The organism is Gottfriedia sp. S16(2024) (assembly GCF_050473765.1).
Taxonomy (GTDB): domain Bacteria; phylum Bacillota; class Bacilli; order Bacillales; family Bacillaceae_G; genus Gottfriedia.
In genome coordinates, this window is the sequence record NZ_JBFLUO010000001.1 from 2,649,286 (window position 1) to 3,572,031 (window position 922,746).

866 protein-coding genes, 16 pseudogenes, 7 riboswitches and 3 other annotated features (2 of these 892 cut by a window edge) are annotated in these 922,746 nt (G+C 32.6%); of the genes and pseudogenes, 671 read left to right on the forward strand and 211 right to left on the reverse strand.

The annotated features are described in order from the left end of the window. Positions 1 to 149 carry the end of an aldehyde dehydrogenase family protein gene (locus AB1282_RS12405; RefSeq protein ID WP_429899196.1) on the forward strand. 1,294 nt of this gene lie to the left of the window's left edge, so only the last 149 of its 1,443 coding nucleotides appear in the window; the start codon falls outside the window, past its left edge; its stop codon occupies positions 147 to 149. A gap of 264 nt (positions 150 to 413) precedes the next feature. Here the strand turns inward: AB1282_RS12405 and AB1282_RS12410 are convergent, their stop codons facing one another. Then, a complete protein-coding gene (locus tag AB1282_RS12410; RefSeq protein WP_056473831.1) occupies positions 414 to 1,796 on the reverse strand; it encodes a sigma-54 interaction domain-containing protein in 1,383 nt (460 codons plus the stop codon). Between the two features lie 231 nt (positions 1,797 to 2,027). Here AB1282_RS12410 and AB1282_RS12415 point away from each other — a divergent pair, with 231 nt between their 5' ends. From AB1282_RS12415 to AB1282_RS12435, 5 genes are all read left to right on the forward strand, one after another. After that, positions 2,028 to 3,059 carry an aromatic ring-hydroxylating oxygenase subunit alpha gene (locus tag AB1282_RS12415; RefSeq protein WP_429899197.1) on the forward strand — a complete coding sequence of 344 codons (1,032 nt, stop codon included), beginning with the start codon at positions 2,028 to 2,030 and terminating at the stop codon, positions 3,057 to 3,059. A gap of 170 nt (positions 3,060 to 3,229) precedes the next feature. Further along, positions 3,230 to 3,418 (forward strand): DUF3311 domain-containing protein, encoded by a 189-nt coding sequence (locus tag AB1282_RS12420; RefSeq protein WP_056473835.1) that lies wholly within the window; start codon positions 3,230 to 3,232, stop codon positions 3,416 to 3,418. Positions 3,419 to 3,420: 2 nt separating this feature from the next. Further along, positions 3,421 to 4,911: a sodium:solute symporter family protein gene (locus tag AB1282_RS12425; protein ID WP_429899198.1), complete on the forward strand. Its 1,491-nt coding sequence runs from the start codon at positions 3,421 to 3,423 to the stop codon at positions 4,909 to 4,911. A 48-nt stretch (positions 4,912 to 4,959) separates the two neighbouring features. Next, positions 4,960 to 6,948 carry an FAD-dependent oxidoreductase gene (locus tag AB1282_RS12430; protein ID WP_429899200.1) on the forward strand — a complete coding sequence of 663 codons (1,989 nt, stop codon included), beginning with the start codon at positions 4,960 to 4,962 and terminating at the stop codon, positions 6,946 to 6,948. A gap of 482 nt (positions 6,949 to 7,430) precedes the next feature. After that, positions 7,431 to 8,675, forward strand: a complete 1,245-nt coding sequence (locus tag AB1282_RS12435; RefSeq protein ID WP_429899201.1) for a cation:proton antiporter — start codon at positions 7,431 to 7,433, stop codon at positions 8,673 to 8,675. A 133-nt stretch (positions 8,676 to 8,808) separates the two neighbouring features. Here AB1282_RS12435 and AB1282_RS12440 read toward each other — a convergent pair whose 3' ends face one another. Beyond that, entirely contained in the window at positions 8,809 to 10,044 is a 1,236-nt protein-coding gene (locus tag AB1282_RS12440) for a cation:proton antiporter (RefSeq protein ID WP_429899202.1), read from the reverse strand. Positions 10,045 to 10,227: 183 nt separating this feature from the next. On the opposite strand from AB1282_RS12440, the gene AB1282_RS12445 reads away from it, so the two are divergent. The 6 genes from AB1282_RS12445 (at position 10,228) to AB1282_RS12470 (ending at position 19,327) form a co-directional block, all read left to right on the forward strand. Continuing rightward, the gene (locus AB1282_RS12445) at positions 10,228 to 11,577 is read left to right on the forward strand and encodes a TrkH family potassium uptake protein (RefSeq protein ID WP_429899203.1); all 1,350 of its coding nucleotides are present in this window, start codon (positions 10,228 to 10,230) and stop codon (positions 11,575 to 11,577) included. A 37-nt stretch (positions 11,578 to 11,614) separates the two neighbouring features. Then, the gene (locus tag AB1282_RS12450) at positions 11,615 to 12,268 is read left to right on the forward strand and encodes a potassium channel family protein (RefSeq protein ID WP_056473845.1); all 654 of its coding nucleotides are present in this window, start codon (positions 11,615 to 11,617) and stop codon (positions 12,266 to 12,268) included. 529 nt (positions 12,269 to 12,797) lie between these two features. Next, positions 12,798 to 16,388 (forward strand): bifunctional 2',3'-cyclic-nucleotide 2'-phosphodiesterase/3'-nucleotidase, encoded by a 3,591-nt coding sequence (locus AB1282_RS12455; protein ID WP_429899204.1) that lies wholly within the window; start codon positions 12,798 to 12,800, stop codon positions 16,386 to 16,388. A gap of 334 nt (positions 16,389 to 16,722) precedes the next feature. Beyond that, on the forward strand, positions 16,723 to 17,040 hold the full coding sequence (locus AB1282_RS12460; RefSeq protein ID WP_335411695.1) for a DUF3870 domain-containing protein: 318 nt from the start codon (positions 16,723 to 16,725) through the stop codon (positions 17,038 to 17,040). A gap of 148 nt (positions 17,041 to 17,188) precedes the next feature. Further along, positions 17,189 to 18,274, forward strand: a complete 1,086-nt coding sequence (locus AB1282_RS12465; RefSeq protein ID WP_429899205.1) for a dipeptide epimerase — start codon at positions 17,189 to 17,191, stop codon at positions 18,272 to 18,274. A gap of 21 nt (positions 18,275 to 18,295) precedes the next feature. Then, positions 18,296 to 19,327 (forward strand): NlpC/P60 family protein, encoded by a 1,032-nt coding sequence (locus AB1282_RS12470; protein WP_429899207.1) that lies wholly within the window; start codon positions 18,296 to 18,298, stop codon positions 19,325 to 19,327. Between the two features lie 154 nt (positions 19,328 to 19,481). Here the strand turns inward: AB1282_RS12470 and AB1282_RS12475 are convergent, their stop codons facing one another. From AB1282_RS12475 to AB1282_RS12485, 3 genes are read right to left on the reverse strand one after another with little or no spacing between them, the layout of a single operon-like run. After that, complete coding sequence (locus AB1282_RS12475) at positions 19,482 to 20,630, reverse strand: Ger(x)C family spore germination C-terminal domain-containing protein (RefSeq protein WP_429899208.1); 1,149 nt, start codon at positions 20,628 to 20,630, stop codon at positions 19,482 to 19,484. Next, a complete protein-coding gene (locus tag AB1282_RS12480) occupies positions 20,627 to 21,724 on the reverse strand; it encodes a GerAB/ArcD/ProY family transporter (RefSeq protein ID WP_429899209.1) in 1,098 nt (365 codons plus the stop codon). The genes AB1282_RS12475 and AB1282_RS12480 overlap by 4 nt, the downstream gene beginning before the upstream one ends. Continuing rightward, positions 21,721 to 23,160, reverse strand: coding sequence for a spore germination protein (locus AB1282_RS12485; protein WP_429899210.1), 1,440 nt, complete (start codon positions 23,158 to 23,160; stop codon positions 21,721 to 21,723). The genes AB1282_RS12480 and AB1282_RS12485 overlap by 4 nt, the downstream gene beginning before the upstream one ends. A 197-nt stretch (positions 23,161 to 23,357) precedes the next feature. Between AB1282_RS12485 and AB1282_RS12490 the strand changes: the two genes are divergently transcribed. From AB1282_RS12490 to AB1282_RS12520, 7 genes are all read left to right on the forward strand, one after another. After that, positions 23,358 to 23,768, forward strand: coding sequence for a MerR family transcriptional regulator (locus AB1282_RS12490; protein WP_429901131.1), 411 nt, complete (start codon positions 23,358 to 23,360; stop codon positions 23,766 to 23,768). A 15-nt stretch (positions 23,769 to 23,783) separates the two neighbouring features. Further along, entirely contained in the window at positions 23,784 to 24,473 is a 690-nt protein-coding gene (locus AB1282_RS12495) for a zinc metallopeptidase (protein WP_429899211.1), read from the forward strand. Between the two features lie 214 nt (positions 24,474 to 24,687). Next, positions 24,688 to 25,257, forward strand: a complete 570-nt coding sequence (locus AB1282_RS12500; protein WP_056473861.1) for a TVP38/TMEM64 family protein — start codon at positions 24,688 to 24,690, stop codon at positions 25,255 to 25,257. A 307-nt stretch (positions 25,258 to 25,564) separates the two neighbouring features. Then, positions 25,565 to 26,902 carry an NAD(P)-dependent oxidoreductase gene (locus AB1282_RS12505; RefSeq protein WP_429899213.1) on the forward strand — a complete coding sequence of 446 codons (1,338 nt, stop codon included), beginning with the start codon at positions 25,565 to 25,567 and terminating at the stop codon, positions 26,900 to 26,902. Between the two features lie 16 nt (positions 26,903 to 26,918). Further along, positions 26,919 to 28,226, forward strand: a complete 1,308-nt coding sequence (gene preA / locus AB1282_RS12510) for an NAD-dependent dihydropyrimidine dehydrogenase subunit PreA (RefSeq protein WP_429899214.1) — start codon at positions 26,919 to 26,921, stop codon at positions 28,224 to 28,226. Next, positions 28,223 to 29,620 (forward strand): dihydropyrimidinase, encoded by a 1,398-nt coding sequence (gene hydA / locus AB1282_RS12515; protein ID WP_429899215.1) that lies wholly within the window; start codon positions 28,223 to 28,225, stop codon positions 29,618 to 29,620. The genes preA and hydA overlap by 4 nt, the downstream gene beginning before the upstream one ends. Before the next feature lie 21 nt (positions 29,621 to 29,641). After that, positions 29,642 to 29,857, forward strand: coding sequence for a hypothetical protein (locus tag AB1282_RS12520; RefSeq protein WP_056473868.1), 216 nt, complete (start codon positions 29,642 to 29,644; stop codon positions 29,855 to 29,857). 336 nt (positions 29,858 to 30,193) lie between these two features. On the opposite strand, the gene AB1282_RS12525 is transcribed toward AB1282_RS12520, so the two are convergent. The 5 genes and pseudogenes from AB1282_RS12525 to AB1282_RS12545 form a co-directional block, all read right to left on the reverse strand. Then, positions 30,194 to 31,660: a CoA-acylating methylmalonate-semialdehyde dehydrogenase gene (locus AB1282_RS12525; RefSeq protein WP_056473870.1), complete on the reverse strand. Its 1,467-nt coding sequence runs from the start codon at positions 31,658 to 31,660 to the stop codon at positions 30,194 to 30,196. A gap of 18 nt (positions 31,661 to 31,678) precedes the next feature. Next, positions 31,679 to 33,052 carry an aspartate aminotransferase family protein gene (locus AB1282_RS12530; protein WP_429899216.1) on the reverse strand — a complete coding sequence of 458 codons (1,374 nt, stop codon included), beginning with the start codon at positions 33,050 to 33,052 and terminating at the stop codon, positions 31,679 to 31,681. Between the two features lie 189 nt (positions 33,053 to 33,241). Next, positions 33,242 to 34,014, reverse strand: a pseudogene (locus AB1282_RS12535) (spore germination protein). A gap of 11 nt (positions 34,015 to 34,025) precedes the next feature. Beyond that, positions 34,026 to 34,406 carry a spore germination protein gene (locus AB1282_RS12540; protein WP_056473876.1) on the reverse strand — a complete coding sequence of 127 codons (381 nt, stop codon included), beginning with the start codon at positions 34,404 to 34,406 and terminating at the stop codon, positions 34,026 to 34,028. A 118-nt stretch (positions 34,407 to 34,524) separates the two neighbouring features. Beyond that, positions 34,525 to 34,944: a CBS domain-containing protein gene (locus AB1282_RS12545; RefSeq protein WP_056473878.1), complete on the reverse strand. Its 420-nt coding sequence runs from the start codon at positions 34,942 to 34,944 to the stop codon at positions 34,525 to 34,527. 272 nt (positions 34,945 to 35,216) lie between these two features. Here AB1282_RS12545 and AB1282_RS12550 point away from each other — a divergent pair, with 272 nt between their 5' ends. From AB1282_RS12550 to AB1282_RS12610, 13 genes and pseudogenes are all read left to right on the forward strand, one after another. After that, positions 35,217 to 35,927 carry an SDR family NAD(P)-dependent oxidoreductase gene (locus tag AB1282_RS12550; protein ID WP_056473880.1) on the forward strand — a complete coding sequence of 237 codons (711 nt, stop codon included), beginning with the start codon at positions 35,217 to 35,219 and terminating at the stop codon, positions 35,925 to 35,927. 12 nt (positions 35,928 to 35,939) lie between these two features. Further along, entirely contained in the window at positions 35,940 to 36,308 is a 369-nt protein-coding gene (locus AB1282_RS12555) for a MerR family transcriptional regulator (protein WP_056473882.1), read from the forward strand. Positions 36,309 to 36,525: 217 nt separating this feature from the next. Continuing rightward, positions 36,526 to 37,367: pseudogene (locus AB1282_RS12560) on the forward strand (ArsB/NhaD family transporter). Positions 37,368 to 37,657: 290 nt separating this feature from the next. Beyond that, a complete protein-coding gene (locus AB1282_RS12565; RefSeq protein WP_056473887.1) occupies positions 37,658 to 37,846 on the forward strand; it encodes a hypothetical protein in 189 nt (62 codons plus the stop codon). Positions 37,847 to 37,955: 109 nt separating this feature from the next. After that, entirely contained in the window at positions 37,956 to 38,144 is a 189-nt protein-coding gene (locus tag AB1282_RS12570; protein ID WP_056473890.1) for a hypothetical protein, read from the forward strand. A 112-nt stretch (positions 38,145 to 38,256) separates the two neighbouring features. Further along, entirely contained in the window at positions 38,257 to 38,445 is a 189-nt protein-coding gene (locus AB1282_RS12575) for a hypothetical protein (protein ID WP_429899217.1), read from the forward strand. A 152-nt stretch (positions 38,446 to 38,597) separates the two neighbouring features. Beyond that, positions 38,598 to 38,732: riboswitch (cyclic di-AMP (ydaO/yuaA leader) on the forward strand. A gap of 128 nt (positions 38,733 to 38,860) precedes the next feature. Continuing rightward, positions 38,861 to 40,765, forward strand: coding sequence for an APC family permease (locus tag AB1282_RS12580; protein ID WP_429899218.1), 1,905 nt, complete (start codon positions 38,861 to 38,863; stop codon positions 40,763 to 40,765). A gap of 463 nt (positions 40,766 to 41,228) precedes the next feature. Then, on the forward strand, positions 41,229 to 41,609 hold the full coding sequence (locus AB1282_RS12585) for a lipase family protein (protein ID WP_286131744.1): 381 nt from the start codon (positions 41,229 to 41,231) through the stop codon (positions 41,607 to 41,609). Positions 41,610 to 42,088: 479 nt separating this feature from the next. After that, on the forward strand, positions 42,089 to 42,244 hold the full coding sequence (locus tag AB1282_RS12590) for a hypothetical protein (RefSeq protein ID WP_429901133.1): 156 nt from the start codon (positions 42,089 to 42,091) through the stop codon (positions 42,242 to 42,244). Positions 42,245 to 42,766: 522 nt separating this feature from the next. Further along, a complete protein-coding gene (locus AB1282_RS12595) occupies positions 42,767 to 51,277 on the forward strand; it encodes an InlB B-repeat-containing protein (RefSeq protein ID WP_429899219.1) in 8,511 nt (2,836 codons plus the stop codon). 379 nt (positions 51,278 to 51,656) lie between these two features. After that, entirely contained in the window at positions 51,657 to 52,556 is a 900-nt protein-coding gene (locus AB1282_RS12600; protein WP_056473897.1) for a LysR family transcriptional regulator, read from the forward strand. Between the two features lie 722 nt (positions 52,557 to 53,278). Continuing rightward, on the forward strand, positions 53,279 to 57,469 hold the full coding sequence (locus AB1282_RS12605; RefSeq protein ID WP_429899220.1) for a S8 family serine peptidase: 4,191 nt from the start codon (positions 53,279 to 53,281) through the stop codon (positions 57,467 to 57,469). An 869-nt stretch (positions 57,470 to 58,338) separates the two neighbouring features. Then, complete coding sequence (locus AB1282_RS12610) at positions 58,339 to 59,238, forward strand: LysR family transcriptional regulator (protein WP_056473900.1); 900 nt, start codon at positions 58,339 to 58,341, stop codon at positions 59,236 to 59,238. A gap of 181 nt (positions 59,239 to 59,419) precedes the next feature. Here AB1282_RS12610 and AB1282_RS12615 read toward each other — a convergent pair whose 3' ends face one another. From AB1282_RS12615 to AB1282_RS12625, 3 genes are read right to left on the reverse strand one after another with little or no spacing between them, the layout of a single operon-like run. Further along, positions 59,420 to 60,553 carry a Ger(x)C family spore germination protein gene (locus AB1282_RS12615; protein ID WP_429899222.1) on the reverse strand — a complete coding sequence of 378 codons (1,134 nt, stop codon included), beginning with the start codon at positions 60,551 to 60,553 and terminating at the stop codon, positions 59,420 to 59,422. Beyond that, on the reverse strand, positions 60,553 to 61,623 hold the full coding sequence (locus tag AB1282_RS12620) for a GerAB/ArcD/ProY family transporter (RefSeq protein WP_056473904.1): 1,071 nt from the start codon (positions 61,621 to 61,623) through the stop codon (positions 60,553 to 60,555). Before AB1282_RS12620 ends, AB1282_RS12615 begins: the two co-directional genes overlap by 1 nt. Continuing rightward, on the reverse strand, positions 61,620 to 63,002 hold the full coding sequence (locus AB1282_RS12625) for a spore germination protein (protein WP_056473905.1): 1,383 nt from the start codon (positions 63,000 to 63,002) through the stop codon (positions 61,620 to 61,622). The genes AB1282_RS12620 and AB1282_RS12625 overlap by 4 nt, the downstream gene beginning before the upstream one ends. A gap of 270 nt (positions 63,003 to 63,272) precedes the next feature. Between AB1282_RS12625 and AB1282_RS12630 the strand changes: the two genes are divergently transcribed. From AB1282_RS12630 to AB1282_RS12640, 3 genes are read left to right on the forward strand one after another with little or no spacing between them, the layout of a single operon-like run. Beyond that, positions 63,273 to 65,591: a xanthine dehydrogenase family protein molybdopterin-binding subunit gene (locus tag AB1282_RS12630; protein WP_429899223.1), complete on the forward strand. Its 2,319-nt coding sequence runs from the start codon at positions 63,273 to 63,275 to the stop codon at positions 65,589 to 65,591. A 1-nt stretch (position 65,592) separates the two neighbouring features. Continuing rightward, entirely contained in the window at positions 65,593 to 66,426 is an 834-nt protein-coding gene (locus AB1282_RS12635) for an FAD binding domain-containing protein (protein ID WP_429899224.1), read from the forward strand. Beyond that, on the forward strand, positions 66,426 to 66,935 hold the full coding sequence (locus tag AB1282_RS12640; RefSeq protein WP_429899225.1) for a (2Fe-2S)-binding protein: 510 nt from the start codon (positions 66,426 to 66,428) through the stop codon (positions 66,933 to 66,935). Before AB1282_RS12635 ends, AB1282_RS12640 begins: the two co-directional genes overlap by 1 nt. A 4-nt stretch (positions 66,936 to 66,939) precedes the next feature. On the opposite strand, the gene AB1282_RS12645 is transcribed toward AB1282_RS12640, so the two are convergent. Then, a complete protein-coding gene (locus AB1282_RS12645; RefSeq protein ID WP_172795431.1) occupies positions 66,940 to 67,080 on the reverse strand; it encodes a hypothetical protein in 141 nt (46 codons plus the stop codon). Between the two features lie 13 nt (positions 67,081 to 67,093). Then, complete coding sequence (locus tag AB1282_RS12650; RefSeq protein ID WP_056473913.1) at positions 67,094 to 67,531, reverse strand: hypothetical protein; 438 nt, start codon at positions 67,529 to 67,531, stop codon at positions 67,094 to 67,096. A 348-nt stretch (positions 67,532 to 67,879) separates the two neighbouring features. On the opposite strand from AB1282_RS12650, the gene AB1282_RS12655 reads away from it, so the two are divergent. From AB1282_RS12655 to AB1282_RS12680, 6 genes are all read left to right on the forward strand, one after another. Next, on the forward strand, positions 67,880 to 68,914 hold the full coding sequence (locus AB1282_RS12655; RefSeq protein ID WP_056473914.1) for an AI-2E family transporter: 1,035 nt from the start codon (positions 67,880 to 67,882) through the stop codon (positions 68,912 to 68,914). 308 nt (positions 68,915 to 69,222) lie between these two features. Further along, a complete protein-coding gene (locus tag AB1282_RS12660; RefSeq protein ID WP_429899226.1) occupies positions 69,223 to 70,665 on the forward strand; it encodes a spore germination protein in 1,443 nt (480 codons plus the stop codon). A gap of 84 nt (positions 70,666 to 70,749) precedes the next feature. Then, the gene (locus AB1282_RS12665; RefSeq protein WP_429899227.1) at positions 70,750 to 72,732 is read left to right on the forward strand and encodes an alkyl/aryl-sulfatase; all 1,983 of its coding nucleotides are present in this window, start codon (positions 70,750 to 70,752) and stop codon (positions 72,730 to 72,732) included. A 731-nt stretch (positions 72,733 to 73,463) separates the two neighbouring features. After that, positions 73,464 to 74,948, forward strand: a complete 1,485-nt coding sequence (locus AB1282_RS12670; RefSeq protein WP_082459557.1) for an amino acid permease — start codon at positions 73,464 to 73,466, stop codon at positions 74,946 to 74,948. Positions 74,949 to 75,166: 218 nt separating this feature from the next. Further along, positions 75,167 to 75,355 carry a hypothetical protein gene (locus tag AB1282_RS12675; protein WP_056473922.1) on the forward strand — a complete coding sequence of 63 codons (189 nt, stop codon included), beginning with the start codon at positions 75,167 to 75,169 and terminating at the stop codon, positions 75,353 to 75,355. Positions 75,356 to 75,367: 12 nt separating this feature from the next. Next, a complete protein-coding gene (locus AB1282_RS12680) occupies positions 75,368 to 75,622 on the forward strand; it encodes a spore coat protein (protein WP_335414232.1) in 255 nt (84 codons plus the stop codon). Positions 75,623 to 75,662: 40 nt separating this feature from the next. On the opposite strand, the gene AB1282_RS12685 is transcribed toward AB1282_RS12680, so the two are convergent. After that, positions 75,663 to 76,244, reverse strand: a complete 582-nt coding sequence (locus AB1282_RS12685; protein ID WP_056473925.1) for a TetR/AcrR family transcriptional regulator — start codon at positions 76,242 to 76,244, stop codon at positions 75,663 to 75,665. Positions 76,245 to 76,850: 606 nt separating this feature from the next. Further along, the gene (speB, locus tag AB1282_RS12690; RefSeq protein WP_429899228.1) at positions 76,851 to 77,795 is read right to left on the reverse strand and encodes an agmatinase; all 945 of its coding nucleotides are present in this window, start codon (positions 77,793 to 77,795) and stop codon (positions 76,851 to 76,853) included. 215 nt (positions 77,796 to 78,010) lie between these two features. Between speB and AB1282_RS12695 the strand changes: the two genes are divergently transcribed. From AB1282_RS12695 to AB1282_RS12710, 4 genes are all read left to right on the forward strand, one after another. Further along, entirely contained in the window at positions 78,011 to 78,160 is a 150-nt protein-coding gene (locus AB1282_RS12695; RefSeq protein WP_172795432.1) for a hypothetical protein, read from the forward strand. Between the two features lie 636 nt (positions 78,161 to 78,796). Then, on the forward strand, positions 78,797 to 79,000 hold the full coding sequence (locus AB1282_RS12700) for a hypothetical protein (RefSeq protein ID WP_429899230.1): 204 nt from the start codon (positions 78,797 to 78,799) through the stop codon (positions 78,998 to 79,000). A 283-nt stretch (positions 79,001 to 79,283) separates the two neighbouring features. Continuing rightward, positions 79,284 to 80,465, forward strand: a complete 1,182-nt coding sequence (locus AB1282_RS12705; RefSeq protein ID WP_056473931.1) for a CaiB/BaiF CoA transferase family protein — start codon at positions 79,284 to 79,286, stop codon at positions 80,463 to 80,465. Positions 80,466 to 80,495: 30 nt separating this feature from the next. After that, positions 80,496 to 82,028 (forward strand): long-chain-fatty-acid--CoA ligase, encoded by a 1,533-nt coding sequence (locus tag AB1282_RS12710; protein ID WP_429899231.1) that lies wholly within the window; start codon positions 80,496 to 80,498, stop codon positions 82,026 to 82,028. Between the two features lie 56 nt (positions 82,029 to 82,084). On the opposite strand, the gene AB1282_RS12715 is transcribed toward AB1282_RS12710, so the two are convergent. Next, positions 82,085 to 82,696, reverse strand: coding sequence for a TetR/AcrR family transcriptional regulator (locus AB1282_RS12715; protein WP_056473934.1), 612 nt, complete (start codon positions 82,694 to 82,696; stop codon positions 82,085 to 82,087). Between the two features lie 224 nt (positions 82,697 to 82,920). Here AB1282_RS12715 and kynU point away from each other — a divergent pair, with 224 nt between their 5' ends. The 11 genes from kynU (at position 82,921) to AB1282_RS12770 (ending at position 97,174) form a co-directional block, all read left to right on the forward strand. Then, positions 82,921 to 84,207: a kynureninase gene (kynU, locus tag AB1282_RS12720; protein ID WP_429899232.1), complete on the forward strand. Its 1,287-nt coding sequence runs from the start codon at positions 82,921 to 82,923 to the stop codon at positions 84,205 to 84,207. Between the two features lie 38 nt (positions 84,208 to 84,245). Next, on the forward strand, positions 84,246 to 85,676 hold the full coding sequence (locus AB1282_RS12725; RefSeq protein ID WP_429899233.1) for an amino acid permease: 1,431 nt from the start codon (positions 84,246 to 84,248) through the stop codon (positions 85,674 to 85,676). A gap of 143 nt (positions 85,677 to 85,819) precedes the next feature. Further along, positions 85,820 to 86,614 (forward strand): alpha/beta fold hydrolase, encoded by a 795-nt coding sequence (locus tag AB1282_RS12730; RefSeq protein WP_429899234.1) that lies wholly within the window; start codon positions 85,820 to 85,822, stop codon positions 86,612 to 86,614. A 230-nt stretch (positions 86,615 to 86,844) separates the two neighbouring features. Beyond that, positions 86,845 to 88,146, forward strand: coding sequence for a hypothetical protein (locus AB1282_RS12735; protein WP_056473940.1), 1,302 nt, complete (start codon positions 86,845 to 86,847; stop codon positions 88,144 to 88,146). A gap of 174 nt (positions 88,147 to 88,320) precedes the next feature. Continuing rightward, positions 88,321 to 89,514 (forward strand): M20 family metallopeptidase, encoded by a 1,194-nt coding sequence (locus tag AB1282_RS12740; protein WP_429899236.1) that lies wholly within the window; start codon positions 88,321 to 88,323, stop codon positions 89,512 to 89,514. A 19-nt stretch (positions 89,515 to 89,533) separates the two neighbouring features. Beyond that, on the forward strand, positions 89,534 to 89,731 hold the full coding sequence (locus AB1282_RS12745; protein ID WP_429899237.1) for a DUF3311 domain-containing protein: 198 nt from the start codon (positions 89,534 to 89,536) through the stop codon (positions 89,729 to 89,731). A gap of 1 nt (position 89,732) precedes the next feature. Then, positions 89,733 to 91,214, forward strand: coding sequence for a sodium:solute symporter family protein (locus AB1282_RS12750; protein WP_429899238.1), 1,482 nt, complete (start codon positions 89,733 to 89,735; stop codon positions 91,212 to 91,214). A 355-nt stretch (positions 91,215 to 91,569) separates the two neighbouring features. Further along, the gene (locus AB1282_RS12755; protein ID WP_429899240.1) at positions 91,570 to 93,141 is read left to right on the forward strand and encodes a spore germination protein; all 1,572 of its coding nucleotides are present in this window, start codon (positions 91,570 to 91,572) and stop codon (positions 93,139 to 93,141) included. Positions 93,142 to 93,193: 52 nt separating this feature from the next. Then, a complete protein-coding gene (locus tag AB1282_RS12760) occupies positions 93,194 to 94,318 on the forward strand; it encodes a Ger(x)C family spore germination protein (RefSeq protein ID WP_429899241.1) in 1,125 nt (374 codons plus the stop codon). Between the two features lie 9 nt (positions 94,319 to 94,327). After that, positions 94,328 to 95,425: a GerAB/ArcD/ProY family transporter gene (locus tag AB1282_RS12765; RefSeq protein ID WP_429899243.1), complete on the forward strand. Its 1,098-nt coding sequence runs from the start codon at positions 94,328 to 94,330 to the stop codon at positions 95,423 to 95,425. Between the two features lie 702 nt (positions 95,426 to 96,127). Continuing rightward, the gene (locus AB1282_RS12770) at positions 96,128 to 97,174 is read left to right on the forward strand and encodes a CotS family spore coat protein (protein WP_429899244.1); all 1,047 of its coding nucleotides are present in this window, start codon (positions 96,128 to 96,130) and stop codon (positions 97,172 to 97,174) included. 168 nt (positions 97,175 to 97,342) lie between these two features. Here the strand turns inward: AB1282_RS12770 and AB1282_RS12775 are convergent, their stop codons facing one another. From AB1282_RS12775 to AB1282_RS12785, 3 genes are read right to left on the reverse strand one after another with little or no spacing between them, the layout of a single operon-like run. After that, on the reverse strand, positions 97,343 to 98,497 hold the full coding sequence (locus tag AB1282_RS12775) for a Ger(x)C family spore germination protein (protein WP_429899246.1): 1,155 nt from the start codon (positions 98,495 to 98,497) through the stop codon (positions 97,343 to 97,345). Further along, complete coding sequence (locus AB1282_RS12780; RefSeq protein WP_429899247.1) at positions 98,484 to 99,587, reverse strand: GerAB/ArcD/ProY family transporter; 1,104 nt, start codon at positions 99,585 to 99,587, stop codon at positions 98,484 to 98,486. Before AB1282_RS12780 ends, AB1282_RS12775 begins: the two co-directional genes overlap by 14 nt. Before the next feature lie 25 nt (positions 99,588 to 99,612). Next, on the reverse strand, positions 99,613 to 101,175 hold the full coding sequence (locus AB1282_RS12785) for a spore germination protein (RefSeq protein WP_429899249.1): 1,563 nt from the start codon (positions 101,173 to 101,175) through the stop codon (positions 99,613 to 99,615). Positions 101,176 to 101,577: 402 nt separating this feature from the next. Between AB1282_RS12785 and AB1282_RS12790 the strand changes: the two genes are divergently transcribed. After that, positions 101,578 to 102,858, forward strand: coding sequence for a helix-turn-helix domain-containing protein (locus AB1282_RS12790; RefSeq protein WP_056473958.1), 1,281 nt, complete (start codon positions 101,578 to 101,580; stop codon positions 102,856 to 102,858). Between the two features lie 124 nt (positions 102,859 to 102,982). Here the strand turns inward: AB1282_RS12790 and AB1282_RS12795 are convergent, their stop codons facing one another. Then, positions 102,983 to 103,957 (reverse strand): NAD-dependent epimerase, encoded by a 975-nt coding sequence (locus AB1282_RS12795; RefSeq protein ID WP_429899250.1) that lies wholly within the window; start codon positions 103,955 to 103,957, stop codon positions 102,983 to 102,985. A gap of 294 nt (positions 103,958 to 104,251) precedes the next feature. Here AB1282_RS12795 and AB1282_RS12800 point away from each other — a divergent pair, with 294 nt between their 5' ends. The 4 genes from AB1282_RS12800 to AB1282_RS12815 all read left to right on the forward strand — a co-directional run bounded on the left by AB1282_RS12800 (position 104,252) and on the right by AB1282_RS12815 (position 109,801). Beyond that, complete coding sequence (locus AB1282_RS12800; protein WP_429899251.1) at positions 104,252 to 105,349, forward strand: CotS family spore coat protein; 1,098 nt, start codon at positions 104,252 to 104,254, stop codon at positions 105,347 to 105,349. Further along, positions 105,346 to 107,058, forward strand: a complete 1,713-nt coding sequence (locus tag AB1282_RS12805) for a glycosyltransferase family 4 protein (RefSeq protein WP_429899253.1) — start codon at positions 105,346 to 105,348, stop codon at positions 107,056 to 107,058. The genes AB1282_RS12800 and AB1282_RS12805 overlap by 4 nt, the downstream gene beginning before the upstream one ends. A 519-nt stretch (positions 107,059 to 107,577) precedes the next feature. Further along, a complete protein-coding gene (gene galU / locus AB1282_RS12810) occupies positions 107,578 to 108,489 on the forward strand; it encodes a UTP--glucose-1-phosphate uridylyltransferase GalU (RefSeq protein WP_056473964.1) in 912 nt (303 codons plus the stop codon). Between the two features lies 1 nt (position 108,490). Further along, positions 108,491 to 109,801 (forward strand): UDP-glucose dehydrogenase family protein, encoded by a 1,311-nt coding sequence (locus tag AB1282_RS12815; RefSeq protein WP_429899255.1) that lies wholly within the window; start codon positions 108,491 to 108,493, stop codon positions 109,799 to 109,801. Positions 109,802 to 109,856: 55 nt separating this feature from the next. On the opposite strand, the gene AB1282_RS12820 is transcribed toward AB1282_RS12815, so the two are convergent. Both AB1282_RS12820 and AB1282_RS12825 read right to left on the reverse strand, forming a co-directional pair. Continuing rightward, positions 109,857 to 110,639 (reverse strand): HipA family kinase, encoded by a 783-nt coding sequence (locus AB1282_RS12820; protein WP_390311967.1) that lies wholly within the window; start codon positions 110,637 to 110,639, stop codon positions 109,857 to 109,859. Beyond that, entirely contained in the window at positions 110,632 to 111,741 is a 1,110-nt protein-coding gene (locus AB1282_RS12825; protein ID WP_429899258.1) for a glycosyltransferase family 4 protein, read from the reverse strand. The genes AB1282_RS12820 and AB1282_RS12825 overlap by 8 nt, the downstream gene beginning before the upstream one ends. Before the next feature lie 363 nt (positions 111,742 to 112,104). Between AB1282_RS12825 and AB1282_RS12830 the strand changes: the two genes are divergently transcribed. The 4 genes from AB1282_RS12830 to menC are packed head-to-tail and all read left to right on the forward strand — an operon-like array spanning position 112,105 to position 116,117. Continuing rightward, positions 112,105 to 112,959 (forward strand): MurR/RpiR family transcriptional regulator, encoded by an 855-nt coding sequence (locus AB1282_RS12830; RefSeq protein ID WP_429899259.1) that lies wholly within the window; start codon positions 112,105 to 112,107, stop codon positions 112,957 to 112,959. A gap of 24 nt (positions 112,960 to 112,983) precedes the next feature. Beyond that, a complete protein-coding gene (locus AB1282_RS12835; protein ID WP_429899261.1) occupies positions 112,984 to 114,120 on the forward strand; it encodes an amidohydrolase in 1,137 nt (378 codons plus the stop codon). A gap of 13 nt (positions 114,121 to 114,133) precedes the next feature. Beyond that, positions 114,134 to 114,976, forward strand: coding sequence for a GNAT family N-acetyltransferase (locus AB1282_RS12840; protein ID WP_429899262.1), 843 nt, complete (start codon positions 114,134 to 114,136; stop codon positions 114,974 to 114,976). A gap of 25 nt (positions 114,977 to 115,001) precedes the next feature. Beyond that, positions 115,002 to 116,117, forward strand: a complete 1,116-nt coding sequence (gene menC / locus AB1282_RS12845) for an o-succinylbenzoate synthase (RefSeq protein WP_390311972.1) — start codon at positions 115,002 to 115,004, stop codon at positions 116,115 to 116,117. Positions 116,118 to 116,579: 462 nt separating this feature from the next. Here the strand turns inward: menC and AB1282_RS12850 are convergent, their stop codons facing one another. From AB1282_RS12850 to AB1282_RS12860, 3 genes are read right to left on the reverse strand one after another with little or no spacing between them, the layout of a single operon-like run. After that, on the reverse strand, positions 116,580 to 117,773 hold the full coding sequence (locus tag AB1282_RS12850; RefSeq protein ID WP_429899264.1) for a hypothetical protein: 1,194 nt from the start codon (positions 117,771 to 117,773) through the stop codon (positions 116,580 to 116,582). A 17-nt stretch (positions 117,774 to 117,790) separates the two neighbouring features. Further along, positions 117,791 to 118,990 (reverse strand): DUF58 domain-containing protein, encoded by a 1,200-nt coding sequence (locus AB1282_RS12855; RefSeq protein ID WP_429899265.1) that lies wholly within the window; start codon positions 118,988 to 118,990, stop codon positions 117,791 to 117,793. After that, positions 118,991 to 119,941 carry an AAA family ATPase gene (locus tag AB1282_RS12860; RefSeq protein ID WP_390311976.1) on the reverse strand — a complete coding sequence of 317 codons (951 nt, stop codon included), beginning with the start codon at positions 119,939 to 119,941 and terminating at the stop codon, positions 118,991 to 118,993. It abuts the gene before it with no gap. A gap of 398 nt (positions 119,942 to 120,339) precedes the next feature. Here AB1282_RS12860 and AB1282_RS12865 point away from each other — a divergent pair, with 398 nt between their 5' ends. The 6 genes from AB1282_RS12865 (at position 120,340) to AB1282_RS12890 (ending at position 126,039) form a co-directional block, all read left to right on the forward strand. After that, positions 120,340 to 121,512 carry a CapA family protein gene (locus tag AB1282_RS12865; RefSeq protein ID WP_429899266.1) on the forward strand — a complete coding sequence of 391 codons (1,173 nt, stop codon included), beginning with the start codon at positions 120,340 to 120,342 and terminating at the stop codon, positions 121,510 to 121,512. A gap of 540 nt (positions 121,513 to 122,052) precedes the next feature. Then, positions 122,053 to 123,168 carry an RNA-guided endonuclease InsQ/TnpB family protein gene (locus AB1282_RS12870; protein ID WP_429901135.1) on the forward strand — a complete coding sequence of 372 codons (1,116 nt, stop codon included), beginning with the start codon at positions 122,053 to 122,055 and terminating at the stop codon, positions 123,166 to 123,168. A gap of 186 nt (positions 123,169 to 123,354) precedes the next feature. After that, a complete protein-coding gene (locus tag AB1282_RS12875; protein ID WP_429899268.1) occupies positions 123,355 to 123,903 on the forward strand; it encodes an RNA polymerase sigma factor in 549 nt (182 codons plus the stop codon). Next, positions 123,900 to 124,361, forward strand: coding sequence for a hypothetical protein (locus AB1282_RS12880; protein ID WP_429899269.1), 462 nt, complete (start codon positions 123,900 to 123,902; stop codon positions 124,359 to 124,361). Before AB1282_RS12875 ends, AB1282_RS12880 begins: the two co-directional genes overlap by 4 nt. A 14-nt stretch (positions 124,362 to 124,375) precedes the next feature. Further along, positions 124,376 to 124,831, forward strand: coding sequence for a hypothetical protein (locus AB1282_RS12885; protein ID WP_156339715.1), 456 nt, complete (start codon positions 124,376 to 124,378; stop codon positions 124,829 to 124,831). Then, positions 124,828 to 126,039, forward strand: coding sequence for a DUF4097 family beta strand repeat-containing protein (locus AB1282_RS12890; protein WP_056474001.1), 1,212 nt, complete (start codon positions 124,828 to 124,830; stop codon positions 126,037 to 126,039). The genes AB1282_RS12885 and AB1282_RS12890 overlap by 4 nt, the downstream gene beginning before the upstream one ends. 134 nt (positions 126,040 to 126,173) lie before the next feature. Here the strand turns inward: AB1282_RS12890 and AB1282_RS12895 are convergent, their stop codons facing one another. From AB1282_RS12895 to AB1282_RS12905, 3 genes are all read right to left on the reverse strand, one after another. After that, the gene (locus AB1282_RS12895) at positions 126,174 to 126,839 is read right to left on the reverse strand and encodes a hypothetical protein (RefSeq protein ID WP_056474004.1); all 666 of its coding nucleotides are present in this window, start codon (positions 126,837 to 126,839) and stop codon (positions 126,174 to 126,176) included. A 31-nt stretch (positions 126,840 to 126,870) separates the two neighbouring features. Beyond that, positions 126,871 to 128,229: an arsenic transporter gene (locus AB1282_RS12900; protein ID WP_056474007.1), complete on the reverse strand. Its 1,359-nt coding sequence runs from the start codon at positions 128,227 to 128,229 to the stop codon at positions 126,871 to 126,873. Positions 128,230 to 128,477: 248 nt separating this feature from the next. Continuing rightward, entirely contained in the window at positions 128,478 to 128,807 is a 330-nt protein-coding gene (locus AB1282_RS12905) for a DUF1904 family protein (RefSeq protein WP_429899271.1), read from the reverse strand. Positions 128,808 to 129,769: 962 nt separating this feature from the next. On the opposite strand from AB1282_RS12905, the gene qoxA reads away from it, so the two are divergent. From qoxA to katG, 5 genes are all read left to right on the forward strand, one after another. After that, complete coding sequence (gene qoxA, locus AB1282_RS12910; RefSeq protein WP_056474012.1) at positions 129,770 to 130,669, forward strand: cytochrome aa3 quinol oxidase subunit II; 900 nt, start codon at positions 129,770 to 129,772, stop codon at positions 130,667 to 130,669. Next, positions 130,669 to 132,633 (forward strand): cytochrome aa3 quinol oxidase subunit I, encoded by a 1,965-nt coding sequence (qoxB, locus tag AB1282_RS12915; RefSeq protein WP_056474015.1) that lies wholly within the window; start codon positions 130,669 to 130,671, stop codon positions 132,631 to 132,633. Before qoxA ends, qoxB begins: the two co-directional genes overlap by 1 nt. Further along, positions 132,602 to 133,201, forward strand: a complete 600-nt coding sequence (locus AB1282_RS12920) for a cytochrome c oxidase subunit 3 (protein ID WP_056474257.1) — start codon at positions 132,602 to 132,604, stop codon at positions 133,199 to 133,201. Before qoxB ends, AB1282_RS12920 begins: the two co-directional genes overlap by 32 nt. Continuing rightward, complete coding sequence (qoxD, locus tag AB1282_RS12925) at positions 133,198 to 133,479, forward strand: cytochrome aa3 quinol oxidase subunit IV (RefSeq protein WP_056474017.1); 282 nt, start codon at positions 133,198 to 133,200, stop codon at positions 133,477 to 133,479. Before AB1282_RS12920 ends, qoxD begins: the two co-directional genes overlap by 4 nt. A gap of 431 nt (positions 133,480 to 133,910) precedes the next feature. Next, positions 133,911 to 136,094 (forward strand): catalase/peroxidase HPI, encoded by a 2,184-nt coding sequence (gene katG / locus AB1282_RS12930; protein WP_429899274.1) that lies wholly within the window; start codon positions 133,911 to 133,913, stop codon positions 136,092 to 136,094. Between the two features lie 221 nt (positions 136,095 to 136,315). Here katG and AB1282_RS12935 read toward each other — a convergent pair whose 3' ends face one another. Then, positions 136,316 to 137,527 carry an MFS transporter gene (locus AB1282_RS12935; RefSeq protein WP_056474023.1) on the reverse strand — a complete coding sequence of 404 codons (1,212 nt, stop codon included), beginning with the start codon at positions 137,525 to 137,527 and terminating at the stop codon, positions 136,316 to 136,318. A 183-nt stretch (positions 137,528 to 137,710) separates the two neighbouring features. Between AB1282_RS12935 and AB1282_RS12940 the strand changes: the two genes are divergently transcribed. Both AB1282_RS12940 and AB1282_RS12945 read left to right on the forward strand, forming a co-directional pair. Next, positions 137,711 to 138,379 carry a DNA alkylation repair protein gene (locus AB1282_RS12940; RefSeq protein WP_429899277.1) on the forward strand — a complete coding sequence of 223 codons (669 nt, stop codon included), beginning with the start codon at positions 137,711 to 137,713 and terminating at the stop codon, positions 138,377 to 138,379. 221 nt (positions 138,380 to 138,600) lie between these two features. Then, a complete protein-coding gene (locus tag AB1282_RS12945) occupies positions 138,601 to 139,806 on the forward strand; it encodes a D-alanyl-D-alanine carboxypeptidase family protein (protein WP_056474029.1) in 1,206 nt (401 codons plus the stop codon). 44 nt (positions 139,807 to 139,850) lie between these two features. Here AB1282_RS12945 and AB1282_RS12950 read toward each other — a convergent pair whose 3' ends face one another. Next, the gene (locus tag AB1282_RS12950) at positions 139,851 to 140,861 is read right to left on the reverse strand and encodes an inorganic phosphate transporter (protein WP_056474032.1); all 1,011 of its coding nucleotides are present in this window, start codon (positions 140,859 to 140,861) and stop codon (positions 139,851 to 139,853) included. A gap of 11 nt (positions 140,862 to 140,872) precedes the next feature. After that, positions 140,873 to 141,493 (reverse strand): DUF47 domain-containing protein, encoded by a 621-nt coding sequence (locus tag AB1282_RS12955; RefSeq protein ID WP_056474035.1) that lies wholly within the window; start codon positions 141,491 to 141,493, stop codon positions 140,873 to 140,875. 324 nt (positions 141,494 to 141,817) lie between these two features. Here AB1282_RS12955 and AB1282_RS12960 point away from each other — a divergent pair, with 324 nt between their 5' ends. The 5 genes from AB1282_RS12960 to AB1282_RS12980 all read left to right on the forward strand — a co-directional run bounded on the left by AB1282_RS12960 (position 141,818) and on the right by AB1282_RS12980 (position 147,129). Then, complete coding sequence (locus AB1282_RS12960) at positions 141,818 to 143,212, forward strand: aldehyde dehydrogenase (protein WP_429899280.1); 1,395 nt, start codon at positions 141,818 to 141,820, stop codon at positions 143,210 to 143,212. A 115-nt stretch (positions 143,213 to 143,327) separates the two neighbouring features. After that, positions 143,328 to 144,302: an ABC transporter ATP-binding protein gene (locus tag AB1282_RS12965; protein ID WP_056474040.1), complete on the forward strand. Its 975-nt coding sequence runs from the start codon at positions 143,328 to 143,330 to the stop codon at positions 144,300 to 144,302. Next, positions 144,299 to 145,150, forward strand: a complete 852-nt coding sequence (locus AB1282_RS12970; RefSeq protein WP_056474044.1) for an ABC transporter permease — start codon at positions 144,299 to 144,301, stop codon at positions 145,148 to 145,150. The genes AB1282_RS12965 and AB1282_RS12970 overlap by 4 nt, the downstream gene beginning before the upstream one ends. Further along, positions 145,151 to 145,957 (forward strand): ABC transporter permease, encoded by an 807-nt coding sequence (locus AB1282_RS12975; protein ID WP_056474046.1) that lies wholly within the window; start codon positions 145,151 to 145,153, stop codon positions 145,955 to 145,957. Positions 145,958 to 146,082: 125 nt separating this feature from the next. Next, positions 146,083 to 147,129: a polyamine ABC transporter substrate-binding protein gene (locus tag AB1282_RS12980; protein ID WP_390313024.1), complete on the forward strand. Its 1,047-nt coding sequence runs from the start codon at positions 146,083 to 146,085 to the stop codon at positions 147,127 to 147,129. Between the two features lie 41 nt (positions 147,130 to 147,170). On the opposite strand, the gene AB1282_RS12985 is transcribed toward AB1282_RS12980, so the two are convergent. Further along, positions 147,171 to 147,596, reverse strand: coding sequence for a MarR family winged helix-turn-helix transcriptional regulator (locus tag AB1282_RS12985; RefSeq protein ID WP_056474052.1), 426 nt, complete (start codon positions 147,594 to 147,596; stop codon positions 147,171 to 147,173). Between the two features lie 202 nt (positions 147,597 to 147,798). On the opposite strand from AB1282_RS12985, the pseudogene AB1282_RS12990 reads away from it, so the two are divergent. Then, positions 147,799 to 147,997: pseudogene (locus tag AB1282_RS12990) on the forward strand (histidinol dehydrogenase); the annotation flags it as partial. A 250-nt stretch (positions 147,998 to 148,247) separates the two neighbouring features. Here the strand turns inward: AB1282_RS12990 and AB1282_RS12995 are convergent. Continuing rightward, on the reverse strand, positions 148,248 to 148,856 hold the full coding sequence (locus AB1282_RS12995) for a YitT family protein (RefSeq protein ID WP_429901137.1): 609 nt from the start codon (positions 148,854 to 148,856) through the stop codon (positions 148,248 to 148,250). 635 nt (positions 148,857 to 149,491) lie between these two features. On the opposite strand from AB1282_RS12995, the gene adhE reads away from it, so the two are divergent. The 3 genes from adhE (at position 149,492) to AB1282_RS13010 (ending at position 153,801) form a co-directional block, all read left to right on the forward strand. Beyond that, entirely contained in the window at positions 149,492 to 152,095 is a 2,604-nt protein-coding gene (gene adhE, locus AB1282_RS13000; protein ID WP_429899282.1) for a bifunctional acetaldehyde-CoA/alcohol dehydrogenase, read from the forward strand. A 97-nt stretch (positions 152,096 to 152,192) separates the two neighbouring features. Beyond that, positions 152,193 to 153,101 carry an RluA family pseudouridine synthase gene (locus AB1282_RS13005; protein ID WP_056474071.1) on the forward strand — a complete coding sequence of 303 codons (909 nt, stop codon included), beginning with the start codon at positions 152,193 to 152,195 and terminating at the stop codon, positions 153,099 to 153,101. Positions 153,102 to 153,111: 10 nt separating this feature from the next. Beyond that, on the forward strand, positions 153,112 to 153,801 hold the full coding sequence (locus AB1282_RS13010; RefSeq protein ID WP_429899284.1) for a copper homeostasis protein CutC: 690 nt from the start codon (positions 153,112 to 153,114) through the stop codon (positions 153,799 to 153,801). Between the two features lie 101 nt (positions 153,802 to 153,902). On the opposite strand, the gene AB1282_RS13015 is transcribed toward AB1282_RS13010, so the two are convergent. Next, on the reverse strand, positions 153,903 to 154,736 hold the full coding sequence (locus tag AB1282_RS13015; protein WP_082459562.1) for a CAP domain-containing protein: 834 nt from the start codon (positions 154,734 to 154,736) through the stop codon (positions 153,903 to 153,905). Between the two features lie 346 nt (positions 154,737 to 155,082). Here AB1282_RS13015 and AB1282_RS13020 point away from each other — a divergent pair, with 346 nt between their 5' ends. Then, positions 155,083 to 155,406 (forward strand): cyclic-phosphate processing receiver domain-containing protein, encoded by a 324-nt coding sequence (locus tag AB1282_RS13020; RefSeq protein WP_429899286.1) that lies wholly within the window; start codon positions 155,083 to 155,085, stop codon positions 155,404 to 155,406. Positions 155,407 to 155,468: 62 nt separating this feature from the next. Here AB1282_RS13020 and AB1282_RS13025 read toward each other — a convergent pair whose 3' ends face one another. The 6 genes from AB1282_RS13025 to phaQ all read right to left on the reverse strand — a co-directional run bounded on the left by AB1282_RS13025 (position 155,469) and on the right by phaQ (position 160,278). Continuing rightward, complete coding sequence (locus AB1282_RS13025) at positions 155,469 to 156,566, reverse strand: SDR family oxidoreductase (protein ID WP_056474077.1); 1,098 nt, start codon at positions 156,564 to 156,566, stop codon at positions 155,469 to 155,471. A gap of 398 nt (positions 156,567 to 156,964) precedes the next feature. Further along, positions 156,965 to 158,329: an N-acetylglucosamine-specific PTS transporter subunit IIBC gene (nagE, locus tag AB1282_RS13030; protein ID WP_056474079.1), complete on the reverse strand. Its 1,365-nt coding sequence runs from the start codon at positions 158,327 to 158,329 to the stop codon at positions 156,965 to 156,967. 185 nt (positions 158,330 to 158,514) lie between these two features. Beyond that, positions 158,515 to 158,703 carry an alpha/beta-type small acid-soluble spore protein gene (locus AB1282_RS13035; protein ID WP_056474082.1) on the reverse strand — a complete coding sequence of 63 codons (189 nt, stop codon included), beginning with the start codon at positions 158,701 to 158,703 and terminating at the stop codon, positions 158,515 to 158,517. Between the two features lie 90 nt (positions 158,704 to 158,793). After that, on the reverse strand, positions 158,794 to 159,237 hold the full coding sequence (locus tag AB1282_RS13040; RefSeq protein WP_056474085.1) for a MaoC family dehydratase: 444 nt from the start codon (positions 159,235 to 159,237) through the stop codon (positions 158,794 to 158,796). A gap of 64 nt (positions 159,238 to 159,301) precedes the next feature. Then, positions 159,302 to 159,811, reverse strand: coding sequence for a hypothetical protein (locus AB1282_RS13045; RefSeq protein ID WP_056474090.1), 510 nt, complete (start codon positions 159,809 to 159,811; stop codon positions 159,302 to 159,304). Positions 159,812 to 159,858: 47 nt separating this feature from the next. After that, a complete protein-coding gene (gene phaQ, locus AB1282_RS13050) occupies positions 159,859 to 160,278 on the reverse strand; it encodes a poly-beta-hydroxybutyrate-responsive repressor (RefSeq protein WP_056474092.1) in 420 nt (139 codons plus the stop codon). Between the two features lie 208 nt (positions 160,279 to 160,486). Between phaQ and AB1282_RS13055 the strand changes: the two genes are divergently transcribed. From AB1282_RS13055 to AB1282_RS13080, 6 genes are all read left to right on the forward strand, one after another. Further along, positions 160,487 to 160,999 carry a hypothetical protein gene (locus AB1282_RS13055; protein ID WP_056474094.1) on the forward strand — a complete coding sequence of 171 codons (513 nt, stop codon included), beginning with the start codon at positions 160,487 to 160,489 and terminating at the stop codon, positions 160,997 to 160,999. A gap of 21 nt (positions 161,000 to 161,020) precedes the next feature. Continuing rightward, complete coding sequence (locus AB1282_RS13060) at positions 161,021 to 161,764, forward strand: 3-oxoacyl-ACP reductase (protein WP_390313030.1); 744 nt, start codon at positions 161,021 to 161,023, stop codon at positions 161,762 to 161,764. 62 nt (positions 161,765 to 161,826) lie between these two features. After that, complete coding sequence (gene phaC, locus AB1282_RS13065) at positions 161,827 to 162,891, forward strand: class III poly(R)-hydroxyalkanoic acid synthase subunit PhaC (protein WP_056474264.1); 1,065 nt, start codon at positions 161,827 to 161,829, stop codon at positions 162,889 to 162,891. Between the two features lie 140 nt (positions 162,892 to 163,031). Next, positions 163,032 to 164,252 (forward strand): NAD(P)/FAD-dependent oxidoreductase, encoded by a 1,221-nt coding sequence (locus tag AB1282_RS13070; RefSeq protein WP_429899289.1) that lies wholly within the window; start codon positions 163,032 to 163,034, stop codon positions 164,250 to 164,252. A gap of 99 nt (positions 164,253 to 164,351) precedes the next feature. Next, positions 164,352 to 165,020, forward strand: coding sequence for a DUF421 domain-containing protein (locus tag AB1282_RS13075; protein ID WP_056474099.1), 669 nt, complete (start codon positions 164,352 to 164,354; stop codon positions 165,018 to 165,020). A gap of 23 nt (positions 165,021 to 165,043) precedes the next feature. Beyond that, positions 165,044 to 165,550, forward strand: a complete 507-nt coding sequence (locus tag AB1282_RS13080) for a DUF3189 family protein (RefSeq protein ID WP_056474102.1) — start codon at positions 165,044 to 165,046, stop codon at positions 165,548 to 165,550. 28 nt (positions 165,551 to 165,578) lie between these two features. Here the strand turns inward: AB1282_RS13080 and AB1282_RS13085 are convergent, their stop codons facing one another. Next, positions 165,579 to 166,058: a spore coat protein gene (locus tag AB1282_RS13085; protein ID WP_056474106.1), complete on the reverse strand. Its 480-nt coding sequence runs from the start codon at positions 166,056 to 166,058 to the stop codon at positions 165,579 to 165,581. Between the two features lie 236 nt (positions 166,059 to 166,294). Between AB1282_RS13085 and AB1282_RS13090 the strand changes: the two genes are divergently transcribed. Beyond that, positions 166,295 to 166,696 carry a DinB family protein gene (locus AB1282_RS13090; protein ID WP_429899292.1) on the forward strand — a complete coding sequence of 134 codons (402 nt, stop codon included), beginning with the start codon at positions 166,295 to 166,297 and terminating at the stop codon, positions 166,694 to 166,696. A gap of 60 nt (positions 166,697 to 166,756) precedes the next feature. On the opposite strand, the gene AB1282_RS13095 is transcribed toward AB1282_RS13090, so the two are convergent. Next, a complete protein-coding gene (locus tag AB1282_RS13095; RefSeq protein WP_390313015.1) occupies positions 166,757 to 167,104 on the reverse strand; it encodes a DUF3905 domain-containing protein in 348 nt (115 codons plus the stop codon). 93 nt (positions 167,105 to 167,197) lie between these two features. Further along, positions 167,198 to 168,940 carry a B12-binding domain-containing radical SAM protein gene (locus AB1282_RS13100; RefSeq protein ID WP_429899295.1) on the reverse strand — a complete coding sequence of 581 codons (1,743 nt, stop codon included), beginning with the start codon at positions 168,938 to 168,940 and terminating at the stop codon, positions 167,198 to 167,200. A 552-nt stretch (positions 168,941 to 169,492) separates the two neighbouring features. Between AB1282_RS13100 and mtnB the strand changes: the two genes are divergently transcribed. The 4 genes from mtnB (at position 169,493) to AB1282_RS13120 (ending at position 173,220) form a co-directional block, all read left to right on the forward strand. Continuing rightward, entirely contained in the window at positions 169,493 to 170,128 is a 636-nt protein-coding gene (mtnB, locus tag AB1282_RS13105; RefSeq protein WP_056474118.1) for a methylthioribulose 1-phosphate dehydratase, read from the forward strand. Between the two features lie 459 nt (positions 170,129 to 170,587). After that, a complete protein-coding gene (locus AB1282_RS13110; protein WP_056474119.1) occupies positions 170,588 to 170,779 on the forward strand; it encodes an aspartyl-phosphate phosphatase Spo0E family protein in 192 nt (63 codons plus the stop codon). A gap of 74 nt (positions 170,780 to 170,853) precedes the next feature. Next, positions 170,854 to 171,300: a MarR family winged helix-turn-helix transcriptional regulator gene (locus AB1282_RS13115; RefSeq protein WP_056474121.1), complete on the forward strand. Its 447-nt coding sequence runs from the start codon at positions 170,854 to 170,856 to the stop codon at positions 171,298 to 171,300. A gap of 225 nt (positions 171,301 to 171,525) precedes the next feature. Then, positions 171,526 to 173,220, forward strand: a complete 1,695-nt coding sequence (locus AB1282_RS13120) for a M3 family oligoendopeptidase (protein ID WP_056474123.1) — start codon at positions 171,526 to 171,528, stop codon at positions 173,218 to 173,220. A gap of 284 nt (positions 173,221 to 173,504) precedes the next feature. On the opposite strand, the gene AB1282_RS13125 is transcribed toward AB1282_RS13120, so the two are convergent. After that, positions 173,505 to 176,582: an efflux RND transporter permease subunit gene (locus AB1282_RS13125; protein ID WP_429899297.1), complete on the reverse strand. Its 3,078-nt coding sequence runs from the start codon at positions 176,580 to 176,582 to the stop codon at positions 173,505 to 173,507. A gap of 251 nt (positions 176,583 to 176,833) precedes the next feature. On the opposite strand from AB1282_RS13125, the gene AB1282_RS13130 reads away from it, so the two are divergent. Continuing rightward, on the forward strand, positions 176,834 to 176,944 hold the full coding sequence (locus AB1282_RS13130) for a DUF6254 family protein (RefSeq protein ID WP_220270703.1): 111 nt from the start codon (positions 176,834 to 176,836) through the stop codon (positions 176,942 to 176,944). Positions 176,945 to 177,158: 214 nt separating this feature from the next. Here AB1282_RS13130 and AB1282_RS13135 read toward each other — a convergent pair whose 3' ends face one another. Continuing rightward, complete coding sequence (locus AB1282_RS13135) at positions 177,159 to 177,344, reverse strand: YkvS family protein (protein WP_056474129.1); 186 nt, start codon at positions 177,342 to 177,344, stop codon at positions 177,159 to 177,161. A 175-nt stretch (positions 177,345 to 177,519) separates the two neighbouring features. Here AB1282_RS13135 and AB1282_RS13140 point away from each other — a divergent pair, with 175 nt between their 5' ends. The 7 genes and pseudogenes from AB1282_RS13140 to AB1282_RS13170 all read left to right on the forward strand — a co-directional run bounded on the left by AB1282_RS13140 (position 177,520) and on the right by AB1282_RS13170 (position 183,474). After that, complete coding sequence (locus AB1282_RS13140) at positions 177,520 to 177,828, forward strand: spore germination protein GerW family protein (protein ID WP_056474132.1); 309 nt, start codon at positions 177,520 to 177,522, stop codon at positions 177,826 to 177,828. Positions 177,829 to 177,908: 80 nt separating this feature from the next. After that, positions 177,909 to 178,103: a hypothetical protein gene (locus AB1282_RS13145; protein ID WP_056474133.1), complete on the forward strand. Its 195-nt coding sequence runs from the start codon at positions 177,909 to 177,911 to the stop codon at positions 178,101 to 178,103. A gap of 358 nt (positions 178,104 to 178,461) precedes the next feature. Then, the gene (gene nrdI / locus AB1282_RS13150) at positions 178,462 to 178,821 is read left to right on the forward strand and encodes a class Ib ribonucleoside-diphosphate reductase assembly flavoprotein NrdI (protein ID WP_056474136.1); all 360 of its coding nucleotides are present in this window, start codon (positions 178,462 to 178,464) and stop codon (positions 178,819 to 178,821) included. Further along, positions 178,808 to 179,935, forward strand: a pseudogene (locus AB1282_RS13155) (ribonucleotide reductase N-terminal alpha domain-containing protein); the annotation flags it as partial. The gene nrdI and the pseudogene AB1282_RS13155, both read left to right, overlap by 14 nt. Before the next feature lie 467 nt (positions 179,936 to 180,402). Further along, a pseudogene (locus AB1282_RS13160) lies at positions 180,403 to 181,359 on the forward strand (ribonucleotide-diphosphate reductase subunit alpha); the annotation flags it as partial. Positions 181,360 to 181,518: 159 nt separating this feature from the next. Beyond that, positions 181,519 to 182,487, forward strand: a complete 969-nt coding sequence (nrdF, locus tag AB1282_RS13165) for a class 1b ribonucleoside-diphosphate reductase subunit beta (protein WP_335414307.1) — start codon at positions 181,519 to 181,521, stop codon at positions 182,485 to 182,487. Positions 182,488 to 182,505: 18 nt separating this feature from the next. After that, a complete protein-coding gene (locus tag AB1282_RS13170; protein WP_429899300.1) occupies positions 182,506 to 183,474 on the forward strand; it encodes a quinone oxidoreductase family protein in 969 nt (322 codons plus the stop codon). 48 nt (positions 183,475 to 183,522) lie between these two features. On the opposite strand, the gene AB1282_RS13175 is transcribed toward AB1282_RS13170, so the two are convergent. Beyond that, positions 183,523 to 184,746 (reverse strand): two-component system sensor histidine kinase NtrB, encoded by a 1,224-nt coding sequence (locus tag AB1282_RS13175; protein ID WP_429899302.1) that lies wholly within the window; start codon positions 184,744 to 184,746, stop codon positions 183,523 to 183,525. 126 nt (positions 184,747 to 184,872) lie between these two features. Between AB1282_RS13175 and AB1282_RS13180 the strand changes: the two genes are divergently transcribed. Then, positions 184,873 to 185,721 (forward strand): DUF72 domain-containing protein, encoded by an 849-nt coding sequence (locus tag AB1282_RS13180; protein ID WP_056474145.1) that lies wholly within the window; start codon positions 184,873 to 184,875, stop codon positions 185,719 to 185,721. Here the strand turns inward: AB1282_RS13180 and AB1282_RS13185 are convergent. Together AB1282_RS13185 and deoD are read right to left on the reverse strand one after the other, a co-directional pair. Then, positions 185,718 to 186,131 (reverse strand): disulfide oxidoreductase, encoded by a 414-nt coding sequence (locus AB1282_RS13185; protein WP_056474150.1) that lies wholly within the window; start codon positions 186,129 to 186,131, stop codon positions 185,718 to 185,720. The genes AB1282_RS13180 and AB1282_RS13185 overlap by 4 nt on opposite strands. A 388-nt stretch (positions 186,132 to 186,519) precedes the next feature. Further along, positions 186,520 to 187,224 (reverse strand): purine-nucleoside phosphorylase, encoded by a 705-nt coding sequence (gene deoD / locus AB1282_RS13190; RefSeq protein WP_429899304.1) that lies wholly within the window; start codon positions 187,222 to 187,224, stop codon positions 186,520 to 186,522. Positions 187,225 to 187,517: 293 nt separating this feature from the next. On the opposite strand from deoD, the gene AB1282_RS13195 reads away from it, so the two are divergent. The 6 genes from AB1282_RS13195 (at position 187,518) to AB1282_RS13220 (ending at position 192,987) form a co-directional block, all read left to right on the forward strand. Next, the gene (locus AB1282_RS13195; RefSeq protein WP_056474156.1) at positions 187,518 to 188,246 is read left to right on the forward strand and encodes a hypothetical protein; all 729 of its coding nucleotides are present in this window, start codon (positions 187,518 to 187,520) and stop codon (positions 188,244 to 188,246) included. 10 nt (positions 188,247 to 188,256) lie between these two features. Beyond that, positions 188,257 to 189,078 carry an HAD family hydrolase gene (locus tag AB1282_RS13200; RefSeq protein WP_429899306.1) on the forward strand — a complete coding sequence of 274 codons (822 nt, stop codon included), beginning with the start codon at positions 188,257 to 188,259 and terminating at the stop codon, positions 189,076 to 189,078. Positions 189,079 to 189,269: 191 nt separating this feature from the next. After that, positions 189,270 to 190,157, forward strand: a complete 888-nt coding sequence (locus AB1282_RS13205) for a ComEC/Rec2 family competence protein (protein ID WP_056474157.1) — start codon at positions 189,270 to 189,272, stop codon at positions 190,155 to 190,157. A gap of 249 nt (positions 190,158 to 190,406) precedes the next feature. Then, the gene (gene nagA, locus AB1282_RS13210; protein ID WP_056474160.1) at positions 190,407 to 191,543 is read left to right on the forward strand and encodes an N-acetylglucosamine-6-phosphate deacetylase; all 1,137 of its coding nucleotides are present in this window, start codon (positions 190,407 to 190,409) and stop codon (positions 191,541 to 191,543) included. Beyond that, positions 191,540 to 192,250: a glucosamine-6-phosphate deaminase gene (gene nagB / locus AB1282_RS13215; RefSeq protein ID WP_429899308.1), complete on the forward strand. Its 711-nt coding sequence runs from the start codon at positions 191,540 to 191,542 to the stop codon at positions 192,248 to 192,250. Before nagA ends, nagB begins: the two co-directional genes overlap by 4 nt. Further along, positions 192,250 to 192,987 (forward strand): GntR family transcriptional regulator, encoded by a 738-nt coding sequence (locus AB1282_RS13220; RefSeq protein WP_056474164.1) that lies wholly within the window; start codon positions 192,250 to 192,252, stop codon positions 192,985 to 192,987. Before nagB ends, AB1282_RS13220 begins: the two co-directional genes overlap by 1 nt. A 66-nt stretch (positions 192,988 to 193,053) precedes the next feature. Here the strand turns inward: AB1282_RS13220 and AB1282_RS13225 are convergent, their stop codons facing one another. Beyond that, a complete protein-coding gene (locus AB1282_RS13225; protein ID WP_429899310.1) occupies positions 193,054 to 193,836 on the reverse strand; it encodes a Cof-type HAD-IIB family hydrolase in 783 nt (260 codons plus the stop codon). 180 nt (positions 193,837 to 194,016) lie between these two features. On the opposite strand from AB1282_RS13225, the gene glcT reads away from it, so the two are divergent. From glcT to AB1282_RS13250, 5 genes are all read left to right on the forward strand, one after another. Then, entirely contained in the window at positions 194,017 to 194,868 is an 852-nt protein-coding gene (glcT, locus tag AB1282_RS13230; protein ID WP_056474272.1) for a glucose PTS transporter transcription antiterminator GlcT, read from the forward strand. Between the two features lie 288 nt (positions 194,869 to 195,156). Next, positions 195,157 to 197,208 (forward strand): glucose-specific PTS transporter subunit IIBC, encoded by a 2,052-nt coding sequence (gene ptsG / locus AB1282_RS13235; RefSeq protein WP_056474170.1) that lies wholly within the window; start codon positions 195,157 to 195,159, stop codon positions 197,206 to 197,208. Positions 197,209 to 197,350: 142 nt separating this feature from the next. After that, entirely contained in the window at positions 197,351 to 197,614 is a 264-nt protein-coding gene (locus AB1282_RS13240) for a phosphocarrier protein HPr (RefSeq protein ID WP_056474173.1), read from the forward strand. Further along, entirely contained in the window at positions 197,614 to 199,323 is a 1,710-nt protein-coding gene (gene ptsP / locus AB1282_RS13245; protein ID WP_056474176.1) for a phosphoenolpyruvate--protein phosphotransferase, read from the forward strand. The genes AB1282_RS13240 and ptsP overlap by 1 nt, the downstream gene beginning before the upstream one ends. A gap of 172 nt (positions 199,324 to 199,495) precedes the next feature. After that, positions 199,496 to 199,795: an ArsR/SmtB family transcription factor gene (locus AB1282_RS13250; protein ID WP_056474180.1), complete on the forward strand. Its 300-nt coding sequence runs from the start codon at positions 199,496 to 199,498 to the stop codon at positions 199,793 to 199,795. 65 nt (positions 199,796 to 199,860) lie between these two features. Here the strand turns inward: AB1282_RS13250 and AB1282_RS13255 are convergent, their stop codons facing one another. Then, positions 199,861 to 200,475, reverse strand: coding sequence for a nitroreductase family protein (locus AB1282_RS13255; RefSeq protein ID WP_056474182.1), 615 nt, complete (start codon positions 200,473 to 200,475; stop codon positions 199,861 to 199,863). A gap of 230 nt (positions 200,476 to 200,705) precedes the next feature. Here AB1282_RS13255 and AB1282_RS13260 point away from each other — a divergent pair, with 230 nt between their 5' ends. Further along, on the forward strand, positions 200,706 to 201,596 hold the full coding sequence (locus tag AB1282_RS13260) for an NAD(P)-dependent oxidoreductase (protein WP_156339721.1): 891 nt from the start codon (positions 200,706 to 200,708) through the stop codon (positions 201,594 to 201,596). 22 nt (positions 201,597 to 201,618) lie between these two features. After that, complete coding sequence (locus AB1282_RS13265; RefSeq protein WP_056474190.1) at positions 201,619 to 202,068, forward strand: RDD family protein; 450 nt, start codon at positions 201,619 to 201,621, stop codon at positions 202,066 to 202,068. Positions 202,069 to 202,128: 60 nt separating this feature from the next. Here the strand turns inward: AB1282_RS13265 and AB1282_RS13270 are convergent, their stop codons facing one another. Beyond that, the gene (locus AB1282_RS13270; protein ID WP_390312791.1) at positions 202,129 to 203,289 is read right to left on the reverse strand and encodes an aminotransferase A; all 1,161 of its coding nucleotides are present in this window, start codon (positions 203,287 to 203,289) and stop codon (positions 202,129 to 202,131) included. A 146-nt stretch (positions 203,290 to 203,435) separates the two neighbouring features. Here AB1282_RS13270 and corA (AB1282_RS13275) point away from each other — a divergent pair, with 146 nt between their 5' ends. Both corA (AB1282_RS13275) and AB1282_RS13280 read left to right on the forward strand, forming a co-directional pair. Next, a complete protein-coding gene (gene corA / locus AB1282_RS13275; protein WP_056474196.1) occupies positions 203,436 to 204,380 on the forward strand; it encodes a magnesium/cobalt transporter CorA in 945 nt (314 codons plus the stop codon). Between the two features lie 164 nt (positions 204,381 to 204,544). Beyond that, positions 204,545 to 205,861, forward strand: coding sequence for a sensor histidine kinase (locus tag AB1282_RS13280; RefSeq protein ID WP_056474200.1), 1,317 nt, complete (start codon positions 204,545 to 204,547; stop codon positions 205,859 to 205,861). Between the two features lie 96 nt (positions 205,862 to 205,957). Here AB1282_RS13280 and AB1282_RS13285 read toward each other — a convergent pair whose 3' ends face one another. From AB1282_RS13285 to AB1282_RS13305, 5 genes are all read right to left on the reverse strand, one after another. Continuing rightward, positions 205,958 to 207,262 carry a DUF3967 domain-containing protein gene (locus tag AB1282_RS13285; RefSeq protein ID WP_056474203.1) on the reverse strand — a complete coding sequence of 435 codons (1,305 nt, stop codon included), beginning with the start codon at positions 207,260 to 207,262 and terminating at the stop codon, positions 205,958 to 205,960. A 281-nt stretch (positions 207,263 to 207,543) separates the two neighbouring features. Beyond that, positions 207,544 to 207,807: a phage holin gene (locus AB1282_RS13290; protein WP_056474275.1), complete on the reverse strand. Its 264-nt coding sequence runs from the start codon at positions 207,805 to 207,807 to the stop codon at positions 207,544 to 207,546. Between the two features lie 197 nt (positions 207,808 to 208,004). After that, positions 208,005 to 208,544, reverse strand: a complete 540-nt coding sequence (locus tag AB1282_RS13295; protein ID WP_082459565.1) for a YkyB family protein — start codon at positions 208,542 to 208,544, stop codon at positions 208,005 to 208,007. Between the two features lie 144 nt (positions 208,545 to 208,688). Beyond that, complete coding sequence (locus tag AB1282_RS13300) at positions 208,689 to 209,081, reverse strand: hypothetical protein (RefSeq protein ID WP_429899314.1); 393 nt, start codon at positions 209,079 to 209,081, stop codon at positions 208,689 to 208,691. A 132-nt stretch (positions 209,082 to 209,213) separates the two neighbouring features. Next, the gene (locus tag AB1282_RS13305; RefSeq protein ID WP_390312789.1) at positions 209,214 to 210,047 is read right to left on the reverse strand and encodes a metallophosphoesterase; all 834 of its coding nucleotides are present in this window, start codon (positions 210,045 to 210,047) and stop codon (positions 209,214 to 209,216) included. Positions 210,048 to 210,169: 122 nt separating this feature from the next. Here AB1282_RS13305 and fadH point away from each other — a divergent pair, with 122 nt between their 5' ends. Both fadH and AB1282_RS13315 read left to right on the forward strand, forming a co-directional pair. Next, a complete protein-coding gene (gene fadH, locus AB1282_RS13310; RefSeq protein ID WP_429899315.1) occupies positions 210,170 to 210,934 on the forward strand; it encodes a 2,4-dienoyl-CoA reductase in 765 nt (254 codons plus the stop codon). Between the two features lie 13 nt (positions 210,935 to 210,947). Continuing rightward, positions 210,948 to 212,162: an EAL-associated domain-containing protein gene (locus AB1282_RS13315; protein WP_390312788.1), complete on the forward strand. Its 1,215-nt coding sequence runs from the start codon at positions 210,948 to 210,950 to the stop codon at positions 212,160 to 212,162. Between the two features lie 71 nt (positions 212,163 to 212,233). Here AB1282_RS13315 and AB1282_RS13320 read toward each other — a convergent pair whose 3' ends face one another. Both AB1282_RS13320 and AB1282_RS13325 read right to left on the reverse strand, forming a co-directional pair. Further along, positions 212,234 to 212,965 carry a class I SAM-dependent methyltransferase gene (locus AB1282_RS13320; RefSeq protein ID WP_056474217.1) on the reverse strand — a complete coding sequence of 244 codons (732 nt, stop codon included), beginning with the start codon at positions 212,963 to 212,965 and terminating at the stop codon, positions 212,234 to 212,236. Between the two features lie 517 nt (positions 212,966 to 213,482). Continuing rightward, a complete protein-coding gene (locus AB1282_RS13325) occupies positions 213,483 to 213,716 on the reverse strand; it encodes a glutaredoxin domain-containing protein (RefSeq protein ID WP_429899317.1) in 234 nt (77 codons plus the stop codon). 250 nt (positions 213,717 to 213,966) lie between these two features. On the opposite strand from AB1282_RS13325, the gene AB1282_RS13330 reads away from it, so the two are divergent. From AB1282_RS13330 to AB1282_RS13390, 13 genes are all read left to right on the forward strand, one after another. Continuing rightward, entirely contained in the window at positions 213,967 to 214,203 is a 237-nt protein-coding gene (locus AB1282_RS13330) for a YkuJ family protein (RefSeq protein ID WP_056474223.1), read from the forward strand. A gap of 134 nt (positions 214,204 to 214,337) precedes the next feature. Further along, a complete protein-coding gene (locus tag AB1282_RS13335) occupies positions 214,338 to 214,838 on the forward strand; it encodes a GNAT family N-acetyltransferase (RefSeq protein WP_429899318.1) in 501 nt (166 codons plus the stop codon). A gap of 241 nt (positions 214,839 to 215,079) precedes the next feature. Continuing rightward, complete coding sequence (locus tag AB1282_RS13340) at positions 215,080 to 215,553, forward strand: ribonuclease H-like YkuK family protein (RefSeq protein WP_390312802.1); 474 nt, start codon at positions 215,080 to 215,082, stop codon at positions 215,551 to 215,553. Positions 215,554 to 215,606: 53 nt separating this feature from the next. Beyond that, entirely contained in the window at positions 215,607 to 215,798 is a 192-nt protein-coding gene (gene abbA / locus AB1282_RS13345; protein WP_056468609.1) for an antirepressor AbbA, read from the forward strand. 295 nt (positions 215,799 to 216,093) lie between these two features. After that, positions 216,094 to 216,540: a cyclic-di-AMP-binding protein CbpB gene (cbpB, locus tag AB1282_RS13350; RefSeq protein WP_056468606.1), complete on the forward strand. Its 447-nt coding sequence runs from the start codon at positions 216,094 to 216,096 to the stop codon at positions 216,538 to 216,540. Positions 216,541 to 216,658: 118 nt separating this feature from the next. After that, positions 216,659 to 217,534: a LysR family transcriptional regulator gene (locus tag AB1282_RS13355; RefSeq protein ID WP_056468602.1), complete on the forward strand. Its 876-nt coding sequence runs from the start codon at positions 216,659 to 216,661 to the stop codon at positions 217,532 to 217,534. Positions 217,535 to 217,610: 76 nt separating this feature from the next. Beyond that, the gene (gene dapD, locus AB1282_RS13360) at positions 217,611 to 218,327 is read left to right on the forward strand and encodes a 2,3,4,5-tetrahydropyridine-2,6-dicarboxylate N-acetyltransferase (protein WP_056468599.1); all 717 of its coding nucleotides are present in this window, start codon (positions 217,611 to 217,613) and stop codon (positions 218,325 to 218,327) included. 55 nt (positions 218,328 to 218,382) lie between these two features. Then, positions 218,383 to 219,498 carry an N-acetyldiaminopimelate deacetylase gene (locus AB1282_RS13365; RefSeq protein WP_429899321.1) on the forward strand — a complete coding sequence of 372 codons (1,116 nt, stop codon included), beginning with the start codon at positions 218,383 to 218,385 and terminating at the stop codon, positions 219,496 to 219,498. A 111-nt stretch (positions 219,499 to 219,609) separates the two neighbouring features. Next, entirely contained in the window at positions 219,610 to 220,152 is a 543-nt protein-coding gene (locus AB1282_RS13370; protein ID WP_056468592.1) for a peroxiredoxin, read from the forward strand. 246 nt (positions 220,153 to 220,398) lie between these two features. After that, a complete protein-coding gene (locus AB1282_RS13375) occupies positions 220,399 to 220,854 on the forward strand; it encodes a TlpA family protein disulfide reductase (protein WP_056468588.1) in 456 nt (151 codons plus the stop codon). A 158-nt stretch (positions 220,855 to 221,012) separates the two neighbouring features. Continuing rightward, complete coding sequence (locus AB1282_RS13380) at positions 221,013 to 222,047, forward strand: cytochrome d ubiquinol oxidase subunit II (protein ID WP_082459398.1); 1,035 nt, start codon at positions 221,013 to 221,015, stop codon at positions 222,045 to 222,047. A gap of 311 nt (positions 222,048 to 222,358) precedes the next feature. Beyond that, positions 222,359 to 222,640, forward strand: a complete 282-nt coding sequence (locus AB1282_RS13385; RefSeq protein ID WP_429899322.1) for a hypothetical protein — start codon at positions 222,359 to 222,361, stop codon at positions 222,638 to 222,640. A 79-nt stretch (positions 222,641 to 222,719) separates the two neighbouring features. After that, positions 222,720 to 222,956, forward strand: a complete 237-nt coding sequence (locus AB1282_RS13390; protein WP_429899324.1) for a DUF3977 family protein — start codon at positions 222,720 to 222,722, stop codon at positions 222,954 to 222,956. Between the two features lie 179 nt (positions 222,957 to 223,135). Here the strand turns inward: AB1282_RS13390 and rnjA are convergent, their stop codons facing one another. Both rnjA and AB1282_RS13400 read right to left on the reverse strand, forming a co-directional pair. Further along, the gene (rnjA, locus tag AB1282_RS13395) at positions 223,136 to 224,803 is read right to left on the reverse strand and encodes a ribonuclease J1 (RefSeq protein WP_098427104.1); all 1,668 of its coding nucleotides are present in this window, start codon (positions 224,801 to 224,803) and stop codon (positions 223,136 to 223,138) included. Between the two features lie 3 nt (positions 224,804 to 224,806). After that, a complete protein-coding gene (locus AB1282_RS13400) occupies positions 224,807 to 225,019 on the reverse strand; it encodes a DNA-dependent RNA polymerase subunit epsilon (protein WP_056468578.1) in 213 nt (70 codons plus the stop codon). A 348-nt stretch (positions 225,020 to 225,367) separates the two neighbouring features. Between AB1282_RS13400 and AB1282_RS13405 the strand changes: the two genes are divergently transcribed. Beyond that, the gene (locus AB1282_RS13405; protein ID WP_056468575.1) at positions 225,368 to 226,276 is read left to right on the forward strand and encodes a DMT family transporter; all 909 of its coding nucleotides are present in this window, start codon (positions 225,368 to 225,370) and stop codon (positions 226,274 to 226,276) included. Between the two features lie 15 nt (positions 226,277 to 226,291). Continuing rightward, the gene (locus tag AB1282_RS13410) at positions 226,292 to 227,065 is read left to right on the forward strand and encodes a Cof-type HAD-IIB family hydrolase (RefSeq protein ID WP_056468572.1); all 774 of its coding nucleotides are present in this window, start codon (positions 226,292 to 226,294) and stop codon (positions 227,063 to 227,065) included. Between the two features lie 191 nt (positions 227,066 to 227,256). Here the strand turns inward: AB1282_RS13410 and def (AB1282_RS13415) are convergent, their stop codons facing one another. Both def (AB1282_RS13415) and AB1282_RS13420 read right to left on the reverse strand, forming a co-directional pair. Then, positions 227,257 to 227,814: a peptide deformylase gene (gene def / locus AB1282_RS13415; RefSeq protein WP_056468569.1), complete on the reverse strand. Its 558-nt coding sequence runs from the start codon at positions 227,812 to 227,814 to the stop codon at positions 227,257 to 227,259. A 189-nt stretch (positions 227,815 to 228,003) separates the two neighbouring features. Then, entirely contained in the window at positions 228,004 to 228,147 is a 144-nt protein-coding gene (locus AB1282_RS13420) for a YjcZ family sporulation protein (RefSeq protein WP_069035541.1), read from the reverse strand. Between the two features lie 162 nt (positions 228,148 to 228,309). On the opposite strand from AB1282_RS13420, the gene AB1282_RS13425 reads away from it, so the two are divergent. The 5 genes from AB1282_RS13425 (at position 228,310) to lpdA (ending at position 234,385) form a co-directional block, all read left to right on the forward strand. Further along, on the forward strand, positions 228,310 to 228,957 hold the full coding sequence (locus AB1282_RS13425) for a YkyA family protein (protein ID WP_056468566.1): 648 nt from the start codon (positions 228,310 to 228,312) through the stop codon (positions 228,955 to 228,957). A 465-nt stretch (positions 228,958 to 229,422) separates the two neighbouring features. Further along, on the forward strand, positions 229,423 to 230,502 hold the full coding sequence (gene pdhA, locus AB1282_RS13430; RefSeq protein ID WP_056468623.1) for a pyruvate dehydrogenase (acetyl-transferring) E1 component subunit alpha: 1,080 nt from the start codon (positions 229,423 to 229,425) through the stop codon (positions 230,500 to 230,502). 3 nt (positions 230,503 to 230,505) lie between these two features. Next, positions 230,506 to 231,483: an alpha-ketoacid dehydrogenase subunit beta gene (locus tag AB1282_RS13435; protein WP_056468564.1), complete on the forward strand. Its 978-nt coding sequence runs from the start codon at positions 230,506 to 230,508 to the stop codon at positions 231,481 to 231,483. A gap of 128 nt (positions 231,484 to 231,611) precedes the next feature. Further along, the gene (locus AB1282_RS13440) at positions 231,612 to 232,967 is read left to right on the forward strand and encodes a dihydrolipoamide acetyltransferase family protein (protein WP_056468621.1); all 1,356 of its coding nucleotides are present in this window, start codon (positions 231,612 to 231,614) and stop codon (positions 232,965 to 232,967) included. Between the two features lie 5 nt (positions 232,968 to 232,972). Then, a complete protein-coding gene (gene lpdA / locus AB1282_RS13445; protein ID WP_056468560.1) occupies positions 232,973 to 234,385 on the forward strand; it encodes a dihydrolipoyl dehydrogenase in 1,413 nt (470 codons plus the stop codon). A 645-nt stretch (positions 234,386 to 235,030) separates the two neighbouring features. Here lpdA and AB1282_RS13450 read toward each other — a convergent pair. Beyond that, on the reverse strand, positions 235,031 to 235,426 hold the full coding sequence (locus tag AB1282_RS13450) for a DUF1885 family protein (protein WP_056468555.1): 396 nt from the start codon (positions 235,424 to 235,426) through the stop codon (positions 235,031 to 235,033). Positions 235,427 to 235,587: 161 nt separating this feature from the next. Here AB1282_RS13450 and AB1282_RS13455 point away from each other — a divergent pair, with 161 nt between their 5' ends. Beyond that, positions 235,588 to 235,881 (forward strand): DUF3055 domain-containing protein, encoded by a 294-nt coding sequence (locus AB1282_RS13455; protein WP_056468552.1) that lies wholly within the window; start codon positions 235,588 to 235,590, stop codon positions 235,879 to 235,881. Between the two features lie 167 nt (positions 235,882 to 236,048). Next, complete coding sequence (locus AB1282_RS13460; RefSeq protein WP_056468549.1) at positions 236,049 to 236,171, forward strand: GapA-binding peptide SR1P; 123 nt, start codon at positions 236,049 to 236,051, stop codon at positions 236,169 to 236,171. Positions 236,172 to 236,330: 159 nt separating this feature from the next. Here AB1282_RS13460 and AB1282_RS13465 read toward each other — a convergent pair whose 3' ends face one another. Next, positions 236,331 to 237,155 (reverse strand): protein-glutamine gamma-glutamyltransferase, encoded by an 825-nt coding sequence (locus AB1282_RS13465; RefSeq protein WP_286131622.1) that lies wholly within the window; start codon positions 237,153 to 237,155, stop codon positions 236,331 to 236,333. 339 nt (positions 237,156 to 237,494) lie between these two features. Beyond that, positions 237,495 to 238,946 (reverse strand): aminotransferase class I/II-fold pyridoxal phosphate-dependent enzyme, encoded by a 1,452-nt coding sequence (locus AB1282_RS13470; RefSeq protein WP_056468543.1) that lies wholly within the window; start codon positions 238,944 to 238,946, stop codon positions 237,495 to 237,497. Positions 238,947 to 239,222: 276 nt separating this feature from the next. On the opposite strand from AB1282_RS13470, the gene AB1282_RS13475 reads away from it, so the two are divergent. Continuing rightward, positions 239,223 to 239,492, forward strand: a complete 270-nt coding sequence (locus AB1282_RS13475; protein WP_056468540.1) for a UPF0223 family protein — start codon at positions 239,223 to 239,225, stop codon at positions 239,490 to 239,492. Positions 239,493 to 239,702: 210 nt separating this feature from the next. Here AB1282_RS13475 and AB1282_RS13480 read toward each other — a convergent pair whose 3' ends face one another. Beyond that, the gene (locus AB1282_RS13480) at positions 239,703 to 240,332 is read right to left on the reverse strand and encodes a YktB family protein (RefSeq protein WP_056468538.1); all 630 of its coding nucleotides are present in this window, start codon (positions 240,330 to 240,332) and stop codon (positions 239,703 to 239,705) included. A gap of 195 nt (positions 240,333 to 240,527) precedes the next feature. On the opposite strand from AB1282_RS13480, the gene AB1282_RS13485 reads away from it, so the two are divergent. Further along, on the forward strand, positions 240,528 to 240,716 hold the full coding sequence (locus AB1282_RS13485) for a hypothetical protein (RefSeq protein ID WP_056468536.1): 189 nt from the start codon (positions 240,528 to 240,530) through the stop codon (positions 240,714 to 240,716). Between the two features lie 215 nt (positions 240,717 to 240,931). Next, positions 240,932 to 241,732 carry an inositol monophosphatase family protein gene (locus AB1282_RS13490; protein WP_056468534.1) on the forward strand — a complete coding sequence of 267 codons (801 nt, stop codon included), beginning with the start codon at positions 240,932 to 240,934 and terminating at the stop codon, positions 241,730 to 241,732. Between the two features lie 16 nt (positions 241,733 to 241,748). Here the strand turns inward: AB1282_RS13490 and AB1282_RS13495 are convergent, their stop codons facing one another. After that, entirely contained in the window at positions 241,749 to 241,934 is a 186-nt protein-coding gene (locus tag AB1282_RS13495; protein WP_056468531.1) for a DUF5325 family protein, read from the reverse strand. A gap of 199 nt (positions 241,935 to 242,133) precedes the next feature. Here AB1282_RS13495 and typA point away from each other — a divergent pair, with 199 nt between their 5' ends. From typA to AB1282_RS13510, 3 genes are all read left to right on the forward strand, one after another. After that, positions 242,134 to 243,981: a translational GTPase TypA gene (typA, locus tag AB1282_RS13500; protein ID WP_056468618.1), complete on the forward strand. Its 1,848-nt coding sequence runs from the start codon at positions 242,134 to 242,136 to the stop codon at positions 243,979 to 243,981. 149 nt (positions 243,982 to 244,130) lie between these two features. After that, positions 244,131 to 244,448 carry a YlaH-like family protein gene (locus AB1282_RS13505; protein ID WP_286131616.1) on the forward strand — a complete coding sequence of 106 codons (318 nt, stop codon included), beginning with the start codon at positions 244,131 to 244,133 and terminating at the stop codon, positions 244,446 to 244,448. Positions 244,449 to 244,478: 30 nt separating this feature from the next. After that, complete coding sequence (locus AB1282_RS13510) at positions 244,479 to 244,751, forward strand: hypothetical protein (protein WP_056468528.1); 273 nt, start codon at positions 244,479 to 244,481, stop codon at positions 244,749 to 244,751. A gap of 126 nt (positions 244,752 to 244,877) precedes the next feature. On the opposite strand, the gene AB1282_RS13515 is transcribed toward AB1282_RS13510, so the two are convergent. Further along, positions 244,878 to 245,078: a YlaI family protein gene (locus AB1282_RS13515; protein ID WP_056468526.1), complete on the reverse strand. Its 201-nt coding sequence runs from the start codon at positions 245,076 to 245,078 to the stop codon at positions 244,878 to 244,880. A gap of 153 nt (positions 245,079 to 245,231) precedes the next feature. Here AB1282_RS13515 and AB1282_RS13520 point away from each other — a divergent pair, with 153 nt between their 5' ends. Together AB1282_RS13520 and AB1282_RS13525 are read left to right on the forward strand one after the other, a co-directional pair. Then, a complete protein-coding gene (locus AB1282_RS13520) occupies positions 245,232 to 245,687 on the forward strand; it encodes a pyridoxamine 5'-phosphate oxidase family protein (RefSeq protein WP_056468523.1) in 456 nt (151 codons plus the stop codon). Positions 245,688 to 245,845: 158 nt separating this feature from the next. After that, positions 245,846 to 247,174, forward strand: coding sequence for a PhoH family protein (locus tag AB1282_RS13525; protein ID WP_056468520.1), 1,329 nt, complete (start codon positions 245,846 to 245,848; stop codon positions 247,172 to 247,174). Positions 247,175 to 247,244: 70 nt separating this feature from the next. Here the strand turns inward: AB1282_RS13525 and AB1282_RS13530 are convergent, their stop codons facing one another. Continuing rightward, positions 247,245 to 247,733 carry a hypothetical protein gene (locus tag AB1282_RS13530; RefSeq protein ID WP_056468517.1) on the reverse strand — a complete coding sequence of 163 codons (489 nt, stop codon included), beginning with the start codon at positions 247,731 to 247,733 and terminating at the stop codon, positions 247,245 to 247,247. A gap of 332 nt (positions 247,734 to 248,065) precedes the next feature. On the opposite strand from AB1282_RS13530, the gene AB1282_RS13535 reads away from it, so the two are divergent. From AB1282_RS13535 to pyc, 3 genes are all read left to right on the forward strand, one after another. Beyond that, complete coding sequence (locus tag AB1282_RS13535) at positions 248,066 to 248,356, forward strand: DUF1507 family protein (protein ID WP_429899326.1); 291 nt, start codon at positions 248,066 to 248,068, stop codon at positions 248,354 to 248,356. Between the two features lie 176 nt (positions 248,357 to 248,532). Then, positions 248,533 to 249,675 carry an FtsW/RodA/SpoVE family cell cycle protein gene (locus AB1282_RS13540; protein WP_056468511.1) on the forward strand — a complete coding sequence of 381 codons (1,143 nt, stop codon included), beginning with the start codon at positions 248,533 to 248,535 and terminating at the stop codon, positions 249,673 to 249,675. 79 nt (positions 249,676 to 249,754) lie between these two features. Then, positions 249,755 to 253,204, forward strand: a complete 3,450-nt coding sequence (gene pyc / locus AB1282_RS13545) for a pyruvate carboxylase (protein ID WP_429899327.1) — start codon at positions 249,755 to 249,757, stop codon at positions 253,202 to 253,204. Positions 253,205 to 253,324: 120 nt separating this feature from the next. Here pyc and AB1282_RS13550 read toward each other — a convergent pair whose 3' ends face one another. Then, the gene (locus AB1282_RS13550; protein ID WP_390312773.1) at positions 253,325 to 254,260 is read right to left on the reverse strand and encodes a COX15/CtaA family protein; all 936 of its coding nucleotides are present in this window, start codon (positions 254,258 to 254,260) and stop codon (positions 253,325 to 253,327) included. Positions 254,261 to 254,620: 360 nt separating this feature from the next. Here AB1282_RS13550 and cyoE point away from each other — a divergent pair, with 360 nt between their 5' ends. The 6 genes from cyoE (at position 254,621) to AB1282_RS13580 (ending at position 259,981) form a co-directional block, all read left to right on the forward strand. After that, positions 254,621 to 255,580: a heme o synthase gene (gene cyoE, locus AB1282_RS13555; RefSeq protein ID WP_082459399.1), complete on the forward strand. Its 960-nt coding sequence runs from the start codon at positions 254,621 to 254,623 to the stop codon at positions 255,578 to 255,580. Between the two features lie 95 nt (positions 255,581 to 255,675). Further along, a complete protein-coding gene (coxB, locus tag AB1282_RS13560) occupies positions 255,676 to 256,716 on the forward strand; it encodes a cytochrome c oxidase subunit II (protein WP_056468498.1) in 1,041 nt (346 codons plus the stop codon). 32 nt (positions 256,717 to 256,748) lie between these two features. Continuing rightward, positions 256,749 to 258,605 (forward strand): cytochrome c oxidase subunit I, encoded by a 1,857-nt coding sequence (gene ctaD, locus AB1282_RS13565; protein ID WP_056468496.1) that lies wholly within the window; start codon positions 256,749 to 256,751, stop codon positions 258,603 to 258,605. Next, complete coding sequence (locus tag AB1282_RS13570) at positions 258,605 to 259,228, forward strand: cytochrome (ubi)quinol oxidase subunit III (protein WP_056468493.1); 624 nt, start codon at positions 258,605 to 258,607, stop codon at positions 259,226 to 259,228. The genes ctaD and AB1282_RS13570 overlap by 1 nt, the downstream gene beginning before the upstream one ends. Positions 259,229 to 259,232: 4 nt before the next feature. Beyond that, positions 259,233 to 259,571, forward strand: a complete 339-nt coding sequence (gene ctaF, locus AB1282_RS13575) for a cytochrome c oxidase subunit IVB (RefSeq protein ID WP_056468490.1) — start codon at positions 259,233 to 259,235, stop codon at positions 259,569 to 259,571. A 236-nt stretch (positions 259,572 to 259,807) separates the two neighbouring features. Next, positions 259,808 to 259,981, forward strand: a complete 174-nt coding sequence (locus AB1282_RS13580) for a hypothetical protein (protein WP_156339633.1) — start codon at positions 259,808 to 259,810, stop codon at positions 259,979 to 259,981. Positions 259,982 to 260,293: 312 nt separating this feature from the next. Here AB1282_RS13580 and AB1282_RS13585 read toward each other — a convergent pair whose 3' ends face one another. Further along, positions 260,294 to 261,238: an EamA family transporter gene (locus tag AB1282_RS13585; RefSeq protein ID WP_429899328.1), complete on the reverse strand. Its 945-nt coding sequence runs from the start codon at positions 261,236 to 261,238 to the stop codon at positions 260,294 to 260,296. Between the two features lie 126 nt (positions 261,239 to 261,364). On the opposite strand from AB1282_RS13585, the gene AB1282_RS13590 reads away from it, so the two are divergent. The 7 genes from AB1282_RS13590 to AB1282_RS13620 all read left to right on the forward strand — a co-directional run bounded on the left by AB1282_RS13590 (position 261,365) and on the right by AB1282_RS13620 (position 269,426). Then, the gene (locus AB1282_RS13590) at positions 261,365 to 262,285 is read left to right on the forward strand and encodes an AraC family transcriptional regulator (protein WP_429899329.1); all 921 of its coding nucleotides are present in this window, start codon (positions 261,365 to 261,367) and stop codon (positions 262,283 to 262,285) included. Positions 262,286 to 262,314: 29 nt separating this feature from the next. Further along, positions 262,315 to 264,003, forward strand: coding sequence for a sigma-54 interaction domain-containing protein (locus tag AB1282_RS13595; RefSeq protein ID WP_056468481.1), 1,689 nt, complete (start codon positions 262,315 to 262,317; stop codon positions 264,001 to 264,003). A gap of 345 nt (positions 264,004 to 264,348) precedes the next feature. After that, positions 264,349 to 265,455 (forward strand): M24 family metallopeptidase, encoded by a 1,107-nt coding sequence (locus tag AB1282_RS13600; RefSeq protein WP_429899330.1) that lies wholly within the window; start codon positions 264,349 to 264,351, stop codon positions 265,453 to 265,455. Beyond that, positions 265,452 to 266,513 carry a M24 family metallopeptidase gene (locus AB1282_RS13605; protein ID WP_056468476.1) on the forward strand — a complete coding sequence of 354 codons (1,062 nt, stop codon included), beginning with the start codon at positions 265,452 to 265,454 and terminating at the stop codon, positions 266,511 to 266,513. Before AB1282_RS13600 ends, AB1282_RS13605 begins: the two co-directional genes overlap by 4 nt. A 70-nt stretch (positions 266,514 to 266,583) precedes the next feature. Next, positions 266,584 to 267,657, forward strand: a complete 1,074-nt coding sequence (eutH, locus tag AB1282_RS13610) for an ethanolamine utilization protein EutH (protein ID WP_429899331.1) — start codon at positions 266,584 to 266,586, stop codon at positions 267,655 to 267,657. A 393-nt stretch (positions 267,658 to 268,050) separates the two neighbouring features. Continuing rightward, positions 268,051 to 268,950, forward strand: coding sequence for a cytochrome c oxidase assembly factor CtaG (ctaG, locus tag AB1282_RS13615; RefSeq protein WP_056468473.1), 900 nt, complete (start codon positions 268,051 to 268,053; stop codon positions 268,948 to 268,950). 11 nt (positions 268,951 to 268,961) lie between these two features. Further along, complete coding sequence (locus AB1282_RS13620; protein ID WP_056468470.1) at positions 268,962 to 269,426, forward strand: DUF420 domain-containing protein; 465 nt, start codon at positions 268,962 to 268,964, stop codon at positions 269,424 to 269,426. A 61-nt stretch (positions 269,427 to 269,487) separates the two neighbouring features. Here the strand turns inward: AB1282_RS13620 and AB1282_RS13625 are convergent, their stop codons facing one another. Further along, the gene (locus AB1282_RS13625; protein ID WP_056468467.1) at positions 269,488 to 269,859 is read right to left on the reverse strand and encodes a YugN family protein; all 372 of its coding nucleotides are present in this window, start codon (positions 269,857 to 269,859) and stop codon (positions 269,488 to 269,490) included. A gap of 176 nt (positions 269,860 to 270,035) precedes the next feature. On the opposite strand from AB1282_RS13625, the gene AB1282_RS13630 reads away from it, so the two are divergent. The 6 genes from AB1282_RS13630 (at position 270,036) to AB1282_RS13655 (ending at position 273,817) form a co-directional block, all read left to right on the forward strand. Then, positions 270,036 to 271,079 (forward strand): CAP domain-containing protein, encoded by a 1,044-nt coding sequence (locus AB1282_RS13630; protein ID WP_429899332.1) that lies wholly within the window; start codon positions 270,036 to 270,038, stop codon positions 271,077 to 271,079. A 115-nt stretch (positions 271,080 to 271,194) separates the two neighbouring features. Beyond that, positions 271,195 to 271,608 (forward strand): YlbD family protein, encoded by a 414-nt coding sequence (locus tag AB1282_RS13635; RefSeq protein ID WP_056468462.1) that lies wholly within the window; start codon positions 271,195 to 271,197, stop codon positions 271,606 to 271,608. A gap of 11 nt (positions 271,609 to 271,619) precedes the next feature. Beyond that, positions 271,620 to 271,904 carry a YlbE-like family protein gene (locus tag AB1282_RS13640; RefSeq protein ID WP_056468459.1) on the forward strand — a complete coding sequence of 95 codons (285 nt, stop codon included), beginning with the start codon at positions 271,620 to 271,622 and terminating at the stop codon, positions 271,902 to 271,904. Positions 271,905 to 271,980: 76 nt separating this feature from the next. Further along, entirely contained in the window at positions 271,981 to 272,553 is a 573-nt protein-coding gene (locus AB1282_RS13645) for a histidine phosphatase family protein (protein WP_056468456.1), read from the forward strand. Between the two features lie 61 nt (positions 272,554 to 272,614). After that, entirely contained in the window at positions 272,615 to 273,070 is a 456-nt protein-coding gene (locus tag AB1282_RS13650) for a YlbF family regulator (RefSeq protein WP_056468453.1), read from the forward strand. A gap of 474 nt (positions 273,071 to 273,544) precedes the next feature. Then, a complete protein-coding gene (locus tag AB1282_RS13655) occupies positions 273,545 to 273,817 on the forward strand; it encodes a YlbG family protein (RefSeq protein ID WP_056468449.1) in 273 nt (90 codons plus the stop codon). Between the two features lie 156 nt (positions 273,818 to 273,973). Here AB1282_RS13655 and AB1282_RS13660 read toward each other — a convergent pair whose 3' ends face one another. Further along, positions 273,974 to 274,363 (reverse strand): DUF7147 family protein, encoded by a 390-nt coding sequence (locus AB1282_RS13660; protein ID WP_056468446.1) that lies wholly within the window; start codon positions 274,361 to 274,363, stop codon positions 273,974 to 273,976. Between the two features lie 369 nt (positions 274,364 to 274,732). Here AB1282_RS13660 and rsmD point away from each other — a divergent pair, with 369 nt between their 5' ends. Beyond that, the gene (gene rsmD, locus AB1282_RS13665; RefSeq protein ID WP_091022079.1) at positions 274,733 to 275,290 is read left to right on the forward strand and encodes a 16S rRNA (guanine(966)-N(2))-methyltransferase RsmD; all 558 of its coding nucleotides are present in this window, start codon (positions 274,733 to 274,735) and stop codon (positions 275,288 to 275,290) included. Positions 275,291 to 275,307: 17 nt separating this feature from the next. Then, positions 275,308 to 275,799 (forward strand): pantetheine-phosphate adenylyltransferase, encoded by a 492-nt coding sequence (coaD, locus tag AB1282_RS13670; RefSeq protein ID WP_056468441.1) that lies wholly within the window; start codon positions 275,308 to 275,310, stop codon positions 275,797 to 275,799. A gap of 558 nt (positions 275,800 to 276,357) precedes the next feature. On the opposite strand, the gene ylbJ is transcribed toward coaD, so the two are convergent. After that, on the reverse strand, positions 276,358 to 277,614 hold the full coding sequence (gene ylbJ, locus AB1282_RS13675; RefSeq protein WP_056468439.1) for a sporulation integral membrane protein YlbJ: 1,257 nt from the start codon (positions 277,612 to 277,614) through the stop codon (positions 276,358 to 276,360). Between the two features lie 140 nt (positions 277,615 to 277,754). Here ylbJ and AB1282_RS13680 point away from each other — a divergent pair, with 140 nt between their 5' ends. Together AB1282_RS13680 and AB1282_RS13685 are read left to right on the forward strand one after the other, a co-directional pair. Next, positions 277,755 to 278,561, forward strand: coding sequence for a patatin-like phospholipase family protein (locus AB1282_RS13680; protein ID WP_429899333.1), 807 nt, complete (start codon positions 277,755 to 277,757; stop codon positions 278,559 to 278,561). Beyond that, positions 278,536 to 279,561 (forward strand): SepM family pheromone-processing serine protease, encoded by a 1,026-nt coding sequence (locus AB1282_RS13685; RefSeq protein ID WP_429899334.1) that lies wholly within the window; start codon positions 278,536 to 278,538, stop codon positions 279,559 to 279,561. The genes AB1282_RS13680 and AB1282_RS13685 overlap by 26 nt, the downstream gene beginning before the upstream one ends. A 97-nt stretch (positions 279,562 to 279,658) precedes the next feature. On the opposite strand, the gene AB1282_RS13690 is transcribed toward AB1282_RS13685, so the two are convergent. Further along, a complete protein-coding gene (locus AB1282_RS13690; protein WP_429899335.1) occupies positions 279,659 to 280,879 on the reverse strand; it encodes a nucleotidyltransferase in 1,221 nt (406 codons plus the stop codon). Between the two features lie 808 nt (positions 280,880 to 281,687). Between AB1282_RS13690 and AB1282_RS13695 the strand changes: the two genes are divergently transcribed. The 4 genes from AB1282_RS13695 to AB1282_RS13710 all read left to right on the forward strand — a co-directional run bounded on the left by AB1282_RS13695 (position 281,688) and on the right by AB1282_RS13710 (position 284,041). After that, positions 281,688 to 282,203 (forward strand): YceD family protein, encoded by a 516-nt coding sequence (locus AB1282_RS13695; protein ID WP_056471131.1) that lies wholly within the window; start codon positions 281,688 to 281,690, stop codon positions 282,201 to 282,203. Positions 282,204 to 282,258: 55 nt separating this feature from the next. Then, complete coding sequence (gene rpmF, locus AB1282_RS13700) at positions 282,259 to 282,432, forward strand: 50S ribosomal protein L32 (protein WP_025672195.1); 174 nt, start codon at positions 282,259 to 282,261, stop codon at positions 282,430 to 282,432. A 182-nt stretch (positions 282,433 to 282,614) separates the two neighbouring features. Beyond that, positions 282,615 to 283,382 carry an enoyl-CoA hydratase/isomerase family protein gene (locus tag AB1282_RS13705; protein ID WP_056471129.1) on the forward strand — a complete coding sequence of 256 codons (768 nt, stop codon included), beginning with the start codon at positions 282,615 to 282,617 and terminating at the stop codon, positions 283,380 to 283,382. 77 nt (positions 283,383 to 283,459) lie between these two features. Then, a complete protein-coding gene (locus AB1282_RS13710) occupies positions 283,460 to 284,041 on the forward strand; it encodes an RsfA family transcriptional regulator (protein ID WP_390310634.1) in 582 nt (193 codons plus the stop codon). A gap of 47 nt (positions 284,042 to 284,088) precedes the next feature. Here the strand turns inward: AB1282_RS13710 and AB1282_RS13715 are convergent, their stop codons facing one another. Continuing rightward, a complete protein-coding gene (locus tag AB1282_RS13715; protein ID WP_429899336.1) occupies positions 284,089 to 284,502 on the reverse strand; it encodes a GNAT family N-acetyltransferase in 414 nt (137 codons plus the stop codon). 147 nt (positions 284,503 to 284,649) lie between these two features. Here AB1282_RS13715 and AB1282_RS13720 point away from each other — a divergent pair, with 147 nt between their 5' ends. The 17 genes from AB1282_RS13720 (at position 284,650) to ftsZ (ending at position 305,287) form a co-directional block, all read left to right on the forward strand. After that, the gene (locus tag AB1282_RS13720) at positions 284,650 to 285,537 is read left to right on the forward strand and encodes a 2-dehydropantoate 2-reductase (RefSeq protein ID WP_429899337.1); all 888 of its coding nucleotides are present in this window, start codon (positions 284,650 to 284,652) and stop codon (positions 285,535 to 285,537) included. Positions 285,538 to 285,543: 6 nt separating this feature from the next. Further along, on the forward strand, positions 285,544 to 285,936 hold the full coding sequence (locus AB1282_RS13725; RefSeq protein ID WP_429899338.1) for a DUF3397 family protein: 393 nt from the start codon (positions 285,544 to 285,546) through the stop codon (positions 285,934 to 285,936). A gap of 26 nt (positions 285,937 to 285,962) precedes the next feature. After that, on the forward strand, positions 285,963 to 287,591 hold the full coding sequence (bshC, locus tag AB1282_RS13730; RefSeq protein WP_429899339.1) for a bacillithiol biosynthesis cysteine-adding enzyme BshC: 1,629 nt from the start codon (positions 285,963 to 285,965) through the stop codon (positions 287,589 to 287,591). A gap of 204 nt (positions 287,592 to 287,795) precedes the next feature. Then, a complete protein-coding gene (gene mraZ, locus AB1282_RS13735; RefSeq protein WP_056471113.1) occupies positions 287,796 to 288,227 on the forward strand; it encodes a division/cell wall cluster transcriptional repressor MraZ in 432 nt (143 codons plus the stop codon). Positions 288,228 to 288,258: 31 nt separating this feature from the next. After that, entirely contained in the window at positions 288,259 to 289,191 is a 933-nt protein-coding gene (rsmH, locus tag AB1282_RS13740) for a 16S rRNA (cytosine(1402)-N(4))-methyltransferase RsmH (RefSeq protein WP_429899340.1), read from the forward strand. A gap of 12 nt (positions 289,192 to 289,203) precedes the next feature. After that, entirely contained in the window at positions 289,204 to 289,569 is a 366-nt protein-coding gene (gene ftsL, locus AB1282_RS13745) for a cell division protein FtsL (protein WP_390310630.1), read from the forward strand. An 11-nt stretch (positions 289,570 to 289,580) separates the two neighbouring features. Then, positions 289,581 to 291,791, forward strand: coding sequence for a penicillin-binding protein (locus AB1282_RS13750; protein WP_390310628.1), 2,211 nt, complete (start codon positions 289,581 to 289,583; stop codon positions 291,789 to 291,791). 133 nt (positions 291,792 to 291,924) lie between these two features. After that, the gene (locus tag AB1282_RS13755; protein WP_429899341.1) at positions 291,925 to 293,877 is read left to right on the forward strand and encodes a stage V sporulation protein D; all 1,953 of its coding nucleotides are present in this window, start codon (positions 291,925 to 291,927) and stop codon (positions 293,875 to 293,877) included. Between the two features lie 25 nt (positions 293,878 to 293,902). Next, positions 293,903 to 295,369, forward strand: coding sequence for a UDP-N-acetylmuramoyl-L-alanyl-D-glutamate--2,6-diaminopimelate ligase (locus tag AB1282_RS13760; protein ID WP_429899342.1), 1,467 nt, complete (start codon positions 293,903 to 293,905; stop codon positions 295,367 to 295,369). Positions 295,370 to 295,474: 105 nt separating this feature from the next. Continuing rightward, entirely contained in the window at positions 295,475 to 296,449 is a 975-nt protein-coding gene (mraY, locus tag AB1282_RS13765; protein ID WP_056471095.1) for a phospho-N-acetylmuramoyl-pentapeptide-transferase, read from the forward strand. After that, positions 296,450 to 297,802, forward strand: a complete 1,353-nt coding sequence (gene murD / locus AB1282_RS13770; RefSeq protein ID WP_429899343.1) for a UDP-N-acetylmuramoyl-L-alanine--D-glutamate ligase — start codon at positions 296,450 to 296,452, stop codon at positions 297,800 to 297,802. A 61-nt stretch (positions 297,803 to 297,863) separates the two neighbouring features. After that, positions 297,864 to 298,937, forward strand: coding sequence for a stage V sporulation protein E (gene spoVE, locus AB1282_RS13775; protein WP_056471191.1), 1,074 nt, complete (start codon positions 297,864 to 297,866; stop codon positions 298,935 to 298,937). A gap of 237 nt (positions 298,938 to 299,174) precedes the next feature. Further along, a complete protein-coding gene (gene murG / locus AB1282_RS13780) occupies positions 299,175 to 300,266 on the forward strand; it encodes an undecaprenyldiphospho-muramoylpentapeptide beta-N-acetylglucosaminyltransferase (RefSeq protein ID WP_056471092.1) in 1,092 nt (363 codons plus the stop codon). A 75-nt stretch (positions 300,267 to 300,341) separates the two neighbouring features. After that, positions 300,342 to 301,250 (forward strand): UDP-N-acetylmuramate dehydrogenase, encoded by a 909-nt coding sequence (gene murB, locus AB1282_RS13785; RefSeq protein ID WP_056471090.1) that lies wholly within the window; start codon positions 300,342 to 300,344, stop codon positions 301,248 to 301,250. A 594-nt stretch (positions 301,251 to 301,844) separates the two neighbouring features. Further along, on the forward strand, positions 301,845 to 302,600 hold the full coding sequence (locus AB1282_RS13790) for a cell division protein FtsQ/DivIB (RefSeq protein WP_429899344.1): 756 nt from the start codon (positions 301,845 to 301,847) through the stop codon (positions 302,598 to 302,600). Between the two features lie 222 nt (positions 302,601 to 302,822). Next, the gene (gene ftsA / locus AB1282_RS13795; RefSeq protein WP_056471085.1) at positions 302,823 to 304,109 is read left to right on the forward strand and encodes a cell division protein FtsA; all 1,287 of its coding nucleotides are present in this window, start codon (positions 302,823 to 302,825) and stop codon (positions 304,107 to 304,109) included. 35 nt (positions 304,110 to 304,144) lie between these two features. Beyond that, complete coding sequence (gene ftsZ, locus AB1282_RS13800; RefSeq protein ID WP_056471082.1) at positions 304,145 to 305,287, forward strand: cell division protein FtsZ; 1,143 nt, start codon at positions 304,145 to 304,147, stop codon at positions 305,285 to 305,287. A gap of 47 nt (positions 305,288 to 305,334) precedes the next feature. Here ftsZ and AB1282_RS13805 read toward each other — a convergent pair whose 3' ends face one another. Continuing rightward, a complete protein-coding gene (locus AB1282_RS13805; protein ID WP_429899345.1) occupies positions 305,335 to 306,003 on the reverse strand; it encodes a class I SAM-dependent methyltransferase in 669 nt (222 codons plus the stop codon). Between the two features lie 200 nt (positions 306,004 to 306,203). Between AB1282_RS13805 and spoIIGA the strand changes: the two genes are divergently transcribed. The 30 genes from spoIIGA to AB1282_RS13955 all read left to right on the forward strand — a co-directional run bounded on the left by spoIIGA (position 306,204) and on the right by AB1282_RS13955 (position 335,815). Next, positions 306,204 to 307,109, forward strand: a complete 906-nt coding sequence (gene spoIIGA, locus AB1282_RS13810; RefSeq protein WP_387361764.1) for a sigma-E processing peptidase SpoIIGA — start codon at positions 306,204 to 306,206, stop codon at positions 307,107 to 307,109. A gap of 10 nt (positions 307,110 to 307,119) precedes the next feature. Beyond that, a complete protein-coding gene (gene sigE, locus AB1282_RS13815; RefSeq protein WP_056471072.1) occupies positions 307,120 to 307,839 on the forward strand; it encodes an RNA polymerase sporulation sigma factor SigE in 720 nt (239 codons plus the stop codon). 269 nt (positions 307,840 to 308,108) lie between these two features. Next, positions 308,109 to 308,888 carry an RNA polymerase sporulation sigma factor SigG gene (gene sigG / locus AB1282_RS13820; protein WP_056471070.1) on the forward strand — a complete coding sequence of 260 codons (780 nt, stop codon included), beginning with the start codon at positions 308,109 to 308,111 and terminating at the stop codon, positions 308,886 to 308,888. Positions 308,889 to 309,487: 599 nt separating this feature from the next. Further along, positions 309,488 to 309,769 (forward strand): YlmC/YmxH family sporulation protein, encoded by a 282-nt coding sequence (locus tag AB1282_RS13825; RefSeq protein WP_056471068.1) that lies wholly within the window; start codon positions 309,488 to 309,490, stop codon positions 309,767 to 309,769. A 246-nt stretch (positions 309,770 to 310,015) separates the two neighbouring features. Next, positions 310,016 to 310,840: a peptidoglycan editing factor PgeF gene (gene pgeF, locus AB1282_RS13830; RefSeq protein WP_056471063.1), complete on the forward strand. Its 825-nt coding sequence runs from the start codon at positions 310,016 to 310,018 to the stop codon at positions 310,838 to 310,840. 4 nt (positions 310,841 to 310,844) lie between these two features. Continuing rightward, the gene (locus tag AB1282_RS13835; RefSeq protein ID WP_056471060.1) at positions 310,845 to 311,519 is read left to right on the forward strand and encodes a YggS family pyridoxal phosphate-dependent enzyme; all 675 of its coding nucleotides are present in this window, start codon (positions 310,845 to 310,847) and stop codon (positions 311,517 to 311,519) included. Between the two features lie 5 nt (positions 311,520 to 311,524). Then, complete coding sequence (locus AB1282_RS13840; RefSeq protein ID WP_056471057.1) at positions 311,525 to 312,031, forward strand: cell division protein SepF; 507 nt, start codon at positions 311,525 to 311,527, stop codon at positions 312,029 to 312,031. A 4-nt stretch (positions 312,032 to 312,035) separates the two neighbouring features. Next, entirely contained in the window at positions 312,036 to 312,296 is a 261-nt protein-coding gene (locus AB1282_RS13845; RefSeq protein WP_056471054.1) for a YggT family protein, read from the forward strand. A gap of 68 nt (positions 312,297 to 312,364) precedes the next feature. Further along, positions 312,365 to 313,138: an RNA-binding protein gene (locus AB1282_RS13850; RefSeq protein ID WP_429899346.1), complete on the forward strand. Its 774-nt coding sequence runs from the start codon at positions 312,365 to 312,367 to the stop codon at positions 313,136 to 313,138. An 89-nt stretch (positions 313,139 to 313,227) separates the two neighbouring features. Beyond that, positions 313,228 to 313,716 (forward strand): DivIVA domain-containing protein, encoded by a 489-nt coding sequence (locus tag AB1282_RS13855; RefSeq protein ID WP_056471050.1) that lies wholly within the window; start codon positions 313,228 to 313,230, stop codon positions 313,714 to 313,716. A gap of 55 nt (positions 313,717 to 313,771) precedes the next feature. Then, positions 313,772 to 313,995: a binding site (T-box leader), on the forward strand. A gap of 205 nt (positions 313,996 to 314,200) precedes the next feature. After that, on the forward strand, positions 314,201 to 316,957 hold the full coding sequence (ileS, locus tag AB1282_RS13860) for an isoleucine--tRNA ligase (protein WP_429899347.1): 2,757 nt from the start codon (positions 314,201 to 314,203) through the stop codon (positions 316,955 to 316,957). Between the two features lie 161 nt (positions 316,958 to 317,118). Beyond that, entirely contained in the window at positions 317,119 to 317,484 is a 366-nt protein-coding gene (locus tag AB1282_RS13865) for a hypothetical protein (RefSeq protein ID WP_056471044.1), read from the forward strand. 114 nt (positions 317,485 to 317,598) lie between these two features. Continuing rightward, positions 317,599 to 318,291: a CAP domain-containing protein gene (locus AB1282_RS13870; RefSeq protein ID WP_429899348.1), complete on the forward strand. Its 693-nt coding sequence runs from the start codon at positions 317,599 to 317,601 to the stop codon at positions 318,289 to 318,291. Between the two features lie 261 nt (positions 318,292 to 318,552). Further along, a complete protein-coding gene (locus AB1282_RS13875) occupies positions 318,553 to 318,876 on the forward strand; it encodes a TraR/DksA family transcriptional regulator (RefSeq protein ID WP_429899349.1) in 324 nt (107 codons plus the stop codon). Between the two features lie 71 nt (positions 318,877 to 318,947). Then, complete coding sequence (gene lspA / locus AB1282_RS13880) at positions 318,948 to 319,406, forward strand: signal peptidase II (protein ID WP_429899350.1); 459 nt, start codon at positions 318,948 to 318,950, stop codon at positions 319,404 to 319,406. Then, positions 319,403 to 320,311: an RluA family pseudouridine synthase gene (locus AB1282_RS13885; protein WP_056471031.1), complete on the forward strand. Its 909-nt coding sequence runs from the start codon at positions 319,403 to 319,405 to the stop codon at positions 320,309 to 320,311. Before lspA ends, AB1282_RS13885 begins: the two co-directional genes overlap by 4 nt. Positions 320,312 to 320,498: 187 nt before the next feature. Further along, the gene (gene pyrR, locus AB1282_RS13890; protein ID WP_056471028.1) at positions 320,499 to 321,041 is read left to right on the forward strand and encodes a bifunctional pyr operon transcriptional regulator/uracil phosphoribosyltransferase PyrR; all 543 of its coding nucleotides are present in this window, start codon (positions 320,499 to 320,501) and stop codon (positions 321,039 to 321,041) included. 136 nt (positions 321,042 to 321,177) lie between these two features. Then, complete coding sequence (locus tag AB1282_RS13895; protein ID WP_172795409.1) at positions 321,178 to 322,476, forward strand: solute carrier family 23 protein; 1,299 nt, start codon at positions 321,178 to 321,180, stop codon at positions 322,474 to 322,476. Positions 322,477 to 322,555: 79 nt separating this feature from the next. Then, positions 322,556 to 323,467, forward strand: a complete 912-nt coding sequence (locus AB1282_RS13900; protein ID WP_429899351.1) for an aspartate carbamoyltransferase catalytic subunit — start codon at positions 322,556 to 322,558, stop codon at positions 323,465 to 323,467. Continuing rightward, positions 323,451 to 324,737 (forward strand): dihydroorotase, encoded by a 1,287-nt coding sequence (locus tag AB1282_RS13905; RefSeq protein WP_429899352.1) that lies wholly within the window; start codon positions 323,451 to 323,453, stop codon positions 324,735 to 324,737. Before AB1282_RS13900 ends, AB1282_RS13905 begins: the two co-directional genes overlap by 17 nt. Continuing rightward, a complete protein-coding gene (locus AB1282_RS13910; RefSeq protein WP_056471016.1) occupies positions 324,734 to 325,834 on the forward strand; it encodes a carbamoyl phosphate synthase small subunit in 1,101 nt (366 codons plus the stop codon). Before AB1282_RS13905 ends, AB1282_RS13910 begins: the two co-directional genes overlap by 4 nt. Then, positions 325,819 to 329,031: a carbamoyl-phosphate synthase large subunit gene (gene carB, locus AB1282_RS13915; RefSeq protein WP_429899353.1), complete on the forward strand. Its 3,213-nt coding sequence runs from the start codon at positions 325,819 to 325,821 to the stop codon at positions 329,029 to 329,031. Before AB1282_RS13910 ends, carB begins: the two co-directional genes overlap by 16 nt. After that, a complete protein-coding gene (locus AB1282_RS13920) occupies positions 329,028 to 329,798 on the forward strand; it encodes a dihydroorotate dehydrogenase electron transfer subunit (protein ID WP_429899354.1) in 771 nt (256 codons plus the stop codon). Before carB ends, AB1282_RS13920 begins: the two co-directional genes overlap by 4 nt. After that, positions 329,795 to 330,736, forward strand: a complete 942-nt coding sequence (locus AB1282_RS13925; protein ID WP_056471010.1) for a dihydroorotate dehydrogenase — start codon at positions 329,795 to 329,797, stop codon at positions 330,734 to 330,736. Before AB1282_RS13920 ends, AB1282_RS13925 begins: the two co-directional genes overlap by 4 nt. Next, entirely contained in the window at positions 330,708 to 331,421 is a 714-nt protein-coding gene (gene pyrF / locus AB1282_RS13930) for an orotidine-5'-phosphate decarboxylase (RefSeq protein WP_056471007.1), read from the forward strand. Before AB1282_RS13925 ends, pyrF begins: the two co-directional genes overlap by 29 nt. Then, positions 331,418 to 332,056, forward strand: a complete 639-nt coding sequence (gene pyrE / locus AB1282_RS13935) for an orotate phosphoribosyltransferase (protein ID WP_429899355.1) — start codon at positions 331,418 to 331,420, stop codon at positions 332,054 to 332,056. The genes pyrF and pyrE overlap by 4 nt, the downstream gene beginning before the upstream one ends. Positions 332,057 to 332,257: 201 nt before the next feature. Further along, positions 332,258 to 332,803 carry a DUF1572 family protein gene (locus AB1282_RS13940; protein WP_429899356.1) on the forward strand — a complete coding sequence of 182 codons (546 nt, stop codon included), beginning with the start codon at positions 332,258 to 332,260 and terminating at the stop codon, positions 332,801 to 332,803. Positions 332,804 to 333,248: 445 nt separating this feature from the next. Beyond that, a complete protein-coding gene (locus tag AB1282_RS13945) occupies positions 333,249 to 333,974 on the forward strand; it encodes a YiiX/YebB-like N1pC/P60 family cysteine hydrolase (RefSeq protein WP_429899357.1) in 726 nt (241 codons plus the stop codon). A 65-nt stretch (positions 333,975 to 334,039) separates the two neighbouring features. Further along, complete coding sequence (locus AB1282_RS13950; RefSeq protein ID WP_429899358.1) at positions 334,040 to 335,239, forward strand: hypothetical protein; 1,200 nt, start codon at positions 334,040 to 334,042, stop codon at positions 335,237 to 335,239. 237 nt (positions 335,240 to 335,476) lie between these two features. Next, a complete protein-coding gene (locus tag AB1282_RS13955; protein ID WP_429899359.1) occupies positions 335,477 to 335,815 on the forward strand; it encodes a hypothetical protein in 339 nt (112 codons plus the stop codon). A gap of 84 nt (positions 335,816 to 335,899) precedes the next feature. Here AB1282_RS13955 and AB1282_RS13960 read toward each other — a convergent pair. Beyond that, a pseudogene (locus AB1282_RS13960) lies at positions 335,900 to 336,232 on the reverse strand (IS1595 family transposase); the annotation flags it as partial. Positions 336,233 to 336,863: 631 nt separating this feature from the next. Between AB1282_RS13960 and AB1282_RS13965 the strand changes: the two are divergent. From AB1282_RS13965 to AB1282_RS13980, 4 genes are all read left to right on the forward strand, one after another. Beyond that, complete coding sequence (locus tag AB1282_RS13965; RefSeq protein ID WP_429899360.1) at positions 336,864 to 338,603, forward strand: ABC transporter ATP-binding protein; 1,740 nt, start codon at positions 336,864 to 336,866, stop codon at positions 338,601 to 338,603. Continuing rightward, the gene (locus AB1282_RS13970) at positions 338,600 to 340,375 is read left to right on the forward strand and encodes an ABC transporter ATP-binding protein (RefSeq protein ID WP_429899361.1); all 1,776 of its coding nucleotides are present in this window, start codon (positions 338,600 to 338,602) and stop codon (positions 340,373 to 340,375) included. Before AB1282_RS13965 ends, AB1282_RS13970 begins: the two co-directional genes overlap by 4 nt. A gap of 142 nt (positions 340,376 to 340,517) precedes the next feature. After that, the gene (locus AB1282_RS13975) at positions 340,518 to 340,832 is read left to right on the forward strand and encodes a GNAT family N-acetyltransferase (RefSeq protein WP_429899362.1); all 315 of its coding nucleotides are present in this window, start codon (positions 340,518 to 340,520) and stop codon (positions 340,830 to 340,832) included. 111 nt (positions 340,833 to 340,943) lie between these two features. Continuing rightward, entirely contained in the window at positions 340,944 to 341,501 is a 558-nt protein-coding gene (locus AB1282_RS13980; RefSeq protein WP_429899363.1) for a DUF4240 domain-containing protein, read from the forward strand. A gap of 71 nt (positions 341,502 to 341,572) precedes the next feature. Here AB1282_RS13980 and AB1282_RS13985 read toward each other — a convergent pair whose 3' ends face one another. The 3 genes from AB1282_RS13985 to AB1282_RS13995 all read right to left on the reverse strand — a co-directional run bounded on the left by AB1282_RS13985 (position 341,573) and on the right by AB1282_RS13995 (position 344,270). Beyond that, the gene (locus AB1282_RS13985) at positions 341,573 to 342,205 is read right to left on the reverse strand and encodes an NUDIX hydrolase (RefSeq protein WP_056470980.1); all 633 of its coding nucleotides are present in this window, start codon (positions 342,203 to 342,205) and stop codon (positions 341,573 to 341,575) included. A 194-nt stretch (positions 342,206 to 342,399) separates the two neighbouring features. Then, the gene (locus tag AB1282_RS13990; RefSeq protein WP_429899364.1) at positions 342,400 to 343,635 is read right to left on the reverse strand and encodes an MFS transporter; all 1,236 of its coding nucleotides are present in this window, start codon (positions 343,633 to 343,635) and stop codon (positions 342,400 to 342,402) included. Positions 343,636 to 343,790: 155 nt separating this feature from the next. Further along, entirely contained in the window at positions 343,791 to 344,270 is a 480-nt protein-coding gene (locus AB1282_RS13995) for a MarR family transcriptional regulator (RefSeq protein ID WP_056470974.1), read from the reverse strand. 408 nt (positions 344,271 to 344,678) lie between these two features. Here AB1282_RS13995 and murI point away from each other — a divergent pair, with 408 nt between their 5' ends. After that, complete coding sequence (murI, locus tag AB1282_RS14000) at positions 344,679 to 345,452, forward strand: glutamate racemase (protein ID WP_390310596.1); 774 nt, start codon at positions 344,679 to 344,681, stop codon at positions 345,450 to 345,452. Between the two features lie 130 nt (positions 345,453 to 345,582). After that, complete coding sequence (locus AB1282_RS14005) at positions 345,583 to 345,777, forward strand: hypothetical protein (protein ID WP_056470967.1); 195 nt, start codon at positions 345,583 to 345,585, stop codon at positions 345,775 to 345,777. Positions 345,778 to 345,835: 58 nt separating this feature from the next. Here the strand turns inward: AB1282_RS14005 and AB1282_RS14010 are convergent, their stop codons facing one another. Further along, positions 345,836 to 347,533 carry an Rqc2 family fibronectin-binding protein gene (locus AB1282_RS14010; RefSeq protein WP_429899365.1) on the reverse strand — a complete coding sequence of 566 codons (1,698 nt, stop codon included), beginning with the start codon at positions 347,531 to 347,533 and terminating at the stop codon, positions 345,836 to 345,838. A 695-nt stretch (positions 347,534 to 348,228) separates the two neighbouring features. Here AB1282_RS14010 and AB1282_RS14015 point away from each other — a divergent pair. The 16 genes from AB1282_RS14015 to spoVM all read left to right on the forward strand — a co-directional run bounded on the left by AB1282_RS14015 (position 348,229) and on the right by spoVM (position 366,240). Then, positions 348,229 to 350,901, forward strand: a complete 2,673-nt coding sequence (locus AB1282_RS14015; RefSeq protein WP_056470963.1) for a calcium-translocating P-type ATPase, SERCA-type — start codon at positions 348,229 to 348,231, stop codon at positions 350,899 to 350,901. A 147-nt stretch (positions 350,902 to 351,048) separates the two neighbouring features. Then, on the forward strand, positions 351,049 to 351,918 hold the full coding sequence (locus AB1282_RS14020) for a YicC/YloC family endoribonuclease (protein WP_056470960.1): 870 nt from the start codon (positions 351,049 to 351,051) through the stop codon (positions 351,916 to 351,918). Between the two features lie 154 nt (positions 351,919 to 352,072). Continuing rightward, the gene (gene gmk / locus AB1282_RS14025) at positions 352,073 to 352,690 is read left to right on the forward strand and encodes a guanylate kinase (RefSeq protein ID WP_056470957.1); all 618 of its coding nucleotides are present in this window, start codon (positions 352,073 to 352,075) and stop codon (positions 352,688 to 352,690) included. A 3-nt stretch (positions 352,691 to 352,693) separates the two neighbouring features. After that, the gene (rpoZ, locus tag AB1282_RS14030; protein ID WP_025568819.1) at positions 352,694 to 352,906 is read left to right on the forward strand and encodes a DNA-directed RNA polymerase subunit omega; all 213 of its coding nucleotides are present in this window, start codon (positions 352,694 to 352,696) and stop codon (positions 352,904 to 352,906) included. A gap of 362 nt (positions 352,907 to 353,268) precedes the next feature. Next, on the forward strand, positions 353,269 to 354,474 hold the full coding sequence (coaBC, locus tag AB1282_RS14035) for a bifunctional phosphopantothenoylcysteine decarboxylase/phosphopantothenate--cysteine ligase CoaBC (RefSeq protein WP_056470951.1): 1,206 nt from the start codon (positions 353,269 to 353,271) through the stop codon (positions 354,472 to 354,474). Continuing rightward, a complete protein-coding gene (gene priA / locus AB1282_RS14040; protein ID WP_429899366.1) occupies positions 354,471 to 356,870 on the forward strand; it encodes a primosomal protein N' in 2,400 nt (799 codons plus the stop codon). Before coaBC ends, priA begins: the two co-directional genes overlap by 4 nt. A gap of 281 nt (positions 356,871 to 357,151) precedes the next feature. Continuing rightward, on the forward strand, positions 357,152 to 357,625 hold the full coding sequence (def, locus tag AB1282_RS14045) for a peptide deformylase (RefSeq protein ID WP_056470946.1): 474 nt from the start codon (positions 357,152 to 357,154) through the stop codon (positions 357,623 to 357,625). An 8-nt stretch (positions 357,626 to 357,633) separates the two neighbouring features. Further along, the gene (gene fmt, locus AB1282_RS14050; RefSeq protein ID WP_429899367.1) at positions 357,634 to 358,578 is read left to right on the forward strand and encodes a methionyl-tRNA formyltransferase; all 945 of its coding nucleotides are present in this window, start codon (positions 357,634 to 357,636) and stop codon (positions 358,576 to 358,578) included. A gap of 1 nt (position 358,579) precedes the next feature. Next, entirely contained in the window at positions 358,580 to 359,926 is a 1,347-nt protein-coding gene (rsmB, locus tag AB1282_RS14055) for a 16S rRNA (cytosine(967)-C(5))-methyltransferase RsmB (protein WP_429899368.1), read from the forward strand. 35 nt (positions 359,927 to 359,961) lie between these two features. Next, on the forward strand, positions 359,962 to 361,020 hold the full coding sequence (gene rlmN, locus AB1282_RS14060) for a 23S rRNA (adenine(2503)-C(2))-methyltransferase RlmN (protein WP_056471189.1): 1,059 nt from the start codon (positions 359,962 to 359,964) through the stop codon (positions 361,018 to 361,020). 4 nt (positions 361,021 to 361,024) lie between these two features. Further along, positions 361,025 to 361,777, forward strand: a complete 753-nt coding sequence (locus tag AB1282_RS14065; RefSeq protein WP_056470937.1) for a Stp1/IreP family PP2C-type Ser/Thr phosphatase — start codon at positions 361,025 to 361,027, stop codon at positions 361,775 to 361,777. 8 nt (positions 361,778 to 361,785) lie between these two features. Further along, entirely contained in the window at positions 361,786 to 363,780 is a 1,995-nt protein-coding gene (gene pknB / locus AB1282_RS14070) for a Stk1 family PASTA domain-containing Ser/Thr kinase (protein WP_429899369.1), read from the forward strand. Positions 363,781 to 363,800: 20 nt separating this feature from the next. Continuing rightward, the gene (rsgA, locus tag AB1282_RS14075; RefSeq protein WP_056470934.1) at positions 363,801 to 364,682 is read left to right on the forward strand and encodes a ribosome small subunit-dependent GTPase A; all 882 of its coding nucleotides are present in this window, start codon (positions 363,801 to 363,803) and stop codon (positions 364,680 to 364,682) included. Between the two features lie 2 nt (positions 364,683 to 364,684). After that, a complete protein-coding gene (rpe, locus tag AB1282_RS14080; protein ID WP_056470931.1) occupies positions 364,685 to 365,329 on the forward strand; it encodes a ribulose-phosphate 3-epimerase in 645 nt (214 codons plus the stop codon). A 91-nt stretch (positions 365,330 to 365,420) separates the two neighbouring features. Continuing rightward, positions 365,421 to 366,062, forward strand: coding sequence for a thiamine diphosphokinase (locus tag AB1282_RS14085; protein WP_056471183.1), 642 nt, complete (start codon positions 365,421 to 365,423; stop codon positions 366,060 to 366,062). Between the two features lie 94 nt (positions 366,063 to 366,156). Continuing rightward, the gene (gene spoVM, locus AB1282_RS14090; protein ID WP_056470930.1) at positions 366,157 to 366,240 is read left to right on the forward strand and encodes a stage V sporulation protein SpoVM; all 84 of its coding nucleotides are present in this window, start codon (positions 366,157 to 366,159) and stop codon (positions 366,238 to 366,240) included. 97 nt (positions 366,241 to 366,337) lie between these two features. Here spoVM and rpmB read toward each other — a convergent pair whose 3' ends face one another. After that, the gene (gene rpmB / locus AB1282_RS14095) at positions 366,338 to 366,526 is read right to left on the reverse strand and encodes a 50S ribosomal protein L28 (RefSeq protein WP_025568947.1); all 189 of its coding nucleotides are present in this window, start codon (positions 366,524 to 366,526) and stop codon (positions 366,338 to 366,340) included. Positions 366,527 to 366,862: 336 nt separating this feature from the next. Here rpmB and AB1282_RS14100 point away from each other — a divergent pair, with 336 nt between their 5' ends. From AB1282_RS14100 to dpaB, 57 genes and pseudogenes are all read left to right on the forward strand, one after another. Next, on the forward strand, positions 366,863 to 367,225 hold the full coding sequence (locus tag AB1282_RS14100; RefSeq protein WP_025568946.1) for an Asp23/Gls24 family envelope stress response protein: 363 nt from the start codon (positions 366,863 to 366,865) through the stop codon (positions 367,223 to 367,225). A 23-nt stretch (positions 367,226 to 367,248) separates the two neighbouring features. Further along, a complete protein-coding gene (locus AB1282_RS14105) occupies positions 367,249 to 368,937 on the forward strand; it encodes a DAK2 domain-containing protein (RefSeq protein WP_429899370.1) in 1,689 nt (562 codons plus the stop codon). 228 nt (positions 368,938 to 369,165) lie between these two features. Continuing rightward, positions 369,166 to 369,828 carry an L-serine ammonia-lyase, iron-sulfur-dependent subunit beta gene (gene sdaAB / locus AB1282_RS14110; RefSeq protein ID WP_056470924.1) on the forward strand — a complete coding sequence of 221 codons (663 nt, stop codon included), beginning with the start codon at positions 369,166 to 369,168 and terminating at the stop codon, positions 369,826 to 369,828. Between the two features lie 17 nt (positions 369,829 to 369,845). Beyond that, positions 369,846 to 370,727 carry an L-serine ammonia-lyase, iron-sulfur-dependent, subunit alpha gene (sdaAA, locus tag AB1282_RS14115; RefSeq protein ID WP_025568942.1) on the forward strand — a complete coding sequence of 294 codons (882 nt, stop codon included), beginning with the start codon at positions 369,846 to 369,848 and terminating at the stop codon, positions 370,725 to 370,727. Further along, the gene (recG, locus tag AB1282_RS14120) at positions 370,727 to 372,775 is read left to right on the forward strand and encodes an ATP-dependent DNA helicase RecG (protein WP_429899371.1); all 2,049 of its coding nucleotides are present in this window, start codon (positions 370,727 to 370,729) and stop codon (positions 372,773 to 372,775) included. The genes sdaAA and recG overlap by 1 nt, the downstream gene beginning before the upstream one ends. 103 nt (positions 372,776 to 372,878) lie before the next feature. Next, complete coding sequence (gene fapR, locus AB1282_RS14125; protein ID WP_025568940.1) at positions 372,879 to 373,445, forward strand: transcription factor FapR; 567 nt, start codon at positions 372,879 to 372,881, stop codon at positions 373,443 to 373,445. 12 nt (positions 373,446 to 373,457) lie between these two features. Beyond that, complete coding sequence (gene plsX, locus AB1282_RS14130; protein ID WP_056470919.1) at positions 373,458 to 374,453, forward strand: phosphate acyltransferase PlsX; 996 nt, start codon at positions 373,458 to 373,460, stop codon at positions 374,451 to 374,453. Between the two features lie 13 nt (positions 374,454 to 374,466). Beyond that, positions 374,467 to 375,417, forward strand: coding sequence for an ACP S-malonyltransferase (gene fabD / locus AB1282_RS14135; protein WP_056470915.1), 951 nt, complete (start codon positions 374,467 to 374,469; stop codon positions 375,415 to 375,417). Continuing rightward, the gene (gene fabG / locus AB1282_RS14140) at positions 375,411 to 376,154 is read left to right on the forward strand and encodes a 3-oxoacyl-[acyl-carrier-protein] reductase (protein ID WP_056470912.1); all 744 of its coding nucleotides are present in this window, start codon (positions 375,411 to 375,413) and stop codon (positions 376,152 to 376,154) included. The genes fabD and fabG (AB1282_RS14140) overlap by 7 nt, the downstream gene beginning before the upstream one ends. A 67-nt stretch (positions 376,155 to 376,221) precedes the next feature. Beyond that, a complete protein-coding gene (acpP, locus tag AB1282_RS14145; protein ID WP_025568936.1) occupies positions 376,222 to 376,455 on the forward strand; it encodes an acyl carrier protein in 234 nt (77 codons plus the stop codon). Positions 376,456 to 376,550: 95 nt separating this feature from the next. Next, positions 376,551 to 377,294, forward strand: a complete 744-nt coding sequence (rnc, locus tag AB1282_RS14150; protein ID WP_056470910.1) for a ribonuclease III — start codon at positions 376,551 to 376,553, stop codon at positions 377,292 to 377,294. 113 nt (positions 377,295 to 377,407) lie between these two features. Then, positions 377,408 to 380,980 (forward strand): chromosome segregation protein SMC, encoded by a 3,573-nt coding sequence (gene smc, locus AB1282_RS14155; protein WP_056470907.1) that lies wholly within the window; start codon positions 377,408 to 377,410, stop codon positions 380,978 to 380,980. Positions 380,981 to 380,994: 14 nt separating this feature from the next. Beyond that, complete coding sequence (ftsY, locus tag AB1282_RS14160) at positions 380,995 to 381,987, forward strand: signal recognition particle-docking protein FtsY (RefSeq protein ID WP_429899372.1); 993 nt, start codon at positions 380,995 to 380,997, stop codon at positions 381,985 to 381,987. Between the two features lie 199 nt (positions 381,988 to 382,186). Further along, the gene (locus AB1282_RS14165; RefSeq protein ID WP_056471180.1) at positions 382,187 to 382,519 is read left to right on the forward strand and encodes a putative DNA-binding protein; all 333 of its coding nucleotides are present in this window, start codon (positions 382,187 to 382,189) and stop codon (positions 382,517 to 382,519) included. A 16-nt stretch (positions 382,520 to 382,535) separates the two neighbouring features. After that, positions 382,536 to 383,879, forward strand: coding sequence for a signal recognition particle protein (ffh, locus tag AB1282_RS14170; RefSeq protein WP_056470900.1), 1,344 nt, complete (start codon positions 382,536 to 382,538; stop codon positions 383,877 to 383,879). Between the two features lie 135 nt (positions 383,880 to 384,014). Next, entirely contained in the window at positions 384,015 to 384,287 is a 273-nt protein-coding gene (gene rpsP / locus AB1282_RS14175; RefSeq protein WP_025569022.1) for a 30S ribosomal protein S16, read from the forward strand. Between the two features lie 14 nt (positions 384,288 to 384,301). Beyond that, positions 384,302 to 384,529, forward strand: coding sequence for a KH domain-containing protein (locus AB1282_RS14180; protein WP_025569023.1), 228 nt, complete (start codon positions 384,302 to 384,304; stop codon positions 384,527 to 384,529). Between the two features lie 270 nt (positions 384,530 to 384,799). Further along, the gene (gene rimM / locus AB1282_RS14185; RefSeq protein ID WP_429899373.1) at positions 384,800 to 385,315 is read left to right on the forward strand and encodes a ribosome maturation factor RimM; all 516 of its coding nucleotides are present in this window, start codon (positions 384,800 to 384,802) and stop codon (positions 385,313 to 385,315) included. Beyond that, positions 385,315 to 386,061 (forward strand): tRNA (guanosine(37)-N1)-methyltransferase TrmD, encoded by a 747-nt coding sequence (trmD, locus tag AB1282_RS14190; protein ID WP_056471176.1) that lies wholly within the window; start codon positions 385,315 to 385,317, stop codon positions 386,059 to 386,061. The genes rimM and trmD overlap by 1 nt, the downstream gene beginning before the upstream one ends. 130 nt (positions 386,062 to 386,191) lie before the next feature. After that, entirely contained in the window at positions 386,192 to 386,536 is a 345-nt protein-coding gene (gene rplS / locus AB1282_RS14195) for a 50S ribosomal protein L19 (RefSeq protein WP_025569026.1), read from the forward strand. A gap of 155 nt (positions 386,537 to 386,691) precedes the next feature. Then, positions 386,692 to 387,246 carry a signal peptidase I gene (gene lepB / locus AB1282_RS14200; protein WP_056470894.1) on the forward strand — a complete coding sequence of 185 codons (555 nt, stop codon included), beginning with the start codon at positions 386,692 to 386,694 and terminating at the stop codon, positions 387,244 to 387,246. Between the two features lie 45 nt (positions 387,247 to 387,291). Continuing rightward, the gene (ylqF, locus tag AB1282_RS14205; RefSeq protein WP_097975497.1) at positions 387,292 to 388,191 is read left to right on the forward strand and encodes a ribosome biogenesis GTPase YlqF; all 900 of its coding nucleotides are present in this window, start codon (positions 387,292 to 387,294) and stop codon (positions 388,189 to 388,191) included. A gap of 41 nt (positions 388,192 to 388,232) precedes the next feature. Beyond that, on the forward strand, positions 388,233 to 389,000 hold the full coding sequence (locus AB1282_RS14210; RefSeq protein ID WP_429901141.1) for a ribonuclease HII: 768 nt from the start codon (positions 388,233 to 388,235) through the stop codon (positions 388,998 to 389,000). A 372-nt stretch (positions 389,001 to 389,372) separates the two neighbouring features. Beyond that, the gene (sucC, locus tag AB1282_RS14215; protein ID WP_056470885.1) at positions 389,373 to 390,533 is read left to right on the forward strand and encodes an ADP-forming succinate--CoA ligase subunit beta; all 1,161 of its coding nucleotides are present in this window, start codon (positions 389,373 to 389,375) and stop codon (positions 390,531 to 390,533) included. Positions 390,534 to 390,549: 16 nt separating this feature from the next. Then, on the forward strand, positions 390,550 to 391,464 hold the full coding sequence (sucD, locus tag AB1282_RS14220; protein WP_056470883.1) for a succinate--CoA ligase subunit alpha: 915 nt from the start codon (positions 390,550 to 390,552) through the stop codon (positions 391,462 to 391,464). Positions 391,465 to 391,707: 243 nt separating this feature from the next. Continuing rightward, on the forward strand, positions 391,708 to 392,574 hold the full coding sequence (gene dprA / locus AB1282_RS14225; protein WP_056470882.1) for a DNA-processing protein DprA: 867 nt from the start codon (positions 391,708 to 391,710) through the stop codon (positions 392,572 to 392,574). A 258-nt stretch (positions 392,575 to 392,832) separates the two neighbouring features. Then, positions 392,833 to 394,908 (forward strand): type I DNA topoisomerase, encoded by a 2,076-nt coding sequence (topA, locus tag AB1282_RS14230; protein ID WP_056470880.1) that lies wholly within the window; start codon positions 392,833 to 392,835, stop codon positions 394,906 to 394,908. A 310-nt stretch (positions 394,909 to 395,218) separates the two neighbouring features. Further along, positions 395,219 to 396,523: an FADH(2)-oxidizing methylenetetrahydrofolate--tRNA-(uracil(54)-C(5))-methyltransferase TrmFO gene (trmFO, locus tag AB1282_RS14235; protein ID WP_056470875.1), complete on the forward strand. Its 1,305-nt coding sequence runs from the start codon at positions 395,219 to 395,221 to the stop codon at positions 396,521 to 396,523. A 64-nt stretch (positions 396,524 to 396,587) separates the two neighbouring features. Then, the gene (gene xerC, locus AB1282_RS14240) at positions 396,588 to 397,487 is read left to right on the forward strand and encodes a tyrosine recombinase XerC (RefSeq protein ID WP_056470873.1); all 900 of its coding nucleotides are present in this window, start codon (positions 396,588 to 396,590) and stop codon (positions 397,485 to 397,487) included. Between the two features lie 47 nt (positions 397,488 to 397,534). Next, the gene (gene hslV, locus AB1282_RS14245; RefSeq protein WP_056470870.1) at positions 397,535 to 398,080 is read left to right on the forward strand and encodes an ATP-dependent protease subunit HslV; all 546 of its coding nucleotides are present in this window, start codon (positions 397,535 to 397,537) and stop codon (positions 398,078 to 398,080) included. 11 nt (positions 398,081 to 398,091) lie between these two features. Then, positions 398,092 to 399,483, forward strand: a complete 1,392-nt coding sequence (hslU, locus tag AB1282_RS14250; protein WP_056470868.1) for an ATP-dependent protease ATPase subunit HslU — start codon at positions 398,092 to 398,094, stop codon at positions 399,481 to 399,483. Positions 399,484 to 399,570: 87 nt separating this feature from the next. Then, the gene (codY, locus tag AB1282_RS14255; RefSeq protein ID WP_056470865.1) at positions 399,571 to 400,350 is read left to right on the forward strand and encodes a GTP-sensing pleiotropic transcriptional regulator CodY; all 780 of its coding nucleotides are present in this window, start codon (positions 399,571 to 399,573) and stop codon (positions 400,348 to 400,350) included. A gap of 1,095 nt (positions 400,351 to 401,445) precedes the next feature. Then, positions 401,446 to 402,210: a FliA/WhiG family RNA polymerase sigma factor gene (locus tag AB1282_RS14260; RefSeq protein ID WP_429899374.1), complete on the forward strand. Its 765-nt coding sequence runs from the start codon at positions 401,446 to 401,448 to the stop codon at positions 402,208 to 402,210. 524 nt (positions 402,211 to 402,734) lie between these two features. Continuing rightward, a complete protein-coding gene (gene rpsB / locus AB1282_RS14265) occupies positions 402,735 to 403,433 on the forward strand; it encodes a 30S ribosomal protein S2 (RefSeq protein WP_056470859.1) in 699 nt (232 codons plus the stop codon). 128 nt (positions 403,434 to 403,561) lie between these two features. After that, the gene (gene tsf / locus AB1282_RS14270; protein WP_056470857.1) at positions 403,562 to 404,446 is read left to right on the forward strand and encodes a translation elongation factor Ts; all 885 of its coding nucleotides are present in this window, start codon (positions 403,562 to 403,564) and stop codon (positions 404,444 to 404,446) included. 92 nt (positions 404,447 to 404,538) lie between these two features. Beyond that, positions 404,539 to 405,261, forward strand: a complete 723-nt coding sequence (gene pyrH, locus AB1282_RS14275; RefSeq protein ID WP_056470854.1) for a UMP kinase — start codon at positions 404,539 to 404,541, stop codon at positions 405,259 to 405,261. Between the two features lie 2 nt (positions 405,262 to 405,263). Further along, positions 405,264 to 405,821: a ribosome recycling factor gene (gene frr / locus AB1282_RS14280; protein ID WP_056470851.1), complete on the forward strand. Its 558-nt coding sequence runs from the start codon at positions 405,264 to 405,266 to the stop codon at positions 405,819 to 405,821. 188 nt (positions 405,822 to 406,009) lie between these two features. Further along, entirely contained in the window at positions 406,010 to 406,789 is a 780-nt protein-coding gene (locus tag AB1282_RS14285; protein ID WP_056470848.1) for an isoprenyl transferase, read from the forward strand. A gap of 17 nt (positions 406,790 to 406,806) precedes the next feature. Next, positions 406,807 to 407,595 carry a phosphatidate cytidylyltransferase gene (locus tag AB1282_RS14290; protein ID WP_056470844.1) on the forward strand — a complete coding sequence of 263 codons (789 nt, stop codon included), beginning with the start codon at positions 406,807 to 406,809 and terminating at the stop codon, positions 407,593 to 407,595. Positions 407,596 to 407,628: 33 nt separating this feature from the next. Further along, positions 407,629 to 408,780 (forward strand): 1-deoxy-D-xylulose-5-phosphate reductoisomerase, encoded by a 1,152-nt coding sequence (dxr, locus tag AB1282_RS14295; protein ID WP_429899375.1) that lies wholly within the window; start codon positions 407,629 to 407,631, stop codon positions 408,778 to 408,780. Positions 408,781 to 408,793: 13 nt separating this feature from the next. Further along, the gene (gene rseP / locus AB1282_RS14300; protein ID WP_056470840.1) at positions 408,794 to 410,050 is read left to right on the forward strand and encodes an RIP metalloprotease RseP; all 1,257 of its coding nucleotides are present in this window, start codon (positions 408,794 to 408,796) and stop codon (positions 410,048 to 410,050) included. A gap of 259 nt (positions 410,051 to 410,309) precedes the next feature. Beyond that, positions 410,310 to 412,007 (forward strand): proline--tRNA ligase, encoded by a 1,698-nt coding sequence (locus tag AB1282_RS14305; RefSeq protein ID WP_056470837.1) that lies wholly within the window; start codon positions 410,310 to 410,312, stop codon positions 412,005 to 412,007. Positions 412,008 to 412,116: 109 nt separating this feature from the next. Next, a complete protein-coding gene (locus tag AB1282_RS14310; RefSeq protein ID WP_429899376.1) occupies positions 412,117 to 416,427 on the forward strand; it encodes a PolC-type DNA polymerase III in 4,311 nt (1,436 codons plus the stop codon). A gap of 243 nt (positions 416,428 to 416,670) precedes the next feature. Next, positions 416,671 to 417,144, forward strand: a complete 474-nt coding sequence (rimP, locus tag AB1282_RS14315; RefSeq protein ID WP_056470832.1) for a ribosome maturation factor RimP — start codon at positions 416,671 to 416,673, stop codon at positions 417,142 to 417,144. Between the two features lie 16 nt (positions 417,145 to 417,160). Further along, entirely contained in the window at positions 417,161 to 418,285 is a 1,125-nt protein-coding gene (nusA, locus tag AB1282_RS14320) for a transcription termination factor NusA (protein ID WP_056470828.1), read from the forward strand. 8 nt (positions 418,286 to 418,293) lie between these two features. Beyond that, entirely contained in the window at positions 418,294 to 418,563 is a 270-nt protein-coding gene (gene rnpM / locus AB1282_RS14325) for an RNase P modulator RnpM (RefSeq protein WP_056470825.1), read from the forward strand. Beyond that, positions 418,560 to 418,859 (forward strand): YlxQ family RNA-binding protein, encoded by a 300-nt coding sequence (locus AB1282_RS14330; RefSeq protein WP_056470822.1) that lies wholly within the window; start codon positions 418,560 to 418,562, stop codon positions 418,857 to 418,859. The genes rnpM and AB1282_RS14330 overlap by 4 nt, the downstream gene beginning before the upstream one ends. Before the next feature lie 23 nt (positions 418,860 to 418,882). Continuing rightward, on the forward strand, positions 418,883 to 421,063 hold the full coding sequence (gene infB / locus AB1282_RS14335) for a translation initiation factor IF-2 (protein WP_056470819.1): 2,181 nt from the start codon (positions 418,883 to 418,885) through the stop codon (positions 421,061 to 421,063). Between the two features lie 288 nt (positions 421,064 to 421,351). Continuing rightward, positions 421,352 to 421,699: a 30S ribosome-binding factor RbfA gene (gene rbfA, locus AB1282_RS14340; protein WP_025568543.1), complete on the forward strand. Its 348-nt coding sequence runs from the start codon at positions 421,352 to 421,354 to the stop codon at positions 421,697 to 421,699. A gap of 72 nt (positions 421,700 to 421,771) precedes the next feature. Beyond that, a complete protein-coding gene (gene truB, locus AB1282_RS14345; protein ID WP_429899377.1) occupies positions 421,772 to 422,683 on the forward strand; it encodes a tRNA pseudouridine(55) synthase TruB in 912 nt (303 codons plus the stop codon). A 72-nt stretch (positions 422,684 to 422,755) separates the two neighbouring features. Further along, a complete protein-coding gene (ribF, locus tag AB1282_RS14350) occupies positions 422,756 to 423,697 on the forward strand; it encodes a bifunctional riboflavin kinase/FAD synthetase (protein WP_056470812.1) in 942 nt (313 codons plus the stop codon). A gap of 139 nt (positions 423,698 to 423,836) precedes the next feature. Beyond that, the gene (rpsO, locus tag AB1282_RS14355) at positions 423,837 to 424,106 is read left to right on the forward strand and encodes a 30S ribosomal protein S15 (protein ID WP_025568545.1); all 270 of its coding nucleotides are present in this window, start codon (positions 423,837 to 423,839) and stop codon (positions 424,104 to 424,106) included. A gap of 232 nt (positions 424,107 to 424,338) precedes the next feature. Next, positions 424,339 to 426,453 carry a polyribonucleotide nucleotidyltransferase gene (gene pnp, locus AB1282_RS14360; RefSeq protein ID WP_056470809.1) on the forward strand — a complete coding sequence of 705 codons (2,115 nt, stop codon included), beginning with the start codon at positions 424,339 to 424,341 and terminating at the stop codon, positions 426,451 to 426,453. A gap of 482 nt (positions 426,454 to 426,935) precedes the next feature. Further along, positions 426,936 to 427,916 (forward strand): polysaccharide deacetylase family protein, encoded by a 981-nt coding sequence (locus AB1282_RS14365; RefSeq protein WP_056470806.1) that lies wholly within the window; start codon positions 426,936 to 426,938, stop codon positions 427,914 to 427,916. A 101-nt stretch (positions 427,917 to 428,017) separates the two neighbouring features. After that, positions 428,018 to 429,259, forward strand: a complete 1,242-nt coding sequence (locus tag AB1282_RS14370; protein WP_056470803.1) for a M16 family metallopeptidase — start codon at positions 428,018 to 428,020, stop codon at positions 429,257 to 429,259. A gap of 268 nt (positions 429,260 to 429,527) precedes the next feature. Beyond that, the gene (gene dpaA / locus AB1282_RS14375) at positions 429,528 to 430,430 is read left to right on the forward strand and encodes a dipicolinic acid synthetase subunit A (protein WP_056470800.1); all 903 of its coding nucleotides are present in this window, start codon (positions 429,528 to 429,530) and stop codon (positions 430,428 to 430,430) included. After that, positions 430,427 to 430,852 (forward strand): annotated as a pseudogene (dpaB, locus tag AB1282_RS14380) (dipicolinate synthase subunit B); the annotation flags it as partial. The gene dpaA and the pseudogene dpaB, both read left to right, overlap by 4 nt. A gap of 35 nt (positions 430,853 to 430,887) precedes the next feature. Here the strand turns inward: dpaB and AB1282_RS14385 are convergent. Beyond that, a complete protein-coding gene (locus AB1282_RS14385; RefSeq protein ID WP_056470797.1) occupies positions 430,888 to 432,384 on the reverse strand; it encodes a recombinase family protein in 1,497 nt (498 codons plus the stop codon). Between the two features lie 121 nt (positions 432,385 to 432,505). Here AB1282_RS14385 and AB1282_RS14390 point away from each other — a divergent pair, with 121 nt between their 5' ends. From AB1282_RS14390 to dapA, 6 genes and pseudogenes are all read left to right on the forward strand, one after another. After that, entirely contained in the window at positions 432,506 to 432,682 is a 177-nt protein-coding gene (locus AB1282_RS14390; protein WP_156339668.1) for a cell division protein FtsZ, read from the forward strand. A gap of 302 nt (positions 432,683 to 432,984) precedes the next feature. After that, positions 432,985 to 433,518 carry a hypothetical protein gene (locus AB1282_RS14395; RefSeq protein ID WP_390310541.1) on the forward strand — a complete coding sequence of 178 codons (534 nt, stop codon included), beginning with the start codon at positions 432,985 to 432,987 and terminating at the stop codon, positions 433,516 to 433,518. A 146-nt stretch (positions 433,519 to 433,664) separates the two neighbouring features. After that, positions 433,665 to 433,847, forward strand: a pseudogene (spoVFB, locus tag AB1282_RS14400) (dipicolinate synthase subunit B); the annotation flags it as partial. A gap of 183 nt (positions 433,848 to 434,030) precedes the next feature. After that, positions 434,031 to 435,074 (forward strand): aspartate-semialdehyde dehydrogenase, encoded by a 1,044-nt coding sequence (gene asd / locus AB1282_RS14405; RefSeq protein ID WP_056470790.1) that lies wholly within the window; start codon positions 434,031 to 434,033, stop codon positions 435,072 to 435,074. Positions 435,075 to 435,099: 25 nt separating this feature from the next. Beyond that, positions 435,100 to 436,329 carry an aspartate kinase gene (gene dapG, locus AB1282_RS14410; RefSeq protein ID WP_390310539.1) on the forward strand — a complete coding sequence of 410 codons (1,230 nt, stop codon included), beginning with the start codon at positions 435,100 to 435,102 and terminating at the stop codon, positions 436,327 to 436,329. Between the two features lie 20 nt (positions 436,330 to 436,349). Further along, positions 436,350 to 437,243: a 4-hydroxy-tetrahydrodipicolinate synthase gene (gene dapA / locus AB1282_RS14415; protein WP_056470783.1), complete on the forward strand. Its 894-nt coding sequence runs from the start codon at positions 436,350 to 436,352 to the stop codon at positions 437,241 to 437,243. 91 nt (positions 437,244 to 437,334) lie between these two features. Here the strand turns inward: dapA and AB1282_RS14420 are convergent, their stop codons facing one another. Beyond that, positions 437,335 to 438,867 carry a multicopper oxidase family protein gene (locus tag AB1282_RS14420; RefSeq protein ID WP_429901143.1) on the reverse strand — a complete coding sequence of 511 codons (1,533 nt, stop codon included), beginning with the start codon at positions 438,865 to 438,867 and terminating at the stop codon, positions 437,335 to 437,337. A 460-nt stretch (positions 438,868 to 439,327) separates the two neighbouring features. On the opposite strand from AB1282_RS14420, the gene AB1282_RS14425 reads away from it, so the two are divergent. The 30 genes from AB1282_RS14425 (at position 439,328) to mutL (ending at position 477,683) form a co-directional block, all read left to right on the forward strand. Next, positions 439,328 to 440,998, forward strand: coding sequence for a ribonuclease J (locus AB1282_RS14425; RefSeq protein ID WP_056470780.1), 1,671 nt, complete (start codon positions 439,328 to 439,330; stop codon positions 440,996 to 440,998). A 168-nt stretch (positions 440,999 to 441,166) separates the two neighbouring features. Beyond that, on the forward strand, positions 441,167 to 441,850 hold the full coding sequence (locus AB1282_RS14430) for a ClpP family protease (protein ID WP_254664609.1): 684 nt from the start codon (positions 441,167 to 441,169) through the stop codon (positions 441,848 to 441,850). Then, on the forward strand, positions 441,847 to 442,059 hold the full coding sequence (locus AB1282_RS14435) for a YlzJ-like family protein (protein WP_056470775.1): 213 nt from the start codon (positions 441,847 to 441,849) through the stop codon (positions 442,057 to 442,059). Before AB1282_RS14430 ends, AB1282_RS14435 begins: the two co-directional genes overlap by 4 nt. 123 nt (positions 442,060 to 442,182) lie before the next feature. Then, positions 442,183 to 444,573 carry a DNA translocase FtsK gene (locus AB1282_RS14440; RefSeq protein ID WP_056470772.1) on the forward strand — a complete coding sequence of 797 codons (2,391 nt, stop codon included), beginning with the start codon at positions 442,183 to 442,185 and terminating at the stop codon, positions 444,571 to 444,573. A gap of 61 nt (positions 444,574 to 444,634) precedes the next feature. After that, positions 444,635 to 444,736, forward strand: a riboswitch (purine riboswitch). A 244-nt stretch (positions 444,737 to 444,980) separates the two neighbouring features. Next, the gene (locus AB1282_RS14445) at positions 444,981 to 445,706 is read left to right on the forward strand and encodes a GntR family transcriptional regulator (protein ID WP_056470769.1); all 726 of its coding nucleotides are present in this window, start codon (positions 444,981 to 444,983) and stop codon (positions 445,704 to 445,706) included. A gap of 171 nt (positions 445,707 to 445,877) precedes the next feature. Further along, positions 445,878 to 446,975: a BMP family lipoprotein gene (locus AB1282_RS14450; RefSeq protein ID WP_216600075.1), complete on the forward strand. Its 1,098-nt coding sequence runs from the start codon at positions 445,878 to 445,880 to the stop codon at positions 446,973 to 446,975. A gap of 261 nt (positions 446,976 to 447,236) precedes the next feature. Then, positions 447,237 to 448,760, forward strand: coding sequence for an ABC transporter ATP-binding protein (locus tag AB1282_RS14455; RefSeq protein WP_056470763.1), 1,524 nt, complete (start codon positions 447,237 to 447,239; stop codon positions 448,758 to 448,760). Beyond that, positions 448,757 to 449,824, forward strand: a complete 1,068-nt coding sequence (locus AB1282_RS14460; RefSeq protein WP_056470760.1) for an ABC transporter permease — start codon at positions 448,757 to 448,759, stop codon at positions 449,822 to 449,824. The genes AB1282_RS14455 and AB1282_RS14460 overlap by 4 nt, the downstream gene beginning before the upstream one ends. A gap of 3 nt (positions 449,825 to 449,827) precedes the next feature. After that, positions 449,828 to 450,775 (forward strand): ABC transporter permease, encoded by a 948-nt coding sequence (locus AB1282_RS14465; RefSeq protein WP_056470758.1) that lies wholly within the window; start codon positions 449,828 to 449,830, stop codon positions 450,773 to 450,775. A gap of 675 nt (positions 450,776 to 451,450) precedes the next feature. After that, positions 451,451 to 452,722 (forward strand): EF-P 5-aminopentanol modification-associated protein YfmF, encoded by a 1,272-nt coding sequence (yfmF, locus tag AB1282_RS14470; protein WP_429901145.1) that lies wholly within the window; start codon positions 451,451 to 451,453, stop codon positions 452,720 to 452,722. Next, complete coding sequence (gene yfmH, locus AB1282_RS14475) at positions 452,722 to 454,005, forward strand: EF-P 5-aminopentanol modification-associated protein YfmH (RefSeq protein ID WP_429899378.1); 1,284 nt, start codon at positions 452,722 to 452,724, stop codon at positions 454,003 to 454,005. Before yfmF ends, yfmH begins: the two co-directional genes overlap by 1 nt. A gap of 182 nt (positions 454,006 to 454,187) precedes the next feature. After that, positions 454,188 to 454,916: an elongation factor P 5-aminopentanone reductase gene (gene ymfI, locus AB1282_RS14480; protein ID WP_390310531.1), complete on the forward strand. Its 729-nt coding sequence runs from the start codon at positions 454,188 to 454,190 to the stop codon at positions 454,914 to 454,916. Positions 454,917 to 455,028: 112 nt separating this feature from the next. Further along, positions 455,029 to 455,820, forward strand: coding sequence for a DUF3388 domain-containing protein (locus AB1282_RS14485; RefSeq protein WP_025568772.1), 792 nt, complete (start codon positions 455,029 to 455,031; stop codon positions 455,818 to 455,820). A gap of 20 nt (positions 455,821 to 455,840) precedes the next feature. Then, the gene (locus AB1282_RS14490; protein WP_390310528.1) at positions 455,841 to 456,734 is read left to right on the forward strand and encodes a helix-turn-helix domain-containing protein; all 894 of its coding nucleotides are present in this window, start codon (positions 455,841 to 455,843) and stop codon (positions 456,732 to 456,734) included. A 71-nt stretch (positions 456,735 to 456,805) separates the two neighbouring features. After that, positions 456,806 to 457,384: a CDP-diacylglycerol--glycerol-3-phosphate 3-phosphatidyltransferase gene (gene pgsA, locus AB1282_RS14495; protein ID WP_056470746.1), complete on the forward strand. Its 579-nt coding sequence runs from the start codon at positions 456,806 to 456,808 to the stop codon at positions 457,382 to 457,384. Between the two features lie 23 nt (positions 457,385 to 457,407). Continuing rightward, a complete protein-coding gene (locus AB1282_RS14500) occupies positions 457,408 to 458,667 on the forward strand; it encodes a competence/damage-inducible protein A (protein ID WP_429899379.1) in 1,260 nt (419 codons plus the stop codon). 249 nt (positions 458,668 to 458,916) lie between these two features. Then, on the forward strand, positions 458,917 to 459,963 hold the full coding sequence (recA, locus tag AB1282_RS14505) for a recombinase RecA (RefSeq protein WP_429899380.1): 1,047 nt from the start codon (positions 458,917 to 458,919) through the stop codon (positions 459,961 to 459,963). Between the two features lie 665 nt (positions 459,964 to 460,628). Further along, entirely contained in the window at positions 460,629 to 462,200 is a 1,572-nt protein-coding gene (rny, locus tag AB1282_RS14510; RefSeq protein WP_056470738.1) for a ribonuclease Y, read from the forward strand. Between the two features lie 214 nt (positions 462,201 to 462,414). Next, positions 462,415 to 463,206: a TIGR00282 family metallophosphoesterase gene (locus AB1282_RS14515; RefSeq protein ID WP_056470734.1), complete on the forward strand. Its 792-nt coding sequence runs from the start codon at positions 462,415 to 462,417 to the stop codon at positions 463,204 to 463,206. Positions 463,207 to 463,332: 126 nt separating this feature from the next. Next, positions 463,333 to 463,593 carry a stage V sporulation protein SpoVS gene (spoVS, locus tag AB1282_RS14520; RefSeq protein WP_044893696.1) on the forward strand — a complete coding sequence of 87 codons (261 nt, stop codon included), beginning with the start codon at positions 463,333 to 463,335 and terminating at the stop codon, positions 463,591 to 463,593. Positions 463,594 to 463,831: 238 nt separating this feature from the next. Further along, positions 463,832 to 464,758 (forward strand): dipeptidase, encoded by a 927-nt coding sequence (locus tag AB1282_RS14525; protein ID WP_056470731.1) that lies wholly within the window; start codon positions 463,832 to 463,834, stop codon positions 464,756 to 464,758. A gap of 231 nt (positions 464,759 to 464,989) precedes the next feature. Continuing rightward, complete coding sequence (locus tag AB1282_RS14530; protein WP_056470728.1) at positions 464,990 to 466,747, forward strand: 2-oxoacid:acceptor oxidoreductase subunit alpha; 1,758 nt, start codon at positions 464,990 to 464,992, stop codon at positions 466,745 to 466,747. After that, positions 466,734 to 467,600: a 2-oxoacid:ferredoxin oxidoreductase subunit beta gene (locus AB1282_RS14535; protein ID WP_056470726.1), complete on the forward strand. Its 867-nt coding sequence runs from the start codon at positions 466,734 to 466,736 to the stop codon at positions 467,598 to 467,600. Before AB1282_RS14530 ends, AB1282_RS14535 begins: the two co-directional genes overlap by 14 nt. A 113-nt stretch (positions 467,601 to 467,713) precedes the next feature. After that, entirely contained in the window at positions 467,714 to 468,259 is a 546-nt protein-coding gene (locus AB1282_RS14540; protein WP_056470723.1) for a GNAT family N-acetyltransferase, read from the forward strand. 531 nt (positions 468,260 to 468,790) lie between these two features. Further along, positions 468,791 to 469,702 (forward strand): phospho-N-acetylmuramoyl-pentapeptide-transferase, encoded by a 912-nt coding sequence (gene mraY / locus AB1282_RS14545; protein ID WP_429901146.1) that lies wholly within the window; start codon positions 468,791 to 468,793, stop codon positions 469,700 to 469,702. Between the two features lie 328 nt (positions 469,703 to 470,030). After that, positions 470,031 to 471,560, forward strand: a complete 1,530-nt coding sequence (miaB, locus tag AB1282_RS14550; RefSeq protein ID WP_056470718.1) for a tRNA (N6-isopentenyl adenosine(37)-C2)-methylthiotransferase MiaB — start codon at positions 470,031 to 470,033, stop codon at positions 471,558 to 471,560. Next, complete coding sequence (locus tag AB1282_RS14555; protein ID WP_056470717.1) at positions 471,560 to 472,006, forward strand: RicAFT regulatory complex protein RicA family protein; 447 nt, start codon at positions 471,560 to 471,562, stop codon at positions 472,004 to 472,006. Before miaB ends, AB1282_RS14555 begins: the two co-directional genes overlap by 1 nt. Before the next feature lie 272 nt (positions 472,007 to 472,278). Next, positions 472,279 to 472,824, forward strand: coding sequence for an outer spore coat protein CotE (cotE, locus tag AB1282_RS14560; protein WP_056470714.1), 546 nt, complete (start codon positions 472,279 to 472,281; stop codon positions 472,822 to 472,824). A 160-nt stretch (positions 472,825 to 472,984) separates the two neighbouring features. After that, complete coding sequence (gene mutS / locus AB1282_RS14565; RefSeq protein ID WP_056470711.1) at positions 472,985 to 475,627, forward strand: DNA mismatch repair protein MutS; 2,643 nt, start codon at positions 472,985 to 472,987, stop codon at positions 475,625 to 475,627. Between the two features lie 112 nt (positions 475,628 to 475,739). Next, a complete protein-coding gene (gene mutL, locus AB1282_RS14570) occupies positions 475,740 to 477,683 on the forward strand; it encodes a DNA mismatch repair endonuclease MutL (RefSeq protein WP_056470708.1) in 1,944 nt (647 codons plus the stop codon). Positions 477,684 to 478,104: 421 nt separating this feature from the next. Here the strand turns inward: mutL and AB1282_RS14575 are convergent, their stop codons facing one another. Next, complete coding sequence (locus AB1282_RS14575; RefSeq protein WP_056470705.1) at positions 478,105 to 479,067, reverse strand: helix-turn-helix transcriptional regulator; 963 nt, start codon at positions 479,065 to 479,067, stop codon at positions 478,105 to 478,107. 109 nt (positions 479,068 to 479,176) lie between these two features. Between AB1282_RS14575 and AB1282_RS14580 the strand changes: the two genes are divergently transcribed. Together AB1282_RS14580 and AB1282_RS14585 are read left to right on the forward strand one after the other, a co-directional pair. Then, entirely contained in the window at positions 479,177 to 479,656 is a 480-nt protein-coding gene (locus AB1282_RS14580; protein WP_056470702.1) for a GyrI-like domain-containing protein, read from the forward strand. A 21-nt stretch (positions 479,657 to 479,677) separates the two neighbouring features. Further along, positions 479,678 to 479,806, forward strand: coding sequence for a hypothetical protein (locus tag AB1282_RS14585; RefSeq protein WP_429899381.1), 129 nt, complete (start codon positions 479,678 to 479,680; stop codon positions 479,804 to 479,806). Positions 479,807 to 479,881: 75 nt separating this feature from the next. On the opposite strand, the gene AB1282_RS14590 is transcribed toward AB1282_RS14585, so the two are convergent. Further along, positions 479,882 to 480,547: an O-methyltransferase gene (locus tag AB1282_RS14590; RefSeq protein WP_429899382.1), complete on the reverse strand. Its 666-nt coding sequence runs from the start codon at positions 480,545 to 480,547 to the stop codon at positions 479,882 to 479,884. A gap of 188 nt (positions 480,548 to 480,735) precedes the next feature. On the opposite strand from AB1282_RS14590, the gene AB1282_RS14595 reads away from it, so the two are divergent. Continuing rightward, complete coding sequence (locus AB1282_RS14595) at positions 480,736 to 481,113, forward strand: VOC family protein (RefSeq protein ID WP_056470696.1); 378 nt, start codon at positions 480,736 to 480,738, stop codon at positions 481,111 to 481,113. 49 nt (positions 481,114 to 481,162) lie between these two features. Here AB1282_RS14595 and AB1282_RS14600 read toward each other — a convergent pair whose 3' ends face one another. After that, positions 481,163 to 481,648 carry a QueT transporter family protein gene (locus tag AB1282_RS14600; RefSeq protein ID WP_056470694.1) on the reverse strand — a complete coding sequence of 162 codons (486 nt, stop codon included), beginning with the start codon at positions 481,646 to 481,648 and terminating at the stop codon, positions 481,163 to 481,165. Positions 481,649 to 481,653: 5 nt separating this feature from the next. Next, a riboswitch (PreQ1 riboswitch) is annotated at positions 481,654 to 481,698 on the reverse strand. A gap of 183 nt (positions 481,699 to 481,881) precedes the next feature. Between AB1282_RS14600 and AB1282_RS14605 the strand changes: the two genes are divergently transcribed. Continuing rightward, a complete protein-coding gene (locus tag AB1282_RS14605; protein ID WP_429899383.1) occupies positions 481,882 to 482,835 on the forward strand; it encodes a carbohydrate kinase family protein in 954 nt (317 codons plus the stop codon). Between the two features lie 27 nt (positions 482,836 to 482,862). After that, complete coding sequence (locus AB1282_RS14610) at positions 482,863 to 483,003, forward strand: hypothetical protein (RefSeq protein ID WP_156339665.1); 141 nt, start codon at positions 482,863 to 482,865, stop codon at positions 483,001 to 483,003. 126 nt (positions 483,004 to 483,129) lie between these two features. Here AB1282_RS14610 and AB1282_RS14615 read toward each other — a convergent pair whose 3' ends face one another. Beyond that, a complete protein-coding gene (locus tag AB1282_RS14615; RefSeq protein ID WP_429899384.1) occupies positions 483,130 to 484,287 on the reverse strand; it encodes an iron-containing alcohol dehydrogenase in 1,158 nt (385 codons plus the stop codon). 23 nt (positions 484,288 to 484,310) lie between these two features. Further along, on the reverse strand, positions 484,311 to 484,847 hold the full coding sequence (locus AB1282_RS14620) for a flavodoxin family protein (RefSeq protein WP_429899385.1): 537 nt from the start codon (positions 484,845 to 484,847) through the stop codon (positions 484,311 to 484,313). 337 nt (positions 484,848 to 485,184) lie between these two features. Here AB1282_RS14620 and AB1282_RS14625 point away from each other — a divergent pair, with 337 nt between their 5' ends. From AB1282_RS14625 to hisC, 6 genes are all read left to right on the forward strand, one after another. Further along, positions 485,185 to 485,505, forward strand: coding sequence for a winged helix-turn-helix transcriptional regulator (locus tag AB1282_RS14625; protein WP_390310509.1), 321 nt, complete (start codon positions 485,185 to 485,187; stop codon positions 485,503 to 485,505). 334 nt (positions 485,506 to 485,839) lie between these two features. Next, entirely contained in the window at positions 485,840 to 486,955 is a 1,116-nt protein-coding gene (gene hppD, locus AB1282_RS14630) for a 4-hydroxyphenylpyruvate dioxygenase (RefSeq protein ID WP_056470680.1), read from the forward strand. 12 nt (positions 486,956 to 486,967) lie between these two features. Further along, positions 486,968 to 487,579 (forward strand): flavin reductase family protein, encoded by a 612-nt coding sequence (locus AB1282_RS14635; RefSeq protein ID WP_056470678.1) that lies wholly within the window; start codon positions 486,968 to 486,970, stop codon positions 487,577 to 487,579. Positions 487,580 to 487,583: 4 nt separating this feature from the next. Next, positions 487,584 to 488,480 carry a fumarylacetoacetate hydrolase family protein gene (locus AB1282_RS14640; RefSeq protein WP_056470676.1) on the forward strand — a complete coding sequence of 299 codons (897 nt, stop codon included), beginning with the start codon at positions 487,584 to 487,586 and terminating at the stop codon, positions 488,478 to 488,480. Positions 488,481 to 488,490: 10 nt separating this feature from the next. Beyond that, entirely contained in the window at positions 488,491 to 489,642 is a 1,152-nt protein-coding gene (locus tag AB1282_RS14645; protein WP_056470674.1) for a homogentisate 1,2-dioxygenase, read from the forward strand. Between the two features lie 174 nt (positions 489,643 to 489,816). Beyond that, positions 489,817 to 490,899 (forward strand): histidinol-phosphate transaminase, encoded by a 1,083-nt coding sequence (gene hisC, locus AB1282_RS14650; protein ID WP_056470673.1) that lies wholly within the window; start codon positions 489,817 to 489,819, stop codon positions 490,897 to 490,899. Positions 490,900 to 491,123: 224 nt separating this feature from the next. Here the strand turns inward: hisC and AB1282_RS14655 are convergent, their stop codons facing one another. Further along, complete coding sequence (locus AB1282_RS14655; RefSeq protein ID WP_429899386.1) at positions 491,124 to 491,549, reverse strand: SRPBCC family protein; 426 nt, start codon at positions 491,547 to 491,549, stop codon at positions 491,124 to 491,126. Between the two features lie 26 nt (positions 491,550 to 491,575). Next, entirely contained in the window at positions 491,576 to 492,592 is a 1,017-nt protein-coding gene (locus AB1282_RS14660) for an aldo/keto reductase (RefSeq protein ID WP_056470667.1), read from the reverse strand. A gap of 485 nt (positions 492,593 to 493,077) precedes the next feature. Between AB1282_RS14660 and AB1282_RS14665 the strand changes: the two genes are divergently transcribed. Continuing rightward, positions 493,078 to 493,356, forward strand: coding sequence for a hypothetical protein (locus AB1282_RS14665; protein WP_429899387.1), 279 nt, complete (start codon positions 493,078 to 493,080; stop codon positions 493,354 to 493,356). Between the two features lie 77 nt (positions 493,357 to 493,433). On the opposite strand, the gene AB1282_RS14670 is transcribed toward AB1282_RS14665, so the two are convergent. Beyond that, positions 493,434 to 493,991 (reverse strand): TetR/AcrR family transcriptional regulator, encoded by a 558-nt coding sequence (locus tag AB1282_RS14670; protein ID WP_390310494.1) that lies wholly within the window; start codon positions 493,989 to 493,991, stop codon positions 493,434 to 493,436. A 283-nt stretch (positions 493,992 to 494,274) separates the two neighbouring features. Between AB1282_RS14670 and AB1282_RS14675 the strand changes: the two genes are divergently transcribed. The 3 genes from AB1282_RS14675 (at position 494,275) to AB1282_RS14685 (ending at position 496,120) form a co-directional block, all read left to right on the forward strand. After that, positions 494,275 to 495,219, forward strand: coding sequence for a ketopantoate reductase family protein (locus AB1282_RS14675; protein ID WP_429899388.1), 945 nt, complete (start codon positions 494,275 to 494,277; stop codon positions 495,217 to 495,219). Positions 495,220 to 495,295: 76 nt separating this feature from the next. After that, positions 495,296 to 495,445: a hypothetical protein gene (locus AB1282_RS14680; protein ID WP_056470655.1), complete on the forward strand. Its 150-nt coding sequence runs from the start codon at positions 495,296 to 495,298 to the stop codon at positions 495,443 to 495,445. 321 nt (positions 495,446 to 495,766) lie between these two features. After that, positions 495,767 to 496,120, forward strand: coding sequence for a hypothetical protein (locus AB1282_RS14685; RefSeq protein WP_429899389.1), 354 nt, complete (start codon positions 495,767 to 495,769; stop codon positions 496,118 to 496,120). A gap of 32 nt (positions 496,121 to 496,152) precedes the next feature. On the opposite strand, the gene AB1282_RS14690 is transcribed toward AB1282_RS14685, so the two are convergent. The 5 genes from AB1282_RS14690 to AB1282_RS14710 form a co-directional block, all read right to left on the reverse strand. Beyond that, positions 496,153 to 496,470: a DUF7716 domain-containing protein gene (locus AB1282_RS14690; protein ID WP_056470650.1), complete on the reverse strand. Its 318-nt coding sequence runs from the start codon at positions 496,468 to 496,470 to the stop codon at positions 496,153 to 496,155. Between the two features lie 68 nt (positions 496,471 to 496,538). Beyond that, positions 496,539 to 496,775, reverse strand: coding sequence for a hypothetical protein (locus tag AB1282_RS14695; RefSeq protein ID WP_056470646.1), 237 nt, complete (start codon positions 496,773 to 496,775; stop codon positions 496,539 to 496,541). A gap of 178 nt (positions 496,776 to 496,953) precedes the next feature. Then, a complete protein-coding gene (locus tag AB1282_RS14700) occupies positions 496,954 to 497,211 on the reverse strand; it encodes a hypothetical protein (protein ID WP_056470642.1) in 258 nt (85 codons plus the stop codon). Between the two features lie 58 nt (positions 497,212 to 497,269). Continuing rightward, positions 497,270 to 497,605 (reverse strand): DUF7668 domain-containing protein, encoded by a 336-nt coding sequence (locus AB1282_RS14705; RefSeq protein ID WP_056470639.1) that lies wholly within the window; start codon positions 497,603 to 497,605, stop codon positions 497,270 to 497,272. Positions 497,606 to 497,772: 167 nt separating this feature from the next. Then, positions 497,773 to 498,276: a DinB family protein gene (locus AB1282_RS14710; protein WP_056470637.1), complete on the reverse strand. Its 504-nt coding sequence runs from the start codon at positions 498,274 to 498,276 to the stop codon at positions 497,773 to 497,775. A 255-nt stretch (positions 498,277 to 498,531) separates the two neighbouring features. Here AB1282_RS14710 and AB1282_RS14715 point away from each other — a divergent pair, with 255 nt between their 5' ends. Together AB1282_RS14715 and AB1282_RS14720 are read left to right on the forward strand one after the other, a co-directional pair. Then, positions 498,532 to 498,990 carry a hypothetical protein gene (locus tag AB1282_RS14715; protein WP_335475012.1) on the forward strand — a complete coding sequence of 153 codons (459 nt, stop codon included), beginning with the start codon at positions 498,532 to 498,534 and terminating at the stop codon, positions 498,988 to 498,990. Between the two features lie 364 nt (positions 498,991 to 499,354). Then, positions 499,355 to 500,590 carry an IS110 family transposase gene (locus AB1282_RS14720; RefSeq protein ID WP_429899390.1) on the forward strand — a complete coding sequence of 412 codons (1,236 nt, stop codon included), beginning with the start codon at positions 499,355 to 499,357 and terminating at the stop codon, positions 500,588 to 500,590. A 179-nt stretch (positions 500,591 to 500,769) separates the two neighbouring features. Here the strand turns inward: AB1282_RS14720 and AB1282_RS14725 are convergent, their stop codons facing one another. The 3 genes from AB1282_RS14725 to AB1282_RS14735 all read right to left on the reverse strand — a co-directional run bounded on the left by AB1282_RS14725 (position 500,770) and on the right by AB1282_RS14735 (position 502,423). Then, positions 500,770 to 501,153 (reverse strand): hypothetical protein, encoded by a 384-nt coding sequence (locus AB1282_RS14725; RefSeq protein WP_056470632.1) that lies wholly within the window; start codon positions 501,151 to 501,153, stop codon positions 500,770 to 500,772. A 176-nt stretch (positions 501,154 to 501,329) separates the two neighbouring features. Continuing rightward, on the reverse strand, positions 501,330 to 501,515 hold the full coding sequence (locus AB1282_RS14730; protein ID WP_056470630.1) for a hypothetical protein: 186 nt from the start codon (positions 501,513 to 501,515) through the stop codon (positions 501,330 to 501,332). A gap of 497 nt (positions 501,516 to 502,012) precedes the next feature. Beyond that, the gene (locus AB1282_RS14735; RefSeq protein WP_056470627.1) at positions 502,013 to 502,423 is read right to left on the reverse strand and encodes a hypothetical protein; all 411 of its coding nucleotides are present in this window, start codon (positions 502,421 to 502,423) and stop codon (positions 502,013 to 502,015) included. Between the two features lie 265 nt (positions 502,424 to 502,688). On the opposite strand from AB1282_RS14735, the gene AB1282_RS14740 reads away from it, so the two are divergent. Next, the gene (locus AB1282_RS14740) at positions 502,689 to 502,859 is read left to right on the forward strand and encodes a hypothetical protein (protein ID WP_156339664.1); all 171 of its coding nucleotides are present in this window, start codon (positions 502,689 to 502,691) and stop codon (positions 502,857 to 502,859) included. Between the two features lie 446 nt (positions 502,860 to 503,305). After that, a complete protein-coding gene (locus AB1282_RS14745; protein WP_429899391.1) occupies positions 503,306 to 503,875 on the forward strand; it encodes a GNAT family N-acetyltransferase in 570 nt (189 codons plus the stop codon). Between the two features lie 148 nt (positions 503,876 to 504,023). On the opposite strand, the gene AB1282_RS14750 is transcribed toward AB1282_RS14745, so the two are convergent. Next, on the reverse strand, positions 504,024 to 504,635 hold the full coding sequence (locus AB1282_RS14750) for a flavin reductase family protein (protein WP_056470620.1): 612 nt from the start codon (positions 504,633 to 504,635) through the stop codon (positions 504,024 to 504,026). A gap of 100 nt (positions 504,636 to 504,735) precedes the next feature. Between AB1282_RS14750 and AB1282_RS14755 the strand changes: the two genes are divergently transcribed. The 11 genes from AB1282_RS14755 to hisJ all read left to right on the forward strand — a co-directional run bounded on the left by AB1282_RS14755 (position 504,736) and on the right by hisJ (position 513,102). Next, positions 504,736 to 505,422, forward strand: a complete 687-nt coding sequence (locus AB1282_RS14755; protein WP_056470619.1) for an ArsR/SmtB family transcription factor — start codon at positions 504,736 to 504,738, stop codon at positions 505,420 to 505,422. Between the two features lie 167 nt (positions 505,423 to 505,589). Further along, complete coding sequence (locus AB1282_RS14760; RefSeq protein ID WP_156339663.1) at positions 505,590 to 505,766, forward strand: hypothetical protein; 177 nt, start codon at positions 505,590 to 505,592, stop codon at positions 505,764 to 505,766. A 385-nt stretch (positions 505,767 to 506,151) separates the two neighbouring features. Beyond that, positions 506,152 to 507,069 (forward strand): ATP phosphoribosyltransferase regulatory subunit, encoded by a 918-nt coding sequence (locus AB1282_RS14765; protein WP_056470605.1) that lies wholly within the window; start codon positions 506,152 to 506,154, stop codon positions 507,067 to 507,069. After that, on the forward strand, positions 507,066 to 507,713 hold the full coding sequence (gene hisG / locus AB1282_RS14770) for an ATP phosphoribosyltransferase (RefSeq protein ID WP_056470602.1): 648 nt from the start codon (positions 507,066 to 507,068) through the stop codon (positions 507,711 to 507,713). Before AB1282_RS14765 ends, hisG begins: the two co-directional genes overlap by 4 nt. Beyond that, positions 507,694 to 508,980, forward strand: a complete 1,287-nt coding sequence (hisD, locus tag AB1282_RS14775) for a histidinol dehydrogenase (RefSeq protein WP_216600074.1) — start codon at positions 507,694 to 507,696, stop codon at positions 508,978 to 508,980. The genes hisG and hisD overlap by 20 nt, the downstream gene beginning before the upstream one ends. After that, entirely contained in the window at positions 508,977 to 509,555 is a 579-nt protein-coding gene (hisB, locus tag AB1282_RS14780) for an imidazoleglycerol-phosphate dehydratase HisB (protein ID WP_429899392.1), read from the forward strand. Before hisD ends, hisB begins: the two co-directional genes overlap by 4 nt. After that, a complete protein-coding gene (gene hisH, locus AB1282_RS14785) occupies positions 509,556 to 510,179 on the forward strand; it encodes an imidazole glycerol phosphate synthase subunit HisH (protein WP_429899393.1) in 624 nt (207 codons plus the stop codon). Further along, the gene (hisA, locus tag AB1282_RS14790) at positions 510,157 to 510,888 is read left to right on the forward strand and encodes a 1-(5-phosphoribosyl)-5-[(5-phosphoribosylamino)methylideneamino]imidazole-4-carboxamide isomerase (RefSeq protein ID WP_056470593.1); all 732 of its coding nucleotides are present in this window, start codon (positions 510,157 to 510,159) and stop codon (positions 510,886 to 510,888) included. Before hisH ends, hisA begins: the two co-directional genes overlap by 23 nt. Further along, positions 510,858 to 511,616 carry an imidazole glycerol phosphate synthase subunit HisF gene (gene hisF / locus AB1282_RS14795; protein ID WP_429899394.1) on the forward strand — a complete coding sequence of 253 codons (759 nt, stop codon included), beginning with the start codon at positions 510,858 to 510,860 and terminating at the stop codon, positions 511,614 to 511,616. The genes hisA and hisF overlap by 31 nt, the downstream gene beginning before the upstream one ends. Positions 511,617 to 511,627: 11 nt before the next feature. After that, positions 511,628 to 512,275, forward strand: coding sequence for a bifunctional phosphoribosyl-AMP cyclohydrolase/phosphoribosyl-ATP diphosphatase HisIE (hisIE, locus tag AB1282_RS14800; protein ID WP_429899395.1), 648 nt, complete (start codon positions 511,628 to 511,630; stop codon positions 512,273 to 512,275). Continuing rightward, entirely contained in the window at positions 512,272 to 513,102 is an 831-nt protein-coding gene (gene hisJ, locus AB1282_RS14805) for a histidinol-phosphatase HisJ (protein ID WP_429899396.1), read from the forward strand. The genes hisIE and hisJ overlap by 4 nt, the downstream gene beginning before the upstream one ends. 733 nt (positions 513,103 to 513,835) lie before the next feature. Here hisJ and AB1282_RS14810 read toward each other — a convergent pair. Next, on the reverse strand, positions 513,836 to 514,360 hold the full coding sequence (locus tag AB1282_RS14810) for a hypothetical protein (protein WP_429899397.1): 525 nt from the start codon (positions 514,358 to 514,360) through the stop codon (positions 513,836 to 513,838). A gap of 660 nt (positions 514,361 to 515,020) precedes the next feature. On the opposite strand from AB1282_RS14810, the gene AB1282_RS14815 reads away from it, so the two are divergent. The 3 genes from AB1282_RS14815 to AB1282_RS14825 all read left to right on the forward strand — a co-directional run bounded on the left by AB1282_RS14815 (position 515,021) and on the right by AB1282_RS14825 (position 517,010). Next, entirely contained in the window at positions 515,021 to 515,476 is a 456-nt protein-coding gene (locus tag AB1282_RS14815) for a DinB family protein (protein WP_429901148.1), read from the forward strand. Positions 515,477 to 515,673: 197 nt separating this feature from the next. Then, on the forward strand, positions 515,674 to 516,225 hold the full coding sequence (locus AB1282_RS14820; protein WP_429899398.1) for a GNAT family N-acetyltransferase: 552 nt from the start codon (positions 515,674 to 515,676) through the stop codon (positions 516,223 to 516,225). Positions 516,226 to 516,434: 209 nt separating this feature from the next. Then, a complete protein-coding gene (locus AB1282_RS14825; RefSeq protein ID WP_056470573.1) occupies positions 516,435 to 517,010 on the forward strand; it encodes a GNAT family N-acetyltransferase in 576 nt (191 codons plus the stop codon). Positions 517,011 to 517,056: 46 nt separating this feature from the next. Here AB1282_RS14825 and AB1282_RS14830 read toward each other — a convergent pair whose 3' ends face one another. Together AB1282_RS14830 and AB1282_RS14835 are read right to left on the reverse strand one after the other, a co-directional pair. Then, positions 517,057 to 517,239 (reverse strand): hypothetical protein, encoded by a 183-nt coding sequence (locus AB1282_RS14830; RefSeq protein ID WP_056470570.1) that lies wholly within the window; start codon positions 517,237 to 517,239, stop codon positions 517,057 to 517,059. Positions 517,240 to 517,328: 89 nt separating this feature from the next. Further along, on the reverse strand, positions 517,329 to 517,463 hold the full coding sequence (locus AB1282_RS14835; protein ID WP_255294764.1) for a hypothetical protein: 135 nt from the start codon (positions 517,461 to 517,463) through the stop codon (positions 517,329 to 517,331). A gap of 102 nt (positions 517,464 to 517,565) precedes the next feature. On the opposite strand from AB1282_RS14835, the gene AB1282_RS14840 reads away from it, so the two are divergent. Next, a complete protein-coding gene (locus AB1282_RS14840; RefSeq protein WP_156339662.1) occupies positions 517,566 to 517,709 on the forward strand; it encodes an imidazoleglycerol-phosphate dehydratase in 144 nt (47 codons plus the stop codon). Between the two features lie 57 nt (positions 517,710 to 517,766). Here AB1282_RS14840 and AB1282_RS14845 read toward each other — a convergent pair whose 3' ends face one another. Continuing rightward, positions 517,767 to 518,234 carry a hypothetical protein gene (locus tag AB1282_RS14845; protein ID WP_056470567.1) on the reverse strand — a complete coding sequence of 156 codons (468 nt, stop codon included), beginning with the start codon at positions 518,232 to 518,234 and terminating at the stop codon, positions 517,767 to 517,769. A 203-nt stretch (positions 518,235 to 518,437) separates the two neighbouring features. On the opposite strand from AB1282_RS14845, the gene AB1282_RS14850 reads away from it, so the two are divergent. Continuing rightward, positions 518,438 to 521,185: a dynamin family protein gene (locus tag AB1282_RS14850; RefSeq protein WP_429899399.1), complete on the forward strand. Its 2,748-nt coding sequence runs from the start codon at positions 518,438 to 518,440 to the stop codon at positions 521,183 to 521,185. 76 nt (positions 521,186 to 521,261) lie between these two features. Here AB1282_RS14850 and AB1282_RS14855 read toward each other — a convergent pair whose 3' ends face one another. Continuing rightward, entirely contained in the window at positions 521,262 to 521,516 is a 255-nt protein-coding gene (locus tag AB1282_RS14855) for a hypothetical protein (RefSeq protein ID WP_056470561.1), read from the reverse strand. A gap of 678 nt (positions 521,517 to 522,194) precedes the next feature. Between AB1282_RS14855 and AB1282_RS14860 the strand changes: the two genes are divergently transcribed. The 9 genes from AB1282_RS14860 (at position 522,195) to AB1282_RS14900 (ending at position 532,903) form a co-directional block, all read left to right on the forward strand. Further along, positions 522,195 to 523,907, forward strand: a complete 1,713-nt coding sequence (locus AB1282_RS14860; protein ID WP_429899400.1) for a S53 family peptidase — start codon at positions 522,195 to 522,197, stop codon at positions 523,905 to 523,907. A gap of 347 nt (positions 523,908 to 524,254) precedes the next feature. Then, complete coding sequence (locus AB1282_RS14865; protein ID WP_390310457.1) at positions 524,255 to 524,899, forward strand: TetR/AcrR family transcriptional regulator; 645 nt, start codon at positions 524,255 to 524,257, stop codon at positions 524,897 to 524,899. 75 nt (positions 524,900 to 524,974) lie between these two features. Continuing rightward, positions 524,975 to 525,712: an ABC transporter ATP-binding protein gene (locus tag AB1282_RS14870; RefSeq protein ID WP_056470553.1), complete on the forward strand. Its 738-nt coding sequence runs from the start codon at positions 524,975 to 524,977 to the stop codon at positions 525,710 to 525,712. Then, positions 525,705 to 526,412, forward strand: coding sequence for an ABC transporter permease (locus tag AB1282_RS14875; RefSeq protein ID WP_429899401.1), 708 nt, complete (start codon positions 525,705 to 525,707; stop codon positions 526,410 to 526,412). The genes AB1282_RS14870 and AB1282_RS14875 overlap by 8 nt, the downstream gene beginning before the upstream one ends. Before the next feature lie 407 nt (positions 526,413 to 526,819). Further along, the gene (locus tag AB1282_RS14880; protein WP_056470549.1) at positions 526,820 to 527,545 is read left to right on the forward strand and encodes a GntR family transcriptional regulator; all 726 of its coding nucleotides are present in this window, start codon (positions 526,820 to 526,822) and stop codon (positions 527,543 to 527,545) included. Beyond that, positions 527,545 to 529,089 (forward strand): gluconokinase, encoded by a 1,545-nt coding sequence (gene gntK, locus AB1282_RS14885; RefSeq protein ID WP_056470546.1) that lies wholly within the window; start codon positions 527,545 to 527,547, stop codon positions 529,087 to 529,089. Before AB1282_RS14880 ends, gntK begins: the two co-directional genes overlap by 1 nt. A 19-nt stretch (positions 529,090 to 529,108) precedes the next feature. After that, positions 529,109 to 530,455 (forward strand): GntP family permease, encoded by a 1,347-nt coding sequence (locus AB1282_RS14890; RefSeq protein WP_056470543.1) that lies wholly within the window; start codon positions 529,109 to 529,111, stop codon positions 530,453 to 530,455. Positions 530,456 to 530,969: 514 nt separating this feature from the next. Further along, a complete protein-coding gene (locus AB1282_RS14895) occupies positions 530,970 to 531,398 on the forward strand; it encodes a MarR family winged helix-turn-helix transcriptional regulator (RefSeq protein ID WP_429899402.1) in 429 nt (142 codons plus the stop codon). 131 nt (positions 531,399 to 531,529) lie between these two features. Further along, a complete protein-coding gene (locus AB1282_RS14900; protein ID WP_429899403.1) occupies positions 531,530 to 532,903 on the forward strand; it encodes an MATE family efflux transporter in 1,374 nt (457 codons plus the stop codon). A gap of 234 nt (positions 532,904 to 533,137) precedes the next feature. On the opposite strand, the gene AB1282_RS14905 is transcribed toward AB1282_RS14900, so the two are convergent. Further along, on the reverse strand, positions 533,138 to 533,920 hold the full coding sequence (locus AB1282_RS14905; protein WP_429899404.1) for a TrmB family transcriptional regulator: 783 nt from the start codon (positions 533,918 to 533,920) through the stop codon (positions 533,138 to 533,140). 109 nt (positions 533,921 to 534,029) lie between these two features. Between AB1282_RS14905 and AB1282_RS14910 the strand changes: the two genes are divergently transcribed. The 6 genes from AB1282_RS14910 to abc-f all read left to right on the forward strand — a co-directional run bounded on the left by AB1282_RS14910 (position 534,030) and on the right by abc-f (position 544,196). Then, positions 534,030 to 534,791: a TSUP family transporter gene (locus AB1282_RS14910; RefSeq protein WP_390310445.1), complete on the forward strand. Its 762-nt coding sequence runs from the start codon at positions 534,030 to 534,032 to the stop codon at positions 534,789 to 534,791. Positions 534,792 to 535,680: 889 nt separating this feature from the next. Next, complete coding sequence (brnQ, locus tag AB1282_RS14915; RefSeq protein ID WP_056470531.1) at positions 535,681 to 537,036, forward strand: branched-chain amino acid transport system II carrier protein; 1,356 nt, start codon at positions 535,681 to 535,683, stop codon at positions 537,034 to 537,036. Between the two features lie 128 nt (positions 537,037 to 537,164). After that, positions 537,165 to 538,553, forward strand: a complete 1,389-nt coding sequence (locus AB1282_RS14920; RefSeq protein ID WP_056470529.1) for an amino acid permease — start codon at positions 537,165 to 537,167, stop codon at positions 538,551 to 538,553. Positions 538,554 to 538,814: 261 nt separating this feature from the next. After that, positions 538,815 to 539,013: riboswitch (cobalamin riboswitch) on the forward strand. Between the two features lie 147 nt (positions 539,014 to 539,160). Further along, entirely contained in the window at positions 539,161 to 541,449 is a 2,289-nt protein-coding gene (metE, locus tag AB1282_RS14925) for a 5-methyltetrahydropteroyltriglutamate--homocysteine S-methyltransferase (protein ID WP_429899405.1), read from the forward strand. 16 nt (positions 541,450 to 541,465) lie between these two features. Then, a complete protein-coding gene (locus AB1282_RS14930; RefSeq protein ID WP_429899406.1) occupies positions 541,466 to 541,960 on the forward strand; it encodes an acyl-CoA thioesterase in 495 nt (164 codons plus the stop codon). A gap of 403 nt (positions 541,961 to 542,363) precedes the next feature. Further along, positions 542,364 to 544,196 carry a ribosomal protection-like ABC-F family protein gene (abc-f, locus tag AB1282_RS14935; RefSeq protein WP_429899407.1) on the forward strand — a complete coding sequence of 611 codons (1,833 nt, stop codon included), beginning with the start codon at positions 542,364 to 542,366 and terminating at the stop codon, positions 544,194 to 544,196. 87 nt (positions 544,197 to 544,283) lie between these two features. On the opposite strand, the gene AB1282_RS14940 is transcribed toward abc-f, so the two are convergent. Next, positions 544,284 to 545,102 (reverse strand): YitT family protein, encoded by an 819-nt coding sequence (locus AB1282_RS14940; protein WP_429899408.1) that lies wholly within the window; start codon positions 545,100 to 545,102, stop codon positions 544,284 to 544,286. A gap of 165 nt (positions 545,103 to 545,267) precedes the next feature. Between AB1282_RS14940 and exaC the strand changes: the two genes are divergently transcribed. Together exaC and AB1282_RS14950 are read left to right on the forward strand one after the other, a co-directional pair. Continuing rightward, entirely contained in the window at positions 545,268 to 546,785 is a 1,518-nt protein-coding gene (gene exaC, locus AB1282_RS14945) for an acetaldehyde dehydrogenase ExaC (RefSeq protein ID WP_056470514.1), read from the forward strand. A gap of 148 nt (positions 546,786 to 546,933) precedes the next feature. Beyond that, the gene (locus AB1282_RS14950) at positions 546,934 to 547,206 is read left to right on the forward strand and encodes a hypothetical protein (RefSeq protein WP_390310437.1); all 273 of its coding nucleotides are present in this window, start codon (positions 546,934 to 546,936) and stop codon (positions 547,204 to 547,206) included. Between the two features lie 216 nt (positions 547,207 to 547,422). Here AB1282_RS14950 and AB1282_RS14955 read toward each other — a convergent pair. After that, positions 547,423 to 547,786, reverse strand: a pseudogene (locus tag AB1282_RS14955) (enoyl-CoA hydratase). 150 nt (positions 547,787 to 547,936) lie between these two features. Next, positions 547,937 to 548,263, reverse strand: a complete 327-nt coding sequence (locus AB1282_RS14960; RefSeq protein WP_056470509.1) for a YnfA family protein — start codon at positions 548,261 to 548,263, stop codon at positions 547,937 to 547,939. A gap of 269 nt (positions 548,264 to 548,532) precedes the next feature. Here AB1282_RS14960 and AB1282_RS14965 point away from each other — a divergent pair, with 269 nt between their 5' ends. Both AB1282_RS14965 and AB1282_RS14970 read left to right on the forward strand, forming a co-directional pair. Continuing rightward, a complete protein-coding gene (locus AB1282_RS14965) occupies positions 548,533 to 549,882 on the forward strand; it encodes a PQQ-dependent sugar dehydrogenase (RefSeq protein ID WP_429901150.1) in 1,350 nt (449 codons plus the stop codon). 257 nt (positions 549,883 to 550,139) lie between these two features. Beyond that, complete coding sequence (locus tag AB1282_RS14970) at positions 550,140 to 550,592, forward strand: NUDIX hydrolase (protein ID WP_429899409.1); 453 nt, start codon at positions 550,140 to 550,142, stop codon at positions 550,590 to 550,592. Positions 550,593 to 550,762: 170 nt separating this feature from the next. Here the strand turns inward: AB1282_RS14970 and AB1282_RS14975 are convergent, their stop codons facing one another. Together AB1282_RS14975 and AB1282_RS14980 are read right to left on the reverse strand one after the other, a co-directional pair. Then, positions 550,763 to 550,888: a GapA-binding peptide SR1P gene (locus AB1282_RS14975; RefSeq protein WP_098428711.1), complete on the reverse strand. Its 126-nt coding sequence runs from the start codon at positions 550,886 to 550,888 to the stop codon at positions 550,763 to 550,765. Between the two features lie 343 nt (positions 550,889 to 551,231). Beyond that, positions 551,232 to 552,272 carry a glycoside hydrolase family 5 protein gene (locus AB1282_RS14980; protein WP_429899410.1) on the reverse strand — a complete coding sequence of 347 codons (1,041 nt, stop codon included), beginning with the start codon at positions 552,270 to 552,272 and terminating at the stop codon, positions 551,232 to 551,234. A gap of 267 nt (positions 552,273 to 552,539) precedes the next feature. On the opposite strand from AB1282_RS14980, the gene AB1282_RS14985 reads away from it, so the two are divergent. After that, a complete protein-coding gene (locus AB1282_RS14985) occupies positions 552,540 to 552,938 on the forward strand; it encodes a hypothetical protein (RefSeq protein WP_429899411.1) in 399 nt (132 codons plus the stop codon). A 164-nt stretch (positions 552,939 to 553,102) separates the two neighbouring features. Beyond that, entirely contained in the window at positions 553,103 to 553,597 is a 495-nt protein-coding gene (locus AB1282_RS14990; protein ID WP_429899412.1) for a hypothetical protein, read from the forward strand. Between the two features lie 222 nt (positions 553,598 to 553,819). On the opposite strand, the gene AB1282_RS14995 is transcribed toward AB1282_RS14990, so the two are convergent. After that, positions 553,820 to 555,016 (reverse strand): FAD-dependent monooxygenase, encoded by a 1,197-nt coding sequence (locus tag AB1282_RS14995; RefSeq protein ID WP_429899413.1) that lies wholly within the window; start codon positions 555,014 to 555,016, stop codon positions 553,820 to 553,822. A 322-nt stretch (positions 555,017 to 555,338) separates the two neighbouring features. Here AB1282_RS14995 and AB1282_RS15000 point away from each other — a divergent pair, with 322 nt between their 5' ends. Beyond that, a complete protein-coding gene (locus AB1282_RS15000) occupies positions 555,339 to 555,740 on the forward strand; it encodes an RDD family protein (RefSeq protein WP_056470493.1) in 402 nt (133 codons plus the stop codon). Positions 555,741 to 555,934: 194 nt separating this feature from the next. After that, positions 555,935 to 556,402 (forward strand): UPF0158 family protein, encoded by a 468-nt coding sequence (locus AB1282_RS15005; RefSeq protein ID WP_429899414.1) that lies wholly within the window; start codon positions 555,935 to 555,937, stop codon positions 556,400 to 556,402. A 189-nt stretch (positions 556,403 to 556,591) separates the two neighbouring features. Here AB1282_RS15005 and AB1282_RS15010 read toward each other — a convergent pair whose 3' ends face one another. After that, positions 556,592 to 557,113 carry a hypothetical protein gene (locus tag AB1282_RS15010; protein ID WP_429899415.1) on the reverse strand — a complete coding sequence of 174 codons (522 nt, stop codon included), beginning with the start codon at positions 557,111 to 557,113 and terminating at the stop codon, positions 556,592 to 556,594. 207 nt (positions 557,114 to 557,320) lie between these two features. On the opposite strand from AB1282_RS15010, the gene AB1282_RS15015 reads away from it, so the two are divergent. Beyond that, positions 557,321 to 558,358: a M42 family metallopeptidase gene (locus tag AB1282_RS15015; RefSeq protein WP_056470485.1), complete on the forward strand. Its 1,038-nt coding sequence runs from the start codon at positions 557,321 to 557,323 to the stop codon at positions 558,356 to 558,358. Positions 558,359 to 558,710: 352 nt separating this feature from the next. On the opposite strand, the gene AB1282_RS15020 is transcribed toward AB1282_RS15015, so the two are convergent. Together AB1282_RS15020 and AB1282_RS15025 are read right to left on the reverse strand one after the other, a co-directional pair. Further along, positions 558,711 to 559,640, reverse strand: a complete 930-nt coding sequence (locus AB1282_RS15020; RefSeq protein WP_429899416.1) for a L,D-transpeptidase family protein — start codon at positions 559,638 to 559,640, stop codon at positions 558,711 to 558,713. A 147-nt stretch (positions 559,641 to 559,787) separates the two neighbouring features. Continuing rightward, a complete protein-coding gene (locus AB1282_RS15025; RefSeq protein WP_429901152.1) occupies positions 559,788 to 560,903 on the reverse strand; it encodes an RNA-guided endonuclease InsQ/TnpB family protein in 1,116 nt (371 codons plus the stop codon). Between the two features lie 579 nt (positions 560,904 to 561,482). Here AB1282_RS15025 and AB1282_RS15030 point away from each other — a divergent pair. The 7 genes from AB1282_RS15030 (at position 561,483) to AB1282_RS15060 (ending at position 573,182) form a co-directional block, all read left to right on the forward strand. Next, complete coding sequence (locus tag AB1282_RS15030; RefSeq protein ID WP_429899417.1) at positions 561,483 to 563,111, forward strand: glycoside hydrolase family 13 protein; 1,629 nt, start codon at positions 561,483 to 561,485, stop codon at positions 563,109 to 563,111. Positions 563,112 to 563,493: 382 nt separating this feature from the next. Then, a complete protein-coding gene (locus AB1282_RS15035) occupies positions 563,494 to 565,230 on the forward strand; it encodes an ABC transporter ATP-binding protein (protein WP_056470479.1) in 1,737 nt (578 codons plus the stop codon). Then, a complete protein-coding gene (locus AB1282_RS15040) occupies positions 565,230 to 567,017 on the forward strand; it encodes an ABC transporter ATP-binding protein (protein WP_390310419.1) in 1,788 nt (595 codons plus the stop codon). Before AB1282_RS15035 ends, AB1282_RS15040 begins: the two co-directional genes overlap by 1 nt. A 650-nt stretch (positions 567,018 to 567,667) precedes the next feature. Next, on the forward strand, positions 567,668 to 568,195 hold the full coding sequence (locus tag AB1282_RS15045; protein WP_429899418.1) for a YcxB family protein: 528 nt from the start codon (positions 567,668 to 567,670) through the stop codon (positions 568,193 to 568,195). A gap of 125 nt (positions 568,196 to 568,320) precedes the next feature. After that, on the forward strand, positions 568,321 to 570,594 hold the full coding sequence (locus AB1282_RS15050) for an ATP-dependent DNA helicase (protein ID WP_429899419.1): 2,274 nt from the start codon (positions 568,321 to 568,323) through the stop codon (positions 570,592 to 570,594). A 78-nt stretch (positions 570,595 to 570,672) separates the two neighbouring features. Further along, positions 570,673 to 570,776, forward strand: a riboswitch (SAM riboswitch). 82 nt (positions 570,777 to 570,858) lie between these two features. Beyond that, positions 570,859 to 572,028: a trans-sulfuration enzyme family protein gene (locus tag AB1282_RS15055; protein ID WP_390310415.1), complete on the forward strand. Its 1,170-nt coding sequence runs from the start codon at positions 570,859 to 570,861 to the stop codon at positions 572,026 to 572,028. A gap of 5 nt (positions 572,029 to 572,033) precedes the next feature. Next, positions 572,034 to 573,182 carry a trans-sulfuration enzyme family protein gene (locus tag AB1282_RS15060; RefSeq protein WP_429899420.1) on the forward strand — a complete coding sequence of 383 codons (1,149 nt, stop codon included), beginning with the start codon at positions 572,034 to 572,036 and terminating at the stop codon, positions 573,180 to 573,182. 201 nt (positions 573,183 to 573,383) lie between these two features. Here AB1282_RS15060 and AB1282_RS15065 read toward each other — a convergent pair whose 3' ends face one another. Further along, on the reverse strand, positions 573,384 to 573,806 hold the full coding sequence (locus tag AB1282_RS15065; protein ID WP_056470463.1) for a hypothetical protein: 423 nt from the start codon (positions 573,804 to 573,806) through the stop codon (positions 573,384 to 573,386). 353 nt (positions 573,807 to 574,159) lie between these two features. On the opposite strand from AB1282_RS15065, the gene AB1282_RS15070 reads away from it, so the two are divergent. The 6 genes from AB1282_RS15070 (at position 574,160) to AB1282_RS15095 (ending at position 578,887) form a co-directional block, all read left to right on the forward strand. Continuing rightward, entirely contained in the window at positions 574,160 to 575,614 is a 1,455-nt protein-coding gene (locus AB1282_RS15070) for an NAD(P)/FAD-dependent oxidoreductase (RefSeq protein ID WP_429899421.1), read from the forward strand. A gap of 160 nt (positions 575,615 to 575,774) precedes the next feature. Further along, positions 575,775 to 576,428 carry a DUF4272 domain-containing protein gene (locus AB1282_RS15075; protein WP_429899422.1) on the forward strand — a complete coding sequence of 218 codons (654 nt, stop codon included), beginning with the start codon at positions 575,775 to 575,777 and terminating at the stop codon, positions 576,426 to 576,428. Between the two features lie 178 nt (positions 576,429 to 576,606). Further along, positions 576,607 to 577,143 (forward strand): sugar O-acetyltransferase, encoded by a 537-nt coding sequence (locus tag AB1282_RS15080; protein WP_429899423.1) that lies wholly within the window; start codon positions 576,607 to 576,609, stop codon positions 577,141 to 577,143. Positions 577,144 to 577,208: 65 nt separating this feature from the next. Beyond that, complete coding sequence (locus AB1282_RS15085) at positions 577,209 to 577,736, forward strand: cysteine hydrolase family protein (protein ID WP_429899424.1); 528 nt, start codon at positions 577,209 to 577,211, stop codon at positions 577,734 to 577,736. 126 nt (positions 577,737 to 577,862) lie between these two features. Further along, entirely contained in the window at positions 577,863 to 578,333 is a 471-nt protein-coding gene (locus AB1282_RS15090) for a hypothetical protein (protein WP_056470447.1), read from the forward strand. 131 nt (positions 578,334 to 578,464) lie between these two features. Continuing rightward, positions 578,465 to 578,887 carry a VOC family protein gene (locus AB1282_RS15095; RefSeq protein ID WP_056470444.1) on the forward strand — a complete coding sequence of 141 codons (423 nt, stop codon included), beginning with the start codon at positions 578,465 to 578,467 and terminating at the stop codon, positions 578,885 to 578,887. A gap of 604 nt (positions 578,888 to 579,491) precedes the next feature. On the opposite strand, the gene AB1282_RS15100 is transcribed toward AB1282_RS15095, so the two are convergent. Both AB1282_RS15100 and AB1282_RS15105 read right to left on the reverse strand, forming a co-directional pair. Further along, positions 579,492 to 580,175 carry a DUF554 domain-containing protein gene (locus AB1282_RS15100; RefSeq protein WP_390310406.1) on the reverse strand — a complete coding sequence of 228 codons (684 nt, stop codon included), beginning with the start codon at positions 580,173 to 580,175 and terminating at the stop codon, positions 579,492 to 579,494. Between the two features lie 88 nt (positions 580,176 to 580,263). After that, positions 580,264 to 581,076, reverse strand: a complete 813-nt coding sequence (locus AB1282_RS15105) for a MerR family transcriptional regulator (protein WP_429899425.1) — start codon at positions 581,074 to 581,076, stop codon at positions 580,264 to 580,266. A gap of 248 nt (positions 581,077 to 581,324) precedes the next feature. Here AB1282_RS15105 and AB1282_RS15110 point away from each other — a divergent pair, with 248 nt between their 5' ends. From AB1282_RS15110 to AB1282_RS15130, 5 genes are all read left to right on the forward strand, one after another. Further along, positions 581,325 to 581,873: a histidine phosphatase family protein gene (locus AB1282_RS15110; RefSeq protein ID WP_429899426.1), complete on the forward strand. Its 549-nt coding sequence runs from the start codon at positions 581,325 to 581,327 to the stop codon at positions 581,871 to 581,873. A 266-nt stretch (positions 581,874 to 582,139) separates the two neighbouring features. After that, positions 582,140 to 582,550, forward strand: coding sequence for a GNAT family N-acetyltransferase (locus AB1282_RS15115; RefSeq protein ID WP_429899427.1), 411 nt, complete (start codon positions 582,140 to 582,142; stop codon positions 582,548 to 582,550). Positions 582,551 to 582,838: 288 nt separating this feature from the next. Further along, on the forward strand, positions 582,839 to 583,930 hold the full coding sequence (locus tag AB1282_RS15120) for a DUF3626 domain-containing protein (protein WP_429899428.1): 1,092 nt from the start codon (positions 582,839 to 582,841) through the stop codon (positions 583,928 to 583,930). A 100-nt stretch (positions 583,931 to 584,030) separates the two neighbouring features. Then, positions 584,031 to 584,216: a hypothetical protein gene (locus tag AB1282_RS15125; RefSeq protein WP_429899429.1), complete on the forward strand. Its 186-nt coding sequence runs from the start codon at positions 584,031 to 584,033 to the stop codon at positions 584,214 to 584,216. Between the two features lie 346 nt (positions 584,217 to 584,562). After that, entirely contained in the window at positions 584,563 to 585,081 is a 519-nt protein-coding gene (locus tag AB1282_RS15130) for an AAA family ATPase (RefSeq protein ID WP_390310394.1), read from the forward strand. A 133-nt stretch (positions 585,082 to 585,214) separates the two neighbouring features. Here the strand turns inward: AB1282_RS15130 and AB1282_RS15135 are convergent, their stop codons facing one another. Together AB1282_RS15135 and AB1282_RS15140 are read right to left on the reverse strand one after the other, a co-directional pair. Next, a complete protein-coding gene (locus AB1282_RS15135; protein ID WP_429899430.1) occupies positions 585,215 to 586,192 on the reverse strand; it encodes an LCP family protein in 978 nt (325 codons plus the stop codon). Positions 586,193 to 586,820: 628 nt separating this feature from the next. Further along, entirely contained in the window at positions 586,821 to 587,702 is an 882-nt protein-coding gene (locus AB1282_RS15140; RefSeq protein ID WP_056470398.1) for a 5'-3' exonuclease, read from the reverse strand. 238 nt (positions 587,703 to 587,940) lie between these two features. Between AB1282_RS15140 and ilvA the strand changes: the two genes are divergently transcribed. The 8 genes from ilvA (at position 587,941) to AB1282_RS15180 (ending at position 597,554) form a co-directional block, all read left to right on the forward strand. Next, positions 587,941 to 589,200: a threonine ammonia-lyase IlvA gene (ilvA, locus tag AB1282_RS15145; protein ID WP_429899431.1), complete on the forward strand. Its 1,260-nt coding sequence runs from the start codon at positions 587,941 to 587,943 to the stop codon at positions 589,198 to 589,200. 230 nt (positions 589,201 to 589,430) lie between these two features. Next, positions 589,431 to 589,694 carry an ArsR/SmtB family transcription factor gene (locus AB1282_RS15150; RefSeq protein ID WP_082459465.1) on the forward strand — a complete coding sequence of 88 codons (264 nt, stop codon included), beginning with the start codon at positions 589,431 to 589,433 and terminating at the stop codon, positions 589,692 to 589,694. A 74-nt stretch (positions 589,695 to 589,768) separates the two neighbouring features. Then, positions 589,769 to 590,869, forward strand: coding sequence for an alkene reductase (locus AB1282_RS15155; protein ID WP_056470389.1), 1,101 nt, complete (start codon positions 589,769 to 589,771; stop codon positions 590,867 to 590,869). A 111-nt stretch (positions 590,870 to 590,980) separates the two neighbouring features. Next, complete coding sequence (locus AB1282_RS15160; RefSeq protein WP_056470386.1) at positions 590,981 to 592,171, forward strand: MFS transporter; 1,191 nt, start codon at positions 590,981 to 590,983, stop codon at positions 592,169 to 592,171. Positions 592,172 to 592,828: 657 nt separating this feature from the next. Continuing rightward, complete coding sequence (locus AB1282_RS15165; protein ID WP_056470383.1) at positions 592,829 to 594,022, forward strand: glycine C-acetyltransferase; 1,194 nt, start codon at positions 592,829 to 592,831, stop codon at positions 594,020 to 594,022. Positions 594,023 to 594,070: 48 nt separating this feature from the next. Further along, positions 594,071 to 595,033, forward strand: a complete 963-nt coding sequence (locus AB1282_RS15170; protein WP_056470381.1) for an L-threonine 3-dehydrogenase — start codon at positions 594,071 to 594,073, stop codon at positions 595,031 to 595,033. 150 nt (positions 595,034 to 595,183) lie between these two features. Next, a complete protein-coding gene (gene tdcB / locus AB1282_RS15175; protein ID WP_056470378.1) occupies positions 595,184 to 596,191 on the forward strand; it encodes a bifunctional threonine ammonia-lyase/L-serine ammonia-lyase TdcB in 1,008 nt (335 codons plus the stop codon). 46 nt (positions 596,192 to 596,237) lie between these two features. Next, entirely contained in the window at positions 596,238 to 597,554 is a 1,317-nt protein-coding gene (locus AB1282_RS15180; protein ID WP_429901154.1) for an APC family permease, read from the forward strand. Between the two features lie 364 nt (positions 597,555 to 597,918). Here the strand turns inward: AB1282_RS15180 and AB1282_RS15185 are convergent, their stop codons facing one another. From AB1282_RS15185 to AB1282_RS15205, 5 genes are all read right to left on the reverse strand, one after another. Next, entirely contained in the window at positions 597,919 to 598,314 is a 396-nt protein-coding gene (locus AB1282_RS15185; RefSeq protein WP_429899432.1) for an ArsB/NhaD family transporter, read from the reverse strand. 465 nt (positions 598,315 to 598,779) lie between these two features. Then, entirely contained in the window at positions 598,780 to 600,627 is a 1,848-nt protein-coding gene (locus tag AB1282_RS15190) for a dihydroorotate dehydrogenase (protein WP_429899433.1), read from the reverse strand. A 164-nt stretch (positions 600,628 to 600,791) separates the two neighbouring features. Beyond that, positions 600,792 to 601,631 carry a MurR/RpiR family transcriptional regulator gene (locus tag AB1282_RS15195; protein WP_429899434.1) on the reverse strand — a complete coding sequence of 280 codons (840 nt, stop codon included), beginning with the start codon at positions 601,629 to 601,631 and terminating at the stop codon, positions 600,792 to 600,794. 161 nt (positions 601,632 to 601,792) lie between these two features. Then, a complete protein-coding gene (locus tag AB1282_RS15200; protein ID WP_429899435.1) occupies positions 601,793 to 602,485 on the reverse strand; it encodes an N-acetylmannosamine-6-phosphate 2-epimerase in 693 nt (230 codons plus the stop codon). A gap of 23 nt (positions 602,486 to 602,508) precedes the next feature. Further along, complete coding sequence (locus AB1282_RS15205; RefSeq protein ID WP_429899436.1) at positions 602,509 to 604,041, reverse strand: maltose/glucose-specific PTS transporter subunit IIC; 1,533 nt, start codon at positions 604,039 to 604,041, stop codon at positions 602,509 to 602,511. A gap of 438 nt (positions 604,042 to 604,479) precedes the next feature. On the opposite strand from AB1282_RS15205, the gene miaA reads away from it, so the two are divergent. The 4 genes from miaA to AB1282_RS15225 all read left to right on the forward strand — a co-directional run bounded on the left by miaA (position 604,480) and on the right by AB1282_RS15225 (position 606,257). After that, the gene (miaA, locus tag AB1282_RS15210) at positions 604,480 to 605,442 is read left to right on the forward strand and encodes a tRNA (adenosine(37)-N6)-dimethylallyltransferase MiaA (RefSeq protein ID WP_429901156.1); all 963 of its coding nucleotides are present in this window, start codon (positions 604,480 to 604,482) and stop codon (positions 605,440 to 605,442) included. A 23-nt stretch (positions 605,443 to 605,465) separates the two neighbouring features. Beyond that, positions 605,466 to 605,687, forward strand: coding sequence for an RNA chaperone Hfq (gene hfq / locus AB1282_RS15215; RefSeq protein WP_056470298.1), 222 nt, complete (start codon positions 605,466 to 605,468; stop codon positions 605,685 to 605,687). Positions 605,688 to 605,793: 106 nt separating this feature from the next. Beyond that, positions 605,794 to 605,997: an FMN-binding negative transcriptional regulator gene (locus AB1282_RS15220; protein ID WP_429899437.1), complete on the forward strand. Its 204-nt coding sequence runs from the start codon at positions 605,794 to 605,796 to the stop codon at positions 605,995 to 605,997. Next, positions 605,994 to 606,257 (forward strand): FMN-binding negative transcriptional regulator, encoded by a 264-nt coding sequence (locus tag AB1282_RS15225; RefSeq protein ID WP_429899438.1) that lies wholly within the window; start codon positions 605,994 to 605,996, stop codon positions 606,255 to 606,257. Before AB1282_RS15220 ends, AB1282_RS15225 begins: the two co-directional genes overlap by 4 nt. Positions 606,258 to 606,443: 186 nt before the next feature. Here the strand turns inward: AB1282_RS15225 and AB1282_RS15230 are convergent, their stop codons facing one another. Further along, positions 606,444 to 607,433 (reverse strand): tyrosine-type recombinase/integrase, encoded by a 990-nt coding sequence (locus AB1282_RS15230; protein ID WP_429899439.1) that lies wholly within the window; start codon positions 607,431 to 607,433, stop codon positions 606,444 to 606,446. A 265-nt stretch (positions 607,434 to 607,698) separates the two neighbouring features. Here AB1282_RS15230 and AB1282_RS15235 point away from each other — a divergent pair, with 265 nt between their 5' ends. Continuing rightward, positions 607,699 to 608,646 (forward strand): AAA family ATPase, encoded by a 948-nt coding sequence (locus AB1282_RS15235; protein ID WP_056470291.1) that lies wholly within the window; start codon positions 607,699 to 607,701, stop codon positions 608,644 to 608,646. 8 nt (positions 608,647 to 608,654) lie between these two features. Here the strand turns inward: AB1282_RS15235 and AB1282_RS15240 are convergent, their stop codons facing one another. After that, positions 608,655 to 609,611 (reverse strand): magnesium transporter CorA family protein, encoded by a 957-nt coding sequence (locus AB1282_RS15240; RefSeq protein WP_429899440.1) that lies wholly within the window; start codon positions 609,609 to 609,611, stop codon positions 608,655 to 608,657. A gap of 352 nt (positions 609,612 to 609,963) precedes the next feature. Then, a complete protein-coding gene (locus AB1282_RS15245; RefSeq protein ID WP_056470286.1) occupies positions 609,964 to 610,611 on the reverse strand; it encodes a trimeric intracellular cation channel family protein in 648 nt (215 codons plus the stop codon). A 124-nt stretch (positions 610,612 to 610,735) separates the two neighbouring features. On the opposite strand from AB1282_RS15245, the gene hflX reads away from it, so the two are divergent. The 9 genes from hflX (at position 610,736) to AB1282_RS15290 (ending at position 618,022) form a co-directional block, all read left to right on the forward strand. Beyond that, entirely contained in the window at positions 610,736 to 612,004 is a 1,269-nt protein-coding gene (hflX, locus tag AB1282_RS15250; protein ID WP_056470283.1) for a GTPase HflX, read from the forward strand. 3 nt (positions 612,005 to 612,007) lie between these two features. Continuing rightward, positions 612,008 to 613,279 carry an aminotransferase class I/II-fold pyridoxal phosphate-dependent enzyme gene (locus tag AB1282_RS15255; protein WP_056470280.1) on the forward strand — a complete coding sequence of 424 codons (1,272 nt, stop codon included), beginning with the start codon at positions 612,008 to 612,010 and terminating at the stop codon, positions 613,277 to 613,279. 243 nt (positions 613,280 to 613,522) lie between these two features. Further along, positions 613,523 to 613,861 carry a zinc ribbon domain-containing protein YjdM gene (locus AB1282_RS15260; RefSeq protein ID WP_129689114.1) on the forward strand — a complete coding sequence of 113 codons (339 nt, stop codon included), beginning with the start codon at positions 613,523 to 613,525 and terminating at the stop codon, positions 613,859 to 613,861. Positions 613,862 to 614,032: 171 nt separating this feature from the next. Beyond that, a complete protein-coding gene (locus AB1282_RS15265) occupies positions 614,033 to 614,734 on the forward strand; it encodes a hypothetical protein (protein WP_429899441.1) in 702 nt (233 codons plus the stop codon). A 124-nt stretch (positions 614,735 to 614,858) separates the two neighbouring features. Continuing rightward, on the forward strand, positions 614,859 to 616,154 hold the full coding sequence (locus AB1282_RS15270; RefSeq protein ID WP_056470272.1) for an MFS transporter: 1,296 nt from the start codon (positions 614,859 to 614,861) through the stop codon (positions 616,152 to 616,154). A 162-nt stretch (positions 616,155 to 616,316) separates the two neighbouring features. Then, on the forward strand, positions 616,317 to 616,787 hold the full coding sequence (locus AB1282_RS15275) for a DUF4825 domain-containing protein (protein ID WP_056470269.1): 471 nt from the start codon (positions 616,317 to 616,319) through the stop codon (positions 616,785 to 616,787). A 185-nt stretch (positions 616,788 to 616,972) separates the two neighbouring features. Beyond that, positions 616,973 to 617,077, forward strand: coding sequence for a hypothetical protein (locus AB1282_RS15280; protein ID WP_429901158.1), 105 nt, complete (start codon positions 616,973 to 616,975; stop codon positions 617,075 to 617,077). 99 nt (positions 617,078 to 617,176) lie between these two features. After that, the gene (locus tag AB1282_RS15285; RefSeq protein ID WP_429899442.1) at positions 617,177 to 617,302 is read left to right on the forward strand and encodes a hypothetical protein; all 126 of its coding nucleotides are present in this window, start codon (positions 617,177 to 617,179) and stop codon (positions 617,300 to 617,302) included. Between the two features lie 60 nt (positions 617,303 to 617,362). Then, a complete protein-coding gene (locus tag AB1282_RS15290; protein WP_429899443.1) occupies positions 617,363 to 618,022 on the forward strand; it encodes a serine/threonine protein kinase in 660 nt (219 codons plus the stop codon). A 225-nt stretch (positions 618,023 to 618,247) separates the two neighbouring features. Here the strand turns inward: AB1282_RS15290 and AB1282_RS15295 are convergent, their stop codons facing one another. From AB1282_RS15295 to AB1282_RS15305, 3 genes are read right to left on the reverse strand one after another with little or no spacing between them, the layout of a single operon-like run. Further along, positions 618,248 to 618,781 (reverse strand): permease, encoded by a 534-nt coding sequence (locus AB1282_RS15295; protein ID WP_056470263.1) that lies wholly within the window; start codon positions 618,779 to 618,781, stop codon positions 618,248 to 618,250. After that, the gene (locus AB1282_RS15300) at positions 618,778 to 619,260 is read right to left on the reverse strand and encodes a hypothetical protein (protein ID WP_429899444.1); all 483 of its coding nucleotides are present in this window, start codon (positions 619,258 to 619,260) and stop codon (positions 618,778 to 618,780) included. The genes AB1282_RS15295 and AB1282_RS15300 overlap by 4 nt, the downstream gene beginning before the upstream one ends. Beyond that, complete coding sequence (locus AB1282_RS15305; RefSeq protein ID WP_429899445.1) at positions 619,253 to 619,594, reverse strand: PadR family transcriptional regulator; 342 nt, start codon at positions 619,592 to 619,594, stop codon at positions 619,253 to 619,255. The genes AB1282_RS15300 and AB1282_RS15305 overlap by 8 nt, the downstream gene beginning before the upstream one ends. A 342-nt stretch (positions 619,595 to 619,936) precedes the next feature. Here AB1282_RS15305 and AB1282_RS15310 point away from each other — a divergent pair, with 342 nt between their 5' ends. From AB1282_RS15310 to AB1282_RS15320, 3 genes are all read left to right on the forward strand, one after another. Further along, positions 619,937 to 620,419, forward strand: coding sequence for a DUF2975 domain-containing protein (locus tag AB1282_RS15310; RefSeq protein ID WP_429899446.1), 483 nt, complete (start codon positions 619,937 to 619,939; stop codon positions 620,417 to 620,419). 10 nt (positions 620,420 to 620,429) lie between these two features. Beyond that, positions 620,430 to 620,648 carry a helix-turn-helix domain-containing protein gene (locus AB1282_RS15315; protein WP_056470252.1) on the forward strand — a complete coding sequence of 73 codons (219 nt, stop codon included), beginning with the start codon at positions 620,430 to 620,432 and terminating at the stop codon, positions 620,646 to 620,648. A 76-nt stretch (positions 620,649 to 620,724) separates the two neighbouring features. Continuing rightward, positions 620,725 to 621,507, forward strand: coding sequence for a DUF817 domain-containing protein (locus AB1282_RS15320; protein WP_082459474.1), 783 nt, complete (start codon positions 620,725 to 620,727; stop codon positions 621,505 to 621,507). Positions 621,508 to 621,631: 124 nt separating this feature from the next. On the opposite strand, the gene AB1282_RS15325 is transcribed toward AB1282_RS15320, so the two are convergent. Beyond that, positions 621,632 to 621,814, reverse strand: a complete 183-nt coding sequence (locus AB1282_RS15325) for a hypothetical protein (RefSeq protein WP_056470246.1) — start codon at positions 621,812 to 621,814, stop codon at positions 621,632 to 621,634. Positions 621,815 to 622,201: 387 nt separating this feature from the next. On the opposite strand from AB1282_RS15325, the gene AB1282_RS15330 reads away from it, so the two are divergent. The 4 genes from AB1282_RS15330 (at position 622,202) to AB1282_RS15345 (ending at position 625,223) form a co-directional block, all read left to right on the forward strand. Further along, positions 622,202 to 622,909 carry a hypothetical protein gene (locus AB1282_RS15330; RefSeq protein WP_429899447.1) on the forward strand — a complete coding sequence of 236 codons (708 nt, stop codon included), beginning with the start codon at positions 622,202 to 622,204 and terminating at the stop codon, positions 622,907 to 622,909. A gap of 288 nt (positions 622,910 to 623,197) precedes the next feature. Next, positions 623,198 to 623,626, forward strand: coding sequence for a hypothetical protein (locus AB1282_RS15335; protein ID WP_429899448.1), 429 nt, complete (start codon positions 623,198 to 623,200; stop codon positions 623,624 to 623,626). Between the two features lie 174 nt (positions 623,627 to 623,800). Continuing rightward, positions 623,801 to 624,388: a hypothetical protein gene (locus tag AB1282_RS15340; RefSeq protein WP_429899449.1), complete on the forward strand. Its 588-nt coding sequence runs from the start codon at positions 623,801 to 623,803 to the stop codon at positions 624,386 to 624,388. A 127-nt stretch (positions 624,389 to 624,515) separates the two neighbouring features. Further along, on the forward strand, positions 624,516 to 625,223 hold the full coding sequence (locus AB1282_RS15345) for a DNA alkylation repair protein (protein WP_390312857.1): 708 nt from the start codon (positions 624,516 to 624,518) through the stop codon (positions 625,221 to 625,223). Between the two features lie 247 nt (positions 625,224 to 625,470). Here AB1282_RS15345 and AB1282_RS15350 read toward each other — a convergent pair whose 3' ends face one another. The 3 genes from AB1282_RS15350 to AB1282_RS15360 all read right to left on the reverse strand — a co-directional run bounded on the left by AB1282_RS15350 (position 625,471) and on the right by AB1282_RS15360 (position 629,194). Next, complete coding sequence (locus AB1282_RS15350; RefSeq protein ID WP_429899450.1) at positions 625,471 to 626,667, reverse strand: macrolide family glycosyltransferase; 1,197 nt, start codon at positions 626,665 to 626,667, stop codon at positions 625,471 to 625,473. 516 nt (positions 626,668 to 627,183) lie between these two features. Then, the gene (locus AB1282_RS15355; protein WP_056470231.1) at positions 627,184 to 628,032 is read right to left on the reverse strand and encodes a lysozyme inhibitor LprI family protein; all 849 of its coding nucleotides are present in this window, start codon (positions 628,030 to 628,032) and stop codon (positions 627,184 to 627,186) included. Positions 628,033 to 628,828: 796 nt separating this feature from the next. Continuing rightward, entirely contained in the window at positions 628,829 to 629,194 is a 366-nt protein-coding gene (locus AB1282_RS15360; RefSeq protein WP_429899451.1) for a hypothetical protein, read from the reverse strand. 253 nt (positions 629,195 to 629,447) lie between these two features. Here AB1282_RS15360 and AB1282_RS15365 point away from each other — a divergent pair, with 253 nt between their 5' ends. Further along, positions 629,448 to 629,699 carry a hypothetical protein gene (locus AB1282_RS15365; RefSeq protein ID WP_429899452.1) on the forward strand — a complete coding sequence of 84 codons (252 nt, stop codon included), beginning with the start codon at positions 629,448 to 629,450 and terminating at the stop codon, positions 629,697 to 629,699. Between the two features lie 417 nt (positions 629,700 to 630,116). Here the strand turns inward: AB1282_RS15365 and AB1282_RS15370 are convergent, their stop codons facing one another. Then, entirely contained in the window at positions 630,117 to 630,875 is a 759-nt protein-coding gene (locus tag AB1282_RS15370) for a L,D-transpeptidase family protein (protein ID WP_286131678.1), read from the reverse strand. Between the two features lie 230 nt (positions 630,876 to 631,105). On the opposite strand from AB1282_RS15370, the gene AB1282_RS15375 reads away from it, so the two are divergent. From AB1282_RS15375 to AB1282_RS15385, 3 genes are all read left to right on the forward strand, one after another. After that, positions 631,106 to 631,288 carry a hypothetical protein gene (locus AB1282_RS15375; protein WP_429899453.1) on the forward strand — a complete coding sequence of 61 codons (183 nt, stop codon included), beginning with the start codon at positions 631,106 to 631,108 and terminating at the stop codon, positions 631,286 to 631,288. A gap of 175 nt (positions 631,289 to 631,463) precedes the next feature. Next, a complete protein-coding gene (gene htpX, locus AB1282_RS15380; RefSeq protein ID WP_429899454.1) occupies positions 631,464 to 632,336 on the forward strand; it encodes a protease HtpX in 873 nt (290 codons plus the stop codon). A gap of 147 nt (positions 632,337 to 632,483) precedes the next feature. Next, positions 632,484 to 632,894 (forward strand): hypothetical protein, encoded by a 411-nt coding sequence (locus AB1282_RS15385; protein WP_429899455.1) that lies wholly within the window; start codon positions 632,484 to 632,486, stop codon positions 632,892 to 632,894. Between the two features lie 101 nt (positions 632,895 to 632,995). Here the strand turns inward: AB1282_RS15385 and AB1282_RS15390 are convergent, their stop codons facing one another. Continuing rightward, on the reverse strand, positions 632,996 to 634,432 hold the full coding sequence (locus tag AB1282_RS15390) for a glycoside hydrolase family 1 protein (protein ID WP_429899456.1): 1,437 nt from the start codon (positions 634,430 to 634,432) through the stop codon (positions 632,996 to 632,998). Between the two features lie 240 nt (positions 634,433 to 634,672). Here AB1282_RS15390 and AB1282_RS15395 point away from each other — a divergent pair, with 240 nt between their 5' ends. The 5 genes from AB1282_RS15395 to AB1282_RS15415 all read left to right on the forward strand — a co-directional run bounded on the left by AB1282_RS15395 (position 634,673) and on the right by AB1282_RS15415 (position 641,481). Then, entirely contained in the window at positions 634,673 to 635,398 is a 726-nt protein-coding gene (locus AB1282_RS15395; protein WP_429899457.1) for a MurR/RpiR family transcriptional regulator, read from the forward strand. A 99-nt stretch (positions 635,399 to 635,497) separates the two neighbouring features. Then, positions 635,498 to 636,280 (forward strand): class I SAM-dependent methyltransferase, encoded by a 783-nt coding sequence (locus AB1282_RS15400; protein WP_429899458.1) that lies wholly within the window; start codon positions 635,498 to 635,500, stop codon positions 636,278 to 636,280. A 197-nt stretch (positions 636,281 to 636,477) separates the two neighbouring features. Next, a complete protein-coding gene (locus tag AB1282_RS15405; RefSeq protein ID WP_429899459.1) occupies positions 636,478 to 636,795 on the forward strand; it encodes a hypothetical protein in 318 nt (105 codons plus the stop codon). 83 nt (positions 636,796 to 636,878) lie between these two features. Next, the gene (locus AB1282_RS15410; RefSeq protein ID WP_429899460.1) at positions 636,879 to 640,793 is read left to right on the forward strand and encodes a collagen-like protein; all 3,915 of its coding nucleotides are present in this window, start codon (positions 636,879 to 636,881) and stop codon (positions 640,791 to 640,793) included. A gap of 208 nt (positions 640,794 to 641,001) precedes the next feature. After that, positions 641,002 to 641,481, forward strand: coding sequence for a hypothetical protein (locus tag AB1282_RS15415; RefSeq protein WP_429899461.1), 480 nt, complete (start codon positions 641,002 to 641,004; stop codon positions 641,479 to 641,481). Positions 641,482 to 642,006: 525 nt separating this feature from the next. Here the strand turns inward: AB1282_RS15415 and AB1282_RS15420 are convergent. Further along, positions 642,007 to 642,990, reverse strand: coding sequence for a hypothetical protein (locus AB1282_RS15420; RefSeq protein ID WP_429899462.1), 984 nt, complete (start codon positions 642,988 to 642,990; stop codon positions 642,007 to 642,009). Positions 642,991 to 643,500: 510 nt separating this feature from the next. Further along, positions 643,501 to 643,746 carry a hypothetical protein gene (locus AB1282_RS15425; protein WP_429899463.1) on the reverse strand — a complete coding sequence of 82 codons (246 nt, stop codon included), beginning with the start codon at positions 643,744 to 643,746 and terminating at the stop codon, positions 643,501 to 643,503. 232 nt (positions 643,747 to 643,978) lie between these two features. On the opposite strand from AB1282_RS15425, the gene AB1282_RS15430 reads away from it, so the two are divergent. From AB1282_RS15430 to AB1282_RS15460, 7 genes are all read left to right on the forward strand, one after another. After that, positions 643,979 to 644,404, forward strand: coding sequence for a hypothetical protein (locus tag AB1282_RS15430; protein ID WP_056470217.1), 426 nt, complete (start codon positions 643,979 to 643,981; stop codon positions 644,402 to 644,404). A gap of 204 nt (positions 644,405 to 644,608) precedes the next feature. After that, positions 644,609 to 644,974 carry a hypothetical protein gene (locus AB1282_RS15435; RefSeq protein ID WP_429899464.1) on the forward strand — a complete coding sequence of 122 codons (366 nt, stop codon included), beginning with the start codon at positions 644,609 to 644,611 and terminating at the stop codon, positions 644,972 to 644,974. A gap of 129 nt (positions 644,975 to 645,103) precedes the next feature. Then, complete coding sequence (locus AB1282_RS15440) at positions 645,104 to 645,484, forward strand: VOC family protein (RefSeq protein ID WP_429899465.1); 381 nt, start codon at positions 645,104 to 645,106, stop codon at positions 645,482 to 645,484. Positions 645,485 to 645,850: 366 nt separating this feature from the next. Next, complete coding sequence (locus AB1282_RS15445; protein WP_429899466.1) at positions 645,851 to 646,000, forward strand: hypothetical protein; 150 nt, start codon at positions 645,851 to 645,853, stop codon at positions 645,998 to 646,000. A 131-nt stretch (positions 646,001 to 646,131) separates the two neighbouring features. Then, positions 646,132 to 647,193 (forward strand): P1 family peptidase, encoded by a 1,062-nt coding sequence (locus tag AB1282_RS15450; protein ID WP_429899467.1) that lies wholly within the window; start codon positions 646,132 to 646,134, stop codon positions 647,191 to 647,193. Positions 647,194 to 647,305: 112 nt separating this feature from the next. Further along, positions 647,306 to 647,572, forward strand: coding sequence for a hypothetical protein (locus tag AB1282_RS15455; protein ID WP_429899468.1), 267 nt, complete (start codon positions 647,306 to 647,308; stop codon positions 647,570 to 647,572). 221 nt (positions 647,573 to 647,793) lie between these two features. Then, entirely contained in the window at positions 647,794 to 648,279 is a 486-nt protein-coding gene (locus AB1282_RS15460) for a cysteine hydrolase family protein (protein WP_429899469.1), read from the forward strand. A gap of 828 nt (positions 648,280 to 649,107) precedes the next feature. Here the strand turns inward: AB1282_RS15460 and AB1282_RS15465 are convergent. The 4 genes from AB1282_RS15465 to AB1282_RS15480 all read right to left on the reverse strand — a co-directional run bounded on the left by AB1282_RS15465 (position 649,108) and on the right by AB1282_RS15480 (position 653,091). Next, on the reverse strand, positions 649,108 to 649,386 hold the full coding sequence (locus AB1282_RS15465; protein ID WP_429899470.1) for a hypothetical protein: 279 nt from the start codon (positions 649,384 to 649,386) through the stop codon (positions 649,108 to 649,110). A gap of 886 nt (positions 649,387 to 650,272) precedes the next feature. Further along, entirely contained in the window at positions 650,273 to 650,929 is a 657-nt protein-coding gene (locus AB1282_RS15470; protein ID WP_429899471.1) for a hypothetical protein, read from the reverse strand. A gap of 310 nt (positions 650,930 to 651,239) precedes the next feature. After that, a complete protein-coding gene (locus tag AB1282_RS15475) occupies positions 651,240 to 651,668 on the reverse strand; it encodes a hypothetical protein (RefSeq protein ID WP_429899472.1) in 429 nt (142 codons plus the stop codon). Between the two features lie 277 nt (positions 651,669 to 651,945). Next, positions 651,946 to 653,091, reverse strand: a complete 1,146-nt coding sequence (locus AB1282_RS15480; RefSeq protein ID WP_429899473.1) for a PD-(D/E)XK nuclease family protein — start codon at positions 653,089 to 653,091, stop codon at positions 651,946 to 651,948. 726 nt (positions 653,092 to 653,817) lie between these two features. Between AB1282_RS15480 and AB1282_RS15485 the strand changes: the two genes are divergently transcribed. The 5 genes and pseudogenes from AB1282_RS15485 (at position 653,818) to AB1282_RS15505 (ending at position 658,072) form a co-directional block, all read left to right on the forward strand. Further along, positions 653,818 to 654,774: a S8 family peptidase gene (locus AB1282_RS15485; protein WP_056470171.1), complete on the forward strand. Its 957-nt coding sequence runs from the start codon at positions 653,818 to 653,820 to the stop codon at positions 654,772 to 654,774. Positions 654,775 to 654,860: 86 nt separating this feature from the next. Then, positions 654,861 to 655,949 carry an NAD(P)H-dependent flavin oxidoreductase gene (locus tag AB1282_RS15490; RefSeq protein ID WP_429899474.1) on the forward strand — a complete coding sequence of 363 codons (1,089 nt, stop codon included), beginning with the start codon at positions 654,861 to 654,863 and terminating at the stop codon, positions 655,947 to 655,949. Between the two features lie 245 nt (positions 655,950 to 656,194). Continuing rightward, positions 656,195 to 656,311: pseudogene (locus AB1282_RS15495) on the forward strand (IS200/IS605 family transposase); the annotation flags it as partial. Positions 656,312 to 656,345: 34 nt separating this feature from the next. Then, complete coding sequence (gene tnpB / locus AB1282_RS15500; RefSeq protein WP_429899475.1) at positions 656,346 to 657,479, forward strand: IS200/IS605 family element RNA-guided endonuclease TnpB; 1,134 nt, start codon at positions 656,346 to 656,348, stop codon at positions 657,477 to 657,479. Between the two features lie 197 nt (positions 657,480 to 657,676). After that, the gene (locus AB1282_RS15505; protein WP_429899476.1) at positions 657,677 to 658,072 is read left to right on the forward strand and encodes an NUDIX domain-containing protein; all 396 of its coding nucleotides are present in this window, start codon (positions 657,677 to 657,679) and stop codon (positions 658,070 to 658,072) included. A 73-nt stretch (positions 658,073 to 658,145) separates the two neighbouring features. Here the strand turns inward: AB1282_RS15505 and AB1282_RS15510 are convergent, their stop codons facing one another. Further along, positions 658,146 to 658,763, reverse strand: a complete 618-nt coding sequence (locus AB1282_RS15510; RefSeq protein WP_429899477.1) for an RraA family protein — start codon at positions 658,761 to 658,763, stop codon at positions 658,146 to 658,148. Positions 658,764 to 659,171: 408 nt separating this feature from the next. Between AB1282_RS15510 and AB1282_RS15515 the strand changes: the two genes are divergently transcribed. Then, positions 659,172 to 659,783 carry a hypothetical protein gene (locus AB1282_RS15515; protein ID WP_390312301.1) on the forward strand — a complete coding sequence of 204 codons (612 nt, stop codon included), beginning with the start codon at positions 659,172 to 659,174 and terminating at the stop codon, positions 659,781 to 659,783. A 96-nt stretch (positions 659,784 to 659,879) separates the two neighbouring features. Here the strand turns inward: AB1282_RS15515 and AB1282_RS15520 are convergent, their stop codons facing one another. Beyond that, a complete protein-coding gene (locus AB1282_RS15520; RefSeq protein ID WP_335411299.1) occupies positions 659,880 to 660,071 on the reverse strand; it encodes a hypothetical protein in 192 nt (63 codons plus the stop codon). A 314-nt stretch (positions 660,072 to 660,385) separates the two neighbouring features. Here AB1282_RS15520 and AB1282_RS15525 point away from each other — a divergent pair, with 314 nt between their 5' ends. The 5 genes from AB1282_RS15525 to AB1282_RS15545 all read left to right on the forward strand — a co-directional run bounded on the left by AB1282_RS15525 (position 660,386) and on the right by AB1282_RS15545 (position 665,859). Continuing rightward, entirely contained in the window at positions 660,386 to 661,564 is a 1,179-nt protein-coding gene (locus tag AB1282_RS15525) for a MalY/PatB family protein (RefSeq protein ID WP_429899478.1), read from the forward strand. 17 nt (positions 661,565 to 661,581) lie between these two features. Then, on the forward strand, positions 661,582 to 662,031 hold the full coding sequence (locus AB1282_RS15530; RefSeq protein ID WP_429899479.1) for a VOC family protein: 450 nt from the start codon (positions 661,582 to 661,584) through the stop codon (positions 662,029 to 662,031). Positions 662,032 to 662,069: 38 nt separating this feature from the next. Next, positions 662,070 to 662,948: an aminoglycoside phosphotransferase family protein gene (locus tag AB1282_RS15535; protein ID WP_429899480.1), complete on the forward strand. Its 879-nt coding sequence runs from the start codon at positions 662,070 to 662,072 to the stop codon at positions 662,946 to 662,948. Positions 662,949 to 663,389: 441 nt separating this feature from the next. Next, positions 663,390 to 664,367: a VanW family protein gene (locus tag AB1282_RS15540; protein WP_056470151.1), complete on the forward strand. Its 978-nt coding sequence runs from the start codon at positions 663,390 to 663,392 to the stop codon at positions 664,365 to 664,367. A gap of 217 nt (positions 664,368 to 664,584) precedes the next feature. Further along, positions 664,585 to 665,859 (forward strand): ATP-binding protein, encoded by a 1,275-nt coding sequence (locus AB1282_RS15545; RefSeq protein ID WP_429899481.1) that lies wholly within the window; start codon positions 664,585 to 664,587, stop codon positions 665,857 to 665,859. 90 nt (positions 665,860 to 665,949) lie between these two features. Here AB1282_RS15545 and AB1282_RS15550 read toward each other — a convergent pair whose 3' ends face one another. Beyond that, entirely contained in the window at positions 665,950 to 666,708 is a 759-nt protein-coding gene (locus AB1282_RS15550; protein WP_056470148.1) for an SDR family NAD(P)-dependent oxidoreductase, read from the reverse strand. A gap of 155 nt (positions 666,709 to 666,863) precedes the next feature. Between AB1282_RS15550 and AB1282_RS15555 the strand changes: the two genes are divergently transcribed. The 4 genes from AB1282_RS15555 (at position 666,864) to AB1282_RS15570 (ending at position 671,240) form a co-directional block, all read left to right on the forward strand. Beyond that, positions 666,864 to 668,114: a helix-turn-helix domain-containing protein gene (locus tag AB1282_RS15555; RefSeq protein WP_429899482.1), complete on the forward strand. Its 1,251-nt coding sequence runs from the start codon at positions 666,864 to 666,866 to the stop codon at positions 668,112 to 668,114. Between the two features lie 259 nt (positions 668,115 to 668,373). Further along, a complete protein-coding gene (locus AB1282_RS15560; RefSeq protein ID WP_429899483.1) occupies positions 668,374 to 669,300 on the forward strand; it encodes an alpha/beta hydrolase family protein in 927 nt (308 codons plus the stop codon). 155 nt (positions 669,301 to 669,455) lie between these two features. Then, a protein-coding gene (locus AB1282_RS15565; protein WP_429899484.1) for an IS3 family transposase occupies positions 669,456 to 670,807 on the forward strand; the annotation gives its coding sequence in 2 pieces (ribosomal slippage) (positions 669,456 to 669,903 and positions 669,903 to 670,807; 1,353 coding nt in all). Positions 670,808 to 671,072: 265 nt separating this feature from the next. Continuing rightward, complete coding sequence (locus AB1282_RS15570) at positions 671,073 to 671,240, forward strand: hypothetical protein (RefSeq protein WP_429899485.1); 168 nt, start codon at positions 671,073 to 671,075, stop codon at positions 671,238 to 671,240. 256 nt (positions 671,241 to 671,496) lie between these two features. Here the strand turns inward: AB1282_RS15570 and AB1282_RS15575 are convergent, their stop codons facing one another. After that, positions 671,497 to 671,988, reverse strand: coding sequence for a hypothetical protein (locus AB1282_RS15575; protein WP_429899486.1), 492 nt, complete (start codon positions 671,986 to 671,988; stop codon positions 671,497 to 671,499). 311 nt (positions 671,989 to 672,299) lie between these two features. Between AB1282_RS15575 and AB1282_RS15580 the strand changes: the two genes are divergently transcribed. The 4 genes from AB1282_RS15580 to AB1282_RS15595 all read left to right on the forward strand — a co-directional run bounded on the left by AB1282_RS15580 (position 672,300) and on the right by AB1282_RS15595 (position 675,149). Further along, positions 672,300 to 673,568, forward strand: a complete 1,269-nt coding sequence (locus AB1282_RS15580) for an MFS transporter (RefSeq protein ID WP_429899487.1) — start codon at positions 672,300 to 672,302, stop codon at positions 673,566 to 673,568. Further along, positions 673,522 to 674,139 (forward strand): TetR/AcrR family transcriptional regulator, encoded by a 618-nt coding sequence (locus AB1282_RS15585; RefSeq protein ID WP_429899488.1) that lies wholly within the window; start codon positions 673,522 to 673,524, stop codon positions 674,137 to 674,139. The genes AB1282_RS15580 and AB1282_RS15585 overlap by 47 nt, the downstream gene beginning before the upstream one ends. A gap of 159 nt (positions 674,140 to 674,298) precedes the next feature. Then, positions 674,299 to 674,517 (forward strand): hypothetical protein, encoded by a 219-nt coding sequence (locus AB1282_RS15590; RefSeq protein WP_056470131.1) that lies wholly within the window; start codon positions 674,299 to 674,301, stop codon positions 674,515 to 674,517. 128 nt (positions 674,518 to 674,645) lie between these two features. After that, positions 674,646 to 675,149: a hypothetical protein gene (locus AB1282_RS15595; protein WP_390312324.1), complete on the forward strand. Its 504-nt coding sequence runs from the start codon at positions 674,646 to 674,648 to the stop codon at positions 675,147 to 675,149. Positions 675,150 to 675,307: 158 nt separating this feature from the next. Here AB1282_RS15595 and AB1282_RS15600 read toward each other — a convergent pair whose 3' ends face one another. Both AB1282_RS15600 and yjeM read right to left on the reverse strand, forming a co-directional pair. Continuing rightward, positions 675,308 to 675,448, reverse strand: a complete 141-nt coding sequence (locus AB1282_RS15600) for a hypothetical protein (protein WP_156339654.1) — start codon at positions 675,446 to 675,448, stop codon at positions 675,308 to 675,310. Between the two features lie 80 nt (positions 675,449 to 675,528). Beyond that, positions 675,529 to 677,028: a glutamate/gamma-aminobutyrate family transporter YjeM gene (gene yjeM, locus AB1282_RS15605; RefSeq protein WP_390312325.1), complete on the reverse strand. Its 1,500-nt coding sequence runs from the start codon at positions 677,026 to 677,028 to the stop codon at positions 675,529 to 675,531. A gap of 200 nt (positions 677,029 to 677,228) precedes the next feature. Here yjeM and AB1282_RS15610 point away from each other — a divergent pair, with 200 nt between their 5' ends. Next, positions 677,229 to 677,927: a DUF421 domain-containing protein gene (locus AB1282_RS15610; protein WP_429899489.1), complete on the forward strand. Its 699-nt coding sequence runs from the start codon at positions 677,229 to 677,231 to the stop codon at positions 677,925 to 677,927. A 49-nt stretch (positions 677,928 to 677,976) separates the two neighbouring features. Here the strand turns inward: AB1282_RS15610 and AB1282_RS15615 are convergent, their stop codons facing one another. The 5 genes from AB1282_RS15615 to AB1282_RS15635 form a co-directional block, all read right to left on the reverse strand. Further along, complete coding sequence (locus tag AB1282_RS15615) at positions 677,977 to 678,489, reverse strand: cupin domain-containing protein (protein WP_335474224.1); 513 nt, start codon at positions 678,487 to 678,489, stop codon at positions 677,977 to 677,979. Positions 678,490 to 678,505: 16 nt separating this feature from the next. Further along, entirely contained in the window at positions 678,506 to 679,132 is a 627-nt protein-coding gene (locus AB1282_RS15620) for a methylthioribulose 1-phosphate dehydratase (RefSeq protein WP_429899490.1), read from the reverse strand. Continuing rightward, positions 679,129 to 679,782: a 2-hydroxy-3-keto-5-methylthiopentenyl-1-phosphate phosphatase gene (locus AB1282_RS15625; RefSeq protein WP_429899491.1), complete on the reverse strand. Its 654-nt coding sequence runs from the start codon at positions 679,780 to 679,782 to the stop codon at positions 679,129 to 679,131. The genes AB1282_RS15620 and AB1282_RS15625 overlap by 4 nt, the downstream gene beginning before the upstream one ends. Positions 679,783 to 679,788: 6 nt before the next feature. Beyond that, complete coding sequence (locus tag AB1282_RS15630) at positions 679,789 to 681,009, reverse strand: 2,3-diketo-5-methylthiopentyl-1-phosphate enolase (protein ID WP_429899492.1); 1,221 nt, start codon at positions 681,007 to 681,009, stop codon at positions 679,789 to 679,791. Positions 681,010 to 681,073: 64 nt separating this feature from the next. Continuing rightward, positions 681,074 to 681,177: riboswitch (SAM riboswitch) on the reverse strand. Positions 681,178 to 681,235: 58 nt separating this feature from the next. Further along, complete coding sequence (locus AB1282_RS15635) at positions 681,236 to 682,423, reverse strand: pyridoxal phosphate-dependent aminotransferase (RefSeq protein WP_056470105.1); 1,188 nt, start codon at positions 682,421 to 682,423, stop codon at positions 681,236 to 681,238. A gap of 143 nt (positions 682,424 to 682,566) precedes the next feature. Between AB1282_RS15635 and AB1282_RS15640 the strand changes: the two genes are divergently transcribed. From AB1282_RS15640 to AB1282_RS15655, 4 genes are all read left to right on the forward strand, one after another. Next, positions 682,567 to 683,349, forward strand: a complete 783-nt coding sequence (locus AB1282_RS15640; RefSeq protein WP_056471134.1) for a carbon-nitrogen family hydrolase — start codon at positions 682,567 to 682,569, stop codon at positions 683,347 to 683,349. 63 nt (positions 683,350 to 683,412) lie between these two features. Continuing rightward, positions 683,413 to 683,571, forward strand: a riboswitch (SAM riboswitch). A 71-nt stretch (positions 683,572 to 683,642) separates the two neighbouring features. Continuing rightward, on the forward strand, positions 683,643 to 684,818 hold the full coding sequence (gene mtnK / locus AB1282_RS15645) for an S-methyl-5-thioribose kinase (RefSeq protein ID WP_390312370.1): 1,176 nt from the start codon (positions 683,643 to 683,645) through the stop codon (positions 684,816 to 684,818). A gap of 6 nt (positions 684,819 to 684,824) precedes the next feature. Continuing rightward, a complete protein-coding gene (gene mtnA, locus AB1282_RS15650; RefSeq protein ID WP_429899493.1) occupies positions 684,825 to 685,874 on the forward strand; it encodes an S-methyl-5-thioribose-1-phosphate isomerase in 1,050 nt (349 codons plus the stop codon). Positions 685,875 to 687,059: 1,185 nt separating this feature from the next. After that, positions 687,060 to 687,431 carry a cysteine-rich CWC family protein gene (locus AB1282_RS15655; RefSeq protein WP_056470097.1) on the forward strand — a complete coding sequence of 124 codons (372 nt, stop codon included), beginning with the start codon at positions 687,060 to 687,062 and terminating at the stop codon, positions 687,429 to 687,431. A gap of 229 nt (positions 687,432 to 687,660) precedes the next feature. Here AB1282_RS15655 and AB1282_RS15660 read toward each other — a convergent pair whose 3' ends face one another. Continuing rightward, entirely contained in the window at positions 687,661 to 688,320 is a 660-nt protein-coding gene (locus AB1282_RS15660; protein ID WP_429899494.1) for a CatB-related O-acetyltransferase, read from the reverse strand. A 382-nt stretch (positions 688,321 to 688,702) separates the two neighbouring features. Between AB1282_RS15660 and AB1282_RS15665 the strand changes: the two genes are divergently transcribed. The 6 genes from AB1282_RS15665 (at position 688,703) to AB1282_RS15690 (ending at position 695,824) form a co-directional block, all read left to right on the forward strand. Continuing rightward, positions 688,703 to 689,131, forward strand: a complete 429-nt coding sequence (locus AB1282_RS15665) for a GNAT family N-acetyltransferase (protein ID WP_429899495.1) — start codon at positions 688,703 to 688,705, stop codon at positions 689,129 to 689,131. A 283-nt stretch (positions 689,132 to 689,414) separates the two neighbouring features. Next, positions 689,415 to 689,816 (forward strand): MerR family transcriptional regulator, encoded by a 402-nt coding sequence (locus AB1282_RS15670; RefSeq protein WP_056470089.1) that lies wholly within the window; start codon positions 689,415 to 689,417, stop codon positions 689,814 to 689,816. 57 nt (positions 689,817 to 689,873) lie between these two features. Beyond that, complete coding sequence (locus AB1282_RS15675; RefSeq protein WP_056470087.1) at positions 689,874 to 691,175, forward strand: glutamine synthetase family protein; 1,302 nt, start codon at positions 689,874 to 689,876, stop codon at positions 691,173 to 691,175. Positions 691,176 to 691,289: 114 nt separating this feature from the next. Next, a complete protein-coding gene (glnA, locus tag AB1282_RS15680) occupies positions 691,290 to 692,624 on the forward strand; it encodes a type I glutamate--ammonia ligase (protein ID WP_056470085.1) in 1,335 nt (444 codons plus the stop codon). Between the two features lie 806 nt (positions 692,625 to 693,430). Then, the gene (locus AB1282_RS15685; protein ID WP_429899496.1) at positions 693,431 to 694,249 is read left to right on the forward strand and encodes an SDR family oxidoreductase; all 819 of its coding nucleotides are present in this window, start codon (positions 693,431 to 693,433) and stop codon (positions 694,247 to 694,249) included. Positions 694,250 to 694,960: 711 nt separating this feature from the next. Next, positions 694,961 to 695,824 (forward strand): TVP38/TMEM64 family protein, encoded by an 864-nt coding sequence (locus AB1282_RS15690; protein WP_056476447.1) that lies wholly within the window; start codon positions 694,961 to 694,963, stop codon positions 695,822 to 695,824. Between the two features lie 85 nt (positions 695,825 to 695,909). Here the strand turns inward: AB1282_RS15690 and cls are convergent, their stop codons facing one another. Then, complete coding sequence (cls, locus tag AB1282_RS15695) at positions 695,910 to 697,373, reverse strand: cardiolipin synthase (protein ID WP_429899497.1); 1,464 nt, start codon at positions 697,371 to 697,373, stop codon at positions 695,910 to 695,912. Between the two features lie 273 nt (positions 697,374 to 697,646). On the opposite strand from cls, the gene AB1282_RS15700 reads away from it, so the two are divergent. The 4 genes from AB1282_RS15700 (at position 697,647) to AB1282_RS15715 (ending at position 700,667) form a co-directional block, all read left to right on the forward strand. Continuing rightward, positions 697,647 to 698,186, forward strand: coding sequence for a TVP38/TMEM64 family protein (locus tag AB1282_RS15700; RefSeq protein WP_056476453.1), 540 nt, complete (start codon positions 697,647 to 697,649; stop codon positions 698,184 to 698,186). 118 nt (positions 698,187 to 698,304) lie between these two features. Continuing rightward, positions 698,305 to 698,862: a class I SAM-dependent methyltransferase gene (locus tag AB1282_RS15705; RefSeq protein ID WP_429899498.1), complete on the forward strand. Its 558-nt coding sequence runs from the start codon at positions 698,305 to 698,307 to the stop codon at positions 698,860 to 698,862. 33 nt (positions 698,863 to 698,895) lie between these two features. After that, positions 698,896 to 699,582 carry a response regulator transcription factor gene (locus tag AB1282_RS15710; RefSeq protein ID WP_056476459.1) on the forward strand — a complete coding sequence of 229 codons (687 nt, stop codon included), beginning with the start codon at positions 698,896 to 698,898 and terminating at the stop codon, positions 699,580 to 699,582. Continuing rightward, a complete protein-coding gene (locus AB1282_RS15715) occupies positions 699,579 to 700,667 on the forward strand; it encodes a HAMP domain-containing sensor histidine kinase (protein ID WP_056476462.1) in 1,089 nt (362 codons plus the stop codon). Before AB1282_RS15710 ends, AB1282_RS15715 begins: the two co-directional genes overlap by 4 nt. A gap of 106 nt (positions 700,668 to 700,773) precedes the next feature. Here the strand turns inward: AB1282_RS15715 and AB1282_RS15720 are convergent, their stop codons facing one another. The 4 genes from AB1282_RS15720 to AB1282_RS15735 all read right to left on the reverse strand — a co-directional run bounded on the left by AB1282_RS15720 (position 700,774) and on the right by AB1282_RS15735 (position 705,379). Continuing rightward, positions 700,774 to 701,247, reverse strand: a complete 474-nt coding sequence (locus AB1282_RS15720; RefSeq protein ID WP_429899499.1) for an NADPH-dependent F420 reductase — start codon at positions 701,245 to 701,247, stop codon at positions 700,774 to 700,776. 266 nt (positions 701,248 to 701,513) lie between these two features. After that, positions 701,514 to 702,737, reverse strand: coding sequence for a cyanophycinase (locus AB1282_RS15725; protein WP_429899500.1), 1,224 nt, complete (start codon positions 702,735 to 702,737; stop codon positions 701,514 to 701,516). 22 nt (positions 702,738 to 702,759) lie between these two features. Then, positions 702,760 to 703,932, reverse strand: a complete 1,173-nt coding sequence (gene iadA, locus AB1282_RS15730) for a beta-aspartyl-peptidase (protein ID WP_429899501.1) — start codon at positions 703,930 to 703,932, stop codon at positions 702,760 to 702,762. A gap of 25 nt (positions 703,933 to 703,957) precedes the next feature. Beyond that, entirely contained in the window at positions 703,958 to 705,379 is a 1,422-nt protein-coding gene (locus tag AB1282_RS15735) for a YfcC family protein (RefSeq protein WP_056476473.1), read from the reverse strand. 261 nt (positions 705,380 to 705,640) lie between these two features. On the opposite strand from AB1282_RS15735, the gene AB1282_RS15740 reads away from it, so the two are divergent. From AB1282_RS15740 to AB1282_RS15750, 3 genes are all read left to right on the forward strand, one after another. Beyond that, on the forward strand, positions 705,641 to 707,698 hold the full coding sequence (locus tag AB1282_RS15740; protein ID WP_429899502.1) for a sigma-54 interaction domain-containing protein: 2,058 nt from the start codon (positions 705,641 to 705,643) through the stop codon (positions 707,696 to 707,698). A gap of 176 nt (positions 707,699 to 707,874) precedes the next feature. Then, positions 707,875 to 710,379 (forward strand): cyanophycinase, encoded by a 2,505-nt coding sequence (locus AB1282_RS15745; RefSeq protein ID WP_429899503.1) that lies wholly within the window; start codon positions 707,875 to 707,877, stop codon positions 710,377 to 710,379. Positions 710,380 to 710,549: 170 nt separating this feature from the next. Next, complete coding sequence (locus AB1282_RS15750; RefSeq protein WP_056477333.1) at positions 710,550 to 710,975, forward strand: TspO/MBR family protein; 426 nt, start codon at positions 710,550 to 710,552, stop codon at positions 710,973 to 710,975. A gap of 193 nt (positions 710,976 to 711,168) precedes the next feature. Here AB1282_RS15750 and splB read toward each other — a convergent pair whose 3' ends face one another. Both splB and AB1282_RS15760 read right to left on the reverse strand, forming a co-directional pair. After that, positions 711,169 to 712,197 carry a spore photoproduct lyase gene (gene splB / locus AB1282_RS15755; protein ID WP_056476483.1) on the reverse strand — a complete coding sequence of 343 codons (1,029 nt, stop codon included), beginning with the start codon at positions 712,195 to 712,197 and terminating at the stop codon, positions 711,169 to 711,171. Next, positions 712,194 to 712,457: a transcriptional regulator SplA domain-containing protein gene (locus tag AB1282_RS15760; protein ID WP_056476485.1), complete on the reverse strand. Its 264-nt coding sequence runs from the start codon at positions 712,455 to 712,457 to the stop codon at positions 712,194 to 712,196. The genes splB and AB1282_RS15760 overlap by 4 nt, the downstream gene beginning before the upstream one ends. Positions 712,458 to 712,994: 537 nt before the next feature. Between AB1282_RS15760 and AB1282_RS15765 the strand changes: the two genes are divergently transcribed. The 4 genes from AB1282_RS15765 (at position 712,995) to AB1282_RS15780 (ending at position 714,962) form a co-directional block, all read left to right on the forward strand. Beyond that, positions 712,995 to 713,447, forward strand: coding sequence for a MarR family winged helix-turn-helix transcriptional regulator (locus tag AB1282_RS15765; RefSeq protein ID WP_056476488.1), 453 nt, complete (start codon positions 712,995 to 712,997; stop codon positions 713,445 to 713,447). Between the two features lie 26 nt (positions 713,448 to 713,473). Next, positions 713,474 to 714,112, forward strand: coding sequence for a nitroreductase family protein (locus tag AB1282_RS15770; protein WP_056476491.1), 639 nt, complete (start codon positions 713,474 to 713,476; stop codon positions 714,110 to 714,112). A 47-nt stretch (positions 714,113 to 714,159) separates the two neighbouring features. Then, positions 714,160 to 714,453, forward strand: a complete 294-nt coding sequence (locus tag AB1282_RS15775) for a putative quinol monooxygenase (RefSeq protein ID WP_056476494.1) — start codon at positions 714,160 to 714,162, stop codon at positions 714,451 to 714,453. A gap of 335 nt (positions 714,454 to 714,788) precedes the next feature. Beyond that, on the forward strand, positions 714,789 to 714,962 hold the full coding sequence (locus AB1282_RS15780) for a hypothetical protein (protein WP_056476497.1): 174 nt from the start codon (positions 714,789 to 714,791) through the stop codon (positions 714,960 to 714,962). A 241-nt stretch (positions 714,963 to 715,203) separates the two neighbouring features. Here AB1282_RS15780 and AB1282_RS15785 read toward each other — a convergent pair whose 3' ends face one another. After that, a complete protein-coding gene (locus AB1282_RS15785) occupies positions 715,204 to 716,478 on the reverse strand; it encodes an MFS transporter (RefSeq protein ID WP_056476500.1) in 1,275 nt (424 codons plus the stop codon). A gap of 267 nt (positions 716,479 to 716,745) precedes the next feature. Between AB1282_RS15785 and AB1282_RS15790 the strand changes: the two genes are divergently transcribed. From AB1282_RS15790 to AB1282_RS15800, 3 genes are all read left to right on the forward strand, one after another. Next, complete coding sequence (locus AB1282_RS15790) at positions 716,746 to 717,912, forward strand: sulfite reductase subunit alpha (RefSeq protein WP_429899504.1); 1,167 nt, start codon at positions 716,746 to 716,748, stop codon at positions 717,910 to 717,912. A gap of 124 nt (positions 717,913 to 718,036) precedes the next feature. After that, positions 718,037 to 718,189, forward strand: a complete 153-nt coding sequence (locus AB1282_RS15795) for an amidohydrolase family protein (RefSeq protein ID WP_429899505.1) — start codon at positions 718,037 to 718,039, stop codon at positions 718,187 to 718,189. Between the two features lie 420 nt (positions 718,190 to 718,609). Beyond that, positions 718,610 to 719,302 carry a DUF899 domain-containing protein gene (locus AB1282_RS15800; protein ID WP_390312353.1) on the forward strand — a complete coding sequence of 231 codons (693 nt, stop codon included), beginning with the start codon at positions 718,610 to 718,612 and terminating at the stop codon, positions 719,300 to 719,302. Between the two features lie 436 nt (positions 719,303 to 719,738). Here the strand turns inward: AB1282_RS15800 and AB1282_RS15805 are convergent, their stop codons facing one another. The 3 genes from AB1282_RS15805 to AB1282_RS15815 all read right to left on the reverse strand — a co-directional run bounded on the left by AB1282_RS15805 (position 719,739) and on the right by AB1282_RS15815 (position 721,180). After that, complete coding sequence (locus AB1282_RS15805) at positions 719,739 to 720,101, reverse strand: YciI family protein (protein ID WP_056476508.1); 363 nt, start codon at positions 720,099 to 720,101, stop codon at positions 719,739 to 719,741. 102 nt (positions 720,102 to 720,203) lie between these two features. Then, complete coding sequence (locus AB1282_RS15810) at positions 720,204 to 720,419, reverse strand: hypothetical protein (RefSeq protein ID WP_429899506.1); 216 nt, start codon at positions 720,417 to 720,419, stop codon at positions 720,204 to 720,206. 332 nt (positions 720,420 to 720,751) lie between these two features. Further along, positions 720,752 to 721,180, reverse strand: a complete 429-nt coding sequence (locus tag AB1282_RS15815) for an HIT family protein (RefSeq protein ID WP_429899507.1) — start codon at positions 721,178 to 721,180, stop codon at positions 720,752 to 720,754. 1,026 nt (positions 721,181 to 722,206) lie between these two features. Between AB1282_RS15815 and AB1282_RS15820 the strand changes: the two genes are divergently transcribed. From AB1282_RS15820 to AB1282_RS15840, 5 genes and pseudogenes are all read left to right on the forward strand, one after another. After that, positions 722,207 to 722,872, forward strand: a complete 666-nt coding sequence (locus AB1282_RS15820; protein ID WP_429899508.1) for a DUF2642 domain-containing protein — start codon at positions 722,207 to 722,209, stop codon at positions 722,870 to 722,872. 401 nt (positions 722,873 to 723,273) lie between these two features. After that, positions 723,274 to 724,629 (forward strand): arsenic transporter, encoded by a 1,356-nt coding sequence (locus AB1282_RS15825; protein ID WP_056476513.1) that lies wholly within the window; start codon positions 723,274 to 723,276, stop codon positions 724,627 to 724,629. Between the two features lie 36 nt (positions 724,630 to 724,665). Next, on the forward strand, positions 724,666 to 725,328 hold the full coding sequence (locus tag AB1282_RS15830) for a DUF2642 domain-containing protein (RefSeq protein WP_429899509.1): 663 nt from the start codon (positions 724,666 to 724,668) through the stop codon (positions 725,326 to 725,328). Positions 725,329 to 725,553: 225 nt separating this feature from the next. Next, a pseudogene (locus AB1282_RS15835) lies at positions 725,554 to 725,637 on the forward strand (SpoVR family protein); the annotation flags it as partial. A gap of 152 nt (positions 725,638 to 725,789) precedes the next feature. Beyond that, the gene (locus tag AB1282_RS15840) at positions 725,790 to 726,728 is read left to right on the forward strand and encodes a zinc ribbon domain-containing protein (RefSeq protein WP_056476551.1); all 939 of its coding nucleotides are present in this window, start codon (positions 725,790 to 725,792) and stop codon (positions 726,726 to 726,728) included. A gap of 433 nt (positions 726,729 to 727,161) precedes the next feature. Here AB1282_RS15840 and AB1282_RS15845 read toward each other — a convergent pair whose 3' ends face one another. From AB1282_RS15845 to AB1282_RS15860, 4 genes are all read right to left on the reverse strand, one after another. Next, positions 727,162 to 728,010 (reverse strand): N-acetylmuramoyl-L-alanine amidase, encoded by an 849-nt coding sequence (locus AB1282_RS15845; protein ID WP_056476554.1) that lies wholly within the window; start codon positions 728,008 to 728,010, stop codon positions 727,162 to 727,164. Further along, positions 728,007 to 729,032, reverse strand: coding sequence for a YARHG domain-containing protein (locus tag AB1282_RS15850; RefSeq protein ID WP_429899510.1), 1,026 nt, complete (start codon positions 729,030 to 729,032; stop codon positions 728,007 to 728,009). The genes AB1282_RS15845 and AB1282_RS15850 overlap by 4 nt, the downstream gene beginning before the upstream one ends. Positions 729,033 to 729,470: 438 nt before the next feature. After that, on the reverse strand, positions 729,471 to 730,031 hold the full coding sequence (locus AB1282_RS15855) for a VanZ family protein (protein WP_429899511.1): 561 nt from the start codon (positions 730,029 to 730,031) through the stop codon (positions 729,471 to 729,473). 1 nt (position 730,032) lies between these two features. After that, positions 730,033 to 730,416, reverse strand: a complete 384-nt coding sequence (locus AB1282_RS15860; RefSeq protein ID WP_429899512.1) for a hypothetical protein — start codon at positions 730,414 to 730,416, stop codon at positions 730,033 to 730,035. Between the two features lie 530 nt (positions 730,417 to 730,946). Between AB1282_RS15860 and AB1282_RS15865 the strand changes: the two genes are divergently transcribed. From AB1282_RS15865 to AB1282_RS15885, 5 genes are all read left to right on the forward strand, one after another. Further along, a complete protein-coding gene (locus tag AB1282_RS15865) occupies positions 730,947 to 732,203 on the forward strand; it encodes an alkaline phosphatase (protein ID WP_429899513.1) in 1,257 nt (418 codons plus the stop codon). Positions 732,204 to 732,443: 240 nt separating this feature from the next. After that, positions 732,444 to 733,319, forward strand: a complete 876-nt coding sequence (locus AB1282_RS15870; RefSeq protein ID WP_286131780.1) for an alkaline phosphatase family protein — start codon at positions 732,444 to 732,446, stop codon at positions 733,317 to 733,319. A gap of 274 nt (positions 733,320 to 733,593) precedes the next feature. Next, positions 733,594 to 734,271, forward strand: coding sequence for a DUF975 family protein (locus tag AB1282_RS15875; RefSeq protein ID WP_056476573.1), 678 nt, complete (start codon positions 733,594 to 733,596; stop codon positions 734,269 to 734,271). 903 nt (positions 734,272 to 735,174) lie between these two features. Then, a complete protein-coding gene (locus AB1282_RS15880; RefSeq protein ID WP_429899514.1) occupies positions 735,175 to 736,350 on the forward strand; it encodes a M48 family metallopeptidase in 1,176 nt (391 codons plus the stop codon). 442 nt (positions 736,351 to 736,792) lie between these two features. Next, positions 736,793 to 737,512, forward strand: coding sequence for a metallophosphoesterase family protein (locus AB1282_RS15885; RefSeq protein WP_056476580.1), 720 nt, complete (start codon positions 736,793 to 736,795; stop codon positions 737,510 to 737,512). Here the strand turns inward: AB1282_RS15885 and AB1282_RS15890 are convergent. Further along, a pseudogene (locus AB1282_RS15890) lies at positions 737,507 to 737,899 on the reverse strand (EamA family transporter); the annotation flags it as partial. The gene AB1282_RS15885 and the pseudogene AB1282_RS15890 sit on opposite strands and share 6 nt — an antisense overlap. A 36-nt stretch (positions 737,900 to 737,935) precedes the next feature. On the opposite strand from AB1282_RS15890, the gene AB1282_RS15895 reads away from it, so the two are divergent. The 7 genes from AB1282_RS15895 (at position 737,936) to AB1282_RS15925 (ending at position 742,264) form a co-directional block, all read left to right on the forward strand. After that, a complete protein-coding gene (locus tag AB1282_RS15895; RefSeq protein ID WP_429899515.1) occupies positions 737,936 to 738,463 on the forward strand; it encodes a dihydrofolate reductase family protein in 528 nt (175 codons plus the stop codon). Between the two features lie 524 nt (positions 738,464 to 738,987). After that, positions 738,988 to 739,674 carry a diphthine--ammonia ligase gene (locus AB1282_RS15900; protein WP_056476587.1) on the forward strand — a complete coding sequence of 229 codons (687 nt, stop codon included), beginning with the start codon at positions 738,988 to 738,990 and terminating at the stop codon, positions 739,672 to 739,674. Between the two features lie 250 nt (positions 739,675 to 739,924). Continuing rightward, positions 739,925 to 740,263 (forward strand): DUF5412 domain-containing protein, encoded by a 339-nt coding sequence (locus AB1282_RS15905; protein WP_286131791.1) that lies wholly within the window; start codon positions 739,925 to 739,927, stop codon positions 740,261 to 740,263. A gap of 46 nt (positions 740,264 to 740,309) precedes the next feature. Continuing rightward, entirely contained in the window at positions 740,310 to 740,546 is a 237-nt protein-coding gene (locus tag AB1282_RS15910) for a hypothetical protein (RefSeq protein ID WP_056476591.1), read from the forward strand. 198 nt (positions 740,547 to 740,744) lie between these two features. Further along, complete coding sequence (locus tag AB1282_RS15915; RefSeq protein ID WP_056476595.1) at positions 740,745 to 741,020, forward strand: DUF4190 domain-containing protein; 276 nt, start codon at positions 740,745 to 740,747, stop codon at positions 741,018 to 741,020. 150 nt (positions 741,021 to 741,170) lie between these two features. Then, on the forward strand, positions 741,171 to 741,542 hold the full coding sequence (locus AB1282_RS15920; RefSeq protein WP_056476600.1) for an iron chaperone: 372 nt from the start codon (positions 741,171 to 741,173) through the stop codon (positions 741,540 to 741,542). A 170-nt stretch (positions 741,543 to 741,712) separates the two neighbouring features. Beyond that, a complete protein-coding gene (locus tag AB1282_RS15925) occupies positions 741,713 to 742,264 on the forward strand; it encodes an AAA family ATPase (RefSeq protein ID WP_429899516.1) in 552 nt (183 codons plus the stop codon). A gap of 17 nt (positions 742,265 to 742,281) precedes the next feature. On the opposite strand, the gene AB1282_RS15930 is transcribed toward AB1282_RS15925, so the two are convergent. Next, complete coding sequence (locus AB1282_RS15930; RefSeq protein WP_390313231.1) at positions 742,282 to 743,049, reverse strand: divergent polysaccharide deacetylase family protein; 768 nt, start codon at positions 743,047 to 743,049, stop codon at positions 742,282 to 742,284. A gap of 294 nt (positions 743,050 to 743,343) precedes the next feature. On the opposite strand from AB1282_RS15930, the gene AB1282_RS15935 reads away from it, so the two are divergent. From AB1282_RS15935 to AB1282_RS15955, 5 genes are all read left to right on the forward strand, one after another. Further along, positions 743,344 to 743,508: a hypothetical protein gene (locus AB1282_RS15935; RefSeq protein WP_429899517.1), complete on the forward strand. Its 165-nt coding sequence runs from the start codon at positions 743,344 to 743,346 to the stop codon at positions 743,506 to 743,508. 69 nt (positions 743,509 to 743,577) lie between these two features. Next, positions 743,578 to 743,862, forward strand: a complete 285-nt coding sequence (locus AB1282_RS15940) for a PspC domain-containing protein (protein ID WP_056476609.1) — start codon at positions 743,578 to 743,580, stop codon at positions 743,860 to 743,862. Between the two features lie 163 nt (positions 743,863 to 744,025). Continuing rightward, a complete protein-coding gene (locus AB1282_RS15945) occupies positions 744,026 to 744,442 on the forward strand; it encodes an STAS domain-containing protein (protein WP_429899518.1) in 417 nt (138 codons plus the stop codon). Positions 744,443 to 744,576: 134 nt separating this feature from the next. After that, complete coding sequence (locus AB1282_RS15950; RefSeq protein WP_429899519.1) at positions 744,577 to 745,095, forward strand: nucleotidyltransferase domain-containing protein; 519 nt, start codon at positions 744,577 to 744,579, stop codon at positions 745,093 to 745,095. Positions 745,096 to 745,144: 49 nt separating this feature from the next. Continuing rightward, positions 745,145 to 745,528 carry a glyoxalase superfamily protein gene (locus tag AB1282_RS15955; protein ID WP_429899520.1) on the forward strand — a complete coding sequence of 128 codons (384 nt, stop codon included), beginning with the start codon at positions 745,145 to 745,147 and terminating at the stop codon, positions 745,526 to 745,528. Positions 745,529 to 745,652: 124 nt separating this feature from the next. On the opposite strand, the gene AB1282_RS15960 is transcribed toward AB1282_RS15955, so the two are convergent. Then, positions 745,653 to 746,138, reverse strand: a complete 486-nt coding sequence (locus AB1282_RS15960) for an FUSC family protein (RefSeq protein ID WP_429899521.1) — start codon at positions 746,136 to 746,138, stop codon at positions 745,653 to 745,655. Positions 746,139 to 746,288: 150 nt separating this feature from the next. Between AB1282_RS15960 and AB1282_RS15965 the strand changes: the two genes are divergently transcribed. Beyond that, complete coding sequence (locus AB1282_RS15965) at positions 746,289 to 746,600, forward strand: hypothetical protein (protein WP_429899522.1); 312 nt, start codon at positions 746,289 to 746,291, stop codon at positions 746,598 to 746,600. A 120-nt stretch (positions 746,601 to 746,720) separates the two neighbouring features. On the opposite strand, the gene AB1282_RS15970 is transcribed toward AB1282_RS15965, so the two are convergent. Then, positions 746,721 to 747,590 (reverse strand): metallophosphoesterase, encoded by an 870-nt coding sequence (locus AB1282_RS15970; protein ID WP_429899523.1) that lies wholly within the window; start codon positions 747,588 to 747,590, stop codon positions 746,721 to 746,723. A 173-nt stretch (positions 747,591 to 747,763) separates the two neighbouring features. On the opposite strand from AB1282_RS15970, the gene AB1282_RS15975 reads away from it, so the two are divergent. Then, on the forward strand, positions 747,764 to 748,408 hold the full coding sequence (locus AB1282_RS15975; protein ID WP_429901161.1) for a response regulator transcription factor: 645 nt from the start codon (positions 747,764 to 747,766) through the stop codon (positions 748,406 to 748,408). Then, complete coding sequence (locus AB1282_RS15980; protein ID WP_429899524.1) at positions 748,405 to 749,790, forward strand: sensor histidine kinase; 1,386 nt, start codon at positions 748,405 to 748,407, stop codon at positions 749,788 to 749,790. Before AB1282_RS15975 ends, AB1282_RS15980 begins: the two co-directional genes overlap by 4 nt. 139 nt (positions 749,791 to 749,929) lie before the next feature. On the opposite strand, the gene AB1282_RS15985 is transcribed toward AB1282_RS15980, so the two are convergent. Beyond that, positions 749,930 to 750,265 carry a L,D-transpeptidase gene (locus AB1282_RS15985; RefSeq protein ID WP_056476631.1) on the reverse strand — a complete coding sequence of 112 codons (336 nt, stop codon included), beginning with the start codon at positions 750,263 to 750,265 and terminating at the stop codon, positions 749,930 to 749,932. 198 nt (positions 750,266 to 750,463) lie between these two features. Between AB1282_RS15985 and AB1282_RS15990 the strand changes: the two genes are divergently transcribed. The 3 genes from AB1282_RS15990 (at position 750,464) to AB1282_RS16000 (ending at position 752,442) form a co-directional block, all read left to right on the forward strand. After that, positions 750,464 to 751,105, forward strand: a complete 642-nt coding sequence (locus AB1282_RS15990; protein ID WP_429899525.1) for a glucosaminidase domain-containing protein — start codon at positions 750,464 to 750,466, stop codon at positions 751,103 to 751,105. Between the two features lie 138 nt (positions 751,106 to 751,243). After that, positions 751,244 to 751,660 carry a GNAT family N-acetyltransferase gene (locus AB1282_RS15995; RefSeq protein ID WP_429899526.1) on the forward strand — a complete coding sequence of 139 codons (417 nt, stop codon included), beginning with the start codon at positions 751,244 to 751,246 and terminating at the stop codon, positions 751,658 to 751,660. 341 nt (positions 751,661 to 752,001) lie between these two features. Beyond that, positions 752,002 to 752,442, forward strand: coding sequence for a hypothetical protein (locus AB1282_RS16000; protein ID WP_429899527.1), 441 nt, complete (start codon positions 752,002 to 752,004; stop codon positions 752,440 to 752,442). A gap of 85 nt (positions 752,443 to 752,527) precedes the next feature. On the opposite strand, the gene AB1282_RS16005 is transcribed toward AB1282_RS16000, so the two are convergent. Beyond that, on the reverse strand, positions 752,528 to 753,154 hold the full coding sequence (locus AB1282_RS16005; protein ID WP_429899528.1) for a GyrI-like domain-containing protein: 627 nt from the start codon (positions 753,152 to 753,154) through the stop codon (positions 752,528 to 752,530). 96 nt (positions 753,155 to 753,250) lie between these two features. Further along, positions 753,251 to 753,898, reverse strand: a complete 648-nt coding sequence (gene lexA / locus AB1282_RS16010; RefSeq protein ID WP_429899529.1) for a transcriptional repressor LexA — start codon at positions 753,896 to 753,898, stop codon at positions 753,251 to 753,253. Positions 753,899 to 754,038: 140 nt separating this feature from the next. On the opposite strand from lexA, the gene AB1282_RS16015 reads away from it, so the two are divergent. The 9 genes from AB1282_RS16015 to AB1282_RS16055 all read left to right on the forward strand — a co-directional run bounded on the left by AB1282_RS16015 (position 754,039) and on the right by AB1282_RS16055 (position 767,903). Beyond that, positions 754,039 to 754,695: a YneB family resolvase-like protein gene (locus AB1282_RS16015; protein WP_429899530.1), complete on the forward strand. Its 657-nt coding sequence runs from the start codon at positions 754,039 to 754,041 to the stop codon at positions 754,693 to 754,695. A gap of 211 nt (positions 754,696 to 754,906) precedes the next feature. Beyond that, entirely contained in the window at positions 754,907 to 755,146 is a 240-nt protein-coding gene (locus AB1282_RS16020) for a DUF896 domain-containing protein (protein ID WP_390313219.1), read from the forward strand. A gap of 187 nt (positions 755,147 to 755,333) precedes the next feature. Continuing rightward, complete coding sequence (tkt, locus tag AB1282_RS16025; protein WP_056476710.1) at positions 755,334 to 757,337, forward strand: transketolase; 2,004 nt, start codon at positions 755,334 to 755,336, stop codon at positions 757,335 to 757,337. Positions 757,338 to 757,528: 191 nt separating this feature from the next. Then, the gene (gene sirA, locus AB1282_RS16030; RefSeq protein WP_056476717.1) at positions 757,529 to 757,966 is read left to right on the forward strand and encodes a sporulation inhibitor of replication protein SirA; all 438 of its coding nucleotides are present in this window, start codon (positions 757,529 to 757,531) and stop codon (positions 757,964 to 757,966) included. 86 nt (positions 757,967 to 758,052) lie between these two features. Continuing rightward, positions 758,053 to 758,265: a YneF family protein gene (locus AB1282_RS16035; RefSeq protein ID WP_056476721.1), complete on the forward strand. Its 213-nt coding sequence runs from the start codon at positions 758,053 to 758,055 to the stop codon at positions 758,263 to 758,265. Between the two features lie 1,462 nt (positions 758,266 to 759,727). Beyond that, positions 759,728 to 761,350, forward strand: a complete 1,623-nt coding sequence (locus AB1282_RS16040; protein ID WP_429899531.1) for an FIMAH domain-containing protein — start codon at positions 759,728 to 759,730, stop codon at positions 761,348 to 761,350. Positions 761,351 to 761,886: 536 nt separating this feature from the next. Next, the gene (locus tag AB1282_RS16045; protein ID WP_429899532.1) at positions 761,887 to 763,638 is read left to right on the forward strand and encodes an ABC transporter transmembrane domain-containing protein; all 1,752 of its coding nucleotides are present in this window, start codon (positions 761,887 to 761,889) and stop codon (positions 763,636 to 763,638) included. A 1-nt stretch (position 763,639) separates the two neighbouring features. After that, positions 763,640 to 765,424 carry an ABC transporter ATP-binding protein gene (locus tag AB1282_RS16050; RefSeq protein ID WP_429899533.1) on the forward strand — a complete coding sequence of 595 codons (1,785 nt, stop codon included), beginning with the start codon at positions 763,640 to 763,642 and terminating at the stop codon, positions 765,422 to 765,424. Between the two features lie 589 nt (positions 765,425 to 766,013). After that, the gene (locus tag AB1282_RS16055) at positions 766,014 to 767,903 is read left to right on the forward strand and encodes a S53 family peptidase (protein WP_429899534.1); all 1,890 of its coding nucleotides are present in this window, start codon (positions 766,014 to 766,016) and stop codon (positions 767,901 to 767,903) included. Between the two features lie 537 nt (positions 767,904 to 768,440). Here the strand turns inward: AB1282_RS16055 and AB1282_RS16060 are convergent. Then, positions 768,441 to 768,746, reverse strand: coding sequence for an AzlD domain-containing protein (locus tag AB1282_RS16060; protein ID WP_056476732.1), 306 nt, complete (start codon positions 768,744 to 768,746; stop codon positions 768,441 to 768,443). Beyond that, entirely contained in the window at positions 768,743 to 769,483 is a 741-nt protein-coding gene (locus AB1282_RS16065) for an AzlC family ABC transporter permease (RefSeq protein ID WP_429899535.1), read from the reverse strand. Before AB1282_RS16065 ends, AB1282_RS16060 begins: the two co-directional genes overlap by 4 nt. 615 nt (positions 769,484 to 770,098) lie before the next feature. Between AB1282_RS16065 and AB1282_RS16070 the strand changes: the two genes are divergently transcribed. Beyond that, positions 770,099 to 770,806: a cytochrome c biogenesis CcdA family protein gene (locus tag AB1282_RS16070; protein WP_056476738.1), complete on the forward strand. Its 708-nt coding sequence runs from the start codon at positions 770,099 to 770,101 to the stop codon at positions 770,804 to 770,806. Positions 770,807 to 771,017: 211 nt separating this feature from the next. Continuing rightward, positions 771,018 to 771,497, forward strand: coding sequence for a CcdC family protein (locus AB1282_RS16075; RefSeq protein ID WP_056477344.1), 480 nt, complete (start codon positions 771,018 to 771,020; stop codon positions 771,495 to 771,497). 29 nt (positions 771,498 to 771,526) lie between these two features. Here AB1282_RS16075 and AB1282_RS16080 read toward each other — a convergent pair whose 3' ends face one another. Next, the gene (locus tag AB1282_RS16080; RefSeq protein WP_056476741.1) at positions 771,527 to 771,958 is read right to left on the reverse strand and encodes a DUF2621 family protein; all 432 of its coding nucleotides are present in this window, start codon (positions 771,956 to 771,958) and stop codon (positions 771,527 to 771,529) included. Positions 771,959 to 772,144: 186 nt separating this feature from the next. On the opposite strand from AB1282_RS16080, the gene AB1282_RS16085 reads away from it, so the two are divergent. The 5 genes from AB1282_RS16085 (at position 772,145) to AB1282_RS16105 (ending at position 776,014) form a co-directional block, all read left to right on the forward strand. Further along, positions 772,145 to 772,615: a hypothetical protein gene (locus AB1282_RS16085; protein WP_056476744.1), complete on the forward strand. Its 471-nt coding sequence runs from the start codon at positions 772,145 to 772,147 to the stop codon at positions 772,613 to 772,615. A 505-nt stretch (positions 772,616 to 773,120) separates the two neighbouring features. Then, positions 773,121 to 773,678, forward strand: coding sequence for a hypothetical protein (locus AB1282_RS16090; RefSeq protein WP_429899536.1), 558 nt, complete (start codon positions 773,121 to 773,123; stop codon positions 773,676 to 773,678). Between the two features lie 152 nt (positions 773,679 to 773,830). Further along, on the forward strand, positions 773,831 to 774,214 hold the full coding sequence (locus AB1282_RS16095) for a DUF5412 family protein (RefSeq protein WP_429899537.1): 384 nt from the start codon (positions 773,831 to 773,833) through the stop codon (positions 774,212 to 774,214). Between the two features lie 131 nt (positions 774,215 to 774,345). Then, positions 774,346 to 774,597: a hypothetical protein gene (locus AB1282_RS16100; protein ID WP_429899538.1), complete on the forward strand. Its 252-nt coding sequence runs from the start codon at positions 774,346 to 774,348 to the stop codon at positions 774,595 to 774,597. A gap of 712 nt (positions 774,598 to 775,309) precedes the next feature. Beyond that, positions 775,310 to 776,014, forward strand: coding sequence for a DsbA family protein (locus AB1282_RS16105; RefSeq protein ID WP_056476749.1), 705 nt, complete (start codon positions 775,310 to 775,312; stop codon positions 776,012 to 776,014). Between the two features lie 47 nt (positions 776,015 to 776,061). Here the strand turns inward: AB1282_RS16105 and AB1282_RS16110 are convergent, their stop codons facing one another. The 3 genes from AB1282_RS16110 to sspO form a co-directional block, all read right to left on the reverse strand. Beyond that, entirely contained in the window at positions 776,062 to 776,220 is a 159-nt protein-coding gene (locus AB1282_RS16110) for a YfhD family protein (protein WP_082459648.1), read from the reverse strand. A gap of 33 nt (positions 776,221 to 776,253) precedes the next feature. Then, positions 776,254 to 776,388, reverse strand: a complete 135-nt coding sequence (locus tag AB1282_RS16115; protein ID WP_082459649.1) for a small acid-soluble spore protein P — start codon at positions 776,386 to 776,388, stop codon at positions 776,254 to 776,256. Positions 776,389 to 777,058: 670 nt separating this feature from the next. After that, the gene (gene sspO, locus AB1282_RS16120) at positions 777,059 to 777,205 is read right to left on the reverse strand and encodes a small acid-soluble spore protein O (RefSeq protein ID WP_429899539.1); all 147 of its coding nucleotides are present in this window, start codon (positions 777,203 to 777,205) and stop codon (positions 777,059 to 777,061) included. A gap of 428 nt (positions 777,206 to 777,633) precedes the next feature. On the opposite strand from sspO, the pseudogene AB1282_RS16125 reads away from it, so the two are divergent. From AB1282_RS16125 to tlp, 9 genes and pseudogenes are all read left to right on the forward strand, one after another. Continuing rightward, positions 777,634 to 778,023: pseudogene (locus tag AB1282_RS16125) on the forward strand (M15 family metallopeptidase); the annotation flags it as partial. A 6-nt stretch (positions 778,024 to 778,029) separates the two neighbouring features. Next, the gene (locus AB1282_RS16130; RefSeq protein WP_390311451.1) at positions 778,030 to 778,242 is read left to right on the forward strand and encodes a peptidoglycan-binding domain-containing protein; all 213 of its coding nucleotides are present in this window, start codon (positions 778,030 to 778,032) and stop codon (positions 778,240 to 778,242) included. 292 nt (positions 778,243 to 778,534) lie between these two features. Further along, positions 778,535 to 779,575, forward strand: coding sequence for an acyltransferase family protein (locus AB1282_RS16135; RefSeq protein ID WP_429899540.1), 1,041 nt, complete (start codon positions 778,535 to 778,537; stop codon positions 779,573 to 779,575). A gap of 165 nt (positions 779,576 to 779,740) precedes the next feature. Next, positions 779,741 to 780,844 carry a GerAB/ArcD/ProY family transporter gene (locus tag AB1282_RS16140; RefSeq protein ID WP_056476755.1) on the forward strand — a complete coding sequence of 368 codons (1,104 nt, stop codon included), beginning with the start codon at positions 779,741 to 779,743 and terminating at the stop codon, positions 780,842 to 780,844. Between the two features lie 788 nt (positions 780,845 to 781,632). Then, positions 781,633 to 784,359, forward strand: coding sequence for an aconitate hydratase AcnA (gene acnA / locus AB1282_RS16145; RefSeq protein ID WP_056476757.1), 2,727 nt, complete (start codon positions 781,633 to 781,635; stop codon positions 784,357 to 784,359). Between the two features lie 504 nt (positions 784,360 to 784,863). Next, on the forward strand, positions 784,864 to 785,415 hold the full coding sequence (locus AB1282_RS16150) for a TlpA family protein disulfide reductase (protein WP_429899541.1): 552 nt from the start codon (positions 784,864 to 784,866) through the stop codon (positions 785,413 to 785,415). A gap of 75 nt (positions 785,416 to 785,490) precedes the next feature. Beyond that, a complete protein-coding gene (locus AB1282_RS16155) occupies positions 785,491 to 785,628 on the forward strand; it encodes an FbpB family small basic protein (protein WP_082459651.1) in 138 nt (45 codons plus the stop codon). Positions 785,629 to 785,960: 332 nt separating this feature from the next. After that, complete coding sequence (locus AB1282_RS16160) at positions 785,961 to 786,101, forward strand: acid-soluble spore protein N (RefSeq protein WP_056476763.1); 141 nt, start codon at positions 785,961 to 785,963, stop codon at positions 786,099 to 786,101. A 37-nt stretch (positions 786,102 to 786,138) separates the two neighbouring features. After that, on the forward strand, positions 786,139 to 786,372 hold the full coding sequence (gene tlp, locus AB1282_RS16165) for a small acid-soluble spore protein Tlp (protein ID WP_056476766.1): 234 nt from the start codon (positions 786,139 to 786,141) through the stop codon (positions 786,370 to 786,372). A gap of 53 nt (positions 786,373 to 786,425) precedes the next feature. On the opposite strand, the gene AB1282_RS16170 is transcribed toward tlp, so the two are convergent. The 3 genes from AB1282_RS16170 to AB1282_RS16180 form a co-directional block, all read right to left on the reverse strand. Next, complete coding sequence (locus AB1282_RS16170) at positions 786,426 to 787,712, reverse strand: glycosyl hydrolase family 18 protein (RefSeq protein WP_056476769.1); 1,287 nt, start codon at positions 787,710 to 787,712, stop codon at positions 786,426 to 786,428. A 307-nt stretch (positions 787,713 to 788,019) separates the two neighbouring features. Further along, positions 788,020 to 788,913, reverse strand: a complete 894-nt coding sequence (locus AB1282_RS16175) for a prohibitin family protein (protein WP_429899542.1) — start codon at positions 788,911 to 788,913, stop codon at positions 788,020 to 788,022. Then, a complete protein-coding gene (locus AB1282_RS16180) occupies positions 788,894 to 789,055 on the reverse strand; it encodes a hypothetical protein (protein ID WP_172795449.1) in 162 nt (53 codons plus the stop codon). The genes AB1282_RS16175 and AB1282_RS16180 overlap by 20 nt, the downstream gene beginning before the upstream one ends. 140 nt (positions 789,056 to 789,195) lie before the next feature. Between AB1282_RS16180 and AB1282_RS16185 the strand changes: the two genes are divergently transcribed. Beyond that, complete coding sequence (locus AB1282_RS16185; protein WP_056476772.1) at positions 789,196 to 789,618, forward strand: acyl-CoA thioesterase; 423 nt, start codon at positions 789,196 to 789,198, stop codon at positions 789,616 to 789,618. A gap of 83 nt (positions 789,619 to 789,701) precedes the next feature. On the opposite strand, the gene plsY is transcribed toward AB1282_RS16185, so the two are convergent. Continuing rightward, on the reverse strand, positions 789,702 to 790,304 hold the full coding sequence (gene plsY / locus AB1282_RS16190) for a glycerol-3-phosphate 1-O-acyltransferase PlsY (protein ID WP_056476774.1): 603 nt from the start codon (positions 790,302 to 790,304) through the stop codon (positions 789,702 to 789,704). Positions 790,305 to 790,480: 176 nt separating this feature from the next. On the opposite strand from plsY, the gene AB1282_RS16195 reads away from it, so the two are divergent. The 11 genes from AB1282_RS16195 (at position 790,481) to AB1282_RS16245 (ending at position 805,029) form a co-directional block, all read left to right on the forward strand. Next, on the forward strand, positions 790,481 to 791,155 hold the full coding sequence (locus tag AB1282_RS16195) for a response regulator transcription factor (RefSeq protein WP_056476776.1): 675 nt from the start codon (positions 790,481 to 790,483) through the stop codon (positions 791,153 to 791,155). A gap of 4 nt (positions 791,156 to 791,159) precedes the next feature. After that, positions 791,160 to 792,950 (forward strand): sensor histidine kinase, encoded by a 1,791-nt coding sequence (locus AB1282_RS16200; protein WP_429899543.1) that lies wholly within the window; start codon positions 791,160 to 791,162, stop codon positions 792,948 to 792,950. Between the two features lie 81 nt (positions 792,951 to 793,031). Then, positions 793,032 to 794,225 (forward strand): S1C family serine protease, encoded by a 1,194-nt coding sequence (locus AB1282_RS16205; RefSeq protein ID WP_390311343.1) that lies wholly within the window; start codon positions 793,032 to 793,034, stop codon positions 794,223 to 794,225. A gap of 100 nt (positions 794,226 to 794,325) precedes the next feature. After that, positions 794,326 to 794,736 carry a CoA-binding protein gene (locus AB1282_RS16210; protein ID WP_429899544.1) on the forward strand — a complete coding sequence of 137 codons (411 nt, stop codon included), beginning with the start codon at positions 794,326 to 794,328 and terminating at the stop codon, positions 794,734 to 794,736. 477 nt (positions 794,737 to 795,213) lie between these two features. Beyond that, positions 795,214 to 797,187 carry a DNA topoisomerase IV subunit B gene (gene parE / locus AB1282_RS16215; RefSeq protein WP_056476783.1) on the forward strand — a complete coding sequence of 658 codons (1,974 nt, stop codon included), beginning with the start codon at positions 795,214 to 795,216 and terminating at the stop codon, positions 797,185 to 797,187. Next, on the forward strand, positions 797,187 to 799,619 hold the full coding sequence (gene parC, locus AB1282_RS16220) for a DNA topoisomerase IV subunit A (protein WP_429899545.1): 2,433 nt from the start codon (positions 797,187 to 797,189) through the stop codon (positions 799,617 to 799,619). Before parE ends, parC begins: the two co-directional genes overlap by 1 nt. Positions 799,620 to 799,939: 320 nt before the next feature. Continuing rightward, entirely contained in the window at positions 799,940 to 801,121 is a 1,182-nt protein-coding gene (locus AB1282_RS16225) for a branched-chain amino acid ABC transporter substrate-binding protein (RefSeq protein WP_056476785.1), read from the forward strand. A gap of 133 nt (positions 801,122 to 801,254) precedes the next feature. After that, complete coding sequence (locus AB1282_RS16230) at positions 801,255 to 802,238, forward strand: branched-chain amino acid ABC transporter permease (protein WP_056476786.1); 984 nt, start codon at positions 801,255 to 801,257, stop codon at positions 802,236 to 802,238. A 9-nt stretch (positions 802,239 to 802,247) separates the two neighbouring features. Beyond that, positions 802,248 to 803,516 carry an ABC transporter permease subunit gene (locus AB1282_RS16235; protein ID WP_390311346.1) on the forward strand — a complete coding sequence of 423 codons (1,269 nt, stop codon included), beginning with the start codon at positions 802,248 to 802,250 and terminating at the stop codon, positions 803,514 to 803,516. Positions 803,517 to 803,532: 16 nt separating this feature from the next. Continuing rightward, a complete protein-coding gene (locus AB1282_RS16240) occupies positions 803,533 to 804,303 on the forward strand; it encodes an ABC transporter ATP-binding protein (protein WP_056476790.1) in 771 nt (256 codons plus the stop codon). An 18-nt stretch (positions 804,304 to 804,321) separates the two neighbouring features. Then, positions 804,322 to 805,029, forward strand: coding sequence for an ABC transporter ATP-binding protein (locus AB1282_RS16245; protein ID WP_056476791.1), 708 nt, complete (start codon positions 804,322 to 804,324; stop codon positions 805,027 to 805,029). 244 nt (positions 805,030 to 805,273) lie between these two features. Here AB1282_RS16245 and AB1282_RS16250 read toward each other — a convergent pair whose 3' ends face one another. Then, a complete protein-coding gene (locus AB1282_RS16250; protein ID WP_056476792.1) occupies positions 805,274 to 805,708 on the reverse strand; it encodes a hypothetical protein in 435 nt (144 codons plus the stop codon). A gap of 211 nt (positions 805,709 to 805,919) precedes the next feature. Continuing rightward, positions 805,920 to 806,099: a binding site (T-box leader), on the forward strand. A gap of 80 nt (positions 806,100 to 806,179) precedes the next feature. On the opposite strand from AB1282_RS16250, the gene AB1282_RS16255 reads away from it, so the two are divergent. From AB1282_RS16255 to AB1282_RS16270, 4 genes are all read left to right on the forward strand, one after another. After that, entirely contained in the window at positions 806,180 to 807,565 is a 1,386-nt protein-coding gene (locus tag AB1282_RS16255; protein ID WP_056476794.1) for a glycine--tRNA ligase, read from the forward strand. Positions 807,566 to 807,692: 127 nt separating this feature from the next. Further along, positions 807,693 to 808,415, forward strand: a complete 723-nt coding sequence (locus AB1282_RS16260) for a Bax inhibitor-1/YccA family protein (protein ID WP_056476797.1) — start codon at positions 807,693 to 807,695, stop codon at positions 808,413 to 808,415. A 115-nt stretch (positions 808,416 to 808,530) separates the two neighbouring features. Next, positions 808,531 to 808,725 (forward strand): NETI motif-containing protein, encoded by a 195-nt coding sequence (locus tag AB1282_RS16265; protein ID WP_056476799.1) that lies wholly within the window; start codon positions 808,531 to 808,533, stop codon positions 808,723 to 808,725. A gap of 62 nt (positions 808,726 to 808,787) precedes the next feature. Further along, complete coding sequence (locus tag AB1282_RS16270) at positions 808,788 to 809,030, forward strand: hypothetical protein (RefSeq protein WP_056476802.1); 243 nt, start codon at positions 808,788 to 808,790, stop codon at positions 809,028 to 809,030. 157 nt (positions 809,031 to 809,187) lie between these two features. Here the strand turns inward: AB1282_RS16270 and corA (AB1282_RS16275) are convergent, their stop codons facing one another. Continuing rightward, positions 809,188 to 810,129 carry a magnesium/cobalt transporter CorA gene (gene corA, locus AB1282_RS16275; protein WP_056476805.1) on the reverse strand — a complete coding sequence of 314 codons (942 nt, stop codon included), beginning with the start codon at positions 810,127 to 810,129 and terminating at the stop codon, positions 809,188 to 809,190. A gap of 155 nt (positions 810,130 to 810,284) precedes the next feature. After that, positions 810,285 to 810,530 (forward strand) — a binding site (T-box leader). Between the two features lie 51 nt (positions 810,531 to 810,581). Here corA (AB1282_RS16275) and ileS (AB1282_RS16280) point away from each other — a divergent pair. Continuing rightward, on the forward strand, positions 810,582 to 813,677 hold the full coding sequence (gene ileS, locus AB1282_RS16280) for an isoleucine--tRNA ligase (RefSeq protein WP_429899546.1): 3,096 nt from the start codon (positions 810,582 to 810,584) through the stop codon (positions 813,675 to 813,677). A 277-nt stretch (positions 813,678 to 813,954) separates the two neighbouring features. Here the strand turns inward: ileS (AB1282_RS16280) and AB1282_RS16285 are convergent, their stop codons facing one another. Together AB1282_RS16285 and AB1282_RS16290 are read right to left on the reverse strand one after the other, a co-directional pair. Then, a complete protein-coding gene (locus tag AB1282_RS16285) occupies positions 813,955 to 814,191 on the reverse strand; it encodes a hypothetical protein (RefSeq protein WP_429899547.1) in 237 nt (78 codons plus the stop codon). A gap of 162 nt (positions 814,192 to 814,353) precedes the next feature. Continuing rightward, positions 814,354 to 815,733 (reverse strand): DJ-1/PfpI family protein, encoded by a 1,380-nt coding sequence (locus AB1282_RS16290; RefSeq protein ID WP_429899548.1) that lies wholly within the window; start codon positions 815,731 to 815,733, stop codon positions 814,354 to 814,356. Between the two features lie 491 nt (positions 815,734 to 816,224). Here AB1282_RS16290 and AB1282_RS16295 point away from each other — a divergent pair, with 491 nt between their 5' ends. Next, a complete protein-coding gene (locus AB1282_RS16295; RefSeq protein ID WP_429899549.1) occupies positions 816,225 to 816,521 on the forward strand; it encodes a 3-isopropylmalate dehydrogenase in 297 nt (98 codons plus the stop codon). Positions 816,522 to 816,942: 421 nt separating this feature from the next. On the opposite strand, the gene AB1282_RS16300 is transcribed toward AB1282_RS16295, so the two are convergent. Next, positions 816,943 to 817,545: a LysE/ArgO family amino acid transporter gene (locus AB1282_RS16300; RefSeq protein WP_056476819.1), complete on the reverse strand. Its 603-nt coding sequence runs from the start codon at positions 817,543 to 817,545 to the stop codon at positions 816,943 to 816,945. A gap of 98 nt (positions 817,546 to 817,643) precedes the next feature. Between AB1282_RS16300 and AB1282_RS16305 the strand changes: the two genes are divergently transcribed. After that, positions 817,644 to 819,068 (forward strand): PLP-dependent aminotransferase family protein, encoded by a 1,425-nt coding sequence (locus tag AB1282_RS16305; protein ID WP_390311355.1) that lies wholly within the window; start codon positions 817,644 to 817,646, stop codon positions 819,066 to 819,068. A 127-nt stretch (positions 819,069 to 819,195) separates the two neighbouring features. Here AB1282_RS16305 and AB1282_RS16310 read toward each other — a convergent pair whose 3' ends face one another. Next, on the reverse strand, positions 819,196 to 820,401 hold the full coding sequence (locus AB1282_RS16310) for a cytochrome P450 (RefSeq protein WP_429899550.1): 1,206 nt from the start codon (positions 820,399 to 820,401) through the stop codon (positions 819,196 to 819,198). A 260-nt stretch (positions 820,402 to 820,661) separates the two neighbouring features. On the opposite strand from AB1282_RS16310, the gene AB1282_RS16315 reads away from it, so the two are divergent. The 4 genes from AB1282_RS16315 to AB1282_RS16330 all read left to right on the forward strand — a co-directional run bounded on the left by AB1282_RS16315 (position 820,662) and on the right by AB1282_RS16330 (position 823,666). Continuing rightward, on the forward strand, positions 820,662 to 821,204 hold the full coding sequence (locus tag AB1282_RS16315) for a GNAT family N-acetyltransferase (protein WP_429899551.1): 543 nt from the start codon (positions 820,662 to 820,664) through the stop codon (positions 821,202 to 821,204). A gap of 110 nt (positions 821,205 to 821,314) precedes the next feature. Further along, positions 821,315 to 821,971 (forward strand): HAD family hydrolase, encoded by a 657-nt coding sequence (locus tag AB1282_RS16320; RefSeq protein ID WP_056476832.1) that lies wholly within the window; start codon positions 821,315 to 821,317, stop codon positions 821,969 to 821,971. A 310-nt stretch (positions 821,972 to 822,281) separates the two neighbouring features. Continuing rightward, positions 822,282 to 823,091 (forward strand): class I SAM-dependent methyltransferase, encoded by an 810-nt coding sequence (locus AB1282_RS16325; protein WP_429899552.1) that lies wholly within the window; start codon positions 822,282 to 822,284, stop codon positions 823,089 to 823,091. A gap of 320 nt (positions 823,092 to 823,411) precedes the next feature. After that, entirely contained in the window at positions 823,412 to 823,666 is a 255-nt protein-coding gene (locus AB1282_RS16330) for a SemiSWEET transporter (RefSeq protein WP_335407519.1), read from the forward strand. A gap of 274 nt (positions 823,667 to 823,940) precedes the next feature. Here AB1282_RS16330 and AB1282_RS16335 read toward each other — a convergent pair whose 3' ends face one another. Beyond that, positions 823,941 to 825,455, reverse strand: a complete 1,515-nt coding sequence (locus AB1282_RS16335) for an MDR family MFS transporter (protein WP_429899553.1) — start codon at positions 825,453 to 825,455, stop codon at positions 823,941 to 823,943. A gap of 1,115 nt (positions 825,456 to 826,570) precedes the next feature. Here AB1282_RS16335 and AB1282_RS16340 point away from each other — a divergent pair. The 3 genes from AB1282_RS16340 (at position 826,571) to AB1282_RS16350 (ending at position 827,514) form a co-directional block, all read left to right on the forward strand. After that, on the forward strand, positions 826,571 to 826,711 hold the full coding sequence (locus tag AB1282_RS16340; protein WP_353611593.1) for a DUF3953 domain-containing protein: 141 nt from the start codon (positions 826,571 to 826,573) through the stop codon (positions 826,709 to 826,711). A gap of 255 nt (positions 826,712 to 826,966) precedes the next feature. Next, positions 826,967 to 827,143, forward strand: a complete 177-nt coding sequence (locus tag AB1282_RS16345) for a hypothetical protein (RefSeq protein ID WP_156339757.1) — start codon at positions 826,967 to 826,969, stop codon at positions 827,141 to 827,143. A 170-nt stretch (positions 827,144 to 827,313) separates the two neighbouring features. Continuing rightward, positions 827,314 to 827,514 carry a cold-shock protein gene (locus tag AB1282_RS16350; RefSeq protein ID WP_056476843.1) on the forward strand — a complete coding sequence of 67 codons (201 nt, stop codon included), beginning with the start codon at positions 827,314 to 827,316 and terminating at the stop codon, positions 827,512 to 827,514. Between the two features lie 177 nt (positions 827,515 to 827,691). Here AB1282_RS16350 and AB1282_RS16355 read toward each other — a convergent pair whose 3' ends face one another. Further along, entirely contained in the window at positions 827,692 to 827,853 is a 162-nt protein-coding gene (locus tag AB1282_RS16355) for a DUF3934 domain-containing protein (protein ID WP_429899554.1), read from the reverse strand. 1,019 nt (positions 827,854 to 828,872) lie between these two features. Between AB1282_RS16355 and AB1282_RS16360 the strand changes: the two genes are divergently transcribed. The 4 genes from AB1282_RS16360 to AB1282_RS16375 all read left to right on the forward strand — a co-directional run bounded on the left by AB1282_RS16360 (position 828,873) and on the right by AB1282_RS16375 (position 831,667). Continuing rightward, positions 828,873 to 829,301, forward strand: coding sequence for a hypothetical protein (locus AB1282_RS16360; protein WP_429899555.1), 429 nt, complete (start codon positions 828,873 to 828,875; stop codon positions 829,299 to 829,301). A 288-nt stretch (positions 829,302 to 829,589) separates the two neighbouring features. Continuing rightward, complete coding sequence (locus tag AB1282_RS16365) at positions 829,590 to 830,243, forward strand: pyridoxine/pyridoxamine 5'-phosphate oxidase (RefSeq protein WP_429899556.1); 654 nt, start codon at positions 829,590 to 829,592, stop codon at positions 830,241 to 830,243. 314 nt (positions 830,244 to 830,557) lie between these two features. Beyond that, the gene (locus tag AB1282_RS16370) at positions 830,558 to 831,136 is read left to right on the forward strand and encodes a dihydrofolate reductase family protein (protein ID WP_056476854.1); all 579 of its coding nucleotides are present in this window, start codon (positions 830,558 to 830,560) and stop codon (positions 831,134 to 831,136) included. 366 nt (positions 831,137 to 831,502) lie between these two features. Continuing rightward, entirely contained in the window at positions 831,503 to 831,667 is a 165-nt protein-coding gene (locus tag AB1282_RS16375; protein ID WP_429899557.1) for a hypothetical protein, read from the forward strand. A 193-nt stretch (positions 831,668 to 831,860) separates the two neighbouring features. Here the strand turns inward: AB1282_RS16375 and AB1282_RS16380 are convergent, their stop codons facing one another. Beyond that, positions 831,861 to 833,189 (reverse strand): glycosyl hydrolase family 18 protein, encoded by a 1,329-nt coding sequence (locus tag AB1282_RS16380; RefSeq protein ID WP_429899558.1) that lies wholly within the window; start codon positions 833,187 to 833,189, stop codon positions 831,861 to 831,863. 233 nt (positions 833,190 to 833,422) lie between these two features. Between AB1282_RS16380 and AB1282_RS16385 the strand changes: the two genes are divergently transcribed. Continuing rightward, a complete protein-coding gene (locus AB1282_RS16385) occupies positions 833,423 to 833,707 on the forward strand; it encodes a hypothetical protein (protein ID WP_429899559.1) in 285 nt (94 codons plus the stop codon). A 241-nt stretch (positions 833,708 to 833,948) separates the two neighbouring features. Here AB1282_RS16385 and AB1282_RS16390 read toward each other — a convergent pair whose 3' ends face one another. Continuing rightward, on the reverse strand, positions 833,949 to 834,512 hold the full coding sequence (locus tag AB1282_RS16390; RefSeq protein ID WP_056476863.1) for a beta-class carbonic anhydrase: 564 nt from the start codon (positions 834,510 to 834,512) through the stop codon (positions 833,949 to 833,951). A 175-nt stretch (positions 834,513 to 834,687) separates the two neighbouring features. On the opposite strand from AB1282_RS16390, the pseudogene AB1282_RS16395 reads away from it, so the two are divergent. Next, a pseudogene (locus tag AB1282_RS16395) lies at positions 834,688 to 835,014 on the forward strand (globin domain-containing protein); the annotation flags it as partial. A 141-nt stretch (positions 835,015 to 835,155) separates the two neighbouring features. Here the strand turns inward: AB1282_RS16395 and AB1282_RS16400 are convergent. Next, the gene (locus AB1282_RS16400; RefSeq protein WP_172795451.1) at positions 835,156 to 836,169 is read right to left on the reverse strand and encodes a LacI family DNA-binding transcriptional regulator; all 1,014 of its coding nucleotides are present in this window, start codon (positions 836,167 to 836,169) and stop codon (positions 835,156 to 835,158) included. A gap of 466 nt (positions 836,170 to 836,635) precedes the next feature. On the opposite strand from AB1282_RS16400, the gene AB1282_RS16405 reads away from it, so the two are divergent. The 5 genes from AB1282_RS16405 to AB1282_RS16425 all read left to right on the forward strand — a co-directional run bounded on the left by AB1282_RS16405 (position 836,636) and on the right by AB1282_RS16425 (position 842,892). Next, positions 836,636 to 838,057: an aldehyde dehydrogenase family protein gene (locus tag AB1282_RS16405; protein WP_390311367.1), complete on the forward strand. Its 1,422-nt coding sequence runs from the start codon at positions 836,636 to 836,638 to the stop codon at positions 838,055 to 838,057. Between the two features lie 217 nt (positions 838,058 to 838,274). Beyond that, on the forward strand, positions 838,275 to 839,603 hold the full coding sequence (gene gabT, locus AB1282_RS16410) for a 4-aminobutyrate--2-oxoglutarate transaminase (RefSeq protein ID WP_056476875.1): 1,329 nt from the start codon (positions 838,275 to 838,277) through the stop codon (positions 839,601 to 839,603). 137 nt (positions 839,604 to 839,740) lie between these two features. Beyond that, a complete protein-coding gene (locus AB1282_RS16415) occupies positions 839,741 to 841,129 on the forward strand; it encodes an amino acid permease (protein WP_056476878.1) in 1,389 nt (462 codons plus the stop codon). 385 nt (positions 841,130 to 841,514) lie between these two features. Beyond that, positions 841,515 to 842,090 carry a LysE family translocator gene (locus tag AB1282_RS16420; protein WP_429899560.1) on the forward strand — a complete coding sequence of 192 codons (576 nt, stop codon included), beginning with the start codon at positions 841,515 to 841,517 and terminating at the stop codon, positions 842,088 to 842,090. 25 nt (positions 842,091 to 842,115) lie between these two features. After that, positions 842,116 to 842,892: an AraC family transcriptional regulator gene (locus AB1282_RS16425; RefSeq protein WP_056476884.1), complete on the forward strand. Its 777-nt coding sequence runs from the start codon at positions 842,116 to 842,118 to the stop codon at positions 842,890 to 842,892. A gap of 207 nt (positions 842,893 to 843,099) precedes the next feature. Here the strand turns inward: AB1282_RS16425 and AB1282_RS16430 are convergent, their stop codons facing one another. Further along, positions 843,100 to 844,023, reverse strand: coding sequence for a DMT family transporter (locus AB1282_RS16430; protein WP_429899561.1), 924 nt, complete (start codon positions 844,021 to 844,023; stop codon positions 843,100 to 843,102). Between the two features lie 229 nt (positions 844,024 to 844,252). Between AB1282_RS16430 and AB1282_RS16435 the strand changes: the two genes are divergently transcribed. The 23 genes and pseudogenes from AB1282_RS16435 to AB1282_RS16545 all read left to right on the forward strand — a co-directional run bounded on the left by AB1282_RS16435 (position 844,253) and on the right by AB1282_RS16545 (position 865,189). Beyond that, positions 844,253 to 844,738 carry an Lrp/AsnC family transcriptional regulator gene (locus tag AB1282_RS16435; RefSeq protein WP_056476891.1) on the forward strand — a complete coding sequence of 162 codons (486 nt, stop codon included), beginning with the start codon at positions 844,253 to 844,255 and terminating at the stop codon, positions 844,736 to 844,738. 178 nt (positions 844,739 to 844,916) lie between these two features. Further along, positions 844,917 to 845,240 (forward strand): helix-turn-helix domain-containing protein, encoded by a 324-nt coding sequence (locus AB1282_RS16440; RefSeq protein WP_056476894.1) that lies wholly within the window; start codon positions 844,917 to 844,919, stop codon positions 845,238 to 845,240. Positions 845,241 to 845,503: 263 nt separating this feature from the next. Beyond that, positions 845,504 to 846,769 carry a S1C family serine protease gene (locus tag AB1282_RS16445; RefSeq protein ID WP_429899562.1) on the forward strand — a complete coding sequence of 422 codons (1,266 nt, stop codon included), beginning with the start codon at positions 845,504 to 845,506 and terminating at the stop codon, positions 846,767 to 846,769. A gap of 578 nt (positions 846,770 to 847,347) precedes the next feature. After that, on the forward strand, positions 847,348 to 848,121 hold the full coding sequence (locus AB1282_RS16450) for an SDR family oxidoreductase (protein WP_429899563.1): 774 nt from the start codon (positions 847,348 to 847,350) through the stop codon (positions 848,119 to 848,121). A 36-nt stretch (positions 848,122 to 848,157) separates the two neighbouring features. Then, on the forward strand, positions 848,158 to 848,907 hold the full coding sequence (locus AB1282_RS16455) for a 2-phosphosulfolactate phosphatase (RefSeq protein ID WP_056476903.1): 750 nt from the start codon (positions 848,158 to 848,160) through the stop codon (positions 848,905 to 848,907). A 65-nt stretch (positions 848,908 to 848,972) separates the two neighbouring features. Next, complete coding sequence (locus AB1282_RS16460) at positions 848,973 to 850,211, forward strand: acyl-CoA dehydrogenase family protein (protein ID WP_429899564.1); 1,239 nt, start codon at positions 848,973 to 848,975, stop codon at positions 850,209 to 850,211. A gap of 34 nt (positions 850,212 to 850,245) precedes the next feature. Next, positions 850,246 to 850,332: pseudogene (locus AB1282_RS16465) on the forward strand (short-chain dehydrogenase); the annotation flags it as partial. A gap of 159 nt (positions 850,333 to 850,491) precedes the next feature. Then, the gene (locus AB1282_RS16470) at positions 850,492 to 851,607 is read left to right on the forward strand and encodes an RNA-guided endonuclease InsQ/TnpB family protein (RefSeq protein WP_429901163.1); all 1,116 of its coding nucleotides are present in this window, start codon (positions 850,492 to 850,494) and stop codon (positions 851,605 to 851,607) included. Between the two features lie 183 nt (positions 851,608 to 851,790). Continuing rightward, positions 851,791 to 852,450, forward strand: a pseudogene (locus AB1282_RS16475) (SDR family NAD(P)-dependent oxidoreductase). Positions 852,451 to 852,510: 60 nt separating this feature from the next. Next, entirely contained in the window at positions 852,511 to 854,133 is a 1,623-nt protein-coding gene (locus AB1282_RS16480; protein ID WP_429899565.1) for a long-chain-fatty-acid--CoA ligase, read from the forward strand. A gap of 205 nt (positions 854,134 to 854,338) precedes the next feature. Then, a complete protein-coding gene (locus AB1282_RS16485; protein ID WP_056476909.1) occupies positions 854,339 to 854,908 on the forward strand; it encodes a TetR/AcrR family transcriptional regulator in 570 nt (189 codons plus the stop codon). 74 nt (positions 854,909 to 854,982) lie between these two features. Further along, positions 854,983 to 855,384 (forward strand): acyl-CoA thioesterase, encoded by a 402-nt coding sequence (locus AB1282_RS16490; RefSeq protein WP_056476912.1) that lies wholly within the window; start codon positions 854,983 to 854,985, stop codon positions 855,382 to 855,384. Between the two features lie 31 nt (positions 855,385 to 855,415). Next, on the forward strand, positions 855,416 to 856,483 hold the full coding sequence (locus AB1282_RS16495; protein ID WP_429899566.1) for a phosphotransferase family protein: 1,068 nt from the start codon (positions 855,416 to 855,418) through the stop codon (positions 856,481 to 856,483). Positions 856,484 to 856,507: 24 nt separating this feature from the next. Then, positions 856,508 to 857,287 carry an enoyl-CoA hydratase/isomerase family protein gene (locus AB1282_RS16500; RefSeq protein ID WP_056476918.1) on the forward strand — a complete coding sequence of 260 codons (780 nt, stop codon included), beginning with the start codon at positions 856,508 to 856,510 and terminating at the stop codon, positions 857,285 to 857,287. Between the two features lie 21 nt (positions 857,288 to 857,308). Next, positions 857,309 to 858,289: a quinone oxidoreductase family protein gene (locus tag AB1282_RS16505; protein WP_429899567.1), complete on the forward strand. Its 981-nt coding sequence runs from the start codon at positions 857,309 to 857,311 to the stop codon at positions 858,287 to 858,289. 51 nt (positions 858,290 to 858,340) lie between these two features. After that, on the forward strand, positions 858,341 to 859,519 hold the full coding sequence (locus AB1282_RS16510; RefSeq protein ID WP_056476924.1) for an acyl-CoA dehydrogenase family protein: 1,179 nt from the start codon (positions 858,341 to 858,343) through the stop codon (positions 859,517 to 859,519). 19 nt (positions 859,520 to 859,538) lie between these two features. After that, positions 859,539 to 860,297, forward strand: a complete 759-nt coding sequence (gene fabG, locus AB1282_RS16515) for a 3-oxoacyl-ACP reductase FabG (protein WP_429899568.1) — start codon at positions 859,539 to 859,541, stop codon at positions 860,295 to 860,297. Positions 860,298 to 860,317: 20 nt separating this feature from the next. Then, the gene (locus AB1282_RS16520; protein WP_390311380.1) at positions 860,318 to 860,767 is read left to right on the forward strand and encodes a MaoC family dehydratase N-terminal domain-containing protein; all 450 of its coding nucleotides are present in this window, start codon (positions 860,318 to 860,320) and stop codon (positions 860,765 to 860,767) included. Beyond that, the gene (locus tag AB1282_RS16525) at positions 860,764 to 861,168 is read left to right on the forward strand and encodes a MaoC/PaaZ C-terminal domain-containing protein (RefSeq protein ID WP_429899569.1); all 405 of its coding nucleotides are present in this window, start codon (positions 860,764 to 860,766) and stop codon (positions 861,166 to 861,168) included. Before AB1282_RS16520 ends, AB1282_RS16525 begins: the two co-directional genes overlap by 4 nt. Positions 861,169 to 861,309: 141 nt before the next feature. Then, complete coding sequence (locus AB1282_RS16530; RefSeq protein ID WP_429899570.1) at positions 861,310 to 862,263, forward strand: hypothetical protein; 954 nt, start codon at positions 861,310 to 861,312, stop codon at positions 862,261 to 862,263. Between the two features lie 365 nt (positions 862,264 to 862,628). Beyond that, positions 862,629 to 863,693: an undecaprenyldiphospho-muramoylpentapeptide beta-N-acetylglucosaminyltransferase gene (locus AB1282_RS16535; RefSeq protein WP_390311382.1), complete on the forward strand. Its 1,065-nt coding sequence runs from the start codon at positions 862,629 to 862,631 to the stop codon at positions 863,691 to 863,693. A 98-nt stretch (positions 863,694 to 863,791) separates the two neighbouring features. Beyond that, on the forward strand, positions 863,792 to 864,616 hold the full coding sequence (locus tag AB1282_RS16540; RefSeq protein ID WP_429899571.1) for a GNAT family N-acetyltransferase: 825 nt from the start codon (positions 863,792 to 863,794) through the stop codon (positions 864,614 to 864,616). A gap of 123 nt (positions 864,617 to 864,739) precedes the next feature. Continuing rightward, complete coding sequence (locus tag AB1282_RS16545; protein ID WP_056476939.1) at positions 864,740 to 865,189, forward strand: dCTP deaminase domain-containing protein; 450 nt, start codon at positions 864,740 to 864,742, stop codon at positions 865,187 to 865,189. A 50-nt stretch (positions 865,190 to 865,239) separates the two neighbouring features. Here AB1282_RS16545 and AB1282_RS16550 read toward each other — a convergent pair whose 3' ends face one another. After that, positions 865,240 to 866,634, reverse strand: coding sequence for a peptide MFS transporter (locus tag AB1282_RS16550; RefSeq protein ID WP_429899572.1), 1,395 nt, complete (start codon positions 866,632 to 866,634; stop codon positions 865,240 to 865,242). Between the two features lie 686 nt (positions 866,635 to 867,320). Here AB1282_RS16550 and rsgA (AB1282_RS16555) point away from each other — a divergent pair. From rsgA (AB1282_RS16555) to AB1282_RS16630, 16 genes are all read left to right on the forward strand, one after another. Next, entirely contained in the window at positions 867,321 to 868,367 is a 1,047-nt protein-coding gene (gene rsgA, locus AB1282_RS16555; RefSeq protein WP_429899573.1) for a ribosome small subunit-dependent GTPase A, read from the forward strand. A gap of 485 nt (positions 868,368 to 868,852) precedes the next feature. Next, on the forward strand, positions 868,853 to 869,590 hold the full coding sequence (gene liaF, locus AB1282_RS16560) for a cell wall-active antibiotics response protein LiaF (RefSeq protein WP_056476944.1): 738 nt from the start codon (positions 868,853 to 868,855) through the stop codon (positions 869,588 to 869,590). Then, entirely contained in the window at positions 869,587 to 870,603 is a 1,017-nt protein-coding gene (locus AB1282_RS16565; protein WP_429899574.1) for a sensor histidine kinase, read from the forward strand. The genes liaF and AB1282_RS16565 overlap by 4 nt, the downstream gene beginning before the upstream one ends. A gap of 11 nt (positions 870,604 to 870,614) precedes the next feature. Continuing rightward, positions 870,615 to 871,253: a response regulator gene (locus AB1282_RS16570; RefSeq protein ID WP_429899575.1), complete on the forward strand. Its 639-nt coding sequence runs from the start codon at positions 870,615 to 870,617 to the stop codon at positions 871,251 to 871,253. 136 nt (positions 871,254 to 871,389) lie between these two features. Then, positions 871,390 to 874,587: an SNF2 helicase associated domain-containing protein gene (locus AB1282_RS16575; RefSeq protein WP_429899576.1), complete on the forward strand. Its 3,198-nt coding sequence runs from the start codon at positions 871,390 to 871,392 to the stop codon at positions 874,585 to 874,587. A 170-nt stretch (positions 874,588 to 874,757) separates the two neighbouring features. Next, a complete protein-coding gene (gene gabT / locus AB1282_RS16580; RefSeq protein ID WP_429899577.1) occupies positions 874,758 to 876,122 on the forward strand; it encodes a 4-aminobutyrate--2-oxoglutarate transaminase in 1,365 nt (454 codons plus the stop codon). A gap of 1 nt (position 876,123) precedes the next feature. Further along, the gene (locus AB1282_RS16585) at positions 876,124 to 877,548 is read left to right on the forward strand and encodes an aldehyde dehydrogenase family protein (RefSeq protein WP_056476957.1); all 1,425 of its coding nucleotides are present in this window, start codon (positions 876,124 to 876,126) and stop codon (positions 877,546 to 877,548) included. A gap of 307 nt (positions 877,549 to 877,855) precedes the next feature. Beyond that, complete coding sequence (locus AB1282_RS16590) at positions 877,856 to 878,359, forward strand: GNAT family N-acetyltransferase (RefSeq protein ID WP_056476961.1); 504 nt, start codon at positions 877,856 to 877,858, stop codon at positions 878,357 to 878,359. A gap of 253 nt (positions 878,360 to 878,612) precedes the next feature. Further along, positions 878,613 to 879,710, forward strand: a complete 1,098-nt coding sequence (locus AB1282_RS16595; RefSeq protein ID WP_390311389.1) for a GerAB/ArcD/ProY family transporter — start codon at positions 878,613 to 878,615, stop codon at positions 879,708 to 879,710. Further along, positions 879,700 to 881,199: a spore germination protein gene (locus AB1282_RS16600; RefSeq protein WP_390311390.1), complete on the forward strand. Its 1,500-nt coding sequence runs from the start codon at positions 879,700 to 879,702 to the stop codon at positions 881,197 to 881,199. The genes AB1282_RS16595 and AB1282_RS16600 overlap by 11 nt, the downstream gene beginning before the upstream one ends. After that, a complete protein-coding gene (locus tag AB1282_RS16605; RefSeq protein ID WP_056476965.1) occupies positions 881,196 to 882,368 on the forward strand; it encodes a Ger(x)C family spore germination protein in 1,173 nt (390 codons plus the stop codon). Before AB1282_RS16600 ends, AB1282_RS16605 begins: the two co-directional genes overlap by 4 nt. Positions 882,369 to 882,759: 391 nt before the next feature. Next, positions 882,760 to 883,089, forward strand: coding sequence for a hypothetical protein (locus tag AB1282_RS16610; RefSeq protein WP_056476968.1), 330 nt, complete (start codon positions 882,760 to 882,762; stop codon positions 883,087 to 883,089). A 25-nt stretch (positions 883,090 to 883,114) separates the two neighbouring features. After that, positions 883,115 to 883,993, forward strand: coding sequence for an ABC transporter permease subunit (locus AB1282_RS16615; protein WP_429899578.1), 879 nt, complete (start codon positions 883,115 to 883,117; stop codon positions 883,991 to 883,993). Next, positions 883,990 to 885,009, forward strand: a complete 1,020-nt coding sequence (locus AB1282_RS16620) for an ABC transporter permease subunit (RefSeq protein ID WP_429899579.1) — start codon at positions 883,990 to 883,992, stop codon at positions 885,007 to 885,009. Before AB1282_RS16615 ends, AB1282_RS16620 begins: the two co-directional genes overlap by 4 nt. Before the next feature lie 333 nt (positions 885,010 to 885,342). Beyond that, positions 885,343 to 885,654, forward strand: a complete 312-nt coding sequence (locus AB1282_RS16625) for a hypothetical protein (protein WP_056476975.1) — start codon at positions 885,343 to 885,345, stop codon at positions 885,652 to 885,654. Positions 885,655 to 886,006: 352 nt separating this feature from the next. After that, on the forward strand, positions 886,007 to 886,705 hold the full coding sequence (locus AB1282_RS16630; RefSeq protein ID WP_056476976.1) for a YoaK family protein: 699 nt from the start codon (positions 886,007 to 886,009) through the stop codon (positions 886,703 to 886,705). A 43-nt stretch (positions 886,706 to 886,748) separates the two neighbouring features. Here AB1282_RS16630 and AB1282_RS16635 read toward each other — a convergent pair whose 3' ends face one another. Both AB1282_RS16635 and AB1282_RS16640 read right to left on the reverse strand, forming a co-directional pair. After that, positions 886,749 to 887,453 (reverse strand): DUF554 domain-containing protein, encoded by a 705-nt coding sequence (locus AB1282_RS16635; RefSeq protein WP_056476979.1) that lies wholly within the window; start codon positions 887,451 to 887,453, stop codon positions 886,749 to 886,751. 26 nt (positions 887,454 to 887,479) lie between these two features. Next, on the reverse strand, positions 887,480 to 888,454 hold the full coding sequence (locus AB1282_RS16640; protein WP_429899580.1) for an NAD(P)H-quinone oxidoreductase: 975 nt from the start codon (positions 888,452 to 888,454) through the stop codon (positions 887,480 to 887,482). Between the two features lie 218 nt (positions 888,455 to 888,672). Here AB1282_RS16640 and AB1282_RS16645 point away from each other — a divergent pair, with 218 nt between their 5' ends. The 3 genes from AB1282_RS16645 (at position 888,673) to AB1282_RS16655 (ending at position 890,259) form a co-directional block, all read left to right on the forward strand. Continuing rightward, complete coding sequence (locus AB1282_RS16645) at positions 888,673 to 889,239, forward strand: RNA polymerase sigma factor (protein ID WP_429899581.1); 567 nt, start codon at positions 888,673 to 888,675, stop codon at positions 889,237 to 889,239. Then, positions 889,214 to 889,729, forward strand: coding sequence for a hypothetical protein (locus AB1282_RS16650; RefSeq protein WP_429899582.1), 516 nt, complete (start codon positions 889,214 to 889,216; stop codon positions 889,727 to 889,729). The genes AB1282_RS16645 and AB1282_RS16650 overlap by 26 nt, the downstream gene beginning before the upstream one ends. Before the next feature lie 62 nt (positions 889,730 to 889,791). After that, positions 889,792 to 890,259, forward strand: coding sequence for a hypothetical protein (locus AB1282_RS16655; RefSeq protein ID WP_390311398.1), 468 nt, complete (start codon positions 889,792 to 889,794; stop codon positions 890,257 to 890,259). A 76-nt stretch (positions 890,260 to 890,335) separates the two neighbouring features. On the opposite strand, the gene AB1282_RS16660 is transcribed toward AB1282_RS16655, so the two are convergent. Beyond that, positions 890,336 to 890,848: an N-acetyltransferase family protein gene (locus tag AB1282_RS16660; protein WP_429899583.1), complete on the reverse strand. Its 513-nt coding sequence runs from the start codon at positions 890,846 to 890,848 to the stop codon at positions 890,336 to 890,338. A gap of 459 nt (positions 890,849 to 891,307) precedes the next feature. Between AB1282_RS16660 and AB1282_RS16665 the strand changes: the two genes are divergently transcribed. From AB1282_RS16665 to AB1282_RS16740, 16 genes are all read left to right on the forward strand, one after another. Continuing rightward, positions 891,308 to 892,138 (forward strand): alpha/beta hydrolase, encoded by an 831-nt coding sequence (locus AB1282_RS16665; protein WP_429899584.1) that lies wholly within the window; start codon positions 891,308 to 891,310, stop codon positions 892,136 to 892,138. A 65-nt stretch (positions 892,139 to 892,203) separates the two neighbouring features. After that, on the forward strand, positions 892,204 to 893,391 hold the full coding sequence (locus AB1282_RS16670) for an ATP-grasp domain-containing protein (protein ID WP_056477001.1): 1,188 nt from the start codon (positions 892,204 to 892,206) through the stop codon (positions 893,389 to 893,391). A 17-nt stretch (positions 893,392 to 893,408) separates the two neighbouring features. Beyond that, on the forward strand, positions 893,409 to 894,149 hold the full coding sequence (locus AB1282_RS16675; protein WP_390311402.1) for an esterase family protein: 741 nt from the start codon (positions 893,409 to 893,411) through the stop codon (positions 894,147 to 894,149). A 156-nt stretch (positions 894,150 to 894,305) separates the two neighbouring features. Further along, on the forward strand, positions 894,306 to 894,698 hold the full coding sequence (locus AB1282_RS16680) for a hypothetical protein (RefSeq protein WP_429899585.1): 393 nt from the start codon (positions 894,306 to 894,308) through the stop codon (positions 894,696 to 894,698). Between the two features lie 382 nt (positions 894,699 to 895,080). Continuing rightward, positions 895,081 to 897,354, forward strand: coding sequence for an AAA domain-containing protein (locus AB1282_RS16685; RefSeq protein WP_429899586.1), 2,274 nt, complete (start codon positions 895,081 to 895,083; stop codon positions 897,352 to 897,354). Between the two features lie 96 nt (positions 897,355 to 897,450). After that, on the forward strand, positions 897,451 to 898,626 hold the full coding sequence (locus AB1282_RS16690; protein ID WP_056477014.1) for an amino acid deaminase/aldolase: 1,176 nt from the start codon (positions 897,451 to 897,453) through the stop codon (positions 898,624 to 898,626). Continuing rightward, complete coding sequence (locus AB1282_RS16695; RefSeq protein ID WP_429899587.1) at positions 898,614 to 899,921, forward strand: D-arabinono-1,4-lactone oxidase; 1,308 nt, start codon at positions 898,614 to 898,616, stop codon at positions 899,919 to 899,921. Before AB1282_RS16690 ends, AB1282_RS16695 begins: the two co-directional genes overlap by 13 nt. A gap of 290 nt (positions 899,922 to 900,211) precedes the next feature. Beyond that, positions 900,212 to 901,060 (forward strand): iron uptake system protein EfeO, encoded by an 849-nt coding sequence (efeO, locus tag AB1282_RS16700; RefSeq protein WP_056477020.1) that lies wholly within the window; start codon positions 900,212 to 900,214, stop codon positions 901,058 to 901,060. 1 nt (position 901,061) lies between these two features. Further along, on the forward strand, positions 901,062 to 902,312 hold the full coding sequence (gene efeB / locus AB1282_RS16705) for an iron uptake transporter deferrochelatase/peroxidase subunit (RefSeq protein ID WP_056477022.1): 1,251 nt from the start codon (positions 901,062 to 901,064) through the stop codon (positions 902,310 to 902,312). 9 nt (positions 902,313 to 902,321) lie between these two features. Further along, the gene (locus tag AB1282_RS16710) at positions 902,322 to 904,034 is read left to right on the forward strand and encodes an FTR1 family iron permease (RefSeq protein ID WP_056477025.1); all 1,713 of its coding nucleotides are present in this window, start codon (positions 902,322 to 902,324) and stop codon (positions 904,032 to 904,034) included. A 243-nt stretch (positions 904,035 to 904,277) separates the two neighbouring features. Next, positions 904,278 to 904,796 (forward strand): peptide-methionine (S)-S-oxide reductase MsrA, encoded by a 519-nt coding sequence (gene msrA, locus AB1282_RS16715; RefSeq protein ID WP_390311453.1) that lies wholly within the window; start codon positions 904,278 to 904,280, stop codon positions 904,794 to 904,796. Positions 904,797 to 904,912: 116 nt separating this feature from the next. Continuing rightward, complete coding sequence (locus tag AB1282_RS16720; protein WP_429899588.1) at positions 904,913 to 906,352, forward strand: MDR family MFS transporter; 1,440 nt, start codon at positions 904,913 to 904,915, stop codon at positions 906,350 to 906,352. A 25-nt stretch (positions 906,353 to 906,377) separates the two neighbouring features. Continuing rightward, on the forward strand, positions 906,378 to 907,313 hold the full coding sequence (gene rarD, locus AB1282_RS16725) for an EamA family transporter RarD (RefSeq protein ID WP_429899589.1): 936 nt from the start codon (positions 906,378 to 906,380) through the stop codon (positions 907,311 to 907,313). Positions 907,314 to 907,349: 36 nt separating this feature from the next. Next, on the forward strand, positions 907,350 to 907,826 hold the full coding sequence (ybaK, locus tag AB1282_RS16730; RefSeq protein ID WP_429899590.1) for a Cys-tRNA(Pro) deacylase: 477 nt from the start codon (positions 907,350 to 907,352) through the stop codon (positions 907,824 to 907,826). Between the two features lie 22 nt (positions 907,827 to 907,848). Continuing rightward, entirely contained in the window at positions 907,849 to 908,109 is a 261-nt protein-coding gene (locus AB1282_RS16735) for a DUF1294 domain-containing protein (protein WP_056477037.1), read from the forward strand. Positions 908,110 to 908,339: 230 nt separating this feature from the next. Then, positions 908,340 to 908,639: an SMI1/KNR4 family protein gene (locus tag AB1282_RS16740; protein WP_056477040.1), complete on the forward strand. Its 300-nt coding sequence runs from the start codon at positions 908,340 to 908,342 to the stop codon at positions 908,637 to 908,639. A 457-nt stretch (positions 908,640 to 909,096) separates the two neighbouring features. Here the strand turns inward: AB1282_RS16740 and AB1282_RS16745 are convergent, their stop codons facing one another. Together AB1282_RS16745 and AB1282_RS16750 are read right to left on the reverse strand one after the other, a co-directional pair. After that, positions 909,097 to 909,591 (reverse strand): hypothetical protein, encoded by a 495-nt coding sequence (locus AB1282_RS16745; protein WP_056477043.1) that lies wholly within the window; start codon positions 909,589 to 909,591, stop codon positions 909,097 to 909,099. A gap of 135 nt (positions 909,592 to 909,726) precedes the next feature. Next, the gene (locus AB1282_RS16750; protein ID WP_429899591.1) at positions 909,727 to 910,950 is read right to left on the reverse strand and encodes an MFS transporter; all 1,224 of its coding nucleotides are present in this window, start codon (positions 910,948 to 910,950) and stop codon (positions 909,727 to 909,729) included. Positions 910,951 to 911,226: 276 nt separating this feature from the next. Between AB1282_RS16750 and AB1282_RS16755 the strand changes: the two genes are divergently transcribed. From AB1282_RS16755 to AB1282_RS16785, 7 genes are all read left to right on the forward strand, one after another. Continuing rightward, the gene (locus tag AB1282_RS16755; protein WP_056477049.1) at positions 911,227 to 911,613 is read left to right on the forward strand and encodes a hypothetical protein; all 387 of its coding nucleotides are present in this window, start codon (positions 911,227 to 911,229) and stop codon (positions 911,611 to 911,613) included. A 120-nt stretch (positions 911,614 to 911,733) separates the two neighbouring features. Next, entirely contained in the window at positions 911,734 to 912,012 is a 279-nt protein-coding gene (locus tag AB1282_RS16760) for a hypothetical protein (RefSeq protein ID WP_429899592.1), read from the forward strand. A 209-nt stretch (positions 912,013 to 912,221) separates the two neighbouring features. Then, a complete protein-coding gene (locus AB1282_RS16765; protein ID WP_056477055.1) occupies positions 912,222 to 914,180 on the forward strand; it encodes a fructose-bisphosphatase class III in 1,959 nt (652 codons plus the stop codon). Positions 914,181 to 914,655: 475 nt separating this feature from the next. After that, a complete protein-coding gene (locus AB1282_RS16770; protein WP_429899593.1) occupies positions 914,656 to 915,159 on the forward strand; it encodes an N-acetyltransferase family protein in 504 nt (167 codons plus the stop codon). Positions 915,160 to 915,300: 141 nt separating this feature from the next. Further along, positions 915,301 to 915,594 carry an antibiotic biosynthesis monooxygenase family protein gene (locus AB1282_RS16775; protein WP_429899594.1) on the forward strand — a complete coding sequence of 98 codons (294 nt, stop codon included), beginning with the start codon at positions 915,301 to 915,303 and terminating at the stop codon, positions 915,592 to 915,594. Between the two features lie 649 nt (positions 915,595 to 916,243). Then, positions 916,244 to 917,083 (forward strand): SPFH domain-containing protein, encoded by an 840-nt coding sequence (locus tag AB1282_RS16780; protein WP_429899595.1) that lies wholly within the window; start codon positions 916,244 to 916,246, stop codon positions 917,081 to 917,083. A 573-nt stretch (positions 917,084 to 917,656) separates the two neighbouring features. Further along, positions 917,657 to 918,403, forward strand: coding sequence for an SDR family NAD(P)-dependent oxidoreductase (locus AB1282_RS16785; protein ID WP_056477068.1), 747 nt, complete (start codon positions 917,657 to 917,659; stop codon positions 918,401 to 918,403). Between the two features lie 98 nt (positions 918,404 to 918,501). Here the strand turns inward: AB1282_RS16785 and AB1282_RS16790 are convergent, their stop codons facing one another. After that, positions 918,502 to 919,155, reverse strand: coding sequence for a TetR/AcrR family transcriptional regulator (locus AB1282_RS16790; RefSeq protein WP_056477070.1), 654 nt, complete (start codon positions 919,153 to 919,155; stop codon positions 918,502 to 918,504). A gap of 302 nt (positions 919,156 to 919,457) precedes the next feature. Between AB1282_RS16790 and AB1282_RS16795 the strand changes: the two genes are divergently transcribed. Beyond that, complete coding sequence (locus tag AB1282_RS16795; protein WP_429899596.1) at positions 919,458 to 919,715, forward strand: hypothetical protein; 258 nt, start codon at positions 919,458 to 919,460, stop codon at positions 919,713 to 919,715. A gap of 205 nt (positions 919,716 to 919,920) precedes the next feature. Here AB1282_RS16795 and AB1282_RS16800 read toward each other — a convergent pair whose 3' ends face one another. Further along, complete coding sequence (locus AB1282_RS16800; protein WP_056477074.1) at positions 919,921 to 921,105, reverse strand: COG4705 family protein; 1,185 nt, start codon at positions 921,103 to 921,105, stop codon at positions 919,921 to 919,923. Positions 921,106 to 921,697: 592 nt separating this feature from the next. On the opposite strand from AB1282_RS16800, the gene AB1282_RS16805 reads away from it, so the two are divergent. Both AB1282_RS16805 and AB1282_RS16810 read left to right on the forward strand, forming a co-directional pair. Continuing rightward, complete coding sequence (locus tag AB1282_RS16805; protein WP_429899597.1) at positions 921,698 to 922,105, forward strand: hypothetical protein; 408 nt, start codon at positions 921,698 to 921,700, stop codon at positions 922,103 to 922,105. A 183-nt stretch (positions 922,106 to 922,288) separates the two neighbouring features. After that, a protein-coding gene (locus AB1282_RS16810; RefSeq protein WP_429899598.1) for an RDD family protein crosses the window boundary here: on the forward strand, positions 922,289 to 922,746 show its 5' portion. The gene runs 19 nt beyond the window's last position; only the first 458 of its 477 coding nucleotides appear in the window; the start codon lies at positions 922,289 to 922,291; its stop codon lies beyond the right edge, outside the window.

Genomic DNA, 922,746 nt, shown 5'->3' on the forward strand with positions numbered 1-922,746 from the left:
TTGTACATGTAAACAATGAAACAGCAGGATCAGAGCCACAAGTACCATTTGGCGGCATCAAAAACTCAAGTACTGGATCCCGCGAACAAGGAAAGACAGCAATAGATTTTTATACACAAGTCAAAACAGTTTATATGGATCAAATGTAATCAATCAGCTTGAAAATAAAAGAGGCTGCCTCATAAGTCAGGGGAACTGACGAATGGGCGCCTTTTTTGTGAAAATAACTAATTTTATATAAACTATTTGAACCCTTTGTGAGCATTATTGATAAATAGCGAATATGATTGACCACTACTTGCTCATGAACCCGTTATGAGTAAGTTAATTTGAGCGAATCGCATTTTTGCTTACTCATGAACCTCAATGCAAAAATACCCGACTATTCACCGGGTATTTTTATATTTTCACATTTATTTATAGAAGTCTAAATCACTACAATACTTACGAACTAGTCTAGCTGCTTTTGACTGGCTGATTTCTAAGTCATCTGCTACTTTTCTTGTATTCCTATATTTTGTATAGGAATTTATCACTATGTTTTTCTCAACTTCTTCTAGAGAAGCAAGGAGCGAGCAGTCACTTATTTCTTCATTAACTGGACTCTCTTTTTTATTTTCAATTAATAGGTCAGTTAAGTCTTGCACTTTTATAATGCCATCACTTGTGACGACGAGGCTTTCAAGCATATTTTCTAATTGTCTAATATTCCCAGGCCATGAATAGTTATAAAAAGTATTCAAAGCTTCTTCAGAAATGATCGTATTCATTTGGTGTTTTCTATTAAACTCAGAAAGAAAATGGTAGGTTAGTGGAATGATATCTTCTTTTCTTTCCCGTAGTGGTGGTATTTTTAAATTAACTACGTGTAGGCGATAATATAAGTCTTCTCTAAATTCCTTATTCTGTACCATTTCATATAAGTTTCGATTAGTAGCAGAAAGGATACGGATATTTACTTTTTTTGGTTGTTTGCCTCCAACAGGCATAAATTCAAATTCTTGAATTACTTTTAGAAGCTTTGCTTGAACTTTAGGTGATATATCGCCAATCTCATCTAAAAATACCGTTCCTCCGTCTGCAAGCTCTAAAAGTCCTTGTTTGCCACCTTTTGTTGCGCCAGTAAATGCTCCATCTTTGTATCCAAAAAGTTCTGATTCTAGTAGTTCTTCCGGAATCGTTGCACAGTTTAAAGATAAAAAAGGAGCTTTATTTCGGCTGCTTTTCTGATGGATATATTTTGCAATTACTCCTTTTCCTGTGCCGGATTCTCCTTGAATTAATACCGTTGCATCTACTTTAGCAACCTTTTCACAAACTTTAACAATATTACTCATTTCCTTGTTATTCGTAATGATATTATTTTTATAAATTGCAGCTTGATCCGCTTCATTTATTTCCTGTTCATCAGGTATGTATAAGTCTTTATAGCTTGCATCTTGTGAAGTGGTGATAATTAGCTCAATTTCCTGCTGATCATTTAATAACGGAATGGCTGTTGTAATAATTTCCTTTCCAACATAACTTATTTGTTTCATGATGACCGTTTTCTTTTCTTTAAATAAACGTGGAAGAATAAGAGGCTTCCAATATTCTTTTGAAATTAATTCATCGTTTGATTTTCCTACGACATCTTTGAGTTTAATCCCGTAATGTCTTTCACAAGCCTTGTTTATATACACGATTCGGGCATCTCTATCAAGTACATAAAATTCATTAGGAGAATTGTCCAATATTTTTTGTAGAATCTCATTACTGAACTCAAGTTTTAGTTTGTCATTTGTTGTATTTGGCAAAACATAACCCCCTCTTAAAACATTTTTAATCTCGAAAAATAGTAAGTTGAGTTAAAATTGACTGAATTGAGTAAATTATAAGATAATTACTTTGATTTGGAAATAGATAAATAGTGTTATCTCCTTACGGTAAAGCGAAATCTAAAATTGGCATAAATCTTGCATAAGTTAATGAATAAAGGATGGAATTTCGTTTCAAATGAAATCCAAATAAAAGGAGGAATCATTATTATGTCTACAAAGGAAACAGCACAACCTTTACAAACTTCATTGCCGTATAAAACATATGTCAGCCAAGAGATATTCGATACAGAAAGAAAAAAGATTTTTAGTAAAAATTGGATCTTCGTAGGTCATACAAGTCAGGTTAAAAAAGTCGGTGACTTTTTCACTTTTGAGGTTGCTGGTGAATCTATTTTAGTTACGCATGCTAATGATGGTAAAATCCGCGCGTTTTATAATATTTGCCCTCATCGTGGTACAAAAGTGGAGCAAAGTGAAACAGGAAATAAAAAAATCCTACAATGTATTTATCATGGTTGGACTTTTAATTTGGATGGACATGTTAATCGAGCACCAAACTTTAAAAATATTGATTTAGGAGAATATAACTGCTTAAAGTCGGTCCAATTAGAAATACAGCGCTCTATGATTTTTGTAAACTTGGATCGAGAAGCTGCGCCTTTTTCTGTTGAATATGGGGAGTTGGTAAACGAACTAAGCCGTTATTCTTTCCTTGATTCATTACAATTAGTAAAAGAAAACCGTCGTTTAATTAAAGCAAATTGGAAAGCTGTAGTTGATAATTTCTTAGAGTGCGATCATTGTCCAGTTGCGCATCCATCATTCTCGAAAACATTCGATTTATCGAATTACAGCATTGTTCCTTGTGATAAATTCTCTTACCAATGTTCAAATGTTAAAAATCAAGATGATAGCTTAACACGTTTCTACTGGATTTGGCCAAATATGATGATGAGTGTATTTCCTGGAGGAGGAAATATGACGACAACGCAACTGATTCCAATTGATGCCAACCAAACACTAGCAGTCTATCGTTATTTCTTTTTTAATGAAGAAATCTCGAAAGAAGAAGAGGAATTGATTAAATTTGTTGATCAAGTGCGTGAAGAAGATTTTGATTTAGTGGAATTATTGCAATCTGGTTTACATTCAAAAGCATTTGAAAATGGTATTTTTTCTCCAACTGAGAACGCAATGCAACACTTCCACGAAATGATTAAAGAAGTGATCGACTTATAATCTAGTTAATTGAGAATGGTAGAAAAAGACTATGATTTAAAAAGCTAAGTATTTGAATTCATAATGAAAAAATCAAATGGAACATACTTAGCTTTTCTTTTTTATTTTCTATTTTGAAAACGTTTTAATTTTATGGTTTATCTAGTCGTACAAAATAAGGAGGGAATCAAATGAAAAAATTACTGTATGGATTAAGTGCGATCCCAGCTATTGGTTCACTCACAGTTATTAATAAGGTTGAGCCATTTGTACTTGGAATGCCATTTGTATTATTTTGGACGATATTATGGGTTTTTCTTACAGCTATATTTTTATTAATAGTGAATAAACTTGATCCCGCTAATAAAGGGGGCGAGTAATAGTGAATTCAGCTTTAATCGTAATTCTTGGCTTTCTAGCTTTATCAATTTGGTTAGGTTTACAAGCACGTAAAGGTAAAGAGATGACTTTTGAGCAGTGGTCAATTGGTGGACGAGGTTTTGGATCCCTTTTTGTTTTTCTATTGCTAGCAGGAGAAATGTTTACGACATTTACTTTTATGGGGGCATCGGGAAGTGCCTACTCTTTTGGAATGCCAGCAGTATATGCATTTAATGCATTCTATTTTATTGTAGCTTATTGGTTGTTACCTCCTGTTTGGAAGTATGCAAAAGAAAATAATGTTGTATCACAGGCTGATTTTTATACGAAAAAGTATAATAGTTCAGCACTTGGTGTACTTGTTTCAGTTATTAGTATCATTTCAATTATTCCGTATTTAACGATGCAGTTAAAAGGTTTAGGTATTATTGTTTCTGAGGCTTCTTATGGGAAAATCCCACAGAGTATTGCTATTACGATTGCCGTTTTTGCGATAACAATTTATGTAACGGTTTCGGGCATTCATGGTTCAGCTTGGACGGCTGTTATTAAAGACTTTCTAATTTTATTTGTTGTAATCTTCTTAGGAATCTATTTTCCAGTACATTATTATGGTGGTTTCCAGCCGATGTTTGAGGCAATCCAAACTGCTAAACCCGATTTGATGATATTTCCAGAAAAAGGTTTAAGTGTTTCTTGGTTTATTACAACTAGTATCATGTTAGCACTCTCCTTTTATATGTTTCCTCATATGCTTATGGGAGTTTTCTCTTCAAAGAGTGCAAAAGCTCTTCGCCAAAATGCTGCATTTATGCCAATCTATCAAATTATTATCGTCTTTTCTTTATTTGTTGGATTCGCTGCTATTTTAAAAACTCCAACTTTAAAAGGTGGAGATGTAGATTTAGCTTTATTTAAACTCGCAAAGATTTCATTTGATCCTTGGTTTGTTGGAATCATTGGTGCCTCGGGCGCTTTAGCTGCACTTATACCAAGTTCATTAGTGTTAACATCTGCAACTACAATCTTAACTAAGAATGTTTATAAGGTTATGAAGCCAAATACAACAGATGATCAGCTTATAAAATTAACCCGAGTTCTAGTGCCAATTATTGCACTAGTGACACTTTATTTTACTTTAAATGGTGGCGATACAATTATGACACTGTATATTATGGCGTACAGCTTTATGGCACAATTGTTCCCAGCATTGTATTTTAGTCTTTGGAAAAAGAATCCAGTAACAGTTCAAGGTGCGTCAGCCGGAATCATCATTGGTGTAGCGGCTGTTACTTATTCAACAACTACTGGTACAACGTTAGCAACTCTGTTTCCATCGTTTCCTCATGTTATCCAAGATATTGATGTTGGTTTAGTTGTAATGGTTATTAATTTTACTGTAACGCTAGTAGTAAGTAGAGTTACAAGAAAACCTAAAATGATTATCGAAAAGAACGATTGGATGCTTACTAACTTTCGAGAAAATGTATAAAGGTGAAAAACAAATTATTTATTTTAGGAGAAAGGAAGTGGTTCAATTATGACTGACTTTAAACACCTATTCTCAAAAGTAACGATTGGAAATACTGAACTTAAAAATAGAATCTTATCGACAGCACATCAAACAAATTATGTAGAAAATGGCATTCCTACTCCTGAAATGACTGCCTATCATGTTGCACGTGCGAAGGGTGGCGCTGGACTTATTATTCTTGAAGCGGCTGCAGTTCACTCATCTGGCATGCTAACTTCACATACGATTGCAGGATTTGATGAAAAAGTGGTACCAGCATACGCAGAAATTGCAAAACAACTTCATCAATATGGCACGAAAGTTTTTAGTCAATTATTTCACGGAGGTAGAGAGGTTGTTTCTAGCGATTATCGTAATGCTGCTTGGGCACCGTCTTCAGAACCAAGTTTTCGATTTGGAATAATGCCGAGACCGATGAACATCGATGAAATTAAAGATGTTATAGAGGGATATGCTTATTCAGCTTTATTAGCTAAAAAAGCTGGTCTCGACGGAGTAGAAGTTTGTTGCTCCCATGGTTATTTACCAGCTCAATTTTGGTCTAGCCATACGAACCATCGCACGGATGAATACGGTGGTACCTTTGAGAATCGAATGCGTTTTATAGTAGAAATTGTACAACGTATTTGGGAAAAAGTGGGTGAAGATTTTACCGTAGGAATTCGAATGAGTGCAGATGAAATGACAATGGATGGAACGAATGTAACAGATGCGGTGAAAATCGTCGAGCATTTAGTTGAAAAAGTTAGAGTAGATTTTATAAATGTAACATCTGGTGACTCAAGTACATATGCAGGTTCGACTCATATAGTTCCGCCTTCTCCAATTAAGCATTCCTATAATTCTCCACATTCATTTAAAATTCGAATGGCAGGTGCAGTTCCAGTTTTTGTTGGCTCGCGGATCATAGACCCTATGGAAGCGGATCGAATCGTTGGTTCAGGAAAAGCGGATGTTGTTGGTATGACGAGAGCTTTAATCGTTGATCCTGAATTACCGAATAAAGCAACGAGAGGGGATCTACACTCAATTGATGCATGTTTAGGATGTATACAAGCTTGTATAGGTCACTACTCTAAAGGCCTTCCAATTGGATGTGTTCAAAATCCGATGGCTGGTAAAGAAAAAGAATTATTACCGCTTGTCCAGAGTGTAAAAATAAAACAAAAAGTGCTTGTCATAGGTGCAGGTCCAGCTGGATTACATGCTGCTTTAACTGCTGATGGTGAAGGACATGAAGTAATATTAGCTGAACAAAGTAATGAGATTGGCGGATTGTTAAGAAAAATGAGAAAGGCTCCTATGCGACATGAAGTAGCTGAAACAATGTTGGACAATTATACAAGAAAGCTATCAAATAGTAAGATAAATGTCCAACTTGGAAAGAAAATTACCCTTGAGAAAATAGAAGAAATAAAACCTGATGTCATTATTTGTGCAGTTGGATCCAGACCATATTTTCCACATGTAGAGGGCATCGGTGATCCGAGAATCATAACAGTTGATGACCTTTTCAGCGGAAATTCTATCCAAATTGGAAAGCGTGTATTGGTATTTGATTTAATTGGTGATTGGCCAGGAATAGAGGCAGCTATACACTTGAAGGAGAAAAATCACGATGTTTCCTTGTTTTCGGCTAAGGTTCATATTGGAAAGGAACTACATTCATATCTAGTGAATGAATATTTAAAAAGACTCTATCAATTAAAGGTTGATGTTCGCCCGCATTTTGATTTTGGTGGTATTGATAATGATCAAGTTAAATTGAGAAATCTTTTTACGCATGAGACTGAACTGATTAAAGACTGGGATACGATTGTACTTGCAATGGGACGAGTACCTAATTCTGAGCTTTATGAACAAGTGAAAGGTATGGCACCAGTTGTTCGGCAAATCGGGGATTGTTTAGCACCTCGTACAATCGAAGAAGCTACTTATGAAGGTCTAACATCGGCTCTTGAAATAGGAATTACTTCTTCTGCACTTTATGTATAGAGGGATTAGTGTTTTAACTTGATTGTGTTTTGATTTAATAAACTTAAATTGATAGCGTTGTAGAATTTTATATCATTAAAAGCATAAATTCTTATTAAGAGTTTGAACTTTTTCTCTGGATATAAAAACTATGAACAAGTTTATGTATAGTACTTTGCTAATTAATGATAATGCACTGGTTCAAGTCCAGTTGTGATCATAAAAGTGTGAGGCTCAAACCTAAGTATTTCTAGGGTATGGGTCTTTTCTTTGTTTTTTAGTAGTTTCAACTCCTATATGATATCTGTTTAGTTACATAAATTTAAAAATTAGTTTTCATTTATAAATTAGTTTTCATTTATAAATTAATAATATTGAGGATAATCTAAATGAAAATCTATTTTATTAGATTGAATTCTGTACTTCTATTCAATCCAATTCAACTTTCAAAAGTGTCTTTTATATTTTTTTGTCTAATCAAAATTCAACTAAGGGGTTTTTAGATGGAACACGGATTGCTAAGCGTTGCTAATACGATCATAGGTGCATTCTTATTATTACTTTTAATTGGTGTAATATCTTGGTTGATTGCAAATAAGTTCAATAAACCTTATACAATATTTCTTGTAATCATTGGGTTAGTAATTGGTTTATTGAATATTAATTTTTTAAATAAAATTGCAGATCTATTTACCAGTAGCGAGATATTTTCATTGATTGTATTAGGTCTTTTTTTGCCTTCACTTCTAGGGGAGGCTTCGATGAAATTTGAATATAAAGAGATTAAAAAATATAGAAAAGAAATCTTAAGTTTAGCACTTTTAGGTACATTCTTAACATTTGTACTTGTTGCAGTAGCTTTGATTTATATTTGTAAGCTACCAGTTGTAGTATCCTTTACGATTGCTTCACTTATGTGCGCAACTGATCCTATTTCGGTAATGGGAATGTTTAAACGATACAATGTAAAAAAAAGTATTGCAGCTAGTTTAGAAGGCGAAAGCCTGTTTAATGATGGAATAGCAGTTGTCTTTTTTAAAATATCAACCGTATTTTTATTGAGTTATATCAATATGGGATTATCAGGTATTGGAGCTGGCATTTTACTATTCTTGAAAGTTGTCTTTATTGGAACTGTTATTGGGCTTAGTTTAGGGTATGTAGCTTCATACATGATTAGTTTCGTAGATGACTATCCACTTGAAACAATGGTGTCTTTTTTACTTTTTTATGGAAGCTATATAATTTCAGAACATTTTCATGGAAGTGGCGTAATTGCAGTTGTAGTCGGAGGTATCGTCTTTGGAAATTATGGAAAGAAAATCGGGATGAGTACAGTAACCGAAGATTACATTTCAAGTTTTTGGGACATCATTTCGTTTGTTGGAAATACGATTTTATTCATACTAATTGGTTTAGTAGTTTATCGATTAGATGTATTTGCAAATTGGAAAGTTTCTTTATTAACGATCATAATCGTTTTAGTTTCAAGAACAATTGCTGTAAATATTAGTTTATTAAAGATTAAAACTTTTACAAACCATGAAAAGTTTCTTATTAACTGGGGTGGGTTAAAAGGAGCATTGTCAATTGCTCTGGCACTAACTTTGCCAAATGATTTTCCATATAGAGAAAATATTTTATTGATTGTATATGTAAATGTAGTGTTTTCATTATTGATTCAAGGTTTAAGTATCCCTAAAGTAATCATGAATTTAAAAAATAAAGAAAAAGTTAGACAAACTTGAGCAAGTTAATAATCACGTTAAGTTTTTCTAAAAGAAAAGTGATGTTGAAAAAGGCTATGGTAAATAACTACAATCAATTAGTTATTTACTATAGCCTCTTTACTTTTTTCATAAGATTATTTTCTTTATATACTTATACATCTATAGTAATTCCTAGTTTTTTAGCGACATAACCTGTGGTACTAGCTTGTATTAGAATGGTCATTAATATTGCGATAAAGGTGACTGTAGTAATTTCATCTGCATGCTTAACTCCGGCTGCTACGATCATCCCAGATAGAGCTGCAGGGATGACACCTGTTTCACGAACCCAAAACATAAAGATAATTTCTTTCCATTCCCATTTTGCCTTTCGATCAGGTAAAGTACATAAGAGTACAGTAATTGGGCGAGCTATAAACATGAATACAAGAACAATCAATATTGCTTGTACCCAATATTTACTGAATATATGAAAGTTGACTTGTGTACCTAGTAGCATAAAAATCAGTTTCCTCATAATTAATGTGATTGTTTCAGAAAAATGAAAGCTATGCATACTGTTTTCATCTGAAATATGAAGACGAAAAATTTCAGGATTACCTAAAATGAGACCTGCTGTAAAAGTTGCCATAAACCCACTCGACTCGACCGAAACTGCAATTAAATATGAGCTAATGGCCATTACAATACTAATAATTGTACTGTAATTTTTAAAAAAACCTAATTTCTGTTCAGAGGTAAATAAAATACCGAGATATCCTATGATTGCTCCAATTATTATTCCTCCGCCAGCTTCACGAATAAAACTCCAAATACTAGAAGTAATCGATAATTGAGTTGTTCCTAAGATGATTCCAAGTATAGTGAAAGCCAAAATGGAACCAGTGGCATCATTAAATGCGGATTCACTTTCTACAGTTTGTCTTACCTTATTACGAATTTTAACTTGTTTAAAAACCGGAATTAAGGTTGCTGGATCTGTAGATGCAATGACAGAAGCAAGCAATAAAGAATATAAAAAAGGTATATGTAATAAATAAAAGGAAGTAATTGCAACAATTGCTGCTGTTATAATTACACCTGGTATCGATAAGAGAGTTATCGTTATCCATACTTTTTTTAGTATAGAAAAATGAATTGCCTTTCCTCCTTCAAACAAAATTAAGATTGATCCTAATACAATAATAAATTGATTGGCTATTGATTCATTTGGTACTGAGATTAATTTAAGTCCTGATTGACCAACAATTATTCCTAGAATCATAAATAAGGCCACATCAGGAATTTTAATCCTAGCTGCTAATTTCATTGCTAGTAATCCAATTCCCAAGATGAAAGTTATAATAAATAATTCGTGTTGAACAATTTTCATTACATCTGATTCCATTTTTACTACTCCTTTTTGTACTCTTACTTATCTATAATGACCTTGATGTTTACTAAATATTTAATAATGATAAATCTATCATTAGATATGAGATATTCATATTAACCGATTCAATGGGTACGCTATTCATGAATTATTTAATCTATGGGGGAAGTTGAAGTCTAGTTATTTAAAAAAGTGAGGATGAACATCTTGAAAAATAAACGATTAGTTTCATTAGATCCTTCAAAAATACTAGTAACAGGATTCGCGCTGATAATCGTTTTGGGAGGCTTTCTACTAACACTTCCAATAGCTACAAAAGATGGGGAAGGGCTTAGTTGGTTAAATGCTCTATTCACCTCTACATCAGCAACATGTGTTACAGGGCTTGTCGTAGTTGATACTGGATCGACGTTTACCTTATTTGGTCAATTCGTTATTCTGTCACTTATTCAAGTAGGCGGTTTAGGATTTATGTCGTTTGCTACTTTTTTTGCAGTACTTCTAGGAAAGAGAATAACGCTTAAGGAAAGATTATTATTACAAGAATCTCTAAATAATATGACATTTGCTGGAATAGTTAAGTTAGTAAAAAGGATTTTTATTTTTACAATTCTAATTGAATTAATTGGTTCTGTATTATTGGCAATTCGATTTTCCTTCGACATGCCATTCAAAAGAGCTATTTATTTTGGTATTTTCCACTCAATATCTAATTTTAATAATGCGGGATTCGATTTAATGGGAGAGTTTAGAAGTTTGACGCGTTATGTAGAAGATCCCCTTGTAACGATAGTAGTTTGTATACTAATTACGCTAGGTGGAATTGGATTTATTGTTATGAATGAAATATACGAATACAAACGAATTCGTAGAGTCTCTTTACATACGAAAATCGTTCTTTGGACTAGTGGTTTATTATTGGTTTTAGGGACGATTCTTATTTTTATTTTTGAATTTAATAATCCAAAGACATTACAACCTTTGTCCATGACTGGTAAAATTTTAGGATCATTGTACCAATCAGTAACTCCAAGAACAGCGGGTTCAAATACATTAAATATTCCGGATTTAACACAATCAACACTATTTATTACTGCTATTCTAATGTTTATTGGAGCATCTCCAGGCTCAACTGGAGGGGGAATTAAGACAACAACCTTTGCAACATTATTAGGAGCGGTACGTTCACAAATAAAAGGGAAAGAAGATGTGATTCTTTTTAAAAGACGTATTATGTACGATACGATTTATAAAGCATTAACCGTAATGGTGAGTGGACTTCTTATTGTAGTGGTTGTTACTTTGCTATTAACAATTACTGAACATGGTAAAAACTTCTTAATGATTGTATTTGAAGCAACTTCTGCTTTTGCTACAGTTGGGCTTTCGATGGGGCTGACGCCAGATTTAACTCCAATTGGAAAAATTCTAATTATATTAACAATGTTTGCTGGAAGAGTAGGCCCGTTAACGATTGCGTTTGCTGTTACTTTACGAAGACATTCTGACCCATTTAAGCATCCAAAAGGAAAAATTATGATTGGGTAAATATTAATCATTAATCTCAGGTAGGAGTGATTCAAATATGATTAATCAATATGCTGTAATTGGACTGGGAAGGTTCGGTACGAGCCTTGTGAAGACGTTATTAAATTCAGGTAATGAAGTATTAGTAATTGATCTAAATGAAGAAGTCATAAATGAATTTGCAGATATTGCTACACATGCTGTAGTTGCTGATGCGACAAACAATGAGGCTTTAAAAGCGATCGGGATCGGAAATTTTGACACAGTTATTGTTGCTATTGGTGACGATATGCAATCTAGTATATTAGCTACGTTAGTATTAAAGGAACTAGGCATTCAGAAAATTGTAGTCAAGGCGCTAGATAAACGTCATGGAGAAGTACTTAAAAAAATAGGTGCTGACTGGGTAATTTACCCAGAAAAAGATATGGGTGCAAGAGTTGCTCATCAACTTATGTCACCAAATGTTCTAAACTTTATTGAATTAGCTAAAAATTATAGTATTGAAGAAATTAAAATTCCTTCTTGGATGGTTGGTAAAAATTTAAAAGAATTGAATATACGAGTAAAGTATAATTTAACTGTAATTGCCATTAAAAGTAAAGACATTGTTAATATTTCACCTTCTCCTGAAGAAAAGCTCCTTGAAGGAGACATCTTAGTTGTGATTGGGGAAAATAAAGAATTACATCGTTTTACAAATCTTAAATAGTAAAAAGAGGTTATGGAGTAATCTATGTACTAACCATAACCTCTTTTTAGATTTCTTTTATTTCTCTTCTTGAAAAGAAAACTATACAATCTATTTAGTCTTATACGATTAAAGGTACTTTTAGCACTATCAATCAGCTTTTTAAATTGTATTTTTGATCAGAACTAAAGTAATAGCCATTTCCTATTTAGCTATTGCTTGCTAATTAATATTCCTACGATTAAATTCATTTTTTAACTCATTTATATACATTTTATCTGCTACTGAAAGAAGAGGATACTCATTTCGAACACATCCGACATAAAAAGGACGATGAAATATGTAGATTCTTTGCTGCCATTGATAGAGATTTTGTTTTCGAAACATCAACAATATAGGCTAAAAGATCTAAATTCATTTATGAGTTCATTAAGAAATGGTTAACTTAGTTTAAGTATAATTAAATATATTTTAACTTATTTTAATTTTATAATAGTCTTTGGGTTTGATTTTTAATCACAGCCTAATAAAAGATATAAGGGGAATTTTAATGGGGAGAAAGAATCGTACAATTTCGAAAGCGTTGTCATTTTCATTGGCATTATCTTTAGTAGGTATGTCAGTTGTGAGTACGCAGGCCTATGCAGCACCAAAAGAGGATGTGCCTGTAAACGTACTTGCATCGAATAAGAATAAAGCTGATAAGGATTTAGTGAATTTCCGAATTATGGAAACGACAGATATCCATACAAATTTACTAAACTATGATTACTACAAGGATGCAGCTTATGAAAAAGTTGGGTTAGCTAAGACTGCAACTTTAGTAAAGGAAGCTCGAAAAGAAATTCAAAATAATGTTTTAGTCGATAATGGGGATTTAATACAAGGTACACCACTTGGAACTTATGAAGCAAAAATTGACCCATTAAAAAAAGGAGAAGTTCATCCTGTATTTAAAGCAATGAACATAATGGGTTATGATATTGCAACTTTAGGTAATCATGAATTTAACTATGGATTAGACTTTTTAAACGAAGCATATAATGATGCTGATTTTCCGTACATTAATGCAAACGTTTACGTAGATGATCACGATAAAAATCCTAATAATGATAAGAACAAATTTAATCCTTATAAAATTATTAAGAAAAAAGTGATTGATGAACAAGGAAAGATGCAAGAAATTAAAATCGGCTTTATTGGATTTGTACCACCTCAAATTAGTGAGTGGGACAAGGCAAATCTTGATGGAAAAGTTATCACTAAAAATATAGTAGAAACAGCTAAAAAATTCATACCTGAAATGAGAAAAGACGGTGCAGACGTAATTGTTGCAATGACTCATTCAGGCTTTAATGCGAATAAAGAAAATACAGAAGATGTAATTTATTCATTAAGTGAAGTACCTGGTATTGATGCAATTACGTTTTCTCATACACATAAGGTATTTCCAGCAAAATCAGAAGCTACACTGGATGCATTATTTTTAGGGGCAGATAAAAAGCCATTACCAGGTGTCGATAATTCGAAAGGAACAATTAATGGTGTACCTGCAGTTCAAGCGGGATACGGTGGTGGTTCATTAGGATTAATTGACTTAACACTTAAAAAAGAAAAAGGAAAATGGTCAGTAGTAAATTCCCAGGCTTCAACTAGAGAAATTTGGGCTGATGTGAAGGATCCAACTACTGGTAAAACAATAACAGAAAGTACTGTAGTTGCGGATCAAGATATCGTAAATGCTGTCAAACCAAATCATGATGCAACTGTTAAATATGTAAATACACCAATTGGAACAACTACTGATGATATTCATAGTTATTTTTCATTAATACAAGATGATCCATCGATTCAAGTAGTTACAAATGCACAAAAATGGTTTGTAGAAAAATATATTGCTGAAAAGAAACCAGAATATAAAGAATTACCAATTTTATCTGTAGGAGCTCCATTCAAAGCTGGCCGTAATGGTGTAGCTGAATATACTGAGATTAGAAAAGGCGATCTTACAATTAGAAGTGCAGGCGATCTTTATCTTTATGATAATACGTTAAAAGCAATTAAAGTAAAAGGTTCCGTTGTTAAAGAATGGATTGAAATGACTGCTGGAAAATATAATCAAATTGATCCAAATAAAACAGAAGAACAAGCATTATTAAATCCAGCGTTCCCTGTTTATAACTTTGACGTAATTGACGGAGTTAACTATCAAATTGATGTAACAAAGCCTGCAAAGTATGATCTAAACGGAAATCTTGTTAATCGTAATTCAAGTCGTGTAATCAATTTAACTTATAATGGACAACCAATAGATTTAAATCAAGAATTCATCGTTGTAACAAATAACTACCGTGCTGGTGGCGGTGGTAATTTCCCAGGTGTTAAAGGAAGCGAACTTGTTGTAGATTCTGCTGATGAAAATCGTCAAATCTTAATGGATTACATTTCTGAATCAAAAACAATTACACCAACTGCAGATAATAATTGGTCGATTGCACCAATTAGTGGGAAAGTAAATGTAACGTTTACGTCTTCACCAAGAGCGGAAGAATTTATAGAGCCTAATAGTAATATTGCGTTTACAAATAAAACGGATAATGCAGGCTTTGGAATTTTTAAATTAGATTTAGGCACTGCTCCTAAAGAGAATATTAAAGTTCAATTATTAGGCTTAAATGATCTACATGGTCAGCTTGATACGGATACAAAAGTTATGCTGAATGGACAAGAAGTTTTAGCTGGAAGCATGGAATACACAGCTGCTGCAATGAAACAACATGAAGCAACTAATCCGAATACATTACTAGTTCACGCTGGTGATATGATTGGTGGTAGCCCACTGATTTCTGCGTTGTTCCAGGATGAACCAACAGTTGAAGTGATGGAAGCAATGGGTTTTGATGTAGGAACAGTAGGAAATCACGAGTTTGATGAAGGTATAGCTGAATTAAAGCGTATGATTAATGGTGGAGAACATCCTAAAGGTACAAAAGGCTATGACGGAATGAACTTTCCAGTGATAGCTGCCAATGCATATGATTCTGCAACAGGAGAATTAATTACTCAGCCATACACAATTAAAGAAGTGGGCGGTAAAAAGATTGGTTTCATCGGAGTAGTAACGCAAGAAACTCCTAATATGATTGTTCGAAAAGGAAATGAAACGCTTGAAATTCGTGATGAAGTTGAAGCAATTAACCATTATACGGATATTCTAAAAAAACAAGGAATTAAAGCAATCGTAGTATTAGCACATAACCCTACTCTTCAAACAGGTAAAGCAGATTTATATGATGCAACTGATATTGCTGAAAAAGTTGATGATGAAGTAGATGTTATTTTTGCTGCTCATAATCATGTATTTAATAATAAAGAAGTTGATAATAAATTAATCGTACAAGCTTATTCATATGGTTCTGCATTTTCTGATGTAGATTTAGAATTAGATGCAGTAACTGGTGATGTTGTTAAGAAGGAAGCAGAAGTAGTAACAGTTTATCAAAAAGACTATACACCAGATCCGACAGTTTCAGCGATCATGAAAAAATATGAAGATTTAATTATGCCAATTAAAGCTGAGATTATTGGTGACTCAATGCAATCTTTACCAAAAGGATATCCATCTTCTGATACTTATGGCGATTTTGCACTAGGTAACTTAATTGCAGATGGAATGAAAGCATCAATGAATGCTGACTTCGCAATGATGAACGGTGGCGGAGTTCGATCACAACTTGACGCTGGTCAAGTTACATTTGGTGATTTATTCGCAATTCAGCCCTTTGGTAATGTATTAAATAAAGTAATGCTTAGTGGTCAAGATATTGAAACAGTATTAAATAATCAAATTACCGATAAGGGCTTAGATTTCCACATCGCTGGATTTAAATATACTTGGGATTCATCAACTAGAAAAGTAGTAGACATCCTTTTACCAAACGGTAGTAAAATTGATCCGAACAAAGAATATTCAGTTGTAGTTAACAATTATATGTACGGAAATGTAAAATATGGTATTGGCGAACGTTCGACTGATTTAGAAGTAGGACCAGAAGATTTACAAGCGACTGTAGATTATGTTAAATCACTTCCAAGACCTTTCAATTATGAAGTTGAAGGAAGAATTCAAAAAGTAAATTAACATATCAAGTGACTTATTAAAAAAATCTCATTCTGCTATTAGAATGAGATTTTTTTTAGATTCAATCCACAAAATGCTGTATATATTTTTTTTAGCTAGTAGTACCCTTAAATTAATTTAAGAAAAAGCCAAATGAAAACCTATTTCTAGTAAAAAAGTAAGTGTATCAATATAGTTCACAAGTACCTTTGTTAAAACAGAATATTCATAAAATATTGTCAAAATTAGTTTCGTATATTAATATAAACTGTAAGCGAATACATATGCCGTTGCCAATTCTTTCCTCATCGGTTGGAGTTTTGCACGGAATACCTGTTTTGCGGGAGGAAATAATTTGTACAATAAAGACACTATTTACATTATTGGGGATGCAAAGACTTCATCCAATAATCCGATTATGCAGAAATATAATGCATTTTTTATTGGTTTGGTAGTCGATCGGACAAGTCATTTAATTATTGACGCAGATTGTTCAGCTACAATTTCTTTAACTTCATCCTTTGTAAAGCACTTATTCGTTGGACAATCAATGTCAGACGTGGATGGGGTAATACAAGAAATTAATACACGTTATTTTGGTTCTTCTCAGAAAGCTCTGGCTGTTGCCTTTAAAAATGCACATATAAAATACACTCAAATAATCGAATCTTAAACGCTGCTTTATCTATTTTCGTAGATGAAATCCAGCTATTAGCAGGGATACTCCCTTTCTAATAGCTGGATTTTTTATTTAATACAAGATTTTGAGACACTTAGAGGTCTTGGAACTAACTTTAATCTAATAGGAAAGGACGAAAACGATGATTATTCAATCCATACAAGTGCAAACAGAAGTTTTCCCTTTAAAAAAGCCATTTAAAACAGCTCTTAGGACAGCTACCGAAATAGAGAACATTTTTGTATATGTCCAACTTGAGGATGGAATCGTCGGAGTAGGGGCTGCAGCACCTACATTGGCTATTACAGGAGAATCCAAAGAAAGTATTGAAGCGATTTTAAAGACGGTCCTTAAACCACTGCTATTAGGCAGAGATATTCGAAATATGAATGAACTCTCTCTATTGATTGAACGCTCTTGCGTGGCTAATACAAGTGCGAAGGCAGCTATGGAAATTGCACTGTATGATGCATTATGCCAACATCTTAATCTTCCACTCTATCAATATCTTGGGGGTAAGACAAATCAATTAAAAAACGATATGACCGTTAGTGTAGGAACAGTGGATGAAATGTGTCATGATGCGTTGCAAATAATCAAGGACGGCTTTTCTATTTTGAAAATCAAAGTCGGAAAAGACTGGACAAGGGATATTGAACGAATTATGGCAATACGTGAAAAAGTCGGTAATGATGTCACGATCCGAGTAGATGCCAACCAAGGATGGACGCCAAGACAAGCCGTTGCGATTATCAAAGAATTAGAGCAGTTGAATGCGAAAATAGAGCTAATTGAGCAACCAGTTCCTGCAGGTGATATTGATGGACTGAAATTTGTTAAACAAAACGTAAATACACCAATCATGGCCGATGAAAGTCTTTTTTCTCCGCAAGACGCATTACGACTAATTAAAGAGGATGCAGTTGATCTTTTAAATATTAAATTAATGAAGACAGGGGGAATTAGAAGAGCACTGCAAATTGCAGATATTGCAGAAAGAGCGAATATTCCTTGCATGATTGGTAGTATGATGGAAACTTCGGTCTCAGTACTTGCGGCAGCACATATAGCTACCGCCCATCCGAATATTCAAAAAATCGATTTGGATGCGCCACTTTGGTTGAAGAATCAAGATTTTGATGGAATTGAGTTTAATGGGGATGAAGTACATTTACCGACCCTACCTGGACTAGGGATTCACCGAAGATTATCTAAAAGTCTTCGTTAAAATAGGGAGAGGAGTTTTACAATGAAAAAGACAAAAAATTTAATTTTAAGTTTATGTGTTGCAGGTACATTACTTTCCACAATGACAGGCCAATCTTTTGCAAAATCGCAAGAAGAACTTACTCCAGGTGAGACAGCCTACGTTGATGTGTCTGTTTCAACTCAGTGGACGACAAACGGTAGATTCCAAGTTAGAGATATTGATGCGCCGTCTTTAAGCAATCCAGTTGATCCGCGTCAATGGTCAGCTAATATGGAAGATACTGAAACTCGACGTTGGCTAACAAGTTATCTTGAAACACAAGCCGTATACGGTACAAAAGTAACCATTTTAGAGGAATCTGGTGACTGGGTGAAGGTTGCTGTAGATGGTCAGCCTACACCACGTAATACATTAGGTTATCCTGGTTGGATGCCGAAAAGACAATTAACGACGGATGATCGTTTAGAGAATTATAAGGATACCCCATTTATTATGGTATCTAGCCAAACGGCTTGGTTGTATGATGGAAAAGCCTTAAATCATAAGTTTATGGAGATTAGCTTTAATACGCGATTACCTGTTATTAAAGACTTTGGGGATGTTGTAATGGTTGCAACACCAGATGATGGAAATAAATTTATTAAAAAAGAAGACGTGGCAGTTTATCAAAATGAAAATCAGTTTCCTAAGGCAACTCCAGAAAATTTAATTAATACTGCAAAGAAGTTCCTTGGTTTACGCTACTTATGGGCTGGTGTATCGGGATTTGGATTTGATTGCTCTGGATTTACATATAGCTTATTTAAGTCATATGGTATAACAATTCCCCGAGATTCAGGACCTCAATCTAAGAGCGGTATAGAAGTTAAAAAAGATGAGATTCAACCTGGTGACCTTTTATTCTTTGCGAGTAACAATGGAACTGGATCAGTACATCACGTTGCAATGTATATCGGTGATGGTTTAATGATTCAGGCGCCTAACGCTGCTAGAAATGTTGAAATTATCCCATTAAACACGCCTGGCTATATTGAAGAATTTTCAGGTGCTCGTCGCTATTGGGAAGAATAATTAAATAAATAGTTTTGTATTGATAAAGAAAAGTTGAAAACCATGAACCTTCACTTGTTCATGGTTTTTTTATCATCGCATGTTTCTACTGTTCAATAATAAAAGTCCCGCAATCGTGCAGGGGGAGTATTCTCGCAGTGAAATTTGCTTAAAACTACGAGTTAGTATTAAGTATATTGATATCAATCTTTGGTTTAATGATCATTTTTGGATAATCTTTTCTCCAGTTTAAAGACTCCCAAACTTTTGGATGAAATGCTCTTATTTCATTACCAATACCCAGTACATCTGAATTTGCAGATTGCATAGTTTTAATTATTTCCATTGCATTATTTTCAAAATGTTTACTGAGAACTTTTTCCATATGAACGTAATCTGACTTTTTCTTATGAGTTTCTTTACCAAGTTCAAAAGCACTAACTTGTAATTTTACATTTACCTCGATTTTTGGTAATTTATTTTTCTCATTGGTAACAATTATTTTTGAAAAGTTTCTTTTAACTGTAAATCCGTAATTATTTTTATTCGCAATATCGGGATCTGCTTTTTTACCATTTTTGGCTGATAAATTTCCAGTAAACCTTATCAAGTTACCAGTAAATCTTTGTCTTCCGGTATTTCCACCCTCTAATAACATCATCAGTTTTACTTGATCTCGATCAAGTGTTTTTCCAGTAGGAATACCATTACGATATAATACGGCACCACTTAATTCCAACGCTGAATCTTTTGGACTTAACATAGGTAGCGCTAAATCGCATAACGGATCATCCTTTGATTGAATAAAATTCATCATGGAGACTGTTGGAATAGTTCTGTTCTTCTCCATCGAGATAATAAAGTCATTCAGATCTTTCGAGAACTCTTTTTTTGGATCTGTAGCAGCTTCAAATACTTTCGAGAGATTTCCATTTATTACAACCAAAGGAGTGTTTATAGATGAATAGGGCGCATCAAGTAAGAAATCAAGTTCTGAAACAGAATCATCTAATGCGAAGGTTTTACTGATTAAATAAACTCTAGTACTAATTCCTATAAAAGGATTCTGATTAGTAAATTCCCATTCACCAATTGCTTCTGCTAATGACGGTCCTTTAAGCTCATTTACAACCGAAACAGGCTCCCCAGTACCTTGTCCAGTACTTTTAAGCTTCGTAATGAGAAATAAAGCTCCTACTTCACCGGTTTTTTCATTCAAATCAAAACCGTTTACATCTACTAATTGTAGCTTTTTCAAATCTAGCCGATCCCAACATCCTGTCAATAATGGCAAAAAAAGTAGTAAAATTAAGGCTTTTTTCATTTGCTAGCCACCTTTTGTTTTACAAAAGATATTAGTAGAAGCAGTGTCGGTAATCCAATAACCATAATTCCCGTTGTAATATTGTGATACTCGGCAAAACTGGAAAGGAAATGTCGACTTGAGAAGGAAACTCCGGCTACAAAGCAAACAATGGCGATCATCCATACTAAAAGTGGATGGTTTTGGATTTCTTTTTTACCAAGAAAAGCAAAATAACGCGCAGACAAAAATAAGTAAATATATGCTGTCACTAAGGTCACAGACAACCAGACTGTGATAAATAAAATATCTAGGCTTTGAACGATTGGCCATCTGAATTTACGAAGAATAAAGACCAGCGGTTCGGGAATGAGATTTAATTGTTTTTCACTAAAATTGTATGTTGCTATAAAAGTGATAAAAGTGTAAAAGAAAGTCGTTACACCGTTTGCTACTGACATAGCGATTAAAATATCCTTCTTTTTTTTACACTGTACAAAAGGAAATACGATTAAAAGAAGCTCGTATCCAGCATACGTCCAAAATGCAGGAATCGCTCCTTTAATAATAGGACCAATGCCATGTGTACCAATTGGTAAAAAATGACGTAAATCCCCTTTACCGAAACCACTAATAAATATAATAATAAAACCGACTAGAAACATGCTCATGATCGACTGCGTAATAGTTGCGATTGATCGAAGTGAAGAGGAAGCTATGTAGCCAGATACAATGACCATTAATCCAATAAGCATAAACCAGGGTGTTTCAAATAACAACCAGCGATTTATGACATCTGTATAGGAAACTATAAGCATTAAACAGGATTCTGCACTGTAAACTGCAAATAGTAAGATAATGATTGTTCCTAACGGTTTTCCAATTATTGAGGGAATATACTGTTGAAACGAGCGATCAGGATAAGTTTTTCCTAGGAAGTACACAATCAGGATAGCAAATTGAGCAATAAGACCTCCAAGAATGATGGACATCCATGAGTCATATCCTGCTATTAAAGATTCTGTATGAGGGATCGATAAAATACTGACTCCTACTTGATTCAAAATAACAAGGCAAATAAGTTGATTAATAGAAATCTTCTTTAATTGAATCACTCATTCTCCCCCTTTGGATTACTTATTCTTATTTCATCTTTTGCTAAGCTTTCTATTGGACGTTTTTTCATGTTCCTAATCGGTGCTCTAAAAATCGTATCTTTAATTGTATCGCCGTTAAACCAATTGTAAAAATACGGAATTCCAAATGTATTCATCCGGGATAAATGTGTTAAAACCATTAAATATGATATTTCCAATCCGATTAAGCCAAAAACTGCAGCCATGACGATAAAAGGAAAAGTTAATAAGCGAGCAGTATTACTCATTTCATATGAAGGTATAATGAATGAAGCAATCCCGGTAAGTGCTATAATAATTACCATCATATTTGAAATTAGATTGGATTGAACAACGACTGTTCCAATAACGATACCACCGACGACACCGATCGTCTGACCAATTGGATTGGGTAAACGAACAGTCGCCTCTTTTAAGACCTCAAGTATGGCTAGCATTGTGATTGCTTCTAATACAGGTGGCATAGCGACGTATTGCATAGAGCTTTGTAGGGTTAGTGCAATTTCTAATGGGAGAATTCTAGGATCGAATGTCACAAGTGCAACATAAATTCCAGGCAAACTAATTGCAAAAATAAAACAGAGAATACGGAGAAATCTTAATACGCTACCGAATAACCAACTAACTTGGTAATCATCTGGACTTTGAAAAAATGCCCAAAACGAAATTGGAACAAATGCACATTCTGGCGCACCATCGGTTAAAAAACCAATTTTTCCATCCATTAAGTAAGATGTTACTCGGTCTGGTCTTTCCGTTATGAGCGTTTTTGGAAATAGAGAGAATTTATTATCTTGTATTAGTTCTGGGAAAAATCCTGGCGCTTCAATATAATCTATATCAACATTAGCAATTCTACGTTCAAATTCCTGTAAAACAACATCATTCGCAAGGGATTGTAAATAAAGTATAGCAACTTTTGTATTCGACCTACGTCCAACTTGAAAAGTCTTAACGACAAGATCTGGAGTAGCAACAAGGTTTCGTATAATATTTAAATTCGTATTCAGATTTTCATTGAATGCTTTGTGTGATCCACGTAAAACCCGTTCATTCATTGGAACGTTTACTGAGCGTTCTTTAACTAGCTCGGTTCTAAGTAAATAGAACTTGGATTCCCCATCAATTTGAACGACTGATTTACCTTCAATTAGCGCATTTGAAGCAACGGATAGGAGTTCCGTTTCAATGTAATCGAGAATTGAAACAGCTTCACGTACACTGACATTTGTATTGTTAAGCAAAGGACGAATAATAAATTCTTGCACCGAATTATCATCGATCATAGTATCCAAATAGAATAAACGGTAACGTCGGTCATTGCTTCCGAAATCACTTGATTTAAAGTCAGAACTATTAAATAGCAATTCCCGAAGCGATTTTTCATTTTTATCTAAATCTCGGTCAGCTATCATTGATACTCCTCATTTCTACGTTTGGTAATTTTACCCTATTTTTCCCATTGTTTCCTTTACTATTCTGTCCTTAAAAATGTAGATATTTTCAGTTTTTTTAAAATATTTAGATTTAAATTTGAACAATAGAACGTTCCACTGTACGTTTTTATTAGAATCACATATAATACAAATAGAAGGAGTGTGAGACCATTGGGATTGTCTATAAAATTGGAGAATTAGCAAAAGAAGTCGGAGTGTCTAAGCGCACAATTGATTATTATACAAACCTAGGATTACTTGAACCAAACCGTTCAGAATCTGGGCATCGTTTTTATGATGAAGCTTCTTTAGAAACTTTAAAATTTATTGAGCAATGCAAATCAATGCACTTACCACTCCAAGAAATAAAAGAGATTTTAGATAAGAAAAAAACTTTGATAGAGGACCAGAGTATCTTGCCACTAACTGAAGAAGTAACGATTCATATGAGTCAGCTGAAGACAGAATTGTCACAATTAAAATATTTACTAGAAAATTTAACTGAAGAACAAAAGCTAAATATTATCCGTCAATTAACGTCACAAACATCAGAATTAATTCAGACGTTATTGTCATTTATTCTTTAAAAGGAGAGAATGTAAATGTTTTTTCACCATATGGATTTCCTTATTATTATTGCCTTCGGTTTTTCGATTTGGGCTCAATTTAAAGTGAAATCTAGTTTTAATCACTGGGCTGAAGTACCAGCATCAGGAGGATTAACCGGAGCTGAAGTAGCAAGACACATATTAAACAATAATAATTTACCTAACGTACCGGTGGAAGTAGTGCCTGGGCGATTATCTGATCATTATGATCCGATGGCAAGAACAGTTCGCTTATCTGAGGAAGTATACTATGGTAGATCAATTGCATCTGTATCAGTTGCAGCACACGAAGTAGGTCATGCTATACAACATGATACTTCATATGGATTTTTAACACTTCGTCATCGAATCTTCCCAATCGTTAACATTGCATCGGGTGCAGCACCATTACTACTACTAGCAGGATTTTTACTTCAAGCATTTTCTCTAATTGGAGTAGGGATTTTACTATTTTCTATAGCAGTAGCATTTCAACTGATCACTTTACCAGTTGAGTATAATGCTAGTTCACGAGCAAAGAAATTAATGTTAGCAAGTGGTATCATCCATGATACAGACAGAAAAGGTGTAAATAAAGTATTAGGGGCTGCTGCTCTTACGTATTTAGCGGCAACCTTAATTTCAGTTTTAGAATTAGTAAAATATTTATTTATCTTCTTCCAAGGACAAACTGAAGAAGAGTAAATAATAATCAAACAGATGATTTCGAGTAGCATTCGAAGTCATCTTTTTTTGTTTGAAAAATTAAATTTAAATTGGTTAGTATGTTTAAAATTTCAATGTCTAAAATAGTAAATAGGTTTTAATTTATGGAAGATTTATGTATTTTTGGAACCTTAGCTTTTTTATCATACTAAATGTTGTACAATTAAGTGGTTAAAAAAAATGGGGGAAAATTATGACACTTTCTGCAATTGAACATTTTTTAAATACATACAAAGACTATGCTGCGATACTTAGTATTTTAATTAATGTTCTAATTAGTATTGTTGGTATTATACCAGCTTGGTTTTTGACAGCAATCAATATTAAATTATTCGGTTTTACTGGTGGATTTTTAATCTCTTTCATAGGTGAATTATTAGGTACATTCGTATCTTTCATATTGTATAGAAAGGGTTTACAAAAAAGATTTATTAGTAAATCAACTAAATTTAAAGGTTTAAATAGGTTATTAAGACTAGAAGGAAAAGAAGCTTTTTACGGGGTGTTAGTTCTGCGTTTTATTCCTTTTATTCCATCTAGTTTGATTACTTTGTTTGCAGCCTTTGGAAAAATCACATGGTCAAGTTTTATGTTAGCAAGTTTGATTGGTAAGCTACCCGTCGTATTATTTGAATCGTATTCTGTTAATCAAGTTTTAGAGTTCACTTTATTCGGTAAAGTCATTTTAGCGCTGTTAATTATCGTCTTGTTGATCTATTTTTATAGAAAACGATCTAATGTTTTTGTGAAGAATAAATTTTAGAAAAATGTAAAAAAGCTCAAACCTAATATAAGGGTTTGAGCTTTTTTAGCTTCTAAATCAAAAGCTTTAAAACTCATTAATTAAACACTGACAACCCTTTACATAAACATGTCTAAATTAATTTTTTTAATCATATATTGAAATACCTCAATTTTAGAAAAAGCTTTACCTTTTTAAGAAAGAAAGTAAGTAATTCTTCTTAATTGAAAACGACTTTATTTAAGGGACTACTGATGTATAAGAAAATGAATTGTATAATCCGCTTTCTTAAAAAGTAAATTTGTAGCCTAATAGGAGGGTGTTGTTAGTGAATAGAGTTTCGTTAGAGAATTTATCGAAGAACTTTGAAGAAGTACATCCTGGGTTATCAGAACGAGAAGCATTTGAAGAGGCACATCGATGTCTTTATTGCTATGATGCCCCATGTATTAAAGCATGTCCAACTGGGATTGACATTCCTACGTTTATAAAGAAAATTGGTTCAGGTAATTTAAAAGGATCTGCTAAAACGATTATGTCATCTAATCCTATTGGAGCAAGCTGTGCTAGGGTTTGTCCTACAGAAGAACTGTGCGAAGGTGCATGCGTACTAAATCATTCTACTAAACCGATCATGATTGGCAATTTACAACGATATGCAACTGATTGGGCGATAAAAAATAATCAAGTATTATTTAAGGCTGGAAAAAAGAACGGAAAAACAGTTGCAATCATTGGTAGTGGTCCTTCTGGCTTAGCAGCTGCTCGTGAACTTGCATTGCTTGGCTACGATGTAACGATTTTTGAAGCGGAAAATCATGCAGGAGGATTAAATCGATATGGTATCGTTTCGTTCCGACTACCAAAGAGTATATCAAGCTGGGAAGTCCAACAAATTGAAAAGTTGGATGTCAAAATTCAAACGAATACTAGAGTCGGTTCGGATATTTCTTCAGATGAATTATTAGCAAACTATGACATGGTCGTTCTGGCTATAGGTATGGGAAAAGTTCCGATGCTAGATATTGCGGGAGAGGATTTGGACGGAGTATACGATGCGATTGATTTTGTAAAAGAGACAAAAAAAGGAGAGTTATCAAATCGTTTTATAGGTAAAAACATTGCTGTAATAGGAGCGGGCAATACTGCAATTGATGCTGCGACTTGTTCTGTTCGTTTAGGCGCAGGCAATGTCAAAATATTATATCGTAGGACACAATCAGAAATGAGTGCTTACCAATTTGAATATGATTTTGCCAAGCAAGATGGAGTGGAATTCCGATGGCTGACATTACCAATACGAATAATTGGTGAAAACGGAAAAGTAATTGCACTTGAATGTGTTCGATTAGAATTAGGTGAAGTTGGAAAAGACGGTCGTCGCAGGCCTGTACTTATCCCCGATTCCAATTTCACGATACCGGTAGATGGAGTCATAAAAGCGATTGGGCAAACTCGCTATACAGAATTAATCGAACAATTTGATTTAGAACACAGAGATGGCGTTGTAAAAATTAACCAAGAATCTTTTCAGACGTCTAATCCTAAAGTTTTTGCGTGTGGTGATGTCATTTTTGGAAAAGGGCAAGGTGAAGCAATGGTAGTGACTGCAGCACAACAGGGAAAAGAAGTAGCTTATGCGATTCATAAACAGTTAAACACTTAAAAGGAGGTTTTCTTTCATGGCAGATCTACGAATCAATCTTGCGGGCATACAGTCACCTAACCCATTTTGGCTTGCTTCTGCGCCTCCGACAAATTCGGGTTATCAGGTCCAACGTGCGTTTGAAGCTGGTTGGGGTGGGGCAGTTTGGAAAACATTAGGGGAACCAATAATTAATACCTCCTCACGATTTGCTGCTATTAACTTTAACGGGCAAAGGGTTGCAGGATTTAATAATATTGAATTGATATCTGATCGACCTCTTGAAGTAAATTTAAAAGAAATTTATGAAACGAAAAAAAGATTTCCAGACCGAGCGATAATCGCATCACTAATGGTTGAACCGCATCAATATAAATGGCACGAAATCGTGAAAAGAGTAGAGGATGTTGGAGTTGATGGTTTAGAACTGAATTTTGGCTGCCCCCATGGAATGGCAGAAAGAGGAATGGGGTCTGCATCTGGTCAAGTTCCTGAATTAGTAGAGCAACAAACATTTTGGGTTAAAGAAGTTGCAAAGACACCTGTGATAGTAAAACTAACTCCAAACATTACTGATATTACTGTTACGGCGGAAGCTGCAGTTCGAGGTGGAGCTGACGCAGTCAGTATGATTAATACAATTAACAGTTTAATGGGGGTAGACTTAGATTCTTGGAATACGGTTCCTCATGTTGCCGGGAAGGGAGCACATGGTGGATATTGTGGACCTGCAGTAAAACCAATTGCATTAAATATGGTGGCAGAATGTGCACGTAATCCACAGATATCAGTTCCAATTTCCGGGATTGGTGGAATTTCGAATTGGCAAAATGCAGTAGAGTTTTTATTAATGGGAGCAACTGGAGTTCAAATTTGTACTGCAGCAATGCATCATGGATTCCGCATTGTTGAAGATATGATTGATGGTTTAAATAATTATTTAGATGAAAAAGGTCTTTCTTCAGTATCGGAGCTAGTAGGGAAAGCAGTTCATAAATATTCAGATTGGGGAAATTTAGATTTAAATTATCAAGTAGTTGCTAGGATTGATACTGAAGAATGCATTAACTGCAATAAATGTCATATTGCTTGTGAAGATACATCTCACCAATGTATTGATATGTCCGTAGATGAAAATGGAAAGTCATATTTAAAGGTTCGGGAGGAAGACTGCGTAGGATGTAATTTATGCAAAATCGTCTGTCCGGTGGAAGATGCAATTAAAATGGTAGAGATTCCAAATAAACAGCCTTCGATGACCTGGAATGATCGCCAACAAGCTATAAAGGTATTAGCACGATCTAATCAATATTCAATTTTAAAGGGGGGAAGGAAAAGAAAATGAAGAAAATCATTCGAAATGGAACGATCGTTACTGCAACGGATACGTATAAGGCTGATATTTTAATAGAGGAAAATAAAATTACTGCAATTGGACTAAATTTAGATTGTACAGACGCTGAGATGATTGATGCAACAGATCATTATATTTTTCCAGGTGGAGTAGATCCACATACACATTTAGATATGCCATTTGGTGGGACTGTCACAAAAGATGATTTTGAATCAGGAACGATTGCCGCTGCCTTTGGTGGAACAACAACAATTATTGATTTTTGTTTAACGAATAAAGGAGAACCACTCCAAAAAGCCATCGAAACATGGCATGAAAAATCGAAAAAAGCAGTAATCGATTATAGTTTTCATCTAATGATTGGTGAAATAAATGATGAGGTATTACAAGAGTTACCTAGAGTAATAGAAAAAGAGGGAATTACATCATTTAAAGTATTTATGGCTTATAAAAATGTATTTCAAGCTGATGATGCGACATTGTACCGTACGCTATTAGCAGCAAAAGAATATGGGGCATTAGTAATGGTGCATGCGGAAAATGGAGATGTTGTAGATTATTTAATCAATCAAGCTTTAGCTGAAGGAAAAGTAGAGCCTATTTACCATGCATTGACACGACCTCCAGAAGTAGAGGGTGAAGCGACAGGAAGAGCGGCTACATTAACTGGACTTGCAAATTCACAATTATATGTCGTTCATGTTACTTGTGCAGAGGCCGTTGAAAAAATAACGGAAGCCCGAAATAATGGAATCGATATATGGGGAGAAACATGCCCACAATACTTAGTGCTTGATCAGTCTATGCTAGAAAAACCTGATTTTGAAGGAGCAAAATACGTTTGGTCCCCACCACTTCGCGAAAAATGGAACCAAGATGTTTTATGGAATGCATTAAAAAATGGAAATCTTCAAACTTTAGGATCCGATCAATGTTCTTTTGATTTTAATGGTCAAAAGGATATAGGTCGCGACGATTTTTCTAAAATTCCAAACGGAGGACCGATGATTGAAGATCGAGTAAGCATTTTGTTCTCTGAAGGTGTTAAAAAAGGCAGAATATCATTAAATCAATTCGTTGACATCTCTTCAACTAGAAGTGCAAAATTATTTGGTTTATATCCCGAGAAAGGAACAATTGCAGTTGGTTCAGATGCCGATTTGGTCATTTTTAATCCGAATAGTAAACGAACAATCTCCTCTGAAACTCACCATATGGCAGTAGACTATAACGCATTCGAAGGAATGGAAGTAACGGGAGAGCCAGTGAGTGTCCTAGTTCGTGGAGAGTTTGTCATAAAAGAGAAGCAATTTGTTGGTAATGCAGGTAGTGGACAGTACTTAAAGAGGAAGAAGTATGGTGAAACTAGTTTAATAGAAGATTAGTAAGAAGGGAATGAGTAGCTAATGTCAACATATAAGGAGTTTTTAATCGAGAGAAATCAAATAGATTCCCTTATAAAAAAAGGCTACAAGATTAAAAATGTTAGAGAAACGTTAGACGGTGCTTATGTTGACTTTGAAAATCCAGATGAAGAGGAGAAGTTTATCACTCTGCATATAATGAACGCTGATACACGGAAGTATTTTGGATCGTTGATTATTAAGCAGATTCATTTGTGAGAATCAGTGTATCGCAATTAAATTGGTCGCATCGCAATTAAGGTCTGAGAATCGCAAATAGGACTGACGAACGCAATTAAAATCCGTAAATTGCAAATAAAAAGGCGGAATCACAATTAAATTGGCCGAATCGCAATTAACCTTGAATTTGAGTGTTATAAAAGGTTAAATCATTAAGAGAATAGATGAATTTCACTCAGATTTATAAAAATAAACCAATAATGAATAACAAATCGCATCTAATCCGTAACGACTAACGGAATATGCGATTTTTTCTATTTAAAAAGACTTTCCCATTAGTCAGTTACCTAAACTAATGGAAAAGCCCAATTATATTTATTCAAATCTACTAGTAATCATTTTTTTCCTAGTATAGAACTCGACACCATCTGCACCATTTGCATGAAGGTCACCATAGAAAGAGTTTTTCCAACCAGAGAAAGGGAAGAATGCCATTGGAGCTGGTACACCGATATTTACGCCGAGCATTCCTACTTCAATGTTTTCCCTGAAATATCGAATACTTGCTGCACTGTCGGTGAAAATGCACGCGCCATTTCCGAACTCTGATTTGTTTGTAAGTTCAATCGCTTCCTCTAATGATTCAACTCTAACGATCGAAAGTACTGGTGCAAAAATTTCTTCCTTCCAAATTTTCATTGATGGGTTCACGTTATCAAAGATTGTTGGTCCAATAAAATAACCTTTTTCTTTTCGAATTAAATCATTGCGTCCATCACGCAATAAGGTTGCACCTTCTTGAATCCCACATTCAATATATTTTTCCGTTCTTTCGCGATGTTCCCTGCGGATAACCGGACCTAGGAATACATCATCATCTAGTCCATTTCCAATTGTAATGTTACCTGCTTCTATTTTTAATTTTTCGATTAAAGGATCGGCAATATCGCCAACTGCTACGACTACTGAGCATGCCATACATCGTTCACCTGCTGAACCGTATGCTGCTGTAATGATTTGCTTTACCGATTCATCTAAGTTTGCATCCTGTAAAACGATACTATGGTTTTTAGCACCAGCTAAAGCTTGAACGCGCTTACCATTTGAAGATGCAGTTTTATAAACATATTCTGCCACAGGCTGAGAGCCTACAAATGAAATGGCAGGAACATCTTTGTTTTGAAGTAGCTCGTTTACAATTTCATGTGCCCCATGAACAATATTGAATACACCTATTGGAAGACCTGCTTCGGTAAAGAGTTCTGCTAAACGATTTGCAAGTAATGGTGTACGTTCGGAAGGCTTTAAAATAAACGTGTTTCCACACGCAATCGCTAATGGGAACATCCAGCAAGGGACCATCATTGGAAAATTAAAAGGCGTTATTCCCCCAACAACTCCAACAGGGTATCGATACATCGCCGATTCAATATTTGTCGCAATATCAGGTAATTGTTTACCCATCATTAATGTTGGCGCACCGGCAGCAAATTCTACACATTCAATTCCACGTTGGACTTCTCCGTATGCCTCATTATAGCTTTTACCATTTTCAATCGTTATTAAATTAGCAAGTTCATCCCAATGTTTAATTAGCAATTGTTGATATGAAAATAGTATTCTTGCTCTTTTAGGAACAGGGGTTTTACTCCATGTAATAAAAGCATTTTTAGCAGCTTTTACAGCGGAATCTAAATCTGATTTAGTTGAGAGAGGTACAAATGCTAATATTTCTTCAGTAGCAGGATTTGGAACTGGAATTGTTTTGGCATTTGGTGAAGCTTCAATCCATTCACCATTTATAAAATTCTTTAAAACCTTTATATTAGTTTGTGTAGACAAGAATATCACCCCGTACGATTATAGTTTTGAGAATGCTTTGTTTAAAGTATTTACAATAAAATCAAGCTCTTCATCAGTTGTTGTAAATGGAGGAGAAAGTGTAAGGATATTATTATAGCCTGGAACCGTATCACCGTTTCGACCGATTATTAATCCTTGTGACTTGCATTCAGTTATTATTTTTAACACTAACTCTGGGCTAGCAGGTTTTTTGCTTTTTTTATCTTCAACAAGCTCAATTCCTGCAATAAAACCAAAACTTCGGATGTCTCCAACATTTTTATAAGTTAGTAAACTATCTAATTTTTTACGGAGTTCTTCACCTAGATAGGCAGCACGCTCTATTAAATGTTCTCTTTCAATAATTTCCAAGTTTTTAAGTGCAACTGCACATGAAGCTGGATTTCCTCCAAATGTGTTAACATGACGAAAATGATTATCTGCCCCTGGTTGTTTAAATACTTCATATAGATCGCTACTTACTGCAGTTGCTGAAAGAGGTGAATAGGCACTGGTCATACCTTTAGCCATTGTGACGATATCTGGTTTTATACCGAAGTTTTGATGTCCAAACTGTTTTCCAGAGCGGCCAAAACCACATATTACTTCATCAACAATTAACAAAATACCAAATTTATCACAAATTTCTCGAACTTTTGTTAAGTATTCGGCAGGTGGTACAATAACTCCTCCACCTGTAATAACTGGCTCCATTATGATCCCTGCAATCGTTTCAGCTCCTTCGTAATTAATAACATCTTCTATTGCAGTTGCACATTGGATACCGCAATCTCCATACGTTTTACCAAAAGGGCATCGATAACAATATGGTGGTACTACATGCTGGAAACCTGAAGAAAGCGGTTCATATTTAACTTTACGGTTAGCTTGACCAGTAGCACTTAATGCACCCATCGAATTACCATGATATGCACGGTATCTTGATATAAATTTATATCGTAAAGGTTCTCCGTTTTGTTGATGATATTGTCTAGCAATCTTAAAAGCTACTTCATTTGCGTCAGATCCAGAATTCGAATAAAAAATACGATAGTCTCCACCTAGCCATTCATTTAACTTTTCAGCTAATAAGATGGACGGAACATTGCCTTGGGACATTGGAACATAAGGAATTGCTTGCATTTGTTCGGCAGCTGCTTTGGCTATTTCTTCGCGGCCGTAACCTACATTCACACACCATAATCCTGACATACCGTCTAAATAATTTTTACCATCAATGTCAGTGACTGTACTATTTTTTCCGGATACTAAAACCATCGGATTAGGATTATGAGGCGACATATGATGCCAAACATATTTTTGGTCTAAATCAAGAAGCTCTTCCTTAGATAGAGAGGTAGAATGAGTTACTTTTACAGTTTTATCACTCATGAAAATGTCACCAACTTTCAGTATTCTAGTTTTATAGAAAACTCACTTTATTAATTAATATTACTGAATAGAGCATATTATCCTATTACGATTAGACAAATTGTTAAATCGATAACAGAAACAGGATACACCAAAATAAAAAAGGAGCACTAATGATCTAAGTGCACCTTTAAATTAATGATTGAAAAGCTATTTCTTATCCTTGTGTGGGTAAGTATGCCTACTATTGATTAAATTACGCAAATCTCCACGAAATAAAACATCTTTGAATTCCTTGTATTGGAAAGGAATAAAGGGTGCTAAATAAGGTACTCCAACTGATTTTAGTGATGCCATATATACGATAGTAAGTAGAATCCTATAGACATACCAGTTATTCCGAAAAAATAACCTATAAATAGAAATAAATAACGGAGGAAGCTCATTACACCCCACAGTCCTCCTGCAGTTAGTGACATGCTTGCTAAAAAGTTTATGCCCACAATGATTAAACTTAATGAATGAACTATTTTAGCATCAACAGATATTTGTCCAACTACAATTGCACCGATGAGTGACACTAATAAAACCGTCGATATAGGAATGCGTAATGATGTTTCAGAAAGTAAATCAAAAATAAATTGTAAAAAGATCATTTCTAATGGTAACGGTAATAATGTATTTGATTGTGATAAAAGTTCTTTACTAAACTTATGTGGAAACCAGTCCTGATGAAATTGAACTACTGTTGCGTAAACCCCAAGTAGTCCGATCGAGAGCAACCAAGAGAAAAAACGGATCAATCTAATAATAAAACGTCTACTTTTCATATTGTATTCATCCGGTTGTTGAAAATAATGGATAAATAAGGTCGGTACAATTAAGACGTAAGGGGTACTGTTTATGATAATGGCAACCCTACCTTCATACAATGCTGATATTGTTACTTCAGGTCTTTCACAAGTAAATACTAAGGGAAACAATACTTTTTTTCTTATAAAGCATCTTCTATAACTCTAGCTTCGAGTAAGTAAGTTACATCTATTTCTTTTATCTTTCTTCTAGTTTCCTCAAGTACTTTTTTGTCAACAAATTCATCAATGTAAACGATTGCCACATCAGTCTTTGATTTCTTCCCAAGTGAAAAGTTCTCAACAGCAAAATCCCTAGTTTGAATCATATTCGGAAGAAGATTTACATTTACTTTTAACTGTTCATTAAATCCTACTAATGATCCTTTCCCAATTCTTTGTGTATCTGGTTCGGTTAACGCCCTTTTTTGCCAATCAGCTGAATCGGCTAAAATCCCTTGATCGAACCCATCAATTAAAATAAGAGCTTTCCCTTTTGTTAAGGCTAAATAGATTTGATTCAATTCAGTAACAATAGATGGGGCCTTCGGGTCAGATAAGCTGACTTATTATTTCGTTTCTTTAATAAAAAAGAGCAACTACAAAAAAACTGTAGTTGCTCTTTTCGTAATATGAAAAGCTTTAAATACTTTCACTTTCTGATAATAATTTCTTACTACAATACTCAATTATTTCTCTTCTCTTTACCATGCCAATAAAAACGTCATGATCGTCAATTACTGGAATGAAGTTCTGATTAATTGCTCTTGTAAATAAATCTTCAATTTGTGCATTGATTGAAACTGGTGCATAAACATGATGCAAGGAAATTTCATTTAGATTTATTTTTCCTGTATTAGAAAAAGATAAACTTTCTGTATTTTTTAATTTCCATAATAAATCACCTTCAGTTAGCGTACCAACGTATTTGCCGTTATCATCAACTAAAGGAATTGCAGTAAAACGATGGTGTTCCATTTTTTCAAGTGCTTGACGCATTGTCGAGTTGATATTCATATAAACAAGTTCATTTTTGGGGGTAAAGAAAAACGCAATATTCATTTTTCGTACTCCTTAATTTTTCTAGATATAAAGTTTGATTATTCTATAATGCTGAAGTTTATAACTTCAATTCCGTTTTTTAGTAGCGGTATCTGTTTATCACTGCGATTTGATTAAAACATAAATAATATATGTTTTTCAACAATTACCTCATATTCATTTATTATTATTAAATTTAATAAAATTATAATTAAAACCCTTGACCTAAACTAAGGTTTAGGCTGTAATCTCTGATTTGTAAGCAAGAAATTTATAAATTGGAGGAAATTAAAATGACAAAATATGCTTTAGTAACAGGTGCTAATAAAGGGATTGGATTAGAAGTAGTTCGTCAATTAGCTGAAAAAGATTATCATGTTTTCTTAGGCGCACGAAATGAAGAACTAGGAATGGAAGCAGTGCAGAATTTAGGTTTTTCAAATGTAACGTTTATTCTAGTGGATGTGACTAACTCACAATCTATTCAAGATTCTTTAAATAAAATTTCGAAAGTGACTGACCACTTAGATCTATTAATAAATAATGCAGGGATTGCACCAGATTTTCATATTTTACCAAGTGAAATCAAACTTGAAACTTTACGTCAAGCATTTGAAGTGAATTTCTTCGGCACTTTCCAAATGATTCAAACTTTTTTACCATTGGTTAAAAAATCAGAAGGCGGAAAAATTATTAATGTAACGACAGATATGGCATCGCAAACATTATTTGATCGCGGAGAAACTGCAACAATAAATATTCTAGGATATAATTCCTCGAAAACTGCTAACAATTCATTGACACTTACTTTTGGTAAAGAATTTGGTAGTGATGGTCCAGAAATTTTTGGTGTTACTCCTGGATTTACAACGACTGACCTAAACGGAAATACACCTGGAGGAAAAACAACAGCTGAAGGTGCTACAATTATTACGAACTATGCATTAAGTAATATTAACTACAATGGTAAAATTCTAAATGCAAAAGGAATTATGCCTTGGTAAGGATGAGAGTTCATGAATTATACAATTGGACAAGTAGCAAAGTTGAATAGTTTAACAATTTCTCAATTAAGATATTATGATAAACAAGGCTTGTTACCTTTTCTAAAAAGAACTGAGAGTGGAGACAGAATTTTTGATGAGGACGCACTTAAATTTATTGATATGATTTTGTGTCTAAAAAATACAGGTATGCCAATTAAGAAAATAAAGCAATTTGTTGACTGGTCTATGAACGGGGAAGAAACTTTACAGCAACGTTTAAGCCTGATGATTCAACAAGAAAAAAATGTTTTAGATCAAATCAAAGAAATGGAAGAAAACTTAAATAAAATTCAGCGGAAAATTTCGAAATATGAAGATGAAATAAATGAAAGTAAATAAGAAAAAAGATAAATAAAAATGAATGTGAAACGAGGGGATCCTTAAAGTGGAGACCCTCGTTTTTTTAATAGTAAATAAGAATCGATTTCTAAATAATTTTTTTAATAAAGCTACATTTTATTAAACGGAATGAAAATTATTTCAAAGTATCTTTAATAAAAAGACTGTAATATAATTATTCAGTCTAAACAAAAAACTAGAAAGGCTGTATTGTTAATTGGTTTCAATCATTCTTGCATCATTAATTTTTATCACAACACTTGTTTTAGTAATTTGGCAGCCGAAAAATATTTCTATTGGGTGGATCGCATTTGGAGGAGCGGCCTTATCTTTCATTTTAGGGCTAGTTGATTTCCATGATGTTATCGTAGTAACCGGTATTGTATGGAATGCAACTTTTGCATTAATAGCTGTCATAATCATTTCATTGATATTAGATGAAATTGGTTTTTTTGAGTGGGCTGCTTTACATATGGTCAGTGCTGCAAATGGAAACGGGATAAAGATGTTCGTTTATATAAATGTTCTCGGAGCATTCGTCACTGCTTTTTTTACGAATGATGGTGGAGCATTAATTCTTACCCCAATTATATTAGCGATGCACCATGGACAATTGTAGTGTTTTCAATTGGAATGTATATAATTGTTTATACATTGAAGAATGTTGGTTTAACTGATGTATTAGCCCATTTAATTCATTATGTTGCTAATAAAGGAATACTAATTGCAACTCTAGGAATGGGTTTTATCTCTGCAGTTCTTTCTGCTATTATGAATAATCTTCCTACAGTAATGATTGCATCACTTGCAATTGAACATACACATACGACAGGAATTATAAAAGAAGGACTGATTTATGCGAATGTAATTGGTTCGGACTTAGGACCAAAGATGACACCCATCGGATCTCTAGCTACTTTACTATGGTTACATGTTTTGGCACAAAAAGGGATAAAAATTTCTTATCGAACTTATTTAAAAATCGGAATTATTATAACCATTCCAGTACTTTTCATTACATTATTAGGTTTATATATTAGTCTAAACATACACCAATAAAACATCTTAATTTTACACATTGAGACAACTATTTTTTAGTTGTCTTTTTCAATTATGTTTTCGTCAACTAGCTTTATTTAAAAGTTAATAAATATGTAAACGATTACCAAAAATAAGACATCAAAAAACATTAATTTCAAGTAATCGTTTACAATACTAATTCCAAAAATCACCAATTGACGAGTGGATTTTATCATGATAAAGTTGGTCTTACGTTTAAAAACGAACGTCAAACCACGGCCATTGGTCATGGTTTTTTATATGAAAAAATCACGAAAGGAGTAATCAAAATGAAAAAAGCAATCTTATCTTTAGTAGTTGGATGTGGATTTTCTATTTTACTGACAGGGTACGAAACGAATAAGTCAGAAGTTAATAAAAAGATCTCTATGTTTAATCAAACTGAGGTACAAAACGTGCTAACAAATACTTTAGCAGTTGATAAAGCTCAAGAGATCGTTTGGAATCAAGTGCGATAATTAGTCGCGAAATTTCCGAAGTTGGTCTTACGTTAAAAAACTAACGTCAAACCACGACCATTGGTCATGGTTTTTTTATATTAAAAAATCACGAAAGGAGAAAACAAAAATGAAAAAAATTATTTTATCTTTAGTAGTTGGATGCGGATTTTCTATTTTACTGACAGGGTACGAAACGAATAATTCAGAAGTTAATAAAAAGGTCTCAACTTTTAATCAAACTGAGGTACAAAACGTGTTAACAAATACTTTAACAGTTGATAAAGCACAAGAGATCGTTTGGAATCAAGCGCGATAATTAGTCGCGAATTTTCCGTAGAACTGGTCTTACGTTTAAAAACGAACGTCAAACCACGACCATTGGTCATGGTTTTTTTTTATTTGAAAATAATCGAGGAGGAGAGTACAAAATGAAAAAAGTAATTTTATCTTTAGTAGTTGGATGTGGATTTTCTATTTTATTGACGGGTTACAAAACAAATATGTCAGAAGCTAATAAAAAGATCTCAACGGTTAATCAAACAGAAGTGCAAAACGTATTAACGAACTCTTTAGCTACGGGAAAGTCACAACAAATTGTTTGGAATCAAGTACGCTAATAAGTATAAGATTGGGATTTAACCATACTTGATTCTTAAATTCTTTTATTTTGAGATTTAAATTTTTTTATTGTAAATTTTAAAAAAAGTCTCTTTACAAATTTATCCTGAAGTTATATATTTACATTTAAATTCTATATTTTTCTAATTCATAACCATAGTTGCTTAATCTTAAAAAGAGCGGGGGAACCATTTCTTTATTGGGGTGAATCCTTTTTTGTAAAGGTAGGGGTATTCTTTAATCCCGAATCCGACAGCTAACCTCGTAAGCATTTAAAGAAGGGGGTTTATTTAGTATTGTTTTTAAACACTAAGTAAAGCTTAGTGTTTTTTTGTATGCAAAAAAGTGGAAATTGGTAGTTTTTACCAAGGTATTGTTAGTTTTATTGCTTTTTTAAGAAAAGGGGAGAAATTTATGCATCATCCGTCCGAATATATAGAAATTGGACTATTTATTTTAGCGATTTTTGGGATTTATTATTCGATATCAAATTTTAATAGTGTAAAACGCGTATTTATTGGCAGACCTATGAGAACAGCTGAAATTCATGCACAGCATAATAAGTTGATTTGGTTTATTGCCCTGCCAATTCTAGCAGCCGATTTGTATTCATCTGTATCGTATGGACCAGAGGCGGGAATGACCGAGTTGCTCGGTCTAGGGGTTAAAGCACACTGGTATATCATACCGATTACGATCGCAACTGTTCTTTTATTAGGAATACTTATTCTTTCATATATTATGGGTATTTTAGCTTATCCCAGTGGTGGCGGAGCATATGCAATTGCCAAGGACAATTTCAAACCTCGATGGGTTTCACTCGTCGCTTCAAGCTCACTTTTAGTTGATTATATTTTAACAGTTGCGGTTTCAGTTTCCGCTGCTCTTGAAGCAGTGTCATCTGCATACCCAGCAGTTAAACCTTATGAAACAGTTTTAGCGATATTTTGTGTATTTTTATTATTAGTTGTTAATCTTCGTGGGGTTGCTGAATCAGCTAAAATATTTGCGTGGCCAACATTTGGCTTTATGATCTGTATGTTGCTTTTGATTTTTACCGGATTTTTTGACGAATTCCAAAATGGTTTTGTACAGCACCATACACCTACATTTGGTACAGTTCCACAAGGATTAAGTATTTTACTTGTTTTAAAAGCATTTAGTTCTGCATGTTCTGCTTTAACAGGTATTGAAACCATTTCAAATGCAGTACCAGTTTTTAGAGAACCTCGTCAAAAAAATGCGATTAAAACATATATAGCATTAGGCGTAATTACTTCAATTACACTTTTAGGCTTTGCATATCATTTATATGTAAACGGAATTTCACCTAATCCAAATGATACGATGTTATCTCAATTAATAAAGGTGTATTTTGGTCATGGGATTTTATATCAAGTAATCATTTGGTTTACATTTATCATTTTAATTTTGGCAGCTAACTCGACTTTTACAGGATTTTCACAGTTAGCAGCAATCGTTGCAGCTGATGGTTTTTTACCTAGAGGATTTACAAACAGAGGGGATCGTTTAGGTTACTCAAATGGAATTATTGCACTTGCTGCAGCAGCTAGTATATTAATTATTGCATTCCAAGCTCATACAAATGCGCTGATTCCACTTTACGCAATTGGTGTGTTTTTATCTTTTACAATTGCTCAATTAGGTTTAACAAGAAGGTGGAAGCGAGTAAAAGGTCCGAATTGGCAAGGCAAATTAGCAATCAATATTATTGGTTTAATCGTAACATCTGTTGTAACCGTAATCTTTGCAGTTACAAAATTTGCAGATGGTGCTTGGGTTGTATTAGTTGTCATTCCAACAATAATTCTCTTCTCATTAGCTATTTATAAACATTATCAAAATGTATCAAGCGAATTAAGTATCGATTTAAGTTCTTTTCAACCGGAAGCAAATAAAGTTATTACAGTTGTATTAGTTTCAGGAACTCATCGAGTTGTGCATAATACATTATCATTTGCAAAAGGTATTGCAACAGAACCGATAGCTGTTTATGTTGGATTTGATGATGAATCAATTAAGAGAATGGAAGAAAAATGGGAAGAATGGGGTAATCCATGTCGCTTAGTCGTTCTAAAAAGCCCGTATCGTTCAGTACTTGCACCAATTTCAAGATTCATTAAATTAATTGAAGGAAACGAGCCAGATAGCCACATCCAAATTGTGATTCCACAATTTATACCTAAAAAATGGTGGCATAATCTTCTTCATAATCAAACGGCACTTTTACTTAGACTTTGGTTAATAAGTCAAAAGGATGTAGTTGTTACGACGGTTCCTTATCATTTGAGAAAATAATGTTTTTATTAGTAGAAAACAAAACAATTTGTAAAAAAGAGTCTGCGAAAGACTCTTTTTTTTACGAATTTTTATAATTATTCTAAAAGTAAAATGTATATGTGAAAACATAAACTAATCTTAAATAGGGATATGAAACATACAATATATGAGGTATTAGGTTGGAAATTCTTATTTCAAGAAAAGGGAGGACGTGGAAATTTGAGACTCTCAGACAAAAGGAATAGTTTGAATAGTTAAGAGGCTATATTACTGGCTTAGCTATCAAACGTATTTACTATTCTTTAATGGAACAATTACTTTACCAAAAGGCTACGAGCTAAAATATATTATTCATGCTGATGTAAACGTAGAGAATCCTACAAATGAGGTATTTTGGTTTATTGCTGAATCAAAGGAAAACATCATAATCTCTTTTAGAGGGTACGCTTCTTATCCTGCAGACCTTATTGCAGCGTATGACATTCTTCAAGTTGATTATCTATTTGTTAAAAATAGTGGTAAAACTTCTCGAGGCTTTACATGTATTTATCAATCTACAAGGAACAAATTATTTAAAGAATTAAACAAACTTTCAATGAACAAAAAGCTATTTATTACCGGCCATAACTATGGTGGTGCGTTGGCAATATTAGCAACATTAGATATTATAATGAATTCAAAATTTAAGAATGCTTCAGTATATACTTTTGGTAGTCCGCGTGTAGGTGATCCTGACTTTGTTTATCGATTCAATCAAGAGGTAAAAAATAATAAAAGAATCGTAAATATTCATGATTTATTTGAAACTTTCCCAGAAAAATTTTATCCCCCTCCATTTACAGAAGAAGGATTATATTATTAGAATGTAAACCATAATTATCCAGTATCTTTTCAATTAAATAGTATCGCTCGTAATCATTATATTGGGTGTTATTTTAATACCATTAGTAGACTGGATCCTGTATTTACTAGTGCATTATGTTCTAAAAATCCTGGTTTTTGTCCAAATGTAAAATAAGTACTCCTTACAAAGGAAACTGCGTTGAAAAAAATCAAAGATAATTGAAGGTCTGCTCAAGTCCGTGTAAACCAAAGATTTGAGTTTTTTATAGTCATCTCGTCATCAAAAATTAAGTCTTTATTAATTGTTTTTAATGATTCAACTTATTAATGTAACGATAATATTCCCCAACTTCAAGTGTATTTTAAATATCAAAATCTACAAATTGCGTCAAAAGAATATGGAAGTCTCTTGAAAAATCTACAATAAATATAGTATCGCCTGCTAAAGCTGGCGATACAAATAAAGATAATGTCATTGTTATTTTAGATGCACTAAATATACAATTATATTGGGGAACAAATAAAGTATCTGCTGATTTGAACTTCTATGGTGTTGTAAATAAAAAGGATATGGATTATGTAATTAAAAACTTAGGATTACATAATAGTACAGTTCTAAACCCGCCTAAAGCTAAGACTTCATATAAAGTGTAACACTTGAAGAGGTGTTAACTCAATTAGGTTTAAAATAAGAGTACAATTTTGAAAATGTTATAAAAGGATTAGAAAAATATCAAAAAATTATAGAATCATAAAAAACTATCATTCTTTTTTAACTTTAAGTTTGATAGTTTTTTTTGTATAAATTGGAATTTTAAATTTTAAAAATTTTTTAATAAAAATTCTGAAATTTTACGAAATTCCCCCAAATTTAAAAAATTCAAATTTTTTTTGTTTTAACTTTGTTTTTATACTTTGTTTAGATTTAAAAATTAAGGATTTATTAATCATATTGCCCAAAAATTCTCCTTTTTTACAAAAAAAATTCGTTTTTCTACGTTTACTTATTCAAAAATAAAACAAAAAACGCTAAATTCCCCCAATACAAGACAAATAAATCTTGGAGTAATATTTAATTATTCAATTGTTAAGAATAGTTTTTTTATTCGTGAATTTTCTGTAAAAATATCTAGCAATTGATTTTAAATGGAGTTCGTATCTAATGGGGGGGAAAACATGGAAAAGAGAAAATTATCAAGAAAGAGTATGAAGCCAACTAAAAAGATGATCTCAGTCTTTGCGTTAAGTTCAATGTTTTTAAACGTTGCGATTCCTCAAAGTTTTGCAAGTACAAATGCTGAGACTAAACTGAATCAGCAAGATGCATCTAGTAATACTTTTGATGCGAAAGAAGTAAACCGTATTCTTGACGGTCTTACTGCTGAACAAAAAGCAAATATTAATAAGTTAACTGGGGCAGATAACGCTCAAAAAATTCATGTGGACAAAAAGGATTTAACTGGTTCAAAAAAGATTAATGTAATTGTTCAATTTAAAGAAGATCCAGCTAAGATCCAAATCATAAAGCAATCTCTAGTTAAAGGGGGAGCAACTGCAAATAGTCAAGCATTTGCAAGTGAATATTCTGATGCACAACAAAGGGTTAAAGACTCTCATGCTAAATTTAAAAGCTTTGTGAATGGACAGCCTAAGACGCAAATAGTTGGCGGTAAGTCTGTCAATACTTCTATGGGGATTACACGTGAATTCACAGATGCATTTAATGGTGTATCATTAACTTTACCTGCAAATCAAGTAGAAAAACTTGCGGAAAATCCAGAAGTTGCTTCTATTTGGTCGGAAGTAGAATATTCTGTTCCAGAAGATAATTCTTCCCAAGCTGTAGCGACAAGTAGAGCTGCAGGGAAGCCAACAGGTGGGCTTTCTTATTTAGGTATTGATAAACTTCAAGCTGAAGGTAATACTGGTATCATTAAATCAGGTCCACGTGCAGGACAAAAGGTTAAGGTTGGTATATTAGATACTGGTATTGATTATAATCACCCAGATTTGAAGGCTGTTTATAAAGGTGGACATGACTTAGTTAATAATGAAGGATTAGATGCAAACGGAAACGTTAAATACGTAGATGACCATGATCCAATGGAAACAACTTATGAGGATTGGTTAGCGGATAGAGCGGATCCCGATGTAATCTCTGGGACACCTCCTGCAGATTATAAGCCATATATTACGTCTCATGGAACTCACGTTGCTGGGACGATTGCAGCGAATACAACGAATAATAATGATGTTTATTCGGCTAATGGGGTAGCTCCAGATGTAGACCTTTATAGCTATCGTGTATTAGGACCGGGTGGACATGGTACAACAGAATCTGTATTAAATGGTATAGACCTGGCAGTAAAAGATCACATGGATGTGATTAATCTTTCTCTTGGTGCAAATATTAATAACCCATATTATCCAACTAGTATTGCTATTAACAATGCTACTTTAGCAGGTGTTGTCTGTGATGTTGCAGCAGGTAACGCTGGTCCTGGACAAGCTACAGTCGGTTCACCAGGGTCTTCAGCATTAGCAATTACTGTTGGCGCAAGTACGATACCTGAACAAATTGCAACAATGACAATTAAGAATGGTCCAGTTTCTTATAAAGCACGTTTATTCGGTAAAGACTTTTCACAATCAGATGATGCTTATAAAGGGCAATCACTACCAATCGTCGATGTTGGTTTAGGAAGTGAAGCAGATTATAGTGGAATTGATGTGAAAGGTAAACTTGTTCTAGTTAAGCGTGGAGTTGACTACTTACAAACAAAAATGTCAAATGCTAAAAATGCTGGAGCAGCGGGTATGATTATCTGGGATAATACGGCCGATCCAGATAGCCAAGGCTATATACCTAACTTCTTAGGTGTCAGTATGGATAATGTTTATTCAGTTTCATTGACACAATCACAAGGACAAGCTCTGTCTGATGCAATTAAAAAAGACCCTAAATCAGCTAACATTACTTTCCCATCTACACTTGATACACCAATTAGTAAGAGTGGAGATGAGTTGGCAAGCTTTAGTTCAACAGGTCCAGTTAAAGATTGGACAATTAAACCTGACGTTGTAGCTCCTGGTGTTGATATTTCTTCAACAGCTCCATACGATATTTGGGAGCCACAAAACGATAAAACTCATGATTATAAACTTGCGTATCAGATCATGTCGGGTACTTCAATGGCAACACCACACGTTGCTGGGATTTCAGCTTTAGTTTTAGCTGCACATCCAGATTATACACCTGCAGATGTTAAGACGGCATTAATGAATACAGCTAAAAGTATTGACACAGATTCAAAGACTTATAGCGTATATCAAGTAGGAGCAGGACGTGTTGATCCGGCTCGTGCAATCGCTGCAGATGTTAAAGTCCAAGTTTTAGATAAAACAGTTACTTTTGACGATCCTTCAGATGCATCAACAGCTCATGAAGTTGATAACTTGACTGGAAGCATGTTCTTTGGTTTCAAAGGTAGAGGAGAAGGTGCAACGAACGGTTCTGATGATGTGGTTTCTTCAAAAGACTTTAATGTTTCAAATCTAGGAACTGGTAGTAAAACATTCAATGTAAGTACTGCATTTATTACATCAAAATTTGCTGGATCGAATAAAGTAGGTCCTGGCACAGGAAATGATGTAAAAATCGATTTTTCTGTCGATGGGAAAAATGTGAACTCTATTAATGTGGGCGGAGGAAGTACTGTTAAAGCAAATGCAAAAATTACAGTTCCCTCAAATTCATTAGATGGTACTTACGAAGGTTATATTAACCTTGTAAACTCAAAGGACCCATCAGAAACTTATCGTATTCCGTTTACGATTACAGTTGCGGAAAAAGGAATTAATAAATTCCAAGTAGCGATAAAAGCGGCGGCAGAAGGAAATCTTACTGCTTATAATTTATCGGTAAATAACGAAATGAAAGACTTATATATTGCCATAAAAGACAAGGATGGAAAATATATCGGTATAGCTAACACGTTATCAACCGGTAGTAATTTGATCCCAGGTGTTCAGTATGGACCACTTATAACACTTTTTAGTGGATGGTATCTTCCATTTACAAAGGCATACGATGGAACATATGACAGTTCTGGCATCTCAAACAAAGTGGAAGTGCTAAAAGAAGGTGCTTACTCACTCGAGTTGATTGCAACTGGTAAAGATGGAAAACGTTACACAGCGGAAGATACGGTCTATGTTGACGGTACACCACCAACAATGAAGATGGATCAAGACTCCAAGGGTGGAATTTATGAAATTGATACTGCAGGGTACTTGCCTGGACAAGAAATAAAAGGATTCCGTGGTACAGTTTATGACTCAAACATAGACGTGATGAAAAACAATGGAGAAACGTCAGTGCCAAGCCCTAAGGATGGCGTAACGCCAGTTCCAGTTGATCAAGCTTTGAACAGTGTTATAGGTTATCAAGATAGTTCGTTCCCAACAGTTTACTTCGATACTGATGCGAAAGGTCGCTTCCATTTTGGGGTGACTGCTGAGGATGTAGCAAATAAAATGGGTAGTGAATTTTATATTGAGCCTCAGGATTATTCAGGTGAAAGTGATGGAGATGTATACGGACAGACTTATTTTTTCATTAAAAAGGGAAATCCGTATGTCACGTTAACTTCATCTAATGGAGTAGACGCAGGACCAGGTAACGAAGATAAAGTAGTCGTTGATAATAATAAACCATTCAAAATGACAATGACAACTAAGTATGGAGTAGGAATGACCGGCGGTAAATTTTTGCTGAATAGTCACAATGTCTATGAATTCAGTAATATTCGCCTTACGGATGAGTATAAAAATTACTTAATCAGTAAAGGTATTGATCCGACTAAAGTTCTTACGGTAGGTCAACCTTATAAACATCCAACTTATGGAGTTGGCTTAACAACAGATGTGACGATTTCAAATATAGGTTCAGCGGGTGCACTTGATCATGATATGCCGATTATAGAAGCAGATGTGACCTATAACAGTCCTGATCCAGTAACAGGGCAATTCGAATATCAATTACTACAAGCGAATTTAACTTTGTCAGGTGAAGATACAAGAGTCCCTTGGTTCCCAACAAATGTACCTTATGTAAGACAGAATATCTCTGTACTTAGAGGGCAAGTGGCAGCGGAATCTTTCGCAAGAAATAATATAAATAACCAATATCCTCAATTTACGGTTGATTCTGGTGCGAAGGTAACTGCTACGGATGATAAAGGGAATAAATTTACAACGGACCAACCAACATCATTTAATAATACAATGGCATATACGTTTATCAACCCATATTATGCTCTGACAATGGGTGTTAGTGATAAACCGTATTCAGTCGAAGCAAGTGTACCAGGACACTTTAAAGGATATGAAAAAACACCTGTAATTGGTGAAAACAAATTCGGTTATCAATCAGGTACTATAAAGGATATTCGAGGTTTATTCCCGATCCTTTTAGGTGGAGACGTAAATGGCGACAATGTCATTGATATGAATGACCTTGTTTCAGAAATCCAAGCATATTTAGATTTTGATTTCCTTAAAGGTGTAGGTGCACCTTCAGCCGAAAAAGCAGCTTTCTTTACTGGATCGACTGATCATAGAAATAATGACATCAGTTATGCATTCTCAGGTCAAAACGCATTTGGTGGTATCTCATTTAGTGACATAAATTACAATGATTTTTACTATATCTTTAAAAACTTTGGGGTGAAAAATGATAGTGCAATTGCTGCAGGTAAAACAGTTGCAGAGCCTCAGAAAAAATTGGCAAATGATATAACGATTACTTCTAATAGAGGAACATATACTGATCCTAAACTTGATTCGAAAGTTAAAACAATTAGTTTAAAAGCTGGCGATGGTATAAATGAAGTAATGAAAGCACTAAATTTTACACCTCCAGCTCAAGCAAATATAACAGCACCAATGTTACAAGACTTGCAAAATGGAGCAACAATTTCGATGTCACCTTCAAGCACGGTGTTCGTTGATGATGTAGTATGGAGAAAATCAATTACACAAATTATGCTAGGTTCAACTGATGTAACGAATTTAGTAACAATCAACCCAGCATATTTATATCTTGATGCAAATGGTGCACAGCAAACTATGCCATCAAAAATTACGTTCCCAGGTTCTTTATTCCCGACGGCAACGAATTACACTGTTACAGTTAAAGCGACAGGCTACCAAGATTTAACGAAGCCTATAACTGTATCAGCAGTACCGATTCCGACGCCTACAATTCCAATTACTACTGATCCAACAGTAGCGCATATTGGAAAGGACTTAACATTAACCTTCCCAGAAGATGCGAAATGGCGAAATGGAATCAATAAAGTGATCGTGACAACTAACAATAAACAGAGCATTGATATTAGTAATTTAATCAATCCCGATACAAATCAAAAATATTACGATATTAGTAAACCAGGTCAAATTACGTTTAATGCGAAAACATTTATGACAGATTCGACTCTTGATCCTAAAAATGGATCAACATATATTAATGCGACTGTCAACCCTGGTGGGAAAAATTATTTGCCACAACTATACAGATTTACAATTGGCTCAGTAGGTGCAGATGGTACGAATTACCCGGATGTCATCGCAGGTTCTGATCCTGTTTACACAGGTCAACAACCAGTTGGATATACTGTTAATTTTAACAGCCAAGGCGGGTCAGCAATCAAACCGATGGCGATAGGTTACAAGGCAGGCAATAGTAGAACGGATGGTCCGAATAGCGATTTATTCTCATACATGAGACCTGCACCAACTAAACCTGGTTATAAATTCCTAGGTTGGTTTAATGAAGCAGAAGGTAAAACACAGTGGGATCCAGTATCATATCCTGCAACCGGAGACACAACCGTTTATGCAAAATGGCAAATGAATACGACTCAAAGTTATTCACCAGTTGATAAAGCGAACCCGAATGGACTAAAATTTGACGGAAGTAGCGGTGCAAGTGGGATAGGATGGGTACTTGGTGAAGGCGATTTAAAAATCAGTATCCCAGATTATTTAACGAATGTTTCTTGGCTAACGAGTAAAGATAAAATTGCAAAAATTGAAGCGAAATTTTATCAGATAAAGAGCGATGGTTCAACGGAAACGACAGCAACACCGTATACATTAGACCCAAGTACTTATAGCTTGTCGTCTAACGGAAGTAATGGAGTTCTATCCTTTACAACAGCTACACATGATCAGGCTGTTAAAGCAGGTCAAACCAAATTAGGAGAAAAGTTTGCATTTAGTGAAATGCCATCGCTAAATTTTAACAAAGGATATGATTTAACTATAACATCGACAACAGGCGAAATTGTTACAATACCAGGTGTACAACTTGGATATAGACGCCATATTGATTTAAACGGTGGTTCGTTAAAGAATGCAAATGATACATTCTTCGCTGATGCATTAGTTAATGGAAAAACAACTGCGCCAACTATGAGTATGGGTTCAGCACATGTAATAAATGGAAATTTAACGATAAGTAATGACCTATATTTGAACGCAGCTGGTACAAGTGATAAGAAATCTGATATTACAACAAATCCTAAAGTACTAACAGATAATTCAACTTTCTATCTATGTTGGATGAAAGTACCACCAACGGTTAATAAAGACGTTGCAGGAAACATTGTAGGTAGTGATATTACATTAACATTTACTGATGACGGCATATGGAAAAACAATATTAAGGCTGTACAAATCGGCGCTAAAACATTAGATCTAAATAAGGATTACACAATCTCAAATAATAATATTACACTTAAAGCAAATCTGTTCTCAGTTGGACAAAAGTTCAATGTAACGATTGTTTCAGAAGGATATAAAGATGTTACAGTGACTGATCAAGTTGTCGGTTATACGGTAACTTTTGCATCAAATGGTGGAGATCCAGTTCCAGCTCAAATCGTAGACAGAAATGCGACAAAACCAGTTGATCCAACAAAAGTTGGCTACAAATTCTATGGTTGGTATACAGATCAAAATCTTACAATGCCATATGATTTTGATACGATCGTAACAAAACCAATCACACTTTATGCGAAATACGCGTTAGCTGGTTCTGTTGTGACAGCAGATACAACGGATAATGTATTAGGTAACGATATCGTGTTAGAGTTTAGTGATAAAGATTGGGCAAATGCGATTACAAACATTAAACTAAACGGTAGTGCAGTAGATGGATCAAAATACAGTGTGGATAAAGTTAATCGTACGATTACGCTAGATAAGAGCTTGTTCACAAGAACGAGAGATTATATGATTACGATTAATGCTACTGATTATGCTGATGTTACAGTAGTTCAAAAAGTAGGAAATGGATATAATGTGCATTTCGTCCTTCCAGGTGACGCACCATCTGAAATAAAAAATGGAACAAAAGATCAAATTGTAGCACGCAGAATTACAGCACCAACAGTTCATGGTTATGAGTTGACTTGGTACGCTGATGCAGATCGTACAATCCCTTGGGATTTCACAAATTCGATTTACTCTGCAAAAACACTTTATGGAACATGGAAACCAGCAAAATACACTGTTATCTATGACACGCAAGATGCTGGACTAGTAGTTTCAGTAAAAGCTGAGTACAATTCATTACTTGATGAAACAAAAGAACCAACAAGAACTGGCTACACATTCGCTGGTTGGTATAAAGATGCAGAATTAAAAACGCCATGGAATTTTGCAACAGACAAAGTATCTGGGGACATGGTTCTATATGCTAAGTGGAATGTTAACTCTTATACAGTACACTTCAATAGCAATGGTGGAAGCCAAGTAGCTGACAAAACTGCAAATTATAACACTGGTATCACTGCACCGACAACAACGAGAACGGGTTACACATTCGTTGGATGGTACGAGGATGCTGCAGGTAATGTAGCTTGGAACTTTGCAAAAGATAAAATTACAAACGACACTACGTTATATGCGAAGTGGAAAATCAATTCTTATAAAGTGAGTTATGTAAGCAATGGTGGTTCTACAGTTCCTGCTCAAACTGCGAATTACAATAGCGTTATTAATTTACCAAAACCAACAAAAACAGGTTATACATTTGCTGGATGGTATAAAGATGCTACACTAAAAACGCCAGTAGGAAATTCTGTCAAACTAGCAGGCAACATCACACTTTATGCAAAATGGAACATTAACACGTATACTGTTAAATTTAACAGTAACGGAGGAAGTTCAGTTACTTCTAAAACAGCAATTTACAATGCAACAATTAGCCAACCGAAGTCACCGACTAGAAAAGGCTATGCATTCATTGGATGGTACAAAGATGCTGCAGGTAAAGTAGCTTGGAACTTCGCAAAAGATCGCGTTACAGCTAACACTACAATTTACGCTAAATGGGTAGCAATTCCTGCTAAACCATCAAATGCGAAATTAACGAAAGCTGGAAAAGATTCTGTTAAATTAACTTGGTCAAAAGTATCAGGTGCAACTGGATATGAAATTGTTAAATCAACATCAAAAACAGGATCATATTCTCACCTAACTAGCGTGACAACAACTAATTACACGAACAAAGGATTAAGTAAAGGTAAAACATACTATTACAAAATCCGTTCTTACAAAATGGTTGGATCGCAAAAAATTTATGGTGATTGGACAAACGTAATGTCTATTAAACTATAAAAAGTGAAATAACAGGCAGTACAATTTACTCTTAAGTAACAAAGTCAAAAAGGGTGTTTTTGAAATTAAGAAGATTGATTAAACACCCTTTTTGAAAGTAATACGATTCGATCATCTTTTTTCAAATACAAACTTTCCCTTAAAAATAATAAAAGACAAGAATACGATTTAGGTAGTATTCTTGTCTTATTTTTTATTGTATATAAAAGGTAAATGTATAAAATATTAGGATTTATTTGGCAAAAGGTCTATAAAAAGTTCCACATGTAGATGGTTAATAAGTTAATAGTAAGAAATAATTGATTTTTTTTAGTGTTATTGTAAAGTTGAAATCCGTAAAAAGAAGTAGATTTAGTTTTTCTAAGGAGAAATTGTAAAAATGAATTTTGATCAATTGGAACATATTGTTTATGCAGCAAAGGAAATGTCAATTACGAAAGCTTCAGAAAAATTATTTATATCTCCTTCTGGAATGAGTCAATCTATTACTCAGTTAGAAAATGAACTTGGAATAAAAATATTTAATCGATCAAAACAAGGTGTAACACCAACTTTTGAAGGGGAAATAGTCATTTCAAAGGCAATGACATTGTTAAGCACGATTAAGGAGCTTAATAAGGAAATATACGATATTAAAAATAGAAGTGAGACTCATTTAAAAATCTTAACTGCACCTACTTTTGCTTATCTACTTCAAGAAACAATGATAAAGTTTAATGATGAACAAAATGATCTTTCATTTGAATTAGTTGAAGAAAATCCAGCTAATATTATTCAACATTTTATTAAACAAGATTATAATTTTGCACTTATTCCTGCTACATACGAAGAGTTAAAAAAAGAAAGATTCATTGAATATGAGCATTTACATAGAGGACATATGTGTATTGCAGTCGGTAAGAAATCACCATTTTACACTTATGATTCTGTATCTCCTAGTGAATTGAAAAATGCCAAAATAGTTATGTACAAAAACTCCGACTATAAAGCACTAGAAAAAATTTCAAAAATGAGTTCAAACAATGTTGTTCTTAAAACAAATAGAAGTAGCTTACTTTTTGAATTAGTAAAAGAGAGCGAAGCAATTTCGTATTTGCATGAATTTACGATTCGAAATCGGCCAATGATTCTAAGTGGAGATATTAAAATCATTCCTTTAAAGGAAAAGACTACTTTCGACGTTGACTTTTGGCTAATTCATTTACAATCGAAAAGATTATCACCATTGGCAAGAGAATTTATTGAGAAATTAAAAAAACAGTTTAATAATAATTTATAAAAAAGATCGTGGAGCAGGATTTTGAACTGACTACACGATCTTTTTTAAATATTAAGAAAGTATAAATTGGTAGCGAGGAAGTTAATTCGTCGTGGAGCCTAATTTTAGGAATAAAGTATTAGTGCACCTACGCCTCTGTCTTCGCCTAAAGGCTCGACAATCGGCGAGTTTTCTTTATTTATTAGAATTTAGTATGTGTGCTTAGAAAAAGATTTGTACATTCTTAAAAAGTACAATTTTTTTAGAGAGTATTGAACTATTAAGATTTTTTACTTACGAAGTATTAAGGAAGCATATAGGATAAATGTAGCATTCTGAAAAAAAATAAAATGAGATATTCATATATTATCTATCTTATTAAATGATATTGTTATTTTTCCCCCAAATACAAGTTTATTTTTGGTTACAAAAATCTACATATTACATTAAAAAAAATTAATAATGCATTAATACAATCAAATTTTTTTACAATAAATGAGAGTATTTGACATTTATTCTGAAAATTAAAAATGTAAATATGACTATTGTAATAAGGAAAAAACTTCTAATTTCCCCAATTTACTTCAAGTCCCCCTTTCTTCAATAATAGTATTAACATAGATAGTTTGTAATGAAATCGTACAAGATTTAATGAGAACTAATGCAGTGCTTCACAATTAAATTATCGTATCGTTATTCATGAACACTAACATATGTAATAAACATAGGTATGGAGGAAGAAAATGGGGAAAAAGTCTTACAATCGTAAAATTGTTAAAAGCTTATCTGTAGTTGCTCTATCATCTAGTTTTATTTTGGGATCTATTGGGCATTTAGATCTTACAAAAGCTGCAGGCTATTCAAAGACTGAAGATATTCTTGCAAACTTAACTCCACAACAAAGAGATGCACTTAACCAGCTTTCAGTTAATGAAGAAACAGGTCTACAAGTTTCGTCTGATATTGATCAAACGTCTACTGAACAAACATCAGTCATCGTACAATTTGCAAATCAGCCTACAAAAGTTGCTCAGCTTCAAGCGAGTCTTGAAGGGCAAACTTTAACGACAGATGAATCTACAAAATTAATTGATCAAGATCACCAAACGTTTAATCAAGATGTAGATCAACTATTAATTGATGACAATAATAAGAAGGTAGATTATAAGATTACACGTTCATATAAAAATGCTTTTAATGGTGTTTCGATGAACCTACCAGCTAATCAAATAAAAAATCTATTAAAATCTAAAGCAGTTAAAACAGTTTGGAGCAATGAAACATTCTCAATTGAACCACCAACTGCAGATGATAACGAACAATTAAAAGCTGATGAAGCAAAAGTTGGAAACTACACGCCTTATGATGGTTTAGATCGCTTACATGCAGAAGGATACACAGGTAAAGGAATTAAAGTAGGTATTTTGGATACAGGAATCGATTATAATCATCCAGATTTAAAGGATGCTTATAAAGGCGGATATGATTTCGTCGACAATGATAATGATCCAATGGAAACAACGTATGCTGATTGGAAGAAATCGGGACAACCAGAAACTAGTGGTGGAGGTACTTATTATACAGAACATGGTACACATGTTGCTGGTATTATCGGTGGGCGTGGTAAAGCGGATAGTGAATACAAAATGCTTGGTGCAGCACCAGATGCGGATCTTTACTCTTACCGCGTTTTAGGTCCATATGGAAGCGGAACAACTGATTCGATTATCGCTGGGATCGATCGAGCAGTGAAGGATGGGATGGATGTTCTTAATCTGTCATTAGGTAACTCGTTAAATGATCCACTTTATGCGACATCAATTGCTTTAAACAATGCTGTTTTAAGCGGTGTGACAACAGTTGTTGCAGCGGGTAATTCTGGAGACCAAATGTATACATTAGGTTCACCAGGTGCATCAGCATTAGCGTTAACAGTTGGTGCTTCATCCATTTCACTTGAAGCTTATCAATATGCAGGTGTGCAAAATGGTGCTAATTACACGTTAAGACAGTTAGCAAGAAATTACTCGGATGATTTAACTCAATTAAAAGGAAAAACATTCAAATTAGTAGATGTAGGTCTAGCTAGAACAACAGCTGATTTTACCGGCAAGGACCTAAATGGAAATATTGCATTCATTAAGCGTGGAACGAATGCATTAATTGATAAAATTAAAAATGCAAAAACGAGAGGCGCAGTCGGAGTCATTATGTATAACGATGAGCTAAACCAAGCTGAAGGGCCAATTAATGCATTTTTAGGTGAATCAGTTGATGCAATTCCATCATTTACAATATCAAACAGTGATGGAAAACAAATTCTAGCAGCGCTTCAAGCGGGTAATACAAACTTCTCGTTTGGGGACTATTCAATAATCCATTCAACTAGCGATGAATTAGCTGCGTTCAGTTCAAGAGGTCCTTCTCGTGTTAACTATGATATTAAACCGGAAGTTACAGCACCTGGTGTTGCGATCATGTCAACTGTTCCGTTTTATGTAAACAATAAAACAGTAGATGGTTCCAAACCAGAAGATTATAAATATGCATATGAACGCTTATCTGGAACTTCAATGGCAACACCTTATGTTGCTGGGGTATCTGCATTGTTATTACAGTCGAACAAAGATTTGCAACCAGCTGATGTAAAATCAATCTTAATGAACACAGCTGATCCATTATCAAAAAATTACAGTGTGTTTGAAATTGGAAGCGGACGAGTTGATGCTTATGAAGCTATCCACTCAAATGTGGAACTACAAGTGAATGATCAAACTCCGACAATAAATGATAAAGGTAAACTAAAAACCATTAAAGAATTAACAGGTGGCATTAGCTTCGGTTCATTTGGATTTAATGACCAAGATATTACTGATGACCGTACTGTTACATTGAAAAATAGAAGTGAAAAAGCGAAAACATTTAATGTAAATGTTAAATTCCAAACTGGTTTAAGAGGATCATTAGATGCTGCTAAAAATAATGTAACATTAACTGGACCAACTTCAGTTAAATTAAATGGAATTAGCACAAAGAATATTAAGTTTAATTTAAATATTCCTAAAACAGCAGAAAAAGGCACATATGAAGGATATATCGTTTTTACAAATGCTGCTGATCCGACTGAAACTTATCAAATTCCATTTGGTGGACGAGTAGTAAATGAAGGTATTGATACTTTTACACTAACGACTAATATGTTTTCAGGTGATACAGCTGTACCAAATAGAGCAATAAGCCAAATTCTATTTAAGATTTCGTTAAAATCACATATGAAAACCCTCGATTTTGTAGTCCAAGATGCAACTACTGGTGAAGATCTAGGTTTACTTGCATCATATGATACACGTGGACTTCCGGAAAATGTTGTTACCGGAGTGCCATCTGGATTTGCTGGGGCTTATTTCCCATTCACTGGTGATCCAAAAAATCCAATAAGTGATTCAATTGTATTAGCAAAAACAGGACATTATAAATTAAGAGCGATTGGTACAAATGATCAAGGTAAAACATTCTCTAAATCAGCTGATTTCATTTATGAAAAAGGCAAACCAAAGATGACTTCAAGTTTTGATTCGTTAGATCAAAAGGTTATTGAATATACAGACAGTCAATTTGATTCAAATGGACAATTTTTATATGACTTTAATATCAATGTTAATGATCCAGAAGTAGCAGATGCAAATAAAGCAGGAATTCCAATTGATCAGTCTAGCAATCAAGTTGTCCCATACAACAATGCTGGTTATCCAGAGCCAGCAATAAACGCGGATAAAGATGGAAATATTAAAGATCAAATACTAGTACAAAAAAAGCAAGTACCATGTAAAGTATCGTTTGTTGCGAATGATGCGGCAAGAAACTTTACTTCAGGTGCTACGGGATTTTTAAAGGTAGTGTTTGTTCCAGAATCGTATCCATATTTTTACTTAAAAGCAAATAAACAAGAAGCTTCATCTGGAGATACAATTAATTATTCTCTACGTTCTAATAATATGAAAAATCTAAAAACTGCGAAAATTACAATTCCAATTGCAGTATCGGAATACAAAGATTACGCAAAAATTGAAAATGTTGTAATAAGTGATGCTGTAAAGCAATACGGTGATGCACAAGTATCTGTATCTTCAACAACTAAACCGAATTACTCAACAACATATACAATAACATTTAACTATTTAGGTAATAAATCTTTACCTGAAGATATACAATTAGTAAATTTCGACTTAGTAACAGCTAAACGTTACACCAACAGGGAGTTCCCTGCAGTTTTGAATCTCATTACTGGAGAAACAACCGATCAATCAAATGTAGTAACAAATAATATTTACAGTTATATGGAATCGTTTGATATAAAACAAACAATGTCTAGATATTCTGGCACAATGAAATTAGAAGGAGCATATGATCCAGCTACTGGTCAGATGAATTATAAGTTAGATCAACAAAATATAGGTGCTAAAGTGACAATTACTTCATATGATGGAAAAAATGTTCAAGATGCAATCTGGACAAGCAAAAATGGAACTTATCTCGTATCAGATAACCTGGATCCTGATACAAAACCATATACAGTTAAGGTAGATGCACCTGGTCACTTTACGTTGTCTAGACAATTAGTTTTATCAGATAATGTTCGCGGAGAAGCGCTTGGAAAATGGTTAGGCTTTAGCTTAGGTCAGGCTGCAGCTGGGGACACAAATAAAGATAATGTTATCGATATTTTAGACGCATTAAATTTACAAACTTATTGGGGTACGAGCCATTCAGGTTCTGATTTAAACTTCGATGGTGTAGTAGACAAAAAGGATATGGATTACGTTGTTAAAAACTTTGGTTTACAAAATACGACAGTACCAAATCCTCCTAAGGCTAGGTCTTCATATAAAGGTGTAAATTTAGATGATGTTTTAACGCAATTAGGATTAAAGTAAGATACTAGAAAGAGAAGCCAATAATTTGGCTTCTCTTTTATACTGTTGAAAAATGCGTTTGTCAATTAGTGCTCAATTAATGGTGGGTGATTTTAACTAAAGCCTGTTATGAATAAGTATTTTTGAAATTTTAGCATATTTATTTATCATGAACCTGTTATGAGTAAGTTGCTTTCAAATTTTAGCTTATTTACTTACTCGTGAAGCTGTTATGAGTTAGTAATTTTCAACAGTTTACATACTTAGGCTTCCGTTTTTCAATGTGTTGAAATATAGAACGGTCAAAAAGGAAAACGTCTATTCAGTGACCATTATTGATGATAAATTTGTCATTTTTTGATGATCTATTAATGGTTTTAAAATGTTTAATATGTTTGAGTAGTCATTATGTTTAGATCGACAAGTTCCTATGATTAGTTTTAAATTTGATGTCGATTTTAATTGACCAACAAACTGACTAATAAATTGTTATTTACTCTAAGTAAAGGATATTAAATTAGGTTTTTATCATAAACTTTTTTTGATGAATTAGTTGATTGGAATGGAGGGGTGCTCGACTCCTATGGGAAATGCGGGAAGGCTGAGACCCCGCAGGAACGAGGAGGCTCAGGTCTCGCCCCATGGAAAGCGAGCATCCTGTAATGGAAATCAACCTCACTTTACTTCTTTACGAAAATTTGGATATTAATTGACAAGATTGTATTTCAACAGCTTGAAAGAGAAGCCAATAATTTGGCTTCTCTTTTAAATTTTTAGTAAACTTAAGTATGTGAGCATAGAACAAGATAATACTAAGAATGATACATTACTTTTGAAAATAATATAAAATCAATAATGATATCTGGTCATACAAAAGAGAGTGGTGAATCATGAATTTCGAACAAATGGAACATATCGTTTATGCAGCAAAGGAAAAGTCAATTACGAAGGCTGCTGAAAAATTATTTATCTCACCTTCTGGCATGAGCCAGTCCATTACTCAGTTAGAAAATGAGCTTGGTATTAAAATTTTTAACCGATCGAAACAAGGTGTTATTCCAACATTTGAAGGGAGAATCGTTATTTCAAAGGCAATTACTTTATTGAGCACAATTAAAGAGCTTAACAAAGAAATTTTTGATATTAAAAATAGAAGTGAAACGCATTTGAAAATAATAACCGCTCCTACTTTTACATATATGCTTCAAGAAACAATGGTAATGTTTAATAAAGAACCATATGAAGTTACATTTGAAGTTGTTGAAGAAAATCCTGCCAGTATTATTCAAAATTTCAGTAATCAGGATTATGATTTTGCACTTATTCCTTCTACAAACGAAGAGTTAAAAAAAGAAAGATTCATTGAATATGAGCACTTACATAGAGGACATATTTGTATTGCAGTCGGTAAAAAATCACCATTTTATACTTATGATTCTGTATCTCCAAATGAATTGAAAAATACCAAAATAGTTATGTATAAAAACTCCGACTATAAAACACTAGAAAAAATTTCAAAATTGAATTCAAACAACGTCGTTCTTAGATCAAATAGAAGTAGCTTACTTTATGAGTTAGTAAAAGAGAGCCAAGCAATTTTGTATTTGCATGAATTTTCGATTCGAAATCAGCCAATGATTCTAAGTGGGGATATTAAAATAATTCCCTTAAAGGAAGAGACTACTTTCGATGTTGACTTTTGGCTAATTCATTTACAATCGAAAAGTTTGTCACCATTAGCAAGAGAATTTATTGAGAAAATAAAAAAACAGTTTAAAAATAGTATATAAAAAAGATCGTGGAGGCAGGATTTGGAACTGACTACACGATCTTTTTACACATTAAGAGTGTATAAATTGGCAACGGAGAAGTAAACTCGAATAGTTTTCAATTTTAGGAATTAATTATAAATGCAATTACACCTCTGTCTTCGCCTAAAAACTCCCCAATCGGCGAGTTTTCTTTATTATATTATTCTTCAAACTGAGTTTCTTTACCAATTGCACCTGTGTCTAATATGGTTACGACTACCTTAGGTTTGATTTTAATTGTTGGATATTCTTTTTCCCAATTAAGTTTTCGCCATTTTTCTGGGTGATGTTCTTTTAAATATCGACCAATCCCTAGTACATCACTATTAGCAAGTTGAATATCTTTAATAACTTCTTGAGCTCTTTTATTTAGATCTTTATTAATAACTGACCACATTTCATCCTCGCCTAAAAATTTCATTGTAGATATTCCATCTATCGATACATTAACTTTAACTGTTAAATTGACCTCTATTTTATCTTTAGAGGTCGAAACTGTTAATTTATTTTTAGGTCGAATAATATTATAAGCAAGTATATTGTATGGCGGTTCATATTTTTTAGAAAGCTTTGTAATAAAATTACCTGTAGAGCCGTATTCACCCATCATCATTAGAAGAAGCGGAGATTGTTCAGAAGAAACGAAACGTCCAGTATAGCTACCATTATGCATTAAACCTGCGCCAGTAACTTCTACTCGATCGGCTGGTGTTACATCTACTACTGGTATTGTAAAGTCTATACCTTCTTCGGAAGTATATGTAAAAATATTAAAAAGCTGTATTTGTTGAGCGATTGAAGTGAATTCAGCATTTTTTATAGTTTGACTCAATATTACCGATAACGGTTTAGTTCCGACTGTTTTTAATTTTAAAACGTTTTTTGCAGGTTGTTTATTTGTTATTGCAACAGATACATTTAGATTTGATAACGTTCTCCTTCTAAAAGTACTTATAATATGAGTAATTTTTGTTTTCGCGAAATCTTCACCAAATAATAAAATTTTAGTTTTGGATGTCGTTATATCTCCAGGTAAAAATGATTGTAAATGCATTGAAGCTTGAGAAACTGAGATGCCTTTAGAATCAACAGTTTCACTCTGGAAATCGAATACGCCAGCTCCCTTACCGATAATATCAAGTATTAGCGCATTGACCTCAATTTTTTTATCTTGATCTAAATCAAAACTAATCCCATTAACTAATGTCTTTTCAGTAATTGCTCTAGTATCCCAACAACCTGTAGCTAATAAAAGAATGGAACATAAACTAATAATTTTATAAGATTTACTCATCAGTTTATTAGCCCCCTAACTTTATTAATTAAGAATAGAAGAAATGGAATGATGATAATAAAGATGGGATCTAAATAAGTGCCAAAATTCGCAAGTGCTTCTCTTTTGATTACCTGTAAAGAAATTAAAGGATAAAAAGCAAATATGATTAAGATGATGAAAAGTAATATACTTTTTCTATTTTTTACGATTAAAGATAGACCCTTATGTACATCTTCACTAACGATATAAATATAGTTAATTACTGTTGCACAAATTACAATGATCCATAGGCTTAAAAACAATGTATCTAGACTATCGATCATTTTTGACTGATAAGTTTTAAATATATAAAGTATGGGGTCAATGATGTAACTATTTTCTTTATTGCTTAATTTGATATAGGACGTGAAAAGAATAAAGGTATACATTAATGTTGTAAAAAAATTTGCGATAGATAAAGTGAATAATTTTTTTTTTGTATTTTGAAAAAATGGCGGTAAAAATAAAAAGATTTCAAAGCCTAACATTTCAATAAAGGATGAATATGCACCAGAGCTGATCTTTGTAATTGGAGATTGACCAATAGGTAATATTCTACCTATATGAACATTTTTATAAGAAACTAGTAGAAATAAAATAAATATCAGAAAGATAAATGTGCAAAGTACATACGTTCTAGCGATTGTTAAGATGTCATTTTTCGCGACAATATAGGCTGTAAATAAAAATAAAATGAGAATAAGCCAAGCAGGGCTTTTTGGAAAAATCCAAATCTTGATAATATCAGAAAATCTAGTAGATATTAAGATCACTACATACAAAAAATAGATGAAATAGCTAATATTAATACAAGTTCCAATGAATGGATTCGTAATTATTTTTGTATAGTCTGTAAAACTTTTATTTGGAAATTTTTTATACAAACTATAATAAAGAAATAGTATAATTTGAACGATTACACCACCAATAAGTGTCGAAATCCAACCATCGTGCCCCGCTTTTTTATAAATATTATTTGGGAGGTTAGTAATGGCAACGCCGAATTGTGAAAATATAATTAAATAAAATAGGTGTTTATTATTGATCATGTTTCTTTTCCCTTTCTATTTTTTAATAAAACAAATTCGGAGAAACCTGGATTCTCTACATATCGATAACTAAACGCTCTAATTTTGGATAGATGAGCAAGCATCATAAAAATACCAAGACTAATACCAATAAATCCAAAAATTGCTGCAAGGATTAAAAGAGGTATGCCCATTACTCTTGAGGCGATAGACATTTCTTTTGATGGTAGTGCAAATGAGGAAACGGCAGTAATTGAGATTACAACAACCATAGAGTTTGAGATTAAATTTGTTTGTACTATAGCTGTCCCAATTACAATAGCCCCAACAGTACCAATAGTTGCACCAACAGGATTTGGAAGTCTCAGAGCTGCTTCTTTCAATAACTCTAAAATAATAATCATTGAAAAAGCTTCGACTATAGGTGGAAGTGGTACATTTTCAATTGATAATTTTAATGTATAAAAAATAGAAGTAGGTAAGATATTCGAATGATAATTTGTAACTGCTATATAAATTGAAGGTAATGTTACTGCAAGCCAAAATGCGAATATTCTTAAACAATAAAAAAATATACCAAAAAGCCATCTAAAATTAAAATCGTCTGCACTACGGAAATAACCATAAATATCATAAGGAAATAATAATGCACTAGGGTCATTATCGAGTATAATTGCAGGTTTTCCTGTTAATAAATGACGAACTGTACGATCAGGTCTTTCAGTGAACATCACTTGTGGAAATGGAGAAGAGGGATATTCTTCTATCATATTTTGAATATGTACAGTTCCGATCATTTGTACAGGTTCAACTTTTCCACTTGTCTCTAGCTTTTTTATTTTCTGTTCAATTGTTTCAATCATTGATTTTGGAGTAATATCGTTTAAATAAAAAATGGAAAGCGTCACAGGATATTTTTTACCAATTGTTATATTTTTGATGATTAATTCTTTCGTACGTAATCTTTTTCGAATTAAAGTTGAGTTGGTTTGAAGACTCTCAACAAAACTGTCATGGGGTCCTAATATTACTGTTTCGGAAATTGATTCTGATATTGAACGATCGCTATTATCAGAAAGTGCAGAATATGACTTCGCTTTACTCCTATTATTATCATTAAAAACAATGACGTTACCAGAAAGAATAAACTGAATACACTCATCAAGTGTATACGCATCTTCAGTATCCAATATAGTTGTTACAATTCGATCTGAGTTATTTTTTGAAAAAATCCGTTCTAGTATATGTGTTTGAATTACTTCTGAATCAATCAAAGTGTCTAAATAACATAAATGTAGAGTTACTTCCTCGATTGAATATTTTTTATATTTAAAATCTGAACTAGATTGAAATGCGCTTTGTACTTCTTCAAGCATGGAGGTTTTTTCGTTTACTTCCATTTAAATCAACTCCTTAAAAACTCCGCTAAGAATATAAGTATTATTCCCTTTGTGAAATTGGATATGTATGGAAATACTTCTTAGGAAAAAAATAGGTCACATACTTAAAATAAAGAAAAAATCTCAATTTTAGTTTTGATTATGAGTTATAAATGGCCTGATTCTCCTATCTGGGCATTTTTTTTGTTTTCAAAACATAAATTTTTATAGTATCTCATATAAAAGAAATTTATGTTAAACGTTTTTTTCGAAAGGGGTTTAGAAAACACGATGCATATAATTGGAAAAGGGATACCCCGAAAAGAGTCTTTTGAAAAAGTTACGGGATATGCTAAATATACAGACGACTTTCAGACAAATGATATGCTTCACGCTCAATTAGTAACAAGTCCATACGCTCATGCGATGATTAAAAGTATAGATGCTACCGATGCTCTAAAAGTACAAGGTGTAAGAAAAATCATATTTGGTGAGAATCTACCTTTAGTAGGAGAAGGAATACTTGACCGCTATCCAATCGCTTTTGACCGTGTTCGATTTTTTGGTGAAGTAGTGGCAATCGTTGTAGCGGACACCCTTTATGAAGCAAATCAAGCTGCTAATTTAGTAAAAGTACAATATGAAATACTTCCAGTTGTAAATTCTCCAACAGAAGCACTTAAACAAGATGCACCACTTATACATCCAAAACTAGGAGAGTATAAAATAACTGAAGGTGTTTATCCAGAGCCAGGTACGAATATTGCTACTAGGATTAAAATTCGTAAAGGAGATTTTAACAAAGGTTGGAGAGAGAGCGAAGTAATGATTGATGAGAATTTTGCATTTAGATCATCTGACCATGTTGCAATGGAGACAAGATGTTCATTTGCTCAAATCCATCATGATGGCTCAATTGAGATTACAACTTCTTCACAATGCCCATTTATGGTTAAGGATTTGATTGGAGATTATTTTGGAGTTAAACCCGGAAAAGTTATTGTAAACACTCCTTTTGTAGGTGGGGGGTATGGTGGAAAAGGAGCAGTCCAGTTAGAACTTTTAGCCTATATTGCTTCACGAGCTGTAAATGGTAGATTAGTAAAAATATATAACACTCGTGAAAATGATATGCTTTCATCTCCGGGACATATTGGTCTTGAGGCGAATGTAAAACTGGGAAGTACAAAAGAAGGAATGCTCAAAGTTGCAGAAATTCACTATTTATGGGATGGCGGAGCATATGCAGATAAATCGATTGACTTAACACGGGCAGGAGCAGTTGATTGCACAGGACCGTATAATATTGAAAATATTTGGTGTGATTCTTTATGCATGTATACGAATCATCCATACCCAGCACCTTTTAGAGGGTTTAGTCATTCAGAAGTACATTTTGCGTTTGAGAGAGCAATGGATATTCTTGCTAGAAAATTAAATATGGATCCTATCGAACTACGAGAAAGAAACGCCATTAAACCAGGTGATACGACTCCTACACAAGTTGTATTAAATTCTAGTACAGTTGGAAATCTCCCAAAATGTATTGAAAAAATGAAAGAATTAATTAATTGGCAGGAAGGTCAAGTTATTGACTTAGGTAATCATAAAGTAAGAGTTAAAGGAATTAGCTGTTCATGGAAGACCTCTACTATTACACCAAATGCAAGCTCAGGCGTAATATTGATCTACAATGCAGATGGAAGTATTAATTTAATGTCCGGTGTTGTAGAACTCGGTCAGGGAACTAAAACGATTCTTGCTCAAATGTTAGCAGAAATCCTGAAAATGGATGTAAACGACATTCATGTTCAAATGAATATCAATACTCTAAATACACCTGAGCATTGGAAAACAGTTGCAAGTAGAGGAACATTCATGGCTGGTAGAGCATTGTTAGCAGCTGCTGAGGATTTAATGAGGCAATTAAAAGATTTAGCTGCATTTATATTGCGTGCTCCTGTTGATGATTTAGAAGTTGGGTATGGAAAAGTGTTTTTAAGAAGTAATCCAGATACAAATATCCCAATTGAAAAAATTGCTTACGGTTATACATTTCCAAATGGAAATTCAATAGGAGGACAAATAATTGGAAGGGGACACTATATTTTAACTGGCTTAACCCGTTTAAATCGAGAAACTGGCGCTGGAAAACCTGGACCAGAGTGGACGGTTTGTGCACATGGTGTAGAAGTAGAAGTCAATCTAAAAACATATGAATATAGGATTCTTAAAGCCGTTACAGCTGTTGATATTGGCAAAGTACTAAACAGTAAGACTGCAACTGGGCAAGTTAAAGGTGCTATGAGTATGGGCTTATCTTTTGCAGCAAGAGAAACCTTTTATTTCGATGCGAAAGGGAAGGTACTAAATCCTCAATTACGAACTTATCGACCGATTCGGTTTGGTGAGAACCCTAAATATGAAGTAGCCTTTGTTGAAACGCCACAAGTCGATGCTGTTTTTGGTGCAAGAGGTGTAGGGGAACATGGATTATTAGGAATGCCAGCTGCTCTTGGTAACAGTCTTTCTACTGCGCTTTCGGCAAACATTAACAATTTACCAATTATCCCAGAATTATTATGGAAAGTAAAAGAAGGTGGGAACTAGATTGTTATCTTCTAATATAGAATACTATAGACCAATGTCCATTAAAGAAGCATTGGAGACTTTTTATTTTTTAAAAGCTAAAAACAAGAGGCCGATTTATTATGCAGGTGGTACAGAAATTATAACACTTGGTCGGTTAAATCTGGTTGAAACAGATGCCCTGATCGATCTTAAAGATCTAAGTGAGTGCCAATTATTTGAGTTTAATGAAGACTATTTAATATCAGGTGCTGTAATCTCACTAACAGAAATTGAAGAGAAAAACCTTTTTCCATTACTCTCTAAAGCATCTATGGAAATAGCTGATCGTACGGCAAGAAATAAAATAACCTTAGGCGGAAATTTATGTGGTCAAATTTTTTACCGGGAAGCAGTTTTACCATTTCTACTTTGTGATAGCCAAGTAATTGTTGCTGGATTTAATGGAATAGAGGCTTTTCAAATCGAGCAAATCTTCAACCAAAACTTTCAACTCCAAGATGGACAATTTTTGATCCAACTTTTAACGGAAAAGAAGTATATCAATCTACCATATATGAGCATAAAAAAGCGTCAGCAATGGGATACAGGTTATCCATTACTGACGATCGCATCTATTAAATCAGATAATCAATTGCGTTTTGCTTTTAGTGGGCTATGCCCTTTTCCGTTTCGTTCAAAGCAAATGGAAGTTGAGTTAAATAATACTAACTTGAGCATAGAAGAAAGAATTCAAAAAGCATTGCAATTCATTCCAGGAGAAGTGCTTGACGATGTTGAAGGCTCAAAAGAGTACCGACTATTTGTACTAAAAAACACAATAGAAGAGATAATGATTGAAATGGAGGGAAGGTAATGGACCAGTCTCCAATAAAAAAATTAACCGTTTCTTTAAATGTTAATGACGAAATTCGACAAGTGGAGATTCGTCCAGTAGACACTCTCCTTTATGTGTTACGAGCAAAGCTCGGGCTTACTGGCGCAAAACCAGGATGCTTAAATGGAGATTGTGGAGCCTGTTCAGTTGTTATGGAAGGTACAGTGTATAAATCATGTATTATGCTTGCCATCGAGGCAATCGGACAAAAAATAACTACAATTGAAGGTTTAAAAGATTCACCTATACAAAAAGCCTTCGTTGAAAATTTTGCGTTTCAATGTGGTTATTGTACACCTGGATTCATCATGAATTGTCATTCACTTTTAATAAAAAACCCTCATCCAACATATGAAACAATGAAAGAATGGTTATCTTCTAATATTTGTAGATGCACATGCTATGAAGAAATTGAAGAAGCTGTTTTATCAGTTATCGAAAATAGGGAAAAACCAATCAATAATGAGTTAGAAAAAGACGAACAGTGATTTCTTAACTCACCTGTGTCGTTGAAGTCGTTGAATCACTTGACTTTCGTTGTGTAAAGAAGAAAATAAACGAAATGACGGAAATTGCCATAAGAAAAACTTGGGTATCAGTAGGTCTTACAGTAGGGATATCTGTTAAAGCCATAATCACCATTCCTTTATTTACTAAAGATTCTCGGATCAATATCAAAATGTTTCGAAACAATTTTTTTACAAAAGTAATATGTTTTTTTTAGAAAAGGAAGTGTCGGTTCGCTAACTGGCGCACCAAAAATAGGTCCACTCACATTTAGTGAGAATCTACCGGGTCCTATAACGGAGCTTACAACTCGAACTTCATCTATTAATAATAAAATAGCAATAATTATATCGATTACATCAATGAGAGCATTTGTAAATTGATCTCCATATTTACTTTCTACACGTTCTCTACCTAATAAGGGTCCACTTAGAGAAAGACTAAATTCTCCAGACGTTACAAATACACCTATTATCGTAATTTGGCCAGTTAATAATAATGCTGCAGCGGCGACATTTAAATCTCTTTGAAGAGTAGCGATAATACGAAGATCTTCTTTAATCTTATAGTCATTCATTGAATCACACCCTCATGCCTATAGTATTCATTCAGTGCCCAAGTGTGAATGAAAAGGGATGGGGAACAATTATTGACACAAAAAGTTCAATTAAAAGATGCAGCTAAACATAATTGTTTAGCTGCATCTTTATTTTTAGTGTTAGAATTGGTAAAATAAAAAGTGGCGCTTTTCAACATTAAGAATTTGTTAAATGAAAATTCATAATTGAAGAATTTATTAAATAAAAATGAAAAGAGAAGCAACTTTATGAACCACTTCCTTTGGGATGTGGTTATGTTTTTATTATAAAAATTAAGATTTCCATACTACTCAGGCACAATAATATCTAGGTAAGGGGGTTGTGGAATGGAGGTCAGAAAATTTTTTCAAAGTAGTACGTTTAGACGACTAGCAATGATGGCTTGTATCATTCTAGTACTAATCTTAACTCGCAAAATAATAAATTTAGTCTTACTAATTTTCATTTTTACTTATTTAATGGATCGAGTACATAAATTTATTATTAATAGAGTAAACAAGATTTTACCGGTTAATCGGTTAGTAGTTGTCTATTCTTTGTATATCGTTATTGTGGCAGCTTTAGTCGTAGGGATCTATAATTATTTACCTGTTATTACATCTCAAGTTGTCCAACTAATCGTACAAATCAAAACCTTTTATATGAATCCACCAGATGAGAAAATCATCAATTATATTGTAACCGCAATTAAAAAGGTTGAAATATCAGGTTATACTGAGCAAGGATTAGATTTTTTATATAAGTATGCCTCTAATATTAGCCAATGGGGGATTGAAGTATTAATTGCTTTAGTTCTAAGTTTCTTTTTTCTACTTGAAAAGCCTAGGATTATTGCATTTACCAAAAAGTTTGAGAATAGTAAGATATCACTTTTTTATTATGAGATGGCTTATTTTGGAGAAAGATTTTCACGTTCTTTTGGTAAAGTAATTGAAGCCCAGTTTTTAATTGCATTAGTGAATTGTATTTTATCGGTGATCGCATTAAGATTTATGGGATTTCCACAGCTTATCGGTTTAGGCTTCTTGATCTTCTTGCTTGGACTAATCCCGGTTGCTGGAATGTTTATCTCATTAATTCCACTTTGTACGATTGCCTATACAATCGGTGGAATGACACATATCATGTATGTAATTTTGATGATTCTTGTTTTACATGCACTTGAAACTTATTTTTTAAATCCAAAGCTAATATCAGCTAAAACGAACTTACCAGTTTTTTATACTTTTCTAATTCTTGTTTTTTCTGAACGTTTTTTTGGCGTATGGGGTCTTATTATTGGGATACCAGTTTTCATCTTTTTATTAGATGTATTGGGCGTAACAGATCATGAGAAGAAAGAAGTAGAATCAACTGAATAAATCAAAAGATGATATCGTGTGACGATATCATCTTTTTTTTACTTAGCCTTCATATTCATTCATTTCCGATTTAATAAATCTAATGAATTGCTTTTCAACTGGGGATAATAATTTCTTTTTTAAACGTAAAAGACCAAGTGTCACATCTAAAGGTTCATAACTTAGTAAGTCGACTTCAACAACTTTACCTTCCAATAAGGCTGGATTATTTTTTAATACAAAATTGAAACTGAAACCTTCACCCAAATTAACATAAATTGGAATATGCAGGACAAACTAAACCAAAATATGCTTAAGGAGATTTTTTAGTGAATAACACGGAACAGTCAACTTTAGTAGTAAGTTTAGAAAAGAATATTCATTATATAAAAGAAGAGTTTAATAACGGTACTGATTTGAAAGTTAGACTACTAACGGTAAATGATGAAGTCATTCGTGATGCTGCAATTTTGTATATTGATGGGATAACGAATACACAATCTATTCAAGATAATATTCTTAAGCCTTTGCTGAGAATTATTAAATTCGACAGTATTGACGCTGTTATCACCCGTCATCTTTCAATTGCTGATGTGATGAAGGTAAAAGCATATGAAGATATTTTGATTGGACTATCGAAAGGAAAGACACTTATATTAGTTGATGGTTATGAAGAAGGAATTTTAGCAGATACTGTTGATTGGCAAATGCGGTCAATCAATGAGCCTGATACTCAAAGATCATTGAAAGGCTCGTTAATAGGATTTAATGAACAGTTAAAAGTTAATATCAATCTTCTCCGTAATATTATACCGTCAAATAAGTTAAGTATTGAAAATCTAGAGGTAGGCAACGAAGTAAAAACAGATGTTTCGATTATTTATATGGACGGATTTGTTGACAAAAACATATTAGATGAAACAAGGTCAAGAATAAAAAATATAGATGTGACCTATTTATTAGAAGCTAGAGTAATTGAAGACGCTTTAGAAGGGAAAAAAACATTCTTTCCAACCGTTTTTACGTGTGAACGTCCAGATGTCACTGTGTCAGCATTATATGAGGGGCGTGTTGCGATTTTAGTAAATGGTATTCCTTATAGTCTTATCGTTCCTTGTCTTTTTCTTCATTATTTTCATCAACCGGATGAATATAATACTAAATCAGGAAGATATGGATTCAGGTTTTTACGTTTGTTTAGCTGGTTATTTTCAATTATTTTATTGGGCCTTTATGAAACAGTGGTCCGTTTTCATCATGACTGGGTACCGCATAAATTTGCAAAGGTGTTTTTCGCAAAGTCAGATACTATGATACCTATTATCGTTGAGATATTATTTGTCATGATTATTTTCCAGTTACTTACTGAAGCATCGTTGAGAATTCCTAAATCGACTGTCATTATTGTTTCACTCATAGGGGCTATTGTAGTTGGACAAACTTCAGTCACTGCAAAACTGATTCATTCTGCGACGTTAATAATAGTAGGAATTAATTTCCTTTCTAGTATTGCAATTGCTGCAGGAGGACTGTATGGATCGGTTATGGCGTTAAGATTAGTTTTTTTATTTTTAGGATTTTTCTTTGGGTTAAAAGGGATTTTCATCGGATTAATTATTTTGATCGCTTATATGGCATCAATTAGATCAATGGGGGTTCCATATTTAGCACCGTTTATTCCATTTAACTCAAAAGAAATGAAAGATGCTCTAATTAGAGGAGATTTAAGGAAGATTATTAATAGTAAACATACATATCCTCATAAAAAATAAATTGGAACAAAGAGTAACGTATTGAAGAACTAATGTTGCTTTTTGTTCCAATTCTATATGTTGATGACTAGAAGGAGTAGAATCATGTTTGAAACAAAAGGTTTATCATTTTTACTAATAATAACGATTTTTTTTATTACCCCCTTTCCTCAAAACGTATTTTCTCAAGCCATGCCTCCTACTAAAGATACAATTAAAGCAAATGAAAAAATTTATAGTGAATTAAATTTCAATGATAAACAAGATTTTAATGATGCTCATAAGGGGTTCATCGCACCATTAATGCAAGATCAATTAAAAAATTCAAAAGGTGCTGTTATTTGGGATCGCAATCAATATTCAATTATTAATGAAGGGACTGCACCCTTAACAGTAAATCCATCTTTATGGAGACAAGCTCAATTATTAAATACTCCTGGACTTTATAAAGTAGTCGATGGGGTATATCAAATTCGTGGGCAAGATGTATCTGTAATGACAATTGTAGAAGGTAAAACAGGTTTAATTATATTGGATACATTATCAACAATTGAAACTGCTAAAGCAGCAATGGAATTATATTATGAGTATCGCCCTAAAAAGTTAGTTAGTGCAATAGTTATTAGTCATAGTCATGCTGATCATTTTGGAGGGGTAAAAGGAATTGTACAATACGCGATCAATCCAGAAAAGGTACCAATTATTGCACCATTAAACTTTTCTAAGGAAGTAGTAAGTGAGAATATCCTTTTAGGTAATATCATGTCAAGAAGAGCGGGGTATATGTTCGGAAATCTTTTACCCGTAAATAAAAAAGGATATGTAACAAATGGGATTGGTCCTAGAATTAGTACCGGTACAATCAGCTTTCTGCCACCGACAATTGAAATAAAAGATAAAGTACAAACGGTGGAAATAGATGGAGTTAAGTTTAAGTTTTTATTAACCTTAAATACTGAAGCACCATCAGAAATGCATTATTACATAAAAGATTACAAAACTTTAGTAGTGGCTGAAAATACGGGTCATACTATGCATAATTTTTATACCTTAAGAGGAGCAAAGACACGAGATGCTTCTGAGTGGGTAAAAGCTTTGGATGATACAATTAAGTTATTTGGTAAAGAAGAAATCGACACATTAATTACAGCACACAGCTGGCCGTTATGGGGGAAGGTTCGTGTAATAGAGCATCTTACAAAGCAACGAGATTTATATAAGTATATTCATGACCAAACAATTCGCCTAGCCAACCAAGGTTACACTGCAGATGAAATAGCTGAGCAAATAAAATTACCTAGTAGTCTTGATAAATATTGGGCAAATCGAGGATATTATGGTGATTTGAAGCAAAATGCTAAAGCAGTTTACAACTATTATTTAGGATATTTTAATGGTAATCCCTCTGATTTAGATCCACTCCCACAAGTAGAGACTGGAAGGAAATATGTTCAATACATGGGTGGAGAAAAGAAGGTTTTGAAGCTCGCAAAACTAGATTTTGAGAAAGGTGAATATCGCTTTGTTGCTCAAGTTTTGAAAAACGTAGTCATGGCAAATCCGAATAACAAAGAGGCTAAGAACTTACTAGCTAAATCTTACGAGCAATTAGGATACAGGGCCGAATCTGCATCCTGGAGAAATGTTTATTTGACGGGTGCACAGGAATTGAGAAAAGGTATTATGAAGATAGATGATTCACAATCATTAAGTACTGTAGACCAACAATCGATCTTAAACATGAGCGTAAAAGATTTTTTTGATTATATTTCGATCACGCTTAATGGTCCAAAAGCAGAGAATAAGCGTTTTACATTTAACGTGAATTTTACTGATCTGAAAACAAATTACACATTTGAAATAAAGGACGCCGTTTTTAATTATAGTGATGGTTTAACTGCTCCAAGTCCTGATGCCACATTATTTGTAGATAAAGTAACTTTTTATTTAATTATGTACGGGAAACTCGATGTAAATAAGGCAATTGCAAATGGGAAGCTAAGCATTACTGGGAATAAAGAGAAATTTAAAGAGATGGTAAATTTATTTGATCATTTTAATCTGTGGGTTAATATCGTTACCCCATAAGAAATTAAAATTAGGTGAAAAAAACATTCTTTTGGAGATATGAAGAATGTTTTTTTTGAATTTTACGTTTTAAAAATTCAGAAAATTTCCGAGCTGGTTTTATTCATTTTTTTGTATAGAGTCGATGAAATGAAAGATAAAAAAACAGGACATTTCACCTAAAAAAGAGTGATGATTTTCCTATATACAGATACTTTTATTGGGACTGCTTACAAGTCTAGAGCTTTAATAAATAAGGAAAAATAATTTTAAACCATAACAAAGCGCTTTCATTATATAATATTTTCCAATCTAAAAATTAATAGTTGAAGAATGTTAAACTAGGACTTAATATATATTTATTGTTTCAAATAAATATACGATTTTTGAAAATTTAACTATTCTTAAATAACTCTAAATTATCTAAACAATGAAAAAACTCCTTCTATTTTTCGTCATATTATGATAATTTTAATTAAGTACATTTCGATGATGAAAGCAAAAAAAATGAAAACGCTATCAGCATTGAGGGTATAAGATTTGTTCCTTTGTTAAATTCAGAAGGGAGGATTTTCATCTTTACATCGCTCAGTTTCCAGGCTTAGTATTAAAATAGGTAACTTAGTCTGTGATTTGTAATTTTGTACGAAATGACAATGCCAATGGATCGATTGGAATGTGAGCAATTTAAAGATTTGATCAGCCTTTTTCGTATTTAGGGGAATTTCAATTTAAAATAAAGAGGTGTATTCATGCAAAATACAAATCGTAAAACTGATTTCACTATTCAAAGTAACACGCCTAAAAAAGAGCATTTAGAAAGAAAACTAAAAACGAGACATTTAACAATGATCGCTATGGGTGGTACGATTGGTACTGGTCTATTTTTAGCGAGTGGAGCAACAATACATGATGCAGGGCCTGGTGGGGCTCTAGCTGCATATTTAATTGCTGGTATTATGGTTTATTTCCTAATGACTAGCTTAGCAGAAATGGCAACTTTAATTCCGGTTTCGGGTTCTTTTAGCACATATACTTCAAGATTTGTCGACCCAGCTCTTGGTTTTGCTGTTGGTTGGAATTATTGGTATAACAATGCCATCATCCTTGCTTTAGAATTATCAGCTTCGGCTTTAATTATGAAATATTGGTTCCCACATACTCCAGGTATTGTATGGAGTTCTATATTCCTTGTTTTAATTTTTGGTTTAAATGTACTGTCTGTAAAAGGATATGGAGAATCTGAATTTTGGTTTTCAATTATTAAAGTAGCTACAATTATCATTTTCATTGTAATTGGATTATTAATGATTTTCGGTATTATGAAGGGGCACACTGGTGGTTTTGACAATTTCACAAAAGGAGAAGCACCATTTAAAGGTGGTCTCTTATCGATCTTTAGTGTATTTATGATTGTAGGTTTTGCTTTCCAAGGAACTGAAATGGTTGGAGTAACTGCAGGGGAAAGTGAAAATCCTGAAAAGAATATTCCAAAAGCAATCAAGCAAATCTTTTGGCGTATTTTATTATTCTACGTATTAGCGATTTTCGTTATCGGCTGTTTAATAAGCTATACAGATCCAAACTTATTAGGTGGAGACGTTGATAGTGTTGCGATCAGTCCATTTACTTTAGTTTTTAAACATGCAGGACTTGCTTTTGCGGCTGCTGCAATGAATACAGTTATATTAACTTCAGTTTTATCAGCGGGTAATTCAAGTTTATACGTTGGTTCTCGTGTACTATGGGTATTAGCTGAAGAAGGAAAAGCACCAAAGTTCTTAAGAAAAGTAAACAAAGGTGGAGTTCCAGTTAGTGCATTAATTGCGACGACTCTAATTGGTGCACTTTGCTTTTTAACTTCATTATTTGGTGATGGTACAGTATACTCTTGGTTATTAAATGCAGCTGGTTTAGCTGGTTATATTTCTTGGTTAGGTATTTCAATCACGCATTACCGCTTCCGTAAAGCGTATATTGCCCAAGGAAGAAAGTTAAAGGATCTACCTTATTTAGCAAAATGGTTCCCACTAGGTCCAATTTTAGCAACAGTTTTATGTTTAGTTGCAATGCTTGGAACGAATTATGGAGCATTTACTGGAGAAAAAATTGACTGGTATGGTATTGCAGTTTCTTATATTGGACTACCATTATTTATTCTTGGATACCTCGGCTATAAAGTAATTATGAAAACGAAGAAGGTTAAATTAGAAGAAGCTGATTTCAGCAGAGACTAATAATTAAATCTGACAAGTAGTTTAAAGCTCAATCTATGCTTCGGATAGATTGAGCTTTTTTTACGTATTTTTTTACAGGATTTTGGAAAATTAATAATGTCAATGTGTGGACTGTTGAAAAACCTTGTCGATCAATATTTAAATTTAATCAAAATCAGATAAGGGCAGAAGCGCAGGCAGAATTATACAACTTTTTGTTCGAAAGGAGAAATTAAGTAATGAACAATTCATTAACAGAACTTGAGTTAGAAAACCTTCGTCATATTATCGGAGGACATAGTACAATCGCAAATAAATTAGAGGCATATGCTCAGCAATGTTCTGATCCTGAATTTAAAGCTCTTTTAGAAAGAGATGCACAATCAGCAATGGAATCTAAGCAAAAGCTTTTAAACTTTTTAGGATAAGGAGATTTTATTATGTTTCAAGATAAAGATATGGTTAATGATTATTTAGAGGGACTAAACGCTAGTTTAACGGCTTATGCAGGTTTTATTAATGAGTCAGCAAACTCTGACTTAAGACAAACATTAATTCAATTACGCAATCAGGACGAAGCACGTCAACGTACATTGTACAATTATGCGCTTCAAAAAGGGTATTACAAGCCTGCTGCACCAGCATCACCAGATATTGTTCAGCAATTCAAATCTGATTTGACTTCAAATCAGTAAAAATAGTGAAAAAGGCATTCGAAAAATCGAACGCCTTTTTTTATTCATTTTTAAAACCGTACCAAAAATTCCTCCATATATTCGAAATCCTTGGCTTCATCTTTTCAGCTCCATAATAAGATAGTTCAATAAAGATGCCATCAATTAAGCAGTAATAAGACATAACAAAATCTTCTACATTGCCTGTTCGAATTTCTCCACTTTTAATTCCCTTATCAATCACTGATCTTAAAATAGTTGACATTGCTTCTTCCGATTCCATGAACTGAGTATGTAATTGTTCCTTTAATGGTTCTGGAGAAAAAAAGACAGCGCGGTTCACGAAAGTAGATTGCTCCTCGAACTCAATATAGTATTCAAATGTTACGTTTAGAATTTGGTATAGTTGTTCCTTTGCTGACAATTCACGAATTTCTCCCATCAGCTCGTCTACTTTTTTCACATGAAGCCATAAACTATTCTCATAAATGGTAAGAAAGATTTCTTCTTTACTTTTAAAATGGTTATAAATAGATGGTTTTTGAATCCCAACTGCTTTTGCAATTTCAGTTAAACTTGTACCTTCATAGCCATTTTTAGAAAATAAGGCAAGTGCTGCTGCAATAATCTTATCCTTTGTCATCTTCATCCTCCGAAACTAACTCTTGTTAGCTAGATTATAAACTGGAATCTTTGTGAAGTCTAAATATTGTTTATATTTATTGCAAAAAAGCTTTGTTTTAGGAGATAGAGCGTTGTTCATGTTGTTTAAGTACATGGAGTGGTGCATAAAGGTGTCATGAGTAAGTAAAAAGGCAAAAAGCTGATTTATACTTCCTTATAGAGTGTTCATGAGGAAGTAAAAAGTGAAAAAGGTGATTTATACTTCCTCATAAAGGGTACATGAGGAAGTATAAAGAAAAAAAGGTGATTTATACTTCCTCATAGAGTGTTCATGAGGAAGTATAAAAGCAAAAAACTGAAAATAAGTTACTCATAGAGTGTTCATGAGGAAGTAAAAAGAGAAAAAACTGATTTATACTACCTCATAAAGGTGTCATGAGGTAGTAAAAAGAGAAAAAACTGATTTATACTTCCTCATAAAGTGTTCATGAGGAAGTAAAAAGAGAAAAAACTGATTTATACTTCCTCATAGAGTGTTCATGAGGAAGTAAAAAGAGAAAAAGCTGAACTATACTACCTTCAAGCCTTCGAAAAAAGCTCTGTCTAAAAAACAGAGCTTTTTAAATTACTTTGAGTTTTTTTTATTAATTTGTAATGTAGCTAAACTAGCAAATTCATGAACTAGCGTTGCAGCTAGTAGTGATGTGATTTGAGTTGGGTCATAGGATGGGAGTACTTCAACGACATCAAAACCAATAAAATTGAAATCAGTTAATGAGCGAATCATTTTTAATGTTTCCATACTATTGTATCCACCAACTTCAAGTGTCCCAGTTCCTGGTGCACAAGATGGGTCGACAAAATCAATATCAAAAGTTAAGAAACACGGTGTATCTCCAATAACTTCTTTCATTTCTTTTAAAATAGATTCAAAACCACGTTCATAAATTTCAGGAGTAGTAATAACATTGTAACCAAGCTCATGGCTAGCATCTATATCTCCAGGATGATTTAATGTGCCTCGTATACCTATTTGGAAAACCTTATTAGGGATTAGAAGTCCTTCTTCGTGAGCTCGGATAAAAGGTGATCCATGCCAATATTTTTCATCGTAATATGTATCCCAAGTGTCAGTATGCGAATCAAAGTGAATCATCGCAACTGGACCATGTTTTTTAGCCGCAGCTCGTAGGTTTGCTAAAGTAATTGAGTGGTCACCACCTAAACCAATTGGGATAATATTACCATCCATTAATTCAAACATTGCGTCTTCCATTAGTTTATAGCTTCGATGGATATTATGTGGGATCACTGATACATCTCCAATATCGATCGCATTGCTGTCGTCAAATGGATATACCTTATGAATTGGATGATATGGGAATAAAGTCATAGATGCTTGTCGGATTGCTTGAGGAGCAAATCGTGCACCAACACGAAATGAAGCTGCAGTATCAAAAGGCATGCCAACGATTGCTAATTTCGCATTTTCTCTTGCAGAAGGAAGTCGCATAAATGTTCCAGTTGTACAAAACTCAGGTTTTACATCAGGTGAAAGTGGATATTTCACAAAAATCATCTCCTAATTTGTTTTTTCGGTTATTAACTACCGGTAGTTAGTTTAATATGATTATAGAATGTTAAATCTGAATAGTCAAACTATTTTAATGTTTAATTTTTTAATACCTGTAAAAAAAGGAACGATTTTTTTGCTCAGATTCACAGGATATAACGATTTTTATTGTAAATAATATAATTGTTAAGAATAATCTTAGGAGGGATTTTATGCCACAGAATACACAAGGTAAAGGGAATATGGGAACTAATATGAAATCAGGAACGAATCCTCAAAAGGTAAAACAGCAAATTCAAAGTGATGTAAGCCATGGACAGGGAGCAATGACTTCACGTGAGGCAGGGGCAATGCGTGATTAAAAGACCACTTTTTAAGTGACTTTTTTCAGCAGTGAGTGACTATTAATCAAATGAAATGCATTAGTTCAAGTTGTTTAGCATGTTAAAACAAACGGCTCCACTTGAACTGTATAAATGTCATATGTATGTGCAAGCAAATGAAAAAATGCACTGACCATTTACTGGTCGGTGCATTTTTTTACTTTCAATATGAAATCATTTATTAGTAATCGCATTCTGTTCGAATGATTAATCTAATTGCTGTATTCTTGTTCATCATCGTTTTTTTGGAGGTTTTGTATCCAAAATATCGTTTGGATATGTGTTTGTGTAGATCATATCGTTAAATCGATTGTCAAATCTTTCATGTGTGTGGTACATATTGTATCTCCTTTAGTAGAACGAAATTTATAAGTGCGAATTATATAAAGTTTTAAGAATGTTTAAACATGTATATTTATTATAAAACTTTTATAAATATTCAAATAGTGTAATTTTCTCCAATACATGTTGCAAATTTTAGTCTAATACTATTTAATAGACAGTTTGTATTTTTCAATTAAACTTGTTTTTTTACAGAAAATGGTTGAAAAGAATAAAAAAAATCAAATGGGAAAATTTATAAATATGTGTCTTTTGTAGGAGGTATTTTAATGTATGGAAACAATATTGCAGGATATTAAAAACCATTTCGGTAATGATGATGATTTTTTTATAATGAAAGAGCATTTTGTTAATGCTCCTTTTGTCCTGTTAGGGTTTAAGAGTCTAGTTGATTTACCTCAAACATTAAAGACGATTCAAAATAAAATAGAATCTATTTTTCTGACTAATAAGACATTCGATCAAATAATGCGTTAGCTTTGGTTGGTAAAAGAGAAATACTATCCTAATTTAACATTAGATTTTAAAGTTCATGTAGTTGTTCAAAACGGAGGAAATTTAGTAACGCACTAAATATATATTTATCTAATTGTTAAAGCCATCCTTTAGAGAATGGCTTTTTTAGTAGAATTAAAGTTCAAATGGCTAAACTTATTAACCTAAAAAAAGGAGAGATACCAAGTAATCTAGAATAATGAATGTACAATGACAAATTAAAGAGATGGAGTGAGGAAATTAAATTGAATAGTAGGTTTAGTATATGTTGAATAAATTGAAAATTCTGGATTTTACACGTCTTTTACCGGGTCCCTATGCAACTATGATATTAGCGGATTTAGGTGCAGAAATATTACGAATCGAATCTCCATTTCATCCCGACTTATTACAAACTTCACCTCCATTTGATGGGGACCAATCTGCCGCACATCAAACGATTAATCGTTCTAAAAAATCTATTATCCTTGATTTAAAAAGCGACGAAGGTACTGAAATTATCTATAAGCTAGTAAAGGAGTACGATATTCTCATTGAGCAATTTCGACCAGGAGTGTTGGAAAAGCTTGGCTTAAGTTATGAGCAATTAAAGAAAATAAATCCGAAACTAATTTACTGTTCAATTACTGGATATGGGCAATCAGGTCCGTATCGAAATCGAGCAGGGCATGATAACAATTATCTTTCATTAACTGGTGTTTTGAGTTATTCAACAAGAAAGAATGAACGTCCAGTTCCGATGGGAATTCAAGTTGCAGACCAAGTTGGTGGATCATTACACGCAATTATTGGCATTTTATCGGCTGTAATTCATCGCGAGCAAACTGGTGAAGGACAGTGGGTTGATATTAGCATGACAGATTGTACTTTTACGTTGCAATCTTTAATGGGTTCTGGTTGGTTAACTCAAAAAATTAATCCAAAACCTGAGGAACATCTTTTAAATGGAGGCGTGTTTTATGACTATTACGAAACATCAGATGGTCGATTCTTTTCAATCGGCAGTCTTGAACCTTCATTTCGAAAACAATTATGTGAGGCATTAGAAATTATGCCATTTCTTCCTTATTCTTTTAGTGAGGATAAAAATGAGGTGGATTTATTTAAAAATGAAATAAAACGTGCATTTAGTAAGAAAACGTTTAATGAGTTTAAAGAAATTTTTAGTAAATTTGATGCATGTGTTGAGCCAGTGTTAACTTTTGAAGAAGCATGTGAGCATCCGCAAGTAAAAGAAAGGGGGCTTTTAGTAAACGTCCAAAGAAATGACGGTACCAATCAATTACAAATTGCTTCACCTTTTAAATCTTCAGTGTTTAAACCTACTTATCAACATGTTGGAGTAAAACCCGGGACGAATACAAAAGAGGTTTTATTAAATTTAGGATACGATGATCAAACAATTAATCAATTCATTGAAAAAGGAATTATTAGGTCAGTTGATTAAATCTAAATTATTTAATACGGGGGTAAGCAAATGAGTTTTGGAAATGTATTATCGCTAAACGCAAAAAGGCACCCAGATAAATTAGCATTAGTCTATCAAGACCGTACATACACATATATGGAATTCAATAAAGTGGTTAATCGTTTTGCATGGGGATTACAGAAATTAGGTATAAAAAAAGGTGAGAAATTAGCTCTTATGATGGCAAACTCTGACTTATTTGTGATTGGTTATTGTGCTGCTGTAAAAGTAGGAGCTGTTGTCGTTCCAATCAACTTCCGTCTTGTTTCTCGAGAAGTTGAATATATTTTAGAGCAGTCGGATAGTGTACTTGTTATTTGTGATTCAGAACTAGAAAAGGTCGTTTTAGATGCTTCAAAATCCTCATCGAAAGTAAGAAATATCATTACTGCTCCTCTAGCTTCTTCGCCGAATAGTTTAAGCTTCTTTGATGTGTTGTCATCAATTGAAGAAGATCCCCAAGTAGAGATTTCAGGAGACGATGATTTTCATTTACTATATACTTCAGGTACTACTGGACAACCAAAAGGTGCGCTTTTCGACTATAAACGAATTGAAAAGCTCATAAATGGATTGAGTGCGGTAATGGGACAAAGCTGTCAGGATCGGCTTTTACATGTTGCTCCATTATTCCATTGTGCTCAGCTCGTCATCTTTCTATTACCGGGTTTATATTTAGGTATGACAAATGTTATTCATCGAGATTTTAACCCGTTAAATGTGTTAAAGGATATAGAAAAATATAAAATTACTTTATTTTTTGGTGTTCCTACAATGTATAACTATTTACAGCAAGTTCCAAATGCTGACCAATATGATCTTTCTTCAATAAAAAGATGTGCATACGGTGCAGCTCCAATGCCTCCTGAAATCTTAATGAAAAGTATGAAATTATTTAATACAAATCAATTTTTCAGCTTATGTGGATTAACAGAAGGGGGACCTACAGGGTTTTATCTTTCACCAGAAGATCATGAGCTCCATTTTGGAAAAACAGGAAAAACACCTTTACTCTATACAATTATTAAAATAGTTAATCAGCAAGATAAAGAAGTTTTACCTGGTGAAGTTGGTGAATTGATCTTAAAAGGTGAAACAATTATGAAGGAATATTATAAAAAGCCGAAAGAGACAGCAGTTACGATTAAAGATGGTTGGTTATATACGGGAGATTTAGCTGTAGTAGATGAGGAAGGATATATCACGTTAGTTGATCGTAGTAAGGATATGTTAATTTCTGGTGGAGAAAATATTTATTCAGTAGAAATTGAAAATGTTTTGTATGAGCATCATTCAATTTTGGAAGCGGCAGTGATCGGTACGCCTGATGCTAAATGGGGAGAGGTCGTAACCGCAATTGTCGTATTAAAACCAGGGCATCGTCTATCTTTTGAGGAGATTGGATCTTTTTGTCGTGAAAGAATGGCAGGGTATAAGATTCCTAGAATTGTTGAATTTATTGACCAGCTTCCTCGAAACGCATCTGGTAAGGTTCAGAAGTTTATATTACGAGAAATTTATTGTAGCACTAATTCAAAATAGAAACCAAAAAGAGCTCAAACTTAAGTAGTGAAAGTTTGAGCTTTTAAATTTGATTCTTAATAAAGACCAGTTGTATAAAGTGATGTGATTGTTTTGGCAATTTCTTCAATCGTATAATGCTGTTCATTTCGAACGATTTCCCATAAGTACATCTCATTTGTAAAAAACCAAGCACGCGCGACTAGTTCATGATTTAGCTCTTTTCTTGCTAATCCTGTTTCTTGTGCATAAGAAACATCGAGTGATATGCGATCAATAAACTTTTCACGAATTGTTTTCCATTTGTCTGAGATGACGTCAGATACTCCAATAGCCTGTTCAAAAATTTGCATCATATTACGCTCATCTTCTGCCATTTTTAGAAAAGAAGTAGCTTGTTTATAAATAATCGATTCAGCGGATTCTTTCGTTTCTGGAAAAAAGGAAGTTTCGGCAATTTCATAAAACCTTTCCATTACATTTTCCATTAATACAATTAAAAGCTCTTCTTTACCTTTGAAGTGTACATAAGCTGTTCCATAACCAATATCAGCTTTTTTTATCATTTGTGTTATCGTTGCTTTTTGAAATCCTTCTTCAAGAAATACTTCTTTAGCAGCTTCTAGTAGTTTTTGTCTTGTCATTAATGAACGTAATTGACGCTTAGATTCTACTTTGTCATTACTCATACTACGATCCTCCAACATATGCTACTTCTAGCATATAGGTAAATTCATAAAAATGGAAGAAATCACAGAAAACTATGTATGTTTAACATAAAATAATCTCTTTATATCTAAACTTTTGTTATTATCAGAAAATATGACATGATGTCATTGACATGATGTCAGTTATTTTGATATGATTTTTTCACAAATAGATTTAAATAGTAGATTGATAGAGGAGGAATATTATGAATACGAAAGTTACAGAAACAACATTAGAATACGCAGTAAAAATGGACAGTCTCGATTCACTTAGAAAGTTTAGAGATGAGTTTTACTTAAACCCTGGATCAATCTATATGGATGGTAATTCATTAGGACTACTTTCTAAAAGAGCTGAACGTACTTTACTAGAATCATTGGAAGATTGGAAGAATTTTGGAATAGATGGTTGGACAAATGGAAATCACCCATGGTTTTTCATGGCTGAAAAACTAGGAGAAAAATTAGCTCCATTAGTAGGTGCTTCTTCTGAGGAAGTAATTGTAACCGGTTCCACGACCGTTAATTTGCATCAGTTAGTTGGTACTTTTTTTCAACCAAATGGTAGTAGAAAAAAGATATTAGCTGATGAGCTTACATTTCCATCAGATATTTATGCTCTTCAAAGTCAACTTCGTATTCATGGATTAGATCCTGATCAAGACCTAATATGCGTAAAAAGTAAAGATGGACGCTATCTAGAAGAGGACGATATTATTAATGCAATGACAGAAGAAATCGCTTTGATTATTTTACCGACAGTTTTATACCGTAGCGGTCAAATTTTAGATATGAAGCGCTTAACTGAAGAGGCTCATAAACGAGGAATTTTAATTGGTTTTGATGGATGTCATTCTGTTGGATCAATTCCTCATTCGTTTAGTGAGTGGGATGTTGATTTTGCCTATTGGTGTAATTATAAACACTTAAATGGTGGACCAGGTGGTGTAGGTGGATTATTTGTTAATCGTAAACATTTTGGTGCAATGCCAGGACTTGCAGGCTGGTTTAGTTCAAGAAAAGATAAGCAATTTGATATGGAGCACACTCTAACTCCTGCTGAAACTGCTGGAGCTTATCAAATCGGTACTCCACATGTATTAAGCTGTGCACCATTAATAGGATCTTTAGAGATTTTTACAGAAGCTGGAATTGATGCGATTCGAGAAAAATCACTTCGAATAAATCAATATTTAATGGATTGTATTGAACAAGAATTGCCAAACATGGGATTTTTCATTGGATCTCCTAGAGAGGATGCACGACGAGGAGGACATGTAAGTCTAGAACATGAAGAAGCAGCACGTATTTGTAAGTCTCTGAAAGAAAATGGTATTATTCCTGACTTTAGAGCACCAAATATTATTCGACTTGCACCAGTTGCACTTTACACTTCTTATGTGGAAGTTTGGGAAGTTGTACAAAAACTTAAGAAAATCATGACTGAAAAGCAATATGAAAAATTTAAAAATGAACGTGAAGTTGTGGCATAAGTTTAGTTGGCTATCTAAGGGGACAAGGGGATGAGATCATGAAGGAATCCACCACTAATTATAAAATTGAAAACGAGCAAGAAAAGGGCTTAAAAAGGGAGTTGAAAACTAGTCAACTAACGATGATTGCAATGGGGTGTGCGATTGGGACGGGGTTGTTCCTTGGTAGCGGACTAGCAATAAAAACTGCTGGTCCAAGCGTACTTCTTAGTTATGTAGTTGGTGCATTTATCGTTTTACTGCTCATGGGTTGTTTAGCAGAGATGACCGTTGCACATCCTACTAGTGGTTCGTTTGGGACAATTGCCGAAAAATATATTCATCCTATGGCAGGATATCTTGTTCGTTACTCATATTGGGTGGCACAAGTCCTTGCTGTTGGAGTAGAGGTAAGTGCAATTGCAGTCTATATGAAATATTGGTTTCCAACTGTACCAGGAATCGTTTGGATCGCCTTTTTTGCAACAGTATTAATCTATATAAATGCTACTAGTGTTAATACATTTGCAACATTTGAGTATTGGTTTTCAATGATTAAAGTAAGTGCAATTGTTGGGTTTATCCTACTTGGATCGTATGTTTTGTTTGGTTCATCTCACCATTCAAATATCGGTGTAGAGAACTTAACAAATGATGGAGGATTTATGCCATTTGGCTGGTGGGGCATGTGGGTAGCCGTCTTTATATCATTATTTAGTTTTCTAGGAACTGAAATGATTGCGGTTACAGCGGGTGAAGCAAAAGAGCCTGATATTGCTGTTCCAAAAGCCCTTAAAGCAACCGTTTTTCGTTTATCAATTTTTTATGTATTAACGATTGCAATCATGCTGATCATCGTTCCGTGGAAATCGGCAGGGGTTGATGAAAGTCCATTCGTAAAGGTGATGGAAATATTAAATATACCTTTTGCATCAGGACTTATGAACTTTATTATATTAACAGCAGCTTTGTCAGCGATGAATAGCCAATTATATGCTTCAACTCGTATGGTTTATTCACTTTCAAAAACTAATCATGCGCCAAATATTTTAGGAAAAGTAAGTAAAAAAGGTGTTCCAGCAAATGCTCTTGCAGTTTCAACTATTGGTATTGTAGTTGCCGGAATCGTAAATGCAATACTACCAGATTCCTCTTATGCATTTATGATGGGAATCTCAATGTTTGGTGCGATGTTTACTTGGATGACCATCTTTATTTCACATTTATTTTTTAGAAAGAAATGGGAACAATCAGGTGGTCGAAAATTACCAGTGAAAATGATTGGATTCCCTTACTTCACAATTTTAGGTGCAATATTATTGTTGGGACTAACAATTACTTCTTGGTTTACTGGCTTTAAAATTATGCTTCAATTCGGTATACCTTGGTTAATTGTATTATCTGTGGCTTACTTATTTATAAATAAAAATAATGGTCAGAAAATTCAACGAAACGATGCAGTTCATAATCAGAAAGTAGATAAATTTTAATGTCCATCTAATAAATAGGGGTGTCTCTCATTTTTGAGACACTCCTTTTCTATTTAAAGATTATTTAGAGAAAAGAGAGGAGAAAATAATTAAGTGCAGAATTTTGTTCATAAGATTCTTTTAAAATTCTCGAATGGAGTTGAATGATCATTAATAGTAAAGTTGAACTTGAAAATTTATCAATTTCTTATAAGGAACAAGGCAAAGGGAAGCCAATCGTTTTAATTCATGGTTTTATGGGAAGTCATGAATATTGGGAAAAAGTAGTTCCAAAGCTATCTGAAGACTATCGCGTGATCGCAATTGATTTACCAGGACATGGAGACTCTACAGCTATAAAAGAAGAGCATTCAATAGAAGATTATGCAGATGTGTTGAAAGATTTACTTGATCAACTAAACATTAAGCAAATAACATTGTTTGGCCACTCATTAGGAGGCTATATTACACTTGCATTTGCTCAAAGATATTCAAATTACTTAAATGGATTTTCATTAATCCACTCTACTGCTTATCCGGATAGTGAAGAAGCAAAAAAAGGTAGAGTAGCAACTAGTGAAAAAGTAAAAAATGAAGGAGTGAAAAACGTAGTGGACGGATTAATTCCTAAACTTTTCTCTCCAAAAAATATTCAAGTCAATAGTGCAGAAATAGATTTGGCAAAGCAAATTGGGTATAAAACTTCAGTCGATGGCACGGTCAATGCCTTAATAAGCATGAAAAATAGACCCGACCGAAATTATGTCCTTAACGATACAAGTTTACCTGTACTTTTACTTGCAGGTAAAGACGATCAGATTATACCAACTGAAAAGACTTTTTCGGTAAAAAAAGATAATATTAAAACTGCTACTTTAAACAGTGCAGGACATATGAGCATGTATGAGTCACCTGAAGAATTAGTTAATGAAATGAAGGATTTTTTAAGTTCGTTTTAAGTACGGAAAAATTAAAGTAAAAGAAAAATGATTAAAAAGACCTTCTAAAAGAAACCTTTTTAAAAGGAAATGAAAAAGATCTTAGTCAAAAGATCTTTTTTTTTTTTGCACAAGCAATTTCTAAATATCATGGTAATTTATAGTGAGATACTGTTAAGATTAATTATATATAAATTAGCTATATGAAAACTTAATCCCCTATAAAATTAGAGTAATTGGTAGGTGTAATAATGTATCGTATTGGTCTTGTTGGCCCAGAGTGGTCTTTGGAGCGAATATTAAGTTTTACTAAAGAATATGAACATGAATTGGAATTTTTTCCATTTTCATATGATGAACCTGTTGAAACAAAAGAAATTGTAAAAAAACATGACCGAGATGTAGATGTCTGGCTTTTTTCGGGGCAATTGCCATACAATATTGCAAAAAAAATCCTACATTCAAAAGAAAAATTATTATATATTCCTCATACAGAATCTTCGGCTTATAAAAGTTTGTTAAATATCATGTATAGTACTGGTGGGTTAATTAATCAATTAAGCATCGATATGCCAACGTATTCTAATTTGTTAGAAGATGCTTTAGAGCAATTAAATGAGTCATTTGATCAGTTTTATATCAAACAGTTTGAAGAAGAACAGATTGATTTAGAGGAATTATTACAATTTCATATTGAGTTATGGGATTCCGATAAAACAGAAGGTGCATTGACTAATTTTCCATTCATTTATCAGGAATTAAAAAAGCGCGATATTCCAGTCGAATGGATCTCTACTAGTAGTGTTGATATTAAGCATACATTAAGACTCCTAACAGAGAAAGTGAAAGCTCTTTATTTTAAAGACTCTCAAATTGGAGTAGAGTTAATTGAAATTGAAAATTTTGAGAGCATTATACAGAAATCAAAATCACCTTATCATTTACAGCATATCGAACTTCGAATGAAAGATGTACTTTTAACACTTTGCGAACAATTAAATGGCTCACTGATTGAAAAGGGATATGGTAAATATTTGATTTATAGTTCTAGAGGTGCAATTGAACGAGAGATTCATCTGCTAGAAAATACGCTCGAGCAGTTATCGTTAGAATCGGATGCTAAAATTTCTGTAGGTATTGGTTTTGGTGAGACTGTTTATTCTGCAGAGAAAAATGCAATTGAATCAATTCAGCAGTCAAAAGAGATGCATGAACGAAAAATAATAATTGTACAAGAGAATGGCGAAATTATTGAGTCACTTGGTCGTGAAGAAGAGATGACTTATGCATACCGTACAAATGACCAAGAGCTATTGCAAAAGCTTAAATTAGGAAATATTAGTGTAAAGACATATCATAAAATCGAGAACTTAATTAAAAGAATGGCATGGAAGGATTTTACGACAAAAAATCTAGCTGAACAGCTTAAAATGACAGAACGGAATGCTAGACGTATTGTAGCAGATTTATGTGAAGTCGAATTATTAGAATGTATAGGTGAGGAATCTTTATCTTACCGTGGGAGACCCAGTAAAATATATCGTTTTAAATAAGCATTCCAAATTTGGAGTGTTTATTTTTTTTGTGAGCATTAAATATTATTAATATTTTGAATTTTTAACAAAAAGTTATTGAAGAAACCGTTTTCAGATAATAAAATCGATATATAAGGAAAAAGACCGAAAATATTCCTTAAATAAATTTGAATTAATCTCGGAGGTGTAGTGATGATGTATGATGTTTTTTCTGAATTAAAATTAGATGATGTAGTTAGTTCGATTAATGATGAAGTGATTGGGTGGAGAAGATATTTACATGAAAATCCAGAGTTATCATTTCAAGAAGAAAATACTGCTCAATTTGTGTACGATCAACTAAATTCATTTGGAGGCTTAGAAATCTCTAGACCAACAAAGACTAGTGTTGTTGCTAGATTAATAGGGATTCATCCAGGAAAAGTACTTGCAATTCGAGCAGATATGGATGCACTCCCAATACAAGAAGAAACTAAAATTGAATTTAGTTCTAAAAAGGATGGCATAATGCATGCATGTGGTCATGATGGGCATACTGCAATGCTTTTAGGAGCTGCGAAACTACTTTGTAGCTTTAAAAATCAATTAAAAGGTGAGGTTCGTTTTATTTTCCAACATGCTGAAGAATTACCACCTGGTGGTGCAATTGAAATGGTAAATGCAGGTGTACTTGATGGAGTTGATCTGATTATTGGGGCACATTTAGTGAGTAATATGGAAACTGGAAAAATTGGATTAAATTATGGGCCCATTATGGCAGGTGCAGATCAATTTAAAATTACAATAATCGGTGAAGGTGGACACGCTTCACAGCCGAATCAAGTAATTGATCCAATTCTGATTGGAACCCAAGTTGTCACAAATATACAGCATATTGTGTCAAGAAAACTCGATCCAATCGATACAGCTGTCATCTCAGTAACACAATTTAATGGCGGGACAGCAATAAATGTTATCCCTAACAGTGTTAAAATTGGTGGATCAGTTCGGAGCTTCAAACCTGAAGTTCGCAATCAGATACCAATGTTAATCGAGCAAATAGTAAAAGGTATTACAGATGCTCATGGTGCAAAGTATGAGATTGAATACCATCTCGGATACTCACCGGTCATAAATGATAATGAAATAACTAGCTTAATCGATAAAACCGTCTGTGAAATAGTTGGAGAAGAAAATCGTGAATTAATTAAACCAATGATGGGAAGTGAAGATTTTTCAGCATTCCTTAATGAAGTTCCTGGGACTTATTTTTTTGTAGGTGCAAGAAATGAGGAGGAAGGAATAGTGTATCCGCATCATCATCCAAAATTTAATATTGATGAGAGGGCTTTAAAAGATGGAATAAAGATATTTGTTCAAGGAGCTATTAACATATTAAATAATTAAAAATTAAGGAGAGTAGAGGATGAAAAAAATCTATTTACTTGGTTTTATTCCGATTATTGGTTTTGTAATAGGTGCGTTGTTTTCGAATAAAGTTACTCCTTACGTACTTGGTATGCCATTTTTCCATTTCTCAATCGTACTATGGTCATTACTAACCACAGTATGTTTAACTTTAATTTATTTTTTTGATCCTGCGAATAAAGAGGAGGAAATATAATATGAATACTGGAACATTGTTTATATTCTTATTTTTCGCTGTTTCCATCATTATTGGTATATGGTCAAAAAAAGGTAAAGAAATGAACTTAGAACAATGGTCTGTTGGTGGCCGGGGAATGGGAACGCTTTTCATCTTTTTATTATCAGCTGGCGAAATGTATACAACCTTTACCTTTTTAGGTGCAAGTGGCTCAGCATACGGTGAAGGTGGTTCCATATTTAGTATCGTATCTTACGGGTGTATTGCATCAATTATATCTTATTGGGCTTTTCCTGAGATTTGGAAATACTCTAAAAAACATAAACTAATTTCTCAGTCAGATTTTATGGCGAAGAAATACGGTAGTCCGATTCTTGGAGTACTTGTTGCTATAGTTGGAATCGTGGCTTTATTTTGCTACTTAGTATTACAACTTAAAGGCCTAGGCTATATCGTTGAGATTACATCTTATGGAGTTATTTCTTCAAAAATGGCTATTTTATTTGGCGCACTCGGGGTTACTATATTCGTCATGCTATCAGGAATTCATGGTTCAGCATGGACTTCTGTTTTAAAGGATATTTTAATTCTTGCTATCATTTTATTTTTAGGTATTTATTTTCCAGTTCATTTTTATGGCGGTATTAAGCCGATGTATCAGGCTATTGAACAAGCAAAGCCAAACTTTACAATCCTACCAGAACATGGGATGAATTTAACTTGGTATATTTCTACTATTATATTAAGTGGGATTGGGATGTATATGTGGCCTCATTCATTTCCACCTATTTTTGCAGCAAAAAATGCAAAGGTTTTAAGAAAAAACGCAATCATAATGCCTTTGTATCAGTTAATTTTATTATTTGCTTTTTTCGTGGGATTTGCAGCAATCTTACAAATTAAAGGGTTGCAAGGAAGTGATAGTGACAAAATATTATTACTTCTTTCGAAAAAGACTTTTGATCCATGGTTCGTCGGTTTAATAGGTGGAACAGGGGTATTAGCTGCATTAGTACCTGCTTCTTTGATTCTAATGGTAATATCCACATTATTTGTTAAAAATATATACCAAGTAATTGTCCCTACTAAATCAGTAGTACATATTACAAAACTAATAAAATTAATTGTTCCTTTTATTACTTTAATTGGATTATATTTTACTTTTAAAGGTGGTAGTTCTTTATTTAGTATTGCAATTGTGGCGTATAATTTTATAACGCAGCTTGCTCCGCCATTTTTCTTAAGTTTAATGAATAAGAACTTTGTAACAAAGCAGGGCGCTATAACTGGAATTATATTTGGTGGTGTTATTGTTTCAATTTTTGATTTAGGTGAAAAGACTTTTGCTCAAGCTTTTCCTCACCTTCCACAAGTAGTGAAAGACTTAAATGTAGGGATTATTGCACTAATTATTAATGCGCTAGTAATGGTTACTGTTAGTCTTATTACAAGAAATAGTATGTCATCGAATAAGCGAATTGATAAATTAGTTGAGCAATAAGACGTATATAGGAAGAAAAACGTCGGTTCTATTGATCCGACGTTTTCTATTATTCTATAAAGTTGATTATTGAATTTCTAAATCCTTCAAAATGTCATCTTAAGTTTTACCTTTGATTTTCTTTTTAGCTTTTAGAACGACTAATAGAATACCCCCTAAGAAATTTGTACAAGAAAATTAGAAAGCATAATAAAAAATGAACTTTGTTGATTTGAAACGTTTACTAAATTTTAAATAAATAAGGTTATTTTTCACTATATTATACGCTTGTTTAAAAAATTGGTAATAAATAGCATAATTTTTCTACATTTAACAAATTTTAAATAATAATAAATAAATTAATTAGGTGATTGATATGCGATTGGGATATCCAAAGAGAAGTAAACAATCAAAGGAAGTTAAAGCTCCAGTTGTTTTATCATCCGAGTTACAAAAAAATTTAAAAAATATAAATAGTGAATTGCAATATTGTGCTGATTTAATCGTTAGAGAGTTTGAGGTTGGAGAAACCAAAAAAAGAAAAATGGCTTTAATTCATTTGCAAGGTATTTCTAATGGTGACACGATTAGTCAATTTATCGTTGAACCAATTCTTAATAGATGGAAAAACACGAATTTAGACTGTTTAAGTGATCTTAATTTTTTCAATGAAATGAAAGAAAATACGTTTGATGTTCCACAAGTTAAAATTGAAAATGAATGGAATAACATAATGGTGGCGGTGTTAAATGGTGACACAGCGATTTTTATTGATAATCAGCTTAAAGTATTGCTAATTGATACAAAAAGTGGGCAATTCCGTTCAGTCTCAGAATCGACTGCGCAAACAATTATTCGTGGTCCAAAAGATAGTTTTACTGAATCAATCGCAACGAATATGTCGCTACTTCGTTATCGACTTCGAAGTGCTCAATTTAAAATGGAAATGATTAAAGTTGGTGATGTTACGAATACGAGTGTAGTCATTTCTTATATTGATGACAAGGTTGATCAAGATATTTTGCATACTTTAAAAGAAAGATTAAAAAACTCCAAAGTTAATGGTGTTTTAGAATCAATAAATATTGAATATTTAATTGAATCAAAACCCTTTAGTCCATTTCCAACTGTCTTGGACAGTGAAAGACCTGATGTAGTTGCTGCAAATTTATTAGAAGGAAAAATTGGAATTATTGTAGATGGTAGTCCAATGGGGTTAGTACTTCCAGCTACTTTACCAATGTTCTTCCAATCTCCTGATGATTATAATCAACGATATATAGTTGGAACCTTTCTACGATTTTTAAGATTTACAGCTTTTTTTACATCATTATTAGTTTCGGCATTGTATCTTGCGCTAATTACACACCATCGTTCGATGATCCCAACACCATTATTAGTTAGTCTTGCAGCGCAAAGAGAAAGTGTACCATTTCCTGCGATCGTTGAGTTATTACTAATGGAATTCGCTTTTGAAATTATTAGGGAAGCTAGTATTCGTAGCCCAAGAGTACTTGCATCAACCGTAGCAATTGTTGGCGCACTAGTAATAGGTCAAGCTGTTGTACAAGCGGGAATTATATCTACTGCAATGATTATCTTTGTCTCGATAACTGGTATTTCAAGTTTTACTCTTCCTTATTACAGTGTTGCTGCATCTGCACGATTACTCAGATATTTATTTATTTTAAGTGCAGGAGTTGCTGGATTGTATGGAATCGCATTAATGTTTTTATTTTGGCTAGTTCATTTAAATACAATCGATTCATTTGGAGTGCCATACTTAATGCCAATATCTCCATTATCAATTAGAGATAATGAAGATAATTTTATCCGTTTACCTTGGAAAAATTTGAAGACTTCAAGTAAAGATTTTGTTCCAGATTCAACTCGGTCAAAAAAACAACAAAAAACTAAAAACGGTGAAGATAATGAAACGAAATCTTAAAATAAAGTTGTTAATGTCATTTGTATTGTTACTAACAGGATGTAGTAATTATATGGAGTTAAATAAAATTTCATTTATTACAGGATTAGGTGTCGATTGGACTGACGATTCTAATTTTAAGGTTACATTACAAGTTATTAATCCAACTGAATTAGCTACCGGACAAAATGGTGGTGGCAATTCTTCACCGGTGATTCTTTATACAAGTAAAGGGAAAACACTATCAGAAGCAATTCGAGAAGCAGGAAAAAAAATTACGAAGAACAAAGATTTTACGCATGTTGGCCTAACGGTAATAGGGGAGAACGCAGCAAAGCACGGTATAGAAGAAATAGTGGACGCTATTATTCGAGAACCAAGGGTCTCTGCTTTTATGTCTGTTCTTGTAGCTAAAAATTCAACGGCTGAACAAATATTAAATACGATGACACCTATAAATAAAGTTTCTTCAGCAGAAATGGTTTCAAAATTACAGAATGTTAATTTTTCATTAGGAGAAAGTGTAAATCCTAATGTATTTGAATTAGGAGAAGATCTTACCTATTCAGGGAAAGAGATTGCGATTAGTGGAGTTGAAATTGTTAACGAGAATAAAGAAAAAAATACGTTAACAAATTTACAAACGATGGAGCCAGCCCAAACTAAAATTGATGATTTAGCTCTGTTTCGAAATAATAAACTAGCTGGTTGGATCTCCGGACGCGATGTAAGAGGCATCTTAATGGTTTTGGATAAAATTAAACAAACTAATTTTGCAGTGCCATGTGGAAATAATAAATATAGTTCACTTCGTCTACATGCTCAAAAAATAAAAACGAATGTAAAGGTTAAGGGGAATATTCCAATTATTCATATTGATAATACTCTGCTTACATTACTTGATGAAACTGGTTGTTCGGTAAATATTGAAAGTGTTCAAGATTTAATGAAGATTGAAAAACAAGCTGCTAAAGTAGTCAAACAACAGATTGAGCATAGTATTAAATCAGCTCAAAACTATAAAAGTGATGTCTTTGGTTTCGGAGATATGATTCATACAAATGATCCTAAAAAATGGAAACAACTTAAAAACCATTGGGCAGAAGATTTCGCAAAAGCAAAAGTAAATGTGAAAACTACTGTCATTATTAAACGCAGTGGCTTATTAGGGGACCCTGTTATTATGAAGAAGAAATAAGGTGATGCAATGCAGAATATGAAATTTAATTCAGAGCAATTATTTAGTTTATTAGCAATTTACTTAATAGGAAGTGCTGTAGCTGTTGACCCTGCAAAGGATGCTGGAAGAGATGCTTGGTTATCAATCTTGATCAGTCTTTTTTGTGGATTAATCTTATTAAGCTTATATTTAGGGATATATAAAAATAACCCTTCTAATTCACTAATTAAGTGTTTACAAACAGCTTGGGGAAAATACATCGGCAACTTCATTGGGGTGTTATATGTTGTTTATTGTATATATATTGCATCGAGAGTGATGAGAGATTTTGCAGAGCTTATTTTAACGGTTGCATTAGATAATACAGGATTATTTACAATTTCCATGTTAATGATGTTTCTCTTAATTTATACTGTGATGCATGGCTTTACAAGCTTTGCAAGGACTGTTTGGGTTTGTTTTTTATTAAGTGGTATTATGGTTTTTATACTCATTTTCTCACAATTATTAACTGGATTTTTAAATTTTTCCCATTTAAAACCTTTCCTTGAATATGGATGGAAACCAGTTTTAAAATCAGTATTTCCAACTACTATTACTTTTCCATTTGGAGAATCAATCGTATTTTTATTATTGCTGCAACATTATGAACAACCAAAAAATGTACATAAAATGAGCTATTTAGCAATGATTTATGCGGGTCTCTTTCTAATCATATCGACAATCATACATATTGCAAATTTAGGTGAAATTATTTTTAAAGCTTCAACTTACCCAGTCCTTTCTAGTGTATCATTAATTAACATTGGAGACTTTTTTACTAGATTAGAATCACTAGCGGTAATTGTATTTGTAATTTTAGGCTTTATTAAAATATCAATTTTATTTTTTGGGGCAGTTGTAGGGACGATGGAAATATTTCGTTTAAAAGAAAACTGGTTAATAACTTTTTTAATCGGAATTATTATTATCTGTTTTAGTATTTTCACTACTGTCTCATATGCACAGCATGTTCACATAGGACTTGATTTAGTCCCTAAATATCTTCATGTGCCATTTCAAATTATTTTGCCATTCATTTTATTCGTGACTTTAAAGATTCAAAAAAAGTTATCTCTTTCTTAGTTTCACTAACATTGTTAAACCAAAATAGAGAATGAAATAAACAAATAAAATTTTATCAAGAGTCATAAAACCAACTTTATTATAAGAAATCGCTAAAATTAAATAATGCAAATCAAATCCTTGCAATAATGTAAGCCCGTAAAATAACAAGAAACAAAAAAATGATAACAAAACAAAAATCAATATTTCTTTCAACCATAACACTCCTTTTTATGAGTATTATTAGAAATTCGAGGTGGTTTTACTCTTATAATTTAAGTGTCATTATGAATAATAAAGTTGTCAATTAAGAAAGTAATCTCTTGTTGTTTTCCACTACAGGATGCCCCATGGAAAGCGAGCGCACTGAAGTGGAAATCAACCCCGTACATCCCCCTTTACGATAATTGGGTATACATGACAATATTACTTTTTATTTGTACACGTGTAATAAGTGCTTAAAAAGCATCAATTATAATCATCAATTATTATTTCAAAAAGCATTTAAACACTTAAGAAAATATTGAATTTTTGTTGTAATTTATTAGGAATTTAAAAGTAAACTGTAATAGAAAGTAACTAATTAAAGATTTAGTAAAGAATGTAAGACTTTATTAGTAGAAAATAATTTACTTCCTAATTTATTTAGTAGATTAGCCGTCTCTAAACATGTACATATTCATAGATTAACAATGGATAAGTATTATTTGGGAGGTATCTTTTTTGGACGCTTTTTTTAGTGATTTAGTAAAAAAAGTAATTGCAAATTACCCTATAGAAGTAAAACATAAATCTTTAGAATACATGGATGAAAAAAAAGCTGAATGGCCCATTGATACAAATATCGGTGAAGTATTATTGAAGAAAGTTTTAATTGAAGAAAGATATTTTGAATTTATGATCTATGCAATCGATTACCTAAGAGATAATGGCGTATTTACACCAGAGGTATTAACAACCAAATTAGGTGACGGTTTTGTAAAAATAAAAGATGAATATTTTATGTTATTTGAAGCTGTTAATGGGAGGAGACCAAATTTTGAAAGTGAAGAAGATCTTATTCTGCTGATGAATGGGATTGCTTCTTTTCATAAAGCTTCAATCGGCATAGAATTAACAAATGAGCAAGTTTCATCCATTCAATCATATTGGAAAAATGATTTACAAACTAAATTTTTAACATTAACAAAATGGAAAGAAGAACGAGCTAAAATAAAGCATCAAAATGAAATCGATAAGCTGTTTTTAAAAAATATAAATTCGGTTTTAATACAATGTGAAAAAGCTTTAGCAATAATTGATAAATATATTGCTGAAGTAGTAGAAGAGACCTCGAAAACATTATGCTATCAGAATTTTGATGTAAACGATCTCGTAATTGGAGAAGACGGGAATTTATATTTCTTAAATATGAGTTCGTTAAAAATCGAATTGCCGATTCATGATATGAGAAGAATTTTAAATATTGTAATGAAAAAAGAAAAAAATTGGAATCCAAAATTAATGAAGAAAATAATCATCGCATATCATGAAAACAATCCGTTAGCATGTTTGCAGTACCAGTTTCTAAAAGCTGATTTATTATTTCCTCATTTATTTTATGACATATTTTCGGCACATTTCGAAAATATAGAAATGACAGGTGTTGATTCTAGTCTAGTTTCAAAAATGAAAAAAATCATTACATTGGAAATAAGTAAGGATAGAGTAATTTCAACTGTCTTCTTACAGACAAATGAAGCACCTTATGGCGATAACCTAAAAAGATAAAGCTCAAATCCTTAATTTATGGATTCGAGCTTTATCTTTTACACATTAAGAAATTATAAATTGGCAGCGGAGAAGGAAACTCGACGTAGTTGCCAATTTTAGGAACTAAGTATAAGTGCAACTACGCCTCTGTCTTCGCATAAAGGCTTGCCAATCGTAGAGTTTTCTTTATTTATTTTTTTTCTTACCAATCATTCCATAGTCTCTGATCGTAATATGAACATCGTAGTTTATTTTAGCTTTACTAAATCGTTCATCCCAATTCTTACTCATTTTTTTCCACTTTTTTGGATATTGAATTCTTACTTCGTTTCCAAATCCAGCAACATCTGTTTTATATTCATTTTGAAGTTTATTTGTTACATTTTCTACTATTTTTGTAACTTCCTGTTCAGTTGCTTTTTCAATGCCTAAAACAACTTTCTCATCAAATAAAGGTCTTAATTTAGGATTCCAATATTCTGAGATTCTGCCTTCTGACTCAATTCTTACATCAAAAGTAATTCTGTCACCTTTTATATGAGGTGTCACCTTACTTTTCATCGATTCAATTTGAAACCAAGTCGGACCATTCGATTTTTTTGTATAAGCCTTAACTGCGCCGCCTTTCCCCCCGGCAGTAATCCAATTAATCCCTTCTACTTCTTGTGTATTTAAGGTACCAATCATTTTATTTTTCTTACCATTAAAAATTGCACCACCTGAAAATTTAACACCTTTATCTGTAGGTTCTAATAATTGTAGGAGAAAGCTAGAACCAGAGTTCATTAATCCACCTATTCTAATTAACGGTGTTTTACTGACAATTTCTGAAGTTGATGCTTCATTAGCAATTTCAACAATTCGTAATGAAGGGATGATATTTTGTTCTTTTGTTTCTAACGCTTGGTTGGCATTGCCTCTTGCTATAAAAATTAACGTACTCCCACGAATATCAATATCGCGAAAATATAAATCAGTAAGCTCACGTAGGTTTATTTCTCTAGCAAGTTCTTCACTAATGACAACACATTTTTGATGCGCTCCAAAAATGTATCCTTCCCTACTTAAAGTTGTTTCCCATCCAGAAGGTTCTAACGAAATGCCTTCTCCGATTACATTTATATAAGGTTTTGTAGGAACTCCTCCACCTGATTTTGTAGTCATTGCCTCAGGGACGGCATATTGTAGGGTGGATTTTATTTTTCCATCATCATCTTTGTCTAAAGAAGATCCGACTATAATATTTAAGTCCTCGATTGTTTTGCTACTCCAGCACCCTGATAATAAAATTAAGAAACTTATATTGAAAATTGAAATGATAAAAATTCTACATTTTCTCATTTAATTTTTTCCTCACAAAAGAAATTACGAGTAAGAGAAGAGGGACGATACCAAATAAATAAAAAGCAGCATTGCCGATTGTATCACCCAGTACAAAAGTTTGATTTATATCTTTAGGAATCATTGCAATAATGTAAATAAATGGTAATGTACCAAAGAGAAACGGTTTAATACTTTTTTTATTAAAAATTTGAGCCATTCCAAGGCTACAAATATAAAATGCAATGATAAATGTACCAAAAATTTGCATAATCCAAATAACTAAAAGTAATGAGTCAAATCTTTCTACAAATAGACCTTGTATATCGTAACTACGAATATAAGTAAGTACTGGCCAAGTTTGCAATAAAACACCGTCTACTGAGAAAGCACCTACTACTGCAACAACCGTAATCGTATAAAAAATAAATGGAATACCTATTCCGAACATAATTGTTCTAGATATTTTCGTTTTATCCTTCATAAACATATAAATAAATAAAATTACTTCAAAACCTGAAAAAGAAAGTGAAGTTGTTTTGAGTCCATTAAGAACAGGCTTAATGCCATTACCTAATACAGGACGTAAGTTATCAATTTCAATAATTCCGATTCCTAAAAAAATAACTAATAGAAAGAAAAATACAGTGATTGGAAAAATAATTTCCAAAATTCTAGCGATTGGGTTAATTCCACCTAGAACTAAATATAAACCAACCCACAAAAATGGAATTAGAATAGCCCAATTAGGAGTACCTTGAAGTAAGAACAATCTAGTCGTTTCTGCCATTACCCGAACCTCTAAAGCTGAAAGACAAATATAATAGATGATGATAAGGATACTTAATGAAATACCTAGCCATTTACCAATTATCTTTTGAGTGAATTGAAAATATGTTTCGTTTGGATATTGTTTACACAGCATAACTAATAAAAAGGCTAAAAGGGTAATAAGTAAGCCGGATATGATAACGGAAATCCAACCGTCTGGAGTTTTTACTTTGTCAGTAACACTTCTTGGTAAAATTAAAATACCTGCACCAAAAATAAAATTTACGATGAGCATTACAGTTTGATTCGTCGATATCTGATCAATAGGTTTTGAAATCATAATCTAGTACTCCTCCTTTCTTATGCTATTTCATCCTTCTAGTTCTCTTAGCTTGAATGCTTTTTGGACGATTTTTCATCATAAATAGTGGAGCTCTTACGACGAAATCTTTCCAATCACTAAATCGAACTGGACCAACGGGACTAAGGTAAGGGACACCAAAGCTTTTGAGTTGAACTAAATGACTACATACTAATAGGAAAAATAATATGACTCCATATAAACCAAAAACACTCGCAAAAAGCATGGATAAAAAACGTAGCAAACGAAGGGCAATTCCTACATTATATTGTGGTAATGTAAATGAGGAGATTGCCGTTACTGCAACGACAATAACCATAATTGTACTGACAATACCTGCTTCAACTGCGGCTTGACCAATAATTAATCCTCCTACAATTCCTAAAGATTGCCCAATCGGTTTTGGTAAACGAAGTCCGGCTTCCCTTAATACTTCGATCGAGATTTCCATTATTAGTGCTTCAATTAACGGAGGAAATGGCACTCCACCTCTAGTGGCTGCTATATGAAATACTAATTTTGTCGGAATTAAGCCTTGATGAAACGAAATAAATGCAATGTATAAAGATGGAGCAAACAATGCAATAAAACAAGCTAAATATCGTAATAATCGAACTAAAGTTGCTGCAAACCATCTTTCATAATAGTCCTCAGGAGATTGTATTAACATCTGAAAAGTTACAGGAGCAATTAGCACAAATGGTGAACCATCTAATATAATGGCAACCCGCCCTTCCATTAATGCACTCATAACTCGATCAGGTCGTTCGGTACTTTGAATCTGAGGAAAAGGGCTTAAATAATCATCTTCTATTAATTGTTCGATATAACCAGAATCGGGAACGCTATCAATTTCAATTCGTTTAATTCTCTTTTTTACTTCTTCAATAATTTTTGAATCCGCAATCGTTGAGATGTATGCTATCACTAATTGTTTCTTTGAAACTTCTCCGACTTCATAGCCTAACATTGTTAAATCTGGATTTTTTCCAGAGCGTCTTAACATGGCTGTATTATCAGCTAAATTTTCAACAAAGCCAAGTCTTGGACCACGAACAAGTGCCTCAGAATCAGGTTCTTTTACTTCTCTAGTTTTCGTTAATGCTTCTCCTATCAAAAAACATTCAGAAATACCATCTATTAACAAAGCAATTGAACCAAATAGAACATCTGATTTTAATTTTTTATAAGTACTGACCTCTTCAATTGTACAAACAGTGAGAGATTGCTCTTTAATAAATCTTTTCATGTCTTTTAGATTTAGAGATTGCCCATTATTTCTTTGATTGATGGCAATGTCAGTAAGTCCCGTCATTAATTCGCCCAGAATATGCACTTGAATTAAGTCGGCATTAGATAAGCCATCAATAAAAATGATTGCTAGTTGAATATCTGTTTCACCTAATAGAAATTCTCTAAATTTAACATCAGAATTTTGTCCAATATCATTAAAAATCCGAGACAGGTTTACTTGGAGTTCATCGGACAAATTCTCATCATTATTTTGAGCTTCATTATTTAGAGAGTCCTCATTTTCCTGATTAATTTTGGATCTCCACCGCTTCATTTAAATCACTCTTTCTCCATATAATGAACCCATTTGAAAAATTTTGATAAACCTACAGGAACGATAAAGGTAACAAAAGCTTGAATGAAAATGGGATACTCAGGTATTAATGAAATAATCTTTTTCAACATTTAATCATCCTCAGGTAAAATTTTAATAAATGATAAAGGTATTATTTCCCATTATAGGAAAAGCATGCAGAAGGGGATAAAACAGCTTTTAAATAATTAATTAATTTTAATTAAATAATTGAATATTTCCTATTTTAAAAAAACTGCAAAATAGTATAATAAACCTATTAGAATATGTGTGATAATACCTAGTTGTCCATTTTTTTATCTAGACAAAAGGTTGGAAACGAAAAATTGAAATAAATTATTACCAAGTATGAGAGGAAAGCCGATGAATCAGATACTTCTATATGATTTTCTTACATTAATGAATGACAAAAATTGGAATAAAGCTGATTTGGCTAAATATTCTGGAATCCATATTAGTGATATTAGTAGAGTATTTAATAATAAAAAACCATTATCTTTGCATTATTTAGATGCAATTACAGAAGCGTTCGGTTTGGCAGAAGGACATTTTTACTCGAGCTATACACAATTATGCTTTAATCAGAATCGATATTTAGATAAACGAAGAAGTGTAGCGTTTATTTATAAATGTGCTATAAAGGGATTTAAAAAAGAGTTAAACTTTATCATTTCTGAAATGTTAGAGGAAAAATCTAAGACAATACGGACGAAAAATTTACAAAATTTATTTGAGATTGCTGAAAAGTTATTTTCTGAAGGGAAGGAGAAAGAGGCATTACCTTTGTATGAAATCATTATTCATGACATGCCAGATCAAACAGCAGAAGAAGTCGCTATTAGTTATTTTAGAAAGTACTATTTAAATAGGTTAACAGAGGAAGGACCAGCTACTCTTGTCCATGTACTAGAATACGTGAGCTATATGCCGGATGATTTTCAGGAATTAACAATCTTATGGATTACGGCTACTTACTATATGTTAAAACAATGGGACAAGGTCCTCCATTATTCAAAACGATTAGAAAAAATGGCAAAGAATCAAAAACATTTTGGATATGCATTAGTATACCAAGGCTTCGCTTTAAATAGGTTAAGTAGTTCAATAGATGAAGTGCTTGAAATAATAAAGAAATATAAAAAGATTAATGATTTTTTTGAAGAGGCTGCGATCGGTAATCGTTATGTTACATTCCTTGATTTTGGTGAGTTACATTATGTTGATGAATACTATGATTGGATAAAAGATCGAGATGATTTATATGTAGGTATTCCGAGAATTATAGAATCCTATGTAAAATTAGGTAGATTAGAAGATGCTTTAGTTTTAATCAATCAAAATGAAAAAGTAATTAATGAAATGGCATATAGTACAAACTTGTATAAACAACAATTGTATTTGGATTTCTGTTACGCACAATCACTTTTAAAATGTGAAAATAAGCAATATATTGAAGGACTAAATGATTTAATAAAGGTAGCTAGAAAAGTTAAAAATGTAGGTATAATTGAAAAATTTAAACAATGCTTATTATCAATTTGGCACTATAGAGAACATTTAACAGATCAATTAAATGAAGATTATATTCAAATGTTAAGTGAGGATCGGAACCAGTCGAATAATTTATATGCAGTGAGCCCTTAAACTGGGCTTCTTTTTTGTCATTAAACAGCAATAGCTGAAAATTATTTTTAGATTAGACAAATAAACCACAAGGAATATTAATCCTTGTGGTTATTTTCATTTGTAACTTTATTTACATAAGTTATTAGTCGATCTTTTTATACTCCTTAAACCATTTAACGAATTTAGCAATACCGTCCTCAATCGAAGTAGTTGGACTATACTGAATGTCATTTACGAGTTGATCAATATCGGCATATGTTTCAAGTACTTCTCCTGTAACCATCGGCAATAATCGGATATTTGCCTTTATGCCAAGTTCCTTTTCTATAACTTCAATAAAATAGTTTAATTTCACTGGGCTATTGTTACCAATATTATAAAGTTTATAAAACGAGGAAGATTCATTTGGTGGTCCATTTTTAATGATTCTTACAATTGATTCAACTACATCATCAATATAAGTAAAATCTCGTTTCATATTTCCATAATTATAAACATCTATTGGTTGTCCGTTAGTAATTGAATTAGCAAATTTATATAATGCCATATCTGGTCTACCCCATGGTCCATAGACCGTAAAAAAACGCAATCCAGTAGTAGGTAGATTAAACGTATGACTATATGAATATGCCATTAATTCATTTGATTTTTTTGTGGCTGCATATAAACTAATTGGTTGGTCAACTCGATCATTAATTGAAGAGGGAGTTTTTTTATTATTTCCATAAACAGAACTAGAAGAGGCATATATGAGGTGTTTAATTTGATGATTTTTACAACTCTCTAATATATTGGCAAAACCTACAAGGTTTGATTGGATATATGACCCTGGATTTTCTAAACTATATCTCACTCCAGCCTGTGCTGCTAGATTAATGACTAGATCGAAATTATATTGTGCGAATAGCTCTTCTAATAGTTCCATTTCATGAATTGAGCCATTTATGAAACTAAAATGCTCGTATTTCTTTAAAAGTTCCAATCTATCATATTTTAGACGTCTGTCATAGTAATCATTAATATTATCAATTCCAATGATCTGAAAACCTTGATCTAATAGGCGCTTGCTTAGATGAAATCCAATAAATCCGGCACATCCGGTAATAAAGATGCGCATAGTATTAGCTTTTTTAATGTTAAAAACCTCCTTATCTAACAAGAGTTGGAATATCATATGTTGGAGAAAACGACAAAGTTCGAATACATTTATAAATATGTATATAACTAGTTTAGGGAAAATACTTTTTTAATAGAATACACATATACCCTCACAATACTTGGACAAAATCATATTATTACATTAGGTCTTAATACACTTAGAGCAATAAGAGTAGATAAGCAATGATTTATTACATTTCATGAAAAAGAAATGTGAATTTTTTTATGGGCTCTAAAAAGTAGGAGGGAGAAATTGAATAATATAATAATTGAGCCATGGATTGTCGATGAGCTTATTCATGATGAATTCTATGTGCCCGAATATATTGAAAAAATTGGGCTTGAAGTACTTAAATTTTATGACCTTCAAGTAAATAGTATGCAAGTAATTACAACAAAAGCTGACAAAGGCGGAGCGATTTGGAAAATTGAAACAAACGATGGTCCAAAAAGTTTTAAGCTTTTACACAGAAGACCTACTAGAAGTATGTTTAGTTTAGGGGCTCAGAAGTATTTAGTTGAGGTTCAACAGGCTAGAGTTCCAAGCATTGTTCGAACTAGAGATGGCGAAGAATATGTAGAAGCTGGTGGAAAGCTATGGTTCGTTGCAGAATGGATTGAAGAGTTGGCTCCAGTTTCTAAAGACTTAGAAGGTGCTAAGCAGTTATGTTATGCGCTTGGTGAGTTTCATCGTTTAAGTAAAGGCTATGTACCACCGATTCAAGCAGAAATTGCTTCAAGACTGCACAAATGGCCTAAAAGTTATGAAAAGGTATATAACAAAATGAATTGGTTTAGAACAATTGCCTTGGCTTATGATGAAATGCCAGCTAGTCAGGATTTATTAAATGTAGTAGATCTATTTCAAGAACAAGCAAGAAAGAGTATGGAAGACCTAAACAATTCGGGTTACTTTAATATGGTGAATGAAGGAAATGCAAGTTGGGGCCTAGTTCACCAAGATTACGGCTGGTCAAATGGTCAAATGGGACCAAATGGAATGTGGGTTATTGATTTAGACGGAGTTGCATATGATTTGCCAATTCGTGATCTTAGAAAACTGATATCTGGTACAATGTCCGATTTATTCGCTTGGGATGCTACATGGGTAAGGGAAATGATTAACGCATATCACGAAGCAAATCCAATTTCTAAAGAATTATATGAAGTATTAATGATTGATTTTACAATGCCAAATGAATTTTATAAAAACATTAAAGAAGTACTTTATGAACCAGAATTATTTTTAGGTGAACCGACTAAACAATTAATTCAATCAATCGTTGACTTAGAGCAGTCAAAGTGGGCAACATTGAATGAGGTTCGCAACGACTGGAGTGGAAAAGAATGAAAATATTAATGGTATGTACAGAAAACCTACCAGTACCTCCAGTTTTAGGTGGTGCGATTCAGACTTATATTGCAGGAAGTTTACCTTATTTAAGTAAAGTACACGATATAACAGTATTAGGTGTTAATGACCCATCATTACCAGATGAAGAAACAATCGACGGTGTACATTATGTACGTGTGCCTGGGAAAGTATTAGAACTGTATCGTGAAGGTGTAGTTGAATATATTAAAGGAAATCAATTTGATTTAATCCACATTTTTAACAGACCACGACTTGTCCTTCCGATTAGAAAAGTAGCACCAAATTCAAAAATCACTTTAAGTATGCATAATGATATGTTTAATATTGGAAAAATAGCTGTTGATGAAGCGAATTTAGTATTAGAAGAAGTTTCAAGTATCGTTACAGTAAGTGATTATGTAGGAAATGTAATTCGTGAACTTTATCCTCAAAGTGCAAATAAAATCAGAACGATCTACTCAGGTGTTGATTCTGACCGTTTCTTACCTGGTAATGATCCTAAAATGATTAGTACAAGAGACACACTTAGAAAAGAATTTGGTTTAGAAAATAAAACGGTTATTTTATTTGCAGGAAGACTTTCAGAAAACAAAGGTGTAGACCGTCTAATAAGAGCATTGCCAACACTTTCAAAAACCTTCAAGGATTTAGCTTTAGTCATCGTAGGAAGCAATTGGTTTAGTCAAAATAATGTTACAGACTATGTAGCATATATTCGTGCAATCGCCAAAAAGCAAGATGTGCCGATTATTACAACAGGGTTTGTATCACCTTTTGAAATTCACAACTGGTTTGCAGTAGCAGATTTATTTGTATGTACTTCATTATGGCAAGAGCCTCTTGCAAGGGTTCACTATGAAGCGATGGCAGCTGGACTTCCAATTGTAACAACTGCTCGAGGTGGTAATCCTGAAGTCATTATACCAGGTGAGAATGGATTAATCGTAGAAAATCCAGTGGATCCAGATGAATTCGCTACCAAAATCACAGAAATATTATCAAACAAAACGCTTATGAAGAATATGGGAATAAAAGGTAGAGAACTTGCAGTTACTAAGTATTTATGGAGTCGTGTAGCAAATGAAATTCTATCTACATGGAGCCAAACTGAATATGCTTCATCTATTTCACCAGAACTATTAGAACAATATGAGCCTCAAAAATTATTTAAAACTGCAGTACAAAATTCACAGTTGAATGTAGCTAATAATAGTGTATCTGAAGTAAACGAACAATCGACGACAGAAATTATTGAAGTAAACGAACAACCGACGACAGAAATCATTGAAGTAATCGAACCAACTGTAGAAATAAAACCAACTACTGAATCAATAGTAGAAGTACCAAAACCAGTAACTCAGTCCGAAATCAATTCTATTGGAGAAATGCTAGAAATCTTAGTAGAGAAAGCAAAATCAGTTCCTAAAGAAAATGTAGTCACAAAAGTAACGGAAGAATTTTCAGTTAATACGAATCCAAGAGTATTAAGACGAATTAGAAGAGTAACTGATCAGGTCGTAAATAATGCAAGCTCATATTCAAACCTAAACGAAAGACCATATGCAAATGAAGTAAGTAGAGTAGAAAATAGGGCTAACAATCTATCTAATAATGTTAAATCAGAACCATTTAGATTAAAGAAAATTCCTAGCGTAACTGAAGTGCATAGAAACAGATATCGATAAAAAATCATATTTTTGAGGAATATGTCTAAATAAAAAGAGGCCGTCTCATCAGTTTAAATACTTTTGAGATAGCCTTTTTTAGTTTGGAAATTATTTATTGATGAGGGGTTTCAGACGAGAGCGGTTTATACTACTAACACTTTGTAATAACACAGCTTAATGAAGGTTAAATTGGCTAAATTAACGCCAAAACGACGTAATGAATGTCTTAAGTGTGTCAATTCCATCAACGACAAAATTGGCCATATTACAGCTAAATATACATCATGGATTCAATCATACAAAACTAGTTCAAATAACACGGAAAGTCTTTCATATAGATTATTTTGGTGCATGAATACCTACAAATATTTCTTTTTAATAGAATGGTTTATTAGTGTTCTAAAATAAATAAATCTGTAGGCTAAAAAAGCTAGTTTTTAAGTCAGAAACTTTCTAAACATAATAGGTATATATGGTGACAAGTCCTCCGTTATTTACATATAAAGTAGAATGAACAAATGTTTGGAGGCAAGTTAAATGAAAATCCGCAAGGCTATAATTCCCGCTGCTGGTCTCGGGACTCGGTTTTTGCCGGCAACAAAAGCGTTGCCAAAAGAAATGTTACCTATAGTTGATAAACCAACTATTCAATATATCGTTGAAGAAGCCGTAGCTTCAGGAATTGAAGAAATTATTATTATTAGTGGTAGAGGTAAACGAGCAATTGAGGATCATTTTGATAAATCATATGAATTAGAAGAATCATTATCTCGAAAAAACAAGCTAACTGTTTTGGAAGAAATGCAGAAAATATCCAATATGGTGAAAATCTTCTATGTGCGTCAAAAGGAACCGAAAGGATTAGGCGATGCAATATTATGTGCTAAGAGTTTTATAGGAGATGAACCATTTGCTGTTTTGTTAGGAGATGACATAGTAATGTCTACAACACCTTGCTTACAGCAAATTATTAATGTTTACGAGAAATATAATGCCCCGGTTATTGCAGTTCAGAATGTTCCTGATGAAGAAGTAAGTAAATATGGCGTTATTAAACAAAAGGACAGTACTTACGATACAAATACAAATCTATTCCAAGTTGAGTGTCTAGTGGAAAAACCAAAATTGAAAGATGCCCCATCAAATTATGCAATTATGGGAAGATACATTCTTACTCCAGAGATTTTTGATGTTTTAGAAACAATTTCTGTGGGACAAGGCTGTGAATTACAATTAACAGATGCGATTAATGAATTAAATAAAAATCAATTTGTCTTAGCATATAATTTCGAAGGTAAACGATATGATATCGGAAATAAAATCGGATTTATAATGGCTACAATTGATTTTGCGATTAATAGAGAAGATATAAAAGATGAGGTAATTGAATTTTTAAATGAGGTCATATCTGAACATGCTCTAAATATGAAGAATCAGGAAGTGGATTGACTTGAAAATTTCGATATTAGGTACGGGCTATGTAGGTTTAACAACAGGAGTCTGTTTAGCAGAGATTGGTCACTCAGTAACTTGTATTGATATAAATGAACTTAAAATAAAAAATTTGTGTGCAGGTATTTCTCCTATTTATGAACCAGGAATTGAAGAGTTAATCACTAATAATATTAAGTTAGGAAAATTATCTTTCACAACCTCTTATGATAGAGGGTTAGAAGATGCTAAGGTTATTATCATTGCAGTAGGTACCCCTCAAAGAGAAGATGGGGCGGCAAATTTATCCTATCTTGAGGGAGCAGCGATTGATATCGCGAAAAATATTAAACAAGACGTAATTATTGCGATAAAAAGTACTGTTCCAGTTGGAACGAATGAAGTAGTAAAGGAAATTATTCAACAAAATTGCAGTAAAGATATTGTAATTGACGTTGTTTCCAATCCAGAGTTTCTAAGACAAGGCTCCGCAATTAAAGATACGATGGAAGCAGATCGAATCATTATCGGTAGCGATCATCAAGAGTCTGCTAGAATTGTTGAAGAACTGTATAAACCATTAAATGTACCAATCTTGATTACTAGTATTCGAAGTGCAGAAATGATTAAATACGCATCCAATGCATTTTTAGCTAGCAAAATCAGTTATATAAACGAAATTGCAAATCTTTGTGAAGCACTCGGTGCAAATGTAGAAGATGTAGCAAAAGGAATGGGCAAAGATAAACGAATCGGTGAAGCGTTTTTATATGCTGGAATAGGTTATGGTGGCTCTTGTTTCCCAAAGGATGTTAAAGCATTATTGCATACAGCTGAGTTAAATGGGATTGAATTTGGTTTTTTAAAGGAAACTATTTCGATTAATAATTTTCAACGTGAATTGCTCGTAAAAAAAGCTATTGAACGATTTGGTATATTAAAAGGGAAAAAGATTGCATGTCTAGGATTATCTTTTAAACCAGATACAGACGATATGAGAGAAGCACCTTCTATTAATATCATAAATTCTCTAACAGAATTAGGGGCAGAGGTCATTGCATATGACCCTGTTGCAATTGAAAACGCAAAAAAAATACTAGGTAGCAATTTAACGTTCGCTAGTTCAATAAATGAATGTGTAACGAATACAGATGCAATTTTTATTGTTACTGAGTGGAGAGAATTTAGAGAACTTGACTTGCCTAGCATTTTAACTAAAATGAAGAATCCAATTATTTTTGACGGAAGAAACTGTCTATTGGAAGACAGAATAAGAGATTGTGAGAAAATAGAATATTACCCAGTTGGTAAACCGTCCATCATTCGATAGCATAATAAAAATAAAAAAACGACTTTCAAACTAATTTGAAGTCGTTTTTATTACTCTACTCATTTTCTTCATGTAATGGACGGTAGATCGTTTTGACGAATTTATGTTTAAGATAAGGGAGAATTTTTTTTCTACGATTTACTAATCTGCCGACAATTGCCTTTTTGTCTTCCTTTGATATTAACCAATCATCAGGAATGACTTCTACAATTTCTTCTAAAAGCAGAACCGGGAATCTTTGGATGATCTGCAGTTGTTCATTAAATTCTTCTTCACTATTTATAAATTTGGACATGAATTGATGAGTGGAGCTTTTCATAATATTTTGAGGCAATGTTTCTAACTCTGAAATTAACCAGCTGTAAGAACCAAATGCTTCAGCATGGTCAATGATCCAAAGTTTAAATTGGTCTAAACTTTCTTCGCGAAGTAAAATGTTTTTTCGAGTCCGATCTCCATTACACAGCCAATAATCGAATAAAATGATGCCAGCAAGCTGATTGTTATTCAAAATATTAGGAACCGATCCGACTTGATGACCATTTAACGTTTCAGGTACATATAAAGAAATAAACTGAAACTTTGAATTCTGAACATCTTCTGGTTCTATATCCGGTATTGTTTTTGAAAATTCTTCAGGAATAGAAACGATTTGAGCAAAAGGAACCGGTAAATCTAAAAATCTAGCAATGCAATAGGCAACCCATTCGTTCGGTAATGTTTTCTCAAATCCGGATCTAAAATATTTCACAACATAATCTCTACCATCACTAAATGTAATTAAATGAGCATTTGATTTTCCTTCTAGTTTTTTAATATAGGAAACTGGTTCAATCATTTTGAATCACATCACTATTTTTGCCTTGACCAAATTTAAGTAGATATTCGCGATATATATCTGCCACTTTATGGATCGCAAAATTTTCTTCAACATGTTTGATAGCATTCTGTGATAGCTTTTCATGAAATTTCTTATTATCTACGATTGAATATATTTTTTTAACAGCATCTTGAACATCATGTCCTCTAAAAAGCATACCTGTTTCACCTTGAAGAACGATTTCTGAAATAGGCACTATATTAGAAGCAACAACTGGAACGCCACATGCCATAGACTCAATAAAGGTATTCCCAAATGATTCTACTTTTGTAGTTGCGATTGTACAACCACCTGATTGAAGTACTTTAGCATATACATGGGGCATTTGTTGATAAGGAATAACCGGAAACCATTTAATCATATCGGTTAGACCTTCTTCCTTCCAAGTTAATGCAAAGTCCTCTCGCTGAACACTTTGAGCTCCTCCAATTAACCAAATTTCAATATCCGACCGTTCACTTTTTATCAATTTTGCAACTTCGATTAACATTGGCCAGTTTTTTCGTTTATCCACTCGACCGATACAGCACACAATTTTTTTATTGTTTGGAAGGATTGGATTATTTTCGTATGCGATTTCATCTTGAGCTAATGGATGGAAAAATGATGTGTCAACACCATTGTAGATTACTTTAATGGGGATATTATCTGTTAAGATGGAAACTAATCTTTTTTGAAAATTTGATGGAACAATAATAGAAACAGGTTCAATGGATCTAAATTTCTTTAAATGAGGTTGTAGTTTAATAAGCTCGGGCGTACGTGCTTCTACAATAACTGGACCTTTATATTGAGCTTTTTGTAACCACTTATACGCTGATCCCGTATCTACTACAATGATTGCGTCATATGCATTGTTTTTAATGATATCAATAATTTCGTTTTCGTCCTTCGTTAAATAGACAGGTGCAATATCTTCCATTATGTGTAATCCACCATGATCTGTTGTGTATAGAAACTCAGTATCAATTCCAAACTTTTTAAAATAAATTGAACGATTCCTCCAGCCAGCATTTACTCCACCAACTGTTAAGAGACGCCAGATGATTAAGACTTTCAAATTTTCCCCTCCTTGGTTTTAGGGTATACAAATAACCTTTTTACTTATTTGAAAACTAATTGTATACACGATTACGGCTTTTGACCGGATTCAAATTTTGAATAGTAGTCCTATTTTAGTTAATTCAAATTGAGGTAAATTGTAAGGGCAATTAACTACAAACTACAAATATTTATATGGTTAAAAGCAAAAAAAATAGTTAGGAAATTACATTATATTTTTTATGGTCTTTTCGTGTTTCTTTACTTCTATTTTTCCTTGCTCCTGATTTAGGGATATGATAATGTATAAGAAAAAGAAGTATTAACTGCAACTTTTAAAATAAGTGAAGGATAAACTTCATCATTGGAAGGATTAAAAATAATGGAGCGACCTAATTTTAAATTGTTAGTTAAGGAAAAATTTTCTCAATTATCACCAGGCCAAAAAAAAGTAGCGACTTATATGATTGAGAATCTTGAAGAGTGTGCCTTTAAAACTGCTTATCAAATTGGAAAAAAAGCTGATGTAAGTGAAACAACGGTCATTCGTCTTTCATATGCACTCGAATTTGAAGGCTTCAGTAATATGCAATTATGTGTTCAAAATGAGTTTCTTCATTTAAATAAAGCCGATTATATAAAAGAAAAAGAAGAGATAAAAAATGTAGAAGGTCAAAATACTTTTACAAAAATTATCGAAAATGAAGTCAATATTTTAAGAAACTTATTACAACCTTCGAATATTAAGGAAATTTCAAAAGCTGTAGAAGCAATTACCTGTGCGGATCAAGTGTTAATTGTTGGTCATCGTGTATCTCATATTGCTGCGTATTGGTTTTCGAATACGTTAAGCTCAATTAGAGGTAATGTAATGTATTGTTCTCCAGCAGGAGACTTTTATGAAAAGTTTTGTAATTTAACAGAAAAATCGGTTGTTGTTGCATTTTCTTTTCCAAGGTATGCAAAGGAAACACTAACAATTGCAGAATGTACGAAAGAAAATGGAGTAAGTTTAATTTCGGTTACTGATCGATTATTATCACCAATTGGTCGAATTGCAGATATTGTTCTAACTACAGAAGAGAACGTGGAAAGTGGTTCTAACTCAATCGCATCAGTTATTAGTCTATTAAATTTTGTGATTGCTGGATTATATGAAAAAGACAAAAAAAGAATTCAGATCTATCAACAAAAATTGGAAAAAATTTATTCAACCTATGAAGTATTTATTGAATAGAAAAAACAGTTAGGAGCATATCTTATGAATCCACAATCTTATCTAGATCAAAACAAAGAAAATATTTTAAACACTTACAGGGATTTACATAAGCTAGCTGAGCCTAGTTGGCAAGAAGAAAAAACAGCAAAGTATTTAAGAGAACGACTGAATGGTGCAGATGTTGAAATTAAAACGTTTAAAAAACATTTTGGCTTTATTGCTGAACTTAAGGGACAAAAAGATACAGTTGTAGCGCTAAGAGCTGATATGGATGCACTAGTTCAAGAAGTTGACGGTGTTGTAATGGCAAATCACTCATGTGGTCATGATGCTCATAGTACGATGGTTTTATATGCAGCGTTGGCCATTTCTGCAAGTGGGATAAAGCCAAAACATACAATTCGATTTATCTTCCAGCCAGCCGAAGAAAAGGGTGAAGGAGCCCTTCAAATGATGGAAGATGGTGCATTAGACAATGTCATTTCATTGTTTGGCGTACACTTAAGACCAGAAAGAGAAGTACCTTTTCAAAAGGCATCTCCTGTGATCATACATGGTTCGGCTGAAACGATTAAAGGGACAATTCGAGGAATTCAAGCACATGCATCAAGGCCACAAGATGGTATTAATGCAATTGAAGTAGCTGCGGAAATAGTAAATAAATTAAAGCAAATCAATTTAAATACAGATATCCCTCATTCAATTAAAATGACTCAAATTCAAACTGAAAATGAAGCATCAAATACGATACCGGAAACAGTAAAATTTTCACTTGATGTTAGAGCGCAAACGAATGACATTATGAATCAATTAAACGCACGTACAGTTGAGGTTTTTGAGGAAACGATGATTGAATCAAAAGCTAAGATTTCGTGGTCTATGGAAGAATTTGTTCCAGCGGCCATACAAAACGAGCAGGCAATAAAAATTACCGAAAGAGCCATTGCTGAAATAATAGGACATGAAAACGTAGTGCCTGAGTGTATATCAAATGGTGGTGAGGACTTCCATTTCTATACAAATAAATATCCTGAAATCGCTGCTACAATGGTCGGTTTAGGTTGTGGATTAACGCCAGGGTTGCATCATCCTCATATGAGTTTTAATTTAGAAGCACTTCATTATGGAGCGAAAATTTTAACTCAAACAGTTTTATTAGCATCAGAACAAGAACAATGAAGAGGTGAATGACATGATGGACAAACTGAATCAATCTGAAGTTAATTCTGGGATTAAAATCCGTTCCCTTCATTCAATAGAAGAAATGGAGCAGGTGCGAAAATTAGAATCTAAAATTTGGGGTTTTGAGGATTCGATTCCTACGCATCAAACAATTACAGCTGCAAAAAATGGTGGCTTAGTTTTAGGTGCATTTTTTGAAGGGAAAATGGTTGGATTTCAATATAGTTTTCCTGGATATGATGGACAAAATGTATATCTTTGTTCACATATGCTTGGAATTGACCAAGAGTTTCGTAATAAAGGGATTGGAAAATTGCTTAAAATTGCCCAGCGAGAAGAAGCTATTAAACTCGGCTATAAATTGATTACTTGGACTTATGATCCATTAGAAACCGCAAATGGCTATTTAAATATTTCTAAGTTAGGTGGAGTTTGTAATACGTATATTGAAAACTGCTATGGAGAAATGGAAGACTTACTAAATAGTGGAATTCCATCAGACCGTTTTCTAGTTGAATGGTATATTGCAAAAGGGGAAAAGGAAAAAGAGAATTTAAGACCATTTGAATTAGATGAAGCAGTTAAAAATTCTCTTATTAAATGGCAAGAAAATAATGACGGAATACCAGTGCCGATTCAAAACGATTCCGCTGTGTTTAACGATTTAGCCTTTGTTGCAGTACCAAAAGATTTCCGAACAATGAGAGAAACGAATATAAAAGTTGCAAGCCAGTGGCGAATGCTTACTAGAGAGTCCTTTAAAAAATTATTTCAAAGCGGATGGAAAGTTATTGGATTTTATAAGAATTCAGAAACGGAAATGCCAGTTCATTTTTATGTACTGAACAAATAGAAAAGTAATAAAGGAGAGTTCGGAAATGAAAATTAATAAAGTAATATTACGCCATATGAAGCTAGATTTATTGCATCCATTTACAACGAGTTTTGGAACTGAATATGACCGTGAGTTCATTCTATTAGAAGCGATAAGCGAAGACGGTATATCAGGTTGGGCTGAATCTGTTGCAATGCTTGATCCACTATATAATGAAGAAACTGTAAAAACAAACTGGCATATTCTAGAAGATTATCTAATTCCAATCGTTTTAAATAATGATATTAACCATCCAGACGAACTTTCCGAAAAGTATTTCTCACATATTCGTGGGAACTATATGGCCAAAGCTGCCATCGAAGGCGCAATTTGGGATCTTTATGCTAAACAAGAAAATATTTCACTTTCAACTGCGTTAGGTGGAACGAAAAAGGAAATCGAAGTAGGAGTAAGCATTGGGATTCAAGATTCAATCGATTCAACAATTAAAATCATCGAAAACCGACTTGAAGAAGGCTATAAAAGATTTAAATTAAAAATTAAACCAGGCTGGGATCTTGAACTGATCGATAAAGTACGAAAAGTTTATCCAACTATTCCTTTAATGGCGGATGCGAACTCAGCATACACATTATCTGATATGGACCAATTAATTGCATTAGATGACTATAATTTAATGATGATCGAACAACCACTTGCATACAACGATATAATCGATCACGCAGATTTACAAGAAAGAATGAAAACTCCAATCTGTTTAGACGAAAGTATTCACTCACTAGAGGATGCTAGAAAAGCACTAAAACTAGGAAGCTGTAAAATTATTAATATTAAAATTGGTCGAGTTGGAGGACTAACTCAATCAAGAAAAATACATGATCTATGCCAAGAAAATGGAATTCCATTATGGTGTGGTGGAATGCTAGAATCAGGAATCGGAAGAGCTCATAATATTGCAATCACATCATTACCTAACTTCATTCTACCTGGAGACACAGCAGCATCTGCATTATACTGGGCTGAAGATATTATCGAACCAGAAGTAACCGTAGAAAACGGAATGATCACCGTACCAACCAAACCAGGCATCGGGTACGACCCACATATGCAAAATATTGAAAAATATACAATCAGTACGAAAGTTTACAATAAGAATTAAATACAAAGAGAAAAAAAACACAAACCTAGTTAAGTGAATGGATTGTGTTTTTTTTTTGGAAATTATGAACATTTAATGAGTTAGTAAATTTCATCATTAAGATTATTTAGTTACTCATGACGCCTTTATGAGTAAGGAGATAGCACCATTTAGCTTTTTTACTTACTCATAATGATGTTCCATATTGATGTAACGGTGAAATTTTGATATAGGGTTCAAATCTATTTAACTTTTACTGGATCATGTTTCGTTTTGAACGATTCTCACTCAATTTATAGTTATTTCTTCTATTTTTTGAATCTGATAAACTATTTCATCATGATGCCAAGCTTTATTTGCAGTTTTCATAGTTTTAATTGCAGTAATGGCAAATTTAATTGCAATTAAACAGATTTATTTGAAGTCTCAACCTTTTGAACAACGTGAAAACCCAAACCTAAGTACAGGGTTTGGGTATCTTATTTATTCTTTATCTTCTTCCTTATTTTTGCTTTTAATCCGATCCTTAATCCTTTTCACTTGTTCTTCGTATTTCTCAATATCCTTTATTTCACCTTTACCATAGCGCACTGAGTTATATGCATTGATTAGTTCATCTTCATACGGTATTTGAATTCGCTCCAACCACTCTTTTAATGTTTCATTTTGGTGTCGACCCATTTTGTATTTAGATGCATATTTTTGAAGTTGGAAGATTAGTTTTCTGATTTGCTCTGTTGGGGCAGAGTGTTTGAAAAATCGTCTTTTTTTCCTCTTGTGTTCTGGTATTGCATAAGATTCAATACTGATTTCATGTTGGACAGTATGTTTTTTATTGCGTATATAAGAAAGCTTTCTTATGATTAGCCAAATTACGATTAAAACGATCATCAGTAATATTAACCATACCCAAGTAGGAGTCGACTCTAAAATATAATGGTGATTACGGATGTTTTGTGGAAGTTTATCTTCTGCACTTAAATTTTGACTTAGCTTATTTTTTTTCTCTTTAATAGTGATGTGATCTACATAGTTAAACAAAGGAGTTCCTAAAATACCAACTGCTCTAAATAAACCGTCTAGTAATTTAAAAATCCCCCACTTTAAGATCGGTAAGATTAACGATATGATTCCAGTAAGTAGGGCTGCTATACTAATAGATCCTATAATTCCTCGATAGTTTTTAATGGTTTGTGTAGTGACTGCTTGTTGAAAGTATCTACCTAAACTAAATAGAATTGTAAAAATGATGATGATCCATAATATCAAGTTCATATAAGAATAATGTGAAGTCCAGCCAAAAAAGAGGACTACCAAACTTGTTAAATAAAAAATAATTTGTAATCTATGTCGTTCTTCGATCCATAACGAAGTGTCTTTAAGAAAAGCCTCAAGTCGAAAATAGATAAAGCTAGCACATAAAATAGATGCAACAGAATTTAAGCCAAGAGTGTAACTGATTCCTCCAGAAATAATGGCTGATAGAAATGGAATAACTCGTGATACTTGAGACTTTCGTATTGAGTAAAGTAAAAATAGATTTCCAATCATAAAAATACAAATGAACGCCAAAGTAGGTGGCAGTTGATTTTTTGATTCATATAAGAATAAAACGATTAAATAGAGTAATAGATATTCTAATGAAAAAAAGTATGTAGAAAGTAAGCGTAAAATCATTGCATGATCCTTTCGACTTAATGTTGTCCAAATGGAACAAGTGTTGGACTTTCTAAATCATCTTGTAGATAATAGATGCTTTGGCCACGTTTTCGCATTTGAGCGAAATATCGATCTCCATGCTTACCGAACGGGCCACATAAAATAACAACAGGAGATTTTCGTTGTTGCTTTTCTACGTAATGCAGTAATCTATCGATCGGCTGTGTCATTCTTGCGCCATTTATTCGAGCAAGAATTTCATAAGTTTTACTTAATTGAGATTTACCACCACCAATAGGTAAATGATAAACAGGAACGCCACTTTCCATGTTCAAATTTAGAAATATTTCATAATTTATATTTTTTATTTCAGCATATTGAACTATATAGGCAATATTACTAGCAATTGATTCGATGTTATCAATTATACTTAATCTAAAATTATCATGATGAGGTTTTCGTAAATTTATAATAAATGTAATTGAATAATCGGCAGTTCGTTCATAAATTTTCGTTTGAAGTACTTGAGTTTTAGCACTAGCCTTCCAATGGATTCGATGAAATGAGTCTGAATACACATAGTCTCTTGTTCCAATCGGAGCTAGAAAATCTTCAAACATACTAGTATTTGTTACAAAGCTGCCATATGAGCTAGTTGAAATTATTTGGTCAATTTGAGGTACAGAAATTAAAGTAGGATAAATAATAATTTCTTTATATAAAAATGGTTTATAGGTTATATAGATATAGCCTAAACTGAAAAAATTTGAAATTTTTAATTCTACTTGTTTAATTCTAGTAACACCACGCTTAGTAGCTGAAAGCGGTAAATTAACCTGGAGCGTTTCGTTACCTTTTAGTTGAATAGGGATCATTATTTCTAAATTTGAATCGTTACTAACAGTTTTAAAATTTATACTATCTACTATTGATTCTAATTTTATTCGAACTGTTGCGTTAATAATTGGTAACCAATGATTCTGCGTTATCTTTATAGGTAAATTAAATTGTTCCCCGACTGTAACTCGAATGGGTTCCTTGTCGTTTTCGATGATCAGGTGATCAGAAATATGTTTTAAATAGTATCGACTCATCAAACTAATGATTATTAAAAATCCCCCTAAAAACATTACTAAATAGGTAGATTGAAAGAAATTAATGATTAAAAATATGACCCCAAAAATAATTAGTATATCAAGTGAATTTTTACCATGTATTTCTTTATTCCAAGTCATTTATTGACCAGCCCCAGCTTCTACAGGAACTTCAACATCATTTAAAACTGATTCAATAATTTGTATAGAGTTTTTCTTTAAGGATGCTTCAAGGGTCAAGACTAATCTGTGTGAGAGGAGATAAATCGCAACATCCTTCACATCTTGTGGGGTGACAAATGACCTATTGTTTATATATGCTTTACCTTGTGAAGCTCTCATTAGTGCCAATGTACCTCGTGGACTAATACCAAGTTGAATATCTTCATGATTTCTCGTTGAATGAATTATATTTAAAATATAATCCTCTACTTCATCCGAAATTGTAACAGTCTTCACCTGTTCTTTCATTTCATCAATTTCTTCTAAAGTTAGTACATTTTTTAAATTCGAAAATGGGGTATTAGAACGATATGACTTCATAATGCTTTTTTCTTCTTCAAATGTAGGGTATTCCAAACTAATTTGCATAAAAAATCGATCCATTTGTGCTTCAGGTAACGGGAACGTACCTTGTTGTGATTCAATTGGATTTTGAGTTGCGATAACAATAAACGGATTTGGAAGAGGAATAGTTTCTCCATCGATTGTTACCTGGCGTTCTTCCATTACTTCTAATAAACTAGCTTGGGTTCTAGGTGTAGCACGATTAATCTCATCTGCTAATAAAATATTCGTCATAACAGGACCAATTCGAAGTTGAAAGTCTTGTTCTTTTGGATGAAAGAATTGAATACCTGTTACATCACTAGGTAATAAATCCGGAGTAAATTGAATTCTTTTAAACGATCCATTAATCGTTTTGGCAAAGCTTTTAGCTAATTGTGTCTTTCCAGTACCAGGGACACTTTCTAATAGAATATGCCCATTATTAATGAGAGCGATGAAAATCATTTCAACGACATCCTCTTTACCAATGATCACGTTACTTATCTCTTTCTTTAATTGTAATAACTTTTCTGATCTATTCATTGTTCTCTCCTTATCTTTCAAAACGTTTTAAGAATTATTAAATATGAATTTGTGTTCTATTTAAAAATCAAAAAATGTTGATCATGCTATTATTTTAATAGTTTAACATTAGTAAAGTCCAATAATTCTCAATTTTTAAAATCTATTAAATTAAACGATTGATATTGATTGATATTTCTAAATAAACACTGTAAAATATATTGCTTGTTTGTTAAAAAATGGAAATAATTTAAAAGGAGTACAGTCGGAAACGTCAGTGATCGACGAAAGTTTTAAGGATCTTAAAGAGTATTAAATGATGATAAGGATTAAAATATAAATAGATAAAGGTTCGGATTGTTTTGTCATTCTCTATGCTATGCATTCCAATGAACCTCCCTTTAACAGGAGAGAAAAAGATGAAAAAATTAATTGTAATATTAGTAACTTGTTTTTTTGCTTTACTTTGTGGGTGTACAAGAAATAATCAAGAGGATCACAATGTAAAAGATAATAAACGAAATACAGAACAGGTTAAAGAGCAGAAAGAACCGATAAAAAAAATAAGTCAGGATGTTTCAAAGGTAACCGTTGGTGCCGTGGGGGACCTATTAATTCATAATGAAGTTTATGAAGATGCTATGCTTCCGAATGGTGTATATAACTTTAATAAAATGTTTGATGAAGTTAGAAAAACGATGGAAAAGCCAGATATTTTAGTAGCGAATCAAGAAACGATGATTGGTGGAAAGCAATTCGGATTATCTACATATCCAGCGTTTAATAGTCCATATGAAGTAGGAGATGCACTCAAAGGGGCTGGGGTGGATTTTGTAACACTGGCCAATAATCATTCGCTTGATCGAGGTGAAAAAATTATACGAAGTGCGATTTCCCATTGGGACGCTATTCATATGCCATATACAGGTGCTTTTATATCACAAGCAGATCATGACCAAATTAGAGTGATAAATAAAAATAATATTCGATTTTCATTTCTTGCTTACACATTTGGTACAAATGGGATTCCCGTCCCTAAAGGAAAAGATTATTTAGTAAATTTGATTGACCTTGGCAAAATACGTGGTGATGTTGAGCGGGCAAAGAAAATATCAGATGTTGTAGTAGTTGCTATGCATTGGGGTGTTGAATATGAAAGAATGCCGAACACTACCCAAAAGAATCTTGCAAAACAATTGGCTGATATGGGAGTTCAAATTATTATTGGAAATCATCCACATGTTCTTCAACCGCCGGCGTGGATCACTGGTAAAATGGGGAATAAAACAATCGTCTTTTACTCATTAGGAAATTACTTATCAGCTCAAGATGAAATTTATGAGTTAATTGGTGGAATGGGTACAATTGATGTGATAAAAACTAGCACTGATCAAAATGTGAAAATTGAATTGGCAAATCCAAGCTTTTTTCCAACGTATAATTACTATCGTGATAATTGTAACTTTAAAATTATGTCTTTGGAAAATATTGATGAAGTCAATCTAAAAAATGGCAAAATGAGATACAACGAAATAATGAACCATATGCGAACAAATATTAAGAATTTAAAAAGTATTCCTGAGGTTCAATAGGTTATGTTTTTAATATTCACTCTTAAAGCTAGGAGACAAATTAAAGAGATATGGGAACCGTGAATGAAAAAAGGGAAGTCATAAATAGAAATGTTAAATCGGTTATCATAACTTTTCACTTCGCTCTGAGTTCGAATATATAACTATTTAAATATTCATCAAACCGGAAAGCTTGTACTCCATATTACAAGCTTTTTTTATTCATTATATAAGTAATTACTCACAAACTATTTAGTTTAATTAAGTCATTTAAACTAATAAAGTTAGCTTAAATGAATTCTTAAAAAAACTTTTTCAAAAAAATTTAATTTTTTGCAGGGTTTATAAAATTATTTTCGTCTAAGTCATGTAAGAGTAAACAAGTAAACATCTATTAATCTAGATTTAAAATTTATAAAAATATCACAATTCGTTAAAAACGAAAATCACTCAGTGTGTTTAAATATACATGAGGTGAGTTATTTGAAATTAAATTCGATAGGTGGTTGTGCCAATAAGATAGGGAGAACTGGACAAACTCTTAAAAACTTGGACAAAACAATGATTTTTGCGAAGAAAGTGAGATTAAGGCCAACTAAAGAACAAGAAATACAATTATGGAAATCAGTAGGAACTGCTAGATGGGCTTATAATTGGGCATTATCAAAACAAGAAGAAAGCTATAAAAACGGTGGGAAATTTATTTCTGAGGGCTTGTTAAGAAAAGAATTAACTGTATTAAAACAAACTGATGAATTATCTTGGTTGTTTGAAGTATCGAATAATATTACAAAGCAAGCGATAAAGGACCTTTGTCGTGCGTATAAAAAGTTTTTTAAAGGATTAGCTGATAAACCACGATTCAAAAGTAGAAAAAAATCGAAACCATCTTTTTATAACGATAATGTGAAGTTGTTAGTAAAAGGAAATAAAGTATTAATTGAAAAAGTAGGATGGGTTGTAGCTTCTGAAATTATACAAGATGAAAAATTCTATAATCCTAGAATTAGTCACGACGGAAAATACTGGTATCTTTCAGTAGGAATAGAAGAATTAAAACCAACAGTTGAACTTACAGATGTCTCACTTGGAATTGATGTTGGAATTAAAGAATTAGCTGTTTGTTCAGATGGCACCAGAAAGAAAAATATTAACAAAACAAGCACTGTTAGAAAATCAGAGAAACGCCTACGTAGGTTGCAGGGTCAAGTTTCTCGCAAATATGAAATGAATAAGGAGGGAAACCGTTTCGTCAAAACAAGCAACATTATAAAAATCGAAAAGAAGATACAGCACATCTACAGAAGATTGTCAAATATCAGACTTAATCATCTTCACCAATCCACTTGCGAGATCGTGAAAACCAAACCTTGTCGTATCGTAATAGAATCGTTAAATATCAAAGGGATGATGAAGAATAAACACCTTTCAAAAGCAATTGCGAAACAGTGTTTATTTGAATTCAAACGCCAGATTCAATATAAATGTGAAAAGTATAATATTGCATTAGTTGAAGCTAATAAATGGTACCCATCTTCTAAAACGTGTTCAAGTTGTGGGAAATTGAAAAAAGATTTAAAACTATCAGACCGATTATACAAATGTGAATGTGGTTATGAAATAGATCGAGATTTAAACGCAGCGATCAACTTGTCACGATATAAATTAGTAATCTGACACATAGACGTCATTACTAATATGTAGGATTCGTTGTATCCGAATTTACGCCCTTGGAGTGTTGGATCAAACGAAAGTAGCCTAACTAGGCAAAATTGGACACGTAGAATAGGGAAATAAACAAAATCTATAAAAACACATTTAATGATTTTTATAATTTTTTGGCAACGGAAAAGAGGTGATGCAATGGAGTCGGATGAACAATTAGTAAGGAATATAATAAAGGGGAATCATCAACTATTTAAGGAATTAATAGTTAGATACCAATCAAAGGTATTTGCAGTAGCACTGAAAGTTTCAAATAACCAAAAGGATGCTGAAGATATTTCGCAAGAAGTCTTTCTCCAATTGTATCGTTCTCTCGAAAACTTTAACGGAGAATCAAGTTTTGCCACATGGGTTTATCGAATTACAATGAATAAAGCAATTGATTTTAAAAGAAAACAAGTAAAACAACAGGAAAATGAAACTAGTGAATTACTTTCTACTTTACAAGAAGAGAATTTATTATCACCTGAAGAAGCTTTAATAAAAACGATTGATAAAGAACTTATTCATTCATATTTAATTGAATTGCCACAGGCATATAGCGATGTACTGAAATTATATTATTTTGAAGAACTTACCTATGGGGAAATTGCTTTGAAATTAAATGTAGCCGTTAAAACAGTAGAATCACGTTTATATCGAGCCAAACGTTTAATTAAAGACAAGCATAAAGGAGGGATCATTTGAAACATTTAACTTCTGACCAACTATTATCGTATCAACAAAAGAAGCTTTCAAATAAAGAATCTCTGTTGCTTGAACAGCATTTAAATGAATGTATCTCATGCCAGGCGGAACTTGAACTTCTTAATGAATTAGACCAGGAATGGATGAATCCATCTGATTTCCAGTTTTCAGATGAGCTAGTGAACGAAATAATGAAACAAACTGAATCCATACAGAATACGGAAAAAGTGAATGAAAAGAAATCTAAAACAAATTCAAAAAAAGTTCGCTTAATCCATTTAGTATTGGCTGCTGCAGCAACATTTTTATTTTTCCAATTTCAATTAACTGAACGGATTACTAATTCAAATCGTCACGTTGTACAAACGATTGATCAGACGTCTTCGTTAATTGAAAAAAGTGAAAAAATTAAACTATCAATTCCAATTCCAAAAATTTTGAAAGGAAATAAAAAATAATGGAGGTACAAACTTTGAAAAAACGTAAAAAATTAGTTTATTTATTATCGATCTTACCTGGTCTTGGCCATTTTTATTTAGGATTAATGAGTCGAGGATTGCAGTTTATGCTGTTATTTTTCGGTACAGTATTTTTAACACATTTAATTTCAAGCTTTGGTTTTTTTATACCGGTCATCGTATTTTATAGCTACTTTGATGCACTTCAATATCATAGTAAATATCGTGAGGACATTGAATTGATAGATGAGCCAATCGTAAAACATCAATTTAAATTTAATAAGTTTTTAATTGGTTGGGTATTAATCGGTTTTGGTTGCTTATCTTTATTAGAGAACGCTTCTGATTATATTTCTAGACATTATAATATCTTTATTGATTATAATTTAGTACAAAATTTATTAATCAGTATTGTTTTTGTCGGACTTGGTATTAAATTATTAACTGGAAAGTCGAAAAAAGAAGCATGAGGAATTGGAAAGTAGGCACGATAACAGCTGGAATTATATTAATCGCAATTGGTTTACTTTGGTTTCTACAGAATTTTATTTCAATCCCTTATTCAAAGATTCTAATTAGTGCATGGCCAGTTGCTTGTATTTTATTAGGGATTGAAATATTACTATTTCATATAGTAAGAAAAGAAGATTCACTTCGTTTTCATGGATTTAGTATTTTTTTACTTATACTAATGATGGCTGTTTCAATCCTATTTAGTATTGGTCAATTGTTTGTCAAAGAAATTGGTTATACATTCAAGTCTAAAAATATTGAAATAAATGATTCGAAAACGATCACTTCATCAATTAATGAAGTTATTATTAAAGCTAATAATAGTGATATTAGTGTAAATGGAACGGATTCTAGTACATTAACCGTAAATGGTAATATAAGAGTTCCGGATCGGGATAAAAAAGACGATGAAAAAATATCAGATTATTACTCAGTAAAAACATTTGGTAATAAAATGATTATTGAGATTCGTAATGAAAACAATCAGATTTTTCACTTTGATAATGACAGTTCACAGCTAAATATTGATTTACCTAAAAGCATTTTAACGAATATAAATGTAAAAAATGGCTCTGTAAATTTATCAAATAGAGACAATAAAACAGTAATAAATTCAAATGATGGTCAAATCAATATTGAAAATGTAACTGGAAACTTAGTTGCAAAAACTAGAAATGGTTCGGTCAGCTTAACGAATGTAAATTTAAAAAGTGATAGTGAAATTGCAACGAATGATGGTGAAATCACAATCAAAAATATTTCTGGTTATTTACATTCCACTACTAGAGATGGTAGCATTTCGATTGAACATGCAAATATAGAAGGAACAAGCGAAATAACGACTTATGATGGAGAAATTAACTTAAGTGATTATAAAGGGAAAATTAATGCAAAAACAAATAATGGTGCAATTAATGTTGAGGATGCATTATTAAATGGTAATAGTAAAATTTCTTCTGATGATGGTGAAATTCAAATCGACCTACTAAAAGATAATAATCTAACGATCAATGCTGAAACATATGATGGTAGCTTTAGTGGTAATATTGGATGGGAAATGAAAAATAAAGATGAAAATCATACAAATAAGGCGATGGTTGGAAATGGCGAACATCAACTTAATTTAAAAACGAGGAATGGATCAATTTACGTAAATAAAGATTAGAAGATTAAGAGCCCCAAGCATTGCATGGGGCTTTTTTTACTTAAGATGCATTAAGATTTTGAAAGTGAGTGAATCGCTGCTTTTTAATCAAAAAAAAACCTTTAAATACATTTTGTATCAAAGGTAATATCCAGCTAAGGTAAGTGGACCGATTTAATATGTCCCAGTTTTAGGTAAACATTTTGTCCACTCGCTACGGAAAGTTCTATTTGATTATTATCTACTTTATTTAAAAGCCCAATCTTCATTGGATCTGTTCCACCATCAAAAATAACAAGCTTTCCAATTTCTTTTCTAAGCTGAATTTCTAAAGATCTGTGTATTGGTGTAGTAGGTGGATGAACTGATAGTGTCTCATTTGTTAAATTATATGGCACCACTCTATGGTTATATGGTGTGATCCATTTTAAATGTGATAAAGAAATATACATTGTATGAAATACAGGTGAGTAAAATACAAGATAATCATTTAATACGTTCATAATATAGCCATGAAAAGTTATATTACCAGTTACATAGATTTCTGAAAATATTCCTTTAGCATTTAGTAAAATTTTACGATAAGAAATTGTCTCCATTTCCTGCGTAATGGATGGTTCATTAGGGTTATTTATTTTTTCTTTTAAATCATTATTTTGATATACCATATGGATATGCATCCAAGGGATATAATAATATTTTATGCCGTTAAAAAGGACTAAAATATCTTGTCCTAAATCAGTAAGAATTCCTTCGAATATGACGTCTCCAGATAATCTTACCGAGACTTGTTCTCCAAGTAATGTAGATACATCACTCACGTAGATCTCCTCCTAGAGGTAAAAGTATTGATTAGTGTGCGAATACTAATTGTACCCAGTAGTATAATAGAAACAATGTAACAACCGTTGTTAATGGGATAACAATTATTGTAACGCCTAAATAATCTTTCCATTTTACTTTAATTTTATTTTGTTTTAATATGTGCATCCAAATTAATGAAGCAAGAGTACCAATTGGTAATAATAATGAACCCATGTCACTTCCGATGATATTTGCAAGATAAATCGTTTTTAAAGTGATTGGGTCAAGACCCATTTCAGTTAGTGTAATTGTTCCAATCATAAGCGCAGGGTGATTATTGAATAGATTTGATAAAACAGTTACTAAACCGCCCATAATAAAGCTCGCTTGGAATAACCCTTGATTAACGATTGGTTCACATTCTTTTACTAAAAACTCCGTTAAACCAGCATTATGAAGCCCATAGATGATTACGTACATTGAAAATGCAAAAATTAATATTTGCCAAGGTGTCTTTTTTAAGATATCTGTAGGAGTTGTTCTTAAGTGGTACCATCTCCATATTAATAAGACTAAGGAGCCAAGTACCGCTACTAATTCAATTGGGATTGAAAAGTAAGATGCAACGAATAACAAACATCTCATTAAGAATACGAAAGCTAGAACTTTTAACATAAAATTTGTACGTTTCTTTTTCGTTTCAACTGAAATTTTTGTTTTTAGTGGATGGAAGTTTTTTATAAAGAACGATTCTTCAATATCGTCTGTTGAAATTGGTAAAGTCTTAGGTAATTTATTTTTTAAAACAACATACATGAGCACCGACATAAACAATAAACCTAATGTTGCAGGGACGAACATCATTGCTGTATGCATATAAAGTGTCATATGCACAATCTTTAACGCGATTAAGTTTACAATATTACTTACTCCGATTGGCGCACTAGATGCTGTCGCAATAAGCGCTCCAGATAATAAATATGGAATTTGTTGGTGTGGTTTTAGACGAAGATTTTTTAATAGAAGGATTAAGATTGGAGTTGTAATTAGAATACTGCCATCATTGTTAAAGAGTAAGGTCATCAAAAAGCATAATAGTTGGATATACCAATATAACCGATACCCAGATCCTTTTGCCAAAGTAACTAGTCGAGCTGCTGACCAATGAAAGAACCCGAAGCTTTCTAAAATAACAGCCATAACAATTGTTGCAATAATTGTAATTGAAGCTCCACCGATTTTCGTTATTATGTCATATAAATCGTGGCGACTAACAATTCCAGTTACTAGAATGATTATTGCTCCAATTGAAGCAGGCCATGCTTCATGAATTCCTTTTGGTCTCCAGAATATGACAGCCATTGTCATAATGAAAACAAATGCTGTCATTGCAATTTCAAAATTCATTTTTATTCACCTTTCCCTAATCGGTAGTATTTTTTTGTGTCCTACTTGTCCGATTAATATACTAATATTCAATTTTACTAATCATGTACTTAGTTAGTTGACCATTTTTTTAAGTTTGTATATTTGTCCACATAGTTGAAATGTCCCGAAATGACATCGTCCTATAGGTACACATGCCCCGGAAATATCGATTTTTACCGAAAAAAAAGGTCAGCCGATTTGCTGACCTAAATTATTTCGAAATATCATTATGAAAATCTATTCCCATTTATATAATAACAATCCTCTTGATATGTAATAAAAGCAATTTCAAATTCAGGAATATTTAATGTGTTAATATGTTTCTCAATTGTAGCTGCGAAACGATCTCTAGTTTCAACTCCACGTTCAAACCACTTCACTTCAATAAATGGAAAACTTTCTACAATTTCGCCATTAAAAATTGAAGTTGAATGAATACAATCAACCGTAAAATTATCAGTTCCACATTCACAAACCACTGCGAGTTCATCGATCAATGGCTTGCTAATTTTGCAAATATCATCAGTCGAAATCCCTTTGATTAATAATTGAGGCATAAATGTCCCACCTTTTTTCTACAATTATAACTTAAATTACGTTGAAAATTAAATGAGTTTAATTTTTCCAAGTAGGTTTTCTATGTTTACATAGAATTCGCTTATCTTTAAAAATAAGGAGTTAAACAATATTAAAACTTCCTATATAGATTGTACAAAAAAAGAAATCAGTAGAGGGTTCAAAGGAAAGAAGTGACAATTCAAAATTTGCAAGCAGGAAAAAACTTAGTATTGAAAAATCCAACTTTGATTGCAAAGTGCTTTATGAACATATTATATTAATCATTTGGTATATAGAATATTTCTGTTTCTAATAAAAAAACCAATAATTGGTATTGATAATCATTTTCAACTATGGTAATCTAAAATTAATAAAAGAAGTTTAAGAAATAAACCATTGTTTTTCTTAGTTCTTCGTTTGTATGCACATTAAAAAGTAAAATGTGGAATGCAACCCTAGAACCCCCCAAAACCCTAAAGAAGAGAAGAACGTGCTAGGACAGTAGTTTTTCTCTTCACCAAATTAATAACCCTGTATTTTGACGCAGATCATTCTGCGTTATTTTTTTGTGTGAAAATACAGATTATTTTGTGAAATTCTAAAAAAAATATTATACTAATTTACTAATATGTATGTTTCAAAAATGTGAAAGAAAAGTTAATCAAAATCTAATATTTGTCTAAAATGTGAACGTTGTGAATAAATGAGCAAACGAGTACAGCCGTTGGTATATATAGGTTTTTAAGAAAAAATCATATTTTCAAATATGTCTAAAATGTGAACACTGTTTTTTTCCTTCCAAAAAGGAAATTAATTGTTTGTTTTTTTAATTAAAGTATCTTACTATAACTGTGGACATTGTTTGTCATTTTAGTGACAATTTATAAAAATACTTATCTAAGAAATAATTCAAAAAAACTATTTTGAACTTTTTACTTACGTTATAGGAAGGAAGAGCGAAATGAAAAAATTTCTAATGGGCATGATGATCATGCTGGTTGCATTAGTAATGGGTGCTTGTGATAAGATTGCAGTTCTTAATCCAAAGGGTCCAGTTGCTAAAACGCAAGCGGATACGATTATCTTCTCAATGTTGATGATGTTAGGAGTTTTACTAGTAGTTTACATTCTTTATATTGTTATTCTATATAAATATCGTGCTAGTAAACTTCCAAAAGATTACGAACCTCCTCACGAAGAGGGAAGTAAAACGCTAGAAATTATTTGGACTGTCATCCCAATAATTATTGTTGCAGTTTTATCTGTAGTAACTGTTAAAACAACTAATGCAGTTGAAACTGTACCAAAAGGTCATGAAAATGATAAACCGCTTGTTATTTACGCAAGTTCTTCAAACTGGAAATGGCATTTCTCTTATCCTGAACAAGGAATTGAAACTGTTAACTATGTAAATATTCCAACGAATAGAAATGTAGAATTCAGACTTTATTCATTCGGTCCGATTACAAGTTTTTGGATTCCACAATTAGGTGGACAAAAATACGCGATGAGTGACATGGTAACTAAATTAAATTTTGTTGCTTCAAATGAAGGTTCTTACATTGGTAAGAACAGTAACTTCAATGGTAAAGGCTTTGCTGGAATGGAATTTGAAGTACTAGCAATGAATAATAAGGATTTTAACGGCTGGGTGAAAGACGTTAAAGGAACAGCTCCTGCTTTAACAGAAACAGAGTTTAATAAATTACTAAAAATTGAACATTTAGGTAGAAAGACATATAGTTCAACTCATTTAGGATTTAGACCAGCTCCAGAAGGTAAAAATGCAGGACATCAACATGGTTCTATGAAGGATTCATCTGATCACCATGACATGGATAATATGGAGGGGATGAAATAATGGGTTTTAAATGGGATCACTTTTTTGTAACAGGTGAACCAATGATCTATGGCGCAATGGTGAGTATCGTTGTTGTAACTCTTGCTATTGTAATTGGTTTAACCAAATTTAAAAAATGGGGTTATTTATGGAAAGAATGGTTAACAACTGTTGACCATAAACGTATCGGTGTAATGTATATTCTGTGTGCATTATTAATGCTATTCCGTGGTGGAGTAGATGCATTATTAATGCGTGCACAGTTAGCAGGACCAGATTTAAAAATATTAGATGCACAGCATTATAATGAAATTTTTACAACACACGGCTTAATTATGATTCTGTTCATGGCGATGCCTTTCATTATTGGATTAATGAACATCGTTATTCCTTTACAAATCGGAGCTCGTGACGTAGCATTCCCTTACTTAAATGCAGTAAGTTTCTGGTTATTCTTTGCAGGTGCAATGCTTTTAAATTTAAGCTTTGTTATCGGTGGATCACCAGATGCTGGTTGGACAGCCTACTTCCCTCTAGCTAGTAAGCAATTCAGCCCAGGAGTTGGGAATAACTATTACGCAATTTCGCTTCAAATTGCTGGTCTAGGTACATTGATGACTGGTATTAACTTTATCGTTACAATTTTAAAAATGCGTGCACCAGGTTTGAAATTAATGAAATTACCAATGTTTACATGGAGTATCTTAATTACAAACGTTATTATCGTATTCGCATTCCCAGTATTAACTGTAGCTTTAGCATTAATGATGTTTGATCGTGAGTTTGGTACTCAATTCTTTACGATGGCACATGGTAATGATATGCTTTGGGCGAACTTATTCTGGATTTGGGGACATCCTGAAGTTTACATCGTTATTCTTCCAGCATTCGGTATATATAGTGAAATTATAGCTACATTCTCAAGAAAGAATTTATACGGATATAAGAGCATGGTTGTCAGTATGATCGCCATTTCTGCTCTAAGTTTCCTTGTATGGGTTCACCATTTCTATACAATGGGTCAAGGCTCTGTTGTAAATGGCTTCTTTAGTATTACAACAATGGCAATTAGTATACCAACCGGTGTTAAAATATTTAACTGGTTGTTTACATTAAGAAAAGGTAAGATCGAATTTACCGTTCCAATGTTGTACTCACTAGCATTTATTCCGATCTTTACAATCGGTGGGGTTACAGGAGTAATGCTAGCTATGGCAAGTGCTGACTACCAATATCATAATACGATGTTCTTAGTTGCTCACTTCCATTATGTATTAATTCCAGGTACTGTTTTTGCGGTAATCGCAGGATTCTACTATTGGTTCCCTAAAGTATTTGGTTTCAAATTAGATGAAAAAATTGGTAAGATTACGTTCTGGACAATTATCGTTAGCTTTAACGTAACATTCTTCCCATTATTCTTATTAGGATTAAAAGGTATGACTCGCCGTACTTATACTTATAGTGCAGAGTCAGGTTTCGGACCTTTAAACTTGATTGCTACAATTGGAGCTGTCGGGTTAGCAGTCGGATTCTGTTTACTTGTTTACAATATTTATTACAGTGTACGTTACGCACCAAGAGAAACAACTGGTGATCCATGGAATGCAAGAACATTAGAGTGGGCAACAAGTAGTCCAATTGCTCCTTATAATTTCGCAGTTATTCCAAAAGTTGATTCTTTAGATCCATTCTGGAAAGCTAAAAAAGAAGGTAAATCTTTACTTGAAGGCGAGATTACAGATATTCATATGCCAAGTAATAGTGGTATACCTTTCATTTTAGGTGCAGCATTTATGGCATTTGGTTTCTTCTTAATATTTGAATGGTGGGTACCAATGATTGTATTTGCAGTTCCTGTCGCACTATGCTTAATTGCACGTTCTTTCCAACGCGATCATGGCTACCATATTCATAAAGAAGAAATTATTGAAACAGAGAAAAAATTACGAGGTGATCATTATGAGCAGCAGGCCTCTGTATAGTCTAGGTGAAGAAAGTTCTAATAAGATTCTAGGCTTCTGGATATTTTTAGGAGCGGAGATTGCTTTATTCGGAACATTGTTCGCAGTTTACTTCACTTTAGCGAATAACACTGGTTCAGCACCTACTCAAAAAGAATTATTTGAGATGAAAGGTGTAATGATAGAAACATTTGCCCTATTAACAAGTAGTTTTACGATTGGTTTAGTCGTGAACGCAATAAAATTAAATCACAAAAAAGCTTTTATAAGCTTCCTTGTTTTAACACTAGCTTTAGGTGCAGTCTTCCTTGGAGTAGAGATTACAGAGTTCTTTACTTATGTTCATGAAGGTGCAACAATCCAAAGTAGTGGAGCACTATCAGCATTATTCGTTTTATTAGGTACTCACGGTGCCCACGTATCATTCGGTATGTTATGGGGTATTGCAATCTTAATTCAAGTTTCTCGTGAGGGAATTACAGAAACTACAGCAAACAAAACATTTATTTATTCATTATACTGGCACTTCTTAGACGTAGTATGGATCTTTATCTTCAGTTTTGTTTACGTGAAAGGACTGATTGGATGAGCGCATTATTCCCTAAGCATCAAGTGGTTGGCTTCATCCAATCACTTGTTCTAACAATCATAGCTTTAAGTGTTTACTATTTAAATTTACCATTTAATGTATCATTTATTATTTTAATTGTAACTGCATTATTACAAGGCGGTCTTCAGTTAATTGTTTTCATGCATATGAATGAAAATGAAAACAAACGTGTATTATATATCAATTTAGGCTACGCAGTATTTATTGCTGTAGCAATTGTCTTCGGTACTCTTTGGACATTAGTTTGGGGTATGTAATATAAAAAAGCTCTTCGATATTCGAAGAGCTTTTTTTTGCATTTTAATATAGATTTTTGCTTAACTTACACATCTTAATGCAATAACGTTTTATTAATAAAAATAAAAAAGTGGTATATCAATAAAATAGCAGGTCGCGAGGTATTAAATGTAGAAGTAAGTATAAAAAAATATTCGAGGCTATGCTTTTGAAAGAAAGTTCTATTTCAGCTAAGGATACAAAAGTTGGACAAAGTATTCCCCTTAAAAGTTAATGTCATCAATTGTTCACAATGTTAAGAATTATATCTTATTTGTGATAGTTATTTCTATTATTATATGTAATAGTTTAATATAATGATTGCATAATAATTAATCATATCTTGTTTAAAAAGTAATACAAGATACATAATTATTTGGGTATTTATTTACTAATAAGGAGGAATACAAGTATGGAAACGAATGACAATTCTAACATTGCAAAGTGCCCGTTTAATCACGGTAGCACTACTACTCCTAAAACTGGTGGTACAGTAAATAAAGACTGGTGGCCAAACCAGTTAAATTTGAACATTCTACACCAGAATGACAGAAAATCTAACCCTATGGATGAAGAATTTAATTATGCAGAAGCATTTAACAAGTTAGACTATCAAGCACTTAAGCAGGATCTTCACACTCTTATGACAAACAGTCAAGATTGGTGGCCTGCTGATTATGGACATTATGGTCCATTCTTTATACGTATGGCTTGGCACTCAGCAGGTACATATCGTACAGGTGATGGCCGTGGTGGAGGAGGAACTGGTACACAGCGTTTTGCTCCACTAAATAGTTGGCCTGATAATGGAAATCTAGATAAAGCCCGTCGCCTGCTTTGGCCGATTAAGCAAAAGTATGGTAACAAGATTTCTTGGGCTGATTTATTTATACTAACAGGTAATGTTGCTATTGAATCAATGGGCGGTAAAACATTTGGTTTTGGAGGCGGTCGCGAAGACGTTTGGCATCCAGAAGAAGACGTCTACTGGGGTAATGAAACGGAATGGCTAGGGGATAAGCGTTACACGGGTGATCGTGACCTTGAGAATCCACTGGCTGCTGTTCAAATGGGTCTTATCTATGTTAACCCCGAAGGACCAAACGGTAATCCAGATCCTATTGCAAGTGGTCGTGACATACGCGAAACCTTTGCTCGTATGGGAATGAATGATGAAGAAACAGTTGCACTAATCGCTGGAGGACATACTTTTGGTAAAGCCCACGGCGCAGGAGATGCTGCTCATGTTGGTCCAGAACCAGAAGCAGCTCCGATTCATTCTCAAGGCTTAGGCTGGCTAAGTACTCATGGCTCTGGTAAAGGTCGTGATACTATTACTAGTGGTATTGAAGGTGCCTGGACTGCAAACCCAACAAAATGGGATAATGGTTACTTTGACTTATTGTTTAAATATCAATGGTGGCTTACTAAGAGTCCAGCAGGTGCATTTCAGTGGCTTGCTGTAAACCCTGAGGAGCAGGATCTTGCTCCAGATGCAGAAGATCCAACCGTTCGTGTTCCTACAATGATGACTACTGCTGATATGTCATTGCGTTTTGATCCAGAATATGAAAAGATAGCTCGTCGTTTCCATGAAAATCCAGAAGATTTTGCCGATGCATTTGCTCGTGCATGGTTTAAACTAACGCACAGAGATATGGGGCCACGTTCAAGATATCTAGGTCCGGAGGTCCCAGAAGAAGTTTTAATATGGCAAGATCCTATACCGGCTTGTGAAAATGAAATAACTGATGCAGAGGTTGAAAAGATCAAATTAATGATCCTTGACACAGGACTTACAATTAGTGAATTGGTAAATACTGCTTGGGCTTCAGCAAGTACTTTCCGTGGCTCAGATATGCGTGGTGGTGCTAATGGAGCTCGAATCCGTCTAGCTCCACAGAAGGATTGGGAAGTAAACCAGCCTGACCAACTTGCAAAAGTACTGAATGCACTAGAGAGTATTCAAAACCATCTACATAAGAAAGTCAGCATGGCTGATTTGATTGTACTTGGTGGTAGTGTCGCAGTAGAGAAAGCTGCACAAGATGCAGGTTTTGATGTAAAAGTTCCTTTTACTCCAGGACGTGGAGATGCAATACAAAAGCAAACAGATTTAGAAAGTTTTGCAGTGCTAGAGCCGATCGCTGATGGTTTCAGAAACTATCAAAAGAAACAATATAGTGTAAATTCAGCAGAGCTATTAGTAGATAAGGCACAACTATTAGGCCTTACCGCACCAGAAATGACTGCACTTATTGGCGGCTTGCGCGTATTAGGTACAAACTATAATGGCACACAACACGGAGTGTTTACTAATCGAGTTGGCACACTTACTAATGACTTCTTCGTAAACTTGCTAGACATGGGAATTGCGTGGACACCTGTTGACGGAGACGTATTTGAAGGACGTGATCGCAAGTCAGGTGAGAAAGTACGTACTGCAACTAGTGTTGATTTAGTGTTCGGTTCAAATTCAGTGCTACGCGCGATAGTAGAAGTGTATGCTCAAGACGATAACAAAGAGAAGTTTGTGCGTGACTTTATCGCTGCATGGGTTAAGGTAATGAATGCAGATCGCTTCGACCTTGCATGAAAAAACATAGATTATGAAAAAACTAAACTTAATAATATAATTTAAAGAAAAATCCTTCCTGACCAATCAGGGAGGATTTTTCTAGGTAAAGGATGAAATTGTTGCTTGCAATCATTCTGAAAAACTAATGTACAGTCTACATACAAAAGGCTGTCATATAGACAGCCTTTTTAGGTTGTAAATTAAGATTTAAAAGAGCTTATAGGAAAATACTTTCTCACTTAAGCTGATTTTTTTCGATCATTTGGTAGCATAAAAGCTACTAAACCTAGTAGTGGTAAGAAGCTACATAAATTCATTACGAATTTTAAGCTAGTAGCATCGGCAATTACACCTAATAATACTGCTCCTAAAGCACCCATTCCAAATGCTAAACCAACTATTAATCCACTTACTAAACCAACTTTTCCAGGAACTAATTCTTGAGCGTAAACAACAATTACACTAAAAGAACTTGAACTAATAATTCCTATTAAAAATAAGATTGGAATAACTGCCAGTAAAGAGATATGAGGTAATAATAAGGCTAATGGAAATGTACCAACTAATGAAAACAAAATCATATTCCGTTTTCCGAAGCGATCAGCTAGCGTTCCACCTATGAAAGTACCTATTACGCCTGCAATCATAAATATAAATAAATATAATTGTGTGCTTTTAATCGATAAACCATAACTTTTAATTAAATAAAACTGATAATAATTTCCTATGCCCGCTGAGTACCAAGAACGTGCAAATGTAATAAATACAAGCAGTATAATAGCAAATTTGACAGCTGATGTAATTTTGATACTTTCACCTGAAGACTGATCTTTACCTTTTAATTTAAACGGGTTTTCTTTTAGTTTATTTCGATACCAAGTGGATACGTATATTAATACACAAATTCCAATGGCAGCTAGGAGTGTAAACCATGCAGCACCTTTTTGTCCTAGAGGTACGAAAATTAGTGCTGTAAAGATTGGAGCCAGTGAGTTCCCTGTATTTCCGCCTACCTGGTAGATAGCTTGCGAGAGTCCTCTTTTTGAACCAGACGCCAAGAAGGCAACTTTTGAGCCCTCTGGATGGAAGATGGCAGAACCTATCCCAATTAATAGAACAGATAATAATACAATAAATAAATTAGGAGCAAATGCTAAGCAAAGCATTCCTAATAAACTGGATGCCATTCCAATAGGTAGGAGAAATGGTGACGGCTTCCGATCGGAAAAGATCCCGAAAACGGGTTGCATTACAGAGGAAGTCATATTTAGCGCAAAGGCTATGAATCCAATTTCTGTATAAGTTAAATTCATGGTCTTTTCTAGAATTGGAAATATGGCTGGTACAACTGCTTGCATAGAATCATTTAATAAATGCCCTAAACTGATTGCAAATAAAATTTGATACATTGTTGACTGATTAATAACCTTTGTATTAACTGCTGGTTGCATAATATCCTCCTTTCTTATTGACGTATCTATCATAAACTAATCTTCGGAAAATTTACACAATTTTGCTCCATACACTTTTCATTAATCTTGATGCTCATTTATAATAGAAGAAATAATAAGTTGCTATGCTAAGCGAATTTTTTAATAAAGATGATCACGATTGTAATCGATAGGGAGTGTAGGATGGACAACTATTCAACAGAACTAATGAGATTTTTTAAAGAGCATAAAAATGATATAAATCGGCTCGCAATGGAAGCATATATGAAAAATAGATTTACATTTTTAGGAATTAAAGCACCAGAACGGAATGCACTGTTGAGAAAGTTTCGAATGAGTAATGGCGAACCACCAAATTTAGAATCAATTATCGATATTTGGAGCTTAGAGGAAAGAGAATTTCAATACATTGCATTGACATATTTGGACCGCCAGTATAAAAAAGCAGAGGTTGAACGGATAAAATTATATGAACAACTAGTAGTCGAAAAGTCTTGGTGGGATACAGTTGATACAATTGCTGGACGATTAATTAGTTATCATTTTTTAATTTATCCAGAATTGATTGATGAGTACGCTAGTAAGTGGATAACTTCGGATAATATGTGGCTGAATAGAGTAGCCTTATTATTTCAAATGAAGTTTAAAGAGAAAACTGATCAAGAGCGTCTATTTCATTATTGCCGACTACTCAAAGAAAGCAAAGAATTTTTCATTCAAAAAGCAATAGGTTGGGCGTTGAGAGAATATTCCTATATCAAGCCTAAAGAGGTTAAATTATTTATCAAACAAACTAATTTATCACCTTTAAGCAAAAGAGAGGGATTAAAATATATTGATAAATTAAAGTAATAAATGTGTCGATTTTCCGGGAAATAACCGATATATTTTATTTTAATTGAAAACTATTGCTAAATTAAAGCTAGTTGAGACATTAGTATGAAAAGGTTATAATAGGTGCATTATTGTTTTTTTAAACCACTCCTCTTTTATAGAGTAGCTTATTTAAATTTGAGTTATGTAAACTGTACGAAATAACTAAATGAAAAAAGTTCAAAGGAGATTTAGTGTTCATGAAATCTACTTTTAATCATATTATAAAATTATGTCTATGTATTAGCTTAATTAGTAGCTTCTTTATTCAAAAAACTGTACACGCAGAAGAAATAAAGCTATTTAGTGATAAAGCAATTTCAATATTGGCTGATAGTGGGGAAGTAATTTATAGTAAGAACGCAGATAAAGTTGATTTCCCAGCTAGCACAACTAAAATAATGACCGCAATGGTTATGATGGATCATTTAAAAGAGAATGATAAAATTCAAATGACTAAAAGAAGTATCCAAGAAGAAAAAAGTAATTCTCAAATCCTTTTTTCTGAAGGAGAAGTTTTAGATCGAAATACAGCATTAAAAACAATGATGATTTTAAGTGCCAATGATTTAGCATATGCTATTGGCGAAAGAGTTGGCGGAAATATGGACAACTTTGTAAAAATGATGAATGAAAAGGCTAAAAAGATTGGCGCAAATCACACAAATTTCATGAATCCAAATGGTCTTCACAATGTAAATCATTATACAACTGCCTATGATTTAGCTTTAATAACAAAGGAAGCTTTAAAATACCCATTAATCATTAAAGCAATGGGTACAAAAGATGCTCGTATTAATACATCTAAGCAAAAGAATGTATATATTTTTAATCGTGGAAAAATGTTTAAAAATCCTTACTTCTTTGCAGGGAAAACTGGATACACTGATTCTGCTAGGAATACATTAATTGAAATAGATAAAAAAGACGGCCAAATGATTATTAATATTTTATTACGTTCATCAAAACCGCAATATCTACAAGATATTAAGTTATTAGATTCCTATGCATTTTCAAGAATCCATAAAAAGACTCTTATAAAACAAAGTGATTGGCAGAAGGAATTAAAAATAAGAGATGATTTAATTCATACAAAAATACCGAACGATTTATCTTTTTTGACGGCATTAGGCGCGAATACAAATTACAATATTAAATTAAAACCCATAAATTCATTAGATAAATCATACAAGGAAAATGGGATTTCTAATAATCAAAAACTTGGGACAGTTGAAGTATGGGCCAATAATGAAAAACTTTTTAGTTCTGAGTTATTAGCTGCTAAATCGTATGACCGTCCGACAATCCTTTCTATGAATACATTTATTATTGCAGGATCGGTAATTTTACTTTTGGTGTTAATATTTTTTATTACAAAACCAAAAAGGAAAAGAGAATATATGTAAATAAAAAAGGCGAATCGTATTTTTTACGTTTCGCCTTTTTATTATTAAAGTAAGATTAATTTTAGAATTTGATAGAAAATTGCTGCTACTGTTGCTGAAATTGGGATTGTAATAATCCAAGTGATTACCATTCGTTTTGCAGTACCCCAGTTTACATCTTTAACACGTTGTGCAGAACCTACCCCCATAATAGAAGATGAAATTACGTGTGTTGTACTTACTGGTAAATGTAAAGCAGTAAAGGTGAAAATAATAGCTGCTGAAGATAAGTCAGCTGCTGCACCGTTAATCGGGCGAATTTTCATGATTTTACCACCAACAGTTTTAATAATTTTCCAACCACCAACTGAAGTACCAATAGCCATTGCCATAGCACAACCGATACGTACCCATAATGGAACGTCCGCACCTGCTGGTTCAATTTTAGCGGCAATTAAAGCGATCATGATAATTCCCATTGCTTTTTGTGCATCATTTGTACCGTGTGTAAATGACTGTAAAGAAGCTGTGAAAATTTGAACTAATCTAAAGCCTTTATTCGTTTTAGATAGGTTAGAACGTCTAAAAATAGTTGCTAAAATCGTCATAACAATAAAACCAAGCGTAATTGCAATGACAGGTGAAATTAATAAAGCTTCGATAATTTTAATAAAACCGTCCGCCTCTAAAACGCCAAATCCTTTTGCTGAGACAGCAGCACCAGCAATTGCACCAATGATTGCATGAGAAGAACTACTTGGAATACCGAAATACCAAGTTAATAAGTTCCAAAAGATACCGCCTAATAAAGCAGCGATTACGACAACTAGTCCGTTTGAGCCTTCAATTGTAATCGGATCAACGATACCAGTCGTAATCGTTTTGGCAACTCCTGTAAATGTGATTGCACCAATGAAATTCATTAGAGCTGCTATTAAAATAGCTGTACGTGGTTTCAATGCCTTTGTTGAAACGGACGTTGCAATTGCATTAGCAGTATCATGAAATCCATTAATAAAATCAAACAAAAATGCAAAAATCACGATTAATATCGTAAGTAAAAATAAATGCTCCATTTTATGACTCCTTACGCATTTCGCATGATAATTTGCTCAAGAGTGTTTGCTACATCCTGTGCACTATCAGCTACAGATTCTAAACCTTCGTAGATTTCTTTATACTGAATAATTTTGATAGGATCTTTTTCATTCATAAATAGTTGCTTAATTGAAGTACGTAATAATTCATCACATTGAGATTCGTAATCTTTAATTTTTATTGCATGAACGCGGATTTCTAATAATTTTTTATTTGAAAGTAATTTAACTGCAAGTAAAATTTCTTCAACAGCTTTTTGAAGAATATCAACGAATTTAACCATATATTCATCAGCAGATGTGATTGAATACATTTCAAATCGAGCTGAACAATGTTCAAATCCATCTAATACATCATCCATTTTCATTGCAAGTTGTAAAATATCTTCTCGCTCAATTGGAGTAATAAAGGTTTTGTTTAATTCAACGATTAAAGAGTGAATAAACTTATCACCTTTTGTTTCATATTCTTTCATTTCTTCTTGAAACTTTTTTAAGTCGCTTGCATTTTTTATTTTAAAATCAACGTAATACTTTGATGAAACGTGCAAGTTTTCAGCTATACTTAAAAGCTTTTCAAAGAATACATCCTTTTTTTGTCCAAAAAACATTATGATTCCTCCAACTAAAACATATAATTTATTATCACCTTCACATTTATCAGTTAATTTTAAAATGTCAGAAACTATGTAAAAATGTCGAAAAAAGTAAAGGCCACGTTAATAATAATAATTGGTTTTTGAAATTAATCAATTAAAAACGTTTAATTAATTTACAAATTTACAATATCTTTACATTCCCTTAACAAAGTTAATATTTCGATTTCTACACTAAGTTAATATTAATAATAGTATTCACAGAATTATTGACTTTATGTGAGATTTTAATTTAGCATTAGATTATACGTTTAAACTATTGGACTAAAAAAGGATGTGATGATTTTGGAAAGTACATACAAAGCATCTGAAATTACACAATTAGTAACTAAGCAAAAAGCATTTTTTCAGACTGGTTCAACTAAAACTTCAAATTTCCGAATTGAACAATTAAAAAAATTATATAAATCTATCGTAGAGAACGAAGATGAAATAAAAATAGCCTTAAAAAAGGATTTAAATAAGTCAGATTTTGAAGCCTATATGACTGAAATAGGATTTACTTTAAAAGAAATATCGGAAGCAATTAAACAGATTAAAAAATGGATGAAGCCTAAAAAAGTTAAAACTCCGATTACGCATATTGGTACAAAAGGATATATTTACAGAGAACCGTATGGAGTAACATTAATTATCTCCCCTTGGAATTATCCATTTCAATTAACGATGGCTCCATTAATTGGTGCAATCATTGGGGGAAATACTGCTATTATTAAACCATCGGAATTATCGCCAAATACATCAATCATTATTAATAAAATAATTAATGAGAATTTTGATAAAGAATATATCGCAGTAGTTGATGGTGGAATTGAAGAAAGCACGATCTTATTACAACAAAAATTTGATTTCATCTTTTTTACTGGCAGTGTTCAAGTTGGAAAAATTGTGATGGAAGCAGCAAGTAAACATTTAACGCCATTAATACTTGAATTAGGTGGGAAAAGCCCAACAATTGTACATAACGATTCGAATATCCAACTAGCTGCGAAAAGAATCGTTTGGGGGAAATTTACGAATGCAGGACAGACTTGTATTGCACCAGATTATATTTATGTCCACAAATCAGTAAAAATGGACTTTATTGAGGCTTTAAAGAATGAAATTGTTCAGTTTTATAGTAATAAACCTTTGTTAAATAATGATTATACAAAGATCATCAGTGATCGCCATTTTAATCGTTTGGTTGGATTTTTGAATAATGGTGAAATCCTACATGGAGGGGAATTTGATCAATTATCTCATAAAATCGAACCGACTTTAATTTCTGATTTATCTTGGGATTCACCAATTATGTCTGAAGAAATATTCGGTCCCATTTTACCAATCCTTACCTATGAAAATATAGATGAAGTAATATATGAAATTAATCAACACCCTAAGCCATTAGCACTATATGTCTTTACAGAAAGTAAACAGATAGCTAATAAAGTAATTGAGAGTGTCCCATTTGGTGGTGGATGTGTAAACGATACTCTTTATCATATGGCGAATCCGAATTTACCTTTTGGTGGGGTAGGAGAAAGTGGTTCAGGAAATTATCATGGGGAGTACAGTTTTGCTGCATTTACACATGAGAAAAGTGTCCTTTTACAAACAACTAAAATTGACTTGAAAATTAGATATCATACAACAAAAAACGCTTTACGGTTTATTCGTAAATTGTTAAAATAAAGGTTAATTGTAACTTAGTTTCTTAGCTCCTTGACAAAAGGGGCTTTTTATATGTTAAAAATAATTTATTCATTTTTACATAATAATAAAATATTAATATAGATGGGACGGGAAAATGAAAAATATAATTGAAATTGAACAAGTCGAGAAAAAATTTAGTGAAAATAATGTGATTTCTCCACTTTCATTAGAAATTTTTTCTGGAGAATTCTTAACAATTTTAGGACCAAGTGGTTGTGGGAAAACGACACTTTTAAGAATGATTGCTGGTTTTGAAGAACCTTCATCAGGTGTGATTAAACTAAATGGAGAAGCAATTAATAGTTTACCTCCATATAAAAGGGATATGAACTTAGTATTCCAACACTATGCATTGTTTCCTCATATGAATGTTGAAAGAAATATTCAATTTGGATTAAAAATGAAAGGTATTTCATTAGAAGAGCAAAAAGTCCGTGCTAACGAAGCGATGAGATTAACTCAATTAACTGAATTTAGAAATCGTAAACCTAGTCAGTTATCTGGTGGACAACAGCAAAGGGTTGCAATTGCTCGTGCAATAGTGAACAATCCAAAAGTCTTATTATTAGATGAACCATTAGGAGCACTTGATTTTAAGCTTCGTAAAGATTTACAAAGAGAACTAAAAAATCTTCAACGCGAATTAGGTATTACTTTTATCTATGTAACCCATGATCAAGAAGAAGCGATGAGTATGAGTGATCGAATTGTCGTTATGAATAATGGGAAAATCGAACAAATCGGGACACCGAAAGAAATTTATCAAGATCCAGCAAGCAAGTTTGTTGCTACATTTATTGGTGAAAATAATTTCTTTGATAAAGGTGTAAAAGAAATTGCTGTTAGACCAGAAAATATTAAAGTTTCTCATGCTACAAATGAAAAAAATACTTATTCAGGCGTAATAAGAGATGTAGAATTTGTTGGTACTTTAAATAAAATCTTTATTGATTTACATAAACACGAACAAACAATCATTGTCTACCAAATGCCAGACCAAACAAGTTTTAATAGAAATGATAAAGTTGAAATTAGTTGGAAGTCAGAAGATGAGGTGATTATGTATTGAGAAATGAAAAGTACATAATTGCACCTACGATTATCTGGTTATTAGTTTTTTTTCTAGTACCTTTATTATTAATTTTTGGTTTCGCATTTATGAAAAATGGAATGTATGGAGAAATAGAAAAAACTTTTACACTAGAAAATATTGTAAAAGTTTTTGACCCACTTTATTTAAAAGTTTTATGGACAACTTTTTGGATTGCTTTAGTAACTACAATAATTACTCTATTGATTGGATATCCTTATGCATATACAGCTACAGTTGTAAATGAAAAATGGCAGAGGATTTTACTATTATTAATCACAATTCCTTTTTGGATAAATTTCTTAGTTAGATCTTATGCTTTAATTGTTATCCTTCGCTCAAAAGGGATTATTAACACATTATTAATCCAACTTGGGATTATAAAAGAACCTTTACAACTGCTTTATAATACGCCATCAGTCATAATGGGAATGGTCTATACATTATTACCATTTATGGTGTTACCGATCTTTGTTGCCATTGAACAATTGGATAACAGAAAATTGGATGCTGCTAACGATTTAGGAGCTACTCCATTTCAAACCTTTCTATATGTAACTCTTCCATTGACGATGAAGGGGATTTTTGCAGGCAGTATTTTAGTTTTTGTTGCTTCATTTGGAATGTTTGTCGTTTCTGATGTAATGGGTGGATCAAAAGTTGCTTTGATCGGAAATGTCATTCAAAATCAATTCTTAGCAGCAAGGAACTGGCCATTTGGTTCTGCACTTTCAATATTCTTAGTCCTTACTTCAATCGGTTTAATAGGACTTTACTATTTAGCAACAAAAAATATTGGTGCTGATAAAAGTAGAGGTGAAAAATAAATGAAAAAACCTATACTTATTGGATTTTCAACAATTATCTTGATTTGCTTATATTTACCAATCTTGATTTTAATCCTATTTTCATTTAATAAATCAAAGATTAATGCACAGTGGTCTGGTTTTACGTTTGACTGGTACATAAATTTATTTCATAACCCGCAAGTCATTGATGCCTTTATGAATAGTCTATTTATTGCAATTGTAACTACAATCCTTTCAACAATTCTTGGTACTATTTGTGCACTAGCCTTACATAAGCATAAATATAAATTTTCAAATTTTATTAGTGGACTAGTTTACTTACCAATTGTCGTTCCAGATATATTAATGGGACTCTCATTACTAATACTATTTACTAATTTCCATATTGAATTAGGTAGTATCACAATTATTATTGCCCATGTCACTTTTTGTATTTCATATGTAATTATTCTTTTAGCGGCTAGACTGTCAGGAATGTCAACTGATTTAGAAGATGCTGCAAGTGACCTAGGTGCTACACCATGGCAGACATTTAGATTTGTAACTTTACCAGCGCTAATGCCTGGAATTATCGCTTCAGCACTTTTATGTTTTACATTAAGTATTGATGATTTTGTCATAAGCTTTTTTGTTTCAGGACCGAGTTCAACTACATTGCCAATTTATATTTATGGAATGGTTAAAAAAGGTGTAACGCCTGAAATAAATGCAATTTCGACGATTTTAATTGTTACAATTATATTCTTAATGGTAATTTCAGAGGTTTATCGTACAAAAGGTATTAACAATCAAGAAGAATCAGAGAAAAAATCCTATATCGTTTAAAGTATAAGTGTTTTCTAGTGACCTTTTTAGGTAGTTCCACTAAAAAACGAGGTTTCTGGATTAGAAATCAACCAAGGCATACTGGATTTATGTGCCAAAATATAAGGAGGTAGTCAGTAGGCATTATGAGTATATTTAGAAAAACTGCTACAATAATGGTTTCTTTAGGCTTAGTAAGTTTGCTTTTATCTGCTTGTTCAGTTGGAAAAAAAGAATTAAATATTTATAGCTGGGCAGATAATTTTGACGAGAAAGTTTTAGAATCATTTGAAAAGAAATATGATGTTAAAATTAATTATCAAGTTTTTGCAAGTAATGAAGAGTTGTATGCAAAACTAAAAGCTGGTGGTTCAAATTATGATGTAATCCAGCCTTCAGATTATATGGTTAAACTAATGATTCATCAAAATATGTTGGCTAAATTAGATAAAAGTAAGATGCCAAATTTAAATAATATTTCACCACAATATACAAATCAAGAGTTTGATCCAAAGGGTGACTACTCAGTTGTTTATACTGGAGGATTAACAGGGATTGCTTATAATCCAAAATATGTAAAAGAAAATATAGATAGCTGGGATGATCTATGGAATCCAAAATACAAAGGTCATGTTACTTTACTTGATGACAATAGAGAAGTATTTGGAATGGGATTAATTAAAAATGGCTATTCAAATAGTTCAACAAATGAGGACGAATTGCTAAAAGCTTATAACAATTTAAAAACATTAACACCTAACTTATTAGCATTCGATACAGATACAGTAAAACAAAAGTTTATTACCGAAGATGCTTGGATTGGTCAAGTATGGTCCGGAGATGCTGCTTATATTCAAAAAGAGCTTAAAGATGTTAAATGGGTTGTACCAAAAGAAGGTTCTTCAAGATGGGCAGATACTTTGGCAATACCAAAAGATGCTAAACAAAAAGATCTAGCTGAAAAGTTTATAAACTATATATATGATCCAAAAGTAAGTGCACAAAATTATGAGGCGATTGGTTATGCTGATCCAAATAGTAAATCAGGGCCATATCATTCGGCGGAGTATAAACAAAATCCGTATATTAATGTAACAAAAGAACAAACTGATGCAACCAATTGGATTAAGGACGTTGGGGACCAAACAGAATTATATGATAAGTATTGGACAGAATTAAAAACTGGCAAATAATATTTCAATTTAAAAAGGTTATCTCTTAAGAGATAACCTTTTTAGTTTGAGATTAATTTGTTTAATAAAAATCGAAATTGGTCTCTTTCACTATGTGATAGGTTTTCGAATAAAGTTAGCCACAATTCTTGACGGAAATTGAAGTTTTCTTCAATCAAACGCTTTCCTTCATCTGTTAATTCGAGCCAAGTAACTCTTCGATCCCGGCTATCCCTTTTTCGAGAAATTAAATGATTATTAACCAATTTATTGACAGCGGTTGTAATAGAACCTGAAGATAATCCAATTTGTCTTCCAAGTTCAGAAGCAGTAATTTTTTGATTTTTATATATTAAATATAAGAGCAAGTATTTTGGTGGAGTTAAGGAGTTTTTTACTTCTTCATCAGTTTTTTGCCAGTTTTTTCGAACTCGAATCATTAAACTTGTTAAATCATCTAGAAGAAGTTTGTCGTTTTCGGTTAACAAGGCAGAATCCACCTCCTAAATTATGAATTAGTGTTGTAAATAAAGTGGGCATTGTACGTATAGGTTACCAATTATCTAAATCATTTTCAAGAATGAAAGGAATTTAAGCAAGATTTTTAAATTTGTCAAGTTTTGGCTGTATAGTATCTATAGTGTTTTGTAAATAGTATGATAAAAGAGACATTGGTAGGGGTGAAGTTCAATGTTTAAGTATTTTAAGTTTAAAATAAATGATACTGTTCAATTTGTGAAGAACGATGGTCATTTCTATCGAGTGATCGGGTACAGGATCGAAAAAAGTATTTATTTAAATGATGAGTACAATAGCATTATTTACGAACTCTTACGAGAATTTGATGGTCTTCAAGTTGACGCTGAAGAAGAAGAATTAGTAAGCGTATCGAACTTTGATGAATTCTACGGTTCAATGTTTGAAAAACTAGGTACATTTACAATTAAGTTTGCTAAAAAGCAAGAAGAAGTAAAGAAAACAAGCATGGGTGAAGCTTCATCCGTGGACGAGCTATTAGATAAATACAATGATTATCGAAGACTGGCAATACTTTTTAAAGATTGCCTATACGATTTAGCTGCTGAAAATGTTCTAACTGAGCTCACAGATTTTTCTGAATCCAAAAAAGATTACATGCATTAAGCATGTAATCTTTTTTCATTAGTTTTAATTGTAACAGATTTTTTTTGAAATTTACTTTCATAGACAAATTCAGTTACTTTCGCGCAGATTGCAACTGAAAGAATTGTATATCCTACTTGATTCCATGATAGATAAGTTAGTGAACAAAGAAGAATCACAGCGTCAAAAATAAAGTATACTTTACCGATCGATATTTTAGATTTTTTGCTCATTATAATTGTTATTAAATCATCTCCACCAGTTGCACCGCCACTTCTTAGAATTAAACCTAAACCAAGTCCAGCGAAAATTCCACCTAAAATAGCGGGTATCCAAAGATGATTTCCAAAGTTAAATGTAATATTGGATGTTTTTTCAATTAAAGAATAAAAAGCAGAAAATGAGATGGCTCCGATCGTAGTATTGATTAATAACTTTCTACCTAAATACAATCCAGCGATAAGAATAATTGGAATATCGAGTAGCAAAGTTGTAATTGAAGGTGATATATTTAGTGCGTTTTTTACTAATAAAGCAATACCAATAAACCCACCTTCAGCTAAATTATTTTGATAATGAAAATGATAAAGTGTAGTGGCCAAAATAAATGAACCAATTAAAATCATTAAGGTCTCACCCAAACGATTGTTACTCATTGTTATTTCCTCTTTTCGTAGTTAGTAGTTAAAAAGTTCAGCTTTAAACTAACTACGTACATATAGAGCTCGTAGTTAGTTTTTTATCTTTCTAACTACACAGCTATATATCATTGAAGAAATAACATAATCGCCTGTCAACCATAGTTTCGCCTACCTTCAGTTTTATTTTAGAGTTCTTTTGGTTCTCTAAATAAAAACCGCTAAGTGTAGGATAAATCTTTACGTTGCCAAATGCTCCTTCGAGCAATCATGGTTACACGTCCTTTTTTCCAGTTTTGTTAGAAAAATCTAACAGGTGAAAAATAAGTCCTATAAGAACTTATTCTTAATTTTATCATATGCGAAAATATTTGAAAAAAGAAAAGAATTAACAAAAATCTACAAAATGTTTGAAGTAGGGAAGGAATAAGTAGTTTTGAAACATGTTTCGCTATAATAATGTGAAATATTTCACAAATTAGACATAGCATTTTCAATGAAAACGATATATAGTATATTTGTAAACGAAATTGTGAAAAATTTCACAAATATAAATGATAAATGGGACTTAATGAACCTTAAACTAGGATGATTAAAGTCCAATATCAGAGGAGGAGAGCCAAATGGCTGTTCAAGAGAAAACTGTAAATGAAATATCTATCGCTTCTGAAATGGTAAATGAGTTAGTTTTAAAAGGACAAAAAGCATTAAAGGAATTTGAAAGCTTTAATCAAGATCAAATCAATGAAATTGTACATTCGATGGTTCTAGCAGGTTTGGATCAACATATGTCACTTGCAAAAATGGCAGTTGAGGAAACTGGGCGTGGAGTCTATGAAGATAAAATTATTAAAAATATATTTGCTACAGAATATATATGGAATTCAATAAAAGATAATAAAACGGTTGGAATCATAAGTGAAGATCAACAAACAGGAATAACTGAAATAGCTGAACCAGTTGGGGTAATTGCAGGTGTAACGCCAACAACTAATCCGACATCAACGACATTATTCAAAGCAATCATAGCGATAAAAACGAGAAACCCAATTATATTTGCTTTCCACCCTTCGGCACAAAAATGTAGTAGGGAAGCGGCGAGAATCGTTCGTGATGCGGCGGTTAATGCTGGAGCACCTGAAAATTGCGTACAATGGATTGAAGTCCCATCTATTGAAGCAACTAAGTGTTTAATGAATCATGAAGGAGTAGCACTTGTTTTAGCAACAGGTGGTGCTGGAATGGTTAAATCGGCTTATAGTACAGGAAAACCTGCTTTAGGTGTTGGACCTGGTAATGTACCATGCTATATCGAGAAATCTGCTGAAATAAAATGTGCAGTAAATGATCTTATTCTTTCAAAAACATTTGATAATGGAATGATTTGTGCATCTGAACAAGCAGTTATTGTAGATAAAGAAGTTTATGACGATGTGAAATCTGAGTTAATAGCAAATAATTGTTATTTTGCTACAAAAGCAGATAAAAAGAAATTAGAAAAGCTTGTCATAAATGAAGCTACATGTGCTGTAAATGGTGACATTGTTGGTAAATCTGCATATGAAATAGCAACATTAGCTGGCGTAAATGTACCCGTAGATACAAAAATTCTGATCGTTGAATGTGATAGCGTGGGTGCGAATGAACCTTTAACAAGAGAAAAACTAAGTCCGGTTTTAGCTGCAATTAAAGTAAATGGTAAAGAAGAAGGATTTAAACGTTGTGAGGAAATGCTAGAGCTTGGAGGATTAGGACATTCGGCAGTTATTCATAGTAATAATGAAGAAATTCAAAAAGAGTTTGGACTAAGAATGAAAGCGTGTCGTGTAATTGCAAATGCTCCTTCAGCTCATGGTGGAATTGGGGATTTATATAACGCATTTATTCCTTCCTTAACATTAGGCTGTGGATCACACGGTAAAAACTCTGTATCGACTAACGTAACAACTGTTCATTTATTAAATATTAAAAAATTGGGAAGAAGAAATATGAATATGCAATGGGTCAAACTGCCACCAAAAATTTATTTTGAAAAATATTCAACTCAATATTTAGAAAAAATGCCAAAAATTAAAAAAGCATTTATTGTAACAGACGAAGCAATGGTTAAATTAGGTTATGTTGACGTGATTAAATATTATTTAGAAAAAAGACAAGAAAATGTTCAGATTGAAATTTTCTCAGATGTAGAACCAGATCCTTCAGATGTTACGGTTATGAAGGGTGCAGACAGAATGAAATCTTTTGAACCGGATACAATTATTGCTTTCGGTGGTGGATCTGCAATGGATGCAGCCAAGGGTATGTGGATGTTTTATGAATACCCAGAAACTACTCTGGATGGGCCTAAACAAAAATTCTTAGATATTCGAAAAAGAGCATATAAATACCCTAAATTGGGTCGTAAAGCTCAGTTTGTAGCGATTCCAACGACTTCAGGTACTGGTTCAGAAGTCACACCATTTGCTGTAATTACTGATAAAGCTAATAATATTAAATATCCATTAGCTGATTATGAATTAACACCAGATGTTGCAATTATTGACGCTCAATTCGTATCAACTGTTCCTAAAAGCATTACAGCAGATACAGGAATGGATGTATTAACACATGCAATTGAGGCTTATGTAAGTGTATTAGCAAATGATTATACAGATGGATTAGCATTACAAGCTATTAAATTAGTATTTAAATATCTGCCTAAAGCTTATGAAAATGGAAACGATTTTGAAGCACGTGAAAAAATGCATAATGCATCAGCAATCGCAGGTATGGCATTTGCAAATGCATTCTTAGGAATTAACCACAGCTTAGCGCATAAAATTGGAGCGGAATTCCATATCCCTCATGGCAGAGCAAATGCGATTTTAATGCCACATGTAATAAGATATAATGTAAAAAAACCAACTAAATTTACAGCTTTCCCTAAATATAAGCATTTCATTGCAGATGAACGATATGCTGAAATTGCTCGTTTCCTAGGCCTACCAACCTCAACAACTGAGGAGGGTGTTGAAAGTTTAATTGCTGCAGTTATTAAGTTAGGTAAGGGATTAAATATAAATATGAGTATCGAAGCACAAGGGATTACTGAAAAAGAATTTTTAGAAAAAGTATCCTATTTAGCTGATCGTGCTTTTGAAGATCAATGTACTACTGCTAATCCAAAACTACCTCTAGTAAAAGAATTAGAAGAAGTTTATCTGAATGCATTCAAAGGATGTTAATGAATTAAAATAGATTGAAGAAGGAGCACCTAAACAGGTGCTTCTTTTTTTGCTAATTATTTTGATATAATAGTCATATTGAAAGTGGTGATTAAAAATGGAATTAAAGCAACAAAGTCCATGGTTCAAGGTGAAAATAGGAGATGAACATAAAAATCAAACAGTAGAATCGTATTTAAAAAATGTATGGCAGTTTCCTAAGAAATTGTTACATGAATTAAGGATGGCAAAAGGGTTTAAGATAAACGGAGAAGCTAAACCTTGGAATACGATACTTTTAAGTGGTGATCAAGTTGAAATGCTATTGTTCATAGAGGAAGATTATGGTGTAATTCCACAAGAACAATCGAATGAAATCTGTTACGAAGACGAACATTTATTAATTGCTAATAAACCGTTTGGAGTCGACACACATCCGAATGAAAAAGGACAGTTAAATACATTAGCAAATGGGGTAGCATTTCATTTTCAAAAAAATGGATTAAAAACAAAAGTACGCCATATACATCGCCTCGATAAAGACACTACTGGTGGAGTTGTATTTGCTAAACATGCATTAAGTAGTGCAATTCTAGATTCGATGTTAAATCAACGTAAAATAAAACGTACTTATACAGCTATAGTTGAAGGGAATGTGAAATCACCTAAAGGTACAATAAATGAAGCGATTGGAAGAGATCGACATCATCCTACAAGAAGAAGGGTTTCACCAAAAGGCGATCATGCAATTACGCATTATAAAAAAATAAGATACATATCAAACTTGAATGTAACGATTTTAGAATGTCAGTTAGATACTGGTCGTACGCATCAAATTCGAGTTCATTTAAGTTTTTTAGGTCATCCATTAATTGGAGATCTATTATATGGTGGGAAACAGAAATTATTGAAACGTCAAGGATTACACGCTAGTAATGTACAATTTACGCATCCTTTTACGAAAGAAAATGTTTCGATTCATATCCCATTCCCCTCAGACATAAAACAAATACTTAACGAAAAGTGAGATGAATGAAATGTTATTAGAAGTTATTGCCACAACCGTAAAAGATGCATTAGATGCAGAAAGGTTTGGGGCAAATCGAATCGAATTAGTTACTGGAATAAAAGAGGGTGGTTTGACACCAAGTTACGCGACAATAAAGCATGTTGTTCAAAGTGTTTCAATTCCAGTACATGTAATGATTCGCCCACATAGTCGTTCTTTTTTATATGATCAGTATGACCAAGAAGTAATCTTAAACGATATTGATGTTTGTAATGAGCTCGGAGCAGCTGGTATCGTTTTTGGTGCCTTGACTAAGGAGAATACAATTGATGAAGATCTTTTAAAAAAAGTAACAGCTCGAGTAAAAGGTATGAACTTTACGTTTCATAGAGCAATAGATGAATCAAATGATTTGCTAACAGCTATTAATACATTAAAACAATACCCTGAGATTACGCATGTGTTAACATCTGGTGGGGTTGCTAGTGCTATTGATGGAAAAGAAACAATAAAAAATATGATCGAACTTACAAATAAATCCAATATAAAAATTTTAGCTGGAAGCGGATTATCCATAGAAAATGTTTCAGACTTCATTGAATTTACGAATGTAGAAGAAATTCATTTTGGTTCAGGGGTTCGAAAAAATAACTCTGCAATCGAAGAAATTGATTCTTCTTTAATGGAGAGTTTGCGTAGCAGATTAGTAAGAGGATAAATTAATTAATGTATGAATACATCAACATTTTTTTCACATAATAAAAAAGTAGTCCGCAAAAACGGACTACTTATAATACAGCTTTATACAAATTTTATTTATTATTTACCGATAAATTGTTGAGTCCAAGCATTTGATCTTGAGTCATAACCAACACCGATTTGAGTTAAGTTAGGATTTAAGATATTTGCACGGTGACCAGCACTGTTCATCCAAGCAGTAACTACTTCTTCAGGTGTTTTTTGACCTTTAGCAATGTTTTCTGCTGCATAGCTATAAGTGATTCCGAATTGTTTCATCATATCAAATGGTGATCCATAAGTCGGTGAAGTGTGATCAAAGTAATTTTTGTCAGTCATATCTTGTGATTTTAAACGTGCTGTTTTAGATAATGTTGCATTAACAGTAAACGGTTTTAAACCAGCTTTTGTACGTTCAGCATTTGTTAATTCAACTACTTTTGATTCATAAGCTGATAATGATGCTGAATTTGATGTTGTATCTGATGGTGTTGATGGTTTAGATGGTGTTGATGTTGACGGTGTCGTTGGTTTAGATGGTGTAGTTGGTACCGTCGGTTTTGTTGTTGGTGTTGCAGGTTTAGCCGGCGTTGTTGGTGCTGATGGTTGTGTAGTTCCTGAGTTAGCTGGCTTTGATGCTTGTCCTAATTGTTGCTTAATAGCATCTTGAAGTTTATTCATATCCATACCATTGCTATTTAATAATTTACTTAAATCGATTTTAAAAGTACCATTTGAAGTTGTTGAGTTTGGTAGATTAAAATAATTATATAAAGAGTTTAAATTATTTAAGTTGATATGTTGTGTATATGATTTAGTTGTATCCTTAGTAATAGTTGCTGCATTTACGGCACCTACAGGAGCACCTACTAGTAGAGTAGCAGCCACAGTTGATAAAGTAACGATTTTTTTCATGTTCTTTCTCCTCCATTTGGTTGGTTATTGTCTCGCTGTACAAGTAATACTTTAGCATGAAAACGCATGACATAATTATGGGAAATAATGGGGAGCTAAATTTGAGGATTTTTTTGGTAGTACTGTTTTAATACAGAAACAAAAAAAAACGTTGTTACTACAACTATTTTACTAGAATAATATTAAATAAGTATCATATAATTTTGCTTAAAATTTCCATAAAAAAAACTTGAAGTTAAGAAAACGTCATATTTCCACGTTATAATACAGGAAGAAAAATCCAGTTTTGTTGTTATCCAGTTACGATTGTAATCATTCTGTAATGAACGTATTGAGGGTGAATAATTTGAAATTATTTATTGATGATACAAGGCAAGTTCCATACGGATTTATATTGGCTAAATCCGTTGAAGAAGCATTAACACAATGCAAACATCAACAATTCGAGCTAATATCGCTAGATTATAATTTAGGCTTCAGAAAAGAAAATGGATTAGACTTTATTAAGAGGTTTATTAAAGAAGGTCATTATGTACCACACATAAATTTACATAGCGATGACTCATTTGGTGTTTTTAAAATGGAAAATGAAATTAAATCATTAATAATAGAAGAAAAGAAACAAAAGACTAAAAATTACAAAGAAGAGTTATTAATGAAAGGACACTAATTATGATAGTGTCCTTTTCAATTTCCCTTCATATATATAGAAACAAAATTACAAAACCAACATTATTTAATTAACACATGCTTTTCTAATACAGTTTTATTCGCTTTATAATAGTTTGTAATAACAGGGAGTACTTCTTTAAAGTCAGGGCATTTAATATTTGTGTTTTGTAAATCGATTAACGTATTAGTACAATCATATTCAGATTTACAATTAAAATAAGATAAAACTTCTTTTTCAACTTTCAGTAATCGTCTAATGAATGGTATCGAAAGGAGGGGGCTAATAAATTTAATTGGAATAATTCCTACTGTAGTTTTGTTTAAATAATAGGAAAGAAAGTCTTTATAAACATCCTGTACAGGGTAAGGATAGGGATCTGTAATTTGATAAGTTTTGTTAACTCCGATTTCTGCATGACTCAAATAGTAAACAGCATTAATTAAGTAATCGATGGGAATGAAATTGCAATAAGCATCGTTTTTACCAATTCGTGGTATAGGTAAATAGCGAAGATTTGTGAAGAAATTTAAAATGAAATATGGTCCATCAAATTTACTTGTCTCACCAGTTTCTGAATGACCAACTACAATTCCAGGTCTTATAATGGTGATTGGCAGTTGGGTTTTTAGTTTCTCAACTTCTATTTCAGCATAATACTTCGTTTCTTCATAAAAGTTTTTAAAAGTTTGTCCCATTTCTAACTCATGTTCATAAATTCTTCCTTCACGAGTTCCCGAGACATAGCTAGTACTAAAATAAGTGTAACGCTTCAAAGATTTCAATTTAAGCGCGACTTCATTTACGTTTATTGTTCCTTTCACATTTACTTCATATGCAATTTTTTTAGGAACAGCAAGGTCGTATATTGCAGCTAAATGAAATAAATCCGTTATATTATTAATAAGTACATTTAAGGTTTTTAAATTGAGTCCAAAATCTTTCTGTGTAATATCTCCACTTAGTAGTTCTAATTTTGAAAGTGTATAATCAGGATACTTTTGATCTAATGTAAGTAAAAATTCGCGGCATTGTTTTTCGGTATTAGGAAGGATGAGTAAATAAATCTTTTGAAAAGACAGTTCATTATCAAGAATTTTGTGAAGTAAATGTTTTGAAATAAATCCGGGAAAACCAGTAATAAAATATGTTCTTTCCATTCTAACCCCCTACTATATGTAAATTGAATCTCTTTGTTTATTTTATTAAAGAAATATTCATTTAATGTAATATTCGCTTCAATATAATAAAGGTATTTTGATCGTACTTTTTTCACTACTCATGAACCTTTTATGAGTAAGTATTTTTCGATAGATTGCTTATTTGGTTCCTCATGAAGCCCTTATGAGTAAGTAAAATTCATGATTTAGCTAATATAGTTCCTCATGAACCCTTTATGAGTAAGTAAAATTCGATATTTAGGTTATTTGGTTCCTCATGAAGCCCTTATGAGTTAGTATAATTTATGATTTAGCTAAAATAGTTCCTCATGAAGCCCTCTAATGAGTAAAAATAAACAAAAAAAAGCTTGCCCATAAGGACAAGCTTTTAATTTCAATTATTTAACTTCTTTCTTCAAGTCTTCAGCAACAAACTCTACGTTTGTACCTACAACTACTTGTACGTTTTTATCATCTAATTTAATAACTCCACGAGCACCTGCTTTTTTAAGAAGTGCTTCATTTACTTTAGAAGCATCTTTAACTTGTAAGCGTAAGCGAGTTGTACAGTTATCAATATTTGTTAAGTTTTCTTTTCCACCTAAAGCTTGTAGGTATAATGAATCACCAATTTCAGTTGTTACTTCATCAGTTTCAACTTCGTCGTCTTCACGACCTGGTGTTTTAATGTTAAATTTCTTAATTGCAAAGTAGAACACTACAAAGTAAATTACACCAAAGATTAAACCGATTAGGAGTAACAGAATAGGCTTAGTTGCAATATTGTAGTTCAGAATGTAGTCCATAAAACCAGCTGAGAATGTAAAGCCATCTTTAATTCCTAAAGCATTTACGATACCCATTGATAAACCAGTTAAGATTGCATGGAACGTATAAAGTACTGGAGCAATGAACATGAATGCAAATTCGATTGGTTCAGTAATACCTGTTAAGAAAGATGTTAAAGCAAGACCAATAAACATACCTGCAACAGTTTTACGTTTTTCTGGTTTAGCAGCAGCGATCATTGCGAATGCAGCAGCAGGAAGACCAAACATCATAATTGGGAAGAAACCAGTCATGAATGCACCAGCAGATTTGTCACCAGCGAAGAATCTGTTTAAGTCACCGTGAACTAATTTACCAGCAGCATCAGTAAAGTCACCTAAGTTGAACCAGAAAATTGTATTTAATACGTGATGTAATCCTAATGGGATTAAAATACGGTTTAAGAAACCGAATACTGCAGCTCCGATTGGACCGATATCAATAATCCAGTTACCAACTGAGTTAATTGCATCTTGAATTGTTGGCCATACATAACCAAATATTCCTGCTAATACAAGCATAGTAGCAGACGTTATAATTGGAACGAATCGTCGTCCACTAAAGAAACCTAACCATTCAGGTAATTTAATACCACTGAATCGGTTGTAAAGAAGACCAGCTACAACCCCTGTAATAATACCACCAAGGGCAGCCATATTAATATCTTTATTTATAGTAGTTGTTCCCGCAGTTAGTACGAAGTAACCGATTGCACCAGCGAGACCAGCGGCTCCATTTCCATCCTTTGAAATACCGATTGCAACACCGATTGCAAAGATTAATGGAAGATTAGAGAAAATTGCATTACCAGCAGCCGCCATAAACGGAATGTCTAGTAGATCAGGTTGTCCAAAGCGCAGTAAAAGTCCTGCAGCTGGAAGGACAGCGATTGGAAGCATTAATGCTTTACCAATACGTTGTAAGAAACTAAGCATATTATTTTCCCTCCGAAAATTATTATAATGATTACGCTTTCAATATTAACTTAAAAAGCACTACTTGTCTATACAACTAGTTAAGATAAAAATTGCTATTTTCTTCCAAAAAAATTAAAAATAAAAAGGGAAGAATTAATTCTTCCCCTATATTAAGCCATTTTATATAGTTTGTTGTTCTTTAATCATTGACCCTTTAAATGACTTTGCGCTTGAGCAATTAAACGTTTAGTGATTTCGCCACCAACTGATCCGTTTGAACGTGCAGTTGTATCTGATCCTAAAGTTACACCAAATTCGTTAGCGATTTCATATTTAAATTGATCTAGTGCTTGTTCTACACCTGGAACTAATAATTTATTTGTTCTTGTCATGTTGATCTCCCTTTCTGTAAGTAATAGCTTACAATTCTATTTTTTACATTTAGGGTTTTCTCATGCTTGGTAAATACAGTCATATTAGGGTTATGTTAACTTTTTAACCAATGCTGATCCTTCAACGACAAGTACATCTTCTTGATTATATACATTCGTTTGAAGCGTTAATAATTTTTTATCATCTCTTTTACGCACAACACTGACAATCACTTTAATTGTGTCATTTATTTTTACAGGTGCTTTGAAAAATACTTCTTGAGATAAGTAGATGGTGTTTTTGCCGGGTAGTTTTGTACCTAGTACTGAGGAAATAAAGCTGCAAATCAACATGCCATGTGCAATTCTTTCTTTAAAGATGCTTTCTTTTGCAAAATCATCTAATAAGTGAATTGGATTTACATCTGTTGAAATTGCAGCAAATTGTTCAATTAACTCTGCAGTAATTTTAACTTCAAGAGTAGCTTCGTCACCAACTGAAATGGAGTCAAAATGAACTTCCTGTACATTTCTTGCACTTTCGAAAACATTCATTTTGTTTCATCCTCTCCTTGATGAAATGTCTAGCTAATCAAGAAAATTGTTTAATAAATATCGATTATAGTTTTGTGAATGAGAATTCTTGTAAGTTTTTAAACCAATCTTCTTGAGTTTTTTGGAACTGTTGATACATGTTCGTCCAAGCAGTGTAAGGTGTGTTATTTAATGGTTGTTTAAAAAATTGTTGGAAAAATTGTTGTTGTTGATTTGAAAATGTACTCATAGCTTGAAAAAACGATTGGTATGGGTTTTGATTCATATTTGTCCATAAAGATTGAAATGGAGCAAACTGATCAAATAATTTTTTCCAAGTTTTTTCATAAGTCTCTTGATTAATTGTAGGCTTAATTTCATTTAATAACTTAATCATTTCCTGAAACTGCTCGTAAGACTCTTGTTGTTGAACTTGCACTTGCTCGTTTAAAGTTTTCCATTGTTTTGCTTGTTCTTGAAATAAAGACTCTGTCCATTGTTGAATTTGTAATTGATTGTCTAATAAATATTGAAGCATTTTTTGAAAATTCTCAGCTGCAAGTTCAGTTTGTAATTCGATTGTTTTTTCAGTCATTAGTGTTTCCTCCAAAAAAATTTATTATTGAATGCATTGCTGCAATTTCAATCGTCTTTAAAACTTTGATCAGAGTTGCTAAATGGAAAGAATGAATTTGTGTAAATCGAAAAAAATGTTTGGAGCATCTGATTATATTGAGTAAATGAATTATGACAAGTTTTTAGATATTCCTCACCGGCATCTGTAATGGAGTAAATTCGCTTTGCCGGACCTTCAATTCCATATTCCCAACTAGATTTAATATAACTTTCTTTTTCAAGTTGTCTTAAAATCCGATAAACATTACTTGAATCAAGCGTAGTAAAACCTAAATCAAATAATACTTGCATTAATTTATAGCCATGCATATTCCATTGCTTAAGGCTAAGAAGTAGAAAGGGAACCAAGAAGTTTTTAGGCAATGTAATCGATTCAGAGGTTTCGGGTTTATTTTTTTTACTTGTTTCCTTTTCATTTGTTGTCATAAATTTATGTTCCCCCCTATATCGTAGTAATGGAATCATCATCCCTTAGGTGTAATTTACACTTAGTTAAATTTATTGTCAATGTATTTTAAATATAATGAATATTAAAAAACAAATTTCGACAACAGATGTAGAAATATCACGAAAACATTGGATTGTTTTGTCGTTAGCTTGTTTTCTATACTTAAAAGTAGTGAGGGGGATTAACATGTCAGAGCAAAATTATTCAGATCCATTGAAAATGTGGAAGCAAATGTATGATGTAAATGAAAAATACTTTGGAAAAATGATGAACGAATATGTTCAGAAAGAAGAATTTTCCGAGTGGATGGGTTCTGTAATAGATTTTAATCTATTCTGTAAAAAGATGTTGAATGATCAATCCAAAACATTCTTAGAGGCTTCAAATATTGCTTCTAAAGAAGATATTGCAAATGTAGCTAGCTTAGTGATCAATTTAGAATCGAAAGTAGATACATTAGAAGATCAATTATATTTAGATTCCCAACCTGAGTTAGATGTAGCAGCATTGAAAAAAGAGTTAGACATTGTGACAGTTAAACGAGATCTTACAAAATTGAAAGCTGAAACCAAATCAATTCATCAACAAGTTAGTGAATTAAAGTCTTCAATGGAAAACATTGAGCAATTAAAGTCTTCAATGGCTAACATTGAACAACTTTTACAACAATTAACGACTAAACAACCAACAAAACAATAATTAGTTAAAAAAGGAGAAATGATAATGGATTTAGTAAATCGTGTAGCGATCGTAACAGGTGGAGCAAAAGGGATAGGAAAAGGGATAGCATTTGCTTTAGCAGAAAAAGGCGCAAAAGTTGTAATCAATTATAATAATAGTGAAGCACACGCAAAAGCAGTGGTAGATGAACTTTTTGAAAATGGTTATGAAGCGTTAGCAGTGCAAGCTAATGTTGCTGAATTAGATCAAGCGAAAGCATTAATTGATCGCACGGTTGAGCATTTTGGCCGATTAGACATTATTGTAAATAATGCTGGTATTACTAGAGACCGTAGTTTCAAAAAACTAAGTGCAGAAGATTGGCATGAGGTTATTGATGTAAATTTAAGCAGTGTTTATAACACATGTAATTCTGCTTTACCATACTTACTTGAATCTGATAACGCTCGTATCGTTAATATTTCATCAGTTATTGGTCAGGCAGGCGGATTCGGCCAAACAAACTATTCTGCTGCAAAAGCTGGAATGATCGGATTTACTAAATCTTTAGCTCTTGAATTAGCAAAAACAAACGTTACAGTAAATTCTGTATGTCCTGGATTTATTGAAACTGACATGGTAAACGAAATTCCTGAAAATGTAAAAGAGCAAATTAAATCAAGAATACCAAAAAGAAGATTTGGTACTGTAGAAGAGATTGCTAAAGCTGTAATTTACTTATGTGAAGGTGGAGAGTACATTACTGGCCAACAGATTAATGTAAATGGCGGACTTTACGTTTAAGTCTTACTTATAGATGACCTTTTTTCAGATCAAAAGGGGGGAAAAGTGTGTTTAATTCACAAATGTTAGAAGAAGCTACGGAATCGCTTCCGAGCGGATTAAAAGAATCATACAAAAGATTGAAGAAAACCGCAGATATTCTTATAAAAGAGGGAGAACCTTTAGTAGGTCAATCTCCTAAAGAAGTGATTTGGACTAAAAATAAAAGTAAACTATATCATTATATTCCAACAACTAAAAAGGTAAAAAAGACTCCAATCCTTCTTGTTTATGCTCTAATTAATAAACCTTATATTCTTGATCTAACAAAGGGGAACTCTTTTGTTGAGTATCTTGTTAATGAAGGGTTTGATGTTTATTTATTAGATTGGGGAACTTTTGGTCATGAAGATCGTCATTTGAAATTTGACGATATTATTCACGACTATATTGCAAAAGCAGTAAATAAGGTTCTTCGTTTCTCAGGTGCAAAAGAATTATCAATATTAGGCTATTGTATGGGTGGTACTTTAACTAGTATTTACGCATCACTTTATGAAAATGCACCAATTAAAAACTTAATTTTTGTAACTAGTCCATTCGATTTTTCAGATACAGGATTATATGGTGCATTTTTAAATGAAAAATACTTTGCACTTGATAAAGCTGTTGATACATTAGGGAATATTCCTCCTGAAATGATCGATTTTGGTAACAAAATGTTAAAACCAGTTACTAATTTTGTTGGACCTTATGTAACATTACTGGATCGCTCTGATAATACAAAATTTATTAAATCGTGGCAGTTAATGCAAAAATGGGTAACAGATGGTATTCCATTCCCAGGTGAAGCATATCGCCAATGGATTAGAGAATTTTACCAACAAAATAAATTATTAAGCGGTGACTTAGAAATTAGAGGTAGAAAAGTAGATGTTTCTAACATTAAAGCTAATGTTTTAAATATTTCTGCTACGAAAGACCATATTGCGATGCCTTGCCAAGTTGAAGCATTAAATGAGCATATTTCAAGTGTAGATAAGCAGTATGTTTCGATTCCATCGGGCCATGTATCAATCATGTTTGGACCAGTTTCATTAAAAACAACATATCCGACAATTGGTAAATGGTTAGCTGAAAGATCATAATTTCAGTAAATTTCTAGAAAACCTTTAAATAAATATCATTATATTGTACTTAAAAAATCTCACTTTTAAAAAAGTGGGATTTTTTTTATTTAACTGACAAAAACTACCTTAAATATGATCTGTTGAAAGGAGTTTAGAAAGTGAAAAGTATTAGCGGAGTTTTGTATTGGCCAACGACTTACACTAATTCGCAACCCGAACTGGAAAATATAACGCCATTAGACGAAGATCTAGATTGTGATTTTGTCATCATTGGGGGTGGTGAATCAGGAAGTTTATGTGCATATTTCTTAAGTCAAACGGGTGCCAAGGTCGTTTTACTAGATAAACGAAAACAAGTTGTACAAGGTAGTACTAGTGCAAATACGGGACTCTTGCAGTATTCAAATGACAAAACTTTAAATTCATTTATAAATTCATATGGAAAAGAAAAAGCTGTCCGTCATTATCAATTATGTGTAGAGGCAATTAAAGGTCTTGAAGAAATGTCAAAAACAATCGATATTAATCCTGATTTTATAAAAAGAAAAAGTTTATATTATGCTAGTGATTTAGATGGAAAAGAAATGATTGATTTGGAATATAAAGTTTTAAAAGAAAATGGTTTTAATGTTGAACGATTTACAAAATCGCAAATTAAAGAAAAGTTTAATTTTACGAAAGAAGCTGCACTTTACACAGGTGATGACGCCGAAGTAAATCCATATAAATGCGCTCACGGCTTGCTTTTATATGCTCTGAAACGAGGTTTGAAGGTATATTCAGATACAGAAGTAACTCGGATGATCGGTACAGAGCATGGGGTACAATTATTTACTAAAAATAAACATACCATTCGTGCCAAAAAAGTTATTTTTGCTGGGGGCTATGAATCCCAAGAAGTAAAAAGTGAGAAAAATGCTATTTTAACATCAACATTTGCGATTGCAACTCAGCCTTTAATTGAGAAAAACAATGCATGGTATGAGAATTGCTTAATTTGGGAGACAGCTAGGCCATATTTATATCTTCGGACAACGGTTGATGGGAGAATAATTGTCGGTGGACTTGACGAACCTACAATCATACCAGAAAAACGTGAATCCATGTTATTTCATAAAAAAGAACAGCTTATAAAAAATTTAATAGAGTTATTTCCTAATTATAAAGATGCTTATGCAGAATATTATTGGACTGGCACATTTGGCGGAACACATAATGGCTTACCGATGATTAGGCAATATAATGAATATCCAAATTGCCTTTTTTTAATGGCCTATGGTGGCAATGGAACGGTTTATAGTTATATTTTAGCTAAAATATTAAAAGATCTAGTTACGGTCGGGTCTCATCCAGATGCATATCTTTATATGGAAAATTAAAAATTAATTAGAGCAAAGATTAATTGCCAGTTTTATGAATAAAAAGAGTAAAATAGTAAGAAAATTTTAATAGGTAATAAAATTTTAGGAGTGTATCACATGAATTATCTTGAAATGTTTAGTGAGTTGTTTTTCGGATATATAGCTCTTTTTATTGTCGTTAAAATTAATGGAAAAACACAAATCACGCAAATAACGCCATTTGATTTGATTTCATCTCTTGTGCTAGGAAATATACTAGGGGATGGAATATATGATAAAGAAGCGAATCTACCAAAAATTCTTTTTAGTATTTTTGTTTGGGGTGCATTAATATTTTTTACTGAGGTCTGGACACAAAAGTCAATGTGGGCAAGGAAGTTCTTAGAAGGTGATGCTTCGGTCGTTATTAAGCATGGGGCAATCCAGTGGAAAGAATTGAAAAGAAACCGTTTGGATACTGATCAATTGATGCAATTACTAAGAGCTAAGGATACTTTTGCAGTCAGTGAAGTAGCGTATGCTATTTTAGAAAATGACGGTACAATTAGTGTCTTGAAGAAATCAAATTTCGATACGCCTACGAAACAGGATTTAAAAATTCAAATGGAAAAAGAATTTTTACCAGTCGTAGTAATTAGTGATGGAAAAATAATTGAAAGAGCACTTAACTCGCTTAAAAAAGATGAAAAGTGGGTACATAAAAAACTTTCTGAGTCAAATTTATCACTTAAACAAGTATGCTTCGCAGAATGGGATTCGAAGCAATTACATTTACATACGTATTAACTAAAAATTTGAGGATGAGATAAATGAAATATTATATTTATTACTGTTTTGGAGGTACACATTCTTCACCCTTAGCAGCAGCATATCATTTAAAACAATTACCACTTGATCGCCAGCCGACAACTGAAGAAGTAAAAAATACCTACTTATTTAATAAACTAAAACCAAAAGATGGTGGAAAACTATTTTTTCACGGTGAAGACGAAAATGGAGACCAAGTATATACAGTAGCAAAAAGATATACAAAAAATGTGCCTACTGCCATAGAAGGTTTAGGAAAGGTTTTATTAAATGAAGATGATAAAATCATCTTATCAAGTACATCGCCAACTGTACCAATAGCTATGACTTTAGGTGGATTTACATCAAGATTTTTACATATCGATTTTATTGGCGTTCCGTTACTTGTATTAGGTGCAAAGCAAACATATCTGAATTTGATAAAATTAGTTGAAAATACTCAAAGATATCATCACATAGCCGCTGAGAAAGTCACAGACTTATCTAATAAAAACTTCAATAAAGATTAAAAAATGGACGTTATAGAACGTCCATTTTTTAATACGGCATTTTTAAGACATCCATAGCCTTTTTAGCATCGTTTTCGATTAACTTATTAATATTAAATACTGAATATTGACCTTGTTTTGATAAATAGCTAAAAATTTGAACATGTAAATTATTCACCGATACTAGTTGCTTTATAAATAAATTACTTAAGTCAGGAGTAGCGGTTTCTGTAAGTGCATGTGCATACATTTTTGTTAATACTTTTGTTGCTGATAATAAATCTTCAGCACTCATTTCGCTGGCCAATTTATCGCTTGCTGCATCCCGTTCCCCAATCGTAATATTGCTCATAAATTTAAGTAATTCACGTAAGTTATTTTCAAATAATGTAATAGAAGTTTTATATAATTCTTTTAATCCTGAATCTGTTATATTTTTTATATTTGTTTTAAGCTTATATAAATAGTAAGTAGTTGTAGCAATAATTTCATGTAATTCTAAAGTTTCATGCCAAGCTAATGTTCTCATTCAATATCCCTCCTCTATTGTACAAGTCTATTCAATAGGAAAGGGTTATATGACGGATAAAAAATTAGAGGTTAAGTAGGAAGGAGGAAAAGGGAGGAGCTTAGAAATTATGGAGTGATTGATCAAGAATACAAATATTCCGATCCAAAAAATTTTGCCATTCTTTTCCCGCACAATTTATGTATATTGAAAATGTGATTAATCAGTTAAGTATATGTGTAAAGAGTGTTTTAGAAATGATTGATTTAATTAATGAGGAAGATTTAAATTTTCGACCGGTTGATGATAAGAAATCGATCGGGGAGTTAGTGCAGCATCTATGTGAACTTATTGGTGCTGATATGGAAATTATGAGCGGTGCAAGTCAAGAAATGATGGTTAATTACTATACCGTGGTTGAATGTAAATCTTTCGTTGAAATGAAGAGTTTATTACAAAAAAACTTTCAGGATTTAAAGGAATGCTATTTTAATATGAAAGAAAATGATTTAGTTGTAAAAACTACTTCATATTGGGGTCTTCAATATTCTAAATTCGAATGGTTATTAGAGATTTTAGTCCACTTCACACACCACAGAGCGCAATTATATATGTTACTAGTTCAAAAAAAGGGCAATATTAATATCGCACTATTTTAAAAAAAAATAGGGGATAGAAGAAATGATAACTCTTTTCTATCCCCTAAAACTTGCACATAATCAGTCTTTGGTTTCGTGCTGTGGATGCATAAATTGTTTTGCTGGTTGTTCTCGCTTTTTTGATTCTAATAGGTCGGCGTTTTCTGCACTTGCCCAACCAATATCATTTGTTGGATGAACCCATTCGTCGCCCGCCATAACTGATGGATCAACATCGTCAGACCAATTATTTAATGGAGAGTTAGGGGAGCTATACTTACTGTCTCCAATAACTACACCTTTTGAATTTACAAAAGGTTCTTCCATTTTAATGTCTGTTCCTTTAAAAGATGGAAAATTTGAAATATGGGGTAAAGTATCATGCAATACCGGTGAATCGATTTTAGATTTGTCATTTTTTCTCTTCATTATATATCACCTCTACTTACAAATTATTATTTGCTAAATAGTAAAATCAATACAAAAAGGACAATATCCAAAATGAATATTGTCCTCTTGTACCTATACCTCAATTGTAAAAAATGAAGGCGATAATGTTTTTGGTGAGAAATAAACTAGCATTGCATAATTACCGGTTCTATATTCTGCAGTTAGTAAGAAATGTTCGATATCAAATGAAAGTGATTCAATCATTGTGTGTTTATAGATCTCTTTTTCATTTAAATTAAGTGAAATAAAATCGGAACCTAAAAATTCAGGATTTTCGATAATTCGTTTATAAACTTCCTTCGTAAAATCATGGTTTGTTACTTCGTCCCACCATGGTTTACGCGGTTTATATTTATGATTTAAGTAATAATCAATCTTCATAATATCTTTAACAATCGTATCGTTTTTAATTTGATATTGAGTTAAAAACTCATTTAGACGCTTAAATAAATCTTCAAGCTGGTGACCTATTCTTGACCACCCTCTTTCTTCCCAATATGAACCAAATAATTGGAAGAAATCAAATGGACTTTCAAATTCATTTTTAATTAAATATTCAATCGTACTATTTGTACGGTGATCATTCCAATATTTTTCGAGTACGTCTTCAACTTGCTTAATTTTTACTATATCATCGAAAGATAGTACATTATTACTTAATATTTCATACGGAGCATAATCCATATATACGTAATCATGTTCATGTGCTCTTAATCGTACTCCAGTGCCTCTTAGCATTTTTAAGAACCCAAGTTGCAACTCTTCCGGCCTTAAAGCAAAAACGTCATTGAATGTTTGACGGAATGAATTGTAATCCTCTTCTGGTAAACCAGCTATTAAATCTAAATGTTGATCTATTTTTTCTCCATCCCGTACAAGTGTGACAGTTCTGCATAGCTTTTCAAAGTTTTGTCTTCTCATAACTAGTTCGTTTGTAGCATCATTTGTAGATTGAACACCAATTTCAAATCGGAATAAGCCTTTAGGTGCATTTTGATTTAAAAATTCGATGACTTCTGGTCGCATAATATCACCAGTAATTTCAAACTGGAATACTGTTCCTTCGACATGTTCATCAATTAAAAATTGGAACATATCCATTGCATAACTACGACTTATGTTAAAAGTTCTGTCTACGAATTTAAAAACCTTCGCTCCGTTTGCCATAAGGTAACGAATATCATCTTTAATAACCTCTCGATTAAAATATCGAACCCCAACTTCAATAGAAGATAAACAAAACTGGCAATTAAATGGACAACCTCTGCTTGTTTCGATATATTGAATTCTTTTACTTAGAAATGGTAAATCTTCTTTAAAGCGATAAGGGGAAGGAATAGTTGTTAAATCTAATTTTTCGGTTTGTGGTTTAATGATATTTTTTCCTTCATCTCGATAACCAATGCCATTTATGGAAGTGAAATCATTCCCATTTTCAATAGCTTTAATTAATTTCTTAACGGTAATTTCTCCTTCACCGATCGTAATAATGTCAATTTCCTTTACGCGATCTAACCAATAATTCACATCATAGCTTACTTCTGGTCCGCCAACAAAAATAATAACTGAAGGATCAATTTTTTTATACATACGGATTACTTCAATTGTTTGTTCGATATTCCAAATATAGCAGCTAAAGCCAAGAATTTTTGGCTTGCGTTTATATAAGTCAGTGATGATATTAAGGCTTGGGTCTTTAATTGTATATTCTGCAAGCTCAATATCATATTCAGGCTGAGCATACGCTTTAATGTATCGAATACCCAAATTAGTATGGATATATTTTGCATTTAATGTTGCTAAAACAATGTTCATTGATATACCTCGTTCTAAATTATTATCGATTTATTTTATCATAAAATATTGAGATTACTAAATTTTCAAAAGCGAAATAGAAAATGAATGAAAAAAAGAAGCGATCCATCTATCTAATTATTAGGCGAAATCAATTTAGGGTGGATTATTTTGGAGAAGATTCGGACTAAAATCCGCTAATAAAGTAAGCAAAATCTTGCTCTATTTTATAGTAGATTTTCCTCACACTTTTTATAAAAAGACATATGATTTACTAAATACAAAAAAGTTTCCCTAGGGAAAGAAAGGAACAACAAAATGAGTAGGAAAGTATTATTTTTTACGTATTTGTGTAATAAAATAGGAGTGCTGTCAAATCAAGATGTAAAAAAAGTATTAAATCATTAGTTACTATCAAAAATGGAAAAAAGTTGTAGAAAATTGGTGATTGTTCATTTACTTAGAACTATTGACAATGAAGACCGACACATGACATAATTTTATTAAATAGTATGAATAGTTTGAATTTTTACGGTGTCCAAATAGATAGTCTAAATAAGTGGAGGTGTAAATATGAGTTTATTTTTAGAACAATGGAAAAAGCTTGCGAATATTAAATGTGATTTGGCTAAAAGAGATTGGTTTTATGGTACTAGTGGAAACTTGTCAATGAAAATTTCAGACGATCCATTATTGTTTCTTGTAACTGCGGATGAGAAGGATAAGAGAGCGCGCTGTGATGAAGAATTTATTGTAGTTAATAACCTGGGTGAACCAGTATTTGATACGGTATTAAAGCCATCACTTGAAACATTGGTTCATGCAAATATCTACGAAAAAACATCTGCTACTTGTGTGCTCCATGTACATACTGTAGATAATAATGTAATTTCTGAATTATTTGGTGATGAGGGGCAGGTAGAACTTGAAAATAATGAAATGATTCATATATTAACGAGTTCTTATTTTGAAAATAAAATAATAGTTCCAATCATTGAGAATGCACAAGACATGGAAACTTTTAATCGTGCATACACTCCATTTTTAACAAAGGATTTTGGGGCTGTTCTTGTTAGGAATCACGGGATCACTGTTTGGGGAAGAAGCCCACTAGAAACGAAGAAGTGGCTAGAAGGAATAGAATTTCTAATAAGTTATAAAGTAAAATTAATGATGATTCAAGGTCATAAAATAAAAGCAGGCAACTAAATAGAAGTGAAAAAGCTGAAATAGTAGTGGTAAATAAATTCCATTACATTTCAGCTTTTTTATTTTATAATAAAATTATACTATTATTGAATTAGGATCTTTTCTAGTAGCTTATGCTAAATATAAATTTTTTTTAGAGTATACAGTATTTATAGGAATTGAACAATACTATTTGTTCATAGCTACAAATTACTAAACTTTAGATAAAGTTGCCTATAGAATATCACTTAAATCAAAATTAATCATTTTAAGCAGGATTTAATAAAAAGTCGTCTAATTTATAAAGTAAGAACGATAAAAGCGCTATTTCATAAAAAAAATAAACCTACTAGGTAATTTTGCTTAGTAGGTTTCATATTGTATCTATTTTAAATAATTTAGATAGAATGAATAATAGAATTAATTCGAGTTTGAATGAAAAGGTTGTTAAAAAACATCCTGTAGAAGGGAATCTGTCTAATGAATGAATATCAACTCAGCCGTTTATTATTATCTATTTCATTAAAAAGGGAAGAAATGGTATTTTTTGCGGAAACTAAAGGGTTAAACGAACATTTAACCTTAAAGGCCAGTCAAGAATTGGACGAGTTAATTATTTCATACCAAAAAAAATTGCTAACTGAATTAAATAAGTCATTTTCATTGAAATAATCTTAAGATTGATTTATAAGTGTAAAATAATAATATAGAATGAACAATGTAAAAGAAATTGAAGGAGTATTATTATGGAAGAGACAAATAGAAAAGATATAGAGCTTTCTTTAAAGCTATTTATTGTATTATCGCGAGCTCATAGAAAAATAAATGATTCTGCAAATAAATCGATTGCTAGTTTTAATTTAAATCCAACTGAATTTGCAGTTCTTGAGCTGTTGTATCATAAAGGAAACCAACCACTTCAACATATTGGAGAAAAAATATTAATTGCAAGTGGAAGTATTACTTATGTAGTAGATAAACTTGAGAAAAAAGGTCTAGTTTATCGAAATCCTTGTAGTGCAGATCGTCGAGTAATCTATGCTGAAATAACTGAAAGTGGAAATAAACTGATGGAAGAAATTTTTCCGGTGCACGAAGAATTTTTACATGAGCAAATGAGTGATCTATCTAATGAAGAAAAAAATTTCCTAATTCACTTATTGAAGAAAATTGGGTACCATGGGTCTAATTAAAAAAGCTCTCATTTGATGGAGCTTTTTTTATTTTTAAACAATTATCTATTTAAAAATATATTGAATTAACACTTATTTAAGCTGTTAAAAACTATTTCTCTGGAATTAAATTTTATGTTTCTAAGTAAATAATTTTTAAATTTTCAGAAATTTATTTAGATTTAGGTTTTTTTACAAGAAGATTTTTTATATAATAGCAATATCACAAAAAATGGAGGGATTAACATGGGTTTTCAAGATTACCAGTATTCTAGACCAAATATTAAGAACTTTGGGGAACAATTTAAACGTTCATTACAAAATTTTTATGATGCTTCAACGGTCTATGAACAAGAATTAGCAATGAATGAAATCAATGATTTAAGAAATGAATTTTCAACAATGGAAAATTTATGTGCAGTTCGCCATTCAGTTGATACAAACGATCAGTTTTATGAGGATGAGCAAGCGTTTTTTGATGAGAACACTCCAATTGTTCAATCATATGGACAACAATATTATAAAGCATTAATCGGTTCACCATTTAGAGAGCAACTTGAAGAAAAATATGGCCGTCAATTATTTGCTTTAGCTGAATGTGAAGTGAAAATTTTAAGTGAAGAAGTAATTCCAGATTTACAAGAAGAAAATAAACTAACGACTGAATATGCTAAGTTAGTAGCGGCTGCTAAACTTCCGTTTTATGGTGAAGTGAAAACGTTAGCACAAATTTCTGCACATTTCGAGGATAAAGATCGAGAGGTTAGAAAGACAGCTTACGATACATACTTTGGATACTTCTCGGAGAATCAAGATAAATTTGATGAGATTTACGATAAATTAGTAAAAATTCGAACTCGTATAGCAAACAAACTCGGTTTCTCAAACTTTATTGAACTAGGATATGCTCGTATGATGAGGACGGATTACGATGCAAATGATGTTAAGAAGTTTAGAGAACAAGTTCTTGAAACAATTGTTCCAATCGCTACCGAATTAAGAGAACGACAAGCTAATCGAATCGGTGTAGAACAACTTTATTACTATGACGATAAATTCGAATTTGTAACTGGTAATGCGACGCCTAAAGGTAATCCTGAGTGGATTATTGAAAATGGTAAAAAAATGTATGATGAATTATCGAAAGAAACGAGTGAGTTTTTCAATTTTATGTTAAAGGAAAATTTACTAGATCTAGTTGCTAAGGAAGGAAAACAAGGTGGGGGATACTGTACTTATATTCCAAATTATAAAGCTCCTTTTATTTTCTCGAACTTCAACGGAACATCTGGTGACATTGACGTACTAACACATGAAGCTGGGCATGCATTCCAGGTTTATGAAAGTCGTAAATTTGAAACACCTGAGTATAACTGGCCAACTTTTGAGGCGTGTGAGATTCATTCAATGAGTATGGAATTTTTCACATGGCCTTGGCAAGAAGAATTCTTTAAAGAGGATACACAAAAATATTATTTTACACATTTAAGTAGTGCAATTACTTTTATTAGTTATGGTGTGGCAGTAGATGAATTCCAGCATGAAATCTACGCAAATCCTGATTTAACACCTGAGGAACGCCACGGACTTTGGAAGAGCCTAGAAGAAAAATATTTACCTCATCGAGCAAATGACGGAAATAGTTATTTAGAAAAAGGTGGTTTATGGCAAAGACAAGGGCATATTTACCAATCACCATTCTATTATATTGATTATACATTAGCTCAAATTTGTGCATTACAATTCTGGAATAAAATGCATGAAGATCGTAATTCTGCGTGGTCTGATTATGTTGGACTTTGCCAATTAGGAGGAAGTAAATCATTTTTAGGCTTAGTTAAAGAGGCTAAACTTGAATCACCATTTAATGATGGCTGTATTGAGGAAACACTAGAACCTGTTAGAAAATGGCTAGCAGGAGTTAACGATCAAAATTTATAAGGAATTACTCCGACTTTTGAAAAGTCGGAGTTTTTTTATCTAGAAAGTTTAAATAAGAAGAAAGTCAACAAATACTCCTAAGGATGATGAAGTGCAATTAAATTTGATAAAACTGCAATTATAAATATGAAAGTGCAAATAAAGCTTCTAACCATTGAATTAATTGCAAAAATACTAATAAAATTTTGCAGAAAAAATCAAATCAAAAGAAAATCTAGTAGAAATATTTAAAAACACAAAAAAGAGAAAGGATTATTACCTTTCTCTTTTACTGTTTAACAAATTTAATTATTAACTACCTTAGCAGTATCTTCAGACTTAGCATGCTTCTTTGTTTTCTTAGAAAAGAACAGTTCATATACAACCGGAATAAATACTAGCGTTAATAATGTTGATGAAGTTAAACCACCAATTACTGTAATAGCTAATCCTTTCGAAATAAGTGTACCACTTGACTTTGTTAATGCTAAAGGTAGTAAAGCAGCTATTGTAGCAAATGCGGTCATTAATATAGGTCTTAGACGTGTTTTACCTCCCTCGATGATTGCTTGGCGAAGAGGTAATCGTTTTTGTTCTAAATTTTGTCCGATTCGATCGACAAGTACGATTGCATTTGTTGTTACGATTCCAATTAACATTAGTAAACCAATCATTACACTAATTGAGAGCGGTTCGCCAGCTAGGAATAGTGCAACAAATGAACCGATTGGTACAAATACTAATGCAGATAAAATAATAAATGGAATTCGAGCTTTGCCAAAAGTAATTAACATGGTTAAATAAACTAATCCGATTGCAACTCCCATTGCAACACCTAGATCTTTAAATGTTTGAGTAGTATCATCACTACCGCCACCACCTTTTAAAGTTACATCAGTTGGCAAGTCTACATCTTTTTTTACATCATTGATTACTTCATTTGTTACTTTTGCAATGTCTTTTCCTTTTATTTGAGCAGAAACCTTAGCAAATACTTTACCATCTAATTTTTGAATTGCTGAATATGTTTCAACTGCTTTAACTTGGGCTACATCTGATAATTTGATTGGTCCTAATTTACCAAACAATTTAATATTTTTAATATCCTCTACAGATTGGAGTTCTTTATTGTAAGTTAATTGCACATTTTGATCTTTACCATCAATTTTTAATGTTCCCATATTGACTGGATTTGTTTGGTCAGCAACTAAACCTAAGATCATCCCAGCGGAAAGTCCATTTTCAGAAACTTTTTTCTCATCAACTGAAACAATAACTTGTTTTTGTTTTTCTGCGAAATTATTCGTAACATATTTTAGGTGGTCGTTCTTTTTCATATAGTCTTCAACTTTTTTTGCACTTTCTTGTAGTGCAACTAAGTTATTAGAATATAAATTGATGTCCACGTTATTATTTGATGGTGGACCACCAGATGAGTTTTCTTGTAATCCTACTTTAGCACCTTGAACTTCAGATGTTGCTACTTTCTCCATTTTACTTTTTGTATCTTTAATGAATTGATCAACATCTGCACTTTGTTTTAAATTAATAAAATAGCTAGCTTTATTCTCAGTTTTTAGTCCAGTCATAAAGTCACGGCTACCAACGCCAGTAGAAACTTCTTTAACTTGCTTCATATTTAAGAACATCTTTTCCATTTTTAATGAAACTTCATTTGTTTTTTCTAATGATGTTGATGATGGCAGTTCTAATGAAGCAATGATTGATCGTGAAGATTCATTTGGAATAAATGTGAACCCAAGTCTACCTACTAAAGAGAAAGAACCTGCAAGTAATACAATAGCTAGTACAATAACAATCCATTTGCGATTTAATGATTTTTCGATCACATTACCGTACCAAACTTGAATTTTATCTTCTTTTTCTTCAGGTGGCACTTTCTTAAAAGCATAGCGACCTAAAATTGGTACGATTGTAATCGAAACTAACAATGAAGCTAGTAAGGAAAAAACAATTGTTAAAGCAAATGGTAGGAATATTTTACTAGTAAATCCACCGACAACACCTAAAGGTAAGAAAACTACAATAGTAGTAATAGTAGAAGATGTGACTGCTTTTAATATTTCTTTTGTAGAAGATAAAATTAAATGATTTGAAATGCCTTCTTTAGATTTACGTATTCTTCGGAAAATATTTTCAATTACAACGATACTATCGTCAACTACACGTCCTACTGCAACTGCCATACCACCTAGGGTCATAATATTTAGCGTTATATCTAATTTAAGTAAGAAAATCGATGTAATTAATAATGATAAAGGTATTGATATAATAGCAATAAATGTAGCTCTGAAGTTACGTAAGAAAATCAATACTGCTAATGAGGCAAATATTGCGCCTAATAAGCCTTCTTTAATTAAAGATTCAACAGATGACTTTACACCTTCAGCAGAACTATAACCCACTTTATATGAAATTTCATTTTTATGCTTATCTAGTACCTTTATTACTTTGTCAGCTACTTCAACTGTATTTGCATCTTGTTTTTTCGTTATTGCCATTGATATAGCATCATTGTCATTATAACGAATTAATTCATCTTTAGAGTCTACTGATTCAATTTTAGCGATATCTCCCAAAAAAACTTTTGGAGTTTGAGCATTTTGATTTGGTGTAGTAGAAGTAAAAGATGCAGGTTGTAATTCTAAATCCTTTAGTTTCTGAAGTGTATCTAATTTTTCTTCAACACGAATTGGAATTTTAATATCGCCATCATTTATTTTTCCAGCCGGGAAGGATAGGAATTTTGCATTAATTTGATCTTTTATACTTGTTAATGAAAGACCTAAGTTTGCAATTTTTTGCTTATCAACTTCGATTGATAATGAAGTTGATTTTCCTCCACCGATCGAAACGCTGTTTACGCCTTCAATTTTATTTAAAGCTGGTACAATTTCGTCATTTAAAGTTGTTTCGATATTTGAACCATCTTTTGAAAACATTGAAATGTAATAAATAGGGAATGATCCAAACGAAAAACGGTCTACTTTTGTTGATACATTTTCAGGTAATCCAGCATCCTTTAATGTCGTGTTAATTTGTTGTTCAACTTTATCCATATCCGTATTAAATGGAAATTCTACATTAATTACAGAAACGCTTTCGAAAGAAGAACTTGAAATTGTCTTAATTCCTTCAATTGATTTAAATGAATTTTCAAGTTTTGTTGTAATCTGCTCATTTATATCATCTGGTGCTGTACCAGGGTAAACAACTTGAACAGAAATAGCTGGAAATTCGATATTTGGAAGCTCTTCAACTTTTAATTTTGAATACGAATATAGTCCTCCAACTATTAATAAAAACGAAATAATAAAAATTGCTACAGAGTTTTTTAAACTAAACTTTGTTAAAAAGTTCATTTATTACCTTCCTTCCTATGTATAGTGATAAAGTGATAAAAAAATATAATCCGAATTTTCAATCTTTAGACGGCGTTATTTCTCTGGAGAAAAAACATGTTCATTTCAACTCTTTTAAAAAAAAAAGAAAAAGATCTAAACGTTTTATACGATTTTCTTGCTCAATCCTTCTAAAAATAATTAACATAGATTTTCATTTTTTGTGAAATGATAAGATGGCAAGAAATTGATTAATTTTAGGAGGAAAGAAAATGACAAAATCAAAAAAAGAAAAGGAACGATTTTGGAATGAAAGAAAGTCGAACCAACAGCCACATGATAAAGTAAAATCGTTTAAAGAATTGGACAAAGAAACAAAATAGCCATCTCCTTTACTAAAGAGTGAATGGTACTAGATTTTTATCGTGATCATTACTTATCACATTATCATTTGTAATCATAAAAAAAAGTCCCGTGATATACACGGGACCTGAGACTGATTTGGTAAAGAATTCTAATAAAATTTTAATAGAATTGAAATTTATGTAGTTCGAACCTTTTAAAATATGAATATAAGCTGATATTACTATTATTAAACTATTCAGCTGTTTTTAGTATTTTATAATTTTTATGGTTTACGACTGTTAGCGGTTCCATTTCTAAATCTCTGAAGTTTTCCATTATGGATATGTCAACAATGACAGAATTTTTATTTACTTTTTGTACTCTACCTTTCAATCCCTGTTTAAACTCAATGATATTTCCTGCTTCTGCAATTTTCATGAGCATATCTCCTAACAAAGTTTTGACTTGACACCTTCTATAATGCATGAAAACGGTTTAAAGGTAAAGAGAAAATTTAAATTTTTTTACAATTTTGTCTTTTTTCATAAGAAATTATGTTTAAAAACCTTTTGAAAGGCAAAAATGGTTGTAGCACTTTCAGGAGGTTAGTTTGTTGAAAGAATGGTTTGAAGAGTTTGAAGTAGAAATTTCAAATGAAATTAAAAATTTGGTTAGTAGTAATACTCTTATAGGTGATCCGATTTTATATTTTGAAAAAATTATTTTAGTACCATTTTTTGAAATGATTTTAGCGCTAGGTGAAGCACATTCATCATACGAGTTTGCGAGTATCGGAACTGGAGTAGAAGTAATTCCTAAAGCATTCTTAGTTTTAAAAGATGGAAAAAGTGAAGTAATTTTAGTAAATAATAAAAATATGAATTTAGCTGTTACGGAAAAAATCCTTGATGTAACTATTTAGTTTCCATTAAGTACATTCTTTGTTAATGTAAGGTTTGAAGTTTATTTCTTGTGGCGATCAAAATAATAAAGGGTGATAGTATGGAACAAAATGAATTTATCAATTTGATTGATCAGCTAGTAAAAGGTGAGATATCAGAAATTAGTGTTACAAAAGATGATTTTTTAACATTTAGACAAATAATTGTTAATCGAGAGGACTTTAAGCACTTTCGTGGGATTGCACAGCATGGTGGCCATGCAATTTATACTTACTTAGAAGAAGCTAGAAGTTAACAATTTTTGTTAAAATCTAAAGTCAAAATAATATTATTTTAATCGAGTACTCATTAAAAGTTTGCGAAAAAAAAAAGTTTTTTTAGCTTTTTTTCTTATTTCGCAAGGTCTTAATGAGTACTTTTTTTGTGAAAATGTTATGACCTCATTTGACAAAAAAATTGTTTTACACTTTATTGCACTCTTCTCCATAATTTGTTAAATTTCATATATTGTTTTATTTCGAGACATATTGTCGAAATGTTTATTTTCTAAATTCAGTACCTATATGTTGTGTTTGTTCTAAAAAGGTAATACAATATGTAGGTATATAATATAAGTATTTTCAATATTCTTACATATTAACGAGGGTGATAATATGGTGATAGTTTACAGTTCAATGACTGGCAATGTTAAGCGATTTGTCAATAAAGTTAGAATGCCGTCAATCCAAATAAAAGATGGACTAACAATTGAAGTACCGTATATTCTCGTAACCTATACTACAGGATTTGGTAACGTACCTGAAAACGTAAGTACTTTTTTGGAGAGTAATTCAAAGTATTTAAAAGCAGTCAGTGCAAGTGGTAATAAAAACTGGGGAGATTCTTTTGCAGCAAGTGCAGATAAAATAGCATCAGACTATCAAGTTCCAGTGTTATCAAAGTTTGAACTGTCAGGGACAAGTCGAGATGTACAATATTTTATTGAGGGAGTGGAAAAGCTTGAGACATATTGAGCTGAATAATGAATTGACGATTAAAAAAGATGGTTTTTTTGATCTCGCAAAAGATAAAGAAGCGCTTCTTTGTTTCTTGAAAGAAGTTGAAGATAAAAAGATTCAGTTTTCTTCATTAAAAGAACGCTTAAACTATATGATTCAAGAAAACTACTATTATAATGTTGAGATGGATTACTCCTTTGATGAAATAGAAAAATTATATGAGTTAGTATACAATGCAGGATTTACTTTTCAATCATATATGGCCGCATCAAAATTCTTTAAAGATTACGCATTAAAAACAAATGATGGAAAGCATTATTTAGAAGGATATGAGGATCGAATTGCGATCGTTGCACTATATTTAGGAAGAGGTAATATTGAAAAAGCATTGAAATTAGCAAAAATGATGATTCAACAAAACTATCAGCCAGCTACTCCAACTTTCTTAAATGCTGGAAGAAGTAGAAGAGGCGAATTGGTGTCATGTTTCTTATTAGAAATGGACGATAGTTTAAATTCAATAGGATTTCAAATTAATACGGCAATGCAACTGTCAAAAATAGGCGGTGGTGTTGCATTAAATCTATCAAAACTTAGAGCTCGTGGAGAGCAAATTAAGGAAATTGATAACGCTGCAAGTGGTGTTGTTCCTGTTATGAAGCTATTAGAAGATTCATTTTCATATGCTAACCAGCTTGGACAACGTAAAGGTGCTGGTGCAACCTATTTAAATATTTTCCACTGGGACGTAGTTGAATTTCTTGATACAAAAAAAATCAATGCTGATGAGAAAAGTAGAATTCAATCACTATCAATCGGTTTAATAGTTCCAAATAAATTCTTTGAACTAGCAGAAAAAAATGAACCATTCTACGTATTCGCACCATATACAGTGTATAAAGAATATGGAATTCATTTAGATGACTTTGATATAGATGAAAGATATGAAGAGTTAGTAAATAATGAGCGTATTAAAAAGAAAAAGCTAGACTTAAATGCTCGAGATCTTTTAGTAAAAATTGCTGCGATTCAGTTAGAATCTGGTTATCCATATTTGATGTATAAGAGTAATGCTAATCAGCAGCATGCATTGAAGGATATTGGCGAAATTAAAATGTCTAATTTGTGTTAATAGCTAGCACCTTCTAGAAGAAATTCTAGTCGAAAACTCTGTTAAACGGGAGAAGCCTTATAATAGGTAATCTACCGTGCTAAATCTTATCTTAATTCGTTAATCTAAACTATTTAGAGTAAGTGTCTTATAGGTATTAAGTGTTAATTCATTAATCAAAATGTAGCACAATATTTAGGAATGTCTAAAGAAACCCAATCAGGAGACAAGGTCGCAATAAATTTCCTACCTATAAGAGACTTTCTGAAAGATTAAGATAAGTAAATGCCTAACGACTATCGAAAGCATAGCTGGATGAAAAACTCCAGTGAAGAAGCGAGTAGAGTACACTCGAAGCGAGTGGAAAAGCAGAGCACCTTACCAGGTTGAGCTGAAGGTGATGATATAGTCTATCCTGCATGGTGACATGTAGCAGTTCATAAGAGAACGGGTTAGGTTGTAGCGGGCCTGATTGAATATATGAGACAGAAATTTTCCAACTACAAGAAACATCAGTCATCAATAACTATGGTGAAGAAGATGCGATTAAACGTGATGTGAATTGTAATTTAGGATCATTAAATATTGTAAATGTAATGGAAAATAAAGCGATCAGAGAATCTGTACATGTTGGAATTGAGGCATTAACAGCTGTAACAGATATGACGGAAATAGAGAATGCACCTACAGTTAAAAAGGCAAATGAAGAACTTCATTCTGTTGGTCTAGGTGCAATGAATTTGCATGGGTTTTTAGCGAAAAATGGAATTTCATATGAAAGTGTTGAAGCTAAAGATTTTGCGAATACTTTCTTTATGATGGTAAACTTTTATTCTATTGAAAAAAGTATGCTAATTGCTAAAGAAACTGGTAAAACGTTTAAGGATTTTGAAAAGAGTGAATATGCTAAAGGTACTTATTTTGAAAAGTATACTTCAAAATCATTTGAACCTAAAACAGACAAAGTAAAGGAATTATTTAATGGAATCTATATCCCGAATGAATTTGACTGGGTCACATTAAGTAAGCAAGTACAAGCGTATGGATTATATAACAGCTATCGTTTAGCAATCGCACCTACTCAATCAATTAGCTACATTCAAAATGCTACTTCATCGGTTATGCCGATTGTAAATGTTATAGAGTCTAGAACTTACGCAAATTCAACAACTTATTATCCAATGCCATATTTATCAAAAAATAGTTTCTGGTATTATAAATCGGCATATGATATTAACCAATTTAAGTTAATTGACTTAATTGCTGAAATTCAGCAGCATGTCGATCAAGGTATTAGTACAATTTTATATGTAAACAGTGATATCTCAACGCGAGAGCTTGCTAGATACTATATTTATGCTAATAAAAAGGGATTAAAGAGTTTATATTACACACGTACTCGTAAATTGAGTGTAGAAGAATGCATTAGTTGTTCAGTATAAAAAAGTAGTATTGAACTTTAGTATATAAAGAGTTGAATAATCTAAACCTGAATCTAAATAAATTACTTGATGATCTAAAATGAAAAGCTCGAATATAGAATGCTTTATGCATATTGTTCTATATCATCGAGCTTTCTTTATGATTAGGGGGAAATATAAATGAAAGCTGTTAACTGGAATAAAAAAGAAGATGATTTTAGTTTAGTATTTTGGAAGCAAAATCTATCGCAGTTTTGGACTGAAGAAGAGATTGTCGTTTCTTCTGATAAAAATACTTGGAATACATTATCAAAAGAGGAGCAATCGGCATTTAAAAAGGTTTTAGGTGGTCTAACATTATTAGATACTAAGCAAGGCGGAGAAGGTATGCCTTTAATCTTAGTTCATCTTAAAAATTTACAAGCTAAAAGTGTACTAGCATTTATGGGTGCGATGGAAGAAGTACATGCGAAAAGCTATTCGCATATTTTTACAACTCTTGCTACTGAAGATGAAATTGAAGATTTGTTTAAATGGGTAGACGAGCATCCAATTTTAACTAAAAAATCGGAATTAATTTCTTCTTATTATTTAAATCTATTAAAGCGTGATGTTTCGGATGAAGAGTTATATATGGCAATGGTTGCAAGTGTATTTTTAGAAAGTTACTTATTTTATAGTGGATTTTTCTTCCCGTTATACTTAGCTGGTCAAGGTAAAATGACTGCTAGTGGAGAGATTATTAATCTAATTTTACGTGATGAAAGTATTCATGGTGTTTTTGTAGGACTATTAGCGCAACAAATTTATGACCAATTTACTGATGAACAAAAAACTCGACTTTACAATGAAACAATGTCATTATTAGTTCAATTATATGAAATTGAGTTACAATACACAGAAGAAATTTATTCTTCAATTGGTTTAGTAGATGAAGTTAATAAATTTATTCGATATAATGCAAACAAAGCGTTAATGAACTTAGGATTTGATTCTTATTTTGATGAAGAAGATATTAATCCAATTGTATTAAATGGTTTAAAAACGGATACTAAAAATCATGATTTCTTCTCTGTTAAAGGTAATGGGTATGTAAAAGCAGTTACAGTGGAAAAATTAACAGATGAAGATTTTGTCTTTGAATTTTAAATGTAAGGAAGTATGTAAATGAAAGCACTTGTTTTTAGAGAATTTGGTCAATCAGACGTATTAAAATACGAAGAAATAGCAACACCTAAAATTTCAAACGATGAAGTATTAGTTGAAATGAAGGCTGTAGGGGTTAATTTTGCAGATATTTATCGTCGTAAAGGAAATTATCATTTAGCAGGTGAACCTCCATATATTCTAGGTTATGAAGGCTCTGGAATCATTACCGAAGTCGGTTCTGATGTAAAAGACTATAAAGTAGGAGATCGCGTAGCGTTTGCAGATGTTCCTTTTTCGAATGCAGAGTATGTTGCTGCAATGGAATCGCATATTGTACCAATACCAGATGAAATTAACTTTGAAATTGCTGCGTCTATTATGCTACAAGGGTTAACTGCACATTATTTAATTAATGATAGTTATAAAATAAAAGCAGGTGATGTTGCACTTGTTCATGCAGTTGCAGGTGGTGTTGGCCAATTATTGACTCAAATGATTCTTTTAAAAGGTGGAGAGGTAATCGGCTTAACCTCATCACAAGAAAAAAGAGAAAAAGCTTTATCAATCGGTGCGAAAGAAGTATTTTTATATACTGATAATTGGGTTTCACAAATAAAAGAGTTTACAAACGAAAAAAATGGTGTAGATGTTGTATATGAATCAGTGGGCTCTACAATAATGGATAGCTTTGAAGCAACAAAAGTTCACGGTACAGTTGTATTTTATGGAATGGCTGGAGGGGATCCAGTTCATATTGATCCAAGAATGTTAATGGATACTTCAAAAACGCTAACTGGTGGAGACTTGTGGAATGTACTAATTTCGAAAGAAGAGAGACTACGTAGAAGTAGCGAGCTATTTAATTGGATTGCAACGAAACAATTAATCGTACAACAACCTACTGTGTTTCCTTTAAAAGATGGTAAGCTTGCACATGATCTATTAGAAAGTAGAAAATCAACTGGAAAAATCATATTATCTGTTTAATAAAAAAGACCAAAACTTTGATGTTTTGGTCTTTTTTTATGAATAAAGCTATTTAATTGGTAATGTAATCGTAAAAGTAGTTCCATTATTACCGCTTATTGCAGAAATGGTCCCGTTATGATTTTGAATCAGTTTTTTAGTTAGAGATAAACCTAGTCCAGTACCGTCATCTTTAGTTGAGAAAAACGGATCAAATATATATGGTAAATCTGAAGGTGGAATTCCAGATCCATCATCTTTTACTGCAATATAAATAAAATCTTTATCAATATGAGTTGCAATGATAATTTTAAGCTGACCTTCTTTTTTTGCATCTAGTGCATTATGAAATAAATTTAAAATTACTTGGACAAGTTGGTTTTTATCAAAGAAAATATGTGCTCCTATTAATTCCTCAGATAGGTAATATTCAATTTTAACATTATTTAAAACGGTCTCGCTAAATAATAGCTGTTTTATGTGATTTGATAAAAAATCATTAATATTAATTGGCTCTGGTTTATAGTTCGCATTCTTTGTTATCGATAAAAAGTCTGTAATAATTCCATTTGCTCGATCTAATTCTGGAATCAATAAATCATTAAACAATTGCTTATACCTAGGTGGAGCTTCTTCTTGCAAGAATTGCAAATAACCTCTAACAGTTGTAAGTGGATTGCGGACTTCATGTGCTATACCTGCAGCAATTCTACCTGACAATGCTAGCTTTTCAGAATCTCTTGCCTCGTTTAAATTATGAAAAACACCAATTACTCTTGAAATTTCTCCATTTAAATCACGGATGATGTGAGTATTGATAATGCCATAATTAATATTTAAAATTTCCTTATTATAAAATTCTTCGCCTGAATAAAGTGTTTGTAATAAACAAATTTCTTTATCCTCTATTTTTAATAATTCTCTAATATGTCGTCCGATTAATTCGCATTTAGTAATTTTAAAATCAATTGCAACTTGCTGATTGTATAGCGTAATGATACCATCTTTATCTATAAATAATATATGGTGCGGTAATGCATCGTAGATCGATTGCAAAGTTCTTCTACTATTAGATAAAAAGTTAGAAAATTTAGTATGTAATGGAATTGTATCATTATTTGTATGATATAAAGTTGTATTTCTAGTTAAATGATTCGAATTAGATAATTCACGAGTTTCATTTGAAAATATAGATTCGGAAGTTATTGTATTTAAAATTGTTTCATACGATTTTACTTTTTCTTCTAGTTCGGTAATTTTATTTTTTAGTTCTTGTACTGTCCCGTTAATCATTTACACTATACTCCAATTTCTACTAAAATAAGATTATACTGTAGTCATTATATCAAACTAATTCGTTTATTTTAATGAAAATTAGAAATAATTAATTAGTAATGAAAGAACTAATGGGAGAGAAGTATGGAAATTAAAATTGGAGTTACAGGGTGGGGCGATCATGATAGTTTATACCCTGATCGGATTCACTCTTCAAAAAAATTGAGACAATATTGTATGCATTTTCCAATTGTTGAAATTGATTCTTCCTATTATAGTATTATGCCACAATCAAACTATCAAAAATGGGTAAATCAAACAACTGCTGACTTTTCATTTATCGTTAAAGCATATGGTGGAATTACTGGCCATTCAAGGCAAAATTATTCGAAAGAGGAGCAAATTTTACTGTTGACGCCATTTTTGGAATCTATTCAGCCTTTAATTGAAGCGAATAAGTTAAAAGGGATCTTATTTCAGTTTCCACCATGGTTTAATTGTAAAAAAGAAAATGTTGAAATATTAAGAACCTTGAAAAGTAAACTTAAAGGACTTCCTGCAATTTTAGAATTTCGAAATCAGACTTGGTTTTATCCGAGTTTTTATGATCAAACTTTGAAGTTTATGGAGGATGAAGGATGGATTCATTCAATTTGTGATGAGCCACAAGCAGGTAATGGTAGCATACCAATCGTGTTACATCCGACAAATCCGAAATTAACTTTAATCCGGTTCCATGGTCGAAATATATATGGATGGAATCACAATGGACAAGATAATTGGCGTGAAGTACGTTATTTATACCGATATAATGAAGAGGAATTATACGAATGGGTAGAAAGAATTGAGCAGTTATCAAAAAACACAAAAGAAATTTGTATACTGTTTAATAATAATTCTGGTGGAGATGCAGCGGATAATGCAAAACAATTAATGAAGCTGCTAGGTATTGAATTTGGACCATCTTCTACCGAGCAGCTTGAATTATTTTAATTTGATTTTCGTAAAAGAGTTATGCAGCAAATATTAATAAGTAGGAATGCAACAAATGCTAACATTGGAATTGTAATGAATCCAAACCAATTTAAATAATCTCCAGTACAAGGGACCGGACCACACTGCGTTGCTGTTTCCTTCAGTGCGGGAACTTTTTGAATTAAAATATGATAGATTGAAATACACATACCTATTAATGATAAAGGTAAAACATAAATTACATCTTTTATTTTATTTTTATAAAAAGCGATTCCAATAATAAAAACGATCGGGTACATAAAAATTCGCTGATACCAGCATAATGAACATGGTGTCCAATGATTAATAATTGAAAATGATAAACTACCTAGTGTTGCAATAATACTTACAATCCAGGTGAAAAATAAAATTGATTGCTGTTTCTTCATTCCTTACCATCCTTAATTTGATTTTCGATATTGCTATTGTACCTTTGATTGGATGTAAAGTGTTATTAAAACGTCATTAGGTCGCTAATTTTTTAGAAATTTAAATTTTAGTTATCAATATTAATCATGTTAATTAAACCCTTAGACTAAGAATTCAATAAATAGAAGTTCAATTAAAAAAGCAGATCTTTAATAATAATTAGAAATTTGCAAGCAGGACCATTATTCATGAAGAAATAGAGAAAGGTACAACTTACCGATTCAAACAAAACTCAACTTTTTCAATAAATTATTCACTTAGTGTTCTAGTTTTCAAAATTTCCTCATTCATATTTCAACACACTGAAAAAACCTGAGATCAGTATCCCAGGTTTTTTTTTAAGATCTATTAAGAGATTGCTGCATCTAAAGCAATAACAATCATGTCATTGAAAGTAGTTTGTCTTTCTTGAGCAGATGTTTCTTCACCAGTGAAGATATGATCACTTACAGTTAAGACAGTAAGTGCATCTACATTATGTTTCGCTGCGAGTGTATATAATGCAGTAGTTTCCATTTCTACAGCAAGAACTCCGTAATCACCTAACTTTTGATACATGTCCATACTATCTCGGTAGAAAATATCTGAAGTTAAAATATTACCTACTTTAACATTTAACCCTTTATTCACTGCTCCATCATATGCTTTCTTTAATAAATCAAAGCTAGCACATGGAGAATAATCGAAACCAGGGAATGTTTGACGATTCATATTTGAATCTGTACAAGTCGTCATCGCAATAATGACATCACGAAGTTTTACATCCTTTTGAAGTCCACCACATGTACCAACGCGAATCAAAGTTTTTACACCATAACTACTAATCAGTTCATTTACATAAATACCAATTGAAGGTATTCCCATTCCAGTACCTTGAACGGAAATTCTTTGGCCTTTATATGTACCAGTAAAACCAAGCATTCCACGAACATCATTATAGCAAACAACATCCTCTAAAAATGTTTCTGCGATATATTTAGCTCTTAATGGGTCACCAGGTAATAAAATTTTATCAGCAATTGCACCTTGTTCGGCACCAATATGTATACTCATTTAATGATCCTCCTTAAAACTGTAGGTAAATAGCCCATCGATTATCAGTATGATAGTTTCTACATTTAAATAAAAAACATTCTTATTTGTATCGCTACTTAAAGGAAAAAGTAAGATGGACGTAGTACATAATAAATATAGAAATATTCATAGACAAAATTAACCAATACAGATAATTTATGGCGAATTTTAATTATTGCACAGGTGATAAGATAATGAAAGAGTTTACAATTAGAAATTCAGCTTTCTTGAAATAACTAAAAATTATTTAACTATTTAAGGGAGAATGATCTATGAAATTTCGTTTTATTGCAGCTCTATGTATAGCTATATTAATTATTCTATTAATTAGCAATCGCTTAGTTAATCATAGTATATTATCAAGTGGTAGCCAGGTTAGCCACATTAAAGTTGAAAAGGTAAAATGGAATCTTACGACTAAAAAAACCTCACAAGAAGTAATCGTATCTTCTAGAACTTTGAATGTGTTACAACGTGAAAAAATTAGACTATTTATTACGACAGATCAATTAAATTCTTATAAAGTCATTGAACCTGTATATAATGGAGATAATCAATTTACATTCAAGTATTCCTTTAAGAAAGACACTCCATATTATGTTAGTCTATTTTTAAATAATCAAACGCTTGATACAAAGATTTTCCAAAAACAAAAGGACAAAACTGATGAAGTATTTCCGACAGCAATTTTAACGAAAAAGACAGATGATTACAGAGTTTCGCTACTTTATACTTCAATTCTTCCAAAAACTAAGAGTAAAATTACATTTGATTTTGATCAGTTTAAAAAACGTTCCAAATTTACAGATCAGCAATTTTATATTATGAATGAAGAAGGTACATATTTTAAGCTAATTAGTAATCCTAATAATCATTCAAAAGTAAACTATGAACTTGATTTACCTGAAGCAGGTATGTATAAAATATTTTATGAATTTAAATTAAATGATGATCAAAAATCATTTGATTTTATTTTAGACGTAAAAGACAAAGACAGCTAAGGAGTAGGAAATGCACAATTTATTAATGAATTCAAAAGTATTAGTTTTTGATTTAGATGGTACTTTGTATGATGGTACTGAGCACTACGATTACTATGCTAAATTACTAGCTAATGAAATAAGTCCAGAAAAACGTGATTCTTTTTTAAGCGATTATAAAAAAATAAAAGATTATGACCATGCATTAACAATTGGAAAAATATATGACTCTGAAAATGATTTAATCATATCATTAGATCCAATTACATTGATGCCGATTCAAATATTCACTTGGGAAGGGCAGCTACTATCTAAAGATGAACTTCCAGCGGATTATATTGAAAAAATTAATTATGAATTACCTTTTATTCCAGTAGGAGATGGTTGGTGGATTCCTTTAGTAGCAAGCTATCACTACGGTGCAAAGGATGTATTTCACTGTTATGATAAAACAAAAGAGTATATGGCAACAAAAGAGTTTAGTATTCCTTATATAAAAGGTTTAAAAGAGGCTTTAGAAAAAGTTAAGGATTCTAAAAAATTAGTATTGTTAACAAACTCTGATCGTGAAGATGTAACTAGATTATTGAAGTTACTTAATTTAAACGAATTATTTCATCTTGAAATTACTGATGGAAAGAAGCCGTTAGAAACCGAAAACCATTTTAAAAGTATAATGAATAAGTTCAATGTTATGCCAAATGAAATTGTGTCGATCGGTGATAATTTTATTAATGAAATTTCTCCTGCTTTAAAATTAGGTATGCACGGAGTATACATTACAAATCAAACGACTATGCAAGTTAGTGATTCCCTATTAGTTGTAAAAAAACTAGAGGAAGTATTTGAGTAAATTTAAAAACTGTAAGCGAAAATTGCTTACAGTTTTTTCTTGTGCATTTTTAATGATAGTGGGCTGATCTTTATCACCGATTTGAATTACAATTCCAATTTGAAGTATACTCTATTTTCCAACTTAATTTTATGGGCATCATACATACTTTTGAATTTGCTATGAGAAAATAATGTTAGGAGGAAGTGGGAATGAACAAAAATCGAAAACGATACTCTCTCATATTTTCTATCTTTATTTTTTTTACTGCTTTTTTTAGTCATAACATAAATAGTGAAGCAAGAACTACAAATTACGGCTATATTACTCACCCATTATTAATTTATTTTTTTGATGTAGGTCAAGGAGATAGCATGGTTATGATTTTACCAAATGGTAAAACAGTACTGATCGATGGAGGAGACGTTGAACATGGTGGAGTCGTTATAAAAAAACTTAGACGACTACATATAAATGCGATCGATCTATTAGTCAGTACACATCCAGATATTGATCATATTGGTGGGTTATTAAAAGTGATGAATAGTGTTAAGATAACAAAAATCCTAGATAGTGGGAAAAAATATAATTCACATTCTTATTATTTATATAAGAAAGAAGCATATCAGAAGAATATTCCAATTAGTATTGCAAAGCTAGATGAAAAAATAATGCTTGACCCCAATGTAGATATCACAGTTTTAAATAGCGGGAAAAAATCGTATACGAATAATAATAGTTCAATCGTATTGAAAGTTAAGTATGCTGACATTTCAATTCTATTAACCGGAGATATTGAAAGAAAAGCCGAACAAAGATTAATTAAAAATGAGAATATCAATGCTCAAGTACTAAAAATTCCGCATCATGGATCATCAACATCAACTTCAGAAGCGTTTTTATTTGCTGTAAATCCTACAGTCGCAATCCTTTCATATGATAAATTTAACTTATTTGGTCATCCACATCGGTCAGTAATGAAGCGGTTAAATCACCTAGGAATTAAACAATTTACAACAGACCAATTCGGAGATATCGAATTAGCAACAAATGGTCATAAATTATATATCGAAAAAGAAGAAGTATTGGTAGATCCATGAAGGACAAGAACCAATACTTCTACTTTTTTAGGGGTATAAGGGATTTAAAGAATATATAATTCCGTCATTATTTGTGACGTTTTTGTTAATTGCTTATAAGTAGTATAGACAACTAGGAGTATATATCATAAAATAGTTATGAAGAAATCAAGGTACTTATAAATGAATGTGAATGATGATTAAGTAAACACTACTTTCTATATTGGAGTATTGGCGAAGACTTCTTAAGCAAAGGAAAGAGGAGAGTAAATGAAATCAATTATTAATGTAAAAATTTACACAGGTACAGAAGTAATTGAAACTGGTTATATTCGATACGATGAAAAAATTTCTTCTGTTGGGCATATGAATAGTTACGAAAATGAAGGTGAAGAAATAATTGATGGAAAAGGAACAGTTATTATTCCTGGAATGATTGATATCCATATACATGGAGCATATGATGTCGATGCAATGGATGCTGATCCAAATTCAATGGTAACTATGAGTAAAGAAATGATGAAGGAAGGGGTAACAACTTTCTTCCCAACTACAATGACACAATCCAAAGAAAATATTAAAAATGCTTTAAAATCTTTAAAAGAGGCTAAAAAGCTCGGTGCTCATTTTGAATATATTCATTTAGAAGGACCGTTTGTTAATAAAAATAAAGCTGGTGCACAACCATTAGAATACATTATTAACCCTGAGGTTGAACTATTTAAAGAATGGCAAGAAGCTTCTGGAGGACTAATCAAATTAGTTACTTATGCGCCAGAGGTTGAAGGTGCAAAAGAATTAGAAAAAGAGCTAGAGCGGACTAATGTAGTTGGTACAGTAGGTCACTCTGATGCGATCAGATCAGATTTTGAAGGTAGAAATATTTTCCACGCTACACATTTGTATAACCAAATGAGACCAATGCATCATCGTGAAGCAGGAACAGTTGGACATGTATTACTTGATGACCGAGTAATGGTCGAAATGATACCTGATGGAATTCATATTCATCCTGATATGGTAAAACTTGCTTATCGCCTAAAAGGTGCTAAAAAAATAAGTGTTATTACTGATGCGATGAGAGCAAAAGGGTTAGAGGACGGCAAATATGAATTAGGTGGACAACCTGTATTTGTAAAAAATAAAAGTGCAAGATTAGAAGACGGAACGCTTGCAGGTAGTATTTTAAAAATGGATGATGCATTCAGAAACATTATGGCATTTACTGGCTGTAGTCCTGAAGAAGCAGTACAAATGACATCAATAAACCAAGCTGAAGAATTTGGTCTTAAACATAAAGGCGCATTAGAAGCAGGTAAAGACGCTGATTTTGTGCAAATGACTCCTGATTTCTTCGTTATTGATACAACTAGACAAGGTAAAAATATAGATGAGGTGACTTTATGAACGTAATCGTAGTAAAAAATGCAGAAGAAATTTCAAAAGTAGCATATGAAAAAATGGTAAAGGCATTTGAAGGGAAAGCAGAATTCACATTAGGATTAGCGACAGGTGGATCTCCCCTAGGTATTTATGAACTTTTCCGTATCCATAAACCAGATGTGTCAAACGTCATTACGGTAAATCTTGATGAATATGTAGGTCTTGCAGAAGATGATCAAACAAGCTACCACACTTATATGGCAGAACAACTTTTTAACCACTTAAATTTTAAAGAAAACCATTTACCAAATGGAAATACAAAAGATTTAGAAGAAGCTTGTAAAAATTATGAAGAATTACTACAAAAGCATCCTGTAGATTTACAATTATTAGGAATAGGTGAGAATGGTCATATTGCTTTTAATGAGCCAGGTACACCATTTGATACACCTACTCATATTGTAGAGCTTACAGAATCAACTCGTAACGCAAATAAAATTTATTTTGATAACGAAGAAGATGTCCCTACACATGCAGTAACTATGGGAATTGGTTCAATTATGAGAGCTAAAGAAATCATTTTAGTAGCTTCAGGCAGCAAAAAGGCTGAAGCAGTTAAAGAAATGTTAAATGGAAAATTAGATATTAACTGTCCTGCTACTGCACTACAAAACCACAATAACGTAACAATTGTTGTTGATGAAGAAGCATGCTCACTTTGTAATAAATAATGTTAAAACTAGATAAAAATTCACCGTTACCGATTTATTTTCAAATACAAGAGATTTTAAAGCTAAAAATTAACTCAGGAGAATGGAAACCTGGTGAGCGAATTCCCTCTGAGCAAACATTGAGTGAGATGTTAAATGTAAGCAGAATGACAATAAGACAAGCATTAAACAATCTTGTAAAAGAATCATTAATAAGTCGGAAACGTGGAATTGGTACATTTGTATCTGTAAAAGATGGAATTGAAGTTGAAGAATCACTAAAATCATTAAGGAGTTTTTCTGAGGATATTACATCTATAGGATTGACCCCTACTAATAAACTACTTGGCTTTTCAACGATCGAAGCTGATGAATATTTAGCGGAAGTATTATCAATTGAAAGTGGATCTGAAATTTTTAAAATTGAAAGATGTCGTTTAGCAAATGATCATCCCATTGCAATCGAAACAACTTATCTACCAAAAAAATTAGTAAATCGAATTGATGAAAAAGCATTGAATCATTCTTTATATGAATATTTTGAAGTTACATTAGGTTATTCAATTCAAAAAGCTACAAAATGGATTAAAGCATCTTTAATGACAGAAAAAGATTCATTAATTCTTGAAGTAGCGGAGGATTCTCCTGCATTAGAACTACATCAAGTAACGTTTATTAATGAGGGTATACCACTTGAATATGTAAGCTGTATTTACCGAGCTGATCGCTATCGTTTTACAATTGATATTGACCGTTAAAAAGGGTGCTTATTTAAGCACTCTTTTTTCAAAGAAAAAGGGTGCCTAAATTAGCACCCATTCATTTTATTTAATTTGTAAAACAATTTTAACTGCTTCGGCTACAGAAGGTACGATATACGAAGCATATTTCTTAACTGCATCGTCAGCATTTTCCATTGCAAAGCTATTAGGAGTTAGTTCAAACATTGAGATATCGTTGTATGCATCACCGATACAAGCAATTTCATCCGGTTTAATTCCTAATTTTTCGATTAGTATTTGAATTGCTGAACCTTTACTTACGTTAACTGGAACGATATCTAAACAATTTTTAGCAGAAATAAAGGAAGTTACAAATTCAGGTAGTTCTTTTTGTAATTCTTTTTGTAGCTCAAGTAAGTCTTCATCTTCACCTAAAACTACATATTTTTTTGGTGTAATCGTTTTACCTAAATCGGTTTTTAGTGTTTTTAATTCAACTGCATTCATGCTAGAGTTCTTTTCAATTTCTCTAACTAAATCGGTTTTCTCTTCGATATAGTATGTTGAATTATCAGCTACGTAGATTAAAAATTTATCGTTTGATATCATTTCGTAAACTTTATCGATTACACTTGGATGGAATGTTGCATCTAACAGTGCTTCGCCATCATTTGAATAAATATAAGTTCCATTCATACTAATACGGTGAAAATTACCTTCTAAGTTTTCCATAATTTTTACGATTTCATAATCTAAACGACCGGAAGCAAAGCATAATAAAACACCGCGATCTAAAAGGTTTTTTAATGCTTCAACATCATGTTCAAATAGTTGACCTTGGTGAAACATTGTCCCATCTAGGTCACTAACAAATAACTTAATCATTTTTCTTAACACCTACTCAATTTATATTTATACTTTTATATTCTATCCTACTATAATAGATTATCAAAAAAATATGATTAATTTATGAAACTTAAACCGTGTTTTAACTTTTTCAGAAAAATTATGTTATGATATAAAAGCGATTTTTTAAACTTGGGGGTGATAAAAAAAATGTCAGAGATGTCAGTATGCTATACAATCAAAAAAGTTCTTAATAATAATGTTTTAATAGCTAAAAATCCCGATCATACCGAAGTAGTTTTGTTGGGTAAGGGCATCGGTTTTAATAAAACTAGAGGAGATTTAATTTCCGAAGGTGTAGTAGAAAAAATGTTCATCTTAAAAGATGAACAAAAACAAAAACAATATAAATCATTAATCAACTTTATGGATGAAAAATTAATGGGTACGCTGCAGCAGGCGATTTATTTAATTTCTGAAAGAACAGGATGTACTTTAAATGAGCAAATTCATATCGGGTTAACAGACCACTTAATATTTGCGATTAAGCGTATTAGAGAAGGCTATAATGTTGATAATCCTTTCTTACAAGAAACGAAAGCAATGTATCCAGAGTATTTTAAAATTGCACAAGAAGTTATTGATTTGATAAATAAAGAAATAGATATAAATTTACCGATCGAAGAAGTAGGGTTTGTAACTCTTCATATCGTTAGTAATTTATCAATGGAAGTTGTATCGGATGTAAATAAGTTCTCTCAGATCATTAAAGATTTAGTCATCTATATAGAAGAATATTTACAAATTAAAATTGATAAAGAAAGTATTCATTATTCAAGATTAGTTCGTCATTTGCGATTTTTAATTGATCGTATATTTCATGGAAATTCATCTGAAGAGTCACCAGCTTTGGGCATAATCTTAAAAAAGGAATACCCTGTATGCTATGATTTAGCATGGAAAATTTTAAAGTCAATCCAAGCTTCATTAAATAAAAAAGCAAGTGAAGCTGAAGTAATATACTTAACCTTACACTTAGAACGACTTGTTCAGAGTAAAATTAATAAATAATTTAAGAAGCCTAAATAGAAATTTGGCGCTTTTTTAACATAATAAATAAAAAAAATTAAAAAATGGGTAATTTGGCTTGAAATTTTTAAATTCTATAGATATAATGAAAGCGAAATCATATAAAAACATAATTGAATATTGTACACATTAAACGTGTTACTGATTCGATCAGGCATGAGTTGAAAAAATGTGAATTATTATACTTGGGTAGGGGAAACTATATCCAGGATACAATAATCTCATTTTTTCTGCTCATGCCTTTTTTGTTTGGATAAAAGGAGGAAGACAATGTTTAAGAAAATCTTTGGAGTGTTACAAAAAGTTGGTAAAGCGCTAATGCTTCCTGTTGCAATTTTACCAGCTGCTGGATTATTACTTGCATTCGGTAATGCATTTCAAAATCCACAAACATTAAAGTATTTACCGTTTCTTGACGCGCACTGGTTCCAACTAGTAGCGAAAGTTATGGAACAATCTGGTGACATCATTTTTAGTAATCTGTCATTATTATTCGCAGTAGGTGTTGCCGTAGGTTTAGCAGGAGGAGAAGGTGTTGCAGGTTTAGCTGCAATCGTTGGATTCCTGATTATGAATAAAACAATGAGTGTGTTCAAAGATGTTGGACAATATGTTGTTTTAGATAAAACATTAAATATTGCCAAATTTGATGATCCATCATTTGCTTATGTATTAGGGATTCCTACACTACAAACTGGTGTATTTGGTGGTATTATAGTCGGTATTTTAGCTGCTTGGGCTTACAATAAATATTATGAAATTGATTTGCCATCATATTTAGGTTTCTTTGCAGGTAAGCGATTTGTACCGATTGCTACAGCGGCGTTTTCAGTTTTACTTGGTATTTTAATGTGCTTTATTTGGCCGCCAATTCAGCACGGTTTAAACTCATTCTCACATAATATGATTGATGCGAATTTAACATTATCCGCATTCGTATTTGGTGTCATTGAGCGTTCATTAATTCCATTTGGTTTACACCATATTTTCTATGCACCTTTCTGGTTTGAGTTTGGTTCATATACTGATAAAACAGGTATGGTTGTACACGGTGACCAAAAAATCTTCTTCGCTCAATTAAAAGATGGAGTAAAATTAACTGCCGGTACATTCATGGTAGGTAAATTCCCATTCATGATGTTTGGTCTACCTGCTGCTGCACTAGCAATGTATCATGAAGCAAAACCTGAAAATAAAAAAATCGCTGGTGGTATTTTAGCATCAGCAGCATTAACTTCATTCTTAACAGGTATTACAGAGCCAATCGAATTCTCATTCTTATTTGTTGCTCCAGTATTATTTGGAATTCACGCAATCTTTGCTGGTTTATCATTTATGATCATGCAATTACTAAATGTTAAAATTGGTATGACTTTCTCAGGTGGTCTAATAGACTACTTATTATTCGGAGTTCTACCGAATAGAACTGGCTGGTGGTGGGTAATCATCGTTGGTCTAGCATTAGCAGTGATCTACTACTTCGGTTTCCGATTTGCAATTAGAAAATGGGATTTAAAAACTCCAGGTCGTGAAGATGCAAAAGCTGAAGATACTACAAGTAATACTCCAGCTAATGAATTACCATATGAAATTTTACAAGCTTTAGGTGGAAAAAGTAATATTTCTTCATTAGATGCATGTATCACACGATTACGTGTACAAGTTAATGCAAAAGATGAAGTAAATAAAGATCGTTTAAAAGCATTAGGTGCCGCTGGAGTTCTTGAAGTTGGAAATAATATTCAAGCAATTTTTGGACCTAAATCAGATACATTAAAATCACAAATTAAAGACATTATGACTGGAAAAACACCAGTTGTTAGTCAAGATGCACATAAAGAAACAGCTTCAGCAGTAGATACTACTATTGAAGAAGCTATTATTAATCCAATTGAAGGGGAAATTATCCCAATTACAGAAGTACCAGATCAGGTATTTTCTGGAAAAATGATGGGTGATGGCTTTGCAATTATTCCTTCAGAAGGTACAGTTGTATCTCCAGTTGATGGAGAAATTGTAAATGTATTCCCAACAAAACATGCGATTGGTATCTTATCAAATGGTGGAAAAGAAATTTTAATCCATATTGGAATCGATACTGTAAAACTAAATGGTGAAGGCTTTGAAGTACTGGTATCACAAGGTGAGAAAGTAACAAAAGGTCAACAATTAGTTAAAATTGATTTACACTTTATTCGTGAAAATGCACCTTCTACAATTACACCTGTTGTATTTACAAACTTAGCTGAAGGACAACAAGTTGTAATCGAAAAACCAGGTAAGCAATCAAAAGGTGAAGTAGGCATCATTAAGATTAAATAATTCTAATTAAATAGACGAAAAATGTTTGTTTTTAAAAGGGGTAGTATAGTTGACACTATGCACCCCTTTTAATAGAATATTTATAGTAGGCCAAACGTCTATACCAAAAATGTAGATTTAATCACAAAGGAGATAAATTATTATGGAAAAGACTTTTAAAGTAACAGCTGATTCTGGAATCCACGCACGTCCAGCAACATTATTAGTAAACGTAGCAGGTAAATTTAATTCTGATATCAATCTTGAGTACAATGGTAAAACAGTTAACTTAAAATCAATCATGGGTGTAATGTCTTTAGGAATTCAACAAGGAACTGAGATCAAAATTAGTGCTAACGGTGAAGATGCAGAGCAAGCTCTAGCTGCAATCGAAGATACAATGAAAAAAGAAGGTTTAGGCGAATAATGTCTTTACATATCAAAGGTATTGCCGCTTCTAGTGGAATTGCAATTGCAAAAGCATTTCGCTTAGAAAATCCTGAATTAAACATTGTTAAAAAACAAATTTCAGATATCGATGCTGAAATTGCTAAACTTGACAATGCAATTCAAGTTTCTAACACTGAATTAGAAAAAATTCGTGATCATGCGAATGCTGAACTTGGTGAAGATAAAGCTGCAATCTTTTCTGCGCACATCTTAGTTTTAAATGATCCAGAGCTAGTTAACCCAGTTAAAGATAAAATTAAGTCTGAAAGTGTAAACGCTGATTTTGCTATGAATGAAGTTGCTTCAATGTTCGTTCAAATGTTTGAAAGCATGGATAATGAATATATGAAGGAACGTGCTGCAGATATCCGCGATGTTACGAAACGTGTAATGGCGCATCTTTTATGTGTTACCATTTCTAACCCTGCCAATATTACTGAAGAAGTAATCATTATTGCAGAAGATTTAACACCATCTGATACAGCGCAATTAAACCGTAAATATGCTTTAGGTTTTACAACTGATATTGGTGGTCGTACATCTCACTCAGCGATCATGGCTCGTTCTCTTGAAATACCTGCTGTTGTAGGGACAAAAGAAGTAACAAGTAAAATCGAAAATGGCGTAATGGTCATTGTAGATGGATTAGATGGTCATGTAATAGTAGATCCTTCTAATGAAGAATTAGAAGAGTATAAAGCTAAAAAAGAAAAATTCGAGCTTCAAAAAGTTGAATGGGCTAAGCTGAAAAATGAGCCAACTGTTACAAAAGATGGACATCATGTTGAGTTAGTAGCTAATATTGGTACACCAAATGATGTAGAAGGCGTTATCAATAATGGTGGTGAAGGTGTTGGCCTTTACCGTACTGAGTTCCTATATATGGGACGCGATAACTTCCCATCAGAAGAAGAGCAGTTTGAATCTTATAAATCAGTTCTTGAAAGTATGGGTGACAAACCGGTAGTAGTAAGAACACTAGATATCGGTGGAGATAAAGAATTATCTTATTTACACTTACCAAAAGAAATGAACCCATTCTTAGGATACAGAGCAATTCGTTTATGTTTAGATCAGAAGGACATATTCCGTACTCAATTACGCGCATTACTTCGTGCTAGTGTTTATGGTAATTTAAAAATTATGTTCCCGATGATTGCAACTTTAGATGAATTTAGAGCTGCAAAGGCTGTTTTATTAGAAGAAAAAGAACAGTTAATAAAAGAAAATGTTCAAGTCTCAGACAATATTGAAATTGGTATGATGGTTGAAATCCCTGCTTCTGCTGTTCTAGCAGATGTATTTGCTAAGGAAGTTGATTTCTTTAGTATTGGGACAAACGATTTAATCCAATATACAATGGCTGCAGACCGTATGAATGAACAGGTTGCATATTTATATCAACCATATAACCCATCTATTTTAAGATTAGTTAAAATGGTAATCGATGCTGCAAATAAAGAAGGTAAATGGGCTGGAATGTGTGGAGAGATGGCTGGAGATGCATTAGCTATTCCTTTACTTGTTGGATTAGGCTTACATGAATTCTCTATGAGTGCTACTTCAATCCTACCTGCTCGTAGTCAAATGGCTAAACTTTCAAAAGCTGAGATGGAATTATTAGCTGAAAAAGCTTTATCTATGTCTACAGCTGAAGAAGTTGTTAATTTAGTAAATAGCATCTAAAATAAAACAACAGGGAAACCTGTTGTTTTATTTTTAGGATTTATATATATATTCAGTAACAAACCGAATCGAAAAGTTCCTACTGTTGACAAATTCGCTTCTTTAATTTAGTGTATGTTTAAATTATTAAACGAATAAGATTATTTTTGGATAATAAAAGTAGGTGGAAGATTTGAGTAAAGAAGCAATTGAAGTATTTAGAGAATGTATTCCCTTGTTCCAAGCGTTAAGCGATCCTTATAGACAGGATATCATTTTAATGTTATCAGAAGGTGCAGCGCTAACTGTTAATGAAATTACAGAAAAAACTTCATTATCTAGACCTGCTATATCACATCATTTAAAGATATTGCGTGATAATCAATTAGTTCAAATTGAGCAAAAAGGCACTCATAGATATTATTCACTAGCAATTGATTCTTCTCTAGAATTACTTAAGAAATTAATCATAACTGTTGAACAACATTGTTAATGAATCGTAATGACATAAAAGGGACTCCGACTATTGTCAGAATCCCTTTTACTTTTCATGTACTATTAAATCCAAATAGACATTTCTTTTGCAGAAAAACGTTTAGTAGGATGTCCAGGTACTTTTTCTTTACCAATGGCAACCAACATCGTTGGAATATAGCGATCATCAGTTAAGAAAGTTTCTTTAAATGCTTGTTCGTTAAATCCACCGATTGCACAAGTGTTCCAACCTTTTGCAGATGCAGCCATTATTAATTGCATACCAGCAAGAGAAGAATTCAAAATCCCTTGTTCGCGATTACGTTGCTCTGTTGCATAAGCATTTTCAACATTGGCTTTTAATTTGTCTTTTGCTTCTTGTTTCATAAAACCAGCTTCCACTGCAGGTCCGAAAACTAAGTCAACATTTTTTGCTGATTGTGTATCGGCTAATACAGCAATTACACATGAAGCATCTTTAATCTGACCTTGGTTATATGCAACAGGTAATAATTTACCTTGTGCGTTTTCACCATGGAATACAACGAATTTCCAATGTTGTAAATTCCAAGCAGATGGTGCAGTCATTGCAGCATCAAGAAGCTCAGTAATTTCACTGCTACTGATTTCAGTAGAAGAGTCGAATACTCGAGTAGAGTTTCGTTCTTTAATCATTTCAAAAAATTGTTCATTTTTCATATGAAATACCTCCAAATATTAGGTGCATTAGTTACATTTTTATGTACTTATTTAATATAGATAGTTCCATTATTAGAGTCAACAAATTAGTGTTGAAATAACCTAAATTTAATTTGAATAAGGTTTAGTTTACTTATTTTTTTATTAGAATAGCTCATGCTTTTTTATTAATAATTTTTATGGTAATTTTATTTGTGGATATTAAATGAGGAGTGTGTAAAATGGAAGCAATTAATTTAAAAGATTTACAAGTTGGATTTATCGGAATTGGCGTTATGGGTAAAAGTATGGCAAAGCATTTAATCAATGCAGGTGCAAAATTACATATTTATAACCGTACAAAAGAAAAAGCAAATGAATTAATTGATTTAGGTGCTACTTGGTATGATACACCTAAAGAATTAGCACCAAATTGTCAGGTTATTTGTACGATGGTCGGTTATCCAAGTGACTTAGAAGAAGTATATTTTGGCGATAATGGGATCATCCAATCGGCTTCAAAAGGGACGACTTTTATCGACTTTACAACTTCGACACCAACTTTAGCAAAAAAAATTGATGAACTAACGAAATCAGTAGGTATGTCATCATTAGATGCACCTGTGTCAGGTGGGGATTTAGGGGCAAGAGAAGCTAGATTAGCGATTATGGTTGGTGGAGAAGAAGAAACTTTTCATAAAATGTCCACATTATTTGATGTTTTAGGAAAAAATATTGCTTATCATGGAAATGCTGGTAGTGGACAACATGTAAAAATGTGTAATCAGATTGCAATAGCTTCAGGTATGTTAGGAGTTTGTGAGGCGCTTGCATATGCTTCATCAGCAGGATTAGACGGTGAAAAAGTATTAGGAAGTATTTCTACTGGTGCAGCAGGTAGTTGGTCATTATCTAATTTAGCACCTCGTGTATTAAGAGGCGATTTCGAGCCAGGATTCTATATTAAACATTTTATAAAAGATATGGGAATCGCAATTGAAGAAGCGGAAAAGATGGAATTAAATCTACCAGGACTTTTACTTGCAAAAAAATGCTACGATGAACTGTCTAAAAATGGTTTAGATGAAAAAGGAACGCAAGCACTTTATACTTTATACGATCCGTCTCACCACATTCAATAATTTAATGAATAGAGGTTAACAAGTGCAGAATTTTCAACTTGCAAAGTTTTATCAACGATTAAGTGCGTTTTTATTCGATACGTTTATTGTTTCAGTAGCCTATGGGATCATTATCGCTATTATTACAATGAATCCTGAGAAGATATTAAGTCGTTTTAATTCTACATCAGGAAATTCAACGGTCGATTTAATCGTTATTTCAATTATTATGATCATATTATTTGTAGTTGTTCCACAATTTAATAAAGGGATGACATTTGGTCAAAGATTTTTAGCTATTAAAATGATAAAAGATAACTATGAAGAAACAACAATGATCCTATTTTTCATTCGTTTTATCTTTATCGCAGCAATATCAGTTCTACTTTTAGGTGTACCATTAATAGTTAATGTCTATTTAATGTTATTTAGAAAAGACCATAAAACAATTCAAGATTTGTTATTCAAAACAAGAGTAATACAAGCTAGATAATTAAAGCAGGGGAAGGATTAAGATATCCACCCCTGCTTTTTTATTTCCGTAATTTAGCTTTTAATTTCTAAGACTAGTTACAAACTCTTCTAATCGATCACACGCAAGTTCTAGTTCCTTCATTGAATAAGCGTAAGATAGTCGAATATATGAATCTCCATATTCAGAAAAAGCTTCTCCTGGAATAACCGCCAGATTATGTTTTTCTACTAGATTTAGTGCGAATTCCATGGAAGGCATATTGAATTCTTTAATTGAAGGGAATAAATAAAATGCACCTTCTGGCTTAATACAAGGTAGCCCCATCTTTTCTAATCGATCAATCATATAATTACGTCTTATTTTATATTCCTTTGCCATTTCGATCGGAGAATCAATGCAATCAGTTAATGCTGTAATTGCTGCATATTGAGAGATTGATGTAGCGCATGATACGTTATACTGATGCACTTTTAAGATTTCCTGAGCTAAATAAGCAGGCGCATAGATAAAACCAATTCTCCAACCAGTCATAGAATGTGATTTACTAAGACCGTTTATGACAATTGTCTTTTCTCTCATTCCAGGGAAACTGGCAATAGAAGTATGAGTAGTATCATATGTCAGTTCACTATAGATTTCATCAGATAAAATGAATAGATCTTTCTGAGATAAATAGTTAGCTAAATTCTCAAGTTCCTCTTTCGTTAATGTGACACCTGTTGGGTTATTTGGATAAGGTAAAACAATACAGCGTGTTTTTTCAGTAATCTGTTCTTCTAATAATTCAGGCGTTATTTTAAAACCACTAGTAGATGTATCTACAAATACTGGTTTTGCACCACATGTTTGAATAATTGGTGCATAGCCAGGATAGATTGGTGCTGGAAGAATAACCTCACAATCATCGTTAAGAATTGTTCTAAATGTAACGTCGAGTGCTTGACTAGCTCCTACTGTAACGATTACTTCGTTCGTTGGATCATAGGATAAAGAATATTTTTTCTGTAAAAAATTAGAAGCAGCATTTCTAAGTGCAGGCAGTCCTGCATTAGGGGTATAAACTGTTTGATTTTGATTAATTGCATGAATAGCAGCTTCTTTAATAGGTGCTGGAGTTGGAAAATCAGGTTGACCCAATGTTAATGCAATGACATTGTCATATTTTTCAATTTTTTGGGCAAATTTTCTAATACCAGAGATTTGAATTTCTTTTACACTTTCGTTTATAAATCTGTTCATTTTATATCCCTCAACTTATTATTTTTATATTAAAATTAAAACTTTTTAATCGAACTATTCAATGAAATTTCCTTCATTTTACCATATAATAAAAAAAGTATTTAGTAGTGAAATAATTTGATTGACTAAAGAAGGTGAGTAAAAACTTGTTACAAGTAATCGGAATAACTAAAAATAAAGTTATCGATCGTAATATAACGATTGCAGATGCTAAATCAAATAATTACCTATGGTACTGGGTAGATATTAATGAACCGACCGAAGATGAGATTCAACTTTTATCAACTGAATTTAATTTTCATCCTTTAGCGATTGAAGATTGTTTGGAATATGTACAACGACCTAAACTTGACTACTATGAAGGATATCATTTTTTAATTTTGCACGAATTAAATAAATTAGACTTAGATGAAACGGAATTGGATATTTTTGTAAGTGATCATTATGTTATCACCTTTCATATACATAAAAGTCCGATTGTACAACTAGTTTTAGATAATATAATGTCAGATCGTCGAGCTTCGAAGAGTCCACTTCATTTAACTCATCGAATTATTGATGAGCTTGTAGATAGTTATTTTCCATTAATTTATCGTTTGGAGGATGAACTATCAGACCTAGAAATTGATCCATTAAGGAAACAAGTAGATAATGCTGTAGAAAGATTATATGATACCAAATCGGATTTATCGAAATTAAGAAGAACGATTTTACCAACGCGTGATTTATTATATCGAATCCTTAACTCGAATCGATTTAAAGATATATCTGAACATCGAATTTATTTTGAAGATATACACGATCATTTAATGAAGCTTTCGGATATGATTGAGACGAATCGAGATTTAGCTTCTGATATTCGAGAAAGCTATTTTTCATTAAGCTCAGAAAAAATGAATAATATTATGAAAACATTAACAATCATATCATCTTTCTTTTTACCACTAACGTTTATCGTAGGTTTATATGGAATGAATTTCCACTATATGCCAGAATTAACATGGAAATATGGTTACTTATTTATCTTAATTTTAATGGGATTTGTTACGATCATAATGTACATATTTTTTAAAAGAAAAGGTTGGTTTTAAGTCGTTAAGCGCTTAAGCTTGACGACTTTTCTTATATTTTAGAATACTTTGTAATAATGTGACGTTCTATGTAGAAATGTTTTTTTCGAATTTTTTGTATTAATAATTAGAAGTTTAAATAACTATGTTATAATTTGTTGAAAGAAGGGGTGGGGGACACTTTAATGCTGCAATTAAAAGATTTATTAATTCAATTTGCAATCATAATCATTCCGGTCTTTTTATACGAAATGTTCTGGCTTAGTAGATACCACAATACAAGCCCGAAACAAAATAGAATATTAGTTGGATTGCTAACTTTTTTTAATATTTTTATTTGCTTGCTTTACCCAATTCACATTAGTAAAAGCATGGCTATTACTTTTAGTATTTTATTAATCTATTCATCTATTTTATATGGTGGAAGATTGATCGGAACGATTATTATTTTAACGAAAGCAGTTTTTGTGTATTTGCTATATGGTTTAGCATCTTTGAAATCTTTTCCTTTTGAATTGATTTCGTGTATTTTACCATTTATTGTTTCACCACATTGGGTTAGTTTTTCTAAACGAAAGAAATTTGCTTTAAGTATACTAATGCCAATTTTATTTTCGTTCAGTATGGTCTGTTTGCTTTATTATGAAGCAACGGTTAATGGTATTAAAGAGTACCAATCAGATCAAACAATTTTTTCGGCGTGCATATTTTTTACTGTTTTAACAATTACAATGCTGTTTCATGTTTATTTACGAGAGTTTCTATTTGAAAATGCTGAAATTCGTGTTCAAATGCAGAAATCGGAGAAATTAAATATGGTGAGTGAACTTGCGGCGAGTGTAGCTCATGAAGTTAGAAATCCATTAACAGTTGTAAGGGGTTTCATTCAGTTGATTGAGAATCAAGAAAGTGGAACGAATAGGGAGTATATGAAACTTGTATTAGCTGAACTAGACCGAGCAGAAAATATCATTTCGGATTATTTAAACTTAGCTAGACCTCAAATTGAAGAAAAGAAAATAATCAATATGACAGAGCAATTGAATGAAGTAACAACATTAATGTCGAGTTACGCCTCACTGCAAGGTGCTTTCTTACAAGTAAATGTAAATGAGGATATGTATACTGTCGGAGATCGAGCTAAGCTTAAACAAGCAATCATTAATGTTCTAAAAAATGGCGTAGAAGCTATAAAGGACACGAAAGGTTATATTAAGATTGAAGCTAATATTGAGAAAGAAAGAGATCGAGAGTACATACGAATTGTTGTTAAAGATAATGGAGTAGGTATGTCAAAAGCACAATTGGACCGGTTAGGACAACCTTTTTATTCTTTAAAAGAAAAAGGAACAGGTCTTGGACTAATGGTTACCTTTAGTATCATTGAAGCCCATAAGGGAACGATTGAGTATTTAAGTGAAGAGGGTAAAGGTACTGAAGTTCATATCGTGTTACCAGCATACCATCAAGAACAGAGTGAAGAGATCCAAATGAAAGAATAAAGAGAAGGGAAATTGGAAATTTCCCTTCTCTTTTTAAACTAATTATATTTAAATTTAATGTTCGTGAATAGTGATAAGTGCTAAATAATAAACAAATTATTTTGCTGACTTAGGTTTAAAAAAGAGTGATTTAATTGCATTCTTCCAGTCTCTTTCTTTTGAGGCAGCTACCATCTTTTTTGTTTCCTGTAATTCTCTAATCATCCTCATTAATTGAGCATCTCGACCAGATTCTTTTGATTTAATTTCTTCAAACATTTGCTCTAATTTTTCATCTTTTTCTTCAATTACTGTTGCTAACCCTTGAAGCTCTTCACTTTTTTCTTCAACTGAATATAATATTTTTTCTAACTTTTGATCCTTCTCCAAGTTTTGATTAATTAATGTTTGATTTTGAGTTAGAATTTGTTCATTTTGATATGCTAGATTCGTAATTTGAGACATAAATTCTTCAAACATAATTTGATTAGAATTTGTCGGTACAAAAGTAGTGACATTTTCTTTTGAAACAATAGGTTCAGTTACTGATCCATTTAACTTCGAAAGAACTACTTCATCAGGTAGTTTTTTATTTTCCTCAAGTACTTGTTCAACAGTCATTTCTTCAAAACGATATTCTTGGACTACTTCAACCTCAGTGTTTTGATCTGTTTGCTCATTTAATGCACCAGATACTGTAACTTGCTCTTCTTTTTGTAAAGATTGATCTGTTACATCTTCTTCTATTATTTCGAATTGTGATACGGACTCTTCAAACTTCTCAGTATCATGTGAAATAGATTGCTCCATTACGATTTCATCAATTGTTTCTAGTTGTGAAAGTGATTTTTCTAAATGATTTGTATCTTGTGAAGTTATTTGGCTTATCTCTGCTACTTCGATTGTTTCTTCTTGGGATACAGACACTTCTAAAGGTGTTTCTTCTTGTAATAGTGAATGATGGATTAATTCCGAATCAATTGTTTCAATTTGGGAAACTGCTACTTCAACTATTTCATTCTTTTCTACTTCAATTAGTTCTGAGTCATACTTCATGTCAAAATTTTTATGTATGTTAATTTCTAGAGGAATATTCGGGGTGTTATTTGGATTGATTTCAGTAATTTTTTCTGTAATTTCATTCTCAATTGAAGGTGTTTCAATTACATGAGCTTCAGATTGACTTTGAACTGATTGGTTATTTAAAGCATATTCAACTGATCGTAGAAGATTTTCATTCTGTTGGTACTCTTTAATAATCATTTGAAATAATTCGAAATCGTTTTGATTATAGATTCTAGTATCTTGGTTCTTTGTAAAATGATATTCTTTCTTTTCTAATTCCTTACTAATCTCTCTTACACGAGATTTACCTATTTTTAATTTCTTTGAAATGTCTTTACTTGTAAAAATTACTGACATTTGATATCCTCCTGAAAAATGTGTGTTTTTAGAACATTCAATACAAAGTTAAAATTTTCCTACCTAATCTTCTTAAAATAATTCTACAATGTATAACAAAGTCCATATGTTTACTACAATTAAAATCAATATATGAGGAAAAATAGTGAAAAATAGAAAATATTACTTAAAAAATAGCATAAATTCGACTCAAAATTAGAGAGTGAAACAATGTTTAATCACTCTCAAACCAAATCTTTAAATTTGTAATCTAATCTATCAAAAAGTAGACATAAAGTAATCTATTGATCTGAATTTGTCTGCTTATTTGTTTTTTCTAATCCTGCTTCTTGAAGTACAGCCTTTTGAGCTTGTCCTTTTTTACCTAAATAATTATGCTTAGCACCGAAGTATAAAATAAAAAGGAATGAAATTATATTAATTACAGCATCAATTTGTTCATTATTTAAGAATTTAAACCCAAAAGAATTTAGTAACAATTGAAGTGCAAATAAGAACCCAGCAACATAACGAATAATATCTTGTAAGTTATTTTTACCGAACAGATCAATCACCCCCTGTTAATAAAGTATGCTTGCTTCATATAATAGGTGTGACAAATCTACTAAAATAAAAGGGGGAAAATATGAATATCCGTACATTCAAATAAAAAAAGGGAAGGATAAAAACCATTTAATTTAAAAGGTTTTTAATCTTCCCATTTAATCTATATTAATGTTATTTTAGTAAGAATTGTTTCAACTTATCTCTCTTGCTTACCTTTATTTTTACGAATTGGTTCACTCGGAAAAGTAAATGTAGAGTTATTTAGAAATGAAGAAGCTCTTAAAAATTGCCCTGGGGTATTTTTTCGGTAGTTAGATCCGTTTTTGAAATGGTTTTCAGATTTAACGTTTTGAATACCTAAGAAATGATGAAGTATTTTTTTTGCATAACTTAATGACATGGATACCTTTGGGTTACGGTGAGTATTTTCTAATATTCCTAAATGCGGGAGAAGTTTAAAGTCTTCTTTTAACGGTGGTATATGAAAGAAAAATTCTCCACAAGCAATCAACACATCAGATTGTTGTTTACTTGACTTGGGGTTATTTGAAAAATGTAATCCAACTTTCTTAGCAATTCCTTTATCAATAAGCTTTAATATAGCTTGTCTTTTTAGTGAATATAGTTCACTTGGTTCAAGTGCTGTTTTAGCATGTTTATTTACAACAAATATTGCCTGAAAAATTTCTTCATTTGTAAAATTTAGTTTATTCAGGCTAGGTTCTTTCGATTTCATGCTTCTTGGTTACCTCCAAAAAATAATAGATATGAGTATATTATATCTTTAGTTTAAATTTTTTCAAATCAAATCTAGAGAAGTGGTTATATAATAAAAAGCTAATCGAAATAATATTCATTAATACGACTAGCTTTTTTCTATTTAGTATGGATAGGGTCCTATATTACCTGGCGAATTTAATCCGGCATTACTAGGTAAAAAAGCACCAGGATTTACAGGTGGGTAAGGTTGTTGGTATCCAGGAAATCCACCGCCGAATCCGCCACCGAATCCACCACCGAACCCACCGCCTAACCCACCACCGTACGGAGGATATGCTGGATATGGTGGGTATGGTCCGTATGGCGGATAATAAGGTGGTCTAAACGCTAGTGCACCTAACGCGAATCCGCCTGCTAATCCCGCTAACCCTCCTATTATTGGCAAAATTGGGAAAAAAGGTAGAAAGCGTTGTTCGTTATGATCATAGTAGTAGGATGGAGCATGATCTTCTCTATAATAATAATGTAAATTAGGGTGATATTGATAATTCATGTATTTAACCTCCTCTCTTGTCTTCAATATTAGTGTATGGGAGTACTAAAATAATTGAGCAAGTACCCATAAAAATAGGTAACCAACCTAGTACGGGTGAGAGCTGTGGGGAATAATAATTCTTGATCATTATTATTTTTTATTTTTGCCTGTGATTTCAATTGATACGATTTCAGGTGGAGTAAATAGGCGAATTGGTAGTTTAGTTGTCCCAATTCCATTTGAAACGACTAAATGACTATTAAATTTACTTGAAAGGGTGTAAACACCTCGGTTGTATTTCTTTGCATATGGAGGCATTATAAAGGACTTATATATAGGTAAATAAATTTGTCCGCCATGGCTATGGCCAGAGAGCTGAAGATTGATCGGATAGTTTTTCGTCATATCAGCAATGTCAGGTTCATGTGCTAGAACAATCGTATAACTATTTTTTTGAATTCGTTCTAAAATATCATTATATTGCTTGTTTCCTAGCATATAATCATCGAGACCGATAAATGATACTTTTTGTTTTTGAACGAAATAAGTTTTTTCTTCGTTTTTTAATAATATAAAATTGCTTTGGGTTAACAGCTCTTCGTATTGTTCAGTAAAATAACCCCCATGATCATGGTTACCATATATTGCAAGTTTTCCAATTTTTGGATTAAGTTCTTTTAAAAGTTGAATAACTTCATGCTTGTAAGAAAACTTTCGTATATCACTAACCAAATCTCCAGTAAATAGAATAAAATCAGGCTTCATTTGGTTTATATTATTTACAACCTTTTTAAATCGCTCTATATCTTTTTTATTATTAAAGTGAGTATCAGAGATTTGTATTAATTTAATAGTAGTATTCGAATGTAATCGATAGTCTGAAAATGTTAAATGCTTAGTTCGAATTGAAGTTGGCTCAACATAGACTGAATAATAGATTGTACAAATTAATAGTAAAAAAAATGATGTTAGTTTAATTTTCAATTGTCCCCCGACCTTTTTAAAGAAATAAATACTGCATACTATATTAAATAGTTTAATTCTTAAAAATATTCTCAAAATAACAAAATGTTGTTAAACTATAGAATACAAAGGGAGTGATACGAGTGAAGGATAAGGTTGTGATCGTTACTGGTGGCTCTAGTGGTATGGGGAAAGCAATGGCTATGCGTTTTGCAAAAGAAGGTGCAAATGTGGTTATTGCCGGAAGAGATTTAGAAAAATTAAATAATGCAAAAGAGGAAATTGAACAATATGATGGTCAAGTATTACCAATTGTTATGGATGTACGGGATCCGGAATTAATTAAAAATATGGTAAATGAAGTTGATCAAACATTTGGAACGATAGACTTCTTAGTAAATAATGCGGCTGGCAATTTTATTTGTGCTGCAGAGGATTTGTCTGTGAACGGTTGGAACACGGTTATAAATATCGTATTAAATGGAACCTTTTATTGTAGTTCTGAAGTTGGACGGTATATGATACAACATAAAATTAAAGGAGCGATTACAAATATAATTGCTACATATGCTTGGGATGCGGGTCCTGGAGTCATTCATTCTGCATCAGCTAAAGCTGGTGTCCTCGCTATGACAAGAACATTAGCCGTTGAGTGGGGTAGAAGATATGGAATTAGAGTCAATGCGATCGCTCCTGGACCTATTGAGCGTACAGGTGGTGCGGCTAAACTATGGCTTTCTGATGAATTAGAAAACCGCACAATACAAAGTGTACCACTAGGCAGGTTAGGCACTCCAGAAGAAATAGCGGGACTTTGTGCATATTTATTTTCAAATGAGGCTGGTTATATTAATGGTTCTTGTTTTACAATGGATGGAGGACAGTCCTTACATCAATACCCATTTTAGAAGGAGGTTCAAAATGGATCCTTTAGACGTAATAAGTAACTTAGATAAAGTCGTACCATATTTTCAACCAATATATGGAGCCGATACACAAAATTGTGTAGGAGTTGAGGTTGTTGGTAGACTTAAACTTGAAAATTTACACAGCCTTGAATTCTTCTTTGCAAATGATTTGGTGCCAGATGACTACTTATTAGAGGTTGACAATCATATTTTAATTCAAGCTCTCGATGAAGTTGTACAATTTAAATTCGATGGTGGTATTTTTATTAATCGTCACCCTTCAGCACTTCTTTCAGATGACCCAGAAAATCTTTTATCGATTTTACAATCATATGAAGAAAAGGGTATACAACTAAATAAAATTGTCATTATTCTTCAACATCAACTTTTTTATGGTTTTGAGAAAGAATTAAAAAATTTAATTACTTATTATCAAACATATGGTATTAAATTTGCGATTAATAGCGTAAATGAGAAGTTAATTAACTTAGAAAAACTACGGTTTTTGTCTCCAGATATCATTAAAATCGATTTTAAAATGGTTCAACAACTACATACATCATCATTTCAAGATTTATTAAATTCCGTAATTTATGTGGCAAGAAAAGTAGGGGCATCGATGTACTACGATGGAATAATCGATTCAATTCAATTAAGAAATGCATGGAAGAATGGTGGAAGATTCTATCAAGGTGCATACTTATTTACACCACAACCATCAATTAGTCAATTAAATCATGAATGTGAGCCACTAAAGAATGATATCTTAAAATATATTCGAGGCGAAAAAAACAAATTAATTGCGCTTAGAGATATGACAAATTTAATACAACAAAAAGTCGAATCGGCAATTAATAAATTTAAATTAGGAGCGGATTTAAATTCATTTTTAATTAATATTTCAAGTGAATTAAATTCATTTTGTTTTAGGATGTATATTTGTGATGAGGACGGTTTTCAGCAATCAGCTAACTTGTTTAAAGTTAATGGCGAGCAGTGGGAGCTTCAGGAAAAGTATAAAGGTAGAAACTGGAGCTGGAGGCCATATTTTTTAGAAACCGTTTTGAAAATGCAATCAAATGATCAGGGACAATTATCAGATATGTACAGAGATATTGAAACCGGTGAAAAGATTCGAACGTTTTCTTATCCAATGAATAATGGAAGCTATTTATATATTGACTTAAGTTATGATTTTTTATTTAAACATAATGAGTTACTTTTTTAGTGATTCTCTTATAAGATTTAATCAGAAAATGACTGTCGTCTCAAAAATGACAGTCATTTTTTATGCTTAGTCTATTTAAAACAAGAAAAAACAAGTACGATTGGTATTCTTTGTCTTCTTAAAAACTCTTCTTTGCTTTTAAAATGTATTTGTTGTGGAGTACCTTCTTTTAATTGATCAATCCGGAATCCAGTCTTTCTTAAAAGAGTAAAATATTGTTCAATTGTGCGATGGTATTTGACTACTATTTCATTTATCCATGGTTCTTTTCTTTCGCCAGTTAGAAAGTAATCGTCTACAATCCAATTTTCGCGTCGATCTCCTGATTGTTTACTTAAAAAGGAGGCAGTAGTTAAAGGATGTTGAACACTAAATACAAAATGGCCGGTTTCTTTTAAGCTGAAGAATATTTTTTGAAATAATAGCTCAATGTTTGAAATATAGTGTAGTACAAATCTAGAAGTGACAAGTTCAAATGAATTCGTAGGAAAATGATAATCCTCGATTGAAGTATGTTGGACGGTACCTACTGTATCCTTTAAAGTAGTCAAGGCTGCTTTAATCATGTGCTCTGATCCCTCTATACCGGTATAGGTTTTAGCTCCATGTAGTAGAAGTTCATTACCAAATGATGCGTCACCACATCCTAAATCTAATATGTTTTTTCGATCAACATTCCCAATTAGTTCATTGATGATTGGTCCTTCAATCGCATTGTTAGGACTATCTTCTCTATTTTTTCGTCGAATATACTCTGAAAAAAAATCATCTTGATTGTAAACCGTAGAACCACGAAACTCCATATTAACACTCCCTAATCGTCCAAAAGTTTTTGAAAATTGAAAAGTTGACACAAATTATCTAACTTTAACATTAAATTTTATTTAGATAAAGGGAGAAATTACCCAGAAAAAATTTTGTTTTGGAACATAGAGGTTTAGTTAATTTTATCAAAAATCGACGAATTCATATATAAAACCTAATTTTAATTAAAAGTAGTGTTTTTCTATGTCAACTAATGTAAAAAAGATAAGAACGATTCGTGTGGTAAATTTCAATATAGAAATGATACGATTAGTAAAAGTTCAGCCCGAGGAGGATTTTATTTGAGAGGACTTATTTCGAAAGTTCTTTTTACATCGTCCGTCTTGTTTTTCGTTTTTCATTTTATTGGAGTTGGGTAATGAGAAACTATATCTGGACAAGTCCTTGAAACGATCTTAAAAACAAATGAAGTATAGAACTATAAAAAACACCTAAATGAATGTAACAGTTCATTTAGGTGTTTTTAATTTGAAAAGGAAACGAATAGATAATGGATTAACGTTTTTGTAATGCAGCTTCAATTTGCTCCATCTGAACGCCTCTAATTACCTCATCATCAATTATTAAAGTAGGTGTTGAGAATGAATCTAACTCAAACAACATTCTTTTTTTAGCACTTTCATCTTTTGAAACGTTATATTCAATATAAGAAACATTCATTTCTTTTAAATAATTTTTCAAAAATTCACAAGGAGGGCATCCATCTTGTGTGAATAATTCGATCTTCATAAACAAACATCCTTTTTTATTTTTTCTTAAAGCAATTGTATAAAACTATTATGACATAGAAAAATATAGTATATAAAGAAATTTGTTTATAGTTGAAACGACTATTTTTCTTGAATTTATCTTGAAATACAAGTATTCTTATTAATGGACACTTACATAGCTGAAATCTATCAGAAGTTTTTTGGATAGAAATTGTAAGAAAGTAAAACCTATATTTAGGGAATGACACATGGTAGAAAGGAGTTCTAATATGTCTTTATTATTAGGAATTTTAGAACGCTTAGAAAGTTTAAAACAACAAGCTACGAACGGTGAGGTTGCTCAAAGATATTTTGAAGTTAACGGTGAAAGAAAGTGTAGCGTAAAGTATTCTGAGAAAAATGAAACATTTGAATTAGAAGTATTTCAACAAGGTGAAAAACCACAAACGTTCCCATTCGATAATATCGATATGGTAGCAATTGAAATATACGAAATTATTTCATAAGAAAAGAAAAAACAAGCATAGCTTGTTTTTTCTTTTTTTTGCCTTTTTTAAAGATTACCCCCTGGAAACTTAGTAAAATATGTATGAGAATAAACATTCGGGGATTACTTGGTAATAAAAGGAGAGTTGAAACTATGGAATTCAATTTAAAAAAATTATCAACTAATGATGGCCAAGAAATTTACGCGATGCTTCAAGAAATTCCTTATAATGAAAATGGGTTCTTAAATGATATGAATGGAGCAACTTTAGAGGAATTTCAGGCGTGGCTGATTAAACGTGATAACGAATCGAAGGGGATTGGAATTGGGGAAGGTAGAGTTCCTCAAGATATTTATTGGCTTTTTGCAAATGGATTTCCAGTAGGTTACGGTAAGATCCGTCACAGATTAACAAAAAAGTTGTTAGATGATGGAGGACATATTGGATATTCAATTCTTCCTTCTGAACGAGGAAAAGACTATGGCAAACTTCAATTAAAGTTATTGCTTGAAAGAGCTAAAGAAATGGGAATTGATAAAGTTTTACTAACGATACATATCAACAATATAAACTCATTAAAGGCTGCAATGAAAAACGGTGGAGTTATTGAAAAACAAGACGAAAACAAATGCTGGGTTTGGATAGAGTGTTAGAAATAATCTTGAAATGGTTTTACCGAATCAAAATGTAAAAGACCGTTCAATTTAAACAGTCTTTTTTATAGTAATTATAAATACTAACTATAGCAGATTTTCTTTAATATTTTATTACAAAATAGTAAGGTCGTGCTAATCCCAATTCTTAATGAATACATTATTATGTATTGTTATGAAAAGGGAGGTCATATACGTGAATAAAGATCAGTATCGATTTTACAATGTAAGTGAGAGAAATATGAGTTTTGATCATGTAGTTGATCGGCTATATCATTTTGTAAAAAATGATCCTAATAAACAATATCGACTTTCCATTGGAACAGATTCTCAAGTTCATAGTAATGGAACTAAGTTTATTACGGCACTTCACTTGCATAGAGTAGGTAATGGCGCTTGGGGATGTTTACATACTTGTTGGCATCACAAGAAAATCCGAAATTTAAAAGAGAAAATATTTCTAGAAACTATGTATAGTCAGGAAATAGCTTTTTTATTATCACCTTTTCATTTAGAAAAAATTTTTAGTCCTCTTCATGAAAATGCTAATTCGAATAATTTTAGTTTTGAAATTCATCTAGACATTGGTACGATGGGGCTAACGAAAGAGTTTATACAAGAAATGACATCTAAAGTATCTGCAATGGGCATCATTCCTAAGATAAAACCTGATTCTTATACAGCATTTAGTTATGCAAATAAATTTACAAAATAAGAAGTTTAAACTAAATAAACATTGATTAGAATGAGGATTAGGAGGGATGATGGATGCTAAGTGAACAAAATTTCACAGAAGATGAACTGTCTTTATTGGTCGACACAGTGATGAAACAAAATTATGCAATTGAACTCATTTCATCACAGATAACGGATATAGAAAATGGATTAATGGATGCAGGCGAGGATCAATATGAAAGATTGATTCATTTATATCAAAAATTAAGGGATTTAGGGCTATGAAGACAAATATAGATGAACGTTTAGATAATAAATTATTTATCTAAACGTTTTTTTGTTTTTTGAATAGTTATAGATAAATAAGTAAATTTTTAAGAAAAGTTAAATTGGAAAGGGGTTACAAATCTGATAATATAGGGATGGGGACATAGTCCTTAATCGAATAAAATAGTGTATAGGATTTTTTCCATACAGATGAATAGCAAAGTTGTATGTGTATTTATTTGATGTTTGTTTATGAATAGATAATTTCTACCATTTTTAAATACTTTTGCTTTTCTATTGGGGGACGATGTTTGTGATTAGTATTGATGGTTCACAATTTTTTGAACATAAAGTAGAAGAAGTAATTATATCAAGTGAAAAAGTAGCTCATGTACAAATTGGTAACAGTTTGGAGCATGCATTATTAGTACTTACAAAATCTGGATACTCTTCAATTCCAGTGTTAAATCCGAAGTTTCAGTTGCTAGGTTTAATTAGTACGTCTATGATATTAGACGGAATACTTGGATTAGAAAGAATTGAATTTGAACGTTTGAGTAATATGAAAGTTGAAGAGGTAATGGGTACTGAGATACCTTTATTAAAAACGACTGATACGCTCGCTAAAGGGCTTGAATCTGTAATTGATCATCCATTTGTATGTGTGGTTGATGCTAATAATACTTTTGAAGGTATATTAACTCGTAGAGCGATTTTAAAACAATTGAATAAAAATGTGAGAAGATATAATAAGCATTAGCGATTAAAAAGTAAGTCATCATCAAATTGACTTACTTTTTTAATGTTGGTTTTCTTGGGAAAAAGAATTTTTGACGAGTCTAATCCAATTTTTATGAATAAAGGCAAGGGGGGATTATGTGCAAATTGATGATATACGTTTAATAATTACTTTGTCTGAAGAGAAGAATATGAGGAAGGCAGCAGAGAGGTTATTTGTTTCTCAACCAGCTTTAAGTCAAAGGCTACAAAATTTAGAGAAGCAGATTGGTAGTGAATTGTTTATTCGTTCTCAAAAAGGATTGATTATTACTGCATCTGGTGAAATCATATTAAATTACGCGAAAAAGATGGAAGAAACATATCAAACAATGTTAGAGCAGTTACAAATTTTAAAATCCGATATTTCGGGTACTTTAAAGATTGCCGTTTCTTCTGTTGTTGCGCAATACTGGTTACCACCAGTTTTAAAAAAATATGTGTCAAGCTATCCTGAAGTACAAGTTTCACTTTTTACAGGTTGGAGTAGTGAAATTACAAATCGCTTATATGAAAATGAAGTTCATCTAGCAATTGTCAGAGGAAACCAAAATTGGTTTGGAGAAAAGGAATTACTATTTTCTGATGAATTATTATTAGTTGATACAAAAAAACATAGTCTTGAGGAATATAAAACAATTCAAAGACCATTTATTCAGTTTAAAAGTAATTCAAATTATTATCAGCTTATCCAGTCATGGTGGTATGAGCATTTTAATTCATTACCAAAACATGAAATTGTAGTCGATCAAATTGAAACATGTAAGCAATTTGTTTTGAATGGTTTAGGCTTTGCGATCTTACCTTCCTCTGTATTACATGATGTTAGTGATGAAAATATTATAAAAACACCTTTAATTACAAAAGAACAATCAGGTTTATATCGCGATACATACTTACTTTATAATCGAGATGCAATGAAATTAAAACAAGTAGAAGGATTTATAGAATCAATTCGAAAAAAAAATAAAGATTAATCGACAAAATGTTGCTAGTTACTTACTAGATTTGATAGAGTATTCTTATTGATAATAATAAAGGGGGCAATTCATTATGAAATTAATGGACGCAAATGAAATTATTGCATTTATTGCAAATAGCACGAAAAAAACACCTGTAAAGGTTTATGTAAAAGGTCAATTAGACAAGCTTACTATTTCTGAATCAGTTCAATCATTTATTTCTCAAAATTCTGGAGTTTTATTTGGTGAGTGGGATGATGTTAAAGTAATCCTTGAAGAGCAAAAAGAATACATAGAAGATTATGTAGTAGAATCAGATCGTCGTAATTCAGCAATTCCACTTTTAGATGCTAAAGGTATTAAAGCTCGTATCGAGCCAGGTGCGTTTATTCGTGATCAAGTTACAATTGGTGACAATTCAGTTATTATGATGGGTGCTGTAATTAATATCGGTGCAGTAATTGGAGAAGGTACAATGATCGATATGAACGCCGTACTTGGTGGTCGTGCTACAACAGGTAAAAACTGTCACGTAGGTGCTGGTGCTGTTCTAGCTGGCGTAATTGAGCCACCTTCAGCAAACCCAGTTATTCTTGAAGACAATGTACTAATTGGTGCAAATGCAGTAGTTTTAGAAGGTATTAGAGTAGGTGAAGGCGCAGTAGTAGCTGCAGGTGCAATTGTTACTGAAGACGTTGCTCCTTATACTGTGGTTGCAGGTGTTCCTGCTAGAAAAATCAAAGATATCGATGATAAAACAATTTCAAAAACTGAAATCATTCAGGCTTTACGTCAACTAAATCAATAATAACAAGAAGTAAGCGTAGAATTTATTTTTCTACGCTTTTTTTGGAGGAGTTAAAATGGATTCATTTATTAAAATTAGAAGGGATTTACATTTAATCCCTGAACTTGGTTTTCAAGAATTCAAAACACAAGCGTATTTACTAGATTATTTATCTAGTTTAAATCAAGAAAGAATGGTAATTGATACATGGAGAACAGGTATTTTCGTTCGAGTAAAAGGGTTAAAATCTACTAGAACGATTGGTTACCGTACAGACATTGATGGATTACCAATGAAAGAAAACACAGGATTAGAGTTTTCATCGATTCATGAAGGCAATATGCATGCCTGTGGCCATGATGTACATATGAGCATTGCGCTTGGTGTTCTGACTAATATTGTTAATGAGCCAATCGATGACGATGTCGTATTTATTTTTCAACCAGCAGAGGAAGGCCCAGGTGGAGCGGAACCCTTACTTAAAAGTGAAGAATTTAAACCATTTAAACCAGATGTAATCTATGGTTTACATATAGCACCTGAATATCCTGTTGGTACAATTGCAACGAAACCTGGTATGTTATTTGCGCATACATCAGAACTTTTTATTGATTTTCATGGCTTAAGCGGTCACGCAGCTTTCCCTCATTTAACGAATGATATGATCGTTGCATCAAGTCATTTTATCACTCAAGTTCAATCAGTAGTATCAAGAAATGTAAATCCATTAGATAGTGCTGTCATTACGATTGGAAAAATAACTGGTGGTACAGTTCAAAATGTTATTGCAGATCATGTTCGAATAGAAGGTACGATGCGAGCGTTAAGTGAAGAAGCAATGCTGAAATTAAAAAATAGAATTGAAAGTCTTGTGAATGGATTTCAAGAGAGTTTTCAGTGTAAAATAGAAGTAGATTTTGGAAGTAATTACTATGGAGTAATAAACGATGAATCGTTGACGAATGAATTTTTTAATTTTGCGAAACAATATGACGGTATTGAGGCCGTGTTTTGCAATGTTGCAATGACAGGTGAAGATTTTGGTTATATGACAAAAGAAATTCCAGGCCTGATGTTTTGGATTGGCGTAAATTCGGAATTCGGACTCCATAATCAAAAATTAAACCCAGATGAAAATGTAATTCCATTAATGATTCGATTTATATCTGACTTTATGAAAAAGCAACAATGAAAATGATTTTCAGTTAATAATAATTATAAATTAATATTGACTTTAAATAAGTAGTTTACTATAATATCACTTGTATGATAAATAGTTACATAAATATTGGAGGTAATAACGATGGCAGAACGTTTAGTAGGAAAACAAGCACCACGCTTTGAAATGGAAGCAGTTTTAGCAAATAAAGAATTTGGTAAAGTAAGCTTAGAAGAAAACATGAAAAACGATAAATGGACAGTATTATACTTCTATCCAATGGACTTCACTTTTGTATGTCCAACTGAAATCGTAGCAATCTCTGATCGTTACGACGAGTTTGAAGATCTTGATGCAGAAGTTGTAGGTGTTTCTACAGATACAATTCACACTCACTTAGCATGGATCAACACTGATCGTAAAGATAATGGCTTAGGTCAATTAAAATATGCATTAGGTGCAGATACAAACCACGCTATTTCTCGTGACTATGGCGTATTAATTGAAGAAGAAGGTATTGCATTACGTGGATTATTCATCATCAGCCCAGAGGGTGAATTAATGTACCAAGTAGTACACCACAACAACATCGGTCGTGAAGTTGATGAAGTTTTACGTGTACTTCAAGCTTTACAAACTGGTGGACTTTGCCCAGCTAACTGGAAACCAGGTCAAGCAACTCTATAATTCTAAACAATTAAGAATTAATGTCAAAGGTCTAACTCATAGTTAGGCCTTTTTAAACACAATTACGAAAAGTGGAAGGCGTTTGTTAAAGACCCGACAAGCATAAGGCAAGGACCGAGAAATGTTGGTTTTTACTTTTATCGGTCATTGACTTATGACCTCGAGGGTCTAACGCCTGGAACTAGACAAAACGAAAAGTAGAACAAGCTCACTTAGAGCTAATGAAACAAGTAGGAGGACTATAAAATGAGACTGCGCTCACCAATGCCTGAATTAGATGGTGCAACAACAGTATTAAATGGAGAAATTCAAAAAGAAAACCTAATCGGTGACAAACCAACATTAATTCATTTTTGGTCTGTTAGTTGCCATTTATGTAAAGTAGCAATGCCAAACATTAATGCTTTCAGAGATGAATATAAAGATCGATTAAATGTAGTAAGTGTTCATATGCCAAGATCTGAAGATGATTTAGATATCGATAAAATTAAAGAAGTTGCTGAAGAACATGGAATTACACAAACAATATTAGTTGATAACCAACATACAATTACAGATGCTTTTGAAAATAAATACGTACCATCATATTACGTATTTGATAAAACAGGTGTATTACGCCACTTCCAAGCTGGAGAAGGCGGAATGCCAATGTTAGAAAAACGTGTTAATCGCGTACTAGATGAAGCGGCAAAAGTAGAATAATTTTCAGATTGCATCATCACTTGGGAGACTTTTTTTAAAAGTCTCTTTTTGTGTTTGAGCAATCTTCATCTTGAAACTAGTAGAAAGTGTATTTTATAGTTATAATGAAAGAAAACTAATCTTTAGTTTAAGGAATTATTCTGTAGGAGGAAAAAAGTTTGGAGATTCAAACAATCGCAATCTTTATCTTATGGTTGTTTTTATATGCCTACATGATTATTGCTTCAATTGATTTTGGTGCAGGATTTTATGCGTTTTATACGATTACAACTAAAGAAGAACCAAAATTAATTGGCTTAATAAATCGACATCTTTCATCTATTTGGGAGCTGGCTACATTATTTTTCATTTTCTTCTTTATAGGAGTAGTTGGTATATTCCCGAGGGTAGCATATTATTATGGTGTTCCACTATTAGTTCCAGGTAGTGTAGCGATGATTTTTTTAGCAATTAGGGGCTCGTTTTATACTTTTCAGCAATACGGCGGAAATAGGAGTAAGTTCTTTTTAATTTTGTATGGGGCGACAAGTCTATTGATACCTGTTACATTATCGACTGTTTTAACAATTTCTGAAGGTGGTTTTATTATCGAGAATGGAACAGATATACGATTTTATCCATTTAAATTAATTACGAATTCATATTCACTATCTGTAATGCTTTTAGCTGTATGTTCAGTTCTATTTATTAGTGCAATGTTTTTAATTTATTCTGCAAATCTTATAAATGATACAGAGTCGGAAATTAAATTAAGAAAGTATGTACTAGTGTGGTCATTACCAACTATTATTTCAAGTATCATCGTATTTTTGTCAATGAAATTACATAATAAAGTTCATTTTGATCGAATGCATAATGTATGGGAATTCTTCCTTCTATCTTTTATTTGCTTTTGTATAGCGATTTATTTTGTGATAAAAAGAAAAAGATATGGTTTAGCGTTTATATTAGTATTATTGCAATATTTCTTCGCATTTTTTGGATATGGAATAAGTCATCTACCATTTATCTTATATCCTTATTTAAGAATCGAAACAAGTTTTGCTAAGAGTAGTTTAGCAATCGTGCTAATTATACTGTTTGTAGTATTTTTTATCTTATTTACTGTGTATTTTATATTTTTAGTTCTTAATAAACCTTTCTTTATGAAAGTGTTTTTAAAAAGTAATGATAAAAATGACTTTCAAGATTAATAAGAAGATAAATATTTATTATTATGGAAAACCACGAATTAATGAATTCTGTGGTTTTTTATTTTTTATAGGCTCTGTGAAAACAGATTGCTGATTTACTTATGCAACTAAGTGGCGGTTTAGTTTCATAAGAAATGGTATTATAAAATTAACAAAAAGACTATTTAGGAGGAATTAATGGGGTTAGAGCATGAATTTTATCTTATTCCAGATACATAATTGAAATCGTTAGAATACATGATGATATTATCCAATATATAATGGACTCTTTAAATTGGATACCTAGTAAAAATCCATCAACTAGTGGGAACATGAATAGAAAAGGACTTAATTATTATGGAGAGACTCTATTTGAACAACAGTCTTCAGAAAAGATAATTGCAATATTTACTTCATGGAAAGACTTATTTAGAAATGGACCCAAAGTGTTAAAACTTAGAGGTAATTTTGTTTATGAGGAAGATGATGAATATGGAGAATATGAAAAGTTATTCATCAATCGAGACGAATTAATTAGCAAAATAGAAAAAATGATAGCAATGGCAGAGAAATTATCAGAAGGTAATTTTTATTTATATCATTTGGGGATTTAAATAGAGCATTCGATTTTTTTATGTAACTAACGCAATGTAATAGTTGTATAAGCTATCTTTTAAAAAGGGAGAGTTTTGTTTGAAATTTATTGAGTTTGGAATCGGTAATACTTGGTTAGTTAGGACAGAAACAGAATTAGAAGATGGGACAGAATTTGAAGAAAAGGGAATTATTGGACCCTTAAAAATTAATTCTTTATATATAAGAATTTGGCTAGCTAGAACAGTTATAATAATTGACTCTAAAGAAGGCTTTAAACGTATAAAAAAGAAACGTAATCATTTTAAATTTATTTTTGGGATTAGTAGTTGTTAATTCATTTATTGAACTAGCGCAGTGCATTAGTGGTATAAGTGTTCCTAAGGTTGTCTAATTAGAAAACCTTATTTTAGTTCAAAAATCAACAATAAATTTAACATTGCATTTTTATAAAAAAAGGGCGGTCTCAAAAGTATTTTGACTTTTGAGATCGCCCTTTTAACATGTCCTAATGATTAAACTTCCATAATAATTGGGAGAATCATTGGTTTACGTTTTGTTTTTTCGTATAAGAAAGGTGATAAAGTATCAGTAATTTCATTTTTTATTTCTGACCATTGAGAAGTTTTACGTTCCATGATTTTGTTTAAATGAGTAGAAATCATTGCTTGTGCTTCGTTTATTAAATCGCCACTTTCTCTCATATAAACGAAACCGCGTGAAATGATATCTGGGCCTGCTGAGATTTTAAATTCCTTCATATCGATGCTTACGACAACGATTACAAGACCTTCTTCAGATAAAATTCTACGGTCTCTTAAAACGATATTACCAATATCCCCGATACCGCTTCCATCAATATAAACATTACCAGAAGGTACTTTTCCTGCAACCATAGCCTCATCGGCACGAAGAGCTAAAACTTCACCATTATCCATGATAAAGCAGTTTTCTTCAGGTACTCCACAGTCCATAGCAAGCTTAGCATGCATGCGCTGCATTCTATATTCACCGTGAATCGGCATAAAGTATTTAGGTTTCATCAGTCTAAGCATTAATTTTTGCTCTTCTTGACCACCATGACCACTAGTATGAATATCATTTAATGATCCATGAATTACTTCAGCGCCAGCACGATATAGTAAGTTGATTGTACGATTTACGCTCATTGTATTACCTGGAATTGGTGAAGAAGAAAATACTACAGTATCTCCAGGAATAATTTGAATTTGACGATGTGTACCATTTGCTATACGTGATAATGCAGCCATAGGCTCACCTTGACTACCAGTACATAAAATGACTAGTTGATTAGCCGGAATACGATTAATTTGAGATGCATCAATAAATGTATCCTTAGGACATTTGATATAACCTAGGTCATGACCAATCTCAATATTTGCTTCCATACTTCTACCAAAAACAGCAATTTTACGTCCATTTGCAATAGCAGCTTCAACTACTTGCTGAAGACGATGAATGTTTGAAGCAAATGTTGCAAAAATAATTCGACCGTCTACTTTACGGAAAATTTCATTAATCGTGTCTCCAACTTTTCTTTCAGACATTGTAAAATGTGAAACCTCACTATTTGTACTGTCAGAAAGTAGACATAAAACGCCTTCCTTACCAATCTCAGCCATTTTTGTTAAATTAGCTGTTTCTCCAACTGGTGTAAAATCGAATTTAAAGTCACCTGTATGAACGACTTGTCCTTGAGGAGTTTTTACAACAATTCCGTAACAATCTGGAATACTGTGAGTAGTACGATAAAAAGTTACGCTAGTTTTTCTAAATTTAATGATGTCGTCTTCTTTTATTTCAATTAATTTAGCTTTTCTTAAAAGACCGTGCTCTTCTAGCTTATTTTTAATTAAGCCAAGAGCAAGTTTACCACCATAAATTGGAATGTTTAATTCTCTTAATAAATATGGAATACCACCAATGTGGTCTTCATGTCCGTGAGTGATAAATAAACCTTTAATTTTTTCCTCATTTCGAACTAAGTAGGAATAATCAGGTATAACGTAGTCTATCCCTAGTAGCTCATCTTCAGGGAACTTGATTCCGGCATCTATTAATATAATTTCATCTTGATATTGTACTGCGTATGTATTTTTACCAATTTCCCCTAAGCCACCTAGTGCGAATACGGCAGCTTGATCATTTTTAAGAAATTTCATAAATTACGCTAGCTCCAAAATTTTAAAGCTTTCACTTTGTTTTTCGAATTCAAGATGAGCACCGGTTAAAGCTTGAACAAGCTCAATATTATAATTGAAAGGTAATAATTTCGCACGAACTTCTCTTTCACTGTCTGCTTCTACATAAACTGTTTTGGTTTTTTCTCTTACAGGTACCTCTAATGGTAATTCCTGATAGTATACTTTAAAAATCATTTAAATCTCTCCTTGTCAAATCACTATCTTCTCAATATTATAAGTGATTTTCTATATATTTTCATTCTTTTTATTGAAGATTACCTAAAATACGGTCATTTTAAAAAAAAATTTGAAATTATTGAGATATATTTCTTCTTTTTCAAAAATTGTTTTAGCCGTTTTTTTAATTTTTTTCTAAGTTTACGTAACATTAGTTTTACCTCCAAGACATGAAATTAAACTTATATGTAGAGAACACGGACATAGTATATTTAAATGTAGTATTGTTCGAAAAAACATTTTCATTCAATATATTCAGAAAAGCAGTTAAAATAGAGGATATCTTAAAGTTAAGGGGAGAAGAAAGTGAAGAAGTTATATGCAGCCTTGTTTTTATTAAGTATTATTTGGAGTACATCTTTTTTATTTATTAAGCTCCTTTTAAACGATATGGGGCCAGAAGCAATTGTATTTTATCGCTGTTTCTTTGGTGCTATGACATTATTAATTATTATGTTAATTAAAAAGGTAAAGATTGATTATAAAAATTTACCGAAAATGGGATTAATTATTGCGATCTCATTATTTAATCATGCAATACCGTGGCTTTTTTTATCTTTTAGTGAGACCCATCTACAAAGTAATCAAGCGGCAGTATTAAATGCTTTTACGCCAATTGCAACACTTATTATTGGATACTTTTTCTTTTCTCAAAAAATTCATAGAAAACAATGGATTGGACTTATGGTAGGGATCGTTGGAGTTATGATAATGATGAATCTTAATCCATCAACAATTTTCTCCGATAATATAATTTATTCACTATTAATGTTATTTGTTACTTTTTGTTATGGACTTGGTTCACATCTAACTAAAAAGTATTTACAAAAAATTGATGTATTGATTGTTTCATTTTTAACCTTAGGTATTTCTGGTGTAATCGGCTTTATTTATATGGTCGTTTTAGGGAAGGGCACAATAAAACCATTTGTTAATTTTGAAGTTTTTAGTGGTGTGTTTGGACTAGGCGTTATATGTTCGGGGTTGGCATATTTATTATTTTATTATATGGTTAAAGAGGGAAGTGCAGAATTTGCAACAATGGTTACTTATATAGTACCTGTATTTGCTTCTATTTGGGGATTTTTCTTTTTAAACGAACCTTTATCTTTCAAAATGATTTTGGGGCTATTAATCGTACTTCTTGGAGTATTTATTACGAATAGTAAACAGAAGTCAAAAATGAATAATTCAAAAGCAAATGCAGCGTCTTAGTGAGGAGAGAATAATATGACTAAACCAATCGTTTTTTTTGATATTGATGGAACGATTTTAAATCATGATAAAGTAATTCCGGAAAGTACAAAGAATGCAATTTCGGAACTTCAAAATAGAGATATCCACGTAGCGATTGCAACTGGTCGTGCGCCATTCATGTTTAAAGAAATTCGTGAAGAGTTAAATATAAATAGTTTTGTAAGCTTAAATGGGCAATATGCTGAATTTGAAGGTGAAGCTATTCACAAACATGCTCTACATCCAGAACAACTTCACCAATTTACTCAAAAAGCAAAAGAACTAAGTATACCGCTTATTTATTTAAATAATGAGACAATGAGAGCGTCAATTGATTCACATCCTCATATAAAAGAAGCAATGACATCGATTAGAATGCAACATCCTGAAGTTCAGCATGATTTTTATCATAATCGTGAAATTTACCAAGTATTACTTTTCTGCGAGGAGCATCAAGAGCCATCATTAACAAATGGATTTAATGATTTTAATTTTATTCGCTGGCATGAATATTCGTCAGATGTCTTACCAGTTGGAGGTTCTAAAGCGAATGGAATACTTCAAATGGTAAACCATCTTGGATTTGATATGCAAAATGTAATCGCATTTGGTGACGGATTAAATGATTTAGAAATGATCGAAAAAGTAGGTACGGGTATCGCCATGGGGAATGCAGTAGATCCACTTAAAAAATTAGCTAATCATATTACAACGAATGTTGATGAAGATGGAATTTTAAACGGTTTAAAATGGGCCGGACTTCTTTAAGTATGTTAGACAAATTACAAAAACATGAATTTTAGACTGACTGCAAGCGCTTGTCTTTCGAGGCGCGAAGCCTGGTGAGTAGCGGAGTTACTTTTAACGGTAATGAGCCCCCCTCAACAGGCGAAGCAACGAAGAAAGCGAGCGTTTGTCAGCAGTCTAAAAAGAGCGATTGGTTTTCCAATCGCTCTTTTTTAATTCCTCTCTAAAGGTGAAGCTCCTTCTGGAGGAGAAAAAGGGTTTGTTTTATTAATACGATCATAAAACATTACTCCATTTAGATGGTCAATTTCATGCTGGAAGCAAATTGCTGGTAAACCTTTTAAACGGATTTTTACTTCTCCTATTCTCGTATCATAGCCAGTAACTGTTATTCTTGCATAACGTGGAACATATCCAGGAACATCACGATCAACAGATAAGCAGCCTTCACCACCTGATAAATAAACTTCCTCAACAGAATGACTTACAATTTTAGGATTTAATAATGCATAACTAAATAAATTACCTTGTAAGTCAGTAACATGAACTCCTATTGCTCTTTTAAGAATTCCAATTTGTGGTGCGGCTAAGCCGATACCTGATCGTAAACCGTATTCGGCAGTTATTTCTGGATTCTGACTATTTATAACATACTCTAATAATGAATTAGCTAAATTAATATCCTCAGCAGATGGAGGTAAGCTTACTTCACTCGAGATTTCCCTTAATCTAGGGTCGCCTTCTCGAATTATATCTTTCATTGTAATCAAATGAATTTCACTCCTGTCTTAATATTTCCTAAATATAAGTATGTACTATTCACTAGTATTATTAATTTAGTCTAACAAATCTTTTTTAAATTGTCAGTCACAAGTCAATAGAATGGAAAAAGGAGCGATAAAATATCGCCCCTTAAAGTTTGTGGTTATACATTAATAATAGAGGCTTACTAGTGTGAATTATAAAACGAAAGCTGCACCAACGATAATTAATAAAATGAATAGAACAACGATTAATGCGAAACCGCCGTAACCGCAACCGCATCCGCCGCCGTAACCATAACCAGGGTATCCACCTTTTCCACCGTATCCGTAACCGTACATATAATAACCTCCCTTTAAACTGTTTCCGCATATAGCGGATACTACAAATTATGAAAAACTACATAAAGTGTGTGGGTATGTGACCAGATTATTTTTTAGGACGTATAAAAAGTCTGAAAAGATGCAACATGGAAATAATAATGAAAAAAATTGGGTGAAATTATGTATAAAAAATTCAATTCTCTATTGCTAGTAATAAGTATACTCTTTATCTTTTGTTCGGGTTGTACTTCTCAAGCAAAACAAAAGAATTTAGTTATAAATCAACTAGCTGAAATTGCAGAAATGGAACAAAAATTTCAAAAAGCTGGAGAAGGTATTCAAAAACTGGAAGTAAAAGAATTGGAGTATTATGAAAAAATTTATTTATATAAAATCAGCGAAGTAAATAAAAGACAAGAGGCGGCTAAACAAGCAATCAATTTGTTAAATGAACGGAAAGAACGGGTTAACGGGGAGTCAAAATTAATTCACGATATTGACATAAAAATTAAAGAACTTCAAACAATAAATATTGAAACGAAGGATGAACAGTTTCGAAATGAAGTTAATAACTTTATAAAAACATGGAGAGAAAGAACCGACTTATACGATAAATTGAATTCAAAATATAAAGATGCAATGGAAACGGATCTTTCAATTTATAACTTATTATCGCAGAAAAAAGTTGATTTAAAAAATGTAAAGAGTGAGACAAAGGATACAAATCACATTTATAAAGATGTCATTAAATATAATGATCAATTAAATCTTTATACTCAAAAATTAAATAATTTACAAAAAGACATATATGAAAAATATGGTAAATAACACAATAGGACTAGAATTACTAAACAAAAATCGTTGTAGTACAGTTTGGAATGTATGATAAAAAAAATCCGTTTTTAGCTATTTGAGTATAATTTAAAAGAGTTTCTGTTATTGTATAACAGATTGCTGTTTCAAAGGTAGTACAGGGTAGAAATTTTGTGACGAATTTTCCGAAAAATCATGAATAAAATAATACAACAAAATATTTGACGAGTTTATGAACGTGTTATAAACTGTACTAGTGTTCAATGTTGTACTAGTGTAATACACGAATAGTATAAGTACAGATTTTAATTATAAGTACAAGTTGCTTGTAATTACTCTTAAGAAAATACACATGATGGATAAAGAAAATAAATCCTCCATAATTAAAGAAGGGTGTGGGTTTTAGTGGCAACTACTACGAAGAAAGTAGCTGGAAAGGAAACAACAGAAATGAAGAATACACAAACTGTTTCTGAATTAATGGATCAAATGCTTCAATTTGGCGATTCAGTTGGAACTCTTCAAATTTTAAATGAAGAGGGCGAAGTCGTTAATGAAGCAGCGATGCCTGAATTATCAGATGAGCAATTAAAAGAATTAATGAAACGTATGGTATGGACTCGTGTTCTTGACCAACGTTCAATTTCATTAAACAGACAAGGACGTTTAGGTTTCTATGCTCCTACTGCAGGACAAGAAGCTTCTCAATTAGCAAGTCAATTTGCTCTTGAAAAAGAAGACTTTATCTTACCTGGTTACCGTGATGTACCTCAAATGATCTGGCACGGTTTACCATTATATAAAGCATTTTTATGGTCACGTGGACATTTAGTAGGAAGTCAAATTCCTGAAGATGTAAATACAATCTTCCCACAAATTATTATTGGTGCTCAAATTATTCAAGCTGCAGGTGTTGCACTTGGTATGAAGTTGAAAGGCCAAAAATCTGTTGCCATTACATATACAGGTGACGGTGGATCTTCTCAAGGTGATTTCTATGAGGGTATGAACTTTGCTGGTGCTTACAATGCTCCTGCGATTTTCGTTGTTCAAAATAACAGATACGCAATCTCAACTCCAGTTTCTAAGCAATCAAAGGCTAGAACAATTGCTCAAAAAGCAATCGCAGTAGGTATTGCTGGTATTCAAGTTGATGGAATGGATCCATTAGCAGTTTATGCAGCTACATCAGAAGCTCGTAAACGTGCAGTAAATGGCGAAGGTCCAACATTAATTGAAACATTAACATTCCGTTATGGACCACATACAATGGCTGGTGATGACCCAACTCGTTACCGTACAAAAGATACTGAAAATGAGTGGGAAGCAAAAGATCCAATCGTTCGTTTCCGTAAGTTCTTAGAGAAAAAAGGTCTTTGGACTGAAGAAGAAGAAAATGCAATTATCGAAGAAGCAAAAGAAGCAATTAAAGATGCGATCAAACTTGCTGACCAAGAGCCAAAACAAAAAGTTACTGATTTAATGGCTAATATGTTCGAAACTAAAACAAGTAATATAGAAGAGCAATATGCAATTTATAAAGAGAAGGAGTCGAAGTAAGTCATGGCGCAAATGACAATGATTCAAGCTATCACAGATGCATTACGCGTTGAAATGAAGAACGATCCTACTGTAGTAGTATTTGGTGAGGACGTTGGAGTAAACGGTGGTGTATTCCGTGCAACTGAAGGTTTACAAGCAGAATTCGGTGAGCAACGTATATTCGATACACCGCTTGCTGAATCAGGTATCGGTGGATTAGCAATCGGTCTTGGAATTGAAGGTTTCCGTCCAGTAGCAGAAATCCAATTCTTCGGATTCTTATTCGAAATCATGGACTCAATCGCTGGTCAAGCAGCACGTATGCGTTACCGTACAAGCGGTCGTTTTACTTCACCAATTACTTTCCGTTCACCATTTGGTGGTGGTGTTCATACACCAGAAATGCACGCGGATAGTTTAGAAGGATTAATGGCTCAAACTCCTGGTTTAAAAGTAGTTATTCCATCAACACCTAAAGATGCTAAAGGTCTTTTAATTTCATCTATTCGTGATAATGACCCTGTTATCTATTTAGAGCACATGAAATTATACCGTTCATTCCGTGAAGATGTACCTGAAGGCGAGTACACTATCGAATTAGGTAAAGCGGATGTTAAACGCGAAGGTAAAGATGTATCAGTATTTGCTTATGGTGCAATGGTTCACGCTGCATTAAAAGCTGCTGAAGAATTAGAAAAAGACGGAGTATCAGTAGAAGTTGTTGACTTACGTACTGTTCATCCATTAGATACTGCTGCAATCGTTGCATCTGTTGAGAAAACTGGCCGTGCTGTTGTTGTACAAGAAGCACAAAAACAAGCTGGTATTGCTGCAAATATTGTTGCTGAAATTAATGATCGTTGTATCCTTTCATTAGAAGCACCAGTTTTACGTATTACTGCAGCTGATACTGTTTACCCATTCTCAGAAGCGGAAACAGTATGGTTACCAAACCATAAAGATGTAGTTGAAGGTATTCAAAAAGTTTTAAACTTCTAATTTAGTTTATAACAAAAAATAGTGAAAGGTATTTGATGAATTCATCAATACCTTTCTTACATTATAGATAAAATATTTTAAAAAATTAATTTAACTTTGTTCGGAGGTAGAAATCTGTGTCAAACTCAGTGGCAAGTCTATTTGAATTTAGATTACCAGATATCGGTGAAGGTATTCACGAAGGTGAAATTGTAAAATGGTTTATTAAAGCAGGGGACGAAGTAAATGAAGATGATATCATTTGTGAAGTTCAAAATGATAAATCAGTAGTAGAAATTCCATCACCTGTAAAAGGGAAAGTATTAGAAGTATTAGTTTCAGAAGGAACAGTTGCAGTTGTTGGTGACGTATTAGTACGTTTAGATGCACCTGGTTATGAAAACATTAGCTTCAAAGGACAACATGCTGAAGAAGCTCCAACTACTACACCAGTACCAGAAGCTGCTGAAGCAGTACAAGCAAAAGTACAAGAATCTTATGAGCAAAGTGAACCAAAAACAGATGCTGCACCACTATCACCTGTTGCTGCAATTGAACCAAAAGCTCATGTAATTGCAATGCCATCTGTACGTAAATATGCTCGTGAGAAAAACGTAGATTTACGTATTGTACCAGGCTCAGGTAAAAATGGCCGTGTAACAAAACAAGACGTAGATGCTTTCTTATTAGGTGGAGTAGCACCAGCTGCTGCAGCACAAACAGAAGTTGCTGTTGAAGTTGTAACAGAAGCTCCAGCTGCTACACAAGAAGCTCCTAAAGCTATGCCAATTCCAGAAGGAGCATATCCTGAAACTCGTGAAAAAATGAGTGGAATTCGTAAAGCAATCGCTAAAGCAATGGTTAACTCTAAACATACTGCTCCTCACGTAACATTAATGGATGAAGTAGATGTAGCTAAACTAGTTGCTAGCCGTAAAAAATATAAAGATGTTGCAGCTGCACAAGGTATCAAATTAACATTCTTACCTTATGTTGTTAAAGCTTTAACTTCTGCATTACGTAAATTCCCAGCTTTAAATACATCGATCGATGATGCTACTAGCGAAATCGTACACAAACATTACTATAACATTGGTATTGCTGCAGATACTGATAAAGGTTTATTAGTACCAGTTGTTAAAGATGCTGATCGTAAAGCGATCTTCTCAATTTCTGCTGAAATTAATGAATTAGCTACTAAAGCTCGCGATGGTAAATTAGCTCCTGCAGAAATGAAAGGTGCTACATGCACAATCACAAATATCGGTTCAGCTGGTGGACAATGGTTTACTCCAGTAATTAACCACCCTGAAGTAGCTATTTTAGGTATTGGTCGTATTGCTGAAAAACCAGTAGTATTAAATGGAGAAATCGTAGTTGCTCCAGTATTAGCGTTATCTTTAAGCTTTGACCACCGTATTATCGATGGTGCAACTGCTCAAAACGCTTTAAACCATATTAAACGATTATTAAATGATCCAGAATTATTATTAATGGAGGCGTAAGATAAATGGTAGTAGGAGATTTTGCAATTGAACTAGATACGGTCGTTATCGGTGCCGGTCCTGGTGGTTATGTTGCAGCAATTCGTGCAGCACAACTTGGACAAAAAGTTGCTGTTATTGAAAAAGGAAATCTTGGCGGAGTATGTTTAAACGTAGGTTGTATTCCTTCAAAAGCATTAATTACAGCTGGTCACCGTTATGAAACAGCTAAGCATTCTGAAGATATCGGTATTACAGCAGAAAATGTAAAAGTTGATTTTACAAAAGTTCAAGCTTGGAAAAGCAGTGTTGTTAATAAATTAACTGGCGGTGTAGCTGGTTTATTAAAAGGTAACAAAGTTGAAGTTATTAAAGGTGAAGCTTACTTTAATGATGCTAACACTCTTCGTGTAATCACTGAAGAGTCAGCTCAAACTTATACTTTTAACAATGCGATCATCGCAACAGGTTCAACTCCAATCGAAATCCCAGGTTTCAAATGGAGCAACCGTGTAATCGATTCAACAGGAGCATTAAACTTACCTGAAATTCCTAAAAAATTAGTTGTTATTGGTGGCGGCTATATTGGTATGGAATTAGGTACTGCTTATGCTAACTTTGGTACACATGTAACAATTCTTGAAGCTGGTGACGAAATCTTAAATGGTTTCGAAAAATCTATGAGTTCAATTGTTAAACGTGGATTAAAGAAAAAAGGTAATGTTGATATCGTAACGAAAGCGTTCGGTAAAGGCGTTGAAGAAACTGCAGATGGCGTTACAGTTAAATTCGAAACAAATGGCGAAATGAAAGAAATCGAAGCTGATTACGTATTAGTAACAGTTGGACGTTTCCCGAACTCTCGTGACATGGGCTTAGAAAATGTTGGTGTTGAAATTAACGAACGTGGTGTAATTTCTACTGATAAACAAGCTCGTACAACAATTAATAATATTTACGCAATTGGTGACGTAATTGCTGGTCCTCCATTAGCACACAAAGCTTCTTATGAAGGTAAAGTTGCTGCTGAGGCAATCAGTGGTATGTCAAGTCAAATCGAATACTTAGCAATTCCTGCAGTAGTATTTACTGATCCAGAATTAGCAACTGTTGGTTATACTAAAAAACAAGCAGATGAAGAAGGATTAGCTGTTAGTGTAGCAAAATTCCCATTCGGTGGAAATGGTCGCGCATTATCTCTAAATTCAACTGATGGATTCGTACAATTAGTTTCTCGTAAAGAAGATGGAGTACTAGTTGGTGCTCAAGTTGCAGGTGTAAATGCATCAGATATCATTTCTGAGCTTGGTCTTGCAATTGAAGCTTGCATGAGCGTTGAGGATATTGCTCAAACAATTCATGCTCACCCAACATTAGGTGAAATCTCAATGGAAGCTGCAGAATTAGCGATGGGTCATCCAATCCACATTCTTAAATAATTCTTCTTTAAAAAATGATCTAAATAAAGAAGACCTTCATTAAATTGAAGGTCTTTTTATTTTGGAAATGAGCGTATGAATTAAAAAGTAATTTAGTTAAAATCCAATTCTTGTGCGAGATAGTCTCTATATACAAATGAAAAATTTCAAAGTATAGGAAGTTTTTCTGCATTTGATTACTTTAAAATACGCTCCTTACACATTTAATACGCCATATTTAGTTCGTTTTGAGTTAAGTTAACCATTAATACATTCAAAGCTGAGTGCTGGCAAAATAACGAAGAGAAAGATTGTCTGCAACCTCCTATTTGTTAGGAGGTTTTTTTGCATGATTAAAGCATGTCTAGCATAACGTTTAAAAAACAAACTTTCTAGTATTTGATGATTGATTGGTGGGAGTATTGATGCGAAAACAACTAATAGTATTAATGATTCATCAACTATTTTGGGTAGGATTTTCATTTGTTTTATTCTTGTCGAAAAGGGATCAAATATATTCTAAAGTCATATTGTTTCTAGTATTCTTTTACCAGCTTTATCTAATTGCAAAATACGTTGGAAACACAAGAAAAGCAAGTATTATTATTACTTGCTTTTATGCTTCGATATTTTTCTTTTGTCAGGCGATCGTAAATTTATTTTAAATTATCGTTTGTAAAAATACATGATTCGATTGTTAAATAATTCAAGCTTTGCTTCAATTTTTTGAGCTAAATATCGACATAGCTCATTTGCTTTGCCTTTATCACCATAAGTTGAGTTTGGTAAAAGTGTAATCACGATATTTTTATCATCTTGAATTGAAACAACAAAATGTTTATAACGAGAATCATTACTTTGTAAATAAAGTGCATCTTGGTCATCTAACTTTTTATTTGAAATAGTGTAAGGAAAGGAAACCCTTTCATAATTCCAGTCAACTTGTTGACCAATCTTAGTTGAAGATTGTATGTAATCATTTATTAATTTATTTATTAAATCTAAATTTGCTTCTTGGTATTTTGATTTCTCCACTAATTGAATGGTAGCTTGTTGAACCATTTTTAAATTTTCCCCCTAAGATGTTTTTATGAAAAACATCACTTTTAATCTTTTTTTATCATAACATTATTTCAAATTTTTAGACAAGTATTCGGTATGAAATTAAATTTTTCTTCATATGTATTAACTTACAATACTAAAACGGAGGAGTGGGTGAAACAATGTTTGAGAAATTATATGATGATCATGAAAATGTAAGAGTCCGATTTGTTGGCTTCGTTACGAACGATACAAGATACGATATTGGTATTGTATATACGAACATGTTCTTTGGTAAGCCACTCGTCATCTGCATGCAGTCTAGACAATGCATTGTATTAGATCGACAGGATGTTTCATTTCCAAATCAATTGAAATTTTTATGTAAACTAAAAACAGAGGAAGAGGCAATGGAGCTTGCAGAATATTTAGCTGACTGGTTACCATCACCAAGTATAGAAGAGAGTTATGAGTAAAAAATAAATGTGTTATACTAATTGAATAGCGGTCACCATATATAACCCCTTGAATAATCTGGTATTAGAAAATTTAAGTTATACTTATTTACCACTTGTGTAAATAAGTATAACACATTATAATGAAGTTAGTTAATTGATACAACATTATGAAAGGGGTTACAAAGATGGGAACGTTCGTATGTAAATGTTGTGAAAAAACAGTAGGTCATTTCGAGGATGAAAAAGTAACAACTCTTTACGTTAAAAACTGTGAAGATTGTGAACCAACTGAAAATGAAGTTTGTTAATTATAATTTATAAATTAAAATTTAAAGTCTAAGAGAATATCTATAGGCATCTATAAATGAGAAATTCCACAAGGGAATCATTTTTCCTTGTGGTTTTTTATGTTTTTAATAAATGCACAAAAAAAGGGAGACTCAATTAAGAATCACCCACATTTCTCTTTATGCAATTTGAGTTTGATCTCCAATTCTTGCAGTTATAACGTCGGATGAAGCTTCGCTCGTTGTAACTGGTATTAATTTTGAATTATCCTTTAAATATTGAGCCATTTCGTTTGAGTCAATTCTAGTATTTAAATTTGTTAAAAAGGCAGAAACCATCGCAAATGGATATCTATGCATATTTAAATGGAAAATGATTTCTGGTAATGAACGTACTCCGATACCGTGTCCGTAAAAATAATTACTCCCCATATTTACTGTGTTTTCTCCTTGCCATTCTGGAGTCATTGGGTCAACTTGAGGATTTTTGATATAAACAACATCGCCTGGAGCTGAGCGATCAACTTCAGATGTTAAAATGGCTAATTTAGGTTCGTAATTCCAAGTGTATAAGTATATTCCATTATCGAATATTTGATCAAAAATTTCATAGCCGTATAGATCTAGAAGGGCTTTATAAAATAACATTATAATTGCAGTTGCACATTCTGTTGCGTAAAATTGTCCGTTACGAAAAATATCATAAATTCCCATGGAAGGTCTTATGCCTGGCCTAAGTCTAAATCCACCCATTGGTGTACGAATCCAAAACATAGGATTACAATATGCTCTTCTAAAAACCCTAAATTGCATGCCGCTTGTTAATAAATCTTTAGAAGCCTGAAGTATATAAGTTCTAAGTGTCAAATCAAAAGATAATTCACGGTCAGATTTATAAATATGAGACTTTTTACTATTTGTTAGATCAGACAATATTTCTCGATAAAGTTTATTATTTGAATCACCGCTATTTTTTAATGAAGCATGAACAATTTTATTATTCACGACTATCAACGAGTCCACATCCTAACATAAAAACAATTTTTTCGTACGAAATCAATATAATTACCTTACCTATCATATGCCTATATAAATTAGATGTGATTTAGAATACAAAAAAACTAGGATTGATTTCCTAGTTTCAGACTGTTGACAAACGCTCGCTTTCTTCGTTGCTTCGCCTGTCTGTGGTGCTCATTACCGTCTAAGGTAACTCCGCTCCTCACCAGGCTTCGCGCCTCGAAAGTCAAGCGCTTGCAATCAGTCTGAAAGTCAAGTTTTTAATACTTTGTCTACACACTGAAACTAAGATTTATTTCCTAGTTTCTTTTTATAAAACTTTAATTATTTTAATACTTTTAATGTTAATAAATCTTCGTCTTCTGGACCTTGAACAGGTAATCCTGCTTCAATATTCTTTTTAATATAAACAAGATTTTCAAGTGTGATTTCTTCACCAGGTAAAAAGATTGGAATTCCAGGTGGATAAACCATGACAAATTCAGCAATAATTCTACCGACAGAATCCTCAAGTGGAACAGATTCTGTTTCAGAGTAAAATGCATCCCTAGGAGAGACTGCTAAAGTCGGAATCGTTGGGATCTCAACGTTTAAATTCGTATTGCGCTCTGAGATGTCAAATTCAGTTGCTAATACCTCAAGTGCATGAATTAGCTGCTGGATGTCTTCTTCACTATCACCAGGTGTTAAAATGCAAAGAACATTATATAAATCAGACATTTCAACTTCGATATTAAATCGCTCTCTTAACCAAACTTCAACGTCATGGCCCGTTATACCCAGTTTTTTTACACTGATTAATATTTTAGTAGGATCAAAGTTGAATGTAGCCTCTTTACCAACTAAATCATAACCAGGGCAATATAAACCATTGATTGAATTAATTTTATTTCGTGCATTATTTGCTAGTCTAATAGTATTAGTTAGTAATTCTTCACCAACAGTTGCTAATCTCTTTCTTGCAACATCTAGTGAAGCAAGTAATAAATAGGATGTTGAAGTAGTTGTTAGCATACTTAGTACAGATTGTACTCTGTGGACATTCACAATGCCTTCTCTTACATTTAAAATGGAACTTTGAGTCATAGAGCCACCAAGCTTATGAACGCTCGTAGCAGCCATGTCAGCCCCTGCTTGCATCGCAGAGATCGGTAATTCGTTATGGAAATGAATATGTACACCATGCGCTTCGTCAACTAATACGGCTAAGCCATGTGAATGTGCTAATTCAACAATGCTTTTTAAATCTGCTACAAATCCAAAGTATGTAGGATTAATAACTAATACTGCTTTTGCATCAGGATTAGTTAAAATGGCCTCTTTCACTGCATTTGTCGTAATACCGTGTGAAATACCTAATTCACTATCAATTTCAGGATGAACAAAAATTGGTGTCGCGCCTGAGAAAATGATTGCAGATAAAACAGATTTATGAACATTTCTTGGGACGATAATTTTATCGCCAGGTCCACAAACACTCATTACCATTGTCATGATTGCTCCACTTGTGCCTTGAACTGAAAAGAATGTGTGGTCAGCACCAAAAGCTTTTGCTGCAAGATCTTGTGCTTGTTTTATTTTACCTTTTGGATGATGTAGATCATCTAAAGGAGCAATGTTGATTAAATCGATCGATAATGCATTATCACCAATAAACTCTCTAAATGTTGGATCCATTCCATTTCCTTTTTTATGTCCCGGAATATGGAATTGAATAGGGTTCTTCTTTGCATGTTCTAATAAAGAAGAAAATAACGGCGTTTCAATTTGTTTCATTTAACATACACCCCATTTAATGAATAATAGTGTTTTTCGGAAGTGATATGTTTGTAAACAATTCAACTGTTTACTCTCATTAAGTTATAAACTGTCTTACCTTCATTTGAAAAACAAAAAGATTATATCATTCTATGAATTTTCTGTATAGAAAAATATGATAAGTTTATGAAATTTTATTCATCTGAATGAAATTATATCAATTTTTAAAATAAGAATGGAATTTTAAAAATGTGTTAAAATGGAATTAATTAGAAAATAGTAGGAGTGAAGTAAATGGATTACCAATACCCAATTTCATATGATTGGACAACAGATGAGACAATCGAGGTAATACAGTTCTACACATCAGTAGAAAAAGCGTATGAAAAGGGAATAGATCGTGAAGTGTTAATGGCTACATATAAACAGTTTAAATCAATTGTACCTAGTATTGCAGAAGAAAAAAAATTATGTAATGAATTAGAAGAGATATCAGGCTATTCCGCATACAGAGTCATGCAAAAAGCTAAAAATGGCGCTCCTGGTGATAAAATTAAAATGTAGTATTTAATGAGTTAATAAATAGTAAGAAAAATTCTGAAGTGAAAAATAAGAGCCCATTAAAGGATTATTAGCTACCTTCAATGGGCTTTTCATTTGTCTGTATTGATTAAATAATTTAATTTCATATTTCGTCCTGTCGAAAAATGTGTAAAGAATGGGCATAGACTTTTGTTTTTGACATATGTATAATTAAACAACACTTATATTAATTCAGTTTATACTTATTTTGTATAAAGGAATTAAAGTATTATATGTTTCTATAATACGTTGGATTAGATCTTCCTTTGTAAGTGTAATTGCTTCATCTTTTGCAATCGTAATTCCACATAGGTATTCTGCTTTTTTTACATCATGAAATCTTTGGATACCTTTATTGAATTCATCTTTATTCATTTTACTCTTTTGTATCACATCAGGCTTCATATGATCGTATGATACAACAAAATCTTTCGGAATCATTTTGTAAAGTTTAGCTTTATTCTTTTCAAAGTTAATGGCAATCGATTGCTTATTTGGACTTTCGTAAATAATTCCAAAGTAAACAAATAGGTGAGTACCCCAAAGTCCAAATTGGAAATGAGGAAGCATCTTGTATCCACGATTATTTGTTGCAAAAGCAATCCAAGTATCTTTTGGAGCATTCACAGTACGACGAGCATGCTTAGCAATATGGCCAAAGAAGTTTTGATCTGTTTGTACATTTAAAAATGGTAATATTTCTTCTTCAATTTCTTTAAATTTTGGTTGAATTTCATTTTGTATAGCACTCATTCTAGTTTCTAATGTTGAGTCAGTTGTAAATATTTCAAAATCACTTTCTTTAAAAAAAGTTTGAGTCATTTTCGAACCCCCTAGTTGCATTATCTAATTAGTATACCATGTTTGTCCAAAACAAATGGGTAATATGTTTCTTCATAAAATAGTTACATTATAAGCTTAAACAACATATATTAGTAGCAAGATAAAAATCAGAAAATTTTGTTAATTAACTTTTACAATTTGTTTTGCCAACTTATATTCTATGGAGGGATAATGATGAGACAAGTGATTAATGCGTTAAAAAGAACTGATGCAGAAAAGAGAATTCCTGTACTTAGATTAGAATTAGATTACGAACTAGCTACACTATTCGATGCTATGACAGTCAATGATAATGAAGCAATGATTGAATCTAAGAAGAAATTAGAATTATTAAGATTAGAATTAATTCGTCTAGAAGCTTAGCGAGTTTATTTACCGAACCTTTAAATAGGTTCGTTTTTCTGTGCGCTCATCTTCCGCTTATGCCCAATGGTCTATCGTATGCCCACCCTCCAAAATAAGTTCCTCATCATTAAATAAAAATCATTTCATTAGGTTTTTTTAGGTTAAAATTGGTAAACTGATAAACAGGACCATAAAAATATAGTTTTAGCACGAAGAGTTTGGAGTGTTTAATTATGAATGTAGACTGGAAAGAAATTGAACAATTCGCGAGGAATTTGCTTCAAGAGGCAGCTGAAAATATTAAAAGTTCTTTATACGACTCCATAACAATCAATACGAAATCAAACGAAAATGACTTAGTAACAAATAAAGATGAAGAAATCGAAAAATTCTTTTACGAAAAAATAAAAAAGAAATTTCCAAATCATTACTTACTAGGTGAAGAAGGTAAAGGCGATGAATTAGATCAAGTAAATGGAGTAGTATGGATTCTTGATCCGATTGATGGAACGATGAATTTTGTTCATCAAAAACGTAATTTTATGATTTCTTTAGGTATTTATGAAAATGGAATCGGTAAAATGGGATTTATAATGGATGTAATACATAATGAACTATATTTTGCTAAAAAAGGTGAAGGGGCATTTTTAAATGATCTCGAATTAACGCCTTTGAAAAATGTAGTACTAGAAGAGGCTATTGTAGCTGTAAATGCTATTTGGTTAACTAAAAATCGTTATGTAAACCATGAAAAATTAAGTAACCTTATTCGAAGAGTTAGAGGAAGTAGGTCATATGGATCTGCAGCGATGGAAATGGTCTATGTGGCAATGGGACGGGTTGATGCATATATTACCCCAAGATTATCACCTTGGGATTTTGCCGCGGGTAAAATTATTGTTGAAGAACTAGGCGGAATATGTACTACTCTCAAAAATGAAAGCCTTTCAATTCTTAAAAAAAGCTCAGTCGTAGTAAGTAATGCTTCGATTCATAACGAATTACTCACTGATTATATCGAATTTCTACAATAATAAAAAGAAGGCAGGTTTATAACTTGCCTTCTCTTTTTAATTTAGCACGTAATGAAAAACCATAACCAACTAATGAAATGGAAATAATTAGTGAAATGACAGCGCCAATAATACTTAGTTCTGCTAGCATAATCCCAACTAGTATTAAGAAGATTACGGATAAAGTTGCAACGCAGAAAAGTCTAAATTTAGTGTTAGACATGGTGTATCCTCCTGTTCCTAATCTTATTTTACTCTTTGTCTATTCGGATGTAAATTTGAAAAAACTAAATCTTTCCTAAATATTTATTAATAATTTATATTTTTGATTAAACATTTTCTTGATATATTTCCGTGTGCATGTGCTATAATGTTTTAGTTAATAATGAAAATAGATGTGTAGACATTTTAGGAGTGAATATATTTTGAAAAAAAGAGAAGATTTACGCAATATAGCAATCATTGCTCACGTTGACCATGGTAAAACAACGTTAGTTGATGAGTTATTAAAACAATCAGGTACATTCCGTTCAAACGAAAACGTTAATGAACGTGCAATGGACTCTAATGATATAGAACGTGAACGTGGAATTACAATTTTAGCTAAAAATACAGCAATCCAGTATGAAGGTAAACGTATTAACATCATGGATACTCCTGGACACGCCGATTTTGGTGGAGAAGTAGAACGTATCATGAAAATGGTTGATGGTGTTCTTTTAGTAGTAGATGCTTATGAAGGTTGTATGCCACAAACTCGTTTCGTATTGAAAAAAGCTTTAGAACAACATTTAACACCAATCGTAGTAGTAAATAAAATCGACCGTGACTTCGCACGTCCTGATGAAGTAGTTGACGAAGTAATCGATTTATTTATCGAATTAGGTGCAAACGAAGATCAATTAGAATTCCCAGTTGTATTCGCATCAGCGATCAACGGAACTTCTAGCTTAGAATCTGATCCTTCTAAACAAGAATCAAATATGAATGCTTTATTCGATACAATTATTGAGCACATTCCATCTCCAATTGATAATAGTGAAGAGCCTTTACAATTCCAAGTAACATTATTAGACTACAATGACTATGTTGGACGTATCGGTATCGGACGTATTTTCCGTGGAACAATGCAAGTAGGTCAATCAGTTGCTTTAATGAAACTTGATGGAACAGTTAAACAATTCCGTATTACTAAAATGTTTGGATTCATTGGATTAAAACGTATTGAAATCCAAGAAGCAAAAGCTGGTGACTTAGTAGCAGTATCTGGTATGGAAGATATCAACGTTGGTGAAACAGTATGTCCTGCTGAACACCAAGAAGCACTTCCAATCTTACGTATTGATGAGCCAACTCTTCAAATGACATTCTTAGTTAATAACTCACCTTTTGCTGGTCGTGAAGGTAAATTTGTAACTTCTCGTAAAATTGAAGAAAGATTATTACAAGAGCTTCAAACAGACGTAAGTTTACGTGTAGAAAATACAGATTCTCCTGATGTTTGGATCGTTAGTGGACGTGGGGAGCTTCACTTATCAATCCTTATTGAAAACATGCGTCGTGAAGGTTATGAGCTTCAAGTTTCAAAACCAGAAGTTATCATTCGTGAAGTTGATGGTGTAAGATGTGAGCCAGTTGAGCATGTACAAATTGACGTTCCTGAAGAGTATACTGGTTCAATCATGGAATCAATGGGTGCACGTAAAGGTGAAATGAGAGATATGGTGAATAATGGTAACGGCCAAGTTCGTTTAACATTTATGGTACCAGCTCGTGGATTAATTGGTTATACTACTGAATTCTTAACTTTAACTCGTGGTTATGGAATCATTAACCATTCATTCGATAGCTACCAACCAGCAATTCAAGGTCAAGTTGGTGGACGTCGTCAAGGTGTATTAGTATCAATGGAAACTGGTAAAGCTTCAACATACGGAATTATGGGTCTAGAAGACCGCGGTGTAATTTTCCTTGAGCCAGGAACAGATGTTTATGATGGTATGATTGTTGGTGAACACAACCGTGACAATGATTTATCAGTAAACGTTGTTAAAGTTAAACATGCTACTAACATCCGTTCAGCAAATAAAGACCAAACAACAACAATGAAAAAACCACGTATTATGACGCTTGAAGAATCTTTAGAATACTTAAATGATGATGAGTACTGTGAAGTTACACCAACATCAATTCGTTTACGTAAAAAGCTTCTTGATAAAAGTGAGCGCGAGCGTGCAGCGAAAAAGAAAAAATTCGCTGAACAAGAATAATTAAATTTTAAAATAATTATGATATAATGAAACCGACTAGAAAATAGTCGGTTTCATTTTTGTAGACAAAGTAGAAAAAAATGATTTTTTAGACGGTCTAAAAAGAATAGAAGTATTCAGTTTTATTATTTAAATAGGGGGATATGGATTTGGAAAAAGCTCCAAAGGGATTTGAATTTGTCATAACACAGTTAATAAATATAACACATGATATTCATCTTTCAATGTGGATATTATATGGTTTAATTGTTGTATTATGTATTGTGGTATATCATTTAGGTTTCGCAAAAAAATTGAGCATCCTTAAAAGTTTAATCATTTATGTTTTACTTATGATCGGATGTAGTTTCCTTACTTTCTTAGCTTTAAGGATACCAATCGTGGAAGCATTACTTGCAAGTGTTTTCGTGTTAGGTGTATATAAGGTTCGTTTACATCAATCAAAAAAGAATAATGCTACTACATAACGTAACACTTTATAGAGAGTTGGTATTTAGATGAAATCTGTTCAGGACGCATTATATAATTGGTTAACGATCAAAGTGATATATGAAGCAAGACCTTCGGATGAAGCTGCCAAAGAGACGTATGAGATGTTTGATTCGATTTTAAAAGAGGATCACGAAGTATCTAACGTAAAAATAGAAAAAATGGAAGATTTTTATTTAATCACATTTACACAAGCAGAAAAAGAGCGTACGACGCGCTTTCCAATTGAAATGATTGATTGCTTTTTAGATCAAGTAAAAGTAAATCCAGAGAAGTATTAAAAAACCTAGAAAATAATCTAGGTTTTTTTGTTTAAACAATTGGTGGATTTATAAATGCAAATTATATCTAAGACTTGATCGTATTTCCGCAAAAAAAGAAGCCCAATTGGCTTCTTTTTTCATAATTTACCACTCGTCATTGTCCTTAACAGGTTTTAAGAAACGGAAATTTCCTGTTGCGATTCTTTGTTCTGTTTTTATTTTAATTCGATCGTAACATTCAGAGCATGTATATGTATGGATAGGACGATTTCTTAATTTTTTTGCAATAGGTGATTCATCGCTAATAGATTCGCTTTTATCACAAATCATGCATTTAACTCTCATGTGAAATTTCTCTCCTTATATATGGAACTTAAGTTAACATAATTATAACAGGTTTTAGAATATATTTTTAGAAAACAGTGGTTTTAGCAGGAAGTTTTCAATAAACTTTGAATTATATTAGTATACTCTTTATTTGAAGGAGATGAAATAGTGATGGCAAACAGTATTGAGAAAACATTATCACCAAGCTTATTTGAAGATTGTAATAAAGAAAAGATTGTTTTTTTAAGTACTTTTAACTCCGAAAAGAATGCACCAGTTACGAATGCAATTTCTTGGCTTGTTGCTTTAGATGATAAGACAATTCGTTTTGCAGTAGATCAAAGATCAGCAATTATATCTAATATTGAAGAGGTTGAAGGAGTATCACTAAGCTTATTTTCAAATGAAACAGTTTATAGTATTTCAGGAAATGGAAAAATTTTATCGAAGCAAATGCCTGGGATTCCATTAAAATTAGCGTGTATCGAAGTAGAAGTTAATGAAGTGAAAAATATATTGTTTTATGGGTCTAAAATAACAGTCGAACCTGAGTACGCAAAGACTTATGATGAGAGGGCTGCAAAAAAATTAGATGTAGCAGTTTTAAATGGGCTTAGATCTTCCTGAGCTTTAAACAGTAAAAAATATTCTAAACTAGAGAGAATTTCATATAATATATTAACGGTTCGTCCATTCTTTGACTAGTAACCATATGTAAGACCAGTCAATTTAGAATTAAAACTAATTATTCTAATCTGAGTTATTTTTAGTCAGGAGGTTAAGGATTGAGTAAAATATATGTTCTCGACACCAATGTACTACTGCAAGACCCACTAGCAATCTTTTCATTTGAAGATAATGAAGTAGTTGTACCAGCTGTTGTATTAGAGGAAGTAGACTCAAAGAAGAGATATATGGATGAAGTTGGTCGTAATGCTAGGTATGTATCCAAACTAATTGATAGCTTTCGAGAACTAGGGAAATTACATGAAAGTATTCCACTTGAAAATGGTGGTTCGTTTAGAATTGAATTAAATCATCGCTCATTTCAACAATTGCAAGAAATCTTTGTTGAAAAAACGAACGATAATCGCATTTTAGCTGTTGCAAAAAACTTATCACTTGAAGAAGAAGCAAAAGAAAGCGGCAAAACAGTGATATTAGTTAGTAAAGATACATTAGTTCGTGTAAAAGCGGATGCATTAAATTTATTAGCTGAAGATTATTTAAGTGATCGTGTAGTGGAAGTCGATCATATTTATACCGGTTATCTAGAGTATTACATAAATACAGATTTATTAAACAAGTTTTACGAGAAAACTGAACTTCCTGTTTCAGATATAGCAAACCATCCATTTTATCCTAATCAGTTTATCGTTTTAAAGGATGCTCTAGGTGGTAAGAGCTCAGCTCTTGGTGTTGTTGATAAAACGGGTACAAAAATTAAGAAATTTGTTTTCTCAAATGAACATATTTGGGGCATAAGACCAAGAAATGCTCAACAGTCCATGGCTTTAGAATTACTACTTCGAGACGATATACCATTAGTCACATTGATTGGTAAAGCAGGTACCGGAAAAACTTTATTAGCTTTAGCTGCAGGTTTAATGCAAAGTGAAGACCTGCAAAGCTATAAAAAGTTATTAGTTGCTAGACCAATTGTACCAGTTGGAAAGGATCTTGGTTATTTACCTGGTGAAAAGGATGAAAAACTTCGACCTTGGATGCAACCGATTTATGATAATCTAGAATACTTATTTAATACGAAAAAACCGGGTGAACTTGATGCTATCTTAGCTGGAATGGGCTCAATTGAAGTAGAAGCTTTAACTTATATAAGAGGTAGAAGTATCCCAGAGCAATTTATTATTATTGATGAAGCACAAAATCTGACTAGGCATGAAGTAAAAACAATTTTAACTCGCGTTGGCGATAAGAGTAAAATTGTATTAATGGGGGATCCAGAGCAAATTGATCATCCATATTTAGATGAATACAACAATGGATTAACTTATGTAGTTGAAAAATTTAAAGATCAAAAAATAAGTGGACATGTAAAATTAATAAAAGGTGAACGTTCATCAATTGCCCAACTTGCAGCGGATATATTGTAATAATTAAATGCTTACAAAAGCAACATCTTACTACTATAATCAAGCGGTAAGATGTTGCTTTTGTTTTAAACTATAAAATAATTTTCTTGATTGAAGTAATTGGTGTTTCTTTATTTGTACCATCAACAAAATATAAATGAACTGGCCCATCTTCAAGGATTCTCTTGCCATTGTACGAAAATGCTAAATAACTTTCATATACAGTGTCAAAAGGCAATTTAATTAATTCACCTTCAGTTTCAATCGTAACTTCTGAATCGCGATTTTTGGGTTTACTATTGTCTATAAAATAAGAAAATGGCATTGCATAGGATTCTTTAAGCCATTCTTTTTTTTGAGTAGCGAATAAAGGACTATTATCAACCTTAGCACCTTCAACAATTTCACGATCCCAATGCTTTGAAACACTTTTAGTATATTGCTCAAGCTCGTCAACCTTTTTCAACTCACCAGCTAACAAACTCTCTAACTTAACCTTTCTTTCATCAAAAATCCAAACACTTGGATCAATCGTTAACGGAAACTCAACGTTACCTGTTAATTGAAAAACATCACTCATACTAAAACTCCTTCTATGTACAAATTCTATTTATAGTGTACGACTATTTTAAGTAAAAAGACAAACAATTGAACAAAATAAGCGCTTCTCTTTAATTAAGTTTTTTCATGTTTTCACCTTTTTTATAGCGATTACATCAGCGTTCTTTTTTTATAGAAATTAGATTTTTAATTAAATCTATATCCAAACATAAGAAAACTCTAATAAATAAACTGTTGCAAAAATCTAATTTTCTAAAATACATATTTGCAAAACTTATGATTTAAGTTGATTTTTCATAAAAAGAACTATAATATTAAATAGATAGCTTGTACGGAAGCGGAGGGAGAAAATTGAGGTCTGATGCTGTAACAGATTACAAAGATAAAGCATTTGAATTATTAAAAAAAGATGCTGAAAAAATATTAAAATTAATAAATGTGCAACTTGATCATTTAACGATGCCACAATGCCCTCTATATGAAGAGGTTTTAGATACTCAAATGTTTGGATTATCAAGGGAGATTGATTTTGCTTCTCGTTTAGGTTTAATTGAAGTAGAACAAGGTAAAGAACTTCTTTCTGAACTTGAGCGTCAACTATCTGCTCTACATGAAGCGTTTACAGATCAAAAGAATAAATAATTATTAGCAATAAAAGTTCAAACAATAAATGTTTGAGCTTTTTTTTGTGAATTTTTTTAATTGTTATGAGTAATAAATCTATTAATCTATGTTACAATATTTTTATTTAAAAAGGGAATTTAGCAAAATAGTTGAATACATAAAGTATAATTAATCAAAGCAGGGATGATTAAATAATGTTAAAAAAATATTTGAAAAATATTGATTATATGATTTTTGTTCCATTATTAGTGTTGTGTTTATTTGGATTAATTATGGTGTATAGCGCAAGCTCGCCATTACCATCCATTAAATATCAGAGTGAACATTGGCCAAGCGATTATTTCTTTCATAAGCAATTAATTGCTTTTGAAGTAGGGATGTTTGTATTTGTTTTTTTAATGTTTTTACCTGCAACTTTCTTTAGAAAAAGAATTGCCATGTTATTAAATGTAGTTGTAAGTATTGGATTACTTATTGCAGTTTTACTCTTTGGTGAAGTAAGAAATAATGCAAAAAGCTGGGTATTTGGAATTCAACCAGCCGAGTTAATCAAATTAGGATCAATCGTTCTTTTAGCAGGATGGTACTCCAAGAGACAAAAGCGAATTACAAAGAACTGGAAAATGCTATTTGCTCCATGGAGCATAGTAGCTATTTATATCATCCTATTGAGATTACAACCGGATACAGGTACGGCGTTATTAATAATTGGTACTTGTGCTGTAGTTTCGTTTTGTAGTGGTTTTATAGTTAAGAGATTAATTCTCCTATTCGTTGGAGGAATTGTATTACTATATCCATTAATTAGTATTTGTATCAGTTTAGGGATTGGGTTAACAGATGTACAAGTTAATCGATTTTTAGCATTCCGAAATCCTTTTGATTATGCACAAGGAATAGGATTTCAAATCGTAAATTCACTAATCGCATTTGCAAATGGTGGCTTTACTGGAGTTGGATTAGGAAAAAGTATTCAAAAACTAGGTTACTTACCTGAGCCTCATACTGATTTTATTCTAGCAATAATCGGTGAAGAAACGGGTTTAATAGGAGTAATTGTAGTTATTTTATGTATATTCATAATTGTTTGGCGAGGCTTGTTAATAGCTCATCAATCAAAGGATTCTTTTGATTCATTATTAGCTACTGGTATTAGTGCAAGCATCGTCATTCAATCATTTGTAAATATTGGAGGAGTTACTTCACTAATTCCACTTACGGGTGTTCCGTTACCTTTTGTTAGTTATGGAGGAACTTCGTTAATCGTTATGCTTTCTATGGTTGGTATTTTAATGAATATTTCAATACGAAATAAGATTAATAAAGAAACTTTATAAAATCTTCAAAAATGCATTTTGAAAAAGTTTATTCTTAATTTATTGATAATTATCTTTCATAAATACAGGAGGCTTACAAATGACTTACACGAAACAGATTAAAAAAGTTCTTGTTGCTAACCGAGGTGAAATTGCAATTCGAGTATTTCGAGCTTGCACTGAGTTAGGAATTCGAACAGTTGGTATTTATTCTAAAGAAGATGAAGGGTCATATCACCGTTATAAAGCTGACGAAGCATATATAGTTGGAAAAGGTAAAAAGCCAATAGATGCTTATCTAGATATTGAAGGTATTATTGAAATTGCAAAGAAAAACGATGTAGATGCAGTACATCCAGGATATGGATTCTTATCAGAAAATATTAAATTTGCTCAGAGATGTGAAGAAGAGGGCATTATTTTTATCGGTCCATATTCAAGGCACTTAGATATATTCGGAGATAAAATTAAAGCAAAGCAACAAGCTCTTCAAGCTAATTTGCCAATCATTCCAGGAAGCAATGGTCCAGTAAACTCATTGGATGATGTAAGGGAATTTGGTGAAACTTATGGATTCCCGATTATTATTAAAGCTGCTCTTGGTGGTGGCGGTCGCGGAATGAGGATTGTCCGTACGAATGCGGGATTAAAAGATGCATACGAGCGTGCTAAGTCTGAAGCAAAAGCTGCTTTTGGTAATGATGAGGTTTATGTTGAGAAATTTATTGAAAATCCAAAGCATATTGAAGTTCAAATATTAGGGGATCACCAAGGGAATATCATTCATTTATTTGAACGCGATTGTTCAATTCAAAGAAGACATCAAAAATTAGTTGAAGTTGCACCATGTACTTCGATTAGTGATGATTTAAGAAATAGAATTTGTGACGCAGCTGTTAAATTGATGAAAGAAGTAGAATATGTAAATGCTGGAACAGTTGAATTTTTAGTTTCCGGTAATGACTTCTATTTTATTGAAGTAAACCCTCGTGTACAAGTTGAACATACGATTACTGAAATGATTACTGGAATTGATATTGTTCAAACGCAGATCTTAATTGCACAAGGTAATAGTTTACATAGTGATAAAGTAGGGATTCCATTACAAGATGAAATTCCAAGAATTGGTTTTGCGGTTCAAGCACGTGTTACAACGGAGGACCCACTAAATAATTTTATGCCTGATACTGGAAAAATTATGGCTTATCGTTCTGGTGGAGGTTTTGGTGTAAGATTAGACACTGGTAATAGCTTCCAAGGTGCTGTTATTACACCTTACTATGATTCATTATTAGTAAAAGTAACGACTCATGCCTTAACATTCGAAGGCGCAATTGCGAAGTTAAATCGAAATTTAAAAGAGTTCCGTATCCGTGGTATAAAAACAAATATTCCATTTTTAGAAAATGTTACGACACACCCAGATTTCTTGTCTGGTGAGTATAATACTTCATTTGTAGATTCATCTCCGGAATTATTTGTTTTTGCAAAAAGAAGAGACCGTGGAACAAAATTATTAAATTATATCGGTAATGTAACAGTGAATGGATTTCCAGGAATTTCGGTTAAAGAAAAACCAGTTTATGATGATATTATCATTCCAAATGTAAATCATATTAAAAGTGCTGAAAGTGGAACTAAGCAATTATTAGATAAATTAGGTGCGGATGAATTTTCGAAGTGGTTAAAAAATCAACCAAATGTTTTATTTACAGACACAACATTTAGAGATGCTCACCAATCACTGCTTGCAACGAGAATTCGTTCAAAAGACTTAATTACTGTTGCGGAACAAACGTCAAAATTATTACCTAACTTATTCTCTATGGAAATGTGGGGCGGAGCGACTTTTGATGTAGCGTACCGTTTCTTAAATGAAGATCCATGGGAAAGATTATTAAATTTAAGAGAACAAGTTCCAAATGTATTATTCCAAATGCTTTTACGTGGATCAAATGCAGTTGGATATAAAAATTATCCTGATAATCTTGTTAAAAAGTTTATTGAAGCATCGGCTCAGGCAGGAATCGATGTATTTAGAATATTTGATAGTCTAAATTGGATTAAAGGGATGGAAGTTGCAATTGATGCTGTAAGAGAGAGTGGAAAGCTTGCTGAGGCATCGATTTGTTACACAGGAGATATATTAGACCCAACTAGAACAAAATATAATCTGGCGTATTATAAAGAGCTTGCAAAGGATTTAGAATCGGCTGGTGCTCATATTTTAGCTATTAAAGATATGGCAGGTTTATTAAAGCCTCAGGCTGCTTATACGTTAATTAGCGAATTGAAGGATACTGTTGATTTACCAATCCACTTACATACTCATGATACGAGTGGAAATGGTTTATACACATATGTAAAAGCAATAGAAGCGGGCGTAGATGTTGTAGACATCGCAATTGGAAGTATGTCTGGATTAACTTCGCAGCCAAGTGCAAATAGCTTATATTATGCTCTAAAAGGTTCAAATAACGAGACGAACTTAAATATAAACGGTTTAGAACAGTTATCAACCTACTGGGAAGGTGTTCGTAAGTATTATAGTAGTTTTGAAAGTGGTATGGTTTCGCCACATACAGAGGTTTACCAGCATGAAATGCCAGGTGGTCAATATTCTAACTTAAAACAACAAGCTAAAGGTGTTGGTTTAGGAGACCGTTTTGAAGAAGTTAAGGATATGTATGGCAGGGTAAATCAACTATTTGGAGATGTCGTTAAAGTAACACCATCTTCTAAAGTAGTTGGAGATATGGCATTGTTTATGGTTCAAAATAATTTAGACGAAGATTCTGTATATGAAAAAGGAGAAAATATCGATTTTCCTGATTCAGTAATAGAGTTTTTTGAAGGTAAATTAGGACAACCTCATGGAGGATTTCCAAAGAGTTTACAACGGGTCATCTTAAAAGGAAGACAGCCATTAACTGAAAGAGCTGGGGAAACATTAAAGCCAATCGATTTTAAAGATGTTGAGGAGTATTTATTCAAGACGTTAAATCGCCAGGTTACTAATTTTGATATACTAGCTTATTGCTTATATCCTAAAGTATTTATGGATTATCAAAAAAATGTAGAAAGCTATGGAGACTTATCTGTACTTGATACACCTTCTTTCTTCCATGGAATGAGATTAGATGAAGAGATCAAAGTTGATATTGAACGTGGTAAAACACTGATTGTTAAACTTGTTTCGATTGGTCAAGCCCAGCCTGATGGAACAAGAGTTATATACTTTGAATTAAATGGTCAGCCACGAGAAATTGTGGTTAAAGATTACTCTGTCAAATCTACTGTCGTTCAAAAAAGAAAAGGGGACACTAGTAATCCAAACCATATTAACGCAACAATGCCAGGTACTGTTTTAAATGTACTTGTTAAAAAGGGCGATGTAGTTGAAAAAGGTCAAACATTAGCAATCACTGAAGCGATGAAAATGGAAACAACTGTCCAATCTCCATTTACTGGTGTTATAAGAGATATTCTGATTACATCAGGAGAGAGTATTTCTACAGGTGATCTACTAATAGAACTAGAACAAAGATAAAAAATACGATGTTTAGCGAAGATAGAGAAGCCCGCATTAAAAGGGCAACTCTTCTTCGCATTAAATTTAAATATAAAAAAAAGGTATTTCTTCTACAATTAAGTGGAAGAAATACCTTTTTTAAGAGATATTTTTATTTTGAAGTAACTCAGAATTTGAGCTTTTACTTCTTGTACAAACTAAACTTTGGAAACTAAATATTGCAAATAAGCACGAAATTAAAATCGCATGTGTTAATGCAACATAAATATTTAGGTTTGAAATAACAATAACAGCTCCACAAATTACTTGAAGTGTTACAAGAACTAAAGAGACTAACCAACCAAAATAAATGCCACGTTCATTACGATAGTATTTATAAGCATGTACAAATGCAATAATGATCCAAACGAATAAGATAAATGCGGCAAATCGATGTCCCATTTGTATCCATTCATGAAGCTGTGTAGGAATACCGTTGTTTGCTTTACTGCACAGTGGCCAGCTAGGACATGCTAAGCTAGCATTTTCGTGACGAACAAGAGCGCCGGTATAAACTACTAAGTATGAATAAATCCATAAACCGTAAGTATGAAATTTCATTCTTTTTCCGACATAAAAAGAATTTTTTTGATAATTGCGATCGCGTTCAAAAATTAATAATGTTAACATGACTACTGCAGCAAAACAAATTAGAGAAATACCAAAATGAATTGCTTTTACTGCTGGGATTTGACCCCAAACAACTGCAGCTGCTCCGATTAATGCTTGAGCAATTAGAAAAATACAAGAAATGATTGCTAAAAACTTTGTTTCTCTTTTATGAGGAATGACAATCCAAGCAAGCACTGCTAATAATAAAACGAATATCCCGGCAAGGCCTGATGCTGCACGATGAGATAATTCAATGACAGTTTGAATCGTTAGATGATCAGGAATGATTTGACCTTTACAAAGAGGCCAAGATCTTCCACAACCGAGTCCAGAATTAGTCTTTGTTACGAGTGCACCACCTAATAAAACAATTAAAAGAATGAATGAGGTTATTAACGATACCCCTTTTAAAACACGTAGCAAGTACATCCACCCACTTTTATAAAATAATAATAATTTTAAAATTTAATTATTAAAAAAATTATTCTGCTAATAATACTTCTATATCATATAAGATTACGACACAAAATTCAAAGGTAACCTTCATATTTAGACATATTATTTGTTTTTTCTTAACTTTGGATGTATTCATTTTTAAAATATAGAAATAATTAATTTTATAATTAAATAGTATTTAGTATTGAAAAGATAGGCTGTTTACGTTAAAATTTTTTTGAAACGTACACAATTTGTTCACATATTTATCACAAAAATTTCATTGAATTTAGTTTAATAGAAGTATGTCTAAATTAAAAACTCATTATGAACCATTAAAAAATGGGTATGAAAAATGAAATTTTGATAAAAAAGAGGAGGATTGACTTGGAACAATTAGCTAATAATGTTTCTAATAACGAAGAAACTAATCATCCTTCTAGTTCACTAAAGAAAGATTTGCTTTCTTTAATGAAAATAGGGATCGTAAACTCTAATATACTGACAACTTTTACAGGTATCTGGTTAGCAATCCAAATAAATGGATTAGATATATTAGATTATTTACCAAAAGCAATTATTACTGTAATTGGTTCATCACTAATTATTGCGGGATCATGTGTAATCAATAACTATATTGATCGTGATATTGATCCTTACATGGAGAGAACTAAAAACAGACCAACTGTAACAGGTAATATTAAACCAAGTGTTACAATTTCAATTGGTATTCTTTTATTAATTGTGGGCTTTACATTTATGGCTTTCACAACCTTAATGGCTGTTGTATATGCATTTATTGGTGCATTTACATATATCGTACTATACACTCTTTGGACGAAACGTAATTACACGTTAAACACAGTAGTAGGTAGTATATCTGGTGCAGCACCCCCATTAATTGGATGGGCAGCAATCGATGCGAATTTGCATCCAATTGCTTGGATGCTGTTTTTAATCATGTTTATATGGCAACCACCTCATTTCTTAGCACTTGCGATGAGACGTTCTGAAGAATATAAAAGAGCGGGAATTCCAATGCTACCGGTGGTTTACGGATTTGAAATGACGAAACGTCAAGTGATGATCTGGGTATTATGTTTATTACCACTGCCATTTTACATGCAAGCTCTAGGTTTACCATTTATTATTTTTGCAACAATATTGAATATTGGATGGGTTATTTTAGGATTATATTGTTATAAACAAAAGGATGATCAAAAGTTCTCTAAACTGATGTTTATATACTCCATTAACTATTTAACTCTTCTATTTATGTCAATGATTGTGTTTACAATTTCGTTTTAATTAGGGGTATTACGGGGGATTTTTTTATTGTTTGTTTAATCTTATTTTTAAATAAGAATGAAACACTTTAAATTGAAAGAGGGGGAAGTATTCTTATGAAACATTGGCGATTAGTCTCGCTAATTTCCTTGATAGCAGTTATTTTGAGTGCATGTGGACATGCAAATCAATCTACACTGAATCCTCAAGGTGAAGTAGCAAAAATGCAATACGATCTTATGAAGCTAAGTACGTTGATCATGGTATTCGTTGTTGCTGTTGTAACGGTTCTTTTCCTTTACGTAATCGTGAAATATCGTCACCGTAAAGGTCAAGAGAATATTATTCCAAAGCAAGTAGAAGGTAATCATTTCTTAGAGCTTCTTTGGACAATTATTCCTGTTATTTTACTTATTGTTTTAGCAGTACCAACAGTATCACAAACGTTTAAGCTTTCAGATGAGAAGCAAATAGCAAAAGATGAGAAGAAAAAAGATGCAATTGTTATTAATGTAAACGCTCATCTTTTCTGGTGGGAATTTGAGTATCCAAAACAAAAATTCATTACTTCTCAAGACATGTATATCCCAGTAGGTAAAAAAGTTATTTTGAACTTAAAAGGTCAAGATATCAAACACTCATTCTGGGTACCATCATTAGCAGGTAAACTTGATACAAACGTTGAAGGCGAAAACAAAATGTGGCTTTCAGCGGATAAAGAAGGTACATATAATGGATTCTGTGCAGAGTTTTGTGGTCCTTCACATTCATTAATGCAATTTAAAGTTAAAGTTGTAAGTCAAGCCGACTACGATAAGTGGTTAGCTGATATGAAGAATCAAAAAGGTCAAGCTGTAACAGCAGATGCACAAGAAGGTGAAAAAATCTTCAAACAAAGTTGTATTGGTTGTCATGCTGCAGATGCAAATGATACAAGACCACCTGCTGCACGACTTGCTCCAAACTTAGCTAACTTCGGTGATCGTGATATGGTTGCTGGTATTGCTAAAAATAATGAAGCAAACATCAAGAAATGGTTAACAAATCCGGAAGCTATGAAGCCAGGAAACCTTATGTCAGGTAAATATGGTGACTTATCAGCTGATCAGATTGATGCATTAACTGCATACTTAACAAGCTTAAAAATTGCAAAATAAATTAATGGATATGAAGCAAAGGGGGTAATACTGTGAGTTCTGTAGCGAAAAAGAAACCACTATTGTGGGACTACTTAACGACAGTCGACCATAAGAAAATTGCCATCCTGTATTTAATTGCAGGCGGATTCTTTTTCTTAGTTGGTGGGATGGAAGCGTTATTTATTCGTATACAATTAATTAAGCCAGACAACACATTTTTAGTTGGTGATGCTTATAACCAAGTATTAACAATGCATGGTACAACAATGATTTTCTTAGCGGCGATGCCGATGATCTTTGCATTTTTTAACGCGGTAGTACCATTACAAATTGGTGCTCGTGACGTAGCTTTCCCGTTTTTAAATTCTTTAGGTTTCTGGTTATTCTTCGTTGGTGGAGTTTTCTTAAACCTAAGTTGGTTCTTAGGTGGAGCGCCTGACGCAGGTTGGACTTCATATGCGACACTAGCTCTACACAGTAAATCACATGGTGTAGACTTCTACTTATTAGGTCTACAAATTTCAGGTATTGGTACATTAGCAGGTGGTATTAACTTCCTAGCAACGATTATTAACATGCGTGCTCCGGGGTTAACATACATGCGTATGCCACTATTTACTTGGACAGTATTTGTAACATCAGCACTTATTTTATTTGCATTCCCGGCATTAACAATCGGGTTAGCGTTATTAATGTTTGACCGCCTATTTGGAACTGCATTCTTTGATGCATCTTTAGGTGGAAACTCAATGATCTTTGAACATTTATTCTGGATTTTCGGACATCCAGAGGTATACATTCTTATATTACCGGCATTTGGTATCTTCTCAGATATCATTCCAGCTTTCTCTAAGAAACGTCTATTCGGTTACTCTTCAATGGTATTCGCAACAGTTTTAATTGGTTTCTTAGGATTCATGGTATGGGCTCACCACATGTTTACAGACGGTCTTGGTGCAGTAGCAAATGCAATTTTCGCTGTTGCAACTATGGCAATTGCAGTGCCTACAGGGGTTAAAATCTTTAACTGGTTATTAACAATGTGGGGCGGACAAATTCGTTTTACAACACCAATGCTTTGGTCAGTTGCTTTTATTCCATCATTCGTTCTAGGTGGGGTAACTGGTATTATGAACGCTGCAGCTCCTGCTGACTATCAATTCCATGATAGTTATTTCGTAGTAGCTCACTTCCACTACGTAATCGTTGGTGGGGTAGTATTTGGTCTATTTGCCGGTGCACATTACTGGTGGCCAAAAATGTTTGGTAAAATCTTAAATGAAACACTAGGAAAAATTACATTCGGATTATTCTTTATTGGTTTCCATTTAACATTCTTTATCCAACATTTCTTAGGTTTAATGGGTATGCCTCGTCGTTACTTTACATATTTACCAGGACAAGGCTTAGATACTGGTAACATGATCAGCTCAATCGGAGCAATGTTCATGGGTCTAGCTACAATCGTTATGTTAATTAATGTCGTTTACACAGCAATTAAAGGTAAAAAAGCTGCTGGAGATGCATGGGGTGTAGGTCGTACACTTGAGTGGTCAATTCCTTCTCCTGCACCAGAATATAATTTTGCTCAAATTCCATATGTACGTGGATTAGACGCTTTATGGGTAGAAAAAATGGAAGGAGACGGCAAAATGACACCTGCTGAACCACTAGGTGATATTCATATGCCAAACTCATCTATTTTACCATTTGTTATGTCAGTGGGCTTATTTATCGCAGCATTTGGGGCATTGTATAATGACCAACTTAAGAACCACACTGCAGTTGGTGTATTAATTCTTGGTTTAGTTATTACATTCGGTTCAATGTTCTTACGTTCTTGGATTGATGATCATGGATTCCATATCCATAAAGAAGACATAGCTGATGAGGGGGTTGAGGCATAATGGAAATGAATCAAAAATTTACAGCTGAAACGTTTCCTCATAACCCTGAAAAAGCTACAGAAGAAGGTAAAAATAAGTTCTTAGCATTCTGGCTGTTTCTTGGTGGAGAAACTGTATTATTCGCATCATTATTTGGTACTTTCTTAGCATTAAGAAACTCTACTGCTGGTGGAGCAAGTGCTTCTGAAATGTTCGAACCAAAATTAGTATTCATTGCTACAATGTTACTTTTAACATCTTCTCTTACAAGTGTTTATGCAATGTACCACATGAAAAACTTTGAACACAAAAAGATGATGCTTTGGTTAGGAATTACAGTTTTATTAGGTCTAGGATTTTTATTATTAGAAATTTACGAATTTAGACACTATATGCACGAATATCATTTTACAATTAAGAGTAGTGCATTTGGTTCTTCATTCTATACATTAGTAGGTACTCATGGTGCCCACGTATTTGTTGGTTTACTATGGATCACTACTTTAATGCTTCGAAATGGTGGAAGAGGTTTAAATTTATACAACGCTCCGAAGTTCTATGTTGCAAGTTTATACTGGCACTTCATCGACGTAGTATGGATTTTCATCTTTACAGTAGTATACTTAATGGGAATGGTGGGATAAGAAAATGGGTACAAATACAAACTCTCATCAAAGAAATCAAGTTGAAATAAAGTATCACAGACGTAAACATGCAGAAGAAATGAAACAACAATTAATTTCTTTCGCATTAATGATCATTTTAACACTTGCATCATTCGCAGCAGTATTATATAGAGATAAAATGGATAAATACTTTACAGTACCATTTATTTTATTACTTGCTGTAGTACAACTAGTGTTCCAACTTTATTACTTCATGCACATGAAAAATAAAGGTCACAGCACACAAGCTTTCTTCCTATATTCAGGACTAACAGTTGCTGTCATTACACTATTAACATTCTTAACATTAATCTGGTTATGATGAAAAAAGGAAGTGAATTTTATTCACTTCCTTTTTTTTATGCCTGTTTATGTTGATTTTCGATAACTAAAGGATCTGTTCCGTACACAACAATTTGGAACCAATTTTGAGTCCGATGCTACTTTCTGATATTTATGTTGTATAAGAATGATTAGTGGAAGAAAACTATAAAGCCGACAAAATATAATATTTAAATCGGTTTTGAATAATAGTAAAATGGAAAGGATGATTCAACGATGGACGTGGATATTCCTAAAGATGATGATATTGAAATGGAAGAAAAAGTGGAGCTAAGTGGAAGTATAGATAAATTAACAGAGCATCAAATTTGGGGTGCACAAGGTTTTATGGATATTCCAGATCAAGGTAAAACATACAGGAAAAGATATTTAGGAAACCGATATCAATAACTCGAGAAATCGTAGGTCGAGAAACAGATAACAAAGTTTCAAAGTTAGATCGAGGGAAAATATAGCCCTGTATAGGTTATTTATTTATGGGTAAAATTGATTTTTCTTGTTATACCAAGTATTATTGCCATTTCAACCAAGTTTTTCGTTAATACATATGGATACACAACAAGCACAGGCGTTATTAAATGGGTAATAGTGAAGATTATAACTAATCTTTAAGCAATTAGCGCAATGCTTTAATTCAACAATTATTTAGGAGCTGATTGATCAATCAGCTCCTATTTTACAATTTCAAAAAAACGCCTCGATTCAACTAACTCTAAGTGGTTCTTTATTATTAGGAGGCTGGCTAGTTTTTGAGGAAGACTCTTTAGTCAAAGCTAACAATAATATCATTCCAATGATACAAGCTGTACCAAGCCATTGGAAAAAACCAAAAGGTTCTTTTAACCAGAAGATTGTTGTTAATACAGCAGCTAGCGGCTCAATGCTTCCTAGCAGACTTGATTCTTTAGGTGGCAGACTTTGCAAACTTTCTATATAGAACCAAAATGCAATCATCGTACCAAATATGATAATGAAGACCAGATATAAAATGGCTTCAAGCGTTAAGCTTTTATAGTCCATTTGCCAAGGCGGATGGATAAAACTTAATATTAAGCCACCGATAATCATAGCCCATCCGACAATGACAAGTGAGTCGTATTGTTTAAGTAATGGTACGGCATATAAAGTATAAAATGCTAAAGCTACTCCAGATAATCCCCCCCAAGCGATTGCTGGTGCAGGCACAGATAATTGTGAGATTGAGCCGTTTGTTAATAAGAAAAAACTTCCAATTAAAGCTAGTGAAACTGTTAACAAATCTCTTCGTGTTAGAGCGGTTTGTTTACGGAAAATTAAGTATAAGATTATCATTACAGGTGCTAAATACTGTAATAGTGTTGCAACAGCAGCGTTTCCATGTTCGATTGAAGCCATATAGGTGTATTGAACCGCTAACATCCCCAGTACTCCGAAAATAATCAATTGAATTGCAATCCTTCCAGTTTTCCAAACCCCAAGAATCTGAGAACGGTCTTTTCTGAAATACTGAATAGTTAAGAGTAAAAATCCAGCTATTAGCAATCGGATCGTAACAAGCCAATCGACATCGATTTGATATTGTTGAAAAAGTTTTTTTGCGACTGTACCTCCAATCCCCCAAAAAACTGCTCCCGTGATGACAAGAAATATTCCCTTTCGTCTATTCATGATTTTAGTCTCCACCTTCAAATATAAAAATAGTGTTATAATATTTTAAATGATAAGAGGAAAAACGCTAAAATAATACTCAAATTGAATAGAAAAATATAAGGATATTGAGGTGGTTATGAAGGAATGCAATTTAAAAATTTTATGGTAGACCAAAGTTTAAAAGAATTAACTAAACATCATACTGTTGTTTTACCAATTGCTTGCTATGAAACAACGATTAAGCAAAATATAAATGGTTATATACCTCTTCATTGGCATGATGAATTTCAGTTTGTTCACGTTGTTAAAGGAGAAACAATTTTTCAAATAAATGAAGAAAAAATTCTTATATCAGAAGGGGAAGGGCTTTTTATAAATAGTGGCTGCCTACATATGGCAAAAGATCGGAACGATTCAGACTGTGCCTATATTTGTTTAAATGTTTCACCAAGTTTCGTTTTATCTCAAGAACTTTATACAACTTTTGTAAAGCCTTATTATCAGGCGACCAATCTACCTTATTTATTCTTAAATCCAAAGGAGGTATGGGCCAATAGCATTTTAAGCTATATTTTGAAAATCAATCAGATGATCAAACAAAATTCACCATTCTATGAAATCGACATCAGCTTACATCTAACATTAATATGGAAGAATTTAATAATGAACGGAATTGAATTAGAGTATGAACAGTCTGTAGTAGTAAAGAGTAAGCGCATGAAGCAAATGTTAAATTGGATCCACTTACATTATTCTGAGAAAATACGATTAGACGACATTGCAAGAGTTGGTCAATTAAGCCGATCAGAGTGCTGTCGATATTTCAAACGGATGTTAAAAACTACTCCTTTAAACTATGTAACCGATTATCGAATACAAAAAAGTTTAATACTACTACAACAAGCGGAATCGAATGTCACTGATGCTGCCTATCAAGTTGGATTTAACAGCACAAGCTACTTTATTGATAAATTCAGAAAGTCGATGAACTTGACACCATTGGCTTACAAAAAAACAAAAAGTATAATCATGACACAAACTCGTCGGAATGATAGAGTAATATAAAAAAAAGACAATTAGGTGGTGGTATTTTCATGAAACATCTTCTTCCTAGAATAGAAGATTTGTTGCAAACAAATTTTTCTTTGCACTCTGATATGGATGTAGATAATGAAGCAACGTATATATTTAAACAGCATCATAGTGAAGTATGGATGTTAACGATCAATGAATATCTTCATTTTAAGAGCAAGAATATCAATGAACTTTATTGGAAAAAAGCAGGTGTTTCCAATGAAAATGATGTTATTCAAGACGTGATTCAAGAAGTGCAAAAATTAGAAGTTGTAGTCATCACGGATGGAGAAGGAAAAATCAAGGGCTACATCAATTCTGCTATTTTAGTTTCGAAAGTGTTTGAGTCTTATCAATATTTAGAGGCCTATTTTCGAACGATGATTGATACGATGGATGGATCGGTCTCGATTGTAGATGAAGTCGGAAAAACAGTGGTTTGGACTCATGGTGCTGAAAGGATCTTTTCAATTCCTAAAGAAGAAATTATTGGGAATAAAATGGAAGAGTTTTTTCCGAAAGATATGTTATTAAATAAAGTTACGATGGAGACAGGTCAATCTTTTCGTCATAAACACCATAAACCTCGTGAGGATCTCTTTGTCATGATTAATAGCAGTCCAATCTTTATCAATGACCGAATTGTAGGTGCAGTTGCTGCTGAAACAGATATTACGAGTCAAGTAATAATGAATCAAGAACTTATGAATGCTTCCTCCAAAATTCTTCAATTGCAGAAGGAGGTTTCAAGACTACAATTGTCACACGATTCTTTCCAACAAATTAAAGGTTCGAGTCAATTGATGAAAGAAACAATTTCGTTATCGAGGAAAATGTCTGAAACGAGTGCGAATATTTTATTACTTGGTGAAACTGGGGTTGGAAAAGAAGTCTTTGCAAAAGCTATCCATTTTTATCAAGGATCATCTTCTCCATTTATAGCTGTAAACTGTGGTGCGATTACACCATCATTGTTTGAGAGTGAATTTTTTGGCTATGAAAAAGGAGCATTTTCTGGTGCAGATGCAAAAGGTAAAAAAGGAAAACTAGAGTTGGCGCATGGAGGAACACTTTTTCTGGATGAAATTGGTGACTTACCGTTAGATATGCAAGTGAAGTTACTTAGAGTATTGCAAGATAAAACGTATTACCGTGTTGGTGGTACAAAGCAGTTAACAGCGGAGTGCCGAATCATTGCTGCTACAAATAAAGATTTAGAAGCAATGGTTGAAGCTAATACATTTCGAGAAGACCTTTATTATCGTCTTAACATTTTATCTATTACGATTCCACCATTGAGAGAACGAAAAGAAGACGTAATGGAGCTCTTACATCAATTTATCTATGAGTTTTCAATACTATATAATCGAACGATTAAAATCGTTGATCCTCAAGTAACTTCTGCCTTACTACAATACGATTGGCCTGGAAATGTGAGGGAGATGCGAAATGTAATTGAACGGTTAGTATTACTATCAGGAGAAGAAACAATCTCGATCGGAGCCTTACCGCCAAAGATGTTACAATCTACATTATTATCGACTGGATACGATGACTCTTTACAAGATGATCTAAATGACTTTGAAAAAAATAAAATCATTGAAGCCATTCAAACAGAGAAAGGGAACAAGCAAGCAGCAGCAAAAAAACTAGGAATATCTCGAGCTACTTTGTACAATAAAATGAAAAAATTAAAGATTGAGCTTTAAAAACTAAAAGCCTTTACGACTAAATTAGTCCAGACGAGCGAAAGAGACTTCTGGGCTGATTTAGAACCGGCAATCAAAAGTTTACGCAAGTTACCTCCCCTTACTGAAGAATTTCTCCTCAATCCGTAAATAAGCAACCTTTTAATAAAGACTACTAATGACATACTCGACGGTTCTATCAAACTACTAGTGTCTAATTATTTAGACACAAAACACTAAACAGTGTCTAAAAAGATTTACACTATTTCCTAAACAATCTTCTAAATAAAAGATGTTAAAAATGGCACAGAACTTGCATCAATATTTCATGTCTAATTTAAACCATCTATTAAAGGAGAAATGAACATGAATAATCGAATGCAAGAATTACAAACATTTTTACAACAACAAAGTATTCCAGGTGGTTTGATAACATCACGCCAAAATATTTTTTATTTATCGAATTTTGATTACAATCCGCACGAACGATTTGTAGGTATTTTTGTCTTCCCGAACGACGAACCCGTATTTATTACACCAGCGATGGAAGTTCAAATGATAAAGGAAGCAGGCTGGAAGCATCCAATCCTAAGTTACACAGATTCCGATCATCCGTGGTCACTTGTTGGTCACTTGATTGAAAGTAGAAGCGAAATGAAACAATTTGCAGTTGAGAAGCATGATATCTCTTACTTTTACATTGAAAATCTGCAACAGATTTTTGGTGAAGTAGAGTTTGCATCACTAGACTCTATACTTACTGAAATGCGACTAGTAAAAGATGCTGATGAAATTGAAATATTACGTGAAGCCGCCGCTTTTGCTGATTACGGGGTACAAGTGGGTATTGAAGCATTAAAAGAAGGAATTACAGAACTTGAAGTTTTAGGAAAAATTGAATTTGAATTAAAGAAAAAAGGGATTAAAGAAATGTCATTTTCTCCCATTATATTGTTTGGCCAAAATGCAAGTAACCCACATGGTGCTACAGGTGACAATAAGTTAAAAAAAGGAGATACTGCCCTTTTTGATTTAGGTGTGAAATATAAGGGATATTGCTCTGATATCACAAGAACCGTCATTTATGGTCATCCAAATAACGAACTCGTTAAAATCTACAATACAGTTTTACAGGCCAATCTTGCTGGGGTGGAGGCTTCTCAACCTGGAACAAGAATTGGTGATGTTGATCTCTCGGGAAGACGAGTCATTCAATCAGCTGGCTATGGTGAATTTTTTCCTCATCGCATAGGTCATGGTCTAGGAATTGAAATTCACGAGGCACCATCTATAAATGATGTGAATGAAGGGGTACTGAAACCAGGAATGGTCATCACTATTGAACCCGGCATTTATCTTAATGGCCTCGGTGGTGTGCGCATTGAAGACGATGTTGTCATAACAGATAATGGGTATGAAGTATTAACGAAGTTCCCAAAAGAATTAATGATTGTAGGAGATGAACGAAATTGAACCGAATCGAAAAAATACAGAAACAGCTTTTAGAGAACAATGTCGACGCAATATTGATTACAAAAAGTGAAAATCGTAGATATACGACAGGTTTTACAGGATCAGCTGGCATGGTGCTAATTTCAAAAAATGCTGCTACCTTTATCACTGACTTCCGCTACGGGGAACAGGCTCAAAATGAAGTGAAAAACGCTAAGATTATCGTCCATAACGGAAATATTGAAAAAGAAGTTTCAAAAGAAGTCGACTGTCAAGGTCTTAAAAAGGTCGCTGTTGAGGCAAATGCCATGACTTTAAATACGTTCTCAAAACTACAAGAGTATGGAAATGTACAATGGATTCAATTGGAAAATATCGTTGAAAAGGTTAGAGAAATCAAAGAGCCAATAGAATTAGAATTAATGAGAACGGCAGCTAAAATCGCAGATAAGGCGTTTGATTATATTTTGAATATCATTAAACCAGGGGTTACGGAATTAGAAATCCGTAATGAACTGGAATTCTATATGCGAAAGCTTGGTGCAACCGCAGCATCATTTAATACTATAATTGCTTCTGGAAAGAGGGCTGCCCTACCGCATGGAGTGGCTTCCGAAAAAGTGATTGAGCATGGTGACATGGTAACCCTTGATTTTGGTGCATTGTACAATGGTTATTGCTCTGACATTACGAGAACAATCGCCGTTGGGAGTTGTTCGGATGAGTTCCGCAACATTTATCACATCGTATTAGAAGCCCTAAAACGTGGGACAGAAGGAATTCAATCAGGTGAAAAAGCGAAAACGATCGACGATTTAACGAGAGACTATATTTCAGAAAAAGGATTCGGAGATCGTTTTGGACATTCAACAGGTCATGGGTTAGGTATGGAGGTTCACGAACCAATCCGGCTTTCTGACAAAAGTGTAGAAATTCTTCAAACTGGAATGGTTGTTACCGTTGAACCAGGAATTTATATCCCAGGATGGGGTGGCTGCCGGATTGAAGATGATATTATAGTAAAAGAGAATGGTTATGAAATCATAACCCATTCTGATAAGCACTTAATTATCTTATAAAAAATATTGAAAAGGTCATCTAATGGATTTTTAAAAAGATGACCTTTCTTTTGAATTGGGGCGTATCTATATGAATGAAATCATCTTATATATCATGACAGGCTTTATGGTCATAGGGGCAATCGATTATCTGATAGGAAATCGGTATGGAGTCGGACAAAAATTTAAGGAAGCCTTTCAAGCCATGGGACCACTTGCTCTTTCAATGGTTGGAATGATCTCACTATCTCCAGTATTAGCTAAGTGGTTAACACCGATTGTATCCCCGGTCTACCAATTTCTTGGAGCAGATCCATCGATGTTTTCATCCACGTTTTTAGCTCTTGACATGGGTGGATACTCATTAGCAAATGAAATGGCTCAATCTAGTGATGCTGCTTTGTTCTCTTGGGTGTTTTTAGGAACAATGATGGGGCCAACTATTGTTTTTACCATTCCGGTTGCTTTAAGCATCATTCATAAAAATGATCACCCCTTTTTTGCTAAAGGAATTTTAATTGGGCTAATGACTATTCCATTTGGATGCTTAGCAGGAGGGTTTGTTGCAGGATTTGGCTTTATATGGATGTTGAAAAATTTGATTCCTTCTATTCTGATTTCTGTCTTGATTGGGATTGGAATGCTATCAGCTCAATCGGTGATGATTCGTGGTTTTAAATGGTTTGGAAAAGCAATTGAAATCGTTATTATCATTGGTCTTGTCTCGATGATTATTAAAACTTTAACAGGTATCGTTATTATCCCAGGTATGATGCCGCTTTCGGAGGGCTTTGTAACAGTTGGAAAAATAACCATCATACTTGCTGGTGCATTTCCTTTTGTTTTTGTGTTGGTAAAAGTATTAAAGAAGCCTTTTGCATTACTCGGAAATAAGCTAGGTATGAATCAACAAGCATTAGGTGGATTCATTGCCTCCTTCGCCCACCACATTCCTATGTTTGCGACACTGCATGAGATGGACGACCGTGGGAAAGTCATAAATACAGCATTTGCCGTAAGTGGCGCATTTGTTTTTGGCAGTCACTTAGGGTTTGTTGCGGGTGTGGAGAAGAATTTTGTCATTCCACTGATTGTTGGCAAACTGACTGCAGGGTTTTTGGCTGCTGCATTGGCTTTGCTAGTGTCAAAACGTGAAACCAGATGAATTATTAATAATAGAGAAGTAGATTGGGATTTTAAGGACTCGCCTCCTATCAGAAAAGCAGGTGCCGTAAGACCCGACAGAAAGTGTGTGCACCCTAGATTATAATTCACTATAAACACCCATATATAAATACCAATCATTTAAAAATGAATAACGTTTTCAAATCGTATTTTAATTTGAATAAACCATTATTACTGTTATATAATTTAGTAGTATAATAGTTTGGATAATTTCATTAAATATTATATGATAGAAGTAATGTTTAAATTTTTTTTGTCTTTGTGAAATTATTTATAGTTCTTAAATCTACAATATATTTACATAGTTCAATATTAATTTAAACATTAGGTAAAAATAATAAGGGTGAATAGAATAATTAAAGGGTGTGCATTCATGATTAGCTTAGGGATGTTCGGGTTTAAAGCACTTTGGAGTCCATATTTATTTGTGTTTCTAGTTTTAGTCATTTTAGGTTATTTTTACATAATTAATAAATATAAAGATGAAAACCATGTTACTGAGACTAAACAAAAAGTGTATTTCGTAATTGGAATTTTGTTAGTTTACACTGCACAAGGCAGTCCAATCGATTTAATTGGTCATATTATTTTTAGTGCACATATGACTGAAATGGCAGTTTTATACTTAGTTGCACCGATCTTTCTTATTAATGGAATTCCAAATTGGTTATGGAGAAACATACTAAAACCAAAATTCGTTAATGCGTTTTTTACTTTTGCAACAAAACCATTAATTGCTTTACTTATTTTTAATGTAGTATTTTCGATTTACCATTACCCATTAGTATTTGATACTGTAAAAACGAATAATATCTATCATTTCTTATTTACAAATATATTATTTTTTATGGCAGTATTTATGTGGTTTCCTGTTATTAATAACTTACCAGAGAGACAAACACTTTCTGATATCCAAAAGATTGGTTATATGTTTGGAAATGGTATTTTATTAACACCAGCATGTGCACTTATTATTTTTGCAGGACATCCATTTTACGCGACTTATAATGATCCAGTGTTGTGGAGTAAAGCAATGGAACTATGCGTATCACCAGATTTATTAAAATCACTAAACATTTCAGGTCCAGAAGTATTTAACTTTATGTCAGCAAGGGAAGATCAACAGGTTGGCGGAGTTATCATGAAAATTATCCAGGAAATAGTTTATGGATCTGTTATTGGTTATAATTTTTTCAAATGGGCTAAAAGAGAACAAAATGGAAATAAAATTGATCCAATCAGTAGTAATCCGTTATTGCTTAAAAAATCGTAGGGGTGGAAATTTTGAATTCGTTACCAATTTTACCAACAATAAGTACAAGCTTTATTGTCATTAGTGCCATATTAGTTGCAATCGGCTGGTATCTTATTGCAAAAAGAAATATAGAGGGACATAAGAAAGTTATGTTCTTTGCTGGAGTCTTTGCTCTCTCATTTTTCATTGTATACGCAACTAGAACAATCTTTATTGGAAATACTTCTTTTGGGGGACCAAAAAGTTTAAAGTTGTATTATCATATATTTTTGTTTTTCCATATCTTCTTAGCTACAACTGGCGGAGTATTTGGTCTAGTATCAATTATTTCAGGATATAAAAACAAATTAAAACTACACAAAAAAATTGGACCGATTACTAGTATTATTTGGTTTTTTACTGCAATTACAGGTGTATTCGTTTATTGTTTATTATACGTTTTCTACAAAGGTGGAGACACTACTTCAGTTATTAAAGCTGTTTTAGGATTTTAAGTGAAAAATAAAAGAGTGAGTAAAAGAAGTTGTACTTCTTTTTACTCACTCTTTTTAATAATTATAGAATAATGAACTTGCTTACTAGAGAAATTTGTTCTTCAGCTTTTTTAAGTAAGTCATTACTTTTATTAACGATGCTTTCAGGGAAGTTTTCGCCTTCTCCGTACTCTACACCGTGAGGATAATAGTATTTACCTAAAAGTGGAGTAAGTAATTGGATTTTACCTTTACTTGACTCTACATGTCCTTCTACTGCGAAACCTTGAACGCGTAAGTAGTAGATTTCATTACGTTGTTCAAATTTATAATCGTAAGTTACTCTTTCGTAATCCCATTGACCAGCAAGGACAAAGCCTAATTCTTCCATGATTTCAGTTAATAAATTTACATTTAATACATGGTTTTCTAAATTTGTATTCTCAAATTTCATGTTATTACCCCCTAAATTACTTAGAAAAAATCCCTATTAATATAATATTATCTATGACAATAATTAGCAATGAAAAGCTGATAAATGTATTTTAACTAATTTATATATTTTTTTGAATAATTTGGCTACAATGGATATATAAACATAGAGTTAACAATTGGGAAGGGAAGATCTAAATGGATAAGCTTATAAAACTTTTCTTTTTTACAATAAGTTTTATAACAGTTTTTATGTTCAGTCCACTTATTAAAGATTGGATCAGTAATATACAAACGTTTAAACCATATGAAAGAGTTGAAAAAGTGAATAAGCCAATGATCGAAAATGCAAGCACTACAAATGCGACATACTCCGTTTCTCAGTATATTGGTAAAAGTGAACAAGAAATTTTAAAAACCTTTGGTAAACCGTCAAGAAAAGTTCCTTCTCAATATGACTATGATTGGCTTGTTTATGATAAGGATGCTACAAAGTATACTCAATTTGGTGTACTAAATGGCAAAGTCGTAACTATTTTTGTTGCTGGTAATAAAGTTGATATCTCTCCATTTGTGATGGGTAGTCACTACGAAGAAACAATGGATAATGTAACTGTACACGATAAAGTTTCATTTTCGATATTACGTAATCAATATACTTTTAAATTATCGACAACAGATTTACATGAACGTCCACTTGTTTCTTTAGATAATTGTTATGCTCAACTTTATTTTGACCGATTTACCGGAAGTTTATTAGGTATTCGATATTTATCACCAGAAACGCTAGTTAAGCAAAAACCGTACGAGCTAATTTATAGTGGAAATTTAATCAATGCAAAAAAAATAAATACATTACAAGAAGCAATTGTTGATCGTGAAGTAGAAAGACAAATCTTTAATTTAACGAATGTATATCGTAAAAGAATGAATTTAAGTACTTTAAATTGGAATGCTGATGCTGCTAAAGTAGCTTTAGGACATAGTAAAGATATGGTTCAAAATAAATATTTTGATCACTATTCTAATTTATATGGTAGTCTAGCTGATCGTTTAAATGATGCAAATGTTCCATACAGAATCGCTGGCGAAAATATTTCGGCTAATTATGTAGATGGTATAGCATCAGTATATGGATGGATTAATAGTAAAGGTCACCGAGTAAATATGTATAAAAAAGAATATACCACACTTGGAGTAGGAGCCTTTAATAAATATTACACCCAAAATTTTATAAAATAATCGCGAAATCAAGCAAAAGCGAAAGTTTGTGCTTGATTTTTTTATTTCCATACAAGCACAAAATTATTCGAAAGACATAATTTTGTAGTAAATGCTTTTAATTGGAGTGATATGAATGGGAAATGAAAATAGTCGTCCATCTATCGAACAATTTAGGCAATTCGTTATGGAACACCCAAAACTTCGAGAGGAAGTAAAAACGGGTAAAAAAACATGGCAACAATATTTTGAAGATTGGTATTACAAAGGTGAAGACCATGAAATGTGGGATGAATACAGAAATGAGAATAATACAAGGTCTCAAAAGAAAACTGCCAAAACAGAACAATCAGAAGAAGGATACGTTGGAAAAGTAATTTCTTTTGTAAAAAATTTAGATCCAGATCAAATTCAAGGCCATTTAACAAATGTAAACTCTACTTTAACCAATATTCAACAGCTTATATCACAATTTAAATCTCCAGCTACTTCAACTAATCAAAGAGAAGAAAAGCCAGCGGCACAACAATTTAATTTTAGACAGGATTGAGGAGATCTAAATTGAGAAAAGATGTTTTGGAATTTCTACAGAGTGAAGAAGATTATTTAAAATTTTTAAGACAACAACCAAAATGGTATCGTAAACTTTCTAGAAATCCTGAGCTTACTGATGAGTTTAGACTGGCTTCCCTTGAGTTTTTTGGTAAAACTATTCCACAACGAGTTGATAAATTGTCAAATCAAGTTCAAATGGCATCGTTTATGATTGACATGTTCCATGTATTAAAAGATCAACAAAGTACCAGTAGTGAAGAATCCTCTGATACTGAATCAAAGGAAGATTAAAAAAAGGATAATAATTTAATCTGTCATAGCTTTTTGCTACAATGAAGAAAGTAATTTTTAAAAAGGAGTAGTAGTTATGACAGAAATTTGTTTAGTAAGACATGGACAAACTGATTGGAATTTTAACAATATAATTCAAGGTAGAGAAGATATTCCTTTAAATACGATTGGTAAACAACAGGCGAATGATAGTGCATTGTTTTTAAGTGATCAAAAGTGGGATCGGATTATTACAAGTCCATTAGTTAGGGCGAGACAAACTGCACAGGCAATTGCAGATTTTTCTAAAATTGATGAGATCCTAGAGGATGAACGATTTCTAGAAAGAGAATTTGGTGAAGCTAGTGGAAAACCTATTTCCGATGTTCATGAAAACATTTATAATAATAATGTAGAAGGTATGGAAACAGATGAAGAATTAATTGATCGAGCTTTTAGTGCATTAAAAGACATTGCTCAAAATTATGAAGGTAAACGAATTGTAATTGTTGCACATTCTCATACGATTAAGGCAATTCTACATGCAATTGATCCTGAGAAAGTTAATTTTAGGACAAAATTAAAAAATGCTTGTGCAAATTTTATTGAATTTAAAGATGGTAAATGGAAGATAAATGAATTTAATATTTCTGATCATATAAAAGCATAGGACAAGTTCTTTTATTTACCGAATTAAATGTGGTATAGTTTATTCTTGGAGGTGTAAGGAAATGTATGCAACAATGGAAACCTTGCAACTTATAACAGTCTCAGAAGAACTTGCTTCAATGATCGTGCAATCAGATGTTGCAGATCAGTATCGAACTTCATATATTGCATTAAATAATGATAAAACTGCTCAAGAAATTATTAGCCGTTTTATGAAGACGAAGGATTTATATGAGGATGTTCAACGATTTGGAAAATATCATCCCGATTATAAAGAAATTCGAAAAAAAATGAGTGAAGTTAAAAGAGAACTTCAATTAAACGATACTATCGCTGCTTTTAAGCAAGCGGAAGATCAGGTCCAATTACTTTTAGATGAGACTAGCTATTTAATTGCTCAAGCTGTTTCACCTTCAGTGAAAGTTCCAGCGGGTAATCCATTCTTCGTAAATACAGGTGGAGGATGTAGTACTGGTGGATGTGGCACAGGTGGAAAGTGTGGATGTAAAACGAGGTAATAGAACATATTGAAAGGCTCATTATTTAATAATGAGTCTTTTTTTAATAAAATTCATTTTCTGAACCTAGTACAGTTAGCGCAATTATTTCCACAACAAAACATTTTTTTATTCGGAACGTAAAATCGATGTTTAAATACGAAATTATTATTTTCACTACGAATAAATTCAACTCGGTAAATTAGTTTAAACTGTTCAGTAATGGTTCTAGAGCAATCAATTAGAAGTTTTTTGATCGCCTCTTCGTTCTGTTGACAATCATCTATCTGAATATATAGAAAATTGGCACCGCAAATTTGTTTGTTTGAAAAATGATTAATTTGTTTATAATTTGAAATACAGTTAAAAAATTGCTCCCAAACATCGTCTAACATAATTTTCAATCCTTTCTAAAAACTATTTATGAAAGTTTCGTTGCAAAAGAAATTTGGGATATGATATTCTATTTCTAACGGATTTTTAAAGGAGAAAGCTATGTTCGTGCAAAGACAAGGTATTATTATTTATTTACAATCATTAAAACAAGCAAAAATGTTACGTAAATTTGGAAATATTCACTTTGTCTCTAAACGTTTGAAATACGTAGTCCTATACTGCAATATGGATGATATAGATCGAACAATAGAGAGATTGAAAAAATTTCATTTTGTAAAACGAATCGAATTGTCATATAAACCTTTTATTAAGACTGAGTACGAAAATGCAAAACCAGACGAAGCAAAGGAATATGATTATCAAGTAGATTAAAAACGATTGAATGGCTAATTAATTTAGAAGGGGTAACCTATCTGAATTAAAAACCGTTCAATCGTTTTTCTTGTGGTATGGTTGAAAGGAAAGGGGATAGGGAAAAACTATCCCTTTGTTTTCTTTTTATTTTATGAGTAAGATTAGGAAATATAGTTATTTCATTGGTGGAATTAAATGATTTAAGCGTAAAATTCCGATTATATATTGGTGAAATAAATCGTTTTCATGAAATGAGCTTGAATGTCTTATTTGCAATGTGATGATTTCTTTGTTTAAAGTTGTAGCTAATTCTTCAAACAACACTTCACGTTTTGTAACTGAATCTTCTTTTAATGTAATGCCTTCTCTACAATAATATATTGGCTGGAATTCACCAATAGAAGTAGGGCTTAATATAACAGCAAAAGAACAGCAGTTTGAGCCTTTATTTTCAGATGTTAATTTTAGTAAAAATTTAACTCTATCTTTTTGCGATTTAGCAATTTCAAATAGTTCATATAAATCTGAGTATCCTTCTCCAATTTCAATCATGCGTTGGATCATGAGTGTTCCCCCTTAAAACGTAAATACTTTACGTGTATTCCAAAAAAAAGTATGGTAATAAATGCAACATTTATTCTACAGGATAAAGGCATAAAAAAAAACCCCGCATTTGCAGGGCCCCTCTTATTAAAGTGTAATCACTTAAAAGAAGGCAAAGGGAGAGGAGAAACCGGAGGAAGAACTTATGGGGAAACGTAAGTCTTCTCCGCGGTTGGCAACAACATCAACTGAGATGTTGTTAAAATTAATTATTTCCAAAGTGGATGATTTTATACATTAGTAGCAGAATATGGAAAGAAATGTTTTTGTTTTAGTGAAATTATGATAGGATATTTTCGTAAATTGAAATATATAGTAGGTGTGAATTAAATGAGAGTAGTATCAGGAAAAAATAAAGGATTAAGTTTAAAGGCAGTACCTGGAATGAGTACTAGACCGACAACTGATAAAGTAAAAGAAGCGATGTTTAATATAATTGGACCATACTTTGAAGGTGGTATTGTATTAGATTTATTCGGTGGTAGTGGTGGACTATCAATTGAGGCTTTAAGTAGAGGGATTGAAAAAGCGATTATTGTAGATCGTGAAATGAAGGCGATTAAGACGATTAAAGAAAACTTAGCAACATGTAATCTAACTGATTGTGCTGAAGTATATCGAAATGACGCTGAGAGGGCTGTTAAAGCGATTATTAAAAGAGAGATCCAATTTGATTTAATTATTTTAGATCCTCCTTATAAAAAACAACAAATCGTATCATTAATTGAAACTTTTGATGAAAAAAATCTACTTGCATCAGATGGAACAATTTTAGTAGAACATGCTACTGATGTCGAATTACCTGAAAAAATAGGGAAATTTGTACGAACAAAAGCAGAAAAATATGGAATTTGTGGCGTATCAGTGTATCATATTTGTATGGAGTAATTTTTAGGGGGTACAAGATGAAACGTATTGCTGTTTGTCCTGGAAGTTTTGATCCAATTACTTTAGGACATTTAGATATTATTAAACGTGGAGCAAGAGTGTTTGATGAGGTAATTGTTGTCGTATTAAATAACTCTGCCAAAAATTCTTTATTTACTTTAGAGGAAAGAAAAGAATTAATTACAGAAGCTACTAGTGCAATTCCAAATGTACGCGTAGATTCATTTAGTGGTCTATTAATGGATTACGCGAAAAAAATTAACGCTTCTGCAATATTAAGAGGCCTAAGAGCAGTATCAGACTTTGAATATGAAATGCAAATTACAGCAATGAACAAAAAATTAGTAGATGAAATTGACACATTTTTTGTTATGACAAATAATCAATATTCATTCTTAAGTTCTTCAATTGTAAAAGAAGTCGCGAAATACGGTGGAAATGTAAAAGATTTAGTACCAGATTGTGTAAATAGCGCATTAACAGAAAAATTTTTGAAACCTCAAGTTTAATTTAAACTGAGGTTTTTTATTGTTGAAAATATAAACAGTCACTTATATTAAGTAAACCATATTGTCATTAGAATTCATTTTTTAATGACCTAATAATGATTTTAAATGTTAATCTATGAACATCAACTAATCACAATAATACTTGGAACTTGTTTTAGAAATTTTTTTATTTAGCTCTTAAATATTTTTTAATTTCTCATGAATAAACAATTACTAGAAATTATTGAAATTATAAAAATTCTTTAATAGTTGACCTACAAATTGATTAACAAGCTTTTATACTACTCTAAGTAAAGGATATTAGATTAGTTTTTTAGTGTAACCCTTTTTGTATGTATAAGTTGATTGGAACGGAGGGGTGCTCGACTCCTATGGGATATGCGGGAAGCCTGAGACCCCGCAGGCTTGCCGAGGAGGCTCAGGTCTCGCCCCATGGAAAGCGAGCATTCCGTAGTGGAAATCAACATCACTATACCCCTTTTACGAAAATTTGAAAATAACAGCAAAAGAAACCTCAAGTCAATTAAAACTGAGGTTTCTTTTTTATATTCGGAAGGTTTAAGAAGATAACTTTTTTATATACAGTTTATAAATTAAGATGATTACATAAATGTAGAGAGAAATTAATGTGATGAAGGAACCTGTTGAAACCAAAGATTCGAGATTAAACTGTTTCTCTGTAAAAATCTTTATGACAGGTAAAGTATTATAAGTAGCATTAGAAGTTAACTGATTAAGATATAGTGGCTTCCAAAAGATAATTGCTAAAATAGGAGCGATTCCAGATTGCAATAAACGACCGATTAAATAAGGTTTAATACTTAATTTCACTTCAGAAATAATACTTGCTACTTGAGCTTGTATTGAAAAACCACCAAATCCTAAAATAAAGCTAGTTAAAGCCACTTGCTGCAATAATGTACTATTGCCTAGTTCACTGACCAATTTAGATCCTAAAGTAATTTCAAATAACCCAGATAAAAAAGGTGTAGATAAATTCTGATTAACACTTAAATTTGAAAAACAATATGCAATTATTTTTCCAACATTAGATATAAATCCAATTTCAATCAAAAGCATATTAAGAACAGAAAAAACGATAATAAATCCACCAATCATTAATAATGTCTGTACGGAAGAAGCTATTGCGTCCCCTAATATTTTTCCAATCGGTCTTCTTTCACTTAATCGTTTTTCATGCATAACTTTAAATGCGTATTTAAAGCGGTTAGAATGGATTCTTTCTCTACGAGAGTAGTTAGGTTGGTTTCTTCCATAAAACCTCATAATGAGGCCTACAATAGCATTAGATAAATAATGACTGAGGGCAAGTACGAGACCGACTTTTGGGTTATGAAAAAAACCAACAGATATTGCAACGAAAATGAACAATGGATTAGACGAATTTGTAAATGAATTAAGTCGTTCGGCTTCTAATTTTGTTAATTCCCCATCTTTATATAGTTTAGCAGAAAGTTTTGCACCTGATGGGAATCCCGATGCCATCCCCATTGCCCAAACGAATGCCCCAACACCCGGAACTCTAAATAAAGGTCGCATAATTGGCTCTAAAAATACACCAATAAATTGAACAATTCCAAAGCAGATTAGAAGTTCACTTAAAATGAAAAAAGGAAGGAGCGAAGGAAATACGATTCCCCACCACATATTTAATCCTCTTATTGAACCTTTAAATGCTACCTCTGGATGCAAAATAATCGTTGATGTCAGAAATATGAGTATTAAAAAAATTAGTAAAGTAATGAAGTAATTTTTTTTCACATATAAACCTCCAAAGATAAACTTAAAAAACATATAGATTTTTGTCTAATTGTAGTAAGACCATTTAGTAGGAAATAAGATAGTAATATATGTATAAAAAAAACTTGTACAATTAAATATACGTTGTTGGAATTCAATTTTAGACCAAAGAGTTTAATTGGAGGGGAAACAACTTGGAACCGAAAATTGGTTTAGCATTAGGTTCAGGAGGTGCAAGAGGATTTGCACATGTTGGTGTAATTTCTGTTTTAAAAAAGCATAATATTTCTATAGATCTGATTGCAGGAAGTAGTATAGGTGCTTTAGTTGCTGTTTTATACGGTGCTGGAGCAGATGTGGATCGTCTATATAAAATTGCAAGAGTATTTCAATCTAAATACTATATTGACTATGTTGTTCCAAAAATGGGTTTGATTTCCGGGAACAGAGTTAAAGAGTTGATTAAAGTACTATCATTTGGTAGAAAGCTTGAAGAATTGGATTTGCCAGTGTCGGTAATTGCTACTGATTTATTAACAGGAGAAAAAATTGTTTTTCAAAAAGGAGATATTGCTACTGCAGTCCGAGCGAGTATTTCAATACCGGGAATTTTTGTACCAGAAACATGGAATGGAAGACTTTTAGTTGATGGTGGAGTCATCGATCGTATCCCTGTATCAGTTGTAAAAGAGATGGGGGCGGATTTTATTATTGGAGTAGATGCCTCTCCGATTCAAGTTAGTGGTGAAGTTTCGACGATCTATGACGTAATTATGCAAAGTATTGAAATAATGCAGCATGAGCTCGTTAGAAATAGAGAAATTGCATCTAATGTTATGATTAGACCTAAATTAGACCATGTTAATTCTAGAAACTTTACTAATCTTGAAAATGTTATCAAAATAGGTGAAGAAGCTACAGAAAAATTAATACCAGAGATTCTTGAAAAGATTGAGCAATGGAAGGAGAAAAATAGTGATAAAAAGGATCAGAATTCTTAATGTACTATTAGTACTTGGTATTACGCTAATTCTTTTATATTTCATTCCATTACCATACTATGTTACAAAACCAGGCTTAGCCGAGCCATTAAGGCCATATGTAAAAGTTGAAGGAGCAAAAAAAGATAAAGGCGAATTTATGCTAACGACCGTAGCAATGGGAAAGGCAAATATCTACTCATATATTGCGACGAAAATTAATGACAATTACCATCTATACAAAATAGATGAAATAAAAGTAAAAGGTGAAAGTGATGAAGATTATCAATTCCGCCAATTAAGATACATGGAAGAATCAAAGCAAGCTGCGATTTTAAACGCATATAAGCAAGCTAAAAAATCTTATAAAGTAACGGAAAATGGAATAGTAGTCGTATCTGTTTTAAAGGATATGCCAGCCCATAACGTATTAATGCTAGGTGACGTCATCACTAAAATCGACGGGAAAGAAATCCGTACATTAAATGATTTTACCAATACAATAAAAAGTAGAAAACCTGGTACAAATTTTAATTTAGAAGTAAGTAGAAAAGGAAAAATTAAAAACTTTAATATTAAAACAAAAGCTTTTAAAGACGAACCTAATCGTGCTGGAATTGGTGTTTCTATTGCAGAAAATTTAGATCTAACTACAAATCCAAAAGTTAAAATAAATTCAGAAGAGATAGGTGGACCTTCAGCGGGGCTTATGTTTGCACTAGAAATTTATGATCAATTAAAAGAAGAAAATTTAGCAAAAGGTCATGAAATAGCTGGTACTGGAACAATTGATATAAATGGAGTCGTTGGTCCGATCGGAGGAATATCTCAAAAAATAATTGCAGCATCTGATTCGGGGGCAGAGATTTTCTTTGCACCAAATGAGAACGGTAAAAAGAATTCAAATTATAATGAGGCTGTAAAAAGTGCGAAAAAACATGACTTGAAAATGAAAATAATACCAATTGATACATATGACCAAGCAATTCATTATCTTGAAAAGTTAAAGACAAAAAAATAAATTTGATTAGAATAAGGTAAATGATAAAAAATGGCAGGAAATAGGGTGAGAATACCTATACCTGCCATTTGTTCTTTCTAATGCTTCTGGAAAATACTTAAGATCTACTAAATTGACTACTCTTTTCATCATAAATAATTGGATAAAGCGAATATTCGGTTTTTATTAACTTTTGTTGATTGTTTAATGAAAGCATCGAAGCATAAGTATGAGTTGCTTTCAAATCAGTACTTAGTTCTTTTTGATTTTGCTGATTAATAGTCGTGTAAATTGGTAATTCAATTAATTTTTTTTTGCTATTTAAATAAGTTTTACCCATTGAACTCATACCAAGTAAACGAATATATGGAACTCGATCTTTCTCTAATATTGCTGACATTTCCTTTTTTGATGTATTTGTTAAGATATGTGTTAGCAATCTTTGAATTCGAGTCCAAGTATATCTCTTTGTTTTTATTGTTGTCATTAACTCTTCAAAATTAAGACAGTTTAACACAGAATGTAAGACTCTTCTTTCTAAACCTTCGACAGCTTCGTAAATTTCTTCCAGTTCTTCTTTAGTTGAAGTCATTAATTTATATTTCAAAAAAGGTAAATATTCATTCCAAGAATGAAGGGTACCATACTCGTTTATGTATTCCTCAATTGAATCTTTCGTAAAACTTGGAACAAAGTCTGAAATCGATTGATTGTCGCCTTTTAAAATTTTTCTAATTGCTGTAGCGCTAGCGATACTTTGATGATTGGTATCTTCATCATGATAATTTGCAGCGATTCGCTGAATCGTTCGACCTTCCATTTTACTATCAAAATGTTCAATAGCTTCTAAATAATGTATTCCTAAAATATTATTTGGAAGTGAAACATCTAGCTTTGATGTTTCAAGATTTTTTTGTAAAGCAGTGCTATATGCAGCAGGATAACTTAGCCCTTCATCAAGAAAAGTACGTATACTTGAATTGATTGAAGAAGTAAGCTGCTTCTTTTGTTTGATTAACTCGTAAAATGTCTCAATTTTACCCTCTTCACTTCCAAAACAAACATAATCACATTTTAAAGAATCTAGGATTGAAATAGCTCCTTTGGCAAAGATGCTTGCGTGTTGAGTCGAATAGCTATAAGGTATTTCAATAACAAGATCTGCACCCGCTTGTAAAGCCAACTTTGTTCGTACGTGCTTTGGAATGACTGCTGGCTCGCCTCTTTGTAAAAATTGACCACTCATTACTGCAATAACAACATCAGCATTTGTACTTATTTTAGAACTAGTTAAGTGAAAAACATGACCATTATGTAATGGGTTATACTCTACTACCACACCAACCGAACGCAGGGAAATGCACCTCCAATATTTACTGATTTCACGAATTTATACATTTAGAATACCAGTATTGAGAAATAATTCGCAACCTAGTGTGAATTGTATTGAATTTTATTGTGGAAAATAATATATTAGATAGGTTACATATAAGAAGCAAGGTCAAGGATTTTAGGGGAAAGCTAGTAACCAAGTCTAAAACTTTTAGTAAATTTTTCGACTTATGCTTGTCGGAAATTACATCGAAGCAGTAGATTATGATGTCTAGTTCCACAAGCTAGCTCTTCGGTAATATTCCATTAATCTTCGAAGTGGAAAGAGCGCCACTTTTTTTAGCTGAATGGAGATATTCCCCAAAAAGAAGCAGAAAAGATGTCTAGCTCCGGCTCCTAACTCCTCGAGGTCATAAGCCAATTTTCGTCTAAGATTAAAGTGCAAATCTTAGCCAAAAATCGTCTTATGCTTGTCGGAAATTAGGTCAAAGAAGTATGTTGTGATGTCTAGTTGCACAAGCTAGCTCTTCGGTAATATTCCATTAATCTTCGAAGTGGAAAGAGCGCCACTTCTTCAGCTGAATGGAGATATTCCCCAAAAAGAAGCAGAAAAGATGTCTAGCTCCGGCTCCTAACTCCTCGAGGTCATAAGCCAATTTTCGTCTAAGATTAAAGTGCAAATCTTAGCCAAAAATCGTCTTATGCTTGTCGGAGCTAAGCAGTCGCCTCCGCTTTTCGGAAGTGTAAAGAAAAAATATTGACAAGTGATTATAAAGAATATATAATTTTCATTGTTGCCTTGAGGTGGTTTATTTATGAAATGGTCAGTGCACCAGTTGCAGAAATTAAGACATAAAGGTTTAAATTTAGATGAGACAATTGATGTAAGTCAAATAAAGGAACGTAATACTGATATTCGAGAGGTTGCTCCAATTCGAGTTACTGGACGAGTTGATTTTGGAACGAACCGATATACGTTTCATTTAACAATAACTGGATATTTAATTTTACCTTGTGTAAGAACATTAGTTGATGTAAAATATCCTTTGTCGATTACCACAACAGAAACATTTTTTACAACATCAGAATGGAAAAGTGAAGATGAGAATTTTCACATCCTAGAGGGTGACGTGTTAGACTTAACCCCAGTGATTGAGGAATGTATTTTAGCTGAGATTCCAATGCAGGTTTATGCAGAGGATATTGAGGGGAAAGAAACAGCTCCAACGTCAGGAACAGATTGGGAAGTTAGGGAACATGTCGAAGTAGAGCAAAAAATTGACCCTCGACTTGCTGGATTAGCAAAATTTTTTGACAAACAAGATAATTGAGAAGTACCGGATAACCGGCTTCATAACAAACACTCACTTTAAGGAGGTGGGATCAATGGCAGTACCTGCAAGAAGAACGTCCAAAACTGTAAAAAGAAAGCGTCGTACGCATTTTAAATTAGCGGTACCTGGAATGGTTGAATGCCCAAACTGTAGCGAATTAACATTAGCACACCGCGTATGTAAATCATGCGGACACTACAAAGGAAAACAAGTACTTAGCAAATAAGCTAGTCTTTGAATGAGCACATAGGAAACTATGTGCTTTTCCTTTTGCCTTTAAACCTCGTTTGTCTGTCTTTATACGATCAAATCCTCTAAAGTCATGCTTCCTCTTACCTCTGCCCATTTCAATTCCTGTATAGTATAATAAAAACTAATAGGAAACTAGGTAAAGAGAGAGGGATTCCAATGTCTGAAGTAATTACTTATCAAAGAGATGAAATAGATTATATATTTTTAAATAGGCCTAATTACGGGAATTGTATTGATGAAAATACTGTAGAAAAACTTTCTGAAATTATCCGAGAAATCCGAATGAAATCCCAAAGTAAACTAGTTGTTTTAACTGGGGAAGGTATGAAATATTTTTGTACCGGTGGGGATTTAAACACAATCTTAAAGTTTAAAAATAATTTAAGTGGATTGGAATCTTTTAATCTAAAAATGTGTGAATTGATATATCAAATAGCGATGTTACCTCAAATTACAATCTGTTTTATTAATGGTTATGCTTTAGGTGGTGGCTGCGAACTCGCTAGTGCATTCGATTTTAGATACGCGAGTCATAATGCAAAAATAGGATTTATTCAAGGTAGAATGGGAATCCCAACTTCATGGGGTGGAGGTACCATACTTCAAGAAAAAATGAGTCATCAAGATTGGATTACTTTACTATCATCCTCTAATATTTACACCGCATTTCAAGCTAAGAAGATCGGCTTTATACATGAACTATCAAAAGATTTAACAAGTTTACATAATGAAAGTTTTATAAGTTTAGCTCGAAGTATTCCAGCACAAATCCATCATCAAAATAAAAAAATACTTATTCGCAAATGGACCGAGCAAAATCTTAAGAGAAGAATGGAAGAAGAAGTTTTTTCAGCTATGCCACTTTGGTTTTCAGATGAACATATAAAAAATATCGAACAATTTACAAAAAAATTGGAAAAGTAATCTTCTACCTTCATTTTTTTGTGCATATGAATTAGTAAAATCTGCTTATTGCATAAGAAAATTGGAGGGGATTGCAAATGGTTGCAAATCGCCAGGATGCATGGACAAAAGATGAAGATAACTACTTAGCTGAAGTAGTTTTAAAAACCATAAATGAAGGGTCAACTCAATTAATGGCATTTAAAGTTGTAGCAAAGAACCTATCAAGGACAGCTGCTGCTTGTGGTTACAGATGGAATTCTTTTGTTAGAAAGTTCTATAAAGAAGAGATTGAAAAAGCAAAAAATAGTAGTAAAAAACAAGCTGTTCCTTCTAATGAAGTAGAACCAACGCGTGATTTGGAAACAATTACGAATCAGACTCATGAAGATGCTACAACAGAAAAAGGACATTCCGAAATAACTTTTGAGTCAGTATATAAATTCCTTGAATATTTGAGATTAAAAGTTGATGCCGGTGGACGAATTAAAGATATACAATCTCTAGAAAAAAAGCTATTGAAATATAAGCAAGAAAACGAACAATTGAAAATTGAAAAGCAACAACTAGTTGAAAAACTAAATGAGCTGCAAAATGAATATGAACATTTATTTGATTTTCTAGATCAAAAACGAAAAATTGTAAATGTTAGTTCTAAAAATGACACGAAGGTAAAATAAAAAGAAAAAACTCAACATCTCCAAAAGGGGTGTTGAGTTTTTTGTCTTTATTTATTTTCAGGTTTCCAAATGACGAATTCAGAATCTGCCTCAATGAAACCTTGCTTTTTCCAAAATTCATTTGAATTTGCTCTTGGTATAGTTTTAATTGTTTTCTTAAAGGCTTTAGCGAAATTTACTAATTCTTTTCCGTACCCATTCTTTTGATAATAAGGTAGAACTTCCATCTTATTTATTTCAATTATTTCTTCATTATTTTCACTATGTGTATATAAACTCATTCGGGCAATAAGTGCCTTTCCTAAATATATACCATAGAAAGGAGATTGAAACTCGTTGTCAATTAAATTTGATTCAAGATCTTCAAGCATTGATAGCTCTTGTAAACCGTAACCGGAAAATTGCTGAAATTGTTCAAGTGTTTTAAAATTTATTTGTAAACGTTCTATCTTGATGTTCAAAAAAGCTCCCCCTTAAAAAGAATGTAAATTTTTAATATTTTAAATATAATTATATCGTACAATTAAATTTAAAAAAAGATAGATTAGGTGTAAATTTATTATCAAAAAGATAATAATGGAAAAATAATTTTTCGAATGGAGAAATCAATGAAAATAGGAATAATTGGTGGTGGTGCCGTCGGTCTTCTTACAGCATCGTATTTGTATCAAAATAAACATAATGTTACATTGTTTACGAGAACAGAAGAACAGGCAGATCTTATAAATAACTTAGGTGTTATACTTTCAGTAGATGAAAAAACGAAACAAATGTGTATAACAGCAAAAAAATTATTACCTAAAATAAACACGTTCGATCTCTTAATAGTTTGTGTTAAGCAATATCATTTAAATGAAATCGTAAACACGTTAAATCAATATGAGGGGGAGAATATATTATTTCTCCAAAATGGAATGTCTCATATTGAAATCGTTAAAAATTTACCAATTTCAAATTGCTTTATAGGAATAGTTGAACATGGTGCATTAAAAACTTCTCCAAATGAAATAACACATACAGGTAAAGGTATTATTCGAATTGGACAAATAAAAGGGGAAATAGATGCACTAAATCATTTATCGAGTCTACATACAGTTGAGTTTCCAATCAAAAGCCAAGATGATTGGGAATATATAATAAAACAAAAGTGTTTAATAAATTGTGTTATTAACCCCTTAACGTCTATATTGAACGTTCGAAATGGTGAATTAATCACTAATGAGTATTTTAAACCAATTTGTAAATTATTATTTAATGAGGTTGCAACGATCCTAGATTTAAATAACCAAAGTGAGTGGGATAAAGTAGTAGAAATATGTGAGAAAACTAAAGAGAACTACTCATCAATGAATCGAGATTTATTTCACGGTAGACAAACAGAAATTGAAAGTATGCTAGGATTTGTTAAAAAATTGGCAATTAATAAAAATATAAATGTACCGACAATTGAACTTGTGTACAATAGTATAAAAGGACTTGAGAAGAAAAAGGGGTAATTCTTTTTGGAAAAATTTTTCATTTTCTTTATTTCGCTATTAATTGAATTTCCGATTTTTTCTACAATATTTATCTATATGTTTTTAAAATTATTTTTTAAAAATAACAAGCGTAAACTTTTGCTTTTTACGTTAGATTTATCTACAATTCTATATATTAGTTCATTTTATTTTGTATTAAATATGATTTTTCCAACTGCAACAGGTTGGATATTAATTAATTTATTATTGGTTATCTTATTTATTAGTATTATTCTTCAATGGAAAGCAAAAAGAGATATTCGGTTTACTAAGCTACTAATAGGTTTTTGGAGAATGTCATGTATTCTGTTTATTATTCTTCATTGTATTACTGTATTGGCTGGTTTAGTTTTAAAAATAACTGAGTATAATGCCTAATTGAAGAGCGAGAGAGGAAGTTCGTAATGCAAATTAGTACAGTCCATTTAGACGGGCAAAATAAATTGCTTAATGATTTTGTAAATGGAAATGAAGTAATTTCTTCTTTCTTTGGTGAAAATCCATTAGTAAAGGAAGAAATGGAATATAGAATTAAAAATGTAATGGAGCGTTCTTATAATCGCACAGGATTAGTTAATGCACTCGAGAAGTTTCATCATAAGCATCGTGCAAGTAATGAATCACTAGAAAATGTGAAAAAATTACTTAATAAAGATTCATTTGTTGTAATTGGTGGACAACAAGCTGGCTTATTAACTGGCCCATTGTATTCCATAAATAAAATTATTTCAATTATTCAATTGGCAAAGAAATATGAAAAAGATCATGGTCTAACAGTTGTCCCAGTATTTTGGATTGCTGGTGAAGACCACGATATAGATGAAATAAACCATATTCATACAATTGAGAACAATACAGTGAAAAAACAGACCTTTTATCAAAAAACGACTTATTCTCATGCTGCTTCTAAAACAGAATTAGATCAACAGGAGATGAAAAAGTGGATTGATAAAATCGTTAAAACGTTTGATGAAACGAATTATTCGAAGGAATTACTTGAAGAACTATATTCGATGATTGAGCAATCTACTACTTACGTAGATTTTTTTGCGAAGATTATTTTTAAATTGTTCCAAAAAGAAGGACTTGTCTTAGTTGATGCCGACGATCCGAATGTCCGAGAGTTGGAGTCATCTTTGTTTAGTGAAATGGTTCAAAAGCAAGATATCGTAAGAGGGGTTTTAAAGGATACAAAAAGCAGGTTAATAAAATCTGGGTACCACGAAACACTTCAAATTTCGGAACAGAGCATTCATCTTTTTTACCATAGTAATGAAGGTAGACAGTTACTTGAAGTGTCTGAAAATGAAGAGGTTTTTCAAACGAAAAATAAAAATTATCAATTTTCTAAGCATGAGTTGATCAAAATAGCGAATGAACAGCCAGAGTTATTAAGTAATAATGTTGTTACTAGACCAGTCATGCAAGAGTATTTATTTCCTACGTTAGCATTTGTCGGGGGCCCAGGTGAAATTGCTTATTGGGCGGAGCTAAAGGACATTTTTAATTTATTTGACCTTGAAATGCCACCTGTGTTTTTAAGACATATGTTTACTATTTTTGAAAGAAATATCGTATCAGCTTTAAAAGATTTTTCATTAGATATTAATGATGTACTGAAAACTTCATTAGAAGAAAAGAAGGTTGAATGGATTAAAAATCAAGTGAAACTAGACTATAAAGAAGTGTTTAGTCATGCAAAAAAATCTTTAGAAGAACTGCATAAACCTCTTCAAGATGTAACGAAAAAAGTTATGCCTAATTTAAAGGATTTTTCTATTAAGAATTATATAAAGATAGAAGAACAAATTCTACTTTTAGAACGAAAAATAGAAGAATCAATTTTAAAGCAAAATGAAGAGCAGATCACAAAGTGGAATCGAATCATCTGTTCAATTTCTCCAAATGGGAGACCTCAAGAAAGAACACTAAATATTCTCTACTATATTAATAAATATGGTTTTGATTTTGTTCATGAACTTTGTGATTTAGAACTATCATGGGATTACGCTCATCAAATCGTAAAAATTTAAGCCTATAATCAAAATATTGCTTTTATTAATATAGATAGTTGTTTTTTATAGGGAACAAACATTGAAATAAGCTGAATTTTATAATAAAAATGAAATCCTGCTGCACTGCTAGCAGGATTTTTTCGTTTTTTAAAGAATTTTTTAGAAAAGGTGGTAAGAAGTGGGGGAATGTGGTAAGTTTGTGTTAGAAAGTGGGGGAATAGGATGTTTATCGGTGAATATCAACATAATATCGATGTAAAAGGACGTCTTATTATACCTTCTAAATTTCGAGACAAGCTTGGTGAAAACTTCATTGTTACAAGAGGTTTGGATCAATGCTTATTTGGTTATTCAATGGCCGAATGGAGTTTAATTGAAGACAAACTGCGCACACTACCACTAACTAAAAAAGATGCGAGAGCATTTACCCGTTTTTTCTTCTCAGGGGCAATGGAATGTGAGATGGATAAGATGGGGAGAATTAATATAACACCTAACTTACGCAGTTATGCAAAATTAGAAAAAGAATGTGTAGTAGTTGGTGTTACAAATCGTATTGAGATTTGGGATTTATCAACTTGGAATACATATATGAATGAATCAGAAGAGTCATTTGGTGAGTTAGCCGAAAACTTAATCGGATTTGACTTTTAAAAATTAACAAATTGAAAGTAGTGAAAGCATCATGTTTGAACATATTACGGTTTTATTAAAAGAAACTGTTGATTCTTTAGATATTAAGGAAGACGGCATTTATGTAGATTGTACTCTTGGCGGTGGAGGTCATAGTGAATACTTACTATCTCAACTTTCATCTAAGGGCAAATTAATTGCTTTTGACCAAGATGAAACAGCAATAAGACATGCAAAAGAGCGATTGAATAAATATGAGAATCAATTAACAATTGTAAAAAGTAATTTTAAACATATAAAAGAAGAACTCCATAATTTAGGAATTTATGAAGTTGATGGCATCTTATTTGACTTAGGTGTTTCTTCGCCACAATTAGATGTAGCTGAACGCGGATTTAGTTTTCATCAAGACGCACCTCTTGATATGCGTATGAATCAAGAACAAACATTATCAGCATATGAAGTCGTAAATGACTGGCCATATGAGCAACTTGTGAAAATATTTTTCCGATATGGAGAAGAGAAATTCTCTAAACAAGTTGCTAGAAGGATTGAAGAGTTAAGAGCTAAGAAGCCGATTGAAACCACTTTTGAGTTAGTTGAAATCATTAAAGATGCAATACCTGCACCTGCAAGAAGAACAGGTGGACATCCTGCTAAAAGAATTTTTCAAGCAATTCGTATAGCTGTAAATGATGAACTAGGTGTATTTGAAGAAGCTCTAAAAGATGCAATTACGCTTATAAAACCAAAAGGAAGAATTAGTGTAATAACATTCCATTCATTAGAGGATCGTATTTGTAAAACGATTTTTAAAGAAGCTAGTTCGCTTCCACCGTTACCACCAGGTTTACCAATTATTCCAGATGAGTTTAAGCCTAAGTTAAAACTAGTGACAAGAAAGCCGCTTTTACCAACAGATGAAGAAGTCGAATTTAATAAACGAGCAAGATCTGCAAAGCTAAGGGTTGCAGAAAAATTATAAGGAGGGAAAATAATGAGTAATTTGGCTAGAAAGCTACAACAAACACAAGTTACTGATTTACAACAAAGACCTTCTAACAAGAAAAAACATAAGAAAGTATCAAAAATTACACCTTTTGAAAAAATACTTTACTTAGTATTTCTTTTTGCATGCTTCTTTATGGGGACAAAAATCATTAAAACCCAAGCGGAAATATATGATACAAACTTAAAAATTCAAAATGTGAAAAATGAAATTGCAAATGGAAAACAGCGTAACTCTGAGCTGAAAATGAAGATTGATGAATTAAGCACATATGAGAGAATATGGCAAAAAGCAAAAGAGTTAGGTTTAAATATTGATAGTAATAACGTAAAGTTTACCGACACTAGCAAGTAGGAGATTATGATATGAGTAAGAAAAAAAATAAATACACAAATTATGGTATTCGTTGGTTTTTTATTGCTACTTTAGTCTTTTTTATCTCCCTTGTTGCTAGACTTTCTTATATTCAATTATCAAACACAGTAGAAGGTAAAAATTTAAAAGTATATGCTGATGAGAATTACAATACATCTCAAAAAATTCCTGCTAAAAGAGGAACAATATATGACTCAAATGGGGTTCCACTAGCGGAAGAGGTGACAGCATACACTGTGTCGGCCGTTCTAGATCCAAGTGCATCAAAAAACTCTAAAGTGAAAAGACATGTCGTAGACAAAGAAAAAACCGCAAGTGAATTAGCACCAATTTTAGGTATTGATGAATCGGATCTTTTAGCGAAATTAGGTAAACCAAAATATCAAGTTGAATTAGGACCAGGTGGAAGAAATATTTCTCAAAGCAAAAAAGAACAAATTGAGAAATTAAAGCTACCTGGTATTGTTTTTACTCCTTCACAGCAACGTTATTATCCAAATGGTGTTTTTGCATCCCATACTTTGGGTTACACAAATATAAATGATAATGGCGAATTAATTGGAGAAATGGGATTAGAAAAATCATTAAATACTGAGTTAACTGAACAGGATGGTAAAAGAAGCTTTTTACGTGATCGAAAAGGCAATATATTACCATATGTAAATGAAAAGGTTATTCCTCCGCACAACGGTGATGATGTGTATTTAACAATAGATACAAAGATTCAAAGTTTACTAGAAGACGCAATGACGAGCGTTGAAAAAAAATATGAGCCAGAAAAAATTATGGCAATCGTTTCTGACCCAAAAACAGGTAAAATCCTTGCGATGAGTAATCGTCCTAGCTTCAATCCGAATCTTCATGACATTACAAACTATACGAATGACCCGATTTCATATGCATTTGAAGCAGGTTCTACGATGAAAATATTCACTTTAGGTGCTGCAATGAATGAAGGAGTTTATAATGGAAATGAATATTTCCAATCAGGTCGATATAAAGTACCAGGTGGAGGCACTGTCCATGACGTAAATCGAAACGGATGGGGATCAATTACTTTTGATGAGGGGATTCAAAGGTCTTCAAACGTAGGAATTTCGATTCTACTTAATGAAAAAATAGGTGCAGATCGATTTTTACAATATTATAAAAACTTTGGATTTACACAAAAAACTAATATTAATCTTCCAGGTGAATCAAGTGGTAAATTAGTATTTAATTATCCACTTGAAAAAACTACAACTGCTTTTGGACAAGGATCTACAGTAACTGGAGTTCAAATTATCCAAGCTGCAAGTGCTATTGCTAACAATGGGAAAATGATGAAGCCTTATCTTGTTGACAAAATTGTCGAACATGATACGAATAAAGTTATTAAAGACTATAAATCTCAGGTTGCTGGTAATCCAATTACAGAAGAAACAGCAAAAAGAGAGAGAGCGTTATTAGAAACAGTTATTACTGCGCCACACGGAACAGGGCATAACTATGCGATTGAAGGCTACTCAGTAGCAGGTAAAACTGGTACTGCCCAAGTTGTTGACGATCACGGGAAATATCTTAAAGGACGTGGTCAAAATCTATTTTCATTTATCGGTATGGCACCAGCAGATAATCCTAAATTGGTTGTTTATGTAGCAATGCTTCGTCCAAAACTTGAAGCGACTGAAATCGGTTCAGACGGTGTTTCTGAAATATTTAGAACTGTGACTAAAGGCGCATTAGAGTATATGAAGGTTGAGCCAGTTGAAAATGCAAAGGTAGATAAATTAATCGATAAAGAAAGTATTGAGATTCCGAATTTGAAAGGTCTAACTTTAGATGAAGCAAAATCTTTAGCTGTATCTGAAGGATTGAAACCAGTATTATTAGGTAATGGGTTAGAAGTTACTGGACAATCAATTAAGTCCAAAACTCAAGTTGTTAGAGGTACTAAAATCTATCTCAAGACAAATGGTACAAATACGATGCCGTCAATCGTTGGTTGGTCAAAATCGGATGTTAATCGTTTAGGTAAATTATTTAAGCTGAAAATCTCTTCAAAAGGATCTGGTTTCGTAACGAGTCAGAGTATTAAAGAGGATTCAGAGCTACGGGATAATGATTATTTAACAATTGAATTAGCGAAACCGAATGGATCTACCAAAGAAAATACTGATGTAAAAGATGGCACTGATGTAAATGGAGATGGGCAAGAGTAAAAAGGTTGAAGTAATAATCAATTAAATAAAAATTATAATAGGCCTTCCTAGGACAATACAAAGCTAGGAGGTCTATTGTAATTGGTACAAGCATATATTGAAACGAACATAATGTAGAGGAGTGTTCGTTTCGATGCGAGTATCTAATGTAACAGTTCGAAAACGATTATTTTTTGTATTCATTGGTGGTTTATTAATTTTTTCTATTATTGCAACAAGGCTTGGTTATGTACAATTTGCGATGGGTGATCTTTTAACTGAGCGAGCGAAAAACTCGTGGAGTCGAGACATTCCATTTGAACCGAAGCGTGGTGAAATTTTAGATCGTAATGGTGTTGCTCTTGCTACTAATAAAAGTGCTCCATCTGTATTAGTCGTTCCTAGGCAAATTAAAGATCCTAAAGCAGCGACTGAGAAACTTGCCCCAATTTTAAAAATCTCCGAAGTAAAACTTTATAAGATTTTAACGAAAAGATCTAGTATGGAACACATTCGTACAGAAGGTATTAAAATTACAAATGAGAAAGCTAAACAAATCCGAGATCTTAACATAGCTGGTGTTTACATAGCAGAGGATTCTAAAAGATATTATCCATTTGGTGACTATCTTTCTCATGTTTTAGGTTTTGCAGGAATCGATAATCAAGGTTTAAATGGATTAGAACTTTATTATGACAAGCAATTAAGTGGTGAAAAAGGTAGTGTACAATTTTATTCTGACGCTAAGGGACAAAGAATGCCCAATATTGCAGACGACTATATTCCGCCGATTAATGGTTTAAACTTAAAATTAACTGTAGATTCGCGTATACAAACAATTCTTGAACGAGAAATGAATAATGCGACAGCTCAATATAATCCTGATTCAATGATTGGAATTGCGATGAATCCGAATACGGGAGAAATACTGGCAATGAGTAGTCGTCCAAGCTTCAATCCTACTAATTTTAAAAATGTTTCTCCTGAAGTATATAATCGAAATTTACCTGTTTGGTCAAATTATGAGCCAGGTTCAACCTTTAAGATTATCACACTCGCAGCAGCATTAAATGAAGGGTTAGTAGATTTGAATAAAGACACTTTTTATGATGATGGGGCTGCTGAAGTAGCTGGAGCTCGTTTGCGTTGTCATAAAAGAGGTGGACATGGCTCCCAGACATTCTTAGAGGTAGTTCAAAATTCATGTAATCCAGGATTTGTAGAATTAGGTAATCGCTTAGGAGAAGATCGTCTATTTAAATATATTCGTAATTTTGGTTTCGGCCAAAAAACAGGAATTGATTTACAAGGTGAAGGCTCAGGAATTTTATTCAGTATGGATCGAGTCGGTCCAGTTGAAGCAGCAACAACTGCTTTTGGTCAAGGTGTATCAGTTACACCAATTCAGCAAGTTGCAGCAGTATCAGCTGCTATTAATGGGGGAATTCTTTACCAACCTTATATCGCTAAAGAGTTTGTAGATCCGGTTACAAACGAAGTAGTAAGTCGTAAAACACCAATATCAAAAAGACGAGTGATCTCTCCAGATACATCTAAAAAGGTACGATTAGCTCTAGAAAGTGTTGTTGCACAAGGTACTGGTAAAGGTGCATTTGTGGAAGGGTATCGTGTTGGAGGTAAAACTGGAACAGCTCAAAAAGTTAAAGATGGACGATATGATGATAGTAGCTTTATCGTTTCGTTTGTAGGCTTTGCACCGGCAGACAATCCTCAAATAGTGGTATATATAGCAGTTGATAATCCAAAAGGCACTGTTCAATTTGGGGGAGTTGTAGCTGCTCCAATAGTAGGGAATATTATTCGTGATAGTATGCAAGTTTTAGGCGTACCACCTAGAAAAAATCAAATCCCAAAAAAATTCGTATATGGTGATACACCAACATATGAAGTACCAAATTTAATTGGTTTGGAGAAAAAAGATTTGCAACCTTTGCTAGATACTTTTACTATTGAATATAGTGGCAGTGGAAATATTGTCGTTGACCAAGCACCAAAAGCAGGTGTTAAACTAAAAGAAGGTTCTAAAATTAGAATTTATTTAGGAACGAAAGAAGAAACTAAATCTAAGACTAATGATAAAAAATGATTTAGTGTAAACGAAAGGAATTACTATGAAACTTTATACTTTACTATCAAGATTAAAGCCTTTAGTGAATCTTCCATCTGAAAATCCGGAAATCACTGGGGTTGAAATGGATTCAAGAAATGTAAAACCAGGTTATTTATTTATCTGTATCGAGGGGTATACAGTTGATGGCCACAAGTACGTAAATCAAGCGATTGAAAACGGCGCAGTAGCAATACTTGCACAAAAACCAATTGAATCGAATGTTCCAGTAGCTTATGTGAAAGACACAAATCGTTCGATGGCTGTTATTGGTAATGCCTTTTATGAAAACCCAACTCACAAACTAAATCTAGTTGGTATTACTGGTACGAATGGTAAGACCACAACTTCATATATTATTGAAGAGATTGTTAAACACAATAAGAAAAAAACTGGTGTTATTGGCACAATTGGAATGAAAATTGGAGAAGAGATTTTTGAATCAAAAAATACAACTCCTGATAGTTTAACTTTACAATCAATGTTTGCAAAAATGGTTGATGCAAATGTGGATACTGCAGTTATGGAAGTTTCTTCACATGCATTACATTTAGGGCGTGTTCATGGTTGTGAATATGATATTGCTGTTTTTACAAATCTATCACAAGATCACTTAGATTATCATGGAACGATGGAAGAATATAAAAAAGCTAAAGGTATATTATTCTCTCAATTAGGTAATAGCTTCTCAACGCAAAAACCTAAATTTGCAATCCTAAATAATGATGATCCTGCTTCTGATGAATATATGAAGTTTACGCAAGCAAATTTAATTACTTATGGTTTAAGTCAAGAAGCTGACTTGTTTGCTGATGAAATTGAATTAACGAATGCTGGTACTAGATTCACTTTACATTTCTTAAATAAACAATATGTTGTAGTAATGAATCTAATTGGAACATTTAACGTATATAATGTGTTAGCTTCAATCGGTGCAGGAATCGCATTAAATATCGAAATGGAGACAATCCTAGACGCTGTAGCAACAATTGATGGTGTACCAGGACGTTTCCAAGCAGTTAATGCTGGTCAAGATTTTACAGTTATTGTAGACTATGCCCATACACCAGATAGTTTAGAAAATGTATTAAATACTGTTAAGCAATTTGCAAAAAATGATATATTTACTGTTGTTGGTTGTGGTGGAGATCGTGATCGAACAAAACGACCACTAATGGGTAAGATTGCAGCGGATCTATCAACAAAAGCGATCTTTACATCTGATAACCCAAGAACAGAAGACCCAACCTTAATTTTAGAAGACATGAAACGCGGATTAGAGCATAATAATATTACGGTAATAGAAGATCGTAAAAAAGCTATAACATTTGCGATTCAAAATGCAAAAAAACATGATATTATTGTTATTGCAGGTAAAGGTCATGAGACATATCAGATTGTAGGAACGAATGTTTCACATTTTGATGATGTTGAAGAAGCTAAAGAAGCTATTTTGCAAAGAAGAGGATAGTATCCTCTTCTTTGTAATGTGAAAAATTGATTTCATAATTCTTTTTAAAAGAATTAAACTATTAAGTAAACAACAAAGAAGAGAACTTAGAAAGGAGGGCGTATAATGCTAGAACCGTCAATTTTAGTTGCTATGATTACAGCATTTATCATTGCAGTCATTTTATCGCCTATTTTTATACCGTACTTAAGAAAACTTAAATTTGGACAGAGTATTCGAGACGAAGGTCCACAATCTCATAAAAAGAAATCAGGAACCCCAACAATGGGTGGGATTATCATATTAATTGCTTTAAGTTTATCTGCACTTTTAATTTCTATGTATTTTGATGTTTTATCAACACGTACATATGTATTATTATTTGTCACAATTTGTTTTGGAGTAATTGGATTTTTAGATGACTATATAAAGGTTGTTAAAAAAAGAAACCTAGGACTAACATCTAAACAAAAATTCATTTGCCAAGTTATTGTTTCAATCATTGTCTTTTTTGCAATCCGTGCTATGGGAATCTCTACATCTATTTCTATACCAGGAACAAATTATTCATTTGATTTAGGCTTTATCTATGTTTTATTAATTATCTTTATGCTTGTTGGTACTTCTAACGCTGTAAACTTAACAGATGGATTAGATGGACTTGTGTCAGGTACAGCAGCAATCGCATTTGGTGCATATGCAGTTCTTGCTTATAACCAACACCAGCTTGATGTTGCAATTTTTTCAATCGCAGTTGTAGGAGCTGTATTAGGTTTCTTAGTATTTAATGCACACCCTGCAAAAGTCTTTATGGGAGATACGGGCTCATTAGCATTAGGTGGCGCATTAGCTGCCATTGCAATCGTAACACACCTAGAAATTTTACTTGTTATTATTGGTGGTATATTTGTAATTGAAACATTATCAGTAATGATTCAAGTTGCATCTTTTAAAGCAACAGGTAAAAGGGTATTTAAAATGAGTCCTTTGCACCATCATTATGAATTATCTGGATGGACAGAATGGCGTGTAGTTGTAACATTTTGGTTTGTAGGATTACTTTTTGCATTATTAGGAATCTATATTGAGGTGTGGATGTAATTGAATAACGTATCGAACTTTCAAAATAAAAATGTATTAGTATTAGGAATGGCAAAGAGTGGTTATGCAGCCAGTAAATTATTAAAAAAATTAGGTGCGACTGTAACTGTAAATGATCGAACTCCATTTGAACAAAATGAAATTGCACAAAAGTTGAAAAGTGAAGGTTTTAACGTAGTTTGTGGTGATCATCCACTATCATTATTAGATAATCAACCATTTTGTATCGTTAAAAATCCAGGAATTCCATATACGAATCCTTTATTAATCGAAGCTGTAAAGCGTAATATTCCGATTTATACGGAAATAGAGCTTGCATATTTAATAAGTGAAGCACCATTTATCGGAATTACAGGATCAAATGGGAAAACAACAACCACAACTTTAGCATTAAATATGTTACAAGAAGGTAATAAAAAACCACTTGTTGCAGGAAATATTGGTACTGTTGCATGTGAAGTTGCTGAAAGTGCAAATGAAGAAAATATTATTGTAACTGAACTTTCTTCATTTCAATTGATGGGAATCGAAAGTTTCCGTCCAAAAATTTCATTAATCACAAATATTTTTGAAGCTCATTTAGACTATCACGGTACAAAGGATGAGTATATTAGGGCAAAAGCCAATATATTTAAAAATCAAACAGAAAATGATTTTGCTGTCGTTAATTTTGATGATGAGAATGTAATGGCAATGGCTACTCAAATTAGAGCTAAAATTATTCCATTCTCTACAACTAAAATTGTGCAAGATGGTGCATATGTTCAAAATGGCTTTGTTTACTTTAAAGAGAAAAAAGTTATTGAAGTTGAAAAAATTGTCTTACCGGGTAAACATAACTTAGAAAATATATTAGCAGCAGTAGCGATTTCTAAGCTACTTGATGTTGAAAATGATGCGATTGAAAAGGTATTAACAACTTTCACTGGTGTAGAGCACCGACTTCAGTTTGTTACTGAAATAAATAAAAGAAAGTTTTATAACGATTCAAAAGCTACTAATATTTTAGCGACACAAAAAGCAATTTCTTCTTTCCAAAAACCAGTCATTTTATTAGCTGGTGGATTAGATCGAGGAAATGGCTTTGACGATTTAATTCCTTATTTTAAAAATGTAAAAAAAATGGTCACTTATGGTCAAACAGCAGATAAATTAATTGAATCAGCAGAAAAAGCAGGAATGAAAGCAGTAAAATCGGTAGATAATGTTGAAGATGCTGTAAATGAAGCATTCGCTCATTCAGAAGTTGGAGATATTATTTTATTGTCACCTGCTTGTGCAAGCTGGGATCAATTTAAGACTTTTGAAGAACGTGGTAATAAATTTATACAAGCAGTGCATAAATTAATGTAAGGCTTGTTTAATTCAAAAGTTGAGGTGTATTTAAGTGCCAACAAAGAAAAATAGTCCTGACATGATTCTTGTTCTCGTTACGCTATCATTATTAACAGTAGGTATGATTATGGTTTACAGTGCTAGTGCAATATGGGCATCGTATAAGTTTCATGATTCGTTCTTTTTTGCTAAACGGCAATTATTATTTGCTGGGGTTGGAGTAGTTGGGATGTTTGTAGTTTCAAATATTGACTACTGGCTTTTCAAAACACATGCAAAAAAAATATTAATCGCTTGTTTTATCTTGTTGGTACTTGTACTTGTACCAGGAGTTGGTCTAGTACGAGGGGGTGCACGAAGTTGGATTGGTATCGGTGCATTCTCGATCCAGCCCTCTGAGTTTATGAAACTTGGAATGATGGTATTTCTATCAAAATACTTAGCAGATAATCAGAAAAATATTACGTCTTTTAAAAAGGGTCTGGTACCAACATTAGGTCTTGTCTTTTTGGCATTTGGTTTAATTATGCTTCAACCTGATTTAGGAACAGGTACAGTAATGGTAGGTACTTGTGTAATCATCATATTCGTAGCTGGAGCAAGAATTTCTCATTTTATGGGGTTAGGAATTGTTGGGGTTGCAGGATTTGTTGGCCTAATAGCTTCTGCTCCATACCGAATTAAAAGGATTACATCATTTCTAGATCCATGGTCTGATCCATTAGGAACTGGATTCCAAATTATTCAATCACTCTATGCTATTGGTCCAGGTGGATTATTTGGTTTAGGATTGGGACAAAGTAGACAAAAGTTTATGTATTTGCCGGAACCACAAACTGATTTCATCTTCGCTATTCTTTCAGAAGAACTAGGATTTATTGGCGGAACTTTTGTCATTTTATTATTCTCTTTATTACTTTGGAGAGGAATCCGAATTGCCTTAAGTGCTCCTGATTTATTCGGTACTTTTTTAGCAGTAGGAATTGTCTCAATGATTGCAATACAAGTAATGATTAATATAGGCGTTGTCATAGGCTTAATGCCTGTTACAGGGATTACATTACCATTTTTAAGCTATGGTGGTTCATCTTTAACATTAATGCTATTAGCAGTAGGTGTATTATTAAATATTAGTAGACATGCACGTACATAAAAAGACCGACTCAAATTGAAACAAGTACATGATGTACTTGAATTTTTCAAAGATGAGTCGGTCTTTTTTATATTTTAAGAGAAGAAAACGCGCCCTGGGCTTACCAAAATACTCGCCTCTTGGTAAGTTTTCTTTATTTTTATAGAAAAAACAATTAGAATGATAGTGATAAAATTGGTATAATAACTACTTAAACTGCTTAAAGTTATTTATGTATTGTAATTTAGGAGGATCTTTATGAAAATTTTAGTTAGTGGTGGGGGTACTGGTGGTCATATTTATCCAGCACTTGCGCTAATTAAAGAGTTAAAAAAACAAGATTCCAATGTAGAATGTTTATATGTTGGTACAGAAAATGGATTAGAAAAAGGGATTGTATCTAAAGCAAACATACCTTTTAAATCTATTGTTATTACAGGATTCAAGAGAAGCATATCATTAGAGAATTTTAAAACAGTCTATCGATTCTTAAAGGGTGTATCAGATAGTAAGAAAATAATTCGTGAATTTAAGCCAGATGTAGTCGTTGGAACTGGTGGATATGTTTGTGGCCCTGTTGTTTATGCAGCAGCAAAACTAGGGATTCCGACAGTTATCCATGAACAAAATAGTATACCTGGTCTAACAAATAAGTTCTTAAATCGCTATGTAACAAAAGTTGCAATTTGTTTTGAAGAAGTTGCTGAATATTTTAATAAAGAGAAAGTAGTGTTTACTGGAAACCCGAGGGCTTCTGAAGTACTTGGAGAATCAAATCCAGCCGTATTAGAATCATTAGGATTAAAATCAGGTAAACGCACAGTACTAATTGTTGGTGGTTCAAGGGGAGCAAGACCGATTCATCAAGCCTTTTTAAAAAGTGTCAATCAATTAGGTGAAAAAGATTACCAAATGATTTATGTAACAGGCGAAGTACATTACGATTCTGTTATCGAGGAAATAAATAAAGTCGGTAACCCAGAAAATGTAGTTGTTAAGCCATTTTTACATAATATGCCTGAAGTATTAAGAGAAGTGGATTTAGTTGTATCAAGAGCGGGGGCAACTACATTAGCAGAATTAACTGCATTAGGGAAACCTAGTATTTTAATACCAAGCCCATATGTAACGAATAATCATCAAGAAGTTAATGCTAGATCACTTGAGAAAAATGGTGCGGCAATTGTTATATTGGAAAAAAACTTCAATAGTGAATATTTAGTAACTGAAATTGAAAAAGTATTACTAAATCCTATTAAACTTGAAGAGATGAAAAATGCATCATTAAAAATCGGTGTACCAGATGCTGCAAAAAAACTAGTAAATGTATTAGAGAAAATAAGTAAATGAACTTGCACGAACAAGTTTGAAATAAAATAAAAATGTAATAGAAGATACTATAAGCTAAAGGGGGATATAGATCGAATGTTTGAATCAAAATTAAAGGAAATATTAAATGACTCGAGTCTTCTAATAAATGAGCCTTTAGCAAACCATACGACAATGAAAATTGGAGGACCAGCTGAGTATTTGGTCATTCCTAAAACTGTAAATGAAATTAAAGAGATTATTAACCTTGCAAATGAAAATAACGTAGATGTGACGGTAATCGGAAGAGGGTCAAATTTACTTGTATCGGATCAAGGAATTGAAGGTGTCGTAATTAAAATTAGTGATTGCTTAGATCACATTGAAGTAGAAGGTACTAAAGTAGTTGTAGGTGCAGGTTATTCAGTTATTCGATTAGCTACTCAATTAAGTAGAAAAGGATTATCCGGTCTAGAGTTTGCTAGTGGAATTCCTGGTAGTGTTGGTGGCGGTGTATATATGAATGCGGGTGCCCATCAATCAGATTTTTCAAATATTACTTCTAGAGCACACATTCTATTTCCTGATGGAACAATGGAATGGTTATCAAATGAAGAATTAGATTTTTCTTATCGAACTTCAGTTTTACAACATAAACGTAAAGGATTTGTATTAGAAGCAGAACTTCAGCTTCAAGAGGGATCAAAAGAAGCTTCAACTGCATTAATGCAAAAAAACAAAGATTATCGAAGAGAAACACAACCTTGGAATTATCCATGTGCTGGAAGTATTTTCCGTAATCCATTACCACAGTATGCTGGTAATTTAATTGAACGTGCTGATTTAAAAGGATATCAAATTGGTGGTGCGAAGGTTTCAGAAATGCATGGAAACTTTATTGTAAATGCTGGAAATGCCACTTCAAAAGATGTACTAGACTTAATAGCATTTATAAAGAAAACTATATTAGAAAAATTTAATGTGCAACTTGAAACAGAAGTTGAAATTGTTGGGAAAAAAATGTAAGTTTCTTCTAAACTAACCATATTATATGCTATAATTTACATAGCATATGATGTCCAAGATAGAATGGCATTCATTTGCTATTCTATTTTTTATTATTCTATTATTAAGTCAAGAACACTCGTGATTTAAATTATGAGATGAGTCGACTTCGGATGCAATATAGTATTAAAAAAACGTCATATTATTTTACTATACTAGTATCCGACATGAAGTATAAGATAAAATCATATCGGACACTTGAACTAGAACGAATTCAAGTATGGTGCTTGTTGCGTGAATAGAACTTGTTTGGTGGCTGTCGTTCGCCAATACCTCTCGGAAGTCGCAAAAAGAACAACCGTAATACCCCTCAGTATAAAATCAAGCTGAGTGCGTTTTACCTAGCGTTAGGAAAACTTAACCGTAGGGACTACGGGGATAGCTTGGTAAATAAAAGAAACCTCTGCTAGGAAAGAAATACGCTAGCAAGTATGCTTTGTTCCCAAGTAACTCGTAACTTTAGTCATGAGTAGTTCATTATTCTTAAATTACTTCTTAAGCAAAAGTAAATTAAAAAGGTATTTTTAGTTGAACATTGATAATGGAGGCATATTTATGCAGGAAAATAAGATTATTAGTTTAGAAGACCGTGTACCTGTTTTACGTAATAAAAAACGTAAAAAAACAAATTTGCGGTTACTGGTTACAATTCTTGTGTTTTTTTCTTTGCTTTTATGTGTATTATATTTCCAAACATCAATTGGTTCAAAAATTCACTTAGTAATTAATGGAAACCAACTGTACTCTGATAAAGAAATTCAAAAATTAGCCGGTGTAAACGTTAATAAAAGCTTTTTGACAATAAGGTCAAAAAGGGTAGTAGATCAGCTTGAAAGTCAAAATACAATTCAATCTGCAATCGTACGTAAAAGATTTCCTAATAAAGTAGAAATCGATGTAAAAGAATTTCAGCCTGTTGGACAAGGTTTATTCAGTGGGAAAAAGTATCTATTGTTAGAAAGCGGAGTCCTTATTAAAGAGAAAAAATCACTAGGAAATACTACAGCACCTGATATAATTGGTTGGAAACAAGGAGACGAGTTGCAGGAAATGGCTGCAGAATTGAAAAAAATGCCACAAAGTATATTTCATTCAATTTCTGAAATAGATTATACTCCAAGTAAGGATGATCCTTTGTTAATAACGGTTTATACGAATGAAGGGTATGAAGTAAGGACAACAATTCGAAAATTCTCGAATAAAATGTCAAATTACCCATTAATTTTAAAGTCAATACCTAAAGATCAAAAAGGGGTTATCCATTTAGAAGTTGGTGCGTATTTTTCTCCTTATAGTACGGATACTAAATAGCCGATATACATTAGTAAACAGTACTTTCAAGTCTTTTTTAACTTTACATGTTAGTGTAGACTAGTAGTTAAATAGAAATATTGAAAAAAATTAAAAAGATTATGAAAAATCAAACTTAAAAAAAGAGGAAAAACCCCGTAAATGTTGAATAGTTGTCATATATGATATTTAAGAATGAATTGATGCTCGATTATAATAGATAGAGAAAAAGGAGGTGCCATCATGAACAGCAATGAGATCTATGTGAGTCTTGACGTTGGAACTTCAACAATTAAAGTAATCATAGGAGAACTAGTTAACGACACACTTAACATTATCGGTGTTGGTAATGTTAAATCTTCGGGCTTAAAACGTGGGTCAATAGTTGATATAGATGAAACAGTCAAATCAATCAAAAAAGCAATTGATCAAGCAGAAAGAATGGTTGGCATTCATATTGACAAAGTAATTGTAGGGGTTAGTGCGAATCAAGTGCAATTGATTAGTACGAACGGCGTAGTAGCAGTTTCTAAAGAAAATAAAGAAATTGACAATGAAGATGTTTTAAGGGTAATGGATCAGGCTCAAGTAATTTCTATACCACCGGAAAGAGAAATTATCGATGTTGTTCCACATGAATACATTGTTGATGGCCTTTCTGAGGTAAAAGACCCAAGAGGAATGATTGGTGTACGATTGGAAATGGAAGGTACATTAATCACTGGTTCAAGAACTCTAGTACATAATATACTTCGTTGTGTTGAAAGAGCGGGGTTAGAAGTAACGGATATCTGTCTACAACCTATGGCTGCAAGTACGATAGGACTAAAGCAGGATGAAAAAAACTTAGGTGTAGCACTTGTTGACATGGGTGGAGGCTCAACTACAATTTCTCTTTTTAGAGAGGGTGTACTTATGGCCACTTCAGTCCTACCAGTTGGAGGGGACCATATTACAAAAGACATATCAATTGGACTGAAAACTTCAACAGAAGATGCAGAAAAAATTAAAGTGAAATTTGGACATGCTTTTTATGATACTGCATTACCTGAAGAAGTATTAAGTGTTCCAATAATGGGTAGTGAACAACATCAACAATACAGTCAGCAAGAAATTTCCGATATTATTGAAGCTAGATTAGAAGAAATCTTCATTATGGTTCAAAATGAGCTTGTAAGAATGAGGGGCAGCAATTTGCCAGGTGGATTTGTTCTAACTGGTGGTACAGTAACAATGACTGGTGTAATCGATTTAGCTCAAAGGGTATTTAAAAATAATGTAAGGGTTGCAACACCAGATTATATTGGTGTAAGAGAACCTCAATACATTACTGGTGTAGGTCTAATCAAGTATGCTTTTTATAAATCAAAAATGCGTGGAAAAAAACTTAGCTCTAATATTGCATTCGAGTCAAATGAACGAAAACCTGTGGCTGTTTCAAATTCAAATACAAAACCAAAACCAAAACAGCAGGATGAAGAGCGCGTCATGAGTAAAGTTAAAAGCATTTTTAAATATTTATGGGATTAAATTTGTGATGAATTTGAATAGTAGGGGGATCAATCATGTTAGATTTTGATACAAATGTAGATGCATTAGCGAAGATAAAAGTAATTGGTGTAGGTGGCGGAGGAAATAATGCCGTTAACCGAATGATTGAACATGGAGTACAGGGTGTAGATTTTATTGCTGTGAATACTGATGCACAAGCTCTTAATCTATCAAAAGCAGAAGTTAAAATGCAAATCGGTGGCAAACTAACTCGTGGTTTAGGGGCAGGAGCTAATCCAGAGGTAGGTAAAAAAGCAGCAGAAGAAAGTAGAGAACAATTACAAGAAGCTCTTAAAGGAGCAGACATGGTATTCGTAACTGCTGGAATGGGCGGCGGTACAGGAACAGGTGCAGCTCCAGTAATTGCACAAGTAGCAAAAGAATTAGGTGCATTAACTGTAGGTGTAGTTACTCGTCCATTTACATTTGAAGGTAGGAAGCGTTCAACTCAAGCAGCAACAGGAATCGCTGCAATGAAGGAAAGCGTTGATACTTTAATTGTTATTCCTAATGACCGATTATTAGAAATCGTTGATCGTAATACTCCAATGCTAGAAGCATTCCGCGAAGCAGATAATGTACTTCGTCAAGGGGTTCAAGGTATTTCTGACTTAATCGCTGTTCCGGGATTAATTAATCTTGACTTTGCAGATGTTAAGACAATTATGTCTAATAAAGGTTCTGCATTAATGGGTATTGGTGTTGCTGGTGGAGAAAACCGTGCAGCTGAAGCAGCTAAAAAAGCTATTTCTAGTCCATTATTAGAAACTTCAATTAATGGTGCGCAAGGTGTACTTATGAATATCACTGGTGGAACTAACTTAAGCTTATATGAAGTTCAAGAAGCTGCAGATATCGTATCGACTGCATGTGATGCAGAAGTAAATATGATTTTCGGTTCTGTTATCAATGAAAACTTAAAGGATGAAATTATTGTAACGGTTATTGCGACTGGATTTGAAGGTGTTATTACAGCACCACCTACTCCAAAACCAATGGCAAGACAAACAATTTCAACACCTACTCAAACACCACAACCAACTATTAAACGCGAACCAATTCGCGAAGAAGTTCCGGTTGTAGAAACGACTAAAAATGTAACTAGTCTTGATGACTTAGATATTCCGGCGTTCTTACGTAATCGTAAAAGACGCTAATAAATGTAAAAAAACCAAGATAAGAGAATCTCTTATCTTGGTTTTTTTCATTCTTTCGAATAGTGATTTTGTAAATTAGCTAGATCACTGAAAACACTCTTGAACTTTTCGTTACACCCTTTAGGGAATAATACACCTAACCCATGTGAGTGAGTAAATTCAAAAGATGGGAGTTGTTGTTTAATGCCTTCCCAAAATTTATAAACGCCAAAGTCTTGTATTCTTACTTCAGTATCATGGATTAAAACAATTCCTTCTTTTGATACTTTTGATAGCCAAGTAGTGTAATCATGTAGCACAGCTTCAAAAGTATGAAATCCATCAATATGAAGTATGTCGATCGTATGATCTTCGAAATTCTTAATAGCTTCGTCAAAAGAATTGCGTAACATTTTAGCTTCTTTTTGATAATGTTTTTGAACAACTTCTCGTACCGTATCAAAAACTTCATTACTATACAATCCACTATGCAGATCACCTTGCCAAGTATCAACTGCAAAACATTCACATGACAGATTATGATCTTTCACACTTTGACAAAAACAAAAAAAAGAAAAGCCAAAGTGAGTACCTAATTCTACAATTTTTTTTGGTTTCACGAATTGAACTAAATCATAAGCAAATTTAGCGTGACCTTTCCAGGCAGAGTGTTGTCTTATTGTTGGTTTAGTACCGTCAAACTCAAAAATGGGTGAATGAAATATCCAGTTATCCAAATCCTCACTCCTTATTAGACGGATTTAATAGAAACAAAAGGAAGTTTTCTATTAAATATTGACCTGTCCAATCCATATTTCGAAAATGTATTGTCGAAAAACTCTTCAATAAAGATACCTTTTTTTGACAGACTTCTTACCGTGCTCATCCTATACTTACATATAAATGAATATTCTATAGAGGATGGCGAACAAAATTGGTGATATATGGCGATCTTGTTTGGTTATTAAACTTGTTAATGGACTTCTTGATTATTCAGTTGACAGGCTTAATTCTAAAAAGAAATGTATCTATTTTGCGGTCATTGTTAGGGGCATTATTAGGTTCAATCGTTGTTTTAATGACGTTTACTCCTTATGCATATGTTGTTGGCTCACCCTTTATGAAAATATTATTATCGTTTTTCATCGTATTTTTTGCATTTGGACGTCAACGGATTATCACTTTTTTACAGCTATTAAGTATCTTCTATTTTTCAACATTCGTTTTAGGTGGGGCATTACTAGGCTTACATTATTTATTTGCTACGAATGAATCAAATTTAACGAAATCATCCTTTTATGGGGACCCTGTTAGCTGGTATTTTGTTATTGGAATGCTACCAATCGTTATATTTTACGCTAGAAAATCGATCAATCAGATTTCGTTTACAAAATGGAAATTGAATGAAATGTACGAAATGGAAATTGTGTGGCGAAACACTTCGATTAAAATTAGAGGATTAATGGATAGTGGTAACTCACTTCATGAGCCTCTTTCTAGGAAACCAGTCATTATTTTAGATTGTTCCACTAGTGACTATGGATTACCAATAGAACTAGTAAAGTTAGTAAGGGACTCAGAAAATACATTACATAATACTGAAGCACTCGATGTCTTAAGTTTTTTTCAAGGAACGTATATACCTTATAAAAGTATTGGTCAAAGTAATCAATTCCTCGTCGCAATAAAACCTACTGTAGTTAAATTAAAAATTAATGGGAAATGGTATTCATCGAGTTCGGTTTTAGTTGGATTGAGTCATGTTACTTTGTCTTCAGACAATTTATATGAATGTATCCTTCATCCAAAAATGATGCAGGGAACAATTAATGAAATTGCATAGGAGGTAGAAAATGAATCGATTTTTCTTAAAACTAAAGTTAGGTTTGTATAAGCTATTAGTAAAGCTTGGTTTGAAAGCCGATGAAGTATACTACATTGGGGGAAGTGAAGCATTACCGCCTCCTTTGACAAGGGAAGAAGAAGAAAAGCTTTTACAGAAACTACCAAATGGAGATTTAGGTGCTAGATCGCTATTAATTGAGAGAAATCTACGATTAGTAGTTTATATCGCTAGAAAGTTTGAAAATACGGGGATTAATATTGAAGATCTGATTAGCATTGGTACAATCGGATTGATAAAAGCCGTTAATACCTTTAATCCGGAAAAGAAAATTAAATTGGCTACTTATGCTTCAAGATGTATTGAAAATGAAATACTAATGCATTTACGTAGAAATAATAAAAACCGTTCTGAAGTATCATTCGATGAACCATTAAATATTGATTGGGATGGTAATGAATTATTACTTTCTGATGTATTAGGAACAGAAGACGATATCATTACGAAGGACTTGGAAGCCAATGTCGATAAATCATTATTAACAAAGGCATTAGATCAACTGAACGATCGTGAAAAGCAAATAATGGAACTACGATTTGGACTAGATGGAACTGAAGAAAAAACTCAAAAAGACGTAGCGGATATGCTTGGAATATCGCAATCATATATATCCCGATTAGAAAAACGTATTATTAAAAGACTTCGAAAAGAGTTTAATAAAATGGTTTAAAATATAAGAACCGATTAGATTTGATTTTTTCAAATACTAATCGGTTTTTTCTATGTATAAAGGATATCAACATAATATTTAAAAATATTTTCATAAGACCTACCTGTTAATTTTCATTAATTTTATAAAAAAATCCTTGTTTTTTCTCTATTTGTTAGGCTTTTTTAATCCGGAATTTATTATTTTTGTATATTTTATTTTGTGCATAAATTTTCCACCGAAGGAGATACTTACCTATAGTACAGCAGCTCCAAGTAGGAGGGAACATCATGACACGAAACAAAGTAGAAATATGCGGTGTAGATACATCAAAGCTTCCAGTTTTAAAGAATGATGAGATGCGTAAGTTATTTCATGCAATGCAAAGCGGTGATCGAAGCGCAAGAGAAACAATCGTAAATGGAAATTTGCGACTTGTCCTAAGTGTTATTCAGCGTTTTAATAATCGCGGAGAATTTGTGGATGACTTATTTCAAGTAGGCTGCATAGGCCTTATGAAGTCTATTGATAATTTTGATTTAAGCCAAAATGTAAAATTTTCGACGTATGCTGTACCTATGATTATTGGTGAAATAAGAAGATATTTAAGAGATAATAACCCAATAAGAGTGTCTAGATCATTAAGAGACATTGCTTATAAAGCATTACAAGTTAGAGAGCGATTATTAGCAGAGAATTCAAAAGAACCAACTCCTGTTCAAATCGCAGAAGTATTAGGCGTAACACATGAAGAAATCGTCTTTGCATTAGATGCAATTCAAGACCCAGTTTCGTTATTTGAACCGATATATAATGATGGCGGAGATCCAATTTTTGTAATGGATCAGCTAAGTGATGATAAAAATAAGGACGAGCAATGGGTTGAAGAACTAGCACTACGCGAAGGAATGAAACGATTAAACGACCGAGAAAAAATGATCATAAGCAAACGATTTTTCCAAGGAAAAACACAAATGGAAGTTGCCGAAGAAATCGGAATCTCCCAAGCACAAGTATCAAGACTAGAAAAATCAGCAATAAAACAAATGAACAAAAATATACAGGGCTAGAGAAAAGCGGAGGTGACTGGTCAGCTCCGACAAGCATAAGACGGTTTCCGCTAAAGGTTTGCCTTTTAACCTTTAGCGGAAATTGGCTTATGACCTCGAGGAGCTAGGAGCCGCAGCTAGACATCACGAAATGCGGAGGCGACTGTTCAGCCCCGACAAGCATAAGGCGAAGACCGAGGAAAGTTGCTTTTTACTTTCATTGGGCTTTGACTTATGACCTCGAGGGGCTAGGAGTCGTAGCAAGACATCATACTATTTCTTTCCCTGAATAAAGAGTAATTACTCAAAAGGAAAGTTGCTTATTAACCTTTAGCGGAAATTGGCTTATGACCTCGAGGAGCTAGGAGCCTCAGTTAGAGCTTCAATTCCTGTATAATGAATTCCAAATTATAATGAATGAAATTTATAAAAAAACAAAATCAAAAACTAAATAATCCAATAACTACAAAATAGTTAAACTGGAAGAATGAAAATACGATATTAATGTGTTAGACAATGGATGAACATCGAACAACATTGTCTAACACATTTTTATTTGAATTTTATCATGATGTTTGGCCCTTACTTCATATATTTTATAAAAAGGATGGTGAAGTTAAATGGCCAGAATTTCAGATTTTCAAGTTAAAGATGTTGTAAATGTTGCTGATGGAAAGAAATTAGGAAATATTGTTGATTTAGATATTGATCAATCAAACGGAAAAATCACTTCGATTATTTTAACAAAGCCCGGGAAAGGTTTGAATTTTTTTAGTAAAGAAGAGGAAATGACAATTTATTGGAATGATATTGTGAAAATAGGCGAAGATGTTATTTTGGTAAAATATCGTTCATCTGTGGATTTGGATGAAAATCAAGCAAGTCCAGTAAAATTCACATAATGAAAACTCGCTGACTGACGAGCTTTTTAGGCGAAGTCAAAGGCGTCGTTGTACTTATACTCTATTAATAGAATGCAACCATGTCGAGAAGGATTCCTTGAAACTAATTTATACTTTCGAAAGTGAAAAAAATAATTGTGTTTTGTCAAAAATAATCAAAAATGTGAAATCTATGGTAAAATATAGGAAACCATCAACTGGTTTACATATATTTACTAAATTAGTTTTCTGTGAGGTCTTATAAATATGAAAGAGAGTTTCATTCAATCGACTGAAAGTACTTTTATGATTCAACCTTGGGAAGACTCATACAAACATTTAGTTGCTGGATTTACAACAAAAAATGATGGAGTTAGCCAAGGTTGTTTCACTTCTTTTAATCTTGGATTACATGTAAATGACTCGAAGGATATTGTAGTAGAAAATAGAGAACTCCTTGCGAGTAAACTAGAGTTTTCAAAAACGAAATGGGTTTGTTCAGAACAAGTTCATGGGAATAATGTCGTGAAAGTAACGAAAAAAGATTGTGGCAAAGGTGTTATTGATTATGGAAGTAGCATCGAGACAACAGATGGTTTTTATACGAATGAGGAAGATATATTATTAACTTCTTGTTATGCAGATTGTGTTCCATTGTATTTCCTTGAACCAACAAGTAAATTTATTGGTTTAGCTCATGCAGGTTGGAAAGGTACTGTTCAAAACATTGGCGGACGTCTAATCGAAAAATGGATTACAGAAGAAAACTTACAACTAAAAAATATCCAAGTTGCAATCGGGCCATCCATTGGTGATTGTTGTTATGAAGTGGATGATTTTGTGATGAATAAATTAAATGATGCTTTTGAACACAAAATACCTAATAATATTTTAACCACTTTACATAACGGGAAATTCAAATTGAATTTAAAAGAAGCAAACAAACAATTACTCATTAAATCGGGTATTAGTGAAGAAAATATAATAATGACAAATTATTGTACAAGTTGTAACCCGGACGTATTTTTTTCTCACCGTAGAGATGGCGGAAAAACAGGAAGAATGATGAGTTATATTGGTTGGAGGAATTAGCATCATGACAGTCAAACAAAATTATGAACGTATTAGTGAACAAATTAATGCAGCCAAAGTAAGAGCAAATCGAAATGATGAAGTCACTTTAATAGCTGTTACTAAACAAGTTTCAACAGAAGTGGCAAAAGAAGTTTTAGCTGAAGGTATACAACAATTTGGCGAAAACCGTTTTGAAGGTCTAAAGGAAAAACAAGATCACATCCAAAATGATGTTGTTTGGCATTTTATTGGTTCACTTCAAACTAGAAAAGTAAAAGACGTCATTCATAGAATAGATTACTTACACTCTTTAGATCGACTATCTTTAGCAGAAGAGATACAAAAAAGAGCAACTGAACCATTAAAGTGCTTCCTACAAGTCAATGTATCTGGAGAAGATTCAAAGCATGGCATAAGCCCAAATGATGTAGTCGAATTTGCTAGACAGCTTTCAGAATTTGATAAAGTACAAGTTGTTGGATTAATGACGATGGCACCATTTACAGAGGATGCAAAGATGATCCGAAATAGTTTCAAAGGATTAAAGGAATTACAAGAAAAAGTAAAAGATCTACATATTGCAAATATTCCATGTTCTGAATTATCAATGGGGATGTCTAATGATTTTGAGATAGCAATAGAAGAAGGTGCTACATTCATAAGAATAGGTACTGATTTAGTAGGAAAGGGAAGGTAGAGAAGATGAGTATTATTGGGAAAGTAAGAAACTTTTTTGCAATGGAAGATGAGTATGAAGATGATTATGAATACGAAGAGCAAAAACAGCAACAACAGCAACAACAACAACATCAGCAACAAAAACAATATCAACAACAACAATTTTCTAAACATGCAAATGAAGAAATTAATCATGAGCGAAATGCATCAAAGCAAAAATTAGTAAGTATACCAGGAGGAGCTTCTTTGTCGTCAAAAGTTGTATTAGCGCAGCCGCGTGAATATGCAGAAGCACAGGATGTTGCAGATCATTTAAAATCAAAAAAAGCAGTTGTGATCAATTTACAACAAATGCAAATCGATCAAGCTAAACGCTTTGTTGATTTCTTAAGTGGTACAGTTTATGCAATAAGTGGAGATATAAAAAAAATTGGTACAAATACGTTTATTTGTACACCTGATAATATTGATATTTCTGGAACGATTACAGATATGTTATTTGAGGAAGAAAATTCCGTTAAAAGGTGGTAATTAAATGGGTTTACTTTTATATATTTTATACCAATTAATCAAGTATTATAGATACGTCATCGTAATTCATATCATTTTATCTTGGTTCCCTCAAATAAGACAATCAGGCTTCGGTCGCTTAATTGGTAGGTTATCAGAACCATATTTAGAGCCGTTCCGTCGAATTGTTCCATCAATCGGTATGTTTGATTTTTCACCTATTATTGCATTATTTGCTTTAGAATTTGCTGGATATGGAATAATAAGTATTTCTCATTACTTTTAAAAAGAGAATCTAACAGGTTCTCTTTTTTAATTAATATTGAAAGTTTGATGAAAAAGAGGATTACATCAATGAGTATTTATGATCATTTTCGAAAAGAAGAACATGTTTTCGTAGACAAGGTTATCAGTTGGAAGGAACAAGCAATTGAACGTTATTCTATTAAGTTGACAGATTTTCTTGATTTAAGAGAACAAATGATTATGCAATCAATTATCGGTAATCAAGCGGAGTGTTTTGTCGCTTTTTTTGGTGGTCGTGAAGATTGTGAACGAAAGCGTGCAATTATTTATCCAAGTTTTTATACACCAGTTGAAGAAGACTATTCTTTGGTTGCATTTGACTTAGTTTATGCAACTAAATTTCACACTTTATCACATCGGCAAGTTTTAGGAACTTTAATGTCTTTAGGAATCACTAGAGGAAAATTTGGTGATATTCTACTTAAAAATGATATAATCCAAGTAATTGTTGCTGATGAAGTAGCAAGTTTTGTAGAAAATAACTTAAATTCTGTTGGGAAATCGCCAATTAAATTAAGTAGAATTTCATTTAAAGAATTGATTGAATCAGATGATGTTTGGCAAACTAATAATGGGACTGTGTCATCACTAAGATTAGATGTCTTATTGAGTGAATTCTATAATATATCGAGACAAAAAGCTCAAAGTTTAATAAAGGCCGAACACGTTAAAGTAAATCAGCGAGTTATTGATTCTACTTCGTTTTTATGTGAAGAAGGAGATTTATTCTCTATCAAAGGTTTTGGTAGAGGAATGTTAATGTCAATTGATGGCTTATCAAAAAAAGAAAAATGGCGGATAAACTACGGTGTTAAAAAATAGTCAGAAATTGTAGAAGGAAAAACGTAGAAACTGTCGAAAATTTATTATAACCTATTAATAAAGAACATACATACATGGAGGTGGCTTAATTGCCTTTAACACCACTTGATATTCATAATAAAGAATTTGGTAAAAGTTTTCGTGGCTATGACGAAGATGAGGTTAACGAGTTTTTAGATCAAGTCATTAAAGATTATGAATTAGTTATTCGTGAGAAGAAACAATTAGATGAACAAATTCTTGATATGAAAGAAAGATTAAAGCATTTTTCTACTATAGAAGAAACTTTAAATAAGTCAATTTTGATTGCGCAAGAAGCTGCTGAAGATGTAAAAGGTAGTGCTCAAAAAGAAGCTAAATTGATCATTAAAGAAGCGGAGAAAAATGCTGATCGTATTATCAATGAAGCTTTAATTAAATCTAGAAAAGTTACAATGGAATTTGAAGAGCTTAAGAAGCAATCCAAAGTTTTCCGAACACGTTTAAGAATGGCAATTGAAACTCAATTAGAAATGTTAGGTCATGAAGATTGGGATCATATTTTAGATGATAAAGAAACAGAAGAAATCGCAAACTAGTCGTATAAGCCTTGACGATTTGTAAAGTTTTAAATATAATTTATTAGATATTAATAGTAAATCGGTGACAGGGAAGAGTACTTCTATAAAACTAGGTAGCGAGTCAAGGATAGTGAAAGCTTGATATAGAAAATAGAAGGAAAATCACCCTAGAGTGCTTTTCTGAAAATGAGTAAGAAAAGCCGTTTCATTCACGTTACGAATGCTAAGTGGACAATGATTTCATGAAATTTATTGTCAATTAGGGTGGTACCACGGGAAACCTTTCTCGTCCCTTTTTTGGGATGAGGAAGGTTTTTTGCGTCTTATACGATTTATTATACATAATAGACAACTCCACTAATAAAAGGCTTGTAAGATGGATACAATGCGTTAATGTGGAAATTAAAAAATGTAAAGTAAGCTGGCATAGAGTAGTTGGACTTGCCTGAAACGGCTAGCTTTAGATCAATCTATTAAAAAGTTTAAAAATGGAGGAAAGCAAATGGAGTACAAAGATACGTTACTTATGCCAAAAACTGAATTTCCTATGAGAGGGAATTTACCTCAACGTGAGCCACAAATTCAAGAAGAGTGGAACAAAAAAGATATTTATGCAACTGTTCAAAAACATAACGAAGGAAAACCGTCATTTATTTTACACGATGGACCACCTTATGCAAATGGTGACCTTCATATGGGACATGCACTTAATAAAGTATTAAAGGATTTCATTGTTCGTTTTTATAATATGAATGGATACCGTTCTCCTTACGTTCCAGGTTGGGATACTCACGGTTTACCGATTGAACAAGCATTAGCAAATAAAAAAGTAAATCGTAAAGAAATGTCAGTGGCAGAATTCCGTAAACTATGTGAAGAATATGCTTACGAGCAAGTAGAGCGTCAAAAAGAACAATTTAAACGTTTAGGAATTTTAGGTGATTGGGACCGACCATATATCACACTTGAAAAAGAATATGAGGCTGAACAAATTAAAGTATTCGGTAAAATGGCTACTAAGGGATTAATCTATAAAGGTCTAAAACCAGTATATTGGTCTCCATCAAGTGAATCTGCACTTGCAGAAGCGGAAATTGAATACCAAGATAAGCGTTCTGCATCAATCTATGTTGCATTTGCAGTTGAAAATGGGAAAAATGTTCTAAACGGTGGAGAAAAATTCATTATTTGGACGACAACTCCATGGACAATCCCAGCTAACTTAGCTGTATGTTTACATCCTGATTTAAGCTATGATGTAGTATCTGTAAATGGTGACAAGTTCGTAGTTGCTAGTGAGTTAAGAGATGCAGTAGCAAAAGAATTAGGTTGGGAAGATGCAGTAGTTGAAAAGACTTATAATGGAGCAGAACTTGAAGGAATCATTTGTAAGCATCCTTTATATGATCGCCAGTCAGTCGTTATTTTAGGTGATCATGTTACAACTGACGCTGGAACAGGTTGTGTTCATACTGCACCAGGTCATGGTGAAGATGACTTCCGTGTAGGTCAACAATATGGATTAGAAGTACTTTGTCCAGTAGATGAAAAAGGTGTACTAACGAAAGAAGCTCCTGGATTTGAAGGATTATTCTATGATGAAGCTAATAAAGTAATTACAAAAGCATTAGAAGAAAAAGGTGCTTTATTAAAATTACAATTTATCACACACTCTTATCCACATGACTGGAGAACGAAAAAGCCAATTATCTTCCGAGCAACTGCACAATGGTTTGCTTCAATTGAAGCAATTCGTGAGCAATTAATGCAAGCTGTTCAAGATACTAAGTGGTTCCCAGCTTGGGGAGAAACTCGTCTATTCAACATGGTTCGTGATCGTGGAGATTGGTGTATTTCACGTCAACGTGTATGGGGAGTTCCGATCCCAGTATTCTATGCTGAAGACGGCGAAGCAATTATTACTGAAGAAACAATTGAACATGTTTCGAACTTATTCAAAGAGCATGGTTCAAATATTTGGTTTGAAAAAGAAGCGAAAGAATTATTACCAGAAGGATTTACACATCCTGGTTCACCAAATGGTAACTTCACTAAAGAGAAAGATATCATGGATGTTTGGTTTGATAGTGGTTCTTCACATCAAGCGGTATTAAACACTCGTGAGGAATTATCTTTCCCTGCTGACATTTACTTAGAAGGTTCTGACCAATACCGTGGTTGGTTTAACTCTTCATTAAGTACAAGTGTTGCTGTTACAGGTCAAGCTCCTTATAAAGCTGTAGTAAGCCATGGTTTCGTTTTAGATGGTGAAGGTCGTAAAATGAGTAAATCAATTGGTAACATCGTCCTACCATCAAAAATTATGAATCAATATGGTTCAGATATTTTACGTCTATGGGTAGCTTCAGTAGATTATCAATCAGATGTTCGTATTTCTGACGCTTTAATGAAACAAGTTGCTGAAGTATACCGTAAAATCCGTAATACGTTCCGTTTCTTACTAGGTAACTTAGATGGATTTAATGCAGAACAAGATGCATTAAAATATGAAGAGCTACGCGAATTAGATCAATACATGTTAGTTAAGTTAAACAATGTAGTTAAAACTGTTCGTGAATCATACGAGAAATATGAATTTGCAAATGTTTACCACACAATTCAAAACTTCTGTACAACAGAATTAAGTTCTTTCTATTTTGATTTATCAAAAGATGTTTTATATATTGAGCCAAAAACGAATAAAGATCGTTTAGCAATTCAAACAGTATTACATGAATCATTACAAGCACTAACTCGTTTAGTTGCTCCAATTTTACCTCATACAGCTGAAGAAGTTTGGTCACATATGGCAGGAGCTACAGTTGATAGTATTTTCTTAACTGAAATGCCAGATGTTAAAGATTTCGGCGATACACAAAGCTTAGAAGCTAAGTGGGAAAAATTTATGGATTTACGTGATGACGTATTAAAAGCACTTGAAGTTGCACGTAATGAAAAAGTAATCGGTAAATCTCTAACTGCATCAGTGAAAATCTATCCAAATGCAGAAGTAGCAGAGTTATTAAACTCTATTAATGAAGACTTCAAACAATTATTAATTGTTTCTCAAGTTGAAATTGCAAATAGCAATGAACAAGCTCCTGACACAGCTCAAAAATTTGATACATTAAGTATCGAAGTAACTCCTGCGACAGGTGAAACTTGTGAAAGATGCTGGGTAGTTACTGAAGAAGTAGGAAAAGATGAAGAACACCCTACACTTTGCTTACGTTGTGCAAGTGTTGTAAAAGGTATGTAATTAAAAAGTGTATAAGCACATTAAAGAAGAGTCGAAAGTTTAAACTTTCGGCTCTTTTTGAACGTTTTTGTTATTATCTTTTTCATAAATTGTAAAAAAGTATGTATTGGTGTATGGTATGTGTACAGTACTATAAATAAGATATAAGAGGTTAATACATAATGAATTATGAAAATAATCCAAATTGGGAAAAATTAACTGAATTAATGAAGAAGAGAATAGATTTAAGAGAAAAGGGATATAGTTACCAAGAAATAGCTGACTTAGAGCAGAAAAGTCGTTCAAGTATACAACAAAGTATCAAGCGCTCATATTATCTTTTAGGAATAAAGGAACCAGATATTAAAGGGATCCTCAAAAAAGAAATTGATAAGTCCGTTAGTATTGAAGGAATTAGAAATGAAATGCTCGAAGAAATGAGAAAACAAGGAATTAGAGAATTTGTAAAAGAGTTTATTAAAAGAGATGATGTAAAAGAAATTCTTAAAGAAGAATATAGAAAAGAATTTGAAGGTGAAAAAGGATGATCATTAGTATAATCTTCCTTTTTTTATTTTTGAATTGTATGTATGTATGTGTTGATGTATGATAATTTATGTAAGCGATAACAACTTACAAAAAAACGACTGGGGGAAAACAATTTGAAAAAAACATTCAAAAAAGTAACTCAAACAGTTTTAGGGGTTGCAATCGCAATGCCAATGTTTATAGGATTAGGCGCAACATATGCTGGAGCGACTTCAGGTGCAATAACTGCTACTAAATTGTCAGTTAAAGAAAAGCCGTGGAGTAGTTCTATAACAGTTGGATACCTTGCTAAAAACCAAAAAATTAACTACTCAGGTTACAATAGTACTTTTGTTAAGATCAGCTATAAAGGTAAGACAAGATATATTCTGAAAAAATACGTAAAATATGTTCCGCCAACAAAAACAACAAATCCAGCAACACCATCTAATCCAACAACAACACCATCAAATCCGACTACACCAGCTAGCTCTAATTCCTCGACTCAACAACAAATTTTAGACTTAGTAAATATCGAGCGTGGGAAAGGCGGATTAAAGCCATTAACACTATCTAGCTATTTAAACGGAACGGCTCAAACGTGGTCACAAACAATGAGTAATGCGAACAATATGTATCATTCAACATTAAGTTTTAATGGTGGATATAAAGGTGAAAACATTGCACATGGTCAAACAAACGCAAAAGAAGTAATGACTGATTGGATGAATTCAACAGGTCATAGAGCTAACATCATGAGCCCTAATTTTAAACAACTTGGCGTAGGTAAAGTAGGAACTTACTGGACGCAACAATTTACAGACTAATCATGCTACTTAATGTTTAAATTGAATTTTTGCAATACAGAAGGAAAACCCGCAACAGGTAAATGAACCTATGCGGGTTTTCTTTTTTTATTGAGATCAAACAATTTTAAGAAGCATTCCTTTAGAGCAATAATTACTTTACATCACAATTATGAATGGAAAAATCTTTTGCCATTTCCTTAAAAGGAAAAAGTTTCACCTATTATCGACTTGATATTGAGGGAAAAGTATTTTTACATAAATAAATTGGGAGTGAAGAAGATGAGGAGCAATGAAATTTTCTATATTAAACAAGAGCTCGAACTAATTAAAAATGAATTGCTACATCGTTTATTTTCTGAACCAATAAGTTCTTCTGATATTGAGCAGCATCAATCAATTTTCGAGGAGACAAATAAACATCAAATTCTCGTTGAAGACATGCAAAATGATTTATATGATATTGAGATTGCCCTGCAAAAAATTGATCATGGATTATTTGGTTATTGTGAAGTAACCGGGCAAGCTATTCCAATTGAAAAGTTAAAAGTGCTTCCAACAGGTCGAACATTAGAGGATTTTAGTTTTGTAAGAAATCATTACTAATACTATTCATTGTATAAACGTTTCCCCTATGCTAAAATTTGATGAGATATCTAATAAGGTAGGGGATAAATATGGCATATATTATTGCGGTAATTGTCATTTTAATTGATCAACTGACAAAACTTGCAGTATTAAAAAAGATGTATTTAGGAGAAAATATTGAAATTATTAAAAATATTTTTTACATAACATCACATCGCAATCAAGGAGCGGCTTGGGGAATGCTCCAAGGGAAAATGGTCTTCTTTTATTTAATTACTTTAGTCTTTGTGATAGCAGTGATTTACTTTATCCAAAAGCACGCTAAAGGAGATCGATTCCTTGGTCTATCTTTAGGATTAGTTTTAGGTGGTGCAATAGGTAATTTTATTGATCGATTCTTCCGTAAAGAAGTAGTTGATTTTATTCATGTTTATATTTTTAATTATGATTTCCCTGTGTTTAATATCGCGGATTCAGCGCTTTGTGTAGGCGTTATTTTATTATTTATTATTACTTTATTGGAAGATAAAAGAGGAGTTAAGAAATGACAGTTTTTGCTTTTACAGTTCAAGAGGATCAACATTTAGAAAGAATCGATACGTTTATTGCAACTCAAAACGATGAGTGGTCAAGGTCACAAGTACAAGCATGGTTAAAAGAAGATTTTGTATTAGTGAACGGTGAAAAAATTAAACGTAATTATAAAGTGAAACAGGGCGATGAAATATCAGTTTCAGTACCTGATCCAAAGCCATTAGAAGTTAAGCTTGAGAATATTCCACTAGAGGTTTACTATGAGGATGCGGATGTTATTGTAGTAAATAAACCACGTGGTATGGTAGTTCATCCTGCATTAGGTCATGAAACGGGTACTTTAGTGAACGCTTTAATGTATCATTGTAAAGATTTATCTGGCATTAATGGTGTATTAAGACCTGGTATCGTACATCGAATCGATAAGGATACTTCAGGTTTATTAATGGTTGCAAAAAACGATGTAGCACATGAGAAGCTTGCAGAGCAATTACGTCAAAAAACTTCTGTACGTAAGTATATTGCGATTGTACATGGGGTAATTCCGCATGAAGAAGGCACAATTGATGCGCCAATCGGACGAGATAAAAATGATCGTCAAAGTATGACGGTTACTGAAGATAATAGTAAAGAGGCAGTGACTCATTTTAGAGTATTAGATCGATTTGATGAGTTTACTTTAGTTGAATGTCAGCTTGAAACAGGCCGTACACACCAAATTCGTGTTCATATGAAATATATAGGTTACCCGTTAGCTGGTGATCCTAAGTATGGACCTCGTAAAACATTAGATATAGATGGTCAAGCACTACATGCAGCTGTTTTAGGATTTAAACATCCAAGAACAAATGAGTATTTAGAGTTTTCATCACCTATTCCAAAAGTACTAGAAAATATTATTGAACAATTACGCAGATAACTGTTGACAATGATTGAAACATAGGTCATAATGAGGACAGTTGAATGAACCTTTAACACAACCCCGTGAGGTTGAGAAGGAAGCGGAAAAATGAAAAGGGATAATTGTATCCTTTTGCGCTACCCTCTTGTCCATCGGGCAAGAGGGTTTTTTGCTTCTACACTATAAAAGTAGGAGGTAAGGTAAAATGACTGAAAAAGCAATCATCTTAGACGAACTAGCGATCAGACGTGGGTTAACAAGAATTGCACATGAAATGCTAGAAAATAACAAAGGCATTGAAAATGTTGTTTTAGTTGGTATTAAAACAAGAGGTGTTTATCTAGCAAAACGAATTGCAGAAAGAATTAAACAGATTGAAGGTAAAGATGTAATCATGGGCGATTTAGATATTACTCTTTATCGAGATGATTTATCGACAAAGACAGAAAACAAAGAACCACTAGTAAAGGGTTCAAATGTTCCTGTTGACTTAACAAACAAAAAAGTAATTTTAGTTGATGATGTGCTTTACACAGGTAGAACAGTTCGTGCCGCAATGGACGCTGTTATGGACCTAGGTAGACCGGCACAAATACAATTAGCAGTTTTAGTAGATCGAGGACATCGTGAGCTTCCAGTAAGAGCAGACTATGTTGGTAAAAATATTCCAACTTCGAGTAATGAAAAAGTAGTCGTAGCCTTAAAGGAAACAGATGACCACGATAAAGTAAGTATATTTGAAAAATAGAAGTCCCTTTTAAATTTGGTCCAGAGAGGCTAACAAAGGGTCTAGTTAGTTGCTGCCTTCTTAAGCAACGCACTCGGACTCTTTGTGTAAAATCACAAAGAGTTTTTTTATTGGGAAAATTGGAGGAAACAACATGATAAAACAAAAACCTGTCCTAGAGATAAATGAAAAACCGAATTTAGGTCAATGGATTTTCCTAAGTTTACAGCATTTATTCGCAATGTTTGGATCTACAGTGCTAGCTCCAATCTTAATCGGCATAAATCCTTCAATCGCACTAATATCAAGTGGGATTGGAACAATCGTGTTCATACTAATTACAAGAGGTAAAGTACCATCTTACCTTGGATCATCATTCGCCTTTATCGCTCCGATGATTTACGCGAAAACAAATTTAGAACCTGGTGCAGCGTTCGTAGGAGTTTTCATCACAGGTATTATTTATGCAGTAATCGCACTAATCATTAACAAAGTAGGCGTCAAATGGTTATTCAGAGTATTACCACCAATCGTTGTTGGCCCGGTAATCATCGTTATCGGATTAAGCTTATCATCAGTAGCAGTAGGAATGGCAATGAATGGAGCAGATGGAAAATATAGTTCAACATCAATCACTATCGCATTAATTACACTAGCAATCACAATCATAACAGCATTATTTACAAGAGGTTTTTTATCAGTCATACCAATCTTAGTAGGAATTATCGGTGGATATATCACATCAATCTTCTTTGGAGTAGTAGATTTTTCAGGAATAAAAATAGCACATATAATAGAAGTACCTGATTTTTCATTACCATTTGTTCACTACACACCACATGTCACTTTCCAGCTACTGATCATCTTTGTACCTGTAGCAATCGTGACAATCTCAGAACATATTGGACACCAAGTCGTTCTAGGAAGTGTCGTAGAGAAAGATTTAATTAAAGATCCTGGATTAGATAAGTCATTATTCGGAGATGCAGTTTCAACCATGATCGCAGGCTTAATTGGTGGACCTACAACAACAACATACGGTGAAAATATCGGTGTTCTAGCAATCACAAGAGCTTACAGCGTATACGTATTCATAGGTGCAGCAATCTTGGCCACGATATTCGGATTCAGCGGATTAATCTCAGCGGTCATTAGCTCAATCCCCACACCTGTAATGGGTGGGATATCAATCCTACTATTCGGAATCATCGCCTCAAGCGGATTACGAGTACTAGTAGAAAACAAAATCGATTTCGCTAAACAACGTAACTTAGTTATCGCTTCAGTCATTCTAGTACTAGGAATTGGTGGAGCTGCAATACACATTGGTAAACAATTCGCATTAGAAGGAATGGCTTTATCAGCTTTAATCGGAGTTGTACTAAATTTAGTCCTACCAGAAAACATTGGTGGCGATCGTACAATAGAAAATAAGGATGAGAGCTTAACTTCATAATCGACATTTAAATGGGGCATTCTTACAGTGATAAGACTCCAAAAATAAAACAGATGAAGTTCATTTAGGGGGATGACGGATGAATCATTTATTAACCATGTCTGATTTAACAATCGAAGAAATTCAAGATTTGCTAGAACAAGCACAAAGCTTTGCAAATGGAGAAACAAGCAGCCTGAAACGTCAGACATTTGTTGCAAATTTGTTTTTTGAGAATAGTACGAGAACTCGCTTCAGCTTTGAAGTAGCCCAAAAGAAACTTGGACTTGAAGTCATTAACTTAGCTGTTGAAAGCTCAAGTATTCAAAAAGGTGAAACTTTGTATGATACGGTTAAAACACTTCAGGCAATTGGTGTTGAAGCAGTTGTAATCCGTCATACACAAGACGAGTATTTTCAAGAAATAAAGGATGCAGGAATGCCAATCCTGAATGCCGGCGATGGATGTGGAAATCACCCAACACAATGCCTACTTGACTTACTAACGATCAAACAAGAATTTGGAAGCTTTGAAGGATTAAAAGTAGCAATCGTTGGAGATTTAAGACACTCAAGAGTTGCACGCTCTAATGCTGAAGCACTAACTAGATTAGGTGTAAAAGTATACTTCGCAAGTCCTGATGAATGGAAAGATGATAAAAATACTTATGGAACATATAAAAATTTAGATGAATTAGTCGAAGAAGTTGATGTCATGATGCTATTAAGAGTTCAGCATGAAAGACATGACGAAGAGACGAATCACATAATGGAAAATTACTTACAAAACCATGGCCTAACAGTTGAAAGAGCAACAAAAATGAAACCTACAAGCATTATCATGCATCCAGCACCATTTAATCGAGATGTTGAAATTGCAAGTGAACTAGTTGAATGCGAGCGATCAAGAATCTTTAAGCAAATGGAAAACGGAGTATATGTACGAATGGCTGTGTTAAAAAGAGCCTTACCAACAGTATGGGGAGAGATGAAAAATGAAGTACTTGTTTAAAAACGGTGTCATCTTACAAGAAAATGGTGAACTTCTAAATCGAGACGTATTAGTAGTTAATGGGAAAATTTCAGTCATCGCTGCAACAATCGTTGATGAAGATGCGATTCAAATTGAATTAGATGGCAAATTGCTTTCACCAGGTTTAATCGATGTTCATGTGCATCTTCGTGAGCCGGGCGGTGAACATAAAGAGACAATCGAAACAGGTACGAAGGCAGCGGCAAGAGGAGGATTTACAACAATTGCTGCAATGCCAAATACTCGACCAGTACCAGATACACTCGAGCACCTAAGCGCATTAAATAAAAAAGTAGAAGAAACAGCAGTAGTAAACGTATTACCATATGCATCAATTACAATCCGACAAGCTGGTGAAGAGCAAACAGACTTTGAAGTCTTAAAAGAAAATGGAGCTTTTGCATTCACAGATGATGGTGTAGGCGTTCAATCTGCTGAAATGATGTACAAAGCAATGCAAAAAGCAGCTGAACTAAATGTCTCAATCGTTGCACACTGTGAAGAAAACACACTGATTCAAAAAGGTTGTGTCCACGAAGGCAAGTTTTCAAAAGAAAATGGTTTAAATGGAATCCCTTCAATTTGTGAAAGTGTTCAAATTGCTCGAGATGTTCTATTAGCTGAAGCTACAGGGTGTCACTATCATGTTTGCCATATCAGTACAAAAGAATCAGTAAGAGTAGTACGCGATGCAAAACGTGCTGGAATTAAAGTAACGGCTGAGGTTTCACCACACCATTTAATTCTTTGTGAAGATGACATCCCAGGCTTGGACACAAATTTCAAAATGAATCCTCCATTAAGAAGTGCAGTCGATCGAGAAGCATTAATCGAAGGATTACTTGATGGAACAATCGACATGATCGCAACAGATCATGCACCTCATACTGAAGAGGAAAAAGCTCAGGGGATGCAATTAGCACCGTTTGGAATTGTAGGGCTAGAAACTGCTTTTCCATTATTAAACACTCATTTTGTCGAAACGGGTAAAATGACTTTACAACAAGTAATAGACTTTTTAACAACTAAACCTGCTGAAGTTTTTAACTTAAACAGAGGGAAAATTGAAGTTGGAGCGGTAGCAGACCTAACTGTAATCGACTTAGATTTAGAAGAGGAAATCGATTCAACAACATTCCTTTCAAAAGGTAAAAACACACCATTTAATGGTTGGAACTGTAAAGGTTGGCCAGTAATGACAATGGTAAATGGCAAATTAGTATATGAAAGAGAGGAACTAACAGTATGATGCGTCAATTAATATTAGAAGACGGTACAGTTTTTGTAGGAGAAGGATTTGGTAGCGAAGTTGAAACAACAGGAGAAATCGTATTTACAACAGGTATGACAGGATATCAAGAGGTATTAACTGACCCATCTTACTGTGGACAAATCGTAACATTCACTTTCCCTTTAGTAGGGAACTATGGTATTAACTTAGAGGATTTTGAAAGCATCGTACCTGCAGTACATGGCTTAATTGTAAAAGAATATGCTGAGCATCCATCAAATTTCCGAAACAAAATGAGCTTGGATCAATATTGCAAAGATAAAGGAATTCCAGGTTTAGCAGGAATCGATACACGTATGCTAACGAAAAAACTTCGTGAAGTTGGAACGATGAAAGGTAAATTCTGCAGCATGGAAGCAAATGTTGATGAAGTAGTTGCAGAATTAACAAATACACCACTATTCACAAACCATGTTGAACGAGTTTCAACACAAAAACCTTATAGAAGTCCAGGTAGAGGACACCGAGTGGTTTTAGTAGATTTCGGTATGAAACACGGTATTTTAAGAGAATTAACAAATCGTAAATGTGACGTTACAGTTGTGCCTTATAACGTCTCTGCAAAAGAAATATTCTTACTAGCTCCAGATGGAATTATGTTAAGTAATGGACCTGGAGATCCAAAAGATGTTCAAGTAGCAATCGAAATGATTAAAGAAGTAGTAGGTAAAGTACCATTATTCGGAATTTGCTTAGGTCACCAATTATTTGCTCTAGCAAATGGAGGAAATACTTCAAAACTTAAATTCGGACACCGTGGTGCGAACCATCCGGTTAAGCATTTAGAAACAGGAAAAGTAGCAATCACTTCACAAAACCATGGTTATGCTGTAGAAACAGAATCAATTGAAGGAACTGACTTAGAAGTAACACATGTTGCACTAAATGATGGAACAGTTGAAGGACTTAAACACAAGACATACCCAGCATTTACAGTACAATATCACCCAGAGGCTTCACCTGGACCAGAAGATGCAAACTACTTATTTGACGAATTTATTAGCATGATGGAAGCACAGAAACGAGAGGGGAACTTACAATGCCAAAACGCGTAGACATAAAAACAATCTTAGTAATCGGATCAGGACCAATCGTAATCGGTCAAGCAGCAGAATTTGACTATGCTGGAACACAGGCTTGTCAGGCATTGAAAGAAGAAGGATACAAAGTAATTCTTGTAAACTCAAACCCTGCAACAATTATGACAGATGTACAAACAGCAGATAAAGTATACATCGAACCACTAACAGTAGATTTCGTTAGTCGAATCATTCGTAAAGAACGTCCAGATGCTCTTTTACCAACATTAGGAGGTCAAACAGGACTTAACCTAGCGGTAGAATTAGATAAATCTGGCGTATTAAAAGAGTGTGGAGTAAAAATTTTAGGAACAACTTTAGAAGCGATTAACCGTGCAGAAGATCGCGACCTATTCAGAACATTAATGAACGACTTAAGCGAGCCAGTACCAGAAAGTGAAATCATTCATACTTTAGAAGAAGCATATGACTTCGTAGAAGAAATTGGCTACCCAGTTATCGTAAGACCTGCCTTTACTCTTGGAGGAACAGGCGGAGGAATTTGTAATGATGAAGAAGATTTAAAAGAAATCGTAGCAAGCGGATTAAAAAATAGTCCAGTAACACAATGTTTATTAGAGAAAAGTATCGCTGGTTTTAAAGAAATCGAATATGAAGTAATGCGTGATGCAAATGACCATGCGATTGTAGTATGTAACATGGAAAACATCGACCCAGTTGGTGTTCACACAGGAGATTCAATCGTAATCGCTCCTTCTCAAACGTTAAGCGATCGCGAATATCAAATGCTACGAAATGTATCATTAAAAATCATCCGTGCTTTAGGAATTGAAGGTGGATGTAACGTACAGCTTGCACTAGATCCAGATAGCTTCCAATACTATGTAATCGAAGTAAATCCACGTGTATCTCGTTCAAGTGCGTTAGCTTCAAAAGCAACAGGCTACCCGATTGCAAAATTAGCAGCGAAAATCGCAGTAGGCTTAACACTAGATGAAATGATTAACCCAGTTACTAAGAAAACTTATGCTTGCTTCGAGCCAGCATTAGACTATATCGTATCAAAAATTCCACGTTGGCCATTTGATAAGTTTGAAACTGCAAACCGTCAGTTAGGAACTCAAATGAAAGCAACTGGAGAAGTAATGGCGATTGGTAGAACACTTGAAGAGTCATTATTAAAAGCGGTTCGCTCACTAGAATTAGGAGTAAATCACATCGAACTTAACGCAGTAAAAGAACTGTCTAAAGAAGAAATGATTACTCGCATGGCAAAAGCTGACGATGAAAGACTATACATTGTTGCTGAAGCAATGAGAACAGGTATGACGTTAGAAGAAATACACGATATTACAAAAATTGATTTCTTCTTCCTACACAAAATTGAAAACATCATTAAAATGGAAAAACAGATTAAAGAAAACCATTTTGAACTAGATGTACTGTTAAAAGCTAAGAAAATGGGCTTCAGTGATGATTACATCGCATTACATTGGAATGCAACAAATAAAGAAATATACGAATTTAGAAAACAAAATCAAATCATACCAGTATATAAAATGGTTGATACATGTTCGGCTGAGTTTGAATCTACAACACCATACTTCTACGGAACATACGAAATCGAAAATGAATCAATTGTAACAGATAAGAAGAGCGTAGTAGTTCTTGGATCTGGCCCAATTCGAATCGGTCAAGGGATCGAGTTTGACTATGCAACAGTACATTGTGTAAGAGCAATTAAAGAAGCTGGATACGAAGCAATCATTATAAACAACAACCCAGAAACAGTTTCAACTGACTTCAGTATCTCAGACAAACTATATTTCGAGCCATTAACAATTGAAGACGTAATGCACATTATCGATTTAGAAAAACCGATGGGAGTAGTTGTTCAATTCGGTGGTCAAACAGCAATCAACCTTGCAGGTAAATTAGTAGAACGCGGTGTGAAAATTCTTGGAACTTCATTAGAAGATTTAGATCGTGCAGAAGACCGTGACAAGTTTGAAGAAGCACTTCAACAATTAGGTGTACCACAACCTCTTGGTAAAACAGCAATGACACCTGAAGAAGCAGCTGCAATCGCTGATGAAATTGGTTACCCAGTATTAGTAAGACCATCTTATGTACTAGGTGGACGTGCAATGGAGATTGTATACCACCGTGAAGAAATTCTTCACTACATGCAAAATGCAGTTAAAATCAATCCAGAACATCCAGTATTAGTCGACCGTTACTTAACTGGTAAAGAAATTGAAGTAGATGCAATCTCTGACGGAATCGATGTATATATCCCAGGTATTATGGAGCATATCGAACGAGCTGGAGTTCATTCGGGAGATTCAATCGCAGTATATCCAACACAAAATGTATCAGAAGCTGCGAAACAAAAATTAATCGACTATACAATCAAACTAGCAAAAGGCTTAAACATTAAAGGATTACTTAACATCCAGTTTGTTGTAACAGATAAAGATGAAGTATTCGTACTAGAAGTAAACCCAAGATCAAGCCGTACAGTACCTTTCTTAAGTAAAATTACAAATGTACCTATGGCGAATATTGCAACGAAAGTAATCCTTGGTCAAACATTAGCTTCATTCGGATATGCAACAGGCTACCATCCAGAAGGAAATGAAGTATATGTAAAAGCACCAGTGTTCTCATTCGCTAAACTACGCTCAGTAGATATAACATTAGGCCCTGAAATGAAATCAACTGGAGAAGTAATGGGGAAAGATGTAAGTCTTCAAAAAGCATTATACAAAGCACTAATCGCTGCTGGAATGCAAATCCCAACTCACGGTTCAGTGATCATTACAGTAGCTGATAAAGATAAAGAAGAAGTAGTAAATATCGCAAAACGCTTCCATGAAATTGGATTTACAGTATTCGGTACGGAAGGAACTAAAAATCACTTAGAAAACCACGGTGTACCAGTAAAAGCGGTAAACAAAATTAACGAGCATGAAGACAATATGCTAGATATGATCAAGCGTGGAGATGCACAGTTTGTTATCAATACGTTAACAAAAGGTAAAAAACCAGCTCGTGATGGATTCAGAATTCGTCGTGAATCAGTTGAAAACGGAGTAGTTTGCTTAACTTCACTAGATACAGCAACTGCAATATTATCAGTAATTGAAAGCTTAACATTCTCAACTTCTGCACTACCAAACAAAGAAATGAAGGCTGGCGTATTAGTATGATAAAAAAAGAACTCATGACAATTGTCTCAAATAGAGAAATTGCCCATCAAATTGTCGAAATGACATTAAAAGGTGAACTAGTTCAGGAGATGCACTCTCCTGGGCAGTTCGTCCATATAAAAGTGACTGGTGGACTAACGCCACTATTAAGAAGACCAATCAGTATATGTTCGATCGACAAAGAGAAAAGTGAGTTCACGATGATATTCCGCGCAGAAGGTGAAGGAACTAAGCTTTTAAAAGAAGCAAGCGTTGGACAACAAGTTGATGTATTAGGTCCTCTTGGTCAAGGTTATGATGTTGAAACTCTTTCAGAAGGAGATACAGCACTACTAGTTGGTGGTGGAATTGGTGTACCTCCAATGTATGAACTTTCAAAGCAATTTAAAGCTCGTGGTGTAAATGTAATTCATGTATTAGGATTTGCTTCAGGCAATGTAGCTTTTTATGAAAAAGAATTTTCAGAATTAGGACCAACCTTTATGGCAACAGTTGATGGAACTCTAGGTACAAAAGGTTTTGTAACTGATGTAATTCGTGAAAAAGAACTTCAATTTGATCAATACTTTGCATGTGGTCCAACTGTGATGTTAAAGGCTTTACAACAGCAATATAAAGGTATGAAGGATGGCTATATATCACTTGAAGAACGAATGGGCTGTGGAATCGGAGCTTGTTTCGCATGTGTATGCCATACTGAAGACGGGTCATATCGTAAAATTTGTAGCGATGGACCAGTATTCCAAGCTGAGGAGGTAGTACTATGATTTCATTACAAACAAAACTTCCTGGCTTAGATTTAAAAAATCCTATTATGCCAGCTTCTGGTTGCTTCGGTTTTGGTAGAGAGTTCGCAAATCTTTACGATCTAAGTATTCTTGGAGCTATTATGATAAAAGCAACAACAGTTGAAACCAGGTACGGAAATGAAACACCTCGTGTAGCAGAAACTCAGGCGGGGATGTTAAATGCGATTGGACTTCAAAATCCTGGTTTAGAAAAAGTAATAAACGGTGAATTAAAATGGTTATCAAATTATGATGTACCAATCGTTGCAAACATTGCTGGATCAACTATTGATGACTATGTAACAGTCGCAAAAGAGATTTCCAAAGTAAGTAATGTAAAAGCACTAGAATTAAACATTTCTTGTCCAAACGTAAAATGCGGTGGGATTGCATTTGGAACGGATGCTGCAACAGCGGCTGAAGTAACAAAAAAAGTAAAAGAAGTAAGCGAAGTTCCACTTTACGTAAAATTATCTCCAAATGTAACGAATATTGTTGAAATCGCAAAAGCAATTGAAAATGCAGGAGCAGATGGATTAACAATGATTAATACATTACTTGGGATGAGACTTGATTTAAGAACTGGTAAACCAATACTAGCTAATAAAACTGGTGGATTATCAGGTCCTGCAATAAAACCTGTAGCGATTCGTATGATTCATGATGTGAGTCAAGTAGTAAACATCCCAATCATCGGAATGGGTGGGGTTATGAATGCAGAAGATGCACTAGAGTTCTTCCTAGCAGGAGCAAGTGCAATCGGTGTAGGTACGGCAAACTTCGTTGATCCATTTGTTTGTCCAACAATTATAGATGAACTACCTGAAGTACTACACAAATACGGATATCAATCAATTGAAGAATGTATTGGAAGGAGCTGGAAACAACATGTCATCACAAGTGGTCATCGCGCTTGATTTTTCATCAAAAGATGAAGTAATGAATTTTGTAAAAAAATTTCAAAAGTCTCTATATGTAAAGGTAGGGATGGAGCTATTTTACAAAGAGGGTCCAGCGATCATAAAGGAATTAAAAGAATTAGGACATCAAATCTTCCTAGATTTGAAACTTCATGATATTCCAAATACAGTAAAACACGCAATGAAAAATATCGCCTCTCTAGAAGTAGACATGGTTAATGTTCATGCAGCTGGTGGAACGAAAATGATGAAGGCAGCATTAGAAGGTCTAGAAGAAGGCACTCCAGCTGGTAAAAAAAGACCATTACTAATAGCTGTGACACAACTGACAAGTACCTCAGAAGAACAAGTAATCCATGAACAAGGAATATCTTCTTTACAAGATTCGATTAAACTATATGCTGCGATAACAGAAGAAAGCGGTCTTGACGGTGTAGTTTGCTCTCCACTTGATGTAGAGTTAGTGCAAGCAGCAGTTGAAGGTGAGAACTTCCTTACTGTAACACCTGGTATTCGACTAGCAGATAATAGTGTAGATGATCAAGTACGTGTAACAACGCCAGCGAAAGCTAGACAATTTGGAAGTAGCTATATTGTAGTAGGACGCAGTATTACAAAAAGCGAAAATCCAGTAGAAGCATATGAAGAAGTAATTGCACAATGGGAGGGCGTAACAATATGAAAAAGAATATCGCAGCAAACTTATTAAGCATTGGGGCAGTAAGCCTACAACCTGAAACTCCATTTACTTGGGCATCAGGAATCAAATCTCCAATCTATTGTGATAATCGCCTAACTCTTGGCTATCCAGGAATTCGTAAAAACATTGCAAAAGGCTTAGTTGAACTAATCCAAACTAAATTTGGTAACGTAGATGTAATCGCTGGAACTGCAACTGCTGGAATTCCACACGCAGCATGGACAAGTGATTTAATGGAATTACCAATGGTTTATGTACGTAGCTCTGCAAAAGGCCACGGCAAAGGAAACCAAATCGAAGGCCCAATCACAGCCGGACAAAAAGTAGTAGTTGTAGAAGACCTAATCTCAACTGGCGGCAGCGTAATCACATGCGTTGAAGCTCTACGCGAAGCGGGTTGCGAAGTACTAGGAGTAGTCTCAATCTTCACATACAATCTTCCAGCAGCGGTAGAGAAGTTCGATGCAAACGATGTAACATACTATTCTTTAACTGACTACGACACACTAGTTGAAGTAGCAAAAGAACAAGGTTCAATCCAAGCAGAACATGTAGCTAAACTAACTGCATGGAGAAAAAATCCACAAGACGCTAGTTGGATGACTGTTGAAGTTTAATACTTAGAGTAGGAAAGATGACTTTTTTTGAGTCATCTTTTTTTTGTGGAGTGAAGTTATATATTTGGACTGCAGATAATGTGGAAGAAAGTGCATTCTTTCACACCTTAAACCCAAACAAATTATTTGATAAATAATTAATAAGTTTTTAAACTATTCATACAATTGATTGAAAGTAACATTAAAATTGGAGGTTCAAATATGTCAATCGCAAAACAATTTCTTACGAATAGTTTAATGGAATTCAAAGGGATAAAAAAGCTTGGTGACCGTTCGATGGATCAGCTAAATAATGAGGAGTTACACTTGCACCCATCTAGTGAATCGAATAGTATTTCCATAATTGTAAGGCATTTAAGTGGTAATATGATTTCTAGATGGACGGATTTTCTCACGACGGATGGTGAAAAATCATGGAGAAATCGTGACGTTGAATTTGAGGGTATATACCAAACAAAGGATGAGTTGTTAGCAGATTGGAATAAAGGATGGAATGTTGTTTTTCACACATTAGAGAGTCTACAAGAAGATGACGTATTAAAAACGATTAAAATTCGTGGAGAAGACCATACTGTTTTACAAGCAATACATAGACAAATTAGTCATTACGGAAGTCATATTGGTCAAATTGTTTATATAGCTAAGTTAATAAAAAATGATGAGTTTAAGAGTTTGAGTATTCCAAAAGGGAAATCTCAAGAATTCTTAGAGTACAAACTGAATGAATCAAAAAAATCTACGACTTAGGTTGTAGATTTTTTTACGAATTAAGGAAGTATAAGTTGGCAGCAGTGAAGGAAGTTCGACGTAGCAGCAAATTTTAGAAAAAATATAATTGCAACTACACCTCTATCTTAGCTTAAAGGCTCGCTAATCGGCGAGTTTTCTTTCTGTTTATTAAGCCCTTTGTTAAAGGTGAGAAGGAAGTTAGGAAATTTTTTACTTTAAAGATTACTATTTTTATCTTACGCTTTACCCTGTACTATATATCGGAATGGAGTATGTTTATCCACATTTCAAGAAATTAAAAAGTGTCACAAAAGAGACTAAAATTTAGTAAATTTTAGTAAAGTTTTCCATATATAATATTCTTGTATAGAATTGTGATGAATGATTCGACAGTAAAAATAATAAACTTCATATCACTCTCTATTTCAAATATAGAAAATTATTTGTAAAAGGAGATGTTTAAATGAAAAAATTAATCGGAGTAAGTGTCTTATCAGCTAGTTTAGTCCTTTCTATCACACCTACTAGCTATGCTAGTTCAAACGATTTACCTTATGTAAAAGAAATTTTAGTATTACAACCCGATGTTACAGAAAAAGAATTGTTAAAGGACGTAGAATCCATTTCTAAAAACACTGGTGATACGCAAGAAGCTATATTAAAACAACTTTTTAATGAGCTTAAACAAGACGAAGCTCAGGGATTGTCAGAAAAAAAATTGCAAGCTAGAGGAGGCAGTGGTGGTACTGTTAATGTTGGTACAGGAGTAAAAGGCCAGATTTACTATACGGCTTCACAAACTGCTTATTTAAATCATGGACATGTAGGAATGTATTATAGTGCTGAAAAAGTAGTCGAATCTGTTCCAAAAGTGGGAGTTCGTACATTAAATTACCTAGATAGAAAGGTAGACAAAGGAAATGCACAAGTCAAATCCGTTAACACCACAACTGCTAAACGTAATGCAGCTGCCGATTGGGCATACAGTCGAGTAGGTAAAGATGACTACTCTTACAATTTTGCAACTAACCGTAAAACAGACCATTATGGTGATAAAAATTGTGCAAAGTTAGTCTGGTCTGCATATAAGTTAAAAGCGGACTTAGATTTAGATAAAGACAAAGGATCAGGTGTATATCCGAGGGATGTTCGTGATGCAAAAGATACAACGCTAGTCCGTAAAATATAAATTTTATAAGGCGATAAGTTGAAGAGTTTGACTTATTGCCTTTTATTATAGCCTAGGAGAAAAAAATGAAAAGAAAGTATAAATATATCATACTATTTTTAGCTTGTTTCCTTGTTATTTACAGTTGTTATGTTGTTGCTAATAAGATTAGAGTTTCTCCATTTATTGTAAAAGAGGAGACCATTCGAAAGAATAACTTTTTAGATGATAAACAAGCCGTCTTATATTATTCCTCTACAGCGGACCAAGATATGGATGATAGAGGGATTAGTATCGTGATCTTTGTTGATGATAACGGTGTAGCTAGAGGATATAAAATGAAAGGATTAGAACTTGGTAGTGTTGGGTTAGGAGAATCTGGCCTTTTAGTAGAGGATAAGGAAACACTACGTTTAATCGGTAATAAATATAAAGAAGTTAAAATGAAGTATCAACATACAGGGGAAATAACAGGATATTTAAAAAGTTCAAATCTTTATTTTACTATTTTTAATTCAGGTTTTGTAAAAAATGGTTATGCTTCAAATGTATTATTTGGAAATGAACAAGGATTTAAAAAAGGAAATATCCCCCATTATATTAATACATCGGGTGTAGATAAAAATGAAATACTTATTTTAACAGAAGATAATGAGACTTGTTATTTACGTAAAGTTAGTTTCGACGTCAACAAATTAAAGATAACAGATTTAATTCAGCTTAAAAACCGAAATGGATATGATAGCTACGGCCCTAGCTCACAGATTATTAGTGATGAAAATTATTACTACATGGTACTTGAGGAAAGGAAACAAGGTAATTTGAAGGATGCGAATGAAGTACTAGTGCGAATAAATAAGAAAACATTGAAGCAAGATATGATCACACTTGTTACCTATAAAAATAAAACCATCAATCAATTGACCGCAACAATTCCTTACAGTACTGATCATTCGATCTATATTTATGGTAAGGAGCTTTTCTTCTCAAATGGATTAGGTGAAGTTTACACAATGGACACTACTAGTAATCTAGTCAAAAAGAAGTTTACAATTGAAAATCCACGAAAAGGTCCGTATCGCTATGGAGAAAAAACATATTTCAAAAATGATTCAATGTTTGTTGTAAGGTATGATTCAAAAAAGAAAGTTAAATATTATATTGAGCAATATTCTCTAATAACTGGCAAAAAAACAAATGTAGTTCAAATGAAGGGAGTAGATGAAATTTTGTCGTCAATAAAAGGGAAATCTGTTCATTCTTATGATTTTAAAATATTGAAATAAATAAATAATAATTGCCCTTTAGTATAGTCTAGGAGAAAAAATGAAAAGAAAATATAAAACTATCATACTATGTTTAACTTGCTTACTTGTTATTTGCAGTTGTTATTTAATTGTTAATAAAATAAGAGTTTCGCCATTTATTGTAAAGGCTCTTTTCGTAAAATTTGTTGTTTTTTTAATGTATATTTTTATAAATTTACCCTTTTTTGTGTATAAAACACTAAGGGGTAATTTCAAATGAATGGAGGAATGTTTATGAAGAATTTCCTTGCAACAATATTACCAAGTATAGTTTTATTTGCATTTATATGGATAGATTCCATGTTTCCTGAAAGTAAATATATTATTTTAGGAATATATTTACTCTTCCCAATAATATTCATTATTCAGGGTATTATTTATTCAAATTCAAAAGGAAGTATGATAGTTGGCTTCTCGCTATCAACTGTTGCAGTTATTCTACCTATTTCAATATGGTATAATATAGGAAATATAGTTACTCCAGTAATCATATATCTATTATTAGGAATGTTATCATTCTATTTATTCAGGAAAATTAAATATAAGTCAGTCTAAAAAGTTGATATGACAAAAAAGAATTTTACTTTTTGGTATTTCAAATATAACCCATTATAAGTCGTCAATTGAGGACTTTTTCCTTTATGAAAAACCTTTTAAAATGTTGACGGTAGTATAATTGGATTTTTGACACGCTGAAATAAGCATTTGTTCGACTCGATTTTCAAATGCCATATTGTTCCCCAAATCAAGCCAGCGGAACCCGAATAGGTAGTTATCCAAATATTTTGTCGCAACTCCTATAAAACGCTCTATCCACTTTTTCAAGCGATTATGAAAGTTGTTAACGTGTTGAATGTGATAAATTCCCTTCTTTACACGCTGTATTTGTCGCTCAATGACTGTTTCGTGTTGTAATCATTTTATCTTAGCGAACTTTTTATAATTCGTTGCCGTATCAGTGCATAACAAAGACAACTAGTAATAGAGTCAAAAAGAAATTTACAATTGAAAATCCACGAAAAGGTCCTTATCGCTATGGAGAGCAAACATATTTCAAAAATGATTCAATGTTTGTGGTAAGTTATGATTCAAAAAAGAAAGTTAAATATTATATTGAGCAATATTCTCTAATAACTGGCAAAAAAACAAAGGTAGTTCAAATGAAAGGTGTAGAGGAAATTTTGTCATCAATAAAAGGGAAATCAGTTCATTCGTTCGATTTTAAAATATTGAAATAGAAAAAGGAAATATTATTTCATAGGTCTACTTTGTATATATTTTCAATCAAATAAAAAAACTTAAAATCTACGACTTAGGTTGTAGATTTTTTTTATGTCTCTAAAGACTAATAGTGTACGAATGTTCAAACTATTTTATGAAGAAATAGATTAATTGAAAGATTAGAATGTATTTGAGACCAGAGAAAAGGAATAACGAAGAATTTTAGGATAGGGAAGAGGTACTGGGAGAATCATTTTAAACCACATAAAAATAACTCAACGATTCTTTTACACATGCATTACTTTAATCCTGGTAAAAATTTTAATAGTGAAAATAGTTCGAAAATATTGTAAAATGTTACAGGTTAGGGGGATGGCAATAGATGAAAATTTTAATCGAAACAATTAATCATTTTAAACCGTATTGGAAAGTATTTCTAGTTGCTTTTGTATGTTCATTAATTGCTGGTGCATTTGCGATTATTCCGCCGATTTTGACTGGTAAATTGGTCGATGAGATTGTTGGTGGTCCTGATTCAAAAATTATTTTTTATTTAATTTTAGGGATTATGCTCTCATTCTTATTTAAGGTCGGTTTTGAATCATTACAAGAATTTATTCAAGTAAAAATTGGTCTAGATGTAATTACAGATATGCAATTACGTGCATTTACAAAGCTTCAAAAAGCACCAATGACGTTTTTTTCAACAACACCTCGGGGAGATATGTTATATAGGTTAACGCATGATGTAGAATCTGTTCAAAACTTGAATAATACAGTTGTACCACGTTTTATTCAACAAGTAATTGCAGCTATTGCAGCATTTATAGCGGTGTTTCCGTTGTATTGGCCTGCTGCAGTCGTCATGCTAGTTGTATTTGCAATTTATTTAGTTCCTTCTTTTATGATTGGTAAAAAAGTAAGAAAAATGGGAGCTATAGCTCGTGATATGAGTGCTGATTTGTATAATCATACTCAAGAAAGTATTGAGTCAGTTCGTTTAGTGCGAACTTTTCAAACGCAGGATATAGAAAATAAAAAATTAGAAGATAAATTGTCTGTTTGGAAAAGATTTGCTATTCGCTTGGCTTTAATTGGGAAGGTTAATTGGCGTTTAGGAAATGTGATTAATAATGGTGCACCTGGGGTCATTATGTTGATTGGTGGATATTCGATTTGGCAGCATGAAATTACAATTGGTACTTTAATCGCCGTTTTAGGATTTATCCCAACAATGTTTATGCCAGTACGCTCTTTAGCTGAAAATGCGTTAACAATTCAACAAGCAATTCCAGCACTTCAAAGAATTTATGAGTATTTTGATTTGCCTGCAGAACAGCCTGATGATTTACCGAAATTTGGAGAAGTGAAAGGTGATCTATACGTTAAAAATGTTCGTTTTACGTATCCAAATTCAACTGAAGAAGTATTAAAAGATGTTTCGTTCTCAATGAAAGCTGGTCAACATATTGGGATTGTTGGTTCCAGCGGTGGAGGAAAAAGTACTTTAATTCAGTTATTACTCGGATTATACCAGCCTTCTTCAGGTTCAATTTTTGTTGATCGTAAAGATTTATCTTCACATGATTATCAATCATTACGCCAAAATATTGGAGTCGTTTCTCAGGAGACTTTCCTTTTAAATAGTACATTAAAGCAAAATTTACTTTATGCTAAACCGAATGCAACAGATGAAGAACTTAAACTTGCTGTTGAAGCAGCGGACTTATCTGATTTAGTTGAGTCACTACAAGAGGGTTTTGAAACGATTGTTGGTGAAAGAGGGCTAAAATTATCTGGTGGTCAAAGACAACGAGTAGCTCTTGCAAGAGCAATTTTACGTCATCCTCCAGTGTTAATTTTCGATGAGGCTACATCATCATTAGATGGAGAAACAGAGGAAAAGGTACAATCATCGCTTGAAAAGTTAATTCCAGGTCGTACAACAATTACGATCGCACATCGACTTGTAACAGTAAAGGATGCTGATTGTATTTTATTATTAGATAAAGGGCGTATTGCTGAACAAGGAACACATGAAGAATTATTATCATTAAAAGGTCAGTACTATCAATTATATATGGCACAATACAGTGAACTAGAAAAGGAGAATGCTGTATGATGCAGAAAAATACAAAAAAAATAGGTGATGGAAAAAGAGTTATAAACTTTCTCAAGCCTCATAAAAAATGGGTATTTGCAGATTCATTCGTAATTGCTTTAAGTCAAGTTTGTGCAGCATTAATACCTACTCTAGGAACGGGTTGGTTAATTGATCATATAATTCCAAACCATGATAATGCACTATTATGGGGATTAATGTGGTTGCTTTTAATTGCTGCAATTCTTGATTTAATTTTAATGGTCATTGATGAGTATTTTTGCCATCATATTGCTAAATCTGTTACAAACTGGCAAAAACTACGCTTATTTAAGCACTTGCAAATTTTACCTTATTCATATTTTCATCAATCTAAATCTGGTGAATTATTAGCTCGAGTTTCTGATGACCCAGATACACTTCATAACTTTTTAGCTTGGGAAGGCTCTACTTTTATGGCTTCTGTTCAAGGAGTATTTATATATAGTATTGTTTTACTTTGGATTAATCCTTATTTAATGATTACTAGTGTTGTTTTAGGTGTTTTATTTTATTGGACGTCCAATAAAGTCGGAGCTCGTACTAGAATTGCTTCGGCTAAAGCTAGAATGGAAGCGTCACGTTATTTAGAAAGATTACGAGAATCAGTAACGGGGATCCAACTTTCGAGAATTCTTGGTGCAACGGATTATGAAATTCAAAGTGTTGCAGATATTCGTAAATCATTTATTAAAGAATCAATTATCGAATTAAAAGCAAGAATGCAATCAATTGTCGTAATCGGTAGCTATAATGGATTTGCTTTAGCTGCTGTCTATATTATAAGTGTTATACTGATTTCAAATGATCAAATCACAACGGGACAAATGTATACGGCAGGTGGACTTGTGACCATTGCGGCTAATGAAATTCAAAGAATGCTAAGAAACTGGTTATCAGTACGTAGAACTGGTCCTGCATTAGATCGTTCTGAAAAATTATTAGCTGAAGAAGTTTCAGAATTTGAAGTACAAGAAGGTGAAAAATTAAATTCTGTTAATGGGTTAATTGAATTTAAAGATGTTAAATTTGCCTATCCAACGAAGGAAGAATTCGTGTTAAATGGATTGTCATTTCATGTGAAACCAGGGGAAGCAGTGGCTGTAGTAGGACCGAGTGGTGCTGGAAAATCAACAATTGTAGATTTATTATTAGGTTTTTATCCATTAAATAATGGAACAATAGAAGTAGATGGTTTACCAATTGAAAAAGCAAATGCAAAGTGGATCAGGGATGCGATCTCGTTCGTTTCGCAAGATGTACAGTTAAGAAATGGTAGTTTAGCTGATAATATTCGTATAGGAAATGAAATGGTGACAAATGATGAAATGATTCAGGCACTAAAAGATAGTGGATTATCAGACTATCTAAATTCGTTACCAGAAGGGCTAGAATCATCAATTGGTGAACGAGGGGCACTATTATCTGGTGGTCAAAAACAAAGATTATCGTTAGCAAGAGCTTTAGTTAAAAACTCTCCTATACTTATTCTAGATGAAGCAAGTTCGGCTTTAGATCCGATTACAGAGTTACAAATAAATGAAGCAATTCAACAGCGAAAATCAAAACAATCTGTCATCGTAATTTCACATCGACTATCTACCGTATTAACAGCGGACAGAATTGTTGTACTAGAAAATGGGAAAGTAGTCGAAGAAGGTACACATCATTCTTTATTAGAAAAAGATGGCGTATATTCAAGATTATTTAAAAGAGAAGCTGAAACTGGTGAAAATGTCATTAGTGTATCGTAAAAAAATAAAAAGGAGTGTTAGAATGACTAATATTTCAATAAAACTTTACGAAACAAAAGAAGAGTTAAGAAAAGGCTTTGGCGTATTAAAACAACTTCGTACTCACTTAAATTAAGAATCATTTTTTACTTTGTACGAAGAAATGAAACAACAAGGCTATCAATTATTTGGGTTAGAAGATCAAGGAGTGACGGTTGCAGTCGCAGATATTAGTATTTTAACAAATTTCTATAACGGTAGACATGTATTTGTTTACGATTTAGTGACAAATGAAAGTAAACGCTCAAATGGATACGGAAAGAAATTACTAGATTTTATTTCTGATTTTGGAAAAAGAAATGGTTGTCAATTAGTAACGCTACAATCCGGTGTCCAAAGAATTAATGCGCATCGTTTTTATGAACATAAAATGGAGTATAAGAAGCTTTCTTATTCTTTTAGTAAAGATATTGAATAAACTTAAAAACCCTAATGATTTAGGGTTTTTTATTCTATATATAAAATAAACAAGGAACATGTATGATAAAATTAAAATTGTTTTGTTAACTTGAAGTAGGGGGAGTCATCCGTGAATAGAAAAGAGTTTTGGAGTTTAGTTGAAGAGTCTAATAATAAAGAAGATCAAGCTGAATGGTTAATTGAGGCTTTAAGTAAAAAAGACTTAAATGAAATTGTGGATTTCGAATTGCATTTTCAAGGTTTAATGAATGAGAGTTATCAATCAAGATTATGGGCAGCTGCGTATATATTAATGGGTGGATGTTCAGATGATACATTTGATTATTTTAGAGGTTGGCTAATTGGACAAGGTGAAGAAATTTATCACAAAGTAATGGAAAATCATGAGTTTTTGGCAAATTACATAAATGATGAAAATCTTGATGAAGAAGGCTATCCTCAAAATGAAGAATTATTAAATGTAGGACAAGATGCATATACGTTAGTAAAAACAGGTGATATTGAGTGGGACGATGAAAGTTATGATGAGTTGTTAGAAAAACTGGAACAAAAAGGTCTGATGCCTGCAAGCGAGATGGAATTTGATTGGGATGAAGAAGATTCTGATGGTTTAGAAGCGATGTTTCCAAAATTATGGGCAAGATTTGGTGAAAATCCATTAGGATAAAAATTATTGTTTTCTTTTAGGGAAATTATAGATATAACTAAGAGCCCTTTAAAAATTAAGGGCTCTTAAAATTAGAATTCACTATGTATATGTTTTTTTATTAATTCAACAACATCTAAAAGATAATTACTTTCATGTGAAACAAACTGATTTTTATCTACAGATTTTTGAATTTGAATTTTTTCCTCTGTTTCAGTAATTTGAAAACCATCAACTTCAACTGTATCTCTTAATCCATGTGCGAATTGATAAAATTGGTTAAAATCAGCTTTCACGATCCCTGAAACTTCTTCTTTTTGTAGGTTGAAATCAGTAAAAGGTTTATTGCTTTTTAGTAAAAAAACATGACTCAATTCATGATCATTAATCGTTTCTAAAATGATCGAATTTTTAATGATGCCCAGAGGGATTACATCTTCCATTTTTACTTCTATTCCAAGTTCTTCTTTAACTTCTCTTAATCCATCTTGAACTGTTTCAGTAGATAATAAATGACCAGCAGCGGTAATATCAAATAAATTCGGATAATCCTTTTTTTGATGACTACGGATTTGAAAATAAATTGAAGCTTGGTCTTCTACTATACTAAGTAACCAGCAATGAAATGTTTCGTGCCATAATCCTTTTTTATGTACTTCACTTCGAGAGGCTTCGCCTATATGATTACCAGATTCATCAAAAATTTTAAGTAATTCTTCTTTCATTTAACTAACCACCTTGTATTTAATCTATGAACCATGTACTACATTATAAAATAAATTTTGTCGGATTGAAGAATATTTTGATTAATCAAGATAATTCTTTCAATTCCACCTCATTAGAAATAGAGAGATAAATAACGGCGGTATCTTACTTAGTCCGCCGTATCCTATAGGTGATGTTTAGGAATGTTTACTCTTTATCTATTTTTAAACCTACCCTTATTCAATACTGATGCTGCTACTGCTATAAGGAGTATACCCATAAAAGCGGGTGCAGCATGACCGAGTGTTACATAGATTTGACCTCCTATAATCGGCCCAATTATTCTTGCTAAAGCCTGAATAGATTGGCTACCTCCTTGGATTCTGCCTTGTTCACTAGGATCAGCAGTCTTGGAGACCATTCCATTGAATGAAGGCCCAAAGATTGAATCACCAAACCCAAATATAAACATTCCAACAATAAGAAGAGGATAGTATGAAAATAAAGCCGATGCAGCAATAAGACTGTAGCCTATAATTTCTGAAACCATTCCAAGAGTTGCTATTTGTGAATCACTAAATTTAATTAACAGCTTTGGCATGATGAAACCTTGTGAAATGATGTCTTGGACACCCATAATTGAGAACATTAGTCCAATAAGTACAGGCTCCCAATTGAATGTATCGATTGTAAATTGTGAAAAAACTGCCTGTATTGATCCGTTCGGTATCCAAAGTAGGAACGCTGAGATGAGTAGCCATTTTAAGTTTTTTATGGAAAGTATGTTTACAAGCTGGCTGAATGGATTCAGTCTTACAAAGGTAATCTTTTTTAGTCTATTATTTATATCAAGGCTCTCGGGCATATATAAGATTCCAAAAACAAAATTTAGTAAAGTTATGATTGCTCCAAAATACATTGGTACTGAATAGCCAAACTTGGCAAGTAATCCACCAATAGTAGGTCCAATTGCGGCTCCTACACCTGCAACGGCACTTACCCACCCGAAGTATTTGGTTCGCTTTTCACTTGGTGTGATGTCTGCAAAATATGCGAAGATTGTGCTTATGCTCCCGCCAGTTATCCCTTCTATTATACGTCCAGCAAAAAGGACCCAAAGAGCTCCTCCGATGCCAAAAACTAAGTAGCCGATAGCGGAACCTAAAAGGGATATTAAAAGTATTGGACGACGACCAAATCTGTCGCTTAATGCTCCTAGTCCGGGAGCTGCAAAAAACACGCATAAGGCATAAACAGAAGTCAACAACGTAACAACTATGGCTTGATCTACTGGATTGCTGATATAAGGCTGTACTAAGTATGGTATGACCGGTGTGATGATACTAAAGCCTATTCCGCAAAGAAAGACAGACATTAGACCGAAAAGTAAAGCTTTTTTATCTATGGTTTGTTCCAGTTTCTGTTCTTTGAGTGATCTAAATTTGAACAATTATATTCTCCTCTCAATAACGATAATTTTGATTCCTGGGAAACATATTTATCGTACGAAGATATTGTTTCCTTGTCAACAATAATATTAAAATAAAAAACAGCCTATTCTCTCATAGAGTTGGGCTGCTTAGGGATCATCTTTACTATTTAAATTTATTCCGGTTTACGATCGATATCGATTCCTTGTGTCTTTATTTCTGCATCTAAATGATTACAATAATTGTTCACGAAGTTAAGCATACTGTCGAATTGTTCTTCGGTTATTTGATCAAATACAGCTTGATCTCGCTCTCGAAATTTTTTATGTAGTTCTTCATGGATATTGTCTATTACTTTTCCTTGCTCAGTAAGCCTAAAATAGATTTCTTTCTTATTATCTGGTTTCTGGTAGCTTTCAATCAGTCCCTTATTTATAAGCTTCTTTGTTATTTTAGTAATGGCACCTCTTGTCATATATAAGGAATCAGCAAGTTTGGTCACGTTGGAATCTACATTTTTCCCAATGTATTCGATACAATGTACTTCAGAAGATTGATACCCTTTAAGAGCCTCTTCCATCTTAAACTTATTAAGCCAAACCATCTTGTTAAATACGTCCCTAAAACCCATTATAAGCTGTTCTTCTTTGTTCATAGTCAATCCTCCAACCCGTTGGTTCATTAACAATATTATATAAAATATTGTTTCTGTTTCAACAATATTAAAATCATTATTTTAAGAATAGGTGAAAGGAGGGCTAGAAGTATATAAGTGAATAAAGTTGTTCCACAAGTAGTAAATATACACGTAACGAGTTTTTCATCTAAAATAATCATTTTGAATGTTTAGGGAATAGTGAGAAATATAGGTATAGCAAGCTTGACATGAATTGAGAATTTTTCCTTCATGAGTTAACTATTTTCTGAAAAGTTTACATTCATCCGTAATTAGGTTAATTTAGTATTATATATTTGTAAAAGTTTGTCTCTATTGAGTAATGTTATGATTTGTTGACACTTTCACAAATGACTTCATTAAATTAAAATTATTAGGTGAATTGAAATGAGAATAGCTTTTTTTGACTCAGGAATTGGTGGGTTAACTGTCTTAAATGAGGCACTGAAAAAATTACCAAATGAAGATTTTTTATATTTTGCTGATACTCTTCACGTTCCTTATGGCACAAAGTCGAAGGAAGAAGTAAGTGCATTTGTAAAAAAGTCTGTTGAAATGATTATTAAAGAAGATGTAAAAGCATTAGTAATTGCATGTAATACGGCGACTAGTATTGCAGTAAATGAATTGAGAGAAATGTATGATTTTCCGATTATCGGTATGGAACCGGCTGTAAAACCAGCTGTTGAAATGAACAGAACAACTGGTAAGAGAGTATTAGTTTTTGCGACGCCACTAACCTTAAAGCAAACAAAGTATAATGAGCTTATATCTAGGGTGGACGATCTAAGTATTGTAGACTCATTGCCTTTACCAGAGCTTGTTCATTATTGTGAGGAATTAAATTTTGATGAAAACTTTATGATTGATTATTTTAAAAGTAAACTTTCATTATTTAATATTGAGCAATATGGAACAATTGTTTTGGGTTGTACTCATTATCCTTTTTATAAAAACATCTTAAAAAAGATTTTACCTGAAGATGTTCAAATTGTTGATGGAAGTAATGGTACTGTAAAAAGATTATTCCAGTTACTTGGAGAAAATGGCCAATTAAATGAAACTGGTCAGACAAATGTCAAATTTATGTGTTCGAATAATGACATAGAATATATTGAGAAGACAAAACAGGCGTTAAGCTACTTACAAAATGAAAGATAAGAGATAAGCTAGATTTAGCTTATCTCTTTTTATTTTTAAATACAGGACTAATATTGTTTATTATCGAATAGTTGTTAAGGACAATCTTTTTGAAAACTTTTATCTATAAGAGAGGGGAGATTGTATTTAGATGGTAAAAGTAAGGGATGTATTAAAGTATTTCGGAGTCATTACGATGCTATTTTTTGCTGCTTATTTAATCATTAAATATATAAGAGAAGATGAGATTTTCTTGAATTTAATTTTTGGATTTTGCGTAGGACTTGTATTATTTTTAGGATCAATAGTAAGTAGTAAAAATGAAAAAGTTGAAATGAAAAAGTAAATAGGTATGCACAGTAGGACATGAAAAAAATGGTGCCATTTCTATAGGCACCATTTTTTTATTTCTTCAATTTTAAAACAAGTTCTTCATCAGGTGTTACATACACCGTATTGTTTTGTTCGTAAATGACAAAACCTGGTTTGGAACCATTTGGTTTTTTAACATGGCGAATTTCTGTGTAATCGACTGGGACCGAGCTTGATTGACGTGCTTTACTAAAATATGCAGCGATAATAGCTGCTTCTTTAATTGCATTTTCACTAGGATCCTTAGCACGAATGACAACATGGGAGCCCGGGATATCTTTTGTATGAAACCAAAGCTCGTCCCTGCTCGCAAGTTTATTGGTTAGATAATCATTTTGTTTATTATTTTTACCGACTAATAATTGTTCACCAGTAGTAGAGATGTATTCATCTAATGTAACTTTTTGTTTGTTTGACTTTTGGGCTTTTTTCGATTTTTTCTTTCTTATATAACCCGTTTCCGCTAGTTCTTCTCTAATTTCTTCTAAATCACGTGGGGAAGCAGACTCGATTTGTTGAATAACTGTCTCTAAATAATCATTTTCTTCTATCGTTAATTTAATTTGTTCTTTAATATGTGCTACCGAATTTTTAAGCTTAGTATATTTTGTGAAATAAGCTTGTGCATTTTCAGAAGGTGTTTTTAATGGTGATAACGGTATGACCATTGTGGCACCATTTTCGTCATAGTAATTAATTACTTCAATTTCTTTCATACCTTTTTGTAGTGCAAACATATTTGCAGTAAGCAATTCGCCTTGTAACTGAATTTTATCTGCTTTATCAGTATCTTCAAGACTTTTGTGTAATTTTTTAATTTTTTTCTTGTTTTTTGTAAGTTCATTTTGTAACAGTTTTTCTAAATCTCCGCTTTGTTGTTTTACACGGTCACGTTCTGCTTTACCAAAGTAATAAACATCTAAAAGTTCACTTAAGCTAGCGAAAACAGTTTGTTCGGCTTGTAAGTGAGATAAGTTTATGAAATAAAACATTTCTCTCGACTCTAAGCGGAAAAGTGAAGGAGTAAACTTTTTTAATTGTATTTCATTCATGATTGTTTTAAACGAATTATATACATCTTCTTTTCCATTATAGACAATTTCATTTGCGAGTAATGGAGAGATTCCGGAGAACTGCTGAACAATTGCTTCGGATGGTGACACCTCACCTTGGTTTATAATTTGATTAAACTCCTCTACAGAAATAACTTGAAATGGATCATGTTTTTCTTGATTTGGAGGAGAAATATAAGTTGCACCGGGTTGTACAATTCGATGACGATTCACTGCCATCGGTACATGCTTAATACTGTCTAAGATTATTTGTCTTTCTTCATCAATTAAAATGATATTACTATGTCTACCCATTAATTCAATGATCAATGTTCGGTATTGTTCATCACCGATTTCATTTCTACTACGAACTTTAATGTTAACGATTCGCTCGTGTTCTAATTGTGTAATGCTTTCAATGAACCCACCGTTTAAATGTTTTCTTAAAAGCATTGTAAACATTGATGGTTCTGATGGGGTATCGTAGTTTTGATTTGTAAAATGGAATCTTGCGTAACTAGGGTGAGCACTTAATAATAGTTTGTAATTGGCACCATTTGCTCTCACGGTAAGTAGTACTTCATAGTTACTTGGTTGTACAATTTTTGATATTCTTCCAGTTGTTAGTAGAGCTACTTCGTTTGTCATAGCTCCTGTAAAAAGTCCGTCAAAAGACATATGTATCACGTCCTACTCTTTAAAACACTATTTTTTTATTATTATAATTTTTAATCATTATAAATAAAATGATGAGGTTATTAAATTTGTCCAAATATCAATTAGAATAAGGACGTTGATTTCCACTGCAGGATGCTCGCTTTCCATGGGGCGGAACCTGAGCCTCCTCGTTCCTGCGGGGTCTCAGGCTTTCCGCATTTCCCATAGGAGTCGAGCACCCTTCCGTTCCAATCACTTCTCTAATTGTATTCAATTCTAATTCAATTATAAGTTCAATAAAATGATGGGGATTCAAAGTAACTTAAGTGACTTAATAACCATGAAAAAAGAACGATGTTTTTACTCTGGAATGGACGAATTACTGAAAATCAAATTATATGGAACGGGAAAGATATTAAATTAAAAAATGTAAAAGTCCATACAAACGTATTTCCTGATTTCTTCTCGAACTACACTCAATTTATTTAGTCCCAACATAATTCATAAACTAGGACATATCCATTAAATAAACAATCAAGAAATTTTTCATGGAATTTAATCATACAATATCTTGATTGGTCTTGTCACAGTTCTAGTTGGTTAAAAGTTAGATTTATTTTTATCATTATATCATTTATTTGGACGAGTCTGAATATGCTTTTATGAGAGGTAAGGGGGACAACTTACCTAATGTTTAATTAGGGGTGAACGCGGGTATGAATTTTTATCGGATGAGAGCGGAAGAAGTCGTGCAAGTAACGAATACAAATGTTTCCTCCGGTTTAACTGATGAGGAGGTAAAGCAAAGGCGAGCAACTTTTGGGGCAAATGAATTAAAGGAATCAGAGAAAACTTCCAAACTCGTTTTATTTTTAAATCAGTTTAATGATTTTATGGTATTTGTTCTATTAGGCGCAACGATTATATCAATCTTTTTAAAGGAAGTAGTAGATGCAGTTGCGATTATGGCAATTGTATTAATTAACGGGATTTTAGGATATTTTCAAGAAGCTAAGGCAGAGAGATCATTAGAAGCTTTGAAAGAATTGGCTGCTCCACAAGTAAATGTTTTACGTGACGGGCAGTTTGTTAAGCTCCCTTCAAGAGATTTAGTTGTTGGGGATATTATTAAGTTTTCAAGTGGCGATCGGATTGGTGCTGATATTCGCATAATCGAAGCATCAAGTTTATACATAGAAGAATCAGCGCTAACAGGTGAATCTGTTCCGGTTCAAAAAAGATTTGAATCAATTCAGGCCGATGATATTGGTATTGGTGATCAAGATAATATGGGCTTTATGGGAACACTCGTTACGCGTGGAAATGGTAAAGGAGTTGTTGTTTCCACAGGAATGAAAACAGCAATGGGGCAAATTGCGAATTTACTTCAAAATACAGAAACCATTGTTACACCTTTACAAAGACGATTAGAACAATTAGGTAAAATATTAATTATTCTTGCATTATTTTTAACAGCTTTAGTTGTATTTATCGGTGTATATCAAGGAAATGAATTATATCATATGTTTTTAGCGGGTGTGTCACTTGCAGTTGCTGCGATTCCTGAAGGCTTGCCAGCAATTGTAACGGTTGCTTTATCACTGGGTGTGCAACGAATGATTAAAAAGAAAGCAATCGTTCGAAAGCTTCAAGCGGTTGAAACATTAGGATGTGCTTCAGTCATTTGTTCAGATAAAACAGGGACAATGACGGAAAATAAAATGACAGTTACAAATATTTGGTCGGGTGGGTCTAGTTTTGAAGTAACAGGAAATGGATATGCAATCGATGGAGAATTTACGAATAAAGAGAGAACCATTAATCCAACATTAAATAAACAATTATTTCAAACACTTGTATTCGGTTCTATATGTAGTGATGCACAATTAATTCAAAAGAAAAAAGAAATCGTACTAGATGGTGATCCTACTGAAGGTGCGATTGTTGTTGCAGGTTATAAAGCTGGGATCAACCGAGAATACGTAAATTCTAATTTTACTAGAATACATGAGCTTCCTTTTGATAGTACACGGAAAATGATGTCGGTCGTTGTGAAAAATCGTTCAGGTGAACAGTTTGTAATTACGAAGGGTGCACCAGACGTCTTACTTTCAAAATGTAATTCAATTTTATGGCATGAAAGAGAAGAACAATTAAACACGTTTAGACAAAATGCAGTGGAAAGTACAATTGAAACTTATGCAAATAATGCACTTCGTACGATTGCGATTGCTTTTAAACCTTTAAATCCAAATTCGATCTTAGATGAAAGGGATCTCGAAAGCAATTTAACTTTTATTGGTTTACAAGGGATGATTGACCCACCAAGAGCAGAAGTTGCACAAGCTGTTCAAGAATGTAAAGAAGCTGGTATTAGGACGATTATGATTACTGGGGATCATAAGTTAACTGCTTCTAGTATTGCTAGAAAACTAGGAATCTTAAGAGATAACGGTAGAGTAGTTGAAGGAAAAGAATTAGATGCACTTTCTGTAGAGCAGATTCAGGAATTTGTTGAAGATGCTGCTGTATTTGCCCGAGTTTCACCTGAACATAAATTAAAAATTGTTAAAGCACTACAAGCGAATGGACATATTGTAGCAATGACTGGTGATGGCGTAAATGATGCACCAGCAATTAAAGCATCGGATATTGGAATTTCAATGGGGATTACAGGTACAGACGTAGCAAAGGAAGCTTCAGCATTAGTTTTACTGGATGATAATTTTGCTACGATCAAGTCTGCAATTAAAGAAGGACGCAATATTTATAGTAATATTCGTAAATTTATCCGTTATTTATTAGCTTCAAATGTAGGTGAAATTTTAGTTATGTTGTTTGCGATGTTATTAGCGCTACCTTTACCACTTGTTCCAGTACAAATTCTATGGGTAAATCTAGTGACTGATGGCTTACCTGCAATGGCATTAGGTGTTGATTCAGCTGAAGATGATGTAATGAAAAGAAGTCCTCGTTCATTATCAGAAGGGATATTTGCAAGAGGTTTAGGATGGAAAATTATTTCAAGAGGATTTTTAATTGGATTTGTCACACTATTAGCATTCATTATTTCCTATAATCAGCATCCGAATCAACTTGAATACGCACAAACAGTAGCATTCTCCACATTAGTTTTAGCTCAATTAATTCATGTATTTGATTGTAGAAGTGAACGATCCATTTTTCATCGAAATGTATTTGGAAATTTATATTTAATTGGTGCTGTTATCGTTTCAATGTTATTAATGCTTGTTGTTATTTACTACCCACCATTACAACCTATTTTCAAAACGATTCCGATCGTACCTAGAGATTGGTTCTTAATTGGAGGTCTTTCATCAATTCCAACTTTTATGCTTGCAGGAGCATTATTTACAAAGAAAAAATAATTTGCGAACAAAATGGATAACCAATTTAAAATATGTTATAATTCCTTAAGGTAGTAGAGGTATGCTCTATTACCTTTTCTCTTTTACATATTGAATAAAATTTGGGAAATAAATTAGAGAGAAAATTAGTGTATTGGAAGTGGAACAATGGTCGTAAGTATGACAGGGTATGGTAAAGCCATTTTGTCAAATGAACAGTACAAAATACATATTGAAATGAAAGCAGTGAATCATCGATACTTAGAGACAATCGTTCGAATGCCGAGGCAATTATTAGCATATGAAGATGCAATTAAGAAAATTGTAGCTGAGTATACTAGTCGAGGTCGAGTTGAGGTTTTTGTTACAATTGAGGGCTTATTACAACGTACATTACAAATAGATGAAGGCTTAATTCAACAATATAAAAAAGCGATTGAAAATCTATCAGGTGAAGAGCAAAATAAATCTTCTTATAATCCAATCGATTTATTAAAGCTACCTGAAGTTACTACAGTAAGTGAAGTAGAACAAATCAATGATAATTTTGAAGAATTATTATTAACGACTACTGAAAATGCATGTCAGCAATTTTTTGATGTTAAGTGCAAAGAAGGTGGACAACTTAAAAAAGATTTATTAGAGAGATTAACAGCAATTGAAGAATGTAAAAAACAGATTACAGTGCATTCTCCTCTTGTTTTGAAATCATATCGTGAAAAGCTTCAATCTAAATTAGCGGAAGTTGAATTAACAGCGGTTGATGAGCAAAGATTATTAACAGAAATTATGCTCTTTGCAGATCGATGTGACATATCTGAAGAATTAGTTCGACTAACTAGTCATTTAGAATTGTTTAATGAAACTTTACAAATAAAGGAATCGATTGGGCGGAAACTAGATTTCATCGTACAAGAAATGAATCGAGAAGTGAATACGATTGGTTCTAAAGCAAATTCATTAGATATTTCTAAACAAGTTGTTGAAATTAAAAATAATCTTGAAAAAATTAGAGAGCAAGTTCAAAATATTGAATAATGTAAAAGATTTGTTTATAGTTGCAAAGGTCCGGTAACAATGTGAAATAGAAGACTAATTAATTTTTGATTAATTGACTCTAAACACGCAGATGTAACAATAGATTGACCTTTAATAAATAAAACTGTCTAGAATTAGAAGGGTAGGGTCATAAATGAGGCATGAAAGAGGCTTATTAATCGTACTTTCTGGTCCATCAGGAGTAGGTAAAGGTACGGTGCGTAAAGCTATTTTTGATAATAAGGACTTAGATCTGCAATATAGTATTTCGATGACGACAAGAAATCCTCGTGAAGGTGAAGTACATGGAGTAGATTATTTCTTTACATCAAAAGAAGATTTCAAACAGAAAATAAATGAAAATAAGTTTCTTGAGTGGGCAGAGTTTGTAGGTAATTACTATGGAACACCAATTGATTATGTTGAAAAAACATTAAGCGAAGGAAAAGACATTTTCCTAGAAATTGAAGTTCAAGGTGCCCTGCAAGTAAAAAAAGCTTTTTCTGAAGGGATTTTTATTTTCTTAGCCCCTCCGAGTATGAGAGAATTACAAAATAGAATTGTAACAAGAGGTACAGAAACTGAAGATGTGATTATGAATCGTATGAATGCAGCAAAAGAAGAAATAGAAATGATGGATGCTTACGATTATGTAGTTGAAAATGATCAAGTTGATTTAGCTTGTGACCGTATTAAAGCAATTATTTTAAGTGAACATTTAAAACGTGAACGAGTTGCAAATTATTATAAAAGAATGATGGAGGCCGAATAAACTATGTTATATCCTTCGATTGACCGTTTATTAACAAAATTAGACTCAAAATATACGCTAGTAACAGTTGCTTCAAAGCGTGCTCGCGAAATGCAAGTAAATAAAGATACTCGTGTTGAAAAACCGGTATCTGATAAATTTGTAGGAAAAGCATTAGAAGAAATTAATGCTGGCTTATTATCTTATAGAAAACTTGAAGAAGTTAAAGAAGATTAATATTTAACTGTGTGATGAGGCTGTCCCAAAACATTTGCTAATTTTCCATATGACTAAAAAGGACAACGTGGTGTTTAACACCTCTCCTAAAAGTTTCGTGGTGATTAGAAATGGGGGCAGTCTTATTTTTGTGATAAAATGGCGACGAGCAGTTTTATAAACGAAAAGCGCTGATTTAAGAAAAAGGGATAAGTACAACTAGGCATCTGAGTTAGACGATTAGGAATATTGTGAGTTTTTTTAGAAAAATCCTATAACATTTATTTCAAACATATTTGTGGTATCTTAGACATAGAACATCCAAAAGACCTATTTTTTGACATATTACATAGAAAGAATAAAATTTGAAAGGGTGAAGGTGAGTGGAACAAAAAAAGATTCTCCTATGTGTTTCAGGTGGAATTGCAGTCTATAAAGCAGCAGCACTTACAAGTAAACTAGTACAAGCAGGATATGACGTTAAAGTAATGATGAGCTTATCCGCTACAAAATTTGTGACACCTTTAACGTTTCAAGCTTTATCAAGAAATGATGTTTATATAGATACTTTTGATGAAAAAGATAGTGCAAAAATTGCACATATCAATTTAGGTGATTGGCCTGATTTAATAATCGTTGCTCCAGCGACTGCTAATACAATTGGAAAATTAGCAAATGGTCTTGGAGATGAAATGATTCAGGCAACATTACTAGCTGCAACAAAACCAGTTTGGATCGCACCAGCTATGAATGTTAATATGTATAACCATCCGATTGTTCAAAAGAATATGAACATATTGAAAGAGATTGGTCATCGATTTATTGAGCCAAATGAAGGGTATTTAGCATGTGGCTATGTAGGAAAAGGTAGATTAGCAGAGCCTGAAGAAATTGTTCAATTCGTGAATGAACATTTCCAAAGAGAAGTTGGTTTATTAAAAGGTAAAAAAATTATCATTTCTGCCGGTCCAACAGTTGAAAAAATTGATCCAGTTCGCTTTGTTTCAAATCATTCAACGGGTAAGATGGGCTATAGTATCGCAGAAGTTGCAGTCTCTTTAGGTGCAGACGTAATCCTCGTTTCTGGACCAACCAATTTAACGCCACCTGAAGGCTGTAAATTGATCCAAACTGAGTCTGCGGAGCAAATGTTTGAAGCGATTTGGTCTTATTATAATGAAGCGGATGTTGTCATAAAAACAGCAGCGGTTGCTGATTACACACCTTCAATTACTTATGATTCAAAAGTGAAAAAAGCTGATGGTGATCTTTCAATTGCTTTTAAGCGTACGAAAGATATTCTTCTAACTTTAGGTCAACATAAAACACATCAAATTTTAGTAGGGTTTGCTGCAGAAACTGATCAAGTAGATGAGTATGCAAAAAGTAAACTTTTAAAGAAAAATGCAGATATGATTGTTGCAAATGATGTAACGAAAACAGGGGCTGGTTTTGGATCTGATACGAATATTGTAACCATTTTTAAGCGGAATGGTGAAGTGAAGCCACTTCCTAAAATGAGTAAAAAAGAAGTAGCAGAAGAAATACTACTTGAAGTTCATCACTTATTAAATGAGGTAGAAAGATGACATACGCATCAGTTTTAGTTGATGTATCAGTCAGACAAACAGATCGTCCTTTTGATTATAAAGTACCAACTAGGTGGCAGGAAGCAATACAACCTGGAATGCGTGTAATAGTGCCATTTGGGCCAAGGAAAGTTCAAGGTTTTGTATTGTCTATAAAAGAAACAACTAATTTAGAGAAGGTTAAAGAAATTGAAGAAGTTCTTGATGTCATGCCAGTTTTAACAGAAGAACTTCTTCTTTTAGGTTCTTATTTATCCCAAAAAACACTTTGTTTTTTCATTTCTGCATATCAAGCAATGCTTCCGACAGCTATTAAAGCTGTTTATAAAAAACATGTTCAAGTTACATCTGAAGAAGCTTTAGATCAATTAGTTCCGGAATTAGCAAATCTATTTTCGATCGTGAAAAGAAGAGAATGGACTGAAATAGAAAGTCTTGTTAGTAAAATTTCATTAGTTCAACGAGCTATAAAAGAAGGACTGCTTGAAATTGAATATGAAGTGAAAAATAAAGCAAATAAAAAAACAGAACGTGTAGTTTCTCTATTAAAAGTATTAGATGAAGAATTACCTACGATCTCATCTCCACAACAAAAAGACATTATTGAATACTTACGTATGAACGGTCAAACAAGTGTGAAGGAGTTAAAAGAATGTCTTGGAATCACAGATTCACCTATAAAGACATTGGAGAAAAACGAGGTAATTTCAATTAAAACAGTTGAAGTTTATCGGGATCCTTATGAAGGTAGGGAAATAGAACGATCTAAGCCTTTACCATTAATAGAAGAACAACAGATTGCATTTGAGCAAATCGTTTCTTCATTTCATGAAAGAAAGAATAAGATTCATCTTTTACATGGAGTAACAGGAAGTGGAAAGACCGAAGTTTATTTGCAAACCATTCAAGAGGTCCTATCTGAAGGTAAAGAAGCAATCGTATTAGTACCAGAAATTTCACTTACCCCACAGATAGTAGGTCGTTTTAAAAGTAGATTTGGAAATGATGTTGCAGTTCTCCATAGTGGTTTGTCTATTGGTGAGAAATATGATGAATGGAGAAAGATTCAAAGAAAAGAAGTTAAGGTAGTAGTGGGAGCCCGTTCAGCTATATTTGCACCATTTGAAAACATTGGAATGATCATCATTGATGAAGAACACGAGACAACCTATAAACAAGATGAACATCCAAGATATCATGCAAGAGATATAGCAATTTGGAGAGGAGAATATCATGATTGTCCTATCGTTTTAGGAAGTGCAACTCCTACACTAGAATCATTTGCAAGAGCTGGTAAAGGTGTTTACGAGCTAAATACAATGTCCAAAAGGGTTAATCAAGGCCCATTACCTGAAGTGGAAATAGTCGATATGAGAGAACAGCTAAGAATCGGAAATCGTACGATGTTTTCTACAGCTTTACATGAAAAAATAATTGATCGATTAGAGAAGAAGGAACAAATCATCTTATTTTTAAACCGTCGAGGCTATTCTTCATTTGTAATGTGTAGAGATTGTGGTTACACAATTCAGTGCCCCCATTGCGAGGTTTCCTTAACATATCATAAACATAACCATCATCTAAAATGTCATTATTGCGGCTATGAAACCTATATGCCAAAACAATGCCCATCGTGCCAAAGTGAACATATTCGCTTTTTTGGAACTGGGACGCAAAAGGTAGAGGAAGCTATTACAAAAACGTATCCAGAAGCACGAGTAATTAGGATGGATAATGATACGACTAGTCGTAAAGGTGCCCACGAAAAAATGCTTAAGCAATTTGGTAACGGTGAGGCTGATATATTACTAGGTACACAGATGATTGCAAAAGGACTTGATTTTCCAAATGTTACATTGGTTGGTGTTTTAGCAGCAGATAGTTCACTTCATTTACCAGATTTCAGAGCAAGTGAGCGAACATTTAGCTTATTAACACAAGTAAGTGGAAGAGCTGGTCGTCATGAAAAACCAGGTGAAGTAGTCATACAAACATATTCACCAGAGCATTATAGTATTGAATTAGCTAAAACACAGGACTATGTTGCGTTTTATGAAGAAGAAATGAAAATAAGACGCTCATTTCGCTACCCACCTTTTTATTATTTAGTTTTAATATCAATAGCACATAGTGATTTGATAAAAACAGTAAAAGTAAGTGAACAAATTGCAGGCTATTTAAGAGAGTACTTATCAGAAGGATCAATTGTACTCGGACCAGTAGCATCACCAATCGCAAAAATAAAAGACCATTTCCGTTATCAATGTGTGATAAAATACAAATCTGAACCTGCACTCTACGACGTACTAAACCGAATCCAACAATACTACCAAGACGAAACGGACAAAGGTAAACTACAATTAACAATCGACTTTCAACCTACTATGTTTATGTAACGAAAAGTGGAGGCGACTGGTTAGACCCGACAAGCATAAGACAAAGGCCGATTAAGGTTGGTTTTTACCTTAATTGGACTTTGTCTTATGACCTCGAGGGGCTAGGAGCCGGAACTAGACAAAACGAAAAGCGGAAGGCGTTTGCTCAGCCCCGACACCTCGAGGGGCTAACGCCTTGAACTAGACATTCCGAAAAGTGGGTGTAACTGGGACAAACATAAAACGAAGGTCTTTCTATAGAAATTAAATGAAAACGAACAATCAAGATAGGAGTTGTGAAATTGGCTTTATTAAAAATAGTAGAATTTCCAAATGAAGTACTTGAAACACCTTGTGAAAAAGTGACGTCATTTGATAAAAATTTAGTAAAACTTTTAAATAATATGTATGAGACAATGTTGGCAGCAGATGGTGTTGGTTTAGCAGCCCCACAAGTTGGAATTCTGCAACAAGTAGCTGTTGTTGATGTTGAAGATGAGAATGGAAGAATTGATTTAATTAATCCAATCGTAATGGAAACTAAAGGCGAGCAAACTGATGTTGAAGGTTGTTTAAGTTTCCCTAACTTATATGGTGATGTAACAAGACCTAGCTATGCGAAAATTAAAGCACAAAATAAACGTGGAAAATATTTTATTATAGAAGCTCGTGGATTTTTAGCTCGTGCACTTTTACATGAAATTGATCATTTAAATGGAGTTTTATTCACTTCTAAAGTCTCGAAATACTATGAAGAAAGTGAATTAGAAGGGTAGGCAAAAAAATGACAAAGATTGTTTTTATGGGGACGCCAGATTTTTCTGTTCCTATTTTAAGAAGATTAATCGAAGAAGGATATGATGTAGTTGGTGTAGTAACTCAGCCAGACCGCCCTGTTGGTCGAAAAAGAGTGCTAACTCCACCTCCAGTTAAAGTAGAGGCTTTAAAACATAATATCCCAGTTTTACAACCTGAAAAAATTAGACTTCCAGAAGAAACGGAAAAAGTGTTGGCTTTGAAACCAGATTTAATTGTAACTGCTGCTTTTGGACAAATTCTTCCTACAGATATTCTTGAAGCTCCTAAATTTGGTTGTATAAATGTACATGCATCATTGTTACCAGAATTACGAGGTGGAGCTCCAATACACTATTCGATCATTCAAGGTAAGAGTGAAACTGGTGTAACAATTATGTATATGGTTGAAAAGTTAGATGCTGGTGATATGTTAGCCAAAGTCGTTGTTCCAATTGAAGAAAAAGATCACGTTGGGACGCTACACGATAAATTAAGTATTGCGGGTGCGAATTTACTTTCAGAAACAATCCCACCGTTATTAAAAGGTGAAATTACTGCAGTGAAGCAAGATGAAAGTAAAGTAAGCTTTGCAAAAAATATTAAACGTGAAGAAGAACAAATTAATTGGTCAAAAACTGGTGAAGAGATTTATAATCACGTAAGAGGTTTACACCCTTGGCCAGTAGCTTATACTACATTAAACGGAGAAGTTTTAAAAGTTTGGTGGAGTGAAAAAGTAAATACGAATCAAAATTCTACACCAGGTGAAATAATTGATGTTTTAAATGATGGATTATTAGTGGCAACAGGAAATCATACTGCTATCAAAATTACTGATTTACAGCCTGCTGGTAAAAAGCGAATGGAAGCAAAGCAATACATTAATGGTGCAGGTTCGTTTATTGAACGTGGAATGAAGTTAGGAGAATAACATGAGTAAAAATGTACGAGAGATTGCCTTAGAGGCTCTTCTTTCAGTTTATAAAAATCAATCGTATAGTAATTTGTTAGTAAATAACTATATTCAAAAGAATGACTTATCTTCTGCTGATTCAGGACTATTAACAGAAATAATCTATGGAACAATCCAAAGAGATCAATTATTAGATTTTTATTTAGAACCATTCATTAAAAATCAGAAGAAATTAGAAGAATGGGTTTATATATTAATAAAACTTTCATTATATCAATTGCATTTTTTAGATCGTATACCACCTCACGCAGTTTTAAATGAGGCTGTTAATATTGCTAAAAAACGAGGACATAAAGGAATTGCTTCTTTAGTAAATGGGGTTTTAAGAAATATTCAAAGAAATGGTTTACGATCAATCGATGAAATAAAGGACCCAATCGAAAAGCTTTCAATTGTAACGAATCATCCAAACTGGTTAATTGAACAATGGGTAAAAGAATTCGGAGAAGAAGAAACGAGAAAAATTTGTGAAGAGAATATACTTCCACCGTTTCAAACTGCAAGAGTAAATACAATGAAAGCAACAAGAGAAGAAGTACTTAAAATGCTTGAAGATGAAGGAGTACAGGTCAAGGAAGGAAAACTGTCTCCATTTGCAATAGAAATCCAAAAAGGAAATGTTGCTTATACGAATGCATTTAAAGATGGTTTCCTTTCAATTCAAGATGAAAGCTCGATGTTAGTTGCACAAGCACTTGGAGTTGAAAAAGGTGAAGATATATTAGATACTTGTGCGGCACCTGGAGGGAAATCAACACATATTGCTGAGTTGTTAGGCGGTACTGGTTCAGTCACTTCATTAGATTTACACAAGCATAAAGTAAAGTTAATTAAAGAACAAGCTAATCGTTTAGGGTTAGATAATATAGAAACGAAAGCTCTAGATGCAAGAAAAGCACCTGAAGAGTTTGAAGGAAGATTATTTGACAAAGTATTAGTAGATGCTCCATGTTCTGGTTTAGGGGTTATTCGTCGTAAACCAGATATTTTATTAAAAAAGAATGCTACTGATGTAACAAATTTACAAAGAGTTCAGAAGTCTATTTTAGACGAAGCTTCAAAGTTAGTTAAGCCAGGTGGAACTTTAGTATATAGCACTTGTACAGTTGGACATGAAGAAAATATTGATGTGGTCGAAGCTTTTTTAGAAGAGCATCATGAATATGAATTAGATCACTCATTAATTGATCATGTTCCGGAAAAATTAAATGAAAATAAATCGGTTCAAAAAGGGTATGTACAACTACTACCACATTATTTTGGAACGGATGGATTTTTTATTGCAAGATTAAGGAAGAAGGTGTAACGTTGAAATTAGAAAATACTACAAATTCAGTCAAAATAGAAAAAACTCATAAACCCTCAATTTACTCGTTAAAAGTGAGTGATATAGAGGATTGGTTAAAGGCGCAAAAGCAGCAGGCTTTCCGTGCTAAGCAAATTTATAATTGGCTATACGTACAACGAGTTGAAAGCTTTGAAGAAATGCAAAATATTCCAAAAGATTTACGTATGTTACTTGAAGAGAATTTTACAATAACGACATTAAAAACATTAGTTAAACAAACCTCTTCAGATGGTACTATGAAATTTTTATTTGAATTACATGATGGATATTCGATTGAAACTGTTTTAATGAGACATAATTATGGCAATTCTGTATGTGTAACGACACAAGTAGGTTGTCGAATTGGATGTACTTTTTGTGCATCGACTCTTGGCGGTTTAAAACGAAATCTTGAAGCAGGTGAAATCGTTGCACAAGTTTTAGAAGTACAACGTGCTATTGATGAAGTTGAAGAACGAGTAAGCTCAATCGTAGTTATGGGTATAGGCGAACCATTTGATAACTATAATGGTTTAATGGATTTCTTAAGAATTGTTAATTCTGAAAAAGGCCTTAACATAGGTGCAAGACATATTACAGTATCAACAAGTGGAATCATTCCAAAAATCTATAACTTTGCAGATGAAGGTCTTCAAATTAATTTCGCGATTTCATTACATGCTCCTAACAGTGAGTTACGTTCTAAATTAATGCCAATTAATCGTGCATACAAATTACCGGATTTAATGGACGCTGTTCGTTACTATGTTGAAAAGACTGGTAGACGTGTAACGTTTGAATATGGATTATTCGGTGGTGAAAATGACCAAGTTGAGCATGCGGAAGAACTTTCTAAGTTACTTAAAGGAGTTAAATGTCATGTTAATTTAATTCCGGTTAACTATGTACCTGAAAGAGATTACGTAAGAACTCCTAAGGAACAAATTTTTGCATTTGAAAAAGTACTAAAAAACAATGGAGTTAATGTTACAATTCGTCGTGAACAAGGCCATGATATAGATGCAGCTTGTGGACAGTTGCGTGCAAAGGAGCGTAAAGAGGAGACGAGGTGAAACAATGCAAACTTTTTTTCAAACTGATACGGGGAAAGTTCGAGAGCATAATGAAGATAGCGTAGGTATATTTACGAACGATTCTGGAATCGTATTAGCTGTAGTTGCTGATGGAATGGGTGGCCATTTAGCGGGTGAGGTTGCCAGTATGATGGCCATCAATTTCCTTGAAGCAGAGTGGAAAAATACTAGTAATTTTGAAACACCGATCGAAGCCGAATCATGGCTAAAAAATATTGTAGCGCAATTAAATACAAACTTATTAGTTCATTCAGAGCAAAATGAAGAGTGCAAGGGTATGGGGACAACCCTTGAAGCGATTATTTGTACTCCTTTATTTTTTACGATTGCACATATAGGTGATAGTAGAAGTTATTTGAGGAATGATGAAGGGTTTAAGCAAATAACAGAAGATCATACTTTTGTAGCTGAACTAGTTAAATTTGGGCAAATTTCTATGGAGGATGCAGAAATTCATCCTCGTAAAAATGTTATTACGCGAGCACTTGGTACTGAGGAAACAGTTGATGTTGATATTAAAACTTTAACTTGGGAAGAAGATGATTTAATCATTTTATGTTCAGATGGTTTATCTAATAAAATATCAAATGAACTTTTTAATGAAAAATTAAATGAAAATCTACCAATCGATCTTCTCGGTAACCAGTTGATTTCACTTGCAAATGACTTTGGTGGAGAAGATAACATCACGCTTGCCATTATTAAGTTTGAGCCTAGAAATATAGAGAAAGGGTGATGATGAGCGTGATGATTGGTAGACGCCTAAACGACCGATATAAGATCTTAAAATTAATTGGTGTTGGCGGTATGGCAAACGTTTATTTAGCCCGTGATATGATATTAGATCGAGATGTAGCTGTAAAAATGTTAAAAGCTGATTTTTCGAACGACCCTGACTTCTTAAGAAGATTTCAACGTGAAGCCTATTCAGTTACTTCGCTATCTCATCCAAATATCGTAAGCTCATATGACGTTGGGGAAGAAGATGGATTACAGTATATCGTCATGGAATACGTTGAAGGTGAGACTTTAAAGGAGTATATTCAGCATCATACACCAATAAAGCCAAAAGAAGTATTGAGGATTATGGAACAATTAGCATCAGCATTAGCTCATGCGCATCATTTTCAAATAGTTCATAGAGATGTAAAACCGCAAAATATTTTAATCAATAAAGAAGGAAATGTAAAAATAACTGATTTTGGAATTGCAACAGCTTCGACAGCTGCAACAATTACACAAACAAATTCAGTACTTGGTTCTGTTCATTACCTTTCACCTGAACAAGCAAGAGGTGGAGTTGCGAATAAAAAGTCAGATATTTATTCTTTAGGAATTGTAATGTTTGAGCTTTTAACTGGAAAACTACCATTTTCGGGTGAGAGTGCAGTTGCAATCGCATTAAAACATTTACAAAGCGAAGTTCCACCACCAACAAAATTTAATCCAGAAATACCACAAAGCGTTGAAAATATCGTTTTAAAAGCTACTGCCAAAGATATTTTTTATCGATATGATACTGCAGATGAGATGAAGCTAGATTTACAAACTGCTTTAGATAGTGATCGTTTGAATGAAAAACGTTTTGTGATTCCTACAAATGATGATGAAACGAAGGTAATTCCGATCATAAAGGATATACCTGTATCAACTAATGATGATACTGTTGTCGTACCAACAAAGAAAAAATCAACTAAAGAAAAAGAACCGATTAAAAAAGAAACTGTCAAAAAAGAAACTGTCAAAAAAGAACCTGATAATCTAAAACGGAAGAAGAAGAATTCTTTTGCAAAGTTTATTATAGGTACTTTTATAGCACTTTTAATTGGTGGTTTATTAGCGATAACTTTGATTCCTGCGTTATTTTTGCCTGAAGACGTAGAAATTCCAGATGTTAAAGATATGACATACGAAAGTGCGGTTACGTTGCTTGCATCAAAAGGCTTAAAGATAAGCGATCCTAAAGAAATTTTTGATGATGAAGTTGATGAAGGTAAAGTAGTAAAAACTTCTCCTAATATTGGGGAAACTGTTAAAGAAAATTCATCGATAACGATTTATAAATCAAAAGGTAAAAAAAGTAACGAGATGGAAGATTTAAAAGGATTCCAATACAACACAGTAAAATCTAGATTACAAGACGATTATCGTTCTGTTACAACGCATTTTATCGAAAGTGATGAATCAGAAGGTGAAATAATCGACCAATCTCCAAATGTCGGAGCTGAAGTCGTTCCATCAGAAACAGATTTAAATGTATGGATTAGTAAAGGGGCATCTACGATCACTCTTCGTGACTTAAAAGGATGGTCTAGAAAAGATGTTGAAACCTATGCAGGTGACAATAACTTAAAGCTTAATGTAACGAAAGAAGATTCTGGAACAGTTGCTGAAAATCATGTTATTTCTCAATCTCCATCTGCTAACGTTGCAGTAAAAGAAGGGGATACATTAAATGTTGTTATTTCTTCTGGAAAACAAAAAGAAAAGACGAAAAAAGTAACAATTAATGTACAAGTACCATATACCCCAACAAATCCTAGTGCACCTCAGCTAATCGAGGTATTTATTAGGGATAAAAAAAATAATGGTGAAAAACCTGCAATTTCAAAATCGATCACCGAAACAACTACTATACCGGTAGAAGTGACAATTGATCCTGGACAAACTGCTTCCTATAAAATTGTTAAAGATGGTCAAGTTATTGCAGAAAGAGATGTACCTTATCCATCGAATTAAAGAGCTGTAGGAGTGAGTATATGCCAGAAGGCAAAATCATAAAAGCATTGAGTGGATTCTATTATGTCGAAACAGATGAGACAGTTGTTGCTTGTCGCGGTAGAGGAAATTTTCGTAATAAGAAAATAACACCTTTAGTTGGAGACGAAGTAGAATATCATATCGAAAAAAGTGGAGAAGGTTATCTACTTGAAATTAAAGAGCGAAAGAATGAACTTGTTCGACCTCCTGTTGCAAATGTTGATCAAGCAATATTAGTTTTTTCAGCCGTAGAGCCCGATTTTTCTCCAATATTATTAGATCGATTCCTTGTATTAATTGAGTTTAATGAAATTAAACCGTTAATTGTTATTACAAAGATCGATTTATGTTCTGAAACACAATTAAAATTAGTGTATGAATACGTTTCTTATTATCGCCAAATTGGATATGAAGTATGTTTAACTTCTTCAAAAACTGAGGAAGGATTAGAAAAAGTACTTCCACATTTGTCAAATAAAATATCTGTATTTGCAGGACAATCTGGCGTTGGTAAGTCAACTTTACTAAATGCGATTAATCCGGAGCTAGATTTAAAAACAGGTATTATTTCCTCTCATTTAGGACGAGGAAAACATACAACTAGACATGTTGAATTAATAAAAATTGGACAAGGGCTAGTTGCGGATACTCCTGGTTTTAGTTCATTGGACTTTATGGGAATCGAATCCGAAGATTTATCGTATTGTTTTGTGGAAATGCGTGAAAAAAGTCAAGATTGTAAATTTAGAGGTTGTACCCACTTAAAAGAACCAAAATGCGCTGTAAAAGCTGCGGTTGAAAGTGGGGAAATTTCTCCTAAACGATATGATCATTATGTATCATTCATAGAAGAAATAAGAGATAGAAAGCCGAGGTATTAATCATGGTTAAAATTGCACCATCAATCCTTTCAGCGAATTTCGCTAAACTTGGAGAAGAAATTTTAGATGTAGAACGTGGAGGAGCAGATTATATTCACGTTGATGTAATGGATGGTCATTTTGTTCCAAATATTACAATTGGCCCACTAATTGTAGAAGCAATTAGACCAGTGACGAAGCTCCCACTTGATGTACATTTAATGATTGAAAAACCTGATCAATACATAGAACAATTTGTAAAAGCTGGAGCGGACATTATTACTGTTCATGTTGAAGCGTGTACGCATTTGCACCGCACGATTCAAACGATTAAATCATTTGGTATTAAAGCAGGAGTTGTTCTTAATCCAGCGACTCCAGTTTCATCAATTGAACAGATTATAGATGATGTTGACATGGTCCTTTTAATGACAGTAAATCCAGGCTTTGGAGGACAGAAATTTATTCATTCAGTTGTTCCGAAAATTAAACAAGTTGATAATTTAATTAAAGAACGCAATTTAACAGTTGAAATCGAAATAGACGGTGGCGTTGACGAGCATACGGCTAAACTTTGTATAGAAGCGGGTGCTACCGTATTAGTAGCCGGTTCAGCAGTTTATAATAAGGAAGACAGAAAAGAAGCAATCGCGAAAATTAGAGGATAATGTAATCATCTAAAATTGCATGGAAAATCTAATTATGAAACAAAAAATGCAATCGACATTCGATTGCATTTTTTTTAAAGGTGGAAAAAAGTTGATTATACATATTGTAGGTGCAGGACCGAAATCGAATACAATAACTGAAATTACCCAAAAAGTCGAAAACCAAGTGCTGATTGGTGTAGATAATGGATCTCATTACTTAATAGAAGAAGGATTAATTCCAGAGGCAATATTCGGTGATTTTGATTCATTAAGCGATGAAAATTTAGAAAAGATAAAAAGACTTGTCCCAAATGTTTTTATTTACCCTCCTGAGAAAGATGAAACTGATTTAGAACTTGCTATTCAATGGGCAATTACAAAAAAACCAGAAAAGATATTCGTCCACTGTGTTACTGGAAAACGTTTAGATCATGAATTTGGCAGTATTACATTATTAATAAAATTTATGAATTCAGGTATTCCAATAAAAATCGTTGATGAATATAACGAAATATATGTCATTAAGGAAGGGACCCATTATATTAGTAAGCTACAACAATTTAAATACGTATCCTTTTTTTCATTAGGTGCTAAAGTAGAGAATTTAACTTTAAAGGGGTTTAAATATCCACTAACGAATCATTTATTAGAGATTGGATCATCCCTATGTGTAAGCAATGAACTGCTGGAGAGTGAAGGGTCTATTTCATTTAGCGAAGGCATAGCATTAGTAGTAAGGAGCAAAGATTAACAATTTCATGTCATAGTTTTCGCTCAACGCAAGTAGAATGTAATAGGATTAATCTTTTCCTTAAAAATGCTAGAAAGCTTGTAGGAGGGAAAGCATGAGATTTTATACGATTAAATTACCTAAATTTCTTGGCGGACTTGTTCGCGCCATGCTGAGTACATTTAAAAAAGACGCTTAACTTAGTTGGAGTAGGTTTTTTGGTTAAAAGGCAATAGGAGTCATAAAAAAAGTAAAAAAGCATAGCGGATTGCTATGCTTTTTAGTACGTTAATAAATTAAACGCGCTCAATTTTACCTGATTTTAATGCTCTCGCTGAAACGTAAACACGCTTTGGTTTACCGTTTACTAAAATACGAACTTTTTGAAGGTTAGCACCCCAAGTACGTTTTGAAGCATTCATAGCGTGAGAGCGACTGTTACCAGAACGAGACTTTCTTCCTGTGATTACACAAACACGAGCCATCTATTTCCCTCCTAACAAAAAACGGAATAACATTTCAATGATTATTTTCATTCAAACACTACTATAATTTATCATACCGCTTCGCTGAATGCAACAGTTATTGGTAAGTTGTTCAAGAAAAAAACCTTGACATCGAAATGTATGATATACTAAATATTAAAGAGGGACCTCCTAAGAAATTCATTAATAATTGTATTTTCTATAATTAACCATGAATATTATTGAAATGCTAATAATAGTAGTGAGTCAATAGAATTATTTTGGAAAAAGGTATACAATAATAAGTAAGTAGTATAACTAACTATACTTGGATTATCCAATAAGGGGGACCAAATTATGTCATTAGAAATGAAAACTCAATATGGAACAATCGAGATTGGAACAGATGTGATCGCTACAATTGCTGGTGGAGCTGCCGTTGATTGTTACGGTATTGTTGGAATGGCTTCTAAGAAACAAATTAAGGATGGTCTTACAGAAATCCTAAAAAAAGATAACTTTACAAAAGGTGTTATTGTTCGCCAAGTAGGCGAAGACGTTAATATCGATATGTACATAATTGTAAGCTATGGTACGAAGATTTCTGAAGTTGCTAATAACGTACAAAATAAAGTGAAGTATACTCTTGATCAAACATTAGGCTTGTCAGTTGACTCTGTTAATATTTTTGTTCAAGGTGTGAAAGTAGCAAACCTGTAAAGACGCATTAAGGAGGAGAATTTGTGTCGATAAAACGTATTGACGGTAAATTATTTGCAGATATGGTGATTCAAGGTGCAAATAACTTAACGAAAAATGTAAAATTTGTAGATTCATTAAATGTATTCCCGGTACCAGATGGTGATACTGGAACAAATATGAATCTTTCTATTACTTCTGGATCAAAGGAAGTAAAAGAAAAACCAAATAGTCATGTAGGGAAAGTTGGTCAAAGCTTTGCAAAAGGCTTACTGATGGGTGCGCGTGGTAATTCTGGTGTAATTCTTTCTCAATTATTTAGAGGTTTTTCTAAATCAATTGAAACAAAGGAAACAATTTCAACAACTGATTTTGCTCTAGCTTTAGAAGCAGGGGTAGAAACTGCTTATAAAGCTGTTATGAAGCCTATTGAAGGAACAATCTTAACAGTTGCAAGAGAAACTGCAAAAAAAGCAGTTGTCATAGCAAAAACACATGAAGAATTTATTCCTTTTCTTGAGGAAACAATTATTGAATCAAATGCATCATTAAACCGTACGCCAGACTTACTACCTGTGTTAAAACAAGTTGGTGTAGTCGATAGCGGAGGTCAAGGTTTAGTACTTGTCTATGAAGGATTCTTAGCATCATTAAAAGGTGAAGAAATTTCCCTAGAAGGTGCTGAGGCGGCTCTTTCACTTGAGGAACTAGTTGAAGCAGAACATCGTAATGTACAAAGTATGTTAAATACTGAAGACATTGTTTACGGATACTGTACTGAATTTATGGTGCGATTTGAAAAAGATAAAATAAAAAAACATCCTTTTGACATAGATACTTTCCGTAAAGAGTTAAGTTCATGGGGTGATTCTTTATTAGTAGTTGCTGATGATGAAATTGTAAAAGTTCATATTCACGCTGAGTACCCTGGGGAAGTATTTAATTTAGGTCAACGATTTGGAAGCTTTTTAAAACTAAAAGCTGAAAATATGCGCGAACAACATACTAACTTACTACATGAAGAGGTTTCAAATGAATCTCCTTCTAAAAATGAGTCTATACAATCTGCTGAAAAACAAGAATTTGGTATCGTTACGGTAGCTATGGGATCAGGGATTAAAGCATTATTTGAAAGTATTGGGGCAACTGTTGTAATTGAAGGCGGTCAAACAATGAATCCTAGTACAGAAGACATTGTAAAAGCGATTGAACAATGCAACGCAGAAAATGTTATTGTACTTCCTAACAACGGAAATATTGTGATGGCTGCCGAGCAAGCTGCATCTGTTGCAGAATGTAATGTAGCAGTTGTAACGTCTAAAACAGTACCTCAAGGAATGTCAGCATTATTAGCATTTAATCCTACAGGTTCATTAGATGAAAATAAATCAGGAATGCAAGATGCTTTAAAGACAGTAAAAACAGGTCAAATAACTTATGCGGTTCGAGATACTGAAATTGATGGTGTAGAAATAACAAAAGATCATTTCATGGGAATCCTTGAAAGTAAAATTGTTACTACAGATGCCAATCAATTAGAGGCTGCAAAAAAATTACTACAAGATATGATTGATGAAGATTCTGAAATATTAACAATCTTATATGGTCAAGATGTATCGGATGAAGAACTTTCAAAATTAGTCGAATTTGCCGAAGAGAGCTTTGATCACTTAGAAATTGAAGTTCATAACGGTAAACAGCCTATATATTCATATATTTTTTCGATTGAATAAGATATAATATAGCAAGATAAAAGAGGAAGTGGGATCACTTCTTCTTTTTTTTTTGTAATTTATTTAAAGACTAATGTAAAATAACATAGAACTCTGTAGAATTTCGTATTACACTATAAGATGGACATTGCTTTGTCCGTAATACCAAGTTTTTATATAAATATTTGTTCTAACAAAACAAAAACTAAATAAAATACGCTTTTACAATAACGTATTGGGGGAAACGTGATGAAATATAAAAGTGTTTTTGACATAATTGGTCCAATTATGATTGGTCCTTCTAGTTCACATACAGCGGGAGCGGCAAAAATTGGTCGTGTAGCAAGAAATCTTTATGGAAAAGAACCAAAGAAGATTTTGATTTCATTGTATGGTTCATTTGCTAAGACATATCGTGGACATGGTACAGATGTTGCGCTTATTGGTGGATTATTAGATTTTGATACATTTGATGAGCGTATTCCAGAATCATTAAATATTGCACAAGAAAAAGGGATGTCAGTAGATTTCATTGAGGAAGATGCAGTAACAGAGCATCCAAATACAGTGAAAATTTCTATACTCGATGATGACCAACCATTTGAATTAGTTGGAATTTCAATCGGTGGTGGAAAAATTGAAATTATTGAGTTGAATGGATTTGAACTTAAACTTTCGGGTAATTACCCTGCAATCCTTGTTGTTCATAATGACCGTTTTGGTTCGATTGCTGGTGTAACAAATGTCCTTATGAAATATGCTGTAAATATTGGCCATATGGAAGTTTCACGTAAAGAGGTCGGACAAATTGCTTTGATGGCAATTGAGGTCGACCAAGATCTAGATAATAAAGTTATTAATGAAATTGAATCTTTACCACATATCATTCGTGTTACGAAAATGGTTGATTAAGGAGAGGGGGAACTTATATGTTTAAAAATGTTGCTGAATTAGTTGAATTAGCTGAATCAAAAAATGTTAAAATTTCGGAAATAATGATTCAACAAGAGATGTTATTTACAGGAAGAAGCCGTGAAGAGATTATCGGTAAAATGGAGCAAAATCTTGTTGTTATGGAAAAGGCGGTTGAAAGAGGACTTGCAGGTGTTCACTCGCCAACAGGTTTAACAGGGGGAGACGCTGTATTACTTCAAAATTATATTGCAAAAGGTAATTTCCTTTCAGGCCATTTACTTTTAGATGCTGTTAGTAAAGCGGTTGCGACAAATGAAGTAAATGCTGCAATGGGTACGATTTGTGCAACTCCTACAGCTGGTTCTGCTGGGGTAGTACCTGGAACCCTTTTTGCTGTAAAAGAGAAATTAAATCCAACTCGAATGCAAATGATTGAATTCTTATTTGCATCAGGTGCTTTCGGTTTTGTAGTAGCCAATAATGCGTCAATTTCAGGAGCTGCAGGTGGCTGTCAAGCGGAAGTAGGATCTGCAAGTGGTATGGCAGCAGCAGCAATCGTGGAAATGGCTGGTGGTACTCCAAGTCAAAGTGCTGAAGCATTTGCTATTACATTAAAAAATATGCTTGGTTTAGTATGTGACCCGGTTGCAGGTTTAGTAGAAGTCCCATGTGTTAAGCGAAATGCAATGGGTGCTGCTAACGCAATGGTAGCAGCAGATATGGCATTAGCAGGTATTACAAGTCGTATCCCATGTGACGAAGTAATTGATGCTATGTATCGAATTGGACAAACAATGCCATCTGCGCTAAGAGAAACTGCAGAAGGAGGACTAGCGGCAACGCCAACAGGACGTGAATTAGAAGCAAAAATATTTGGTGTTTCGCTAAAAAAATAGTGAGTATTGAACTTGAACAAAAAGTATCTGTATTAAGTGGTGTTGGCGATGAAACTGAAACACAATTAAATGATTTGGGTATTTTTACTATAAATGACTTAATCGAATATTTACCGTATCGATATGAGGATTTTCGAAATAAGGATTTATCAGAAGTGAAGCATGAAGAGCGCGTGACAGTCGAGGGGATTGTTCATAGCGCTCCTCTTCTTCAATATTTTGGCAAAAATAAATCACGATTAACATTTCGACTTTTAGTTGATCGATACTTAATTACTGTTATTTGTTTTAATCGACCGTATTTTAAAACAAAGTTAAACTTAAATGAGCATGTAACTGTTTCTGGTAAGTGGGATCAACATAAACAAACCATTTCATTATCAGACCTTGTATTTGGTTCTCGTACGAATAGTCATGAAATTGAGCCTGTCTATTCAATTAAGGGCAAAATGTCTGTAAAAACAATGCGTAAATTTGTTGAGCAGTCCTTTAAAAAATTTGGACATTTAATAAATGACTTAGTGCCAAAAGAACTTATTCAAAAATATAAACTTTTAAATCGTTCAGAAACTATGAGATTACTTCACCATCCAATTGATGCGAATAGTTTAAAACAAGCTAGAAGAAGCTTTGTTTATGAAGAGTTTTTTCTTTTCCAACTAAAAATGCAAGCACTTCGAAAAATTCAGCGTAATCAATCAAAAGGTATCCCAAAAACATTAAACATTGAAAAAATTCAACAACTAATCCAATCCTTACCATTTCCTCTGACATCAGCTCAAAATAGAGTTGTACAAGAAATATTCACAGATTTAGAAAGTCCTTATCGAATGAATCGCTTATTACAAGGTGATGTTGGTTCGGGAAAAACAGTTGTCGCTACCATTGCATTGTATGCATGTACACTTAATGGTTACCAAGGGGCATTAATGGTGCCTACAGAAATATTAGCTGAGCAACATTTTGAATCTTTAGCAAAAATGCTACAACATACTGAAGTAAATGTTGAACTTCTTACAAGTTCTGTAAAAGGTAAAAAGCGTCGTGAAATCCTAGAACGATTAAAAAACGGTGAGGTACATATTTTAGTCGGAACTCATGCTTTAATTCAAGATGAGGTTCAATTTAATAAATTAGGCATTGTAATAACAGATGAACAACATCGATTTGGTGTTGGTCAGCGAAGAGTTTTAAGAGAAAAAGGTTATTTCCCTGATGTTTTATTTATGACAGCAACTCCAATCCCAAGAACTTTGGCAATAACGGCATTTGGTGAAATGGATGTCTCGATTATTGATGAATATCCGGCTGGGCGTAAAAAAATAGAAACTTATTGGGTTAAACAAGAAATGTTTGATCGTGTTTTAGATTTTATCAGTAAAGAAATTAAAAATGGACGACAAGCGTATTTAATCTGTCCTCTAATCGAGGAGTCAGAGAAACTAGACCTTCAGAATGCATTGGATTTACATAGTGTTCTATCTTTTCATTATCAAAATATAGCGAAGGTTGGATTGATGCATGGAAAGCTTTCATCAACAGAGAAAGATGACGTAATGAAGGCATTTGCAGCTAATGATGTTCAAATATTAGTATCAACGACAGTTGTAGAAGTGGGTGTAAATGTACCGAATGCAACTGTGATGGTTATTTATGATGCAGACCGATTTGGACTTTCACAATTACATCAACTAAGAGGACGAGTTGGACGAGGTTCAGAACAATCATATTGTATTTTAGTTGGCGATCCAAAAAGTGAGGTAGGAAAAGAAAGACTAACAATCATGACAGAAACAAACGATGGTTTTGAGTTAAGTGAAAAAGATTTAGAACTTAGAGGACCAGGAGATTTCTTTGGAAAACAGCAAAGTGGTGTACCCGAATTTAAAATGGCTGATATGGTACATGACTATCGTGCATTAGAAGTTGCTCGAAATGATGCAACATTACTTGTTAATTCAGATGTATTTTGGAAAGCTAATGAATATCAAGAATTAAGAATGTACTTAGACAGAACGGGAATATTTAATTCAGAAAAATTAGATTAGTACTAGGTATTAAAAGTTTGTCAAAAAACTATTGTAATACGTGGATTTTTAATATAAACTGTATTTAATACCTGGTCACAAATTAGTAGTTGAGGTATGTAATATGAGAAGAAATAAAAAAGATCGTCATGAATTGTTAAAAAAAATTATAAAAGAAAATCCGTTTATTACAGATGAAGATTTAGCTAATCAATTATCTGTGAGCATACAAACTATTCGTCTTGATCGTCTTGAATTATCAATTCCTGAGTTAAGAGAGCGCATCAAAAATGTTGCCACTCAGCAATTAGAAGATGTAAAATCACTACCAGTAGATGAAATAATCGGTGAAGTTATTGATATTCATTTAAACGAAAGTGCCATTTCTATATTTGACGTTAAGGAAGAGCATACTTTTAGTAGAAATGGAATTGCCCGAGGTCATCACTTATTTGCCCAGGCTAATTCTTTAGCAGTTGCAGTTATTCATGATGATTTAGCTCTTACAGCTAAATCCAATTTTGTTTTTATTAAACCTGTAAGAACAAATGACCGAGTAATTGCGAAGGCAAAGGTTTTACCGCAAAAAGGAGATCCGAGGCGTACTACAGTTGATATCAATGGCTATGTTGAAAAAGAACATGTATTCCATGGCTTGTTCGAAATGTACCACCGAAGTATTGAAGAATAGGAAGTGAACAAGATGAAATTAGCGATCGATGCAATGGGTGGAGATCATGCCCCAAAAGCTATCGTTGAAGGTGCGATGCTTGCAGTTGAAAAATTAAATGATATACATATTACTTTAATTGGTGATGAATCAAAAATTAAACCATTCTTAACGAATGATAAAAATATAACGATTATCCATACAGATGAAGTAATTGAAGGAACTGAAGAACCAGTTAGAGCGGTTAGAAGAAAAAAGAATGCTTCTATGGTCTTAATGGCAAACCAAGTAAAAGAAGGCAATGCCGATGCATGTATTTCTGCGGGAAACACTGGAGCATTGATGACAGCGGGCTTATTAGTCGTTGGTCGAATGGAAGGTGTAGAACGACCTGCACTTTCACCTACGATGCCTACTTTAGATGGCAAAGGCTTTGTATTTCTTGATGTAGGTGCTAATGTTGATGCAAAAGCAAACCATTTACTTCAATATGCAATAATGGGATCTGTATATGCCGAAAAGGTTAGAAGTATACATAATCCGACTGTTGGATTACTAAATGTCGGTACGGAAGATAAAAAAGGTAATGAACTTGCTAAACAAACATTCCAATTACTAAAAGAAAGTAATTTGAATTTTATAGGAAATGTTGAAGCTAGAGACTTAATGAACTCAGTAGCAGATGTAGTAGTTACAGACGGGTATACTGGAAATGTAGCTTTAAAAGCTATTGAAGGTACTGCACTTGCAATGTTTTCATTAATTAAAGATGCGATGCTTACTAATTTCACATCAAAGCTTGCAGCAGCTGTATTAAAACCAAACTTAAAAGGTGTAAAAAAGAAAATGGATTACTCTGAGTATGGTGGAGCAGCGTTATTTGGCTTGAAATCACCTGTCATTAAGGCTCATGGAAGTTCTGATGCGATGGGGATTTTTAGTGCAATTAAGCAAACTCAAACGATGGTTGAACATAATGTTGTAAAACTAGTAAGTGATCACATGGAGAAAATCGAATCAAATGCATAAGGGGGTCACTCCAATGGGTAAAGTGGCGTTTATTTTTCCTGGACAAGGATCACAAAAAGTTGGAATGGGTAAAGATTTAGCTGAGAGCTATAATGAATGTGGATCTATTTTTGAAACTGCTAACGAACAAATTGGTTTTAGTCTTTCTGAAATTATTTTCAATGGAACTGATGAAGAGTTAACTGCTACATATCATGCACAGCCAGCAATCTTAACAACTTCAATTGCTATGCTTGAGAAGATTAAAGCAGCTGGAATTAAACCAGACTTTGTCGCTGGTCATAGTTTAGGTGAGTTTACAGCGCTTGTAGCAGCAAACAGCATTTCATTTGAAGACGGTGTTAAATTAGTACATAAACGCGGTCAATTAATGGAGCAAGCAGTACCAGTAGGACAAGGTGCAATGGCAGCTGTATTATTTTTAGCTCCAGAAAAAATTGAAGAAGTTATTTCTGAAGTAAATAAAAATGGTCATTCTGTAGGTATTGCGAACTATAATTCTCCTACACAAGTGGTTATTACTGGAGATGCAGAAGGTGTACAAATTGCTTCTGGCTTACTAAAAGAAGCTGGAGCTAAACGTGTATTACCTTTAAAAGTAAGTGGTCCATTCCACTCATCTTTAATGAAACCTGCAAGCGAAGAATTCCAAAATGAGCTTGGTAAAATTAATGTAAATGATTGTGTAACACCATTAATTTCAAATGTTACTGCTAAAGTTGTTACAGATGCAAATGAAATTAAAGAATTATTAGTTAATCAATTATATTCTCCGGTAAAATGGAACCAATCTATTCAAGAATTAGTTGACCTTGGTGTTGATACATTCGTTGAAATTGGTCCTGGTAAAGTTTTAACTGGATTAGTAAAAGCAATCTCTCCATCATCAAAATTAGTAAATGTTTATGATGTTGAAACATTAAACCAATTTTTAAATGAGTGGGAGGAAATAAAATCATGCTAAATGGTAAAGTTGCATTAGTTACAGGTGGATCTCGCGGTATCGGACGAGCAATCGCATTAACTTTAGCTAAAAATGGTGCGAATGTAGTTGTTAATTATTCTGGGAATGAAGCGGCTGCTCTTAAAGTTGTAGAAGAAATTACAGCTCTTGGAGTTAAAGCGATTTGCTATAAAGCAAATGTATCAAATGGTGAAGAAGTTGCAGCTTTAGTAAAAAATACTGTTGATGAATTTGGTAGTATTGATATACTAGTAAACAACGCAGGTATTACAAGAGATGGTCTTTTATTACGCATGAAAGATGCTGATTGGGATGATGTAATTGATACAAACTTAAAAGGCGTATTCAATTGTATCAAAGCAGCAGCGAAGTTTATGACTCGTCAACGTAATGGCCGCATCATTAATATTAGTTCAGTTGTTGGACAAATTGGTAATCCAGGACAAATGAACTATGTAGCTGCAAAAGCTGGCGTATTAGGTTTAACAAAAACAGCAGCAAAGGAATTAGCTACTAGAAATATTACAGTTAATGCAATTGCGCCTGGTTTTATTGAAACTGATATGACAAATGAATTAAATGAGCAAATTAGAACGCAAATGTTATCTAATATTCCATTGCAATCTTTTGGTCAACCAGAAGATATTGCAAACGCAGTAGTATTCTTAGCAATGGATGCAAGTAGATACATTACTGGACAAACAATCAATGTTGATGGTGGACTTGTAATGAATTAGTTTGGCGTTTGCCAAATTTTTATGTATAATGCATAAGTAGACAATCTTTGGGGGGAGGTGAATAATAATGCAAGATGTATTAGAGCGCGTATCAAAGATTATTGTTGACCGTTTAGGTGTAGAAGAATCTGAGATCCAAATTACAAGCCGTTTCAAAGAAGATTTAGATGCAGACTCATTAGACGTAGTTGAATTAGTAATGCAATTAGAAGATGAGTTTGAATTAGAAATTTCTGACGAAGATGCTGAAAAAATCGTCACAGTTGGTGATGTTGTGAACTACATAGAGAGCAACATGTAATGAGAAAAGTCCCGTATTTTATACGGGACTTCTCATCATTTTCTTGACTAGTAGGTTTAGCAGCATATCAAACTGCTTTTTAGTTGGAGGTAAATATGCCGCATTCAAGAAGAGTAAGAGAATTTAAACTTTCTGATGTTGAAAAAGAGAATTTTGTAAAATTACAAAAACAAATAAATATTATGTTTAATAATGAGGGCTTGCTAATTCAAGCGTTTACACATTCATCCTATGTGAATGAGCATCGTAAAAAACCATATGAAGATAATGAGAGATTAGAATATTTAGGGGATGCTGTTTTAGAGCTTACCGTTTCACAATATTTATTTCAAAAATATATCACAATGAGTGAAGGCGAGTTAACAAAATTACGTGCCGCAATCGTTTGTGAACCATCACTTGTGAAATTTGCGCATGAGTTAGATTTTGGTCGATATATATTACTTGGTCGCGGGGAAGAAATGACAGGTGGTCGAACACGTCCAGCACTACTTGCGGATGTTTTTGAAGCATTCATTGGATCATTATATTTGGACCAAGGATTACAAACAGTTATTAACTTCTTATCTCTTCATATATTCCCAAAAATAAACGATGGTGCTTTTTCGCATGTGATGGATTTTAAAAGTCAGTTACAAGAGTTTGTACAAAGAGACTCCACAGGTTCAATTGAGTATAAAATACTTCAAGAAAAAGGACCAGCTCATAACCGAGAATTTGTTTCAAAAGTATTATTAAATGGTGAAACATTAGGAATCGGTAGTGGTAGATCTAAGAAAGAAGCAGAGCAACAAGCAGCTAAAGAAGCATTATTAAAATTAAAAGAGTCAAGTAAATAGATTAAGTAAAAAATCTAGTAGAAACTTGTCGGATAATCGATAAAAATGACGAATTCCCCCTTTTATGGGGGAGTTTTTGTGTATATAATTAAATCAAAAAAGGGGGAATTCAGTTGTTCCTCAAACGACTAGATATAATTGGATTTAAATCATTCGCTCAGCGAGTTAATATAGATTTTGTAAAAGGTGTTACAGCAGTTGTAGGACCAAATGGAAGCGGTAAAAGTAATATTACTGATGCCATTAGATGGGTACTAGGAGAACAGTCAGTCAAATCACTACGAGGAGCGAAGATGGAGGATATTATTTTTGCTGGTAGTGAAGGAAGAAAACCTTTAAATTATGCAGAAGTTACACTGACATTAGATAATGAAGATCAACAATTACCACTTGAGTATAATGAAGTAAGTGTAACTAGACGTGTTTACCGTTCTGGAGATAGTGATTTTTATATTAATAAACAATCATGTCGGTTAAAAGATATAGTTGATTTATTTATGGATTCTGGACTCGGAAGAGAGGCATTCTCTATTATTTCTCAAGGGAAGGTTGAAGAAATATTAAGCAGTAAGCCAGAAGAACGAAGAGGAATTTTTGAAGAAGCAGCTGGAGTATTAAAGTATAAAAACCGAAAGAAAAAGGCTGAAGCAAAATTATTCGAAACACAAGAAAACTTAAACCGAGTTGATGATATTTTATTTGAACTAAGCTCGCAAATTGAACCATTAAGAATGCAAGCTTCAATTGCAAAGGAATACATAGAACATAGAGATGAGCTAGAAAAGGTTGAGGCAGCTCTATTAGTATACGAAATTGAATCGCTTCACCAGAAATGGGAGGAGCTTAAACAAGAAGTTGCCCAAAACTCTGATTTAGAAATTTCGTTATCGACAGAGATTTCGACTGAAGAATCAAAACAACACGAATTACAAGAGAAATTAAATGCATTAGATGAATCAATTGATCAATTGCAGCAAGTTTTATTAACCGTTACGAAGAACTTGGAAAAATATGAAGGTCAGAAAGAACTAATGAAGGAGCGAAAAAGAAATACTTCAACTCAATCTGAACAATTAAGAAAACAAGTTGATGAAGTTACTGAACAAATAAACGAGACGAATCAATTAATCGAAGCAGAAAAAGAACAAGAAAAATGTTCTCGTCAAAATGTAAACAAAACGAAAACTAATATTGTTGAGATCCAAAATGAGATTATATCTTATGAGGGTGATATTGAAGAACAAATCGAATTAATAAAATCTGATTATATTGAGCTATTAAATAATCAAGCATCGATTAAAAATGAAAAAACGATGCTTGAAAAGCAAAGTCAACAATACTCAGTTAAATCAAGTCGATTAGATTTAGAAAATGAAAAATACATTCGTCAAAGAGAGCAATTACAGAATAGAAAAACTGAATTGCTTAATGAGAAAGAACAATTTGATTTAACATTTAATGAGTTAAATGTTAAATTTGAAACGCTGAATAAGCAGCTTGATGAAACTTCAACAGTTTTAAAGGAAAAAGAAGAATTACTAAATAAAGCTTATCAGTTTATTCAACAAACAAAATCAAGAAAAGAAACACTTGAAGAACTTCAAGAAGATTTTGCTGGTTTTAATCAAGGTGTTAAAGAAATATTGAAAGCAAGAGGCACAAGACTAGAAGGTATTAAAGGTGCAATTGCTGAACTAATTACAACAAACAAACAATACGAAATTGCGATTGAAATTGCACTAGGTGCAGCTACACAACAAATTGTTGTTGAAAATGACGAGCATGCTAGAAGAGCAATTCAATTTTTAAAGCAGCAACGACTAGGCCGAGCTACATTTTTACCTATGAATATTGTTAAAGCTCGTTTTGTACCAGCTAATGTTATTGAAGGATTAAAAAGAAATCCTTCATTTATTGGAGTTGCATCATCCCTTGTTAGTTATTCAAGCGAGTATGAACAAGTGATTCAAAACATACTTGGAACTGTTTTAATCGCACAAGATTTAAAAGGTGCTAATGAACTGGCTAAACTCGTTGGACATCGCTATCGCTTTGTCACGCTTGAAGGTGATGTAGTTAATCCTGGTGGAGCGATGACTGGTGGGGCTGTTCGAACTACGAATTCTTCACTTATTGGAAGACAGCGAGAGTTAGAGGAAATCACTGTAAAGCTAAAAGATATGCAAGAAAAGACTAACTTGCTTGAGAGTGAGGTTCATACTCTTAAAGCGACAAATCTAGAAAGTTCTTCTAAAGCTCAAACAATAAATGAGGAAATTGAAAAGGTTAAGCAAATAATTGTTTCAATTATGGAACAACTAAAAAGTATCGAATTTGAAGAAAAAAATATTAACGATGCTTTAGCAATTTATGATTTAGAAATGGGAAGTTCAGCAAGTGATTTACTAAAGGTTAAAGATCGTCTAGAGGAATTATCGTCGTTAAATGCTAATGTGAAAAATGAGATAATTTCAAAAGAACAGAAGATCAATGAATTAACTGAACGGAAACTAAATCAAAAAGAAATTAAAGATGAATTACAATCGAAGTTAACTAGTCTGAAAATTTCTCTAGCACAAGAAGAGCAAAAGTTAAGTTATAGTAACGAACGAATTCGCCAGTTTGTAGAGAATTCTATAAAACAAAAGCAAATTCTTGAAGAAACGAAGGAAAAAATAATTTTCTTATCAAGTGAACTTATGACGAATGAAAATGGTAAGGAAGAGCTCGAGAAAATAATTTCGGATACTCGAATTGAATTTTCAAAAACGACGGAAATTATTTCTAAACGTCGAGAGCAACGAATTACTTATCAAACGGAGCTCGAAGATTATGCCCAATCATTACGCGAAAAGCAACGTCAATACAAGTCGCTATCTGATTTACTAAAACAACAAGAAGTAAATAGTAATCGACTTGATGTAGAGCTTGAAAATCGTCTAGAACAACTGAATGTGAAGTATATGACTACTTACGAAGCAGCAAAAATGAAATATACTCTAGAAATGACCGTTGATGATGCAAGGAAACGAGTTAAACTATTAAAGCTTTCAATTGAGGAATTAGGAACTGTAAATATTGGTGCAATTGATGAGTATGAACGAGTATCTGAACGTCATGATTTTCTTCAAGAACAAAGAACTGATTTAAATGAAGCAAAAATCACACTTTACAATGTAATTAGTGAGATGGATGAAGAAATGACAAAACGTTTCGAAACGAGTTTTAGTGCAATTCGTGAAAAATTCCAAGTCGTCTTTACTCAGTTGTTTGGTGGAGGAAGAGCTGATTTAGTTCTAACGGATGAGGAAAATTTATTGTTAACAGGTGTCGATATTGTTGCACAGCCACCAGGTAAAAAGCTACAAAATTTAGGCTTATTATCAGGAGGGGAACGTGCGCTTACGGCAATCGCACTACTTTTTGCTATTTTACAAGTACGTCCAGTACCGTTCTGTGTACTTGATGAGGTTGAAGCTGCACTAGATGAGGCCAATGTAGCTCGATTTGCAAAATTCTTAAAATATTTTAGTGAACAAACTCAATTTATTGTTATTACACACCGTAAAGGTACAATGGAAGAATGTGATGTATTATACGGTGTAACAATGCAAGAATATGGAGTTTCTACGCTAGTATCAGTTCGTTTGGATGAAGGCGAAGCATTATTATCGAATGGTAATTAGAAAGGATTGAAATTATGAGCTTTTTTAAGAAATTAAAAGAAACAATCTCAAAACAAACTGAGTCAGTAACTCAAAAATTTAAAACTGGATTAGAGAAATCTAGAAATAACCTTACAGAAGGGTTAAACGATTTATTTGCTAGATACCGTAAAGTAGATGAAGATTTTTTTGAAGAACTTGAAGAAATTCTAATTATGGCTGATGTTGGTGTAAACACAGTAATGGAACTAGTAGAGGACTTGAAATTTGAAGTTAAACGAAAAAATATTCAAGATCCAAAAGGTGTACAAGAAGTTATTTCTGAAAAACTAGTTGATTTGTATAAAGGTGATGATTTAACTGATGATTCATTTGAGTTAAATTTAAATCCTGATGGCTTAACAGTTGTTTTATTCGTTGGAGTTAACGGTGTAGGAAAAACAACTTCAATTGGTAAAATCGCGCATAAACTAAAAACTGAAGGTAAAAAAGTACTACTTGCTGCTGGAGACACATTTAGAGCGGGAGCTATTGATCAATTAGAAGTTTGGGGAGAACGTGTTGGTGTTGATACAATTAAACAAGGTGAAGGTTCAGACCCAGCTGCAGTAATGTTTGATGCGGTTCAAGCTGCAAAAGCTCGTAAAGTAGATGTTTTACTTTGTGACACAGCTGGCCGTCTACAAAATAAAGTAAACTTAATGAAAGAACTTGAAAAAGTACGCAATGTCATTGCTAGAGAAGTACCTGGTGCACCACACGAAGTACTGCTAGTAATTGATGCAACAACTGGCCAAAATGGTCTTGTTCAAGCAAAAACCTTCTCCGAAGCAACAAATGTCTCTGGTATCGTCTTAACGAAACTAGACGGAACGGCTAAAGGTGGTATTGTTTTAGCAATCCGAAATGAACTAAAAGTACCAGTAAAATTCGTCGGCCTTGGAGAAAAAATGGACGACCTACAACCATTCCAAGCAGAACAATTTGTATATGGTCTATTTGGAGATTTAATGAATAAAGAAGCATAATTCAAAAATTATGAAATGACGTGGATATGTTTAAATTGAATGACATATCCACTTTTTTTAAATTGTGCGAAGAAACAACGGTTTAATTTTTATTTTATCGTCAAGTAAAAAACTTGACAGATATTTGTGTATTAGGTAAACTAGCATATGTAAAGGCAATTCACTTAACAAAGGAGTGATAGTTTTGGCAGATCATACAATGTTAGATAAGACGATGAGAATCAATTATCTATATGATTTTTATCATTCTCTTTTAACTCCTAAACAACAAAGCTATATGTCATTATATTATTTGGATGACTATTCTTTAGGTGAGATTGCGGAAGAGTTTAGCATAAGTAGACAGGCGGTTTATGATAATATAAAACGTACTGAAGCTATGTTAGAAGAATATGAAGAGAAATTATTACTTCTAAAAAAATTTCAACAACGAAATGAACTTTTAAATAATTTGAAAACTTATACCAAAACAGGTAAAGTTGTAGATGACGAGTTTCTTCGAGTAATCGATGCGTTAGAGAAATTAGAATAATAAGGAGGACGGTTTTATGGCATTTGAAGGATTAGCCGACCGACTTCAAAAGACATTACAAAAGGTTCGAGGCAAAGGTAAAGTATCTGAATCTGATGTCAAGGAAATGATGAGAGAAGTACGTCTTGCTTTACTTGAGGCGGATGTTAACTTTAAAGTTGTTAAAGATTTTGTGAAACGTGTTTCTGAACGTGCAGTAGGACAAGAAGTATTACAAAGCTTAACGCCTGGTCAACATGTTGTAAAAGTAGTTCAAGAAGAACTAACAGCTTTAATGGGTGGAGAACAAAGCAAAATTGCTGTTGCAAATCGCCCGCCGACTGTTATTATGATGGTTGGTTTACAAGGTGCTGGTAAAACAACAACGACAGGTAAATTAGCGAATTTACTTCGAAAAAAGTACAATCGTAAGCCACTTTTGGTTGCAGCGGATATTTATCGTCCTGCCGCGATTAAACAGCTTCAAACATTAGGTAAACAATTAGATTTGCCTGTATTTGCATTAGGTGATCAAGTAAGTCCTGTTGAAATTGCGAAACAAGCGATTCAACACGCTAAGGATGAGCATCATGATTATGTCCTAATTGATACTGCAGGTCGTTTACATATTGACGAAGGTTTAATGGAAGAACTTGCACAAATTAAAGAACTTTCAAAACCTGAAGAAATCTTCCTTGTTGTTGATGCAATGACAGGACAAGACGCAGTCAATGTGGCACAAAGCTTTAATGATCAATTAGGTTTAACTGGAGTCGTATTGACGAAGCTTGATGGCGATACTCGTGGTGGTGCCGCATTATCAATTCGTGCAGTGACGAATACTCCAATTAAATTTGTTGGACTTGGTGAAAAACTAGATGCAATTGAGCCGTTCCATCCAGAACGAATGGCATCACGTATTCTAGGAATGGGTGATGTGCTTACTTTAATTGAAAAGGCACAAGAAAACGTTGACCAAGAAAAAGCAAAAGAAATGGAACAAAAATTAAGAAATGCATCTTTTACTTTAGATGATTTCTTAGACCAACTTTCTCAAGTTAAAAAAATGGGACCACTTGGTGATATTTTAAAAATGATGCCAGGTGCAAACAAAATTAAAGGATTGAATGATGTGCAAATTGACGATAAACAAATCGCTCATGTAGAGGCAATTATTCAATCAATGACAAAGCAGGAAAAGCTTACACCAGATATTATTAACTCTAGTCGCAGAAAGCGAATAGCTAAGGGTTCTGGTCGCCCTGTACAAGAAATAAACCGTTTATTAAAACAGTTTGAAGAAATGAAAAAAATGATGAAAATGATGGGCGGTATGCAAAAAGGGAAGAAGAAAGGTTTTAAATTTCCGGGCTTATTCTAATCTAATTGTATAATTTTCCAGCATTTAAACATCATTTAATAAAAAATTATGCTGTTAAGAAATTTTACTTTACAAACAGTATTGGTTTTTGATAATATATAAATCGTTGTAAATATTTTCGGAGGTGCTTTAAAAATGGCAGTTAAAATTCGTTTAAAACGTATGGGAGCTAAAAAATCTCCTTTTTACCGTGTAGTAGTAGCAGACGCTCGTTCTCCTCGTGATGGACGTTTCATCGAGGAAATTGGAACTTACAATCCAGTTGCTCAACCAGCTGAAATCAAAATTAACGAAGAAGCAGCATTAAAATGGTTAGGAACAGGTGCTAAACCATCTGATACAGTTCGTAACTTATTCTCTAAAGCTGGTATCTTAGAGAAATTCCACAACGCTCGCAACGGCAAGTAATTATGGAAAAAAAGATGAATACACTCATAAATGCAATTGTTTCAAGTCTTGTAGATCATCCAGAGGATATTTCACTTCAAGTTAAAGAAGATGAGAACAATCTATTCTTTCATTTACAGGTAAACCCTGAAGATGCTGGTAGAGTGATTGGCAAACATGGTAAAATTGCTAAAGCGATTCGTACGGTTGTATATGCAGCGAGTAATGAACACGCAAAACGTATTCACTTAGATATTCAGTAATGTAAAACGGTCCTTGGCTATAGCTAAGGGCCGTTTTCAACATTACAGAGTTTTACTTAGAAAGCCCAAAATAAAGTGATAGCCACTTTTTATGAATTGAACGAGTCGTTTATTCAAGAGGTAGCTTTTGATGCTTTAATGACTTTAAGATATGCTATACTTGGCATTAAGCAATCTGTTTTAACCGTTGAAGTCTCAGGTAGACATATATACAATCTAAATGGTCAAACTAATAATAAATAGAAGAAATTTTAATATAGAGGTAAAAGAATGAAAAAATATTTAAATGTCGGAAAAATTGTAAATACACATGGAGTTCGCGGAGAGGTTCGTGTTATTTCAAGAACTGATTTTCCAGAAAAACGTTACGTAAAAGGTAATACACTATATTTCTTTAAAGAAAATGAAACAACACCAATTGAATTAATCGTAACAAGTCACCGTGTACATAAAAATTTTGATTTACTTACATTTGAAGGGTATGAGTCTTTAAACTCTGTAGAACCACTTAAAAATGGGATTTTAAAGATTACTGAAGATCAATTACACGAGCTAGATAAAAATGAGTACTATTACCATGAAATCATTGGTTGTGTTGTTGAGACAGTTGATGGAGAAGAAATCGGAAAAATAAAAGAAATTTTATCTCCAGGTGCAAATGATGTTTGGGTTATACAAAGAAAAGGTCAAAAAGATGCTCTTATTCCTTATATCGAGCAAATTGTGAAAGAAATAGATGTGGAGAATAAAAAAGTTAAAATCGAATTAATGGAAGGTCTATTATGATGAAATTAGATTTTCTAACTCTTTTTCCAGAAATGTTTGAAGGAGTTTTAAATTCTTCTATTCTAAAAAAAGCACAGGAAAAAGAGGCTGTTAAGTTTCGTTGTGTAAATTTTAGAGATTTCTCTACGAATAAACATTCAAATGTTGATGACTACCCATATGGTGGGGGCGCTGGTATGGTACTAGCCCCACAGCCTATTTTTGATGCTGTTGATGAATTAGTATCAAAAAGTGAAAATAAGCCGAGAGTAGTCCTTCTATGCCCTCAAGGAGAGCGATTTAGTCAACGTAAAGCTGAAGAGCTTGCAAAAGAGGAGCATTTAATCTTTATTTGTGGACATTATGAAGGTTATGATGAACGAATTCGTGAACATGTAGTGACAGATGAAATCTCAATTGGAGATTATGTATTAACAGGTGGAGAACTAGGTGCTATGGTAATTGCTGATAGTGTTGTTCGGTTATTACCTGGTGTACTTGGTAATACAACTTCAAAAATTGAAGATTCATTTAGTACAGGTTTATTAGAGCATCCTCATTACACAAGACCTGCCGATTTTAGAGGCCATAAAGTACCAGATGTTTTATTATCTGGAAATCATGCTCTAATCGAAGAATGGCGAACAAAACAATCTTTTAAGCGAACGATAACGCGTCGTCCAGATTTACTTGAAAACTACGATCTATCTAAAAAAGAGTCACAATGGATGGATCAAGTAAAAGAAGAATTAAAACAAGAAAACTAGTTGCGCGCACTAATAGAATATGTTAATATAACTTGTGGCTTGAGTAATTACTTAAGCCTTTATTCTCGGTGTTCCGCTGCGAGTCACTAAATCTTGTAAGAGCATCGGTTGGAAAAGGAGAGCATAAATTATGCAAAATTTAATCAACGAAATTACAAAAGAACAACTAAGAACTGACTTACCAGCATTCCGTCCTGGTGATACTGTACGAGTTCACGTTAAAGTTGTTGAGGGTACTCGTGAGCGTATCCAATTATTCGAAGGTGTAGTTATTAAACGTCGTGGTGGCGGAATTAGCGAAACTTTCACAGTTCGTAAAATTTCTTACGGAGTTGGTGTTGAACGTACGTTCCCAATTCACACTCCAAAAATTGCTAAATTAGACGTTGTTCGTCGCGGTAAAGTACGTCGTGCTAAACTTTACTACCTACGTGCACTTACTGGTAAAAAAGCAAGAATTAAAGAACTTCGATAGTCTTTTGAAAGGAGCTTGTATAAAACAAGCTCCTTTTTTTCCAATATTTGTAGATTATGGATATAATAAAAAGTAAAATAGAATACATAAATAAAGTTATTAACTTTACTGGTTTAAAAATGCAAAACGTATGGTTATTAAATGGAGGGATTAGGTTGAAAGAAAGCAATAGTGGTGGAATTTGGGAATTAGTTAAAACAATTTTTATTGCGCTTGTACTTGCACTTGGTATTCGAACATTCCTTTTTACACCGGTTTTAGTTGATGGTATCTCAATGATGCCAACACTACAGGATCAAAGTAGAATGATTGTAAATAAAATCGTATACAAACTACATGAACCTAGACGTTTTGATATAGTAGTCTTCCATGCTACAAAGGAAAAAGATTATATTAAACGAGTTATTGGCTTACCAGGTGACACAGTAGAATATAGAAACGATGTCCTATATGTTAACGGTAAACCGTATAAAGAACCATATTTAAACGAATATAAAAAAGAAACAACAGATGGTCCTCTAACTGAAGACTTTAAGTTAGAAGAGATTACTGGTAGAAAAACTGTACCTAAAGGACAAGTATTCGTTTTAGGTGATAATCGTCGATTAAGTAAAGATAGTCGTATTATCGGAACAGTTAGTCAAAAAGAAATTTTAGGCCGAGCAAGTTTTGTTTTTTGGCCGTTATCTGAGGTTGAAATGGCTAAATAAAAGCCGAATTAATCTTGATTATTCAATGTATAAGAAGGTGGCAACATGACGATTCAATGGTTTCCAGGCCATATGGCAAAAGCTAGAAGACAAGTTACAGAAAAACTTTCACTAATTGATGTAGTAATTGAATTAGCGGATGCAAGGGTACCCGCAGCTTCTAGAAATCCAATGATCGATGAAATAATTTCAAATAAACCAAGATTACTTTTGTTAAATAAAGCGGATTTAGCGGATCCAAGAATTACTCAGCAATGGTTAGCGCATTATGAAAAACAAGGCGTAATGGCAATTGCTATCGATGCGGCATCTGGACAAGGGTTAAAAGCAATTATTTCTTCTTGTGAAATACTTGTAAAAGAGAAGTTTGATAAAATGAGATCTAAAGGGATTAAACCTCGCGCAATTCGAGCGTTAATTGTAGGGATCCCGAATGTTGGTAAGTCGACTTTAATCAATAAGCTTGCACGAAAGAATATTGCTAAAACTGGTGACCGTCCAGGCGTAACGCAAGCACAGCAGTGGATAAAAGTAGGGAAAGAAATTGAACTGCTTGATACACCAGGTATATTGTGGCCTAAATTTGAAGACCAACTTGTAGGTCTTCGTTTAGCAACTACAGGAGCAATTAAAGATAGTATCATTAACCTTCAAGAGGTAATGATTTATGCGATTAAATATTTAAGAGAGTTTTATCCAAATGTATTAAAAGAAAGATATGACATGAATGAGGAAGTTTTATTTTCTGAAGAAGTCGTTGATATTTTTGATCATATTGGAAAGAAACGTGGATTACTTATGTCAGGCGGAATTATAGATTATGATAAAACATCTGATTTATTTTTACGTGAGCTAAGAGCGGGAAAATTAGGAAGATTAACTTTCGAAAATCCATCAATGCTTGAAGTGACTGATGAAATATTAGAAGAAAGTGCGCAAGAATAAGCGTACTTTCTTCTTTTTTAATGAAAATTAAGGAGTTCTAGATTATGTCTCTGAAAATAGATGAAATAAAAAATAAACTAAGTGAATTAACTGACCCAACAAATGAACTCTTAAAAGAATTAGAAAGTGATCAAAGAATTGGTGTGCAAAAGCTAATTGCTAAATGGTATAGAGAACAAGAAAAAAAAGATTTAGCTAGAAAGAAATTTCTTAAAATGATGGAATATGAACAGAATCTTTATAGTCAAAATATAAAGTTAATTGCAGGAGTAGATGAAGTTGGTAGAGGTCCATTAGCTGGTCCTGTTGTAGCAGCAGCTGTAATTTTAGCGGAAAATACTCAGCTAATTGGATTAGATGATTCAAAAAAATTATCGAAAGAGAAACGACAGTACTTCGTAAAGCGGATCAAGGAAGAAGCAATTTCTTATGGAGTTGGAATGGCCAGTTCAACTGAAATTGATGAAATCAATATTTATGAAGCAACTAAATTAGCGATGAGACGTGCAATTGAACAACTTACTCATTCGCCTGAACATTTATTAATTGATGCAATGAAACTCCCGCTAGATATTTCTCAAACATCAATCATTAAGGGCGATGCAACAAGTATCAGTATAGCAGCTGCATCTGTACTTGCAAAAGAAACAAGGGATTCTTTAATGTGCGAACTAAGTTTAAAGCATCCAAACTACGGATTTGAAAAGCATATGGGATATGGAACAAAGGAACATCTAAAAGCGATTGATGAGCATGGAATTATTAATGAACATAGAAGATCCTTTGCACCAATAAAAGATAAAGTTTGAATGTAAAAATAATTGGTAGTTAACATACATCAAATTACTGAAGTGGACTAAAATATATTAGATTAATGACAGTTAAGATTACATAATATTCTAAGTTTATATTAAGTAGATCAATGAATCGAAATGATGTAAACCTAAAATCAAAAATGATTCAAACTGTCGTTAATCTATTTTTTATAGGGTAAGGATATATTATTGGAAAAATAATATTGTAATATGATAAACTACATTGACTATTGTATATGAAAAGGTTTTCTATAAAAAACATAGAATATTTAATTCTTTTCTACTAAAGTATTTACAGTATATTCTGTAAGAGATACAATAGGGATGTGTTTTAATTTGTCTTGTTCTAAAAGGGGAGGATGGATCATGAATATCCATGAGTATCAAGGGAAAGAAATCCTACGAAGCTATGGCGTAAAAGTACCAAACGGTAAAGTTGCATTCACAGTTGAAGAAGCAGTAGAAGCAGCTAAAGAATTAGGTACAGCTGTATGCGTAGTAAAAGCTCAAATTCACGCTGGTGGCCGCGGTAAAGCGGGTGGCGTAAAAGTAGCGAAAAATTTAGATGAAGTAAATACATATGCTAGTGAAATACTAGGTAAAGTATTAGTTACTCATCAAACTGGACCAGAAGGTAAGGAAGTTAAGCGCTTACTTATCGAAGAAGGCTGCGATATTAAAAAAGAATATTATGTTGGTTTAGTTTTAGACCGCGCTACTTCTCAAGTTGTATTAATGGCTTCTGAAGAAGGTGGAACTGAAATTGAAGAAGTAGCAGAAAAAACACCTGAAAAAATCTTTAAAGAGTATATTGATCCAGCAGTAGGTCTACAAGGCTTCCAAGCTCGTCGTATTGCGTTCAATATCAACATTCCAAGCAACTTAGTAAACAAAGCTGTTAAGTTCATGATGGGCTTATATAGTGCGTTTATCGAAAAAGATTGCTCAATCGCTGAAATTAACCCATTAGTAGTTACTGGTGATGGTGAAGTAATGGCATTAGATGCAAAGTTAAACTTTGACTCAAATGCTTTATATCGTCATGCAGACATTTTAGCTTACCGTGACTTAGAAGAAGAAGATCCAAAAGAAATCGAAGCTTCTAAGTATGACTTAAACTATATTTCTTTATACGGAAATATCGGATGTATGGTTAATGGTGCTGGTCTAGCAATGGCTACAATGGATATCATTAAACACTACGGTGGAGACCCGGCTAACTTCCTTGATGTTGGGGGCGGTGCTACAGCTGAGAAAGTTACAGAAGCATTTAAAATCATCCTTTCTGACCAAAATGTTAAAGGTATTTTCGTTAATATCTTCGGTGGCATCATGAAGTGTGATGTTATTGCTGAAGGTGTAATCGAAGCAACTAAACAAGTTGGTTTACACTTACCATTAGTTGTTCGTTTAGAAGGAACGAATGTTGAATTAGGTAAGAAGATTCTTAATGAGTCAGGCTTAAACATTGTTGCAGCAGATTCAATGGCTGATGGCGCTGAAAAAATCGTTGCACTTGTAGGCTAAGAAAGGGAGGATAAAAATGAGCGTATTCATTAATAAAGATACAAAAGTCATTGTACAAGGTATTACTGGTTCACAAGGCTTATTCCATACAACTCAAATGTTAGAGTATGGTACAAAAATCGTTGGTGGTGTAACTCCTGGTAAAGGTGGAACTGACATTGCTGGCGTACCTGTATTCAATACAGTTAAAGATGCAGTTGAAGCTACTGGTGCTAATGCATCTGTAATCTACGTACCACCAGCATTTGCTGCTGATGCAATCATGGAAGCAGTTGATGCAGAATTAGATATCGCTATTTGTATTACAGAAGGTATTCCAGTACTTGATATGGTAAAAGTTAAAAAGTACATGGAAGGCAAAAAGACTAGATTAGTTGGTCCTAACTGTCCTGGTGTTATCACTCCAGATGAGTGTAAAATTGGTATCATGCCTGGTTACATTCACAAAAAAGGTCATGTAGGAATCGTATCACGTTCTGGTACATTAACTTATGAAGCTGTACATCAATTAACTCAAGCTGGTATTGGTCAATCTACAGCTGTAGGTATTGGTGGAGACCCTGTAAATGGAACAAACTTCATCGATGTATTAAAAGCATTCAATGAAGATCCAGAAACTTATGCAGTTATTATGATCGGTGAAATCGGTGGAACTGCAGAAGAAGAAGCTGCTGAGTGGGTACAAGCTAATATGGCGAAACCAGTAGTAGGATTTATTGGCGGTCAAACAGCTCCAGAAGGTAAACGTATGGGACATGCTGGTGCTATCATCGCAGGCGGTAAAGGTACTGCTAAAGAGAAAATGGCTACAATGGAAAGCTGTGGCATTAAAGTTGCACTTACTCCTGCAGTAATGGGCGAAACTTTAATTGGTGCATTAAAAGAGCGTGGCTTATATGAACAATGTAAGACACATGAAGCTTTAGTATAAGAATGATAAATTAAGTAGCCTCCGATAGGAGGCTACTTAATTATTAGACAAAAGTTCGAAAAATATTATTATCAGACTGATTGAAAACGCTTGTCTTTCGAGGCGCGTAGCCTGGTGAGGAGCGGAGTTACCTTGACGGTAATGAGCACCACAGACAGGCGAAGCAACGAAGAAAGAGAGCGTTTGCCAACAGTCTGAGTAGCCTCCGATAGGGGGCTACTTTCTTATAAGAAAGGAGAATACATGGAAAAGAAAATTCGACTTATTCATTTGCATCATTTTTTATTTGAAAACTATCAAGCAATCAAAAAGATACTTCTCTATGATCCACATTTAGAAAACCTCTATCAATACTCACCTTCTACATTTAAAACTACATTTCAAATGACTTCAAACGCCGCTGAAAAATTATATAGTCAACTTCATTCAACTTCCATTTTTGATATTTTAAAAGAAAGCTATAAAAAAAATATTAAAATTATTACAATTTATGATGATTTATATCCGGATTTGTTAAGAGAAATATGTGACCCTCCGTTTGTTTTATATTTAAAAGGAAATCAAAATATCCTTAATGAACAATTTATGTTGAGTATAATTGGAGCTAGAAAACCAACTTTATTTGCGAAAATTATTTGTGATTCGATAATTTTAGGCCTAATAAAAGAAAATTGTGTTATTGTAAGTGGAATGGCATCTGGATGCGATTCAATTGCACATAATTCTGCTATTTTCCACAACGGAACAACGATTGCAGTTGTCGGTTGTGGGTTAGACTATATTTATCCGAAAGAAAACCGTAACTTATTTAATGAAATATCATTAAATCATTTAGTTATTAGCGAATATCCATATTATATTGGACCAGAAAAAAGATATTTTCCTAGAAGAAATAGAATTATTGCTGGGTTATCAAAAGGTTTAATCGTTTTAGAGGCTAAGGAAAAGAGCGGGACGATGATTACTGCAAATTTTGCAATTCAATATAATAGAGAGGTATTTGCAGTGCCAGGTCCGATTATAATGGAAGAATATAAAGGAAATCATCGATTAATTCAGGATGGAGCGAAATTAATTACATGTACAAATGATATTTTAGAGGAATTTTAGGAATATACTAAAAAATAAAAAAATATGTTTATATTACAAAATATTGACAATACTAAGGCGACTTGTGTTATTTTATATCTAAATAAAATTTGACTAATGTATAGAATAAACTATACAATTTGAAATTGTATGAAGGAAAATCAAAAATATAAATTGAACTCTTCTTATTATGAATCTATTTGAGAATACATAAGAATAAAAGAAAGAAATAAGGAATACAGAGAGTAATGAATAGGAAACTCTCGGGAGGCTTAAAAGATGGCAGAAAATTTAGTTATAGTGGAGTCCCCTTCAAAGGCTAAAACAATAGAAAAGTACTTAGGTAAGAAATTCAAAGTAATCGCATCAATGGGACATGTTCGAGATCTACCTAAAAGCCAGATGGGGATTGAAATAGAAAACGATTACAACCCAAAATACATAACAATCCGTGGAAAAGGTCCAGTTTTAAAGGATTTAAGATCTGCTGCGAAAAAAGCAAAAAAAATCTATCTAGCAGCCGATCCAGATCGCGAAGGTGAAGCAATAGCATGGCATATTGCGAATACACTTAATATCGATACATCATCGGATTGTCGTGTAGTGTTTAATGAAATTACTAAAGATGCTATTAAAGAGTCTTTTAAAAAACCTAGACCAATTAATATGAATTTAGTAGACGCTCAGCAAGCAAGACGTGTGCTAGATCGATTAGTAGGGTATAACATAAGCCCATTACTATGGAAGAAAGTGAAAAAGGGCTTAAGTGCAGGTCGAGTTCAATCTGTCGCTCTTAGACTAATCATCGAACGAGAAAAAGAGATTGGAATCTTCCAACCTGAAGAATATTGGACAATTAAAAGTAAGGCTTTAACAAAGAAAGAAACATTTGATACTTCTTTTTACGGAGTTAATGGTAAAAAAGTGGAATTGAATTCTGAAACTGATGTAAAAAATGTTTTATCACAAATTAAAGGTGATCACTTTGAAGTTCTAAGTGTTACTAGAAAAGAACGTAAACGTAATCCAGCAACTGCTTTTACTACTTCCTTACTACAGCAGGAAGCAGCTAGAAAATTAAATATGCGTGCAAAGAAAACGATGATGATTGCACAGCAATTATATGAAGGAATTTCCCTAGGTAGTGGAGGCCAGGTCGGGTTAATCACATATATGAGAACTGATTCAACTAGAATATCCGATGTTGCGGCTGAGGAAGCAAAATCTTATATAATTGATACTTATGGTGCAGATTTTGTTGCTACAAATAAAAAAAGCGAAAAAAAATCAGATAAAGTACAAGATGCACACGAAGCAATTAGACCAACATCAACTTTACGTTCGCCTGATACGATCAAAGCTCATGTTAGCCGCGATCAATATCGACTTTATAAATTAATATGGGAACGATTTGTTGCTAGTCAGATGGCATCTGCAATACTAGATACGGTAAAAGTTGACTTAATTAATAACGATGTAATATTTAGAGCCAATGGGTCAGTAGTTAAATTCCCTGGTTTTATGAAGGTGTATATAGAAAGTAATGATGATGGCACAGAAGAAAAAGACCGTATCCTTCCACCGTTAGCTGAAGGTGAGAAAGTTAAATTAGAAGATCTATTACCTGAACAACATTTTACTCAGCCACCACCACGTTACACGGAAGCTAGATTAGTAAAAACTCTTGAAGAGTTAGGGATTGGTCGTCCATCAACTTATGTACCAACTTTAGAAACGATACAAAAACGTGGATATGTTTCATTAGATAATAAAAGATTTGTCCCTACTGAACTAGGTCAAATAGTATTTGATTTAGTCGTTGAGTTTTTCCCAGAAGTAATTAATATTGAGTTTACGGTTCAAATGGAAGGTGACCTTGATAAAATTGAAGACGGCAATGTGAACTGGATTCAAATCATCGATCAATTTTATAGAGGTTTTGAGAAGCACTTAGAAATAGCTGAAAAAGAAATGCAAAAAGTTGAAATTAGAGATGAACCTGCTGGTGAAGACTGTGAATTATGTGGAAGCCCGATGGTATTTAAAATGGGTAGATACGGTAAGTTCATGGCATGCTCAAACTTTCCAGATTGCAGAAATACAAAAGCAATCGTAAAAGATATTGGTGTCAAATGTCCTACATGTAAAGATGGGAATATAATCGAACGTAAATCGAAAAAGAATCGAATATTCTATGGATGCACGAATTATCCTGAATGTGAATTCTTATCATGGGATAAGCCAATTGCGAGACCATGTCCAAAATGTGAAAACTTATTAGTTGAAAAGAAAATGAAAAAAGGTATTCAAGTTCAATGTGTATCATGTGACTACAAAGAGGATCAACAAGTGTAAGCAATTAATTTTCTTGCACTTAGACTACCAGCAAAAACGCTTGCTATCCTCGTTGACTCGTCGCCTGCCGAGGTGCTTATTACTGTTTAGGTTAACTTTAGTTCCTCATCAGGATTCGCAACTCTAAAGTCAAACGTTTTCAATCAGACTAAAAATTCATATTTACTGAGACTTTGTCCAAATAAAAGTGTGAGCAATTAATTTGCTCACTTTTACTTTTCATATCAACTTTTAATTAAGAAATCTTTAAGAAAAAATTATAAAATATTATTACGTAATTTAGATTGAATCAGCGTAGAAGGAGTTAACAATGAAAGAACAATTTATTAATGTTATTGGAGCAGGTTTAGCAGGAAGCGAGGCCGCTTATCAAATCGCAAAAAGAGGAATTAAAGTTCATTTATACGAGATGAGACCAGTTAGACAAACACCTGCTCATCATACTGACAAGTTTGCTGAATTGGTTTGTAGTAATTCACTAAGAGCGAATACATTAACGAACGCTGTAGGAGTATTAAAAGAGGAAATGAGAAGATTAGATTCAGTTATTATTCGATCTGCTGATGAGTGTGCTGTACCAGCAGGTGGTGCATTAGCTGTAGACCGACATGAGTTTGCTAGCCGAGTAACTGAGTATGTAAAAAATCATCCAAATGTTACTGTGCATAACGAAGAAATGACTAAAATTCCTGAAGGACCAACAGTAATCGCAACAGGTCCTTTAACATCACCTGAGCTATCTCAGCAATTAAAAGAATTAACGGGTGAAGATTATTTCTATTTTTATGATGCAGCGGCTCCAATCGTAGAAAAAGAAAGTATTGATTTAAATAAAGTATATTTAAAATCAAGATATGATAAAGGTGAAGCAGCTTACTTAAATTGCCCAATGACAGAAGAAGAATTTGATCGTTTTTATGAAGCATTAACCACAGCAGAAACAGTTCCTTTAAAAGAATTTGAAAAAGAGATTTTCTTTGAAGGATGTATGCCAGTTGAAGTAATGGCTAAACGTGGAAAGCAAACGTTATTATTTGGTCCAATGAAACCAGTAGGCTTAGAGGATCCAAAGACTGGTAAGACGCCACATGCAGTTGTACAACTACGTCAGGATGACAGTGCTGGAACTTTATATAATATAGTAGGATTCCAAACGCATTTAAAATGGGGCCCTCAAAAAGAAGTATTGCAATTAATACCTGGGCTTGAGAATGCTGAAATTGTACGATATGGTGTAATGCATCGAAATACGTTTATAAATTCGCCGAATCTATTAGAGGCAACCTATCGTTTTAAAGGGCGTCAAGATTTATTCTTTGCAGGTCAAATGACTGGAGTGGAAGGTTATGTAGAATCTGCAGCATCTGGTTTAGTAGCGGGAATAAATGCAGCTAGATACGTAATGGAGAAAGAATTAGTCGTATTCCCAGCAGAAACTGCAATTGGAAGTATGGCTAATTATATTACGACAACAAGTGCAAAACACTTCCAACCTATGAATGCTAACTTCGGTCTATTCCCAAGACTTGATGTAAAAATTAAAAGAAAACAAGAACGATATGAAGCTTATGCAAACCGTGCATTAGAATCAATTATGAATTTTGTAGAATGTTAAGAAAATAAATTGCAAATAGCTACTTAATATGTTAGTATGTAGTGGCTTGTGAGGAGAAATTACCTTGAATATTAAAATATTGTGTCAATTATTCATTCAGTATTTACAATTAGAGAAAAACTCTTCACAATACACATTAAATAGTTATAAAAAAATTGTTGAACAATTTCTAGTTTTTATGGAACAACAATCCATTATTTCATTTTCTTCAGTTACTTATTCTGATGTTCGTCTCTATTTAACAACTTTGCATGACAAACAGCTATCAAGACGTACAGTCTCAAAGCATATTTCTTGTTTAAGAAGTTTCTATCGTTTTCTTATGAGAGAAAATGAAGCAAAAGAGAATCCTTTTGTATTAGCGTCACTTCCTAAAAAAGAAACTATGATACCAAGATTTTTGTACAAGGAAGAACTTGAAAAACTATTTAAGATTAGCAATCTAGATACGGAACTTGGACAAAGAAATCAAGCTCTTTTAGAATTGCTATATGCTACCGGAATCCGAGTAAGCGAATGCTGTAATTTGAAATTAAAAGACATAGATTTTCAAATTGGGACTATTTTAGTAACAGGCAAAGGGAATAAACAGCGGTATATTCCCTTTGGCAGTTATGCAGAAAAAGCTCTTCATACATATATAGAAGATGGCCGAAATAGACTGATAATAGCTAACAAGCAAATGAATGACGATCTTTTTTTGAATCACCGTGGTACAAAACTAACGGCAAGAGGTGTCCGTGGTATTTTAGAAAAAATGATCAAAGATACTTCGTTGACTAATAAAATCTATCCACATATGTTAAGGCACACCTTTGCTACGCATATGCTTGATAACGGTGCTGATATTCGTAGTGTTCAAGAATTACTTGGACATGAGAATTTATCATCTACTCAAATCTATACACATGTAACGAAGGAAAGATTACAAAAAGTATACAATTTACATCATCCTAGAGCATAAACACGCTCAATTTTAGAAATTAATCGACGTTTCTAAGGAGGATTCACATGTCCAATTTTCATGCTACAACGATTTTCGCAATCAGACACGATGGTAAAAGTGCCATGGCTGGTGATGGCCAAGTAACTTTTGGGAATGCAGTAGTAATGAAGCACACTGCAAGAAAAGTTAGAAAGCTTTTTAATGGAAAAGTTTTAGCTGGTTTTGCAGGATCAGTTGCGGATGCATTTACTTTATTCGAACTTTTTGAGGGCAAGTTAGTTGAATATAATGGTAATATTCAACGAGCTGCTGTTGAATTAGCAAAAAAATGGAGAACAGATCGAGTATTACATAAACTTGAAGCATTGCTAATCGTAATGGATCATAATTCATTATTATTAATTTCTGGTACTGGTGAAGTAATTGAGCCTGACGATGGAATTCTTGCAATCGGTTCTGGAGGGAATTACGCTCTAGCAGCAGGTCGTGCATTAAAGGAAAACGCAGGTGAGAATCTTTCGGCAAAACAAATTGCATATGCTAGTTTAAAAACTGCAAGTGATATTTGTGTGTATACGAACGGAAATATAATTTTAGAAGAATTAGAATAGGAGAGTGTATTATGAGTACTTCTTTCACGCCTCGTCAAATTGTTGAAAAACTTGATCAATATATTGTTGGACAGCAACAAGCGAAAAAAGCAGTAGCAATTGCACTCAGAAATCGATATCGTAGAAGTTTACTTGAAGAGTCATTCCGTGATGAAATTTCACCAAAAAATATTTTAATGATTGGACCAACAGGTGTTGGTAAAACTGAAATTGCTAGAAGAATGGCAAAACTAGTTGGTGCGCCATTCATTAAAGTTGAAGCTACTAAATTTACAGAAGTTGGCTATGTTGGAAGAGATGTCGAATCAATGGTTCGCGATTTAGTCCAAACTTCTATTCGAATTGTAAAAGAAGAGCGTATGAGTAAGGTGAAAGATCAAGCTGAAAAAAATGCGAATCAAAGATTAGTAAAACTTCTAGCACCAAGTACGAAAAAACAAGCTTCATTCAAAAACCCACTTGAGATGCTTTTTAATCAAGATTCACAAAACTCGAATGCTGAGCAAGAAGAGAATGATACAGAATTAACATCTAAAAGAAGAAATATAGAATTTCAACTATTATCTGGAAAACTAGAAGAAGATCTTGTGTCTATTGAAGTAGAGCAACAACAAGCTCCAATGCTAGATTTTATGCAAGGAACTGGAATGGAACAAATGGGAATGAACTTCCAAGAGTCATTAGGTAGTCTATTTCCAAAGAAAACTAAAAAAAGAAAGCTTCCTGTTAAAGAAGCTCGTAAGATTTTAACGAATGAAGAAGCTCAGAAATTAATCGATATGGATGAAGTAACACAAGAAGCAGTTTTTAGAGCTGAACAACTAGGGATTATTTTCATTGATGAAATTGATAAGATTGCAAGTAAGCAAAACTCTACTCAAGATGTTTCGAGAGAGGGCGTACAAAGAGATATCTTACCAATCGTTGAGGGAAGTACGGTTGTGACAAAATATGGACCGGTTAAAACGGATCATGTTCTATTTATTGCAGCTGGTGCATTCCATATTTCCAAACCATCAGATTTAATACCTGAATTACAAGGTCGCTTCCCGATTCGTGTAGAATTAGGGAAATTATCTGTTGAAGATTTTGTTGGTATTTTAGTTGAGCCTGATTTTTCAATTATTAAACAATATAAAGCTTTATTGTCTACAGAAGGTATACAAATCGAATTTTCTGACGATGCTATACGTAGAATAGCAGAAATAGCATTTGAAGTTAATCAGACAACAGACAACATAGGCGCAAGAAGATTGCATACTATTATGGAAAAACTTCTTGAAGACCTATCGTTTGAAGCTTCTGAAATTCAAATGGGAACAATTATGATTACACCACAATATGTAAATGAAAAGCTCGCAAATATTGCAAAAGATAAAGATATAAGTCAATTCATTTTATGATTTAGCTAAGAACACTTTTGAATTCAACCATGAGATCACTAAGAGGTTCAAAGGAAACGTACAATTAAATAGGAGGCATTTAGAAAGATGCAATTATTAGAAAAAACAAGAAAGATTAATAAGTTATTACAACAATCTGCAGGGAAGCCAGTTAACTTTAAAGAAATGGCAGATACATTAGAAGAAGTTATTGAATCAAACGTATTTATTTTAAGTCGTAAAGGGAAATTATTAGGTTACGGTCTTCACCAAAAAATTGAAAATGAACGTATGCAAAAAATGTTCAGCGATCGCCAATTCCCTGAAGAATATACACAAAACCTATTTAATATTAATGAAACATCATCAAATATAGACATCAATAGTGAGCACACTGCATTCCCAGTTGAAAATAAAGATTTATTTTCTGGCGGTTTAACAACTATTGTACCGATTATCGGTGGTGGTGAGCGCTTAGGTACTCTTGTTCTAGCTCGAATTAATCATGATTTTGAAAATGATGATTTAATCTTAGCTGAATATGGCGCTACAGTAGTAGGTATGGAAATTCTACGTGAAAAAGCTGAAGAAATTGAAGAAGAAGCTAGAAGTAAAGCTGTTGTACAAATGGCTATTTCATCTCTTTCTTATAGCGAATTAGAAGCAATTGAACATATTTTTGAAGAATTAAATGGCTATGAAGGTTTATTAGTAGCAAGTAAAATCGCTGACCGTGTAGGAATTACAAGATCAGTGATCGTAAATGCACTTCGTAAATTAGAAAGTGCTGGTGTTATCGAGTCTAGATCATTAGGTATGAAAGGTACTTATATTAAAGTACTAAATGATAAATTCTTATTAGAGTTAGAGAAATTAAAATCTAACTAATAATAAAGTCACTGCTTAATGAAGACTAAAAGATAAAATTAAATTTAAACCTTTTCTCAATAAAAATTGGGAAAAGGTTTTTTGTCTTTATTAAATTAAAAAAGGGTTAGAATTGTACAGATTTTTATATTAGAATAAAATGATTAGCTAAATAGAGACTATTTTCCTTTTTTGTCTAAATGAGATATATAGACGAATTGGAAATTATGGTATGATTAAAAAATATTTACTTGATTATAGTGACAAAATATAAACATTATTTTTGTGAGGGATTTAGATAATAGAATTGTGCTGGTGTTTTACTTTTATACTGTTTTCAACTATATTGTTGTTTTTTAGTATATGTCAGTTTATTTCCACTCCAGATACATACTCTCCTTAAGACGAAGGTAAAGAAGTACAATATCAAACAAATAGAGAAAGTTTCTAGATTTAGCCTACTTTCTTTAGTCTTAAGCCTATTTTTATGTCTACCTCGTTAGCTTTAATAAATTTTTGTCATAAACAGTTAATTACTAAACAACAATTAATCAAAAAAGGCTGCTTTTTTAATTGTATAAATCATGATTTTTGTAATCTTTAAATTTGTTCTTTATTAAGTATAACAAAATTCAGGTCATCCTAAAAAATTATCTATTATATTAAAAATAGAATTCTGGAATATAGGTACAATTATTTTGAAAAAATGAAAAAAATTAATGTTTCTTATTGTGCTAAATAAAATTTCACATTATTTTAAAAAACGAGTGGGTAAATTAAAGAATTTTAATAATATAATTTTTAAAAGGAAAGAAAAGTGATCAATTGAGTTTTTGTCGAAACATACATTGTAAAAGCATTTTGAGGCTTAGTATATAAAATTATAAACGTGATGCTTTTGAATGCGAATTGGATTGATTCGTAACGAATATTGAATAAAATTAATAGATTCATATTTATTACTATTTAACCGTTTAATGCTAGGGGAATTGAAAGGCTAAATAGTAATAAAAGAAGGACTAAAAATTATATTTTCACCAAAAACTCACTATTTTAAATCAAATTGTCAATCAAGTATAAAACATAATATGGTAATTCGCTGAGGTGAAAGACGTGTTGCAAGTTCAAAAAAATGTTTCACAAAGTTATTGGAAAAGGTGGATTGAAGATCGTGATTTAGATGCAGGAGATGCGTTAATGCGGATTTATATGCCAATAGTTCATTTCCAGGTAAATAGTATAGCTCAAAGATTACCCTCAAATGTCAGCAGAGATGATTTGCACAGTTTAGCAATGTTGGGGTTATATGACGCATTAGAAAAATTTGATCCGAAAAGAGATTTAAAGTTTGAAACATATGCTTCAATTAGAATAAGTGGTAATATATTGGATGGTCTTCGTAAAGAAGACTGGTTACCTAGATCAATTAGAGATAAGGCAAAAAAAATTGATTTTGCAATTGAAAAGTTAGAACCGGATCTTCAAAGAAAAGCTACACCTGAAGAAATAGCAGAGTATACTGGATATACTTCGATGGAAGTTGTTAATGTCACAAATGATGTGTTTTTCTCTAATCTGTTGTCTATAGATGAACAAATCAAAGATGCAGGAGATGGACAAGTTAATTTTATTCATACAATAAAAGATCATGAAACATTAACACCAGAAGAAATGCTACTGAAAGATGAACAAATAAGGCTACTTGCAAAGACGATTGTTACTGAATTAAATGAGAAAGAACAGCTAGTAATAAGCTTGTATTATCATGAAGAGTTAACATTGACTGAAATTGGAGCAATTATTAATTTATCGACTTCTAGGGTTTCTCAGATTCATGCTAAGTCTATTTTTAAATTAAGGGACCTTTTAAGTAAAAAATAATAGGAGCCTTGTAATTTCTACATTGTAAATTTAGAAATTTTAACAGGCAATTCTATTAGAAATGATCAGTATTAATGATTTTATGTTTTTAATTAGATAAAGGAAATCAGCCTCACATTACTTACTTTATTGACAATTTCTTTTTTTACAATTTAATAAAATATGAAGAAGAATACGATTAAGTTGAATAAATTAACAAAAATTCCCAATACTGATAATGATTCAGTAATTGGGTCAGGTGAATTCTCAATTCACAAATCACTAAATTTATTGCATTCATTTGTTAATCATTTAGTAGGATGAAAATGGAAGATAGAATTATTTAGAGTAAAGGAAAAGCAAACATTGTTGAAACTTCGACAATAATTTCTCGTTTTCTCTTGTAAAATAATGATGTATATGCTATAGTAGTCCATGGTGTTAATACACACGCTTGCCGATTTTCTTATTGGTGCTACCCAGTTTGGGAGTGATAGGAGAAGAAGACGTGAGCGGAGGAAAAAGAACCATTAGGAGGAAATAAAATGTCAGTAATTTCTATGAAGCAATTATTAGAAGCTGGTGTTCACTTCGGTCACCAAACACGCCGTTGGAACCCAAAAATGAAACGTTACATCTTCACTGAGCGTAACGGTATCTACATCATCGACCTACAAAAAACAGTTAAAAAGGTTGAAGAATGTTACAACGTAATGAAAGGTATCGCTGCTGAAGGTGGAAACATCCTTTTCGTTGGTACTAAAAAACAAGCTCAAGAAGCTATTAAAGATGAAGCAATCCGTTCTGGTATGTACTTCATTAACCAACGTTGGTTAGGTGGAACGTTAACAAACTTCCAAACAATCCAAAAACGTGTTAAACGTTTAAAAGATATCGAAAGAATGCAAGAAGATGGCACATTCGAAGTGTTACCTAAGAAAGAAGTTATTCAACTTAAAAAAGAATTAGAACGTCTTGAAAAATTCTTAGGCGGAATCAAAGACATGAAGCAACTTCCTGATGCATTATTCGTTGTTGATCCTCGTAAAGAGCGTATCGCTGTTGCTGAAGCTCGTAAGTTAAACATTCCTATCATCGGTATTGTTGACACTAACTGTGATCCAGATGAAATCGATCACGTTATCCCAGCAAACGACGATGCTATTAGAGCTGTAAAACTTCTTACATCAAAAATGGCAGATGCGATTCTTGAAGCGAAACAAGGCGAAGAAACAACTGCTTAATGAGAAATTGAAAGGTGATAAGAGGTTTTAGCCTTTTATCACCTTTTTTTAAGGTTAAAATAATCGAAAATTGTTTACCTTATAAAACGATTGAATAAAATAAGCTTACATATAGGAGATGAATTATTATGGCAATTACTGCACAAATGGTAAAAGAATTACGTGAAAAAACTGGCGCTGGTATGATGGATTGCAAAAAAGCGTTAACTGAAACTGAAGGTAACATGGACAAAGCAATCGACTACCTACGTGAAAAAGGTATCGCTAAAGCTGCTAAAAAAGGTGACCGTATCGCTGCTGAAGGTTTAACTTTCGTTGAAGTAGCTGGAAACGATGCAGTACTAATCGAAGTAAACTCTGAAACTGATTTCGTTGCTAAAAACGAAGGTTTCAAAGAATTAGGATCTGTTCTTGCAAAACACATCGTTGCTAACAAACCTGCAACTGTTGAAGAAGCTTTAGCACAAACAATGGAAACTGGTGAAACTGTTGAAACTTACATCAACCATGCAATTGCTAAAATCGGAGAAAAAATCTCATTACGTCGTTTTGAATTAGTTTCTAAAACAGATGCTGACGCATTTGGTGCTTACTTACACAGTGGCGGTCGTATCGGTGTTCTTTCAGTTGTAGAAGGAACAACTAAAGAAGATGTTGCTAAAGACGTATCTATGCATATCGCTGCAATCAACCCTAAATATATCTCTCGTGATGCTGTTTCTCAAGAAGAAGTTGAGCATGAGCGTGGAATTTTAACTCAACAAGCATTAAATGAAGGTAAACCTGAAAACATCGTTGCTAAAATGGTAGAAGGACGTATTGGTAAATACTTCGAAGAAATCTGCTTATTAGATCAATCTTTCGTTAAAAACCCAGACGTTAAAGTAGGTCAATTCGTAAAAGCTGCTAACGGAACTGTTAAATCATTCGTTCGTTATGAAGTTGGAGAAGGCTTAGAAAAACGTGAAGATAACTTTGCTGAAGAAGTAATGAATCAAGTAAAAGGTAACTAATTTAGTTACTTTGAATGAAAATAGGGGACACTATGTGTTCCCTATTTTTTAAAGAAACGTAAATACATAGATGTACGTAAATGGAGGGTATTATGAGTAAAGCAAAATATAATCGCGTAGTATTAAAACTTAGTGGTGAAGCACTAGCTGGCGGACAAGGATTTGGAATTAATCCTTCAGTTATTAAATCAATTGCAGAGCAAGTTAAAGAAATTGCAGAACTTGATGTTGAAGTAGCAGTAGTAGTAGGTGCTGGTAACATTTGGCGTGGTAAAACAGGTAGCGAAATGGGTATGGACCGAGCTACAGCAGACTACATGGGCATGTTAGGTACTGTAATGAACTCATTAGCACTTCAAGATAGTCTTGAAACACTTGGTGTACAATCTCGTGTACAATCATCAATTGAAATGCGTCAAGTTGCAGAACCATATATCCGTCGTAAAGCAATTCGTCATTTAGAGAAAAAACGTGTTGTAATTTTTGCTGCTGGTACAGGAAATCCTTATTTCTCAACTGATACTACTGCTGCATTACGTGCTGCTGAAATTGAAGCAGATGTTATTTTAATGGCAAAAAATAATGTAGACGGAGTATATTCAGCTGACCCATCTATCGATAAAACTGCTGTAAAATACGAAACTCTTACATATTTAGACGTATTAAAAGAAGGTTTAGGTGTAATGGATTCAACGGCATCTTCTTTATGTATGGACAATGATATTCCATTAATTGTATTCTCAATTATGGAAGAAGGAAATATTAAACGTGCCGTACTAGGCGAAAATATTGGAACAATAGTAAGGGGGAAATAAAAATGTCTAATCAAATCATTTCTTTAGCAAAAGAAAAAATGACAAAAGCTGTTTCTGCTTTCTCTAGGGAATTAGCAACAGTACGTGCTGGTCGTGCGAACCCAGCTATCTTAGATAGAGTTTTAGTTGAATATTATGGTGCTCCAACGCCAATCAACCAAATGGCAAATATTTCAGTACCAGAAGCAAGATTATTATTAATTACACCTTACGATAAAACAGTAATTAATGATATGGATAAAGCGATTCAAAAAGCTGACTTAGGCTTAAATCCTTCAAATGATGGAACTGTAATCAGAATTAGTTTCCCACCATTAACAGAAGAGCGTCGTCGCGATTTAGTAAAAGTAGTTAAAAAATCTGCTGAAGATGCTAAAGTAGCAGTACGTAACATCCGCCGTGATGCAAATGATGATCTTAAAAAATCAGAAAAAAATGGCGAAATTACTGAAGATGAATTACGTGGTCTTGTAGAAGACATTCAAAAACAAACTGATTCACATATCGAAAAAATCGATGGAATCACAAAAGAAAAAGAAAAAGAGATAATGGAAGTTTAATACTGCATTGCAAGGTATATCTTACTAGCGCTTAGAAAAATAATGAATTTTTCACATTATGCTATTACATAATTTCATTATTGCATTATAATTAAATAAACTAAGCGCTTTGAGTAAAAAGACCCTCTGTTTAAGGGGGTTTTTTTACTCAATGCTTTAATTAGATATACTTAAACGGAGGATTAAAGATGTTTAAATTAATTTCTTTTTTTAAAAGAAATAAAGAAGAGAAAAATGTACCTCCAAGTTCGCAATTAAATGGGGTCGACGGAGTAATTCCTGAGCATGTTGCAATAATAATGGATGGTAATGGTAGATGGGCACAAAAGAGGAATCTACCAAGGGTTAAAGGACACTATGAGGGAATGAAAGTAGTTCGAAAAATAGCAAGAACTGCTAGTAAATTAGGTGTAAAGACTTTAACGTTATATGCTTTTTCAACTGAGAATTGGAAAAGACCTAAAACTGAAGTAGAATTCTTAATGAAGTTACCACAAGAATTTCTAGGGACATTTTTACCTGAATTAATCGAAGAAAATGTGCAGGTAAGGTTAACTGGAAATAAAGAGCAATTACCAAGCTATACAACAGAAGCAGTATTAAGAGCAGTAGAGGAAACAAAAAATAATACGGGTATGGTATTAAATTTTGCTCTAAATTATGGATCTAGAGACGAAATTATTTCTGCTGTTAAAAAGATTTCTTCGGATGTATTGGATAATAAAATAAATAAAGAAGAAATTAATGAAGACTTGTTCAATCGTTATTTAATGACTAGTGATTTTAAAGATCCAGATTTGTTAATTAGAACAAGTGGTGAATTAAGGATTAGTAATTTTATGCTTTGGCAAATTGCTTATTCAGAACTATATTTTACAGATGTATTATGGCCCGATTTTACCGAAGAAAGTTTAATTGATGCTATAAAAGAATATCAAAATCGAGCAAGAAGATATGGTGGTATTTAAGAAAGCGGTGAACGAACTTGAAACAGCGTATTATAACAGGAGTTATAGCTGGAGCTTTATTTTTAGGATTAGTAATATTTGGTAAATGGCCATTCGGGTTACTTGTATTTGCACTTGGCACAATCGGTTATTTTGAATTGATTAGAATGAAAAAGTTTAATTTATTTAGTGCACAAACTGTACTTGGATTAATCTTAACATGGGTAGCAATTACACCAACTGCTTTATCAAATAACCTTTTTCCTATAGAAATCGGTAAAACTGAAATTTCAATTGTACTAATCCTATTACTTTTATCATATACGGTAATTACAAAGAATACATTTACTTTTGAAGATGCTTCTTTTGTAGTGCTAAGTAGTTTATATGTAGGTTACGGATTTCATTATATGTACGAGATGAGAAATATGGGCATTTCATACTTCTTCTTCCCATTATTCGTAATATGGGCAACTGATTCGGGTGCATATTTTATTGGGAAAGCCACAGGTAAAACAAAACTTTGGCCTGATATTAGTCCCAATAAAACGATTGAAGGTTCGATCGGTGGAATTATTTGTGCTGTAGTAGTTGCAGTAATTTTATCGATTATGTTAACTTTAAATCATTCAATACTATATTTAGTACTAGTAGCTGTTCTTGTTTCGATTTTTGGTCAATTAGGTGATCTCGTACAATCTGCATATAAAAGGTACTACGGCGTTAAAGACTCAGGAAATTTATTACCTGGTCATGGTGGGATTTTAGACAGATTTGATAGTATCATTTTCACATTGCCAATAGTCTATTTACTATTTGCGTTATAGTATTAGTTTTTGTATTTAAGGAGACATATGAAAATGAAGAAAATCAGCTTACTCGGGGCAACTGGTTCAATCGGTATACAAACACTCGATATTATTAGAAATCAATCAAATGATTTTGATTTAGTCGCGTGTTCAGCTGGAAGAAATATTGATGAATTATATAAGATTATTTTAGAATTTAAACCAAAACTAGTTTCAGTTGCAGGTAAAGAAGAAGCTGAAAAACTGAAGAGCTTAGGGATCCCTTCGAAAACCAAAGTTTTATATGGTGAAGAAGGTCTTATCGAAGTTGCAGTCCATGAAGACAGTACAATACTTGTAAACGCTGTTGTTGGAAGTGTAGGTTTAGTTCCAACTATGAAAGCAATCCAAAATGGTAAAACAATCGCATTGGCGAATAAAGAGACATTAGTAACAGCAGGTCATATTGTAATGGCTGAAGCAGAAAAATATGGTGTCTCAATTTTACCAGTAGATAGTGAGCATTCAGCAATCTATCAATGTTTAAATGGTGAAAATCATAGTGAAATACATAAATTAATCATCACAGCTTCAGGTGGTAGTTTCAGAGATAAAACAAGGGATCAATTAAAAGATGTTACAATTGAAGATGCCCTAAACCATCCAAATTGGTCAATGGGTGCAAAGATTACAATTGATTCTGCTACAATGATGAATAAAGGATTAGAAGTGATTGAAGCACATTGGCTTTTTAATATGCCATATGAAAAAATTGATGTAGTACTACATAGAGAAAGTGTTATTCACTCTATGATTGAATTCGATGACGGAAGTGTAATTGCACAATTAGGAACACCTGATATGAGAGTACCAATCGCCTATGCACTAAACTATCCTTCAAGAAAACCAATTAATAATCATAAGCCATTAGATTTAATTAAATTTGGGACACTTCATTTCCAAGAGATGGATTTTAACAGGTTTAAATGTTTGGATTATGCTTATCAAGCAGGAAAAGTTGGCGGTAGTTTACCAACTGTATTAAATGCAGCAAATGAGGAAGCGGTAGCTGCTTTTTTACAGAATAAAATATCATTCTTACAAATTGAGAATTTAATAGAAAACGCTCTTGAAAAACACAATGTATTAAGTAAACCTTCATTAGAAGAAATTCGTAACATTGATGAACAAACAAGACAATTCGTTTCATCACTAATAAAGTAAGGGTGGTAATTACATGAATACAGTTATAGCGTTTGTTGTCATTTTTGGCGCACTTGTATTTTTTCATGAACTAGGACATCTATATTTTGCAAAACGTGCTGGTATATTATGTAGAGAATTTGCGATTGGATTTGGACCAAAGGTTTTCTCATTTTTTCGAAATGAAACTACATACACAATAAGATTATTGCCGCTTGGTGGTTATGTTCGTTATGCCGGAGAAGATCCAGAAATGGTACAAGTAAAGCCTGGATCACATATCGGTTTACAATTTAATGCAATCGGAGAAGTTACGAAAATTGCAGTTGATCAGTTTGACCGTTTCCAAGATCTTCGTTTTGTTGAAGTTGATTCAATAGATTTAGAGCATAAGTTAGAAATCATTGGTACCGAAGAAGGAACTGAAGGCGTTTCAAAATTCAATGTAAATGAAAAAGCGTTCATTTATAGTGAAGGACAAGGACACCAGATTGCTCCGTATAACCGACAATTTAATAGTAAATCCGTAGGAAAAAGAGCGATTGCTATTTTTGCAGGCCCAATGATGAATTTTATTCTAGCTTTAGTGATTTTTATCTTATTGGGATTACTTCAAGGAACTCCAGTAAATGATGCTAAAATTGGTGAATTACTTCCAAAAGGTCCAGCACAAACTGCTGGTCTAAAAGAAGGTGACATTGTTTTATCAATTGATAATAAAGATGTTTCAAAATGGGCAGAAGTAGTTAAAATTGTTAGAGAAAGCCCAAGTAAAGAATTATTATTTAAAGTGAAAAGAGATAGCAAAGTTATTTCGATTCCAATCACTCCAAAATCAGAAACAATCGATCATAAAGTTAATGGATTAATTGGTGTTTATGCCCCTGTTGAAAAAAATGTTTTTTCTTCGGTTAAATATGGCATAACTGAAACAATTGGATGGACAAAAGAAATTGTATTAGCAGTTGGTCATTTAGTATCTGGTCAATTCTCAATCAATAATCTTTCTGGTCCAGTTGGTATTTATCAAGTAACTGATCAGGCTGCACAATCAGGTATTTTCTACTTAATGAAATGGGCAGCATTTTTAAGTATCAACCTTGGTATTATGAATTTATTGCCATTACCAGCTCTTGATGGAGGAAGACTAACATTTTTTGCAATAGAAGCATTAAGAGGTCGACCTATTGATCGCCAAAAAGAAGGTGTCGTTCACTTTATTGGTTTTGCGCTTTTAATGTTATTAATGATCATCGTAACTTGGAACGATATTAAAAGATTTTTCTTATAAGAAGCTCTGTTTAATTTAATCGTGTAATTTCATGAATTTTGTTTAAGAATCCGCGACTTACTTGCTTATAAAACGGGCTTAGTGACATATTATTTGTCAATTAGCCCGTTTTAAGTGGGAGCGGATTCTTATCTTACAAAGCTCTTTTTTTAGAATCGTGTATTGTTACATGTGACTTTTAAGTCAACTACGAAATCTATTTTACAAAATATTATTAAAAAGAATATAAGAATAAAAGAAAAATATGAGGTGAACCCTTTTGAAACAAAGTATCGTATATAGTCCAACTCTTCGTGAAGTACCATCAGATGCAGATATAAAAAGCCATCAATTATTATTAAGAGCAGGTTTTATTAGACAAAATGCATCTGGTATATATAGTTTCTTACCTTTAGGAAATAAAGTTCTTCAAAAAGTAGCAAATATCGTTCGAGAAGAAATGAATAATGCCGGTGCGATGGAAATGTTAATGCCATCAATGCAAGCGCAAGAATTATGGGAAGAATCAGGTCGCTGGGATAATTTTGGTCCAGAACTAATGCGTTTACGAGATCGACATGGTAGAGGATTTGCATTAGGGGCAACACATGAAGAAGTTGTAACTTCTATTATTCGCGATGAATTAAAATCATATAAAAAATTACCGATTACACTTTATCAAGTACAATCAAAATTCCGTGATGAAAAACGTCCTCGATTTGGACTACTTCGCGGGCGTGAATTTTTAATGAAAGATGCATATTCTTTCCATGCATCACAAGAAAGCTTGGATGAAGTATATGATCGTTTATTTACGGCCTATAGCAACGTATTTACTCGTTGTGGGTTAAATTTCAGAGCGGTTGTTGCTGATTCAGGAGCGATGGGTGGAAAAGATACGCATGAATTCATGGTGTTATCTGACATTGGTGAAGATACAATCGCATTTTCAAATGAATCTAGCTATGCAGCAAATATTGAAATGGCGCCAGTTGTAACGAATTACGAACCATCTGATGAGAAATTAGAAGAGGTTCAAAAAGTAGAAACGCCAAATCAAAAAACAATCGATGAAGTAATTGAATTCTTAAACTTACCGATTGAAAAAAGCATTAAATCAATTATTTTCAAAGCAGATGAAAGTTTCGTATTAGTGCTTGCTCGTGGTGACCATGAAATTAACGATATTAAATTAAAGAATTATTTAGGTGCACATTCAGTAGAGCTTGCTTCTAAAGAAGAAGTAAAAGAACTAATGAACTGTGAAATCGGATCATTAGGTCCAATTGGAGTAAAATCTGATTTATTAGTATTAGCTGATAATGCAGTTAAAGGTATTGTAAATGGTTGCTGTGGAGCAAATGAAGAAGGCTATCACTACATTAACGTAACTGTAAATAGAGACTATAATGTTAAAGATTTCCTAGACTTAAGATTTATTCAAGAAGGTGACATATCTCCAGACGGTAAAGGAACTATTTCTTTTGCAAAAGGTATTGAAGTAGGTCATGTTTTCAAATTAGGTACAAAATATTCTGAGTCTATGAATGCAACATTCCTTGATGAAAATGGTAAATCAAATCCAATCATTATGGGATGCTATGGAATCGGTGTATCTCGTACATTAGCTGCAATTGTAGAGCAATATAATGATGAAAAAGGTATTGTATGGCCTAAAAATCTAGCTCCTTTTGATGTACATGTTATTACTGTAAATACAAAGAATGAAGAGCAAGTAACTTTAGCAGACGATATTTACAAAACGTTAAAAGAGACTGGACAAGACGTATTATTAGATGACCGAAATGAACGTGTAGGTGTAAAATTTGCAGACGCTGATCTTTTCGGAATACCTGTTCGTGTAGTTGTTGGTAAAAAAGCTGCAGAAGGAATTGTAGAACTTAAAACAAGAGATGGACAAGTTAGTAAAGAAGTAGAAATTTCTAACCTTGTGAATGAAATAAATATGTTAAAATAAAATAAAAGTGGAAGCGACACCTTAAGGGAATCGCACACAAATAAAAAGTACCTCTTATTTTTTTAGAGGTACTTTCGATTTTTTTACACATAAAAAGGTTGGTGAAAAAATGGGACAAACTCGTCAGGAGCGGTTTCAGCTATTATTAGATCAGCTTCAATTTCCCGAAGATATGCGAGACCTGTATTTTAAAAACGGGGAAATCGTAAATCTTGAAGTAAGTAAAAGCGAAAAAAAGTGGCAGTTTACTTTTAAAATAGAAAATGTTTTACCTTTTGCAACGTTTCAAGTATTTGTAACAAGTTTATTAAGAACTTTTAAACATATAGCAGATGTTTCAGTCGTTATTAATACAGAAAATCCAAAAATAGATGAACAAAAAGTAATTGATTATTGGTCATTTATGATTCAATCTGTTGAATCGAAATCACCTATATTACAACATGTTGAATCTGCACTACCTTCAGTTGAAAATAATAAAGTAATGATCAATTTAAATAGTCTAATTGAAGAGAATGCCTTTACAAATCGATATGTTCCTCAGCTGCAAGATTTATATCAAAAAGTAGGTTTTCCTAAGTTGTTTTTTGAGAATACGATTAAAGATAATGTTGAAGAAAAAACTGAGTTTCTTGAGAAAAAAGCTGAAGAAGATCGCAAGCGAGCGATGGAAGTACTTGTTGAATTAGAAAAGAAAGAGGCTGCTGAAGAAGCTGAAGGTGATGAGCCTCAGGGGCCTCTTGTTGTTGGATATTATATTAAGGAAACTGAAATTAATACGATCTCGTCTATCATTGAAGAAGAAAAACGAGTCGTTCTTCAAGGATTTGTATTCGATTCTGAAATTCGTGAACTTAAGAGCGGCCGTGTCTTAATTACCTTTAAAATAACTGATTACACGAGCTCAATACTAGTTAAAATGTTCTCTAGAGATAAAGAAGATATCCCAATGTTAAATAAAATTAAAAAGGGTATGTGGGTAAAAGTTAGAGGATCGGTACAAAACGATACATTTGTACGTGATTTAGTCATGATTGCAAATGATATAAATGAAATTACTCCAGATGAACGCAAGGACGAAGCTCCAGAAGGAGAGCGTAGAATTGAGTTACATGCTCATACACATATGAGCCAAATGGATTCAGTCGTTTCAGCAGGTGATTTAGTCAAACAAGCAAGTAAGTTTGGACATGAAGCAATTGCAATAACGGATCATGCAGTTGTTCAATCCTTCCCAGAGGCATTTGGAGCAGGGAAAAAACATGGTGTTAAAATACTATACGGTGTTGAAATAAATCTAGTAAACGATGGTGTACCAACAGCATATAATCCATCTCATGTCTCTTTAGAAGAAGCAACTTATGTTGTATTTGACGTAGAGACAACAGGTCTTTCTGCAGTTTATGACACGATCATCGAGTTAGCTGCTGTAAAGATTCATAAAGGTGAAATCATTGACCGATTTGAACGATTTGCAAATCCACATCATTCACTATCTGCAACTACGATTGAATTGACGGGAATTACTGACGAAATGGTAAGAGATGCCCCAAATATTGATGTGGTACTTCGTGAGTTTAAAGAGTGGATGGGTGACGATATACTAGTAGCTCATAATGCCTCTTTTGATATGGGCTTTATTCAAATGGGCTTTAAAAAATATGAAATTGGTATTACAAATAACGGTGTAATTGATACGCTTGAGTTAGCTAGAACTTTGTATCCAGATTTTAAAAACTTTCGATTAAATACACTTTGTAAAAAATTCGATATTAACTTAACACAACATCATAGAGCGATTTACGATGCTGAGGCCACTGGCTTCTTACTCCTAAAAATGCTAAAAGATGCTGCAGAGCAGGATATGTATTATCATGATGAGCTAAATAATAACATGGGGAAAGGTGATGCTTATAAACGAGCAAGACCATCACATGCAACACTATTAGCTACGAATGAAACGGGATTAAAAAACTTATTTAAAATTGTTTCTTATTCTCATATCCATTATCATCATCGAGTTGCAAGGGTTCCTAGATCATTATTAGTGAAACATCGCGAAGGAATATTAGTTGGATCTGCATGTGATAAAGGTGAAGTTTTTGAAGCAAGTGTTCAAAAATCTCCTGAAGAAGCAGAAAAGCTAATGGAGTTTTACGATTATATCGAAGTATTGCCGCCAGAGACACTTTTACATTTAGTGGAATTAGAAATTGTTCGAAATGAACAACATTTAAGAGAAGTCATTTCAAAGCTTGTAAAAATGGCTGAAAAGGTAGAAAAAATTGTAGTTGGAACTGGTAACGTTCATCACTTACAAAAAGAAGATCAAATTTATCGAAAAATATTAGTTGGTTCTCAAGGTGGAGCAAATCCATTAAATCGTCATCGATTACCAGATGTTCATTTTAGAACAACAAATGAGATGCTATCTTCATTCGCATTTTTAGGAGAAGAAAAAGCAAAAGAAATAGTCGTTACAAATACTCAAAAAATTGCTAGTTTAATTGAAGATATTAAACCAATTAAGGATGACCTATATACTCCAAAAATTGAAGGCGCTGAAGATGAAGTTCGTGACATGAGCTATGAAATGGCTAGATCTATTTACGGAGAACAATTACCTGAAATTGTAGAAGCCCGTCTTGAAAAAGAGTTAAAAAGTATTATTGGGCATGGTTTTGCCGTAATTTACTTGATTTCGCATAAACTGGTTAAAAAATCATTAGATGATGGATATCTAGTAGGTTCAAGGGGATCTGTAGGTTCATCATTAGTAGCGACCATGACGGAAATAACGGAAGTAAATCCACTTCCACCACATTACGTCTGTCCTAATTGTAAACACTCAGAGTTTTTCAATGATGGATCTGTAGGTTCTGGATTCGATTTACCGAACAAAGATTGTCCAGAATGTGGTACTGCATTTAAAAAAGATGGTCATGATATTCCTTTTGAAACCTTCCTTGGATTTAAAGGTGATAAGGTTCCCGATATCGATTTGAATTTCAGCGGTGAATATCAACCAACTGCTCACAATTATACAAAAGTACTTTTTGGTGAGGACTATGTCTATCGTGCTGGTACAATTGGTACTGTAGCTGATAAGACAGCATACGGTTACGTAAGAGGGTATGCAAATGATCATAATCTAAATTTACGTGGTGCTGAATATGATCGATTAGCTATGGGATGTACGGGTGTTAAAAGAACAACTGGACAACATCCAGGTGGAATTATAGTAGTTCCAGATTATATGGACATTTATGATTTTTCACCAATTCAATTCCCGGCTGATGATGTTAAGTCTGAATGGAAAACGACACATTTTGATTTCCATTCAATCCATGATAATTTATTAAAACTAGATATACTTGGACACGATGATCCTACCGTTATCCGTATGCTTCAAGACTTAAGTGGAATCGATCCAAAAACGATTCCAACTGATGACCCTGAAGTTATGAAAATATTTGCCGGACCAGAACCTTTAGGTGTATCTGAGGAACAAATAGGTTGTAAGACAGGAACTTATGGAATTCCTGAATTCGGAACAAAATTCGTTCGTCAAATGTTAGAAGATACGAAGCCATCTACATTTTCAGAACTAGTTCAAATTTCTGGTTTATCACATGGTACAGATGTATGGCTAGGAAATGCTTCTGAATTAATTAACAGTGGAACTTGTACACTTCCTGAAGTAATTGGTTGTCGTGATGACATCATGGTTTATTTAATATATCAAGGATTAGAGCCTTCATTAGCATTTAAAATAATGGAATCTGTTCGTAAAGGTAAGGGCGTACCAGCAGAGTGGGAAGAAGAAATGAGAAATAATAAAGTACCTGCTTGGTATATTGATTCATGTAAAAAAATTAAGTACATGTTCCCAAAAGCCCACGCTGCTGCATATGTTTTGATGGCAGTACGAATTGCATATTTCAAAGTTCACCATCCAATTCTTTATTATGCTGCATATTTTACAGTAAGAGCTGAAGATTTCGATATTGAAGCTATGATTGCTGGTCCGAGTACGATTAAAGCTAAAATTGAAGAAATTGCGATAAAAGGATTAGATGCATCAGTAAAAGAGCGAAGTTTAATGACTGTCCTAGAGTTAGCATTGGAAATGTGTGAAAGAGGTTTTTCATTTGAAAAAATGGATTTATATCGATCAAGTGCAGATGAATTTTTAGTAAATGGTAACAAATTAATCCCACCATTTAATTCGATTCCTGGATTAGGAACGAATGCGGCTAAAAATATTGTTGCATCTAGAGAAGACGGAGAATTCCTTTCGAAAGAAGACCTACAACAAAGAAGTAAAATTTCAAAAACAGTATTAGAGTATTTAGATAAACAAGGCTGTTTACAAAACTTACCTGATCAAAACCAATTATCACTTTTCGATGGCTTTTAACAGTTTGCAAAACTTGGGAATTATGGTATAGTAGAGACAGATGTAATTTAGCACGGGATTTTTCTTGAAGAGCAGGGGCAACCTGCTCTTTCTTATTACCCTTATGACCCAATTCATCTCTTGCGTAGTTTGAAACTTGAATTTTAAGTTACAATAATTGCGTAAATTGGAAATACTAAAGATAATTTCCCTGCTAAATAGCAGGGAATTTTCATCTTGTAATGTTTGGAAGGAGGATACTTCTTGAGTAAGAAGGTCACAGAGGTTGTATCAGAATTAGCACAACCAATAATTGAACAACTAGGATTAGAGTTAGTTGATGTAGAATACGTAAAAGAAGGAAAAGACTGGTTCCTTCGAGTATTTATAGATAGTGAGTCTGGAATTGATTTGGAGCAATGTGCTGCAGTAAGTGAAAAACTAAGTGAAGTCTTAGATGAAAAAGATCCAATTGAAAACCTATATTTTTTAGATGTTTCATCACCAGGTGCTGAGCGTCCTTTAAAGAAAGAACAAGATTTTATAAAAGCAATTGGAAAACAAGTTTTCATTAAAACTTACGAACCAATCCTTGACGAAAAGAAATTTGAAGGGAAATTAATTTCCTACACGTCAGAGGAAGTTCAGTTAGAGTTAACAATTAAAACAAGAAAAAAAATGATTACAATTCCAACACCAAAAATCGCAAGTGCAAGACTTGCTGTTACGTTTTTCTAAGTAGGGGGTACTTTTAATGAGTTCGGAGTTATTAACAGCATTAGAAATAATTGAAAGAGAAAAAGGAATTAGTAAAGATGTCGTAATTGAAGCGATTGAAGCAGCTTTAATTTCAGCATATAAACGTAATTTTAATCAAGCACAAAATGTTCGAGTTGATTTTAACCTACATAATGGTTCAATTCGTGTTTTTGCAAGAAAAGAAATAGTTAGCAATGTGTTTGATACACGTTTAGAAATTACAGTTGAAGAAGCACAACAACATAATCCAAATTTTATGGTAGGAGATATCATTGAATTAGAAGTAACTCCTAAAGATTTTGGACGAGTTGCTGCAACTACTGCTAAGCAAGTAGTAACACAAAGAGTACGTGAAGCAGAACGCGGTGTAATCTACTCAGAATATATTGACCGCCAAGAAGATATGATGACAGGTACAGTTCAACGTATCGATTCACGCGCAATTTATGTTAACTTAGGTAAAATTGAAGCAGTACTTCCTGTAACTGAACAAATTCCAACTGAGAAATACAGAATCCATGATCGCATTAAAGTATTTGTTACAAAAGTTGAAAAAACTTCAAAAGGTCCACAAATTTTTGTATCACGTACTCACCCTGGATTATTAAAGCGTTTATTTGAAACAGAAGTACCTGAAATTTATGATGGTGTTGTAGAAATTCGTTCAGTAGCGCGAGAAGCGGGTGACCGTTCTAAGATTTCAGTATATACAAGCAACCCTGATTTAGATCCAGTAGGTGCTTGTGTAGGTCAAAAAGGTCAACGTGTGCAATCAATTGTTAATGAATTAAAAGGTGAAAAAATTGATATTGTACGTTGGTCATCAGATCCAGTTGAATTTGTTGCAAATGCATTAAGTCCATCTCAAGTTATTAGAGTTTTAGTAAATGAAGAAGAAAAAGCAACTACAGTTGTAGTACCAGATCACCAATTATCTCTTGCAATTGGAAAAAGAGGTCAAAATGCTAGATTAGCTGCGCGTTTAACTGGTTGGAAAATTGATATTAAATCACAGTCAGATGCAGATAAAATTGGTATTGACTATACATCACCAGCGCAAGAAGTAACTGTATCTAATGATGATTTCGATGCTTACGCTGACGACTTTAATGAGGAGTGAGTAAACTCATGAATCGAAAAATTCCTTTACGTAAGTGTGTTGTAACACAAGAAATGAAACCAAAAAAAGAATTAATCAGAATTGTTCGTTCTAAAGAAGGAGAAGTATCCATTGATCCAAGTGGAAAAAAATCAGGTCGTGGAGCTTACTTAACAAAATCTGTTGAAGTTGTAAAACAAGCGCAGCAAAAAAATACTTTAGAACAGCAATTAAACGCTAAAATTGATGCTAGTTTATATGAAGAACTTTTAGCGTATATTGAAAAGGAAAAAGCATGACAAACAAAGGATTGTCTTTATTAGGACTTGCAGCTAGAGCTCGTAAAGTGGTTTCAGGCGAAGAGTTAGTTGTAAAAGAAGTCCAACAAAAAAGAGCAAAACTAGTTATTTTGTCAAAGGATGCTTCCGATTTAACTGCGAAGAAAATAAAAGACAAGACAACTTTTTACAATACTCCACTTTGTTATGTTGAAAATCGCTTTGAATTAGGGCACGCTATTGGGAAAGACGCTCGAGTGGTCGTTGCAATTACTGATCAAGGATTTGCAACAAAACTTCAGACATTATTAAATTAATGGACTAATCTGGGGGTGAACGTATGACGAAAATTAGAATTTATGAGTATGCTAAAAAGCAAAATGTTTCAAGTAAGGAAATTATTGAAAGACTCAAGGATTTAAAAATCGAAGTAAAGAATCATATGGCCACAATTGCAGAGGATATTGTTGAAAAATTAAATAAAAGTTTTCAACCAAAGTCTGTAGAGATAAAACAACCCCAAAAAGCTGTGTCCAAATCTTCTTTTAAGGTAATTCCTGCATTTAATGTAGAAGCTAGTGAAGAGCTTGATTTTGAAGTAGACTATCAATTAGAAGATACGAAAGAAAAATCAAAAAAGAACAGTAATAAAAAGAAAAAGACTGATAGCCAAAAGCAAAGCAGTCAAAATGAAGATCGACAAACGACAGGGATAAAGAAAGGCAATCAAAATATGAATCATAAAAATAACTCAACCGAGAACACCTCAAATAAAATTATCTTCTCAGGTTCTTTAAAAGTATCTGAGCTTGCAAAAAAATTAGGTAAAGAACCATCAGAATTAATTAAAAAATTATTTATGCTAGGCATTATGGCGACAATTAACCAAGACCTTGATAAAGATACGATCGAATTACTAGCTAGTGATTACGGAGTTGAAGTTGAAGAGGAAGTTATTGTTGATGAAAATGACTTCGAAAGCTTTATTGATGAAGCTGATGATGAAGCTACTCTACAAGAACGTCCACCAGTTGTAACGATTATGGGTCACGTTGACCATGGTAAAACAACTTTACTTGACTATATTCGTAAATCAAAGGTAACTGCTGGAGAAGCAGGTGGAATCACTCAGCATATTGGTGCTTACCAAGTAGAAATCGAAGGAAAGAAAATTACGTTCTTAGATACGCCTGGTCACGCAGCATTTACAACAATGCGTGCACGTGGAGCACAAGTTACTGATATTACGATTATCGTTGTAGCAGCTGATGACGGTGTTATGCCACAAACAGTTGAAGCGATCAATCACGCAAAAGCAGCAGAAGTACCTATTATTATTGCTGTGAATAAAATGGATAAAGAATCTGCAAACCCAGATCGCGTAATGCAGGAATTAACTGAACACGGTATTGTTTCTGAAGCATGGGGTGGAGACACAATCTTTGTTCCTATTTCAGCATTAAACGGTAACGGTGTTGATCAGTTACTTGAAATGATTCTTTTAGTTAGTGAAGTAGAAGAATATAAAGCAAATCCTACCCGTAAAGCACTAGGTACTGTAATTGAAGCTGAATTAGACAAAGGTAAAGGTGCAGTTGCAACTTTATTAGTTCAAAATGGTACATTAAAAGTTGGAGATCCAATTGTAGTTGGTACTTCATTTGGTCGTGTACGTGCGATGGTAAATGACTTAGGTCGTCGAATTAAAGAGGCTGGTCCATCAATGCCAGTTGAAATTACTGGTTTAAATGAAGTTCCTCAAGCAGGTGACCGTTTTATGGTATTTGCTGACGAGAAACGTGCGCGTCAAGTTGGTGAAGCACGTGCTTCACAAGCAGTTCTTCAACAACGTAGTGAAAGCTCTAAATTATCTCTTGAAGATTTATTTGCTCAAATTCAAGAAGGTAATGTAAAAGAAATCAATCTAATTGTTAAAGCTGACGTTCAAGGTTCTGTTGAAGCGATGGCTGCTTCATTACAAAAAATTGAAGTAGAAGGCGTAAAAGTTAAAATCATCCACACAGGCGCTGGTGCAATTACTGAATCTGATGTAATTTTAGCTTCTGCATCTAATGCGATTATTATTGGTTTCAACGTACGTCCTGATGTAAATGCAAAACGTACTGCAGACTTAGAAAATGTAGATATTCGATTACACCGCATTATTTACAAAGCAATTGAGGAAATTGAATCTGCGATGAAAGGTATGTTAGACCCAGAGTTTGAAGAAAAAGTAATCGGTCAAGCAGAAGTTCGTCAAGTATTCAAAGTATCAAAAGTTGGTACAATTGCTGGATGTTATGTAACTGATGGGAAAATCACTCGTGACAGCGGTGTACGTTTAATTCGTGATGGTATCGTTGTATTCGAAGGTCAATTAGACACACTAAAACGTTTCAAAGATGACGTTAAAGAAGTAGCGACAAACTACGAATGTGGTATCACGATCGAGAAATACAATGATATTAAAGAAGGCGACGTAATCGAAGCTTACGTAATGGAAGAAATTAAACGTAAGTAATAACGAAAAGTGGAAAAAGCTTGCCCAGCTCTGAAGGGAATATCTCCGACAACTTGAAGAAGTGGTGGTTTGTCCACTTCGAAAGTAGTTGGAATATTACCGAAGAGCTAGCTTTTGGAACTAGACATTACAATATTTTCTTTTAAAAGATGATATTATAATTGGAAATAAATAATGGACTTATCACAATTGAATAAGTTCAGCATAATAAATAATTATTTATACAATTAGTTAAACTAATCGTATGAAAGCACGAATTGTTTTGCTTTGTAAGATTGAGGTGAAAGTATGAAAGTAAGAGCACATCGTGTTGGGGAACAAATGAAGAAAGAACTTGGTGAGATTATCGGTAGAAAAATTAAAGATCCAAGAATCGGCTTCGTAACAGTTACTGATGTTCAAGTAACAGGTGACCTTCAACAAGCTAAAGTCTATATTTCAGTATTAGGTGACGATGAACAACGTCAAAATACATTAATTGGATTAGCGAAAGCAAAAGGATTTATTCGTTCTGAAATTGGTCAACGTATTCGTTTACGTAAGACGCCAGAATTAATTTTTGAATTTGATGAATCAGTCGATTATGGTAATCGAATTGAGACATTGCTAACTCAAATTAATAAAGAGAATAACTGATAATGAATGGATAGGCGAGTGATTCGTCTATCCATTTTTCATCATGCTAAAAAATAAACAATAGGTGATAAGATGAATGGTGTAATTGCACTGAATAAACCAGCGGGTCTTACCTCTCATGATTGTGTCTTTAAAATAAGAAAGATTTTAAAGACAAAAAAAGTCGGTCATACAGGAACCCTTGATCCAGAAGTAACGGGCGTCTTGCCAATATGTGTAGGTGAAGCTACAAAGCTAATACCATATTTAACCGATGATCGGAAAAAATATATTGGTGAAATTACTTTAGGGTTTTCTACAACAACTGAGGATGCTCATGGTGAAATTATTGATCAAAAGAAGGTTGATCGAGTTATTACTCGTGAAGAAATTTTAAATGTATTAAATCAATTAACAGGAGATATAAGTCAAACTCCTCCTATGTACTCTGCTGTAAAAGTAAATGGCAAAAAGCTATATGAATACGCTAGAGCTGGAATTGTAGTTGAACGTCCAACTAGAACCGTTACAATATTTGAAATTATTTTACTTGATGATCGAGAAGTATTTGAAGGAGATACAATTTCTTTTAAATTTGAAGTTTTCTGTAGTAAAGGTACATATATAAGAACTTTAGCTGTTCAAATAGGTGAAATTTTAGGATTCCCTGCTCACATGTCTTATTTAACTAGAACAAAAGCAGGAGCATTTACGATTGATGATTGCGTTACTTTTGCTGAATTAGAAGAAAATGCTAATGATTTTACTTTAGATCGTGTAATGTTATCGATGGAGCAAGCTCTTGATGAGTATCCACGTCTAACTGTGACTACTGAAGAAGAAGTAAGAGTATTTAATGGTGGATTTTTTCCTAATACGATGAACTGTAAAGAAGGGGAATATATTGCAGTTTACAACGAAAATAATAGAATTATTGCAATGTACACTCCAAACCCTAAAAATAATAATGTAATTAAACCGACAAGAGTATTTCATAACCAATAGAAAAAACTATATAAATTTTATTCATTGTTCTATAATGGGAAAAGAGACTTGATTATAGAAAAGGTGATATATATGACAAAAATAATAAAAATCACCCATCCTCATTCAATAAAAAAAGAAGATTGTAAAGAAACGGTCTTAGCACTTGGCTTTTTTGATGGAGTACATAAAGGTCATCAACAAGTCATAAAAGCTGCCAAAGAAATTGCGGATGAAAAAGGATTATTATTATCAGTGATGACATTCGATCCACATCCATCTGCAATTCTTGGAAATCGTGATGATGCGATTTCCTATTTAACACCTTTGGAGCTAAAAGTGAAGTGGATGGAGAAACTTTGTGTAGACCAATTATTTGTTGTTGAATTTTCAGAGGAATTTGCTTCCCTACTACCACAAGAATTTGTCGATCAATACATTATTTCTTTAAATGCAAAACATGTTGTAGCTGGATTTGATTTTTCATTTGGAAAATATGGTAAAGGGAATATGGAATCATTACCATTTCATTCTAGAGGTGAATTTACACAATCAACCATTTCAAAATTCGTTTTAGACAATGAGAAAGTAAGTTCAACACGAATTAGAGAAGCGATAAAAGCTGGTGAAATGGAAGAAGCAACCCACTTACTTGGCAGACAGTATCAAATTAAAGGGATCGTTGTAGATGGTGACAAACGTGGTCGAACAATTGGATTCCCAACAGCTAATATTTCTGTTTCCATTCCGTATGCATTACCTTCAGTAGGTGTTTATGCTGTAAAATGTATTGTTAATGGTGAATTATATGAAGGTATGTGTAATATTGGATACAAACCAACTTTCTATCATGAGTTCCAAAAACAAACAATTGAAGTAAATATTTTTGATTTTAATGAAGATATTTACGGAAAAGAAGTTGAAATTTTTTGGTATGCTAGAATACGTGATGAAAAGAAGTTTAATGGTATAAATGAACTAATCGATCAATTACAAAAAGATCGTGAAACTGTAAAAAATTATTTCAGAGAATAACTAATTTAGAATACTTGCTTTTATAAATAAAACAATGTAATATTAGTAAAGTACTTGAAAAACCGTTGCTTGGCAAATCGATTCACCGACGACTGCTAGGTGATAGGTGTTCAATAATATTATTATGAGGTGAAAAAACATGGCATTAACTCAAGAACGTAAAAACGAAATTATCAGCACTTACAAAACTCATGCGAACGATACTGGTTCTCCAGAAGTTCAAATCGCAGTTTTAACTGAAAACATTAACTCTTTAAATGGGCACTTACGTACTCACAAAAAAGATCACCACTCTCGTCGTGGTTTATTAAAAATGGTTGGTAAGCGTCGTAACTTACTTAACTACTTACGTAACAAAGACATTACTCGTTACCGTGAATTAATTAACAAATTAGGTTTACGTCGTTAATTTCGAGTATTAATTTGATACTTTAAGAAAAAGCGGGATTCTTCCCGCTTTTTCTTATACATATCGATTTAAAATTACTGATGAATTGTATTTTAAATTTATAAATATTTATTCTCTTTTTCTCGTTAGTTGATTTCTTTACTAAACATAGGAGATAATAGAGAATATACGATTTTTTTACATAATTAGTTTAGACTTTGAATTGTAAATTAGAGAGGGGTATTTATACCATATGGAACAACAAAAGCACGTTTTTTCCACGGAGCTTGCTGGTAAAACTCTTACTGTTGAAGTAGGACAATTAGCAAAGCAAGCAAATGGAGCAGTTTTAGTAAGATACGAAGATACTGTCGTATTAGCAACAGCAACTGCATCAAAGGAACCTAAAAAAGTTAGCTTTTTCCCATTAACAGTAAACTACGAAGAGCGTTTATATGCAGTAGGTAAAATTCCTGGTGGATTTATTAAACGTGAAGGTAGACCAAGTGAAAAAGCAATATTAGCGAGTCGACTAATTGACCGCCCAATTCGACCATTATTTGCAGATGGATTCCGTAATGAAGTACAGGTAATCAGCATGGTAATGAGCGTTGATCAAGATTGTTCATCAGAAATGGCTGCTATGTTTGGTAGTTCTCTAGCTCTATGTGTATCTGACATTCCTTTTAACGGCCCAATTGCTGGTGTTGTAGTTGGTCGTATTAATGGCGAATTTGTTATTAATCCAACTGTTGAGCAAGCTGAAAACAGTGACATTCATTTAACAGTTGCTGGAACGAAAGATGCAATTAACATGGTTGAAGCTGGAGCTAATGAAGTGCCAGAAGAAGTAATGCTTGAAGCAATTATGTTTGGACATGAAGAAATTAAAAAATTAATCGCATTCCAAGAAGAAATAGTAGCACAAATTGGAAAAGAAAAAATGGAAATTAAGCTTCATGAACTTGATGCTGAATTAGAAAAACAAATTCGCGATATTTGTGAAACAGAATTAAATGCAGCTATTCAAGTTCATGAAAAACATGCTCGTGAAGCTGCGATCAATGAAGTAAAAGAACGTGTTGTACTTCAGTTTGAAGAAAATGAAGCGGACGAAGAGATTATTGGACAAGTTAAAGAAATCCTTTCAATGCTAGTAAAAGAAGAAGTGCGTCGTTTAATCACAGTTGAAAAAGTTCGTCCTGATGGAAGAAAATTAGATGAAATCCGTCCATTATCATCACAAGTTGGTTTATTACCACGTACTCATGGTTCTGGATTATTCACTCGTGGACAAACTCAAGCACTAAGCATTTGTACACTAGGTGCACTAGGTGACGTGCAAATTCTTGATGGATTAGGCATAGAAGAATCAAAACGTTTTATGCACCATTATAATTTCCCACAATTTAGTGTTGGTGAAACAGGACCAATTCGTGGACCAGGTCGCCGTGAAATTGGACATGGAGCATTAGGTGAAAGAGCACTTGAGCCAAGTATTCCAGATCAAAAAGATTTCCCATACACAATCCGCCTTGTATCAGAAGTACTTGAATCAAATGGTTCTACTTCACAAGCAAGTATTTGTGCAAGTACTCTAGCAATGATGGATGCTGGTGTACCAATTAAAGCACCAGTTGCAGGTATTGCAATGGGATTAATTAAATCTGGTGAACATTATTCAGTTCTTACAGACATTCAAGGTATGGAAGATCACTTAGGTGATATGGACTTTAAAGTTGCGGGAACAGCTAAAGGTGTAACTGCACTTCAAATGGACATTAAAATTGAAGGTTTATCAGAACAAATCTTAAAAGAAGCATTAGAACAAGCAAAAATCGGTCGTATGCAAATTCTTGATTCAATGCTAGCTACAATTAGCGAACCAAGAACAGCATTATCTGAGTTTGCTCCAAAAATCTTAATGATGACAATTAACCCAGATAAAATTAAAGATGTTATTGGACCAGGTGGAAAACAAATCAATAAAATTATTGAAGAAACTGGCGTAAAAATTGACATCGAACAAGATGGAACAGTATTTATTTCATCTGTAGATCAACCTATGAATGAACGTGCAAAACAAATTATCGAAGACCTTGTTCGTGAAGTAGAAGTAGGTCAATTATACATGGGTAAAGTAAAACGAATTGAAAAATTCGGCGCATTCGTTGAAATCTTTGCAGGTAAAGATGGATTAGTCCATATTTCTGAACTTGCAGAAGAACGCATCGCAAAAGTTGAAGACGTGGTTTCACTTGGAGACGAAATCCTAGTAAAAGTAACTGAAATCGACAAGCAAGGACGAGTAAACCTATCTCGCAAAGCTGTATTAAAAGAACAAAAAGAAAAAGCTGAGCAACAATAAATGTGGAGCAAGCTCGTCCAGGTCTGAATGGAATATTACCGAAGAGCTAGCTTGCGGAACTAGACATCAAGAAAAGCGGAAGGCGTTCGCTCTGCCCCGACAAGCATAAGACAAGGACCAGTGAAGGTTGCTTTTTAACCTTTGCTGGTCCTTGGCTTATGACCTCGAGGGGCAAACGCCTGGAGCTAGACATCACGAAAAGCGGAAGTCACTAGTCTTCCTTAATAAATAAAAAAACAGGTTCATATAAAAATGAACCTGTTTTTTTTATTTATTTTACTTCCACTCCTCTTCTAAACCCACTCTTTTAATTTTCCAGAATTTAATGTGTGTGTAAAAATTTTTTGGTTACAATAAGGAAAGTAGAACTAGAAATGACCAGATCAATTAGTTATTGCTAATTTTTTCGTACATAAGTTGTAGAAGCTTGTTCTATATTATTAAAAAATATCATATTCCTTCTAGTAGGAGGGTGTCAGGAAATGAGTAAAAGTCGGTTTAAAGTCTTAGCAATCGTTATGGCATTGTTTCTAGCAATTTTAGTCGTTAGAAATCAATATACGAATCAATACGTGAGGAACTTATCTTCAAAATCGTCATTTGTAACAACAAAAACAAATGGATTATATGAAGAAATCAAAACAAAAGCGCCAACTTTCGAGATACCTCCAAAAGATGCTTATGTCGACTCGGTTTGGAAAGCAATACCCGGCTATAACGGTTTAGCAGTTGATATTAATGCGTCATATAAGAAAATGAAGACAAAAGGTAAGTTTGATCAGAATAAACTAGTATTTAAAGAAGTTTCTCCAAAAGTTCATTTAAGTGATTTACCACCATCACCAGTGTATAAAGGGAATCCTGAAAAACCAATGGTAGCATTTACAATAAATGTTGCATGGGGGAATGAATTTATTCCAAAAATGTTAGAAGTTTTAAAGAAGCATAATGCAAAAGCAACATTCTTTCTTGAAGGTAGATGGGTAAAAAATAATCCAACTGTCGCTCAACTAATCACTGCTGCAGACCAAGAAGTTGGGAATCATTCTTATACACATCCCGATATGGCAAGATTAGGTAGTCAGCAAATAAGAAATGAAATAACCGAAACAAATTCAGTTATACTAGCTACAACTGATCAAAAAGTTGTATGGTTTGCCCCTCCAAGCGGTAGTTATCGTGATGAAGTAGTTAAAATCGCTTCAAGTTTAGGTATGAAAACAATTATGTGGACAGCAGATACGATTGATTGGCAGAAACCCCCAAGAGAAGTCATTATTAATCGTGTAATGAAAAAAGTAGACAATGGTACAATCGTTCTTATGCATCCAACGAAACCGACAGCTGAGGCACTTGATGAACTTATCACAAAAATAGAGGCATCAGGTAGAAAAGTTGTAAATATTTCAACTTTATTAGATGAAAAACGGTACGATACAATTAAAAAAGTTGAAAACAAATGACAATTACTTTCAGCTTTGTTAAGATGATTGTAAAATATAGTTAAATTTTTCAATCTTATTACAAAAGTGTAAATAGATGGTGTATACATAGGAGGCATTACATGATTGTACGACATACTTGCAAAAATGGAGTCAGAGTAGTAATTGAAAATATTTCAACTGTTCGTTCAGTTGCACTTGGAGTCTGGATTAAAACAGGTTCATGCAATGAAACGGCAGAACTGAATGGTGTTTCACATTTTCTTGAGCATATGTTCTTTAAAGGCACTAAAACACGCAATGCGAAAGAAATCGCTGAAAGTTTCGATTCAATTGGTGGACAAGTAAATGCATTTACATCAAAAGAATATACTTGTTATTACGCTAAAGTGTTAGATACTCATGCTGATTACGCGTTAGAAGTATTAGGAGATATGTTTTTTAATTCTACTTTTGATGAAGGTGAATTAGAAAAAGAAAAAAATGTAGTACTTGAAGAAATCAAAATGTATGACGATACACCAGATGATTTAGTGCATGATTTATTAGGTAAAGTTATGTATGAAAATCATCCATTAGGTTATCCGATTTTAGGTACAGAAGAAACATTAAAATCTTTTAACGGCGATACTTTACGTCAGTACATGAAGGATTTTTACACTCCTGATCAAGTAGTTATTTCAATTGCGGGTAATATAGATGAATCTTTTATTAAACGTGTTGAAGATTTATTTGGAAACTATGAGGGTAAAAAGAAAGATATAAACTTTGGAATCCCTACATTACATTATGGTGAAATTGCTCGCAAAAAAGAAACAGAGCAAGCACATCTTTGTGTTGGCTATAGAGGTCTTGAACTTGGACATAGCGATTTATATCCATTAATTGCTTTAAATAATATACTTGGTGGCAGTATGAGTAGTCGATTATTCCAAGATGTTCGTGAACAAAGAGGTCTTGCATATTCAGTTTTCTCTTATCACTCTGCATATCAAGATAGCGGTACAGTTGCAATTTATGCAGGAACTGGAAAAAGCCAATTAAATCAATTGTTTGAAACAATCCAAGAAACATTAAAAGTATTAAATGCAGATGGAATAACAGAAAAAGAATTAAATAATTGTAAAGAGCAATTAAAAGGTAATTTAATGTTAGGCTTAGAAAGCACAAATAGCAGAATGAGCCGTAATGGTAAAAATGAATTAATGCTAGGTAACCACCGTACTTTAGATGAAGTAATTCAACTAATTGATGGTGTAACAATTGATAAAGTAAATGATATTGCGAGGTTTGTATTTACAGATGATTATGCAATTTCATTAGTAAGTCCTGACGGAGTAATTCCAACAAATATTAAACATTAAGTTGAAAAATTAGAGGATCCTGTATTGGATGCTCTTTTTTATTTTTCAAGTGATCGAGAATAGAAATGGTATCTTTAGTATTAAGAAGAAAAATTTTTATTACTAAGATTTTAATAGTTTTTCATTACTGCACCTTAATTTTAGAAAGAATCTTCACCAATGCAATGGAAGATTCATAAGATATTTAGGAGAAAGATGTTAGGCGGTAGTCCTGCTTACAGAGATTAATTTCCATTTACCATAGTGAAGTAAAGAAGGTGAATGCTGCATGTTAACTGGCTTGCATATTGCTGTTATTGGTGGGGACGCCAGACAGCTGGAAGTTATTCGGAAGTTAACAGAGTTAGACGCAAAGGTAACATTAATAGGCTTTGAACAATTAGATAGTGGCTTTACCAGTGCATCAAAAGAATTAATTGCGGATGCTGATTTTAAAGATCTAGATGCAATCCTTTTACCTGTACCAGGTACGAATAATGAAGGAGTTGTCGATACAATTTTTTCAAATGAGAAAGTCGTGCTGACAAAAGAAATTTTAGACAGTACTCCTTCGCATTGTACGATTTATTCTGGAATAAGTAACTCTTACTTAGATAGTATTGTTACAGCTTCAAATCGAAAGTTAGTAAAATTATTTGAACGAGACGATGTAGCTATTTATAATAGTATTCCGACAGTTGAAGGTACGATCATGATGGTCATACAACATACGGAATACACAATTCATAATTCGAAAGTAGCCGTATTAGGTTTAGGTCGTACAGGAATGAGTGTTGCGAGGACTTTTCATAGTTTGGGTGCAAAAGTAAAAGTAGGGGCTCGTAAATCCGAACATATTGCTAGAATTGTTGAAATGGGCTTAGAAGCTTTTGAATTTAAGAACATTGAAGAGGCCTTAAAAGATGTCGATGTTGTTATTAATACTGTTCCTGTTCAAATCGTTACAGCAAGTGTCATTTCAAGATTACAACCACATGCACTAATCATTGATTTAGCATCTAAACCTGGTGGAACAGATTTCCGTTATGCTGAAAAAAGAGGTATTAAGGCATTATTAGCACCAGGTTTACCAGGAATCGTTGCTCCTAAAACAGCAGGTCAAATAATTGGAAACGTACTAACACAGCTATTAAAAGTAGAATTAGACAAAAGGAAGGAGCAACCAAAATGACGTTGAAAGGTAAGAAAATTGGATTTGGTATTACAGGATCACATTGTACTTATGAAGAGGTAGTACCTCAAATTCAAAAGTTAGTGGATGATGGAGCTGACGTATACCCTGTTGTTACTTTTACTGTAAAAAGCACAACAACACGATTTGGTGTAGGAGAAGACTGGATCGAAAAAATAGAAGAAATTACAGGGCGTAAAACAGTTGATTCAATTGTAGGAGCAGAACCATTTGGTCCAAAAGTACAATTAGATTGTATGGTAATTGCACCGTTAACAGGAAATTCAATGAGTAAGTTTGCTAATGCTCAAACTGATAGCCCTGTTTTAATGGCAGCTAAGGCTACTTTGAGAAATGGAAAACCTGTTGTTTTAGGTATTTCTACAAACGATGCTTTAGGTTTAAATGGAACTAATTTAATGTGACTTAGATGGTAATACCAAATCAGTTAACAAGTTCACCTGGGGAGCTTCGGGTAAAGAATAAGTGTAAAATCATCTAGTTTTTGATGTGGTTCTTTTTGATACTCAACTTTAAATAAAACCGATTTAAGCAGTCGATTTTTGAGTTCTATATCAGTTGTTTTGTAATATAAATCCAAAACTTTTTCAAAGGTTGGAATAAATTGTTCGTTTAGCAACTCTCTATTGTGGTATTTAGCCAGTTCATCCAAAATTAATGTCTTACTATTTGAAAGTTCTTTTAGTTGATTAGAGAGGATTTCAGAACGTTCATTGTAAATCGATTCATCATAAACACCACGTTCTAGTAAATTAAATAAATTATTTTTTTGTTTTGCTAATTCACTTAAATCATTTTCGATTTGTTTAAGTGCTTGCTTTTTTAAATTAATTACTTCAAAATCTTCCTCGACGGTTTGATTGGTAAAACTTATTTTGTACTCTTTTAACCAAATTTCTAACCCTTGTAAGAGTTTCTCTTCAATTAAATGGGTATAGGAAGAGCGGGTATTACAGCGGTTATTTGTACACACAATTTGTCTAGGTTTGCCTTTTGGATAACGCTGCTGTAATTTTGATCCGCATTTACTGCAAAAAATTATTCCAGCTAGCTGATTACTTAATTTACTATTATAAGGAGCATGGTATCGACTACTTAAAATATCTTGTGCCACATTGTATATTTCAAGATCAATGATTGCTTCATGTTTTCCATCAACAATTAACCAGTCAGATTTTGGTTTTCTAATACCCTTACTTGATTTTTTATTCCAAGTGACCTTTCCAATATAAATAGGATTTTTTATCATCTCCAAAATGGTATGGTAACTCCACTTTTTTCCAGTATAGGAAGGGATATTCATTTGATTTAAACGGTTAGCTATTTCATTTGCACCAATCAAATCCTTCGTATACCATTCAAAAATACTTTTTACTACCTTTGCCTGATTGCTATTAATACGTAATGAACGGAATTCCTTCGTTTCATAAATCTCATATCCATAAGGTGCAAAGGTTCCTAAATAATTTCCTCTTTGGACTGATAAAATCCGGCCCCGTTGAAGCCTACGAGTAATTATTTTTAATTCTTTTCGCGCCATAAATGCCTCAAATTCACTGTATTCCTCATCAAACTCATCATGAAGGTCATAGGTCTTTCTTGGTGTAATAATTTTTGTTCTAGATGATTTAAACGTCTCTAAAATAATACCCTGTTCCTTCATATTACCACGTCCAAGACGATCCATATCCATTACTAACACACCATCATATTTAAATTCTTCAACTTCTTGTAAAAGCTTTAACATTTCTGGCCGGTAAACAAGTGATTCACCAGATGCAATTTCCTGTCGGATACAAATGATCTTTAAATCATTTTCCTTAGCGAATTTTAAAAGCTGCTCCTTATGCTTTGATAAGGTCTCACCTTCACCTCTAGCCTCTGCATCTATATCTGCTCGACTTTTACGTAAGTACAATGCAACCCGTTCCATTTAATCACCTCATAGACTATATATATGTCTAATTAAGGAATTAATTAATTTTTGAATCAATAGAAAACAAAAGGTTGGTTAGTCCGTAATAAAACTAAACATACAATGAATTATGGGGGTGGTGATACTGAGTAAACAAACAGAATTTACTGCTACCTATCAATTTGGAAAAACAAAAGTAAATATAATTGCGCCAAATGATGTTACAGAAGAAACTAGAAAGAAAATTATTGAAGAAATTCATACGATTGGCTGGAAGATTGTTAAAGAAGAATTGTATAAGAAAAATGATCAGTAAGATGAATTTAGAAAGCACCTAAAAAAGGGGTGCTTTTTTATTTATTATCTTGATCAATGAAGATTTAGCTATTATACCAAGTGTCTAAATTGCTTAGGTTAACAATTTTTTGTACTTTTATAACGGTAAAAAACTAAATATGCAATTAATTTATCTGCAGATATAATAAGGACCATAATCAAGTTGAATCATGTATTTCAGAAAAATTCTGAGACAGATTATTCAAAAATCTGTCATTTTTTTTGCATAACGCTCGTAATTATAGTGATAGTGATTCTAAATATTCATCATGGAGAGGGATGTTGGTTATTATCGAATATCATTTAAAAAAACAATTTTTTACAATGGAAAAATTGATCGAACGTAAACTAGCTGATCAATTAATATTAAATGTAAGAATAAAAGATGTCTTAGAACTAGCTTATAATAACTGGGCTTTAGATTATGCTAAAGGTGTAGTTGCTTTTAATCTTACAAATGGTGAATTAATAGGCTATTCACTTAAAGATAAAAATAATAGAACTAGAAACGAATATGAGATTATTATTTTTGAACTAGATGCAAATGTTGACGTGGAGGATGTAACTGTTTTGATGGGAAATATTGGCATTCGAGCTGTACGGAAATTTTTTGAAATCGACGATGAAACTTTTTCAAAGAATATGGTGTTTTGGACAGAAACCTATTTGCGTTTTCATAATTTGACGATTAAATCAATTAGAGATCGGTTTTTAAAGGTGTTATTTACTGATTATAAACAAACCTTTTATCATACTTGCATTAAAAAACAACTTGATACTGCTTACGCTAAATATAGCGTTCATTACAATCATTAGGGTGAGATATTACAAATTATTTTCCAAAGCTTAATTTTTTGTTTCAATCCCCTATTAAATCCTTTAATCGACTCCTTTTAAAGTCAATTATTATGTGTCCCAAACCAAAGATATTCCATTTAGATCGGTATTATCCTCTAAGTCATAATTTAATGCGTTTAATGAGTACAAAACATATCTATTTTATTCCCTTTGGTCAAGATGATCCAATAAAAAAACCGAATTCATTAGTGGCAAGAATGGATTCATTACTAGATACGGTGAAATCTTCTATTGAAGGCAAACAACTTCAACCTGTTTTAGTTGAAAAATATCGCGATCTACAATAAATATTTTAGAAAAAATAGGACTGAATTATTTTTTCTATGTTAGAATGAAGAAAATTGAGTATGTGTCATTAGGATACATACTCGTTACTATGAAAAGAATTATTCAAGCGAAAACCTTTGAATATAAACTTCATTTGACGTAAACTATTTAATAAAAGTGAAAACAGGGATGGTGCAAAAAAAGTGGGGAATAAACAAAGTTATGTAGTAGCTGTAGTAGGTGCAACTGGAGCAGTTGGACAACAAATGATTGCAACATTAGAGAAAAGAAATTTTCCAATAAAAGAAATTAAATATTTATCTTCAAAACGTTCTGCAGGAACAAAATTAACATATAAAGGTGAAGAAGTAATCGTTCAAGAAGCTACTCCTGAAGCTTTTGAAGGTGTAGATATTGCTTTATTTAGTGCTGGTGGCTCAGTATCAAAAGAACTTGCTCCTGAAGCAGTTAAAAGAGGGGCAGTAGTAGTAGATAACACTAGTGCATTTAGAATGGCTGAAGATGTACCTTTAGTTGTACCTGAAGTAAATGACAAAGATTTATTTAATCATAAAGGTATTATTGCAAATCCTAACTGTTCAACAATCCAAATGGTTGTTGCCCTAGAACCAATTCGTCAATCAATTGGTTTAAATAAAGTTGTAGTTTCAACTTACCAAGCCGTTTCTGGTGCTGGAGTAACAGCAATTGAAGCCTTAAAGGAACAAGCGCAAGCATTCTTAAATGGTGAAGAAGCAACTCCATCAGTATTACCGGTAAAAAGTGGTGAGAAACATTATCAAATTGCTTTTAACGCAATTCCACAAATCGATGTATTTACTGAGAATGGATATACTTATGAAGAAATGAAAATGATCAATGAAACTAAAAAAATCATGCATTTACCTGAATTACAAATTAGTGCAACTTGTGTAAGACTTCCTGTAATTTCTGGTCACTCAGAATCAGTTTATATTGAAGTTGATAAAGAAGTATCGGTAGCTGAACTTAAATCACTTTTAAGTGATGCACCTGGAATCGTTTTACAAGATGATCCAGACCAACAACTATATCCAATGCCATTTTACAGTATTGGACGTAATGAAGTATTTGTAGGACGTATCCGTAAAGACCTAGATAATCCTTTTGGATTCCATTTATGGATCGTTTCAGATAATCTATTAAAAGGTGCTGCTTGGAATTCAGTGCAAATTGCTGAAAGATTAATTGAGTTAAGCATCATTTAGTGAAAACTGCTAGAGAGGTGCAAGAATGAAAATATTAGTCCAAAAATTTGGAGGGACTTCAGTACGTGACGAAAATGGTAGAAAGCACGCACTTAAGCATATAAAAGAAGCATTAGAAAAAGGCTATAAATTAGTGGTAGTAGTATCTGCTATGGGACGAAAAGGTGAGCCATATGCAACAGATACACTTTTAAATTTAGTTGGCGCAAAAAAAAGTAAGGTTACACAAAGAGAACTTGATTTATTAATGTCATGTGGTGAAACAATTTCTTCAATTGTTTTTTCAAATTTATTGAATGAAAACGGTATTCATGCCATGGCAATGACAGGTGCATCAGCAGGTTTCCGAACAAATGATGAATTTGGAAATGCAAAAATTCTTGATATGAAATGTAGCCGTCTAATTAAAGAGCTAGAAAACTATGATGTTGTAGTTGTCGCAGGATTCCAAGGATCAACATCTAATGGTGATATCACGACATTAGGTAGAGGTGGAAGTGATACTTCAGCTTCTGCACTTGGGGTTGCTGTTAGCGCAGAAACAATCGAAATCTTCACTGACGTTGAAGGCGTAATGACAGCAGATCCAAGGATCGTAAAAGAAGCAAGACCTTTATCAGTAGTTACTTATGCAGAAATTTGTAATATGGCATATCAAGGAGCGAAAGTAATTCATCCTAGGGCTGTAGAAATCGCGATGCAAGGAAAAGTACCTATTCGAATTCGTTCAACTTATTCAAATAGTTTAGGTACACTAGTAACATCTAATCCTACACAACGAATTATTGGTGACAATATTCATGATCGTTTAATTACAGGGATCGCACATGTACCGAATGTTACACAAATTAGAGTAACATCTAAGGAACATACTTTTGATTTACATTCTCAAGTATTTAAAGCAATGGCAAATAAAGGAATAAGCGTAGACTTTATTAATATCTCACCTAATGGTGTAGTATACACTGTAAGTGATGAAGTTGCTTCAAAAGCGATTGAGGTATTAAAAGGAATTGGCTATGAGCCTTCATACACAACTGGATGTGCAAAAGTATCAATAGTTGGTGCTGCAATTGCCGGAGTACCTGGAGTAACTTCAAAAATTGTAACTGCACTAGCTGAAAAAGGTATTCAAATTTTACAATCAGCTGACAGTCACACAACTATTTGGGTGCTTGTCAAAAATGAAGATATGGTCGAAGCGGTTACTGCACTTCATGATGCATTTGAACTTAGTTCAGTTAAAATGGATTAATATTTGATCGGAGTGGAACAATGAGTAGATTTGGTAAAATTTCAACAGCGATGGTAACACCTTTTGATTCAAAAGGAAATATTGATTTTGCAAAAACAACAAAACTTGTGAACTACTTAATTGAGAATGGAACGGATTCAATCGTAGTTTGTGGAACAACTGGAGAATCTCCAACATTAACTTCTGAAGAAAAATTAGCATTAATTAGTCATGTTGTTTCAGCTGCAGATGGAAGAGTACCTGTAATCGCGGGTACTGGAAGTAATAATACTCGTGAAACAGTTGAATTAACGAAAAAGGTATCTGCTTTAGGAGTAGATGCAATTATGGTTGTTGTACCTTATTACAATAAACCAAACCAAGAAGGACTATATCAACACTTTAAAGCAGCGGCTGAAAGTACTGAACTACCTGTTATGTTATATAATGTACCAGGCAGAACAATTGCCAGCCTTACTGTAGATACAGTTGTAAGATTAGCAGAAATTCAAAATGTTGTTGCAATTAAAGATGCAACTGGTAACTTAGGCATAATGACAGAAATTATTGACCGTACTCCTGAAGATTTTGAATTATATTGTGGTGACGACGGCCTAACGCTTCCTGCATTTGCAATTGGTTCAAAGGGAACGGTTTCAGTTGCTTCACACGTGTTAGGAAATGAAATGCAGCAATTAGCTGAAAGCTTCTTCACAGGAGATATGGCGAAAGCGCAATTCTTACACCGTAAACTATTACCATTATTTGACGGATTCTTCATGGCGCCAAGTCCAAGTCCAATTAAAACAGCTTTACAAATGAAAGGTTTAGATGTTGGTGGAGTTCGTTTACCGCTTGTACCACTTTCAGAAGCTGAACGTACAACTTTAAGTATTTTAATAAATAAATTAGACGAAGCATTACAAAATAATTAATAACAAAACCACTTACGTACAGTCCAATTTTGGATGGCGTAAGTGGTTTTTTATTAATGGATGGAATCAACCACAAAAAATCCGAATGCTACTATTGAATCACTAAAAATGGTCTCATCATTTCATAGTCCTCGTGTTCCAACATATGACAGTGCCAAACATATAATCCGGTGAATGGCCCAAACCTCATGATTATTCTAGTTACTTGGTTTGGATTAGCTTGAACAGTGTCCTTCCATCCATTTTCTTGTGGTTCAGGTGGAGTCGGTGGATCTGTGTAATGAATGATCCTTTCTTTTTTATACTTTTCTACATCAAAGTTTCTTCGATCTAAGATTTGGAAATCAATTAAGTGAAGATGTATAGGATGAGAATCTGGCGTTAAGTTAATTAAATACCATATTTCGATCGTTCCTAATTTCGGATTTTCTGAAATGGGAGCATCCCAATGTTTGTTATCTAATAACATAATTTCTCGTCCAAACTGATCAATCTTATGATCTAAGGTTAAGTATCGCTTCATTGAAGCAGACAGTTCATTTATTTTTGGAACGGGCACCATATAAGCTGGTATCATACTCGTATCCACGTTGGATAATGGCAAATTAACTTTAAATTGCATCACAGTTCCCGTATTTTCATCCACAGGAATACCAGAGGGAAATGGGGTGGGAGCATCATTCTTCATAGTAATCTTCTTACCTTCAAGATTAGTAAAATCGATAATTACTTCTGCTCGTTCTGCAGGTGATAACATAATCTCATTTATTCCAATCGGATGTTGCATGAATCCACGCTCTGTTGCGATTTGATACATAAGTTGACCAGAATCAAGCGTAATTCGAAAAAAGCGTGTGTTAGAACCGTTTAATAACCTAAATCGATATTTTCTTGGTTCCACTTGTAAATAAGGATGTACTTTACCATTCACAATGACTGTATCACCAACAAATTCAGGGATTATAGACGTTTGTAGTTCTTTGATTGGCTGATCTGGTTGTTTTGGATAATAAAGTGAACCATCATGATTAAAACTTTTATCTTGTATCAATAGCGGGATATCATATTTCCCATTCGGTAAATTTAATGAACTTTCCTTTTGATCACTAATGAGATAGAATCCTGCTAAACCAGCATAAATATTAAGCCTTGTAATGCCAAGTGCATGATCATGGTACCAAAGCGTAGAAGCGCAATCACAATTATCATATCGATATACTTTCTTACTAAAATAACGTCCAACTTGTTTATAATCTTTTGTAAACCAAGCTTCAGGATAGCCATCGCTTTCAGGCTCAACACAAGCACCATGTACATGCACTACCGTTCTGACTTGAGGGACATCTTTATTTGCACCATGAACAGTATAGTCGATCGGAAATAAGTGTTTATCAGGGAGATCATTGATCCATTTAATAAACACGGTTTCACCTTTTTCTACTTTAATTGTAGGTCCAGGATAACTTCCTTCATACCCCCAAACAGTCGAGTCATTTAACTCACTATGGAGCGATTGCTTAAACTCCGTCATCGTAACTTCATAATAAGTATAGAAATGATCTTTCCAACATGGTTTTAAAATTGGTGGAATGGGTAGTTCATCTACGAATTTAGAAAGATTCATTTTTAAAGGCTCTCTGTCATTAAAATTCATCTAGATCCTCCTTTTCTAAAATATTCATATTCCTGTAATAAGAAATAATTGACCAATCAATCACTACAAAAAAAGAATTTAGCTATTAAAATGTGACACTTTTTGAAAAACTCGCCTAAATGGAACTGACTTTGCAATTTTCTTATCATAAAGAGCAGTCAAAAGGTACCCTATATTTGTATCGCTTAATTCATATTTCCTTGCTCCTATACATAACAAGGAATGCTGAGGTGGAAACAATCATTTTTATTTTCAATGTTAGCTATAGTCGTATGAGCGTTAAAAATGATTAAAAATACATACCCAAAGTAATCCGATTTTCCTATTTAAGGAAGAATGTATCTTGTTTTACCTGTTCCGACTAGGATATAATGTTTGTAAGATTTTGAACGGTCTGTAAATTTAAAGAATTAACTAGGAGGAACAGGTTGTGGTGAAGGAAATGAAAGAACAAGTAAAAGTTTTTGCCCTTGGTGGGGTAGGTGAAATCGGAAAAAACATGTATATAGTCGAAGTTGGTGAATTGATTTACGTGTTAGATGCAGGTTTAAAATTTCCTGACCAAGAAATGTACGGAATAGATCATGTCATACCTGATGTAAGTTATTTAGAGAAAAACGCACATAAAGTAGTAGGTGTTTTTATTACACATGGGCATGAAGATCATATTGGTGCGATTCCATATATTATGAATAAACTTCCACAAGTAAAGTTTTACACGAATAAATTAGCTTATTTATTTATTAGAGAAAAATTAAGTGAAAAGGGCATTAAAAACCTTGAGCAATTTGAACTATATGACGAAACCACTTTATTAACATTTGAAAATAGTTCAATTAGTTTTTTTAGGACTACTCATAGTATTCCAGATTCATTTGGATTTTGTGTAAATACACCACAAGGTGCGGTCGTTTTTACTGGAGACTTCAAATTTGATCAATCGAAAAGTCCTTATCCAGGTGCTGATTTAGGTAAACTAGCACTAATTGGAGATAAAGGTGTTTTATGTTTGCTTTCTGATAGCACAAACGCAGAAAGACAAGGGTTTTCGGGGTCTGAGAAGAAAGTATCAGAAGAAATTAAAAAAGAAATAATGAATGCAAAAGGAAGAGTTTTAGTAACTTGCTTTTCTTCAAATATATATCGCATCCAACAGGTTATTAATGCAAGTGTAGCGGCTGGTAGAAAACTAGCAGTAGTCGGAAGCAGTATGATGAAATCGATTGAAATAGCCAAGGAATTAGATTATTTATCGATTCCCGATGATTTAATGATTTCAGTTGTGGATACAGATAATTATAAAGAAAGAGATATTGTCATCCTAACAACTGGTACACAAGGAGAACCGATGGCAGCCCTTTCAAAAATTGCTAAAGGTACGCATAAACAAGTTTCAATCCGAAAAGGTGATACTGTACTAATGTCAGCAACAGCTATTCCAGGAAATGAAATGTTAGTTGCATCTTCTGTTAATCTATTATTTAGAGCTGGCGCAAATGTTATTTATGGCTATAAAAAGGTACACGTATCTGGTCATGGCTATGAAGAAGAATTAAAATTAATGCTTGAATTAATGAAGCCAAAATATTTCATACCAGTTCATGGTGAATATCGAATGCAAAAAGCACATTCACATATTGCGGAAGAAGTCGGAATGGCAAAAGAAGATATTTTTATTGTTGAAAAAGGGGACATCGTTTCGTTTAAAGATGGTCAAGCTTCTCGTACTGAAAAAGTCGATGTTGGCAACGTTTTAATTGACGGAATTGGTGTAGGTGATGTTGGAAATATCGTATTACGTGATCGTAAGCTACTGTCTCAAGATGGAATACTAATTGTTGTGGTAACATTTAACAAGCAAAAGAAAGCAATCATATCCGGCCCAGAAATTATAACTCGTGGCTTTGTGTATGTTCGTGAATCTGAAAAATTAATAACTAGATCAACTGAAATTGTAAAAGACATAACAGAAAAAATGTTACAGAACGATCAAATTGAATGGACACTATTAAAAAATTCAATTAGAGATGGATTAAGCGCTTACTTATATGAAGAAACAAAAAGAAGACCAATGATACTTCCAATACTAATGGAAGTATAGTTTTAAATTGTGAGTTACTTCTTATTCTGAGATGGGTATGATTTCCTTATTATTTTCACATACTAACTTGTATGAAAAATGATAGGGGGAACCATTTTGACAAATTCAAATAATGAAACACCTATTCCAAACGAAGAAGCACCTCCAAAGCCAAATGATCAAAAGGATATGAGCATTGTTGAAAAAATTCAACAGCTAGGACAAACAAATGTTCCAGCAAGCAATGATTCAAAAATTCATTGTCTAACGATAATTGGGCAAATTGAAGGGCATGTAGCATTACCACCTCAAAATAAGACAACTAAATATGAACATTTAATCCCGCAATTAGTTGCAATTGAACAAAATCCTAAGATTGAAGGATTATTAATTGTTCTAAATACTGTCGGTGGAGATGTGGAAGCTGGTCTTGCGATCTCAGAAATGATTGCAACATTAACGAAACCTACTGTATCAATCGTTTTAGGCGGTGGACATAGTATCGGAGTACCGATAGCAGTAAGTACTGACTTTTCATATATTGCTGAAACGGCAACAATGACGATCCATCCAATTCGTTTAACTGGTTTAGTAATTGGTGTACCTCAAACGTTTGAATATCTTGATAAAATGCAAGAAAGAGTAACTCGTTTTGTTACAAAGCATTCAAATATTACAGAAGAACGTTTCAAGGAATTAATGTTTACAAAAGGTAATTTAACGAGAGATATTGGCTCAAATGTAGTTGGTGGAGATGCAGTAAAATATGGACTAATTGATGATGTAGGTGGCATTGGGCAAGCATTAAGTAAATTGCAGGAATTAATTGACGAACGGAAAGAAAAGTCAAATAAAGAGGAGAATGAATTTTGATTCTTTATACAATTATGCCAATTGAATCAATTTTTCCTGTTGATCAACAAGAATACACATCACAGCAGTTTATGGAATACAATGGTGTTCCAATGTTGGTTGATAGTGTTGGGGGTACAGCTTTTGAAATTAAAAGAATTGTCAGTACCGATCCGCAGCATTTTATGCAATATTCACCTGGTCAAAGAATTTTAGTTCTTCCAACTTGAGGTAATTATTAACAATACATGGTAAACATATGTTCTGATATGTTATAATAAATTCAATTTAAGGAAGCAGCCAAAAGGCTGCTTTCTTTGGCGAATCTGCAAATTTTGATGGGGGTGAATTACATGGCAAAGCAGAAGCAGCAAAAATCAAAAGCTCGAAAATCAGTAAGTGGCAATGGTTCAATATGGTATGAAATTAGTGGATTAATATTTTTAGCCCTATCAATCGTAACAATTTTAAAACTTGGTATTGTAGGTAAAGCTTTTGTATTATTCTTGAGATTCTTCTTTGGGGAATGGTACATGCTTAGCTTTCTTTTTATAATCGGTTTATCTGCATATAGCATAATTTATCGAAAAAGACCTCCATTTGTTTCGAGTATTACGATTGGTGGATTGTTAATCTTCTTTAGTATATTGATGTTTAGTCATGTTACTCTATTTGATTTATTAGCAAAAAATAATCAATTTCCTGATCAATCTGTCATAAAAAGTACGCTAGATTTATTCTTAATTGAAGCCAAGGGTAAAATTAGTACGGTGGATCTTGGTGGAGGTATGATTGGAGCGATACTTTTTGCAGTTTTATATTTCTTATTTGATCGAACCGGTGCGATTCTATTCGGAATCATTGCAATAGTCGCGGGAGTTTTATTTATTACTGGTAAGCCACTTGGCGGTTATTTGTATCAATATATAATGCCAAAAGTAAGAAATTTAATTTCAGATACATGGAAGGATTTTACAAATTTCTGGAAACGTGGTCGTGAACAAAAAACTACTAGTAGACGAGCTGAGGCTAAACAAAAGAGAAAAGCAAGGAAAGATTCATATGAAGACAATGATCATGATGAAGAAGTGTCAAATGGTAATAGCTTAAATTATCAAGTTAAAAATTCATATGAAAATGAGAACATCGAGCCGAAAAAAGAAATTCAAATCGAATATTCTCCTACATATCAGGCACCTAAGGAACCAGAATTGATAATTGCAAATAATTCAAATCAAATCCAGGCTCATTTTGCAGAGGAAGACGATCAGTCAATCGAATTGCCAGTTGCAGAAGTAGGAATTGATGATAAGGTAGATTACGTATTGCCATCAATGGATTTATTAGCCTATCCAAAGGGTGCTAAAAAACGTGAAAATGAGTCTAAGCTTAAGGAAAATGCGGACAAGCTTGAAAGAACATTTCAAAGTTTCGGTGTAAAGGCTACAGTAACAAAAGTACATCATGGACCTGCGGTAACAAAATATGAAGTATACCCTGAAGCAGGGGTAAAAGTTAGTCGTATTGTAAATCTTAGTGATGATTTAGCACTTGCACTTGCAGCCAAAGACATTCGAATTGAAGCCCCAATTCCAGGTAAATCTGCGGTTGGTATTGAAGTACCTAATACGAATATAACGACTGTATTACTTAGAGAAGTTCTCGAAGCAAAAAATCCGAAATTACAAAATCCATTAGCTGTATCGTTAGGAAAAGATATTGCCGGTGATGCTGTATTTGCAGAGCTTAATAAAATGCCGCATTTACTAGTAGCTGGGGCGACAGGTAGTGGGAAAAGTGTATGTATAAATGGAATCATTGTTAGTATCCTAATGAATGCAAAACCATCTGAAGTAAAGTTAATGTTAATCGATCCGAAGATGGTTGAATTGAATGTTTATAATGGTATTCCACATTTGCTAACTCCTGTTGTAACAAATCCTAAAAAGGCTTCACAAGCGTTACGAAAAGTTGTTAGTGAAATGGAAAGAAGATATGAGCTTTTTTCTCATTCAGGTACTAGAAATATCGAAGGTTATAACGAATTAACTAAACAAAATAATACGATGACTGATTCAAAACAACCTTTATTACCATTTATCGTCGTGATTGTTGATGAGTTAGCAGACTTAATGATGGTAGCTTCGAGTGATGTGGAAGATTCAATCACTAGATTAGCTCAAATGGCACGTGCAGCGGGTATCCATTTAATTATTGCTACACAAAGACCGTCTGTTGACGTTATCACGGGTGTCATTAAAGCAAATATACCTTCTCGAATTGCTTTTAGTGTATCTTCTCAAACAGATTCTCGTACAATACTTGATACTGGTGGAGCAGAAAAACTATTAGGAAGAGGAGATATGTTATATCAACCAATCGGTGCATCTAAACCAATCCGAGTACAAGGAGCATTTTTATCTGATGATGAAGTTGAACGAGTAGTCGAGTTTTCAATCTCTCAACAAAAGGCTCAATACCAAGAAGAAATGATGGTAAAAGAGGAAAAAGATGGGAAATCTGAAGTGAATGATGATCTTTATAATGAAGCTGTTGAGTTAGTATCAAATATGCAATCAGCCTCGGTATCACTACTACAAAGAAGATTTAGAATTGGTTATACAAGAGCTGCAAGATTAATTGATGCTATGGAAGATAATGGTATAGTTGGTCCGTATGAAGGTAGTAAACCTAGGGAAGTATTAATTAGTAAACCAGTGGAAGATGAGCAAGCCTTGTCTTAACAAAAAAGAAAAAATTGTCGAAACATTATTGACATTTTTAGACATAGAATGATATTATTTCTTCAGATAAATTGATAGTCCTCATATAATATCGACATGATGGGTCGGAAGTTTCTACATTGCAACCAATATTTGCAATACTATGGGGAAAAAGCATTATTATGGAGAAATGGTTTATATTTACGAAATCAAAAACTCTTATAATCTAGCTTTTTCACTAAGTGGAACTGTAGATTATAAGAGTTTTTTTATGTTAAATATGAACAAATGATTCATTAACGTAATAAAAAATAAAGCGTTTTCAAAAAAGTGTTGAAATGAGTAAAAAATAACAGTATAGTAAAGAAGGATTATACGACAGATGTCTAACAACTGATGTCTGAAATCCGAAGTTTGGGGGATGGGAAATGAAGATTAAAACAGACACCAGATTACTTTATCTCCAAGTGATGGATCGAATCAAACAAGATATTGAGAACGGTATTTACCTGCCACATCATAAGTTACCATCAGAGTATGAGTTATCTAAAATATTTGGAGTATCAAGAGCAACATTAAGAGAAGCATTAAGAGTTTTAGAAGAAGAAAATATCTTAGTTAGAAGACACGGGGTCGGCACATTTGTAAAACCGAAACCAATTTTTAGGACAGGCATTGAACAATTAAGTAGTGTCTCAGAAATGATTATTGATGCAGGTAAAGAACCTGGTACAATCTTCCTATCTTCTAAACTATTAGTTCCTACGAAAGAAGATTTAAAAAGCTTTACAATCACAGAAGATGATCGTATGCACGTTGTAGAAAGAATTCGAACAGCAAATGGTGAACCTGTAGTTTATTGCATTGATAAATTACCAACTAATTATTTTAAACAGGTTCCATCATATGAAGATCATTCGTTCTTTACTTTCATCAAAAAAGAAACTGGACGTAATATCGAATATTCAAGTGCAAGAATTGAACCAATAGGTTACCACGATAAAGTTTCTCCTTTATTACAGTGTGAACCAGATGTTTCATTATTATTAATCGAACAGTTACATTTTGACGATTTAAACCGAGCAGTATTACATTCTTATAATTACTTCAGAGCGGATCAGTTCAGTTTTAATGTTTTAAGAAAAAGAAATTAAAATTGTATAGCCAAATTAATATTTACGAAAAATAAGTTTTGGCTGGTTTTTCAAATATTGTTTACTGAAATTTCATTAAATTATTAGGGAGGTGGATCGTTAAGTTAACGATTATATACCAAGCTAGTACAAAAGTAAATAAAAATTTAAGGGGGCAAAATTTTTATGAAGATGAAAAAAGCTGGTCTTGTTCTTTCAATGGCCTTAGCAGCAGGTACAATGTTAGGTGCTTGTGGTAAAGGTGGAGATACAAATGACGCAAAAGGTGCATTTAAAGTAGGTATGGTAACTGACTCAGGTACAATTGATGATAAGTCATTTAACCAAGGTACTTGGGAAGGGATCCAAGCAGGAGCTAAAGAATTAGGTTTCAATCTTAAGAATGATACTAAATACTTAAAACCTGCTGGCGAAACTGAAGCTGATTATTTAAAAGAAATTGGTAACTTAAATGATGCGGACTTTAAATTTATCGTTACTCCAGGTTTTAAATTTGAAACAGCAATTTATAAAGCGCAAGATAAATATAAAGATGACAAATTTGTAATTATCGATGGTACACCACATTCTGCTAAAGATTATACGCCAGATGTAAAGAAAAACACTGTTTCAATTTTCTTCTCTGAACATGAAGCTGGTTACCTAGCTGGTATTGCTACAGCAGTTCAATTAAAAACTGGTGATGTTGGATTTATCGGTGGTATGGAAATTCCAGCAGTTCAAAAATACAACTGGGGATTCCAACAAGGTATTAAGTATGCAAACGAAAACCTTGGAACAAGCATTTCTTTAAAAGCTAATAACGTAGTATATTCTGGAAGCTTTACAGACAAAGCAGCAGGTCAGCAAATTGCAGCTCAAATGTATGACCGTGGAGTTAAAGCAATTTTCTCTGCAGCAGGTGGAGTAGGACAAGGTGCTATTACTGAAGCTAAAAACAGAGTAGCTAGTGGTAAAGTAGCATGGGTTGTTGGTGTTGACGTAGATCAGTACTCTGATGGTGTTTATAAAGATAACAAATCAGTAATCTTAACTTCAGCTATGAAAGGTGTAGCTAAAGCAGCATCTGATATGGTAAAAGCTGAAAAAGATAAAAAATTCCCTGGTGGACAAACTTTAACTTACGATGCAAAAAATGATGGTATTGGTTTACCAAAAGAAAATCCAAACTTAAGTTCTGAAACTTTAACAAAAGTTCAAGATGTATTTAACAAAATTAAGTCTGGTGAAATTGTAGTAGCAAGTGAAAGAGGAAATTTAATTAAGTAATTAAATTTCTAATGAATAAATGATAGAAGAAGCATAGGAAAGGAGACCCTTTTATATGCTTCTTCTACCCTATAAATAATTTTGACTTTTCATGCTTTAATCAATTGTAAGCACTTATATTGGTAAAGCTTCCAATTGATTAGGGCATGACTATCGGGTGAGAGAGTAAACCCCTCCCTAAATAAAAAATATAGAAAAATATTTCGAAATCAAGTAAAACTTTAAAAATAAATGACTTCGTAATATACAAGGAGGAAAATTATGGAATATGTAGTGGAGATGCTAAATATAACAAAAGAGTTTCCTGGCATTATAGCGAATGACAATATTACACTACGATTAAAAAAAGGGGAAGTTCATGCTTTATTAGGTGAAAACGGAGCAGGGAAATCAACTTTAATGTCCGTCCTTTTTGGAATGTACACACCTGAAAAAGGAATTATAAAAGTAAAAGGTAAAGAAGTTAAAATTTCAAATCCCAATGTTGCAAATGAATTAGGAATCGGAATGGTTCACCAACATTTTAAATTAGTTTCAAATTTTACAGTCACAGAAAATATTATTCTAGGTCTTGAACCTAAAAAAGGTCTAGTAGTAGATATCAAGACTGCAGCAAAACGTATTGAAGAGCTTTCTAAAACTTACGGTTTAAACGTAGATCCTTATGCAAAGATTGAAGATATTACAGTAGGGATGCAACAAAGAGTCGAAATTTTAAAAACTTTATATCGTAATGCTGAAGTACTAATCCTAGATGAGCCAACAGCAGTACTTACTCCACAAGAGATACAAGATTTAATGAAGATTATTAAAAACTTGATTAATGAAGGCAAGTCAATCATTATCATTACACATAAGTTAAAAGAAATTAAAGCTGTTGCAGATCAATGTACAGTCATTCGTCACGGAAAATACATCGGTACTGTTGATGTAAAACAAACTTCTGAATCTGAAATGGCATCTATGATGGTCGGACGTCAGGTGTCTTTCAAGGTAGATAAAGTAGAATCAAAACCTGGCGAAGTTGTACTAGATGTAAATAATTTAAGTGTCAAAAATAATAAAAAAGTTTTAGGTTTAAAAAATGCTACTCTTCAAGTTCGAGCAGGTGAAATCGTTGGGATTGCCGGAGTTGAAGGGAATGGACAATCTGAACTTGTTGAAGCAATTACAGGTTTAAGACCGATTGAAGAAGGTTCTATTTTATTAAAAAATCAAGATATTACAAAACACAGTATCCGTGAGCGAATTAAAAGCGGTATTGCTCATATTCCAGAGGATCGTCAAAAAAGAGGACTTGTACTTGAATATACAATTGAAGAAAACGTTGTTCTAGAAATTTATAATCAAGAACCATTCTCTAAATATGGTGTTTTAGATAAAGCTGCGATTGCCAAACATGCAAAGAAAATCATTGAAGAATTCGATGTACGCTCTGGTGAAGGTGCGAAAACAGTCGTTGAATCCATGTCTGGAGGAAACCAGCAAAAAGCAATCATCGGTCGCGAAATCGAACTTAAGCCTGAGTTATTAATTGCATGTCAGCCAACACGTGGATTAGACGTTGGTTCGATTGAGTATATTCATAAGAGATTAATAGAGCAAAGAGATAGTGGAAAAGCTGTTCTACTAATCTCGTTAGAACTAGACGAAGTTCTTAATTTATCTGACCGCATTGCAATCGTAAATGCAGGAGAAATCATTGATATCGTTAATGCCAAAGACACAAATGAAGATGAATTAGGATTAATGATGGCTGGTATAAGGAGAGGTGAAGGGGCATGAAAAAGGGAGGAATTATTTCTTTAATTGCCGTAGTATTAGGTTTACTGGCTGGAGCATTATTAATTTTTGTAACAGGTAATGATCCGATTGAAGGGTTTAATTATTTATTCCAAGGTGGATTAAAAGATCCGGAGCGTATTGGTAATACACTTGCTACTGCTACTCCGTTAATTTTAACAGGACTTTCTGTTGCGTTTGCATTCAGAACAGGTTTATTTAATATCGGTGCAGCTGGCCAAATGCTTTTTGCAGGGTTTTGTGCTTCAGCAGTTGGTTTAACAGTAGATTTACCAACGTTGATCTTAGTTCCGTTTATGGTAATTGTTGCTTTTATTGCAGGAGCAGCTTGGGCATTTATTCCTGGACTACTAAAAGCTAGGTTTAATGTTCACGAAGTAGTTTCTACGATCATGATGAACTGGATTGCTTACTGGACAGTTTATTATTTAGTACCACAATATTTTAAAGGTAGTACTGAAACAGAGTCAAAAATGCTTGCAGATGCTGCAACATTAAAAATGCCATTTTTATCAAATTTATTTGGTGGTTCATATATTAACTTCGGTTTATTTATCGCAGTTATTATGGTAATCGTTGTTTCATTCATTATTAATCGTACAGTATTGGGTTATGAATTAAAGGCTGTAGGTTACAACCGTAGTGCTGCTGAATACGCGGGTATTTCAGTAAATAGAAATGTTATTTTGTCAATGATGATTTCAGGTGGACTTGCTGGACTAGCGGGTGTTGTTCAATTCGCTGGTAATGCATCACTAATTCAAATTGGGGTTTTACCTACAGAAGGATTCGACGGAATTGCCGTGGCACTTTTAGGAATGAATACACCAATTGGCGTATTTTTCTCAGCTATTTTCTTTGGACTATTATATTCTGGTAAAGGATTTATGAGTGCAATGACTTCAATTCCACCAGATATTGCTGATGTTATCATTGCAATCATTATCTATTTCTCTGCAACTAGTATTTTAATTAAAAAAGTTATCGATCGAGTATCCAAATCACGCAAATATAAAAACAGCAATGTAGGAGAGAAGGTGAAATAAGGCATGGATTTAATTATACAAATTTTCCCATATGCAATTGCCTATACGATTCCATTATTAATCGTAGCATTAGGTGGTTTATTTTCTGAGCGAAGCGGTGTCGTAAATATTGGTTTAGAAGGTTTAATGGTTGTCGGTGGTTTCGCTAGTGCCTTAACAATTTCAAAACTTCAAGTAAATCATCAAGGTGAAGTTTGGGTAATCTGGGTAGGAATTCTTGTTGCAGTTCTTGCAGGTGCTTTATTTTCTTTACTACATGCGTTTGCAAGTATAAATTTACACGCAGATCAAGTAATAAGTGGTATCGCAATTAATATGATTGCAGGTGCTTTAACAATCTTCTTAGCAAGAAATATTACTGGTTCAGGAAACATCAGTATTAACGGTATTACACGTACTGATATCCCAGTCTTAAAGAACATTCCGATACTTGGGGATTTATTCTTTAAAAACACGTATACTACAACATGGTTAGTAATTGCCATTTTACTCGTTAGTACATTTGTACTTTATAAAACTCGTTTAGGCTTACGTCTACGTGCATGTGGTGAATACCCACAAGCAGCTGATGCAGCAGGTATTAATGTATACCGTATTCGTTACCTTGGCGTTATTATTTCTGGGGCATTTTCTGGATTAGGTGGAGCAATTATTTTAGTAACTTACTCAGGCGAATTTACAGGAAGTGTTGCAGGTCTTGGTTTCTTAGCAATTGCAGCATTAATTTTTGGACAGTGGAAACCACTTGGAATTTTAGCTGCGACATTATTCTTTGGTGTAGCTACAACAATTGCCAACGTATCGCAAGTTATTCCAAGTTTAGCTCATATACCACCATTAGCACTAAAGTTATTCCCATACGTAGTAACTTTAATTGCATTAGTTATATTCTCAAAAACATCTCAAGCACCAAAATCAGTTGGTGTTGCATATGAAAAAGGTAAACGATAAATAATTGTTTTTGAAGCTTCCTATTTAATTAGGAGGCTTTTTTTTTATTCTTTTAAAAATGTGTTGTCAATTAATTACGAATAATATCGTTTTTAAGAAAGTTAAATTATAATTCGTTTTTTCAAAATTGATTAATATATATACAACACATCCATATAAGAATTTGATAAATTGGATGCTTTTTAGAATAAACGATAAGTCGGTCTAATAAGCGATATTATTTAAATCAATAAAAAAATGTTTAAAGATTATTGGTTTTGATTTTACATTTATTTTTTGGAAAATGATTGGAACGTAAGGTGCGCGACTCCTGTGGGAAAAGAGGGAAGGGTGAGACCTCGCAGGCGCGCCGAGGAGGCTCACCTCTCTCCCCACGGAAAGGGAGCATCCTGGAGTGGAAATCAACGAAGTACTTATTTTAGAAGAACAGATTACGGAAATCAACCTCGCACAACTTACTTTATTAAGAAAAATCTTGATATTTAAATGACTGTTCCTTTTGCAGCAGTAGGATGAAGCTTCCTTTATAAAATCCGAAGCTTCTTTTTATTTGAAATAATTATTTTGGGTAAACTAAGCAGTAGGTTTTATTTTTGGTAAAATTAGAGATACAATGAAGATATTGGAAATAAATATGAGTAAATAGTATTTGTCTAAGGAGGGTTCAATTTGAATTTGTTACAGTACAAAAATAGTGATATTAACGGTATTAAACTACATGTGGTAACAACTGAAAAATTTAAAACAAATTCGATTACATTAAAAGTACGTGGAAAACTTGAAGAAGATACAGTATCTTATCGAGGAATTTTACCTTATGTATTGCAAAGTGGAACAAAAGATCTTCCTACTAATGGTGAAATTAGAAGAAAATTAGAAGATTTATATGGGGCGACCTTCTTTGTAGACGTATCAAAAAAAGGTGATTATCATGTTATGTCATTTACAATTGACATTGCAAATGAAAAATACCTTTCAAATCAAGGTTCATTATTAAATGAAGCGCTTTCGCTTATTGCTTCTATTTGGCAAAATCCATTTTTAGAAAATGGGGTATTTTCAGCTAAGCATGTTGAAACTCAAAAAAGAACTCAAGTACAACGAATTCAGTCCATTAATGATGATAAATTGAAATATGCAAATCAACGACTAGTGGAAGAAATGTTTAAGGGTGAACCTTATGCATTACTTGCAAATGGGAGAACAGAAGATGTTAATTCAATCACGGCTGAATCATTATATAAATATTATGAAAAAGCCCTGCAGGAGGATTTAATTGATCTTTATATAGTTGGTGATGTCGCTTTTGACCAATGTAAACAATTAGTGGAAGAAAACTTTAGAAATACAACAAGTGAACAACTTAGAGTTGAGACGGCAAAAGCAACGCCGACTGATACTCCAAATGAAGTTATTGAAGAGCAAAAATTAAATCAGGCTAAGTTACACATCGGTTATACTACTGATATTTCGATTAAAGACCCAGATTATTTTGCCCTTCAAGTGTTTAATGGACTTTATGGTGGATTTTCACATTCAAAATTATTTATCAATGTTCGAGAAAAAAATAGCTTAGCATACTATGCTGCTTCTCGTTTTGAAAGTCATAAATCAATTTTAATGGTCATGTCTGGTATAGCAAGTGAAAATTATGAAAAAGCAACAACAATCATTGCTGAACAACTTGAAGAGATGAAAAAGGGAAATTTCACTGAAGAGGAAATTGATCAAACAAAATTAGTGATCAAAAACAGTCTATTAGAAAGTATGGACACAGCTTATGGAATCATTGAAACATTATTCAATGACCAAGCTGCGGGAAATGAACGTCCAATCGAGGATTGGTTTCCTGAAATCGAAAAAGTTACAAAAGATGAAATTGTATCTGTAGCTAATAAAATAAAACTTCACACAACTTATTTCTTAAAAGGTCAGGAGGGAGCATAATGGAAAAAAAGTATTTTGAACAATTGAATGAAACGCTTTATTTCGAGGAGCTTGAAAACGGATTAAAAGTATATATTCTTCCTAAACAAGGCTACAACAAAACATATGCGACCTTTACAACTAAATACGGTTCGATTGATTCTGAATTTATTCCTTTAGGAAAAGATGAAAAATTAATTGTACCAGATGGGATTGCTCATTTTTTAGAGCACAAATTGTTTGAAAAGAAAGATGGAGATGTATTCCAGGTTTTTAGTAAACAAGGAGCTTCTTCTAATGCGTTTACAAGTTTTACACGAACTGCTTATTTATTTTCAGCAACGAATAATGTAGAACAAAATTTAATGACTCTAATTGACTTTGTTCAGGATCCATATTTTTCTGATCAAAGTGTTGAAAAAGAAAAAGGGATCATTGGTCAAGAAATTAAAATGTACGAAGATAACCCTGATTGGAGACAATATTTTGGGATGATTGCAAATTTATATGGTAAACATCCTGTTAGAACAGATATTGCTGGTACGGTTGAATCAATTTCAAAAATTACAAAAGAATTACTTTATACTTGTTATGAAACTTTTTATCACCCAAGTAATATGTTGTTTTTTGTTGTAGGTCCAGTAGACCCTGATCAAACAATGAATTTAATTAGAGATAACCAAAGTAAAAAAACTTTTAAAGATGCAAATGAAATAAAGAGATTTTTCCCTGAAGAAACGCCTGAATCTGCAGAAAAGAAAAAAGTGTTACATATGAATGTCCAATCATCGAAAGTACTCGTTGGGGTAAAGGATTTCTCTGCACCTAAAGGTGGTAGCGAATTACTAAAGCATGAATTATCAATTTCCGTATTACTTGATTATTTATTTGGCAAAGCCTCAAATACGTATCAACAAATGTATGAAGATGGTTTAATCGATGATACATTCTCATATGATTACTCTGCAGAAAATGGTTTTGCTTTTGCAATCATCGGAGGAGATTCTACTTCACCTGAAAAACTTTCTGAAAAAATAAAAGAAGTATTATTAGACTCAAAAAATCATCAGTGGGAAAAAGAAATTGTCGATCGCGTAGTTAAAAAGAAAATCGGCGGATTTTTACGCTCATTAAATTCACCAGAATATATTGCTAATCAATTTACACGATACGCGTTCTTAGATATGCATTTATTTGACATCGTATCTGTGTTACAATCTATTTCTGTAGAGGATCTAAAAGAAAGTGCTAGTCATCTAATAAATGAAGACTATATGAGTGAATTTTTTGTTCTTCCTCATTGAATAAATTAAAAGCATCCTTTTTAGGATGCTTTTTGAAATTTAAAGAAAATATTTAAGGGTTCATACAGAAACTAAGTGTAATATTGAATTTTTAAGAGTTTTCCTCGCATCTTTTTACCTTTATATTTCTTAATACTCTTTAAACCTGCATTAAAACCACGAATAAATGGAGAATATAATAAATGAGAAAAAGAATTCTAGTAATTGGAGCTAGTGGTGACATTGGCTTAGCAATTTCGAAAAAATTAATCAATGAAAAATATGATTTAGTTGTCCACTATAATAGTAAGAAAGAGCCACTTAATGAACTGATCGAATTGGCTAATGAGATTGAGGTAAATTGCCAATTCGTACAAGCGGACTTATCAGTTGAAAATGGAGTTGAAATTTTAACATCACAAATAATTGATAAAATAGATTCAATTGTATATGCATCTGGTTTTTCTATCTTTGGTTTGATTAACGATGTAAGTGATGAAGAGATTGATCGAATGACTCAATTACATATTAAAAGTTTGATCAAAGTAGTCAATCATTTTCTTCCTAACATGGTGGCTAAAAAATCTGGCAGTATCGTCGTTATTTCGTCTATATGGGGACAAATTGGTGCATCATGTGAGGTATTATATTCAACTACAAAAGGTGCTCAAAATGCCTATGTAATGGCATTAGCTAAAGAGTTAGGGCCAAGTGGAATAAAAGTTAATGCTGTTGCTCCAGGTGCCGTAAAAACGAATATGTTAAATTCCTTTAGTGAAGAAGATTTAAAAGAAATTGCAAATGAAATTCCAATGAATCGTTTAGCTCTTCCAAATGAAATTGCGAATACTGTAAATTACCTAATTTCCGAACAATCTTCTTATATAACTGGCCAAATTCTTGGAGTAAACGGCGGTTGGCATACTTCATAGTAAAATTTCACGTCGAAAGTTATTTATTTCACATATTTTACCTTTTATATTATGGCGAAATCGTTTATTATTAAATGTAGAGTTAAGTAGTTAACAAATAGGGGGTATAGGTATGGAGTTAATCGAATGGTATTTTGAGTATGAAATACATAAGAATCGCCCTGGACTACTTGGAGATATTGCATCACTAATCGGTATGCTAGGGATTAATATTTTAACAATCAATGGTGTCGACACAATGAGACGCGGCATGTTACTTGGTTGCGATAATGATGATCAAATTACTAGATTTGAATCAATTTTAAATACTATGGACAATATAACAATAATTAAACTTAGAAAGCCAACTCTAAGAGATCGTTTAGCTGTAAGACATGGTACTTATATTCAACGTGATGTAGATGATAAAAAGACTTTTCGTTTTGTCCGCGATGACTTAGGTATGCTTGTTGATTTTATGGCAGAGTTATTTAAAATGCCAGGCCATAAGCTAATCGGAATTAGAGGGATGCCTCGTGTTGGTAAAACTGAATCAGTTGTAGCAGCAAGTGTATGTGCAAATAAACGCTGGTTATTTGTTTCATCAACATTAATTAAACAAACATTAAGAAGTCAATTAATAGAAGACGAATATAATTCAGATAATGTATTTATTATTGATGGTATTCTTTCTCATAGAAGAGCAAATGAGCAGCATTGGCAATTGGTTCGCGAAATTATGGCAATGTCTTCTGTGAAAGTAGTGGAGCATCCTGATGTATTTGTACAGCAAACTGAATACTCTTTAGAAGATTTTGATTACATAATTGAATTAAGAAATGATGAAAATGAAGAAATTAAATATGAACTTGTAGACCAAATGGATAAAAATGGACACAACTCGTTCTCAATGTTTGATTTTTAAAGTAAGTTGGGGTGTAACTTGTGACAGAATTAGGAAAATATTTAAGAGAAGCAAGAGAAGCGAAAGGCTTATCAATTGACGATGTACAAGAGTTAACGAAGATTCAGAAACGTTATCTTGAAGCAATTGAAGAAGGTAATTATGAAATATTGCCAGGGCAATTTTATGTTCGTGCTTTTATAAGACAATATGCAGAAACAATTGGTGTTGACGTTTCTGGATTTCTAACTGAAAAGCCAGCGGTAGAGGAATCAACTGTGGTAAATACAGTAGAAGAAGTAAAGCATGAAGAAATCCCTAGTAGAGCATCGAAGCTTAAAGAACCATTAAACAATGTTAAGTCATCAAGAATAATGGATTATTTACCAAGGATACTAGTAGCGATTCTGATCCTTGGAATCTGCATTGCTATTTATATGATGTTCCCATCAAAAAATGATGGAAAATCTGCGGATACGAATCAATCTCAAACTAACTCTAATTCTGAAATTGAAAAACCAAAAAATAATGCGTTAGATCAGGCTAAAACTAATAATACGAAAAAAACAGAGAAACCGAAAAATGATGTGACTGAGCAACCGCCAGCACAAAAAATTACTGTTGACTCTGCAGCAGGTAAACGAACTACTATTTCTTTATCTGGTACTGATGTATTTAAATTAGAAGTAGTTGCAAATGGTGAAAGTTATGTGGATTTAAAAAATGCTGATGGAAAAATGTTCTATAGCGGAATTTTAAAACAAGGACAAACTCAGAACTACGACTTAACACAAGAAAATGAAGTAACAGTAAATATTGGTGCTTCTAATAATGTTGAGCTACGAATTAACGATGAGGTATTTAAATATCCAGTTAGTCCAACAAATGCTGTTCACCAAAAGATTACGATTAAAAATTTAAAAATGAATCAATAGTCATCTTTAAGATGGCTTTTATTCATTTATTATAAATGCTTCATTTTTAGAAAGTTTTGGAGGGTTTTACCATGAATTTACCAAATAAAATCACAGTGTCAAGGGTTTGTCTAATTCCATTATTTATGATTGCCGTTTTAATCGATTTTGGATGGGGAAATGTTACATTAATGGGTGATTCGATACCAGTTAATCATTTAGTAGGAGCTGCAATTTTTATTATTGCCTCTGTTACTGATTTTATTGATGGATATTACGCAAGAAAATATAATTTAGTTACTAATTTTGGTAAGTTTCTAGATCCACTTGCTGATAAATTACTTGTTTCTTCAGCGTTAATTATCTTAACTGATTTTCATTATGTTCCTGCGTGGATTACGATTGTCATTATAAGTAGGGAGTTTGCTGTAACCGGTTTACGAATGATTTTAGCTGGTTCTGGAGAAGTACATGCTGCTGCAATGCTAGGTAAAATTAAGACTTGGGCTCAAATAGTTGCGATTTCAGCATATTTCTTACATGACTTCCCATTGAATTTCTTACCATTTTCGATTGCGGATGTATCACTTTGGGTCGCATTATTCTTTACAGTATATTCTGGTTGGGATTATTTTTATAAAAATAGAGATGTTCTACTTAAATCAATGTAATTAATAATATAGGGGGAAATGATATGAAGCGTGCTGAAATCATCGCAGTAGGTACTGAGCTACTTTTAGGCCAAATTGCAAATACGAATGCTCAATTTTTAGCTAAACATTTATCTGCATTAGGATATCACCATCATTTCCAAACAGTTGTAGGAGACAATTCCGATCGACTTAAAAGTGCATTAGAAATTGCTTCATCAAGAAGTGATTTAATCATCTTAACTGGTGGACTTGGACCAACAAAAGATGATTTAACGAAAGAAGTTGTCTCTGAATATGTTCAAGAGTCACTTGTTTACCATGATCAATCACTAGAATATATTGAACAATATTTTATTAAAGTAAATCGCCCAATGACTGAGAATAATAAAAAACAAGCATTAGTCATTAATAATGCACATGTTTTATTGAATAAAAACGGTATGGCACCTGGAATGGTTTATGAAGCGAAAGAAAAACAATTTGTATTATTACCAGGACCACCGAAAGAAATGATTCCGATGGTTGAGAAAGAACTTATTCCTTATTTTTTAAAAGGAAAGGAAGCAAGTACGATTATTTCGAAAGAGCTTAAGTTTTTTGGTATCGGTGAATCAATTTTAGAAACTGAAATTCTTGATTTACTTGATAATCAATCAAATCCAACAATTGCTCCTTTAGCGAGTGAGGGAGAAGTAATGCTTCGAGTTACTGCAAGTGCTAGTAATGAGCAAGAGGCAGTTAAACTAATTGGACAAGCTGAAGAAAAAATACGTGAGCGTGTTGGGCAGTTTATATATGGTACAAATAATGAAAACTTATTTACAGTTTTATCAAGAAAGTTAAAAGATTTTAAACTGACCATTTCTGCTGCTGAAAGTTTAACAGGAGGTCTATTCAGTAAAAGAATGACAGATATTCCTGGGAACTCGTCCATTTTTAAAGGTAGTGTTGTTTGTTATTCTAACGAAATGAAACAAAACCTTTTAAATGTGCCGTCAGATATTCTTAATAAAAATGGTGCAGTCAGTTCAGAGTGTGCAAAATCACTAGTTGAAAATATTCAAAGATTAACAGGAAGTAATATTTCAATTAGTTTTACTGGTGAAGCAGGACCGTCTACATTAGAAGATGTGCCGGTAGGAAAAGTATTTATCGGTATTAAAATTGGTGATTCTGATTCAATTGTAAAAGAGTTTCAATTTAGTGGCACTAGAGAACAAATAAGGTTATCAAGTGTTAAAAATGGCGCGAACATGTTGATAAAATTAATTAATTCAAGTTTTGAAAGTCAAGACTTATAAAATGAAATAGAATATTTTATAATAAAAAAGCTCGGTTAATATAGCCGAGTTTTTTAATTTTATAGTTACGATATTAATAAAAATCTAGTTTTATAGACCGAAAAATACGAAACAAGCGTTTCTATTCTTAAAAAAATAAGTTTAAATACGAAAAATATCGAATAAACGTTCTATTTTTTTGTTGGCAAACGAACAAAAAACAGTTATTATATAGTTAAGAGATAAATGAGTCCTGAAGGAGGAATTTAAATGAGTGATCGTCAAGCTGCATTAGATATGGCTTTAAAACAAATCGAAAAACAATTCGGTAAAGGTTCAATTATGAAACTTGGGGAACAAACTGACCGCCAAATTTCAACTATTTCTAGTGGATCGTTAGCACTAGATGTAGCGTTAGGTGTAGGTGGATATCCGAGAGGAAGAATTATCGAAGTATACGGTCCTGAAAGTTCAGGTAAAACAACTGTAGCATTACATGCAATCGCTGAAGTTCAAGCAAATGGAGGACAAGCGGCGTTTATAGATGCTGAGCATGCATTAGATCCGGTTTATGCTCAAAAATTAGGTGTAAATATTGATGAGTTATTATTATCTCAACCAGATACAGGTGAACAAGCACTTGAAATCGCTGAAGCATTAGTACGTAGTGGTGCAATTGATATTATCGTAATTGACTCAGTAGCTGCATTAGTTCCAAAGGCGGAAATTGAAGGTGAGATGGGTGATGCTCACGTAGGTCTACAAGCTCGATTAATGTCACAAGCATTACGTAAACTTTCAGGTGCAATTAACAAGTCAAAAACGATTGCATTCTTCATTAACCAAATTCGTGAAAAAGTTGGGGTTATGTTCGGTAATCCTGAAACAACTCCAGGTGGACGTGCGTTAAAATTCTACTCTACAATTCGTTTAGAGGTACGTCGTGCTGAGCAATTAAAACAAGGTAATGATATTGTAGGTAACAAAACAAAGATTAAAGTTGTTAAAAATAAAGTAGCACCACCATTTAGACAAGCAGAAGTTGACATTATGTACGGAGAAGGTATTTCTAAAGAAGGCGAAATTCTTGATATTGGATCTGATCTAGATATCGTTCTTAAGAGTGGAGCATGGTATTCTTACAATGAAGAGCGTCTTGGACAAGGACGTGAAAATGCTAAGCAATTCTTAAAAGAAAATAAAGAAATTCGTAATACGATTAAAGAATCGATCCGTCTTCACCACGGTTTAGATAACCCTGTTACTATAACTGAAACAGATGACGAAGAACAATTCTCTTTATTAAATGATAAATGAGTAATCATAAGTTAGTTTAAAACAGCACAAAATGCGGGCGCTTATTAAAAGTGCCTGCATTTTTTTATATTATTAATTTCTTTGATTATCTAAAAAGCAGTATTTATTGAGAAGTAAAAGTTTTTAATTGAAATATAGATAATAATTTCACGAATATGAAATAGCTATTCAAACGGAAGGATTCACTGTCCTATAGTCAATGCGTAGTGTCACCATAAGGAGCGACTATGAAGATGGAAATTAATTCACACATGGTAAGTAAGGTGTTCTGCATTGGAATTAGGCATATTTTTATAATCTGGCCTTATAAAAAAACAGACAATATTTAATTTCTTTTATATTTATAAGCAGTACTTTATATATGAAAAATTCTATCAATTCACTTACTAATTAGAACTTAATAAAAAATTTAATGAATAAAATTTAGATTCTCATGTATGAAATCTAGTAAAAATGTAATAAATATTGATAAATCAAGTAAGTAAGCGAGTTACAAGGCTTGACATCATTTGGTAAGAGATTTAATATTTAAGTGTATATTCTAAAAAAATATTACTATTTTGTAAAAAATTGAATTGAAGTGTGCTGTATGTTGATGCAATTATTTATACAATATAACAGCCGACAAAAATGAAACTAACTAAATAGCAAGAGGAGGTGAAATCATGGGTGCAAATACTATAATTTTGATCATCTTCGCATTGCTTGCCACATTCGGAGTCGGTTATGCTGTCGGATTTTTTGTCCGTAAGTCCATTGCAGAAGCTAAAATAAATGGCGCAACTAATCATGCAAATCAAATTATTGAAGATGCAAAACGTGATTCAGAAACAATTAAAAAAGAAGCTTTATTGGAAGCAAAGGACGAAATTTTCAATATTCGTACAGATGCAGAGAACGAAATTCGAGACCGTCGTAGTGAACTACAAAAGTCAGAAAATCGTTTGATGCAAAAAGAAGAGAACTTAGATCGTAAAGATGATGGACTTTCAAAACGTGAGTCTGTTCTTGAAAGAAAAGAGGAATCTCTTGTTTTAAAACAACAGCAGATAGAAGAAATGGAAAGCAAGATAGAAGCATTAATTGCTGCTCAACAAGAAGAGTTAGAAAGAATTTCTAGCTTAAATCGTGAAGAAGCAAGACAATTAATACTTACTAAAGTCGAAAATGAATTATCCCATGAAACAGCAATACTAGTAAAAGAAACAGAAGCTCGAGCAAAAGAAGAAGCAGATAAGAAAGCAAAAGATATTTTATCATTAGCAATCCAGCGATGTGCTGCAGATCATGTTGCTGAAACAACTGTATCAGTTGTAAATCTTCCAAATGATGAAATGAAAGGTCGTATTATTGGCCGTGAAGGACGAAATATACGTACTTTAGAAACGTTAACTGGTATAGATTTAATTATTGATGATACGCCTGAAGCTGTAATATTATCAGGTTTTGATCCAATTCGTCGTGAAACTGCACGAATTGCACTAGATAAATTAGTACAAGATGGTCGAATCCATCCTGCACGAATTGAAGAAATGGTTGAAAAATCAAGACGAGAAGTAGATGAGTACATACGAGAAGTCGGTGAACAAACTACTTTTGAAGTTGGTGTTCATGGAATTCACCCTGACTTAATTAAAATATTAGGTCGTCTGAAATTTAGAACTAGTTATGGTCAAAATGTGTTAAAGCATTCGATGGAAGTAGCGAACCTAGCTGGACTTATGGCTGCTGAACTTGGTGAGGATGCAAAACTTGCAAAACGTGCAGGTTTACTTCACGATATTGGTAAAGCAATTGACCATGAGGTAGAAGGTAGTCACGTTGAAATCGGTGTCGAATTAGCAACGAAATATAAAGAACATCCAGTAGTTATCAATAGTATTGCATCTCATCATGGAGATGCTGCGCCAACTTCGATTATTGCGGTTCTTGTAGCTGCTGCAGATGCATTATCTGCTGCTAGACCAGGAGCACGTAGCGAAACATTAGAAAACTATATCCGTCGTTTAGAAAAACTTGAAGAGATTTCTGAATCATACGAAGGTGTAGAAAAATCATTCGCTATTCAAGCAGGTCGTGAAGTACGCATTATGGTAAAACCAGATACAATTGATGATTTACAAGCTCATAGATTAGCGAGAGATATTAGAAAACGTATTGAAGATGAACTGGATTATCCAGGTCATATAAAAGTTACGGTTATTCGTGAAACTCGAGCTGTCGAGTATGCAAAATAAAGTGGTATATGCCACTTTATTTTCTTTTTTGTAACAAAATAAAGTATTTTTAAAAATAGCTCCAACTAATACAAATCTGAAATGAATCTTAGTTGAATGGCATAGATGAAAGATTCAGATTGTGCTAGTAATGGGGCTTTTCGTATTTTTGGGTAATCTAAAAGTAAAATCAGTGCTGTTTATTTACAGTGGCAAGTTGGAAGGATGTAACGAAATGAGAATAATGTTTATAGGCGATGTAGTTGGTTCAAATGGTAGGGCAATGGTAAAGGCAAATATTCAAGCTTTAAAAAGGAAATACAATCCTTCAGTAACAATCATAAATGGTGAAAATGCAGCGCATGGTAAAGGAATAACGGAAAAAATTTACCGAGAATTTTTAGAATTAGGTGCTCAAGCAGTAACACTTGGTAACCATGCATGGGATAAAAAGGATATTTTTGAATTTATTGATCAAGCAAAATACTTAGTTAGACCAGCTAATTTCCCTGAAGGTACACCTGGTAATGGATTAGTATTTTTAAATTTTAATGATGTTGAAATAGCTGTTATAAATTTACAAGGTAGAACATTTTTACCACCACTTGATTGTCCTTTTAAAAAAGCTGATGAGCTAATAAAAATCGCTAAAAAACGAACAAACATCATTTTTGTTGATTTTCATGCTGAAGCAACAAGTGAAAAAATTGCTATGGGCTGGTATTTGGATGGAAGAGCAACAGCGGTTGTTGGTACACATACACATGTTCAAACGGCTGATGAGCGAGTTTTACCTGCTGGTACAGCGTTTATTACGGATGTTGGAATGACTGGTCCATATGATGGGATTCTAGGCGTTACAAAAGAAGCCGTTATTAAAAAATTCTTAACGAACTTACCAGTGAGATTCGAAGTAGATGAAGGTAGAGGTCAGCTAAGTGGTGTAATCATCGAATTAGACAAACAAAGTGGTCTAGCAAAATCGATAAAAAGAATACAAATAAATGATGATCATCAAGAGCTATAAGATTAATTAAAAGAATTGTGAAAATTTTTAAAAAACTTTTAAATATTTGCAGGAATAACTTCTTGTTATCGAGAATAGTTTTTATTGTACACAATAATAGCTTTGTAAGTACAAGGAGGATCAGGAATGGAAATATTAAAAGTTTCAGCAAAGTCAAACCCTAATTCTGTAGCAGGAGCACTTGCAGGTGTATTGAGAGAGCGTGGTTCAGCAGAAATTCAAGCAATTGGTGCTGGCGCGTTAAACCAAGCTGTAAAAGCAGTTGCAATTGCAAGAGGATTCGTTGCACCAAGTGGTGTAGACCTTATTTGTATCCCTGCATTTACAGATATTCAAATCGATGGGGAAGAGCGTACAGCGATTAAATTAATCGTAGAGCCTCGTTAATAATAACAACCTGTTAGCCAAAAGCGACAGGTTGTTTTATTTTTAATTAAAGAAAGATTAAGTAATAACGAGTAAGATTACGCAAATTTGTAATTAAAAAGTGGAGCTAACACTTTAGCTCCGACTTAAAGCTCGTCAGTCGACGAGTTTTTTTGTGTATAAATATTCCTTTTATTATTGAATTTATTAATATGATACACTAGTTTCAATAATCGAAAAAATGGAAGGGTGTTAATTTATGAAAGTTTTTGATGCTCATTGTGATGTATTGATGAAATTACTAGAAAAGCCATCGATCAATTTTGAAAATGATGATTCACTACAAGTTTCAGTTAATCGATTAAAACAAGGGAATAGTAAAATACAATGTTATGCTATTTATATTCCAGAAAATGTACATAAACTAATCAAATTTGATGCTGCTCTTCAATGTGTCACTCTTTTTTATGAAAAAGTAGCAACAGAAAATAATAATATTAAAGTTATCCGAACAAAAGAAGATGAAGTTGGATTAAAAAATCACGAAATGGGTGCTATTTTGACGCTAGAGGGGTGTGACGCACTTTTAGGTGATATTAATCGTCTAAAGATATTACATCGTCTAGGCGTACGTAGTGTCGGTTTAGTATGGAATTATGCAAATGAAGCTGCAGATGGAATTCTTGAAGAAAGAAATGGGGGTTTAACTAATTTTGGAAGAAGTGTAGTTCATTACTTAAATGAGCATAATATGTGGTGTGATCTTTCTCATTGTACTGAAGCTGCGTTTTGGGATGCATTTGAACAAGCAAAATATCCAACTGCGACTCATTCAAATGCTAAAGCGATTTGTAAACATCCAAGAAATTTAAATGATGAACAACTAAAAGCAATGTTTAATAGAGGAGCTATCGTAGGGATTAATTTCTATCCTACTTTTTTAGTCGATGAAGGTGTTGCAACGATTTCAGATATACTTAGACATATCGATTATATGTGCTCTTTAGGAGGAGAAAATTTTATCGCGATGGGATCAGATTTTGATGGAATAGATACTCATCCAACAAATTTACATCACGTAGGTCTTTATCAAAATTTAACAAATGAATTGCTTAAACACTATACAGAACAGCAGGTTAAAGGCTTTATGTATGAGAATTATTCATCATATATCCATTACAAATAACACGTTACTTGTTCAGAATAATAAAAATATAAAAATTAAAGGAATAATTTCTTTCAAAATCATTGATTTTTTTGGTTAATAGGTCTATAGTTGAAAGCGAATTAACTCATATCAAAAGATATGTTTTAAATCGCTTTCATTCTTTTATAATAAAATGAATGATATGCAAAAAAATTATCCATTTATAATTTAATTTATTACTGAATGAGGGCATTCAAAGGGGTGTAGGAAATGATTGAACAACTTTCGTGGAAAGTTGGAGGACAACAGGGTGAAGGTATCGAAAGTACAGGTGAGATTTTTGCAATTGCGTTAAACCGTTTAGGTTACTACTTATACGGATATCGTCATTTCTCTTCTCGTATTAAAGGTGGTCACACTAATAATAAAATTCGTGTAAGTACAACTGAAGTTCGTGCAATTTCAGATGACTTAGATATTTTAGTAGCATTTGACCAAGAAACAATCGATGTAAACTTTTATGAATTACGCAAAGGCGGTATTGTAATCGCTGATGCTAAATTTAATCCGACAATTCCAGATTCAACTGACGTAACACTTTATTCAATTCCATTTACAGAATTAGCTACTGAACTAGGTACTTCATTAATGAAAAACATGGTTGCAGTTGGAGCTTCAAGTGCAATTTTAGGTCTATCTATTGAAGTTTTCAGAGAAGTTGTAGATGAAATTTTTGGTAAAAAAGGTCAACAAATTGTTGAGAAAAACATAGAAGCAATCGCACGTGGAGCAGAAGAAATGAGAGAAATGCTTGGCGTGAATGTAAATAAAATGCAATTATCAGAAGCTGATGGTAAAAAACGTATGTTCTTAATCGGTAACGATGCAATCGCAATGGGTGCATTAGCTGGTGGTTCTCGTTTTATGGCAGCGTATCCAATTACGCCAGCATCTGAAATTATGGAATACTTAATTAAAAAATTACCTCAGTATGGTGGAGCAGTTATTCAAACTGAAGACGAAATTGCTGCATGTACAATGGCAATCGGTGCTAACTATGCTGGTGTTCGTACATTAACATCATCTGCAGGTCCTGGTCTTTCATTAATGATGGAAGCAATCGGTCTTTCTGGTATGACTGAAGTTCCTTTAGTAATCGTTGATACTCAACGTGGTGGTCCAAGTACTGGTCTTCCAACTAAACAAGAGCAGTCAGACTTAATGGCTATGATCTACGGGACTCATGGTGAAATTCCGAAAGTAGTAATCGCTCCAAGTACAGTAGAAGAAGGATTCTACGATATGGTGGAAGCGTTTAATGTAGCTGAAGAATTCCAAGTACCTGTTATCGTAATTACTGACTTACAACTTTCTTTAGGTAAACAAACTGTTGAGCCACTTCAATTCGATAAAGTTCAAATTCGCCGTGGTAAGTTTGATTACAAACAAGAATTACCAGTATCTGAAAACAAAGAGTACTTCAAACGTTATGAAGTGACTGAAGATGGAGTTTCTCCTCGTGTAGTACCAGGTATGAAAGGTGGAATTCACCACGTAACTGGTGTTGAGCATGATGAAATGGGTAAACCATCAGAATCACCAATTAACCGTAATCAACAAATGGATAAACGTATGCGTAAGTTAAATAACCTAAAATTCCCTAACCCAGTGTTAGTGAACTCTAAACACGACGATGCTGATGTATTACTAGTTGGTTTCAACTCAACTCGTGGTGCGATTGAAGAAGCAATGGTTCGTTTAGAGCAAGATGGTATCAAAGTTAACCATGCTCATATCCGTCTAATTCACCCATTCCCAACAAACGAATTAATGCCTGAGCTTAAAAAAGCTAAACGTGTAATCGTTGTTGAAAATAATGCTACTGGTCAATTAGCAAGCATTATTAAAATGAACTGTGGTCATGCAGAAAAGATTTCAAGCTTACTAAAATATGATGGAAATCCTTTCTTACCAAAAGAAATTTACAATACTTGCAAGGAAGGAGTTGTTCTAAATGGCAACATTTAAAGAATTTCGTAATAATATCAAACCAAACTGGTGCCCAGGATGTGGAGACTTCTCTGTACAAGCATCTATTCAACGTGCAGCAGCAAATGTTGGTTTAGAACCTGATAACCTTGCAGTAATTTCTGGTATTGGATGTTCTGGTCGTATTTCTGGATATATTAACTCATACGGTTTACATGGTATCCATGGTCGTTCACTTCCAATTGCACAAGGTGTAAAAATGGCTAACCGTGATCTAACTGTTATCGCTTCTGGTGGTGACGGTGATGGATTCGCTATCGGTTTAGGTCATACAATCCATGCAATTCGTCGTAACATCGACGTTACGTATATCGTAATGGATAACCAAATCTATGGTCTTACAAAAGGTCAAACATCACCGCGTAGTGATGTAGGATTCAAAACTAAGAGTACGCCACACGGTTCTGTTGAATCTGCACTTTCAGTAATGGAAATGGCATTAACAGCTGGTGGAACATTCGTAGCACAAAGTTTCTCAAGTGATTTAAAAGAATTAACTTCATTAATTGAGCAAGGTATTAACCACAAAGGTTTCTCTTTAATTAACGTATTCAGCCCATGTGTAACTTACAATAAAGTAAACACATATGACTGGTTTAAAGAAAATCTTGTTAAACTTTCTGATGTTGAAGGATATGATCCATCAAACAAAGAAATGGCTATGCAAACATTAATGCAAAATAAAGGTTTAGTAACTGGTCTTATTTACCAAAACAAAGATCAAAAATCATACCAACAATTAATCTCTGGATACAGTGAAGAACCATTAGTTGAATCAGAACTACAATTAGAAAAAGCACAATTCGACAAATTAGTTGCTGAATTCATGTAATAATAAAAACTCCTCATTTTTGAGGAGTTTTTTTATTTTATATCTTAAATATATTTATTATGAAGGATACTCCCAATTTATGTTGAAGTAATTTGTAGTTAGGAGTGTTTTTGATGATGAATATTAAAATAAGAAGACCGAAAAAAGAGGACATTAAAGAGTTAAATCAATTTTTTAAAATAGTAATTACTGACACTTTTTCAAAAGAAGGTATTAGCAATCAGGTTGAAAGTATGAATGATGAAATCGAAACAAAAGGAAAATATTTAGAAAATGATCTTGAAAGTAATGGTGAGGAACGATTTTTTTTGATTGCTCTAGATAACGAAATGATTATTGGTTCGATTGAATTCGGTCCAGCTAGTGATCTTATATTAAATTGTACAAACCATGCATTAAAAGGGCTACTTGAGATCGGCACTGTATTTGTACATCCAGACTATCAAAAAAATGGAATAGGAAATTTATTATTAAATAAAATGTACGTTACTTTAAAGAATAAAGGGATAAAAGAGTTTTGTTTAGATAGTGGCTATACTAATGCCCAAAAAATCTGGAAAAAGAAATTTGGGGAACCTGATTATTTATTAAATGATTATTGGGAAAAAGGATATGATCATATGATTTGGAAAATTAAAATCAGTGATATATTAAAATAGTAAAATTAAGGAGAAAAAATGAGGTTTCACATTTTATAACGTTCTCAACTATGGCGATATAAGAAGTGGAAGGTATTTCAACTTAAGTTTTCATTTGTATTTGATTTAATTGTTCTTTTTAATAGAAAAGTAACAAATTTTTATTCGATTTAGTAAACATAAGAGCAATTTTATTTGTTTTTAATTTAAAAGATTTAAATTATTAGGACATTATACCTTAACGGGTATAGGTAATTTTTAAGTTTAATTGCAGTTCTATCAAATTTATTTGCAGTTTTGCGATTTTTAATTGCAGTTTTGCCAACATACTTAACGATTCTCTAAGAATATTTCCCACAATAAAAAATGTAGGGTTCCTATTTGGGTTACACTCCTTTTTTAATTAAAGAGTAAAACATAAATAATTTCTTAAATTTAAAAAGTAGGGAAATAAAGGAAATCGTTTGATAGTATCGAATTTCTTAATTAAAAATAATTGAAGGGAGAAAAATCTTGTTATTCTCACTCGTACCTGCTTTATTAACTTTTATATTGGTAAGTATTCTTTCACCCTTTTTAATTGCTACGTTAAGAAGATTGAAGTTGACACAGCCTATAAGAGCGGAATTACCAGCTGAGCACCATAATAAAAAGGGGACTCCTTTAATGCTAGGAAGTATATTTCTGATTGGTATTTTAGTAGCTTTCCTTAATTATTCTAGTCCACTAATGCTTTTTTTAGTTGGAACTTTTATTTTATTCAGTGTTGTTGGTTTTCTTGATGACTTTTGGAAAGCATCAAAACAGGATCCAGGGGGAATATCAGCTAGAACAAAACTAGTTTTTCAATTTTCTTTTACTATTTTTTTACTTATAGTATTAATTAATTATTTTAAATTAGACACAGCCTTTCGTATTTCGGATTCTATAAGTATTTTTTTACCATTATGGGTATATTTGGCTCTAATCACTTTATTTATTGTAGGGTCAGCTAATGCTATTAATTTTACTGACGGGATGGACGGACTCCTTGGTATGGTATCAATCCCTACCTTCTTTTTCTTTTTTCTGATTTCAGATCATATTGAAGTGAAAATTTTTAGTTTAATAATGATCGCTAGTTTAGCTGGTTTTTTAATTTATAACTTATATCCAGCTAAAGCATTTATGGGCGATACCGGTTCAATGGCAATTGGTGGTTCTTTATCTTTTTTAGCGATAATAGAAAAAGTAGAAATCTTGATTCCTATGTTGTTTTTTATTTATTTAGCTGAACAGTTTTCCGTTATTTTTCAAGTTTTTTACTTTAAAAAAACTAGAAAAAGGCTATTTCTTATGGCCCCTATACATTTTCACTATGGAATTAAATATGGTTGGTCAGAAAATATCATTGTCATGAATTTTACGATTGTTTCCTGGACAGGTTGTTTTTTAAGTTATTTATATTTTTATTTTTTTATGTAAGCTGAGGACCCATATCATACTGAGAATTTTTAATTTAAGAGGATCCTTTGATGGATTCTCTTTTTATGTTGCAAAAAAGTACTATTAAAACACGAGGGTCACGGGTCACGTTCCAAGTGTGAGTACCTTATATTGGAAATCAATATTCTTCTATAAATAATTAAAGCGCTTTATTATTTAAAGAATTGTTTTTTAAATAATGAATAAAATTATTCAAATATACTAGTATTATCAGCTTTCTTTTTTGCGTAAGTCACATTGTATATTGTAGAATAACGTTATATACTTAAGTAATGTGTAGACGCTCGAGAAGAAAGGAGATTGTTTCATGAACGAACAACAACGCCTTCAAGGCACTAATATAAATAATACAAAAGATAAAAATGATAAAGATTACAGTAAATATTTTGAAAAAGTTTACCAAGCTCCATCTTTAGCTGATGCGAAGCGTCGAGGTAAAGAAGAAGTTACGTATGATCGTGGTTTCGAAATACCTGAAGAAATGAGAAATTCAGGTGTAGGTAAGAAATTCCTAATCCGTACTTATGGCTGTCAAATGAATGAGCATGACACTGAAGTTATGGCAGGTATTTTAACGACGATGGGTTATGAAATCGCTACATCAGTTGAAGATGCTGATATTATTCTATTAAACACATGTGCAATTCGAGAAAATGCTGAAAATAAAGTGTTTGGTGAAATTGGTCACTTAAAACCGTTAAAACTTCAAAGACCAGATCTATTAATCGGTATTTGTGGTTGTATGTCTCAAGAAGAAGCAGTTGTTAATCGAATCTTACAAAAACATGCATTTATTGATATGGTATTTGGTACACACAATATTCATAGATTACCATTTATTATTCAAGAAGCGATGTTTAGTAAAGAAATGGTTATTGAAGTATGGTCAAAAGAAGGGGATGTAATCGAGAACCTTCCAAAAGTGCGTCGTGGCGAAATTAAAGCTTGGGTTAATATTATGTATGGCTGTGATAAATTCTGTACGTACTGTATTGTTCCTTACACTCGTGGTAAAGAACGTAGTCGTCAACCAGAGGATATCATCAATGAAGTACGTGAATTAGCTAGACTAGGCTATAAAGAAGTTACATTATTAGGTCAAAATGTTAATGCTTACGGTAAAGACTTAGATGATGGTAAATATGGTTTAGGTCATTTAATGGATGAAATCCGTAAAATTGGCATTCCACGTGTTCGCTTTACAACAAGTCATCCACGTGATTTTGATGATCATTTAATAGAAGTTTTAGCAAAAGGTGGCAACTTAATGCCACATATTCATTTACCAGTTCAATCTGGTAGCTCTGAAGTTCTAAAACTAATGTCACGTAAATATGATCGTGAACAATACTTAGAACTTGTAAGAAAATTAAAAACAGCAATGCCACAAATTTCATTTACTACAGATATTATTGTTGGTTTCCCAAATGAAACGGATGAGCAATTCGAAGAAACGATGACATTATATGAAGAAGTTGGTTTTGATTTAGCATTTACATTCATTTATTCACCACGTGAAGGTACACCAGCTGCAAAAATGGTAGATAATGTATCAGAGAGTGTGAAAAAAGAAAGATTACAACGTCTTAACAATGTTGTAAATGAAAAAGCTGCTGAATTTAATAAACGTTTTGAAGGTCAAATACTTGATGTATTAGTAGAAGGAGAAAGTAAGAAAAACCCTGATGTACTTGCTGGGTATACTCCTTATAATAAACTTGTAAACTTTAGAGGTCCTAAATCAATCGTTGGTCAAATTGTAAAAGTTAAAGTTACAAAAGCTAAAACATGGTCATTAGATGGAGAATTAGTAGAAGAAACTGTAGAGGTGCTATAATGGGAAAATATACAAAAACTGATATCGTTGAACGTGCAAAAGAATTAGCAGTAATGATTTCTGAAACAGAAGAAGTAGACTTTTTTAAACGTGCTGAAGCGCAAATTAATGAGAGTGAAACTGTAAGAACTTATATTGAAGAAATTAAGTCATTACAAAAACAAGCTGTTAATTTAGAGCACTGGGGTAAGAAAGAAGCACTTAAAAAGGTTGAACAAGAGCTTGATGAATTAAACGTAAAACTAGAAACAATTCCAGTTGTACAAGAATTCCAATCTTCTCAAGTAGAAGTTAATGATTTACTTCAATTAATCGCTCACACGATCTCAAATGGTGTGACAGACGAAATCATTAAATCAACAGGTGGTAACTTATTAAGCGGTGAGACAGGTTCAAAAGTAGCACATGGACCTGATGCTTGCAAAACAGATAGTTGCAGCCATTAATAAAAAAAGACTCAAGAAAGCAATTAATTTTGCTGCCTGAGTCTTTTTTTTATGTATAGCTAATAAAGTAATTACTAAATAGCCTAAATATCATATTTTTCATGTTTATTTTTTAAATTCTTCAATTTAGAGTCAACTTTATTAGGCTGTCGTCATACAATTTATCATCACATGTTTTTTTAACTTGTATAAAAGAATTTTCATGTCATTAACACATTCCGCATATGTCACGCATAGAATGAAATGAAAATGGAACGAGGAGGGTCACACCTATGTCTGAACGCGAACATAGAGAGATTATAACGAAGGCAGTCGTAGGAAGAGGCAAGAAATATAACAAAGTCACACATACAATCACACCAAATCATACTCCATCAAGTATTTTAGGCTGCTGGGTTATAAACCATGTATATGATGCAAAAAAATGTAAAGATGGAGTAGAAGTATCTGGTAAATATGATATTAATATTTGGTACTCCTATGGTGACAATACGAAAACAGAAGTAGTTCCAGAGTCTGTTAAGTATACTGAAGTAGTAAAGTTGAGACACAGAGATGAAAACTTTACTGGCGAAGATTGTGAAGTGATTGCTAGATCATTAAAACATCCAAATTGTTTAGATGCAATTATTTCTCCAAATGGAAATCGATTTATTGTAACTGTAGAGAAAGAAGTTTTAGTTGAAGTTGTAGGTGAAACGAAAATAGTCGTACTGGTTGCACCACATGGTGTACACGACGATGACGATTTCTTTGATGTAGATGATGAGTTTGAAGATTTAGATCCAGATTTTGTTTTAGAAGGCGAAGAAGAGTAAGCTAGGCTAGGAAGGTGATACTTCCTAGCTTTTTTAATTTATAAAGATTTTGCATTTCCAAACAGAAATCAATCGAAAGTTTTCTTTTTCTTAACTTTCTAAGCCTTTTCGCAAAATGTGATATAATATGCGAAGAATGTTTTTTGATGGAGAGGATAGTATGGCAACATATACGCCAATGATTGAGCAATATTTAAATATAAAGAAAAATTACCAAGATGCATTTTTGTTTTTTAGACTTGGTGATTTTTATGAAATGTTTTTTGAAGATGCAATTAAGGCATCTCAAGTTTTAGAAATTACTTTAACCGGACGAGCAGGAGGAACTGAAGAACGAATTCCGATGTGCGGAGTACCATTCCATTCTGCTGCTGGATATATAGAACAATTAGTTGAAAAAGGATATAAAGTAGCTATTTGTGAACAAGTCGAAGATCCAACTGTTGCAAAAGGAGTAGTTCGAAGAGAAGTTGTTCAGTTGATTACTCCTGGGACGCAAATGGAAGGTAGATCGATTGATGAAAAGCAAAATCATTATATCTCAACATTATCAGAAGTAACACCAAGTTCATATGCTTTAGCTTGGATTGATTTGACGACTGGTGAGGGCAATGCTTTATTACTTAGTGGATCAATTGAAGAAGCAGTTTTAAAAATTGCAGCAACTGGTACGAAAGAAGTAGTCGTAAATGAAGATTTTTCTTCTAAAGCGATTCAAACACTTGAAAAAAGCTTTTCAATTACCGTTTCATTTGAAGAGAACGATCGTTTATCAGAGGAGTTTACAAATGTTGTAAAGTCAATTGATCAAACTAGTTTAAAAGCTACTGCTGCAAGATTATTAAATTATTTATCGAGAACACAAAAACGAACACTTTCTCATCTTCAAGAAATAATAGTCATTCATCAACATGATTTTTTAAACATGGACATGTATTCGATGAGAAATCTTGAATTAGTTGAAACACAACGTTCAAAAAACAAACAAGGTTCTTTGAATTGGTTATTAGATGAAACGAAAACAGCGATGGGTGGAAGATTACTAAAAAAATGGATTCAACGTCCACTAGTAAGTACTAAACAAATCGAGCATCGTTTGACGATTGTGGAATTGCTAATGGAAAACTATTTTATTCGTGAAGACCTGAAAGAATTATTAAAAGATGTATATGATTTAGAGCGATTAGCTGGTAAAGTCTCATTTGGTAATGTAAATGCAAGAGACTTATTACAATTAAAACGTTCACTTCAAACAGTACCTTCAATTATTCATGCTTTAAAATCAATTAGTCATGAAACGATCGATGAGCTAATTAATCAGATCGATCCATGTGAAGAGCTTCAAATGCTTTTAGAGAATGCAATTATTGAAGATGCACCTTTATCAATTAAAGAAGGAAACATTATTAAAGATGGCTTTCATAAAACATTAGATGAATATCGATTCGTTAGTAAGAACGGTAAAAGTTGGCTAATGGAATTAGAGCAAAGAGAAAGAGAAATTACGGGGATTAAGTCTTTAAAAATTGGATATAATCGAATCTTCGGCTACTATATCGAGGTAACTAGATCAAATATTAGTCAAATACCAGAAGGTCGTTACGAACGTAAACAAACGCTAGCGAATGCAGAACGCTTTATTACTGAAGAGCTAAAAGAAAAAGAAACGATGATTCTTGAAGCTGAAGAAAAAATGATTGGATTGGAATATGAGTTATTTATTTCAATACGAGAGCAAGTAAAACAATATTTATCTAGACTTCAAACATTAGGACAAGTAATTAGTCAAATTGACGTTTTACAAAGTTTTTCTGTAGTAAGTGAAAAAAATGGATATATTAGACCAGCATTCACCGACGAAAGAGAATATATCGTGAAGAATGGAAGACATCCAGTAGTTGAAAAGGTACTTCTAGGTTCAGAATATATTCCGAATGATACAAATTTTGATGTTGATACTCATCAATTTTTAATTACAGGACCTAATATGGCTGGTAAAAGTACGTATATGAAACAAGTTGCGTTAATAAGTATATTGGCTCAAATTGGATGCTATGTACCTGCTGAATATGCGAAATTACCTATTTTTGATCAAATATTTACTAGAATTGGTGCTGCAGATGATTTAATTTCTGGACAGAGTACATTTATGGTCGAAATGTTAGAAGCTAATTATGCAATCACGAATGCAACAGATAAAAGTTTAATCTTATTTGATGAAATTGGTAGAGGAACATCAACATATGATGGAATGGCTTTAGCACAATCGATGATCGAATATATACATGATCATATCGGAGCAAAAACGCTTTTTTCTACTCACTATCATGAATTGACGGTATTAGCTAATCAACTTAAGTTTTTGAAAAATATTCACGTAGCAGCAAAAGAGCAAGATGGAAAAGTATTATTCCTTCATAAAATCTTTGAAGGTGCAGCGGATCAAAGCTACGGTATCCACGTTGCCGAATTAGCAAATCTACCAAAAGATGTAATCATTCGAGCAAAGGAACTATTAAATGATTTAGAATCAAATAATCATTCTTTTGTTAAAGAAGAAATCATAAACAAAGAACAAGTTATGATAAATAAACAAGAAACTAAAAAAGAAATTGATCAAACAGCTGACAAAGAAGATATTGGATCTCAATTAAGCTTATTTGACGATAATCAACCAAAGGTTAAAGAAGTGATTAAAAACCACCCAGTGATTGATCAATTAAAAGGTATCAATATACTAGAGCTAAATCCAATGGAAGCATTTAATTTATTATATGAACTACAAAAGCAAGTTAAAAAATAAAAGAGGGCCAATTGGCCTTTCTTTTTGTTAATAGTTAAAATTATGATAACTGCATAATGTACTATACCTTTTTTTAATGTAAGGTTCATTTATCTAGAGAGGAGGTTCACTTATGTCAAAGATACAGAAGTTAGATGAAATTTTAGCCAATCAGATAGCCGCAGGTGAAGTTGTAGAACGTCCTGCATCAGTAGTTAAGGAATTACTTGAGAATGCAATTGATGCAGTTAGTACACGTATTACAGTTGAAATTAACGACGGTGGACTCTCACGAATTTTTGTAAGTGATAATGGCGAAGGGATGACAAAGGAAGATAGTATCCTTGCATTCGAGCGACATGCAACTAGTAAAATAAAAGATGAAAATGACTTGTTTCGAATACGTACATTAGGCTTCCGAGGTGAAGCATTACCGAGTATTGCATCTGTTAGTTATGTTACAGTAAAAACATCAACCGAAGACGGACCTGGAATTGAAACAATTTTAAAAGGTGGCGTTTTGCAATCTCAAAAAGAAATTGCTAAATCAAAAGGGACAAGTATTGAAGTTTCAAATTTATTTTTTAATACACCAGCTAGATTAAAATATATGAGAACGGTTCAAACAGAATTAAGTAATGTAACGGACGTTGTCTATCGATTAGCATTAGCAAATCCACAAATCGCTTTTGATTTGAAACATAATGATAAATTAATGTTCCGTAGTAATGGAAATGGCGACGCAAGACAAATTCTTGCTTCATTATACGGTCTACAAATTGCAAAAAACATGGTTCATTTTAAAGGTGAGTCATTAGATTTTCAAATTGAAGGCTATTTATCTATGCCAGAATATACACGAGCAACTAGAAACTATATATCACTATATGTAAATGGAAGATATGTAAAACACTATGGCGTAAATAAATCAATTAGTGAAGGCTATCATACTTTGCTACCAATTGGCCGTTTTCCAATCGTTTCGTTATTTATTAAAATGGACCCTCAATTAGTCGATGTAAATGTACATCCAACAAAACAAGAAGTTCGTTTTAGTAAAGAGGATCAATTATTTACATTAATTACTGAAAGTATAAAAAAAGTTTTTAGAGGCCGTTCCCTTATTCCAGAGATAAAGTCAACAGTACCAAAGGAAAAAGTATTTAGTGAACAATCTACATTTTCGTTTGAACATTCTTCTATAAAAGAAGACGTAGAAAAGAAATTACCGTTCTCGCTTCAAGACCGTTATAATACTAATTCGAATTATTCAGATGAAACTAATGAAACGGTCAATGTAGAAAATTCAACTGAATTCGATTCAATTACTCAAATTGATTCATCAACCCCAACCGATTATGAGAGTCTTTATTTTGAAAAGCATGAATCGAATAAAGATGTAAGGTATTCAAATTTTGTAAATGAAGACGACCAATCAAATAAAGAAGAAACAGTTATTGTTAACGAAGATGTATATGATGAGCAAAATATAGACCAATTACCTCCTTTATATCCAATCGGGCAAATGCACGGAACATATATAATTGCTCAAAATGAAAAAGGCTTATATTTAATTGATCAACATGCCGCACAGGAACGTGTTTACTATGAATATTTTAAGGAAAAAATAGGGGAAGTTGCATCAGAACTACAAACTTTATTAATTCCAATCACATTTGATGTTTCACCAGAGCAAGCTATTTTATTAGACCAATACCATGATGAACTCCAAGAAGTTGGACTTTTTATCGAGAAGTTCGGATCGAATAGTTATGTCATTCGTGAACATCCAAATTGGTTTCCAGAAGGGCAAGAGGATACATTAATCGATGAAATGATTCAAGAACTATTAAAACGCGGAACAATTAATATCAAAAAACTGCGTGAAGAAAAAGCCATCATGATGAGCTGTAAAGCGTCAATAAAAGCAAATCAATATATAACAAACGATGAAATTTTTAATCTATTAGAATCGTTGAGAAAATCAAGCAATCCATTTACATGCCCACATGGACGTCCAATCGTGATTCATTTTAGTTCATATGAACTTGAGAAAATGTTTAAGCGCGTTATGTAATATTATATTTTTAAAGTGCTGTTGTCCCATAAATCAGGTTAACTGAATATGGGACAACAGCACTTTTTTATATGCGGGAGGTATTTTTTGCTGGACCATCTATTTGAAGTCGATTCTTTTTATAAAACTTAGCAGATTTTTATCTGTTTTTTATTCGATTTAGTAAGAAGAGCTTATTTGCAAATGTTCCAATTGTAAGTAGCCAGTTTCGGTTCGTAATACCTTAACTGGTATGGGTAATGTTTTACTTTATGCGATTCTTCGAGATTTAATTGCAGTCTTACTAATTTTATTTGCGGTTATCAGATTTTAATTGCGGTTTTGCTATATTTATTTGTGATTTTCAGATTTTAATTGTATTTAGTTGATTATTTGATACAAAAGTTTAAAAAAGGGTATTCTTAATAATGTTGCCTACTACTTATGGGCGGAATAAGTCTATTCTTTTTTGTAAACTTTCTAAGACTTCTTCTGGAATTTTCCTTATCTTAATATCTTCACCTAAATAAAGTAGCCAATTTGTAAACTCGGTTAATTCTCCAGAATTTTTAACATTTATATAGGTTCTTAGAATGGCTGTGGATTGGTAAGGATTTGTATAAGAAATTGAGACTTTTAAAGGATGGTACTTTTTAAACTGAGCAATCGCCATCGGGCCAAGTTCAAATATAAGATTAATTTCTTCTTCTTGCTTACTTAGTATTTCTAAAATTCTTTTTTTACTTAATCTTTTTTTTGTATGGTGTGGTATGACATCGATGAGATTGTCGACAGGGAAAATCTTTTTCTTTTCATCCAATAAGTCAAAGCCTTCAATTAGCCAAAAGCCTTTTTCATGATATAGATGCAAAAGATAAATCGGATAAGAAATTAATTCAGACTCTTCTTTGATGGTAATCAATAAACAAGTATCCAATAGAAGGATTTGGATGAGTTTTTCTAACATTGGATGAGGTAAATCTGATAGATCAAGTAAGTCGGGATTTTTTGGATTAGTCCCTTCAAAAAGCAATATTTGATTTAAATGAACAAGTTCATCTTGTTGGTTTTCTGTGATGAGACCAAGTAATTTTTCTGTTAAAGATTGACGACTTTTTAGATAAGGGAGTTGTTTATTTCTTGTGGCCATAAATGCAATAAATAGAGCTTTTATCTCATTATCTGTAAAGCGAACAGTTGGAAGGACAGAGTTGTTCATTACAAAATAACCACCATCTCTTCCAACTTCAGCGACAAGAGGCATACCCATCGCTTCAATTTCTTTGACATCTCTTAGAGCAGTTGAACGGGAGATGTTAAATTCTCGCATGATTTCTGAAATTGTGAATTTTGCTCGATTGTTTATATATCGCATGATGATATTAATACGTTCAACTTTTTTCATCGGTATCTCCTAAACAGTATCATTTTTTGACATGATTTAAGTTTATTATAAACTTATCAGCTGATGAAATAAATCGCTTGATAAATTTAAAAAAAGGAAGGTTTTGAATATGACAAGTTATAAATTAGAAGAAAAAGACAGTTTTAGAGTTTTAGGTATTGGTATTGAACTTAAAAGCGATTATACAGATTATGCAGGGATCAACAAAGAAAAGGAAAACTTCTGGGGTGCGATTAAAGAAGATGGTAGATTGAAGGCTTTAAAAGCCATTGCTACAAATGACTATATTTTTTCTGTAAACGAAGCTGTGAATAACAAGATGATGCATTATGCTGGAGTCATGACAGAAGCAACAGTACCTGAGGAATCTAGAGATATCCAATTCCCAAAAGGAGTATACCTAGTTGTAGAAGGAGAAGGGAATACAGCTGATGAATTGTGTAATAACCTTGCTGGCATCGCCTTTGGTCAAGTATTACCAGAAGTAAGGGATTTTGCATATGTTGGTGGGCCAAATGCAGCGGTTATTATGGGAAATCGAAACGGCTTAGTCTTTGGAGAAATGTGGATTCCTGTTGTAAAGAAATAATGAATTAAAGGGGAATATTAAATGGGTAAAATCTCTGGTGAAGAATACAATCGTATATTGAGATTATTCCGTTTAAATAGTAAAGAAGTATGGACGGTTACTACATTTGTTCATACTTCTTTTTTATGCTTGTTTAGCACCCTACGCTAGATCTAAATAGCCCCAACTGTCTCTACAAAAAAGTAAACTTTTGAGCACCCTCTTATAAAATGCTACTTAACAATGCTACTTAACAACTCCAATCACAAAACCATCAAATCCTTTTAATCCAACTGTCTGAATTGCAGTTGAGTCAATACGTTGGTCAGAAGCTAATAGATCCATTAATTTTCGTACACCTTTGACACTTGCATCTTGATTTGTTTGATAAATCACTTCACCGTTTCTAACAACATTATCTACAATTATTAATGCCCCAGAGGTTGCTAATTTTAATGCCCAATTTAAATAGTGGGGATTATTTGGTTTATCGGCATCAATAAATATGAAATCAAAAATTGAATTTGATTCTTTTAGAGATGGTAGTGTATCTAATGCTTTTCCGATTATAATTTCCACTTTATTTTGCAATTTTGCTTCTATGATATTTTTTTCGGCTACTTTTGCATGCTCATGGTTAATTTCTAAGGTTGTTAATTTTCCATCTTCGGGAAGTGCACGAGCTAACCAAATACTACTATATCCACCTAAAGTACCGATTTCTAAAATGTTTTTAGCGCCTTTAATTTTTGCTAATAGATAAAGTAATTTACCTTGAGTAGGAGACACATCTATACTAGGTAGACCGGCATGATAATTTGCAAGTAATACATTTTCTAAAATAGAATCATTCGGAATTAGTTTTTCTATGAAATATTCATCAACATCGTTCCAAATTACGTTATTAGGCAAGATTATTTCCTCCTTACATTGTACTGTTTAAAAAAAAGTATATGGGATTGTTTCATAAAAATGCTTCTACAGGAAAAAAGTCATATACAATAAAATTATATTAACTAGTACTTAATCGGTTTGTTTTATAAAATTGTGTTTGCTAAAATAGATAGGTAGTAAAATTAACCAGTAGAGGAGATTTTTACATGATTAATAAAATCGGTAAAGTTACTGTTTATGTAGAAAATCAAGAGCAAGCAAAAGATTTTTGGATTAATAAAATGGGGTTTGTTTTAAAAATAGAAATGCCAATGGGACCAGATGCGAAATGGATTGAAGTAGGTCCAAGCGAAAGCGAATTTACTACTTTAGTTCTTTACTCTAAATCTTCTATGGAACAATTTAAACCAGATAAAATAGCTCATCCATCTGTACTTTTTAGTACAACGGATATTGAAGCAGCTTATGAAAAAATGAAACAAAACGGCGTAAAAGTTGATGATTTGATGAAAATGCCATACGGTTCAATGTTTAATTTCTACGATCAAGATGGTAATGATTATTTATTAAGAGAAGACAAATAATACATAATAAAAAGAGTTGTATCCAATTAGGGAAACAACTCTTTTTTACTTAAATAAGATGTTCGAATTTAACTCGTTTATTTAAATAGTACATAATCGGTATACCAACAACCATCACTACAAATTCACCAATGGCTGTAGTTAAATAAGTCATTGGGAAAGGTAAATGAAATGCTAGCTTTAATTCGATTGCGATTAAGAACATAGTAATCGTAAAGACAACAGTGTTAACAATCATTCTCGGAATAATACCTTTTATAAATTTTGATGTAGCAATTGTAATTAATAAAGAAATAATCGATTGGCCAACACCAAAGACTAAATCATATGCCATTATTGGAGAAAAGAAAAAATTAGCTAGTATAACTCCTAAAACTACTCCATATATGTACTTTTTATTAAAAACGACTAAGTGATTAAATATTTCGGATACACGAAACTGTACGTTCGTAAACCCGAACGGTTGAATAAAGTACGTTACTGCAATATATAGTGCAGCAAATACTCCATTAACAGTAATTGTCTTTAACTTCATTTTGTTTCTCCTTAGTTTTTTTTCGTGGGAGGTTTTCGAACCACGTAAAAAATATTTTTTTAAACGTAAGAATAAATATTATACTTAAAAATATTTTTAGTCAATAATAAAAAAGAAATTAATTATGAAAATAAGTTAAAAAAAATACTTTATTAAGAATATATTATACTGGTATAATTAGTGAATCAAAACAATTTATTTTTCTTTCAGTTTAAAGTGAAAGGACTGACAAAATGACAATTCCTTCTAATCCATATATATTAGTATTTGGTGTTTCTATATGTGATATTATCGGATTTACGAAAAAAAATTATCGTCCATATGATTCAAATCCAGGCAGTGTAAAAGTATCGTTTGGTGGTGTTTGCCGTAATATTGCAGAAAATATGGCAAAGATTAACATAAACACAAAGTTTATTTCAGTCATCGGTGATGATATCAATGGAATCAACATGTTAAATCACGCAAAAAACTTGAACATAGATATGGAAGATACATTAATTATTAAAGGTGAATCTACCCCAACCTATTTAGCTATTTTAAATGAAAGCGGAGAAATGGTCTCTGCAGTAGTAGATTTAGATATCACAAACAATTTTACAATGGAGTTTATTGACTCCAAAGCAGAAGTTATTCGAAATGCTGAATATATGGTAGTTGACGCGGATAATCCAAGTATTTTGGCTTATTTATTAACAAATTTCCATAAGGATACAAAATTTATTTTAGATCCAGTTTCTGCTTCAAAAGCTTCAAAAATAAGAGATTATATTCAATATTTTCATACGATTAAACCAAATCGCCATGAAGCTGAAGTATTATGTGGATTTGAAATTACTTCTGTTGAAGATGTACGAAAAGCTGGCAGATATTTTAGAGAATTAGGCGTAACAAATGTTTTCATTAGTTTAGATGCAGAAGGAATTTATTATAATGATGGAGTAGAAGAAGGAATTATCCAAGCAGATGGAGTTTCTGTTGTGAATGTAACAGGAGCGGGAGATGCTTTAGTTGCTGGGATCGGATATGGCTATATGAATAATATGAGCATTATCGAAACCGTTAAATATTCTGTTTCAATGTCTTCTATTACAATCTCACATGTCGATACGATTAACCCGAATATGTGTTGTAACGTTGTAGATCACCATATTAATGAACTTAATTGGGTAGAAATGCAATTTTAGTTGAGAACCTTTTAGTGGGTTCTTTTTTTGTTTTTGATTAGAAAAGGTGCTAGTATTTTAAGGTTAATAGCAGTTAAATTTAAATCTGCAATTAAAATTAGTAAATCAGCAAATATAATAAGTGAAACTGCAAATAAAATTGATGAATTCGCAAATAAAATGATCTAACTGCAAATAAGGCCACAAACAACCTTTAAATAATATAAAAAGGCTGATTTTTTTAAAAAAATGATAATTTTATTAAATCAACAACATAAGAAAAGAACCTCGCTTTATGCAAGGTTCTTTTCCTCATTAAAGAGAGCGTACTAAAATATCTCTAGCACTTTCCTTATCTAAAATTTTGTAACCACCAACTACTGGTTTTACGAAGGATTTTTCTACTAATTCGTCTAAACGTGAGTCGTCAATTTGGTAATCTGCTAATCGGTTTGGTGCACCGATTGAGTTCCAAAAACTTCTTAGTGCTTGGATTCCTTCTTCTGCAACTTGCTTTGTTGTTTTTCCTTCTTCTGAAATTCCAAAAACATTTGTTGCTAGCATTTTAATTCTGCTTGGATCATAGTCTAAGCAGTGGCTTAACCAGTTAGGGAATAGGATTGCTAATCCACCGCCGTGTGGAATATCGTAAATGGCAGATACTGCGTGTTCAATTTGATGTGATGCCCAGTCGCCGCCATCTGTACCATTTAATAATGTATCATTAAAGGCTGTCGTTCCAGCGTACATAATTGTTTCACGTAAATCATAGTTTTCTAAATCCTTAACAAGCTTTCCTCCAGCTTCGATTACAGTAATTAATAAACTTTCGATAAAGCGATCAATCATAGGTGTATTGCTAACACGGTGGAAATATTGCTCTAATGCATGTGACATAATGTCGACAATTCCATAGATTGTTTGATCGATTGGAACCGAGAATGTATAAGAAGGGTCTAATATTGAAAATTTAGGAAAAACGAGTGGATTACTCCATCCTCTTTTTTCATTTACATCCATATTTGATATAACTGATGTGCAGTTCATTTCTGAACCAGTTGCAGCTAAAGTTAAAACAGTACCAAAAGGAGTTGCACTTGTTGGTTGAGATTTTCTAGTAATAACATCCCACACATCTCCTTCATATGGAACGCCTATTGCAATAGCTTTAACACAGTCGATTACACTACCGCCGCCTACAGCTAAAATAAAATCAATTTTTTCATCTCTACAGATTTGAATACCTTTATTCACCGTTGTTATTCTCGGATTTGGTTCAACTCCAGAAAGTTCAAAAATCGTTTTACTACTTAATTGGTTCATAACGTCATCATATACGCCATTTTTTTTAATACTGCCGCCACCATAAACAATCAGGATACGGTTATAATCTTGTACTTCATTTGATAATTGTTCAATTTGATTTTTCCCAAACCATAATTTAGTTGGGTTATGTTGTAAAAATGGAATCAAGGTCTTGCTCCTTCTAGTTGTACTTACTTATTTTTTAGTGTTGTATTTAGCAATTCAGCTTGTTGAATGGCTAATTGATCTTCTACTATTGCTCCAGGTGAATTTCCTGTTCCAATAATATATCCTTCAAGTTTTGCTCCAACAAATTCGAATATATGTTTAAATTGTAAAATTAATGGTAGTGCTTTAATTTTTGGCTGATCGCCACCAACAATTACGACATACATTTTTTTGTTTTTCATTTTTTCAGCGAATTGGAGATCTTTATTACGAAGACTTTGAGACCAACGATCAATAAAGTTTTTCATGTAACCACTCATACCATACCAATATAAAGGTGTTGAAAAAATAATCGTATCATGCTGTAGCATTTCTTTAATAATTTCTTCGTAATCATCATCAATTGGTTGGAAGCCATTGGGCTCGTGTCTTTGGTCGTTAATCGCCTTAATATTTTTATGACGTAATTGCACTTCCGTTTTGGCAACATCTTTTGTAATGAGATTTGTTAGCTGCTCTGTATTTCCGTTTTCCCTAGAACTACCATGAATGATAAACATATTGTTTCCACTCCTTTTTGAGTAAATTATGATTGTAATTATGAATGATTACGATCCTAAAATAAAGTACGTACTAAAAAGTGCCTATAAAACTATTTGGAAAATCTAAGTCTATAGGACTAAGTTTGTTTTTTTTATAACTGATAAATATTTGAACTATAATTTATTTGTATGCTATATTTTATGAACCTTTACTGTTGACTGCAAAATCATTGATAGGACAATAGTTATAATATCCACAAAATATGGTGATTTTGTAGTTTTCATTTGTACTAAAAAAATTGACTAAAATTATCTTAATTTTAATTAAATAGTAATTAGCAATGATGGAGGATATATGAAAGAATATAATATGCCGATTGAAGCAGCGATTGAGGTAATAGGTGGTAAGTGGAAGTGTATTATTCTTTGCCATTTAGAAACAGGTAAAAAAAGAACGAATGAGCTTAGAAAACTGATGCCTAAAATAACTCAAAAAATGTTAACACAGCAATTAAGAGAGTTAGAAGCGGATGGACTAATTAATCGTATTGCTTATGATCAAATTCCGCCTAAAGTGGAATACGAATTAAATGAATACGGTAAATCAATGAAACCAATTTTGGATCTTTTATGTGCATGGGGCGGAAATCATATAAAGAAAAGTAATACGAATTAATCCTAAAAGTTAAAAAATTAAGAAACGACAAAAAATTTATTTAATTGAAAATTTTTTGAAGGAATTTAAAAAGAAGTGTAGAAATATATATTTTAAAGACTACTATATAAATGTAAAATCGGCTCATAAAACGATCATTACATTAATATAGTAGTAAAGGTTGTGTGTTCGTTAGGGAATTTCCCATATATTTCTAAATGGTATTCTTGGCGAATTGTCATCCTTGTTAAGAATTTTTTTTATGCGGTTATTTGTTTTGTAAGCGTTTACTTAACGCTCTTACATAGTTTTTTCTTTTCTTTACAAAAATCGTAATTTATAGGGGGAAATTAAAATGAAACAAGATGAATTAAAACAAACAAATACTAACTATGATGTTTTTCCAGTATCAGATGTTCATCATTTAGAACTATATGTAGGGAACGCGAAACAAACAGCTTATTTCTTCGCAAACACTTTTGGATTTACACCAGTAGCATACTCTGGTTTAGAAACAAAAGTACGTGATAAAGTTTCTTACGTATTAAAAAATGGTACAATTCGTCTAGTTATTACTGGATCTTTAAAAGAAGATACTAAAATTGCTGAGTTTATTAAAAAACATGGCGATGGTGTTAAAGATATCGCTTTATTAGTTGATGATATCGAAGCAGCGTATCAAGGTGCAGTAAGCCGTGGAGCGATTAAAATTTTACCTCCAACTGAAGTTAGTGATGAATATGGTACAGTTAAAAAAGCTGTAATCGGAACTTATGGTGATACAATTCACACATTAATCGAAAAAGGCGACTACAATGGTCCTTTCTTACCAGGATATAAAGATCGTGCTTTCACAATTCCAGTAAATGAAACAGGTTTAATCGCATTAGACCATGTAGTTGGTAACGTTGAAAGAATGGAAGAATGGGTTTCTTATTATGAAAACGTAATGGGATTCCAATCAATGATCCATTTTGACGATGACGATATTAGCACTGAGTATTCTGCATTAATGTCAAAAGTTATGACAAATGGTAGCAGAATTAAATTCCCAATTAATGAACCAGCTGAAGGTAAAAAGAAATCACAAATTCAAGAGTACTTAGACTATAACAATGGACCAGGCGTACAACATATTGCTTTATTAACTGAAGATATCGTTGATACAGTTACTAAGCTTAGAGCTCTAGGTGTAGAATTCTTAAAAACACCAGATACGTATTATGATATGTTAACAGAGCGCGTTGGAAAAATTGATGAAGATATTGAGAAATTAAGAGAATTAAAGATTTTAGTTGACCGTGATGATGAAGGGTATTTATTACAAATCTTTACTCGTCCAATCGTTGACCGTCCAACTTTATTTATTGAAATTATTCAACGTAAAGGTGCTAGAGGATTCGGTGATGGTAACTTTAAAGCATTATTCGAATCAATCGAGCGTGAGCAAGAACTTCGAGGAAATCTATAAGGAGTTGTAACAATGGAAATTAGACCGGATACTTTACCATGGCAAGATGCTTATAAGCTGTTAATTGGTTCAGTGTTGCCTCGTCCGATTGCATTTGTTTCAACTGTAAACTTAGAAGGTGTAGCGAATGTTGCACCTTTTAGTTTCTTTACAGCGATTTGTGCTGACCCGATGTTAGTGTGCTTTGCACCTATGATTAGAGGTACAGACGGCGAGAAAAAAGACACATTAAAAAATATTGAACTGACGAAACGATTCATTATTAATATTGTAAGTGAAGAAATTTGCGAACAAGTTAATAATGCTGCTGCAGATTTTCCGTATGGAGTAGATGAATTTGAACAAGTTGGCCTTACAAAAGTCGATGGGACAACTGTACAAGTTCCTCGAGTAAAAGAAAGTTTAGTAGGACTAGAATGTGAGCTTCATGAGCTATTACATTTTGGTGAGAACAAAGGTGCTGGAAGTTTAGTAATTGGTAAAGTCGTTAATGTTCATATAAATGATGAATTATATGCAGATGGCAAAATCAATACTGAAAAGCTAAATCCAGTTGGCCGCCTTGCTGGACATTCTTACACACGTGCTATTTCTGATACTTTTGCAATTGAAAGAAAAAGGTGAAGGTATGAAATTTATAACTTTTCAATATGATGGTAATGAGCGTGCAGGTTTATTAGTTGAAGATCAAGTAATCGACCTTAATAAAGCTAGTAATGGCCGAATTCCAGCAGATTTACTAACGATTCTAGAAAACTATGATTTATATAAAAATGAAATAGCAGAAATATCAGGAGAAGGTATTCCACTTTCTTCTGTTCAATTGCGAGCACCATTACCAAGACCACAAAGTATCCGTGATTTTTATGCCTTTGAGGAGCATGTAAAAACTGCTCGCGGCAGAAGAGGTCTAGAGATGATACCTGAGTGGTATGACGTACCAGTTTTCTATTTTACGAATCATCGAGCGGTTATTGGACCTGAAGATTATGTAAGCATTCCAACTAATTGCAAAAAGATGGATTTTGAATTAGAAATCGCTTGTATTATCGGTAAAGAAGGTAAAGATATCCCTGTTGAAGAAGCCGATGATTATATTCTTGGCTATACAATTTTGAATGACTGGAGTGCTAGAGATATTCAAGCACATGAAGTAAAAGTTGGCTTAGGTCCATCAAAAGGTAAGGATTTTGCTACTTCTCTAGGACCTTGTATTGTAACAAAAGATGAAATTGAGAAATTCAGAACAGGTAAAAGCTATGATTTGAAGATGACAGCTGCAGTTAATGGAAAAATCATTTCTAGTGGCAATTTTTCTACAATTTATTATTCCGTTCCAGAATTAATTTCTCATGCATCAAAAAATGTAACGCTATATCCAGGTGATGTAATTGGCTCCGGAACGGTTGGAACAGGTTGTATCTTAGAACTTGGTGAAGAAAAACATCGCTGGTTAGAAGATGGAGACGTTGTTGAGTTAAGCATTACTGGTTTAGGTACATTACGAAATACTGTAAGAAAGTGAGGGGAAGCGTGTGTATTATCGTAGTCTAGGTAAGATTCCAAAGAAAAGACATATTCAATTTCGAAAAGAAGATGGGTCATTATACAGAGAGCAGGTAATGGGTACAAAAGGATTTTCAGGCACTCAATCTATTTTATATCATAACCATATGCCTACTTCAGTTAGTGAAACATCATTTTATAAATCACTTCAAATCGAATTTGAAGAACAGACATCATTACAACACCGCCATATTCGTACAAACAATTTAGAGCGTACAGGCGATGCTTTAGAAGGAAGAGTATACGTTTTAGGTAACTCTGATCTATTAATTGCAGTTGCAAACGTAACAGAGGAAAGCAAACATTTTTATCGAAATGGTGAAGGAGATGAAATGTTCTTTGTCCATTACGGTTCAGGTGAAATCCAAACAATGTTCGGAACAATCACGTACCGTAAAGGCGATTATATCATGATCCCTATTGGAACAATTTACAAAGTAGTTCCAAATGATGATACGAAGTTTTTAATTGTTGAGTCTAATAGCCAATTAACAACTCCAAGACGTTATCGAAATGAATATGGCCAAATGCTTGAGCATAGCCCATTTTGCGAACGTGATTTTAGAGGACCAGAAACGTTAGAGACATATGATGAAAAAGGTGAATTTACTGTTTTAACTAGAGCAAGAGGAAACCTTTATAAACATGTCTTAACTCATCATCCATTTGATGTAGTAGGATGGGATGGGTATTTATATCCATGGGCATTTAATATTGAAGATTTCGAACCGATTACAGGAAGAATTCATCAGCCACCACCAGTACATCAAACATTCGAAGGACATAATTTTGTAGTGTGCTCATTTGTTCCAAGGATGTATGATTATCATCCTGAAGCAATTCCGGCACCTTATGTTCACAGTAATGTAAACAGTGATGAAGTCCTTTACTATGTAGAAGGAAACTTTATGAGTAGAAAAGGAATCGAACAAGAGTCTATTACATTACATCCATCAGGTATTCCACATGGACCACATCCAGGTAAAACTGAAGGTAGTATTGGAAAGAAAGAAACATTAGAACTAGCAGTTATGATTGATACATTCAGACCACTTTACGTAGTAAAAGAAGCACATCAATATGAAGATCCGGCTTATATGGGTAGTTGGCTTGAAAAGTAGAGTCTTATGATTCTACTTTTTATTTGAATTTGAAACAAGCTATTTTCAAAATAACGCAGGCAATATGGAACTAGATAATTTGAAATATTCTTGAAAATAGGACTAGATTAACAGCTTAATAATATGATAAACTGACAACATTATACAAAACTTTGAATAAAAGGAGAAATAAGCATGTACGTGAAACCACAAATTTTGACTCTTCAAGCATACACACCAGGAAAGCCAAGTGAAGTAGTCATGCGTGAATATGGTCTAGACAAAGTTGTAAAACTTGCATCAAATGAAAACCCATTCGGATGTTCTCCTAAAGTTTTTGAAGAACTACGTAATGTAGTAAGTAAGTTTGCGATTTATCCAGATGGTGCGACAGAAGAAATTAGTAAGAAACTAGCGAATTTCTTAAATATACAGCCAGATCAATTAATATTCGGAAGTGGTGCTGACGAAGTTATTCAAATGATTAGTCGAGCGTTGCTAACGAAAGAACATAATATTGTACAAGCATCTCAAACTTTTTCACAATATGCTCATCACGCAGTTATAGAAGGTGCTGAAGTAAGACCAGTTCCTTTAGTTAAAGGTGTACACGATTTAGATTCTATGCTTGCACAAGTAGATGCGAATACTAAAATTGTTTGGATTTGTAATCCAAATAACCCAACAGGTACATATATTGGAAGCCGCAAATTAGTCGAGTTTTTAGAAAAAGTACCAAGCACTACTTTTGTAGTTGTTGACGAAGCTTATGTTGAATATGTATCAGCATCAGATTTCCCTGATACAATCTCATTACTAAATAAATTTGAAAATCTAATCGTTTTAAGAACTTTTTCAAAAGCATACGGCCTAGCATCATTCCGAATCGGCTATGGTATCGCAAATAGCAAATTAATTCAAGAATTAAATATTGCTAGACTTCCATTCAACACTTCAATGCTATCTCAAGTAGCAGCAATAGCAGCACTTGAAGACCAAGTCTTTATTAAAAACTGTGTTGAACAAAATAAAAAAGGCATGGATCAATACGAAGAGTTTTTCAACAGTTATGGTATCGAATACTATCCATCTCAAGCAAACTTTATATTTGTGCCACTTGAAAACAGCCAGGAAATCTTTAAGGATTTAGAATCAAAAGGATACATTATCCGTTCTTTCCCTAATGGAATCAGAATTACAATCGGAACTGCTGCTGAAAATGAAGGATTAATCTTACATTTGAAGCCAGCATTAACGAAAAATACTTCTACAATCTAATGAATAAGTAAATCGTCAAAGATGGGGTCTAATACCCTACTATATAGCTAATATAATCACACGAAAAATCCGCTACAAAAAATGGAGCGGATTTTTCTTTTTTATAAAATAGTTGATGTGAGAAAGTAAAATCTCCTTTCCCATTTTATAAACAGCTACTTAAACGAAGAAATAGAGGATAAATACTAACTTATCCTCTATTACTATATTTAATAATTTAGTTATTATACAGTTAAAACTTGAAATGCTTGTCTTAATGCTTCCAATCCATCTTTATAAATCCCATGGAATAGATTGATTACTTCCTCATCAGTTACATCCACAGGAGTAAAACTACCAGACCACTCAACAATTGATTTATTTCGATCTGAATGCTCTTGAACACGTATTGTCGATTGATAGTTTGTAACTGGGAATGGTGCTTTCATTATTGAGTACGTATAAAAACGCTCTTTATCATTGAATGCTTCAAGGTGTTCAACAATTGCATCGCCATCCGGATTTGCCAAACTACGAACACGTCCACCTTCTAATAATTCACTACTTGGGATATATGGTAACCAATCTGGTAGCGAATTGAAACCGCCAATTAATTGCCATACTTTTTCAGGATTTGCTGGAATTTCCATTGTAACGATTGTGTTAGCCATTTTATATCGCTCCTATCATATAGTTATTATTTAATGTCGATTGGTAGTGGTGCATTTTCTGATACTAGTTTTTGTTCTCTCATTTCATGCCAGAATGTAGCTGGAATTACTTCATTTAATGCTGCTTGGTCTTCGGCAATTCGCTCTGGTTTACTTGCACCTGGAATGACTGTTGCAACTGCTGGATTTGCTAATGAGAATTGAAGAGCTGCAGCTTTCACACTGATACCATGTCGATTTGCAATTCCTTTGATTTTCTCAACTTTCGAGATAATTTCAGGTGATGCTTTTTGATACTCGAAGTGAGTTCCACCAGCTAGAATACCTGAGCTATATGGTCCACCAACGATAATATCAACATTTTGTTTAGCAGCTTCAGGCATTAATCGTTGAAGCGCACGATCGTGATCCAAAAGTGTATAACGACCAGCTAATAAACTAACATCGGGTTTGTATTCACCTAATTCTAATGCGATTTCGATTGGTTCTACTTTATTAACACCAAGTCCCCAAGATTTAATAACACCTTCATCTCGTAATTGAGAAAGTACGCGGAAAGCTCCAGTGCGAGCAATTTCAAACTGTGCAATCCAATCGTCACCATAAAAGTCTTGTGCAATATCATGAACATAGACAATGTCTAAACGATCTGTTTTCAAACGATTTAAACTTTGTTCGATTGAACGTAAAGTTGCGTCAGCACTATAATCGTTCACAAGCTTATTCTTACGTCCAAATTCAAAAACTCCACCTTTTTCACCTAAGTCTCGTGCAGAAACGTCTTCTAGTTCATCTAAAATTAAACGTCCCACTTTTGTACTTAAAACATAATCATCACGATTGTATCTTGATAATACTTCTCCAAGGCGGATTTCAGCTAGACCTGCACCATATAGTGGCGCTGTATCAAAGTAGCGAATGCCATTATCCCAAGCTGCTACAACAGTTGCGTATGCTTCCTCATCAGGGATGTTACGGAACATATTTCCGAGTGGGGCAGTTCCAAAACCTAATTTTCCTTGAAATAAGTTATTCTCTTTCATATAAATCCTCCTATATATATTAATCTTCATGTAAAATATGAAGTTAAGTTAAATTTTAGTTAGAGAATAGAAATTAGATGATTAAAGATGACCTCTAAGGAATCTATTCTCTACAGTTGTTATTATGGAATAAATTTATAAAGAAAAAAAGAACGTACTTTAAAGTGCGATAGTAACTTGTATGTTCTATAGGCACATTTTGGTTACATAAGAACTTAGTAGTAATTGTTCATAATTACAATTTGTGACCTGATGGATTAGAACAGATTAAAATCAAAAATGTCATCGTCTGCAATGGACATTAAATGAAATGACTCCGGTTGAGTACCGGAGTCATTTCAAGAAATCTCTTTTTAAGTTTACTCTTTATAGGGAGCAATACATTTTTAAAAACACATGTATTAACTAGGAAATTTTATACCTAATAATTTTTCAATGATTTCCCATATACATTGCTAACTAATATAAATTGGTAGGTGAATAAGGTGGAATATACGTTTCTTGGATTATTGTTAATCATTGTTTTTGTTCTGATTACAACAGTTATTGATAAACTTAATAAATTAGAGAATCGAATGAAAAATATAAAGATTACTTTAGATCAGATTGCTACGGTAATAGAAGTACCCAAACATCCAATTAATAATGAATTGCGAAAACTCATAAATGAAGGAAAAGAAATTCAAGCAATTAGAGAAGTTCGAACTGTTTTAGGACTTTCATTATTAGAAGCTAAACAGTATGTAGATGCTTTAAAAATGTGATTTCTTTTCCTACATATAACGAATAAAAGCAAATAAATTACGAATTGTATTTAGCGAAATCAGAATAGAGTCTGGCATTATTCAATATTTGGTAAAATTTGATTTCGTTCTAGTAAAATCCATAATTGTTCCGTGATTTCTTCTGCGGTAATTGGCATTGATTGAGTGATCCACCATTCAATCACCCCAATTGTTGCAGAAGACCAAAACTGAATAAGGAACTCTTTGTTCATATTTTGATTCAATTCATTTAAATTCAATTGATCTCTCATTCCATCTTTCATTACACTTAATAATTGATTTCTGAATGTGGGAACCCCAGTATTCGTTAACAAAGTATGGTAAAAGAAAGAGTTTTTCTCTAAATAGATAAACGTCCTTAGTAAAGGTGTTTTAGATGGAAAACTTCCGGAGCCTTCAGGCAAACAAGATATTAATAATTCTTTTATCTCTCTTTCTATACATTGCTCTAATAAATCGAATTTGTCTTTGTAATGCAAATAAATTGTCCCTCTATTGACGTCCGCTTTTTCTGCAATTGAATTAATGGTGATACTTTCAAAATCATTCTCCGCCATTAAACTAATTAGTGCATCCTCAATCGCTTTTTTAGATTTTCTGATTCTCTTATCCATAAAATACTCCTTCATTTATCATTTCATATAAGAATTGCTTTAGTAGATTAATTATAATGAACAACTGTCTAAAAAGAAACAAATGTACTTTATTAAACTTTTGTTGAACAAATAGATTTAATTTGTTCATTATTAAACAAAATCAGCTTGATTAACCATTGATACAGCGATCGTCTGTTGCTAAACTTCTAGATATTAGACGTTTGTTCAATAAAAAACAAATGTCCAGTATTATTTCCGTAAATCTTTAGCGATTAAGATTCGATAGAATAGGAGTACTATGATGAAAGTATTAATTTTTGGTGCTGGCGTTTTGGGAAGTTATCTTGCTCACTCTTTAGTAAAAGGAGGGAATGATGTAACTGTTTTAGCTAGAAGTAAAAGATATGAACAATTGAAACAAGATGGACTTGTTATTCGTCATTATTTCCAACGAAAAAATACCGTTGATTCAGTTAACATTATTGATAAACTTGAACAAGACGACTACTACGATCTTATATTTGTCGTAATGAAATATAATCAATTTCCTTCTGTCCTACCGGTATTAGCACAAAATATAAGTAAAAACATCGTGCTTGTTGGGAATAATGCTGATTCGGCAAATATGCAAAGATTCCTAAATGAAAATAGCAACGTCAAAAAGAATATAGCCTTTGGTTTTCAACTTAGTGGAGGGAAACGTGAAGAAAGTGGGCGTATCATTTCGATTCGTGGTGGGGGGCAAATGGTAATCGGTAGTTTGGAAGTTGACATACCTTTTAAAGCAACTTTAGAGAAAGCTTTTAAAGAAGTAAAGTATAAATTAACATATCATGATCATATTGATGGCTGGCTTAAAAGTCACCTCATACCAATTGTTGCGATGAACTCAATCCATTATCTAAATAACTTTGACTTTAAAAAAATAGCAAATGATAAGAATGCATTACTACAGATGATTTCTGCAATGGATGAGGGCTTTATGGTGTTAGAAAAATTGGGATACAAAATTGATCCAGCTTTTCAAGTGAAATTGGTACGTAAATATCGAAATATTGCATACCATGGATTGAAAATATTTCATAAACTTCCAATGAATAATATGATTGAAGGATCCTTTAGTGAGATTGAAGCCATTTATAGAACATTCGATCAGTTACAAAAGGAAGCGAATATTTCAACACCAATTTGGGATGACCTTAAAAAGCAATCGATTGATCAGTATAGAGATGAATTTATACACTAAGGTTTACTTCAGTAATAAGGTATATTATATTTATTGAATAGATTCTCTTTAAAGACAACAAAAGTAGGTGAACAAAGTGGGAAAATATCAATTGGATACGAAAGGTCAGCAAGCTGTTGCAAAGTTTCATGAAAAACAGACGCCTGCCAAATTTGATAAAAAGCAGCAACTTGAAAAAATGCGTGCGGAGTATTTGAAAAATAAGCAAAAAAAAACAGATAAATAATGTGAATGAAGACATAGGAAGACTAAATTCTCCCTATGTTTTTTTATTTGAAGTTTTTTAAAAATTGATAAATGAGTTTATTATTCTCATAAATTTCAGATTCGGCGACAAAAAACTTGTCATCACATATTCATACTCCACTCAATAGAGCAGTAGTTATTTTGGATAAACCAGTAATCTCTAACAGAAATTTTTAAAACATTTGGATACTCACTTAGCGGGATTTAGAGTGTATAATGAAAATATTATCGTAAAATTTGCTAATACACTTATTAGGCAGAATGTGATTTTAAAATACACCAAAACAGTATTGGAGCATTTATGAATAAACTTAAAGAATTTTATTGGGATATGTTATATAGGTTGTTTGGAATTCAGCCTAAAAATGCAGGTTGGACATCATTTTCACCATTGAAAATTGTACCTGAATATACAGTTAACTTGGAAAAAGGTCAAGTTACGGGAGAAGTAAAATATAATGAAAAGTTATACTTGACTGTTATTGTAGATGTTCAAAATGAGAGAACAGTGGTAAAAGGAGGGCTTAGAAGAATTCTTAAACATACAAAACCATTTAAGAAGCATAATTACATAGAAATTATTAAAAATGAGGCTGAATATTTTATTAATAACAAAATAGCTAATCCAAAGAAACACTATGATAAGCTATTCTAATAAGGCATGTGTTAATTGAACAACTCTTAAATTTAATTAAAAGAGATAAAAGCATCATATTTAAAATAGTATAGAAATGCCTCAAATAAATCTAATTCGGAACATTCTGCTCTTTGCTGCTTTACATTGTCTACAATATCCTGAATATCCGCCATATTTAAAACATAACAATAATTATTTTGAACAGCAAATTTAGGTATATCTTCATTGTCATCCAATTCATCTAGATCAATTAAATAACAAGAAGAATTCAAACCCCAATTCTCTCCATTTGGTAAAAATAGAGAGACGTTCCATTGGTAGTCACTTGCATTAATCAATAAATCTCTTAATACCACTAAATTTTTCATGTTTTTTTACCTCGTCAGTTGACCCTTTAATAAAATTATAACATTTCTTAATCCAACTGCTAATTAGTTCAATAATTCGGCGAATAAATATAATCGGTATCGGTATCAATAACAAAATCGATTTCAATTTCATCATTGAAAGGGAACTGTTCAAAACGGAATAAACGACAAAACACATCTGGTAGTTCTCTAATGTCATTTATTATACTTAAAGCCTGTAAATATTTTTGCTTCAATTCTTTTTTAGAACACTTCCTACCTGTAAGTAATGCTTGTGTAAAGTATCCATCAATTTCTACAATCATAATAGTCACGACTGATTGCTAATCAATCAATATAGCTTAAATTTTTAATAGTATTTCCTTCATTTTGTCATATTCTCTTATGCTACTAACCTGCCATTTACTTGAATAGTAAAAAGCTACCGAAGCAGCTTAAAGGTTATTCAACTATTGTATGGGTTAGTTGCATAAGAACAACTAATTAAATATTAATTATCGATAAAAGTTCTTCTTGTGCAATTAGATAATCTTCACCTGATTCTTCATCTAAAACATAGAAACGAATACTTCCATCATCATCTATAAGAGCAAGTGAAAGATCAATTACTAAACATTTGCAATATGGATTTTCAGAATCATTAAGTTCATAACCTGACTTGAATTCAAAAATATACCTTTGATCTTCTTCAATAATATATTCTTTATTTTCAATTGTTAGTTTCAATGTCATCTTTCTCATTATTATGTTCTCCTCTGCTTTTAAGAAGAAATTGGATATTCATTGCTATACTATTGAATTATAAAACGTGTAAATTTGTGATTGAAAATGATAAAACGTTATCTGATTGGTCGATTATTGCTTCACATGACAATGTTAAGTCACTTTCCTCATTATCTATCCAAAGATCCAATTCCATTGCATAACCTTCGCCATAATTGTACTCAATATAGTTAATATTCTTGTAAGCTAAATCAGGTGGAATTGTAAGTGTCCCCCAATAATTTAGTTCTTCTTTAATGTCCTCGATTGCAAGTTCTTTGATTAGTTTGGAACTAATTTTTACAAAATCTTTATTTACTAAATCAAAAACAGTTTCTTTAAGTAATAAACTCAATTTTTCTTTTAAATTCATAATTCCACCACCTATTATGAATTTAATTATACAGTATCTTATTGCACAAAACTGCCATTTACTTTAATAAAAAAGAACAGTCTTTGGCTGCTCTTGATCTTCAACTAATGCACTGCGTTAGTTGAAGTTCTGTTCCTTTTAAGTGGATTGGCTTGAGTTACTCTGTTCTATTTTGAATATAGGTAAAGTCCAAAATCTTGCATAACGGAGGTGTGCCCCATTTGCCGCAACATGGTAGCTATATTGCCACGGTGATATGATCCGTGAGTGACAACGTGAAGTACCGATTCAGATGTAGATGTTTCAAGCAACCCAGCATATGGGTTATCCACCACGATCAACTTTTCATTATCTTCTTGACTGTTCAAAAGTGCTTTGTTTCGTTCTGATAAGTCTAGAAATATTATTTGCATTTCCTCAATACCTTTCGTTTCCACCTGTTCTCTTAATTGATTCGTGAACGCCATTGCTTCATTCATACTTTTACCTGAGAGAATGTCAAACCATGCATAATCTGTGAGATAAATGTGAGACAACACCTTTGATACCGAAGAAAAACCACTCTGAATTTCCTTATGATAAATTTCCTTTGGAAGTTCTTTTAAACGATCAATTATAACTCCATTTGCCCATACGTGGTAGTTGTACATTTTTAATGCTGGGTTCATCATATTAAATCCCCTCCATTTTCACTTGTCTTTTTCCATAATATGTTAATTTTGATACATAAATGATAATTCCTTCACTAGCCACTACCGAAGATATTAAATTAATCCTTATAGAACTATCCTGTCATTTTGCTGAATAAGAAAAAGCGATCTTCTATTGAAGAATCGCAATGCGATAGTTACATAATTAAACAAATGTATTTTTCTGTATTTTTATCAAATATTAACTATACATGTTAATTATAGGAGGGAATTATATTGAAAAACGCTTTTTTAATGATTTTCGCTACAATAACTCTAACAATTTTTAGTTCTAATTCCGCATGTGCTTTATCGTTAAATCAACTTCCCACAGCAAGAAACTCTGACCACTGGAAGGTTACCTTTGATAAGCCAGATATTAATGACGTAAAGCAAAAAAAAGACGTATTCAACGTTTATAGTTTAGACATAAAAAACATTGGAGAGAAAGTTTATGACCCACAAATTGAAGTTTACAGGGATGAACCAAATACAAGCACTATGTATTGGTTATTTACTAGTGGAGTATCTCCCCTAAAACAAGATTTACATCATCAAAACATGCCAGTATCTTCCAATGCTAAAAATATCGAGGTAGTTATTACATGGAGAGAACAACCTTATGAAAAAATGACAACGGGGGAAAAGTACCCAGCAAGAAAATATAAGCAAACATTTGTATTTAAACAAAAATAATTAAAATCATTATTTCTTAACAAAAGGACCAAGTGAAAGGTCCTTTTATTTCGTAAAATACATAAGAAAAAGAACTACTAAATAACACATGATATTGAACTAACGCATCAGTTCGTATTATAAGGTCAACCAGTTAAATTTTCTGGTTGACCATTTTTTATATGGTTTTATGATTAAAGTAGTCGGGGCAGAACGAAGCATCAGTGGGGCTTAGACCCCGTCAACTAAACAGTTCACCCCCTACTTATAGAAACATGCTTTGGGCTGGTTGGGACAAAGATCCCGAATAACAAGCGAACCTATGACACTATAAGGGAGTATTAGGGGAACCGATAAATTTAATAGCTTTAGGAGGAGATAGTTTATGAATCCAGTAGTTGGTCTGGATGTCGCAAAAGGAGAAAGTCAAATACAAGCTTTTTTAGATAGAAAGACTCCTTTTAAAAAAAGTTTTAAGATTTCACATACAGTTGAAGGGTTTAAGCAGCTACATCAATTCTTACAGAGTATTGAAGAAAAAGCCAATACAAAACCAGTATTAATAATGGAATCGACAGGACATTACCATTCTCCAGTTATGCAGTTCTTAGATAGCTTAAATTATATTTACATCGTTATTAATCCATTAATCTCTTATCGAGCTAAAAGTTCGAGTTTAAGAAAGGTTAAGACTGATGTCATCGATGCGTACCACCTCTGCGAGCTGTATTACAAAGAAGAGTTAGAGCCACATAAAAAACGTGGTGCACAGTTACTGAACCTACGAAATTTAACGAGACAGCACGATCATTTAACGGGAATTAGTTCACAGACAAAACTACACTTTTTAGCGATTCTAGATCAAGTGTTTCCTGAATATCGAGGTGTTTTTGGCGACTTGTATTCTAATGTTTCGCTCTTAACTCTACTAGAGTTTCCTTCATCTGAAGCTGTGTTACAAGCAGGTGAAGAACAGCTAGCTAAACGAATCGCATCTTTATGTACTAGTCGTTCTAAACAATGGGCAAAGGAAAGATCTAAGCTTTTAATGACTGCGGCTGAAAAAAATCCGTTTCAAGTAAATCTTTATAGAAGCCTTATTATTTCGCTTGAGATGCATATTAAAATGGTTCTTCAATACAAAGAACATCTATCCAATTTAAAAGCAGAGATAGATGTCCTCGTAAAAGAAATTGAAGAATATACTATCATCCAATCGATTCCAGGTATCGGAAAAAAAATCGCGGCAACGATTATCTCTGAAATTGGTGAAATTGATCGGTTTGATAATCCTAAAAAACTTGTGGCTTACACTGGTGTTGACCCAAGTGTCTTTGAATCTGGTAAATTCACAGCCAGTAGAAACCGAATTACAAAACGTGGTTCTAGTCGATTGAGACATGCGTTATTTATGGCTGTTCGGTGTGCAATTCGTGATAATCGTAAGAGTAAGACAACAGACGAAATCATCCCACGAAATAAGCGAATGCGACAATTTTATGATAAAAAGCGTGAAGAAGGAAAACCATTTAGAGTAACAGTTATTGCTTGTGTGAACAAACTATTACATTGGATTTATGCCCTGTTAAAAAGCAAAACGACTTTCCAAGACCTAGCTTAAAATCTGAATCAGCTCAATTACCATAATCTTCCAATTTTTGAATAAGTGGAAGATTATTTGGCATGTCAAAAATAGTATAACATGAGTCACATATTTTTTTTATTGAAAATTATTGACAAACTATTAGCTGGTTTAGTTACCTAAGATTACATCTTGCTAAGTTCGAACCATTTTTCATATTAGTGATGTTTTTTTGCAAAAAATGATTTTTTCACAGAAATTGTGTAGAACAAAATGAAAAAGGTAAAAATCATATTTCCAATGTAAGGTTGTTGATTATGTTGTATGGATAAATTCAAACTTATACTTCCGAAAAGTAAAGAATACGAAATCATAAACCAAAATCCCCATTTTTTTAGCCTAATATAACCAAATATCATCATCAAAGTTATAAAAGCTACTATCACTCTAAATAATGGTTCAGATACATTTGAAACTCCAAACCTTTCAGCTATGCCAATCGAGTCAGTAGATGTATTATAAAAAACGGAACTAATTATTAGAACTATGGCACCAAAAATATAAAAATAGCTAATCACTGAAATACCTAAAGGTTTTTTCAATAATTCCGCCTCCTAATATTATTTATAACTATTATAATCCATATAATGGTAAATTTGTGAAAAGCCTTATTGAACGATACTTCGAAATATAAAAAAGTACTGATCACTCAGCACTTTTTTGTTAAACTAATCTATTGCGCAAGTTGCATAATAAGTTGGTACTTTTACGTAAATACCTATTTCTTAGTAGAGGTATTCTTTCTAAATATACCATAAAGAAAAAGTGCGACTCCTCCTCCAAAAGCGCCAGCAAAATGAGAACTTCTTAAAGTATCATTCAAAATAAACGCTGTCACTAAAAAAGCAAGTACAAACGAAATACTCAATAAAAAATTTGTTAAATAATATTTACTTGAAAGCATGATTTACTCCAATCTTTTTATTCTCTCTAAATAAGTTCCATATTTTTACAGCAAGTCCTTCTTCAACTAAAGCAATGCGTCAGTTGAAATAGGAAACAGTATAATAATCCTTCATATAATTACCGATTTAATAAATAATCTCCTATTCGAACTAAATATAATTTAAAATCTTGTGGTATAACATAACAAAAATGATTTACCAAACTTATTAAGAGTTATTTACTAATGAAGGAGATATTGATGGTAGTTCCTATCACCATGCAAACTTTCCAATATCGGTAAAAGCTAAAGTATTTAAAGTGGACATTACTTGGGAAAAAACAATAAAAGGAAATCAAACTAGACATTTTAAAGAAACATTTGTTTTTCATCAAAAATAATTTATACAAAAAGAGGAAAATCATAGGATCTTCCTCTTTTTGTAGTTTAACTTATGCAATGCGATTGTTGAATAAGAAATCAAGTATGTTCTTAATACAAATTCGTTTTATTGCGTGTTAAATTTGTTTAAACATTTTTATGTTGTTAAAAGATTGAGCATTCCAATCTTTTGCCCACCAACCAATTTGATAAGTATCTCCAGCTTTGAAATTTTTGATTCCAAATGATTTAATTTGCTCATCTGTAAGACGTAACATAGAATTTTTGAGGTTAATTGCTCTGAAATATACCCAACCATCTTTGGTTGAACTTACTTCAAATTTTTCATAGACGATGTTATGACCATCTCCAATTTCTTTCATTTTTATAGGAGCCCCATTTTCACTAGGTTTTAGTTGTGTAGGGCTAACATCGTTCTGTTTATTTGAAACTTGTGGTTTCTTAACAACTACATCTTTCTTTTCTTCATTTGAACAACCACCAGCTAAAATTGCAGTGATTGATAATACTAATACTAATTTCTTCATATGTATTCCCCTTTATATCTAGTAATATAAATATTTTACCATTAAATCCCATATTCTAATTCTACTATCCTGCCATTTTGTTGATAAGAAAAGTAAGATTTAAAAGAAAATTGCTAGAAACAAGCCCGGATAAGTTACTGATAGATCTCAATTACGAGCGAGCTAAACCTTGAGTCAAATGAAGAAATCAAATAAGTAAAACTAAACACAGGTGTCAAATCCAAATGGGAATTTATGGTATAATTAATAAAAAAGGTGTGCCTATATGACAACAGTAATTGTATTTATTTATATAACTGCAATACTTGTATCAATCTTTTTTGTTGGTCCTTTTGCACCATTAGTGGGCCTTGCGATTGGAATTCCTATACATATACTTATTTTACTTGTTAAAATCCATAAAAAACTAAATGAGATAGAGAGTAAACTAGAATAAGAATGAACTGATACATGCTTAAGTTGTACAAGACCTGACAGCTTTGTATACAGAGTGTAAGCTTACAGTATTCTTTAACTAATTCAACTAAAAAAAATATAAGAAATGAAATGAATAATAATAATTTAAAGATAGTTGGCTTTATAAGAAATTAAAGGTTCAAGATATAGATAAATAATTTAATAGAAAGAAGGAATAAAATATTATGATGAGTTCTCTGATTGGATTTGTAATTTTTATTGGTATTTTTTTAGTATTTGATGCTGTTAGAAAATTGAATAACAATGTCATTGCACAGACCGAAGAAATAAAAAAATTACATGAACGTTTAAAATAAGAGATCCTATTGTGTTAATTGAACTTTATGCTTAACCAACCCAAACATACGTTAATTCAAGATTACTAATATATTATTTTTAATCAAAATGAGAGGTGGAGGAGTTTGTTTGTATAACGATTTGACACTACGAATTAGACCTATTAATGAAGAAGATTTATTTTCACTTTGGACTATAACGTATAAAGAAAGTTCACCAGAGTGGAAGAAATGGGATGCTCCATATTTTGAACACAAAGCTGTTACTTTTGAAGACTCTTTAAAAAATAAGAATACTATTGTAAACCAAGAGGATAAATGGATTATTGAGGTAGATGGAAATGTCATTGGAACGGTGAGCTACTATTGGGAACATAAACCATCTAATTGGCTTGAGATGGGAATTGGTATTTATGATCCAAAATATTGGAGTGGAGGTTTTGGTACTAGAGCTCTAAAACTTTGGATTAGCCATCTATTTAATACATTGCCACTTGTGCGTGTAGGTTACACTACATGGTCTGGAAATCATCGTATGATTACGGTTGGAGAAAAATTAGGAATGACGATGGAAGCACGATTAAGAAAATGTCGTTTCTATGATGGAACATATTATGACTCGATTCGTATGGGGTTATTACGGGAAGAGTGGAATGATTTCATAGAAAAAGATAGATTAATTGAAGTTCAGGAAAAATGATGTTTACATGAAAATGAAATTTCTTTTTCAACTAAAACATGCACTTGTTAAAGAATAGGATTTAAAATTTTTTATTTCCTTTTAAAATATTAAGAATGAAGTCAGATTCCTAACAATTTGGAATCTGACTTTTTTATTTAATTCTTTACTATATTTCCGAACGAAAAGTTTTACCTAACTTATTTCCGAGACAGAAATAATGACGGAAATTATATATTAGTGGACTCCATTTATCTGGATCAATATGATTTTCTTCAATGATGATTTCATTATGGGCATGTACATGTAAAACTTGTGTTTCAACAATTGCAAATTCAGGTGAATGTTCAGGGATACGAATGTGTTTTACAATTGCCTCGATTTGAATTGGGCATTCCGTTATTCGTGTAGGTTTTACGGTTTGTGACTCTGTAGCAGTTAATTTACTGATATTGTATTTTTCTTTTTCATATGTAAATCCAATATCTTTCTTAGCATCAGGAACGGGATTTTTTCCCGTATAAGGGGCTAAAAATTCAACATTCTCCCATAATATAGGGTTAGGTACATTGATTACACATTCAGGATGTCGCTGTAAATTTTCAATAGCTTTTCCTCCAAGTCCAATTCCTAATATTATGCAATCTCCTAAAGCCCATGAAGAAGACATAGGGCTAATATTGACTGTTCCATCCTCATTCAATGTATTTAGTAAAATCACAGGTGTTCCATAGTATAGAATTTTGGGTCTAATCAACTTTGTATTTGTAAAATGATTCATTTTTTTCCTCCTAATAATTATGTAATTCAAAATTTATTGTAGAATATAAATAGTTCAATTATCATCGAAATATGGATTACATAACGGGAGGAGAATAAAAATGAATGCAAATCCTAATGTAGCAGTGGTTGCTACACTTGTAAGTGAAACTTCACGTGCAGCAATATTAACTGTCCTTTTAGATGGTAGATTTCATCCTGCTAGCGAACTGGCATATATGGCTGGAATAAAGCCACAAACGGCTAGTTTTCATTTAGCAAAATTAGTCGATGCGAAATTAGTTAGCGTAGAAAAACAAGGGAGACATCGTTACTACGGTATTCGAAATCAGGAAGTTGCTCATATATTGGAGACATTATTATCAATAGCCCCTCCAATTGAAATTAGGTCTTTAAAACAAGCTTCAGAAAATACAGCAATTCGTTTTGCAAGAACTTGTTACGATCATCCTGCTGGTAAGTTTGGGGTGCTATTAACTGATTCTTTAATTAACTTGGGCGTTATAAATGAAGAAAGCCAAGGATTTATTGTTACGGAAAAAGGTGAGAGATTCTTTACTGATTTTCAAATTGATCTTGAAAAAATTAAGAAGAAGCGTCGATCATTTTCACATAAATGTTTAGATTGGAGTGAAAGACGTTACCACATTGGTGGAGCATTGGGAAATGCGCTTCTTGAAAGATTTTTAGAATTAAATTGGATTCAACGTATGCCAAAAACAAGAGCCATAAAAATAACTTTTGAAGGAAAGAAGGGTTTTAACGAAATCTTTTCTTTTGATATTTAAATTAACTATTTTTGAAAATCAACCTGAAAAAGCTAGATACACTGATAATATAAACGGATGTCGTAATACAATTACAGAATATTAATACCTGAAGAGAATAAACTTTTCACTGAAGAATAAATATTAACAAATGAAAATATAGGTTCAGTGGAAATGGGGTTTGAGGTATGAAAGAAAGGGCAGAAAAAAGACATAATGTTCCAGTTGGTTCAAAAAGTGTTATTACTTTCGGTTCTGCTTTAGCCATTACAATATCTTGGAGTATTCATAAATCAGTTCTATGGGCAATAATTCACGGTTTTTTTAGTTGGTTTTATGTTATTTATTATCTTTTTACTAAGTAAAGTTTTAACTCGATAGTTTACTAGATCAGAGACGCTTGTTATTAGAATAAATCTCATTTTAGTTTAATAGTTTCAAAAAATTAAAAAATCCTAATGTAAACCCTTTCAAAATTTTTATTTTTCAAAAGGGATTGACAACTTATATCAAATTCATTAAGATGAATAAAAATAAAACGAAAAAGGAGACATGAACATGTTTTTCGCACGCACGAATAATGGGCTACAACATCATCATCCACCCAGGGTTTGAATCTATGGACAAAAATTGACCGTAGATGCAAGCCCTCTTCGTGTTACGAAAAAGGTGCTTGTGTCGTGCCAGAAGGCCATACAGGCATTTAACCTGTATGGCCTTTTTGTTTTTTCTAGAAGGGGGAATGTTCAATTGGATGGGAAATTAAAACAGTCATTAGTCAATTATCGATATAAAAGAAAAATGGAAGATTATGCACTAGAGCGAGGATATATCCCGTTTCATCCTCAGCTATTTGAAGAGTATGATTCATTTTCGAGTCGAAACCCAAGATTAGCTAGAGAAGACTTAGTTGTTGTTTTAACACGTTTACAGCAAATTTTATTGTTAAGACCTGATTTAACAAGTGCATTGATGAAAGAAATTTATCCAATCGCGCTGAAGGAAGAGAAATGTAAAGTATTTTATCAATCAACAATCTATCGAAATAATGGGATAGAACTTGAAGAAATTAATCAATTTGGGATTGAAAGTTTAGGTCGAATTTCTGAAGCATCTGAAATAGAAGTAGTTATAATGGCAATTGATTTATTAAGCAATGTTCCTTTTATATTAGAAATCGGCCATACAGGGTTTATCGAAGGATTATTTAAAGAATGTAATTTAACCGAGTCGCAAAAAAACAAATTGAAAAAGCTAATTTATTTAAAAAACATAGATGAATTAGAACGATTTATTCAGTCAATTAGCTTACCGTTTCAAGCTAGAAATGTTTTTGAACAGTTATTTAGTTTACAAGGTAAAGGAGAAAAACTTCATTCATTACTTAGAAGCTTAGTATTAAATAATGAAATGGCAAATGCTGTTGAAAAGGTAATTAAATTTCAAGAAATTAGTCCAAATATTCTTCTTGATTTATCAATCGTAAATGAATTTGATTATTATGACGGAATTGTTTTTAAAGGGTATTATGATCAGTTAAATAAAGAGGTTTTAAGTGGAGGGCGCTATCTTCTGGTGTCTGAAGATTCGGAAAACAGTATAGATGCAATCGGATTTTCGATTGATACAAATGCTTGGATAACATGTCAAATGAGGGATGTAAAGTGAGTTGGCTAACAGTTGCAGTTGCAAAAGGAAGGCTTGAAGAAGAGGTTATTAAAATATTAAGTCAGTCAGGTTACCGAAAAGTAATTGATTCTAAAACAAGAAAACTAATTTTTGAAGATGAAGTACATAAAATTAAATATTTAGTAGTGAAACCCGTGGATGTCGCTACATATGTTGAACGAGGAGTTTGTGACCTTGGTTTTGTAGGAAAAGACATTCTGCTAGAACAAGAGAAAGATGTATATGAGTTGATGGATTTAGAACTTGGAAAATGCATTTTTGCAGCAGCGGGTTTTCCAGGAACGTTAATTGATCGAGGTGATGAAACGTTAAGAGTTGCGACAAAATATCCAAATATTACTTCGAAGTATTTCCAGTTTAGGCAAAATATTGAACTGATTTATTTAAATGGTTCTGTTGAATTAGCACCTATTGTAGGAATGTCAGACATTATTGTTGATTTAGTAGAAACAGGAAGTACTTTAAAAGCCAATGGATTAGTCATCTTAGAAGAAATGATTCCAATCAGTGCTAGAGTGATTTCAAATCGGGTTAGTTATCGATTTAACTATTTTCGTATTACTGAATTTATTGAAAAAATAAAGAAGGGTAGGAACATATATGCTGGAAATTTTATCGATTAACCAAAAAAGCGAAAAACTTGAAAGTATTATAAACCGAACGAATTTACCTACTGTTGAGATCACAAAAAGCGTAGAAAAAATTTTATTAAATGTGAAAGAAAATGGAGATGAAGCAATTCGCAGGTATTCTTTAATTTATGATGAGGTCAAACTAAAAAGCTTTGAAGTAAGTGAAGATGAGTTTAATGAAGCTCTAGAACAGACTGATAAAAGTTTAGTAAATGCATTGATTGAAGCTAAGAAAAATATAGAGGCATATCATGAAAAGCAACTGCAAGATGGTTATAAAATAAATGATAAAAATTCATATGTTCAACAATTAATTAATCCGATTGAAAGAGTTGGTGTGTATATCCCAGGTGGAAAAGCAGCATACCCATCAACAGTTTTAATGAATGTGATTCCTGCAAAAATAGCAGGCGTGAATGAAATTGTCATTGTAACACCACCAAATAAAGAAGGGAAAATTAAGCCCTCAATTTTAGTAGCTGCGAAATTAGCTGGTGTTACAAAAGTATTAAAAATTGGTGGAGCGCAAGCAATTGGGGCACTGGCTTATGGTACTGAATCAATTGAAAAAGTAGATAAAATAGTTGGCCCTGGCAATATTTACGTGGCGCTTGCTAAGAAAAGTGTTTCAGGAATAGTTGGAATTGATATGGTTGCAGGCCCAACTGAGGTTGTCATATTAGCAGATGAAACAGCCAATCCAAGATTTATTGCTGCTGACTTGATGGCACAGGCAGAGCATGATGAAATGGCATCAAGTATTGTTATTACAAATTCAGAAGAGTTTGCACAAAAAATACAGCAAGAAATACCAAACTTATTAGAAGAACAACCAAGAAAAGAAATTATTAAAAGCTCTTTCGAAAATTATGGAGCCATTATCGTCGTTAAAACGATCGAGGAAGGAATAGAGCTTGTTAATAAGCTAGCACCTGAACATCTTGAGTTAATGATAAAAAATCCAGAGTCGATCGTTCATAAAGTTAAAAATGCTGGTGCTATTTTTTTAGGAGACTATACGCCAGAGCCTGTGGGTGATTACTTTGCCGGAACAAATCATACATTACCGACTAGTGGAACTGCAAGATTTACCTCACCCTTAAATGTAAATGATTTTCAAAAGAAAACATCTGTTGTTTATTACAATAAGGCTGCCTTAAGTGAAGCTAGAAAACATATTGAAGTAATCGCAGAAGAAGAAGGACTATTTGGTCACGGTAAAGCAATTAGTATTCGATTTGAGGAGGATTCCAAGTGAGAACTGCAATGATAACAAGACAAACAAATGAAACAAATATTCGTTTGAAATTAAATTTAGATGGCGATGGAGAAAGTACGATTCAAACTGGCATTGGTTTTTTAGATCATATGTTAACGTTATTTTCATTCCATAGCGGAGTAAACTTAGAAGTATTTTGTGAAGGTGATCTTGAAGTAGATGATCATCACACTACAGAAGATGTTGGTATCGCGTTAGGAAAAGCGCTATTAATAGCGTTAGACGAAAAAATTGGCATTAATCGTTACGGTTCTTTCTATATTCCAATGGATGAAACGTTAGCAAGAGTTGTCGTCGATTTTAGTGGGAGGCCATATCTTGTTTATAATGATCGAACGGTAAGAGAACGAATAGGGAATATTGATACACAAAATTTCAAAGAATTTTTTAAATCATTAAGCTCTGAAGCTAGAATGAATTGTCATATGGAAGTTTTATATGGGGAAAATGATCATCACAAAATTGAAGCTTTATTTAAAGCATTTGGCAGAGCAGTAAAACAAGCAGTTGAAGTAACTTCGACTAAGTTACCTTCCACGAAAGGAATGTTATAAGTGAATATTATTATTGATTATGGTGTAGGTAATTTAGATTCATTAAAAAGAGCATATGAAGAAATTGATTTTCCTGTAGTCATTACGAATGAAATTGAGGTGATTGAGCAAGCTTCTTCTATTATTCTACCTGGAGTTGGGGCATATGAAGCAGCGATGAACGAATTAAATCGACTTAATTTAGTAGATTGTATAAAGTCTAAGGCAAAAAGCGGTACACCGATTTTAGGAATTTGCCTAGGAATGCAATTACTATATGAATTTAGTGAAGAGAACTTCGGGGCAAAGGGGCTTGGGTTAATTAAAGGTAAGGTAAAACGTATACCTGACATTGTAAAAGTGCCACATATGGGCTGGAACAAATTGAATTTTACTAAACAGGAATCATTATTAAAATATATAAATGAAGGTGAGTATGTCTATTTTGTACACTCATTTTATATTAGTTCAACAAATGATGAACTTTTAGCTTATTCCGAATATGGAGTTAAGATCCCAGCAATAATTAAATCCGATAATATTTACGGAATGCAATTTCATCCTGAAAAAAGTGCAGAAACAGGTCTAAATTTATTAAAAGCATTTAAGGAGATGTGTTTATATGATTCTATATCCAGCAATTGATTTAAAGGACGGTAATTGTGTTCGCCTTGAGCAAGGAGATTTTGATAAGAAAGTAATTTATAAGAGTTCACCACTTGAAGTTGCGTTAGATTTTGAAAAAGCAGGTGCAAAAGTATTACATATTGTTGATTTGGATGGAGCAAGAACTGGAGAACGGAAAAATGCTTCTATTATAAAAGAAATCGTTCAAAAAACGAATTTAAACATTCAGTTAGGTGGAGGAATAAGAACACTTGATTCGATTTCATTCTGGTTAGAATTAGGTGTTGAAAAAGTTATTATAGGTACAGCGGCAATTAATAATAGACAACTTTTAGAACAAGCTGTTTTAAAATACGGTGATCGAGTCATTGTAGGAGTAGATGCAAAAAACAGTCTTGTAGCCATAAATGGATGGGAAGAGTCGACAAATCAAGATAGCTTTGAATTTTGTAAACAGCTAGAGCAACTCGGAGTGAAAACAGTTGTATACACTGATATTTCTAAGGACGGCATGTTAAGTGGACCTAATCTAGAAGCATATAAAAGATTATCCGACGAAACAAATTTAAATATTATCGCTTCAGGTGGAGTGAGCTCGATCAATGACCTGATGTCACTTCGAAAGTTAAAGATTTATGGTGCGATTTCTGGTAAAGCATTATATGAAGGAAAATTTACAGTTGAGGAGGCACTTAAATGCTTGCAAGAAGAATTATACCGTGCTTAGATGTTCGTAATGGACGAGTCGTGAAAGGAAAACAGTTTTCAAGTATTCAAGATGTTGACTCACCTATAAAACTAGGAAAATATTATAGTGAGAATGGTGCTGACGAGCTAGTATTTTATGATATTACGGCTTCAAATGAAGAAAGAGATATATCATTGAAATTTGTTTCAGAAGTAGCGAAGGAATTGCGTATTCCTTTCAGTGTTGGTGGTGGAGTGCGTTCGATTGATGATTTTACAAAACTATTAAGAAATGGTGCCGATAAAGTATCGATCAATTCTGCCGCAATTTTAAATCCGAATTTAATTAAAGAAGCATCTGAACGTTTTGGATCGCAATGTGTTGTGCTTTCAATTGATGCAAAGTTAAATAAAGATGGCAATTATAAAGTGTTTATAAATGGTGGTCGGAAAGAGACTGAATGGGATGCGATTGAATGGGCTAAAAAAGGTGTGGAACTTGGAGCGGGTGAAATTGTCTTAAATAGTATTGATGAAGATGGCATGAAAAGAGGATTTGATATCAGGTTGCTGCAAAAAATTACAAGTGCAGTTAATGTACCTGTTATCGCATCTGGTGGGGCTGGCAAAGTAGAACACTTTTATGATGCGATTGAATATGCAAACGTTGATGGGGTTTTAGCTGCTTCAGTATTCCATTTTGGAGAAATCAAAATTAGTGAATTAAAAGACTATTTAAATGAAAAAAATATTCCAGTTCGACTATAGGAGGAGAAAACATGTTTTTTGATATTGAAAAAATTCGCTTTAATGAACAAGGTTTAGTACCAGCAATTGTGCAAGATATTGATACGAAAGAAGTATTAATGTTGGCATATATGAATAATGAATCAATTAAACTCACAATCGATTCTGGATTTGCGACATTTTATAGTAGAAGTCGCCAATCAATTTGGAAAAAAGGAGAAACATCTGGGAATCTTCAATATGTCAAATTGATTTCTTATGATTGTGACCAAGATTCAGTTTTACTCCAGGTTGAACAAGTAGGTGTAGCTTGCCACACAGGAAGTTACAGTTGTTTTTCCGAAAAATTAACTTTAAAACAAGAAAAGAATATTGTTCAGAATGAATCATTAAGTTATCTACCGAATCTCTATGAAACGATACTAGATCGAAAAAAGAATCCGATTGAAGGATCTTATACTACATATTTATTTAATCAGGGGATAGATAAGATATTGAAAAAAGTAGGGGAAGAGACAAGTGAAGTAATTATTGGAGCTAAAAATGAAGGAACTGAAGAATTAATTTATGAAATTAGTGATCTTGTCTATCACACAATTGTCTTAATGGTGGAAAAAGGAATAAAACTTGAAGAGATAAACAATTGCTTAATAAATAGGAAGGAGAAAGTAAAATCTTGAAAATTGATGGGCACACTCATACACAATATTGTCCGCATGGAAGTGGTGATGACGTACAATTAATGATCGAAAAAGCGATTGAACTTGGGTTTGATGAATACCATATTACTGAGCACACACCAGTACCATCATCATTTCAAAACTGCTTAAAGCCAAATGAAGCAGTTGCATCACTTACGATGTCTGAAAATGAGGTAGACGAATATATTAACGAAATGTATAAAGTAAGAGATCAGTATAAGGATCGAATTCGTATAAAAATTGGCTTTGAATACGATTATTTACCGAGTGAATCAGTATGGTTTAAAGACTTTTTAAAAGAATACGGTAAATATTGTGACACAGGACTTTTGTCAGTTCATTACTTAGAAGGAATAAATGGCTGGCATTGTATAGATTATAAAGCTGAAGATACTCTTTCTGGTTTAGTAAATTACTATGGTAGTGCTGAAGCGTTTCAACTTGCTTATTACGATGTAGTAAAACAATCAATCATTGATGATTTTGGTCCATTTAAACCAAAACGAATAGGACATATGACTTTATGTAATAAATTTAAGCAATTTTTGAAATGTGAGGATACGGAAAAAATACTAAATAAACAAATTGAAATATTAAAGCTAGTAAAAGAAAAAAATTATATTTTAGACTATAATACTGCAGGATTATTTAAAGAGTATTGTGGTGAAACCTATCCACCAAACCATGTCGTTGAAATTGCGAAGTCCTTAAATATAGAGTTAATGTATGGATCAGATTCTCATAGTGTAAAAGATGTTGGAAGAGGATATGATGTTTATTTTTCATATAGTAAAAAATCTTGCTGACGATTAAGTGATATTAAAAAGAGAAAACTGATTTGATAGGTCATCATGAGTAAGTAATTTACACCAACTTGCTATTTAACTTACTCATGAAGCTCTTATGAGTAACCAATTTTAATTACTTTATGTTTTTACTAGTAGGGGAAGAAATGCAACAAATATAAAGAACACCTAACTGCTTGGTGACTAGTTATCGAGATGCCTAAAGTTAAAAAACAAAATTAACTCAAATTAAGTTACTAATAGATATCAATTTAAGAGTTGTAATCGGTGTTCCCAGATCAAAATTATTACTGCTCAATTTGCTTATGATTGGCCTACTACTGGAGAAAAACAAAAGGTGTCGCATATTCAATTCGAAAAAGCAATTAAAATGTATAAGAAATATCAAGAGTGAAATTTACTTAGATTGGGAAATTTTTTCGCCAGCATTTAATATACTGATAAAAATGGAATATTGCATGAGGTATGGTTTGAAGATTCTAAAAGTTTACTAGCAATAATTTACCTTTTAAAAGAATATGCTTTAAGTCAACAGCCATTTATTTTGTCTATTTACGTAAACATAGTTTACTAAAATACATAATTCATCGATTTTTAGATCGGAGTCTCGATTCTAGGGTTAATAAATGGTAGATCCTATCCCTAAGATTGTGACTAAAAAGCGTCGACTAGCGGTAGAATCTACTGTACCACTTTATTGCCATTATTATCGTTCTTGTGCCTGCAATCTATTCTAGGTAGTTAATTTAGTTAGAGTATCTTTTATATCTATAGGTAAAGGTTGATTTAATAATATATTTATAATATTATTATCAGCCCCATTTTCTTTTAAAAAATTATACAATAAGTTCGCTTTTTCTTCACGATTCATTAATTTATAAGCAACATACCAAGATTCTGCGCTACCAATGGCTATTCCTCTCCACTCAGAAGTAATAACCGAAGGAATATTACAGATACCTAAAGAAGAATGAATAGAGAAATTTCCTATGATTTCTATCTCTTGATTATTTTCTATGAAGGTCAATTTATAATCACTAGCAAAAGGAAATTTCCCTGAAGTTATTTCCTCTATTTTAAATAAAGATAAAGCTCCTATTATATCCTTTTTAAACTCATCAGTAGTAATATCCCAATCATTTACGTAGTTCACTAACCCTAAAGCATATAACAGTCCGCTTCCACCTAAAGCATATTTGATATTTTTTCTTTTTAATTGGTTGGTAATCGTCATTAGATTATTAATTTTTTGTTCCATCTATGCTGCAGTCCCTTCATTTACATAGCTTATGGTTAGTATTATACCTTATGTAGACTGTTTATGTTAAATATAGAAACTTTATAAACTGATAGGACAAAACTGTCAAACCACAAAACCAAAAAGATTTTAATATATGGATTTTTGATTTTTTAGACAAACCTAAATTAAGACTACCAACCTAGAATTCATAAATTAGATTTTCTAAGTCTGTGAATGACAACTCCATAATAGTAGATAATTTTAGTTTCTAAAGATAAGTTAATGTCTTAAAAGCTTGGCACGGAGGAAAATAAATTAACAGTGATTTATAGTCTGATATGCGTGGGTTTTGTTACCAAATTTCATTTAATCCGTTACGGAACTATTAACAGAGCCCTGTGTTTTAAAAGTATCTTTTGCGAATTTATAAAAGGTTGATCCCAAAGTTCAATTGTTATAAATAAGTTAAAAAATAAAAGGTAAATATAGCCATTTGTTGAATAAATAAACAATGGTGACCTCAAGTTGAGTCAATTGTTAAAATTTAGTTCAAATATAGTTGAATTTAGTCCTACTTTTTTAATGACAGTTTAATGGTTATGAGGAGACTTTACAGAAGTAATTTCTAAAAATTATTAGAGTTAAAAAAAGGAGGGAATTTTTTTGAATCGAACAGAAATGTTTTTAAACGTATTAGACAAAACATATGATAAGGAAAGTTGGTTTGCGCCACTAAAAGATGCAATTGAAGGAATTACAGTTGAACAAGCTGGTTGGAGACCATCGGGGGAAGCAACCAAATCAATTTGGGAAAACGTTAATCATCTTCTTTATTACAAAGAGAGGCTTGTAGCAAATCTAGAAGGTAGAGAGTGGACACAAAATCTAGACGGTGACCAAACCTTTTTTCTTACTGAACAATCGAATGAAGAAAACGGATGGAAGAAAGTAGTTGAACGCTTGGAAAAGTCCTCTGTTACTTTAAGACAGCTAGTGAGTAATATGACAGATGAGGAACTGCTGAGAGATTCTTTTGAAGTTAAACTAATGGATCTATTACTACATGACGCTTACCATACCGGACAAATTATTCAAAATAGAAAAATGCAAGGATCGTGGCCATCACATCGTTGATATAATCTACCTGAGGCAGCTCAAAGCTGTCTTTTTTTGTTTAAAAACACACGGAGGTACTTAATCGATTATCTTGTTATTTCAATAGAGGATTTACCGAATGAAAAGGTTAATTCATATATTGACCGAGATTTATTTCATGAAAAAGAAGTCGGCAATTAAGTTGAATAAAACTATATTTAATAGGAGAAATGATCATGTTTAGTTATAAAATTGAAGAAAACTTGCAATTAAAGCTATTAACTCTACAAGATGCAGAAGAGTTATACAAATTAACAATCAATTCAATGGAACATTTAAAAGAGTGGTTACCATTAATAGCATATAATAAAAAACTTGAGGATACAGAGAATTTTATTAAATCGACGATGAAACAATTTGCTGAAAACAATGGATTTCAAGCTGGTATTTGGTCAAATGAAAAACTTGTTGGCGTAATCGGATTTCATAAAATTGATTGGTCAAATAGGTCGACAAGTATTGGTTATTGGTTAGGAAAAGGGTTTGAAGGATCAGGCATAATGACAAAAGCATGTCATGCATTTGTTAATCATGCATTAACAGCTCTATTGCTAAATCGGGTCGAGATTCGTGCAGCTGTTGAAAATACAAAAAGCCGTGCTATACCTGAGAAGTTAGGATTCGTTCAAGAAGGTCGGATCAGGAATGCTGAATGGTTGTATGATCATTATGTAGATCACATCGTTTATGGTATGTTAGCGGAAGATTGGGTTTCTTTAAAGAAATAATGTTAATTTCATATCAATGAACTTTTTTTCTTGCATGAAAAGTATTAATACTTCAAATACTTCATTTGAAAGGATTTACTAATTATTTGGTAAAAATATTAATAACTACTTTGTTAAATGAAGAGAAAGTAGAGTTAGTGGGCGGTCATTAAGATAATGACTTGTCTAGCGTGATGCTATAAACTGCATGTAAGAAAAGGAGAATATCAATGCATTGGTATGAAAAACTAAATCAGTATTTTCCAGTTGAAGAAATGAAATCAAGGGAACATATGGAAACATTATTGAAAGAGCGGCCAGATATTTACCATAAAGATGAAGGTCCACATCATGTTTTAATGTATGCGGAACTTGATGATTTTGTATTTATCGATTACTTGTTCGTTTCAAAAGATGCCCGTGGGCAGGGGTTAGGGTATAAACTACTTGATAAGCTAAAGAAAAAAGGTAAACCGATTATTTTAGAGGTTGAACCAGTTAATTATGAAGATACAGATACTGAAAAACGGCTTCGATTTTATAAAAGAGAAGGTTTTGAGCATGCTCAGTCGATTGGATATAGCAGACGCTCACTAGCAACTCAAGAAATAAACCCTATGGAGATTTTGTACTGGTCTCCAAATAATGAGGGTGAAGAAATGATTTTTAAAGCGATGAAAAAAACATATAATATGATCCATACATATAAGGATACACATTTTTACGGTGAATCTTATCAGCCAGTAGAGGAAGTTTTAACCTTTGGTGAAAATAATAGCAATCAAAATCTTTTAGAAGACATATAAAAATGCGAAATCAAAAACGACTGATTACCTCAGTCGTTTTTTCTAACTACACACCCATACGTTTGCGTTGATTGTTCGGCTTTTTAGAAATTTGATTCTTTTTCGTCATATCTTTAACAGCATTTACTCCATTATTTTGATTAGAATTTTGCTGTTTTTTGCTAGCCAACTTTTGTTTCATAAGTTCCTGAAGACTAACTTTTTTTGGTTCATTGTTATTTTCGCTCATAAATTTAATTTCCTCCAATTTTATCATACTTTTATAATGACTTGTTGAAGGAAAATTAGCAAGTACATTTAAAAGAATTAAAAGTTCTATTAACTTTCTTTTTCTGTATTTTTCTTATGAAACTCTTCCATTTTTTTACTCTTCGAATATGCAGATTCCTCTGAATGTCCAAATTGATCTACAGAACTTTTCTGTGGACCTTTGTTTGTATGTCCTTTTGCCATGTTTAACCCTCCTTTTTTATTAGTATGTGCTTAAATTCCTTGAATAATCTCTTATTTAAAATGGGAATCTATTCATGATTAATGTTATGAGGAGGAAGAAGTATGACTAGTAAAAATGGCAGTAAAGGAAGCAAAAACCAAAATGCACCAGAACTTCATGGACAAGCACCATCTAGTGGTGACAACACAAAAGGGAACGTCTATCGCTCTAAAAAAGGCAGTAAATCACAAACGGAATTACACTAATATAACCAAATAAAAAAGAGCTTGGATTTCCCAAGCTCTAATTTATTCTAATTATTCTCAGTCTTGAACATCAAAACCTTCTTCATCTAAATATTCACAAGCTTCACCGTAGCTATTGAATGTACCATCAAGATTTTCTCCTGCGTAAACATTCCACATGTCCATTTCTGAAACAAGTTTAAGAATTTGTCCGTTAGCATTAACCCAGATTTCTTCTACTTCTTCATCTTCTTCTTCAAAAATCGGTTCGATTGATAGGCTTTCGATTGACTTAGTTAAGATTGTGCGAAGTTCGTCTTCAGTAAATTCTCTTATATTTACCATACCTTTTTCGTTTGTTTTGTATCCCTTAATACCTTCAGCGTATACAAAGCCGTTCCCATTAGGGTGTAAATGATAAACAACATTCATTTTTTCTTTTAAACTTTCTTCATATTGAAAATTTGTACGCCCAAGTGAGACTGGCTTTTTAGTTAATTCTGGAAATGATTCAATGATTGTTAGTTTTTCTTCGTAAGTTAGCATAATGCCTCCAAATAAATATTCTTTTACCTATGTTTTGTATGTAACGTAACAAATATAACAAAAATCTTTTGAAAATGACATAGAATTGTCACAATTTCGGTTACTCTAATTTGGTAAAATGATAATGCTGTATAAATTTAACATATTCCTTTTGGCATATTTTTGGACTTAATTTGATTTTATTATACATAGTAGGTGATTACATGACAGTTAAAGAGAAAGTGAAACAAGAATTTATAAAAAAACAATTTTATAAATCGTATTTAAATGAAAATGAAAACAATATCCATCCGATTGCAGTTTTAGCTGACCTTTACAACGAACAAAATGATGATATGGATCTTTCATCTATCCGATTTGCACAAGGTGAAGTTTATTTTGAAAATAAAGATTTTGAATCTGCAGTTTTCAAATGGGAAAAAGTCGGAAATCAGTTAAGTGATTGGGCAAAGAAAAACATTGCTGATTCTTATTATGAAATTGGTGCATTTGAAACAGCAGAAAAGCTATATAAAGAAGTTAAAACAGATAGTAGTACTTTAACATCTGAAATATTCTTAAATTTATTCTCACTTTATATCGATGTTTCGAAATACGAGGAAGCAGACCGTATTATTAAAGAAGCAGTTAAATATAATCCTGATTATCCAAATGTAACAAGAATTGCACGTAATTTTTATGAAAAACATCACGATTGGAATAGTGCTGTAGCTCTAGCTTCAGATGAATCAATTCGTACAGAAGATTTAAAATGGTTTGTTGTATTAAGAGAATACATTATAAATGGTGTAACAAAAGAAATGGCACCAAGTTATTTTGTGCAACCGTTACTATCATTGGCTAATGTTGATCTTGAGCACTTTGAATTAATGGTAGAAGCACTTTGGAATAGTTACAGAGAACAATCAGTTTATGTAAATTGGTTGCAAACATTCAATGATATGTTATTCCAAATTAACGTTGAGACAGGTGTAAAGTGGAATCGTTTGCCATCGATCTATTCAATGACTTACGAAGAATTAGTTGAAGGTGACTATTTTGTAGCTCAGCTTGAAGAAATGATGCCAAGCTTCTTAACAAATTGGTTACGTATTACAGATATTAGGGGTGCAGTTTTAGCAACAACTGCAACACTTGCATGGGATCGTTTATTCCCAGGCCGTATCGATTATCAAATTGTTGCTGATGCAGAAAGAGCATTTGAACAGTTAATGAAAACGCCTGATTGCTTCGAAATTGGCAAAGAATTATTTGAAAACATCTTACAATGGTCTGTTTTAAATGAAATAGAAGTTGGTGACCGTTTTGAATGGTGGACAAGTAAAATAACTCAATTTGAAAATACAACAATGCTTGTTGCAGGTACATCAGGTAACGGTAAATCTTCATTTGTTAACTCACTTTTAGGTGAGAAAATGATGGGTTCTTCTACTTCAATGCCAGTATTATTTGAACAAGATAATGAATCGAATATTATCGTATTTTCGAAGGAAGGAAATACACAGCTTCCTGAATTTGCAGATTTTTATGATTTAACAACAGTTGAAAATAATCTGCTAAAAGGTGATGAATTAGTATACTATAAATTACCAAATTCATTTTTAGAAAAGCACCGCTTATCAATCATTGATACTCCTGGAATTGATGGAAACCAGGTTAATACAAAAGCATTATTACAATCTGTAAAACTTGCAGATCGTCTTGTTTATGTTTTAAATGCTACTGCACCATATACAGAAAACGAACGCTCTTTACTAGTTAAAATTCAAAAGGAATTACCAACTCTTCCGATTCACTTTATTTTAAATAAGATGGATTCAATTTATAGTAAAGAAGAAATTGATCGAGTTCGTGCTGAAATCCAAGCGAAAGTTCGTGTAGATTTCCCTAGCGCTAAAGTATTACCTTATTCTTCAATTTATAGTAATCAAGATCAATTTAAAGATTTAGAATTATTTATAGAGAATAATGTTCTATCAACTGATGCTAATTCTAAACAAACAGAGAAATTATTATTAGCTATTCGCAAATTAATTAATTTCCTATTAGAAAAACGAGTTGAGAAAGAAAACGAACTACGTGCTAATGTTGAATGGAATGAAGTTCTTGATGACAAATTAAATGGTCTATTACATTCTTTAAAAGATAAAGAAATGGAGCATTTAAATACAATTAAAAGCTCGTATCGTGAATTAAAAGACGAATTAAAATATGACCTGAAGCTAAGTATTCCTGGTCTACTAAAAGAATGTAAAGAGTTAATCAAAGAAGATAGTGATTTTGGTACAATTCTTGAAACGATAAACGAAGAGATGAATCTTCGAATTGGTGAGTATGTAAGAGAGAATACTTTACCAAAACTAAATGAAGCTCTTCAAAACTGGATTAAAGAATCAGGTATTTTATTAGAAGGTACTCAAAGCTATTTAACTGAAATGAGTGATTCTTTAAATGATTACATTGGAAATGAATATTTAAATCTCGAGTGTGATTTTAAAGTATTAGATGACTGGCGCCGTGATGCTGATCGCATGACTAGTATGACTCAGTTAGATGACATGAATATTTTATTAAATTCTTCACCATCTCAATTCATCTTAAAGAGCTCAGGAATCTTATTAGGTTTACTGCCACAAAATAAATCAAAGCTTGTTGCTCAATATCAAAAGTATGTTGATAATGTTAACTATGATGATGTAACATCAGAATTATCAACGAAGTTTTTCCTACAATTTGAAATGTTTGAAAAAACTTTACCAAGAGATTTATCAATGTTCTTACATGCTCCATTTGAGCAAATCCATGAACTAGTTGATGAAACAAGAGTAGCAATTGCTAACTATAATCAAACAATAGAAGATATGAAATCAAATCCAAGTATTTACTTTGATCCGATCACATTCTTCACAGTAAGATTAAGACAATTAGAATTTTTAACATTACGTAAATAATAGGAAAAGAGTGTGCTAAATGGCACACTCTTTTTTCTTATTGATTTATGCAATTATTTATAAAGCTTACATTCAACTATTCCTCTGTTTCTTCTTCAAACGGAATATGTACAACGATTGTTTGGTAACCTTCTTTAATTTTTACATAACCACCCCATGGGATTTGGAGTATTAAAAAGGCTCCTTTCGTATCAATTGAAAAATGTGCAATTTTTTCATGTTCTTCATCGAGTAAAAGCACTTCCCGCTCATTCCCAACTGTTCTAATACCAGGATGGCAATGAATTTGTATTTTCCAGTTGCCAAGTCTACTTAATAAGAAATGACTCATAAAATAGATCACCTTCTATCGTTTAGTTTCTTCAAAACGAACTAATGAAACATATTGGGAGAACAGTACGAAAAAACAGATGAGGCTATCTTTAAATTAATTCTATTCTAAAGAATGGTAACTTAAAACTATTTAGGATTATTCGAAAAATATTTCTTACTCATAATGAAATTGATGTGTGAGAAATAAAGTGGAAAATTTGGGTTAGAAGAATTCATGAGTATGTAAAAATGCAAAAGTTTGAAAAACAACAATACGCTTTTTGAAGAAAGTATCTCCGAGAATTTAGGATAGAGGCTGAGGAGATAAAAAAACAGATTGATAAGAAAAGTTTAAAAGAGTTGCTAAAATAACTCTTCTTTTCTTTGTTCTTCAACGATCTGGGAGTTTAGTTACTTTAAGATTCTTTAAGATTCTTTAGAATTCAATTAAAAAAAATGTATAATGCAGGAGATTCTAATTTTTACGTCAAACTCAAATCATAAGCATTTACATAGCAAAATATATGCTATATGGAAAGTTGTAGTATTGAAAGAAGGTGATACATAACCCAAAGCCGATCGCCAAAAGAAATGACTGGAAAATTTAAAATCTTGGTAGTCGGGTAGCCTCAGGAGCGTCTTTTGATTTCTAGATTGTTGGTAAAATCTTATTTAGGAACTAAGGAGAGGTGTAAGGATGAAAAAAAGAAACCGAAAATTAATAGTACCGACTGTTGCTTCATTGTTAACATTATCGTTGTATTTCCCAGGAGGCTCAACTTTTGCCGCAGCTTCCAAACATGTACAACTTATTCAGGCAACTCCAACCGCTGCAAATCACGGCACTTCCATTGGTCATAAAAACCGCAACTCCAAAGCTTCGATAACTATTGCCCTTCAGCTAAGAAACAGCGATCAACTGGATAATTATATTGCCAGCCTTAAAAACCCTAACTCAAACAACTACAAGAAATACTTAACTCCCGACGAATTTAAAAATCAATATGGCCCAACTGATACAACTGTTGCTAATGTTAAAAGCTATTTGACAAGTCAAGGCTTTAAAGTCGAAAATGTTTCTTCCAATAACGCCTTTATTACCGTCAGTGGCACCATTGGTCAAATGGAGGATACTTTTGGTGTAACTATAAATAATTATAAAGATTCAAATGGCCAAACCTATTACGCCAATGATCAAGCTCCTTCCATTCCCGCTGAATTTTCTGGGGTGATTACGAATGTTGAAGGTTTGAATAATGAACCACATTATACACATTCGAAAATTAGTAGTTCATCTATGCAAGTCTCAGGGCAGAACATAGCAGTGACACCGAAAGTGGGGAGTGGTCCAGCTGGCGGTTATACACCGGCTGAATTAAAAGGTGCTTACGATATCAACCCTCTGGCTTCTACTGGATATACTGGATCTGGCCAAACTGTAGCAGTCATGGAGTTGGACGGATATAAAGCAACGAACATTAGTACCTATAACAACTACTATGGCCTAGGAAGCCCTGCACCAACAAATGTATATATTGATGGTTATAGTGGTGCTGCCGGTCAAGGTGCAATCGAAGTTGAACTTGATATTGAGGTAATCAATGCAATTGCGCCAAAAGCACAGGTGGTTGTATACGAAGGGCCAAATAGCGCCCAAGGCTTAATTGATACTTATCAAAAAATTGCCTCTGATAATAAGGCAAAATCAATTTCTGTTAGCTGGGGGATCGGTGAGCAGCATGAAGCAAGTGCAACCATGAATAGTTTACATACCATATTCCAACAATTTGCAGCTCAAGGACAAAGTATTTTTGCTGCCTCTGGAGACAATGGTGCCTACGATTCAGGAGGTAGAACTTTAGAAGTCGATAGTCCCGCAAATGACCCGTATGTGACTGGTGTTGGTGGAACACACCTGAATTTAAGCGGTACTTCTTACAGTTCAGAATCCGTTTGGAGTAACAAAACAAACAAATCAGGTGACGGAGGAGGATTATCTAAAGTTTATGCTATGCCGTCATTCCAGTCAGGTCCTGGAGTCCAAAACAGTTATTCGAATGGTAAAAGGGAGGTTCCTGATGTATCAGCAGCTGCCGACCCTAACACCGGATATTCAATCTATACTGGAGGAGCATGGCATGTAGTCGGTGGAACATCAGCTGCCGCACCATTATGGGCTGGAATCGCTGCACTCAATAATCAATTTGCATCAGCAAATGGTAAGGGAAACCTTGGTCAAGCAAATCCAACTCTTTACCAAGTCTTTAATACAACTCAAAAATATGCAGCATATCATGATATTACGTCTGGAACAAACTTGTACTATCCGGCTACATATGGCTATGATATGGCTTCAGGTATTGGGACACCAGATGCGTATAATTTAATTCGCGATATAAATGGGTTTTAAAGTAGTAAAAAGACAGTCTCCAAATATTGGAGGCTGTCTTTTTTGTTAATGAGAGAAATTAAGAGTGATTTTAAATTCAACCTTTTTCTGTAAAAAAAAAACGAACTAGTGAATACTAAATGAAAATCAATCTATGAAAATATAAGCTACTAACTTCAAATAAATCATAGATATATTTGGTTGCATAAGAAAAATTAGATTTGCTAATGTCTGAAGAATGTTTTATGTATGTCGTTGTTACTATGTTTTGCAATTGGACGATTAAATTTGATTTTGGTAATACTTTACAATTACATACAAAAAATGTATTATACATACATATAAATGTATGTAAGGAGAATATCATTTTGCCTAGAAATAAATATCCAGAAATAACAGAAAAAAAAATTTTGGATACAGCAACTAAGTTATTTTTAGAAAAGGGATGGGAACAAACTACTATTCAGGATATTGTAGATGAAATTGGTGATTTAACTCGAGGGGCATTTTACCATCATTTTAAATCAAAAGAGGATATTATCGAAGCTGTTCTCAATCGTCTTGCAACTGAAAACGACCCATTTATAGAAGCTAAAAATATTACTGGATTAAACGGACTGGAAAAGTTGAGAATGGCATTTTTATTGTCATTTGAAAATATTGGTCAATTAGAAGCCATTAAAACGATACCAAAGATCCTAAACAATCCTAAAATGATTGCCAAGCAATTAATTGAGTGTGTCAATTCAGGGGCTCCTGATATTCTTGCCTTTATCGAAGAAGGGGTAATAGATGGGTCTATTTCTGTCCAATATCCTAAGCAGACAGCTGAAACTTTTATGTTGTTGACCAATATATGGTTAAGTCCTATTATCTTTTCAGTAGACACTGAAGAATATCTATTAAAAGCAAAACACTTACAAGCTTTATTTAATAGTATTGGACTTCCAGTAATTGATGACCAAATAATTGATACCCTTGTAATGGTTCATAAAACGTTAATAAATATCTAAGGTGACTGCCATTTGGCAGTTTACTTTTATATAAATACATACATATATATGTATGTAAAAAGGGGAGATATAGATATGGATTATGAATACGCTGTAAAAATTTCGAGGCTAGTAAAGACCTTTAATAAAAAAGAGGTTATTAGAAATTGTAATATGGCCGTTCCAAAAGGAAGAGTTTACGGACTATTGGGTGTAAATGGAGCTGGAAAAACTACAATTTTAAAAATGCTTATAGGGTTACTTCACCCAACTGCCGGACACATTAAAATTTTTGGTAAGGATATTCACGAGAATAAAAAATACATATTAAGGAACGTAGGAAGCATTATAGAGACTCCAATTTTCTATGAACATTTATCCGCCACAGAAAATTTAGAAATTCATCTTTCCTATATGGGGATTCAAGATATTGATATAAAAAAAACATTAGAAATAGTTGGGTTAAATGAAATAGGTAATCAACCTGTTTCTCAATTTTCTTTAGGTATGCGTCAGCGATTAGGGATAGCAAGAGCTATTATCCATCGCCCAAAACTTTTAATTTTAGATGAACCAATCAATGGGCTAGATCCAGTTGGGATACGTGAAATTAGGGAGCTTTTTCTATATCTTGTAAAGGAATATGGTATGACGATCATTGTTTCTAGCCATATATTAAGTGAAATTGAACAGATCTCAGATGTGGTAGGAATTATCGCAGATGGAAGTGTTATTAAAGAAATAGAGTTGTCTACTAACAAAAATGAAATAGCAGATGGATTAGAAGAATATTTTGTTAATATTGTCAAAGGAGGGATGAAACAAAATGTTTAATTTAATGAAACTTGAATTAAAAAAAGTAAATATTCGTTCCTATATTTATTCTGCCTTTATCATTGGAATCTGTATGTTAGGAATAATCTATCTATTCGCTTTTGCGCCAAAGATTGAACCAACAGACCCGGACATGAAAATTTTTGCAGGATATGAAAGAATCATTCCATTATTTAGTACAGTATGTATGTTTGCCTTTAGCTTGTTATCTTCTGCAATGTTTTCAAAAATTGTAATTGAAGAATATTCAGGTAAACGGACAATACTACTCTTCTCATACCCAAATAGTAGAAGCAAAGTTTTTTTTGCGAAGATCACATTCGTTTCACTTTTTGTAGCAACTGCAATGATCGTAACGAGTATATGTATATACATAATTTTCGGTATTAGTGAATCTATTCATCAATTGGTTGAAGGAAACATAACTTTTGAACTAATAAAAAGGGGACTTAAACTCACATTTTATATGTCAATTTCTGCCGTAAGTGTTGGTATCATTTCCATGGCAATCGGCTTTATAAAGAAGTCTATAACAACTACGATTATATCCTCAGTCTTGCTTTGCTCATTGCTTAGTAACATAGTGGCAGGCTTTATATCTTCAGATCGTCCAATCATAATTTTTACAATAATACTTGTATTGCTATGTGTTTTCGTCATGAACATAATCTCAAATAGAATCAACACAATGGAGGTGTAAGAATTTAGCGACCGACTGCTTTTACAGTTTTTTATAAACTTATTACTAGTAAATGAATCAAATGTTTCTACTGGTACGAAAAATAATAAAAATATTATAAAAAGAACATGAGGTTTCTATTTTCATGTTCTTTTTTATTTTTACCTTTAAAAGGACTAGATACGCTTTTTGGTTATAAATATTTTGATGTTATAGGAATCCTATCTTGTGATTAGTCCCAAAAAATTACTAGAAATTCTTTATTAGGGGAGCGACGTATTAAACAAACTTGTTGTAATAAATTGTTCATGTTATTGAAAATCTATTACAAAGTAGAGTGATTTGAAGTAAAAGCGCTTGCATTTTTTTAATTATGTTTTTATAATACTTGTATACAAGTATACTCGTATGGAAATGAAGGTGAACTAATGTCAGAATTAAAGCAATATCTTTATCCGGAAAAATGGCTTTCAAAAGCTTCAGCTGGTGATCGTGTAACATATGAATTAAGGATGCAGATAATTTCTGGACTAATTGAAAGCGGTACCAAGTTATCAGAAAATAAATTGGCTGCCGATTTTAATGTAAGTCGTTCTCCTATTAGAGAGGCATTAAAAACACTAGCATCTGAAAATCTAATTCGTTTAGAAAGAATGGGTGCTGTTGTTATTGGATTAACTGATAAAGAAATAGAAGAAATATATGATGTGCGATTACTGATCGAAACATTTGTATTTGAACGGTTGGTAAAATTGGACACGAAAGAATTGGTTCTGGAACTGAGTAAAATTCTTGAAATGATGAAAATTGCAATTAAATATCAAGATGCCGATGAATTTTCATTTCAAGATGTATTATTCCATGAAACGATTATTCGAGCGATTGATCATTCATACATTTTGATGATCTGGAATAATGCTAAACCAGTAATGGAAGCGTTTATACTTTTATCAATGAGAGTACGGTTTAAGGAAAATTACGAAGACTTTGAACGAATAGTCGAAAATCACCAATTATATATTGATGCAATTAGTACAAAGAATAGAGATCTTATGATTCAATCTTTACATCAAAACTTTGATGATGTTCAAGGAAAAGTAGAAGATCTTTGGAGATCTCAACAAATGTTTTCAAAAGGAGTAGAACAAGAATAATGACAAACTATATGTTAGGGTTAGACATCGGTACCACAAGCACAAAAGCCGTTTTATTTACTGAAACAGGTGAAGTCATCCAACAAGAGAATATCGGATACCCACTCTATACACCTGATATTTCTACAGCTGAACAAGACCCAGAAGAAATCTTTACAGCTTTAGTACAAGCAATATCTAAAATAATGAAACAACATCCTCAAAAAGAGATATTATTTATTTCTTTTAGTAGTGCAATGCATAGTTTAATTGTCATGGATGAAAATGATCAACCATTAACGCCTTGTATTACATGGGCAGATAATCGAAGTGAGGCTTGGACTCATAAAATTAAAGATGAATTAAATGGTCACGAAATATATAAACGAACAGGAACTCCTATTCATCCAATGTCTCCTTTAAGTAAGATTACATGGATTGTAAATGAACGACCAGAAATCGCTCAAAAAGCGAATAAATATATTGGGATTAAAGAATATATATTTAAAAAATTCTTTGACCAATATGTTGTCGATCATTCACTTGCTTCAGCCATGGGTATGATGAATCTTAAAGCATTAGATTGGGATGAGGAAGCTTTACAAATTGCAGGGATTACAACTGATCAACTATCTAGACTAGTACCTACTACGGAGATTTTTACAAACTGTAATCTTGATTTAGCTAGACAAATGGGAATTGATCCAAAAACTCCTTTTGTAATTGGTGCAAGTGATGGCGTACTTTCCAATCTTGGTGTGAATGCCATTCGAAAAGGAGAAATTGCAGTAACAATCGGGACAAGTGGTGCAATTAGAACCATTATTGACAAACCACAAACTGATGAAAAAGGACGAATATTTTGTTACGCATTAACGGAAAAACATTGGGTCATCGGTGGACCAGTGAACAATGGCGGTATGATTTTTCGCTGGATTCGTGATGAATTTGCGGCTTCGGAGGTTGAAACTGCAAAAAGATTAGGTATTGATCCATATGAGGTTTTAACAAAGATTGCCGAAGGAGTAAAACCTGGGGCAGATGGCTTGTTATTCCATCCTTATTTAGCAGGTGAACGTGCACCATTATGGAACCCTGATGTTCGAGGATCCTTCTTCGGCTTAACGATGGCACATAAGAAGGAGCATATGATTCGCTCTGCACTTGAAGGCGTTATATACAACTTATACACAGTATTTTTAGCTTTAATTGAATGTATGGATGGACCAGTATCCAAAATCCAAGCAACTGGTGGGTTCGCAAGATCAAATGTATGGCGTCAGATGATGTCCGATATTTTTGATTTAGATGTAGTTGTACCAGAAAGCTATGAAAGTTCTTGTCTTGGTGCTTGTATTTTAGGTCTTTATGCAACAGGAAAAATAGAATCCTTTGAAGTAGTATCTGAAATGGTCGGTAATACGCACAAACATACTCCTAATGAAGATGCAGTAAAAGAATATCGAGAGTTATTGCCAATCTTTATTAGCTTATCGAGAGTGTTAGAAAAAGATTATAAACGGATTGCTAATTATCAAAGAGGATTAATTAACAAAAATAAATAGAATTTCGGGGGGGATTTCCATGCCACTAGTTATAGTAGCAATCGGAATAGTAGCATTACTTGTTTTAATCATGAAGTTTAAATTAAATACTTTCCTTTCATTAATTATTGTTTCATTTGGAGTTGCTTTAGCACTTGGAATGAAACCAGATAATATTGGCACAACCATTGAAGCTGGATTAGGCGGAACACTTGGTCATTTAGCATTAATCTTCGGACTTGGTGCAATGCTTGGTAAATTGATCGCAGATTCTGGTGGCGCTCAACGTATTGCGATGACTCTTGTAAACAAATTCGGTGAAAAGAACATTCAATGGGCAGTAGTTGCTGCTTCATTCATTATCGGTGTCGCTTTATTCTTCGAAGTAGGATTAGTATTATTGATCCCGATTGTATTTGCCATATCAAAACAATTAAAAGTTTCTATTTTATATTTAGGTATTCCAATGGCGGCTGCTTTATCTGTTACACATGGTTTCTTACCACCGCATCCAGGTCCGACTGTAATCGCTGGTGAATACCATGCAAATATTGGTGAAGTATTACTTTACGGATTTATTATTGCTTTACCAACTGTTTTTATCGCAGGTCCTTTATTTACAAAGCTTGCTAAAAAACTAGTACCTGAATCCTTCACAAAAACGGGTAATATTGCATCTTTAGGTGAACAAAAAACATTTAACCTTGAAGAAACTCCTGGTTTTGGAATCAGTGTATTTACAGCTTTACTTCCTGTTATTTTAATGTCATTTGCAACAATTGTTAATTTACTACAAAAAACAATTGGATTTGCTGATAATAGCCTACTTGTAGCGATCCGCTTTATTGGTAATGCTGGTACTGCGATGGTGATTTCATTATTAGTTGCGATTTATACAATGGGATTAGCTAGAAAAATACCAATTAAAGAAGTTATGAATTCTTGTACAACTGCAATTACACATATTGGAATGATGCTCTTAATCATCGGAGGAGGCGGTGCCTTCAAACAAGTGTTAATTGATGGCGGTGTTGGTGATTATGTAGCTGAGTTATTCAAAGGAACTTCAATGTCACCGATTTTACTTGCTTGGATTATTGCAGCGATCCTACGAATTTCCCTAGGTTCTGCTACTGTTGCAGCTTTAACCACTTCTGGTTTAGTTATTCCAATGTTAGGTCATTCTGACGCTAACTTAGCTTTAGTCGTTCTAGCAACTGGAGCTGGTAGTTTAATCGCATCACACGTTAATGATGCAGGTTTCTGGATGTTTAAAGAATATTTTGGGTTAAGTATGAAAGAAACTTTCTTAACTTGGACATTATTAGAATCAATTATTTCCGTTTGCGGATTGGTCTTCATTCTTTTACTAAGTTTATTCGTATAATGGAAAAAACCAGCGGGGGTGTCTTACTTTTCACCCACTGTTGGTTAATTAATCATAAAGGGCAGTATCCTCACTATAATACTTAGAATCCTCATGTATTATAGAAGTGGATTACTGCTCTTTATTTAATTATCGTTTTGCCAGTTTTCGAGAACCAACCGACCTCTTGGAAGAACATGACAATTTCAACTAGGTAATCTATTGGGTAATAATAACCTATTACTAATAGAAAGTTATAGTTCTACAAGATTATATGTTTAAGTCTTAGTTCATATTGATGTTTTGGTTAAATAGCCTTAATTTAGAGCTTGCAAATTGTATTAGTTCTTTCTATTATTAATAAATTTGGACTAGCTAAAACATCTGACAAATGACATGATCAAATCTTTTAATGGGGTTAAAAAAAGATTGTAAAGTTTACAATCTAATTGTTAGAATTCTATCTTTTTAATTGACATAGAACGCCCACGGAGTTATATTAGTTTCAGACAGTTAGAATTCTAATTATTCGGAGGTGAACGATTTGATTGATACACCTTATACGAGACTTCTTAGTACCATTATGCATAAGGTACGGGATCAATTGTCGTATCGTACGAAAGAACTTGAAGTAAATCCACAACAAGGTAGGATGATCAGTTATATCGCTGAGCATCAGGATCGAGGTATAATTCAAAAGGATTTAGCAGATGCATTTAATAGAAGAGGTGCAAGTATAACAAGCATGCTTCAAGGGCTTGAAAAGAATGGGTATATTGGAAGAAAAATCCAAGCTGATAACGAACGCCAGAAACAAATTTTCGTATTAGAAAAAGGTAGAGAAATCGTTAATCAGATTGATGATATGTTTTTGGCAATGGAATCACGTTTAACAGAGTCATTAACTGAAGAAGAAAAAAATGAATTTTTACGCCTATTGAAAAAAATTGAATCAAACCTTTGAGTGACTACGGCCATTAAGGTCGTATCGGTAAATGGTTAGAAACCTAAAAGTTAGAATTCTAATTATATATAAACAAAAATTATGATCAAAAACCAAAATAAAAAAGATAAGATTCGGGAGGATGGAATATAATGGAAGGATTTGAAGTAGATCAATCTAATATTTATTATTTAAAAGAAGCACCGATACGAAAAGCGTTAGCTCGTTTATGTATTCCAATGATGATTGGGATTTCTGCTGGTACAATCTATAACTTAATAAATGTATTTTTTATCGGTTTAGTACATGATACTGCGATGTTAAGCGCCATTACATTAGGTTTACCAATCTTTACAGTGCTAATGGCGATTGGGAATGTATTTGGGGTTGGTGCAGGAACTTTTGTTACTCGTCTCTTAGGTGAAGGGAATCTTCATAAAGGGAAATCAGTAGCAGGCTATGCTTTTTATATGAGTATTATATGTGGATTGATTATTGCAGTAATTGCCTTATTATTTGTTAATCCAATTGTTCATTTGTTAGGAGCAGATGCTTCAACATTGCTTTATACTAAGCAATATACGATCACCCTTTTTATTGGTGGCTTTGCATTTATTTTGAACTTTGCATTAGAACAAATTGTGCGTTCTGAGGGTGCTGCAAAAGAATCGATGTATGGAATGTTTATTAGTGTAATTTTTAGCATCATATTTGATGTGTTATTCATTTTAGTTTTAAACCTTCATGTAATGGGGGCTGCCCTTTCAATGGTTTTTGCAAATATCGCCGCAAGCATATATTACATTTGGTTTTTAGAGAGAAAAAGTGAAACTTTAAAAGGTTTCTTAAAGCATTGGAAAGTATCGATGACCGATCAATTAGAAATCTATAAAGTCGGTGTTCCAGAGTTATTTAAAATGTCATTTATGATTGTTACAACTCTACTATTAAATAATTATGCAATTGAATACGGCGAGCATGTTGTAGCAAGCTTCGGGATCGCTGTAAGGATTGCACAACTTCCAGAGTTTATTACGATGGGCTTATTTATAGGAGCCATTTCTTTAATTGCTTATAATTTTGGTGGGAAAAATAAACCGCGTCTAACTGAAACATTAAAAGAGTTAACTCTATGGATTGGCGGAATCTCAATTGTATTTGGTGGAATTGTATATATATTTAAAATTCAAGTACTCGGTTTATTTACAAGCGATTCAGCCGTGCTTAGTATAGGAGCACTAATCTTAACAGCTCAACTTATTTCATCTGTTTTTAACGGATTCACAGGTTTATTCACTAGTATCTTCCAAGCGTCTGGTGAAGGGCTTGCTACAGGGATCATGTCAATTACACAAGGTGTGCTTTTCATTCCAGTTGTCATCATCTTACATCATTTTTATGGATTAAATGGCATAATTTGGTCTTTAACACTTACTGAGGGGATTACATTCGTTATGGGGGCTATTTTAATGATTCCTTACTTAAGAAAACTTAAGAAAATGCCAGATAACAGCCTAGCTCATTAAAATCACTAAAATTGTGAATACCATCCCATAGACTGGAAATAAAGCATAAGTACATTAAAATACTTATGCTTTCAGACTGTTGTCAAACGCTCGCTTTCTTCGTTGCTTCGCCTGTTGAGCGTGCTCATTACCGTCTAGGGTAACTCCGCTCCTCACCAGACTTCGCGCCTCGAAAGACAAGCGCTTGCAATCAGTCTGAAACACAAGTTTTTTGTACTCCGTATTGGCGTATTATCATTCCATGAAAAAAGCTTTTCGCTCAGTTGTAATCCATTTCTCTAAATTGTCTTGGCTACGTCGAACAAGTCTATTCACTAGTACATCGTGCCATATATAATCTTCTAATAAGTAAATATGAACTGGATCATTTGTATAAAAAGCAACACTACGCTCCTCAATTGATGGTCCATAAATCATCTCTTTAGAATCAATCGACAAAATAAACCAATGATCTGTAGACTTGGTCTCTGTAAATGGCGTAATGCGATGACTTTCTAGATTCCCAATAGGATTTTCGACGTGTAGCGTAATTCCTTGAATAGTTGCTTTTTCAGTCGCATGGACCAGTTCTTTTTTCAAAACCTCATACATTTCGTCCCACATGGAAATTACAATCCGTTTTTCTGCTTTTTTTATTAGCGTCTCACAATAGTTAATAATCGTTTTATAATCTTTTAAAGTAATTACCCGGTTGTCCACTTTTTCACCAAATGATTCTAAATCTTTTAAAGAGTCACTTACTACAGAATAAGTTGATTGCCACTCCGATTGGGCCTTCTGTAAAAAGATATCAACGGGCAGAGGTGAATACCGAGCCACGTCATTTATTTCCTCTTTCAAGACAATTCCCTTTTCAACAAGATTACCTAGCACATCATAAATACGTGCTCTTGGTATACCTGAGTCCTTGCTAACTTGGTAGGCTGTAACAGGACCTTGTTTAACGAGTGATACATAAGATTTAGCTTCATATTCGTTAAAACCTAATTTTTTGAACTGTTGCACTAGATCTTCCATTTTTTTGCACTCCTATTTTTGTTTATGTAATAAATTTACAATAACTATTTACAGATAGCAATTTGTTAGTTACTATTTCAGTAGTGACTACATAGGAAGGTTGATAGAAATGCATCTAGACTCATCTTTATTAATTATTTTAATTTGTTTTGGATTTTTAGCTTCATTTATTGATTCTGTTGTTGGGGGAGGTGGGTTGATTACACTACCTGCATTATTATTCACGGGGCTTAATCCTGCCGCGGCAGTAGCTACCAATAAATTAGCAGCGACAATTGGCTCTCTAACAAGTACATTAATGTTTTATCGTTCAGGTAAAATCGAATTAAAATCAGTTCTTAAATTTTTTCCACTCTCATTTATTGGCTCATTATTGGGTGCATACACTGTACATTTGCTAAACCCTGAAATGCTTAAGCCATTGATGTTAATTATGCTCGGAGCAGTAGCAATTTTTACTATTTTCAAGAAAGAATGGGGAAGTAATTCAACACAAAAAAAATTATCCATTTATCAATTCATTATTTTTTTAGTTACGATCTTTGCAATTGGCTTCTATGATGGGTTCATTGGACCTGGAACTGGATCATTTTTAATTTTTGCTTTTTTGATGATTGGGTTTGATTTTTTAAAGTCTGCAGGCAATGCAAAATTTTTAAACTTTAGTAGCAATATTGCTGGATTGTTAATGTTTATGTTTTTAGGTCAAGTAAACTACACCTATGGAATAATAATGGGAATTGCACAAATTGCTGGTGCGATTTGTGGGTCGAAATTTGCAATAAAAAAAGGAAGTGGTTATGTACGTGCGCTATTTATAGCAGTGACCTGTTTATTATTAGTGAAGAATATTTATGATTATATTCAATAACTAGTAAAATACAGTTCTTCCTACAAGGACACAGTGAAAGTGGTACTTGAAATAACCATTGATAACTTAAAAATGTAGGAAATAGAACAGGATTCAAAAAAACACTCCAGCTTTTCGACTGGGGTGCTTGCAGAATGTTGAAATATAAAATGGACAGACGTAATTTAAGGGAATCTTCTTATAATATTATTCATTTTTTGATGATCTAATAATGATTTTAATATGTTTGAGCAGGTTTATAATATCAACAAACTCTAGTTATTGTTTACTCTTGAAAAGTGAAAAATATTTAAGAACTAATTTTTAGAAAAATAAATTCAAATGATTATTATTATAAGTTATGTTTGAAAATTATTGATCTACAATCTGTTACGCTAATCTAAGTAAAGGATATTAAATTAGGTTTTTAGTGTAATCATTTTTTTTGAGAAAAAGTTGATTGGAGCGGAGGGGTGCTCGACTCCTTTGGGATATGCGGGAAGGTGAAGACCCCGCAGGCGCGCCGAGGAGGCTAAAGAATCTCGCCCCATGGAAAGCGAGCACCCCGTAGTGGAAATCAACCTCACTAAACTCCTTTACGAAAATTTGGGAATTAATTGTCAAGGTAATTTTTTCCACATTATGAAAGCACCCCAGTTTATCGACTGGGGTGCTTTTTTGTGACGAAATCCAAACTTAACTGTCCTATAAGCAACAAATCTATAGAGAATCCATTGAATTAGGTTTATAGATTTGAAAAAATTGTGACAAAATATAATCATACACAGAAAGAATAACTTATTATAATATAATTTTATTGAATTTGATGAAAATGTGAGGTAAGATTGTTTGGTCTGAAAATTAGTCCAATTGGGAACTTTATACAAATTAATAATCGGAGTTGTTGTTTATGTCACCAAGAGTACCTAATACTTTTATAATCATTTTAGGTTTTATGTTATTTGCACTGTTTTTTGGAGCAGGAAATCTAATTTTTCCACCCATACTTGGACAGTTAGCCGGAAAAAACTTATGGATAGCCAATGCAGGTTTTTTAGTTACTGGAGTTGGATTACCATTGTTAGGCGTTACAGCTTTTGTTTTTTCAGGTGAAAAAAATTTGCAATCTTTAGCTAGACGGGTACATCCGTTGTTTGGTATTGTATTTACTACGGTTCTCTATCTAGCAATTGGTCCTTTTTTTGCTATCCCTAGATCAGGGAATGTATCGTTTGAAATTGGCGTTAAACCTTTTTTATCAAATGATGCAAATCCTGGTGCATTAATCATATTTACAATCTTATTTTTCACAGTTACATGCTTGTTATCACTTAATCCTACAAAGATTATTGATGTAGTAGGAAAATTTCTAACTCCTATTAAATTAACGTTTATCGGATTGCTTGTTGTTATCGCTATTGTTCATCCAATTGGAAAATTTCAAGAGCCATTTAAAGGATATACAACAAATGTGTTTTTTAAAGGTTTCCAAGAAGGCTATTTAACAATGGATGCTCTTGTAGCTTTTGTTTTTGGAATTATTATTGTAAACGCAATTAAAGGAAAAGGAGTTACGACTAAAAAACAGCTTATGATCGTTTGTGGAAAGTCAACAGCAATAGCTGCTTCACTTTTAGCAATAATCTATACTGCTCTTACTTATATGGGCGCTTCAAGTGTTGAGAAACTTGGTCGATTAGATAATGGTGCTGAAGTTTTAGCGAAAGTTTCAGACTATTATTTTGGTTCCTATGGAGCAATATTATTAGGTTTAATGATTACAGTGGCATGTTTGACTACTAGTGTTGGACTGATCACTGCTTGTTCTACTTTTTTTCATGAAATGTTTCCAGCCATTTCTTACAAAAAAATTGCGATCATTCTGACTGTGTTTAGTACTCTTATAGCAAATATAGGTTTAACACAGCTAATTAAAGTTTCAATTCCTGTATTAATGACACTATATCCTATCGCTATATCCTTAATTTTCTTAACATTCTTACACTATACATTCCAAGGTAGGTCAGAAGTGTATCAAGGCAGTTTGATCTTAACTTTTATTGTGAGTCTATTTGATGGGTTAAACTCAGCTGGAATACAAATTGAAGTAATTCATCATTTTTTCACTAAGTACCTCCCTTTGTATAGTTTAGGTTTAGGTTGGATTGTGCCAGCTATTGTTGGTGGTTTTATTGGTTATTTTATTAGTATTTTACGCAAGAAAAATAAGAAAAATATTCCAAGTTCAATTCGAAAGATCAGTTAATTATAGGAAAATAAAGAAGCTTTTTAACTGTAAAAATTCTTAATAAGTTAGTAATGGTTTTAGGGGAGAAGTTTTTAAGATTGATTCAAAAAGTGACACTTGTTTCATCAGGAAGGGGAGGAAATAGAATGGCACAAAAGGAATTGAAAAAAGGATTGAAAGCGCGCCATATTCAGATGATTGCATTAGGCGGTACAATCGGTGTAGGATTATTTATGGGTTCAACGAGTACAATTCATTGGACAGGCCCATCAGTAATGCTTGCTTATGCAATTTCGGGGATTTTTATCTTCTTCATTATGCGTGCAATGGGGGAAATGCTTTACCTAGAGCCAAGTACAGGTTCATTTGCGACATTTGGCCATAAATATATCCACCCTTTAGCTGGGTATATGACTGCATGGAGTAACTGGTTCCAGTGGGTTATTGTTGGAATGTCAGAAATTATTGCAGTTGGGGCATATATGAAGTATTGGTTTCCAGACCTACCTGCTTGGATACCAGGAATTATTGCAATTGTGATTCTTGGTGCAGCAAATTTAATTTCCGTTAAATCATTTGGTGAATTTGAATTTTGGTTTGCAATGATTAAAGTCGTTACAATTTTATTGATGATTGTTGCAGGGTTTGGTCTAATTTTCTTCGGTTTAGGAAACGGAGGAAATGCGATTGGAATATCTAACCTTTGGAAAAATGGCGGCTTCTTTACAGGTGGTTGGTCAGGTTTCTTCTTTGCACTTTCACTAGTTGTTGGAGCTTATCAAGGCGTTGAATTAATTGGTATTACAGCTGGAGAAGCAGAAAATCCGAAAAAGACATTAAAAGAAGCGATTCAAAGTCTTATTTGGCGTATTTTAATCTTCTATATTGGTGCTATTTTTGTAATAGTAACGGTTTTCCCTTGGGACCAACTAAATTCGATTGGTAGCCCGTTTGTTGTAACTTTTGCAAAAGTTGGTATTACAGCAGCTGCTGGAATTATTAACTTTGTAGTAATCACTGCTGCAATGTCTGGTTGTAACAGTGGTATTTATAGCGCAGGACGCATGCTATATACATTAGGTGTAAATGGACAAGCTCCAAAATATTTTACAAAAGTCTCAAATAACGGAGTGCCTTTATTCGGTACGATTGGTGTACTAATTGGTTTAGTAATCGGCGTTATTTTAAATTTTATTGCACCAAAAAACTTATTCGTGTATGTATACAGTGCAAGCGTACTTCCTGGGATGATCCCGTGGTTTGTCATTCTAATTAGTCATATTCGTTTCAGAAAAGTAAAGGGAGATGAAATTAAGAATCATCCTTTTAAAATGCCTTTTGCACCATTTACTAACTACTTAACATTAGCTTATTTAGTTTTGGTCCTAATCGGTATGTGGTTTAATGATGACACGCGTATATCACTTATTGTGGGAATTATTTTCTTGGCAATCCTTGTCATTTGTTTTTATGCTTTCGGTATCGGAAAACGTGTACCATTAGATGCTCAAACAGATGAAAAGGTAGCTAACTGATCAATCACTTAGTTTGATAATAAGAGGTACTATAGTTATACAATAAAAAAATAAATTTTTTTAACAATCAATGCGTTCGTATTATAAAATCAACCAGTAATTAAGATGGATGAGATTATCATGCGAGTGCATTTTTTTATTGTCTGTATAATGAATCAGCAGTATCTATTTAACCTAAAATAAAAATTTTTTTAAAATTTATACGGAAAATAAAAAATAAATATTTTGACTATTTTTGCATTTTATGACAAAATGATGAAAACTAAATAGTAGGGAATAGGTGTAAATGAAGATCATAGTTTGAAATCATTTACTTAAAAGGGAAGTTTGGTTTAATTCCAACACGGTCCCGCCACTGTAATAGAGGAGTAAATAAGAAGATGCCACTTATTAATTTAGGGAAGGCTTTTATTTACAAAGATTCTTAAGTCAGGAGACCTGCCTATTCTAACGACGCTGTTTGACCTACGAGAGATAGGGAGGTGCCTTATGGAAAGAAAGCTTAAGTTAACGTATTCTAATTATTTATGTTTTCCAACTTAAAGGCATTTTTGTCTCTTATGAGATAAAAATGCTTTTTTATTTTAGATAAAAGGAGAGGGAAAAAATGGTAAAAATAAGTAATTTAGGATATCCGAGAATTGGTGAAAATCGTGAATGGAAAAAAACGTTAGAGAGCTTTTGGCAAAAGAAAATTAATGAAGAAGAATTTGAAAAAGAAATGAAATCATTGAGAATAAGCTCAATAAAGAAACAGCACGATTTAGGTGTGGAGCTAGTCCCTGTAAATGATTTTACGTTTTATGATCATGTGTTAGATATTGCTACTATGTTTGGTTGGATTCCTAGTCGATTTGGTGAAATAAATGAAAAACCTAGTCTAGAGACATATTTTGCATTAGCAAGGGGTAGTAAAAACATTGTAGCTTGTGAAATGACGAAGTGGTTTAATACAAATTATCACTATATCGTACCTGAATATCAAAAGGACAAGCAATCTAGATTACTATACAATAAGCCGTTAGAAGCATACAAAGAGGCATTACTTGAGCTTGGTATAAAAACGAAACCTGTCATTCTAGGAATCTATACATTTGTACAGTTAGCAAAAGGTTACCAAGAAGAAGAAAAACGAAACATAATTAATAATCTAGTAAGCCTATATATTCAAATGCTTAAAGAGCTTGAGAATGAAGGTGTTGAGTGGGTACAAATTGATGAACCATGTTTTGTGTTAGAAGAATCAAGCGAAGATATTCGGTTTATGAAAGAAGTTTATGCTCAAATCGCAAAAGCTGTCCCTTCATTATCAATAATGCTACAAACTTACTTTGAAGCAGTTGAACAATATGAAGAACTAATTTCATTCCCTGTAGATGGCATTGGACTTGATTTTGTACACGGTAAAGATGGAAATTTACAGTCAATACTCGAGCACGGATTTCCAAATGACAAAGTACTAGGTGTAGGAATAGTTAATGGGCGTAATATTTGGAGAAATGATTTAAATGATTGCATTAAGTTTTTGAATTCTCTCAAAGAAGAAATAAGTCCCAAAGATTGGTGGATTCAACCATCTTGTAGTTTGCTTCACGTACCAGTTACAAAAACTGAAGAGAATTTATTAAATGAAACATTATTTGATGCATTAGCGTTTGCCGATGAAAAATTGGAAGAGTTAGTTATATTAAAAAGTTTATTAATTAACAAAGCGAGCATGTTTGATAATGAAGTTAAATATGCAAGTAATTGTTTAGAAAATTTAAAACAACTTAGTGAAAAAAATCAATCAACTCGTAATGAATTAGAATCCATTAATGAAGAAGATTTTAGAAGACCAGTACCATTTCATTTAAGATATCCTTTACAAAATAAAGTAATGAATTTACCGATTTTACCAACGACTACTATTGGAAGTTTTCCTCAAACGAAGGAAATTAAACAAGTAAGACAGCAATGGCGAAAAGGAAATATCGATGAATCGGAATATATGAATCAAATTAAATTGAAAATTAATGAGTGGATTGAAATTCAAGAAAATATTGATATGGATGTATTAGTACATGGCGAGTATGAGCGTACGGATATGGTTGAATATTTTGGTGAGAAACTAGAGGGATTTGCCTTCACGAAAAAAGCATGGGTTCAATCTTATGGATCGCGCTGTGTAAAACCGCCAATTATTTTTAGTAAAGTCGAATTTACAAAGCCAATTACTGTAAATGAAACTGAGTATGCACAAAGTATAACAACTAAACCAGTCAAAGGGATGTTAACAGGTCCTGTTACAATATTAAATTGGTCGTTTGTTCGTGAGGATCGTACAAGAGAGGAAATAGCAAATGAAATTGCGTTAGCTTTACGTAAAGAAGTAAAAGCACTAGAAGCTGCTGGTATTTCAATTATTCAAGTTGATGAACCTGCAATTCGAGAAGGTTTACCTTTGAAGCAAAAAGATTGGAATCAATATTTAAATTGGGTAACGAGAGCATTTCGTTTAGCTACTTCAAGCGTCCGAAATGAAACGCAAATACATACACATATGTGTTATAGCAATTTTAGCGATATTATGAACACAATTATTGAATTAGATGCAGATGTTATTTCAATTGAACATGCAAGAAGTCATCAAGAATTTTCTACTTATTTATCTGAGTCTCCTTATCCATTTGGAATTGGTTTAGGCGTGTATGATATTCATAGTCCAAGGGTACCATCGGTTGAGGAAATGGAAGAGAATATTTTAAGTTCTTTAAAAGTGTGTGATGCAAATAGATTTTGGGTTAATCCAGACTGTGGTTTAAAGACACGAAATGAATCTGAGGTAATAGATGCCTTATCAAATATGGTAAAATCTGCAAAAAAAGTTCGAGAAAAATATTATTCAATTATTTAATGATAGGGTGAAATCGATGAGTGGTAGATACGTAAAAGAATCTAGAGTATTTGATAGTAGTAGAATATTTCCATCTGACTTAAATAACCATGGTACATTATTCGGAGGAAAAATGCTTGCCGCAATGGACTTAATTGCCTCCATTTCAGCTACAAAGCATTCGAGAATGGAATGTGTAACCGCATCGATGGATTCAGTAGAGTTCCTATGTCCAGTTCGAGAAAGTGACTGCATATATTATGAATCGTTCGTGATCTTAACAGGCTCAAGCTCAATGGAAGTATTTGTTCGAGCTACTGCCGAAGATCTACTTTCAGGTGAAAAAAGAGTTGCTGCAACATGTTTTGTTACATTTGTTGCACTTAAAGATGGTAAACCACATAAAGTAGTAGAGGCAATACCAGAAACTGATGAAGAAATTAAATTACAGCAATTAGCATTTAAACGTTTAGAAAGTCGCCAATTAAGAAAAAAATTAAGTAAGGAATTGGCATTAATTTGGAAAGAATAAAAAGAAAGCATTGAAAACATACTAAAAGTAAGCTAAGATTAAATTAATATTTTTAAGGAGGCATCAAATTTAGACACTATGTACAATATCCGATAACTTTTTAAGCTAACGAATTTTATAGCAAAAAAGTACTCTGCCTGAAATCAGAGAAATTGGATAACTATGTCTATTTATGAGCCTATACTAATATTAAATTAATCCATTGTTTTTAATACATGGTTTATTTATTATTATATTTCATTTGAAATATCATCTAACGTATATATTTATATATATACACGGCTTATTAAATCACATCCAATTTACACACAGGCAGATACTGCTTGTGTGTTTTTTATTTTCTCTCGTTAAAGATTGTATTTTTGCGCAGAGTGATATTTTAAAATCGGATGGAGTGAAGTATATGTTTATTATAAAAACATCGAATATAGAAATAGAGTTAAATGGAAAAACAATTTTTAAAAATGGAAACTTAGACATAAAAGATGGTGAAAGGGTAGCATTAATTGGTGAAAATGGAGTTGGAAAATCCACATTTATTAATGCCATTTTAGGTAATATTCCATTGAAAAAAGGAATGCTACAAATTCACTATTCAAAAGATGAAATTGGATGGCTTTTAACCGATGAAGAGAATCTAGAAAACTTTTCAGCAAGGGAAGTGATCGAGTCATTTGATCAAGAGCGATATTTCATCAAAAAGAATTTAGAAAAGTATATGCTTGATCTGTCTAATGAACAGAATCTAGCTAAATATAACGAGAGTTTAAGTAAATATTTAGAATTAGATGGTTATGATTGGGAAACGAAAATAGATCAAGTTTTGAAGAAATTTCAATTACCACAAGAGTTATGGAATATCCCATTCAGTCATTTAAGTGGTGGACAAAAAACAAAAGTTAAATTAGCCAAGATAATGATGAAGCAACCAAAGCTATTAATTTTAGATGAACCAACAAATCATTTAGACACTGAGTCAATCCAATGGTTAACGGAATGGTTACAAAATTTTAAAGGTAGTGTACTTTTTATTTCTCATGAACGACAATTCATTGATGATGTTGCGACAGTTACTGTTGAATTAACGGAAAATGGTACTTTTAAGTATAATGGTGGTTATTCAACATATAAAATACAAAAAGAACATGAGCAAAAAACGCAGCAAGCACAATATAATAAACAAGAAGCGGAAAAGAAAAAGCTCATTGAAACAATTAATCAATATAAACAATGGTTTACAAGCTCGCATAATGCAGCTAGTGAACGTGATCCTTTTGCAAAGAAAAAAGCGGCTAAAAACGCATTAAGATTTAAATCAAAAGAAAAGGATTTAGAACGATTAGAGAAAAGAAAAGTAGATAAACCAAAAGAAGTTAAAACAATTTCAGCCAGCTTTGAAAATGATTCATTTTCAGCAAAACAAATGATTACATTTGAAAAAGTTGATTTTTCATATGATGAAAAAGCGTTATTTAATCAAGTTGATTTTAGTTTAAATCGAGAAGATCGATTAGCTGTAATTGGAAAAAATGGATCTGGAAAATCAACATTTTTAAAATTATTAACAGGATTAATGATTCCTAATAGTGGATCTGTAAAACAGAATCCTCAATTAAAAATAGGGTATTTTATGCAAGAGCTTGAAGCGTTAAATGAGGATTCAACAATTTTAAATGAAATTTTATCACTTCCAAATATGACTGAAACTGAAGCAAGAACAATTTTAGCATGTTTCCTTTTTAGAAGAGAGGATGTTTACAAAAATATTGCCCAACTAAGCATGGGAGAGAAATGTAGAGTCGCTTTCGTAAAATTATACTTTTCTGATTCAAACCTACTAGTGCTTGATGAGCCAACAAACTATTTAGATATTCACACGCGAGAAAGAATTGAGGAAGCATTAGCTGCATATCCTGGAGCAGTCGTTGTAGTGTCACATGATCCTTATTTACTAAAAAAGGTCTCAAATCGCGTAATTCATATTGAAAATGGAAATCTTTATGAATTCAAAGGATCTTTTGCAGAATGGAACGGAAGACAGAACATCTCAAACGATCAGCAAACTTTATTAAATGAACGAATTAAATTACAACTAGAAATAGCTGCAATGAATGCAGAGGAAAAAGATACGGATGAAGAAAAGAAAGCTCAAATTTCAAAAATCGTCAAGCTACAAAAAGAACTTGATGGAATAAATGAAAGGTTATTGACTGAGAGAAGGGAAAAGAAAGGCTGAGCGCTTAAAAATAAAAAACAAATCACTTAAGTTGGATTACTTATGGTGATTTGTTTTTTATTATAGATCCGAGTTGTACTAAACTATTTACCCTGCTTTTAGTACATCATTTACATCATGTATAACGACGAATGCTTTTGGATCAATTGTGTGAATTATTTTTTTAAGTTCAAATAGTTCTTTATTATTAAGAATAATGTATAAGGACTCTTTTCGTAGGCCAGAGAAGTGGCCTTTTGCAGGATAAATCGTTACTCCTCGATTCATTTCATTTGATACGATTTGTGCAATTTCATTCGCCTGATCGGAAATAATCGTAATCGCTTTTTTAGGATTTAATCCTTCCATAATAAAATCCAAAACTTTAATACCGATATAAATAGAAATTACAGTATATAATGTTTTCTCAAAGCCGATTACAAAATAACCACCTAAAACAACAATTAGATCAAATAATAGTAAAGATTTACTAATACTCCACCCGAAGGATTGATGAACCATTTGAGCTAGAACCGTGGAACCGCCTGTTGTACCACCCGCACGAAAGACAATTCCTAACCCTAGTCCGATTAAAACACCAGCAAAAATAGTACCTAGTAAAGTTTCGCTTGTTGGTACGCCATAACCGTCTGTCATACGTAAGAAAAAAGAAATGGCTACAATGGAAATAACTGTATATATTATTAGTTGTTTCTTTAAATATTTATATCCAATTATTAACAAGGAAGCATTTAAAACAAAATATACGACATCAGGTGACCAGTTAAATAGATAATAAGTAATCATCGTAATGCCGGTAAAGCCACCCTCAGCTAATTTATTCGGTATTGCAAAGAAGTTAACACCGACTGCAAATATAGCTGAACCAACAAGGAGATATAAAATATCTACGAATTTTTTACGCACAGTTACCCCTCATTTTCTAACAGATTTTTTTCACTTCTATCATTCTACCTAATAATGAGTTTTGAATCAAAAAATTTCTATTAAACAAAATATCTATTATTTGTCATAGTTATTAACGCGCTTTCATAGGTTTATAAAGAGACAAGCTATTAAGGGGGAATCATTATGGTATTTGCAACACCTGGAAAATCTGGTTCATTAATTACGTTTAAAAATCGTTATGACAATTTTATTGGTGGCGAATGGGTAAGACCAGTAAGGGAACAGTATTTTGGAAATGTATCGCCAGTAACTGGACAAGTCTTTTGTGAGGTGGCAAGATCGACTTCAGAAGACATCGAAAAAGCACTTGATGCAGCACACGGTGCAAAAGGTAAATGGGGAAGAATGTCAGTAACTGAGAGGGCAAATATTTTACATAAGATTGCTGATCGTATGGAAGCAAATAAAGAATATCTCGCTGTCGCTGAAACTTGGGAGAATGGTAAACCTGTACGTGAAACTTTAGCTGCAGATATTCCTTTAGCTATTGACCATTTCCGTTATTTTGCCGGCTGTATCAGATCGCAAGAAGGATCACTCGGTGAACTTGATGGTGATACAGTTGCCTATCATTATAAAGAGCCATTAGGGGTTGTCGGACAAATTATTCCATGGAACTTCCCAATATTAATGGCTGTTTGGAAGCTTGCTCCAGCCCTTGCTGCAGGGAATTGTGTTGTTCTAAAACCGGCTGAGCAAACGCCAACTTCTGTATTAGTTTTAATGGAACTAATTCAAGATTTATTGCCACCTGGGGTTGTTAACGTTGTAAACGGATTTGGACTTGAAGCAGGTAAACCATTAGCTTCAAGTGATCGAATTGCGAAAATTGCATTTACTGGTGAAACTTCAACTGGGCGACTAATTATGGAATATGCTTCAAAGAATTTAATTCCTGTTACATTAGAATTAGGTGGTAAATCTCCTAATATATTCTTTGAAGATGTAGTAGACAATGAAGAGTTTTTCGATAAAGCACTTGAAGGCTTTACGATGTTTGCTTTAAATCAGGGAGAAGTTTGTACATGTCCTTCAAGAGCACTTATTCATGAATCAATCTATGAGGAATTTATGGATCGAGCGGTAAAACGTGTTAAAGCGATTAAACAAGGAAACCCATTGGATCCTCAAACAATGATCGGTTCTCAAGCTTCGCACGAGCAATTGAATAAGATTTTATCTTATTTTGAAATTGGAAAGAATGAAGGTGCCGAAGTTTTAGTTGGTGGTAGTCGTAATGTTCTTGATGGAGAATTGAAAGATGGTTTTTATGTAAATCCTACAATTTTCAAAGGGAACAATAAAATGAGAGTATTCCAGGAAGAAATTTTTGGTCCTGTTGTTTCGGTTACTACATTTAAAACAAAAGAAGAGGCATTGGAAATCGCTAATGATACATTATATGGATTAGGAGCGGGTGTTTGGACTCGTGATATGGATACTGCTTATCGATTCGGACGCAACATCGAAGCAGGTCGAGTTTGGGTAAACTGCTATCACGCATATCCTGCACATGCAGCTTTTGGTGGGTATAAAAATTCAGGAGTAGGTCGTGAAACACATAAAATGATGTTGGACCACTATCAAAATACAAAGAATCTGCTAGTTAGTTATTCTCCGAGCAAACTAGGATTCTTTTAAAACTTTTACACTCCAGTATTGATTTACTGGAGTGTTTTGATTTTCAAAGAAAGAATACATTAAAATAATAATTTTCTTAAATCCATACATAAAAACTAGTAGGAATTTAATATGTTTAATAAAAAAGTATAAATTGGAGGGACTAAATATGTTATATCTAGTAATCTATGTCATTATCCTGATCATACTGTATAGTTTCATTCAATTATATTTAAATCGAAAGTGGAAGTTAATCTATACTACGCATGGCTATCAAAACTATTTTATGATTATTGGTAAATTGAAGAAGAATGGAATTGAGTATAAGACGAAAGTACCGATGAATTTTAGTGGTAGGAGATTTAATGAGAATACTCAATATGATATATATGTAAAAAAAGATTTAGAACATTTGGCATTACAGTCCTTATATCATAATTAATAGAGTGATATTGATTTATGCCAAACGTGTCAACTGTAGGATGTTCGGAATCGCAGACTTTGGCCCTTGTGGAGTTAGTTAAAGAGACATGGGGTCTAAGTCTTATGTATCTCCAATAGGAGCCGGGTATCCTTCATTCCAATTAATTATTTAACGAATTAGTTGCTTGGAGAGAAGAATGCTGATTTCCGAATTCATTTTCTTAATTTAGGAAGGTTATAATATTACTCCTGTGAAGCTCCCACTTAATACTTGTTTTTTATTCTGATTTGTACATATAAAGGAAGACATGATTGATATTCTATTCTCTTTTTTTTCATATTTCTCGATAGTAACTTCACAGGTTATTGTATTTCCTGAGTAAACTGGTCTTAAAAATTGGAAATTTACTGTTCGTGCTAGTACGTTGTGATCTCCACCTATTTTAGTAGGTAAAGTTGCAGTCAATAATCCCTGAATGACTAGTCTTCCTTGTTCATCAGGCGTGATATGGTGTGCGCTTTGCATCACCAGAAACCTTCGTAAACAATTCAACGTCTTCTACCGTAAAAGTTCGTTCAAATGTAATAATATCGCCCATTTGTAACAACTAATTTTTCCCTCCTTAATAAAATAAGCATTAATTCTCCTAGTTAAAGAGTTCAATTCCTTATAGTACTATCCTTCAAAATGTTAAATAAAAAATCGGCTAAATAGCCGATTTGCTGTTTCATATCATTACGAAAGGGTATTAATTACGAGGCGCCCATAAAATAACTGACACACCAATTAAACAGATTGCTGCACCAATCCAATCATATAAATCAGGTGATTTTTTATCAACACCCCAGCCCCATAAAATTGAAAGAACGATAAATACACCTCCATAGGCAGCATAAACTCTACCAAATGATGGGAAAATTTGGAACGTTGCAATGACACCATAAATTGCCAAAATAATGCCCCCGATTAATCCTAAATACGCAGAGTGTCCTTCTCTTAGCCATAACCAAATAAGGTATCCTCCTCCAATTTCAGCTAAACCGGCTAATAAAAAAATAAATATTGCAGTGATCAAGTAACTTCTTCCTTTCTATTAAAAAGACATATTGGTAAGAAATATGTACAGGTATATGCCCTTTATTTTAACAATAAAGACTAAAAGAAACTATCATTCTATTTGAATCATTAAAAGTCTTTCAACGTACTATTAGAAAAGAATTTCGGTACTAATAGAGCTATTCCCATCATAATTTTATAGAAGAAAATAATATGAAGGAGGTGTATTGATCGTTGTTAAAAGTCAATTTACGTCCCGTTGTTAGTAAGATTAATTTACCAACTGTTATGAAAACAACTATTCTTCCCGGTGATTCAGTTGAAAGACTATTTATTGCAACACAAGTAGGAGAGATCTTTTACATAGGAAATGGAGAGGTCAGAACATTTTTAGATATACGCCCTCGAGTATTAAAATTAGGTGAGTCTGGTGGCTATGATGAACGCGGATTGCTTGGGCTAGCATTTCATCCTAATTTTTATCATAATGGATTGTTTTATCTTTATTATTCAGTTGCTGGTTCCGGGGGTCCAGGTGCGCTTTCTAAACCATTTAATCCAAACCCGTGTGATCCAAAAACATTAAACTTAAAATGGATTAATAGGGAAACTCAATACGAACATATTAATACAGTTGAAGAATGGGTTCTCCAATCAAATGGTCAGCCTCAAAAACGACGGACTTTACTTAATATTAAAAGACCATTCATGAATCATAATGGTCTTAATACTTTAAACTTTTCACCTGAAACAGGAAAACTTATTTTAACTACTGGAGATGGTGGATCAGGCTATGATCCATTTAACTTAAGCCAAGACAATTTGGAAATCGCGGGTAAAATAATTGAAATTGATGTAGGAAAAGATACATTCATCAACGATTCCCCTATTGTCACACGTTTTAATGAACTTCCAACATCGATTCAGGAAACGCTCACGGTAATGGCTAAAGGGGTTCGCAATATTGCGGGTATTTCATATCAAAGATTTTATAGTCAATATATTAAATATATTGGAAATGTCGGGCAAGACTTGGTCGAATCGCTTTTTGCATTTGGTTATTATAAACCATTACCAGTTTCCCAGTTAGTCCAAAGTTCGATCAATAATTCTGAACTTGACATGGAAGGATTTATTAACTTCGGCTGGCGAGGTTGGGAAGGTGCATTTCCTACTTCGACAATAAGACCCTGCACTGAAAATTCCGACTTAGAAGAGAAAACAATAGCTTATTACAATGAATCAGTAACACTTTCAGCGAGCCGTTTACAACCTTTAACTAGCTATTTTCATAAAGATCCAAGACCCGATAAATTTTCAGGGACTGCACTTACAGGTGTCCAGGCATATTTGGGGAATGATATACCTAGTTTAACTGGGAGCGTTTTGTTCACAGATATGCTAAGAAAGGGATCACAAGGACAGCCTAAAGGAGTTTTAGGTTATACGAAAGTAAGACCGGATGGTAAACAAAGTGATTTCGGTGAGATTCAAACAGAATATGACTTTGGATCTCAACCTGCCTATTATGTAGGTTTGGGTACGAATTTAAATCAAACAAAAATGTATTTAGGAGTTTATGGATCTATGAAAGTGACTGATTTAAACATGGGAACGATTTTTGAAATTGTACCGTGACGTTTAATCGGTTTGCTTTTATGAGTTTATTAACAACCACGGAGGAAAGACACTCCAGTGGTTTTTTTTTAGGTGATAATTATTGTTTTATTTCAAAGGAATAAAGTCCTTGCTTAAACAAAAAAGATTGTTTGCCAAAGTTAGTATTCTTAGCATACAGCTATTTCTTTTAAGTAATTGTCAGATAAGTGGAATAAAATAGAATTGTTTGATACAGTTGAATTAAACATAATCATCGTATATTGGGGAGAAAATCAATGGGCTATATTATGGACTTAAGAAAAATTGTAGGAAGCCGACCTATTTTAATGGCTGGCGCAAATGTTATCCTACTAGATTCACAAAAGAGGGTATTATTACAATTAAGAAAAGATAATAAGACCTGGGGATTACCTGGTGGAGCATTAGAGTTGGGAGAGAACCTAGAAGAAGTGGCTAAAAGAGAATTGAAAGAAGAAACTGGTTTAACAGCATTAAACCTTGAGTTTTTTAACATTTTTTCTGGAAAAGAATTTTATTATAAATATCCTCATGGAGATGAGGTATATAATGTAATTACGACTTATATATGTACTGAATATACAGGTCAATTAGAGAAAGAAGAAAGCGAAGTTCTAGAGCTATGCTTTTTTAGTTTTGATGACCTTCCATCAGAAATTAGTCCACCCGAACTTCCTATTTTAAATGCATTTAAGAATTCTAACTATTGACCATCAGAATATAGTATGTGAAAGTTTGACCGAATAAAGATAAAAAAGGATCTTCTTGTAAGATCCTTTTATCATTTTATATTAACTGATATTTTGTTAAACCTTTAAAAATTAAGTATTTTTTAGGTATGGTCTTGATAATGAAATTGGCGTGTTGTATTTGCTATATGTTATTTTGCAGTTGAAGTTGCTGCTTCGTTTTTGCAGTTTTCGCAAGTTGAATAGATTTTCACAACTTTTTTATACTCCGCGTACTCAATAGTTTCTTCGCATTCTTTACAGATTAAAATTTGCATTAGAAACACCTCCTAAACCCACTATACTACGTTCGTTCCATCATTTCACCAGGGACTTTACCTACCCTGTGGACGTGAAGTGTCCCAGTTGAAAAAACGTTGAAATAGCAAGGTTTTCAAGTAGGAATTGTCTTAAAAAATTTTTTTCTTGTTTTTAGAAAAGCGAAAAATAGAAGTCTTTTGAATATGTTTCTGGTATCAATTTCATCTATGAGAAACTACAAAGAATTTTTATATTATTTAAGCAGACGATTATAATATATCTTCATTAAAAGAAATTTTAATTGAAAATGAGATCAACTGAAAATGACCTCTCAACAAGCGATGAGAGGTCTTCTTCAAATTAGTTATCAGGCATACCCCAAGATTCTTGCAATTTTTTAAGGCCGGATGGATTTGTTACCTTTAGAGTGATTTGCTTGTTGGTGACTTTTTTCTCCATCAAACTATAAAAATCTCCGTCCCGCAAACCTGGCCAATAAACACTTCCTGTTCCAATCGTATTAATTTTTTTGCTCATTGCACGTACGTAGTTAATTTCATTCTTGCTCTTTTTTAGCGAATAATCCAAGCCGCTTTTCATTGGTGCTCCCCATTCGGTAATGATGGCACGATCGGAGTATTTTCCAATTTCGATTGTTAAAATATTGGACCATCCAGTTTCTGTGAGGGAATTAATATGTACATATCCCGCATAAAACGCATAGCAGTGTACGGCAAGCATTGTACCGTCAAGTCGTTTATCATCTCCTAATGGATTAATATAAAGTGCGGCCAAACCAATTCCATCAAGAATTACATTCTTCTTCGGAACATTGAAACTTGTTAGCCAATCATTATAGAGATTACGTAAATCTTTAGTATTATAGCCGTAGGGCTCATTAATCGGTTCAAAATAAATGTTTGGGTTATTTCCGTATTTTTTGATAACAGTACTCCACATGCTATAAAATTTTTTGAGATCTTCAGGTTTTCCATTTTTCGGTGGCCAATAGCAAAAAATCACTTTACCTCTCTCTAACGCCGCATCAATGGCCCCGGTATAAGTACCCCAATAATTTGCGACAGTAGCTTCATTAATAGGAAGTCTGACTGTGTTAGCACCAGTTTTATCGAACATCTGCCCAATAATTTGCCGGCCTACTACTTTGGCAGAATCGTATGAATCATTTTTGGTCAGTCCACTTACATAAATGACTCCATCAACAAAATTGTCGCGCTCATCCGCCCAATTCACACCCCTTATTCCAGCTGACAGCGGTGAAGTCGGTTTATTAACGTTGATTTTAACAAGATTTAAAAATGCAAAAGAAGAGGCAAAAAGTAAAATAATGGATCCTAAAATGCAAACTACTATTAAAGTTGTTCTTTTTACTATTTTCAAAATTTCCACCCTCATCTAATTAATCTTTTGTAAAATTATTTTTAGAACTTTAATATTATTTATTCTATGATTTATTGAAAAAGAATTAATATAGTCATAGATTTTTAAAGGTTCACCAGATTGAAAGAAAGCTTGCTTCCGGTTAATCGAAACATGATTAAAGGGTTCTTTTTATGCAATAAAAGACAGGAGAGTTGAATAAAGAATGTTATAATTTAATGAAATAGAAATGGCGAAAATTTCTAATTTTAATCATTAGGGGGAAACATGAAAAAAATCTTAATTGTAATAGCGATTTTAATAACTGGGATTGTAGGGATAAAAGGTTATTTTCTTTTTCATAGTGGATTTGATATTAAAATAAAAAATCAAACAAATAGAAATATAACAGGAATATATTTGACCTATAATAATCTAAAATCTGATATAAAGATACCTAAAATTGCTTCAAATAAGGACTATAAACTAAACGTAAATCCATCTAAGAATGTTGGAGAGAGCTCAATGAATCTTCATTATAAAGACAATAAAGGTAAATTACATACAAAATCAGTTATTGGGTATTTTGAAGGTGGCTATTCAGGTGATCTTTTAATTACTATAAAATCTGTTGATGAAGAGGGAATACTTAAATTTAAAATAAAGGAGGATATTTCTTTATATTAAAATTAAGCAGTTTTTTTAGATTACATATGTTTTTTCGGAGGAATATTAATGCAAATATCATCTAGATTTTCGATTCCAAATTATCGTTTTTTGTTCTTTATAGCATCCCTTTTTTATTAAGCGTTCTCTTGATATTTCTTACAGATCCTTTAAAGGTTGTTGATTTGTTCTATCAAACTTTATTTTTATCAATTTTCTACGTAGGAATACCTATAGGAATTGTATTTTTACCTTATTATGGATATTTTTATTTGCTTCAGAAATATTTTAGAGTGAATTATGTAGTATCAGTAACTGCCTTAATTACAACAATAATCGCACTAATTTTAGTGTTTATAGTCATTCAAAATACATATAAATCATATGAAACTCGAAGCTACTTTACAAAAGAAACGACAAGTCAGTTGTCAAAAAAGTCTATTGAATTATTTGAAAAAGAAACAGGTGTTAAAGGAAAAGTAAAAAAAGTTAAGATGGTTAGCAGATATAACGATGCCGATAATGGGAACTTTACACTAATTCGAAAAAGATATTATGACATTGAAGTTGTCACGAAAAATTCATCAGATTTACAAAAAATTCCAAGGCACTATAAAAATATTAGTGTTGATGGGAAATGGATTTTAAAAATGAAAAATGAAGAATATATTTTTGATTAAACAAACGTATTAAAAATTAGTAAACGAACTGAACTTGTTTTAGTTGAATCAAAAGAATTTCAATTCCAAGCTGAAATAGTAAAGTATGTATTAGAAGCAGAATTTAATTAATTAAATAAGGGCAGTTTTGATATTAATTAAACGTAGCAACGCTCAGAATATACTCTGAGCGTTGTTATTTTATTGAACTTACTAACTCATGATTTATATTAATAAAATAGTTTAATAATCTTTCAGTTCTATTTCGTTGGCAGCTTTTGCAATCATTCTCGTAATCATTTTAAACATTCCATTCATTAAGATGGGAATACGTAACATGGCATTGCGTAATAAAATTTTGAAGTTTGATTTTTCGATCATACCTCCAGCAGATAAAAGCCCTATTTTTTGATTTTTTTCAACAAAATTTCTCATCTCTTTTTCATAGGAAATGAAGGCTTTTTTGTAATCACCATTATTAGCTTTTAGTTCTCCTGCAAGTACATATGCGCCGACAAGAGCCAGGCTAGTACCTTGACCTGAAAGAGGGGATGGACAATAAGCAGCATCACCTACTAAAGTAATCCGACCATTTGACCATGTCGGCATGTGAATCTGACAAATTTCATCAAAATAAAAGTCTGTAGATGTAATCAATTTTTGAAGCAAGTTTGGTGTTTCCCAACCCTCTAGTTCCTCGAAAGCATTTTTAATTAGATTTTTTTGTTCTTCCGTATTGTAACGGTCGTAATTCAGTGGCTCGGATTGGAACAATAACATGCCCTTTGCTTCCTTGTTGTCATTTGCGCTATACATTCCAACGGTTTTCCCTGGAACCGTATAAAGAATTTGAGAGTGGTTGAGATTAAGATAATTCTCAAATTCAAAAATTGAGATATAACAACCGAGAGTACGTTTAAATTGATCTTCGTCACCAAATTTTAACGTACGCACGTTGGAATGGATACCATCAGCCCCTATTACTAGATCGAATGTATCTGGTTTCCCGTAAGTATATTGAACTTCTACCCCTGATATAGATTCATGAATAGATGAAATTGAATCGCCCCAAATATATGTAACTTTATCCTTGGTCAGATCGAACAAAATATTACTAAGATTCTCACGCATAATTTCGATATCCATCCCGTGCTGATTACCCATACTTGCTTCACTAATTTTACCTTTAATTTTACCTTTGTCATTCACGAAGTAAACTCCAGTCAAATGAGTATCTAGTGCACGAACTTGATCAAGAATACCCATTCGATCAAGAACAGAAATTGCTGCGCCACGGATATCGACAGCAAATCCCCCTTTGCGTAACGTTGGAGCTCTTTCGACTACAGTCACCTCGAAACCAAAGCGATGAAGCCAGTAAGCAAGTGCTGGCCCTGCAATGCTTGCACCCGAAATAAGGACACGCATATTTTGCTTCATAATTACTTAATCACTCCTAATCAAAATAAATTTAAACGACATAACAACAATATATTCAAAGGTTTTTTAGTTATGAACTGTCGTAACATTGCTCTTAATTTATAAATGAAAGAAAAAAATGGGAACAGCACTACCTAACTAAAAGGTGCTGTTTCCATTTTTTTACTACAACAAACAGTCAGTTAAGTTGCATAGTAATGTTAAAATTTGATTGAAAAAAAGGCAAATTACCCCAAGTTACAGAATATGTATAGACAGATATAATTATTTTAATAGTAAAAACAGATTTCATAGTAAACTTGTTACGTTTTAGGGGGAGTCAATGTTGGAATTTAAATATGCAGGATTTTGGATTAGATTATGCGCATATATAATTGATTATTGTATCATTATTTTATTAGGTTTCATTTTAAGTCCGTTGCTTCTTAATTTCTTTACTAACACAAATATTACATACAACCTACTCATTGATCTCATCGGTATTATTTACTTGATGCTTTTGCCAGCTACAAAATTGCAAGGTACGATCGGAAAGGTCACAGTTGGCATTAAAGTAATCAATAAAGATGGTAGTAAGTTATCCGTATTTGATGCAATTAGTCGTTGGTTAGCTCAAGTTGTATCCGCTTTCATTTTATTAATTGGCTATATAATGATTGCTTTTTCAAATAGGAAAACAGCATTACATGATAAATTAGCTAATACTTATGTAGTATATAAATAACAACATATTTAAAATATGTACAATTGAATAAACTGATCAACCTATGATAATCTGAATGGAGCTTTTTAAAGCTCCAATTTTTTATTTTAGAGAGTTTTTTAGAAGGAAAGGGCATTCATATATATAACTAACAAGTATAATTATTTGGGTAATACAACTAATTTGTCTAATCTAAAATAGAGAGGGGATTCTACATGACAAATAAAGTAAAGATAAAAGATATCATTGAAGAAATGGAAATGCAATTTGAAGGTTATCGTTCATTTGTTAAGATAAGAACAGGTGAAGTTTTTTCGGTTTCTGAAGACGATCTTATAGATGCCGAAGATGAAAAAACTATGGATGATTTACAAGATTGGCAGATAGAAAATTTAGAAATCGCAAATGAAATTGTGGAAAATTATGAGGACTATAAGGAATTGCCTTCAAAATATGAAATTGATGAATATAAAATGGTTAAAGACTTTTGTTTAACTGTTAAAGATGTGAAAGTACAAAAAATATTACTTATAGCAATCGAAGGTAAAGGCGCATTTAGAAAATTTAAAGATACAGTTATAGAATTTAATATTGAAATGGATTGGTATAGCTATCGTGACAGACGCTATAAAGACTTAGCGATCGCATGGTGTCAAAATAATGATATCGAGTACATAGATTAGAAAGATAAAAAATAAGTGTAGAGCCATTTGTGGTGTTTGACCTACAGGCAGCAGCTTAAGCCGAATCAAAAATAAAATGAATCCCTTCAATTTTAGCTGAAGGGATTTTTAACGTTTTCTTATGTAATTAGTTTGAACCAAATGCCAGTTTAGTTTAACAACTTGCCAATTTGTCTAATTAGATAGTTGTTAATTCAACGGAGCCAATCTTTTAAAAATAATTAAAGTAATTTCAACCCATAACCAGCAATAAAGAAATGAAAATAAAAAAATAATTAGAACGGTATAGATTGAAAAAGAATCAGAAAATCCCGGACCTAAGACCGGAAAGTGGAAAAGAAATAATAGACTCATAATACCTAACATTAAAAGTGTCGCTCCAGTTGCAATGATTGATAATCTCTTTTTAAAAAAGTGAAAAGCCAAGCCTATACCAAATCCCAATAATCCTGTTGTAAAAGGAAAGACAATAAGTTCAGTTGGCTGTAAGATGAATAACAACATGATAGTTAGAAAATAGGTCTTAATTCCATCTGTAATGGAAAACATGGAACATAATAGAATAGGTGCAGTGGCGATTGGACTTAAAAATAATCCAATACCTGGTAATAGGCCACCTGCAGCTTGAAAAAGTGCAGCAATACAAGCAAAAATAGAGGCTAATATAAATTTCTTGGTTTTATTTTGTTTAGTGAATTTTAGTTGAAACAATCGGACCTCTTCAGTAATCGGTTTGAAAAAATACACATTTTCACCTCATTTAAAATACGATATACATCATCTATATGAGAATAATCAAAGTGCAATACGCCAAACATGTTAAAGCAGGATTATGTATTATTGATAACAAACACAAATAACTGTATGATAAATACGTTGAGAATTGCATGAAAATTTCAAAATTGAAGGGGAAAATCTATGAATATTAAAATTGACAAAGAATATGTGCTACAAACCGCTAAACAATTACTAGAGTTTAATAGCCCAAGTGGTTTTTGCTTTGAAATTATGGAATTAATTCAGTCTTGGACAAATAGTTTAGGGTATGAATTTGAAACAACTAATAAAGGTTGTGGCGTGATCACAATTCCTGGTAAAAGCAATGAGCAAGTCATCGGATTATCAGCACATGTTGATACATTAGGGGCAATGGTCCGATCAATTACTAGCAAAGGTACTTTAAAATTTACAATTATTGGTGGACCAATCGTACCAACACTTGATAGTGAATATTGCCAAATTAGAACGCGTGAAGGAAAAATTTATACAGGAACATTTTTATCTACAAGTCCATCAATTCATGTTTTCGAAGACAGTAAAACAAAAAAACGCGACCCAGAAAACATGGAAGTTCGAATTGATGAATGCGTTAAGTCAAAAGAAGATGTATTAAATCTTGGAATTAGCCCAGGAGACTTTATATTCTTCGACCCGAAAACGACAATTACTGAAAGCGGATTTATAAAATCAAGATTTATTGATGATAAAGCAAGTGTGGCATGTTTAATTGGTTTACTTGAATTATTTAAAAGGGAAAAAATTGTACCTACATATACAACAAAATTATTTATTTCAACGTATGAAGAAGTTGGACATGGCTCTTCTTATATCCCATCTGATATTACTGAATTAATTTCAGTAGACATGGGTTGTATTGGAGATGATTTAAGCTGTACTGAATATGATGTCTCAATATGTGCAAAAGACTCTGGTGGACCATATGATTACAATATGACAACTGATTTAGTCAACTTAGCAAAAGAAAATGAGCTTAGCTATGCAGTAGATATCTATCCGATGTACGGTTCTGATACAGTTGCTGCTTTACGCGGGGGACAAGATATTCGTGGAGCGCTAATTGGACCAGGGGTACATGCATCTCATGGTATGGAAAGAACGCATTATAATGCAATGGAAAATACGATGAAATTATTGTACTTATATTTAACTAAGTAAAAAGTAAAAGGGGCTGTCTCATGGGACACCCCTTTTTGTACGTTGTATTTCAAAGGTGATTTTATTTTTAAGTTGATAAAATGGCTCTTTATCATATAAAAATAGTAAATTTTTATTCTAAGAGCGAGCATATTTGCTAGTTTTCCATTAGAAAGGATCTGCTATTGTACAAGTATTAGGTCATAATACCTTAACTGGTATAGGTGATTTTTATATTTATTTGCGATATTTCATCCTTATTTGGATAAATGAACTCCTTATTTGTAGCTAAGATTTATTTCATATCATATTTCCATTATAAAAAAACAAGGGTTCCATTAAAAAGTTAGACTTCTGGACACCCTCTAATCGTTTAATAATTTAATTTTTGAACCCCATTTAATTGACTATCAAATCGGTCTTCACCATTCGTTTTTACATTTTTCTTTAATGTAAATGTATAAAAATAAGCCGAGACTGACTCACGTTTATTTTCTTGGAGTTTGTCTAATAATAATTTTTTTGTACCAGCACCAACAACTCCATCACTAGTTAATCCATTATCTTGTTGAAATGCTCTTACTGCCTGATCTGTGCCTTCAGCAAAGTAGCCATCGACCCCATTTGTAGAGTAGCCTAATTTTGTTAATGTATCCTGCAGCCATTCAACCTCTGATCCTACACTTCCAAGTTGTAAACTAGTAGGAATATCCGTTGGTTTTGTTACAACAACCGTTCCTGAATCATCATCAAATAAATGATTTGAAACTGCGATGTCTTGAAATGACATGTTTGATGAAGTGATTAAAACAGTCGTATTTTTCTGTACACGATCAAATAACCATTCTACTTCTTCATCATACATTCGTACACAACCATGACTAGCATAAGTTCCAATAGAACTTGGATTATTATTACCGTGGATTGCATAGGTTGTACCCCATGTCCCTCTAGCATTTAAACCGAGCCACCTATTACCAAGTGGATTCCTCGGATCACCACCAGGAATATTCTCTTTATAATAAGGTCGATTAACAATTTTAACGACGATTTTAAACTTGCCTTCAGGAGTTAAATCCTGGCTCTTACCGGTTGCAACTTTAAAAACTTTTACCAATTTACCATTCTCATAAAAAGCTAATCTATTAATCGACTTATTAATAATGATAAATTGTGAAACAGGTTTTGTTTCTGCGGCGATAGACTGAATAAAAGAAGTGCTCAAAAATAATAGAAGTACTATGAAAAAAATAAAACAGCGCTTTAACAAAGTTTGCCCGTTGCCAAAAATTATAAAAACCAATAATTATCAATTATTTTTATAGATTTTGTTTTCTTCCCCGTTCTACGTGTCCGATTTTACGAGTTAGGCTACTTTCGTTTGATATACACTCCAAGGGCGTAAATTCGGATACAACGAATCCTACATATTAGTAGTGACCTCTAGGTGTCAGATTACTAATTTATAACGTGACAAGTTAATTGCTGCGTTAAAATCTCGATCTACTTCATGACCGCATTCACATTGGTATAATCGGTCTGATAGTTTTAAATCTTTTTTCAACTTTCCACAACTTGAACACGTTTTAGAAGATGGGTACCATTTATCAGCTTCAACAAATTCAATGCCATATTTTTCAGATTTATATTGAATTTGACGTTTGAATTTATATAGACACTGCTTTGCAATTGCTTTTGACAGGTGTTTATTCTTCATCATGCCTTTAATATTTAGAATTTCCATTACTATACGATATGGATTGGTTTTCACAATCTCGCTAGTAGATTGATGAAGATGATTAAGTCTGATATTTGTCAACCTTCTATGGAGGTGTTGTATCTTCTTATCGATTTTTATAATGTTGCTTGTTTTGACGAAACGGTTTCCCTCCTTATTCATTTCAAATTTGCGAGAAACTTGACGTTGCAACCTACGTAGGCGTTTCTCTGTCCTCATAACAGTTTGGATTTTGTTAATATTTTTCTTCTTAGTGCCATCTGAACAAACAGCTAATTCTTTTATTCCTACGTCTATACCAAGTGAAATATCTGTCAGTTCAACCTTTGACTTTGATTCTTCAGTTCCTACAGAAAGATACCAGTATTTTCCGTCATGACTAATTCTAGGATTATAGTATTTTTCATTTGGTATAAATTCAGAGGCTACAACCCAACCGACCTTCTCAATCAATAATTTTTTTCCTTTTACTTTCAACTTCATATTATCGTTATAAAAAGATGATTTTGATTTTCTTCTAATTTTGAATTTTGGCTTATCAGATAACCCTTTAAAGAACTTTCTATACGCTTCACAAAGATCTTTAATCGCTTGTTTTGTAATATTATTAGAAACTTCATACAACCAAGAAAATTCATCAGTTTGTTTTAATACAGTTAATTCTTTTCTTAACATGCCATCAGAAATAAATTTCCCACCTGTTTTATAATTTTCTTCCTGTCTAGCCAATGCCCAATTATATGCCCACCGAGCTGTACCAACTGATTTCCATAATTGTATTTCTTGTTTTTTAGTTGGCCTTAATCTGACTCTCCTTCCACGTATAATTGTTTTGTTAATAGTAAGAAGAGTTTGCTCAGTTCTTCCTATCTTTTTCGCATATCCATTTATCGTATCTAATTTCATATTACTCACCTCATGCATATTTAAACACAAAGGGTGACTCTCAATTAGAACGAATTGTGATATTTTAATAAATTTTAATTTTTTGAAATTAGGAGTTGTAAACCACTTACATAATTTAGAAAATACATAGCCTTATATATTATGAAGAGATTGCTTGTCCTATCTAATAAAAATAGGAAAAAAATAGTTTTATTTTAATTAAGTCAAAGTCTGATATTGAATTAAAGCTAGATTAACTTTTAAACATTATTAATATAGAAAAATGTAAATGTTTGCATTAATGAACAATCTTGTTAAAATAGAAAATGTAAGCGGTTAAACAGGGTATGTGAAGAAAAAACAAGGACACTTTTACTGCTAAAATATGCACACGATTGCACGATTTTAACAAAAGGCTTTGGATGGTTTGAAATTTCACATACCATATTATTTTATTTAGAAGAAATCACAATTAAATTTTTTAGTTTTTAAGGTTTATACATAATCTAGGAGGCAATTCAAATGGAGAAAAAATGGTGGCATAATAGTGTAGTTTATCAAATATATCCTAGAAGTTTTATGGATAGTAACGCTGATGGAATCGGTGATTTAAAAGGCATAATCGAAAAGCTTGATTATTTAAAGCTTTTAGGAATAGATGTTATTTGGTTAAGTCCTGTATATAAATCTCCTAATGATGATAATGGTTACGATATTAGTGATTATTGTGACATTATGGAAGAGTTTGGTACGATGAATGATATGGATAAATTAATTTCTGAAGCGAATAATCGAGGGATTAAAATTGTAATGGATTTAGTTGTGAACCATACATCTGATGAGCATCCGTGGTTTATAGAATCTCGAAAGAGCAAAGATAACCCATTTAGAGACTATTATGTTTGGAGAAATCCTGTAAATGGAAGTGAACCAAATGACATTCCTTCTGTATTCAGTGGCAGTGCTTGGGAATATGATAAACAAACTGGACAATACTTCTTGCATTTATTTAGTAAAAGGCAGCCAGATTTAAACTGGGAGAATCCAAAAGTCCACGAAGAAGTATATAATATGATGAACTTTTGGCTTGATAAAGGAATTGGTGGGTTCCGAATGGATGTAATTGATTTAATTGGAAAGATTCCTGATCAAGAGATTACAGCAAATGGTCCAAAGCTACATGAATACTTACAAGAGATGAATAAAATGACTTTTGGTAATCATGATGTACTAACTGTTGGTGAAACTTGGGGGGCAACTCCAGAAATTGCAAAGCTTTATTCAGATCCTGCTCGAAATGAATTAAGTATGATCTTTCAATTTGAGCATATCGGTCTTGATCAACAAGAAGGTAAAGAAAAATGGGATTTAAAGCCATTAAATTTGTTGGATCTAAAAGAAGTTTTTAATAAGTGGCAAACTCAGCTCGATGGAAAGGCTTGGAATAGCTTGTTCTGGAACAATCATGATTTACCACGAATTGTTTCTAGATGGGGTAATGATCAGGAATACCGTATTGAAAGTGCGAAAATGCTTGCTACAATCCTTCATTTAATGCAAGGTACACCTTATATTTATCAAGGTGAAGAAATTGGGATGACAAATATTCGATTTGAAAGCATTGATGAATATGACGATATTGAAACGAAAAATATGTATAATGACCGTATTTCAAAAGGATATAAGCATGAAGACATAATGGAGTCGATTTATACAAAAGGTAGAGACAATGCACGTACTCCAATGCAATGGAATGCAGAAAAGTATGGAGGTTTTACAAAAGGAAACCCTTGGTTAACAGTAAATCCAAATTTTACTAAAATAAATGTTGAACAATCGATAAACGATCCAGATTCAATTTTTCATCATTATCGCCAGTTAATCCAATTGCGAAAAGAAAATCCTGCTATTGTTTATGGTTCTTTTGAAATGCTTGCTGAAAAGGATGAAAAAGTATTTGCTTATATAAGACAGTATAATGATGAGAAATTATTAATTGTAGCTAACTTTACAAATGAGGAATCAAAATTTAGTCATAGTGAGCACTATGATGAAGTAAGTATACTTTTAAGTAATTATAAAGATTCAAGTTTAACAGGTGTGAATAGCAACTTAAGACCGTATGAAGCAATTGTTTATAAAGTTAAATAATTTAATTTATTAAAAATAGTTTGACATTTTATTGTACACTCGTATATGATAAGAATATCAAATAAGAAGGAGGTAGGTTAACATGATGATTGAAAGAAAATTAAACTCAAAAGCATCACAAAATTTCATAATGATTATGAACCCTATCTCTACGCAGGACGGACCACGTTGAAACTTAGATTTCAATTGACGATCTAGCCATGGGTTTATATTACCCATGGCTTTTTTGTGCCAAAAATAAACGATTCTTTTATGTTTGTTTTTGGGCGAAACGTTTCTTTATGGCCATGGGGTATGGAAAATATTCCCATGGTCTTTTTGTTGTCAAAAAAAGTGGAGGGTTGCGTAGAGTTAGGTTAATTGATACAAGGGAGGTATAATTTTGTCTCGAATTTTAAAATATGTCTTTAGACATAAGCTTTCATTTATCATTGGTTCAATTTCAATGGTTTTAGTAATAGGTGTGGATCATTTAATTCCTTATTTACAAATGATTCTAATCGATGACGGTATTACGAAAGGAAAAGCATCAGTCGTAGTTCCAGTTATTTGCGGTATTATAGGTGTCACAATCATTAAATCAATTTTTGGATATGTAAAAGAATATTTATATGACTTAGTAAGTTCAAAGGTACATGAGGATATTAAAAATGATATGTTCAAGCATATTCAAAGTTTTGAGTTTAAGTATTTTGACTCGATGAACACGGGTGAATTACTTTCGAGAATTAACGAAGATGTGGAAAACATCTGGCAAACAATTGCGTTTGGACTAAGATTATTTGTTGAAAATATTATTTATTTTACTCTTAGTACAGTTATCTTATTTGTAATTAATTGGAAGTTGGCATTAATCTGTTTAGCAATTATGATCCCAATTGGATATATGGGGACGCGTTTAAATCGCTTACTTAATAAAGGTTACGGAAAAATAAGTGACCATACAGCTGAAATAAATACAACAGCTCAACAAAATATTGCGGGTGTAAGATTAGTTAAAGCATTTGCTAGGGAAAAGCATGAGACGTTGAAATTTTTGAAAATGAATCGTGGATATTATGATTTAAATATGGCTCAAGCTAAAACAATGCGTAAATATTTTCCTAATATTGAATTTTTAACAAATATTGCGCTTGTAGCAATGATTATTATCGGTGGATATTTCGTTTTAAAAAATAATATGACACTCGGTGAACTAGTTGCATTTAGTGGATATATTTGGAACTTAATTTGGCCGATGAGAATGTTAGGCTGGTTAACAGATGTACTTTCTAAAAACCAAGCTTCTGCGAAGAAGATTTTTGAAATTTTAGATCGTAAAACTCAAATTGAAAACAAAGAAGGAGCATATACACCTAATCTTGTTGACGGTTCAGTGGAATATAAAAATGTAAGCTTTAAATACAATGATGAAATTGTCTTAAAAGATATTAATCTATATATTCCAAGCGGTAGTAAAGTAGCCATTATGGGAACGACGGGTGCCGGAAAATCCTCAATTCTTCATTTAATTGGTCGCTCATACGATGTGGCTGAGGGAGAAGTACTAGTAGATGGCGTTAATGTTAAAGATTTTAATTTAACATCTTTACGTAAAAATATGTCTCTAGTTTCTCAGGATACATTCCTTTTCTCAGATACGATTGAAAATAATGTAAAACTAGGAAACCCAGATGCTACTATGGATGAAATCCGTGAGGCTTGCCGTATTGCATGTTGTCTAGACTTTATTGAAGAGCTAGAAGAAGGATTCAACACGGAAATTGGTGAACGAGGAATTGGTTTATCTGGTGGCCAAAAACAACGTATATCAATTGCCCGCGCATTATTAAGAAATGCTCCAATCTTAATTTTAGATGATGCAACTTCTGCATTAGATATGGAAACGGAGTATGAATTATTACACAATTTAAATAAACGTTTCTCACATAGTACAACATTTATCATTGCACACCGTATTTCAGCAGTAAAAAATGCCGATGTCATTCTATTTGTTGAAAATGGAGAAATAGTTGAAAAAGGAAATCATAAACAATTACTAGATAAAAAGGGTAGATACTTTGAAGTCTACGAAGAACAATTCAAAGATTTTGAAACAGTAGAAAGCGGGGTGGTCTAATGGCACAAAATACGATTAATCGTGATGAAGACCAACTAAATAGGAGTAAAACCGAGCTTATTCTTAGGCTCGGGACTTATTTAAAACCTTATAAATTAAAAACATTTACCGTTATTTGTTTAATGTTATTTGTAATGGTAATTGGGATATTAAACCCATATTTATTAAAGGTAGCGATTGATACAAATATTAAGAATCACGATGTAAAAGGGCTCATCATAATTGGAGCTGTATTATTAGCACTAAATTTCTTAGCAATGATTGCTTCAAAAACACGTTGGACGATGATTAGCTCCGTTACGAATAATATTTTAGTAAATATTCGTCATGAGCTTTACACACATATTCAAAAACTATCATTTACGTTTTTTGATAATCGTCCAGTAGGAAAAATTTTAGCTCGTGTAATGGGGGATATTAGTGCTCTCCAAAATTTATTCAACCAAAGTATTCAAACATTAATTCCGGAATTACTAAGCTTAGTTTGCGTTACAGTTGTAATGTTTATCTTAAATGTTAAACTTGCAATCGCATCAGTATCAATTCTTCCATTTTTAGCAGCTGCAATGTTTTATATTGAAACACGTGCACGTAAAAGATGGGATGATTACCGAAAGAAACGTTCAAATTTAATCGCGTTTATACATGAAGATTTTTCAGGAATAAAAGTAGTTCAATCCTTTGCGAAAGAAAAAGATAAAGAAAAAGATTTCAAAGAAAAGGTATCTGAATTAATGGGATCATTCATGAAAGCAGTAAAAATGAATGACTTCTTTTGGCCATTAGTTGAGCTTTCTTGGGGTGTTGGTACTGTAATTGTATTTTATGTTGGATATAAGCTTGTAACTAGTCAAGAAATTGAAGTTGGAACATTAATCGCATTTTCAATGTATATTGGGATGTTCTGGCGTCCAATTATGAACTTATCAAACTTCTATAATACATTAATATCAAACTTCTCGGCAGCTGATCGTATTTTTGACATTATGGATATTGATCCAGAAATTATTAGTGAAGAAAATGCACCACCAATTGGACGAATCAATGGTGAAGTTCAATTTAGAAATGTAACTTTTGGTTATGATGAAAACTCTACAGTATTAAAAAATATAAATTTCACAATAAATCCAGGTGAAAAAATTGCATTAGTAGGTGCAACAGGTGCAGGGAAAACGACGATTGTTTCACTTTTAAGCAGATTCTATGATCCTTTAAAAGGTGAAATTTTAGTTGATGGAAATGATATTAAAAAAGTAGATTTAGAATCTTTTAGAAGTCAAATGGGAATTATGCTACAAGATACTTTCCTATTCTCAACATCGATTATGGAAAATATTCGATACGGTAAATTAAATGCTACAGATGAAGAAGTAATTGCCGCAGCTAAAGCAGTTCATGCTCATGACTTTATCATTAAAATGGAGGATGGGTATAATACAGATGTAAACGAGAGGGGATCAAGACTTTCATTAGGTCAAAGACAATTAATCTCGTTTGCTCGAGCTCTACTAGCTGATCCTAGAATTTTGATTTTAGATGAAGCTACTTCGAATATCGATACTCATACTGAGAAGCTTGTCCAAAATGGTATTGAAAAGCTATTAGAAGGTCGTACTTCATTTGTTATTGCCCACCGATTATCGACAATTCGTGACTGCGACAAAATTATGGTAATTGGAAACGGAAATGTCGAGGAAAGCGGTACACATGAAGAATTATTAGCTTTAAAAGGACATTATTATAAGCTATACATGGCGCAATATAGCTTCATTAATGATGGAGCATAATTGATCTGTGTTGTTTAGATTGGGGCTGCCTCAAAAGTCAGGTTAACTGACGAATGAGCGGTCCTTTTTTTATTGAAAAATGTACTTGTGCTAAGGATGGGGGTATTTAAACGGCTTTTTTTCGTTTGCAATTGATCTAATTGAACTTTATTAGATATTTCTGCAGGCTCTTATCAAGTTTTTATTAGATACAAGCCATATTGCAAGTTTTTCATTTGAAATGATCTGCTTTTGTATGTTTTTTTAGGTGATAATACCTTAACTGGTATGGGTACTTTTTAAATTAAATTGCGATTCTTAGGGGTTTAATTGCCGTTTCGCCAATTTTAATTGCGATACTCAGATTTTATTTGCAGTCCACTGTTTAATTGCAAGATTTCTACATTTAATTGCGACTCTCTATGACTTATTTGCAGCCGAGCTTATTTGTCACAATTTTTGTGATTTACAGTTAGGACAACCATTTTTATGCAGAAAATTTTAAATTAGAACTTTAGAAATGAATTATTACGAATTCTTAATATAAGAATTAATTCTATGAATCTTGAAAAGTCAACTTAATATAAGTAGATAAAATATCTTCATTTTCTAATTTTTTCTAATGTTAAAATAATAGTGAATTAATATTTTTGTGAAAATGGAGGTTAAGTATGAAACTTAGTTATGAAATTAATTTGGATGATTATATTGAATTTAATTTACATCATTTAAAACACTCAAAAACTGTTCAAAAGTCGTTAATAAATCAACGAATTGCTGTGAGTTTAATCTATTTAGTAATACCATTTTTAATTTCCTTTCTTTTCAAACAACCACTATTTGGTTATTTACTTGCCTTTTCGTTAGCAGCCATTGCTTGGTTCATTTATTTTCCAAAGTATTTCTACCGTTCATCAAAAAACAAAATAATTAAGCATTTAACTGAAAAGAACGATGAATCAATTTTCGGGGAACATTCTCTAAAAGTAGATGAGAATGGGATCAAAGAAATTACACAATCAAGTGTTCATGAAATAAAGTGGGATGATATAGTTGAAATAAAAAGCACGAAGAATTACTTTTACATTTACTTAACAAGTATGCAAGCCATTGTAGTGCCACTAGAAGCAATAAAGGATGACGTGGAGAGATTATTACAATTTTACAGAAAATATAATATTCAAGTTTTATATTGCTAGTTAAATAGTGCATCCTGATCTCTAAAAGTTCAAGTTAGTTTAACTTGAACTTTTTTATTGTTACCGTTCATTCTTAATCAAGAAAGAAGAATTATGATAAAATGTAAAAAAAGGAGGGTACTCACTTGGAGAATTGTATAAAGGTATCAGTTCGAACGCTAGTTGAGTATGCTCATACAGCGGGAAGTATCAATGTAACATATAAAAGTTCGGTTTCATTAATTGAAGGAACAAAGGCACACCAAAAAATCCAAAGAGAATATGGTGAACAGGATGTAAAAGAACGATCTATATCCGGCAACATTACATTGGATCAGTTGGTGTTTCAGATAGAAGGCCGTTGTGATGGATTATTATTTAATGATGGTCAATATATAATAGAAGAAATTAAATCAACAATGAAGGATTTAAATGAAATAAATGAAAATTCATATCCTGTTCATTGGGCTCAAGCAAAAGTTTATGGATATTTTATTTGTGAAGAATTACAACTTGAAAAAATTACACTTAGACTTACATATATTAATATTTTAACCGAGCAAAAAATAAGCTTCGACCTCTTATTTACAAAAGATGAATTAACAAATTACTTATACAAAATGCTGGAAATTTATTATCCTTTTGCAAAATGGAAATACGATCATATTGAAACAAGGAATCAGACAATAAAAGAATTAAATTTTCCCTTTCCTTCTTTTAGAAAAGGTCAAAGAAAGTTAGCAGGTGCGGTATATCAAACAATTCAAGAAGGTAATAATTTATTTGCGGTAGCCCCAACCGGAATTGGCAAAACGGTTTCGACTATTTTTCCGACAGTTAAAAGTATTGGTGAGAATAATATAAATCGAATGTTTTACTTAACTTCTAAGACGATTACTAGGACTGTTGCTGAAGAAGCATTTAAGCTAATGACAGATCAAGGACTTTGTATAAAGTGTACGACGATTACAGCAAAAGATAAAATCTGTTTTAAAGAAGAGACGATGTGTCAAAAGGATTATTGTGAATTTGCTAATGGTTATTATGACCGAATAAATGATGCTGTTCTTGATATTCTTTCATCGGAAAAATCGTTAACTAGGGAGAAAATAGAAGAATATGCCCGCAAACATACAGTATGTCCATTTGAATACTCTTTAGATTTATTAAATTCTTCCGATGCGATTATTTGCGATGTAAATTATATTTTTGATCCTAGAGTTTCGTTAAAACGATTATTTGATGAACATAAACGAAGTTCGGTTTTATTAATTGATGAAGCTCATAATCTTGTTGATCGTGCAAGAGAAATGTATTCTGCGAGCTTATTCAAATCTAAATTTTTAGAGTTGAAAAATAGATATAAAAATTTAAAAGATGAACTTTATGCCATAATAAATGAAATAAATAAGCGATTTATTGAATTAAGAAAAAAATGGAAGGACGTTGTAACCCCAGTTTCAAAGGAAATAGATGGTGATTTACTAGAACTTCTACATACATTCAATGAAATCGTAGAAATAAAATTACAGGAAATGGAAGAGGACGAAAATAAACAACTTCTACTTGATACATATTTTGAGTCACTCAACTTCGTCAAAATTGCGGAGTTTTTTGATGAAAATTATGTATGCTACTATGAACTATATAAAAGTGAAGTACATTTAAAGTTATTTTGCCTTGATCCTTCTAAAGTAGTGAATGACGTCATAAAAAGATTTCGCTCTACAATTTATTTTTCGGCTACTTTAACGCCAATACAATATTTTCAAGATATGCTTGGTGATCAAAGTCGAGATTATACAATTTCAATCGATTCTCCTTTTCATAGAGAACAACTGGAAGTAACAATTGATCCTCTTTCAACTCGATACCAAGATCGTGAAAGAAATTTAGAAAGATTAATTGATTCTGTCTATAAAGAAATTACGAAAAGAAAAGGTAATTATTTAGTTTTTTATCCGTCATATCAATATTTAATTCAAAGTGTTGATTTATTTAAAGAGAAAAACCCTAACATAAAGACAATCGTTCAAGAAAATGGTATGTCTGAAATTGAACGAGAGGAGTTCCTTTTACAGTTTGATAGTCTAAATGAGGAAACTTTGGTTGGGTTTGCTGTATTAGGTGGAATATTCTCTGAAGGGATCGATTTAAAGGGGGATCGCTTAAACGGTGTCGTAGTAGTTGGTGTAGGATTGCCACAGATTTGTTTAGAAAGAAATATTTTAAAGGAGCATTTTAATTCTGTTGGAAAAAATGGGTATTATTATGCATATGTCTTTCCAGGTATGAATAAAGTAATGCAAGCGGGTGGAAGAGTTATCCGTTCTGAATCAGATGAAGGGACTTTATTACTAATTGATGATCGATATAAGAGTTCACTTTATCAAAGTTTATTACCTGAAGAATGGAAGTAAGAGTTAATTATTAAATAATTCAAAAAAAACGATTGATAATTATCAGAGTTTTTAATATACTAACAATATAATTTAATAATCTTATCAAGAGCGGTGGAGGGACTGGCCCGACGAAACCCGGCAACTCTAGTAAATACTAGAAAGTGCTAAATCCTGCAGGTGAAAAACCTGGAAGATAAGAGCGATATGTTTATTTTACAGACATAACCACTTCTTATTTTTTAGGAAGTGGTTTTTTTATTTGACTAAAATGGGGGATTTATAATGACTAACACAAAAGAGGCTTTAAACACGAATAAAAAATCGATTGAAACGGTAGCTGTTCATGGTAGCAAAGGGTATGATCCATTAACTGGTGCAATTAGTTATCCAATTTATCAATCAGCTACATTTAAGCATGCAGGTCTACATCAGTCAACTGGATATGATTATGCAAGATTACAAAATCCAACACGAGAAGAAGTCGAAAATACTGTTGCAAAATTAGAAAGTGCAAATTATGGCGTTGCATTCGCAACAGGAAATGCAGCAGTTACTGCAGTATTAAGCTTATTTAAAAAGGGTGATCACCTAATTGTTTCAGATGATTTATACGGTGGTACATATCGCTTATTCGAAGAAATTTATTCGCCATATGGACTTGAGCATAATTTTGTTGATACGACTGAAATTGAACATATTCTTGATGCACTTAAACCGAACACAAAAGGAATTTTTATTGAGACACCTTCAAATCCAATGATGAAAGTAACTGATTTAAAAAGAGTAGTAGAGATTGCAAAAAAACGAGATATTATTGTAATTGTCGATAATACATTTTTAACTCCTTATTTCTTTAGACCAATTGAATTAGGGGCAGATGTAGTTGTTCATAGTGGAACAAAGTATTTAGGTGGCCATAATGATACACTAGCTGGCTTCGTCGTAACGAATTCAGAATATACAAATGAACGAATTCGCTATTATCAAAAATCAACAGGTGCAACATTAGCTCCATTTGACTCTTGGTTAATCTTAAGAGGAATTAAAACATTGCATTTACGCATGGAATACAGTCAAAAAAATGCGATTGTACTTGCGAAGTTTTTAGAAAATCATCCAAATGTTACTGAAGTATATTATGTAGGATTACCAACGCATAAAGGGTATTCAATTATTAAAGAACAGGCAACTGGATTTGGTGCAATGATTTCATTTAAAGTGAAGGATTTAAGTTTAGTAGAACAGGTTTTAGGAAGCGTAAAAGTCATTACATTCGCAGAAAGTTTAGGTGGAGTCGAATCGTTAATTACGTATCCACATACACAAACTCATTCAGAGATGCCAGAAGAATTTAAAAGAAAGCTTGGTCTAGATGACCATACATTACGTTTATCAGTGGGAATTGAACATATTGATGATTTATTAAATGACTTAGAAAATGCATTGGGGTGATGAGCATGCAATTTGGAACGAAACTAATTCATAACGGAAATGAAATTGATCAGGCAACAGGTGCATTAAGTATACCAATTTATCAGACATCAACGTTTCATCAATTTGATATTGAGAATTTTGGGAAGTACGACTATGCGAGAAGTGGAAATCCAACAAGAGAAGCGTTAGAAAATACAATTGCAAAATTAGAAAATGGTGTACGTGGCTTTGCGTTTTCATCAGGAATGGCCGCAATCTCATCTGTATTATCTTTGTTTTCAGCAGGAGATCATATTGTCATTTGTGAAGATGTTTATGGGGGAACATTTAGAATAGCAACAAAAGTTTTAAATCGTTTCGGAATCGATTTTTCTTTCGTCGACGCATCTAATTTAGAAGAGATTAAAGCCGGAATAAAGCCAAATACAAAAGGACTTTATTTAGAAACACCGTCTAATCCTCTTTTGAAAATTACTGATTTAAGTAGTGCTATTAAAATAGCAAAAGAAAATGACATCCTTGTCATTGTAGATAATAGTTTTTTATCACCATATTTACAAAGACCATTAGACTTAGGAGCTGATATTGTCGTTCATAGTGCAACAAAGTTTATTGCAGGTCATAGCGATGTAATTGGAGGATTAGCGGTCGTAAATTCAGAAGAACTTGCAAGTGATTTATACACAATCCAAAATTCATTCGGAGCTATTTTAGGTCCACAAGACTGTTGGCTAACATTAAGAGGATTAAAGACCCTAAAAGTTCGTATGGATGCATATGAACAAACTGCATCAAAATTAGCAAACTGGCTTTTAGAACAAGAAGAAGTTGAGGATGTTTATTACCCAGGACTAAAAGATCATCCTGGTCACGATGTTCATTTTGAGCAGGCTACTGGAGGAGGAGCAGTCCTTTCATTTACACTAAAAACGATTGAACAAACGACAAGTTTCCTTCAATCAGTCGAAAACGTTGCAGTTGCAGTTTCACTTGGTGGAGTTGAGACGATTGTTTCATATCCTGTAAAGATGTCCCATGCTGCAATACCGCTCGATGTTCGTGAACGATTAGGGGTTAAAGATACATTAATAAGGGTATCCGTTGGTTTAGAAGATATAGAAGACTTGATTGCAAGCTTCCAAAAAGCATTAAAAGCAGGTGCAAGAGTATAGTGAAAGGAATAGGGAAATTGAATAAATAAAATTGGGTTTGGCCGAATAGAATTGAAAAACGAACAATAATTAGATGCAAACGGTAGAATGTCCGTTCAATTCGAGAAAAGCATAAATCCCACAATGGAAGCATATTTCCTTGTGGGATTAATTTATTTTATATTTTTTGATTTTGCTTACTTTTTTATTTAGTGTAGAAGACTAAGAAAGGAATATTTCCCCATCACCAATTTCCTCTTGAATTACCTCAGCTGCACCAATAAGTGCCAATGCGTTCCCAACTATTTGAACTGAATCAGAAAGAACAATTCTTCTTTGTAACTCAAGTAAATCTATTTTTTCTGAAGTGAACAATTGCTTAGAAACGAAAAAAGCTACGGATAATTGACCGGCAGTACCAATCCACATTCCCGATATGATATCTCTTTTCCCTTGAAAGATTGGATCTTTGTCGATGGAATATAATTTTGATAATGTAATCGTTTCGTATAATTGTGCAACTGCCTTAACCCATGATGCGGCAACAATTTGTCTTTCAAGACTTGCTGATAAACTGTCATGTTCTATATTAATTTTCTTATTTTGATCTTGACCTTCCTTTTCCTTCAAATTTTCTTCTAGCATCTTTTCCAACTCCAATATAGAAAAACTGTTATTTATATAACTATTCAAGTTGGTGTGATTGTGTTTCTATCTAATAGGGGATTTTGGTGATTCAATAATTAACTTTTCGTTAAATTAGGATGAATGTCAATTTAATTAATATGTAAGTTTGAATTGTCTGATATTTAATAAAAAATCTAATTGACAGATGTTTATTTCTAATGTAAAGGTTTCACTTTGGTTATAAACGAATATTTTTTTAAAAAAGTACAAAAAATGTTCGTGTTTTTACTTGAAACGCAATCATATTGATGGTATTCTAGTTTAGGTTGATCAAATGAAATAATTTAAACCTTATTTGGAGGTATATATAGATGTATGATGTTATCGTTGTTGGAGCAGGACCTGCTGGAATCTTTACTTGTTATGAATTAACTTTAAAAATGCCTAATGCTAAAGTACTACTTGTTGATAAAGGACATGATATATTCGCAAGACATTGCCCAATTTTACAAAAGAAAATTGAAAAATGTCCGCCTGCTGCAGGTAAAAAAGATTTTTCAGGTTGCTTACCAGCTTGCTCAATTACAAATGGTTTTGGTGGTGCTGGAGCATATTCAGATGGAAAATTTAATATTACAAGCGAATTTGGTGGATGGATGACAGATTACTTATCAGATTCACAAGTAGTTGAATTAATCAAATACGTTGATGAAATTAATTTAGAACATGGTGCAACTGAATCAATTACTGATCCTTTAACAGAAGAAGTTAGAGATATTGAACGTCGTGGATACGCAGCTGGACTTAAATTATTACGTGCACAAGTTCGTCACTTAGGAACGGAACAAAATTTAGAAATTCTAAAAAGCATTTATGAGTATTTAAAAACAAAAATAGATATGAAGTATAAAACTGAAGTAGAGGACTTAATAACTGAAAAGGTTGAAGGTACTCATATTATAAAAGGAATTAAATTAAAAAAAGGTGAAGAATTACATGCTGAGAAAGTTGTAATTGTACCTGGTCGTGATGGCTCAAAATGGTTAACTGATGTTATGAAAAAACGTCGTTTAAAAATGTCAACGAATCAAGTTGATATTGGTGTTCGTGTTGAGACTTCAAACGTAGTAATGGAAGAAATTAATAAGCATTTATACGAAGGGAAATTCGTATTTAATACTAGCGTGGGTACAAAAGTCAGAACATTCTGTAGTAATCCATCTGGGCACGTAGTAGTTGAAAATCATTCAGGAATTATGACTGCTAATGGACATGCTTATAAAGATCCTAAATTAGGAAGTCCAAATACAAACTTTGCCTTATTAGTATCGCATCAATTCGCAGAACCTTTTGACAAACCAAATGAATATGCACATGAGGTTTCACGCCTTGCAAACATGCTTTCACACGGTGGAGTAATCGTGCAAAAATACGGAGATATTTTAAGAGGTCGTCGTTCAACTGAAAAACGTATTAAAGAAGGCTTTTTAGAACCAACTTTAAAAGAAGCAGTACCAGGTGACTTAGGATTAGTTTTACCATACAATACAATGAAAAGTTTAATTGAAATGGTAGAAGCTTTAAACCATGTGACTCCAGGTATCGCTGCAGAACATACACTTTTCTATGGTGTAGAAGCAAAATTCTATTCAGCTCGACCAAAGCTAAATGAACACTTTGAAAGCGAAATCTCTGGATTATATCTAGGTGGAGATGGAGCAGGAGTTACTCGCGGTTTAGCTCAAGCAAGCGCATGTGGCGTATGGATCGCGCGTGATATCGTTAAAAAAATCGGAAATAAAGAAAAAGAATTAGTTACTGTTTAATACTTAATTAACAAACCTCTAGTGCATTGGATAGCATTAGAGGTTTGTTTTGTTAGAATAGATATTTTTTGCCTTTTAGCTGAATTTGGAATTAACGGTACTTTTTTGAGGATGTATAATTTAATTAAAAGATTACTGGTGGAAACTTATTGGAGGAAAAATGTCAGATCAAATTTGTCTAGACTTTAAAAAAATTAAAGAGATTTCGGAAGCTAAAATTAAAAAATTCGGAGGTGAAATTAACAAAGATTTACCGCTCCTTGAATATGCCGGAATAAGAAATAGTAGTGAATTAATATACAGAGCAACAATCATGTCAGGGATGATTTATATTGCATTTGAGGCTCCAACGAAAGATATTGGAGATTGGATTAAAGAACAAGGTCTCTATGAATACGTATCAGAATGGGAAAAAAGTATTCTAAACAAAAATGAAGCATATTTAACTAAAGTTGAGAAACTTCATTTAAATTGGTATGTTGAAAGTCTTTGGATGCTTGTATGGGTTTTAGGGATCAACAATGAATTTAAGTTCATAGAATCTGTTGGTGATAACTTAATAAATATGGTTCCAGATATCAAAAAGAATCAAAATTTTACTTATTTAGAGAAATCGTTAAAGCTAAAACCTAAAACAGAAATTTATAATATAGCAGATTTATATTATAGAACACATTGGTTCGTAGTTGATTCACGACTAAAAGGAAAAATATTAAATTCATTTAATGAGTGTTTAGTCATAGAGAGAAGGAAAGTTTTAGAATGGGTTATTAATCCCTCTGTAGATTGGGATGATATTGACTTAAGTACATAAATTGTTCGTGATTTATTTTGATTGGATATAAAAATAGATTATTTAAGGATGGCTGATATCTTGAAATTAAAAGCAAAATAAGATTTTACCAAAAGAGTATGGTTGAGAAAGAAGGTTTAGCAAAATTTAGATCGAAGTGATTTATAAAATAAACTACATATAAGTTAGGAGCTTTAATATGGAAGCCAAAGAGAAAATTTATTATCAGCGTGGCACAGAAGGATTAAAAATGAAAAATATACGAGCCCATAAACTTGTTCGAGAGTTTAATAATATAGACGTGGAATCGTTCGAAAGAAAAGAAGAAATATTGAAAGAGCTGTTTGGGTCAGTAGGGGTAAATCCAAGTATTGAGCATAATTTTCATTGTGATTTAGGTTATAACATACATGTAGGGGATCATTTCTATGCAGGATATAATTGTACAATCTTAGATATGGCAGAAGTGAAAATAGGAAAAAACTGTATGATTGGTCCGAATGTAGGGATTTATACAGCTGGTCATTCGATCGAACCAAAGGATCGAAATAAGAGCGGATATGCGATTCCAATCCATATTGGAGACGATGTGTGGATTGGTGGTAGTTGTACTATTTTACCTGGCATTACGATTGGAGATAACTCAATTATAGCTGCGGGTTCTATCGTTACGAAAGATGTTCCAACTAATACAGTAGTGGCAGGTAATCCTGCGAAAGTTATTAAAAGTATTTAAAATGAAATTTATAGCGAATTAGATGAAATTATAAATATAATACAAATCTATATGAGGTGAAAACAATGGATAATGGAGCAGATGTTTTGATTGTTATCGATTTGCAAAATGGTGTATGTTACAGCGGTGAGCACTTATTTGAATTACAAAATTTAATCAGTAAAGTAAATAAAAGAATCTCATTATATAGAGAATTAAGTAAACCAATTATTTTTGTTCAACATTGTGATGAAGAATTAGTACCTGGAGAAGAAATTTGGGCTATTAACGCTGATTTAGATGTTCAAAAACAAGATTATTTTATTAACAAAATACATGCAAATTCATTTTTCAAAACGAACTTAAAAAATCTTTTAGATCAATTAGCAGTAAATAGATTAGAATTTTGCGGTGCTCAAACTGAATACTGTATGGATGCTACAATTAAATTTGCACATGGATTAGGTTACGAAAACTTCATGGTAAACGGTGCTACCTCTACATTAAATAATTCATTTATGTCAGCAAAAGAGACAATTGATTTCTATGAAAAAATGTGGAATCGTAGATTTTTAAATTTTATAGAAGATGATCTCAGAATAGAAGTAAAATAAAAAGGTTTCTACGGCAAAAAAATTAACAACTCAAGATTAATGAGGCAGATGAGAAATACTCTCAAGGACTATTTAAAAATCTAGTGAATATAATTTAGTAGATTTGAATAGAAGTGGGGGATATAAATGAAAAGAATTGCATTTTGCATTGTCTGTTTCTTTTTGTTGTTTTTATCTAACGTATCAACCTCAAATGCATCATCGCGCTATTTAGATCAAATAGATAAAAATAATCGTAAGGAAGTTCATTATTATGTTAAGAAATCAACGAAGATTGTCGATCAAAAAGAATTTAGTTTAACGAATAAGGAAAAAAATGCAAACGAAAATGTAGTCGCAATTGCTGTAAAATACGATACAGTTAGAGATCGTTTCTTTAAAACAGCGAATTATGATACGTATTTATTGGATGAACAAACAGGAGAATTACTGGATCCAGGAAAATTTGTTTCATCGAAAATATATGATCAATTCTTAAATCAACATAAAAATGATGGGGAAAATGATTTTAGATGGAAAAATTCATTAATTGTTTTGGCATTAATATTTATTACAATCATTATCATTCCAATTTTTGCTTCAAAATTAAATGAGTAATACGAAGACTGTTTAGGCAGTCTTTTTATTATGCTAAAAATAGCAGATTGATTGAAAAAGAAATATGATTAGATTGAAATATAGCTCAATTAATAGTACTTATAATAGAAAACATGTTAGGAGATAAGAAGATGATCCAGTCAATCGTTCATATAGCTTTAGTCGTAAAGGATTATGATGAAGCTATAGAGTTTTATACGAAGAAACTTCACTTTAATTTAATTGAAGATACATATCAGCCTGAACAGGATAAGAGATGGGTAGTTATAAGTCCTCCTAGTTCATCTGGAACGACTATTCTACTTGCAAAGGCATCGAAACAAGAACAAGAGCCATTTATTGGTAATCAAGCTGGTGGGAGAGTTTTTCTATTTTTAGGAACGGATGATTTCTGGAGAGATTACGATGAAATGATTTCAAAAGGAATTGAGTTTGTAAGAGAACCGAAAGAACAAGATTATGGAACAGTTGCAGTATTTAAGGACTTATACGGAAATTTATGGGACTTAATACAATTCAGTGACAATCATCCACTTGCAAAAAGAATAAAATAAAAATTTACTCGATTAAAAAACATGAGAATTTGTCAGTTGGTTTAATAAAAGTTTGAATAAACAGATAATTACCCATTACAAAAAATATCTCAGTTGATATCATTATTTTACATAAGATTATAGGCTTTATGAAGGTTTCTAGTTAAAAGGTATTCAAATTAAAAGTAAAGACAGTATTCCAAAAATATAACGGTTTACACTATCAGTTAGTTCCTTCTTAAGAACAAAGATGGGTTTAAGCCTGTTTAGGAGGCTGAGACGGGAAAGGTTATTATTTTACATTTGAATATATTTTGAGCGAATGAAGCACTATTATTAAAATATTTTGAATGGGATTGTTAAATGGGGAGAATGATTGAATGTTAATGTTATTCGTTGGAATTGGCTGTGTTACATTTATTATCATTTGTGGTTGGATAATTAAACAACTGGATAAATAAAATTTTAACTTCAGTTTTTAATTATTAAAGACAGATTAATATATAAAGTTAAATTGGAGTTTAATTAAACTCCAATTTTTTTTTGTATAGGATTACTTTAATAAGTAATTAGGGGAACCTTTTTTTTTGAGGTTCCCTAATCTACATAACTAATTTCTCAAACATTATAAATGGAATAAGTGCATAAATAAAAATACAACAGGAGGAATGAATAATGATGGTAGAAGATTTAAAGTATTACATTTCTTAATCCCCAATATACTTAAGCCTGACGCTATAATTAATATACCTCCTACAATCGTCACTTCATTTAGAAGATCATTACTTAATGAATTTTTCATAAGTATTGCAATTAAATAGATGGAACCTTGCCATGTAAATAAAGCAACGCCAGCAAATATTATTCCAATCCCAAAAGTGGATGCTAAAACAATCGAAGTAATGCCATCCAACGTACCATTTGCAAGGAGGTATGTATAGTCTCCTTTTAACGCTGCTTCTACTGGTCCTAAAATCGATAATGTTCCAATACAAAATAATAAAATAGCGGTTGATAATCCTTCAGCCAAATTACCTTTAGAATATTTATTAACTAAACTATTAAATCTTGTTTCCAACTTAAGTTTTTGCCCAATTAATCCACCTATGGCTAAACTTACAATAAAAAGCACTGGATATTTGCTGGAAGGTAAATGTTGTACTAGTGAGTTGATCCCTAAGCCCAAAGCTACTAATCCCATCGCCTGCATAAGGATTTCATGATATTCTTCTTTTATTCCTTTTTTAAAGATACTTCCAATCACACTCCCGGCTATAATCATCAATGTGTTAAAAATCGTGCCAAACATAATTCCATTTCTCCTTTTATTAATAGTATATTAATAAAAAATAAACCCTCTAGTAACTAGAGGGTCAAGTGAGTTTTTATGATTATGTTTACTTGTAAGGTAATAAAATTTCTGTGACATACTTTTCTTTATCGTTGGTGAGGCCATAATCAATAAGTGTAATTTCAAAGGAGTCGTCTAACAGTTCATAATTGTGCTTTTTCATATAGGTCAACAATAGTTTATAATAATCAACTGCATCAATATGTGTACCTTTAAATCGAACTTTCAGATAGTCTCTTGATGGAATAACAATGGAAGTTGGAGGTATCTGATCACCATCTTCTAGTATCATGAAAATACTAGAATATTTATCAAAAACATTATTATTCAAATTTGAAACTGAGATCGAGATGCCAATTTTCCCTAAAAAAATTTCCTCCTTTATTCCAAAACTGTTCCTTAATTCAGTAATAGGTAATTCAATATCATCTCCTATAACGTAGTCATGGCGTAAATATGCTACATGCATTTCGGGAAGAGTTATTTCAGAAATCTGATCTAAAGGTGCACTAACAGCATCTTCAATTTGCAATAGGCGGCGTGATATTTTTGTTTCAATAATCTCCAATTCTTTCTTTTTTTTGGCAACTTCATCTTTTTGTTTTTTTAACATGTCAACAAGAGCATCGATTTCCCGATAATTAAAAAAATCTATAATTTCGTTTATTGGTAAATCTAGAGCCCTCAAATATTTTATTGAATTTAATCTTTCAAACTGCTGTGTTGAATAATATCTATAGTTGGTCTTTTCATCGATAAATTCTGGACGTAAGAGCCCAATCTGATCATAATACCTTAGAGTCGCAATTTTGACTTGGAATAATTTTGATACTTCACCAATTGTAAAATACTCTTTCATTTCTTAAAAACTCCTCTATTTACCATGAAAATGATATTTCCCATAATAATTACCTTCTGGATGATTGTTGTCATTAAAATAATACATTCAATTCAGATTGTCATCAATAATATACATTTAGGTTTAAAAGAAATGGACGAAAAATAGAATATTCAATTATCAAATATAGAATGGTTAATGATAATATAAGAAAATAGAGAGAAAAATTGTTAATTTAATAGAATAATAGAAAATAGGAGCAGAAAAAAATGGAAAAAGAGATTTATATAATTCGACATTGTGAAGCTGTAGGACAGCCATATGAGGCGAATCTAACTAAGCGTGGATTACATCAGGCTAATCATCTGGCTGATTTTTTCTCAAAGATTAAAATTGACCAAATTATTTCAAGCCCTTTTTTACGTGCATTTCAATCAATTGAACCGACAAGTAATGAAAAGAAAATTGACATTGTTCTTGATGATCGACTATCTGAACGTATGTTAAGCTCGATTGATTTACCGGACTGGCTTGATAAATTAGAAGCTACATTTGAAGATATGGAATTGAAATTCGATGGTGGCGAATCAAGCCAAGAAGCTACTAATCGTGCAATAAGCGTAATAGATGAAATCATCAAAAGTGAAAATAAATCTACAATCGTTGTAACCCATGGAAATTTGATGTCATTAATTTTAAAACAGTTTAACGAAGAATTTGGTTTTGAGAATTGGAAAAAATTAAGCAATCCTGATATTTATCTTTTGAAGTTTAAAAATAATGAGTTTGATTGTGAACGTTTGTGGCAAGTTGATTAAGAAATTTGATAACAAAAAAATATAATTCAGCTATGCAAACAAATTATTTAAATTAAGGGCTCTGTTAAAGCAGATTGTTAAGTTTCTTATTCTAGTAAATGGCTGTAGTGTAAAAGATAATTTTTTTGTAGCAAAAAGGAATATAGTGAATAATGTCGAAAATGTAATAAATAAACTATATGGCAATATATGGAAAGGGAGCATAAGACAGTGGATAAATTATGGATCAACTCTTCAAAATAATTAATTTTGAGGAGGAAAAATGAATGACGATAAATTTTAATAATAGTAAAAAGATAAATAATGAACAATTAGAAAGTTTATATAATGATGTAGAATGGTATGCATATACCCAAGATTTAAAAGTTCTTCAACAGGCAATAGAACAGTCATTAGAAGTTGTATCTGCTTGGGACGGTGAAGAATTAGTTGGGTTAATCCGTATTGTTGGTGATGGATTAACAATTATCTATATTCAAGATATTCTTGTGTTAAATGGTTATCAAAATCAAGGAATTGCTACTCAACTGATGCAACAGGTTCTGAATAAATATAAAAATGTTCGTCAAAAAGTTTTATTAACTGAAGAAGCACCTGATGTTAGACATTTTTATGAAAAGAATGGTTTTCAATCTTGCGATAAGGGTTCTTTGGTAGCATTTGCTAAATTAAGTTAGAGAGATTCATACAATGATTTGATAAATAACATACGCGTTGCACCTATAAATTAGGTGCAACATTTTTTCTTATAATGCATTTAGTATTTTAAATAAAGAACAATCTGAAAGTTTTTAAAAATATATACTTAAAGTAACTTGGGTGATAGATGAACAACTGGGAACTATTTTGGTAGTTCCCTTTTTATTGTACTAATTGGCAGGATAGTTCCAGAAGAAAATTGAAATAAGTCCTAGAAAATATAATTTAAACTAGTACTCATTTTGAAATGAAAGGAGTTAATAGTCATGGAATTGACTAATGCACAGCTATCGGCAATAGAATACATTTCTAATTATTCTAGGAACTTTAAAAGTGATGCTAAAGCAACAATTAAGCACATTCTTCAAATGTCTAATATCTCAAGTAATTTATATGAAAATGCAGTTGAAAAGCTAAAGGCTCATGCTAAGGTTGCTCTTCATTTTCACCCAGATAGACCAGTTTCCAATATGAAAAATGTTTCTGAAGCGCTTCTTCAGCAAGGAGTTTATAAAAGTCAATTTGAAACATTTATATCTAATGGTAGCGTGTCCGCCTATCCTGGAGGTGAACGTGATCTATGGGAGAAAAAGATTTTTGGAGGAGCATATCAACTGAAAGGAGTAACAAATACCCAGCGCCCCAAATATGGGGCATTAAATTTAATGCTACACCCCGATGGTCCTTCACCTCGTTTTGGTTCTTGTTATTTACTCCTAACACCAGAGGCATCACATCGTTGCACATTTACGTATTTGGATTCACACCAAGATCCAAAGGAAAAAGGCACATATAAAGAGTTTGATCTTATTATGGCAGCTCTTTTGGAAGAGGTTTACATAAGAGATTTTGGAATAGGTGAAACAAATCTAACCCCTTCAAAATTAATTAATCATTTGCTAGTTAATCTTGAAAAGCCGTTCTTGGACCCTAGAAACATGGAAGCAAACCGTAATCTTAATCACTATATTGAAGCTCAAGTTCATGGAGATATTTCGCTTAATGAGGACGTGGAAATGCTTGTTGCAGATCCATCATTCAAGAATACACCTGTAGGTATTTGCTTAGAACAAATATGCTATAAATATTCAATTGAACTTTATTGGCATATGGGGTTTGTACTTACAGTCGACGAGGTTCCCGTTGACTTTAGAGGTCTTTCGATGCCCTCCTTAGCAAAACGTATTGCATGTAATAACATTATCGATGCAAATGTGATTGGTTCTGCGGTAATGAGCTTAGAACGCAATCCTTTATCTTGGAGCGATCGAGGAACATATAAAGAAATACTTCAAGAGCTAAAGCTATTGTGGCATGTTCTAGTAAGATATGGGAAGCCATTTCGAGACTTTTCATAATATTGATTACCTGGAATACTTAGTTTTGTGCAACTAACGCATGCATGTGTTGAATAGAAGCTGCCAATTCGGGTGGCTTTTTTTGTTCGAGGAGTAAAACATGTTACCAAGTAAATCTTTATTTATAAATTTTTTACTGAGTATTTCATTTGTAATCGTCTTTTTAGTGACAACATATATAATGAATGATACTTTAAGAAGTTCAAATTTTGCCGTTGCTTTAGGAGGAGGAGCTGCGCTTTTTCTCTATTGTACATTTAAAAAGAACACTTCCTCTAAGCAATAGGAATATATGGAAAAATATAAACTTCTTATTCACCTAACGCATTGCTTTAGTTAAGGAAAGGAATAAATTCATGGGAAAAATTTTTTCACGCTTGATACCCCTATTTATAATGATTATTGTAACAATACCTAATTTCAATTCTAAAGATTATGTTTCAGCTGGACTTTGTTTCTTGATTGTAATTTGGTTAATATATTATTTTATTGTTGAGGAGAAGAAAGAAAATTAGTAAATTTAATATATCTTTCTATTAAAAACGGTTCATACTTTAAGCAGGAAGTTGTTATTTTTGGTCGAATGAATGAGAGATTCATTAAATGATAGTAGTATGAAAGGAATGAATTTCATGTTTTTTCTTCAAATGGCAGGTTTCCCAGGTTCAGGTAAGTCAACATTATCTAGAATGATAGCAAAAAATACAGGTGCGATTGTTATAGATCATGATATTGTAAAATCCCCATTATTAGAATCATTGGGACCTACTGTAGATCCAAAGGAAGTCGGTAAAATATCATATGACATCGAATGGTCGTTAATCGATTTTTATCTTTCTTTAGGACAAAATGTTATTTTTGATAGCCCTTGTTTCTATATAGAAATGGTAGAAAAGGGGACCTTACTTACAAAAAAACATAATGCAAAATACAAATATGTTGAGTGTTATCTCAATAATTTTAATGAAATTAATGATAGATTGAAAAAGCGAGAGCGAATGATCAGTCAAATACATGAAGTTAAAAATGAAGAAGCATTTCATGAATGGGTTAACAATTCAAGAAGACCTACACATGATTATCTTATTGTCGAAACAGCAAATCCAATAGACAGTTATTACAATAAAGTAATAAAATACCTAAACATTTAGGTATTCTAAAAACTCACATAGTTAAGCCTCTAGAAGTTAAATGTATTGAAATCTAAATGGATATAAAAAAGAAAAGAGATAAATGAGTATGCCTACTCATTTATCTCTTTTTTAAAATTAATGATACATGCACTTATTTTGATTCAATGGAAGTAGATGGTAATTTATCAAGCTCGAGATGATTTCTCAAACTACTTGTTATATTATTTACGCTAGTTTGATCAGGCATATAATAGTAAATCTTGTTTATATAATCATCTTTTCCGTCCAATTTTAATGTTGTGATGTTTTTAGTAGGATTAGCACCCTTCATATCATTAAATAAATATAATCCTTGAGATAAGCTCATATTTGTTTTGACATTTTTACTAAATACACTTGCATAATTATCTATTTTAAATAATGTTTCGGGAGACTTTAATTTATCGATAATTGCTAGCATAGCTTGTTGTTGACGTTCTTCACGTCCAAAGTCACCACGTGGATCGCGCTTTCTCATTCGAGCATAGGCTAAAGCTTCTGTACCATTTAGATGTTGTTTTCCTTTTTTAAAGTAAACCTTATAACGTGGTTTAGTATCAGTATATTGCCAAAAATCAAATGGAACATCAACATCAATTCCACCAATCTCATCAACAATATTTTTAAAACCACCAAAGTCTACAGTAACATAATAGTCAATTGGGACATGTAAAAAGTTTTCTACTGTATTTACAGTTGATTGAAGACCACTGTTATATGCACCATTAATTTTAGATTTTCTATTTTGATCTGGAATTTCCACGTACGTATCACGAGGAATGCTCATTTTTTGTATTGTTTTATCTTTGGGATTAACAGTTGCTAAAATGATGGTATCAGTTCTACCACCTGCACCCTTTGTTGCGTAATTTTCAATTCCAAGAAATAAAATGGAAAACGGTTGGGTATTCTTTATTTCTTGTTTACGCATACTTGAGTGAATAGCTTCACCCTGAGTAGCATTCTGTAATTTATAGTATGTTTTTATTCCCTTATATCCAATAAATGCTATAAGAATTAGAACGATCACAAGCAATATTTTAAGAGGCTTTCTTTTTGTTTTTCTGATTTTTTTACGCGTTTCTTCCATTTGCTTAGTAAGAGCTCCTTTTGAGATTTTTGTATGGACTTTAATTTGATTCAGAATATTTAAGATAAAAATGACTAGTATAATTTAAACATTTATGTCGTTATTCTACAATACAGAATTTGTTAAATTTTTTTAATGATAAACCAAAAAGAAATATTTAAGTGCAATTTAAGCAACTTTGTTAGAAAATCTTTTAGGAAAGGTGTATTAAAACGGCTTTATTTCTAATTACACTAATAAGTCACATAGCTATCTATTGATATTCTTAGTAAATATTTGAACTATTATTATTGCCTATATCTGGAGAAATGACTATGAGTTATTCAAGATATTTAGTATTTCAAGGCAAAATGGATTATTTTTTATCCAAATTGTTAGCGGCATTAGGGGCAATTATAGGGATTAGCTTGTCATATTAGAGTTCCTAATGTTATTTAATTAGACAACATTTTTTAGTTCAAAATTCAACATTTAAATTTAACAGAGTCAAATAAAAAAGAACACTACTTAGTTATTCAAAAACTGTAGTGTTCTTTTATTTAAAAATTTTCAAGGCATATTTTATTTTTTGAAGTTAATGTTTATTCTTTGATAACAAGGGTTTCCCGACCAGCATATTTACTGACTTTTATCTCTTCACACGAATTTCTAATTCCTCGAGCTTAAGTGATAATTTATCTTCATCAATATTAATTTTTAAATCTTCAAATGTATATTCAGCAAAATGGGGTATATCAATTGTTATTGCAGAAAGCTCTTTACTAATAAAAGTAGAGTCCTTCCCAGCTTCTAATTTCTTTTTGTAGCGATTAAATTTAGAATCAAGATTTTCCATATTTTCGTACAATTCTTCAACTGAGTTATAAAGTTGAATTAATGGAATAGCCGATTTTTCTCCTACTCCAGGGCAACCAGGTATATTATCACTAGAATCACCTAATAAAGCTTTTACATCAACCCATTGTTTCGGATGGATCCCATAATCATTACTGAAGTGCTCTAGGGAGTATACAATTTCACCAGTTTTTTGAGCAATGATTTGAGACGTATGCTCGTTTATTAATTGTAATAAGTCTCGATCATTACTATAAATATAGCATTTATTTTTAACTGAATTAGACCAATTATTTGATAAAGTTCCCATTAAATCATCTGCTTCATACGGTGCCATTTCTAGTTGAGCAATGCCGATTTCTTCTAATGCTGTTTTTAAAGTGAAAAATTGTTCGATAAGTGGCGTTGGTAGTTCTCCACGAGTAGCTTTATAAAAATCATATTTATTTCGACGATCAGTTTCTTCACGTTTAACATCCCAAGTAATTGCGAGGTGGGTAATGTCATGCTCTTTAATTAAGTTAAAAAGCTTTGGAATAAATACTCTTAATGCATTTATATATACGCCATCTTTCGTCTTTGAAAGTTGTTCATCACTTCTACCATAAGAAGTTGCAAAATAACCTCTACTTAATAAGTTAAAGCCATCGATTAATAATAAAGATTGATTTTCCATTTTATAAATCACCTAATATCTATTTATTTAATATGAAAATGATAGCATATCCTACTGAAAATGATAACTAGTGTATTACTGCCAATTAGATTGGAAGTTACAATTTTAGGCATATTTTATTTCAATCAAGTAAAATGACATAAAACTTTCATTAGAAAATTGAATTTTCTGTTTATTAATTAGTTAACTTTTACTATAATGGAATTTATATAAAAAAATGCAAAGGGTAGGTAGTTATATGGAGAAAGTAAAAAGTACTGTTAAGATTGAGGATATTTTAGTTGCCTATAATACGTTAAAAGAAGTTACGAATAAAACACCTTTGCAGATTAGTACAATGCTTAGTGAAAAATATGATTGTAACGTATTTTTAAAGCGAGAGGATTTACAAATAATCCGCTCATTTAAGCTTAGAGGAGCATATTACAAAATTAGCAATTTGTCTTATGAAGATAGACAAAAAGGGGTTGTTTGTGCAAGTGCAGGCAATCATGCTCAAGGCGTAGCGTATACATGTAATCAATTGCAGGTGTATGCGAAAATATTTATGCCATCAACAACACCGAATCAAAAAGTATCTCAGGTGAAATTTTTTGGTGGACCATTTGTTGAAGTTATCTTAATTGGTGACACCTTTGATATTGCTTATCAAAATGCGCAAGCTTATTGCAATGAAAATCAAATGACATTTATTCATCCATTTGATGATCCTGATGTAATTGCAGGGCAGGGCACAGTAGCAGTTGAAATATTAAATGAAATTGACCGTCCAGTAGATTATCTATTCGTAGCAATCGGCGGGGGTGGATTAAGCTCTGGAGTTGGAACATACATAAAAGGAATTAGTCCTACAACTAAGGTGATCGGAGTAGAGCCGATGGGTGCTGCCTCAATGGCCGAATCGATTGCAAATGGTAGAGTTGTAACCTTACCTTTTATTGAGAAATTTGTTGATGGAGCAGCGGTTGGCCAAGTAGGTTATTTAACATATGAAATCTGTAGAGATGTGCTTGACCAAGTTGTCGCTATTCCAGAAGGCGAGATTTGTACAACTATTTTAGAGCTTTATAATAAAAATGCAATAATTGCAGAGCCCGCAGGAGCTATGTCTGTATCAGCTTTAGAATTATTTAAAGATGAAATAAAAGGTAAGAATGTCGTTTGTATCGTATCTGGTGGAAATAATGATATAGACCGACTTCAAGAAATAAAAGAAAGATCTTTAATTCATGAAGGTCTAAAACATTATTTCATCATCAACTTCCCACAACGATCTGGCGCATTACGTGAATTTCTTGATAAAGTATTAGGACCAAATGATGACATAACGAGATTTGAATACACAAAGAAAAACAATAAGGACAATGGGCCAGCACTAGTGGGGATTGAATTGGCCAATAAATCCGATTATAATGCATTGATTGAACGAATGAATTGTCATGAAATTCAATTTATGGAAATAAACAATAACCCAACTTTATTTAATCTACTCATTTAGACTAACGGGTTGATCTCATCAAGTATTTTAGTGCAAAAACTTACAAGGTAATTAATTCCTTGTGGGTTTTTGTTTTTTTTGCAAAAATATTAACAATTCATTGCTCTGCAATTAGCCAAATTTTTTTCTTGAATTTATGAATCATGTCTCTTGACAACATAAATTAGTTAAAATACAATATTTCTAGAAATACTGAAATAAGCGCTGGTCTTTGAGAGGAGGTTAAAGTGGTGAACGATGATATTGCAGTAAAGATTTATAAGGCATTAGGAGAATCCACCCGTTTACAAATTGTTAAAGTACTTGCTAAGCAATCTGAATTAGCTTGTTTAGAAATGAAAAATCAAATAAAGGTATCGGCCAATTCTACATTGACACATCATTTAAAACCATTACTTGATTGCGGCTTGCTAACAGTTCGCAAAGAAGGAACCTTCAGATACTATAGTTTACAACGAGAAGTCTTGGAAAAATATGCACCCGCTTTACTTTAAAAATAAAGCGGTAAATTTTTACTTTATATTTCAGTATTTATAGAAATACCGAATAATAAAAGGGGGAATTGAATATGAGTTTAGTAAGCAACGAAGAAACTAGTTGGGGAAAATTAGAAAAGGGTTTAGAAAGTAAACTTTTTGAGCCAGTAAAAATAGGTGCTTGGAATTTACGTAGTCGTACTGCAATGGCTCCATTAACAAGAAGTTTTGCAGATGATCAAACAGGTGTAGTTGGAGAAGATATAGTGGAATATTATCGTAAACGAGCTGCAGATGGCGTAGGTTTGATTATTTCTGAAGGAACAGTCATTAGTGCACGTGGAAAAGGTTACCCAGGTATTCCAGGTATTTATTCTGAGGATCAAATTAAAGCTTGGAAAAAAGTAACTGATGCCGTACATAAAGAGGGGGGCACAATGATTTCTCAAATATGGCATGTAGGACGATTATCTCATCACGAGCTTGCTGGGAATATGCCACCTCAAGCACCTTCAGCGATTCCTGCAGAAGGATTAGTTTCTCGTTTTCGTAAGCCGTATGATATGCCTGAAGAAATGACTATTCAGGATATTAGAGAAGCAACCAATCAATATGCTCAAGCAGCTAAAAATGCGATTGAAGCTGGTTTTGATGGAGTTGAAATTCATGCTGCACATGGTTATTTAATTGATCAATTTAATTCAGATGTTACAAATCATCGTACAGATCAATACGGTGGTGATCTTCCACAACGATTAACTTTCATGAAGGAAGTAATAAAAGCAGTAATCGAAGCAATTGGTACTGAAAGAACGATGATTCGATTTTCTGCTCATAAAGCTGATATTCCGGGCTATATGTGGGAGGATCCAGATTACGCAATTCGTACATTTATTGAAGCATTCAAAGAAGTTGGCGCAACTTTATTGCACCCTTCAATTATGCAATTTGATCGTATACTTGCAGATGGTAAAACGATGCATCAGCTTGTAAGAAAGTACTGGGATGGCATTATTGTTGGGGTAGGAACGTTAAATCCTGAAATGGCAGAAAAAGCGATCGTTGAAGGAACAATTGATGTTGCTGCGTTCGGGCGTCCTCTAATTTCGAATCCAGATCTTATACATCGTTTGAAAAATGGTGAAGCAATTGAAGAATATGACGTTAAAAAACATTTAAACGTTCTAATCTAAGACTTGATTTTGAACAAATAGTGAAAGGAAGCTAATCAAGTAGCTTCCTTTTCTAAAGATTAATATTTCGGTATTTGTAGAAATATAAAATTATGTGAGAGGAATTAATTTATGACGAATAAAGGGAAAATTTATATTTTAGCAATGATTAGTTTTTTAGTTGGTACTTCACAATATGTTATTTCTGGAATCTTAGACAAAATGGCCGATGAATTAGGGATTTCGATTGAAGCTGCAGGGCAACTAATTACGGTGTATTCATTGATCTATGCGATCGGTACACCGATTTTAATGGCCGTATTAGCTAAAATGGAACGCCGAAAGTTACTTCTATTTTCTTTAAGCGTATTTATTTTAGGTAATTTATTAGCAGTAATTGCACCTGGTTACGGTTTGTTTATGGTTGCACGAATTATAATGGCGTTAAGTGCAGGCGTTACTGTTGTTACGGTACTTAGCTTGGCTGCAAAGATTGCTCCAGCAGATAAAAAGGCAAGTTCAATTGCCACTGTTGTCATGGGATTTACTGCTTCATTGATTATAGGGGTCCCGATTGGAAGATTTATAGCAGCTGCCTATGATTGGAGATTCGTTTTTCTTGGAGTTGCCATATTGGTGTTAATCGCTTTAGCAATTATCGTTAAAACAATTCCACAAACCCATGGTGATCAACCGATTCCATTATTGCAGCAAATCGCATTAATTAAACAACCAAAAATTGCATTAGCTTTATCTATTACTTTTTTCTTAATGAGCGGGTATGGAATCATATTTACTTATTTATCACCGTATCTTATTCAAACTACAAAGATGAGCGATCACGTTTTAAGTTTTGCTTTATTAATACTTGGAATAGCGAGTCTAATTGGATCTAAATTCGGAGGATTCAGTGCAGACAAGTGGGGAATTTCGCTTACTTTAAAACGTGGATTAGTACTTAATATTTTATCGATCTTATTATTATCTCTCATCTCTAGTTCAATTAATACAGTGATTATTATCCTTACATTATGGTCATTTTCTGGTTGGTCATCTGGTGCGACACAACAATTTAACTTAGCAACAATTTCTCCAAAATCTTCCGATGTTTTATTAGGATTAAATCAGTCAATGATGCAATTAGGCTTCGCATTTGGTGCAGCAATTGGAGGGCTTGCAGTCAGTCAATTGTCCATCCGTTCTATTACATGGATGGGTTCAATTCCTGTTATAGTTTCTTTAATCGTAACATTTGGATTATCACGTTATTTAATGATTGAAAAGAAAGTCAGACAAGGCGTTGGCACACAAATAAGAGCCTAAATGGATTTGTGAAAAAATAATTTATACTTTATGGGGGGTGCATATATGTCGTTTTAATTGACATATATGTGCCCTCTTTTAGTTTATAAATCGCTCTTTTTTAGAGAAAAAAAGTAATTTCTAATTGGATTAAGTAACAATGAGAGCATATTTGCTTATTTTCCATTTGAAAGGTATTTAACTGCTCAGATTTTAAGTCAAAATACCATTACCAGTATGGGTAATTTATTATTTTATTTGCGATTCTATAAGATTTAATTGCAGTTCACTGTTTATTGCAGCATTTCATCATTTATTTGCACCTCAAACTTAAATCCACATATTACTCCTCTTACCCATTTTTAACCACCAGATGTTTTACTAAAAAAACAAATTGAATAATATTAGAATTATATGAATTTTTATAATAAATTAAATTCAACCTTTTTCGAATAAATTTTGAATAAAAGTATTCCTAATGCAATGTAACCGATTTATAATTGAATTCGGAAAGCCTCAAAATAAGTATATTGTAATCAATACATAAAAAATTTTCTCTTACAAAAATGGAAAATAATAAAACGATAATTTTTTATATTTATTTAATAATAAATAATAGATATAAAATGGGGGCTTACTCCTTTTAGATAAATAAACTTAATTAAGGAGCTGGTATTTATGTCAAGCAAGACATTAGAAGCATTTTTAACTCCACAATTAGCTGAGTTAAAAGAGAAAGGGCTCTATAATGAGATTAACTCTTTAGAAGGTTCTAACGAAGCTACTATTCAAATTAGTGGTAAACAATTTATAAATTTATCTTCAAACAACTATCTTGGTTTAGCGACTCATCCTCGTTTAAAACAAGCTGCTTTTGAAGCGACTGAAAAATATGGTGTTGGTGCAGGAGCGGTACGTACGATTAATGGTACGATGGATATCCACGATCAACTTGAAAAAGCGATTGCTGAATTTAAACATACAGAGGCTGCTATTGCATTCCAATCTGGTTTTAACTGTAATATGGGTGCTATTTCAGCAGTAATGACAAAGAAAGATGCAATTCTATCTGATGAATTAAACCATGCTTCAATTATCGATGGTTGCAGACTTTCTGGGGCAAAAATTATTCGAGTAAAACACCAAGATATGGATGATTTACGTGAAAAAGCAAAAGAAGCTACAACTTGTGGTTTATATGAGAAAGTTATGTACATTGCAGATGGTGTCTTTTCAATGGATGGAGATGTAGCAAATATTCCTGATATCGTAAAAATTGCTGAAGAATTCGGCTTAATTACATATATCGATGATGCTCATGGTTCTGGCGTTATGGGTAAAGGGGCTGGAACAGTTAAGCATTTCGGATTATCAGATAAAATTGATTTCCAAATTGGGACACTTTCTAAAGCTGTTGGAGTTGTAGGCGGATATGTAGCTGGTTCACAACAATTAATCGATTGGTTAAAAGTCCGTGCACGTCCTTTCTTATTCTCAACTTCTTTAACACCAGCAAGTGCTGCTGCATGTATTGAAGCAATTCGTATTATGTCTGAAGAACCGGAAAAAATCGAAAAGCTTTGGGAAAATGGAGATTATTTAAAAGCTGGTTTATCAAAACTTGGATTTAATATTGGTGAGTCTGAAACACCAATTACACCATGTATTATCGGTGACGAAAATCTTACACAAGAATTTTCAAAACGTTTATACGAAGAGGGAGTTTATGCGAAATCAATCGTATTCCCAACAGTACCACTTGGAACTGGTCGTATTCGTAATATGCCAACAGCTGCGCATACTAAAGAAATGCTAGATGAAGTTTTAGCTATTTATGAAAAAGTTGGTCGCGAATTAAACGTTATTAAATAATTTTAAAAATTAATTTCGATATTTTATTACTATAAGGTGGACTAAGGAATGAAGAAAATATTAATTACTGGTTGTTTTGGACAAATCGGTTCAGAATTAACTATGCGTCTTAGAAATGAATACGGTATTGAAAATGTTGTTGCGACAGATATTCGCCGTCTTGAAGGAAGTCCAATTTTAGAAACTGGTCATTTTGAAATTCTAGATGTAATGGATAAAGAAAAAATGTTAGAGATCGCTAAAAAGTATGACATTGATACTTTCATTCACTTAGCTGCTCTATTATCAGCAGTTGCTGAAGCAAAACCTACATTAGCTTGGGACTTAAATATGGGTGGATTAGTGAATGCTCTTGAAGTAGCGAGAGAATTAAGCTTAAAATTCTTTACTCCAAGTTCAATTGGTGCATTTGGACCAGCAACACCAAAAGACAATACACCACAAGATACAATCCAACGTCCAACTACAATGTATGGTGTTACAAAAGTTGCTGGTGAATTATTATGTGATTATTATTTTGAAAAATTTGGCGTAGATACTCGTGGTGTACGTTTCCCTGGCTTAATCTCTTATGATACAGTACCAGGTGGAGGTACTACTGATTATGCTGTTGATATTTATTACGAAGCATTAAAAAATAAGAAATATACTTCATTTATTGGTGAAGGAACATATATGGATATGATGTATATGCCTGATGCGATTGATGCAATTATTAAGTTAATGGAAGCAGATCCATCAAAACTTAAACATCGTAATGCATTTAATATCTCAGCGATGTCATTTGAACCTACTCAAATAGCGGCATCAATTCGTAAATTCATCCCTGAATTTACATTAGATTTCGACATTGACCCTATTCGTCAAGGAATTGCAAATTCATGGCCAAATTCAATTGACAGCTCTGCTGCAAAAGAAGAGTGGGGCTTCGATCCAAAATTTGATTTAGATCGTATGTCTGAAGATATGTTAAATAAATTAGCTGCAAAGTTAAACGTAACTCAAGCTTAATTAAAAAAGAAGGAGACAGATGTCTCCTTCTTTTTATTTTACCTTCTGTTTCCTAATCCCTGTTTTTGGTATTTTGTTTAGTACTTTGACACAAACTTATCATGTATCAAGAATGTAAATAAAAATGCTGATAAAAAAGGAAGTTAGAAGATGAATAATTTAGACCATAAGGGATTACCCTTAACGATTAAAGATATTAAAATTGCATATGAACTTTTAGAGGGGAAAGTTCGAAAAACACCATTAGTAAAATCATTTTATTTAACTTCAAAGTCGGACGGAGAAGTTTATTTAAAGCTTGAAAATATGCAATTAACAGGCTCATTTAAATTTCGTGGTGCATTTAATAAAATTTCTCATCTTACTGAGGAAGAAAGAAGTAAAGGAATTATCGCATGTTCAGCTGGTAATCATGCACAAGGTGTCGCATTATCGTCAAAGCTATTGCATATTAAGAGTAAAATCATCATGCCATCAACTGCACCAAAAGCAAAGGTTGAAGCAACAGAAGGGTACGGGTCAAATATCATTTTGTACGGTGATACATTTGATGATGCGAAAGATTATTGTGCTAAAGTACGAGAGGAAACTGGTGAAACATTTATCCATCCTTACGATGATATCTACATTATGGCTGGTCAAGGGACTATTGGTATTGAAATTTTAGATGATCTTTGGGATGTGGATACAATAATTGTTCCAATTGGCGGTGGTGGACTCATTTCTGGAATTGCAGTTGCTTTGAAATCATTTAATCCTACAATAGACATTCTTGGCGTTCAAGCAGAGAATGTACATGGTATGAAAGCATCAGTAGACGCTGGAGAAATAGTGAGTAACTATACTGCTCCTACAATAGCTGATGGTTGTTCTGTTAAGGTTCCAGGGAAATTAACATATGAAATTGTCAAAGAATTAGTAACCGAAATAATTCTTGTAAGTGAGGAAGAAATAGAAGTAGCAATGAAGGATTTACTACAGCGTGGTAAAGCAGTTGTGGAAGGGTCAGGAGCCTTAGCGACTGCTGTAATTTTATCAGGTAAAGCTTCAAAATATATTAAAGATAAAAAAGTAGTCGCAATCATATCGGGTGGAAATGTTGACCTAGAAAGAATCTCCAGTGTTTGTGAACATTTCTTTGGAAATGAAGTAAAGTGATGAAGAATGGGTGATTCTATTGTCGGAAAATAAACTAAGAAGAGAAATGGGATTTATTGCAGCATTAACTACTGTAATTGGTACTGTAATTGGTGGTGGAGTTTTCTTTAAAGCCACAGCTGTATATGGCGCGACTGGATCTGCAAGTTTAGGCTTATTAGCATGGATTATTGGTGGCATCATTACAATTTGTGCTGGTTTATCGGGTGCTGAGCTTGCCGCAGCAATACCAAAAACAGGAGGAATGGTTGCTTATTTAAAACACACATATGGTGATCTGACTGCCTATTTGCTTGGGTGGGCACAAACAATCATCTATTTTCCAGCCAATATTGCAGCACTATCAATCATATTTGGTACACAAGCAGTTTCCATTTTTGGAGTCCCTGCCAATTCTAATCAATTCATTGTCACGATGATTGCTGTAGTTACTGCAATTTTTATCACATTAATGAATTTCTTAGGAGCAAAAACTGCTGGTAGTATTCAATCATTTTTTACCTTTTGTAAACTTATACCTCTGGCGATTTTGATCATATTTGGATTATTACATGAAGGAAATGTGACTTTTCAGCTTTTTCCAGTTGAGGTCGGAAGTGATCGAAGTTTTTTGCCAGCACTTGGTTCAGCTTTGCTTGCTACGATGTTTGCATATGATGGTTGGATACTCGTAGGAAATATAGCCGGAGAAATGAAAAATCCTAAAAATGATTTGCCAAAAGCAATTGTATTTGGTTTAGCTGCTGTAATGGCAGTGTATCTTTTGATTAACATTTCCTTTTTATTTGTATTAACCGCAGAGCAATTAGCTAGTACAGCTACACCTGCTACTGAAGTTTCGAAAGTTTTATTCGGTAATTTTGGAGGGAAACTTGTCTCGATAGGAATTTTAATTTCTGTATTTGGTACAATTAATGGCTATACAATGACAGGTATGAGGGTTCCATATGTAATGGCTAGAGAACAAAAACTTCCTTTTAGTAGTTGGTTTGGTAAATCATCTAAAACTGGAATTCCATATAATGCTGGTCTATTTATCTTAATTGTTGCCATATTTATGATGTTTATAGGTGGATTTGACTTATTGACGGACATGTTAGTATTTGTCATTTGGATTTTCTATACACTAACATTTTTTGCGGTTTATATTTTACGAAAACGGGAACCGGATCTAAAAAGGCCATATAGAGTACCTTTTTTACCATTAGTTCTCTCAATCGCAATAATTGGGGGAATCTTTATCGTCGTTAATACACTAATGACGCAAACTATTTTAGCTTTTTGGGGAATTGGTTTAACGTTAATTGGACTTCCTGTTTATTACATGTTACGGAAAAAACATGTAATAGTAGAGGATGAATAAGAAAGTCTTCTTTTGGACGGATGACTAAAAACCTTCCTCAGGGGTTCATGAGGAAGTAATTAAGCTAAATCATGAATTATACTTCCTCATAGAGGGTAAGAAGTTTTAAAGGAACTACACACATCTTTCATTGAAAGATACAACTTCTAAAATTCTAACTTATTGTGACCATAACTTATTTATTAACATAAGTTTAATATAGGTAATACAAAAAAAGACCATGCTCTCAATTATCACGGTCCAATCAATCTGCAATTATGATTAATCCATTCAAGTGGGGAAACTGAATGGATTATTTTTTTTGATTAGTCATGAAGTACCCCATTCATTTAATCAATGCTTACCGTAATGGTAATAAAGTTACTTAACCGTAAATTAGGTGAATCCAAGCGTAACATAATACTATGGTTGCAATTACGGTCGGAGGAATGACGAGGGTTGTTACACGGAGGTATTGGCCCCAACTAATGTGCACTTTATATTGCTTTAATACGAACATCCAAATCAGAGTCGCTAAAAGACCAATCGGCATAAGCAATGAACCAATATCGCTTCCAATGATATTTCCAAGGTAAGCAACATGTACTGCCATTAGGCTCAGATGCATTGATGTTAGATTTAGGGTACCAATCATTAAGGCAGGGTGATTATTAAACAAGTCGGACATTAAACTTACAGTAATTCCCGTGGCTGCTATAGAACTAAACCAGCCTCTTTCAATAAACGGTTGAAGTTGATGTACAAGCCATTCTATTTTCAATTTCTCCTTCAAAATTTTTCTATTTGACAACTTCTTCGTGATAACCTAATTAAAAACATTATTGATCTTGTCCATTTGTTATATTGATATTCTAAAATACTATTCGTGCTTTGGATTATATCATTATCTTTTAGAAGATAGGTATTTTACCTAAGTAATACAAGTGCCCCCTAAAGATAAATAACCATCTTGACAAAAGTACAATTGAGTATGGTAAAAGAAAAAAATACTAAAAACAACATCTTTCCTATTTAGATTAGACCTAATTGCCAAACTAATCCATTTTAATTAAGACCAAGGCAAAGTAGCCATCGATAACTATTCTTAAAAAACAATTCTTAATAACTCGCTTTCTATAAGGTAGAAACTGACTTTTTTATAAATAATAAAATAACCCCTTATTCATAAATGAATAGGGGTTATTAGAATCATGTTTCTAGATAAGATAACAAGATTTGTATTTTCCTAAAATTTATTTAACTCAAGATTTATATTATTACTAGTTCTTTTCTTAGTAAAATTCAAAAATTTATAAGTTGTAGAGACTCCAATCAATAAAAACAAACTTGCAATGATTGGTGGTAATAGATGATAAAAATCTGTATACCCAATCATAAAGTGGACTGCAAACGCAGTTATAAACGCAGGAAAGCTCCCAAACACTAATGTCCACCAAATCCATTTTTGATTTTGCCTGAACCCCCATAAAGAAATCATGAGTACTAGTAAGCCAACACTTACTAACCCACCTCCAAAACCGGCGCGATCATGTGAGATAACAGGTATTAGTTGTTGATTAAACGCATTCAACCCTGAAGGTGACATGCATAAATAATTTAAATCTGTTTTAACAAAGGTAGTAGTGACGCCTACAAAGGAAATAATACAACCTCCGATTATAATCGAAAATCCTAGTATGATAAAAAATAATTGACCGATTAAACTCATCTTCCAAACGCTATTATTTGTTAAATTTTCTGATTCTGGACTTCGATTGATACCTCTTGTTTTAAAAAGACCAATTAAGAATGGTATTAATAGAACTATCCAAAATAAAGCGTGTAACCAGTCAAAGTATCCATATCCTATAAATAAGAATATCGCTAAAAAACCTACGAACGCACTAGTGTCAGTTGCTTTCTTTGCCCAATGATAATGATGTTTAATACCATTTCTGGCTAATGACATGAACAATATTCCACCTGACATAATCGTCCCAGAAAGTGTCATCCGATCATGTGACATAAAGGGGAGAATTCGATCATTAAACTGTAAAATTAACTGACGATTAATCGTTAAAAAGTGCTCATCATATGGAAGGAGAATGGAAGTTAAACTAATAAATAATGCAAGTAATCCTCCTAAAAACATGAAAAGTCCAAATAAAAAGTACCAAATCCATCCTTCATTTAAACTAGTCATCGCTTTTTTTCTTCTATGCAATACTGCTTCATTGATCCGTTTTGGTAAACCAGGACCACTAAGCACATATCCATGAGTCAAAAATACTAATGATGCTCCGCTATCGATTAATTCAATTGCATCGATCGGTTCAACCACTCCGCCTTTTGTAAAAATTGGTTTCTCAAACTGATTTGATTTTAATTTATGTATTGTATTTATTAAGTTGTTTTTTTGCTCTAAATCAGTAGCAATTGGAAGTTCTTCAATCAATATTGAATCGAATGGATAATTTTCTTGTAAAAGAAAAACATCTGTTTCATCTGAATAAATTGATAGACAAATAGGTTTTGTAGAAACCCAGTTATTTTTTACTAAATCTCCGGACAAAGTAAGATCAATGATGAATAGATCAACAAAATCTGAAAGCCTTGATTCAATCATTTTAAATTCATCAAAACTCCCAACTATTCTCGCAAAAATGGGAAGCTTTTTATGTATTTTTGAAAGTTTATTAACTGTTTGTACTAGTGTTAATACTTTATTTTCTTCTGTTCCGATTAATTGATTAGATTTCAAGTCAATGAGCGGACTTTTGCTTGTAGTAGTGTCGTGTATAGAGATCGGTCCAATTTCAATCACACCAAAACCTAAATTCATAAAAGCATTTGTGCCAGATAGATAGGGGTCAATCTTAGAGGCTAATCCAATTTGGTTTTTAATTTTCAAATTATGAATCTCGTTTTCAAGGGAACTGCCAGAATTTAAATGACCAAGAAATTCGATTAGATTCGGACCAAATGGCATAGTTGAAATTATATTCATGCTACTATGAATGAATTCTCTTGAAACTTTAGAAGGAAGCTTTGAGAGCATTGGTTTAAAAATTGTATGATAAGACCAATCAGGCATAGTATAACCTCGTTTTTCTTCAGATTACTTATAGTTTACTTTGACAAATTTAAAATGAAAACACTTTCTTTTAAATTTGTATTAACCAAGTGACGCCTAAAAAAAGGGCATCTGCTTGGGAAAGCAGATGCATTTTTCATAAGGTGGGAATATATTATCATTCATCAAATATCCTCCAAAGCCTTCAAAGTCTTATCCCTAATCTGAAGCCGATTCATATAGTCTTTTGACACAAGTTCGGTGTATATTAAATCAAAAAGCAGAAAAAGCGGCAGGGTGGGCGAGATGTTCTGTCCCATATGCATACTGCTTTTACTCATGACTAGAAGGGGTACATCTGCTATCTGGTAAAGTTCAGAAGTTTTATCACTTGTAATTGCGAGAATCGCCGCTCCCTGATTTTTGGCAATTTTAATCGCGTTGATGACTTCTTTCGTTTTGCCTGAAACAGAAATGCCAATGACGAGACTCTTGTCTGTACTTAATGCTGCATCCATCAATGCTTGATGTGGATCTGTAATTGACTCAACATGAATGCCAATCCGAAAAAACTTCCATTTAAACTCTTGAGCTGCAATCCCTGAGTTGCCAATCCCGTAAACATGAACTCTTTGAGCATTATTTAAAAGAATAACGGCTTGCTGAATATCAAAATAATTCATTTTCTGAAAGGTTGTTTCGATGATTTCTAAATGATTTTGATAGAGATTAGAAAAATAATCAATCTCCTTAATGTCACTAGCCTTTGATGGTTTATCTTTTAAATCGATATATCGTTTTAATTCATGTTTAAATTGATTAAATCCTGTAAAAGAAATCTTTTGACAAAAACGGGTAATTGTAGCCGGCGAAATATGAATTTTTTTCGCAATTTGACTAATTGATAATTGACTGATTTCATGAGGATTTTTGATAATATATTTTGCTAATTCGGCTTCAGATGTTGTGAATTTATCCATAGTACAGGTTATACCATGAAGAAGGTTCTCGCCTAGATACTCCATATGCTTTCTCCTCTTAATCGTTTGTTCATAATAACAATTATAACCTTATTTTAAGTTACATTGTTCGAGAGTATGAAAAATTCTTAACTAAACTAACCTCTAATAAAAACAAATAGCTAAAAATAACCCAGGGAAAGCGCCTGAGTTATTTTTAGCTTATCTTATTTTTGTATTGCATCCACAAATCTTTGTGTGATGATCTGTGGTCTTGTAATCGCACCGCCTACAACGACCGAGTGAACATTTATATCAAGCACAGAGCGGGCAATTTCTGGTGTTGATACATTACCTTCTGCTATAATCTTTGCGTTTTTCACTTTTTTGACGATTTGTTTAATGACTGCATAGTCATGATCATCGATTTTTAAGCCATCTGTCTCTTCTGTATATCCGTATAATGTCGGTGCCACAATATCAAACCCTAACTCATCGGCAAAAATAGCTTCTTCAACCGAAGAGACGTCAGCCATCAGGAGAATGTGAGGATACTTTGTTCTTACTTCTTGATAAAACGATTCTAAATCACTGCCATCAGGTCGGAGTCGATTCGTTGCATCTGTCGCTATGATTTCGGCACCCGTTTGAGCTATGGCATCAATCTCTTTCATCGTTGGCGTAATAAAGACAGGAAAATTACTGTATACTTGCTTGATGATGCCAATGACAGGAAGATCTACTTGTTTTTTTATTTCTACAATATCTGAGACGGAGTTGGCCCGAATGCCAACGGCGCCTCCCTCCTTTGCAGCTAATGCCATACGTCCCATAATGAATGAACTATGCAGCGGTTCCCCATCTAAAGCTTGGCAGGAAACGATTAATCCGTTTTTGATCTGTTCTAACACTTTATGCATTCAAAGCACGTCCTTATTATTTATTAATGACCTAGAAATTCTTCTACTTCGTTTTTTACAATGGTAACTTGAGGTCCGTAAATAATTTGTACACCCGTACCCTTTTTCACAATCCCTTTTGATCCAGTTTTTTTAATGACATCGTCATTTACCAAGGATTCATCCTTAATGGTTACGCGCAGTCGAGTCGCACAACAATCGACAACATCAATATTATTCGTTCCTCCTAATCCTACTACAATCGTTTTAGCACGCTCTGTAGCTGAAACTTGCTCTGTAGCCTGTTCCTCGTCTTCGCGTCCAATAACTTTGAAGTTCTTTTTTCTAATTAAAAATTTAAAAGTATAGTAGTATAAGAAGAACCATGGTATCCCAATAATTGGAACCATTATCCAGTTTGTTTTGTCGTTACCTTGTAAAATACCAAATAGAATATAATCAATAAACCCGCCTGAAAAGGTTTGTCCTATAGTAATATTGAAAATATCTGCCATCATAAAAGCTAAACCATCGAAAATAGCATGTACTAAATAAAGAAGCGGTGCCACGAACAAGAAACTAAATTCAAGTGGCTCTGTGATTCCAGTTAAGAAAGACGTTAACGCTGCTGATAACAAAATTCCCGCTACTACTTTTCTATTTTTCTTTTTAGAGCAATGATAGATGGCCAGTGCGGCACCTGGTAAACCAAACATCATTGTAATAAAACGGCCAGACATGAATCTTGATATCCCTTCGTAATAGTGTTTCGTAGAAGGGTCACCTAACTGGGCGAAAAAGATATTTTGCGTACCGCTGACTATTTTTCCTCCAATCTCAAGCGTACCGCCAAGAGCAGTTTGCCAGAATGGAAGATAGAAAATATGGTGCAAGCCAAGCGGTCCAAGCATACGTAAAATAAATCCATAGAAAAAGGTTCCGATTAACCCAGTGCTTGTAACAATCGAACCGAGCTGATTGATTAAATCTTGGAAGTAAGGCCAGATCACAAATAGAATGCCTCCTACAAACATCGAAACAAACGAAACTATGATAGGAATAAAGCGTGAGCCACCAAAGAATCCTAAAACTTGAGGCAACTGAATTTTATTGTATTTATTGTGCAACGAAGCTGCCACAATCCCAATGATAATACCGCCAAATACACCGGTTTCTATTGTCTGAATCCCGACGGCCATCCCTTGCCCAGCTCCTGCCAAATTATCTTTCGCCAGGTCTCCGGTTATAGAAAGTAACGCATGGATGGTATTATTCATAACAAAGTATCCAATCATAGCAGCTAATCCCGCAGTTCCTTTATCTGAACGGGCTAAACCAACAGCTACCCCAACGGCAAATATAATGGGCAAGTTAGCAAACACAATAGTGCCGGCTGCACTCATGATGGTAAAGATATTCTGCAGCCATGTGATATCTAAAAATGGATAGGCTGAAACCGTATTAGGGTTTGACAGTGCACCCCCGATTCCCAGTAACAAACCAGCAGCAGGTAAAACGGCAATAGGAAGCATAAACGATTTACCGAATTGCTGAGCTTTTTCAAAAGCTTTTTTCATTTGTGATGACCCCCTTAAGTTGTAATGAATGAAGTAAGTTAAACTTATATGGGTATCATATAGGCATAATGAACGCTATTCAATAGAGTTGAATGCGTTTTCATAGGTTTTCATTAATCAGCTCTCTTTTATGAAAATCTTTTCATTCGTGAAGATGAAGAATTCTATAAATATTTCTTCTTTACACATATATTTGGTAGTATTACAAAAAGACTGATAGAATGGAGACTTTATCCCATTTTAACAGTATTTTATGAAGCGGTATGTACAAGTTGTAATTGTCATTATTCAAATGAAAACACTTTCTTTCAAATTTGTGAATTGATTCACATCGCATTGGAATTTTTGTATAAATATGGTATAAATAAAAAGAGTTAACTACTTTCAAAATTAGTAAGACAAGTAAGGAAAAAGGTTGTATAGAAAGGCGTATATGTGATTACAATGGTAAATATGCAAAAAGTGATAGTCATCGTTGGTCCTACAGCAGTAGGGAAAACAAAACTAAGTATTGAACTTGCAAAAGCTGTTGATGGAGAAATCATTAATGGCGATGCAACTCAAGTTTATAAAGAATTAAATATTGGAGCAGCTAAAGTTACAGAAGAAGAAAAAGAAGGGATTACTCATCATTTAATTGATTTCCTTGACCCAAAAGATTCTTTTACAGTTGCTGATTTTCAAACTTTAGCTAGAGAAAAAATTAATGAAATAGCTAATCGAGGTAAAATTCCAATTATTGTTGGTGGTACTGGATTATACATCCAAAGTGTATTAACTAAATATGAATTTGCTGAGCAAGAAGGTGATGAGCTTTTAAGAAACCAATTAGAGGGCTTTGCAATGGCCTTTGGGAATAAAGCATTACATGATCAATTAACAGAAATTGATCCAGAAAGTGCAAAGCAAATACATATGAATAATGTCAGAAGAGTAATCCGTGCAATAGAAGTTTTCAAACTGACAGGACAAAAATTTTCAGAGACCGCATTTAAAAAAGAGCCAGAGTATTTATATGATGCAGAAATAATCGGATTATCGATGGATCGAGAGCTACTATACAATCGAATTAATTTACGAGTTGATCTAATGTTGGAAGAAGGACTAGTAGATGAAGCAAAAATGCTCTACGACAAAGGTATTCGAAATTGTCAATCTGTACAAGCGATTGGCTATAAAGAGCTTTACGATTATTTTGATGGTATCTTAACAAAAGAGGAAGCAATCGATTTAATTAAACAAAGCTCAAGAAGATATGCAAAAAGGCAAATGACGTGGTTTAGAAATAAAATGAGCATCCATTGGTTTGATATGGATGGACACAATTTTGATATAAAAAAACTGGAAATTTTAGCTCTACTTGAAGGAAAGGGCTATTTCATCTCGAATAAATATATGTAGAGGTAGAAGAGGAGGAAAAGGACATGAAAACATCAATCAACATTCAAGATCAGTTCTTAAACCAATTACGTAAAGACAATCTAGCGGTTACAGTATTTTTACTAAATGGATTTCAAATCAAAGGTAAAGTAAAAAGCTTTGATAACTTTACGGTATTGTTAGATGTTGAAGGTAAACAACAATTAATATATAAACATGCAATTTCAACGTTTGTACCATCTAAAAATGTACAAATTGAAATGTAAAATAAATTGAAAAAAGAGCATTGATCTTATGGTCAATGTTCTTTTTTAATTATACTAGATAATTTATTATAGATAATTATATTATGTAAACTAAAGAGAGGGATTAATGTATGTTCGAAAAGAATTTAGAGAATCAAATTTTAATCAATTAATAGCTGAAATGAAGAAAAATAGCTTCGGGATATTATTATCAAATAATGATGAGACAAAAATAGAAGCAACTCATTTACCATTTATCATTCAAGAAGCGCAAGAGAATTTAGTGATGATTACCATGGAGCTAAGCCAAATCCTCAATCGAAAACGATGAATGGAAAGGACTGTTTAATAATCTTTCCAGGTCCACATGCATATGTATCTGCTTCATGGTATGAAGAAAAAAATATAGTTTCAATTTGGAACTATACAGCAATCCATGATTATGGAAAAGTAACAACAATTGAAAATAAGGATGAAATGAGACAAATCGGTTTAAAAACATCCGACTATTTTGAAAAAAGACAATCAAAACCATGGAAATACGAAGATCACACAGAGTATGGTGAAAAATTACTTTCAGGAATTGTTTGATTAAAAATTGAAGTAACAGAGTTAATAGGTAAAAAGAAATTAAGTCAAAATCATACGTTTTAGAGAAGAGAAAAAGTGATTGCAGCTTGCAAAATGAAGAAAAATATTCCTCGAAAGAAATCGCAGAACTGATGAAAGCTAAACTAAATACAAGTTCTTAAAAGGAAGGAGTTATGATGATCGAAATCATAACTCCTTTTTATTTGAGCGTTCATTTTCTTGAAAATATTGAAAATATCGTTTTAAAGAAACTGAGGTCTTCAATCCAACTAATTGCTGAATATCTTCCACTAATAATCCCTCTTTTATTTTTCGTAGAATAAAAGTGTTTCTTAAATGTTGGGAGCAAAGTCCTTTTCTAAGCCCGGCTCTTTTAACTTCTAACCTAAGCATTTTTTGAAATGCAATTTCAGTTAGTGCTTTCGGTGAATCGGTATCGTAAACCCAATGGAATGTCATGCGGTTAAAATCAAATGCAACAAAAAGCGGATGAGTTGAATGATAGTGAGGTCTTACAGGCTCGGGTATCGTGACAAAATAATTATATAATAGTATTCGATCTTCTTTTGTGAGAATAATTGTTCTTTTTATACCTTCCTTGCTATGGACAACAAGTTCATTTAAAGCGAAGTTAATGTCTCTCATTTGTAAATCAATTAATTCCTTTAAAGTTAGTCCATAAAAAAGCATAAAACGTATCATAATTTCGTTACGATCCATTAAAAATGATCTAGCTTTTAATTGTTTTTCTGACAAATCGGTCGTGGATTGAACAATTGATAGTAATTTTTTTTCTTCTTCTTCTGAGATAAAATCGTCCGTTGAAAGAGCGCGTGAAGGACCAGCTAAATAGTTAGTGAATGGAATGATATTTTCGATTGATGAATTATTAGAATGTAAAAATTTATAAAATTGATTTAGAACGACATAAATTCGATGCATCGTTTTCTCATTATATCCACGTTCAGATGTTAAATAATAGAAATAATCATTAAAATTTTGAACTTGTAATGTACTAAAACTGTCATTAACTTTTTTAAAGTAACGGAAGCATTCTTCTAAATCATAGCAATAGCGCTTAATAGTCGATTCTTTTCTTCCCTTACTATTTAAATGAGAGGCAAATTGCAAGATGACATCAGGTAAAGTAGCAGTTGTTAAGTTTGGGATCGTCATTTTTATCAACTCTTCTCTTTTTCTCTCATTATATCAAATTAGTTAATAGAATTTAGTAAAATTTAGCAATCTTATCCAATTTAAAGTTAGTCTATAGAATAAATGTTTTGAAATTAATTGTTCGTACATATAATAGTAAAAACTTAATTTAGTAAAATATTTTCAAAAGCGCATAATACGAACAGTAACGAGGTTTCAGGTTTCTCGTGGTGTGCTTTCTATAGATATTAAAAAATGTTCGACAGAATAAAGAGAGGTGTCATGTTTGGAGCAACCAATTCGTTTAAAAGATAACGGCCAAATAAATGTTGTACTTAATACAGTGAAAAGGGGAGAGGTTTCTCCAAATCCAAGTATCGAAACAGTGAAACAGCCTAAACATGAGTTATTAATTGAAATAGAAGATCAATTAAGGCATTTAATAGGTATGGACGAAATAAAAAAAATGATTCATGAAATTTATGCTTGGATATTTATTAATAAAAAAAGAGAAGAATTAAACTTAAAAGCCGAAAAACAAGTACTGCATATGTTGTTTAAAGGGAATCCAGGAACTGGAAAAACGACTGTTGCAAGAATTATTGGTCAATTATTTTTAAAAATGGGAGTATTGTCAAAGGGCCACCTAATCGAAGCAGAAAGAGCTGATTTAGTCGGAGAATACATTGGTCACACTGCTCAAAAAACTAGAGATTTAGTAAAAAAAGCAAATGGAGGCATTCTTTTTATTGATGAGGCTTATTCACTAGGCCGTGGTGGGGAAAAAGATTTCGGAAAAGAAGCGATTGATACACTTGTTAAACATATGGAAGATAAACATGGCGACTTTGTTCTGATATTAGCCGGCTATTCTTCGGAAATGGATTATTTCTTAAGCTTGAATCCTGGACTAAAATCAAGATTTCCATTTATTTTAGAATTCCAGGATTATTCTGTAATGGAGCTTCTAGATATATCAAAAAAAATGTTTGTTGACCGAGAATATATTCTATCTCGGGAAGCTGAATACCGATTAAGAGACTTTATCCAAAAGGCAAAACTTGAAAATCGTGCTCATTTTAGCAATGGGCGATTTGTTCGTAATATAGTTGAAAAATCGATTAGGACTCAAGCTACAAGATTAGTATCTGAGACCGAATTTAATCGAGAAATATTAATGAGAATCGAAGAAAAAGACTTATTTACTTCAGACAAAATCGACTCGATTAATTGATTGATTAGCTATTTTATTTGGTGTTTTCGACCCCACCAACCTTTAATGTTAAAATAAATTGAAATAATGACCCCAATTAAAATATTGAGGACAATACAATATAAATAACCATATTTCCATTTTAACTCAGGCATAGTTACAAAATTCATGCCATAAAAACCTGCGATAAAAGACATCGGTAAAAAAATAGCACTTATGAGTGTTAAAGTTTTCATAATATCATTTGTACGGTCAGATTTTAAAGACATTTGCAGCTCTATAATGCCTGCCATACTTTCTTTAAAATTATCAAGGGCATTAATAATACGTTCATAATTCTCTTTCAATTCACTAAAATAAAAACCTGCATCCTGGCTTAAGAACGGAAAATCTGCTTCAACAATTTGGTTAATGACATTTACTTGCGGTTCTACAAGCTGTCTTAAATCTTGAAGTTGAACTTTCCAATTGAAAATTTTCTGATCTAAATCCTTTCGAAATGGATCATTAAATAAGTCTCGTTCAATTTCTTCAATGTCATTTGCAAATCGATCAATTGAAATAAGGAACTTCTCAATAACTTCATGGAAAATTTGATATAAAACATGACCAGCATGGTCTACTTTAATATAATTTTGATCGAATTCTTGCGTTACATATTTGAATAGATCTATTTCGTGATTTTCTATATATGAAATAATTAAATTACTGCAAACTAGAATATTTATTTTTGTTGGTTTAAATAACTTAGTTAAGGCATATAAGGAAAGTATTGCCTCGTTTTTAAAAACATTTATTCTTGGCTTATGATCACTATGTAGAAGTTTCTTCTTTGCTAAAGGATGAATATTTAAACCTTGAATTACCGTAGTTAACTCATCTAAAGATTTATTATTGAAGTGATACCAAAGAATTTCATCATTAGTTGGAAGCAAAAATTCATCTATTGTTTCGACTGAATGGGTTGTTATATTATATCTCTTCAAATGAAATTCCTCCTTTAAATAAATTTCTAAAATAGTGTTGGCAAGTATAGGTAAATTATGTGAACAAATCAAACGCTTTTTTTGGTTTGTTTTTTCATGTTAATGAAATATGTGATTAACAACGTAAATTGTTTGTCAACTAATTTACAAAGATATTAAAGGGGAGAGGATTTATAGTTAATTGGAAGATTTGTATCATTTAAATGATTTGAATTACAGTAAGCTTTTTTTTGCACCAAATTAGAATGATACTTTACCCAATCATAAGTGTGCTAAAACAAAGTCACATTCTATTTAAAATAAAAAAACAAACCATCATTTTAAAAGGTTTGTTTTTATTGGACTTATTTATTTAATTTAAATTTTGAGTGTTTGATTCGTTTAAACTAACTGTAGAGCCTTTAAATGATCTTTTTGGTAGACTCCAATTATAATGTACAGATAATAGTCTAAGAAGAACAATAACAATGAATAATAGTAATAGTTCAAAATTTGTATCAACAAATTTATTACCAATTAAAACGCCTACAAGTATTGCCCAAAAGGCATATACTTCTGAATGTAATACCATTGGTTTTCTTTTTGCTAGTAAATCTCGTACGATTCCGCCACCAATTCCAGTTAAGACAGATGCTACAATAACAGCGCTAACAGGTAATTTTAATTCCATGGCATAATTTGCACCGAGAATTGCAAATGCGGATAAACCGATTGAATCGAATAAAATATCTAACTTTTTAAATGGTTTATTTGATATTTGCGGAAAGAAAAAAATAATTGTCATTGCAACTAACGCAATTGTAAAATTTGTTGTTTGATTCCATAAATAGTTAATTGGATAACCTATTAATAAATTACGTAATGCACCGCCACCAAAGGCTGTAGCAAAGCCTAGTATATAGACACCAAATAAATCATAGTCTTCTTCCATAGCAACTACCGCACCACTTAATGCAAAGGAAATAGTACCAATAATGCTAAATAACTCCCATGTTTCCAAAAAGCAATTCCCCCGCCCTGAATAAAAAGATGAAAAATAGTCCAGATATCATTATAATAAAGAGACAGTTAAGAGTAAAGAAGATTTAATTACTTAGAATTGGTTAAAGAAAAGGTGGAATTTTGTGTCGAATGAATTGAGAGAAAAAGCCATTTTAGTTGGATGTCAGCTTCAGAATGTAGATGATGATCGTTTTAATTATTCAATGGACGAATTAGCATCACTAACGAAAACGGCAAATGGAGAGGTAGTTTTAATTACTACACAAAAAAGAACTAAATATCATCCAGCGTTATACATAGGGACAGGTAAATTAGAAGAGTTAGAGGCAGCAATTGCAGAGTTAGAACCAGATGTTGTTATTTTTAATAATGAACTGACTCCGTCTCAAATACGTAATTTATCTGCAAGATTAGAAAAAAGAGTTATTGACCGTACGCAATTAATTTTAGACATATTTGCACAACGAGCGAAAACAAAAGAAGGTAAATTGCAGGTTGAATTAGCTCAATTACAATATTTAATGCCAAGACTAGTTGGTCAAGGTACAGAGTTATCAAGACTTGGTGGAGGTATTGGTACAAGAGGACCTGGTGAAACAAAACTAGAATCTGATCGTCGTCATATCCGAAAACGAATTGATGATATTAAACAGCAATTGAACATTGTCGTTGAGCATCGTAAGCGTTATCGAGAGCGACGTAAGAAAAATGAAATGTTTCATATTTCATTAGTAGGTTATACAAACGCAGGAAAATCAACATTATTTAACCGACTAACTAAATCTGATGTGTATGAACAAGACTTACTGTTTGCGACATTAGATCCAACAACAAGAAAATTTGTTTTATCAAATGGTATGACAACTTTATTAACAGATACAGTAGGTTTTATTCAAGATTTACCAACTGCACTAATTGCAGCATTCCGTTCAACGTTAGAAGAAGCTACAGAAGCAGATTTCATTCTTCATGTTGTCGATGCATCTCATGAAAATTATAAAAGCCATGAAGTTACAGTTTCCAAATTATTGAATGATTTAGATGTTAAAAATATTCCAATTTTAACTGTCTATAATAAAATAGATCAAGTTCATGAGGACTTTGTACCGTCCCCATCTGAAGGTTTTATTGAAATGAGTGCTTTAAATGAAGATGATTTAAGTAAATTACGTTATAGAATTGAATTTGAATGTAAGCAGTATATGGAACATTTTGAAGCGTTTGTACCAGCATACGAGGGTAAATTGATTCATGAAATCAAAAAATTAACGATGATTGAATCAATCAATTTTAATGAAGATGCAGAAATCTATCAAATTTCTGGGTATGTTTTCAAGGAACATTCAATTTATGATACAGTTAAAAGATATAGAATATATAAGGAGCAATAATCAATGCTAGAATTTTTATCAAACGGGGAAAAAATTGCACCATTAGTGGAAGATGTTGAAAAATTAATTTCAGAAGCCCATAAAGAAATTGACGAAGTGATTGAATATAACCAATTCAAAGTTTTACAAAGCTTTCGAAAGCATAAAGTGAGTGATAGTCATTTTATCCCAACAACTGGTTATGGTTATGATGATATTGGAAGAGATACATTAGAGGAAATTTTTGCTGATGTTTTAGGTGGAGAAGCTGGTTTAGTGAGACCACAAATCATTTCTGGAACTCATGCAATTTCAACTGCTTTATTTGGCGTACTAAGACCAGGGGATGAGCTTTTATATATTACCGGGAAGCCATACGATACTTTAGAGGAAATCGTAGGAATTCGTGGTGAAAGTGGAAATGGCTCATTAAAAGACTTTGGGATTGGATATGAATCAATCGAATTAGTAAATAACGAACGGATTAATTATGAAAAAGTAGCAAATAAAATGACAAGTAATACGAAAGTAATCGGTATTCAGCGTTCAAAAGGTTACGGAACAAGACCTTCATATACAATTGAACAAATTAAAGAGATGATTGATTTTGTAAAAGAAATTGATCCAAATATCATTGTTTTTGTAGATAATTGTTATGGAGAGTTTGTTGAAAAACTAGAGCCATGCCATGTAGGAGCAGATTTAATGGCAGGTTCATTAATCAAAAATCCTGGTGGTGGACTTGCAAAAACAGGTGGTTATATTGTAGGACGTAAAGATTTAGTCGAAAAATGTGGCTACCGCTTAACATCTCCAGGGATTGGACGTGAAGCTGGAGCTTCTCTTTATGCGTTACAAGATATGTATCATGGATTTTTTATGGCGCCACATATTACTGGTCAAGCTTTAAAAGGTGCATTATTTACTGCAGCGTTTTTAGAAAAGCTTGGAATGAACACAAACCCTTCATGGGATGCAGTAAGAACAGATCTAATACAATCTGTTCAATTTGATGATAAAGAAAAAATGATTGCATTTTGTCAGGCAATTCAAGCGGCTTCGCCAATCAATGCTCATTTTACGCCAACAGCAAATTATATGCCTGGATACGAAGATGATGTAATTATGGCAGCGGGAACATTTATCCAAGGTGCAAGTATTGAATTAACAGCAGACGGTCCGATAAGAGCTCCATATGTTGCATATGTTCAAGGTGGTTTAACTTATGCCCATGTGAAAATCGCAATTTGTTCGGCAGTTAATTCTTTAATTGAAAAAAATCTATTAGAAATTTAAAACAAAATAGCTCATGACCACAAGTCATGAGCTATTTTATATATGAAAATAATTGGGGACTTACTTTCATATTAAAGAAGGTTCTATCTATATTTATATCATACAGGTCAATTCTTAAATTAACCTTAACACTATCATTAAAATTTGATAATAATAATCTAATCTTGTATTAAGGATAGGAGTATGCGACTATATAGAAGTTGTGAAAATAGTATAGATTCAGTAATGAGCGGAGGAAAAACAATGGAAAATCTACCTAATTGTCCTAAATGTAATTCAGCATATACATATGAAGATGGAAATCTTTTAATTTGTCCAGAATGTGGTTATGAATGGACAATGGAAACAGAAAATACAAATGACGAAACAAAAGTAGTGAAAGATGCGAACGGTAATATTTTAAATGATGGAGATTCAGTTACTGTTATAAAGGATTTAAAAGTAAAGGGCACATCACTTGTCGTTAAAATTGGTACAAAAGTGAAAAGTATTCGATTAGTCGAAGGCGATCACGATATCGATTGTAAAATAGAAGGTTTTGGTGCCATGAAGTTGAAGTCTGAATTTGTTAAAAAAGCGTAGAATCGTTACTTATTCATTCTATTAAAAGAACAAATGCATCAAGTCAAAAGGCTCGATGCATTTGTTTTATCTGTTAATTTGAAGTCTATGATGATCAATTGAAAGGAAATAAGTATGAATTCGTTGTAGATCCAGAGAATGATGTGTATAAGTTATATAGGAGAGGGAAATATGAAGCTTTTTCAAAGTAAAAATACATATGCTCAAGCAAACATCTGTTACAAAGAAATCTTAACACCGCTTGGTCTAGTTTTGTTGGAACTAAATATTGACGATAAACGGTACAATAACTTAACTGAAATTTCGGAATGTTTTACGCTCTATAATGGTGGCACTTTACTTTGTTATAACCATCAACATTTTATTGCCGAATTAGTAATTTGCGAACCTGATTATAAAATCCCTAATCATATGAAAGTTGAAAAAGTTATTGCTGGAATTTGGAGGATTAAACCATTAGTCAAAAGTTTAAAATGTAAGTTCGATACAAAATTAATACCGATCAATTTAAAAGAAACTGTTTGTGGTTCTAATAGTGGAGAAAATCTAGATGCCATAACATTTGAGTATAAAGAATTTAATATGACTATCGGAACACAAGACGGAAATAAATTACTAAATCGATTCCATGAAAAAGACATGATGGCGAATAAATTTAATCGATTGGAACAAGAAATTCCAGACAATATAATTCAGTACAACAAAGACTATACTGGACTTTCTGTGCCACTTACATCACTTGAAATAAATGAGGTAACTCAAATTCATTTTGTTATTGCTTGGAATTATGCATTAGATGAATTTGATTGTTCAACATGGTTTGCTGTTGATCTGTCCAGTGAAGAAATTCTATCTATTGAAGATTTGATTTAAATTTACGAAAGAAAATAAAAATAATAGTTTGATATAAATTGATTTTTGTTAAAATAAAAGAGAACGTTTACATTCATTAGCAATCATATTTAAATAATCGCACGAGATAGAAGAAGGTGTATAAATGAATAATCGAGCCCATAATTTTGCAATGGATTATGTGAATTCAGAGGAAAAACAAAAAATGCTATATAAACGGACACTCTTGATGGTTAGCATTTCGCAAATTTTTGGTGGAGCAGGTTTAGCTGCTGGGGTTACAGTGGGTGCACTACTAGCACAACAAATGCTTGGTACAGATGCTTTTACTGGTCTTCCTGCATCCCTGTTTACACTAGGTTCGGCAGGAGCGGCATTAATTGTCGGTAGGCTTTCTCAAAAGTTTGGTCGACGAATAGGGCTTGCTGGGGGATTTTTTACAGGTGGACTTGGTGCAATCGGTGTAGTAATTGCAGCGATGACAAACAGTATTATCCTTTTATTTGCCTCACTTTTGATTTACGGTGCAGGAACAGCAACCAATTTGCAGGCTAGATATGCGGGAACTGATTTAGCAAATAATAAACAACGTGCTAAAGCGATTAGTATTGCAATGGTTTCTACAACTTTTGGTGCTGTTGCAGGTCCTAACTTAATCGGACCAATGGGGAAATTTGCAACTTCCATTGGCGTACCAGCACTTGCAGGTCCGTTCATCTTATCTGCAACTGCTTTCATTTTGGCTGGTCTTTTTCTTTTCATTATGCTTAATCCAGACCCATTAATTATCGCAAAAATGATCGAGTCAAATAAAACAAAACAAGTTAATGTGGAAAATACATCACCTGTAGAAAGTATTAAAAACAACAGGGGAATTGCTGTTGGAGCCGCAACTATGGTACTGACACAAATTGTAATGGTTGCTATTATGACAATGACACCTATTCATATGGAACATCACGGTCATGGACTAAATGAAGTAGGGATCGTGATTGCATTTCATATTGGATCGATGTATCTTCCTTCATTAATTACAGGAATTCTAGTTGATAAAGTCGGTCGAACTGCCATGTCGATTGCGTCTGGGGCGACTCTACTCTTAGCAGGATTGACCGCTGCATTAGCACCTAGTGATTCAATGATTCTTCTAGTAGTTGCGCTTTCATTACTAGGATTAGGTTGGAACTTTGGACTAATCAGTGGGACTGCTCAAATTGTTGATTCAACAGATTCATCTACACGTGCCAAAACTCAAGGGACTGTTGATGTACTTATTGCACTAGCAGGAGCATCTGGAGGAGCTTTGTCTGGAATGATTGTAGCTAATTCAAGCTATGCAACATTATCATTAGCTGGAGGAGCTTTGTCTTTAATCCTTATTCCAGTCGTGATTTGGTCACGTGGAGGAAAAAAAGAACGTGAACAAGGGCTTCAAATGTAAAAATCAAATTTAATTTATAATTAAGATGAAATAGGAGCTGATTAATCAGCTCCTATTTAACAATTTGCATGCTTGATAAAAAGTTTAATCAATTTCTTAGTAAAATCGTATATTTAATTGTGCTCACTAATTGAATTCGTGCTCAATTACAAAGGGGGAAATATGAAAAAATTTTTAGCTTATTTCATACTAATAATGTTATTGATCAGTTTAACCAGCTGTTCTTTAAGCAAAAACACAAGTAAGGATATTTTTCATTATAAAAATTCTTATGTCGGTAATAACAGTGCTGTAGGAAATATTATAAAACAATTACCGAATCATAAAGAATTCACCCAAGTGTCACTCCAAACAAAAAAGAAGCCTTATGGTATAACGATTGAATATAAGAATTTACCCGCAAATACTAAAAATATCGTAATAAATAACGCAACTTACTTATTTGCATTGATCAAAAATGTAGAATGGATTGTTTTTGATTTTGCTGATCAAAATTATACTGTAAAAAGACAACATCTGGATGAATGGTATGGAAAAGATTTAAGTTCTTACACAAATGAAAAGGAACTAGAGGAACTAATCCACACTAATTTAAAAGAGAAAAATAAAGTAAATCAGTTATTTAAGAAATAAAGTCTTATATAATGATAGATTTAATAACTTAAGCCTTGAAATGATCCTAATCAAGGAGTGCTTAAAATGAAGAAGCATTTGGCTAGAGGAGAACGACTTATATCAATTAGAACCAATAACGCGCGAGATGATAAAAAAGGCAGAAAAAAAAGTTTAACATTAAATTACCTAATAAATACATAGAGATTCTTAAACAACAAAACGGGGGAATGATTAAATATAATTCATTTCGTACTGAAATTCCAACTTCATGGGCTGATGACCATATTAATGTAGATCATATTTTATAAATTGGTGAGGAAACTGGGATTTTAGAAAGTGAGTATCTTATAAAAGAATGGGCTTGCCACTTAATATTGTTCTAATTTAAGGTGATGGACATTCTTAGATTGCTGATGGATTATAGGAAGACAAAAGAAGAGGCACCAGTTATATATATTGACGTGGATGAAGATCAAATAATCAATATAGCTCCTAATTTTGAAGCATTATTAACAGGTTTAACGAATTGGTAAATTTTTTAATAGGCTAATTGATTGAGAGATAATAGGAAACAGATATAAAGGGGTAAACGAATGTCTATTTTAATAAATCAATCAGAATTTAAGATTCTAATTGAAAATGAATTAATTACGAATGTAAACCTCAAGAGTGAACGCCCAAATGACCCAATAGTAGTTAAGAATATACCTGAAGGCTGGAAATGCATTGGATCAGGTAATTATGCTGCTGTTTTTATTCACCATTCTGAACCAAATGTAGTCGTTAAAGTGTATGGAAAAGACCTAGATGGTTTAGAAAAAGAAGTTCAAGTCTATAAACAATTGGGAGAACATCCAGCTTATTCGAAATTGATACAATACGGTGAAAAATATCTAGTCTTAAAAAGATTAGAAGGAATTACCCTATACAACGCCCTTGCGAATGGTGATCGAATACCTGAGAGTGTGATTAAAGATGTAAATATTGCGCTTAAGTATGCGATTAGTCGTGGGTTAAATCCATACGACGTTCACGGAAAAAATGTGATGATGAAAGATGGTAGAGGATACGTTGTAGATATATCTGACTTTTACAAAAAAGGCAAGGATGAAAAGTGGGAAGATTTAGTCAAAGCTTACTATAAACTATATAAAAAAACTTTGTATAAAGTACCTATTAAAATCCCATTGAAATTCTTGGATTTTACTAGACACTCATACAGATTTTACAAAAAATTGAAGAGAAAGATTTAGATAGACACGGTGGGAAATGATACGACAAGTGCAATAGGCTATATAATTGAACATTTCATGTGACTGCAATGGATACTAAACAAGAGATAGCGGTTTATACTTTAATCATTTCAAGAAGACTAGCATAGGGGCTGGTCTTCTTGAGTTTGCAGCTATTCATTTAGTTTGTTTGTGTTTAGGATAAATCGCTCTTCATTTTGTACTCTTTTTTCATTAAGATTATATCTATAAAGAAATATCTTTGTTATTATCAAAATTTAACAATTGTTTATGATTATAAAACTTCTCAAAAATGATTCCCATTAAATAGTAAAATACTAAGCCAAAACATATATGAATCAGTGTAAATTTTATACCAAATGAAGCAAATTCATATATAACGACAGGTAGTTTAGCCGTTGTCCAAACTCCTAAAAAGAAAACAACATAGCGAATACTTGCTCCTTTTTTCAATAAAAGTACCGCGATTGGAAAAGCTAGGTATAGTGGACCAGCTGCAATACCACCAAGTAAGAGAGCAAACAAAACACCGTAAATACCGGATTTATCCCCCATATATTTAATAAGGGTTTCTTTTTCAACCCATTTGTCAAGTAAGCCAACAAATATTAAAACAGGTGGAAGGAGAAATAACATATTTAAAATACTATTTCCAGTTAATTGAAATGCTTTCATTCCAAGTGAGTGGTTTATTAATGTTAGAACGATGAACGACCCAAATAATATAAAAAAGAAACGATATTTTCTTAATTGTCTCATACCATCACCAACCAAATAATATATGCAAATAAAAGAGACATTAAAAGTCCACTTGCATTACGTGCATATGCAAAACTTCTTCCAAATAATTTTTGTTCCATAGGTAAAGTAACAATTCCTACAGACATTAATGTAGACATTAACACTGCTACTTGTGGGAGTCCAGCACCATTTTGGACTAATGTTTCTCCAAGAGGAAAAACGATAAAACTAGGAATTAGTCCAACTGACCCAATTAATGTAGATAGTATAATTCCTTTTATTCCAGATTGTTCCCCAATAATCGAAGAAACGAGTGAGGGCGTTAATAACGATAAGGATAGTCCTACAAAAAACATAATAGTTAAAATTTCAGGTAAAATATTACAAAACATCTTCCATGATTTTAATAGAGCCTCTTTCGTTTTTTCTCGATCTTTTATAAAAGAAATAATAGTAAGAATGATGGCTAAACTGTATAGGATCAAAGCATTAATCATGATTCTTCACCTTCCATACATTGTATCTGCTTAGGAAAAATGTTAAATTCTTAAGTTTTTCTTCAATATTTATTTGAAATTCTTCTAATTTTTCTTTTCCAACTTCAGTAATTTTGTACATCTTGATCGGTTTATCTTGCTCGGATGTACCTAAATAAGACTCAACATCACCTTCAGTCTCTAATTGCTTTAGAGTTCGATATAATATGGAACTGTCAATTGGATTGATTGGAAGTTCTTCCTCACACTTCTGTAAAAGCTTCCCTCCATAACTGTCCCCTTCTGTTAAAAACAATAAAAGAAATGCACCTGTATGTCGGCCTGTATGTTTCATAAATTGTAAACCTCCTAAATTCGTAAATTTCCTCACAAAAAATAATTTCATACTGTTAATAACAATATACTGTTAAAAACAGTAATATGTTACTCACAGTAAAAATTAATCTGTTAATTTATTTCAACTCTAACATTTTTAAAAATTTTCTCTTTATGAGGAGAGATCGATGATTAAGTTTTTACGAGCATTTCTTTAGGTGAGAAATGCTTTTTTACTATTTATAAAATGTAAGGATATTTTTATAACAATAATAATATAATAAAAAACAACAATAATTTATTGTAAAACGATAAATTGTATGGTAAATTCAAATTGAAAATAATTTAGTGAGGTGCTTTTATGAAACGAGGATCAACTCTCTTTTTAAAAATAGTAGTGATTCTTATTGGGCTACCAGTTCTTGCATTGTGTATAATTGTGGTTCCTAAGATTGCAGAATTTACAGCTGAGCTGTATCCGAATATTGCATTAATGAAATATTTTATTTTTATAGATCTTTATGCAGCTGCGATTCCTTTCTATTTTGCTCTTTATCAAGCATTTAAGCTTTTAAGCTATATTGATAAAAACAAAGCTTTCTCGGAATTATCGGTTAATGCTTTAAAGAAAATAAAATTTAGTGCAATAGCAATTAGTGTTTTGTATGTATTAGGGTTGCCACTTTTTTATTTAATTGCAGATATGGATGATGCTCCAGGAATTATTGTTATTGGCATGATTTTGATTTTTGCTTCATTGGTAATTGCAGTCTTTACAGCCGTTCTCGAAAAGCTTTTGAAAGAGGCGATTGATATAAAATCAGAAAATGATTTAACGGTCTGAGGTGAAGAACATGGCAATTATTATCAATATTGATGTAATGTTAGCAAAAAGGAAAATGAGTGTAACCGAGCTTTCGGAAAAGGTTGGGATTACGATGGCGAATCTATCTATATTGAAAAACGGCAAAGCAAAAGCCATTCGTTTTGCAACTTTAGAAGCGATTTGTAAGGCCCTAGAGTGTCAACCTGGAGATATTTTAGAGTACCAAAATGATGAAGACAACAAGTAAATCGATAAGATTGATATAAATTTATGAAGGAGAGCTAATTGTGAATTTAATACTTCAAAAGACTGAGTCACATTTTATAAGAGCGATCAAACAACTTGTTCGATTTGGTTTGGAGCAGGCTTTATCTTGTATTTTTCCTGTAGTGATTTTTGCCTCGTTAGCTTTTACTAAAATTGTACCACTTCCATTTCTGCCTCGATATGATTGGTTACTTTTGATCTGTATTTTGATGCAGTGGTTAATGGTGCGTACCGGACTTGAAACATTGGATGAATTAAAAGTCATCACATTGTTTCACCTAATAGGACTTGCGCTTGAACTTTTTAAAGTACATATGGGCTCTTGGGCATATCCAGGGGAAGGATACTCAAAACTATTTGGAGTGCCACTATATAGTGGATTTATGTACGCAAGTGTTGCAAGTTATTTATGTCAAGCGTGGAGAAGGTTGAAGGTTGAACTAATTAATTGGCCACCATTTTTTGTAGTTGCTTCACTTGCAGCAGCAATTTATTTGAATTTCTTTACCCACCATTTTTGGATGGACGTTCGTTGGTGGTTATCAGGGCTTGTCATAATTGTTTTTTGGAAATCTTGGGTCACTTATGAAGTCAATGGGACCAGATACCGAATGCCAATTGCACTTTCTTTCGTCCTAATCGGATTTTTTATATGGATTGCCGAAAATATTGCAACGTTTTTTGGAGCATGGCAATATCCTAATCAGTCGGTTGCTTGGAGTTTAGTTCATTTAGGAAAAGTAAGTTCATGGCTCTTATTAGTAATTGTAAGCTTTCTGATCGTAGCTACCTTAAAGCGAGTTAAGGGAAATAATTCAATTAGAAGGAAAGAACACTAGAAATATTTTTGGCATTATAAAAAATAACCTGTATCTTAGATTAACTAGTAATCAGATACAGGTTTATTTAATGATTTGTTTCGTTAGTATATTTTAAAAAAGATTCCTAAACCTAATATTCTACCTACTTACCGATAAGATTCATAAAAGCTTTATATATTAGGAAAAGGGAGAAAATTAAAATAGCTAAAATACCAATTAAATCAGTTAATGGCTGTACACTTGATAAGAATGTGCCTGCTAAAGGCATTTTGATTAAAGCAAAACCAGCTATAATACTAGCTAACATTAAAAAAATTCTTTCCATTCACTCATCCCTCCATTCAATAATATTTTATGTTCAATTAAAATGTAAGTGCTTTCAAAGACAACTTTTTATAAAAAATGTGCTTTTGTCACGATTAATTAGTGGGCGTAAAACACAATAAATTCGCTATATTATTTCATATGAATTTGGAGCATCTATTGAGATTAAGAGGAGTAAGGATAGGGGGAGTCAACAAGATTTCTTTCCTATCACTTAAGTGTAATTTTAATATAATTGTTGTTTCGCATACTATTCTATTTCATCTACTAGTAGAGATTTAAAATAATAGGAGTGAAGAATAATTGAGTTCAAGGTGTAAACGTGATGGGGCATTTCATTAAAGAAATTGAATACTATGTAAAAAAGACTATTTTTAAGGAGGTTTTAATGAAAAAGGTTAATCTGTTCAAGCTTTCGTTTATAATATTGCCTTTACTACTTGTAGCTTGTCGATTTACCACTTCAGAAAGTCAATCACCGATCGATTGGGTAGACTTTGTTAGATGGAATGGGGTTGAGTACTATGGCATAGAATCAGGCGTTTTAACTAATGAAAAATTTATTGATGAAAAAGTAGGGGAAGTAAAATTCAAAGTAGCAGATCATGTTACAAATCCAAGTTATAAAATAAAAGATGGAGATGCAGCATTCCGTGAGAAAGGAACGGAAATTTATTCAATAAAGGGTAATCCTGAATTAATTGCCTTAAAAGACAAAACTGCAATAAATGGATATAGCATCTATTATGCAAAAGGAACTACAGATTATAAGTGGTATTTTAAAGATGTACCAATCGAAAAGGTAGATAAGATTGAAATCTATCAATCTTATTCCCCTAACGCGAAAAAGATATCTGTTATTAATGACAAAGAAAAAATAGATAGCTTTCTGGATATTTTAAAGAATAGTAAAGAAGATTCAAATTTCCAGCCAAATAATGATAATACAGATTCTACTCATTATGAAATTGTATTGTTTATAGATGAACCAATTGCCTATAAATATAATATTGAATTTGACGGTGCAACCTACTATTGGTATCCGTGGGATACTTCAATTTTGTCAAATGAGATTGGAAAATTTTTGTCAAATTAATGATTTATATAAATATACACCTCTATTTAAATACAAAAATTAACTCGCTAATTATTTTAGCGAGTTTTTTACTTTACATAATAATTCCTATCTATCTAAATTCAGTATATGGACAAAACTCAAAGATAATCTGCGCTCCAACTGAAATCTAGTAATCGAAAAACAACAAGTAAAATATGTGAAAGATAGATGAAACTAGAACAATTCTTATATTAAACTACTTTTAAAAATGGTAAAATATGGTTATATAGAGATAGGAAGCGGATCTATTTTACGGAGGGGCTATAGTTGAGAAGGCCATATATATTTTTGATATGCATAGCAATCATAGGATTATGCTTAGGTGGACTTTATTTTGAAAATATGAAGTTTACTAAGGCAAAAAATGAAATATGGATTGGTTATAACTACACAAAGTTCGGGAAAAATGTAATCGAATTTAAACCAATAAATGTAGAAAAACAAGCAAAATTAAATCAATTAGAAGAAATATTTTTATTTAGTAAAAAAATAGAAAATCCAATTGTTGATTTAGCAAAATACGATGTTCAGTTAACATTCAGAAGTCCAATAGATAAAACAGTTGAATATAGTTCATTACTTTGGTTCACAAAAAGTGGTGCAATTATAAAAATCAATGGTTTTAACGGATATAGAAGTGTTAGTATAGACAATGCCAAATCAATAAAAAATATAATAAATTATATAGAGTTGTAATGATTAAATAATTTTTAAGATAATGAGTTGTCATGGCAACTTATTTTTTTTTGATGTTATAGGGAAGAATTGATTGGATATTTAGTTGCGGCGGTTTAGTAGTAGAAGAAATGATATAATATTGTGGTGGTTAATAAAGCAAACAGATAAATTAATCTTTAAGTTGGTGATTGAATGTTTCGTTTTTTAAAATCTAAAAAGAAGGTAAGTTTCCATGAACAATTATTTGAATTGCAAAAGATAGGGATAGAATTAAATCCAATTTTAAATGAAGAATTAATTTTTGCTGAGTATAGTAAAGAGGAATTTGAGCAAGAACCTTACCTGCATTTAATAATCGCTTTAGGAAGTGAATTGGAATTAAACGGAAATTATATTAACTGTTCAAATGAAATATGGTATCTGGATACGGAATGTATTGAGGACACAGGAGATTATGTTCTAATTGCAGAAAGAATTAAAGACTTATCAAAAAATTATTTAGATCTTAAAAATATTAAAGATATTGTAGATATAGAAAATCAAGTAGCATCAATTTCATTTACTTTAGATGAAAGAGATTATTGTTGGAAGTTAGAAGTAAATGATGACTGGATCGATGAGAAAATTATTGTTATGTTTAATGATTTATTAGAAATAAAAAATACGGATAAGCAAGTTTATATTCTAGACTTAGGAGGACAAGATTGTTTAATTGGTATTTTTTCCAAGGCACAAGTAAAGCAGTTAAATCACTTACTCAATGGATATAAATTTGAATGATTATAAAACAGCAAAACTTAATTTTTAACAATGTGGTTCAACTATTTTGCTAATTTAGTTGCTTGATAAAAGTTTTGAATAAAAGGAAACAATGGAGATGGAATAGATAGAAAGGAAGTGTAAAAAAGTGGAATTGGAAACGGTTATGCAGGAGCTAGAAGCACTTGGTAAGGAACGGACAAAAAAGACATACATAAGTAATGGTGCACATGAGCCACTATTTGGAGTGGCAACAGGGGCAATGAAGCCGATCGCTAAGAAAATTAAAATGGATCAGCAATTAGCGAATCAATTATATGCAACAGGTAATTACGATGCGATGTATTTTGCGGGGATTATTGCAGATCCTTTGAAAATGACTGAAGAAGACTTTGAGAGTTGGATTGATGGAGCTTATTTCTATATGCTTTCAGACTATGTAGTTGCAGTTACTTTAGCTGAAGCCGATATAGCGCAAGAGGTAGCCGACAAATGGATTGCAAGCGGAGATGAACTTAAAATGTCTGCTGGTTGGAGCTGTTACTGCTGGCTTTTGGGGAATCGTTCAGATACTGAATTTAATGCGGATAAGATTTCAAATTTGCTTGACCAGGTGAAAGATGCAATCCATGATTCTCCTGAACGAACTAAATCTGCAATGAATAATTTTGTTTATACAGTAGCAATTTCATATTTACCTCAACATGAAAAAGCAATTGAAACTGCTAAAGTAATTGGACCAGTCGAAATGAAAAAGGAAAAGAAAAAAAGCACAATTTTACTTTGCTCTGAAAAAATTCAAAAAGATTTAGATAAAGGTCTTTTAGGATTTAAGCGTAAACATGTAAGGTGTTAATGTAATAGATGTGATAGAGGAAAAGGGCGTTAAAAAGTGGAAATCATTTTTTAAAAGTCGTTCAAGAAAAAGCTGAATCAATTATTTCGATTCAGCTTTTTCTTGACTTTTAATATGACTTTTTTTATTTTTAAAAAAATAGCTTCAGAAGAGAATGAGAATTAAACCTAAACTAATAATGGCTCCATTCTTATAGTTGCGTGAAGAATATCTACCCCGAATGTAAAGACCTATGTAAATTTTCTATTTATTTATAAATAAAATGGAAAATCTCATTAACAGCCTGGTTATACCCTCCCGCTTCTTGAAAAGATTTCTTTATGCTGTCGATTACTTTAATGTAAGAAGACCTATTACTTAACACATCTTCTGCGGCTTCACGCAGTTGTATAGGTGTCAAATTTTGTGTTTGCAATTGCAAACCTGCTCCAATCTTGTCTATTTGCTCTGCAATTATTGGCTGATCAGCGCTTTGAGGGATTACGATTAATGGAACTCCGTAATAGAGACCCTCACTTGTGCTGTTCATTCCACCATGCGTTATAAATAATTTAGTAAATTTTAGAACTTCTGTCTGTGGAACATATTGTTTTACAATAAAGTTTTGAGGAATAATCCCTAAATCATCTAGATTAGTTTGTTTACCTATCGACAGTACGACTGAGTGTTCACTATGACCAAATGCTTCAAAACATAGCTTATAAAAATCAATAGAGTGGTTAAAAACAGTTCCCAGAGAAATATATATAGGACTTTTACTTTTAATAGTAGAAAGGTCAAATGTTTCCTGTTGTAATCGTGAACCGATAGAAGGGCCGACAAATTTGTATGTATTATTAAAGGACTCTCCACCAGGTTGAAAGGCTCTAGTAGTGTATACGATTGTTAATGGAGCAGGATTACAAAATACTTCATAAGATGAATTGATCTCTACACCATATTTTTTCTTAATATTTAATGACAGTCTATTAAATTCATCATTAATCGGTTTAATTATTTCTTCAGGAATATTCTTTAATTGCTTTTCCATCATTTTATCGAATGTTTCTTCTGTCTGTGCAAAAGTAGTACAGGAATTGATTGCGGGAAGTTTAAGAATTTGAGCAATTAAACGTCCACAACCAAACATAGAATCATGTATGATGTAATCAAAATGCTCTCCTTTAATCTGTTCAAGAACACTAGGTATAACGATTTCTGCTGTATGTAATAGACCATTAATTCTTTCTAGTAAATGAGTTCGACCACCTAAGAGAAAGGCTTTAATAAATTTTTGTTCATCAATTGTTCGCACTGTAGCTCCAGTCTTTTCAATTCGATCTCGAAAAGACTCTATCGAAAAGTAGACAACCTCTTCACCGCGTGAAACTAGCTCTTTTACAACTCCTAAAGTAGGATTGATATGCCCTTCTGAGCCTCCATTAATAAATAAAACACGTGCCATTCCAAACACTCCTTGGTTCAATTTATTCTTCTTTATAAGAAAATGATTAAGCTTAACTATTAAATAACATTGTATAATGCTAAACTAAAAAATAAAAATAATTGAGATGATTTTGCGATGGAGAATAAATAATGAAGAAAGAAGATATCACCGCAATTATATAGATGAGCAAGAAAGAATTAGTTTAAAATTACTAGATTTTGATAATGGGGAATAAATATAGTTTATCTATTATTTTTTCTGTAAAACAAATGGCTTACTTTTATAAATAGTTAATTTTTAAAAATTTAGCTCTGTTAAAGTAAATTGTTGATAGTTAAACTAATAAAACAAACCATCAAATTGACAGTTTGCTTCGTTTTTTTTCATAATGGGTACTAATTATTTCACCTGAATGGTACTGTGCTATTTTGTTCTCCCACTCATTATCTTTTCTTGTTCTTCTTCAAGATTTTTTAAGAAAATCTGATATTACATTTGGTTCAAACATTTATAAAACACCCCACTTTTAAACTCTTAAATCATATACGAATTTACCAATTCATACGCTCTTTCTTTGGTTAATCTTGCAAGTGAATTCATATATTGTACATTTTCAAAAGTTCCGCCTTTGTACTCTGCAGCTTCATTTGTAGCAATACGTTCTTTTTCTTTAACCCATGCCCTTTCTTCAACCTTTAGTTTAGAAGCTTCAGAAGATGGCAGTTCTCGCATTAAAACCTGATAAATTTCATTTAATGCCGTATCCCATCGATTTAATTTTTCTCCTTCAGCTTCTACCATATCTTTGGTTATGCCGCTTTTATATAGACTATCCAAATCAGTCATACTTGCTTCAATGTCATTTAATTTTGTTAGATATGTTTGTTGAAGATTTAGTTTGTTATTTTCAACTTCGCCCGTCTCAGTGCTATTTTGCTCATTCGTTTGAACAAGTTGAGTTGTATCAGTAGAACCATTTGAGTCGTCTGTATGTGAGGAAGTTTCATCAGTAGTTGTACTTGCTACCGTTTTAGACTCGTCCACCTTATCAGTAGCATTATTAACCATCGCTGTTAACTCAGTTTTTAAGTAATTTGGTAAAGATTTTTTGTTTAATAATTCATTACCTTCTTTAATTGTTTTATCCCAATTTTGTTGTTTGAATAAATCTTTCACTTTATTAAATTTCACCAGTTTTACGTATATTCCTTTTGTTTTAGCATCATCTGGTTTTTCTTCTAAAGCTAATTCATAAGCTACTTGAGCTTTGTCATACTCGCCATCTAATAAAGCGTCATTTGCCTTCTTCATCGCATTATCATACGCATTGTTACTACACCCAACAAGTAAGAATGTTGCTAGGACTAAACTTAGTTTTTTCATTTTTGTACTCCTTTGTATCGTTCATTGATTTGGTTATTGAAATATTAGATTATATTTACCTAATGAACCAAATATTGTTAATCAACAATCATTATACGGTTAAATAATCCAGTTGAGAATAGGAATTTTCGCCTTGAATTTCTTACACTATTTACAACATAAAAAAATAAAACTTAGAATCAAAATAAAAAGACAACTAAAAATTGAATAGATGGTTTGTAAATAAAGAATTTAAAATCTATTACTAAACACAATGTAAGAAAGTTAATTTTGAAAGTGAATAGTTTATTAAAAAAATACTAAATTAGTCAAAGTTCTTAACCGGTGTAAATAAAAATTTTAATTTTCATTATATTAATTATACTAATCTAGTTAAATATTCTATTAACTGATCTATTAATTTACTTCAGAGATTTTATATTACTAGGTAAAGAGAATTCAAAAAAGTTAAGATAATTGTGTTCATTATAGAATAGTGTATGATTACAACGAAAGGCTGCTTAGGTAGTCTTTTTTTTATGGGAACGAGTGTTTACACTCAAAGAAACGTTGATAAATTTTTACATTTAGAGAATTTATTAAATCTTATATTAGACGTTTAGACTGATGAACTAACCAAAAAATGAAAAAATACATATCTTAAGTTGTAAGTAACTAGGAATATATCACCCGAGGACTAGCCTAAAAGATATTGAAATAGGTGATTTTTTGGGTAAAGAAGATAAAAAAAATGTGATTGCCATTGTAATGATTACCACAAATGCAAAAAGTGTTGTTGTTGCAATGGTTCAAAAGATCATTTAAAAAAAGAAGAGAAAGAGAAAAAGAAAAAATGTGATTGTAAGAAGTGTAAAAATGATTGTGATTGTTGTAAAAAATGTTGTTGCTGTTGTTGTCGAGGTCCAAGAGGTCCAAGGGGGCCTAGAGGTGAGGAAGGAAAGAGAGGAAAAAAAGGTAATACAGGAGCAACAGGAGTAACAGGAGTAACAGGCCCAACAGGAGCAACTGGCATAACGGGAGCAACTGGAACGGGAACAACCGGGGCAACGGGAGCAACAGGAGTAACAGGCCCAACGGGAGCAACCGGCCCAACAGGAGCAACTGGGGCAACGGGAGCAACGGGAGTAACAGGCCCAACAGGTCGAACAGGTGCAACTGGCACAACCGGAGCAACCGGGATTTCAGGATCTAATTCGAAAGCGATTATATTTGGTGGTACTAACGCAGGATTTCAACGAATTGCTGGATCTCCTGGTGCAGATTCTATTACTATTCCATATGTAACTGCAGGTACAGGTAGTATTGTTGGTCTTTCAAGCTCTATAAATGTAAATAATCTAGCAGTGGGAACTTATAATATTCAAGTTTGTAATAATGTTCCTATTAATCTTTCAGCACCAGCTGCAGGTCAAATAGTGTCTACTATTACTTTAAATGTCCCAAATACCTTAACTGGAACAATTATATTTTCTATCACACCAAATGATGTAGGTGCACAGCCTGTAATTATTTTCAATCCTAATCCAGTTACATCAACAGCTACTGTCACTTGGACTAGTACGATTGCTGGAAACCCAGTTGCCAGAAATAATGTAATTTCATTGTATATTACACCTCAAATTACTCAAAGTGTAATTTACACAGTATTTATTTCGACTACAATTTGATTAAGGTAATATTACAATTAGCTTTCCTATTAAGGATCTTCTTTCATTAGAAGATCTTTTTACTAATAAAAATAAAAGATACATTTGTATTTTTGGGGCAAAAAAGCTATTCAGATTTTTTAAGTGGTAATATAGTTGATAGATAAAAATATATTATTCTATTATTAGTATTATTTTGTAAACAATCTCTTAAACAGTTTGCACCTAATTATGTACATGTTATAAAATCTATTAATATTGAAGAAAATATAACAACTATATTTGAAAGTTTAACTTCTTCTACGACAAAGGAGAATAAACTATATTCATTGAAGTTAATAGATAATATTGTAAATTGGGTAAAGGTGAACAAAGCTTGAAAACTAAAAGATATGTATAAAAAAAAATAGAGGAATATCCTCTATTAAAAAGCCGAGCTTATAATCCACCAAGTGCTTTAATCGTAGCAGGTCCTACAATACCATCTACTGTTAAATGCCGGTCTTTTTGAAATTTGCGCACGGCTTGGTCTGTGTTGTTCCCAAAGATACCATCGATCCCTTTTGTACTATAGCCGAGAGCTGTTAGCTTTTGTTGAAGTTTTTTAACTGTAGTACCACTATTTCCCTTTTTTAATACAGTTCCACTTGGGATAACAGCGTTTGAACCACCATTACTACTTGTTACCTTATACCCGTTTGCAATTGCTATTGAGTCAAAGGATTTACTTGAAGAAGTAATGACTACAGGTGTACTTAATTTAACCTTATTAAAAAGCCATTCGACTTCATTATTGTACATTCTAATACATCCATGACTTACATACTTTCCAATCGAACTTGTATTGTTATTACCGTGGATAGCATATGTCGTTCCCCATGTACCACGGGCATTTAATCCAAGCCAACGTTTTCCGAGTGGATTTCTTGGATCACCGCCAGGGATGTGACCTTTATAGTAAGGTCTATTTACAATCTTATTTACAATTTTAAACTTTCCTTCTGGCGTAAGAGATTGACTTTTACCAGTAGCTACCTTAAAAACTTTGTAAAGTTTACCATTTTCATAGTAAGCTAATTGGTTTGTTGATTTATTAATAATAATGAATTGACTTGTAGCTGCCTGGGTAGGTTTTATACCAATACCAACAATCATAAGACAGGTTAAAATTAAAACAGTAAGCCATTTTCTTAGCAAATCCTTCCCTCCCAAATCATATTTTCAAAGTCTTAATCAATTAATCCTATGATTGCAGAAGTTGTCCATTTGTCATTTTTTTCAAATATGCTTAAAATAAATAAAGAAGATGACATTTATAATGGATTTTCATAGTTCTTTTGGTTTGTATGATGGGACGGAATATTTTCTAAGTAGTGCTAATGGCTTGTAAATGAAAAATAGTATATTTAAATAGTGGAGGTGAATAGATGAAAATTAATAATTATATGCTTCAACTATCATTACTAATCATCATCATTTTTGGCGGGACTTTTATCATTCATTTAATTAAAACGGGTGAGCTTTTATTAGATCAAATAATTGGATTTTCAGTAGGGATTTTAATCCTATTCTTTACTTTAATTTGGAGAAAATCTTACAAACTTTCTTAAGTCATAAAATTTGAGAAATCTAAGATAACAAATTTTGAATTATATAGTAGAATGAATGAATATAAGTTTAAGAAATTAATTGTGTTCTTGGATTGTATAAGAAATTAGACTCTATATTTAAGAATAAAAGTTAAATATAAGGGTCTTTCCAGTATTTAGTTGGGGAGGAACGATTTTGTTTAAACGTATTTCTTTCTTTATTTTTGTTAATATTTTAGTTTTAATTACAATTACTACGATTACAACTTTATTAGGTGTACCTCGCTATATTGGTAATGGGGGATACTGGACACTGCTTGCATTTAGTGTAATTGCAGGATTTAGTGGAGCGATTATTTCATTGTTATTCTCTCGTATAATGGCTAAATGGGTTATGGGTGTAAAATTAATTGATCCTCGTTCTCCACAAAATGAACGATTTAATTTTGTGCTAGAGGAGACATATGGTTTAGCAAAACTTGCTGGTTTAAAAAAGATGCCACAAGTAGGGGTTTATGATTCAGTAGAGGTTAATGCTTTTGCTACAGGACCTAGTAAAAGACGATCTTTAGTAGCTGTTTCAAGTGGAATGATTGAGACTATGGATCGTCCAGCAATTAGTGGTGTTTTAGCACATGAAATTGCCCATATAAAAAATGGAGATATGGTTACTACAACATTATTACAAGGTGTAATTAATACTTTTGTCATTTTCTTCTCACGTTTAGTGGCAAAAATTGTTTCTAATTTTGTAAGAGAAGAGTTATCTTATGTTGTTTATTTTCTTTGTTCAGTAGTATTTGAGATCGTATTCAGTATTTTAAGTAGTCCAATTATTTTCTGGCATTCAAGAAAAAGAGAGTTTAAGGCAGACAGGTATGCGGCAGAACTTGGTGGAAAAGATAATATGATTTATGCTTTAGAATCATTAAGTCGAAATATTAGATTAGTTGATGATCGTCAAAAATCGATTGCTGCTTTTAAAATTAGTGGTAAAGAGAAATTCGCAAGATTATTCTCAACGCATCCACCTTTAGAAAAACGAATCGAACGTTTAAAATCATTATAAAAGGTAAAGGCTTTTTACATTTAACGATGTAAAAGGCCTTTATTTTTATTAGAATTATTCATTTTCTAAAGTAGATTAAGGTAATAGCAAGAAGGATTTCATTTTAATTTAGGGAATATAGATAATAAAAAGATGAGGTGTAGTTTATTGGAGAAAGAAAAAATTGAAAAATTGAAAACTTCAGTAATTATCTTAGCTACGTTTATCTTCACCCTCGGAATAATCATATCTATTTCTATTATTAATTTTAATCACGCTAAAGCACATCCCAATATTATCAAAATTCCTAAATCAAAAAGTATAATTACACTAGTTAATAAACAAGAATTAATTAACGTAGATTCAAATTTAAAAACTCGTGTTTGCGAAGTTGTAGACATTGCAAAAACAAATAATAAAAGTCAGTATCAAATAGTTTGTGATGATTCTGAGAAATACGGATTTACGGAAAAAGAAATAGTAGACAATAAAACTAACTCTTCATTGAAACTTGGTGACACTGTTTACTTAACTATTTATGAAGATGGTAAATTAATGGTAAAAATTGAAAATGAATAAGCAGTTATTAGTCTAACTAAAAAATTTAAAAGTAAAGAGTCTCATCTAACTTAAATATAAAAGAAAGGAACTTCAAATTTGCTGAAGTTCCTTTTTTAAAATTATAGTTCTACTCCATTTGAAGCAATTACGTCTTTGTACCAGAAGAATGATTTTTTCTTTTTTCGTTCTAATGTTCCACTACCGTCGTCATGTTTATCAACATAAATGAAACCATAACGTTTTGAGAACTCACCTGATGATGCACTAACAAGATCTATGCAACCCCAGCTAGTGTAACCCATCAATTTAACGCCATCTTGAATTGCTTCTCCCATCGCATTAATGTGCTCACGTAAATAATCAATTCGATAATAATCATTAATTGTTCCATCATCTTCTACTTTGTCATATGCCCCTAGGCCATTTTCTACAACAAATAGTGGTACTTGGTAACGGTCATACAATTGATTTAAACTAATTCGTAAACCTACTGGATCGATTTCCCAGCCCCAGTCACTTGCTTTTAGGAAAGGATTTTTAACTCCTCCAATTAGATTTCCTTGTGAGCTTTCTAAGTCAGATTTTTCCTTTTTCTCGGTTCTAGACATATAATAACTGAACCCAATATAGTCAACAGTACCTTCTTTAATTAATTCTGTATCCCCATCATGCATTTCAATATTAATATTGTTTTCTTTAAAGAAGCGATGTATAAATGACGGATATTCCCCACGAACCTGAACGTCTGCACAGAAGTAATTAAAAAAGCGTTCTTCTTCAAGGGCATACATTACGTTGTTAGGATTCGAATCAAAAGAATAAACTGGAGCATATAAAATCATACATCCAATTTGAGAATTTGGAATAATCTCATGACAAGCTTTGACAGCAATACTACTTGCAACAAATTGATGATGAAACGCCTGAAATGTTGGTTGGTATTTATCTTTTTCTTCTTTTATGGAAAAACCAAGCCCCATAATTGGCATAATTAATCCACTATTAATTTCATTAAAAGTCATCCAATATTTTACTTTGTCTTTATAACGATTGAAGATTGCGTTTACGTATCTTTCAAAAAATGTTACTACTTCTCGGTTTCGCCAACCACCATATTGTTTTACAAGATTTACTGGCATTTCATAGTGTGAAATTGTCACAACAGGTTCAATGCCATATTTGTGAAGCTCGTCAAAAACACGGTCATAGAAAGCCAATCCATCTTCATTTGCTACTAATTCATTTCCATTTGGAAAGATTCTTGTCCAAGCAATTGACATTCGGAAAACTTTAAAACCCATTTCCGCAAATAAAGCAATATCTTCTTTATATCGGTGATAGAAGTCTATTCCTTCGTGGTTTGGATAATCATACTTTGAACGATCAATCTCGAAATTGAATCCGGGTGACTGTAAAATATTCAGTCTTTCCTTCCCTCCAGGAAGAACATCGGCTATATTTAAACCTTTATCCCCTTCATAAAATCCACCTTCCATTTGATTGGCAGCCGTAGCGCCACCCCATAAAAAATCTTTAGGAAATTTAAATTGTTTCATTTTTTTACCTCCTAATTTCTTTTTAGTTGTTTACATAAAACCAAATTTTTAATTAATGAGAATATAAACGAATCATAACGTTAACGGAGATGTTAGTAAATAAGTGAATGGAATCTAGTTTTTATTCACAAAAGTAAATAATTGTTTCATACATGTAACGCTGTGTTTTTTATTTTATATGTTAAGATAAAATAGATTAACTATATTTGGTACCTAGTAATAAAAGGAGAACGAACTAAAATGTTTTCAATTGATCAAATCACGTCTTTTAATGAGTTAGAGTTATCATTATATAATTACATTTCACAAAATATGGAAAAAGTCGCATATATGCGTATACGTGAAATTGCAGATGAAACCCATGTTTCAACTTCAACAATTTTACGTTTTTGTAGGAAACTAAATTGCGACGGTTTTTCTGAATTTAAAGTAAAGTTAAAAATGTATTTGGAAGAGGAGAAACGGACCTTCGTAAAAAGTGCACAACATTCGCTAGTGGAATTTTTTGAGAGATCTTTAAAAGGGGATTTAGAAGATAAAGTTAAAGAGGCTGCTATTGAAATAAACAAAGCTGAAAATGTAATTTTTATTGGAATAGGTAGCTCAGGTATTCTTGCTGAATATGGTTCGAGGTACTTTTCAAGTTTAGGAAAATTCTCCCTTTATATAAAAGACCCTCATTTCCCGATTCACTCTAAATTAACAAAAAATAGTATAGCAATAGCCTTGTCAGTCTCTGGTGAAACTATTTTCACAGTAAATCATCTGAATTTACTTAAACAAGAAGGTTGTAAAATAATAAGCATTACGAACAACAAATTATCAACAATAGCCAAAATTTCTGATCTAAATATTCCCTATTATGTAACAGAAGAGTATTTTGAAAAAGCAAATATAACTACTCAAGTTCCAGTGGTCTATATAATTGAATCGATCGCTCGCGAAATCTACAGAATTAATCAATAAGTCAAATGGATTAGGGTATATACCTTATGTTAGAAGGAATTTCTCATTAAGTGATGAATAGTAATTATTCTGATTATGAGTAAAGGAGAATTTATATTTATGAAATTAATAGATCCTACATTACATAAAGATTGGGTAACACCTCATTCAACAAAATGGTACGAACAAATAGGTAAAATATATGGGGAATACACATATCCTTGGAATTCAACAATTACAGAGCCGAATGGGGAGTTAGTTTTTAACAATGAAGTATTTGAAATGATTAATAATCAAATTGTATTAGATGTAGGGTGTGGACATGGAGATTTCACCATTAAATGTAGTGAAAAAGCAAAAAAGATTGTAGGATTTGATCTTACAAATGATTTTATAAAAAGTGGAAATGAAGCAAAAAAACAAAATGTGTCCTTTATTGTTGGTAGCACAAAAAATAAGTTGCCTTTTGAAACCGGACAATTTGACTGTGCGTATAATCGAAAAGGACCTACATCAGCCTATCTAGAACTTAAAAGAGTAGTAAAAAAAGGAGGGGAAATCCTTGGACTTCATCCTGGTGATGATTTTGGAATTGAATTACCTAGGTTATTTCCTAATCTTTTTAAATCAATTAATAATGACAAACCAATTTTAAAAACGATAAAACAAAGACTTGGGCAAAGTAGGTTTAAAGATGTAGAAATACAAGTTGTTAATAGTATTGAATTTTTACATACACCCATTGATGTTTTAAAACTAAGATGCTTCGGCCAAACGCAATCTCTATTAAAGGAGCAAACAGAAAATAATTTATCGGAAGTAAAACGAATATTTGAACAAAATGCTCAGAAAAATGGATTGCCAATAACTTATTCACGTTACATCGTTAGAGCAAGGGATTAATTTTGATTGGAGGATGATAAAACATCCTCTTTCTTTATTTTAGTCTTGAAGAATACATATTCATTTTTCAATTCGTAATTGTAAAAAAATACCAGATATTTTTTTGGTCATATATAATAATCAAATTTTAATATAGGTACATAGAATTATATTGGTATGAAAAATGGACAAGATTTTTTGCCAAAATGGTTTTCTAGTTGGAAAAGGTGATAATTTGGGGAAAGAGAATAAAGAAAATAGAAAATCTTGTAATTGTAAGAATTGTAAGAATTGTAAGTGTAAAGATTGTAAGGGATACAAATGTAAGAATTGTAAGTGTAAAGATTGTAAGGAATGCAAATATAAGAACTGTAAGTGTAAAGATTGTAAGGAATGCAAATGCAAGAATTGTAAGAGTAAGACTTGTAAGGAATGCAAATGTAAAGATTCAAAGGAATGTTACTGTTGTGATAAATGTTGTAGAGGACCTAGAGGTAAAAGAGGTAAAACTGGACCTCAAGGGCCGACTGGAGTAACGGGGGCTACAGGAGCAACTGGCATTGGGTTAACCGGAACAACTGGTCCTACTGGTGAAAGAGGAGAAACAGGTTCGACTGGCTTGACTGGAGCAACTGGCGAAAGAGGAATAACGGGAATGACAGGGGTAACCGGAGCAACAGGCCCAACCGGAGCAGCTGGTGTAACTGGGACAACAGGAACTACAGGCCCAACGGGAGTAACCGGAGCGACAGGAACGACGGGTGAAACCGGCCCAACAGGAACTACGGGGTTAACCGGGGCGACTGGTGAAACAGGATCAACCGGCCCGACCGGAGTAACAGGAACTACAGGCCCAACTGGAATTACGGGCTCAACTGGAGCGACTGGTGAAACAGGATCAACGGGAACGACCGGGGCAACTGGTGAAACAGGGTCAATCGGCCCGGATGGAGCAACGGGATCAACAGGAGTAACAGGCCCAACCGGGTCAACCGGCCCGACTGGTGAAACAGGATCAACGGGAGTAACAGGAACGACAGGCCCAACAGGAACTACGGGCTCAACGGGAGCGACTGGTGAAACAGGCTCAACGGGAGCAACAGGCCCAACCGGAGCAGCTGGTGTAACTGGGACAACAGGCCCAACTGGAGTAACCGGAGCGACGGGTGAAACCGGCCCAACAGGAACTACGGGGTCAACCGGGGCGACTGGCGAAACAGGATCAACCGGCCCGACCGGAACGACAGGAGTAATAGGCCCAACAGGAGCAACGGGAACGACCGGGTCAACCGGGTCAATCGGCCCGGATGGAGCAACCGGATCAACGGGAGCGACAGGAGTAACAGGCCCAACCGGGTCAACTGGAACGACTGGTGAAACAGGATCAACTGGAGTAACAGGAACGACAGGCCCAACAGGAGTAACGGGAACGACTGGCGCAACCGGGTCAACTGGAACGTTAGGCCCAACAGGAACTACGGGGTCAACTGGAGCGACTGGTGAAACAGGATCAACCGGCCCGACAGGGGCCACTGGAGAGACAGGAATAACAGGAACGACAGGCCCAACCGGATCAACGGGAGTGACAGGAGTAACAGGAACGACAGGCCCAACCGGAGTAACAGGAACAACAGGGCCAACCGGAACGACTGGTGAAACAGGATCAACCGGAGCAACCGGAGCAACCGGGTCAACCGGAGTAACAGGAACAACAGGGCCAACCGGAACGACTGGTGAAACAGGCTCAACCGGAGCAACCGGATCAACAGGAGCAACAGGAGCAACAGGAACAACAGGGGCAACAGGAACAACAGGGGCGACCGGAACAACAGGGGCTACCGGAACAACGGGAGTGACAGGCTCAACAGGAGCAACGGGCCCAATCGGAGTAACTGGGGCTACAGGCCCAAATGGAGTGACAGGCCCAACCGGAGCAACTGGAACAACCGGGGCAAATGGAGTGACAGGCCCAACAGGAGCAACTGGAACAACCGGGGCAACTGGGTCAACCGGAGCGACAGGGTCAACGGGAACGACTGGAGCAACCGGGTCAACCGGAGCAACTGGGTCGACCGGAACAATTGGGTCGACCGGTCCAACAGGAGTGACAGGCCCAATAGGAGCAACGGGCCCAACCGGGTCAACCGGAGTAACAGGAACAACAGGGTCAACGGGAGTAACAGGAGTAACAGGAGTAACAGGAATAACAGGAATAACAGGAGCGACAGGCCCAACCGGAGTAACAGGAACAACAGGCCCAACCGGAGTAACAGGAACAACAGGGCCAACCGGAACGACTGGTGAAACAGGCTCAACCGGAGCAACCGGGTCAACCGGGTCAACAGGAGCAACCGGAGCAACAGGGGCGACCGGAACAACTGGAGTGACAGGCTCAACAGGAGCAACGGGCCCAACCGGGTCAACCGGAGTAACAGGAACAACCGGGTCAACGGGAGCAACAGGAACAACAGGGTCAACGGGAGTAACAGGAGTAACAGGAATAACAGGAATAACAGGAGCGACAGGCCCAACCGGAGTAACAGGCCCAACAGGGCCAACCGGAACGACTGGTGAAACAGGCTCAACCGGAGCAACCGGGTCAACCGGGTCAACAGGAGCAACCGGAGCAACCGGGTCAACCGGGTCAACAGGAGCAACCGGAGCAACAGGGGCGACCGGAACAACTGGAGTGACAGGCTCAACAGGAGCAACGGGCCCAACCGGAGTAACTGGGGCTACAGGCCCAACCGGAGTGACAGGCCCAACCGGAGCAACTGGAACGACAGGGGCAACTGGGTCAACCGGAGCGACTGGAGCAACCGGAGCAACCGGTTCAACTGGGTCGACCGGAACAACTGGAGTGACAGGCTCAACAGGAGCAACGGGCCCAACCGGAGTAACCGGGGCTACAGGCCCAACAGGAGTGACAGGCCCAACCGGAGCAACGGGCCCAACCGGGTCAACCGGAGTAACAGGAACAACCGGGTCAACGGGAGCAACAGGAACAACAGGGTCAACGGGAGTAACAGGAGTAACAGGAATAACAGGAATAACAGGAATAACAGGAATAACAGGAGCGACAGGCCCAACCGGAGTAACAGGAACAACAGGGCCAACCGGAACGACAGGCCCAACCGGAGTAACAGGAACAACAGGGCCAACCGGAACGACTGGTGAAACAGGCTCAACCGGAGCAACCGGGTCAACCGGGTCAACAGGAGCAACCGGAGCAACAGGGGCGACCGGAACAACTGGAGTGACAGGCTCAACAGGAGCAACGGGCCCAACCGGAGCTACAGGCCCAACCGGAGTGACAGGCCCAACCGGAGCAACGGGAACGACAGGGGCAACTGGGTCAACCGGAGCGACTGGAGCAACAGGAGCAACCGGTTCAACTGGGTCGACCGGAACAACAGGAGTGACAGGCTCAACCGGAGCAACGGGCCCAACCGGAGTAACCGGGGCTACAGGCCCAACAGGAGTGACAGGCCCAACCGGAGCAACTGGAACGACAGGGTCAACTGGGTCAACCGGAGCGACAGGATCAACTGGAACGACCGGTTCAACTGGGTCGACCGGCCCAACCGGAGTGACAGGCTCAACAGGAGCAACGGGCCCAACCGGAGTAACCGGGGCTACAGGCCCAACCGGAGTGACAGGCACAACCGGAGCAACGGGAACGACCGGGTCAACCGGAGTAACAGGAACAACCGGGTCAACGGGAGCAACAGGAACAACAGGGTCAACGGGAGTAACAGGAGTAACAGGAATAACAGGAGCGACAGGCCCAACCGGAGTAACAGGAACAACAGGGCCAACCGGAACGACAGGCCCAACCGGAGCAACTGGGTCAACCGGAGCGACTGGAGCAACAGGAGCAACCGGTTCAACTGGGTCGACAGGCCCAACCGGAGTGACAGGCTCAACCGGAGCAACTGGCCCAACCGGAGTAACCGGGGCTACAGGCCCAACCGGAGTGACAGGCCCAACCGGAGCAACGGGAACGACCGGGTCAACTGGCCCAACCGGAACAACAGGAGTGACAGGCCCAACCGGAGCAACGGGCCCAACCGGAGTAACTGGGTCAACCGGGGTAACAGGAGCAACCGGAGTAACGGGTCCAACAGGTCAAAGACCAACTCTAACATTTGCAGAAAATGCAGGATCGATTGCGGTATTCCCGCCACTCAATACTGAAGTAACAATTGTAAGTATTACTCAAGGTGTACTTGCTAATCAGCAGCTTAAAATTGACTATGCAACAGCGATTGAACTAGTTGTTACTGCAAACTGGTCAGTTACATTTGAATTGCGGCTATACAGGGATGCAACTTTAATAGATACTAGAATATTTAATAGTAGCCAGCCTACAGCAGGTACTCATCGATATCAATTTGCGAGTACTCAAGTTAATGTTGCACCTGCGAATGCAACATCAACGTATAGTCTTAGAGTAATTTTTACCGCTACGTCGAATATTACTTCAGCATCGGCAATTAATAGAGATATGAATATTATCACATTTACACCGTAAGTTTGTGTGAATAGATTTTTAGAATAATAACCCCCATATGATTGACAGTTAGAATAGATTTTACTGTTAATAATATGGGGATTCTTTATTTAAAGAAAATATATAAATATAGATAAAGATAATATGTGCAAGTTTAATCTTCAACCAAAAACATTTTATTTATTTTCACATACTTTAATAAAAACAGGTAATTAAGGAAGTGAAAAATTTGAATCGCTTTAATGGCCGTAAAGTCGAGCAGTTACAATTCGATATTGAATACAGAACCCAATTTACTTTTATAGTAAATGATGAAACTTTAAGTTGTGTTTTAAAAGAAATTGCTAACGCTTCAGTAAATATTGTTGGAGTTTTACTGACAAAAAGTAGTGAAAATAATAATTTCGTGAGACTTGTGCCTGGTACAACCGAATCGCAGAAAAAGCAAGATTTAAAAATAGTTAGAGAAGTACTTGAATCATCTCATGTGAAATTTAAAGAAGAAGCAATTTTCGCTATATTAAATATTCCCCCTGGTATTCCAGGAGTATTTAGTAAAATTTACGGTAGTTTATGGTGTAAGGTTGGTGTGAAATCATTCTATATAGGAGAAAAAGATAGTATTTTTTTAACCGTATCAAATATTAAGAAAGCAACGGACATTTTAAAGAATGATTACTTGATACAATGCGATAATCATTGTGAATAGCTTTGATCTAGTTTTCTGCAGCTTTTAGGTTACTGAAATAAAGCTTATGAAACCCTTATTTCAGGCATAAAAGAGGAATATGATTTAGCTAACTTATATAAAAACGAGTAAGTTGGGATAAGAAAAAATATCAAGGGTAATAGGTGAGTTGAATTATAAAGTAGCAGCTCAAATAGTTGAAAACTAGCAGCTGTTAAAGCATTTCAAGAAAAAATGGTTTAATTGTAGATAGAATTGTTGGAGAAAAGACTTTGGCTAATTGTTATAAACATAAGAAAAGAGTTTCATAAAGTATTAGAAACTCTTTTTTTGCTTTATTTTCTTATGTTTAATTTTAAAATTTTGAACGTATATTATCAAAAAATTTAAATACAATAAAAAGTATAAAAATAATAAATATTAAACTAAGAATAATAAACATTAGATTTTTTTTCATATTAGCCGTGAAATAATTAAAACTAATCGATAATATTACTAAAATAACTATTTCAAAAAAACGACTTTTTAATAGTTTTTTTATCATCATTAAAAATCAATGTAACCATTATTGGGTTTAGTGTCATATTTATCGATAAGTTTTGCAATATTTGTACCAATGTCAGCGTAATTTAACGCAGTAGTCACTACCAAACCTACAGTTGTAGCTAATTTTTTAGCTCCCCATGCATTTAACTTAGAAGTTATTGTTTTAGTAAATAACTTTGCTGCAGATGCTTTACCTTTTTTTATTATGTAAGCTTGAACGGCTCCAACTCCACCTCCCACAGCAAATCCAATGGCTGTATTAAAAATAGCACCTGCTAGTTTGTTGGATATTCTCATACCCAGAGCTCGCCCGCTTATTAACTCTTGTGCAGTGTCATCTTCAAAGCTGTTTATTAATTCTTCCCTAAACTCTTCAGGATTTTCTCCTTCAAAATTTTCTACTTCGATATTTACTAAAGAATTAAAAAGCTCTCTTTGCTCTTCAGTCATTTCAGGGAGAGTGGGAATGTTCGTAAAATTTTGTTCATCTTCAAGTGTAATTGGTTCAAGAAATGTAGGAGATGCAGCGTATGATATTGGACTAGCACCATCTTCATAAACAGCTGTCACTCGAACATAGTAAACAGTACTATCAGTGTAATTTAAAGTACTACCATTCACTTCATATGCCTTAGAATATAGGTTATATGGATCAGTAGCAAATTCTCCACCAGAACCATCACGTAGAAAGTTTATTTTACCTGCTTCAATTTGTTCATTTGTAGGAAACATACCCTTTCCTTTCGTTGTCCAAGATGTCCCATTTGCAGGAACATCCCAGTAACTATGTATAGAGCCATTGAATAGTAAAATTTGGTAGTTTTTAACACCTTCAACAGGTTCCCATGAGACGTCAAGATATCCTGTACCGTCTTCATTAGAAATTGTCTCAACAGTTGGCATTGGCATTTGAGGGTACTTATCATTTACCGCTCTTCCTTGTAAAATAGGTGGTGCTGGTAAACTAGTTTGCGTGTTTTTCATGTACTACCTCCAATTTGTATTATTTTTAAACATATTATCCATTGAAAGAATACTATATTAATAGAGGATGGGTGATTCCTTATTTGAAATCACTTGTTTCAATTAAAAACAGAACATATTGATTATCACATGTTATTATTAAAGTGATATTGTAGGGTTTTTTAATAAGATTCATTAAAACTCCAAGAAAAAAAGACCTTTCCAGTAAAGTTCTGGGATGGTCCTTTTTTCATTTGTTTAGAATTGGAATATATCGTTTTAAAAAGCGTCCGTCCATTGAATATAAATAATATCACCCAAAACCTCCTCTAATTTGTGGTGGTATGTTGTCTTTTCTTGACAAATCTTAAAATTATTAAAACCTCTAGAAACCCTATTGTATAAGTGTTTTCAGAGGTTTTTTGTAAAAATTACATCGGTATAAATATTCACAATTATAAGGTTTACTCTTATTTCAAATTAAAAAACTATAAATTTGTACACATAATGCGAAAAATGTAATTTGGTCATTTAATCATTTATAATACTCATTCGATCTCTATGACCACAAACGGGACATGTAACTAGCCGCTCATTTACTTTGCCGGTTTTAAATGCTAAAGCAAAATTTAATTTCGATAATTTAAAGCGACTGCTACAACGAGGACAAACAAAATGAGTCGTTCTTGTGCGAATATCTGAATATTTATAGATAAACACGAAGGCTAAAATTAATATAAGAATCGATTGAATTATCCCTGTAATAAATTGATTCAATTGTTATCCCACTTTTCTTTTTATTGATTTTAATATTATTTTTTATGTTTGCTATTTATAGAATGATACCTTTGAAGTTTTTGATTTCAGATCGTAACTAAAATTTACAATCGAAAATAAAAAGGTAAAAAAGAAAAATAAAAATGAGGGAAATACCAAAAATAGGAAACAATAGAAACTAAGTACTAAAATACATAAATAAAGATTGAACTACATACGAAAGGAGAATTTTATGAATATAAAATTTTTGTTTATATTAAATGATTATATACCTACGGAACCGGCTTATGTTGCAAATACTGGGAAATATATAGATGGGTCATTAAATATCTATTTAAATGATTCATTATTTTTTCATGATCCGAATTTAAATCTTACGGAGTTTGCGAGTCAATTGAGTGAATGGGTTCAAAATGTACAAAATGGTTTAAAGGAAAATATGAATTATGAATCGATTAATCGAAATGAAGATCTTATGAATTTCCTATATAAAGGAGATGACAAGTGGGGAATTTATTCGGTGTGGCAAATGTTTGAACCTACGGAATACGTTAAAACAGAAACATTAGTTGAGGGTGTAAATAGGTTTCTTACTGCGTTAAATGATGGACTTATTGAAATCAATTATGATTTTACGCTTGATAAATTTAATCAGTAATTTTTATTATAAATTTATGTTGTTTTACTAAAAAGAGTTGCAAGAGTAACTCTTTTTTTTTGCATTTTGGTAGGAAAATTTTACTAAATAAAATTGCATATCATATGCTTAATATATCTTTTTAATTATTATTTAATGGTTTAAAAGGAGTAATGAGTAAGACGTTGAATTTTATTGGGAAATCGAAAAAAATTTGGAGGATTAATGAGAAAACTTCTAATTGTTTTAAGTGGTATATTCCTTTTATTTGGCTGTTCTATGAAATCAAGTACAGAGAGTAAAACTAGTAAAGTTGTTGGTATCATTGGTGTTACTTCCGTAGATACAATTATTTATTCGGCGGATAAAGATCATGATTTAATTAATAAAATCGAAAAAGGTTTTAAATTAAAAAAGATCGAGAATCAACAAATTGAATCCACTGATTTAAGGTTAGCTTTTATTGAGAAAGATGGTAAAAAAGAGGAATTTGAAGTAAATTACAAGCAAAGTATGTTTTGGCAAAATGGAAACGGATATAAACTTGATTCAAAGTTAACAAAACTATTAAAGGAGCAGTTTAGGAATTAAAGGAGTTCAAAAAATTATCTAGAAATGAATAGTATTCAAATTTTTATTACTAACACTTCTATTTTCTAACTGGGATGGTCAGAATTATTGTTATGAACTAATTACTAATTATTTTAAGGAGAGAATGAAATGATTAATATGCTTGGTCAAGTAATGGTATATGTTAACAATCAAGAGGAAGCAGTGAACTTTTGGACTGAGAAAGTAGGCTTTACTGTGATTTCTGATAATAATAATGGTCAAGGAATGAGATGGATTGAAGTTGCACCTTCAAAAAATGCTGAAACAAGTATTATACTTCATAATAAAGAGTTAATTTCTAAAATGCAGCCATCTCTTAATCTAGGTACACCTTCTTTAATGTTTTTTACAAATAAACTTGATGAATTGTATAGTGATTTAACAAACAAAAAGGTTACTGTTGGTGAAATTGTTGAAATGCCAAATGGAAGAGTGTTTAACTTTGCTGATGATGAACAAAATTATTTTGCTGTAATGGAAAAAAAGTAAAAGAATTAAGTAATCAAATAAGTGGATGAAGTTTAAAAGCACAGGGTAAAATTTTACCTTGTGTTTTTTTATAAATTTTAAATAAAAATCACTTTTACCATGAAGATAAAAGTGAAGTGTACCTGTTTGCCAATGCCACCAAGAAAACAAGGTTTATATAAGGTATGTAAGGGAATAGGAATAGTTCTTTTTTCTCTTGTGGTAATAAATTCCAAGTCGATTAATTATTAAACCGGTAAATACTTTTTAGTTTGAGGATTAATCGTGGGCTGTATTTGAGAACATTTTTTATCAAGTAAGTATCAAATTTTCAAAGTAATCTGTTAAAATAATTCGTAAGATTGATCATAAAGGAGAAATCAACTTATGATGAAAGTATTTTCTAAAAAAATCGTACTTTTAGTCACTTCATTGATGATATTACTAATGATAAGTGGAGCGTTAATTTCATTAACTTATATCCCTTTAAAAGTTAAAGAAAATCAAGAGAAAATAAAATTAACAGAAAGTCATTGAAAGATCTTAAAAGAAGACAACTCTTTTTGTACTAAAAAGCTCTGAATAAGGGCTTTTTGTCCTTTAGAAATTAAAATCACTTAATTAATCGCTACAACTCTTTTTGAATAGGAAGCTGGGGGGAATTTATAATGAGTCAGAAAAGAATAAGAGATTATGGTGTTAATATTGGGTACCTAGAAACGGGGGAACTAAATTCCATTACGGATGTTGAAGGAGTTACTGTAGGTCATGTAACGATCAGTGATCATGACATCCAAACTGGCGTTACAGCAATATTTCCTCATCAAGGAAATCTATTTAAAGATAAGTTAATCGCGTCATCTCATGTTATTAATGGGTTTGGTAAGTCGATGGGAACGATTCAGATTAATGAGTTAGGAACGATCGAAACGCCGATTATTTTAACAAATACACTAAGTATTGGAACAGCCGCAGACGCTTTAATAGAATATATGTTAGATCATAATCCTGAAATAGGTCGTACGACAGGAACTGTTAACCCAGTAATATGCGAATGCAATGATATGCTTTTAAATGATGTGCGAGCAAGATATATTACGAAAGACCATGTTTTTCAAGCATTAAGTAACGCTTCTTCAGATGTGAAAGAAGGAACTGTTGGAGCAGGAACGGGGATGCTTTGTTATTCACTAAAAGGTGGGATTGGTACAGCTTCCCGAGTTATGAAAATGGAACATGGTACTTATACAATGGGTGTTTTAGTCTTATCTAACTTTGGGATATTAAGCGATTTAAAAGTAAATGGAAAGCCTGTTGGAGCAGAATTGCGTGATTTTATCTTAAAGGAACGAGACGAACAAGATAAAGGGTCAATCATTATGATTGTTGCAACGGACCTTCCCGTATCTGAAAGGCAGCTAAATCGTATAATAAAAAGAACAGTTACGGGTTTATCAAGAACAGGCTCAATTATTACAACGGGAAGTGGTGAAGTCGTAATTGGCTTTTCAACTGCAACAAAAATACCTCATGAAAAAACATCGGATTGCGTTACAGTACCGACTATACATGAAGAAGATATTGATCTAGCATTTAGAGCAATAGGAGAAGCAACAGAAGAAGCAGTTTTAAACTCTTTAGTAACAGCAACACATATCGTTGGAAGAGATGGGAATGAAAGACCAGCTTTTAAAGATTTAATAGAAAAATACAATATTAAATTAATATAGACAACTGAATTCAAAAATCAAAATAGAAAGAATAGAAGTTCTAATAACGTAATCACTTACATAAACTAATCTTAAACTTAAAGCTGGACAAGCACTGAGTTGGGGGGCTAATATGAAAAAATTTGTATTTTTTGTTTGTATATTTGTCATTTGTTTAGGTGCTAGTTTTTTAGCTTTTGATCAAATTGGTTTAAAAAAGACTAATGTAAAAGAACGCATTCAGATTAAAAATCAAAATGAAGAAATTGCCGATAAAAATATAAATATATTGAAACTACCTTTGCCAAATGCAGATCAAAGAAAATATAGTGTAAAAAAATTACCGACTAAAGTTAGTCAAATAGAAATTCAAAAATTAGATAATAAATCACTTAATTGACAATCGAATATAAATAAAGAATGATTGGACTATTAGTAAAGAAGCATTGATAATTAGATCAATGCTTTTTTGTATATTTTATTCTATCAATATTGTTTTTTCTTCCAGTCTTAAATATGAAAGTATTCGATTACCTATTTTTATTAAAAAAAGGTAGGATTATAACAAAACAAATAGAATAATTATTTAAAAGGAATATAAAGTGTCATGGAGGGTAAATAATGAAAATTGCTTTTCTTATTATTGATATGCAAAAAATATTTTTAGAGGATAAAAAAGAATCATTGAATGTCGAAGGTGCATGTGAATATATAAATTATGTTGCTGACTGTATCCGTTCTAAAAATCACATAGTTATACATGTCCAAGATATTGAAGGAGCAGAGGAAATAAACTCTGAATTACTATCTTTTATCCCTGAAATTAAAGTAGAAGAACAAGATATTTGTGTTTCAAAAGAACATTCAAATGCATTTTGGAATACTGAATTAGAGCAGATTTTGAAAGGAAATGACGTTGAGCTAGTTATAATAGCTGGATTTGCAGCAGAACATTGTGTTCTATTTACTTATAATGGAGCTAGCGAAAGGGGATTTAAACCAGTCTTATTGCAAAATGGAATACTTAGTACAAAAAGTGATGTAATAATTCAAACGTATCGTGATCGAAACATTATTTCATACAATGTTGTCCCATACATTATTTAGTATAAAAGTAGATTGATAACATAAAAAAGTGCTCTTATAAGTCATGGTAATTTTAGCATTATTTTTATTTGGAGAATAAACAAAGAACCACAAGGTAAAATGTGGTTCTAATTTTATTTATTGGAAATTAATAGATACGGATTAATTCATAAATATCAGAGTCAAATCGAACTCTTGTAGCTTTTATTCAATTCGTTCAATTTCTTGTATTTCTTCTCGTATTTCTCCATACCACTAAAATTTAAAGTTGAGTTTCCCATATTTCCTAAAAGTTAAAGAAATATGGCAAAGATTTGATGGATAAAAAAAGTGCAAATTACTATTTTAGTAATTTGCACTTTTTAATTACCAAGAATATGTTTTTACTAATTTAAAACCATTATCATTTAGGTTTTGTGTTGATAAATAATCATATGGCTGAATCATACTTGGATTCGATTTTACAACACCTCCAGTTTTTGTAAGTAATACCAGGACCATAATAATATGATTGCCACACAATTTCAGAACAATATAGATCTTTTCTATCTTTTGGGTTATTAGTAATAGCATATGGTTTGTCTTTAAAAATTCCATAACTATAATTATTTTCTGCGGTTTTTGCAGCAGTCACTGCTTTAGCAGAATCTTTATATCTAATTACTTTTGTATTAGAAAACCTATTTATTTCTACTCCATAAGTATTTAAATTATAATAAAACTGTAATTTAAAATTTAAGGGACATATTTATATCGTATGAATATAACGTTCCCAATACCTTAACAAAAACAACATATGAAAAAATACCTTTACCGTATACTGTGCCACCTTTTTTTGAAGAATTCAAATTAGCGTATGCTTAATTTTCTTTCCATGACTGCATAAAGGTTTAATTTAGCTGCAGAATGCCATTTACTATATTTATATGACTTTGTTGCTGCTGAAGCAGTTTTCGAGCCAAATAAAAATGCTAATGGACTTTCTTCTTTAACTTCTTCATTAAATTTAATTGGATTCCTTGTATCTTTTAAAAACGTTTCAAATTCATCAATACTTTTAAAATTAACAACAGGAGTTTCAGGAGAAAGTTCCGTTGTTAATGGTTGTAGATTGTATTGCCTAAACAAATTGTTAATTCTTTCTTCTTCTTGGTTAGTTACAGATACAACTTTAGCTTCTTCTAATGTTGTAACCTCATACTTCGCTTCAGTAACCCCATCCAGTATTTGCGGTTCTTCTGCTTTAAATGGGGATACAACAAATAAAAATACTAAACAAAAAGCAATACAAAATGAAATCTAATATTTTTTCATAATATTAGATCCTTTAGTTAATATATATTTTTTTCTTTCTTTTTACGATATTAACAAATAAACCCACAGTCGCAATAAGTCCCGCAAAATTTAAAAATTGCCAAAGTATATCGAACATATAATCACTTCTTCGTATAGATTTATAAATATTGTAAACTACCATCTACCAGAGAAGACTAATATTTTATGCATTTTCATATATCCGACTGGTGTTAGTTAATATCGTAACAATATTAATCGAAGCGCTTCTATATAAAACTATATCTGTTAATCCTACGCAAGTCGATTCCTTATTTGTGATAAAAACAGTCAATATTGGAATGTTATTACATGGGGATATTTGGTATAATTAAAACCTATCGTTTATAATTATTGGATAGATAGGGTTAGAACTGTTACGCCTTTAGGTCAAAAAATCCTAAAGATCGTTTGATAATTAAAGGACATTTAATTAATGTTTTGGATTTGAAAACCCACTTTTTTTATTTTGAACATATTACTTTTTAGAGAGGTACAATATGAAGAATACATTAAAATTTATATTAAGTGCTGTTTTTACTTTTCTTATCTTCACTTTAAATTACAGTGATTTAAATATATATATAAAAATTATATATTTTGTAATAACAACTTTTCTAATTTTATATTTGATACATCGTATTAATCGATATTATAAAAATTAGATTCAACTACTCTATATTTATCTTTTAGATTTAGTTGTTATTGTTTTAGTAGATTCTAATTTTGTTCTACCTTTATCTTTATAAGTATATACCTTCAATTTGTAATAATTGTTAACGGCATCATGATCGGTATATAAAACTGATTTAAAATAATAAAGTTTAGGATTAGCATATAAACCTATATAAGCTGATAGTCCTCCAGCAAATGATTGTTGAGCTATTGTAGGTAAATATGGTGTTCCAAACGCTAATAAAGCTTGTATAGGACCCTTAATTGTATGCTCTAAATATGTATCAGTATATTTGGTATTTACATATTTCCAATCATAACCACCAGTATTAATAACTACTCTAGGCGCTATAATGTTTTCACTTACTTCTGGTTGAACTTTTACACTATAATCTCCTGCTATCGTTCCATCTTCATTATATATTACTGTCTCCGAGGACAGCAATTCAACACCATCCTCAAGTTCAATAGGTTGGGTATATATTGTTTCACTTTTCTCTATACCATGTTCTAAAGCAAAATTAATGTCACTTTCAATTTGCCTAAATACATCTACTAAAGCTTCTTCTCCTTTAATATCTTTTGAGCTTTCCTCTGCATTTGCTGTGAAAGGAATTAAACCAATGAATAAAGCTGTTAATACTGCAATTAATTTTTTTTTCATAACTATCTCCTTTGTAAATTTTTATAAAAAAGACTTCCACAAATGACTGTGAAAGTCTTTTTTTATGGGTTAAGGTTACTTATAGTCATCAAATCGTTATTTATAATAATCATAACTGTAATAACCCTGTTAGTGATAGTTCTTAATTGTAACAAAGACATTCAATATTGGAATGTTGTTAAATGACAATATTTGGTATAATTAAAACCTGTCGTTTATAATTATTGGAAAGACAGGTTTAGAATTGTTCCATTGGGAAGTGGCTCAGAAAATAAAAAAACTGCTAAGTTAGTCCTTAGCAGCTACTTTGTTAAACATTTAATTCTCTTGTTTTTCCGTTAGCGACAGCATCACTTAATCCACTTAACTCTCCACCAACTGTTCTATTTATAATTAAATTTGGATTAAAGAAGTTAATGGAATTATTCTCAAACTCATAAAGGGAATGAGTTTTGAAAGCATTCAATCTAGTCATATCTAACGCACTAAAACTATCTACTGACAACATAGAATTTTCTTTATTTCCGAATATTAAACGGTCAAATTCTTTTTGGGTACTCCAATGTGACATAACACGTTTTTTCATATTCGTACTTTGTCCGATATAAACTTGATTATACTCATCAAATATCATCATGTAATATCCTGAAACTTTTTCTATATCATTTAAATTAGTAACTTTAACAAACGGTTTATCATCTATCAGAAAATCATCAATTTCTTTATTAAAATCTTTCATTATTTAATGAGTTAAAAAACTTCATATTCAAATCAAAATTATACAAGCAGTTTTCAGTATGGTTTTAACAAATGAATCATCATAGACTTTACCTTTAATAAACGAGCTTTTATTACTTACCTTTATGTAGTTATCTCTTGTTAGTTTTAGTTCATCTGCTTTCACCCTAATGTTTACTCATTGCCATTCTTAAACCCTCATCTCTATTTTATAATTACATTTATGTATTTTTTACGTTCTGCACCATTTGTTATATAGTTAGTCTACTCTCAATGCCTTAATCTTCTTCCTCTTGAGCTACAGATATAGAGATATCATCACGTACAACAGACAGTTTCTTCTTTTCACCATTTGGATACACAATACTCCAAAACATATATCCATTGTAACGGTCTGTGTAATTTTCACCCTGAATGTAATTTACTGCGGCAATAGCAGCAGCCGAAGGACTACTGTATTCTTCTCCTTCAAAAAGGATCCTACCACTTGTTAGGTCGATTTCAGCCTTTGTTACGGTATTTCCATAAGTAGACTCTAGATTTTTTTCGTCTTCATTTAGTCGTGAATATATCTCTTTCCAAGAAATATTTGATTTACGAATTGGATCAGACGTTTTGACCTTCCTCTTTTCAGGTGTCTCATTTTTAACCGCATCGAATATTTCATCTAATACATCTTTGTACTTATCATATATAGCTACACACAACTCATCATTTACTCTTGCCATCGGCTTATTTACTCCTTTATAGACCATACGAAGATTATGGATATATTCCTCTAAAATATTTTTATTTGCAGTTGTAATTTTGGGATGATTCAAGCTAGGTACAATAACAAAATCATATAGACCTTGATAATCAATTTGAATAAACTCAGGACATTTTGGTTTTACTGTGCCATCTGGAGATAAAAAGACCTTTAATTCATATTGATACGAGTCATCTAAATGTTTTAAGATTTTCGTATAAGTTTCCGTCTGATCTTTGTTTTCTCTTGCCAACACCTTATTCTCCACAATAATTCTCACCAAATCATTCACCAAATACAAATCAAATCGAGCCCGTAATTCCTGATTTGTCTCTGGAACCACCACAGACTCTGCTACCTCAGTTGCAACTTCCATTTCCTCTAGTTGAAGTGAGTCCGATTCAATTAAATCAAAATCAATAACAGTTTTCTCATTTGATAAATTTTCCTCACAAATATAGTAGAGAAAACGCTTTAGTGGAAACGTACCTAAACTTAACGAAGACGTTGGTGAAAGCAACCAACTGATAAAAGAACTATGCATTGTTTCTCGGTGTCCAAACCCCAATAATTGAAATAAACTCTCTTTTTCAAAAGATTCTTGTAAACGCAAGAAATTAGGATCGCTAATCAACTGATTCAACTTGGTTTTTAACTCTTGCTCATTTTTTATCATCTTCTAACCTCTCATTCTAGTTCTTTACCCCCTAATTATATCGTAATCCCTTTGAGTTATTTAATAATTGATTAATTTATAAAATGCGGTATTACTAACGAATTTGCGGGCATTTTTTATATCAAATTAAATATTGACAGATTCGTCACAAATAGGTTCAGCGTTGAGGTTGAAGCGCGAGGATTAATTTATAAGCTTCATAGATTAGATATAAAAATATTTTTGTCCAACTTTCAGATTGAATTTGCATTCTTTATATGAATAAAATGTGTTCGAAATTCAATTTTTTCGAGGCATTACTAGTAGAGGGATAACGTTTAGTGTCACAGTGAGATCTCTAAGTACGAGAGTAGCAAACCAAAACGTTCCTTTGAGGTACCATTCTGGTTGGTGAAAGGAGTTTTTACAAGGGTTGTTTTCTGGTGGATCGTACATAATGTACCTTTACCTCCTATGCATTTGCCGTTTTAAGGAAAGACTCCTTTGTTCCTTTATAATGAACAGGGTCATAACTAAAGTTTTGACACCATTCATTATAATAATCAAAAAGCCGACTTCCGAGTTTGGAGAAGGGAGCGGTGAATCTATTAATTTCCAACTGTATTAGAATTAATTTTAAATAAAGTTGAATTTATTTAAAGGAAAATTATGGATGGGTATAGAATAGTAAACTATACCTCAAAGATTTATCCTTTATGAATAAATCCCAAAAAGGAGTTGGTAGGCATGTCTAAATTTAGATTAATTCCTTACAAGCTGGAAGAAGTTAAAGGTAGTACAAATGAAGTACCACCTGGTGTTAGTTTAATAGAAGCTAAATCTATTTGGGAAAAAGGGTTTCAAGGGGAAGATGTGGTCGTAGCAGTTATTGATACAGGCTGTCAGACAGACCACCCTGATTTACAAGAGCGAATTATTGGTGGATATAATTTTACTGAAGATTACGGTGGGGACCCTAACGTATTCTTAGATAATAACGGTCACGGTACACATGTTTGTGGAACGATTGCAGCTTCTGAAAATGGAGAAGGGGTAGTTGGAGTAGCTCCAAAAGCAAAACTTCTCGTTTTAAAAGTATTAACTGGTGCTGGTGAAGGAAGCATTGAATCAATTGTACAGGCTATTGATTATGCGACGAATTGGAAAGGCTCTAATGGAGAAACTGTTCGAGTGATTTCAATGTCATTAGGTGGTCCAGGGGATGATTCTTCGTTACATGAAGCGATTCAAAGAGCGGTTGAACAAAATATAGCCGTTGTATGTGCAGCTGGTAATGAAGGTGATGGGGATGGTTCAACCAATGAATATAGCTATCCAGGTGCCTACGATGAAGTTATAGAAGTAGGTTCCGTAAGTCTTCAAAAACGATTATCCGATTTTAGTAATACAAATGATGAAATTGATTTAGTTGCACCAGGAGAAAAGATTCTTTCAACGTATCCGACAAATCAATTTGCTGTTCTTTCTGGTACATCAATGGCAACACCACATGTATCAGGGGCTATTGCATTGTTAATTCAACAGTTTGAGTCTGAGAATAATGAGAAAATTACTGAACCAGATTTGTTCGAACTACTAATAAGTCATACAGTACCAATCGGATACAGTAAGTTTGAGGAAGGCCATGGATTTTTAAACCTAGGCGTAAATGTACCCTCAAAATCTCCCAATGTATTAAAATAATAGGTAAAGTCCCGGGTAGTGTTGCTAGACTATTCGGGACTTTTTTGGTGAGTAAAAAAAAGTTAAAATTAATAGAGGTGAAATGAATGTTTAAAAATAAAATAACTGAACTTTTAAAGATAGAATATCCAATTATTCAAGCTCCGATGGCTGGGGGAATTACAACTTCAAATTTTGTAGCTGAAGTATCAAATTGTGGAGCTTTAGGTACAATTGGAGCAGGGTATATGACTCCATCACAAATCAGTGAACAAATTAGAGAAATAAAAAAGTTAACTAATAATAACTTCGGAATTAATTTATTTGTCCCAAATGAATTTATTGTTAACGAGAATGAAATGTCTAAATCTATGGATTTATTACAATCTTTTAATGAAGAATTAAATATAAAACAAAATGATCGCATACAAGTTCAAAATTTTAATCGGTATAATGAAACATTTCATGAACAAATAAAAGCGATTATTGAAGAAGGTGTTCCTATTTGTTCGTTTACATTTGGCATACCTTCAATGGAAATAATAAACGAGTTAAAGCTCCATAATATTATTTTGATTGGAACAGCAACTACTGTAAATGAAGCGATTGAAATTGAGAAATCAGGAATGGATCTTGTTGTCGTTCAAGGTAGTGAAGCAGGTGGACATCGAGGTAATTTCTTAAACGATAATGAGGAAAGTTTAATTGGATTAATGTCGTTAATTCCACAAGTAATTGATCATGTTCGTATTCCTGTAATTGCAGCAGGAGGAATTATGGACGGAAGAGGTTTAATGGCGTCCCTTTGTTTAGGGGCGAAAGCTGTTCAAATGGGTACCGCTTTTTTAACCAGCATTGAAAGTGGGGCTCATGAGGTACATAAAAATACGATTCTAAATTCTAACGAAGACCAGTTAGTTTTGACTCGTGCATTTTCAGGGAAATGGGCAAGAGGAATCGAAAATAAATTTATTACCGAAATGAAAAAATACGAAGCTGATTTACCACAGTTTCCCGTTCAAAATACGATTACCCAAACAATGAGAAAAGCATCCTCGGTACAAAATAATAAAGAGTTTATGTCACTTTGGTCGGGACAAAGTCCTAGATTATCTAAAAAGGACTCGGTAGAAAACTTAATAAATGAAATGATGGATGAAGCTAAAAAACTAATTCAAGGTATAGAAAAATATTGAGTTAAATGCTATGAATATAGGTTGGTACTAATATTTTTGATTAGGAGGCTTTATCATTATTCGACAGAAGACTCCTTCCTCAAATACGTGAAGGTGTGATAACACCAGTAATAGGTGGGAGATGAATGTCGGTTAGGCGGGGTATGTCTAAAGGCTTTTTTGTTGTCTGCTTCATAACTCAATGATATGCTCAGGCTTAAGTAAAAGAAAGGCTGATATTAAAGTGAAATTAGAAATCAATAATCATGATCAAACGTACCTTTCTACAAATTAGAAAAGTGCTATCGGAAGAAATGTTTTGATCAAGAAGTTTCTGCTTACTAACTACTGGTGGTTCTCCCATCAATATAGTTAAGAAATAAATTAAAAATTAAGGAATGAAGTGAGGTGAAAACAATGCTAGTCAATAAAGCATATAAATTCCGTATCTATCCAACTAAAGAACAGGAAACACTAATCGCCAAAACGATTGGATGTAGTCGTTTTGTATTCAATCACTTTTTAGGACAATGGAACGACACATACAAAGAAACTGGCAAAGGATTAACATACAATTCTTGTTCTGCTGAATTAACAAAGTTGAAAAAAGAATTAGTATGGCTCAAAGAAGTTGTTAGTATTGCTCTTCAATCCTCACTGAAAAACCTCGCAGATTCGTATTCACGATTCTTCAAAATGCAGAATAACGCACCACGCTTTAAATCTAAAAAGAATCGCGTTCAATCCTATACAACAAAAGAAACAAACGGAAATATTGCCGTTGTCGGAAACAAAATGAAACTGCCTAAACTTGGTCTTGTTCGCTTTGCTAAAAGTCGCGAAGTACATGGTCGTGTTTTGAATGCAACCGTTAGACGAACTCCAAGTGGTAAATACTTTGTATCCATTCTTGCAGAAGTAGACGTACTACCACTAGAGAAAGCTGAATCATCGATTGGTATCGACTTAGGCATCACTGATTTTGCCATTTTTTCTGACGGAAGCAAAATTGACAACAATAAATTTACTGCCAAAATGGAAAAGAAACTAAAACGTGAACAGCGAAAACTTTCAAGACGTGCGTTACATGCTAAAAAGAATGGGATTAACCTTCTTGATGCAAAAAACTATCAGAAACAAAAACGAAAAGTCGCTAGATTACACGAAAGAGTAATGAATCAACGTGATGATTTCCTTAACAAGTTGAGTACAGAAATAATCAAAAACCACGATCTAATCTGTATCGAAAACCTGAATACGAAAGGAATGTTACGTAATCACAAATTAGCCAAATCGATTTCTGATGTATCATGGTCTGCATTTGTATCTAAATTAGAATACAAAGCTAAATGGTATGGTAAAACAATCATGAAAGTAAGTAAATGGTTTCCATCCAGCCAAATATGTTCTGATTGTGGGCACCAAGATTGCAAGAAATCTCTTGCAATCAGGGAATGGACCTGTCCAAATTGCCATCAACATCACGATCGAGATCTAAATGCTAGTAAAAATATTCTAGCTGAAGGCTTACGAACATTGGCTTTGGTCTAAATAATCATAGAACCGTAGGAATCTACGGGGATAGCTTGGTAAATAAGAGAAACCTCTGCTGGCAAAGAAATAACACTAGCAAGTATGCTTTGTTCCCAAGAATCTCCCACTTCAAACAACCAGTAAGGGTGTTAAGTAGTGAGTAGTTCAAGAATTATTGTGAAGGTATTAGAGAAAAGATCGGAATTGCTCCTTTAATGATTGTTCGTCCAAGCGTTGCTATCCTAAATGCTGTAGGTGAAATCTTATTTTATCAAAACGGAGGAGGTAATTGGGGTATACCAGGTGGGATTTTACAATTAAATGAATCTGTTGAAGAATGTATTAAGCGATCTGTTCTCGAATATATTGGTCTTAAGTTAAATTCTTTAACATTAATTGGAGTATATCCCGGAGCAGAATTTATAAATAAAGTTGAGGGAAGCGGAGATGAATATCATACAGTAGCAATTGGGTATATTTGTACAGATTTCGAAAATGAAATTTGTCCAGATCAAAATCAATCAATTGAAGTCCAATTCTTTCATTTAAGTCAATTGCCTGATGAGATTGATCCGTTTATTAAAAGTCAGTTGGAAAAATTAAAATTTTAGACAAGTAAAAAAGGTTCTAATAGGTTTTTTTCGAAGAACCTATATTTAGAACCTTTTTTGTATTTTTTATCAGTTACTTTAGAAGCATACGATCAATATAAGATTTTATTGCTTCAATTTTACCAGATACTTGTTCTTCTCTTTGTTCATCTTTTTTAATTTTATCTAAAGATTTCTCCAAAATCGTTTTTGCTTCCGCTTGAGGGATTACAACTACACCATCTGCATCACCAACAATAATATCGCCTGGGTTAACTGATGTACCTCCACAGGAAATTGGAATATTAATATCGCCTACACCAATTTTTCCACTTGCAGCTACAGCTGTTCCTTTGCAAAATACTGGGAAATTTAATTTTTTAATACCGCTGATATCTCGGATTACCCCATCAACAACTATTGCACTAACACCCATTGTTTGTGCCATTCCAACAACAAAGTCTCCTGCAATTGCCCGGTATCGATCCCCTTTTGCATCGATTACGATGACATCTCCTGGATTTGCTTCACGAATTGCCTTCAATACAGCCAAATTATCACCAACAGGGATTTTAACAGTCAGTGCTCTTCCAGCAAATCTATATTCTTCTTTTAAAGGCTTTATTGACGGATCCATATTATTCAGTCCATCCATTACATCTGAAATACAAGTTGTTGGTATATTTTTAAATTGATTAATAATAGAAATCACTCCCTTATAAATCATTTAGTTTATAAAATTATATAAATAATTTGATCTCGTGAGCAATTCGAAAAAATTATTAAGCTTGATAAAAAATAATTATCGAATTAAGAAAGGTTGCAATAGATTAATATCGAATAAAATAAGTTGATAATAAAAAATAAAATCGTTAATCAGTTAATAAATATAGAAATGTTTGATGTTGAATTCAAAATACTTTCTTAAATAGTTCCTATAAACAATGAATACGATTGATTATAAAACATTATTAATAATATTTTACATTAAACTATAAATAGAACATTCTTGTTTCATTTAATTGAGGTTGTTGAGAATGGAATGTAACGTGATTGACTTCATTATTTAATATATAGATTTAACCTTGTATAGTAACATTTAATTAAGGAGTTGAGGTGCTTGAGAAACAAAACTAAATACGTTTATTTAACACACAAGGTTAAAATAGAATCCACTGAAAAACTGGAAAAGCTATCCCAACTTACAGGGAAAACTAGTGCAGAATTAATTGAAAAAATGATAGAAGAAATGTATGACCTCCATATAAATTCAAAAGAAAATGAAGAAGATCTTATTGAAGTTCTTGATGACGAAAATTTATTTGATGAAATTACAGATCAAGAAATTAGAGATGCCGAGCTAAGATGGAGAAACTCAAAACAAGGGGTTAAAGATTTTAGTCAAAGAATGGAAGATTGGAAGAAAGAAGAAAAAAGGAAAAATGCCGAGAAAGCAAAAGAATATAAAAAGAAAATAGTTGATTGGGCAAGAGTCTGGGAAGAGTATTTAAGAAATTACTCTACTTCAATCAAGAAAAATAAAAAACATAATTTCAAGTATTTCGATCCGAATGATAGTGCTGAAGTTTGGAAGAAACAAATGAGGGAATATACTAAGCTTTGGCACCCTGATTATGCACCGGACCATGGAAATCCTCAAAAATTTGGTGAAATGAAGGCTGAATATGATATTTTAAGAGGTAAAATTCCAACTGAAGAATATAGTTTATAAATTAATCGGTAATACATAATCTATGGTTTCGATTTATTAAAATAGTAAAAAGTAGTGGAACTAATATCGTTCCACTACTCATTAAACCTACTCTATTTAATCTTCTTCTTTAGCACTATCCTCAGCAATTACTCTTAGTTCTTGATAAAAAAGATCATGATTACATTCTGGATTTTCAGCTTGTTTATATTTGTCTACAATTTCAAGTAATTCGCCAGTATCACCTTTTGCATTGATAATTTCTAAAATTTGATTCATATCATCAGTATATTCATCATCTTTTTTCATTACAGACCCTCCATTCACATTTTGATGTTAATTATTATTTGCTATCATCATGAAAAAAATAGATCGATTTTTGAAAAATATAGACACCTAATTAAATATTGCTAGATTTTCATACAAACTCCACCAATTGTTGGTCTTGGCCAGACAGTTCATACTTCACTTTTTTTAAATTAATATTAAAATTTGAATTTTCTAGCGGAATAGTATAATTTGGATAGTAATTATGATTACGAAAATACTATTGATTAACTATATATTGGAATAAAGTAGTAAAATCTTAATCATAAATGATCGAAAATGGTGGGGGATAAGAAATGAACTTTAACTTTAATGAAGAACATAATAGAAAAAATACAAATAGTACAAAGTGGGATTCAGTTGATCGAGTATTTGGATGTACGGAAGTACTACCTTTATGGGTTGCCGATATGGATTTTGCTTGTGCACCCGGGATTGTAGAGGCTATGACGAAACGAGCTCAACATCCTATATATGGTTATGGACATATACCAGAAGAATTTTTTGAATCAGCAATGAATTGGGCAAGTAAACGTTATAATACATCGATAAAAAGAGAATGGTTAACAAATATACCTGGTGTAGTTCCAGCATTAAATTTAGCCATTGATGCTTTCACAAAACCTGGTGATGAAATCATCATTCAGCCACCAGTTTACTTTCCATTTTTCAGTACTATTAGAAATAATGGAAGAAACATAGTTGAAAATTCTTTAATTGAAGAAGATGGTTATTATTATATGGATTTAGAAGATCTAGAAAATAAAATTACTTCTAAAACTAAAATGATTATTTTATGTAGCCCTGCAAATCCTGTTGGAAGAGTCTGGACAAAAGAGGAATTATCAGGTTTGTTTGAAATATGTAAAAAGAATAAAATTGTTGTAATAGCAGATGAAATTCATGCTGACTTAGTCTATAAGAAAGGTAGTCACACACCTTTTTATTCATTAAGTGAAGATGCAGCAAATATGAGTATTACATTTATGTCGCCAAGTAAAACATTCAATATTGCAGGCTTATTTTCGTCACTTGCTGTTATTCCAAATCAAGAATTATTTACTGAATTTTCTCATGCAATTGCTCGTTCAAGTTTAGAAAACTTAAATATTTTTGGAATTGAAGCAGTGATCGCTGCTTATAACGAAGGTGAAAAGTGGCTTGATGAATTATTGATTTATTTAAAAGGAAATGCGGAGTTTATACATAATTACTTAAAAACAAATATTCCGGGTGTAAAAATGAGAGTTACAGAAGCAACTTACTTAGGTTGGCTTGATTTTAGAGGTTTAGGCCTAAGAGGTGACCAATTAAACGAATTTATGATTAATGATGCTAAATTAGGTTTAAATGAAGGTCGCGGTTTCGGAATAAATGGAGATGGTTTTATGAGATTGAATTACGCTTGTACACGTAAAACATTAGAAGAAGCCATGACACGATTAGAGAAAGCTGTAAAAGCTAAGATGAAATAGATAGGGAGATGGCATTTATGACGTTAAAAATTACACCATGTATTGTAATGAGTGGTAACGCTAAAGAAGCAGTTCATTTTTATGAAAGAGAACTTGAAGCAGAGGTTCTTACTATGCAAACATACGGAGAAATGCCAATTCCGTGTCCAGAAGCATTAAAGAATAGTGTTGCAAATGCCATTTTAAAAATCGGTGAAAGTGACCTTATGTTATTCGATGCCCCGATTCAATCGAATCCAGTTATGGACAAAGAATCTAAACAAAATACACCTAATTATGAAAATAAAAAAGTAGAAGTCACGATTAATCTTTCGATTGATAGCGTAGAAAAAACAAAGCGAATTTTTAATTCATTACAACAAGATGGGCACGTCATTGCCCCGCTAGAAGCAGTACCATTTAGTCCCGCATTCGGTACAGTTATAGACAAGTTCGGCGTTACATTTATATTGATAACTCAAAAATAAAATATAAATAATTTATTAGTTTGAAATAGGGAGAATAGATGGACAACATAAATGTTGAATTAGTAAAACAATTAATTAAAGAACAATTTCCAATTTGGTCTCACTTAGAAATAAAGCCTGTAGAATTAAGTGGCAACGATAACAGAACGTTCCATTTAGGGGATCATATGAGTGTAAGATTACCAAGCGCAGAATGCTATGTTCCTCAAGTTGAAAAAGAGCATAAGTGGTTACCTATTTTAGCGAATAAACTAAGATTACCAGTTTCTAAACCGTTAGCAAAAGGAAGTCCTAGTAAATACTATCCTTGGCCATGGACCATCAATGAATGGATTGATGGAGAAACTTCTAGTAAAGAAAATATAATTGATTTAAGTCAATTTGCAAGAGATTTAGGGCGATTTTTAAAAGAATTCCAGTCAATTGATGCTCATGGAGGGCCGATTGCAGGAACGCATAATTTCTTTAGAGGTGGAAACTTAGCTGTATACGACCAAGAAACTAGAGATTCAATAGATCAAACTCAAGAGTTTTTTAACAAAGATTTACTAACAGAAATTTGGGAAACAGCTCTTAGTTCCAAATGGGAGCGAGAACAAGTATGGGTACATGGCGACATTGCGCCAGGAAACCTTCTTGTTAAAAATGGCAAGCTATGTGCAGTCATTGATTTTGGAATACTAGGTGTAGGTGATCCATCATGTGATGCCGCAATGGCATGGACATTTTTCGATACTCGCAGTAGAAATGTTTTTAAAAACGTTTTGAACTTTGATGACAATACTTGGAATAGAGCAAGAGGATGGGCTCTCTGGAAGGCTTTAATTACATTTAATGCGAATAAAGAGAATACTACATCAATTAGAGAAGAATCATTTAATACGATAAATGTAATTATGAACGATTTCAAATCTTGATAGAAAATATACGAGTTGCCTAAAAGCAACTCGTTTTTTTTATCTTAGAATTTCTGTTATAGCTCAAATAAAAAAGTTGAAGCTGCAATTAAATCTTGTAAGTGCAAATAAAATAGCTGAGCTACAATTTAAACTCTGAAAGTGTAAATAAAATTGTCAAATCTGCAAATAAAATTTTGTGAACTGCAAATAAGTTACCAATTTTGAATAAATAGAATGAAAACTACAAAAATTAATAGAAATCATAATTAAAAAGACTTTAAAATCGATAAAAAACAATCAAATATACCGTGAAAATTGCTTAGAGAAGACTAAAAATTCTTCTCTATTTTTATGTAGATAAAAAAGTAACGGAATATAAGCGGATATGTGAAAGATTTACAAGGAAAAAACATGAAAGTATTGATTCTTGTTCATACTAACGTTGGGAGGAATCCGACTATGTTGCAAAAATTACTAGCTAGTTTATTATTAATGACGCAATCAGTTGAACTACCTGACAGCTTAACTGTTATTCAACAGGGGCATCCGATTGCCGTAGTTAATCGTGAAGATTTTACAATGTCACTTCCAGGTACACCAGTGATAAACGATAAAAAGTTTACTCAATTTATGGAAAAACTTGATCAAGAAATTTACCGTAACCCTATAAATGCGACAATTAATGAACAAGGTAGAATCGTACCAGGTCAGGTAGGATACAGGCTTTATAAAAAAGAGTTCAAGGATAAATTTACTGCATATTTTTATAGTAAAGGACCATCTAAAATTGAAGTACCAGAGTTAGATATTTATCCTAAAGTTGATAGTGAATTATTAGCTCATATTAGAATTCAACAAATTGGACAATATGTAACCTACTTTAATTCGAATAATAAAAGTCGAGTACATAATATTTCACTGGCAGCAAAAGCGATTGATAATTACGTAGTTTTTCCTAATGAAGTTTTTTCTTTTAATAAAGTAGTAGGAGAAAGAAGTGGAGCAAAGGGATACAAACGTGCGCCAGTCATTGTAAGGGGGGAATTGTCTGAAGGAGTTGGAGGAGGAATATGTCAAGTGTCTTCTACCCTGTTTAATGCAGTAGATCGCGCTGGACTAAAAATTATTGAAAGATATTCCCATAGTAGACGAGTACATTATGTACCAGCAGGCCGTGATGCTACAGTTAGTTGGTATGGTCCAGACTTCCGTTTTCAAAATAAATATAATCAGCCTATTTTAATTCGGGCAAAACAATATGGTGGAAGTATGATTGTTACGCTTCATTCTTCCGATGTTATCAATTATGAAATAAGAAATGTACCTATAGCTCCAAAGCGTTTACCAGAAGAAATAAATACTGAAAATGACAAACATTCTTCAAATCCTTCTAGAAAAGGAAAAATAATTCCACCGCATAAGTCTGTAGGGGATTAAAGAGTAATACATACAAAGTAAACCCCACAAGGGAAAGTAATGATCCTTGTGGGTTTTTGTGTTTTGTTAATATATTGTTTGCAATTTTGGGGACAGCGGTCTATTCATCAAACTTGTTCTTAATAAAAATAATGAAAGTCTAATCCTTTCAACACTAGACTTATAGAAACTAAGGATTTAGAATTATAAGAAAGATTGGAAAACAAAGGAGAATTGCATGACAAAAATAAATGTATTATTTGATTCGAAGGATATGGAACGAAATACATTACCTTATTACTACGATTACGGAAAGATCATTTCAACTATTCAAAGTCAGCTATTTGATACATTTGGGGTAGATTTCCAAATGTATTCAGATGAGGATACAACAAATGAAATCTGGGAAATTCTTGAAGAAGATCTTAAAGAGGAATCGAGTGAAGTTCAATTAATCAGCCATATTTATAATGAGCTTGAAACAAAAACTATTTCTTCGAATCACACTGATAAAAAGATGGAACTCATCATTAAACCAAGGGTCGAAAATGGATTATATTATTATCCGAATTACGGAGTAGCTTTATCTAAAGCGATGATCTTTGAAGCGGATAATCAATACAATAGAGATCTAATTTTTGCTAAAAATGATTCATGTCTTTCATCCTTTTTTCAATACGTACTTAAAAGAAAACGAGATTATATTAAAAATTATGTAACAGTCTACACAGATACAGATGACGGTGTCGAAACGTCAATTGAAAATATAACAAAAATGGTTAGAAGAGAAGATGTATTTTTAGAAGAACCATTAAAACGAGAAATTTATCGATCAATTGACCATTTCTTTAATGAAGGTCGAGATTTCTTTAAAACATATGATATCCCCTATAAACGAGGATTTTTATTATATGGAAATCCTGGAAATGGAAAAACAACATTAGTAAAATCTATTGCAAGTAGTATTAACGCACCGGTTGCATATTGGCAAATTACTGAATATACATCAAGTTACACAATTAAAGAAGTCTTTAGTTCAGTGTTAAAATTAACACCAATGGTACTAGTAATCGAGGATATTGACAGTATGCCTGCTTCGGTTCGATCGGTATTCTTAAACACAATCGATGGTGCAACTTCTAAAGAAGGTTTATTTTTAATTGGAACGACTAACTATCCTGAAAGAATCGATCCAGCTTTAATGAATCGCTCTGGAAGATTTGATCGTGCATATGAAATTAAACAACCAACAAAAGAAATGCGTTCTGACTATTTACAAAAGAAAAATTTAAATCGAATATTAAATAATGAAGAATTACAGCAACTAATCGATTTAACGAATGACTTTTCTTATGCTCAATTAAACGAGTTATATATTTCAATCATAATTGAATGGGACTGTGAACAAAAAGTAGATATCATTCGACTATGCAACGAAATGAGAACAATTTTGCGCAAACAAAAAAAGCAAAATTGGGAAAAGAATCAAACTGTAGGTTTTTCTTTTGAATAAGTGAGCAAAAAATAAATTAGGGGCAGTCATGACTATCATGACTGCCCCTAATGATTAAATGGATAGAATCCTACTCGATGCTTTTATTGATTATAAAGTTAGCCCGCCATCTACAAGAACAATTGAACCAGTCATATAGCTTGCTTTATCTGATGCTAAGAAAGCAACCATTTCAGCGAGTTCTTTTGGATCAGCATAACGACCCATTCTCATATTTGGAAGGTCTTCTGGAACATAACCACCTGTTGCAAACTGAGCTTCAACACTTGTTGTTAATGCTGTTTTCACACCTCCTGGACAAAGTGCATTAATTCGAATTCCTTTTTTCGCATATTCTAATGCAGCGCCCTTCGTTAAGCCTACAACCGCATGTTTGCTTGCAGAATATACTGCTACACTGTGTTCAGGACGAACCCCTGCAGTAGAAGCAGTATTAATAATAGAGCCACTTCCTTGCTCCTCCATCACCTTTAACACATATTTCATTCCAAGGAAAACCCCTTTTACATTGATCGACATAATGCGGTCAAATTCGGATTCTTCTACTGAAGTGAAAGGTGCGAACTTTTGGATAATACCTGCATTGTTGAAAAATATATCAATACGTCCAAATGTTTCGACTGCTTTATTTACATAATTTTGCACATCCTCAGTTTTCGAGACATCTGCTTGGATGAAGATACCTTCTCCACCTTGTTCTTTCACAAGTTTTAACGTTTCTTCTCCTGTTTCCTGATTGAAATCGACTAATACTACTGTTGCACCGTTACTAGCAAGTTTCAAACTGCTTGCTCTTCCGATTCCACTACCTGCACCAGTTATGACAGCAATTTTATTTGATAATTCCATGTCTAATTCCTCCTTGCTTATACTTCTTACAAGAATCATTATATTGCTTGTTTAAAAATGCTTATTGTATTATTTTACGATTAATAGTATTTATTAAATATAGTTTTTAAAAATGGACTGAATTAAAAAGATATTGAAGGGAGAGTATAGAATCAATGGAAATAGACATACAAGATTTACAATATATATGTGAGCTTATTTATAAAGTTCATAAGATACCTGTTTATTATGTCAATCAATTTGGTGAGATTGAATACGATTTTTCAAGTAAAGAACTACGTAATCATCCATACAACAGCCCGTTCAAAGAGCAGATTAGTGTGTATACTTATGAAGATAATCCAAAGGATTTTCCTATATTCTTCTCTAATTCAAATTTGAACTTTTTCTTTGTCAATCTTAAAAAAACGAATCTATTTTTAGGTACCATTGTTTTAGGTCCTACGCTTGATTCAGAAATATCTGGTGAAATGATAAGCAAGATCATAGATGCTTTTAATGGAAATCTAAATAAAAGGAAACTCATTGAATACTATTATTCAATCCCAATTATTGATAGTCAACAATTCCTAACGATCAGTCTATTGGTTTATTATTTGATGTATCATAAAAAGCTTGATCAAACGATGGTCATTCAAAATAATGAAGAGTTGAACCTTGATATGATTGTATTAGAAAATCCGGAACTTGAGCTTTCAAAAGGGAGAAGGAATTTTATTTTTCATTCCAATCTTTCATATGAACGGGTTTTGCTTGATTATGTCAAAAACGGAAGGATAGATAAATTAAAGGATATCTTCGATTACTCTATAATCGGTGAGGCGGAATTAGGATTATTGTCGAAACGAAATCGCCTAAGAAGTGAAAAAAATTTAATGATAACTGGGATTGCTCTTGTTTGCAGAGCGGCTATTGAAGGTGGTTTAAATGATGAAACTGCCTTTACCTTAAGTGATTTCTATATTCAACAACTCGAGGAATTAGGAAGCTTAAAAGCAATATTAATATTAACGGAAGAAGCGATAATGGATTTTACCAAACGTGTGCATCAATTAAATGAAGAAAGATATTCTCCAACAATTACTGCTTGTCAACATTATATTTATGACCATCTTTATGACGATATCACCCTTGATCACCTTGCACAAATGTGTCGTTTAAGCCCAAATTATTTATCATCATTTTTTAAAAAAGAAGTTGGTATACCAATAAGTGAATACATTCAAAGGCAACGAATTGACGAAGCAAAAAAGCTATTACAATTAACAAATTATTCGATTTCAGACATCGGCTCATCGTTAAATTTTAACGACCAAAGTTACTTTATAAAAATCTTTAAAAAATACACAGGTTTAACTCCCAAGCGGTTTAGAAATGATCATTTTTCCGATCATACATCGTCATAATTAATTATCAATGAACATTTGAGCAACAGATCAAATAAGTTTACCAGCATTCATAACATATACTTATTTAGTTTTTAGTCGTAATGATGGATCTATTCTTTTATACCGTTTCTATTTATAAGTAGAGTTTGGTTAAACCTAATAGTTGATTTTGCTTAAGCTAAAGGGGATATTACTTCCAATATATGTTATCGTATAATTGTGTGAAAAGTGAGAATAACAGTGCAAATGGAATCTGAGTTTGTATAGGAGGTTAAAAATGATAGAACAAATTAAAGTTGTGGCAAACGCCGACTATCCGTTGGAAGGGATATTGACGTTGCCAGATTCTCATACTGAAAAAGTCCCTGCAGTTGTATTTGTACACGGTTCAGGTGCCTTAGATAAAGATGAAACCATTGGTGCAAACAAGTTTTTTCGAGACCTTGCTGATGGACTTGCAAATCAAGGGATTGCATCGCTTCGGTATGACAAGAGAACATTCGCTTTTGGTAAGCAGATGGTTCAAGAACTCGGCGGTAAGCTTTCAGTCAAAGAAGAGGTCTTAGAGGACGCTATTATGGCTGTTGAAATGCTAAAAAAAGATCCCCGTGTGGATGCAAATCGCATTTTCATAATTGGACATAGTTTAGGCGGGACGCTTGCTCCAAGAATCGATGCAGAAGGCGGAGATGTGGCAGGCTTAATAATCTTAGCCGGCACTCCTCGAACACTTGAAGAAGTTATCCTAAACCAAAATGAAGATTCCATAAAACAGCTTGAAGCATCTCAACAAGAGATAGCCTTAAAGCAAGTAAAAGAACTGCAAGACAAGTTTGATGCCATATCCGACATGACGGTTGAGATGGCGGAGCAGACCATTTTGTTCGGTTCTGTTTATGCTTGGTATTTTAAAGAAATGAATCAACATCCTACAAAGGATTATCTATCGCAAAATAAAAAAGCGATTTTCGTCGTACAGGGTGATAAAGATGTACAGGTTTCCGTTGAAAAAGATTTCAATCGATACCGTGAAATGTTAAAAGACCACCCCGATGTCACATTCAAGCTCTATCCAGGTTTGAACCACATGTTTATGAAAGCAGTATTTGGTACGTTGAAAGACATTTGGAATGAATATAATATTCCACAATCCGTGGATAGGAATGTTTTAGAAGATATAGCAAAATGGATATTGTCGAAATAAGTCAAATCAAGTTTGTGTGATTACACCTCCTTTGCGACGTACAAGGTACCATTTCTTATGATTGAACTAACCGGGTACGATAGTTCATTTAACCACCTCAAGATGAAGTGCACCCCAAATGTTAGACACGACTAACATTTGGAGGTGCATTTTTTATGACTAAATTTACTACTGAACATAAATTAGCGGTAGTTATGCGTTATTTAGAAGGTAAGGAAAGTTTTCGTTCTATTGGTAAGTTATTTGGAACGTCCCATGCTGAAGTGAGAAACTGGGTAGCTCAATATAAGGAAAATGGGATTAATGGATTGCTTAAAAAGTCATATACAAGTTATTCGGTACAGTTTAAACTAAACGTATTAAAGTATATGAATGACCACGGGACGTCACCTAATGAAGCAGCTGCAATTTTCAGTATTCCTTCCCCTAGAACGATTCGAAAATGGAGGACTCAATTTGAAACACAAGGACAAGACGCCCTAGAATCAAAGAAAAAGGGGCGACTTTCCATGAAAAAAGAAACAAAGAAAACTACACCTGTTGTAGGATCAATTGAAGAACTTCAAGCTGAGATAGAACGTTTACGCATGGAAAATGCATATCTAAAAAAGTTGAATGCCTTAGTTCAAAACAAGGAAAAATCACGAAACAAGACAAAGTAAAAGTTGTCTATGAATTAAGGCATGAGTTTTCGTTAAAAGAACTTCTACTGCTAGCCAGTATTCCGCGTAGTACGTTTTATTATTGGATGAAAAATCTAGAACGTCCTGATCCAGACGCAGAGTTAAAAGTGCTGATAAAAGAAATTTATGAGGAACACGAATTTCGTTATGGCTATCGTAAAATTCGAGACGAGCTTACGAATCGTGGTTATAAAGTAAATCATAAAAAAGTTCAACGACTTATGAAAGAACTAGGGATAAAATCACTTGTGAAGGTAAAGAAATATCGCTCTTACAAAGGTGAAGTAGGTAAGATTGCACCCAATATTTTAAATCGAAATTTTCAAGCTGAAAAACCAAATGAGAAATGGGTTACAGATATAACTGAATTTAAATTATTTGGAGAAAAGCTATACTTTTCACCTATGTTGGACTTATATAATGGAGAAATAATTGCTTATACAATTGGTTCACGTCCAACTTATTCACTTGTATCAAATATGTTAGAACAATCTCTTGAACGTTTAACAGATTCCGATACACTACTAATTCATTCAGACCAAGGGTGGCACTATCAAATGAAAAAATATCGTAGTGCTCTTATTAAACGTGGAATCACTCAGAGTATGTCACGAAAAGGAAACTGTTACGATAACGCAGTAATTGAAAGTTTCTTTAGTATCATGAAATCTGAACTACTCTATCTTAAAGAATTTAACAGTGTCGAACACTTTAAACAAGAACTAGCTAAATATATAGATTACTACAATAACAAACGAATTAAGGCAAAATTAAAAGGCATGAGCCCAGTAAAATACCGAGTTCATGCCCAACAGGCTGCCTAATTGAAGTAACCAGTCTAACTTTATGGGGTCACTACAAGACAGGGTGGTTTTCTTTTGCTCGAAAATCAACATTCAATGATAAGATCGCTAAAAATATAAAAATCAACGATACAGTCGTCAAGTTGTACAAGATGTGTTGTTTAGGTAGTTCTATTTTTAATCAATTAATGGCAGTTTGTTGAATTAGAATTTTTTATAGAGAAGAAGATGATTGGTGGTAGGAATAAGCTAGAAATCAAGGAATTGCAGGGATTTAATTGAGAAATTGGAAGATCTTGTAAAAGAAAATGAAATAGTAGGAATCACTTTAACATGTAAACAAGAATTAGTTCTTTATTATGAAAAGTATGGCTTTGTTAACCATGGTATATCTGAATCTAAACATGGTGGGGAAATCTGGTTTAACTTAGTTAAATTGCGAGAAGGATTTTAAAATATATGTAAATAACAGAAACATTAGTTGAATTAAAAAGACTAGCGCTTCTACTAAAAAGGACCCTATAGAATAGACAATTAAAAAGTCTATTCTATAGGGTCCTTTTGTTTATTATTTGAAAAACCGGAATCGTGGAAATTTGAGATGAGTAAAAAAAGCAGTTAGTTCAAAAGGTATCATTTATATTGAATTTAAGCGTAATTGTGGTCCTTTTCTATAGCTCAAAAATCAAGTTTTAAATTTAACAAAGACTTTATTTAAAATAAAACTTTTTCTTTTCCCAATAATTTACTAGATTAGTATGCATTTCCTTTGGTTTTTCAATTTCAAACCATTCAATACTCCCACTATATCTCCAAAAAATATTTTTTAAGGGAAGTTTATGTCTTAAACGAACTAGCTCTTCTTTCGAATAATGAACACGAACAAAGGTAGTTCTGGAAGATTTTGTTTTAATAAATTCAATATTTTCAATTTCATCCCAAAATATTTTATTACCAACGAAGTCTACAACTACACCTTCCTCGTCCCAGTATATCCCGATCCCTTTTTTACGATAATTCCAAAATTTTATTGAATCCCCAAAAAGTAAAAAGATAAATATCAATAAGCCAATAAATACAAATATTTTTGAAATTGAGAAATGTTTGGTACTTGTTATTACCATCAAAAGTATACAAAGAAATAGTATACCAAATATGGCAAAAATGAATATTGTTAAAATCTTTGGTTTGTAAACTTTCACTTTTCTATACACGTCTCCTTATCTACATCTATCTCTAATTTTACTAAAGAATATTTTGAATATGTGTAGGAAAATAAAGTAATTTGCGTTTTCGTTACATAAGAAATTTATTTAACAGTCCCATTTGGTATACGGAAAATGAGTTAAAGAAAATTAGCAATCTAAAATAATAATACTTTTAATTCCATTTTTGAATAAAGTTAAACGAGGAATATAGCAAATTTTCAGAAAAAGTAATTGAAAAACGACATCAGTGTCGTTATAATTAAATAAAAACGACATGCGTGTCGGTTTCGAGGGGGCTAAGCAAGATGAAGGGTCTAATGAATAATAAAGGTTTCTTAACATTAATGGTTGCTCAAGCGATTTCAAATATTGGTGATTGGTTAAGTATTGTCGCAATCATTACGCTTGTAGGGTTAAAATGGAATGCTTCACCAATTGAAGTATCATTTATTATTTTATGTCTCGCTGTTCCGATGGCGTTATTAGGACCTGTTGCGGGAACGATAGCAGATCGTTTTAGTAGAAAGCAATTAATGGTTTTATCTGACATTGTCCGTGCTGGTTTATTTGTTTTACTGGCATTAGCAAATACTTTGTGGATGGTCTATATTTGTTTGTTTATCATCGGATTGTTTTCAGCTGTTTTTAATCCTGCGAAAAATGGTAAGTTAAAAGAACTAGTTCCGAATGATGAAATAAAGAGCGCAATGTCAATTACAACTATGATTGACTCAGCTACAAAAATTTTTGGACCGATTTTGAGTGGGATACTCGTATCGGCAGCTGGAACAACGCCAGTATTTTATATTAATTCAGTATCATTTATTATCTCTGCGATCTTAATTTTCATGCTTCCAAAAGTTGCCCAGCAGATTAAAGAAGAAAAAGTGAAAGATCAAACTAAATCTTCCTATAAATCTGAATTTATGGAGGGCGTTACATTTATTAAATCAAATACTCAGATTTTAGTAGGTATGCTATTTTTAGGTTTTAGTCTCTTAATCTTGCAGTTATCTGATTCGCAAATTATAGTTTTAATTAGGGAACTTAAACATGCGTCGCCAGGTTTATTCGGCTATTTAGTAACAGGATCTGGAGTAGGAATGTTTTTTTCTAGTTTAATTTTAGCGAAAAAAACAAATTATCGTGCCTATAATTTAATGCTAATTGGGGTTTGTGGAATGGGACTTGGTTTTGGTATGATGGCTTTATTCACTCATTTTAATCTCAATTTTTCAATTATTTGGGCACCATTATTAGGTTTGTTTGCAGGATTTGCAGCTTGCTTAGTATTTGTTCCATTCCAAGCATCTGTTCAAGTCGATACCCCTGTTGAGTTAACTGGTAGAGTATTTGGCGTAATAGGAAGTGTTACTACAACAGCAACTATTATCGGACCTTTATTAGGTGGATGGCTATCAACAGTATTAGGTGTCATTCCAACATTTATTATAACTGCATCACTTTTAGTATTTGTCTCGTTAATAGGATTCTTAACGAAAAATAGAGTAGAGCGGGGGAAGAAAGATGTCTCCGAAAGTCAGCAAGGAGCACCAACAGCAACGTCGAACTAAAATATTAGAAGCTGCAAAACAAGTGTTTATTGAAAATGGGTATGAAAGAACGACTATGAAGCATGTGATGGACGCATCAAATGTTAGTAGAGGTGGGTTATATCAATATTTTGCTAATAAAGAAGAAGTGTTTGAATCACTTTTATATGAGTCACTATTGAGAGTGTCTGAAGAGACAAGTGAATTATTGAATCAAAATGTAGATTCATATTGGGAATTACTTTTATTAAGAATGTTCGGTAAAAGCAGAGTGCCAAATGATCGAATGGATCCCTTGGCACCAGTTACTTTAGAGTTTTTCATAACTGGGAGAAATGATGAACGAAGAAAAAGGTATGGTCAAGAACGATACTTTTATGGTACTAAAATCTTTTCTGATGTCATAAAAGAAGGTCAAAAAAACAAAGAATTTAGTAACAAGTATGATAGTGAAGTTTTAGCAAGAATGATTGTTTCATTTATTGATGGACTTGCACTAGACTATGCAATACTCTCAGCGGAAGAAATAATGATGGAAGAACAATCGATTTTGTTTGTTCAATTTTTAAAATTTGCTCTTGATATAGAATGAATAATCGTTTCCGAGCCTGAATTAAGCGAATATGAATGGGGAGTTTGGAAGGAGTTCTCAGTACAAGACTTTGACGGATATGTAATTGGATTCAGAACAGGGCATAAAATTGAAAACTAAGAAAATGGCTATACTAATCGTGACTAAAGGAGTGATTAGATGAATTTTAGATCAAAGGAACAAATTTTAACTGAACAGCCATCAATTGAAAGAAAAATTGAATTCAGAGGTAATAAATACAAATTAGTTGATACAGTTCATGATGTTTCACACGGTGGGTTTGGGGATCTTACATGTTATACATACCGCAATGAAACAGATAACGCAGAAATATTGCTATATGTGCAAAAAGGTAAAATCGTAATTGTTGAACCTTAAAAGTAGGTTTTAAGGCTGCCTCGTATACTTCAGGCAGTTTTTATTTATTTTAAGACTAATATGACGATATTAAGAGATATTAAGTAGAAAAATGAAACAATAGATTTGGAAAAGAAGGGGTAAGTGGATTGAAAAAATTTAGTTTTTTATTCTTAATTCTTCTGTTAACTGCTTGTTCGCATGGCAACGGTGCAGTTGAATCATTAAAAAAAGAATATCCTAAAACTGTAAAGCAAGTAGTTAATCAATTACCTAAAGATGTACAAAAAGAACTAGTTGTACCAGAATGGATACCGTTTAGAGCAAAGGATGTCACAATGGATGTACAAAAAAATGGAGCTATTAACGCTACCTCCTTTAATTACTCAAATGAAGAAGTAGAGGTCACAATGTTTGTCATTACTTATCATAATAAAAAACCATCTTTCCCAGATGAACAACAACCTTTAAAAACAACAAAATTAAAAGATGGAACAAAAGTTTTGATTGTTGCTGATGATGATAATACAAAAACAATTCGTTGGAAGAAAGACGGGCTTTATCATTCAATTTCACTTCTTTTTTCAGAGGAAACTGGTAAACAATACACTATTCGAGATTTAGTAAAAACTGCTAATTCAATGAGTAAATAATTAAAAGAGACCGCCAAAAAAATGACGGTCATTTTTTTTACAATTTAAGAAAGTATAAATTGGCAAACAGGGAAGAAAAATCGACGTAGAGCCATTTTTAGGTATAGGTATAAATGCATCTATGCCTCTGAATTCTCCTAACAGCTCGCCAATCGTCTTTATGAATTTTTCACTTCATTAAGAGCTTCAGTATTTGATTTACTTGGAGCAAAATAACCTTCTGAATTAACTGCAGCTGGTGTAGGTTGCCCTTTATCTTTGTTCTTCTTTTTTACATGTGGATTTTGATTGTGACCCATGAATATCACCTCCAAATTTAGTATGTGCTATATTTCCTACTTACTTTCGGAATTGTTATTAACAATAAGTGGGAAGATTGCTATGCAATTTTCTTCTCTTTTTGGGTATGTTTTCTTGAACGGTTAAGAATTAGTAAAGCCAAAATTGAAAAGAAAATTGGTCCTGCAATCATCCAGATTGTTGAGTTGAAATCACCTTCAATAGCCGGTTGAATAATCGTAAAAAAGTTTGCAAATCCAACGACCAAAATAACGAGAATGCTCGCAAATAAAGAAGATGAATTTGATTTTAAAATTTGAAATGGCTTGTCGATTTGTTCATTTCTTTTAAACATTGGATACGCAATACCTAAAAATATATAAGGTAAAGTCATTGAAACATTTGTCATTAAAGTTATTTTATTAAAAAATGCTGATGCTCCTTGGCCACCAAAGGAAGTAAGGACAATAATGATTGAAACAATTGAAAATTGTACCCACATTGCATTGACAGGCATACCTTTTTCATTTGTGTCAGAGAATTTTGTCGGCCATAAGTATTTTGGTGTGCCTTTAATGATTGTTTTTAACGGTGCATAAATTAATGTGAAAAATGCTCCGGTATATGCAAGAAACATTGATAAACCAGTAATTCTTGCAAACCAAATACCAATTTGATCGGCAGTATGTGATGATAAAGTAAAAGCTTTTCCAAGTTCTAATCCTAAATTGTACATAAGTACATATGTTATGTTCCCTAAATTCGTAGTGCTAGCACTTAAATCATTTGACCAGTTTATAAAGATTCCTACTAAAAAAATGCCTAACGAATATCCTACGGAAATAATAATTGCTGAAATGGTAATCCCTTTTGGAAAGTTCCGTTCAGCGTTCTCCGTCTGATCAACTAAACTACCGATTGCTTCTAGCCCACCATATGCAAAAATCGCAAATACAACAAATGATAGTATCGCAAGAGTTGAAAGATAGTTTGGATTTGGTGAGTGAGCAAATGCTGATGAGAAACTTTTAATCGGTTGAGCAAATTTGCCGCCATTTAATACCAAAATAATGATACTTGTAATTAACAGCACTATATTTAAAGAGAAAACTGTAATACCACCAATTGTTGTAACTTTACTAATGCTTTCAATTCCTTTCGAAGCAAAAAATGTCACAACTAACATCCAAAGTAATGCTAATAATCCGATAGATTGAGTAGAAGTAAGTCCAAATAATGAAAGTGATTGCGTTTTGTCACTACCAAAAATGAACGTTGATAGTGGAATCCAAACCTTTGAGGAGACACTTACCATATAAATTACATAAGAGGAGAACCACATAAAGGTACCTATAAAAGCGAATCTAGGTCCAACCGAATCAGCCATCCATGTATAAATTCCACCTTCTGAATGCTTATATGCAGCTCCGAACTCAGCCATCATAAATGCAAAAGGAATAAAAAACGTTATAGCAGAGAGTAAGTACCATGGAATTGCACTATATCCCATTAAATAAAAAGCGGTTGGTATATTTCCAAAACCATATACAGTGGTAAATACCATTAATATTAAGCCAACAAGTGAAAGTTTTTTACTCAAGATCTCACCCCAATAAATAGTCGATTATAAATGAATAGTCATATTTTCTTCAATAATCGGTAATTTATGAGGACATACACACAGTTAGGTTTTAACTTATTTTTTAGAAATAATAAAGAATAGTTTCGTTCTATTTTTCAAACGCTAAGTTGATTAATAAATACTTAAAATGGTTTTTTGAAAGAGAAAGGATGAAATAAATGAGCTTTAATGAAGTAGTATTTAGGGTCATATGCTCATTTTTTGTTTTATTTATTTTAACGAGATTAATGGGGAAAAAGGAAATTAGTCAATTAGATGTATTTACATTTATAACAGCCATTACAATAGGGAATGTAGCAGCATCTATAACGACATCTAAAACATTAGATATTGAAGATGGGATCATTGGATTAGTTGGCTGGGCAGTTTTGACGATCATCATGGGGTATTTAAGTTTAAAATCTAAATCTTTACGTCGGATGATTCTTGGGGAACCAATTATTTTAATTAGACAAGGAAAAATAATGGAAAATGCATTAAAAAAAGCTAGATTAGATACAGAGCAATTTCAAGGAATGCTTCGTAATGAGAATATTTATTCGTTGAAAGATGTAGAGTACGCTATATTTGAAATTGATGGCAGTCTATCAATTATGAAAACAAAAGATGTTAAAAAGAAAAAAAATAAAACATGGAAAAAAACTTTGTTATTTCCAACGTCAACAGCAGTGGTATCTGACGGGGAAGTAAACGAAGATGCATTATCAAATTTAAACTTGGATAAAAAATGGTTAATAGCTCAACTTGAAAGGGTAGGCATAAAATCAATTTCAGATGTGTTTTTTGTTGAAGTACAAACAGATGGTTCGTTATATATCGACTACCGAGAAGATCATTTCAATGAAGAAGAAAATTAATTGACTCACATCCTAAAGAGGATATGAGTCAATTTAGTTTTTATAAAAATTATTCGTAAATAGGTACCCAACCTTCAGTCGTAACAAATAATCGAACAGCTACTACTTTACGATCCTCTGCTAAAGTGAAGTAGTGGCGTACATTTGGTGGTACAGAAATTAAATCTCCAGGATTCAAATTAACATGGAAAAAGCCTTCATTTCCCTCGATAATAAACGTACCGTGACCGCTAACGATGAAGCGAACTTCGTCATCCGTATGATGATGCTCACGATTGAAGTTTTTAAGTAATTCATCAAGATTTGGAGTTGCTTCTGAAAGAGTAATAATATCACTGGCTAAATAGCCACGTCTTGATGAAATACTGTCGATTTCAGCTTTAAATGTTTCAAGAATCGCTGCTTTTTCATCATCTGATAAAATAAATTTTTCTTGTAACGAACTATGTAATTGTTCGATATTCCAATTTTCGTAAATTACACCTTGTTCTTCTAAATAAGCTTTTACTTCAACATCACTTGTAATATGATAATCTTTTTTTTCTACCCAAATTGTTGCCATTCTTCATTCCTCCAAATTAATTCTTTATAAATGTATTTTTTTGAATACCTTGTAATGCATATTGGAATAGAAACTCATAAGCTTCTAAATGCTTTTTAGCTTCAAATGCTGATTCGGCCCAAACTGTTATCCCATGATTATGAATTAATACAGCACCATGATCATTCTTTATATGTGGAAGAAATTCATTTGCAAGAGTAGGGATATGCGCATGATTTTTTATGATTGGAATTGTAATTTCTGCATCTTCTTCCCATAATCCTAATGCTTTAATAATTTCGATACCAGAAAAAGATAACTCATCTTGATATGGAAAATCCTTTGTTATAAAGTTATTTGCTAAAGTGTGTACATGAAGTACGCATTTTGCATTTGTATGTTGATAAATTAGCCGATGTAAAATGGCTTCAGCTGATGGTTTTTTTGATTCATCCCAAACAGATTGGTCAAATTCATTAACGAGTAAAAAATCGTCATAAGTATGTCTAGTTTTATCTTTACCACTAGTTGTCACTAAAAAGTTTAAAGGTTCGTCATTTACTTTAATTGATAAATTCCCGCTAGTTCCTAAAAACCAATCTCGATCAGCTAGTACTTTTTTTACTTCACGGATTTCATCATAATGTTTGAAAAATTCCTTCATACTAGCACCTCCTTCTCTAATGAAGCTCGAATATCATAGAAATTTTCAAAAGGAATGAAAGGTAAAGATAGTTCTTCACATTTATCTTTTAAGAAATCTCGAGCAAAAATTAAATTGGCTTCTTTTGCAATTTGTAAGTCAGTAATTGAATCGCCAATGACAATGATAAAATCATTTGATTCACTAAATTTTCTTTTAACAGATGGTTTACACATTCCACAATCATTCGTACAGTTTTCATCACAAGAATGATCCCATTGAATTTTTACAGTTTGGCCCGTAAAGTCAGTACGATTACATAAAATATCCGAAGGTGGAAGGTAATCCGCTAATATAGGATGAACAAAAAAATCTAGCCCGCCACTTACAACTTTTAACGCATATTGTTGAACGCTTACAAATTGAATAAAATCGCTAAAACCATCTCGAATGATAGTACGATCGATTACAAAATCAGTCATTTCTTGTTTTTTCGTTGAAGGAATCGTAGCAAACATTTTCTCTACGCCTTCTCGAATCGATAGATTGCCATTTAATACTTCACTTGTTAATTCACTTACTGAAGGAGGAGCAAATTCTTTAATTAAATTAACGATATTGTCTCCCTCAGTAATTGTTCCATCAAAATCACAAAAAATCTTTATTGCCATTGTTGTTTACCCCCAAAGTTGTAATGCTTTTTGTAGTGATGTATTTGGAAGTGCGTATTCTTTTAGCCCAACTCCAGACAGTGTTGCTGAAATTGCTTCTCTAAATGCATTACCTCCACCAATCGGACCATCCGGATGACCATGAACACCGCCACCAGCGTTGATGACTTGCTCAATTCCAAAATCTTGAATTAATTGAGGCACTAGCGCAGGGTGAATTCCAGCAGAAGGTACTGGGAATGTCTCCTTTAATCCATTTGATACAGTTAAATTTTCAGCGATTTTTAAAGCTGTCTCTTTTTGTAATGCAACTGAACCATATGGCGAAGGGAATAGACTAAAATCTGCACCTGCAATTCGTAAAAGTTTCCCTAGTAATAATCCTGCGTCAATTCCATAAATTGGTGATGCTGTAAACGCACCCGAAACAGCAGGATGGGCCATAATTGGAACATTAATTGATGGATCCTCTGCCAAACCTTGAAGTACATCAATTCCATACGAGAATACATTTAATAAAAATACATCCGCACCAGCTTCTGCAGCACGTAATGCTTTTTCTTTTAACTCATATGTACGGCCAGTTAAATTCACCGCGTATAATGTTTTGTGTCCTGTTTTTTCATAAACTTGGTTCAAAATATTTTTTCCGTGAGTGACGCGATCTGTTATAGATGTATTCGTGTCAAAAAGTATCTCGTCGTCTTTAATTAAATCAACGCCGCCTAAAGCTTGCTTTTTTAATTCCTCTGAAATGTATTGAATGTCTCTGCCGATTATTGATTTGAAAATGCTCATTAATAAAGGTCGATCATATACATCCAATTTTTCTCGAATGCCTTTAATACCAAATTTTGGACCCGGAAATAAATTTAAAATGTCATCAGTAAAATTTAAATCTATTAGTTTAATTTCGCCATCAAGGGATAGCTTACCGAAAACTGTTGTTAAAATAGCTGGAAGATCAGCTGAAAAATTTAAGCTAGGATAATAAATTTCAATAATCCCTTTTGTTGGTTTATATCCTAAAAAGTTAACGATATTTTCTTCGCATTCTATATCACGAACTGAAAGAACTTTACCTTTATGCTTTTGTAATTGAATTTGATCATTTTGAGGTAATGACGTCCAAGAACCAACCGTTAAACCTAGCGCGATTGACTCTGCCTTTTTTTCTAAATGATGATTTTTATCATAAACTTGGTAAGTTGCTATTACTCCACTCATTTCAAAACCTCCAAAAAGTTTTAATCAAACAAAAAACCTCTCCACTAAGGAGAGGTTTACCTACACCTTATCTGTCAGCAAATGCTGCGAGAATTAGCACCGTACTAGTTAACTAGCCGGTTGCCGGGTTTCGTCGGGCTCGGTCCCTCCACCTACTCTGAATAAAGTTAATATTTAATTTTGAATTATTAATCTAATCGCATTATTTCATGAACAATCATAATTGTCAAACATTAAATTTTGAAAATATTTCAATTTCTTTTAATCTAGCAACTGCTTCCTTCAGTCTATCAGTATCTGATAGTAGGCCGACTCTTACATACCCTTCACCATATTCTCCAAATCCATTTCCTGGAGCGACTGCAATATGAGCCTTTTCAAGTAATAGATCAGCAAATTCCTGTGATGTAAAACCTGCTGGAATTTTTAGCCATGCAAAAAAGGACCCTGCTGGTGCAGTTACTTCCCATCCAATTTCGTGACAACCGCTAATAAATACATTTCTACGCTCTTCATAAAGTGCTAATAGTTGTTTTACACTTTCTTGAGATTCTGTAAGCGCAACAGCGGCAGCTTCTTGAACAGCAGGGAAGATGCTAACGTAAAGATGATCCTGTAATAGATTAATTGCTGAAATAACCTCTTTATTTCCAACTGCAAAACCGATTCTCCAACCAGCCATATTATAAGTTTTAGAGAGGGTATAAATTTCAATCCCGCATTCCTTTGCTCCTGGCGTTTGAAGATAACTTAAAGGTTTTTTGCCGTCAAAACCAAATGCGCCATAAGCAAAATCATGACAAACTGTAATTTGATTATTTCTTGCAAGCTCAACTGTTTCTTTAAAAAATTCTTCTGTTGCGATAGCGCCAGTGGGATTATTTGGATAATTGATAAATAATATTTTACTAGCATCCAAAACATCCTGAGGAATTAATTTATAATCTGGTAAAAATTGATTTTGTTCAAGTAATGGAAGCATGTATGGTACTGTTTTTGAAAGAGATATACCAGATAAATAGTCTGGATAGCCTGGATCTGGAACTAAAATTGTATCTCCAGCGTCACATAAACAAAGTGGTAGCTCAACTAATCCAGCTTTTCCACCGAATAATATGGCTACTTCTTCCTCTGGGTCTAAATCAACATCATACTCTCGTTTATAAAATTCTACAACAGCATTTTTTAAAGATCTCATCCCTCTAAACGGAGAATAACGATGAGTTAAAGGGTTTTCAACAGACTTTTGTAATGCTTTTATAATATAGTCAGGTGTTGGCTGATCTGGATTTCCTTGACCAAGATTAATGACATCATGACCATTACCTATTGACTGATTCACTTTTTGGACTAGTGAAGCAAAAAATTGTTTTGGTAAATTGTTTAATAGTTTACTATGATTCAAGTTAATCACTCCAAAAATATAATAAAATTAATTTGAATAGATCGTTACTTAATCGACTGATTTTCATGAACGACTGTTGCAATAACTTTCACCATCATATATGCTCGATTTAAAAATGTCTATAAAATTTAGAATAGGGTGAATAAATTGTGATTAAAATTGCGTGTATTCAATCTGACGTTATTTTAGGTAAATCAAAGTCTAATTTAGAGAAAATGAAAACTCAAATAAACGAAGCTGTTAAAGAAAATGTTCAGGTTATCGTATTACCAGAGTTATGGACAACAGGCTATTGTTTGGAAGAGATTGGCTTGCACACAGGTGAACAAGAAGCGATTATTTCTGAACTTCAGTCGATTGCAAAATCAAATAATGTAATATTGATTGCTGGTTCGTTCCCAATTGCAAGAGAAAATGGTGTAACGAATACGTTAATTGTTATTAGCAATACTGGTGAATTAGTAAAATCTTATGATAAAGTTCATTTGTTCCAGTTAATGAACGAGCATCACTATCTTCAATCAGGGGAAACAGACGGTCTTTTTGAAATCGATGGATTAACAGCTGCAGGTTTTGTTTGCTATGATTTGCGTTTTCCTGAATGGATTGGAGCTCATTCTCAAAAAGGTGCAAAAGTTTTATTTTTTGTCGCTGAATGGCCAATTCAAAGAATGAATCATTGGGAAATCTTGTTAAAAGCAAGAGCAATTGAAAATCAGTGTTATGTTGTTGCTTGTAATCGAGTAGGAAAAGATTTAGCAAATACATTTGGCGGAGGATCAATGATCATTGACCCTTGGGGAGAAGTAATTTCCAAAGGTAGCACGAATGAAGAAATCGTATTCGGTGAAATTGATCCGAAAAAAGTCGATGAAATACGCGGTACAATCCCTATTTTTGAAGACAGAAAAGAAGAAATTTACAAAAAAATTTAAAAAAGTGATTGACAAATTAAAAATTTATAAACTAAAATACGATTATAAAATCAAATATGCGAACTCTTATTTCGAGTAGGCGGAGGGATTTGGCCCGACGATGCCCAGCAACCGACCGTAATACCATTGTGAAATGGGGCGTATTGTATACGCCTGAGCTTAAATGCTCAGTAAGGCACGGTGCTAATTCCAACAGAAAAGAAATTTTCTGGTAGATAAGAGACGAAAGCCAATTAGTATTGCCTCTTTTCGTCTCGGAAAAGAGGCTTTTTATTTTGCAAAATTCAAGGGGGATGAATTTAGTGACTGTCATTGAACGAAAAGAATATAGACCTTTAACAGAAGCAACTGCAATTACTTATTTACAAAAACTTGGCTATTTTAAAAATGAACTATGTGAAAGTATAGAAATCGGGGATGGGAATCTAAATTTAGTGTTTAAAGTTAATCCCGTAGGAAGCGAGAAAGGGTTAATTATAAAACAGGCTCTACCATACGCAAAAGTCGTTGGAGAAAGCTGGCCACTTACATTAAAGCGAGCGACGATCGAGAGTAATGCGACAAAAATATACAATGAGCTAATCCCATTACATGCACCAAAAATTTTAGAACATGACGAAGATCAAGCTGTAACTGTAATGGAGGATCTATCTCACTTGCAAATTTTACGGAAAGGTTTCATTGAGAAAAAAAGCTATCCGTTTTTAGCTGAACATATTGGAGAATTTTTAGCTAAATCATTATTCTTCACTTCAGACTTTGGAACTTCACCGGCTAAGAAAAAAGAGTTAGAGTATCTTTTTAATAATCCTGACTTATGTGATATAACAGAAAATCTTGTTTACACGGACCCATTTTTTAACAGTGAAACAAATAGTTTTGAAGAAGAATTAACAGATGAAATTCAAAATCTATGGAATGATGAAGATCTACAAATTGAGGTTGCGAAACTAAAATTAGATTTCTTATCGAAAAAAGAAGCTTTATTACATGGTGATTTACATACGGGAAGCATTTTCGTATCTGAAACAGAAACAAAAATAATTGACCCGGAATTTGCATTTGTCGGACCAATCGGATTTGATTTAGGGCAAATTCAGGCAAATTTACTTTTTCAACTTTTCAGTCGTACTGAACTAAAGGACGAAATTATTGAACACATTTTAAACATTGAAAAAGTTTTTAATGAAACATTTATTCGCCTATGGGAAGAGCATAGTGTTAGACCGTTTAACCAAAAAGCTTTAATTAAAGAAAAACTAGAAGGATATTGGGTGGATGCAATTGGGGTTATTGGATGTGAATTAATCCGAAGAAGTATCGGTCTTGCTCATGTTGAAGATATTGATGCACTGGAACATAATCAAAAAATTGAAGCAAAGAAAAAAGTCTTAAAATTCGGAGTTTATTGTATAAAAAATAGATTCACTATTAGAAATATTGGAAATTTACTTAATGGATTGGAGTAATAATCGATGACTACATTACAGCAAATACCTGAATCATTACAATGGAACGGTGAAAGCTTAAAAATTTTAGACCAAACAAAATTACCAACTGAAATATACTATTTTGATGCAACAACATTATTAGATGTACGTGAAGCAATCGTAAAATTACAAGTAAGAGGAGCACCAGCGATCGGTTTAGCAGCTGCGTATGGACTTTATTTAGGTGTTCGAGAAATTGAAACTGAACAAATTGAAGAATTTCATCAACAAGCAAGATTATTAGCGGATGAACTAATTAGTGCTAGACCAACTGCAGTAAATTTAGCATGGGCAGTTGAAAAACTAATTGGTTCTAGTAAAGAAGCAGTTACTGTATCAGAAGCTAAATTAATCATCATGGAAGAAGCGATAAAATTACATTTAGCAGATGAGGCAACTTGCAAGGAAATCGGTGAAAACGCTTTAACATTATTACATGACGGTGCAGCGGTATTAACTCATTGCAACGCAGGAAGTATTGCGACAAGTCGCTACGGAACAGCTTTAGCTCCACTTCACTTAGCAAAAGAAAAAGGTTGGGAAATTTCAGCCTATGCAACAGAAACTAGACCAGTATTTCAAGGGGCAAGACTGACATCTTGGGAATTGAACCAAAGTGGTATCCCAGTTACATTATTGACAGATAATATGGTCGGCTACTTATTACAAAATAAAAAAGTTGATGTAGTTATGGTTGGAGCTGATCGCATTACTGCTAATGGGGACACTGCAAATAAAATTGGAACATTACAATTAGCGATTTTAGCAAACTTTTACCAAATCCCATTTTATGTAGCAGCTCCTTTATCAACAATTGATTTATCAATCGAATCAGGGAGCGAAATTGTAATTGAACAACGCGATCGTACTGAAGTAACACATATCGGAAATGTTCAAATAGCACCAGATGGAATCGATGTATTAAACCCAGCGTTTGACGTGACGCCGAATGAATTAATTACGGCGATTATTACAGAAAAAGGAATTGTTTCTAGCGATTATAAGGAAACTTTTAAAAGTTGGGAGCAAGAGTAATTTATTGATTGCATTTAATAGAGAAAAACGATTACCATTTATTCGTTAACTTCTTCCCTAGGAAATAGTTAAAAAGAGCAATTTTTTCTGATTTTTATAAAATTTTAACACTTTATCAATATAAGATTTGGTGGGCGAATATAACAATTTAAGTTGTTATTAAAAAATATAATAAGCCCTATTATCTAGATTTTGAGTTTCGAAATATTCGTATTTGTGAATCGGGAAATTCTATTAATATAGAAAAAATAAAAATGAATTAATTGTCATTACTTTAAATGGAAAATATTTGTAGAAATAACATTATTGTAAAAATGAATTACTATATAGGAAGAAACTCATATTGCTAAAGTAGCAATAATTCAAAAACAAATGATTTAACACTTTCCGAGAATCTTAACGGATTGGTCAATTTTGTTCGATTAAATGGGGGTTCGAATCAACTGAATTTTTTCAGACAGTTTAACATATTTTCGTTTGATGTTTATTCTAGTTATAAGTTAAATTCATTATTAATGTATTATTTATATAAAAATAAGAGAAAACTCAAAAAAGCCAATTCCTAATTGTAGAAGGGATTGGCTTTTTGTTGACTATCATTAAGAATCATTATGTAATTAGGATAAATTGTTCCAAATGGAAGCGATATGGTGAAGCTGTTCCGTACAAAAATTAAATGACCGTACTGAACAAGAAGGGGAAATTGGAGAAGGTTTTCCTTAAAAACAAATTGAAGAGAGGTTGGAACATGAAAAAGCATTGTTTAAGGGGTTTGCAGTTTATAAAGAAGAGAAGTACGCTATCTTGGGAGGGTGCTGAATAATATAGAAAGCGAAGAGGGGAAAGAAGAGTTTAAAAGAAGAATTGAAGCAGTAAAAAATTAATAGTTATATAGGAAGACAAAATATCTCGTCAGTAGTACATAAATAATATAAACATTAATTGATGGAATTAGAAATTAAATTTAATTAAAGTCACTTTTGAACTAGATCAAATCATAAATCCCATAGAATATTTAGAGGATGTGCAACGATCTCTACAATTGAAAAAAGATGACTAATTAGAGAAATACTCTGACACTAAAAGATTACTTTTATATGATATGCGCAGAAGAGTTTCTACAATCTTCTGCTAAAAAGTCCGCTAAAAATTGTAATTAAGATTGTTAATTGAGGAGGGTATATAATGGCAATTAAGCTCTGTCCCATGTGTGGTAATGAGAATAAGTGCTCAAGTGGGAAGACTTGTTGGTGTAATGATGAGTATTTCCCAAGAGAGATATTTAATCAGATACCACAAGAAGAGGTAAGAAGATCTTGTATATGTAAGTCGTGTTTAGATAAGTATAAAGAAGATAACAAAATAGAAGATCTAAAGCCTTCTGATATCGGACCAAAAGTATTTAGTCGGAAGAGTGGAGTTGAACAGGACGATGAAGTGTGTTACTGCTATGAAAAGTTTAAAGATAATCTTAAGCCAGGAACAGTAACCAAGTGTTTCAAAGAGAAATGTGCTAATTACCTAAGTTGCACAGAAGAACGTAATAAAGGAGTTTGACTAGGGAGGTAGTCAAGAACACGCCGTTCTTTCATTTAGGTTGTATTCTTGTATAACTAAACCAACTAATAGTTTGTCAAAAATTTTCAATTATCCAGACAAAATGTGAATCTTTTTATTGGAAAATTGGCAGGTTTGCTATAAAGAGTAAACCTGCCAATTTTGCGTAATAAATAAAAATTGTATGCAAAAAGCTACATCCTATTTAGAATGTGCTTGTCTAACTTAATTATCTTTCTTTTACTTTGTTGGTATAAAAATCATATAACTTTTCAATGGATGAATTGGACAAAAGAGGTATCGCTCTCTTAACTAATTCTCTATCCCAATCAAACCAACGCATTTCCATTAGTTTATTAATCTCTGAATCTGTGAAGCGTTTCTTTATTTCTTTTGCAGGATTTCCACCAACTATTGTATATGGAGGTACGTTTTTAGATACCACAGAACCTGCTGCAACGATTGCGCCTTCACCAATTGTAACACCAGGCATTATAATAGCGTTCATGCCAATCCAGGCATCGCTTTTAATAACTGTGTTACCTTTTGGTTCATAAGATTGTCCTATTTGTTCAACAAATGGATAAACAGTGATCCATTCTGAATGGTGGTTATGATTACCACCCATTAAAATGATAACTCCACTTGCAATACAAACATAATTTCCAATAATGAGTTTATCTAGATGCCAACCAAACTGTTCAATTGGATTGAAAAGTTCTTGAGATTTAGCATCACCCCATAAATATCTTACACAGCCATCTTCAAAATTTTGATTACCATAATACCCTGAATAATAGGAATACTCCCCTACTTCAATGAGTGGATTTGTCACTATATCTTTTAAATACTTTGTTTCAGACCAATGATTAAATAATGGATGATTCATAATTATCTTCCTCGCTTCTAAGTATTGTAGATTCTAGAACTTACTTAGAAGCTTAATACCACAGCGACATTTTTAAACTTTTTTAAACGACAAATCATTATCCTCAGCCTTTCTATAAAAGTAAAAAAATCATAACTTAATAAATTACTATAGTCAAATTGTAGAAATATGTACTGAAACTATTCGTGCGTTAGTTGAAGATTAACTGCCAATATGAGTCTTTTTATTAAAGTAAATGGATAGTTAAACTGCAATATTTACGAAGGGAAAAGGGAGAATATGGTAAAATTTAATATGCTACCACTGTTAAATCTTCTTAGCGAAAATAATTATGTAATATTTACTTAATAATCGAATGAAACAGAATAGGAGAAAAGGTGAAATGGATCTACATATAACGAAAGATTTAAATGAGAAAGATAAAAATTATATTAATAGGAGTTTGTATGAATTTAATTTAAAACATTTTCCTGAAGATTTAAGGGGTAGATATCAAGAGATTAATTTATTTCTAAAGGATGAAAATGGTAAAGTACGTGGCGGGATAATAGGTGAAATTTGCTGGAATTGGTTAGAAATTCATACTTTTATGATTGATGAAGATATTCGTAAACATGGATATGGAACCAAATTGTTACTTGAAGTTGAAGAAATTGCACTTGAAAAGAATTGTGATTTCATAAAGGTAGATACTTTGAGCTTTCAGGCTTTAGATTTTTATAAAAAGTTCGGCTATCATGTTTATGGAAGCCTTGATAAAGTGGGAAGAGATTATGAGCATTTCTTCTTAAAAAAAGATTTATCATTTTAAAGTACTTAGTGAATATCATATCAGTTAAATTTGAGGACATTCAAATGAAACCAAGATTAAATACGTTCAACAAATAAACGTATTTAATCATATATGAAGAGAATACAAATCGTTATAATCTCCAAACTAATGGAGATTATTTTTTTTAATTAAATAGTAGAATTTTAACTAATATTGCATAGAATAAAAAACAAATAATTTCATGTTAGGTTTTCTAACATTGTATTGACAGATTATCTAACATGAAATAAAATACTTATAGATGAACGAAAGGAGCATTGCTATGAATGATCAAGTAAGACGCTCAACGCCACTTTTCCCAATCGGAATAGTCATTTCGTTAACTGAATTATCCGCAAGACAAATTCGATATTATGAAGAGCATGATTTAATACGTCCAGCTCGTACTGAAGGTAATCGTAGATTATTTTCTTTCAATGATGTCGATCGATTATTAGAGATAAAAACCTTTATAGAACAAGGCTTAAATTTAGCAGGAATTAAAGAAGTACTCAATTTAAAATCGTCAGAAAAATCCAAAGAAACAGTGGTTCAACAAGTCATTGTTGAAAAATCAATATCAGATGAACAGCTTCGAAAAATGCTTCGTCAAGAGTTATATCAAAATGGTAAATTAGGTAGAACTTCTTTACGACAAGGAGATATGTCTCGATTCTTTCATTAAGTTATTGATTAAATCCGGATTATTCTAGCTTTTATATTTATATGGGGGGAAATATAAATGAAAAAGGAAACGATTTTAAATAGTGTTGAAGAACACAGTCTTGAATTTGTACAGTTATTTTTTACAGATGTAGAAGGGGTATTCAAACAATTAGAACTACCAATCACACAAATTGAAAAAATACTTAATAATGAAACTATGTTTGATGGCTCTAGTATTAACGGATTCACAAAAATTGAAGCAAGTGATATGATGCTTTTCCCAGATTTGAATACTTGGAAAGTCGATACTATTGAAAAAGTTGGACTCTTCATTTGTGATGTTCATTATCCGAATGGTACACCTTTTGAAGGTGATCCAAGAAATGTGCTTAAACGAGCAATTGAAAAAGCGACTGACAAGGGATTTACTTCTTTTAATGTAGGACCTGAACCTGAGTTCTTCTTATTTAATAAGGAAGGAAATCAGTTAGTTCCAAATGACAATGGTGGATATTTTGATGTAGCCCCCCTAGATAAAACAGTTACAATACGACGTGAAATTACGAAAGCCCTGCAGGCGTTAGGGTTAGAAGTTGAGGCTTTACATCACGAAGTTGCAATCGGTCAACATGAGATCGATTGGAAATACGCACCAGGATTACAAACAGCTGATAATATTCAATTATTTAAATATACAGTTAAAACAATTGCTGAGAAAAATGGTTTAGTTGCTACATTCATGCCAAAACCAATTTTTGGAGAAAATGGCTCAGGTATGCATTGTCATATGAGTCTAGGAAATGATAATGGTAATGCCTTTTATGATCAGCATGATTCAATTGGATTATCTGAAACAGCGCGACAATTTATTGCAGGTGTATTAACACATGCTCGTGCAAATGCTTCAGTTACAAATCCAACAGTTAATTCATATAAGCGTTTAGTTCCAGGCTATGAAGCACCAGTTTATGTAGCTTGGTCACAAAGTAATCGTACATGTACAATTCGTATACCAGCTGCAAGAGGTGCAGGTACTAGAATCGAAGTGCGAAATCCAGACCCATCTGCAAATCCTTATTTAGCTTTAGCTGTTTTATTATCAGCCGGCTTGGATGGTATTGAAAGAAAGTTAACACCTCCAGTCGAGCGTAGTGAAAACCTGTATTTGATGGATGATGTAACTAGAAAAGCAGAAGGTATTGAAACATTGCCTGGAAGCTTACTTGAAGCAGTTACTGAACTAGAAAACAGTGAATTCCTACAGCAAGTTTTAGGGAAACATGTATTTTATTCATTCCTTCAAAACAAAAAAGATGAATGGGATGCATATCGATTACGTGTATCGGAATGGGAAAAAGAAACATATTTAAACTGCTAATCACTAAACTTAAAATAAAAAAATAGAAAAGTGGAAGTAGCATATCTCTACTTTTCTATTTTAAAGTGTGTTAGACTAATTTTGTTTGTTGCATACGAAAGGGGAACTTTTATAATGGCTAAGTTTACAAAAGAAGATATTTTCCGTATTTCAAAAGAACAAAACGTAAAGTACATACGTCTACAATTTACGGATTTACTAGGGATTATCAAAAACGTTGAAATACCAGTAAGTCAGCTTGAAAAAGCTTTAGACAATAAAATGATGTTTGACGGTTCTTCAATCGAAGGATTCGTTCGTATCGAAGAATCAGATATGTATTTATTCCCTGATTTAGACACTTGGGTAGTTTTCCCATGGACTGCTGAAAAAGGAAAAGTAGCTCGTTTAATCTGTGATATTTACAATGCAGATGGCACTCCATTTGAAGGAGATCCTCGTAATAACTTAAAACGTATGTTAAAAGAAATGGAAGCTTTAGGCTTCACAGATTTCAATTTAGGGCCTGAGCCAGAATTCTTCTTATTTAAATTAGATGAAAAAGGTGAACCTACTCTTGAGTTAAATGATAAAGGTGGTTACTTCGACTTAGCACCAACTGATTTAGGTGAAAACTGCCGTCGTGATATCGTTCTTGAACTTGAAGAAATGGGCTTTGAAATCGAAGCATCTCACCACGAAGTAGCTCCAGGACAACATGAAATTGATTTCAAATATGCTGGTGCAATTAAAGCTTGTGATGACATTCAAACATTTAAATTAGTTGTAAAAACAATCGCACGTAAACACGGTTTACACGCGACATTCATGCCAAAACCATTATTTGGTGTAAACGGATCAGGTATGCACTGTAACTTATCATTATTTACAAATGGCAAAAACGCATTTTACGATGAGACTGGTGAATTAGGTTTAAGTGAAACTGCACGTCACTTCATCGCAGGGATCTTAAAACATGCTCCAAACTTTACAGCTGTTACAAACCCAACTGTAAACTCATACAAACGTTTAGTACCTGGCTATGAAGCTCCATGTTACGTTGCTTGGTCTGCAAGAAACCGTAGTCCACTAATTCGTATTCCTGCATCTCGTGGCTTAAGCACACGTGTAGAAGTACGTTCAGTTGACCCAGCTGCAAACCCATACTTAGCATTATCAGTATTATTAGCAGCAGGTTTAGACGGAATCAAAAATAAATTAGAAGCTCCAGCTCCAGTAGACCGTAACATCTACGTTATGTCTAAAGAAGAGCGCGAAGAAGTTGGAATCATCGACTTACCAGCAACTTTAGCAGCTGCATTAGATCTATTAAAAACTGACGAAGTAATCGTTGGTGCATTAGGATCACACTTATTCGAACACTTTGTAGAAGCAAAAGAAATCGAATGGGATATCTTCCGTACTCAAGTTCACCCTTGGGAAAGAGATCAATACATGTCAGTATATTAATCAAATCAACCCTTGACGCTATTGGCGTTAAGGGTTTTTATTTATGGGCAGTTTGTTGGTTTCATATCAATTAATTAGGTTACCCATAAATCGCCCACAAAAGAATATATACGAAATCAACTACAAGATGGGCGGAAAAGTTAAGCATGATGGAATACATAGATCTATTTACTGATTAAGAGATACAGAAAAAGAAAAGAAAGTAAGCAGAAGGCCTTTGAGGTCTGGCCAGTAAAAGTAGTACTTCAGGCGAACTGTTCAGTAGACCTTTAGGATTTACTCAGTAATAAAGGCTTTCAGCCGCAGAGCAAACCACCCGTTATATCACGGGTGGTTATGTTTGGATACGTTGAACGATAAATTGAATGTTCACATTTATTTCTTAATAATTAACTTTTAAGTATATATAATTATGATAAACTATTAAAAAATATTAATAAAGATTTTTAATACGTAGTATTTAGAAGATATAACAAAATTGTGAACACTATAAGAATTGGGACTTGGAATGATTAAGGAAGTGCGCTTACGCGATATCTAACTCGAATGATCTATCAAACTAAAATTAGAATATGATATACAGACTAGTTCGAATAAAGTGATGAGATATAACCAAATTTTAGGCGTGATAGTGGATATAATAATCATTGAAGTTTATCAACGGAAAAAATGTTATTAGAGTTCTGGAGGAGTAGTAACAAAAGATGTTCAAGTAAATATGAATGAGGTTGTGCTATTGAAAGGGCTATTAAAGCAATTTATATATAATACTACGAAAAAGAAAGTAATAGAAAGAAGTGAACAATTTGATTCTAGTCACAGGTGCAAAAGGTACTGTAGGTAAAGAAGTTGTGAGAGAACTGGTAAAGCTACATGCTAATTTTAAAATATCCACAAGTAAAAAAAATACTAGTGATGTTTATTTAAACTTTGAAGATCCCAAATCTATTAGACCTGCTTTTCAAGGGATCACAAAGCTTTTTTTAATACGTCCTCCACATCTTGCTGATAAGAAATATTTTGAACCAGTTATTGAAATTGCAAAAGAAGTGGGGATTGAACAAATTGTATTTTTGTCTTTATTAGGTGCTGATAAAAATAAGGTAGTTCCGCATTCCAAGATAGAGGAATTAATCATCAACTCAGGGATCCCTTATACATTTTTACGACCAAGTTTTTTCATGCAGAATTTATTAAATCAACATGTAGAAGAACTGATAAAGGAAAATATTATATTTGTACCAGCGGGTAAAGGGAAAACGAGTTTTATCGATACAAGAGATATCGGTGTTGTGGCCGCAAAAGCACTAACCGAAAATGGTCATAGGTTCAAAGCTTATTCGTTAACTGGAAATGAAGCAATTAGTTATTTTGAAGTGGCTGAGATCTTATCAAAGCACCTACAAAAAGACATAACATATACAAATCCAAGTATTTTAACCTTTTGGAGAAAAATGAGAAAAAAAGGGTTAGCTCGCGATTTTATTATAGTTATGATCGGTATATACACAACCGCAAAATTAGGACTTGCCAAAAATATAACAACAGATTTAGAGGATTTATTAGGGAGGGACCCAATTAAGTTTGAACAATTTGTTATAGACTATTCAGACTTGCTTAAATGATGAATTGTATTCAAACTAATACACAAATTTTTTAATTTGGTAGAAGTTAATTTCAAAGTATTTAATCTACCGGTTCTATTTATACTTAATATAGTAGTTTCGTTAAGTTGCTTGAAAGTTGGTAACTCTCAAATTTGCGATAACCTGATTTATTTTACATAGTTTAAAAATAAAATAGAAGTTTAGTGCACTTCGTCATATAGATGAAACCCGCAAATAGAAGAGCTTATTCTTATACCAAAGGAATAAGTTTTTTTGTATGAGTATTAAAGGTATCCATTACTGTAGAATGTTCGAAAATAGAAAATTTGAAGTTCGTGAATTAGAGTCTGCTAGTTCTTTTTGTTCGAAACAAAACAGCTTAACTGAAGAACTCGATATTAGTGAAGATAAGTATTTATTCTAACGAAAAGGTAAGGAATATAAAGTTAATGATAAAGCATGGGAGAATATAAGAGACCAACTTGTGGTTAGTCGGTAAATGGAGGATTTACATATGGAATATTTATTTTTATAAAGAAAATAATAAAATTATCATTCACAACATTATGTTGTTTTTATGTCAAATATACAGGCTGCTTTCTTTTACTTACTTAGGTATATCTGGTCTTTATTTATTGAATAATATAACCATTAAACATTTCAGTCTATTTAAAGAATAAAATACATCTTTGCTTGCGCAGAATAATAGTTTAGCCTAAGGAGAATTTAATGAGCACTATTTCTAGAATTAAGTATTCAAATTGGAGATATGTAAGATTATGTCTGCAATTGATTGTAAGTTTTATTCCAATTTTAATCTTAGTATGTTCTTTAAAAACTTTACTTTATGAATTTAGAATGGTTGGCATTTTTTTATCATTTATCATTGTGATATTTGCAATAACAGCATTTTTTAACAAGAGTGAAGAATTTCTAAAGTTAACTCGAATTCTAGTTTTTTATAACTTTGGCGTAGTAATTGTCATTTTTTTAATTTATTACATATCTAATATTATGGTTATAACTAATTATTATGGTTTTGAAGGACTGTTTAGAAAAAATATAAAAATTGCTAAGTTTATCTATTTTTTAATCTGTTTTTTCCACCCAATTGCTTTGCCGATTCCAGAAGCAGTCACTGTCTTAGCTGCAAGTACAGTGTTTGGTTCTTTTTATGGTTTTATTATTGATTTTGTAGGTATAGTTTTAGGGAATATTACTATGTTTTTTTTAGCAAGATATGGAGGATTAAAGGTAGTTAATCGATTTATTAAAACAAAGCACCTTACAAAATATAATGAAATGGTTAAAAAAAATGAAACGCTATTTATTACAATTTTGTTGATTGTTCCTGTTTTGCCAGATGAAATTGTCAGTGTTGGAGCAGGAATTACTAATGTTTCCACTAAAAAATATATAATAATCGTATGTATTTCTAAATTAATAACATCTTCACTACTCGCTTACTCAATAAAATTAACTAAGATATTATCTTTATCAACAAACCAAATAATAATATTAATTTCAATTGTAGTCCTAGTATTCTTTTTTCTTACTACATTTATAAAAAAGAAAAAACTTAAAAAGATTTAAACTTAAAAAAGGAGCCTAAAGCTCCTTAATTAATTCCTATATTAAATTCTCTTGTAAATATATAATGCACTTATCTTTAGCCAGATTACAATAAAGGTGAAAATAAGCGAGTTAGTGACTCAATTAACTTTTTAAATAAACTACGTTCTATAAATTGCTTACGATCTAATTGAGTAGAAACAGAAAGATCATTTAAAAAGGATTGGTTCACTTGAACAACAGCATCTGATTCATATAAAAACGAAGTTAACTCATAATTTAAATGCAAACTTCTTACATCTAAATTAGCAGTACCAACTGAAGCGATTTCATTATCGATTAAAATAACCTTTGAGTGAAGGAAATTCTTTTGATATGTATAAATTTTCACGCCACTTTCTAATAGGGGAGCGAAATATGACTTAGATGCTGAATCACTCAAAATACTATCGCTTTTTCCTGGATAGATTATTCGTACATCTAATCCAGACATTGCTTTAAGTTTTAAAATCGTGAAAATTTCTTGGTCTGGAACGAAATAAGGAGTGGCAATCCAGATACTGTTTTCAGCGATTGTAAGCAGAGTATGAAAAGCATTCCTCATGGTTGGTTCCTTCGTGTCGGGTCCACTTCCAAAAATTTGAACAGCACCTTTTACCTTATTACTTTCATCTTGAAGAAATTGATCATAACTTTTTGTATGATTATAATTTAATCTGTTAATTTGAATTTTTTCACAAGAATGATCAGATGTAGAATAATGCCAGTCTTGCAAAAATATGTTTTGAAGCTCCTCAACGGCACTTCCTTCTATGAATAAATGGGTATCCCTCCAAAATCCAATTTTTGATCTACCTAAATATTCATCACCTACATTTAGACCTCCAGTGAAACCTTTAATCCCATCTATCACAACAATTTTTCTATGGTTTCGATAATTTATTGTACCCATTGACCAAGGAGAAATCGGATCAAATATTGATACTTTAACACCAGCAGTCCTCAATTTTTTTAACAATTTCTTCTTTAAACTTTTACTTCCTAAACCATCAACTAATAAGCGAACTACAACACCTTCATTCACTTTCATCCTTAAGATGTCAAGTAATTCGCTACCGATTGTATCTGCTCGAAAGATATAGTACTGAATATAGATATAGTTTTTTGCATCTAGGAGAGCTTCTTTGAGTTTTGAAAACATTTCATCACCATTAATTAATAATGAAGCACTTGAATTGCTGTTGATGGAAACCCCTGTAAACTTTTCAATGATGGTACTCAATTTTTGCGATTTTATTGAGAGAGTATTACATTTAATATCATTCTTTTCACTCAAAACTTGAGGTGTTATAAACTTTGAATGAAGGATTAATTTTTTTCGCCGCCTCTTTAACCGACCAAATAGAACGTATAATAAAACGCCGAAAGTAGGTGCTACGGAGAATAATAATAACCAGGAAATCGTACTTTGAGGATTCCGATTTTCTAAAAATAAATTACATGAAATTCCAATTACACTTATGATGATCATCCAATGCATTGTTTGATAGAGTTCTTGTGACTGACTCATTAAAAGTTCCCAAAAAATCAGTAAGAATAAAGCGATTAAAGTTTTAGTGATATTTGTGCTAATTATAAAACACCTACAATCTACTTATTACTTTGTAGTACTTATATTAATTTTTCCATTCTTAAATTTGATATTCATAATCAAAACACGCAAAAAATTTAAAAGTTCTTTATGATTTCTTAAGAATTACTAATAAAAACGTGGAGGGAAATTTAATAAGTTTAGACGAAAATATGAATGCTTAATTATTAAACTATGAAATGAGGAAAGAAAGTGAAATATCGTGTAATCACTTTATTAGCTAGTTGGAGTATTCTTTTAGTTTGTATGTATGCATTCGGGATAATACCATTTTCTAAGAATGAATTAATTCAATTTATAACAGATCGACAGGACTATGCTCTTTTATTATACTTTGTTATTTTTTCATTAAGATTTGTATTAATGATACCAAGTTCTTTGTTTTTACTGACTGGGATTTTTCTTTTTAATCCGTGGATTGTCTTATTATTTTCACTGGGATCTATGTTTATTACTGAAAGTATCATTTTCATCATTGGTAAAAAAATAAATAAATCACTATGGTATAAAAACTTCCTAAACAAACATCCAAAAATAGGACAAAGAATAAAGAAAAATCAATATTGGATGCTCTTTATTCTAGGTGCAGTTCCAACATGCCCAACTGATGCTGCCTGTTTAATTTCATCTGCATCGGGAATGAGGTATAGACCATACATTATGATCGTTTTGTTAAGTAACACTTTTTATGCTTTATGGTATGTATTATTGGGAACATATGTCCACTTATAATCATTAAGTTTGAATTTAGGCCTCTTTAAAATTCTTAAGAAATTTAGTGACTTTTTCTTCAGATATTTATTTTATTATGATTTCAGCATAATAAGTTAAATATTTGGAGGTTAAAATTATGAAAAAGTTTTTATTTCTAATTCAATATATATTAAGACCTAGAACTGTTGGCGCATTAATGCCAAGTTCATCGTTTTTGGCTGAAAAAATGTTAGATGATATTAATTTTAAGACAGCTAAAACAATTATTGAATACGGTCCAGGTACAGGAGTTTTTACTGAAAAATTACTTGAGCTTAAATTGCCAACTACAAAAATTATTTTAGTAGAAAAAAATCATGAGTTTTATAACCATTTAATTAGAAAGTTTGGAGATAATCATAATGTAACGATTATTAATGATAGTGCAGAAAGTATTATGAAGTATTTAGAAGAGTTTGGAATAGACAATGTCGATTATGTCATTTCTGGTCTGCCATTTACTAGTTTACCCTTAAACGTATCAAAAACTATTTTATTTAACACCAAAAAGATACTCGCAGATCAAGGTAGATTTGTTACATTCCAATATACTCAAAGAAAAATGAAATTTATTAATACCTACTTTGAAAATATAGATATTAAAAGAGAATATAGAAATTTCCCACCAGCATATGTATTAAGTTGCAATAATTAGATATGAGTACTGTTTAGAAAGGAATAGGGAAACTTGATAAGTAAAATATTAGTTGTAGATGATGATGAAAAAATAAAAAAATTAATTTCAATTTATCTTGAAAATGAAGGGTTTTCGACTACTTTAGCAGAAGATGCAGAGGAAGCTCTTGAACTTTTAAAAGATGAAGATTTTGATTTAATTATATTAGATATTATGCTCCCAAAAATAAATGGAATAGAAGCCTGCATAATGATTCGAGAGGAAAGGACACTACCGATCATTATGCTTTCGGCAAAATCTGAAGATCTAGACAAAATACAAGGATTAAGCTCAGGTGCAGATGATTATTTAACTAAACCATTTAATCCACTTGAGTTGATTGCTAGAGTAAAATCTCAGCTAAGAAGATATAAAAAATATAACAATATACAAAAGAATGATGAAGTAGTATTAGTATTTGGTGACTTGCAAGTAAATACAGAGACAAGGCAAGTTTGGATACGAAAGAACGAAAAAAGACTAACACCAAAAGAGTTTGATATATTAGAATTACTAGTCCGAAATAAAGGAATCGTACTAAGTGTTAGTAAGATTTATGAAGCAATTTGGAAAGAAGACTTTTTAAAATCAGATAATACCGTAATGGTCCATATAACAAATATTAGAGAAAAAATTGAAGATGATCCTAAACATCCTATTTATATTAAAACAGTTTGGGGAATTGGATACAAAGTATGAAGAATTTAATTCATAACTGGCAAAGAATTAGTATTCAGTTATTAGTAGCAATCACAATTAGTTTCGGTGTTTCTTTAATTGTTACGATTTTTATTTCACAAATTTTTATAGGACCTTATTTTGTTTCTCATCAAAATAAGGTAAGTCCATTACAATATAATCTCATTATTATTCCAACTTTTGTAATTATCATATTAAGTTTCATTGTTAGTTTTCTGTTACTAATTAGAAAAAAGATTCTTTATTTAAAAGAAATTTCAAGTACTGTTCAAATAATTTCGCAAGGTAAACTTGGAGCTGTGATTGAGGTAAAAGGGCGAGACGAATTGACACAGTTGAGTATGAATATTAATACAATGTCGAAGGAGTTAGAGCGGAAATTTAAAAATGAACGTCAAATTGAAAATATCAAAAATGAATTGATAACTAGTGTTTCGCATGATCTAAGAACACCACTAACCTCAATATTAGGGTATAGTAATTTGTTGAAGAATAGAGAATACAAGAATGAAAATGAATTAGTCGAATACTTGAATACAATCTATACAAAATCGAATGATTTAAAGAATTTAATCAATGAACTTTTTGAATTTACGAGGTTATCTAGTCCAGATATTATCCTATCAAAACAAAAGGTTGATTTTAGTCAGTTGATTGAACAAATAATAGGTGAGAATATACCTATTTTTCAAAAAGAAGGATTAAAAATTAAAAAGGAGTCGATTGCGGAAGATATAGAAATTAATATTGATGTCGAAAAAATGGTTAGAGTTTTTGATAACCTATTTATGAATGCAATGAAATATAGTGTTAAACCTTCAACTATAAAAGTAAATCTAACTCAAAGATCTAATGAAGTATTACTTTCGATATCGAATCACGGAATAAATGTAAACCCAGAAAGTCTTGAACGGTTTTTTGAAAAATTTTATCGTGAAGATTCATCAAGAAAGAGTGAAGGTAGTGCTGGATTAGGACTTGCTATATCTAAACGAATAGTTGAACTACATAAAGGAAGTATTTGGGTCGAACTTAAAGATGATTGGATAACTTTTTTTGTGAAGTTAAATAAAAAAGTGTTATAACTTTTAAGAAGTGATTCCAAGTTCCATCCTATTACGTTTTTACATAGTAAAATGAGTCGTTTTTAATAAAAACGACTCATTGTTTCATACAAAATGCTAATTTAACTTAACGCATCCATTTTATTCCAGTATTTGGATTCATCCCCTGTACTCTAACCACTTCAATCCAAATCATAGCAAAAGGCTCTAAATATCTTGAGAAATAAAGTTTACCAACTATTGATGGATCAAAACCAATTTCTTCAAAGAGTTGTGACACTTTTAAATTAGCATCTTCGTGATCCCCTGCAATAAGCATCGTTATCTTTTCTCCATTTACCGTTGGGTCAATCATTTTTTCTAGTCCAACCGTATTTAATGTTTTAACGATTTTTGCTGTTGGTATTATTTTTTGTATTTCTTCGGCATTTGAAGTAGTAGTACCTCTTGTTAACTTTAAGCCTTCACCAATGGGGTTAGTTAAATCAATTACTATTTTCCCATCTATTTCTATGATGTTTTTAACGGCACTTTCTACAGCATTACCTGGAGCAGCAAGAATGATTAGATCATTATTAATTGCAATATCTTTCGTTTCCACATAACTAAACGGAGGATTACAGTTTGATTACTTTTCTAAATTTACTCCAAATGTAATTTCATGATTGTACTTTATCAATCTATTTGCAATAACATTCCTGATTTGACCATTCGAATAGTATAACCTGTATAGAGATGCAGATCGAAAATAAGTTTTTTCCTTAATTGAAGAGAAGTCCGAACAATTAATTCATTTCAGTTGGAAATGCTTAGATGATTAAAAAAGAAGATTTACGTTGCGTAAATCTTCTTTTTGTTACTTTAAAGTTAGTAACTTACATTCAGTACAACATTACTAACTGTATATTTACTATTGCTATAGTATCCTTTTGTGTTTGCGTCTTTAATAAACTTTAATGTAAATTTAGGGCCTGATTCGTAACTATCACCATATAAATAAGAAACATTTGTATCGACCAATCTTGTAATTGTCGTAGTTGTTTCATACGCTGCAAAGATATCCGAAGAATCTCGAATCGTCGAATAGTATGGTGTTGTAATTAATGATTTAGATGATGTGATTGATTTCGTGCTTGTATTATAAGTATCACCAGATGTTAAATAACTTACTTTTACATTATTTGCCGTAAACGATGAAGCTGTTCCGTAAGTTGCATTTGTTGAGTCTACTATGAAAACACCGTGTTCACCATACACTTTTCCAGTAGTACCGTTCAAATAAAGTGCTGTGTTTTCGTCAATTCCAAAGCCTACTTTTTGACCTAAGTCTCTTTCAGCTAAAAGAATACGACCTATGCGACCTCTTGCATCGAAATGTGTATCAATTGCAGCATTTACAAAACCGAAACCTGTTGTATATCCACCATTATCTGGATATTGAGAATCAGCTAGTGAGATGTCACTGATTTTCTTAGACAATAAACGATTGTAATATAAGTATCCGTAACTTACACCTTCACCGTAAGTTTTCGGACTTTGGACAGCAGTCCCAGCACTTGTACCAGAAATAATAGCTCCAGCTGCTGCTCTTTGTTGGATTGCTGCAAAAAGTGGGGTAGGCGTTCCATCGTCTTTTAATAAACTTCTTACGTGACGAGACTGATCTCCACCGTTTAAGAATATAACGTCTGCTGAGTTAATTAGATCAATATTACTTTGCTTATAAGCTTCTATTGTATAGTTATCAACTGCCACAGGGATAAATACAGGTTTAAAACCATAACTAGTAAACAAATTTTTATATGATAAGTGACCTGTTATATCATTTGTGTATGCGTCTAACGCAGTTGCGTAGTCAGCAGCTGCACTACATACAATTGCAACTACTGGATTGCTTTTGCCAGTAGCGGCTTTTAGCGCATTGTAAATTTCGGCATTACTATCATCAATTGCACCACCCATTAAAAAGATTTTAGGTGCAGCTGCAGCTTCAACACTTTTTTCAGCTCGTAAGAAAGAAGTTCCAAAAACTAACGAAAATACTAAAACGAATGACAATACGATTGAAATCTTAAACTTGTTCATCTTCATTATTAATACCTCCTGAAATTTGTTATTCAAAAGTGCCTTTTACAATCGGAATACCTTCTTCAACCATTTTTTTCCCAAGTGCAAATACTGTTTCAATTTCTAAAGTATCTTGATTTAACATGACAATATCAGCATCGTTGCCAGGTTTTAAGTTACCTTTGTGTGATAGTTTTAGCACGTGTGCAGGGTTTGAAGTAATGACTTGTAATGCTACTTCTAATGGAATTCCTTCATCAATTACTCCATCTCTTACTTCTTGATATAAAGATGTAATTTTTCCTATTTGAAGTCCTAAATAGTCTCCATTCGTATCAAAAAAGGGAAGACTTGCCTGACCATCAGATGAAAAAGTTATGTTCTCAATCTGAACTCCTTCTTCAAGCATAACTCGTAATCCCTTGCTACACTTTACTTCGCCTTCATCTAAAAACTGAGGAATTGTGCTTGTAGTAAAATCTACAAATCCACCTTTAAGTGCATAATCAATACCGGCTTTAAACAATTCTTCATTCCGATTAATATGAGTCGGGTGAAACTGACGAATTGGAATATTCGTCTGTTCAACTAGTTGATGTAGAAGTGAGAGTTTATCTTTGCCATCACCGACATGAATTTCTAAGATGCCAGCCTTTCCAGATAAAATTCCTCCATTACGTGCAGCAGATGCGATTTTTGCAAGTTCTTCAATAGTTGGTTCTGAGGAACGATGGTCTGCAATAGCAATTTCACCAACACCAATAATCTTATCAATTAAAATAATATCACTTTGAATTGATTCTGTTAGTGTCTTTACAGGGATTTGATAAGAACCAGTGTGAATATAACAAGTAATCCCTTCTTCTTCTAAACCACGTGCTTTTGCAAGCAAATTCTCCATTGTTCTTGTTGTACCGTCTGTACCTAATACACCAACTACTGTCGTAACACCAGCAGAAGTAACATTAGTAAGCATTAGTTCTGGAGTGCGTGTTTTATATCCGCCTTCACCACCACCTCCAATGATATGTACATGTGAATCAATAAAACCTGGTACAACTAAAGAGTTGGAGGCATCTATGACATCGCAAGAAGGAAAGTCAGGTGGAATGGTGATATGATCGGCTATCATTTCAATTTTTCCTCCTGCTATAAGTAGATCTTTTCTGCCAATAGATTGTGGTGTGTATACTTGACCGTTTTTTATTAAGGTTAACAACTTTTTTCTCCTCCTATTTCCTTTATTAAAAAGGACCGTAGTTCATTATGTGTGCGATTACAACAGCGATTAAACCAATTAAATATTGAATGAATACTAATGGGAAAATCCATTTGGCCCATTTTGTCCAAGGTATACCTGCTATTGCTAATCCTGCCATTAAAGTTCCGGCAGTTGGGAAAATAATATTACCGATTCCATCAGCAAAAGAGAATGATAGAACAGCAGTTTGTCGTGTAATTCCTAGTAGATCAGCAAGCGGAGCCATAATTGGCATTGTTAACATGGCATGACCGCTACCAGAAGCTAAAATAAAGTGAATTGCTGCTTGGAAATTATACATTCCAATTACACTTAAAGAAGCAGGGATATGTTTAATGACTTCAGATACTCCGTGGAGCATTGGATCAACAATATGTCCTTGATTTAAAACAACTAGAATTGCACGGGAAACACCTATAATAAGAGCACCACTAATTAAAGAAGCAGATCCTTGTGTAAATGATTTAACTACGTCATCGATTGATAATCTACCAATTATTCCAATTGCAATCGTTAAGATGATAAACAGAGAAGCAATTTCAGCAATATACCATTGATATTTAATAACTCCAAAAGCTAAAACAATATAGTTGATAAGAAACGCAAATAATATCCATTTATGTCTAGAAGATAATTTAGCTTTAGAAGATAATAGATCATTGGTTTGTTCAATTGAATATTTTCCATAGAATCCTATGTTAGGATTTTTCTTTACTTTCATGGCATATCGATAAATAAAAATAACAGATATTAGATAGACAATTACAAACAACACAAGTCGAAATCCCATACCAGAAAATGTAGGAAGTTCTGCGATTCCTTGAGCTATACCAACTGTAAACGGATTCATAATCGCTGTTGTAAAACCTGCTGACGCTCCAACTAATACGATTGCAGTACCCGTCATTGTGTCAAATCCTAAAGCAAGTGCTAACGGAATCAGAAGTGGAATATAAGCTAAAGTTTCTTCAGCCATTCCCATTAAGGAACCTCCAATTGCAAAGAAAAGCATCATAATAGGAATTAATAACTTTTCTCGAGTAGCAAGTTTTCTAGCCATTGTTGAGATTAACACTTCAATAGTGCCAGTAGCACTTAATACACCGAAAAATCCACCAATTATTAGAACAAAGAAAATGATATTACCTGCTTCTACCATGCCCGAATGAATTGCTTTCACCATATCGAAGAGCCCAACTGGTGTAGCAGCGATTGATTTAAATGAATTCGGATCTATTGATGAATGTCCGCCAACGTCGATATGGGCATATTCACCTGTAGGTAATAGATAAGTAAGAATTGTCGTGATTAATAGAATTACTAAGAGTAATGCAAAGACATTAATTTTACGTTCTTTCATAACTTTTGTCTTAGGTGTCATTTTATTAGCGTGAATTTGTGACATAGGTCCATCTCCTTTTAATGAAAGTAGCTAATTAATAATAATAGAATTTGATAAATAAGACGCTTTCGTGCATTCCCTCCCATATTTTGTATTCTCAAAATCTATTAAAATGGCTATAACATTCTATTAGCAAGGAGTGTGCCAATTTTTAATGTCTTATTTTTAAGGAAATTTGATAGATTCTTTAGTTTAATTGGTTCTTTTTGGTTTATTTGGTGTTATAATAAACCCAATTTTATCAAATAGGGTGGGAAATTAAAGGTGAAAAATTCATTAACATTGATAACAGGCAGTTCAAAAACAAGACAAGCTTTGTCTAATCAACTAGTTCAATTGCTAGAAGAATACATAACGATTAACTCTTATGCAATTGACGAGGGAGAACTTAAAGAATTTAAGGATGAAATTATACTTTTTTCGTCAGCTGAAGCAAAAGTTGAAACTGAAAAATTTGCGCAGATAAGTGCTAAAAAAATCATAGTTGGGAAAAGAACACTTAATCATGAAAATGTAGACAAATTATTGAGAATTGAGGAGGGGACAAAAGTTCTTGTAGTTAATGATGATTTTCATTCGACAGTCGAACTTATTCAGTCCTTGTACCAATTAGGGATTAATCATTTGGAGTATTTTCCATTTAAAAGTGATCAATTCTATTACCCAGATATTAATCTAGCGGTGTCACCAGGGGAAACTCATTTAAGTCCGTCATATATAAAACGTGTATTGGATATAGGCGTAAGACTTATTGATATCTCTACAATTTTACAAATTATAGAATATTTTCAATTTAACGATAATATAGCTACATTAATTTCAGAAAAGTATTTACGTAATATTATTGAATTACATAGAGAACTTTTAAATGCAGAGCAAAGTGCAAAGAAAGTAAATAGACATATTCAAAGTGTTGTGAATGCAGTTGATGATGGAATATTAGCTATTGATGGATATAAAAGAATAACTGTGTTAAACGAACGAATAATCGACCTGTTTAAATTATCAAATAATAGTTATGAAGGTAGTTATCTAGAAGATATTATTAAGCAACAAAATATTAGAGAATTTATTTTAAATGGAACGGAAGAATCTAAATTTTTTTCGATTGGTAATATTGATATAGTAATCTATCGAACGATTAGTCATGAAGATGACAGAATCGTTGTTACTTTTAAAAGTGTTAATCAAGCTTTTGAAATAGAAAAAACAGCGCAGCGAGAGTTTAGAAAGCAAGGCTTTTATGCAAGATATGACTTTGCGGATATTATTGGTGAGGATTACACAATTTTAGAATGTAAACGTATAGCAACAAAACTTGCAAAAGCAGAGCATCCTATTTTAATTCAAGGTGAGACGGGTACAGGTAAAGAACTTTTTGCACACGCAATCCATAAACAATCAAATAGGAAAAACGGCCCTTTTTTAGCCATTAATTGTAGTGCTTTTACTGAAAGTTTACTAGAAAGTGAACTATTTGGTTATGAAGATGGTACGTTTACTGGGGCAAAAAAAGGTGGGAAAAAAGGTCTTTTTGAAATTGCAGATGGAGGAACGATTTTCTTAGATGAAATAGGTGACATCAGTTTAAATGTTCAATCACATTTACTTCGTGTTCTTCAAGAACAAGAAATTCGTAGAATAGGTGGCAGAAAAATAATTCCTATTAATGTTCGCATCATTGCTGCAACTAACAAAGATATCCATCATAAAATCTCAGACGGCTCATTCCGTTCCGATTTGTATTATAGATTAAATGTCTTAAATCTCATCATTCCACCGTTACGCTTAAGAAGAACAGACATACCCTTGCTTGTTCAACACTTTATCTCTAAAAGTGGAAAAGGGGTTTCGATTGAGGAAGAAGCTTTAAAGGAATTAATGGGTTTAAATTGGTTTGGGAATATTAGGGAATTGAAATCAGTAATCGATTATATGCTTACTGTTTGTGAGGGAAATACGATTTCTCAAAATGACTTTCCTCATTATAACTATACAGTGAACAGTGAACACCCAAAAAGTGATCAAAATCAATTTGAACTTCCTACAAGTGTTCTTGAAATTGAAGAATCTGTTACAATTCTTGAAACAATAAAGAAATGTAATGATTTAGGTAAAGCAGCAAGTAGAGACCTTATTTCTAGCTCGAGTGAGGAAAAAGGTAGATACTTATCTCCACAGCAAATTAGACTTCGATTAGAAATTATGGGGAATAAAGGCTTGATAACAAAAGGGAGAGGAAGAGCAGGTACGAAGATTACTACTAATGGAATTGAATACTTGCATTTTCTAAAAGCTAACATACAAAATAAACTTCTTTAAGATTTCTAAATAGTTCATATCCTATTTGGTTAGAATTGGTTGTAATCATTCACCAAAAACTAGTTTTTAAATGGAATAAATAGTATTGAAACCTTGATTAGTCAATCTACTTATTTTTGGTATAAAACTTGCTTATATTCAGAAGTAAGCTAAAAAATAAGTAAAGGGGTTACGAAATGAGAAAAAAATTTATTGCATTTTTAATTAGCTTTATTTTAACGTTTTCAGTTTCAGGGTTATCGTATGTAAGGGCTCAAAGTTCACAAGAAGATATTCAAGGAAACCTTGTCATTGTTGGCGGGGGGTTAGGTTCTTCGAATAAAGGAGTGTATGAAAGATTTATTGAATTAGCCGGATCTAAAAAGGCGAAAATTGGCATTATTCCTGCTGCTAGCGGTAAATTAAAATCTTCTTTAGATTTTAAACAAGATTTAATAAATTATGGTGTAAGTCCAGAATCAGTAGAGATTTTACCTTTATCAAATCATGATTTTTCTGATACAGATGAAAATGAGTCTAATTGGAAAAATCAAGCTAATAGTTTAGAAATTGCAAAGCAAATAAGAGGGCTGACTGCTATTTGGTTCGTAGGTGGAGACCAACAACGTATTGTTGATACACTACGTAGGGAAGGTAAAGATTCAATAGTCTTAAAAGAAATTTGGGATATCTATCGAAATGGTGCAGTTATTGGTGGGACAAGCGCTGGAGCTGCAATAATGAGCAACACGATGATTACAGGTGGAGATAGCCTTGGTGCATTAAAAGGATATTATGAAAAAAATCAAAACCAAGGGGTAGGTAAAGAGTATGAACCTCTGTCAGTTGAAAAAGGACTAGGTTTCTTTCAAAATGGTATAGTTGATCAGCATATGGATGAAAGAGCTCGTTATGCTAGATTAGCAATTACAGCAATCCAGTATGAAAATAATGGGAATCTTGCTTATGGAATTGACGAAGACACTGCAATGGTTGTTAGCAACAAAGAAAAAACCATAGAAGTAATAGGTCGCAGTGGTGTATCTGTTATTGATGTAAATGAAGCAAAAAGAAATGGAAATTTAGAAAATATTAAAATTAACTACTTAGCTCAAGGTGACAAGATCCATTTTGATACTAATTCGATTGATTTTTCAAAAAATAAATATGAAACAAAAGGATATGAGTATTACTCTTTTAAAACATTACCAAATACAGGGCTTTTAACACCTTATGGAAAGTTAAAAGATTATTTAGCCTACTCGCTTGTTGATAACGAATCGTCACAGGAAGTAAAATCATATTTATATGGTAAAGAAGGCAGAGGGTACGAAATCGTTTTCCGAAAATCAAAGGATACAAATGGTTACTGGAATTATACTGATGGACAAAAAGATGATTATTCGATTCAAAATGTAACAATGGATATTTATCCTAAAAAATTAGTATTTAACGAACAAGATTCGGCAATTGACTATAAGAAGTCAGATTTTACTGTATCCAATTATACTAGAGAAGAACCTATAAAAGGGAATTTAGTCATTGTCGGTGGAGCGTTGGGAAGCAGTAATAGTGCAGTTTATAATAAATTGATTGAACTTGCAGGAGGACCTGAAAATGCAAAAGTAGGAATCATCCCTGCGGCGAGTACTAAACTGACTTCTTCGAATGATTTTACAAAAGATTTAATTAATTACGGAGTTAAAAAAGATTCTATTGAGATTCTACCAATATCTAGTCATGATTTTAAAGGTACTCCAGAAGACGAGAAGCAATGGATTAACAATATGAACGATGACCAGTTAGTTAAAAAAATTAGTAAATTAAATTGTATTTGGTTTGTTGGTGGGGACCAGACATTAATTACTTCATCATTATTAAACGAAAATGGTTCAAATTCAAAAGTTTTAGATGCCATCTGGAAGATTTATGAAAATGGTGCTGTTATAGGTGGAACAAGTGCAGGAGCAGCTATTATGAGCAATACGATGATCGCTGGCGGTGACAGTTATGGGGCTTTAAGATATGGATTTACAAAGTCATATAATGATATGGAACAACAGGAAGGTGGACCAGTCTACTTAGAAAAAGGATTGAATTTCTTTCAAGATGGAATTGTCGATCAGCATTTTGATAAGAAAGCTAGGTTAGGACGTTTAATTGTTACAGCAAATGAAAAAGGAAAGAAAAATCAATTGGCATTTGGGGTTGATGAAGACACGGCTATGATTGTTAATAACAAAAAACATCAAGTCGATGTAGTTGGTCGTGGAGGATTAACTGTGATTGATTTATCGAAAATCAAAACAAGTAAAAATATGCCAAATAAGTATAAAAATGTGATTGTTTCAGTTGTTTCACCTGGAGATCATGTTAATTTATTAACGAATGAGGTAAGCCTAAGTAACTTAAAGTCATCAACAAAAGGATTTGAATATTATGATTCAAAAGTAGCCCCTTACACAGGAGTTTTTTCTCCGCATGGGTTGTTAAAAAATTTCTTAGCATATAATTTAGTTGATAATGATCAAACAAAAGAAGTACATAGCTATAGTTTTAATGATGCTAAAGGATTTGAACTAACATTTAGAAAAACAGCTGAAACGAATGGTTACTGGACATACAAGGATGGTCAAAAAGATGATTATAGTGTGGTAAATGTTTCGTTAGATATTAAACCGATAAATGTAGTCATACGATAAGAAATAATGAACGTATAAATTGAAAATAATATTGTAGTGCCTAAAAAAGAGTATTTAATAAAGTACTCTTTTTTTCATACTAAAAAATAAAATTAAACATATAAATTGGTATAGTACAAGTATAGGGAGGTACGAATGTGAGTTCAATTCTTACGTTTATTTTCGCGTTAATGTTATTTTCATTGTCTGGGATCTTATTTCCAATAGATATTAAATGGTATAGCAAGTTGAAAAAACCTGTATGGACTCCACCTAGTAAATTATTTGGAATCGTATGGGGAGTGCTCTATGTATTAATTGCACTTTCACTCGCTATAGTAGAGTGCAAAGTTGGTCTAAAAAATACTTCAGTTCCTTATTTGCTTATCTGGATCATAAATTATATAAGTAACCAGGCATTTAGTTATTTTCAATTTAAATTAAAGAGACTTGATTTAGCAGCATTAGATTGTTTAATTGTAGCAGTTACAGCGGTTTTATTAGTTATTTTAACGATACCCTATTCGATGTTAGCCGCTGTATTATTAATTCCTTATGCTATATGGACTATATTTGCAACCTATTTATCATTTACTCTGTATTATTTAAATAAATAACCAATTTATCAAATAATTAATTTATATAAAAAAAACAAAACGTAAGAATGTTGATTTAACAGCATTCTTGCGTTTTTAATTTAATGTTTTTTTAATTAAAACAGTGCTTAATAAGATAGCACCTTAAACATACTGAATCAAAAAGAATGTCATAATCCTCAAATATTCAAAGCTAAAGTGAAAAATATAACTTTCATGTAAAATATTCCAATTTTGCATTCGGGAAAAATTTTTCCAAATAGCTATAAAGTTTAGATTTTAATTCTTCTTCTTCTTCTTTTTGATAGATGTATTTTCCAATGCCATATTTACCCCACTTGTACCGTCTTTTTTCTTCATCTAATTCTAATTTTGTCATAGGGTAGTTTTTTTCAATAACTTTTTTTGCTGGCTTTGTAAAACGATGTTGAATAAACTCAAAAGTTAAATCTTTTTTGGCCTCCTGAGGCAGTTCCGCTTCCAACCTTTCAAACATATGAAGATATCCTTCCTCCCATCCTTCGTGCAGATAAATTGGTGCTACTATAAAACCAAGCGGATAACCAGCTCTTGCTACTTTTCCTGCTGCCTCAATTCTTTTTTCCAATGGTGAAGTTCCTGGTTCAAAGTTCTTGATCACATAATCAGCGTTAACGCTAAATCGAAATCGAGTTTTCCCATTATGTTTTGCATCGAGTAAGTGATCCACATGATGAAATTTCGTAACAAATCTCAATTTTCCATACTCAGATTCACCAAAATGTTCTATCGCCCTTTTTAATGTATGTGTCAAATGATCAATTCCAACAATATCGGATGTACAAGATGCTTCAAACCTTGTCATTGAAGGGGCACGCTCCATCATGTATTTGTCAGCAGTTTCCAAAATTTCATCCACGTTTACATATGTACGAATATACGGCTTGCTCCCCATAGTAGTTTGTAAATAGCAATAATGACAATGTCCCATGCAGCCTGTTGCAAAAGGAATGGCATATTCTGCTGATGGTTTTGAAGTATCAAATTTAAGTGTTTTTCTAACCCCGACAACAAGTGTTGACTTGGCTACCCTGTATCTTTGAAGATCGTTGTCGCCTGGGAGATTTCTTACTTGGTTATGAGAAGTGGTATGGCGAATTTCGACCCCCATCTTTTCAAACTTTGTCTGTAGTTCTCTTCCTAATGGATAATCTAACGCACTTGGTTCGAAATATACTAGCTTTGGTGTAAAAGGTTTATTCATTCAAATTTCTCCTCTGTAGCTTCTCCAAAATAGTAATTATATGCTTGGTTAGCCTCTTCTTCAGTAGAATAAACTGCCATCTCATTTGAGAGAGGGTAATAAGTTTCATATAAAAATAAGGCTAATTCATTGGAGTTTTCTGGATTGTTTACAACTGCTGCAGCTTGAATATTTGCCACATTCTGTGTATGGGGGTTTCGGTAAAAAACATAGACAATATCACCAGGTTGATAAGTCGGATTATCGTTGTAAAGTTCCATTTCATCACCTTTCTTCCTGTAATTAAATATTTAATATTTACTAGGTTTTATGTTTTCCATAGTTAGTAAATTTATGTTTATATGATTATGAAAGTTTTTAAAGACTTAAACAACTATAGCTTACTTATTACATGAAAAATTCCAGATTACATGTTCAATCGCTAAACGCAATTTTCAACATTATTGCATAACTGTAGTCATATTTTTAATATATTGAACAAAATTGTCAGTAACTAGATGAAATCTTCCATTTTTGGAAAATATATACATTAGTTATCCTTTTTAAGTAAAAAAGTCCCATCATTTTTTGACATGAAACCTCTGCTAAGGGACAGATGCAAAGTGTCTAATTCCAAAAAAGAAATGTAATTGAATCATCTGAAATTTTTAAAAACATAAATTTTAATTTTGTACTTGATTCATGTAGGACTAAGGTGTATATTAATTGACATATCAATAGTTGACCCATCAATTATTGATAGGTCAAAAATTAGTAACCATTAATAAAATTTCATCAAATCTTTTTGGAGGTAGCGCGTGCCTAATACAAAAGAAACAAAAGTACTATCACTATTAAAAGAATTAAAAGTTCAAATTGAAACAACATTTGAAAAATGTATGGGTATTAGTCAGTCACGATTAGAAATTTTGAATCAATTGTTTGAGTACGGTGAAATTAGTCAATCTCAGCTTCAAAAAAATTTAAAGATTGATAGTGCTGCAATTACTAGACATTTAAAACAACTTGAGTTAAATGGAAAGATCACTAGAAGAAAGTGTAAGACTGATAACAGAATAACCTTAGTTAGATTAACACAAATGGGACAAGATCAAATGTCTAGTTTATGGAAGGAAAAAGTAGAGTTTGTAGAGAACATGCTTATTGGATTTTCAGAAGAAGAAATTGACTTAACACTTGAATATTTAAACCGTATACAAATAAATATGAACCAAATTAATTCAAATCGCGATAATCTAAATAATACTTAAAAATTAGTAAAGAGGAGAATACAACAATGACTACGACAACATTAACTAATAATTTTAATGAAATTCTAAAAGGAAGACGCTCAATCCGCAAATATGATTCAAATGTTAAAATCCCAGTGGAGGAAATGCATGAAATAATAGAAACGGCAACTTTAGCTCCTTCTTCAGTAAACATGCAACCGTGGAGATTCTTAGTAATTGAAAGTGATGAAGCAAAAGCTACATTAGCTCCATTAGCCCGATTCAATCAATCACAAGTTGAAACTTCTTCTGCGATGATTGCACTATTTGGGGACTTAAATAATTTTGACTATGCTGAAGAAATATATGGTCGTGCAGTTGAATTAGGTTATATGCCAAAAGATGTAAAAGAGAAGCAACTAGAAACACTTAGTGGTTTCTTTGCAAACAGTACTGCAGAGCAAATGAAAGATACTGTTTTAATTGATGGTGGATTAGTAGCAATGCAATTTATGCTAACGGCTCGTGCTTATGGTTATGACACTTGTCCAATTGGTGGCTTCGAAAAAGACAAAATTGCAGAAGCATTCGGTATGGATAAAGACAGATATGTTCCTGTTATGTTGATTTCAATAGGTAAAGCTGTGGATGCAGGATATCAATCTGTACGTTTACCAGTTGAACGTGTAGCAGAGTGGAAATAAAAAATAAAAAATAATATAAAAAAAATAATGAAAAGAAGGTAAATATAATGATTATTATTCATGCGAAAATGACAATTGATTCAGCAAAAGAAACGATGTTTTTAGAGGAAATGACTTCGCTTTTAGAATTATCAAGAGCAGAAGAAGGTAATATTTCATACGATTTGACAAAACAAACGGATAGGGTAAATGAATACATCATGGTCGAAACTTGGCAAGATTTAAATGCTGTAGCCACACATAATACAAGTGCTCATTTTACAGCGTTTGCTGAAAAAGCCAAAGATTACCTTACAGCGCCTATTCAAATAAATCTTTATGAAGCAAATAAAATAAAGTAATTTATTAAAAATGGAATAGTGTTTAGAAAATATACCTACCTTGACAATAAAATCATGTTTGAAACATATAAAAATTATTCTATAAGAGCCAGTAATGAATTAGGTTCATACTGTAAATTAAACCTATCTTAATCCTTGTGGTAAGATAGGTTTTTTTCTTCTCAAAATTAAAACTTTTTAAGATTCTTCATTAGTGACTTCAATTTCATAAGATTACCTAGTTGGACTTAGATTCATGTTGCTTTTTGAATACTTACATACATAGAATTATTATAGCCGATACTAAAATTATGGTGTAAATTACATCATAAACTTCGATGTGGAGGTAAACTTATATGAATATTCGTGAAGGTTTAATCCCAACAGTTTTAGGTTCTGCTGTAACTGCTACTGGTTATGCATTAAAACAAAAAAGAGGAACGAATAAAATGATCGCCAATACAGTTTTTGGTTTTGGTTTAGCTCATATTGTATTAGGTGCCATTGACTTAGTTGAACATCGAAGATAGATTGAAAGAAGAGAGTGTCATACAAACACTCTCTTTTTTAATCTTTATTTAACAGCATGTTCAACTAGCCCAGTGTTTTAGTTTAATAAGGAAGAAAGCTTCGCTAACGTGAATTTTTTTTCTTGAATTTTGAATCGTTTTATTGAATATGAAAATGAAAAAACTATTACTATTTTCCTTTGAAACTTCAAAGAGTTAAAAATAAAGAGGGTGCCCTTTTAAGACATCCTCCTATCTCTTTTTAGTAATTTGTAGTTTTAGCTACTTCTGTATTTTGGGGTTCAGAAACACGAGTTAAAAAGAAAATACCAATTACAAATAGAATAATTAGACTAAATACCCCCATATTAGAACGTCCTGTGATTTGAGCTGTCAGGCCGACTATTAATGGTCCCATAATCGATGCGAATTTACCGAAAATATTATAGAAGCCAAAAAACTCATTTGATTTTTCTTTAGGTACAAGTTTTGCGTAATATGAACGACTTAAAGCTTGAATTCCACCTTGAGACGTGGCAACAAGCATCGCTAAAATCCAAAAGTCTAAAGTAGAATTTAAAAAGTAAGCATATATACAAACAAACATATAAATAATGATTCCAACATAAAGCATCATTTTACCGGAAAACTTATCTGCAAGCTTTCCATAAATAATTGCAAATGGAGCAGCAACAACCTGTGTGACAAACAAAATAATTAATAGATTTGTTGAACTGATTCCAAGGTCAGTTCCATATGCTGTCGACATGGTAATAATCGTTCCAACGCCATCGATATAAAAGAAATAAGCTATTAAAAATATAAATAAGGCACGATATTGTCGGATATTTTTAAATGTTTTTCCTAGCCTCTTAAAGCTATTAAATACAGGATTTTGTTCAGGTTCAATAAAATAATTTTGACGAACGTTTCGTAACAAAGGAATTGCAAAAATGCCCCACCAGACTGCAGTAATGAGAAAGGCAATTTGACTTGCTAAAGTTGTTGAAATTGAAAGGATCTCTTTCTGAGCTAATACAATTATAGCAATACTAATGATAAATGGAATTGTACTACCTATATATCCTAAACCAAAGCCTCGAGCGGATATCTTATTCATACGAACTTCTGAAGTTACATCTACTAAAAAAGCGTCATAAAATACATTAGCGCCAGCAAAGCCAATAGCTGTAATCGTATAACATATCAATAGTAAAAGCCAGTTATCATTAGGAATAAAAGTAAGTACTGCAGTAAAAGAAACACCGAGAGTAAAAAAGAAAGTAAAGAGCTTCTTTTTAAATCCTTTATAGTCGGCGATTGTTCCAAGAATTGGACCTAACATAGCTAAGATGAATGTAGAAATAGCAATCGTATAACCTAAATAAGCAGTAGAATCAGAAGCACTTATTCCAGCTTTTGAAGCGGAAGCTTTATAAAAAAGAGGGAATACGGCAGTGCTAATAATAATAGAATAAGCTGAATTGGCCCAATCATAGAAAATCCAACTATTTTCTTGCTTCGTAAAACTCTTCATGAGTTTTTTCCTCCCAATGATTAGTAACTGCTATTTTTATAATAGGTTATAGATTAGATACTACTAATATTTTATTTCTCCTCTACAGTTTTCAGTATATTATCTAAAAATTCCCTATATAAGCAGAGGAAAAGAGGAGAATTCTTAAAATTTCGGGGGTTGGCTAAAGAAAAGCGCGAAAAAGGTAAAAAAGTCGTAGATGTTAATACATTATTTCCCACTTCTATGTTATCTTAGTTATATAACAATTCTTGGAGGTTACGAGTAATGAAATCTACTTTAAATGATACTACAAATGAGCAGCTCCCATATTCAAGGACCAATCCATTTCAAGCGAAGGTTCTTAAAAATATTAATTTAAATGGAACAGACTCAAATAAGGAAACAAGGCATATTGAATTATCATTGAAAGGTTCAGGATTTACTTATGTCCCAGGTGCTGCACTTGGCGTGGTTCCTTCAAATGATCCAGAGCTAGTTGCTGCTCTTATAAATGAAATGAAATGGGATGAAGAAGCAGTTGTTACTGTTGGTAAGCAGGGTGAAACACTATCTTTAAAAGAAGCGCTTACATCCTACTTTGAAATTACACTAATAACGAAGAAGATATTACAACAGGCAACTGCATTTACAGAAAACGAAGAGCTAAAAAACCTTGTGTTGGTTGAAAATGCAACTCAACTTAAGGAATATTGCTATGGGCGAGATTTACTTGATATGTTACGTGATTTTGGTCCATGGAGTGCTTCTGCTCAAGAGATCGTTTCATTATTAAGAAAAATGACTCCTCGTCTATATTCAATCGCAAGTAGTATTGCTGCAAATCCAGATGAAGTTCATCTAACAATCGGTGCTGTACGCTACACTGCGCATGGACGCGATCGAAAAGGTGTTTGTTCTGTTTTATGTTCAGAACGTATTAAAGAAGGAGATACTCTTCCAGTCTATGTTCAAGCAAATAAACACTTCTATCTGCCAGAGTCTCAAGACGTAGATATTATTATGGTTGGACCTGGTACGGGTATTGCACCATTCCGTTCGTTTATCCAGGAACGAGCAGTCAATAAAGTCGCTGGCCGTTCATGGTTATTTTTTGGAGATCAGCATGAAGCGTCAGATTTCCTTTATAAAAGCGAGTTAGAAAAATATCAACAAGATGGGGTATTAACAAAAATTGATACTGCATTCTCTCGTGATACAGATCAAAAAGTTTATGTACAGCATAAAATGCTTGAAAATAGCAAAGAAATGTTTGAATGGATCGAAAAAGGAGCTTATTTCTACGTTTGTGGCGATAAGGAATATATGGCTAAAGACGTCAACGAAGCGCTTATTACGATTCTTGAAAAAGAAGGTGCGATGGATCGCGAGGCAGCTGAAGCACATCTTAAAGATATGCAGAAGCAAGGGCGTTATCAACGTGATGTGTATTAATATAAAAAGAGATTAAGAATACAGGTATTTTGTAACAAAAAGTAACCCTTCGTTCCGGTTGGTACGAAGGGTTACTTTTTTTGTTGTCATTAAGGTCAATATTTTTCTCTAACGTCTACATTGAATGAGAGATTCAGTAATTAATGAAGGGATTTCATTAGAAATCGCATTACAAGTAATTACTTCAAATCCTGCACAAGTGCTAAAACTATCACAAAAAGATAACTTAAAACCTGGGTGCGACGCTGATATTGTTTTATTAAATCAAGAAACTTAGAATTTGAAACAGTATATGCACTTGGAAGATATTGCTTTCCAAAGTTGATGGGGTAATTTTATGTCTAATTCAATTGTCGCACTGAATTAGTTGAATAAGATTATATTTATTAACCAAAAATTTTTTTGATTAACGAAAATGATAATACCGAATATTTTGGAAGAGCTAAGAAACCAAAACTCAACGCCACTAATTTTCCAATAGAAGATAGACCCTTGTTTTGTTCAACTTTTAATTTATTAAGTTTTTCATTTTTCGTCATACATCCAATAATCATAAAGGTGAGGAATATGTACTTATACAATATGGTACACTAATATTCGACCTTACGGGTGAGAGATTTTAATTAAGTCTAAATGTGACTTTTAAATTCCACTCAAAAAAGAACATATGAGTAAAACTATATGACGAGGTGTTGTTATGGATCACAAAGTTCTGCCAAGAAAAGAATGGCTTGAATCGAGGAAAGAACTTTTACAAAAAGAAAAAGATTTCACCAAGTTAAGGGATGAACTTACACAGAAGAGAAGAGATTTGCCGTGGGAAGCCGTTAGCAAGTCTTATCTATTTGACGGTCCGAACGGTACGGTATCATTAGCAGATCTATTTAATGGAAAAAGTCAATTGATTGTATACCATTTCATGTTCAGTCCAAATTGGAATCAAGGCTGCAAACATTGTTCTTTTTGGGCCGACCACTACAGCGGAATGGTTCCTCACTTAAATCACCGAGATGTCAGCTTTGTTTGTATTTCCCGTGGACCATTAGAAAAGTTGGAGGCATTTAAAAAACGTATGGGTTGGACATTTCCCTGGTATTCATCAGGACACACGGATTTTAATTATGATTTTCAAGCATCTTTTATAGAAGACGAAGTAGAAAATAAATTAGCATATTATAACTATACTATGCAAAATCCAATGAGTTCCGACAGAGAAGGCGCGAGTGTTTTTTATAAAGATGATGAGGAAAATATATTTCATACATACTCCACTTACGCACGTGGCATTGACATGATGAATATCACATACCAGTTTCTCGATTTGGTCCCGAAAGGTAGGCAGGACGATCGTGGACTGCTTCATAGTGATCAATATGTACCAAAAGTATAAATTTTTTCATATTAAAAGGACTGCAAAAATGAACTGCAGTCCTTTCTGTTATGCAACTAACGTTTGCGTGTGTGGGGATAAATGCAGTTATGAATGTTAGAACCAAACTTAGAATAACGGTTAGATTTTTTTCAATTTATTCCACCTTTAAGATAATTATATCAACTTAACGACCTTTGTAATTTGGGGGAATTCAGTATTTTGTTAAATAAATTTCAATTCTTCCTTATTCAACTAATCTTCCATTATGTTGGATAAGAATTTTTTCAGCAATTGATTTATTTCTAACTATTTACGATAAAAAACCAGAAAAGCCTTCTAACAGGTTTTCTGGATTTTCACTTTTTTACTGAATATTAGTTTACCTGTACAGGATAAACCCGTTGATATGACTTTTTTTATTCAGTCATATTAATCTAATTTTTAGCCTATCGGTCTATTCAAATACTTGGCGAAGTTCAATCTGTCCTTCACCAAGACCATGTGGATCTGGTGCGCGCATCGCCCATTCAATTGCTTCCTCGCGAGATTTCACATCTATGAACCAGTATCCTGCAATCAACTCATTGACTTCAGCGAAAGGTCCCTCTGTAATGATCGGCGGTTCTCCAGGAACAGGGTATGTTATACGAATACCGTTGGAGCTTGGATGGAGTCCACCGACTGACACCAGAACTCCAGCTTTCTTCAGTTCTTCATTATATTTCTTCATCTCAGCAAACATCAGATCCATCTGCTCACTTGGCATTGTCCCTGCTTCAGAATCCTTTGAGGCCTTCACAACCATCATAAATTTCATTAGTAACTCCTCCTCTGGCCTAGCTCAATAAAAGAATCGACTTTTCAACCGACTAACTTATGCAACAAACGCATGCGTTTGTTGCATAAGTTTATATATTATCTAAATAAAAGCATTTCTTCTAAAGACATAAAAAACTGCTGAGCCTAATGCGGCACCGAATGAAACCACAGTTAAAAAAATGATGTCTGAAGAACTTGCATAGTTTGGCTCGTAGAAAATACGTGCATATATAATTCCACCGTATACCAAACTTAACAATATAAAATGATAAAGTTTAGCTGGTTTCACTCGAATACGGAACAATCCTTCTCCCAACGCACATCCTACTAATATGAATAAGGCTCCAAGTACGGATACACTTAAAAATCAGTTAATTCTGAGGCGGTGTAATGTCTACCATTTAAAATATAAAATAATACGATTGCTAAGTTAATAAGAATAAAGGAAAAAAACGATGCTAGAAATGAAAATAAAAAGTTTTTCATTTAATCCTTCTCTCTTGAAAATCATTATTTTTAGATTTAATTCGACATAAATTACTGAAATCCTTGTTCAACTAAACTGCCATTTATTTCAATAAAAAGACCGCCCTAGCATACGTTCGATATTCAACTAAAGCACTGTGTTAGTTACATAAGTTCTCTAATTCACGATAACTCTTCGATCATATCTTTTAACCTATTTTTCGTTTCTATAAATTTAGCCTTTTCTTTGATATTATCCTTTTGTTCCTCAAAGTAAAATGGTTCTCCTTCAAACCTCGGTATGACGTGCATATGATAATGCGTCAAGTCGTTGAATTTTCCACCGTTTTGACAAATAGTAATACCATCAGGATGAAATAATTTTTTTAGTGCCTTTGAAATGGTCATTGATGCTATCATAATAGCATTTGCTGTTTCAACATCTAACTCTTCGGTATCTAAATAATGTTTTTTCGGAAGAATTAAGGTATGTCCCTCATTAAAAGGATCGATGTCCAATATGCAACAAACATACTCATTTTCATATACAATATTCACAGTTTCAAGTTGGTTAGCTAGTCTGCAACCTAAACATTCTGAGTTTAAAATCATAAGTATCTCCTTTGGTAATTATTCAATAAATAGTTTACCAAAAATATCCACTTTCTTAATATTCCTTGTTCAACTAAACTGCCATTAACTTAAATAAATAAAGCCACATATTAGCAGCTCTTGATCTTCAACTATTATTTGCGTTAGTTGTATTAGACTAATCCGTTCTATTTTTTAAAGAATAGTCTCCTTACTACATAATAAGTAATCCCAGTGGCGAACAAAGGGATTAAAAATTTTAATGAAAATGCCTCTTTTTTATTTATCATCCAATCCAATATAATGAATACGGTAATAAATAACACAGTATCTATTAAAATTGTAAATGTCTTTTTTTCTTTCAAATTCATTTCACCTCAATTAATAAGATTCTATTCCCATCTTTTTCAATGTCATCGCCCCGTTTGTATTATTCATTTTCATAACTACTTAAATGGATAATTAAATTTTAGCATATTTTGGAATTTGTAATACTTTTTTGAAGTGCTTATCAAACTGAACTGCCATTCTGTTCAATAAAAATAGACCGACAAATCGTCGATCATGTTTCACGTTGTATAACTAAAGCATGTGTTAGTTACACAAGTATATGAGTCATAATTGTGATGCAATCGAACTTTTTTAGTAAAAACAGTCAAGGAATGTTAATGTTATTATTATTCGTGGGATTAGTTGATTGTCGCCCAATTTCTTCATTCATTGATTGATTACCACTTTTATTGGGAGGACCAGTTCCAAACTTCTTTTCCATAAAAAATGCAAATGCAATCACAGCAATAATAATCTACTTTAAAGCAGCCAAAAAAATAAAGTAAGATCGAGTGAGCGATTCCATTCCAAAGTAAAAATTAAATGTTTTTTCACATATTCAATCAACTAATCACATTTTTTTGATGCATATCTTAAATATTAAAAGAATAAAAGTAAAACTGTAGAAATAAATAAATGTACGATTTAGGCAGAACATTATTTACTTTTTATAAGAAGAGAACGTTTTTATTTTAAATTATAAAGGGGGGAGAAAAGGTGAGTTATATAGATTCATTGCTAGATCGACAAGTATTTGTACTTCTATCTGGAGATATAGGTTTTGAAGGTATTTTAACAGATGCAGGACAAGACATACTTGTATTATATAATGGTCAAAAATATTATTATATCCCTTGGATTCATGTTCATCGAGTACATTTATGTCAGCATATTAAAGATCAGATAGATACTCCTAACGAGCCTTCAATTGCAAATGAAATTGAATCAATTTCTTACAGGAAAGTTTTAACAAATGCGAGAGGGATCTTCTCGGAAATATATGTTACGGGGAATTTGACGTTTCATGGCTATATTACAAGCGTTTTAAGTGACTATATCGTTTTTTATTCACCAGTATTTAAAATGATGTATATTTCATTATCTCATCTAAAGTGGCTCTCACCTTATCATCAAAATGTAACACCTTATTCAATTGATAATGCAAACTTTCCGATTAATCCATCGAATATCTCCCCTGTGCGCTCATTTGAATCTCAATTAAAAAAAGAAGAAGGAAAACTAGTTATTTTTGATGGTGGGAATGATCCTATGAAAATTGGTTTGCTGAATACGATTGAAAATAGTGTAATTGAACTATCGGTCGCAAGTGGGGAAGTAGTTTATTTAAGACTTAACCATATTAAGTCAGTGCATTTGCCTTAAATAAATTTTAGTTTTTGGTTTATTATTAAACCGACAGATAAACAATTGTGGTGTGCTTTTGTTAATTGAGAAGCTCTTATTCTAGAGCTTCTCTTTTTTTATTTGTTTCTCTTATTATAATTAATCCGAATAAAAGATAATTTCTAGACTATATGATTAGAAAAATATAAATCGGATGAGATCATCCACAAAATGTGATTTTCATTGTACTCTTTCTAAAGGCACCATTGGACAATTGTTACTATAGTTATTTATCTTTAAGGGACATTTGCATTATTTAGGTAAAACAACCATCTTCCATAAAATAATGAAATCATCTAAAACATCATTACTATATTTGAATAATAATATATTAAATGGACAAGTTTCATTGGAAAATATTTTATAAGAAGGTGAGTTTTATGAATTTCGAAATTCTAATGAGTGCTTCTGTATTTCTATTAACGATGGCAGTCATATTTTGGAGACCAAAAGGAATAAATGAAGCGTGGCCTGCTGCATTTGGGGCAGTAATTATTTTAGTGACTGGGATCGTAACAAAAAGTAATTTAATCGATATTGTACACAAAATTGGTGAAGCTTCTATTACAATTATCGCAACGATTGTAATGGCGATTATTTTAGAAAGTTTTGGATTTTTCCATTGGTCTGCTGCTAGACTTGCAAGCTTAGCAAAAGGGTCAGGACGCAGATTATACTGGTATATCCAGCTTTTATGCTTTTTAATGACATTACTCTTTAATAATGATGGCAGCATCTTAATTACAACTCCGATTTTAATTCTCCTATTAAAAAACCTACGTTTAAAACCACATCAACAAATTCCATATCTTCTTAGCGGAGCATTAATTGCCACGGCTTCAAGTGCACCAATCGGTGTAAGTAATATCGTAAATCTAATCGCATTAAAAATTGTTCATATGACTCTTTATATGCACACAGCTATGATGTTTGTCCCTGCAAGTACAGGATTGCTATTTATGTCATGGCTAATGTACATGGTATTAAGAAATAAATTACCAAAACAATTGCCGGTGTCTACCGATGATATTGAAGAGTCATTTTTTATGAAAAATTTTCATCCTTTAAAAGGGAAAATGTCAGTAGAAACAAAACAAAAAAGAACAAAATTTATGTTAAAGGTATTGGGATTTGTTTTTCTAATGCGCTGCTTATTATTCGTCGCTTCTTTTTTAGGAATACCGATTCAATATGTAGCAGTTTTAGGTTCTCTCGTCTTGTTAACTTGGAGATGGTATCACTTACGGACAAGCCCTGTTGATATCTTAAAAAAGACACCTTGGCATATTTTAGTCTTTGCTTTTTCGATGTATGTGATTATTTATGGTCTCCATAATGCTGGTTTAACTGCAGCTTTAGTAAAATTCTGTGAACCAATCGTAAACCAAGGCTTATTTCAAGCAAGCTTTATTATGGGAGGATTAGTTTCAATCCTATCTAATCTCTTTAATAATCATCCAGCTTTAATGGTTGGAACCATTACACTGACAGAAATGGGACTTGATCCGATTACATTAAAGACAATTTATCTAGCTAATATAATCGGTAGTGACATTGGATCGTTATTACTTCCAGTAGGTACTTTAGCATCCTTAATTTGGATGCACATCTTAAAACAAAATAAAATTAAAGTTAAATGGAAGGATTATCTAAATGTATCATTAATTGTCATTCCATTAACAACAATCGTTACACTGTTTCTACTATACTATTGGGTACAATTAGTTTTCGCCTAATTAACAATTTCAATCTATTAGAAAGAGGAGATGCAAGTGAGTGATGTACAATCATTAGTTGGAGAAAAAATTTATGTACAATTATCAGGTGGTAATTATTTTGAAGGAATACTAACAGATTATGGAAGAGATGTCCTTGTATTGTACAATGGGGAAAAATACTATTATATTCCATGGATTCACGTTCACAGGGTAAGTCTTAGTAACAACTTTAAAGACAAAATAGATAAACCTACTGGACCTTCAATAGCAGAAGATATTGGAACGATCTCTTATCGTAAAATATTATCAAATGCAAAAGGAATATTTGCAGAGATTTATGTCACAGGTAATATCACATTTCATGGAAATATTATAAACGTTCTAAGTGACTATATCGTGTTTTATTCACCAGTATTTAAAATGCTGTATGTCCCTTTATCACATTTAAAATGGCTAACACCATACAATTATAATGCCAATCCTTATAACTCAAAAATCAATCTATTACCTGAAAATGCAAATATGTCATTTTCACGCTTATTTGATACACAATTAAAAAAAGAAGAAGGAAAATTTGTCGTATTTGATGGGGCGATTGACCCAATGAAAATTGGAATACTCAAGAGTGTAGAGGAAGGTGTTATTGAATTAATTGTAGCAAGTGGAGAGGTCACTTTATTGAGGCTTAATCATATTAAGTCGTATCACTTACCTTAGTTGACATGTACTGAGAAAGATTTTTTGAGCTCGGGTTCACCCTTAAGAGCGTGAGCATTACATTTCAGTATTTTTATTAAATCGACCCTTGACGTTGTATGCGTTGAGGGTTTTTCTATTATCGGTCATGATTCTAATTAAGTTAAAAAAATTAAAGTAAAAATTGCACGGTATGCTATTCTTGATACAAGAAGAAATGATCTATTTGTAGCAAAAAAACTTTAAACGAAAATTATGAATGAAGGCTGGGCAGGTTATTGGCATATAAAAATTATGCGAGAATTAAATGTTGATTCAAATGAAGCTATTTAAAACACAAAGCTAAATCGAAGTAGTTGTTATCTGAAATCTTTATCAACGGTTTATTTGTAATTTCAAAAATTATTTTCAGAATTTTTCCTCACTACCAAAATATAAATTAAAAGTATATTAAATTTGTCTAAGGTAAAGGAGGAATAGTTATGTTTTGTAAAAGATGTGGCAACTCATTAGTAGAAAATGACCGTTTTTGTGGGAATTGCGGAACAAAAGTTATTTTTTTGAAAAATGAAGAGGTAATTTCAACAAATCAAGATCAGATTAATGAGGATATTTCATTAGGTGAATCGGTTTCAAAAGTAGTTACACCTAAGACAGAACGATCGAAACAAAATTCCTCAGCAATTGTACATAACGGGCTCTTATCACAAACAGTAACTGAACCAGGTGCAAATAGCCAAGTTATGAATCATGTGAATTCAGAGCAACTTAATCAATTTAAATCAACAATGTTAAACTTTTGGAGTTTCTTTAAATTAGCTATTAAAAATCCCTATGGTGTTGCACAAGGTGTTACAGAAAAACATTTTTTAAAAGGGATTATTATTTTAATTTTATATTCGCTATTAATTCCAGCAACTTTCTATAATGTATTAAAGATTGGGATTAAATCAACAGAGAGTGTTATAGGAGATTATACTAACTTCAGTAACCAATTAAGTTTTAGTACCTTGGTTATTAGCCCATTTGTTATGATATTAATTGTTCATTTAGTAACAGTCATTACATCTTACATTTTTTTAAAAGGTAAAAAAACAAATCTTCAATTAAAAGAAGTTATTGCGAGATATGGAACTATCTATTCTATTAGTTTAGCTTTAGTTTGCTTTGCATTTATTTTAAGTTATGTCTCGATAACACTTTGTCTAATATTTATCTTAGTATCGGTATTTATGAGTATTAGTGTAGTACCATTGGTGATCAGTTCGTTCCAAAATACTAAAACAAAAGGAATCGATAGTTTATATATCATTTCAATAGTTTATATAGTAATGGCAATCACTCAAATGATTTTATTACGAACAATGATCATAAATACGATTCATAGAATTAGTGACTTGCTATTAGGAAAACTATTTTAATTAATATGGAATAAAGATTAATAGTAGGTAAAAAAAGCCACTTAATAGATAGGACAAAAAATTAGAAACTATATTTAAGATTTACTATATGATCCCATTCATGTAGAAAGTGAAAAGACATCACCATTTAATTTGTGGATGTTACTCTTTTACTTGGAGGGGACCTTTTTCTGAATATAAATGGACAAGCATTCCGAACTATGTTCAGATAGGAATAAAAGGTATTTCGTGCTTTAAAAAATGGGGCACAAAGTTGTAACCTTCTTTCTTAAATTCTAATTTCACTCTGTAAAAATCTAACTTTATCTATATCAGAAATAGACCCATCAATAAAAAAATAAACGTGCAAGGCATCCAACGATCCCAATACACGTTTAGAAATACAAAATAAGAAGTGCGGGATCTTAGCAGTAAATATGTTATTTACCTATATCTACTTTGACCCATCGTCAATAACTTCTGAACTATATCGATCGATCCCATCTGCTATCTTCATCAACAAACTTGTTAAATAATGTGGATCCGATAGTTTTCGATCTTCTTCGGGATTTGTCATAAATCCAAGTTCAATTAATGTAACAGGAACCTTTGACCAATTAAATCCTGAGAGATCGTCACGATAGGAAATCCCTTTTACTTTTGTATATTGGTCTTTTTTTACTTCCTCAACAATATTCTGTGAAATTAATAAACTATCTTTATAAAGTGAAGAAATATAAGGATTTTCTTTAGACGGAGTTAAGACAGAAAATCCTTTTGTAGAATGATCATTCGAACCGTCAGCGTGGATTCTTATAAATAAATCAGCATTGATTTTGTTGGCTATTTCTGCTCTTTCTTTATTGCTTAAATTTACATTATTTGTTGTACGAGTGAAGATGACATTGTAACCTCTCTTTTTAAGGATTTCACCTAATTTAAGTGATGCCTCTAAGCTTAAAACATACTCGGGCTTCTTTGTCACTACTCCTGTTGTACCGCCAGCCACTTTAATCTTCATTTCACTAGAGCCCGGACCTAATGGTTCAAGCGCTGTATTTGCTTTACTTTGGTGACCTGGATCAATACAAATTACAAGTGGCTTTTTGGAGTTCTTCTTTTCATTTGTTTGAATGACTTTATTTGATTTTTCTTTAAAGTTTTCTATTTTAGGCTGCTGACTTAGTGATGTTTTGTGCGGTTTATTATCAGAATGATCTTTTGGATAAAATAAAAAACTTAAAATACAGATTATAAAGATCATAAAAAAAATAATGATCTTTTTATTAACTACCAACTTCAATTAAGGAACTCCTCCCTAGCTTTGATTAGTTTTACATTATAAGTTTCAATCGCACTTAAAGTACCATTATAATTCACATTTGGACTATACCATGATTGAGCTAAAAAATAGTTGCGCATTTCATCCGTTTTAAAAATGTATCCATGACGTGCATAAATTTCGTTTCTAGCTTTGCGCAACTCATCTTTCGTCAAATAATCTAGATCATCTTGAGTTAGTTTTCTTATATTACTCATTGGCAAGATAAACTTATTTGCAGTAGACACGTCACCATACACCATTGTATGGATTACGATAGCTAAATCATTTTTCGAATTTCCTTCCAATACAGGTATTGAAACACCGCAAGAGCCTGAATAATACATTAAATCATCGTTAGATAACGTTTGTGGATACTGTGCAACACATTGATCACCTACATAAATATACCATGATGTATTTTTAGACATTGCTACTTCATCTGCAATATTTGCTACTTTAATCGCCCAATCTCTTATTGGAGAAATATTTCCACTATCATATAAATTAAATATTGATTGAAGATTTTGTGGAGAAATATTATTAGCTGTTAAATGTATTACACCATCAATTTGTGTTATGTCCCAACTACCAACAGAAAGACTTCTACTACCAGCGTAAATTTTTAATTGTTCTAATTGAGCTTTATAAGAAGGGATCGTTTGAGTATTAGGTGGATTATTTGCAGAATCTCCCACTGCCTCTTGCTCATTATCATTATGTTGTACATGATTCGATACATGTTGAGAGTGTTTATTTTTATTTGTAAGTTTTGGATAAATTAAATAAATTGCGACAGCCAATATAATTAATACGGCAATTGAAATCAATATACCTTTTAATCTACTATACTTATTTTTATAATTACTTTCATGTGAATTCCGATTTTCCGAACGAGTTTCGACCTGATTAGTCACTTCTGGAATACTAGTTTTTTCACCACAATTTGTACAAAATATTGCCCCTTGCTCTAAGTTTCCACCGCATTTAGTACAGTAAGCCAAATTGTCTCACTCCCTTTTTAATAGCTAAAATTATTCTAATGTTGACTTTAAGAAAAAATGCATTTTATTTTTTATGGGAAAGAATGCGATAAGGTGGCTGAGTTGCAATGTAGGAAAGTCTGTTGGAAAGAAATGGCATGTAGAATTGATAAATATAAAAAAGACGATTAATCCACAAGAAAATCATTGGATTAAAAAACGACTAAGAGGATTCTCTTTAGTCGCTTTGTAAAAAAAAATGAATTTTACACAATAATAAATATATGATTGATCTCTATTTCAAAGCACAAAAATTTAATTTACTTCCTATAATGCATACAAAAAAATCTTAAAAAACGGTGAATTCCCCCAATTATAAAATTCAACTAATTAAATATAATCATTAGAGTGATTTTTCTATCTATAAAAAATAAGTGGGGCAGGGCTGAGAAGTGGATTTTAAACTAAGGTTTTTTCTTTTAAATACCAACACGAATATACTCTCGAAATAAACCAACCTAATAATATACCACTAACGTTTAAGATTACATCATCAATATCCATCACTTTATTAGGATATCCAGTTATATAATTGATTCCAAGCTGAATTATTTCAATTGAGAAAGACAGAAAAAGACCAAATAAAAAAAAATTATGAAACCGCAGAATTTTTCTTTTTAGTACTACATAGAGAACTGGTATTGGAAGCAACAAAAGAATATTACCAATTACTTGTATCCATAGATCATGTTCAATCGACTTAAGAATTGTATTAAAAGGTGAAAATTGATAATAGAGCTTACTAGTTATTTCAGGATTTTTTTTATAGAAATACGTAATTGGAAAGAAAACAACTTTTACTAAAGATAAGTAGTAAAAAAACCATAATGTAAAATGAACGAATTTTTGTTTTGTAATTGATTTACTAATCCATTTTATCTTAATGAAATATACTATTAATCCTAGCAAAAATACAAATAAAAATTCAATAGGATCTAATGATATTGAATAGCCGAACATGTTAGTATTTCCAAGATATAGATGTTTTTCCTTCCATTTGAAGGCCTGTGTAGTTACGGTAATAAATATAATATTTACCCTTTGTCTTATTTGTAAATGTTTTGTTTCCACCAGTTACTGATGGTACATTTGTTACATCTATTATCGGATCTAAGCCAAAAGCATCCATTTTAAATTGTAGTTCTATATTAGCTTGTTTTGTTTTCTTAGTATCTACCCAAATACCCTTGGTAGGATTACTACCAACATCAAGTCTTTTACTTTCGACGCCACCTGTCATGCTATATGTAGTAGAGTATTTACCACTTGCTGCAAAAGCTGTTCCACATATTAGTAACATTGAAGATACTATACAAATAGCTAAACCTTTTTTAATTCTAATCATTGTATTTCCTCCTTAAATTTAGTAATGGGAAAGTCTCTTAACTATTAAATCGGAGGATACTAAAAGTAAATAAAGTAATCTATGTGAAAAAAAATTGAACTTTAATTTAATATAATGGTGGGGTAGTTAATTTCGCCAAAAAAGGAAATATTTACGATTGTGACGAAATAATATAAAACACTACCTGAAAGGCTGGTCTAAAATGCTTAATATCGTTTTTCCTGGTTTAGTCTTAATTATTTTAATTGCAGTATTTGTACTATTTAATAGAATCATTAAGAAATCTAAAAGATCATAGTTTGAGAGCGAAAAGAATCTACAATTTGATTCTTTTTTTATTTGGATTCGATAAATAAACTAGAAATTAAAACATTAAACAAGGATTAAATTTAAAAATTGAAAGAACTACATTGACAAAAGTTACAAAATATTCATACAAATTTATACCATATTTACAGTATCTATACAGTTCCTAAATACGCTTCCTTTATATTGAAATTAAGAAAATATTCAGGTAGGGAGTGTTATTAATGGGGAAAAAGAAAACGATAATCAGTGCTGCTTTAACAATTGCAACTGCAACAACATTGGGATTTAATCATTTCGTCGATGCAAAAGAATCCGATAATAGTCACAAACAAGGAAAGGCTAAAAATGTGATTGTTTTTGTTGGAGATGGAATGGGGGCTGCACACCGTGAAGCGATCCGACTGGCTACTGTTGGACAAACTGGTAAACTAGCAATGGATGATATGCCTTATGCTGGATTGGTACATACTAGCTCAACTACTGCTATAACAGATTCAGCAGCTGCGGCTACTGCTATGGCGTCAGGGGTAAAAACGTATAATGGGGCAATTGGTGTTGATGCAAACAAGAAGTCAGTAAAAACAGTCTTGGAAATGGCGAAAGAAGCTGGGAAATCAACTGGTTTAGTCACAACAAGCCAGATTACGGATGCAACTCCAGCAGCATTTGGTGCCCATGTAACAGATCGTTCAAAACAAAGTGACATTGCTAAGCAGTATCTTGAAAACAGCAAAGTCGATGTTCTACTAGGTGGAGGAGAGGACTTTTGGTATCCTGCAGGAAATGCTGGAAGCTACGAAGACCACCCAGTAAAGGACCCTTCTGAACAAAGTAAAGGAACACAAGGAAATCTTGTAGATGAAGCGAAAAAGCTTGGCTACAATTACGTAACGAATGCTAATGAGCTACAAAAAGCGAAAAATGGTAAGTTGTTAGGTCTTTTTGCAAACGAAGAAATGTTTGAACAAAGAGAAGAGGGAAAAGGTGATCTTTATGATCCAGTAGTATCTCTTCCTGACATGACTAAAAAAGCAATCGATACTTTATCAGATAATAAAAAAGGTTTCTTCTTAATGGTAGAAGAAGAGGGAACAGACGAAATGTCTCATGAGAACAATGCTGAAAAAATGATTAAGGCTGGTCAAGAACTAGATAAATCAGTATCTGTAGCTAAGGAATATGCTAAGAACCACCCTGACACTCTTGTTCTAGTAGTAGCAGACCATGAATGTGGTGGCTTATCAATTGAAGATGTTGACATCAAAGATGAGTCAGGCGATGGAATTTCTAAAGAAGACGGACCATTTAATGTGGCAAACAGTAGCAATCAATTCATGATTGACTGGACAACAAGTGGACACGGTGGCGTATCTGTTCCATTAACAGCAATTGGTGCTGGAGCAGAGCTATTATCAGGAACATATGAAAACACTTATATCTATGAGGCTATTAAACAAGCAATGGGTTTAAAAGAATAATTTTGTTGAAAAACATTCCATTTATCTAATGGGATGTTTTTTTCTTATGGGCCCGACAAACTTAACAACAAAAAGAAGATCATCATTATTAATGAATTGAAAGAAATAAATCAAAGAAGGGTAATTACATATACAAAGAGAATTAATGTTTTAAGGAAAAATACAGAATAAATAACTAGATTATGTTAAAACTTTAATTTCATTGAAATAAGAAAATAATTAAATAAAGGTAGTGTTATATTGAGAAAATGGGTTATAGTACTTTTTTTAATCTGTTTTGTTTTAATTGCTTGTATACAGATTAATAAAAAAAATCTAAATACGTTTAAATTATTTAATTTCAATTCGCAAACAGAATCAGGAATTCCAAAAATTGATCACATTGTAATAGTAATTGAGGAGAATCATGCGAAACAGCAAATTATGGGGAATCATTCTGCACCTTATATTAATTCACTAATGAACCTAGGTGCCAACTTAACTAACTATCATGCAATTGAACATCCTAGCCAGCCGAATTATTTGGACCTGTTCTCTGGATCAAATCAAGGTGTCACAGACGATGCTTTACCAAAAACAAAATTCTCAACAGATAATTTAGCAAGTGAGCTTATTGAAAAAAAATTAACATTTGCCGGTTATTCTGAAGATTTGCCTTCAATTGGTTTTAATGGAGAATACAACAAAAATTATGCACGTAGGCACAATCCTTGGGCTAATTTTACAAATGTCCCTAAAAAAGCAAATCAGCCATTAGAAAATTTCCCAACAAATTTTAGTAAACTTCCAACTGTTTCGTTTATAATCCCTAATCTCCAAAATGACATGCACGATGGAACAATTAAACAAGGAGATCAGTGGTTAAAAAAACAAATTGGTGCTTATGTCAAATGGGCAAAAACGAATAATAGTTTGCTAATTGTAACGTGGGATGAAGATGACCTTTCACATAATAACAAAATTCCCACCGTTTTTGTTGGACCCATGGTAAAAAAAGGACAATTTAACGAAAATTTAAACCATTTTGATCTTTTACATACAATAGAGGATATTTACGGATTAAAACATGCAGGGACAAATAAATCTGTTAGATCGATTGAAAATATATGGAAATAATTGGTCGATTAAGAAGTAGACAACAAAGTTGAGTCTAGCGATGTGATCTCATAGAAGACAGTTTATTTAATATGTAAAACAGTGGTAATCAATTTAGGATTGACTCGACAACAATTGGTGATTTTAAGAAACATTCCATTTTTAATTATGGAATGTTTTTTTGTGCTAAAAATTAATAGAAATATTCATTGTAAAAATATTGACATAATTTTTAAAAAGGGATTTGTAGAAAAATGTAGAATTTTATATTCATAAACATAAAGGAGGTGTTTTCATGTACATAGATGAAATACGCTCAAGAGCAAGGGATACACTGAGAGGGAATTGGAAAAAGTTTATTGGGTATACGATCATAGTACATCTTTTAACTACATTAGTTGAAAATCGACTTACTGTATACTTCCCGAATCCCATTAAAAATGAATTGACGAAATATATATCCTTTGTAATTAGCTGGGATGACTACATAACGTTTATTTATAGTTTATTTATTACGGCAATTATTACGATCGGGAGTACACGACTCTTTACATTTGCGACAAAGGAAGATGAGCAACCTTATTCCTTACAAACAATCTTTTATTATTTTACAAACTTGAATTTATATTTAAATGCATTTTTACTAAATTTCTTAACTTATTTATATACTACACTTTGGACATTGCTTTTGATTGTTCCTGGCATTATAAAATCATATTCATATAGAATGGCGCCATACATATTTATTGAAGAACCACATTTGTCTCCAAATGATGCGATAACAAAGAGTAGAAGAATGATGGATGGATATAAGTGGAAATTGTTTTGTTTAGACCTTTCTTTTCTTGGTTGGATCTTATTATGCATTTTAACAGTTGGCATTGGTTTTTTATGGTTGTTTCCTTATATGAATGCAAGTGAGGCACATTTTTATCATGAATTAAAAAATAATGAAAATGATTCTAAAATTTGAGTATAAGGTTAATGGATTTAAAAATTAAAAACGGCTGTCCTAATCAAAACGATAAAGGAGAGACGTTTTTTTTTTACTTATTAACAACAATGAAGTTTAAATTTCAATGAAATAAGCAATTTCCCCCAAATTACAAAGTTCATTTGATACTGTATAATAATTTGAAAATTAGATAAATAGAGAAGTGATGAGTAAAGTGAGGGCGATAAATGAGAAATTTAAATAAACAAAAAGAAAAATGGAACACAATAAGATCCAAGGGCAAGAAAAGATATGTATTAAACATAGTATTTTTTTATACTGGTTCTTGGTTACTATTTACCACATTTAATTTGTTTGTACTTAATAGAGTAGTTCTAACCTATATTCCTTATGTTATTTTTGAATATTTAATAGCAATAATATTCTCCACTTTAATGGGATTATGGATTGGGAATAAAACTTGGAATGTGAATGAGAAAAAATTTAAACAGTAAAAATGGCCATAAAAGGAAAGTGTAAATTTAATAGCGAATATCTATCATAAAGAGGTGCTGGCAAAATGTCGTTATTAAAGAGATATGGGAAATGGCTTTTCAAATTTGACAATAGAAGGCATGATCTAGCTGAATTCATTTTAGAGATAATTTTTTTACCTTCGCTTTTTATTGGAACCAAATTTCTTCTTAAGAATTATTCTTTTATTATTACTTTATTAGTTGTGTTTTTGGCTATAAATCTCTATTCCCTCTTGGATGGCTTATTGAGAAAAACTTTAAATGAATTTAATTTCAACATACCAAAATTGAACAGTATTATTCCGACTACTTCTATCATTGCTTATATAATTTTTATAGATATATATAATTGATTTCTAAAAATATATAGTGGTTGGGATCTAATAACTAAGAAGGAAGTGATCTATTGTCAGAAGAAAGTATGGAATGTGAACCAATTGTATCAAAAAAGAAAATCTTTGCTTCTCTTCTATTTATTCCAGGTTTTTATCTTATGGTTTTATTTACAACCGCATTAATCGTATTTGTTGGTAGCGGGTTAATCTTTATTATTCATTATTTTGTAGGTGAATTTTTAGGTGAATTAGGATTTGCATATTTTGGATTAATATTAATCGATGCTCTACCTTTTTTTGGTATGATATTTGGGGTAGTGAGTTGTTTTATTGCAATTATTTCTATGTTTTTTAAAAATAAACAATTTGAGCCGGCTATATTAATTAATCCTCATGATCATCCAAAACTTCGCGATTTGATTTCTGAACTTTCTGAAAAAATGAATACACAAATGCCAGACTCGATCATTTTGCATGTGAAATCAAACTTTTTTGTATCTGAAGGCAAAATTATTGTGTTTAATGGAATTGCAAAAGGTAGAATACTAGCAATTAGTTATCCTTTACTTCACATATTATCAGTAAATGAACTGCGTGCGATTATTGCCCATGAACTGTCGCATTTTACGGGTAGAGATTTAGTTTTCAATCGGTTCGTTTCTCCTGTCTATAAAGGTGCAAATAAGTATTTAGACTATATTACATCCTTGTTTAATCACAATGGTCGTCGTCGTCCAATATTTATATCAATTCCAATGATTTTACCAAATTTGCTTATGAAATATTATCTTAAAATTTTTCACAAATTTAATATGAAAATTTCTAGAGAAATGGAGTACAGAGCCGATTTTATTGCATCAAAAATGTGTGGAAATGAAAATTTTAAAGAGGCATTGTCTAAGTTAATAAGCCATGGTAATGTTTTTAATCGTTTAATTGATGAACAAATGACCGAAAAAATTGTTCATGGATTTCAATTTGAAAATTACTTTAGCTATTACCGTGAAAATGTTGAAAGTTACAAGAAGCAAATTGAGGAGTCATTAGGTAAAGCTTTAAGCAATTCTGAAGCTGAATACGCTACACATCCTACTTTGAAAAATAGAATAATCAATTTACCGAATGTTGATACAAAATATGATGACAATGAAAAAGCATTGGAGTTAATAAATTCGTTTGATTATTTAGAAGTAAGTATGACAAAACACTATAATTATTATTTGAATAACAATTCTATGCATTTCTGATGATTTATAGTCGAATTTGAAAAAAATTAGGTATACAATAAAAGTGATAACATATTAGTAATTGATGTTAGGAGTTTACTTGTGATTGATTAAAGACTTTCAAAAGTTATTGACCATGAAATAAATGAAGCACTTAATGACATGACAGATACATCTATCTTACTTAATTTTCAAAAAGGGATTGTCGGTTTATACCCAAGTTTAATACCAATTCATGCATTTGCATTGAAAAGGAGCTAAAAAATAGCTCCTTTTTTCTTTATAGTAAAATGATAATGAAGGATTAAACTTCTTTTAAATGGAATAGTTTAATGGTTAACAAATATGAGTAGTTCGCTTTAACAATTTCAATATAAATAAATGTTTGCTAGTATATAGGGTATAGATAATTTGGGTCTTTTAGTAAAATGCAAATGTTAGAGAAGAGGAGGAAGCATGCATCATGACAAAAATAGCAGTTATTTCAGATATTCACGGAAATAAAACGGCATTAGAAGCAGTTTTAAAAGACATTCGTTCTAGAGAAATTGAAAGAATTTTTTGCTTAGGTGATATAATTGGTAAGGGGCCTCAAGGCTCAGCGTGTATAGAGCTTATTCAAAAAAATTGTGAAAAAGTGGTCCGTGGCAATTGGGATGTATTTATTCAGTCACCTGCAGAAAATGATTTTATTCAATGGTTTAGAGACCGATTAACAGATAATGACTATCAATTTCTATCTTCATTACCATTTCATATTGACCTTGAATTAAATGGACAATTAATCAGATTTTTTCACGCTTCACCAAGGAGTGAGTTTGAGAGGATTTTACCATTTCATCCAATTGAAAAACGGTTAAGTATGTTTGAAAATAGTGAGATAACAAATTCAAACAAAAACGAAAAGACCCCAGATATCGTCTTTTATGGAGATATACATACTACCTTTTTGGAAACTTTCAAAAACGGAATTCTATGCAATGTAGGAAGTGTTGGAAATTCTCTTGATTTAACTTCAGCATCGTATGCGATTCTTGATGGTTCTTATTCATCTAATTCGATCCAATTTGTAAGGGTAGAATATGATAAAGAAGCTGAAATTATGATTGCCGAAAATTTAAAATTACCGGATCTAGATAAATATCATGATGAATTAATGTTTGCTAAGTATAGAAATTCATAATCTAAAATTAAAAACAGTGGGAAATTGCACATTCCCACTGTTTATTTTATTATTTAGCTGTTTTTTCAAAAATGGTTTAGACAGTCTCCATGAATGATTTTCACTTGCAAATGTGGAACTTAATAGCAATGCCCCACCAATCATTTGAATAATTGTCATTTTCTATTGTAAGAAAACAGTTGAAATCACTAAAGTAGTGATTGGATCAACATAACTTAATGCTGCTATGCTTTGCCCGTTTAATTTCTGCATTCCTGAAAAGAATAACAAGAATCCAATGCCCGTGTGAATCATTCCTAAGATTAATATAAATGGCATTGAAGAAACTGATATTTCCAAAATCCAGAATCCCTCAGTATTGAATACATATGGCATGAGAAGTAATGAGCAAAACAAACATCAAAAAAAAGATTGGAGATTTACATGGAAAAACATCGTAAAATTATATTATATATTGGTACTTCAATTGATGGTTATATAGCAAACAATGATGGTACGTTAGAATGGCTAGAAACAACAGAAGTAGAAGGAGATTCTGGCTATAATACTCTTTTAGAGAGAATTGACACTGTAGTGATGGGAAAAGGAACGTATGACGTCGTTCGCGGATTTGATATGGATTATCCTTATCGTACATACAAAAACTATGTGTTTTCAAAATCTGCAACTGGTTCAGATGAATATGCTACTTTTATAGACGGAGATATTAAAGCTTTTATACAAGAATTAAAACAACAACCTGGTAAGGATATTTGGTTTATTGGTGGAGGGAATCTAGCCCGAGAATTTTTTAAAGAAAATTTGATTGATGAATTTCAACTAGCGATCGCTCCAATTGTATTAGGAAAAGGTATCTCTCTTTATACTGGTGATGATATTACCCAAAAATACACTTTGACCAAAGTAGAAAAATTAAGTCAACTTGCAATGCTTCATTATGTTAAGAAATGATTTTATGGATTTTCCCATTTAGTAGAGAAGATTATTACTTTTTTAAAACTTACAAATAAAATATACAATTTTCTTTAAAAGTGGTCTGCGGTAGCAAATCTTTTTATTTGCTTAATTTAAGTGTTAAAAAAATTTAAAATTATTGGCTAGGTATAGCTGGAGGAGAAGTTCAATTTAGATTCTACTAAATATACATTAGCTAATTCCAGGAGAAGATCGACTTTTGTCGGTCTTCCTATTTTTGTAACAATTGATTGAATAAATAGCAAGGGAGGTTGAAAATTTTGTCGAATATTAAAATTAGATTAAAAAACTCGTGGTATAAGGAGACGACTAATGAGTAGTAATTTTAAGTTCGGTATAAAAACGATACTGGTTCTTATAGGATAATGAAAGATGAGAATGGAGAACTTCCTAGTATTGAAAATGTGAGGAATATTGCAAGAACATTAGAAAATTTTTAATATTAATTTGTACTTAAAAATATAGTGGAAAAATCATTAAGATAAGGGAGTAAGTTGTGAATGGTAGAAACAGTAAACTGGAAAAATAATGCAGTTGGTCGTAAATTTATAACTTCTTTTAGCGGAGGGAAAGATAGTGTACTAGCCTTATATAAAGCTATGAAAATAGGGGAAGCGGTTGGATTGATCGTTATGCTTGAGGAAGAAGGAAAACGTTCTAGATCCCATGGAATGCCTCCTGAATTAGTACACGCTCAAGCAGAATCAATAGGCTTACCTGTTTATACAGGGGTGGCAAATTGGCAGGAATATGAAAAAGTATTTACACAGCTATTAGAAAATGCAAAAAATCAAGGAACAGAAGTATTAGTAACGGGAGACATAGATATGCCTGCACAAGATTGTTGGCATGATAAGGTTACTAAAAATGTTGGATTAAAGCTTGGTATGCCATTATGGGAAATGAATCACCGTGAAGCTGTCGATGAGTTTATCAATAGGGGGTTTCAAACAATTGTTGTATCGGTCAACTTATCATTAAGAATGCGAGAAGAAGATTTAGGACGAACATTAACTCATGAATATGTGAAGGAGCTTGAAAGTCGAGGCATTGATCCATGTGGAGAAAGTGGGGAGTTCCATACTACCGTGATAGATGGACCGATTTTTAAGTATCCGATTTCAGTTAAAAAATGTGAGATTATTAGGGATGGAGAATATGCTTATTTACCTTTAGAACTTGCATAAATAAAACGGAGAAGTAAGAATGTTAAAAAATACTCATTTAATTATGGTGAAATTCAGATAACATTCTTAAGCAAAAGGGAATTAGTAGAAAATAATGGTGTTTAAGTTTTTATAAACCAATTTAAAGCAATTATAATTTCAGTAAATAGATTGAAATTTCATTGGGTACAAAAAAGGAGATCGTAATTTGTCTACTAAAATACTAGAAAATAAAAAAAGTTGGCAGAAAAGAAGACGACAAACATTTAAAATATTAATTTCTGTAAGCGTATTTTTTTTGGTGATTATCGGGTATGGGGTATACTGGGCATTTTTTGATATGAATAGATTACCAAAAGGAGAATATCTTACAGAAGAAGAATCTCCAAACGGAAATTATACTTTAAAAGCATATGTAACAAGTGGAGGAGCAACAACTGAAAATACTGTAAGAGGAGAATTAGTATTTAACAAGGAAAAGAAGAGTAAAACTGTATACTGGAATTATCGTGAGAGCGCAGCAGATATTGAATGGATTGATAGTGATACAGTTGTTATTAACGGTCACACTCTGAATGTCCCTGATGATAAATTTGATTTTCGACATTAAATATAGTCTTTTGTGGATAAGAAAAACTAGGGAAGGAAGAATTCCTTTGAAATTGTTAATATCAATCATATTAGCAACCGTATTAGGTATATTTCTTTCGATGATAGGAGAAGTTGGTATCATTATAGGGTTCGGAATTTTAGCTGGCATTTTGTTTAGAGGGGTATATCTTTTAAACGATCTAAGCAAAAGACTTTCAAAAGTAGCACCAGCTTTGCCAATATCCGATAAGGTAAAAAAAGCATATGAAGATTATTTGAGAGAAAAAGAAATAAACAGTTAAGGATGGAAATTAATTTCTATCCTATTTTTTATTTTATACGCCTTAAATGGTTCTTACTTTTTATAAAGAAATGCTGAAATTAACCCAAATTACAAATAGGAGTTGTTAGTGTAATATTATAATAGAATTATATATAATAGTGTAATTATACATTTTTTTAGAATTAATTCATATTTTTAAATTCATGGGGGTTTTGATGTGGTTACAACGAATAGTAAATCTATTTCTTCATTAACTTTAGGCGTATTATCGATAATCATTCCTTATATTGGGTTCATACTTGGTATAATAGGTCTTTTTATTTCTAGAAAAAGTATTGCCGAAATTAATCATTCGAATGAAAAAGGGAAAGGCCTAGCAATTTCGGGAAAGGTTTGCAGTATTGTTGGGATATGCATACAGACAATTTTGATTATCATTTTAGTTTTAGGAATTATAACTTTTTTTTCAATGAATGATAATATGACTTTTTAATAAGATCATAGTAGAACAAGGGTTTTTGAAGTAGAGAAATCTAATAATGATAAAACTTTGAAGTGATTTTTGACTGTTTTGGATTATATGTATATAGTTTAAATTAAAGTCTTACATACTTAAATAATTTTTGATTGAGGAGGGACCGACATGGTAGTTTTTGCAGAATATTTAGCAGGTATTGATCATCCAGACCACCGTGAACGAACTGCTGAAATTTTGGATTGGATTTCGAATAAATTTCCTAGCCTAGAGCCGCAAATTAAGTGGAATACGCCTATGTTTTCCAATCATGGTACATTTATCATTGGCATTTCGACTGCGAAGCAACATATGAGTGTATCACCAGAAGAAAAAGGTATTGAGCACTTTGCCGATGAAATTGCTGAGGCTGGCTATAGTGCTACAAAAGGTTTGTTTCGTATTCCTTGGAAAGTCCCAGTCAATTATGAATTGCTTCAGAAAATGATTGAGTTCAATATTCAAGATAAATCTGAATTAACGACTTTTTGGCGTAAATAATGAACATTGTTTAGTAACTAGTTAAAGATTAAATTTAATAGCGGAACGATTAAATAAAAATAGGAACTGATTCATTCAGCTCCTATTTTTTATTTAAGTTTAAACAAGGTCATTTTAAGTACTTAATCGAATAATATAGAATCGATGTTTTAAGATAAGTGGTGATTTAAGTGAGAAATAACATACCAAAGAAAATACATATCATTGGTTCAGTTGGAAGTGGTAAGACGACATTAGCCAGGAAAATGTCCAAAAAGCTAAATATACCTTATTATGAGTTAGATAATGTTGTATGGAAAAGGCAAAAAGGTCATAAAGATATTAGTCGTTCAAATCAAGAAAGAGAATGCTATTTAAATACACTCATTCGTTCGGATACGTGGATTATTGAAGGTGTTCATAATGAAGATTGGGTAGGTAATAGTTTTAAAAATGCAGAGTTGATTATTTTTTTAGATACTAGCTATTCTGTTAGAACCTATCGAATCATTAAAAGGTATTTCTTACAAAAACTTAGATTAGAGAAGTCAAATTATAAACCGACACTTAAAATATTCTTCAAAATGTTTAAATGGAATAAGTATTTTGAAGAAGTGGGGAAACCAAAATTCTTTAAAAAGTTTAAAGATTACAATGATAAAATATTGGTCGTTAATAATATTAACGAGGTTGAGGATTACTTTAAGGAATACAGATCAAAAAATATAGGAATCGCAAAATAGCGGTTCCTAATTTTTTCTTAATGTAATGGGATTGGCAAGTTTTCTACTAATTCTGATAAAAATACAAAATTAGCTTCTTCTTTAATTTTGGGTATATATTCCTTTATTAAATTTGAAGTAATTTCGCCTGGTTCTCCCACATGTCCAATCGCAATCATAGTTGGTTCTACTCTTACTTTTTCTAATAGTAGTCGAGTCTGCTTTTCTATATGCTTATATGTGTATAAATCATCGAAAAATAACTTGTTTTCAATGACCGGCACGCCTATTTCATCTGCAATTTTAGTAACTACGCTTCGATAATTCGTTTTACTATCGAAAAAAAATAGGCCCCTTTCTTTACAAGCAGTTAAGACAATGCGCATTACTCTCTCATCGGAAGTTGCTTTTGAACCCATATGGTTATTTACTCCGATTGCGTATGGGACGTCATCAATAGCGGCGAGGACTCTTCTTCGAATTTCTTCATCACTTAAGTTGGTCTTAATTGCATTAGGTCCTAACCAACTTGCTTTCCCTTTCCTTGGTTCCATTGGTAAATGAACAATGACTTCATATCCTTTAGAATGAGCAACAGTTGCATCCTTTTTAGTAGATGGTAAAAAAGGCATCACGGCAACTGTTAATGGGATCGGTAGTGAAAGCATTTGGTCCGTTCCTTTCATGTTATTACCAAAATCATCAATCACTATTGCAAGCTTATGATTAGGTTCAGCATATACTGAAGAGCAGGTAGTAGATAGAGCTACTAATATAGAGAAAATAGAAGTAATCCAAAGCTTCATCGGTAAATCTCCTTTTCCATTAATTACTATGCTCTACTATTTTCTGTGTTTATGAAGAAATTAACCGTAAAATATTGAAAAGATACTCAAATGTATAAATACAAAAGTAAATGAGATTTTGTACTCAATTAATAAATTGAAAATTCAATTAAAATTAGAGGTAGAAAGTAATAAGGGTAACCTGTTGCTACTCATTTTTTTAATTCAATTGAAGATTTGCTCGATAAATAAGAACTTTAATTCTATTGGGAAATGTAATTAATTCAAAGTTTTGTTTTCATTTTAGGAGGTCCTATGAAAGATTTCCGTTGCTGTGCAACGTGTCAGCATTTTAAAGCAGAGAAACAAGTGAAAGGTATGAAATATTATTGTAGTAGGTTGGGATTTGAAACGATGACGAACTATAAATTTAATTGTTGGAGTCCGAATGAGAATGTGAAGAAGTTGATAAATAAATGAGTAATATGCTCAAATGAACTTGTTTTTTAAAATTTAGATGGTAAAAATGAATTTTAAAAGAGGGAAATCATGAATAGAAATAGACTATATAAATCGAATACAGATTATGTATTTTTAGGTGTATGTGGAGGTATTGCAGAAGCTCTTTTGATTCCATCAATTCTTGTAAGATTGGTATTCTTATTTTTGCCAGTATCTCTTTTAGTCTATCTAGTTTTAGGAGCGCTGATGGGAAATGATGATTTTTACTATGTTGAAAATGTTAGAAAGAAGAGTCGATTTAAAACTGTGATACTTGCTTTTGTATTTACAGTAATTGTATTCGTAATTTTATCAAACTTGGGTTATTTATGAACTAACTCAAAAAATATTCATCTACAAAAACTAAAATGACCTTACTCAAAGGTCATTTTTAATTTTCTAAATAACGATATAGCGTAGATTTACTAATCCAATTTTCCCGTTTAATATCCTCAAGTGTATTGGTTATTTGGGGGAATGGCTGGATGTGCAATGATTGGACAATCTGTTATTAATGTTAAATCATAATTTTTTAGCCATTGGTGTTATTATTGGAATTTTATTAAGTGCTGTTTTCTTTGCAGCGAAAATCTCGAAAGTAAAAGTAACTTCTCAACTTGAGGAAAATAAGCGAGTGTATAAAGTAGAAGGTCAACTGTTCTTTGCATCTGTCACAGATTTTGTTGAAGCTTTTAATTTTAAAGATGAAGTAAAAACAGTCGAGATTGATTTATCAAAAGCTCATATATGGGACGAATCTGGTGTATCAGCTATTGATAAAATTGTGATTAAATTTCATGAAAATGAAATAAAAACTACCATCATTGGTTTAAATGCAGCAAGCGAATCTATAGTTGATTCAATAGCTGTATTTAATAAACCAAATGGCATAAACCAAAATATTGGACATTAAGTAAAGGCTTCTTCGATTGAAGAAGCTTTTTTAATTTGGAATTTGTTTACACACTGGTTATTTTAAGTTCTAGAAGGTGCCAAAACCAACGAAGAAGAAACTAATAAATAGTACATATAAAAGGTGTGGTGAAATTGGACAATTCCAATAAGGTTGAGAAACAGTTAAAGATCCTCAGTGATATAAATACTATTTGTTTAAATCTAAAATTTCATATCTGGCTACGGGGAGGGTGGGCAATTGATTTTCTGCTTGGAAAAGTGACTCGCGAACACTCGGATATTGATTTAGTCTCTTTAATTCAATACAGGGATGAGTTAGAAAAGGCAATGGTTAAAGCTGGTTTTAAGAAAATTCCAGTCAGTATGCTCCAAACAGATTTCATAAAAGACGAAATCGATGTGAGTTTTGTATTTGTTAAAATTTCAGAAGAAGGTAAAATCATAGCGAATGGTTTTCCAGACTGGGAATGGAGAAATGATGCATTGCCAATTCAAAAATATAATTTAAAAGGTATATCAATTAATGTCCTAAACCCATACCAATTACTTGAAGAAAAAAAGGTTTATGAAAAAGGTACGGGACGAAAGCTTCGTTCAAAGGACATTGAGAGTATGAAAGTAATTCAAGGAATTATTGATGCAATAAGTTAAATGAACTTCTTAATAGGTAGTAGTTTTAAAAGAAAAGGAGAGAAGAGAAATGAATACATCGAAAATTTCTATGAAAAGTCCTACACCTATTCTACGTATGTTTGATGAAGATAAGGCAAAAGAATTCTACATAACATTTTTAGAATTTAAGATTGATTGGGAGCATCGATTTGAAGACGATTTACCTTTGTATATGCAAATTTCTTATAACAATTGTGTAATTCATCTTTCTGAACACCATGGGGATTGTAGCCCAGGTGCAGCTATTAGAATTGAAGTAGAAAATTTAGAGTTACTTCATTCAAAGCTACTGGCAAAGAAATATAAATATGCTCGACCTGGAATTGAAGAAACTCCTTGGAAAACACGAGAGGTTCGGATTGGAGATCCGTTTGGTAATAGAATTGTCTTCTATGAGAACATGAGAGACTGAATTTTTATTGTGCAGTATCGTGAAAGAATAATCTGAAAAATAAAGAGGATTGAAATAAGTAGTATTCTTAATTAATCCTCTTAAAAATTGAAAATAAACAAATCAGGATAGTGTTTGTACTATTTCAATTCTTTTTTCTTGAGATGAGAGAAGACCAAATGACCTGTATTAATCCAGCAGTCAAGACACCTACAAGCGTATCCCTCATTCGATCCATCGCATAATCCTTTGATTGGTGTTCAAATGCAAATACAAATAGAATTGTGAGAGCGACCTGGTGAAGTACTTTTTTGTCTAATTTTAAAAATTTAGCAATATATGTACCAAACAGAATTAAAAGTCCTAAGTTCCATCCAGTGACTTTTAGATAACTCGCGATTATTACAGTAATACCGATTCCAATCATTGTTCCAATTACTCGCTTGATTGATAAATTAATTGTTTTGTCCATTGTCGATTGAATAGTAAGTATAAGAGAAACTGGACCTAAGTATGGATGTGAGGAACCAAAAAAATTTGAGATTTCCCATGCTAATGTAGAACCTATTGATAGTTTCCAAATAAGACTAGTAATATTTTCAGATGAGTTCAGTGATTGTGTTTCTTCCATAAGCACCTCTTATAGAAATTTCTATTTTTTATATTATCCTCTCAAATTAAATCTTATATGTATGAGTGGTTGGTAAGAATAATTAAGAAATTGAATACTTATAATAGTGTTTAGCTAATGGACAACTAATAATAGAAATGGGTTGAAACAATGATTACCGTCTTATTTGAATATAAGTTTGAAAAGAAGTTTTTAGAGGATTTTAAATCAAGATTAAAAAAGTCAGCACATTCAAAATTTCATTCAGAGCCATCAAATATTGGAATGAATTTTATGCAAAGAGAAGATGAGCAATATTATTACATCAATTTATTTATTAAATATAGAAGTATAGAAGAATATGAAGAACGAACGAGGTTTGAAAGAAGCCAGGTTGAATGGAATGAAACTTGGTTTAGTAATGACATTACCCATGAACTATTATCAGTAACAATCTGGAAGGATTTTAGTCCAATGTCCTAATATCTTCATTGCAACGTGATTTGTATACGTGGAAAAACTATGTGAACTTCGTTGACTAATTATTGATAAAGAATATCTCTAATGTACCCGCAAGGAATTCATATTTCCTTGCGGGTTTTATTATTTACTTTTTAAAGTGAAAACTGAAATTTCTGGAACACTAAAAAATCGAAACGGAAGCCTTGTTGTTCCTATACCCCGATTAACGTATAAGTTCAAAGGTTTTTTATGATCACTTATTTTATATAAACCTTCAGTATAAATGGTTGCTAATGGTGGGGTATAAATTGCTTCGTGAAATGGAAGTTTTACTTGTCCACCATGACTATGGCCAGAAAGTTGTAAGTCAATCGGATACTCTTTAAGGCGTGTTGCCACATCGGGTTCATGTACTAGTAAGAGATTAAAAGCGTTTTTTTGTATATTTTTAAATGCTTCAGCCGGATTTGGTCTTCCTAAGAGATAGTCATCCAAACCAATAATATTTAGTTTGCTATGATCTTTTAAGTCGATTACTTTCTGTTCATTTTCTAAAACTGTAAAACCAGATTTTATGAAAACAGATGATGAGATTTTCTTGCCTGCTCCACCAACATCATGATTACCGTAAATAGCATATTTACCATATTTTGCTTTTAATTGTTGAAGTACTGCAGGGATTTGATCTAATTTATTGTATAAAGCGCTATTATCAATTAAATCACCAGTAAACACAATTAAATCAGGGGTTTGTTTATTAATTTGATCGACAACTTTATTTAATTGCTTTAATGTATAATGAGCACCTAGATGGCTATCACTAAATTGAACAATTTTCAATCCTTCCATCTGCTTTGAAACGGAATTTGATGTGATCGTTATTTGATTTACATCCAACATTTTTGGTTCGATACTTTTTGAATAACTATATAAAATAATAGGGAAAATTAATAATATCAAAGTAAAAACTAGTAATCTTCTAACGATCCTTCTAAATATGGTATATTTCATGTCTATAACCTGCCTTTTATGAATGAATTGATACAATTAAGATTGCAAATAAAATAAATAGCGCACTGATTAAAATTTCAATGATCCTCATGTTATCACTCCTCGAAAACAGTTTAAGCTACCTTTGTTACATGAACGTGACAAAATAACATAATTGAACGGAGGAATTAAAAATCAATATTCTAATCGCTGATGATGAAAAAGATATGTTAAAGATCTTACAGGCCTATTTCAAAAAGGAAGGATATACCGTTTTCTTAGCAGAAGACGGAGAACGAGCGATCGAAATCTTTTATAGCGAAAAAATTGATTTAGCTATTTTAGATTGGATGATGCCTTATAGTAGTGGGATTGATGTGTGTAAAGAAATAAAGAAAAACGGTGAAACAAAAGTATTAATGCTTACAGCTAAAAGTGAAGATGAGGACGAACTACAAGCTCTAAAACTTGGGGCTGACGATTATGTAAGAAAGCCATTCCATCCGGGGGTCCTGATTACTAGAGCTAAAAAATTACTAAAAGAGGAACATCTTATTATAATTGATCATATAAAAGTAGATTTTAAAGGTAAAATTGCATTTAAAAACGAAGAAAATTTAAATTTAACGAAAAAAGAAATTGATTTATTAAGCTGTTTTGTTCGTAATCGAGGAAACATCTTGTCACGTGAGGATTTGTTAGTCAATGTATGGGGTATTGATTACGATGGAGATGATCGAACCGTTGATACACATATAAGGAGATTAAGAGAAAAAATAGGAGAAGATCTTATTCAAACACATCGAGGTTTAGGATACAGTCTTAGAAAAGAAAAATGAATCGATTAGGAAGAAAAATATCGATAGCAATTACCGTATGTATTCTTTTTGTTTTTATTTTTTATCTAATAATCAATTCGTATTTATTACCTAAATATTATTTATTTCAGATGAAAAATAGAGTACATGACATTTCAACATCAATAAACAAGATGCCAATGGCTGAGTTTAAACAGTCAATTAATCAATTGGAACAAAAAAATAATGTAACAATCGCTTATGAACCAATACAATCTAATTTAGACGAGTTTAATGGATTATTACGAGATAATTTATATCAAAAAAGAGTAACGTTAAATAAATTTTGGGTTACAGAAGAGACATTAAACCAAGTTAAAAGTGGTAAAAGAATTAGTAAAATCTATGATCAAGGTAAGTTGAAATCTAGTTTTTTAGTCGATTTTATTCAAAAGGATAATGTATTTATTGTAGTTGGTGTCTCGATTGTTTATTTAAGTGATGCTGTTCAAATCGTAAATAAGTTTACCATTTATATTATGATTTTCTTGATTTTAATGCTGATTTTAATGGTTTGGATTTGGTCAAAAAAAATAACAGATCCATTGAAAGAGTTAAAAGATATTTCTAAAGAAATCGCTCAATTAGAATTTAAAAAGGCAAAAATTTCAACAAATGATGAAATCGAAGAACTTGCTAAAAGTATAAACGAAATGAGTGACAAATTGAGGATTGCCCATGATGATTTAAATCAACGGAATGCAAATTTAAAAACGTTCATTTCAGATATTTCTCATGAACTTAAAACTCCGCTTGCTTTAATCAAAGCTTATTCGGCAGGAATTAAGGACGGAATAGATGACGGAACCTATGTTGATACAATCATTAAACAAACAGATCAAATAAACCGTTTAATCGATAAATTATTAGAGTTATCAAGAATTGAACGTGAAAGATTACATATAGAACAATTTGACTTAATTCAGCTTTTGGATTCTAGCTTGGAAAACTTCGAAATCGAATTAAATCAAAATAATATAATCATAAAAAAAGAATATATTAAAACGAATCAAATTAATATTGAAGTAGATCGTGACCAAATTGAGAAAGTATTTAATAATTTAATTAGTAATGCAATTAAATATACAAAAAATCCGGTAATTAACATTAAGATTTACGAGGAAAATGAGGAAATTGTATTCATCATTAAAAATGAAACAAATCTTAAAAATTCCACTCAAATTAAGCAAATCTGGGAACCGTTTTATGTTATGGAGGCTTCCCGAAATAAACATTTAACAGGAACAGGCTTAGGTCTAGCGATTGTAAAATCGATTTTAAACCGTCATCAGTTAAAACATGATGTGAAATTAATAGATGGAACTATTCAATTTTCAATTCATTTTCCAAAACCCTTACAGTAGAGTAAGGGTTTTTAATTTTCTTCTTAGTTGTAACATGGAAGCCATAAACCATTTTTAAGAGAATGGAAATTTATTTTAATAGAAGTGCCGCTTAATCTATGAAAACTTACAAGATAAGAACTTCTCGTGGTTTTTTCATTTATTGATGAATAACGACACCTGTGCCTATTGGAACCATCGAAGATAATTCAAGTACATCCTTATTGAACATTCGAATACAACCATGTGAAACAAAGTGACCAATTGTTGCAGGATTATCAGTTCCATGAATTCCGTAATGTGGAGCGGAAAGTCCCATCCATAGTACCCCAAAAGGTCCACCAGGATTTGGATCTTTATTAATAATTGTATAAGTTCCTGTAGGAGTAGGAGTAAGCATTTTTCCTACACCAATTGGGTAAGTTTTAAGCAGAGTGTTTCCGTCGAAAAGTTTTAGCTGGCGGTTTGATGTAGAAATGTAGATCCAATTAGTCATTTTATCAACTCCAGTTTTTAACTATCGTATGAAGAAACTTTAATAGTTGTTAAATACAAGAAGGGTAATAGAATATATGAATTTTTAAATAGAAAAAATAGACAGATTCGATTACTTTTCTACTAATTCCTTAGTACCAAGATTGGAGCATATGAATACTCTATAGGACAAGCATTTTAAGGAGAGGATTAGTCTATAGTGTCTAATACAATTAAATATTTTCAATATGCCCAAGAAGTTTCAAAAAAAATTGGCTGGTTAACTGAAGTGATTTATACTCAATGGCAAGTAGAAACAGCACATTTTACGTCTAAAAATTTTAAGAAAAATAACAATATTGCAGGTCAAACGTGGTATCCAGGTTTACCACTTAGTAGTAGAGGAACTGCTAGACCTAAAAATGAAGGTGGATATTATATAAAATATAATGATCCAGTTCAGGGCTATGTTGATTTTATTTTAAGTAATCCACGATACAGTGAAGTGAAAACTTACAAAACTGCTAATGAGCAATTTAAAGCAATTGCTGCAGCAGGATGGGCTGTAGATACTAATTATGCAGATGTGCTCATCTCGGTAAATAATGCAAATATTAAAAATGGATTATATAAAAGGATCATTCAAATTGAGTTATATCCTTATAACGGAATCTTAAAAAAAGGTTCGAGGGGAGTGCAAGTAAAGAAAATTCAAGAAAAAATAGGCGTTAAAGTGGATGGGATATTCGGAAACCTAACTGAAAATGCAGTTAAAGAATTTCAAAGAAAAAATGATTTAGTAGTTGATGGAATTGTTGGGATAAAAACATGGGGGAAAATTTTCAATCCAACAAATCTATAAAATATTGAATTGTTTATTAAGTGAACCTGTATGATTTTAAATACAGGTTTATTAACATTAAACATAATACATAAAAGGGTTTGAAAGTATTTTATAGAAAAGGTTAACTATAACTATCTTTAGAAAAGGAGAACGAAAGTGGGAATTAGAAATGCGGATCTGAATGATTGTGAATCAATCGTAATTCTGGATTCACAAATTATTGGAAGCCGAATGAGGAAAAATCAAATTAAACTATCGATTGAAGAAAATCGATGTACAGTTTGTGAATTGAATGGAAGTTTAGTAGGTTTTATGATTTATCATAAATTTTTCTTTGGCCATTTATTTATTGATTTAATAATTGTTTCACCAAACATGAGGAGGCTTGGTATAGCAAAAAATCTCATGAAATATGTTGAAGTTTTTTCAGAAAAGAAATTATTTTCATCTACAAATAAATCAAATATCCAAATGCAAAAAGTATTTCAATCTTTAGGATATATTGAAAGTGGACTTATCGATAATTTGGATGAAGGGGATCCTGAAATTATTTATGTTAAATTAATAGATTAAACGATATTTTCGGCATTAATTTTTTAAACAAGAATAAAAATAATTTTATTACCCCAAATATCATTAACCACTTCCAATTACCCATCTTCAATTCAAATGTAATCTCATCTGATTCTCAATCTTATAATCATTTCATAGATTAATTTAAAAAGTGTAATATTATTTACAATAATTAAGAAAAAGTGTGTAAGAAGTCCTGACAGAATAATTAGTCTGTTACTTTAGGCTAATCAATTTAAAAAAAATTTAAATACATTCTTCCTGTTATTCTATTTTTCAATGCATGATGAATAGTAATAATATATAAATGCTCCAATTATATCATTACAAGGAGTGGAAATATGGATTTTAAAAGGGAATTCATCTTAAAAACAAAAGCAATATATAAAGAAACTGTTACAGAAAATATGGCATACAGTAAGATGTGTGAAAAATTTGAATCTTATTTTGCAGATTTAAAGGAGTCTTTAAAAAAGGAAATTGAAGTTTCGAATGGTGAATTTGATATTATGATTGATAAAGATAGTTTGATTGAGGTCTTATTAAATCAAAGAGAGTTATTAATTACGATTGATGACTCTGGAGTAGTAGTTAGTATTAAATATTTTGATGAAGTGCAAAATGAACAGGTTGAAAATAAGATTGATATAATTGAATATGATGGTGGGGCATATAAGAGTCAAGTATTTCAATCACCTATTACTAGAAATATAATCGATAATTATTTAGCAATTGCATTTAGAGATGATTTAGAGAAGTGTTTTGAAAGTTATAGTGAATGATAAACTGCTTAATTTAAAAGTGATATGTTACAGGTAACTAATTGTAAGTCTAGAGCTTGGAAAATCCAAGCTCTTTTAGTTTTGTCTATCGTTCTTCCACTTGAAACCTTAAAACAGTTTTCAATTTATCAGGTTGAGTTTTTCTTGCATCAGAAATATAGATTTCCTTATGTGTTTTTTGAACTCTTTGTAGATTATTCTCCGTGCAGAACTCTTCCATTAATTTAAAAGTTCGTGGTTCGTCATCATAACTTCCGATATGCATGGTTTGAACACATAAGCCTTCAGTAATCGATTCGAGTTTTACGTTTGCTAACAGTGGATTTTTCTTTTTTTGTTTAAGTTGATCTAAAATGATGTATGTTAAATCTTCTGAAACAAAGTCAGGTTGTCTAATCATTAATTTATATAGAAGATGTTCTTTGTTTAAATAGTCTAGTTTTCGGCCTTCTTCATCTAAATCCCATACTCCTTCAAGAGGGAAGACTGTGTAATCAAAGTAACCTTCTTGAACTATCCCTTTTTTAGGCAACATTTTAATTGCATATGCTAAAGTATAAAGTGCTTCTACATTTTCTTTAAATAATTCATTATTTGGATTCCCTTTGCCTTCAATCGTTATATATTTAAAGGCTGGTATATTAATTTTACTAGGCTTACTTTTTGGTAAATAAATTTCTTTTAAACTTTTTCTCCACTCGAGTTTACTCACTAAAAAAACTCCCTTAAATTATAAGTTAGTGTAGTTTGAATATGCTTATTAAAAATAAAAAGCAATCACATAAATATGTCATTGCTCTTAAAAGGTTTAATGATATGTACGATAAACTCCTATTACTTTTCCTAAAATTGATACTTGTTTTAATAAAATTGGAAACAGAGCATCATTTTCGGGTTGAAGTCTAAAATGGTCGCTTTCTTTATAGAAGCGCTTTACGGTAGCTTCACTATCTTCAGTCATGGCAACTACAATTTCTCCATTTTCAGCAGTGAATTGTTTTTTTACGATTACAAGATCGCCATTCATAATACCAGCATTGATCATACTATCTCCTTCTACACGTAACATAAAAACTTGTTCGTTAGATGGAGCAACAGAAGTCGGTAAAGGGAAATATTCTTCTACGTTTTCGACTGCAGTAATTGGAATCCCGGCAGTTACTTTACCGATTACAGGAATGTTAATAATATCGTTATAGATTTCAGAGTATGATGCTTGTACTTCATTCACAACCGTAGTTGTATCGCCAAGAATCTCGATTGCACGCGGTTTCGTAGGGTCTCTTCGAATATAGCCTTTTTGTTCTAGTCTCTCTAAATGACCATGCACTGTAGAGCTTGAAGCTAAACCAACAGCCTCAGCAATCTCTCGAACTGAAGGTGGATAACCTTTAATTTTTACTTCGTCTTTAATATAAGCTAAAATTTCTGCTTGCCTTTTCGATAGTTTGTTCATTTGAATTTCCCCCTTGCCTATAAAGTAGATAATACGTTCCTCTTTATTTTTTTCATTATATCATGATAGGATATGATATACAAACGTTAGTTCTATTTTTTATTAAAGTAGTTTTCATGTTCGTATGGAGGGAACAGTTAATGAATGCAATAATTTACGCGAGAGTAAGTACAGCAAAGGATTCACAAGAAACATCACTACAAAGACAAATGAGTGAACTAACCGAATTAGGTGAGCGGATGGGAATGTGTATTCTAGAAACAATAGGCGAACAGGCCAGTGGTTATGAAGTAGAAAGAGAAGGACTTTTCCAACTATTTCAAATTATAAAAGAGCACCAAGTTGATGCTTTATTAATACAAGATGAAACACGATTAGGCAGAGGTCATGCAAGAATCGCTTTATTACATTTTTTAAAAAGGGAAGGGATAAAATTATTTACTTCTTCTCAAAATGGACAATTTCAATTAAGTGAAAGCGATGAAATGGTTTTAGAAATTTTAAGTATTGTAGAGGAATATCAACGGAAAATTCATAATATGAAAATAAAAAGAGGTATGAGAAAGGCGGTTGAAAACGGGTATAAGCCTCAAAAAAACTTAGAAGGTAGTGTAAACGCAGGTGGTAGAGATAAGTTGGAATTACCGATTTCCGAAATTGTAAGATTACGTCAAAACGACCTAACATTTGAAGAAATTGCAGCTACCTTAAAAGGATTTGGATATAACGTTTCAAAAGCAACTGTCAATAGAAGGTATAATGAACATGTGAAAGAAATCTCCAATATTGAAAGCTAATGCAATTTATTGTAAGATGAGATACATTGAATAGAATATCAGACTCTAACGAACGATCGATTTCTTCGATGCATAGCCTGCTAAGGGAGTGCTCTTTACTCCGCTTTTCGTCAGACTTTTTGTCAAGAAAGACATCTATTTAATCGTCTGATTATAAAAGTGATGGAACTAACAATGAATAGATAAGATATAAATAAAGGAGAGGTTACTAATGGTTACTAAAAAAACTTTAGATAGAATAAATGAATTATCAAAAAAAGCAAAAGAAGCAGGGTTAAATCCTGAAGAGAAAGCTGAACAAGATCAATTAAGAAAAGAATATTTAGCAGATTTCCGTTCTCGAATGATGGATGAATTAACTTCACTTAAAATTGTTGATGAAAAAGGGAATGATATTACTCCTGCAAAGTTAAAATATGAAAAAGCAATGCGTAAAAGAAATTTACATTAAAAAAGATTTAACAATATAAAATTTCATATTTTGTAAATAATAACAAATAAAAGCAGTAGAATATTCTGCTTTTTTCTATTTCTTGGAAAGAATTTGTTAAAAATGTCAAAACTAAGTGTTAGTTATTGTAATAAATCATGGTAAATTATATGATAATATCTATGAATAAGCTAAAGGAGCGAAATTTATGTCTAATAATATTGAACAATTAGCAATTAATACGATTCGTACATTATCAATTGATGCAATCGAGAAATCAAATTCTGGTCACCCAGGAATGCCAATGGGCGCTGCACCGATGGCATATGCATTGTTTGCAAAATTTATGAATCATAACCCAAAAAATTCAAAATGGTTTAACAGAGACCGATTTGTGTTATCAGCAGGCCATGGTTCAATGTTACTATATAGTATGTTACATTTATCAGGCTACGAAGTTTCGATTGAAGATATTAAAAACTTCCGTCAATGGGGTAGCAACACTCCAGGACATCCTGAATATGGACATACACATGGTGTTGAAGCTACAACAGGTCCATTAGGACAAGGTATTGCGATGGCTGTTGGGATGGCTTTAGCAGAGCGTCATTTAGCAGGTACATATAATAAAGAAGACTTAAATGTAGTTGACCACTTTACATACTCAATTTGTGGTGATGGAGATTTAATGGAAGGTGTTTCAGCAGAGGCAGCTTCATTAGCGGGACATTTACAATTAGGACGCTTAGTAGTTCTTTATGATTCAAATGATATTTCATTAGACGGAGAATTAAATCGCTCATTCTCTGAAAGCGTAGAAGACCGCTTTAAAGCTTATGGATGGCAAGTTATTCGAGTAGAAGATGGAAATAACTTAGATGAAATTACTGCAGCGATCCAAAAAGCACAAGAAGAATTATCAAAACCAACTCTAATTGAAGTGAAAACAACAATCGGTTACGGTTCTCCGAATAAATCTGGTAAATCAAAATCTCACGGTGAGCCATTAGGAAAAGAAGAAACGATTTTAACGAAACAAGCGTATGCTTGGGGTTATGAAAATGCATTCTACGTACCAGAAGAAGTGTATGCACATTTTAATAAAGTAATTGTTGAAGCTGGGGAAAAGAAAGAAGCTGAGTGGAATGCTACTTTTGCTAAATACGAAGAAAAATATCCTGAATTAGCAGCTCAATTAAAGAATGCGATTGAAGGTAAGATTACTGTAGATTTAGAAACAGCATTACCTAAATATGAAGTAGGTAAAAAAATTGCGTCTCGTTCATCTTCAGGTGAAGCAATTAACGCTATCGCAAACGTATTACCTAGTTTCTTTGGTGGGTCTGCAGACTTAGCTGGATCTAATAAAACGTATATGAATGGTAAAGGTGACTTTACGAGAGAAAGCTACGATGGACGAAATATTTGGTTCGGTGTACGTGAATTTGCAATGGGTGCAGCATTAAATGGTATGGCTCTACATGGTGGAGTTCATGCGTTTGGCGCAACATTCTTTGTTTTCTCTGATTACTTAAAACCAGCAATTCGCTTAGCTGCTTTAATGAATTTACCTGTTACTTATGTATTTACACATGATAGTATCGCAGTTGGTGAAGACGGACCTACTCATGAACCAGTTGAGCAACTAGCAGCATTCAGATCAATGCCTAATCTTAATGTAATTCGTCCAGCAGACGGAAATGAAAGTTCTGCAGCATGGAAAGTGGCAGTAGAAGCTAAAGATGCTCCTACAATGTTAGTATTGTCTCGTCAAGATTTACCTACTTTAGAGGGTACTACTACTGATATTTATAATAAAGTTTCAAAAGGAGCTTACGTTCTTTCTCCTGCGAAACAAGATAAAATCGATGTTGTATTAATTGCAGCAGGTAGTGAAGTACAATTAGCAGTTGGAGCACAAGAAAAATTAGCGGCAGAAGGAATTTCTGCATCGGTTGTTTCGATGCCTTCAATGGACTTATTTGAAAAGCAATCTGCAGAATATAAACAATCAGTATTACCAAAAGAAGTTACGAAAAGAGTAGCAGTAGAAATGGGTTCTTCATTCGGCTGGCATAAATATGTAGGATTCGATGGAGAAGTAATTTCAATCGATACATTTGGTGCATCTGCTCCAGGTAACTTATTAATGGAAAAATTCGGATTTACTGTTGATCATGTCGTTTCAGCAGCAAAAAAAGTATTACAATAAAGGTAAAGATGGGAAAAGTAGGGAAAGAATTTTAAATTCTTTTCCTATTTCCTAAACCTTTTTTCAATATAATGCTTTATTAAAGATTTTTCGACAAAACTAGTTGATTTTCACTCCTTAAAAATGACAAATATTTTGAATGGAATTTTATATAATCTTCCTTACAGATAGTTGTTGGGAGTGGACAAGATATGAGGGAATATAAAATTTTTTTAATTCGAGAACCACTGTCTATAGAATTTTATGGAAAAGAGCATAAAATATATCAACTAGTATATGAGTATTATTATTCATCGATTGAACTAAGGAAAATAATCGAAAAACAATTAGAATATATAACAGAACCAATACCATTATTCGAGCTACATACATTTATTCGCAAATTTGATTCTCAACAGATCTACTTTTATGAGGAAACTGGAGAGTATCTTCTCGAACTTGTTGATGGTGCAAAAGCTCAGCTAAAACTTTATCCTCACGAACTTATTTTATATGCAGAAGGATCATTAGAGGCAGAAACAATATTCTTTGAGCTATTAAGAAAATTTCGTTCAACATTCATTGCAATAGATGTGAAGGATCAGCGATTTGGCTGGCTAAGACCTATCGCCTATCAAAAGTATATTTAAAACGATTAAATTGCAGTTTGCTCTTGTATAAACTGGTTAGTTTTAGTAAAATTGTTTCTAGATGATTTTAAGGAGGAAGCAATAAAATGTGGGTATACTTTCTAGTCGGCATCTTAGCATTAATTGCAGGTGTTGCGATTGGATTTTTCATAGCTCGTCAATATACAATGAACTACTTAAAGAAAAATCCACCAATTAATGAACAAATGTTAAAAGTAATGATGGCTCAAATGGGACAAAAACCTTCACAAAAGAAAATTAACCAAATGATGAAGGCTATGAACAACCAAACAAAATAATAAATCCTTTTAAAATATAAGGCTTTATAGCTTGTTTTGAAATAAATATTGAACATATTCTTTCTGGAAGCAGTTCTTTTAAGTGAATCCTACACCAAGAATTTGTAATTATTTAAATCATGAATCATTATACAATCTAAAACCACTTATTCTGTTGGAATTAACCAATGGGCAAGTGGTTTTTTATGTTTTTAGAGAAAATTTTTGTGATTACCAAAAGAAGTTAAAGGGAAAAATTAAAATTTAAAAACACCGGCTTTCGCGAAAAGTTGGTGTTTTTTTATATCTTTTTCTTAAATTTTGTATTTAGAAGAATTCTGTTTATCTTGCAATTCTTTAATCATTAATACATTCGTATGTTTTTTTAGAACAAATATTTTTATACAGAACATGTCAAAATCCATAAACAGTTGACAAATACTTCGAAATAAAATTGTTTAATACGTCGATTTCTAACTATTTAACAAGTTATATGAAAGAGAAAGTCGATAAAAAAGTTTGCGGTATTTTCAAAATTTGTCAAAATACTCATTATTAAAAGCTTAGAATTGTTAATAAATTATTAAATATTTTATAGTTTTTTATCATTTTATAAATTCTCGTAAACTAGCAATGAATTCTATTAATTAGTAAATTGCATGAAAGGGGGATACAAGTAGGCTTTTAGCTTGATTCAGGAGGTGACGATATAGAAGCAAAAAAAAGAAATGATAACTTTACATAATCGATAGGGCAAATTCAAAAACGAAAGCTACATAAATTATAGTGTACAAATGAGAGGAGAATCATTTTGAAGCGTAGAAATAAGATTGCTGCATTATCGACCACTTTAATGATTTCGATGTATTCAACATCCGCATTCGCTGCTGAGCCAGGGCTTGATAAAATGCCCGGACCAGTGGATCCTCAGTCATGGGTGAATCCAGACGATATGACCTGGAATGATTATAAACCAGTCCCTGGTGTAAATTGGAGTACTGATAAGAGTATTCAACCGGAATCAAACCTTAAAGGAGCTTTGATCTTGGTCGATTTTCCAGGTCAGGATTTTATTTTGACCTTGCCTAAGGGGAAAGATCCTATCGGTAATCCTCAAGTCAATGCCGTTCCTCGCGAAAAACTCGGGGAATTTTGGACAAATTACTTGAATGTTCCAAGTGAGCTAAATCATTATCAGACAATCGATGGCTTTTGGAAAGAGAACTCATATGGAAAATGGGGCGTAACCCTTGATTCTTACGGTCCTTATCGCTTGGATAAATACGAATTTCAATATGGTCTTGACAGTTTTAATCCTGGTTCACTGCCAGGTAATTATAAAACAGGGAATCTCTTCCAGGATGGTATAAATGCAGCAACAGCAGACATAGTCGCATCAGGAAAAAACTATGACTTTGCGTTCATTGTACATGCTGGCTATGATGAATCAACCGTTTGGCAAGAACTGGGAGAAATGAAGTTTATGAATCAGAACTCGGTGCCTGCTGAATTTGGGCCACCGAAGAATTTAACTGGATTTGAGAATATGCTAAACTGGGCAAAAACTCGTTATGTACCTTGGACTTCATGGTTTGCAGCAAAATCTATTTGGTCTGCTGCATCGAGTGCAACATTAAATGGCAAATCGATTCGTGTTTCGATTCAAGGTGAAAGTGATGGCATGTCAACATTTGCTCATGAATTTGGTCACCTTAAGGGACTGGGCGATAACTATAATAATGCAGCTCTAGACCCTCGAACCTACTCGGGTTATTGGGAAACGATGAGTCGTGGGTCATTTAATGGTCCAGGTGGAACGCATACACGCTGGATGATTCCGGCAACCCTTGGATCTTCGTTACCAGCACCACATACGCTTCGAAATAAAATGAAACAGGGATTCCTATCCAATGATGAAGTCCTGCAGCTCAACCGTGATGAATTAAAAGAATCTGGACCTGTGTTTGCGGATATTATCGCACGCGAAGTACCAATTGGCAGTAAATTTGGTCGAACTGGACTTCACGGAATCAACATCAGTATGAGCGATTTAACACCAAGCAATTACCTAAGCGGTGATTGGCGTAACGATATGATCGGTAACGTAAACAACGCTAAGTACAATAACTACACTCTAGAAGTTGTAGACCGAGTTGGTGCGGATTCCTTTGCGGCCGATTCAGGTGTATTGATTTCAAAAACGAAAAATGCAGAAACTGCACCGTTCATTTGGCCAGTTGATTCACATCCAGAAGATATCAGACTGAAGGACTTTACAAAGCCTGACGGTACAACAGTATCGGTTACAAAAGGTGACCCACGTCAAGCCCTGGATTCTTTATTCCATGCAGGGAATGGGGCAAGTTTGGTTGGCGGTAAATTCGATGGTTCTATTAGCCAAGACGATGTTGTCAGTGAGTACATCGATCCATACAATAAACTACAATTCTATATTTTAGGGAAGTACAAAGGCAATGACGGTGTACTACATTACCAGGTTGCCGTACGTAACACGGAGGGCTCAGGTGCCTATAAACGCGGGGTAAATGTAAGCGCTGGCACTTTACAACCGGCTGTAGCGGGCAAAGTGGCAGTTTATCATTTTAATGTTACTAATACTGGTGAAGCAAAGGATCTTATTCGTGTTAACGCTTCTGCAGGTGATAATTGGACAGTTCAACTTGAAAACAAAGTTGTAGCAGTTGAACCGGGTAAAACAGTTGATGTACCTGTTTATGTGAAAATCCCTAAAGGTATGACAGCTCCAGCCAATATTAACTTTACGGCAACTTCAGAAACAGACTCAAATAAAAGCGCTACCGATAACAATCTTGTGCTGAACAATCTAAATGCAACAAGTGTAAGTTCTATGATCGATAGCTTTGAAAATGCGGGAGCTTTCAAAGCAGGATCTGCGCAAGCATTGAAGGCACATTTGAATTCAGTAGAACAATTTGAAAAGAAAGGCTCTGCGGATAAGGTTGTCAAACATATTAAAGATTTTAAAGGTTTTCTAGATAATGAAAATGCTTCGAAAAAGGTTTCTGCAAAAGCGTACAATAATTTAAAAGCGAACACCGATGCAATGATTGAGGTTTGGCAATAGATTTGATTTATTGTTCAGGGGAGATTAACTGTGCCAGAGAATGGAAGAACACTAAAGTATGAATCCTTCATAAAAAATGTGAAAACATTTAGTTCATAAAATAATAAGTAAAAGTGAAACCACTTTCTATTGGATAATGAAACAATGGAAAGTGGTTTTTGTGTGTTAAATTAACATAATTAAAAGGCTCCCATTAATGATCGAAGCCTTTAATGAATACGAACTATTTAGAACTCTAGAGAGAACAACCATTAATTGTTTTTTTAAAATTTATCAATTTCATCCTTTATTTTTCTATTCAAGTTCTGTAATAAACTATTTTCTTTAGAACGTTTTGATTATTATGTATACTTATTTCAATTTTCATTCCGGTTAATCTTTATTGAGTTGCATAACTTTGGGATATACCGAAAATTAACAACCTTTTTAAATGAGCAAATTATTAAAAAACATTTAAACTTTATGTTATAATGAACATTGTTTTGAGTTTTCTAAATATTTTAAAATTAGTTAATCAGCATTGCGGGGGTGAAGGAATGTCAGTTTTTAAAGATTTGTTTTGGTTTTTCAAACAAGAAAAAAGAAGCTATGTATGGGGAATATCTCTTTTAGTAATCGTTGCAATTTTAGAGCTACTACCTCCGAAAGTTATTGGTTATGTAATTGATGAAATGATAAAAAACTCACTTAATAGTAAAAACTTACTTTTTTGGGTAGGTTTAATTTTTATTAATGGGTTACTTCTTTATGCATTTCGATATTGGTGGAGGAGATTAATATTTGGTTCTTCTTTAAAATTAGCTAGACAGCTTAGGGATGATTTATATAATCATTTTTCAAAAATGTCTCCATCGTTTTATCAAAAAAATAGAATTGGAGATTTAATGGCTCACGCAACAAACGATGTTCAAGCAGTACGCGAGACAGCAGGGGCAGGTATCTTAACTTTTGTTGATTCTATTATTTTAGGTGGATCGGTATTAATTATGATGGCAGTATCAATAAGTTGGAAGTTAACGCTTATTAGTCTATTGCCATTACCTGTTATGGCCATTTTGACTCAGTATTATGGTAAATTATTACATCAACGTTTTCATTTAGCACAAGAATCATTTTCAGAATTAAATAATAAAGTTCAAGAAAGTATGAGTGGTTTAAAGGTTATCAGAAGTTTAGGGCAAACAAAAGAAGATGTAACCGCTTTTAAAAATCAAGCAGATTTAGTAGTGAAATACAATATGAGAGTTGCTAGAATTGATGCACTTTTTGATCCAACAATCATGTTGGTCGTTTCGATTTGCTATATTATTGCGGTTGTTTATGGTTCTCGATTAGTTATTGCAGATGATATTACTGTTGGGCAATTAATTACATTTGTTACTTATTTAGGAATATTAATATGGCCAATGCTTGCAATTGGATGGTTATTCAATATTGTCGAAAGAGGCCGCGCTTCTTATGATCGAATACGTTCTTTATTGAGTGTTGAACCTGAAATTCAAAATAAAAAAAATGCATTAGAAAAACTTCCGATGGGTGAAATAACTTATTCAATTGATTCATTTAAGTTTAATCAAGAATCAAATTTTGAATTAAAGGACATTTATTTTAATGTTCAAGAAGGTCAAACAATTGGAATAGTTGGTAAAACTGGTCAAGGAAAAACAACTCTTTTAAAACTTTTATTGAGAGAATATGAAGTAGTTAACGGGAGTATTTCAGTTGGCGATTTAGATATTAAAGATACAACTTTATTATCTCTAAGATCACATATTGGTTATGTACCTCAAGAACATTTCTTATTTTCTTCATCAGTTAAGGAAAATATTGCATTTAGTCAAATTGATTCTTCAATCGAAACAGTATATAAAGCTGCCGAGATTGCTAATATTCATGCAGATATTTTAGAATTCCCGTTAGGCTACGACACGATTGTAGGAGAAAGAGGAGTCTCATTATCCGGTGGTCAGAAACAAAGAATTTCAATCGCTAGATCTTTAATTAAAAACCCTAATATTTTAATATTAGACGACTGTTTATCTGCAGTGGATGCGAAAACAGAGGAAAAAATATTACACTCTTTAAAGGATGAAAGAAGTGGGAAAACAACATTTATTACTTCTCATCGTATGAGTGCAGTCATGCATAGTGATTTAATCATCGTTTTAGACGAAGGAAGAATTATTCAACGAGGTAAACATGACGAATTAGTTCAAATTGATGGTTGGTACAAAGAAATGTTTGAAAGACAACAACTAGAAGAACTAGTAGAGCAAGGAGGGAGATAAAATGAATCAGGAGATTGAAATCGATGCTTCAAGGCAGAAAAAAGATTTAATACGTCTTCTTTCATTTCTAAAAAAATATAAAGTTTTACTGACTTTTGCATTTATTTTCTTATTCCTTGCAACAGCATGTGAAATGTATGGTCCAATTTTAGTTAAAAGATTTCTAGATGATCATTTAATGAAGAGGTATTTTCCAAAAGATACAATCATAACGTTATTTTCTATTTACGTTGCAATAACACTCGGAAAAATTGTTTTATCATATTTACAGCTTTTAATGTTTCAACAAATTGCTTTTAAAGTTGTTCAAGATATAAGAATGAAAGTTTATGAGCATGTACATTCATTAGCATTTTCGTTTTTTGATAAAACGCCAATTGGAAGTATTGTATCAAGAATTACAAATGATACAGAAGCTATAAAAGATTTTTATGTTAGTGTGCTGGCAACTTTTATCCAGCAAATTGTCTTTTTAGTGGGAATCATTATTGCGATGTACTCATTAGACGCTAAATTAGCAACGATTTGTGTAGGGTTAGTTGTAATTGTTTATTTTATTATATTAACCTATCGAAAAAAGAGTTTTCCATTTTTTATGGAAACTAGAGGGCAGTTAAGTAATTTAAATGCTAAATTGAACGAACACTTACAAGGTATGTCGATCATACAAGCATTTAACCAACAAAAAAGATTACAAAATGAATTTGAGGGAGTTAATAAATCTCACTATAATGCAGGTGTAAAAACTATACGATTAGATTCTCTGTTTTTAAGACCAGCAACAGATTTAATTTATACAATTGGTATAATGTTTGTTCTTAGCTTCTTTGGAATTACTTCTTTTAGTAATCCAGTCGAGATTGGTACAGTCTATGCATTTGTAAGTTATTTAGAAAGATTTTTTGAACCAATCACGCAAATGATGATGAAATTATCTTTATTACAGCAAGCTGTCGTATCTTCATCTAGAGTATTTGACTTAATGGATGAAGAACAAAAAGCTCCTACTAAAGTAGGAACTGACTTACCAAAAGTAAAAGAAGGAAGTATTGATTTTAAAAATGTTACATTTGCATATGACGGGGTGCATAATGTAATTCATGATATTTCATTTTCAGTTAAACCTGGTCAATCGGTGGCCTTTGTTGGTCATACAGGAAGTGGTAAGTCAACAATCATGAATTTATTATTACGTTTTTACGATGTGAAAGACGGAGAAATTCAGATTGATGAACAAAAACTATCAACATTTGAAGAAAGTGAATTACGTTCTAATATCGGATTAGTTTTACAAGATCCTTATTTATTTGTTGGAGATATAAAAGGGAATATATCTATGTATAATAACAAAATAACTGAGAGCGAAATTAAAGAAGCATCCGAATTAGTAAGAGCGAATGAATTTATTGAAAAATTACCAAATGGTTATGATGAGGCAGTTGTTGAAAGAGGTTCAACATTATCAAGTGGTCAGCGCCAATTAATCACGTTTGCTAGAACGATCGCAGCTAAACCTACTATTCTTATTTTAGATGAAGCAACTGCAAATATTGATAGTGAAACAGAAGAAGCAATTCAAGAAGCTTTAACTGAGATGAGAAAAGGTAGAACTACGGTTATCATCGCTCATCGTTTATCAACAATTCAAGATGTTGATTGCATATATGTATTGCACAAAGGAAAAATCGTAGAAGAAGGTAACCATCAACAGCTTCTTGCAAAACAAGGATTATACTATAATATGTATCTATTACAAAATAAAGGGTCGTTATTATTGGCCGAGTAATGAAAAAGTAGCTGGATTTTCTAGCTACTTTTTTATTTGGAACTATATTCAAAAGGATATTAATAAAAATTAACCCATAATTAATAAAACCATAAAGTACTGATTAATAGATCAAATGCGATTGTCATTAGTTTGATGCCTAAAATTATTCTAGTAATCACTGATTAACATATGTATTTTAGAATGCACTAGCGTTTTAGTGTTTAAGTGGGGAATTTTACTGAAATATACTAAAAAATTTAAAAATAATTATTTTATAATAATTAAAATTTGATTAGATGAAATAATTAATATTAAAAACTTAATAAACTTTTTCTAATTTGGTTTAATTAAAGTAAATTTAAAAAAGGAAAATATTACTAAAAATATTACGATATTTGTTGTAATTGTTCGAAAAATGGTAGTTTTTAGCTATTTGTATCGAATAATATTTCTTTTGTTAGATTATTTCGAGAATTATAATCGATAACAGAGAATAGATTTAGTATTTTTGAATTTAAATAAAAAATTAAAGGATATTAAATTGTTATTCTACTATACTAGTCTTTCGATATTGAAGTTAGACGTACTCAACAAGGAGGAATATGCTTTGAAAAACTGGAAAAAACCATTAATGACAGTAGCAGCGGCAAGTTCTTTATTATTAGTTAATGCACCAACCTTTAAAGTAGCTGCACAAGTAAATAAGGAAGTAGCCCAAGGGACAGGGGCTGCTGTACTAGACGGAACTAACTATTTTGGAGACATGGATCCTAATACTACTTTATCAATCGATTTTGTTTTGAAACTTCAAAACAAAGATGCGTTAGAAAAATATATAAAAGAAACAGTTACACCATATTCTCCTCATTATCGTAAATATTTAAGTGTTGATGAATTCAAAGCTAAATATGCACCAAATCCAGCTTATATCCATTCCGTTACGTCTTACCTGCAATCATATGGTATTAAAGCTGATGTACATGCAAATAATTTAACAATTACAGCAACAGGAACAGTAGCTCAATTAAACAAAGCATTAAATGTAGAATTAGAAAATGCTAGTTATAAAGGAAAAAAAATTCACTCTACTAAAAAGAAGCCAACTTTACCAAAAGTAATTTCAGATAATATTTTATGTATTTTAGGTTTAAATAATTATTCAAATTTAGAATCAAGAGCTGTTAAACAACCAACAATTATTGATAATAAGGATGTACCAACTGGTCCTCTTAGTTTAACACCACAGGATTTACAAAGTCATTACAATGTTAATCCACTTTATAAAAAGGGCGCAGATGGTGCTGGCCAAACAATCGGTATTGTAACCTTAGCAGAATTTAATACAGATGATGCTTATAAATTCTGGGATAATATGGGGATTCAAACAAAGCCTAACCGTATTAAAGTAACTGAAGTAGATGGCGGTTCTGGATGGGATGGCTATGAAGAAACTACTTTAGATGTTCAGCAATCAGGTGCAATTGCTCCTAATGCAAATATGAATGTGTATGTAGGTCCAAACTCAGATACTGGATTTGTAGATGCATTTTCAAATGCAATTAATGATAATGTAGCAAAACAAATTTCAGTAAGTTGGGGTTCAAGTGAATTGAGTATTGATTCATACGTACAGCAACAAATGGAAGCACCAGAGTACGAAGATACATTTAATCAACTATTTATGCAAGCAGCAGCACAAGGTATTTCGATGTTTGCAGCAGCTGGTGATGCAGGTGCTTATGATGAAACTAGAGGTACAGATAAAGTATTTAAACTGACAGCTGATTTCCCAGCAGCAAGTCCTTACATCACTGTAGCAGGTGGTACGACATTACCTTTCCAATTCCACTCTAGCTCAACAGGTGTTGATGTTAAAGTAGGTGAAGAACGTGCTTGGGGATGGGATTATTTACATGATTATTACAAAGCTAGAAAACTACCAGATGCTAACTTAGTGAATGGCGGTGGTGGAGGTTTCAGTACTCATTTTGAAACTCCAGACTATCAAAAAGGAGTTAGTGGAGTTAACAGTTTTACTGCAGTAGATGAGTTTACTATTTCACCAGATTTATCAAATGTCACATACAAACAACCTACTGTTATTTCTGGACAAGGTACAGGCCGTAACCTTCCAGATTTATCAATGGCTGCAGATCCATACACTGGATACTATGTGTATTTAAGTGATCCAGGTAAACCAGGTTCAAATTCTGGATATGCTGTATTTGGCGGAACTAGTTTCGTATCACCTCAACTGAATGGTTTATCGGCGCTAATTAATAGTGCAGATCACACTCAAGTTGGTTTCTGGAATCCGCAAATTTACCGCTTCGCACAACAAAGCTCATCGCCTTTCACACCATTAAACAAATCAGGTGCTGAAAACGATAATCTATTCTATTCTGGTACACCAGGCACGCTTTATAACCAAGCTACTGGACTTGGAATACCTGATGTAGCAAAATTAGCTGATAAATTTAGTACTTCAGATAAATAAATTTAAAAAGAAAAAGTCGCATATTATTGCGACTTTTTTTGAGTATGGAAATATAAAATGGTCAATAGGGAAAATAGAGATTATCTGAACATTTATTTAATGATGAAATTATCATTTTTTTGGATGATCTATTAATGGTTTTAAATGTTAATATGTTTGAGAAATTCATGTTCCAATAGTCACTAGTAATGAATTTTTTCGGTAGTTAAAAATATTATGAGCTATATTTTAGAAAAACAAATTAGTTGATTAGTTTAATTAATGTTCGATATTAATTGACCTACAAGCAGATTAATATACAACAGTTAGGATACTCTAAGTAAAGGCTATTTGATAAGGTTTTATTGCAGTTTGTATTTTGATGAATACCCCGCAGGCTTGCCGAGGAGGCTCAGGTCTCTCCCCATGGAAAGCGAGCATCCTGTAGTGGAAGTCAACATCATTCGACTCCTTTTACGAAAATTTGGTAATTTAATCGACAAGGTTGTTTTTCTTCACGCTGTTTATTATTTAGACTAGCTTATGAATAGATAATAACTAAATAAAATAAAGTTTCATCACTAAAACCGTTCCTATTGCTCCAAAAACAACGAAAATGATATGTAATCTAAGTAATGATAAGATAATTGCAACTAATCCACCAATCAGTCCGACACTCATATTTCCTTTTTGAACACTTAATATTCCTGGGAAAATTAATGCACCCAATGCAGCATATGGAACGCCTTTTAACCAAGAGGATACCCAGTTTGGAAATTGAATCCGATCAACTATAAATACTGGAATAATACGGGGAATCATAGTCACTAAGCACATTCCTATAACAAGTAAAAAGACAATCATTCTTTGTGATCTCCTTTCATTAATACAATTGCAAGTAAACTAGCAAGAATAGAAGACAAAATTAATGACCAGCCTTGACTTAAAAAAGAAGAAAGGATGAAATTTAGAAGCATACTTACTAATACGATTAAACACGCTCTCCAATTTGTACGAATGGCTGGGGTTAGTAACCCGATAAACATTGCGTATAAAGATATTCCCATGCTTTCACTAATAATCTTTGGAATAAATTTAGAAAAAACAACCCCTAAAATAGTACCGCTTATCCATGTACAATAAGCAATTGTATGTAATGTAATCAAATAAGTGGATGAATAACCTGCTGAATTGCTTTTTTTACCTAAAGTAGTAACAGCAAAATTTTCATCTGTAAGTGTGATAGATAAGTAGACTCTATGCCAAAATGGTAGGGTTTTAAATTGATGATTAAATGATAGACTCATAACAAAGTTTCTAAAATTTAAAATAAATGTAGCAATATAGATCTGGAAAAAAGTAACTCCTGCCAAATACATGGATAATCCCATAAACTGACTAGCTCCAGCATAAACAAGCGCACTAAATGAAAGAGTATTTAGTACATCAATGTCAGCTTGCTTTGCAATTAATCCGAATGTAAAAGCAACTGGTAAATAGCCAATAATTAAAGGAACAGACGCTAAAAATCCGTCCTTCATTTCCTTACTACGATTCGCTTTTGTGTGTGTAGTTATTGATTGTTGCAAAACAGTAGACATGTTAAGTTATAAACTCCCTTCAATTAAAATATCCTTTAGTAAAATTAGAACGTTGAGATGACAGCTTTTGAAAATCATTCCTTTACCTTATATTTCCGTATACATGCTTATGTATTGTTGAAAATTGGTTGGCCATCAAAGAGTGTCATATGATTATACTATAAAAATGAGGAAATTTTCATAATAGTAAAAATATATTTTTTTTTTATTTAAGCACTTTTTTAATTTTAAAATTAAAGTGCATTTGAAGTTAAAAAAAAGAGGAGTTTTTTGAAATGCTATAAAAAATTTTTGACTTATTCATGAAATTTATAAATTATAGGTAATATTTTCCAATAATAAATGATAAGGATTAATAATAAAAACATACTTGGCCATATTTTTTTAAACATTTTTCCACCTTAATAATAATTTAGTTTATTAACAAGTGTGCCGAAACTTAAGAGAAAATATTCCATTTTAATCACTATTCTACAATTTTTGGTAATTAATGAATTATTAGAGGTTCTTAAAATATGTGTACGATACGGTCTATTAACTACTTTTAATACTAAATAAAAAGCAATTCTGTTATAATGTTAACTAGAATGTAAAGATGGGAAGGGATGTAAGTTAATGGGGGATTTAAATATTGGTATTGCATTTGGAGCGGGATTTCTCTCCTTTATTTCTCCATGTTGTCTACCGATTTATCCAGCGTTTTTATCGTATATTACAGGGGTATCTTTAAGTGATTTACAAAATGAAAAAAGAATACATAAAAGTAAAATCTTACTACATACTTTGTTCTTTTTATTAGGTTTTACAATAATTTTTATCGTTTTAGGTTTTAGTACTTCCATAATTGGCTCTTTTTTTATGCGTTATCAAGACTTTATTCGTCAAGTTGGTGCGATTTTAATTGTATTTTTAGGATTAGTCGTAACGGGTATATTTCAGCCGAAGTTTTTAATGAATGATCGTAGATTTCAATTTTCAAAACGTCCTTCAGGATTTTTAGGTTCTACTTTAATTGGATTAGCATTTGCGGCAGGTTGGACACCTTGTACTGGACCAATTCTAACTTCAGTATTTGCCCTTGCAGTTAGTAATCCAGGTTCAAGTTTATTCTATATGTTAGCATACACATTTGGATTTTCTATTCCATTTTTTGTTTTATCCTTTTATTTAGGCTCGCTAGGTTGGATTAAAAAGTATTCACATAAAATCGTCGTTTTTGGTGGATATCTCATGATCATAATGGGAATTATGTTATATTTTGATTGGTTAACTAAAATTACAATTTATTTTACTAGATTTTTTGGTGGATTTACTGGATTTTAAACATTATTTTTCCAATGTAAAAAAATGCAGGATTTGAAGTAATTGGATTTGCAATCGATGTGGTAGAAGCAGTATTATATAATAATTAAAGAACAAAGGTTGCAAAGATTGAGTGCTTTTTATTCACAAAACTGTATTAATAAGTTTCAGCATATAAGTATTATTATTCTTTAAGAATGAGAAAAAGGTAGTGAAAAAAATGAGTAAAGATATGAGTATAATTTTTAGCACAGTTTTAGCAACTTGTATGGCTTTAGGTGTAATTGTCGTTAGACTAAAAGCTGCTAAAAAGCCAACAAATTTAAAAAAAATAATTTTACCTCCATTTTTTATGAGTAGTGGAGCTTTAATGTACTTAGTACCTGAGTTTAGATTAACTGGTTCTGAAGTATTAGAAGCTGTTTGTATGGGAGTATTCTTTTCGTTATTTTTAATTAAAACGTCTAAATTTGAAATTGTAGATAATGAAATTTATTTAAAAAGATCAAAAGCATTTGTCTTTATCTTACTTGGTTTATTAGTAGTTCGAATCGTGATGAAGTTATATTTAAGTTCATCAATCGATGTAGGCCAATTAAGTGGTATGTTCTTCTTATTAGCATTTTCAATGATTGTTCCTTGGCGCTTAGCAATGTACAAATCATATCAAAAAATGAGAAGACAGCTTCCATCAAATACAATTATTACATGAAAAAACGTGTACCTTATCGGTACACGTTTTTATTTTGCAAGTAAATGCTTATAATCAGTAAAATCAATTTCTTTTTTCTTCAATGTTTTAACTAAAAATGCATGATCACGTTTAGGGGTTGCTTTAATATAACCTTCAATAATTAAACCTTGTGTAATTTGCGGAGCGTTAGCTATTAGAGCTAACTCACCAATTTTTCCTGCTATTTTATCTCGAGCTATATCTCTAAATAAAGTTGGAACAGGTTTTACTAATTCTTCAAGTAATTCTTTCTGTTCAGTTGACCATAAATGTCTTGTTTGTTGTAAATATTCTTCCTGCCAATCTAAAATCGATTTCCCATCCTCTTTAGGTAATCTTTTTAAAAACTTTCTGAACATAAAGTATCCGCCGATTGACATCATTCCTAACAAGAAAATTGTCCATAAGACAATCATAATTTGAGAAAAGAACGAAAACATATGTATCCTCCTTGTATTAGGTAAACATACCACTATTATAGTAAGAAAATATGACAAGTATCAAGCAAGTACATATGTTTTTTGTCAAAAAATGACCATTTATTTTTAAGTACTAGTTTCATTTTAAGTATTTGAATCATATAGTAGAAAAAATAAAGAAAAAAGTCGTAGAGGAGGCGAAAGAATGTGAAACAAACTAAATTCTCTTCTCACTTTACTTTTCTGAGTGTTTTATTTTATTTGGCCGCAAGCTCAATATTCCTAGTCATTCTGTACAAGTTAATATCAATGCTAGTAGGAAATGGAAATGAAATTAAGACTTATTTGCAAATCGCTGTAGTCGTTATTGTTTTAAGTATTACAGCTTTCCGCCTAATTCGAAGTGATATTGTCTTAATCCAGGATGAAATTATTATTCATAAAGGCATTCTAACAGTTAAACTGAAGGTCAATGATATTACAGAAATAAAGCAACTAGTCGAAGTTTTTGGAAAAAATAAAGAAATAATAACCTTATTAATTCATATTAACGAGTCAGTACAACCAATTATGTTAACCCTCGAAAATCCAAAAGCCTTTATAAGTGAACTTTTAAATTTAAATTCTGACATAATATTTGATGAAGAATTGATTATTTTAGTAAATAAAAATAATTAATAAATGAAAGCCAAGTTTATTTAAATGTAGACTTGGCTTTTTGTTTTGTAAAATAGTGAAGTCTTTATTAAGTGAAACCAGATTTAATAACATATTTAGACTATGATTATAAAAAAAGTTTATGTAAGTCGAGATTTCATGCTTCCTGTAGATCATACAGGAGACGATCAACATTCAGATGAAAAAAGCGACATTCTTTATTCTCAAGTTTAGATTGGTTGTGCTTTTGGTGATTTGGTATTTGTTCATTTAAGGAACACCTTGGATTTGATGTAGGATAACCTTTTAATGAATCCAAACAGTATGGTGTTTCCTACACATTTTTTTGGGAAAACGAAAGAGTAAAATCACATCAAATATGCGGCTATTTTTAATGTGGTATAAGTCAGATTATTTGCATAATAATAGTATCTAAAGTAGTTTTTCTACTGAAAACACTGCTATATAAGCCTGAATGTATAGCTAATCCCCACCTTTTGAAAAAACATAATAAAGGAGGAGTGTTATGCTTAAATCAAAAAAAGGCATCATTTTTTTAGCTGTGTTAATACTTTTTGCACTATGCTTTTTCATAAGAACTTCTTTTCAAAAGAATGGAAATAATGAAAAAAATATTGTAAAAAGTATTCAATCAATTAAAGGTAATGAAAGTAAAGATACAATTGAAATCCTAAAAATTTTTGATTCTAATAATGGCAATGACCGAACCGTTGCATTCCTATATAATAATTCTCCAGGATATATACATTTCTTTAAAAATAAAGATGGAAACTATAAAATGACATATAGTGAAAGTCGTACAAATGCTTCTCATGCGTTGTTTTTTATTAAATTAGGAAAAGTCATGAAAATGGATCACGTACTTATCGTTACAAACGTAGATACAACTCTTACAACAATGAAATTAACAGTTATTGGTGAATCAACAAAAAAATTTGTATTTAACTTACATCCAAAATCTGCCTCATTAATTAAATTAGAAAATATGCCTAAGCCCCTAAATGGCCATGATTTTAGGTTTGAATATGAGTATTTTGAAAAAAATGGTAAGCAGGTTAAATAAGATAACTTATCGATTTAACGCATGCAATAGTTGAAGAACCTTTAAGCTGCTTCGGTAGCTTTTTTTTTCGAGGAAATGGCAGGATAGTTGCATAGGAAACAAATGATTATATGTTATATTAATTAATAAAACGTCCATCTGGGGGAGAACTTTTGGCTAAGAAATATAGATACATAACGATTGGATTAATAATAATTTTATTACCTGTTCTAATTTGGATTTCATACCATATTTATATGACATTCTTCGCACCACCTACTTTAAGCTATATTCCAAAAGGTAAATTAATCGAACAAATTAAGTCTCCAAATCAAGATTATACTTTAAAAGCGTACGTATCGAGCGGAGGAGCAACAACAGACTATGCTATTAGGGGAGAATTAATCTTTAACAAAAAAGATATTAAACCTAAAAACATTTATTGGAATTATCATGAAGAGAAAGCAAATATAAAATGGATAAAGAATAACACTGTGATAATAAATGGTCATAAACTAATTGTTCCAAATCAAACTTACGATTTTCGTAATGAGTAAAACACGATTGAACGAAAGCATTCAACACTTGAAGTTCGCGAGCCGCTAAAATGCGGTGCAAAGAATGATTCAATCGAATCATTAAGAATAACCAATATATACTTATTAAACTTAAAAGGGGTCAAATATTTATGACTGAATCGCAAATTATTATTGGAATTCCTGGTATTTGGAAAAATAGAACTGAATTAATACAGACCGTTGCTACTAAAAGTGAAGGTTATTTGATGGCTGGAAATATCATACATAACGCACAAAAAAACATTGGATTTCAAGTTGAAGTCTATGATCATGAACCAAATCTAAAGGAATCATTCATTTATGCATGCAGAGATTCCTTTCAACAATCATTACTAGATAACAAACTTATACCATATATATAATTGCAGATGTAGGAAATATAGAAGATGTAAAAGAAGTTGTAGATGTAGGGGATGCCTTATTAAAAGCAGGAGGATTAGCCATTAAAATTGAATCTTCTGGTGTTGCTTATACAAAAAAGGAGTGGAACGAACTTAATTCGAATAATGAGATATTTCCTCTCTATTCACATTTTGTCACTCTAATTGGAGGAGAGGAGTGTTATTTCTCATGTGGTATGAAGGCATTTTGTCTGCCAGACGTTGTAACTCCGTCTACAATTGACCCTATAGAAGCAGCTGACATTTTAAATAATTTTAATTTCTAAAATATAATTGAGAACCCAACTTTTAATAATGGTGAAAAATTTAGTATCAGCGAAGACGGCCATGTATTAAAGATAACTGCAATTAATGATGATAGATATGATCAAGAGGATTTGTATTTTAACCCATTTGGATTGCTAGAATTAAAACAAATATAAAAAATATTTAACGTATTTCTTATGCAACTAATTCAGTGCAATTGTTCCTTTAGAGTTACTAAAAGTTGTTTACTTTGACTGCCTTTTTTTAACTTCTAATTGCAATATCTTAATTTACTAATGGACATTAATAAGTATTTAAAACTTTAATTAAGAATAATTTTCAATTACAAGTGTTATGAATAGTTAGGTTACTTTAGTTTATGTTACAATGATGTACAGTACATAATTGTAGGGGGAATATAGCACTAATGAGTAAAAAGAAAAAATCTAATGGTAATCAAACGTTTGCTATTTCTGTATTTGTTGGAATAGTTGTTTTAGTTGGAGCATTATTTTTAGTTTCAAAATTGCAAGATAAAAAGACTGAAGAAGTTTATCCAGCAATTGCAGGAGTAAATCAAGTAAAAGTTGATGGGTTTGACACGAAGGATCAACCAACATTTAGCAATAAAAATGCAAAAGTTGAAGTAGTTGAATTTGGTGATTATAAATGTCCAATTTGTGCTCAATGGAATAAAGTAGTTTTTCCTCAACTTAAAGCCGATTATATTGATAATGGTTTAATCAATTTTTCATTTATTAACTATCCGTTTATTTCGAAAGATTCAAATTTAGCTGCACTTGCATCAGAAGTAGTTTATAAAACTCATAAAGATTCATTTTGGAAGTTTCAAGAGCAAATCTATTTAAAACAAGAAGATGAAACAACTACTTGGGCTACACCTGATAAACTTGCAAGTATTGCGAAATCTGTTATTCCGAATTTAGATGAAAAACAATTTAAAAAAGATTTATACAAAAAAGATGCAATGAAACAAGTTGCAAACGACGTTGCAATTGCAAACCATTATGGTGTTAACGGAACACCTACAATATTTGTAAATGGTAAAGCAGTGGACAACCCTAGCTTAGAATCAATTAAAGCAGCTATTGACGCTGAAATAAACAAATAATTAAGAAAGGTATGCGGAATTATCGCATACCTTTTTTGTATAGCAAATTACATTTTTTTCTTTACACGTGCATCTGCTTGAGCTGAACGCTCTTGAGCCTCTATATCCTCATGATCTGCTAATTCCGCTGAATACTCAACATCGAGTCCATCAGGCTTTACATTCTTATTAAAATTAGAATTGAAAGTACTTTGCTTATTCTTCAAATTAAACCCTCCATTATAACTAACTAATTTAAATTACATGTCGTGGCTACTATGTTTTTTCTGTCTTGTATGATTTTGGTTCTTTACTTTATGAGAACCGCTTAATGGTTTTGGTTGTCCACTTTCATGATCAATAGGGCTATTTCTTTTTGATGATTTGTTTGTCATTCTTGTCACCTTCCTTTAAGAATAGCTTTAGTCGTAAGCGAAAAAATATGCCGAAAAGAAATATTTACTAATTTATAATTGAAAGCGTTTTAATCATTTTTTTCTAATAATTTTCGATAACCATTTTCCATATATATAAATAAATTAATGAAAGGGAGGTATTTCTAATGATTTAATTCATCTAATATTAATACTAAAAATTGAATGTTGAGAAAATTATTTTTCATAATAAAAAACGACAAACAACAATTAAATCTAAGAAATTAATAGAGTAAAAGTTAATTTTTTTTAGTTTGTCTGACTCTTTTGATGTATGAAACAAGTAATTTGACCAATACTAGTAATAGTCAAAATGAAAGAGGAGACTGATACTGATTATGCAAGTACTAACAGTTTGTCTTATATATTCGGGTGTGATCTTACTCTATCTCTTGTTCAAGAAAGTTCAATATAATAAGAGACAAAAAAATGTGATTAATTTTTTCCTATACTATAATCGTAGAAAAAGCAATGTTAATAGAGATACGAAAAGAACAGGAGATATTATTTATTTAATGCCTCAATCGACATTGAACAAAGGTATTTTACGAAAGCGAAAAGATGATTTTGAGTAATGATCAAAAAATATTAAAAAATAGCAAGCAATTCTTATAAATTGCTTGCTATTTTTTTATTGTCTTTTTTTCGTCTTTTTATTGTTTAACTTATAATCTGCTGAAAGTGGCTCTTGTGCAGTTTCTTCATTAAAACCAGCAGCTTTTCCTTGCTCGATTGAAGCTGACATTCCGCTGGCAGAATTATTTTTACGTCTAGACATGATATTCCTCCTTCTATAAGGCCATTTTCGTAAACATATTTTTGGAATAGGTTTGAAAATTACCTTTTATAATCGATATTCTTTCCTATATTTTTTATAGTACCCTAAAAATTTTTTTGGTAATTAATGTGAGACGTAATGATAAATTGTTCAATGTCAGCACCTTATAATAGGTGTTTTTTTATGTTTGTCGTTGCTGGAATTGACGAGATTGAACAAGAAATAAAAAACTAACAGGATTAAAGACATGTCCAGGAGAAAAAAACGATATCTTTTAGACTATTTATTCAAACCGTATTTCAATTTTGTGAATATATTGGCTTATGTGTATGTTTGATTGTTTATTAAAAGCAAGCGAAGTTATTTTACGGGATAAGTCTTCCTAAGTAGGTTGGCTTTTTAAATTTATTTAAAAGGGGAAATCATAAATGACAAATCCAACTTATCACGAAAGAAATTTATCAAATATAAATAAGTTAGCTCCAAATACAAAGCAAGCAGCATTAAAGTGGTACAATTATTGTATAAAAAATAATATCGATGTTTTAATTTACGAAACGACTCGAACAAGAGAACGACAAGAAGAACTAGTTGATAATGGCAAGTCCCAAACTAGAAAGTCATATCATATTGTAGGTCAAGCATTAGACTTTGTTCCGATTGTAAATGGTAAAGAAGGGTGGAACTCATACAATTCTGAACCGTTTAAATCGGCTATTAATTATGCAAAATCCATTGGCTTCACATGGGGTGGGGACTGGAGTAGCTTTGTAGATGAGCCACATTTACAATTTGAATACAAAGGATATGGTACTGATAAAGCATTGGAAGCTAAACCACCTGCATATCCAGGAACGATCATAAAATCAGGTTCAAAAGGAAATAGTGTTAAATTAGTTCAAAAAGAATTAGGAATTACAGCAGACGGTATATTCGGTCCTATTACGGATCGGGCGGTAAGGAATTTTCAAAAGAAAAATGGCCTGACCGTAGATGGAAAAGTTGGCCCAAAAACTTGGGCAAAATTATTTGTTTAAGAAAAGGTAAAATCTTATTACTAAATTTAGTAAAATAACATTCAAAGTTTCAAATTGTAAAAATAAAATCTAGTTCAAACCCTGTATAAGTATTGTACAGGGTTTGTTTTAATATGCGACTAATCAAATCATATTGGCATAACGTTACATATAGCTTACATTACGAAAAAGGCAGTTTTTAACGAATGGAGTATAAAAAAAATATAAGATTGTAAAAATTCAAATCCTCCAATATGATGTTTATTGGACAAATACTTATTATTGGTGCTTGAAGCATTTCAGGAGGATACAGATGAAAAGATTTATCGAAATAGACATTGCAAGGGGGATCACTATATTTCTGGTAGTAATGGGACATACGGCTATTCCAATCTGGTTAAATAACATATTAAGAGATTTTAGAATGCCATTGTTTTTTTTAGTATCAGGGTATCTTTTTAGTAGTCAGAAGTACTTAAATGATACGCGTCTATTATGGATCAACAAATTTTATGCTTTACTTGTACCTTATTTTACTGTAGGGATATTATCTTATTTTTACTGGTTAATTTTAAAAATTGCAGATCCTTTAAGAACTGAATTTATATGGTATAAGCCTCTTGTTGGCATTTTATATGGAAATGGAGCTAATGGATGGTTAAGCTTAAATGTACCGTTATGGTTTTTAGTTTGTTTATTTTGTGTTCAATTACTCTATTGTTACTCACAAAAAATAATTGGTGATTTTAATGTTTACACCCAAATAGGTTTTTACTTAATTATTGGATTTATTGGCTATGGTATAAGTCGTTTTGTTTTTTTACCATGGGGTTTAGATATCGCTTTAGTAGCTCTTCTTTTCATGTATTTAGGGAATAAATTTAAGGAATATCAGTTATTAAATAAAATAAAACCAATTGGAATTGTATCAATTTTATCTTTAATAATATTCGGAATTGCTACTTATATCAACGATGCAGATATGAACAATAGGATTTATAATAACTTTTTTATATTTTATACAGCAGGCATTTCCGGAAGCATTGCAACATTATCGTTTGCAAAATTGTTGTCAAAAATGAAATTACCGACAAAGTTTTTTACTTTTTTAGGTAGAGAATCCTTAATAATTTTAATTTTCCATGTTGGATTTGCTATCGCAACATTGAAATTTATAGATAAACTTTATGTTGTAGGAACGATACATTGGTCCATATACTTTGCATTTGGATTAATAATCCCTATCTCACTATCGTTTTTCATTAAAAAGATCCCAATTTTAAACAGATTACTAAATGGGAAAGGAAAGCCAGTCGTTACAGAAAATACAATCAGTCAATTAAAGGTGTCATAATAAAGAGTGTAAGTTGAAGCTAAATTTGCATTATAAATAAGCCCTGTGTCCATTTCGGATACAGGGTATTTTTGTAATATAAATCATAATTTAGATTCTAAATGGTAAAAATAAACATGCATTAAAAAAGAATATAGAGGAAGTAAGTATTATGAAGGTACTGTAATGAATCGTAAATTGAAAGTAAGTGGTTTTCAATTATTATGTATGATTTTTATGTTTATTAATGGTACATCGCCACCAATTGAAATCTATTCTTTAGCCAAGCAAGATGCATGGATGAGTTTATTAATAGGACTTACTATGGGGTGTCTATTATTTTTTGTATATATAAAGTTATATTCATTTTTTCCTGATGTACCATTTACAAAATATATACAAAATATTTTAGGTAAATATGTTGGAAAATTGTTAGCACTAATCTATATAATATATTTTATTTATATAGGTGCACGAGTTTTGCGTAATTTTGAGGAGTTAATGGTTATTACTCTTTATAATGCTTCATCACGTATTTCGATTGGAATATTAATGATGATTGTAGTCATATATGCAAGTCATAAAGGAATTGAAACATTTGCACGTGCAAATGAATTTATTTTTTTATTTATAATGTTTATTACTTTTATAATTATTGGATTAGAAATTATTTCTGGCTTAATCAATATTAATAATCTAAGACCTGTATTAGAAAGTGGATGGAAACCGGTGTTAAAGGCAACTCCGATATTAATTTCAAATCCTTTTGGTGAGATATTTACCTTTACAATGATTTTGCCATATTTAAATAAACAAAAGAAAGTAGTAAAGGTAGGAATAGCATCCTATCTATTTTCTGGGCTTATATTGACTTTATCTTCAATGTTAAATACTTCCATAATGGGCGTTTCTGACATAGAAAGAAGCATATATCCACTTCTTACAGCTGTTAGTTATATTAGTATTGCTGATTTTGTTCAAAGATTGGATACCTTTATTATAGTAGTTTCGGTATGTAATTATTTCGTGAAGATTACTATTTATTTCTATTGTGCGGTGTCAGGAACAGCAGATTTATTTGGCATTAAGGAAAGTAAGCAATTAGTTTATCCTACTTCCGTTATTATGTTAGTTTGTTCAATGTGGATGACAACGAATTATCTTGCATTACGTAATGAAGCAAGTGATGTTGTCCCCTTTTTACTACAGATACCTCTTCAAATTATTATCCCAATATGTTTATTACTAATAGTGCTAATAAAAAGGAAACTAAAATACCCAGCCTTATAAAGAAATTCTCTGGATTTTGTAGTGCATCCCAAAAGAAAAAATAGCTAGGAGACTACATTTTTGTGGTCTTTTTCTTTTGCTCAAAATCAATATGGATAGACCTCGGACATAAAGCACTAAAGCAATTAAAAGCGATGTCTGGTAATACTCACTTCAAATTGATGAATCAATTGAAAATTTTAGATCCCGATGACATTGAAATTTACATGTATTGCGGACTAATGAGTTATGCAACGAGTATAGGTAAAGAATTAACACTAGAAAAATTTGAAGATATTCTGGATTAGGCTGCTAACTAGAAAAACAATATTATAAAATTAATACTTTCCTACAAGTGATTTTATTTTAATCTGCAAACGATTTAATGAAAAATTTTGCATAAGGATAAAATATTCTTTTTAATTTATTGGGTGTATTCAGAGTGAAATATCAAGAAGGTGTTATAATAAATATATAAATATAAGACTCCTAGACAGATTTAGGAGTCTTTATATTGGTTCACATATTTTGAAGTCTCACGTAAACAAAAATCACATTATGTTCACATCTTGTTCACGAACTTTTAAAAACTCAATTAAAATCTATGGATTTAATTGATGATATAATTGAGTTAAAGATTATTAAATGAACTAATTGTTTTAAAGGTCATAAGTAATACTTATTGCAAATGATAAGTTACTTCTTATTTACTTATGATATACATTGTAATAATATATTATTGTAAGGTATTGAAAAGTTTGGATATAAAATATATTCAGACATTTTTTGCTTAATAGGGGGAAGAACACATGGGGAAAAATGACGTTTTCCAATCTCGTTCGACATTTACTGCGAACGATAAAACTTATCATTATTATCGCTTAAAAGCAATTGAGGAAGCTGGAGTAGCTAAAATCGGTAAATTACCTTATTCGATTAAAGTGTTACTAGAGTCAGTTCTTCGTCAAGTAGATGGAAGAGTAATTACAAAAGATCATGTTGAAAATTTAGCAAAATGGGGAACAAGCGAGCTACAAGATGTAGATGTTCCGTTTAAACCTTCTCGTGTTATTTTACAAGACTTCACAGGTGTTCCAGCTGTAGTTGACTTAGCTTCATTACGTAAGGCAATGGCTGATATGGGTGGAGACCCTGAAGTAATTAATCCAGAAATTCCAGTAGATCTAGTAATTGATCACTCTGTAATGGTTGATAAAGCTGGTTCAGTGGATGCATTAGATTTCAATATGGATTTAGAATTTTCTCGTAACGAAGAGCGTTACCAATTCTTAAGCTGGGCTCAAAAAGCATTTAATAACTATCGTGCAGTTCCACCAGCAACTGGTATCGTACACCAAGTTAACTTAGAATACTTAGCAAATGTAGTACATGCAATTGCAAATGAAGATGGTGAAGTTGTTGCATTCCCTGATACATTAGTGGGTACTGACTCACATACTACTATGATTAATGGTATTGGTGTATTAGGTTGGGGTGTAGGTGGTATTGAAGCTGAAGCAGGTATGCTTGGTCAACCATCATATTTCCCAGTTCCAGAAGTTATCGGTGTTAAATTAATCGGTGCTTTACCAAGTGGAACAACTGCAACTGATGTAGCGTTAAAAGTTACTGAAGTTTTACGTAAAAAAGGTGTAGTAAATAAATTTGTTGAGTTCTTTGGACCAGGTTTGCAAAGCATGCCTTTAGCAGACCGTGCTACAATTGCAAACATGGCTCCTGAATACGGTGCAACATGTGGATTCTTCCCAGTTGATGCTGAGGCACTTAACTACTTACGTTTAACAGGTCGTTCTGAAGAGCAAATTCAATTAGTTGAAGCTTATTGCAAAGCTAATGATTTATTCTATACAGCTGACTTAGAAGATCCTACATTTACTGATTTAGTAGAAATCAATCTTTCAGAAATTGAATCAAATCTATCTGGTCCAAAACGTCCACAAGATTTAATCCCATTATCTGAAATGAAAAAAGCATTCCAAGCAGCAGTTTCTGCTCCAATGGGTAATGCAGGATTCGGTTTAACTGATGAAACATTAAATAAAGAAGTAAACGTTAAATTTGAAAACGGTACTGAAACAACTTTTAAAACTGGTGCAGTAGCAATCGCAGCAATCACAAGTTGTACAAATACTTCAAACCCATACGTTATGTTAGGTGCTGGTTTAGTAGCTAAAAAAGCTGTTGAAAAAGGTTTAACAGTACCTGCTTATGTAAAAACTTCATTAGCTCCAGGATCTAAAGTTGTTAGTGGATATTTACAAGAAGCTGGCTTAATTCCTTTCTTAAATCAATTAGGATTTAACATCGTTGGTTATGGATGTACTACATGTATCGGTAACTCAGGTCCATTAGCACCTGAAATGGAAACAGCTATTGCTGAAAATGATATGTTAGTAACTTCTGTACTTTCTGGTAACCGTAACTTCGAAGGACGTATTCATCCTCAAGTTAAAGGTAACTACTTAGCATCACCACCATTAGTAGTTGCTTACGCGTTAGCAGGTAATGTAAATATCGACTTCTCAGTTGAGCCAATCGGTCAAGATAAAGATGGAAACGATGTATTCTTAAAAGATATTTGGCCAACATCTGCAGAAGTTCAAGAAGTAGTTGCATCTACAGTTACTCCTGAATTATTCAAAAAAGAATACGAAAGAGTATTTGAAGATAACAAACGTTGGAACGAAATTCAAACAACTGATGATTCATTATACAAATGGGATAGCGAATCAACTTATATTGCAAATCCTCCATTCTTTGAAGGATTATCAAAAGAGCCAGGCGTAGTTAAACCATTAGCTGGTTTAAAAATCGTTGGTAAATTCGGTGATTCAGTAACAACTGACCACATTTCACCAGCTGGTTCAATTGGTAAAACAACTCCTGCAGGACTTTACCTACAAAGTAAAGGTGTTAAACCTGTAGACTTCAACTCATACGGTTCTCGTCGTGGTAACCACGATGTAATGATGCGTGGTACATTTGCTAATATCCGTATCCGTAACCAAATCGCTCCAGGTACAGAAGGTGGATACACTACTTACTGGCCAACTGGCGAAGTAATGTCAATTTATGATGCAGCAATGCGTTATAAAGAAGATGGTACTGGATTAATGATTTTAGCTGGAAATGACTACGGTATGGGAAGTTCTCGTGACTGGGCTGCTAAAGGAACAAATCTTTTAGGTATAAAAACAGTTCTTGCTGAAAGCTTCGAACGTATTCACAGAAGTAACTTAGTATTAATGGGTGTTTTACCTCTTCAATTTAAAGATGGTGAAAATGCTGAAACATTTGGATTAAATGGTAAAGAAGTATTTGCTGTTAATGTAGATGAGAATGTTAAACCACGTGATCTTGTAAAAGTAACTGCAACAAAAGAAGACGGTACAACTGTTGAATTTGAAGTAGTTGCTCGTTTCGACAGCGAAGTTGAAATTGACTACTACCGTCATGGTGGTATCTTACAAATGGTATTACGTGATAAATTAAATAATTCTAAAGTAACTCATTAATTTGTATAGAAAACACGGTCTTTATTGGACCGTGTTTTTTTTGTTTGGGTAAGTGGATAGCGATTAAAATCTTTGAATCGCTATTAAAAAGATGGCATCGCAATTAAAAACGTTGAATCGCAATTAAAAGATGGCATCACAAATAAAAATCAGAAACCGCAATTAAATCTGTAGAATCGCAAATAAAAACCAGAAACCGCAATTAAATCTGTAGAATCCCAAATAAAAACCAAAAATCACAATTAAAAACTGCATATCAGTAATTAAACAAACAGAAACGATTAACCCTACACAAAAATGTACTAAATGGATAAAAAAATTACGAATTAATAGAGCATTCATGTAAAAAATATAATAAAAGTGGATCTATATTAAGATAATTTGAATGGAATAAGTATATACAAGCTAATCACAAGAGATATTGTCTAAGAACATAGGCGAGCTTGTTCCACTTTTGTATTTATTATGGTTAAATAGAGATAGTTCATTAAAAGGGTGATTTGTATGAAAAAAGTAATTCCTGTGCTGATACTTTTAGTTGCGTTGGGATATTCAATTTTTCAATTATATGAGAAAAAAGAAGAAGAGAAAAAAGTCAGTAATAATAATGATGCCTATATTGCTTCAATTCAAAAATTAGGTGTTCAAGTTGGACAGCAGGCACCTGATATACAATTGATGACTTTAGATGAAAATAAGGTTAATTTATCTTCATTTAAAGGTAAGAAAGTAATCTTAAACTTTTGGGCTACTTGGTGCCCTCCTTGTCAGGATGAGATACCAGCTTTAGAGAAATTCCATCAAGAGCATAAGGATATTGAAATGATCGGTGTTGCAGATTATATTGGTGAGAAAAAGGATTTAAGTTTTATCAAGAACTTTGTTAATAAAAATAGTATGAATTATAGAATTTTAATTGATGAAAACGGTGATAATTTTCGTAAATATGGTGTGATTTCTATACCAACTACATACTTTATTAACCCGAATGGAGAAGTAGTTTTTAAGCAAATTGGGCCATTAACTGAAAAACAATTAAATGCATTTTTAAAATAAGAAAAAATTTACTAAAATGTAAGAAAACTCTTTTTTTTGGCAATACTAACAACATAAAAAGAAGAGGTGATTGTTTTGAGAAAGAAAAGACATAAATCGTTTCAAGAATTAATTCTTGAAAATAAAAATTCACTATTAAATGATGAAGAAGCTTTGAATAAAATATATGATCGACTAGAAGAACGTTTAGAAAGAAAAGCTAAAGCGGAGTAAATTAGTCATTTTCGAAAATTGAATTTTATTTATAGACAATGAGAAGGGAATTATTTCCTTCTTTTAGTTTGTAGACAAAATACTAAAAGCTTGATTTTCTGACTGATTGTAAGCGTTTGTCTTTCGAGGCACGAAGCCAAGTGAGGAGCGGAACCCTAGACGGTAATGAGCACCGCATACAGGCGAAGTAACGAAGAAAGCGAGCGTTTGGCGGGCAGTCTGAGAGAAGGGAATTATTTCCTTCTTTTTTTGTTGTCAAAATTGGTCATTTTTTAATTTCCTTTTACATATTTACAGCAACAAAACTCATACTATCGCTAGGGGGCGATAAAATGGGAAATCCAAAAAAACATCCTAAAGATTTTGTACCAAATCATATAGGTACTCAAAACAAAGCAGCTGGTGGGAATAAGGGTAAACAAATGCAGTATAAAGATCCTACTGGCAAACAACCAATTGTAGATAACGGGTAAAATCCATAACACAAATTTTAAATTGGAGTGATTTATGATGGAATATACAAATACACCGAAGCCAGATGATCGTAGTGATAATGCAAAAAAAATTCAAGATAATATAAACAACACGAGGGAAAATATTAACGAAGCAGAAGCTTCAATGAAATTCGGAAATGAACAAGATCGTCAAAATGCATTAGCTAAAAATCAACGTCGCGAAGAATCTATCGCAGCACTAGAAAGTGAACTAAAAGACGAACAAGCATTTAATAATACGAATGACTGATTAAAAAAATAAGCTAGGTATTTAGAGTTAGCCTCATAAATACCTAGCTTTTCTTATGCTCTCTTAACTATATTAAAATTAGCTTCAAGAAGCTCCCAATTTTGAATAAATGGTAATCCTAATTTCCAATATGATATACCACGTATATTCTCTTCTTTTATTAAGTTAAACTTAGCTTGAATTGATCTTGCATCTTCGAACCAAACTTCATGTTTTTGACCGTTTGATTCTGTATATCGGAAATGAGGTGCTCTAGCTTTGTTATCGAAAAGAATTTCGTTTGTCATTTGAATTGCTAAATTTGTAGCAGCTTCAGCACTTAATGCTTTAGCCATAGTACCTTGTTTAAATGGAACTTTCCAATCAAATCCATATAAATTTTGGCCCATTACAATTTTTGGTACAGGAATTACCGTCTTTGCATAGTTGATTACTTTACGAACTTGATCAATCGGTGATACGGCCATTGGTGGCCCGCCTTGCCAACCCCAATCATATGTCATGATTACAACGAAGTCCACAACTTTACCTATGTTAGCATAATCATGCGCTTCGTAAAATCTACCTTTTTGGTGTGAACTTGTTTTTGGTATTAAAGTAGCACTCAATATGAATCCTTGTGGTAGCCTTGATTTTACTTTATTTAAAAAATTAATATAAGCTACACGATCAGTTGAAGCAACGTCTTCAAAGTCTATATTTACTTCTCTAAATCCGTATTTATTAGCAGTAGTTATAATTGTATTTATCAGTTTATCTTGAACTGCTGGACTTTGTAATATATCAGTTGCTAGTGATGTTGAAAACTGTCCATTTTCAAGATTTGAGACAACCATCATATAGATACAGCGATTATCCTTTGCGATTTGAGGAATGTTTCCAAGCGGCGGTTCTGATAGTGTACCATCTCTTTTTGCATCAAAGCTAAAATGTGCTAAATACGTTAAATACTTAGCTTCTGTTCGAGCTGATTCTTCAAGTGCTGGTTTTATTGGGTTTGAAGTAGGTTGTAAATAACCAATTGATTCGATATTTCTTTTTTTCCGTGGTGGAAGATGCAGCTTTTGGCCGACATTTAATGAAGCATACGGACTAATTCCACTTAAAGTTGCAATTTGACTTGATGTTACACCATAGGTTAAAGCAAGATCATATAAATTATCACCGGGTTGAACAAAATATTCGTTTCCTGTAGTTGGTACAACAAGCGATTGACCTTTTATTATTTTATAAGGAGCTACAAGAGCATTTGAATTAATGAGTGCTTGGCGTTCAACTCCATAAAAATCTGCAATACTCATTACTGTTTCTCCACTTTTTACAACATGAATTTGCATCAAGTTTATCTCCTTCCATTAAACGTAGATATTCGTCTCTATTAAATATATGCCAAAGAGTTTGGATTAGAAGAGAATAGGTGGAAAAGCAAATTGATTTTGAAAATAAAAAACCTAGCTTTCAGACTGTTGACAAACGCTCGCTTTCTTCGTCTGCCTGCGGTGCTCATTACCGTCAAAGGCAACTCCGCTCCTCATCAGTCTTCGTGCCTCGAAAGACAAGCGCTCGCAATCAGTCTGAAAATCAAGTTTTTGGGATTTCGTATACAAACCGAAACCTAGCCAAAAGCTAGGTTTTTAGGAGAAATATTTATTTTTTTGATTCTTTATCACTATTTGGATCAAGTGGGAATTGAATGATATTTGAGTTGCTGCCTGAGACAGCAGGGAGTTTTCCATCCCATTTTTCTGCTTTTTTGTATTCAATTAATTCATTGGTTAATGTTTTTTGGATTACTTGGTTCGCTTTTGCTTGACCTTGTGCTCGGATTAGTTGTGAATCGGCATCAGCCTTTGCTTCTACTTTTTTCTTTTCTGCCTCTATTTTAGCCGTTTCAAGTTCAATTTTTTTACGATCATTTTCTTGGGCAGCCTGAACACGTGCATCAATTGCATCCTGTGTTTTTGCGTCTGGTTTAGGCGTTCCTAGTGTTAAATTTTCAACAAAGAAACCAAGTACTTTTACATCGTCTTTATAGATTGTTTCTATATCAGCTGAGGCATTACTTGATTTCTCGCCGTATAATTGTAAAACTGTGTATTTTGATACGGCTATTCGGGCTGCATCTTGTAAACGTTTCTTTAAATATGTATCCTCAATTTCTTCGATTGACACAGGTCCAAACTCGTTAAACATTGATACTACTTTAGAAGGATCAATTTTATATGTATATGATAAATCCATTTCAATCCTTTTACCGTCTGAAGTAGCTAATGCAACGTCTTTATATTCTACAGTACGAAGTCGGACTGGATATTCAGTAACTTTATCGAATAAACCTACAAAATTCCAACCTTGTGATAAGGTGTTTTTCTGAATACCTCCATTTGGTGAATAGACAACCCCTACATAACCAGGTGTAATTTTTTCAATAAATAAAGTTGGAATTGCTACAATTAAGATCAGTGCAATACCTGCAATGATTCCTCCAATTAGTTTACGGCTAAAAAATGATTTCCTTTTTTCATTTGGACGAATTTCCATTATGTTTGTCCCCCTTATCTTTTAAAATATTTTTTACTTTAGCTGATTTCTCACCAATTTTTTCAAATGTAGGAGAAAGAAGAAGCCATACCCCGAATAAAAAAAGAAGGATGATTAAGATTGAGCCCACTAGAACCTTCAAGAAGATCGACCTCCAAATTTCTATTGTTAGAAAATTATTAATTTATTATAAGAAAATTATAACATTTAGGATAAGTTAAAAAATAGAACAATTATTAATTTTTTGGTAAAGTATTCTGTAGAAGAATAAGAGGTGAATATATGTTAATTTCAGAAAAATTAGTTGAAGTAAGATATGCAGAAACAGATGCAATGGGTGTTGTTTACCATGCAAACTACTTAGTATGGTTTGAAATTGGACGAACTCAATTAATAAAAGATTTGGGCTTTAATTATGCAGAAATGGAATCACAAGGTGTTATTTCTCCAGTGATTGATTTGAATGTTTCATACAAGAAAAGTCTACGATATGGACAGTCTGCTAAAGTAAAAACAAAAATAAAATCACTTACACCACTTAAAGTGATCTATGAATATGAAATCGTTAATGAAGAAGGCGATATTTGCTGTATAGGAAATTCAACTCATGTCCTTGTTCATAAAGAAACTTTTAGACCGATTAAATTTAAGAAAATGTTCCCTGACTGGTATGAAGCATACGAGAAGGCGATGGGACAGGAATAAGCGATAGAAGAAGCAAAAACAGCATGAATGAAAAAAAGATTAGAGACGAAAAGAACATTAATCTTCAATCTCTAATCTTGCTTTTAAAATTTTACTTTTGGTTCTGTTTTTTCTTTAATTCTTTTTATATTTGGACGATGTTTATATACGACAAAGATTGTAAGTACAATCAAAATATAAGTTATTATATACCCATTGTCTTTAATTAGTCCTGTGTATTCCATTATAAAAGCTAAAATTGTACCTATAAAAGCTGTTAACATTGACGAAAGTGAAACGTACTTTGTTGTTTTTAAACTAATTGCGAAGATAATAATTAAGCAGATAAAAAGTAGTGGCGATGCATATAACAAGATCCCTGCAGAGGTTGCTACCGCTTTACCACCTCTAAAACCAGCAAATATTGGGTACATATGACCAACAACAGCAACTAGGCCGATAATTAAAGGGTGAATTCCATGATAATGGAATAATACAGGTAGAGAAGCTGCTAGTGTTCCTTTTAAAATATCTCCAAGCGTTACAATAATGCCTGCTTTTTTACCTAATGTGCGGAATGTATTTGTCGCACCAAGATTTCCACTACCGTGTTGACGAATATCTACTCCGTAAAATATTTTTCCAACTACTAAACCGAATGGTACAGATCCGATTAAATAGGCTAGTACAATAATGACCAAACTCATTTTCTAGCTCCTTTTCAAACAATAATAAATTAGTGCAGTATCATATGATTTTATCACAATTTTAAGCGAATATATAGATAGTTGCTTTAGAATATTAATTCAAATGAGGAAATAAAGGACATTTTATTTTAGGTAAAATTACTTATATATACCAATGTTAACGGAAGGAAAAAAATATGAACCCGACAGTTTTAATCATTGAAGATGAAAAAAGATTAAGAGAAATCGTAAAAGAGTATTTCGAAAACGATCAATTTACAGTGATCGAAGCAGAAGATGGAGAACAGGGCATAAAAAAATTTAACGAAAATCAAGTTGATTTAATTATTTTAGATTTAATGCTACCGAAATTAGATGGATGGGAAGTTTGTAAGTTAATTAGGGAGCAATCAAGTATTCCTATCATCATGATCACTGCTCGCTCAGAAGAAGAAGATCAATTACTTGGGTTTGATCTTGGTACAGATGAATATGTGACAAAGCCATTTAGTCCTAAAATTCTAGTAGCAAAAGCAAAGAGTGTACTAAGAAGAACAGCTGATCTAAAAGAAGAAGATAAAGATTCTAAAACGATTTGTGGAATTACGATCAATACGTCATCAAGGACAGCTTCAATTAATAATGAAATATTACAACTTACGAATAAAGAGTTCGAATTATTATGTTATTTAATTGATAATAAAGGCATCGTTTTATCAAGAGATCAATTATTGAATAATATTTGGGGCTTTGATTATTTTGGTGATGGAAGAACAGTTGATACACATATAAAAAAACTTAGACATAAATTGGGAGACAAAGCAAAGCATATAGCAACAGTTATTAGAGTTGGCTATAAGTTTGAGGAGTAAGAAGATGAAAAATAGTATAGTCCGTAAACTTTTTTTATCAATAACGTTATTATTGGTTATTTTTTTATTAATTGTATTTGTTGGTCAATCAATCTTTATGCAATCTTTTTACACGAATAAGAAAGTAAATATTGTAACAGAGGAACTAACACAATTTGCTAAAGGGTATAAAGCAGGTAAATTTAACAGTAATCAGTTTCAACAAGAATTATCAAAACTATATTCGAAATACAATACAACTTTAGCGGTTTTAGATAAAAGAGGGGTACTAAAAGCTGAGAATAATTTTGATTTAACTGTTCTTACAAATGAAGGGAAAAAGGTATATGTACCTTTAAATAATTTATTATATTCGGATCAAATAGATCGTATTTTAGGTCTTAATATTAAAGAAAATTCGAAGATTACAATCCGAGGTTATGTTCAAGATGATTACTTTATTCCACTTTATATAAAAACGAATATAGGTGTGTGGCAAGAGGAAAATCAACCTTCTAACCCTATTCAATTGTCAACTAAAGATAGTCTTCAGGAAATGGTGAATATTGAAATTAAAGGGAAAGTTGTTAATTTACATTTACCAATTGCAAATCAATATTCATACTCAGCTCAAATGAACTCATTAATGGGTGCGATAACTGATTGGACAAAGAGCAATGAAGATTTTTCTAAATATACTCAAGAGGATTTTCCATTAATTTATCGCTATTTAGACCGAGTAAATGGATTAGAAAATAAAGTTTTTATTTACCCAATTAATACTAGTAAAGGTTCAAAAGAAGTTATTTTTGCGATTACATCGCTACAACCAGTAAATGAAGCAATGTACGTTTTAAAAGATTTTTATATTTACGCATTTATAATTGCTTTATTATTGATTGTGATCGTTTCTTTTTACTATTCGAAATTGATTACGAAGCCATTATTGAAAATGAACTCTGTAACAGATCAATTAGCAAAGTTAAATTTTAACGAGAAAATTGATATTCAATCAGATGATGAAATTGGACAATTATCAAAATCAATTAATTCATTATCTGAGAATTTAGCTAGTACGATTGAAAATTTACAGCAGGCAAATGTTAAATTAATGAAGGATATTGAAAAAGAAAAGCAGTTAGAACAAACAAGAAAAGAGTTTATTAGTGGAGTTTCCCATGAGCTGAAAACGCCACTGAGTATTGTGCAAAGTTATGCAGAAGGTTTAAAAGATGGATTAAATATTGAAAAAAATGGTTATTATGCAGATGTAATCCTTGAAGAAGTTGATCGGATGAACGGCTTAGTTGTCGATATGCTAGAACTTTCCAAACTTCAATCGGGTACATACACACTTAAAAGTGAACCTTTCTTAATTGTGGATTGCATCGAAAATGTGATTATTCGCATGTTTGAAAATAGTAGTAATCATTGTAATTTCAATTTTAATCTAGATGAAGATACACTCGTAATTGGTGAAAAAAGAAAAGTAGAACAAGTGATCATTAATATCCTTTCAAATGCAATCCATTATGGTAACCCAGGTAGTGAGATAAAAATGAATTTATTAGATGAAGGGGAATATGTAAATATCTCTATTTTTAATGAAGGTAATCCAATTCCTGCTGACAAAATTGATAAAATTTGGGATCGATTCTATCGAATTGATGAATCTAGAAATAGACAAAATGGTGGAACAGGTTTAGGTTTAGCAATCGTAAAAACAATCCTTGACTTACATCATTCAACTATAAAAGTTCATAATAAGAAAGATGGAGTTGAATTTATTTTTAATTTGAAAAAATATTTGAATTAAATCAAAAAGTTCACAGCAAATACACATGCGTGGGTTAAATTAATATCAATTAAAGATACCTACATATTGGAGGAATGAATTATGGGATATTATGATGAAACAGATTTAAACGATGAAAATAATCATAAAAGACAAAAGAGAAGCAGACGTGGAGGGTATCCTCTTGTTACAGGCTTTATTGGAGCGATAATTGGAGCTGTTACAATCTCAATCGTATCCCCAGATATTTTTAACTTAACAAATAAACCTGCAAATTTATCAAATGATACGAATACCGTACCTACACAAGTTATTAATGTAACAAGGGAAGATTTAACAACTACGATTCAAAATGCTCGTAAATTTGTAGTAGGCGTTAATAATTATCAATCATCAAATCCATTTTCAATGGAAACTGAAGAAGCTGGATCTGGTTCAGGTGTTGTCTATAAAAAAGTCGGAAATAAAGCTTTAGTAGCTACAAATAACCACGTTGTTGCTGGTGCAAAACAATTAAAAGTAAAAATGGCAGATGGTCAATTAATTGATGCTAAACTTGTTGGAACAGATGAATTATTAGATTTAGCTGTTGTAGCAATTGATGCAAAATATGTTACAAATATCGCAAAATTAGGTGATTCAGAAAAAATTAACGTAGGTGAAACTGCTATTGCAATTGGAAACCCACTTGGATTTTTAGAAAGTACTGTAACAGAAGGAATTGTAAGTAGTAAAGCTCGTGAAATACCACAAGATATCGATGGAGATGGAGTTGCAGATTACCAAACTCAAGTAATTCAAACGGATGCTGCGATTAATCCTGGTAATAGTGGTGGCGCTTTAATCAATGCAAAAGGTGAAGTAATAGGGATTAATTCAAGTAAAATTGCCGAACAAGCTGTTGAAGGTATTGGATTTGCAATCCCAATGAATATTGCAAAACCAGCTTTAGATCAAATCGAAAAATTCGGTGAAGTGACTCGACCTGTAATGGGTGTAGGCTTAAAATCACTTGATGAAATACCACAATTTAATATCGAAGAAACATTAAAATTACCTCGTTCAGTGACTAAAGGTGCAGTTGTTACACATGTTGATCCAAATACTCCTGCTGCGAAAGTTGGAATGAAACAATTAGACGTTATTGTTGCACTTGATGACAAACCAGTAAGTGACGTAATTACTGTGAGAGAATACCTATACTCACACAAAAAAGTTGGAGATAAATTAAAGATTACTTATTACCGTAATGGTAAATTAACGAATTCAACATTAACATTAGCTTCTAGTCAATGATTGACAGGCAATTGACTTAAGAAATATGATAAAAGAATAAAAAATAAGCGAAAAGTTTATCTTTTCGCTTATTTATGCAAACAGAAAGGGTGATTAGCGAATGAGTAAATACCCATCAAGAGAAGAAATTGGCAAAATTTTAAAATCAAGTAAAGTAATTGCAGTTGTTGGATTATCAGGAGACCCGTCTAAAACGTCTTATATGGTAAGTAAGGCAATGCAAGATGCTGGTTATAAAATTATTCCAGTAAACCCAACGGTTGATACTGTATTAGGTGAAAAAGCGGTAGCGAGTTTAACAGAAATAAATAAAAAAGTTGATATTGTAAATGTATTTAGAAGACCTGAACACCTATTACCTGTAGCACAAGAGTTTCTTAAAATTGATTGTGATGTTTTCTTTGCACAGCTTGGAATCGAAAACGAAGAAGCATATCAATTGTTAAAAGAAAATGGTAAAACAGTCATTATGGATCGTTGTATTAAAGTAGAGCATGCAATGACTAGATAGGCCGTTAAAAAAGCTCACTGTTTCAGACTTGCCGCCAAACGCTCTCGTTTCATGTAACACGGCTTCTCACTAGCCTTCGCGCCTGCAAGCAGTCTGAAAATCAAATTTTTTTTGTTTTAAAATTTGGCTCACTGTTAATCAGTGAGTTTTTTTAACGGAAGATCGAGTAGGAATTAAGAAAATTAGGAAATACCGAGATATTGAGTAGACAAACTTCAAATTATATAAGCAATTAAAGTGCCAGTTTAAATTTGAATTTTGTTAGCTAATTTATCAATTTTCAACTTTAAACCTGTATTTTCTTGATTCTAAAATCCAGCTTTTTATGAACTTGCCCTATTTTTTTTTTCATGTTCGACTTGTAAGTTAGGAAAAAAACCATTAACATGAACGATTAGAAGAAACATTTTATTTATAATATGATATAATGGAACAGATGTTCTTATGTAAGTGTTTAGTTAGAAAGGAGAAATGGTGTTGGCAAAGAATGAAACAACATATAACGAAGATGCGATACAGGTACTAGAAGGTTTAGAAGCTGTACGTAAACGACCTGGAATGTATATTGGCAGCACAGATAGTAGAGGTCTGCACCATTTAGTTTATGAAATCGTAGATAACTCTGTAGATGAAGCATTAGCTGGTCACGGGACACAAATAGATGTGATTATTCATAAAGATAATAGCTTAAGCGTAAAAGACCATGGTCGTGGGATGCCTACTGGAATGCACAAAATGGGAAAACCGACTCCAGAAATTATTTTAACTGTATTACACGCAGGTGGTAAGTTTGGACAAGGCGGCTACAAAACAAGTGGTGGTCTACATGGTGTTGGTGCATCAGTAGTTAATGCTTTATCAGAATGGTTAACAGTTGAAATTCACCGTGAGGGAGCAATTTACAAGCAACGTTTTGAAAATGGAGGTAAAGCAGTAACTTCATTAGAAGTCGTTGGTAAGACAAAACGAACTGGTACGACGATTCACTTTAAACCAGATCCGACTATTTTTAGTACAACAAATTTCAACTTTGATACTTTATGTGAAAGACTTAGAGAGTCAGCTTTTTTATTAAAAGGTTTAAAAATTACAATTAAAGATGAACGACATGATGCGTTCGAAGAGTTTTATTATGAAAACGGTATCGAAGCATTCGTATCGTATTTAAACGAAGAAAAAGAAGCATTACATCCTGTTGTTTTCTTTGAAGGATTACAAAATAAAATAGAAGTTGAATTTTCGTTCCAATTTAACGATGGGTATTCAGAAACGATGCTTTCATTCGTAAACAATGTTCGTACAAAAGATGGTGGTACGCACGAAGTTGGTGCAAAAACCGCATTAACAAGAGCATTTAATGAATATGCAAGAAAAGTGAGCCTTTTAAAAGAAAAAGATAAAAATCTAGATGGAGCGGATATTCGTGAGGGATTAGCTGCAATTGTATCTGTAAGAATTCCTGAAGAGCTGCTTCAATTTGAGGGACAAACAAAAGGTAAATTAGGTACTAGTGAAGCAAGATCAGCTGTTGATTCAGTTGTTTCAGATCAATTAGCGTATTTCCTGGAGGAAAATCCAGACATTGCAACTTCATTAGTAAAAAAATCGATAAAAGCTTACCAAGCAAGAGAAGCTGCAAGAAAAGCACGAGAAGAAGCTAGAAGTGGTAAAAAGAGAAAGCGTTCAGAAACTTCTTTAAGCGGTAAGCTCACACCTGCACAGTCACGTAATCCACAGAAAAATGAATTATACCTAGTAGAGGGTGATTCAGCCGGTGGTAGTGCTAAACAAGGTCGTGATCGACGTTTTCAAGCAATCTTGCCTTTACGTGGTAAGGTAATCAATACCGAGAAGGCAAAACTAGCGGACATAATGAAAAATGAAGAGATTAATACAATTATTCATGCGATTGGTGCAGGAGTAGGTAGTGATTTTGACATTGAAGATGTTAACTATGACAAAATTGTTATTATGACCGATGCTGATACAGATGGAGCGCATATTCAAGTACTTTTATTAACTTTCTTTTACCGTTATATGAAGCCATTAGTAGAGGCTGGTAAAGTGTATATTGCCTTACCTCCTTTATACAAAGTAAGTAAAGGTACTGGAAAAAAAGAAGTAATTGAATATGCTTGGTCAGAGGTAGACCTACAAGATGCAATCAAAAAAGTTGGTAAAGGGTATATGATTCAGCGTTATAAAGGACTAGGTGAGATGAATGCTGACCAACTTTGGGACACAACGATGGATCCAGAAACTAGAACGCTTATTCGTGTGAAAATTGATGATGCCGCTAGAGCGGATCGTCGTGTAACTACTTTAATGGGCGACAAAGTTGAACCTAGACGTAAGTGGATTGAATCAAATGTAGTATTTGATTTAGATGAAGAAGATAAAATTTTAAACAATGAGCAAGTTGAAGTAGAATCAGAAGGGAGCAATGTCTGATGCAATCATCGGAAAAATTATATAATATCCCTTTAGAAGATATAATAGGTGACCGTTTTGGTCGATATAGTAAATATATTATTCAAGAACGAGCATTACCGGATGCTCGTGACGGATTAAAGCCAGTTCAACGTCGTATTTTGTATTCAATGCACGTTGAAGGAAACACGCAAGACAAGCCTTACCGTAAATCTGCTAAAACAGTCGGAAACGTAATTGGTAATTACCATCCTCATGGTGATACTTCTGTTTATGATGCGATGGTACGTCTAAGTCAAGATTGGAAATTACGAAATGTATTAGTTCAAATGCATGGGAATAACGGTAGTATTGATGGAGACCCGCCAGCAGCTATGCGTTATACGGAAGCTAGGTTATCATCTATAGCAAGTGAACTATTGAGAGATATTGATAAAGAAACAGTTGATTTTGTGCCCAACTTTGATGATACAAGTATGGAACCAGTGGTTTTACCATCAATGTTTCCAAATTTATTGGTTAATGGTAGCACGGGAATCTCTGCTGGATATGCAACAGAAATACCTTCGCACCACCTTGGAGAAGTTATCGATGCGACGATTATGCGCATTGAAAATAAAAACTGTACAGTAGATGAATTAATGACTGTAATTCACGGTCCTGATTTTGCTACTGGAGGGATTATTCAAGGTGTAGATGGAATAAAAAAAGCTTATGAAACAGGAAAAGGAAAAATCATTATTCGAAGTCGTGTTCATACCGAGGATTTACGCGGTGGAAAACAGGCATTAATCATTACAGAAATTCCTTCAGAAGTGAATAAAGCGAATTTAGTAAAGAAAATGGATGAGGTTCGTCTTGATCGAAAAGTTGATGGAATTACGGAAGTACGTGATGAAACAGATCGTACTGGACTACGTATTGTCATTGAACTGAAAAAAGATGCAAATAATGAAGCAATTTTAAATTATTTATATAAAAATACTGAGCTTCAAATACCTTATAACTTCAATATGGTTGCGATTTATAATCGTACACCAAAACAGATGTCATTACCTGCAATTCTTGATGCTTATATTGAACATCAAAAAGAAGTTATTACAAATCGTTCAAACTTTGATTTAAGAAAAGCAAAAGCTCGCCAACATGTTGTAGAAGGCTTAATGAAGGCTTTATCGATTTTAGATGAAGTGATTACAACAATCCGTTCTGCAAATGATAAACGCGATGCAAAAGATAAGTTAATCGCTCAATTTGAGTTTACTGAACAACAAGCTGAAGCGATTGTAATGTTACAGTTATATCGTTTAACAAATACTGATATTACTGCATTACAAGAAGAAGCAGATGAGTTAGATAAAAAGATTAAACAGCTTGAAGCAATTTTAAACAGTGAAGCAAAATTATTGTCAGTTATAAAAACAGACTTAAAGAAAATTAAGTTAAAATATGCAGACGACAGACGTTCGACAATTCAAGAAGAGATTGAAGAAATTAAAATTGCTAGAGAAGATATAATTGCTCAAGAAGACGTGATTGTCACTGTTACAAGTGAAGGATACGTTAAACGAACAAGTCCAAGATCTTTTTCAGCTTCAAATGGTAAAGATTACGGTATGAAAGAAGGCGACCGTTTAATTTACCAAATAGAAAGTACAACGACAGATACACTAATTTTATTTACGTCAAAAGGTAACTATTTATATTTACCAATTCATGAAATGCAGGATATCAGATGGAAAGATATGGGGCAACATGTTGCTAATATTATTCCTATTGAGCGTGATGAAGCAATTCTTTCTGCTACAGTCGTAAATAATTTTGAAGAAAATAAAGATTTTATTTTATTTGTCACTAAAAATGGTGTTGTAAAACGTACAAGTATACAGCAATTAAAAGTACAACGATATTCTAAACCACTTGTCGGTATGTCAATTAAGTCTGATGATTCCTTAATTTTTGCTGGTGTCATTTCAGAAACTGATCAAGTGTTGTTGGCTACAAGTTCAGGATACACATTGATATTTAATGCAGAAGAGATTAGTATTCAAGGCTTAAGAGCTGGTGGAGTTAAAGGGATTAACTTAAAGGATAATGATTTTGTTGTTTCTGCAGACAAGATTAGTAATGAAGTGAAAGAAATATTCTGTGCAACACATCGAGGGGCAATTAAAAAGATGAAACTCGATACGATTCCTCAAAGTTCTAGAGGTACACGTGGTGTTAAAGTACTTCGAGATTTAAAAAATAATCCTCATATGTTAATTGGGGTATATGCAATAAATGAAAATGATATGTTTGCTTTATTAAGTAAATCCGGACAATTTGAGACAGTTGACCCAACTGATTTAAGAAATAGTGATCAGTATAGTAATGGTTCATTTGTTATGGATACAGATGATTCTGGTGAAATAAAGACAATCATTCGATATAAAAAAGAAGAAAATAATTAAAAAAAAGACCTATTCCAAGCTATTTGGAATAGGTTTTTTTGTCGAATTTGTCGAAAAAAGTAAAATGATACTAGTAAAATGATTTTTTAGGAATAAACCAAAGAAAACACATTAGAATCTATTAATTTTATATTTCGAAAATAAGGAAAAAAGTTTTTTATTGATTATTTAATGGTAATAATTGCCTATAATAACAGAGAATCGACAGAATTGTCGAAATATTTTGAATCAAAAGAACTTGTCTAACGAAAAAATATAGCTTACTATTTTCTTAAGAATTTTAAATTTTCAAAAAAATAGGTTGTTAAGGGGGCGTACATATGGTTTTTAAAAAGGGATTTGCAATTTTAGCATCAGTATCGTTAACTGCGGGTATTTTAGCAGGCTGTGGTACTAGTAGTTCAAAGGATGGAAACCAAGTCATTAAAATTGCTACAAATACTCCATTATCTGGTAATAATGCAATTTTAGGTGAATCCATTAAACTTGGAGCTCAGCTTGCATTAGAGGATCAAAAAGCAGCTTTCAAAAAATTAGGCTTTGATTTAAAGATTGTACCTTATGATGACCAAGGGGATCCGAAAAAAGGTGTAGCAAATGCTGAGCAATTAGCTGCAGACAATAAAATCCTTGGTGTTGTAGGACACTTAAACTCTGGTGTAGCAATTCCTTCTTCTGTTAAGTATGAGAAAGACCATATCGTAATGGTATCACCTTCAAATACTGCAAATGAAGTAACTGATCGTGGATTAGGGGTAGTTAACCGAATTTGTGCTCGTGATGACTTCCAAGGTCCTGCAGGTGCAAATTTCGCTGTTAAAACTTTAAAAGCTAAAAATATTTTTATCATACAAGATAAAACACCTTACGGAACTGGTTTAGCAAATGAATTCAAAGCTGCTGCGGTGAAATTAGGCGTTAAAATTGTAGGTGAAGAAGGGATCTCAGTCGGTGATAAAGACTTTAGTGGTGTATTAAATAATGCGATTGCGAAAAAGCCTGATTTAGTATTCTTTGGTGGACTTTATGCTGAAGGAGGAATTTTATTAAAGCAAGCTCGTGAAAAAGGATTGAACATCCCATTCATGGGTGGAGATGGAATGGATTCTTCAGGTTTAGTTGACATCGCAGGAGATGCTGTTAAAAACTTCTACTATACTTCAGTAGCTGGTGACACGTTAAAAACAGATAAAGGTAAAGCTTTTGCTGATGCATACAAATCGAAATTTAATAAAAACATCGAATCGTTCTCATCTTACGGATATGATTCTGCTGGCGTTTTATTAGAAGGATTAAAAAATGCGATTAACGATAACAAAGGAAAAACGCCAACTCGTGAACAAGTTGAAAAAGCAGTACGTGCAGTCCAAGATTATGATGGTGTAGTAACTAAGGTTGGTTTCGACGATAAAGGTGACAACAAATACGCGAAAGTATTTATTTATACGTTTAAAGAAGCTAAATATCCTGGTACTCAAGAAGGGGAAGTTACTAAACCATAATTAGAAACAAACCCTACCAGTCAAAAAAAGAGTATCCCGTAAAACGTGATACTCTTTTTCTCTAATTAAGGTGAGAAAATTGTAAAATTTTGGAAGTTGAAATAAACTATATTATTTATAGGAGGTCTAATACATGAATGAAGTAATCCAAACTCTACCTCAAGTACTAATAGACGGTCTTGTTTTAGGAGCAGTATATGCAATCGTAGCACTCGGTTACACGATGGTTTATGGGATATTGGAACTAATTAACTTTGCACATGGTGAAATATTCATGGCGGGTGCGTTTATTGGTACTGCAGTATTAATTACATTTACTGGGTTAGGTTTATTAAGTAGTTTACCTGCAATTATCGTGTTAGCAATTGTTTTAATTATCGCTTCATTAGCAACTGGGTTCCTTGGAATGGGGATCGAAAGAGTAGCGTATCGCCCATTACGAAAAGCACCAAAATTAATTACATTAATTACAGCAATCGGTATTTCATTTTTACTACAAGATATCGTCCGTTTTATTGCTGAATTAAAAGAAGGAAATTACATTATTACTGGCCCATCACTATTTTCAGGACAACACCAAATTAAAACTAGCTCAATTCTTTCTTCATTTGGAAATGCACAAATTAAATCAGCATCAATTATTATTTTAGTCGTTGCAGTTGTAATGATGATTTCATTAGATTACTTCATCAATAAAACAAAATGGGGTACAGCAATGCGTGCAGTTGCACAGGATCGTGAAACTGCATCATTAATGTCTGTAAACGTTAACAAAGTCATCTCATTAACATTCTTTTTAGGTTCTGGATTAGGTGGTGCAACTGGTGTCCTATTTGCATTACAGTACAACACAATTGATCCGTACATCGGTTTTATTTTAGGCCTAAAAGCATTTACAGCTGCAGTATTAGGTGGAATCGGAAATATCCGTGGCGCGATGTTTGGCGGTTTATTAATCGGTGTAATTGAGGTGTTTGCAGCAACAAATTTATCAACTTTAACACATGGCATTTTCCCGTCAGAATATAAAGATGTAGTTGCATTTGGAATTTTAATTCTAGTTCTAATATTCAAGCCAGAAGGTTTATTAGGTAAACCTGTAGCTGAGAAAGTGTAGGTGAATTAGATGAAGAGCTTATTAAGTGGGTTGAAACAATCAAACAAACTTCAAGGAATTTTCTTAGGAGCGTATATCGTTGTTACATCATTAGGATTATACCTATTGCAAGAATCTGTAACGGCATTTCTATTAATCTTGTTCTCACTTTACTTATTATATAAAACTAATTTTCCAGTCAAATTAAAATGGAGCATTGGAATACTAGTTTTAACGGTGATCATGCCGTATGTTGCATCACAAGGTACAGCTTTTGAATCATATATGGGTGTAGCTACTTTAGTTGGAATTTATGTAGCAATGGCACTTGGATTAAATGTAGTAGTTGGTTTAGCGGGTCTACTTGATTTAGGATTCGTTGCCTTCTTTGCAATCGGTTCATATACTTATGCAATTTTTTCGACTAAACAAGTTACGAATTTCTTACATTTTGATTTCCTTCCTTTTTCAGGAAACTCATTCTGGGTATTTATAATAATCGGTGGAATTATCGCTGCAATTGCAGGTGTATTATTAGGTATTCCAGTACTTCGTGTAAAAGGTGATTATTTAGCAATTGTAACACTTGGATTTGGAGAAATTATACGAATTGTATTTAATAACTTAGATAAACCGGTAAATATTACTGGAGGAGCACAAGGGATTTCTTCTATTCCAGCTCCAACTATTTTTGGATTAGAGATTGATAGTTCTGGTCAATTTTATTATGTCGTTTTAGTTGTTTTAGCAATCGTCATTTTAGCTGTTACTAGATTACAAGATTCTAAACTTGGACGTTCTTGGAAGGCGGTACGTGAGAATGAAATCGCTGCACAAGCATCAGGTATTCACTTAGTACGTACGAAATTAATTGCATTTGCAATCGGTGCGTCTTTCTCAGGAATGATGGGAGTAGTATTCTCTGCAAAGCAAATGTTCATTGACCCAACAAGCTTTACGTTACTTGAATCGATTACGATCTTGGTAATGGTTATTTTAGGCGGAATGGGTAGTGTTCCAGGTGTCATCCTTGGAGCAGCACTTGTAACGATCTTAAATCTACAAGTATTAACAGAAGTAACAAACTATTTAAACCAATTAACATTAGATGGAGTCATTAATTTACCACCGGCTCTATCGCCTTCTAAAATGCAGCGTATGATTTTTGGGCTTATTTTAGTACTTGCAGCAATTTTCAGGCCAAAAGGATTATTGCCTGCCAAAAATAAGGTTGTTCCAAAAGAAGACGTCGTAGATCAAACTGTAGTCGAAGAAAAAACACGCACAGTTTCATTATAAGAAAGGAGGTTATTAAATGTTAAAAACAACGAATTTAACGAAAAACTTTGGCGGTTTAACAGCTGTTAATAATGTAAATATTGACATTAAAGAAGGCTCAATTACAGCGGTAATTGGACCGAATGGAGCTGGGAAAACAACATTTTTTAATATGATTACAGGTGTTTATACTCCTAGTAGTGGTGAGATTTTGCTAGGCAATGAGAGTTTAGTTGGGCTAAAGCCACATACAGTTAATAAAAAAGGGATCGCGCGTACATTCCAAAATATTCGTTTATTTAGTAGTATGACTGCACTAGAAAATGTCATGGTAGGAATGCATCAGCATATAAAGTATGGTGTTTTTTCAACAATATTCCATTTACCTAGATTTAAAAAAGCAGAAAAATCGGCGATGAAAGAAGCATATAAATGGTTAGAATACGTAGGCTTGGCTGATGTATATAATGAGGAAGCATCGAGTCTATCATACGGTGCACAAAGACGACTTGAAATCGCTCGTGCATTAGCATCTCAACCAAGAATTTTACTTTTAGATGAACCAGCCGCAGGGATGAATCCGAAAGAAACGAAAGAATTGACAGATTTAATCTATCAAATGAGAGATGACCTTAACTTAACGATCGTCTTAATCGAGCATGATATGAAGCTTGTTATGGAAATATCCGAGTATCTATTTGTACTTGATCATGGCGAAAAAATTGCAGAAGGAAAACCACTCGAAATTCGAAATAATCAAAAAGTAATTGAAGCATATTTAGGAAAAAGTGCAGTGACTACTGCATAGTGAAAGGAGTACGAAAAGATGACGCTATTACAATTAAAAGATATTAACTCTTTTTACGGTGGTATTCAAGCACTGAAAAATATTAACATAGAAGTAAATGAAGGTGAAATTGTAACCCTAATTGGAAGTAACGGTGCTGGAAAATCTACTACTCTAAAAACGATTTGTGGCCAAGTTAAACCAAAATCTGGAACGCTGATTTACAAAGGTGAAGAAATTATAAAGCTACAAGCACATGAAATTGCCTTAAAGGGAATCGCACATGTACCTGAAGGAAGAAGGATCTTTTCTAAATTAAGTGTAAAAGAAAATTTAGAGATGGGTGCTTTCTCAGTTAAAGATAAAAAACTAATCGCAGCACGTATGGAAATGGTATTTGATTATTTTCCAAGACTAAAAGAGCGTTTAAACCAAAAAGGCGGTACGATGAGTGGAGGAGAACAACAAATGCTAGCGATTGGCAGAGGACTGATGATGGGACCATCATTGCTAATGCTAGACGAACCATCCATGGGTCTTGCGCCAATTATCGTTGAACAAATATTTGAAATCATTGAGCAACTAAACAAACAAGGAATGACAATCTTATTAGTCGAACAAAACGCATACCAAGCATTACAAATCGCTCACCGTGGCTATGTAATTCAAACTGGTGAGATTCAAATGGTTGGTGAAGGTAAGACATTAATGAATAATGAAGAAGTGAAAAAAGCATATTTAGCATAATGAATCTGCAATTAATCAATACGAACTATCAAAAATAGATTAAGTAAAATAGGGGGTGTTTCATAAGTCAGGTCAACTGACAAGTGAACATCCCTTTTTTGATGTAAATCGATGTAGATAAGTCACTTATTTGCTGCTCCCTAAGGTTTATTTGCAGTTCGATCGGTTGGATTTTAACTACGATTTTCTCAACACTAATAAAAAGAGGGAACCCCTTAAGGATTCCCTCATTAATATGAAATTATTATTTATTAGAAATAAATTCCGAAACTTTTAATTGTTCTTCACTTGAAGCATTGTTAATTGAAGTTTGAAGTGATTCCTCTAGTAAACTACGATTCTTGTAAAAATCTTCATGTTTACTATTATAATAGTACTTCACTGCTTCTAAATCTGAGAAAAACTCTTTTCCAAGCTTTAGAAGAAATGTTACTGGAAGTCCTTCGATCACTACTGTATTTACATTTACATTTTTAGAAATTTCATTTACCGTACTGTTTGAAGTTGAAATCATTTCCTCGTTTAATTCTCTAACAAGTAATTGTTCGAACCCTTTTATTTTATTGTTTCTTTTGTTCACGATTCGCTTTTTGTTTGTCTTTAATAAACGAATGGAATGATGTTTATCAAGCAATACTGCTGAACGTTTCTTTTTCTTTAAAAAAATGCTGCTACTCAAAACTAGCACTCCCTTCTGATAGTATAGGTATATAAATAAAACAACTTTTCTATCATACCAATTAATGCTCATACTGTAAAGGTTTTATCTTTACATGTTTGCTTTCCAAAAATATTCAAAAAATTCACCGTATTTTTTTATCATAAATGTTCATAATAATATTTGACTTAATCAATGTCACTTTGTTAAAATAACAACATATTATTTATTACATATAACGTTGACGGAAAGAAGTACCTAAAGATTATTTTGTATAGCGAATTGAGGATGGTGTGAGCTCAATCAAAACCTTTAGCGAAAGGCATTCCTGAGTTAATTCTTAAAGTGGACAATTTTTTTAATTGTCAACTAGGGTGGAACCGCGGGTGCATATACAGCTCTCGTCCCTAGGCAGAAAATGCCTAAGGATGAGAGCTTTTTTATTTCATTCTTGCATTTTCAAAAAACAATTGAAAATTGGAGGCAAATGAAATGTCAGAAAAATCGATGGATGTCGTAGTAAGTCATGCTAAACACAGAGGATTTGTATTCCCAGGTTCTGAAATTTACGGTGGTTTAGCAAATACGTGGGATTATGGTCCACTAGGTGTTGAATTAAAAAATAATGTGAAAAAAGCTTGGTGGAAAAAGTTTGTTCAACAAAGTCCATATAATGTTGGATTAGATGCAGCAATCTTAATGAATCCACGTACATGGGAAGCTTCAGGTCATATTGGTAACTTCAATGATCCAATGATCGATTGCAAAAATTGTAAAGCTCGTCATCGTGCAGATAAATTAATTGAAAATGCACTTGAAGAAAAAGGTATGGAAATTATCGTTGATGGTCTTCCATTTTCAGAAATGGCTAAATTAATTGAAGAACATAAAATTGCTTGTCCTGATTGTGGTAGCCATGATTTTACAGATATTCGTCAATTTAACCTAATGTTTAAAACATTCCAAGGTGTTACAGAGTCAAGTACGAATGAAATTTTCTTACGTCCTGAAACAGCACAAGGTATCTTCGTAAACTTTAAAAATGTTCAACGTACAATGAGAAAGAAAGTTCCATTTGGTATCGCTCAAATCGGTAAAAGCTTCCGTAACGAAATTACTCCAGGAAATTTCACGTTCCGTACTCGTGAATTTGAACAAATGGAGCTTGAATTCTTCTGTAAACCTGGTGAAGAGATAGAGTGGTATAATTACTGGAAAGAAACTGCTAATAAATGGCTTTTAGCTTTGGGTATGAATGAAGAAAATCTTCGTCTACGTGAACATAGTGCAGATGAATTATCACACTATAGTAACGCGACAACTGACTTTGAATATAAATTCCCATTTGGTTGGGGCGAATTATGGGGCATTGCGTCTCGTACAGATTATGATTTAAAACAACATATGGAATATTCAACAGAAGATTTCACATATCATGATCCAATTACAAATGAAAAATACGTACCATATTGTATCGAGCCATCATTAGGTGCAGATCGTGTTACATTAGCATTTTTAATTGATGCTTATGAAGAAGAGGCTTTAGAAGATGGTACTTCACGTACAGTAATGCGTCTACATCCTGCATTAGCACCATATAAAGCAGCAATTTTACCTTTATCAAAAAAATTATCAGAAAATGCACAAGAAGTATTTGCTTCTTTAGCAGAAGATTTCAATGTTGATTTTGATGAAACTGGTTCAATTGGTAAACGTTATAGACGTCAAGATGAAATCGGTACTCCTTTCTGTATCACATACGACTTCGATTCAATTGAAGACGGAAAAGTAACAGTTCGTGACCGTGACACAATGGAGCAAACTCGTGTTGCAATAAGCGAATTACAATCATTTTTAGCAAATAAAATTAAATTTTAATTTAGTTTTTTGAAATAAGGTGTCCTTTTGGACATCTTTTTTCATATATTTTACTAAAGCTTGTTTAAAGTTTAAGAAATTTACTAAAAATGGTAAAATAAAGGTATAAAATAAAGGAGGAGTTTAAATGAGAAGTTCAAATCCTATCTTAAATTCTGAACAATTAGCGAAATCAAGACATTCTGCTAAAGCGATGACGATGGGCGGGACAATTGGTAAAACAATAATCGCATTAATCTTACTAATCGCAACAGCAGGATACTCATATTATTTAACGGCTACTGGAACACTTAATTCTAAAGTGTTTATTGGATGTTTAATTGTTGCATTCATTATTGGGTTAGTAACATCTTTTTCTCCTAGAATTGCGCCGATTACTACACCTATTTATGCAGCAGTTGAAGGGATTCTAATTGGAAATATTTCAGCTGTTTACGAAGCGTCATATGGAATGATTGTCCTACAAGCAGTGTTATTAACAATTGCAATTATTGCAGGAACATTAATTTGTTATGCTACGGGACTTGTAAAAGTAACGCACCGTTTTAGATCAATTGTTTTCGGCTTAACAATCGGTGTATTTTTATTTTATTTATTAACGATGGTCCTTCAACTTTTCCATGTTCCAATTCCATACATCCATCAATCTGGTCCAATAGGAATATTTGTTAGTTTAGCGATTCTAGTAATTGCTTCATTAAATCTATTCTTGGATTTTGATTTAATTACGAAGAGTGTTAGACAAGGTGCGCCAAAAGAATTCGAATGGTATTGTGCTTTTGGTTTATTAGTAACAGTCATATGGGTTTATATTGAAGCACTTCGATTCCTTTCGAGGCTTCGCGATTAAATAATTTTAGTCAGTCAGACCTTACTCTCAAATGAAAGTAAGGTTTTTTACTATATTTTGATATGAATTCGATCATGATTAGATAGAATTACAAAAGTGGAAAGTAGGGAAATAGATGAGTAAGAAAAAATTTGAGGTGTTTGAAAACGAAACGATTAATGAATGTTTAGAAAGAATGGAAAGAGAAGGCTATACACCAGTAAAAAGAATGGAAGTACCAATATTTTCAGAGCAAATGGTTAATGGAAAGGTAGAAATTGAACCGACTGGAAGAAAGATCGTTTTTGAAGGAAGATTAAATACGAATTAATATGAATAAAGATAATAATTTAATGGAATAGTAACCTTATATGAATAAAATGAGGTGAAAATATGCATAAATTAGCATGTCCACGCTGTAAAACAAACAAAAGTAGATTTTATTTAATCGAACAAAACCCAAAAGCAGTTAAATTAAATGTTCAAAGTGGTGATGTTGAAAGAGAAGAATATGTTTCAAGTGGGCTAGATCCATTTTTTGTTCCATATAAAGGTCCTGAATATTTAGTTCAATGTGGAGCTTGTGGTTTAATCGATCAAAGTGTAATGTTTGAAAAAACAGCGGAATCAATGTAATTTTAAAATAACAAAACTAAGTGTGAATATATAATTAGGTACCAACAAAAATAAGATGACCTTGTACAGAGGTCATTTTATTTTTGTTGGATAACTTTATTAAAAGTGCCAATTGTAAAGGGAACAATTTAGAAGTAGATTGATTTTTCTTTTGATTCTAGAACCAATCTTTTTTCTTGAACCACATCACTAATCCAATAATAATGATTAGCATGATTGCCCAACAGTAATAATAACCATACTTTAATTGAAGTTCAGGCATGTGAACAAAATTCATTCCGTATACTCCGACGATGAAGGTTAATGGCATGAACACAATTGAGACTGATGTTAACATTTTCATCGTTTTATTCATTTTATGTGAGTTCGTTGAAATATAACTTTCTCTAATGTCATTTGCCATTTCTCTGTTGTCTGCAATGTCATCTAATAATTTTACTAAGTGTTCGTAGACGATTCTTAATCTCTTTGTCGTTTCTTTGTCAATTTCAACATGTGTTGAATTTAATATACGATAAATTAAATCTTTTGTTGGTTTCACTGCTTTTCTTACTTTTGATAACTTGCTTAGTTGTGTTTTAATTCCATCGATCATGCTTAGATCGGAATTTGACCCTAATTCATCAATCTCTTCAATATCATCTTCAATTGTTTGGACGATTGGAAAGAATTTGTCGACAATTTCATCACAAATATGATACAGGATTCGTTCTGGTTTCATTCCTTTTGTACTCTTTAATCCTTTTAGTTTGTTCCACACGATTTGGATCGCATTAGACTTCTCCCAACAAAATGAAACGATGTACTTGTGGGATAAAAAGAGATCGATTTCAGCTTGTTCCATATTCTCCTGCAATGATTGTAGAATGATAAAACGATAGCCTTCGTAATAATCCATTTTCGGTCTTTCTTTATAGCTTACACAATGCTTAATTGCTATTTCATCAAAGTGGAATTGAGTACGTAATAAATCAATTTCTTCTTTTTTAGGTTTTTCAAAATCGACCCAAACCCAATCAATTAGTTCGGAATTTAATTCTTCAATTGATACATCAAATGCATGGGTTCCGTCTTTGTATATAGCCATCGTTTTGATCATTTTTGCTCACCACTTTTCTCGTTAATTTTCTCCAAAATCAGTTTATCACAATACTCGAATCAAAATAATTAAATTTGAATTAAGAAAAAATGTTTAAGAAAACTTTGACTTTTTAATACTAGATGGATATAATAAATAACAATTAAAGCACACAAATGAATTCAATGACGAGAAAAGTAATTTTCGATACTGTTCTACAGAGAGCCGGGGGAAGCTGAAATCCGGTGAATAGTACTTAAATGAAGATCCTCTCCGAGAAGTCAAACTGAAAACATAAGTAGGTTTGAACGGGTGTCTACCGTTAAAAGGAACGCGTATGATTGTACGTGGCTAAGTGCTATTGAAGAACGGACTTTTTTCAATAGAATTAGGGTGGTATCGCGGTTAAACCCGTCCCTTATCATAGGGGCGGGTTTTTGTGTGCTTTAAAAAAATAAGAGAGGCGATATCATATGGAAAAAGAAAATACAAAAGCAACAGTTCAGCAACGCGAAAAAAAGATTAGTGAACTTTGGTCTAAAAATAATACCTTTATTAAGTCAATTGAACAAAGAGAAAATAAACAAACTTTTGTTTTTTATGAAGGTCCCCCAACTGCAAATGGCTTGCCACATGTTGGTCACGCATTAGGTCGTACAATTAAAGATGTGGTAGCAAGATATAAAACAATGGCAGGTTTTCAAGTTGTTCGTAAAGCTGGATGGGATACTCATGGTTTACCTGTTGAACTAGGTGTTGAGAAGATGTTAGGCATTTCAGGTAAGGCAGAAATTGAACGTTATGGTGTAAAAGCTTTTCTTGAGAAATGTAAAGAAAGTGTTTTTACTTACGAGAAACAATGGCGAGATTTTACTCAGCAGTTAGGCTATTGGGTTGATATGGATGATCCATATGTAACATTGGATAATTCCTATATCGAAAGTGTATGGAATATCCTTGGGACAATTCATGAAAATGGTTTACTAGTAAAAGGTCATCGTGTTTCGCCTTATTGCCCTAGCTGTCAAACATCATTAAGCTCACATGAAGTAGCGCAAGGATATAAAGATGTTAAGGATTTATCTGCAACGGTTAAGTTTAAATTGCAAGATGAAGAAAATGTCTATTTCCTTGGATGGACGACAACTCCGTGGACCCTTCCAGCTAATGTAGCGTTAGCTGTAAATCCAACAATGGAATATGTTCGTGCTAAAAAAGGTGAGGACGTATATATTCTTGCTAAGGCTCTATTAGAAAAAGTATTAAAAGCTGATTACGTCATTTTATCAGAATTTCTTGGGGCCGATCTAATCGGTATTAGCTATCTAGCACCATTTAATTTCGTAAATGTTGAAGTTGGACATAAAGTTGTGAAAGCTGATTTTGTGACAGAAAGTAGTGGAACTGGAATTGTCCATATCGCACCAGCATACGGAGAAGATGACTATAAGGTTGTTCAAGAAAATGGTTTATCTTTTGTAAATGTAGTGAATGAAAAGGGTCAATATACTGATGAAGTACCTAATTTTAAAGGTCGTTTTGTTAAAGAGTGTGATGTAGATATAGTGAGGTATTTAGCTGAAAATGAATTATTATTTAGTAAAGAAAAATATGAGCACAGCTATCCTCATTGTTGGCGTTGTGATTCACCCCTTCTCTATTATGCGAATGAAAGTTGGTTTATCAAAACGACAGCATTAAAGGAACAGTTTATTAAAAATAATGAAGAAGTAACATGGCATCCAGATCATATAAAACACGGTCGATTCGGTAATTTTTTAGAACAAATGGTAGATTGGAATATTAGCCGAAAAAGATATTGGGGCACCCCATTAAATGTTTGGGAATGTGATTCATGTAATCATCAATTAGCACCAAAAAGTATAAATGAATTATGTAACTATTCAGTTGAAGAAATTGACGACTCAATTGAATTGCATAAACCATTTGTTGATGAAATCACTTTTAATTGTCCAAATTGTAGCGGGGATATGAAAAGAACTCCTGAAGTAATTGATGTCTGGTTCGATAGCGGTTCGATGCCATTTGCCCAATATCATTATCCATTTGAAAATAAAGAGAAATTCGCAAAACAATTCCCTGCAGATGTTGTCATTGAAGGGATTGATCAAACGAGAGGCTGGTTCTATAGTTTGCTTGCAGTATCTACTTTATTTACTGGGAAAGTACCGTATAAACGAGTATTATCACTAGGCCATGTTTTAGATGAAAATGGTCAAAAAATGTCTAAGAGTAAAGGTAATGCACTTGATCCAGTAGAATTAATCCATAAATATGGAGCAGATTCATTAAGATGGGCTTTATTAGTAGATAGTGCGCCTTGGAACCCGAAACGTTTTTCAGAAAGAGTTGTTCAAGAGGCTAAATCGAAACTCATTGATACATTCGACAATGTTTATAGTTTTTACAGTTTATATGCCAATTTAGATGGATTTAATTCAAACAAACAATATGAGTATCAATCAAGTACATTGGATAATTGGATCATTTCACGTATGCATAGCACAATCAAAAATGTAACGAAAAATTTAGAGGATTATCAATTTACAAATGCTGCAAGAGACATTGCTAAATTAGTAGATGAGGTCAGCAATTGGTATGTAAGAAGATCTAGAGAACGATTTTGGTCAAATGGAATGAATAAAGAGAAGGCAGCGGCTTACTATACACTGTTTGAAGTATTAACAAAAGTAAGTCAATTATTAGCTCCGTTTACACCATTCTTAGCGGAAGATGTATATCTTAATTTAACAAAACAAAGTGTCCATTTGTCTGACTTTCCAGTTTGCGATGAAACACTAATCGATTATCAGCTTGAAAAGGAAATGGATGCAGTTCTAAAAGTTGTGGAACTTGGAAGAAGCATTCGAAATGCAAATTCATTAAAGATTAAACAGCCACTAGCTAGTTTAACTTTAGTTAGCAACAATGAGGACATCGATTGGGATTTATATAAAGAAATTGTTTTAGATGAGTTAAACGTAAAAAAATTCCAACAAGTAAACAATGAAAATGAGTTTTCAAACTTAAAAATGAAATTGGATTTTAAAAAATCAGGAGCAAAATTTGGAAAGCTTTCAAATTTAGTCAATAAATCACTTCAAACATTAACAAATGAAGAAGCAAAAGAAGTGATTGAGAGCGGGTACGTTAATGTAGTCATTGAAACAGGAGAAACTGTTAAAGTCGATGCACAAGATATTTTAGTTGAAAAAAGTGCAAAAGAAGGATATGCATCTGCGACGTATGGTGATTATACAGTGACACTCGACACATTACTAACAGAAGAGCTTATCCAAGAAGGTACTGTAAGAGAACTAATTAGGTCTATTCAAGAATACCGAAAAGAATTGAATCTACCAATTAATATGCGTGTAGATATTGGAATAACAGCTAATCTAGAGTTTATTGAAATCATTGAAAAGTTTAAAGGAATGCTTGAGGAAAACTTATTAATGAGAAAACTAGTGGTTAAGAACCATGTAAACGGAAAAGAAATTAAAGTTGGTGATTATCAATCTGAAATTGAATTAGTTGCTTCTAATTAATTGAATCGTTAAAGTGAAATGACAGACTAAAACAATATTTTAGTCTGTCATTTTTTTAGGCAAACTACAAAAAAATTGGGCTATAGATTATAAGAGTTTTATTGGAATATCGATAGATGGATATGTAGAAACAAAAAGAAACTTATTATCATAACAATCATTAAATGCTTTAATTTTGATACTAATTTATTTTTTTAAAGGGGGAAAGAAAATCACCAAAACAATTGTATATTTTTTTGCAATATGCAATGAAAAATTAAATTAAAAGACTAAAATATTATAGTGTGGCAGTTGAATTATTGTTAGTTGATTCATTTGTTGCATCATGATTCTCATTCGAATTTGTGATCCGTATGGCAATGATTAATAAAACGAACAAGTCTCTTATTATTCGATCGTTAGTTATTGTTCTTAGTAGGATTGCAAAAGCGAAAGTCTCAGCTAGATTACCACTAGGTAATAAATTTGAAATTTCTTTGAGAAGAATAATAATAAAATTTTCATTTAAATCCATATTATTGCCCCCTTACTTTATTTAGTAAAATATTAAAAAGACATAAAAAAGTGAGTGGTGACGAACTTTAAATTCGCAATTTCACCTCCAATGGGGGAGCACTTTTTTAGCTGACATAAAATAAATGAAAAAACCGCCCGTAAGCGGTAATGGATAATTGGATTATTTATTCGAGTTGAAGATTGGTTTTTTCATAATGAATCGTCTGTCAATACAGAAAGCTACTAACAAAGATAGTAGAACGGTTAGAAGTAAATGGCCGTAAGTTTTAAGCGGATATGGATTGCCCTCAAGATGGATACCATGCGCACGATATTCGAAACGTTTAATAGCGTGTTTGGCAGTTAACAGATCTTCTTGTTTAGCTAAGTCTTCTAATGGTGCTTCGAATAGATATCTGTTTGGTGAGTCACTATGGATAAGGAGAGTCTCTTTAGCATTACCTTTTTCATCCCAAAGCTTTATATCTTTTCCAGCAAGTGATTTTGCGTCGCCACCTGGTATGATCATTTTGTCTAATTTCGGAGCATTAGCTATTTGATGCCTAGCCAGAATATTAAGATGATGTTTCGTATTTATTGGAGCATCTGAACTTGACACAGTCAAGATTTGTGTAGTTCCGGTATCTCCATAAGAATCAAATATAGAAGATAAAGCTATTTCATCCATATCTTTATACAGAAGAACCCCGTTTTGGTTCTTATCCCAATTGAATCCAAGATTTAGTAAATATGTTGTAAATTCTAAATTCATCTTAAAAGGTTCTACTTTTGGATTTTGAACGAAATGGTACGTAGGATAATTAATTTCCTTAGCTATTTTTGCAGCCACAGGTTCCCCTAGTTTCTGAGAAATCAGATGAAGTACTCCATCGATCCCTGCGCTTTGACCGGCTGTAGTTAAGGTGTTTCCATCATGAACAAACCGCACATCCTCTTTCCATTGTGTTTCAGTATATTTCTTGATTAATAGAGGTAAAGCTTGCCAGTGTGAAGTGGCGGATTTTCCTTTTAATAAACCTGCATCAGCAAGATTCTCTGATCCACCACAAATACTTAAAAACGTCGTCGTTTTACTGTTGGAATGTTTTTGAATCCATTCGCGAGTTGGTTTGTATTTCTTTTCATCTGTCATCTTCATATAAGGAACAACAATGATATCTGGACTTTTATTTAATAGATAATCCAGTTCTTTATAAGAGTAATGTGGGATTACATCCAAACCACCTGATAATGACTTGATGTTTTTTTCCGGTGCAACAGCATATACATTGTAAGCATCCGTCATAGAAAACAGTGTGTATGGAATGAGAAAATCGAAATCTTCAGTTGGTATTGATGAATCCGCCATCACAACTGCCACAGTAGGTTTATTTGGGTCAAACTGGGGAACTTTCACTCCTTGTAGTGAAGGAACTGGCTCATGGCGAACGTTTAAGTAAAAATCTTTTTGATGACGATTAAAGCCATAAAGCTCAAGTCCCCCGACAAACACAACTAAAATTAATAAATAAACAGCTAAACGTATGACTAATCTTTTCATGTTATAATCCTCCTTCGGAAACAAATGTATTGACTATCATAATAATCGCACCCTTTTGGGTATTAATATAATATCTTGAAGTACCCCCGCAGGGTATTTGTTTTATCTTGATTTCATATTACGTTTTTTCTAAACCTTTGGTAATCGTGCTAGAGCTTGATTTTTATTTCAGACTTCAGACTTAACTGGTTTCAGACCCTCGAAAAAGAAAGAGACCGAAATAGTCTCTCCTTGCATGTGCTAAAAAGCCGTTTCAATTTAAAAGAAGTAGACTGTAACTTGAACAATAAATAGAGGTTGATTACATAAAGGGACTGCTGACAAATTAGTATTTAATTTGACAGCAGCCCCTTTTGTATTCCTACAAATTTTCCTAAAAATAATTATTAAATTTTCTTTTTAAAACATATGGTAAAATATGGATATATTAAATCGGGAATTACTAATTGTTTATTGATAATAAAAATTATGTACACATGGAGGATTACATGGTGACACAACTTCTAATGTTATTACTGATCATTTCAATATTATCTGTAAATTTAATCGCATTTTTTTATTATCGAAAAACGAAAAATATATACTTCTCTGCATTTATTATCCTGATCTCTGCAGGAGTTTTAGGAATTGTTGAGGGATTCATCGCAATGATTATTCTTAAAGATGCTTTTGGATTCTTCTTCGGATTAAATCTTGTGGGATGCTATCTATTAATAAATAGTTTAATAGTTTTCCTGATTGCAATAATTGTAAGTATAATAAAGTTTTTTAAACGCTTGCAGAAGTAAAGAGATAGAAACATTATGTAGAAATTAAATCTATTAAAATTGGAAGAGTGATAGGGATCATATTTTGTTCGATTAACATGAATTAGAAATGAATTTTGATTGAACAAAATATTGAGGTGCTTTCTTTATAGAAAAAATCTACAATAATTAACCTTTCTATTTGAGGAAAGTATCGACTAGTTGATTAAAAGAAATATAGATTCAACTAACTTAATAACTAAAAAAACTTGATTGTTAAGAATCATGTAAAGTGAAGTGACAGACTAATAAAATTTTAGTCTGTCATTTTTCTACTTAATAACTATTTTTTTACTAAACCTACTGTAAAAAGATAAATTTAAAAACACTTATTCAATTACCCTAAGATTATGTAAAACTATTAATATAGGATGATCATTATTCGAGTATCCTCTAAAATACATTAAGTTAAACCAATTAAAAGATAAATGGAGGTTCCCAAAATAAATATGGCGGAGCATTTGTTGAATATGTTCATTAAACCTCCTGTGCTGTCTATCTTCTTCATGATTGAGCCGGCGACCGTTAATCCCAAAAACCAAATCCAAGATACTGCAATACATGCGATCGTAAAGAGAACTTGTTCCTTTCCGACATATTTTAATGCACTTGTTCCAATCACACCTACTGTATCTAAGATTGCATGAGGGTTTAATAAGGATACTGATAAAGCAAAAATGATTTGCTGACGGCTAGGTAATGCTCTGTTCGATTCACTTGTTGTTGGTTTAGAACGCCAAATAACATAGCCCATGTAAACTAAAAACAAAATACCAGAAATCATCAGACTAATTCTTAGCCATTCAAATTGTAGAACGATCGTGGAAAGTCCAAAAACAGCTAAAAGAATTAAAAAAGTATCACATAGCGCAGCAGTAAAAGTCGCTGGAAGCGCTCGAATTAGTTTTGATTGAGTAGCACCTTGTGAAAATACAAATACATTCTGTACCCCTAAAGGTAAAATAAGTCCGAATGCTAAGACTAGACCATGAATAATAGCTTCCATCTAATCAACTCCCTTTCAATTACTATCGTACTATGATAAAACTAAAAGAAAACAACCAATTGGATGGTTTTATATCCATCCAATTTAGGGGGAGTTAGATGAAATGGAAACCAAATCGTGATTCTCATTTGACTGTTCAAGATCAAATTGTAGATTGGATAAAATCTCGTATTGAACGAGGTGATTGGTCTGTTGGCACAAAGATTCCAACACAGCGCCAACTAGCAACGCAATTTAATGTGAACCGCAGTACCGTTCAACTTGCACTTGATGAATTAAGGGCAGATGGTTTGATCGAATCAAAAGTGGGTTCAGGGGTATTTGTGGCTAACAATTCCTGGAACGTACTTTTGAGCAAATATCAACCAAATTGGCAGAGACATATTGAGTCAAGTATTCATAAACCAAACTACCATACGATTCAACTCATAAATGAATATGAGCAAATGGATCATATCATACGTCTTGGAACAGGTGAATTATCACCTGATTTACTACCAACTAAACAAATAGAAGATTCGTTAAAAAAGATTTCACTTGATTCTAAAGCAATTGGCTATTCATCTCCGCAAGGAAGTGAAAAGCTCAGAGGAATTTTATGTAATTATTTAAAAAAACGCGGTATTGAATCAGCACCAGAGAACATTTTAATTGTTTCAGGTGCACTTCAAGCACTTCAATTAATTGCAGTTGGATTATTAGAAGAGGGATCTATTTTATTTCAAGAACAATTTTCGTATTTAAATTCAGTACATCCCTTTCAATCTAATGGAATGCGAATGATTTCAGTTTCAAGGGAACATCTATTACCAGATAACATACGTGCACTTAAAGGGAAGAGGCAATCTTTATTCTACTGTGTTCCAACACTAAACAATCCAACAGGCTATAATTGGTCGTTGAAAGAAAAACAAAATCTATTTAATACTTGCAAAGAGCTACAAATTCCGATTATTGAAGATGATGTTTATCACGAATTGCTATTTGAATCATCTTCACCGGCTATAAAATCGCTTGATACATCAGGGCAAGTTCTTTATATAGGGAGTGTATCCAAAACACTAAGTCCGGGATTAAGAATTGGTTGGGTTGTTGCACCTTCACCTGTAATTGAACGATTGGCTGATATTAAAATGCAAACAGATTATGGTTCAAGTGGCTTTTCGCAAGAAATCGTATCATACTGGATCTCAAATGGTCTATACGAAAAGCATCTTATTAACCTTCGTGAACAATTGCAAAGAAGAGCTAAATACGTAGAAGAAATTTTAGAAAAGGAATTTAAAAAAATAGCTTCATGGAAAAAGCCTGAAGGTGGTTTCTACATATGGCTCAGGTTTCATAATCCAATTGTAAATAAGACTTTATTTCTAAAATTACTTAAACAAAATATATTGATAAATCCAGGTTATATTTACGATCCAAGAGATTTACACCATATTCGTCTTTCATATGCATACGCGTCTTTGGAAGACTTAAAAAAAGGGTTAAATATTTTACAACAAATAATCCAGCAACTGTGATTTTATTTCATTTTTTTGAGAGTGTTGATAATAAGAAACCGATTTTGAACAGTTAAAAGAGCACCGAGATCTCGATGCTCTTTTATGTTTATTTATTGTGTTATTTTTATTACTGCACCTTAGTCTTTTATTGAATACTTGCTTGAATTTTTAAATTTTCAAACCCACGAAAAGCAACATTTTTACGGCGAGTCGGCTCCTCAATTAGAACTGGATTAACTAAATGTCTTATTAGTTTTTCTATTGCAATTTGTCCTTCTAATCTAGCAAGAGGTGCACCTAAGCAGAAATGCGGGCCGGATGAAAAGGATAAATGTTTTATATTTTTTCGAGTGATATCAAATGTTTCAGGATTATTTGTGATTTTTGGATCGTAATTGGCTCCACCTAATGAAACCATAAAGTAATCGCCTTTTTTAATCGAATTTCCAGCGAATTCAAAGTCTTCTCTAGCCCATCTAGATGTAAAAATAACGGGTGATTCGTATCTTAATATTTCTTCTATTGCAGAAGGAATTAACGTTAAATCATTTTTTAATAGCTCAAATTGCTCAGGATGTTTTAATAATAAATAATAGCCATTCGTTATTAAATTAACCGTCGTTTCATGACCAGCAATTAATAATAGAAGAAAACTTGCGATCATTTCATCCTCATTTAATTTGTCTCCAGATTCCTCTGCTACGATTAAATTACTGATTAAATCCTCTTTAGGTTCTAATCTTCTTTCAGAAATAAGATGTCTGAAATAATTAGAAGCATCAAGAATATGCTTTGATACTAATTCTAAATCCTCTATAGTCGTATTAAAATCAATAAATTTAATAAATGCATCAGACCAATTGCGAAATAAATCTCGATCTTCTTTTGGAACACCTAAAAGGTCAGTTATGACAAATACAGGTAATAAATATGAAAAATCACGTATTAGCTCGTGTGTAAATTTCCCCTTCATATTTGCGATTAAATGATCAGCAATTTCATTTACAGAAGCTCGTAAATTTTCAACCATTCTTGGAGAAAAGGCTTTGTTCACGAGATTTCTCAATCTCGTATGATCAGGAGCATCTCGAAATAACATCATTTTTTGATTTATTGCAATTGCAGGCATAACACTTTCAGGTAATTGTTCAGGTGGAGTGACTTTGGATGCTTCTTTTATAAAACGAGGGTCTTTTAGCAAGATTTCTGCTTCTCTATAGCCTGTTACTAGCCAACCAGTTCTCTGAAATAGCTCTGTGTAAAGCATAGGACTTATTTTTCTCGCGCTACTAAAATACGAATATGGATCTTTGTAAAAATGCTGTGGATTCACTTTTAATTGATTGTTCATGTACCTGTTCTCCCTTATGAATGAAATGAGTCTATTTATTTCTATTTCTGTGAAAATGGATTATTCCCAAATTTTGGATAACACAAAAAAAGGATACTTTTGTACAGAATGATTTTCATGAGGAATTAGGTATAAATGAATAATAAATAAATCATATGAAATTTAAGAAAATTAAATCATGATTTATGGTAAAATAAGGTATTTCAAATGAAAAACTGATTTTTATGAAATAATTCGATGGTTGTGAAAGGGGTAATATGATGGATTTTCCAGTTCTAGAAACAGAGAGATTATCTTTAGTACAAATTACACAAAAAAATGTAGATGAGATATTTTCCATCTTTTCAAATGAAGAGGTAATTAAATACTATGGTATGGAACCTTTTACAGAAAAAGATCAAGCGGTTAAAATGATCGATTCTTTTCAAACTAGATTTGAAAATCAACAAGGAATACGCTTTGGAATCGTAGAAAAAGAATCAAAAAAATTAATCGGAACAATTGGACTAAATAATTTAGTTTTACACGCTAGAAGAACTGAAATTGGATATGATTTATTACCTGAATATTGGAGAAAAGGATTTATGTCAGAAGCAATTAAGGAAATTACATCATATTGCTTTGATAATCTAGGACTATATCGAATTGGAGCTAATATTTTCCCAGATAATACAGCCTCAGCTACCTTAGTTGAGAATATAGGCTTTCAAAAGGAAGGATTATTGAGAGGCTATTTAGTTCAAGGGGATCAGTCTCATGATTTAAACGTATTTTCTCTCATTAAACCTGATTGGCTAAAGTGAACTATTAAACTTAGATATTATATTTATATTTTTTGTTGCTCTAGAAAAATGATAAACTGAAATAATCATAATATAGTAAAATGGTCCAACTAAGGAAAAGGAGAAATGGAATGATTAAAGCTGTAATATTTGATTTTGATGGTCTAATTGTCGATACTGAGTCTGTTTGGTTCGAAGCATATAAGGAAGTACTACATCGGTATGAAGTGGAGTTAACTCTTCAAAAGTTTTCAGAGGTTGTGGGAACAAGTGATGAGATTTTATTCGATTTTATTAATTCAAATTTAAAAGAACCAATTGAAAAAGAACTAATCGAACAAATGGCTAAAGAGCTAGTTGATGAGAAACTACTCGAGCCTTCTTTAAGAGAAAGTGTAGAAGACTATTTAATTTCAGCAAAAAATGCGGGATTAAAAATAGCTTTAGCTTCTAGCTCATCAAAAGAATGGGTAGAAAGTTTCTTAAAAAAATTAAATATTTATAAATACTTTTCAGTAATTAAGACAAAAGATGATGTAAAGAAAGTTAAACCAGATCCAGAGTTATATTTAAAAGCAATTGAGGAAATTGGAGTTCAAGTATCAGAGGCTATTGCATTTGAAGATTCGTTGAACGGATTAATTGCTGCAACGAAAGCAGGATTACACTGTGTAATTGTTCCTAATCAGGTTACCTCACATTTAGAGTTTGAGAATCATAGTTTACGATTATCATCTATGGCAGAAAAATCTTTAGAAGATGTAATTAAGCATATAACTGGAAAGTAAAGTAGAAACCCTTCCCAAAAAGGTCAATGGATTCGGTTATTTGGATGAAAACAATAAAAAGCATATACATTGGAGATACAATTCACAACTGAATTTGTATCTCTTTTTTTATTGTGATATCAGTGTCAATTAGAAATTACTTCACTTTTTAATTCTTACTTTAAGTATTTTAGGGCAATTTAAAAATGTTTTAAAAGGAACGACTGCTTCGATGGTCTTTTTTATTGCACCAAATAGCAGATTAGTTGAAGAAGGATAGTATGTGATTTATGTAGAATTGGTATTAAAAAATGAAAATAGGTGAAATTTAATGAGCAAAATAATAAGCTACTATAATCAATTTGATGAGTGGGAAAGGCTTGAACGCGAACCAATTGAGTTCCAAGTGAATTGGCAATTTATAAAGAAATATTTGCCTGAAACAGGATATATACTTGATAATGGAGCTGGACCTGGAAAATACTCAATGGAGCTTGCTAAAGATGGATATAGAGTAACATTAACTGATTTAACACCTAAATTAGTTGAGATTGCTAAAACTAAAGCTCAAGACTTTCAAATAGAAGGGCAATTCGATGGTTTTTATACTGCTGATGCGAGAGAGCTTAATATGCTCAATGATGAACAGTTTGATGCATCATTAATGCTTGGTCCAATGTATCATTTACAGGAAGAAAATGACCGTATAATGGCTGTTCAAGAGTTAAATAGAGTAACTAAAAAGAACGGACTAGTATTTGTTGCTTTTATGCCTAGGATTAGGCATATATTTACATCGCTCTTATCTCCAAATAATTGGAAGCCAAACGATAATATGGACACTATTCATCAGTTTTCACAAACTGGTTGTTTCAATCATTCAGATGAGGGGCGTTTTACAGGCGCATATTATTTTAATATTGAGGACATCAATCCTTTTATGGAAACTCATGGATTTGAAACTTTGGAGTTAATTGGTTCAAATGTAGGAGCTATTTTAAACAATGATAATTGGAATTACTGGAGAGACAAAGGTGAAGCAGAGGTAGAAAAAATTATAAATTTAATTAAAGAAAAAGCAACAGACCCTTATATTCTTGGAAATTCCTCTCACCTGCTATACATTGGTAAGAAAAACTAATATTAATACTGAATTTAAAGGAAAGAGCCTGCTAAACCGGTTTTGTGGGTGCTGGGATACAAAGATGTAATAAGATATAGGGAAAATAAAGATTTTAATCTATTCACTTATACAACTAATGCATTTGTTAGTAAAAGATCACAAGGGCTGTATAAACAGCCCTATTTATTTTGTTATTTTAGAAGTTTAGTAAAAAAGGAATTTAATAAAAACTTGGGAATATTAAATAGCATTAGATTTAAATTCATCATATATCCGAGTCATCACAAGCATGGATCTTTTTTTGAAGAAACAGTCTAATATAAGGAAGGAAATTATTAATGATTAAAATCATCGGATTGATTGCTGCTGTATTAACGACAGCTTCCTTTTTACCACAAGCAATTAAAACAATAAAAACAAAAGACACGTCAGGCATTTCACTAATTATGTATATTTTATTTAGTGCAGGTGTTTTTCTTTGGTTAATTTACGGAATATTTATTCATGATTTTGCAGTTATTTCGGCTAATTCAGTAACGTTTGTGTTTGCAGCAATTATTTTATTTTATAAGTTAAAAAGTCTCCGTTCATAAAAAGGTATATTTGAACTAAAGGGTGAAAGTTCCGAACTTAGAAAATATGATTAGCGGCTAAAAGTTGTTTGAGGTGACAAATCTCAAGTCCAATGGAGGATCAATGATGATTTGTCCGTCCACTATTAGCAAATTATCAACAACAAAAGGCATTGCATGAGCAATGCCTCAGAATATTCTTTAAAATGATAACTCAATTGTTTAAAAATCACTATTTTTTAAATGCTTTTTCCGTCAACTGAAGCAGTATTACAAAATGGAATGGTGTACTAAATTAAATAGAATTTACTTCTTTTACTTCACTTGATTCATCTTTCTTTATTAAAATTTCCTTTTTCAGTCCCCAACAAATTAAAAATGTTAAAATGGAAAGCACGAAAGATACCCAATATAAATCCTGGAATGCATGAGTGAAGACTGTTTTTACTTTTTCTAGTAAATTAGAATCAAGATTTGTTGGAATCATACCATTTTCTACATTTTTTAATTGTAGTAATTGATCCACAGTAAGACTTCCAGCTAGTGATTTCATCCCTGATGTAATTTTAGAGGCTAATAATGAACCAAATAAACTAAAGCCAATCGTCATACCAATGGATTGAAATAACATAACGGCAGATTGAGCAATCCCTACATTTTCTTTTTCAACTGATTCTTGAACAATTAATGCATTGTTAAATAGTGCACCGAATCCAAGTCCAAGAATAATGAAATAAAAAACGAATGTAATAATTGAAGTGTGAGCCGTGATACCTGTAAGTAAATAGAAACCGATCATAGGAATAATAAATGAAACACCGTAAATATTTCGATAGGAGAATTTATTCATTACTCGACCAGCAACTACACTTGCCCCCATTGCCCCAACCATAATTGGTACATTTAAATAGCCAGATTCAGTAGGTGTTAAACCGAGTACATTTTGCGAGAAGAATGGGAAAGATGAAAGTGAACCCATTATCGCAAGAACAAATACAAATACAAGAGCCGAAATGACAACAAAGTTTCTATTTTTAAATAAATGCAATGGGATAATTGGTTCTTTTGCTTTTGACTCGACAAAAATAAATAGGCCAAGTAAAATGGTTCCTAAAATTAGTAAACCAATCATTTTAGGTTCACTCCATGCATATCCTTCTGTTTGATGAAGTACAGGAGTGAGAAGATAACTGATTAAAGTGGTGACTAGTAAGATTCCGCCAAACCAGTCGATATTTATTTTTTTGTCTACTTTCGTTTCGTTTAATCCTAAAGCTAATAAAATTGCAGCTAAAACTCCAACTGGAATATTTACTAAAAAGATCCAGTGCCATGAAATATGTTGTACAAAATATCCTCCAATGAGCGGTCCAAGTAGTTGAGGTATAAACATGACAGCTCCGAAAATACCTTGTAGCTTAGCACGCTGTTCAACTGGGAAGCTGTCTCCGAAAATGACCATCGCGAGTGGCATTAATCCGCCGGCACCAATACCTTGGATCCCACGTCCAATTAAAAGGACTTCCATTGATTGGGCTGTTCCACTAATTATTGATCCAGCTATGAATAATCCCATACTAAATAAATATATTTTTTTTCGTCCATATAAATCCGCAAGTTTGCCGAGTATTGCCATAAAAGATGTCATCGAAAGCATGTAAACTCCACCAACCCAGCCGTAAAGCGCTAGACCACCTAAATCTCTAATAATTGTAGGCATAGCTGTTGAAACGACTGTCTCATCAAGCTCTGAGAAAATGACTCCAATCATTAGTCCTATTAAAATAAGAGTCTTGTTATTTTCTTTCATCCTTTACCTCCCTATGACCTTTCAAAATTATTCAATTGATTCATTGAATACCTAAAAAATGAGTGAAGCTTTTAGTATGAGTATCTGTAACAAGCATATTGATTATTTATTTGATTAATGTGATCGTTATTGTTCATTTTTAATTATGTATCCCTAAATTTAAAGCTGAAATCGAAATTTCAAGTAAAAAAGTCAATTTTATTTATCTACTATCTAATTTATTCTTTACTACGTTTAAAAATCCTTTAGGTAGTAACTCTTATATTTGTGGTTGTATGAAGTATAGTAATAAGTATTCTTGAACGGTTAAATAGGATTTGAAATTGCAATAGTAGGTTTGATCAGTATATTTGGATAGGATTTTATCATCGACTATACCTTTTTCACTTGTTTTTACTTTTTCCGATTTACCTTTACTGAAGAAAAAATAAAATAACTTCTTATGTAACTACCGTATTGATTTAGTTGAACAGTACTTTGGCTAAAAATCGATTTTTTCTGATGAAATGCATTTAAGGGTAAAAGGAAAATTGTTTTTTTATGGAAAAAGTGGGAATTTCCCCAAAATAATAATTATGACTTTATTGTATAATATAATAGTATTAAATTTTGTTAGTTTATTAGAGTGTCAATCTTTGGTGTTAATTAAAAATTAAATGACATGTTTGCTGAAAAAGGATATCAAATTCAAATGACAAGTTAGATAGTTAGCAAGGAGATAATAGTCAGCTGAATGAAAACATATATTTTGGAAAGATTTAAACACATATGGATTTGGCTTATATGCGGTGCTGTATTGGGTTATTTAGTTCACTATTTGAGAACTAGACAATTGACATTTACTTCAGATAACATATTTTTCTTAAAGATGATATTGATTGGTTTTGTAGCTGCTGAAGTAATAAATTTAATACGTTGGTTATTTAATCGAATAAAGCAAAATAACCTGTGAGATATATTAAAAATTGAGAATTACAGTACTTAAACTAAAGTATGTAAATCGTACGAAGGGAATAATTCGAATGCTAAAAATTTTAAGAATGATATTTATATTGATTGTCTTAATATTATCTATTTTTGGCTTAATAACACATAAGTTAGGATTACTCCCTTATATGCACTTTTTCTTAGCAGCATTGTTTTTATTGGCATGTATACCAGAATTTAAACAAAAACAAAAAAAGTTGGGTTATATTTATTTCATAGTATCCTTGCTTGGTTTCATTGTATCAATGCAAGAATTTTTATATAACTAGCGAATCCTAAACTGCTTAATTGCAGTTTTTTTATTGCAGTAAATGGCAGGATCGTTTAATCATTAAAGGAATTTTTAAACTTAAATGGAATTATAAGAATGACCAAAGGGGCTTTATTTTATAGGGATTAAATTGGAGGGAATAGAAAATGGATGTATAAACACTTTGAACTAAAGAGTCTAGAGATGCACGACGCATATCATTTTAGTAAATTGTATTAATGATTAAATGCGAGTTTGAAAAGGAGAGTGCAAAATGGATAATTTTAGTTTAATCATTACGTTATTTCAATTGATCATTTTAATTGTAGTAGTGTATGTAGTGTTTAAAATTGTAAAAAAAGTAAGGTTATTTGCAACAAAGAATTTGTATATTTCTTATAAAAAAATTGAAGAATTAGAGCAAAGAATAAGTAATTTAGAGAAAAAATAGTGACACCTATTATTAAATAAAGCAAAGGGTTAGTTACATAATATCGGACTTATGATTAGCCATATTTCTTTGTTCATTCGCTATTTTTGATGGAAATTTGATTAATTGAAATTATATTGTTAAAATTGTTATATTACAATGTGTGTAAGCCACACTGGGAGGTAACAAAAATGGAAAATGGTAAAGTAAAATGGTTTAATGCAGAAAAAGGATTTGGATTTATTGAGCGTGAAAATGGTGATGATGTATTCGTACATTTCTCAGCAATTCAAACTGATGGATTTAAATCTTTAGACGAAGGTCAAGCTGTTACATTTGAAGTAGAACAAGGTCAACGCGGACCACAAGCAACTAATGTTAAAAAGGCTTAATTGACCAAAAAGAGTCGGATTCTATATAGTAGGATCTGACTCTTTTTATGTCTTATAAATTTGTCTTATAAATTAAAAACCCCTATTCGAAAAAGAATAAGGGTAAAATCTAACGCGATTATGAATTAAATTTTATAGCCTATATAAAATGAAGATAAAATTAATCATTTAATACAATTAGACATTTGAATTATTAGTTGTTTTGGAACTGCCCTTTTTAGTACCTTTGCTAACATACGGCTTCGCGTTCTTTGCTTTTTTTGCGCTAGCTTGCCATCTATTCCAACCCTTTTTATCTGTACCTCGACCTGTACCGCCCTTAGCTTTAGCTTTACTCATTTAAACACCTCATACTTATTATACACTAAATATCATACAGTTTTTTAGTAATTTCCAATTAACTTATGAGTTAAACAAGAATTGAGCAATAAATATATTCAAAAAATGAGCAGATTTATATATTACTTTATTGCAATTGAACTAAAGTATACGTCTGTTTCATAAAATGATCTGCATAGTCAATCTATGATAGAGGGCAATAAGGTCTCTATAAATCTTATAATTTTTTAGGTTGATAGTTTTTAAGTAGCATGTTTTTGTGGGATAAGAAATTCCCAAAAAATAAACATAAATATTCCAAGATATGGTAAAGTTAAATGGACTAATAAAAGTGAATCATCTTGAGGAAATATGAAAACACAGAGAATTATATTTTGTTATATACCTTATTGATCTAACAAAACTTTAGTTTTTTGAACACTAACTGCTTAATTGCAATTTTTATATAGTATTTCCGAGTATTGTACTTTAAAATTAATAGAAAGATATATGATATTATTCATATAAAATAGTAAATAAGGAATGGATTATCGTGCACTTTAAATTGGTTTTAAGTATTATTAAATATTCAATATTTTGGACTATCCTTTTATTAATAACTGCAATGTATTTACCAGATTCATTAAATATAAGTGAAAGAGTCTCTTTATGGTTATTAGAAATAGTATCCATATTAGTATTTATTCTTAATTATGAAAAGTGGAAGCGATTGTTAATTTCGCTACCTATTGGGATGGTATTAGTAATACTATTGATTGTATTATTCGATTGAGAAGTTGCCTAAATCATATTTTGTTATTGATACTGATACAGCACGAATCGAAATTATAAAAAAAGTGATACCAAGTATGCATCTAACACATTGCATTAGTTGAACAACATGATCGGCTATTTAGTCGATTTTTTTTATTTAGCTTAATGGCGGGTTAGTTGGATAAGTAATGAAACAATTAAATGATTGAACAAAATAAAAAGCTACTATCTATATTTAGAAGCGTTGTCTGAGGAAGACAATATTAGTGATAGGAAGTGAAAAAATGCTCATTTATTATGTATTGCTCATTCTCGGAGTTGGATTTTTAATAGCAGCAGTATTTCTCTTTATTGCAATGGATGGCTTTAAAGACTATAAAATATTAATTGGAGGTATTGGATTCCTTTTAATTGGTGTTTTATTTTTAATAGCAACTCTCCCTAGCCTAAAATATATTGTATTCAAAAAATATGATGTCGTCAGTGGAAAATGTGTTATCGAAATAGATTCATCAGGTCGTTCTTCTGAAGCTGACTTTGATATTCTCGATACAGATGAGATGTTTTCCTTCAGAGGTATTCCAGCACTAGATGCTTATGGGAAGTCAATTCCTTATTTTTGTAAGGTGACAACTACAAAAGACCATAAGTATGGTATTAGTTATAAAATATATGATGGTAAACTCGAAAGTTAATATTAACAGGAAAATAGTTCTTTGATTATAGGTAGGGTTAAAGATCCATTTATCTCTTTTGGTATTTATCGTTAGTTCAGTTTGTATATATCGCTTGTTCAACTAAATAATGCAATAGTTACATATTACAAGTATTTATAAGAAGGGGGAAATTTGAATTAACGCATTGTGTTAGTTAAATAGAATTAGGAGCTGTTAATCCGCTCCCTTTTTAAAATTTAGCGGGTTAGTTAAAATTTGGAGAATGTCTTAATTATAAATGTTTGATTAAATAGATGGAGGATTTATATGGACGACATTAGGAAAGTTATAAGAAAAATTAAAACACTTAATGGACCCTTTCCTGCGTTTAATTTTAACAATACGTCAGAATTTCCAAATGAACTTTTTTTAGAATGGTTCCAAGAAGCAATTGATTATGGCATACACGAACCACATTCAATGACTCTTTCAACAATTGATCATAATGGATTTCCCGATGCTAGGGTTCTAATTATTAAAGATGTGGATCAATATGGGTGGTATTTTGCATCAAGTTCACAAAGTGAAAAAGGTAAACAGATAGATTTTAATCCCAATGTTGCTATGACTTTTTATTGGGCACTAATTGGTAGACAAGTCAGAATACGTGGGACTGCAATTAAAATGGAAAATGAATTAAGTGTTAAAGATTTTTTAGCTAGAGGAACTGTAGCCCGTGCAATAGCTTTGATTGGCAAACAAAGTTCAATCTTAAAAGAACATTCTGAGTTAGATGAGGCACTAAACAAACAAATTGAAATTTTACAACATAATCCAAATTTAGTGTTTCCTTCGTGGACTTTGTTTCGATTAGTTGCTAAAGAAGTGGAGTTCTGGCAGGCTGACGAAGATCGTAGGCATATACGATTAAGATATAGCTTCGAGGGTGATAGATGGTTAAAAAAACTATTATGGCCATAGTTTAATTTTAGATCGTCGTTGTTCAACTTAACCAGCTAATCGTTCTATTTTAGAGCCGAGATAGGCTCATTTTTATTCAACAAAAATGGCAGATAAAATAATGTACTAACTGACAGTATTGATCAATTTAGAAATGGGAAAATTATCAAAGATTTGACGTTGAAAACCAGATTTTAAAGGGATTTTTTTTCAAGTGAAGAATATAAGAAAAGGGAAGGAATAAGAAAAATATCTTATAAACCATAAAAACAGTTAGTAGTTTCTCGTTTATATAAACATAAGAAAAAACATAACTTAGTAAATAGGAGGATTTTATGAGAAATGTCATTTTATTTTTACATTCTTCTTTAGATGGTTTTGTAGAAGGGCCAAACGGTGCAATGGATATCGGGTGGGTATCTTACAATGAAGAATTAGAAAAACATGCTAGAGAAATTTTAAGTACTGTAGATACAGTATTATGGGGAAGAGGTACATACCAAATGATGGAAAATTATTGGACTTCTGTACCTTCTAACCCTGAAGCATCAGAATATGAAATTGAACATGCTAAATGGATAGAAGAGACATCAAAGGTTGTTTTTTCTACAACTCTTGAAAAAGCTGAATGGAATAATTCAAGATTAATAAAAGAAAATATTGAGGAAGAAATTAAGAACATAAAAAAACAACCTGGTAAAGATATTATTATTTTAGGTAGTCCAAGATTTGCACATTATCTTATGGAACTTGATTTAGTTGATGTAATTAAAATTACAATTTCACCAGTTATTATAGGAAGTGGTCTACCTTTATTTAAGGGCTCAGAAAATAAACGCAACCTCTCACTTGTTGAAAACAAAACATTTAATTCCGGTGCAATTGGCCTTACGTATAATATTGTAAAATCGTAACTAAAAAATTAGCCGTCCAAATAAAAAATTGGTGGGTTCTAATACATGAAGGATACATACATAGGTTCTTATTTTAGTGTGTTTACACTAACTAAGTATTCAAAGAATTGATGAGTTAAATTAGAAAAGTAAAGACTACTCTTCTAATACAACTTACGCAGTGCATTATCTGTACAACATGCTCGACTTTATAGTCGATTTTTTTGTTGAACTAAATGGCAGGATAGTCGAACAAGGAAAAACAATATAAAATATAGAATTTAATAATCGGAACTTAAAAATTTAGTTGGTGTGAGCTAGTAAAAATTAGACAAAGTAATAGACGCAGATGCACAAGTAATTTTTGATATGTAAGTGAATGCCTTTATGCCATTGTTAGATAAATATAAAGATGCCGTAACAAATCCAGCAAACGAACCGTTTGATAATGTAATTAAGAGAAATAATTATTCTTTTGGTGGATTTTATAAAATTTTGCATGATGATGTTCTTGTAGGGGCAATTTGTATCTATTGGAAAGAGGAAACTTAGTTTTGGATCAGTCCAATATTCATTTTGCCAGAATACCAGGGGATGGGAATTGCACTAAAATCTATCCAGTTAATTGAGAAACAATTTTCAGAAGCAACTACTTGGGAATTAAGAACAATTTTAGAAGAAAAAAGTAAAAATCATTACACAGCATAAAAAACAGCCAATCATTTAAAAATTGGCTGTTAATTTTTTAATTAATTTTAAATTCATTAAGTAATAATTGTTCAGTCTGAGGCATTGTAATACCTAGATGCCAACACCCCAATCCGCCTAAAGCATATTCTTTTACAAGGTGAAATTTTGCTAGTAAACTTCGAGGATCTTCAAACCAAACGTCATGGATAATTCCATCTTTGTCAGTGTAACGAAATGCAGGTGATAAAGTTTCTCGATCGAAATAGACTTCACTTTCATATTTCTTATACATTTTAATAGCATTTTGAGTGGAATATGCGCTTCCTTTTCGTTTCTCACCAGTAATAGGCCAATCGTAGGCATACTGAGGAATTCCTAATAATAATTTTGATTTTGGTACAACGGATACAGCATAATTTAACGTTTTTCTCACTTCATTTAATGGAGCTATCGGGCCTGAGGGACTGTTCGGCCAATGCCAGTTATATGTCATTAAAAACATCTTATCAACATATTTACCAAGGGTATAATAATCATAAGCATCATAAAATTGAGGAATATGATCTGCTTCCTTTGGAGGCATCGCCATTAAAACTTCCATTTTTGAACGATGAAGTTTCTCAGATAATGCTTTTATAAATAAATTAAGGCTATTCCTATCTTCAGGGTTTAGTGATTCAAAATCTATCATTATTCCTTTATAATCATTTTTGTCTAAAAGAGTATAGATGTTATTTACCAACTTTTTTCGCATTGATGTTTTACTAAGTAATGAATGCACTAGCTTTGGATCGAAACCATTTTTACTAATATTAGTTAATGTAGCGTACGGAAAAATGTGATTTTTCCAAGCTATCCGATTAGACTGATTTTCTTTTACTTTAATTATATTCCCTTGAGAAGTAGGGTGAAATTCAAATATAAAAATACTTGTAAGTGACTTTTTATAATAATCAATCATCCATGTATTAGTTTTTTTATTTTTAGGAATTAAATAAGAACCAGTCCAAATAGTGATTTTAGGAGATGAAGGAATAATTAATTTTTGGCCTGGAATTACTACATCGCTAGTAATATTATTTTTACTTTTCAAATAATTAATGTCAATTGAATGTCGAAATGCAATATCCCATAAAGTTTCTCCTTGTCTCACATAGTAAGTAGACCCAGGAATTATCATAGATTGTCCAATCACAAGATTATCATACCGATCTAATCCATTTAAATTTGCAAAGCTTTTTTCATTCAATTTATATTGTTTCGATATATTTTTCAAAGTATCTCCCGGTTTTACTTCATATACAATCAAAGCATTAGCACTTAAAACTGGAGAAAATAAAAAAAATAATAAAGTAAATATGAATATTAATAAACGCTTAGCCAAACACAATACCTCCTTAGATAGGTAGTATTTTTAATTTTAACTACTCATTAAGTATCCTTTACTTAATAAGAAAATTTTACTTATATGAGTAAGCAAATGATTATGAGAAAAAGAATTAGGAGTAAGATTGTAAAAAGTTTTTCCGTATTAGCGTTATCATCAAGTTTTTTCTTGGTTCCCAAACTCATGTAACAAACTCAACAAAGGCAGCTAGTTATTCGAAAGTAGATGAAATGCTAGCAAATTTATCACCAGCCGAGAGAGCAGCACTTCATCAACTTTCAACGAGTAATGAGACAGGGCTTCGAGTTAATCCTGATATCGATTTAGAATCTACTAACCAAACGAGTGTAATTGTTGAATTTAATAATAAGCCAGCAAAAGTCGCTCAACTTGAATCAAGTTTAAAAGGTCAACAGCTAACAGAGACTGAGGCAACTAGCTTAGTTGATCAAGATCATGCAGCTTTTTCAAAAGATTTAGGACAAGTATTAACTGAAGACAAAAATAAAAGGTAAAGTCCAGAAAAGGGAATAGTTTGGATAATGCTTGTATAGAGAGTTTTTAACCATGTAAAAACGGAGTGTTTTTTCTGAAATCGAAAAGAAATTAAAACAACCTTAGTCCCTACTGAATATTGGGATAAGGTTGTTTAATTTGCGTACCTTTTATTTATTGTCTACTTGACAGGGATATAACAAAATGGGAAATCCTTTTTCTTATCGTGAAACTGCTTTAAGGATGAAATTTCCCACTAAACTAGCTCTCATATCCGTCTACAACTATATCCAATTTTCCTGTTTCTGGATCTATTACAAGTCCATGAACACTGATGTTTTTCGGAAACATTGGGTGATTTTTGACCATCTTAACACTTTGTTCAACGCTTTCTTCAACTGTTTGAAATCCTGTTAACCAACTTTTAATATCAATACCTGCGTTTGTTAACGTATTTATGATTTCTTTATCTAACCCAGCTTGTTCACATTTTTCTATAAAAGAATCAGATTCTAGCCCTTTCATGCCGCAACCATGATGTCCAACGATAGCTACCTCTTTTGCGCCAAGCTCAATAATTGCAACTAGTATGCTTCGCATCACACTGCCAAATGGGTGCGAAACGATTGCTCCAGCATTTTTTATAATTTTGATATCACCATTTTTAAAGTTCATCGCTTGTGGTAATAATTCAACAAGTCGTGTATCCATACATGTAAGAATCACCATTTTTTTTTTGGGAAATTTAGTCGTTATGTATTTTTCATATTCTTTATTTTCAACGAATTGTTGATTGTATTCTAGAATTTCTGAAATTAATGTCATTTTATCCCTCCTGATAGTAAATAAATTATTTCATATTTTTCAAAGTTATTCAATCTACTTACAAGTATTCTAGTAGTTAAACTAATTGTAATTTACAAATCTATTTGCGAATTTTCTTTCATTTAAAAGGAAATTATAACAAAGTATTTCCATTTTAAGGAGGGATATTTTTTATATATTAAGTCCAGAAAAGATAAAAATTATTAAGTCAACAGTGCCAGTATTAGAGATTCATGGTGAAGCAATTACAACTCGTTTTTATGAATTGTTATTTCAGAAACACCCTGAACTCCTTAATGTATTTAACGAAGCAAATCAAAAAAGAGGAAGACAACAAACTGCTTTAGCAAATGCAGTTTATGCAGCGGCGCTACATATTGAAAATTTAGGCGAAATATTAAAAGAAGTAAATCTAATTGCACATAAACATAGAAGCTTAGGAATTAAACCTGAACATTATCCTATTGTTGGAGAAAATTTATTAGCTGCAATTAAAGATGTAAAGTACTCATAAAAAAGTAGAATACTAAAAAAATGGAGGTGCTAAAAGGGAGAAAATTGGATGAGTTTATTAGGGCGTGAACATAATGATATTTGGAAAATGGATTGGAAAATCTGAGACGTGAGTTATTCACGTCTCTTTTTACTTATTTATTCTTGGTTGGCTAGTTGAACGTCGAACAATCAAATTGGGTGTGATTGTAGTTGTTGTAGGATCAATTTGTTTCTCCTTATTTTCAATCATATTAATTAGATGTTCCATAGCTAGATTTCCTAGAGATTGACTTAAATGAGTTCCCACTGTAGTTAATTGTATAGATGCATGGGCAGAAAACTCTATATTGTCAATTGCACCAATACTGATATCTTCTGGTATTTTAAAGCCTTTATTAAGTAGGAAATCCAAGCATATTAATGCAATAGCATCCGTTGCAGCGACAATGGCTGTTGGAAATTCAATACCTGAAAATAACTCTTTACATGCTTTGACGATGGATTCTACACTTGTATCGGTTGATTTTATCCAATCTTCGTGAATTTCTATTTTTTGTCTATTAGCCTCGGTTTTATACCCTTCTAATCGACCGTAAAAAGTAGAAGCTTGTAGCGGGCCACCTATAAAGGCTAGATTTTTATGACCTAGCTCTATCATATGATTTGTAATTAGTTCACCAGCTTTTATGTTATCAATCTCAAAATAGTTTTTCCCAAACGAATGCTTACGATTGAAAGTCACATACGGTTTGCCTTCCATACTTTCTAATAAAGGAAAAATAGGATCATCCATTAAAATAGAGGACATTATGATTCCATCAACAGGTGCACTTAAAACTTGGTTGTAAAGCATGTTATCGTTATCTGATTTATGAAAATATACGAGAACATTATATCCTTTTTTTGCTGCGATGGTTACAATTCCACGCGTAGATTCTTCATAAAATGGATCTTGAATATGTCCTGTGATTAATGCAATCATGTTGGTTTTTCTCTTCACGAGATTTCTAGCAATCATATTCGGACGATAATTTAATTCTTTTATGGCTCTCTCTACTTTCGATACTGTAGTTTGTTTAATATTTTTAGATCCATTTAGTACGCGAGAAACAGTAGATTGAGAGACACCAGCTAACCTCGCAACATCGTGTGAAGAAACCAAATAAATCACTCCAAGCTCATAGTATATTAATTTAAAATAATAGTGAATTAATTTTAAAAATGCAATGAATAAGGCAGGCTCCAAAACTACTTTAATTTCCATAAACAACATAATCTTTAGAAATTTTATGAGATTATTCTTAATTATAACAAATAAAAAAGAATTTGATTAAGACTTTTACGGAAATAATTGAAAATTTTGGATACGTATTCATAAAACTAGAATGAATGACTATTGATCATGTAGATTGGAACGCCGAGATTGTTTAAAAAAATGTGCTTAATCGAGAGTGTTCTAACCGAAATTAACGTAATTTTGAAGTAGAATCTCACTAAACTGAGAAAACGGGTACGGTTTTAGGAAAAAAATGAATATTTTAAAAATGCTAAAAAATAAAAATTATTTGACACTTATTCCTGCTGACGTTTATCATTAATACGTATTCATAAATTATGGAGGGGAAACCATGAAACAGAATCTTTGGATAAACGGACTACATGTAGAAACAGAACATTTTTCAGAATTGCTTTCTCCCTATTCACGAGAAAAGATTGCAGACATTTCAATAGCTAATAAAGAGCAAACGCAAATAGCGATTCAAGCTGCTTATGATGTTAAAGAAGTAATGGCTAAAATGCCTGCTCATCAACGAGCAACGATTTTAGAGAAAGTTTCACAGCTTCTTGAAGAAAATTTTGAAGAAGCTGCGAAAGTGATTGCTCTCGAGTCAGCTAAGCCACTTATATTCGCCAAAGCAGAAGTAATAAGAACCATTGAAACTTATAAATTTGCATCAGAAGAAGCAAAACGAATCCATGGAGAGACGATCCCATTTGATGCGGCAGTTGGAGGAGTTGGAAAAATAGGCTACACCGTTCGAAATCCAATTGGAGTTATTGGAGCAATTACTCCGTTTAATTTTCCTATGAATCTAGTTGCACATAAAGTTGGTCCTGCTATTGCTTCAGGCAATACCGTTGTATTGAAGCCAGCTTCACAAACACCACTTTCTGCATTTTTTATAGCTGACTTGTTCAAAAAAGCAGGACTACCGGACGGGGCATTAAATGTTGTAACGGGTCCAGGCGGAGTCGTAGGTGACACTATTGTAGAAAGTGATCTAGTTAGTATGGTGACTTTTACAGGAAGTACCTCTGTTGGAATTTCACTTCGAGCGAAGGCAGGGCTTAAGAAAACAACTCTTGAACTTGGTTCAAATGCTGCATTAATCATTGACGAAGACATCGACGTAAAAAAGGTCATCGATCGTTGCTTAATGGGTGCATTTTCAAACCAAGGACAAGTATGTATCTCTTTACAACGTATTTACATACACGAAAAAATCTACGATGTGTTTGTTTCGCAGTTTGCAGATGCGGCTAGCAAACTTAAACTAGGTGACCCTCTAAATCCTGAAACGTATGTTTCATCTCTAATTTCACCTAATGATTTAGATCGTGCTTTAAGCTGGATCGAAGAAGCAAAATCTCATGGTGCGACAATTGCTTCAGGTGGTAAAACGCAAGGTAACATTCTCGAACCAACAGTTATTTTAGGTGTAACGCGTAACATGAAAGTATCGTGTAACGAAGTTTTTGCTCCTATTGTTTCAATTTGTAAAGTATCTTCAGTTGACGAAGCAATCGATGCTGTGAATGATTCCTGTTATGGGTTGCAAGCTGGAATTTACACAAATAGTGTTTCGAATGCACTGAAAGCAGCGGACGAGCTGCATGTTGGTGGAGTTGTTATTAATGATGTCCCTACGTTCCGTGTTGATCAAATGCCATATGGTGGCGTAAAAGAAAGTGGAACAGGACGTGAAGGATTGAAATATGCAATTGAAGAGATGACTGAAATGAAACTAGTTATTTGGCATAAAGGATAAATTGCATATATCGCCTAAAAATAATTTTTCAAGTTTACCTTCTAGCTTTATTGGCTTTATAGATGGTATACGTTTTTATATTTATAGTTTCTCATACTGGTAATTGAAGTGAGGAAATTTGCAGTTATAAATAATAGCTATGGTTACTCCCTAATTAAAAGATGCAGTTATTGAAAAGTCGAACATCGAATCATTATAAAAATGGAGGAATGAAATTATGGGTAAGCAACTATCAACAAAAGAATGGCAAGAAAAACGGGATAAATACGTAGTAAAAGGCGTTAGTAATGGAAACCGAGCAATTGCTGTAGAGGGTAAAGGAGCGACACTATACGATATAGAAGGTAAGAAGTTTATTGACTTTGGTGCAGCGATCGGAACAATCAACGTCGGGCACTCACATCCAAAAGTAGTAGCAGCTATACAAAAGCAAGCAGAAAAGGTCATTCATCCTGGATTCAATGTCATTATGTACCCGTCATACATTGAAATTTGTGAAAAATTGTGTGAAGTAACGCCAGGAGATTTTGCGAAAAAAGCAATTTTACTAAACAGCGGTGCTGAAGCTGTTGAGAATGCTGTAAAAATCGCAAGAAAATATACAAAGCGTCAAGGAGTTGTGACATTTACTCGTGGATTCCACGGTCGTACATTAATGACGATGACAATGACAAGTAAAGTGAAACCATACAAACTTGGTTTTGGTCCTTTTGCACCTGAAGTATATCAAGCACCATATCCGTATATGTATCGTAAGCCAGAGGGGATGACTGATGAGCAATACGAAGCAGATGTTATTGCACAGTTTGATCAATTTTTTGTAGCAACAGTAGCACCAGAGACTGTTGCATGTATTGTCATGGAGCCGATTCAAGGAGAAGGTGGATTTGTTATACCGCCAAAATCATTTGTAAAACATGTTCGTGAATTTTGTACAAAACATGGTATTTTGATGGTTGCAGATGAAATTCAAACTGGATTCGCAAGAACAGGAAAATTGTTTGCGATGGAGCATTTCGAAATTGCAGCTGATCTTATGACTGCTTCTAAATCGATCGCAGGTGGTATGCCATTAAGTGCTGTTATAGGAAAGGCGGAAATAATGGATACGGCAGATCCAGGTGAATTAGGTGGAACTTATTGTGGAAATCCACTTGCTTGTGAAGCTGCATTAGCAGTATTAGAAGTCATTGACGAAGAACAATTATGTGAAAGAGCACAATGGATTGGAGAAGTGCTTGAGAGCCAAGTGAAAGAATGGCAAGAAAAGTACAACTGTTTTGGAGAATTCCGTCGTCTAGGAGCAATGTGTGCAGTAGAAATTGTGACGGATCAAACATCAAAAACACCTAATAAAGATCTTACAACAAAAATTGCAAAAGCAGCTAATGAAGCTGGACTATTATTACTTACTGCAGGTCTAGATGGAAATATCATTCGATTTTTAAGTCCACTAGTGATTACAGATGAGGAACTTAGCGAAGGGCTTGCAATTTTAGAAAACGTACTATCTGATTGTCAAATTTCAACTAAACAGTTCGTTTAATCATTTTCATATGTCTAAATTTTTTTAATGTAACCTCCGAATGTGGAGTTGAATTGGAAATGCTCGAGTCTTTTAATGCAAGGTTTTTATAAAGGGTTTTATATTAACGTTAAAAAGAATAGGGTGAATATGTGAGTATGGAGAAACATAACAAAGGTTTACAACAAAATTTAAAGAACCGTCATATTCAGATGATTTCAATTGGTGGTATCATTGGGGCAGGTTTATTTGTAGGTAGTGGAAATGTAATTCATAGTGCAGGTCCATCAGCAATTGTTGCCTATTTAATAGCTGGAATATTAGTTGCTCTTCTTATGAGAATGTTAGGAGAAATGGCAGCTGAAAATCCAGATAGTGGATCGTTTTCAACGTATGCAAAAGAGTCGATTGGCCCTTGGGCAGGATACACGATTGGCTGGTTGTATTGGTTTTTCTGGCTTATTACAATCGCAATCGAGGCGATTGCAGGTGCAAATATTATGAATTCATGGTTTCCAAGTATTCCATTATGGGGCTGGGCTTTAATCCTTACCTTTGTACTTACACTTTCTAATATTTTATCAGTGAAAACATTTGGAGAGTTTGAATATTGGTTTGCCATTACAAAGGTAGTGGCGATCTCAGCGTTTATGTTAGTAGGGCTTGCGATTTTATTTAAATTCTTCCCTAACATTCAATCTCCGGGATTATCAAATTTGACACAGCATGGCGGATTTTTCCCGAAAGGTATAAGTGCGATATTAGGTGGATTTATGACTGTAATGTTTGCTTTCTTTGGATCTGAAATTGCTGCAATTGCTGCAGGTGAATCTAAAGACCCTCAAAAATCTGTTGTAACGGCTATTAATTCAGTTGTTTGGCGTGTAGCATTGTTCTACATCGGATCAGTTGCTATTTTAGTTTTATTAATGCCTTGGAATGACGCAAAATCGTTAAGTAGCCCATATGTAACTTTACTTACAAATCTAGGAATTCCTGGGGCTGCAACAATCATGAAAGTAGTTGTACTTCTGTCAGTACTTTCTTGTCTGAATTCAGCACTTTATACGAATTCTCGTATGCTATATTCGTTAGCGAAGCAAGGGAATGCTCCGAAAATTTTTACAAAAGTAAACAAAGGTGGGTCACCATATTGGGGAGTTTGGGCAAGTTCAGCTTTTGCATTCTTGGCTGCAGTATTTAATTTTATTTCACCAGATAAACTTTTTTCATTTCTTTTAAATGCATCAGGGTCAATTGCCCTTCTAGTTTATATTGTTATTGCAGTATCACATGTAATAAAGCGCAAACAAGCTGAGAAAAACGGAAAAGTGTTACGTTTAAAAATGTGGGGTTTTCCATTTTTAACCTACATTACGATTATAGCAATGGTCGTAATTTATTTCTCGATGTACTTTATGGATGGTCTTCGCTCACAGTTCTTTTTAACATCATTAATTACAGTTTTAGTAATTTCATCGTTTTTTATTTTTAAAATTGGAAAGAAAGAGAAAGTCGAATCAAAACATGAAACAACAGCGAGTTGAAATAGGCAACGTTCCACTTTCATAATGATGTTTATCAATGCAAAAATGAAACAAATAGAGAATATGAGATGAAAGCGTTGTCGGAGAAAAAATGCTTTTAGTACTACCTTATTAAGTTAGAAGCCAGAAAAACCTATGAGATGGTTTTTCTGGCTTTTTTTCTATTAGTCCTAATTATTAATTAATAGTCATGACTCCTTAGACTTAAAATAAGTTTCTGATACAACAACACATACATAAGTTCAATAAGGGTTTATAAAGGTTTCTAACTAGACAACCTTTTTTTGTGTCGTGAAATTATAGAATAAACTTGCAATAATATACTATATAGCATTTAAATTTAAGCTGTAAGATGAAATGAGAATAACGTGAAAGGAGTTACCTCATGAATTTTACATCTTTTATTTTATATTGTTTTATTGTTACTTTTACACCAGGACCTACTAATATCGTAATATTATCGACAGTGCATAATACTGGGACAAAAAAGGCATTGGAATATACATATGGTGCAACGCTTGCTTTTGGTTTATTACTTTTAATTTCTGCTATGCTAAACACAATGCTGATAGGGATTATCCCAAAAATTTTAAATCTTATGCAGGTTATAGGAAGCTTTTATATGATCTATCTTGCTTATCAGATTTACAAAATGGATTCATCAAAATCATCCGAGAAACAATCAGGTACCTTTATGTCAGGATTTCTGATGCAGTTTTTAAATCCAAAGGTGGTACTGTTTACAATGACAGTTATTCCTAGCTATATATTGCCTTATCATGTCAAAATGTCTACTGTTACAATTAGTGTTATCGTGATCACAATCATTGGATTCTTAGCATTTATTACATGGGTTCTTTTCGGTTCAATCTTCAAAGTTTTTTTACAGAAACAAAAAAAAACTGTTAATATCGTGATGGCATTTTGCTTAGTTTACGCAGCAGTCATGATCTGGATATAAGTAAGCTGTTAAAGAGGTGAGTTTAATGGAGAAATTTATCTACAAAAAATCATCAGGTATTACGGCGCTCTCAGCAAGTATGACTGATTTTAAGTATAAAAAACACTCTCACAAAGAGTATGCCATAGGTGTTACATTACGTGGTATACAACAATATAATCTGGATGGAAGTTTACAGTTATCACATCAAAATGGTGTCATGCTTTTTAATCCAGAACAAGCACATGACGGAATGGCATATGATGAGTCTGGTATTGATTATGTCATGCTATATTTAGATCCACAATTGCTGTTAGAAGTAAATGAGAACAAGGACTTAGTACGTTTTTCGAACCCTATTGTGTATGATCATCAACTTGAACAAAAAATAGTAAGTCTTTCTAATGCTATATTAAGTGAAAAAGATGAGGCATTTTGTAGTGAATTACTAGTATCTCTAGCAGATCGTCTTATTAGAACTAATCTTTCAAGAGATTATAAGAAAGATAACGCGCTAATGAAAAAAGCGAAGAATTTGATTCATTCCAATTTGGAAAAAGTTCTTAAGCTTGATGAGATATGTAATGAACTTAATTTATCCAAATTCAAGTTTATTAGATACTTTAAGACTCATACGGGCATATCACCATATCAATACTTTCTTAACTGTAAGATTGAACGCGCAAAGCAGTTGATCGAAAAAAATAGAGATATATATTCAGCGGTATCGGAATGTGGCTTTGTAGATTTAACCCATTTAAATAAACATTTTAAAAGTGTATATGGAACTACAGCATATGAGTATATGTCTTATTTAGATTAAGGGGAGTATTTGTTCTACGAAAATAGATAAATCCAGAAAGTGAAATGATCATTAAAGAGTGAAGTCTAGATCTATTTAAGAAAACAAGATTAATATAAAATGCCTGTATCTAAGATTACCAAGTAATCGTTGATACAGGCTATTTTAATAATTATTATTCAGCTAACGAATATTCGGCAGAAGAAAATTCTTCTCAACATGAAGACTTTAAGCTGGAGATTTCATAGATTTCTTTACAATCCGATTGTTTTTAGACATTCCATTTGTTTTAAAGTAAGTGAACAAGAAACTACCTAGTATTACGATAATGCTCCCAAGTCCTTGAACCCATGTCATTTTTTCATTTAATAAGAAAAACGCTAAAATGGCTGTGAAAATCGGATTGAAGTTTAGGAAAATACCTGCTGAAGTTGCTCCAATTTTTTGGACACCAATATTCCAAAAGAGCATACATAAGACAGTCGAAATAATACCAGTATATAAAATTGAGAAAATAAATGAGCTATTCATTTTTACAAGCGTAAAATCTGAGAGATTAAAAGGGATGATTACAACGAGTCCAAATATCCCTGAATATAGTGTAGACAACATAGGTGATATAAGCCTTGTTGCCCATCTACTACAAACCGAATAGATTCCCCATATGCAGACGGCAATGACCATCCATAAATCTCCTAAATTAAACTTCATTGAGAATAATAGATTAAGATCTCCCTTAGAAAGTACAAGTATAACCCCTAAGAACGAAATAAACATTGAAAATATTTGTAAAAAGTTCATTCTTTCTTTTAAAAATAAAGATGAAAATAAAGCAATGGAAATTGTATTTAGGGTCGAAATTAAACCGACATTTGTTGCAGATGTCTTTTCTAATGCCATAAATTGAAAGAGATTAAAAAGAACAACACCTGTAACTCCCATCATGATTAATGGTAGAATAGCTTTACGTGGAGGTAAAATCTTCTTTTCTTTCCACCATACGATTGGTAATAATACGATAATTGCAATTCCCCATCTTAGCGTCGTCAAGGTCATTGGAGAAGCGTGACCAACAAGGGATTTTCCAACGACAAAATTTCCTCCCCATAACAAACTTGTTAATAATAACAACAGTATATATAAGATTGGCATATCTAAACCCCCAAATTCACTGTTTTAATGTTTAAAAAAGACCTTACACAGTGATTTCTTACTATTTTTTTAATAGTTTAACATAATTGTTCATTTCACCGTAGATTATTTTGTATAATGATATAAATACGAAATAATCTTAATCAAAAGCGTTATTTTGGGAAATATAATTCGTTTTAAGTGTTGAATCGAAACTATTTTCCGAATAAATGAAAGGGAGTAGATAGAAGTGGAACACCAAGGAAATAAAGTATTAGATGAAGTAGATCTTAAAATTTTAGATAAGTTACAAAAGGAAAGCCAAATTAGCAATACGGAACTAGCGCGACATGTGAATTTGTCACCACCAGCTACACATGCGAGAGTTAAACGATTAGAAAATGAGGGATATATCGATCGACAAGTTGCGATCTTAAATCAAGAAAAGCTGGGATTTGACTTGCTTTGTTTTATTTTTATCAATACAAATATCCATCAAGCCGATAAATTAGAAGTGTTAGAGAAAGCGTTACAATCTATGCCTGAAGTTTTAGAGTGCCACTTATTAACAGGGGAGTATGACTATTTATTAAAAGTTGCCAACAGAGAACGAAAAGAATTGGAGAACTTTATTCGTAAGTTAAATCAACTCGGAATTACAAGAATTCAAACAAGTTTAGCTTTAAGAGAAATCAAATATTCTACCGTTTTGCCGTTATGTGAAAAAGAAGAATAAGATTTATAAAGTTTTACAACATAAATCTTAGCCCTTTGGTATAAATATGAAATTAACTTTCAAATGTAAAAGTATGTGTTTTACTCTCAATCTCTAATTTTGATTACTGGATAAAAGTTTAGTTTTTTAATAAAGGGAAAGTGTGCTGATATTGAATTAAATGAACAGAGGTGAACATATGAAAAATTATATTATAGCTATATCAATATTTCTTTTAGGGATATGTATCGTGATTGGAAGTTGGATGATTTCTAATGGAATGGGAACAAAAGTTTCAACGAGTCTTTCTGTACAGCATCAACATCAACTATTAACACAGTCAGAGTTAGTTGATTATTTAGGATTAAGTAAGGAAGAAATTCAAAAATTAACAGAGTTAGATGATGGTGAAGGTAGTTATTCGAGTGAACTTCCTCATTTAAAAATTGGATCTGAGTTTTACTATCCTAAATCAGCAATCGATAAATGGTTAGTAAATGTAGAATTAACTACGATCCCTTAATTAGTAATGATAATATTTTAATTGTAGATTGGAGAAGAAATTTTCAATAAATAATCTAATTTTTATTGAATTACCATACAATAGTAGTAGAGTATAAGCTGCATAATTGCGGCTTTTTCTATTGCATTAAAGTTAAATGGCTAAAGAAATGATTGATTTTATAGTGCAAATATCAGTAAGGGTGTATGTCATTTTTTTGCTTTTGTGTATGTACTCTCAATTGGGAGATGATCGTAAGCAAAACAAATGAGAGGATGTGTGGAATGAAAAAAAAAGCATTCATAACCATTCCGTTTTGTATCTTGTTAGCAATCCTTATCGCTACAACGTTTGTGCTCACTTCGACTAAACCTTCAACCCCTGACTTACTCAAACCTCAACAATTAGCTGAAACCACAAAGCCCGCAGTTGTTCGAATTGTTGATTATGCGATTGTGAAATGGACGATTAATTTAGATGATGAACGCGTGACGAGTGTGCTGAAGAAATGGGATTATAAAACCGAACTTGACGGTTTTGGATCTGGAGCTATCATTAATTCGGACGGCTATATTGTAACAAACGCTCATGTTCTCATTTATTCTCATCAATTGTCCGATCATGATATTCTTTCTCAAGCATTTTCAATTCTTGTGGATGATGTTGCTACGGAAAATAATTGGACGCACAAATTCACAGATGCATACTTGAAACAGTATACTAGTTACGAAATCTTCCAAAAAGGCGTCGACTTATACTTGCCGACAGTAGATGATCCTATTAGCGCAGTCGTCAAAAGCTATCAACAACCTACCGATCATGGCAAAGATGTGGCCCTCTTAAAAATAGACGGCTCCCACTATCCTACAATTCCACTTGGAAACAGTGACTCCATTCAAGATCAAGACAATATTTGGGTGATTGGCTACCCAGCTGCGGCAGATTCTGAATTGCTATCGATGCATAGTTATGTGATCCCCACGATGAATAAAGGGCAAATCTCAGCTATCTCAAAAACTACATTAGCTGGTAGCCCAGTCCTTCAAATCAATGCAGCATCTACCCATGGAAATAGTGGAGGACCCATCATTAATAACAAAGGACAATTGATTGGCTTACTCACCTTCCGAGGAGATACGGTGAATGACCAAGAAGTGCAAGGATTTCATTTTGCGGTACCTGTGAACACATTGAAAAAGGTTGTCAAGAAAGCGGACGTTCATGTCACTGAAAGCAAAACTGATAAATTGTTCAAAGAAGGGTTAACTTTCTACTGGGCCGGCTATTACAAAAATGCACTGACAAAATTTGAAGCAGTCCAAAAAATCTATCCGAACCACCCAGAAGTAAAACACTATATTCATGAATCGAAACAAAAAATGAGCTCAAGCAAAACACTTTGGGCAGATTACAAAACCAGTTTTTACATTCAAGATACTGTCGCAAGTATACTGATCCTCATTCTTCTTCTATACACTTTCACGTTTAACAGCAAAAGTAAATCAAATACCACATCGAATCCACCATCAACCGATTATGAATCCGACTAAACTAGAAACTCACATAGATCTTGAAAAATCTACACCTAATCAGCAGTGTAGACATCATAAATTATGAAAAATGTATTTGAATCTATTTATTGAGCAAATGCTTGAGGGATGATTGCATAAAACTATATTTATCTTGGTAAAAAACGAAACGGCTCCATTTTGCTGAACGTAGGTTGCAATTGGAACGAATGAGATGGATAAATCCTACCCAAACCAATTGCAGAGCTACAAACAAAAGGAGCCGTATAAATGAAGGATGATCAAAAATCTATTGGTTTAAACGTTTTAAAAGATTTTTTTACTGTTGGAACCTATTTAAATGGGTTATTTGAAAAAGGTATATCCTAACTCAAACTAAAATAGTAAGCAAATAATCTAGTAAATGTGAATATGGATAAAAAGTAACATAAAAAAAAATAACAACATTTAATATTGAATATTCAGAATTTATCTTGTATTATCTAATTAACAAACATACCGACTGGTTAGTATCTAAAAGTTTGTTTTAGAATGAAGCGAAAGTATTGAGCAAAAATTGGGGCTTTATAAAATAAATACTAATTTTAGGAGGATTTGAAATGCACGTAAAAGAGTTATTTGATTTAACTGGGAAAGTAGCTATTGTAACTGGTGGAGGACGAGGTCTTGGTGAACAAATTGCAAAAGGATTCGCTGAAGCAGGTGCAAATGTTGTACTTTGTTCTCGAAATGTAGAAGCATGCCAGGAAATTAGTGAAGAATTGAAAAGTTTAGGTGTAGAATCTTTCGCATTGAAGTGTGATGTAACAAACAAAGAAGATGTGCAAAGAGTAGTTGAAGAAACGAAAGAGAAATTTGGGCGAATTGATATATTAGTAAACAATAGTGGTGCGTCTTGGGGAGCACCTGCTGAAGACATGCCATTAGAGGCATGGAATAAAGTAATGAATGTTAATGTAACCGGTACTTTTTTAATGTCCCAAGCAGTTGGGAAAATCATGTTAGAACAAAAATCTGGAAAAATTATCAATATTGCTTCTATTGCTGGCTTAGTGGGAACGAATCCGAAAGTAATGAATGCGGTTGGTTATAGTGCAAGTAAAGGTGCAGTGATCAGTTTTACAAAAGATTTAGCTGCTAAATGGGGTCCTACTGGCATTCATGTAAATGCATTAGCTCCTGGTTTTTTCCCAACAAAAATGTCTAAAGATGTTATTTCCCACGGAACAGATGAAATAATAGAATCTATACCACTTAAGAAATTTGGAAATGAAGACGAATTAAAAGGTGCAGCTTTATTTTTAGCAACGCCAGCTTCGAATTATGTGACTGGATCTGTTCTAGTTGTTGATGGTGGAGCATCAATTGTGTAATGTTTGAAACATCATAATCAAAAAGGAGTTTTGTTAATGGGCAAACTTCATCTTTTGATGAAAAAAGAAGACATTGATTTTCAAAAAATAAACGATGAAAAGATAGTAGTCGTTTTTGATGTGTTACTTGCTACTTCAACAATTACAGCGACATTAGCCTTTGGTGCTAAAGAGGTTATACCTGTTAAGAATGGACAAGAGGCAGTTCGTTTCACAAATAAAAATTTGAACAAAGAATATCTATTAATAGGAGAATACGAAGGGAATACAATAGAAGGTTTTCTATCTCCTAATCCATTAACTTTAAAGAAAGTTGTTGCTGAACAGTCAATCGTGTTATCAACAACGAATGGAACTGTGGCATTAAAAAATTCTCAAAATGCAAAGAGGGTATACGCTGCATCCATTTTGAATGCAAATGCAGTTGCAAATCATTTAATACAATCCTATAAAGATGAGTCTGTTATTTTAGTATGTTCGGGGTCGTCAGGACAATTTAATATGGAAGACTTTTATGGAGCAGGTTATTTTATTGATTGCTTAGTAAATGAATCATGTCATTTAGATTTATCCGATGCAGCTAAATCTGCTCATTATTTTTACTTAGGGTTGAAAGAAAAATGTGATGAGATTTTAGCGGAATCAAATGTTGGTAAAATGTTAATTCGCTATGGATTTGAAGAGGAATTAAAATTTGTTTGTAGTAAAAGTATTTTTAATGTTGTTCCGGTATTTGCAGATGGTATAAGCGTAGTAAATGTCAATTTTTCAAAGGAAACTATTTAAATACTGATCTATTAATCACTGTAACTTCTTGTTAGTCAAAAACGATATGTGAAAGGGATGATTGAATGGATTTTTTATATTCGCAAAAAAGTAAAGAGCTTCAATTAAAATTAAAAAATTTTATGGAAACTTATGTTTATCCTAACGAGCGAATATATGAGCAACAGTTAAATGCACAAGAAACTAGGTGGAGTGATGTACCTCCGATTATGGAAGAATTAAAACAAAAAGCAAAACAAGCAGGATTATGGAATTTATTTTTACCTGAAAGTGACCTTGGAGCAGGGTTAACGAATTTAGAATACGCCCCATTATGCGAAATTATGGGACGATCTATGATTGGACCAGAAGTGTTTAATTGTAGTGCACCAGATACTGGGAATATGGAAGTTTTAGAAAGGTATGGAACGAAAGAGCAAAAGGAAAAATGGTTGGTACCACTTTTAAATGGTGAAATTCGCTCATGCTTTTCAATGACGGAGCCTGAGGTTGCTTCTTCTGATGCAACAAATATTGAAGCGAGTATCAAAAAAGATGGTGATTATTATATCATCAATGGTCGAAAATGGTGGTCATCAGGAGCGGGGGATCCTAGATGCAAAATTGCAATATTTATGGGGAAAACGAATCCGGATGCACCTAAGTATGAACAGCAATCTATGATTCTAGTCCCATTAAATACACTTGGCGTAAAAATCGAAAGGGTATTACCAGTATTCGGTTATGATCATGCACCGCATGGACACGCAGAAATTACGTTTACAAATGTAAAAGTTCCTGCAAGCAATATTTTATGGGGAGAAGGGAAAGGATTTGCGATTGCACAAGGTAGACTTGGTCCAGGTCGGATCCACCATTGTATGAGATTAATTGGTGCTGCAGAACGGGCACTCGAAGAAATGTGTAAGCGTGTTCAAAATCGAGCAGCATTTGGTAAACCGATTGCAAATCAAGGCGTTATTCAAGAATGGATTGCTAATTCAAGAATAGAAATTGAACAAGCTAGATTACTAACATTAAAGGCTGCATATATGATGGACACAGTTGGGAATAAAGAGGCGAAAGCAGAAATTGCAATGATAAAAGTCGTCGCGCCTTCAATGGCCCTGCGAGTAATTGACCGCGCTATTCAAGCCTTTGGAGCTGCAGGTGTATCTGATGATTATACATTAGCTGCTCAATGGGCAAATGCCAGAACGTTAAGATTAGCTGATGGTCCAGATGAAGTACATCGAGCGCAATTAGCAAGATTAGAATTAAAAAAACATGCTGCAGAAAATAACTTCTCAACAATAAAGAATTAATTCATATTAAATGACAGATTGAGAGAGGGTCGAAATGAGACTAAAAGATAAAGTCGCAGTTATTACAGGCGGAGGTAGTGGTATCGGGCATGCTACAGCTATCCGCTTCGCAAAAGAAGGTTAACAACTCTTAATTTAAATTTTTAAAAGTTTTTAAAAATATCACAATTTGTTCTAAATGCAAATCACTCATTGTGTTTATATAGAACATGAGGTGAGTAATTTGAAAGTTGATTCGATCGGTGGAACTGAACAAACTCTTAATAATATGAATAAAACATTGATACTTGCAAAAAGAGTAAGATTAAGACCAACTAAAGAACAAGAAACACAATTATGGAAATCAGTGGGAACTGCCAGATGGGCTTATAACTGGGCATTGTCCAAACAGAAAGAAACCTATAAAAACAGTGGGAAGTTTATTTCTGATGGCCTATTAAGAAAAGAATTGACTGGTTTAAAACAAATTGATGAATTTTCTTGGTTGTATGAAGTATCGAATAATATTACAAAACAAGCGATAAAAGATCTTTGTCATGCGTATGAAAAGTTCTTTAAAGGGTTAGCAGGTCAACCACGATTCAAAAGTAAAAGAAAATCAAAACCATCTTTTTATAACGATAATGTGAAGTTGAAAGTAAAAGGAAAGAAAGTGTTGATTGAAAAAGTCGGTTGGGTTGTAGTTTCTGAATATATACCAGATAAAAAATACTATAACCCTAGAATTAGTAATGATGGAAAATACTGGTATCTTTCTGTAGGGATTGAAGAATCTAAATCAATTGTTGAACTGACAGACATTTCACTTGGTATTGATGTTGGGGTAAAAGAATTAGCCGTTTGTTCAGATGGCACTAGGAAGAAAAATATAAACAAAACAAGAACTGTTAGAAGGGCAGAGAAACGCCTACGTAGGTTTCAACGTCAAGTCTCTCGTAAATACGAAATGAATAAGGAGGGAAACCGTTTCGTCAAAACAAGCAATATACTAAGAATTGAAAAGAAAATACAAAACCTCTATAGAAGGTTGACGAATATCAGACTAAACCATCTTCATCAATCCACGAGCGAAATCGTGAAAACCAAACCTTATCGCATCGTAATGGAGGTTATAAATATTAAGGGAATGATGAAGAATAAGCACCTTTCAAAAGCAATCGCGAAACAGTGTTTATATAAATTCAAACGCCAGATTCAATATAAATGTGAAAAATATGGCATTGAATTTGTTGAAGCTGATCAATGGTACCCATCTTCTAAAACGTGTTCAAGTTGTAGAAATAAGAAAAATGATTTAAAACTATCAGACCGACTATACAAATGTGAATGTGGTCATGAAATCGATCGAGATTTAAACGCAGCAATCAACTTGTCACGATATAAATTAGTAAACTGATACTTAGACGTCATTACTGATATGTAGGATTCGTTGTATCCGAATTTACGCCCTTGGAGTATTAGACCAAACGAAAGTAGCCTAACTAGGCAAAATCGGACACGTAGAAAAGGGAAATAAACGAAAACTATAAAAATAAAAGTTTTATATTGATTTTTATAAGTTTTTGGCAACGGAGCAAAAATTGTTATAGCAGACATTAATGAAGTTACTGGTGAAGAAACGCTAGGTATCATAAAAGAACAATATCCAGAAGCTATTTTCGTTAAAACGAATGTTGCCGAAAGTAAGAGCATTCAAAATTTAATGATGCGGGCTGTTGAACATTTTGGTAGAATTGATATTTTGTTTAACAATGCTGGAATAGGGAACTCCGAAGTAAGAAGTGTAGACTTAGCAGAGGAGGAATGGGATCAGGTAATTGATATTAATCTAAAAAGTGTATTTTTAGGCATAAAATATGCAATTCCTGAGCTGAAAAAATCTGGCAGTGGTGTGATTATAAATACAGCTAGTTTACTAGGCTTAAAAGGTAGGAAATATGTAAGTGCTTACAATGCTTCTAAGGGTGGAGTAGTCTTATTAACACAAAATGCAGCATTGGAGTAAATAAAATATAATATTCGAGTAAATGCAATTGCTCCTGGAATAATCGATACAAATATTATTAAGGAATGGAAAAATGATGAAAGAAAGTGGCCGATTTTATCCCGTGCAAATGCACTTGGTAGAATAGGGACTCCTGATGAAGTCGCATCTGCTGCACTATTTTTAGCATCCGATGAAGCATCGTTCGTGACTGGAGCAACGTTATCAGTTGATGGTGGAGGATTAATATTCTAATCTATTAGATTTGAAAAGTTGTTTAAAACAATATTCATAATCAGAAATGGAGAGTTATGTATGTCAACAAATAAAGTTTGGTTAGCTCACTATCCTGAATATATTGCAAAAGAACTATCAATTCCAACAAAATCAATTCCAGAAATGTTTAATGAAACTGTCGATCACTATCCTAATCATTCTTGTTTATCATTTTATGGTAAAAAAAATACTTATAAAGAAGTACAGTCGGCAGTTAATAGATTTGCTTCTGCTTTACAAAAAAATGGCATTCAAAAAGGTGACCGTGTAGCAATCATGCTTCCAAATTGTCCACAATATGTTATTTCATATTATGGAATTCTTACTGTAGGTGGTATCGTAACCCAAATAAATCCAATGTCGGTCGAAAGAGAATTAAAGGAATTATTAAATGACTCAGGAACTGAAACGATTGTTGTATTAAATAGTTTGTACCAAACCGTCAAACCGTTAATTGAAGAAACGAACTTACGGAAAATTATCGTAGTAAATTTAACTGGTACAGAAGAGTATTATGGCGAAGGCGTTCCATTTGGAACATTTTTGCAAAGCGGAGATCAAGAACTGAAACCAGTTACAATCGATTCTCATGAAGATGTTGCAATTCTTCAATATACGGGTGGAACAACTGGACGTTCAAAAGGAGTCATGCTAACCCACCGAAATCTCTACGCAAATATAATGCAGCAAAGCGAATTTTTTAATGGCGCATTTGATCCGGGTCGTGAGCGGGTTTTATCCATCATACCGTTTTTCCATGTTTATGGAATGACAGTATGCATTAATTTAAGTGTTTTTATGGCAAATGAAATGATTATCCTTCCACGTTTTGAAATTGAAGAAGTTTTAAATACGATAAAAAATGAACAACCTACGCTATTTCCAGGTGTTCCAACTATGTATATTGCATTAATTAATCATCCTGAGTCTGAAAAATACGGGATAGATGCGATAAAGCTTTGTAATAGTGGAAGTGCACCGATGCCAGTAGAACTAATGAAGCAATTCGAAAAAAAGACAGGTGCTACTATTTTAGAAGGCTATGGATTATCTGAAGCATCGCCAACGACTCATAGTAATCCTGCATTTGCAACAAGAAAGCCTGGTACTGTGGGAATCCCATATCCATCAACTGATTCAAAAATTGTTGATATAGCTAGCGGATTAGACGAAGTTCCAGTTGGTGAAATTGGTGAATTAATTATTAAAGGTCCTCAAGTGATGAAAGGCTATTGGAATTTGCCAGAAGAAACTGCAAATACAATTAGAGATGGATGGTTATATACTGGTGATATTGCGAGCGTCGATGAAGATGGATACGTCTCAATTTTAGATCGAAAAAAAGATATGATTATAGCAAGTGGCTTTAATGTGTATCCACGTGAAATCGAAGAAGTAATTTATGAGCATCCTTTCGTAAAAGAAGCTGTAGTAATAGGTGTACCCGACTCTTATAGAGGTGAGACAGTTAAAGCAGTGATTGTACTTAAAGAAGATAAACATCTTACCTTAGAGGAAATGAAGGAATACTGCAAAAATCATTTAGCGACATATAAAGTTCCAAGAGTGATCGAATTCCGAAATGAACTACCAAAAACGAATGTTGGCAAAATATTAAGAAGAGCTATTAGAGAAGAAGAAAGCTCGATCAGGCAAGTATAAGGAAAGAATGTATTTATGGTATTACTTTTGATACTGCATTTCATTAATACTATGCATAAGTAAAAATAATAAGTATCTTTCACAAGGAACATCTATAAATATAGTAAGATGTGATGTCCTTCTATTTAATTATTTAGATTATGATAAAACCTTCCTTGTACTATGATATAATTCTATTGAATTTTTAAGATTGCGAGGACATCTAATGAAACAAAAAATAAAGGAACACTCTATACAGCTATTTGATAAAAAAGGATTTACGAGTACATCCATTCAAGATATCGTCGAATCGATCGGAGTTACAAAAGGAACTTTTTACTATTATTATACAAGCAAAGAACAGCTTCTTATGGAAATTCACCTTCAATTTATTGATGAAGTATTAAATGAACAAGAAGAAGTTATTAATGATGCAAAGAAAAGCTTTTCAGATAAGCTATTTGAAGTCATTTATTTAAGCTTAATGGACATTAAAAAACAAGGCCCAAGCGCAAAAGTGTTTTATCGTGAAATGAGACATTTAAATCCTGAAAGTTTAACAGAAATTAAGGCTAAAAGGGATTTATATCGATTTAATATTGAGAAACTTCTGAATGAAGGAATTAAAAATGGTGATTTAAGATCAGATTTAGATGTACCAATCGTTTCATTCGGTATTTTAGGTGTTATGAACTGGAGTTATGAATGGTATAACGCAGAAGGACAAAAAAATGCATTTGAAATCGCGAAGTCATTCCAAGAAATGATCTTAAAAGGGATTAAAGTAGGGGAGTAGTTTCTCCTTCTACTTTACATACCGACTAGTTAGTATTGGTAAATACAAAATAATTGATAAAGGTAGGTTGTTTTATGGAAAAATTCACCGTAACCCCTAGATTTTGTGAAACGGATGCATTAGGTCATATTAACAATACTAGTTACTTTATTTATTTAGAAGAAGCGCGAATTAAATTCTTCCAATCTCTTGGCTATTCAATGAATCTAGATGATTGGAAGTTTATTCTAGCGTCTACAAAATGCGATTTTGTAAATCAAGGTCACTTTAATCAAAAATTGTCAGTATCAACTTATATTTCAAAAATAGGAAATAAAAGCTTTCATCTCGAACATGAAATTTGTTGTGAAGAGACAAATCAAATGATTGCTACAGGTAATGCGATCATCGTATTTTTTAACTTTAAAGAGCAACGTAGTGAAGTACTTCCAGAAGTTTTTAGAGAGAAGTTAGATAGGCATTTAGTTGTGAAATAAACTGGATTTTCTAAAGCGAAGGAGGGGTAATATGGCTGAAAAGGTTGAATTAGAAACGATTCAAGTTCGTAAAGGTGAAGAGTTAAATCCTCATGTTCTACATAAATTTTTAGAAAAAAATATTGATGGTCTTCCAGATGGAGAATTAACAATTCGTCAGTTCTCAGCGGGTCATTCAAACTTAACTTATTTACTAAAAATTCGAGAATGGGAGGTTGTGTTAAGACGGCCACCACTTGGCCCAGTTGCCCCAAAGGCACATGATATGAAAAGAGAATTTCGGATTTTATCAGAAATACATCCCCACTTTTCGGCTGCACCTAAGCCGATTTTATATTCAGAAAACGAAGTAATCGTAGGTAGTCCATTTTTCATAATGGAAAGAAAAAATGGTGAAGTATTTGACTCATCATTTCCTCCACATTTAAACGTAACGATTGAAGATCGTAAAAGATTATCTACTGTAATGGTAAATAAGCTGGTAGAGTTACACTCCATAGACTATACAAAAACAAAACTCCTAGAAATAACGAAACCTGAGAATTTTATGGAAAGACAAGTTAACGGCTGGATTGGACGTTATAACAGAGCAAAGACTAGTGAAATTGCCGAGGTTGATCGACTAATGAGTTGGTTAATCAATAATGTACCAAAAAATCATCACTCATCAATTATTCATTATGATTTTAAATTGAATAATTCAATGTTTAGTCACGATTTAAAGGAAATGATTGGACTATTTGATTGGGAAATGGCAACAATTGGTGATCCCTTAGCTGATTTAGGTGTAGCTTTATGCTATTGGATTCAAAATGATGATCCAGATTTATTAAAATTTGGATTAGGTAAACCACCTGTTACGATTCAAGAAGGATTTATTACAAGAGATGAATTTATTGAAGCATATTCAAAGAAAAGTGGTAGAGATTTATCAAACATACATTACTACATGGCTTTTGCTTATTTTAAATTAGCAGTAATTGTTCAACAAATCTTCTATCGATTTAAAGCAGGGCAAACAAGTGACCAGCGTTTTGCAAAGTTTGACCAATTCGCAGAAAATTTGATTAGGATTGCCAATGATCTAGCAGTTAAATAGATTCATATAAAGGGAGTGTAATAAATGAGTAATCAACATTTATTAGTAGAAGTTAAAGCGCGGATATTAACTTTAACGTTAAATAGGCCAGAAAGTCTAAATTCTTTTAGTTATGAAATGTTGAATAGTATGACTGAAGCGCTTAATCAAGCAAATTTGAATCCGGAAATTAAAGCAATTGTACTAAAAGGTGCAGGTCGTTCATTTTCAGCAGGTGGAGATGTTAAAACGATGGGAAACGTTACTCCAAATGCAGTATATGAGCATATAGGAATCTTAAATACAGTTATTAAAACGATTCGTGAAATCGAAAAACCTGTTATTGCTTCAGTTCATGGTTTTGCAGCTGGTGCTGGTTTTAACTTGGCTTTAGCATGTGATTTAATCATCGCAGCAGACGATAGTAAATTTGCTTTAAGCTTTTCTCAAGTAGGATTAATTTCAGATGGAGGCGGTTCTTATTTCCTACCAAGGTTAATCGGTCCATATTTAGCAAAACAGTTTTTCTTTACTGCAGAGCCAGTTCCTGCTGAAAGATTGTATCAGCTAGGTATGATTAACACACTCGTACCACCTGAAAATTTAGCTGTGGAAACAGTAAAATTTGCAAATAAAATAGCCGCTGGACCTGGAAAAGCAAATGGTATGATGAAAAAATTAATTAATCAATCTTTTACATCAACATTAGATGAAATGCTAGAACTTGAAAGAATTACTCAGCCATTAATGGTAGCAACTGAAGATCATCAAGAAGGTGTTGCTGCATTTAAAGAAAAAAGAAAAGCGATTTTTACTGGAAAATAAAAAACTGAGAGGAAGTTTACAATGCAATCAATTCAATTTAAACAATTTGGTGGCCCTGAGGTATTAGAAAAAGTCGAACTTGCAAGACCAGTACCAAAGGGAAAAGAAGTATTAATTGAAGTGCATGCAGCAGGTGTCAATTATGCTGATACAGCGCGAAGAGAAAATCAATATGTAGTTAAGACCACTTTGCCATATGTACCTGGTGCTGAAGTTGCTGGAGTCGTAGTGGAAATTGGAGATGAGGTTAGTTCAGTTAAAATTGGTGATCGAGTTGTTTCAATGTTGGAATGTGGTGGATACTCAGATTTTGCCTTGACTGATGAGCGTTCGGTAATTCCTTTACCGAACGAAATGGATTTTAAAATAGCCGCTGCATTACCCGTCCAAGGATTAAGTGCCTACCATATCTTAAAAACAATGGGGATGCTAGAACCGGGAGAAACCGTTTTAGTTCATGCGGCAGCTGGTGGTCTAGGTACTTTAGCAGTGCAATTAGCGAAGCTTTTTGGAGCTGGCAAAGTAATCGCAACAGCAAGTACATCCGAAAAATTACAGCTAGCAAAAGAGATGGGCGCTGATGTATTAATCAATTATACCGAAGAAGGTTGGGAACAAAAAGTACTTGAAGCTACAAACGGAAAAGGTGTAGATGTTGCCTTAGAGATGGCAGGTGGGGATGTTTTTTATAAAACATTAGACTGCTTAGCTTATTTCGGAAGATTAGTTATTTATGGTGTAGCAAGTGGCCAGCAAAGTAAGTTTTACCCGTCCTCTTTAATGGCAAAAAATCAATCAGTCATCGGGTTTTTCTTACCACCTCTTTTGAGAAAAAAGGCATTAATAAAACAAAGCTTAGAAGAGTTATTTACATATTTAGCTGAAGGAAAATTAAAGATCACGATTGGAGAAGTATTTCCATTAAGTGAAGCAGCCAATGTCCATACGATATTGCAATCTAGAAAAACAGTAGGAAAAGTGATTTTAGAGCCGAAAAAATAATGAATTTTTGATATGAAAAACTTTGATCAGATCGAAACGGGGGAAATTTAAATGCATTTACGCCTGACTGACGAACAAAAAATGATTCAAAAAACAATTCGAAAATTTGTTGAAAAAGAATTAATCCCTTTAGAAAATGAAGTACTTAGAAATGAGCGTGAAGGTAGACCAAGCTTAGATCCGGTAGTTGAAAAGGAACTTCAATTAAAAGCGAAAAAAGCTGGTTTCTGGGGAATTAATACACCTACTGAATATGGTGGTGCTGATTTAGGCCAAATGATGTTAGCAATTATTTATATGGAAATTTCAAAAACATTCGTTCCTTTTAAATTCGGTGGTTATGCGGATAATATTTTATTTTATTGTAACGAGGAACAAAAAAAGAACTACCTTATCCCTACAATAAATGGCGATAAAAAATCATGCTTTGCGATGACGGAGCCTAATGCGGGTTCTGATACTCAAAACATTAAAATGACCGCTATTAAGGATGGGAATGAATGGGTATTAAACGGTGAGAAAACATTTATTACAGGTGGAAACGAAGCAGATTTTGTAATGGTCATTGCAATTACGGATAAAGAAAGACATCAAAAAACTGGTGGAAGAGATGGTGTAACTTGTTTTATAGTAGACCGGGACATGGGTTGGAGATCTGAATTTATTCATACAATGGGCGAATGGGGACCAGCTGGTTTAGTATTTGAGAATGTCCGTGTGCCTGAAGAAAATATTTTAGGTGAATTAAATGGTGGATATAATTTAGGACTTGAATGGATCGGATTTGCAAGATGGATTGTAGGGGCTACAGCTGTTGGTGCCGCTGAGCGTTTATTACAAATGGCCATTGACTATTCAAAAGAAAGAGAAACTTTCGGAAAACCAATTGCCGAACGACAAGCTATCCAATGGCAAATAGCGGATTCTGCTGTTGAAATAGAAGCTGCTAAATGGCTTGTATTAAATGCAGCATATACACTCGATCAAGGAGAAGACAATAGGCATTTAGCTTCAATGGCAAAACTTTATGGTTCGAATATGGGAAATCGAGTTGTTGACCGTGTACTTCAAATTCATGGTGGAATCGGTTATACAAAAGAACTTCCAATTGAAAGATGGTACCGTGAAGCAAGATTATGGAGAATTTACGACGGTACTGATGAAATTCAACGATTAATCATTTCACGTAATTTACTAAAAGGACATGTCAAATTAGGACAATACGTTTAAAAGATAAGGAGTGAGGAAAATGGGAGGAAGATTCGAAGGTAGAGTAGCCTTTATTACAGGTGGTAGTAGAGGGATTGGTAAAGGTATTGTAGAATTATTTGCAAAAGAAGGTGCAAAAGTAGCCATTATTGATGTAAATGAAGAAGCACTATCACAAACTGCTTCAGAATTTAAGCAGTATGAACTATTCACTAAAGTTGCAAACGTTACAAACTCCAATGAAGTTGAAACTGCTATGAAAGAAGTATATGATACATTCGGTTCAATAGATATTGTAGTCAATAATGCAGGTGTTATTCGCGATAATTTATTATTTAAAATGACAGACTCAGATTGGGATACTGTTATGGATGTACACTTGAAAGGTTCATTTAATGTTGTACGTGCTGCACAAGTCTATATGGTTAAACAAAAATATGGAAGAATCATTAATATTTCTTCAACATCTGCACTTGGTAACCGTGGACAATCAAACTATGCAACTGCAAAGGCTGGTTTACAAGGTCTAACGAAAACACTTGCAATTGAACTTGGGAAATATGGAATCACATCTAACGCTGTGGCACCAGGATTTATCGAAACTGAAATGACGAAAGAAACGGCAAATCGAATCGGTATTACTTTTGAACAACTAGTTGAGGCAAGTTTAAGCCAAATTCCAGCCGGAAGAACAGGTAAACCAGAAGATATTGCAAATGCAGTTGCTTTCTTTGCCGATGAAAAGTCTTCTTATGTAAATGGTCAAGTTTTATATGTTGCAGGTGGACCTAAAGCTTAAAAAAATTGAGGTGAATATAAATGTTTAAATCGTTTATCGGTAAACGCTCTAAATCAGTTAAAAATACAGTAGAACGTGGTGCAGTGAAAAAATTTGCTGAAGCAATTGGGGATTTACATCCAATCTATGTTGACGAAGAATACGGAAAACAATCAAGGTATAGACAAAATATTGCTCCGACGACTTTTCCAAGAGTATTTGACTATGGGAAAATAGACAATTTTAACCTACCTAATGTCGGTCTAATTCATGGTGAGCAAACATTTGAATATAAAAGACCACTTTTAGTTGGTGAAACCATTAATTGTTATACAGAGATTAATGATTATTATGAAAAACGTGGTGGGCATGGGTTTATGGGTTTTCTAGTACTGTCAGATAACGGAGAAGATCAAGCAGGCAATATGATATTTACTACTAAATCAGTTGTTATCATAACTGAAGAGGTTAGGAAGGTGCTTTCGGTATGACGACAGTATTAGATTTGCAAATTGGCGACTCATTAAAACCAGTCCTACTAGAACCAGTATCTCGAATTGATTTAATAAAATACGCAGGAGCTTCGGGGGATTTTAATCCTATTCATACAATTGATGAAGAAGCAAAGAAAGCTGGTTTACCTGGAATTATTGCACATGGCATGTGGACAATGGGAAATTTAGCGAAGCTTTTTTCAGATTATTTAGAAGTTGGCTTTATTGAAAATTACTCCATAAGATTTAAGAATATGGTATTTTTAAATGATGTAATCACATTAAATTCAACACTTGAAAAAGTTGATGAAAACAACCTATATTTTAAAGTAAACGCAAAGAACCAGAACGATGTAACTGTTATTACTGGTAAAATTTTATTTAAATTATATGAATGATACTGCATCAAATTGGGACTTCTAAAAGGAGTCCCTTTTGTATTTTACAATTTCGATTTCATTAATGTTAATTTTACAATAAATAGGATTTGGATACAGTGGATTTACACATAATATTAAAAAACGAAATAGGTGAGAAAAATGGATCTTTCATTTGATAAATTATTAGAGCAATTTGATTTGAAAAAAAATGAACACCAAAAAAATTTGCATAAGGTTAACAAAAGAATAGATGAAATAGAGTCTCATATGGAAGAAATTAAAAAGCAATTACATAATTTTGACCATCAAATTGTTAATATAGAAAAAGATTTAAAAAGTACTCTATCAATGATTAACAGTGAAAATGAATCAAGTTCACACCACAATATAGATCATAACGAAGGACATTACGAACAAAATGATCATCAAGATCATCAAGATCATCACAAACATCAAGATCATCACAATCAGCATGAGCAGAACGAACATCACAAGCATCACAAAGGTCACGAACACCATCCTGATCATCCTAATTGGGCTGAAAATCTTATACATAATGTGGAGGAATTTTCAGCAAGTATATTTGAACCTAATCATGAAGGTCATAAAGAGCATAAAGAGCATAAAGAGCATAAAGAGCATCAAGGACATCAAGAACATCAAGAACATAATCAACAGCATGAGCATGAACAACATAAACAAGAGGATCAAGAGCATCATGAACATCAAGAACATGAACATTTCGAGGAAAAGCAACATAACTCAAGAGTTGCAAATAGGAGAAAGTATAATAATCAAAATATAGAAGATATTAACCAGTACTCTGCAAGTACGATGGACGAAATTGAATTGAGCGGGATAACATCTGAATTAACGAGTTTTAATCAAAAAAATTATTCGGAATTATCGTCTTCTTATACAAATCATAATGAAGAAGAACACCAAAATCACAATCATGCTCACAATCAAGATAATGACTCTGGTCAAAAGAAGACATCCGAACAATTATTAGAAACCGATTTTTCAGATTTATCAATTGATGATTGGGAGGATTCTACTACGAACTTATCGATGTCAGAATGGTTTGAAGTAGATCCTAATGATAAAAGATAAAATCGCTTGATCTGATTAAATGATTTTGGAGCGAAGTGGTTATCCATTTGATCTATTAGCCAAATCAGTAGTGAGATTCAACAACATAGAGTTAGTTACAAACATATTTGCAACTGAACAAATGCATTACTTCTAAAAAGTGAAGTAATGCATTTTTGCTTTATAGAGGAAATACACTCTGATTTGGTGAATTTATCAAGAGTATACTTTGCCTAATTATGCATTTTTTAGCTATGAAGGTTCATAAAGATATAAAATTGAGAATAAATAGAGAGTTAATATGTGGGGGCGATAAAGATATTCCAGTCCCAGTATGGGCTTTGTGAAAATTTTTGATTTGAATAAGAAAATAGATTGGAGATAATATGTCTAAGAAAAAGATTGTATTTACCGGTGGTGGTTCTGCGGGGCATGTAACACCAAATATCGCCATTATAAATGAGTTGAATAAAAATGATTGGGATATCCATTATATTGGATCTAAAAAAGGAATTGAAAAGGAACTAATAAATAAAATTGATATACCTTATTATGGGATCTCAAGCGGAAAATTAAGACGATATATAGATTTTGAAAATATTATTGATATGTTTCGGGTAATAAAAGGCTGTCTTGACGCTAGAAAAGCATTAAGAAAAATTAAGCCGAGTTTAGTTTTTTCAAAGGGTGGCTTTGTTTCTGTACCAGTAATTATTGCTGCTAGCACATTGAAAATTCCAATATTTATACATGAAAGTGATATGACACCAGGACTTGCAAATAAAATTTCTCAGCGATTTGCTACAAAAATTTTCACGTCTTTTGAAGAAGCAAAAAATTATTTTCCAAAAAATAAAACAACTGTTATTGGTTCTCCAATTAGAAAGGAACTATTAAATGGTTCAAGACAAAAGGGCTTAGACTATCTTCATTTTAAAAGCTATATACCAATATTAACAATTATGGGTGGTAGCTTAGGCGCAAAGAAAATCAATGAAACGGTTAGAGAATCATTACCGGATCTAACGAAAAAGTATCAGATTGTCCACTTATGTGGTAAAGGAAATGTTGATGAAAGTTTAAAAAATATTGAAGGATATAAGCAATTTGAATATGTTCATGACGAGCTAGCTGATGTATTGGCCGCATCTCAAATGATTATCACAAGAGGTGGGTCAAATGCAATATTTGAATTTTTAGCGTTACATAAACCGATGTTAATTATCCCACTTACGAAAAATCAAAGTAGGGGAGACCAAATATTAAATGCAAATTCTTTTAAAGAAAAAGGCTTTGCATTAATGATGGAAGAAGAGGAATTAACGAACAAATCACTACAAGAATCAATTGAAGAACTTCAAACTAAAAAAGACATTTTCATTACAAATATGAAATCATCGAATCAAAGTAATGCACTAAATGTACTTCTTGAGGAAATAAATAGAAATTGATTCTATTAAAGCATTCTTCTAAATAAAGGAAGAGATGCTTTTTTGTTGAATAACTCTAAAGTGACTAAAAGAAATAGTGTAAGAAGAAGGTGGAAAAATTGATTACAGAAAAACAATTAAACGAAATCAACATATTACAAGAAACATGCGAGAAATTTGATGAAATAACTTTAAAGTTAAACTGGGAAATGTTAAGAAATCGAAGAAATGATGTTAAAGAAGATTTCTTTTACTATGAAGAAGATCAACTAGTAGGATTTTTAGCAACTTACTATTTTGGAGAAAAAGTTGAAATCTGTGGTATGGTTCATCCAGGTTTTCGCCAAAAAGGTATTTTTTCTAGCTTGTTAAATGAAGCGCTAAATGCATTATCTCAAGTTACTACGATTTTATTAAATGCTCCTGAAGCTTCAACATCAGCGAAGGAATTTATTAGAAATCAAAAAAATTGTTCTTATTCTTTTTCAGAATATCAAATGGCTTGGAAAAACCAAGAAGTAAAAGAATTTACACCAATCGTTAAATTCACGAAAGCAGAGCAATTAGATTTCTCTTTTATTTCAAATTTAGATGTTGTATGTTTTGGATTTGAAAAAACTGATGCCGAGAAGTACAATCAACGCATCATAGATGAACCAGATCGTGATTTATTTATTATAGAAGTAAATGATGAAAAAATTGGTAAAATGAGTTTACTACGTGAAAATAATGAAAGTTGGATTTATGGTTTTGCGATACTTCCAGAATACCAAGGTAAGGGATATGGGAAAAATGCATTACTCCAAACCATTCAAAAAGAAAATGAGATTGGGAACGAAATTCATCTAGAAGTTGCTCTAGAAAATAGTAACGCGAAGAAATTATATTTAGATTGTGGATTTAGACAATACAACACTCAAGATTATTATAAAATTAGCCAATAATTTATAGTAAGAGGTCGTCTGTTTGTTCAGACAGCCTCTTTTTTAACTTACTATAATAATTTTATCATTATGAAAATTTCTATGTTACACTAGAAAAGGATTAAATGGTAAAGGGTGAAAGATTTGGAAAAAATAAGAGGATTTGAAGTAGCAAAAGGATTTGAAAACTGTGGAGTGAATCTTCCTAAAAGAGCAACTACTCATGCAGCTGGTTATGATATCGAAAGTATTGAAGAGACGATTATTAATCCAAACGAGATCAAACTTGTTGGTACAGGATTAAAAGCGTATATGCAAAAAGACGAATTTTTAGCATTATTTGTACGCTCGTCTACACCGTTAAAGAAAGGTTTAATGAAAGGAAATGGGGTAGGGGTTATTGATTCAGACTACTACAGCAATCCTTCAAACGATGGCCATATTATGATGCAATTAATAAATGTATCAAAGGAGCCTGTTATCATTCAAAAAGGTGAGAGAATTGGACAAGCTGTTTTCCAAAAGTTTTTATTAGCTGATGAAGATTTTGCAGGGGAAGAACGAGTAAGTGGATTTGGAAGTACAGGCAAATAATATAGAAATAAAAAAAGAACTCGATTGCTCGAGTTCTTTTAATTTTGTAATTAGTCTAACATTCTTGCAAGTTTTGGTGATAAAGCAAGTAAGATTAAGCCTGCTACGATTGCTGCTCCACCTACCACTAAGAATACTTGTAACATTCCAAGAGTTGTTGTAAATGCAGCTAATTGACCACCAACTAAGTTTGCAATGAAACTTGATGATAACCATACACCCATTAATAATGAAGCAAGTTTAGCAGGTGCATAACGAGATACTGCAGATAAACCAACTGGTGAAAGTACTAATTCAGCAATTGTATGGAAGAAATATGTCATAATCATGAATAACATGTTTGCTTTTACAGTAATATGATTTGGATCAGAACCTGTTTTCATAACCGCCATAATCGTAAATGCGAAACCAATACCTAATAGGATAAGACCCATTGCCATTTTCGCAGGAACACTAATGTTTTTACCATTTCTTGCCATTTTAATCCAGATCATAGAAAGAACTGGAGCGAAAAGCATAATGAATAATGGGTTAACAGATTGGAACCATGCAGATGGTACATTGAAGCTTCCAACTTTAAGATCTAAGAAACGTTCAGTATAAAGCGTTAATGATGAACCAGCTTGTTCAAATCCAGCCCAGAAAAATACTACGAATGCAGCTAAGATAAAGATAACTGTAGTACGTTGTTTTTCCTTCTTAGTAAGAGGAACATCCTTAACTGATTTGTTGTTACCCTCTTTTACAACTTTAGCGTTAGGTTTAGTACCTAAATCACCTAAATATTTTTGAGCTAATACGTTGAAAATAATTTGACCAATAATCATACCGATCGCAGATGCTAAGAAACCATAACGGTAACCGAATAAATCATCACCAGCAGCATTTTTTGACATAAATAAAGTTTGTGCTAAATAACCAGTAACAAGTGGAGCAAAGAATGCACCTAAGTTGATACCCATGTAGAAGATTGTGAATGCACCATCACGACGTGGGTCATCTCCTTCATAAAGTTCACCAACAATAGTTGAAATGTTTGGCTTGAAGAAACCATTACCGATAATCATTAAAATTAATCCAAGATATAAACCAGTTGAAGAATGAATACCGAATAATGCGATATTACCAGCCGCCATAATAATACCACCAATTGTGATAGCAGCACGTTTTGCAAGGAAATTATCTGTAATCCAACCACCAATGATTGGAGTGAAATATACAAGTCCAGTAAATAATCCATAAAGTTGTAGTGCCCAAGCATCTTTAAATCCTAGTCCACCTTGAACTACTGAAGTTGTTAAGTAAAGAACTAAAAGTGCACGCATTCCATAATAACTAAAGCGCTCCCAAGCCTCAGTTGCAAAAAGTAAGTAAAGGCCAGGTGGGTGTTTCGTTTTTTGATTTTGCTCGTTTGATGAAACGTTTTGTTTTGCTGCTACGCTCATTCAAATTCCTCCCTCATAAGTGCTATTCTGTGTATTTTTCTGAATGAATATTTATTGTCGTCAATTCATATACTATTCTGTCAATTTAATGTAAAAAATAATTTCCGAATTCAACAAATTTCGACAATTTGAGTTAAAAAAAATTTCTAACTATTTTCATCAGAACAATGCTACTAAATATTTATTTAGATCCGCTAAAAATAACTTGGGACCAATTTACTATTTTAGTATAACACATAATAACGTATCTCTGTAAAGTTTTTTATATTGTCAGACAAATCTTGCAATACTGATTTTTCGTATTAAATTAGTATTTTTAGACTTTGTCGATTGACCTGTATTAGTACAGCCTGAACAAAAAGACCTATATCTAAATAATAATAAATTTTTTAAATATTTCAAGGGTTTTTATTATTTTTTACTTTAATATTATAAAAGTTTAATTAAACAAAAAAGTGGGAATTGTCAAAATTTGTCGAAATAATAATAGAATGTTTTGTCCTTTTTTAATATTCAATTAATTCGTATGGACGATTTTCTAAAATTTGGATATACTAAAAGTACTATATATGAAACGGAGTGATGAATATGGGAAAGTTAATTAATTTAGTTCAGAAGAAGGTAAATATTAGAGGACAAAAAATGGAGTAAATCTTCATTATTGTCCTTATACATTGGAGGACAAAATGAATTTAAAACAATTAGGTTGGAACGAAGCGTTCGGAGAAAAGGATCAAAATACTATAGTTGCGAGAGTAATATCTGAACAAAGACAAATTTATAAATTGCATGATGGTGAAAATGAACTAACTGGTGAAGTTTCTGGTAAATTTCAATTCCAAGCAAAAGTGAAAAGTGATTATCCATCTGTTGGTGATTGGGTTGTAATTGAACCGTTAAAAGGTGAAAACAAAGCAATTATTCAAAAGGTATTGCCAAGAATTAGTCAATTCTCAAGGCAATCTGCAGGAGAAAAAATAGAAGAACAAATAGTAGCTGCTAATATAGATTACGTGTTTTTAGTAATGGCATTAAATAACGATTTTAATATAAGAAGATTAGAACGTTATTTACTTGTTGCTTATGATAGTGGAGCTAGTCCAATTATTATTTTAACAAAAAAAGATTTATGCACTGACCTACCAACCAAAATTGCAGCAGTTGAAGAGATTGCATTTGGTGTACCGATTTATTCTGTAAACAGTACAAATGGAGAAGGTATTGAAGAGTTGAAACAGCTCATAACATCCGGGAAAACTGTTTCCTTACTTGGTTCTTCAGGTGTTGGTAAATCTACATTATTAAACGCGTTAATCGGTGAATTAATTCAAATAACACAGGACGTACGTGAAGGTGACGATCGCGGTAAACACACAACTACACACCGCGAACTATTTTTCCTACCATCTGGCGGAATGGTCATCGATACACCTGGTATGCGAGAATTACAGCTTTGGGGTGGAGAAGAGCATATAAGCTCGACATTTACAGATGTCGAAGAATTAGCTAAATCATGTAAATTCTCAGACTGTACACATGAAAACGAACCAGGATGTGCAGTCAACCGAGCAATCGAAAACGGCGAACTAGATCAACAAAGACTCACAAGCTATCGTAAATTAATGAGAGAACTAGCGTATGCAGAACGTAAACAAGACGCATCATTAGCTAGACAAGAAAGAGATAAATGGAAAAAAATTAGTAAAATGATGAATACTAAGTCTTATAAATAAGAGAGAAGAGTATTTATACTCTTCTTTTTCTTTTGAAATTTAATAGTTCATATGTTTTTCTTAAGATATGTAACATGGCTAGATGTCTGAAATTCGTAACACTTAGGGGTTCATGAGTAAGTAAAAAGACAAAAAGCGACGATTTAGTAACTCATAAAGGGTTCATGAGTAAGTAAAAAGGAAAGAAAACGAAAAATACTAACTCATAAGTGGTTCATGAGGAAGTAAGCAGGCAAAAAAACGATAAATACAAACTCATACGGGGCTCAAGAATAAGTAAAAAGTCATAAAAACGAAATTAACTTACCCAATAGAAGTCCAAGGGTAATTACTTTAAAAAATCTCAGTCCTAAGACCGAGATAAGACAATACTTAAGTTTGTATCAAAACAAACAAGAAATAGATAAACTACATAGTAGGATAGTTAATAACAAAAGCTTTCAATTGCTATTAACAAGCTAGTTTAGTGAATAGAGGAGAGCTATATGAAGCGATTTAGACGATTGTCTAGCAATGAATTAACCGGATTATTATTCATAATTGCAGGCATAGGATTATTATTTGATCTATTTTTAAATCCTTTTGCAATAATCGCAGCTGGAGTAGGTATTTATTTATTTCAGTATGGGGCGAAAAAAAGAAAAGTTTACCCATCTACATCTGCGAATATCGCGTTTTTTGGGGGAATTATTTTATTCATCAGTAATGTATTCCAATTGAAATCGATCCTAGGAGTATTATCATTTATCGTGATCTATGTGGGATATTTAATATTTGTTAATTCGAAATTTAATGAAAGAGTCATTGTACCAAACATGGTTAAAACAACAAATACAGGTGTCTTTGAAACAAAATCTCTCATTTCAAATCGTTTTTTTACAAATATCCATTTAAAGAATGATTCATTTGAATTAGACGATGTAGATTATTATTTTGGAATAGGAGATGTCATAATCGATCTATCAGAGTCATTTATTCCTGAAGGAGAGACAGTGTTGGTATTAAATGGAATCATCGGTAATATTACTTTATATGTGCCGTATGATTTAGAAGTTTCGATCCAGCATTCTACTTTATTTGGCAAAGTTAATATCCTTAAAAATAAATTGAATGGGTTTAACAAGAATTGTAAGTTCACTTCGAATGATTATAAAGAAGCTTCAAGAAAGTTAAAAATTGTCACTTCTTTAGCAATCGGAAATATTGAGGTGACAAACAAATGAAGATCGATAAGGGTATCTTTTTATCAATATGGCTTGCTGCATTTACATCAAGTATTTTAATTTGTGGAGTTGTTTATTATTTCATAGATCATACTTTCCTTGATAAATTGTTTCTGTATAAAATTGGAAATTTTTCTTTACTATTAATATTATTTGTAGCAATCATAATTATATCAATTGTTTATAGTACAGCGGTTTTGAGCACGATTCGTCATAATGAAAAAGCTTTATTAGAAGGTATAGAAAAGGCAGAAAAAGGAATTTATCATAAAGAATCAGAACATTCAATTCGGTCAATTGATAACGAAATCGAAGTAAAACTTCAAAAAATATCTAAACAAATTGAAGATTCAAGGAAGACTGTTCAAAAATTAGTCGATGAAAAAAAATTAATTGAATCTCAGACAATTGAAGATGTCGTAACAAAAGAGCGTCATAGACTAGCAAGGGAATTACATGACTCAGTTAGCCAACAATTATTTGCGATTTCGATGATGATCTCTGCGATCAATGAACTTGGTGAAACGACGTTTAAAGAACAATTACAATATATTGAAAAAATGGCGATTAATGCTCAATCAGAAATGCGTGCACTTTTATTACATTTAAGACCAGTTCAGTTAGAAGGTAAAAGCTTAAAAGAAGGTGTAGAAAAGCTTCTAACTGAATTAACAAATCGTCAAGCACTTCATTTAAAATGGAAAATCGATGATATTTCATTATCAAAAGGTGTAGAGGATCATTTATTTAGGATTATTCAAGAAGCATTATCGAATACTTTAAGGCATGCAAATGCAAAAACTTTTGAAATACGAATTAGAAAAATTGAAGATTTTGTATTAGTTCGAATGATTGATGATGGAATCGGATTTGAAGTCGAGAACCGAAAAACGGGTTCGTATGGATTGCAATCAATAAGTGAACGTTCTTCTGAAATTGGAGGAACGGCAAAAATAGTAAGTATACCAAATAGAGGAACACAGATTGAGGTAAAAGTTCCAGTAATTGAATAGAGGTGGGAAATTTGATCAAAGTCGTGTTAGTTGATGATCATGAGATGGTAAGAATGGGTGTTTCTACATATTTAAGTACTCAATCTGATATTGAAGTGGTTGGTCAAGCAAGTAATGGAAAAGAAGGCGTAGAACTTGTATTAGAAAAACGTCCTGATATTGTATTAATGGACTTAATTATGGATGTTATGGATGGAATTGAAGCGACAAAACAAATTATTTCAAAATGGCCAGAAGCAAAAATCATTATTGTTACAAGCTTTATTGATGATGAAAATGTATATCCAGCAATTGATGCAGGTGCAATTAGTTATATGTTAAAAACATCGAGAGCTAGTGATATTGCTAATGCTATACGAACAACTCATAAAGGTGGCTCAGTTTTAGAACCAGTTGTTACTGGGAAAATGATGAATAGAATGAGAAAATCTACTCAACGTGAATTACATGATGATTTAACGGCTAGAGAGCAAGAAGTACTTCATTTAATGACTGAAGGTAAATCAAATCAAGAAATCGCCGATACTTTGTTTGTTTCATTAAAAACGGTTAAAACGCATGTAAGTAATATTTTAACGAAATTAGAAGTCGTTGATCGAACTCAGGCTGTAATTTATGCTTTTAGACATGGAATTGTAGAACAAAAATAAATTCATTTGCAAAAAGAAGTCAAAAATGGCTTCTTTTTTTCTATTTTTATAAGATTTGAAGCAATACTTTAGATAAATAAATAATTAATGGTAAGATAGTTATATTCGTTTTATTTATTTTGGAAGGAGCAGTTAATTGAAGATAAAATTAAATAGTAAAATCATAAAAGAACGCTGCGGTACAGTCTCCTTCAAAAGGGGTGACTCTTTTTATCGCGCAAATAAAGTAAAAATCGAAAAATATAAAAATGATGCTTGTACAGCTACAGTTATAGGAAATGAAGATTTTACCGTTAATGTCATAAAAGAAGAAAATGATGATTTTTATTGTAAGTGCACTTGTCCAAAACTAGCTTCAATTAAAACGGATTGTCAACATATAGCTGCCGTTTTAATTTCGATTTTTGAACGTCAGAAAAAAGAGGAAAATCATACAGAAATAGATTTTTTTATAGAAAACACCGATTTAAATAGGTCAAATGGTATTTTAGAACTTTTTCATGATCAAACGTTACGTAAAAGCGAACAATTAAGACATTTTGACAATAGGAAAGTAATTGATTTTGAGTTTATTTGCGAAGTCGTTGAAATGAGTGAAGCCTATAAAATCCTTGGAATAGCTATGGCATTTGGAAAAAAGAAAGTAGAAAATCTACGTAATTTTTTAAGGGATGTTAAAGAGGGGAAACCAAGTGAAATTTCGGCTGATCTTATTTTTGACTCTAATTTACATTGTGTTCAAAATGAAGTTAATCGTATTTGGGAACTTTTAATAAAGTTGTTAGATGATGAAAAAATGTTTAATGATCCTCTAACTATGAAAAATGAATACATTTTCATTTCTCCGACAATTTGGAGCCAATTCATTAATTTATTAACAGTTACAGAAAACGTTACGATAATTGAAAACGGAATATCATTTAATGGAATTTCATTTACCGAAGATAAATTACCATTGGAATTTGAAATTGAGCAAGTAGATGATCAATACTTTTTAACATCAGCAGGAATTGAGAAATTAACGATAATGGAGGCCTATACAACAGTCTTATATCGTGGAAGAATCTATAATCTTAAAGTAGAGGAATTTAATCGACTTGTTGAATTAAAGCAAATATTTAAAAACACAGGACATGAAAAAATAAATATACCAACAGACCAAATTCATCTTTATGTTGAGAAAGTAATTCCAGGACTTATAAAGCTTGGTAAGGTGCAAATACCTACATCATTATCAAACCAATATTCAAATACCCCGTTAAGAGCAAAGCTATATTTAGATCGTATAAAAAATAAATTACTTGCTGGGCTTGAATTTCATTATGATCGCATAGTGATTAATCCGCTAGATAAAAGAGAAATCCAACTTAGTAAAACGTTAGTTAGAGATGAAGAGAATGAATTAGAAATATTACAATTAATGGAAGATAGTTCTTTTTCGAAAACAGAAGGTGGCTATTTCTTACAAAATGAAGAACTTGAATACGAGTTTTTAAGAAATAGATTACCGAAACTTGAAAAGCTTACTGAAATTTATGCTACGACCGCAGTTCGAAATAGAATTTTTAAAGAAAATAAGAAACCTCAAATACGTGTCAATTTAAAAAGTGAACGAACGAATTGGTTGGAATTTAAATTTGAACTAGATATTCCTGAGAAACAAATCAAAGAAGTATTATTAGCACTAAAAGAGAAACGGAAATATTATCGATTACATGATGGTACATTATACTCGCTTGAAACGAGAGAATTACAAGAAATCAGGCGATTTTTAAATGCAGTACCTGAGCAAGAATTTGATTATGAAAGTGTATTAAACTTACCGATAAAGAATGGACTATATTTATTAGATTCTGCGGAAGAAACTAGCTTATTTAAAATTGAAGATCGTTTGCATCATTTTTATGAGAGTTTAATCAATCCAAATGAAGTAGTAGAAGAAGTACCCAATACATTGAAAAATCTTTTAAGAGATTACCAAATTTTTGGATACAAATGGATGAAGAATTTAGCTAAATTTGGATTTGGAGGAATTTTAGCGGATGATATGGGATTAGGTAAAACAATTCAAAGTCTTACTTATATTCAATCTGTTTTAAACGAAATCCGTTCATTGAATGCACCAATTCTAATCGTTTGTCCTACCGCATTAACGTATAACTGGTTGAGTGAAGTATTCAAATTTGTACCAGAAATTCAAGCCCTTGTCATTGATGGAAATAAAAATGAGAGGCTGAAAATACAAAAAGAACTAGTCAATATTGATGTATTAATTACTTCTTATTCGTTGTTAAGAAATGATATAAAGTGGTACGAAAAGCAAAAGTTTCATACAGTATTTTTTGATGAGGCTCAGAATTTTAAAAATCCTTTTACTCAAACAGCTAAAGTCGTAAAAAAGCTAAATGCTGATCAAAGGTTTGCATTAACAGGTACTCCAATTGAAAATTCACTCGAAGAACTTTGGGCAATTTATCATGTTGTTTTTCCTGAATTATTTGGAGGGTTAAAGGAATTTAGCAATTTGACTAAGAAAACAATCTCTAAAAGAGTTCGACCTTTCTTATTAAGAAGATTAAAAGAGGATGTACTTAAGGAACTTCCAGAGAAAATCGAATCGAAGGAGTCTGTTGAATTGTTACCAGACCAAAAAAAATTATATGCAGCATACTTAGCAAAACTACGACACGATACACTAAAGCATTTAGCCGTGGATAAATTTACATTAGGCAAAAATCATATAAAAATATTAGCCGGTTTAACGCGTTTAAGACAAATTTGTTGCCATCCTGCCTTGTTTATCGATGGTTATGAAGGTAGTTCAGCTAAGTTTGAACAGCTATTTCAAATAATTGAGGCATCAAAAATAGCCGGTAGGAGAGTATTGATATTCTCTCAATTTACGAAAATGTTAGGTTTAATTGGTAGGGAACTATCAATAATGGGAGAGCAATTTTTTTATCTAGATGGACAAACTCCGTCAGAAGAACGTCTATCGATCTGCAATCGATTTAATGCTGGTGAACATAACTTCTTCTTAATTTCATTAAAGGCAGGAGGAGTGGGGCTCAATTTAACTGGAGCTGATACAGTTATTCTTTATGATAATTGGTGGAATCCTGCGGTTGAAAACCAGGCAACAGATCGAGCATACCGTTTCGGTCAATTGAATGATGTTCAAGTGATCAAGCTAGTTGCTAAAGGAACGATTGAAGATAAAATGAATGAATTACAAGAGAAGAAAAAGCAATTAATAGGAGAAATTATTGAAACGAATGGAAAAGCTTCATTTAATTTAACAGAAGAAGATATTCGTGAACTATTAATGTTTTAAAATAAATTGCCGCTCGCCTGAGTGGCTTTTCCCTTTCCCTCGAAAAAGCTCTTGGCCTCATTTTATTTCATTCTTAAATGTTTGAAAGCGAGTATATTAATAATGAAGCTAATAAATTAATAAATTCATAGATTGAAAATGAAATTATTTATATGAGAGGGAGAGTTAGCATGAGCAATAATCGAAAATTTGTTAATGTCTCAGCAGGAGTTCCAGGACCAAAAGGTAAAGAACTTATCGATTTACGTAGCGAGTTTGTTCCAAATGGTGTTGGAAATAATACACCTGTTTTTGTAGAAAAAGCACACGGTACGATCGTTGAGGATGTTGATGGAAATAAATTTTTAGATTTTGCTGGAGCGATTGGTACTTTAAATGTAGGACATACTCCAAAGAATGTTGTACAAGCGATTAAAAATCAATCAGAGCGATTAATCCACTCTTGCTTTCATGTAGGAATGTATAAGTCTTATATTGATTTAGCTAAAAAATTAACTGAAATAACGCCTGGGGATTTTTCTAAAAAAACCATTCTATTAAATAGCGGTGCTGAAGCAGTAGAAAATGCTGTTAAAATTGCGAGGAAGTACACAGGTCGTTCAGGAATTATTTCGTTTACTCGAGGATTTCATGGGCGGACTTTATTAGGGATGTCTTTAACAAGTAAAGTAAAGCCATATAAATATAAAATGGGACCATTTGCTCCTGCTACATATAAAGCTAAATTCCCTTATTTATCAAATAAACCAAAAGAGTTATCTGAAGAAGAATATATTAATTTTTGTATTTCTCAATTTAAGGATTTTCTTTTAACAGATGTGTCACCAGAAGAAGTTGCTGCAGTAATTATGGAGCCCGTACAAGGGGAAGGGGGATTTATTGTTCCTCCAAAAAAATTTGTAAAAGAAGTATATAATATTTGTAAGTCACATGGAATTTTGTTTATAGCAGATGAAATTCAGACAGGATTTGGGCGAACGGGTGAATTATTTGCATCAACGATTTTTGAAATTGAACCAGATTTAATCACAATGTCAAAATCAATCGCAGCGGGTGTACCAATTAGTGCAGTCACAGGTCGTACTGAAATAATGGATGCTGCATCACCTGGTGAACTAGGTGGAACTTATGGTGGCAGTCCATTAGGTTGTGTAGCAGCACTCGAGGTGATTGAAAAAATTGAAAGTGAAAAATTATGGATTCGAGCTAGAGAGATTGGCGAAAAAATTAAATCATTTTTTGAACAATTGAAAAATGATTTTCCAATTATTTATGACATTAGAGGACTAGGAGCGATGGTAGGTATTGAATTTGTAGATCCTACTACTGATCAACCAGCAAAAGAATTTGTTGCAGCATTAACAAAAAAATGTTGTGAAAATGGAGTCATTATTCTTAGCGCAGGTGTTCATAGTAATGTTCTTCGTTTCTTAACGCCTTTAATTATTTCTGACGAGGAATTAGTTGAAGGTCTAGATATTATAAAACAATCAATACATCAAGTTGCTAGTCAACTTGTATCTGAGGTGAAATAGAATGCAAAAACAATTTTATATAGATGGAAGATGGGTTGAAGGGAAAAAACATGAAAATCTTGTTGCCCCTCATTCTGGTGAAGTTTTAGCTGAAATACCAATCGCAACGATAGAGAATTTGGAAGAAGCGATCAGAGCGGCTAATAACGCGAAATCTCAAATGGAAAAGCTCAGCTCATATGAGAGAAGTGTCATTTTAGAGCAATTAGTTGAACAGTTTAAAGAAAATCGGTCAAAACTTGCTGAGATTTTAGCATTAGAGGCATCCAAACCTCTAAAGGCTGCTCTAGGTGAAATTGATCGAACGATTGCAACTTATAAAATAGCCGCTGAAGAAGCAAAAAGAATATATGGGGAAACAATCCCTCTTGATGCAGTAGCAGGAGGTGAAGGTCGAGTCACTTATACAGTCAGAGAGCCAGTTGGGGTAATTGGTGCAATTACTCCGTTTAATTTCCCGTTTAATTTAGTTGCACATAAAGTAGGTCCAGCAATTGCTGCAGGAAATACAATTGTTTTAAAACCAGCTAGTCAAACCCCACTCTCTGCGATTGCATTAGCTGAAATGATTGATAAAACGGATTTACCTAAGGGTGCGTTTAACTTAATTACTGGAAAAGGCTCCGAAATCGGCGATGCTCTAGTAAAACATCCTGATGTGAATGCAATTACATTTACTGGCAGTCCTGAAGTAGGCATTTCATTAAAAAACAAAGCAGGATTAAAAAAAGTAACATTAGAACTAGGTTCAAACTCAGCGTTGATCATCGATGAAGATGTCAAGCTAACTGATGAATTAATCAATCGTTGTGTATGGGGAGCCTTTATTTATAACGGCCAAGTATGTATTTCATTACAAAGAATTTTTGTACACCATACACTTTATAATGAATTCTTATTGAAGATGAAAAATGCTTCCGAATTATTAAACTTAGGTTCGCCATTAGACCTTCAAACAGATATAAGTGCCCTTATTTCTAAAAAAGATGTTGCTAGAATAGATGAATGGGTTAAGCAATCAATTAAAGATGGAGCTGATCTAGTAACTGGTGGGGATATAATAGAAGACCGTCTTTATAAACCAACTATTTTAACAAACGTAAAGAATAGCAGTGATGTATCATGTAAGGAAATCTTTGGTCCTGTTGTAGTCATCAATTCATATGAACATTTTGATGAAGCAATAACTGAAGTAAACAATAGTCGATTTGGATTACAAGCTGGTGTATATACAAATAACTTACAAAGAGCATTATATGCTACTAAAAAACTACATGTAGGTGGCGTGCTAGTAAACGATGTCCCTACATTTAGAGTTGATTTAATGCCTTACGGTGGAGTAAAAGAAAGCGGTTATGGAAGAGAAGGCATAAAGTATGCAATACAAGAGATGACTGAAATGAAACTAGTCTCTATTAAACTTTAAGACTGATGACAAATGCTCGCTTTCTTCGTTGCTTCGCCTGCCTACGCGGTGCTCATTACTGTCTAGGTTAACTTCGCTCCTCGAAAGACGAAAGCTTGCAATCAGTCTGATCAATGGAGTTTGGAATTTGTCTTCAAAATGAAAGGACTGATCATGTATTAATTTGATCAGTCCTTTTTGTATTCTAAAACTTCAGAATTATATGTTATATTTGTATGAGACGAAGTAAGATGATACTGGTTTAAGTGAATTGTAAAAGTGTTATTAAAAATTAAGTACTTCTATGAGCTTCGAAGGGAGATTAAGTATGGAAATTCGAAAATTAACAATTGAAGATTTACCTGAGTTTATTCGTTTGAGAAGTGAAGGGTTAACATTATCACCAGAAGCATTCGGAGAAAGCTTAACTGAATATAAGGAAAAATCAATTGAACAGCACACAAATAATTTCCCTAAGACTTTCGATAATTTTATTATTGGTGCATTCGACAAAGACGTACTTGTTGGGGTTGCTGGCTTCTACCAAAAAAGATCTGATAAAATGAAACATAAGGGAACAATTTGGGGAATGTATGTTACACCTGATTATCGTGGTAAGGGTGTAGGGAAAAAAGTTTTAAGTGAAGCGATTCAGAATGCTATGGAGATTGAAGAAATTTTACAAATTGAATTGGCAGTCATTTCATCAAATGAATCTGCAAAAAGACTTTATGAATCTGTAGGATTTGAAAGCTTTGGGACAGAAAAAAGAGCATTATTTGTTAATGGTGAATTTTACGATGAGGATCATATGGCTAAGATTATTAAATAAGAAGAAAGAGATGATCCAATGGGTGATTTGATCATCTTTTTTTGTTCTATTTAAACTTAATTGTTGATTTTCTAATTAAGTTAAATTGCAGGATAGTTTCTAAGGTGTATTAATGATAAATTAAAGAACCACATACTATATACGTAGGTTTTGATATAGGTAATTAAGTAGGCTGGTGACTTCAAAAATAATAATAATATTCCAAAAGGATATACTATCTTGGTAACGAATTTGCTTTTAAGGAGGAATGCACATGAAAAACCAAACTATCAACTTACTTCAAATGTCATTTATCTTAATTGGTAGTACTGGACTTATTAATCATGTCATTATCATTCCTATGGTTTTGGACGTTTCGGGTCGTGATTCTTGGATTACCATTTTGCTCTCAAGCGGTTCTTTACTATTCTTGATACCGATTCTCTACTTTATCCAAAAACGTATGAATGGAGAACAGTTGTTTCAATGGCTTAAGGGGAATTTTGGGAGATTTATTTCTTATCCATTAATAGCTATGATCCTCCTATACTTATTTTCCTCGGGTGTCGTCCTTTTAAAGGAAACGTTAACCTTTTTATCGTTTTATTTACCGATGACACCTAGAGTATTATTAGGCGCTACTTTTTCTATTATCTGTTTTTATAATGCAAAGCACGGAATTCAATCCATAGGGTTAACGGCGGGAATCCTTCTCCCAATAGTTATTTTTTTAGGTTTTTTTGTCATGACTGCGAATTTTCCGCATAAAGACTACACATTTTTAAAACCATTTATCGAACACGGTACTACTCCTGTTATAAAAGGCATGATCTATCCAATATCAGGATTTATAGAGGTTGCTTTTATCCTATTTTTTCATCATCACTTAAATGAAAAAATAAAGGTTACTACTTTGATTTGGATTGGAATCACTTTTGTAATCCTTACTCTTGGACCAACGATCGGGGCCATTACAGAGTTTGGTCCATTCGTGGCTGCTAAACAACGATACCCAGCCTTTGAAGAATGGAGGCTGGTATCAATTGGTCGTTATATTGAACATGTCGACTTTTTATCAGTTTATCAATGGTTCGTTGGAGCTTTCATCCGCTTGTCTCTTCTAACATTTTTAGCCTCAGATATTCTTCAGGTTAAGAATAAGAAGGTAAATAGTGGAGTGAAACTTTTTTTCCTTGGGTGGGTGACTCTGATTTCCATTTTGTCCATTAATGACACGTCTTTTTATTTGTTTTTATCCCGACAATTTTTACCGGGTACTTTTGTATTCATACTCTTGATTCTTATACTTTTAGCCATCCTCTCCATGTTTGTGAATAAAGAGAATGGAGGAGGTAACACCAATGAAGCGTAATAATCAACCTGATCAAGATAACATGAAGGTCAAGTGGAATGAAGAAATTTTAAGGGGCTGGTTTGAAGGAGAGCAAGATGTCCTCTTCCAAAAACATCAAATCGATAGTGGCAAACGTTATTTTTCTATTTTATCTATATATTGTCAAAATCTCATTGACATAAAAGAATTGAGAAAAACAATAATGCCTCATCTTCATGAAGTGTTGGAAAATGGATTTTCCGGTGATGGAAAGGATTTGGAGTCAAAACTTGATTTCCCTATCACTTTCGTTAAATCAGACTTTTCACAGGAAGACCTCGCCCAAAAAATTTATGAAGGAGAAGTTCTCTTTTTCCTCACTGCGTCTAGGCTGGTTTTTTCCATGAAACTAGCGATGATACCAGCAAGATCTGTAGAATCACCTAGTACGGAAGTGACACTAAGAGGTGGAAGGGACGGTTTTGTAGAAGAAATTCAAACCAATATTGGATTAATACGAAAAAGATTGAAAACAAGCTCCCTTACTTATGAAGAATTTGTTATTGGAACTAGAAGTAAAACCAGGGTTGCAGTTCTTTTTTTGAAAGATGTTATTTCACAGGATGTTTTAGAACAAGTACGATCCAAATTAAATAATATTAAAGTCGATGGGATTGTTTCATCTGATCAAATTGAAGAACTTATTACAGACCGGCCTTTCAGTCTCTTCCCGTTATTAGAATATACGGGACGACCTGATTATGCTGTAAATTGCCTACTTTATGGACGTTTTGTTTTATTAGTGGAAGGCTCTCCAACTGCATCTATTGGACCAGTTACTCTTGTGTTTTTCGTTAATAATGCAGAGGACCAGCATTCGTCAGCCCCTTTTGCAAGCTTAGGAAGAGTACTAAGGATCTTCAGCTTAATTATAGCTGTTTTTCTACCAGGATTTTGGATTGCTTTAGTCGCTTATCATCCGGATCAAATACCCTACACATTGTTGGCAACACTAGCTTTGTCAAGAGAGGGAGTTCCATTCCCTACTACATTAGAGGGATTTTTAATGATTTTTTTATTTGAGTTACTGAGAGAGGCAGGTCTTAGAATCCCTACTACTGTTGGTCAGACGTTATCCGTAGTAGGTGGGTTAATTATTGGGCAAGCTGCCATCAGCGCAGGATTGGCTTCTCCTGGTATTGTCGTAATGATGGCTATTTCTGTGGTTTCGACATTTACTTTGATTAACCAGTCGCTTTCGGGAACATTAAGTATTCTCCGATATTTTGTCTATCTACTATCAAGCTTACTTGGAATAACAGGGCTTATATTTTCTGTTTTTATTATTTGTATTCATCTTGTGAATTTACGCTCTTTCGGGGTTCCATTTATGGCTCCCTACTCTCCATTTGTACCAACTAGTTTGATCCCTGCAACAATCCGAATTCGTTTTAGAAATATGATCAGGAGACCGAAAGAGATTCATACGAACGATAGCACGAAACAAAAGGATGAGGAAAAAGGATGAGGAAAAAATTTTTTCAAAAAAAACTTCTTATATTATTTCCATCTATTTTTCTGTTAACAGGCTGTTGGGACACAAGAGAAGTTGAGCATGTATGGTACATAAATGCCTTAGGAGTTGACTTTAAAAATAATCAATACGTGCTCTATCCTCAATTTATCAATTTTTCTACTTTTGCAAAACAAGAAACCACTATGCGGACACCACAGCCAATTTTTATTGGAAAAGGAACAGGGGAGATTTTAGACCATTCAGCGTTCGATTTTTATAAATCGACTCAACAAAGGGTCTCTTGGGAACACATTAATACAGTCGTATTCTCTGAGAATATATTAAAACATGGAGATATTCGACAAATTGATGAATTCTTTGCTCGTTTCTTTCAGTTTAGGAATACAATGTGGGTATTTGGAACAAAGGAACCAATTGAGGATGTTTTGGCAACTGGAACAATTTTAAATCTTTCACCCCTTTATACGGTGAGGGATATCCCAAATGAAATGACAAAAAACTATTCTCTTTTTAGTCCCTTGATATTTTACAAATTTCGTGCTTATTTTTATGAGCCTGCGATGACCACACAAATACCATTCTTATCGATCACAAAAAAATGGAAATCAGACAAAGATGATTTCCCATTATTAAAATATAGCGGGTCGGCTTTTGTAGCTTCAAAGCGCTACCAAGGGTATTTGTCTGAGAAAGACTTATCAGGTTTAAAATGGACGGGCAAGACCTTCACCCGAGCACCGATCCTATTAAAAAAAGATGGGGAGCCCGTTACAGAAATCGTATTGAAAAAACCAAAAATCAAAACAGTAGCCTACATAAAAAACCACGAACCGCATTTTCGAATGCAGATTCGCGTAGAAGGAGATATTTTTCAGGTAGTAAAATATTTGCCTATGAAAACAGTAAAACAAATAGCTGAAAATACATTTAAAAAGGAAGTTGAAGAAACATACAAAAATGGGATTAATAAAGGAATTGATGTTTATCAGCTTTCACAAACACTTTATCGAAATAATTTAAAAGACTGGAAAAAATTTGAAAAAAACGGAGTTATCCCGCTTTCGTCGTCATCCTTAGATGTTGAGGTAAAGGTGCAAATTTTGACAAGCGGCCAATGGAAGTCCACCAATTTACAGAAGCCATACTCACGAGAAGAATAATTGGGCTAATTAATTTGATGTTACATTTATCCATTTTGAAAATCGAATAATAAATTTAAACTTACATGAATCATAGATTCATGGTTGACTAACGCACGCTTTAGATGAACAGGAAGATCGACATAAAAGTCGATTTTTTTGTTGAGCTAAATGGCAGTTAAGGGTGATACTTTGGTAGCAGCCTCTCCTCCATCGGCATTACTACTCGACTAGTTGCATAAGAAGCCGAGCATTTTTGTGGCTTATAAATTTCCAATCACAAACACTTTACGAAGTATCCTTTACCCTTTAATTATTTAACAACTCTATCTATTCTAATTTTTCTTACAATAATTACCATTTTGGTTTAAAATTATGTTAATTAGATTTTAAACTTGAAGGGATGATGAAATTGAAAAAGCTTATTTTTGCAATCATTACACTAGGATTTCTGTTTGGACTTACATGGATTGTTTCAGATTTTATGCATGGTAAAATGATTGACTATGCGTTTTTTGTTGGATTGGTAGTAACGATCATTATCCGATTTTTCACGAGTAGCGGCGGATATGCATCCAATAGTCTTAATTTAAGTACTCAAACACAGACGGGTATTAAAGTAACGGGTGAGAATGCAAGTCCTTTTACAGTTTTTCAAAAATCATTTTCATTACTGGTGTCTTTTACTTTTACAATCGTTTCTTTACTCATTACACTAGCTTATTACTGGAAAGAATTTTGAAATAAAGGAGTGAGATTAAGTTCAAATGAGCATACGCTTTTATCTAAGGAAAAAATTCTACCAATTACTATTTACAATCATTTTGATGGGAATCATTGTAGCATTTTCAGCTAGCTTACATACGTCAAAAGATGAACTATTCCATTCGGTTCTAGAACAAATTAAAATCTTTGGTCATAACTTTCTTCATTTAAACGAAATGACGATACAAGTGGGTATATCCTCAACAGAAGCACCATTATGGGGCTATCTAAAACAACCGTATGTCTATTCGTTTATCATTCTATCAACTTCTTTTATCTGTATATTTACGCTAGGAATCTTGTTTTCGTATGGAACATATCTGTTATCACCACAGATGCGAAAAGTCGTCAAAGAATGCTTATTTCTCTTACAAAGTATTCCAGATGTAATGTTTATTTTCGCAGTTCAATTATTCATCATTTGGTTGTATAAAAAAACGAATATCCTAATAGTCGATCCCGTTGCTGGTTTTGAGAACATTTATGTATTACCGATACTTGTCGTGTCCGTTTTACCTGGAATTATGTTATTTCAAATGACGTTTTTAGCTATCGAGGAAGAAAGTAAAAAGACATATGTCGAATTTGCAAAAGCAAAAGGGTTATCCAATGGGTGGATTCTCTTGAGGCATATTCTACGAAATGTAGTTGTAACGCTATTTTCCAATTCACACTTTTTATTTTGGATACTCATTTCAAATTTATTAGTTGTTGAATTATTATTTAATATCCATGGTTACTTTAAATTACTATATACTGTATCAAATACGCCTGATGTATTTTTCGTCTGCTTAATCGTTTTATTTCTGCCATTCTTCTTTATTGAAGCGGTTTTTAATCTTGTCGCAATAAAAGTAACTGGAAAGGAGCAATCTCAATGAATAAGAGTTGGAAAAGGCTACCATTCCTTTTTTCATTACTTTTTCTAGTCGGTTTGGTTATTTTCAGCTTTCTTTATACACTTGTATTGAAAGATCACATAAAAGATCCACCAGTCCTTTTGTATGATGGAAATGGGAATATTACAAAGGCTCGACCATTTCCTCCTAGTTTTGATTTTCCATTTGGTGTCGATCGTTTTGGTCATAATCTATTTTGGTCAGTAATAGACGGTGCTAAATATACAATATTAATTGGGTTGAGTGTAAGTTTACTACGTGTTGGTTTAAGTGTTTGTTTTGGAATTATTTATGGTATCTATTTGCAAAAAATGCGACAATTTTTCACAACATTTGAACGTGCATTCCGATTTATACCAGCTATTCTACTGGTCTTGTTGTTCTTTGATGTAAATTTATTTGGTAATTCGACAAAAGGTTTTTCCTATATTGCTTCAATCGTCATTTGGTTGACAATTGTTGCATTGCCATCACTCGTCCATGTAGTACGAAATGAAGTCATTCACTTTAACAGGGAAGATTTCATTACAGCGTCTAGAGCCATAGGTGCGACCAAATTTCGAATTATTCGAAAACATGTAATGCCATTTCTACGTACTAGAGCATTACTCATGATTGTTCAGCAAATGATAAGTGTATTGCTATTACTTGTTCATTTGGGAATAGTCCGAGTATTTGTAGGTGGTAGGCATATAATTCAGATCGACTCTGTTAGGACAGTTATTTTTCCTGCCACATACGAATGGTCTGCGTTAATTGGTGTTTCCTACCAAGAGTTAATGCTCGATCAATGGATTGTCTTTGGACCGAGCATCGCATTTATTCTGACATTGTTGGCTTGTAATGTGATGAAAAGGATGTTGGAGGGTACTGAAGAAAAGGTTGTGGTCCCAATAGTTGGCAAAACACACAAAAAAGAAATTAAACAGCTAAAGAAATCGAACTTTACTTTTGCTGAAGCCGTGGTAATTAATAAGGACATTAAAGAGTTTCAGTAAAAAATAAAAGGAACTTCGACCGAAGTTCCTTTTCAATTTGTGAATTATTCCTTTATGCTGAAAATTAGTAATTGTTCTCTTTAGATTACTAACTTTGATTGGCGAATTTGTTGGTTTGTTGAATAGTGTTCGCAAAAGACTGGTACTGACAAATACTTCTTTTACATTCGAAGTTGTTGAGTCTAATCCCACAATGTCGCTACACCTTTAAAGCAAAATTTCGACCTAAGGAACACGAACTTCATATCTTCAACTGGTTGTTTGATATGATCAGGAACAAACAAGTATTCTATGGAGTACGATGTAGTATTCGATATTAGGGAGGAATACTCATTGAGTAATACGAATGTACATGCATTACTTAGATGGAAGAAAGAATTAAACGCGGAAATCAAAAGACTAGATAAAGAATTATTCGATTTAACAAAAGAAATAGATAAAGTTCGGACAAGATATTCAGTAGCCGAGAAAGCGTTTATACAATATCGTAACGAAACAATCTCACAAGATTTTGTTACACCATTAAGTGAACAACTTAATGAATTAAATAATAAATACGATGTTTTATTAGTAGTGAATAAACAAAAAAAAACAGCTATTACTTCAATTTTAGAAACTGTGGATTCAATTATAAACGGATATTAGACAAACTAAAGGGGTTTTCAATTTTGAGGAGATCCCTAGCCGGTAGGCAAGTCAAAACTAAGGTTTTGACAATATTAAGAGCATGTGGGTTTGGGTTCTTATTCAACTAAACACTGCTTAAAAAATTGGGTAAGAGTTCCTAAAGGTTGTCTAATTAGACAACTTTTTTTAGTTCAAAAATCAAAATTAACAGAGCTTTTATTTAAAAAAACAAACAAATAACCCAAAAAGAACCAAAGTAGATAACAGATTAGTTTGGATTGTAATTGTTGGATATTGTTCACATTTATATACATACTAACTGTGTTATGATGATTACGATAAGCCCAGTAATAGTAGTAGGAGAACTAGTTTGAAATCTAAACAAAAAATAATTCCATCATTATCATCAAATTCAGTCTATCTTGGATTATTGTTAGCTTTAGTAGGTGGATTTTTAGATGGGTATACGTTTATAAGTAGAGATGGTGTATTTGCCAATGCGCAAACGGGAAATCTTGTTCTATTGGCAATAAATCTATCATTTGGAAATTGGAAAAACTCTGTGGATTATATTCTACCTATTATAGCCTTTATTCTAGGTGTATTAGTTGCTGAATCCGTTAAACATCCACGTTTAAAGGAACTTTTATATAGCTACAGACGGTCGATTCTTATATTAGAATGTATCGTATTAATAATTGTAGGTGTATTACCTAGTAGTGTACCTAATTTGGTTGTAACAGTTTGCATTTCCTTTGTCTCATCATTACAAATTTCAACGTTCACTCATTTAGATAAATGGACATACAATTCAACTATGACAACAGGTAATATTAGAATTGCTTCACAGGCAGCATATACAGCTTTTGTAAATCGTGACAAAGAAGCAAAAACAAAATTTAAAGAGTTTTTAGTTATTATTCTTTCCTTTTCATTTGGGGCATTGTTTGGAAGTCTTTCTACAAAGTATATTGGGAACCAAGCTGTTTGGATTGCTGCAGGTGTATTATTAATCGCATTGATCCTATACCATAAAGACAAAGGTTATTTTAGAAGGAAACTACATTAATTTAGATTAAAAAAATGAGCCCTCTTTTGGGGCTCATTTTAGTTTATTTAAAAAATTGAATGAAACAAACAAAAATAAGTGCAAATATAATAGAAGGTAACATATTTCCGATTTTTATTTTTACTAAACCTAATGAATTCAAACCAAGAGCAATTAATAAAATTCCCCCTGTACCTGAGATTTCAGCAATGATTGAATCTAATAAATGTTGTGTAACTAGATTCGGTACAAATGATGCAAAAATGGCAATGAATCCTTGATAGATTAAGACTGGGACAGCAGAGAATAATACGCCAATTCCAAGAGTTGAAGTTAATATAATGGATAAAAAACCGTCCATCATTGATTTAGTATATAAAATTTCATGATTATGACGAAGACCGCTATCTAGAGCTCCAAGAATGGCCATCGCACCAACACAGAATAATAAAGTCGAAGTAACAAATCCTTTGGAAATAGAACCTTCGTTTTTAGAATGAAATTTACTTTCGATAAATAGACCTAGTTTATCTAATTTAGCTTCGATATCTAACCATTCTCCTACAACTGCACCTAATGATAAGCTGAAAACGACGATCAGGATTTGATTTGTTTTCATAGCTAAAGTAAATCCTATGACAATAATTACGAGAGAAATTGACTGAGTTACTAGGTTTTTCATTCGTTCTGGAATTCTTTTAATAAACAAACCTAGTAAAGAGCCAAAAATAATAGCTGCTGCATTAACAATTGAACCGAGTAGTACCATGATTATCCCCTTTAACTTGCATATAATTAATCTATTTTTAAGACTATTTTTCCGATATTTAAATTGTTCTCCATTCGAGAATGAGCTTCATTCACTTCATGCCAACTATATATTGAATCGATAATTGGTTTTATTTTCTTATTCATAAAAAGCGGTAATACATATTTTTTGAATTGATTCGTTAAGTAGATTTTTTGCTCAAGTGTTTGTGATCGCAAAGTACTCCCTATAATTGAAATTCTCTTTGTCAAAAGTGGTAATAAGTTCAGGTCGTCCACTTTAACTCCACCCATTGTACCGATCAAAATGAGCCTACCATTATTATTTAATGATTGTAAGTTTTGATGGAAATAGGATGCACCAATAAAATCTAAAATGACGTCAACCCCTACATGATTAGTAACTTCTTCGACTACAGTTTTAAAATCTTCATCTTTATAGTTAATCACATGATTTGCACCTAAATCAGTACAAGCTGCAAGTTTCATTTCATTTCCAGCAGTAACGATTGAACTCGTACCAAATTCTCTTGCAAGCTGAATTGCAGCGGTCCCAACGCCACTAGCTCCGGCATGAATTAAAACAGTTTCATTTTCTTTTAATCTACCTAATTCAAATAAATTTAAGTAAGCTGTCAAAAACACTTCAGGAATAGCCGCAGCCTCTTCGAACGAAAAATGATCTGGAATATAAATTGCCAAATCAGAAGGAATGGAAACATACTGTGCATAACCTCCGCCAGGCAGTAAGCTACAAACACGATCTCCAATTTTCCAATTTGTAACATTAGCCCCAACTTGTTCAACAATCCCGGCCATCTCTAAACCTAAAATTGGAGATGCGCCATTAGGGACGGGGTACTTACCATGTTTTTGAAGTAAGTCAGCTCGATTAATAGCCGTAGCATGAACTCTAACAAGAAGTTCATTCTCACCTAAAACAGGCATTTGATAATCGTCAATAAATAAATGCTTTGATTCATCAATTTGAACTGCCTTCATTCTAAAAACCTACCTTTAATTAAGTTAATTCTTATCATACTATATAACTAATCGAAAGAATATTTTAAAAACTCGGATTGATGAAATTTGTATTTTTTCTTAACACATTTCCATACACATTCTTTTTCAAGTAATTTTAAGGAAAAAATTTAAAAAAACTCCGAACTATAAACTGATTTCAAGTGTATATAGGGTAAGTGGTGAAAGGAGGAGAACTAGTGTCTGAAAATATTAACAAAGATTGTTTAGAAGAATTGTTTAATAATCACTCGTCACTGGTGTATCGTACTGCTTACTTTTTAACCAAATCAAAAGTAATGGCAGATGATATTACGCAAGAGACGTTCATTCGTATCATAAAAAAATTCCATCTGTTTGATCAAACAAAGCCAATAGAACCTTGGATGTATCGAATGACAGTAAATATCACCCGCAATATGATACGCAAACAAAAAATTAAGAAACTATTCGGAATTAATCATGATGTTCTAACTGAAAATGACGTTGAACAATCGATTTTAAAAAATGAAATGGAAGATCAACTATGGAAAGAGATAAACTTATTACCGCAAAAGAGTAAAGAAGTAATTGTTCTTCATTATTATGTAGAACTCAAATTAGATGAAGTGGCGGAATCTTTAAATATTCCAATCGGTACATGTAAATCAAGGCTTAATTACGCGCTGACAAAATTAAGATATCGTTTATCGAAAAACGAACTGTTTAAAGTAGAACAAAAACTGAAAGGGGGTGAACTAAATGGTGGAAAACAATCCTATTTCTGAGATTAAACACACACTTCAGAAGAAATTAAATCAACATAATCCTTCCGTCACATATGATCAAATATGGAATAAAGCCAATTTCAATTTGGGGCATAATCGAATTCGAAAACCGATTGTTTCAGTTGGGATTCTTTTGATTCTGGTATTTACCATTTATATAAATTCACCTATTCAACACGCACTAAAAGAAGACATAGGTATTACAAGTGAATCTAAAAGTATTTCTGCAGATGCCAGTATTGGACTATTAGTTGTAAACGGGGCTCAATATCGGTTTGAAGGGATTATACATAATACGGAATTTGAACTTAAAGACCAAATTGGTGTAGTCCAAGAAGTTGTTAAAGATCATATGAATCCGAAAGTGAATTTTTCGTCTAATATGTTAAAGGTTGGAGATAAAATTTATGTAACGAATGAGGACCAAAAAGTCATTATTGTAAAACAAGAGGACGGTACAATCTTAAAGTTTTTAAAAACTGAAAAATGATTGAAATTGGTGTCATAAATAAAGAAATTAAAATTCCAATTTGAAAATAGGGAGTGTCCAAAATGTCAAAATGGCTAAGTGTAACTGTACTTTTTTTCATTCTTATTCTCACTGGATGTTCAGCAAATAATGGTATGAAAGGTAATAAGCCTCCAAAAACAATGGTTCAAGTAGAGAATCAGACATATGATACTAGGTTAGGTACTTATTGTTGGCAATCGAAAGGACAGGGGGAATGCGTTGATACGGCTGGACCTGTCCTACTATTAGAGGGGAAAAAGCCGATTGAAGTAAAACCTGGCGAAAACGTTAAAATTATAATGAATTTTAATCCTAAACCAAGTGAAATCCACTTAACTCAATTTAATAATAATAAGGAAAGTGAAATAGTAGTTGTGAAGAATCAATTTTCAGCACCTATGAATAAAGGGGTATATTATTACTCATATGCAGTATATTGGATGGATAAAAAAGATAAGCATTTATCACATGGTGATGCTTTTTATGCTTTTGCTTTAGAGGTGAAATAGAACGTTTTTCGTTATAATAAGAAAGGGTATGTTTTGAAAAATATTGATCAAAACATACTCTTAATAGATTACTAATTTATTCTTCTGTAGGATTCTTTGGTCCATCAAGTTCTAATTGATAAAATGACAAGTCGAGCCATCTATTAAATTTATAACCTGCCTTTTTAATAGTGCCTGAATAGATAAATCCGAAGTTTTTATGCATGGCAATACTTTTTTCATTGTCTGCATCAATTCCAGCAATTAAAGTCATATACGCTCTTTCTTTGGCAATAGAGATTAATTCTTTCATTAATGAAGTGGCAATACCCCTCTTTCTGTATTCACTATTTACATAAACTGAATGCTCAATCGAATATTTATAGGCCGGCCAAGCTCTAAAAGGACCGAATGTAGCAAATCCGACGACTTTTTGATCAAATTCGAAGACTAGAATAGGAAACCCTTCATCCATCTTTTGTTCAAACCAAATTTGTCTGCTTTCAAGCGTTTGTGGTTGATATGTATAAACAGCAGTTGTATTAAGAATGGCATCGTTATAAATCTCCAAAATGTCCATTAAATCCTTTTGAGAAGCTTCTCTGATCATTTTTTCTTTCCCCCAAATTTAATTTGTTATCACTTTATATTTTAGAACTTTTTAGACAAATCGTAAAATTTAAATTTATATCAATTTGATCATAATTTTAAATCCCAATTTAATTGTTCATAGCGAACTTTATAAACATTGTTCCCTATAGTAATCGATCCTTCCATATTGTGAAATAATGGATAATCATTAATCGATTATTCTCTATTTCATTATTTGACATGATTGTTCAAGAAGGAATCTACTCTATTTTCGTTGAATTAATTACAAATTGATTTTTCAGACCAATCTGGTAACTAGTGGGAAGAACAAATTAGTTTGTCAGATAGTTAGAATGTAAGTCTAATTGACTTAGGATTAAATAAAGAAATTAGAACAGAGAAGTATAAAAAGTTATTGAAGAGCTCTCTTCTAAGTGTGATTTATAAAAGGTAAGTTCAAAGGAGCGAGGAAGTTAAAATGAATCAATCCTATTTTTATTTAAAACTAGAAACACATCAATTACATATGTCTTATAAAAATGAAAAACGTCGCGTGCGTGTTTTATTGCCGAAAAATTATGATAAAGATGAGGATAAAAATTATCCAGTTGTCTATATGCATGATGGTCAAAATATTTTCTATAGTAGTGAATCTTATAGCGGGTATTCATGGAAAGTGATTCCGGCTATTAAATTAAACCCCGATTTACCGAAGATGATTGTTGTTGGGATCGATAACGGTGGACAAGACCGAATTAATGAATATACGCCTTGGAAAATTACTGAAAGCCCACTTCCTGAAGATTATGAACTAGGTGGGAAAGGGGTGGAGTTTGCTGAGTTTGTCATGGCAGTCGTGAAGCCGTTTATCGATAAGCAATATCGAACTATACCAGATAAATATCATACAGCGGTGATAGGTAGTTCACTTGGAGGAAATATTTCGGCTTTTATGGGTGTTGAATATAAAAATCAAATTGGTGGTTTAGGTATTTTTTCTTTAGCCAATTGGATTACAAGTAATGCATTTGATAGTTATATTGCTAGTGAAGAGTTGGATCCTGAACAACGAGTGTATATTCAAGTTGGTACCCAGGAAGGCGATGATACCGATCGGCAATTTATGTATGGAAATATGAAGCAAGCATATATCGATTGCTCGCTTAAGTATTATAAACAACTGATAAAAGGCTCTGTTCCAATTGATAGCATTCATTTAAATATTTATGCGGATGAAGTACATGATGAAAAAGCTTGGGCAAAGCACCTACCAGAATGTTTACGTTTCTTAAGTGAGAAGTGGTCTTAAATGAACTGTTTAATGATATTTGACTTAAATTAGATAACTATTACTTTTTATAAAGGAGCAATTTTATGAATTATATTTTGATCTCTCCATATTATCCAGAGAATTTTCAGGCATTTGCTCATCGTTTAAAAGCCGCTGGTATTAATGTATTAGGTATTGGCGAAGAGCCATATGACCAATTAGGTTCAAAATTACAAAACTCATTAACAGAATATTATCGTGTGAATAATTTAGAAGATCTAGATGAAGTGAAGCGTGCTGTTGCATTTTTATTTTATAAACATGGTCCGATTGAGCGTATTGAATCTAATAACGAATACTGGTTAGAACTTGATGCGCAGTTGCGTGAACAATTTAATGTATATGGAAATAAACCGAGTGACTTGAAAAAAGTTAAATACAAATCTGAAATGAAAAAGCTGTTTAAAAAAGCAGGTGTGCCTGTTGTAGATGGAAAAGTCGTTAAAACTAAAAAAGAGTTAACTAAAGCCATTGATGAATTAGGACTGCCAGTTATTGCTAAACCGGATAATGGTGTTGGTTCAGCTGCAACCTTTAAATTATGTTCAGAAGAGGCTGTACGACATTTTGAAGAAGTATGGGATGAAACACAAGTGTACTTCATTGAACCATATGTCGAAGGAGGCGTGCTTTGTACATTTGATGGTTTAGTTGATCAAAAAGGGAATATTGTTTTCCAAACAAGCTTTACATATAATGTGCCTACTCTGGAACTTGTTAAAGGTCAGTTGGATTTAGCTTATATTATTCAAAAAGAAATTGATCCAAAGCTTGAATACTATGGTAAATCAATTGTAAAAGCTTTTGGAATGAAGGAACGCTTTTTCCATATTGAGTTTTTTAAATTAGAAGATGGGGATTATGTTGCACTTGAATATAATAACCGCCTAGCTGGTGGCTTTACGATTGATATGTACAATTTCGCGTACTCCATTGATTTATTTGATCAGTATGCTTCTATTGTAAAAGGTGGAGAAATTAAGGAGTCCGATGCCAAAAACCAGTATTGTGTCGGTATAACACAGCGTGATGCGTATGAGTATAACCACGATACGAATGCAATTTATGATCGATTTGGCGATCGTGTGAAGTTTGAAAAGCGTATTCCAGATGCGTTTGCGGAACTCCAAGGAAATCAATTTTATGCCATTAATGCAGATTCACAGGAAGAAGTCGATGAAATCATTAGTTTTGTACATGAACGAAAAAATTGCAGCGTTGTAAACGTATAAGGATAGGAGATTTTTCTATGAATATAGAACATTTAAGCCATTGGAGCGGAGAATTAGGACGCGAAATGCAGTTGAACAGATATGGACACAGTGGCATGCCAATCCTAGTTTTTCCTTCATCTGGGGGGACGCATTTTGAATACAATAATTTTGGAATGATTGATGTGTGTCATGACTTTATTGAATCCGGAAAAGTTCAGTTTTTTACACTGTCTACCATAGATAGCGAAAGTTGGCTACACGACTCAAAATCGTTACATGACCGTGCATTAGCGCATGAGGCATATGATCGTTATGTAATTTCAGAAGCTATTCCATTTATTAAACATAAAACTGGTTGGTTTGATCCAATGATGACAACGGGTTGTAGTATGGGAGCATATCATGCGTTGAACTTTTTCTTGAGACATCCAGATGTCTTCCAAACAACAGTTGCACTTAGCGGCGTGTACGATGTGCGTTTCTTTTTTGGGGATTATGGAAATGATCCTCTTGTATACGAAAATTCACCAAGTGATTACATATGGAATCAAAATGACGGATGGTTCATTGATCGATACCGTTCAGCAGATATTATAATTTGTACCGGGCTAGGTGATTGGGAACAAGACGGGCTGCCTTCATATTTTACATTAAAAGAAGCCTTTGAAGAAAAACAAATTAAAGCATGGTTTGATGAGTGGGGCGAAGATGTTTCGCATGACTGGGTTTGGTGGCGACGCCAAATGCCGTATTATTTAGAAGAATTATTTAAATAAAAAATCATAAAAACTTCAATACAGTAGAATGATATGTTTTTTTAAATTTTATCTTAAAAGTAACAATATATGTGGCAATAAACACAAAATACTTTTTTAGGGCTACTTACACTAAAGCATGTTAGACTTGAACATCATAACGAGGTGGTAATGAAAATGAAAATTTTGTTTGATGAAACTTATACTTCAAATGACGGAAAGAGAACAAGTAGGAATATTTGGTATGGAGATGCTGATTTAACTGTTGAAGGAAAATTTGGAAAAAACATGAATCTTAATGAAGATTTTATGGATAATTTATGCGAAATAATAAAAAATGACTTATCTAAAAATGCAGCAAATAAGGCTTCTGAAACTAACTGGTATATTTATGGAAGTGGTGTAACTCAGGAGGCTATTGGAGACAATATCCGTCCGACAATTATGGTTCGTGAGAGGTCTGACGAATTTATAACTAATTTTAATATCAGTGACCACGATTTTGCAGTAAATATCGATGCTATTCTGCTGTTTAAGGCGGATTTTGAAAAACGTTTAGCTAGCCATTGAAGAGTTATTTTATTAAAAGAATTTTCATACTATTCGAGGGGAATGATTTCATATTGAAGTCATTCTCCTTTTTCATCTGGTGGGAGTCATTTTTGTGGAGAAAAAAACATTTAATAGGTACAAATATGAATAATTACACTTAAATTCAATAAAAAAATCAACAAAATTTAACTGATTAGATAGGTTGTAATAATTTAATAAACTGAATGAACTAGTGTATGATTAGTAAATTACTATTAAAGATTAACTTTCTATAGTGGTCAATAAGGAACGTTTTGTTTGTTAAAATGATGTCTAAAATTTAAGGTAACTCAATAACGAAAAGTAGACGACTATAGAGAAATCTTTAAATATCAATTTCAAAATTAATAAGGTGAAATAAATGATTGTAAATACACTAAATGACGTAAATAAGTTAATTACAGAATGGCAGTCTGCAATTGAAGCAGAACGAAATTATTTAAAATTTCACGGTGGGAGAAGTTTTACACTTTCTAAGGGTACTCCATTGTACCAAATCGGACAAAGTACGGTGATCTTGTTTACGATTTATGCAGAAATTTTTGTGCCAGAAGGAACGCCGGTTCGAATAAAAATAGAAAATCAAGAGTATCAAGGTGAATTATTATCGTTTAAAGGCTCTCAAGTTGAAATTAAAATTAATGAAAGAATTACTTCGATGATTCCATATGCTGAACTATTTAATGAACCATGGGAGCTACTAGATCAATTAATTGAAAGACTTGAGGAAATAAAAGATTATCGTAGTAAACAAAAAAGAATTATGAAACTAATGAATGCTGATTCAACTGCTAAACATTTAAGTAAAATGAAGAAAGAAAGTTCGACAAAGCAGGAGTTGATTTATCGTTCGTTTTATAACGCAACAACATATATATGGGGACCGCCTGGTACTGGGAAATCTTATAATTTAACAAATATTATTTTAAAACATTACGAAAAAAATAAGTCAGTTTTAGTAATTGCTCATTCTAATGCTGCAGTAGATGTTTTAATGAAAAATGTAATTCATGAATTAGAACAAAAAGATAAATGGAAGAGTGGAGAGATTGTCCGCTATGGTTATACAAAAGATGAAGTGTTATTACAACATGAAGATATCCTTTCCTCAAAGCTTGTTGAGGTAATTGGAACTATTAATCATTATGAATTGGAAAATTTAGATGAACGAAAGCATTCAATGCTAAGGAAAGCTAGAAGAGGTGCAGCTTCAAAAAGAGAATTAGATGATTTAAGTAAAATTCAAAATAAGTTAAATAAAATTCGAGGGGAAATTCGTGAAAAGGAAAAAGAATTGATTGATCAAGCAAAAGTGATTGGAACTACATTATCCAAATGTTCAATTGATCCTTTAATCTATTTACGCCAGTTCGATTTAGTTATTGTGGATGAAATTAGTATGGCGTATATACCGCAAATCGCCTTTGCTTCTACATTAGGGAAACGAATAGTTGTTTGCGGAGATTTTAAACAATTACCGCCAATTGCATCATGTTTTCATAATGAATATGTGAAAAAGTGGCTACAGGAAGATTTATTTCATCATACTGGTATAGTCCAAAAAATAGAAAAAGGTGAACCATTAATTAATTTAGTTTTATTGAATCAGCAAAGGAGAATGCATCCGGCCATATCTGGATTTACGAATAACGAAATCTATCATTCGTTAGTGTTTGATCATCCATCTGTCAAAAAAAGACAGGAAATCGCTAAACATAGACCATTTCCAATGAAAGCGAATAGTTTAATAAATTCGCAATTTCTAAAAACCTATGCTTTAAAAGATTCAAATACGAATTCTAGATATAATTTAGGGTCTGCGATTATTGCAATTCAATGTATACTTTCAAGTGTAGTAGATGGGGTCAAGTCTATTGGAATTGTTACGCCATATAGAGCACAGGCAAAGTTACTTACGGCACTCCATAAAGAGATTATCGGAAAAACAAAATATCGAGAATTACCAATACAAATCGCAACAGTTCACCGATTTCAAGGAGCGGAGTGCGACGTAATCATTTTTGATTCAGTAGATACGAAACCACAATATTCACCTGGTTTGCTACTAACAGATCAAAACAGTGAAAGATTAATTAATGTTGCTTTGACTAGAGCTCGAGGTAAATTTATTCATATTGCTGATATTCCATTTATAAAAAGTAAAACAAATTCAAAAAAAACGATTAATAAGTTAATTCATTATCAAATGGATAAGGAATACAAGGTGAGTAAAGAGGAGTTTGAAAAGGTTTTTTCAAAGAGTATATCAAAGAGGTTAAGACTGTTTTTAAATGATTCAATTGATCTGAAAAATGAATTAGTAAATGATCTAAAAAATGCTAATAAAAAAATAATCGTCTCGATGCCAAATTTATCTGAAATGTCTTTGGAAATTCGAAAAATTATAAATGATGTTGAGGTACCCATTCTCTTTATTAGTGAACTTCACTATGAAAATCAAAAAAATAGAAGTTTTATTAAAAAAGAGCAAGTTCAACCTTTTATTATGATAGATAACGAAATTTTATGGTTTGGAATTCCTTTGTCAAATGTAAGTTTAAACCAATCAAATAACTCGGCAAGATTGAATTGTCCTTTAACTTGTCAAATAGTAAAAGGATTTATCGATTTTTAAAAGTTACATAGAAAGTATTCTATGTAATTTTTTTTATTCTTATTAATTAATTTTCCGCATAAAATAAAAATAAAATGCTACGGGATAGGTGAATAAATGGTCGATCGATCGGTTTTTTCTAAGTTGTCTATGCCATGTGCTTTTTTAGATTGGGATGCTTTTGTTCAAAATGTGGATGATATTGCCACTAAATCAAACGGTAAGAAAATACGAATTGCTACAAAATCAATTCGTAGTGTACAAGTTTTAAAATATATTTTAGAGAGCAATGATTGTTATGAGGGGCTAATGTGTTATAACCCTCATGAAGCAGATTTTCTTGCTGAAAATGGTTTTGATAATTTATTAATTGGTTATCCTACAGTTGATCTCTTAGGATTAAATAAAATTGCATTACAAATAAAAAAGGGTAAAAAAATCATTTGTATGGTGGATCAGATTGAACAGATCAGTTTGATTGAAAAGATCGCAGTAAAAAATGAGATTGTTATTCCACTTTGTATCGACGTAGACATGAGTACTTCATATTTAGGATTTCATTTTGGAGTAAGAAGGTCACCAATTAAAGAAGCTAGGGATTTAGTACCGTTACTAACACATATATTGCAATCCTTGAATGTGCGCTTGGAAGGAATTATGGGATATGAGGCACAAATTGCAGGGGTTGGAGATGATGCAAAAAATAGGTTTTTGAAAAATAAAATAATCCAGTTTTTAAAGAAGAAATCATTAGGTGAAATTGCGAAAAAAAGAAGAGAAATTGTTAAATACATTGAAAAAGATGGCTACCACCTTGAATTTGTAAATGGTGGAGGTACTGGAAGTCTTTACTCGACATCAAAGGAAAAAGTGGTAACGGAAGTAACAGTAGGATCAGGATTTTACGCTCCAACATTATTTGATGAATACAGAAGTTTTCAATATCAACCGTCAATTGGCTTTGCTTTACCAATCATTCGAAAACCAGCAGATAAGATTTTTACATGCACAAGTGGAGGTTTTATTGCTTCAGGTGCTGTAGGAAAAGAAAAATTACCAACTCCATATTCCCCAGAACATTGTACTTTATTGCCACTAGAAGGTGCTGGTGAAGTTCAAACCCCAGTTTTTTATTCAGGTCATGAAGATTTAAAAATAGGAGAAGCTATTTTATTTAGACCAAGCAAGTCTGGAGAAATTGCTGAGCGTTTTTCTCATTTATATGTAGTCAGTAAAAATAAGATCATCGACCAGTTCACAACATACAGAGGAGATAGGGGGTGCTTCCTATGAAAAGTATGTTATGGAAAAACTGGTCTGGAAGTGTAAAATTTATCCCGAATCAAGTATTTTACCCATCATCGATTGAAGAAGTAGTTAGCCTCGTTAAAAGAGCTAGCTCGGAAAATAAGAAAATAAGAGTAGTAGGTTCAAGTCACTCTTTTACGCCACTAATTTCAACAAACGACTATTTAATTTCACTAGATAATTTAAATGGAGTTATTTCAATTAATAAAGAGGAACAAATTGCCGAAGTTTGGGCTGGAACTAAGCTTGAGCAATTAGGAAATGAATTATACGAATCAGGTTATTCACAAGAGAATTTAGGTGATATAAATGTTCAATCAATTGCAGGAGCATTTTTAACGGGTACACATGGCACAGGTATTGAACATGGAATTTTATCTACACAAATCGAAGAGATGACAGTAGTATTACCATCAGGTGATCTACTAGATTGTTCAAAGACAAAAAATACAGATATTTATAGGGCACTTGGCGTATCGTTAGGTTTGCTAGGCATCGTTGTTAAATTTAAAATTAGAATTAAACCTGCAAATACGTATCGTTATGAAAGTAAAAAAGTAATGATTGATGAAGTTTATAGTAATCTATTAAATTTGAAAAAAGAAAATGAACATTTTGAGTTTTACTTATTTCCCTATTCTGAGAATGTTCAAGTAAAGGTAATGAATGAAACTAGAACAAAGAAACATTCATTTAAATTTGAGAAATGGAAAGTAGCAACGATTGAAAATAAAGCATTCTGGTTATTAAGTGAGTTTAGTAGAAACTTTCCAAAAAGTAGTTATCAAATTAGTAAAATAAGTGGCAGTAGTGTTCCAAATTCGAGAATGGTCGGACCGAGTCATGAATTATTTTCAACAACTCGAAATGTGAAATTTAACGAAATGGAATATAGTATTCCAGCACAATATATGAATGATGCGACTTTAGAAATACAAGAAGAGATTAAAAATAAACGATTTAACGTCCATTTCCCAATCGAATGTCGATTCGTAAAATCTGACAACTTTTTAATAAGTCCTGCTTCGATGCGAGATTCAGCATATATCGCAATCCATATGTATAAAGGAATGCCTCATCAAGAATATTTTAATAGGATAGAAGAAATTCTTCAAAGCTATAATGGTAGACCACATTGGGGAAAAATGCATTCAATGAATATAGAAAAACTAAATCATTCTTATCCATCATTATCTAACTTTCTTACGATTCGAAGTCAATTAGATAAGAATAATATTTTTGTGAATGCTTATTTAGAGAAATTATTTAAGATTGAATAATAGTTGTTGATTATATGTCTTGCTTTATAATGGATTAATAGTTTTAGTCATTTATATCTTTATTATAAAAGAGTTAATAATAAAAAATACGAACATTAAGTGAAATTAATTAGAAAACTTGGTCTAAATAATAGGTACATTACTAAATAGCTTTAAATGACTGAACAGGCTTCAGTCATTTTTTATGAAAATCTAATTGAAAATATTTATCAATTGTATTATGATAAGTAATGAGAAAAGTTATCAATATCAATTACATATATTAATTTAGATTTTTCGGGGGTATTTTCATGAAGAAGCAAACTACAATGATCGCAATTTCTCTTGCTACAAGCTTAATGATGGCAGGTTGTGCACAAAAAAGTGAAGAAGCTAGTAATGTAAAAAAAGATTCAAAAGTAGAACAAACAGTAAATTTAGATAAAGAGATTAATAATTATAGAGATTTTGTTGTTTCTCAAACTGAAGAGTTCGTAGCAAATACACAAAAGTTTGTTAATGCAATTAATGAAGGAAACATGGCAGAAGCAAAACGTTTATATCCAATTAGTCGTTCATATTACGAAAGAATTGAACCAGTAGCAGAATCATTCGGTGATTTAGATCCAAAAATCGATGCACGTGAAGGTGATGTACCTGCTAATGAGTGGACTGGTTTCCACAAAATTGAGCAAGTTCTTTGGGTTCAAAATACAACAAAAGGTCTTGAAAAATATACAGAACAACTTATGAAGGATGCTAACTACTTAAGAGCAAAAGTAGAAACAGCTGAAATTGATCCTGTATTATTTGTAACTGGTCCTGTAGAATTACTAAATGAAGTATCATCTTCGAAGGTTACTGGTGAAGAAGAACGTTATTCTCATACAGATTTAGCTGATTTTGCAGCTAACGTGGAAGGGTCAGATAAAATCGTTCAATTATTATCTGATAAATTAAAAGCAAAAGATGCTGATTTAGCTTCAACAATTGAAACTAGATTCAATGATTTAATGACAACTTTAAATACTTATAAAAAAGGTGATCAATACGTTGATTACAAACAGTTAAAAGAAGATGAAGTAAAAAAATTGGCTCAACAAGTAGATGCATTAGCAGAACCGATTTCTCAAGTTGGGGCAACATTAGGGGTTAAATAATATGAAAAAATTAGAAACGAATAAAGTTTCTAGAAGAGATGCACTAAAACTTCTTGGAGTTGGCGGAGCTGGCTTACTGATCGGTGCGACTGGAATTGAAGTAGCAACTGAAAAGGTAACTAATTTCTTTTCACCAGCAAAAGCGGATGCAAAGGAGATTCTGCCATTTTATGGAAAGTACCAACAAGGAATTATTACTCCTGCTCAAGATTTTATGTATTTGGCGTCATTTCAACTAGAAACTACTTCAAAAGCAGATGTCAAAACACTGTTTAAAAAATGGACGGAAGCATCAGCATTAATGAGTGAAGGAAAAGAATTAGGAGATTCTGAATTTCCTTCATCTCCACCGGTTGATACTGGTGAGGCAACAGGTCTCCAACCGATGAAACTTACATTTACATTTGGAGTTGGATCTACATTTTTTGAACGATTATCGATTCAAGCAAGTAAACCATCGGGGTTAAAAGATTTACCGCATTTCCCTGGTGATAACTTAAGAGAAGAATGGAATGGTGGAGACATCGTAGTTCAAGTTTGTGCAAACGATCAACAAGTTGCATTTCATGGTATAAGAAACTTGATTCGTATTGGACGTGGAACTGTTAGCTTAAAATGGATGCAGCACGGCTTCCAACGTTCATCTGGAGCGGATCCTTCTGGTAGTACACCTAGAAACTTAATGGGTTTCAAAGACGGTACTGGAAATCCAAATACAAAAGATGAAAATGAAATGAATTCTCATATTTGGGTACAAAACGGCGATGGGCCAGCTTGGTTAACTGGTGGTTCTTATTTAGTTGCAAGACGTATTCGTATACGTGTTGAGGAATGGGATCGTAGTTCTTTAATAGATCAAGAACAAACATTTGGACGTCATAGAGCAACTGGTGCACCAATTGGTGAAAGAGATGAATTTTCTAAAATAGATTTAAAGAAAACAGATGATAATGGTAAATTATTAATTCCTGCAGATTCACATGTTGCTTTAGCAAGAGGAAATGGAAAAATAAAAATTTTAAGAAGATCATATTCTTATACTGACGGACTAGATATCCAAACGGGAAAATTAGATGCAGGCTTACTATTTGTTAGTTTCCAAAGAGACTTAGAAAAACAATTTATACCAATGCAAGATAAATTAGCAAAAATGGATTTATTGAATGAATACATTCAGCATAATGGTAGTGCTGTTTTTGCATGCTTCCCAGGTGTTAAGAATGGAAGATATATTGGTGAAGGATTACTCTAGGTGAATGTCATGAAAAAAAATATACTTATAATAGCTAGTTTACTATTTTTTAGTTTAATAATTAGTCCGTTTCATAAAACATTTGCTGAAACTGATATTCAAGAACAAGTACTTTCACATATTGGTAACTCGTTAACAGAAGTTAAAAATGGTGAAAAAGATAAAATAAAATCAGATTTATTAGCGATTAAAGATTTAATTAAAAATGAGAAAAAAACGTCAAAATTAAATAAGCTTGTTGACCAAGCGATTAAAGATATTGACCAAAATGATCTTGCAACAGTAAAAGATGATATTCGCGGGGTTGCTTTTGAAACCGAAAAGTGGATAGAAAATACAAATGATAAAAAAGATCTTTCTCAAATTAATCTTACTAAACTAGTATCTCATTTAAATAATGTTAAAACTTTATCAAATGAATCGAATTGGGCAAAAGCACAATCTGAATATAAGCTTTTTGAAATAGAATGGTCAAAAGTAGAAAATGATGTAAGAAAAGCAAACAGTGGATTTTATGGTTCAATCGAAGCAAATATGATTACTTCAAGGTCAACTTTGTTTACTGAAAATCCTTCAATTGCTAAAGTAAATGATTCTTTTACTAAATTAATTGATGTTTTGAATAATCCAAGTAGTGACTCAACAAAAGAAGTAAGTATTGAGAAAGCAATTAAACTACTAAATCAAACAATCAATTATGTAGAATCAAATGATACAGGAAAAGCGCAAACTACATTTAATGAATTTATACAAGATTGGCCTTATGTTGAAGTAATGGTTCAATCAAATTCAATGGAATTATATAAGAAAATTGAAAATGATACATCCATTGCACTAACCAGGTTAACAGAAAAGCCTAAATCTGCTACAACTATGAAAACATTAAAAGAAATTCAAAACAATTTAAACTTAGCTACAAAGAAAACATCTTATACGATGTTTGATGCAGGGACAATTGTATTTCGTGAAGGTTTAGAGGCTTTAATTATTATTTCTGCTTTACTAGCATTAGTTTCAAAAGGTAATCAAGAATCAGCACGTAAGTGGATCTTTGTAGGTGGTGGTTTTGGTATTCTAGCTAGTTTAGTAGCCGGTTTATTATTCCAGTTCTTATTATCAAAAATCTCAGCTGGAATTAGCAATCAATTAATTGAAGGAATCTCTGGTCTTATTGCTGTTCTTTTCATGTTGACAGTTGGGTTATGGTTGCATAAACAATCTCGTCAACAAGAATATGGTAGTAAGATGAAAGAAAAAGCAAAAGCTGCAATTGCGGGCGGAGGAATACTTTCATTAAGCTTACTTTCATTTTTTGCTGTATTTAGAGAAGGTGCCGAAACTGTCGTATTTTATATCGGTATGAGTTCTTCAATTACAGTGAAAGAATTGATTACTGGTTTTGCAGGTGGAATCATTTTACTTGTTATTATTGGAATCTTTATCTTAAAAGGAAGTAAATTCATTCCGTTAAAACCGTTTTTTACAATTGCAAGTTTATGTATTTATTACTTGACGTTTAAATTCATTGGTCAAAGTATTCATGCATTACAAGGAATTGGCTACTTGCCTGACCATATGAGTACTATTTTTCCAACAATACCTAAATTAGGGATTTATCCTTCCTTAGAAAGTATCATTCCACAACTAATTTTATTACTATTTGTCATTTGGTTGTTTGTTGGAACAAGAATCAAAAACAATAATAAATCAATTGCTGCTTAATTTACGTTAAGAAAACAGACATGATTGTCATTAATATAGACAATTAATGTCTGTTTTTTATCGTCTATTCTGCGTATTTATAATCTAATCAGATTTACAGAATAGATATAATAAAAAATTGGTAAATTATGAGCTAAAATATTTAAAAATTCTTTTAAAAGAGATAAGATAAGATTAAAGAAATATGAAGGTTTCATATAATGATATTATGTAAACTAGGTAATGTAAGGAGGATTTAAAATGATTCAAAAAGCTACTTTTGCAGGTGGTTGTTTTTGGTGTATGGTAACACCGTTTGAGGATTTACCTGGTATACATGGTATTGTTTCAGGTTATATGGGTGGGGAACTAGAAAACCCTACGTATGAAGAGGTTAAAAAGGGGACTACTGGTCATTATGAAGTGGTTCAAATTACGTTTGATGATGAATTATTTTCATACAAAAAACTATTAGAATTATTTTGGCCGCAAATTGATCCAACAGATCCAGATGGTCAATTCCAAGATAGAGGTTCACAATACCGTGCCGCAATCTTTGTTCATAATGATTCACAGCTTAAGGAAGCAATGGAATCAAAAGAAAAATTAATTGGAAGTAATATTTTTAAGAAACCGATTGTAACCGAAATATTACAAGCAACTACTTTTTATGAGGCTGAAGAATATCACCAGGACTACCATAAAAAAAATCCAAAACACTATAAAGAAGACAGAGCGATGTCTGGAAGAGACGAATTTATTGAATCAAATTGGAAAAAGTAGGCAAGGAAATAATAGAAGCTCCATTAGAGCTTCTATTATTTTTAAGAAAGCATAGGAATATTTATCTATTCTAATAAAATTCAATCCTTAAATCTGCTCTCGAATGGAGGTATACTATGGAAACAAATCGGAAGTTAGTGACAATCGGTTTGTTGGTAGCTGTTACATTGTCTGCGATTGAAGGGACGATTATAACTACTGCCACACCTACGATCACTACGGAATTATCTGGTGTTAAGTTGATGAGTTGGATTTTTGCAGCATATATGTTGGCAATGACTGTAACGACACCGATTTATGGAAAGCTATCGGATTTATTTGGTCGTAAAAACTTATTAATGTTTGGCATCATTTTATTTATTTTAGGTTCAGTTTTATGTGGTTTTTCACAAAATATGGGTCAATTAATATTATTTCGTACAATTCAAGGGCTAGGTGCTGGAGCTGCATTACCCTTAACAATGACGGTAATAAGTGATCTGTATCCTTACCAAGAAAGAGCTAAAGTGCAAGGGTATATTAGTGCGGTATGGGCAGTTTCAAGTGTAATTGGTCCATTAGTTGGAGGGTTTTTTGTAGACTTTATTTCGTGGCGTTATATCTTTTTTATTAATTTTCCATTTGGAATCATTTCTATTATTCTATTTTGGAAATATTATCATCAAAAAATTGACCGTAAAAAAACAATTTCAATTGATTATTTAGGGTCCATTCTTTTTATATTAAGTACTTTATCTGCTTTATATGCTTTAGTAGTAGGAGGAGAGCAACATAACTGGACTTCTCCAAATTTATTATTCCTTTTTGCATTTGCAATCATTTTATTTGGGTTATTTCTTTTTATTGAAACAAGAGCAAAGGAACCATTATTACCACTATCTTTATTCAAAATCCGTCATTTAGTCGTAACATATGCAGCAATGTTTATCGCACATGCACTTCTAATATCGATTGAGGTATATTTACCTGTTTATAATCAAAGTGTGTTTGGTTTAAGTCCGACACAGTCAGGTTTAATGTTAATTCCTCTTTCATTTGCTTGGACATTAGGTTCGTTTCTATCTGGTCGATTCATTAAGAAAATGAAGGCAAAAAACATTATCCTAATAGGAGCTTTCTTATGTATTATAGGTGCATTAGGGATGAACTTTTTCCATGATTCGAAACTATTAATTTATCCATTTAATGCATTTTTAGGACTTGGCTTTGGGTTATCTTTTCCAATTTATATGATCCTTATTTCATCAGCTGTAGGAATGAACCAACGGGGTATTGCAATTGCCGCAAATTCCTTTTTAAATACTTTTTCCCAAACAATTACAGTTGCTGTGTTAGGAACCATTTTTACGATTAAGGCATCCGAAGTTTTGAATGGTCATAAATTAGTTCTTAATGCTCAAAATCAAATCAATCATCTTTCGACAGTAAAAGCTGTAACGGCTGGTTTTGAAATCATCACTTTATTTATGGCGGTATTTAGTATTATTACGTTTATTTTCGTCTTATTTTTACCGTCTGAACAATCTGAAGAAAAAAACGTTGAAATAGCACACTAATATAGAAAAAGAAAGCTGGGAGAGAATGAACAACACACTTAAAGGGATTTTGTACGGTGTTCTCGCGTATGTGGTATGGGGTGTCTTACCAATTTATTGGAAACTAATTCAAGATATTTCTCCTTTTGAAATATTAACACATCGTATTATTTGGTCTTTTGTAACGTTAATACTTTTCATTCTTCTTACAAAAAAATTAAAGCAATTTAAAATAACTTGGAAGCAGATTGTAAGTAATAAAAAAGTATTTGTCTCAATGATTGCTATTTCACTATTAATTAGTACCAATTGGCTAATCTATATTTGGGCAGTCAATTCAAATCATATTCTTGATGCAAGTTTAGGCTATTATATTAATCCATTAGTTAGTATTATACTTGGTGTGATCGTATTGAAAGAGTCATTGTCAATTTGGCAAATCGTTTCAGTTTGTTTAGCAACAATAGGTGTAGGATATTTAACAATCATGTCAGGTACATTACCAATCGTAGCAATATTATTATCTTTAACATTTGCCTTTTACGGATTATTGAAAAAGATTTTAAATATCGATTCTTTTTTAAGCCTTACAATAGAGACATTATTAATTTTTCCAGTAGCCTTACTTTATTTTGGTTTCCTAGCTTATAAAGGCCAAGCAGGACTTGTACAAAGTGCACCAATTGAGCAATTATTAATAGTAGGTGCTGGCTTAGTAACAATTATTCCTTTATTATTTTTCGGTAAAGCAGCACAATTAATACCGTATACTTATGTTGGTTTTTTACAATTTATTTCACCAACAATTAGTTTATTAATAGGGATTTTATTATACGATGAAAGTTTTTCAAAGAAAGACTTTATCTCATTTTCATTTATTTGGTTAGCATGTGTCGTATTTGCGATCTCAACTACACCGTTTATGAAATCAATTGAACAAAAACTTAAAAATCGAAATAAGAAGCAATCAATATCTGCCTAAAAATATATTATTTTTGTAGCATTGAAAGGAGTAAAAATGGCTGTTAGTAAAACGAATGCAATGAGAATGTTAGATTCAAAAAATGTTAGCTACACAACCTTAAATTATGAGTCGAATGATGGGAAAATTGATGGGGTTTCTGTAGCAAAAAAAATAAATAAAGCTCCCGAATTTGTTTATAAAACACTTGTATCAATCAGTCAATCCAAGGCGATTTATGTATTTGTCATACCAGTTGAAAAAGAATTAGATTTAAAATTAGCCGCAAAAGCTGCTGGAGAAAAGAAAGTAGAATTATTACCAGTGAAAGACCTTTTAGCAAGTACTGGATATGTTCGAGGTGGCTGTTCACCGATTGGAATGAAAAAGCAATACCCTACTTTCATTGAAGAATCTGTTAATGATATAGAAGAGATTATTGTTAGCGGTGGAAAAATAGGTATACAACTTCAATTGAATGCAGAAGATTTAATACAAACAACTCGAAGCAAAATAGCAAAAATTTCAAAATAAACGAGTCTTATGAGGGATCTAAATGGTAGGGTATTTTATGTTTTATCTAGTAATCATAAACATTATTTCATTTGCAATTATGGGAATTGATAAGTCACGTGCAAAAAGAAAAGCATGGAGAATTCCTGAACGCATATTATTTTTATTTGCAATTATCGGAGGTTCGATTGGTTCAATTTTAGGAATGTATTATTTTAGACATAAAACAAAGCATCCAAAATTTGTTTTTGGTTATTGGATCATCCTATTTATCCAATTTGTAGTCTATTTTTTCTTCCTGTAATTTAGTGGGATAGTCTTACCTTAATTGTATAAAATATTTTTATGACAAATTAAGGAGGCGAAAGAAATGGGACGTGGAAATGGTGGAAGAAAAAATAACGGCGGTCAAAAACAACCAAACTACGAAGATAAATCAAATTTATCTGAATCAAAAAAAGCACAAAAGTAAAAAAGTTAGCCTGTGATCACTTGGTTGATGCAGGCTTTCTTATTGGAAATGGGGAATAACAAATGCAAAACGAATGGTTTACAAGAATTAAAGGAATAGATATAGATGAAGTCTCAAATGAAAATATGACAATCTATTTTATAAAAGAAGAAGATTTAAATGAGGCTAAAAAGGACTTAAGTAAAAAAATACAATGGCCAGAAAATTGGTTAATAATTGGCTTCGATGACGAAACGGATGATGTTATTTTTATCAACGAGGAATCAGGGGAAGTATGCACTACTTATGAATTTGAACGAAAATGGGAAGTCGTAACACTGTATTCAAGTTTGAATGAATTTTTAGCTGCATATGGATATTGAGTTTTTATAAAAACTAAGGGTGTTCCAAAGCTGAAATATGGATGGGACCCCTGTATTTTATGGGTAGTTAAGTGTAATTTGCAAATAAGTAATCTATCTGTGCAAATAAATGATGAAAAGCTGCAAAAAAACAGTGAACTGCAAATAAAAATTCGAAAATCGCAAATAAAAAAAATAATTACCTATACCAGTTAGGGTATTATGTCCTTATATTTTTAAAATAGTTGATATGAATAAGAAACTAGTAAAAAAGTTTGAATTCTTACTAAATCTAATAAAAATCTATTCATTCTTTTAAAAAAAGATCGAATAAATCACCTACAAACGAAAAGCGGTGTTGAGATACCCCTAATTACTTCTATTAAGTAAAAGTTTGCTTTAGTTATAGTTAAAATGGAACAAAAAAGCCATATCATTGATATGGCTTAAAACTTAAGTTTTCGACCTTTTATGAAAATCAAAACTTTATATTTAATTGATTTTTTAAATAAGTAAGTAATTCTGGATGTTTTTCCTTTGACCAATACATCATTTCTTGCCCTTGGCCATTAGAAGTTACTTTCTTTCCATTTGGCTTTTGAAAAATTATCCTTCCATCTTTAAAAAAATTCATTATATATACTTTATTGTCCATTGATTCCTTATCCGACAATACAAAGAAGTAATTCCCCTTGTTATTTAATTCTTTGTTTTTCTTCATTAATTCTTCTTTTGAAGGCTGAACTACTTCCATTTTGTTTACTTTTTCGATAAACGCTTCAATTTTTTTATTATCCTTTATAGTCATTGATGTTTTCTCAGAGGATACTCCTTTATTAACACCTTGAACCATTAAAATAACATATTCACTTGAATTTGGAATTTCTAAAATTTTATCATCAGACTTTGATTGGCACGCACATAATAAAATTGTAATTAATATAATTACAGAAACTTTTTGTATATATTTCATTTGATATCATCTCCCCTATGTACATATACGACATTAATGATTAATTTCCTTTTTTTACCATTACAATAGGAGTTTTAATAAAAAAAAGAGGTGCCCCAGTGTCAGCTAACCTGACTTCTGAGACAGCCTCTTTAATTACATTGATAAGTTTTGATTTTCGTTCACTAACTCTACTTTAGATTTTTTATCTTTATACAATAATCTAGCAAGAATTAAGAGCGAAACCGTTCCAAATATTAAAACCATATATTGTAAACCAATTGTATCTAAAAATAATCCTGTACTTAATAGTACGATTTGAAATGTTACACGGTCATACATACTTCTAAATGAGAAAAGTCGACCATGATAAGATTTGTCAATTGAAGTTTGGAAAACAGTTGAACAAACAGGAAAGAAGCAACCAACTGAAAATCCGAAAATTGCAAATGAGATAAGTGTCATCCAATGGTGATCTGCAAAGAAAAGTGATAGCTGAGCAAAAGCTACTAAAAAAGTTGAAAAGTATAGTAATTGTTTATTCGTATACTTTATTGTTAATCGTTTAATGACAAATGCTCCAATCATGAATGAGATACCTTCACTTGTATAAATAAGGCCTTTGATTGAAGGATCATGTTGAATATCACTTATTTCGATTACCATTAAATTAAATCCACCAAGGAATAGTACCGGGACTAAGTTCAAGATAAATAAATTTAAGATTGTTGGACTTTTTCTAATAAGTGCAAATATTTCAGCAAATCCTTTGTCAGTTTTAGATTTATTTGTTTTTTCTACATTCATTGGTTTGATCGATGGTTCTTCAATTCGTAAAAAGAACGTCATTAAAAATAAAAATGCATATGCTAACATACTCATTCCGTATACATTTGTGAGACTAGTTGATACAACTAAAATACCACCAATTGAAGTTCCGGCAATTCTTGATATTGTAGAAATATTCATATGAATACCGTTTAAAGTTAATAACTGTTCGTTTTTCACAATCATTGGTATGACAACTTGAAGCGCTGGAAAGTAAAATGCAGCAGAAATTTGTAGCATAACTAAAAATAAGACCATGAAAATAATACTTCCGTATTGTATTGCGAAAAACATAAGAATCACACTTAACGTACGACCTAAACCACTAATTAATAAAATCTTTTTCTTTGAATATTGATCAATTAACCTCCCAGCTAACGGACCAAAAATAACTCCTGCTAATAAACCGATAAAAAGAATTAACGATTTAAAGAAATCAGAAGGTATATGTTTTTGCATAAATTCTAAATTTCCGATAATTCCGAACCAAAGACCTATACCGGCTCCAAATTCACCGAACAACACGATCCAAACGTTTCGGTTTTTCCACATAAAAATTTCTCCCCATTTAACCTAATATAATTCGACAAAATTTATTATCTCATCAATAGTTAAAAAAGACTATGTAAAATCGAAATAAAAATAGAAAAAGTAGTTTATAGGTATCGATTAATTGGGGTGTCGTAGTGCTTAATCAGCTAAATGGTAGGTTAGTGACTCAAGAAAAGGATTAAATAGAAATAGATTAGTGAAATAAGAAGGGTATTGTTGAATTTGAATTAATAAATTAAAATTTTCATAAAGTTAATTATTACATAGGGGATAAAAATGAATAATACTTATAAAAACTTATTTGATGAATATGTAAAAGAACTAGATAAAGCTGTCTCATTTGAAGAAGATAAATTGGATTTTATTAGAGAAAAAATGTTAATTGAAGGAAAATCAGAGGTAGAAATTGAGAATTATATTATTGGGAATTTTGACCCTATATGTTGTTCAGGAAGAGTTATTGCAGTGTTTAGGAAATATTGGTTAAAATGCAATGACTTAAATGTTAATTACAAAAATAATGGTTCTGATGAATATATTAACCCTAAGGTCTTTACTATTGACTGGCTTTCAAATGATGGAGACCCTTATGAATTAGTTGAATTAATGAATGGTATGCCTTACTTTCCAATTGGAATAGATGAAAATGGCGATTATTGTTAAATTTCCATTATTTTATAAATAATAGTTTCGCAAGTTCATTTTGGACATTTCTAAAGGCTGATTTAACTAACGTATTGTATTTTTCCCACCATTTGGAGATTATTTTTTGAGGAGAAAAAAATGAAGAATAATAAAGAGAAAATCGATACTTTAATGATTGAATTAGGATTTGAAAAAATAAAAGTGAACAATGTCTTAAACTATTTTTTAAAAGGAGCTTATTATAAAGTAAACTATTGTGATGAACTAAAATCATATATCATTGAAACTGCAAGTAGTTTAACTGAAGCAGAAAATAATGTGTATGAATATTCTGATGTATATCCAAACTCACTTGGAGAAAAGAAAATTCTTGAAGAACTTCGCAAAGACTTAATTTGGTTTTACATTAGTGATTAAAGAACTTATGCAACTAATGAGATGCGATAGTTGAAGATTAAGTTGGTAATCTTATATCATATAACTTATTTAATCCAACAAAAAGAAACATAATTCCTGCTAACATACAGGCATCCAAATTATGGGTTCCTTTCTTTTATCATATAGGTATTAAGAGTATCCTTCAAGAGAAAAATAAAGGAAGAAATTACAAAGGAGATACCAAAAAGTTGAACATAAAATACTTAGATTTACTGGCTCATAAATATGATAGTGAAGAAAAAGTTGTAACTGAGATTATTAATCTTGAAGCCACTCTCAATCTGCCAAAGGGAACAGAGCATTTTGTTAGTGACTTACACGGTGAATATCAAGCTTTTCAACATGTGTTAAGAAATGGTTCGGGTAGAGTGAAAGAGAAAATAAGGGACCTATTTCAAGATGAACTATCTGATATGGAAATAAATGAATTTGCAACGTTAGTTTATTATCCTGAAGAAAAATTAAAGTTAATTAGAAATAAGTGTGTAAATAAACAAGAGTTACAACAGTGGTACACAGAAACCATTGACCGTATGATCAAGCTAATTTCTTATTCCTCAACTAAATATACACGCTCAAAATTACATAAAGCATTGCCTCAAGAGTTTGTTTATATAATAGAAGAGCTACTTTACAAAATAGATGAATCGATCGATAAGAAACAATATTATTCAAAAATAGTCCAGCAAATTATTTCTCTTGGTCAAGCAGATAAGCTCATTACAGGTCTGGCCTATTCTACTCAGCGGTTAGTAGTTGACCATCTTCATGTCGTGGGTGATATTTATGATCGCGGACCTGAACCTGATAAAATTATGGACACTTTAATTAATTATCATTCTGTTGATATTCAATGGGGAAATCATGATGTCTTATGGATCGGTGCCTTTGCTGGATCAAAGGTATGTCTAGCTAATATTATTCGAATCTGTGCTCGATACGACAATTTAAATATAATAGAAGATGTGTATGGAATAAATCTTATACCACTTTTAAATCTTGCAGAAAAGTACTATGTGGACAATCTAGCGTTTAGACCAAAGAGCAATTCGGATAAAAAAAAGTCTGATCATGAAATTTTGCAAATCACTAAAATCCATCAAGCGATTGCAATTATTCAATTTAAGCTTGAAATGCCAATCATAAAGCGACGCCCGTATTTTAATATGTCAGAAAGGACTTTACTTGAGAAAATTAATTATGACCAAAATGAAATAACAATTAATGGGGAAACTTATCCATTAGAAAATACTTGCTTTGCAACTATAAATCCAGATAATCCTAGTGAATTATTAAAGGAAGAAGAGCAAGTTTTGGACAGACTATTGTTTTTTGTCCAGCATTCAGAAAAGTTGGCCAGACATATGAATTTTCTCATGAAGAAAGGCAGTCTTTATTTGAAGTATAATGGGAACTTATTAATACATGGATGCATCCCAATCGATGAAAATGGTAATATGGAAAAAATGGTAATTGAAAATTATACTTATGCAGGTCGTGATTTACTTGATATTTTTGAACATTATTTACGACATGCTTTTGCACATCCTGAAGAGACGGATGATCTCGCAACAGATATGGTCTGGTATTTATGGACAGGAGAATATTCATCATTATTTGGAAAAAGAGCAATGACGACCTTTGAAAGGTATTTTATAAAAGACAAACAAACACATAAAGAGATTAAGAATCCCTATTACCATTTACGAGAAAAAGAGGAAATCTGCAGTAAAATTCTAGCAGAAATGGATCTTAATCCAAAAGTTGGTCATATAATAAACGGCCATACACCTGTTAAAGAAATAAAAGGAGAAAATCCAATTAAAGCAAACGGAAAGTTGATAGTCATTGATGGAGGATTTTCCAAGGCTTATCAATCTACAACTGGTATTGCTGGATACACTCTATTATATAATTCCTGTGGTATACAACTTGTTGCACATGAAAAATTTAATTCAAAAAAAGATGTTCTACTTAAAGGATCAGATGTTTTATCCGTCAAAAGGTTGGTGGGAAAAGAACTCGAGAGAAAAAAGGTTCTAGAAACTAATGAGGGAGAGCGATTATTACAGGAAATATCCGTTTTAAAAAGTCTGTTGGAAAATCGCTATAGGAGTTTAGATCACTCATTACAATCTAACGATTAAAGACTTTTATAAGCATAAAAGCACCATGAACTTTATTAAATCATAGTTAAGCAGCGGAAATACTGAATGTGGTAGTCAAATTAATCTCAATGTTAAACATTTAGTAAGAAGATCATTTTATTGATGGTCTTGTTTTTAGTACAAGTAGAAAATACACATTATATTTAAACTTTAAAAAATAAAGTTGACACTCTTAACTGTTAAACTCCATGAGGGAACTTGTGAATGGTGTTAAGTATGATCTTGAATGATCATAGACGAGATTCTACTTCGTTGAAGAATGCTATTTTCAAATGCTCCAAAAATAATAATGTTTTGATAAAATATCCTAAACACATGTTTTAGTTTAAGAACACGAGTTGCTTGCAGCTCGTTTTTTTTTTGAAGTAGATGGCTGTTTGGTTACATATGAAAGGGAATACGATTACCTTTATAGAATTATCATTATTAATCCATTACATAAGGCGGGAAATAAATGAACATTAGAGAAATCAAACTAGACGATGCAGAAAATTTTGTACAACTCATTAAAGAAGTTGAAAAACAGGCTGATTTCATGCTGTATGGAGCTAGAGAAAGAAATATTACAGCCGAGAAACAACGTAAACAGTTAGAAGTTATTGAGAAATCACCGAATTCAACCATATTTGTTGCAGAAGATTCTTCTGGAATATTAGTCGGTTATGCGTTTGCGATTGGGAGTAGTGCGATAAGAAAAAAACATTCGGTCTATCTTGCCATTGGAATCTTAGAGGAATACACAGGTAAAGGTATTGGTACTAAATTATTTCAAAACATAGAAGAATGGGCAATTAAACATAGTATTTCAAGATTAGAACTGACCGTTGTAAAACAAAACGAAGCAGGTGTAGGTTTATATAAAAAGATGGGGTATGAAATTGAAGGAACAAAAAGGAACTCACTAATAATAGACGGTACTAGTTTTGATGAATACTACATGGCCAAATTATTATCTTGAGTTCATATGTAACTAAAACATGCAATAGTTGAATAACACTGAGGTGATAGACGATTAGTTCCTTTTTCACTTTCTTGAAGTAAAGATTAATAAAAGGACTCTTAAAATAATATTGATTAACTTATGAAAAGGGGATTAAATATGATATTGGAAGCCGTTATGCTACAAGTGAAGCAAGGTATGGAAGAGGAGTATGAAGAAGCATTTCGTGGTGCATCACAAATAATTTCTTCAATGAAAGGCTACATATCTCACGAATTACAACGTTGTATAGAAGTAAAGGGGAAATATTTACTACTAGTTCAATGGGAAACATTAGAAGACCATACAGTTGGTTTTAGACAATCTAACGAGTATCAAGAATGGAAAAAGCAATTACATCATTTTTATGATCCATTTCCGACTGTTGAACATTATAATTGGGTTAAACTTTAGTAAATCTTATTCAGCTACTTGGATGTACGATCTAAACGTCGATTCACTGTGTTGAATTTGAGGATTCGTGGTTGGCCAAGGAATGCGATAGTTGAACAGGAATTGACTGCTTCGGTATTTTTTAAAATTAAAGTAAATGTCAGTTTAGTTGAAGATGGATTTTCTAAAATTCTATTAATTATGCAAAAATACCCCAAGTTACAGAAGTCAATCTTAGCTGTATAATTAGCCTATTATTAAACATGAGACTAGATAAACTATCAGGAGGATTATTGGGGGGATCAACAGGATACTTCGATTAGGACTGATAATTACAGGTGGTCTTCTATTCATACAAGGAATGATCACAAATGAAAAAAATAAAGAAAACTTATGGAATGCTACAGATATAACTGTATACGCAAATGAGTTTTTAGGCTGTATCGGGTTTATAATTACATTTTTTCTTGGAGGTTTTTTAAAATTTTTGCCTGTTTGGTTAGTAAAATCACTATGGTTTTCATTAGGAATTGGATTTATAATTCTTGGATTACTTTCAAATTTAGAATTTCTTTTAAATTATTGATCTAAAGAGGAATCCAAGAATTAAAACGATTAATTTCATTCCTTATTAGAATAGTATCTTTTAAATTTATAAGAGGAGAAAAATATGAAAAAAGAAGCATTTCGAATTAACGGCTACATCGTGTTGGTATTAATAATAGGATTATTATTGTTTGGAGGGATAATTTCTTTAACTAGTGGTAATGCATTTTTCATGATTGCTTCATTTTTATTCGTTTGTTTGATTTCATCTGGATTTGTAATTAACCAACCTAAAGTAGCAGTTGCTATGGTATTTATGGGGAAATATTTAGGGACAATCTACGAGGATGGATTCTATTGTACTATTCCATTTACAAGTAAATCAAAAGTTAATCTAAAGGCTGTTAACTTCAATAGCGATGTATTGAAAGTAAATGACATCGATGGGAATCCAATCGAGATTGCAGCGGTTGTAGTATATAGTGTAGTTGATGTTGAAAAAGCATTGTTTGATGTTGCAGATTATCAAAAATTTGTAATGATTCAAAGTGAGACAGCAATTCGTCATATTGCAACGAAATATGCTTATGACACGACAAATAAAGAAGAATATTCTTTAAGAGGGAATGCAGAAGAGATTGCAGTAGAATTACAAAATGAGTTACAAGAAAGACTTCAAAAAAGCGGAGTAAAAGTTCAAGAAGCTCGATTAAGTCATCTTGCTTATGCTCCTGAGATAGCAAGTAGTATGCTACAAAGACAACAAGCGAAAGCTGTTGTTCAAGCTAAAAGAGAAATAGTAGAAGGCGCTGTTGGTATGGTGGAAGATGCCTTGAAAATGCTTGAAGAAAAAGGATTATTAACTGCAACAGACGGTCAAAAAGCCGATATGGTTACTAGTCTACTTGTAACAATTATTTCCGAAAAAGGTGCACAACCTGTTTTAAGTACAATGAAAAAATAGAAACCACAAAAAAGTGTGGATTCTATTTTAAGTTCAAATATACATATATCTAACTCATTGCTTTAGTTGTAGAAAAATAGGCTACTTCAGTAGTCTTTTTTTTATATTACAAAATGTAAGTATTGTTAAATTAGAAAATACTAAATTGTGCTATGATTTAAATGAAATGTAAATACTAGATAACTTAAACAAAAGGAGATCATAATGAGATTATGGAATTTTATATTAATGGGATTGTTATTTCGCTATTCTCTTTTTAAAAAGAAATGCCTTAAGCAACTAAAGCATTGCGTTAGTTTAACAATGATGGACTACCTAGGTAGTTTTTTTTATTGGACTAATTTCATTATCTTAATAATGGCATTTCTTCTTATTTTTTCTCCTATAAAAACAGGAGCAGTTACTGTAGAAAATAATCCGCTTGTTTAATTAATTGACACGATGTACATAACTTCACATTTTCTAGTGTTTAATGTATAATATGAATATCCTAGGTAAACTTAAATGTTTTTGTAAACACTATTTTTTTAATAAATGAGATAGATATTCAATCTTTTTGAGAGGATGATTATGATGGGACGTTTAACAGGTAAAGTAGCAATTATCACTGGTGCAGCTCTTGGAATGGGGGCATCAGAAGCAAAGCTTTTTGCTAAAGAAGGAGCAAAAGTAATCGCAACAGATATTAAAGAAGATGCGTTAAATGAGTTAATAAATGAAATTAAAGCAGATGGTGGGGATGCAATCGGTTTAAAGCATAATGTTACATCTGAGAAAGAATGGAAAATTGTAATCCAAGAAGCAATAAATCATTACGGTAAGATAGACGTATTAGTGAATAATGCTGGTGTAGCTAGTCCAAAAACGATGACTCAAATGGAAATGGATGAATGGAATAAAGTAATGGATATTAATTTAAATGGCTGTGTTCTTGGAATGAAACATGTCATTCCAGAGATGCAAAAAGTCGGTGGTGGTTCTTTGATTAATATTTCATCTATTGGTGGGATAGTAGGTATGGCTGGATCAAGCCCATATACTGCTGCAAAAGGGGCATTACGTTCTTTATCAAAATCAGCTGCTGTAGAATATGGAAAAGATAAAATTAGAGTGAATTCCGTTCACCCTGGTATTATTGAGACACCAATGACAGCTGAATCGTTTAAAGAGGCTTTACCATACTATCAAACGTTTACTCAACTTCCTTATTTCGGAAAACCTGAAGATGTTGCGTATGGAGTACTATTCCTTGCATCTGATGAATCACGCTTTATGACCGGAGCTGAGCTTGTTATTGATGGTGGTTGGACAGCCCTATAATTTATTGCGATTACGGATAGAATGACGGCTGTGCTAGAAAGAATTTATAGAAAACATGACTTGTTTTATAAATTTCAATCCAAATAAAAAGTCGATCATTAGTTGATCGGCTTTTTATTTGCATTATTTTCAGCAGATAAACTTCTGTATTTCAGAGGATTATTTTTGTAAGGCCCTTTAATAGACAAAGTCATTAATTGAAAAGCCATTTCATGTTCAGAATAATGCATGTTATTTTCAATCCACCAAATAATAACTTCTAAAAAGGCAGATTCCACATATTTGATGATTAAATCTCTTTTAGCAATAAGGTTTTGATCACTAGGTTCTATTTGGTTAATCCCCTCGGAAACAAACTCATGAATAATTTCTAAAAGTCCCGAAGTTAAATAAGGAATACGGTTAGTAACAAGTAAAGCTCTATAAAACGCGAAATTTTCCGCAATCTGGTGAAATAATTGAACAAAACTTGGATGAGGTTGTTGGTCTAAATAATCGAAGTTGTCTAAAAATGATATTTGGACATTTACTTTTTCACGCAAATCTTTTAAAGTTTCGTCAATATATTGAATCATAAGTTCATTCTTATCTTTATAGTGAAGATAAAATGTAGCACGTTTCACAGTTGCTTGATCAGAAATATCCTGTACAGTAATTTCATCAAAAGCTCGTACTTCCATGAGGTCAATAAAGGCCTGCTTTAATAACCTTCTAGTTCTAATTACACGTGGATCAATTTTTTGTTTTGTCATAAATTCTATTCCTTTTCAATGAAATAATATTCGTTTTGATAATCAACTAAATAAGATGCTTGAAAAAACAGATTTTTAGAGCTGTTAAATATCATATTACCAATATTGTAATGGCACCCTTAATTCACCTCATAAATTGTATTCTTCAATATCTTACTATACTTATAAGATTTGATACACAATCACTTTTTAATATCAACCATAAAATGCTGCTTTCTTAATTTTAGGATGATAAACTGGAACAAAATTGCGTTAACTTTACTTTTTTATTCAGGAAACAATTTATTGTTGATGATACTAATTTGATAAAAGGCTATGAGGTCTTAGGCTATGAAACTAATACGTTCCATTCTTATTTGTGTAACGGATTAGAAAAAGAGTTTAAAAATCAGTTTGATTTTTCATTGAATGAAAATGGTTTTATTAAATCTCTTGCTGAAGCAGAGAAAGGATGTGACATTGCAAATGACAAAAACCTTGAACAGAACCAGTTTTTTGGCTTCCTTGGGCTATTTTTGAATACAATTCTTATTGAACTACGCATTGCAATACTTACATAAATATATGCCTATATCCAACTTATTCTCTATTTTCAGGTGAATTATTAACCTCTTTATCGATAATAAATTTGTTTAGAATTTAAGAACATTAAGATTAATATTTGTTTAGAGTTTTCTGGGGAAAATGCATTTCTAACTTTACAAAATGGACATTATCGAAAATTTAAAAAGGAACTGCAGTTTGCAATTCCTAAACTAAAGTCTTTTATTTATTAGCAGCGTTTATTACACTAAGTGAATTATTTATTGCCGTTTTGCATTTACTTACATCAGGTTTTGATGAACGAACTGTTGCTAATACAACGTCAATTGTTCCGTCAATTTTTGTCCATGTTGTTCCATCTATTTTTCTAAGTTTAGCCTCTGATGAATCCCATTGATGTTCCAAATTATCAGCATTTTTATAAGCTGAAGTAAAGTTCTTTGAGTTCACATCTGTTAGAATTTGATTTTCAATATTTACAAAATCCGTTAATTGACCAGATAATGTAGTTTGAGTAGAAGCAGTTTGTGATGATAATTTTACATAACCGCCAATACCTACTGCTAAGAAAATAAACAATACTAAAATTGTTTGTGCCATAACATTTTTTTTACTACTATTTATTTCTTTTGTTTCACTTCTTGCGGAAATATCAATTTTTGTGACAGCTAGGAAAATGATGATAGCTAAAATTGCGGTTAGAAAAATTACACTTGTAACTGTTGTACCTAAGCCTAACCCGCCATTTACTTTTGGCTGAGATAAGTAATCGCCTAATGAAGCGCCGAGTGGTCGAGTAAGAATATACACTATCCAAAAAGCTAACATTCCATCAAGCTTTAAAAACTTCCATGCTAAAAATACACAAAGTATGATACCAATTACTGTTACTCCGGTCTTAAAATACCCAAGTCCAAGTTGTTCTGAATACAAATCTCCTACTGCAGTTCCTAGAGCAAATGTGAAAAGAATGGAAAACCAATAGAAAACTTCTCTTTTTCTTGTGAAAATTGAGTGTATAGAAAGTGTTTTTTCACTAAGATACCAAAAAAGGAAAGTTAATCCTAGTAGTATTGAGAAAACAATTGTACTTGTCTCAAGAGGTACTCCCATTGCGTCAGTCAAATTATCTGTTACCAAAGTACCGAATACACTTATTAACACAACAGTTATCCAATAATAACTAGGAACATATTTTTTTGCTCTGAATTGAAAAAATAATGAGATAAAAAATGCTAAACCCATAATGATCGTAGTAAGTCCTAATCCAAGACCAAGGTTAAAATTCAGGAAATCAGCAAATGTTTCACCAACGGTTGTACATAAAACTTTGATAATCCAGAAATAGATTGTAACTTCTGGTACCTTGTTAAGTAAAGCTTTCATTTTATTTTGGGTTGTTTCCATAAATAAATTCCTTTCATTTGATTTAAATATATTTTTATAGTTACCAATAGTTATGAAAAAAATGAACAAATAGGTAAATTGAATAATTTTTTTCAAACTTCTTAAATTTTTTATTGTGCTATTTTATTTTTTCGGATTTAACAACATATTTGCAACAAACGCATGCGATAGTTGAATTAGATGTGACTTTTAAATATGGGGAAAAATGGAAAGGCAATGATGAACTATTATCAATCACAAATATTTAAACCCTTATTCAACTATCATATTGCGCTAGTTGAACAACCTTAAAGTTGCCTCGGTAGCTTTTTTTATTAAGTAAATGGTAGTTTAGTTGAAATAAAATGGGCTTTTTCAAGCATTTGAACGCGCTTGCCGATTTGTTCCAGCGGTTTTTCTAGTATTCTTGTTTTTTAATGTAAATTTTATCAATCCAACTAGCAATGGATTGTCGTTGTTAATTTCACAAATAATTTTATTAACAGTTGTTGCACTACCACCTTTGACAAGTGTGATTGGAAATGAAGTGAATTTTTATCAAAAAAATGAGTTTATCACTTCAACTAGGATCATGGGAGGTAGTAATTTTTGGGTGATTAAAAAACATATTATTCCGTTTTTACGTTCTAGAATCATTCTTATATTCGTTCAACAAATTATTCAAGTTCTTCTATTAATGGTTCATTTAGGCGTTTTTAATTTGGTGATTGGAGACAGTCAGATTATTAATACAGGTGAAAGAGAGGTTACCGTTTCTTTATCAAATGAATGGTCAGGATTAATTGGCTTATCGTACGCTGAATTAATGTTGGATAAATGGATTGTAATTGGTCCAAGTATTGGATTCATATTAACCATCCTAGCCTTTACTCTAATTAAAAAAGGAATTGAAAGTCGAATAGTAGGAAATAAGGAGAAAGTAAAACAACGTAAACGCTCGTCAAAGAAAGTAAAACATGATTTAATGATGGATTTTTCATTTGTCAATGAAGAGAGATAAAAATTCGAAACTATTCATATTTGCTTTCTATAATCAACTTGTCGGATTTTACTTATATAAATAAGGTGTGCGTTAGTTATATATTATTATGGAGCCGTGATTGGCTCATTTTTTTATGCAACAAAATGGCAGATTAGTTGAATAAGGATTACTGATAAAATCATGTGGAAAAGGAGTTAGTTAATGGAATACGTACTCTCTAGTAGAAAAAGAAGGTTTTTTGCGTCCTTGATTGATGGAATTATTAGTGGAGGATTAGCTTTTTTAACGTTTTTTATTTTAAGTTTAACGCATGCTAAATTCTTAGAAATAAGTATGCGTGAAATGTTTGACAAACATATTGTATATTCGATAATTTACATTCTTATTACATTAATGCCAATAATTGTATTTGAAATTATCATACCAACTTATATTTGGAGTGGGCAAACAATTGCTAAGAAGTTGTTAGGCATTAAAGTGATAAAAGATACTGAAGAAGTTGTTACGATTAAGACAATGACATTACGTTCAAGCTTAACTTTATTGGCAGGAATAAATATTCCAGTCTTTAGCCAAATAATGAGTGTTGTAGGTTTAATAGATTCATTATTTATTTTTAATGATGATAAAAAGACACTGCATGACATAATCGCAAAAAC

Bases quoted from the DNA above. Each gene is read 5' to 3' on its own strand.
- phaQ (WP_056474092.1), bottom strand. From the start codon at position 160,278: ATGACAACAAATGAAAAGGAAACAAGTAAAAAAAATAAACCCGAAACC.
- AB1282_RS15075 (WP_429899422.1), top strand. From the start codon at position 575,775: ATGTCAGATCAAATTTGTCTAGACTTTAAAAAAATTAAAGAGATTTCG.
- AB1282_RS15190 (WP_429899433.1), bottom strand. From the start codon at position 600,627: ATGCCTGATTGGTCTTATCATACAATTTTTAAACCAATGCTCTCAAAG.
- sucD (WP_056470883.1), top strand. From the start codon at position 390,550: ATGAGCGTATTCATTAATAAAGATACAAAAGTCATTGTACAAGGTATT.
- AB1282_RS16785 (WP_056477068.1), top strand. From the start codon at position 917,657: ATGGGACGTTTAACAGGTAAAGTAGCAATTATCACTGGTGCAGCTCTT.
- nagE (WP_056474079.1), bottom strand. From the start codon at position 158,329: ATGCTTAGTTTCTTACAACGTATTGGTAAAGCATTAATGCTTCCAATC.
- abc-f (WP_429899407.1), top strand. From the start codon at position 542,364: ATGTTTATTATAAAAACATCGAATATAGAAATAGAGTTAAATGGAAAA.
- AB1282_RS13080 (WP_056474102.1), top strand. From the start codon at position 165,044: ATGAAATATTATATTTATTACTGTTTTGGAGGTACACATTCTTCACCC.
- sdaAB (WP_056470924.1), top strand. From the start codon at position 369,166: ATGAAATATAAAAGTGTTTTTGACATAATTGGTCCAATTATGATTGGT.
- AB1282_RS15745 (WP_429899503.1), top strand. From the start codon at position 707,875: ATGAGAAAAAAATTTATTGCATTTTTAATTAGCTTTATTTTAACGTTT.
- AB1282_RS13790 (WP_429899344.1), top strand. From the start codon at position 301,845: ATGCAGGAAAATAAGATTATTAGTTTAGAAGACCGTGTACCTGTTTTA.
- AB1282_RS15725 (WP_429899500.1), bottom strand. From the start codon at position 702,737: ATGAAGATGAACAAGTTTAAGATTTCAATCGTATTGTCATTCGTTTTA.
- AB1282_RS15550 (WP_056470148.1), bottom strand. From the start codon at position 666,708: ATGGAATTATCAAATAAAATTGCTGTCATAACTGGTGCAGGTAGTGGA.
- AB1282_RS15195 (WP_429899434.1), bottom strand. From the start codon at position 601,631: ATGGAGTATCTAGGCGAGAACCTTCTTCATGGTATAACCTGTACTATG.
- AB1282_RS13985 (WP_056470980.1), bottom strand. From the start codon at position 342,205: ATGAAAGAAGAATTACTTAAAATTTTTGATGAATCTGGTAATCATATA.
- AB1282_RS13755 (WP_429899341.1), top strand. From the start codon at position 291,925: ATGCGAGTATCTAATGTAACAGTTCGAAAACGATTATTTTTTGTATTC.
- AB1282_RS14810 (WP_429899397.1), bottom strand. From the start codon at position 514,360: ATGGAACAAAAAATTAATAATCTAATGACGATTACCAACCAATTAAAA.
- AB1282_RS16635 (WP_056476979.1), bottom strand. From the start codon at position 887,453: ATGGTACTACTCGGTTCAATTGTTAATGCAGCAGCTATTATTTTTGGC.
- abbA (WP_056468609.1), top strand. From the start codon at position 215,607: ATGCTAAGTGAACAAAATTTCACAGAAGATGAACTGTCTTTATTGGTC.
- AB1282_RS13905 (WP_429899352.1), top strand. From the start codon at position 323,451: ATGAAGTACTTGTTTAAAAACGGTGTCATCTTACAAGAAAATGGTGAA.
- AB1282_RS14430 (WP_254664609.1), top strand. From the start codon at position 441,167: ATGAGCATTGTTGAAAAAATTCAACAGCTAGGACAAACAAATGTTCCA.
- AB1282_RS13325 (WP_429899317.1), bottom strand. From the start codon at position 213,716: ATGAAGATCGAATTATTCACACAAGATGGATGCCCTCCTTGTGAATTT.
- AB1282_RS13180 (WP_056474145.1), top strand. From the start codon at position 184,873: ATGGAAATTAAAATTGGAGTTACAGGGTGGGGCGATCATGATAGTTTA.
- AB1282_RS13650 (WP_056468453.1), top strand. From the start codon at position 272,615: ATGTATGCAACAATGGAAACCTTGCAACTTATAACAGTCTCAGAAGAA.
- AB1282_RS16525 (WP_429899569.1), top strand. From the start codon at position 860,764: ATGACGACAGTATTAGATTTGCAAATTGGCGACTCATTAAAACCAGTC.
- AB1282_RS16200 (WP_429899543.1), top strand. From the start codon at position 791,160: ATGAAAAATAGTATAGTCCGTAAACTTTTTTTATCAATAACGTTATTA.
- pyc (WP_429899327.1), top strand. From the start codon at position 249,755: ATGACTTACACGAAACAGATTAAAAAAGTTCTTGTTGCTAACCGAGGT.
- AB1282_RS14910 (WP_390310445.1), top strand. From the start codon at position 534,030: ATGCATCTAGACTCATCTTTATTAATTATTTTAATTTGTTTTGGATTT.
- tsf (WP_056470857.1), top strand. From the start codon at position 403,562: ATGGCAATTACTGCACAAATGGTAAAAGAATTACGTGAAAAAACTGGC.
- AB1282_RS13320 (WP_056474217.1), bottom strand. From the start codon at position 212,965: ATGGAGTTTCGTGGTTCTACGGTTTACAATCAAGATGATTTTTTTTCA.
- menC (WP_390311972.1), top strand. From the start codon at position 115,002: ATGAAAATTAATAAAGTAATATTACGCCATATGAAGCTAGATTTATTG.
- AB1282_RS13045 (WP_056474090.1), bottom strand. From the start codon at position 159,811: ATGACTGAAAAAACAATCGAATTACAAACTGAACTTGCAGCTGAGAAT.
- AB1282_RS14660 (WP_056470667.1), bottom strand. From the start codon at position 492,592: ATGAAAGAGAATAACTTATTTCAAGGAAAATTAGGTTTTGGAACTGCC.
- AB1282_RS14690 (WP_056470650.1), bottom strand. From the start codon at position 496,470: ATGAAAAATTTAGTGGTATTAAGAGATTTATTGATTAATGCAAGTGAC.
- AB1282_RS15420 (WP_429899462.1), bottom strand. From the start codon at position 642,990: ATGAAAAACACGCAAACTAGTTTACCAGCACCACCTATTTTACAAGGA.
- AB1282_RS15590 (WP_056470131.1), top strand. From the start codon at position 674,299: ATGAATTTTAGATCAAAGGAACAAATTTTAACTGAACAGCCATCAATT.
- AB1282_RS13315 (WP_390312788.1), top strand. From the start codon at position 210,948: ATGGATCCTTTAGACGTAATAAGTAACTTAGATAAAGTCGTACCATAT.
- eutH (WP_429899331.1), top strand. From the start codon at position 266,584: ATGAATGAAATCATCTTATATATCATGACAGGCTTTATGGTCATAGGG.
- AB1282_RS15265 (WP_429899441.1), top strand. From the start codon at position 614,033: ATGAAGCTTTTTCAAAGTAAAAATACATATGCTCAAGCAAACATCTGT.
- sigG (WP_056471070.1), top strand. From the start codon at position 308,109: ATGACACGAAACAAAGTAGAAATATGCGGTGTAGATACATCAAAGCTT.
- AB1282_RS15325 (WP_056470246.1), bottom strand. From the start codon at position 621,814: ATGGAAAGAATTTTTTTAATGTTAGCTAGTATTATAGCTGGTTTTGCT.
- AB1282_RS12485 (WP_429899210.1), bottom strand. From the start codon at position 23,160: ATGATAGCTGACCGAGATTTAGATAAAAATGAAAAATCGCTTCGGGAA.
- AB1282_RS13625 (WP_056468467.1), bottom strand. From the start codon at position 269,859: ATGAAATTTGAGAATACAAATTTAGAAAACCATGTATTAAATGTAAAT.
- AB1282_RS13995 (WP_056470974.1), bottom strand. From the start codon at position 344,270: ATGAACAAAGAAGAACAGCTTATAATGGGTTTTAGGGACGTATTTAAC.
- recA (WP_429899380.1), top strand. From the start codon at position 458,917: ATGAGTGATCGTCAAGCTGCATTAGATATGGCTTTAAAACAAATCGAA.
- corA (WP_056476805.1), bottom strand. From the start codon at position 810,129: ATGATCAAAACGATGGCTATATACAAAGACGGAACCCATGCATTTGAT.
- AB1282_RS15295 (WP_056470263.1), bottom strand. From the start codon at position 618,781: ATGAGACAATTAAGAAAATATCGTTTCTTTTTTATATTATTTGGGTCG.
- AB1282_RS15350 (WP_429899450.1), bottom strand. From the start codon at position 626,667: ATGGCACGTGTTTTATTTATTAATGGAGGCTCAGAAGGGCATATCAAT.
- AB1282_RS14285 (WP_056470848.1), top strand. From the start codon at position 406,010: ATGTTTAAATTAATTTCTTTTTTTAAAAGAAATAAAGAAGAGAAAAAT.
- AB1282_RS15985 (WP_056476631.1), bottom strand. From the start codon at position 750,265: ATGACTAATTGGATCTACATTTCTACATCAAACCGCCAGCTAAAACTT.
- AB1282_RS16040 (WP_429899531.1), top strand. From the start codon at position 759,728: ATGAATCAGAACTCGGTGCCTGCTGAATTTGGGCCACCGAAGAATTTA.
- AB1282_RS13340 (WP_390312802.1), top strand. From the start codon at position 215,080: ATGAGTTTTGATCATGTAGTTGATCGGCTATATCATTTTGTAAAAAAT.
- AB1282_RS14890 (WP_056470543.1), top strand. From the start codon at position 529,109: ATGCCACTAGTTATAGTAGCAATCGGAATAGTAGCATTACTTGTTTTA.
- AB1282_RS16520 (WP_390311380.1), top strand. From the start codon at position 860,318: ATGTTTAAATCGTTTATCGGTAAACGCTCTAAATCAGTTAAAAATACA.
- ribF (WP_056470812.1), top strand. From the start codon at position 422,756: ATGACAAAAATAATAAAAATCACCCATCCTCATTCAATAAAAAAAGAA.
- AB1282_RS12595 (WP_429899219.1), top strand. From the start codon at position 42,767: ATGGAAAAGAGAAAATTATCAAGAAAGAGTATGAAGCCAACTAAAAAG.
- bshC (WP_429899339.1), top strand. From the start codon at position 285,963: ATGCAAATTAGTACAGTCCATTTAGACGGGCAAAATAAATTGCTTAAT.
- AB1282_RS15120 (WP_429899428.1), top strand. From the start codon at position 582,839: ATGGAATTGACTAATGCACAGCTATCGGCAATAGAATACATTTCTAAT.
- dpaA (WP_056470800.1), top strand. From the start codon at position 429,528: ATGTTAACTGGCTTGCATATTGCTGTTATTGGTGGGGACGCCAGACAG.
- AB1282_RS16075 (WP_056477344.1), top strand. From the start codon at position 771,018: ATGAGTATAATTTTTAGCACAGTTTTAGCAACTTGTATGGCTTTAGGT.
- ileS (WP_429899546.1), top strand. From the start codon at position 810,582: ATGGAAAAAGAAAATACAAAAGCAACAGTTCAGCAACGCGAAAAAAAG.
- AB1282_RS16350 (WP_056476843.1), top strand. From the start codon at position 827,314: ATGGAAAATGGTAAAGTAAAATGGTTTAATGCAGAAAAAGGATTTGGA.
- AB1282_RS12830 (WP_429899259.1), top strand. From the start codon at position 112,105: ATGGAGCGACCTAATTTTAAATTGTTAGTTAAGGAAAAATTTTCTCAA.
- AB1282_RS15305 (WP_429899445.1), bottom strand. From the start codon at position 619,594: ATGAAACATACAGGCCGACATACAGGTGCATTTCTTTTATTGTTTTTA.
- mtnA (WP_429899493.1), top strand. From the start codon at position 684,825: ATGACTACATTACAGCAAATACCTGAATCATTACAATGGAACGGTGAA.
- AB1282_RS13120 (WP_056474123.1), top strand. From the start codon at position 171,526: ATGGGTTTTCAAGATTACCAGTATTCTAGACCAAATATTAAGAACTTT.
- AB1282_RS13515 (WP_056468526.1), bottom strand. From the start codon at position 245,078: ATGAGAGTTAAATGCATGATTTGTGATAAAAGCGAATCTATTAGCGAT.
- AB1282_RS13025 (WP_056474077.1), bottom strand. From the start codon at position 156,566: ATGGAAAGAACATATTTTATTACTGGTTTTCCCGGATTTATTTCAAAA.
- AB1282_RS13510 (WP_056468528.1), top strand. From the start codon at position 244,479: ATGAAATCTGTTCAGGACGCATTATATAATTGGTTAACGATCAAAGTG.
- AB1282_RS15300 (WP_429899444.1), bottom strand. From the start codon at position 619,260: ATGATTAATGCTTTGATCCTATACAGTTTAGCCATCATTCTTACTATT.
- AB1282_RS15155 (WP_056470389.1), top strand. From the start codon at position 589,769: ATGAGTTTAGTAAGCAACGAAGAAACTAGTTGGGGAAAATTAGAAAAG.
- AB1282_RS13240 (WP_056474173.1), top strand. From the start codon at position 197,351: ATGGAAAAGACTTTTAAAGTAACAGCTGATTCTGGAATCCACGCACGT.
- kynU (WP_429899232.1), top strand. From the start codon at position 82,921: ATGAATACGAAAGTTACAGAAACAACATTAGAATACGCAGTAAAAATG.
- AB1282_RS16530 (WP_429899570.1), top strand. From the start codon at position 861,310: ATGGATCTTTCATTTGATAAATTATTAGAGCAATTTGATTTGAAAAAA.
- AB1282_RS12855 (WP_429899265.1), bottom strand. From the start codon at position 118,990: ATGACTTGGAATAAAGAAATACATGGTAAAAATTCACTTGATATACTA.
- AB1282_RS16285 (WP_429899547.1), bottom strand. From the start codon at position 814,191: ATGGATTTAAATGAAAATTTTATTATTATTCTTCTCAAAGAAATTTCA.
- AB1282_RS14485 (WP_025568772.1), top strand. From the start codon at position 455,029: ATGGAGTTAATCGAATGGTATTTTGAGTATGAAATACATAAGAATCGC.
- AB1282_RS12630 (WP_429899223.1), top strand. From the start codon at position 63,273: ATGCATATAATTGGAAAAGGGATACCCCGAAAAGAGTCTTTTGAAAAA.
- AB1282_RS16205 (WP_390311343.1), top strand. From the start codon at position 793,032: ATGGGATATTATGATGAAACAGATTTAAACGATGAAAATAATCATAAA.
- AB1282_RS14860 (WP_429899400.1), top strand. From the start codon at position 522,195: ATGAAAAAAAGAAACCGAAAATTAATAGTACCGACTGTTGCTTCATTG.
- AB1282_RS14605 (WP_429899383.1), top strand. From the start codon at position 481,882: ATGACAATTCCTTCTAATCCATATATATTAGTATTTGGTGTTTCTATA.
- AB1282_RS16115 (WP_082459649.1), bottom strand. From the start codon at position 776,388: ATGACAAACAAATCATCAAAAAGAAATAGCCCTATTGATCATGAAAGT.
- ymfI (WP_390310531.1), top strand. From the start codon at position 454,188: ATGAGAAAAAGAATTCTAGTAATTGGAGCTAGTGGTGACATTGGCTTA.
- AB1282_RS15225 (WP_429899438.1), top strand. From the start codon at position 605,994: ATGAATGGAAAGGACTGTTTAATAATCTTTCCAGGTCCACATGCATAT.
- AB1282_RS15165 (WP_056470383.1), top strand. From the start codon at position 592,829: ATGTCAAGCAAGACATTAGAAGCATTTTTAACTCCACAATTAGCTGAG.
- rpmB (WP_025568947.1), bottom strand. From the start codon at position 366,526: ATGGCTCGTGTTTGTGTAATCACAGGAAGAAAGTCTCGTTCTGGTAAC.
- AB1282_RS12835 (WP_429899261.1), top strand. From the start codon at position 112,984: ATGAATCCACAATCTTATCTAGATCAAAACAAAGAAAATATTTTAAAC.
- AB1282_RS14905 (WP_429899404.1), bottom strand. From the start codon at position 533,920: ATGGAAGATCTAGTGCAACAGTTCAAAAAATTAGGTTTTAACGAATAT.
- AB1282_RS13945 (WP_429899357.1), top strand. From the start codon at position 333,249: ATGAAAAAATTAATCGGAGTAAGTGTCTTATCAGCTAGTTTAGTCCTT.
- AB1282_RS16490 (WP_056476912.1), top strand. From the start codon at position 854,983: ATGGAAAAATTCACCGTAACCCCTAGATTTTGTGAAACGGATGCATTA.
- AB1282_RS14460 (WP_056470760.1), top strand. From the start codon at position 448,757: ATGAAAAAGGGAGGAATTATTTCTTTAATTGCCGTAGTATTAGGTTTA.
- acnA (WP_056476757.1), top strand. From the start codon at position 781,633: ATGGGGAAAAATGACGTTTTCCAATCTCGTTCGACATTTACTGCGAAC.
- AB1282_RS12680 (WP_335414232.1), top strand. From the start codon at position 75,368: ATGTTTCAAGATAAAGATATGGTTAATGATTATTTAGAGGGACTAAAC.
- AB1282_RS16290 (WP_429899548.1), bottom strand. From the start codon at position 815,733: ATGAAAAGATTAGTCATACGTTTAGCTGTTTATTTATTAATTTTAGTT.
- AB1282_RS15775 (WP_056476494.1), top strand. From the start codon at position 714,160: ATGATTATTATTCATGCGAAAATGACAATTGATTCAGCAAAAGAAACG.
- AB1282_RS15980 (WP_429899524.1), top strand. From the start codon at position 748,405: ATGAATCGATTAGGAAGAAAAATATCGATAGCAATTACCGTATGTATT.
- AB1282_RS14760 (WP_156339663.1), top strand. From the start codon at position 505,590: ATGAAAGAAAGGGCAGAAAAAAGACATAATGTTCCAGTTGGTTCAAAA.
- AB1282_RS16735 (WP_056477037.1), top strand. From the start codon at position 907,849: ATGGTAGGGTATTTTATGTTTTATCTAGTAATCATAAACATTATTTCA.
- lexA (WP_429899529.1), bottom strand. From the start codon at position 753,898: ATGAACAAACTATCGAAAAGGCAAGCAGAAATTTTAGCTTATATTAAA.
- AB1282_RS16500 (WP_056476918.1), top strand. From the start codon at position 856,508: ATGAGTAATCAACATTTATTAGTAGAAGTTAAAGCGCGGATATTAACT.
- AB1282_RS15615 (WP_335474224.1), bottom strand. From the start codon at position 678,489: ATGGCAACAATTTGGGTAGAAAAAAAAGATTATCATATTACAAGTGAT.
- ilvA (WP_429899431.1), top strand. From the start codon at position 587,941: ATGGAGAAAGTAAAAAGTACTGTTAAGATTGAGGATATTTTAGTTGCC.
- splB (WP_056476483.1), bottom strand. From the start codon at position 712,197: ATGAATAAACCTTTTACACCAAAGCTAGTATATTTCGAACCAAGTGCG.
- nagA (WP_056474160.1), top strand. From the start codon at position 190,407: ATGAAATCAATTATTAATGTAAAAATTTACACAGGTACAGAAGTAATT.
- AB1282_RS13015 (WP_082459562.1), bottom strand. From the start codon at position 154,736: ATGAAAAAAATCGTTACTTTATCAACTGTGGCTGCTACTCTACTAGTA.
- AB1282_RS13840 (WP_056471057.1), top strand. From the start codon at position 311,525: ATGAGTATTATTGGGAAAGTAAGAAACTTTTTTGCAATGGAAGATGAG.
- AB1282_RS15610 (WP_429899489.1), top strand. From the start codon at position 677,229: ATGAGCTTTAATGAAGTAGTATTTAGGGTCATATGCTCATTTTTTGTT.
- liaF (WP_056476944.1), top strand. From the start codon at position 868,853: ATGAAGCGATTTAGACGATTGTCTAGCAATGAATTAACCGGATTATTA.
- AB1282_RS13910 (WP_056471016.1), top strand. From the start codon at position 324,734: ATGATGCGTCAATTAATATTAGAAGACGGTACAGTTTTTGTAGGAGAA.
- sucC (WP_056470885.1), top strand. From the start codon at position 389,373: ATGAATATCCATGAGTATCAAGGGAAAGAAATCCTACGAAGCTATGGC.
- ctaF (WP_056468490.1), top strand. From the start codon at position 259,233: ATGGGTACAAATACAAACTCTCATCAAAGAAATCAAGTTGAAATAAAG.
- AB1282_RS15920 (WP_056476600.1), top strand. From the start codon at position 741,171: ATGGTAGTTTTTGCAGAATATTTAGCAGGTATTGATCATCCAGACCAC.
- AB1282_RS12575 (WP_429899217.1), top strand. From the start codon at position 38,257: ATGAAAAAAGTAATTTTATCTTTAGTAGTTGGATGTGGATTTTCTATT.
- AB1282_RS14515 (WP_056470734.1), top strand. From the start codon at position 462,415: ATGAGAATAATGTTTATAGGCGATGTAGTTGGTTCAAATGGTAGGGCA.
- AB1282_RS15795 (WP_429899505.1), top strand. From the start codon at position 718,037: ATGAGAGATTCAGTAATTAATGAAGGGATTTCATTAGAAATCGCATTA.
- pyrH (WP_056470854.1), top strand. From the start codon at position 404,539: ATGAGTAAAGCAAAATATAATCGCGTAGTATTAAAACTTAGTGGTGAA.
- nrdF (WP_335414307.1), top strand. From the start codon at position 181,519: ATGAAAGCTGTTAACTGGAATAAAAAAGAAGATGATTTTAGTTTAGTA.
- AB1282_RS16370 (WP_056476854.1), top strand. From the start codon at position 830,558: ATGAGAAATGTCATTTTATTTTTACATTCTTCTTTAGATGGTTTTGTA.
- AB1282_RS15260 (WP_129689114.1), top strand. From the start codon at position 613,523: ATGGAAAATCTACCTAATTGTCCTAAATGTAATTCAGCATATACATAT.
- dprA (WP_056470882.1), top strand. From the start codon at position 391,708: ATGGAAAAGAAAATTCGACTTATTCATTTGCATCATTTTTTATTTGAA.
- AB1282_RS16595 (WP_390311389.1), top strand. From the start codon at position 878,613: ATGAAAAACCAAACTATCAACTTACTTCAAATGTCATTTATCTTAATT.
- AB1282_RS16480 (WP_429899565.1), top strand. From the start codon at position 852,511: ATGTCAACAAATAAAGTTTGGTTAGCTCACTATCCTGAATATATTGCA.
- AB1282_RS15055 (WP_390310415.1), top strand. From the start codon at position 570,859: ATGACTAACACAAAAGAGGCTTTAAACACGAATAAAAAATCGATTGAA.
- AB1282_RS14820 (WP_429899398.1), top strand. From the start codon at position 515,674: ATGTTTAGTTATAAAATTGAAGAAAACTTGCAATTAAAGCTATTAACT.
- dapG (WP_390310539.1), top strand. From the start codon at position 435,100: ATGAAAATATTAGTCCAAAAATTTGGAGGGACTTCAGTACGTGACGAA.
- hslU (WP_056470868.1), top strand. From the start codon at position 398,092: ATGAGTACTTCTTTCACGCCTCGTCAAATTGTTGAAAAACTTGATCAA.
- AB1282_RS15965 (WP_429899522.1), top strand. From the start codon at position 746,289: ATGATTACCGTCTTATTTGAATATAAGTTTGAAAAGAAGTTTTTAGAG.
- AB1282_RS12435 (WP_429899201.1), top strand. From the start codon at position 7,431: ATGGAACACGGATTGCTAAGCGTTGCTAATACGATCATAGGTGCATTC.
- AB1282_RS12715 (WP_056473934.1), bottom strand. From the start codon at position 82,696: ATGAGTAATGACAAAGTAGAATCTAAGCGTCAATTACGTTCATTAATG.
- AB1282_RS16235 (WP_390311346.1), top strand. From the start codon at position 802,248: ATGAAGAGCTTATTAAGTGGGTTGAAACAATCAAACAAACTTCAAGGA.
- pyrR (WP_056471028.1), top strand. From the start codon at position 320,499: ATGACTGAAAAAGCAATCATCTTAGACGAACTAGCGATCAGACGTGGG.
- AB1282_RS13835 (WP_056471060.1), top strand. From the start codon at position 310,845: ATGACAGTCAAACAAAATTATGAACGTATTAGTGAACAAATTAATGCA.
- adhE (WP_429899282.1), top strand. From the start codon at position 149,492: ATGGCTGTTCAAGAGAAAACTGTAAATGAAATATCTATCGCTTCTGAA.
- AB1282_RS14310 (WP_429899376.1), top strand. From the start codon at position 412,117: ATGGGACAAACTCGTCAGGAGCGGTTTCAGCTATTATTAGATCAGCTT.
- AB1282_RS15230 (WP_429899439.1), bottom strand. From the start codon at position 607,433: ATGACGATCCCAAACTTAACAACTGCTACTTTACCTGATGTCATCTTG.
- AB1282_RS16060 (WP_056476732.1), bottom strand. From the start codon at position 768,746: ATGATTGTCTTTTTACTTGTTATAGGAATGTGCTTAGTGACTATGATT.
- rsmB (WP_429899368.1), top strand. From the start codon at position 358,580: ATGAGTAAAAATGTACGAGAGATTGCCTTAGAGGCTCTTCTTTCAGTT.
- cyoE (WP_082459399.1), top strand. From the start codon at position 254,621: ATGAAAAATGAAATTTTGATAAAAAAGAGGAGGATTGACTTGGAACAA.
- AB1282_RS15205 (WP_429899436.1), bottom strand. From the start codon at position 604,041: ATGAAAAAAGCTTTTGAAAAAGCTCAGCAATTCGGTAAATCGTTTATG.
- AB1282_RS13005 (WP_056474071.1), top strand. From the start codon at position 152,193: ATGGAATTAAAGCAACAAAGTCCATGGTTCAAGGTGAAAATAGGAGAT.
- AB1282_RS16510 (WP_056476924.1), top strand. From the start codon at position 858,341: ATGCATTTACGCCTGACTGACGAACAAAAAATGATTCAAAAAACAATT.
- AB1282_RS12900 (WP_056474007.1), bottom strand. From the start codon at position 128,229: ATGAATTTTGAAATTGCAATGACAGCATTTGTTTTCATTATGACAATG.
- fmt (WP_429899367.1), top strand. From the start codon at position 357,634: ATGACAAAGATTGTTTTTATGGGGACGCCAGATTTTTCTGTTCCTATT.
- AB1282_RS16655 (WP_390311398.1), top strand. From the start codon at position 889,792: ATGTCAAAATGGCTAAGTGTAACTGTACTTTTTTTCATTCTTATTCTC.
- AB1282_RS15445 (WP_429899466.1), top strand. From the start codon at position 645,851: ATGATGAAAGTATTTTCTAAAAAAATCGTACTTTTAGTCACTTCATTG.
- AB1282_RS14920 (WP_056470529.1), top strand. From the start codon at position 537,165: ATGGCACAAAAGGAATTGAAAAAAGGATTGAAAGCGCGCCATATTCAG.
- rnpM (WP_056470825.1), top strand. From the start codon at position 418,294: ATGAATCGAAAAATTCCTTTACGTAAGTGTGTTGTAACACAAGAAATG.
- AB1282_RS16800 (WP_056477074.1), bottom strand. From the start codon at position 921,105: ATGGAAACAACCCAAAATAAAATGAAAGCTTTACTTAACAAGGTACCA.
- AB1282_RS12670 (WP_082459557.1), top strand. From the start codon at position 73,464: ATGCAAAATACAAATCGTAAAACTGATTTCACTATTCAAAGTAACACG.
- glcT (WP_056474272.1), top strand. From the start codon at position 194,017: ATGTCAGTATGCTATACAATCAAAAAAGTTCTTAATAATAATGTTTTA.
- AB1282_RS13125 (WP_429899297.1), bottom strand. From the start codon at position 176,582: ATGAACTTTTTAACAAAGTTTAGTTTAAAAAACTCTGTAGCAATTTTT.
- AB1282_RS14440 (WP_056470772.1), top strand. From the start codon at position 442,183: ATGGCAAAGCAGAAGCAGCAAAAATCAAAAGCTCGAAAATCAGTAAGT.
- AB1282_RS16325 (WP_429899552.1), top strand. From the start codon at position 822,282: ATGAGCAAAATAATAAGCTACTATAATCAATTTGATGAGTGGGAAAGG.
- AB1282_RS12665 (WP_429899227.1), top strand. From the start codon at position 70,750: ATGTTTGAAACAAAAGGTTTATCATTTTTACTAATAATAACGATTTTT.
- codY (WP_056470865.1), top strand. From the start codon at position 399,571: ATGCAATTATTAGAAAAAACAAGAAAGATTAATAAGTTATTACAACAA.
- AB1282_RS16260 (WP_056476797.1), top strand. From the start codon at position 807,693: ATGAGAAGTTCAAATCCTATCTTAAATTCTGAACAATTAGCGAAATCA.
- AB1282_RS16310 (WP_429899550.1), bottom strand. From the start codon at position 820,401: ATGAACAATCAATTAAAAGTGAATCCACAGCATTTTTACAAAGATCCA.
- AB1282_RS12420 (WP_056473835.1), top strand. From the start codon at position 3,230: ATGAAAAAATTACTGTATGGATTAAGTGCGATCCCAGCTATTGGTTCA.
- AB1282_RS13635 (WP_056468462.1), top strand. From the start codon at position 271,195: ATGGGAAATGAAAATAGTCGTCCATCTATCGAACAATTTAGGCAATTC.
- AB1282_RS14970 (WP_429899409.1), top strand. From the start codon at position 550,140: ATGGGCTATATTATGGACTTAAGAAAAATTGTAGGAAGCCGACCTATT.
- AB1282_RS15930 (WP_390313231.1), bottom strand. From the start codon at position 743,049: ATGAAGCTTTGGATTACTTCTATTTTCTCTATATTAGTAGCTCTATCT.
- AB1282_RS12465 (WP_429899205.1), top strand. From the start codon at position 17,189: ATGATTATTCAATCCATACAAGTGCAAACAGAAGTTTTCCCTTTAAAA.
- AB1282_RS14850 (WP_429899399.1), top strand. From the start codon at position 518,438: ATGACAGTTAAAGAGAAAGTGAAACAAGAATTTATAAAAAAACAATTT.
- AB1282_RS16650 (WP_429899582.1), top strand. From the start codon at position 889,214: ATGGTGGAAAACAATCCTATTTCTGAGATTAAACACACACTTCAGAAG.
- AB1282_RS16080 (WP_056476741.1), bottom strand. From the start codon at position 771,958: ATGTTTTCGTTCTTTTCTCAAATTATGATTGTCTTATGGACAATTTTC.
- AB1282_RS13920 (WP_429899354.1), top strand. From the start codon at position 329,028: ATGATAAAAAAAGAACTCATGACAATTGTCTCAAATAGAGAAATTGCC.
- tnpB (WP_429899475.1), top strand. From the start codon at position 656,346: ATGCTAGTCAATAAAGCATATAAATTCCGTATCTATCCAACTAAAGAA.
- murG (WP_056471092.1), top strand. From the start codon at position 299,175: ATGAAAATTTTAGTTAGTGGTGGGGGTACTGGTGGTCATATTTATCCA.
- AB1282_RS13900 (WP_429899351.1), top strand. From the start codon at position 322,556: ATGAATCATTTATTAACCATGTCTGATTTAACAATCGAAGAAATTCAA.
- AB1282_RS14855 (WP_056470561.1), bottom strand. From the start codon at position 521,516: ATGAGTCATTTCTTATTAAGTAGACTTGGCAACTGGAAAATACAAATT.
- fabD (WP_056470915.1), top strand. From the start codon at position 374,467: ATGGGTAAAGTGGCGTTTATTTTTCCTGGACAAGGATCACAAAAAGTT.
- brnQ (WP_056470531.1), top strand. From the start codon at position 535,681: ATGTCACCAAGAGTACCTAATACTTTTATAATCATTTTAGGTTTTATG.
- AB1282_RS16605 (WP_056476965.1), top strand. From the start codon at position 881,196: ATGAGGAAAAAATTTTTTCAAAAAAAACTTCTTATATTATTTCCATCT.
- AB1282_RS13420 (WP_069035541.1), bottom strand. From the start codon at position 228,147: ATGTACGGTTACGGATACGGTGGAAAAGGTGGATACCCTGGTTATGGT.
- AB1282_RS15855 (WP_429899511.1), bottom strand. From the start codon at position 730,031: ATGTTCGGCTATTCAATATCATTAGATCCTATTGAATTTTTATTTGTA.
- AB1282_RS13570 (WP_056468493.1), top strand. From the start codon at position 258,605: ATGGAAATGAATCAAAAATTTACAGCTGAAACGTTTCCTCATAACCCT.
- AB1282_RS12980 (WP_390313024.1), top strand. From the start codon at position 146,083: ATGAGTATATTTAGAAAAACTGCTACAATAATGGTTTCTTTAGGCTTA.
- AB1282_RS14845 (WP_056470567.1), bottom strand. From the start codon at position 518,234: ATGCTAACTTACGAAGAAAAACTAACAATCATTGAATCATTTCCAGAA.
- AB1282_RS15095 (WP_056470444.1), top strand. From the start codon at position 578,465: ATGATCCAGTCAATCGTTCATATAGCTTTAGTCGTAAAGGATTATGAT.
- AB1282_RS14685 (WP_429899389.1), top strand. From the start codon at position 495,767: ATGAATAAACTTAAAGAATTTTATTGGGATATGTTATATAGGTTGTTT.
- AB1282_RS13585 (WP_429899328.1), bottom strand. From the start codon at position 261,238: ATGAATAGACGAAAGGGAATATTTCTTGTCATCACGGGAGCAGTTTTT.
- AB1282_RS12610 (WP_056473900.1), top strand. From the start codon at position 58,339: ATGAATTTCGAACAAATGGAACATATCGTTTATGCAGCAAAGGAAAAG.
- AB1282_RS15665 (WP_429899495.1), top strand. From the start codon at position 688,703: ATGGATCTACATATAACGAAAGATTTAAATGAGAAAGATAAAAATTAT.
- AB1282_RS15770 (WP_056476491.1), top strand. From the start codon at position 713,474: ATGACTACGACAACATTAACTAATAATTTTAATGAAATTCTAAAAGGA.
- AB1282_RS13385 (WP_429899322.1), top strand. From the start codon at position 222,359: ATGAATAGAAAAGGACTTAATTATTATGGAGAGACTCTATTTGAACAA.
- AB1282_RS15290 (WP_429899443.1), top strand. From the start codon at position 617,363: ATGTCTATTTTAATAAATCAATCAGAATTTAAGATTCTAATTGAAAAT.
- coaD (WP_056468441.1), top strand. From the start codon at position 275,308: ATGAAACGTATTGCTGTTTGTCCTGGAAGTTTTGATCCAATTACTTTA.
- AB1282_RS12790 (WP_056473958.1), top strand. From the start codon at position 101,578: ATGAATCAGATACTTCTATATGATTTTCTTACATTAATGAATGACAAA.
- plsX (WP_056470919.1), top strand. From the start codon at position 373,458: ATGAAATTAGCGATCGATGCAATGGGTGGAGATCATGCCCCAAAAGCT.
- AB1282_RS16210 (WP_429899544.1), top strand. From the start codon at position 794,326: ATGAGTAAATACCCATCAAGAGAAGAAATTGGCAAAATTTTAAAATCA.
- AB1282_RS16620 (WP_429899579.1), top strand. From the start codon at position 883,990: ATGAATAAGAGTTGGAAAAGGCTACCATTCCTTTTTTCATTACTTTTT.
- AB1282_RS13530 (WP_056468517.1), bottom strand. From the start codon at position 247,733: ATGAGTGATGTTTTTCAATTAACAGGTAACGTTGAGTTTCCGTTAACG.
- AB1282_RS13750 (WP_390310628.1), top strand. From the start codon at position 289,581: ATGAGTAAGAAAAAAAATAAATACACAAATTATGGTATTCGTTGGTTT.
- AB1282_RS15815 (WP_429899507.1), bottom strand. From the start codon at position 721,180: ATGATTTTAAACTCAGAATGTTTAGGTTGCAGACTAGCTAACCAACTT.
- AB1282_RS13205 (WP_056474157.1), top strand. From the start codon at position 189,270: ATGAACAAAAATCGAAAACGATACTCTCTCATATTTTCTATCTTTATT.
- AB1282_RS15110 (WP_429899426.1), top strand. From the start codon at position 581,325: ATGGAAAAAGAGATTTATATAATTCGACATTGTGAAGCTGTAGGACAG.
- AB1282_RS15080 (WP_429899423.1), top strand. From the start codon at position 576,607: ATGGAAGCCAAAGAGAAAATTTATTATCAGCGTGGCACAGAAGGATTA.
- AB1282_RS15895 (WP_429899515.1), top strand. From the start codon at position 737,936: ATGGAAAAACATCGTAAAATTATATTATATATTGGTACTTCAATTGAT.
- AB1282_RS12580 (WP_429899218.1), top strand. From the start codon at position 38,861: ATGCATCATCCGTCCGAATATATAGAAATTGGACTATTTATTTTAGCG.
- AB1282_RS13655 (WP_056468449.1), top strand. From the start codon at position 273,545: ATGTTCGTGCAAAGACAAGGTATTATTATTTATTTACAATCATTAAAA.
- AB1282_RS16240 (WP_056476790.1), top strand. From the start codon at position 803,533: ATGTTAAAAACAACGAATTTAACGAAAAACTTTGGCGGTTTAACAGCT.
- AB1282_RS12740 (WP_429899236.1), top strand. From the start codon at position 88,321: ATGATGTATGATGTTTTTTCTGAATTAAAATTAGATGATGTAGTTAGT.
- AB1282_RS16140 (WP_056476755.1), top strand. From the start codon at position 779,741: ATGAATCGTAAATTGAAAGTAAGTGGTTTTCAATTATTATGTATGATT.
- lpdA (WP_056468560.1), top strand. From the start codon at position 232,973: ATGGTAGTAGGAGATTTTGCAATTGAACTAGATACGGTCGTTATCGGT.
- AB1282_RS14930 (WP_429899406.1), top strand. From the start codon at position 541,466: ATGAGTGGTAGATACGTAAAAGAATCTAGAGTATTTGATAGTAGTAGA.
- coxB (WP_056468498.1), top strand. From the start codon at position 255,676: ATGAAACATTGGCGATTAGTCTCGCTAATTTCCTTGATAGCAGTTATT.
- trmFO (WP_056470875.1), top strand. From the start codon at position 395,219: ATGAAAGAACAATTTATTAATGTTATTGGAGCAGGTTTAGCAGGAAGC.
- AB1282_RS13100 (WP_429899295.1), bottom strand. From the start codon at position 168,940: ATGAACATTGTTTTAGCAACATTAAATGCAAAATATATCCATACTAAT.
- rsgA (WP_429899573.1), top strand. From the start codon at position 867,321: ATGAATTTAAAACAATTAGGTTGGAACGAAGCGTTCGGAGAAAAGGAT.
- AB1282_RS13455 (WP_056468552.1), top strand. From the start codon at position 235,588: ATGTTTGAGAAATTATATGATGATCATGAAAATGTAAGAGTCCGATTT.
- AB1282_RS14010 (WP_429899365.1), bottom strand. From the start codon at position 347,533: ATGTCTTTTGACGGACTTTTTACAGGAGCTATGACAAACGAAGTAGCT.
- AB1282_RS15310 (WP_429899446.1), top strand. From the start codon at position 619,937: ATGAAACGAGGATCAACTCTCTTTTTAAAAATAGTAGTGATTCTTATT.
- AB1282_RS15460 (WP_429899469.1), top strand. From the start codon at position 647,794: ATGAAAATTGCTTTTCTTATTATTGATATGCAAAAAATATTTTTAGAG.
- AB1282_RS14165 (WP_056471180.1), top strand. From the start codon at position 382,187: ATGTTAGATAAGACGATGAGAATCAATTATCTATATGATTTTTATCAT.
- mraY (WP_056471095.1), top strand. From the start codon at position 295,475: ATGCTAGAACCGTCAATTTTAGTTGCTATGATTACAGCATTTATCATT.
- AB1282_RS15170 (WP_056470381.1), top strand. From the start codon at position 594,071: ATGAAGAAAATATTAATTACTGGTTGTTTTGGACAAATCGGTTCAGAA.
- AB1282_RS15540 (WP_056470151.1), top strand. From the start codon at position 663,390: ATGTTGCAAAAATTACTAGCTAGTTTATTATTAATGACGCAATCAGTT.
- AB1282_RS12470 (WP_429899207.1), top strand. From the start codon at position 18,296: ATGAAAAAGACAAAAAATTTAATTTTAAGTTTATGTGTTGCAGGTACA.
- AB1282_RS15620 (WP_429899490.1), bottom strand. From the start codon at position 679,132: ATGAAGGAATTTTTCAAACATTATGATGAAATCCGTGAAGTAAAAAAA.
- spoVS (WP_044893696.1), top strand. From the start codon at position 463,333: ATGGAAATATTAAAAGTTTCAGCAAAGTCAAACCCTAATTCTGTAGCA.
- AB1282_RS16420 (WP_429899560.1), top strand. From the start codon at position 841,515: ATGAATTTTACATCTTTTATTTTATATTGTTTTATTGTTACTTTTACA.
- AB1282_RS15885 (WP_056476580.1), top strand. From the start codon at position 736,793: ATGACAAAAATAGCAGTTATTTCAGATATTCACGGAAATAAAACGGCA.
- AB1282_RS14330 (WP_056470822.1), top strand. From the start codon at position 418,560: ATGACAAACAAAGGATTGTCTTTATTAGGACTTGCAGCTAGAGCTCGT.
- lspA (WP_429899350.1), top strand. From the start codon at position 318,948: ATGGCATATATTATTGCGGTAATTGTCATTTTAATTGATCAACTGACA.
- AB1282_RS13145 (WP_056474133.1), top strand. From the start codon at position 177,909: ATGGAACAAAATGAATTTATCAATTTGATTGATCAGCTAGTAAAAGGT.
- AB1282_RS16675 (WP_390311402.1), top strand. From the start codon at position 893,409: ATGAATATAGAACATTTAAGCCATTGGAGCGGAGAATTAGGACGCGAA.
- AB1282_RS15690 (WP_056476447.1), top strand. From the start codon at position 694,961: ATGAGCACTATTTCTAGAATTAAGTATTCAAATTGGAGATATGTAAGA.
- AB1282_RS14830 (WP_056470570.1), bottom strand. From the start codon at position 517,239: ATGAGCGAAAATAACAATGAACCAAAAAAAGTTAGTCTTCAGGAACTT.
- AB1282_RS15625 (WP_429899491.1), bottom strand. From the start codon at position 679,782: ATGGCAATAAAGATTTTTTGTGATTTTGATGGAACAATTACTGAGGGA.
- AB1282_RS16775 (WP_429899594.1), top strand. From the start codon at position 915,301: ATGATATTGGAAGCCGTTATGCTACAAGTGAAGCAAGGTATGGAAGAG.
- AB1282_RS16460 (WP_429899564.1), top strand. From the start codon at position 848,973: ATGGATTTTTTATATTCGCAAAAAAGTAAAGAGCTTCAATTAAAATTA.
- AB1282_RS13280 (WP_056474200.1), top strand. From the start codon at position 204,545: ATGCTGCAATTAAAAGATTTATTAATTCAATTTGCAATCATAATCATT.
- AB1282_RS14720 (WP_429899390.1), top strand. From the start codon at position 499,355: ATGAATCCAGTAGTTGGTCTGGATGTCGCAAAAGGAGAAAGTCAAATA.
- AB1282_RS15790 (WP_429899504.1), top strand. From the start codon at position 716,746: ATGAAATCTACTTTAAATGATACTACAAATGAGCAGCTCCCATATTCA.
- AB1282_RS12905 (WP_429899271.1), bottom strand. From the start codon at position 128,807: ATGCCTCAATTATTAATCAAAGGGATTTCGACTGATGATATTTGCAAA.
- AB1282_RS12960 (WP_429899280.1), top strand. From the start codon at position 141,818: ATGATTTTGGAAAGTACATACAAAGCATCTGAAATTACACAATTAGTA.
- AB1282_RS15085 (WP_429899424.1), top strand. From the start codon at position 577,209: ATGGATAATGGAGCAGATGTTTTGATTGTTATCGATTTGCAAAATGGT.
- pgeF (WP_056471063.1), top strand. From the start codon at position 310,016: ATGAAAGAGAGTTTCATTCAATCGACTGAAAGTACTTTTATGATTCAA.
- ptsG (WP_056474170.1), top strand. From the start codon at position 195,157: ATGTTTAAGAAAATCTTTGGAGTGTTACAAAAAGTTGGTAAAGCGCTA.
- AB1282_RS13370 (WP_056468592.1), top strand. From the start codon at position 219,610: ATGGCAGAACGTTTAGTAGGAAAACAAGCACCACGCTTTGAAATGGAA.
- AB1282_RS15585 (WP_429899488.1), top strand. From the start codon at position 673,522: ATGTCTCCGAAAGTCAGCAAGGAGCACCAACAGCAACGTCGAACTAAA.
- rplS (WP_025569026.1), top strand. From the start codon at position 386,192: ATGCAAAATTTAATCAACGAAATTACAAAAGAACAACTAAGAACTGAC.
- AB1282_RS14465 (WP_056470758.1), top strand. From the start codon at position 449,828: ATGGATTTAATTATACAAATTTTCCCATATGCAATTGCCTATACGATT.
- AB1282_RS15000 (WP_056470493.1), top strand. From the start codon at position 555,339: ATGTTGGAATTTAAATATGCAGGATTTTGGATTAGATTATGCGCATAT.
- gabT (WP_056476875.1), top strand. From the start codon at position 838,275: ATGGGTAAGCAACTATCAACAAAAGAATGGCAAGAAAAACGGGATAAA.
- AB1282_RS15660 (WP_429899494.1), bottom strand. From the start codon at position 688,320: ATGAATCATCCATTATTTAATCATTGGTCTGAAACAAAGTATTTAAAA.
- AB1282_RS13185 (WP_056474150.1), bottom strand. From the start codon at position 186,131: ATGAAGAAACAGCAATCAATTTTATTTTTCACCTGGATTGTAAGTATT.
- AB1282_RS16590 (WP_056476961.1), top strand. From the start codon at position 877,856: ATGGAAATTCGAAAATTAACAATTGAAGATTTACCTGAGTTTATTCGT.
- rpsO (WP_025568545.1), top strand. From the start codon at position 423,837: ATGGCATTAACTCAAGAACGTAAAAACGAAATTATCAGCACTTACAAA.
- AB1282_RS13580 (WP_156339633.1), top strand. From the start codon at position 259,808: ATGGACGTGGATATTCCTAAAGATGATGATATTGAAATGGAAGAAAAA.
- AB1282_RS14580 (WP_056470702.1), top strand. From the start codon at position 479,177: ATGACAAGTTATAAATTAGAAGAAAAAGACAGTTTTAGAGTTTTAGGT.
- AB1282_RS15395 (WP_429899457.1), top strand. From the start codon at position 634,673: ATGTTTTCAATTGATCAAATCACGTCTTTTAATGAGTTAGAGTTATCA.
- ffh (WP_056470900.1), top strand. From the start codon at position 382,536: ATGGCATTTGAAGGATTAGCCGACCGACTTCAAAAGACATTACAAAAG.
- AB1282_RS15480 (WP_429899473.1), bottom strand. From the start codon at position 653,091: ATGATAAAAAATGAGCAAGAGTTAAAAACCAAGTTGAATCAGTTGATT.
- AB1282_RS12700 (WP_429899230.1), top strand. From the start codon at position 78,797: ATGGAAACAATATTGCAGGATATTAAAAACCATTTCGGTAATGATGAT.
- AB1282_RS16150 (WP_429899541.1), top strand. From the start codon at position 784,864: ATGAAAAAAGTAATTCCTGTGCTGATACTTTTAGTTGCGTTGGGATAT.
- AB1282_RS14575 (WP_056470705.1), bottom strand. From the start codon at position 479,067: ATGAAAAAAGTTGAACGTATTAATATCATCATGCGATATATAAACAAT.
- AB1282_RS14020 (WP_056470960.1), top strand. From the start codon at position 351,049: ATGGTCGTAAGTATGACAGGGTATGGTAAAGCCATTTTGTCAAATGAA.
- AB1282_RS16375 (WP_429899557.1), top strand. From the start codon at position 831,503: ATGCCATTGTTAGATAAATATAAAGATGCCGTAACAAATCCAGCAAAC.
- AB1282_RS15090 (WP_056470447.1), top strand. From the start codon at position 577,863: ATGAAAAGAATTGCATTTTGCATTGTCTGTTTCTTTTTGTTGTTTTTA.
- AB1282_RS15970 (WP_429899523.1), bottom strand. From the start codon at position 747,590: ATGAAATATACCATATTTAGAAGGATCGTTAGAAGATTACTAGTTTTT.
- AB1282_RS12645 (WP_172795431.1), bottom strand. From the start codon at position 67,080: ATGGCTTTAACAGATATCCCTACTGTAAGACCTACTGATACCCAAGTT.
- dxr (WP_429899375.1), top strand. From the start codon at position 407,629: ATGAAGAAAATCAGCTTACTCGGGGCAACTGGTTCAATCGGTATACAA.
- AB1282_RS12555 (WP_056473882.1), top strand. From the start codon at position 35,940: ATGAATTATACAATTGGACAAGTAGCAAAGTTGAATAGTTTAACAATT.
- AB1282_RS15750 (WP_056477333.1), top strand. From the start codon at position 710,550: ATGTTATTTTCATTGTCTGGGATCTTATTTCCAATAGATATTAAATGG.
- AB1282_RS15785 (WP_056476500.1), bottom strand. From the start codon at position 716,478: ATGAAGAGTTTTACGAAGCAAGAAAATAGTTGGATTTTCTATGATTGG.
- AB1282_RS16035 (WP_056476721.1), top strand. From the start codon at position 758,053: ATGTGGGTATACTTTCTAGTCGGCATCTTAGCATTAATTGCAGGTGTT.
- AB1282_RS15115 (WP_429899427.1), top strand. From the start codon at position 582,140: ATGACGATAAATTTTAATAATAGTAAAAAGATAAATAATGAACAATTA.
- yfmH (WP_429899378.1), top strand. From the start codon at position 452,722: ATGGAAAAAAAGTATTTTGAACAATTGAATGAAACGCTTTATTTCGAG.
- gntK (WP_056470546.1), top strand. From the start codon at position 527,545: ATGACAAACTATATGTTAGGGTTAGACATCGGTACCACAAGCACAAAA.
- AB1282_RS12965 (WP_056474040.1), top strand. From the start codon at position 143,328: ATGAAAAATATAATTGAAATTGAACAAGTCGAGAAAAAATTTAGTGAA.
- AB1282_RS12785 (WP_429899249.1), bottom strand. From the start codon at position 101,175: ATGAAGCGGTGGAGATCCAAAATTAATCAGGAAAATGAGGACTCTCTA.
- AB1282_RS13475 (WP_056468540.1), top strand. From the start codon at position 239,223: ATGGATTACCAATACCCAATTTCATATGATTGGACAACAGATGAGACA.
- AB1282_RS16135 (WP_429899540.1), top strand. From the start codon at position 778,535: ATGAAAAGATTTATCGAAATAGACATTGCAAGGGGGATCACTATATTT.
- preA (WP_429899214.1), top strand. From the start codon at position 26,919: ATGGCAGATCTACGAATCAATCTTGCGGGCATACAGTCACCTAACCCA.
- frr (WP_056470851.1), top strand. From the start codon at position 405,264: ATGTCTAATCAAATCATTTCTTTAGCAAAAGAAAAAATGACAAAAGCT.
- AB1282_RS15800 (WP_390312353.1), top strand. From the start codon at position 718,610: ATGGATCACAAAGTTCTGCCAAGAAAAGAATGGCTTGAATCGAGGAAA.
- AB1282_RS12755 (WP_429899240.1), top strand. From the start codon at position 91,570: ATGCGATTGGGATATCCAAAGAGAAGTAAACAATCAAAGGAAGTTAAA.
- fabG (WP_056470912.1), top strand. From the start codon at position 375,411: ATGCTAAATGGTAAAGTTGCATTAGTTACAGGTGGATCTCGCGGTATC.
- AB1282_RS12975 (WP_056474046.1), top strand. From the start codon at position 145,151: ATGAAAAAACCTATACTTATTGGATTTTCAACAATTATCTTGATTTGC.
- phaC (WP_056474264.1), top strand. From the start codon at position 161,827: ATGTTAGAAGAAGCTACGGAATCGCTTCCGAGCGGATTAAAAGAATCA.
- AB1282_RS13335 (WP_429899318.1), top strand. From the start codon at position 214,338: ATGGAATTCAATTTAAAAAAATTATCAACTAATGATGGCCAAGAAATT.
- AB1282_RS13375 (WP_056468588.1), top strand. From the start codon at position 220,399: ATGAGACTGCGCTCACCAATGCCTGAATTAGATGGTGCAACAACAGTA.
- AB1282_RS16690 (WP_056477014.1), top strand. From the start codon at position 897,451: ATGGTCGATCGATCGGTTTTTTCTAAGTTGTCTATGCCATGTGCTTTT.
- metE (WP_429899405.1), top strand. From the start codon at position 539,161: ATGGTAAAAATAAGTAATTTAGGATATCCGAGAATTGGTGAAAATCGT.
- AB1282_RS14670 (WP_390310494.1), bottom strand. From the start codon at position 493,991: ATGGATAAGAGAATCAGAAAATCTAAAAAAGCGATTGAGGATGCACTA.
- AB1282_RS14675 (WP_429899388.1), top strand. From the start codon at position 494,275: ATGAAAGTATTAATTTTTGGTGCTGGCGTTTTGGGAAGTTATCTTGCT.
- AB1282_RS12760 (WP_429899241.1), top strand. From the start codon at position 93,194: ATGGAGTTAAATAAAATTTCATTTATTACAGGATTAGGTGTCGATTGG.
- AB1282_RS16710 (WP_056477025.1), top strand. From the start codon at position 902,322: ATGAAAAAAAATATACTTATAATAGCTAGTTTACTATTTTTTAGTTTA.
- AB1282_RS13600 (WP_429899330.1), top strand. From the start codon at position 264,349: ATGAATAATCGAATGCAAGAATTACAAACATTTTTACAACAACAAAGT.
- AB1282_RS14595 (WP_056470696.1), top strand. From the start codon at position 480,736: ATGATTAATAAAATCGGTAAAGTTACTGTTTATGTAGAAAATCAAGAG.
- AB1282_RS13410 (WP_056468572.1), top strand. From the start codon at position 226,292: ATGACTAAACCAATCGTTTTTTTTGATATTGATGGAACGATTTTAAAT.
- AB1282_RS12475 (WP_429899208.1), bottom strand. From the start codon at position 20,630: ATGAAAAAAGCCTTAATTTTACTACTTTTTTTGCCATTATTGACAGGA.
- AB1282_RS13255 (WP_056474182.1), bottom strand. From the start codon at position 200,475: ATGAAAAATGAACAATTTTTTGAAATGATTAAAGAACGAAACTCTACT.
- efeO (WP_056477020.1), top strand. From the start codon at position 900,212: ATGAAGAAGCAAACTACAATGATCGCAATTTCTCTTGCTACAAGCTTA.
- AB1282_RS16485 (WP_056476909.1), top strand. From the start codon at position 854,339: ATGAAACAAAAAATAAAGGAACACTCTATACAGCTATTTGATAAAAAA.
- AB1282_RS15825 (WP_056476513.1), top strand. From the start codon at position 723,274: ATGAATTTCGAAATTCTAATGAGTGCTTCTGTATTTCTATTAACGATG.
- AB1282_RS12550 (WP_056473880.1), top strand. From the start codon at position 35,217: ATGACAAAATATGCTTTAGTAACAGGTGCTAATAAAGGGATTGGATTA.
- AB1282_RS16640 (WP_429899580.1), bottom strand. From the start codon at position 888,454: ATGAAGGCAGTTCAAATTGATGAATCAAAGCATTTATTTATTGACGAT.
- miaB (WP_056470718.1), top strand. From the start codon at position 470,031: ATGAACGAACAACAACGCCTTCAAGGCACTAATATAAATAATACAAAA.
- AB1282_RS15435 (WP_429899464.1), top strand. From the start codon at position 644,609: ATGAGAAAACTTCTAATTGTTTTAAGTGGTATATTCCTTTTATTTGGC.
- AB1282_RS16090 (WP_429899536.1), top strand. From the start codon at position 773,121: ATGCTTAAATCAAAAAAAGGCATCATTTTTTTAGCTGTGTTAATACTT.
- AB1282_RS16750 (WP_429899591.1), bottom strand. From the start codon at position 910,950: ATGTGGAAAAACCGAAACGTTTGGATCGTGTTGTTCGGTGAATTTGGA.
- AB1282_RS16450 (WP_429899563.1), top strand. From the start codon at position 847,348: ATGCACGTAAAAGAGTTATTTGATTTAACTGGGAAAGTAGCTATTGTA.
- AB1282_RS13940 (WP_429899356.1), top strand. From the start codon at position 332,258: ATGTCAATCGCAAAACAATTTCTTACGAATAGTTTAATGGAATTCAAA.
- AB1282_RS16340 (WP_353611593.1), top strand. From the start codon at position 826,571: ATGCACTTTTTCTTAGCAGCATTGTTTTTATTGGCATGTATACCAGAA.
- AB1282_RS15535 (WP_429899480.1), top strand. From the start codon at position 662,070: ATGGACAACATAAATGTTGAATTAGTAAAACAATTAATTAAAGAACAA.
- AB1282_RS13195 (WP_056474156.1), top strand. From the start codon at position 187,518: ATGAAATTTCGTTTTATTGCAGCTCTATGTATAGCTATATTAATTATT.
- AB1282_RS14975 (WP_098428711.1), bottom strand. From the start codon at position 550,888: ATGCAAATTTTAATCTGTAAAGAATGCGAAGAAACTATTGAGTACGCG.
- AB1282_RS15490 (WP_429899474.1), top strand. From the start codon at position 654,861: ATGTTTAAAAATAAAATAACTGAACTTTTAAAGATAGAATATCCAATT.
- AB1282_RS16385 (WP_429899559.1), top strand. From the start codon at position 833,423: ATGCTAGCAAATTTATCACCAGCCGAGAGAGCAGCACTTCATCAACTT.
- AB1282_RS14625 (WP_390310509.1), top strand. From the start codon at position 485,185: ATGAAAGAATATAATATGCCGATTGAAGCAGCGATTGAGGTAATAGGT.
- AB1282_RS16760 (WP_429899592.1), top strand. From the start codon at position 911,734: ATGAAGAATAATAAAGAGAAAATCGATACTTTAATGATTGAATTAGGA.
- AB1282_RS12840 (WP_429899262.1), top strand. From the start codon at position 114,134: ATGATGGACAAACTGAATCAATCTGAAGTTAATTCTGGGATTAAAATC.
- AB1282_RS15220 (WP_429899437.1), top strand. From the start codon at position 605,794: ATGTATGTTCGAAAAGAATTTAGAGAATCAAATTTTAATCAATTAATA.
- AB1282_RS16770 (WP_429899593.1), top strand. From the start codon at position 914,656: ATGAACATTAGAGAAATCAAACTAGACGATGCAGAAAATTTTGTACAA.
- fabG (WP_429899568.1), top strand. From the start codon at position 859,539: ATGGGAGGAAGATTCGAAGGTAGAGTAGCCTTTATTACAGGTGGTAGT.
- AB1282_RS14635 (WP_056470678.1), top strand. From the start codon at position 486,968: ATGGAAATTAGACCGGATACTTTACCATGGCAAGATGCTTATAAGCTG.
- AB1282_RS16105 (WP_056476749.1), top strand. From the start codon at position 775,310: ATGAGTAAAAAGAAAAAATCTAATGGTAATCAAACGTTTGCTATTTCT.
- rimM (WP_429899373.1), top strand. From the start codon at position 384,800: ATGAAAAAATATTTAAATGTCGGAAAAATTGTAAATACACATGGAGTT.
- AB1282_RS16665 (WP_429899584.1), top strand. From the start codon at position 891,308: ATGAATCAATCCTATTTTTATTTAAAACTAGAAACACATCAATTACAT.
- AB1282_RS15390 (WP_429899456.1), bottom strand. From the start codon at position 634,432: ATGAAACAATTTAAATTTCCTAAAGATTTTTTATGGGGTGGCGCTACG.
- AB1282_RS13975 (WP_429899362.1), top strand. From the start codon at position 340,518: ATGAAACAACAAGGCTATCAATTATTTGGGTTAGAAGATCAAGGAGTG.
- AB1282_RS16615 (WP_429899578.1), top strand. From the start codon at position 883,115: ATGAGCATACGCTTTTATCTAAGGAAAAAATTCTACCAATTACTATTT.
- AB1282_RS15275 (WP_056470269.1), top strand. From the start codon at position 616,317: ATGAAAAAATTTTTAGCTTATTTCATACTAATAATGTTATTGATCAGT.
- AB1282_RS15440 (WP_429899465.1), top strand. From the start codon at position 645,104: ATGATTAATATGCTTGGTCAAGTAATGGTATATGTTAACAATCAAGAG.
- AB1282_RS16550 (WP_429899572.1), bottom strand. From the start codon at position 866,634: ATGAGCGTAGCAGCAAAACAAAACGTTTCATCAAACGAGCAAAATCAA.
- AB1282_RS16680 (WP_429899585.1), top strand. From the start codon at position 894,306: ATGAAAATTTTGTTTGATGAAACTTATACTTCAAATGACGGAAAGAGA.
- AB1282_RS16430 (WP_429899561.1), bottom strand. From the start codon at position 844,023: ATGCCAATCTTATATATACTGTTGTTATTATTAACAAGTTTGTTATGG.
- AB1282_RS16390 (WP_056476863.1), bottom strand. From the start codon at position 834,512: ATGACATTAATTTCAGAAATTCTAGAATACAATCAACAATTCGTTGAA.
- AB1282_RS12745 (WP_429899237.1), top strand. From the start codon at position 89,534: ATGAAAAAAATCTATTTACTTGGTTTTATTCCGATTATTGGTTTTGTA.
- AB1282_RS15135 (WP_429899430.1), bottom strand. From the start codon at position 586,192: ATGGAAGAAACGCGTAAAAAAATCAGAAAAACAAAAAGAAAGCCTCTT.
- AB1282_RS12600 (WP_056473897.1), top strand. From the start codon at position 51,657: ATGAATTTTGATCAATTGGAACATATTGTTTATGCAGCAAAGGAAATG.
- AB1282_RS16335 (WP_429899553.1), bottom strand. From the start codon at position 825,455: ATGAAAGAAAATAACAAGACTCTTATTTTAATAGGACTAATGATTGGA.
- AB1282_RS13695 (WP_056471131.1), top strand. From the start codon at position 281,688: ATGAAATGGTCAGTGCACCAGTTGCAGAAATTAAGACATAAAGGTTTA.
- AB1282_RS13490 (WP_056468534.1), top strand. From the start codon at position 240,932: ATGAATGTAGACTGGAAAGAAATTGAACAATTCGCGAGGAATTTGCTT.
- AB1282_RS16495 (WP_429899566.1), top strand. From the start codon at position 855,416: ATGGCTGAAAAGGTTGAATTAGAAACGATTCAAGTTCGTAAAGGTGAA.
- AB1282_RS15355 (WP_056470231.1), bottom strand. From the start codon at position 628,032: ATGAAAAAACTAAGTTTAGTCCTAGCAACATTCTTACTTGTTGGGTGT.
- qoxA (WP_056474012.1), top strand. From the start codon at position 129,770: ATGAAAAAATTTCTAATGGGCATGATGATCATGCTGGTTGCATTAGTA.
- ylbJ (WP_056468439.1), bottom strand. From the start codon at position 277,614: ATGTTTTTTAAGTTTATCTTTGGAGGTTTATATGTGAAAAAAAATTAC.
- AB1282_RS15070 (WP_429899421.1), top strand. From the start codon at position 574,160: ATGTATGATGTTATCGTTGTTGGAGCAGGACCTGCTGGAATCTTTACT.
- AB1282_RS12705 (WP_056473931.1), top strand. From the start codon at position 79,284: ATGTTGAATAAATTGAAAATTCTGGATTTTACACGTCTTTTACCGGGT.
- hisF (WP_429899394.1), top strand. From the start codon at position 510,858: ATGCTTGCAAGAAGAATTATACCGTGCTTAGATGTTCGTAATGGACGA.
- AB1282_RS16565 (WP_429899574.1), top strand. From the start codon at position 869,587: ATGAAGATCGATAAGGGTATCTTTTTATCAATATGGCTTGCTGCATTT.
- AB1282_RS14710 (WP_056470637.1), bottom strand. From the start codon at position 498,276: ATGATGAACCCAGCATTAAAAATGTACAACTACCACGTATGGGCAAAT.
- AB1282_RS15430 (WP_056470217.1), top strand. From the start codon at position 643,979: ATGAATATAAAATTTTTGTTTATATTAAATGATTATATACCTACGGAA.
- AB1282_RS15715 (WP_056476462.1), top strand. From the start codon at position 699,579: ATGAAGAATTTAATTCATAACTGGCAAAGAATTAGTATTCAGTTATTA.
- AB1282_RS12950 (WP_056474032.1), bottom strand. From the start codon at position 140,861: ATGGAGCATTTATTTTTACTTACGATATTAATCGTGATTTTTGCATTT.
- AB1282_RS14500 (WP_429899379.1), top strand. From the start codon at position 457,408: ATGAAGCGTGCTGAAATCATCGCAGTAGGTACTGAGCTACTTTTAGGC.
- AB1282_RS13175 (WP_429899302.1), bottom strand. From the start codon at position 184,746: ATGATTAACGGGACAGTACAAGAACTAAAAAATAAAATTACCGAACTA.
- AB1282_RS13365 (WP_429899321.1), top strand. From the start codon at position 218,383: ATGGATTCATTTATTAAAATTAGAAGGGATTTACATTTAATCCCTGAA.
- AB1282_RS12685 (WP_056473925.1), bottom strand. From the start codon at position 76,244: ATGACAAAGGATAAGATTATTGCAGCAGCACTTGCCTTATTTTCTAAA.
- AB1282_RS15805 (WP_056476508.1), bottom strand. From the start codon at position 720,101: ATGAAATTTATGATGGTTGTGAAGGCCTCAAAGGATTCTGAAGCAGGG.
- AB1282_RS15005 (WP_429899414.1), top strand. From the start codon at position 555,935: ATGACAAATAAAGTAAAGATAAAAGATATCATTGAAGAAATGGAAATG.
- AB1282_RS16185 (WP_056476772.1), top strand. From the start codon at position 789,196: ATGTTAATTTCAGAAAAATTAGTTGAAGTAAGATATGCAGAAACAGAT.
- AB1282_RS16045 (WP_429899532.1), top strand. From the start codon at position 761,887: ATGTCAGTTTTTAAAGATTTGTTTTGGTTTTTCAAACAAGAAAAAAGA.
- AB1282_RS15780 (WP_056476497.1), top strand. From the start codon at position 714,789: ATGAATATTCGTGAAGGTTTAATCCCAACAGTTTTAGGTTCTGCTGTA.
- AB1282_RS14065 (WP_056470937.1), top strand. From the start codon at position 361,025: ATGCAAACTTTTTTTCAAACTGATACGGGGAAAGTTCGAGAGCATAAT.
- pyrE (WP_429899355.1), top strand. From the start codon at position 331,418: ATGAAAAAGAATATCGCAGCAAACTTATTAAGCATTGGGGCAGTAAGC.
- AB1282_RS16455 (WP_056476903.1), top strand. From the start codon at position 848,158: ATGGGCAAACTTCATCTTTTGATGAAAAAAGAAGACATTGATTTTCAA.
- AB1282_RS12945 (WP_056474029.1), top strand. From the start codon at position 138,601: ATGAAATCTACTTTTAATCATATTATAAAATTATGTCTATGTATTAGC.
- AB1282_RS13285 (WP_056474203.1), bottom strand. From the start codon at position 207,262: ATGTCAGTAATTTTTACAAGTAAAGACATTTCAAAGAAATTAAAAATA.
- AB1282_RS13970 (WP_429899361.1), top strand. From the start codon at position 338,600: ATGATGCAGAAAAATACAAAAAAAATAGGTGATGGAAAAAGAGTTATA.
- AB1282_RS13955 (WP_429899359.1), top strand. From the start codon at position 335,477: ATGAATGGAGGAATGTTTATGAAGAATTTCCTTGCAACAATATTACCA.
- AB1282_RS15125 (WP_429899429.1), top strand. From the start codon at position 584,031: ATGTTACCAAGTAAATCTTTATTTATAAATTTTTTACTGAGTATTTCA.
- AB1282_RS16755 (WP_056477049.1), top strand. From the start codon at position 911,227: ATGAATAATACTTATAAAAACTTATTTGATGAATATGTAAAAGAACTA.
- AB1282_RS13720 (WP_429899337.1), top strand. From the start codon at position 284,650: ATGAAAATAGGAATAATTGGTGGTGGTGCCGTCGGTCTTCTTACAGCA.
- AB1282_RS15555 (WP_429899482.1), top strand. From the start codon at position 666,864: ATGGAAATAGACATACAAGATTTACAATATATATGTGAGCTTATTTAT.
- AB1282_RS15600 (WP_156339654.1), bottom strand. From the start codon at position 675,448: ATGGGTCACAATCAAAATCCACATGTAAAAAAGAAGAACAAAGATAAA.
- AB1282_RS12955 (WP_056474035.1), bottom strand. From the start codon at position 141,493: ATGTTTTTTGGACAAAAAAAGGATGTATTCTTTGAAAAGCTTTTAAGT.
- AB1282_RS16425 (WP_056476884.1), top strand. From the start codon at position 842,116: ATGGAGAAATTTATCTACAAAAAATCATCAGGTATTACGGCGCTCTCA.
- AB1282_RS15470 (WP_429899471.1), bottom strand. From the start codon at position 650,929: ATGAAAAAAAAATTAATTGCAGTATTAACAGCTTTATTCATTGGTTTA.
- AB1282_RS15130 (WP_390310394.1), top strand. From the start codon at position 584,563: ATGTTTTTTCTTCAAATGGCAGGTTTCCCAGGTTCAGGTAAGTCAACA.
- cotE (WP_056470714.1), top strand. From the start codon at position 472,279: ATGTCTGAACGCGAACATAGAGAGATTATAACGAAGGCAGTCGTAGGA.
- ftsL (WP_390310630.1), top strand. From the start codon at position 289,204: ATGAGTAATTTGGCTAGAAAGCTACAACAAACACAAGTTACTGATTTA.
- AB1282_RS12780 (WP_429899247.1), bottom strand. From the start codon at position 99,587: ATGATTTCAAAACCTATTGATCAGATATCGACGAATCAAACTGTAATG.
- AB1282_RS12940 (WP_429899277.1), top strand. From the start codon at position 137,711: ATGGACAACTATTCAACAGAACTAATGAGATTTTTTAAAGAGCATAAA.
- AB1282_RS16300 (WP_056476819.1), bottom strand. From the start codon at position 817,545: ATGGAAGCTATTATTCATGGTCTAGTCTTAGCATTCGGACTTATTTTA.
- ftsA (WP_056471085.1), top strand. From the start codon at position 302,823: ATGAACAGCAATGAGATCTATGTGAGTCTTGACGTTGGAACTTCAACA.
- AB1282_RS13055 (WP_056474094.1), top strand. From the start codon at position 160,487: ATGTCAGAGCAAAATTATTCAGATCCATTGAAAATGTGGAAGCAAATG.
- topA (WP_056470880.1), top strand. From the start codon at position 392,833: ATGGCAGAAAATTTAGTTATAGTGGAGTCCCCTTCAAAGGCTAAAACA.
- AB1282_RS14640 (WP_056470676.1), top strand. From the start codon at position 487,584: ATGAAATTTATAACTTTTCAATATGATGGTAATGAGCGTGCAGGTTTA.
- tkt (WP_056476710.1), top strand. From the start codon at position 755,334: ATGTCTAATAATATTGAACAATTAGCAATTAATACGATTCGTACATTA.
- AB1282_RS12650 (WP_056473913.1), bottom strand. From the start codon at position 67,531: ATGAATGACTATAAGATTAAAGAAGATCTTCGTATTATCGCTACTCTT.
- AB1282_RS13040 (WP_056474085.1), bottom strand. From the start codon at position 159,237: ATGAATGTTTTCGAAAGTGCAAGAAATGTACAGGAAGTTCATTTTGAC.
- murB (WP_056471090.1), top strand. From the start codon at position 300,342: ATGTTTGAATCAAAATTAAAGGAAATATTAAATGACTCGAGTCTTCTA.
- AB1282_RS14875 (WP_429899401.1), top strand. From the start codon at position 525,705: ATGTTTAATTTAATGAAACTTGAATTAAAAAAAGTAAATATTCGTTCC.
- AB1282_RS13135 (WP_056474129.1), bottom strand. From the start codon at position 177,344: ATGAAAATTGCAGAAGCAGGAAATATCATTGAGTTTAAACAGGGATTG.
- AB1282_RS12620 (WP_056473904.1), bottom strand. From the start codon at position 61,623: ATGATCAATAATAAACACCTATTTTATTTAATTATATTTTCACAATTC.
- rnc (WP_056470910.1), top strand. From the start codon at position 376,551: ATGCCGCATTCAAGAAGAGTAAGAGAATTTAAACTTTCTGATGTTGAA.
- AB1282_RS14985 (WP_429899411.1), top strand. From the start codon at position 552,540: ATGAAAAAAATCTTAATTGTAATAGCGATTTTAATAACTGGGATTGTA.
- AB1282_RS14535 (WP_056470726.1), top strand. From the start codon at position 466,734: ATGGCAACATTTAAAGAATTTCGTAATAATATCAAACCAAACTGGTGC.
- AB1282_RS14840 (WP_156339662.1), top strand. From the start codon at position 517,566: ATGACTAGTAAAAATGGCAGTAAAGGAAGCAAAAACCAAAATGCACCA.
- AB1282_RS16440 (WP_056476894.1), top strand. From the start codon at position 844,917: ATGAAAAATTATATTATAGCTATATCAATATTTCTTTTAGGGATATGT.
- AB1282_RS14455 (WP_056470763.1), top strand. From the start codon at position 447,237: ATGGAATATGTAGTGGAGATGCTAAATATAACAAAAGAGTTTCCTGGC.
- AB1282_RS12570 (WP_056473890.1), top strand. From the start codon at position 37,956: ATGAAAAAAATTATTTTATCTTTAGTAGTTGGATGCGGATTTTCTATT.
- truB (WP_429899377.1), top strand. From the start codon at position 421,772: ATGAATGGTGTAATTGCACTGAATAAACCAGCGGGTCTTACCTCTCAT.
- AB1282_RS15675 (WP_056470087.1), top strand. From the start codon at position 689,874: ATGAAAAAGGAAACGATTTTAAATAGTGTTGAAGAACACAGTCTTGAA.
- AB1282_RS16685 (WP_429899586.1), top strand. From the start codon at position 895,081: ATGATTGTAAATACACTAAATGACGTAAATAAGTTAATTACAGAATGG.
- AB1282_RS16355 (WP_429899554.1), bottom strand. From the start codon at position 827,853: ATGAGTAAAGCTAAAGCTAAGGGCGGTACAGGTCGAGGTACAGATAAA.
- AB1282_RS14965 (WP_429901150.1), top strand. From the start codon at position 548,533: ATGAAAACAACTATTCTTCCCGGTGATTCAGTTGAAAGACTATTTATT.
- AB1282_RS12735 (WP_056473940.1), top strand. From the start codon at position 86,845: ATGTATCGTATTGGTCTTGTTGGCCCAGAGTGGTCTTTGGAGCGAATA.
- qoxD (WP_056474017.1), top strand. From the start codon at position 133,198: ATGAGCGCATTATTCCCTAAGCATCAAGTGGTTGGCTTCATCCAATCA.
- AB1282_RS16415 (WP_056476878.1), top strand. From the start codon at position 839,741: ATGGAGAAACATAACAAAGGTTTACAACAAAATTTAAAGAACCGTCAT.
- AB1282_RS16405 (WP_390311367.1), top strand. From the start codon at position 836,636: ATGAAACAGAATCTTTGGATAAACGGACTACATGTAGAAACAGAACAT.
- AB1282_RS13590 (WP_429899329.1), top strand. From the start codon at position 261,365: ATGCAATTTAAAAATTTTATGGTAGACCAAAGTTTAAAAGAATTAACT.
- AB1282_RS13865 (WP_056471044.1), top strand. From the start codon at position 317,119: ATGAATTATGAAAATAATCCAAATTGGGAAAAATTAACTGAATTAATG.
- rsgA (WP_056470934.1), top strand. From the start codon at position 363,801: ATGCCAGAAGGCAAAATCATAAAAGCATTGAGTGGATTCTATTATGTC.
- AB1282_RS15935 (WP_429899517.1), top strand. From the start codon at position 743,344: ATGAAAGATTTCCGTTGCTGTGCAACGTGTCAGCATTTTAAAGCAGAG.
- AB1282_RS12675 (WP_056473922.1), top strand. From the start codon at position 75,167: ATGAACAATTCATTAACAGAACTTGAGTTAGAAAACCTTCGTCATATT.
- tlp (WP_056476766.1), top strand. From the start codon at position 786,139: ATGGAATATACAAATACACCGAAGCCAGATGATCGTAGTGATAATGCA.
- AB1282_RS15140 (WP_056470398.1), bottom strand. From the start codon at position 587,702: ATGGAAAATCAATCTTTATTATTAATCGATGGCTTTAACTTATTAAGT.
- AB1282_RS12655 (WP_056473914.1), top strand. From the start codon at position 67,880: ATGGAGGTCAGAAAATTTTTTCAAAGTAGTACGTTTAGACGACTAGCA.
- AB1282_RS14900 (WP_429899403.1), top strand. From the start codon at position 531,530: ATGGAAGGATTTGAAGTAGATCAATCTAATATTTATTATTTAAAAGAA.
- AB1282_RS16740 (WP_056477040.1), top strand. From the start codon at position 908,340: ATGCAAAACGAATGGTTTACAAGAATTAAAGGAATAGATATAGATGAA.
- AB1282_RS15045 (WP_429899418.1), top strand. From the start codon at position 567,668: ATGAAACTTAGTTATGAAATTAATTTGGATGATTATATTGAATTTAAT.
- AB1282_RS14370 (WP_056470803.1), top strand. From the start codon at position 428,018: ATGATTGTACGACATACTTGCAAAAATGGAGTCAGAGTAGTAATTGAA.
- mutS (WP_056470711.1), top strand. From the start codon at position 472,985: ATGGCAACATATACGCCAATGATTGAGCAATATTTAAATATAAAGAAA.
- hisA (WP_056470593.1), top strand. From the start codon at position 510,157: ATGATTCTATATCCAGCAATTGATTTAAAGGACGGTAATTGTGTTCGC.
- AB1282_RS14365 (WP_056470806.1), top strand. From the start codon at position 426,936: ATGAGTAAAAGTCGGTTTAAAGTCTTAGCAATCGTTATGGCATTGTTT.
- AB1282_RS16780 (WP_429899595.1), top strand. From the start codon at position 916,244: ATGAAAAAAGAAGCATTTCGAATTAACGGCTACATCGTGTTGGTATTA.
- AB1282_RS14950 (WP_390310437.1), top strand. From the start codon at position 546,934: ATGTTATATCTAGTAATCTATGTCATTATCCTGATCATACTGTATAGT.
- AB1282_RS13400 (WP_056468578.1), bottom strand. From the start codon at position 225,019: ATGATTTTTAAAGTATACTATCAGGAATTACCATTAGAGGTACCTGTA.
- AB1282_RS15485 (WP_056470171.1), top strand. From the start codon at position 653,818: ATGTCTAAATTTAGATTAATTCCTTACAAGCTGGAAGAAGTTAAAGGT.
- exaC (WP_056470514.1), top strand. From the start codon at position 545,268: ATGGTATTTGCAACACCTGGAAAATCTGGTTCATTAATTACGTTTAAA.
- AB1282_RS14655 (WP_429899386.1), bottom strand. From the start codon at position 491,549: ATGGCTAACACAATCGTTACAATGGAAATTCCAGCAAATCCTGAAAAA.
- AB1282_RS13170 (WP_429899300.1), top strand. From the start codon at position 182,506: ATGAAAGCACTTGTTTTTAGAGAATTTGGTCAATCAGACGTATTAAAA.
- AB1282_RS13825 (WP_056471068.1), top strand. From the start codon at position 309,488: ATGGCCAGAATTTCAGATTTTCAAGTTAAAGATGTTGTAAATGTTGCT.
- AB1282_RS12625 (WP_056473905.1), bottom strand. From the start codon at position 63,002: ATGGAAGTAAACGAAAAAACCTCCATGCTTGAAGAAGTACAAAGCGCA.
- AB1282_RS15160 (WP_056470386.1), top strand. From the start codon at position 590,981: ATGACGAATAAAGGGAAAATTTATATTTTAGCAATGATTAGTTTTTTA.
- AB1282_RS12445 (WP_429899203.1), top strand. From the start codon at position 10,228: ATGAACATCTTGAAAAATAAACGATTAGTTTCATTAGATCCTTCAAAA.
- AB1282_RS15330 (WP_429899447.1), top strand. From the start codon at position 622,202: ATGAAAAAGGTTAATCTGTTCAAGCTTTCGTTTATAATATTGCCTTTA.
- AB1282_RS14100 (WP_025568946.1), top strand. From the start codon at position 366,863: ATGTCATTAGAAATGAAAACTCAATATGGAACAATCGAGATTGGAACA.
- AB1282_RS16000 (WP_429899527.1), top strand. From the start codon at position 752,002: ATGGATTTTAAAAGGGAATTCATCTTAAAAACAAAAGCAATATATAAA.
- AB1282_RS12795 (WP_429899250.1), bottom strand. From the start codon at position 103,957: ATGCGCATCTTTATTACCGGATGTGCCGGATTTATTGGATTTCATCTA.
- AB1282_RS14705 (WP_056470639.1), bottom strand. From the start codon at position 497,605: ATGAATTTAAAAGAAAAATTGAGTTTATTACTTAAAGAAACTGTTTTT.
- AB1282_RS12615 (WP_429899222.1), bottom strand. From the start codon at position 60,553: ATGAGTAAATCTTATAAAATTATTAGTTTATGTTCCATTCTTTTATTA.
- AB1282_RS12520 (WP_056473868.1), top strand. From the start codon at position 29,642: ATGTCAACATATAAGGAGTTTTTAATCGAGAGAAATCAAATAGATTCC.
- rpsP (WP_025569022.1), top strand. From the start codon at position 384,015: ATGGCAGTTAAAATTCGTTTAAAACGTATGGGAGCTAAAAAATCTCCT.
- AB1282_RS16070 (WP_056476738.1), top strand. From the start codon at position 770,099: ATGGGGGATTTAAATATTGGTATTGCATTTGGAGCGGGATTTCTCTCC.
- tdcB (WP_056470378.1), top strand. From the start codon at position 595,184: ATGAATAATTTAGACCATAAGGGATTACCCTTAACGATTAAAGATATT.
- rarD (WP_429899589.1), top strand. From the start codon at position 906,378: ATGAACAACACACTTAAAGGGATTTTGTACGGTGTTCTCGCGTATGTG.
- AB1282_RS13595 (WP_056468481.1), top strand. From the start codon at position 262,315: ATGAAACATCTTCTTCCTAGAATAGAAGATTTGTTGCAAACAAATTTT.
- AB1282_RS15560 (WP_429899483.1), top strand. From the start codon at position 668,374: ATGATAGAACAAATTAAAGTTGTGGCAAACGCCGACTATCCGTTGGAA.
- AB1282_RS16505 (WP_429899567.1), top strand. From the start codon at position 857,309: ATGCAATCAATTCAATTTAAACAATTTGGTGGCCCTGAGGTATTAGAA.
- AB1282_RS12730 (WP_429899234.1), top strand. From the start codon at position 85,820: ATGATCATTAATAGTAAAGTTGAACTTGAAAATTTATCAATTTCTTAT.
- deoD (WP_429899304.1), bottom strand. From the start codon at position 187,224: ATGAGTATACATATTGGTGCCGAACAAGGTGCAATTGCTGATAAAATT.
- rnjA (WP_098427104.1), bottom strand. From the start codon at position 224,803: ATGAAATTTCTTAAAAATGATCAAGCTGCCGTATTCGCACTAGGTGGC.
- AB1282_RS13470 (WP_056468543.1), bottom strand. From the start codon at position 238,946: ATGAAACAAATTGAAACGCCGTTATTTTCTTCTTTATTAGAACATGCA.
- AB1282_RS16670 (WP_056477001.1), top strand. From the start codon at position 892,204: ATGAATTATATTTTGATCTCTCCATATTATCCAGAGAATTTTCAGGCA.
- AB1282_RS13630 (WP_429899332.1), top strand. From the start codon at position 270,036: ATGGATAAGCTTATAAAACTTTTCTTTTTTACAATAAGTTTTATAACA.
- galU (WP_056473964.1), top strand. From the start codon at position 107,578: ATGAAAATCCGCAAGGCTATAATTCCCGCTGCTGGTCTCGGGACTCGG.
- AB1282_RS13425 (WP_056468566.1), top strand. From the start codon at position 228,310: ATGTATAAAAAATTCAATTCTCTATTGCTAGTAATAAGTATACTCTTT.
- AB1282_RS13085 (WP_056474106.1), bottom strand. From the start codon at position 166,058: ATGAGAACATTAGCTTGGCATGAAACTTTAGAATTACATGAAATTATT.
- AB1282_RS14740 (WP_156339664.1), top strand. From the start codon at position 502,689: ATGACAACAGTAATTGTATTTATTTATATAACTGCAATACTTGTATCA.
- AB1282_RS14005 (WP_056470967.1), top strand. From the start codon at position 345,583: ATGGTAAAAGTAAGGGATGTATTAAAGTATTTCGGAGTCATTACGATG.
- pyrF (WP_056471007.1), top strand. From the start codon at position 330,708: ATGTCATCACAAGTGGTCATCGCGCTTGATTTTTCATCAAAAGATGAA.
- hisIE (WP_429899395.1), top strand. From the start codon at position 511,628: ATGTTTTTTGATATTGAAAAAATTCGCTTTAATGAACAAGGTTTAGTA.
- AB1282_RS16225 (WP_056476785.1), top strand. From the start codon at position 799,940: ATGGTTTTTAAAAAGGGATTTGCAATTTTAGCATCAGTATCGTTAACT.
- trmD (WP_056471176.1), top strand. From the start codon at position 385,315: ATGAAATTAGATTTTCTAACTCTTTTTCCAGAAATGTTTGAAGGAGTT.
- AB1282_RS15270 (WP_056470272.1), top strand. From the start codon at position 614,859: ATGAATAATCGAGCCCATAATTTTGCAATGGATTATGTGAATTCAGAG.
- plsY (WP_056476774.1), bottom strand. From the start codon at position 790,304: ATGAGTTTGGTCATTATTGTACTAGCCTATTTAATCGGATCTGTACCA.
- fapR (WP_025568940.1), top strand. From the start codon at position 372,879: ATGAGAAGAAATAAAAAAGATCGTCATGAATTGTTAAAAAAAATTATA.
- AB1282_RS14730 (WP_056470630.1), bottom strand. From the start codon at position 501,515: ATGCTTTCAAGTAAATATTATTTAACAAATTTTTTATTGAGTATTTCG.
- AB1282_RS15015 (WP_056470485.1), top strand. From the start codon at position 557,321: ATGAATATTAAAATTGACAAAGAATATGTGCTACAAACCGCTAAACAA.
- AB1282_RS12765 (WP_429899243.1), top strand. From the start codon at position 94,328: ATGCAGAATATGAAATTTAATTCAGAGCAATTATTTAGTTTATTAGCA.
- mraZ (WP_056471113.1), top strand. From the start codon at position 287,796: ATGTTTATCGGTGAATATCAACATAATATCGATGTAAAAGGACGTCTT.
- AB1282_RS15455 (WP_429899468.1), top strand. From the start codon at position 647,306: ATGAAAAAATTTGTATTTTTTGTTTGTATATTTGTCATTTGTTTAGGT.
- AB1282_RS15520 (WP_335411299.1), bottom strand. From the start codon at position 660,071: ATGAAAAAAGATGATGAATATACTGATGATATGAATCAAATTTTAGAA.
- AB1282_RS12935 (WP_056474023.1), bottom strand. From the start codon at position 137,527: ATGCAACCAGCAGTTAATACAAAGGTTATTAATCAGTCAACAATGTAT.
- sirA (WP_056476717.1), top strand. From the start codon at position 757,529: ATGAGGGAATATAAAATTTTTTTAATTCGAGAACCACTGTCTATAGAA.
- AB1282_RS16305 (WP_390311355.1), top strand. From the start codon at position 817,644: ATGAAATGGAAACCAAATCGTGATTCTCATTTGACTGTTCAAGATCAA.
- sigE (WP_056471072.1), top strand. From the start codon at position 307,120: ATGAATCGATTTTTCTTAAAACTAAAGTTAGGTTTGTATAAGCTATTA.
- AB1282_RS15525 (WP_429899478.1), top strand. From the start codon at position 660,386: ATGAACTTTAACTTTAATGAAGAACATAATAGAAAAAATACAAATAGT.
- AB1282_RS14825 (WP_056470573.1), top strand. From the start codon at position 516,435: ATGCATTGGTATGAAAAACTAAATCAGTATTTTCCAGTTGAAGAAATG.
- AB1282_RS16100 (WP_429899538.1), top strand. From the start codon at position 774,346: ATGACTGAATCGCAAATTATTATTGGAATTCCTGGTATTTGGAAAAAT.
- AB1282_RS16535 (WP_390311382.1), top strand. From the start codon at position 862,629: ATGTCTAAGAAAAAGATTGTATTTACCGGTGGTGGTTCTGCGGGGCAT.
- AB1282_RS15530 (WP_429899479.1), top strand. From the start codon at position 661,582: ATGACGTTAAAAATTACACCATGTATTGTAATGAGTGGTAACGCTAAA.
- AB1282_RS16265 (WP_056476799.1), top strand. From the start codon at position 808,531: ATGAGTAAGAAAAAATTTGAGGTGTTTGAAAACGAAACGATTAATGAA.
- hydA (WP_429899215.1), top strand. From the start codon at position 28,223: ATGAAGAAAATCATTCGAAATGGAACGATCGTTACTGCAACGGATACG.
- AB1282_RS13520 (WP_056468523.1), top strand. From the start codon at position 245,232: ATGGCAAACAGTATTGAGAAAACATTATCACCAAGCTTATTTGAAGAT.
- AB1282_RS15630 (WP_429899492.1), bottom strand. From the start codon at position 681,009: ATGAGTGGAGTAATAGCAACTTACCAAGTTTATGATAAAAATCATCAT.
- AB1282_RS14385 (WP_056470797.1), bottom strand. From the start codon at position 432,384: ATGGAACGGGTTGCATTGTACTTACGTAAAAGTCGAGCAGATATAGAT.
- infB (WP_056470819.1), top strand. From the start codon at position 418,883: ATGACGAAAATTAGAATTTATGAGTATGCTAAAAAGCAAAATGTTTCA.
- AB1282_RS13495 (WP_056468531.1), bottom strand. From the start codon at position 241,934: ATGTCTAACACTAAATTTAGACTTTTCTGCGTTGCAACTTTATCCGTA.
- AB1282_RS13090 (WP_429899292.1), top strand. From the start codon at position 166,295: ATGATTGATTTAATTAATGAGGAAGATTTAAATTTTCGACCGGTTGAT.
- AB1282_RS14450 (WP_216600075.1), top strand. From the start codon at position 445,878: ATGAAAAAAGCTGGTCTTGTTCTTTCAATGGCCTTAGCAGCAGGTACA.
- AB1282_RS15060 (WP_429899420.1), top strand. From the start codon at position 572,034: ATGCAATTTGGAACGAAACTAATTCATAACGGAAATGAAATTGATCAG.
- AB1282_RS16745 (WP_056477043.1), bottom strand. From the start codon at position 909,591: ATGAAATATATACAAAAAGTTTCTGTAATTATATTAATTACAATTTTA.
- AB1282_RS16600 (WP_390311390.1), top strand. From the start codon at position 879,700: ATGAAGCGTAATAATCAACCTGATCAAGATAACATGAAGGTCAAGTGG.
- AB1282_RS16445 (WP_429899562.1), top strand. From the start codon at position 845,504: ATGAAAAAAAAAGCATTCATAACCATTCCGTTTTGTATCTTGTTAGCA.
- AB1282_RS14015 (WP_056470963.1), top strand. From the start codon at position 348,229: ATGAATTTTTATCGGATGAGAGCGGAAGAAGTCGTGCAAGTAACGAAT.
- rsmH (WP_429899340.1), top strand. From the start codon at position 288,259: ATGTTTGAACATATTACGGTTTTATTAAAAGAAACTGTTGATTCTTTA.
- AB1282_RS16345 (WP_156339757.1), top strand. From the start codon at position 826,967: ATGGATAATTTTAGTTTAATCATTACGTTATTTCAATTGATCATTTTA.
- AB1282_RS12805 (WP_429899253.1), top strand. From the start codon at position 105,346: ATGAAAATATTAATGGTATGTACAGAAAACCTACCAGTACCTCCAGTT.
- AB1282_RS12455 (WP_429899204.1), top strand. From the start codon at position 12,798: ATGGGGAGAAAGAATCGTACAATTTCGAAAGCGTTGTCATTTTCATTG.
- AB1282_RS12860 (WP_390311976.1), bottom strand. From the start codon at position 119,941: ATGAATAGATCAGAAAAGTTATTACAATTAAAGAAAGAGATAAGTAAC.
- AB1282_RS13965 (WP_429899360.1), top strand. From the start codon at position 336,864: ATGAAAATTTTAATCGAAACAATTAATCATTTTAAACCGTATTGGAAA.
- AB1282_RS14835 (WP_255294764.1), bottom strand. From the start codon at position 517,463: ATGGCAAAAGGACATACAAACAAAGGTCCACAGAAAAGTTCTGTAGAT.
- AB1282_RS12605 (WP_429899220.1), top strand. From the start codon at position 53,279: ATGGGGAAAAAGTCTTACAATCGTAAAATTGTTAAAAGCTTATCTGTA.
- AB1282_RS16065 (WP_429899535.1), bottom strand. From the start codon at position 769,483: ATGTCTACTGTTTTGCAACAATCAATAACTACACACACAAAAGCGAAT.
- AB1282_RS16320 (WP_056476832.1), top strand. From the start codon at position 821,315: ATGATTAAAGCTGTAATATTTGATTTTGATGGTCTAATTGTCGATACT.
- AB1282_RS12775 (WP_429899246.1), bottom strand. From the start codon at position 98,497: ATGAGAAAATGTAGAATTTTTATCATTTCAATTTTCAATATAAGTTTC.
- AB1282_RS13710 (WP_390310634.1), top strand. From the start codon at position 283,460: ATGGTTGCAAATCGCCAGGATGCATGGACAAAAGATGAAGATAACTAC.
- AB1282_RS14585 (WP_429899381.1), top strand. From the start codon at position 479,678: ATGGGTAAAATCTCTGGTGAAGAATACAATCGTATATTGAGATTATTC.
- AB1282_RS14420 (WP_429901143.1), bottom strand. From the start codon at position 438,867: ATGAATCTTTCTAAATTCGTAGATGAACTACCCATTCCACCAATTTTA.
- AB1282_RS16720 (WP_429899588.1), top strand. From the start codon at position 904,913: ATGGAAACAAATCGGAAGTTAGTGACAATCGGTTTGTTGGTAGCTGTT.
- AB1282_RS12500 (WP_056473861.1), top strand. From the start codon at position 24,688: ATGACACTTTCTGCAATTGAACATTTTTTAAATACATACAAAGACTAT.
- AB1282_RS16160 (WP_056476763.1), top strand. From the start codon at position 785,961: ATGGGAAATCCAAAAAAACATCCTAAAGATTTTGTACCAAATCATATA.
- AB1282_RS13645 (WP_056468456.1), top strand. From the start codon at position 271,981: ATGACAGAAATTTGTTTAGTAAGACATGGACAAACTGATTGGAATTTT.
- rsmD (WP_091022079.1), top strand. From the start codon at position 274,733: ATGAGAGTAGTATCAGGAAAAAATAAAGGATTAAGTTTAAAGGCAGTA.
- AB1282_RS15255 (WP_056470280.1), top strand. From the start codon at position 612,008: ATGCTAGAATTTTTATCAAACGGGGAAAAAATTGCACCATTAGTGGAA.
- AB1282_RS14620 (WP_429899385.1), bottom strand. From the start codon at position 484,847: ATGTTTATCATTCATGGTAGTTCTAGGGAAAACGGAAATACAGAGCAG.
- AB1282_RS14880 (WP_056470549.1), top strand. From the start codon at position 526,820: ATGTCAGAATTAAAGCAATATCTTTATCCGGAAAAATGGCTTTCAAAA.
- murI (WP_390310596.1), top strand. From the start codon at position 344,679: ATGAGAATAGCTTTTTTTGACTCAGGAATTGGTGGGTTAACTGTCTTA.
- AB1282_RS12430 (WP_429899200.1), top strand. From the start codon at position 4,960: ATGACTGACTTTAAACACCTATTCTCAAAAGTAACGATTGGAAATACT.
- AB1282_RS15900 (WP_056476587.1), top strand. From the start codon at position 738,988: ATGGTAGAAACAGTAAACTGGAAAAATAATGCAGTTGGTCGTAAATTT.
- AB1282_RS12565 (WP_056473887.1), top strand. From the start codon at position 37,658: ATGAAAAAAGCAATCTTATCTTTAGTAGTTGGATGTGGATTTTCTATT.
- priA (WP_429899366.1), top strand. From the start codon at position 354,471: ATGACATACGCATCAGTTTTAGTTGATGTATCAGTCAGACAAACAGAT.
- AB1282_RS15840 (WP_056476551.1), top strand. From the start codon at position 725,790: ATGTTTTGTAAAAGATGTGGCAACTCATTAGTAGAAAATGACCGTTTT.
- AB1282_RS13480 (WP_056468538.1), bottom strand. From the start codon at position 240,332: ATGACTCAAACTTTTTTTAAAGAAAGTGATTTTGAAATATTTACAACT.
- AB1282_RS14870 (WP_056470553.1), top strand. From the start codon at position 524,975: ATGGATTATGAATACGCTGTAAAAATTTCGAGGCTAGTAAAGACCTTT.
- AB1282_RS13200 (WP_429899306.1), top strand. From the start codon at position 188,257: ATGCACAATTTATTAATGAATTCAAAAGTATTAGTTTTTGATTTAGAT.
- AB1282_RS15760 (WP_056476485.1), bottom strand. From the start codon at position 712,457: ATGGAACTTTACAACGATAATCCGACTTATCAACCTGGTGATATTGTC.
- AB1282_RS16230 (WP_056476786.1), top strand. From the start codon at position 801,255: ATGAATGAAGTAATCCAAACTCTACCTCAAGTACTAATAGACGGTCTT.
- AB1282_RS14530 (WP_056470728.1), top strand. From the start codon at position 464,990: ATGATTGAACAACTTTCGTGGAAAGTTGGAGGACAACAGGGTGAAGGT.
- AB1282_RS15940 (WP_056476609.1), top strand. From the start codon at position 743,578: ATGAATAGAAATAGACTATATAAATCGAATACAGATTATGTATTTTTA.
- AB1282_RS15545 (WP_429899481.1), top strand. From the start codon at position 664,585: ATGACAAAAATAAATGTATTATTTGATTCGAAGGATATGGAACGAAAT.
- AB1282_RS13010 (WP_429899284.1), top strand. From the start codon at position 153,112: ATGTTATTAGAAGTTATTGCCACAACCGTAAAAGATGCATTAGATGCA.
- AB1282_RS15960 (WP_429899521.1), bottom strand. From the start codon at position 746,138: ATGGAAGAAACACAATCACTGAACTCATCTGAAAATATTACTAGTCTT.
- AB1282_RS13540 (WP_056468511.1), top strand. From the start codon at position 248,533: ATGTTAAAAAAATATTTGAAAAATATTGATTATATGATTTTTGTTCCA.
- AB1282_RS15315 (WP_056470252.1), top strand. From the start codon at position 620,430: ATGGCAATTATTATCAATATTGATGTAATGTTAGCAAAAAGGAAAATG.
- AB1282_RS15505 (WP_429899476.1), top strand. From the start codon at position 657,677: ATGATTGTTCGTCCAAGCGTTGCTATCCTAAATGCTGTAGGTGAAATC.
- hslV (WP_056470870.1), top strand. From the start codon at position 397,535: ATGTCCAATTTTCATGCTACAACGATTTTCGCAATCAGACACGATGGT.
- rseP (WP_056470840.1), top strand. From the start codon at position 408,794: ATGAATACAGTTATAGCGTTTGTTGTCATTTTTGGCGCACTTGTATTT.
- AB1282_RS13925 (WP_056471010.1), top strand. From the start codon at position 329,795: ATGATTTCATTACAAACAAAACTTCCTGGCTTAGATTTAAAAAATCCT.
- AB1282_RS13330 (WP_056474223.1), top strand. From the start codon at position 213,967: ATGTCTTTATTATTAGGAATTTTAGAACGCTTAGAAAGTTTAAAACAA.
- AB1282_RS13845 (WP_056471054.1), top strand. From the start codon at position 312,036: ATGGGTTTACTTTTATATATTTTATACCAATTAATCAAGTATTATAGA.
- ylqF (WP_097975497.1), top strand. From the start codon at position 387,292: ATGACGATTCAATGGTTTCCAGGCCATATGGCAAAAGCTAGAAGACAA.
- rny (WP_056470738.1), top strand. From the start codon at position 460,629: ATGGGTGCAAATACTATAATTTTGATCATCTTCGCATTGCTTGCCACA.
- AB1282_RS12640 (WP_429899225.1), top strand. From the start codon at position 66,426: ATGGACCAGTCTCCAATAAAAAAATTAACCGTTTCTTTAAATGTTAAT.
- sspO (WP_429899539.1), bottom strand. From the start codon at position 777,205: ATGTCTAGACGTAAAAATAATTCTGCCAGCGGAATGTCAGCTTCAATC.
- AB1282_RS15860 (WP_429899512.1), bottom strand. From the start codon at position 730,416: ATGATTAGAATTAAAAAAGGTTTAGCTATTTGTATAGTATCTTCAATG.
- AB1282_RS13450 (WP_056468555.1), bottom strand. From the start codon at position 235,426: ATGGTTCAACAAGCTACCATTCAATTAGTGGAGAAATCAAAATACCAA.
- ftsZ (WP_056471082.1), top strand. From the start codon at position 304,145: ATGTTAGATTTTGATACAAATGTAGATGCATTAGCGAAGATAAAAGTA.
- spoVE (WP_056471191.1), top strand. From the start codon at position 297,864: ATGATTCTTGTTCTCGTTACGCTATCATTATTAACAGTAGGTATGATT.
- AB1282_RS12695 (WP_172795432.1), top strand. From the start codon at position 78,011: ATGCCACAGAATACACAAGGTAAAGGGAATATGGGAACTAATATGAAA.
- AB1282_RS16585 (WP_056476957.1), top strand. From the start codon at position 876,124: ATGCAAAAACAATTTTATATAGATGGAAGATGGGTTGAAGGGAAAAAA.
- AB1282_RS14750 (WP_056470620.1), bottom strand. From the start codon at position 504,635: ATGAATCATTTTACAAATACAAAGTTGATTAGACCCAAAATTCTATAC.
- nusA (WP_056470828.1), top strand. From the start codon at position 417,161: ATGAGTTCGGAGTTATTAACAGCATTAGAAATAATTGAAAGAGAAAAA.
- AB1282_RS12725 (WP_429899233.1), top strand. From the start codon at position 84,246: ATGAAGGAATCCACCACTAATTATAAAATTGAAAACGAGCAAGAAAAG.
- AB1282_RS15475 (WP_429899472.1), bottom strand. From the start codon at position 651,668: ATGAAAGATTTTAATAAAGAAATTGATGATTTTCTGATAGATGATAAA.
- AB1282_RS15655 (WP_056470097.1), top strand. From the start codon at position 687,060: ATGGCAATTAAGCTCTGTCCCATGTGTGGTAATGAGAATAAGTGCTCA.
- qoxB (WP_056474015.1), top strand. From the start codon at position 130,669: ATGGGTTTTAAATGGGATCACTTTTTTGTAACAGGTGAACCAATGATC.
- AB1282_RS16255 (WP_056476794.1), top strand. From the start codon at position 806,180: ATGTCAGAAAAATCGATGGATGTCGTAGTAAGTCATGCTAAACACAGA.
- hfq (WP_056470298.1), top strand. From the start codon at position 605,466: ATGAAAACATCAATCAACATTCAAGATCAGTTCTTAAACCAATTACGT.
- AB1282_RS14815 (WP_429901148.1), top strand. From the start codon at position 515,021: ATGTTTTTAAACGTATTAGACAAAACATATGATAAGGAAAGTTGGTTT.
- spoVM (WP_056470930.1), top strand. From the start codon at position 366,157: ATGAGATTTTATACGATTAAATTACCTAAATTTCTTGGCGGACTTGTT.
- gmk (WP_056470957.1), top strand. From the start codon at position 352,073: ATGAGGCATGAAAGAGGCTTATTAATCGTACTTTCTGGTCCATCAGGA.
- AB1282_RS15065 (WP_056470463.1), bottom strand. From the start codon at position 573,806: ATGCTAGAAGAAAATTTGAAGGAAAAGGAAGGTCAAGATCAAAATAAG.
- ileS (WP_429899347.1), top strand. From the start codon at position 314,201: ATGGAGTACAAAGATACGTTACTTATGCCAAAAACTGAATTTCCTATG.
- AB1282_RS12495 (WP_429899211.1), top strand. From the start codon at position 23,784: ATGTTTTTTCACCATATGGATTTCCTTATTATTATTGCCTTCGGTTTT.
- AB1282_RS13270 (WP_390312791.1), bottom strand. From the start codon at position 203,289: ATGAACAGATTTATAAACGAAAGTGTAAAAGAAATTCAAATCTCTGGT.
- AB1282_RS12995 (WP_429901137.1), bottom strand. From the start codon at position 148,856: ATGATTTTAATTGGTTCATTTATTTTGGCCACTACACTTTATCATTTT.
- AB1282_RS13300 (WP_429899314.1), bottom strand. From the start codon at position 209,081: ATGAATTATCAATATCACCCTAATTTACATTATTATTATAGAGAAGAT.
- hisC (WP_056470673.1), top strand. From the start codon at position 489,817: ATGTACGTGAAACCACAAATTTTGACTCTTCAAGCATACACACCAGGA.
- AB1282_RS12820 (WP_390311967.1), bottom strand. From the start codon at position 110,639: ATGATTGAACCAGTTTCCTATATTAAAAAACTAGAAGGAAAATCAAAT.
- AB1282_RS14180 (WP_025569023.1), top strand. From the start codon at position 384,302: ATGAATACACTCATAAATGCAATTGTTTCAAGTCTTGTAGATCATCCA.
- pgsA (WP_056470746.1), top strand. From the start codon at position 456,806: ATGAATTTACCAAATAAAATCACAGTGTCAAGGGTTTGTCTAATTCCA.
- AB1282_RS13485 (WP_056468536.1), top strand. From the start codon at position 240,528: ATGAGACAAGTGATTAATGCGTTAAAAAGAACTGATGCAGAAAAGAGA.
- AB1282_RS12710 (WP_429899231.1), top strand. From the start codon at position 80,496: ATGAGTTTTGGAAATGTATTATCGCTAAACGCAAAAAGGCACCCAGAT.
- AB1282_RS13110 (WP_056474119.1), top strand. From the start codon at position 170,588: ATGAATGAATATCAACTCAGCCGTTTATTATTATCTATTTCATTAAAA.
- AB1282_RS15040 (WP_390310419.1), top strand. From the start codon at position 565,230: ATGGCACAAAATACGATTAATCGTGATGAAGACCAACTAAATAGGAGT.
- nagB (WP_429899308.1), top strand. From the start codon at position 191,540: ATGAACGTAATCGTAGTAAAAAATGCAGAAGAAATTTCAAAAGTAGCA.
- nrdI (WP_056474136.1), top strand. From the start codon at position 178,462: ATGGTGATAGTTTACAGTTCAATGACTGGCAATGTTAAGCGATTTGTC.
- pdhA (WP_056468623.1), top strand. From the start codon at position 229,423: ATGGATCAAATGCTTCAATTTGGCGATTCAGTTGGAACTCTTCAAATT.
- rpe (WP_056470931.1), top strand. From the start codon at position 364,685: ATGGTTAAAATTGCACCATCAATCCTTTCAGCGAATTTCGCTAAACTT.
- AB1282_RS16790 (WP_056477070.1), bottom strand. From the start codon at position 919,155: ATGACAAAACAAAAAATTGATCCACGTGTAATTAGAACTAGAAGGTTA.
- AB1282_RS13035 (WP_056474082.1), bottom strand. From the start codon at position 158,703: ATGACAAGAACAAATAAATTATTAGTTCCAGGTGTAGAACAAGCACTA.
- AB1282_RS13225 (WP_429899310.1), bottom strand. From the start codon at position 193,836: ATGATTAAGTTATTTGTTAGTGACCTAGATGGGACAATGTTTCACCAA.
- AB1282_RS16365 (WP_429899556.1), top strand. From the start codon at position 829,590: ATGGACGACATTAGGAAAGTTATAAGAAAAATTAAAACACTTAATGGA.
- sdaAA (WP_025568942.1), top strand. From the start codon at position 369,846: ATGTTTAAAAATGTTGCTGAATTAGTTGAATTAGCTGAATCAAAAAAT.
- AB1282_RS12890 (WP_056474001.1), top strand. From the start codon at position 124,828: ATGAGGAATTGGAAAGTAGGCACGATAACAGCTGGAATTATATTAATC.
- acpP (WP_025568936.1), top strand. From the start codon at position 376,222: ATGCAAGATGTATTAGAGCGCGTATCAAAGATTATTGTTGACCGTTTA.
- AB1282_RS14700 (WP_056470642.1), bottom strand. From the start codon at position 497,211: ATGAGAAAGATGACATTGAAACTAACAATTGAAAATAAAGAATATATT.
- AB1282_RS15400 (WP_429899458.1), top strand. From the start codon at position 635,498: ATGAAATTAATAGATCCTACATTACATAAAGATTGGGTAACACCTCAT.
- AB1282_RS14445 (WP_056470769.1), top strand. From the start codon at position 444,981: ATGAAGATTAAAACAGACACCAGATTACTTTATCTCCAAGTGATGGAT.
- AB1282_RS16175 (WP_429899542.1), bottom strand. From the start codon at position 788,913: ATGGAAATTCGTCCAAATGAAAAAAGGAAATCATTTTTTAGCCGTAAA.
- AB1282_RS13850 (WP_429899346.1), top strand. From the start codon at position 312,365: ATGAGTATTTATGATCATTTTCGAAAAGAAGAACATGTTTTCGTAGAC.
- gabT (WP_429899577.1), top strand. From the start codon at position 874,758: ATGAGCAATAATCGAAAATTTGTTAATGTCTCAGCAGGAGTTCCAGGA.
- AB1282_RS15580 (WP_429899487.1), top strand. From the start codon at position 672,300: ATGAAGGGTCTAATGAATAATAAAGGTTTCTTAACATTAATGGTTGCT.
- AB1282_RS15865 (WP_429899513.1), top strand. From the start codon at position 730,947: ATGGGGAAAAAGAAAACGATAATCAGTGCTGCTTTAACAATTGCAACT.
- AB1282_RS14735 (WP_056470627.1), bottom strand. From the start codon at position 502,423: ATGAAGAAATTAGTATTAGTATTATCAATCACTGCAATTTTAGCTGGT.
- AB1282_RS12450 (WP_056473845.1), top strand. From the start codon at position 11,615: ATGATTAATCAATATGCTGTAATTGGACTGGGAAGGTTCGGTACGAGC.
- dapD (WP_056468599.1), top strand. From the start codon at position 217,611: ATGAAATTAATGGACGCAAATGAAATTATTGCATTTATTGCAAATAGC.
- rpsB (WP_056470859.1), top strand. From the start codon at position 402,735: ATGTCAGTAATTTCTATGAAGCAATTATTAGAAGCTGGTGTTCACTTC.
- AB1282_RS13095 (WP_390313015.1), bottom strand. From the start codon at position 167,104: ATGAAGAGAAAAAATGACAAATCTAAAATCGATTCACCGGTATTGCAT.
- AB1282_RS15100 (WP_390310406.1), bottom strand. From the start codon at position 580,175: ATGTTTGGCACGATTTTTAACACATTGATGATTATAGCCGGGAGTGTG.
- AB1282_RS16020 (WP_390313219.1), top strand. From the start codon at position 754,907: ATGGTTACTAAAAAAACTTTAGATAGAATAAATGAATTATCAAAAAAA.
- AB1282_RS15705 (WP_429899498.1), top strand. From the start codon at position 698,305: ATGAAAAAGTTTTTATTTCTAATTCAATATATATTAAGACCTAGAACT.
- AB1282_RS14600 (WP_056470694.1), bottom strand. From the start codon at position 481,648: ATGAAGTTAAAGACAATTACTGTTAATGGAGTATTTGCTGCACTATAT.
- AB1282_RS13295 (WP_082459565.1), bottom strand. From the start codon at position 208,544: ATGAAATCGAAAGAACCTAGCCTGAATAAACTAAATTTTACAAATGAA.
- glnA (WP_056470085.1), top strand. From the start codon at position 691,290: ATGGCTAAGTTTACAAAAGAAGATATTTTCCGTATTTCAAAAGAACAA.
- AB1282_RS13435 (WP_056468564.1), top strand. From the start codon at position 230,506: ATGGCGCAAATGACAATGATTCAAGCTATCACAGATGCATTACGCGTT.
- rpoZ (WP_025568819.1), top strand. From the start codon at position 352,694: ATGTTATATCCTTCGATTGACCGTTTATTAACAAAATTAGACTCAAAA.
- AB1282_RS13885 (WP_056471031.1), top strand. From the start codon at position 319,403: ATGACAGTTTTTGCTTTTACAGTTCAAGAGGATCAACATTTAGAAAGA.
- AB1282_RS12415 (WP_429899197.1), top strand. From the start codon at position 2,028: ATGTCTACAAAGGAAACAGCACAACCTTTACAAACTTCATTGCCGTAT.
- cls (WP_429899497.1), bottom strand. From the start codon at position 697,373: ATGAGTCAGTCACAAGAACTCTATCAAACAATGCATTGGATGATCATC.
- carB (WP_429899353.1), top strand. From the start codon at position 325,819: ATGCCAAAACGCGTAGACATAAAAACAATCTTAGTAATCGGATCAGGA.
- AB1282_RS13875 (WP_429899349.1), top strand. From the start codon at position 318,553: ATGAGGAGCAATGAAATTTTCTATATTAAACAAGAGCTCGAACTAATT.
- AB1282_RS16330 (WP_335407519.1), top strand. From the start codon at position 823,412: ATGATTAAAATCATCGGATTGATTGCTGCTGTATTAACGACAGCTTCC.
- AB1282_RS12865 (WP_429899266.1), top strand. From the start codon at position 120,340: ATGAAAAAATTAATTGTAATATTAGTAACTTGTTTTTTTGCTTTACTT.
- AB1282_RS12530 (WP_429899216.1), bottom strand. From the start codon at position 33,052: ATGAGTGATAAAACTGTAAAAGTAACTCATTCTACCTCTCTATCTAAG.
- AB1282_RS15030 (WP_429899417.1), top strand. From the start codon at position 561,483: ATGGAGAAAAAATGGTGGCATAATAGTGTAGTTTATCAAATATATCCT.
- AB1282_RS12870 (WP_429901135.1), top strand. From the start codon at position 122,053: ATGATTTTTGCGAAGAAAGTGAGATTAAGGCCAACTAAAGAACAAGAA.
- mtnK (WP_390312370.1), top strand. From the start codon at position 683,643: ATGAATTTAGTGACTGTCATTGAACGAAAAGAATATAGACCTTTAACA.
- ybaK (WP_429899590.1), top strand. From the start codon at position 907,350: ATGGCTGTTAGTAAAACGAATGCAATGAGAATGTTAGATTCAAAAAAT.
- AB1282_RS16245 (WP_056476791.1), top strand. From the start codon at position 804,322: ATGACGCTATTACAATTAAAAGATATTAACTCTTTTTACGGTGGTATT.
- AB1282_RS15375 (WP_429899453.1), top strand. From the start codon at position 631,106: ATGAAAATTAATAATTATATGCTTCAACTATCATTACTAATCATCATC.
- rpmF (WP_025672195.1), top strand. From the start codon at position 282,259: ATGGCAGTACCTGCAAGAAGAACGTCCAAAACTGTAAAAAGAAAGCGT.
- AB1282_RS16195 (WP_056476776.1), top strand. From the start codon at position 790,481: ATGAACCCGACAGTTTTAATCATTGAAGATGAAAAAAGATTAAGAGAA.
- AB1282_RS15670 (WP_056470089.1), top strand. From the start codon at position 689,415: ATGAATGATCAAGTAAGACGCTCAACGCCACTTTTCCCAATCGGAATA.
- AB1282_RS13075 (WP_056474099.1), top strand. From the start codon at position 164,352: ATGAATTATCTTGAAATGTTTAGTGAGTTGTTTTTCGGATATATAGCT.
- dapA (WP_056470783.1), top strand. From the start codon at position 436,350: ATGAGTAGATTTGGTAAAATTTCAACAGCGATGGTAACACCTTTTGAT.
- ptsP (WP_056474176.1), top strand. From the start codon at position 197,614: ATGTCTTTACATATCAAAGGTATTGCCGCTTCTAGTGGAATTGCAATT.
- AB1282_RS15180 (WP_429901154.1), top strand. From the start codon at position 596,238: ATGGGATTTATTGCAGCATTAACTACTGTAATTGGTACTGTAATTGGT.
- AB1282_RS14555 (WP_056470717.1), top strand. From the start codon at position 471,560: ATGGGAAAATATACAAAAACTGATATCGTTGAACGTGCAAAAGAATTA.
- AB1282_RS12875 (WP_429899268.1), top strand. From the start codon at position 123,355: ATGGAGTCGGATGAACAATTAGTAAGGAATATAATAAAGGGGAATCAT.
- AB1282_RS13705 (WP_056471129.1), top strand. From the start codon at position 282,615: ATGTCTGAAGTAATTACTTATCAAAGAGATGAAATAGATTATATATTT.
- AB1282_RS16050 (WP_429899533.1), top strand. From the start codon at position 763,640: ATGAATCAGGAGATTGAAATCGATGCTTCAAGGCAGAAAAAAGATTTA.
- AB1282_RS15105 (WP_429899425.1), bottom strand. From the start codon at position 581,076: ATGAAAGAGTATTTTACAATTGGTGAAGTATCAAAATTATTCCAAGTC.
- AB1282_RS16660 (WP_429899583.1), bottom strand. From the start codon at position 890,848: ATGATCAGAGAAGCTTCTCAAAAGGATTTAATGGACATTTTGGAGATT.
- mtnB (WP_056474118.1), top strand. From the start codon at position 169,493: ATGAGTTTATTTTTAGAACAATGGAAAAAGCTTGCGAATATTAAATGT.
- AB1282_RS12440 (WP_429899202.1), bottom strand. From the start codon at position 10,044: ATGGAATCAGATGTAATGAAAATTGTTCAACACGAATTATTTATTATA.
- efeB (WP_056477022.1), top strand. From the start codon at position 901,062: ATGAAAAAATTAGAAACGAATAAAGTTTCTAGAAGAGATGCACTAAAA.
- AB1282_RS16315 (WP_429899551.1), top strand. From the start codon at position 820,662: ATGGATTTTCCAGTTCTAGAAACAGAGAGATTATCTTTAGTACAAATT.
- AB1282_RS13660 (WP_056468446.1), bottom strand. From the start codon at position 274,363: ATGATCCAACGCATGATTGAAATTGGAGAAGGATACTCAGATTTATAT.
- ftsY (WP_429899372.1), top strand. From the start codon at position 380,995: ATGAGCTTTTTTAAGAAATTAAAAGAAACAATCTCAAAACAAACTGAG.
- AB1282_RS14525 (WP_056470731.1), top strand. From the start codon at position 463,832: ATGAAAGTTTTTGATGCTCATTGTGATGTATTGATGAAATTACTAGAA.
- AB1282_RS14695 (WP_056470646.1), bottom strand. From the start codon at position 496,775: ATGATTGTAGAAATTGATGGATACTTTACACAAGCATTACTTACAGGT.
- katG (WP_429899274.1), top strand. From the start codon at position 133,911: ATGGAAACGAATGACAATTCTAACATTGCAAAGTGCCCGTTTAATCAC.
- mutL (WP_056470708.1), top strand. From the start codon at position 475,740: ATGTCAAAGATACAGAAGTTAGATGAAATTTTAGCCAATCAGATAGCC.
- AB1282_RS12750 (WP_429899238.1), top strand. From the start codon at position 89,733: ATGAATACTGGAACATTGTTTATATTCTTATTTTTCGCTGTTTCCATC.
- AB1282_RS13950 (WP_429899358.1), top strand. From the start codon at position 334,040: ATGAAAAGAAAGTATAAATATATCATACTATTTTTAGCTTGTTTCCTT.
- AB1282_RS14540 (WP_056470723.1), top strand. From the start codon at position 467,714: ATGATGAATATTAAAATAAGAAGACCGAAAAAAGAGGACATTAAAGAG.
- AB1282_RS13460 (WP_056468549.1), top strand. From the start codon at position 236,049: ATGGGAACGTTCGTATGTAAATGTTGTGAAAAAACAGTAGGTCATTTC.
- AB1282_RS13130 (WP_220270703.1), top strand. From the start codon at position 176,834: ATGACAAAATCAAAAAAAGAAAAGGAACGATTTTGGAATGAAAGAAAG.
- AB1282_RS12545 (WP_056473878.1), bottom strand. From the start codon at position 34,944: ATGAATATTGCGTTTTTCTTTACCCCCAAAAATGAACTTGTTTATATG.
- ctaG (WP_056468473.1), top strand. From the start codon at position 268,051: ATGATTAGCTTAGGGATGTTCGGGTTTAAAGCACTTTGGAGTCCATAT.
- hppD (WP_056470680.1), top strand. From the start codon at position 485,840: ATGAAACAAGATGAATTAAAACAAACAAATACTAACTATGATGTTTTT.
- AB1282_RS15735 (WP_056476473.1), bottom strand. From the start codon at position 705,379: ATGTCACAAATTCACGCTAATAAAATGACACCTAAGACAAAAGTTATG.
- AB1282_RS13760 (WP_429899342.1), top strand. From the start codon at position 293,903: ATGAAACTTTATACTTTACTATCAAGATTAAAGCCTTTAGTGAATCTT.
- pnp (WP_056470809.1), top strand. From the start codon at position 424,339: ATGGAACAACAAAAGCACGTTTTTTCCACGGAGCTTGCTGGTAAAACT.
- AB1282_RS15955 (WP_429899520.1), top strand. From the start codon at position 745,145: ATGAATACATCGAAAATTTCTATGAAAAGTCCTACACCTATTCTACGT.
- AB1282_RS13220 (WP_056474164.1), top strand. From the start codon at position 192,250: ATGTTAAAACTAGATAAAAATTCACCGTTACCGATTTATTTTCAAATA.
- AB1282_RS13115 (WP_056474121.1), top strand. From the start codon at position 170,854: ATGGAAGAGACAAATAGAAAAGATATAGAGCTTTCTTTAAAGCTATTT.
- AB1282_RS14755 (WP_056470619.1), top strand. From the start codon at position 504,736: ATGAATGCAAATCCTAATGTAGCAGTGGTTGCTACACTTGTAAGTGAA.
- AB1282_RS15875 (WP_056476573.1), top strand. From the start codon at position 733,594: ATGTACATAGATGAAATACGCTCAAGAGCAAGGGATACACTGAGAGGG.
- parC (WP_429899545.1), top strand. From the start codon at position 797,187: ATGCAATCATCGGAAAAATTATATAATATCCCTTTAGAAGATATAATA.
- AB1282_RS14995 (WP_429899413.1), bottom strand. From the start codon at position 555,016: ATGAAGCAAAATATGCGTGTCCTTATTTCGGGTGCAAGCATTGCAGGG.
- AB1282_RS15200 (WP_429899435.1), bottom strand. From the start codon at position 602,485: ATGCATAAAGTGTTAGAACAGATCAAAAACGGATTAATCGTTTCCTGC.
- AB1282_RS15340 (WP_429899449.1), top strand. From the start codon at position 623,801: ATGTTTCGTTTTTTAAAATCTAAAAAGAAGGTAAGTTTCCATGAACAA.
- AB1282_RS12850 (WP_429899264.1), bottom strand. From the start codon at position 117,773: ATGATTTTACGCTTACTTTCTACATACTTTTTTTCATTAGAATATCTA.
- AB1282_RS15450 (WP_429899467.1), top strand. From the start codon at position 646,132: ATGAGTCAGAAAAGAATAAGAGATTATGGTGTTAATATTGGGTACCTA.
- AB1282_RS16270 (WP_056476802.1), top strand. From the start codon at position 808,788: ATGCATAAATTAGCATGTCCACGCTGTAAAACAAACAAAAGTAGATTT.
- AB1282_RS16015 (WP_429899530.1), top strand. From the start codon at position 754,039: ATGAATGCAATAATTTACGCGAGAGTAAGTACAGCAAAGGATTCACAA.
- rbfA (WP_025568543.1), top strand. From the start codon at position 421,352: ATGAAAGTAAGAGCACATCGTGTTGGGGAACAAATGAAGAAAGAACTT.